Origin of the sequence: Cohnella algarum (assembly GCF_016937515.1) — a bacterium.
Taxonomy (GTDB): Bacteria; Bacillota; Bacilli; order Paenibacillales; family Paenibacillaceae; genus Cohnella; species Cohnella algarum.
On record NZ_JAFHKM010000002.1, the window covers coordinates 1,959,672 to 2,882,417 of the forward strand.

Annotated in this window: 797 protein-coding genes, 10 tRNA genes, 3 rRNA genes, 2 other RNA genes, 41 pseudogenes, 4 CRISPR repeat arrays, 6 riboswitches and 1 other annotated feature (2 of these 864 running past the window's edge); of the genes and pseudogenes, 650 read left to right on the forward strand and 203 right to left on the reverse strand. The window is 56.4% G+C overall.

Annotated features, from left to right (window positions below; genetic code table 11):
• Positions 1-1,107: the 3' portion of a 6-phospho-beta-glucosidase gene (locus JW799_RS08915; protein WP_205429455.1), read on the forward strand. The gene continues 183 nt to the left of window position 1, outside the view; 1,107 of the gene's 1,290 nt are visible here — the last part of the coding sequence; the start codon falls outside the window, past its left edge; its stop codon occupies positions 1,105-1,107.
• Positions 1,108-2,347: 1,240 nt separating this feature from the next.
• On the opposite strand, the gene JW799_RS08920 is transcribed toward JW799_RS08915, so the two are convergent.
• Complete coding sequence (locus tag JW799_RS08920; protein WP_205429456.1) at positions 2,348-4,141, reverse strand: glycosyl hydrolase family 18 protein; 1,794 nt, start codon at positions 4,139-4,141, stop codon at positions 2,348-2,350.
• A 475-nt stretch (positions 4,142-4,616) separates the two neighbouring features.
• On the opposite strand from JW799_RS08920, the gene JW799_RS08925 reads away from it, so the two are divergent.
• From JW799_RS08925 to JW799_RS08935, 3 genes are read left to right on the forward strand one after another with little or no spacing between them, the layout of a single operon-like run.
• The gene (locus tag JW799_RS08925) at positions 4,617-5,390 is read left to right on the forward strand and encodes an ABC transporter permease (RefSeq protein ID WP_080832076.1); all 774 of its coding nucleotides are present in this window, start codon (positions 4,617-4,619) and stop codon (positions 5,388-5,390) included.
• Positions 5,387-6,214 carry an ABC transporter permease gene (locus JW799_RS08930; RefSeq protein WP_205429457.1) on the forward strand — a complete coding sequence of 276 codons (828 nt, stop codon included), beginning with the start codon at positions 5,387-5,389 and terminating at the stop codon, positions 6,212-6,214. Before JW799_RS08925 ends, JW799_RS08930 begins: the two co-directional genes overlap by 4 nt.
• A gap of 14 nt (positions 6,215-6,228) precedes the next feature.
• Complete coding sequence (locus JW799_RS08935; RefSeq protein WP_080832074.1) at positions 6,229-7,218, forward strand: ABC transporter ATP-binding protein; 990 nt, start codon at positions 6,229-6,231, stop codon at positions 7,216-7,218.
• A 37-nt stretch (positions 7,219-7,255) separates the two neighbouring features.
• On the opposite strand, the gene JW799_RS08940 is transcribed toward JW799_RS08935, so the two are convergent.
• The 3 genes and pseudogenes from JW799_RS08940 to spoVAC form a co-directional block, all read right to left on the reverse strand.
• The gene (locus JW799_RS08940) at positions 7,256-8,116 is read right to left on the reverse strand and encodes a DUF421 domain-containing protein (protein WP_080832073.1); all 861 of its coding nucleotides are present in this window, start codon (positions 8,114-8,116) and stop codon (positions 7,256-7,258) included.
• A 52-nt stretch (positions 8,117-8,168) separates the two neighbouring features.
• Positions 8,169-9,169, reverse strand: a pseudogene (spoVAD, locus tag JW799_RS08945) (stage V sporulation protein AD); the annotation flags it as partial.
• Between the two features lie 4 nt (positions 9,170-9,173).
• Positions 9,174-9,644 carry a stage V sporulation protein AC gene (gene spoVAC, locus JW799_RS08950; protein WP_080832196.1) on the reverse strand — a complete coding sequence of 157 codons (471 nt, stop codon included), beginning with the start codon at positions 9,642-9,644 and terminating at the stop codon, positions 9,174-9,176.
• 169 nt (positions 9,645-9,813) lie between these two features.
• On the opposite strand from spoVAC, the gene JW799_RS08955 reads away from it, so the two are divergent.
• The 10 genes and pseudogenes from JW799_RS08955 (at position 9,814) to JW799_RS09000 (ending at position 20,055) form a co-directional block, all read left to right on the forward strand.
• Positions 9,814-10,020 carry a DUF1657 domain-containing protein gene (locus tag JW799_RS08955; RefSeq protein WP_080832071.1) on the forward strand — a complete coding sequence of 69 codons (207 nt, stop codon included), beginning with the start codon at positions 9,814-9,816 and terminating at the stop codon, positions 10,018-10,020.
• Positions 10,021-10,092: 72 nt separating this feature from the next.
• Entirely contained in the window at positions 10,093-10,848 is a 756-nt protein-coding gene (locus tag JW799_RS08960; protein ID WP_205429458.1) for a polysaccharide deacetylase family protein, read from the forward strand.
• A 97-nt stretch (positions 10,849-10,945) separates the two neighbouring features.
• The gene (locus JW799_RS08965) at positions 10,946-11,806 is read left to right on the forward strand and encodes an ABC transporter ATP-binding protein (protein WP_080832069.1); all 861 of its coding nucleotides are present in this window, start codon (positions 10,946-10,948) and stop codon (positions 11,804-11,806) included.
• 408 nt (positions 11,807-12,214) lie between these two features.
• Positions 12,215-13,189, forward strand: coding sequence for an AAA family ATPase (locus tag JW799_RS08970; protein WP_080832068.1), 975 nt, complete (start codon positions 12,215-12,217; stop codon positions 13,187-13,189).
• Positions 13,186-14,286: a DUF58 domain-containing protein gene (locus JW799_RS08975; RefSeq protein WP_205429460.1), complete on the forward strand. Its 1,101-nt coding sequence runs from the start codon at positions 13,186-13,188 to the stop codon at positions 14,284-14,286. Before JW799_RS08970 ends, JW799_RS08975 begins: the two co-directional genes overlap by 4 nt.
• Positions 14,283-15,680: a DUF4129 domain-containing protein gene (locus JW799_RS08980; protein ID WP_205429462.1), complete on the forward strand. Its 1,398-nt coding sequence runs from the start codon at positions 14,283-14,285 to the stop codon at positions 15,678-15,680. Before JW799_RS08975 ends, JW799_RS08980 begins: the two co-directional genes overlap by 4 nt.
• Positions 15,681-16,466: 786 nt before the next feature.
• Entirely contained in the window at positions 16,467-17,426 is a 960-nt protein-coding gene (locus JW799_RS08985; RefSeq protein ID WP_080832064.1) for a metal ABC transporter solute-binding protein, Zn/Mn family, read from the forward strand.
• A gap of 20 nt (positions 17,427-17,446) precedes the next feature.
• Positions 17,447-18,235, forward strand: a complete 789-nt coding sequence (locus JW799_RS08990; RefSeq protein ID WP_205429464.1) for a metal ABC transporter ATP-binding protein — start codon at positions 17,447-17,449, stop codon at positions 18,233-18,235.
• Positions 18,236-18,239: 4 nt separating this feature from the next.
• Positions 18,240-19,160, forward strand: a pseudogene (locus JW799_RS08995) (metal ABC transporter permease); the annotation flags it as partial.
• A gap of 7 nt (positions 19,161-19,167) precedes the next feature.
• Positions 19,168-20,055 carry a metal ABC transporter permease gene (locus tag JW799_RS09000; RefSeq protein WP_080832061.1) on the forward strand — a complete coding sequence of 296 codons (888 nt, stop codon included), beginning with the start codon at positions 19,168-19,170 and terminating at the stop codon, positions 20,053-20,055.
• A gap of 193 nt (positions 20,056-20,248) precedes the next feature.
• On the opposite strand, the gene JW799_RS09005 is transcribed toward JW799_RS09000, so the two are convergent.
• Entirely contained in the window at positions 20,249-21,109 is an 861-nt protein-coding gene (locus tag JW799_RS09005) for a helix-turn-helix transcriptional regulator (RefSeq protein WP_080832060.1), read from the reverse strand.
• A gap of 142 nt (positions 21,110-21,251) precedes the next feature.
• Between JW799_RS09005 and JW799_RS09010 the strand changes: the two genes are divergently transcribed.
• The 4 genes from JW799_RS09010 to JW799_RS09025 all read left to right on the forward strand — a co-directional run bounded on the left by JW799_RS09010 (position 21,252) and on the right by JW799_RS09025 (position 25,577).
• Positions 21,252-22,547, forward strand: coding sequence for a Gfo/Idh/MocA family protein (locus JW799_RS09010; protein WP_080832059.1), 1,296 nt, complete (start codon positions 21,252-21,254; stop codon positions 22,545-22,547).
• 92 nt (positions 22,548-22,639) lie between these two features.
• Positions 22,640-24,049, forward strand: coding sequence for a glucuronate isomerase (gene uxaC / locus JW799_RS09015; RefSeq protein ID WP_205429466.1), 1,410 nt, complete (start codon positions 22,640-22,642; stop codon positions 24,047-24,049).
• A 295-nt stretch (positions 24,050-24,344) separates the two neighbouring features.
• Positions 24,345-24,938 carry a YqaA family protein gene (locus tag JW799_RS09020; RefSeq protein ID WP_080832057.1) on the forward strand — a complete coding sequence of 198 codons (594 nt, stop codon included), beginning with the start codon at positions 24,345-24,347 and terminating at the stop codon, positions 24,936-24,938.
• Positions 24,939-24,959: 21 nt separating this feature from the next.
• Entirely contained in the window at positions 24,960-25,577 is a 618-nt protein-coding gene (locus tag JW799_RS09025) for a DedA family protein (protein ID WP_080832056.1), read from the forward strand.
• 65 nt (positions 25,578-25,642) lie between these two features.
• Here the strand turns inward: JW799_RS09025 and JW799_RS09030 are convergent, their stop codons facing one another.
• The 3 genes and pseudogenes from JW799_RS09030 to JW799_RS09040 all read right to left on the reverse strand — a co-directional run bounded on the left by JW799_RS09030 (position 25,643) and on the right by JW799_RS09040 (position 29,314).
• On the reverse strand, positions 25,643-26,119 hold the full coding sequence (locus JW799_RS09030) for a C40 family peptidase (protein ID WP_080832055.1): 477 nt from the start codon (positions 26,117-26,119) through the stop codon (positions 25,643-25,645).
• A gap of 4 nt (positions 26,120-26,123) precedes the next feature.
• A riboswitch (cyclic di-AMP (ydaO/yuaA leader) is annotated at positions 26,124-26,268 on the reverse strand.
• 204 nt (positions 26,269-26,472) lie between these two features.
• The gene (locus JW799_RS09035; protein WP_139787047.1) at positions 26,473-27,291 is read right to left on the reverse strand and encodes a hypothetical protein; all 819 of its coding nucleotides are present in this window, start codon (positions 27,289-27,291) and stop codon (positions 26,473-26,475) included.
• An 11-nt stretch (positions 27,292-27,302) separates the two neighbouring features.
• Positions 27,303-29,314 (reverse strand): annotated as a pseudogene (locus tag JW799_RS09040) (M1 family metallopeptidase).
• A 475-nt stretch (positions 29,315-29,789) separates the two neighbouring features.
• On the opposite strand from JW799_RS09040, the gene JW799_RS09045 reads away from it, so the two are divergent.
• Together JW799_RS09045 and JW799_RS09050 are read left to right on the forward strand one after the other, a co-directional pair.
• Complete coding sequence (locus JW799_RS09045) at positions 29,790-30,302, forward strand: YwhD family protein (RefSeq protein ID WP_080832051.1); 513 nt, start codon at positions 29,790-29,792, stop codon at positions 30,300-30,302.
• Positions 30,303-30,698: 396 nt separating this feature from the next.
• Positions 30,699-30,971 (forward strand): type II toxin-antitoxin system PemK/MazF family toxin, encoded by a 273-nt coding sequence (locus JW799_RS09050; protein WP_338026348.1) that lies wholly within the window; start codon positions 30,699-30,701, stop codon positions 30,969-30,971.
• A 146-nt stretch (positions 30,972-31,117) separates the two neighbouring features.
• Here JW799_RS09050 and JW799_RS30010 read toward each other — a convergent pair.
• Positions 31,118-31,279: pseudogene (locus JW799_RS30010) on the reverse strand (ISLre2 family transposase); the annotation flags it as partial.
• A gap of 396 nt (positions 31,280-31,675) precedes the next feature.
• On the opposite strand from JW799_RS30010, the gene JW799_RS09055 reads away from it, so the two are divergent.
• From JW799_RS09055 to JW799_RS09065, 3 genes are all read left to right on the forward strand, one after another.
• Positions 31,676-32,965, forward strand: a complete 1,290-nt coding sequence (locus tag JW799_RS09055) for a sensor histidine kinase (RefSeq protein ID WP_205429468.1) — start codon at positions 31,676-31,678, stop codon at positions 32,963-32,965.
• Entirely contained in the window at positions 32,962-33,744 is a 783-nt protein-coding gene (locus JW799_RS09060) for a response regulator (protein WP_185138396.1), read from the forward strand. The genes JW799_RS09055 and JW799_RS09060 overlap by 4 nt, the downstream gene beginning before the upstream one ends.
• A 150-nt stretch (positions 33,745-33,894) precedes the next feature.
• Positions 33,895-40,128 carry a cadherin-like beta sandwich domain-containing protein gene (locus JW799_RS09065; RefSeq protein ID WP_338026349.1) on the forward strand — a complete coding sequence of 2,078 codons (6,234 nt, stop codon included), beginning with the start codon at positions 33,895-33,897 and terminating at the stop codon, positions 40,126-40,128.
• Positions 40,129-40,343: 215 nt separating this feature from the next.
• Here JW799_RS09065 and JW799_RS30015 read toward each other — a convergent pair.
• Positions 40,344-42,435: pseudogene (locus tag JW799_RS30015) on the reverse strand (transglycosylase domain-containing protein).
• Between the two features lie 221 nt (positions 42,436-42,656).
• On the opposite strand from JW799_RS30015, the gene speE reads away from it, so the two are divergent.
• The 5 genes and pseudogenes from speE (at position 42,657) to argS (ending at position 50,446) form a co-directional block, all read left to right on the forward strand.
• Positions 42,657-43,493, forward strand: a complete 837-nt coding sequence (gene speE / locus JW799_RS09075) for a polyamine aminopropyltransferase (protein WP_080832044.1) — start codon at positions 42,657-42,659, stop codon at positions 43,491-43,493.
• 35 nt (positions 43,494-43,528) lie between these two features.
• The gene (gene speB, locus JW799_RS09080) at positions 43,529-44,398 is read left to right on the forward strand and encodes an agmatinase (RefSeq protein WP_080832043.1); all 870 of its coding nucleotides are present in this window, start codon (positions 43,529-43,531) and stop codon (positions 44,396-44,398) included.
• A gap of 704 nt (positions 44,399-45,102) precedes the next feature.
• Positions 45,103-47,323, forward strand: a pseudogene (locus JW799_RS30020) (methyl-accepting chemotaxis protein).
• A 338-nt stretch (positions 47,324-47,661) separates the two neighbouring features.
• Positions 47,662-47,904 (forward strand) — a binding site (T-box leader).
• A 434-nt stretch (positions 47,905-48,338) separates the two neighbouring features.
• Positions 48,339-48,770 carry a YwiB family protein gene (locus JW799_RS09090; protein ID WP_240353594.1) on the forward strand — a complete coding sequence of 144 codons (432 nt, stop codon included), beginning with the start codon at positions 48,339-48,341 and terminating at the stop codon, positions 48,768-48,770.
• Positions 48,767-50,446: an arginine--tRNA ligase gene (argS, locus tag JW799_RS09095; RefSeq protein ID WP_205429474.1), complete on the forward strand. Its 1,680-nt coding sequence runs from the start codon at positions 48,767-48,769 to the stop codon at positions 50,444-50,446. Before JW799_RS09090 ends, argS begins: the two co-directional genes overlap by 4 nt.
• A 162-nt stretch (positions 50,447-50,608) precedes the next feature.
• Here argS and JW799_RS09100 read toward each other — a convergent pair whose 3' ends face one another.
• Positions 50,609-51,655, reverse strand: coding sequence for a S8 family peptidase (locus JW799_RS09100; RefSeq protein ID WP_240353208.1), 1,047 nt, complete (start codon positions 51,653-51,655; stop codon positions 50,609-50,611).
• A 344-nt stretch (positions 51,656-51,999) separates the two neighbouring features.
• On the opposite strand from JW799_RS09100, the gene rpoE reads away from it, so the two are divergent.
• From rpoE to JW799_RS09290, 38 genes and pseudogenes are all read left to right on the forward strand, one after another.
• Positions 52,000-52,575 (forward strand): DNA-directed RNA polymerase subunit delta, encoded by a 576-nt coding sequence (gene rpoE / locus JW799_RS09105; protein WP_080831921.1) that lies wholly within the window; start codon positions 52,000-52,002, stop codon positions 52,573-52,575.
• 305 nt (positions 52,576-52,880) lie between these two features.
• Positions 52,881-54,491, forward strand: a complete 1,611-nt coding sequence (locus JW799_RS09110; protein ID WP_080831920.1) for a CTP synthase — start codon at positions 52,881-52,883, stop codon at positions 54,489-54,491.
• 125 nt (positions 54,492-54,616) lie between these two features.
• Entirely contained in the window at positions 54,617-55,015 is a 399-nt protein-coding gene (locus JW799_RS09115; protein WP_205429476.1) for a response regulator, read from the forward strand.
• 123 nt (positions 55,016-55,138) lie between these two features.
• The gene (gene fba / locus JW799_RS09120) at positions 55,139-55,993 is read left to right on the forward strand and encodes a class II fructose-1,6-bisphosphate aldolase (RefSeq protein WP_080831918.1); all 855 of its coding nucleotides are present in this window, start codon (positions 55,139-55,141) and stop codon (positions 55,991-55,993) included.
• Positions 55,994-56,167: 174 nt separating this feature from the next.
• Positions 56,168-57,418 carry a UDP-N-acetylglucosamine 1-carboxyvinyltransferase gene (locus JW799_RS09125; RefSeq protein WP_080831917.1) on the forward strand — a complete coding sequence of 417 codons (1,251 nt, stop codon included), beginning with the start codon at positions 56,168-56,170 and terminating at the stop codon, positions 57,416-57,418.
• A gap of 63 nt (positions 57,419-57,481) precedes the next feature.
• A pseudogene (gene rho / locus JW799_RS09130) lies at positions 57,482-58,798 on the forward strand (transcription termination factor Rho); the annotation flags it as partial.
• Positions 58,799-59,797: 999 nt separating this feature from the next.
• Positions 59,798-61,048, forward strand: a complete 1,251-nt coding sequence (locus tag JW799_RS09135; protein WP_080831916.1) for a radical SAM family protein — start codon at positions 59,798-59,800, stop codon at positions 61,046-61,048.
• Between the two features lie 147 nt (positions 61,049-61,195).
• Positions 61,196-61,393, forward strand: a complete 198-nt coding sequence (gene rpmE / locus JW799_RS09140) for a 50S ribosomal protein L31 (protein WP_080831915.1) — start codon at positions 61,196-61,198, stop codon at positions 61,391-61,393.
• A gap of 58 nt (positions 61,394-61,451) precedes the next feature.
• The gene (locus JW799_RS09145; protein ID WP_080831914.1) at positions 61,452-61,856 is read left to right on the forward strand and encodes a hypothetical protein; all 405 of its coding nucleotides are present in this window, start codon (positions 61,452-61,454) and stop codon (positions 61,854-61,856) included.
• A gap of 81 nt (positions 61,857-61,937) precedes the next feature.
• An RNA gene (gene ffs, locus JW799_RS09150) (signal recognition particle sRNA large type) lies at positions 61,938-62,202 on the forward strand.
• A 155-nt stretch (positions 62,203-62,357) separates the two neighbouring features.
• The gene (locus tag JW799_RS09155) at positions 62,358-63,524 is read left to right on the forward strand and encodes a two-component system sensor histidine kinase NtrB (protein WP_080831913.1); all 1,167 of its coding nucleotides are present in this window, start codon (positions 62,358-62,360) and stop codon (positions 63,522-63,524) included.
• 86 nt (positions 63,525-63,610) lie between these two features.
• The gene (gene dnaX / locus JW799_RS09160; protein WP_205429477.1) at positions 63,611-65,434 is read left to right on the forward strand and encodes a DNA polymerase III subunit gamma/tau; all 1,824 of its coding nucleotides are present in this window, start codon (positions 63,611-63,613) and stop codon (positions 65,432-65,434) included.
• 15 nt (positions 65,435-65,449) lie between these two features.
• On the forward strand, positions 65,450-65,761 hold the full coding sequence (locus tag JW799_RS09165; RefSeq protein ID WP_080831911.1) for a YbaB/EbfC family nucleoid-associated protein: 312 nt from the start codon (positions 65,450-65,452) through the stop codon (positions 65,759-65,761).
• Entirely contained in the window at positions 65,761-66,360 is a 600-nt protein-coding gene (gene recR, locus JW799_RS09170; RefSeq protein ID WP_080831910.1) for a recombination mediator RecR, read from the forward strand. The genes JW799_RS09165 and recR overlap by 1 nt, the downstream gene beginning before the upstream one ends.
• A gap of 161 nt (positions 66,361-66,521) precedes the next feature.
• Positions 66,522-68,201: a diguanylate cyclase gene (locus JW799_RS09175; protein WP_205429478.1), complete on the forward strand. Its 1,680-nt coding sequence runs from the start codon at positions 66,522-66,524 to the stop codon at positions 68,199-68,201.
• 27 nt (positions 68,202-68,228) lie between these two features.
• Complete coding sequence (locus JW799_RS09180) at positions 68,229-68,597, forward strand: response regulator (protein ID WP_080831908.1); 369 nt, start codon at positions 68,229-68,231, stop codon at positions 68,595-68,597.
• Positions 68,587-71,448, forward strand: coding sequence for an ATP-binding protein (locus JW799_RS09185; protein WP_205429479.1), 2,862 nt, complete (start codon positions 68,587-68,589; stop codon positions 71,446-71,448). The genes JW799_RS09180 and JW799_RS09185 overlap by 11 nt, the downstream gene beginning before the upstream one ends.
• Positions 71,449-71,695: 247 nt before the next feature.
• Positions 71,696-71,959 carry a DUF2508 domain-containing protein gene (locus tag JW799_RS09190; protein WP_205429480.1) on the forward strand — a complete coding sequence of 88 codons (264 nt, stop codon included), beginning with the start codon at positions 71,696-71,698 and terminating at the stop codon, positions 71,957-71,959.
• Positions 71,956-72,222, forward strand: a complete 267-nt coding sequence (locus JW799_RS09195; RefSeq protein WP_205429481.1) for a pro-sigmaK processing inhibitor BofA family protein — start codon at positions 71,956-71,958, stop codon at positions 72,220-72,222. The genes JW799_RS09190 and JW799_RS09195 overlap by 4 nt, the downstream gene beginning before the upstream one ends.
• Positions 72,223-72,593: 371 nt before the next feature.
• Positions 72,594-74,145: ribosomal RNA gene (locus JW799_RS09200) — 16S ribosomal RNA — on the forward strand.
• A 132-nt stretch (positions 74,146-74,277) separates the two neighbouring features.
• Positions 74,278-74,394 (forward strand): 5S ribosomal RNA (gene rrf, locus JW799_RS09205).
• A 60-nt stretch (positions 74,395-74,454) separates the two neighbouring features.
• Positions 74,455-74,531, forward strand: a tRNA-Ile gene (locus JW799_RS09210).
• 26 nt (positions 74,532-74,557) lie between these two features.
• Positions 74,558-74,633: transfer RNA gene (locus JW799_RS09215), tRNA-Ala, on the forward strand.
• A 267-nt stretch (positions 74,634-74,900) separates the two neighbouring features.
• Positions 74,901-77,947: ribosomal RNA gene (locus JW799_RS09220) — 23S ribosomal RNA — on the forward strand.
• The 16S, 23S and 5S rRNA genes sit together here with 8 tRNA genes alongside, the layout of an rRNA operon.
• Positions 77,948-78,103: 156 nt before the next feature.
• Positions 78,104-78,180, forward strand: a tRNA-Met gene (locus tag JW799_RS09225).
• 17 nt (positions 78,181-78,197) lie between these two features.
• A tRNA-Val gene (locus JW799_RS09230) sits at positions 78,198-78,273 on the forward strand.
• Between the two features lie 14 nt (positions 78,274-78,287).
• Positions 78,288-78,364: transfer RNA gene (locus JW799_RS09235), tRNA-Asp, on the forward strand.
• A 26-nt stretch (positions 78,365-78,390) separates the two neighbouring features.
• Positions 78,391-78,466: transfer RNA gene (locus JW799_RS09240), tRNA-Phe, on the forward strand.
• Between the two features lie 57 nt (positions 78,467-78,523).
• Positions 78,524-78,607: transfer RNA gene (locus tag JW799_RS09245), tRNA-Tyr, on the forward strand.
• A gap of 7 nt (positions 78,608-78,614) precedes the next feature.
• Positions 78,615-78,690: transfer RNA gene (locus JW799_RS09250), tRNA-Lys, on the forward strand.
• 111 nt (positions 78,691-78,801) lie between these two features.
• Positions 78,802-79,749 (forward strand): MraY family glycosyltransferase, encoded by a 948-nt coding sequence (locus JW799_RS09255; protein WP_205429482.1) that lies wholly within the window; start codon positions 78,802-78,804, stop codon positions 79,747-79,749.
• Between the two features lie 72 nt (positions 79,750-79,821).
• Positions 79,822-80,922: a PucR family transcriptional regulator gene (locus JW799_RS09260; protein ID WP_240353210.1), complete on the forward strand. Its 1,101-nt coding sequence runs from the start codon at positions 79,822-79,824 to the stop codon at positions 80,920-80,922.
• Between the two features lie 91 nt (positions 80,923-81,013).
• The gene (locus JW799_RS09265) at positions 81,014-82,138 is read left to right on the forward strand and encodes an ABC transporter ATP-binding protein (RefSeq protein ID WP_080831814.1); all 1,125 of its coding nucleotides are present in this window, start codon (positions 81,014-81,016) and stop codon (positions 82,136-82,138) included.
• A gap of 250 nt (positions 82,139-82,388) precedes the next feature.
• Positions 82,389-83,489 (forward strand): amidohydrolase/deacetylase family metallohydrolase, encoded by a 1,101-nt coding sequence (locus JW799_RS09270; RefSeq protein ID WP_176220568.1) that lies wholly within the window; start codon positions 82,389-82,391, stop codon positions 83,487-83,489.
• Between the two features lie 37 nt (positions 83,490-83,526).
• The gene (locus JW799_RS09275; RefSeq protein ID WP_240353596.1) at positions 83,527-84,579 is read left to right on the forward strand and encodes a DgaE family pyridoxal phosphate-dependent ammonia lyase; all 1,053 of its coding nucleotides are present in this window, start codon (positions 83,527-83,529) and stop codon (positions 84,577-84,579) included.
• The gene (gene dagF / locus JW799_RS09280) at positions 84,572-85,327 is read left to right on the forward strand and encodes a 2-dehydro-3-deoxy-phosphogluconate aldolase (protein WP_080831816.1); all 756 of its coding nucleotides are present in this window, start codon (positions 84,572-84,574) and stop codon (positions 85,325-85,327) included. The genes JW799_RS09275 and dagF overlap by 8 nt, the downstream gene beginning before the upstream one ends.
• On the forward strand, positions 85,320-86,336 hold the full coding sequence (locus JW799_RS09285; RefSeq protein WP_080831817.1) for a sugar kinase: 1,017 nt from the start codon (positions 85,320-85,322) through the stop codon (positions 86,334-86,336). The genes dagF and JW799_RS09285 overlap by 8 nt, the downstream gene beginning before the upstream one ends.
• Before the next feature lie 9 nt (positions 86,337-86,345).
• A complete protein-coding gene (locus tag JW799_RS09290) occupies positions 86,346-87,062 on the forward strand; it encodes a GntR family transcriptional regulator (protein WP_205429483.1) in 717 nt (238 codons plus the stop codon).
• A 77-nt stretch (positions 87,063-87,139) separates the two neighbouring features.
• Here JW799_RS09290 and JW799_RS09295 read toward each other — a convergent pair whose 3' ends face one another.
• The 5 genes from JW799_RS09295 to JW799_RS09315 all read right to left on the reverse strand — a co-directional run bounded on the left by JW799_RS09295 (position 87,140) and on the right by JW799_RS09315 (position 92,546).
• Entirely contained in the window at positions 87,140-88,426 is a 1,287-nt protein-coding gene (locus JW799_RS09295) for an alpha-L-fucosidase (RefSeq protein WP_205432884.1), read from the reverse strand.
• A 75-nt stretch (positions 88,427-88,501) separates the two neighbouring features.
• Positions 88,502-90,163: an ABC transporter substrate-binding protein gene (locus JW799_RS09300; RefSeq protein ID WP_205429485.1), complete on the reverse strand. Its 1,662-nt coding sequence runs from the start codon at positions 90,161-90,163 to the stop codon at positions 88,502-88,504.
• Between the two features lie 57 nt (positions 90,164-90,220).
• The gene (locus tag JW799_RS09305) at positions 90,221-91,117 is read right to left on the reverse strand and encodes a carbohydrate ABC transporter permease (protein WP_205429487.1); all 897 of its coding nucleotides are present in this window, start codon (positions 91,115-91,117) and stop codon (positions 90,221-90,223) included.
• A 13-nt stretch (positions 91,118-91,130) separates the two neighbouring features.
• Positions 91,131-92,003 carry an ABC transporter permease gene (locus JW799_RS09310; RefSeq protein ID WP_338026351.1) on the reverse strand — a complete coding sequence of 291 codons (873 nt, stop codon included), beginning with the start codon at positions 92,001-92,003 and terminating at the stop codon, positions 91,131-91,133.
• A gap of 207 nt (positions 92,004-92,210) precedes the next feature.
• The gene (locus tag JW799_RS09315) at positions 92,211-92,546 is read right to left on the reverse strand and encodes a helix-turn-helix domain-containing protein (RefSeq protein ID WP_240353212.1); all 336 of its coding nucleotides are present in this window, start codon (positions 92,544-92,546) and stop codon (positions 92,211-92,213) included.
• Positions 92,547-93,010: 464 nt separating this feature from the next.
• Here JW799_RS09315 and ltrA (JW799_RS09320) point away from each other — a divergent pair, with 464 nt between their 5' ends.
• The gene (ltrA, locus tag JW799_RS09320; protein WP_240353213.1) at positions 93,011-94,165 is read left to right on the forward strand and encodes a group II intron reverse transcriptase/maturase; all 1,155 of its coding nucleotides are present in this window, start codon (positions 93,011-93,013) and stop codon (positions 94,163-94,165) included.
• Positions 94,166-94,320: 155 nt separating this feature from the next.
• On the opposite strand, the gene JW799_RS09325 is transcribed toward ltrA (JW799_RS09320), so the two are convergent.
• A complete protein-coding gene (locus JW799_RS09325; RefSeq protein WP_080832311.1) occupies positions 94,321-95,622 on the reverse strand; it encodes an IS1380 family transposase in 1,302 nt (433 codons plus the stop codon).
• A 120-nt stretch (positions 95,623-95,742) separates the two neighbouring features.
• Between JW799_RS09325 and JW799_RS29590 the strand changes: the two are divergent.
• Both JW799_RS29590 and JW799_RS09330 read left to right on the forward strand, forming a co-directional pair.
• A pseudogene (locus tag JW799_RS29590) lies at positions 95,743-96,021 on the forward strand (group II intron reverse transcriptase/maturase); the annotation flags it as partial.
• A gap of 275 nt (positions 96,022-96,296) precedes the next feature.
• Positions 96,297-97,477: pseudogene (locus tag JW799_RS09330) on the forward strand (IS110 family RNA-guided transposase).
• A 110-nt stretch (positions 97,478-97,587) separates the two neighbouring features.
• Here the strand turns inward: JW799_RS09330 and JW799_RS09335 are convergent.
• A complete protein-coding gene (locus tag JW799_RS09335; protein ID WP_205429491.1) occupies positions 97,588-99,555 on the reverse strand; it encodes a PDC sensor domain-containing protein in 1,968 nt (655 codons plus the stop codon).
• Positions 99,556-99,754: 199 nt separating this feature from the next.
• On the opposite strand from JW799_RS09335, the gene hprK reads away from it, so the two are divergent.
• The 13 genes and pseudogenes from hprK to JW799_RS09400 all read left to right on the forward strand — a co-directional run bounded on the left by hprK (position 99,755) and on the right by JW799_RS09400 (position 111,999).
• Complete coding sequence (gene hprK, locus JW799_RS09340) at positions 99,755-100,687, forward strand: HPr(Ser) kinase/phosphatase (RefSeq protein WP_205429493.1); 933 nt, start codon at positions 99,755-99,757, stop codon at positions 100,685-100,687.
• 48 nt (positions 100,688-100,735) lie between these two features.
• Positions 100,736-101,665 (forward strand): annotated as a pseudogene (gene lgt, locus JW799_RS09345) (prolipoprotein diacylglyceryl transferase); the annotation flags it as partial.
• A 431-nt stretch (positions 101,666-102,096) separates the two neighbouring features.
• A complete protein-coding gene (ppaX, locus tag JW799_RS09350) occupies positions 102,097-102,759 on the forward strand; it encodes a pyrophosphatase PpaX (RefSeq protein ID WP_205429496.1) in 663 nt (220 codons plus the stop codon).
• Positions 102,756-103,247: an acyltransferase gene (locus JW799_RS09355; protein ID WP_080831827.1), complete on the forward strand. Its 492-nt coding sequence runs from the start codon at positions 102,756-102,758 to the stop codon at positions 103,245-103,247. The genes ppaX and JW799_RS09355 overlap by 4 nt, the downstream gene beginning before the upstream one ends.
• Positions 103,248-103,969: 722 nt before the next feature.
• Complete coding sequence (locus JW799_RS09360; RefSeq protein ID WP_080831829.1) at positions 103,970-105,193, forward strand: ATP phosphoribosyltransferase regulatory subunit; 1,224 nt, start codon at positions 103,970-103,972, stop codon at positions 105,191-105,193.
• The gene (gene hisG / locus JW799_RS09365) at positions 105,190-105,828 is read left to right on the forward strand and encodes an ATP phosphoribosyltransferase (RefSeq protein ID WP_205429497.1); all 639 of its coding nucleotides are present in this window, start codon (positions 105,190-105,192) and stop codon (positions 105,826-105,828) included. The genes JW799_RS09360 and hisG overlap by 4 nt, the downstream gene beginning before the upstream one ends.
• Before the next feature lie 154 nt (positions 105,829-105,982).
• Positions 105,983-107,272, forward strand: a complete 1,290-nt coding sequence (gene hisD, locus JW799_RS09370) for a histidinol dehydrogenase (RefSeq protein ID WP_205429498.1) — start codon at positions 105,983-105,985, stop codon at positions 107,270-107,272.
• Positions 107,269-107,871, forward strand: coding sequence for an imidazoleglycerol-phosphate dehydratase HisB (hisB, locus tag JW799_RS09375; protein ID WP_080831832.1), 603 nt, complete (start codon positions 107,269-107,271; stop codon positions 107,869-107,871). The genes hisD (JW799_RS09370) and hisB (JW799_RS09375) overlap by 4 nt, the downstream gene beginning before the upstream one ends.
• Before the next feature lies 1 nt (position 107,872).
• Positions 107,873-108,505 (forward strand): imidazole glycerol phosphate synthase subunit HisH, encoded by a 633-nt coding sequence (gene hisH, locus JW799_RS09380; RefSeq protein WP_080831833.1) that lies wholly within the window; start codon positions 107,873-107,875, stop codon positions 108,503-108,505.
• Between the two features lie 24 nt (positions 108,506-108,529).
• Positions 108,530-109,270: a 1-(5-phosphoribosyl)-5-[(5-phosphoribosylamino)methylideneamino]imidazole-4-carboxamide isomerase gene (gene hisA, locus JW799_RS09385; RefSeq protein WP_080831834.1), complete on the forward strand. Its 741-nt coding sequence runs from the start codon at positions 108,530-108,532 to the stop codon at positions 109,268-109,270.
• A gap of 93 nt (positions 109,271-109,363) precedes the next feature.
• A complete protein-coding gene (gene hisF / locus JW799_RS09390; RefSeq protein WP_205429499.1) occupies positions 109,364-110,122 on the forward strand; it encodes an imidazole glycerol phosphate synthase subunit HisF in 759 nt (252 codons plus the stop codon).
• Positions 110,119-110,778: a bifunctional phosphoribosyl-AMP cyclohydrolase/phosphoribosyl-ATP diphosphatase HisIE gene (hisIE, locus tag JW799_RS09395; protein WP_205429500.1), complete on the forward strand. Its 660-nt coding sequence runs from the start codon at positions 110,119-110,121 to the stop codon at positions 110,776-110,778. The genes hisF and hisIE overlap by 4 nt, the downstream gene beginning before the upstream one ends.
• 270 nt (positions 110,779-111,048) lie before the next feature.
• Positions 111,049-111,999: a ribose-phosphate diphosphokinase gene (locus JW799_RS09400; protein WP_080831837.1), complete on the forward strand. Its 951-nt coding sequence runs from the start codon at positions 111,049-111,051 to the stop codon at positions 111,997-111,999.
• A gap of 569 nt (positions 112,000-112,568) precedes the next feature.
• Here the strand turns inward: JW799_RS09400 and JW799_RS09405 are convergent.
• A complete protein-coding gene (locus tag JW799_RS09405) occupies positions 112,569-114,428 on the reverse strand; it encodes an ABC transporter ATP-binding protein (RefSeq protein WP_205429502.1) in 1,860 nt (619 codons plus the stop codon).
• Positions 114,429-114,693: 265 nt separating this feature from the next.
• Between JW799_RS09405 and JW799_RS09410 the strand changes: the two genes are divergently transcribed.
• The 8 genes from JW799_RS09410 to JW799_RS09445 all read left to right on the forward strand — a co-directional run bounded on the left by JW799_RS09410 (position 114,694) and on the right by JW799_RS09445 (position 122,730).
• Positions 114,694-116,424, forward strand: a complete 1,731-nt coding sequence (locus JW799_RS09410) for a tetratricopeptide repeat protein (protein WP_080831840.1) — start codon at positions 114,694-114,696, stop codon at positions 116,422-116,424.
• A 167-nt stretch (positions 116,425-116,591) separates the two neighbouring features.
• Positions 116,592-117,539 (forward strand): thioredoxin-disulfide reductase, encoded by a 948-nt coding sequence (gene trxB, locus JW799_RS09415; RefSeq protein ID WP_205429505.1) that lies wholly within the window; start codon positions 116,592-116,594, stop codon positions 117,537-117,539.
• A gap of 39 nt (positions 117,540-117,578) precedes the next feature.
• Positions 117,579-118,529: an ROK family glucokinase gene (locus tag JW799_RS09420; RefSeq protein WP_080831842.1), complete on the forward strand. Its 951-nt coding sequence runs from the start codon at positions 117,579-117,581 to the stop codon at positions 118,527-118,529.
• A gap of 91 nt (positions 118,530-118,620) precedes the next feature.
• Positions 118,621-119,511, forward strand: coding sequence for an RNase adapter RapZ (gene rapZ / locus JW799_RS09425; protein ID WP_080831843.1), 891 nt, complete (start codon positions 118,621-118,623; stop codon positions 119,509-119,511).
• 12 nt (positions 119,512-119,523) lie between these two features.
• Entirely contained in the window at positions 119,524-120,513 is a 990-nt protein-coding gene (locus tag JW799_RS09430; RefSeq protein WP_080831844.1) for a gluconeogenesis factor YvcK family protein, read from the forward strand.
• Between the two features lie 5 nt (positions 120,514-120,518).
• Positions 120,519-121,454, forward strand: coding sequence for a DNA-binding protein WhiA (gene whiA / locus JW799_RS09435; RefSeq protein ID WP_080831845.1), 936 nt, complete (start codon positions 120,519-120,521; stop codon positions 121,452-121,454).
• A 105-nt stretch (positions 121,455-121,559) separates the two neighbouring features.
• The gene (locus JW799_RS09440) at positions 121,560-121,829 is read left to right on the forward strand and encodes an HPr family phosphocarrier protein (RefSeq protein ID WP_080831846.1); all 270 of its coding nucleotides are present in this window, start codon (positions 121,560-121,562) and stop codon (positions 121,827-121,829) included.
• 124 nt (positions 121,830-121,953) lie between these two features.
• Complete coding sequence (locus JW799_RS09445; RefSeq protein WP_205429507.1) at positions 121,954-122,730, forward strand: SIMPL domain-containing protein; 777 nt, start codon at positions 121,954-121,956, stop codon at positions 122,728-122,730.
• A 305-nt stretch (positions 122,731-123,035) separates the two neighbouring features.
• Here JW799_RS09445 and sda read toward each other — a convergent pair whose 3' ends face one another.
• The 3 genes from sda to JW799_RS09460 form a co-directional block, all read right to left on the reverse strand.
• Positions 123,036-123,296: a sporulation histidine kinase inhibitor Sda gene (sda, locus tag JW799_RS09450; protein ID WP_080831848.1), complete on the reverse strand. Its 261-nt coding sequence runs from the start codon at positions 123,294-123,296 to the stop codon at positions 123,036-123,038.
• A 236-nt stretch (positions 123,297-123,532) separates the two neighbouring features.
• Positions 123,533-124,114: an ATP-dependent Clp endopeptidase proteolytic subunit ClpP gene (gene clpP / locus JW799_RS09455; RefSeq protein WP_080831849.1), complete on the reverse strand. Its 582-nt coding sequence runs from the start codon at positions 124,112-124,114 to the stop codon at positions 123,533-123,535.
• A 146-nt stretch (positions 124,115-124,260) separates the two neighbouring features.
• Positions 124,261-124,335 (reverse strand) — tRNA-Arg (locus tag JW799_RS09460).
• 245 nt (positions 124,336-124,580) lie between these two features.
• Here JW799_RS09460 and JW799_RS09465 point away from each other — a divergent pair.
• The 7 genes from JW799_RS09465 to JW799_RS09495 all read left to right on the forward strand — a co-directional run bounded on the left by JW799_RS09465 (position 124,581) and on the right by JW799_RS09495 (position 132,876).
• The gene (locus JW799_RS09465; protein WP_080831850.1) at positions 124,581-125,603 is read left to right on the forward strand and encodes a sugar-binding transcriptional regulator; all 1,023 of its coding nucleotides are present in this window, start codon (positions 124,581-124,583) and stop codon (positions 125,601-125,603) included.
• A gap of 106 nt (positions 125,604-125,709) precedes the next feature.
• The gene (gene gap / locus JW799_RS09470; RefSeq protein ID WP_080831851.1) at positions 125,710-126,717 is read left to right on the forward strand and encodes a type I glyceraldehyde-3-phosphate dehydrogenase; all 1,008 of its coding nucleotides are present in this window, start codon (positions 125,710-125,712) and stop codon (positions 126,715-126,717) included.
• Between the two features lie 248 nt (positions 126,718-126,965).
• Positions 126,966-128,147: a phosphoglycerate kinase gene (locus JW799_RS09475; RefSeq protein ID WP_205429509.1), complete on the forward strand. Its 1,182-nt coding sequence runs from the start codon at positions 126,966-126,968 to the stop codon at positions 128,145-128,147.
• 10 nt (positions 128,148-128,157) lie between these two features.
• Complete coding sequence (gene tpiA, locus JW799_RS09480) at positions 128,158-128,913, forward strand: triose-phosphate isomerase (protein ID WP_080831853.1); 756 nt, start codon at positions 128,158-128,160, stop codon at positions 128,911-128,913.
• Position 128,914: 1 nt separating this feature from the next.
• Complete coding sequence (gpmI, locus tag JW799_RS09485) at positions 128,915-130,459, forward strand: 2,3-bisphosphoglycerate-independent phosphoglycerate mutase (protein WP_080831854.1); 1,545 nt, start codon at positions 128,915-128,917, stop codon at positions 130,457-130,459.
• A 67-nt stretch (positions 130,460-130,526) separates the two neighbouring features.
• Positions 130,527-131,819, forward strand: a complete 1,293-nt coding sequence (gene eno, locus JW799_RS09490) for a phosphopyruvate hydratase (RefSeq protein WP_080831855.1) — start codon at positions 130,527-130,529, stop codon at positions 131,817-131,819.
• Positions 131,820-132,108: 289 nt separating this feature from the next.
• On the forward strand, positions 132,109-132,876 hold the full coding sequence (locus JW799_RS09495) for a sugar phosphate isomerase/epimerase family protein (protein ID WP_080831902.1): 768 nt from the start codon (positions 132,109-132,111) through the stop codon (positions 132,874-132,876).
• A 342-nt stretch (positions 132,877-133,218) separates the two neighbouring features.
• Here the strand turns inward: JW799_RS09495 and JW799_RS09500 are convergent, their stop codons facing one another.
• A complete protein-coding gene (locus JW799_RS09500; RefSeq protein WP_080831856.1) occupies positions 133,219-133,830 on the reverse strand; it encodes a TVP38/TMEM64 family protein in 612 nt (203 codons plus the stop codon).
• A 97-nt stretch (positions 133,831-133,927) separates the two neighbouring features.
• On the opposite strand from JW799_RS09500, the gene JW799_RS09505 reads away from it, so the two are divergent.
• The 5 genes from JW799_RS09505 (at position 133,928) to rnr (ending at position 138,489) form a co-directional block, all read left to right on the forward strand.
• A complete protein-coding gene (locus JW799_RS09505; RefSeq protein WP_205429510.1) occupies positions 133,928-134,137 on the forward strand; it encodes a hypothetical protein in 210 nt (69 codons plus the stop codon).
• Positions 134,134-134,538 (forward strand): alpha/beta hydrolase family protein, encoded by a 405-nt coding sequence (locus JW799_RS09510; RefSeq protein ID WP_205429511.1) that lies wholly within the window; start codon positions 134,134-134,136, stop codon positions 134,536-134,538. Before JW799_RS09505 ends, JW799_RS09510 begins: the two co-directional genes overlap by 4 nt.
• A gap of 359 nt (positions 134,539-134,897) precedes the next feature.
• A complete protein-coding gene (locus JW799_RS09515) occupies positions 134,898-135,191 on the forward strand; it encodes a DUF3817 domain-containing protein (protein WP_205429512.1) in 294 nt (97 codons plus the stop codon).
• Positions 135,192-135,278: 87 nt separating this feature from the next.
• Complete coding sequence (secG, locus tag JW799_RS09520; RefSeq protein ID WP_080831859.1) at positions 135,279-135,524, forward strand: preprotein translocase subunit SecG; 246 nt, start codon at positions 135,279-135,281, stop codon at positions 135,522-135,524.
• Positions 135,525-135,639: 115 nt separating this feature from the next.
• Positions 135,640-138,489, forward strand: a complete 2,850-nt coding sequence (rnr, locus tag JW799_RS09525; protein ID WP_420830609.1) for a ribonuclease R — start codon at positions 135,640-135,642, stop codon at positions 138,487-138,489.
• Positions 138,490-138,706: 217 nt separating this feature from the next.
• Here the strand turns inward: rnr and JW799_RS09530 are convergent, their stop codons facing one another.
• Positions 138,707-139,552: an aldo/keto reductase gene (locus JW799_RS09530; RefSeq protein WP_080831861.1), complete on the reverse strand. Its 846-nt coding sequence runs from the start codon at positions 139,550-139,552 to the stop codon at positions 138,707-138,709.
• 19 nt (positions 139,553-139,571) lie between these two features.
• Positions 139,572-140,774, reverse strand: a complete 1,203-nt coding sequence (locus JW799_RS09535; RefSeq protein ID WP_080831862.1) for an MFS transporter — start codon at positions 140,772-140,774, stop codon at positions 139,572-139,574.
• Positions 140,775-140,912: 138 nt separating this feature from the next.
• Between JW799_RS09535 and JW799_RS09540 the strand changes: the two genes are divergently transcribed.
• The 3 genes from JW799_RS09540 to smpB all read left to right on the forward strand — a co-directional run bounded on the left by JW799_RS09540 (position 140,913) and on the right by smpB (position 143,131).
• Positions 140,913-141,293 carry a winged helix-turn-helix transcriptional regulator gene (locus tag JW799_RS09540; protein WP_080831863.1) on the forward strand — a complete coding sequence of 127 codons (381 nt, stop codon included), beginning with the start codon at positions 140,913-140,915 and terminating at the stop codon, positions 141,291-141,293.
• A gap of 115 nt (positions 141,294-141,408) precedes the next feature.
• Positions 141,409-142,332: an aspartate carbamoyltransferase gene (gene pyrB / locus JW799_RS09545; RefSeq protein WP_080831864.1), complete on the forward strand. Its 924-nt coding sequence runs from the start codon at positions 141,409-141,411 to the stop codon at positions 142,330-142,332.
• Between the two features lie 322 nt (positions 142,333-142,654).
• Complete coding sequence (gene smpB / locus JW799_RS09550; RefSeq protein ID WP_080831865.1) at positions 142,655-143,131, forward strand: SsrA-binding protein SmpB; 477 nt, start codon at positions 142,655-142,657, stop codon at positions 143,129-143,131.
• Positions 143,132-143,353: 222 nt separating this feature from the next.
• On the opposite strand, the gene JW799_RS09555 is transcribed toward smpB, so the two are convergent.
• The 4 genes from JW799_RS09555 to JW799_RS09570 are packed head-to-tail and all read right to left on the reverse strand — an operon-like array spanning position 143,354 to position 147,689.
• Entirely contained in the window at positions 143,354-144,151 is a 798-nt protein-coding gene (locus JW799_RS09555; RefSeq protein ID WP_205429513.1) for a PHP-associated domain-containing protein, read from the reverse strand.
• A 44-nt stretch (positions 144,152-144,195) separates the two neighbouring features.
• Positions 144,196-145,005: an energy-coupling factor transporter transmembrane component T family protein gene (locus JW799_RS09560; RefSeq protein ID WP_080831867.1), complete on the reverse strand. Its 810-nt coding sequence runs from the start codon at positions 145,003-145,005 to the stop codon at positions 144,196-144,198.
• Positions 144,977-146,809 (reverse strand): ABC transporter ATP-binding protein, encoded by a 1,833-nt coding sequence (locus JW799_RS09565; protein ID WP_205429514.1) that lies wholly within the window; start codon positions 146,807-146,809, stop codon positions 144,977-144,979. The genes JW799_RS09560 and JW799_RS09565 overlap by 29 nt, the downstream gene beginning before the upstream one ends.
• Positions 146,802-147,689 carry a DUF8171 family membrane protein gene (locus tag JW799_RS09570; RefSeq protein WP_205429515.1) on the reverse strand — a complete coding sequence of 296 codons (888 nt, stop codon included), beginning with the start codon at positions 147,687-147,689 and terminating at the stop codon, positions 146,802-146,804. The genes JW799_RS09565 and JW799_RS09570 overlap by 8 nt, the downstream gene beginning before the upstream one ends.
• Before the next feature lie 178 nt (positions 147,690-147,867).
• Here JW799_RS09570 and JW799_RS09575 point away from each other — a divergent pair, with 178 nt between their 5' ends.
• Both JW799_RS09575 and ssrA read left to right on the forward strand, forming a co-directional pair.
• The gene (locus JW799_RS09575; protein WP_205429519.1) at positions 147,868-148,722 is read left to right on the forward strand and encodes a MurR/RpiR family transcriptional regulator; all 855 of its coding nucleotides are present in this window, start codon (positions 147,868-147,870) and stop codon (positions 148,720-148,722) included.
• Positions 148,723-149,146: 424 nt separating this feature from the next.
• Positions 149,147-149,512, forward strand: a transfer-messenger RNA (tmRNA) gene (gene ssrA / locus JW799_RS09580).
• A 328-nt stretch (positions 149,513-149,840) separates the two neighbouring features.
• Here the strand turns inward: ssrA and JW799_RS09585 are convergent.
• The gene (locus JW799_RS09585) at positions 149,841-150,101 is read right to left on the reverse strand and encodes a hypothetical protein (protein ID WP_041049471.1); all 261 of its coding nucleotides are present in this window, start codon (positions 150,099-150,101) and stop codon (positions 149,841-149,843) included.
• A 125-nt stretch (positions 150,102-150,226) separates the two neighbouring features.
• On the opposite strand from JW799_RS09585, the gene istA (JW799_RS09590) reads away from it, so the two are divergent.
• Both istA (JW799_RS09590) and istB (JW799_RS09595) read left to right on the forward strand, forming a co-directional pair.
• On the forward strand, positions 150,227-151,450 hold the full coding sequence (gene istA, locus JW799_RS09590; RefSeq protein WP_205428206.1) for an IS21 family transposase: 1,224 nt from the start codon (positions 150,227-150,229) through the stop codon (positions 151,448-151,450).
• Positions 151,447-152,250 (forward strand): IS21-like element helper ATPase IstB, encoded by an 804-nt coding sequence (gene istB / locus JW799_RS09595; RefSeq protein WP_205428207.1) that lies wholly within the window; start codon positions 151,447-151,449, stop codon positions 152,248-152,250. Before istA (JW799_RS09590) ends, istB (JW799_RS09595) begins: the two co-directional genes overlap by 4 nt.
• A 45-nt stretch (positions 152,251-152,295) precedes the next feature.
• On the opposite strand, the gene JW799_RS09600 is transcribed toward istB (JW799_RS09595), so the two are convergent.
• Entirely contained in the window at positions 152,296-152,649 is a 354-nt protein-coding gene (locus JW799_RS09600) for a hypothetical protein (protein ID WP_205429523.1), read from the reverse strand.
• 259 nt (positions 152,650-152,908) lie between these two features.
• Here JW799_RS09600 and JW799_RS30025 point away from each other — a divergent pair, with 259 nt between their 5' ends.
• The 4 genes from JW799_RS30025 to JW799_RS30030 all read left to right on the forward strand — a co-directional run bounded on the left by JW799_RS30025 (position 152,909) and on the right by JW799_RS30030 (position 156,100).
• On the forward strand, positions 152,909-153,511 hold the full coding sequence (locus tag JW799_RS30025; RefSeq protein WP_420830679.1) for a DUF6431 domain-containing protein: 603 nt from the start codon (positions 152,909-152,911) through the stop codon (positions 153,509-153,511).
• A gap of 172 nt (positions 153,512-153,683) precedes the next feature.
• On the forward strand, positions 153,684-155,066 hold the full coding sequence (locus tag JW799_RS09605; RefSeq protein ID WP_205429525.1) for a DDE-type integrase/transposase/recombinase: 1,383 nt from the start codon (positions 153,684-153,686) through the stop codon (positions 155,064-155,066).
• Positions 155,063-155,866, forward strand: coding sequence for an ExeA family protein (locus JW799_RS09610; RefSeq protein WP_080832318.1), 804 nt, complete (start codon positions 155,063-155,065; stop codon positions 155,864-155,866). The genes JW799_RS09605 and JW799_RS09610 overlap by 4 nt, the downstream gene beginning before the upstream one ends.
• 12 nt (positions 155,867-155,878) lie before the next feature.
• Positions 155,879-156,100 carry a DUF5348 domain-containing protein gene (locus JW799_RS30030; protein ID WP_176220599.1) on the forward strand — a complete coding sequence of 74 codons (222 nt, stop codon included), beginning with the start codon at positions 155,879-155,881 and terminating at the stop codon, positions 156,098-156,100.
• Here the strand turns inward: JW799_RS30030 and JW799_RS09620 are convergent.
• The 3 genes from JW799_RS09620 to JW799_RS28480 all read right to left on the reverse strand — a co-directional run bounded on the left by JW799_RS09620 (position 156,097) and on the right by JW799_RS28480 (position 161,715).
• Positions 156,097-160,362, reverse strand: a complete 4,266-nt coding sequence (locus JW799_RS09620; protein WP_205429526.1) for an AAA domain-containing protein — start codon at positions 160,360-160,362, stop codon at positions 156,097-156,099. The two genes, JW799_RS30030 and JW799_RS09620, sit on opposite strands and share 4 nt — an antisense overlap.
• Positions 160,363-160,412: 50 nt before the next feature.
• Positions 160,413-161,348: a DUF4011 domain-containing protein gene (locus tag JW799_RS09625; RefSeq protein WP_205429528.1), complete on the reverse strand. Its 936-nt coding sequence runs from the start codon at positions 161,346-161,348 to the stop codon at positions 160,413-160,415.
• Between the two features lie 127 nt (positions 161,349-161,475).
• Entirely contained in the window at positions 161,476-161,715 is a 240-nt protein-coding gene (locus tag JW799_RS28480; protein ID WP_338026251.1) for a hypothetical protein, read from the reverse strand.
• Between the two features lie 652 nt (positions 161,716-162,367).
• Here JW799_RS28480 and tnpA (JW799_RS30035) point away from each other — a divergent pair.
• The 6 genes and pseudogenes from tnpA (JW799_RS30035) (at position 162,368) to JW799_RS09655 (ending at position 168,177) form a co-directional block, all read left to right on the forward strand.
• On the forward strand, positions 162,368-162,661 hold the full coding sequence (tnpA, locus tag JW799_RS30035) for an IS66 family insertion sequence element accessory protein TnpA (protein WP_420830610.1): 294 nt from the start codon (positions 162,368-162,370) through the stop codon (positions 162,659-162,661).
• Entirely contained in the window at positions 162,655-163,008 is a 354-nt protein-coding gene (gene tnpB, locus JW799_RS09635) for an IS66 family insertion sequence element accessory protein TnpB (protein ID WP_028598474.1), read from the forward strand. Before tnpA (JW799_RS30035) ends, tnpB (JW799_RS09635) begins: the two co-directional genes overlap by 7 nt.
• Positions 163,009-163,040: 32 nt before the next feature.
• A pseudogene (gene tnpC / locus JW799_RS09640) lies at positions 163,041-164,096 on the forward strand (IS66 family transposase); the annotation flags it as partial.
• A 473-nt stretch (positions 164,097-164,569) separates the two neighbouring features.
• Positions 164,570-166,125, forward strand: a protein-coding gene (locus JW799_RS09645) for an IS3 family transposase (protein WP_338026352.1) whose coding sequence is annotated in 2 segments (ribosomal slippage) — positions 164,570-165,038 and positions 165,038-166,125 — 1,557 coding nt in all. Because the reading frame shifts where the segments join, the coding sequence is not laid out codon by codon here.
• A gap of 49 nt (positions 166,126-166,174) precedes the next feature.
• Positions 166,175-166,500: pseudogene (locus JW799_RS30040) on the forward strand (transposase); the annotation flags it as partial.
• A 183-nt stretch (positions 166,501-166,683) separates the two neighbouring features.
• Entirely contained in the window at positions 166,684-168,177 is a 1,494-nt protein-coding gene (locus JW799_RS09655; RefSeq protein WP_205428670.1) for an IS5 family transposase, read from the forward strand.
• 232 nt (positions 168,178-168,409) lie between these two features.
• Here JW799_RS09655 and JW799_RS28490 read toward each other — a convergent pair whose 3' ends face one another.
• Positions 168,410-168,757, reverse strand: coding sequence for a hypothetical protein (locus JW799_RS28490; protein WP_240353214.1), 348 nt, complete (start codon positions 168,755-168,757; stop codon positions 168,410-168,412).
• A gap of 156 nt (positions 168,758-168,913) precedes the next feature.
• Here JW799_RS28490 and JW799_RS09665 point away from each other — a divergent pair, with 156 nt between their 5' ends.
• The gene (locus JW799_RS09665; RefSeq protein ID WP_205429529.1) at positions 168,914-169,384 is read left to right on the forward strand and encodes a hypothetical protein; all 471 of its coding nucleotides are present in this window, start codon (positions 168,914-168,916) and stop codon (positions 169,382-169,384) included.
• A gap of 15 nt (positions 169,385-169,399) precedes the next feature.
• On the opposite strand, the gene JW799_RS09670 is transcribed toward JW799_RS09665, so the two are convergent.
• A protein-coding gene (locus JW799_RS09670) for an IS630 family transposase (RefSeq protein WP_420830669.1) occupies positions 169,400-170,469 on the reverse strand; the annotation gives its coding sequence in 2 pieces (ribosomal slippage) (positions 169,400-169,963 and positions 169,966-170,469; 1,068 coding nt in all).
• A 329-nt stretch (positions 170,470-170,798) separates the two neighbouring features.
• On the opposite strand from JW799_RS09670, the gene JW799_RS09675 reads away from it, so the two are divergent.
• Entirely contained in the window at positions 170,799-171,566 is a 768-nt protein-coding gene (locus JW799_RS09675) for a hypothetical protein (RefSeq protein ID WP_205429531.1), read from the forward strand.
• 68 nt (positions 171,567-171,634) lie between these two features.
• Here the strand turns inward: JW799_RS09675 and JW799_RS09680 are convergent, their stop codons facing one another.
• Complete coding sequence (locus JW799_RS09680; RefSeq protein ID WP_205429533.1) at positions 171,635-172,153, reverse strand: DJ-1/PfpI family protein; 519 nt, start codon at positions 172,151-172,153, stop codon at positions 171,635-171,637.
• A gap of 135 nt (positions 172,154-172,288) precedes the next feature.
• Between JW799_RS09680 and JW799_RS09685 the strand changes: the two genes are divergently transcribed.
• Complete coding sequence (locus JW799_RS09685) at positions 172,289-172,669, forward strand: winged helix-turn-helix transcriptional regulator (protein ID WP_010648814.1); 381 nt, start codon at positions 172,289-172,291, stop codon at positions 172,667-172,669.
• Between the two features lie 582 nt (positions 172,670-173,251).
• Here JW799_RS09685 and JW799_RS09690 read toward each other — a convergent pair.
• From JW799_RS09690 to JW799_RS30050, 5 genes are all read right to left on the reverse strand, one after another.
• Positions 173,252-174,472: an IS256 family transposase gene (locus JW799_RS09690; RefSeq protein WP_080831775.1), complete on the reverse strand. Its 1,221-nt coding sequence runs from the start codon at positions 174,470-174,472 to the stop codon at positions 173,252-173,254.
• A 62-nt stretch (positions 174,473-174,534) separates the two neighbouring features.
• Positions 174,535-174,720 (reverse strand): DUF5348 domain-containing protein, encoded by a 186-nt coding sequence (locus tag JW799_RS30045; RefSeq protein WP_420830611.1) that lies wholly within the window; start codon positions 174,718-174,720, stop codon positions 174,535-174,537.
• Between the two features lie 3 nt (positions 174,721-174,723).
• The gene (locus JW799_RS09700) at positions 174,724-175,527 is read right to left on the reverse strand and encodes an ExeA family protein (RefSeq protein ID WP_080832318.1); all 804 of its coding nucleotides are present in this window, start codon (positions 175,525-175,527) and stop codon (positions 174,724-174,726) included.
• Positions 175,524-176,906 (reverse strand): DDE-type integrase/transposase/recombinase, encoded by a 1,383-nt coding sequence (locus tag JW799_RS09705; protein WP_080832306.1) that lies wholly within the window; start codon positions 176,904-176,906, stop codon positions 175,524-175,526. The genes JW799_RS09700 and JW799_RS09705 overlap by 4 nt, the downstream gene beginning before the upstream one ends.
• Positions 176,907-177,078: 172 nt before the next feature.
• Positions 177,079-177,681, reverse strand: a complete 603-nt coding sequence (locus JW799_RS30050; RefSeq protein ID WP_420830679.1) for a DUF6431 domain-containing protein — start codon at positions 177,679-177,681, stop codon at positions 177,079-177,081.
• A gap of 480 nt (positions 177,682-178,161) precedes the next feature.
• On the opposite strand from JW799_RS30050, the gene JW799_RS09710 reads away from it, so the two are divergent.
• On the forward strand, positions 178,162-180,309 hold the full coding sequence (locus JW799_RS09710) for a sensor histidine kinase (protein WP_080831926.1): 2,148 nt from the start codon (positions 178,162-178,164) through the stop codon (positions 180,307-180,309).
• A gap of 4 nt (positions 180,310-180,313) precedes the next feature.
• The gene (locus JW799_RS09715) at positions 180,314-181,009 is read left to right on the forward strand and encodes a response regulator transcription factor (RefSeq protein WP_245809592.1); all 696 of its coding nucleotides are present in this window, start codon (positions 180,314-180,316) and stop codon (positions 181,007-181,009) included.
• 59 nt (positions 181,010-181,068) lie between these two features.
• On the opposite strand, the gene JW799_RS28495 is transcribed toward JW799_RS09715, so the two are convergent.
• Positions 181,069-183,312: a chitobiase/beta-hexosaminidase C-terminal domain-containing protein gene (locus tag JW799_RS28495; RefSeq protein ID WP_080831927.1), complete on the reverse strand. Its 2,244-nt coding sequence runs from the start codon at positions 183,310-183,312 to the stop codon at positions 181,069-181,071.
• Between the two features lie 223 nt (positions 183,313-183,535).
• On the opposite strand from JW799_RS28495, the gene JW799_RS09735 reads away from it, so the two are divergent.
• From JW799_RS09735 to ltrA (JW799_RS09745), 3 genes are all read left to right on the forward strand, one after another.
• Positions 183,536-183,703, forward strand: coding sequence for a hypothetical protein (locus tag JW799_RS09735; protein ID WP_176220571.1), 168 nt, complete (start codon positions 183,536-183,538; stop codon positions 183,701-183,703).
• Positions 183,669-183,911, forward strand: a complete 243-nt coding sequence (locus JW799_RS09740; RefSeq protein WP_139787036.1) for a hypothetical protein — start codon at positions 183,669-183,671, stop codon at positions 183,909-183,911. Before JW799_RS09735 ends, JW799_RS09740 begins: the two co-directional genes overlap by 35 nt.
• A 722-nt stretch (positions 183,912-184,633) precedes the next feature.
• A complete protein-coding gene (ltrA, locus tag JW799_RS09745) occupies positions 184,634-186,025 on the forward strand; it encodes a group II intron reverse transcriptase/maturase (RefSeq protein ID WP_205429537.1) in 1,392 nt (463 codons plus the stop codon).
• Between the two features lie 571 nt (positions 186,026-186,596).
• Here ltrA (JW799_RS09745) and JW799_RS28500 read toward each other — a convergent pair.
• Positions 186,597-188,693, reverse strand: a complete 2,097-nt coding sequence (locus tag JW799_RS28500; protein WP_240353215.1) for a recombinase family protein — start codon at positions 188,691-188,693, stop codon at positions 186,597-186,599.
• A gap of 2 nt (positions 188,694-188,695) precedes the next feature.
• Entirely contained in the window at positions 188,696-189,349 is a 654-nt protein-coding gene (locus JW799_RS09765) for a helix-turn-helix transcriptional regulator (RefSeq protein WP_240353216.1), read from the reverse strand.
• 111 nt (positions 189,350-189,460) lie between these two features.
• Between JW799_RS09765 and JW799_RS09770 the strand changes: the two genes are divergently transcribed.
• Both JW799_RS09770 and JW799_RS09775 read left to right on the forward strand, forming a co-directional pair.
• Positions 189,461-189,610: a hypothetical protein gene (locus JW799_RS09770; RefSeq protein WP_205429540.1), complete on the forward strand. Its 150-nt coding sequence runs from the start codon at positions 189,461-189,463 to the stop codon at positions 189,608-189,610.
• Positions 189,611-189,712: 102 nt separating this feature from the next.
• On the forward strand, positions 189,713-190,774 hold the full coding sequence (locus JW799_RS09775; RefSeq protein ID WP_205429543.1) for a hypothetical protein: 1,062 nt from the start codon (positions 189,713-189,715) through the stop codon (positions 190,772-190,774).
• A gap of 782 nt (positions 190,775-191,556) precedes the next feature.
• Here JW799_RS09775 and JW799_RS09780 read toward each other — a convergent pair.
• The 7 genes from JW799_RS09780 to JW799_RS09810 all read right to left on the reverse strand — a co-directional run bounded on the left by JW799_RS09780 (position 191,557) and on the right by JW799_RS09810 (position 194,883).
• Entirely contained in the window at positions 191,557-191,874 is a 318-nt protein-coding gene (locus JW799_RS09780) for a hypothetical protein (protein WP_205429546.1), read from the reverse strand.
• A gap of 34 nt (positions 191,875-191,908) precedes the next feature.
• Positions 191,909-192,169, reverse strand: a complete 261-nt coding sequence (locus JW799_RS09785; protein WP_205429548.1) for a hypothetical protein — start codon at positions 192,167-192,169, stop codon at positions 191,909-191,911.
• 104 nt (positions 192,170-192,273) lie between these two features.
• Positions 192,274-192,879 carry a RadC family protein gene (radC, locus tag JW799_RS09790; protein ID WP_205429552.1) on the reverse strand — a complete coding sequence of 202 codons (606 nt, stop codon included), beginning with the start codon at positions 192,877-192,879 and terminating at the stop codon, positions 192,274-192,276.
• 115 nt (positions 192,880-192,994) lie between these two features.
• A complete protein-coding gene (locus JW799_RS09795; RefSeq protein WP_205429555.1) occupies positions 192,995-193,174 on the reverse strand; it encodes a hypothetical protein in 180 nt (59 codons plus the stop codon).
• Between the two features lie 60 nt (positions 193,175-193,234).
• Positions 193,235-193,414 (reverse strand): hypothetical protein, encoded by a 180-nt coding sequence (locus JW799_RS09800; protein WP_205433138.1) that lies wholly within the window; start codon positions 193,412-193,414, stop codon positions 193,235-193,237.
• Between the two features lie 3 nt (positions 193,415-193,417).
• A complete protein-coding gene (locus JW799_RS09805) occupies positions 193,418-193,672 on the reverse strand; it encodes a hypothetical protein (protein ID WP_205429558.1) in 255 nt (84 codons plus the stop codon).
• A gap of 848 nt (positions 193,673-194,520) precedes the next feature.
• Positions 194,521-194,883, reverse strand: a complete 363-nt coding sequence (locus JW799_RS09810) for a helix-turn-helix domain-containing protein (protein ID WP_205429561.1) — start codon at positions 194,881-194,883, stop codon at positions 194,521-194,523.
• Positions 194,884-195,123: 240 nt separating this feature from the next.
• On the opposite strand from JW799_RS09810, the gene JW799_RS09815 reads away from it, so the two are divergent.
• From JW799_RS09815 to JW799_RS09895, 17 genes are all read left to right on the forward strand, one after another.
• On the forward strand, positions 195,124-196,848 hold the full coding sequence (locus tag JW799_RS09815; RefSeq protein WP_205429565.1) for an S-layer homology domain-containing protein: 1,725 nt from the start codon (positions 195,124-195,126) through the stop codon (positions 196,846-196,848).
• A gap of 58 nt (positions 196,849-196,906) precedes the next feature.
• The gene (locus JW799_RS09820; RefSeq protein WP_205429568.1) at positions 196,907-198,220 is read left to right on the forward strand and encodes a hypothetical protein; all 1,314 of its coding nucleotides are present in this window, start codon (positions 196,907-196,909) and stop codon (positions 198,218-198,220) included.
• 3 nt (positions 198,221-198,223) lie between these two features.
• Complete coding sequence (locus tag JW799_RS09825) at positions 198,224-198,754, forward strand: hypothetical protein (protein WP_205429570.1); 531 nt, start codon at positions 198,224-198,226, stop codon at positions 198,752-198,754.
• A 38-nt stretch (positions 198,755-198,792) separates the two neighbouring features.
• On the forward strand, positions 198,793-199,596 hold the full coding sequence (locus tag JW799_RS09830) for an ankyrin repeat domain-containing protein (protein WP_205429572.1): 804 nt from the start codon (positions 198,793-198,795) through the stop codon (positions 199,594-199,596).
• Between the two features lie 366 nt (positions 199,597-199,962).
• Positions 199,963-203,217, forward strand: coding sequence for a helicase-related protein (locus JW799_RS09835; protein WP_205429575.1), 3,255 nt, complete (start codon positions 199,963-199,965; stop codon positions 203,215-203,217).
• The gene (locus JW799_RS09840) at positions 203,214-203,873 is read left to right on the forward strand and encodes a DUF4391 domain-containing protein (protein WP_240353217.1); all 660 of its coding nucleotides are present in this window, start codon (positions 203,214-203,216) and stop codon (positions 203,871-203,873) included. The genes JW799_RS09835 and JW799_RS09840 overlap by 4 nt, the downstream gene beginning before the upstream one ends.
• Before the next feature lie 14 nt (positions 203,874-203,887).
• Positions 203,888-205,750 (forward strand): site-specific DNA-methyltransferase, encoded by a 1,863-nt coding sequence (locus JW799_RS09845; RefSeq protein WP_205429578.1) that lies wholly within the window; start codon positions 203,888-203,890, stop codon positions 205,748-205,750.
• Between the two features lie 15 nt (positions 205,751-205,765).
• Positions 205,766-208,816 (forward strand): type III restriction-modification system endonuclease, encoded by a 3,051-nt coding sequence (locus JW799_RS09850; RefSeq protein ID WP_205429580.1) that lies wholly within the window; start codon positions 205,766-205,768, stop codon positions 208,814-208,816.
• Between the two features lie 110 nt (positions 208,817-208,926).
• Positions 208,927-209,460, forward strand: coding sequence for a hypothetical protein (locus JW799_RS09855; protein WP_204519451.1), 534 nt, complete (start codon positions 208,927-208,929; stop codon positions 209,458-209,460).
• 83 nt (positions 209,461-209,543) lie between these two features.
• The gene (locus JW799_RS09860) at positions 209,544-210,188 is read left to right on the forward strand and encodes a hypothetical protein (protein WP_204519450.1); all 645 of its coding nucleotides are present in this window, start codon (positions 209,544-209,546) and stop codon (positions 210,186-210,188) included.
• An 11-nt stretch (positions 210,189-210,199) separates the two neighbouring features.
• Entirely contained in the window at positions 210,200-211,156 is a 957-nt protein-coding gene (locus JW799_RS09865; protein ID WP_204519449.1) for a hypothetical protein, read from the forward strand.
• A 150-nt stretch (positions 211,157-211,306) separates the two neighbouring features.
• Entirely contained in the window at positions 211,307-212,821 is a 1,515-nt protein-coding gene (locus tag JW799_RS09870) for a DUF262 domain-containing protein (protein ID WP_205429582.1), read from the forward strand.
• A 79-nt stretch (positions 212,822-212,900) separates the two neighbouring features.
• Complete coding sequence (locus tag JW799_RS09875) at positions 212,901-214,349, forward strand: transposase (RefSeq protein WP_205428726.1); 1,449 nt, start codon at positions 212,901-212,903, stop codon at positions 214,347-214,349.
• A 1,056-nt stretch (positions 214,350-215,405) separates the two neighbouring features.
• Positions 215,406-216,599, forward strand: a complete 1,194-nt coding sequence (locus JW799_RS09880) for a transposase (RefSeq protein WP_080832042.1) — start codon at positions 215,406-215,408, stop codon at positions 216,597-216,599.
• Positions 216,600-216,918: 319 nt separating this feature from the next.
• Positions 216,919-217,755 (forward strand): hypothetical protein, encoded by an 837-nt coding sequence (locus JW799_RS09885; RefSeq protein ID WP_205429585.1) that lies wholly within the window; start codon positions 216,919-216,921, stop codon positions 217,753-217,755.
• 250 nt (positions 217,756-218,005) lie between these two features.
• Entirely contained in the window at positions 218,006-218,500 is a 495-nt protein-coding gene (locus JW799_RS09890; RefSeq protein WP_205429587.1) for a transposase, read from the forward strand.
• A complete protein-coding gene (locus JW799_RS09895; RefSeq protein ID WP_205429589.1) occupies positions 218,497-218,772 on the forward strand; it encodes a transposase in 276 nt (91 codons plus the stop codon). Before JW799_RS09890 ends, JW799_RS09895 begins: the two co-directional genes overlap by 4 nt.
• Here the strand turns inward: JW799_RS09895 and istB (JW799_RS09900) are convergent.
• Both istB (JW799_RS09900) and istA (JW799_RS09905) read right to left on the reverse strand, forming a co-directional pair.
• A complete protein-coding gene (istB, locus tag JW799_RS09900; protein WP_205429591.1) occupies positions 218,756-219,508 on the reverse strand; it encodes an IS21-like element helper ATPase IstB in 753 nt (250 codons plus the stop codon). The genes JW799_RS09895 and istB (JW799_RS09900) overlap by 17 nt on opposite strands.
• On the reverse strand, positions 219,505-220,971 hold the full coding sequence (gene istA / locus JW799_RS09905; RefSeq protein WP_240353218.1) for an IS21 family transposase: 1,467 nt from the start codon (positions 220,969-220,971) through the stop codon (positions 219,505-219,507). The genes istB (JW799_RS09900) and istA (JW799_RS09905) overlap by 4 nt, the downstream gene beginning before the upstream one ends.
• A 145-nt stretch (positions 220,972-221,116) precedes the next feature.
• On the opposite strand from istA (JW799_RS09905), the pseudogene JW799_RS09910 reads away from it, so the two are divergent.
• Both JW799_RS09910 and JW799_RS09915 read left to right on the forward strand, forming a co-directional pair.
• Positions 221,117-222,007: pseudogene (locus JW799_RS09910) on the forward strand (IS3 family transposase); the annotation flags it as partial.
• Positions 222,008-222,216: 209 nt separating this feature from the next.
• Complete coding sequence (locus JW799_RS09915) at positions 222,217-222,690, forward strand: HXXEE domain-containing protein (protein ID WP_205429595.1); 474 nt, start codon at positions 222,217-222,219, stop codon at positions 222,688-222,690.
• Here the strand turns inward: JW799_RS09915 and istB (JW799_RS09920) are convergent.
• The 3 genes from istB (JW799_RS09920) to JW799_RS29305 form a co-directional block, all read right to left on the reverse strand.
• A complete protein-coding gene (gene istB, locus JW799_RS09920; protein ID WP_205428207.1) occupies positions 222,687-223,490 on the reverse strand; it encodes an IS21-like element helper ATPase IstB in 804 nt (267 codons plus the stop codon). The two genes, JW799_RS09915 and istB (JW799_RS09920), sit on opposite strands and share 4 nt — an antisense overlap.
• Positions 223,487-224,710: an IS21 family transposase gene (istA, locus tag JW799_RS09925; protein WP_205428206.1), complete on the reverse strand. Its 1,224-nt coding sequence runs from the start codon at positions 224,708-224,710 to the stop codon at positions 223,487-223,489. Before istA (JW799_RS09925) ends, istB (JW799_RS09920) begins: the two co-directional genes overlap by 4 nt.
• A 424-nt stretch (positions 224,711-225,134) precedes the next feature.
• Positions 225,135-225,518, reverse strand: coding sequence for an IS3 family transposase (locus JW799_RS29305; protein WP_275901456.1), 384 nt, complete (start codon positions 225,516-225,518; stop codon positions 225,135-225,137).
• A gap of 39 nt (positions 225,519-225,557) precedes the next feature.
• On the opposite strand from JW799_RS29305, the pseudogene JW799_RS28515 reads away from it, so the two are divergent.
• From JW799_RS28515 to JW799_RS09945, 4 genes and pseudogenes are all read left to right on the forward strand, one after another.
• Positions 225,558-225,662: pseudogene (locus tag JW799_RS28515) on the forward strand (TetR/AcrR family transcriptional regulator); the annotation flags it as partial.
• Between the two features lie 90 nt (positions 225,663-225,752).
• On the forward strand, positions 225,753-226,130 hold the full coding sequence (locus JW799_RS09935) for a hypothetical protein (RefSeq protein ID WP_240353887.1): 378 nt from the start codon (positions 225,753-225,755) through the stop codon (positions 226,128-226,130).
• A gap of 104 nt (positions 226,131-226,234) precedes the next feature.
• Positions 226,235-226,867: an NAD(P)-dependent oxidoreductase gene (locus JW799_RS09940; protein ID WP_205429601.1), complete on the forward strand. Its 633-nt coding sequence runs from the start codon at positions 226,235-226,237 to the stop codon at positions 226,865-226,867.
• A 61-nt stretch (positions 226,868-226,928) separates the two neighbouring features.
• A complete protein-coding gene (locus tag JW799_RS09945; protein WP_205429604.1) occupies positions 226,929-227,837 on the forward strand; it encodes an oxidoreductase in 909 nt (302 codons plus the stop codon).
• A 106-nt stretch (positions 227,838-227,943) separates the two neighbouring features.
• Here JW799_RS09945 and JW799_RS28520 read toward each other — a convergent pair.
• Positions 227,944-228,078, reverse strand: a pseudogene (locus JW799_RS28520) (IS110 family transposase); the annotation flags it as partial.
• Between the two features lie 300 nt (positions 228,079-228,378).
• On the opposite strand from JW799_RS28520, the gene JW799_RS09950 reads away from it, so the two are divergent.
• The 3 genes from JW799_RS09950 to JW799_RS09960 all read left to right on the forward strand — a co-directional run bounded on the left by JW799_RS09950 (position 228,379) and on the right by JW799_RS09960 (position 230,619).
• A complete protein-coding gene (locus tag JW799_RS09950) occupies positions 228,379-228,672 on the forward strand; it encodes an AbrB/MazE/SpoVT family DNA-binding domain-containing protein (RefSeq protein WP_080831785.1) in 294 nt (97 codons plus the stop codon).
• Between the two features lies 1 nt (position 228,673).
• The gene (locus tag JW799_RS09955) at positions 228,674-229,084 is read left to right on the forward strand and encodes a type II toxin-antitoxin system death-on-curing family toxin (protein WP_080831784.1); all 411 of its coding nucleotides are present in this window, start codon (positions 228,674-228,676) and stop codon (positions 229,082-229,084) included.
• A 326-nt stretch (positions 229,085-229,410) separates the two neighbouring features.
• On the forward strand, positions 229,411-230,619 hold the full coding sequence (locus JW799_RS09960; RefSeq protein WP_240353219.1) for an SEC-C metal-binding domain-containing protein: 1,209 nt from the start codon (positions 229,411-229,413) through the stop codon (positions 230,617-230,619).
• Between the two features lie 64 nt (positions 230,620-230,683).
• Here JW799_RS09960 and JW799_RS09965 read toward each other — a convergent pair whose 3' ends face one another.
• On the reverse strand, positions 230,684-231,568 hold the full coding sequence (locus JW799_RS09965; protein WP_080831783.1) for a DMT family transporter: 885 nt from the start codon (positions 231,566-231,568) through the stop codon (positions 230,684-230,686).
• Positions 231,569-231,666: 98 nt separating this feature from the next.
• Between JW799_RS09965 and JW799_RS09970 the strand changes: the two genes are divergently transcribed.
• Entirely contained in the window at positions 231,667-232,581 is a 915-nt protein-coding gene (locus JW799_RS09970; protein WP_080831782.1) for a LysR family transcriptional regulator, read from the forward strand.
• Here JW799_RS09970 and JW799_RS09975 read toward each other — a convergent pair.
• Entirely contained in the window at positions 232,570-233,550 is a 981-nt protein-coding gene (locus tag JW799_RS09975) for a BtrH N-terminal domain-containing protein (RefSeq protein ID WP_080831781.1), read from the reverse strand. The genes JW799_RS09970 and JW799_RS09975 overlap by 12 nt on opposite strands.
• The gene (locus JW799_RS09980; RefSeq protein ID WP_080831780.1) at positions 233,534-234,106 is read right to left on the reverse strand and encodes a PadR family transcriptional regulator; all 573 of its coding nucleotides are present in this window, start codon (positions 234,104-234,106) and stop codon (positions 233,534-233,536) included. Before JW799_RS09980 ends, JW799_RS09975 begins: the two co-directional genes overlap by 17 nt.
• A 316-nt stretch (positions 234,107-234,422) precedes the next feature.
• Here JW799_RS09980 and JW799_RS09985 point away from each other — a divergent pair, with 316 nt between their 5' ends.
• Positions 234,423-235,181, forward strand: coding sequence for a hypothetical protein (locus JW799_RS09985; RefSeq protein ID WP_139787024.1), 759 nt, complete (start codon positions 234,423-234,425; stop codon positions 235,179-235,181).
• Positions 235,182-235,215: 34 nt separating this feature from the next.
• On the opposite strand, the gene JW799_RS09990 is transcribed toward JW799_RS09985, so the two are convergent.
• From JW799_RS09990 to JW799_RS09995, 3 genes are all read right to left on the reverse strand, one after another.
• Positions 235,216-235,419, reverse strand: a complete 204-nt coding sequence (locus tag JW799_RS09990) for a DUF5316 family protein (RefSeq protein WP_139787023.1) — start codon at positions 235,417-235,419, stop codon at positions 235,216-235,218.
• 1,173 nt (positions 235,420-236,592) lie between these two features.
• The gene (locus tag JW799_RS28525) at positions 236,593-236,931 is read right to left on the reverse strand and encodes a hypothetical protein (protein ID WP_240353220.1); all 339 of its coding nucleotides are present in this window, start codon (positions 236,929-236,931) and stop codon (positions 236,593-236,595) included.
• A 20-nt stretch (positions 236,932-236,951) separates the two neighbouring features.
• On the reverse strand, positions 236,952-237,692 hold the full coding sequence (locus JW799_RS09995; protein WP_240353221.1) for a transposase: 741 nt from the start codon (positions 237,690-237,692) through the stop codon (positions 236,952-236,954).
• Between the two features lie 729 nt (positions 237,693-238,421).
• Here JW799_RS09995 and JW799_RS10000 point away from each other — a divergent pair.
• The 4 genes from JW799_RS10000 to JW799_RS10015 all read left to right on the forward strand — a co-directional run bounded on the left by JW799_RS10000 (position 238,422) and on the right by JW799_RS10015 (position 240,783).
• Complete coding sequence (locus tag JW799_RS10000) at positions 238,422-239,069, forward strand: TetR/AcrR family transcriptional regulator (RefSeq protein WP_205429606.1); 648 nt, start codon at positions 238,422-238,424, stop codon at positions 239,067-239,069.
• Between the two features lie 419 nt (positions 239,070-239,488).
• Positions 239,489-239,809: a nuclease domain-containing protein gene (locus tag JW799_RS28530; protein WP_240353222.1), complete on the forward strand. Its 321-nt coding sequence runs from the start codon at positions 239,489-239,491 to the stop codon at positions 239,807-239,809.
• Between the two features lie 409 nt (positions 239,810-240,218).
• Entirely contained in the window at positions 240,219-240,482 is a 264-nt protein-coding gene (locus JW799_RS10010) for a type II toxin-antitoxin system RelE/ParE family toxin (protein ID WP_176220558.1), read from the forward strand.
• 7 nt (positions 240,483-240,489) lie between these two features.
• Positions 240,490-240,783: a helix-turn-helix transcriptional regulator gene (locus JW799_RS10015; protein WP_080831776.1), complete on the forward strand. Its 294-nt coding sequence runs from the start codon at positions 240,490-240,492 to the stop codon at positions 240,781-240,783.
• A gap of 117 nt (positions 240,784-240,900) precedes the next feature.
• Here the strand turns inward: JW799_RS10015 and JW799_RS10020 are convergent, their stop codons facing one another.
• Positions 240,901-242,121: an IS256 family transposase gene (locus tag JW799_RS10020; RefSeq protein WP_080831775.1), complete on the reverse strand. Its 1,221-nt coding sequence runs from the start codon at positions 242,119-242,121 to the stop codon at positions 240,901-240,903.
• A gap of 470 nt (positions 242,122-242,591) precedes the next feature.
• On the opposite strand from JW799_RS10020, the gene JW799_RS10025 reads away from it, so the two are divergent.
• From JW799_RS10025 to ltrA (JW799_RS10040), 4 genes are all read left to right on the forward strand, one after another.
• Positions 242,592-244,697 carry a pectate lyase family protein gene (locus tag JW799_RS10025; protein ID WP_205429608.1) on the forward strand — a complete coding sequence of 702 codons (2,106 nt, stop codon included), beginning with the start codon at positions 242,592-242,594 and terminating at the stop codon, positions 244,695-244,697.
• Between the two features lie 127 nt (positions 244,698-244,824).
• A complete protein-coding gene (locus JW799_RS10030) occupies positions 244,825-245,601 on the forward strand; it encodes a hypothetical protein (RefSeq protein ID WP_205429610.1) in 777 nt (258 codons plus the stop codon).
• A gap of 110 nt (positions 245,602-245,711) precedes the next feature.
• The gene (locus JW799_RS10035; protein ID WP_080831772.1) at positions 245,712-246,071 is read left to right on the forward strand and encodes a sortase family protein; all 360 of its coding nucleotides are present in this window, start codon (positions 245,712-245,714) and stop codon (positions 246,069-246,071) included.
• Between the two features lie 384 nt (positions 246,072-246,455).
• Positions 246,456-247,874, forward strand: a complete 1,419-nt coding sequence (gene ltrA, locus JW799_RS10040; protein ID WP_080831771.1) for a group II intron reverse transcriptase/maturase — start codon at positions 246,456-246,458, stop codon at positions 247,872-247,874.
• 102 nt (positions 247,875-247,976) lie between these two features.
• Here the strand turns inward: ltrA (JW799_RS10040) and JW799_RS10045 are convergent, their stop codons facing one another.
• A complete protein-coding gene (locus JW799_RS10045) occupies positions 247,977-248,324 on the reverse strand; it encodes a hypothetical protein (RefSeq protein ID WP_080831770.1) in 348 nt (115 codons plus the stop codon).
• A 430-nt stretch (positions 248,325-248,754) separates the two neighbouring features.
• Between JW799_RS10045 and JW799_RS10050 the strand changes: the two genes are divergently transcribed.
• From JW799_RS10050 to JW799_RS10070, 5 genes are all read left to right on the forward strand, one after another.
• Positions 248,755-249,240 (forward strand): C40 family peptidase, encoded by a 486-nt coding sequence (locus JW799_RS10050; RefSeq protein WP_080831769.1) that lies wholly within the window; start codon positions 248,755-248,757, stop codon positions 249,238-249,240.
• Between the two features lie 527 nt (positions 249,241-249,767).
• Entirely contained in the window at positions 249,768-250,619 is an 852-nt protein-coding gene (locus JW799_RS10055; RefSeq protein WP_205429612.1) for an SPFH domain-containing protein, read from the forward strand.
• 134 nt (positions 250,620-250,753) lie between these two features.
• Positions 250,754-251,221 (forward strand): DUF1259 domain-containing protein, encoded by a 468-nt coding sequence (locus JW799_RS28535; protein WP_240353606.1) that lies wholly within the window; start codon positions 250,754-250,756, stop codon positions 251,219-251,221.
• Between the two features lie 68 nt (positions 251,222-251,289).
• Entirely contained in the window at positions 251,290-251,916 is a 627-nt protein-coding gene (locus tag JW799_RS10065) for a spore coat protein (protein ID WP_080831767.1), read from the forward strand.
• 186 nt (positions 251,917-252,102) lie between these two features.
• Entirely contained in the window at positions 252,103-253,197 is a 1,095-nt protein-coding gene (locus JW799_RS10070; RefSeq protein ID WP_080831766.1) for a Gfo/Idh/MocA family protein, read from the forward strand.
• Positions 253,198-253,696: 499 nt separating this feature from the next.
• On the opposite strand, the gene JW799_RS10075 is transcribed toward JW799_RS10070, so the two are convergent.
• Positions 253,697-254,719 carry a LacI family DNA-binding transcriptional regulator gene (locus JW799_RS10075; protein ID WP_080831765.1) on the reverse strand — a complete coding sequence of 341 codons (1,023 nt, stop codon included), beginning with the start codon at positions 254,717-254,719 and terminating at the stop codon, positions 253,697-253,699.
• Between the two features lie 355 nt (positions 254,720-255,074).
• Here JW799_RS10075 and JW799_RS10080 point away from each other — a divergent pair, with 355 nt between their 5' ends.
• From JW799_RS10080 to JW799_RS10110, 7 genes are all read left to right on the forward strand, one after another.
• A complete protein-coding gene (locus JW799_RS10080; RefSeq protein WP_080831764.1) occupies positions 255,075-256,409 on the forward strand; it encodes a DUF4832 domain-containing protein in 1,335 nt (444 codons plus the stop codon).
• 8 nt (positions 256,410-256,417) lie between these two features.
• Positions 256,418-257,713, forward strand: coding sequence for an acyltransferase domain-containing protein (locus JW799_RS10085; RefSeq protein ID WP_205429614.1), 1,296 nt, complete (start codon positions 256,418-256,420; stop codon positions 257,711-257,713).
• A gap of 4 nt (positions 257,714-257,717) precedes the next feature.
• Positions 257,718-258,818 (forward strand): DUF4832 domain-containing protein, encoded by a 1,101-nt coding sequence (locus JW799_RS10090; RefSeq protein WP_080831762.1) that lies wholly within the window; start codon positions 257,718-257,720, stop codon positions 258,816-258,818.
• A 45-nt stretch (positions 258,819-258,863) separates the two neighbouring features.
• Positions 258,864-260,147 (forward strand): Gfo/Idh/MocA family protein, encoded by a 1,284-nt coding sequence (locus JW799_RS10095; protein WP_080831761.1) that lies wholly within the window; start codon positions 258,864-258,866, stop codon positions 260,145-260,147.
• Between the two features lie 4 nt (positions 260,148-260,151).
• Positions 260,152-261,114, forward strand: coding sequence for an ABC transporter permease (locus JW799_RS10100; protein ID WP_080831760.1), 963 nt, complete (start codon positions 260,152-260,154; stop codon positions 261,112-261,114).
• Positions 261,115-261,116: 2 nt separating this feature from the next.
• A complete protein-coding gene (locus tag JW799_RS10105) occupies positions 261,117-262,010 on the forward strand; it encodes a carbohydrate ABC transporter permease (protein WP_080831759.1) in 894 nt (297 codons plus the stop codon).
• A gap of 65 nt (positions 262,011-262,075) precedes the next feature.
• Complete coding sequence (locus JW799_RS10110) at positions 262,076-263,563, forward strand: extracellular solute-binding protein (protein ID WP_080831758.1); 1,488 nt, start codon at positions 262,076-262,078, stop codon at positions 263,561-263,563.
• Between the two features lie 846 nt (positions 263,564-264,409).
• Here JW799_RS10110 and JW799_RS10115 read toward each other — a convergent pair.
• Together JW799_RS10115 and JW799_RS10120 are read right to left on the reverse strand one after the other, a co-directional pair.
• The gene (locus JW799_RS10115) at positions 264,410-266,017 is read right to left on the reverse strand and encodes a response regulator transcription factor (RefSeq protein ID WP_205429616.1); all 1,608 of its coding nucleotides are present in this window, start codon (positions 266,015-266,017) and stop codon (positions 264,410-264,412) included.
• The gene (locus JW799_RS10120) at positions 266,014-267,912 is read right to left on the reverse strand and encodes a cache domain-containing sensor histidine kinase (protein WP_205429618.1); all 1,899 of its coding nucleotides are present in this window, start codon (positions 267,910-267,912) and stop codon (positions 266,014-266,016) included. The genes JW799_RS10115 and JW799_RS10120 overlap by 4 nt, the downstream gene beginning before the upstream one ends.
• Before the next feature lie 193 nt (positions 267,913-268,105).
• On the opposite strand from JW799_RS10120, the gene JW799_RS10125 reads away from it, so the two are divergent.
• The 5 genes from JW799_RS10125 to JW799_RS10145 are packed head-to-tail and all read left to right on the forward strand — an operon-like array spanning position 268,106 to position 273,672.
• On the forward strand, positions 268,106-269,395 hold the full coding sequence (locus JW799_RS10125; RefSeq protein WP_205429626.1) for an extracellular solute-binding protein: 1,290 nt from the start codon (positions 268,106-268,108) through the stop codon (positions 269,393-269,395).
• A 44-nt stretch (positions 269,396-269,439) separates the two neighbouring features.
• On the forward strand, positions 269,440-270,315 hold the full coding sequence (locus JW799_RS10130; protein ID WP_205429627.1) for a carbohydrate ABC transporter permease: 876 nt from the start codon (positions 269,440-269,442) through the stop codon (positions 270,313-270,315).
• Between the two features lie 13 nt (positions 270,316-270,328).
• On the forward strand, positions 270,329-271,174 hold the full coding sequence (locus JW799_RS10135; RefSeq protein ID WP_205429628.1) for a carbohydrate ABC transporter permease: 846 nt from the start codon (positions 270,329-270,331) through the stop codon (positions 271,172-271,174).
• A gap of 26 nt (positions 271,175-271,200) precedes the next feature.
• Positions 271,201-272,310: a glycoside hydrolase family 172 protein gene (locus JW799_RS10140; RefSeq protein WP_205429629.1), complete on the forward strand. Its 1,110-nt coding sequence runs from the start codon at positions 271,201-271,203 to the stop codon at positions 272,308-272,310.
• Positions 272,311-272,367: 57 nt separating this feature from the next.
• A complete protein-coding gene (locus JW799_RS10145) occupies positions 272,368-273,672 on the forward strand; it encodes an ABC transporter substrate-binding protein (RefSeq protein WP_205429630.1) in 1,305 nt (434 codons plus the stop codon).
• A gap of 103 nt (positions 273,673-273,775) precedes the next feature.
• Here JW799_RS10145 and JW799_RS28540 read toward each other — a convergent pair whose 3' ends face one another.
• Together JW799_RS28540 and JW799_RS28545 are read right to left on the reverse strand one after the other, a co-directional pair.
• Positions 273,776-274,129: a hypothetical protein gene (locus tag JW799_RS28540; RefSeq protein WP_240353223.1), complete on the reverse strand. Its 354-nt coding sequence runs from the start codon at positions 274,127-274,129 to the stop codon at positions 273,776-273,778.
• Positions 274,111-274,446 (reverse strand): hypothetical protein, encoded by a 336-nt coding sequence (locus tag JW799_RS28545; protein ID WP_240353224.1) that lies wholly within the window; start codon positions 274,444-274,446, stop codon positions 274,111-274,113. Before JW799_RS28545 ends, JW799_RS28540 begins: the two co-directional genes overlap by 19 nt.
• A gap of 211 nt (positions 274,447-274,657) precedes the next feature.
• On the opposite strand from JW799_RS28545, the gene JW799_RS10155 reads away from it, so the two are divergent.
• Positions 274,658-275,575: a cell wall hydrolase gene (locus JW799_RS10155; protein WP_205429631.1), complete on the forward strand. Its 918-nt coding sequence runs from the start codon at positions 274,658-274,660 to the stop codon at positions 275,573-275,575.
• Here JW799_RS10155 and JW799_RS10160 read toward each other — a convergent pair.
• Complete coding sequence (locus JW799_RS10160) at positions 275,568-276,236, reverse strand: hypothetical protein (RefSeq protein WP_205429632.1); 669 nt, start codon at positions 276,234-276,236, stop codon at positions 275,568-275,570. The genes JW799_RS10155 and JW799_RS10160 overlap by 8 nt on opposite strands.
• A 586-nt stretch (positions 276,237-276,822) precedes the next feature.
• Between JW799_RS10160 and JW799_RS10165 the strand changes: the two genes are divergently transcribed.
• The 13 genes from JW799_RS10165 (at position 276,823) to JW799_RS10225 (ending at position 292,352) form a co-directional block, all read left to right on the forward strand.
• Positions 276,823-277,884 (forward strand): tripartite tricarboxylate transporter substrate binding protein, encoded by a 1,062-nt coding sequence (locus tag JW799_RS10165; protein ID WP_080831745.1) that lies wholly within the window; start codon positions 276,823-276,825, stop codon positions 277,882-277,884.
• Positions 277,881-278,363 (forward strand): tripartite tricarboxylate transporter TctB family protein, encoded by a 483-nt coding sequence (locus tag JW799_RS10170; protein WP_080831744.1) that lies wholly within the window; start codon positions 277,881-277,883, stop codon positions 278,361-278,363. Before JW799_RS10165 ends, JW799_RS10170 begins: the two co-directional genes overlap by 4 nt.
• Before the next feature lie 42 nt (positions 278,364-278,405).
• The gene (locus tag JW799_RS10175) at positions 278,406-279,902 is read left to right on the forward strand and encodes a tripartite tricarboxylate transporter permease (protein WP_080831786.1); all 1,497 of its coding nucleotides are present in this window, start codon (positions 278,406-278,408) and stop codon (positions 279,900-279,902) included.
• A gap of 25 nt (positions 279,903-279,927) precedes the next feature.
• Entirely contained in the window at positions 279,928-281,637 is a 1,710-nt protein-coding gene (locus JW799_RS10180) for an L-aspartate oxidase (protein ID WP_205429634.1), read from the forward strand.
• Positions 281,634-281,954, forward strand: coding sequence for a 2Fe-2S iron-sulfur cluster-binding protein (locus JW799_RS10185; RefSeq protein ID WP_080831742.1), 321 nt, complete (start codon positions 281,634-281,636; stop codon positions 281,952-281,954). Before JW799_RS10180 ends, JW799_RS10185 begins: the two co-directional genes overlap by 4 nt.
• A 21-nt stretch (positions 281,955-281,975) precedes the next feature.
• Complete coding sequence (locus JW799_RS10190) at positions 281,976-283,142, forward strand: amidohydrolase (protein WP_205429636.1); 1,167 nt, start codon at positions 281,976-281,978, stop codon at positions 283,140-283,142.
• The gene (locus JW799_RS10195) at positions 283,139-284,506 is read left to right on the forward strand and encodes an MmgE/PrpD family protein (RefSeq protein WP_080831740.1); all 1,368 of its coding nucleotides are present in this window, start codon (positions 283,139-283,141) and stop codon (positions 284,504-284,506) included. The genes JW799_RS10190 and JW799_RS10195 overlap by 4 nt, the downstream gene beginning before the upstream one ends.
• A gap of 928 nt (positions 284,507-285,434) precedes the next feature.
• A complete protein-coding gene (gene purB / locus JW799_RS10200) occupies positions 285,435-286,814 on the forward strand; it encodes an adenylosuccinate lyase (protein WP_080831737.1) in 1,380 nt (459 codons plus the stop codon).
• A complete protein-coding gene (locus JW799_RS10205; protein WP_080831736.1) occupies positions 286,811-287,854 on the forward strand; it encodes a M14 family metallopeptidase in 1,044 nt (347 codons plus the stop codon). The genes purB (JW799_RS10200) and JW799_RS10205 overlap by 4 nt, the downstream gene beginning before the upstream one ends.
• Positions 287,847-288,359 carry a GNAT family N-acetyltransferase gene (locus JW799_RS10210; protein WP_080831735.1) on the forward strand — a complete coding sequence of 171 codons (513 nt, stop codon included), beginning with the start codon at positions 287,847-287,849 and terminating at the stop codon, positions 288,357-288,359. Before JW799_RS10205 ends, JW799_RS10210 begins: the two co-directional genes overlap by 8 nt.
• Position 288,360: 1 nt before the next feature.
• Positions 288,361-289,191 (forward strand): NADPH-dependent oxidoreductase, encoded by an 831-nt coding sequence (locus JW799_RS10215; RefSeq protein WP_080831734.1) that lies wholly within the window; start codon positions 288,361-288,363, stop codon positions 289,189-289,191.
• A gap of 49 nt (positions 289,192-289,240) precedes the next feature.
• Positions 289,241-290,908, forward strand: coding sequence for a thiamine pyrophosphate-binding protein (locus JW799_RS10220; RefSeq protein WP_080831733.1), 1,668 nt, complete (start codon positions 289,241-289,243; stop codon positions 290,906-290,908).
• Between the two features lie 16 nt (positions 290,909-290,924).
• Complete coding sequence (locus tag JW799_RS10225; protein WP_205429638.1) at positions 290,925-292,352, forward strand: NAD-dependent succinate-semialdehyde dehydrogenase; 1,428 nt, start codon at positions 290,925-290,927, stop codon at positions 292,350-292,352.
• A gap of 85 nt (positions 292,353-292,437) precedes the next feature.
• Here JW799_RS10225 and JW799_RS10230 read toward each other — a convergent pair whose 3' ends face one another.
• Positions 292,438-293,688, reverse strand: a complete 1,251-nt coding sequence (locus JW799_RS10230; protein WP_240353225.1) for an FAD-dependent oxidoreductase — start codon at positions 293,686-293,688, stop codon at positions 292,438-292,440.
• Positions 293,689-293,820: 132 nt separating this feature from the next.
• Here JW799_RS10230 and JW799_RS10235 point away from each other — a divergent pair, with 132 nt between their 5' ends.
• The 8 genes and pseudogenes from JW799_RS10235 to JW799_RS10270 all read left to right on the forward strand — a co-directional run bounded on the left by JW799_RS10235 (position 293,821) and on the right by JW799_RS10270 (position 300,128).
• Positions 293,821-294,864, forward strand: coding sequence for a LacI family DNA-binding transcriptional regulator (locus JW799_RS10235; RefSeq protein WP_080831730.1), 1,044 nt, complete (start codon positions 293,821-293,823; stop codon positions 294,862-294,864).
• 9 nt (positions 294,865-294,873) lie between these two features.
• Positions 294,874-295,091, forward strand: a pseudogene (locus tag JW799_RS10240) (helix-turn-helix transcriptional regulator); the annotation flags it as partial.
• A gap of 253 nt (positions 295,092-295,344) precedes the next feature.
• Positions 295,345-295,545, forward strand: a complete 201-nt coding sequence (locus JW799_RS10245) for a cold-shock protein (RefSeq protein ID WP_080831728.1) — start codon at positions 295,345-295,347, stop codon at positions 295,543-295,545.
• A gap of 91 nt (positions 295,546-295,636) precedes the next feature.
• A complete protein-coding gene (locus JW799_RS10250; RefSeq protein WP_080831727.1) occupies positions 295,637-295,849 on the forward strand; it encodes a cold-shock protein in 213 nt (70 codons plus the stop codon).
• A 232-nt stretch (positions 295,850-296,081) separates the two neighbouring features.
• Positions 296,082-296,588, forward strand: a complete 507-nt coding sequence (locus JW799_RS10255; RefSeq protein ID WP_080831726.1) for an MgtC/SapB family protein — start codon at positions 296,082-296,084, stop codon at positions 296,586-296,588.
• 72 nt (positions 296,589-296,660) lie between these two features.
• On the forward strand, positions 296,661-297,959 hold the full coding sequence (locus JW799_RS10260; RefSeq protein WP_080831725.1) for a hypothetical protein: 1,299 nt from the start codon (positions 296,661-296,663) through the stop codon (positions 297,957-297,959).
• A gap of 163 nt (positions 297,960-298,122) precedes the next feature.
• Positions 298,123-298,812, forward strand: a complete 690-nt coding sequence (locus JW799_RS10265; RefSeq protein WP_080831724.1) for a type 1 glutamine amidotransferase — start codon at positions 298,123-298,125, stop codon at positions 298,810-298,812.
• A gap of 50 nt (positions 298,813-298,862) precedes the next feature.
• Entirely contained in the window at positions 298,863-300,128 is a 1,266-nt protein-coding gene (locus tag JW799_RS10270) for an ammonium transporter (protein ID WP_205429640.1), read from the forward strand.
• Positions 300,129-300,933: 805 nt separating this feature from the next.
• Here the strand turns inward: JW799_RS10270 and JW799_RS10275 are convergent.
• Positions 300,934-301,869 carry an alpha/beta fold hydrolase gene (locus tag JW799_RS10275; RefSeq protein WP_080831722.1) on the reverse strand — a complete coding sequence of 312 codons (936 nt, stop codon included), beginning with the start codon at positions 301,867-301,869 and terminating at the stop codon, positions 300,934-300,936.
• Positions 301,870-302,019: 150 nt separating this feature from the next.
• Positions 302,020-302,835: a TetR/AcrR family transcriptional regulator gene (locus JW799_RS10280; RefSeq protein WP_176220554.1), complete on the reverse strand. Its 816-nt coding sequence runs from the start codon at positions 302,833-302,835 to the stop codon at positions 302,020-302,022.
• A gap of 175 nt (positions 302,836-303,010) precedes the next feature.
• Between JW799_RS10280 and JW799_RS10285 the strand changes: the two genes are divergently transcribed.
• The 22 genes and pseudogenes from JW799_RS10285 to JW799_RS10390 all read left to right on the forward strand — a co-directional run bounded on the left by JW799_RS10285 (position 303,011) and on the right by JW799_RS10390 (position 327,630).
• Entirely contained in the window at positions 303,011-303,835 is an 825-nt protein-coding gene (locus JW799_RS10285; protein ID WP_080831720.1) for a hypothetical protein, read from the forward strand.
• Positions 303,836-304,311: 476 nt separating this feature from the next.
• On the forward strand, positions 304,312-305,328 hold the full coding sequence (locus JW799_RS10290; protein ID WP_080831719.1) for an ABC transporter substrate-binding protein: 1,017 nt from the start codon (positions 304,312-304,314) through the stop codon (positions 305,326-305,328).
• A 64-nt stretch (positions 305,329-305,392) separates the two neighbouring features.
• Positions 305,393-305,851: a hut operon transcriptional regulator HutP gene (gene hutP, locus JW799_RS10295; protein ID WP_080831718.1), complete on the forward strand. Its 459-nt coding sequence runs from the start codon at positions 305,393-305,395 to the stop codon at positions 305,849-305,851.
• 18 nt (positions 305,852-305,869) lie between these two features.
• Positions 305,870-306,634 (forward strand): ABC transporter permease, encoded by a 765-nt coding sequence (locus tag JW799_RS10300; RefSeq protein WP_245809587.1) that lies wholly within the window; start codon positions 305,870-305,872, stop codon positions 306,632-306,634.
• Between the two features lie 6 nt (positions 306,635-306,640).
• The gene (locus JW799_RS10305; RefSeq protein WP_080831716.1) at positions 306,641-307,480 is read left to right on the forward strand and encodes an ABC transporter ATP-binding protein; all 840 of its coding nucleotides are present in this window, start codon (positions 306,641-306,643) and stop codon (positions 307,478-307,480) included.
• Positions 307,481-307,488: 8 nt separating this feature from the next.
• Positions 307,489-308,769 (forward strand): histidinol dehydrogenase, encoded by a 1,281-nt coding sequence (gene hisD / locus JW799_RS10310; RefSeq protein WP_080831715.1) that lies wholly within the window; start codon positions 307,489-307,491, stop codon positions 308,767-308,769.
• Positions 308,770-309,107: 338 nt separating this feature from the next.
• The gene (gene hutH / locus JW799_RS10315; RefSeq protein WP_205429642.1) at positions 309,108-310,667 is read left to right on the forward strand and encodes a histidine ammonia-lyase; all 1,560 of its coding nucleotides are present in this window, start codon (positions 309,108-309,110) and stop codon (positions 310,665-310,667) included.
• A gap of 318 nt (positions 310,668-310,985) precedes the next feature.
• Positions 310,986-312,650: a urocanate hydratase gene (hutU, locus tag JW799_RS10320; RefSeq protein ID WP_080831712.1), complete on the forward strand. Its 1,665-nt coding sequence runs from the start codon at positions 310,986-310,988 to the stop codon at positions 312,648-312,650.
• 20 nt (positions 312,651-312,670) lie between these two features.
• A complete protein-coding gene (gene hutI, locus JW799_RS10325) occupies positions 312,671-313,942 on the forward strand; it encodes an imidazolonepropionase (RefSeq protein ID WP_080831711.1) in 1,272 nt (423 codons plus the stop codon).
• A 76-nt stretch (positions 313,943-314,018) separates the two neighbouring features.
• On the forward strand, positions 314,019-315,275 hold the full coding sequence (locus tag JW799_RS10330) for a Zn-dependent hydrolase (protein WP_205429644.1): 1,257 nt from the start codon (positions 314,019-314,021) through the stop codon (positions 315,273-315,275).
• A gap of 13 nt (positions 315,276-315,288) precedes the next feature.
• Positions 315,289-316,616 (forward strand): annotated as a pseudogene (locus JW799_RS10335) (amidohydrolase family protein).
• Between the two features lie 104 nt (positions 316,617-316,720).
• Entirely contained in the window at positions 316,721-317,818 is a 1,098-nt protein-coding gene (gene hisC, locus JW799_RS10340) for a histidinol-phosphate transaminase (protein ID WP_205429646.1), read from the forward strand.
• Positions 317,819-317,853: 35 nt separating this feature from the next.
• Entirely contained in the window at positions 317,854-319,002 is a 1,149-nt protein-coding gene (locus JW799_RS10345; protein WP_205429648.1) for a glycerol dehydrogenase, read from the forward strand.
• Between the two features lie 38 nt (positions 319,003-319,040).
• Positions 319,041-320,048 carry an FGGY family carbohydrate kinase gene (locus tag JW799_RS10350; protein WP_205429650.1) on the forward strand — a complete coding sequence of 336 codons (1,008 nt, stop codon included), beginning with the start codon at positions 319,041-319,043 and terminating at the stop codon, positions 320,046-320,048.
• Between the two features lie 41 nt (positions 320,049-320,089).
• On the forward strand, positions 320,090-320,578 hold the full coding sequence (locus JW799_RS10355) for an FGGY-family carbohydrate kinase (protein ID WP_205429652.1): 489 nt from the start codon (positions 320,090-320,092) through the stop codon (positions 320,576-320,578).
• Positions 320,579-320,618: 40 nt separating this feature from the next.
• On the forward strand, positions 320,619-321,731 hold the full coding sequence (locus JW799_RS10360) for a 2-hydroxyacid dehydrogenase (RefSeq protein ID WP_205429654.1): 1,113 nt from the start codon (positions 320,619-320,621) through the stop codon (positions 321,729-321,731).
• Between the two features lie 96 nt (positions 321,732-321,827).
• Complete coding sequence (locus JW799_RS10365) at positions 321,828-323,393, forward strand: PTS sugar transporter (RefSeq protein WP_205429656.1); 1,566 nt, start codon at positions 321,828-321,830, stop codon at positions 323,391-323,393.
• A gap of 1 nt (position 323,394) precedes the next feature.
• On the forward strand, positions 323,395-324,237 hold the full coding sequence (hisJ, locus tag JW799_RS10370; protein WP_205429658.1) for a histidinol-phosphatase HisJ: 843 nt from the start codon (positions 323,395-323,397) through the stop codon (positions 324,235-324,237).
• A complete protein-coding gene (locus tag JW799_RS10375) occupies positions 324,224-325,420 on the forward strand; it encodes a M20 family metallopeptidase (RefSeq protein ID WP_205429660.1) in 1,197 nt (398 codons plus the stop codon). Before hisJ ends, JW799_RS10375 begins: the two co-directional genes overlap by 14 nt.
• Positions 325,421-325,574: 154 nt before the next feature.
• Positions 325,575-326,174 carry an imidazoleglycerol-phosphate dehydratase HisB gene (gene hisB, locus JW799_RS10380; RefSeq protein ID WP_205429663.1) on the forward strand — a complete coding sequence of 200 codons (600 nt, stop codon included), beginning with the start codon at positions 325,575-325,577 and terminating at the stop codon, positions 326,172-326,174.
• A 28-nt stretch (positions 326,175-326,202) separates the two neighbouring features.
• Complete coding sequence (locus JW799_RS10385; RefSeq protein ID WP_205429665.1) at positions 326,203-327,180, forward strand: C-terminal binding protein; 978 nt, start codon at positions 326,203-326,205, stop codon at positions 327,178-327,180.
• A gap of 174 nt (positions 327,181-327,354) precedes the next feature.
• A complete protein-coding gene (locus JW799_RS10390; RefSeq protein WP_139787020.1) occupies positions 327,355-327,630 on the forward strand; it encodes a hypothetical protein in 276 nt (91 codons plus the stop codon).
• An 80-nt stretch (positions 327,631-327,710) separates the two neighbouring features.
• Here the strand turns inward: JW799_RS10390 and JW799_RS10395 are convergent, their stop codons facing one another.
• The 5 genes from JW799_RS10395 to JW799_RS10415 form a co-directional block, all read right to left on the reverse strand.
• Positions 327,711-328,874, reverse strand: a complete 1,164-nt coding sequence (locus JW799_RS10395) for a glycerate kinase (RefSeq protein WP_205429667.1) — start codon at positions 328,872-328,874, stop codon at positions 327,711-327,713.
• Positions 328,875-329,733: 859 nt separating this feature from the next.
• Positions 329,734-331,674: an ABC transporter permease gene (locus JW799_RS10400; RefSeq protein ID WP_205429669.1), complete on the reverse strand. Its 1,941-nt coding sequence runs from the start codon at positions 331,672-331,674 to the stop codon at positions 329,734-329,736.
• Positions 331,671-332,429 carry an ATP-binding cassette domain-containing protein gene (locus JW799_RS10405; RefSeq protein WP_205429671.1) on the reverse strand — a complete coding sequence of 253 codons (759 nt, stop codon included), beginning with the start codon at positions 332,427-332,429 and terminating at the stop codon, positions 331,671-331,673. The genes JW799_RS10400 and JW799_RS10405 overlap by 4 nt, the downstream gene beginning before the upstream one ends.
• A 99-nt stretch (positions 332,430-332,528) precedes the next feature.
• Positions 332,529-333,533, reverse strand: coding sequence for a sensor histidine kinase (locus JW799_RS10410; protein WP_205429673.1), 1,005 nt, complete (start codon positions 333,531-333,533; stop codon positions 332,529-332,531).
• Positions 333,530-334,222, reverse strand: a complete 693-nt coding sequence (locus JW799_RS10415; RefSeq protein ID WP_205429675.1) for a response regulator transcription factor — start codon at positions 334,220-334,222, stop codon at positions 333,530-333,532. Before JW799_RS10415 ends, JW799_RS10410 begins: the two co-directional genes overlap by 4 nt.
• A gap of 96 nt (positions 334,223-334,318) precedes the next feature.
• On the opposite strand from JW799_RS10415, the gene JW799_RS10420 reads away from it, so the two are divergent.
• The 3 genes from JW799_RS10420 to JW799_RS10430 are packed head-to-tail and all read left to right on the forward strand — an operon-like array spanning position 334,319 to position 335,719.
• Positions 334,319-334,957, forward strand: coding sequence for an RNA polymerase sigma factor (locus JW799_RS10420; RefSeq protein WP_240353226.1), 639 nt, complete (start codon positions 334,319-334,321; stop codon positions 334,955-334,957).
• Positions 334,944-335,135, forward strand: coding sequence for a hypothetical protein (locus JW799_RS10425; protein WP_205429677.1), 192 nt, complete (start codon positions 334,944-334,946; stop codon positions 335,133-335,135). Before JW799_RS10420 ends, JW799_RS10425 begins: the two co-directional genes overlap by 14 nt.
• On the forward strand, positions 335,117-335,719 hold the full coding sequence (locus JW799_RS10430; RefSeq protein ID WP_205429679.1) for a hypothetical protein: 603 nt from the start codon (positions 335,117-335,119) through the stop codon (positions 335,717-335,719). The genes JW799_RS10425 and JW799_RS10430 overlap by 19 nt, the downstream gene beginning before the upstream one ends.
• A gap of 179 nt (positions 335,720-335,898) precedes the next feature.
• On the opposite strand, the gene JW799_RS10435 is transcribed toward JW799_RS10430, so the two are convergent.
• From JW799_RS10435 to JW799_RS10455, 5 genes are all read right to left on the reverse strand, one after another.
• Complete coding sequence (locus JW799_RS10435; RefSeq protein WP_080831688.1) at positions 335,899-336,156, reverse strand: zinc-binding dehydrogenase; 258 nt, start codon at positions 336,154-336,156, stop codon at positions 335,899-335,901.
• A 483-nt stretch (positions 336,157-336,639) separates the two neighbouring features.
• Positions 336,640-337,032 (reverse strand): hypothetical protein, encoded by a 393-nt coding sequence (locus JW799_RS10440; protein WP_139787018.1) that lies wholly within the window; start codon positions 337,030-337,032, stop codon positions 336,640-336,642.
• A gap of 414 nt (positions 337,033-337,446) precedes the next feature.
• Complete coding sequence (locus tag JW799_RS10445; RefSeq protein WP_205429681.1) at positions 337,447-338,328, reverse strand: LysR family transcriptional regulator; 882 nt, start codon at positions 338,326-338,328, stop codon at positions 337,447-337,449.
• Positions 338,329-338,403: 75 nt separating this feature from the next.
• A complete protein-coding gene (locus JW799_RS10450; RefSeq protein WP_205429683.1) occupies positions 338,404-339,612 on the reverse strand; it encodes a S1 family peptidase in 1,209 nt (402 codons plus the stop codon).
• Positions 339,613-339,879: 267 nt separating this feature from the next.
• On the reverse strand, positions 339,880-340,779 hold the full coding sequence (locus tag JW799_RS10455) for a LysR family transcriptional regulator (RefSeq protein ID WP_080833555.1): 900 nt from the start codon (positions 340,777-340,779) through the stop codon (positions 339,880-339,882).
• A 125-nt stretch (positions 340,780-340,904) separates the two neighbouring features.
• On the opposite strand from JW799_RS10455, the gene JW799_RS10460 reads away from it, so the two are divergent.
• From JW799_RS10460 to JW799_RS10520, 13 genes are all read left to right on the forward strand, one after another.
• A complete protein-coding gene (locus JW799_RS10460; RefSeq protein WP_205429685.1) occupies positions 340,905-341,804 on the forward strand; it encodes an MFS transporter in 900 nt (299 codons plus the stop codon).
• On the forward strand, positions 341,786-342,013 hold the full coding sequence (locus JW799_RS10465) for a hypothetical protein (RefSeq protein ID WP_080833551.1): 228 nt from the start codon (positions 341,786-341,788) through the stop codon (positions 342,011-342,013). The genes JW799_RS10460 and JW799_RS10465 overlap by 19 nt, the downstream gene beginning before the upstream one ends.
• Before the next feature lie 176 nt (positions 342,014-342,189).
• Positions 342,190-343,284, forward strand: coding sequence for a glycosyltransferase (locus tag JW799_RS10470; RefSeq protein ID WP_205429687.1), 1,095 nt, complete (start codon positions 342,190-342,192; stop codon positions 343,282-343,284).
• Between the two features lie 8 nt (positions 343,285-343,292).
• Entirely contained in the window at positions 343,293-343,901 is a 609-nt protein-coding gene (locus JW799_RS10475) for a glycerol-3-phosphate acyltransferase (protein WP_205429689.1), read from the forward strand.
• Positions 343,902-343,958: 57 nt separating this feature from the next.
• A complete protein-coding gene (locus JW799_RS10480; RefSeq protein WP_205429691.1) occupies positions 343,959-344,330 on the forward strand; it encodes a DUF6036 family nucleotidyltransferase in 372 nt (123 codons plus the stop codon).
• Entirely contained in the window at positions 344,290-344,754 is a 465-nt protein-coding gene (locus JW799_RS10485; protein WP_080833541.1) for a hypothetical protein, read from the forward strand. The genes JW799_RS10480 and JW799_RS10485 overlap by 41 nt, the downstream gene beginning before the upstream one ends.
• A gap of 272 nt (positions 344,755-345,026) precedes the next feature.
• The gene (locus JW799_RS10490) at positions 345,027-346,397 is read left to right on the forward strand and encodes a sugar phosphate nucleotidyltransferase (RefSeq protein ID WP_080833539.1); all 1,371 of its coding nucleotides are present in this window, start codon (positions 345,027-345,029) and stop codon (positions 346,395-346,397) included.
• Positions 346,398-347,179: 782 nt separating this feature from the next.
• Positions 347,180-348,703 (forward strand): extracellular solute-binding protein, encoded by a 1,524-nt coding sequence (locus JW799_RS10495; RefSeq protein ID WP_205429693.1) that lies wholly within the window; start codon positions 347,180-347,182, stop codon positions 348,701-348,703.
• A gap of 3 nt (positions 348,704-348,706) precedes the next feature.
• Positions 348,707-350,536 carry a sensor histidine kinase gene (locus JW799_RS10500; RefSeq protein WP_080833535.1) on the forward strand — a complete coding sequence of 610 codons (1,830 nt, stop codon included), beginning with the start codon at positions 348,707-348,709 and terminating at the stop codon, positions 350,534-350,536.
• Positions 350,537-350,561: 25 nt separating this feature from the next.
• Positions 350,562-352,238: a response regulator gene (locus JW799_RS10505; protein ID WP_205429695.1), complete on the forward strand. Its 1,677-nt coding sequence runs from the start codon at positions 350,562-350,564 to the stop codon at positions 352,236-352,238.
• A 106-nt stretch (positions 352,239-352,344) separates the two neighbouring features.
• On the forward strand, positions 352,345-353,292 hold the full coding sequence (locus tag JW799_RS10510; RefSeq protein ID WP_080833531.1) for an ABC transporter permease: 948 nt from the start codon (positions 352,345-352,347) through the stop codon (positions 353,290-353,292).
• Positions 353,293-353,323: 31 nt separating this feature from the next.
• On the forward strand, positions 353,324-354,199 hold the full coding sequence (locus tag JW799_RS10515) for a carbohydrate ABC transporter permease (protein WP_205429697.1): 876 nt from the start codon (positions 353,324-353,326) through the stop codon (positions 354,197-354,199).
• Positions 354,200-354,351: 152 nt separating this feature from the next.
• Positions 354,352-355,869, forward strand: coding sequence for an extracellular solute-binding protein (locus JW799_RS10520; protein WP_205429700.1), 1,518 nt, complete (start codon positions 354,352-354,354; stop codon positions 355,867-355,869).
• Positions 355,870-357,249: 1,380 nt separating this feature from the next.
• Here JW799_RS10520 and JW799_RS10525 read toward each other — a convergent pair.
• The 5 genes from JW799_RS10525 to JW799_RS10545 form a co-directional block, all read right to left on the reverse strand.
• The gene (locus JW799_RS10525) at positions 357,250-358,311 is read right to left on the reverse strand and encodes a Gfo/Idh/MocA family protein (protein WP_080833525.1); all 1,062 of its coding nucleotides are present in this window, start codon (positions 358,309-358,311) and stop codon (positions 357,250-357,252) included.
• Between the two features lie 35 nt (positions 358,312-358,346).
• Positions 358,347-359,924: an FAD-dependent oxidoreductase gene (locus JW799_RS10530; RefSeq protein WP_205429702.1), complete on the reverse strand. Its 1,578-nt coding sequence runs from the start codon at positions 359,922-359,924 to the stop codon at positions 358,347-358,349.
• A 16-nt stretch (positions 359,925-359,940) separates the two neighbouring features.
• Complete coding sequence (locus JW799_RS10535) at positions 359,941-360,765, reverse strand: sugar phosphate isomerase/epimerase family protein (RefSeq protein WP_080833521.1); 825 nt, start codon at positions 360,763-360,765, stop codon at positions 359,941-359,943.
• 206 nt (positions 360,766-360,971) lie between these two features.
• Positions 360,972-361,331 (reverse strand): spore coat protein, encoded by a 360-nt coding sequence (locus JW799_RS10540; RefSeq protein WP_080833517.1) that lies wholly within the window; start codon positions 361,329-361,331, stop codon positions 360,972-360,974.
• 15 nt (positions 361,332-361,346) lie between these two features.
• Positions 361,347-361,634 carry a hypothetical protein gene (locus JW799_RS10545; protein ID WP_080833516.1) on the reverse strand — a complete coding sequence of 96 codons (288 nt, stop codon included), beginning with the start codon at positions 361,632-361,634 and terminating at the stop codon, positions 361,347-361,349.
• 136 nt (positions 361,635-361,770) lie between these two features.
• Between JW799_RS10545 and JW799_RS10550 the strand changes: the two genes are divergently transcribed.
• The 6 genes and pseudogenes from JW799_RS10550 (at position 361,771) to JW799_RS10575 (ending at position 368,317) form a co-directional block, all read left to right on the forward strand.
• Complete coding sequence (locus JW799_RS10550) at positions 361,771-362,361, forward strand: TetR/AcrR family transcriptional regulator (RefSeq protein ID WP_205429704.1); 591 nt, start codon at positions 361,771-361,773, stop codon at positions 362,359-362,361.
• On the forward strand, positions 362,358-362,687 hold the full coding sequence (locus tag JW799_RS10555; protein ID WP_205429706.1) for a DMT family transporter: 330 nt from the start codon (positions 362,358-362,360) through the stop codon (positions 362,685-362,687). The genes JW799_RS10550 and JW799_RS10555 overlap by 4 nt, the downstream gene beginning before the upstream one ends.
• 614 nt (positions 362,688-363,301) lie before the next feature.
• A pseudogene (locus JW799_RS10560) lies at positions 363,302-364,867 on the forward strand (chitobiase/beta-hexosaminidase C-terminal domain-containing protein); the annotation flags it as partial.
• Between the two features lie 176 nt (positions 364,868-365,043).
• Positions 365,044-367,335 (forward strand): chitinase N-terminal domain-containing protein, encoded by a 2,292-nt coding sequence (locus JW799_RS30055; protein ID WP_420830612.1) that lies wholly within the window; start codon positions 365,044-365,046, stop codon positions 367,333-367,335.
• A gap of 233 nt (positions 367,336-367,568) precedes the next feature.
• Positions 367,569-367,787 (forward strand): annotated as a pseudogene (locus tag JW799_RS30060) (discoidin domain-containing protein); the annotation flags it as partial.
• Positions 367,784-368,317 carry a discoidin domain-containing protein gene (locus JW799_RS10575; RefSeq protein WP_205429710.1) on the forward strand — a complete coding sequence of 178 codons (534 nt, stop codon included), beginning with the start codon at positions 367,784-367,786 and terminating at the stop codon, positions 368,315-368,317. The pseudogene JW799_RS30060 and the gene JW799_RS10575, both read left to right, overlap by 4 nt.
• A 118-nt stretch (positions 368,318-368,435) precedes the next feature.
• On the opposite strand, the gene JW799_RS10580 is transcribed toward JW799_RS10575, so the two are convergent.
• Positions 368,436-369,353 carry an ArsR/SmtB family transcription factor gene (locus JW799_RS10580; protein WP_080833507.1) on the reverse strand — a complete coding sequence of 306 codons (918 nt, stop codon included), beginning with the start codon at positions 369,351-369,353 and terminating at the stop codon, positions 368,436-368,438.
• A gap of 417 nt (positions 369,354-369,770) precedes the next feature.
• On the opposite strand from JW799_RS10580, the gene JW799_RS10585 reads away from it, so the two are divergent.
• The 9 genes from JW799_RS10585 (at position 369,771) to JW799_RS10625 (ending at position 378,970) form a co-directional block, all read left to right on the forward strand.
• A complete protein-coding gene (locus JW799_RS10585; RefSeq protein WP_205429712.1) occupies positions 369,771-371,099 on the forward strand; it encodes an extracellular solute-binding protein in 1,329 nt (442 codons plus the stop codon).
• A 73-nt stretch (positions 371,100-371,172) separates the two neighbouring features.
• On the forward strand, positions 371,173-372,066 hold the full coding sequence (locus JW799_RS10590) for a carbohydrate ABC transporter permease (RefSeq protein ID WP_080833502.1): 894 nt from the start codon (positions 371,173-371,175) through the stop codon (positions 372,064-372,066).
• Position 372,067: 1 nt separating this feature from the next.
• On the forward strand, positions 372,068-372,901 hold the full coding sequence (locus JW799_RS10595; RefSeq protein ID WP_080833500.1) for a carbohydrate ABC transporter permease: 834 nt from the start codon (positions 372,068-372,070) through the stop codon (positions 372,899-372,901).
• Between the two features lie 24 nt (positions 372,902-372,925).
• On the forward strand, positions 372,926-374,404 hold the full coding sequence (locus JW799_RS10600; RefSeq protein WP_080833498.1) for an alpha-N-arabinofuranosidase: 1,479 nt from the start codon (positions 372,926-372,928) through the stop codon (positions 374,402-374,404).
• A 21-nt stretch (positions 374,405-374,425) separates the two neighbouring features.
• A complete protein-coding gene (locus JW799_RS10605) occupies positions 374,426-374,980 on the forward strand; it encodes a DUF6171 family protein (protein WP_205429715.1) in 555 nt (184 codons plus the stop codon).
• 104 nt (positions 374,981-375,084) lie between these two features.
• Positions 375,085-376,053 carry a glycoside hydrolase family 43 protein gene (locus JW799_RS10610; protein ID WP_080833494.1) on the forward strand — a complete coding sequence of 323 codons (969 nt, stop codon included), beginning with the start codon at positions 375,085-375,087 and terminating at the stop codon, positions 376,051-376,053.
• Positions 376,054-376,384: 331 nt separating this feature from the next.
• Positions 376,385-376,681: a transposase gene (locus JW799_RS10615; protein ID WP_080833492.1), complete on the forward strand. Its 297-nt coding sequence runs from the start codon at positions 376,385-376,387 to the stop codon at positions 376,679-376,681.
• 11 nt (positions 376,682-376,692) lie between these two features.
• Positions 376,693-377,541, forward strand: a complete 849-nt coding sequence (locus JW799_RS10620) for an IS3 family transposase (protein WP_338026342.1) — start codon at positions 376,693-376,695, stop codon at positions 377,539-377,541.
• A 385-nt stretch (positions 377,542-377,926) separates the two neighbouring features.
• On the forward strand, positions 377,927-378,970 hold the full coding sequence (locus tag JW799_RS10625) for an IS110 family RNA-guided transposase (protein WP_205429717.1): 1,044 nt from the start codon (positions 377,927-377,929) through the stop codon (positions 378,968-378,970).
• A gap of 773 nt (positions 378,971-379,743) precedes the next feature.
• Here the strand turns inward: JW799_RS10625 and JW799_RS10630 are convergent.
• From JW799_RS10630 to JW799_RS10645, 4 genes are all read right to left on the reverse strand, one after another.
• Positions 379,744-380,793, reverse strand: coding sequence for a glycoside hydrolase family 130 protein (locus JW799_RS10630; protein WP_205429720.1), 1,050 nt, complete (start codon positions 380,791-380,793; stop codon positions 379,744-379,746).
• 236 nt (positions 380,794-381,029) lie between these two features.
• A complete protein-coding gene (locus tag JW799_RS10635; protein ID WP_080833487.1) occupies positions 381,030-381,215 on the reverse strand; it encodes a DUF2524 domain-containing protein in 186 nt (61 codons plus the stop codon).
• 126 nt (positions 381,216-381,341) lie between these two features.
• A complete protein-coding gene (locus JW799_RS10640) occupies positions 381,342-382,817 on the reverse strand; it encodes a HAMP domain-containing sensor histidine kinase (protein ID WP_080833485.1) in 1,476 nt (491 codons plus the stop codon).
• A complete protein-coding gene (locus tag JW799_RS10645; RefSeq protein ID WP_080833483.1) occupies positions 382,802-383,485 on the reverse strand; it encodes a response regulator transcription factor in 684 nt (227 codons plus the stop codon). The genes JW799_RS10640 and JW799_RS10645 overlap by 16 nt, the downstream gene beginning before the upstream one ends.
• Before the next feature lie 205 nt (positions 383,486-383,690).
• Here JW799_RS10645 and JW799_RS10650 point away from each other — a divergent pair, with 205 nt between their 5' ends.
• Complete coding sequence (locus JW799_RS10650; RefSeq protein WP_080833481.1) at positions 383,691-384,437, forward strand: YceI family protein; 747 nt, start codon at positions 383,691-383,693, stop codon at positions 384,435-384,437.
• A gap of 109 nt (positions 384,438-384,546) precedes the next feature.
• On the opposite strand, the gene JW799_RS10655 is transcribed toward JW799_RS10650, so the two are convergent.
• Entirely contained in the window at positions 384,547-385,572 is a 1,026-nt protein-coding gene (locus tag JW799_RS10655; RefSeq protein ID WP_080833479.1) for a hypothetical protein, read from the reverse strand.
• A gap of 332 nt (positions 385,573-385,904) precedes the next feature.
• Between JW799_RS10655 and JW799_RS10660 the strand changes: the two genes are divergently transcribed.
• Genes JW799_RS10660 through JW799_RS10695 form a run of 8 tightly spaced genes read left to right on the forward strand, consistent with a single transcriptional unit; the run spans position 385,905 to position 396,888 of the window.
• A complete protein-coding gene (locus tag JW799_RS10660; protein WP_205429723.1) occupies positions 385,905-388,082 on the forward strand; it encodes an NAD-dependent epimerase/dehydratase family protein in 2,178 nt (725 codons plus the stop codon).
• On the forward strand, positions 388,075-388,986 hold the full coding sequence (locus JW799_RS10665) for a hypothetical protein (protein ID WP_205429725.1): 912 nt from the start codon (positions 388,075-388,077) through the stop codon (positions 388,984-388,986). Before JW799_RS10660 ends, JW799_RS10665 begins: the two co-directional genes overlap by 8 nt.
• Positions 388,983-390,833: a DUF2194 domain-containing protein gene (locus JW799_RS10670; protein WP_176220659.1), complete on the forward strand. Its 1,851-nt coding sequence runs from the start codon at positions 388,983-388,985 to the stop codon at positions 390,831-390,833. Before JW799_RS10665 ends, JW799_RS10670 begins: the two co-directional genes overlap by 4 nt.
• A gap of 18 nt (positions 390,834-390,851) precedes the next feature.
• On the forward strand, positions 390,852-392,282 hold the full coding sequence (gene pelF, locus JW799_RS10675; protein ID WP_240353611.1) for a GT4 family glycosyltransferase PelF: 1,431 nt from the start codon (positions 390,852-390,854) through the stop codon (positions 392,280-392,282).
• Positions 392,263-393,696 carry an exopolysaccharide Pel transporter PelG gene (gene pelG / locus JW799_RS10680; RefSeq protein ID WP_080833472.1) on the forward strand — a complete coding sequence of 478 codons (1,434 nt, stop codon included), beginning with the start codon at positions 392,263-392,265 and terminating at the stop codon, positions 393,694-393,696. Before pelF ends, pelG begins: the two co-directional genes overlap by 20 nt.
• A complete protein-coding gene (locus JW799_RS10685; RefSeq protein ID WP_205429735.1) occupies positions 393,693-395,444 on the forward strand; it encodes a CotH kinase family protein in 1,752 nt (583 codons plus the stop codon). The genes pelG and JW799_RS10685 overlap by 4 nt, the downstream gene beginning before the upstream one ends.
• A gap of 19 nt (positions 395,445-395,463) precedes the next feature.
• Positions 395,464-396,171 (forward strand): polyphosphate polymerase domain-containing protein, encoded by a 708-nt coding sequence (locus JW799_RS10690; RefSeq protein ID WP_080833468.1) that lies wholly within the window; start codon positions 395,464-395,466, stop codon positions 396,169-396,171.
• 33 nt (positions 396,172-396,204) lie between these two features.
• Positions 396,205-396,888 (forward strand): DUF4956 domain-containing protein, encoded by a 684-nt coding sequence (locus JW799_RS10695; RefSeq protein ID WP_245809659.1) that lies wholly within the window; start codon positions 396,205-396,207, stop codon positions 396,886-396,888.
• A gap of 171 nt (positions 396,889-397,059) precedes the next feature.
• Here JW799_RS10695 and JW799_RS28555 read toward each other — a convergent pair whose 3' ends face one another.
• The gene (locus tag JW799_RS28555) at positions 397,060-397,320 is read right to left on the reverse strand and encodes a hypothetical protein (protein WP_338026253.1); all 261 of its coding nucleotides are present in this window, start codon (positions 397,318-397,320) and stop codon (positions 397,060-397,062) included.
• Positions 397,321-397,699: 379 nt separating this feature from the next.
• On the opposite strand from JW799_RS28555, the pseudogene JW799_RS10705 reads away from it, so the two are divergent.
• Positions 397,700-398,075: pseudogene (locus JW799_RS10705) on the forward strand (winged helix-turn-helix transcriptional regulator).
• Positions 398,076-398,118: 43 nt separating this feature from the next.
• Entirely contained in the window at positions 398,119-398,508 is a 390-nt protein-coding gene (locus tag JW799_RS10710) for a (deoxy)nucleoside triphosphate pyrophosphohydrolase (protein WP_080833467.1), read from the forward strand.
• Between the two features lie 1,003 nt (positions 398,509-399,511).
• Here the strand turns inward: JW799_RS10710 and JW799_RS10715 are convergent.
• Positions 399,512-402,436: a DEAD/DEAH box helicase gene (locus JW799_RS10715; RefSeq protein WP_205432906.1), complete on the reverse strand. Its 2,925-nt coding sequence runs from the start codon at positions 402,434-402,436 to the stop codon at positions 399,512-399,514.
• 2 nt (positions 402,437-402,438) lie between these two features.
• Positions 402,439-404,055: an SWIM zinc finger family protein gene (locus JW799_RS10720; protein WP_139787125.1), complete on the reverse strand. Its 1,617-nt coding sequence runs from the start codon at positions 404,053-404,055 to the stop codon at positions 402,439-402,441.
• Between the two features lie 158 nt (positions 404,056-404,213).
• On the opposite strand from JW799_RS10720, the gene JW799_RS10725 reads away from it, so the two are divergent.
• The 13 genes and pseudogenes from JW799_RS10725 to JW799_RS10780 all read left to right on the forward strand — a co-directional run bounded on the left by JW799_RS10725 (position 404,214) and on the right by JW799_RS10780 (position 420,357).
• A complete protein-coding gene (locus JW799_RS10725; protein WP_080833459.1) occupies positions 404,214-404,618 on the forward strand; it encodes a hypothetical protein in 405 nt (134 codons plus the stop codon).
• A gap of 179 nt (positions 404,619-404,797) precedes the next feature.
• A pseudogene (locus JW799_RS28560) lies at positions 404,798-404,899 on the forward strand (glycosyltransferase); the annotation flags it as partial.
• A gap of 131 nt (positions 404,900-405,030) precedes the next feature.
• The gene (locus JW799_RS10730) at positions 405,031-406,563 is read left to right on the forward strand and encodes a hypothetical protein (RefSeq protein WP_080833457.1); all 1,533 of its coding nucleotides are present in this window, start codon (positions 405,031-405,033) and stop codon (positions 406,561-406,563) included.
• Between the two features lie 201 nt (positions 406,564-406,764).
• On the forward strand, positions 406,765-408,891 hold the full coding sequence (locus tag JW799_RS10735) for a carbohydrate-binding protein (RefSeq protein WP_205429736.1): 2,127 nt from the start codon (positions 406,765-406,767) through the stop codon (positions 408,889-408,891).
• 137 nt (positions 408,892-409,028) lie between these two features.
• On the forward strand, positions 409,029-410,786 hold the full coding sequence (locus JW799_RS10740; RefSeq protein WP_205429737.1) for a sensor histidine kinase: 1,758 nt from the start codon (positions 409,029-409,031) through the stop codon (positions 410,784-410,786).
• Positions 410,773-412,431 (forward strand): helix-turn-helix domain-containing protein, encoded by a 1,659-nt coding sequence (locus JW799_RS10745; RefSeq protein WP_080833453.1) that lies wholly within the window; start codon positions 410,773-410,775, stop codon positions 412,429-412,431. Before JW799_RS10740 ends, JW799_RS10745 begins: the two co-directional genes overlap by 14 nt.
• 108 nt (positions 412,432-412,539) lie before the next feature.
• Entirely contained in the window at positions 412,540-413,952 is a 1,413-nt protein-coding gene (locus JW799_RS10750; protein ID WP_205429738.1) for an ABC transporter substrate-binding protein, read from the forward strand.
• An 85-nt stretch (positions 413,953-414,037) separates the two neighbouring features.
• Complete coding sequence (locus JW799_RS10755) at positions 414,038-414,937, forward strand: carbohydrate ABC transporter permease (protein ID WP_080833451.1); 900 nt, start codon at positions 414,038-414,040, stop codon at positions 414,935-414,937.
• A gap of 87 nt (positions 414,938-415,024) precedes the next feature.
• The gene (locus JW799_RS10760) at positions 415,025-415,828 is read left to right on the forward strand and encodes a carbohydrate ABC transporter permease (protein ID WP_240353614.1); all 804 of its coding nucleotides are present in this window, start codon (positions 415,025-415,027) and stop codon (positions 415,826-415,828) included.
• A gap of 62 nt (positions 415,829-415,890) precedes the next feature.
• Positions 415,891-416,895 (forward strand): glycoside hydrolase family 130 protein, encoded by a 1,005-nt coding sequence (locus JW799_RS10765; protein WP_080833447.1) that lies wholly within the window; start codon positions 415,891-415,893, stop codon positions 416,893-416,895.
• A 25-nt stretch (positions 416,896-416,920) separates the two neighbouring features.
• Entirely contained in the window at positions 416,921-418,306 is a 1,386-nt protein-coding gene (locus tag JW799_RS10770; protein ID WP_080833445.1) for an FAD-dependent oxidoreductase, read from the forward strand.
• The gene (locus tag JW799_RS10775) at positions 418,303-419,283 is read left to right on the forward strand and encodes an SGNH/GDSL hydrolase family protein (RefSeq protein WP_205429739.1); all 981 of its coding nucleotides are present in this window, start codon (positions 418,303-418,305) and stop codon (positions 419,281-419,283) included. The genes JW799_RS10770 and JW799_RS10775 overlap by 4 nt, the downstream gene beginning before the upstream one ends.
• 135 nt (positions 419,284-419,418) lie before the next feature.
• Positions 419,419-420,357 (forward strand): hypothetical protein, encoded by a 939-nt coding sequence (locus tag JW799_RS10780; protein ID WP_080833442.1) that lies wholly within the window; start codon positions 419,419-419,421, stop codon positions 420,355-420,357.
• A 94-nt stretch (positions 420,358-420,451) separates the two neighbouring features.
• On the opposite strand, the gene JW799_RS10785 is transcribed toward JW799_RS10780, so the two are convergent.
• Complete coding sequence (locus tag JW799_RS10785) at positions 420,452-421,228, reverse strand: DeoR/GlpR family DNA-binding transcription regulator (RefSeq protein WP_176220658.1); 777 nt, start codon at positions 421,226-421,228, stop codon at positions 420,452-420,454.
• Positions 421,229-421,558: 330 nt separating this feature from the next.
• Between JW799_RS10785 and JW799_RS10790 the strand changes: the two genes are divergently transcribed.
• From JW799_RS10790 to JW799_RS10850, 13 genes are all read left to right on the forward strand, one after another.
• Complete coding sequence (locus JW799_RS10790) at positions 421,559-422,362, forward strand: creatininase family protein (RefSeq protein ID WP_205429741.1); 804 nt, start codon at positions 421,559-421,561, stop codon at positions 422,360-422,362.
• 25 nt (positions 422,363-422,387) lie between these two features.
• Positions 422,388-423,161: an ABC transporter ATP-binding protein gene (locus JW799_RS10795; RefSeq protein WP_080833438.1), complete on the forward strand. Its 774-nt coding sequence runs from the start codon at positions 422,388-422,390 to the stop codon at positions 423,159-423,161.
• Between the two features lie 32 nt (positions 423,162-423,193).
• Positions 423,194-424,543, forward strand: a complete 1,350-nt coding sequence (locus JW799_RS10800) for an FAD-binding oxidoreductase (RefSeq protein WP_205429743.1) — start codon at positions 423,194-423,196, stop codon at positions 424,541-424,543.
• A 75-nt stretch (positions 424,544-424,618) separates the two neighbouring features.
• A complete protein-coding gene (locus JW799_RS10805) occupies positions 424,619-425,419 on the forward strand; it encodes an ABC transporter permease (RefSeq protein WP_240353615.1) in 801 nt (266 codons plus the stop codon).
• Between the two features lie 54 nt (positions 425,420-425,473).
• On the forward strand, positions 425,474-426,835 hold the full coding sequence (locus JW799_RS10810) for an amidohydrolase family protein (RefSeq protein WP_338026254.1): 1,362 nt from the start codon (positions 425,474-425,476) through the stop codon (positions 426,833-426,835).
• Positions 426,836-426,936: 101 nt separating this feature from the next.
• The gene (locus JW799_RS10815) at positions 426,937-428,028 is read left to right on the forward strand and encodes an ABC transporter substrate-binding protein (protein ID WP_240353227.1); all 1,092 of its coding nucleotides are present in this window, start codon (positions 426,937-426,939) and stop codon (positions 428,026-428,028) included.
• Positions 428,029-428,149: 121 nt separating this feature from the next.
• On the forward strand, positions 428,150-428,845 hold the full coding sequence (locus tag JW799_RS10820; RefSeq protein WP_205429744.1) for an NAD(P)H-dependent oxidoreductase: 696 nt from the start codon (positions 428,150-428,152) through the stop codon (positions 428,843-428,845).
• Between the two features lie 14 nt (positions 428,846-428,859).
• Complete coding sequence (locus tag JW799_RS10825; protein WP_240353228.1) at positions 428,860-430,158, forward strand: amidohydrolase family protein; 1,299 nt, start codon at positions 428,860-428,862, stop codon at positions 430,156-430,158.
• 222 nt (positions 430,159-430,380) lie between these two features.
• A complete protein-coding gene (locus tag JW799_RS10830; RefSeq protein ID WP_080833424.1) occupies positions 430,381-430,773 on the forward strand; it encodes a hypothetical protein in 393 nt (130 codons plus the stop codon).
• A 919-nt stretch (positions 430,774-431,692) separates the two neighbouring features.
• A complete protein-coding gene (locus JW799_RS10835) occupies positions 431,693-432,316 on the forward strand; it encodes an SGNH/GDSL hydrolase family protein (protein WP_205429745.1) in 624 nt (207 codons plus the stop codon).
• 679 nt (positions 432,317-432,995) lie between these two features.
• Positions 432,996-433,466 carry an IS200/IS605 family transposase gene (gene tnpA / locus JW799_RS10840; RefSeq protein ID WP_205429746.1) on the forward strand — a complete coding sequence of 157 codons (471 nt, stop codon included), beginning with the start codon at positions 432,996-432,998 and terminating at the stop codon, positions 433,464-433,466.
• 311 nt (positions 433,467-433,777) lie between these two features.
• Positions 433,778-435,871: a copper-translocating P-type ATPase gene (locus tag JW799_RS10845; RefSeq protein WP_240353229.1), complete on the forward strand. Its 2,094-nt coding sequence runs from the start codon at positions 433,778-433,780 to the stop codon at positions 435,869-435,871.
• Positions 435,872-436,065: 194 nt separating this feature from the next.
• Positions 436,066-437,331 (forward strand): IS110 family RNA-guided transposase, encoded by a 1,266-nt coding sequence (locus JW799_RS10850; protein WP_205432922.1) that lies wholly within the window; start codon positions 436,066-436,068, stop codon positions 437,329-437,331.
• A gap of 557 nt (positions 437,332-437,888) precedes the next feature.
• Here JW799_RS10850 and JW799_RS10855 read toward each other — a convergent pair.
• Entirely contained in the window at positions 437,889-439,484 is a 1,596-nt protein-coding gene (locus JW799_RS10855) for a multicopper oxidase family protein (protein ID WP_205429747.1), read from the reverse strand.
• A gap of 126 nt (positions 439,485-439,610) precedes the next feature.
• Between JW799_RS10855 and JW799_RS10860 the strand changes: the two genes are divergently transcribed.
• The 8 genes from JW799_RS10860 to JW799_RS10890 all read left to right on the forward strand — a co-directional run bounded on the left by JW799_RS10860 (position 439,611) and on the right by JW799_RS10890 (position 448,556).
• Complete coding sequence (locus JW799_RS10860; RefSeq protein WP_205429748.1) at positions 439,611-440,288, forward strand: response regulator transcription factor; 678 nt, start codon at positions 439,611-439,613, stop codon at positions 440,286-440,288.
• Positions 440,289-440,347: 59 nt separating this feature from the next.
• Positions 440,348-441,697, forward strand: coding sequence for a sensor histidine kinase (locus JW799_RS10865; protein WP_205429749.1), 1,350 nt, complete (start codon positions 440,348-440,350; stop codon positions 441,695-441,697).
• 15 nt (positions 441,698-441,712) lie between these two features.
• Positions 441,713-442,027, forward strand: coding sequence for a four-helix bundle copper-binding protein (locus JW799_RS30400; protein ID WP_476695926.1), 315 nt, complete (start codon positions 441,713-441,715; stop codon positions 442,025-442,027).
• A complete protein-coding gene (locus JW799_RS10870; RefSeq protein ID WP_205429751.1) occupies positions 441,964-443,205 on the forward strand; it encodes a hypothetical protein in 1,242 nt (413 codons plus the stop codon). The genes JW799_RS30400 and JW799_RS10870 overlap by 64 nt, the downstream gene beginning before the upstream one ends.
• A gap of 141 nt (positions 443,206-443,346) precedes the next feature.
• Positions 443,347-443,479: riboswitch (cyclic di-AMP (ydaO/yuaA leader) on the forward strand.
• A 3-nt stretch (positions 443,480-443,482) separates the two neighbouring features.
• The gene (locus tag JW799_RS10875; RefSeq protein WP_240353230.1) at positions 443,483-443,956 is read left to right on the forward strand and encodes a C40 family peptidase; all 474 of its coding nucleotides are present in this window, start codon (positions 443,483-443,485) and stop codon (positions 443,954-443,956) included.
• A 191-nt stretch (positions 443,957-444,147) separates the two neighbouring features.
• Positions 444,148-445,425 (forward strand): cell wall-binding repeat-containing protein, encoded by a 1,278-nt coding sequence (locus JW799_RS10880; RefSeq protein WP_205429755.1) that lies wholly within the window; start codon positions 444,148-444,150, stop codon positions 445,423-445,425.
• Between the two features lie 156 nt (positions 445,426-445,581).
• Positions 445,582-446,796 carry a D-alanyl-D-alanine carboxypeptidase family protein gene (locus JW799_RS10885; RefSeq protein ID WP_205429758.1) on the forward strand — a complete coding sequence of 405 codons (1,215 nt, stop codon included), beginning with the start codon at positions 445,582-445,584 and terminating at the stop codon, positions 446,794-446,796.
• 272 nt (positions 446,797-447,068) lie between these two features.
• Positions 447,069-448,556: an IS5 family transposase gene (locus tag JW799_RS10890; RefSeq protein ID WP_205429760.1), complete on the forward strand. Its 1,488-nt coding sequence runs from the start codon at positions 447,069-447,071 to the stop codon at positions 448,554-448,556.
• A gap of 25 nt (positions 448,557-448,581) precedes the next feature.
• Here JW799_RS10890 and JW799_RS10895 read toward each other — a convergent pair.
• Positions 448,582-448,719 (reverse strand): annotated as a pseudogene (locus JW799_RS10895) (NlpC/P60 family protein); the annotation flags it as partial.
• A 452-nt stretch (positions 448,720-449,171) separates the two neighbouring features.
• On the reverse strand, positions 449,172-450,392 hold the full coding sequence (locus JW799_RS10900) for a multicopper oxidase family protein (protein ID WP_205429762.1): 1,221 nt from the start codon (positions 450,390-450,392) through the stop codon (positions 449,172-449,174).
• Positions 450,393-450,552: 160 nt separating this feature from the next.
• Between JW799_RS10900 and JW799_RS10905 the strand changes: the two genes are divergently transcribed.
• The gene (locus tag JW799_RS10905; RefSeq protein WP_205429763.1) at positions 450,553-450,834 is read left to right on the forward strand and encodes an MFS transporter; all 282 of its coding nucleotides are present in this window, start codon (positions 450,553-450,555) and stop codon (positions 450,832-450,834) included.
• A gap of 271 nt (positions 450,835-451,105) precedes the next feature.
• The gene (locus tag JW799_RS10910; protein ID WP_205429764.1) at positions 451,106-452,326 is read left to right on the forward strand and encodes an IS256 family transposase; all 1,221 of its coding nucleotides are present in this window, start codon (positions 451,106-451,108) and stop codon (positions 452,324-452,326) included.
• 345 nt (positions 452,327-452,671) lie between these two features.
• Here the strand turns inward: JW799_RS10910 and JW799_RS10915 are convergent, their stop codons facing one another.
• Together JW799_RS10915 and JW799_RS10920 are read right to left on the reverse strand one after the other, a co-directional pair.
• On the reverse strand, positions 452,672-453,166 hold the full coding sequence (locus tag JW799_RS10915; protein ID WP_420830680.1) for a C40 family peptidase: 495 nt from the start codon (positions 453,164-453,166) through the stop codon (positions 452,672-452,674).
• A 252-nt stretch (positions 453,167-453,418) separates the two neighbouring features.
• Positions 453,419-454,300 carry a cupredoxin domain-containing protein gene (locus JW799_RS10920; RefSeq protein ID WP_205429766.1) on the reverse strand — a complete coding sequence of 294 codons (882 nt, stop codon included), beginning with the start codon at positions 454,298-454,300 and terminating at the stop codon, positions 453,419-453,421.
• Between the two features lie 142 nt (positions 454,301-454,442).
• Here JW799_RS10920 and JW799_RS10925 point away from each other — a divergent pair, with 142 nt between their 5' ends.
• From JW799_RS10925 to JW799_RS10940, 4 genes are all read left to right on the forward strand, one after another.
• Positions 454,443-455,189 (forward strand): urease accessory protein UreH domain-containing protein, encoded by a 747-nt coding sequence (locus JW799_RS10925; RefSeq protein ID WP_205429767.1) that lies wholly within the window; start codon positions 454,443-454,445, stop codon positions 455,187-455,189.
• Positions 455,190-455,289: 100 nt separating this feature from the next.
• On the forward strand, positions 455,290-455,517 hold the full coding sequence (locus JW799_RS10930; RefSeq protein ID WP_205429769.1) for a hypothetical protein: 228 nt from the start codon (positions 455,290-455,292) through the stop codon (positions 455,515-455,517).
• A gap of 119 nt (positions 455,518-455,636) precedes the next feature.
• A complete protein-coding gene (locus JW799_RS10935; protein WP_205429770.1) occupies positions 455,637-456,233 on the forward strand; it encodes a methyltransferase domain-containing protein in 597 nt (198 codons plus the stop codon).
• A gap of 37 nt (positions 456,234-456,270) precedes the next feature.
• A complete protein-coding gene (locus tag JW799_RS10940) occupies positions 456,271-458,202 on the forward strand; it encodes a copper resistance protein CopC (RefSeq protein ID WP_205429771.1) in 1,932 nt (643 codons plus the stop codon).
• A gap of 26 nt (positions 458,203-458,228) precedes the next feature.
• Here the strand turns inward: JW799_RS10940 and lhaT are convergent, their stop codons facing one another.
• Complete coding sequence (gene lhaT, locus JW799_RS10945) at positions 458,229-458,813, reverse strand: lipoprotein heptaprenylglyceryl N-acetyltransferase LhaT (protein ID WP_205429772.1); 585 nt, start codon at positions 458,811-458,813, stop codon at positions 458,229-458,231.
• Positions 458,814-458,975: 162 nt separating this feature from the next.
• On the opposite strand from lhaT, the gene JW799_RS10950 reads away from it, so the two are divergent.
• From JW799_RS10950 to JW799_RS10975, 6 genes are all read left to right on the forward strand, one after another.
• On the forward strand, positions 458,976-459,212 hold the full coding sequence (locus JW799_RS10950; protein WP_205429773.1) for a hypothetical protein: 237 nt from the start codon (positions 458,976-458,978) through the stop codon (positions 459,210-459,212).
• A complete protein-coding gene (locus JW799_RS10955) occupies positions 459,209-461,179 on the forward strand; it encodes a spermidine synthase family protein (protein WP_205429774.1) in 1,971 nt (656 codons plus the stop codon). The genes JW799_RS10950 and JW799_RS10955 overlap by 4 nt, the downstream gene beginning before the upstream one ends.
• Before the next feature lie 252 nt (positions 461,180-461,431).
• Entirely contained in the window at positions 461,432-462,559 is a 1,128-nt protein-coding gene (locus JW799_RS10960; RefSeq protein WP_240353231.1) for an IS110 family RNA-guided transposase, read from the forward strand.
• Between the two features lie 307 nt (positions 462,560-462,866).
• A complete protein-coding gene (locus tag JW799_RS10965) occupies positions 462,867-463,904 on the forward strand; it encodes a transposase (protein ID WP_205429775.1) in 1,038 nt (345 codons plus the stop codon).
• Positions 463,801-464,352 (forward strand): IS66 family transposase, encoded by a 552-nt coding sequence (locus JW799_RS30065; protein WP_420830613.1) that lies wholly within the window; start codon positions 463,801-463,803, stop codon positions 464,350-464,352. The genes JW799_RS10965 and JW799_RS30065 overlap by 104 nt, the downstream gene beginning before the upstream one ends.
• A 297-nt stretch (positions 464,353-464,649) precedes the next feature.
• Positions 464,650-465,075, forward strand: coding sequence for a cupredoxin domain-containing protein (locus tag JW799_RS10975; RefSeq protein ID WP_205429779.1), 426 nt, complete (start codon positions 464,650-464,652; stop codon positions 465,073-465,075).
• 829 nt (positions 465,076-465,904) lie between these two features.
• On the opposite strand, the gene JW799_RS10980 is transcribed toward JW799_RS10975, so the two are convergent.
• The 3 genes and pseudogenes from JW799_RS10980 to JW799_RS10990 form a co-directional block, all read right to left on the reverse strand.
• On the reverse strand, positions 465,905-466,018 hold the full coding sequence (locus JW799_RS10980) for a sporulation protein YjcZ (RefSeq protein ID WP_205429781.1): 114 nt from the start codon (positions 466,016-466,018) through the stop codon (positions 465,905-465,907).
• Between the two features lie 117 nt (positions 466,019-466,135).
• Positions 466,136-467,026: a stage II sporulation protein P gene (gene spoIIP / locus JW799_RS10985; RefSeq protein ID WP_205429784.1), complete on the reverse strand. Its 891-nt coding sequence runs from the start codon at positions 467,024-467,026 to the stop codon at positions 466,136-466,138.
• Between the two features lie 183 nt (positions 467,027-467,209).
• Positions 467,210-468,403: pseudogene (locus JW799_RS10990) on the reverse strand (transposase).
• Between the two features lie 295 nt (positions 468,404-468,698).
• Between JW799_RS10990 and JW799_RS10995 the strand changes: the two are divergent.
• The 10 genes from JW799_RS10995 (at position 468,699) to lgt (JW799_RS11040) (ending at position 476,253) form a co-directional block, all read left to right on the forward strand.
• Entirely contained in the window at positions 468,699-469,268 is a 570-nt protein-coding gene (locus JW799_RS10995) for an SH3 domain-containing protein (RefSeq protein WP_205429795.1), read from the forward strand.
• Positions 469,269-469,469: 201 nt separating this feature from the next.
• Positions 469,470-470,042: an antiterminator Q family protein gene (locus JW799_RS11000; RefSeq protein ID WP_205429796.1), complete on the forward strand. Its 573-nt coding sequence runs from the start codon at positions 469,470-469,472 to the stop codon at positions 470,040-470,042.
• Positions 470,027-470,602: a hypothetical protein gene (locus JW799_RS11005; RefSeq protein ID WP_205429798.1), complete on the forward strand. Its 576-nt coding sequence runs from the start codon at positions 470,027-470,029 to the stop codon at positions 470,600-470,602. The genes JW799_RS11000 and JW799_RS11005 overlap by 16 nt, the downstream gene beginning before the upstream one ends.
• Positions 470,603-470,738: 136 nt before the next feature.
• Entirely contained in the window at positions 470,739-472,604 is a 1,866-nt protein-coding gene (locus tag JW799_RS11010) for an LTA synthase family protein (RefSeq protein ID WP_205429800.1), read from the forward strand.
• Positions 472,605-472,624: 20 nt separating this feature from the next.
• Positions 472,625-473,314, forward strand: coding sequence for a class I SAM-dependent methyltransferase (locus JW799_RS11015; protein WP_240353232.1), 690 nt, complete (start codon positions 472,625-472,627; stop codon positions 473,312-473,314).
• 56 nt (positions 473,315-473,370) lie between these two features.
• A complete protein-coding gene (locus JW799_RS11020) occupies positions 473,371-473,793 on the forward strand; it encodes a BlaI/MecI/CopY family transcriptional regulator (RefSeq protein ID WP_205429802.1) in 423 nt (140 codons plus the stop codon).
• Positions 473,790-474,638 (forward strand): M56 family metallopeptidase, encoded by an 849-nt coding sequence (locus JW799_RS11025; protein WP_205429803.1) that lies wholly within the window; start codon positions 473,790-473,792, stop codon positions 474,636-474,638. The genes JW799_RS11020 and JW799_RS11025 overlap by 4 nt, the downstream gene beginning before the upstream one ends.
• A 65-nt stretch (positions 474,639-474,703) precedes the next feature.
• Positions 474,704-475,099 (forward strand): rhodanese-like domain-containing protein, encoded by a 396-nt coding sequence (locus tag JW799_RS11030; RefSeq protein ID WP_205429805.1) that lies wholly within the window; start codon positions 474,704-474,706, stop codon positions 475,097-475,099.
• Positions 475,100-475,165: 66 nt separating this feature from the next.
• Positions 475,166-475,348, forward strand: a complete 183-nt coding sequence (locus tag JW799_RS11035) for a DUF2933 domain-containing protein (RefSeq protein ID WP_205429806.1) — start codon at positions 475,166-475,168, stop codon at positions 475,346-475,348.
• Positions 475,349-475,464: 116 nt separating this feature from the next.
• Positions 475,465-476,253, forward strand: a complete 789-nt coding sequence (gene lgt / locus JW799_RS11040) for a prolipoprotein diacylglyceryl transferase (RefSeq protein ID WP_205429807.1) — start codon at positions 475,465-475,467, stop codon at positions 476,251-476,253.
• A gap of 7 nt (positions 476,254-476,260) precedes the next feature.
• Here the strand turns inward: lgt (JW799_RS11040) and JW799_RS11045 are convergent, their stop codons facing one another.
• The gene (locus JW799_RS11045) at positions 476,261-476,428 is read right to left on the reverse strand and encodes a hypothetical protein (RefSeq protein ID WP_205429808.1); all 168 of its coding nucleotides are present in this window, start codon (positions 476,426-476,428) and stop codon (positions 476,261-476,263) included.
• Positions 476,429-476,545: 117 nt separating this feature from the next.
• Between JW799_RS11045 and JW799_RS11050 the strand changes: the two genes are divergently transcribed.
• Together JW799_RS11050 and asnB are read left to right on the forward strand one after the other, a co-directional pair.
• Complete coding sequence (locus JW799_RS11050) at positions 476,546-477,601, forward strand: C39 family peptidase (RefSeq protein ID WP_338026255.1); 1,056 nt, start codon at positions 476,546-476,548, stop codon at positions 477,599-477,601.
• Between the two features lie 169 nt (positions 477,602-477,770).
• Positions 477,771-479,663, forward strand: a complete 1,893-nt coding sequence (gene asnB / locus JW799_RS11055) for an asparagine synthase (glutamine-hydrolyzing) (RefSeq protein WP_205429809.1) — start codon at positions 477,771-477,773, stop codon at positions 479,661-479,663.
• Here asnB and JW799_RS11060 read toward each other — a convergent pair.
• The gene (locus JW799_RS11060; protein WP_240353233.1) at positions 479,653-480,714 is read right to left on the reverse strand and encodes a sensor histidine kinase; all 1,062 of its coding nucleotides are present in this window, start codon (positions 480,712-480,714) and stop codon (positions 479,653-479,655) included. The genes asnB and JW799_RS11060 overlap by 11 nt on opposite strands.
• Before the next feature lie 348 nt (positions 480,715-481,062).
• Complete coding sequence (locus JW799_RS11065; protein WP_205429810.1) at positions 481,063-481,809, reverse strand: response regulator transcription factor; 747 nt, start codon at positions 481,807-481,809, stop codon at positions 481,063-481,065.
• A 97-nt stretch (positions 481,810-481,906) separates the two neighbouring features.
• Between JW799_RS11065 and JW799_RS11070 the strand changes: the two genes are divergently transcribed.
• Together JW799_RS11070 and JW799_RS11075 are read left to right on the forward strand one after the other, a co-directional pair.
• Entirely contained in the window at positions 481,907-483,076 is a 1,170-nt protein-coding gene (locus JW799_RS11070) for a putative glycoside hydrolase (protein WP_205429811.1), read from the forward strand.
• Between the two features lie 157 nt (positions 483,077-483,233).
• Positions 483,234-483,797, forward strand: a pseudogene (locus JW799_RS11075) (cytochrome c biogenesis CcdA family protein).
• A 24-nt stretch (positions 483,798-483,821) separates the two neighbouring features.
• Here the strand turns inward: JW799_RS11075 and JW799_RS11080 are convergent.
• The gene (locus JW799_RS11080; RefSeq protein ID WP_420830616.1) at positions 483,822-484,175 is read right to left on the reverse strand and encodes a four-helix bundle copper-binding protein; all 354 of its coding nucleotides are present in this window, start codon (positions 484,173-484,175) and stop codon (positions 483,822-483,824) included.
• Positions 484,176-484,340: 165 nt separating this feature from the next.
• Here JW799_RS11080 and JW799_RS11085 point away from each other — a divergent pair, with 165 nt between their 5' ends.
• The 7 genes from JW799_RS11085 to JW799_RS11115 all read left to right on the forward strand — a co-directional run bounded on the left by JW799_RS11085 (position 484,341) and on the right by JW799_RS11115 (position 489,821).
• A complete protein-coding gene (locus JW799_RS11085; protein ID WP_240353234.1) occupies positions 484,341-484,856 on the forward strand; it encodes a TlpA family protein disulfide reductase in 516 nt (171 codons plus the stop codon).
• The gene (locus tag JW799_RS11090; RefSeq protein ID WP_205429813.1) at positions 484,856-485,575 is read left to right on the forward strand and encodes a prolipoprotein diacylglyceryl transferase family protein; all 720 of its coding nucleotides are present in this window, start codon (positions 484,856-484,858) and stop codon (positions 485,573-485,575) included. Before JW799_RS11085 ends, JW799_RS11090 begins: the two co-directional genes overlap by 1 nt.
• 35 nt (positions 485,576-485,610) lie before the next feature.
• Positions 485,611-486,243 carry a Mur ligase family protein gene (locus tag JW799_RS11095; RefSeq protein WP_205429815.1) on the forward strand — a complete coding sequence of 211 codons (633 nt, stop codon included), beginning with the start codon at positions 485,611-485,613 and terminating at the stop codon, positions 486,241-486,243.
• An 80-nt stretch (positions 486,244-486,323) separates the two neighbouring features.
• The gene (locus JW799_RS11100) at positions 486,324-487,625 is read left to right on the forward strand and encodes an IS1380 family transposase (protein ID WP_205429816.1); all 1,302 of its coding nucleotides are present in this window, start codon (positions 486,324-486,326) and stop codon (positions 487,623-487,625) included.
• A gap of 187 nt (positions 487,626-487,812) precedes the next feature.
• On the forward strand, positions 487,813-488,649 hold the full coding sequence (locus JW799_RS11105) for a glutamate ligase domain-containing protein (RefSeq protein ID WP_205429817.1): 837 nt from the start codon (positions 487,813-487,815) through the stop codon (positions 488,647-488,649).
• A 30-nt stretch (positions 488,650-488,679) separates the two neighbouring features.
• Positions 488,680-489,318 carry a TVP38/TMEM64 family protein gene (locus JW799_RS11110; protein ID WP_205429818.1) on the forward strand — a complete coding sequence of 213 codons (639 nt, stop codon included), beginning with the start codon at positions 488,680-488,682 and terminating at the stop codon, positions 489,316-489,318.
• Between the two features lie 266 nt (positions 489,319-489,584).
• Positions 489,585-489,821, forward strand: coding sequence for a hypothetical protein (locus tag JW799_RS11115; RefSeq protein WP_205429819.1), 237 nt, complete (start codon positions 489,585-489,587; stop codon positions 489,819-489,821).
• A gap of 497 nt (positions 489,822-490,318) precedes the next feature.
• Here the strand turns inward: JW799_RS11115 and JW799_RS28565 are convergent.
• A pseudogene (locus tag JW799_RS28565) lies at positions 490,319-490,576 on the reverse strand (chromate transporter); the annotation flags it as partial.
• 255 nt (positions 490,577-490,831) lie between these two features.
• Here JW799_RS28565 and JW799_RS11120 point away from each other — a divergent pair.
• The 57 genes and pseudogenes from JW799_RS11120 (at position 490,832) to JW799_RS30070 (ending at position 540,769) form a co-directional block, all read left to right on the forward strand.
• Complete coding sequence (locus tag JW799_RS11120; RefSeq protein ID WP_420830617.1) at positions 490,832-491,782, forward strand: IS110 family RNA-guided transposase; 951 nt, start codon at positions 490,832-490,834, stop codon at positions 491,780-491,782.
• A gap of 616 nt (positions 491,783-492,398) precedes the next feature.
• A pseudogene (locus JW799_RS11125) lies at positions 492,399-493,111 on the forward strand (cytochrome c biogenesis CcdA family protein).
• 49 nt (positions 493,112-493,160) lie between these two features.
• Positions 493,161-494,096 (forward strand): F510_1955 family glycosylhydrolase, encoded by a 936-nt coding sequence (locus JW799_RS11130; RefSeq protein WP_205429820.1) that lies wholly within the window; start codon positions 493,161-493,163, stop codon positions 494,094-494,096.
• Positions 494,097-494,261: 165 nt separating this feature from the next.
• Entirely contained in the window at positions 494,262-494,606 is a 345-nt protein-coding gene (locus JW799_RS28570) for a hypothetical protein (RefSeq protein ID WP_240353235.1), read from the forward strand.
• A 252-nt stretch (positions 494,607-494,858) separates the two neighbouring features.
• The gene (locus JW799_RS11140) at positions 494,859-495,038 is read left to right on the forward strand and encodes a DUF2933 domain-containing protein (RefSeq protein WP_205429821.1); all 180 of its coding nucleotides are present in this window, start codon (positions 494,859-494,861) and stop codon (positions 495,036-495,038) included.
• Between the two features lie 89 nt (positions 495,039-495,127).
• The gene (locus tag JW799_RS11145) at positions 495,128-495,652 is read left to right on the forward strand and encodes a redoxin domain-containing protein (RefSeq protein WP_205429822.1); all 525 of its coding nucleotides are present in this window, start codon (positions 495,128-495,130) and stop codon (positions 495,650-495,652) included.
• A gap of 53 nt (positions 495,653-495,705) precedes the next feature.
• Positions 495,706-495,792, forward strand: a pseudogene (locus JW799_RS11150) (cytochrome c biogenesis protein CcdA); the annotation flags it as partial.
• A 106-nt stretch (positions 495,793-495,898) separates the two neighbouring features.
• Entirely contained in the window at positions 495,899-496,348 is a 450-nt protein-coding gene (locus JW799_RS11155; RefSeq protein WP_205429823.1) for a hypothetical protein, read from the forward strand.
• Positions 496,349-496,639: 291 nt separating this feature from the next.
• Complete coding sequence (locus JW799_RS11160; RefSeq protein ID WP_240353236.1) at positions 496,640-498,205, forward strand: type IV secretory system conjugative DNA transfer family protein; 1,566 nt, start codon at positions 496,640-496,642, stop codon at positions 498,203-498,205.
• A 33-nt stretch (positions 498,206-498,238) separates the two neighbouring features.
• On the forward strand, positions 498,239-498,934 hold the full coding sequence (locus JW799_RS28575; RefSeq protein ID WP_240353237.1) for a type IV secretory system conjugative DNA transfer family protein: 696 nt from the start codon (positions 498,239-498,241) through the stop codon (positions 498,932-498,934).
• A gap of 183 nt (positions 498,935-499,117) precedes the next feature.
• Positions 499,118-499,999 carry a replication-relaxation family protein gene (locus tag JW799_RS11165; RefSeq protein ID WP_205429825.1) on the forward strand — a complete coding sequence of 294 codons (882 nt, stop codon included), beginning with the start codon at positions 499,118-499,120 and terminating at the stop codon, positions 499,997-499,999.
• Positions 500,000-500,004: 5 nt separating this feature from the next.
• Positions 500,005-500,823, forward strand: coding sequence for a conjugal transfer protein (locus tag JW799_RS11170; protein WP_205429827.1), 819 nt, complete (start codon positions 500,005-500,007; stop codon positions 500,821-500,823).
• A gap of 34 nt (positions 500,824-500,857) precedes the next feature.
• Positions 500,858-501,115: a hypothetical protein gene (locus tag JW799_RS11175; RefSeq protein WP_205429829.1), complete on the forward strand. Its 258-nt coding sequence runs from the start codon at positions 500,858-500,860 to the stop codon at positions 501,113-501,115.
• A 6-nt stretch (positions 501,116-501,121) separates the two neighbouring features.
• Positions 501,122-501,826: a TcpE family conjugal transfer membrane protein gene (locus tag JW799_RS11180; RefSeq protein ID WP_205429830.1), complete on the forward strand. Its 705-nt coding sequence runs from the start codon at positions 501,122-501,124 to the stop codon at positions 501,824-501,826.
• Positions 501,827-501,880: 54 nt separating this feature from the next.
• A complete protein-coding gene (locus tag JW799_RS11185) occupies positions 501,881-504,376 on the forward strand; it encodes an ATP-binding protein (RefSeq protein WP_205429831.1) in 2,496 nt (831 codons plus the stop codon).
• 29 nt (positions 504,377-504,405) lie between these two features.
• Entirely contained in the window at positions 504,406-505,911 is a 1,506-nt protein-coding gene (locus JW799_RS11190; RefSeq protein WP_240353238.1) for a hypothetical protein, read from the forward strand.
• 19 nt (positions 505,912-505,930) lie between these two features.
• On the forward strand, positions 505,931-506,170 hold the full coding sequence (locus JW799_RS11195; RefSeq protein ID WP_205429833.1) for a hypothetical protein: 240 nt from the start codon (positions 505,931-505,933) through the stop codon (positions 506,168-506,170).
• Positions 506,171-506,225: 55 nt separating this feature from the next.
• Complete coding sequence (locus JW799_RS29310; RefSeq protein ID WP_275901458.1) at positions 506,226-506,360, forward strand: hypothetical protein; 135 nt, start codon at positions 506,226-506,228, stop codon at positions 506,358-506,360.
• A 184-nt stretch (positions 506,361-506,544) separates the two neighbouring features.
• Positions 506,545-507,489, forward strand: a complete 945-nt coding sequence (locus JW799_RS11200) for a M23 family metallopeptidase (RefSeq protein ID WP_205429834.1) — start codon at positions 506,545-506,547, stop codon at positions 507,487-507,489.
• 21 nt (positions 507,490-507,510) lie between these two features.
• Positions 507,511-507,729 (forward strand): hypothetical protein, encoded by a 219-nt coding sequence (locus JW799_RS11205; protein WP_205429835.1) that lies wholly within the window; start codon positions 507,511-507,513, stop codon positions 507,727-507,729.
• A gap of 89 nt (positions 507,730-507,818) precedes the next feature.
• Positions 507,819-508,094 carry a hypothetical protein gene (locus JW799_RS11210; RefSeq protein ID WP_205429836.1) on the forward strand — a complete coding sequence of 92 codons (276 nt, stop codon included), beginning with the start codon at positions 507,819-507,821 and terminating at the stop codon, positions 508,092-508,094.
• An 83-nt stretch (positions 508,095-508,177) separates the two neighbouring features.
• A complete protein-coding gene (locus tag JW799_RS29595) occupies positions 508,178-508,945 on the forward strand; it encodes a DNA cytosine methyltransferase (RefSeq protein ID WP_205429837.1) in 768 nt (255 codons plus the stop codon).
• A gap of 47 nt (positions 508,946-508,992) precedes the next feature.
• Complete coding sequence (locus JW799_RS11220; protein ID WP_205429839.1) at positions 508,993-509,256, forward strand: hypothetical protein; 264 nt, start codon at positions 508,993-508,995, stop codon at positions 509,254-509,256.
• Positions 509,250-510,044 (forward strand): DNA adenine methylase, encoded by a 795-nt coding sequence (locus JW799_RS11225; RefSeq protein ID WP_205429841.1) that lies wholly within the window; start codon positions 509,250-509,252, stop codon positions 510,042-510,044. Before JW799_RS11220 ends, JW799_RS11225 begins: the two co-directional genes overlap by 7 nt.
• A 49-nt stretch (positions 510,045-510,093) precedes the next feature.
• Entirely contained in the window at positions 510,094-510,285 is a 192-nt protein-coding gene (locus tag JW799_RS11230) for a hypothetical protein (protein ID WP_205429843.1), read from the forward strand.
• A gap of 250 nt (positions 510,286-510,535) precedes the next feature.
• Positions 510,536-512,113, forward strand: coding sequence for a CpaE/TadZ family protein (locus tag JW799_RS11235; protein WP_338026354.1), 1,578 nt, complete (start codon positions 510,536-510,538; stop codon positions 512,111-512,113).
• 17 nt (positions 512,114-512,130) lie between these two features.
• Positions 512,131-512,361 carry a hypothetical protein gene (locus tag JW799_RS11240; RefSeq protein WP_205429845.1) on the forward strand — a complete coding sequence of 77 codons (231 nt, stop codon included), beginning with the start codon at positions 512,131-512,133 and terminating at the stop codon, positions 512,359-512,361.
• Between the two features lie 138 nt (positions 512,362-512,499).
• Positions 512,500-512,955, forward strand: coding sequence for a putative iron-sulfur cluster-binding metallochaperone (locus JW799_RS11245; protein WP_205429846.1), 456 nt, complete (start codon positions 512,500-512,502; stop codon positions 512,953-512,955).
• Between the two features lie 64 nt (positions 512,956-513,019).
• A pseudogene (locus JW799_RS11250) lies at positions 513,020-513,431 on the forward strand (bleomycin resistance protein).
• A gap of 120 nt (positions 513,432-513,551) precedes the next feature.
• Positions 513,552-514,670 (forward strand): SAF domain-containing protein, encoded by a 1,119-nt coding sequence (locus JW799_RS11255; protein WP_205429847.1) that lies wholly within the window; start codon positions 513,552-513,554, stop codon positions 514,668-514,670.
• Positions 514,671-514,685: 15 nt separating this feature from the next.
• A complete protein-coding gene (locus JW799_RS11260) occupies positions 514,686-515,411 on the forward strand; it encodes a hypothetical protein (protein WP_205429848.1) in 726 nt (241 codons plus the stop codon).
• On the forward strand, positions 515,401-516,225 hold the full coding sequence (locus tag JW799_RS11265; RefSeq protein ID WP_205429849.1) for a hypothetical protein: 825 nt from the start codon (positions 515,401-515,403) through the stop codon (positions 516,223-516,225). The genes JW799_RS11260 and JW799_RS11265 overlap by 11 nt, the downstream gene beginning before the upstream one ends.
• Positions 516,226-516,228: 3 nt before the next feature.
• A complete protein-coding gene (locus JW799_RS11270; protein WP_205429859.1) occupies positions 516,229-518,100 on the forward strand; it encodes a P-loop NTPase family protein in 1,872 nt (623 codons plus the stop codon).
• Positions 518,090-520,162 (forward strand): hypothetical protein, encoded by a 2,073-nt coding sequence (locus tag JW799_RS11275; RefSeq protein WP_019007340.1) that lies wholly within the window; start codon positions 518,090-518,092, stop codon positions 520,160-520,162. The genes JW799_RS11270 and JW799_RS11275 overlap by 11 nt, the downstream gene beginning before the upstream one ends.
• A gap of 20 nt (positions 520,163-520,182) precedes the next feature.
• On the forward strand, positions 520,183-520,662 hold the full coding sequence (locus JW799_RS11280) for a hypothetical protein (RefSeq protein ID WP_019007341.1): 480 nt from the start codon (positions 520,183-520,185) through the stop codon (positions 520,660-520,662).
• Positions 520,663-520,734: 72 nt separating this feature from the next.
• Positions 520,735-521,118 carry a hypothetical protein gene (locus tag JW799_RS11285; protein WP_205429861.1) on the forward strand — a complete coding sequence of 128 codons (384 nt, stop codon included), beginning with the start codon at positions 520,735-520,737 and terminating at the stop codon, positions 521,116-521,118.
• 12 nt (positions 521,119-521,130) lie between these two features.
• Positions 521,131-521,679 (forward strand): hypothetical protein, encoded by a 549-nt coding sequence (locus tag JW799_RS11290; RefSeq protein WP_019007343.1) that lies wholly within the window; start codon positions 521,131-521,133, stop codon positions 521,677-521,679.
• On the forward strand, positions 521,666-522,640 hold the full coding sequence (locus tag JW799_RS11295) for a hypothetical protein (protein WP_205429863.1): 975 nt from the start codon (positions 521,666-521,668) through the stop codon (positions 522,638-522,640). The genes JW799_RS11290 and JW799_RS11295 overlap by 14 nt, the downstream gene beginning before the upstream one ends.
• Before the next feature lie 130 nt (positions 522,641-522,770).
• Complete coding sequence (locus JW799_RS11300; protein WP_205429865.1) at positions 522,771-523,919, forward strand: stalk domain-containing protein; 1,149 nt, start codon at positions 522,771-522,773, stop codon at positions 523,917-523,919.
• A 383-nt stretch (positions 523,920-524,302) separates the two neighbouring features.
• Positions 524,303-527,734, forward strand: coding sequence for a DUF5704 domain-containing protein (locus JW799_RS11305; protein ID WP_205429866.1), 3,432 nt, complete (start codon positions 524,303-524,305; stop codon positions 527,732-527,734).
• Positions 527,735-527,909: 175 nt separating this feature from the next.
• Complete coding sequence (locus JW799_RS11310; RefSeq protein WP_240353239.1) at positions 527,910-528,092, forward strand: hypothetical protein; 183 nt, start codon at positions 527,910-527,912, stop codon at positions 528,090-528,092.
• Positions 528,093-528,116: 24 nt separating this feature from the next.
• Complete coding sequence (locus JW799_RS11315; RefSeq protein WP_144938230.1) at positions 528,117-528,308, forward strand: hypothetical protein; 192 nt, start codon at positions 528,117-528,119, stop codon at positions 528,306-528,308.
• A gap of 171 nt (positions 528,309-528,479) precedes the next feature.
• Positions 528,480-528,707, forward strand: a complete 228-nt coding sequence (locus tag JW799_RS11320) for a hypothetical protein (RefSeq protein WP_144938233.1) — start codon at positions 528,480-528,482, stop codon at positions 528,705-528,707.
• A gap of 66 nt (positions 528,708-528,773) precedes the next feature.
• Complete coding sequence (locus tag JW799_RS11325; RefSeq protein WP_019007435.1) at positions 528,774-528,980, forward strand: hypothetical protein; 207 nt, start codon at positions 528,774-528,776, stop codon at positions 528,978-528,980.
• Between the two features lie 37 nt (positions 528,981-529,017).
• The gene (locus JW799_RS11330) at positions 529,018-529,173 is read left to right on the forward strand and encodes a hypothetical protein (RefSeq protein WP_186328380.1); all 156 of its coding nucleotides are present in this window, start codon (positions 529,018-529,020) and stop codon (positions 529,171-529,173) included.
• Positions 529,174-529,228: 55 nt separating this feature from the next.
• Positions 529,229-529,531 (forward strand): DUF7678 domain-containing protein, encoded by a 303-nt coding sequence (locus JW799_RS11335; protein WP_205429867.1) that lies wholly within the window; start codon positions 529,229-529,231, stop codon positions 529,529-529,531.
• Positions 529,532-529,619: 88 nt separating this feature from the next.
• Entirely contained in the window at positions 529,620-529,946 is a 327-nt protein-coding gene (locus JW799_RS11340) for a DUF6809 family protein (RefSeq protein WP_205429868.1), read from the forward strand.
• A gap of 52 nt (positions 529,947-529,998) precedes the next feature.
• Entirely contained in the window at positions 529,999-530,199 is a 201-nt protein-coding gene (locus JW799_RS11345) for a hypothetical protein (protein WP_205429869.1), read from the forward strand.
• Positions 530,200-530,413: 214 nt separating this feature from the next.
• A complete protein-coding gene (locus JW799_RS11350) occupies positions 530,414-530,932 on the forward strand; it encodes a DUF6036 family nucleotidyltransferase (RefSeq protein WP_225312648.1) in 519 nt (172 codons plus the stop codon).
• Positions 530,933-530,947: 15 nt separating this feature from the next.
• Positions 530,948-531,322, forward strand: a complete 375-nt coding sequence (locus JW799_RS11355) for a hypothetical protein (protein WP_019007441.1) — start codon at positions 530,948-530,950, stop codon at positions 531,320-531,322.
• Between the two features lie 475 nt (positions 531,323-531,797).
• On the forward strand, positions 531,798-532,010 hold the full coding sequence (locus JW799_RS11360; RefSeq protein ID WP_205429870.1) for a hypothetical protein: 213 nt from the start codon (positions 531,798-531,800) through the stop codon (positions 532,008-532,010).
• A 233-nt stretch (positions 532,011-532,243) separates the two neighbouring features.
• On the forward strand, positions 532,244-533,263 hold the full coding sequence (locus tag JW799_RS11365; protein ID WP_205429871.1) for a tyrosine-type recombinase/integrase: 1,020 nt from the start codon (positions 532,244-532,246) through the stop codon (positions 533,261-533,263).
• Positions 533,264-533,741: 478 nt separating this feature from the next.
• Positions 533,742-534,032, forward strand: a complete 291-nt coding sequence (locus JW799_RS11370; RefSeq protein WP_205429872.1) for a hypothetical protein — start codon at positions 533,742-533,744, stop codon at positions 534,030-534,032.
• A 96-nt stretch (positions 534,033-534,128) separates the two neighbouring features.
• Positions 534,129-535,835 carry a hypothetical protein gene (locus JW799_RS11375; protein ID WP_205429873.1) on the forward strand — a complete coding sequence of 569 codons (1,707 nt, stop codon included), beginning with the start codon at positions 534,129-534,131 and terminating at the stop codon, positions 535,833-535,835.
• 21 nt (positions 535,836-535,856) lie between these two features.
• The gene (locus JW799_RS11380) at positions 535,857-539,219 is read left to right on the forward strand and encodes an ABC-three component system middle component 1 (RefSeq protein ID WP_205429875.1); all 3,363 of its coding nucleotides are present in this window, start codon (positions 535,857-535,859) and stop codon (positions 539,217-539,219) included.
• Between the two features lie 34 nt (positions 539,220-539,253).
• Entirely contained in the window at positions 539,254-540,525 is a 1,272-nt protein-coding gene (locus JW799_RS11385; protein WP_205429877.1) for a hypothetical protein, read from the forward strand.
• A gap of 77 nt (positions 540,526-540,602) precedes the next feature.
• A pseudogene (locus JW799_RS30070) lies at positions 540,603-540,769 on the forward strand (DUF3732 domain-containing protein).
• Between the two features lie 210 nt (positions 540,770-540,979).
• Here JW799_RS30070 and JW799_RS11395 read toward each other — a convergent pair.
• Positions 540,980-541,948: a tyrosine-type recombinase/integrase gene (locus JW799_RS11395; RefSeq protein ID WP_205429881.1), complete on the reverse strand. Its 969-nt coding sequence runs from the start codon at positions 541,946-541,948 to the stop codon at positions 540,980-540,982.
• Positions 541,941-542,927 carry a tyrosine-type recombinase/integrase gene (locus tag JW799_RS11400; protein WP_205429883.1) on the reverse strand — a complete coding sequence of 329 codons (987 nt, stop codon included), beginning with the start codon at positions 542,925-542,927 and terminating at the stop codon, positions 541,941-541,943. Before JW799_RS11400 ends, JW799_RS11395 begins: the two co-directional genes overlap by 8 nt.
• A gap of 160 nt (positions 542,928-543,087) precedes the next feature.
• On the opposite strand from JW799_RS11400, the gene JW799_RS11405 reads away from it, so the two are divergent.
• Both JW799_RS11405 and JW799_RS11410 read left to right on the forward strand, forming a co-directional pair.
• A complete protein-coding gene (locus JW799_RS11405; RefSeq protein WP_240353240.1) occupies positions 543,088-543,612 on the forward strand; it encodes an SGNH/GDSL hydrolase family protein in 525 nt (174 codons plus the stop codon).
• A 73-nt stretch (positions 543,613-543,685) separates the two neighbouring features.
• Complete coding sequence (locus JW799_RS11410; protein ID WP_205429885.1) at positions 543,686-544,495, forward strand: protein-glutamine gamma-glutamyltransferase; 810 nt, start codon at positions 543,686-543,688, stop codon at positions 544,493-544,495.
• Here the strand turns inward: JW799_RS11410 and JW799_RS11415 are convergent.
• Together JW799_RS11415 and xylB (JW799_RS11420) are read right to left on the reverse strand one after the other, a co-directional pair.
• A complete protein-coding gene (locus tag JW799_RS11415; RefSeq protein ID WP_205429887.1) occupies positions 544,483-545,679 on the reverse strand; it encodes a hypothetical protein in 1,197 nt (398 codons plus the stop codon). The genes JW799_RS11410 and JW799_RS11415 overlap by 13 nt on opposite strands.
• Positions 545,680-545,771: 92 nt before the next feature.
• The gene (gene xylB, locus JW799_RS11420; RefSeq protein WP_205429890.1) at positions 545,772-547,247 is read right to left on the reverse strand and encodes a xylulokinase; all 1,476 of its coding nucleotides are present in this window, start codon (positions 547,245-547,247) and stop codon (positions 545,772-545,774) included.
• Here xylB (JW799_RS11420) and JW799_RS11425 point away from each other — a divergent pair.
• From JW799_RS11425 to JW799_RS11455, 7 genes are read left to right on the forward strand one after another with little or no spacing between them, the layout of a single operon-like run.
• Positions 547,192-548,295, forward strand: coding sequence for an ABC transporter substrate-binding protein (locus JW799_RS11425; protein WP_080833811.1), 1,104 nt, complete (start codon positions 547,192-547,194; stop codon positions 548,293-548,295). The two genes, xylB (JW799_RS11420) and JW799_RS11425, sit on opposite strands and share 56 nt — an antisense overlap.
• Positions 548,296-548,320: 25 nt before the next feature.
• Positions 548,321-549,841, forward strand: coding sequence for a sugar ABC transporter ATP-binding protein (locus tag JW799_RS11430; RefSeq protein WP_205429892.1), 1,521 nt, complete (start codon positions 548,321-548,323; stop codon positions 549,839-549,841).
• A gap of 17 nt (positions 549,842-549,858) precedes the next feature.
• Positions 549,859-550,806, forward strand: a complete 948-nt coding sequence (locus JW799_RS11435) for an ABC transporter permease (protein WP_205429894.1) — start codon at positions 549,859-549,861, stop codon at positions 550,804-550,806.
• The gene (locus JW799_RS11440; RefSeq protein ID WP_205429896.1) at positions 550,803-551,741 is read left to right on the forward strand and encodes an ABC transporter permease; all 939 of its coding nucleotides are present in this window, start codon (positions 550,803-550,805) and stop codon (positions 551,739-551,741) included. Before JW799_RS11435 ends, JW799_RS11440 begins: the two co-directional genes overlap by 4 nt.
• Positions 551,742-551,768: 27 nt before the next feature.
• Entirely contained in the window at positions 551,769-552,740 is a 972-nt protein-coding gene (locus JW799_RS11445; RefSeq protein ID WP_205429899.1) for a phosphotriesterase family protein, read from the forward strand.
• A gap of 10 nt (positions 552,741-552,750) precedes the next feature.
• Positions 552,751-553,479, forward strand: a complete 729-nt coding sequence (locus JW799_RS11450; RefSeq protein ID WP_080833401.1) for a creatininase family protein — start codon at positions 552,751-552,753, stop codon at positions 553,477-553,479.
• Positions 553,472-554,200 (forward strand): KDGP aldolase, encoded by a 729-nt coding sequence (locus JW799_RS11455; RefSeq protein ID WP_420830681.1) that lies wholly within the window; start codon positions 553,472-553,474, stop codon positions 554,198-554,200. Before JW799_RS11450 ends, JW799_RS11455 begins: the two co-directional genes overlap by 8 nt.
• A gap of 333 nt (positions 554,201-554,533) precedes the next feature.
• Here JW799_RS11455 and JW799_RS11460 read toward each other — a convergent pair whose 3' ends face one another.
• A complete protein-coding gene (locus tag JW799_RS11460) occupies positions 554,534-555,403 on the reverse strand; it encodes a methyl-accepting chemotaxis protein (RefSeq protein WP_338026257.1) in 870 nt (289 codons plus the stop codon).
• 139 nt (positions 555,404-555,542) lie between these two features.
• Here JW799_RS11460 and rnhA point away from each other — a divergent pair, with 139 nt between their 5' ends.
• Together rnhA and JW799_RS11470 are read left to right on the forward strand one after the other, a co-directional pair.
• Positions 555,543-556,181, forward strand: a complete 639-nt coding sequence (gene rnhA / locus JW799_RS11465) for a ribonuclease H (RefSeq protein WP_080833399.1) — start codon at positions 555,543-555,545, stop codon at positions 556,179-556,181.
• Between the two features lie 19 nt (positions 556,182-556,200).
• Entirely contained in the window at positions 556,201-556,593 is a 393-nt protein-coding gene (locus JW799_RS11470; RefSeq protein WP_176220655.1) for a VOC family protein, read from the forward strand.
• Positions 556,594-556,744: 151 nt separating this feature from the next.
• Here the strand turns inward: JW799_RS11470 and JW799_RS11475 are convergent, their stop codons facing one another.
• Positions 556,745-557,308: a GbsR/MarR family transcriptional regulator gene (locus JW799_RS11475; RefSeq protein ID WP_080833395.1), complete on the reverse strand. Its 564-nt coding sequence runs from the start codon at positions 557,306-557,308 to the stop codon at positions 556,745-556,747.
• A 271-nt stretch (positions 557,309-557,579) separates the two neighbouring features.
• Here JW799_RS11475 and JW799_RS11480 point away from each other — a divergent pair, with 271 nt between their 5' ends.
• From JW799_RS11480 to JW799_RS11525, 10 genes are all read left to right on the forward strand, one after another.
• Entirely contained in the window at positions 557,580-558,779 is a 1,200-nt protein-coding gene (locus tag JW799_RS11480; RefSeq protein ID WP_205429901.1) for a quaternary amine ABC transporter ATP-binding protein, read from the forward strand.
• The gene (locus JW799_RS11485; protein ID WP_205429903.1) at positions 558,776-559,606 is read left to right on the forward strand and encodes an ABC transporter permease; all 831 of its coding nucleotides are present in this window, start codon (positions 558,776-558,778) and stop codon (positions 559,604-559,606) included. The genes JW799_RS11480 and JW799_RS11485 overlap by 4 nt, the downstream gene beginning before the upstream one ends.
• Before the next feature lie 16 nt (positions 559,607-559,622).
• Positions 559,623-560,501 carry a glycine betaine ABC transporter substrate-binding protein gene (locus tag JW799_RS11490; protein WP_205429904.1) on the forward strand — a complete coding sequence of 293 codons (879 nt, stop codon included), beginning with the start codon at positions 559,623-559,625 and terminating at the stop codon, positions 560,499-560,501.
• 134 nt (positions 560,502-560,635) lie between these two features.
• The gene (locus JW799_RS11495; RefSeq protein WP_205429905.1) at positions 560,636-561,109 is read left to right on the forward strand and encodes a hypothetical protein; all 474 of its coding nucleotides are present in this window, start codon (positions 560,636-560,638) and stop codon (positions 561,107-561,109) included.
• A 38-nt stretch (positions 561,110-561,147) separates the two neighbouring features.
• Positions 561,148-561,384, forward strand: coding sequence for a DUF6953 family protein (locus JW799_RS11500; protein ID WP_080833386.1), 237 nt, complete (start codon positions 561,148-561,150; stop codon positions 561,382-561,384).
• Positions 561,385-561,463: 79 nt separating this feature from the next.
• Positions 561,464-562,411, forward strand: coding sequence for an aromatic acid exporter family protein (locus JW799_RS11505; RefSeq protein ID WP_205429906.1), 948 nt, complete (start codon positions 561,464-561,466; stop codon positions 562,409-562,411).
• 231 nt (positions 562,412-562,642) lie between these two features.
• Positions 562,643-562,960 (forward strand): hypothetical protein, encoded by a 318-nt coding sequence (locus JW799_RS11510; protein WP_205429907.1) that lies wholly within the window; start codon positions 562,643-562,645, stop codon positions 562,958-562,960.
• A 41-nt stretch (positions 562,961-563,001) separates the two neighbouring features.
• Complete coding sequence (locus JW799_RS11515) at positions 563,002-563,775, forward strand: NUDIX hydrolase (protein WP_205429908.1); 774 nt, start codon at positions 563,002-563,004, stop codon at positions 563,773-563,775.
• Between the two features lie 151 nt (positions 563,776-563,926).
• Complete coding sequence (locus JW799_RS11520; RefSeq protein ID WP_205429909.1) at positions 563,927-565,351, forward strand: nicotinamide phosphoribosyltransferase domain-containing protein; 1,425 nt, start codon at positions 563,927-563,929, stop codon at positions 565,349-565,351.
• Between the two features lie 2 nt (positions 565,352-565,353).
• Positions 565,354-565,923: an adenylyltransferase/cytidyltransferase family protein gene (locus JW799_RS11525; protein ID WP_080833377.1), complete on the forward strand. Its 570-nt coding sequence runs from the start codon at positions 565,354-565,356 to the stop codon at positions 565,921-565,923.
• 92 nt (positions 565,924-566,015) lie between these two features.
• On the opposite strand, the gene JW799_RS11530 is transcribed toward JW799_RS11525, so the two are convergent.
• Positions 566,016-567,098: a lactonase family protein gene (locus tag JW799_RS11530; protein ID WP_080833375.1), complete on the reverse strand. Its 1,083-nt coding sequence runs from the start codon at positions 567,096-567,098 to the stop codon at positions 566,016-566,018.
• A gap of 220 nt (positions 567,099-567,318) precedes the next feature.
• Here JW799_RS11530 and JW799_RS11535 point away from each other — a divergent pair, with 220 nt between their 5' ends.
• From JW799_RS11535 to JW799_RS11545, 3 genes are all read left to right on the forward strand, one after another.
• Positions 567,319-567,906 carry a hypothetical protein gene (locus tag JW799_RS11535; RefSeq protein WP_139787123.1) on the forward strand — a complete coding sequence of 196 codons (588 nt, stop codon included), beginning with the start codon at positions 567,319-567,321 and terminating at the stop codon, positions 567,904-567,906.
• Complete coding sequence (locus tag JW799_RS11540) at positions 567,903-568,418, forward strand: accessory gene regulator B family protein (protein ID WP_205429910.1); 516 nt, start codon at positions 567,903-567,905, stop codon at positions 568,416-568,418. The genes JW799_RS11535 and JW799_RS11540 overlap by 4 nt, the downstream gene beginning before the upstream one ends.
• Positions 568,419-568,741: 323 nt before the next feature.
• Complete coding sequence (locus JW799_RS11545) at positions 568,742-569,032, forward strand: hypothetical protein (protein WP_080833369.1); 291 nt, start codon at positions 568,742-568,744, stop codon at positions 569,030-569,032.
• Between the two features lie 697 nt (positions 569,033-569,729).
• Here the strand turns inward: JW799_RS11545 and JW799_RS11550 are convergent.
• Positions 569,730-570,569, reverse strand: a complete 840-nt coding sequence (locus JW799_RS11550; protein ID WP_080833367.1) for a 1,4-dihydroxy-6-naphtoate synthase — start codon at positions 570,567-570,569, stop codon at positions 569,730-569,732.
• Positions 570,566-571,267, reverse strand: coding sequence for a futalosine hydrolase (locus tag JW799_RS11555; RefSeq protein ID WP_080833365.1), 702 nt, complete (start codon positions 571,265-571,267; stop codon positions 570,566-570,568). The genes JW799_RS11550 and JW799_RS11555 overlap by 4 nt, the downstream gene beginning before the upstream one ends.
• A 167-nt stretch (positions 571,268-571,434) precedes the next feature.
• On the opposite strand from JW799_RS11555, the gene JW799_RS11560 reads away from it, so the two are divergent.
• The gene (locus JW799_RS11560; protein ID WP_205429911.1) at positions 571,435-572,205 is read left to right on the forward strand and encodes a nucleoside hydrolase; all 771 of its coding nucleotides are present in this window, start codon (positions 571,435-571,437) and stop codon (positions 572,203-572,205) included.
• A gap of 312 nt (positions 572,206-572,517) precedes the next feature.
• Positions 572,518-574,116, forward strand: a complete 1,599-nt coding sequence (locus JW799_RS11565; protein WP_080833361.1) for an NAD(P)H-hydrate dehydratase — start codon at positions 572,518-572,520, stop codon at positions 574,114-574,116.
• 42 nt (positions 574,117-574,158) lie between these two features.
• Here the strand turns inward: JW799_RS11565 and JW799_RS11570 are convergent, their stop codons facing one another.
• A complete protein-coding gene (locus JW799_RS11570) occupies positions 574,159-574,668 on the reverse strand; it encodes a L,D-transpeptidase (RefSeq protein WP_080833359.1) in 510 nt (169 codons plus the stop codon).
• A gap of 188 nt (positions 574,669-574,856) precedes the next feature.
• Between JW799_RS11570 and JW799_RS11575 the strand changes: the two genes are divergently transcribed.
• On the forward strand, positions 574,857-575,504 hold the full coding sequence (locus tag JW799_RS11575) for a hypothetical protein (RefSeq protein WP_205429913.1): 648 nt from the start codon (positions 574,857-574,859) through the stop codon (positions 575,502-575,504).
• Positions 575,505-575,536: 32 nt separating this feature from the next.
• Here JW799_RS11575 and JW799_RS11580 read toward each other — a convergent pair whose 3' ends face one another.
• Complete coding sequence (locus JW799_RS11580) at positions 575,537-576,055, reverse strand: C40 family peptidase (RefSeq protein ID WP_240353241.1); 519 nt, start codon at positions 576,053-576,055, stop codon at positions 575,537-575,539.
• 215 nt (positions 576,056-576,270) lie between these two features.
• On the opposite strand from JW799_RS11580, the gene JW799_RS11585 reads away from it, so the two are divergent.
• Together JW799_RS11585 and JW799_RS11590 are read left to right on the forward strand one after the other, a co-directional pair.
• The gene (locus JW799_RS11585; protein ID WP_080833354.1) at positions 576,271-578,394 is read left to right on the forward strand and encodes a sensor histidine kinase; all 2,124 of its coding nucleotides are present in this window, start codon (positions 576,271-576,273) and stop codon (positions 578,392-578,394) included.
• A 4-nt stretch (positions 578,395-578,398) separates the two neighbouring features.
• On the forward strand, positions 578,399-579,094 hold the full coding sequence (locus JW799_RS11590) for a response regulator transcription factor (protein ID WP_080833352.1): 696 nt from the start codon (positions 578,399-578,401) through the stop codon (positions 579,092-579,094).
• Between the two features lie 13 nt (positions 579,095-579,107).
• Here JW799_RS11590 and JW799_RS11595 read toward each other — a convergent pair whose 3' ends face one another.
• The gene (locus tag JW799_RS11595) at positions 579,108-579,929 is read right to left on the reverse strand and encodes a coiled-coil domain-containing protein (protein WP_205429915.1); all 822 of its coding nucleotides are present in this window, start codon (positions 579,927-579,929) and stop codon (positions 579,108-579,110) included.
• A 164-nt stretch (positions 579,930-580,093) separates the two neighbouring features.
• Complete coding sequence (locus tag JW799_RS11600; protein ID WP_080833349.1) at positions 580,094-580,306, reverse strand: hypothetical protein; 213 nt, start codon at positions 580,304-580,306, stop codon at positions 580,094-580,096.
• Positions 580,307-580,523: 217 nt separating this feature from the next.
• Between JW799_RS11600 and JW799_RS11605 the strand changes: the two genes are divergently transcribed.
• The 6 genes and pseudogenes from JW799_RS11605 (at position 580,524) to JW799_RS11630 (ending at position 587,530) form a co-directional block, all read left to right on the forward strand.
• Positions 580,524-581,921, forward strand: coding sequence for a hypothetical protein (locus tag JW799_RS11605; protein ID WP_205429917.1), 1,398 nt, complete (start codon positions 580,524-580,526; stop codon positions 581,919-581,921).
• Positions 581,922-582,043: 122 nt separating this feature from the next.
• A complete protein-coding gene (locus tag JW799_RS11610; protein ID WP_205429919.1) occupies positions 582,044-583,288 on the forward strand; it encodes a DUF445 domain-containing protein in 1,245 nt (414 codons plus the stop codon).
• A gap of 43 nt (positions 583,289-583,331) precedes the next feature.
• Positions 583,332-583,822 (forward strand): annotated as a pseudogene (gene infC, locus JW799_RS11615) (translation initiation factor IF-3).
• Positions 583,823-583,886: 64 nt separating this feature from the next.
• A riboswitch (cyclic di-AMP (ydaO/yuaA leader) is annotated at positions 583,887-584,032 on the forward strand.
• Between the two features lie 150 nt (positions 584,033-584,182).
• Positions 584,183-584,851, forward strand: a complete 669-nt coding sequence (locus tag JW799_RS11620) for an HAD family hydrolase (protein WP_080833341.1) — start codon at positions 584,183-584,185, stop codon at positions 584,849-584,851.
• 127 nt (positions 584,852-584,978) lie between these two features.
• Entirely contained in the window at positions 584,979-586,187 is a 1,209-nt protein-coding gene (locus tag JW799_RS11625) for a mannitol-1-phosphate 5-dehydrogenase (protein ID WP_080833340.1), read from the forward strand.
• Between the two features lie 80 nt (positions 586,188-586,267).
• Positions 586,268-587,530 (forward strand): acyl-CoA dehydrogenase family protein, encoded by a 1,263-nt coding sequence (locus JW799_RS11630; protein ID WP_205429922.1) that lies wholly within the window; start codon positions 586,268-586,270, stop codon positions 587,528-587,530.
• A gap of 286 nt (positions 587,531-587,816) precedes the next feature.
• On the opposite strand, the gene JW799_RS11635 is transcribed toward JW799_RS11630, so the two are convergent.
• The 3 genes and pseudogenes from JW799_RS11635 to JW799_RS29600 all read right to left on the reverse strand — a co-directional run.
• A protein-coding gene (locus JW799_RS11635; RefSeq protein WP_338026352.1) for an IS3 family transposase occupies positions 587,817-589,372 on the reverse strand; the annotation gives its coding sequence in 2 pieces (ribosomal slippage) (positions 587,817-588,904 and positions 588,904-589,372; 1,557 coding nt in all).
• Positions 589,373-589,664: 292 nt separating this feature from the next.
• Complete coding sequence (locus JW799_RS11640; RefSeq protein WP_205429924.1) at positions 589,665-590,639, reverse strand: aldo/keto reductase; 975 nt, start codon at positions 590,637-590,639, stop codon at positions 589,665-589,667.
• A gap of 439 nt (positions 590,640-591,078) precedes the next feature.
• Positions 591,079-591,231: pseudogene (locus tag JW799_RS29600) on the reverse strand (IS1380 family transposase); the annotation flags it as partial.
• 569 nt (positions 591,232-591,800) lie between these two features.
• Between JW799_RS29600 and JW799_RS11650 the strand changes: the two are divergent.
• The 12 genes from JW799_RS11650 (at position 591,801) to JW799_RS11705 (ending at position 606,316) form a co-directional block, all read left to right on the forward strand.
• Entirely contained in the window at positions 591,801-592,421 is a 621-nt protein-coding gene (locus JW799_RS11650) for a response regulator transcription factor (RefSeq protein ID WP_240353631.1), read from the forward strand.
• 228 nt (positions 592,422-592,649) lie between these two features.
• Positions 592,650-593,948, forward strand: a complete 1,299-nt coding sequence (locus tag JW799_RS11655; RefSeq protein ID WP_080834646.1) for an IS110 family RNA-guided transposase — start codon at positions 592,650-592,652, stop codon at positions 593,946-593,948.
• Between the two features lie 411 nt (positions 593,949-594,359).
• Entirely contained in the window at positions 594,360-594,599 is a 240-nt protein-coding gene (locus JW799_RS11660; RefSeq protein WP_139787122.1) for a bacteriocin, read from the forward strand.
• Positions 594,600-594,868: 269 nt separating this feature from the next.
• The gene (locus JW799_RS11665) at positions 594,869-595,114 is read left to right on the forward strand and encodes a class IIb bacteriocin, lactobin A/cerein 7B family (RefSeq protein WP_139787121.1); all 246 of its coding nucleotides are present in this window, start codon (positions 594,869-594,871) and stop codon (positions 595,112-595,114) included.
• A 745-nt stretch (positions 595,115-595,859) separates the two neighbouring features.
• Positions 595,860-598,091, forward strand: coding sequence for a peptidase domain-containing ABC transporter (locus tag JW799_RS11670; RefSeq protein ID WP_080833325.1), 2,232 nt, complete (start codon positions 595,860-595,862; stop codon positions 598,089-598,091).
• Positions 598,088-599,617, forward strand: coding sequence for a beta-barrel domain-containing protein (locus JW799_RS11675; RefSeq protein WP_080833323.1), 1,530 nt, complete (start codon positions 598,088-598,090; stop codon positions 599,615-599,617). The genes JW799_RS11670 and JW799_RS11675 overlap by 4 nt, the downstream gene beginning before the upstream one ends.
• A 14-nt stretch (positions 599,618-599,631) precedes the next feature.
• Complete coding sequence (locus tag JW799_RS11680; protein WP_080833322.1) at positions 599,632-600,894, forward strand: TolC family protein; 1,263 nt, start codon at positions 599,632-599,634, stop codon at positions 600,892-600,894.
• Positions 600,895-600,998: 104 nt separating this feature from the next.
• Positions 600,999-602,195: a copper amine oxidase N-terminal domain-containing protein gene (locus JW799_RS11685; RefSeq protein ID WP_205429926.1), complete on the forward strand. Its 1,197-nt coding sequence runs from the start codon at positions 600,999-601,001 to the stop codon at positions 602,193-602,195.
• A gap of 113 nt (positions 602,196-602,308) precedes the next feature.
• Positions 602,309-603,343, forward strand: a complete 1,035-nt coding sequence (locus tag JW799_RS11690; protein WP_205429928.1) for a LytTR family transcriptional regulator DNA-binding domain-containing protein — start codon at positions 602,309-602,311, stop codon at positions 603,341-603,343.
• Positions 603,344-603,474: 131 nt separating this feature from the next.
• A complete protein-coding gene (locus JW799_RS11695) occupies positions 603,475-604,323 on the forward strand; it encodes an ABC transporter ATP-binding protein (RefSeq protein ID WP_205429930.1) in 849 nt (282 codons plus the stop codon).
• The gene (locus tag JW799_RS11700; RefSeq protein ID WP_205429932.1) at positions 604,320-605,030 is read left to right on the forward strand and encodes an ABC transporter permease; all 711 of its coding nucleotides are present in this window, start codon (positions 604,320-604,322) and stop codon (positions 605,028-605,030) included. The genes JW799_RS11695 and JW799_RS11700 overlap by 4 nt, the downstream gene beginning before the upstream one ends.
• 92 nt (positions 605,031-605,122) lie before the next feature.
• Entirely contained in the window at positions 605,123-606,316 is a 1,194-nt protein-coding gene (locus tag JW799_RS11705; RefSeq protein WP_205429934.1) for a copper amine oxidase N-terminal domain-containing protein, read from the forward strand.
• Between the two features lie 149 nt (positions 606,317-606,465).
• On the opposite strand, the gene JW799_RS11710 is transcribed toward JW799_RS11705, so the two are convergent.
• Positions 606,466-609,729: a DEAD/DEAH box helicase gene (locus JW799_RS11710; protein WP_205429936.1), complete on the reverse strand. Its 3,264-nt coding sequence runs from the start codon at positions 609,727-609,729 to the stop codon at positions 606,466-606,468.
• Between the two features lie 167 nt (positions 609,730-609,896).
• Between JW799_RS11710 and JW799_RS11715 the strand changes: the two genes are divergently transcribed.
• Complete coding sequence (locus JW799_RS11715) at positions 609,897-610,259, forward strand: response regulator (protein WP_080833310.1); 363 nt, start codon at positions 609,897-609,899, stop codon at positions 610,257-610,259.
• Between the two features lie 61 nt (positions 610,260-610,320).
• Here JW799_RS11715 and JW799_RS11720 read toward each other — a convergent pair whose 3' ends face one another.
• Entirely contained in the window at positions 610,321-610,620 is a 300-nt protein-coding gene (locus tag JW799_RS11720; RefSeq protein ID WP_080833308.1) for a hypothetical protein, read from the reverse strand.
• A gap of 194 nt (positions 610,621-610,814) precedes the next feature.
• Between JW799_RS11720 and JW799_RS11725 the strand changes: the two genes are divergently transcribed.
• Positions 610,815-612,611 carry an LTA synthase family protein gene (locus JW799_RS11725; RefSeq protein WP_420830682.1) on the forward strand — a complete coding sequence of 599 codons (1,797 nt, stop codon included), beginning with the start codon at positions 610,815-610,817 and terminating at the stop codon, positions 612,609-612,611.
• Between the two features lie 295 nt (positions 612,612-612,906).
• On the opposite strand, the gene JW799_RS11730 is transcribed toward JW799_RS11725, so the two are convergent.
• Genes JW799_RS11730 through JW799_RS11740 form a run of 3 tightly spaced genes read right to left on the reverse strand, consistent with a single transcriptional unit; the run spans position 612,907 to position 615,170 of the window.
• Positions 612,907-613,944, reverse strand: a complete 1,038-nt coding sequence (locus tag JW799_RS11730) for a PAS domain-containing sensor histidine kinase (RefSeq protein ID WP_080833801.1) — start codon at positions 613,942-613,944, stop codon at positions 612,907-612,909.
• 55 nt (positions 613,945-613,999) lie between these two features.
• Positions 614,000-614,662, reverse strand: coding sequence for a response regulator transcription factor (locus JW799_RS11735; RefSeq protein ID WP_275901459.1), 663 nt, complete (start codon positions 614,660-614,662; stop codon positions 614,000-614,002).
• 31 nt (positions 614,663-614,693) lie between these two features.
• Positions 614,694-615,170, reverse strand: a complete 477-nt coding sequence (locus JW799_RS11740) for a GAF domain-containing protein (RefSeq protein WP_080833302.1) — start codon at positions 615,168-615,170, stop codon at positions 614,694-614,696.
• A gap of 226 nt (positions 615,171-615,396) precedes the next feature.
• Between JW799_RS11740 and JW799_RS11745 the strand changes: the two genes are divergently transcribed.
• The 4 genes from JW799_RS11745 to JW799_RS11760 all read left to right on the forward strand — a co-directional run bounded on the left by JW799_RS11745 (position 615,397) and on the right by JW799_RS11760 (position 621,316).
• Positions 615,397-615,942 (forward strand): DoxX family membrane protein, encoded by a 546-nt coding sequence (locus tag JW799_RS11745; RefSeq protein WP_205429938.1) that lies wholly within the window; start codon positions 615,397-615,399, stop codon positions 615,940-615,942.
• A gap of 226 nt (positions 615,943-616,168) precedes the next feature.
• Positions 616,169-616,597: a hypothetical protein gene (locus JW799_RS11750; RefSeq protein ID WP_205429940.1), complete on the forward strand. Its 429-nt coding sequence runs from the start codon at positions 616,169-616,171 to the stop codon at positions 616,595-616,597.
• Positions 616,598-617,229: 632 nt separating this feature from the next.
• On the forward strand, positions 617,230-620,418 hold the full coding sequence (locus JW799_RS11755) for an efflux RND transporter permease subunit (protein ID WP_080833295.1): 3,189 nt from the start codon (positions 617,230-617,232) through the stop codon (positions 620,416-620,418).
• A gap of 1 nt (position 620,419) precedes the next feature.
• Positions 620,420-621,316, forward strand: a complete 897-nt coding sequence (locus JW799_RS11760; RefSeq protein ID WP_205429942.1) for a TetR/AcrR family transcriptional regulator — start codon at positions 620,420-620,422, stop codon at positions 621,314-621,316.
• Positions 621,317-621,392: 76 nt separating this feature from the next.
• Here JW799_RS11760 and JW799_RS11765 read toward each other — a convergent pair whose 3' ends face one another.
• The 6 genes from JW799_RS11765 to JW799_RS11790 all read right to left on the reverse strand — a co-directional run bounded on the left by JW799_RS11765 (position 621,393) and on the right by JW799_RS11790 (position 628,344).
• Positions 621,393-622,268, reverse strand: a complete 876-nt coding sequence (locus JW799_RS11765) for an aldose epimerase family protein (RefSeq protein ID WP_205429944.1) — start codon at positions 622,266-622,268, stop codon at positions 621,393-621,395.
• 78 nt (positions 622,269-622,346) lie between these two features.
• Positions 622,347-622,955 (reverse strand): DUF3298 and DUF4163 domain-containing protein, encoded by a 609-nt coding sequence (locus tag JW799_RS11770; protein ID WP_205429946.1) that lies wholly within the window; start codon positions 622,953-622,955, stop codon positions 622,347-622,349.
• A 90-nt stretch (positions 622,956-623,045) separates the two neighbouring features.
• On the reverse strand, positions 623,046-624,005 hold the full coding sequence (locus tag JW799_RS11775) for an SPL family radical SAM protein (RefSeq protein WP_338026259.1): 960 nt from the start codon (positions 624,003-624,005) through the stop codon (positions 623,046-623,048).
• An 82-nt stretch (positions 624,006-624,087) separates the two neighbouring features.
• On the reverse strand, positions 624,088-626,010 hold the full coding sequence (locus tag JW799_RS11780) for a sensor histidine kinase (RefSeq protein WP_205429948.1): 1,923 nt from the start codon (positions 626,008-626,010) through the stop codon (positions 624,088-624,090).
• Positions 626,007-627,602, reverse strand: a complete 1,596-nt coding sequence (locus JW799_RS11785; protein ID WP_205429949.1) for a 7TM diverse intracellular signaling domain-containing protein — start codon at positions 627,600-627,602, stop codon at positions 626,007-626,009. Before JW799_RS11785 ends, JW799_RS11780 begins: the two co-directional genes overlap by 4 nt.
• Positions 627,603-627,678: 76 nt before the next feature.
• Positions 627,679-628,344: a response regulator transcription factor gene (locus JW799_RS11790; RefSeq protein ID WP_080833284.1), complete on the reverse strand. Its 666-nt coding sequence runs from the start codon at positions 628,342-628,344 to the stop codon at positions 627,679-627,681.
• Between the two features lie 181 nt (positions 628,345-628,525).
• On the opposite strand from JW799_RS11790, the gene JW799_RS11795 reads away from it, so the two are divergent.
• The 9 genes and pseudogenes from JW799_RS11795 to JW799_RS11830 all read left to right on the forward strand — a co-directional run bounded on the left by JW799_RS11795 (position 628,526) and on the right by JW799_RS11830 (position 636,358).
• A complete protein-coding gene (locus tag JW799_RS11795; RefSeq protein WP_080833282.1) occupies positions 628,526-629,635 on the forward strand; it encodes an HD-GYP domain-containing protein in 1,110 nt (369 codons plus the stop codon).
• 37 nt (positions 629,636-629,672) lie between these two features.
• Positions 629,673-629,748, forward strand: a tRNA-Thr gene (locus JW799_RS11800).
• Between the two features lie 365 nt (positions 629,749-630,113).
• On the forward strand, positions 630,114-631,562 hold the full coding sequence (locus tag JW799_RS11805; protein WP_205428726.1) for a transposase: 1,449 nt from the start codon (positions 630,114-630,116) through the stop codon (positions 631,560-631,562).
• Between the two features lie 102 nt (positions 631,563-631,664).
• Positions 631,665-632,312, forward strand: coding sequence for a class I SAM-dependent methyltransferase (locus JW799_RS11810; protein WP_240353243.1), 648 nt, complete (start codon positions 631,665-631,667; stop codon positions 632,310-632,312).
• A 213-nt stretch (positions 632,313-632,525) separates the two neighbouring features.
• Positions 632,526-633,008 (forward strand): annotated as a pseudogene (locus JW799_RS29605) (ABC transporter substrate-binding protein); the annotation flags it as partial.
• 134 nt (positions 633,009-633,142) lie between these two features.
• Positions 633,143-633,589, forward strand: coding sequence for a TroA family protein (locus JW799_RS29610; RefSeq protein ID WP_338026378.1), 447 nt, complete (start codon positions 633,143-633,145; stop codon positions 633,587-633,589).
• Between the two features lie 155 nt (positions 633,590-633,744).
• A pseudogene (locus tag JW799_RS11820) lies at positions 633,745-634,694 on the forward strand (FecCD family ABC transporter permease).
• Between the two features lie 11 nt (positions 634,695-634,705).
• Positions 634,706-635,479, forward strand: a complete 774-nt coding sequence (locus JW799_RS11825) for an ABC transporter ATP-binding protein (protein WP_205429950.1) — start codon at positions 634,706-634,708, stop codon at positions 635,477-635,479.
• Positions 635,480-635,515: 36 nt separating this feature from the next.
• Positions 635,516-636,358, forward strand: a complete 843-nt coding sequence (locus JW799_RS11830; RefSeq protein WP_205429951.1) for a class I SAM-dependent methyltransferase — start codon at positions 635,516-635,518, stop codon at positions 636,356-636,358.
• A 79-nt stretch (positions 636,359-636,437) separates the two neighbouring features.
• Here the strand turns inward: JW799_RS11830 and JW799_RS11835 are convergent.
• Positions 636,438-637,435: pseudogene (locus JW799_RS11835) on the reverse strand (CobW family GTP-binding protein).
• Positions 637,436-637,650: 215 nt separating this feature from the next.
• Here JW799_RS11835 and JW799_RS11840 point away from each other — a divergent pair.
• The 8 genes and pseudogenes from JW799_RS11840 (at position 637,651) to JW799_RS11870 (ending at position 642,890) form a co-directional block, all read left to right on the forward strand.
• Entirely contained in the window at positions 637,651-638,013 is a 363-nt protein-coding gene (locus JW799_RS11840; protein WP_205429952.1) for an NAD(P)H-dependent oxidoreductase subunit E, read from the forward strand.
• 39 nt (positions 638,014-638,052) lie between these two features.
• A pseudogene (locus JW799_RS30075) lies at positions 638,053-638,403 on the forward strand (CobW family GTP-binding protein); the annotation flags it as partial.
• Positions 638,403-638,693: a CobW C-terminal domain-containing protein gene (locus JW799_RS30080; protein ID WP_420830619.1), complete on the forward strand. Its 291-nt coding sequence runs from the start codon at positions 638,403-638,405 to the stop codon at positions 638,691-638,693. The pseudogene JW799_RS30075 and the gene JW799_RS30080, both read left to right, overlap by 1 nt.
• A gap of 34 nt (positions 638,694-638,727) precedes the next feature.
• Positions 638,728-638,952, forward strand: coding sequence for a hypothetical protein (locus JW799_RS30085; protein WP_420830683.1), 225 nt, complete (start codon positions 638,728-638,730; stop codon positions 638,950-638,952).
• A 21-nt stretch (positions 638,953-638,973) separates the two neighbouring features.
• On the forward strand, positions 638,974-639,522 hold the full coding sequence (locus JW799_RS11855) for a sigma-70 family RNA polymerase sigma factor (protein WP_205429953.1): 549 nt from the start codon (positions 638,974-638,976) through the stop codon (positions 639,520-639,522).
• Positions 639,519-640,169 (forward strand): hypothetical protein, encoded by a 651-nt coding sequence (locus JW799_RS11860; protein WP_205429954.1) that lies wholly within the window; start codon positions 639,519-639,521, stop codon positions 640,167-640,169. The genes JW799_RS11855 and JW799_RS11860 overlap by 4 nt, the downstream gene beginning before the upstream one ends.
• Entirely contained in the window at positions 640,162-641,664 is a 1,503-nt protein-coding gene (locus tag JW799_RS11865) for an extracellular solute-binding protein (RefSeq protein WP_205429963.1), read from the forward strand. The genes JW799_RS11860 and JW799_RS11865 overlap by 8 nt, the downstream gene beginning before the upstream one ends.
• A 117-nt stretch (positions 641,665-641,781) precedes the next feature.
• Positions 641,782-642,890 (forward strand): annotated as a pseudogene (locus tag JW799_RS11870) (enoyl-CoA hydratase/isomerase family protein).
• Positions 642,891-642,924: 34 nt separating this feature from the next.
• On the opposite strand, the gene JW799_RS11880 reads toward JW799_RS11870, so the two are convergent.
• A complete protein-coding gene (locus tag JW799_RS11880) occupies positions 642,925-643,917 on the reverse strand; it encodes a LacI family DNA-binding transcriptional regulator (protein ID WP_205429966.1) in 993 nt (330 codons plus the stop codon).
• 268 nt (positions 643,918-644,185) lie between these two features.
• On the opposite strand from JW799_RS11880, the gene JW799_RS11885 reads away from it, so the two are divergent.
• The 7 genes from JW799_RS11885 (at position 644,186) to JW799_RS11915 (ending at position 653,723) form a co-directional block, all read left to right on the forward strand.
• Positions 644,186-645,478, forward strand: a complete 1,293-nt coding sequence (locus JW799_RS11885) for an ABC transporter substrate-binding protein (protein WP_080833155.1) — start codon at positions 644,186-644,188, stop codon at positions 645,476-645,478.
• Between the two features lie 91 nt (positions 645,479-645,569).
• Complete coding sequence (locus tag JW799_RS11890) at positions 645,570-646,454, forward strand: carbohydrate ABC transporter permease (protein WP_080833153.1); 885 nt, start codon at positions 645,570-645,572, stop codon at positions 646,452-646,454.
• The gene (locus JW799_RS11895) at positions 646,451-647,275 is read left to right on the forward strand and encodes a carbohydrate ABC transporter permease (RefSeq protein ID WP_080833151.1); all 825 of its coding nucleotides are present in this window, start codon (positions 646,451-646,453) and stop codon (positions 647,273-647,275) included. The genes JW799_RS11890 and JW799_RS11895 overlap by 4 nt, the downstream gene beginning before the upstream one ends.
• Complete coding sequence (locus JW799_RS11900) at positions 647,275-648,804, forward strand: glycoside hydrolase family 32 protein (RefSeq protein WP_080833150.1); 1,530 nt, start codon at positions 647,275-647,277, stop codon at positions 648,802-648,804. Before JW799_RS11895 ends, JW799_RS11900 begins: the two co-directional genes overlap by 1 nt.
• A complete protein-coding gene (locus JW799_RS11905; RefSeq protein WP_080833148.1) occupies positions 648,801-650,507 on the forward strand; it encodes an alpha-glucosidase in 1,707 nt (568 codons plus the stop codon). Before JW799_RS11900 ends, JW799_RS11905 begins: the two co-directional genes overlap by 4 nt.
• A 287-nt stretch (positions 650,508-650,794) precedes the next feature.
• On the forward strand, positions 650,795-653,104 hold the full coding sequence (gene amt / locus JW799_RS11910; protein WP_080833146.1) for an ammonium transporter: 2,310 nt from the start codon (positions 650,795-650,797) through the stop codon (positions 653,102-653,104).
• Between the two features lie 85 nt (positions 653,105-653,189).
• Entirely contained in the window at positions 653,190-653,723 is a 534-nt protein-coding gene (locus tag JW799_RS11915; protein ID WP_080833144.1) for a type 1 glutamine amidotransferase domain-containing protein, read from the forward strand.
• Positions 653,724-653,820: 97 nt separating this feature from the next.
• Here the strand turns inward: JW799_RS11915 and JW799_RS11920 are convergent, their stop codons facing one another.
• Together JW799_RS11920 and JW799_RS11925 are read right to left on the reverse strand one after the other, a co-directional pair.
• Positions 653,821-654,372 carry an ImmA/IrrE family metallo-endopeptidase gene (locus tag JW799_RS11920; protein WP_080833142.1) on the reverse strand — a complete coding sequence of 184 codons (552 nt, stop codon included), beginning with the start codon at positions 654,370-654,372 and terminating at the stop codon, positions 653,821-653,823.
• A 101-nt stretch (positions 654,373-654,473) separates the two neighbouring features.
• Entirely contained in the window at positions 654,474-654,851 is a 378-nt protein-coding gene (locus tag JW799_RS11925; RefSeq protein ID WP_176220645.1) for a helix-turn-helix domain-containing protein, read from the reverse strand.
• Positions 654,852-655,100: 249 nt separating this feature from the next.
• On the opposite strand from JW799_RS11925, the gene JW799_RS11930 reads away from it, so the two are divergent.
• The 34 genes from JW799_RS11930 (at position 655,101) to JW799_RS12085 (ending at position 683,698) form a co-directional block, all read left to right on the forward strand.
• On the forward strand, positions 655,101-655,682 hold the full coding sequence (locus JW799_RS11930; protein ID WP_205429967.1) for a sigma factor-like helix-turn-helix DNA-binding protein: 582 nt from the start codon (positions 655,101-655,103) through the stop codon (positions 655,680-655,682).
• A gap of 109 nt (positions 655,683-655,791) precedes the next feature.
• Positions 655,792-656,646, forward strand: a complete 855-nt coding sequence (locus JW799_RS11935) for a hypothetical protein (RefSeq protein ID WP_205429968.1) — start codon at positions 655,792-655,794, stop codon at positions 656,644-656,646.
• Between the two features lie 10 nt (positions 656,647-656,656).
• Positions 656,657-656,848, forward strand: a complete 192-nt coding sequence (locus JW799_RS11940) for a YqzN/YkzM domain-containing protein (RefSeq protein ID WP_080833136.1) — start codon at positions 656,657-656,659, stop codon at positions 656,846-656,848.
• A gap of 1 nt (position 656,849) precedes the next feature.
• Complete coding sequence (locus JW799_RS11945; protein WP_205429969.1) at positions 656,850-658,298, forward strand: phage tail sheath subtilisin-like domain-containing protein; 1,449 nt, start codon at positions 656,850-656,852, stop codon at positions 658,296-658,298.
• A 15-nt stretch (positions 658,299-658,313) separates the two neighbouring features.
• A complete protein-coding gene (locus tag JW799_RS11950) occupies positions 658,314-658,721 on the forward strand; it encodes a phage tail tube protein (protein WP_080833132.1) in 408 nt (135 codons plus the stop codon).
• Positions 658,722-658,756: 35 nt separating this feature from the next.
• A complete protein-coding gene (locus tag JW799_RS11955) occupies positions 658,757-659,167 on the forward strand; it encodes a phage tail assembly chaperone (RefSeq protein WP_080833130.1) in 411 nt (136 codons plus the stop codon).
• Between the two features lie 23 nt (positions 659,168-659,190).
• On the forward strand, positions 659,191-659,349 hold the full coding sequence (locus JW799_RS11960) for a hypothetical protein (RefSeq protein ID WP_176220644.1): 159 nt from the start codon (positions 659,191-659,193) through the stop codon (positions 659,347-659,349).
• Positions 659,333-661,507 carry a hypothetical protein gene (locus JW799_RS11965; protein WP_139787110.1) on the forward strand — a complete coding sequence of 725 codons (2,175 nt, stop codon included), beginning with the start codon at positions 659,333-659,335 and terminating at the stop codon, positions 661,505-661,507. The genes JW799_RS11960 and JW799_RS11965 overlap by 17 nt, the downstream gene beginning before the upstream one ends.
• Positions 661,508-661,542: 35 nt before the next feature.
• Positions 661,543-662,184 carry a LysM peptidoglycan-binding domain-containing protein gene (locus tag JW799_RS11970; protein ID WP_205429970.1) on the forward strand — a complete coding sequence of 214 codons (642 nt, stop codon included), beginning with the start codon at positions 661,543-661,545 and terminating at the stop codon, positions 662,182-662,184.
• Positions 662,181-663,146 (forward strand): XkdQ/YqbQ family protein, encoded by a 966-nt coding sequence (locus JW799_RS11975; RefSeq protein ID WP_080833126.1) that lies wholly within the window; start codon positions 662,181-662,183, stop codon positions 663,144-663,146. Before JW799_RS11970 ends, JW799_RS11975 begins: the two co-directional genes overlap by 4 nt.
• The gene (locus tag JW799_RS11980) at positions 663,139-663,558 is read left to right on the forward strand and encodes a hypothetical protein (protein ID WP_205429973.1); all 420 of its coding nucleotides are present in this window, start codon (positions 663,139-663,141) and stop codon (positions 663,556-663,558) included. Before JW799_RS11975 ends, JW799_RS11980 begins: the two co-directional genes overlap by 8 nt.
• A complete protein-coding gene (locus JW799_RS11985) occupies positions 663,551-664,003 on the forward strand; it encodes a contractile injection system sheath initiator (protein WP_205429975.1) in 453 nt (150 codons plus the stop codon). Before JW799_RS11980 ends, JW799_RS11985 begins: the two co-directional genes overlap by 8 nt.
• Positions 664,000-665,112: a baseplate J/gp47 family protein gene (locus JW799_RS11990; RefSeq protein WP_205429977.1), complete on the forward strand. Its 1,113-nt coding sequence runs from the start codon at positions 664,000-664,002 to the stop codon at positions 665,110-665,112. Before JW799_RS11985 ends, JW799_RS11990 begins: the two co-directional genes overlap by 4 nt.
• Positions 665,109-665,906, forward strand: coding sequence for a putative phage tail protein (locus tag JW799_RS11995; protein WP_205429979.1), 798 nt, complete (start codon positions 665,109-665,111; stop codon positions 665,904-665,906). Before JW799_RS11990 ends, JW799_RS11995 begins: the two co-directional genes overlap by 4 nt.
• Positions 665,903-666,199 (forward strand): hypothetical protein, encoded by a 297-nt coding sequence (locus JW799_RS12000; RefSeq protein WP_205429980.1) that lies wholly within the window; start codon positions 665,903-665,905, stop codon positions 666,197-666,199. The genes JW799_RS11995 and JW799_RS12000 overlap by 4 nt, the downstream gene beginning before the upstream one ends.
• A gap of 4 nt (positions 666,200-666,203) precedes the next feature.
• A complete protein-coding gene (locus tag JW799_RS12005) occupies positions 666,204-667,016 on the forward strand; it encodes a hypothetical protein (RefSeq protein ID WP_205429981.1) in 813 nt (270 codons plus the stop codon).
• 201 nt (positions 667,017-667,217) lie between these two features.
• Entirely contained in the window at positions 667,218-668,666 is a 1,449-nt protein-coding gene (locus tag JW799_RS12010; RefSeq protein WP_205428726.1) for a transposase, read from the forward strand.
• Between the two features lie 336 nt (positions 668,667-669,002).
• On the forward strand, positions 669,003-670,304 hold the full coding sequence (locus tag JW799_RS12015) for an IS1380 family transposase (RefSeq protein WP_205429816.1): 1,302 nt from the start codon (positions 669,003-669,005) through the stop codon (positions 670,302-670,304).
• A 147-nt stretch (positions 670,305-670,451) separates the two neighbouring features.
• Positions 670,452-671,801, forward strand: a complete 1,350-nt coding sequence (locus JW799_RS12020; protein WP_205429982.1) for a hypothetical protein — start codon at positions 670,452-670,454, stop codon at positions 671,799-671,801.
• Positions 671,794-671,919, forward strand: coding sequence for a hypothetical protein (locus tag JW799_RS29315; RefSeq protein ID WP_275901460.1), 126 nt, complete (start codon positions 671,794-671,796; stop codon positions 671,917-671,919). Before JW799_RS12020 ends, JW799_RS29315 begins: the two co-directional genes overlap by 8 nt.
• Positions 671,920-671,987: 68 nt before the next feature.
• Positions 671,988-673,100, forward strand: coding sequence for a baseplate J/gp47 family protein (locus JW799_RS12025; RefSeq protein WP_080833109.1), 1,113 nt, complete (start codon positions 671,988-671,990; stop codon positions 673,098-673,100).
• 28 nt (positions 673,101-673,128) lie between these two features.
• Entirely contained in the window at positions 673,129-673,671 is a 543-nt protein-coding gene (locus JW799_RS12030; RefSeq protein ID WP_176220643.1) for a YmfQ family protein, read from the forward strand.
• Positions 673,672-675,933, forward strand: a complete 2,262-nt coding sequence (locus tag JW799_RS12035) for a pyocin knob domain-containing protein (protein ID WP_205429983.1) — start codon at positions 673,672-673,674, stop codon at positions 675,931-675,933.
• A gap of 12 nt (positions 675,934-675,945) precedes the next feature.
• Complete coding sequence (locus tag JW799_RS12040) at positions 675,946-676,317, forward strand: hypothetical protein (RefSeq protein ID WP_080833103.1); 372 nt, start codon at positions 675,946-675,948, stop codon at positions 676,315-676,317.
• Positions 676,314-676,460 (forward strand): XkdX family protein, encoded by a 147-nt coding sequence (locus tag JW799_RS12045; RefSeq protein ID WP_080833100.1) that lies wholly within the window; start codon positions 676,314-676,316, stop codon positions 676,458-676,460. The genes JW799_RS12040 and JW799_RS12045 overlap by 4 nt, the downstream gene beginning before the upstream one ends.
• Before the next feature lie 204 nt (positions 676,461-676,664).
• A complete protein-coding gene (locus JW799_RS30090) occupies positions 676,665-677,267 on the forward strand; it encodes a DUF6431 domain-containing protein (protein WP_420830679.1) in 603 nt (200 codons plus the stop codon).
• Between the two features lie 172 nt (positions 677,268-677,439).
• Positions 677,440-678,822: a DDE-type integrase/transposase/recombinase gene (locus tag JW799_RS12050; protein WP_205429525.1), complete on the forward strand. Its 1,383-nt coding sequence runs from the start codon at positions 677,440-677,442 to the stop codon at positions 678,820-678,822.
• Positions 678,819-679,622 carry an ExeA family protein gene (locus tag JW799_RS12055; RefSeq protein WP_080832318.1) on the forward strand — a complete coding sequence of 268 codons (804 nt, stop codon included), beginning with the start codon at positions 678,819-678,821 and terminating at the stop codon, positions 679,620-679,622. The genes JW799_RS12050 and JW799_RS12055 overlap by 4 nt, the downstream gene beginning before the upstream one ends.
• 12 nt (positions 679,623-679,634) lie before the next feature.
• Entirely contained in the window at positions 679,635-679,856 is a 222-nt protein-coding gene (locus JW799_RS30095) for a DUF5348 domain-containing protein (RefSeq protein WP_176220599.1), read from the forward strand.
• Positions 679,857-680,162: 306 nt separating this feature from the next.
• On the forward strand, positions 680,163-680,318 hold the full coding sequence (locus tag JW799_RS28600) for a hypothetical protein (RefSeq protein ID WP_240353246.1): 156 nt from the start codon (positions 680,163-680,165) through the stop codon (positions 680,316-680,318).
• 5 nt (positions 680,319-680,323) lie between these two features.
• On the forward strand, positions 680,324-680,680 hold the full coding sequence (locus tag JW799_RS12070; RefSeq protein WP_205429984.1) for a hypothetical protein: 357 nt from the start codon (positions 680,324-680,326) through the stop codon (positions 680,678-680,680).
• Positions 680,681-681,232: 552 nt separating this feature from the next.
• Positions 681,233-681,850 (forward strand): glycoside hydrolase family 73 protein, encoded by a 618-nt coding sequence (locus JW799_RS12075; RefSeq protein ID WP_205429985.1) that lies wholly within the window; start codon positions 681,233-681,235, stop codon positions 681,848-681,850.
• A gap of 70 nt (positions 681,851-681,920) precedes the next feature.
• Positions 681,921-682,685 (forward strand): DUF1906 domain-containing protein, encoded by a 765-nt coding sequence (locus JW799_RS12080; RefSeq protein ID WP_080833084.1) that lies wholly within the window; start codon positions 681,921-681,923, stop codon positions 682,683-682,685.
• A gap of 86 nt (positions 682,686-682,771) precedes the next feature.
• Complete coding sequence (locus JW799_RS12085) at positions 682,772-683,698, forward strand: hypothetical protein (RefSeq protein WP_205429988.1); 927 nt, start codon at positions 682,772-682,774, stop codon at positions 683,696-683,698.
• Here the strand turns inward: JW799_RS12085 and JW799_RS12090 are convergent.
• Positions 683,587-684,312 (reverse strand): NUDIX hydrolase, encoded by a 726-nt coding sequence (locus JW799_RS12090; protein WP_205429990.1) that lies wholly within the window; start codon positions 684,310-684,312, stop codon positions 683,587-683,589. The two genes, JW799_RS12085 and JW799_RS12090, sit on opposite strands and share 112 nt — an antisense overlap.
• Entirely contained in the window at positions 684,305-684,802 is a 498-nt protein-coding gene (gene mscL / locus JW799_RS12095) for a large conductance mechanosensitive channel protein MscL (RefSeq protein WP_176220642.1), read from the reverse strand. Before mscL ends, JW799_RS12090 begins: the two co-directional genes overlap by 8 nt.
• Before the next feature lie 184 nt (positions 684,803-684,986).
• On the opposite strand from mscL, the gene JW799_RS12100 reads away from it, so the two are divergent.
• From JW799_RS12100 to JW799_RS12130, 7 genes are all read left to right on the forward strand, one after another.
• On the forward strand, positions 684,987-686,666 hold the full coding sequence (locus tag JW799_RS12100) for an ATP-binding protein (protein ID WP_205429992.1): 1,680 nt from the start codon (positions 684,987-684,989) through the stop codon (positions 686,664-686,666).
• A gap of 87 nt (positions 686,667-686,753) precedes the next feature.
• Entirely contained in the window at positions 686,754-686,951 is a 198-nt protein-coding gene (locus JW799_RS12105; protein WP_205429994.1) for a hypothetical protein, read from the forward strand.
• Entirely contained in the window at positions 686,948-688,027 is a 1,080-nt protein-coding gene (locus JW799_RS12110) for an FUSC family protein (RefSeq protein WP_205429996.1), read from the forward strand. The genes JW799_RS12105 and JW799_RS12110 overlap by 4 nt, the downstream gene beginning before the upstream one ends.
• Positions 688,028-688,170: 143 nt before the next feature.
• Entirely contained in the window at positions 688,171-688,848 is a 678-nt protein-coding gene (locus JW799_RS12115; RefSeq protein ID WP_205429998.1) for a GntR family transcriptional regulator, read from the forward strand.
• Positions 688,849-689,026: 178 nt separating this feature from the next.
• Positions 689,027-690,388: a GntP family permease gene (locus tag JW799_RS12120; protein WP_205430000.1), complete on the forward strand. Its 1,362-nt coding sequence runs from the start codon at positions 689,027-689,029 to the stop codon at positions 690,386-690,388.
• Between the two features lie 27 nt (positions 690,389-690,415).
• Positions 690,416-691,975, forward strand: a complete 1,560-nt coding sequence (gene gntK, locus JW799_RS12125; protein ID WP_205430002.1) for a gluconokinase — start codon at positions 690,416-690,418, stop codon at positions 691,973-691,975.
• A 203-nt stretch (positions 691,976-692,178) separates the two neighbouring features.
• Entirely contained in the window at positions 692,179-692,808 is a 630-nt protein-coding gene (locus JW799_RS12130; RefSeq protein ID WP_205430004.1) for a hypothetical protein, read from the forward strand.
• Between the two features lie 172 nt (positions 692,809-692,980).
• Here JW799_RS12130 and JW799_RS12135 read toward each other — a convergent pair whose 3' ends face one another.
• The 7 genes from JW799_RS12135 to ilvA all read right to left on the reverse strand — a co-directional run bounded on the left by JW799_RS12135 (position 692,981) and on the right by ilvA (position 699,138).
• A complete protein-coding gene (locus JW799_RS12135) occupies positions 692,981-693,259 on the reverse strand; it encodes a transposase (RefSeq protein WP_080833055.1) in 279 nt (92 codons plus the stop codon).
• A 70-nt stretch (positions 693,260-693,329) separates the two neighbouring features.
• Positions 693,330-693,473, reverse strand: a complete 144-nt coding sequence (locus JW799_RS12140) for a hypothetical protein (RefSeq protein WP_176220641.1) — start codon at positions 693,471-693,473, stop codon at positions 693,330-693,332.
• Between the two features lie 152 nt (positions 693,474-693,625).
• Complete coding sequence (murI, locus tag JW799_RS12145) at positions 693,626-694,411, reverse strand: glutamate racemase (protein ID WP_205430006.1); 786 nt, start codon at positions 694,409-694,411, stop codon at positions 693,626-693,628.
• Between the two features lie 99 nt (positions 694,412-694,510).
• Positions 694,511-695,146, reverse strand: a complete 636-nt coding sequence (locus JW799_RS12150) for a TVP38/TMEM64 family protein (RefSeq protein WP_080833051.1) — start codon at positions 695,144-695,146, stop codon at positions 694,511-694,513.
• An 8-nt stretch (positions 695,147-695,154) separates the two neighbouring features.
• The gene (locus JW799_RS12155; RefSeq protein ID WP_338026260.1) at positions 695,155-696,354 is read right to left on the reverse strand and encodes an MFS transporter; all 1,200 of its coding nucleotides are present in this window, start codon (positions 696,352-696,354) and stop codon (positions 695,155-695,157) included.
• A gap of 14 nt (positions 696,355-696,368) precedes the next feature.
• On the reverse strand, positions 696,369-697,724 hold the full coding sequence (locus tag JW799_RS12160) for an MGDG synthase family glycosyltransferase (RefSeq protein ID WP_205430008.1): 1,356 nt from the start codon (positions 697,722-697,724) through the stop codon (positions 696,369-696,371).
• A 142-nt stretch (positions 697,725-697,866) separates the two neighbouring features.
• Positions 697,867-699,138, reverse strand: coding sequence for a threonine ammonia-lyase IlvA (ilvA, locus tag JW799_RS12165; protein ID WP_080833045.1), 1,272 nt, complete (start codon positions 699,136-699,138; stop codon positions 697,867-697,869).
• A 106-nt stretch (positions 699,139-699,244) separates the two neighbouring features.
• On the opposite strand from ilvA, the gene JW799_RS12170 reads away from it, so the two are divergent.
• The 4 genes and pseudogenes from JW799_RS12170 (at position 699,245) to JW799_RS12185 (ending at position 701,818) form a co-directional block, all read left to right on the forward strand.
• On the forward strand, positions 699,245-699,811 hold the full coding sequence (locus JW799_RS12170; protein ID WP_080833043.1) for a hypothetical protein: 567 nt from the start codon (positions 699,245-699,247) through the stop codon (positions 699,809-699,811).
• 104 nt (positions 699,812-699,915) lie between these two features.
• A pseudogene (locus JW799_RS12175) lies at positions 699,916-700,478 on the forward strand (YdhK family protein).
• A gap of 217 nt (positions 700,479-700,695) precedes the next feature.
• Positions 700,696-701,445 carry an FHA domain-containing protein gene (locus JW799_RS12180; RefSeq protein WP_080833041.1) on the forward strand — a complete coding sequence of 250 codons (750 nt, stop codon included), beginning with the start codon at positions 700,696-700,698 and terminating at the stop codon, positions 701,443-701,445.
• Positions 701,446-701,629: 184 nt separating this feature from the next.
• Positions 701,630-701,818, forward strand: coding sequence for a hypothetical protein (locus tag JW799_RS12185; RefSeq protein WP_080833039.1), 189 nt, complete (start codon positions 701,630-701,632; stop codon positions 701,816-701,818).
• A 945-nt stretch (positions 701,819-702,763) separates the two neighbouring features.
• Here the strand turns inward: JW799_RS12185 and JW799_RS12190 are convergent.
• Positions 702,764-703,483 (reverse strand): hypothetical protein, encoded by a 720-nt coding sequence (locus tag JW799_RS12190; RefSeq protein ID WP_205430010.1) that lies wholly within the window; start codon positions 703,481-703,483, stop codon positions 702,764-702,766.
• Positions 703,484-703,881: 398 nt separating this feature from the next.
• Here JW799_RS12190 and coxB point away from each other — a divergent pair, with 398 nt between their 5' ends.
• The 6 genes and pseudogenes from coxB to JW799_RS12220 all read left to right on the forward strand — a co-directional run bounded on the left by coxB (position 703,882) and on the right by JW799_RS12220 (position 709,272).
• Positions 703,882-704,913, forward strand: coding sequence for a cytochrome c oxidase subunit II (gene coxB, locus JW799_RS12195; RefSeq protein WP_080833033.1), 1,032 nt, complete (start codon positions 703,882-703,884; stop codon positions 704,911-704,913).
• Between the two features lie 12 nt (positions 704,914-704,925).
• Positions 704,926-706,790, forward strand: a pseudogene (gene ctaD / locus JW799_RS12200) (cytochrome c oxidase subunit I).
• On the forward strand, positions 706,787-707,404 hold the full coding sequence (locus JW799_RS12205) for a cytochrome (ubi)quinol oxidase subunit III (protein ID WP_080833028.1): 618 nt from the start codon (positions 706,787-706,789) through the stop codon (positions 707,402-707,404). Before ctaD ends, JW799_RS12205 begins: the two are co-directional and overlap by 4 nt.
• 4 nt (positions 707,405-707,408) lie before the next feature.
• Positions 707,409-707,726 (forward strand): cytochrome C oxidase subunit IV family protein, encoded by a 318-nt coding sequence (locus JW799_RS12210; protein WP_080833027.1) that lies wholly within the window; start codon positions 707,409-707,411, stop codon positions 707,724-707,726.
• A gap of 147 nt (positions 707,727-707,873) precedes the next feature.
• A pseudogene (gene ctaG / locus JW799_RS12215) lies at positions 707,874-708,724 on the forward strand (cytochrome c oxidase assembly factor CtaG).
• A gap of 86 nt (positions 708,725-708,810) precedes the next feature.
• Positions 708,811-709,272, forward strand: a complete 462-nt coding sequence (locus JW799_RS12220; protein ID WP_080833022.1) for a DUF420 domain-containing protein — start codon at positions 708,811-708,813, stop codon at positions 709,270-709,272.
• Positions 709,273-709,326: 54 nt separating this feature from the next.
• Here the strand turns inward: JW799_RS12220 and JW799_RS12225 are convergent, their stop codons facing one another.
• Both JW799_RS12225 and JW799_RS12230 read right to left on the reverse strand, forming a co-directional pair.
• Positions 709,327-709,503: a hypothetical protein gene (locus JW799_RS12225; RefSeq protein ID WP_205430011.1), complete on the reverse strand. Its 177-nt coding sequence runs from the start codon at positions 709,501-709,503 to the stop codon at positions 709,327-709,329.
• Positions 709,504-709,589: 86 nt separating this feature from the next.
• Positions 709,590-710,486 (reverse strand): RluA family pseudouridine synthase, encoded by an 897-nt coding sequence (locus tag JW799_RS12230; protein ID WP_080833019.1) that lies wholly within the window; start codon positions 710,484-710,486, stop codon positions 709,590-709,592.
• A gap of 181 nt (positions 710,487-710,667) precedes the next feature.
• Between JW799_RS12230 and JW799_RS12235 the strand changes: the two genes are divergently transcribed.
• The 19 genes from JW799_RS12235 (at position 710,668) to JW799_RS12325 (ending at position 733,135) form a co-directional block, all read left to right on the forward strand.
• Positions 710,668-711,387, forward strand: a complete 720-nt coding sequence (locus JW799_RS12235) for a hypothetical protein (RefSeq protein WP_080833015.1) — start codon at positions 710,668-710,670, stop codon at positions 711,385-711,387.
• Between the two features lie 52 nt (positions 711,388-711,439).
• Entirely contained in the window at positions 711,440-711,847 is a 408-nt protein-coding gene (locus tag JW799_RS12240; RefSeq protein ID WP_080833012.1) for a GntR family transcriptional regulator, read from the forward strand.
• A complete protein-coding gene (locus JW799_RS12245; RefSeq protein ID WP_205430012.1) occupies positions 711,844-712,770 on the forward strand; it encodes an ABC transporter ATP-binding protein in 927 nt (308 codons plus the stop codon). Before JW799_RS12240 ends, JW799_RS12245 begins: the two co-directional genes overlap by 4 nt.
• A complete protein-coding gene (locus tag JW799_RS12250; RefSeq protein WP_205430013.1) occupies positions 712,767-713,672 on the forward strand; it encodes an ABC transporter ATP-binding protein in 906 nt (301 codons plus the stop codon). The genes JW799_RS12245 and JW799_RS12250 overlap by 4 nt, the downstream gene beginning before the upstream one ends.
• Positions 713,665-714,954 (forward strand): ABC transporter permease, encoded by a 1,290-nt coding sequence (locus tag JW799_RS12255; RefSeq protein WP_080833006.1) that lies wholly within the window; start codon positions 713,665-713,667, stop codon positions 714,952-714,954. The genes JW799_RS12250 and JW799_RS12255 overlap by 8 nt, the downstream gene beginning before the upstream one ends.
• Positions 714,955-715,196: 242 nt before the next feature.
• Complete coding sequence (locus JW799_RS12260) at positions 715,197-716,561, forward strand: sodium-dependent transporter (protein WP_080833005.1); 1,365 nt, start codon at positions 715,197-715,199, stop codon at positions 716,559-716,561.
• Between the two features lie 184 nt (positions 716,562-716,745).
• Positions 716,746-717,699, forward strand: a complete 954-nt coding sequence (locus JW799_RS12265) for an ABC transporter permease (protein WP_080833003.1) — start codon at positions 716,746-716,748, stop codon at positions 717,697-717,699.
• Positions 717,692-718,639 (forward strand): iron chelate uptake ABC transporter family permease subunit, encoded by a 948-nt coding sequence (locus tag JW799_RS12270; protein ID WP_080833001.1) that lies wholly within the window; start codon positions 717,692-717,694, stop codon positions 718,637-718,639. The genes JW799_RS12265 and JW799_RS12270 overlap by 8 nt, the downstream gene beginning before the upstream one ends.
• Complete coding sequence (locus JW799_RS12275; protein WP_080832998.1) at positions 718,633-719,391, forward strand: iron ABC transporter ATP-binding protein; 759 nt, start codon at positions 718,633-718,635, stop codon at positions 719,389-719,391. Before JW799_RS12270 ends, JW799_RS12275 begins: the two co-directional genes overlap by 7 nt.
• Before the next feature lie 68 nt (positions 719,392-719,459).
• Positions 719,460-720,479 carry a siderophore ABC transporter substrate-binding protein gene (locus JW799_RS12280; protein ID WP_205430014.1) on the forward strand — a complete coding sequence of 340 codons (1,020 nt, stop codon included), beginning with the start codon at positions 719,460-719,462 and terminating at the stop codon, positions 720,477-720,479.
• A 277-nt stretch (positions 720,480-720,756) separates the two neighbouring features.
• Positions 720,757-722,064 carry a histidinol dehydrogenase gene (hisD, locus tag JW799_RS12285; RefSeq protein WP_080832991.1) on the forward strand — a complete coding sequence of 436 codons (1,308 nt, stop codon included), beginning with the start codon at positions 720,757-720,759 and terminating at the stop codon, positions 722,062-722,064.
• A gap of 245 nt (positions 722,065-722,309) precedes the next feature.
• Positions 722,310-723,227: a carbohydrate ABC transporter permease gene (locus JW799_RS12290; protein ID WP_205430015.1), complete on the forward strand. Its 918-nt coding sequence runs from the start codon at positions 722,310-722,312 to the stop codon at positions 723,225-723,227.
• Entirely contained in the window at positions 723,228-724,055 is an 828-nt protein-coding gene (locus tag JW799_RS12295) for a carbohydrate ABC transporter permease (RefSeq protein WP_080832985.1), read from the forward strand.
• Between the two features lie 82 nt (positions 724,056-724,137).
• Complete coding sequence (locus JW799_RS12300) at positions 724,138-725,448, forward strand: ABC transporter substrate-binding protein (protein WP_205432942.1); 1,311 nt, start codon at positions 724,138-724,140, stop codon at positions 725,446-725,448.
• Between the two features lie 174 nt (positions 725,449-725,622).
• On the forward strand, positions 725,623-727,404 hold the full coding sequence (locus JW799_RS12305) for a sensor histidine kinase (protein WP_205430016.1): 1,782 nt from the start codon (positions 725,623-725,625) through the stop codon (positions 727,402-727,404).
• Positions 727,401-728,999 (forward strand): response regulator, encoded by a 1,599-nt coding sequence (locus JW799_RS12310; RefSeq protein WP_205430018.1) that lies wholly within the window; start codon positions 727,401-727,403, stop codon positions 728,997-728,999. The genes JW799_RS12305 and JW799_RS12310 overlap by 4 nt, the downstream gene beginning before the upstream one ends.
• A gap of 24 nt (positions 729,000-729,023) precedes the next feature.
• Positions 729,024-730,280, forward strand: a complete 1,257-nt coding sequence (locus tag JW799_RS12315; RefSeq protein WP_205430020.1) for an MFS transporter — start codon at positions 729,024-729,026, stop codon at positions 730,278-730,280.
• The gene (locus JW799_RS12320; protein WP_139787108.1) at positions 730,258-731,655 is read left to right on the forward strand and encodes an amidase; all 1,398 of its coding nucleotides are present in this window, start codon (positions 730,258-730,260) and stop codon (positions 731,653-731,655) included. The genes JW799_RS12315 and JW799_RS12320 overlap by 23 nt, the downstream gene beginning before the upstream one ends.
• A 160-nt stretch (positions 731,656-731,815) precedes the next feature.
• Positions 731,816-733,135, forward strand: a complete 1,320-nt coding sequence (locus tag JW799_RS12325; RefSeq protein WP_080833787.1) for an ester cyclase — start codon at positions 731,816-731,818, stop codon at positions 733,133-733,135.
• A gap of 101 nt (positions 733,136-733,236) precedes the next feature.
• On the opposite strand, the pseudogene JW799_RS12330 reads toward JW799_RS12325, so the two are convergent.
• A pseudogene (locus JW799_RS12330) lies at positions 733,237-735,188 on the reverse strand (glycoside hydrolase family 127 protein).
• A 128-nt stretch (positions 735,189-735,316) separates the two neighbouring features.
• Here JW799_RS12330 and JW799_RS12335 point away from each other — a divergent pair.
• Positions 735,317-736,180, forward strand: coding sequence for a helix-turn-helix transcriptional regulator (locus JW799_RS12335; RefSeq protein WP_205430022.1), 864 nt, complete (start codon positions 735,317-735,319; stop codon positions 736,178-736,180).
• Positions 736,181-736,193: 13 nt separating this feature from the next.
• Here the strand turns inward: JW799_RS12335 and JW799_RS12340 are convergent, their stop codons facing one another.
• Positions 736,194-736,973 carry an SDR family NAD(P)-dependent oxidoreductase gene (locus JW799_RS12340; protein ID WP_205430024.1) on the reverse strand — a complete coding sequence of 260 codons (780 nt, stop codon included), beginning with the start codon at positions 736,971-736,973 and terminating at the stop codon, positions 736,194-736,196.
• Positions 736,974-737,140: 167 nt separating this feature from the next.
• Here JW799_RS12340 and lspA point away from each other — a divergent pair, with 167 nt between their 5' ends.
• A complete protein-coding gene (lspA, locus tag JW799_RS12345; RefSeq protein WP_205430026.1) occupies positions 737,141-737,593 on the forward strand; it encodes a signal peptidase II in 453 nt (150 codons plus the stop codon).
• 69 nt (positions 737,594-737,662) lie between these two features.
• On the opposite strand, the gene arfA is transcribed toward lspA, so the two are convergent.
• Positions 737,663-739,171, reverse strand: a complete 1,509-nt coding sequence (gene arfA / locus JW799_RS12350) for an arabinosylfuranosidase ArfA (RefSeq protein WP_205430028.1) — start codon at positions 739,169-739,171, stop codon at positions 737,663-737,665.
• A 117-nt stretch (positions 739,172-739,288) separates the two neighbouring features.
• Between arfA and JW799_RS12355 the strand changes: the two genes are divergently transcribed.
• The 5 genes from JW799_RS12355 to fucU all read left to right on the forward strand — a co-directional run bounded on the left by JW799_RS12355 (position 739,289) and on the right by fucU (position 743,687).
• A complete protein-coding gene (locus JW799_RS12355) occupies positions 739,289-740,191 on the forward strand; it encodes an ArsR/SmtB family transcription factor (protein ID WP_080832960.1) in 903 nt (300 codons plus the stop codon).
• A gap of 251 nt (positions 740,192-740,442) precedes the next feature.
• Positions 740,443-741,141 carry a queuosine precursor transporter gene (locus tag JW799_RS12360; RefSeq protein WP_205430029.1) on the forward strand — a complete coding sequence of 233 codons (699 nt, stop codon included), beginning with the start codon at positions 740,443-740,445 and terminating at the stop codon, positions 741,139-741,141.
• 283 nt (positions 741,142-741,424) lie between these two features.
• Positions 741,425-742,654 carry an MFS transporter gene (locus JW799_RS12365; RefSeq protein ID WP_240353247.1) on the forward strand — a complete coding sequence of 410 codons (1,230 nt, stop codon included), beginning with the start codon at positions 741,425-741,427 and terminating at the stop codon, positions 742,652-742,654.
• 119 nt (positions 742,655-742,773) lie between these two features.
• Positions 742,774-743,229 carry an RrF2 family transcriptional regulator gene (locus tag JW799_RS12370; protein WP_205430030.1) on the forward strand — a complete coding sequence of 152 codons (456 nt, stop codon included), beginning with the start codon at positions 742,774-742,776 and terminating at the stop codon, positions 743,227-743,229.
• Between the two features lie 26 nt (positions 743,230-743,255).
• Entirely contained in the window at positions 743,256-743,687 is a 432-nt protein-coding gene (gene fucU, locus JW799_RS12375) for an L-fucose mutarotase (protein ID WP_205430031.1), read from the forward strand.
• A 602-nt stretch (positions 743,688-744,289) separates the two neighbouring features.
• Here the strand turns inward: fucU and JW799_RS12380 are convergent.
• Entirely contained in the window at positions 744,290-745,450 is a 1,161-nt protein-coding gene (locus JW799_RS12380; RefSeq protein ID WP_080832952.1) for an ROK family transcriptional regulator, read from the reverse strand.
• Positions 745,451-745,609: 159 nt separating this feature from the next.
• Here JW799_RS12380 and xylA point away from each other — a divergent pair, with 159 nt between their 5' ends.
• The 5 genes from xylA (at position 745,610) to JW799_RS12405 (ending at position 751,244) form a co-directional block, all read left to right on the forward strand.
• On the forward strand, positions 745,610-746,926 hold the full coding sequence (gene xylA, locus JW799_RS12385) for a xylose isomerase (protein ID WP_080832950.1): 1,317 nt from the start codon (positions 745,610-745,612) through the stop codon (positions 746,924-746,926).
• An 87-nt stretch (positions 746,927-747,013) separates the two neighbouring features.
• Positions 747,014-748,510 (forward strand): xylulokinase, encoded by a 1,497-nt coding sequence (xylB, locus tag JW799_RS12390; RefSeq protein ID WP_080832948.1) that lies wholly within the window; start codon positions 747,014-747,016, stop codon positions 748,508-748,510.
• Between the two features lie 171 nt (positions 748,511-748,681).
• The gene (locus JW799_RS12395; RefSeq protein WP_205430032.1) at positions 748,682-749,446 is read left to right on the forward strand and encodes an ABC transporter ATP-binding protein; all 765 of its coding nucleotides are present in this window, start codon (positions 748,682-748,684) and stop codon (positions 749,444-749,446) included.
• The gene (locus JW799_RS12400) at positions 749,443-750,768 is read left to right on the forward strand and encodes an ABC transporter permease (protein ID WP_205430033.1); all 1,326 of its coding nucleotides are present in this window, start codon (positions 749,443-749,445) and stop codon (positions 750,766-750,768) included. Before JW799_RS12395 ends, JW799_RS12400 begins: the two co-directional genes overlap by 4 nt.
• A gap of 107 nt (positions 750,769-750,875) precedes the next feature.
• Positions 750,876-751,244 carry a hypothetical protein gene (locus JW799_RS12405; RefSeq protein WP_080832944.1) on the forward strand — a complete coding sequence of 123 codons (369 nt, stop codon included), beginning with the start codon at positions 750,876-750,878 and terminating at the stop codon, positions 751,242-751,244.
• 430 nt (positions 751,245-751,674) lie between these two features.
• Here JW799_RS12405 and JW799_RS12410 read toward each other — a convergent pair whose 3' ends face one another.
• A complete protein-coding gene (locus JW799_RS12410) occupies positions 751,675-752,943 on the reverse strand; it encodes a BaiN/RdsA family NAD(P)/FAD-dependent oxidoreductase (RefSeq protein ID WP_205432943.1) in 1,269 nt (422 codons plus the stop codon).
• A 167-nt stretch (positions 752,944-753,110) separates the two neighbouring features.
• Here JW799_RS12410 and JW799_RS12415 point away from each other — a divergent pair, with 167 nt between their 5' ends.
• The 5 genes from JW799_RS12415 to acpS all read left to right on the forward strand — a co-directional run bounded on the left by JW799_RS12415 (position 753,111) and on the right by acpS (position 755,368).
• Positions 753,111-753,236: a spore protein gene (locus tag JW799_RS12415; RefSeq protein ID WP_205430034.1), complete on the forward strand. Its 126-nt coding sequence runs from the start codon at positions 753,111-753,113 to the stop codon at positions 753,234-753,236.
• Between the two features lie 24 nt (positions 753,237-753,260).
• Entirely contained in the window at positions 753,261-753,473 is a 213-nt protein-coding gene (locus JW799_RS12420; RefSeq protein ID WP_205430035.1) for a hypothetical protein, read from the forward strand.
• Between the two features lie 103 nt (positions 753,474-753,576).
• Complete coding sequence (locus tag JW799_RS12425) at positions 753,577-754,011, forward strand: BrxA/BrxB family bacilliredoxin (RefSeq protein WP_080832937.1); 435 nt, start codon at positions 753,577-753,579, stop codon at positions 754,009-754,011.
• A gap of 145 nt (positions 754,012-754,156) precedes the next feature.
• Complete coding sequence (nadE, locus tag JW799_RS12430; protein WP_205430037.1) at positions 754,157-754,966, forward strand: ammonia-dependent NAD(+) synthetase; 810 nt, start codon at positions 754,157-754,159, stop codon at positions 754,964-754,966.
• Positions 754,967-754,972: 6 nt separating this feature from the next.
• Positions 754,973-755,368 (forward strand): holo-ACP synthase, encoded by a 396-nt coding sequence (acpS, locus tag JW799_RS12435; RefSeq protein WP_205430040.1) that lies wholly within the window; start codon positions 754,973-754,975, stop codon positions 755,366-755,368.
• Positions 755,369-755,435: 67 nt separating this feature from the next.
• Here the strand turns inward: acpS and JW799_RS12440 are convergent, their stop codons facing one another.
• Positions 755,436-755,807 (reverse strand): c-type cytochrome, encoded by a 372-nt coding sequence (locus tag JW799_RS12440; protein WP_080832931.1) that lies wholly within the window; start codon positions 755,805-755,807, stop codon positions 755,436-755,438.
• A gap of 89 nt (positions 755,808-755,896) precedes the next feature.
• Here JW799_RS12440 and JW799_RS12445 point away from each other — a divergent pair, with 89 nt between their 5' ends.
• Positions 755,897-756,781: a helix-turn-helix transcriptional regulator gene (locus JW799_RS12445; protein WP_205430042.1), complete on the forward strand. Its 885-nt coding sequence runs from the start codon at positions 755,897-755,899 to the stop codon at positions 756,779-756,781.
• A 4-nt stretch (positions 756,782-756,785) separates the two neighbouring features.
• Complete coding sequence (gene mutY / locus JW799_RS12450) at positions 756,786-757,982, forward strand: A/G-specific adenine glycosylase (protein ID WP_080832929.1); 1,197 nt, start codon at positions 756,786-756,788, stop codon at positions 757,980-757,982.
• Positions 757,983-758,418: 436 nt separating this feature from the next.
• Here the strand turns inward: mutY and JW799_RS12455 are convergent, their stop codons facing one another.
• Positions 758,419-759,033: a superoxide dismutase gene (locus JW799_RS12455; protein WP_080832928.1), complete on the reverse strand. Its 615-nt coding sequence runs from the start codon at positions 759,031-759,033 to the stop codon at positions 758,419-758,421.
• 440 nt (positions 759,034-759,473) lie between these two features.
• Between JW799_RS12455 and JW799_RS12460 the strand changes: the two genes are divergently transcribed.
• From JW799_RS12460 to folE, 8 genes are all read left to right on the forward strand, one after another.
• A complete protein-coding gene (locus JW799_RS12460; RefSeq protein WP_080832927.1) occupies positions 759,474-759,893 on the forward strand; it encodes a GNAT family N-acetyltransferase in 420 nt (139 codons plus the stop codon).
• A 140-nt stretch (positions 759,894-760,033) separates the two neighbouring features.
• Complete coding sequence (locus tag JW799_RS12465; RefSeq protein WP_080832926.1) at positions 760,034-760,624, forward strand: DUF402 domain-containing protein; 591 nt, start codon at positions 760,034-760,036, stop codon at positions 760,622-760,624.
• Positions 760,621-761,214 (forward strand): signal peptidase I, encoded by a 594-nt coding sequence (gene lepB, locus JW799_RS12470; RefSeq protein WP_205430044.1) that lies wholly within the window; start codon positions 760,621-760,623, stop codon positions 761,212-761,214. The genes JW799_RS12465 and lepB overlap by 4 nt, the downstream gene beginning before the upstream one ends.
• 124 nt (positions 761,215-761,338) lie before the next feature.
• Entirely contained in the window at positions 761,339-762,571 is a 1,233-nt protein-coding gene (queG, locus tag JW799_RS12475) for a tRNA epoxyqueuosine(34) reductase QueG (RefSeq protein ID WP_205430046.1), read from the forward strand.
• Between the two features lie 42 nt (positions 762,572-762,613).
• On the forward strand, positions 762,614-763,183 hold the full coding sequence (locus JW799_RS12480) for a methylated-DNA--[protein]-cysteine S-methyltransferase (protein ID WP_080832923.1): 570 nt from the start codon (positions 762,614-762,616) through the stop codon (positions 763,181-763,183).
• A gap of 149 nt (positions 763,184-763,332) precedes the next feature.
• Positions 763,333-764,361, forward strand: a complete 1,029-nt coding sequence (locus tag JW799_RS12485) for an HD-GYP domain-containing protein (protein ID WP_080832922.1) — start codon at positions 763,333-763,335, stop codon at positions 764,359-764,361.
• Between the two features lie 111 nt (positions 764,362-764,472).
• Positions 764,473-764,700, forward strand: coding sequence for a YneF family protein (locus JW799_RS12490; protein WP_080832921.1), 228 nt, complete (start codon positions 764,473-764,475; stop codon positions 764,698-764,700).
• A 79-nt stretch (positions 764,701-764,779) separates the two neighbouring features.
• Positions 764,780-765,373, forward strand: coding sequence for a GTP cyclohydrolase I FolE (gene folE / locus JW799_RS12495; RefSeq protein ID WP_080832920.1), 594 nt, complete (start codon positions 764,780-764,782; stop codon positions 765,371-765,373).
• Positions 765,374-765,748: 375 nt separating this feature from the next.
• On the opposite strand, the gene JW799_RS29615 is transcribed toward folE, so the two are convergent.
• A complete protein-coding gene (locus tag JW799_RS29615) occupies positions 765,749-766,591 on the reverse strand; it encodes a GNAT family N-acetyltransferase (protein ID WP_205430049.1) in 843 nt (280 codons plus the stop codon).
• Between the two features lie 77 nt (positions 766,592-766,668).
• Positions 766,669-767,397, reverse strand: coding sequence for a Crp/Fnr family transcriptional regulator (locus JW799_RS12505; RefSeq protein ID WP_205430051.1), 729 nt, complete (start codon positions 767,395-767,397; stop codon positions 766,669-766,671).
• A gap of 190 nt (positions 767,398-767,587) precedes the next feature.
• Between JW799_RS12505 and mobA the strand changes: the two genes are divergently transcribed.
• From mobA to JW799_RS12530, 5 genes are all read left to right on the forward strand, one after another.
• The gene (gene mobA, locus JW799_RS12510) at positions 767,588-768,244 is read left to right on the forward strand and encodes a molybdenum cofactor guanylyltransferase (protein WP_205430054.1); all 657 of its coding nucleotides are present in this window, start codon (positions 767,588-767,590) and stop codon (positions 768,242-768,244) included.
• Positions 768,245-768,343: 99 nt separating this feature from the next.
• Complete coding sequence (gene adhE, locus JW799_RS12515; RefSeq protein ID WP_205430056.1) at positions 768,344-770,947, forward strand: bifunctional acetaldehyde-CoA/alcohol dehydrogenase; 2,604 nt, start codon at positions 768,344-768,346, stop codon at positions 770,945-770,947.
• A gap of 33 nt (positions 770,948-770,980) precedes the next feature.
• On the forward strand, positions 770,981-773,254 hold the full coding sequence (gene pflB / locus JW799_RS12520; RefSeq protein WP_205430058.1) for a formate C-acetyltransferase: 2,274 nt from the start codon (positions 770,981-770,983) through the stop codon (positions 773,252-773,254).
• Between the two features lie 45 nt (positions 773,255-773,299).
• Complete coding sequence (pflA, locus tag JW799_RS12525; protein ID WP_205430060.1) at positions 773,300-774,055, forward strand: pyruvate formate-lyase-activating protein; 756 nt, start codon at positions 773,300-773,302, stop codon at positions 774,053-774,055.
• A 282-nt stretch (positions 774,056-774,337) separates the two neighbouring features.
• The gene (locus JW799_RS12530; protein ID WP_080832912.1) at positions 774,338-775,414 is read left to right on the forward strand and encodes a Gfo/Idh/MocA family protein; all 1,077 of its coding nucleotides are present in this window, start codon (positions 774,338-774,340) and stop codon (positions 775,412-775,414) included.
• Positions 775,415-775,494: 80 nt separating this feature from the next.
• Here JW799_RS12530 and JW799_RS12535 read toward each other — a convergent pair whose 3' ends face one another.
• Complete coding sequence (locus JW799_RS12535; protein ID WP_080832911.1) at positions 775,495-776,112, reverse strand: class I SAM-dependent methyltransferase; 618 nt, start codon at positions 776,110-776,112, stop codon at positions 775,495-775,497.
• Positions 776,113-776,340: 228 nt separating this feature from the next.
• On the opposite strand from JW799_RS12535, the gene JW799_RS12540 reads away from it, so the two are divergent.
• A complete protein-coding gene (locus JW799_RS12540) occupies positions 776,341-776,568 on the forward strand; it encodes a hypothetical protein (protein ID WP_080832910.1) in 228 nt (75 codons plus the stop codon).
• An 82-nt stretch (positions 776,569-776,650) separates the two neighbouring features.
• On the opposite strand, the gene JW799_RS12545 is transcribed toward JW799_RS12540, so the two are convergent.
• The 3 genes from JW799_RS12545 to JW799_RS12555 form a co-directional block, all read right to left on the reverse strand.
• The gene (locus JW799_RS12545; protein ID WP_080832909.1) at positions 776,651-777,070 is read right to left on the reverse strand and encodes a hypothetical protein; all 420 of its coding nucleotides are present in this window, start codon (positions 777,068-777,070) and stop codon (positions 776,651-776,653) included.
• Between the two features lie 262 nt (positions 777,071-777,332).
• Entirely contained in the window at positions 777,333-778,532 is a 1,200-nt protein-coding gene (locus JW799_RS12550) for a superoxide dismutase (protein ID WP_205430062.1), read from the reverse strand.
• Between the two features lie 83 nt (positions 778,533-778,615).
• Complete coding sequence (locus JW799_RS12555; protein WP_080832907.1) at positions 778,616-779,647, reverse strand: alpha/beta hydrolase; 1,032 nt, start codon at positions 779,645-779,647, stop codon at positions 778,616-778,618.
• 212 nt (positions 779,648-779,859) lie between these two features.
• On the opposite strand from JW799_RS12555, the gene JW799_RS12560 reads away from it, so the two are divergent.
• On the forward strand, positions 779,860-780,603 hold the full coding sequence (locus tag JW799_RS12560; protein ID WP_080832906.1) for an IclR family transcriptional regulator: 744 nt from the start codon (positions 779,860-779,862) through the stop codon (positions 780,601-780,603).
• On the opposite strand, the gene JW799_RS12565 is transcribed toward JW799_RS12560, so the two are convergent.
• Together JW799_RS12565 and acnA are read right to left on the reverse strand one after the other, a co-directional pair.
• On the reverse strand, positions 780,600-781,760 hold the full coding sequence (locus JW799_RS12565; protein WP_205430064.1) for a YlbL family protein: 1,161 nt from the start codon (positions 781,758-781,760) through the stop codon (positions 780,600-780,602). The genes JW799_RS12560 and JW799_RS12565 overlap by 4 nt on opposite strands.
• A gap of 177 nt (positions 781,761-781,937) precedes the next feature.
• Positions 781,938-784,652 (reverse strand): aconitate hydratase AcnA, encoded by a 2,715-nt coding sequence (gene acnA / locus JW799_RS12570; protein ID WP_205432945.1) that lies wholly within the window; start codon positions 784,650-784,652, stop codon positions 781,938-781,940.
• A gap of 347 nt (positions 784,653-784,999) precedes the next feature.
• Here acnA and JW799_RS29620 point away from each other — a divergent pair, with 347 nt between their 5' ends.
• The 7 genes from JW799_RS29620 to JW799_RS12605 all read left to right on the forward strand — a co-directional run bounded on the left by JW799_RS29620 (position 785,000) and on the right by JW799_RS12605 (position 790,923).
• Positions 785,000-786,073, forward strand: coding sequence for an amidase domain-containing protein (locus tag JW799_RS29620; RefSeq protein WP_205430067.1), 1,074 nt, complete (start codon positions 785,000-785,002; stop codon positions 786,071-786,073).
• Between the two features lie 22 nt (positions 786,074-786,095).
• A complete protein-coding gene (locus JW799_RS12580; RefSeq protein WP_205430068.1) occupies positions 786,096-787,211 on the forward strand; it encodes a D-alanine--D-alanine ligase in 1,116 nt (371 codons plus the stop codon).
• A gap of 20 nt (positions 787,212-787,231) precedes the next feature.
• Positions 787,232-787,549, forward strand: a complete 318-nt coding sequence (locus tag JW799_RS12585) for a hypothetical protein (RefSeq protein WP_080832901.1) — start codon at positions 787,232-787,234, stop codon at positions 787,547-787,549.
• Positions 787,550-787,644: 95 nt separating this feature from the next.
• Positions 787,645-788,631: a UV DNA damage repair endonuclease UvsE gene (gene uvsE, locus JW799_RS12590; RefSeq protein ID WP_205430069.1), complete on the forward strand. Its 987-nt coding sequence runs from the start codon at positions 787,645-787,647 to the stop codon at positions 788,629-788,631.
• Positions 788,632-788,734: 103 nt separating this feature from the next.
• The gene (locus JW799_RS12595) at positions 788,735-789,565 is read left to right on the forward strand and encodes a sulfite exporter TauE/SafE family protein (protein ID WP_240353250.1); all 831 of its coding nucleotides are present in this window, start codon (positions 788,735-788,737) and stop codon (positions 789,563-789,565) included.
• A gap of 168 nt (positions 789,566-789,733) precedes the next feature.
• Positions 789,734-790,570 (forward strand): inositol monophosphatase family protein, encoded by an 837-nt coding sequence (locus JW799_RS12600; protein ID WP_080833779.1) that lies wholly within the window; start codon positions 789,734-789,736, stop codon positions 790,568-790,570.
• Between the two features lie 47 nt (positions 790,571-790,617).
• A complete protein-coding gene (locus JW799_RS12605) occupies positions 790,618-790,923 on the forward strand; it encodes a hypothetical protein (protein ID WP_240353251.1) in 306 nt (101 codons plus the stop codon).
• A gap of 203 nt (positions 790,924-791,126) precedes the next feature.
• On the opposite strand, the gene JW799_RS12610 is transcribed toward JW799_RS12605, so the two are convergent.
• Positions 791,127-792,017, reverse strand: coding sequence for a LysR family transcriptional regulator (locus JW799_RS12610; RefSeq protein WP_205430071.1), 891 nt, complete (start codon positions 792,015-792,017; stop codon positions 791,127-791,129).
• A 170-nt stretch (positions 792,018-792,187) separates the two neighbouring features.
• On the opposite strand from JW799_RS12610, the gene JW799_RS12615 reads away from it, so the two are divergent.
• Genes JW799_RS12615 through JW799_RS12630 form a run of 4 tightly spaced genes read left to right on the forward strand, consistent with a single transcriptional unit; the run spans position 792,188 to position 796,963 of the window.
• Positions 792,188-793,321, forward strand: coding sequence for an ABC transporter substrate-binding protein (locus tag JW799_RS12615; protein WP_205430072.1), 1,134 nt, complete (start codon positions 792,188-792,190; stop codon positions 793,319-793,321).
• Between the two features lie 2 nt (positions 793,322-793,323).
• Positions 793,324-795,018 carry an ABC transporter permease gene (locus JW799_RS12620; RefSeq protein WP_240353252.1) on the forward strand — a complete coding sequence of 565 codons (1,695 nt, stop codon included), beginning with the start codon at positions 793,324-793,326 and terminating at the stop codon, positions 795,016-795,018.
• The gene (locus tag JW799_RS28615) at positions 795,015-796,475 is read left to right on the forward strand and encodes an ABC transporter ATP-binding protein (RefSeq protein ID WP_338026262.1); all 1,461 of its coding nucleotides are present in this window, start codon (positions 795,015-795,017) and stop codon (positions 796,473-796,475) included. Before JW799_RS12620 ends, JW799_RS28615 begins: the two co-directional genes overlap by 4 nt.
• On the forward strand, positions 796,391-796,963 hold the full coding sequence (locus tag JW799_RS12630) for a metallophosphoesterase family protein (protein ID WP_240353254.1): 573 nt from the start codon (positions 796,391-796,393) through the stop codon (positions 796,961-796,963). The genes JW799_RS28615 and JW799_RS12630 overlap by 85 nt, the downstream gene beginning before the upstream one ends.
• Before the next feature lie 416 nt (positions 796,964-797,379).
• Here JW799_RS12630 and JW799_RS12635 read toward each other — a convergent pair whose 3' ends face one another.
• The gene (locus JW799_RS12635) at positions 797,380-798,684 is read right to left on the reverse strand and encodes a glutamate-1-semialdehyde 2,1-aminomutase (protein ID WP_205430074.1); all 1,305 of its coding nucleotides are present in this window, start codon (positions 798,682-798,684) and stop codon (positions 797,380-797,382) included.
• A 187-nt stretch (positions 798,685-798,871) separates the two neighbouring features.
• Complete coding sequence (locus tag JW799_RS12640) at positions 798,872-799,909, reverse strand: LCP family protein (protein ID WP_205430076.1); 1,038 nt, start codon at positions 799,907-799,909, stop codon at positions 798,872-798,874.
• Positions 799,910-800,059: 150 nt separating this feature from the next.
• Between JW799_RS12640 and JW799_RS12645 the strand changes: the two genes are divergently transcribed.
• Genes JW799_RS12645 through JW799_RS12655 form a run of 3 tightly spaced genes read left to right on the forward strand, consistent with a single transcriptional unit; the run spans position 800,060 to position 802,708 of the window.
• Entirely contained in the window at positions 800,060-801,115 is a 1,056-nt protein-coding gene (locus tag JW799_RS12645; RefSeq protein ID WP_205430078.1) for an ABC transporter ATP-binding protein, read from the forward strand.
• Positions 801,112-801,906, forward strand: coding sequence for an ABC transporter permease (locus tag JW799_RS12650; protein WP_139787106.1), 795 nt, complete (start codon positions 801,112-801,114; stop codon positions 801,904-801,906). Before JW799_RS12645 ends, JW799_RS12650 begins: the two co-directional genes overlap by 4 nt.
• Before the next feature lie 4 nt (positions 801,907-801,910).
• Complete coding sequence (locus JW799_RS12655) at positions 801,911-802,708, forward strand: ABC transporter permease (protein ID WP_080832892.1); 798 nt, start codon at positions 801,911-801,913, stop codon at positions 802,706-802,708.
• A gap of 72 nt (positions 802,709-802,780) precedes the next feature.
• Here the strand turns inward: JW799_RS12655 and JW799_RS12660 are convergent, their stop codons facing one another.
• Together JW799_RS12660 and JW799_RS12665 are read right to left on the reverse strand one after the other, a co-directional pair.
• On the reverse strand, positions 802,781-802,969 hold the full coding sequence (locus JW799_RS12660; RefSeq protein ID WP_205430081.1) for a hypothetical protein: 189 nt from the start codon (positions 802,967-802,969) through the stop codon (positions 802,781-802,783).
• 43 nt (positions 802,970-803,012) lie between these two features.
• On the reverse strand, positions 803,013-803,438 hold the full coding sequence (locus JW799_RS12665) for a hypothetical protein (RefSeq protein WP_080832890.1): 426 nt from the start codon (positions 803,436-803,438) through the stop codon (positions 803,013-803,015).
• Positions 803,439-803,623: 185 nt separating this feature from the next.
• Here JW799_RS12665 and bcp point away from each other — a divergent pair, with 185 nt between their 5' ends.
• From bcp to JW799_RS12705, 8 genes are all read left to right on the forward strand, one after another.
• On the forward strand, positions 803,624-804,100 hold the full coding sequence (gene bcp / locus JW799_RS12670) for a thioredoxin-dependent thiol peroxidase (RefSeq protein ID WP_080832889.1): 477 nt from the start codon (positions 803,624-803,626) through the stop codon (positions 804,098-804,100).
• A 315-nt stretch (positions 804,101-804,415) separates the two neighbouring features.
• On the forward strand, positions 804,416-805,222 hold the full coding sequence (locus tag JW799_RS12675) for an ABC transporter ATP-binding protein (protein WP_205430083.1): 807 nt from the start codon (positions 804,416-804,418) through the stop codon (positions 805,220-805,222).
• Positions 805,223-805,428: 206 nt separating this feature from the next.
• Positions 805,429-806,841: a sugar ABC transporter substrate-binding protein gene (locus JW799_RS12680; RefSeq protein WP_205430085.1), complete on the forward strand. Its 1,413-nt coding sequence runs from the start codon at positions 805,429-805,431 to the stop codon at positions 806,839-806,841.
• Positions 806,838-808,160, forward strand: coding sequence for a carbohydrate ABC transporter permease (locus tag JW799_RS12685; RefSeq protein WP_240353255.1), 1,323 nt, complete (start codon positions 806,838-806,840; stop codon positions 808,158-808,160). The genes JW799_RS12680 and JW799_RS12685 overlap by 4 nt, the downstream gene beginning before the upstream one ends.
• Positions 808,161-808,165: 5 nt before the next feature.
• Positions 808,166-808,999: a sugar ABC transporter permease gene (locus JW799_RS12690; RefSeq protein ID WP_080832886.1), complete on the forward strand. Its 834-nt coding sequence runs from the start codon at positions 808,166-808,168 to the stop codon at positions 808,997-808,999.
• 2 nt (positions 809,000-809,001) lie between these two features.
• On the forward strand, positions 809,002-809,922 hold the full coding sequence (locus tag JW799_RS12695; RefSeq protein ID WP_205430087.1) for a LacI family DNA-binding transcriptional regulator: 921 nt from the start codon (positions 809,002-809,004) through the stop codon (positions 809,920-809,922).
• A gap of 23 nt (positions 809,923-809,945) precedes the next feature.
• On the forward strand, positions 809,946-811,313 hold the full coding sequence (locus JW799_RS12700) for an alpha/beta hydrolase-fold protein (protein ID WP_205430090.1): 1,368 nt from the start codon (positions 809,946-809,948) through the stop codon (positions 811,311-811,313).
• A gap of 40 nt (positions 811,314-811,353) precedes the next feature.
• Positions 811,354-812,406, forward strand: coding sequence for an alpha/beta hydrolase (locus JW799_RS12705; protein WP_338026355.1), 1,053 nt, complete (start codon positions 811,354-811,356; stop codon positions 812,404-812,406).
• 806 nt (positions 812,407-813,212) lie between these two features.
• Here the strand turns inward: JW799_RS12705 and tnpC (JW799_RS12710) are convergent.
• The 3 genes from tnpC (JW799_RS12710) to tnpA (JW799_RS12720) form a co-directional block, all read right to left on the reverse strand.
• A complete protein-coding gene (gene tnpC / locus JW799_RS12710; RefSeq protein WP_420830620.1) occupies positions 813,213-814,787 on the reverse strand; it encodes an IS66 family transposase in 1,575 nt (524 codons plus the stop codon).
• A gap of 71 nt (positions 814,788-814,858) precedes the next feature.
• A complete protein-coding gene (gene tnpB / locus JW799_RS12715; protein ID WP_028598474.1) occupies positions 814,859-815,212 on the reverse strand; it encodes an IS66 family insertion sequence element accessory protein TnpB in 354 nt (117 codons plus the stop codon).
• Positions 815,206-815,526, reverse strand: coding sequence for an IS66 family insertion sequence element accessory protein TnpA (tnpA, locus tag JW799_RS12720; protein ID WP_080836822.1), 321 nt, complete (start codon positions 815,524-815,526; stop codon positions 815,206-815,208). Before tnpA (JW799_RS12720) ends, tnpB (JW799_RS12715) begins: the two co-directional genes overlap by 7 nt.
• A 663-nt stretch (positions 815,527-816,189) precedes the next feature.
• On the opposite strand from tnpA (JW799_RS12720), the gene JW799_RS12725 reads away from it, so the two are divergent.
• The 15 genes from JW799_RS12725 to JW799_RS30105 all read left to right on the forward strand — a co-directional run bounded on the left by JW799_RS12725 (position 816,190) and on the right by JW799_RS30105 (position 836,753).
• Positions 816,190-817,170, forward strand: coding sequence for an ABC transporter permease subunit (locus tag JW799_RS12725; RefSeq protein ID WP_205430092.1), 981 nt, complete (start codon positions 816,190-816,192; stop codon positions 817,168-817,170).
• A gap of 30 nt (positions 817,171-817,200) precedes the next feature.
• Entirely contained in the window at positions 817,201-818,088 is an 888-nt protein-coding gene (locus tag JW799_RS12730; RefSeq protein WP_080832880.1) for a carbohydrate ABC transporter permease, read from the forward strand.
• Between the two features lie 112 nt (positions 818,089-818,200).
• Positions 818,201-819,886, forward strand: coding sequence for a type 2 periplasmic-binding domain-containing protein (locus tag JW799_RS12735; RefSeq protein ID WP_205430094.1), 1,686 nt, complete (start codon positions 818,201-818,203; stop codon positions 819,884-819,886).
• A 148-nt stretch (positions 819,887-820,034) separates the two neighbouring features.
• A complete protein-coding gene (locus JW799_RS12740; RefSeq protein ID WP_205430096.1) occupies positions 820,035-821,927 on the forward strand; it encodes a histidine kinase in 1,893 nt (630 codons plus the stop codon).
• Positions 821,924-823,465: a response regulator gene (locus JW799_RS12745; protein WP_205430099.1), complete on the forward strand. Its 1,542-nt coding sequence runs from the start codon at positions 821,924-821,926 to the stop codon at positions 823,463-823,465. Before JW799_RS12740 ends, JW799_RS12745 begins: the two co-directional genes overlap by 4 nt.
• A gap of 126 nt (positions 823,466-823,591) precedes the next feature.
• A complete protein-coding gene (locus tag JW799_RS12750) occupies positions 823,592-825,235 on the forward strand; it encodes a cellulase family glycosylhydrolase (RefSeq protein ID WP_205432954.1) in 1,644 nt (547 codons plus the stop codon).
• A 151-nt stretch (positions 825,236-825,386) separates the two neighbouring features.
• The gene (gene guaA / locus JW799_RS12755; protein ID WP_205430100.1) at positions 825,387-826,928 is read left to right on the forward strand and encodes a glutamine-hydrolyzing GMP synthase; all 1,542 of its coding nucleotides are present in this window, start codon (positions 825,387-825,389) and stop codon (positions 826,926-826,928) included.
• Positions 826,929-827,065: 137 nt separating this feature from the next.
• Positions 827,066-827,434, forward strand: coding sequence for a hypothetical protein (locus tag JW799_RS12760; RefSeq protein WP_205430101.1), 369 nt, complete (start codon positions 827,066-827,068; stop codon positions 827,432-827,434).
• Between the two features lie 215 nt (positions 827,435-827,649).
• The gene (locus JW799_RS12765; protein WP_205430102.1) at positions 827,650-828,969 is read left to right on the forward strand and encodes an extracellular solute-binding protein; all 1,320 of its coding nucleotides are present in this window, start codon (positions 827,650-827,652) and stop codon (positions 828,967-828,969) included.
• 78 nt (positions 828,970-829,047) lie between these two features.
• The gene (locus JW799_RS12770) at positions 829,048-829,920 is read left to right on the forward strand and encodes an ABC transporter permease subunit (protein WP_205430103.1); all 873 of its coding nucleotides are present in this window, start codon (positions 829,048-829,050) and stop codon (positions 829,918-829,920) included.
• A 64-nt stretch (positions 829,921-829,984) separates the two neighbouring features.
• Positions 829,985-830,872 (forward strand): carbohydrate ABC transporter permease, encoded by an 888-nt coding sequence (locus JW799_RS12775; protein ID WP_080832867.1) that lies wholly within the window; start codon positions 829,985-829,987, stop codon positions 830,870-830,872.
• A 27-nt stretch (positions 830,873-830,899) separates the two neighbouring features.
• Complete coding sequence (locus JW799_RS12780; RefSeq protein WP_080832866.1) at positions 830,900-832,678, forward strand: cache domain-containing sensor histidine kinase; 1,779 nt, start codon at positions 830,900-830,902, stop codon at positions 832,676-832,678.
• On the forward strand, positions 832,656-834,233 hold the full coding sequence (locus JW799_RS12785) for a helix-turn-helix domain-containing protein (RefSeq protein WP_080832865.1): 1,578 nt from the start codon (positions 832,656-832,658) through the stop codon (positions 834,231-834,233). The genes JW799_RS12780 and JW799_RS12785 overlap by 23 nt, the downstream gene beginning before the upstream one ends.
• A 31-nt stretch (positions 834,234-834,264) precedes the next feature.
• Complete coding sequence (locus JW799_RS30100; RefSeq protein WP_420830621.1) at positions 834,265-835,644, forward strand: glycoside hydrolase family 2 protein; 1,380 nt, start codon at positions 834,265-834,267, stop codon at positions 835,642-835,644.
• A gap of 410 nt (positions 835,645-836,054) precedes the next feature.
• Complete coding sequence (locus JW799_RS30105) at positions 836,055-836,753, forward strand: glycoside hydrolase family 2 protein (protein WP_420830684.1); 699 nt, start codon at positions 836,055-836,057, stop codon at positions 836,751-836,753.
• 161 nt (positions 836,754-836,914) lie between these two features.
• On the opposite strand, the gene JW799_RS12795 is transcribed toward JW799_RS30105, so the two are convergent.
• On the reverse strand, positions 836,915-837,205 hold the full coding sequence (locus JW799_RS12795) for a hypothetical protein (RefSeq protein WP_205430104.1): 291 nt from the start codon (positions 837,203-837,205) through the stop codon (positions 836,915-836,917).
• Positions 837,206-837,536: 331 nt separating this feature from the next.
• On the opposite strand from JW799_RS12795, the gene JW799_RS12800 reads away from it, so the two are divergent.
• Entirely contained in the window at positions 837,537-838,928 is a 1,392-nt protein-coding gene (locus JW799_RS12800; protein WP_205430105.1) for an NCS2 family permease, read from the forward strand.
• A 175-nt stretch (positions 838,929-839,103) separates the two neighbouring features.
• On the opposite strand, the gene JW799_RS12805 is transcribed toward JW799_RS12800, so the two are convergent.
• A complete protein-coding gene (locus JW799_RS12805) occupies positions 839,104-842,103 on the reverse strand; it encodes a glycoside hydrolase family 3 protein (RefSeq protein ID WP_240353257.1) in 3,000 nt (999 codons plus the stop codon).
• 202 nt (positions 842,104-842,305) lie between these two features.
• Between JW799_RS12805 and JW799_RS12810 the strand changes: the two genes are divergently transcribed.
• The 22 genes from JW799_RS12810 (at position 842,306) to JW799_RS12915 (ending at position 870,585) form a co-directional block, all read left to right on the forward strand.
• Positions 842,306-844,075, forward strand: a complete 1,770-nt coding sequence (locus JW799_RS12810) for a sensor histidine kinase (RefSeq protein WP_080832862.1) — start codon at positions 842,306-842,308, stop codon at positions 844,073-844,075.
• A gap of 4 nt (positions 844,076-844,079) precedes the next feature.
• Complete coding sequence (locus JW799_RS12815) at positions 844,080-845,624, forward strand: response regulator transcription factor (RefSeq protein ID WP_080832861.1); 1,545 nt, start codon at positions 844,080-844,082, stop codon at positions 845,622-845,624.
• 87 nt (positions 845,625-845,711) lie between these two features.
• On the forward strand, positions 845,712-846,677 hold the full coding sequence (locus JW799_RS12820) for an ABC transporter permease (RefSeq protein ID WP_205430107.1): 966 nt from the start codon (positions 845,712-845,714) through the stop codon (positions 846,675-846,677).
• A 31-nt stretch (positions 846,678-846,708) separates the two neighbouring features.
• Positions 846,709-847,617: a carbohydrate ABC transporter permease gene (locus tag JW799_RS12825; RefSeq protein WP_080832859.1), complete on the forward strand. Its 909-nt coding sequence runs from the start codon at positions 846,709-846,711 to the stop codon at positions 847,615-847,617.
• A 342-nt stretch (positions 847,618-847,959) separates the two neighbouring features.
• Positions 847,960-849,666 (forward strand): ABC transporter substrate-binding protein, encoded by a 1,707-nt coding sequence (locus tag JW799_RS12830; RefSeq protein ID WP_205430108.1) that lies wholly within the window; start codon positions 847,960-847,962, stop codon positions 849,664-849,666.
• A gap of 710 nt (positions 849,667-850,376) precedes the next feature.
• Positions 850,377-850,478, forward strand: a riboswitch (purine riboswitch).
• Between the two features lie 193 nt (positions 850,479-850,671).
• The gene (gene purE, locus JW799_RS12835) at positions 850,672-851,154 is read left to right on the forward strand and encodes a 5-(carboxyamino)imidazole ribonucleotide mutase (protein WP_080832857.1); all 483 of its coding nucleotides are present in this window, start codon (positions 850,672-850,674) and stop codon (positions 851,152-851,154) included.
• Positions 851,151-852,374 carry a 5-(carboxyamino)imidazole ribonucleotide synthase gene (gene purK, locus JW799_RS12840; protein WP_420830622.1) on the forward strand — a complete coding sequence of 408 codons (1,224 nt, stop codon included), beginning with the start codon at positions 851,151-851,153 and terminating at the stop codon, positions 852,372-852,374. The genes purE and purK overlap by 4 nt, the downstream gene beginning before the upstream one ends.
• 6 nt (positions 852,375-852,380) lie before the next feature.
• Positions 852,381-853,676, forward strand: a complete 1,296-nt coding sequence (purB, locus tag JW799_RS12845) for an adenylosuccinate lyase (RefSeq protein WP_080832856.1) — start codon at positions 852,381-852,383, stop codon at positions 853,674-853,676.
• A 378-nt stretch (positions 853,677-854,054) separates the two neighbouring features.
• Positions 854,055-854,939 (forward strand): phosphoribosylaminoimidazolesuccinocarboxamide synthase, encoded by an 885-nt coding sequence (locus JW799_RS12850; protein WP_205430109.1) that lies wholly within the window; start codon positions 854,055-854,057, stop codon positions 854,937-854,939.
• A 72-nt stretch (positions 854,940-855,011) separates the two neighbouring features.
• Positions 855,012-855,254 (forward strand): phosphoribosylformylglycinamidine synthase subunit PurS, encoded by a 243-nt coding sequence (gene purS / locus JW799_RS12855; protein ID WP_205430110.1) that lies wholly within the window; start codon positions 855,012-855,014, stop codon positions 855,252-855,254.
• Between the two features lie 7 nt (positions 855,255-855,261).
• Positions 855,262-855,954, forward strand: coding sequence for a phosphoribosylformylglycinamidine synthase subunit PurQ (gene purQ, locus JW799_RS12860; protein WP_080832853.1), 693 nt, complete (start codon positions 855,262-855,264; stop codon positions 855,952-855,954).
• Complete coding sequence (purL, locus tag JW799_RS12865) at positions 855,932-858,175, forward strand: phosphoribosylformylglycinamidine synthase subunit PurL (protein WP_205430111.1); 2,244 nt, start codon at positions 855,932-855,934, stop codon at positions 858,173-858,175. Before purQ ends, purL begins: the two co-directional genes overlap by 23 nt.
• On the forward strand, positions 858,160-859,665 hold the full coding sequence (gene purF, locus JW799_RS12870; protein WP_080832851.1) for an amidophosphoribosyltransferase: 1,506 nt from the start codon (positions 858,160-858,162) through the stop codon (positions 859,663-859,665). The genes purL and purF overlap by 16 nt, the downstream gene beginning before the upstream one ends.
• A 259-nt stretch (positions 859,666-859,924) precedes the next feature.
• Positions 859,925-860,968 (forward strand): phosphoribosylformylglycinamidine cyclo-ligase, encoded by a 1,044-nt coding sequence (gene purM, locus JW799_RS12875; protein WP_205430112.1) that lies wholly within the window; start codon positions 859,925-859,927, stop codon positions 860,966-860,968.
• Positions 860,968-861,591, forward strand: a complete 624-nt coding sequence (gene purN / locus JW799_RS12880; RefSeq protein ID WP_080832849.1) for a phosphoribosylglycinamide formyltransferase — start codon at positions 860,968-860,970, stop codon at positions 861,589-861,591. Before purM ends, purN begins: the two co-directional genes overlap by 1 nt.
• 181 nt (positions 861,592-861,772) lie before the next feature.
• Entirely contained in the window at positions 861,773-863,320 is a 1,548-nt protein-coding gene (gene purH, locus JW799_RS12885; protein ID WP_080832848.1) for a bifunctional phosphoribosylaminoimidazolecarboxamide formyltransferase/IMP cyclohydrolase, read from the forward strand.
• Positions 863,321-863,347: 27 nt separating this feature from the next.
• On the forward strand, positions 863,348-864,616 hold the full coding sequence (purD, locus tag JW799_RS12890) for a phosphoribosylamine--glycine ligase (RefSeq protein ID WP_205430113.1): 1,269 nt from the start codon (positions 863,348-863,350) through the stop codon (positions 864,614-864,616).
• Between the two features lie 325 nt (positions 864,617-864,941).
• Positions 864,942-865,763 carry an alpha/beta hydrolase gene (locus JW799_RS12895; RefSeq protein ID WP_205430114.1) on the forward strand — a complete coding sequence of 274 codons (822 nt, stop codon included), beginning with the start codon at positions 864,942-864,944 and terminating at the stop codon, positions 865,761-865,763.
• 436 nt (positions 865,764-866,199) lie between these two features.
• On the forward strand, positions 866,200-866,976 hold the full coding sequence (locus JW799_RS29625; protein ID WP_205430116.1) for an LPXTG cell wall anchor domain-containing protein: 777 nt from the start codon (positions 866,200-866,202) through the stop codon (positions 866,974-866,976).
• A 77-nt stretch (positions 866,977-867,053) separates the two neighbouring features.
• The gene (locus JW799_RS12905) at positions 867,054-867,728 is read left to right on the forward strand and encodes a class D sortase (RefSeq protein WP_205430117.1); all 675 of its coding nucleotides are present in this window, start codon (positions 867,054-867,056) and stop codon (positions 867,726-867,728) included.
• Between the two features lie 53 nt (positions 867,729-867,781).
• A riboswitch (cyclic di-GMP riboswitch) is annotated at positions 867,782-867,865 on the forward strand.
• Between the two features lie 41 nt (positions 867,866-867,906).
• Positions 867,907-867,991: riboswitch (cyclic di-GMP riboswitch) on the forward strand.
• Positions 867,992-868,004: 13 nt separating this feature from the next.
• Positions 868,005-868,817, forward strand: coding sequence for a transglutaminase-like domain-containing protein (locus JW799_RS12910; RefSeq protein ID WP_205430118.1), 813 nt, complete (start codon positions 868,005-868,007; stop codon positions 868,815-868,817).
• 193 nt (positions 868,818-869,010) lie between these two features.
• A complete protein-coding gene (locus JW799_RS12915) occupies positions 869,011-870,585 on the forward strand; it encodes a diguanylate cyclase domain-containing protein (RefSeq protein ID WP_205430121.1) in 1,575 nt (524 codons plus the stop codon).
• Positions 870,586-870,613: 28 nt separating this feature from the next.
• Here the strand turns inward: JW799_RS12915 and JW799_RS12920 are convergent, their stop codons facing one another.
• Together JW799_RS12920 and JW799_RS12925 are read right to left on the reverse strand one after the other, a co-directional pair.
• A complete protein-coding gene (locus tag JW799_RS12920; protein WP_205430122.1) occupies positions 870,614-872,602 on the reverse strand; it encodes a glycoside hydrolase family 15 protein in 1,989 nt (662 codons plus the stop codon).
• A 6-nt stretch (positions 872,603-872,608) separates the two neighbouring features.
• Positions 872,609-873,637 carry a LacI family DNA-binding transcriptional regulator gene (locus JW799_RS12925; protein ID WP_205430123.1) on the reverse strand — a complete coding sequence of 343 codons (1,029 nt, stop codon included), beginning with the start codon at positions 873,635-873,637 and terminating at the stop codon, positions 872,609-872,611.
• A gap of 465 nt (positions 873,638-874,102) precedes the next feature.
• Between JW799_RS12925 and JW799_RS12930 the strand changes: the two genes are divergently transcribed.
• The 4 genes from JW799_RS12930 (at position 874,103) to JW799_RS12945 (ending at position 879,365) form a co-directional block, all read left to right on the forward strand.
• On the forward strand, positions 874,103-875,425 hold the full coding sequence (locus JW799_RS12930) for a sugar ABC transporter substrate-binding protein (protein WP_080832839.1): 1,323 nt from the start codon (positions 874,103-874,105) through the stop codon (positions 875,423-875,425).
• Positions 875,426-875,503: 78 nt separating this feature from the next.
• Positions 875,504-876,817, forward strand: coding sequence for a carbohydrate ABC transporter permease (locus tag JW799_RS12935; RefSeq protein WP_080832838.1), 1,314 nt, complete (start codon positions 875,504-875,506; stop codon positions 876,815-876,817).
• Positions 876,814-877,650 carry a sugar ABC transporter permease gene (locus JW799_RS12940; RefSeq protein ID WP_205430124.1) on the forward strand — a complete coding sequence of 279 codons (837 nt, stop codon included), beginning with the start codon at positions 876,814-876,816 and terminating at the stop codon, positions 877,648-877,650. Before JW799_RS12935 ends, JW799_RS12940 begins: the two co-directional genes overlap by 4 nt.
• Positions 877,647-879,365: an alpha-amylase family glycosyl hydrolase gene (locus tag JW799_RS12945; RefSeq protein WP_205430125.1), complete on the forward strand. Its 1,719-nt coding sequence runs from the start codon at positions 877,647-877,649 to the stop codon at positions 879,363-879,365. The genes JW799_RS12940 and JW799_RS12945 overlap by 4 nt, the downstream gene beginning before the upstream one ends.
• 99 nt (positions 879,366-879,464) lie before the next feature.
• On the opposite strand, the gene JW799_RS29320 is transcribed toward JW799_RS12945, so the two are convergent.
• Positions 879,465-880,394: a LacI family DNA-binding transcriptional regulator gene (locus tag JW799_RS29320; RefSeq protein ID WP_205430126.1), complete on the reverse strand. Its 930-nt coding sequence runs from the start codon at positions 880,392-880,394 to the stop codon at positions 879,465-879,467.
• Between the two features lie 195 nt (positions 880,395-880,589).
• On the opposite strand from JW799_RS29320, the gene JW799_RS29325 reads away from it, so the two are divergent.
• From JW799_RS29325 to JW799_RS12965, 3 genes are read left to right on the forward strand one after another with little or no spacing between them, the layout of a single operon-like run.
• Positions 880,590-880,940, forward strand: a complete 351-nt coding sequence (locus JW799_RS29325) for an alpha/beta hydrolase-fold protein (RefSeq protein WP_205430128.1) — start codon at positions 880,590-880,592, stop codon at positions 880,938-880,940.
• Complete coding sequence (locus tag JW799_RS12960; RefSeq protein WP_205430130.1) at positions 880,937-881,944, forward strand: alpha/beta hydrolase; 1,008 nt, start codon at positions 880,937-880,939, stop codon at positions 881,942-881,944. Before JW799_RS29325 ends, JW799_RS12960 begins: the two co-directional genes overlap by 4 nt.
• A gap of 39 nt (positions 881,945-881,983) precedes the next feature.
• On the forward strand, positions 881,984-883,267 hold the full coding sequence (locus tag JW799_RS12965) for an MFS transporter (RefSeq protein WP_338026263.1): 1,284 nt from the start codon (positions 881,984-881,986) through the stop codon (positions 883,265-883,267).
• A 94-nt stretch (positions 883,268-883,361) separates the two neighbouring features.
• On the opposite strand, the gene JW799_RS12970 is transcribed toward JW799_RS12965, so the two are convergent.
• On the reverse strand, positions 883,362-885,521 hold the full coding sequence (locus JW799_RS12970; protein ID WP_205430132.1) for an alpha-amylase family glycosyl hydrolase: 2,160 nt from the start codon (positions 885,519-885,521) through the stop codon (positions 883,362-883,364).
• Between the two features lie 522 nt (positions 885,522-886,043).
• Between JW799_RS12970 and JW799_RS12975 the strand changes: the two genes are divergently transcribed.
• The 4 genes from JW799_RS12975 to JW799_RS13000 all read left to right on the forward strand — a co-directional run bounded on the left by JW799_RS12975 (position 886,044) and on the right by JW799_RS13000 (position 891,345).
• Positions 886,044-887,438: an alpha/beta hydrolase gene (locus JW799_RS12975; protein WP_205430134.1), complete on the forward strand. Its 1,395-nt coding sequence runs from the start codon at positions 886,044-886,046 to the stop codon at positions 887,436-887,438.
• A complete protein-coding gene (locus JW799_RS12980; protein WP_205430135.1) occupies positions 887,419-888,816 on the forward strand; it encodes a hypothetical protein in 1,398 nt (465 codons plus the stop codon). Before JW799_RS12975 ends, JW799_RS12980 begins: the two co-directional genes overlap by 20 nt.
• Positions 888,817-888,833: 17 nt before the next feature.
• The gene (locus JW799_RS12985) at positions 888,834-890,195 is read left to right on the forward strand and encodes an ANL family adenylate-forming protein (protein ID WP_205430137.1); all 1,362 of its coding nucleotides are present in this window, start codon (positions 888,834-888,836) and stop codon (positions 890,193-890,195) included.
• A 391-nt stretch (positions 890,196-890,586) separates the two neighbouring features.
• On the forward strand, positions 890,587-891,345 hold the full coding sequence (locus tag JW799_RS13000; protein WP_205430140.1) for a phytanoyl-CoA dioxygenase family protein: 759 nt from the start codon (positions 890,587-890,589) through the stop codon (positions 891,343-891,345).
• 973 nt (positions 891,346-892,318) lie between these two features.
• A CRISPR array of direct repeats spans positions 892,319-893,138; the repeat unit is 32 nt; unit sequence GTTTCAATCCACGCATCCGTGTGGGATGCGAC.
• Between the two features lie 252 nt (positions 893,139-893,390).
• On the opposite strand, the gene JW799_RS13005 is transcribed toward JW799_RS13000, so the two are convergent.
• Both JW799_RS13005 and JW799_RS13010 read right to left on the reverse strand, forming a co-directional pair.
• Complete coding sequence (locus JW799_RS13005; RefSeq protein ID WP_205428726.1) at positions 893,391-894,839, reverse strand: transposase; 1,449 nt, start codon at positions 894,837-894,839, stop codon at positions 893,391-893,393.
• Between the two features lie 107 nt (positions 894,840-894,946).
• Positions 894,947-895,252, reverse strand: coding sequence for an RNA polymerase alpha subunit C-terminal domain-containing protein (locus JW799_RS13010; protein WP_205430142.1), 306 nt, complete (start codon positions 895,250-895,252; stop codon positions 894,947-894,949).
• Positions 895,253-895,674: 422 nt separating this feature from the next.
• Here JW799_RS13010 and tnpA (JW799_RS13015) point away from each other — a divergent pair, with 422 nt between their 5' ends.
• The 3 genes from tnpA (JW799_RS13015) to tnpC (JW799_RS13025) all read left to right on the forward strand — a co-directional run bounded on the left by tnpA (JW799_RS13015) (position 895,675) and on the right by tnpC (JW799_RS13025) (position 897,988).
• Entirely contained in the window at positions 895,675-895,995 is a 321-nt protein-coding gene (gene tnpA / locus JW799_RS13015) for an IS66 family insertion sequence element accessory protein TnpA (RefSeq protein ID WP_080836822.1), read from the forward strand.
• Positions 895,989-896,342: an IS66 family insertion sequence element accessory protein TnpB gene (tnpB, locus tag JW799_RS13020; RefSeq protein ID WP_028598474.1), complete on the forward strand. Its 354-nt coding sequence runs from the start codon at positions 895,989-895,991 to the stop codon at positions 896,340-896,342. The genes tnpA (JW799_RS13015) and tnpB (JW799_RS13020) overlap by 7 nt, the downstream gene beginning before the upstream one ends.
• Before the next feature lie 71 nt (positions 896,343-896,413).
• Positions 896,414-897,988, forward strand: a complete 1,575-nt coding sequence (gene tnpC / locus JW799_RS13025) for an IS66 family transposase (RefSeq protein ID WP_420830620.1) — start codon at positions 896,414-896,416, stop codon at positions 897,986-897,988.
• A 70-nt stretch (positions 897,989-898,058) separates the two neighbouring features.
• Positions 898,059-899,964: direct repeats of the CRISPR family, unit length 32 nt; unit sequence GTTTCAATCCACGCATTCACATGGGATGCGAC.
• A 203-nt stretch (positions 899,965-900,167) separates the two neighbouring features.
• Here tnpC (JW799_RS13025) and JW799_RS13030 read toward each other — a convergent pair.
• The gene (locus JW799_RS13030) at positions 900,168-900,893 is read right to left on the reverse strand and encodes a Fic family protein (RefSeq protein WP_205430144.1); all 726 of its coding nucleotides are present in this window, start codon (positions 900,891-900,893) and stop codon (positions 900,168-900,170) included.
• Positions 900,894-902,307: 1,414 nt separating this feature from the next.
• Between JW799_RS13030 and mntA the strand changes: the two are divergent.
• Together mntA and hepT are read left to right on the forward strand one after the other, a co-directional pair.
• A pseudogene (gene mntA, locus JW799_RS28630) lies at positions 902,308-902,661 on the forward strand (type VII toxin-antitoxin system MntA family adenylyltransferase antitoxin); the annotation flags it as partial.
• 66 nt (positions 902,662-902,727) lie between these two features.
• Positions 902,728-903,114, forward strand: a complete 387-nt coding sequence (gene hepT / locus JW799_RS13040) for a type VII toxin-antitoxin system HepT family RNase toxin (RefSeq protein WP_080835626.1) — start codon at positions 902,728-902,730, stop codon at positions 903,112-903,114.
• 284 nt (positions 903,115-903,398) lie between these two features.
• A CRISPR array of direct repeats spans positions 903,399-903,964; the repeat unit is 32 nt.
• Between the two features lie 177 nt (positions 903,965-904,141).
• On the opposite strand, the gene JW799_RS13045 is transcribed toward hepT, so the two are convergent.
• The 14 genes from JW799_RS13045 to JW799_RS13110 form a co-directional block, all read right to left on the reverse strand.
• Complete coding sequence (locus JW799_RS13045) at positions 904,142-906,010, reverse strand: TIGR03986 family type III CRISPR-associated RAMP protein (RefSeq protein ID WP_080835334.1); 1,869 nt, start codon at positions 906,008-906,010, stop codon at positions 904,142-904,144.
• A 4-nt stretch (positions 906,011-906,014) separates the two neighbouring features.
• Positions 906,015-906,599, reverse strand: a complete 585-nt coding sequence (csx19, locus tag JW799_RS13050; protein WP_080835331.1) for a type III-D CRISPR-associated protein Csx19 — start codon at positions 906,597-906,599, stop codon at positions 906,015-906,017.
• Positions 906,596-907,993: an RAMP superfamily CRISPR-associated protein gene (locus JW799_RS13055; RefSeq protein ID WP_080835329.1), complete on the reverse strand. Its 1,398-nt coding sequence runs from the start codon at positions 907,991-907,993 to the stop codon at positions 906,596-906,598. The genes csx19 and JW799_RS13055 overlap by 4 nt, the downstream gene beginning before the upstream one ends.
• On the reverse strand, positions 907,977-910,223 hold the full coding sequence (locus JW799_RS13060) for an RAMP superfamily CRISPR-associated protein (protein ID WP_205430145.1): 2,247 nt from the start codon (positions 910,221-910,223) through the stop codon (positions 907,977-907,979). Before JW799_RS13060 ends, JW799_RS13055 begins: the two co-directional genes overlap by 17 nt.
• Positions 910,220-911,761 carry a Cas10/Cmr2 second palm domain-containing protein gene (locus JW799_RS13065; protein ID WP_080835326.1) on the reverse strand — a complete coding sequence of 514 codons (1,542 nt, stop codon included), beginning with the start codon at positions 911,759-911,761 and terminating at the stop codon, positions 910,220-910,222. Before JW799_RS13065 ends, JW799_RS13060 begins: the two co-directional genes overlap by 4 nt.
• A 2-nt stretch (positions 911,762-911,763) precedes the next feature.
• On the reverse strand, positions 911,764-912,192 hold the full coding sequence (locus JW799_RS13070; protein ID WP_205430147.1) for a hypothetical protein: 429 nt from the start codon (positions 912,190-912,192) through the stop codon (positions 911,764-911,766).
• Positions 912,192-912,620, reverse strand: a complete 429-nt coding sequence (locus JW799_RS13075) for a DUF6602 domain-containing protein (protein WP_205430149.1) — start codon at positions 912,618-912,620, stop codon at positions 912,192-912,194. The genes JW799_RS13070 and JW799_RS13075 overlap by 1 nt, the downstream gene beginning before the upstream one ends.
• 25 nt (positions 912,621-912,645) lie before the next feature.
• Complete coding sequence (gene cas6, locus JW799_RS13080; protein WP_080835320.1) at positions 912,646-913,554, reverse strand: CRISPR system precrRNA processing endoribonuclease RAMP protein Cas6; 909 nt, start codon at positions 913,552-913,554, stop codon at positions 912,646-912,648.
• A gap of 924 nt (positions 913,555-914,478) precedes the next feature.
• A CRISPR array of direct repeats spans positions 914,479-915,124; the repeat unit is 33 nt; unit sequence GTTTCAATCCACGCACCCCGCACGGGATGCGAC.
• 508 nt (positions 915,125-915,632) lie between these two features.
• Complete coding sequence (locus JW799_RS13085) at positions 915,633-916,145, reverse strand: hypothetical protein (RefSeq protein ID WP_080835317.1); 513 nt, start codon at positions 916,143-916,145, stop codon at positions 915,633-915,635.
• Positions 916,146-916,182: 37 nt separating this feature from the next.
• Complete coding sequence (locus JW799_RS13090) at positions 916,183-916,725, reverse strand: hypothetical protein (protein WP_080835314.1); 543 nt, start codon at positions 916,723-916,725, stop codon at positions 916,183-916,185.
• A gap of 942 nt (positions 916,726-917,667) precedes the next feature.
• Positions 917,668-919,413, reverse strand: a complete 1,746-nt coding sequence (locus JW799_RS13095) for an alpha-glycosidase (protein WP_205430150.1) — start codon at positions 919,411-919,413, stop codon at positions 917,668-917,670.
• 168 nt (positions 919,414-919,581) lie between these two features.
• On the reverse strand, positions 919,582-920,346 hold the full coding sequence (locus tag JW799_RS13100; protein ID WP_205430152.1) for a hypothetical protein: 765 nt from the start codon (positions 920,344-920,346) through the stop codon (positions 919,582-919,584).
• Between the two features lies 1 nt (position 920,347).
• Complete coding sequence (locus JW799_RS13105) at positions 920,348-921,220, reverse strand: ABC transporter ATP-binding protein (protein ID WP_205430154.1); 873 nt, start codon at positions 921,218-921,220, stop codon at positions 920,348-920,350.
• On the reverse strand, positions 921,217-921,591 hold the full coding sequence (locus JW799_RS13110; RefSeq protein WP_205430156.1) for a GntR family transcriptional regulator: 375 nt from the start codon (positions 921,589-921,591) through the stop codon (positions 921,217-921,219). The genes JW799_RS13105 and JW799_RS13110 overlap by 4 nt, the downstream gene beginning before the upstream one ends.
• A 185-nt stretch (positions 921,592-921,776) precedes the next feature.
• Here JW799_RS13110 and JW799_RS13115 point away from each other — a divergent pair, with 185 nt between their 5' ends.
• Positions 921,777-922,746, forward strand: the 5' portion of a protein-coding gene (locus JW799_RS13115; RefSeq protein ID WP_205430158.1) for a DUF3048 domain-containing protein. Its footprint extends 116 nt past the window's final position; the window shows 970 of its 1,086 coding nt (coding positions 1-970); its start codon is at positions 921,777-921,779; the stop codon falls past the right edge of the window.

The following is a 922,746-nucleotide window of genomic DNA, read 5'->3' on the forward strand; positions in this document are numbered from 1 at the left end:
ATCGAGGTCGGCATGACGCTGGACCGGCGCGCGGCGCTTGCGGGGGCGGACTTCGTCTCGACCCAGATGCGGGTCGGGCTGCTCGAAGCGAGGGGGTGGGACGAGACGATCCCGCTGCGTTACGGGATGATCGGGCAGGAGACGACCGGGCCCGGCGGCATGATGAAGGCGCTGCGGACGATTCCCGTGCTGCTCGATATCGCGAAGGACATGGAGGAGCTGTGTCCCGACGCCTGGCTGCTCAACTTCACCAATCCGGCCGGGATGGTGACCGAAGCGATTCTGAAGCATTCCCGCATCCGTTCGGTCGGCCTGTGCAATTCGCCGATCGGCGCCTACAAATGGTTGTCCTCCTTGTACGGGGTGCCGATCGACCGCATTCATTGCGAGTTTGTCGGGCTGAACCACCTGCACTGGATCAGCGAAATTACGGTGGACGGCGTGCCGAAGCTGCCGGAGCTGCTGGGCAACCGCGACGGCTATTCCGCCAAAAACGTGCCCCAGTTTCAATGGAACGCGGAGCTGCTTCGCTCGCTTGGGGCGATTCCGTCCTATTATTTGAAGTATTTTTACCTGCATCGCGAAATGCTGGCGGAGCAGCAGGCGGCCGCGGCCAAGGGCGAAACCCGCGCGGAAACGGTGAAGCGGCTGGAAGACGAGCTGTTCGACATTTACCGGGACGAGAATCTCTCGGAAAAGCCGAAACAGCTCGAACAGCGCGGCGGCGCCTACTATTCCGAGGCGGCGGTGAAGCTCATGGTTTCGCTGCATAACGATTCCCGCGACGTGCAGACGCTGAACGTGTCGAACGGCGGCATCCTCGATTTTCTGCCCGACGACGCCTGCATCGAGGTGAACTGCGTCGTAACGGCCGAGGGCCCGATTCCGCAGCCGCTCAAGGTCGTTCCGCCTTCTGTCAAAGGGTTGATTCACGCGGTGAAAACCTACGAGCAGCTGGCGATCGAGGCGGCCGTCACCGGCGACGCGGGCAAGGCGCTGCTGGCGCTGTCCCACCACCCGCTCGTGCCGTCGGCGAACGACGCGGAGAAGATGCTGAGCGAAATGCTGGAGCGGAACAAGCCGTATTTGCCCCGTTTTTTCCGCTGATCGGTTGATGGCGGCTAAGTCATTTCAAACCGTGGAAACCTCCAAGCTTGCCGAAGCTTCCTGCTTCGGCGGCTTTTTTGAATGCTACCGTCTCCGCCCCCCTTGCTGCCGATTCGGTTGAGTCGTGGCGGCTCACCTTGCCCCTCCAAACGCATGCAGCCGCCCGAATTTGAGTAGCCATTACTCATCTGACCGCCACCGCACGCCCGCCGTTCCTCCGGTTGAGTCATGGCGACTCATCTCGACCCTCCAAACGCATGCAGCCGCCCGAATTTGAGTAGCCATTACTCATCTGACCGCCACCGCACGCCCGCCGTTCCTCCGGTTGAGTCGTGGCGACTCATCTCGACCCTCCAAACGCATGCAGCCGCACGAATTTGAGTAACCATTACTCATCTGACCGCCACCGCACGCCCGCCGTTCCTCCGGTTGAGTCATGGCGACTCATCTTGACCTTCCAAACGCATGTAATCGCACGTATTTGAGTAACCATTACTCATCTGACCGCCACCGCACGCCCGCCGTTCCTCCGGTTGAGTCATGGCGACTCATCTCGACCCTCCAAACGCATGCAGCCGCACGAATTTGAGTAACTTGCATCTTACGGCGGGGAGCGCTCAGGGTGGGAGACCTATGCTGGATTTTATCCAATCGAAGGAGCGGAACACGGGGAGCCCCCTAATCTAAAAGTGGATTTTGTCCAACGAGGAACGGGAATTTCGGGCGAAATCTTCGAAAAGGCCTCCCCAGATTGGACAAAATCCAAAGAAGGCAGCAAGTTCCGTGCAAAAGCCGTTATTGAGTGGATAAAATCAGATAAAATCCAATGAAGCTACGCCGAACCTCGTTAAGCAGGGCCAGACGAGCATCGTACCTTTGCCGAGTTGCACGCAAGCCTTGCAAGAGAAGCATCCTGTGCCTTCGCCGAGCGAGTTACGCGCAGGCATGGCCAGAGATGTATCCAGTACCCTCGCCGAAACATCGCGTAAGTCGGCCAAAAGGGTGCGCAAAGTGCCCTCTGCGAGCCTCGCAAGGGCCAGCCTATAAGTCAGGCTAGTCCTCGCGGCTTCCGCCATCGGCCATCCTGCCAAGGACTTCCCGAGCTACGACTGAGCCGGGAAGTCCGTCTATTCCGAGGATGCCGCCAAGGCGCAACACTTGCGGAAAGCCTTGCCCCGGTCCGGAAGGGTCGAGGCAAGGCCGGGGACCGGAAGTCCGGAGCAAGGGGCAAAGCGGCGCGTCAGACGGGGTCCCAGAGCGCCGGAACGCCGGGCGGCTCCCAGCCGGGGAGCGAGGTGTGCGCCTGAAGGCAGCGATAGAGGACGCCGTTGTACGTCACCTCGTCGCCGACGCCGTAGAAGACGCCGGCCGCCCAGGACGTCGCGCCCGGCGCGGCGTCCGTCGTCGCCGTCACGGCGCCGCTCGCCGGCGAGAAGTTGCCGGCGGCGTCCCTGGCCTGCACGGCGAACGTGTAGCTCGTGGCCGGGGACAGCCCCGAGATCGTCGCCGCCGTGCCGGATACGCTGACGCTGCCGCCGTTATACGAGACGACGTAGCCGGTGACGCCCACGTTGTCCGACGCGGCGTTCCACGACAGGCTGACGCTCGAGGACGTCGTCCCGGTAACGGCGAGGCCCGTCGGCGTCGTCGGCGCCGTCGTGTCGCCGCCCGGGTTCGGGTTGCCTCCGTCTAGCAAGTCGTCGCTCAGCTTGGTCAGCAGCGTGTCGTTCCGGTCGCCGCTGAATTCCCAGAACATTGCGCCCCCCAACCCTTGCGACTCGATAAAGGCCGTTTTGTGGCCCATCGATTCGACGTCGTCGTAGGAGATGAACGTGCCGTTCGAAGGGTTGTACAGGTAGGGCACCTTGGCCGTGTCGTTCCAATGGCGGGTATAGCCGTTTTTGTTGATGTAGTTGTTTTCGAGATCGGTGAAGTCGAAGACGCCGGGCTCCCACGTTCCCGGGGGCGTGCCGGTGCAGCTTTGGTACTGTCCGTTGCCCGCGCTGGCGCAGCCCGTCCAGCCCCGGCCGTAGAACGGAACGCCGAGCACGATTTTGTCGGCCGGGACGCCGGCGTTCAGGAAGCCCTGCACGGCGGCGGCGCCGTTGAAATCCTGCGCGTTTGCGATTCCGGCCGCGGAAGCTGCGGGATCGTAGTAGAGCGGGGCGTTGTGGGCGCTCGTGCTCTGCCAGCCGCCGTTGAAGTCATAGGTTATAATATTGATCCAGTCGACGATGCCGGCGATGTTGGCCAATTCGTTGTTCTGCCTGTAGGCCGGGCTGGCCCCCGCGGCGATGGTGAGCGTGTAGTGCTTGCCGTCCTGCGCGCCGGCCGCATCCAGCTTGTCGCGAACCGCCTGCAGCAGCAGCGTATGGTTTTGTTTGTCTTCGGGGCGGTAACCGTTGCCGGGCAGGCCGCCGCTCACCGGGTATTCCCAGTCGAGATCGATGCCGTCGAACTGATATTTCCGCAGGAAGTCGACGGCCGAATTCGCGAAGTTTTCCCGCGTCTGGGCGGTGGCGGCGGTGTCGGAAAACCGGTTGGACCACGTCCAGCCGCCGACCGAAATGATCGTTTTCAGGTGGGGGTTGGCCTGCTTCAGAAGGATCAGCTGCTTCAGATTGCCGCGGAGCGGATCGCTCCACGTGTCGCCGGGATTGCTCATCTGGGCGTCGATCCACGGATCCCCGAGCACGATCGACCCGTTCGGGACCGAGATCGTCCCGTTTTCGTCCTGGCAGGTCCACGTTTGCGGATTCGGACCGGTCGGATCGGGGTTGCCGTGAATGCCGTTCCAACAGATGTCCGCGAACGCATAGTTGATGTGGGTCACCTTGGAGACGTCCATTTCCCATACGGGATAACCCCGGCCGTACGCGCCCCAGGAGGGGTAGTAGCCTATGATTTTATAATCCGAATCTTCGGCGGCCGCAGCCGTCCTTTCCTGAAACGGCAAAAACGAGACCATCAACGAAGCCAAGAGAAGAAGCGACAGGGAAACACGAATTTTCGCGAAGCTTGCCCGAACGCACATCTTTTTGCCTCCTTCGTCATTGGATGGATTGCGGAAAAACCGAAAATCTCCTCATCTCCACCTCCTTCGCCGTTATCTGACTCTATTTTCTGACAAACTATGGAAAAGAGGAAGGGCTAAAAATGACTAAGAGGGGTAAAAAACTGATTTTTCTGATAAATATAACGAACGAAAGAAAGAGCCTGCGGCATTTGCTCGAAAAGTCGCTTCGGGCCAAATGCGGTGCAAGCTCGGGAATTTAAGCATATGTAAAAAAGGGTCTGAAAAATAAAAAAACCGCGTATGCGGATTTTTGGCAGATTCTAAGCAGGGGCTCGACAACTCGGCCGAGTCTTAAAAATAGTATGTCCTCGTCATCTATAATATTAGAATAACATGAAGAAAAAGATAAGTCTAGTCTTTTTCGCCGGATTTGGTATGATTTTTTTGCTCTCTGCGCAGGAGCCATTTTCGAGCGGGAAAGGAGTCGCGATTTATGGTTCTGTGGGTGCTGGCCCGGAGCATGGTGCAAAGCCGTTTGCAATATTCGGTTTCCCATGCGGTGCGAACGGCGGCCAGCGTAATATTCGGCATGATCTATGCAGCGATTTGGCAAGGAATCGGCGAGCAGGATTCGCTCGGCGACTTCGGCACGGAAGGCATGGTCGCATATATCGCCTTCAATCAGGTTATTTTATGGCTCACCTTCACCAATTACGGCCTCGGACTGGCGGAGCGGGTGCGGACGGGACAAATCGCGCTCGACCTCGCGCGTCCGCTCCATCTGTTCGCGTTCGCGGCGGGCCGGGAGGCGGGGTCGATGGCGTACAACGCGCTGTTCACCGCTCTGCCATTGTATTTCATTTACTTTTGGATATACGATCTTTCGATTCCGCGCGATCCGGCCGTATGGCTTTGGACGGCGGCCGCCCTGCTCATGGCGGTATACGCCGCGCTCTGCATCGCTTACGCGATCGGACTGGCGTCGTTATGGACCGTCGAAGGCTACTGGCTTCATATGCTGAATTATTCGGTCAACTTCGTCCTCTCTGGCTTTTTGATCCCGATCCAGTGGATGCCGGAGTGGCTGCAGACGGTTGCCGGCTTTTCTCCGTACCCGATCTTTCATTCGATTCCGACCCAATTGTACTTGGGAAAAACGGGACCCGGCACGCTGCTCGTTCCGCTGCTTTGGTGCGCGCTGCTGACGGCGGGAGCGCTAGCGGCGACGAAGGCGGTCAAACGCAAGGTGGAGGTGCAGGGCGGATGACGTGGATGGGAATTTGCTGGCTGCTTTACAAAATGAATGTCAGGGCGAGGATGCAGTATCGCCTGAATTTCGTGCTGATGACGCTGCTCGCCTCCGTCGTCACGGTCGCGGAATTTCTTGGCTTGGCTGTCGTGCTGAACGCCTTCGGCTCGATTCAGGGCTGGGACGTGTGGGAAATCGGCTACCTTTACGGGGTGCTGATGACGGCGAAATTCGCATATCGCGCGTTCGGCTCGGGCATCAACAACTTCGAGCCCTACCTGGTGAACGGCCAGCTCGACCAATTGCTGCTGCGCCCGATGCCGCTGCTGCTGGCCGTCCTGACGTCGCGGACGCGAATGGTCGGCGGCGAACTGCTGCAAAGCTTGGCGGTGCTCGGCGTCTGCATCGCGCAGCTGATGAGCCGCGGCCAGGTCGGCGCGTGGATTTTGCCCCAGACGCTTTTCATCATCGCGACCGGCACCGTCATCATGTTCGCCGTGGGGCTGGCTACCGCCGCCATCGGCTTCTGGATTACGCGGGTGGAGGATCTGTCGGTGCTGACGGACAACGCGACGACGACCGCCTGCCAATATCCGCTCAGCCTGTTTCCCGATTGGCTGCGTACGTTGCTGCTGGCGGTCATTCCGTTCGGATTTATCAGCTACGTGCCGGCCATGCACATCGTCCGCGGAGAATGGGGCGGCTGGACGCTGCCGCTGACGGGGCGGTTGCCGCCGCCGCGCTGGCAGGGGCCCTGGGTCTGTGGCGGATCGGCGTCGCCCGGTATCAAAGCACGGGTACGTGAGCGCGGCGGCCCGGAAAGAGGGGGAAAAGCAAGATGACGAGGAGGATGAAAATGAACGCGAAAATAATGGAAGTCGAAGGTCTCGTCAAAACGTTCGCGGCGCCGGCCCCGCGCGAAGGAAGGTTCGCCGCCGTCCGCTCGTTATGGACGCGCGAGAAACGCCTGGTCGAGGCGGTAAGGCGCCTCGATTTCTCGGTGGACCGCGGCGAGTTCGTCGGCTTCATCGGGCCGAACGGGGCCGGCAAGTCGACGACGATCAAAATGCTGTGCGGCATCTTGCATCCGAGCGAGGGCGAGGTGCGGATACTCGGGCTCAGTCCGCAGCGGGAACGGAAGCGGGTGGCCAGGCGGATCGGCGTCGTATTCGGCCAGCGGACGCAGCTGTGGTGGGATTTGCCGCTTCGAAACAGCTTCGAAATCTTGGCGGCGATGTTTCGGCTCGGCCGGGCGGAGAGCGCGCGGCAGCTGGAGCGGCTCGACGAAGTGCTGGGGCTCCGCGAATTTTGGGATACGCCGGTGCGCAAGCTGTCGCTCGGCCAGCGGATGAGGGGCGACCTGGCCGCGGCGCTGCTCCACGATCCGGAGCTGCTCGTGCTCGACGAGCCGACGATCGGCATGGATGCCGCCGCCAAGCGCCAAATCCGGGCGCACCTGAAGCTGCTGAACGAGGAGCACGGCAAGACGGTGCTGCTGACCACGCACGATATGGACGACATCGAGCAGCTGTGCCGCCGGGTGATGGTTATCAATCGCGGGGAGTGCATTTATGACGGAAGCAGGGAAGGGCTTCGCGGACGAATCGGCATCCCGACCGTCATCCGCGTGGCCTATCGCAGCCTCCCGCAGATGCCCGATTCCGACGGACGGGATTCCGGCGCGTTTCAGATCGTCGGCCTAAAGGACCGGGAACTGACCGTTTCCTGCAACCGAAGCCGGATTCGGGTGATGGACGTGCTTCGCGAGCTTGGCGAATGGGGGGAAATCGAAGACGTGCATGTGGAGGAACCGGACTTCGAGGACGTCGTCCATCGAATCTATTGAAAAAGCGGGGCTTGCGGCCCCGCCGGACGGTCATTCGTCAGCTTTGAAGCATCGGTCTTACTTCTTCGATGACGCCCGCAAGCTCCTTGGAGCTTGCCTCGTACATGGCTTTGGCCGAAGGATCGCGCGTGGACGAAGCGAACAGCTCCAAATCCGCCTGCGCTTTTTTCAGCGTGGAGAACAGCAAAGCTTTCCCTTGCGGCGCCGGGGTTTTGATTTTGTCGTCGTACAGATCGATGTACAGCTGCTGGTAGGCGTCGACCTGCGCGAGAAACACGTTGTCCAGCGTGACGCCGATCTTTTCCAATTCGGTCATCAGCCAGCCGGGACTCAGCTCGAGCGTGGCCAGCGGCTCGTACATGATTTTTCCGTCGATGACGACGGTTTGGGTTTCAACCTCGTTGACGGTGCGGATGCCGAGGTGGCTCGCCGACAAGGGCTGCTTGTCCTTTTTCAGCAGCACGCTTACTTCCCCGTTCGTCTCCATGACGGCGAATTCCACGTCCGCGAGGTTGAACACGCCCTTGCCCCGCAGCTGGGAAAGCATTTCATCCGCCGTCAGCCGCTCTTTCTTTAAATTGTCCTCCATGATTTTTCCTTCCTTGACGATGACGCGGCCTTTGCCTTCGAAGATGCGGCGGGCGGTCTTGCTTTTCAGCGTCAGCAATTCGAACAGGAACGGCACCACGAACCAGACAAGCAAGGCGAGCGTGCCATGCCAATAGTTCGCTTCGATATCGGTGGAGATGAATCCGGCCAAGGATCCGAGCGTAATGCCCAGCACGTATTCGAAAAAGGTCAGCTGCGAAATCTGTTTTTTCCCCAGGATCCGGGCCATTAGAAACAACATGGTCAGCGCTCCGAGCGAACGAAGCAAAATTTCGGACGAATCCGGCATCGTCACTGCCCCTTTCGGCTCCGTTTAAGGCCGTATTCGCGTCCGTCTCCGGCGCTTCGATCGCGACCGCGTGCGCGATGCAGGGGATCGATTCGCCCTGCTGCACGGCCAACGGAGAGAGGAGGGCGCCCGTGGCAACGACCAGGACGCGGCGAAGCTCTTTTTTGCGGATTTTTTTCAAAATATGACCGTAGGTCACGACGGCGGAGCAGCCGCAGCCGCTGCCCCGGCCTGGACCATCTGCTTGTCATAGTCGTAAATGAGCATGCCGCAGTCGCGGTAACGGGTTTTATGCATCGGAATCCGGTGTTTTTCGAACAGATCGCAGGCGATTTCGTAGCCGACTTTGGCCAAATCGCCGGTGACGATAAGATCGTAGTGATCCGGACCGACGCCAAGGTCCCGGAAATGGGACGTGATCGTATCGACGGCTGCCGGAGCCATCGCGGCCCCCATATTGAACGGATCCTTGATGCCCATGTCGACGACGCGTCCGATCGTGGCCGAGGCGATGACGGGGCCGTCCCCGGATTCGGACACGACCGCGGCGCCCGCACCCGTGACCGTGTATTGGGCCGTCGGAGGCTTCTGCGACCCGTACTCCGTCGGATACCGGAACTGCTTTTCGATGCTGGAGTTATGGCTGCAGGTAGCCGCCAGGGCGTATTTGGCCCCGCCGGTCCCGACGAGGTAGGAGGCGACCGCCAGGCTCTCCATCGACGTCGAGCAGGCGCCGAAAACGCCGAGGTACGGCACGGAAAGCGTGCGCGCGGTATAGCTCGTGCTCGTGATCTGGTTGAGGAGATCCCCGCCGACGTAAAATTGGATTTGATCCTGCGTCAAGCCCGCGTACTGGATCGCAAGCTTGGCCGCCTCCTCGAGCATCGTCTGCTCGGCTTGCTCCCAGCTGTTCTGTCCTACGAGGGAATCGCCGTGCACGATATCGAAATCGCCGCCAAGCGGCCCCCTGCCTTCGAACGGTCCGACGACGGACGCGGACGCGGCGATGACCGGCTTCCGCCGAAACTTCCAGCTTTGATGTCCTTTTAGCATATCGTCACCCCCCGCGTACGATTAATCGGACGATCGCAACCGCAAAGGCGGCTACCGTCCCAAACACGATGACGCTTCCGGCCAGCTTGAACATCTGGGCGCCGACGCCGAGGACGAGTCCTTCGCTCCGGTGCTCGATCGCAGCCGATGCCATCGAATTGGCAAACCCGGTCACGGGCACGGCGGAGCCCGCTCCCGCCCACTGGCCGATCTTGTCGTACACGCCCAGGCTCGTCAAAACGACCGAAACGATAATCAGAATCGCGACGGTCGGATCGCCCGCCTTTTTCTCGTCCCAGCCCGCAAAGTGCACCAACGCCTGCTGAATGCATTGTCCGAGCAAACAAATCGCGCCCCCGACCGCGAACGCCCGCGCGCAGTTGCGCAATACGCTCCGGGAAGGTTCGCGTTTCCAAGCCATAATTTGATACTCCCGCTGGACAGGGGTCAATTTTTTCGTTTTGCTGCTGCCGATGGCGCTCAAGCCCCCCTTCGACCCTGATTTACTATTTGAGGATGCCTCCAAACCGGGTTTTTAATCATCTTGAAGTTCTGACTTAAATTTACAGTTTAAGCTCGTATGAATAGGGACGCCGTTAGGAAAGATGTACTTTGGATTCGCCAAAAAAGAAGGAGGAAACGAAATGACCGTCGCATCTCAAGTCAAAACTTGCCTCGCTTCGCTGAAAAGCGCGCAGGCCAGCCTGGAACAGTTCGCTCTCGGTACGCAAAACCAGGACGCCAAAACGCTGTTTACGAACGCGGCCTCGCAAACGCAGCAAATCGTGCAGCAAGTCGAGACGCGCGTGCAGCAGCTGGAGAATGAAGAACCGCAATATAAGGGATTCTAAAGAAACCATGGTTTGCCCAAGGAGGGCGAAGCGCCGGACGCTTCCCCTCCTATTTCGCTAAGGAGGCCTAACATGCGTTTTCAACGGAAAATCGCGCTGCTTTCCGCAGGATTTTTGCTGCTCTTTTCATCCGGCGTGCCCTCGTCTTCGGCGGAAGCGCCTTACAATAGATCCTATTACGAAACCCGGGGAGAAGTCGTGTGGGAAGTGCCGGGCAACGAGAAGCTGGTCGCGCTCACGTTCGACGACGGGCCCGATCCGGAGGATACGCCGCGAATTTTGGATATTCTGAACAGGCACGGCGCGCGGGCGACTTTTTTTGTTATGGGCAAAAAAGCGCGCGAGCATCCCGAAATCGTGCAGCGGGAAGCGCGGGAAGGGCATGAGGTGGCGAATCATACGTTTTCGCATCTTGTGCTCGGCCGCTCCGTGCCGGCTTCCCGCATTCGCGAGGAGATCGTGGCGACGCAGGAAGCGATCGCGGAAGCGACCGGCCGCACGTCCCACCTGTTTCGTCCGCCGGAGGGCGTTTTCGATCCCCATGTGCTGGAGGTCATCAAGCGCGAGGGGCTTCAGACGGTCATGTGGTCGTGGCATCAGGATACGCACGACTGGTCGCGGCCGGGAGCGGATCGGATCGTCGGGACGGTGCTCGGGCATGTCCGCAACGGCGATATCGTGTTAATGCACGATTTCGTATACGGACCGAGCCAGACGGTCGAAGCGCTGTCCCGGATTTTGCCGCAGCTGAAAAAGGAAGGGTTTCGCTTCGTTACCGTTTCCGAGCTGCTCGGGCATAGCCGCGCCGTCGGCAAAAATAACGATTGACATCTAAAGTGAGAACGATTATCATTTCAATCATAGCGTAAAATCAGGGTGAGAATCGTTTTCAACCATATATCAGAACGAGCGGGGAGAGGATTCCATGTCGCGTCTAAGCACGAAACAGCTGTCTCTCGGATACGGAAGCAGACGCATAGTGGAGGAGCTGGATTTGCTTGTGCCGGACGGGAAAATAACCGCCCTGGTCGGCTCCAACGGATCGGGCAAGTCGACGATTTTGAAATCGATGGCGCGGATTTTGAATCCGCTGGGCGGCGGCGTCTATTTGGACGGAAAGCAGATTCACCGCCAGCCGACGAAGGAAGTGGCGAAGCAGCTGGCGATCCTGCCGCAAAATCCGACCGCGCCGGAAGGGCTGACGGTTCGCGAGCTCGTCTCGTTCGGCCGGTATCCGCATCAGAAAGGGTTCGGAACGCTGACGACGGAAGACCTGCGCATGGTCGATTGGGCGCTGCAGGCGACCAATATGTCCGATTTCAGCGAGCGTTCCGCCGACCAGCTGTCGGGCGGACAACGCCAGCGGGCATGGATCGCGATGGCGCTGGCGCAGGGAACCGACGTTCTGCTCCTTGACGAGCCGACGACGTTCCTCGACATGGCGCACCAAATCGAAGTGATGATGCTGCTCGAGAAGCTGAACGCGGAGCAGCGGCGCACGATCGTCATGGTCGTTCACGATTTGAATCATGCCGCCCGCTATGCGCATCACCTGGTGGCCCTGAAGCAGGGGACGGTGCTGTACGAAGGCAAGCCGGATGAAGTGATGACGCCGGAAATGCTGCGGGTCGTTTTCGGCATCGACGCCGACGTGATTCCCGATCCGAGGTCGGGCACTCCGATGTGCCTGCCGTACGGCCTGGCGCCGGAATTGCCGGGGGGAGCGCAGGCGCAGACGGGAGAATCCCGCCAGCTGCAAGGAACGGCGGTCGCGGCGGTGGGCTAGATATCGCCGCCGGCACGCGGAGAATATACTTAAGCTACAGCGGTCGCTCCTGCCAGGGGCGGCCTTTTTCCGCCTATCGTTGTCATTGCTCGCGGCCGACTGTAAAATGAAGGTATTCCGAGCCGGGGGAGAGCGGTCCGCGCAAGGCCGATCCGGCAGACCGGCGCGGCTTGGGGAGATCGGCATTAGCGGATCGACGAAAGGAATGAAAGCGTTACAATGCCGATCCGCCTGCCTGATGCCGAGATTTCGGCTTCTCCAGTCCTTTTGCTTTTCCAAGGGCCGATCGGCGCGGAAGGCCTCAACCTGCGTTTGTCCCGGACGAACCCGGCTCCAATCGGACGTGCCCGCGTTCGAACGTTTATTCGCGGATTACTATTTTTTCATAGACTATGGAGGGTTGCGTCCATGAATTCGATCGAAGAAGTCGGCCGCCAGGCGTCAGCCATCAAGGAGCAAATCGCCGCCGCCGTCGTAGGAAAGTCGGAAGTCGTGGAGTTCCTCCTCATCGCGCTTCTGGCTTCCGGACACGTTATCCTGGAGGATGTGCCGGGAACCGGCAAAACGCTTCTCGCCAAATCGCTCTCCAAAACGCTCGATTGCGATTTCAGAAGAGTTCAGTTTACCGCCGACCTTCTCCCTACCGACATTACGGGCGTTAATTTTTACAATCAGCAGACCGGCCGGTTCGAGCTGCGCAAAGGGCCGGCTTTTACGAACGTTTTGCTGGCCGACGAGCTGAACCGGGCGACTCCGCGCACGCAGTCCAGCCTTCTGGAATGCATGGAGGAGCGCCAGGTGACGATCGACGGGGAGACGCTGCCGCTCGAGGCGCCGTTTCTGGTCGTCGCCACCCAAAATCCGATCGAAAACCACGGCACCTTTCCGCTCCCGGAAGCGCAGCTGGACCGGTTTATGATGCGGATTTCCGTCGGGTATCCGGCGGCCGGCGAGGAGCTTGAAATTTTGCGTCGCTATTCGGCTCGCGATCCGCTTCCGACGCTTCGGCCGGTCATGGACAAAGCGCGTCTGCTCGCGCTGCAAAGCTTCGTTCCCCAAGTGCGAATAAGCGACGATCTGCTGAACTACATGCTCGCGGTCGTCGCGGCGACCCGCGAGCATGCCGAAATCCTGAGCGGGGTCAGCCCCCGGGGCAGCCTTCAATGGGTGAAGGCCGCGCAGGCCCGCGCCTTGCTGCGCGGTCGCGAATACGTCGTGCCGGACGATATCCGCGCCCTGGCGGCGCCGGTGCTGGAGCATCGCCTTGTGCCGAAGGACGGGTTCGGGTTCGGGCGCGACCAATTGAAAAGCCTGCTGCAGCGCATCGTCGCGGATGTCCCCGTCCCGACGGAGCCGGCGCTCGAACGAGGCCTCGGCAGATGATCATTGTGTGGCTGCTGACCGTGTTCGGGGCTGTCTATTTGGTGCAGCACGGGCTGTTTCGCCTATGGGGCAAGGCCGGAATCGAATATGAGCGAACGTTCAGCCAGCCCTACGTGCACGCCGGCCAGACGGTCGTCATGACGGAAACCATCGTCAATCGCAAGCTGCTTCCGCTTCCCTGGCTGCGAGTGGAAACGATCATGCCGTCGATGCTTCGGTTCAAGCATCAAAACGCGGAAACGGCGATCAGCGCCGGAACTTTGCTGCAAAATCATGCGAGCTTGTTCAGCCTGCCCCCTTTTTCCAAGGTGGTGCGCAAGCATGAGGTGGCCTGCGTGCGGCGAGGGATTTATCGCGTGCCTACGCTAGCTTTCACGTTCGGAGACGCCTTCGGATCGGCAGTCGGGAAAATGGACCGGGAAACGGATTGCTCCATCGTCGTATTTCCCCGGGTGAAGGAGATCGCGGAACTGCCGCTGTCAGCCCGGCGGTTTATGCAGAGCGTGCTCAGCCTGTCGGATGCGTTCATGGAAAATCACCACCATGTGGCGGGGGTGCGCGATTATCGGGGCGGCGATTCGTTTCGGCTGATCAATTGGAATGCGACCGCCCGGACGGGAAGGCTGCTGGTGAACAAACGCGAGACGATGCTGGACAACGATTTGACGATCGTGCTCAATGCCGAATTGATGGACGATTCGACCAATCGGAGAATCGGGCCGGACGCGTTCGAGGAAGCGCTCGGGTACGCCGCCTCGGTCATTCGCCATATGCAGCAAAGCGGGGGCAAATCCGGGCTTATTTTTAACGGAAAAACGGCGGACCCGCACCAAGTTCCGCTTCGGGTCGAGCCGCGCGCCGGGAGCGAACAGCTGCTGCACCTATTCCGCTTGATAGCGGGCTTCGAAGCGGTCGTGAAGCTGGATTTGGTTTACGTGCTGGAGGAATTGCTCGCTTCCGGGGTGCGGAACGCCAATTTCCTGATCATGACGGCCTTTATGACGCCGAAGCAGCAGCAGTTGGCCAATCGATTGCGGCAGTCGGGCAATCGGGTCGAAACGATGCTGTTGTACCGGGAACGGGAGGCTTCCGGATGAGCGACGGACAAAAATCCGGCAAATCGCCAGGCGGGCGGGAACGTTCGCGACTCCGCGGGGAAGGCCGGGCGAAGTCCCTGTTCGCCGCGGCGGCGCAGGCGTGGGCATGGCTGCCGGCTATGCTCGTTCTTGCGGAGACGGCCGGGACGGGCCCTCTGCCGCGATGGCTCGGCGTGGCCGCGGGAGCCGCCCTGCTGGCGGCGGCGCTTGCGGTCGTCCGGCATCTGCCGCGCTGGGTCGTTCGCTTCGCGCTGTTCGGGGCCTTTGTCGCCGTCCTTGCGGGGGCCGTCTTCTACGCGAACGCGGCGCTGCTGCTGCCGGTTCTGTTTCTCGGAGCTGTTGCCTGGCAAAGCGGCCGGCCCCCCGGCTGGCTGGGCATCGGTGCCGCCGGGGTGGCCGTGGCCGCGGTCGTCTCGATCGCGGCCAGGTGGGCGCCGGAGCTTGCCGCCTATCGGCTTTTCTTGGTCCTGACGGGAGTCTTCTGGTTCGTCGTGCTGCTTGCCGCGGGACATAGCAGGCAGCTCGATGCGGCCGGGCTCGGCCAGAATATCGTCACCCGCGCCGTGTCTGCGGCGAACCGGAAGTATTTGATCGGGCTGATTGCGGTCGTGCTCGCGGTTTTTCTGATGACGAGCGGGCTTTCGGCGTGGAGCGCGATCGCGGAATATTTGAATCGGCTTATCCCCGAAGGAGGAAGCGCCGATCCGCCTCCGGCACCTCCTCCTCCCATGCCTGCAATGCCCGAAGGCATGTTTCCCGAAGAGGGCGAGCCCGCCCCCGCATGGCTTCGAAGGCTGATGGACGCGGCGATGTACGCGATCGCCGGAGCCGCGGCGGCGTTTCTCCTGTGGCTGCTGGCGCGCCATTATCTGCTCGACCGTTCATGGTACCGATCGCTGCTCGCACGGTTGCGAAAGCTGTGGCAATGGGTGTTTGCGGAGCGGAAGCCGGAGGGGGTTCCGCTTTACGAAGAAGAGAGGGAAAGCGTCCTCGATATCCGCAAAATGCTGCGGGAGGTTCGCTTGACCCGGGGGCGGGGAGGCATGCGAGCGGGCCGCTTGAACCGCGAGGAGTGGGAAAGGCTGAGCCCGGAGGATAAAGTGAGGCGGCTGTATGAAGATGCCGTTTCGACCGGCATTCGGGCGGGCTTTCCGTTTCGCCCGTCCCGGACGCCGTCCGAGACGCTCGACGAGCTGGAGGCGTGGCTGGCGGAAGCTCCGCCGAAAGCTTCCGCTGCCGCGAGCGGGGCCGGCGGATTGCGCGAATGGCTGGGCGCCGGCAAAAGGCGGCTGCGCGAAGCCTACGAAAAGGCGCGCTACGGCAATGCCGCGCCTTCGGAGGAGGAGCTTCGCGCGTTCGCGGACGCCTACCCGTGGCGGGAGAAAAAGCGGTGAGCGAGTTGAGGCAGCCGGCAGCGCCGGCTGCTTTTTCGTCTATGTTGGATTTTATCCAATCGGCGGAGCGAGAAACGGGAAAACGGCGGTCTACAGTGGATTTTATCCAACGAGAACGGGAGTTTCGGACGAAATCCCCGAAAAAGCTTCGCCAGATTGGACGAAATCCAACGAAGATAGCGAGTTTCGTGAAAAAGCCGGTTTTTGATTGGACAAAATCCAACGAAGCTTCGCCAAACCTAACGCAGCCCTGCGTAACCCTGCATAACCCTGCGCAGCCCTGCGTAACCCTGCATAACCCTGCGCAGCCCTGCGTAACCCTGCATAACCCTGCGTAACCCTGCATAACCCTGCATAACCCTGCATAACCCTGCATAACCCTGCATAACCCTGCATAACCCTGCATAACCTGCGCAGCCCTGCGTAACCCTGCGTAACCCTGCGTAGCCCTGCGTAGCCCTGCGTAACCCTGCGTAACCCTGCGTAACTGCAAGCTGTTCCACCATGTACCTGCACCGAACCTCGTTCGCGCAAGCCTGCCCTAAGTTTAGGGCACCATGCGGCGGCCGGTTGACCGAATGAAAGTCCGTCAAGTTCTCCGACATATTCCCGCCTTCCTTTGCATCTGCCAAAAAGGCCCCGGCAGACTTTTTTTGGCGAAAATGTTGCACTAGGTAAAAACATTTGTATAATATTAAAAAAGAGGCGCCGATAAAAATAATGGTCGTCCAGGAAACATATTTTGATTCGAACAATAAAATAAGAGCAAGCAAGGAGAGGAACGAAATGAAATTCAAATTGGCTTCATCCGTAAAGCGGCTTATTCTTCTTGTCGTGTTTCTGACGCTGGCGATGTCCGTCTTGGCGGCATGCGGAAACGGCACCGGAAACGAAGGGGAAAACGGCGCGAGAGAAGGCAAACTGCAAGTTACGACGACGACCGGCATGATCGCGGATTTGGCGAGGGAAATCGGAGGCGACCATGTCGAAGTGGTCGGCCTCATGGGTCCGGGCGTCGATCCGCACTTGTACAAAGCGACGCAAGGCGATATCGCCAAGCTGGAAAATGCCGACGTGATTCTGTACGGCGGACTTCATCTGGAAGGGAAGATGACGGACATTCTGGTCCAGATGGCGAAAGAACGCACGGTCGTGCCGGTAACGGAAGGGATTCCCGAAGACCGGCTGCGCATTCTCGACGAGGAAACGGAGGACCCGCACGTCTGGTTCGACGTTTCGCTGTGGATGCTGGCGGCGGAAAAAGTCCGCGACGTGCTGAGCGAGGCGGATGCCGCGAATAAGGCGGCCTACGAGCAAAACGCGGAAGCTTACTTAAAAGAGCTCGAGGAGCTTGACGCCTACGTGAAGGAGCAGATCAGCTCGATTCCGGAGCCATCCCGGGTGCTGGTCACCGCCCATGACGCCTTCGGATATTTCGGCGATGCGTACGGAATGGAAGTGGTCGGCTTGCAGGGCATCAGCACGGCATCCGAATACGGCTCCAAGGATGTGATGGCGCTGCGCGACCTGATCGTGGAGCGGGGCATCAAGGCGGTGTTCGTCGAATCGAGCGTCTCGACCCAATCGATCGAAGCCGTCATCGAAGGGGCGAAGGAAAAGGGACATGAGGTTGTCATCGGCGGAGAGCTGTTCTCCGACGCGATGGGAGCCGAGGGCACGCCGGAAGGCACGTACATCGGAATGGTCCGGCATAACGCGGAGACGATCGCGAACGCGTTGAAATAACGGAAAGGGAGGACGACAACATGAGGGACGGAACGGGCAAAACGCCGCCGCTGGCGGTTTCGGGACTGACGGTCGCCTATCAAAAGAAGCCGGTGCTGCGCGACGTGACCTTCGAGATCGCCGAGAAGGAGCTCGTCGGCATTATCGGCCCGAACGGCGCCGGCAAGTCGACGCTGATCAAGGCGATCCTCGGCCTGCAGCCCGCGCTCGCCGGAGAGGCGCTCATTTACGGGAAGCCGTACAAGGACAGCCGGAAGCTGGTCGGTTACGTGCCGCAGCGCGAATCGGTCGACTGGGATTTTCCGACGAACGCGCTGGACGTCGTGACGATGGGCAGATACGGCCATCTCGGCTTGTTTCGGCGCCCCGGAGCCAAAGAGCGCGCGATGGCGATGGACTGTCTGGAGAAGGTCGGCATGGCCGATTACGCGCACAGGCAGATCAGCCAGCTGTCCGGCGGCCAGCAGCAGCGGGTGTTTCTCGCCCGGGCGCTGGCCCAGGACGCGACGCTATATTTTATGGATGAGCCGTTCGCGGGCGTCGACGCGGCGACGGAGAAAGCGATCGTCACGCTGCTGAACGAACTGAAGCGAAGCGGCAAAACGGTGCTCGTCGTCCACCACGACCTGGCGACGGTGACCGATTATTTCGATTCGGTGCTGCTCCTCAACGGCGAGGTCGTCGCCTGCGGGCCGACCGCGACGACCTTCACGCCGGAACTGCTGCAGCGGGCCTACGGCGGCAAGCTGGCCTTTTTGACCAAAGCGGAGCAGCCGGAACCTGTAGGCAGCGCCCGCGAAGGGAAGTGACGACATGCTGAATTTGTTCGCGGATCCGAACCTGCGCTGGATTTTGCTCGGAAGTATGCTGCTGGGCTTGAGCAGCGGTGTGATCGGGACGTTTTCCTATTTGCGAAAGCAAAGCCTGATCGGCGACACGCTGGCGCATGCCGCGCTGCCCGGCATCTGCATCGCCTTCATGCTGACCGGCGTCAAATCGATCGCTCTGTTTCTGATCGGGGCGATTGTCGCCGGCGTCGTGGCGACCTGGTGCATCAGCCTGATCACCCGCCGCTCGCGGATCAAGCCCGATGCGGCTTTGGGCATCGTATTGTCTTTGTTTTTCGCGATCGGGGTCGTCATGCTTACGCGGATCCAGCATTCCCCGACCGGCAACCAGAGCGGGCTCGACAAATTTCTGTTCGGCCAGGCCGCTTCCATGACCTCGTCGGACTTGTACACGCTGGGCGGAGTCGCCTTGCTGCTCGTGATCGTGTGCGGGCTGCTGTACAAAGAGTTCAAATTGCTCAGCTTCGATCCCGGCTACGGCCGCGGCCTCGGGTTTCCCGTCGGCGCGCTGGAGCAGCTGCTGCTGGGGCTGACGACGGTCGCCGTCGTCGTCGGCATCCAGGCGGTCGGGGTCGTGCTGGTCGCCGCCTTGCTGATTACGCCCGCCGTATCGGCCCGTTATTGGACCGATCGGCTGGGCGTTATGGCGGTTCTCGCCGGCCTGTTCGGCGCCCTTAGCGGCGCGGCGGGAACCTGGATCAGCTCCGGCGTCAGCCAGCTGCCGACCGGTCCGATCAGCGTGCTGGCGGCCACGTCCTTTTTCGTCGTGTCGCTGCTGCTCGGACCGAAGCGCGGCCTTGCGGCCAAGCTGCTCGGCCGCAGGACGGCCAAGCGGGAGTGGCTGACGGAACGCGCAAGCGCCGCCGCCCAAACGAAGGAAAGGGGGCCTCGATATGAGCGGATTCTGGATTATGCTGGTCGGCGCGATGGTGGCCGCCTGCTGCGCCATCCTCGGCTCCTTTCTCGTGCTCCGCCGCATGGCGCTGGTGGGCGACGCGATCAGCCATTCCGTGTTGCCGGGGATCGTGATCGCCTTTCTGGTCAGCGGGTCCCGCGACTCGTTTTTCATGCTGCTGGGGGCGGCGCTCGTCGGCTTCGTTACCGTCTTCCTCATTCAAATGTTTCAATCCAGCGGCTTGCAAAGCGACGCCTCGATCGGAGTCGTGTTCACCGCCCTGTTCGCCGTCGGCGTCGTGCTGGTCAGCCTGAACGCGCGGAACATCGATCTCGATCTGGATTGCGTCCTGTTCGGGGAAATCGCCTACGTCCAATGGAACGTGCTGGAGATCGGGGGAACGGCGCTCGGGCCGAAGGCGGTCTGGCTCGTCGGGTTTGCGCTGTTGGCGATCGTCGCGGTCGTCGGTCTCTTTTACAAGCAGTTCAAGATATGCGCCTTCGATCCCGCGCTCGCTCTCGCGCTGGGCATCCCGGTCGCCGTCTTCCATTACGCGCTGATGGGCCTGGTGTCGCTCGCGACGGTCAGCTCCTTCGAGAGCGTCGGAGCCGTCCTCGTCGTCGGCCTGCTCGTCATTCCGCCCTCGGCGGCCTATCTGCTGACAGACCGGCTCGGCCGAATGATCGGCATCGCGGTCGGGATCGGCGTCGCAAGCTCGGTCGCCGGCTACTACGCCGCCGTTTGGCTCGACGCGTCCATCGCGGGCTGCATGGTATGCGCCGCCGGCGCGCAGTTCGCGCTCGCGTTCCTGTTCTCGCCGAAGCACGGCCTGGCGGCGAAACGGCGCCGCCGGCTCCGCTCGGCGCTGGCCGGTCAAGCGGGCTGACCGGGGGCGGCCGATCCGGCGTGACTCGCCGGACGAACCGGGCGGCGCCCGTCCGCCGACTCCCTATCCCGGCCCTCGTGCCGCCGCTTCTTGTTGGCGGCTTCGCGGGGGCCGATTTTCATGAAAGAACCGCTATGGTAATATAAGTGTGCAATGGGATGTCCAGACCGTTGGGCTGCGGCGCCGGATGCGGTCAGGAGCGCGTCGCCTTCCGGTATTCCCGGGGGGATTGCCGGGTGATTTTTTTGAACGTTTTGCCGAAATGCGAGAAGTTGTCGAATCCGACGGACGACGCGATTTCGGCGATCGTCGCTTCGCTGTCCCGCAGCAGGCGCTGCGCCTCCTTGATGCGCGTCAGAATCAAATAGTCGGAGAAGGCGAAGCCGGTCACTTCCTTGAACATGCGGCTCAGGTAGTACGGACTGATGAAAAAGCTCTCGGCCACGCCGCCCAGCTTGACGGGCTCGTGGTAGTGCTCGTTCAGGTAGCGGACGATTTCCGAGATTTTGGCGTGCAGCGGCGTCGAGTCGAAGACGGGAACCGGCTCGTTGTCCAGCAGGTAGCGCGCGGTCGCAAGGAGCAGCTCGACGATGCCGGCGGCGGGCGTCAGCTCGTAGCCCGGCGGTTTGTTCCGGATTTCGGCGACGATGCGGCGGATCGTGCCGGCGACGGCTTTTTGTTCGGCGAGCGGGAGCCGGATGACATGGCTTTTCTGCTCGAACGGGCTGAGCAGCAGCTTGGCGTGAGGGCCGCCCCGTTCCCGGATGAAGGCGTCGCCGAAATGGATGACGACCCGCTCGTGGCCGGATTCGCCGGCGTGCAGCGTTTTGTGCAGCTCGTTTTTGGCGATGAAGACGAGGTCTCCCTGCTCCACCGTGTACGTGCGGTCTTTTACAAAGTAAATGCGCTTGCCGGACAGCAGGTAGTAAATTTCGTAATACGAGTGGAAATGGTCGGATTGCATCGTGTACGGTCCGCTTCGTCTTACGTATTCCACGAAGTGGTCCGTTTCGAGGCCGTAACGGCTCGTTTCCCATGCGGTCGGCGGCTGCATGCGTCGGTCTCCTTTCGAATGCGGGAACAAAAAGCAAAATATGCGGGGTTTCTCGGAAAAAGGGCATCATTTTAGCAGAATTATAGCATTTCGTTGCTTTAGAATAAAAGCAATTCCCGCATATCGAGAGGAGAACGCCATCATGTCAGCGAAAAAGAAATACGTACTGGTCGGAACGGGCGGCAGAGCCGAATTTTTCTATGGCGCTATTGCAAGCGATTTCAGGGAAACGTCGGAGCTGCTCGCGTTTTGCGATATCAACCAGACGCGCATGAACTACGCCAACAAGCTGCTGGCCGAAAAATACGACTACCCGAGCGTCCGCACGTACAAAACCGACGAGTTCGACCGCATGATCGAAACGGAGAAGCCGGATTTCGTCATCGTCACGAGCGTGGACCGCACGCACCATACGTACATCATCCGGGCGATGGAGCTCGGCTGCGACGTCATCACCGAGAAGCCGATGACCGTCGACGAGAAAAAATGCCAGGAAATCGTCGACGCGGTCGAGCGCACCGGACGCAACGTCCGCGTGACGTTCAACTACCGCTACGCGCCGCACCATACGAAGGTCCGGGAGCTGATCGAGTCCGGCGTCATCGGCAAAGTGAACGCCGTTCATTTCGAATGGCTGCTCAACACGAAGCACGGCGCCGACTATTTCCGGCGCTGGCACCGCGACAAGCGCAACAGCGGCGGGCTGCTCGTGCACAAGTCGACGCACCACTTCGATCTCGTCAACTTCTGGATCGGCTCGCAGCCGGAAACGGTGTTCGCGTTCGGCGACCTGCTGTTCTACGGCCGCGAAAACGCCGAGCAGCGCGGCGTGACGAAATTTTACGAGCGCGCGACCGGCAACCCGAACGCGGAAGGCGATCCGTTCGCGCTGCCGCTGGACGGCAACGAGCATCTGAAGGCGATGTACCTGGACGCGGAACACGAGGACGGCTACCGCCGCGACCAAAGCGTATTCGGCGACGGCATCAGCATCGAGGATACGATGGGCGTCATCGTTCGCTACCGGAACCAGGCGATTTTGACGTATTCGCTGACCTCGTATGCGCCGTGGGAAGGCTACCGGATCGCGTTTACGGGCAGCAAGGGACGTCTGGAGCTGGAGGTCGTCGAAACATCGTACGTCAACTCCGGCGGCAAAAAGTCGGACGAAGGGGCGCTCGAAGGCATCCGCTTCACCGTGCTGCCGATGTTCGGCGCACCGTACAAAGTCGAGTTCGAAAAGAAGCAGGGCGGCCACGGCGGCGGCGATCCGGTGCTGCTGAACGATCTGTTCGGGGTTCCGGTTCCCGACAAGTTCAACCGCGCGGCGAACCATGTCGACGGCGCGAGGTCGATTCTGACGGGCATCGCGGCGAATCGTTCCATCCGGACCGGGCAAGCCGTGCAAATCAACGATCTGGTCAAGTTCCACAACTAGCAATCGGACAATCGGGAGCGGGCGAAGCGGCGAAGGCTTCGTCCGCTTCGCCATGACGGTTCGGGAAGCATAAGCGAAGGAGACGAATGCCGATGAAGCCTTTTTTGGACGATAACTTCCTGCTGGGCAACGAGACCGCGGTCAAGCTGTATCACGATTACGCGGCCAAAATGCCGATCATCGATTATCACTGCCATTTGAGCCCGAAGGAAATCTACGAGAACCAGTCGTACGAAAATCTGACCCAGGTGTGGCTGTACGGCGACCACTACAAATGGCGGGCAATGCGCACGAACGGGGCCGAAGAAAGCCTCGTGACCGGCGGGGCGGGCGTGTCCGACTACGACCGGTTTCTGGCATATGCGAAAGCGGTTCCGGCGGCCGTCGGCAATCCGCTGTATCACTGGTCCCATCTGGAGCTTCGGCGGTACTTCGGCGTCGAGGAAATTTTGAACGAGAAAAACGCTCCGGTCATTTGGGAAAAGGTGAACGCCCAGCTCGCCCAAGGCGGCTTTTCCGCCCGCGACCTGATCGTCAAATCGGGCGTCGAGGTCATCTGTACGACGGACGATCCCGTCGATTCTCTGGAATATCACCGGCTTATCAAGGACCTGCCGGATTTCGAGGTCAAGGTGCTGCCGTCGTTCCGTCCGGACAAGGCGCTCGAAATTCGCCGGGCGACGTTCCTGCCGTGGCTGAAGCAGCTGGAGCAGGCGGCCGGCCGGGAGGTGCGCGATTACGACGCGCTGCTGGCTGCTCTCGCCGAGCGGATCCGCTTCTTCCACGAGACGGGCTGCAGGGTTTCCGACCACGCGCTGGACGCGATGGGCTACGCGGAGGCGACCCGGGACGAGGCCGCGGCGATTTTCGCCAAGGCGCTGGCGGGCGAGCCGATCGACGCGGAAGAGGAACGGAAGTACAAGACGTTCACGCTGCTGTTTTTGGGCCGGGAGTACGCCAAGCTGGACTGGGCGATGCAGTTCCATATGCACGCGCAGCGCAACAACAACAGCCGCATGTTCGAGAAGCTCGGTCCGGATACGGGCTACGACTCGATTTACGACGGCCCGGTCGCGGGTCCCCTGGTCCGGCTGCTGGACGCGCTGGAGCGGGACGACGCGCTGCCGCGTACGATCGTGTACTCGCTTAATCCGAACGATCTGTACGCGCTCGGCACGGCGATCGGAAGCTTCCAGGGCGGAGGAGTTCCGGGCAAAATCCAGCTGGGCTCGGCCTGGTGGTTCAACGATACGAAGGACGGCATGCTGGACCAGCTCAAGGCGCTCGGCAACACGGGGCTGCTGGGACGGTTCGTCGGCATGCTGACCGATTCGCGCAGCTTCCTGTCGTATACGCGCCATGAGTATTTCCGCCGCATCCTGTGCAACCTGCTCGGCGAATGGGCCGAAGACGGGGAAGTGCCGCGGGACTTCGATTTGCTGGGCGGAATGGTCCAGGACATCAGCTACCGGAACGCGAAGGCCTATTTCCAATTCGGTTAAATCCGAGCGCATCCGAAGCATCAGCCGCTTCGACACGGTTCGTTCCTATCGGGACGGCCGGTCCGGGGCGGCTTTTTTTCGCGGCCGGGAAGGAAAAGACGACGAAGCCGGCTTTACCCGCTTTTGCCCGCCTCTTTCGAAAACTCCCTGCATCCTTTTTTTTGCGCCAACGTAACCCTTAATGTAGCCTTTTTGCCCCGCCTAAAGTCCAGTCCGAAAACCGACGCAGGTTCATGACGGGCCGTGCAGCGATTCTTTATAATAAAACCTGCAGGCCGTAAAAGAGGAGAACAGAATGTTTCAAAATTTGGTCGACATTTTTTTGGAGTTTGGCGTCTGGGGATTGGCGATTCACTCGTTCGTCGATGCCATCATTTTTCCGATTCCGGCCTTTTTTCTGCAGGTATCGTTAAGCCTTGTCGACCCTTCGTCGGCGTTATGGTACGCGACCGTGGGCTATATCGCCTGTTTGCTCGGAACGCCGGTAGGGTACGGGATCGGCAAGCTGCTGGGTCATTCGGTGCTCTACAAATTGCTGAAAAAGGAATGGATCGACAAGGCAACCGCCATGTTCCAAAAAAACGGCGAGGCGACCGTGCTTATCGGCGCGTTCACTCCGATTCCGTTCAAAGTGTTTACGATCATGTCGGGGTGTTTGAAGTTTCCTCTATGGAAGCTGATCGGCTATGCCGCCATAGGCCGGGCCGTCAAATTTTACGTCGTCGGGTTTTTGTTTTACTATTATGGCCGGATGGCGGAGAGCATGGTCAAGGACGTATCGCTCTACATTTTCGTGATTTTCGTTCCGATTCTCCTCCTGGGCCTATGGCTGAAGCGAAGACACGACCGAAAGAAGCAGGCGCGAAACGCCGAGCAACAGCAACTGTAAGGTGCGGCAAGGGGCTGGCAAATGGAATTGCTGGAATACATCGAACGATTGTTTTCGCAATACGGCTATTGGGTGCTGCTGATCGGCCTGCCCCTGGACGCGATCGCGCTGCCGATTCCCCCCGGCAATACGACGCTGGCGTTAACCGGATATTTGGCGTCGCAACGTATTTTGGCGTGGCTTCCGGCGCTCGGTTCCGCTTACTCGGGCGCGGTGATCGGCATTACGGCGACTTACTGGCTCGGACGCAAGATCGGGGCTCCGCTTGTCGAAAGATACGGAAAGTGGCTGTTTCTCAAACCCGACCATGTGGCAAAAACGCGCAAAGCATACGACCGGTACGGAAGCAAAGTGCTGTTGTTCAGCTATTTTCTGCCGGGCATCCGCCAATTCATCGGTTATTTCGCCGGCATTATCCAAGTGCCGTACCGTTCTTTCGCACTGTACGCCTACACGGGCTGCGCCTTGTGGGTGAGCGCCTTTTTCCTGATCGGGTACGGATTCGGGGACCAGTGGGAGATCGTTTTCGGGTTAGTCGAACGGTACATGAAATTCGTTTTCGCGGGGCTGTGCGCGGCCGCCGCCGTCGTCTTCGGCTTGAAGTGGCGGCGCAGCCGGCTGGAGCGGGCCGGACGGTGACCCGGTGAGGAGCATGACAAAGGGCCTCCTGCTAGCGACAGGAGACCCTTGGCGATACTAGCGGCTTACGCTTTGTAAGCGGCCACTGCCTCGTACGTTGCGTCGTCCAGGACGCGGCGCGCGCCGAGGTAGCGTTTTGCGTAATAGCTTTCGTCGAGGTCGGTTACCGTAACCCCTTTGGATGTCGAAGCGTGGGCGAATTTGTTGTTTCCGACATATACGCCAACGTGAGATACGCCTTTGCCGTTCGTGTTGAAGAACACGAGGTCTCCCGGGCGCAGCTCGCTTTGCTCGACTTCCGTTCCGGTCTCGAACTGGTCTTTGGACGAACGAGGCAGCTTGATTTCGAACTTCTTGAATACGTAGGACGTGAAGCCCGAGCAGTCGAACCCGCTGGTCGTCGTTCCGCCGTATTGGTAGTCGACACCGATCAGATCGGTGACCTCGTCGTTCAGCTTGGAGCCCGCAGACGCGGTTCCCGCCTGAAAGGCCAGCAAGAACGCGAATGAGAAAGCAAGAAAACCGAGTGACAACTTCCGCAAAACAAGTGACTCCTTCCAATGCCTACGAGGTTAGCTGAAGGGTTCGGTAGAAGGTTCCCTATGATTCCTGCTAGCGAAGCGGAATCAATTCACCCGGCAAATCTGGTTCCCCCGTTTCCCTGTGCAAGGAAATTCGGCAGTTTTCGCACATGAGAATTAATTATTCGCGCAGTGGGAGTCTTTTCCTGCCGATAAAAGATTAGAATTCGTTAATATAAAGTTAAGAAAGCTTTAATAAACGCGAAAAAACCGGAATGAAAACGAAAAAAGCTATTCCAGGCGCTGCGAATCGCGGCGACGGAATAGCTTTTTTGGCGAACGTTTGCAGGGCGAGGGGCGGGGGAGAACGACGGTCAGGCGGCCGAATCGGCCTTCCATAACGCGTATTGGGAGGCCGAGGTCCAGACGGCCATCATGGTTCGGACGAATTGAAACGCTTGGTGAACCGCGACGGAAATGAATCCGGTCCAGAACATCGTCGCGCCCGTGACGGCGACCGAAGCCGCCGCGCCGATCCCCGTCAGCAACAGCGTAACGGCGGCCAGCGGCAGCGCTTTGGCGCACGCGCGGGCAAGCCCTTTGACGATGCCATCCTTAGATACGGCGCCGAACTGCATGAATTGGAACAGCAGATGAACGATAAAAATCCAGCACATCCAGACGGCGGCGTAAGGGAGCATTTTCAACGCCCACGACTCGACGGAAAATTGCGCCAGAAATTGCGATTTGGCGAAGGGGAGGAGCCATAAAGCCGGCAGAAAAGCCAATGCGTTCTCCAGCAGGTACAGCAGAACGACCGGCTTCCACGCGCGGCGCATGCCGGTGAGCATCCGGGTTCCCCGCTCTTCGTCGGCGTGATGGAAGGAATAGTACAGGCCGGCGTTCAGCAGCGGCGTGAGCACCATGCGGAGAAGCAGCATTCCCGCCAGCATAAGGAGAGCTTCGTTCATGAGGTCGGTTTTGGTCAGACGGAATTGGGCCTCGATCAGGAACAACCGGACCGCGTTGCCGTTCGGGTGCCCGTCGGGGTAACGGGCGAGGATCGGCGTGACGACCGAATCGATAAATCGGTACAGAAAGAAGCCCCACAGCAGCCGGTACAAAAACAGGGCGACCAGCACGTATTTATGCCGGGAGGTCAAACTCCATCCCTCGCGGATTATTGAGCGCATCTCGTTTCACCTCACCAGGCCAGGATGCCGAGCAGACCGTCCACCAGCTTGGTCAAGCCGATATTCCAGCGGGTCCGAACGGGTTCGTCCACATCGGTTTTCAAAAAGTTGTTATACCGGTAATTGTCGAGCACGACCGCCATTTCGGGATCGACCGCCACGAATTGCAGCGGCGATTCGTGTTTGACCTGGAACTGCACGTGCTTTTGCGCGCCGTCCCATGTTTTGCGCAGCTTTTCGCCGTTGGCGAATTGGAACCATACCGATACCGGTTCGGGACTGCCGCCGCGCTTCAGCACGACCCTGGATTCGTAAACGTTCTGATCGTTCAGGCGCGATTCGATCGATTCGACGGAGAAGTCGGCCATTTGGCCGTTTTGGACGTACGCATGGAAAAACTCGGTCCATTTCTTTTTCGTCACGCTCTCGACGACTTTCTGGAAGTCGTAAGAGGATGGGTGCCTGAACCGGTACGTCTGGAAATAGGTCCGCATGATTTTGTTCATCGTTTTTTCGCCTACCTGCTGTTCGATGGCTTTGAGCACAAGCTTGCCGCGCATGTACACGTTTTCCGCGTAGCTGTTTGAATCGCCGTACGCCCAGGCGTATTGCTTCAGCGGTTCGGGCCGGGTCAAATAGCTCGCCTCGACGATAGGGTTGGGGACGACATCGTAAATTTCCTCCATCAGCTTATCTTCCGTGTAGGACGTAAAGCCTTCGTCCAGCCAAGCTTCTTCGAATTCGTTCGTGGCGACGATGCCGTACCAGTATTGATGGGCGATTTCGTGCACGACGGTCCGTTCCAGCTCGAACCCGGGGTTGTCGTTTTTGGCCGCCGCTCCCGTGATGAGGGTCGGGTACTCCATGCCGCCCGCGCCGTTGGCGTCGGCCGGCGGGATGACGATGGAAAGGGTGGAATAAGGATAGTCCCCGTACCATTTGCCCAGCAGCGCCAGCGCGGACTTGGCGGCGTGCATATAGCGCTCCTGCAAATCCTTGTGAAGCGGGTCGATGTACAGCTTGATCCGGACGCCCGGCACGCCGATGGACGAAAATGAATCTTCTACGTAATGAAAAGAAGGGGATGCCGCCCAGGCAAAGTCGTGCACGTCGTCGGCGTAAAACTGGTACGTTTTGCGGCCGTCCTTGATGACCGCCTGCTGCGTCTGAAAGCCGGTTGCGGCCACTTTGTACGCTTCGGGCACGTCGATTTTGACGCTGTAAATGCCGAAGTCCGAGTAAAACTCCGAATTTCCGTGATACTGGTGCGTGTTCCAGCCTTCGGATGTCCGTCCCCGCGTTCCGACCGTCTCGTAGGCGGCGGCTTTGGGGAACCATTGCCCGGCCATCACGAAGTCTTCGGCTTTGCCCATGCGGGCGAACACTTGCGGCAGCTGAACGGCGAACGTCATGCGCAGCGTTACCTTCTGACCGGGGGCGACCGGCTCCGGAAGCCGGAAGGACGCGAGGGTCCGGTCGTCTTTGTTGCCGTCGTCGGGCTGGACGTAATGCAACCGGGGGAGCAGCGTTTCGCCCTGGGCGGTTTCAAGCGACGTCAGCGTCATCGCTCCGTAGCTTCCGTTTTTCATCCGGTCCCCTCTGAGCTGGCCCCCGATTCTTTCAAAAACGTGCTGCCCGGAGAAAAAGCGTTCGGATATAAGTGCAGGTAAAACTCTTGGACGGGCTTGCGGCCGGGGTTTTTCCAGGTTAGCGTCTGCTGCCCCGACAGCGTGCCGTCTTCCTCCAATTTGACGCTGATGTGGTACTCCGAAACCCGGTTGCTCAGAACGACCGGCTTGGGCGCGATCGGCACGTCGGCTTCGGGCTCCGCGGCGGCTGCCTTCGCGTCGGACGGACCGGCGGGGGCGGAAGCCGTTCGCAGCTCCGGCACCTCCGGCGAATGTCGTTCCGGCGGCTCCGCGGCCGACTCCTGCAGCCCGGCGGACTGAAGGGCGGAGGCGGGCAGGGCGTACTGGTTGACCCAAGCCTCCGCGAATCCGAACGGAATCGAGAAGACGAGCATGGCGGCAGCGGCGGCCAAAACAAGGTAACGCATAAAGCGGCGTTGGGGCATACGGATTACCCTCCCGTTGACAAGCTTACTACGGGATATATATGCCGGTTGTCCAAGGAATATATCTGAGGGCGGACAACATCTCCGGCGGGCGGATCGGCGCGAAGCGGCGGGGTGCCGGATCGGGCGGCAAGGTAAGGGCGCGGGATAGCGGCGGGCTGGCGGATCGGCGGCAAGGCGGCGGGGTGTCGGGCGGAAGCGGGCTGGCGGATCGGCGGCGGAGCGGCGGGATGCCGGGCGGAGGCGGGCTGGCGGATCGGGAGGGAAGGCGGCGGGGTGCCGGGCGGAGGCGGGGCGTCCGGGATCACGAGCGGAAAGTGCCCTGGGATCGCGCGTCGCTTTCCGTTTGCTGCGATCCATCGCTTTTCCCGGTCAAATTCGCTACAATGGGATTAGTTAGTCCGTTTGGATGGAGGCGTATACGATGGAGCAAAATCAACCGCAATCCGCGCCGGAGAAAAAGAAGCTGGCGCTGAATATCGTAAGCAATGCCAAGCAGCATAAAGGCTTCGGCGCGGGAAGCATCGACCTGAGCCAAATGTCCCCCGTTATTATCGACCAGGGCGAAGCATACCTCGATATGGGAGCGATGCATGCCAAGAGCAAGGTGGAAAAGGGAATTAAATTTTCCCCGGACAAGGAAACCGTGCCGAACGGGCGCCAGGCCTGGATCGTATGGGTGGCGGTCGATCACGATGCGGAAGGCGGCTACTACGCCGGCGTAACCTCTTGCGAGATGCTGATCGATACGGAGGCTCGGCGCGGATGGAAAATCCTTCCGGACCACGTGAACCGGATGGATGCCGCTCTCAAGCGCAAATATATGCTCGACAACCTCGGGCCGGAAGAGAAGGCGCTGCTGCGAGGTTTGCTGCAGGAACATAACGCGGAATGGTGGAATCATTCTCCGCAGCAGTTGAAGGATCTTCTCGCTTGATTTGAATTGCCGCTTGTGAGGGAGGAGGTCGGTTCGAGACTTCAGCGGGGCGCAACTGTATGGCGAGCGGCAAGGTGGCGCACTGGGTGCGCTACTTTTACAATAACAAACTGCAGACGAATGGACAGCCTCTAATTGTAACTGGGAACATTTTCATCGATATGCGCATCGTAGGGCCGAAAGAATTTCCCCCAGTTCCTTGGCCGCGCACACATACCTGTCCGGCACTTCGGCCAGCTATGGCTAGGAGCCGATCGGCAGCGGTTCTACCTTGGAGTCCAAAGACTCACTCGTATCAACGATGGAACGGTTACGATCGATTCGAGCAAGGATGCCCTCCACAGCGAGAACGACGAGTAGAAATGTACCGGATCGAGGAGATCTTATCTGGTTGCAATTTTACCGAAATCCAGTCATAAACAAGCCGGGAAGTGCCCCGCTTTTGTTGTTTCTCCTGCTGCCTATAACGGCAAGGTGGGGCTTTCTCTTCTTTGTCCGGTAAGCTCAAGGATAAGGGGCTGTCCATTCGAGGTCGCCATTCCACGGAGTCTGCCTGTAAAAGGAGTAATCCTCACTGATCAGGTGAAAAGCATTGACTGGCAAACCCGACAGGCAGTTTTTAGGTACCTGATGAGACACTGGTTGAGGTTATATTCAAAATGGATTTGAGACCCTTGATTGCCATCCCTGTAGTACTGCTTTGCTTTGGCCCTTGGAACAATCGAAGCAGCATCCCTTGACTTGTTTTGTTGCTTCTTCATCAACCGGCGCCTATTCACACGTTCTTGCATCCGCTCAGTGGGGGAGACGACTGCAAAACGTTTCAAATACCGCGCGACGAGGAACCGATACAGCATGTGGATACAGCGTTGAAATTACGATTCGAATTCCCCGATTCATGCCGCTCCGTCTCTCACCACCAGCCATGTGTTCTCGTCGATCTTGTATCGCTCCGCAAGGAAGTCCCCGGGCCCTTCTCAGGAGTTCTCCCGGATGGCCCGGTGGCTGAGTACGTTTTATCCCAACAAAGGCTTGAGCCGGTGATACGCTGTCTTTGTAGGACGGGTCCTGGCTTGCGTCTCTTCCAGATGCGGACTTACTTTCCCGCGCCATTCAAACTGCATCCAATTCCTACTCTTTCTGAGGAGCGAAGCGTTTGCCTTTGCCGACGTGAAATTCTCTTGTTAAGGGGCTGCCTATCCGATTTCACGGCGGCAGCAACCGGAAGGAGACGCACCCTCCAAAGTATAAATCGCTAAAAAAACGGAGGCCATCCCTAAGTCAATTTGATAATTTATGGGATAGCCCAATCTTGTGCGTTTCCGAGATGTATAGCATAATTTTCATATATAACCGGCAGAGGACGGAATCGAATGCAAACCGTGAACATCATCCTCGACTCGTACAGCGTGCTTATTACCTTAATTCTGATTCTCTATTTATGGACGAACGGCAAAACCGGCGAGAAATCCGGACGCTACTTTATGCTGATTTGTGTTTCCAACCTCGGAATGGTGCTTGGGGATATCGGCAGCTGGGCTTTCGAAGGCATGGCGCAGCCATGGTACCCTTTTGCCCTCCGGTTCGGCACCGCTCTGAATTTTGCTTGCACCGCGCCGCTTCTCCTGACTTTTCTCGGGTACGTCATGGCGTTTCTTACCCCTAAGGTTGCTTTTAAGAAATACATCTGGAACGCTGCCTGCGTCCTCGCTGCCGTGCAGTTCTTGTTCAGCGTGCTGTCCTTATGGAACGGCATGTATTTCGATTTCTCCTCGGACAATCTCTATCGGCGCGGCGATTGGTTCTGGCTCTCCCAGCTCATTCCCTTTCTGATTTACGGAACTTCCACAACGCTCATCCTCCGGTACCGACGTTACCTGGATTCCAGAGACGTTCTGTTCCTGTTGAGCTATGTGGTATTGCCGCTGGTTGGGGAAGCGATTCAATTCGCCTACTACGGGATCGCGCTGACGGGACCGGCCGCGACCTTCTCCATCCTGCTTATCTTCATCAACATTCAATCGAAGCGGGAGCTGCTCTTAAAGCAGCAGGAGAAAGAGCTGGTGGAGGCCCGCATCGGCATTCTGATCAGCCAGATTCAGCCCCACTTTCTTTATAACACGCTGACGGTCATCCGGCAGCTTTGCGATCTGGATCCGAAGCAGGCCAAGCAGGCGATCGGGGACTTCTCCTTGTTTCTGCGGGCCAATATGGGCGTTCTGGAGAGCAAAGCGCCGATCCCCTTCTCCCAGGAGTTGTCCCATGTGCAGTATTATTTGAATCTGGAGCAGCAGCGGTTCCGGGAGCGTCTGAGAGTGATTTATGACATCGGCCCCAAGGACTTCCAGATCCCCCCTCTGACCGTTCAACCCCTTGCGGAAAACGCGGTGCGTCACGGCATCATGAGGCGGGAGGAAGGAGGCGCGATTACGATTCGTACGGAAGAAACGGATACCTCCTATCGGATAGTCATAATGGACGATGGAGTCGGGTTTGCGTCCCTGCCCGATCCCTCGGAGGGCGAGCAGCGCGTTGGGATTCGCAATGTGCGCAGACGACTGGAGGAGCTGTGCGGAGGAAGGCTGACGATCGACAGTATCCCGGGCCGAGGAACGACCGCTGCCATTATTCTGCCGAAGGAAAAGGAAGGGAAACTCCAATGAATTTCTTAATCGTGGATGACGAGCCGCTGGTTCTTGGGGATCTCGAGCAAGCGCTGAGGGAAGCGGTGCCGGATTGCGCCATTTATCCGTTTGCCACATCGGGCAAGGCGCTGGAGCAAGCGCGGTCCGTTCGGTTCGACGTGGCGTTTCTGGACATCGAGCTGGGCAGCTCCAGCGGGCTTGTACTTGCCAAGGAGTTAAAAGATATTCAGCCGGACGTTCCTATCATCTTCGTGACCAGCTATGCCAAATACGCGGTAGACGCCTTCCGGGTTCGGGCCACCGGATACCTGATGAAGCCTGTGCTCCAAGAGGACATTTTACGAGAGTTGACTTTTATTTACGAGGACTCGCTTCAAGCCAAAAGGAAAAAGGTGCAGGTGCAGACCTTCGGCGGCTTCGAGGTATTCGTGAACGGCAGGCCGCTCCAATTCAAGCGCGCCAAGGCCAAGGAGCTGCTCGCCTGCCTGATCGACCGGAGGGGGGCCAGCCTGACGACGGCGGAAGCCTGCGCGATTCTCTGGGAGGACGAGGCGGGCGATCCGGCGAAGCGCGATTACTTCCGAACCATCGTCAAGGACTTGAAGGAATCCTTGCAGCAGGAGAATATCTCGTCTGTTTTACGCAAGTGGCATGGGCGCCTCTCCATCGATCCCGAGCAATTGGACTGCGACAGCTACCGGTTCCTGGATGGAGATCCGCAGGCGGTCAACGGCTATCGCCACGATTATTTGCCTAGCTATAGCTGGGCGGAATTTGCCGTCACCAGGTTTGAATAGAAAGGCCATGCAGGAGCATGCCACGGTTTTGCAACGCTCTGATTCTTATACTAATTTAGAAGATTCAGAGGTCTGGTGAGGTGGGCAGAGATGAGGGAAAGCAGAATAAAGGGTTACCGCTCCATTATCGTCTATGCGTTGATCGCGGTAATGGTTTGTACGGGTTGGCCGTCCGTCGGGCATGCAGCTTCTTTTACGGTTGATAGTGCACGAGGGAAGATAGCTGCAGGAGCCCTCCATAGCGTGGCTTTGAAATCTGACGGATCTGTGGTGGCTTGGGGAAATAATAGTAATGGTCAGTGTAATGTTCCGTCCGGATTAACAGGAGCAGTGGATGTAGTTGCAGGAAACGGTCATAATCTAGCCTTAAAATCAGACGGAACAGTGGCGGCCTGGGGATATAATGGTGATGGTCAGAGTAATGTCCCGTCCGGATTAACCGGTGTGAAGGCTATAGCTGCAGGAACCCTTCATAGTCTGATCTTAAAATCAGACGAAACAGTGGTCGCCTGGGGACATAATGGTTATGGTCAGAGTAATGTCCCGTCCGGATTAACCGGTGTGGCGGCTATAGCTGCGGGATATTTTCATAGTCTGGCCTTAAAATCAGACGGAACGGTAGTGGCCTGGGGAGCTAATGAACCGAGTAATGTCCCTTCCGGATTAACCGGCGTGGTGGCTATAGCTGCAGGAGACTTTCATAGTCTGGCCTTAAAATCAGACGGAACGGTGGTGGCCTGGGGAGATAACCTATATGGCCAGAGCGTTGTCCCGTCCGGGTTAACCGGCGTGGTGGCTATAGCTGCGGGATATTCTCATAGTCTGGCCTTAAAATCAGACGGAACGGTGGTGGCCTGGGGATATAACAGCTATGGCCAAAGCAATGTCCCGGCCGGATTAACCGGCGTGGTGGCTATAGCTGCAGGCAGCTATCATAGTCTGGCCTTAAAATCAGACGGAACGGTGGTCGCCTGGGGATATAACAACTATGGTCAAAGCAATGTCCCGGCCGGGTTGAATCTGCTGACCCAAGTGCCGGTTAGCAATGATCATTCTTTCACTATTAATCAGAATACCACCGGAACCGGTACTTTAACCGCTACGGATGCCGACGGAGACCCGTTGACTTACTTGCTTGTCAGTCCGCCAAGCAAGGGAATCGCATCCGTGTCCAACTCGGGTTCTTATACCTACACGCCATATTGGGATGTGACCGGAATCGATACGTTTCAGTATCAGGTGAACGATGGAACGGTCAGTTCGAATGTGGCCACCGTAACGGTGAACATTCTATCGAATAACGCGGATTTAAGCAGCCTGACGATTAGCAAAGGTACGCTTAGCCCGGCTTTCTCATCGGACCAAGTAAATTACTCGGTGAGTGTGCTCTATGAGGTAGATCAATTGACCATTTCGCCGATGGTAGAGGATAGCACGGCGACGCTAAAAATTAATTCGGCTTCGACAGTCAGCGGCATTGGCAAGACAGTGGATCTGAATGTGGGGAGTAACGAGATTCTGGTGGAGGTTACCTCCCAGGCCGGGACGCAGAAAACGTATACGGTCTTGGTAACCCGAGCGCCGCAGTCCAGCAACTCGGACCTGAGCAACTTGACGATTAGTCAGGGAACGTTGTCGCCATCGTTCTCGTCCGGTACGACCGAGTACACCGCGAGCGTGGGGAACGAAATAACCAGCTTGGAGATTACGCCGACGGTGGCGGACGGCACGGCGACGTTGCAAGTGAACACGGCGGATGCGACCAGCGGGAGCGCCAGGATGGTAAATCTCGATGTAGGAGACAACGAGATCGTAGTGGACGTTACGGCGCAGAATGGCGCGACGAAGACGTACAAGGTGACGGTAACCCGGGCGAAGTCGAGCAATGCGGACCTGAGCAACTTGACGATTAGTCAGGGAACGTTGTCGCCATCGTTCTCGTCCGGTACGACCGAGTACACTGCGAGCGTGGGGAACGAAATAACCAGCTTGGAGATTACGCCGACGGTGGCGGACGGCACGGCGACGTTGCAAGTGAACACGGCGGATGCGACCAGCGGGAGCGCCAGGACAGTAAGCCTGAACGTTGGGGACAACGAGATCTTGGTGGACGTTACGGCGCAGAATGGCGCGACGAAGACGTACAAGGTGACGGTAACCCGGGCGAAGTCGAGCAATGCGGACCTGAGCAACTTGACGATAAGCGAGGGTACGCTTTCTCCGTCGTTCTCCGCCGACACGACCGAGTACACCGCAAGCGTTGGGAACGAAATAACCAGCTTGGAGATTACGCCGACGGTGGCAGACGGCACGGCGACGTTGCAAGTGAACACGGCGGATGCGACCAGCGGGAGCGCCAGGATGGTAAATCTCGATGTAGGAGACAACGAGATCGTAGTGGACGTTACGGCGCAGAATGGCGCGACGAAGACGTACAAGGTGACGGTAACCCGGGCGAAGTCGAGCAATGCGGACCTGAGCAACTTGACGATTAGTCAGGGAACGTTGTCGCCATCGTTCTCGTCCGGTACGACCGAGTACACTGCGAGCGTGGGGAACGAAATAACCAGCTTGGAGATTACGCCAACGGTGGCGGACGGCACGGCGACGTTGCAAGTGAACACGGCGGATGCGACCAGCGGGAGCGCCAGGACAGTAAGCCTGAACGTTGGGGACAACGAGATCTTGGTGGACGTTACGGCGCAGAATGGCGCGACGAAGACGTACAAGGTGACGGTAACCCGAGCGGAGTCGAGCAACGCCGACTTGAGCAACTTGACGATTAGTCAGGGAACGTTGTCGCCATCGTTCTCCGCCGACAAAACCGAGTACACCGCAAGCGTGGGGAACGAAATAACCAGCTTGGAGATTACGCCGACGGTGGCGGACGGCACGGCGACGTTGCAAGTGAACACGGCGGATGCGACCAGCGGGAGCGCCAGGATGGTAAGCCTGAACGTTGGGGACAACGAGATCGTAGTGGACGTTACGGCGCAGAATGGCGCGACGAAAACGTACAAGGTGACGGTAACCCGGGCGAAGTCGAGCAATGCGGACCTGAGCAACTTGACGATAAGCGAGGGTACGCTTTCTCCGTCGTTCTCCGCCGACACAACCGAGTACACCGCAAGCGTGGGGAACGAAATAACCAGCTTGGAGATTACGCCGACGGTGGCAGACGGCACGGCGACGTTGCAAGTGAACACGGCGGATGCGACCAGCGGGAGCGCCAGGATGGTAAATCTCGATGTAGGAGACAACGAGATCGTAGTGGACGTTACGGCGCAGAATGGCGCGACGAAGACGTACAAGGTGACGGTAACCCGGGCGAAGTCGAGCAATGCGGACCTGAGCAACTTGACGATTAGTCAGGGAACGTTGTCGCCATCGTTCTCGTCCGGTACGACCGAGTACACTGCGAGCGTGGGGAACGAAATAACCAGCTTGGAGATTACGCCGACGGTGGCGGACGGCACGGCGACGTTGCAAGTGAACACGGCGGATGCGACCAGCGGGAGCGCCAGGACAGTAAGCCTGAACGTTGGGGACAACGAGATCTTGGTGGACGTTACGGCGCAGAATGGCGCGACGAAGACGTACAAGGTGACGGTAACCCGAGCGGAGTCGATCAACGCCGACTTGAGCAACTTGACGATTAGTCAGGGAACGTTGTCGCCATCGTTCTCCGCCGACACAACCGAGTACACCGCAAGCGTGGGGAACGAAATAACCAGCTTGGAGATTACGCCGACGGTGGCGGACGGCACGGCGACGTTGCAAGTGAACACGGCGGATGCGACCAGCGGGAGCGCCAGGATGGTAAGCCTGAACGTTGGGGACAACGAGATCGTAGTGGACGTTACGGCGCAGAATGGCGCGACGAAAACGTACAAGGTGACGGTAACCCGGTTAGGACTGTCCGATGAGGAAGCGGTCATGGAAGCCCAAAAGGCCTTGGAAGTCGGCTTTGCGGAGGGTGATAGTTCGGGCGCGGTCACCAAGAACGTGATATTGCCCATGGGCGGCTTAAATGAAACCGCGATTAGCTGGACCTCCGACAAGCCGAATGTGATCGCTCCGGATGGAACCGTGACCCGTCCGAAATATTCTGCTGGCGATTCTGCTGTGGTTCTGACAGCCTTAATTGCCAAGAACGGCATCACGGACACCAAGACATTTACCCTGACGGTGAAGGCGACAGAAGCCCAATTCTATACCCTAACGGTCGAGAACGGAACGGGGAGCGGCAGCTATGAAGAAGGGGTAGAGGTAGCCATTGTGGCGGACGCGCCGCCAGAAGGCAAGGAATTTGACAAGTGGATCGGAGGAGACGGGGGTGTCTTGGCCGACGCTACCAGCAGCAGCACGACATTCACCATGCCGGCAGACGCTGCTACGGTCACGGCTACTTACAAGATAATGGCACCGGCGCTGATGCCTAGCATTGAGTTGAGTCAGACGGATAACCACGACTTTGGCTCCGTCATCGAAGGATACTCGCCTCGGACGCCGTTCACCGTTCTGGTCAACAATACGGGCACCGGGGCGACCGGCGATTTGACAGTTGAGCTAGGCGGAAGCGATGCGAGCGCGTTTGCGTTATCGAAGACGACTATCGGCAGCATCGGAGCTAGCGGCAGCGACAACTTTACGGTCGTTCCGAACAATCACCTGCTTGCGGGAAGCTTTTCGGCGACGGTCGCTGTCTACGGCGATAACGTCGCGCCTCAGAGATTCACCGTCAGCTTTACCGTGACGACGACCCCGCCGGAAATCCCGACAGCCCCGGCGAACGTATCCAGCGTCGCGGGAGACGGACAGGTAACTCTGAATTGGGAAGCCGTAACGGGTGCGGATCATTACTCGGTGTACCAATATGAAGGAACGGCGGCTCCGACGGATGAAACCGATTGGAATCTCGTGCAGGCGAGCGTAACGTCGGCGACGTACACCGTAACGAACTTAACGAACGGGACGAGTTATGCATTCGCGGTTAAAGCGATCGGCGCAGGAGGAACGAGCGGGTTCTCGGCAGCGACGTTGTCGACTCCAACCGCTTCCTTGCCGCCTGCCCCGACAGCCCCCGCGAAATTAATCGGTGTCGCGGGAGACGGACAGGTGACTCTGAATTGGGAAGCCGTAACGGGTGCGGATCATTACTCGGTGTACCAATATGAAGGAACGGCGGCTCCGACGGATGAAACCGATTGGAATCTCGTGCAGGCGAGCGTAACGTCGGCGACGTACACCGTAACGAACTTAACGAACGGGACGAGTTATGCATTCGCGGTTAAAGCGATCGGCCCAGGAGGAACAAGCGGATTCTCCGAAGCGGCAACAGCGACCCTGGTAGCAACGGGCGGCAACGGTGTAGTCGGTGGGGGCGGTAACAGCCCAAGCCATGTGACTTCGGCGAATGGAGCCATCGCCATCCCGGTCGGAAGCTCCGGAGAAGTCGGCCTGAACGACGAAATTTCCATTCAGGTTCCTGTCGGCGCGGCGGAGCAAGAGCTTCGCATCACGATCGACGATCGATCGGTCGCGGATATCCCATCTTCGACGCAGGAAGCATTCGCAAGTTCAGTTTTCGAAGTCTTGAAGAACGTCGCAGGAGCCTTCAAGAAGCCGGTCAAGCTCTCGATCAAGTTCGATCCGGCCAAGGTCGGCAGCGACCGGAAGGCCTCCATTCACTACTACGATGAAGAAAAGAAAACGTGGAGAGAAGTGGGAGGCACGGTTGACGGCGAATGGATCACGGTGGAGGTGGACCATTTCACCAAGTATGCCGTTCTGGCAATCGAAGCGAATAACAACGACGACGAAGAAACGGTTACCGAACCGATCCCATCCTTTACCGATATCGCCGGCCATTGGGGCGAGCAATCGATCGTTCGCGCGGCGACGTTGAAGCTGGTTAGCGGTTACCTCGACGGCACGTTCAAGCCGAATGCCCCGGTAACTCGCGCCGAATTTACCGTTATGCTGGCTAGCTCGCTGAAGCTGGACGGGACAGGCGTAGCTCTTGCCTTCAAAGACGAGGCCAAGATCGGCGCCTGGGCGAAACAAGCGGTAGCTCTCGCCGTGCAAGCGGGTATCGTCAGCGGTGACGGGGGAGGCAGCTTCCGGCCGGAGGCCAAGATCACCCGCGCGGAGATAGCGTCTATGATTGCCAAAGCGTTGCAGATATCCCCCGGCGCGAACGTAACAACCGGCTTCGGCGATGACGAAGACATTCCGAAATGGGCTAAGGGCTCTGTCGGAGCGATCCGCCAACTGGGCATCGTAAGCGGCCGCAGCGGCAATTCGTTTGCCCCGAACGGCAAAGCCTCGCGTGCGGAAGCTGTCGTCATGCTGCTCCGATTGCTGGAAGTTAGTCAACTATAATAGCTCTAGCGGTTGCCCAGGAGGCAGCCGCTTTTTTCACTTAAGTTCCATCAAAGTTTTTCCCCCCTTAAGTATAAAGACAATGGAGGCGATGAAAATCCGCGAGTCACGTAAGGTTAGACCCCCTGCGAGAAAGGAGGTATCCTGTCCGGGCAATTTCGAAACGAACGTCCCGGCAGCCGCGCAGCCTGCTTCGCTACGACATTCGCCCCGGCTCAACCGGTCCACCAGTTCCGCAGCCTGCTCCACCACGATGCGCCGTTCTCGCCGGTTCCGCCCGGCTCTTTCGCGTCTTCTTTTACGGCGCAGGTCTGCGTAGGCTCCGTGCCCGCGAGAAACACTTCCCGGACTTTTTCCCTTTCGTCGGCAGGACACCCGGTTCCTGCGATGAGCCCGCTGGCCGGGTCGATGTCGAGGCTGACGACTCCTTCGGGCACCTCGAACTCCCGGGCAGGTACATGGGCAAGCGCGGCTTCCGTAAACTGAGCGAAAATCGGCGCGGCCCGGTGCGCTTCGCTGGACGAGATAGCTCGCCCGCGGTCGTAGCCGACCCATACGGCCGTCGTCAGCTCCGGCGTGTAGCCGACGAACCAGGCGTCGGACGAGGTCGTGCCCGACTTTCCGGCGACCGGCCGCTTCAGCATTTTCGCCACCCGGTGGCCGGTTCCGCCGGTATCGAATACGCTGCGGAGCAGGTCCGTCACGACATAGGCGAGAGACGGTTCGATGACTTGCGTTTTCCGGGGCCGGTTCTCGTACAGCACGCGGCCGTTGCGGTCGGCAATGCGTACGATGGCGACCGGTTCGGTCTTGCTGCCCCCGCGGCGAACGCGGTGAAGGCGGCGGCCATTTCGTAGGGGCTGACCGGGAACGTGCCGAGCGCAAGCGACGGGACCGCGGAAAGCGGGGCGGTTACCCCGAGCCGGCGCGCCATTCCGATCACCTCTTCGGGTCCGACCTGCATGATCGTATTGACCGCGTAGATGTTGTCCGACGTCCGGATCGCTTGGCGCAGCCCGATTTCCTCATGGGAATAGCGGTCGTTGAAATTGCTCGGGCGGTAAATTTTCCGATTGTCGTCGTAATAAAAAATCGTCGGCTCGCTCCGGAAACGGCTGGCGGCCGTGACGACGCGCTTGTCGAGCGCAGCCGCGTACAGAATCGGCTTGAACGACGAACCCGGCTGGCGAGTAGTCGCGAACACCCGGTTGAACTGGTTGGCGGCGTAATTGCGTCCCCCACCATCGCTTTAATGTAGCCGGTGGCGGGATCGATCGCGACGAGGGCGGCTTGCAGTTCGCTTTCCTTCGGCATTTTGGCGGCGACGGCTTCCTCGGCGGCGCGCTGCATGTCGCCGTCGAGCGTCGTCGTGATCGTCAGCCCGCCCTCGCTGAGCAGCGATTCCTCCTCGCCGAGCAGCTCGGCCGCGCGCTTGCGGACGTAATCGACGAAATACGGCGCAATGACGCCCTGGTTTTTCGGCAACGGCTGTACGTTCACCGCCACGGCGGCGGCCTGCTCCGCCTGCCTGACCGTAATGCTGCCCGTCTCCTTCATCGCCTGGACGACCGTCCGCTGCCTGGCGGCCGCCTGGTCGGGATGCAGATGCGGCGAATAGTAGCGCGGCCCCTTCGGGATGCCGGCAAGCAAGGCGCTTTCGGCCAACGTCAGCTCTTTCGCGGGCTTGTTGAAGTAAAGCCTGGAGGCGGCCTCCGCTCCGTAGGCGCCGTGGCCGTAATAAATTTGGTTCAAATACATCTCCAAAATTTCGTCTTTCGAGTACGTTTGCTCCAGCTTGGCTGCGTACCAAGCCTCCTTCAGCTTGCGGCTCCACGTTCGTTCGTGGGAAAGGTACAGGTTGCGGGCGAGCTGCTGGGTCAGCGTGCTCGCTCCCTGCTCCTTGGACATATGGCGCACGTCGACCCAGGCGGCCCGGGCAAGCCCGCGGAGGTCGAGTCCGGCATGTTCGTAAAACCTCCGGTCCTCGGCGGCGAGCGTCGCCTTGACGAGCCATGGGGAAATATCCTTGAGGGATACCGTCCGACGATTGACGCCTCCCTGCAGCGAGGCAAGCACGCCGCCTTTCGCGTCGGTAATTTGCGTCGATTGCGGAAAGGAAGCCGCGGGCAGCGATCCGTAACGGACGGAGGCGGCGAGGGCGCCGAACAGCAAGACGGAAGCCGACAGAAGAAACAGCGACAAAATATGACTTTTGCGAAGGCGTCCGGGCCGCCTTTTTGCGCGGGTTGAACGTTTCGTTTTCCGGTCCACGGCTTTCCCTCCTTCGGTTTCATCCGGAGTTAACATTTCCCACTTAGTATGGAGTAAGAAGAGCCGGTATATTCTAAGGCCGACGGTTGGCGGTTTTTTGCGGGAACTTCGGTTGCATTTTGCCGGCGATATCCTATAATACTTGTTGGTTGGCTTAACTTGTGGCGCGCCTGCGATCACCACGGACGAGAGCTGGCGCCGGCCGCAGGAATCGACACGCGAACGATCAAATTTCCCTGGAAAGAAGGGTTCTGCTCATGTCTTCTACGGAACTGTGGTTTACCGAGAAACAAACCGAAAACTTCGGCATTACGGCCAAAATCAAAAATACTTACGTTCACGAGCAAACCGATTTTCAAGAGCTGGTGATGGTGGAAACGGAAGAGTGGGGCAACATGCTGCTGCTCGACGGGATGGTCATGACGACCGTCCGCGACGAATTCGTCTATCACGAGATGGCCGCGCATCCCGCTCTGTTCACGCACCCGAACCCGGAAAGCGTGCTGGTCGTCGGCGGCGGCGACGGCGGCGTCATCCGCGAGGTGCTGAAGCACCCGAAAGTGAAAAAAGCGGTGCTCGTCGACATCGACGGCAAAGTCATCGAATATTCCAAAAAGTATTTGCCGACGATCGCCGGCAAGCTGGACGATCCGCGCGTCGAAGTGCTCGTGAACGACGGCTTCAAGCATATCCACGACCACAAAAACGAATACGACGTCATCATCGCCGACACGACGGAGCCGGTCGGTCCGGCCGTGCAGCTGTTCACGCGCGGATTTTATCAGGGCATTTACGAATCGCTTAAAGAGGACGGCCTGTTCGTCGCGCAAACGGACAACCCCTGGTTCAAGGCCGACCTGATTCAAACCGTCAACCGCGACGTCAAGGAAGTGTTCCCGATCGTCCGCGTGTACGGGTGCAATATCCCGACGTATCCGAGCGGCCTGTGGACGTTCACGATGGGCAGCAAAAAGCACGACCCGCTGAACGTCAAGCCCGAAGACATTCCCGAAATCGACACCAAATACTACACGCCCCGCCTGCATCAAGCGGCGTTCGTGCTGCCGAAATTCGTGGAAGACCTGACCAAATAATATCGGCCGCGAACCGAAAGGAGACCGCAACGCCCATGAAATTGGACCCAAAATATTCCGGCAACGTCTTCATCCTGAGCTCCGGCGATTATGCCTCCTCCAAAGCGGTCATCTACGGCATGCCGATGGATTATACCGTCTCGTTCCGTCCGGGCTCCCGCTTCGGCCCCGGCCGGATTCGCGAAGCGTCGGTGGGGCTGGAGGAATACAGCCCCTATCTCGACCGCAGCCTGGAGGAGCTCGACTATTTCGACGCGGGCGACCTGCTGCTGCCGTTCGGCAATGCGGCCCGGAGCCTCGACATTATCGGCGACTACGTGCGCGGCGTGCTGGCGGACGGCAAGTTCCCGTTCGGAATGGGCGGCGAGCATCTCGTCACCTGGCCGGTGCTTCAGGAAATGCATAAAAAATATCCGGATCTCGCCGTCATCCACATCGACGCGCACGCCGATTTGCGGGAAAGCTACGAGGGAGAGCCGCTGTCGCACTCCACCCCGATCCGCAAAGCGGCGGAACTGATGGGCGGGCGCAATATTTATCAATTCGGCATCCGTTCGGGCAGCCGGGAAGAGTGGGCGTACGCCCGGGAGAACATCAACTTTTACCCGTTCGAAGTGGCGGCGCCCCTGCGGGAGGCGATCCCGTCGCTTGCCGGCCGTCCGGTCTACGTGACGATCGACATCGACGTGCTCGATCCGTCCGCGGCTCCGGGCACGGGCACGGCGGAAGCGGGAGGCATCACGTCCAAGGAGCTGCTCGAAGCGGTTCATCTTATCGCGGGCTCCGGAGCGAACGTCGTCGGAGCCGACGTGGTCGAGGTCGCCCCGATTTACGATCCGACGGAGCAGACGCCGATCGTTGCGGCCAAGCTGATTCGCGAGATGCTGTTGGGGTTTGTGAAATAAGAACTATATGCGCGAAAAGCGAGCGAGAAAGCCGTTTCCTTCGGGAGGCGGTTTTTTTATATAAAAATGTTTAAGTCTTCACCGTGCAAGGACCCGGACAAGCTCGCGGGCACGGGTGGTGGGCCGCTCGGGAGCGCGTGAATATTTTTCCGACGACATTTTCCCATCCGCTCAGGAAGTCGGTTCGGTCCCCCGGGACTCCGGTCGAATCATGGTGGCTTAACTCTACCGTCGTGTGCATGCGGCCGCACGCAGTTGAGTAAAAATTACCCATCTCGCCCGGCCGTGCTCCAGGAACCGCGGACAGTTGAGTAAAAATCACCCGTCTCGCCCGGCCGTACTCCAGGAACCGCGGACAGTTGAGTAAAAATTACCCATCTGCCCCGCCATGCGCCAAGAACCGCACACAGTTGAGTAAAAATTACCCATCTCGCCCGGCCGTGCTCCAGGAACCGCACACAGTTGGGTAACCATTACTCATTTCGCCATGGCCGCACTCTTGAGTGCCGCAAATAATCATGATCCCCAGGAAGCATGCCACTCGTTTGGAAAAGTAAGCGAAACCAAACGCCATTTGGAACAAAAATTGACGTAATCACTTAAATATCCAAATATTTCTGCAAAAATAAGCCCAAATCCCTATGACTTATGATACAATAACTGACACTAGAGCAAGAGAAACTGTCCGCATGGGGGGATGTGGCATGTTTGACTGGCTGGGATGGAAGAAGGGGTTTCCGCTCTGGCGATCCTATCGCCTGAATGCCGATTTGAAGTCGGATGTGGAGGATATTTTCGAGGGGATCGCCGAAACGCGCAAGCAAATTTTGATCGACTGGACGACGGACTACTGGCACCATCTCGACCGGCTGCTCGATCAGCTAGCCTCGGCGGGCGGGGCGGCGTCGCTGGGCGACGGAGGGAGCAAGGATGCCTGGGACCGCATGTTCGGACAGGCGTACACCCGAGGATCGGATTTTACGGAGCTTTTTCTTCTGGATCGCGGCGGCACGGTCGTCTATTCCACGCACATTCCGCACAAAGGGAAAACCTACGGGGAAGACTCTCTCATTTCAAAAGGACTGCAATATACCGACAACGGGGGAAAAGACGCGCGCAAATGCCTGTTCGGTCCTTACCCGGATCCGCTCACGCTGGAAATCGGCTCGAGGTCTTCGCCTTTTCACGATAAAATGACGCTTTTGTTCATTAACCCGGTCATTTCGGACGGCGCCACGGCCGGCTACTTGTGCGGACGCGTCCCGAACGACGTCATCGGCGACTTGATTCAGCGGGAGTCCGGCCACGTTTATCCCGATTCCGGCGACAACTATCTGTTCATGGCCAAACCGGAGCTCAACGTACATATCGCTCCCGGGACGGCGCTTTCCCGCAGCCGGTTCGAAGACCGCACGTTTACCCACGGGGAAAACCTGAAGGACGGCGTGACGACCGACTGGGGCATCGTTTCGGTCAAGGAGCACACCGAGCTGGAGCTTATGTTTACCGACCCGGCTACCGGCGAGCTTCACCCCGGCGTCGCGAATACGATCCGCAACGGGAGCAACCTGTTCGTCGAGTTTCCGGGGTATTCCGACTATCGGCATATTCCGGTTATCGGCAAGGGGGTTACGTTCCGGCTGCCCCATTGTCCCGATTTGTGGGGATGATGTGCGAAGGGGATCTGGAGGAGGTTTACCGGATCCGCAGCATCGCCACGCGCCATGCGCGCCCTCAACTGCTTCTTTTGGGCGGTTTTGCGGTTGCGACCGTCGTCGCGCTGTTTTTCGCGGCCCGCGCGTTCGAGCCGATTTATGTCGCTTTGTGCGCGCTCGCCATTCAAGTCGTTTACGGGCTTTCGGCATTGGCCGTCCTGCGCAGGCGCAGCAAGCAAAGGGTCGTGATGCCGCTGCGCAAGATCAACAGCTTTATCCGCATCAACGCGGAGGGCCGGGGGACTTGACCCAGCGGATGAACATCGCGGAGTTCGACAACGATGAAACGCGCGACCTTGCCAAATGGATCAACAACATGATCGACTCCCTGGAAGGCGTCATGCTGAAGGTGAAGCTGGCGGCGTCGGACGTGACGTCCAGCCAAAAGCAGCTCAACGATTCGACGGCGACGACGGCACAGTCCACGGAGAAGGTGAACGACCGGATCAACGCGATGATCCGAAGCATCCGGCGGCAACTGAAAGATATCGACGTGGCCAAGGACGTCGCGGACGAGATGCGCCAGACGCTGCTCATGCTCGAAGAAAAGGCGGCGGAGCAAATTACGGTCGCCCAAAACGAGGTCGTCCGGATCGGCGACAAAATGTCGCAAATTTCGACCCGCGTCGCGCAAACGAACGATTCGATCCGGATTTTCATGGACACCGCCAACGAAATCCGGAGCGTTCTTCACGTCATCGGGGAGATTTCCGCGCAGACGAATCTGCTCGCGCTGAACGCCTCGATCGAGGCGGCGAGGGTCGGCGAGCACGGCAAAGGCTTTGCCGTCGTCGCGTCCGAAATCCGCAAGCTGGCCGACATGACGCGGCAGTCGACCGAAGAGGTCCACGAAATCGTGGAGCGAATTTACACGCACGCGCAGCAAGCTTACACTTCGATGGAAGAGGGCACGAGGGTCGTCACCGAGGGCACCGAACTGGTCGCCGTGGCGAACGAAACGCTGGCCGGCGCAAAGGGCGGCGACTCGCTCAAAACGCAGGTCGTCGACGAGGTGGTCGAGCTGATGGAGAAAATCGCCGCCGTCAGCATGGAAAACCGCGCCGTCTCCACCGAAGTCGAGGCGAAAGTGCAGGAGCTGATGGGCGATATCGTCACCGTCCGGCATACGTCCCATACGGTGGAGGCGATCACCTCCAACATGCAGCAGCTGGTCGGGCAGTTCAAGCTGACCGAAACGAGGAAGAGATAGCGGTTCGCTGGCTTCCAGGCCTCCAATCCGGGCTGCAAGGCGAATTAACGGCCCCAGCGGGCCGTTAATTCTTCGGAACGCCCAATTCAGGCCGATTAACGGCCTCCGCAGACCGTTATTTGCGCCAATCGGCCTCTAGCCTGGGCTGCAAGCCGAATTAACGGCCCCAGCGGGCCGTTAATTCAAGCCGTTAATCCTTTCGCGTTAAATGCGGTTTCGCATACAGCGTGATGACCGGGCCCGATGCGTCAAATCCGCAAAATGCCGCTTTTTTTGCCTGTTCGGGCGGATGCGGCTTTTCTTTTTTGCTTCGGTAACCTATAATTTAGACTAAATAACCAATGACGAGGAACGGGAGAGTACTTTGTCGCATGCCTGCAGCAGCGAGCCGGGAGGGTGAGAGCCGGCGAGGCGGGATGAAGGAAGCGCACCCGGGAGTCGGTTCCCCGAACCCGAAGTAGGGGGACCCGGCGAAAGCCGTTATCCGAATCGAGCGAATTCTAAAGCGAAGCGACCCGATCCATGCCGCTTTCGCGCGGAATTTCAGAAGAGTGGCACCGCGGACACCATCCGTCTCTTTCATAAGGGACGGATTTTTTGTTTTTACCGGGGCTGTCAACCTACGTTGGATTTTTTCCAATCTGCCGAGCGAAATAAACAAGAAGCGCGTGCTATGTTGGATTATATCCAACGGAAAACGGGGATTCGGACGAAATTCGAGAGAATCCGGCCGCCTCATTGGATGAAATCCAACGAAGACGGCAGAATGTGCGAAAATTCGGTTCCTCATTGGATGAAATCCAACGAAGACGCCGGAATGCGCGAAATTCGGTTCCTCATTAGATGAAATCCAACGAAGACGGCGGAATGTGCGAAAATTCGGTTCCTCATTGGATGAAATCCAACGAAGACGGCGGAGTGCGCGAAAATTCGGTTCCTCATTGGATGAAATCCAACCAAGAGGGCCGGGCGGAATTTCGACGTTTGGCGGAAGGGGGGCGAAATCGACTTGGCGATGGCGTTGGAACCGAAACGGGTGAAAATCGGATTATACTCCATGCAAGACGGGGCGACCTCGGTTTTGGAATATCGGGGCACGCTGTACCCGAAGGCCGGCTCCTTTTATGTCCGGTACGAGGAGACGGACGAGGATCGGGGACGATGCTCGGTGACGATGAAGTGGAACGCCGACGGATTCGCGATTTTGCGGCACGGCGAAGTGCGGGGCGAGCAGAGCTTCCGGCCGGGCGCGAGGACGGCGGGCTGGATCCAGTCGGGAGCGGGAAGGTTCCGATTGGAGATCGAAACGAAGAAGCTGCGCATCCTGCCCGCGACGGCGGACCGTTTGCCGATCGAGATCAGGTGGCAATACGAGCTTTGGATGAACGAACAGTGGGCCAATCGTTTGAATTTACGTTTGCTTATCGAGGAGGAAAACGAACAATGAGCGCATATGTGCTGGAGGAACTGTATCAAAAAATAAGGGAGGCCGTGGCGGATGCCGCCGTGGCGGCCGGCCTGGCCGAGCGGGAGCAGCTGCCCGTCTTCGCGATCGAGGTGCCGAGGGAAAAAGCGCACGGCGACCTGGCGACGAACGCCGCCATGCAGCTGACGAAAATCGCCAAACGCAATCCGCGCCAAATCGCCGAAGCCATTTTGGAGCATCTCGACGGTTCGGGCGCTTACATTCAGTCCGCCGAAATCGCCGGGCCGGGGTTCATCAATTTCCGTTTGGACAAAAAGTATTTGTATCCCGTCATCGCATCGGTTCTCGATCGGAAGGAGCGCTACGGCAGCCTGACGAAGGAGCAGCCGCGCCGGGTCGAGATCGAGTTCGTCAGCGCCAACCCGACGGGCAGCCTGCATCTGGGCCACGCTCGCGGGGCGGCCGTTGGCGACGCGCTCGCGAACCTGCTCGAATTCGCGGGCAACGAAGTGACGCGCGAATACTACATTAACGATGCGGGCAACCAGGTGGCGAATTTGGCCAAGTCGATCGAGGCGAGATACCGCCAGGCGCTCGGCCAGGAAGCCGACATGCCGGAGGACGGCTATTACGGCGAGGACATCGTCGGCTTTGCCAAGGAGCTGGCGGAGCAGGAGGGCGACAAGCTGCTTTCGCTGTCCGAGGAGGAAAGGTTCAAGAAGCTTCGGGAGTACGGCCTGTCCAAGGAGCTGGACAAAATCAAGCGCGATTTGGCCCGTTTCGGCGTCCGCTTCGACATCTGGTACAGCGAAACTTCGCTTTACGAGCAAGGGCGCGTCACCGGAGCGCTGGACGCGCTGAGGGCGCAGGGGCACGTCTACGAGCAGGACGGAGCCGTCTGGCTGAACACGACCGCCTTCGGGGACGACAAGGACCGCGTTCTCGTCAAAAACGACGGCTCGTACACGTATTTGACGCCGGACGTCGCCTATCATATGGACAAATACGGCCGCGGCTACGACGAGATGATCAACATTTGGGGCGCCGACCACCACGGGTACATTCCGCGCATGAAGGCGGCCATGGCCGCGCTCGGCAACGATCCCGACAAGCTGACGGTGCTGATCGCCCAAATGGTCAGCCTGTTCCAGAACGGGGAAAAGGTGAAGATGTCCAAACGGACCGGCAAGGCGGTCACGATGGAAGATTTGATGGACGAAGTCGGCGTCGACGCGATTCGCTATTTCTTTACGATGCGGAGCATGGATTCGCATCTGGACTTCGACATGGACCTCGCCGTTTCGACGTCCAACGAAAATCCCGTGTTTTACGTGCAATACGCCTACGCCCGCATTTGCAGCATTTTCCGCCAGGCGGAGGAGCAGGGCATCCGCCTGCTGCCGGTCGCCGAAGCGCCGCTTCACAGGCTGACGGCGGAGCAAGAGTTCGACTTGCTTCGCAAAATGGGCGAGCTTCCTGCCGTGATCGCCGACGCGGCGGCCAATTACGCTCCGCATTATGTCATTCGCTACATCTATGAGATCGCGGCCCTTTTCCACAGCTACTACAGGGCGGAGCGCGTCATCACCGAGGACGCGGAGCAAAGCCAGGCCAGATTGCAGCTGCTGGCGGCGCTGCGCATCGTCCTGGCGAACTGCCTGAAGCTGGTCGGCGTATCGGCCCCGGAAAAAATGTAAGCCGTCGCCGCGGCCGAGCGGGGGAGATTCCGGCCAGGCCGTCGTCCGCTCAGGGCTGACGCGGCTTCAGCTGGTCGGCCGCTTGCATCATCAAGCCTATGCGAAGCTCTCCGGCGGTCGTCCGGAGAGCTTTCGCGCCTCTTAGCGGGCGCACGGACCGCTTCAAAATTTGTTTGATCTGCTCGGGGTCAGATCCCGGCGGTATGACAGCAAAAGCGCCACGGCGCCGGTGACGTGCGAGGTGGCCATCGACGTGCCGCTCATGATTTTGCGTTTGCCCTGCAGCCAGCACGATTCGATTTTTTCTCCGGGCGCATAAATATCGATATAGCTGCTGCGGTTCGTAAACGCGGCTACCCGGCCCTGCCGGTTCGTCGCCCCGACGGCGACCGTCTGGCTGTATCTGGCGGGATAGTCGATCGTTCCCCGCTTGCCGTCGTTGCCGGACGAGGCGACGATGAGGACGCCGGACCGGTAGGCGTTGCCCACCGCATGCAGCAGGGACCGGCTGCGGCCGTGCATGCCGAAGCTCATGTTGACGACGTTCATCCGGTTGCGGACGCACCAGTCGATGCCGAGAATAATATCGGAAACGTAAGCCGTCCCGTTGTGGTCGAACGCTTTGATCGGATATAAGGAAGCCCGCGGCGCGACGCCGATCATGCCCTGAAGCTGGTTGGCCGCGGCGATCGTGCCGGCGATGTGCGTGCCGTGGCCGTTATCGTCCTGAGGAAGCTGCGTCCGCTGCAGAAGATTGATCCCTCTTTCCAGCGAATGGCGCAAGTCGGGATGCTGAAAGTCGACGCCGGTATCGATGATGCCGACTTTGACGCGGTAGCCGGTGGCCCGGCCCCACGCGTCGGGGGCGCCGATTTTCCGCACCCCCCAAGGAACGCCTTTCGCCGTGCGAGAGCCCGGGGACGCCTGCGGCAGTCCGTCGACGCGAACGACCGCATCGGGTTCCCAGATGACGGATTTCGTCAACGCTTGCGGCAATTGGTCGACGGGGATCGGACAGGCATAGGCGCGAATGATGCCGAGCCGGCGGACGCTTTGCAGCGCTTTGCAGTTTTTGCGCTGCGATTGCAGCGCCTGAAAAAACCTTCTGTCGTCTCCCGGACGGACGAACCGCAATATCGTTCTGCCGGCGTCGGTCTCCGGAGCGGAGAGGGAACCTTTCAGCCATTTCAGCAACCCGCTTGTTTCCAATGGGGCATCCCTCCCGTCGTATGCTTCCCTATTGTATGAACGACCCGGGGAACGGCTTGGGAAACCGGCCTTTTTGCGCGCAAATGGGCGACGGGGTGTGTCAATATCGGCCGGCGGCCATACGATGGATGGAGAACCCTTGCGGGTTCTCCGCCGCGCCGCTTTGCATGGGAAGCGGCCGGAGGGATACAGTCGAAAAGCGAAGGCGCAGCCGGCCCGGCATGCCTTCGCTTTTTCGGCGCTTGCATTTTTATAGGAAATGCGGTTAACTAATGGGTGACACCTGAAACCAACCGGGATTGAAGCATACAATCGCTTAATATAAAGAGAGGATGAGGTGCAGCGTGAGCGCGGAATACGTCCTGAAGCTAAATGAAGAAAAAATTCGCGAGCTGCCGATGGTGGATCTTGCGTTCGAGGTTTTAAAGGCGGCGAACACTCCCTTTTACTATCGGGACTTGATGAACGAAATCGCCAAATTGAGAGGGTTCACCGAAGAGCAAATCAACGATTTGATCGTGCACGTGTACACCGAGATCAACATCGACGGGCGCTTCGCCTGCGTCGGCAACAACGTGTGGGGCCTTAAGCGCTGGTATCCGGTCGAGAAGGCCGACGAGGCGGTGACCGGAAGCGGCAAGCGCCCGCGGATCATCAACGACGACGACGATCTGGACGACGAGGATCTGTACGGCGAGGACGAGGAAGAAGTGGTGGCGGCCGACGACGAAAATTACGACCTGTTCGACGAAGAACGGGAAGAAATTTTCGACGAAGGCGAAGAAGCCGCCGAAATCGACGAGGAAGTCGAGATCGAGGAAGAGGAAGACCCCGAGCTTGAAGGCGAGCTGGAAGAGGAAGCGGAAGAAGAGCTGGACGACGACGATCTCGATCCGGACGATGAGGACGAGCGCGACTGACCGCCTTTCCGGACGGTTGCGGACCGGACATTCGGAAGCCCGGGCTTGAGGCCGCGCGAGGCTTGACACCATATCCTTTAGACGGTAAACTTAGGCTTGGGCTTTAGAACCGTGCTTTTCCATAGGTGAATCGATTAAAAAGTGCCCCCATTATTATGGGTGTCACTTTTTTGTTTTGTCGGGCATGAAATCGCAGCTTAACCTCGCCTCATGTCCGGCGTAAAAAGGGTGTCTAATTTGCAATCGACGATTGCGGTTATGCTAAAGATAATGCCGACGAGCATGGGGTGGGAGGTTTGCAAAGAGTGACCAAATACATTTTTGTTACCGGCGGCGTCGTATCGTCGCTCGGCAAGGGGATTACCGCCGCATCGCTTGGCCGGTTGCTGAAAAACCGCGGACTTAAGGTGACGATCCAAAAATTCGACCCTTATATCAATGTGGACCCGGGCACGATGAGCCCTTATCAGCACGGCGAGGTGTTCGTGACCGACGACGGAGCGGAAACCGATCTCGATCTCGGACACTACGAGCGTTTTATCGACATCAATTTGTCCAAGAACAGCAACGTGACGACCGGCAAAATCTACTCCACGGTCATCAGCAAGGAACGGCGCGGGGAGTATTTGGGCGGCACCGTCCAGGTCATTCCGCACATCACGAACGAAATCAAGGATCGCGTGTTCCGCGCGGGCCGCGAGACGGGATCCGACGTCGTCATTACCGAGATCGGCGGCACTGTCGGCGACATCGAGAGCTTGCCGTTTCTGGAAGCGATCCGCCAGATCAAAAGCGACATCGGCCGCGAAAACGTGATGTACATTCACGTTACCCTCATTCCCTACATTAAAGCGGCCGGGGAAGTGAAGACGAAGCCGACCCAGCACAGCGTCAAGGAGCTGCGCAGCATCGGCATCCAGCCGAACGTCATCGTCTGCCGCACCGAGTATCCGCTGGCCGACGACATGAAGCGCAAGATCGCCCTGTTCTGCGATATCGACGCGAACGCGGTCGTCGAATGCCGCGACGCTTCCACGCTGTACGAAGTTCCGCTCATGCTGCGCGACGAAGGGCTCGACGACTACGTCGTCAAGCATCTCGGCCTGACGGCCGCGGCTCCCGTGCCGGACATGACGGAATGGGAAGCGCTCGTCCGCCGGGTCAAATCGTTGTCCAAAACGACGGAAATCGCCATTGTCGGCAAATACGTCGCGCTTCACGACGCTTATTTGAGCATTGTCGAATCGCTCGCCCATGCCGGCTTCGACGCGGATGCCGAAGTGAACATCCGCTGGGTGAACGCCGAGGAGCTTACGCCGGATAACGTGGAGGAGCAGCTCGCCGGCGTCAACGGCGTGCTCGTGCCCGGGGGCTTCGGCGACCGCGGCATCGAAGGCAAAATCGTCGCCATCCGTTACGCCCGCGAGAAAGGCGTGCCCTTCTTCGGCATCTGTCTCGGCATGCAGGTTGCGGTCGTCGAGTTCGCCCGCAATATGGCCGGCCTGGACAACGCCAACAGTTCGGAAATCCATCCGGCGACGCCGTATCCGGTCATCGACCTGCTGCCCGAGCAGAAGGACATCGAGGACCTGGGCGGCACGATGCGGCTCGGCCTGTATCCGTGCAAGCTCGTGCCGGGCAGCCTCGCCGCGCGCTGCTACGGGGACGAGCTCGTTTACGAGCGCCATCGCCATCGTTACGAATTCAACAACGAATACCGCGAACGCATCGAAGAGGCGGGCCTGCGCATTTCCGGGACTTCGCCGGACGGCCGTCTGGTCGAGATGATCGAGCTGCCGGAGCATCCGTGGTTTTTGGCCGTTCAGTTCCATCCCGAATTCACGTCGAGACCGAACCGTCCTCAGCCTTTGTTCCGCGATTTCGTTCGCGCCGCCCTCCGCCATTCCGGCAACTAAAGGAAGAGGCGCTCCGGCACCGCCGGGGCGTCTCTCACTTTTTTCCATAGGATAAGAAGGATTTCCTTGCACCTATCTCGAATACGGGTTACATATGGACGTCAGAAGCGGAGGCGATGAAAACGATGACAAGGAAGAAACTGCTGATCGTTGACGACCAGGTCGGCATTCGGATTTTGCTTCTGGAAGTGTTTAGCACGGAAGGATATGAGACGTTTCAAGCCGCAAACGGTCGTGCCGCGCTGGAAATCGTACGTCTGCATGCGCCGGATCTCGTTTTGCTCGATATGAAAATTCCGGGCATGGACGGCCTGGAGATTTTGAAGAAAATAAAGGAAATGAACCGCGACATCAAAGTGATCATGATGACCGCGTACGGCGAGCTCGACATGATCAAGGAGGCGACCGAACTGGGCGCTCTGATGCATTTTACGAAGCCGTTCGATATCGACGAGCTGCGGGTTGCCGTCAATTTGCAACTGTCCGAGGAAGGGCCTTCTCCACGGTTCGCGACCGCTACATGAACGGATTCTCATCTCGAAGCGGCTGCCGACCCGTTTACTATACCAAGACTATTTGTGGTATAATAGCGCAGTATGAAGGTCGCGTGCAGAGCGGACCATTTAAGGAGCAGGAGGAATACCATTATGCCATTGGTTTCAATGAATGAGTTTTTGCCGAAGGCCAAAGCGAACCGTTTCGCCGTAGGCCAGTTCAACATGAACAACCTGGAGTTCGCGCAAGCGATCACGGAAGCGGCAATGGAAGAAAAATCCCCCTTTATTTTCGGCGTCAGCGAAGGCGCCCTGAAATATATGGGGATCGAATACACGGTGGCGATCGCGGAAGCCGCCGCCAAGAAATCGGGCCTGCCGATCGCGCTTCACCTTGACCACGGCAGCAGCTTCGACGTGGCGATGCAATGTATCCGCGCCGGCTTCTCTTCCGTCATGTTCGATGGTTCCCACCATCCGTACGAAGAGAACATCAAGCTGACGAAAGAAATCGTCAAAGCGGCGCACGCTATGGGCGTATCGGTCGAAGGCGAGCTCGGAACGATCGGCGGCGTCGAGGACGACATCAGCGTCGACGAGGCGGATGCGGCACTGGCGAAACCGGAAGAAGCGATTCGTTTCTACGAAGAAACGGGCGTCGACGCGCTGGCGATCGCCGTCGGCACGGCGCACGGCATGTACAAGGGCGAAGTGAAAATTCACTATGATATCATCGAAGCCGTCACTTCCAAAATCCCGGTCCCGATCGTTCTTCACGGCGGCTCCGGCGTTCCGGACGATCTCATTCGCCAAGCGATCCAATACGGCGTAGGCAAAATCAACGTCAACACCGAAAACCAAGTCGCCTGCACGAAGGTCATTCGCGAAGTGCTCGGCAAAGACGAAAAAATCATCGACCCCCGCAAGTATCTCACGCCTGCCCGCACGGCGATGAAAGAAGTCGTCAAAGAAAAAATCCGTCTGTTCGGCAGCAGCAACCAGGCCTAAGGCCGATTTCAGCCTGCGGCGCGGACCGAATCGTCGGACATGCCTCCAGGTGCGGTACTATCTTCAGATCAACGGGAAAACGTCGCGCGGCGTTTTCCCTTTCCTTCATTGTTTGTATTGGAGCCGCATTCGGCTTCGGTGCATGGAGCAGCATACTAGGAGGACCATGCATTCATGGAGAAATTGATGATACGCGGAGGCCGACCGCTGAAAGGCACGGTTAGCATCAGCGGCGCCAAGAACAGCGCGATCGCGCTTCTTCCCGCCGCCATATTGGCGGAGTCCGAAGTGCGCCTTGACAATCTTCCGCATCTCAGCGATGTGAATATTTATATCGAATTGCTGCAGGAGCTCGGAGCGAAAGTAACCTGGACGAGCGATATGATGCGCATCGATCCGTCCGATCTGAAATCGGTTCCGATGCCGAACGGACAGGTAAAGATGCTTCGGGCCTCGTATTATTTGATGGGAGCGCTGCTCGGCCGCTTCGGCGAAGCCACGATCGGCTTGCCGGGAGGCTGCAACTTCGAGCCCCGTCCCATCGACCAGCATATCAAAGGATTTGAAGCGCTGGGGGCCGTCGTAACCAACGAACATGGCGCCGTCCGCATTCGAGCCAAAGAACTCCGCGGGGCGAAAATATATTTGGACGTCGTGAGTGTCGGCGCTACCATCAACATCATGCTGGCCGCTTCCCGGGCCAAGGGCTCGACGGTGATCGAGAACGCGGCCAAGGAGCCGGAAATCATCGACGTCGCGACGCTGCTGAACGCCATGGGCGCCAAAATCAAAGGCGCCGGCACCGAAACGATTCGGATCGAAGGCGTCGACAGCCTGCATGGCTGCCGTCATTCGATCATCCCCGACCGCATCCAAGCGGGAACGTACATGATCGCCGCCGCCGCCACGCGCGGAGATGTCCTTATCGATAACATCATTCCCAAGCATCTTGAAGCTTTGACGGCGAAGCTGCAGGAGATGGGCGTTCGCGTCCAGGAGATGGACGAAGCCATCCGGGTCGTCGGACAGCCGAAATACGAGGCCATCGACGTGAAGGCGCTCGTATACCCCGGGTTCGCGACCGACTTGCAATCGCCGATGACGAGCCTGCTTACGCAAGCGAGCGGCGTGAGCATTTTGTCCGATTACGTGTACAGCAACCGTTTCAAGCATGTTCCCGAGCTTATGAGAATGGGCGCCCAGATTCGCGTCGAAGGCCGTTCCGCCATCATCGAGGGCGGCAAGCTGAACGCGGCCAAAGTCCGGGCGGCCGATTTGCGGGCGGGAGCCGCGCTCGTAATCGCGGCGTTGACGGTTGACGAGGGCGTTTCGGAAATCACGGGAGTGGAGTACATCGACCGGGGCTATGAAAACCTTGTTCAACTTTTCAGTAATTTGGGCGCCGAAATTTGGCGCGAAGGCTGATCCCCGGCACCCGGGGATCGCCGATATTCGGATCGCAAAGAGGGGATATTATTGACCGATTTCATGATGGCGGATTTGGAAAACCAAAGTTTGCCCCAGCTTTACAAGCTGGCCAAGTACCACCAGATCGCCAATTACAATCAAATGAGAAAAAACGAGCTGATCATCGCGATCCTGCGGGCGCAGGCGGAGCGAAGCGGCAATCTGTTCATGGAGGGCGTGCTTGAAGTTCTGCCCGAAGGATACGGATTTTTGCGGCCGATCAATTACTTGCCCAGTGCGGAGGACATTTACATTTCGGCTTCGCAAATTCGCAAATTCGATTTGCGAACGGGAGATCTCGTATCCGGCAAATGCCGCGCCCCGAAGGAGAGCGAACGCTACTTCGGCTTGCTGCAGGTCAACGCCGTCAACGGAGAATCCCCCGAGACCGCAGCGGAACGCCTCCATTTTCCCGCTTTAACCCCACTTTTCCCTAACAAGAAACTCGTTCTCGAAACGGCACCCAATCGTCTTTCCACCCGAATCATGGATTTCCTGGCGCCTGTCGGCCTCGGCCAGCGCGGCCTGATCGTGGCGCCTCCGAAAGCCGGCAAGACGCTGCTGCTCAAGGAAATCGCCAACAGCGTTTCGATCAGCCGGCCGGACATCGATCTGTTCGTGCTGCTGATCGACGAGCGGCCGGAAGAAGTGACGGATATGCAGCGTTCCGTAAGGGGCGAAGTCGTCGCGTCGACGTTCGACGAGGTGCCGGAACATCATATTAAAGTGGCGGAACTCGTGCTGGAGCGGGCTTTGCGGCTTGTCGAGCACAAGCGCGACGTCGTCATTTTGCTGGACAGCATTACGCGTCTTGCGCGCGCCTACAACCTAGTCATTCCGCCGTCGGGACGCACGTTGTCCGGCGGTATCGATCCGGCGGCGTTTCATCGTCCGAAGCGGTTTTTCGGAGCGGCCCGAAACGTCGAGGAAGGCGGCAGCCTGACGATTTTGGCGACCGCGCTCATCGATACCGGCTCGCGCATGGACGACATCATTTACGAAGAGTTCAAGGGCACGGGCAACATGGAGCTGCACCTGGACCGCAAGCTGGCGGAAAGACGGATTTTTCCGGCGCTTGATATCCGCCGTTCGGGGACGCGGCGCGAGGATTTGCTGCTGACGCCGGATGAGCTGGACAAAGCGTGGGCCGTTCGGAAAAACATGAACGACTCTCCGGAGTTCGTCGATCAATTTTTGCGCAAGTTCGCCCAGTCGAAAACGAACGAGGAATTTTTGGCGTCGCTGGACGTCGGGGGCAGCTCGTCGCGTCCGGGAAGCTCCGGCGGCGGTGGCGGCGGCTCGAACGGCGGTAACGGCACGCCGGGCGGCGGCTCCGGCTACCCGTCGTCGTCCGCCGGCGGTTCGGCCTCCTCGGCCTCGATGAGGCCGCAAAACGGCAGAACGATGCAGCAGACCCGCAACGGGTATTCGACGTCCAGCCGGCCGTACGGCTCGAGCCCATCTTCGTCCGCGCGGCCTTCCGGCCAAGGCGCGGGAGGCTCCGCCCAGGGCGCCCGGCTGACGACGGGGGCGTCCAACCGTCCGCTCGGCGCGTATCACGCGGGGCCGCCGAATCCGGCGCCGGCTTCGAACGGCGCTTCGGCTTCCCCGGCGCCGCAAGCGACGTCCGGCGCGGCGAGAACGGCTTCGCCGGCGCAGCCGACTCCGGCGGCGACAACGCCGATGGCGGCTTCGGCTGCGCCGACGGCTGCCGGCACGGCTGCGGCGGCAAGCTCGGCCGAGCGGGCCGCGCCGGCTCCGGGCACGGAGCCGTCCGCCGCTCCGCGGGCGGCCGCAGCGCCCGAGCCGGCCGTTCCGGCAGCGCCGGCGGCCACAGCGGCGGCCCGCGCCGAAGCCGCGGCCGAACCGGCCGGGCAAGCCGGCCGCTCCGCGGCAGACGACGCCGACCAAGCGCCGGCGGCTGCCGGCACGGGCCGGGCCCCGAAGGCCGCGTCCGGCCGCTCGACGACGACGCGCGCCGGAACGCGCGCGAAGGCGTCCGCCGCCGCGAAAGCGGAACCGACGGCGGCCGAATCGTCCGGCGAGCCCGCGTCTTCCGCCGCAGCCGAACCGGCCGCTGAAGCGGCGAGCGCCGCGACCAAGGCAAAAGCCGAGACGGCGTCCGCCAAAACGGCGGAAAAGACAACCGCCAAAAAGGCTTCCTCCCGCACCCGTTCCGCCAAAGCCGAACCGGCCGCGGAAGCGAACGCGGCGGAGCCGGCCAACGCGTCCGAACCTGCGGAGACGAAGCCCGCCAAAAGAACGACTTCCACGACCCGCCGTTCCGCCAAGAGCACGACGAAGGAATAACGGGACGTATTGAAAGAAGGTACGAACATGCAACTGGTTTACGCAGACGAACAGGGCCAGGTGTACGATCATCCCGAGCTGCTCGGGATCGCCCGCAGCGGCGACCGCCTCGTCGAGCTGTTCGACGAGGAGCTCATTCCGCTGCCTCCCGGCGCGACGCTTGTCGGCTTGCCGTACACCCGGGCGGTCGGCATGAATCCGCGCACGGGCGAGATGGTCGCAATGGCTCCGGGCTGCCAGGCGGTCGGCGCGCTGCTGCCGCAAGGCTATACCCGCTATTACGTGCCGGGCTACACGAAAACGGACAAAGAGCAGCTTCTGCCCTTGTTCGGCTACACCGCCGTCGTCTGGAAGGACGGGGAGTTTTACGTGGCCGCCGGCCAAACGGACGATCCCGAGCCCTGGAATCCGGAAAATTGCGACCGCCGCGAGCTGGAGCTGAAGGTGGACCGGCTGCTTTCCGCCTACCCGGAAAACCGGCTCTATCAGCACCTGTCCCACTGCGCGCTCGAATACGAATGCCTGACGGCTTCCAATACGTTTTTGCAGCGGCTGGAGGGAGCGGTTCCCGTGTCGTTCGCCTGCAACGCCGGCTGCTTCGGCTGCATTTCCGAGCAGCCGGACGACAGCGGCTTTCCCGCCCCCCAAACGCGGCTGCAATTCAAGCCGACGACGGATGAGGTCGTCGACATCATGCTGGAGCACCTGAAAGCGCCGAACGCGATCATCAGCTTCGGCCAAGGCTGCGAAGGCGAGCCGTCGACACAGGCGAAGACGATCGTCGAAGCGATCAAGCGCGTGCGCGCTCAGACGTCGAACGGTTATATCAACATCAACACGAATGCGGGACTGACCGATCATTTGCGGGCGATTACCGACGCCGGGCTCGACCTGATGCGGGTCAGCACGATCAGCGCGCTCGACGAGCACTACAACGCGTACTACAAGCCCCGCGGCTATACGCTGGCCAACGTCGAAAAGTCGCTGCGCTACGCCGCCGACAAGGGCGTTTACACGTCGATCAACTACCTCGTGTTCCCCGGGGTGACGGACCGGGAAGAAGAGATCGAGGCGATGATCGAATTCGTCCGGCGCACCGGCTTGAAGCTCATTCAGATGCGCAACCTCAACATCGATCCGGACGCCTATCTGTCGCTCATCCCGAAAGCGCGGGGCGAAGTTTACGGGATGAAGACGCTGCTCGACATTTTTCGCGAGGAGCTGCCGGGCGTGGTCGTCGGTTCGTACACGCACGTCCCGCCGGCGGGCGTCCGCTGACGGAGCCCGTCCCGGCTCGCGCCGGGTTTGCCGGGACTCGCCCGGCAAACATTTTCTTGTTTTTAACCGCCCAAGGTGGTATACTTCGCTTGTCTGTCTATTACTCTGGACCCGCACTGCGGTTCAGGGCGGAAAGAGGTGAACGTCTTGAAGCAAAGCATCCATCCGCAATATCATGTGACGACCGCTACCTGCGCTTGCGGGAATACGTTCGAGACCGGTTCCATCCGGCCGAATCTGCGCGTCGAAATATGCTCGGCATGCCACCCGTTCTTTACGGGCAAACAGAAGTTTGTCGATGCCGGCGGTCGTGTTGACAAATTCAAGAAAAAATACGGACTGTAAGAAACTCCGTATAGTCTCATACCTCCCTATGCATCCTACGCATAAGGGAGGTTTTTTCATGCGACAACATAAAGCGATGACGATATGGCTGGCCGCCGCGGCCCTTTCCGCGTGTCTCGTCCTGACCGGCTGCGCCAACCGGGGAACCGGGAACACTTCGATCGAGCCGCAGAGCTATGCCGAAGACGGGTATATGGGAAGAACGAGTTCGTATCCGAAAATTCCGGGCCGGCACATGGCGCTGGGCTACAAAAACGATGCCAATTTGATGCGGGACGCGATCCGCAACGTGCCGGGCGTGGCGGGGTCGAACATTACGTTCAACGGGGCCGACGCTTACGTTACGATCAAGCTGGCGCCCGGTCTGCAGCAGCGCGAGGTGGCGACGGTGGAGCGGCAGGCGGCGTCCGTCTTGCGGTTCAATTTTCCCCGCTATAATGTGCACGTTCAATCGGCGAGATAATCGTCCGTTCCAAGCTCCGTCTGACAGGGAATCGTTCCCTCAGGTTGCGCTTGAGGACGGAAACCGTTATACTAAGTGATGCCGTGCTAGACGGGGAGGTAGCGGTGCCCTGTAACTCGCAATCCGCTGTAGCGAGGTTGAATTCCTGTTTGAGGTGTGGTTACGCAGTTCCGACATGTCGCTTGTCGCGTTGATCCCGGAGTCCTCCGCAAGGGACGCCCATGAACCCGGTCAGGTCCGGAAGGAAGCAGCCGTAAGTGGTCACGTTCTTGTGTTGGAGGGTCGCTTCGGGGGAGCGGCGGCGGCATGTACGGCTGGATGGCCATGATCGAGGACAGGTGCACGGTCCTAATCGACACAACCGAATCTTTCTCCGTTTGGAGATGACACAACACCTTGGCGTAGGCATGTACTGCGCGGGGTGTTTTTTTATTTCGCTTGCGGTAGCCGGGAAGGACGCCTTTAGGCGACATTAGACCAGCGGTAAGGTGGTGGCGAACGATGGTGAATTCGGGCTTGAACGGCGATTCGGCGCATCGGGATCCGGCGGCATCGGGACGGGATATTTACATTTACAAATTTGCGGAACGGATTTTGGAGGACGACCATACCGGCGTCGTTTTGTGCGATTCCGGGTTTCGCATTTTGGAAATCAGCCCGATGGTCTGTTCCGTGTTCGGGGGGGAACGCAAGGGCATTATCGGGCAAAGCGTCTGGACCTGGCTGGCGGGCCTCCCGTCGCTCGCGCCCGCGTTTTGGGCGGATCTGCTCGAGGGCCGTTCCTTCCGCAATCGGAGATTTACATGGGGAAACGGAGAAGGGCGCCGGGAGCTGACGCTGGAAGGAGGGACCCTCCGGGACGGCGGGGCCGCGATCGGAAGCTATCTGCTTTTCCAGGACGTGACGCATTTGATGCAGCTCGAAGAGCAGGTGCGCCGCTCCGATCGCTTGAAGATGATCGGACAAGTCGCGGCCGGCACCGCGCACGAAATCCGCAACCCCCTGACGGCCATCAAGGGCTTCATGCAATTGCTGGGCAAGGCGCTTGCCGAACGGGATATGAATCGGGAGCTGGAGTATGTCGGCATCGTGCTGTCCGAGCTGGATCGCGTCAATTCGCTCGTAAACGAATTTTTGCTGCTCAGCAAGCCGAAGGAAGTGCGCCTCGTTCCCGTCTATCTGGGCGCGCTGTTCGGAGAAATGCTGCCCATGCTGCACAGCGACGCGATTTTGTACGACGTGAATTTAAATTACGAGCCGGCGGACAATCTGCCGCCCGTTTATGCGGATAAAGAAATGCTCAAGCAGGTGTTTTTGAATTTGGGCAAAAACGCGATCGAAGCGATGGGCACCGGGGGGACGCTGGTCATAAAGGAAAGAGGCCCTCTTCCGGGCGGCAGGGAAGTGTCGGTGGAAATCCGGGACAACGGGCCGGGGATCGCGGAAGAGCTGCTCGAGCGCGTGTTCGACCCGTTTTTTACGACGAAAGAACAGGGCACCGGCCTGGGCTTGTCCATCTGCCAGCGCATCGTGCACGAGCTCGGAGGGAGAATCGGCGTGAAGTCGGGCCCCGGGGGGACGACGTTCACGGTTTCGCTGCCGATGGCCGCTTTTGCCAGAGGCAAGAAGGTATCCGGCGGTGGAGCGCTTCCGTTTCATGATGTATAATGGTTGAAACGCCAATAAGCCCGGCAGCTCTACATAGACGGTTGTCGAACCGTCGCCGGGCTTCTTGCTGACGGGAGCGACGAGAAATGGCCCACATTGCGCTGTACCGGGCCTGGCGTCCGCAGACGTTTCAGGACATGGTCGGGCAACAGCATATCGTACAAACACTGCAAAACGCGATTCGGGAAGACCGCCTGTCTCATGCCTATTTATTCAGCGGCCCGCGGGGAACCGGCAAGACGAGCGCCGCCCGGTTGCTCGCCAAAGCGATCAACTGCGAGCGGGGTCCCGCGGCCGAGCCGTGCAACGAGTGCGAAACGTGCCGCAGGATTTCGTCGGGGGCGGTCATGGACGTAGTCGAAATCGACGCCGCGTCCAACCGGGGCGTCGAGGAAATCCGCGATATCCGCGACAAGGTGAAGTACGCGCCTACGGAAGTGCGCCGCAAAGTGTACATTATCGACGAAGTCCACATGCTCACGACCGAGGCGTTCAACGCGCTGCTCAAGACGTTGGAGGAGCCGCCGGGCCACGTCATGTTCATGCTGGCGACGACGGAGCCCCACCGGCTCCCGGCAACGATCATTTCGCGCTGCCAGCGCTTCGAGTTCCGGAGAGTGTCGCTTGCCGAGCAGCAGGAGCGGCTGGCCGAAATTTGCCGGAAGGAAGGCATCGAAGCGGACGACGACGCGCTTGCCCACATTTGCCGCCTGTCGGACGGGGGCATGCGGGATGCGCTGAGCCTGCTGGATCAGATTTCATCGTTTACGGAAGGCAGGATAACGCTTCGCGACGCGGTCGAGGCGACCGGAGGGCTTCCCTCCGAACAGTTCGCCCGGCTTGCCGCCGCGGTGCGGGACGGCGACGCCGCCGGCGTGCTGACGGAAATCGACGAGATGATGCGCGCCGGCAAAAGCGCCGACAAATGCCTCGAGCAGCTGATGCATTATTTCCGCGACATGCTGCTTTCGGTCATCGCGCCCGATGCGGCGGCTTCCTCGGGGAAAGTGGCCGATCCGGGCGAACTGAGGAAGATGGCGGAGGGCTTTTCGCGGGAACGGCTTTTTTCGATCATCGATTTGCTGAACCGTTATCAATCGGAAATGAAGTACGCCGCGCACCCGCAAACGATGTTCGAGATCGCGCTGCTCAAGCTTTGCTCCCTTTCCGAAGGCGGCGCCGCTCGGCCGCCGGTCGCTCCGGCGCCGGCGCAAGGAAACGCCGCCGAAGGGCAGCAGGCGCCGGCCGAGCTGGCGCGGCTGCAGCAGCAGGTGGCCGGCCTGGAGCGCCGGCTGGACGAGCTGCTTCGCGGCGGCGGCGTTTCCGGCTCCGCGGGGGGCGCGCGTTCCGCGGGCGCCGGGGACGGAGGCCGCCGGAGCGGCAGCCTCGGCATCGGCGCCGGCCGCGCGGGCGCGGGAGCTCCCGGCGGCGCGGCGGGAGCGGGGGCGGCCAAGCCGCAGCGCAAGCGCATCCGGCTGGAGCCGTACATCGCGGCGGCCGGCGCGCCGGAAACGCTGCAGGCGCTGGGCAAGTGGCCGCAAGTGCTCCAGCGGGTCAAAGAAGAACGCGTCACCGTACATGCATGGCTGGTCGACGGAGAGCCCGTATCTTATACTGAGGATACGGTGCTGGTCGCCTTTCGCAATTCGATCCACCGGGAGACGACGGAGAAGCCCGCCAACCGGCAGGTGATCGAAAGCGTACTGACCGCCGTGTTCGGACGGCCGACGGAGCTGGCGACCATGCTGCAGAAGGAATGGCAGGAAGCATTGGCTGCGGCGGGAACGCAAGGTTCCGGCGAAGCCGCGCCCGAGGAGCTGACGCTGGAGCCGGAAGACGGGGGAGAGCCGCTCGTCGAGGAAGCGCTCAAGCTGTTCGGCGACCAGCTGGTAGTCATCAAAGACGATTGAGGAGGAGTTAGAACGATGAACAATATGAACCAAATGATGAAGCAAGTGAAAAAGATGCAAGAGCAAATGATGAAAGCCCAGGAGGAGCTCGGCACGAAAACGGTCGAGGGCACCGCGGGCGGCGGAGTCGTTTCGGTCACCGTCAACGGCCATAAAAAAGTATTGAACATCGAGATCAAGCCGGAAGCGGTCGATCCCGACGACGTCGAAATGCTGCAGGACCTCGTGTTGACGGCGGTTAACGACGCGCTGGCGAAGGCCGATGAGCTGGCCAACGCCGACATGGGCAAGTTTACCGGCGGCATGAAAATTCCAGGCTTGTTTTAATGTACTATCCCGAACCGATCGCCAAGCTTATCGATGCCTTCTCCCGCCTGCCGGGCATCGGCCCCAAAACGGCCGCCCGGCTGGCTTTTCACGTCCTTCGGATGAAGGAAGAGGAGGCCATCGACTTTGCCAAAGCGCTTGTCAACGTCAAGCGCCAGCTGACGTATTGCTCGATTTGCTGCAATATTACCGATACCGACCCGTGCCGGATTTGTTCGGACAAAACGCGAGACGCTTCGGTCATCTGCGTCGTTCAGGAGCCCAAGGATCTCGTCGCGATGGAACGGACGAAGGAGTTCGGCGGGTTCTATCATGTGCTGCACGGCGCGATTTCGCCGATGGACGGCGTCGGCCCCGACGATATCCGGATCGCGGAGCTGCTCAGGCGCTTAAGCGACGAGCGGGTGCAGGAGCTGATCCTGGCGACGAATCCGAATATCGAGGGCGAGGCGACGGCAATGTATTTGTCCCGCCTCGTGAAGCCGTTCGGCATTAAGGTGACGCGCATCGCGCACGGGCTGCCGGTCGGGGGCGACCTGGAATACGCCGACGAAGTCACCTTGTCCAAAGCGCTCGAAGGACGACGCGAGTTGAGCTAGCGTCCGGGCGGACATCATCGAGAAGCAATGCGATGCGGGCTGATCAAAGCGCCGAATCGGCATTGCTTTTTTGTTTTTTCCTCGTCTTCCCCTCCTTTCGGATCAGTACCAGCTACTAGTCAAAAAGGCAGATTGTGCCCGATGATATAATGACGTTAAGCATGAACGAACGAACGAACGGCTGCAGGCAGCATGAGAACTTCCCGGGGGCGTTATTGTTGCAAAAATATCAGGAATCCTTGCTTCAAAGCATTCATCGTCAAATCGAGTCGTGGCTCGAATCGGAGACGGCGATCGCGAGCGAAGACCTTCATCGCTTTCTCCATTCCGTCAAAGGGACGGCGGGAACGATCGCCATGAACGAGTTGTCGGAAACGGCCGGACGCCTGTGGGACGAAGCGGCGGCGGGCAAAGGGCATTGGAAAGCCGAGGAGCTGCGCTCTTTTTTGTATCCGCTTATGAAGATCGCCTACGAGTTCAATTACGGCATGGAGCCGTTTTCGGACGCTTTTTTCCTGAAGGAAAAAGATATCCCGCTGGAGCAGCCCCTCATTCTTGTCTTGGACGATGACGTCACGCTCCTGCGGTACTTGAAGGACGAGCTCGAACGGAGGCATTATTTTGTCGTCGCCACCGTCAGCCCGGACCAGGCCATTCGCTACTTCCACGACCTGGCTCCGGATTGCTTCATTCTCGATTTGCTCATTCCGGAGAAGAACGGGTTCGAAGTGATGGAGACGCTCCAGGGCTGCTTTCGCCTCAAATTCGTCCCGACGACGGTCATCAGCATCGACCGGGCGAAAGAGACGAGATTGAAAGCGTTTCGGTTCGGGGCCGACGATTTTTTGGAAAAGCCGATCGATATGGACGATTTGCTGGCCAGACTGGAACGACAGCTGCGGCGCAAACGGCATTTGGACCGGCTGCTTTTCGTGGACGAGCTGACCGGGGCCTACAACCGGAAATATTTGTCGGACGCTTACCGGCGGGTCTGTTTGGAAAAAAACCGGTCCTCCTCCAATTTCTCGCTCGCGGTCATCGACCTGGATCACTTCAAAAAAGTCAACGACCGGTTCGGCCATCTTGTCGGCGACAGAGTGCTTGCCGGCTTTTCGGAATTCGTTCGGTCCAACATCCGGTCGTTCGATTCCCTCATTCGTTTCGGAGGAGAGGAGTTTGTTCTGCTGCTGCCGCATACCGCCGAGTCCGAGGCGGTAAAGCTGGTGGATCGGCTGCGCGACGGATTCGCCAAGCTGGATTTCGGGCTGCGCAAGGAGCTTGCCGGGATGACCTTTTCCGCCGGAGTGGCGGAAATCGCCGATGCCGATCCCGAGCTGTTCGACCGATGGCTCGAAGCGGCGGATTTCGCCTTGTACCAGGCCAAGGAACGGGGGCGAAACCGCACCGAAGTCTGGAGCGCCGATGCTTTCGCGTCCTGGGACAACCGCAAGCTCCATATTGCGGTCGTCGACGACGACGCCATCATCCGTTCTTTGCTGATCGAGTTTTTGAAGGAATCGTTAGGCAAGGAAGTCCAGATCGACGCGAAGGCATTTCGGGACGGAAATGCGTTTCTGGAGGATCCGCGCCACGCCGACAAGCTCCCTTATTTGGTCGTTCTCGACGGGATGATGCCCGGCATGGACGGGCTGGAGGTGCTTAAGCGAATCCGTTCCCGGCCGGAATCCGACCAATATTCGGTCATCATGCTGACCGGAAGGTCCGGGGAGGAAGATGTCGCGCGGGCGCTTCGGCTCGGGGCGGACGATTATTTGACGAAACCGTTCCGGATGAAAGAGCTGGAAACGAGAATCCGGCGGCTGATCGACCGAATTCGATGAACTCTATTCAAAAGGCAGGGATTCAAGTTGGCTAAACTGCTGCTCGCCGAAGACGAAGCGGTGCTGCGCATGCTCATCTGCGACACGCTTGAGGACGACGGCCACGAAATCGATGTCGCTTGCGACGGGGAGGAGGCGCTGGACAAAATCAGGCGGTCGGAGTACGACCTTGTGATTCTCGATTACATGATGCCGAAATACTCGGGGCTGGATGTCATCCGCCAAGTGAGACAATGGCCGGAACGGAAGAACGTCAAAATTTTGATGCTGTCGGCCAAAAGCCAGAACGCGGACCGGGAGCGCACCTCGGCCGCCGGAGCGAACGATTTTATGTCCAAGCCGTTCAGTCCCCTGGAGCTTTCCCGCAAAATCGGGGAGATGCTGCATGAGGCATAAGGCGCAAATTTTTCGCAAAAGCATTACCTGGCGGCTGGTAGGCATGATGGTTTTGCTGATGACGCTGTTTTTCGGCGGGCTGGCGTTCATGAGCTGGGACGAGAACCGGAGCATGAACGAGTTCCAGAACGAGGCCGACCGGCTGGCCGTTCAGCAAAGGCTCGTATCCGAGCTGGCGCAGCATATCAATGGCATTTTGTATAACTCGAGAGGATATTTCGTTAACCTGAACGTACGGGATTACTCGAAAATTTATGCCGGAAAGGAAGGCCTGGAGGAAACCCTTGCGGCATTCGGGCAGCTGCGGCTGGAGCCGGAGGTCCGCCGGTGGGTGGAGTCCGCCGACGCTTTTTTCCGCAGCTATTTCGATGTCATATTGCCGCAAGCGCTCGAGCTTTCCAGCGAGAACGATTACGAATCCCTTCGGGAATTGACCGGCCAAACGCTCGATTCCGAAGCCGGCAATCTCATTTCGGAGTCGTTCGCGGTGCAGCAGAAAAACCAGGCCGACCTGGAACAGGCGCAAGCCATGCTCGACCGGCATCTTGCGGGGCAGTTTCCGCGGCTGGCCCTCTACTCGGCGGCGCTGCTCCTTATCGCCTTTTTGGTCGTGTTCAAAACCGCGAAGGACATCAGCCGGCCGATCAGCAAGCTTTCGGCGACCGCGAACCGCTTCTACGTCGGCAGTCTGGAAAAGTTCCCGTACACGTCGCGCTCCGACGAAATCGGGGGCTTGGCCAGATCGCTGGAAACGATGACGCAGCAGATCCAGTCCAAGGAGGAGGAGCTTCTCGCCCAAAACGAGGAGCTTCAGGCGCAGCAGGACGAACTGCAGATGCAGCAGGAGGAGCTGACCGAAGCGCTGTTCCGGATGGAGGATAACGAAAAGTATTTGAAAAAGCGCAACCGGCTCGTGCAGTCGCTCGCCATCACGCTTAACCGGGATGAAATGCTGCGCAGCATCGTTCGCCATATGGCCGAAATTTTGGAAGCGGACAAAGGGATCATCGTCCTGCTCGGCGCAAACCGGGATTACGCGTCGTTCGGCCTTTCGGACGAGGAGGCGGAACGGTTTTTGCGAGCTTGCGACGAAGGGCATCTCGCCCGCCTGCTGGAGACGAAGCTTCCTTATCACGTCCAGCGCACGGCCTCGCTCGGGGAAAGAGGGTATCATTCGGAAACGATGCAGGCGAGCGATTTGTATATTCCGATCCTGGACGGAGACGGAGCGGTCGTCGCCTGCATCGTGCTGACCCGGTCCGGCAAAACGTTCACGGTGAAAGAAACCGACGAGGCGGAAGGGTTCGCCATCCAGATTTCGCTGTCGCTCGATAAGCTGAACATGTACGAGCATGCGGAAAATCAGAGACGGCTGACGCAAAATATGCTGGACACGATTCAGGAAGCGATTCAAATGCTGGACGGGGACGGCGCGACGATCCAGGTCAATTCGAATTGGTTCCAGATGTTCGGCGTGGAGGCGCGGCCGGAATTCGAAATGGATCTGGAGGCTTTTTACGAACTCGTCAAACCGCTTGTCAAGCACCCGGAACCGCTCATCCGCTTTATCGACGGCATCGTGCGGAACCGGGACGATAAGGAGCTCGACCTCCTTTACGAAATGACGTCCCCGGTCCGCCGGTATATTCATATGTATTTCGAACCCCTTTATCAGGGCCGAAAACGTCTCGGGGCCTTGCTCGTTCATCGGGACGTGACCAGGGAATACGAAGCCGACCAGCTCAAATCGGAGTTTGTCAGCACGGTCAGCCACGAGCTCAGAACCCCGCTGGCGAGCGTGCTCGGATTCGCGGAACTGCTTCTTCACAAGCAGCTTGCGCCGGAAAGGCAGAAGAAGTACATCCATACCATTCATCAGGAAGCGAACCGCCTGACGGCGCTTATCAACGATTTTCTGGATTTGCAGCGAATGGAATCGGGGAAAATGGCCTACGAATTCAGGACGCTGTCCTTGGCGAAGTTGATCGGCGAAACGATCGACCTGCATAAAATCAATGCGCCGCGCCACCGTTTCGTCTTCGAAGATTTGTCCGGCGGGGCGAAGGTGAAGGCGGACGAGGGCAAGCTCAAGCAAGTGCTGATGAACATTATCGGCAATGCGGTAAAATATTCGCCGGAGGGCGGAACGATCGCCGTTTCGGCCGCGGCGGCGGACGACTTTCTGCGCGTGGAAATCGCCGACGAAGGACTCGGCATTCCGGAAGAAGCGCTGCCGATGCTGTTTCAAAAATTTTATCGCGTAGACAATACCGATCGCCGGGAAATCGGGGGCACGGGGCTTGGCCTTGCCATCGTGAAAGAAATAATGGCCATCCACGGCGGGGATGTGCAGGTCGCGTCGGAATACGGGCGCGGCAGCACGTTTACGCTGCTGCTGCCGATTGCGGGCGGCGGGCCAGCGGCGGGATATTCGGCGGAGAATTCGGAAAAAACGGCCTCGGTCTATATTGCGGAGGACGACGAAAATTTGTCCGTGCTGCTTTCCGAGGAGCTGACGGGCAACGGGTACGCCGTGACGACCTTCGCGAGCGGGGAGGAAGCCATTGCGGCGATGGAAATTTCGCCTCCCGATGCGCTTGTGTTGGACCTGATGTTCAAAAGCGGGATTGGCGGCCTGGAGGTCATCGAACGGATGAAGCGGGACGATCGCCTGAAAGACGTGCCGATTCTGATCTCCAGCGCGTTCGAAGAAGAAGCCCGGGCGGCGGAACTGGGGGCGAAAGGCTACCTGGTCAAGCCGTACCGGCCGAACAAGCTTTCGGAGGAGCTGATGAGGCTGCTCGAGTCCGAACGGGGAAACGGCCACATTTGGCTGCCCGATCGGGAATGAACGCAACGAAACGAAACGGCAAAACGGAGCTCCGCGTTCGCGCAGGCGCCGAATTGCCGTTTTGCTTTTTTATTGGAGACGGATCGCGGCGCGGCGGCATGCACCGTCCATCCGAAAAATCGGAAAAATCCGAATCTGAACAATCGTCCAACCGGACCTTCGCCGCCGCTTCTAAAATGAACGATTCCCGCATACCTATCATATTGGGTTGTCCATCGGCCCAAACGAACGGCAGGGGGAGATCGGGATGGCGGGAAAAAAGGAACGGAAGCAAAGCTCGGCCCAATTGGCGGAAATCGCGATGCTGACGAATCAAATTCGGGAAGCGGAGCGGGAGTATGCCGCGGCCAACTATCGGTTCGACCGGGCGGACGGCGCCGACGAGGTCGACTATGCGATATTCGCCATGGAGGCCGCCGAGAAAAAGATGAGCATGCTGCTGAAAAAAGCGAAGCAGCTCTGGAACGCGTATGAAAAAACGGCGGAGGACAAACGGGGGGTCGGACCGTGAGAATCGTTTGGCTTGGCGTGTTGATCGTTTCTTCTTGTTCGCTGGCCTTTCTGCTTCTGCGCCGGAAAGTGCACGGAGGCTGGTTTTTGCGTTTCGGCACCCACCTCGTTCTTTCGGCGTTCGCGATTTACGCTTTGAACTTTTCCGGCTGGATCACCGACTGGTACATCCCGTTGAATCCGGCCACGATCGGAACCGTCGCGGTGCTCGGAGTGCCGGGGATCGGGCTTATTCTGGGCCTTCAGCAAATTCTTTATGCATAAAATCGAAAATAGGAATTGACGCGGTTCGGGCGGATATGTTAATCTAAGTCTCGCGCCTGAGAGAAGCTAAGCTTCGAAACGATGCGTTGGCAAGCGAAGCTAGAAATTACCAGTTGCAATCGGATAGGCGAATATGATATATTAATCAAGTCGCCGTTACGACAGCGACGCGAAAGCGAAGGCCTTCGGGCTAACGCGATTGCTCCTTGAAAACTGAACATCGAGCGTAATTGGAAACAAGTCGAATGCAGGCTTTGAGTCTGTGCGAGACAAACCAGCAATAACTTTTTGAGCCTAAGGGCTCTTCAATAAAGTAGTTGGACATTTTGACTTTCGGGATTTTCTTCGGAAACCCTGCCGTCAAAAGTCCCTTTATGGAGAGTTTGATCCTGGCTCAGGACGAACGCTGGCGGCGTGCCTAATACATGCAAGTCGAGCGGATCTTTTTAGGTAGCTTGCTACTTAAGAAGGTTAGCGGCGGACGGGTGAGTAACACGTAGGCAACCTGCCCTTTAGCCTGGGATAACATTCGGAAACGAATGCTAAGACCGGATACGCAGCTTGGTCGCATGAGCGAGCTGGGAAAGACGGAGCAATCTGTCGCTAAGGGATGGGCCTGCGGCGCATTAGCTAGTTGGTGGGGTAACGGCTCACCAAGGCGACGATGCGTAGCCGACCTGAGAGGGTGAACGGCCACACTGGGACTGAGACACGGCCCAGACTCCTACGGGAGGCAGCAGTAGGGAATCTTCCACAATGGGCGAAAGCCTGATGGAGCAACGCCGCGTGAGTGAGGAAGGCCTTCGGGTCGTAAAGCTCTGTTGCCAGGGAAGAATAAGGGCTAGTTAACTGCTAGCCCGATGACGGTACCTGAGAAGAAAGCCCCGGCTAACTACGTGCCAGCAGCCGCGGTAATACGTAGGGGGCAAGCGTTGTCCGGAATTATTGGGCGTAAAGCGCGCGCAGGCGGTTCTTTAAGTCTGGTGTTTAAGTGCGGGGCTCAACCCCGTGACGCACTGGAAACTGGGGGGCTTGAGTGCAGAAGAGGAGAGCGGAATTCCACGTGTAGCGGTGAAATGCGTAGAGATGTGGAGGAACACCAGTGGCGAAGGCGGCTCTCTGGACTGTAACTGACGCTGAGGCGCGAAAGCGTGGGGAGCAAACAGGATTAGATACCCTGGTAGTCCACGCCGTAAACGATGAGTGCTAGGTGTTGGGGGGGTCCACCTCTCGGTGCCGAAGTTAACACATTAAGCACTCCGCCTGGGGAGTACGGTCGCAAGACTGAAACTCAAAGGAATTGACGGGGACCCGCACAAGCAGTGGAGTATGTGGTTTAATTCGAAGCAACGCGAAGAACCTTACCAGGTCTTGACATCCCTCTGACCGGTCTAGAGATAGGCCTTTCCTTCGGGACAGAGGAGACAGGTGGTGCATGGTTGTCGTCAGCTCGTGTCGTGAGATGTTGGGTTAAGTCCCGCAACGAGCGCAACCCTTGATCTTAGTTGCCAGCACTTCGGGTGGGCACTCTAAGGTGACTGCCGGTGACAAACCGGAGGAAGGCGGGGATGACGTCAAATCATCATGCCCCTTATGACCTGGGCTACACACGTACTACAATGGCCGGTACAACGGGAAGCGAAAGGGCGACCTGGAGCCAATCCTAAAAAGCCGGTCTCAGTTCGGATTGCAGGCTGCAACTCGCCTGCATGAAGTCGGAATTGCTAGTAATCGCGGATCAGCATGCCGCGGTGAATACGTTCCCGGGTCTTGTACACACCGCCCGTCACACCACGAGAGTTTACAACACCCGAAGCCGGTGGGGTAACCGCAAGGAGCCAGCCGTCGAAGGTGGGGTAGATGATTGGGGTGAAGTCGTAACAAGGTAGCCGTATCGGAAGGTGCGGCTGGATCACCTCCTTTCTAAGGAACCCTTCGGGGGATAACGTCCGATTACGCTCGAGTTCAGTTTTGAAGGAGCAAGACGCTCGCGAAGCCGGAAGCTGAAAAGCGGAGGGCTTTTACGAGAGCTTACAACTTCAAATGCAACACCTGTCTGGTGGCAATGGCGGAGGGGTTCCACGCGTACCCATCTCGAACACGACCGTTAAGCCCTCCAGCGCCGATGGTACTTGGACCGCAGGGTCCTGGGAGAGTAGGACGTTGCCAGGCAGGCTCATGAATCCGTTCATGAAGCCGCTCCATCAGCTGGTAAAGGCTGATAGCTGCTGCGGGCCTTTAGCTCAGCTGGTTAGAGCGCACCCCTGATAAGGGTGAGGTCGGTGGTTCGAGTCCACTAAGGCCCACCATACAACAATTGTATACCTTATCCCGTGGGGACATAGCTCAGCTGGGAGAGCACCTGCCTTGCACGCAGGGGGTCAGGAGTTCGATCCTCCTTGTCTCCACCATCTTTACCTTGAGACGATGGCCACGTTCGCGTTGCGAACGCGGTAGGCTGCGGAAGTTTCTTTGCTGAAGCGGCTCGAGAAGCGTCTCCACGCAAAAAACTTGCACCTTGACAACTGGATACGAAACGAAAGCAACGAACCGACACGCAGCGAACGCTGCTGGGTAGCGGTTAGTTGTAGCGCAAAAGAAGATCATCTAATGACCTTATGTGTTGTGGAGCGGAGAGTACGAAGGTACTTGAAGTGAAAATGGCAAGCTAACCGAGAGGTTAAGCTAATAAGGGCGTACGGAGGATGCCTAGGCGCCAGGAGCTGACGAAGGACGCGGCGAACAGCGAAATTTCCTCGGGGAGCCGTAAGCAGGCTTTGATCCGGGGGTGTCCGAATGGGGAAACCCGGCTGTGGTAATGCACAGTCACCCATGAGTGAATTCATAGCTCATGAGGGAGCATACCAGGGGAACTGAAACATCTAAGTACCCTGAGGAGAAGAAAACAAAACAGTGATTCCGTCAGTAGCGGCGAGCGAACGCGGATTAGCCCAAACCAGGGAGCTTGCTCCCTGGGGTTGTGGGACGTCTTACACGGAGTTACAAAAGAGCAGGTTAGGCGAAGAGGTCTGGAAAGGCCCGGCAAAGAAGGTAAAAGCCCTGTAGCCGAAAGTCTGCTCTCTCCAAGACGGATCCCGAGTACCGCGGGACACGAGAAACCCCGTGGGAATCCGGCAGGACCATCTGCCAAGGCTAAATACTCCCTGGCGACCGATAGCGAAGCAGTACCGTGAGGGAAAGGTGAAAAGCACCGCGGGAGCGGAGTGAAAAAGAACCTGAAACCGTACGCTTACAAGAAGTCAGAGCCCGATTCTTAAGGGTGATGGCGTGCCTTTTGTAGAATGAACCGGCGAGTTACGTTTACGTGCGAGGTTAAGCTGGAGAAGCGGAGCCGAAGCGAAAGCGAGTCTGAATAGGGCGATTGAGTACGTAGGCGTAGACCCGAAACCGTGTGATCTACCCCTGTGCAGGGTGAAGGTGAGGTAACACTTACTGGAGGCCCGAACTCATGAACGTTGAAAAGTTCTGGGATGACGTGGGGGTAGGGGAGAAATTCCAATCGAACTCGGAGATAGCTGGTTCTCCCCGAAATAGCTTTAGGGCTAGCCTCGAGGTTGAGCATCGTGGAGGTAGAGCACTGATTGGGTGCGGGGCCCGCCAAGGGTTACCAAGTTCAGTCAAACTCCGAATGCCACAGATGTATACTCGGGAGTCAGACGGCGAGTGCTAAGATCCGTCGTCAAGAGGGAAAGAGCCCAGATCATCAGCTAAGGTCCCCAAGTGTGTGTTAAGTGGGAAAGGATGTGGAGTTGCGAAGACAACCAGGATGTTGGCTTAGAAGCAGCCACCATTTAAAGAGTGCGTAATAGCTCACTGGTCGAGTGACTCTGCGCCGAAAATGTAACGGGGCTAAACACACCACCGAAGCTATGGCAGGTCGTCGTCTTCACTTTGTTCTGGTAGAACCGGGACATTTGGTCAGAATCAACCGTAAAGGTTGTTCAAAGATTCTGACCCAAATGCCCCAGCTAAACACACCAGGGTGAAGTGAAGACGACGAACTGGGTAGGGGAGCGTTGAATGCGGGTTGAAGTCGGACCGGAAGGACCGGTGGACTGCATTCAAGTGAGAATGCCGGTATGAGTAACGAAAAGACAGGTGAGAATCCTGTCCGCCGAAAGCCTAAGGGTTCCTGAGGAAGGTTCGTCCGCTCAGGGTAAGTCGGGACCTAAGGCGAGGCCGAAAGGCGTAGTCGAAGGACAACAGGTTGAAATTCCTGTACCACCGTAAGCCGTTACGAGCGATGGGGGGACGCAGGAGGGCAAGAACGCGAGCTGATGGATATGCTCGTCCAAGCAGCGAGGCTGATGCGTAGGCAAATCCGCGCATCGATAAGGCTGAGCTGTGATGGGGAGGGAAAATCACAGTACCGAAGGTTCCGTGCTCACGCTGCCGAGAAAAGCCTCTAGCCAGGCGAAGGTGCCCGTACCGCAAACCGACACAGGTAGGCAAGATGAGTATTCTAAGGCGCGCGGAAGAACTCTCGTTAAGGAACTCGGCAAAATGACCCCGTAACTTCGGGAGAAGGGGTGCCTCGGTAGGGTGAATAGCCCGAGGGGGCCGCAGTGAAGAGGCCCAAGCGACTGTTTAGCAAAAACACAGGTCTGTGCGAAGCCGCAAGGCGAAGTATACGGGCTGACGCCTGCCCGGTGCTGGAAGGTTAAGGGGAGCGGTTAGGAGCAATCCGAAGCTGTGAACCGAAGCCCCAGTAAACGGCGGCCGTAACTATAACGGTCCTAAGGTAGCGAAATTCCTTGTCAGGTAAATTCTGACCCGCACGAATGGCGTAACGACTTGGGCGCTGTCTCAACGAGAGATCCGGTGAAATTTTAGTACCTGTGAAGATGCAGGTTACCCGCGACGTGACGGAAAGACCCCATGGAGCTTTACTGTAGCTTGATATTGGACTTTGGTACGGTCTGTACAGGATAGGTGGGAGCCTAAGAAGTCGGTGCGCAAGCATCGATGGAGGCGCCGTTGGGATACCACCCTGATCGTATCGGAGTTCTAACCTGTCACCGTGAATCCGGTGAAGGGACCGTGTCAGGCGGACAGTTTGACTGGGGCGGTCGCCTCCCAAAATGTAACGGAGGCGCCCCAAGGTTCCCTCAGAATGGTTGGAAATCATTCGAAGAGTGCAAAGGCATAAGGGAGCTTGACTGCGAGACCTACAAGTCGAGCAGGGACGAAAGTCGGGCTTAGTGATCCGGTGGTACCGAATGGAAGGGCCATCGCTCAACGGATAAAAGCTACCCTGGGGATAACAGGCTTATCTCCCCCAAGAGTCCACATCGACGGGGAGGTTTGGCACCTCGATGTCGGCTCATCGCATCCTGGGGCTGAAGTAGGTCCCAAGGGTTGGGCTGTTCGCCCATTAAAGCGGTACGCGAGCTGGGTTCAGAACGTCGTGAGACAGTTCGGTCCCTATCTGTCGCGGGCGTAGGAAATTTGAGAGGGGCTGTCCTTAGTACGAGAGGACCGGGATGGACGCACCGCTGGTGTACCAGTTGTTCCGCCAGGAGCATGGCTGGGTAGCCAAGTGCGGGAGGGATAAGCGCTGAAAGCATCTAAGCGCGAAGCCCGCCTCAAGATGAGATTTCCCAATTCGTAAGACCCCTGGAAGAACACCAGGTTGATAGGCTCGGGGTGGAAGCGCGGCAACGTGTGGAGCTGACGAGTACTAATCGGTCGAGGGCTTATCCTAAAGCGAAGCGCCTTCGGGCATGGAGCGGACGGGAAGCAAGCCAGCAAACAACCATGCGCATTCGTTTCGTATCCGGTTATCAAGGCGCAAGCTTTGAACGATGACTGCAAACACATCTGGCTCGTCCGGACAAGCCGTCCGTTCGCAGCGAGGTATGGCGGCGTAGCTCAGCTGGCTAGAGCGTTCGGTTCATACCCGAAAGGTCGGGGGTTCGATCCCCTCCGCCGCTACCATACTTATTTTCCTTCATGGAGGCTTAGCTCAGCTGGGAGAGCATCTGCCTTACAAGCAGAGGGTCGGGGGTTCGATCCCCTCAGCCTCCACCATTCATATCGATCATGGAGCTGTGGTGTAGAGGCCTAACATGCCTGCCTGTCACGCAGGAGACCGCGGGTTCGAATCCCGTCAGCTCCGCCATTTTTCTAAAATCGCATAAAATGTACGGCTCGGTAGCTCAGTTGGTAGAGCAGAGGACTGAAAATCCTCGTGTCGGCGGTTCGATTCCGTCCCGAGCCACCATTTGTTTTTACCGGTATAAGCGAGCGCTCGGGTGCTAAAGCTATCCGGAGGTCACGTGGAGGGTTAGCGAAGTGGCCAAACGCGGCAGACTGTAAATCTGTTCCTTCGGGTTCGGTGGTTCAAATCCATCACCCTCCACCATTTACCCGAGCCATTAGCTCAGTTGGTAGAGCACCTGACTTTTAATCAGGGTGTCGAAGGTTCGAGTCCTTCATGGCTCACCAGTTCACGAACGGCAGACGTGCGAACGTCTGTTTTTTTGTGTTTTCGCCTTTTGGTATGGCGGTCGTCTTATCGGGCAAATTAAAGGTATCCTGTCCGCCGGAGGGCCTGCCATGATGTACATATACGCATTGGGCTTTTCATTTTTGTTCGTTTTTTTGCTGGTTCCTTTTGTCAGGGCCGCTGCGCTTCGCATCGGCTTCGTCGATCGGCCGGCCAGGCGCAAAATCCATAGCCGCCCCGTTCCGCTCAGCGGCGGGGTTGCCTTGTACGCGGGCGTTGTCGCGACGTCTTTCCTCTGGCTAGGGGACTCTCCGCTCGTGCGCACGCTTGCCGTCGGAGGAGGGGCGCTGGTTGCGATCGGGTTGGCCGACGACGCTTTCAAATCGCGCGGCCGGGAATTTCCCGTATGGCCGAGACTCGTGCTTTACGTTGCCGTCGCCCTGCTGCCCGGAGCTTACGGTATTTCGATATCGGGCATTTCCTCCCCTTCCTCGTCGGCGATGATCGTGTTTACCGACGGCTGGGGCCTTTTTTTTACCGCGGTATGGGTGTTTGCGCTGATCAACATGATGAATTTTATCGATGGCATGGACGGCCTCGCTTCCGGCGTTTGCGTCATATCCTCGCTAACCTTGTTCGCGGCGTCGCTGATCGGCCGCCAGGAAGTGACGGCTCTGATCGCGGTCGCGCTGGCGGGCTCGTGCCTGGCGTTTCTGGCGTACAATTTTCACCCGGCGAGAATTTTCATGGGGGATGCGGGGGCGACGTTTCTCGGCTATACGCTTGCGGTGACCGCCGTCGAGGGCACGCTCAAGGGAGCGACCTTCCTGTCGCTGCTCGTTCCGCTGCTGGCCTTGGGCGTTCCGATTCTGGACACGGCGGTCGTTTTTACGAGAAGACTGCTGGAGGGCAAAGGACTTCACCGGGCGGACAATTTGCACACTCACCACAGTCTGATGAAATGGGGGCTGACCCAGGTTCAAACCGTTTCCTTCCTTTATTTGATCGCCTCCGTTTTTGCCTTGACGTCCATCGTCATTCTGCTCATTCTCCGTTAGGATGGGTTTAAAAGCCTTTGCCCCTTCGATTATGTTACAATAATGGTAACGAATCGGGGAAAGGGGCGGACCATGGCGTTGATCAAGACGAAGCTGCAGCAGCTGCAGCATTTGTTGGGCGCTCCGGTGACGGCGGGGACGATGAAGAAGGCCGAATGGGAAAGCATCGGCGGCAAAAAGTTTCCCGAGATCGGCGACTACGTTCAACTGGAAGGCGGATGCCTGCTCGCGACGAAAATCGAAACGAAGGAAATCGGCTATATCCGGACCGAAGCCGAGCTGACCCCGCTCGAAAAAGAGCTGCTCAAATGGGCGCTTCAGCAGCAGTCGGGCAAGCCGTCCCCCGTCGCCGGCAGCGACCAGGAGCGTCAGGCGCGCCGCTTGGGCGAATGGATCGAACAGTGCATTTTGTCGGGAGAAACCCGGGTCGAAGTCCCCGATTGGCTGGAAACCCGCGGCAAGCTGTTCGACGGCATGATTCCTTTCCTTCTGCTGAACGACCAGACGGACGAGCGCGAGCCTTCCTACGCCGAACTGGAAAAAGTGCTGCGCTCGTTTATTTCCGACGAAATGATGCTGGTTCCGCTGCAGGAGAGAGAATGGCTCATCCTCGGTTCGGATCGGCTATTGGCGGAAATCGATTCGGGGGAAGGCGACGTGATCGACCGTGAAGAAACGAAAGAGGCGCTCTTTTCGCTGGCTACCGGCTTGCAGCAAATGTTCACCGAGCAGTGGGGCGGGGAATGCTACGTCGCCGTAGGCGAGCCGATGATTCCTACCGAAAGCTTGATCCAGGCCGTCGGCATGCTTCGCGATACGATTTATTTGGGACGGAAGTATCACGTCGGCACGCAAGTCCACGTCCCTTGGGCCATTCACCTGGAGCGGCTGCTGAACGAAATCCCCGACCCGGCGAAAGCCCGGTTCATGGAACAGATGATGCCGCGGCTCGATCTGTTCAACGACGCGGAAACGGTGTCGACGCTGGACGCTTTTTTCGCCATGGATTGCAACGTAAGCGAAACGGCGAAAAGACTATTCATTCACCGCAATACGCTGCTGTACCGGCTCGACAAGCTGAAGCAGGAGACGGGACTCGACGTTCGGTCCTTCAACGACGCGGTTCTTGTCCGCATTATGCTGCTATTGTACAAAGTTACGAAAAGGAAATGAATTTTTTGTACGCTTTGTGCATAGTCATTCGACACCCCTCTGCGGTAAGATAAGAACGTACCTTAAACGAGTCGTTAGGGGGAACTATAAAATGGCAGGCGTACGTTTAGAGCATGTTTATAAAAAATATCCGGGTTCCGACAAAGCTTCGGTAACCGACTTTAACCTCGACATTCAAGATAAGGAATTCCTGGTGCTGGTAGGTCCTTCCGGCTGCGGCAAATCGACTACGCTGCGGATGATCGCAGGTCTCGAAGAAATTTCCGAAGGCAAGCTGTACATCGGCGACCGCGTCGTGAACGACGTCGCTCCGAAAGACCGCGACATCGCGATGGTATTCCAATCCTACGCGCTGTATCCGCACATGAACGTATATCAAAACATGGCTTTCGGCCTCAAATTGCGGAAATTCCGCAAGGACGAAATCGACCGCCGCGTTCGCGAAGCCGCAAAAACGCTGGAAATCGAGCATTTGCTCGACCGCAAGCCGAAGGCTCTGTCCGGCGGTCAACGCCAACGGGTCGCTCTCGGCCGCGCGATTGTCCGCGAACCGCAAGTGTTCCTGATGGACGAACCGCTTTCCAACTTGGACGCCAAGCTGCGTACGCAAATGCGGGCGAGCATCTCCAAACTGATGAAGCGTCTTGAGACGACTTGCATCTACGTAACCCACGACCAAACGGAAGCCATGACGATGGGCGACCGCATCGTCGTTATGAAAGACGGCTTCATTCAGCAAGCGGCTACTCCGGAAGAGCTGTACAACCATCCGATCAACCTGTTCGTCGCAGGCTTCATCGGCGCTCCGGCAATGAACTTCGTAACGGGCCAATTGACGGAAGAAGGCGGCGCCGTTCACTTCAAAGCAACGGGCATCAACGTCGAAATTCCGGAAGGCAGAGCGAAAGTGCTCCGCGGCAAAGGCTACATCGGCCGCGAAGTGATCCTGGGCTTCCGTCCGGAAGACATTCACGAAGAGCCGGTCTTCATCGAGGCTTCGCCGAAATCGATCGTTAACGCAAACATCGAAGTATGCGAAAACCTCGGTCACGAAACGCTCCTGTACTTGGCCGGTCTGGGCAAGGACAGCGTCATCGCTCGCGTCGACGGACGGACCACGCTGCAAGAAGGCCAAAACGTCAAGCTGGCGATCGACATGAACAAGGTTCATCTTTTCGACAAGGACAGCGAGCTCAACATTCTGGAAACGGAATAATAAGCTCTTACCCCCAAGCGCTCGGCCAATCGGCCGGGCGCTTTTATTGCGATCGGCAGGGATGGCGGACTTTCGACCCCGACTTCAAGCGGCGATTCGGAGCGAACGAACGTTGCTGGCGCTCGTTTTGCGAAGGAATGCTATAAACATTATAACGTTATGTTTAATTTTTCGTTCCGTTGTGTTATCCTTATCCTGAACAAAGGAGCTCCATATGAAAACCGGGCTGCGGAAAGTTGGGATGAGGGAAGTGAACGGTTCTTTCGTGCTGCAAAAAGTGAAGCTGCCGGACGAGCGGGAAATCGACGTCGTCATCCGGAACGGAATCGTGGCGGAAATCGTTCCGGGAGGGAAGGCGAAAGGGGAAGGCGGATTCGACGGCACGGGCCTGTACGTCTCGCCCGGGTGGATCGATCTGCACGTGCATGCGTTTCCGGAGTTCGAGCCGTACGGGGACGAAATCGACGAGATCGGCGTGAAGCAGGGGGTCACGACGATCGTGGACGCAGGCAGCTGCGGGGCCGACCGGATCGCGGAGCTCAGGAAGAGCGCGAAGGGGGCGAGAACGGGCGTATTCGCCTTTTTGAACGTTTCGCATATCGGGCTTGCGCGTGTCGACGAGCTTTCGCGGCTTGCGTGGATCGACGAGGAAAAGGCCGCCGCGGCGGTGCGGGAGAACGGCGATTTCATCGTCGGACTGAAAGCGCGAATGAGCGGCAGCGTCGTCAAGGACAACGGGATCGAGCCGCTGCGGCTGGCGCGCCGAATATCCGGGCGAACCGGGCTTCCGCTCATGGTCCATATCGGCTCGGCGCCTCCCGCGATCGAGGACATTCTTGCCCTGCTGCAAGAACGCGATATCGTCACCCATTATTTGAACGGGAAGCCGAACAATCTGTTCCGCCCCGACGGGACGCCGGTCGAAGGGCTCGCCGACGCGATCCGAAGGGGCGTCCATTTGGACGTCGGGCACGGCACGGCGAGCTTCTCGTTCCGGGCGGCCGAGCAGGCGCGTCGCTGCAGCATCGGGCTGGGGACGATCAGCACCGACATTTACCGCGGCAACCGGCTGGAAGGACCCGTATATGGGATGGCCAACGTGATGAGCAAGTTTCTGAGCCTCGGCTATTCGCTACGGGAAGTCGTGGACGCGGTGACCGTTCGCGCCGCCGCATGGCTGAACAAGCCGGAGCTGGGCCGGATCCGGGTCGGCGACAAGGCGAACCTGACCTTGTTCGAAGTGAAGAAAGGAAAGCGCGTGCTGGTCGATTCCGAAGGGGAGCGCCGATTGGCGGAAGCATATGTCGAAGCGAAAGGGGTAGTGATCGGTGGCAGCTACTATACTTGCTAAATACGGATTGAAGAGGGTCGTGAACGCGAGCGGCCGGATGAGCATTCTGGGCGTCTCGGCGCCGACCGATACGGTGATGGAAGCGATGAAGGAGGGCGGCCAAAACTACGTGGAAATGGCCGATTTGGTCGACAAGGCGGGCGATTACGTCGCCGAAATTCTCGGTTCGGAGGCGGCCGTCGTCGTCAATTCCGCCTCGAGCGGCATCGCGCTGACGGTGGCGGCCGTCGTGACCGAAGGCGATGTCCGCAAAAGCTTGCGCCTCCATCAGGATCCGCTGCCGAAAAACGAGATCATCCTGCTGAAAGGGCACAACGTGCAGTACGGCGCTCCGGTGGAAACGATGGTCTACCTGGGCGGAGGCCGCCTGATCGAGGTCGGCTACGCGAACGAAGGGCGCAAGGAGCACATCGAAGCGGCGATCTCGGAGCGCACCGCCGCCATTCTGTACGTGAAATCCCATCACTGCGTACAGAAAAACGTGATTTCCGCGGAGGAAGCGTGGGAAGTCGCCCAAAGCCGGGGCGTTCCCCTGATCGTGGATGCCGCCGCGGAAGAAGAGCTCCGCAAATACGTGACCTGCTCCGATCTCGCCATTTACAGCGGCTCCAAGGCGATCGAAGGGCCGACTTCCGGGCTCGTCGCCGGCAAGCGCAAATACGTCGACTGGGTGAAGGTCCAGCTGCACGGCATCGGACGCAGCATGAAGGTCGGCAAGGAATCGACGTTCGGCCTGCTGCAGGCGCTGGACGAATATATGCGCAAGGAAGACCGCAGCGAGCGGGAGAAGGAAGCGCTCAAGGCGCTGGACGCGTTGTCCGGGCTGCCCGGCGTGACGGTTTCGATCGTGCGGGACGAGGCGGGACGAGCGATTTATCGCGGGCGCGTTCGGGTGGACGCCCAAGCGGCGGGGGTGACCGCGAAGGAAGTGAACGACGCGCTGCGCGAGGGCGCCATTGCCGTTTACACAAGGGATTACGGAGTCCGGCAGGGGTACTTCGACATCGATCCCCGCTCGCTGCAGGGAGACGATATGGCGGTTATCGTAGCGAGAATAAACGAAATTATCGGAGGGTCGGCCCATGGCTGATTTGCAGAACCGTCTTTACCGAGGCCGCGCGGCGCTGAACGTGCTGGCCGGCAGCGTGCGAAACGCCAAAGAGGTGTTCGCGGCGGCCCGGGGCCATGTCCTCGTCGGCGTGCTGTCCAAACATTACCCGAATGCCGCGGAGGCGGTCGCCGGCATGAAGCGGTACGGGGAGGCGATCGAGGATGCCGTGTCGATCGGCCTCGGCGCCGGCGACAGCCGCCAGGCCGAGGTCGTGGCCGAGATCGCGAAATCGTATGCCGGGGCCCACATCAATCAAGTGTTTCCCGCCGTCGGCGCCACCCGCGCCAACCTGAACGGCTGTCCCGGCTGGATCAACGGCCTCGTTTCGCCCAGCGGCCGCGCCGGCTACGTCAATCTTTCAACCGGGCCGATCAGCGGAAGCGCCTCCGAGCAGGCGATCGTCCCGGTGAAGGCGGCAATCGCGCTCGTGCGGGATATGGGCGGCAACGCGCTGAAATATTTTCCGATGCAGGGCCTGAAGCTGGAGGACGAATACCGCGCCGTGGCGAAAGCGTGCGGGGAGGAAGGCTTCGCGCTGGAGCCGACGGGCGGCATCGACCCGGACAACTTCAGGCCGATCGTCGAAATCGCGCTGCAGGCGGGCGTGCCCCAGGTCATCCCGCACGTCTACTCGTCCATTATCGATCCGGCGACCGGCGATACGAGGACAGGCGACGTGGAAGCGCTGCTCGAGGCGCTGACGGCGCTGGTGGACCGCCATGCCTAAAAAAATCGCGGCCTTCGGAGAAGTGATGATGCGCCTGCAGGTGCCGGGCTTCGATTCCCTCGCGCAAAGCGATACTCTCCGGTACACGTTCTCGGGAACCGGGGTCAACGTCATCTCGGCTCTGTCCCGTTTCGGCCATGAAAGCTACCTCGTCACGACGCTGCCGGACAATCCGGTCGGCGACGCGGCGGTCGCCTTCCTCCGCAAGCTCGGCATCGCGACGACGTACGTCAGCCGGGGAGGGAAGTACATCGGCATGTACTTTCTGGAGAACGGCTTCGGCGTCCGGCCGAGCCGCGTGACGTACGCCGACCGGCAGGGCAGCAGCTTTAACCGGGTGGCGGCCGGGCCGTACGATTTTTCCGAAATCGCCGGGCTCGCCGATTACGTTCATTTCTGCGGCATTACGCTCGCGATGAATGACGGCGTCCGAGAGCAGATGAAGCGGTTTGCCGCGGAAGCGAAGCAAGCCGGGGCTGCGGTCGCGTTCGACTGCAACTATCGGCCGGCCTTGTGGGGCGAGGAAGGCTATGCCGCGGCGAAGCCGCATTACGAGGAGATGCTGGCGCTTGCCGACATCGTGCTGATGAACGAGCGGGACGCGATGCTGACCCTTGGCATGCGGACGAGCGAACGGGATCGAACGGGGCAGTTGAAGGAATTGATTCCCCAGGTCGCGCGGCGATACGGCATCGGAACGATCGCCGGAACGCACCGCGGCGTCAACGGCGACAATTCGCACTCGCTGACCGGCTTTATGTACCGCGAAGGGGAGTTCGTCTTCTCGGACACGCTGACTTTTCAGGTGCACGACCGGATCGGCGCGGGGGACGCCTACGCAAGCGGGATCCTTCACGGCGCGGCAAAGGGGCTTCCTCCCCGGGAGACGGTCGAGTTTGCGGCGGCGGCGGCGATGCTCGCCCATACGGTGGCGGGAGACACGCCGATCGCCACCGAAGCGGAAGTGCTGCGGGCGATGACCGGCGCTTCCCGGGATATCGAAAGGTAGGGAGAAGGCTTGTCGATAACGCGTAAAAAAGGCCCTTTATATTTGCAGGTCAAAAAGATCATCAAGGACCGCATTTTGCACGGAGTCTATCCGCTCGGCACGAACATTCCTTCGGAGCCGCTGCTGGAGAAGGAATTCCAGGTAAGCAAAATGACGATCCGCAGCGCCATGCAGGAGCTGGCCCAGGAAGGCTACGTCGAGAAAAAAAGCGGCGTCGGCACGATCGTGCTGCGAAACACCTCCTTTTCCAAGCTGTCCAAGGGGAAGCGGTTCACGGAAATTTTGGTCGAGGAAGGCCACAAAATCGAAAAAAAAGTGCTGGGCGCAGCGCTCGCGGACATCGAGGAAGGGACGGAGCTCCGCCGTCTGTTCGGAGCGCGCTGCCGGAAAATCGAGCGCCTCTACTTTCTGGACGGAGAGCCGTATATCCATTACATTCATTTCTTTTCCGAAGCCGTATGGCTGGACGAAGCCGCGGGCTTGCCCGACATGCAGTCGCTGTACGATCTGATCGAGGAGAGCCGGATCGAGCTGGAAAGCTTCCGGGACCGCTTTACGGTCGGCTTCGCTTCGGCCGAGACCGGAAAGCTGCTGGGGGTGCCCGAAGGCGCGCCGCTGCTGAAGCGGCTGCGGTATTCGTTCGACGCCGAAGGCAACGCCGTCGAGCACAGCGTCGGGTTCTACAACACCGAGCTGCAGCATTACTTGGTAAACTACGATGCGTAAACGCCGTTGTGCCGCCGCAACGGGCGCGCCGCGAAAATCAGGCGCGCCCGTTTTCGGCTATCGGCTTCGAACGGCGCTTAAGCCCGCTCGCCTTCGGGCAGCAGCTCCAGCTCGATAACCGTATCCCATTCGTCGGGCAGCTCCGCCCCCTTCAGCAGGATGAACGCTCCGGTGTCGGTGTCGGAGTAGTGGTCGGCCATCCACGGCACCGATACGCTCAGTTCGGAGCCGTCGCGGAGCAGGCGGGCTTGTTTGATTTTCCCTTTGAGCCCCTGGAAGTAGATCGGTCCGATGCCGCGATCGTAGACGTGCGCGTACAGCTTGTCGCCCTTCCGCGTATAACGGCCCCATTCCGGCTTCGGCAGCTCCGACGCGCCGCACCCGTAAATGCTGTCGCCGTTCCGCCGCAGCCATTCCCCGACCCCGGCCAGCGCGTCCAGCGATTCGCGCGGAATTTCGCCCTTCGCGTCCGGACCGACGTTGAGCAGCAGGTTGCCGTTTTTGCTGACGCATTCGACGAGCGCGCGGACGATGTGCATCGGCGGCTTGAACGCCCGGTCCTCCGCGTAATAGCCCCAATTTTCGTTCAGCGTGATGCACGCCTCCCACGGAAGCGGCCGGCCGTTCGCATCGACGATGCCGCCCGGCGGAATGATCTGCTCCGGCGAATAGAAGTCGCCGGCATACGATTCCGGCAGCTTCGCATTGATATTGCCGAGCCGGTTGTCGATGACGACGTGGGGCTGAAGCGACCGGATCATGCCGACGAGCTCGGACGCCTTCCACTTTTCGCCGGTCATGTCGTCGTAGGAAAAATCAAACCACATGATGTCGATTTTGCCGTAATTCGTCAGCAGTTCCTTCACCTGGCCGTGCATGTACGCGACATAGCGGTCGAAATCGATCGGCTTGTCCCTGAACGCCTCATTGTCCCGCTCGGGATGGTAGCGGTCGCCGTAAGCCGGATAATCGTCATGATGCCAATCGATCAGCGAATAATAAAAGCCGATGCCGAGTCCTTCCGCCCGGAACGCGTCGACGTATTCCCGCACCAGATCGCGGCCGGCCGGCGCGTTCGTCGCCTTGTACTCGGTCAGCCCGCTGTCGAACAGGCAGAAGCCGTCGTGGTGCTTCGTCGTCAGCACGGCGTACTTCAGCCCGGCCTCCCTGGCCGCCCGCGCCCAGGCTTTCGGATCGTAGCGGGACGCGTCGAATTCCGCGAAATAGCGCTCGTATTCCGCCTTGCTTATCCTTTCGTGACTGCGAACCCATTCGCCTCGGGCGGGAATCGCATACAGCCCCCAATGGATAAACAGGCCGAACCGGTCATGCAAAAACCGCTTTGTTCTTTCTTCTCTCGTCATCAAGCGCGTTTCCTCCCGTCTTGTCGGAAGGTCCGCTCCGCAAGGGGAGCGGGGCCTTCCGTTCGTCAATAAGCTTTACTGCATCGCCGAGTAGGCTTCCTGATAAATTTCGATCAGCCGGCCAAGGTTCATGTTGTCGAGCGTTTTGACATAGGTGTCCCAATCCTTGTCGAGATCGGCGTCGCCGAGAACGAAGCGGGCCATCATTTCATCGACGTAGTCGTTGATCGTCTTCGCCAGGTCGGCGGATTCGGTCGCCTGTTCATTCGTCATGAACAGCGGCGGCACGGAAGAAACGTCGGTCGGTTTGTACGGCTCGTAATTATTTTTCGTTTCGTTGTACAGGATGACTTCCAAATCGTTGTCTTCCTTGGCGACCGCGCTCAGGCGGAACTCGTTGGAGCGGAGCGACGGGCCGGTCTGCGCCCAATGAACGTTTTGCACTTTTCCGAACGGCTCGACCTCCGCCCATTTCGCCGGTTCTCCGTTGATGCCGAGCTCGTCGGCTTCCGCTTCGCGCCATTCCGTGTCCGGACGGCCGTAGTTGCTGCGCAGCGTATGCTCGTACTCGTACAAGCCGTCCGCCCAGCGGAAGGCGACTTCCGGATTTTCGGCCTTGTCGGTAATAATGAAGGTTCCGGGCACCAGGATCGCGGGATCGTTCGGCGCGTATCGGACGCCGGCCGGTCCTTCGAGCGGCGGCACCGTTACGTATTCCGCCCATCGGCCGCTGTCGCCGAGCAGCTGCGTGAACGCGGCCGTCGTGCCGCCCGTCGAAGCGCCGAGCAGCACCGTATCCGGGTTTTCCCCGAGCTGAATGAGCTGGTTGTTGTCCTGGGTGAACGATTCCGAGGTCAGCAGGCCGTCTTCATAAAGCTTGTTCAGATATCGAAGCCCTTCCTTCCATTCCGGCTTGTTGTACGCGACGTCTAGCTTGCCGTCCTTTACGAACAGATGCTTCGTGTCGCCGTACATCGGATTGTAGATAAAGGAATTCATCAGGTACGCGTCGATCGGCGATCCCCACGCTTGGTTCGTGATGGAGAGCGGAACCTCGTCCGCTTTGCCGTTGCCGTTCGGGTCCCGCGTTTTGAACGCCATGAGCACGTCGTAAAATTCGCCGGTCGTCGTCGGGACGTCGAGTCCGAGCTTGTCGAGCCAGGGCTTGTAAATCCACATTTTCTGGTTCATCGAGCAGTGGTAGCATTCGTTGATTTCCGGCAGCGAATAGATGGAGCCGTCCGGCGCCGTAATCGCTTTCTTGACCTCAGGTTTGTCCGCGAACAGCTTCTTCGTCTGCACGCCGTATTTCTCGATCAGATCGTTCAGCGCGATAAAGGTGCCCTCCGAACCGTAGATCATTTGCTGCGAAGGCGGAACGTTGAGGCCGAGAATCACATCCGGATAATCCCCGCCGGCAAGCACGAGGTTCAGCTTTTCCTGCAAGCTTTGCTCCGGCACGACTTCCCATTCGATATGGACGTTCGTTTTTTCTTCGTACCATTTCGTGAATTCGTTCGTCTCGAAATCTTCGACGAGCGGGTTGCCGCGCACCATCACTTTCAGCGTCGTTTTTTCCTTGACGATCGGGTACGTTCCCGCCTCGGTCAGATTGGCCGCGGCCGAGCCGGAAGCCCCGGACGACCGGGATGTCCCGTCGCCGCCGCCGGAACAGGCCGCGAGAACGAACGTCAACAGCAGAATGATGGAAAGAAGACCCGGGTAACCTTTTTTCATGGAAATCCTCCTATACGGGCTTGAGTTGCCGTCGGGCATCGGTGCCCGCCGCGGGCGTTATCCTTTGACGGAGCCGATCATGACGCCCTTGACGAAAAACTTTTGCACGAACGGATACACGATAAGCAGCGGGAGCGACGTGACGACGATCAGGGAATATTTCAGCAGCTCGCGCAGCCCCTGTCTGGCCGCGGCGGTTTTGACGTCTCCAAGCATGTCGACGCTCACCTCGTTCTGCACGAGAATGTCGCGCAAAATGAGCTGCAGCGGATACAGATCGGGATTTTTCAAATAAATCATCGCGTTGAAATACTGGTTCCAGTGCCCGACGGCGTAGAACAGGGCGATGACGGCCAAAATCGGGCCGGACAGCGGCAGCACGATCCGCGTAAGAAACCGAAAGTCGTTGCACCCGTCAAGTTGGGCCGCTTCCAGCATTTCGTAAGGAATCGTCGTCTGGAAGTAAGTTCTCATGATGATGACGTTCCATACCGACAGCGCCGTCGGCACGATCATCGCCCAGATCGTATCGAGCATGTTCAGCTCCTTGACGAGCAAATAATTCGGAATAAGGCCGCCGTTAAACATCATGGTGAATACGAACAGCAGCATGAAGCCGGCTCTTCCCCTGAAATCCCGGCGCGACAGCGGATACGCCGCCATGATCGTCAGCGCGACGTTGAGCAGCGTGCCGAGCGCCGTATACATGACCGTATTGAGAAAGCCCCGAACGACGTTGCCGTTTTGGAAGATCGCCTCGTATCCGTCCAGCGACGGTTCGACCGGCCACAGCCAGACGCGTCCGGACAAAACCGCGCTCGTGGAGCTGAACGACGCGCTGAACACGTAGATCAGCGGATAGGCTACGGCGATCAGCGCAAGCGTAAGCAGAATCGCGTTGACGATATTGAACAGCCGATCCCCTTTGGACTCTTTGATGACCCGTTGATTCATCCCGCCATGCCTCCTACCATAAGCTTTCCTGGCCGAGCTTCTTGGCCGAGGCATTGACGACGACGAGCAGGATGAAGCCGATGACCGCTTTGAACAACCCGATCGCGGTCGCATACGAGAAGTTGAGCGCCTGCGACACGAGCCCCACCTTGTACACGTAAGTGTCGATCACCTCGGACGTCCGCAAATTCAGAGAATTTTGCATCAGCAAAATTTTTTCGAAGCCCGTCTCCATCACGGAGCCCGTATTCAGAATGAGCATGATGATCGCGATCGGCATAATGCCGGGGATATCGATGTGCCAGATGCGCCGCGCTTTGGAGGCGCCGTCGATGACCGCGGCCTCGTGAAGCGAAGGATCGATCCCGGAAAGCGCTGCCAAAAAAATAATGCAAGAGAACCCGACGTTTTGCCAGATGTGCGACCAAACGTAGATCGACTGGAACAACGACGCCTCGGCCATAAAGTTGATCGGCTCGACGCCGAACAGGCCAAGAATCTGGTTGACGACGCCCGTGCGGGGGTCGAGGAACTGCAGCAGCAGCCCGACCAGCACGACGAGCGAAATAAAATACGGGGCGTACGTGACCATCTGCACCGTTTTTTTGAAACGCTCGCTGCGCGCGTAATGAAGCCCGACCGCGAGCAAAATCGGAAAAGGAAAGCCCGCGATCAGCATATAGAAACTGATGGAGAGCGTATTGCGCAGCAGCCGCCAAAATTCGTACGAATTGAAAAACCGTTCGAACTGGCCGAAGCCGACCCAAGGACTGCCGAAAAAGCCTTTGGATATCGTGAATTGCTTGAACGCGATGACGTTGCCGAACATCGGCACGTACTTGAACAAGACGATATACAGAAGAGGCAGCGCGAACAGCGCGTACAACTGCCAGCCCCTTCTCCAATCCTGCACCCATCTCAAGCGGCGGTTCCCCCCTTTGCGCCAGATGATCGAAAGCTTCGTTTGCCGGCCGGCGATTTGAAGTATAAGGGGGGGCATGGGGGGCGTAAAGCGGAAGATTTCATCCGTTGCGCAATCGTTTAGAATCGTATGAAAGCGCTGTTACTCCATATTCAAGCGCTGTGCGTTTTTTTAGAACCCGCCCGGGGCGCGGGGTTTTCGCATTTTTCGGTATTCGGTCGCGCTCAGTCCGTTGGCCCGCTTGAACGCCCGGCCGAACGTGTTGAGGGAGTAGTAGCCTACCCGGGCGGCTACTTCGTTCACGGGCATGTCGCTCTCCTCAAGCAGCCGCTTCGCGTGCTTCATGCGTTCGTTTTCCAGATAGTCCGAAAAGTTGACCCCGGTTTGTTCTTTGAAAAAGTAGGAAACGTACGCCTCGGAAATGCCGAACCTTTCCGCCAGCTTGCTCAAGCTTAGATCGGTTTGCATGTAATGATCGTCGAGATGCCGAATCAGCTCTTCCTTCAATCGCTTGTTGTGGCTTTCGTATTATTAGGTCAGCCAGAGATTTCTGGTTGGCCTATTTTTAGTGTGCCACGCATGGCGATTAACTAGGTGGTGAAAGTCCACTGTGGGGGTTTGTAGTTACCAACCACTAGCCAAGAGCAAGGGTGTCCACCGCGAGGTGGAATCCAAAGGAAGCTGGAGGCAAACTTCCGGCCCAAGGAACACGAACATCATCAGGCATAGGATACGGGATGAGTCTGCTAAACAAGACGAAGTCCAATTAACTACACGGACGTACCAATGTAAATGATGTGGGTATATGGAAGGAAAGTGAATCGTCTTACCGTGGGAGGTCTCATGGACGTGAGGAGATGCACTTCGAATCACGGTTGAAACAAGATTTATCATGAGAAGTCAGCAGACGCCATAGTACCGCGAACAGTCGACGGTTCGAGGGAAGGGCTGAACCTTAGGAGGTGAAGTCAATGAAAGTTACCGAAACAGGAGCCAAGGGCAGCCAACTTCTAACGGAAGACTCTTTGCAAAAGAATAGTGCGGAACACGAAGGATATGCGGGAGTGCACAGTCCTGCGAGGATAACCGAAACCGACGACACCAACGCAACCGAGTCGAAGGACCGGTTGCTTGAGAAAATCGTTAGCAGGGACAACTTGAACGAAGCATTCAAGAGAGTCAAAGCGAACAAGGGATCGCACGGAATCGACGGGATGGGAGTAGATGAACTTCTACAATATCTCAGAGACAACGGCGAGACCATCAAGCAACTGATCTTGGGCGGCAAGTACCGCCCGAATCCCGTTCGAAGGGTAGAGATTCCCAAAGAGAACGGAAAGAAGAGAAACCTTGGCATTCCAACAGTGGTTGACCGAGTCATCCAGCAGGCAATCGCCCAAGTGCTTACGCCAATTTATGAGAGGCAGTTTTCAGACAACAGCTACGGATTCCGACCCAAACGGAGCGCACACCACGCGATGAAACGAAGCCAACAATACGTGCAAGAGGGATATCGTTACGTGGTGGATATGGACTTGGAGAAATACTTTGACACCGTCAACCAAAGCAAGCTCATCGAGGTGCTTTCAAGAACGATCAAAGACGGACGAGTGATCTCGCTCATCCATAAGTATCTCCGGGCGGGAGTCGTCGTGAAGCATAAGTTTGAGGACACGGAAATCGGCGTACCGCAGGGAGGGAACCTAAGTCCGATTCTCAGCAATATCATGCTGAATGAATTGGACAAGGAACTGGAAGCAAGAGGACATCGATTCGTGCGATACGCAGACGATATGCTCATATTCTGCCGGAGCAGGAGGAGTGCGGAGCGTACCCTGACGAAAATTCTCCCTTACATCGAGAAGAAGTTGTTTCTCAAGGTAAACCGGGAGAAAACGATTGTGGACGATGCGACAAAAGTTAAATTTCTTGGCTTCTCATTCTACCAGAGCAAAGGGGAAACGCGGGTCAGAATCCATCCCAAATCCGTATCCAAGATGAAAGCTAAAGTGAAAGAGCTAACGTCGAGAAGCAACGGAATGGGCAACACCGACCGGGCGCTGAAGCTTAGGCGTTACATCATGGGATGGGTAAATTATTTCAACCTAAATTACGAAAGCCTATAGAATCAGGCTTTTGAAGACGCAGAACTTGGATTTCACAACCAATTATGGAGGCAGAATATGCAGTCAAAATGGAATGCGAGCAAAAATGCCGTTACTTTCCCCCTCCCCACATGAAGGGGCAACGGGATTTCCAAGACACAAATTGGGATTATCGTTTATTCCAATAAAATACTTTTTCGCTCCATTCGTCGCCATGCCCACTGGTTTTGGAAAGACGTACTCAGTTTCAATGTCATTTGGCGGGCATGCTGGACAAACACACCTGCACAAACAAAAAACGTTCGCCGGAACCGCTGGATGGTGTAGGATCGGTGAATCGGCTCACAACAATGATGCTTGAATCGCTCAAAGAGATTATAGGCGAGCAGCTTTAAGAGCAGGTCGATTTCATTGGCGGCAAACGACTGCGTTGGAATGCGGTGGATGGCAAAGCCATTCTTGCCTTCCTTGATGTAGTTCTCCATGCAGCAGCGCTGGTTGTAGAACCGCCACACATCGATGGCTTCCCATTCCTCCGTTGTGACCATGGCTTCGTATTGCCAAAGCAAATCCAGTTCCAACTGAGACTGATCCCCGTCCCAACGCGGCATTTTGCGGATGACAGCAACACGACGCATCTTCTTCCAACCGATCGCTTGGTAGGCCAGCACGATGCCTTCAATGATCCAGTCCTCGTCCACAAAGCGTGTCCAATGCGCACAGGTTTTGACTTGGTCCTGGAGACGACTTGTCCATTTCAGCTTGCCGACGTAGCCGATCTGACGGGACTCCCAGAACGCGTAGAAGTCTTCTCCGCCAAAGCCTTTGTCAAACCGGGCATAGCGTACGTGGTGGGATTCCAACAACGCCAGCGTTTGCCGGGCAAACGAAAGGACGTCGGTCGAACTGCTCGTGTTGCCGGGACGCAGCGCGGCATTCACTAGCATTCGCGACTGCCCTTCGTACACGAGAAGGGGATGATAGCTCTTTCGGCCGCGCTTCTGACTGTTAAAACCGACTTCCGCTCCCTGCTGGTTGCCGTACACCGTCTCAACAGTCGAATCCAGATCGAGAATCAAGGAGTCGGGTAGCTGCGGTGCAATGATTTCGACATTCAGGTTTCGCAGGGCTGGCGCTAAATGGTCGTGGGCTTTGCCCAGACGAAGCAATTCCTTGTTTAACAATGTGTGATGCGGCACCCGGCCGCCCAGCGCCTGGGCGATCAAGGCATCACCTTGTAGGGATTTGAAATGAAAGAGACGTTCGCAGCCCAAAATCCAGCCGATGATGAGCATCTGCAGAATGCGATGCGTCGGAAAGATGGCATTCGCCGCTTTGGCTAGTCCAAGGCTCCGAAGGGCTTGATTCAAACCGATGTTTTCAAGAAATCCGAGGATCACCTTGCTTCCTGCAAAATTTGTTGCATTTCTCATAGAAAATGCCGTTTTCAATGACGCGATTTTTGTGGTAGACTTCACCTTAAGGGTGCTCCTCTCTTGGTTGGTGATGTTCTAGGCAAACACCATTCTACCAAAGATCTGGGCACTTTTTCATGTTTTTATGAGGTGGTACTTTCGTAATTCAGGTTCAAGCTTGCTGACATGAAACAACTACTCCAAACCACTGATAAATGGATGAGAAGGCGTATCCGAATGGTCTTCTGGAAGCAATGGAAACGAGTGAGGACGAAACTCGAAAGGCTTATATCGCTCGGAATTCATGAACAGAAGGCGTGGGAATACGCAAACACAAGAAAGGGCTATTGGAGAATCTCCAATAGCCCAATCCTCTCGAAGTCCCTCGGTAACAATAGGCTGAAGAACCTCGGATTCCTTTTCTTTTCTGATTATTATCGACAAGTTACTGCGCATTCCTAATGGAACCGCCGTATACCGAACGGTACGTACGGTGGTGTGGGAGGTCGGCTGCCCAATTAATGGGTAGCCTCCTACCCGATTTGGGATCTTACGATGGTGGTAGCCGGGAGAACGAGGGTGGCTTAGGGGCTAGGACCCCGTCAAAAAAACTGTTCTCTCACTACCTTCCAACGACCATGTTTGAGCTGGTAGGGGCAATGACCTCGCATCACAAGCGAAGCTATGGGTTTGGAAGCCATGTGGGAATGCCGGTGAACGAATTGAAGGAGGGTTTTATGCAACCAGTTGTAGGCGTGGATGTAGCGAAAGGTTTTAGCGTGATACAGCCATTCTTAAGACGGAACGAGCCATACGGAAGGATGGAGAACCTTCAGCATGGGGAGAATGGTTTTGCGCGATTAGGGGAATTGTTAGAGCAACTAAAGCGAGTGAGCGGCGAGGACCCCGTTGTTGTCCTCGAAGCGACGGGCCACTACCATCGGGGGTTAGTGGGATATTTAAAAGTTAACGGATGGATCCACTACATCGTCAACCCCTCCGAGCCAAACGAGCAAAGGGAACGCAGCTCCGTAAGGTGAAAACGGATGCGGCCGATGCTTGGCATCTGGCTGAGCTGTATTACAAGGGAGATGTAGTTCCACACCGCGAATGGCAAGAATCCTATACGGAGCTTCAGCACCTGACTAGACAGCATGAGTTTGTAACCGGCATGTATGTACAGGCAAAATTGAATAGCAGGGCATTAATGGAGCAAGTATTTCCGGATTACATTGGAATATTCCACAATCTTTTTTCGAAAACGTCATTGAAGGTGCTGAAGCGATGCTTAATGAACCAGACAACAGATCTAGGGGAATTTATTCGAGAATGCACAGGTAAATCCCATTCAAAAGTGTGGATAGAAGAGAAGGTAACGAAGCTTAGTGAAATTCTTCATAACTGGGCTAGGCAAGTTAAGAGTCCATCTCAGACAATTGCACTGAACAGCATGGTTTCGTTGCTGCTGGAGTTTGACGAGCAATTAACCCAGTTGGAAAAGCAAATGAATGAACTGGCCGAAGAACTGCCGGAGATACAATTGATTAAGAGCATACCTGGCATAGGGGACAAACTTGCTGCACAGATTGCAGCTGAACTCGGGGATGCCAGCCAATTCGAAGATGCCAAGCAGGCTGTGGCTTTTGCAGGACTAGATCCGGGAATCTACAGTTCGGGGAAATTTACAGCCACGTCTAACCGAATTACCAAAAGGGGCTCCAAAAGGCTAAGGCGAGCGTTGTATCTAGCCGTACAGTGCGGAATTCGAAGAGGTGCTAACCGAAGGATAACCGATTACTACAAAAAGAAAAGGATAGAGGGCAAGCCCTACAAGGTGGTCGTGATCGCTTGCGCCAACAAGCTTCTCCATCACGTGTACGCCATCCTTCGTAAAAGCGAGCCCTACCACGAGAACTAAATGCCAAACTTAACCATAATCCTTCTCGCCAAAGAAGGTTATTTGTGCTGCCTAAAAACGAGTATACCAAAACAATTTCAATTGCACCAAACCCAAATACTTGACAAGCATTAGCTGGTTTTTTTGCGATCGTTCATGTTGCGGCTCATCCGCAGAAACGCGTCCGCCAGTTCCTTGAACGCGTCTTTTGCCAAACGTCCGGATTCCGCGGCCGCAAGCGCCCTGTCCAGCTCCTCGGAGCCGAGCCGGTCGTCCGGCTGCGTCTGCTCGATGCATTTGAGCAGCGTGCCGCTCATTTCGCCGAGCAAAATGCGGCCGACGCCCGCGGGCATGCCGCTTCCCTCCAGGTTGTTTTTCCGGATCAGCTCGAGCAGCGCCACGGTTTCTTCGACATCGCCCGATTTGACCAGATTGATCAGCCGCTGCTCGACGTCCGGCGGATAGTAATACGCGGGCAGGGGAAGGGCGTCGTCGTCGCGGCAGACGACCGGACGCGTTTCCGTCCAGTTTGTCCGCTGCAGGATCAGCCGAGCCTCCTCGTAAGAACGGCTGATTTCCGTCAATCGGGAATAGCAGCCTCCGACGGCCGCGTATGCGGCGATGTTGAGCGTTCCGGCGAGCCGGGCGCGCAGTTCCTTGAGCTTGTTCAGGCACTCGGAAAGAAAGGCGGCGGACGTCGGCGCGTCGCCGTTAAGCACTAGGGCGATCTGGTTTTCGCCCAGATCGTGCGCGGACATCGCGGCCCCGTACGCTTGGTCGACGACGTCGCGAACGGCCATTTTGCGAATTTCGAGCTCGGTCAGCATTTCCTCGTTGTACGTGCCGTCATAGCCGGAGATCGCGAGCACGCCGACGGCGAAATAGTCCCCTTCCCACTGCAGCCTCGAATGCTCCATGGCCAGGGCGATATCTTTGTCGGAAGCGAACTGCCCCCGCAGCAGCCGCTCGTAAAAGCCGCTGCGGATCAGCGGCGCCTGCTGCTCCAGCTTCTCCTCCAGGGAGTTGTTGCGGTAGACGAGACCGGCGACCGAGGTTCGGACGTCATCCCAGGTGTTCCGGGGGTTCCCGTCCGTTCCGTTGGCGTGCTGCGCCGGCAGCGCCCGAAGCAGCAGCCAGAGCGGCCGGCTGTTGCGATAAGCGAACAGCGCCGCGGCGATCAGGCCGAGGGCGACGCCCAGCGCGATAATCGTCAGAATGAGCTGTTCGAAATAGCGCACCTTGTGCAGCACGGCCGATTCCGGCTGGGCCGATACGTACGTCCACCCGTTAATTTGCGATGTGGTGCGGGTGACAAGCATGCGGCGGCCGTCGATCGCGGCGGAAGAGAAACCGTCGGGCAAATCGGCCGCCCACGCGGTAGAGGCGAAGTCCCCCGTGCCGCTGATCGCTTGCCCCCGATCGTCGGTAATGAACGCGAACCCTCCGGAATCCGGCACCAGCTTGCGAAGCATGCTCTGGATCTGGGAGTTGTCGATGAGCATCAGCACGAGGGCGACGCGGTCCTTCGTGCCGAACGATTGCATATAGGAAACGACCGACTGCCGCTTGCCGTCGTAAACGGCGGACTGGCCGGGAATGAACGTCCGATACCGGTACCGGTCGGACAGCTCGCTTTTCCACCGTTCGAAGCTGAAGCCGTCGTATTGGAATTTCAAATCGTAAAACTGCCGCAGCGTATACACTTTGTGGGGGGATACGGCGAGGTCCTTGTCGGGGTAAACGACGTAATAGTCGAGAATGAAATGGTTGAACAGCGGATAATCGAACAAGCCCTTCTGCAGCTCGAGAATGCGCGCCGGATTCGTTCCGGCGAACGGATCGCCGACGTAGGGGAACGACCTTGCTTTCGTGCTCCCGGCCACTTGCTCGGCGATCGTTTCGATTTCCTCGAAACGCCGGTCCAGGGTTTCCTTGGTTTGAGCCATGATGGCGTAAGCGGTTTCATTTGTTTGATTTTCAACGAGCGCCGCCGTGCGCCCGTAAGCGTACAGCCCGACGGCCACGAAGCCGGCCAGCAGGACCGCGTAGGGTACGAAAAAATGCGCCAACACTTTCACTTTTCGGTTTACTTTGGACATAAGGAGATCTCTCCCGGGCTCGATGTCGATACGGCCGTGACCGATAAGGTTCAGTGTAAGGAAAAACGGCGGCCTTGACAATAAAGAAAATGAACGGGCGCGCGAAAGCGAATCGTTCGGCAGGCGAGCGGATTACATTGATTTCCGGCGGTATTTTCGATACGATGAATAAATAAACGGATGGGAAGGGAGCTGTACGATGGCCAAGAAAGTAAGAGTATCCGAACTCGTGCAGCAGTTCCAATTGGAAGTGGTGGCGGGCGTGGACGGCCTGCGCCGCACGATCGAGACCGACGACCTCAATCGGCCCGGCTTGGAGATGGCCGGCTATTACGATTATTATCCGGTGGATCGCGCCCAAATCCTGGGCAAGACCGAACTAGCCTTTCTCGAAACGCTCACTTCCGACGAACGGCGGGAGCGGCTCGAGCGCATTTGCGCGGACGAAACGCCCTGCATCATCATTACCCGCGGCATCGAAGCTCCCGAGGAACTTGTCGGCGTGGCGAACGAGCGCAATTTCCCCGTGCTGCGCAGCGGGATGGCGACGACGATCCTGATCAGCCGCATCACGAACTTTCTCGAGAAGAAACTGGCCCCGACCGCCACGATCCACGGCGTTCTGGTCGACGTGTACGGGGTCGGCATGCTCATCACGGGCGGCAGCGGCATCGGCAAAAGCGAAACGGCGCTGGAGCTCGTCAAGCGCGGCCACCGGCTGGTCGCCGACGACGCGGTCGAAATCCGCCAGACGGCGGACAACCAGCTGTACGGCAACGCCCCGGAGCTTATCCAGCATTTGCTGGAAATTCGCGGGTTGGGCATTTTGAACGTCATGACGCTGTTCGGGGCCGGCGCCGTCCTGACGCAAAAGAAAATCAGCCTCGTCATCAAGCTGGAAAACTGGCAGCAGGAGAAGCAATACGACCGGCTCGGTCTGGACGAGGAGACGACGCGCATCATCGAGTCGGATATTCCGCTCGTTACCGTCCCGGTGCGTCCCGGACGGAACCTGGCGGTCATCCTGGAAGTGGCCGCGATGAATTACCGCCTCAAGCGGATGGGCTTCAATGCGGCCCAACAGTTTACCAACAAGTTGACGGAAGCGATCGCGGACGAAGACTACGATTAATTACGGCCGCCCGCGGCATCCGCGGGCGGGAGGAGACGGAGGAGACGGATGTTGCCGTTGGCGTTGAACCCCATTGCTTTTTCGATCGGGCCGATTTCGGTGCACTGGTACGGAATTATTCTTGGATTGGCCGCGCTTGTCGGGCTGCTGCTCGCCATCCGGGAGGGGAAAAGGTTTGGAATTCCTTCTGATTTTTTCCTCGACCTGCTGCTGTTCGGAGCCCCGTCGGCGATTATCGCCGCGCGTTTGTATTACGTCATCTTCAAATGGGACTACTATAGCGAGAATCCCGGGGAAATCATCCAAATCTGGGAAGGCGGCATCGCCATTTACGGCGCCATTATCGGGGCGCTCATTTGCGGGTACATTTATAGCCGGAAAAAAGGGTACTCTTTTATCCGCATCCTCGACATTTGCGTTCCGTCCTTGCTGGCGGGGCAAATGATCGGACGCTGGGGCAACTTCGTCAATCAGGAAGCGTACGGCGGGGAGGCCGGCGAATCGTTTTTGCGGGATACGCTGCGCCTGCCCGGTTTCATCGTCGACCAGATGAACGTGAACGGCACGTATGTTCACCCTACTTTTTTGTACGAGTCGTTGTGGAGCCTTGTCGGCCTGATCCTGCTGTTCGTCGTAAGGAGACGGAAATTCCTCCGGGTCGGCGAGCTGTCCGTCCTCTATTTCGCCTGGTATTCGATCGGCCGTTTCTTTATCGAAGCGCTTCGGACGGACAGCCTTGCGTTCAAGGGACCGGACTGGCTCGCTTCGCTGCTGGATTCGATCTGGTCGCCGATGGGCTGGCTCGGCTTCGAGCAGGGCTATCTGGACCCGGTGTACGGCAATGTCCGCAGCTCGCAGCTGCTGGCGCTGCTCATCGTGATCGCGGCCATCGTCTTTATCGTCGTGCGCCGGTCCAACGGGAGGGCCCAAGAGCGCTACTTGGATCCGATCGAACGCCGCGTCGCGGCTTCGGCTGGCGGAGCGCCGGCTTCGGATCGGGGGAGCGACGCCTACGCGGGCTCGACGATCGCGAACGACCCGAATGCCGGCGCATACGGGGACAGGGACGATCGCCGTCCTGACGACGATTCGAAAAAATCAGGAGGCGCGGACGACGCCGGCAGCGGCGGCTATTCGAGCGATTCCGGCCGTTCCGGATCCCGGTCCGGAGGCGGTTCCGCCGACTCCCGGTCGGATTCCGATTCGCGGTCGGGCTCCGATTTTTCCGGCAGCTCCGACAGCGGATCGAGCTCCGGCGGTCATAGCGGCGGTTCGGACTCCGGCGGCGGCTCGGATGGCGGCGGAGGCGGCGGAGGGGACTGAGCCCTCGGCCGAAGCCGGAGCCGCGACGAATGATTCGTCCCTCAAGATCCGCTTGGACAGCACGATGGAAATAAGGAGCAGGAATGATGAAACAAGCGATTACGACCGTTTTGTTCGATCTGGACGGGACGATTATCGATACGAACGAGCTGATTATCGAATCGGTTTTGCATGCGCTGGAGGGCGTCGTTCCGGAAGGGTTCTCCCGGGAACACATCATCCCGAAAATGGGACTCCCGCTCGCGATGCAAATGCAAATCTTCACCGGCAGGGATGAAGTCGAAGAACTGACGAAGAAGTACCGGGCCTACAACTTGCAGCGGCACGACGAAATGGTGACGCTGTTTCCGGGAGTGGCGGAAGCCGTCCCCAAGCTCAAGGCGGCGGGCCTCAAGCTCGGCATCGTCACGACCAAAATGCGCGAAACGTCCGTTCATGCCCTTAAGCTGCTCGGCATTTTCGACGATATGGATGTCATCGTGGCGCTGGACGACGTGCAAAACGCCAAGCCGCACCCCGAGCCGGTGCGCAAGGCGATGGACGCGCTCGGCGCCGATCCGCGCCGCACCGTCATGCTCGGCGACAGCGCGGTCGATATCGAATCCGCGCGGCAAGCCGGCGCCATACCGGTCGGCGTCGCCTGGTCGCTGAAAGGGAGCGAAGCGTTGCGGGAAGCCGGCGCGGAAGTCGTGATCGAAAGCATGGACGAGCTGCTCACCTTATGCGGAATCGAGGCGGAGCCCCGTTGAGACAGACCGAACGGTACCCGGTGGACGGACCGAATGCGTTATGGCAGGTATACCATACGGTTTCCCGCTGGAAGGCGGTACGCAATTTCGTGTTTATTCAGTTGGCCCGGTACTGTCCGGAGCTTCGCGTCAAAAACTGGATCTACCGCCGCGTTCTCGGCATGAAGGTCGGGAAGCAAACCTCGTTCGCGCTCATGGTGATGGTCGACGTCTTTTTCCCGGAAAAGATTTCGATCGGCGACAACTCGATCATCGGCTACAATTCCACGCTGCTGACGCACGAATATTTGATCAAGGAATACCGGCTCGGCCCGATCCGGATCGGCTCCAACGTCATGATCGGAGCGAACGTTACGGTGCTGCCCGGCGTGACGATCGGAGACGGCGCCGTCGTGGCGGCCGGCTCGGTCGTCCATCGGGATGTGCCTCCGGGCGCCCGCGTCGGCGGCAATCCGCTGCGCGAGCTCGGGTCGGACGGCAAACCTTGATTTGTTTCGAATAACGGTCCTTCGCGGCCGTTATTTTGTTTTTTAGGGGCGGGATTTGGCGGATACCGGTCTCCGAACGGCCGGGCAACGGTTGGCAGCGGTTGCGAACGGCCGGGTAACGGTTGGCGAACGGCTGGGCAGGTGCGTACTCAAATTGCCGGGCCTATGTTGGATTTTATCCAACGGGCAGTGCGAAAAACGGGGAAGCTTTGGTCTAGAGTGGATTTTATCCAACGGAGAGCGGCGATTGTGGCCGAAAAGTACAAAATGGCCTTGCCTGATTGGACAAAATCCATCGTAGACGGAAAGTTTCGCCAAAAAGCCGGTTTTGATTGGATAAAATCCATCGTAGCCAGCGAGTTTCGCCAAAAGGCCAGGGTTAGTTTTCACAAAATCCATCGAAGCCGGAGAGTTTTGCCAAAAGGCCGGTTTAGATTGGACAGAAATCCACTTGAAGCTCCGCGCATTAGGCCAGCCCACGAAGTCCTCGGACAGGCCGCGTTCCGTTTGGTCCCGAGGGTGCCGGGGCAACGGGGCAAAAGGGATGAAGCCCGCTTGACTGGGGGCATATTTACATGATAAAGTACATTAAAAGTCTTTATTTTGGCAGTATGGTAACATGTTAGAACTTTAATGTGATAAAGTGAACGGGCGGCTTTCGTCGATTTAACGAACGATGCGGACGATGCTTCGCAGCTTACAGAAACGAGGTTTGTTAGCTTATGTCCAAGCCAAAAGTGTTTGAAAAGCCGACAGGCGTTAAGGATTATTTGCCTCATGCCGTGGCGAAGCTCCGGCGGATCGAGCGGGACGTGCTGGAGTGCATGCGCCTGTGGGGCTACGAGCAAATCGTCACGCCGACGATGGAATACTACGACACGGTAGGGGTAGCCAGCTCCACTTCGGATCGGAAGCTGTTCAAGCTGCTCGACCACCGCGGGACGACGATCGTGCTGCGCTCGGATATGACGGCGCCGATCGCCCGCGTCGTTTCCTCGCTGCTGAAGGAGACGCCGTTTCCGCTGCGGCTCAGCTATCACGGCAACGTTTTCCGGGCGTTCGAGGAGGAGGGAGGCCGCGACGCCGAATTCGTGCAAACCGGCGTGGAGCTGGTCGGCGACCCGTCGCCGGAAGCGGACGCGGAGACGATCGCGCTCGCGATCGCTTCCTTGCAGGCGGCGGGCGTTCCCGCGTTCAAAATCGCCGTCGGCCACGTCGCGTTTTTGAACGGGCTGTTCGAGGAGGCGCTGCCGGGCCGGCCGGACGATCAGGAGGCGCTGAAGGAAAGGCTGCTTCAGCGCGATTACGTCGGCTATCGCGGCGCCCTGCGGCAATTGTCGCTTGCGGAACCGGTGCGCGCCGAACTGGAAGGCCTGCTGCGGCTGCGCGGCGGGCAGGAGGTTTGCGCGCAGGCGCTGGAGCTCGGCGGCAGCGAAGAGGCGAAAGCGGCCATCCGCCACCTGTGCGACGTGTGGGACGTGCTGAAGGCGTACGGCGTGCAGGAGCACGTGCTGATCGATCTGACGATGATCGGGGATTTTTCGTATTATACCGGCATGACGTTCGAGGGCTATGCCTCGAATTTGGGCTTTCCCGTATGCAGCGGCGGCCGGTACGACAACCTGCTCGCCCAGTTCGGGCGTCCGGCCGCGGCGACGGGCTTCGCGCTCAAGACGACCCGCATTCTCGAGGTCGTGAGCGACGAGGCGGATCAAGAGAGCCGCACGCTTATCGTCTATTCGCAGGAGAAGCGGGACGAAGCGCTGGCGGAAGCGGCGCGGGAGCGCGCGGAAGGCCGGGTCGTCGTGACGGAATTCGCCGCGGACGGCGGACGGCAAGCGGCCGAACTGCATCGGCAGGCGTCCGCGGGCGGAACTTTTTTCTATAAAGGCAAAGACTTCGACCGGTTCATCGCATTCGGAGCCGACAAGGAGGAGCGGGCATGACGGACGGCGGCGTTTTGAAAGTGGCAATGCCCAAAGGCCGCATTTACAAGCAGGCCAGCAAGCTGTTTCGCGAGGCGGGGCTGCCGATCCCCGAGGATTTCGACGACTCGCGCCGGCTGATCATTCCGGTTCCGGAAGCGAACATGGAATTCATCATGGCGAAGCCCGTAGACGTTCCGACTTACGTGGAATACGGCGTCGCGGATATCGGCATCGTGGGCAAGGACGTGCTGATGGAGGAGAATAAGGACGTCTACGAACTGCTCGATCTCGGCATCGCGAAGTGCCGGATGTCGGTCATCGGGCTGCCGGGCTGGAAGCCCGTCATTCAGCCTCGCGTCGCGACCAAGTATCCGAACGTGGCTTCGCAATATTTTCGCGAGCGCGGGCAGCAGGTCGAAGTGATCAAGCTGAACGGTTCGATCGAGCTGGCTCCGCTGATCGGGCTTGCCGACCGGATCGTCGACATGGTGGAAACGGGCCAGACGCTTAAGGAGAACGGCCTCGTCGAGATGGAGACGTTGTTCTCGGTGACGAGCCGGCTGATCGCGAACCGCGTCAGCTACCGGCTGAAAAACGCGCAAATCCAGGCGCTGTGCGACCGGATCGGCCAGAAGGTGCCGGCGTCGCTGTAAATGACCGAAAGCCGGATAACCGGCAGGCGCGGGCGGGACGTCCGTAAGGGCGCTTCGAATTTCGGTTCGCGCTTCCGAAGCATCCGTGCGGACTCCTGCTTGCGCGGGAGATCAAGATCAATAGAACGGACGATCAGGAAGGGGGACGATCCTCATGTATATCGGTTCGGCGGAAGGGTTCCGGCTGGAGCGGGAAACCGAATACGGCTCGGCGCAGCAAAACGAGACGGTCGCGGAGATCGTCGCGGCGGTTCGCCGGGAAGGCGATGCCGCGCTGCTGCGCTATACGGCGCAGTTGGACAAGGTGGAGCTTGCGCCGGGCGAGCTGCGGGTCGCGCAGGAGGAAATCGAAGCGGCTTACGGCAAGGTGGAGCCGGAATTTATCGCCGCGCTGCGGCAGGCGGCAGCCAACATAACGGCCTTTCACGAAAAGCAAAAACGCACGACCTGGGCGGACGCCCGTCCCGACGGCACGCTGCTCGGGATGGTGTTTCGTCCGCTCAAGCGGGTCGGCCTGTACGTGCCCGGCGGAAAGGCGGCCTACCCTTCGTCGGTGCTCATGAACGTGCTGCCCGCCAAGGTGGCCGGCGTGCCGGAAATCGCGCTCGTGACTCCGCCGTCGACGGGGGGGAGCGCCGGCATCGACCCGTACATTCTGGTGGCGGCCGCGGAAGCGGGCGTGACCGAAATGTACCGGGTCGGAGGAGCGCAAGCGATCGCGGCGCTTGCGTACGGGACGGCGAGCATTCCCGCCGTCGATAAAATTTGCGGGCCCGGCAACATCTACGTGGCGCTGGCCAAGCGCGCCGTGTTCGGCGCGGTGGACATCGACAGCATCGCCGGGCCGAGCGAAATCGCCGTGCTTGCCGACGATACGGCCGATCCGCGGTACGTGGCCGCGGATATGCTGTCGCAGGCGGAGCACGACGAAATGGCGTCGGCGGTGCTCGTCACGCCGTCGCACAAGCTCGCGCAGGCGGTCGCGGCCGAGCTCGACCGCCAGGTCGCCACGCTGCCGCGCCGCGAAATCGCGGAGAAGTCGCTCGCGGATTACGGCGCGATTTTGACGGTGGCCGACCTCTCCGAAGGCGCGGAGATCATCAACAAGCTCGCGCCGGAGCATCTGGAAATCATCACGGAGGACCCGATGAACCTGCTCGGGACGATCGAGAACGCGGGCGCGATTTTCCTCGGTCCGTACAGTTCCGAGCCGGTGGGCGATTACTATGCCGGACCGAACCACATTTTGCCGACGAACGGGACCGCGAGGTTTTCTTCTCCGCTCAATGTGGACGACTTTTTGAAAAAATCAAGCCTGATCCGCTACAGCCGCGAGGCGCTGCAGCGCGACGCCGCCGGCATCGCGACGCTGGCGCGGCACGAAGGGCTGGAAGCCCACGCGAGAGCGGTCGAAATCCGATTGGAAGGTGGAGAAAGAAAATGACGCAGCAGGCAGGAGCGCGCGCGGCGGAAATCGCCCGCAAGACGAACGAGACGGACATCAAGCTTTCGTTCGCGGTGGACGGCACGGGGACGGTCGACATCGAAACGGACGTGCCGTTTATGAACCATATGCTGGACCTGTTCGCCAAGCACGGCCAGTTCGACCTGAAGGTCGAAGCGCGGGGCGACGTGGACATCGACGACCACCATACGGTCGAGGACATCGGCATCTGCCTCGGCCAGACGCTGCGCGAGGCGCTCGGCGACAAGGCCGGCATCAAGCGGTACGCGAGCGTGTTCGTGCCGATGGACGAGGCGCTGGCGCAGGTCGTCATCGACGTCAGCAACCGGCCGCATTTCGAATACCGCGCCGAGTACCCGTCGGCGACGGTCGGCAGCTTCAGTACGGAGATGGTGCACGAGTTTTTGTGGAAGCTGGCGTTGGAGGCGCGGATTACGCTGCACGTTATCGTCCACTATGGAAAAAATACCCACCACATGATCGAAGCGGTGTTCAAGGCGCTCGGGCGGGCGCTGGACGAAGCGACCTCGATCGATCCCCGGGTGAAAGGCGTGCCTTCCACGAAGGGAGTGCTGTAACGTGATCGCGATTATCGATTACGGCATGGGCAACCTGCACAGCGTCAGCAAGGCGGTGGAGCGGCTCGGCTGCGAGGCCGTCGTGACGTCGTCGGCCGACGAGATCATGGCCGCTCGCGGGGCGATTTTGCCCGGCGTCGGCGCTTTCGGCGACGCGATGGGCAATTTGCGGGAGACCGGGCTGCTGGATACGGTCAAAGCTTGCGCGGCGTCGGGCAAGCCGCTGCTCGGCATTTGTCTCGGGATGCAGCTGCTGTTCGAGGAGAGCGAGGAGCACGGCGTCCACGAGGGGCTGGGCTTGCTGCCAGGCCGGGTCGTCCGTTTTCAAGGCGATTACAAGGTGCCGCACATGGGCTGGAACAAGCTGGAGTTCAGGCAAAAAAGTCCGCTGTTCGAGGGGCTCGAGCCCGGACACGTTTATTTCGTCCACTCGTACCATGCGCTGCCGAAGCGCCGCGAGGATCTGCTCGCGACGACCGACTACCATCAGCCGGTGACGGCGATCGTCGGCCGGGGGGCGCTGCTCGGCATGCAGTTCCACCCGGAAAAAAGCGGCGACCTCGGCATGGCGCTGCTGCAGAGGTTCGTCTCGGCCGCGGAGTCCGGGGCGGAGACGGTTTCGTTCACGGTTTGATTACAGAGGAGGCAACGGCCCATCATGTCCAACTTTATATTATATCCCGCGATCGATATTCGCGGCGGCAAGTGCGTGCGGCTCGTTCAAGGCGACTATAATCAGGAAACGGTGTACGGGGAAGATCCGGTCGCCGTCGCCCGGGACTGGGAAGCGCAAGGCGCCCGGTGGATCCACCTGGTCGATCTGGACGGGGCGAAGGCCGGCCGCCCGGTCAACGACGAGCTGATCGGCCGGATCGCGCAGGCGGTGAAGGTGCCGGTGCAGGTCGGAGGCGGCCTCCGAACGGAAGCGGACGTCGAGCGGCTTGTCGGCCTCGGCGTGTCCCGCGTCATTCTCGGCACGGCGGCGATCGAAGACCGCGCGTTCGTGACGAAGGTGCTCGAGAGCTACGGAGAAAAAGTCGCGATCGGCATCGACGCGCGGAACGGCTTCGTGGCGACGCGCGGCTGGCTCGAGACGTCCGAGGTGAAAGCCGAAGAGCTGGCGGTTTCGCTGGCCGCGGAAGGGGCGCAAACGTTCATCTTCACGGACATTTCCCGCGACGGCATGATGGGCGGTCCGAACGTGGAGGCGATCGTCCGGCTGGCCCGGGTTTCCGGCCGCACGGTGATCGCGTCCGGAGGCGTCAGCAAGCCGGAGGATTTGGAGCGGCTCGCGGAGCAAGCGGATCAAGGCGTCGGCGGGGCGATTGTCGGCAAAGCGCTGTACACGGGAAGCATCAAGCTGGCGGACGCGGTCAAGCGGTTCGCGGCGCAACAATAATCATGCAGCCGGCCGGGAGCGGCCGCCGGAGAGCGATGGTTTCCGGCGGCCCGGCTCGTTTGGGCCGGCGGGCGGAAGGGAGCCAAGCGCGCTATGCTGGCGAAACGCATTATTCCATGTCTTGACGTCAAGGACGGACGCGTCGTCAAAGGCGTCAATTTTGTCAATTTGCGCGACGCGGGCGATCCGGTCGAGCTCGCCGCGACGTACGACCGCGAGCATGCCGACGAGCTCGTGTTTTTGGACATTTCGGCTTCTCACGAAGGGCGGGCGACGATGGTCGACGTCGTGCGGAGAACGGCCGGCGAAATTACGATTCCGTTTACGGTCGGCGGGGGCATCGCCTCGGTCGACGACATGAAGCGGCTGCTGCGCGCCGGCGCCGACAAAATCGGCATCAACACGGCGGCGATCCGCAACCCCGACCTCATTACGGACGGCGCGAAAATGTTCGGCGCCCAGTGCATCGTCGTCGCCATCGACGCGAAGTACAACGCGGAGTGGGGCGAATGGGAAGTGTATACGCACGGCGGCCGCAACGCCACCGGCATCCGCGCGCTCGAATGGGCGAAGGACGCCCAGCGGCGCGGCGCCGGCGAGCTGCTGCTGACGAGCATGGACGCGGACGGAACGAAGGACGGATTCGATCTCAAGCTTACGCGCGCGGTGTCGGATAGCGTAAGCATCCCGGTCATCGCCTCCGGGGGCGCGGGCAACTCCGGACATTTTGCCGACGTGTTCGCGGAAGGCAAGGCGGACGCGGGGCTGGCGGCAAGCATTTTCCACTATAAAGAAGTGACGATCCGGGAAGTCAAGGACGAGCTGCGGGCAAAAGGAGTGAACGTGCGATGAATACGACGTGGATCGAAGAGGTTCGCTGGAACGCGGACGGCCTCGTGCCGGCCGTCGTGCAGGATGCGGTCAGCAAGGAAGTGCTGATGCTGGCCTACATGAACGAAGAGTCGCTCAAATTGTCGCTGGAAAGCGGCACGACATGGTTCTGGAGCCGCTCCCGCGGGGAGCTGTGGAACAAGGGCGCGACGAGCGGCCACACGCAGCAGATCGCGTCCATGCACTACGACTGCGACGGCGACACGCTGCTGGTCAAGGTGAAGCAGAAAGGACCGGCCTGCCATACGGGCGCCTACTCCTGCTTCTATCGCGACGCGGAGCTCGGCGGGGCCGCCGCGGAGCTTGGGGAAGCGGACCGCTTCGCCCCGCTGTCCAATCTGGAAGCGACGATCGCAAGGCGCGAAGCGGAACGCCCGGAAGGCTCGTATACGACCTATTTGTTCGAAAAAGGCCTCGACAAAATCCTCAAAAAAATCGGCGAGGAGACGGCGGAAGTCATCATCGGCGGCAAAAACAACGACCGCGCCGAAATCAGCAGCGAGGCGGCCGATTTGATTTTCCACTTGATGGTGCTGCTGCGCCAGCAGGGCATTCCTTTTGACGATGTCTTGAAGGAACTGGAATTCCGCCACCGCAAGCCGGTCAAGAAAAACTAGGCGGGGGGATCGCGACGCGCATCCATGCGGCGGCCAGGGAAATGTATCCTTCCCGAAGCGCATCATCCCGAAAAAATAGGACAAAAATGGGAAGAAGCGTCCGCGATGTTGAAAAACGTCGGATATTCGCGCTTGGCGACGTTTAACGGCTGCAAGCGGGGCGCAGTCGATTTTTGAAATCGCGTCTCGCTGTTGTATAATATTCTAGGCAATTTTTAATAGCTTTTATTTAAATGATAGATGCGATTTGACCGAACCGTGGAGGGGCACATGCACAGCAGTAAGCTTCGCATTTTTTCGGGGTCGTCGACTCCGCTGTTAGCCGAGAATATCGCCAATCAGCTTGGGCTGCCGCTCGGAAAGATCAAGCTGTCCCGCTTCAAGAGCGGCGAGATTTACGTTCATTTCGAGGAAACGATCCGCAACTGCGACGTTTTTCTCGTACAGTCGCTGTCTCATCCGATCAATGAATTTTTTGTCGAACTGCTGGTCATGATCGACGCGGCCAAACGGGCCTCCGCCCGGACGATCAATGTCGTGCTGCCGTATTACGGGTATGCCCGCCAGGAGCGCAAGGCGGCCCCGCGCGAGCCGATTTCCGCCAAGATGGTGGCCGACGTGCTGACGACGGTCGGCGCGAACCGGGTCGTGACGATCGACCTTCACGCCGCCGCGATTCAGGGCTTCTTCAACATCCCGGTCGACCATTTGACCGCCCTGGACCTCATCAGCGACTACCTCAAGGCAAAAAGCATCCGCAGCCCCGTCGTCGTGTCTCCGGACGCCGGACGCGCATCGACCGCGGAGAAGCTGGCGAACCAGCTCGACTCGCCGTTCGCGATCATGATTAAGAAACGCCCCGCCCACAACGAATCGGTCATTACGCACGTTATCGGGGATGTCGAAGGACAGACGCCGATTATTATCGAAGACTTGATCGACACGGGCACGACGATCGTCAACGTCGTCGAAAGCCTCAAGGAACGCGGCGCCGAGGACGTGTTCGTCTGCGCGACGCACCCGCTGTTCTCCGGCGACGCGCTCCGGAAGCTGGACCACCCGAATATCCGGGAGGTCGTCGTCACCGACTCCATCCAGCTGCCGCTGGACCGGCCGAGCCGGTTCAAGGTGCTGTCCGTCGCGCCGATGCTGGCCGATGCGATCCGCATTATCATGGAGGGCGGCTCGATCAGCACGCTCTTCAAGGATGCGGGCGTATGATTTTCGTTGTCGCCGAGCGACAGTGCGCATAGGAAATGGCAAGCTCCGGCTTCCGCTTCGGCGGGCCGGGGTTTTTTCGTTTTTCGTTGCGCGCGCTGACTGGCAGCCGCGTTACCGATCAGCGAGCGGAAGTCTATGTTGGATTTTATCCACTCTACGGAGCGAAAAACGGGCGAACCGCGGTCTATCATGGATTTTATCCAACGAGAGACGCGGGATACGGGCAAAATCTCCGAAAAGGTCTCGCCAGATTGGACAAAATCCAACGGAGATGGCGAGATTTCCGAGAAAGCCGGTTCTGATTGGACAAAATCTGACAAAATCCAATGAAGTTTCGCCACGTCTTGCTGCAGTTCGATTCGCTGAAAGACAGGCCCGGATCGTGAAGGGACTCGAACGGACTACAAGGGACAGTAGCGGTCGTTCGGAGGCCGAGAAGAGAACCGGACGGACTCCAAGGGGCAGTAGGCGGTCGTTCGGAGGCCGAGAAGAGGACCGAACGGACTACAAGGGACAGTAGGCGGTCGTTCGGAGGCCAGGAAGGTGACTGGACGGACGACATAGGGACGCTAGCGGTCGTTTGGGTGAGAGGAAGGAGCTGGAACGGACGACATGGGGCCAGCGTAAGCCTCCGTCTTCTCCTGCGGAAACTGCAGGTCGTGCAGCTGCCGGTACCGGCCGTTCAGACGCAGCAGCGACTCGTGCGTGCCGGATTCGACGATGGCGCCGGCCTCCAGCACGACAATCCGGTCGGCCCGCTGAATCGTCGACAGCCGGTGGGCGATGACGATGCTCGTCCGCCCGGCCAGCAGGCGCGACAGCGCCTCCTGGATCTGCTGCTCGGATTCGGTGTCGAGCGCGGACGTCGCTTCGTCGAGAATGATGAGCCGCGGGTCGCGCAGCAGCGCTCGGGCGATCGACAGCCGCTGCTTCTGCCCGCCGGACAGCTTGACGCCCCGCTCGCCGATTTGCGATTCGTACCCGTCGGGCAGCGCGGCGACGAACTCGTGCGCCGCGGCCGACCGCGCGGCAGCTTCCACTTCCGCGTCGGTCGCGCCCGGCTTTCCGTACGCGATATTTTCGCGGACGGTTCCGTTCAGCAGCATGACGTCCTGCGAGACGATGCCGATCTGGTCCCGCAGCGAGCGGATCCGGACATCGGCGAGCCGGTATCCGTCGATGGCGATTTCGCCGCCCTGCGGGTCGTAGAACCGCGCGAGCAGATGCGCCAGCGTCGTTTTGCCCGCGCCGGAGGAGCCGACCAGCGCGGTCATCGTGCCGGGCGCAAGCTCCAGACTGAAATCGCGCAGCACGGGAACGCCGTTGCCGTAGGCAAAGTCGACGTGCCGGAACGAGACGGCCCCCCGGATCGGCGGCAGCTCGATCGCGCCTTCCTTGTCCCGGATTTCCGGAACGAGCCGGAGCATCTCCTGGATCCGTTCGAAAGCCGCCGACGATTGCTGGACGGTGTTGAGGGCCCGGCTGAAATGGCGAACGGGATTTTGCAAAAGCCGCAAATAGGCCAAAAAGGCGACGATTTCGCCGACCGAGAGCTTACCTTTTATCGCTTGCAAGGCTCCGACCAGCAGGACGGCGGCCATCCCGATATAATTGAGCAGGTCGATCAGCGGCTCGTAAACGGCGCGCAAGCCCGCGGCTTGAACGCTCGCCTCCATGTTGGCCCGGCTCTTGGCGCCGAAGCGCACCGCCTCGTAATCCTCGGTCGTAAACGACTTGATCAGGCGAATCGAGGAAAAACTGTCTTGCAGATGGTTGTTCACTTCCGCAACCGATTCCTGCACCTTCCGGGAAGCGCCGCGGATGCGCCGCCCGAACTTGCGGGTCGCAAGCGTCATAAACGGAAAAGTGGCGAGCATGATGCATGTCAGAAGCCAATCCTTGTAAAACATATAGCAAGCCACGGCGACGAACGTAAACGCGTCGGTCAGCAGCGACAGCATGCTGGACGAGACGAGCTGCTGCAGCATGTTGACGTCGCTCGTCACCCTGGACATCAGGTCGCCGGTGCGGTTGCGGTCGAAAAAGCCCAAATCCATCCGCTGGATGTGGCGGTACAGCTGATTGCGCAAATCGTAAACGACGCGCTGGCCGACGGCGGACATCGTATAGCCGCTCGCGAAGTTGAAAGCGCCGAGCAGGAGGGCGGTGCCGACAATCGCGGCCGCGATAAGGATCAGTTGATCGGAACGCCGTTCGGGAATGACGCGGTCGATCGTATACGCGGTTAGCTGCGGAATGACGAATTCGAGCAGCGCGATCAGCAGCATGCAAACGAACGCGATCGCGATCCGCCCTTTTTGGGCGCGAACGTGCGGGTATACGTAACGCAGCATATTCCGGATCCGGCCGTAACGCGGCGCCGGACCGGACGGAGCTTCGCCTCCGCTTCGGCGGCTGTTTTCCCGCATGAGTTCCCACCTCCCCGCAATCGTCAAGTGCATTAAACGACAGATCGGCAGGATTGTCAACAAAGCCGCCAGGAGCGGGAAAGCGCCGGCAAACGGCGCGCGGCGCCGGGACGCGGCGGCGGCGGAAACCCGCGTTCCGCTTCTCGGAGCATTTTATTTTAAGGATGCCGCGCGTATGGTATAATCGTTGTGATGTGGGCCGACCGAAACGTGAAACGCTGGCAGGCCCGCGAACCCATTCCCAGGATCGGAAGGAGCCTTGCCGATGAATCAGCGCAAACGCGCGGTGAAGAACCGTCGACCCAAAGTCATCCCCTTTTCCCCCGACGCCACATTCTTCTTCGAACGGGCCGTGCAATCGCTGGATCGCTATCGTTACGACAAGGCTCTGAAATATTTCCGCCGCGCGGTGGAATACGAGCCGGACAATCCGGTCAATCACTGCAACATGGCCGGCATTTTGTCGGAGATGGGCCGTTACGAGGAATCGAACGACATTTTGCGGTCCGTGCTGGATCGGATCGATCCCGCCATGACCGAATGCTATTACTATTTGGCCAACAATTATGCCAACATGGAGCTGTACGAAGCGGCGGAAGACGCGCTCGTCCAATATTTGGAGAACGATTTGGACGGTCATTTTCTCGAGGAATCCGACGAGCTGCTCGACTTGCTCAACTACGAGCTGAACCGTCCGACGAAGCTGACGACGATCAAATCCCGGGAAAATCTGTATGCCCACGACAAGGCGCGCGAGCTGCTCGAAGCCGGGCGCTTCGCCGAAGCGGTCCGGATTCTGGAGGGCATTCTCGAACGCCAGCCCGATTTCTTGGCCGCCCGCAACAATTTGGGCTTGGCTTACTATTACATGGGACTGTTCGAAAAGTCCGTCCAGACGATCGACCTGGTGCTGCAGGCCGAACCCGGGAACCTGCACGCGCTTTGCAATCTGGCGATCTTTTACCAGCATTCGAACCGGGCCGAACTGCCCGGGCTGATCCGCCTGCTGAAAAAAACGGTCCCGTTCCACCCCGAGCACGTCTTCAAGCTGGCGACGACGCTCGGCATCGTCGGCGAGCACCGGGAAGCGTACGGCCATTTTCGGCGGCTGCTGCGGTCCGGGGAGCTGTCCGACGAGCCTTGCCTGCATCATTTCGCCGCCGTCGCCGCCGTGAACATCGGCCGGTTCGACGACGCCGAGCGCCATTGGCGCCAGGCCGACCGGCTCGATCCGGAGTCGGAGGTCCCGGCGTTTTACCTGGGCAAGCTGGACGACATGCGCAGCGGGGCGTACGCGACGCCGTCCCACTACCATTTCCATCTCCCGTTCGACGAGCAGTTCCGGCAATGGGAGCAGGATCCGCAGATGGTGCCGAACGCCCTGAAGCGCAACCCGCTCATCCGCTCGTCGTTTTTTTGGGCTTTGCGCCACGGCGACCGCCACACGAAAATCCAGGTCATCCAGGCGCTGGGCCTCGTGGCCGACGACGAGGTGGTCGACGCGCTCAAAGCGTTTCTGATCGATCCGGAGGAGGAGGACGAACTGAAGCGGGTCGCCGTGCTCGTGCTGCGCTCGATCGGCGTGCACGATCCGTTGCGCGTCGTTTACGGAGGGCGTTCGCTGACGCTGGAATCGAGGCGGAAATCCGTCAATCTTCCGATTTGGGACAGCTCCTGGCAAACCGTGCTGGAAATCGCGACGGAACGGATGTCGGGCCGCTACGACGTCGTTCAGCAGCACGACCTGATGACGCTTTGGGTCGACTATCTTTCGCGGGTGTATCCGAAAGTGCCCAAGCTGCTCAAGCCGTACGGCTGGGCTGCCGCGCTCGAATACTGGACCGCCAAAATGCACCGCAAAGCGATCACCTACGCCGACCTCGTCAGCCGTTACGGCGCTTCCCAGGCAAGCATCAGCCGTTACGCGAATCTGATCGACGAAGCTTGCGGCATCCGGGAGAAGCTCAAGCGAAGCAGCGCGACTTTCGGCGAATAAGGTTCGGGCAAATCCTGATCCGGGGACGTTCGAGCCTCGGGACAGGTTGCGCATAGAGAAAGTAACTGTTATGGTTGGAATTACAGATAGTGATCAGCCAAGAAACTTGCATCGCTAAGCGGATACGACCGTTTTAGCCGGGAGACACGCCAAGGAGGAGAGCAACCATGTACAAAACGATTGTCATCGGCACGGGCCCTGCGGGGTTGACGGCCGCTATTTACCTGGCTCGCGCGAATTTGAAGCCGCTCGTCATCGAAGGCCCCGAGCCCGGCGGACAATTGACGACGACGACCGAAGTGGAAAACTTCCCGGGCTTTCCGGAAGGCATTATGGGCCCGGACCTGATGGCGAACATGCGCAAGCAGGCGGAACGCTTCGGAGCGGAATTCCGCACCGGATGGATCAATTCCGTCGAAACGGCATCGCGCCCGTTCAAATTGTCGCTTGAAGGCGGCGAGACGCTCGAAGCCGAAACGCTGATCATTTCGACGGGCGCATCCGCGAAATATTTGGGCATTCCCGGCGAGAAGGACAACGTCGGACGCGGGGTCAGCACGTGCGCGACATGCGACGGGTTCTTCTTCCGCGGCAAAAAAATCATCGTCGTCGGCGGCGGGGACTCCGCCATGGAGGAAGCGAACTTCCTGACGCGGTTCGCTTCCGAGGTGACGCTCGTGCATCGCCGCGAAGAGCTGCGCGCTTCGAAAATCATGCAGGACCGCTGCCGCGAAAATCCGAAAATTTCGTGGAGCCTGAACCGCGCCCCGCTCGAAGTCGTCGCGGGCGAAAGCGGCGTTACGGCGCTTAAGGTGAAGAACAACGAGACCGGCGAGGAAGAGCTGATCGATACCCAGGGCGTATTCGTCGCGATCGGCCACACGCCGAACACGAAGTTTCTCGGGGGACAAGTCGAGACGGACGAGCACGGCTACATCGTGACGAAGCCGGGTTCGACGGAAACGAGCGTGCCGGGCATTTTCGCCTGCGGCGACGTTCAGGATACGAAATACCGCCAGGCGATCACGGCTGCCGGAAGCGGCTGCATGGCGGCGCTCGACTGCGAGAAATTCCTGGAAGGCTCTTCTGTTCACGATTGGAGCCATACGCTTTAAAGTTCACTTTTATTCTATTCATTCGAGGTGTCAACCATTATGTCTCAAGCTTTATACGTTGGCGTCGATTTGGGCGGCACAGCGATAAAAGTCGGTTTATGCAACGCCGACGGGCAACTGCTTCGCATCAACGAAGGTCCGACGCAGACCGAACTCGGAACGGATGCGATTTTGGAAAACATCGCGTCGTACGTGCGGGAGCTCGTTCCGCCGGGCACGCCCGAATGGGAGAAGGTTCAAGGCGTCGGCATCGGAATCGCCGGCTTCCTTGACATTCCGAACGGCATCATCGACTTTTCGGCGAATCTTCCCTTTCGCAAAGTGCCCGTGAAAGCGATCGTGGAGGAGAAGCTGGGCAAACCGGTCAAAATCAATAACGACGCCAACGTGGCCGCTCTGGGCGAAGTTTGGGGCGGCGCGGGACGAGGGGTCGCCGATTGCGTCTGCTACACCCTCGGCACGGGAGTCGGCGGCGGCATTATCGTCGGCGGCCGGCTGATCGAAGGCTTCAGCGGGATGGCCGGGGAGCTCGGCCATATGTCGGTCGTTCCCGACCTTGAAGCGATTCAATGCGGCTGCGGCCAGATGGGCTGCCTGGAGACGGTGTCCTCGGCGACGGGCATTATCCGGATGGCCCGCGACGCGGTCGAGCGGGGCGACAGAACGTCGCTCTCGTATATCGAGGAGCTGACGGCCAAGGACGTGTTCGACGCGGCCAAGGACGGCGACGAGGCGGCGCAGCGAATCGTTACCCGCGCGGCGTTCTACCTGGGCAAGTCGATGGCCGCGATCGCCCTGATCGTGAACCCGCAGCGCTTCATTATCGGGGGCGGCGTGAGCAAGGCGGGCGAATTCCTCTTTTCGCAAATTCGCGAGTCGTTCGCCAAAATGACCCCCGAAAGAGCCCGCAGCGGCGTCGACATCGTCGCGGCGGAACTGGGCAACAACGCGGGCGTCGTCGGCGCGGCTGGCTTGTTTCTCCGGGCATAATCGAAAATGCGCCGCTTGCCGGTGAACGCTGCCGGCTCGTTGGCGCATTATTGTCATCATTCGACCATTTTCGGACTTAAGGAGACTGCTCATGGAAACGCTAGGAGCGAAACCGACGCTGGTCATCATTACGGGAATGTCGGGCGCGGGCAAAACGATTGCCGTGCAGAGCATGGAGGACCTGGGCTTCTTTTGCGTCGACAATTTGCCTCCGGTGCTCATTCCGAAATTCGCGGAACTGATCGACCAATCGCAAGGCCGCATCGCCAAGGTCGCTCTCGTCATCGATTTGCGGGGAAGAGAGTTTTTTACCGCATTGTCCGAGTCCCTTCAATACATCAGCGAACATTATACGATACGCAGCGAAATTTTATTTCTCGACGCCACGGATTCGGTGCTCGTCCAGCGCTACAAGGAAAGCCGCCGCCGGCATCCGCTCGCTCCGGAAGGCATGCTGCTCGAAGGAATCCGTTCGGAACGGAAGCTGCTTGAGGACTTGAAGGGCGGGGCTTCCCAGGTAATCGACACGAGCAATTTGAAGCCGGCCCAGCTCAAGGAACGGATCGTCGGCCGGTTTACGAATCTGGATCGGAATACGATTTCGATTCAAGTCACCTCCTTCGGATTCAAATACGGAGTCCCGATCGACGCCGATCTGATTTTCGACGTCCGCTTTTTGCCCAACCCCCACTATGTGGAGCAATTGCGGCCGAAAACCGGGCAGGATGCGGAAGTGTACGATTATGTCATGAAATGGCCCGAAACGCAGACCTTCCTGTCCAAGCTGCTCGATATGCTGCAATTTTTGCTTCCCATGTACCACAAGGAAGGCAAAAGCCAGGTCGTCATCGGCATCGGGTGCACGGGCGGCAAGCATCGTTCGGTGGCGCTCGCCGAATATCTCGGACGGATGCTCGGCACGAGCGAAACGGAGACGGTCCGCGTCAGTCATCGGGACGCGGAACGCGATCGTCATGGATAAGGCGGTGAGGCAATGAAGAGACCGGCCAAAGGGGCCGAGCGGAATCCCCGGATCGTCGTGATCGGCGGCGGTACGGGACTGTCGGTTATGCTTCGGGGGTTGAAGCAGAAACCGCTGGATATTACCGCCATCGTCACGGTCGCGGATGACGGAGGCAGCTCCGGCATTTTGCGGGAAGAGCTGAGGATGCCGCCTCCGGGCGATATTCGCAACGTGCTCTCGGCGCTTGCCGACGCGGAGCCGCTGCTTGCGGATATGCTTTCGTACCGTTTTCAGAACGGGACAGGACTAGCGGGCCACAGCTTGGGCAACCTGATATTGGCGGCCATTACGGATTTGTCCGGCGATTTCGTGACCGGCATCCGCGAACTGAGCCGGGTGCTTGCCGTGCGGGGGAGGGTGCTTCCCGCGGCGAACCAGGCGATCGTGCTCAAGGCGGAGATGACCGACGGCACGACGGTGACCGGAGAATCCGCCATTCCGAAGTCCGGACGAAAAATCCGGCGCGTCCTGATCGAGCCGGCGGATGTCGAAGCGCTGCCGGAAGCGGTCGAGGCGATCCGGGAAGCGGATGCGGTGCTCATCGGTCCGGGCAGCCTGTACACGAGCATCATTCCGAATTTGCTCGTTCCGAAGCTGGCCGAGGCGATCGTGTCCGCGAACGCCGTGAAAATTTTCGTCTGCAACGTGATGACCCAGCCGGGGGAAACCGACAATTATTCGGTAAGCGATCATTTGAATGCGGTTCATGCGCATGTCGGGCATCATTTATTCGATTACGTGATCGTCAACGACGGGGAAATACCGCCGCAGGTGCACAGCATGTACGCGGAGCAAGGCGCCAAAGCGGTCCACCTGGATCTGGACGAAGTGACTCGCCGGGGCTACAAGGTCATTGCCGACCGTCTCGTTTTGTTCCGGACGTATTTGCGGCATGATGCCGTGAAGCTGAGCGAGCACATTTATCAGCTGGTGGAAAACTGGATGCTTAGAAAGGAGTGAGCGTCGTGTCTTTCGCGGCCCAAACGAAAAAAGAACTGACGATGGTGGACGCGGAGCCGTGCTGCGAGGTCGCGGAGCTGTCCGCGCTCATTCGGATGAACGGATCGGTTCAATTGACGAACAAAAGGATCGTCCTGGACATCTCCACCGAAAATGCCGCGATTGCGCGCCGGATATACACCTTGATGAAGCGTCATTTCGCCGTGCCGACCGAGCTGCTCGTTCGCAAGAAGATGCGACTGAAAAAAAACAACGTCTACATCGTGCGCGTGCCCGCCGGCGTCGAGCCGTTGCTGAAGCAGCTTTACATTACGAGCGAAGGGTTTCAGTTTCATCCGACGATCGACAAGGAGCTCGTCCGCAAGCCCTGCTGCAAGCGCGCCTATTTGCGGGGAGCTTTTCTCGCGGGAGGCTCGGTCAACAATCCGGAAGGCTCGTCCTACCATCTGGAGATCGCTTCGATGTATGAGGAGCATTGCCGTTCGCTCGTCGAGCTCGCCAACAAGTTTCAGCTGAACGCCCGGTTCATCGAGCGCAAAAAGGGCTTCATTCTTTATATCAAAGAAGGCGAAAAAATCATCGAATTTTTAAGCATCATCGGCGCGCACCAGGCGCTGTTCAAATTCGAGGATGTCCGAATCATGCGGGATATGCGCAATTCGGTCAACCGGATCGTCAATTGCGAGACGGCGAACCTGAACAAGACGATCGGGGCGGCCATCCGCCAGATCGACAACATCAAGCTGCTGCAGAAGGAAGTCGGGCTCGAGAACATGCCCGAAAGGCTTCGGGAAGTGGCCGAAATCCGCCTCAAGCATCCCGATTTGAATTTGAAAGAAGTCGGAGATATGCTTAAGGGGCAGGTGAGCAAGTCCGGCGTCAATCACCGTCTCAGGAAAATCGACGAGTGGGCCGAAAAAATCCGCAACGGCGGGGCATAACCGTATGGCGCAACCGTTCCAAACAATGCTATAATAGGTGACAGACTACACACGCGGTGGGTCCCGGGTTCGGGACGACGAAATTTGACAGGGGGTATCCGTTCCATGACGAGACAGCCGGTGGTTGTTCGGCTTAAGACGGGGCTTCACGCCAGACCGGCGGCTTTATTTGTACAAGAAGCCAATAAATTTTCCTCTGACGTCTTTGTTGAGAAAGACGACAAGAAGGTGAATGCCAAGAGCATTATGGGGATTATGAGTCTGGCGATCAGCTCGGGCACGGAAGTATTCATAAGTGCCGAAGGTTCGGACGCAGAGCAAGCTGTAACCGCTTTAGTCCAATTGGTCAGCAAGGAAGAACTGGAGAACCAGTAAAATCCTTTAGCATCAAGCTCCCTCGAGGGGGCTTTTTGCATTTTATGGACGATTTTGCGTATGCTTGCAACCTTTTCCGCCCAAGATGCGTTTGTGAAGACAAACAGGCGAAAGGGGTTCCGAGATGAGGATGAAAGGGATGAAAATCGCGGCGGTCGTTCTGGCCGCGGCGGCAATCGGTTGGTACGGATTCGGACGAGGGGAGGCCGGTACGGTGGCGAATGCGGAGACGGCGACGGCGGCATCGGGTTCGGCATATGCGGTGAATACGGTGACGGTCGGAGCGGAGGGTTCGGTCAAGGCGGAGCCCGACGTCGCATACTTGAACGTCGGCGTCGAGACGCGCGGGTCGACCGCCCAGGCGGCGCAGCAGGCGAATGCGGAAACGTTCGCCGCCGTCGAAAAGGTGCTGTACGACACGTTCGCGATCGACAAAAAGGACGTCCAAACGACGGGGTTTCATGTAAGCCCGGAGTATAATTATACGGAGAAGGACGGCCAGGTTTTGAAAGGGTACGTGGCGGTCCATGAGATCCGGATTACGTACCGCAAGCTCGCGGACATCGGCAAGCTGCTGGACGCCTTGTCGGGAGCCGGCGTGAACCGGATGCAGGGCGTGACGTTCGATACGGAGAAGCGGGACGAGTACGAGCTGGAGGCGCTGAAAAAGGCGATGGAGTCCGCCGGGGCGAAAGCGGGCGTGCTGGCCGCCTCGGGCAATCGCCAGCTGGGAGGCGTCATCAACATCGTTCAGGGCGACGCCGCGCCGGTTCCGGTTCTCAGAGCCGGAACGATGGCCGAGGCGAAAATGCTGGCGGGCGACAGCGCGCAATCGTCTTCGGTGCAATCCGGCCAGATCGAGATTTCCGCGAGCGTAACCGTGCAATATGAGCTGAAATAATCGTGGCAAAGGGCAGCGCTAGGGGGAAAGCCCCGTCGCTCCGGCATTCGGGCGGCGGGGCTTTCCATGTTCGATGGCTCGGTTTCGCAGCGGCAGCCCGGAGGCGGAATTAGCCCCCCTGTTCGCGATATCCCGTTCGCTCAGAGGGCCATCCGAACGGGCGCGCTTGTCCCGATGTCAAGGCAAAAGTAAAAACCCCCCGTTCATTCGAACGGGAGGCGATTACGCGTTTGGTGGAAAGGCAAACCGTCAGAAAGGCAAACCGCAGGATTTATCTTGTCTTGCTTGGTCCGAATTTGTCAGGTTCAGGCTTTAAGCCTATGCTCCAACTGGCGGAGCTCGATGGCGTCTTCCAGCAGCTCGATGAATTCGGCCGACAAGTTCATCTTCTTGGCTTCCCGGTACACTTCCAACAGGTGTTCGTCTTTCAACGGGCGAAGCAGCGATGCTTTGTCGCTAAGGCTTCGCGCGGCAATCGCGTCGGAACTGCTCTTGCTGGTCGTGACTGAATCGTTTGCGGATGAGTTTCGCGGTACCAGCCGAATGATGTGGGACGTGCGGCTCATGGGGATCCCCCCTTTGCAAGATTCCTAGGGTTTAGCTAGATATGGTTGTTTATGGAATGTTTCTTGAGTTTAGAATAACACGATACAGGTTTTTCGCAGAGGGGGGATTCGCAGATTTGAATTCTTGTTGACAAAGGAAAACGTTTATGATATTAAAAGCCTCCCCGGCTCCAAGGGGAGCGGGGAGGCAACGGGGGCGGACATCCGCCGCCATGCAAGCAAAGCGGACGCGAGCGTCAGATTTTCTCGATGACTTTGTCCACGAGGCCGTAAGCTTTCGCGTCTTCCGCATCCATGAAGTTGTCGCGGTCGGTGTCTTTCTCGATTTTTTCCAGCGGTTGCCCGGTGCGCTCGGACAAAATGCGGTTCAGCTTGTCGCGCATCTTCAAAATGCGGCGGGCCCTGATTTCGATGTCGCTGGCTTGGCCTTCGGCGCCGCCCAGCGGTTGATGGATCATCACTTCGCTGTTCGGAAGCGCGTAGCGTTTGCCTTTCGCGCCGGCGGCGAGCAGGAAGGCGCCCATCGAGGCGGCCATGCCGACGCAAATCGTGGAGACGTCCGGCTTGATGAATTGCATCGTGTCGTAAATCGCCATGCCGGCCGTGATCGATCCGCCGGGGCTGTTAATGTATAAGCTGATGTCCTTCTCCGGATCGTCGGCGGCAAGGAACAGCATTTGCGCGATAATCGAATTGGCGACGACGTCGTTTACGCCCGATCCGAGAAAAATGATTCGGTCTTTAAGCAAACGGGAATAAATATCGTAGGCCCGTTCGCCTCGATTGCTTTGTTCGATGACCATGGGTACGAAACTCATAACATAACCTCCTTCAGTTAGGTGACGAAGTGATTCCATCATAAATCATCCGAAACCAAAAGTCAAAGAAAGTCAAACTTGGACAAACAAAAAAACCGCGCCTCTTCGCGAAGGGCTGGTCGTTCGGTCGTGCTTATGATGAATATTGGCGCGCCCGTAGGGAATCGAACCCCAATCTCAGGCTCCGGAGGCCTGCGTCATATCCGTTGGACCACGGGCGCATACTTGAGAAGATTAACACGCTGAAAGTTTGACAGCAAGAGTTATTATAGGCCATTCCCTGATAAAAAGCAAGGGTTCGACAAAAATAATTAGGCCGGGAGGAAACGGCGGCCGCTCTTGCAAGAGACGGCGAGTTGCATTAAAATAAATGTGGGACTTAAAACGTAGTGGCGGGACATTTAACGTCCAGCTAGACGGACCCGCATTCGTGCCGACTCCATCCGGCATTTGGGGAGGCCGGAACTTGCAAAGCATCGTCCATATTCAAAAGAAGCTCGTGCCCGACTTGGTGCAAGTCATGCAGAAGCGCTACGAAATTATGCGGCGCATTCTCGTCGCGGGCACGATCGGCCGAAGAACGCTGGCCGCAAGCCTCGACCTGACGGAGCGGACGCTTCGCTCGGAGCTCGACATCCTGCGCGAGCAAGGCCTGCTCGAAGCGGGCGCGGCGGGAATGTCGCTAAGCGAGTCCGGCAAGAAGCTGCTGGAGGAGCTGGAACCGATCGTCAAGGAGCTGTTCGGGCTGTCGGAGCTGGAAGAGGCGGTCCGCCAGAAATTCGGCTTGCGCAAGGTCGTGGTCGTTCCCGGCGATTCCGACGTTTCGGACGACACGAAGAGGGAAATCGGCCGAGCCGGTAGCAGGGTGCTCAGCCAGTCGCTTTCGCCCGGCGACATTGTCGCCGTCATGGGCGGAACGACGATGGCGCGATTGGCCGCCCAATTCAAGGTTTCGGAGCCGCTCGCGGACAACTGGTTCGTGCCGGCCCGCGGAGGACTCGGGGAAAGCGTCGACTACCAGGCGAACACGATCGCTTCGGAGCTTGCCAAGCGAACGGGAGCCCGTTACCGGATGCTCCATGTCCCCGATCATTTGAGCGAGGAAGCGTATCAGTCGCTCATGCAGGAGCCCAACGTGCGCGAAGTGGTCGATATGATCCGCAGAGCCCGCATCGTCGTTCACGGCATCGGCGACGCGATCACGATGGCCAGGCGGCGGAAGCTTGCGAAGGAGACGGTACAGGAGCTGCTCAAGGACGGAGCGCTGGCCGAAGCGTTCGGCTATTACTTCGACAAGAACGGAGCGGTCATTCATCGGATGGCGACGGCCGGACTCCGGCTGGACGACATCGAAGCCGCCGAAACGGTCATCGGCTTGGCGGGCGGCCGCAGCAAGGGCGAGGCGATCGCCTCGGTGTTAAAGTTCGGCCATGACGACATCCTCGTGACCGACGAGGCGGCGGCCGAAGAAGCGTTGAAGAACGGCTAGCCCGAAGGAAGGGCGAGGAAGCCGGTCGAATCGGTGGTCTCGGCGCAATATTCATGCGCTTGACATAGATCAAATTTTAAAACAGATGTTCAAGGAGGAACCATTCATGAGTGTTAAAATCGGCATTAACGGTTTCGGACGGATCGGACGCAACGTATTCCGCGCATCGCTGAACAACCCGAACGTAGAAGTTGTCGCGATCAATGACCTGACGAGCGTTGACACGCTGGCTCACTTGTTGAAATATGACACGACGCACGGCAGACTGAACGCTACGGTAGAAGTAGGCGAAGGCGCGCTGGTCGTCAACGGCAAAACGATCAAAGTATTCGCGGAACGCGATCCGGGCGCGCTGCCTTGGTCTTCCGTAGGCGCTGAAATCGTCGTCGAATCGACGGGGATTTTCACCGCGAAAGAGAAAGCCGAGCTTCACCTGAAAGGCGGAGCCAAGAAAGTCATCATCTCCGCGCCGGCAACGAACGAAGACATCACGATCGTCATGGGCGTCAACAACGACAAGTACGATCCGGCCGCTCACACGATCATCTCCAACGCATCCTGCACGACGAACTGCCTGGCTCCTTTCGCCAAAGTTCTGAACGACCAATTCGGCATCGTCAAAGGCATGATGACGACCGTTCACTCCTACACGAACGACCAGCAAGTGCTTGACCTGCCGCACAAAGACCTGCGCCGCGCCCGCGCTGCCGCAGAAAACATCATTCCGTCCACGACGGGCGCCGCGAAAGCCGTTTCCCTCGTTCTGCCGGAACTGAAAGGCAAGCTGAACGGCATGTCGATGCGCGTACCGACCAAGAACGTTTCCGTTACCGACCTCGTGGCCGAACTGAAAGTGAGCGTCACGGTCGAAGAAGTCAACGCAGCCCTGAAAGCCGCTGCCGAAGGCCCGCTAAAAGGCATCCTGAACTACTCCGAAGAGCCGCTCGTTTCGAGCGACTACAACGGCGATCCGGCTTCGTCCACGATCGACGCCCTGTCCACGATGGTCATCGAGGGCAACATGGTCAAAGTCGTTTCCTGGTACGACAACGAGTGGGGCTATTCCAACCGCGTCGTCGACCTGGCCGCTTTCATCGCAAGCAAAGGCCTGTAATTCGCCTTACAGCTATATAGTCGTTACGGAGAAGAGGAGACGCGTCTCCTCTTCATCCGCGATTCGGGATCGATTGACGGTACCGTCGCCCTTTCCGAATCGGCTCAAAATCGGCTCCAAATAAAACGGGTGCGTCTTGGGAAAGGCTAACGCAGCCGTTTTACTTGGATATAAGGACATTGCCGCGGACTTGTCTTTTTGAGGACGGTTCGCTTTAGAGCACGACCTATCGGGAGGAGATTGGACCTATGAACAAAAAGAGCGTACGCGATGTCGACGTTCAAGGCAAAAAAGTGTTTGTCCGCGTCGACTTTAACGTCCCGCTTGAAAACGGCGCGATTACGGACGACACCCGCATCCGCGAGACGCTGCCGACGATCCGCTTTCTGATCGAGCGCGGCGCCAAAGTCATTCTCGCCAGCCACCTCGGCCGCCCGAAGGGCGCGGTTGTCGAAGAGCTTCGCCTGACTCCGGTCGCGGCGCGCCTTTCCGAGCTGCTGGGCAAGCCCGTCGCGAAAGCCGACGAAGCGATCGGCGACGCCGTCAAGGCGAAAGTCGCGGCTTTGAACGACGGGGACGTGCTGCTGCTTGAAAACGTCCGTTTCTACGAGGGCGAAGAGAAAAACGACGCGGAGCTCGCGAAGTCGTTCGCCGAGCTGGCCGATCTGTACGTCAACGACGCGTTCGGCGCCGCTCACCGCGCCCACGCGTCGACCGAAGGCATCGCGCATCATCTGCCGGCCGTCGCCGGCCTTCTGATGGAGAAGGAGCTCGACGTGCTCGGCCGCGCGCTGAACGATCCGGAGCGTCCGTTCACCGCCATCGTCGGCGGCTCCAAGGTCAAGGACAAAATCGACGTGATCAACAAGATGATCGAGATCGCGGACAACATCATTATCGGCGGCGGTCTTTCCTATACGTTTTTCAAGGCGCAAGGCTATGAAATCGGCCAATCGCTGTGCGACGATTCGAAGCTGGAGCTGACGAAGGAATTCGTCGAAAAGGCGAAAAAGCTCGGCAAAAATTTCTACCTGCCGGTCGACATCGTCGTTTCCGACGACTTCAGCGCTTCGGCGAACACGAAAATCGTCGGCGTGGACGGCATCCCTTCGGACTGGGAAGGCATCGACATCGGACCGAAAACCCGCGAAATTTATGCGGACGTCATCAAAAATTCCAAGCTCGTCGTTTGGAACGGACCGATGGGCGTATTCGAAATCGAGCCGTTCTCGCACGGCACGCGGGCGGTCGCCCAAGCTTGCGCGGACACGGCGGCTTATACGGTTATCGGCGGGGGAGATTCGGCGGCCGCGGCCGAGAAGTTCCACCTGGCGGACAAGATGGACCACATTTCCACCGGCGGCGGCGCGTCCCTGGAGTTTATGGAGGGCAAAGCCCTGCCAGGCGTCGTGGCGCTGAACGACAAGTGAGGTTGAGAAGATGAGCAGAACCCCGATTATCGCAGGCAACTGGAAAATGTTCAAAACGGTTTCCGAAGCGGTCGCTTTCGTGAACGACGTGAAGGGCAAGGCGGAGGTCGCCGGCGTCGAGAGCGTCGTCTGCGCTCCGTTCACGGCGCTTCCGGCGCTCGTCGAAGCCGTAAAAGGCACGTCCATCAAGGTCGGCGCGCAAAACCTGCACTTCGAAGACAACGGCGCGTTCACCGGCGAGATCAGCGGCGTTATGCTGAAGGATCTCGGCGTCGACTACGTCATCGTCGGCCACTCGGAGCGCCGCCAATATTTCAACGAAACGGACGAAACCGTCAACAAGAAGCTGCATGCGGCGTTCAAGCACGGGCTTGTTCCGATTTTGTGCGTCGGCGAAAAGCTCGAAGAGCGCGAAGCCGGCAAAACGAACGAAGTGAACCGCGTGCAGACGGAAGCGGCTTTCGCGGGCTTAAGCGCGGAGCAAGCGGCGCAAGTCGTCATCGCGTACGAGCCGATCTGGGCGATCGGAACGGGCAAATCGTCGACGGCGACGGACGCGAACGAAGCGATCGCGTACATCCGCAGCGTCGTCGAAGGCCTTTACGGCGCCGACGTGGCGGCCAAAGTGCGCATCCAGTACGGCGGCAGCGTCAAGCCGAACAACGTGGCCGAATATCTCGGCCAATCGGACATCGACGGCGCGCTCGTCGGCGGAGCCAGCCTGGAGCCGGCCTCGTACATCGCGCTTGTCGAGGGGGCGAAGTAAGATGAGCAGCGCTCCGAAACCGGTTGCCCTCATCATTCTCGACGGCTTCGGCCTGCGGAACGACGTCACGGGCAACGCGGTCGCGCAAGCGAACAAACCGAATTACGACAAGTACTGGTCCGAATTTCCCCATACGCAATTGACCGCGCAAGGGGAAGCCGTCGGATTGCCGGAAGGCCAGATGGGCAACTCCGAGGTCGGCCACCTCAATATCGGCGCTGGACGGATCGTCTACCAGGACTTGACCCGGATCACGAAGTCGATCCGCGAAGGGGATTTTTACCGCAACGAAACGCTGCTCGCGGCGGCTCGCCACGCCAAGCAAAACGGCAAGAAGCTGCACTTCTACGGCCTGCTGTCCGACGGCGGCGTTCACAGCCATATCGCGCACCTGTTCGCGCTGCTGGACCTGGCCAAGTCGGAGCAGCTTGACGAAGTTTACATTCATGCGTTTTTGGACGGCCGCGACGTTGCGCCGGACAGCGCGGTCGGGTACTTACAGCAGCTGCAAGCGAAGATCGACGAGGTCGGCATCGGCAAAATCGCCACGATCCAGGGCCGGTACTATGCGATGGACCGCGACAAGCGCTGGGATCGCGTCGAGAAATCGTACCGCGCCATGGTGTACGGCGACGGTCCGACCGCCGTCGATCCGGTTCAGGCGGTTAAAGCTTCGTACGAAAGCTCCGTCATGGACGAGTTCGTGCTGCCGACGGTCATCGTCGGCGCGGACGGCAAACCGGTCGGCCTCGTCGAATCGGGCGACTCGGTCATTTTCTTCAATTTCCGTCCCGACCGGGCGATCCAGCTTTCGCAGGTGTTCACGAACGAAGATTTTCGCGGCTTCGACCGCGGCGAGAAGGCGCCGAAGGATTTGCACTTCGTCTGCCTGACGCTGTTCTCCGAGACGGTCGGCGGCTTCGTCGCCTACAAGCCGAAGGAGCTCGACAATACGCTCGGCGAAGTGCTCGTGCAGCAGGGCAAGAAGCAGCTGCGGATCGCCGAAACCGAGAAGTATCCGCACGTCACGTTTTTCTTCAGCGGCGGACGCGACGTCCAGCTGCCGGGAGAGACGCGGATTCTGATCAATTCGCCGAAGGTGGCCACGTACGACCTGAAGCCGGAAATGAGCGCCTACGAGGTCGCGGACGCCGCGGTGAAGGAAATCGAAGAAGACAAGCATGACGCGATCATTCTCAATTTCGCCAACCCCGACATGGTCGGCCACTCCGGTCTCCTGGAACCGACGATCAAAGCGGTGGAGGCGACCGACGAATGCCTCGGCCGCGTCGTCGACGCCGTTCTCGCGAAAGGCGGCGTGGCGGTCATCATCGCCGATCACGGCAACGCCGACATGGTCATCGACGAAAACGGCCGTCCGCACACCGCGCATACGACGAATCCGGTGCCGTGCATCGTGACCAAGAAAGGCGTCGCGCTGCGCGACGGCGGCATTCTGGCGGATGTGGCGCCGACGCTGCTGACGCTGCTGGAGCTGCCGCAGCCGGCGGAGATGACGGGCCAAACGCTGATTCAAAACGCTTAAATCGCCGACGCCGCGTTATCCAGCGGTCCGGACGAAATAAAATACGATTAATAGGAGTGTTTTCACGATGACGATCATTTCCGACGTTTACGCACGCGAAGTCCTCGACTCCCGCGGCAATCCGACCGTTGAAGTCGAAGTAACCCTGGAATCCGGCGCTCGCGGCACGGCCATCGTGCCGTCCGGCGCTTCCACCGGCGCTTACGAGGCCGTCGAACTGCGCGACGGCGACAAGGACCGCTACCTGGGCAAAGGCGTACTGAAAGCCGTCGAAAACGTCAACTCGATCATCGCGCCGGAAATCATCGGTTACGACGCGCTGGATCAAGTGGCGATCGACCGCAAAATGATCGAGCTGGACGGCACGCCGAACAAGGCGAAGCTGGGCGCCAACGCCATCCTGGCCGTCTCCATCGCCGTGGCTCGCGCAGCCGCCGACGCTCTCGACGTTTCGCTTTCCGCTTACCTGGGCGGCTTCAACGCCAAAGTTCTGCCGGTTCCGATGATGAACATCGTCAACGGCGGCGCTCACGCCGACAACAACGTCGACGTGCAAGAGTTCATGGTCCTGCCGGTCGGCGCTCCTTCCTTCAAGGAAGCTCTGCGCACGGGCGCGGAAATTTTCCATGCTCTGAAAGCCGTTCTGAAGGCAAAAGGCCTGAACACGGCCGTAGGCGACGAAGGCGGCTTCGCGCCGAACTTCGGCTCCAACGAAGAAGCTTTGTCCACGATCATCGAAGCGATCGAAAAAGCGGGCTACAAGCCGGGCGTCGACGTGTTCCTCGGCATGGACGTCGCTTCCACCGAATTTTTCAAAGACGGCAAGTACCACCTGGAAGGCGAAGGCAAGTCCTTCACCTCCGCGGAATTCGTCGATCTGCTCGCGAGCTGGGTAGACAAATACCCGCTGATCACGATCGAAGACGGCTGTTCCGAAGACGACTGGGAAGGCTGGAAGCTGCTCACCGAAAAGCTGGGCGACAAAGTCCAACTCGTCGGCGACGACCTGTTCGTCACGAACACCGAGCGCCTGTCCCAAGGCATCGAGAAGGGCATCGGCAACTCGATCCTCGTCAAGGTCAACCAAATCGGCTCCCTGACCGAAACGTTCGACGCGATCGAAATGGCGAAGCGCGCCGGCTACACGGCCGTCATCTCGCACCGTTCCGGCGAATCCGAAGACAGCACGATCGCCGACATCGCGGTCGCGACGAACGCCGGCCAAATCAAAACCGGCGCTCCGTCCCGTACGGACCGCGTAGCGAAGTACAACCAGCTGCTTCGCATCGAAGACCGCCTGGGCAGCACCGCGCAATACGCCGGCAAGTCCGCGTTCTACAACCTGCGCAGCTTCAAGTAATTTCGCTTTTCGAAGCCCGCGCTTGCGATACATTTCCTTCGAAAGACGGATCCGACCGCGTTTACGCTCGGGTTCGTCTTTTTTATTCGAAAAGAATTTCCGGGACAAAGTTCATCGCGGCCTTGGCGGCAATAGGCGGACCCGATCGGTGAACCAAATGCCATAAGAACACGGCCAAAACGGCGGTTTCGCGAAAGAAGGCGTTTCCCTATAATGTGAGGTAGACATGCGCTTCGCCCACGCGGGAAAGCGCACGAATCGAATCGATACGTTCAGGAGGTTTTTTCCGATGAGCAAGCCGCAATTGGGCATTCAGCTTTATTCCGTTCGCGACCGGAGCGAGCGCGATTTTCTCGGAACGATCCGCGAGATGGCGGAAATCGGATATCGCAACGTGGAATTGGCGGGAATTTTCGGCCACTCGGCCCGCGAGGTTCGCCAAACGCTTGACGACGCCGGACTTAAGGCGCCTTCGGCCCATATCGGGCTGCCGTTCAAGGAGCCGGAAAAAATCGGCGAGCACTTGAAGCAGCAGATCGAGATCGCGTTGGAAATCGGACTCAAGCGCTTCATCGTGCCGGCCTATCCGCTTGCGGAAGTGCCGACGGAGGACGACGTGGCGAAATTCGCGGCGGCTTTGCAAGAAGCGGGCGAAACCGTGAAAGCGGCCGGCCTCGAATTCGGCTATCACAACCATGCTTTCGAGTTCAAGACGGTTAATGGCAAAGCAGTCATCGATCATCTGCTGGAGCGGGTTTCCCCGGACTTGCTGTTCGCGGAATTCGACCTCGGTTGGGTTAAAGTAGGCGGCCAGGATCCGGCGGCTTACGTTCGCAAATACGCGGGACGGGTGCCGGTCGTGCACGCCAAGGATTTCAAGGATGACGGCGTCGACACGGAAATCGGACGCGGCTCGGTCGATTGGGATTCGGCGCTCGCGGCTTGCGAGGAAACGGGCGTCGAGTATGTCATCATTGAGCAGGAACGCTACGACGTGAATTCCCTGGAGAGCGCCAAGCTGAACTACGCTTGGTTCAAAGCGCGGGGCTACGAGTAAAGATGCGAAAAAGGTTCGGCCCATTCCGGCAGGCGCTGCGGCGGGCCGGGCCTTTTTTGTTTTGTGGGGGAGCCGAGATAATGGGGGCTGGACAAAAAGGGGAGCAGGCGGACTACATAAGAGGGTGTTGCGGCGGATACCGCCAAAGTGGTGCACGGGGTGCACTACATGAGAGGATGTTGGGGTGAAAACCGCCAAAGTGGTGCACCGGGTGCACTACATGAGAGGGTGTTGCGGCGGATACCGCCAAAGTGGTGCAACGGGTGCACTACATGAGAGGGTGTTGCGGCGGATACCGCCAAAGTGGTGCACCGGGTGCACTACACGAATGGAATTGGCGCGTTAGGCCGAATTTTTTTCCGTTTTCCGCGTATACATCGCTTCAATTTTTTTGCTGATCCATAGCGACGCCGCGATAAAGGCGACGACATACAGCAATTGCAGCGGATGCTCGACGAACCGGGACAAATCGTATCCGATGATCGATACGGACATCACCATAATCGCTTTGCCGAAGGCGATCGCGATCAGGAAAGACCCGAACCGCATGCGCGCCAAGCCCGCCGCGATATTGATGACGACGAACGGACCGACAGGAAAAAGGCTGAGCAAAAAGACGTAGCTGAATCCGTTTCGCCGGATCCAAACCATGCTTTTTTGCACTTTGGGCTTGCGGGCCCAGCGGTCCAAAAAGGGGTGGCCGGCGATTTTTTTCACGATCCAGAACGTCGTCAGGCAACCGGCGACGATGCCGATCCAGGAATAAAGAAAGCCGAGCCACAGCCCGTAAACGGCGGCGTTTACTCCGACGATTAACAGCGTCGGCAGCGGCGGCACGAACGATTTGGCGAACGTAAGGAGAATGCCGGGGAGAGGGCCGAGCGCGCGAAATTGCTCCAGCCAGCTTTTCAGGTCCTCTTCGGTCAAGTTTTTTAAGGTATCGACAATATCCATCGGTGCACGTCCCTCTAAGGATTGAAACGCCGAACGGGCGGCGCGAACCGCTGCGCAACAACAGGCCGCATGCGATCCTAAACAGAGTTTACACTACATGGCACAAGTTGCAAATGCCGACCGGAGGACGACGATGTTCATCGTTCATTCGTCGGCAAGTTCCCGCGAGCGGCCGCTGATCGGAAGAAAGACGGAGATGGCGGAGGAGCGGAAAAAATTTGCGGCGGACCGGAGACGAACCCGAAAGCAGGTATGCAAACGTACGGAGGAGACAAGTCAAAAAAGCCGGGATTCGTTAGAAACATGATCGAGCCCATCGCGGCAAGCTATGAGGAATTTCCGGCATCGGCAGCGTCTGCCGAAGGAATGAAGACGATTCCGATGGATGAGGAGGCGATATTTTGCCGGGTGATTTACCGGCATCCTTACTGTCAACGCGACGGCTACCCTCTGCATATGCACCTGATTTTGCCCGCTCAGCATCAGAAGCCCGAAAAGCGATGGCCGCTGCTCGTTTATGTGCAGGGTTCGGCCTGGCGGAAGCAGGAACTGGACCTGAACCTGGCTTCGCTCTCGTGGGTCGCCCGACGCTGCTATGCCGTCGCGATCGCCGAATATCGCCCGTCCGACGTGGCCCCGTTCCCCGCGCAAATACAGGATGCGAAAACGGCGATCCGTTATTTGCGCAAATGGTTCGGCGAGGATTGAGCAGGCAATCGACGCCGCGCCGCGCGCCGTTCCCGGCATGCGGCGCGGCTTGCGGAAGGCGAGGAGTCCTCCGAAGCGGGGGGCGGGTGCCGGTCGTCACTTGCCGATCCGCCGCCCGTCGGCGGCATGGACCGGATAATGGGACCGGGGGATGCCCCGTTCCGCCATTTCGGTCACAAAATTGCCTCGAATGACGGCGGATTCGGTCTTTTGCGCCGCCTGCGCATTCGCTATTCTGAAAGAAGAAGATCCGCGCCGGCCGGGCCCCGCAAGGGCTGTGCGCCGCCTGCCGCCGCCATCGCGCCGCGGCCTGGCGCACGGCGCCTTCGGTGCCGGAACGCGCGTGACGGGAGGCCAAGATGTCGACTTCTTACCGGCTGTTCAAATGGGTCAGCTACGCCGAAGGCATATCCTTTCTCGTGCTGCTGCTGATTGCGATGCCATTAAAGTATATGGTGGATATTCCCGAGCCGGTCACGGTTATCGGAATGATTCACGGCGTTCTTTTTGCCGCGTACGTGGCCGGGATCGCCTGGATGACGATTTTGCACCGCTGGCGGTTGGTTTGGGCGCTCGGGGCGCTGGCCGCCGCTTTTCTCCCGTTCGGTCCGTTCGTTTTCGAGGCGTTTTTGAAGCGCAAATGGGCATCGTGACCCGTCGCGAAAGCAGGTTGTCACCCAGGTGCGTCTATGGTAGAATAGAAATACTGTTGTCTGCATAGCGCAATGGAGGTGGAAGCAATGGAAGCACTTGAAGTAATCTTGAAAATTTTGCTGATCATTTTCTCGCTTGGCCTGATTACTGTCGTCCTTCTTCAACGCGGGAAGAGCGCGGGGCTGTCGGGCGCCATCTCCGGCGGGGCAGAGCACTTGTTCGGCAAGCAGAAGGCACGCGGCCTGGACCTGTTTTTGCAGCGTCTGACGGTCGGACTGGCGGTCGGCTTTTTCGTTTTGTCGCTGGTCGTAGCCTATGTCGTAAAAGCGTAAATCGGACGGGAACCAAACGGGGAGCGATCGCTTCTCGTTTTTTTTATGCGGTTGACAGGGCGGCTGATCTGATTGCAACCGGCCGAAAGCGTGTATACTATAGCAGGACGAGGTGATGCCGGTGCCATTGTGTACGGAGCAGGAACTGCTCGATTTCATGCGCGAAAGCGCGTATAAACCATTGACGTACCAAGAGCTGGAAAAGCATTTCGAATTGGAGGACGCCGCGGAATTCAAGGCGTTTTTGAAGCTGTTGAACGAACTGGAGCATCAGGGAAAAATCATGCGGACCCGCACGGAGCGCTACGGCGTGCCCGAGCGGATGAATCTGGTGCGCGGCAGGCTGCAGGCGCATGCGAAAGGCTTCGCCTTCCTGCTGCCGGACGAGCAGGACCATCCCGACCTGTATATTCACGCCAACGACTTGAAGGGCGCCATGAACGGCGACATCGTGCTGGGGCGCGTGACGTCGAAGAGCGAAGGCGGCTCCCGGATGGAAGGGGAAGTCGTCCGCATCGTCAGGCGCGCGGTGACCCAGGTCGTCGGCACGTTTGAAAACCACGAAAGCTACGGCTTCGTGCTGCCGGACGACAAGCGGATCAATAAAGATATTTTTGTCCGGCCCGAAGGGTTTCACGGCGCGGTGACCGGGCAGAAGGTCGTCGTCAGCATCATTCATTACCCGGAAGGCCGTTCGGCGGCGGAAGGCGAAATCGTCGAAATTCTCGGCCATAAGGACGATCCGGGCGTCGATATTTTGAGCATCATTCGCAAGCACGGACTGCCGGAAGCTTTTCCGGCGGAAGCGCTGGCCGAGGCGGAGGCCGCTCCGGATACGATCCGGGAGGACGAAATCGCGGAGCAAGGCCGCCGCGACCTCCGCAACCGGGCAATCGTGACGATCGACGGCGAGGACGCCAAGGATCTCGACGACGCGGTCAACGTGGAGCGGCTTCCGAACGGAAATTTGCTGCTCGGCGTCCATATCGCGGACGTCGGCTACTACGTCCGCGAGAAGTCCCGGCTTGACGAGGAGGCGTACAGTCGCGGGTGCAGCGTGTACCTGGTCGACCGCGTCATTCCGATGCTGCCGCACCGGCTGTCGAACGGCATTTGCTCGCTTCACCCGAAGGTGGACCGGCTGACGCTGACGTGCGAGATGGAATTCGAGCCGAAGACGCTGCGGCGGGTTCGCCACGACATTTATACGAGCGTGATCCGCACGGCGGAGCGGATGACGTATACGAACGTGCGCAAAATTTTGGTCGACAAGGATCCCGAGCTGCTGGAGCGCTACGCGCCGCTGGTCGACATGTTCCGACTGATGGAGGAGCTGGCGATGGGGCTGCGGAAGAGCCGGATGCAGCGCGGGGCGATCGATTTCGATTTTCAGGAATCGAAGGTGATCGTGGACGAGGAAGGCAAGCCGGTCGACATCGTGAAAAGGGAGCGCTCCGTCGCGGAGCAGATCATCGAGGAGTTCATGCTTGCGGCGAACGAGACGGTCGCGGAACACTTTCACTGGCTGAAGGTGCCGTTTCTGTACCGAATTCACGAGGAGCCGGACAGCGAAAAGCTGATGACGTTCGTGCAGTTCGCGAGCAACTTCGGCTACGCCGTGCGCGGCAAGGGCAATTCGGTGCACCCGCGCGCGCTGCAAACGCTGCTGGAGGAAATCCGCGACACGAAGGAAGAGACGGTCATCAGCACGATGATGCTCCGCTCGATGAAGCAGGCGAAGTACGACTCGCAAAGCCTCGGGCATTTCGGGCTGGCGGCGGAGTTTTACACTCACTTCACGTCGCCGATTCGCCGGTATCCGGATCTGGTCATCCACCGGATTATCCGCGAGACGCTCGAAAGCGGCGGCATGCCGAAGGAGGACCGGCTCGATGCGCTCGCGCAGCGGATGCCGGATATCGCGCAGCAGTCGTCCGAACGCGAGCGGGTGGCGGTCGACGCGGAGCGCGATACGGAGAAGCTGAAGAAAGCCGAGTTCATGCTGGACAAAATCGGCGAGGAGTTCGACGGCATCATCAGCGGCGTGACGGGCTTCGGCATGTTCGTGGAGCTGGAAAACACGGTGGAAGGGCTCATTCGGCTGAGCGACCTTTCCGACGACTACTACCACTTCCACGAGCTGCACATGGCGCTCATCGGCGAGCGCACGTCGAAAATGTACCGCATCGGCGACGAGGTCCGCATTCGCGTCGCGCGCGTCAACATGGACGACTATAACATCGACTTCGAGATGGTCGACATGAAGCCTCGCCGCGCAGGCAAGATGAACGTCGTCGGCGCCGGAGCGTTCGGGGGCGGCCGCGGCGGATTCGGCCGCAAGAAGCGCGGCCGCCGGGAAGAGCCGGCGGCGTTCGGCGGCGCGGCCGCGGGCGGCGGCAAGCGCCGCAAGGGCGCCGGCGTCGCGGCTGGCGCGGCCGCGGCGGGGCGCAAGAGCAAGCAGCGCCGGGGCAGCGGCGGCGTTGCGCTGGGGGCGGCGCCGGGAGCGGGCGCCGCAGAGCCGCCGCTCCGCGCGAAGCGGGGCGGCAAGGGCGGCTCCGCCGCCGCCGGAGCCGGCGGCGGGAAGGGAGCCGGCCGGCGCGGCGGGCGGCCGGCACCGGCGGAGGCGGCGGAGTTCGCCGTCGAGCCGCCGGTGAACCGCGACTCGGCGGACTACATTCCGCCGGCCCCCGCCCGCAAAGTCGCGCTCGACATGTGGGGCCTGCCGATCCCGCCTGCCGGCCGCCGCTCCCGGAACCATGACGACGATGAGGTCGGGTTCACCGTTTCCCGGGGCCGAAAACGGGGGTCCGGCGAGAGAGCCGCGGGCACCGGCGGATCCGCGGGTATCATCGGTGCCGTCGGTGGCCGGAAACGGAACGGCAGCAAGAAAAAACCGGCCCTGACGCTTGCCCCCGCAGGCGAAAAGGCCGCCAAGCCGTCCAAACGCAAAAAAACGAAAAAGTAGCGAAAACGCAACGTCGCAGAGAGTCGTCCGCTCGTCCGGACGGCTTTTTTTGCATAGACTTGCGTTGCGGCGGGCATGACGTTCCGGTATCCTCAGGCAGGGAGGCTGGTCGGGCGGGAACGAACGACGGACCGATCCGCAAAGCCGAAGCCTCTCCGGGCAGGATCCGCATCGGGAATTCTGCACGGAGAGGCGCAAGGCAAGCGAAAATTCGGTTTTAAAAATCGAAGTTTTCCGGATCGGGACCGACGCGGCGGTTTTCGTTCAAAGCGTCGATGCGCTTCATATCGTCCTTCGCGAGTTCGAAGTCGAAGACGTTCGCGTTTTCGGCGATGCGGGTTTCTTTCGTGGACTTCGGGATCGTGACGACGCCGTGCTGCAGATCCCAGCGCAGAATGATTTGGGCCGCAGTTTTGCCGTACTTGGCCGCAAGCTCCGCCAGCAACGGATGATCCAGCAGCTGGCCTTGCATGAGCGGCGACCAGGCCTCCATTTGGATGCCGCGTTCTTCGCAGTACGCGCGCAGAGGCTCTTGCGTCAACAGCGGATGGAATTCGACTTGGTTGACCATCGGCACGATCTCGGCGCTTTCCTTCAGCTCTTCCAAATGCCGGATTTGAAAATTGCTCACGCCGATCGCCCGGACTTTTCCCCGGTTATACAGGGTTTCGAGCGCCTTCCAGGCTTCCTTGTATTTTCCCTCCACCGGCCAATGGATGAGGTACAGGTCCAAATAGTCGAGGCCCAGCTTTTGCAGGCTCGCCTCGTACGCGGCCAATGTTTGCTCGTAGCCCAGGTCGGTGTTCCACACCTTGGATGTTACGAACAGGCTTTCTCTTGCCAGTCCGGTTTCCGCGAGCGCTTCGCGGATCCCCTGCCCGACGCCGGTCTCGTTTTGATAGATCGCCGCGGTGTCGATGCTCCGGTAGCCGAGCTTGACCGCCGACCGGAGAGCTTTCACGAGCTCGCTTCCTTCTTGAACCTGGAAAACGCCGATGCCAAGCCAAGGCATGTCGACTCCGTTGCGAAGCTTAATCGTATCTTGCAAATGTCGTGCTTTCATTGTTTGTATCCCTCCTTATTTATTGAGAGCCGGCCGAACGGGCATCCCGGTTTTCGAGCGCGCGAGCCCGGAACGTCAGCGCGACGGCGGCTCCGACCATCAAGGCGCCTACCCAAGGCGTATGAATCAGGCCCAGCGTATCCGTTACGATTCCGCCCAGGTACGCTCCGAACGCGATTCCGGCGTTAAAAGCGGCGATGTTGATCGCCGAAGCGACATCCACCGCTTTGGGCACGAACCGTTCGGCCAATACGACGACGTAAGACTGCAGGCCGGGCACGTTCATGAACGCGAGGAGCCCCATCAGAAAGACGGTCGCGAGACTGGCTGCCGGATAAGGCGCGGTAAACGTGAAAACGAGCAGCACGACGGCCTGAACGGAGAACATGACCAGCAGCGCGGACACGGGGTTCCGATTGGCCGTTTTCCCGCCTACGGCGTTGCCGATGGCGATCGCCGCGCCGTACAGCACGAGGATGAGCGCCACCGTTTTTTCCGGAAAGCCGCTGATTTCGTGAAGCATCGGCGACAGATACGTGTAAACGACGAAGGTGCCGCCGTATCCCAGCGCGGTGATGATAAACATCAGCAGCAACCGGCCGTTCGCAATTACTTTCGCCTGATCCCGAAAGGAAACCGACGTGCCCTTGCGCAAACCCGAAGACGGAACAAGGGTCAGATTGGCGAAAAAGGCGACGGCTCCGACAACCGTAATGAGCCAAAACGCGATTCTCCAGCCCAGTTCCTGGCCGATATAGGTTCCCAGCGGCACGCCGGCCACGGTGGCGACGGTCAGGCCGGAGAACATGATCGAGATGGCGCTGGCCCTGCGGTTCTCGGGAACGAGGTCGGCGGCGATGGTCGACCCGACGGACATGAACACGCCGTGCGAGAACGCCGAGACGACGCGGGCGGCCAGCAGCACGCCGATGCTTCCGGCGGACGCGGCCAGGGCGTTTCCGGCGATGAAGACGAACATGATCCAGAGCAGCAGCGTTTTGCGCGGGACGCCGGAAGTCAGAGCGGTCAAAACGGGAGCCCCGAACGTTACGCCCAAAGCGTAGAGGGTTACGGTAAGGCCCGCAGCGGTGACCGATATATGCAAATCATCGGAAATGAGCGGCAGCAGCCCGACGCTGATAAATTCCGTCGCTCCGATGGCGAATGCGCTGATCGCCAGCGCCAGCAGCGCCGGCGCGCTTGTTTTTCGGTTATGCGTCATCTCTCTCTCTCCACTCCATAGGTTGTTGTTGCCGGCCGGCGAATGTTATTATGAATTAAACGGACAATAAATAACAGTACGTACTTTCAAGTGCTATAGGCACCAAAAAGTACCCTCATCCTAAAGGAGCTGTCATCGATGAACTCTAAAAGATACAACATCGGAGTGGAAGCTACGCTTGAAGTCCTCGGAGGAAAATGGAAGTGCGTCATTTTGTGCCATCTGACGTACGGCAAGAAACGGACCAGCGATTTGAAGCGCCTGATCCCGAACATCGCCCAGAAAATGTTGACGCAGCAGCTCCGGGAGCTGGAACAGGACGGCATTATTAAACGGTTCGTGTACGATCAGGTTCCGCCGAAGGTGGAATACGAGCTGACCGAATACGGCTGGAGCTTGAAGCCGATTCTGGACGCGCTTTGCGCCTGGGGAGATTGCCACATCGAACGGGAATACGGGGACAAGTTCGCGGTTCTGGAGGAGAGCGTCCTGACCCGCAAGCCGGAGGAGATCCGCTAAAGGATCGGCCGGCGAATGGCCGCGGCGGGCGCGGAAGCCGATTTACTTTTGAGGGCGTATCCGATAGGATAGAACATGGTGTATTTCAGGATACGGACGAGGGGAAGGATCCGATATGGAACCGAAATTGTATCACGTTCTCGGGGCGAAGCAGTTCAGCCGGCCGGAGCTGGACCGGCTGTTCGAGGAGGCCCGGGCGATGGAGGAAGTCGTGCGCGGCGGCGGGAGCCGGAAATACGAGGGACGGATCATGACGACGCTGTTTTTCGAGGCGAGCACGCGGACGCGGCTGTCGTTCGAATCGGCGATGACCCGGCTCGGGGGAAGCGTCATCGGCACGGAGAACGCGGCGCAGTTTTCGTCGGCGATCAAGGGCGAGACGCTGGAGGATACGATTCGCATCGTAACGGGCTATAGCGACATCATCGTCATGCGCCATACGGAAATCGGAGCGGCCAAGCGCGCGGCGGCGGTGGCCGGCGTGCCGGTTATCAACGCGGGGGACGGAGCGGGCGAGCACCCGACGCAGGCGCTGCTGGACGCGTATACGATCCAGAAGGAATGCGGACGCATCGACGGCCTGCGCATCGCCATGGTGGGCGATCTCGCGTACGGGCGGACGGTGCATTCGCTAAGCTACATTTTGGCCAACTATTCCGACGTTTCGATCTACTACATCTCCCCGGACAACGTGCGCATTCCGGAAAGCGTCAAACGGTACATGGACGAAAAGGGCATCCGCTACCGGGAAACGGCCGACCTGAACGCGGTCGCGGGCGACATCGACGTGCTGTACCAGACGCGCATCCAGAAGGAGCGGTTTACGTCGCTGGAGGAGTACGAGAAGGCTTCCGGCAAATATATCGTCGATCCCGAGCTGATGGACGGCCTGAACCGAAACGCGATCGTGCTGCACCCGCTGCCGCGCGCCGGGGAAATTTCCGAGGCGGTGGACAACGATCCGCGCGCGGCGTATTTCCGCCAGGCCGTGAACGGGCTGTACATCCGGATGGCGTTGATCGACAAGGCTTTGAGCTAGACCTTCGCGACGGATCGTCATCAAGGCAGATTATGCGGGAGCCGGCGAGTGGCCCGCAGGATGAGCCTTCGGCTGCGATTCGTTAACAGGCGAAACGTTCGCGCGGTTAATCTTCGGACAAGTTGATGTTCGGCGTTAACGGGGTTTATCTCTAATGGGGTTAAGGATCGGCGGGGGCGAGGCGCTTGACGAAAGAACGCGATTCGGGCCGGAACCCCGGTTCCCGACGGAGAAGCCCCCTTTGCCGCGGGCGTTCCGGTCGTGGTATAATGAATGTCCGGCTGGCTGCAATTCAATCGTTGCGTGAAGGAGATGGAGCGGAATGGGCAAAAACAGTCAAACGGACAAACCGTTGGCGCAAAACAAGAAAGCGTCCCACGACTACTTCATCGAGGATACTTACGAAGCGGGAATCGTGCTGACCGGCACCGAAATCAAGTCGCTCCGGCGCGGCCGCGCGAATTTGAACGATGCGTTCGCGACGATCCGGAACGGCGAAATCTTTTTGCACAATATGCACATCAGCCCGTACGAGGAGGGCAACCGGGCAAATCCCTCGGACCCGACCCGCGCGCGCAAGCTGCTGCTGCACAAGGTGCAAATTCACAAGCTGCTCGGGCTGTCCAAGCAGGAAGGCTTCACGCTCGTGCCGCTGAAGGTGTACGCGCGCAACGGCTACGCCAAAGTGCTGATCGGTCTCGGCAAAGGGAAAAAGCTGTACGACAAGCGGGCCGTCGCCGCCAAGCGCGACGCGGAGCGCGACATCCGGCGGGCTTTGCGCGAGAAGCAGAAGGTTTAAGATAATCGTTTCATATGCTCAATACAGGGAGCCCTTCCATCGGTCCGAATACGGCCGGGGAGGGCTTCTTTTGATTTCGGCGGGAAACGAGGACGCGGATTGGCGTGAGAATGCGGATGGGCGGTTCGGTGTGGCGCAGCGTGGCTCGGTGAGGCTCGGCGCTACCGTTCCCCGCGCTAACGGCTCGGAGCCGAGCCAACGCCTTGCCCGCGTCCCCGCCTGCTAAACCGCCGACTCGCGGGCGGAAGGCTCGAGCGCGAGCGCTTCGAGCCGGGCGATTTGCTTCAGCAGCTTTTTGAGCATGATGGACGCTTTCACTTGCACCGGCAGCGTCTCGGCGACGCGGATGTCGTAAGCGCCGTCGGCGATGGCCTGCTTCAAGTCCGCGACCGAACGGCACGGACGGCGAAGCTCGTTGTACACGCTGCCGTATTGCAGGCATTGGTGGGTGTCGCTTCCGGCGGTCACCGGCTTGCCGAGCTCGGCGGCGAAGCGTTCCACGCGCCGGCGGTTCGTTTCGCTGCCGTACTCGTACATATCTTTGGCGTTCAGGTCGAAGGCGTCCAGCCGCCGAAGCTCGGACCGGTCCAAATGATGAAGGGGGGTCGATTCCCGGAACGGGTGGGCGCCGATTTTCAGCAGCGGAACCTCCTCGGCCAGCGTCATCAGCTCCGCGAACGGGATGAAGGCGTCTTTTTCCGTAAAAGGTTCGAGCCGGCGCCTGACGTCCAGAATGTGCTCCTTGCGGCCGATCAGCAAAATATGCCCGGTCTCCCGGACGTCCACTTCCATGCCGGGGAAAATTTTGAGGCTGCCGGCTTCATAATGCTCTCCGTTGTAGGGAAACAGCCGGTCCAACTGGTCGTACACGTCGAAAAAATGCCGCGTATTGAAATGCTCGGTCAAGGCCAGGGCATCGAGCCCGTTCGCCTTGGCTTCCCGAAGCATCTCGTCGTAATAAGCGGGCGAAAAGTCGCTCGCTTTGGACAGCTTGGCGTGGGTGTGCAGGTCGATTCGCATGATGCAGCGCTCCTTCTTTTATATAGGGATATGGCTTTGCGGCTTCAGCCCAGCCAAAACAGGACGGCCACGTACGCCGCCGATCCGGCCAAAAACAAAACGTCGCGCGTTCGGAATTTCAGGTGCGACAGCTTGAGCTTTTTGGCTGCCGGATTTTTCAGCCCGTAGGAAAACCCCCGCGTCTCCAGCGCTTCCACCGTCGTGCGGGAACGTTTGGCGGTCGCGAGCATTAACGGGTAAAACGAATAGACGAGCAGCCGCAAATAGTAGGCGCCGAGCCGCCAATAGAGCAAGCCGGGACGCTCCGGCGCTTTGCCGCGCAGCCGATAGGACAGCAGCACGTTGCGGAATTCCTGGAACAGCACCGGCAAAATGCGATAGCCGTAGGACAGGCTGAAGGAAAACGCCGCCGGCATCCCGAGCGCCAGCAAGCCGTCGCTGATTTTCTCCGGATCCAGGCCGGAAAACACCGTGATGCTCGCCAGCGACACGATCGACAGCTTAAGCGTCAGCTTCAGCAGCGGCAAAGCCGAAGAAACATCCCCGCCAAAAAACAGCGACAGCACAAACAGCCACCCCACCTGCCCGATCAGCCCCAGGCACAGCACGACAATGATAAGAGGCGTCACCCGCGACAGCACGGTCGTGACGATCATGAACAGGCACATGCCGGCCAGCACGACATAGCTTCCGACAAACCACGGGACGACGGCGAAAAAAAGATACCAGACGAGCAGCCCGCGCGGGTCGAGCCGCGAAAGCGAGGCATGCCCGGTGCCGTAGGCGGTGTTCATCAGTTCGAACTGAATCCGGTCGAGCGACAGCTTATGGAACCAGTTGCGGACGAGCTGCATGGGGTCGGTCCTCCTTTCGGGCAATCAGGCGAAACAGGCGTTCGGCCAACTCCTCCGGGGAGGCGCATGGCGGCGAGAGCGCGAGTTCCGCCGACAGCTCCAGGCTTTGCGTCAGCGCGAGTCCGGCGCGGCGGATGAGATCGGGATCGGCGAAAATGTCGGCGGGCGTCCCGTCGGCCGCCACGGTTCCCTCGCTCATCACGATCGCTCTCGTCGCCCATCGGCTGACGAGCTGCATGTCGTGCGTGGCGATGATGACGGTGCGGACGTGATGCCGAAGCTCCTCCAGGGTGCCCAGCAGCTCCTCCCGAGTCGCCAAGTCGAGATTGGCCGTCGGTTCGTCCAGCAGCATGATTTCGGGCCGAATGGCGGCGCCGATCGCGAGCGTCACCCGCCGCTGCTGGCCGCCGCTGAGCAGCCGGGCGTCGCGATCCCGAAGCTCCTCGAGCCGGAAGCTGCGGAGCATTTGCTCTACCGTTGCCTCGGCGTCATCGCGACCGCGTTTTTGCAGACTGTAGGCGATTTCCTTCCGCACATGGTCGTCGATGAACATGTCGGACGGGTTTTGAAACACGAACGCCACATGCCCGGACAGCCGTTCGACGGATACGCTTCGCGTGTCGAGGCCGAGGACGGACACGGAGCCCGCGGACGGCCGGGAGATGCCGGCGATGAGCTTCAGCAGGGACGACTTGCCGGCCCCGTTGTTGCCGATCAGCGCGATGCGCTCGCCTTCGCGAATGTCGAGCCGGATGCCGCGCAGGACGGGCCGTTCGTTTTTGCGCACGGTGCGGTAGGTTAAGCCGGCGTCGCGAAAGGCGATGACGGTGCGGCCTTCCCGCGGAGCGCTCGGGCTGCCGTCGTCCGTCCGCACGATTGCATTGACGTTGTCGGACGGTCGATCGGTCGCGCCCGCGCTGCGAAGGAGGCCGGCGAAATACGGCACGGCCGCTTCGGTCGTGACCGGATAAGGCCGCGGGAGCGCCGGGAAAGCCGGCCGGTCGTCCTTGTCCGAAGCGGCTTGCAGCAGGGCATTCAGCTTGGCCGCGGCCTGGGTGGCCTCGGGCGGCTGAATGCCGAGCCGCTCCAGATCGCCGATCCGGTTGAGGGCTTCAAGCGTCGGCAGCTTCCACAGCACGCGGCCCTGCTCCATCAGGCAAACCTCGCCGCAGTAATCGGCGATAAATTCGGGATGATGCTCGATCGCGACGACCGTTTTTCCGTAATCCCGGTTCAGCTTCCGCAGCACTTCGTACACCTGGCGGGCGTGGCTCGGATCGAGCTGGGACACGGGTTCGTCTACGACAAGGACGTCCGGCGCAAGCGACAGCGCTCCGGCCAACGCGAGCAGATGCTTCTGCCCGCCGCTCAGCTCCCAAATGTAGCGGTGCCGAAATTCGCCGAGCCCGCACAAATCGAGCGCCCGGAGCGCGCGGTCCCGGTAATCGGGAAGCCCGTAGTTGAGCGGGGCGAAGCAGGCCTCGTCCAGGACGGTGGGGCGAACGAGCTGGTTTTCGAAGTCCTGGTAGACGTAGCCGACTTTGGCGGACAGCTCGGCAACGCTTTTCTCCTTGGACGAGAGTCCGCATACGTTGACTTCGCCGGCAAAATCTCCCGAATAGTAATGGGGGATGAGGCCGTTGAACAGTTTGCAGAGCGTCGATTTGCCGCAGCCGTTGCCGCCGACGATCGCGAGGAAGCTGCCTTGCTCGACGGCAAGGGTCGCGTCGCTTAGCACCGGAACCTCGGAGCCGGGATACGTAAAGGTGACGCCGGAAATGTCGATGGCGAGAGGCTTAGGCATACGGCACGCCCTTCGGGTCTTTTGGGCCGTTGCGCGTTTTTTTCGCTCGCATGAGGAGGAGAACGGCGACGGCGACGACGGCGGCCGCGGCAATGCTCAGCCAGATGGCGCCGTTTCCGAGGCGGTCGGCAAAGCCGCTGTCCCATTCGCCGAAATTCCAATCCGTTTCGGACAACGCTTCCGCGCCGAACGCGATCAGAGCAAGCGCGATGCCGCCCGCGACCAGCTTGGGCGAAACGACGCCCGCTGCTTCGTAGCGGTCCGTCTTGGCGCGGGGCTTGATGCCGAGCAGCGGTTCGATTTTGCCGTACAGTCTCGGAACGAGATACAGCGTCGGAAGCAGCGCGAACAGGATGCCGGAGAACAGCACGTCGTTCAGGAAGCCGACGCCTTCCGCCAGGACGACGCTTTCGGCGAGCCCAGGCACGGCTTCGAATTCTTCGACGCCGATCCACACTTTGCCGATGTCGACCAGGCTGCTGCACAGCTGGTGAATGACGACGCCGGTCATTGCGGCGATGCCGACCTGCGCGCGGCTTTGCGGATCGCGGACGAGGCGGCCGGCGACGTACATGGCGAACGAGAAGGTCAGAAATTTCTCGAGCTCGCCGAGGCCGCCGAACTGTCCGAGCATCAATTCGCCGAAAATCACTTCGCCCAGCGCCGCGCCGACAGCCGCGTAGAAAGGATGAAACAGCATGCACAGCGTAAGCGGGATAAAGGCGAAATACTCGACGGACAGCTCGACGGGACCGAGCCGGAAGCTTGGGATGAGCTCGGTGAACATGTTGGACAAGCCGTACAGGGACATGGACAGGACGAAAATCATCATTTTCTGCGAGGACGTGAGGGTGTACATGGTTTTGCCTTTGGCACTCATGGGGACCGCCTCCCGATCGGAATTTGTTTTTAGTGTAGAGACGGAGTATTAAATGAAAAGAGGCAATGTGTTAACTGGCTGTAATATTTTTTACATGGTGATAACCGTGAAATATTTCTTACATAACAAACGTTTGCTACGATGAGTAAGGAATCGAGGGAGAGGGAGAATAGAACGAATGCATCTAACGAAAAAGCAATGGTTTCCCGACAAAAACGGATTTTCGCCGGGTCAGCTCAAAATCGCCGATTTCATCGAGCGTCATCCCGACGAGGCGCTGTTCATGACCGAACAGGAAATCGCCGACCGGATCGGGACGAGCATCGCGACGGTGTCGAGGTTTTGGCGCGCCGCGGGCTACGAAAACGGGAAGGACTTCAAGCAGAAGCTTCGGTCCGCTTCCGATACGACGCCGGCGTTGAAGCTGGAGACGACCATTTCCAAACTGGACCCTTCCAGCTTGCCGATGAAAATGCTCGAACAATCGCTCGCGCACCTGCAGGAAACGGCGGAAAAAACGGACCCGGCCGAATTGAAGCGGGCCGCCTCGCTGATGGCAGGAGCGAGACGGATATACGTGCATGCCCCGGGACCGGCGATGGCATTGGGCGAATTGCTCCATTACCGGTTGTCGCGATTCGGCATGTCGGTGCGTTTAATGGCGCCGAGCGGCCACGAGCTGCTGGAATCGCTCGCGCACGTGCAGCGGGAAGACGTCGTCGTCATGTTCAACTTCGCGCGGCTGCTGCCCGAAACCGAGGTTCTTCAGGATTGCGTGCGCCGGATCGGCTGCTCGGCCGTCCTGATCACCGACCGGGAGGAGTTCCGGTACGGGGCGCAGGCGGATGCAGCCTTTTACGTGAGCCGGGGGGAGATGGGGGAATTCCACTCGATGGTGACGCCGCTGCTGCTGATCGAGCAGCTGATCCTGAGCATCGGACTGTTGAACAAGGAGAGCGTGCTGTCCAAGCTGGAGTATCTGGGCGAGCTCCGGGCCCGGTACGCCGAGAAGCTTCCGCGCGGGAAGGCTTGATTACGCCGGGCAAGCGGGATTACAAGCTTGGCGTGCAACACCCCGGTGTCCTTGATTTTGAGCCGCGGAGTTGATAAAATGAATGTCCGGTGTGAAATTTCGGCGAGGTCTCGCGGATTTTGGGCGTTTGCCTCGCGACGTCGGACACGATCGTTTTTTCCGGATTCGGGGCAGGCCGGCGCTTCCAAATGCGTTCGCGGCTGCCAAGGCAATGCGGACCAAGCTTGCCAGCAACCTCTGGCGGTTTTCGAACGCGAATCGTGTTATACTAAGAATGTGTTTGATCGACGATTTTATTCGCTTGCGCGTTGTGCCGCTTTTTGCCGGCACGGCGGATCGATCCGGTTCGTTCGGTTTCGGGAGCCGCGCAGCGAGTTCTACCAAGCCGATTGGCCGTCTGCGGACGCCGAGGGCGCTTTTATTTGGGGGCGTTTTTGGATTCGACGGGGATAGATCGAGCATGGGTAGCGGGTAGTAGGGCTGCGTCTGCTTCACTAACGCGGAAGCCAATTAAACGGCAAAGCTAAACAACCTTCTCTGGCTCTGGCCGCCTAATAACGGTCACCAGGCTCTTGCCTTCCATCGCCCATGTGGCGGGTTGAGAGCTCAACTTTAGTGGGATACGCTGTCACATCTCCGCCTGGGGTGTGCTGAAGAAGACAATCAGGCTGACCCGAAGAGCAGCCGGTGACAGGGCGTCTCTAGGGTGACATCAAATCTGTCACTACACCCGTAGAAGCCTGTGTGGCGTTGTCTTCGGACAGGGGTTCGACTCCCCTCGCCTCCACCAAAACCATCAGAAAAGACACCGCGTTAGGTGTCTTTTCTGCGTTTTCGGTAATTGTGGTGGTTTAAAAAACTTGTGGTTATTGGGTTTTTGCCTTTTCTGACTCTGAATAAGAAATATCTCTGATGGTGCACGGGGCGGTGCCACACTTTATACCAGTTTTAATGTCATCCAATAGACGGGCTCGCTCCTTCAACCGTTCCGTTAGAACGCGTCTTGGTCGAACTGGGTTTTCATTTTTAAAAGGTTCAGCATGAATGTTTAACGGTTGAAAATTGTTCGATTAGTTTACGTGATTTTGTAAAAATGGTTCCAAACAATATTTATAATCTCACATCGTATTAGTATCTATCGAATTTAGTATAGTAGAGATCTCATCCAATTTATTACAAACATCACTAAGACTATCATATAGGCCATTGCCTTTGATATCACTTGCTAATGATTCCAACTTATCGTATACATCTGATATCGAATTATAAAGACCTTGTCCCTTGAGTTCCTCAACAGATACTTTTAAGTCCTCAATGTTTGAATTGATTGAGTAAATTCCGTCCCTAATTTCTTGTAGAACTTCAATTAATTGCTCCAAAATAAATCCTCCTAGTGTCACCGCCGGGATATAATTGACCCACCAGCGCCGGAATGAAAATGACCCACCCCTGTAGAATATATCTCCTCGAGAATATCGGCCAAGATATTTGGAGAGGAGGAAATATGCTAAGGAGTGGGACAGTGATTAGATTACATGAACTTCAAGCTAGCGGCAAGAGTATCCGTGAGATCATGCGGGAGACGGGTCATTCGAGAAATACGATTCGTAAATATCTTAGAGCCGATGGTATCCCTGAACCCAATCCCCGCAAGAAAAGAGCTTCCAAACTAGATCCATACAAGTCCCAGTTGGATCTTTACTTGGCCAAAGGAATATTCAATTGTGAAGTTCTACTACGTCTCTTAAGAGAACAAGGATATGGCGGTGGAATTACGATCATCAAGGACTATGTGAAGCCGCATCGTCCTCCAAAACAGGCGCCGGCTGTGCAACGCTACGAGACGAAACCTGGACAACAAGCACAGGTAGACTGGAAGATTTGCGAGTACGTCGATCTAACCGGGGAGGTTCGGAAGATCCCTGTCTTTGCAATGGTTTTGGGCCACTCCCGCGCGACGTATATGGAGTTTACGAAACGCTGTGACATCCACAGCTTTCTACGCTGCTTGATGAACGCCCTAGAATACTTTGGCGGCGTCCCGAAAACGATGCTCACCGACCAGATGAAAACCGTCATCTTGGGCATGGGCGACGACCGAAAGCCGCGCTGGCATCCGTTGTTTGAAGACTTCGCCGCAGCCATCGGCATGATCCCTAAGGTCTGCCGCGTACGACGTCCACAAACCAAAGGCAAAGTCGAACGAAGCGTTCAGTTCATCGAGCAGAACTTCATGCCAGGAAGACAATTCACGGATCTCGGTGATCTGAACCGCCAGGCCCGGAAGTGGTGTGACGAACAAAATCGCCGCATTCATGGCACAACCGGCGAAAGACCATTCGACCGTTTGGCCAATGAAGCGCTTGGGCCGTTGCCAACTCCGGAGCGCTGGGAAAAGTACCGATTCGAGCCTCGAAAGGCCAGCCGGGACGGATTCGTCAGCTACGATGGCGTACGGTACGGCGTTCCTTGGCGGTTCAGTGGCCGTGATGTGAAGGTGCGTGAAGTGAATGGCATAGTCGAGATTTATTCTGAGAAGCAGCTCATTGCCCAGCATGAAAAGCAATACCGATCACGAACGCTTGTCATGTGCGAGAACCAGTACACCAACCTGAGTACGGCGCAAGGCTATGCCTACCCAAGGCCTCAAGGGCTTCAGATACCTGAACAAGATGTGGAGGTGCGATCTCTCGATGTTTATGATCGCCTTGTGGAGGTGGGCGCATGATTGCACTAGAACAAGCTCGCCTCCGTCTGGAGGAACTCGGCTTAGAACAAGCTGCCCAAGCTCTCGATGCAAAGTTAGAGGCCGCCGGCAGAAGCCAAAGCACTTACCTCACTTTCCTAAACGAGTTGCTGGAGGCTGAGATTTTGGAGCGTCAACGCCGAAACGTTGAGGTACGAATGAAACTTTCGCATCTACCGTATCGACGAACGCTAAGTGATTTCGACTTCACGTTTCAACCTGGGCTTGATGAGCGCCTGATTCGTGAACTTGCTGCATTAACATTCGTTGGGAGGCAGGAGAATGTTCTCTTTCTCGGCCCTCCCGGCGTCGGGAAGACCCATTTAGCCGTCGCAATTGCGATGGAGGCGATTGGACAAGGCTTGCCGGTGTATTTCGTTTCGCTCGCTCAACTAGTTAGCGATTTGCGAAAGGCGTACGAGGAAAACCGATTGGAGAAGCGAATGAGGGTTTATCTTCGTCCTCGGATACTCATCGTCGACGAGGTGGGCTATCTCCCCCTGGACCCACTGGGTGCGAACCTGTTTTTCCAACTGGTCTGTGCTCGGTACGAGAAAAGCAGCATGATCCTGACCAGTAACAAAAGCTTTGGTGAGTGGGGCGAACTTATGGGAGATGCCGTTCTTGCAACGGCCGTGCTTGATCGCCTCCTCCATCATTCCCACGTAGTAAACATCCGTGGGAACAGCTACAGGCTTAAAGAAAAACTAAAAACCGGAATCTATTCGTCACCAAGCGCACAGGTGGGTCAAAATTATCCCGGCGCTAGTGGGTCAATTTAATTCCGGCGTTGACACCTAGTAATTGTGGTTAGAAAAAATTAACGACTAAAGAACGATCTTTCCATTAAGATTTTTAACAACCCCTGATTCAACGAGATAATCGCAAGCTTGTTGCATTGCATTGCTAATATTGCCGCCCGTTCTGCTGAATCCGAATACCCGAGCTGTAACTGAATAAAGGTCATTTGTAGTGATTCCAAAACTTTTACTAACTATTTGTAGCATTGCCTCAGCGATCTCTTCTTTGGAAATATGATTGATTGATCTTACTCCAACGTCATTTGAAAGCGGAACCCTGGCTTTTATGTTTTCAGCTCCCTTAATCCAAAGGAAATCACCCTTTCTCATCAACTGATCGGTAAGGTATTTACTGATTACATAGTTAACTGAATCTCTCACTTTTACTGTTACCTTTTGATTGCCAAACAGCCCGGCAACTCTTTTGCACAGCAATTCAAAATGGATTGTGTTCGCCGCCTGACTTTATGGCGGGAAAAAGGCATGAATTCGCCATTCGGTGTGGCGGAGCCAAACCGAATAAACAGCCGACAATAGCCTAATCCCTTCTGTACAATGACGGTGGATTAGGCTATTGTCGATTAAAAAGGAAAATGCTCCCGAACCTTTGGCGAGGATCCCCGGGAGCATTCACTTCATCATGTCAAAAATACTTTATTTCGGCCTTTCTTGCAAGGCTTATTTACGCACATTCGGAAATCAATCTCCTGACGTCCAGCTCTGCTGTGAAAACTGCGGTCGGCTTCTCCATAAACACGGTCGTTATTGGCGAGGAATTGTGACGAAGCATGAGGTCATCCAGATCCCGATCTACCGTCGATATTGTCCTACCTGTAGAATAACAATCTCCCTCCTGCCGGAGTTCCTGATTCCATGGGCCCGGTATGCGACTTGGGTGCGAGAAGCGGCATTAAAGCGCAAGCACAAGGGATTCTCTTGGCGGCAGACGACAGAAAGCACAACAACTCCTGCCGTGCGTTATAGCCGCCGTACGTTGAAACGCTGGTGGGCAAGACATCTGCGCCGCGCAGCGGATGCAGCACTATGGGTTGCTGGGAAACTCGTAGCCCAGGGGGACGACACGGATATGCTCCACCTTTACCCCACCATGATGAACCCAACGCCAATGGATACATTGGATTGGCTGGACAAACTGTTACCCCGATTCATCCCCGCTGGCGCATCCAGACGGGGCTATTGGACGTTTCTAAATGCGAGGTTACCTGTAGCATCACGCTTATAAATCCCTTCAGCATCCACCGCCAAGGAGCAAGGCAAACGAAAATCGCCTCCAAAATTGCTTTAAAAATCGCCTGGACGGCAAGTTGCCCTCCTGATCCCACAAAATATGCGCCCTCCCTGGCTTCTAGCGTCTATGCGATACTCTCATAGACCACAGGGAGAGGAGATTTAGCATGGATGAGCAAGCAAGGCAGCAAGAAGCCAACTTCCGTTATGGCTTAATTGCATCACTGGTTAGCCGCAAATTGGATCCCGGAGAACAGATGGCGTTGATGCGCGAAATTGTAAGCCATGAGTATGAAACGTCGTCGGGACAGCGAAGGAGAATTAGTCTACGAACGCTTGAGCGATATTTAAAAGCGTATCGCGAAGGCGGATGGGAGGCGCTGTTGCCCTCCGTCCGAGCAGACAAACTCACGACCAGGGAAATCCCCGAGGATGTGCTTGCCAAAGCGATTGCCTTAAAGCAGGAGCAACCCGGCCGAAGCGTCAGGCAGATTATTGCGATTCTGGAACTGGCGGCATTCGTGGCCCCCGGCACCCTGAAAGAAAGCACGCTTAGCAAGCAGCTTCGCCGCCGCGGCGCCACGCGCAAAGCGTTACTGAATACGGGGTGGAGCCACTTTCGCCGGTTTGAAGCCACGCACCGAAATAGCATGTGGCAAGGCGATGTGCAGCATACCCTTTACCTTCCGCATCCGGACAAGCCCGGCAAGAAGGTCATGGCCTATCTGGTTATTTTCATTGACGATTACTCTCGCTTCGTTGTGCATGGCCAGTTCTATTTCGAGGAACGTGTGGCCCGGCTGGAGGATTGCCTGAAGAAGGCGATTTTAAAGAACGGAGTGCCGGAAATGATCTATGTCGATAACGGCGCCATCTATTCTTCACACCATTTTGAGCGGATTTGCGGGCGACTGGGGGCAGAGCTTAAGCATACTCGCCCCGGACGTCCTATGGGACGCGGGAAGCAAGAAAAGTTCTTCCGATTTGTCGACCAGAGCTTTGTGCCGGAGGCATACGACCTGATTGAACAAGGGAAGATCCAGACGCTTAACGATTTGAATCGATTCTTCTCGGCGTGGCTTGAGATTGCTTACCACCAGAAAGTCCACAACAGCTTTAAGCAGCGCCCAGTCGACCGATACCAAAAAGACGACCACCCGATTCGCATGTTGCCGCCGCATGAACTCATAGAAGTATTCTTGCTGGAGGAATCCCGCAAAGTGGACAAAACGGGATGCATCTCGCTGCTGGGCACGATATTCGAGGTCCAGACAGAGCTTGCCGGCTCGAAGATTCAGGTGCGATTCGATCCGCACGACCTGTCCGTCATCCAGGTGTGGAAGGACGGCCAGCGCTATGAAGACGCGAAGCCAATGAAGCTCCGCGATCCGAAAAACCGGCCGAAGCAGGATGAACCGAAGGCCGTCATGCAACCGCCGAAGACGGGCCTCAACTATGTGGAATTATTGGTGGAAGAACAGAAACGGCAGACCCGCGAAGCGCAAGGCGCTGCGCTTTCGCGAGCGATGAAAGAGGTGAATCGCTCATGATTCGTGGTTTCTTCGGGTGGGAGCGCGTTCCGTTCACCCGGGAGATTGAAACACGGCATCTGCACCGCTCCAAGCGATTCGAAGAATGTGTAGCACGGATGCAGTATATGGTGATGACTCGCTCGATTGGCTGCGTCACCGGTGAAATTGGCTGCGGCAAGTCGACAGCCGTTCGCTACTTGAAAGACCAACTGGATCCGAACAAGTACCGGTTTATCTATCTGTCGGATGCGAATCTGAAACCAAGGGACTTTTACCGTGAACTCCTCCACCACTTCGGCTTGCCGCCCAAGTTTCTGCGCAGCGAAGCCAAACGGCAATTCCAGCACCTCGTATGGGATTTGTACGAGAACCAGCAGAAGGTCGCCGTTATTGTCGTGGATGAAGCGCACCTGCTTTCAGGAGACATGCTGCAAGAAATACGCTTTTTGACGAATTTTCGTATGGACTCGATTTCGCCGCTTGCCCTGCTGCTCATTGGACAGCCGGAACTACAGGCCACGTTGCAACTGAGAATCTTCAAGCCGATTACACAGCGGATGAACGTGCGTTTTCATTTGGAAGGCTTGTCGCTCGAGGAGTGCCGCGATTACATCTCCCACCAATTGGAGGTTGCCGGAAGTACAGGGCCGGTGTTTACGACAGAAGCGATGGACGCCATATACGCGCATGCTCGGGGGATATGCCGAGAGATAAATAACGTCTGCACCGCTGCGCTTCTGGATGCAGTGCTGCGAAAAGACAAAATGATTGATACCGTCCATGTGACGAGGATCCTAGCTGAATTTAAGGAACAGTGAGGGATGACAAATATGAATGAGATACGATTTCATGGAGATACCGAGCGTTGGAACGTGTACGATGGAGAAGAGTTGCTTTGCTCGCTACGTTGTGGTGATGCCGTGATGATTCAAGTAGGAAAGCACTTCTTGCCATCCAACCTTGAGCTCGATACGGACTGGTACGTGAAGTTTGGAAATTCGAAGTTCTGGCTCCACCGACATGCCAAGTACCGCGTCCGACCGCTGTTCTAACTGCTCTTCGGAGCAGTTTTTTTACGCCGACAAACAAAGGCGAAATATAATTGTCTCCGAAACGGCGGTGAGGAAAGCAAAAAGCCACCGTCATTGGCGGTTCCGAATCTACCGTCAATTAAAGTGGCTGATGACAGGATTGGGTATTCCTTTTCGACAACATACTTAATCACGTTCTTAAGATAAGTCGTATCATCGGAATAACGTTTAACCTCATAGACATTAGCTTCTTCATAGTATTCAAAGGAATAAGGGTTATCGTAAGTATGATCGCCAAGATCCGTGGGGTTCTCTATAATTTGGATACCAATCGTTTGCTGTAAGAGCTCGCTTTGAAACTTATGCATTGATCCAGAATTAACATTGCTTTCCTTGTACTCGCTTATGGCCTTGTTGACAGCATCCAGTAATTTACGACCTTCTGTAATAGGATCTTTAATCCAGTCAGTTGACCATATACGATAGATTTTCCAACCAATGTCCTCCAAGATGGTCTGACGCAACCTGTCACGTTCTCTAGCCGTTCTAGCAGAGTGGTATGTAGCTCCATCACATTCTATTCCAAGGACGAACCTGCCACTTAACGTAGGATGTTTAACGGCAAGATCGATTCGATATCCGGAGCAACCAACTTGAGTAGCAACCATAAATCCATTCTTTACTAAGAAGTCATACACAGACTCTTCAAATGGAGAGTCAACGTTAACCGAATCGGAATATGTCAGCTCATTAAGAATTGCATCGGGCCCATTCATTGCAAATTCTATATAAGATCGTAACATCTTTACACCTTCAGCATTTGTGCTCTCCAATTTAATATCTGTTGGCCGGATCGATCCAACAAGTTTAACATTATATTTAGCTCGAGTTATTGCAACATTCAACCGACGATAGCCGCCGGATCTGCTTAAAGGCCCGAAGTTCATATACATAATGCCATTTGAATCTTTTGCATAACCAATGCTGAAGATAATGGTATCGCGTTCATCCCCCTGCACGTTCTCAAGGTTTTTTATGAAAAACGCTTCTTCTTTATCTTCATTGAAGAATTTTTCAAATTCCTGATTTTGAAGACGCAATTGACGGATTGCTGTTTCAACGGCCTGTTGTTGGGCTTCACTAAAAGTGACAACTCCTAGGGATCTTTCAGGGTAGTTGCGGAAATGCTCATAAACCAATTCAGCCACACGTGTTGCCTCTTTTACGTTACATTTCTTACCGCCACGATCATAAACTCCATTCTCAACATAAATATACTCGACTCCGTGGTCAGGAACTTTATCAATGTGAGAAGGAAATGTGATTAAATTATGATTGTAAATTTTGGCGTTTGAGAAAGCAATCAGGTGTTCATGGCGACTCCTATAATGCCATCTTAGTGTTCGCTCCGGCAGAACAGTAAGGGATTCATCAAGAATAGACTCAAATGCGTCGGTATCGTCAAATTCTTCATCGTCTGCTCCATCGCCATCAAAGTCTCCATCTGAAGTATTCGCGGCAAAGAAGTTGGTTGGTGGCAGCTGTTTATTGTCTCCGGCAATAATGACTTGCTTCCCCCTCATAATTGCTCCTATTGCATCTTCAGTACAAACCTGTGATGCTTCGTCGAAGATTACCACATCAAAGTTATAGTTCTCTGCATCGAGAAATAAGCTTACGGAAAGGGGAGACATCATCAAACATGGTTTTAGAGTAAGTAATAAATTGGGTATCGCCTTGAATAGTTTCCGTAATGGAAGTATTTTGCGTTGTTTGCCTAGTTCACGCTTTAATATTCCAATCTCATCCATAGCCATTGTCGCCATGTTCAAATCTGGCAACCTTGAGACAAGACGTTCTTTTATCCTTGTTCTTGCCAAGGAAAGTTGAGTTATATCGAGGCGATTAAATTCCCGTATGATCTCATCGTGGCTACGGCTACGGAAAGAATTAACTGCAGGAAACTTTGAGATTACAGAGTCTACCCACAGTCGATAGAAACGCTTAAGGAATGTACCGACTATCAGATCTTTGTCGATCTTGAGTTCTTCTACTTTCTGGACATACTCCGACAATCCTTCTTTCTTACACTCATCCCTGATGCTACGGAAATCAATCCATTCTTCCAGAGATGATATGTTGTTCAGACATTTGCTGATCTTTAATAAGATGGAGGTTAAGTCTGTTCGTTGTAACTCCTCTACATTGTCAAAGAGGTTTGCAAACCATCGCCATTCTTTCTGTATATGATTCAAGCTATCCTTAAGAATCTTCTTGTAAGAAGAGACCTCTGCAACATATGAGGAATCAGAACAAATGCGAGCAATAAAGTTCTGTGGCAATAAATACTTCTCATGTAACTTCTTAAAATCTCCGGCCCAAGATAATGATCCTAAGATGGAGCCCCAATCAGTTTGGATACTACCGTTGAAGAAACTCTGGAAGTTTTCTTTTAGGTTATCGCTCTCCTTATTGATTGTGCGATCAATAATCTGAATAATTTCCAACTTGGAGAGATCATCTATAACTTCGTCATATGAAAGTTCTTTATGACTATGCTTAGTCACTTCTGTAAACAATCCATCCAGTACTTGAAGTGAATTCATTACACCGGTAACCATTTCAAGAAGTACTGATACATCCAAATTCTTACAATCGGATGTAGATGGCAGTATCCTTTGAAGAGTAAGAACCAGATCAGGGTCTTTTATGATACCAAGCTTCTCATGTCGTGTTTTAATGTCCTGATAATTCGCTTCTCCATCAACGAGAAAGTTTTTAACGCTAACAGGAATAGGCTCACCTGAGAAACAGTTGAGAATGCTTGAGAATTGTTTGAACGATTGATCCAAGAGCCCCCAATCAGTCATTTTCCCAAGATAATGGCTTCCCAATAATTGAGTAAGTATCTTTTCATTTTCATTTAGCCAAGAATGAATATCAGCGATTTCTTTTAATTCGTTTAAGACAGAGATAATGGTTTGATCATCGAACTTCTGAGAATTATCTTTCATCAAAACACGAATTTGTTTTTTATCTGTTCTGTAGCTCCTTTTAAAAACCTTGAACCAAGTAGTGTATTCAATCTTGAATCGTTTCAGCATAGATGAATAATCAATGTCAAAGATCTCTTTATCGAAGCGGCTGCTTATGGATGTTGTGAGATTGTTGATCTGATCGTACTTATTCTTTGCTTCTTCTGACAACTTCTTAATAGCATTATATTTACCAGGGTCAAACCATGCCTCAGTAGGTCTTGGATTTAGAAGAATGAAGCTCAATAATGTATGAAGTGCTTCTAAACCCATGATCGATCTTTTATAAGGAATTTTTAATGTTTCAAAAATACTTTCTGCCGCGGCTGAAGCAGCTTCTATTTTTCCGCAAATGGAAGTCAGTTCATTAATGATCGATTTTGCGAACCTCAAAATATCATTGTCACTTGGAAAACTATCCTCATTTAATATAGGCTTAACTGTTGTAACCCTTGATAAGAGTAGTGATTTTGTATTTTCAGCTTGCAGATTGAAGTAATCGTTATCATAAATTTTGCCTAACTCGGACTGGTAATCTTCATATTCCTTTTTCATTGCAAGATATTTCTCCGCTTGCTGAATAAGCGGAGTAATATCTTCAGTAGTTATCCAATGAATCGGAATTCCTGGTGATTTCTCCGAGATATCGAAAATCTCAAGGATATCCTCTGTTGCAGCCAGGGTCAAATCCCTGTTCAGTTCGAAGTTATTATTAACTTTATTAAAATTCTCTACAAGTACGTGGAAAGCGGGGGCCAACTTCCTTAAGTTTGTTTCAATGTCATGCCGAAGTTCGTGCGAAACATTGGGGACTATGCAGTTTCTCCATGGGTTGAGTGCGTAGTCCTCCGTCATTTTTCCGATGGTTTTGGAGAGTTCATTCAAAAGGTAAATATATCTATTCAACTTCTCCAGTGTCGTTTCGCCCACATTGTCAATGGAGAAAATGACATCTGGAGTTTCGTATAACTTAGCTAATTTCCCATTAACACTGTATAGTGTTAGATTGAGAGGCTGGATGGGAGTGTGAAGTTCAGTAATATAACGGTTCAATTTTTCCCTTTGCTTTTCAAGTAATTCTAGTTGGGAGACTGCCTCATCATGAACTTTAAATCTACTAAGAGCCAATGTATTTCCAAGATCGTTTAGGACTTCCTTCTTATTAGCTCTATGGCTATGTAGGGTGAGACAAAAATCAGATAAGCCTGCTTGCGTCAATCGTTTGTGTACAACCTCAAGTGCTGCCATCTTCTCCGAAACGAATAGCACTCGTTTTCCCTCAGCAAGACTCTCAGCGATTATGTTTGTAATGGTCTGGCTTTTTCCAGTACCAGGGGCCCTTGCAGCACAAAACTGACACCTTTCTTGGAGTAAAGAATGGCGTCTTGCTGGCTAGAATCTGCATCAACGACTTGAAATGCATCAATAGCCCGAGTCTTCCTGTCGTGATCATACTGATTGAATTCTGCAGGCAGTGTTTTGATTTGGCTTCTGTCTCCAGCCGATCCGAGAAGTACCGGGTGTGCCTTTATCTTATCCTGGTTCTTATCCAGGTCTTCGTACATATTTATTTTCAAAAAAGAGAGCAGGCTTAATCCAGTCTCAAAAGCAACTTCCCATTTGTTTTTATTAACAGATTTATTGAGGTTGTTGAGATACTCGGTAATGCTATCTTCGTGTGCATCGAATTCAGGTAATGTAATTCCGAATTCATGTTCCATTTTATATTTTAATGTTGGGTTAACCACGACCTCGTCTTCATGTAGACGTAGGACGAAGGGCGAGGTAATGGACTCTAGTGTAAGTGATACCGGAACAAGTACGATGGGGGAGGTGATGATCTGATCAGAGTCTTGGTTCTCCTTCCACCTCAAGAAACCAAATGAAAGATATAGGATGTTGACACCTTGCTCTTCAAGTGCTGTCTTTGCTTTGTTTCTAAGATTTCTTAATGTTTTCTGTTGCTCTTTGATGGTTTGATTGGTTTGTAAATCGCCACTTGAAGTATATGGTTCACTAACTTCGTCTTCATCGTCATCAAAATCTTCAAATGGGAATGGGAATTCTAAAGCTGTTTCATTAACGACGAGCAGTCTAAACAATTCAGCGAGATCAGGGGCTACTATCTTGATGTTGGAACGTTTGGTTTCTCGATAGTTGATGAGTCTGTTTTTCTTGCCCAAATCAAGAAGACGCTTCTTCCATTTATCTATGCGGACATCAATTGCAGCCATAATAACACCTCAGCCATTAGGACTAAATCATATGTATGTAAAAAGCTAACTAATTATTATTAAGTTCAACAATTGACAAAGATCTCCTTCTTTCGACCAGTCGCAAATTGCCAAATCTCAACAAACTCTATGAAAAAGCTAAACAACAACAAGATAAGGGACAGTAACGATTCTGGTTGATAAGCGTCCTCCAAGTCCTTTTCATACGCTTCAGCAGGATATGCTGGTAACGGGTTTCGCTCAAGATGACTTGTGTTACAACATGTTTTCGAATGATTTTAAGCAAAAAAGAGTGAAACGTGCGGGCTTGAATGGTTGCCGCAATATTTTCATCCATCCCAGGTAAATGTGCGATTCGGTCACGCATTTCCTCTGCCGCTTTTTTTGGAAAACATGACCAGCAATATGTTTGCGGTCTGGACAATAGGAATCGTATGGCTTCCCGCTCCGAGCGGTGTTTTGTAAAAAGTCCTACTACTCAAACCATCACCTTCATTAACTCGTGAAGCTCGTGCATTGCGTTCTTTTCTCCACCAAGTGATCAACATGGACAGTCAGTTCGTTGATAAGTGGGATTGGCAACGATTCTGAATAATACGTTCTTGCCATCTTCTAAACGACAGATTCTTCTTAATTCTATCACAAGGAATTGGGCCTTTCTTCCTGATCTTGATCAATATGTTGAGCTCAATTAAGTTTTGTTACCCCTATTGGGAGTAGAAACGCCAAAATCGCAATTTTTTGGCTCATTACCACTTGGCACAAGCTGAAATCCTTATGGATATTAATCCTACGCCGACATTTCAATCGGTGAATGCTTACAGTAGGGTAATCAATATTCTATATATCGTCAATAGTGACAAATTGTAACGAACATCTACATAAAAAAGCCGAATTCGATTTGAATCGTAAGCGTCAAACTCTCCCCACCTTCGTTCCTTGCAATAACCGTGAGATAATCCTCCTCATAGTCCAATTCGGGGAGGATTTTTTATGGCCAGAGAAGACGTACAGAAGAAATGGGAAGAACGATTGCCGCTTTCCGTTCCAGTGGAGAAAAAGCAGCAAGATGGTGCAAAGCCAATCAGGTGGATCGTCGCGGGCTCTATACATGGATGAAGAGGCTAAGCGGTTCATCCCCTGCTGCTGTCAAGTCAGCCACCTTCGTCAAAGCTCATATTACTCCCGAGCCGGAAGCCACACCTTCGGCTTGCCTTCGCATCCGAATCGGCGCAGCCGTCATCGAGGTTGACGCCGGGTTCAATCCCGCTTTGCTCCGCGACGTGGTGCAGGCTTTGGAGGTCATATGCTGAGCGAATTAACCAGCCGTCAGGTATTTCTGGCTTGTGGCAGCACGGATTTACGTAAATCCATCGACGGATTGGCTGCTCTTGTCCAAGAGGGGCTCGGACTGAATCCATTCTCTCCATGCTTGTTCGTCTTTTGCAACCGCGAGCGGAACAAGTTAAAGATCTTGTATTGGGAGCACAACGGTTTCTGGCTGTTCTACCGCCGGCTCGAGCGCGGCACGTTCCAGTGGCCCAGGGATCACAGCGATCCGGTCACGGTCACGACCCGCGAGCTCCGCTGGCTGCTGGACGGACTTTCGCTCAGCCAGCGGCAGGCTCACCCGAAAGTGACCGCCGCTACGGTCATTTAGCAATCTATTCCTTACTTAATTCGACATATGTTATGGCAGGCGTTGCCCCCATCCGTGCCGAAGTATACCATATGGAAAATCGAGCGGAATCGCCTCAGATCGAAGAGCTTCGGCAACAAAATGCGAAGCTGGAACAACAAAATATCGAGCTATCGGCCAAGCTCAAGTGGTACGAGGAACAGTTCCGTCTGGCGCAGCAAAAGCGCTTCGGCACTTCCAGCGAGAAGACGAATCCGGACCAGATGGAGCTGAATCTGTTCAACGAAGCCGAAGTGCTGGCCACACCAGCCGGACAAGAGCCACCTACAGAGAAGATCACGTACGAGCGCCGCAAACAGACGGGCAAGCGTGAAGACGACTTCTCCGACCTGCCGGTAGAGACCGTCGTGTACAAACTCGAGGAAGGCGAACGGTCCTGTGCTTGCTGCGGCGGCTCGCTGCATGAGATGACGACTGAGATGCGCAGCGAGATCGCGCTGGTGCCCCCGCAGGTCAAGGTCATGCGGCATATTCGTCAAGTCTATGCTTGCCGCCACTGCGAGCGTCATGAGATCCAGACACCCATCGTCACGGCGCCCATGCCGAGGCCCGTCTATCCCGGAAGCTTGGCTTCGCCGTCCAGCATGGCCTACGTCATGACGCAGAAATATGTGGATGGCTTGCCCCTGTACCGGCAAGAGCAGCAGTTCGCGCGTCTTGGCTATACGTTGTCTCGCCAGACGATGGCGAACTGGATGATGTATGGTGCGGAGCAATGGCTGTCTCCGCTGTTTGCTGCCATGAAGGCGTATCTGCTGCGGCAAGAAGTGCTGCATGCCGACGAGACGACGCTTCAGGTGCTGCGCGAAGAAGGCAAGTCCGCGGAAGCGACGTCCTACCTGTGGCTATATCGGACCGGACGTGATGTGCCGCCGGCAATACTCTACGAATACCAACGGACGCGGGGCGGCGAACATCCGCGTAACTTCCTGTCCGGATTCAAAGGCTATTTGCATGTGGATGGGTACCTTGGGTACCACAAGGTGGCAGACGTGAAGCTCGTCGGTTGTTGGGCACATGCCCGGCGCAAGTATTCGAGCAGTTGCCGCAAATCTCTGGACCGCTCGATGCCGACGCGCTCGAACCCTTCATGCCATGGTCGCACGAGCTACCGGCTGAGTGCCGATTAAGTAAAAAGTAACTACAGATTAGTCGAACTGAGCTCCCGCCGCTAGGTGGGGGCTATTTGACGCTTACGCGGTGAAGAGAATTACGACTACTTGGAGCAAAATGAAGTCGAAGCCATTGTGAAGTACAGCACATATCACCGCGAAAAGAGCAAGGCATGGCAAAAGGACATCAGCAAGATCGACAACTGGACTTATAACAGCGAACAAGATACATGGACATGTGCGGCCGGACAAACGCTCCATTTCCGCCGAGTGAGCCAGGAGAAAACGGAAAGTGGGTATGAAATCGAATATCGACATTACCGAAGCGCCAGCTGCCCCCTCTGTCAGAATAGTTGTCGTACCCCCAAATTGAATATATAGTGAGGAGAAACGAGGACGAGGTGGAGAACGTGAATCCCGTAACCAAAGAATTCAAGCAAAGCATTGTACAGCGTATGATGCCCCCGTACAACGAGCCGGTCAGTCGGCTTGCTAAGGAAATCGGTCTATCGGAGACGACTTTATTTAAGTGGAAGAAGGCGGCAAAAGCACAAGGTATGATACCCGGTGATGACGTACAGCCCGAACGTTGGAGTACGCAGGAGAAGTTCGCTGTCGTCGTCGAAACCGCAAGTTTGAGCGAAATCGAACTGGCAGAGTATTGTCGGACAAAAGGGCTGTTTGTTGAGCAGGTGGAAGCATGGCGGGATGCGTGTATGCAAGCCAATGGCGGAATCGTCTCGCAAGCGAACAGGCTTCAGAAGGAACTCCGCGAGAAAGAGCAAGAGAACAAGGCATTAAATCGAGAGCTTAAGCGCAAAGAAGCAGCGCTCGCCGAAGCCGCCGCCTTGTTGGTGTTGCGAAAAAAGGCCCAAGCGATCTGGGGGGACCAAGAGGACGAATGATCAGTGCCTCAGATCGCGAGCATGCCCTTACACTGATTCAAGAAGCCGTTGCTGCCGGCGCAAGAGAAGCGGCTGCTTGCCGAGAGCTCGGACTGACTCAGCGAACGCTGCAACGCTGGCGCAAGCAAGGCGGTACCGTAGACGGACGCCCTCACGCCAAACGGCCGACACCCGCTAACAAGCTAAGCGATGCAGAAGAGCAGCAGGTGCTGGAGGTTCTTCAGCAGCCGCCGTACAGGAGCCTGCCGCCAAGCCAGATTGTGCCGGCGCTGGCCGATGAAGGAACCTACATCGCCTCCGAGTCCAGCTTTTACCGGGTGATGCATAAATACAATCAGCAGCACCATCGCGGGCGCAGCAAGAAACGCACCCTTAAACCCATCACCAGCCACGCTGCGAGCGGCCCGAATGAAGTATGGATGTGGGATATCACTTGGTTGCCCGGGCCCGTGAAGGGGTTGTTCTTCTACCTGTATCTCATCCTGGATTTGTACAGCCGTAAAATTGTAGGCTGGGAGATTTGGGAAGAAGAGTCTGCCGAGCATGCCAGTCAATTGATCCGTCGTACGGTCGTGCGAGAGCAATGCGTGATTCGTCGGCAGCCGCTTGTGCTTCACTCGGATAACGGAAGCCCGATGAAGGGGGCCACGTTGCTGGAGACCCTGTACAGTTTGGGCATTACCCCCTCTCGAAGCCGACCACGCGTCAGCAACGACAACCCTTACGCAGAATCGATTTTCCGCACATGCAAGTACCGTCCTGGCTATCCAACGGAAGGCTTTAAGGCCTTGTCAGAGGCGCGTGAATGGGTCATGCGATTTGTTCGCTGGTACAACGAACAACATCGACACAGCGGACTGAATTTTATTACACCTAACCAGCGGCATGAAGGATTAGCACACCAAGTGTTTGAGAAACGCAAGGAGATTTATTTGGCCGCAAAAGCCAGAAACCCTAATCGCTGGTCTGGCACCATTCGCGACTGGAGCCTGAAAGATGAAGTCTGGCTGAATCCTGAAAAAGTGACGCTTATTCCGGCTGCAAAAAAATCGCTATCTTAACATTTACTTTCCCTAAGGAATCGCGACAACTATCTTGACAAATACCGGCTGTGAGGACTGTCCGCTAAAGCCGCAGTGTACAAAAGCCCAAGGTGATCGCGAGATCAGAGTGAGCTGAAGTATTGGCGGATAAAGAACCAGGCCAGGGAAAAGCTCCGCAGTGAAGAAGGGTATGCCCTGGCCGTAAGGCGCATGATCGAGCCGGAACCTGTGTTTGGCGATATGAAGAACAACCGAGGCTTTAAAAGGTTCCTGCTTCGAGGCTTACCCAAAGTAAGTCTGGAGGTCGGGTGGCTTTCGCTTGCCCACAATCTGCTCAAGAAAGCAGCGGTGGACGCCAAAAACGAAGGAGCTAAGCGACAACAGGCCGCTTAGCTCCTTCGTTTATTCCGGGTGCCACCCTATTTTGCTGCTAAGGTGTTCCAGAGGTTACTTAGGGCTTGCTGAACAAATCAAAAATTCAACAGTAACAAGGGTTTGGCGCCTCTTTTGTCGAATTTAGGTGCAAGGAAAACGAGGGCTAACCCGTGAAAAACCTTGCACTTGGAGGCGTCCGAATTGTATCAGCGAACCGAAAGCCAGATGATCCTGCCAGGCGATTTCTTCCTGCCATTCGGCGGAAAACTCGCCGAAGATAACCGTTGGGTGCTGCTCGCCCAAATGATTCCGTGGTGGAAGCTCGAAGAGAAGTACGCCAAGAACTTCAAGAAGAGCCTCAAGGGTCAAAAGGCCGTATCGATCCGCGTCGCACTTGGCGCTCTCATTATCCAGGAACGGCTGGGCACCGACGACCGCGAGACGCTTCGGCAGATTCTGGAGAACCCGTATCTGCAGTACTTCCTTGGCTTGCCGGAATACCAATACCGCCGTCCGTTTCATCATTCGCTTATGACCCACTTTCGCAAGCGGCTGGGCGGCGAGATCATCGATGAAGTGAATGAGTGGATCGCACTCGAAGAATCGCGCAATAACAGCGAATCTCCAGATCAATCGGACGACGACGATGATCCAAGCGGCGGAGCTGACGCGCACACATCCGATGAATCGGCAGAACCGCTGCCTCGGCAGATGGAACTGACGAACGAGGGTGAACTGCTGCTGGATGCGACCTGCGCGCCGGCGGACATCGCCTACCCGACGGATCTGTCTCTTCTGAATCAGGCCAGAGAAAAGCTGGAGCAAATCATCGACATCCTGCATGAACCGGAACGCGGAAAGACTCGCAAGCCAAGAACATACCGGGAGCGTGCCCGCAAAGCCTATCTGGCGGTTGCCAAGCAAAGGCGCGTGAAGCCGCGCACGATGCGCAAAGCAATCGGCAAGCAACTCAGGTTCGTTTCCCGTGATCTGCGCATCATCGCCGAACTTGCTTCCACGGGCGGCCTGACGCGGCTGCCACGCCGCATGTACAAGGAACTTCTGGTCATTCAGGAATTGGTTCGCCAGCAGCAAGCGATGTACGACAAACGTACGCACAGCGTACCGGATCGGATCGTCAGTATCGCGCAGCCGCACGTGAGGCCGATCGTGCGCGGCAAAGCCCGCGCGAACGTCGAGTTCGGGGCGAAGCTGGCGATCAGCGTGGTGAACGGCTACGCATTCCGGGAGCAACTGTCCTGGGAGAGCTTCAACGAAGGTCAGACGCTGCAGGCCGCAGTGGAACGCTACCGCGCCAGGTTCGGCTATTATCCCAAAGCGGTGCTGGCCGATCAGATTTACCGCACGCGGGACAACTTGCGCTTCTGCAAGGAGAAGGGAATTCGACTGAGCGGACCGCAATTGGGGCGTCCGTCATCCGCCGATCAGCAGGAGCAGAAGAAAATCGCCAAAGCGGATGCAGCCGCGCGCAATGCGGTGGAAGGCAAGTTCGGTGAAGGCAAGCGCAGCTATGGGCTTGGCCGTATTCGAGCGCACCTTCAGACGACCAGCGAGACCGTAATCGGGCTGCAACTGCTGGTGATGAACCTCGAAAAGAGACTCCGGGTTCTCTTTTTGCCCGTTTTGCAATGGCTATTGTCGAGGCTCCCAGTTCGTTTGCTCGTGTCACCGTAAAATGTGACCCGTTCAGCAAGCCCTACTTATGGGACAGCCTCTTCAACCGCAGCGCTCTGCTTCGTCGAGTTGGCTTCGTCAGCAAGTTTAATCGGGAATCATACTCTCCTCGCCTCCACCATGTAAATCCACAACTGTTACTGCTAATAAATAATGACCATCGGTTGACGGTGTAAGTTGTCCTGACGGTGACGGCCAAGCTGTCCGGGTAATGTTGAGAAGAAAGGGAGAATCATGAAAACTCTCCCTGAATGACGCGTTTGATCATATGATCGTCGATGATGCGATGTTTGTTCTGCGAACCGTAGATGAGGCTGTGCGTGCAGACCTCGTTAATCAGGCGAGCGGCGCCGCTGGAGAAGCGAAACACATCGTCGATCGCAGCCTCCGTAAACACGTCGTGCTCGGTACCGGCGTAGCTCATGTGCCGGGCGACGTACGCGCCGGTCTGCGCCCTATCGAAGTGCGGCAGCTTGCATTTCAGGTCGATACGCTGGCAAATTTCCGCGTACGCCTGCAGCCCGAGCCGGTCCCACAGCTCGCTCCCCGACCAAGATAAGTGCCAAGGGACTCTGGGCATCCATCTTGAAGTTAAGCAGGAAGCTAGCGGGCAGGATGTTTTAAGAGCAAGTTTTTTTCGGGTTAATACCCGAACGATTTGTCATCAGTTGGATAAGCAAAAGGCAGTATGGTAAGATACTGGTATAAACTACGGTTCGTATCTCTGGAGGCGTAAATGGATAGATACTCGGTAGCTGAGGTATTTGGTGTGAATAACAAGATGGTACGAAGCTATCTTGAGCGTACTGAAGTAGACGGCGAATTTACCGAAGCATTGAAGACTGATCGCCACATAGTCGTTTACGGCTCCTCTAAACAAGGGAAAACGTCTCTACTGAGTAGACATATTGAAAAGGAACAAGCAGTAATAATTGAGTGTGGCCCTAAAACTGATTGTCAGGCAATCTATCAGTCTTTATTACGGCAACTCGATATTAGGCTTGAAAGAACAGAAACACAAACGAGCACTACGGAAGGTAAGGTAAGAGCCAAGATTGGACTAAAGGCAATTCTTCCCTTCTTAGGTGGTGGCGATACAGAGGTTGAGACTGAGGGAACCAGGACCGGGGAAAAGGCTAAGGAGTTCCATCCTGTAGAATACAATTTGGAACTCGCTCAGGATGTTGGTGAACTATTAGCTATATAAGTTCAACTAATGATTCTAGACGTCAATGAGCTTTTGTAAGGAAGATTCCATGCGAATGCACAGACGGTCAATTATGGCCCACTTGTCTTTGGAGATTTCCTCCATGAAGGTCTTCACATTCTTACGAATCTCGGCGACCGTATGATAAAAAACATTGTTAATGACATCAGCTTTCAGCCACTTCCATAGCCCTTCTACAACGTTGAACTGAGGGCTGTACGGAGGCAAGAAGGCGAACTCCAACCGGCCTTTCTGCTCTTCCAGGAAAGGTTGCAGTAATTTCGCATGATGGATACGGGCATTGTCCAGCACGATCACGATCTTGCCCGTAGCGTAATGAGCAAGGACGATTTTCAGGAAAGCCAGAAATGTTTCGGCTGTGTACTGCTCATCTTCTTGCCATACGATTTCACCGGTCTCGTAGTCCACAGTGGCGAGCAATTTCACGCCGCGATGTTTGCCCGTGGTCGGAATGATCCGTTGCTTTCCTTTCTCGAACCAAGTTTGCTGCAAGGCTTGGTAGTCCCGAATCATGCTTTCGTCTTCAAACAGCAAATGATGAATTTCGCCGTTCATCAGTCTTTTTTTAACTGAGGAAACTGCTCTTGGACAAAAGCCTTTTGCTTGGCTTCATCGGCTGCTTCGAGCGTATACGTTGGTTTAGTGAATCGCAGGTCCAGTCGGTGCAGCAATTTGGCCATACCTGCGATGGTATAGCTTCTTTCAAACTCACGCATCACATAAGCGACAGCCAGAGCCAGCGTCCAATTGTACTTCGCGGGAAATCCAACTTCGTGTGGAAGCTTCGTGATGATGATCTGCTTGAGCTGTTGTTGCTGCTCGGCGGTTAACTGATTAGGAGCGCCTGTAGAGACGCCCATCGCCAAGCCATCCAGCCCTGAATCTTGATAGGATAGGATGTAGGTGTTCACCGTTACGGGTTTTCTACGAATGATCTCCGCAATTTCGGTCACCGTCATCTGTTTCACGGCATGCAAGTAAATCGTTTGGTAGCGTTCATACATCCGGCGGCTTTTTTCTTGCTTGAGCCGCTTCTCCAATTCTTGTTGCTCTGCTGGTTGAATTTCCATCATTATCACTCGTCTCATTTGTTTTCTTATCTCTTCGACGTGTGGGTCGGAAATTCATGCCAGAGTTCAAAAAACTTTAGTTTAACTTATATAGGATAAAATTTAATAAGTTTGTTGTCCTAGAAAATTTTCATTACTTAACTGACGAAATCCAAACGGAGCTGTCGTTTGATCTAAGAATTTTCCAAGACATGGGGGTCCGATTCATAATACTGGGGGTCTGGAGAGAGAAAAACAGACTCGTAGTATACAACGGTGATTTAGCTGACCGAATCACCGAGGTTCCAGTCGAACCTTGGAGCCCTGATGAGTTCTTACAAGTTATGTCCAACGGTTCAAGATTATTAAATATTGAAATTGACGGACAAATTCAAAGGGATATTATTGATGCATCCTTTGGAAGCATTGCGATTGTGCAGGAACTTTGTAAGACGTTTGTTGAAATATCAGGCGTAAGTGAAACACAAGATTCGCCTTTAGTTTTAGCAAATCCGGATTATCTTAAAGCGGCAATTGAGCAAAAGGTATCCGACTATCAAGCAAGACATTTGAGAGCGCTTGAGGCAATTGCAGGGGGATTAGTTACAAAAAGGCCCAAGGAAGGGAAGTTTCCGTTAATCCTTCCGTATTACACTGTCAGAGTTATTATTGAAAGCAGTTTGCAGGATTTGTTGAATGGTATTGGTAGACTTGATTTACATGACCGGATTCGACGTATTCATCATCGTCCTCCTGCTGAAGTACGGACAGGAGATATCACAAATTTATTGAATACATTTGCGTACTTACAAAAAGAACGGCGAATTGCACCACCATTATTTGATTATGATCAAGGGGCAAGATCATTAAAGGTCATAGATTCAACCTTGTATTTTTATTTAGCGAACGTAGATAAGGAATCACTAATTGAAGAGATTCCAAATCCATTAGATACATGGGAACATGATGAAGGGGCGGGGAATAATCCCTCGCCTTTTAACTTGCCGTTACAGACAGCGCGGAGAACCGTATCACAAATAGTGGTAAAACAAAGAGTAGAAATTGTGCTTGAAAATCAGTGGTTAGATAAGTTATTTACTAACATAAAATAAGGAATAAGAGAAGATTAAACATTGAAAAAGCCTCCGGTATACACCAAAGGCTTATATCATCTTTTAAGTTAGTTTATTGCATTAATTAGTGCTTTTGCAAATTCTTCGGCGCCATCTGGGCCGTCACCTGTGATAATGTCACTATGTGCAATAACATGTTTCTCGACATATTTTACATTATTTTCTTTCAGTTGGTCTTTTTGTACGTCAACAGGGTAGCAAGTTGCCTCTCTACCTTCAAGTAATCCGGTTTTCACAACAGTGACTGCACCAGCACAAATTCCGGTAACTATAACATTATCTTTATATGCTTTCTTTAAATAGGTGGATAATTCCTTGTTTTCCCAAAGATGATCATGTGTGCCAGATCCGCCAATGACAGAAATAACGTCAAAGTCGGTTGCTGTAGTATCGGAGAAGACCTTTTCGGAAATTGCCTTACCTTCAAAGTCGCCAATAATTTCGCCAGTTTTTGTGCTTGCAATTGTTACTTCTATTCCTGCATTTTCAAGTGCCTCTTTCGGTTTAAATAATTCATCTTCATTAAATCTTTCGGGTGGTATAATTAAAAGTGCTTTTTTACTCATAATTGTTATTCCTCCTAAAATAGTTTATCTTTAACTCACATATTTATATTACAACCTGTTTGTAATTCTGAGAAGAATGCACTTTTTTGTAACAGAGTAACCTTAAAGTAACAATTGAAAGCGGAGGCCGAAGATATGTTGGATACACTTAGAGATGAAATTAAAGAGAAGATAATAAATGGTGATTACAACTGTGAAAAAGAACTTACTTTATCGATTATCAGTGGAAAGTGGAAAGTTGTGATTCTATGGCATTTAGGTGTTGAAGGTCCGCACCGCTTTAGTGAATTGCAAAGATTATTTCCTAAAATATCCCACAAAATTTTAACGAATCAATTAAAGGAATTGGTGGAAGACGGCATTGTACATCGAGAGGTTTATCCAGAAGTTCCGCCTAGAGTGGAATACTCAATGACTGAGTTGGGAATGACGTTACTTCCAATTGTGGAAATGATGTATGATTGGGGAAAAAAACGAATAGAAGAAATCAAAAGAGAAATAGGGAAATCAAATTAAAAATGATAGAGTGTTTAATTGAAAAGGTATTGTGTATAAAGGAATTACTATTAAAAAGTGATGAGGTAAGAAACCAGAGGACTATTATGGTCTCCTTTTATTTATATGGAAATTAGGTATGAACATATATATTACCAGTGAATTTAGTTGAACCGTACCATCGCTAGTGGTAAAGCAGAGAATCGAGTTGAAGGTTGATGCTACGATATTAGATCGGAAAATGGGTGCTTAAAATAAGCACTCGACACATGTGGAGTGTCTAATATTGATGGTTCGTAAATGAGTGTGACAGTATCACTTAAATGGAGTTGTTGATAATGTCATCAGCCACTTTAATTGACGGTAGATTCGGAACCGCCAATGACGGTGGCTTTTTGCTTTCCTCACCGCCGTTTCGGAGACAATTATATTTCGCCTTTGTTTGTCGGCGTAAAAAAACTGCTCCGAAGAGCAGTTAGAACAGCGGTCGGACGCGGTACTTGGCATGTCGGTGGAGCCAGAACTTCGAATTTCCAAAGGGTCTGTCAATAATTTTGTGTAAACTCTTTTATAGGCATCTCTCCGAAGGGGAGATTAGCCTCCTCAAGGTAAGTGCTGGCCGATCCGGTCCGGAAAGAAGACGGAGAGCTGCAGGAGCATCTGTCCCCAGTTTTGAACACGACCGGTCCATTTGCGGGTGACGTCCATCGTGACTAAGTACAGCATCTTCAGTAGCGCCTCGTCGCTTGGGAAGATGCTTTTCCCTTTGGTGACTTTTCGCAATTGGCGATGATAGCTCTCAATCATGTTCGTCGTGTAGATGAGCTTACGAAGCTCAGGCGGATACTTGAAGAAGGTGGCGAGTTCGTCCCAATTGCTGCGCCATGAGCGGACAATAAGGGGATACTTGGCGCCCCACGTCTCCTCAAAGCGGTCGAGTTCCAGCAGAGCCATTTCCTCCGTAGCAGCCTTGTAGATGGGCTTCAGATCGGCCGTCACCTTCTTCAGATCCTTGTAGGAGACGTAGCGCGTGGAGTTGCGGATCTGGTGGATGATGCACTTCTGAATCTCCGTCTTCGGATAACAGGCAGAGATCGCCTGGGAGAAGCCCGTGAGGTTGTCGACACAGGTGATAAGGATGTCCTGAACGCCGCGATTCTTAAGATCGTTCAAGACGCTCAGCCAGAACTTCGCGGACTCGTTCTCGCCGATCCACATGCCCAGCACGTCCTTGTTGCCGTCCATGTCGATCCCAATGACCATGTAGGCAGCTTTGTTCACGATCGCCCCGTCTTGCTTCACCTTGAAGTGGATGGCGTCCAGGAAGACGACCGCGTATACGCCCTGCAACGGCCGATTCTGCCACTCTTTGATGAGCGGAATGATCTTATTCGTGACATTGGAAATAAAGGTTGGCGAGACCTCCAAACCATAGAGATTCTGCAGATGGTCCTGGATCTCCCGCGTGCTGACGCCTTTGGCGTACAGGGCGACGATCTGATCCTCGATCCCCGTCACGTTGGACTGATGCTTCTTCACCACGAGCGGCTCGAACTCGCCCAGGCGATCCCGTGGCACGGCAATCTCCTGGTCGCCGTACTCGCTAGTGACGATTTTCTTGCTCTTACCGTTGCGACTGTTCTTCGTCTGCTTGTTCTGCACGTCATGCTTGCTATAGCCCAGGTGCGTATCCATTTCGGCCTCTAGCATTTCTTGCAGCGTTTCGGCAAACAGGTCCTTTAGCGCATTCTGCGCATCCTGTGCGGTGACCAGATTATTCTCCTTGATGAAACTCCGCAGCTGCTCTTTCGTCCATAATCCCATGTGTGCTCCCCAACCTCTCCATGATTTCATTTTAGTAGGTTTGAGAGTTTACACAAAGTATTTTACAGACTCTTTCCAAACTTCACGTACCAGTCCGTATCGAGCTCAAGGTTGGATGGCAAGAAGTGCTTTCCTACTTGAATCATCACGGCATCACCACAACGTAGCGAGCAAAGCAACTCTTCTCCATCGTACACGTTCCAACGCTCGGTATCTCCATGAAATCGTATCTCATTCATATTTGTCATCCCTCACTGTTCCTTAAATTCAGCTAGGATCCTCGTCACATGGACGGTATCAATCATTTTGTCTTTTCGCAGCACTGCATCCAGAAGCGCAGCGGTGCAGACGTTATTTATCTCTCGGCATATCCCCCGAGCATGCGCGTATATGGCGTCCATCGCTTCTGTCGTAAACACCGGCCCTGTACTTCCGGCAACCTCCAATTGGTGGGAGATGTAATCGCGGCACTCCTCGAGCGACAAGCCTTCCAAATGAAAACGCACGTTCATCCGCTGTGTAATCGGCTTGAAGATTCTCAGTTGCAACGTGGCCTGTAGTTCCGGCTGTCCAATGAGCAGCAGGGCAAGCGGCGAAATCGAGTCCATACGAAAATTCGTCAAAAAGCGTATTTCTTGCAGCATGTCTCCTGAAAGCAGGTGCGCTTCATCCACGACAATAACGGCGACCTTCTGCTGGTTCTCGTACAAATCCCATACGAGGTGCTGGAATTGCCGTTTGGCTTCGCTGCGCAGAAACTTGGGCGGCAAGCCGAAGTGGTGGAGGAGTTCACGGTAAAAGTCCCTTGGTTTCAGATTCGCATCCGACAGATAGATAAACCGGTACTTGTTCGGATCCAGTTGGTCTTTCAAGTAGCGAACGGCTGTCGACTTGCCGCAGCCAATTTCACCGGTGACGCAGCCAATCGAGCGAGTCATCACCATATACTGCATCCGTGCTACACATTCTTCGAATCGCTTGGAGCGGTGCAGATGCCGTGTTTCAATCTCCCGGGTGAACGGAACGCGCTCCCACCCGAAGAAACCACGAATCATGAGCGATTCACCTCTTTCATCGCTCGCGAAAGCGCAGCGCCTTGCGCTTCGCGGGTCTGCCGTTTCTGTTCTTCCACCAATAATTCCACATAGTTGAGGCCCGTCTTCGGCGGTTGCATGACGGCCTTCGGTTCATCCTGCTTCGGCCGGTTTTTCGGATCGCGGAGCTTCATTGGCTTCGCGTCTTCATAGCGCTGGCCGTCCTTCCACACCTGGATGACGGACAGGTCGTGCGGATCGAATCGCACCTGAATCTTCGAGCCGGCAAGCTCTGTCTGGACCTCGAATATCGTGCCCAGCAGCGAGATGCATCCCGTTTTGTCCACTTTGCGGGATTCCTCCAGCAAGAATACTTCTATGAGTTCATGCGGCGGCAACATGCGAATCGGGTGGTCGTCTTTTTGGTATCGGTCGACTGGGCGCTGCTTAAAGCTGTTGTGGACTTTCTGGTGGTAAGCAATCTCAAGCCACGCCGAGAAGAATCGATTCAAATCGTTAAGCGTCTGGATCTTCCCTTGTTCAATCAGGTCGTATGCCTCCGGCACAAAGCTCTGGTCGACAAATCGGAAGAACTTTTCTTGCTTCCCGCGTCCCATAGGACGTCCGGGGCGAGTATGCTTAAGCTCTGCCCCCAGTCGCCCGCAAATCCGCTCAAAATGGTGTGAAGAATAGATGGCGCCGTTATCGACATAGATCATTTCCGGCACTCCGTTCTTTAAAATCGCCTTCTTCAGGCAATCCTCCAGCCGGGCCACACGTTCCTCGAAATAGAACTGGCCATGCACAACGAAGCGAGAGTAATCGTCAATGAAAATAACCAGATAGGCCATGACCTTCTTGCCGGGCTTGTCCGGATGCGGAAGGTAAAGGGTATGCTGCACATCGCCTTGCCACATGCTATTTCGGTGCGTGGCTTCAAACCGGCGAAAGTGGCTCCACCCCGTATTCAGTAACGCTTTGCGCGTGACGCCGCGGCGGCGAAGCTGCTTGCTAAGCGTGCTTTCTTTCAGGGTGCCGGGGGCCACGAATGCCGCCAGTTCCAGAATCGCAATAATCTGCCTGACGCTTCGGCCGGGTTGCTCCTGCTTTAAGGCAATCGCTTTGGCAAGCACATCCTCGGGGATTTCCCTGGTCGTGAGTTTGTCTGCTCGGACGGAGGGCAACAGCGCCTCCCATCCGCCTTCGCGATACGCTTTTAAATATCGCTCAAGCGTTCGTAGACTAATTCTCCTTCGCTGTCCCGACGACGTTTCATACTCATGGCTTACAATTTCGCGCATCAACGCCATCTGTTCTCCGGGATCCAATTTGCGGCTAACCAGTGATGCAATTAAGCCATAACGGAAGTTGGCTTCTTGCTGCCTTGCTTGCTCATCCATGCTAAATCTCCTCTCCCTGTGGTCTATGAGAGTATCGCATAGACGCTAGAAGCCAGGGAGGGCGCATATTTTGTGGGATCAGGAGGGCAACTTGCCGTCCAGGCGATTTTTAAAGCAATTTTGGAGGCGATTTTCGTTTGCCTTGCTCCTTGGCGGTGGATGCTGAAGGGATTTATAAGCGTGATGCTACAGGTAACCTCGCATTTAGAAACGTCCAATAGCCCCGTCTGGATGCGCCAGCGGGGATGAATCGGGGTAACAGTTTGTCCAGCCAATCCAATGTATCCATTGGCGTTGGGTTCATCATGGTGGGGTAAAGGTGGAGCATATCCGTGTCGTCCCCCTGGGCTACGAGTTTCCCAGCAACCCATAGTGCTGCATCCGCTGCGCGGCGCAGATGTCTTGCCCACCAGCGTTTCAACGTACGGCGGCTATAACGCACGGCAGGAGTTGTTGTGCTTTCTGTCGTCTGCCGCCAAGAGAATCCCTTGTGCTTGCGCTTTAATGCCGCTTCTCGCACCCAAGTCGCATACCGGGCCCATGGAATCAGGAACTCCGGCAGGAGGGAGATTGTTATTCTACAGGTAGGACAATATCGACGGTAGATCGGGATCTGGATGACCTCATGCTTCGTCACAATTCCTCGCCAATAACGACCGTGTTTATGGAGAAGCCGACCGCAGTTTTCACAGCAGAGCTGGACGTCAGGAGATTGATTTCCGAATGTGCGTAAATAAGCCTTGCAAGAAAGGCCGAAATAAAGTATTTTTGACATGATGAAGTGAATGCTCCCGGGGATCCTCGCCAAAGGTTCGGGAGCATTTTCCTTTTTAATCGACAATAGCCTAATCCACCGTCATTGTACAGAAGGGATTAGGCTATTGTCGGCTGTTTATTCGGTTTGGCTCCGCCACACCGAATGGCGAATTCATGCCTTTTTCCCGCCATAAAGTCAGGCGGCGAACAAGCTTGGATCCGTAAACTCTTACAAACCCAATGTTATAGAACGTGTCTCCCGGAAGTACGTTATACCGACCTAGAAACCCCGGTGGACAGTTCGCTGGTATTCTTGCTTCCTGTCTATACATGATTAAGGCCTCCCAATCGTAGCAACCTTACTCCATGATATGTGTGAACGCCTAATGTGGTTATGTCTATCCACGTTGATATTTGCAGGGCACATTTTCGACAAATAATGCTATGATCTAGTTAATCATCTTACATATCGTGCATCTTGTAGATTGGGGTCGGTTTCATGATAAGGGGGATTCTCCGATTCGGTAAACGTACGCTTTTGCTTCCTATCGTTGCAGCCATTGTTATTGGATTGATCGCCAGCTATGCCGTCGTCTCTGCGCCGGAACCAACTAAGTTCCATAGTGAAGAGGGCATTCTGAATTTAACAGAGGTCAAGGTCAGCGAGCATCCGCAAAAGCTAACCGGGGAGTGGGCGTTCTACTGGCAAGAGCTGCTGTCGCCGGAGGACATACAGATTCGTTCGGCAAGGGGCGGGAATGCTGACCGATGGATCAGCATCCCAAACTCCTGGCTAGGCTATCGGTTAGATGGCCAGCAGCTGAGTGGTACAGGCTATGCAACCTTTCGGCTGGTCGTCCAGCTTAGCGAGCAGGATCGCAGCGAGCGGCTTGCTCTGCGGCTGCCGACCATCTTTCACGCGTATAAATTATGGGTGAATGGCGAGCTGTTGGCTGAAGTCGGCGTGGTTGGTCCGGATAAGAGCAGCGCGATACCGCAGCTGGCTACGAAGCTGGTGTTCTTCCAGCCCGAGCATGGCACCGTGGAGCTGGTTATGCAGGTGGCCAACTTCCATCATAAGCGAGGCGGCATCACCAAATATATTGAGCTGGGCGGGAGTGACGGATTAAGTGTCCGGACCAATCTGTCAATTGCTGCCGAAATGTTCATCACCGCCAGCCTGTTAGTGATTGGCGTATATCACCTGCTGCTCTACATCATGCGACGTAAGGATAGGGCTCCACTCTATTTTGGTCTGTTTACCTTGATGTTCGGGATCCGATCCTTGCTGGTCGGCGAGCTCTTGCTCACGCAAGTGTGGCCGGATTTCCCATGGGGATTGCAATTCAAGATCGAGTACCTGATTCTGTGCAGCGGTGCGTATGTCATTACGAGGTATTCGGATTGCATCTTCCGGAATGTGCCGCGTGGGTTCCAGCTTGGCTCGCGAATCGTAACCGGGGCATGCTGTATCGTTGTTGTGGTGACCCCTGCCATTATCTATACGAAGCTGTTAACGGCGATCGGCGTAGTGGTTGTTACGCATATCGTGTATCTTATGGTCGGGCTGGTTCGGGCGGCTGTGCGGCGTCAGGAGGGGGCACTGATCTTCCTGCTGGTGTCGGTGGTTGTGCTGGTTACGGTCATCAATGATTTTCTGTATTACAATGAATGGTCACGAATCGGGAATACTTCCCCGCTTGGTCTGTTGGTGTTCACGATCGCACAGATGATTCTGCTGTCTTCCAGATTTACGAGGGCGGCTACGAACGAAGAGCGAATTGCACGTGAACTCCAGGACGCGAACGACAAGCTGACCGAGATGAATAAGAATTTGGAACAGCTCGTACTTGAGCGCACACATGCCTTATCCGCAGCGCATGACGATCTCCGCACATCGTATGGCCGGTTGCTTCACTCCGAGCAAGGGAGGAAGAAGCTCCTGGCCTATATCACGCATGATCTGCGTATGCCGCTGTCCAGCATGCTAGGCTATGTCGAGGCTGTGCAGGACATGGTCAAGCCGGAACGCAATGAACAATACTTGAAGTATATCCGGGATAACACGATAAGGGTTAACCGCATGATTGAGGAGCTGTCCTTCTTGTCGCATCTGGAGACGGGACAAGTCTCGTACCGAATGGAACCCGTACATGCGGCTCACTTCTTGCGCCGGTTTTATGAACAATATGAGCTGGTTGTGCGTGACGCAGGGCTGGATTTCGTGTTGGAGATCGAAGCTGCGGCAGATCAAGGGGCCGATTCGCCTATAGTCGAGATGGATGCACAGCGACTGGAGCAGGCACTGTTCAATCTCGTGTCGAACGCCATGAAGTTCACCTCTAGGGGCGGGATGGTGCGTATCGCGCTAGCCGTGGACGAGGTGAACGATTCTCGCTATGCGATCATTAGCGTCGAAGACTCCGGCATGGGTATTCCGCCAGAGCAGCTCGAGCAAATCTTCGATCGCAATTATAGGTATGATCGGCCAGGCGCGGAGAAGGGCGTAGAAGGAAGCGGGCTCGGGCTGGCGATATGCAGAGAAATCGTACAAGCGCATGGTGGGACGGTTCGAGCGAAGAGCGACGGCAAGACGGGGACGATTTTCTATGTATCGCTTCCTTGCATGGTAGAAGAAGGGCGGTGACGGTGTGACGGACAGGCACAAAATTATGGTCGTCGATGATGATCCCCATATATGCGAGATTGTCCAGGCGTATTGCGAGCGTGAGGGCTTCCTATGCGCCTACAGCTATAGCGGTGCAGAAGCCATGAAGCTGCTTAAGTCCTTCGAGCCGGATCTGATTGTATTGGATGTCATGCTGGCTAATGAGGACGGCATTGATTGGTGCAGGAACGCGCGCAGCTACACGAATGCGCCGATCATGTTCCTGAGCAGCCGGGAGGAGGATGAGGTCAAGATCAACGCATTATCCTACGGCGGCGACGATTATGTGACCAAGCCGTTCAGTCCGGGCGTACTCATGGCCAAGATCAAGGCGCATCTTCGCAGAGTGTCGACGGGCAGAAGGGAGCAGCTGCTGGAGCTGCCGGGCCTGACGCTGGATTACTACGCGCAGTCCGTTATCATGGGGAGCGAAACCGTCTTCCTATCGAAAAAAGAGTTCAGCCTACTGACCTACATGGCACAGAACGTCAATCGTGTCGTTAGCGTTGATGCGTTGTTTCAGCTTATCTGGGGAACGGAAACTCTGGAGGATACGAGAACGGTAGCCGTACACATCAGTAACCTGCGCAAAAAGATCGAGGTTGACCCCGCCAATCCGGAGCGAATCGTTACGATACGGGGGAGCGGCTATATGCTGGTTGCCAGAAGCACAAAATGAAGAAAAACGGTGAAGGGAGAATTTGGAATTCCCTTGCACCGTTTTTCTTATGGCTTCCCTTAACCAATTTCCGGGAAGTACAAGTCAATGAGATCCTGAATCTGTTCTTTCGAAGACAAAGGTGTTGCAAAAGGGTCATTTCTGGTTTCCTGATAAGCAAATTCCAGTTCGGTGATGACCGCATCGATATTCGAAGCATTCACTCCGGTAATCCCGGCGCGCTCGAATACCTCTACGGTTGGGCGAGGCGATCCAAAGCCCATAGGATTCAGATAATCCAAGATTGAATCTACCGCAACATCTTGAATCACCTTATCCACGATCGCTTGGATGTCAACTATTGTTCTTGGAAGCGGTGAATCCGTTGTTACCGTAGGATCCAGGTAGTATTGGACGGAGAAAAGGTTCACGGACGTAACCCCCATTACACCTGCGTTGGCGAAGGTTGTCACATCAACACCGGTCCATATGCCCGACTCCGATGCCGCGTTGATCAGATAGAGTGCCGCTTGCTTCGCCAGATCGGCAATAACCGAGCCGACAATGGCTTGAATATCCGTTACCGTCCATGGGGAGGCGTCGTTTGAGCTGAGTGCCTCAATAACAATTGCTATATTGGATAAGGTAACCCCCGTAACCCCCGCATTGGCAAAAGTTGTCTCACTAACATTAGCCCATTCACCCGACTCCGCTGCTTCGTTGATCGAATTGAGTGCCACCTGCTTCGCCAGATCGGCAATAACCGATTCGACGATGGCTTGAATATCCGTTACCGTCCAAGGAGAGGCTTCGTTCGAGCTGAGTGCCTCAATAACAGCTGCTACATTGGATGTGGTAACACCCGTAACGCCCGCATCGGCAAAAATCAGCGCATCAACATTGTCCCATTCGCCAGATTCCGCTGCTTCATTAATCAAATCGAGCGGCGCTATGACTATCGCGGGCGTGATCTCACCCGTATACAACTTGGTTACTGTTACCTGCGGCGCTGCCGAATCCGTTGCCGTAATCGCAAAGCTATACGCGCCGCTCACGCTTGGAGTTCCGGTAATCGATCCCGTGTTAGGATCCAAAGTCAGCCCCGCAGGAAGTGCGCCATCCGTTACGGCATACGTAACGTCTTTCGTTCCTCCAGACAGTTTCGCTACGCTGCCAGAGTAGGCTTCTCCTTCAGCCATAGGTGAAATCGAGTATGGCAAAATAATCCGCAGCACGAGAGTATATTCGAATGTCGCAACCGAGCTATTCCGCGAGCCGGATTTAACGGCGATCGCCTTAATCGTTGTATCGTTCGTAATGAAAATTGGTTCCGTATACCGCGTACTAGACGTGGTCGGCTCGCTGAGATCCGTCGTATAGTACACAGCGGCAGATGAAGTCGCCGAACTTAACGTAACTTGCGTCCCCAAAATCACGGCACCGCTGGCCGGAAGCGCCGCAGGCGTAGCAACGGTAGACTGTACCGGAGGGACGTATGGAGCAGGTGGGTCGGAAGGAACGTAAGGGGCGGTGGTTGTTTCTTCCTTGGCCTCTTCCTTTGTCCCTTGCATCTCTTGAATTTTCTTATCTGCTTCTTTTATCTTCTGCAGCATAAGTTCATATTCGGATAAGGACTCGTCTTCGACCTGGTCCTTGTCACCAGATTGCACCCGGTTATCGTATGCGGTTACCGCGGCTTGGTAGGAGCTCTTAACGAGCAGGTCGCGGGTTGCGTTGGTTTTCCCGTCGAACGTCCCGTCCTCGCCGGTAGCCAATAACTTTTTCTCCAACGCCAAGGCGACATACCCCTTCGCCCAGTCCGATACAGAACCTTCAACATGTGCAGAGCCGTAGACATCCTTCTCCCATCCCAGCCCGCGAACAAGAAACGCAGCCAACTGCTCCTTGGTTACTTCACCCGACGGATCAAAGATACCGTTCCCATATCCGTCCGTAATGCCCGCAGCTTTGACCGCCTCGATGTATGGTAATGCGTAACCGTTAGCAGCATCCGCTTTGACGTCAATGAAGGAAGACGTCTGTAAGCTCGAATCCACCTTCAGACCGAAGATCAACGCTGCAACCTTGGCGAATTGCGCCCGGGTCATCTCATCTGTGAGTCCGAACTTGCCTTCGCCTATACCGTCGTATACCCCGGCCTCGATCATTGCATCGAACTTGGCTTTCGTTACAGCATCCAGATCCTTTAAATCCGTAAAGTCGGCTGAAGTCTTCGTAGCAGCTGCTGTGCTATCGGCAAAGGAAATGGCGGAACTCAAGCAAAGAAGCACCGCTATCAATAGTCCAACTACTTTTTTCTTCATTGTTTGCCTCCCTGAAGGTTGAGTTATCATATCGATTGTTCTCCTGCTAGTTTAGCACGTTAAATTTTGCCTGTTTATGAATTCAAAGAAAACTTTAAGTTCGGCGACGGTATAAGTTACGTTAAATAATAAACAGGGATATATTTGGAGATTGTCGAATTCTGATAGTGGCGAATAGCGCGATGGAGCAATGACACGAATGGCAAATGAAGGAGGCAACAAGATGACATTAATTAATCAGATGGCGACCAATGAAGAATTCATTGGCTTCTATCTTCTTAGAGAGCTAGAGCTAAAGCAGACGAATGCGACTCCGGCCAAGGACTACTTCGACATCGTGTTAGGGGATGCAAGCGGTGCCGGCGAAGTACTGGGATGTAAAACCCAATGAGAAAGACGGCTTTGCGCCGATGACGATCGTGAAGGTGCAGGGAACGGTACAGCCTTATCGAGAGAGATTGCAGATCAAGATCTCCCGTATTCGTAACGTGGTAAGTGCTGACGAGGTGAAATTGACCGACTTCATTACTACTCCAACAAGAGGAACTAAAGACGGTGCTGTCGATGACAGTGGATACAGCCTATCTCGGAAAGGTTAAGCGAGTCATAGATGAAGCATTGGCATTCGACGATATTACTAGTGAAGTCGTTTTATCGAGAAGATTGAAGTCGAGAAAGTAGGTACGGTAAAATTATTTTATCGATTTGCCGGTACTTCCAGTATCGTTAAAGCGCTGCTCAATTAATGTAAGGAATTGTATGTGCGCTTGGGTAGCGCATTTATTTTAAAGTATTGCGCTACACTCGGCACTCCACACATGTGGAGAGCTGTGTGTCGCTAACAAGATCTATTGAATAGAAGCCGCATTTACCTGATAAAGTCCGAACGAGTCACCGTTCGGACTTTATTGTAGTACGCCCAGCATGGGCGTCATCTCTAGGGTGAAAGTCCCGAACGGGGGCTGGCGAACGCCTACCGTTAGCCAAGAGCAAGGGTGTCAGCCGCGAGGCGGAATCTGAAGGAAGCTGGAGGCAAATGCACGAGCCAAGGTACACGAACTCAATTTGAGGCAGGGTTAGTCGGATGAGTCACCTACACATGACGAAATCCAAAGTCGCCAAGGGCTTTCCCTGTAAACTTGGGTGGTTGCGGGCAGAAAGATGACGTTCTTATCTGGGGAGACCTGCGGAAAATGCGAAGTTACTTCGTAACCACAGTCGGAAGGCTGTGCTGAATCCGCAGGAGTCAGCAGAGGCCATAGTACGGGAGTACGGGACGCCGGAAACCGGAAGGGCTGAACCGAAAGGAGAGAGGAAACCGATGCGTTCGCACGAGGAGCAAAGACAGCAGAATATCTCGCAAGAGAGCTTGCGGCAAAGAGAAGCGGTGAAGCCGTCAGGGTATGCCGAAGCGCCGAGTTCTACGACGGCACAAGTCGCCCCTTCCTCTCGCGAAGCGAATAACGACTTGTTAGAACGAATGCTCAAAGGAGATAACCTTAGGCTCGCCTACAAGCGAGTGGTGCAGAACGGAGGGGCGCCCGGTGTGGACAGTGTAACGGTAGCGAATCTACAAGCTTACCTGAAAACACACTGGGAAACGGTGAAAACCGAACTCCTCGCGGGAACCTACAGACCCATGCCCGTCAAACGAGTGGAAATCCCCAAGCCCGGAGGCGGCGTGAGGCTGCTTGGCATCCCGACCGTGATGGACCGCTTTCTTCAACAAGCCCTTCTACAAGTGATGAATCCGATCTTCGATGCGGACTTCTCGAGGCGTAGCTACGGCTTTCGCCCCGGAAAGCGAGCGCATGACGCGGTAAAGCAAGCTCAGCACTACATCCAGGAAGGTTTTCGATGGGTGGTAGACATGGACTTAGCGAAGTTCTTTGACCGAGTCAACCACGACATGCTCATGGCAAGAGTAGCAAGGAAAGTGACGGACAAGCGTGTCCTAAAGCTCATTCGTGCCTATCTTAATGCTGGGGTTATGGCGAATGGGGTGTTCGAAAAGACGGGAGAGGGAACGCCGCAAGGGGGACCTCTGAGCCCGCTTTTAGCGAACATTCTACTGGACGACTTGGACAAAGAGCTAACAAAACGAGGATTGCGATTTGTCCGCTATGCGGACGACTGCAATATTTTCGTTGCCAGTAAACGTGCAGGCGAACGCGTCATGGAGTCGGTAACGCGCTTCGTAGAAGGAAAGCTAAAACTGAAAGTGAATCGAGAGAAAAGCGCAGTAGATCGTCCTTGGAACCGTAAGTTCCTCGGATTCAGTTTCCTGTGGGATAAAAAGGCGACGATTCGGTTAGCCCCACAGACCATTTCGCGGTTTAAAGAGAAGGTACGAGAGCTGACGAACCGTTCGCGGTCGATGTCTATGGAAAACCGGATTATGCAATTAAACCGCTATCTCATCGGCTGGATTGGCTATTTCCGACTAGCATCGGCAAAGGGACACTGCGAGAAACTCGACCAGTGGACTCGCCGCAGACTGCGTATGTGCTTATGGAAGCAATGGAAACGTGTACGTACTCGAATCCGTGAGCTTCGAGCACTCGGCGTCCCAGAATGGGCGTGTTTTGTCATGGCTAACTCCAGACGCGGTGCTTGGGAAATGTCTCGAAACACAAATAATGCCCTCCCGACTTCCTACTGGGAAGCGAAAGGGCTGAAAAGTTTGCTTACTCGTTATTTAGCACTTTGTTAACCTTTTGGAACCGCCGTATGCGGACCCGCATGTACGGTGGTGTGAGAGGACGGAGGCTAGGCGCCTCCTCCTACTCGATTGGAGCGAGGGGTGGCGTCTCCCCATCCGAAGGAGGACATTGGGGTTCGACCGCGCGCAGGGAGCGAAGCGGACGAGCACGGCATCTGATTCAACCGCAGCGCTCTGCTTCGTCGGGTTGACTTCGTCAGCAAGTTTAATCGGGAATCATATACTCCCCTCGCCTCCACCACGAGAAAAGCCGACCGCATGAGGTCGGCTTTTTTGCGTGTGGAGCGAGGGGAGGAGTCTCCCCATCCGAAGGAGGACATTGGGGTTCGACCGCGCGCAGGGAGCGAAGCGGACGAGCACGGCATCTGATTCAACCGCAGCGCTCTGCTTCGTTGAGTTGGCTTCGTCAGCAAGTTTAATCGGGAATCATATACTCCCCTCGCCTCCACCATGTAAATCCACAACTGTTACTGCTAATACATAATGACCATCGGTTGACGGTGTAAGTTGTCCTGACGGTGACGGCCAAGTTGTCCGAGTAATGGTGAGAAGGAAGGGAGAATCAAGACAACTCTCCCTGAATGACGCGTTTGATCATATGATCGTCGATGATGCGATGTTTGTTCTGCGAACCGTAGATGAGGCTGTGCGTGCAGACCTTGTTAATCAGGCGAGCGGCGCCGCTGGAGAAGCGAAGAACATCGTCGATCTCAGCCTCCGTAAACACGTCGTGCTCGGCACCGGCGTAGCTCATGTGCCGGGCGATGTACGCGCCGGTCTGCGCTATCGAAGTGCGGCAGCTTGCATTGCAAGTCGATACGCTGGCAAATTGCCGTGTACGCCTGCAGCCCGAGCCGGTCCACAGCTCGCTCCCCGACCAAGATAAGTGCCAAGGGATTCTGGGCATCCATCTTGAAGTCAAGCAGGAAGCTAGCGGGCAGGATATTTTAAGATCATGCGCGGTGAACCGTATCATCGCTAAAGGTAAAATATTAAGGGACTTCATCAAGTCCCGGAGGCTTTCGGTATGAGGTTCGTTGAAACTGGCGAGCACATCCGGCTCAAGCGGTGCAACGCAATCCAGAGCTTGTGTTTCCGCTAGGCGACTGAGAAGGACGGCAGAATCCCTTTGCATGGACTCGATGGTAAAATCGAAGTGCAAGTTGATCTGGGTGATCTGTCGTCCGACCCGCCTTGGAGAATCCTTGGTGATGCGGATGCTTTCGACCATAAGTCGCAACAATGCCTTTTGTTCATCCGCATCTGCTTTTAGTAGTGCGTCCTTGATCAGACTCAGCAAATTATGCAAAGAGTCAGGGTCAACCGGCTTTTTGTTTTGCCCATCCAGTTCAGCTTCAATAGCTTCCAACCGCTTTTGAAGCTGTTCCAGCTTGGCATGCGTTTCCTTCAGGTCATCTTTGAAAATAACAGCCAAATCAGGATCACTTAATATGTTGTCCTTTATTTTTTGCAGTTTCCGGCTGTTACTGCTCAATTCAGTAAGAAGTGCTTTCTTCTCTTCCATTATCGGGGCCTCTGCATTTGAACGCAGAGCATTGATTTTATCGACGAGTTGCCGCACAATGTCTGGCCGCAATGCTACTTTTATAAGTTTCTGAAGCACTTGCTCTTCCGCAACATCAGCCCGCATCATATTCGAGCGGCAGACAGCCTTGCCCTTGTTGTGGAACTGTCCGCAGACATAGTATCGATACGATTTGCCACCGGCTCCCTTAGACCGGGCCGGAACCATTCCATGTCCACAGACAGGGCATTTCAGCAGGCCGCTTAGAATATACGGCTGGTGGGAGCGGGACGGCTTGTAAGATCGATGACCGAGCTTCTGATGAACGCTTTCCCATAGCTCGGGTGCAATTATCGGCTCATGTGTCCCATCAACAATCAAGTAGTCGGGATTTTTCCCTTTGCGACGTTTCTCCGACCAGTTTTCAAGTTGTTTATACCGTATCTTTCCGATGTAGACGGGATTGTTAAGGATCGTTTTGATACCGCAGACATTAAATGGTTTATCTTTTTTTGAACGGAAGCCCGCTTCGTTTAGGCGGCGGGTAATGGCCTTAAATCCAAGTCCCTGATTGGCATAATCAAAGATTTTTCGGACGATAACGGCCTCATTCTCATTGATAACAAGTTCTTTGTCAATGTTATCGTACCCCAGCACCCTACCTCCATTGAATTTTCCCTCTTTTGCTCGTTGCTCCATCCCCAGCTTCACTCGTTCAACAATGTTATTGCGTTCAAACTCAGCGAATGAACAGATCATCTGGAATGCCGTTCTGCCGAAAGCTGTTGTTGTATCAAACTTTTCATTAAGACTAATGAGATTGACGTTGTTTTTTTCAAGTGTTTCACTGATTTCCAACGCATCTTTTAATTTGCGGGCAAGCCGGTCGATTTTGTAAATGATGACGACCCCAAACTTGTGCTGGTTGGCATCTCTCAGGAGGCGTTTCATCTGAGAACGGCCTGCAATGCTTTTTCCGCTTGCACCTTCATCTACATACTCATCGACAATTTCGAAGCCGTTTTGATCCGCATACCTCCTGATTTCGGCGATCTGGGCGGCGATACTATAACCCTCCTTGGCTTGTTCTTCCGTACTCACACGGGCATACAGAGCGGCTTTTATTCGAGCCATTTTTAATCTTCTCCTTTCTTCTCAAATTTTTTTATCAGGGAATTCTGATGATCATTCCAAACTGAACGCGGAAAAACAGGAAATGCTTTGGGATACTTGTCCATCTCATTGAACAAGGTTGCGGCCTTTACCATCGGGTGCGGTTGTTGAAACAATTCATCGGGATTTCTATATGATTCGAACTCGCCAATGATTCTGCCCAGCGTTGAGATAAACTTCTCCTTATCAAGTGGGCGGGAGGATTGGAAGTCATGAATAAACCGCATCATCCCGTCCGTGAAAAGTTGATACACGATTGAACCGAAGTATGACAATGGAACTTCATCAGTAAAGATTGCTGAGAATTCGGTCGGCTCTCCGATGGGGATCAGGCGTACTTCCCCCTGATAGAATTCATCTGTTAAGGATTCGAACGGGATTCCTAAATCCTGAGTGATTTTGTAAATGAGTTGATAAGCGGGTTTCTTGGAATCACCGCGTTCAATGGAGATGATGGTTTGGTGGCTGACACCAACACGCTCACTCATTGCTGTTGTCGTAAAGGACTTGCTGGAGTGAAGTTTTCCAATCTCTTTCCGAAAAAACTTCAATCGTTCCCCAAGCTCAGACGCTCTCAAGTATTCAAATTCATTCGGCGTTATCGTTCGTCGTGGCATGTGCAGTCACCCTTTCTGTTTAATCAGGTTTACAGTGATTATAAAACCTGCTAAGATGAAATGCAAATATATAAATACTAAAACTTATAAATAGGCATTCGGGAGGTTGTTATGGACTTTATACGTGAAATCGGCGTTGATCTGCAAGAACTTAATGATGCTTTGGAGATCGTTCGAGACAAGCGAATTAAGGAGCAGGATTTTATTGAACGACTTGCCTTAACCCTGAATCGAATGTTGGATAGCTCGAAGGAAGATTAGATTTGTTGTCTAACAACAGGTGTACTAGAACGACAACCGAGAGGGCTCAATCCCTTGTCCCACAAGGTTTCTAGGCCTCTCGATATTTGAGGTGAAACCATCATGTTTTTGTACAATAAGCGAAGAGTATCAGAGTTGTTAGACACAGTTCCGATACTCCAGAGCATTAAATCTGCCAAAAAGGTTGAACATTTCAACTGCCCGTACGATAAGCTGATCGTGTGTTCGTATAAACTGCCACGACAACAGTTTATAGACCTTATTCGTCCCGCGAGATTCGAAACGGATGACGATGAAAGCTTTTATCGGTACAAGCTGGTTTATGATCTTTTCAGTGTATATTGGATGCAGATGAACCCGCTGGCCCCCAAAACTTCCATCATGCTGAACCCTTGGAAACATCAACTCTCGCCCGATGATTTACTTGCCTTGGTCGACTTCATTATTGGTAGTCATCTCGATACACATGTAGCACATAACGACGACAAGCTTGACTGGATTCAGTTTCTGACACCGAAGGAGTTTGCGAAACGTATTTATGTAGGCTACCAGAAGATGCCGACGCGAAATTATGATGATCTTGATAAAACCTTCATGTACGGAAATAAAAAAGGTCAGCAGGTAATAATCTACGATAAGGCGGAAGAGCAAGGCCTCGATGGTGAGATTTGGACTCGCCTTGAGAAAAGTAGAAAGCGGCGGGACAAGCGTTCAAGACCAACCTTAATGCAGTTCTTGCTAGAGCAGCGATGCGATGCACTCAAAAATGTGGTTATCGTCGATATTGACAAGTTCAGCGGCAGAGACAAAATCATGCGTCGTATAAACAAGTACGGCACGTTTCAGGAAGCATATATGTCACTAACTGAAGAAGAGAAGCGGAAAATAAAGCGACACGAAGCATTCAAATCACCTCTCTTCGACGTAGTTGCTATGTTTAAGAGCGAGCTTGATAAATGGTTGTCCCTGTCTCCGAATCTGCATTTCATGTGCAAAGTCTTTCCGGTTTTCAAAGCAAGTTGGGGAGGAAGGGATGAGCTACAATATCGAGTTGTTCGTCTTAAACCGATACACTTGAACTACACAGAAGCACTTTCGGCATACATCGGTGATAACAACAGGTTCAGTTTACGCAACGATTATCTTGCGGAAATCAGCTTGTGATTGGGCCGCGAGCGAAGCGAGCGGCCCCTCTTCACGTTGCAAGCAGGTCAGTCTCTTTACTTGCTTAATCGAGTTGTGGTAATGAGCCGCAGTAGGTCGTCAAGGCCGAGCGGAGCGAGCTTGTGAAAGCCTTGACGAGCGATTCCATCCGCCGACACTGGATTATGCTCTTAGCGATAGCTAAGGGCTGGCTCACGCCGAGTGCGGAGTGCAGAGGCGGAGCCTTTGCGTTTCCCCGGATGGGGACGGAAGGGGCGATCTTTTGTTTTGAGTATCGCCACTCTATCCCGACACATCGCTGTGAAGTAATGGGCGGCGGGCGGCGAGTGCAAACGAGCCGCCCGCCGCCCATTACTGGCATGTCGATTGGTTTTCTTGTAGAATCAATCGGCGTATTCATCAAATTGAAGCTCAGAGCCCGGCCCTAATGCTTGTAAAACATCTTGAGGTAAAGCGACCATATATGCGTCATCCTCAACAGATACAGCTACTTTGTACGCATAGAAGGGCAATATAACCGCAGGCCGATGAATCCATCGGCGTCGGCCAGCAAAGATGCAAAGCTCGGTGTCAATTGATGTAACTCGCATCATCCACTCTTCGGCACTCAGTACAAAGCCGGATGGAAACTGCAAGCCTTTCTCGCTTGCTACGAGGCTATTACGGGCGTTCTCACTAGCCGATAGACTCCTTTATGCCTCTCGGCACTCTAAGTTCGTCTACAGCGGATTTTACGCTCCTTAACGCCATTTCGAACATTCGCGGTAATCCGCCAATCAACTTCAATGGTCGGCGGCAGAGTCACATGCATTGAAGAATTGAACTCGACAACCGCCGCACAGCTTTTCACGCCGGAAGAAGCCTGCTTTACTTCGTCCGCCAACTGCATTATTGTCTGCTAATGCTATAATCTCGAAGCGTTCATTTGTCAATTCGGAGATGCATTCAATCTTCCTCATACTTCCTGTGGATTCATCGTGAAGTGAGACTTCAATAGTACCAATGACGACGATAATTTGCGGATGAAGCCCGACAACGCTATCCGTATCTGCTTGTTGCACCGCCGCCGGTAAAAACTGCTGTTCGTCATTTTTGTTCATGTAGATCGTCCTCCAATGTGTGATTTGATGATGCTTAATGAAATGGATGAAGCCCATCGATAAACCGGGCGAGAATCGCTTTCTGAAGGCGTATATGATAATACCTCTGCATCACGTCGGCCTGAATCTCCGCCAACACTTGAATCAAAATGCGGGCCTCATGGTCATCATGCTCGCCGCGATATACATGAACCAGCAGTTTATCAGTCAGCCGTCCGCACGAATCAATGCGATGATGCAGATCATTGGCGGCGACCACCAAACGCTCGTACTCTTCCAACCATTGTTTACGCATATCTGTTGCCTCACTTTCATTGTGAAATGAAAACAGCGGCCCGCCGATAAGAGCGAACCGCTGTTGATAATGCGGATGATGAAAAATGACGATGAATTGTTTCGTTACAGAAGGCCGCGTTCCTTAAGACTTGTATAATCTGAACCGCTGACAATGACGTGATCCAGAAGTTCAATACCGATGATTTCACCAGCTTCAGCAAGTCGTTTGGTTAGCTGAATATCTTCTGGGCTAGGAAGCGTACATATTTGAGAAGGGTGATTATGCGAAACGATGATGGAACATGCAGAACGGCGAATGGCCGCTTTATAGACCTCTCTAGGATGGACAATTGCACCATTCAAGCTTCCAATGCTGATCGTCTCTTTTCCAATGATGTGATTCTTAGTCGAAAGAAAGATCACGATGAAGTGTTCTTTCTGCTCATAACCGATTTCCCAACGGAGGTACTCGAAAACATCCCGAGGACTGCGAATGATTGTCGGCTCTGTTTTCGGTACATTCATCATCTTAGCAAGTTGGATGGCGGCAACGATCTGCTTCGCTTTCACTTTACCGATACCACGAATGCTCAACAATTCTTGCTCGGTTACGTCCAGTAGTTGTTGCGGAGAATTAAAATGAGAAACGATTTTTTCCACCAGATAGCTGTTGGCGGATTCACGAAGCGTCTCAGCAAGAAGAGATTTGAATGTATGGTTAATGTTCATGTGTTTAACCTCCATATAAATGCAAAAGGAGAAGCCGGTAAGGGCTCCTCCCATTGCGTGATGTGATAAAACCGAGTATTCTTAAAGCAAGTTCATTTTTTTCTTAGTCGCTCCGTTATTGGGCGGCTTTTTCTTTTTCAATTTGTTCGATCTCCAGTTCAATAAGCACCAGTTTCGTCAGCACGCGGGCGTATTGAAATCCTTCCTCGGTATGCATCGGGGCATCTTTGTCCAGCGTGCGTTTCACCGACATCCAGAATTGTTTTTGCTTCTGAAGTGTTTGCAGACGATTCATGCGTATCACCTCCTTCCCAAGTAATAAAAAATCCGTCCATCGTTGCCCATCAAAGCAAGATCAGACGGATACTTTGCATTTCACAGTATAGGTGATCAATACATCAATTTGACTGTTCTTCAGGGCAACGACAGCGTATTTGTTGCGGTCGATTCGCACGCTGTATATGAAGCCCTTCAGTTCACAGAAACCGAGATATTCCTTCTGGCTGTTTTTCTTGAAAGATTCATAGTTCACCACGTTTCACCTTCCTCCCGGAACTGGGTATTTCTGCACTGACGCATTTGCCGCTGTCCGTTTCAAATGCTGTTGCAGTTGTTGGGGAAATTCCCGGTAAAAATAAGCCTGCATCCAACGGGCCGCTGTTTCATCATCCACCTGATAAACGCGGCGGCAATAGGAATACAGTAAAGTGCCTGCAATGCGAATGTTTCCATTCATGACGAGCTGTCTCAATGTCGTTGCCAACTCTTCTGGCAATCCGCGTTTTACAACCATGCACCTTCACCTCCCTTCCAGCCGTACTCTCACTCCGGCAAATTTTCTCTGTAAATGCAAATAAGCCTGCGATCCGCAGGCACGGTCTTCCGATGACGAAATTAAACATATTTTTACAAGAGTGGCTGACTAGCAACACGAACCTCCGGTTGAAAGTGCCATCCTGCGTCTTCCACAAGTCGTGTATAACCTTATCGAAGTCGATAAACCGCCTGAAAGCGACCGGAACTCGGCCATAAAATCCTGACCGCAACAAAGCGTCAGCAACTTCATAGAGACATCTACGTCGTAATACAACCTGTATTGTCCGCCGATCAGAATGTGTATTATCTGTATCGAACATTCGCAAAGAGCGTACACAAGCGGTAATCGTATCCAGCCAAAGCAGCGGCGGTCTCATTGACACCAAATACATCATCGTCCCTATTGATAATGAAGGGAGCAAACCTCCCAAGTTCCATTGCCATCCTCAATTTCCCCTAACGCTTGCTTCAGATTGTCCTCGCTCATCTGCAAGGATAGCCAGCGGCCAACCGATTTTCCTAATCCAGCAGCATAATCTTCATGACTATTCGCCTTCACCCCATTCACAACGCATGTTTTGCCATTCGCATTCCCCCTCGTCATATCGGAAGCTTCTCACCTTCCATATCCTCGCTGTCATGCAACGTGCCTGCAAAACAAAAAGGACTGCCGTCCGCTGGATCACAGCAGAAAGCAGTCCATATGCAACCGGGTAGGGCATGAAACGGCTGGCCACCTCCTTGTTAGAAAAGCAGGGTGGTGCCTCCGGAAAATGTATATATTTTTCGCCTATATAGGGCCGATCTTGCCGCCGCTACTAACCGTCAACGATTCCTTCGATCAATAGTGTTCAGAAATTCACGTGCCACTTTGATCACGAAGTCCACTTCATCTGCATGACGTTGGCTTAGCATAGCGTTTAAGCCCTCAATCTTAGTGCGAATATTGTCACTGCCATAATGCATTGGCAATTCTTCAATATCCTCAAACAGTTGAGCGGGTTTCACACCCAATGCACTGATGATTTTTCCCAAAGATTCCAGCGATATATTACGGGTACCTCGTTCAACGTCACTAATATAGCTGAAGCTCAGACCGGATCGCTCCGCCAGCCGCTCTTGCGTCATGCCTTTGAGCTTCCGTATCTTGCGAATTTGATCGCCAACAATATGGATGAACTCTGCCATGCCATCACCTCTACCTCAGATTAGTAGAGTGAGGCCAAGACTTTTATCCTATGATAGTGCTACTAATTATCTTAACTTATAAGGGTAATTTGTTATATAATAGGCCTGTCTGGCCTTTGCCAAGATTCTACAATTTGCACCGGCGAGAGGGAGGGCGTCACCAACAAAAATATTAGAGAAAATCTTAATTTCATCGAAAGCCACCTAATTCAATGACAATCAACAGGAGGAGAAGAGCCTATGTCAGTGAAGAAAATTACTTCTTTGTTCATCACAGCATTAATATTGTTCAGTATGTTCGGAACGGCATCGGCGGCATTGCCTGGGTACGGCGAAGAATTGCAGAATGCACCATCCAGTACATCGACCGTTACCTTTACAGACGTACCGACTACGCATTGGGCGAGCAAATACATATCGGAAATGGCATCCCGGAAAGTCCTCGAAGGTTACCCGGATGGCAAGTTCAGACCGGAAAATCAGGTATCCAGAGCGGAATTTGCCACAATTATTGTTAAAGCATCCGGATTACAGGCGAAGAAAGTAAACTATTCTTCATTTTCGGATGTCAAAACGACGGATTGGTACTCTCCATTTATTGAGGCTGTTAAAGATTATATGACGGGCTATCGTACCGCCGACGGGAGCTACATTTTCAACCCGACAGCCCCGGCATTACGTGAAGATATCACGGTCGCACTTGTAAAACTCAAGGGATACGACGTTTCCCGCCTTGCGAACCGGAGTATTATTGAGGCCATGTTCAAGGACTATGCAGGTATTTCCGAAGCCGCCAAGGATTACGTTGCTGTTGCTGTTGAAAATGGGCTCGTATCCGGGTATCAGGACGAAACATTCCGTCCGCAGGCTTCGATAACCCGTGCTGAGGCCGCTACATTGCTCTGGAGAGCTTATCAATACGGTAATGATAACAAAAGTGTTGGCGGCGGAAATCAAACGACCACAACAACGCCTACGCCGCCGGTAACGCAACCGACTTCACCGACAACGCAACAACCACCCCTGCCAGTGAAGTTTAGCGTGGATACCTTGGTGGGCGGACTCGGGAAAGGCCAAATCGATGGGCCAGTCAGACAAGCAAAAATTTCCGAAGTTCAAAGTATGGTTATCGATAAGGATAACAACATTTTCTTTCTTGATGGGGACGACAGGAACTTTTTGAAAATACGCAAATTCAACAATGCCAATGGTACAGTGGAAACAAAGACCATTGACCGGACATTCGATTGGGATTATATCGCCGATGATAAAACAGTAACGCATCTGGATTACAGCAAGTTCAAACCGCAAAAGCTGGCATACAACGGAGCCAGCAATAAAGTTTATGTGGGTGGTACTAACCATATCGACATCATCTATGAACTGTCTCCCGTTGTTCAAGTAGCCACATATAGCAGTGATAGCAATGGCAAGTTTGACTTTATCGGGTTTGATAATCATCAATCGTTGACGTTCGGCGTGAGCTATTATGGCAATGGCAGCACAAAGATATTTCAGGGAGAGAAGGGTGGACAAGCTTCCTCTTTAGCCAATAGCAAAGAATCGACAGGCGTTGATCTCTTGCCTCGTTCCATAGATGACCTGTATCGAACCATGTCAGATGCGATCATTGCAGAACAGGCAATCTATACATTGAACACCTATAACAAATCCCTCTCAAAGGTTCAGCTTTATCCTCGTAAAGTCGAAACCATTGCGACTTTCAACAATATCGAGTTTGACTGTCTGGTCGCACATGAAGGCAAATTCTATGTAGCCAGCGGAACTACTATTTATGAAATCGGACTGGACGGCAGCCGCTCGATCTACCTAGACGGAAAAGACCTGACCTACAATGACGGCAACCCGATCAATAAAATCAGCCAGTTGAGTTTCGACAGCAATGGCAACGTTATTGTCTACGACGACGACAACAAAGCAATCCGTCGAATCAATCTTGTATGACAGCAGGGAGCCGCGTGCTCCCTTCCCCTTTTCATACGATGCAAGAGGAGGGAACTACTTGGGTAACAGCTATTATTGCAAGAAGTGCCGAGCTGACCACGAAATAATGAGCCAAGTTGGCGTCCGGCATCTTCATCATACCCTTTCCGAAAAAGATGTCGCCAACTTCGTTAATTTAGCTACAACCGTACCGACTTACGAGGTAATCAGTAATGGTATTCCGGGGGTATTTGAAGGGACTGATGCATTCGTTCGAGAAGTTGCCATCGCACAGACGCTTCAGCAGAAATTTCCGAATGTCGATGCTTTCAAGACGGATGAAGGCTTGAAGGAATGGTTGACGGAGCAGTTGCAGGGAAGCAACAACGCCGCCGCCAATGCACTGAGCCGCATTCAGGGTGACGCGGCGGGAGAAGTGGATTTCATCCGCGAAATGCAGGGCAATCTCCGCAATCTCTTCACGAAAATCGATTTCCCGCGTAATGCGGACGGCAGGATTGTCAGCAATAATCCCGGCATTGATGCTATTGAGATTAACCGTTTCACCGGAGATATTGTAAGGGAATATCAAGTCAAGACGCTCCGTTCCGCAGACAGCATCAACGAGACGCTAAAGGATTTTCTGAACAACGATCACTACAAGCCTACAACCGTGCTTGTCGGGCCGCAGGAATTGATAGATCGTGCCCGTGAAATGGGTATCCCGAATCCGACAAAGGCAATGGGTACGCTTCAAGACAATATGGATTCCGCACATGAATTAAGCAACAAGATCCTGCATGGGCAACTTGCAATTGGCATGACACCAGTTTCCGTGGCAGGGGAAATGTTGAACGGAGCGGCCATTGGAGCAGTCGTCTCAGTCACCGTATCAGGTCTCATAACATATCTGCAATACAAGTCCGGAAAGATCACCTTTGACCAGATGAAAATGAAAATCGCAAATAACGGTTTGAAAGGAGCAATCACCGGAGGGGCACTGGCTGGCTTATCACTGTTCATTCCAGGCGGCATCATCGGCGTTGGCGTCGGTTTCGTGGTCGGCACAACGCTTCGCCGGTTGCTGGATGAAGCATATGGCGATGGCATGTTTGGCGGCGTTCTGGAGACGACCAAGGCCGTGCATGCTAACGTGAAGCTGTTAAACAGAGGCACGGTTTACATAGCACAACTTACGGAGATAAACGGGCAGACTTTGGCGAGGGCCGTTTCAACGGTGGATGACATGATTGCCGACCGCGTACAGGCCGACAATATCTACACCAAACTGGAGCGGGATACCAAAAACGGTATGCGGATTGATTACGGTAGAAACGCAGACAGTATTTTATCCCGACTGGATATGTTGCGAGATCGAATGCGGGGGGAATAACGTATGACACAAAAAGACGTAAATACACCAAATCTTCCGAGTAAACGGCAAGTAGACGAAGCGATTAGAGAAAATCCCCGGCTTGTCGATCAAAATCAGGTAAAGGCTATTGTACAACAATCCCTTTCTCAGCTTTCATCCATTGAGCACCGACTGGATCAGCTCGAAAATCAGGGAGTGATCGGGCGTGTCATTGGCTCTATAACCGGTTCCACGAATAAGGAAATGATCGCTCTCATGAGAGACTTGACGCAGGCCCAGCAGACGACGATCAAGCTTGTCCTGACGTTGGCCATCTACCACGCCCAAAACGTTACCGTCATGGATGAAATCTTGGGCGAGTTGGACAAGGCTAAAGGCTTACATACCCGGACAGCATCGCACATCGAATTCCTCTATGATCAAGTGCAGATGATTCGAGACACGCACCGACCAAAGAATAAGCAGTTGGCCGGAAGGCTGGCTATGTTGGCCGCAGGATTTCTCGTAGCGGTGTCCGTGATGACATATCTGTTTTGGAACCAATTCCTTTAAGTTGTCCCGTTTGATTAAACAGCCGAGGAGATGAAAACGTGTTTTGCACGAATTGCGGACACAAGTATCTTGAAGATGAAAACTTCTGTGCTCAATGCGGAAAACCTGTAAACCGGGGTAATATATCCGGGAATGATCAACCGCAGAGCATGCGTCAACGTCAAGAAGTACCAAGGAAAAGGGTCCGATTCATTATTTCGGTTGCAGTATGCAGTCTGCTGATGACGGTCGGACTGACAGCAGGCATGTTTTACATTGCGGATAAAATTGAGCCATCCAAGCCGCCTTTACGGCCAATTGTAACGAGCGGCGAGACTTCAACCAAACCATGGGAAAACTTGGTGCCGGCAGAAGTATCGTATAAGGATAAATTCGACAGTGCAGATGAATTGACCCAAGCGGCATTCCAAAACAATAGCAATGATGTCGCTAATTTATTGGCCGACGGAGCCGACCCTACTCAATCCAATGCCATATTAGTGGCTGCCGGAAACAAAAATATGAAAATCATGGAGCTTCTATTGAAACACGGAGCCAATCCCAACTACATGAGAGCAGGAAAAACGGCTTTGAATTACGCTGTAGAAAATGATGATATTGAAATGGCCAAGTTTCTCCTGGATTCGGGTGCCGATCCAAATGTAAGTACTGAATCGGCGATATGGAAAGCAGTGGAAAAAGCTTCAACCAAAATGGTCAAAATATTGCTGGACTATGGTGCCGATCCGAATCGAACTATCGTCAACAATAAATATTTGCTACAATTCGCCAAGGAATCTGGACTGACAGAGATAGCTGACTTGTTAAAAAATGCTGGAGCAAAAGAGAGCAAACGGGGTTAGATATACGATAAATATGGCTGGGTTTTACATTACGGGCTGAACTTGATGGTTCGGCTTTTTCTGTGTTACGTTACAATTCATCAAGATTAACGATATATAGAATATTGATTAGCCGACAGTAACCATTCATCGATTGATTTTGTGGACTTTTGGCTTGTTTCATTGGGATTCTTGCCCTGAGTAAGGCGGTGCTGAGGCCGAAACATCCATTTTTTCAAGTTTACCACCCAATTCACGTTACAAAAGTCATCATCGAACAATATATTTCCTCAAATAGGAAATCAGAACTACTTCAAACAAGGAATTTCAGCGGGGGATGTCGAATAGGAAAAGTTGCGTGGTTTCGGACGGAACAAGAGGTGAACTATGGAAATCATTAATAATATCGACAATCTTCTCGGCGAAAATTTGAAACTTGAGGTTCGCAAAGGCAGCAAAGTATCGATTGCTGCATCGTGCTTTTCCATTTATGCATATGAAGCCTTAATGAAAGAACTGAATCAGGTGGAAGAAGTCCGGTTCATTTTCACCTCCCCCACTTTTATTGCGGATAGCATAAAAAAGGAGAAGCGGGAATTTTACATCCCGAAACGGAACCGGGAAAAAAGCTTGTATGGCACCGAATTTGAAATCCGGCTCAAAAACGAATTGACGCTCAAAGCAATTGCAAAAGAATGCAGCGACTGGATTCGCAAGAAAGTCACGTTCAAATCGAACCGTACTTCAGGTTCAATGCAAGGCATGCTGAATGTGCAGACTGCAAACGAGCCGATCACCTATATGCCGATCGATGGCTTTACGACCGTTGATCTTGGTTATGAAAAGGGCAATGCACTCTCCAAGATGGTGAACAAGTTCACGGAAGCTCCATTTACCAATATGTATTTCGATCTGTTCGATCAGGTATGGAATGACAAAAGCAAGCTTGAAGATGTCACGAACCAAGTTGTGGAGCATATTTCATCGGTGTATAAAGAGAACTCTCCGGAGTTCATCTACTATGTCATTTTGTACAATATTTTCAACGAGTTCCTATCGGACATCACAGAAGACATATTGCCCAACGAAGCAACTGGATTCAAAGAGACGGAAATCTGGAAACGTCTCTATCACTTCCAGAAAGACGCGGTTCTTGGTGCGATTAATAAACTGGAAAAATACAATGGATGCATCCTGGCAGACAGCGTCGGTCTGGGAAAAACATTTACGGCTCTTGGTATCATTAAATACTATGAACTTCGCAACAAATCCGTGTTGTTGCTATGTCCCAAGAAGCTCGGCGACAACTGGCTTACATATAAACAGAACGTGACCAACAACATCCTGTATGCCGACCGTTTCCGCTATGATGTACTCTACCATACGGACATATCGCGGGAAAGAGGCAAATCAAACGATATCCCGCTTGACCGATTGAATTGGGGCAATTACGATCTGCTCGTCATTGATGAGTCACATAACTTCCGTAACAACGAAGCCAAGAAAGATAAAGAGACGCGGTATCAGAAGCTGATGCGGAAAGTGCTGAAAAGCGGCGTGAAAACGAAAGTGCTCATGCTCTCCGCTACTCCGGTGAACAACAAGTTCATGGATCTTCGCAACCAGCTTGCCTTGGCTTATGAAGGAAATCCAGAGGAAATCAACAGCAAGTTGGGGACGGAGCGGGGGATCAACGACATCTTCAAACGAGCCCAGTCCGCGTTTAACCAGTGGTCTAAGATGGATGTTGCTGAGCGGACAACGGAGACGCTTCTTGGTATGCTCGACTTCGACTTTTTTGAGCTGCTGGACAGCTTGACGATCGCCCGATCACGCAAGCATATCCAGAAGTATTACAAAGCAGAGGAGATCGGCGAGTTCCCAAGGAGGCTACCGCCTCTCTCCAAGTTTTGCGATTTGACCGACAGGACCGATGTGATCGGGTATAATGATATTTTTATAGAGTTGTCCAGAATCAATCTCGGCATCTATGCACCATTCAAATACATTCAGCCGAGCCGATTGCGTTTCTATGAAGAGTTGTATGACACCAGCGTAAGGGGCGGGAGCGGGAACTTCAGGCAGATGGATCGTGAAGGAAGCTTGCAGCTCTTGATGCGTATTAACCTGCTGAAACGCCTGGAAAGTTCGGTGGAGTCGTTCCGATTGACCCTTTCCAAGATTGTCTCCAAACTCGATCAGACGCTTCAGCAAATCGAAGCGTTTGAGAGAAGCGGGAAATCCGACGCTGTAGGCTATACCGATATTGAGGATGCCAATCTTGACGATGACGATTGGCTGGACGATGATTTCAGCATCGGGGATACGATCAAGATCAATTTGTCCGATATGGATGTTCTTCGTTGGAAAGAAGATTTGACGAATGACCGCAACATTCTTTCCGCCTTGCTGACCGAAATGCAGAAAGTAACGCCTGAACACGATGCGAAGCTAAACACATTAAAGCAGGTTATTGATCATAAAATCAATCATCCGATCAATCCCGGCAACCGCAAAGTCATCATTTTCAGTGCGTTCACGGATACCGCGGCGTACTTGTACACACATTTATCTGCGTACATGAAGGCGAAGTACAATATCGATACGGCAAAAATTGTCGGCAGCGATGAGAACAAAAACACCGCAGGTTTGCGGAATGTTATCAGCACATTGCTCACTTGCTTCTCGCCTCGATCCAAGGAAAAGCATTTGACCATGCCCGATGTCAAAGGCGAGATTGACCTGCTCATTGCTTCCGATTGTATTTCTGAGGGTCAAAACTTGCAAGATTGTGACTATCTGATCAATTATGATATTCACTGGAACCCAGTGAGGATTATTCAACGATTTGGCCGAATAGACAGGATCGGTTCGCAGAACAAAGAAATTCAATTGGTGAATTTCTGGCCCAACATGACGCTGGATGAATACATTCAGTTAAAAGAACGGGTCGAGAATCGCATGGTCATCATGGACATGACAGCAACCGGCGATGATAACGTTCTGTTCAATCAATCCAGCGATCTGGAGTATCGGAAACAACAGCTTCAGCGATTACAGAAGGAAGTCGTCGATCTCGACGATATGAACACAGGTGTCTCCATCACCGATTTGGGGCTTAACGATTTCCGCATGGATTTGGTGAACTATGTCAAGGAGAACGGAGAACTTGATACCGTTCCGAGCGGACTGCATGCGGTTGTGGCTGCTGACGAAGAGAAGGGAGCAAAGCCCGGCGTCATCTTTGTTCTTCGCAACGTCAATGAGGAACTGAATCCCGACAAGCAGAACCGGCTACATCCCTTCTATCTCGTCTACATGAGCGAAGATGGTGAAGTCGTCACCAATCATATGGATGTCAAAAAGACATTGGATATCCTGCGAGCTCTATGCAGAGGGCAATCCGAACCAATGATGGAGGCTTGCCGCAGCTTCAACCAAGCGACGAAAGACGGCAAAAAGATGGACATGTATTCCATGTTGTTGGAAGAAACGATTCGCTCGATTGTTCAGGTGAAAGAAGAAAACGATCTGGATAGCTTGTTCTCTTCGGGAGGTACGACAGCATTGATTGACTCGATTAAGGGGCTTGAGGACTTTGAACTCCTCACCTTTGTCGTCATCAGGCAGGTGCATGCATGATGTTTCAATTGCCTTCAAGCACGCTTGTAAACCGTAAAATTCCGAAAAGCAAATTTTATGAGAAGTTGCAAGCAAATCATCACCTCAAAGAACTGTTTACTGAACAAGTCGAATCGATCATCTGGAAGCACAAGCTCTCCAAAGACACGATTCGACTTGAACCGAAAGAAGATATTGAAGAATTTCAGATATTCGAGATTCATTTGAAGGAGCAAACATACTCCCTTGACTTGCTGCGGAGTATAGATAAGGCGATCCCTTATCCCATTCTGCATGTTTTGATATATGATGGTCAGGCCAAGCTCGCCATCGCATATAAAGAGCGAAATCAGACCGACGACAATCGGTCTGTCATTCGTTCCTACCATGAGACGGACTGGCAGCCGGTGAAGAGTATCGAGCTGAACATCTTTCAAGGACTTGATCTGAAGGCTGTTTACGAGAACATCATCCGTCAACTGCTTCCCATTAAGATGAAGCCGGAAATTGAACTTTCAGCGGTTTTGGAGCGACAAGCCCATATTGATAAGCTTACGCAAGAATGCCAACGGCTAGAGTCCAAACTGCGGGCTGAAAAACAATTCAACAAGAAGGTTGAATTGAACATGGAACTACAACGGAAACGAAAAGAACTGAAACAACTACTCGATGAGTAATCGGAGGCGTACTTATGAAAAAATTGACGATGAAGTCAGTCGATTTGACTCAAGTCAATATCGACAAGATTGCAGAGTTGTTCCCCAACGTGATTACCGAAGCCAGAGATGAAAAAGGAAAAATCAAGCGTGCGGTCGATTTTGATTTGTTGAAGCAGGAACTTTCCGATGTTCTTGTCGAGGGTGAAAAAGAACGATATCAGCTTACTTGGCCTGGAAAAAAACAAGCGATCCTTAATGCGAACACACCTATTGACAAAACATTGCGTCCGGTTAAGGAAGATAGCGTTGATTGGGACAACACACAGAATTTGTATATAGAAGGTGACAACCTTGAAGTGTTGAAACTTCTTCAAGAGTCGTATTTGAATAAGGTAAAAATGATCTATATTGATCCACCATATAATACTGGGAATGACTTTATTTATAAGGATGACTTCAAAGAGCCTACTGAAGAATATCTAGAAGAGTCGGGTCAGATTGATGAAAACGGAATAAGATTAGTGCCGAATCCAAATTCTAATGGCCGATTCCATAGTGATTGGATGACAATGATATATTCCAGGTTAAAAATAGCAAGAAATTTGTTACGTGATGATGGTGTAATCTTTATTAGTATTGATGACAATGAAGTAGATAATTTAAAAAAGATATGTGACGATATATTCGGGGCGGATAATTTCATAGAGAAAATCGTATGGAAAAACAAGTATGGATCGGGTGCGTTGACCAAAGGGTTTGCAAATGTCCATGAGTATATATTATGTTACTCAAAAAATCCGCTTGTAAATATAGAAGCTCCATTAGATGAAGAGTCAATTAAAGAGTATGAAAAAAATAAGGATTCTAAGTATGAAACTAGAGGTGGATACATCACTCAACCTTTAGCAACTAACAGTAAAGATGATAGACCGAATCTAGTTTATCCATTGCTTCACAATGGTATAGAAATATGGCCTGAAAAGCAATGGATCTGGTCAAAAGAGAGGCTTTATAAAGCTTATGAAAATGATGAAATCGTAATTAATTATTCGAATGGAAAATATAGCGTCCGTATGAAACAATATTTAAAAGATGAGAATGGGAATGTAAGAAAAGGAAAGCCTGTTTCCATCCTTAATGGGCCTTTTAACCAAGAGGGGACCAAGGAGATAAAGGAATTATTTGATGGAATCGATCCGTTTGGGTTTCCAAAGCCATCGAAATTAATAGAGTATTTCTTTAGTTTCTCAATAAACAATTTGGATGACAGGGATGGTATTTACCTAGACTTTTTTTCGGGATCGGCAACCTCTGCTCATGCTGTAATGAATCTGAATGCGAAGGATGGTGGGAGTAGAAAATATATATTGGTTCAATTGCCTGAGATAAATAAAACAAATAGTAAATTTGACAATATATGCGAGCTTGGCAAAGAACGCATTCGCCGTGCTGCAAAAAAAATTAAAGAAGAAACTGGAGCAGACATCGATTACGGCTTCCGGGTATTCCGCGTGGATTCATCGAACATGAAGGACGTTTACTACACACCGGACAAGCTAAAACAGGGTGACATGTTCGATCTTGCATCCAATATCAAAGAAGATCGTACCGGGGAAGATTTGCTAATCCAGGTCATGCTGGAACTCGGCCTTGAGCTTTCGTTGCCTATGGAAACGAAGCAGCTTGAAGGGAAGATCGTTCATTACGTCGCTGGAAACTCATTAATCGCATGTTTTGAAGACAACGTGCCGGAATCTGTTATTAAACAAATTGCAGCGGAAAAACCGCTTCGGGTTGTATTCCGCGATAGTTCCTTTGAAGATGATTCCGCACGCATCAATGTAGAAGAATTGTTCAAGATGCTCTCTCCGGGCACAGAAATTCAAGTGCTGTAAGGTGGTGAGCTCAAATTGAAGATCAAATTCAAACATCAGCAGTTTCAGTTGGACGCCGTAAAAAGTATCGTGGATTGCTTCGAGGGGCAACCGAATGAGTTGTCCCGATTTACTCTTGACCGAGGCAGAAGACAAAAGCCTGAACAAATGGTCATGGATGATGTCGCGAATGCCGAACAAGCGAATATCGGTTTCAAGAACAATGCCATTCAATTGATTGATCAGGAAATCTTGAAAAACATTCAAACGGTGCAACGGAAGAACGGTCTGAAAATATCCGAGAAGCTTGAGAACAAATATAATCTGACGATCGAAATGGAAACCGGGACAGGCAAAACCTATACGTACATCCGTACAATGTTCGAACTGTACCAAAAGTACGGATGGAGCAAATTTATTGTCGTTGTTCCTTCTATCGCTATTCGTGAAGGTGTGCTCAAGACGTTCCAGATCACGGAAGATCACTTTATGTCCGAATACGGGACGAAGGCACGATACTTTGTGTATAACTCAAAGCAATTGCACCATATCGAGAAATTTGCCAGCGACGCCGGGATCAATGTTATGATCATCAACTCGCAAGCCTTTAATGCGAGAGGGAAAGATGCAAGACGGATTTATATGGAATTGGATGACTTCAACAGCCGCAAACCGATTGACGTACTGGCGAGCACACATCCGATTCTGATCATCGACGAGCCACAATCCGTCGAAGGTAAGAAAACGAAAGAATCGCTGAAGGCTTTCAATCCGCTTTTTACGCTACGTTATTCGGCGACGCATCGTGAAGATTACAACAAAGTGTACCGGCTCGACGCTTTGGATGCATACAACAAAAAGCTGGTGAAAAAGATCAGCGTGAAGGGGATTTCGGCCAAAGGAACAAGCGGCACGGACAGCTATCTGTATCTGGAAGGCATCGATGTGAGCACGAAGCAGGCTCCGGTTGCCCGGCTGGAATTCGAAGTGAAGACAAAAACGGGTCTTGCCAGAAAGACGCATAAAATCAGACAAAATGATGATATATACCAATTATCCGGTGAGCTTGAGCAGTACAAGGGATATAAAGTGTCCGAAATTAATGGACAAAATAACAGCATTAGCTTTATAAACGGCGTAACTTTATACGCTGGTGACGTACAGGGGGATGTAGGAGAACTGCATTTCCGCCGTATTCAGATTCGGGAAACGATCAAGTCCCATTTTGAAAAAGAACGTGCGTTGTTTCATCAAGGGATTAAAGTATTATCGCTCTTTTTCATCGATGAAGTGGCGAAATACCGGCAATATGACAAAGATGGTTCGGAATTAAATGGCATCTATGCAGATATGTTTGAGGAAGAATACACGACCTTGCTCAATGAGCAATTGTCGCTGTTTGCCGATGATCCATACATTCAGTATTTGAATCGGATACAGGTGAAAGAAACGCATAAGGGTTATTTCTCGATCGATAAGAAAAGCAACCGTTATGTCGATCCGAAGGTATCGGCTAGAGAGACCGACTCCGATGATGCAGATGCGTATGACCTGATTATGCGGGATAAAGAACGATTGCTAAGTTTTGCGGAACCAACCCGGTTTATCTTCTCCCACTCTGCTCTTAAGGAAGGTTGGGATAATCCGAATGTGTTCCAGATTTGCACGCTGAAACATAGCGATTCCACCATCAAGAAACGTCAGGAAGTTGGGCGTGGACTGCGGCTTTGTGTCAATCAGAACGGGGAACGTATGGATTCAAGCGTACCGGGTATCGACATTCATGAGATTAATGTGTTGACCGTCATTGCCAGTGAGTCGTACGAGCAATTTGCGAAACAGCTGCAAAATGAAATCGCCGAAACGCTGTCCGATCGTCCACGCAAAGCAGATCGCGACTTCTTCCTGGATAAGGTGTTGAAGAATGCACGCGGCGAGCAATTGAAATTAGAAGATACCTTAGCAAGCAAGTTACTGTACACGTTCATTAAAAATGATTATGTGGATGATCAGTACAATTTGACGGATGTTTATTTTAACGCTGTAGAAAACCAGAGTCTCACACTTCCTGAGGAATTGACGGACTTTCAGGAACCGTTGGTCGAATTGGTGAAGTCGATTTATGTAGAGGGCAAATCGAATCTGGCAGATAATGAACGGAGTCGCAATATTGCTTCCGTTACGGTCAATAACAATTTTTATAAAAAGGAATTTCAAGAGCTCTGGAACCAAATTAATCGGAAGTCCGTTTATACTGTCAAATTCGACTCCGAGGAACTTGTGAAGAAGTGTATATGGGCTTTGGACAGTCATTTACAAGTGCCTGCGATCCGATATGCGATCAGGCATGGCGAAATGAATCGAATTGAGTCCCAGCAACAGCTAAAGTCGGGGGAAGCCTTTCAGACGCGAGAAACCAAAACAGAGCTTGTGGAAGTGAAACCGGAATTTCGGGTGAAATATGATCTGGTCGGAAAGCTGATGGACGAAACGCGGCTGACGAGAAAAACGATCGTGGCCATTTTAACGGGAATCAAAGAAGCCACATTCCTGCAATTCCGCAAAAACCCGGAGGAATTCATGCTTCGTGCCGCCAAGCTGATCAACGAGCAGAAAGCGACGACGATTATTGAATCCATCACTTATGATGTTCTCAATGATAAATTCGAAGCGGACGTATTTACGAAAAACACATTATCCGGGAAACTGGGGGAAAATGCGATTCCGGTTGAGAAGCACGTTTATGACTATGTAGTTACGGATTCTAAGATCGAGCGTGCTTTTGCTAAAGAGCTTGATGTCAGCAATGAAGTCCGGGTGTACGCCAAGCTGCCGCGGGGATTTTTCATCCCGACGCCAATGGGCAATTACAATCCGGACTGGGCGATTGTTTTCAAGGAAGGCGATGTGAAGCACATTTACTTCATCGCGGAGACGAAAGGCTCCATGGAATCCATGGAACTCCGTGAAGTGGAGAAGGCGAAGATTGAATGTGCCCGGAAACACTTTGCTAAGCTGAATACAGGACAGCTGAAGTACGATGTTGTCAACAATTATGAGAAGTTGCTGGAGATCGTCAAGGGGTAAAAAAATGGGGAGGGGATGAATTAATACTCCATCCTCTTCCCATTTACATTTTCTTGCGTTTGGCACCCCCATTATGGTAAAATGTTGACAAAAACGAAAGGAGGGTTATAATGCAAATTTTTAAGCTTTTCTATACTGAGAGGGTAATGCCAGAACTTAATGTGGAATTCATTAAGGGAAGTAATCCCGAAGTATTCGGTATTCAGGTTAAACCGGAGAATTATAGAGAGTTTATGAATTCACATTATAACTTGCTCCGCCGTTACAAGGTACAGCAACACATAATGTCTAATTATAAGTTCATACAACTTATTAAGTCTAAAAGTCGGTTTGGGATTCATATTGGTGACATCAAATTTACCGAAGAGGAAGATCTTGTTCAGACTAACAATGAAATGTATCTCGAATTACGCAAGGCAATTTCGGCAGATGATTTTAACTCGGTAATTGAATGTCTTCAAGCCCTTGATGCAGATGGTTATAAAATATCTAGAATTGAGTGTTTCACTGAAACTGGCGAGCGTATAAATGTTCATTACAATGGTACGATATCCTTTAGTAGTTCACTTGAAACGATGGAGCCATATATAAAGAATAGTTTATTGATTGATTATCTGGTAAAAGGTCCTGAGGTGTTACATTGAGGGACAGAATAACTGCAATTATTATAAAAACATTCTCGGACGTATTAGCCATTTGGCTCGTTTTTTCATTGGCGAATGATTCATTGACTCAGTTATTGAATGCTCATGGGTTTTCTGATCCTAAGGCTGTATTGGGTATAGTATCGGCAATAACGCTTGCAGTGTCAGGGCTATTGATAATCTGTTTAGAACTATTATTTTTTCATGTGTTATTTAAGCCCTTATCGATTGAAGTAGGCTTTTTGAGTAAAAACAATCGTCCACTGACAAAAGAAAAGTTGAAAGCCACTACAAATCCGATGGACTGCCAAGCTGATTACAAACTTAATGTTGAAATAAGTGGCGGAAACCGACTTACAAATCTGTTATTAAATGCTCTTGGGAGCGACTTGGTCATTAAGTACAGACCAGATGCATATGACACAGAGATATCGAATGGCTGGGCAACAACACCGCTGCAAAATCTATATAAAAATCGTAGTGGACAAGTAAGATATTATTGGACTGACTCATTAAGAGGCCATAATACAATTGATGAAGAAGATGCCATCATTTTAAGACCAGAGCTTATAATCAAACCTAAACGATTTGACGTCCATAAGTGCAACGTAGATGTTAGCTTACGGTCTTCTGAAAAACGACGGTTTCTCTTAAGAGCGGTCTTTTTTACACTTAAAATTTTTTTGGTTAAGTATGAGGTAAAGTCATTCAGAATAATTTTTGAATAGGGGACTTATTAATGGCGAGCACCGTATTTTACCGGTTAACAGCCGATATTGCTAGTCTTGAGAACGTCATTGAAAATATATTAACTATTAGGAAAGTTGACGATATACGACACGTTACTGAAGAACAGTTGGCACGAATTCCACAAGAAGAGAGAACCTTTGTTTCAAAGTGGAGGTCGTATGCCGATTATCCGGGTATTTCCACTTTACAAATGCCAAACAATCAAACAATAAGGTTTCTTGTAAAAGAGGCTTATGTGGAAACCTCAAAATATCGTAGGAATATGTTCGAAAACGATGAGTTGCTTCCTAAAGCCCAGAGAACAATTTTTGAAACCGTAAGAACTGTTTTCTTTGAACGCAGTGACAGAGTCTATGTTGCTATCTTTACAACAAGCCAAACAGCACTCAACAAAATAAAGCAAAAGTTGTTTGAGGATGAGACCTACATAGATACATTAGATAATGATTACTTAATTGATGGCGATTTGTTTTATTGGTTGTTCTATAAATATGAAGAGAAAAATAAGCTCATTGCAGAAAGGTTTGAAGTTGAAGCTATTTCAGGCTTTTTAGGGAATATTGCTGATGAAACCCATATAATTAGAGGAGAAAGCGAAGTCACACCCACGTTACTCGTAACAAAGGCATTTGTTAGTAAATTCCACCCGATTCGAAGTTTGAATGTTATGTTGAAACTCGATGACTATCGCTTAAGTTTTATTTTTAATGATCTGTGCCAATGCTCTATAAGTTCTAGCTGCCGAATTCCGAATAACCGCTATGATATTGAAGTAGCTTCAGCACTGGTTATTTATGCGTTTATTCTCCCATACTTATCTCATTTATTTGAAACTGATGAAGAATGGAATCCGGATACAAAAACAGTTTTTGCAAAACGTATAGGGAAGGAAGTAATCAAAGAGATTGCAGACTTTCACGGGATTGATTTGAAGAATCTTGATTAGTACACCAGGGGAACCCCCTAGTGTACTATTTTTATTTTAGTTTACCATATCAAGTGATACGGTGAACCGTACCACAAGTAACGGCAACGGATTTTTCTCCGACATAGTATATTTATGGAAAAATTGATATAATTACATGGAGGTGATCAAATGAATTTTAAGAACGATCCCAAGCCGGATATCCTTAGAATCGAAGAGTTAGTTCTTAAAGTAAAGACGGGTGACATAAAACTACCAAAGTTCCAGCGTCCCTTTGTATGGAAGAAGGAAGATATACTTGCTCTTTTGGATAGCATATATAAGAGTTACCCGATTGGAAGTATTCTACTATGGTTGACAAAAGAGAAATTGGCAAGTGAAAGAAAAATAGGTGACCTTGATATAAATGAGAGACCAGAAGAGTACCCGACTAATTATCTATTAGATGGTCAACAAAGACTTTCCACCCTATGTGGTGCTCTGTACTGGGACGGTAAAGATACCAAAAGCATGTGGAACATTGTATTCGATTTAGAAAGAGAGACCTTTATTTACCCTGAAGAGGAGGAAAAGATCGAATACTTCCCCTTAAATAAATTACTAAGTACCATTGATTTCCTTAATAAATGTAGGCAATTCGAGACTCATAAACAGAAAGAAAAATACTTCCGTAATGCAGAAAGCTTACTAAAGTCAATTAAGGACTATAAAATAGCAGCCGTTACTATTGGGGATATGAGTATCAATGAAGTTGCTCCAATCTTTGAAAGAATTAATAGTACTGGGCGTAGACTGACAATGGTAGACCTAATGCGTGCAGCTACTTGGAGTGGACAGTTTGACTTAAATGATACGATAGACAGCATTAGAACTTCGTTATCTATTCAAAGGTTTGAAGATGTTCCAGAAACTGAGATTGTACGTAATCTCTCATCTTGCGCTGGTTTTGGTATTAATAAAGATGATATTGAAAAGTTAAGAGGTTGTGATCCAGCAGTGTTAAAAGAGGCTGGGGAAAAGTGTAAGAATGCTTACGAGCATGCAGTTGATTTTATTACTAGAGAACTGCCAGTAACATCCCATGATTATATACCGTACAGCCTTCAGGTTACTATGATTGTTGACTTTTTCGATAAATGCCCGAGACCAACCTTTGAGCAAAGAGAGCAATTAAAACAATGGTTTTGGAAAACTTCTATAAGCAGGTACTTTGCTGCTTTTAATACAGCACAACTTGCAATAGACTTAAGGAATGTTCAAGATTTTGCACTTAATATCCAGTCACAGCTCAGGTTTACAAGGCTTATTGATTTTGAAAACTTTTCAAATGATAGTTTCAGATTAAATAAGGCAACTAGTAAAACATTCGGCCTTTTGCTGGCTAGTAACAAACCTTTAAGCCTATTGGACGGAACATCTATTAACACTAATACAGCTCTTGCAGTAGTTAATCGTCATGAATATCACCACATTTTTCCTAAGGCTTTTTTAAGGTCAAATGGATACAGCTTAGACCAGATCGATAATCACTCTAATATTTGCATGTTGAGCTTGGGAAACAACAGGGAGATTTCTGATACTAAACCCTCGATATACTTTAAAACGTTGATTGAGAAGCTCGGCGGGAACTTAGATCGGGTATTAGCAAGCAATCTTATTAACAAGGAAGCTTTAGAAGTCCGGTGATAAAGTCCGCGTAAGCAGGCTTTTATCACGGTTTTGTCGAATTAATATCGTAACACGACTATCGAAAGAGTGATTAGGTATGAAAGCCCGCAAGTCATCGGCTATCCAGCCTCAGATGTTCCAATTCGTGGATATGGATGAACTCGTGCCGAAAAAGCACATCCTGCGCCAACTGAACGAAGCGCTTGATTTTTCCATCGTTCATGATTGGGTGGCGCCTCTATATACGGAACGTACCGGCCGCCCGGCGGCTGACCCGGAGCGGATGGTTCGACTGATGCTGCTTTCGTATTTGTTCAACCATTCCGAACGGGAATTGTATCAACTGTTGCCCATGCATGCGGGCTATTTGTGGTTTTGCGGACTGGATTTCGAATCCGTCGTGCGCCCGGACTCATCGCGGCCGTCCCTGCCGGATCGGACGACCTTGGTGAAGACCCGGAAATTGTGGCGAACGCACGGTGTTTTTGAGAAGCTGATGAAACATGTCGTCGATCAGTGCATCGCCGCGGGACTGGTCCAACCCGATGTGCATGTCGGCGTCGACGGCACCCAGGTACGGGCCAACGCATCCATTCACAGCTTGAAAGAAATCACCCTGGCCCCGGTGGAGTCGATTGAAGACTATTTGGCTCGCATGGCCCGGCAAGATGAAGAGACCGGTGGTGTCGCCCATGATTCCGATGATGACCGACAGCCGCCCGCACCGCCCGCGCAAAAAGAGCGGCTGCTGGAAGACGAAGCGACGCATGAAGATTTTCATGGCAAAACGTTCTCGAACAAGACCCACCGCAGCGTAACGGATCCGGATGCCCGCTTGTACAAAAAGAGCAACGGTCAGGAAGCGCATTTGCGGTATTTGGTGCATGATGTGACGGATATCAAATCCGGCGTCATTCTGTCTACGCAAGCGAGCATCGCGTCCGGAACGGCTGAGCGTGAAACGAGCTTGCGGCAGCTCTTCGCGATCCGTTTTGCCCATCCGCAAATCCGGATTCGGACGCTTTCTGCCGATAAAGCCTACGGTACGACAGATTATCTGCAAGCGTTGTTCGAGCAAGGGATTGTTCCCCTGGTTTCGCTTCGCAACCTGACACTGGAAGATGTACCTGCTTGGAAACGTCAAACGAACGATCCGGAGAAACAACGCAAACGGCTGGCCAAAATCCGGGAAATCCAAATTCGAAACAAAGCCAAACGAATTCAGCTTATGGGTTCTTACCGTCATCTGCAAAAGTTGCGGACGCGGTGCGAGCATGTGTTTGCCGAAAGCAAAGTCGCGCATGGCCTGGGCCGCGCACGGAGCCGTGGATTGGACTGCATGCAAGAGCAGGCGGTGCTCACGGCCATCGTTCAAAATCTGAAAAGACTGTGCCGGTTTAAGAAAAAGCGACCACAAACCGGTGTTTTGGCATGTCCAAAACCGAAATCCGTGATGATGGAGGCAGTGTCGGACCTGCTCATTTCGGCGCTGGTTGGGTTGTTTTCCTCTTTTTTTATGCCGAAGAGACGGTTACAACTGACCTAAATCACCGGACTTTTAGATGCAGCATTGAGAGATGACTATGAAGGTTTTACTAAGGCAAGATCTTCAGAAATTATAAAGCTAGCTCGTAAGTTATGCGGGGAGTAATTTGAAATGCAGAGGCAAACATAACCCATAGTCTGCCTCTGTAATTTATAAGAGTATTTCTTTATCCATTTTCAATTTTATTGCAGCTATTTTTCTTTCCCTACTAACCGTTATTTCCTGAATCAGCGTATGCACAAGTTGCTTACGTTTCTCATGACTGATGTTCTCAAAGATAGCGCTAAAGGACGCTAACAGCCCTTTAACTGTTTCGGACGGTATAGGGGCAGAATTCGGACGGTATAGGGGCAGAATTGTTCATGTTCACTTTTTTGCTCAAGGCAGCTTGCCGTTGTGCCAATTGCTGTCCAATTTCAGATAGTTCATTGATCTTAGCTTTCAGTTCCTTCGGTTCCAACATGTCTTCTTCATAAAGCATGCAGTATTTTCCCTCTTACGTTCGATGTCAGCTATTTCTTTTTCAATCCGTTGTAGCTCCTGCTCCAGCGGCTTTTTATCGACTGTCCGTTTGCCGTTAATAGATGCTGTTAAGTCCTCGATGAGCTGAGGATTATCCAACAGCCGCTGAACACGGTTCATAATTTCTTGCCATCAAGACGATATGGTAATAAGAATAAAAAATATTGGATTAGGACCGATAATTTCTTTAAGAGTCGTCGGAATAAGGGAATTCAATTCAGGATTATTTTCACAGTTCAATATATGAAATTAAATCGCTAGAAAAGGAAGGGATAATACTATAAGTTATATGCATAGCAAATCATTTTTAACCAACACTTATCAAGTAGTTATAGAGTACTATGACATATTAGAAAATTTGTATACCCAAACAATTACTATTGTTGCTATTAAAGAAGATAATTTATTTGAGCATTTTGCATTAATCTGAGCCCTTGCTGTACAAAGGTTTTTGAGCAAAAAAAAGGGACTTCACCCCAACTTGGAGAAGTTTTCAAGTGACCAAACCAGAAAACCCAAGGGAGGGAAGTCACTTTGTATATTCTCCAAGAAAGTCTATTTTCCTTTGATGTGCTTCAAAAACTTGAATCTAAAGAACGATTGCCTATCTTTTTCAGCGCCCTGGACTTACGCCCCTATGCCAAGGAATTGAGAAGTCATTCACCCCGAGGTGCCGACGGACATTGCAGGCAAGGGATTCTTCGTGCGCTACTTGCTGCCCCGCTTGAGAACATCGATACATTTACGGGTCTACATCATCGTTTGGATGTCGATCTTCGCTTTCGTTATCAATGTGGACTTAGACTGGACCGTGAGGCTCCTTCTATCGCGACTTTAAGCCGCGTGTTCGCTGAGTTAACCAGCAAGGGGCAAGCTCAGCGCCTGTTTGATGATCTCGTTGTACAATGCAAGAAGGAGGGAATCATCGACGGAAGTCATGTGGCGATCGACAGTGCAGCGATTCATGCTTATGAGAAGAAGCAACCGAAACGGAAAAGCGAACGGACTGGCAATGCCAACTGGGGGGCTAAGTTCGATTCGTTTGGCAACAAGGTCAAGTGGTTTGGCTACAAGATTCATCTCGCCGTCGACACAACAAGCGAGCTGCCGATGGCGCTCTCCGTTACACCGGCTCACGTCAATGACGGCGATATGGCTCCGATTCTCATAGAACAAGTGGCTGCGGGTACACAGGTGAAGTTCTTTATGCTTGATGCCGGTTATGACCAGCTTAAAAACTACGAAGCAGCGCGAAATGTAAAGGCGCAGGCGATTATTCCGATGAACCTTCGCAACGAGAAGGAACCACCTGCGGGCATGACATCCAGTGGCACACCCTGTTGCTCGATGGGCTATGAAATGACTTATTGGGGCGTTGATGGAGAATACCTGAAATTCCGCTGTCCCCATGCCACGGGCAAGGTAGACTGTCCGCTTGGGATGGCTGCTTGCTCATCTTCCAACTATGGAATGGTCGTCAAAGTCGATACGAAAAGCGATTTGCGTCGTTATTCAAGTCCACATCGAGACACCAAACGCTGGAAGGAGTTGTATAACGAAAGAACCAGCGTAGAACGATGCAACTCCAGGTTGAAAACCTATCTCACCGCAGACGCCATGCACGTCTGGGGTATTCAAAAGGTGACAACTCACCAATACCTAAACGCCATTGTGTTATTAGCTTCTGCGTTAGCGATGGCTCGTCAATCCAAGAACGCCGCCGCTTAAATTTTTTGATTCAGTAAAAATTCTGCAGGTCTGCCCATTTTTGAAAATTAAAGTCGATTTAGCTAGAAAGCTGGTTTAATTGGCCCCATAATTCCACTACCTACTTCAAAAACGGAATTATGCAAAATGCTCATTTAAGAAAGTTCACATCAATAGCATTTCTAAACAAGAGTTTTCCATAAAAGAATAAACATAAAAGTAGACCTAGACTTGGCATGGATTTGCCACATTTTAAGGCAGTAAATTTCGGACAACTCCTTGGCGGGATTCTGAATGTGAGAGGCGTCATGTAGTATGGTCAGAGCTAGGAGGGGAAAGCTTGTTTAATATTACTCATGAGGAAATGGCAGAAGTGCAGGAATATTTAGATAAAGAGTTTCCATCTCCCAAAGAACAAATAGTTGAAATAGGAAGTATATTTGCAATGTTGGAGGACGTCGAAGAAACAATCACGATTAGAAGACTAATAATGGATTTAGATGATCTCATTTTACAAAGCAGATGGTATTTGGGACATTCAATATTGATTTTAAAGAAATATCCTCACATTAAAGATACAGGCAGTGACGATAACCCATTAGTGAAGGGGCGAGGAATGCCATCTTCTGTTCATCTCCTATTGAGAGAGTACATTGTAGATTCAGAAAGAGTCATGTTCACTGATTTGACTGAATCTTGGCGCGGAGGTACGGTTGCAGGCTGGATATACAATTCCTTGATTGATAGTGCATTATATAGAATTCTTGCTGCACTTGATAGAATAGCACATGTTTTGTGGACTTTAGCCGGTTTAAAAAAAGAGAATATTTATTTTAGAAGTAGAAAATTAGAAAAGATACACGCTAAAATCCAGATGAAAGAAACAAATGAATTGTTAGATATAGCCAAAAGCCCATTATATGAATTTTTGTTATCTTATAGAGATGGTTTTTCGCACAACAAGAAATTTTATTCACGAATAGCTGGGTATCCTCCAGAAGATATTTACACTGACTCGGAAGGTAATCGTGTGTCAGTTAATAATATTTCACTGGATGCAGAATATCTACTAGCATTAGGAAATGCTGCATATTCAAATTTAAACTTGGTTATGTCCTATTTCAGCAATATATGTAATGGATATATGTTACCATTTCGTAGAAAGGACTACGTCTGATTTGATATATCGGAATTTACGCCCTTTGTTAGCAGAGGATGTCGAGTGACGAGAGCTGCGGACAACCCTCAAAATCCGTTGCCGTTTCCCCCGCCGCGGTGAACCGTATCATAAGTAACGGCAAACTGATTCACTTGTATTACGAGAAATAATACCTTAAGAAGGTTATGAAATTCCCCCTCTGTCAGAATAGTTGTCGTACCCCCAAAATGAATATATAGTGGGGAGAAACGAGGACGAGGTGGAGAACATGAATCCCGTAACCAAAGAATTCAAGCAGAGCATTGTACAGCGTATGATGCCACCGTACAATGAGCCGGTCAGTCGGCTTGCTAAGGAAATTGGTCTATCGGAGACGACGCTCTTTAAGTGGAAGAAGGCAGCGAAAGCACAAGGTATGACGCCCACCGATGACGTACAGCCCGAACGTTGGAGTAAGCAGGAGAAGTTCGCTGTCGTCGTCGAAACCGCAAGTTTGAGCGAAATCGAACTGGCAGAGTATTGTCGGACAAAAGGGCTGTTTGTTGAGCAGGTGGAAGCATGGCGCGATGCGTGTATGCAAGCCAATGGCGGAATCGCCTCGCAAGCGAACAGGCTTCAGAAGGAACTCCGCGAGAAAGAGCAAGAGAACAAGGCATTAAATCGAGAGCTTAAGCGCAAAGAAGCAGCGCTCGCCGAAGCCGCCGCCTTGTTGGTGTTGCGAAAAAAGGCCCAAGCGATCTGGGGGGACCAAGAGGACGAATGATCAGTGCCTCAGATCGCGAGCATGCCCTTACACTGATTCAAGAAGCCGTTGCCGCCGGCGCAAGAGAAGCGGCTGCTTGCCGAGAGCTCGGACTGACTCAGCGGACGCTTCAACGCTGGCGCAAGCAAGGCGGTACCGTAGACGGACGCCCTCACGCCAATCGTCCAACACCCGCTAACAAGCTATGTATTTCGTCAAGCAAAAATCCCAAAAAAAATCGTGCATTTTTCCCCATCATCATCGCGGGGAATTTTTTTACCGTTCTTTCATGAGCGCATGCTTCATCCGGTAGCTCTCGCCCTCAAAAACGAGCAGGTGTCCATGGTGTGCCAAACGGTCAATCATGGCCGCGGCCATCTGGTCGTCGGTGAAGACAGTCCCCCACTTGGAGAACTCCAGATTCGTCGTAATAACCAGGCTACGGCTCTCGTAGCTGTCCGCAATCACTCGAAAGAGCAGCTGCGAGCCGTCCTTGTCGACGGGGATATAGCCCCACTCGTCAAGTATGAGTAGCTGGCAGCGCTGGATCTCGCTCATTAGACGCTCGAGCGTACCGCCGCGCTTCGCTTCAGCAAGGCGCATCACGAGTTCAGCCACCGTGTAAAATTTCACCGTCAAACCGAGTTCGCAGGCACGCAGGCCGGCAGCAATGGCCAGATGCGTCTTGCCCGTGCCAACCGGCCCGTACAGGACGAGATTCCGTCGGCCTTCAATAAATGTTCCTTCCGTCAGATCGCTCCACTGCAGGGAACTTGGCAGCTTGACGCCATGGCGCTCGTAACCGTCCAGCGTCTTGTAGACCGGAAAACCGGCACGGCTGAGCAGCCTGGCGCGGCGGCTACGCTCCCGGCTTTCCATTTCTTCAGCGAGCACGCGGTGCAAAAACTCTTCCTGCCGCGGTGTCGCCTCCGTCTCGCATAGCTGGACAGCGCGCTGGCTGAGCACAAGCTTCTTGCAGAATGCTGAGATTTCGGCGCGTAACGCCTCACGTTCCCGTACCACGCTCATGACCTCACCCCGTCGACAGGCTCCAGCATCCGGTCATACACGCTCAGATCGACACTTGGGCTTTCCTCGGGCTCGAACGAGGCCAGCCTTGCAGCAAGCACGACGCTGTTCGCGCTGGTGAGCCTTCCGAGCTTCGTCGCTTCCTCCATCGCTTGCAGGGCTGTATCGAATCCATAGCGACCGGAGAGCTGCTCCATCGTCGCCAGCGTTTCCTTGAGCTCCATGCGTTCCAGCTTGTCCAGCTCTTCACGCAGCGCATCCGGAATCGCGCCACGCAACTGGCTGTTCCGCCAAGCGCCGGGGTTCTGCAGCAAGCGGCTGAGCGTGGTCCGCACATCGACGCTGTCCGTCCGTTGCTTACCGAACAGACGGAGATGAACCGTAATCGGCTCGCCGCTTGGCAGCAACGGTTCCACTGTATGGGCGCCAATTCGCACGGTCACTTCACGCCCGGCCCACTCCGGCGACGAGGAGTAGAAGTGCTTGCCGTCAATCGAGAACTTGCCGTAACCGTCTGTCTTTACTCGCGCATAGCGGCATGCGGCGAATGGATGGCGCGGCAAGTAAAGCAGCGCGTTCTTGTCCTCCTCAAAGAGCAGATGGATCGGGACGCCTTTCTTGTAATGCTCGCGCTGCCAGTCGGCTTCGCAGCGACCGAGCAGTTCCTCGTTAAAGGCCTGAATGTCCGTCACGACCGGCAGCGGTACAAAGAAGTTGCGCCTGAAGTAGCCGACCTTGTTTTCGACATTGCCTTTCTCGTGCCCCGCGTACGGATTGCAGAAGGTGACCTCGAAGCCGTAATGGGCCTTGAAGCGCAGGAACAGGTCAGCCATTCGGACGTTCTCGTTCACCCGGCGGCCTACGCCGCTGGCATTGTCAAAGACCAGCCTTCCCGGAACGCCACCGATCTGGTGGAAGATGTCCCTTAAGCCATGAACCACGCACTCCGCCGTCTCACCGCCAAACAGCTGGGTATAGCCAGCATTGCTATAGGGAAAGGTTACGCACAGATACTTGCAGGCTTTCTTCTCACCGGTGGCATCGTAGATGTCTGCTTCTCCGAAGTCGACCTGCGCTTCACCCGGCGGCCACTTGAGTTCCAGCGTCCCTTCCTGGTGCCGCGCTTCCCGCAGGCCCCGTACATATCGCTGAACCAGTGGATAGGAGGCGTCGTATTCTGGGCACTCCGCTACAAGCCGGTTATGGATACGCTGTGCCGTGTGCCGCTGCTTGTACCGATTTTTGCGATCTTCCTCCAGCCAGCTCTGAATGAGTGGCTTGTACGGATCCAGCTTGGACGGCTGCACGACAGCCGCTTTCGGTTTCCGATTCTCAAACGTGTCGGACTTCATGACTTTCCTCACCGTCTTTCGGTCGATCTGCAGCCGCTCGGCAATCGCGCTCGGCCCCAGCCCTTTGCTCTGCATATTCTTGATCGTTTCGATCTGACTTATCTTTAACATCTCCCCGCCCCGCACCCCTCGTCATCGTCTACGATTAGGGTATCGGAGTTGCTAGATTCGGTCCATTTCCGCACGATTAAAGTGGGGAATTTTGCACGATTTTTTTGGGGAAATCCGTTTGATCATTTTGGGTACTTTTATCTTACCGTATACAAAGCTAAGCGATGCAGAAGAGAAACAGGTGCTGGAGGTTCTTCAGCAGCCGCCGTACAGGAGCCTGCCGCCAAGCCAGATTGTGCCGGCGCTGGCCGATGAAGGAACCTACATCGCCTCCGAGTCCAGCTTTTACCGGGTGATGCATAAATACAATCAGCAGCACCATCGCGGGCGCAGCAAGAAACGCACGCCTAAACCCATCACCAGCCACGCTGCGAGCGGCCCGAATGAAGTATGGATGTGGGATATCACTTGGTTGCCAGGGCCCGTGAAGGGGTTGTTCTTCTACCTGTATCTCATCCTGGATTTGTACAGCCGTAAAATTGTAGGCTGGGAGATTTGGGAAGAAGAGTCTGCCGAGCATGCCAGTCAATTGATCCGTCGTACGGTCGTGCGAGAGCAATGCGTGATTCGTCGGCAGCCGCTTGTGCTTCACTCGGATAACGGAAGCCCGATGAAGGGGGCCACGTTGCTGGAGACCCTGTACAGTTTGGGCATTACCCCCTCTCGAAGCCGACCACGCGTCAGCAACGACAACCCTTACGCAGAATCGATTTTCCGCACATGCAAGTACCGTCCTGGCTATCCAACGGAAGGCTTTAAGGCCTTGTCAGAGGCGCGTGAATGGGTCATGCGATTTGTTCGCTGGTACAATGAAGAGCATCGACACAGCGGACTGAATTTTATTACGCCCAACCAGCGGCATGAAGGATTAGCAGACCAAGTATTTGAAAAACGCAAGGAAATTTATACGGCCGCAAAAGCCAGAAACCCCAATCGCTGGTCTGGCACCATTCGCAATTGGAGCCTGGAAGATGAAGTCTGGCTGAATCCTGAAAAAGTGACGCTTATTCAAGCTGCAAAAAAATCGCTATCTTAACGTTTACTTTCCCTAAGAAATCGCGACAACTATCTTGACAAATACCGAATTAGGAGAAATTGAGAGAGAATAAAGGATTAATTCGAAGAAGGTGTTGGCTGGACAGGACAAACCGTCAGTTTGTCACATTATTTACGGGTCAAGATGCTGGGGCGAGATTAACACGAGGACTCTGCAAACAATTAAACCGGGAAATCGAGGTTGAGACGATGAGTCTGCTCAGAAAGCATTGGTTTGATTTGGGATTGCTGTTCGCCGTTCTGGCTTCTCTTCTTGTATGGGTTCGGTTTGGTCAGTTAAACGACCTGCAGCTGCTGTTATGGATCAGTCTTATCACCTTGTGGCTTCATCAGTTTGAGGAGTATCGCTATCCCGGATATTTTCCGGGTATGATGAACAAGGTGATGTTCCAGAGCGAACAGCCGGACCGCTACCCGCTGAATACCAATACGTCGCTGGTGGTCAACGTTTATATCGGATGGTCGCTTTATCTGCTTGCCGCCTTGCTGGCAGAGCATGCAATTTGGCTGGCGATGGCCAGCATTCTGGTGTCATTCGGCAACGTTTTGGCCCACACGTTCATGTTCAACATCCGGGGGAGAACGGCGTATAACCCCGGTATGGCGACGGCCATTCTCTTATTTTTGCCTTTGACCGTCGGCTTCTGTCAACGCCGGAATTAAATTGACCCACTAGCGCCGGGATAATTTTGACCCACCTGTGCGCTTGGTGACGAATAGATTCCGGTTTTTAGTTTTTCTTTAAGCCTGTAGCTGTTCCCACGGATGTTTACTACGTGGGAATGATGGAGGAGGCGATCAAGCACGGCCGTTGCAAGAACGGCATCTCCCATAAGTTCGCCCCACTCACCAAAGCTTTTGTTACTGGTCAGGATCATGCTGCTTTTCTCGTACCGAGCACAGACCAGTTGGAAAAACAGGTTCGCACCCAGTGGGTCCAGGGGGAGATAGCCCACCTCGTCGACGATGAGTATCCGAGGACGAAGATAAACCCTCATTCGCTTCTCCAATCGGTTTTCCTCGTACGCCTTTCGCAAATCGCTAACTAGTTGAGCGAGCGAAACGAAATACACCGGCAAGCCTTGTCCAATCGCCTCCATCGCAATTGCGACGGCTAAATGGGTCTTCCCGACGCCGGGAGGGCCGAGAAAGAGAACATTCTCCTGCCTCCCAACGAATGTTAATGCAGCAAGTTCACGAATCAGGCGCTCATCAAGCCCAGGTTGAAACGTGAAGTCGAAATCACTTAGCGTTCGTCGATACGGTAGATGCGAAAGTTTCATTCGTACCTCAACGTTTCGGCGTTGACGCTCCAAAATCTCAGCCTCCAGCAACTCGTTTAGGAAAGTGAGGTAAGTGCTTTGGCTTCTGCCGGCGGCCTCTAACTTTGCATCGAGAGCTTGGGCAGCTTGTTCTAAGCCGAGTTCCTCCAGACGGAGGCGAGCTTGTTCTAGTGCAATCATGCGCCCACCTCCACAAGGCGATCATAAACATCGAGAGATCGCACCTCCACATCTTGTTCAGGTATCTGAAGCCCTTGAGGCCTTGGGTAGGCATAGCCTTGCGCCGTACTCAGGTTGGTGTACTGGTTCTCGCACATGACAAGCGTTCGTGATCGGTATTGCTTTTCATGCTGGGCAATGAGCTGCTTCTCAGAATAAATCTCGACTATGCCATTCACTTCACGCACCTTCACATCACGGCCACTGAACCGCCAAGGAACGCCGTACCGTACGCCATCGTAGCTGACGAATCCGTCCCGGCTGGCCTTTCGAGGCTCGAATCGGTACTTTTCCCAGCGCTCCGGAGTTGGCAACGGCCCAAGCGCTTCATTGGCCAAACGGTCGAATGGTCTTTCGCCGGTTGTGCCATGAATGCGGCGATTTTGTTCGTCACACCACTTCCGGGCCTGGCGGTTCAGATCACCGAGATCCGTGAATTGTCTTCCTGGCATGAAGTTCTGCTCGATGAACTGAACGCTTCGTTCGACTTTGCCTTTGGTTTGTGGACGTCGTACGCGGCAGACCTTAGGGATCATGCCGATGGCTGCGGCGAAGTCTTCAAACAACGGATGCCAGCGCGGCTTTCGGTCGTCGCCCATGCCCAAGATGACGGTTTTCATCTGGTCGGTGAGCATCGTTTTCGGGACGCCGCCAAAGTATTCTAGGGCGTTCATCAAGCAGCGTAGAAAGCTGTGGATGTCACAGCGTTTCGTAAACTCCATATACGTCGCGCGGGAGTGGCCCAAAACCATTGCAAAGACAGGGATCTTCCGAACCTCCCCGGTTAGATCGACGTACTCGCAAATCTTCCAGTCTACCTGTGCTTGTTGTCCAGGTTTCGTCTCGTAGCGTTGCACAGCCGGCGCCTGTTTTGGAGGACGATGCGGCTTCACATAGTCCTTGATGATCGTAATTCCACCGCCATATCCTTGTTCTCTTAAGAGACGTAGTAGAACTTCACAATTGAATATTCCTTTGGCCAAGTAAAGATCCAACTGGGACTTGTATGGATCTAGTTTGGAAGCTCTTTTCTTGCGGGGATTGGGTTCAGGGATACCATCGGCTCTAAGATATTTACGAATCGTATTTCTCGAATGACCCGTCTCCCGCATGATCTCACGGATACTCTTGCCGCTAGCTTGAAGTTCATGTAATCTAATCACTGTCCCACTCCTTAGCATATTTCCTCCTCTCCAAATATCTTGGCCGATATTCTCGAGGAGATATATTCTACAGGGGTGGGTCATTTTCATTCCGGCGCTGGTGGGTCAATTATATCCCGGCGGTGACAGCTTCTTTTATTTGATCCATGATCGGCATTTGGTCTCGCCGCTAGATTATGCGATCGGAGTCCCGTTCGGAATCGCGCTCAATTATATCGGGATTCTGAAGACGATCGATTGGATGAAGAACGCACGCACGCCTTTCATTTTCCCACAGCGTTGCATGCCGCCCAGCCATCGTGCCAACATCACGGCAAAGTCCCGGATCAAGAGCTAGCCTAATTGGCGATCTCGGACAGAACCAATATTATATAGGTGTTTGAACGACATGAAAGTGTGAACTGCACCCCGTCAAGTAGACAGTACAAAAAATAAAAGTCAGTTAAGCGGCCTTCTTCCTGTATTCCATGGGACGGAGGCCGTTTAGCTTTTCCTGCAATCGCTCGTTATTGTAAAAGTGAATATAGTCGTCAATGTCCCGTTTGAGTTCCCCAAACGTGCGGTAGGTATGCAAATAATACTTCTCGCATTTCAACGCTCCCCGGAACGATTCCATGGGACCATTATCGATACAGCGCCCCACGCGGGACATGCTTTGAGTCAGTTTGTTTTTGTCTAGGATCTTCTTGAAATTTTGAGACGTATATTGGAATCCCCAGTCGCTATGAAGCAAGGGTGAACTGCCTGGCGCGGATGACGGACTGGATGCCCTTGAAAAGTTTGGGGGCGGGTAAAGAAAAAGCCCCAACCAATCAAGCAATATCATAATGTTGACAATAAATAAACGATCATTTATTATTGTGTCATGCGATACAGAGATGATAACAAAGTCGAAGCCATATTCGACGCGACCGTACAGCTAATTAATGAGATTGGTTTCTCAGAAACATCGATATCCAAAATTGCCAAAAGAGCGAGTGTATCGGCAGCGACGATTTATATTTACCATGAGAACAAAGAGGATCTGCTCTACAAAACCTACTTGAAGATTAAAGGCAAGATGAGCGAGAGAATGTTTCAGGGAGTGGATCATACCCGAACAGTTTACGAACGGTTTGAGGCTATCATCCGCAACTATGTTGATTTTATTCAATCATTCAAACCATATTTTTTGTTTCTGGAGCAAATAATGAATTCACCTTTGCCCCAGAAATGGTGCCTAGAGGATACGGCAAGTCAGTTTCAACCGATCTTCGAAATGTTTGACGCTGGCATCCGACAGGGGCTATTGAAGAAGGAGGATATTAACATGCTGGTTGTTTACTCCATCTTGCCAATAGCCGAATTATTAAAGGCACATTTGAAGAACGGAACCACACTGGATAGTAAACAAATAGAATCTGCCATCAAGATGAGCTGGGACGCTATTAAGGCATAGCAAAGTATTTTAAGCGATGCGTAGCATCGCTGTTCTTTCCACCAATAATAAATGAATATTCACTTATTACCGGTGAAATATAGATAAAAGAGAGGCAAAGAACAATGAAGTTTACCATCTTTGGAGCTAGCGGCGGTACGGGCTTACAGCTAATTGACCAAGCGATCAACAACGGACATACTGTAAAAGCTTTTGTACGTGCCGTAGATCGAATCCCGTTTACCCAGGAGGAATTAACAGTTATAGAAGGTAATGTATTTAGTGAAGAGGATGTAGGATCGGCTGTTGAGGGGCAAGACGCGGTGTTTATAGCTTTAGGAGCCGCAGCAGGAAGTCCTTCAGATCTATGCTTTCGTGGGACTCGTTCAATTGTGAACGCGATGAGAAGGCATAAAGTAAAGCGACTAGTCGTTCTTACAGGCTTTGGCACCAGCAGAGAAAGCAGGAATCAGCTCGGCATTGGGACGAGAATGATGGTAAAACTGGTTTCTTTACTAACGTTCCGAGAGTTTCGCGACAAAGAAAGACAGGATGGTATAGTGCGGCAAAGCGAATTGGATTGGACCATCGTTCAGCCACCGAGGCTCACCAATGAGCCGGGCAAAGGGCGATATAAGCACGGTGCCTTTACTCCTTCCATGCTAGCTAAAATTTCTCGCGACGACGTGGCTAGATTCATGATCGATTCAGTCGAACATGCTCGTTATATCAAACAATCCTCGTTTATTCACGACTGACTGAAACAGCTTTGCATGTCGTAACGACCCGATTACATATAACCTTTCGGAGGAATAAATTATGAGACCAAACTGGACGCCCGACGATCTCCCAAACTTAAGAGGAAAAACTGCTATCGTGACGGGAGGCAATGGCGGGGTAGGCTATTATACGGCATTAGAGCTAGCGAAGCACGGTGCCAAAGTCATCATTGGAAGCCGTGATCCTAGGCGCGGCGAAGAAGCAATCCTAAAGATGAAACAAACGGCATCGAATATTGATGTAACAGTGGAGCCATTAAACTTGGCTGATCTAAAGTCGGTTCGAAGCTTTGCCGAAACGATCCACGGGAAAATGAAGGGAATAGACGTCCTTATAAACAATGCTGGGGTAATGGCGGTTCCCACTCGCGAACTGACGGCCGATGGTTTTGAAATGCACTTCGGAATCAATCATCTTGGACACTTCGCGTTGACAGGTCTGTTATTGCCGTTAATTGAAAAGAACAACGGTCGAATCGTTACAGTTAGCGCACAGTCAGCTCAAATGGGGGATATCGATTTTTCTGATTTAAAAATGGACAAGAAATACAGACCAATGGCAGGATACAATCGCTCGAAACTTTCAAACATTCTGTTTGCCCGAGAATTAAATCGACGTGCGAGGAAGAAAGGTATCACTTCTATAGCAGTACATCCTGGTACAAGTCCTACAGGCATCGGGAGAAACGCACCGAAGGGAACCAAAGCATTCGGACTGCTATTAATGAAAATATTCGGAACTTCTCCTGATCAATCATCTTGGCCATCACTTATTGCGGCGACGGATTCGACAGTCACCGGAGATCATTACGTAGGGCTAGGAATGAATCCACTAAAGGCTAAGAAACCGAAGTTTGTAGATTTCCCCAAAAAGGCATTGGACACGCAGCTTGCGGAAAAACTTTGGTTACTATCCGAGAAGTTAACCGGAGTACATTATGACTTGTAAAAACGAGCAAAGATGGCTTCTTCTTGAAATGAAAACCGTATCACATATGCCAGGTCATTACGCAAACGGGAAACGTTAGTTCAATGGGACAGCGACGATACCGGATCAATTCTCTCAGCTCGCGGTTTGGGATGTAACTGCCATTCAATAGACCGTGGCGAAGCAGTCCGGCGATCCATTCCGCATCTTTTACGTCGGTTTTGCGGCCCGGAACATTCTTGATGTGCTGGGCGTTTACGACAAATACCTAAATCTCCTCAAGCTCCAGATCGGTTTCCAGTAAGGTTCTGTACTTTCCATGGCGGCGTGAGTGCAAGGAAATTATATCGCATGACTACCATTTTCATCATCTGATGGTGCCGCGCTATCGGCATGGGCGTCTAAGACTTTATTTTTCCGTCTTGGGCCGCCGCGAGGTTGGGATTTTTGCTTTATATCTACAGGAAGATTTGTTAAAATGTATATACGTTATAAAAGTTATGACTGTTACAAAGGTATAACTAATCGTGTGCTGATCATACTATAGAGAGGAGAATATAAAATGAATGGTGTGGTCAAATTGACGAATGATAAACGGCAGGAGACTCGTTATTCCCGCAAAATAGGACGGATGGGGAACAGTTTGGGAGTAAGTTTGCCCAAAAGCCTTGCTGCGAAGTTAAATATTTCGCAAGGGGATGAGATCGAATTCATCGAAAACGATCGAGGCGAAGTGTTGTTGAGAAAAGCACGACAAAGTAAACTGCCCGATAATGTTCGTCCTGAAGTTTTGGAAGCTTTCTTTGATGTATTTGAAGAGGATGAGGGAATTCTTGAGGATCTAAGGGATCGATGATATGACGATCTTCCTGACCAAAGAAGAAATTATCGCAGCACACTATTTTATCATGAGAAGAATGAATGACGCAGAGCAGGCGGGCGTGAAGGACCACGGCCTGCTGGAATCTGCGGTACATAGACCGCAGCAAAGCGTATTTGGAGAAGACGCTTATCCAACCTTATTTGACAAGGCTGCAGCATTGTTGGATTCTCTGGTCAAAAATCATTGTTTTCATAATGGCAATAAGCGGACAGCGTATCTTGTTGCAAAGTCATTCCTGATGATGAATGGATACCAACTAGGGATGGAACGTAAATATGCAGTGGAATTTATAGTCGATATTGCACAAGGAGTATATAAATTGGAGGCTATCGCTCATCTTCTAGAAGAACATTCTACTGAAAATGATTTCTCGGGGAGTTCTTAAGGGGATATCAAAACTATGACTACACCCGTAGAAGCGTATGTGGCGTTATCTTCGGACAGGGGTTCAAATCCCCTCGCCTCCACCATGTAAATCCACAACCGCTTTAGGTTGTGGATTTTTGCTATACTATTTGCAGGAAAACTAAATTGATCATTAATACGCTAAAATTGATTTAAGACAAATAGGGATAAATATTTAATTTGGATAAATAATTTGATTGGAAGTTATATAACCATAATGAACTTTTATGAAAATCCTGCCGCAGTTGCTGTCGGCTCAGAGAATCTAGCAAAATGACGACTTTAGATGAGAAGGGGAAGGTACCTATGTTCCATCCTGAACAAGTAAAGAGTTATATCCTGCATCCTGAGTATACTGTAAGCAATACCGCTCTAAAGTACTTTGAAGACAGCTTTTTATACGAAAATGAACCTGCTTTAATGCCGTTATTGCTAGAAAAACTGAAGCAATCTAAGCACGCCAGATCCATTCATTTGTTCCATGGATATAAGTTCCCGCAAACCGAAGAGACGATTCGCGGGTTGTTGGCCTTGTGTCTTTCGCCGACATACGATAATAATACGAAATTCCATTTGAAAAAGATGTTGCATCATAGCGATCCCCAGTTGTTGGACCCCTTTGTGGAGTTCGTCGAGAAAGATCCGCTTTGGAAAAATCGGGTGCAGCAAAAGCGTAATCTTTCGATGATGGACGATCAGGAACTCGTGAGTACCTTCCAATTGTTTATTGAGCAAACCACCGATAAATATGTAAATGAGTTTGACACAACGTATGGTGACGAAATCGTGTATGAGCTGTCCCGTCGGACGTGTATGGATCCCGATGCTATACTTCAGAAGCTGGATGCCTATAATCCGGACGACTTAAGCTATGAAACCCCGTATTTTGTTCAGCTGGCGGGTGCAATGAAGCTGGAAGCGGCCATTCCTTTTCTGTGCAACTTTTTGGGAGCGGAGGATGATTGGCTTCCAGAGAAGGCCGTAGAGGCGCTTATTCATATCGGGACAACTTCGGTTGTGACGACGCTGGCCGATCGGTATTTTGCTGCTAACGGGGAATATTTCCGGTTATATGCTTCCGATGTGTTCGGTAAAATCAAGCTGCCCGCCTCGGAAGAGGCATTGCTGACGCTATTGCCGGAAGAGCGGCATCTAACCTATGCGACCAACTTGGCGAATGGTCTATGTGAGCTGGGCTCAAGCAAGGGCCTTCCGCTAGTCCAGGAGATGGTGGAAGGAGATTACGAACGTGGACTGATGAACCTCACACAGTCGATTTATGCTTACTGCATAATTTCAAACACACCGCATCCTTCATTGCCGCAATGGAAGAAGGAGCTTGATAGGGAAGAAGCGCGGCTGGCCAAGCGTGAGAAAGAAGTGGATCGGATGTTTGCCAGCCCTAGACTTCAAGGTAGCCTAGGCACACCTTATACTAACCCGAATAAAGCAGGACGCAACGATCCTTGTCCTTGCGGAAGCGGGAAGAAGTACAAGAAATGTTGCGGCGCGTAAATGGATACTAATAGAACCTATGGAGATGCGAATTAGAGGGATATCCAAGTAAAATATTTCCGGGTCAACCAACTTTCGGCCTCGCGTTCACAAGCAGGATGCTGGCGACGATGAGCGCCATTCCCGCGAGCAGGTTCAGCGTCAACTGCTCGTCGAGGAACAAAACGCTGCAGACGATGGAGACGACCGGGATCAGGAACGTGAACGACCCGACCTTCGTCGCCTCGCCCGAGCCGATCAGCTTGAAGTAGACGAGCCAGCCGAGCGCGATGACGAAGACGGAAATGAACAGCGTATCGTAGACGAACGGACCGGTCCACCGGATTTCCGACCAGCTCTCCACGGTCGAGCCGTACGCCGTCATGACGACGCCGCCGATCGTGACCTGCATGGCCGTCATCCACAGCGAGTCGACCTTGGCCGCTTGCCGCTTGATATAGACGGTTCCGAGCGCCCAGCTGAGCGCGGATGCCAAAGCGAGCAGGATGCCGATGAGCGAGATTCCCCCCTCCAGCCCGCCGATGCTCATCGCGGCCACTCCCGCGAAGCCGAGCAGCAGGCCGATCATTTTCCGGGCGTACATTCGCTCTCCCAGCCACATCCAGGCAAACAATCCGAGCAGCACCGGCTGCAGAAACACGATGGCCGAGAACAAGCCGGCGGGCATGTATTGCAGGCCGACGGTCTGGAAGCCGTAGTAGAAAACGATGCTCAGGAAGGCCGAGAACAAATAATACGGCCATGTCTCCCGAAGCCGAAGCTTCCTCCAGCGCGGCAGCGCGACGGCGATGAGCAGAACTCCGCCGATCAGCGTCCGAAGGCCGGCGAACAGCAGCGGCGGCGTGAATTCCAGCGCGTATTTGGACAAAGGCCAGTTTATCCCCCACATCAGGATAAGGAAGAATAAATAGAAAAAAGTTTGTTTGCGGGATAGAGCAGCTTCTGACATAAGAGGTCTCTCCTTGTGAAAGGGTCAACCCGAATGATACACTATTTTTTAACATGATGAAAATGAATGTTTCTTATAGGAGGCATAGCGTTTACGTTATGACTAACACGCAGATCAAGCTTTTCGTCAAGATCGCAGAGACAGGAAGCTTTACGAAAGCGGGCCTTGACCTGAATATGACGCAGCCGGCGGTTAGCCGCGCGATTTCTTCGCTGGAAGCGGAGCTGGACGTTCCGCTGCTTCTGCGCGATCGCCGCAGCGGCGTGCAATTGACCGATGCGGGCAAGCGCATTCTCGTGCTGTTCCGCGAAATTCTCGGCACATTCGCCAAGGTGGAGCAAGTCGTCGCCGACGAAAAGGGGCTTCAGGTCGGTACAATTCGCGTCGGGGCTTTTCCCGTGGCCGGGGCTCACTTCCTGCCCCGGATCATCGGCGCCATCGCCAAGAAGCATCCGGGCATCGAGTTCGAGCTGCACGAAGGGAACATCGACGAGCTGAGGAGCTGGCTGGAGACGAGGGTAATCGACGTCGCGTTCCTGATTCCGCCGGATGGCGACTGGGAGACGATTCCGCTCTATCGGGAGAAAATGTACGCCGTGCTGCGAGCGGATCATCCGTTAAGCGACCTGTCCGTCATCCCCGTCAAACAGTTGGCCAAGGAGCCGTTCATTACGTGCAAAGCCGGATACGAGCCGCCGATCATCGACCTGTTCGAACGGGCGTCAGCCCGCTTGCAAACGAAGTACATCGTTCAAAGCGTCAGCATGGCTCTCCGCATGGCGGAAGAAGGCCTCGGCTTTCCGATTCTGTCCGAGCTGGCGCTGAAGGCGCTCCCTCCCGGGCTGGTCAAGCGCGAGCTGGAGCCGGAAGCGTTTCGTGACATTCGGCTCGCGGTGCCTTCCATCGCCGAATCCTCCCACGCCGTCAAGCTTTTTATCCGGACCGCGCTCGGCTTGTTCCCTCCGCACGGCATGCCCGTCTCGGACCCGGCAGGTCTGGTTTCACAACAATAACTCCATGGCCGTTCGCTCTTTATCCGCAATCTCGAGCAGAAGCCTTGATGCCTGCTGCAGCTCCTCGTGGCTGCCCGTTTTTCCCGCACGTTCGATCGAGGCGGAGACACGGGTCCACATCGGAGCGATTTCCGCAAACATACGGTAAGCTTGTCCGATTTTCGGGTCTTCCAAGCGCTCGGCGCATTCCTTCAGGAAGTCCCGGTACAGATTCCGGAACAAAGCGCCGCCGGTTCCCGCCCGCTCCATCAGCAAAGCGGCCAGGCCTAAATCATGTTCGAAATTGCGGCTGCGGGAAGGCCATTTCAGGATTTCGCGGCTCATTTTGACAACGCCTTTGTTCCCGACATTGCGAATGGGCGGGTTCAAATAATCATGCGCGTTCCTGGTCAAGGATTCGCGTATCGCGGGAACGAGCGGAGGCAAAGCGTTGATCGGATCGAGCGAAAACGAACGATTCCGCGAACTCATGGGTCCCTTTGCGTTCCGGGCCGCGGCCAGGCTTGCGAGGCTCGTTTTCACCTGTCCGCCCTGCTGTCCGGTGTCCGCCATGTAGGCGTATTCGTCATCCATGCCGTATAAGACCGCATAGTGGCCGGCAAAGTGCACTTTGTTCGTAAAATAGTCCAAGTAATAGGAATCCAGCTTCAGGCCGACCGGAATTCCGCGATCGATGCAGCGCCGCACGTTTTGCCACGCTACGCCGACGGACGACGTTTCCTGAGTTCGGACGGTCAAACCCAGCGCGCTGGCCAGGTTGGCTGTCAATACATCCGGCTTCACCCTTCCGCCGATGAACGGAAAGTCCATTCCCTTGGAGTCCCAGTAAATGAAGCCGAGCCCCTGCCCGAGTCCGAACAGCATCGGTTCCGACAGTCGGATTCCCGCAAATTGCAGCAGGTTGCCCAGGGCGGTCGTTTCGCAATGTTCGCCTCGGTACGGTACGAAACCTTCAATGATTTTGGCCATCGTCCCCTGTCTCCTCCGACAATTCTTGAATTAGACGGTCAACGAACGCTGTCTCGCTCTCGATCAGGCTTATCGGATGCAAGAACAGCGCCCTTACGTTCAGCGGCAATCGAGCGCCGCCTTGCGATTCGAACTTCCGCCTTACTTTGATTGAAGCGCCATGAAGAAAGTCCAGCCGTTTCCGCAAAGCGGCGATCGCTTCGTCCTTCCCGATGAAGGGCAAAGCGGCCAGGCCGAGATCGAAGCGGTTGTCGCGTTCCCGCGTTGACGACAGGCTGTCGAGGATTTCATGTTTCAGCTTGATCCTGCCGGCTTCGGTGAGGGCGAAGCGGGTCGGCATCGGCCCCTTGCCGGATTTTTCGTCGGAATCCTCGGGCGCGATCCAGCCTTTGTCGCTCAGCTTCTTCAGTCCTCCGTAGATCGAAGTCGTGCCGATATTCGCCCATTCCCGATAGCCTCGCCGATCGACCAGCTTCTTGATATCGTACCCCGAAGTTTGACCGCCTTCCGCGATCATTTGCAGCAGCATGAATTCGACATTCGAGATCGGGTGCATGGTGGGGCTCCTTCATTTTATATTTCACATATGTAATATAACACTAGTGGAATAAAAAGGTCAATGCCGAACCGGATTTATTGGAGAATGCAGTTGGCCACTAAGCTTGAGTTGCAACGGAGCAAGGTGTTCAGAGCGGAAGATTTGGCGGACGTATTCGTTAAAAGTCCGGATGGTTTAATTTCTAACATTTCTGTGCCTATAAGATGAATACTGTCGAATGAATAGTAGTATGGTCGTGATTATTTCCATTTCTATTGATTAAATTGAATTAATTGTTCTGATATAATAAAAAAATTTAATGGAGGTAATTTATATGGTGATAAGAAGATTTGTTCCTGTTCTAATGTCGTTTATTCTTTCATTCTCCTTAACTGGTAGCCTTGCATCGGCAGATGTTATCGAAGAACAGGTCATTTTCGAAGCAGAGGAAATCACAAATTTGAGTTTATTGTATGAACGCGCAAGAAAAGGTATTACAGATGCTGATATAATCGATAGATCTATTGGAATTTTAAAAAACAGAGTTTCTAATGTTGAGGGCGTCGGCACTGTTGAACAGCTTGAAACAACACAGAAATTGCGTGCCGTGAAAAAGGGCGATAAAATTATTGAAAGTTATAAGGTCGTGACATTGACAATTGTTTCTGATGAAGACGAAGATGAAGGTATCGTTGCACCTTTAGCAGAAGGAAGCAAAAGTGAATCTAGATGGGACACCGCAGGAGGAGTAAGAGCTTATTCCACAGTAAACTATGATAGAAGTATTGACGGAAATCTATATTTGTATAAATTAACTTCTGTTAGTGGAGGTTGGGAACGTCATGACTCATCTTACGTATTATCTGACAGAAAAGTGAATTATGGAGCAACGGGAACAACAAAAGAAGGGGGATTTGCTAACCAATCATCAGGATTCCTTTACCCTACTAGTGATACCTATTCTTATACCGCTCCTTCAAACTGGGTTCCGGTTTGGCAATCGTATATGATTTTCGGTACAAACTCATGGGTTACAATAAAACGAGGGACAAGTTCTGAATGGGAACTACATTTATCCAATCTGGTAGCTTGATGATCCACCCCGGCCTAAATATGGGCTGGGTTTTTTATAATAAATAAAAACAACCGTAAATAATAAATGCAAGTAAGGAAATAAGTGCTGTGATTGCGGCCAATTTTCTTTTAAGCTTTCGTTCATTTTGATTTTCCGAATAGTAATTTCCTCTCTGTTGAGTACCTGTAGTCCATGCACCAATCAGAATCCCGGAGATAAACAGAAAAATAATTCCGACATACAATAACCAATCCATCGTATACCCCCTTAAAATTTTTAAAATAATACTTTTAATAACATTAAATAAATACCAAAACCATAATAACATGTTTAATCCATACAATGATTATATTAGCTCATTGTTAAAAATTTGAGAAGAGTAAAGATGATTGACGTGAGGATCCGGATCATTCCCCATTTTGTTCGATGTTGTGATTTAGGCTTAGTAACGGAATTAGACAGATAACAGCAAAAATACGGGAGAATGCCGGAAGAGAAGCTGGCACCTTTATGCGTAAGAGGCCGTGGTCCAGGCAATGAAGCGGATTAAATCGAGCGAAGGCTGGATTCCCACTGGCCGACGTGGGGGAAAGGTGGGATCGGCAGGACCGTATTCGAACTCGGAAGCTTTCCGCCGTTCGGATCCGCGTCCCGGCTTCGTCGCATTACTTCCCCCGGCAACCGGAGAGCAAGGAGCAGCTTGCGGAAGGGCACTGCGGAGTAGAGGAATGGATGAAACGAACGGAACCCGATTTGAACCGGGCGCCGGAACGGAAAGCGCGAGCTGAGCTTGGTTTAAACCCAAGGCAACGGAAGGTCGAGGAAGAGGTTGCCTAACGGCAGCCTTTCCTTTTTTAAACTACGACGGCACAATTAACTAACTCACATAATTTGATCCCATTGTGCCTCCAGTTTCTCTAGAAAAGCGATGGGCTGGCGGTTAAATCTTCTACGCTGAACGCTTTCGGATAGCCGCCGGTCCCATCGTGCTTTGCGCGTTGCATATTTTTCATAGCCCACCGTTCTTAAACGGGCGATGATGTGTTTTTGTCGAAGTGCATCGTCTACAAGTACAATCATTTCTCCATTACGCACAATGTAGCTGTTCCAATTGCGTAGCCCAGTAATTCGGCGATGAACAGCCTTCATTCGGCGGAAAAACTGTTCCAGATCGTTGTTCGTACGAGGGATGTGGTAGTGATCGTAACTAGTGAACAGTCCCTTCCAGAAGCCGCGAGAGTAGTAGTACAGTGGTCACCATAGGGGCATCCTGTTCATCGATGTAAGTCTGTTCAGCCACCCGAGCAATTGGGTCATTTCCCACTCAACCGTTTCGCTCGTCTTGTCTTCGTCTGGCGCCAAGGTAGCCGCGATATGGGCTAGCGGTGTAGCCCAGCGAACGACAGACGCATATCTGGTGGCCTGCTCATCAAGTTTGCTGAAAATTCTGACCAGACCTTGGAGGAGATGAGGCTCTTTTTTTAGTCAAGCACCGCGCAAGCGACGCCTGTATGGCTTGAGCTCGTTCATAAATAAGCATCCCGGGCAATTTGAGCGGCGGTTCCCCGTCCTCCAGAAGCAGAGCGCGAACCGCAGCGACATAACCTTTTGCAACCTGCGCTTCGCTTGCAATGGTTTCCGCCCTAACACATGAAGTGTCTGTGGCTACGCCTTCGTTTGCTTGAGCAGCTTCCACGGCATTCTTCTCAACTTGCTCGATCTTCCTTTCGACTTCCCGCAAGCCGCGCATGCTCTTCTTTAGCTCCATCTTGAGTTTGCGATCCGCATCTACAACAGGTTTGGCAATATCTTTAAGGTAGTGGTACTGGGATACGGCACATCCGGCAGAAGCGTTTCGAATGCCTGACGAATGGAAACTTGTCCGTCACTGACGATTCCGACGACGGGGAAGCCCAACTCAATAATTGGCTCGATGAGGCTGCGTAATTCGCCAGCGGCTCCGCTTTTCATGTTCTGAGCCGCCAAAACTGTGCCACTGAACACCTCTCGAATGACATAGAGCATCTCATTTCCTTTTTCCGGCTGGACGCCGTCCATGGAGAGAATGATGCCGCCATTTTGTGCCGTGGTTTCCGCCAAGCTTTGTCTTACATGCTCGTCAAGACTGGCCGCCAGCAGGGTTTGATAGCGTTCATAGAGTGTTTGCGCATATCGCTCACTAGCTACAATCCCGCGCTCGTTTAGCAACTCTGCAATCTCTTTACACGTGCGGTGCTGCTTAAAACGCAACTCCCCAACGAGGCCGAGCACATCGTAGCCATAAGAAGAATACTTCATGCTCAGCATTTCGGCTTCCGCTGATTTATAGGCTACGCCTGTGTGAACGCAGCTTGCATTAGGACACATGTAGGCCATGCTCCAGGCATGAATAACACCAGTTAGTGTAGTGATTTTTTTGTTCCAGGCGGTATGGGATCGCTTAAGCTTGACCCCGCAATGCGGGCAGTTAGTCAACTCGGGTCGGAAATAGATTTTCGGCGCGGCGCCGAGGCGATTTTTCGAAAGCATAAGGGCACACTCCAACTTATTTTGTGTCCCTTATGTATTCGACATCCTCCAGGAAAATCCTGTTAGTTAATTATGCTGTCGTAGTTTTAAAATAGATTATTTCAATACGCCGCGCCTGGTCATGACCCTGCAATAGAAGAACAACCCAAACGTCAGGATGAGGATTCCGATATCAAAAAGCGAAATCCAGGGGCCAAGGATATTCCAGCGATCCATAAAGGCAAACGTAATAAGCTCTAGCGCCAAAATCGAAACGGACGAAACAAGCGCGACCTGCACGGCCCAGCGGGAACGGATGTGAAGCAAAATCGGTGCCATCAGACCGGAAAAAACATTCAGGGTCCAGAAGACGAGAGGCAAAATAGGTAATCCGTGAAATACGTATAGACTTCCTCTCCGTAGTTTTTGGAGCTGTAATAGGCATCGTTATGCCCGAGCGTCATAAAGTAATCGTAAATCCCGTTCGCATAAAGGAAGAAAAAGAATATTCCTGCGAGGTAAAGATGCCAGGGTGCCTTTGCTCGTTGTAATGGCGTCTTCGATTTTGCGTGATCCATTTCCAGTGGTGCCTCCCTTTGCGCTTTAAGCTCTTGCATTGTGTCACAATTGTGCAATCATGTAGAAGTATAGAGCCGCGAATAGGACGGTACAATCCTTTCCGGACAAGTGCTACATTCGCTTCGTTTTTGTGACAGAATCCGCAGGCGAACCGGGGACAGGAGGACACAGATGAGAAAAGGCCAAACGCATCCTTCAGCCATTCTCTCAAAAAGGATGCTTGCGCAAGGGCTTGTCGAACTTTTGCGAGAAGAAGAATATAAAGAGATCACGGTTACCCGATTATGCGAACGTGCGCAAATTGCCAGAAGAACGTTTTATCGCAACTTTGAAACCATTGAGGATGTTCTGTCCTTTTCTATCGCCGGCATGATGGAGGAGTTCGTAAAAGAGATGCAGGCACACGTTCATGATGATTTCAAAACCGTCGTCACGGCCTATTTTACATTTTGGGAAAAGCATGCTTGGTTGCTGTTATTGCTGAGCAAAAATCAATTGATCCATATCGTTTTTACTCTGTATATTCATTACCTGCATCAGTTTTCGAATGTCTTGTGGCTGAACGATCAAGCAGCTGCTCCAGATGAAGAGGAATTCGCCGTTAGACTCGCCTATACATCCGGAGGGTTGTGGAGCGTGCTGACGTATTGGATTTCTTCCGGTTGCCGGCAGAGTCCGGGGGAGCTTGCCGGGATTATTGGGGGGATGCCACATCTTAATTCTCCCACTGTTACTTACAGCCGCAGTTTATTTATTTCTTATCAATTGGAGTTATCCCAGTTAGAAAAGGAGATCTTAATTCATTTTGCTTATATTTAATACTATATTCTGAACCCTCAACCAAAAAAGGCCACACAATTTCTGGAACCTTTATTTGTACAACTCTGTTGTCTTCGGATCTGATTTTAATAATATGATTTTTAGGCGTCTCAATTTTTTCCTCTAGAGTTGCAATAATAATTGTACTTGTGAGTAAATATCGATAATACACAAATACTATAACCAATAAAATCAACAACAACGTCAACACAAGCTTGAAGATTTTCACACTTCACCTCCTTCATTTTCACAAAAGAACATTTCAATAATTTTAATGGCATATTTATGATTTTATCATATTTTTTCTTAGAACATTAATTAGTCATAATTCAAGTTGCTGTTACTACTCTCTGAGCCTTAAGCCGCCGTACCATCGGGTTTATGGGCTTCCGGGGCCGGAGGAGTCGGACATCAACACGATGCACCGGTATCGGGACGCAATCGTGTACGAAGACGGAAACCGGGGAGAGCTGGAGCGCAGCATGTTCGGGGCTTACGTGCTGTTCCCGTATCACGACGAGGAGAAGTTCCGCGAGCACAAATTCTACAAAAGCATCGAGCTGGTGAACGTCGGGGCGTTTCCTTTTTCGCCGAATTCGACGAAGCTGATGGAAGCGTTCCTGGATGAAATCATCATGACAGTCCCGAGAAAGCTTACGAGCGATCCACTCGTCCTCGGGGAACCCCTGAGTATTACCGGAACAAGTTCGAGGGGAAAAACATGCTCGTCGGTTCCCTGAGAAACGCATCGCAATTGGAGGATGCGCTTCGGTTCAGGTTTTATCACGTGCCGTTTGCGAATATTTCGGATCATAAACGATTAACACAGTTAGAATATGTGGCGCTTTATCAAGGCAAGGGATTTACAGGCTGCTCTATACGTCGAAGTACATCTTCGACCGGGCCGCGGAGATCGCGGAGCTTCGGCTCGAGACGGAGGAGGACATCAAGCAATGGCGCGAGCAGCGGCGAATCGGACGCGTAGCCGTCGAGCTGGATCATGAACAGGTGGATTTGGCGAGCGGCGTAGTGGGGATTCGGTTGGTGCGGGATGATAGGGGAACCTGACATAAGAGAGCATCCGATTATATGATCTATATGTTATAATTAGATTAATAAACGAGTATAAGGGCTAATAAGAATGCACGAGTGCAATTAGAACAGATTGTTTATTGCTTGAATCGTTTAGAAGAGAAGGGGACACGCGCAGGTGAAAAGTTCACCAAACGGATCTCAGGTGATATCTGGGAGCTTCGGCCAGGATATAATCGGATTTTATTCATGGGATGGAACGGAAACCACTTTGTACTGTTGCACCAGTTTATCAAAACAACACAAAAGACGCCACCAAGAGAGATTGCAATAGCTGAAAAGAGAATGCAAAGCTGGTTGTCAAGAAAACAAAAGGAGTGATTCCAGAATGAAGAGCTGGAGCGAGAAAAAAAAAGAATTGAAATCCATCGATCCCGTAAGGATGAATGAGCTCGAAGCTGTGGCACAATTGGTGAATGCTATTCATCAAAGACGCGTAGAGTTAGGATGGACGCAAAAGGAATTAGCCGATAAAGTGGGTTTGCATCAAGAATCCATCGCTCGTATCGAAAACGGGGGAGTCGTGCCTCGGCTAGACACCGTGTTAAAAATAGCGATCGCATTGGGCATGAAGCTAACTTTGCACGGTACGGAGGAAGCTGCGGCTGCAAGCATCGGCTAAAGGCTAAAGAATATTGAGTCACTAAATAAGAAATTTTAGTATTCGGCGATCGGGGTCTGTCAATAATTTTGTGTAAACTCTTTTATAGGCATCTCTCCGAAGGGGAGATTAGCCTCCTCAAGGTAAGTGCTGGCCGATCCGGTCCGGAAAGAAGACGGAGAGCTGCAGGAGCATCTGTCCCCAGTTTTGAACACGACCGGTCCATTTGCGGGTGACGTCCATCGTGACTAAGTACAGCATCTTCAGTAGCGCCTCGTCGCTTGGGAAGATGCTTTTCCCTTTGGTGACTTTTCGCAATTGGCGATGATAGCTCTCAATCATGTTCGTCGTGTAGATGAGCTTACGAAGCTCAGGCGGATACTTGAAGAAGGTGGCGAGTTCGTCCCAATTGCTGCGCCATGAGCGGACAATAAGGGGATACTTGGCGCCCCACGTCTCCTCAAAGCGGTCGAGTTCCAGCAGAGCCATTTCCTCCGTAGCAGCCTTGTAGATGGGCTTCAGATCGGCCGTCACCTTCTTCAGATCCTTGTAGGAGACGTAGCGCGTGGAGTTGCGGATCTGGTGGATGATGCACTTCTGAATCTCCGTCTTCGGATAACAGGCAGAGATCGCCTGGGAGAAGCCCGTGAGGTTGTCGACACAGGTGATAAGGATGTCCTGAACGCCGCGATTCTTAAGATCGTTCAAGACGCTCAGCCAGAACTTCGCGGACTCGTTCTCGCCGATCCACATGCCCAGCACGTCCTTGTTGCCGTCCATGTCGATCCCAATGACCATGTAGGCAGCTTTGTTCACGATCGCCCCGTCTTGCTTCACCTTGAAGTGGATGGCGTCCAGGAAGACGACCGCGTATACGCCCTGCAACGGCCGATTCTGCCACTCTTTGATGAGCGGAATGATCTTATTCGTGACATTGGAAATAAAGGTTGGCGAGACCTCCAAACCATAGAGATTCTGCAGATGGTCCTGGATCTCCCGCGTGCTGACGCCTTTGGCGTACAGGGCGACGATCTGATCCTCGATCCCCGTCACGTTGGACTGATGCTTCTTCACCACGAGCGGCTCGAACTCGCCCAGGCGATCCCGTGGCACGGCAATCTCCTGGTCGCCGTACTCGCTAGTGACGATTTTCTTGCTCTTACCGTTGCGACTGTTCTTCGTCTGCTTGTTCTGCACGTCATGCTTGCTATAGCCCAGGTGCGTATCCATTTCGGCCTCTAGCATTTCTTGCAGCGTTTCGGCAAACAGGTCCTTTAGCGCATTCTGCGCATCCTGTGCGGTGACCAGATTATTCTCCTTGATGAAACTCCGCAGCTGCTCTTTCGTCCATAATCCCATGTGTGCTCCCCAACCTCTCCATGATTTCATTTTAGTAGGTTTGAGAGTTTACACAAAGTATTTTACAGACTCGGCGATCGTCACCGACCCAGCCATTCTCCCTGTAGTTCTTTCCCCTCCTCTGTCCTCTGTCTCCTTCCGTCTGCGCCCTTCGCGTTGCCACTACGAATGGTATAGAAATCTCAAAAAGCGTACGTTTTATCCTGACGAGCAGGCCCTTGCGCGCTCCGTAACCTTTTTTCCAAAACGTGTCATTTCCCTGCCCTATAATCATTAGTTCATAATCGCCGCGGGATGCGGGAGATGTGAACTAATGATTGTTTCGGAACCGCTTTCACGGCTGATATTCTGGAAATGCAGTTCATTCTTGTCATAAATAGGGGGAGGTGAACGGAGAAACTTCGCAGCAGCATTTTTGTAAGCGGTCTCAAAGGTTTCCGCACTACAATTACGCTCGGGAGGGAAAACTGATGAAGAAAAGAGTGGCAAACGGATCCGGCATTTTATTGGCGTGTTCTCTTGTAATCGCTTTAATCGCAGGCAACTGGGGGGCAAGCGCGGTCGTGCATGCTGCCAATCTGGCGATCACCGACAGCGGAGGCTGGAACGAAACGGCCTATGTGGAATGGTCGCCCGTAAGCAACGCGGAGGGCTACAATGTATATGTTAAGCCCGCAGGCGCCGCAGACTCCCAATATCGACAACTCGATGACGAATTGATCCGAAAATACCCTTCCTATTGGAGAGCCGATGCCGTAGGCCTTGCCGCCGGAAATTATGTGATGAAGGTTGAAGCTCTCCTGCCTGAAGGCTCAACGGCAAGCGCCGTTTCCGACACGCTATCCGTATCGGCCTATGACAGATCCGGATTCGCTTTTTCGGCAGATTCCCCCTATGGCACGGGTTCAGGCGCATACCAGGATAACGGAACGCTTAAGAACGGAGCTCAAGTTCTTTATATCACAGCCGACACGGCGCAAACCGTAACGCTTGACGTGAAAATCAATAGCTCGGGAAGTACGCAAACAGGCGTCGGTCTTGGCGAAATTTTGGAACTCAGGCAAAAGGGCTACGACACAACGCCGCTCGCCATCCGACTGATCGGGAAAATTACGGACGACGACATGAACGGGCAGTTGAATAGCAGCGGATATCTTCAAATCAAAGGCAAAAACAATTATTCGGAAATGAACATAACGCTCGAAGGAATCGGCGAAGACGCTTATGCTTACGGTTGGGGACTGCTTCTCCGATATGTCGGCAATGTGGAAGTAAGAAACCTGGGCTTGATGTTATTCCCCGACGATGGCATCTCCATGGATACCGGCAATGTGAACGTTTGGGTGCATCACAACGATCTTTTCTATGGAACCGCCGGAGGAGATGCGGACCAAGCGAAAGGCGACGGCTCCACGGATCTTAAAAAAGGATCGACTTTCATTACTATATCTTACAACCACTACTGGGACTCCGGGAAAGCTTCTCTCGTCGGCTTGAGCGAATCGTCGGAGTTTTTTGTGACCTTCCATCATAACTGGTTCGATCATTCGGACTCGCGTCATCCGCGCATCCGGTTGGCTTCCGTTCATATTTACAATAACTTTTTTGACGGCATCTCCAAATACGGCGTCGGCGTGACGACGGGAGGTTCGGCCTTTGTAGAATCGAATGATTTCCGGCATGCCCCGAATCCAATGATGAGTTCCTTGCAAGGTACGGATGCTTTGGGGGACGGGACGTTCTCGGGCGAAGACGGAGGCATGATTAAAGCATTCAACAATATCATTACGGATGCCGAAAGCCTGATTTATGCCAATTCCAATGCGGGAACGGCTCCGGCTCATGCGACCTCGTTCGATGCTTACCTGGCTTCGTCGAGAAATGAAACCGTGCCAATCTCTTACAAAACCCTGGTGGGCGGAACAGCCTATAACAATTTCGACACGAGCGGCATCGATACGGGAGTAGACGTGTCCGATATTGATCCTGTAAGCGATGTCGAGCAAATCGTTACGGCGGAAGCCGGGCGGCTGAATAACGGAGACTTCGCATGGGAATTCAACGATTCGGTCGATGACGCCTCGTCTGCGGTGAATGCGGCACTGATGGCCAAAATCACGAGCTACGCCACGCAACTCGTGTCCGTAGGAGGAAATTCGACGGACCCGACAGACCCGACGGAATCCCCGAATCCGACGGAGAGTCCTGAGCCGACGCCCACTTCGACTCCGCCAGCCGGACAATATGTCCATAACTTTACGACGGACGGAACGGCAAGCGACTTTTTCGATATTCAAGGAAGTCTTTCCACAACGAAGGGCACGGTGGTCTATAACGGACTCACCCTGACGCAATGTTTGAAAATCGAGAGCTCGACCCGCATTGAGTTTACGACGGCCCAGGCTTCGACCTTAACCTTGGTGTTCAATTCGGCGGACGGAACCAAAATCAAGATCGACGGAACTAGTTACCCGATGACGAACGGCATCGTCAGCGTACCTCTCGCGCCGGGCGCGCATACCCTTACAAAAGACAATGTGGCAAATCTGTTTTACATGGAATTGGCGTACGCTTGACAGCAACAGGAAGCCCTGATATCGTTTAGGCTAACAACATAAAGGCCATGTACCTTCGGGTTCAACCTCGCTGAAAAGTGGGTTGGACCCTTTTTGCATTCCAAAAAACCGGAGGAGGATTCATAGGATGAAAAAAGAGGAACTGTTGCTTCAGCGGCTGGACGAAATCGGCAAATCCCTTGAGCGGAAAGGAGGAGCTCTGGCCTTGTTGGGACTTGGGTCCGTCGGCGTCGAAAGAGAGCGATTGGATGAGCATTCGGATCTGGATTTCTTCGTCATCGTAGAGCCCGGACAGAAGAACAGATTTATCGACCGTTTGGACTGGCTGGAAGAAGTTCGCCCCTTGGCCTACTCTTTCAAGAATACGAGCGTCGGTTGCAAAATTCTGTTCGAGGACGGCATTTACGGGGAATACGCGGTGTTCGAGGAATGGGAGCTGGAGAACAGTTCTTACGCCGAAGGCCGAGTCGTTTGGAAGGCTCCTTCGTACGCGAATACGGGAATAGCAAAATCATCCCGGAATATGCCTAGCATCAGAAACGATTCCCTTGATCATCCCCTGAATGAAGCGCTGACCAATCTATATGTGGGACTTTGCCGTTATGCCAGGGGAGAGAAGCTGTCCGCGACGAGATTCGTTCAAGGGTATGCCGTGGACAGCATCCTTTCCGTGCTGCACCTGCTGGAGGAAGAGGCGGACGGCTTTCCCGACCCTTTCGGCAATGACAGGCGCCTGGAAAGACGATACCCCCGTTTTGCGGCCATTGCAGGAAGCATGATACAGGGATACGATCGTGTCCCCGAATCGGCGCTTTGCATTTTGAGTTACCTGGAAGAAGTGTATCCCGTCAACCGCAGGCTGAGCGAAGAAATACGGCGATTGGCCGACAGGATCGGTAGATGAAATGACGAAAGGTGCGCCTCCACGGAAGGAAATATAGCCTGTTTGACGGTCACGGCTATTCGGGTGTTATAATTTGACGAAGACTGTGACGGTCACGGGAGGCGCTCATCGTGAAATTGATTCGGAATCCGTGGAAGCGGGTCGCGCTTAATAGGCTTATTTTATCCTTCATCTGCATTCTATTGCCGCTGTATACGTTGGCGGTCGTCATCTACAACTGGGGAATCCGAACGCTGCAGACGGAAATCTCCGGTTCGATGACTTCGCAAGTGTCCCATTATGGAACGCGGTTTCGAGCAACGAGCTGCTGGATATACGAAATTACGAGTACGGAAATCGTCGATAAAGACGATACTTCGGTCATTCGTTCGATGGGCGAGGAAGTTCTCGTCGTCACCGCGTGCTATCCCTTCGACACCCCCTCGGACCGATGCCGGTCTGAGGGGGCTTTTTTAGTGCGCCACGCATGACGCGCAGCTAGGCGGTGAAAGTCCGCTATGGGGGCTGGCAGTTGCCAACCATTAGCCAAGAGCAAGGGTGTCCATCGCGAGGTGGAATCTGAAGGAAGCTGGAGGCAAAGTCCCGACCCGAGGAACACGAATCGCATCAGGCATCCAAAGTGGGACGAGTCTGCTAAACAAGACAAAATCCAATAAACTGCACGGACACGAGGATGTAAATACGGCGGGTACATGGGATGAAAGCGACGCGTCTTACCGTGGGAGGTCTCACGGACGCATGAAGCGGATGAGCGAGATGCGGTTGAAACAAGATTTATCGTGAGAAGTCAGCAGAGACCATATTAGTAACGCGACAAGCGTTATGAAGGGTTGAACCTAAGGAGGTGTTAGTCAATGAAAGTTACCAAAGTCGGGACAAAAGAAAGCAGAATACCTTGCTGTAGCAAGGGCTGCCCGCAAAGAGATAGTGCGGAACACGAAGGGTATGCGGGAGCGCTTACCGACAAGCGGATAACTGAAAACAACAACACCAACACCAACAGCCGAGGGGACAAGCTACTAGAGCAAATCTTGAGCCGGGAGAATCTGAACAATGCCTACAAGCAAGTGAAGAGGAACAAAGGCGCACACGGCGTCGATGGGATGGAAGTAGAGGAATTGCTACAATATCTCAAAGACAACGGAGATGAACTCGTAAAGCTTGTTCTGGACGGAAAATATCGTCCAAATCCGGTCCGCAGGGTGGAGATCCCCAAGGACAACGGGAAGATGCGAACGCTGGGCATACCGACCGCAGTGGACAGAATGCTGCAGCAAGCCGTGGCACAGGTGCTACAACCCATCTTCGAACCCCAATTTGCTGAAACCAGCTATGGATTCAGACCCAAGAGAAGCGCGCACGATGCCTTAAGGAAATGTAAGGCCTACGCAAACGAAGGATACACCTATGTCGTAGACATGGATTTGGAGAAATTCTTCGACACAGTCAATCAAGCGAAGATGATCGAACTGCTGTCCAGAACGATTAAAGACGGCAGAGTCGTATCGCTGATCCACAAATATCTGGCGGCAGGCGCGATCAACAAGGGGAAATTCGAGGAGACAGAGCTGGGACTTGTACAGGGCGGCAATATTAGTCCCCTGTGCAGTAACATCATGCTGAACGAGTTGGACCGCGAACTGGAGCGCAGAAGAATCAAGTTCGTCAGATATGCGGACGATATGCTCCTTTTCGCAAGGACGAAAAGGTCAGCGGCGCGGATGCTGGAACACATTCTGCCATTCATCGAAGGAAAATTGCGACTTCGGGTGAACCTAGAGAAGACAGTGGTGGCCTACATCGGAAAGATCAAATTTCTGGGCTACGGATTCTATCCGTCCAAGGACGGAATTAAATTACGTACCCACGCCAAGAGCATCAGCAAAATGAAAGCGAGAATAAAAGAGCTCACGGCAAGAAGCAAAGGGTTTGGATATGACGAGCTGAAATTAAAGCTGAAACAATTCATAACGGGATGGTTGAATTACTTCAAACTCGCGGATATGAAGAGCCTGCTTAAGGTAACCGATCAATGGCTCAGAAGAAGAATACGCATGTACATTTGGAAACGTTGGAAACGCGTACGAACCCGATATGCCATGCTACGTAAACTCGGAAACGACCACAACACCGCCTTCAAGTTCGCGAGTACAAGAAAAGGCTATTGGCGAACAGCCAAAAGCCCAATCCTGCACACGACTGTAACCGACATACTTCTGGAGAAAGCCGGTTACACAACCTTCTCAGCGTATTTCAAGTCTGTTCGAATGTAAACTTAGGAACCGCCGTATACCGAACGGTACGTACGGTGGTGTGGGAGGTCGGCTACTCAACTAATGAGTAGCCTCCTACCCGATTCCAAAATTTTGGCCCGCCTAAAACGTGATCGTGGCTCTCCAGGACCCTCCGCCTCGGGTACATAAATAAGTCCCCGTAACCGTACGGCCATCCGCGGCAATGGTGCCGGTGTAGTTGCAGTCGTTTCCGTCGCTGCTGTTCCGGCGCAAAACCTGGACGTTGCTGTCGAAAATGTTGATCGTCAGTACGGCCGTAATATCCTGCGCCCCGGGCATCGTCCACCTGGCATCGAAAATGTTGCTGTTTCCCAGCCTGCGCCATACCCCGGTCCAGCCGTCTTCTTGTTCGCGCCATTCAACCCAATTGTTGCTGGCCGATCGGAAAGCCGAACGCTCTGTCGGGAAGCTCGGATCGGGGATATCCATAGGACTCGTAACCGGGCGGACGGTAATCGTACGAATACATGGGTCATCTTCTCCTTATTGGATCTATCCGAAATAGGTTATGTTTGGGTTTGAGCCCAAGGTGCCCGCGATTTTACAAACGGGAAACCGATTTATGATCCTGCAGACGCCGAAAAAACCGGCGCTTGGACCGCGGCCCGGATCCCGCTTATTTTCGCCTCGGATCCGGATATCGATCGGCTTCTTTATCGCCTGCAGTTTCGGGGCGAAAGGAGCCGGCTTTATTTCATAGAAGGCAGGACGAGCGGGGCCCGCGGAAGTACGGCTATTGCCGCTAGGATAATATCAACTTTATACCCATTAATCTACTAAAGTAATTTGGATTGCCGGCGTGCTATACTCCAAGTGCACCCAATTATACTAACATAGGGGAAAGGATGAAAAATTTTTAATGAAAAAAATAGTTGCCGCCTCCTCCCTCGCCCTGACGGTTCTCTTCTCTTCCGCCGCGGCCTTTGCGTTGCCGGCGCAGACGGCTTCCGCGCAGGAAATCTATGCGACGAACGGGCACCGCACCGTAAGCATCGCCAAGTCTTACATCGGCAAGGTCTCCTACAAGTTCGGCGTACGGAATCCTTCGAGCCTGGTTTTCGATTGCTCATCCTTCACCCAATACGTGTTCAAGAAAAACGGCATGAGCATTCCGTGGGGCTCCAAGGCGCAAGCAAGATGGGGGCTTCCGGTTGCCAGCAAGGCGCATCTTGCCATCGGGGATCTGGTCATGTTCAGCGTGAATACGCCGGGTCAAATCAACCATGTCGGAATCTACATAGGAAACGGGCAATTCATCCACAATTCGCCCAGCAAAGGCGTCGGCATCTCCAGCTTGAATACCGGTTATTGGAGCAGCCGATATATTACGGCGCGCCACTATTGATGACGATTTTCGCCGACGTGCGAATGCGGAAATAGGGTAGTCGGTCGATCCCTGGTAAAATACGCCGCACCGCGTGCCGGAAGCTGCGCGCGGTGCGATTGGCGGGAAGGCGGGGAAACCGCTAGCTAAAGTGGATTTTATCCAACGAGCAACGAAGAATTAAGGACGATGGTCCGAAAAGGCCTCGCCTGATTGGACAAAAATCAACGAAGCTTCGTTAAACCCCAAGAAGTCCGCTAAGAAGCCCGTCAAGAAGCTCACCTAGCACCCAACAAGCGTACCAACAAGCAACCCCAACAAGCTAGAAGCCCTCGTCCGCCGGATGCTCCGCAAGGCCCCTGGTTCCGGGAAGCGGTTTAAAACCCGATCTTCAAACTCGCCTCGCCCACGCCGACGCCCTCCGACCTCGAAATCGGCAGCTTCTGCTCCTCCGTGAAGCCAATGTTTCTCCGTCCTTCAATGTTTCGTCCTGCTCCACGACATAGCCGACAATATCCGTCAGACCGGCAATATCCATCAGGGACGATATGATTTTCTGGAAATGGAACAACCGGGAGATCAAAAAAGGGAGCAAATTGGTGATCCGCGCCGACCAGGACGCGATTTTCATCCAAAACGGCAAAATCGAGGGAATTTTCAAGGACGAAGGCACCTATTCGATCGAGTCGGACATCGTTCCGTTTCTGTCGACCCTGAGAGGGTTCAAGTTCGGTTTTAACAGCGGCATGCCGATTCGCGCCAACGGCACGTTCAATTTCAAGGTCAACGACTACGTGACGTTCATCGACAAAATCGCCGGCATCAAGGAAAGTTACCTCGTGGGAGAGATGAAAATCCTGATCACGTCCGCGCTCGACCAGCTGCTTATGAAGTGGATAAGCAAGGAAGGCAAGGATATGTTCAATTTGCAGGCGAACGCCGCCGATATCGCCCGAGGCATCCGGGAAGACCTGGACATGCAGGTCATGGACAAAGGGATGGCGATTACGGGCTTCCAGGTGATGAGCTTCAGCTACCCGAAAGAAATTCAGGAGATGATCACGAAGGCGGCTTCCCACGAAATGATCGGGAATTTGTCCAGGTACCAGCAGGTAAGCATGACGGACGGCATCGCTTCGGTTCGCGTGCGGGGCGGAGGCGCCGCCGCGGATATGGCGGGCATGGCGATGGGGATGAACATGGCGGGCGAAATGCTGAAAAATATGCAGGGCACCCCGGCCGTTCCTCCTCCGAATGCCCGGCCGGCGGCCGAAAAGGCTGCGGCTTCCGCCGATCCCTCCTCCGATGGAGCCGCAAGGCCCAATTTCTGCCCGAACTGCGGCGCGAAAAACGAAGGGTCAAACTTTTGTCCGAATTGCGGGCAATCGCTGAGAGGATGATTCGCTAGAGTCGAATCTTCTTCGTCGAGGCTCAAAAATAGGTTTTCGGACAAGTATAAATGGCTCTTCCGAAAGGCAGTCCCCCTCCATAACATAGGATAGATTTTTATTCAATGTGTGGAGGGATTCATTTGATGGCCTTAACTCCAAGTCCGCTTTTCCGTCAGTTCGCGGCGATCCTCCAGGCGCAGCCGCAGGTCATCAACGGCGTTTGCACCGCTTCCGCGGTTCGCAACAATATCAAGGCGACGATTCTGGGCAAGAAAACCCGTTCGTTTTTGGCGATTCCGCAAGCTTTTTCCTTTGAAAGCGTCGGGAGAGACGGGCGGGCGCTTTGCCTGGGCGAAACCGTCATTTTGACGGAGGAAATCAATCCCTTCATTTCGCGGCAGCTCGGCGGTATCGATCGACGCCTTGACGCATTGTCTCTCCGGAGCGATCAAGAATTGGATTGCGGAGCATCCGGATGCGGAGACTGCGATGAACGAGGCCGAGGAGGCTTTGCTTGTCCTGCTGAAAGGTTTTCGAAGCCGGCCGTAAGACCTTTTCCGAAGCCGCCCTCCATCGGGACATTGGCCGAAAGAACGGGCCTTGGAGGATAAAAAGAGAAGCCTTTCCGCATCATAACCGGGATGCCAAAATCCCATGCAAGCAAGGAGATATGCGTAAAATGAAGCTGGCTGCCCATGAACTTCACGATTTGAACGAGCTGACGATGAGCTGCGTGAATTCCATTACGAACATGGCCTATATGATCGACCATATTACGGATCCGGAGCTGAAAAAAATCGTCGAAAGGCACTTTCCTCTTCACGTGCGCGACTACAATATGAAGGTGGAGTTTCTGAATGAGGCGACGGGGGCCAAAACGGAGCTTCCTCTTCTGAAGGAAAACGGCACGCTCGGCGAGTTCACGACTTCGGCTTTCAATCAGTACCCGCCCGTTCAGCCGAGAATTTCCGTGCAAAATTTCGACGACCGCGAGATGGCAACCGCCTATTTGTTGACGCTCAAACGCGCCGGACGCGAATACGCTTGGGCTGCGATGGAGATGGCGAATCCGGAAATTCGGTCTTTTTGCCAAACGGCGTTCATGATGAGCTGCTCCCACGCCTACGACGTTTGGCAGTACATGGTTCAAAAAGGGTTTTATCCGTTGGAGCCGGCGAACCCTGCCGCGATTCAGAAGATCGGGGCGATGTACCGGGTCGTACCCGAGGAACAAGAACGAATCCAGCAATTTGCGGCTCAGTATCCGAATCCGACGGCGGGAGCCAGCGACCAGCTTTACCAGTAATTCGAAATCGCGAGCGGCACCAGTTCCGTTGCGCCTTTCCGGTTAATCGGCTAAGGCGCTTCTTTGCGTTGGGGGAAGAGCCGCGAAACAGCCAAATGGAACAAAAAATGGACAACATTGCATCCGATCGAGGAGTTATAATGAAAGCGATTAACATTAGCGTAAGCTGCGGAGGAGATTTCACTCATGAGCGGGAAAAGCAATCGCATCGGCCTGATCGGCTGCGGCAACATCAGCGCGATTTATTTAAAAAATTTGACGGCGTCAAAGGACGTGCAGGTCGTGGCCTGCGCGGATATCGACGTGGAGCGGGCCAAAGCGCGCGCGCAAGAGTTCGGCGTGCCGAAGGCCTATAGCGTCGATGAGCTGCTCGCCGATCCCGACATCGATATCGTCGTCAATCTGACGATTCCGGCGTCCCATGCGGAGGTGAGCCGGCGCGCGCTGGAAGCGGGCAAGCATGTCTACCTCGAGAAGCCGCTCGCCGTCGAGCTGGAAGACGGCCGCAGCGTCGTGGCGCTCGCGGAATCCAAAGGGCTGCGCATCGCGTGCGCGCCGGAGACGTTCCTCGGCGGCGGCATCCAGACGTGCCGCAAACTGCTGGACGAAGGCGCGATCGGACTTCCGGTTTCGGCCACCGGCTTCATGATGGGGGGCGGGCCCGAAGCGTGGCACCCGGATCCGGAGTTTTTCTACAAAAAGGGCGGCGGGCCTCTGTTCGACATGGGGCCGTATTATTTGACCGCGTTCATCTACCTGCTCGGCGGCATTCGCCGGGTGACGGCTTCCGCCACGATCCCGGTGCCGGAGCGCGTCATCAAGAGCCAGCCAAAGGCTGGCGCCCGCATCGTCGTCGAGACGCCGACGCATATTTCGGGCGTGCTCGATTTCGCGTCGGGCGCGGTCGGCACGCTGATCACGAGCTTCAACGTGAACGGCGGCTCGAATTTGGCGAACACGATCGAAATCCACGGGACCGAAGGCACGCTGAAGGCGCCGGACCCGAACACGTTCGGCGGTCCCGTCCTGCTCCGCAAGCCGGGCGGGGATTGGGAAGAGGTTCCGCTCGCGTTCGGCTACGCGGACAATATGCGAGGCATCGGGGTCATCGACATGGCCCGGGCGATCGCGGAAGGCCGACCGCACCGGGCGACGGGCCGGATGGCGCTGCACGTGCTGGAAGCGATGCACGGGCTGCTCGAAGCGTCGGCGACCGAGCGCCACGTGGCGCTGGAGCCGCTGGCCGAGCGTCCGGCGATGATGCCGGTGGGCGGGTTTTAATCGATTTAGTTTTTCACCATGTTAATGTACATGAGGAATCATTGCGGATACAATCGGGGTGTCGCAACAGAATAGGCTTGCAAGGGCGGTCGGCTAGTCTCCCGGAAGGGAGGTGATGCCATAGAGGTATAGGAGACCCTGACGCTGATGATTTCGTTTGCGTCGCTGGTCGTTCTCATCCGTGCAAGGAGTCGTGTTAGCAGCACGGCTCCTTTCCATATTATGTGTGATTGCCCTCATTTTTTATGGTTTGCCAAGAGACGCAAGCGTTCCGGGAATACGCGTCGCCGATCCTGCTCCGTCGGCGAATACGGGCAATCGAAGACAAACGCCCCTGTTTTGCGCATGATACTATGACGATATCAAGCCGAAGAGGAGGGTGCCAAGGGATGCTAACGTTGAATCAAGCGCCGGTCGTGAAGGCGGAAATGCTGATCCGCAGACCGCGCGCATGCGGAAGTCCTCTTCCGCGTGCGCGGTACATTTGTTCATCGTCCCCTCACGTCGAGCTGCGGACGACCAGCTTTGCGGGCAGCAGCACTTTGCGGGGGAGATGAGGAACCCCGTTGATGCGCTCCAGCAGCAGATCCGCGGCGACCATGCCAATCTCCCTCGTCGGGACGTCGATCGTGGACAGCGGGGGACTGGCGTATTTCGACATTTCGATGTTGGACAGGCCGATGACGGCCACATCGTCGGGGACGGCGATGCCCTTGTCGTACAACCCGCTGAGAGCCGCCATCGCCATCAAGTCGCTTGCCGCGAAGAAGGCGGTCGGATACGGCTTCGATTCGATCAGCCGCTGAACGCGTTCGATGCAAACCGCCTCGTCCCACATGCAGTCGATGACCCAATCCGGGTTCACCTCCAATCCGGCGGCATGCATCGTGGCATAATAGCCCCGGTAGCGCTGGCTGAGCTTGATATCCCCGCTGATTCCGCTGCCGCCGATGAAGCCGATTCGCGTATGCCCCCTTTCGATCAAATGCTCGACCGCCATGGAAGCGACATGGTGGTGGTCGTAGCCCACGTTGTCGATATCCCATCGCTGGGTGTCGATCCCGACGATGTAGGGAACTTGCTTGCGCATATATTCATACGTTTCCGCGTTCAATGTCTCCATCAAAATAAGGCCCGTAACCGATTCGCTGAAGGTGTTGAACAGAATCTTCTTGTCGTTCAATTCGTGACCCGTGCGAATGAAGGCCACGTCATAGCCCTCCCCGATCAGTCGTTCTTCCGCTCCCGACAAGATGGACATGAAGTACGGATCGTTGTATTTATCCTTCGTTACGCTCAAGACGCATCCGATCCGGATGTTCGTTCTGGCGGCCGGAATATCCGCCGCGGATCCGCTGCGCTTTGCGTTCGAGCTGATTTTGTAATTCAGGCGGGTGACGGCCTCCCACACTTTGGCGCGGGTCTCGTCGGTAATTTTGTAGGTGGAGTCGTTGTTCAACACTCTGGACACGGTCGCGGTCGACACGTTGGCCAAATTCGCGACATCCCTGATTGTACTCATGGGTATGGAATCTCCTTTTCCGAAACGCACGGCTCTATTTTGAGTTTATTGTATCATGCCTTTCCGTGTTTACGAAACAAAAACCGGTTATAATTGCGCAAATCGTTTCCTCACATGTTACGTAACGTTTACGCAATACATCATCACAATTTTCGCATAAATGCAATAAACTTTTTCAATTTTAACGAAAAAAATTAATGAAAACTACACAAAACGAACAAATTTCTTAAAAAAACGCTTGCATGATCAGCCTCTCATGCTATAATTACGCCATAAGGTTTACTAAACAAACGTAACAAATAACGTAACAAAATAGTGGTTTACCTGTTGCTTCGAGGGGAGGGGCGCACGGTTCATGAGAAAGCAAAAGACGGTATATCCTTCGATTCTCGACGAGTGGTTTCCCAATCCGGGCATCGGATTTACGGCCGCGCCCGGGCTGATGGGCGATCCGGACGAGGTCTATGATCCGGGTGGGGAGAAGGTTGAGAAATACCGGTTTACCGATGACAGCAAAACCTGCAATCACCCGGACAGCAGGGTGTCTTTCTTCAGCGTCCGTTGGAGGGATTTGGAGCCCGCGAAAGGCGAATACCGCTGGGAGCGCATCGAAGAGAAGCTCGACGCGGCGAAATCCGCCGGCTGCTCGGCCATCGTCCGCTGTTCCCCGTACGCGTTGAACGAAGAAGACGATATTCCGGATTGGTTTCGGGCGGATTTCCCGGACGAGCCCGATTTTCCGTTTTGGAGGATCGATCCGAATTCGACGCCTTACGCGGAGCACTGGTCCGATTTCATTCGGGCTTTCGCGGCCCGGTTCGACGGACACCCCGTCATCAGCTCCGTCGATTTGACGATCGTCGGGGCGTGGGGCGAAGGCGGGGGAACCGAATTCATGGCGCCGGACGCGATCAGACGGATCGTGAACGCGTACCTGGACGGGTTCAAGCTTACGCCGGTGCAATCGCTGCTGCACGACCCGGCGTCGAGCGCCATCATTCGGGAACGGAAAGCGAGCGTCGGCTTCCGCGTCGATTGCCTGGGGGATATGGGCGGTTTTCATGGGAAAAGATGGTCGCACATGACGGACTTTTACCCGCAAAATATTCAAAACTTCCGGATGGGGGACGCCTGGGAGAAGGCGCCGGTCGTCTTCGAAGCCTGCTGGCATATGCACGACTGGTACCGGCAGGGCTGGGATATCGATTATATCCTCGACGAGTCGTTGAAATGGCATATCTCTTCCTTTCATAGCAAGGGGACGATCGTGCCGCAGCCCTGGAAAGAAAACGTCGAGCGCTGGCTCAAGAAGATGGGCTACCGGTTCGAACTGAGAAAATTCACGTTCGATGCCGAAGTCAAGGCGGGCGGGGAGCTGCGCGTTGCCGGTCTTTGGGCGAATGTGGGGGTGGCTCCGATCTACAATCGGTACCCGCTGGTCGTCCGATTGGCCGGGAAGGACCGGACGCTTGCCTTCCGGGCCCGGGAGGATATCCGGGAATGGCTGCCGGACCGCGATATTTGGTGGGAAGAAAGCTTTGTCCTTCCCGAGGATCTGGCGGAAGGCGAATACCGTCTGGAAATCGGAATCGAAACCGGAGTGCCGGAAATCGGAAATCTCAATCTTGCGATCGAAGGAAATGCGGACGGCTACTACCCGATGGGAACGTTGATTCTGGAAAGGGGATAAAAAGAGTGATGGTGGCCCGCTTGGACTTTCAGACGTGCCTGGCCTATTGCCGATTCGATTTTTTGCCGGAAGGGCTGGAGGAGAAGTACGAGGCCTACGTGCCGAATCAAGACGCGGCGTTGATTCCGCGAAGCTTTTTGACCGACCTGTTCGCGCGTTACGAGGTGCCCGAAACGGTCCGGCAAACGCTGCTGCGAGGCATCGAAGCGATCGAAGGCGACGGCACGCTGTTTCATTTTACCAAGTTTCTGGTCGACGTCCTTTGTTCCGCCCGCTGGCGGTGCGACGAAGCGTTCTACACGAATATGACGCCGGGCTGCATGACGCATTCCCGGGAGCTCTACTCCTTTCTCCTGCTCCTCGCCTGCGTCGTTCCTTCCAAGAACTTTCTGGCCGACCGCGGCGTTCCCGAGGCGCATTACGAGGAGATTGCGACTCAATTCCTGAAGCCGCAGCTCGACAAGCTCGCCGAACGCGGGGATGCCGCAGTTGACGATTTTCAATGGAAGATGAATTTTTACACCTGTTCCATTTTTCTTCACGACCGCTTCTATTTTATTGTTCACCGTTTTCAGGATGAATTTACGATGTTCCGCCATGTCCGGACGGGGAAAGTCGCGGCGCTGAGGCATGCGGGCGAGACGTTTCGCGGCGACGGGCAAAAGGACGGGGTGAACGGCATCTCGGATGCGGCCGGCCGTTTCGTCACGGAATGGAGCGAAACAAACGAAACCGTTCGGGCGAACCGGATCAACCCGATGGGCTTCGTCGAGCGGGAGCCGGTCGTTCTCGCGAAGTCGGAGTGGGAGCCCGTGCTGCGCAAAGGGGATATGCTGCTGGCGCTCCACATTCCGTCCGGGCCCGGGTATACGCCCGAACGGCTGAAGGCCTCGATGCGGATGGCCCTCGATTTTTATGCGCGATATTTCCCCGAGCTGCCGATCAGGGGCTTCTGGAGCGAAAGCTGGCTGTACGACCCGGCGTTGTCGCTGCTGCTCGACCCGGAAAAGAGCAATATCGTGCAGGTGCAAAGGCAAATGTACGTTTATCCGGTATCCGAGGGAGACCGCATGCTTCGCCTCGAATTGTTCGGAGACCGGAACGCCGACCCGCTGACCGCTCCCGCGCGAACGTCGCTGCAGAAGGCGGCCGCGGAGTATATGCGAAAGGGCGGCCGCTTTCATACGTCCGGCATGATCGTGCTGAAGGAAGAGGTCGATCGCATCGGAAGCAGGCCTTATGTCGAGGCGGAGGAGATCGAGAAATTCCGGGAAGCGGCCCTCGGCCGTCTGGCGGGGAGGTAACGCGATGTGCATGTACTCGCTTGACCGCTACGAGAAATACAAAACGGTCGTCGCCAGGCCCGTTCCCTTGCCTCGGGCCGACGCTTCCGCCGGGGAAGAACGGCTGACCTACCTCTCTCTCTCGTGGAAAGAGCTGGAGCCCGAGCGCGGGGAATACCGGCTCGAAGGGATCGAGAAGGCGCTTGAGGCCGCAGCCCATCCCGTGCTTGCGCTTTCGCCCGAGCCGCCCGCGTGGGCAAAGTCCGCCGAGAGCGCCTGCTTCGCGGCTTTGGTCCGCAAGGCGGGAAGCCGGTTCGATTCGGACGGCCGCCTTGCCGGCGTCGTCATCCGGGGGCCGACGGACAGCAAAGAGGAATGGAACGCGTACATGGAGGCGTTCGTTGAAACGCCGATTCTCGCGGACCTGCAAAATGCCGCGCTCATTCGCCACCTTCGGGCGAACGGCCGGGAGTTCGGACTTAGGGTAACTTGCGGCGAGGCGAACTGGATCGAATGCTGCGAAGCCTTCGCCAGGCAAAACCTGAACGGGATCTGGAAACGCCGGCCCGTTATCCTTCACGTCACCGACCCCGTTTGCGGTCCGAACGTGCGGCGCGAGGCGTTTCGCTGGCATGCGAGCCTGGCGAACGCGGACGCGGGCGGCGCGCTTGGCGCCCGGCTCTCCCTAAGAAGAATGACGTATCCGGAGACGGTATCGTCCGGCGGGAGCTTTCCGCTGCGGCTGTGGTTCGTAAATGCGGGGAGCGCGAGAGTGTACCGGGAATTCGGACTATGGCTTCGGCTCCGGAAGGACGATGCATCGTACGACATCCCGGTCCGGGCCGATACGGATTCGTGGCTTACGGGCGATCTCGTTCATAACGAGATGCTGCGATTGCCCGATCTGTCGCCGGGGATGTATACGGTGAGTCTGGGGACGTTGTTCCGGGACGGCACGCCGCTCAAATTGAATATCTACGGGCAGGGAGAGGACGGGTTTTACGCGGCCGGCGCCGTAACGGTCGAGCGGACGAGCGCGGACCCGCTTCTGAATATTTGGGATTCGTACTATCCGGAAGGCTATTATCCGCTTGAGGACCCGAAGGTTCCGGAACAGCCGATCTAACGCCACGAACGCGACAAAATCAACGAAACGCTGGAGGGAATCGATTTGAAGCTGGCACTCATCGGTGCAGGACAACGAGGGATGATTTACGCCCGCTACGCGAAAGAAAAGGCCGAAATCGCCGCGGTCGTCGAACCGGACGACATTCGCAGAAAGGCGGCGGCGGACGAGTTCGGGATTCCTCCGGAGCTGCGATTTCGAACGGCGAACGACTTTTTTCGCTCGGGGAAAATCGCCGACGCCGTCATGATCGCCTCCATGGACCGCGACCATTACGAACAAACGATGGAGGCGCTGGAGCTCGGGTACGACATTTTGCTGGAGAAGCCGATCTCGCCCAGCCCCGAAGAATGCTTGCGCATTCAGCAAAAAGCGAACGAGAAGGGCCGCAAGGTCATCGTGTGCCATGTGCTGCGGTATACGAACTTTTTCGCCGAAATCAAAAAAATCATCGACAGCAACGAGCTGGGCAAAGTGGTGACGATCCAGCACAACGAAAATATCGGCAATTACCACCACGCGCATTCCTTCGTCCGGGGGAACTGGCGCCGAAGCGATCTGGCCAGCCCCCTGATCATGCAGAAATCCTGTCATGACATGGATATTTTGGCCTGGCTCGTCGGCAGCGAGGCGAAGCGGATTTCTTCCTATGGCGACCTGACCTTTTTCAAGGAAGAGAATGCGCCGGAAGGAAGCGCCGACCGGTGCCTGGACTGCAAGGTAACGGATTGCCGGTTCGACGCGCGCAAGGCCTATCTGCCGATAAGGGGACAATGGCCGGCCACCGTCATCGGGGCGGATCAATCGGAAGCGGGCCTGCTCGAGGCGCTCAAGACCAGCCCTTACGGGCGGTGCGTCTACCGGTGCGACAACGACGTTTGCGACCATCAGGTCACGTTGATCGAATTCAAGAACGGCGTCACGGTCACCTTCAACCTGAGCGGCTTCACGAACAAAATGTACCGGACGATCAAAATCATGTGCGAGCACGGGGAAATCCGGGGCGACGACAGCCTGAACGTCATCGAAGTAACGAGGTTCTCCTCCAATATGACGGATCGCAGCGAACAAACCGTCATTCGGCCGGCGGCCGTATCGGGGGGCCACAACGGCGGCGACGCGGGCTTGATGGCCGATTTTCTCGAAATGATGGAAAACGGCGGCCAGACGAGCCGATCGTCCATCGACAAGTCCGTGGAAAGCCATATTATGGCGTTCGCGGCCGAGAGGGCGAGGGTGTCCGGCCATGTGGTCGAGATCGATCGATTGAAGGAAGAACTGCAAGGAAAGATTGCAGCGGAGCCGCTTGCGACCGTGGAAAGGATGTGACGCCATGCGTTCGGCCGCCAACGAGACGCCTGCGCCTGCGCCGGCCAGGAAGAAGAACGGATTTTTCCGCGAGCTGAAAAAGCACCATATCCTGTACCTGATGAGCGTTCCCGGGCTGATCGTCCTGCTGATGTTCAGCTACATCCCTTTTTCCGGCGTCTGGATGGCGTTTACGGATTTCAATGTCGTGGACGGGATCTTCGGCAGCCCGTTCGTCGGCCTCGACAATTTCAAGTATTTCTTCTCGTCGGGCAGCATGGGATGGAGGGTCACGTACAACACGCTGTTTATTAACTTTTTCGGCATTATATTCGGGATCCTGTTTCCGGTAGCCATTGCCGTTTTCCTGAACGAAATCCGGAGCGCCGCGTTCAAAAAGCTGACCCAGAGCATGATGTTTTTTCCTTACTTTCTTTCGTGGGTCGTCGTCGGCGCGATCATTTACGGGATTTTTTCGTCCGATGTCGGCGTGGCGAACAACATGCTGGCGCTCTTCGGCATGGAACCGATCTCCTGGTATTCGGAGCCGAAGTACTGGAAAGCGATCGTCATTGCCGCGAACGTCTGGAAATGGAGCGGGTACAGCTCGATCGTGTATATGGCGGCCATGGTCAATTTCGATCAGAGCTTGTACGAATCCGCGAAGGTGGACGGGGCCAATAAAATGCAGCAAATCCTCCGCCTGACGATTCCGATGCTGAAGCCGACGATCATCGTGTTGACGCTCTTGAACGTAGGCCGGATCTTTTACGGCGACTTCGGCATGATCTACGGCATTGTCGGCAACAATCCGGTGCTTGGCGACGCCGTGACGGTCATCGACACCTACGTGTACCAGTCCATGCGCACGCTGGGCTTCTCCTACGCGACGGCGGTCGGGTTGATGCAATCCGTCCTCGGGCTGATTCTGGTGCTCGCGGCCAACCGGGCGGCGAAGAAAATAAACGACGGAGAGGGTCTATTCTAACCATGGAAAAGAACAGGTTGCTGAGCGATAAACTGGTGACGACCCTTGCCTATGTTTTTATCGGTTGCTTTGCCGTCGCTTGCCTCTACCCTCTTCTGCTTACCGTCAGCGTATCCTTCTCCTCCGAACAAGCGATCGCGAGAAACGGCTATTCGATCTTTCCGCAGGACGCGACTTTGGATACGTACACCTATATTTTCGTCAACAGCGGGACCAAAATTCTGCAATCCTACGGAGTCACGATTTTCGTCACCGTGGCGGGAACGATCGGCGCCTTGCTGATTACGAGCATGATGGCGTTCGCCATCTCGATCCGCAAGCTGCGATACCGCAACGTGCTGGCCTTTATTTCCAATTTCACGATCATCTTCTCCGCCGGCCTGATCCCGTGGTATATGGTCAGCGTCAATTACTACGGCCTGAAAAATTCGATCTGGGCTTTGATCGTGCCGTCCATCTTCAACGTTTGGAATATGTTCCTCATGCGCACGTATTTCAATGCCATTTCCCCGTCCTTGTACGAAGCGGCGGAGATCGACGGGGCGAATCATTTCACGGTTTTTTGGAAAATCGCGCTCCCGCTCAGCAAGACGCCGCTGCTGACGGTCGGATTGATGTACGCCCTGCAGTATTGGAACGACTGGTGGCACGCGCTCATTTTCATCAACGACAAAGAGCTGTTCCCGTTGCAGTACTACCTGTACAACATTCTGTCGAACGTCAATGCGATCAGCTCGGGACGCATTCCGTCGGGAGCGTCCGGCAACATCACCTTGCCGGCGGAAACCGTGAAGATGGCGGTCACCGTCATTACGATCGGTCCGATTATTTTCCTGTACCCGTTTATTCAACGGTATTTCGTTCAAGGCATTATGACGGGAGCGGTCAAGGAATAAGGGGCTCGCGGTCATCGGCCTGCGAAGGCTTGACATAAATGAACCTAAACGCGGGAGGGTTATGGATGAAAAGGAGAAAAACGCTTGGTTTAACGGTCGCGATGCTGCTTCTGGCTTTGGTCATGTCGGCATGCAGCCAAGGAAACGGAGGGGAGGCGGGAGAGGCCTCCGGGGATGCGCCCAAGAAACTGGAAACGATGACGATTTTGTATCCCGGGGAAGAAAGCGACCGCATGACGGAGTTTCTGGAAAACGAGTTTGCGGAGAGAATGGCGACCGATCTCGGGCTGAAGGTGGAAGTGATCTTCGTGCCGTGGGCGCAATATTGGGAGCAAAAGGACATCATGCTCGCCGCGAACGAGCCGATCGACCTGTACTGGGACGGGCTGCCGGACTTGTCCACCATCGTGAACAAGAAGCAGGCGATGCCGCTGGACGACCTGATCGAGCAGTACGGCCAGGACATGCTGAAGGTGCTTCCCAAGGAACAGCTTCAAGGCGCGGTCATCGACGGCCAGACATACGGCATCCCATCCGCCTATGCGCCGTCTTCCGCCATGTACCAGCTCGTGACCGTTCGCCAGGACATCCTGGAGGCGGTCGGGATGACGGAAGTGAAAACTCCGGACGACCTGAAGGAATTCGCAGCCAAGGCTGCCGAGCAGTTTCCCGAGCTGAAGGGACCCGCGGACATTATTTTCAAACCGTTGACCCGGTATTTCACCGACGAGCAGTACAACTGGATCGCGGTGGAGGATCTCGTCGTCTTCGGCGAAGACACGAAGAAAGCGTACAGCTATTATGAAACGAAGGCCTTCCAGGACATGGCGAAATTCAACCGCAGCATGTACGAAGACGGATTATATACCGAGGATTTGACGATCAAGTACAACGAGCGCGATTCCCGGATGCAGACGGGCCTCTACCTGTGGGTCGAGGGGTCGCTGGGCAAAGAGATGGAAATCATCAGCGCCGTGCAGGCGAACGCGCCGGATGCCAGGCTGAAGTCCTACCTGCTCGCCGAAGACAAGCCTCGATATATCACTTCGACGGGGGGAGAGGTGCTGGGCATCCCGATAACCGCTCCGAATCCCGAAGGCGCGATGAAGTTTATCAACTGGATCTACCAGTCGCAGGAAAACTACTTGTTCGCGCTGTACGGCGTCGAGGGCAAGGATTACGAGATCGTGGACGGAAGAATCAACAAACTGACCCCGAGCGAATTTTTCTACGAGTGGATGTTCCGGAACCAGAACTACCAGCTGTTTGCGCCGGAAGTGGATCAGGAAGCGATCGATACGTACAAAAGCTGGGACGAGAACGCGATCCTTTCGGACTCGCTGGGCTTCCGTTTCAACAACGAGAACGTCAAGGCGATCGAAACGGCTTTGCGCGAGGCGTCGAAGGACATGGCCGCGATTCGCTCCGGATTCGTCGATTTCGAGACGGGGTATCCGAAGGCGGTCGAGAAATTAAAGAAAGCGGGCATCGACGAATACGTCGCGGAAGTGCAGCGGCAGCTCGACGAGTTTCTGGCAAGCAAGCAGCAATAGGGAGCGAAAGGACCGCGAGTAGAACGCGCATAGAGCGCGAATAGAGCGCGAATAGAACGCGAAGTGAACTCGCGGAAGTTCGGCGCGGCGCGGTCCGGCTTCGCGGGCCCGTTCCTGCGCGACAACAAGTCCCTGCGGCCGACGAGGCGCGGGACTTGTTAAATTTCGCCGCGCAGCTCCGCCGCGCAACTCATCCCGCCGCCTCCGCACGCCCGCCAACGCTCCAGTTGAGTCGTGGCGACTCAACTCACCCCGCCCCGCGCCTCCAGCCGCACGCACTTGAGTAAATATTACCCATCTCGCGGCCTTCACCCGTTCTTCAGCGCTCCAGTTGAGTCATGGCGACTCAACTCGCCCCGCTCCGCGCCTCCAGCCGCATGCACTTGAGTAAATATTACCCATCTCGCGGCCTCCGCACGCCCGCCAACGCTCCAGTTGAGTCGTGGCGACTCAACTCGCCCCGCCCCGCGCCTCCAGCCGCATGCACTTGAGTAAATATTACCCATCTCGCGGCCTCCGCACGCCCGCCAGCGCCTCAGTTGTGTCGTGACGACTCAACTCGCCCCGCTCCGCGCCTCCAGCCGCATGCACTTGAGTAAATATTACCCATCTCGCGGCCTCCGCACGCCCGCCAGCGCCTCAGATGTGTCGTGGCGACTCAACTCGCCCCGCCCCGCGCCTCCAGCCGCATGCACTTGAGTAAATATTACCCATCTCGCGGCCTCCGCACGCCCGCCAGCGCCTCAGATGTGTCGTGACGACTCAACTCACCCCGCCCCGCGCCTCCAGCCGCATGCACTTGAGTAAATATTACCCATCTTGTGGCCTGGGAACAAAATCGGGCCCTCAAATCGGCCTTTTCTTCCGATATTCCCGGGGCGACATGCCGGTCAGCTTGCCGAAAATTTTGCTGAAATACCGGCCGTCCTGGTAGCCGACCATCGCTCCGACATCCGCGACGGAATACTCTCCGTTCGCCAGCAGCGCCTTGGCGTTCTCGATCCGCACCCGCTCGATATATTCCGAGATATTCTCGTTAAACTCCTGCTTGAAGCGCCGGGAGACATATTCGCGGCTGAGGAAGAACCGGCTTGCGATCTCCTGCACGGACAAACTTTCCGCATAGTTCGTTTCGATAAACTGCTTGATCGCATAGATCGCGTTGTGTTCCTGATGGCGCTTCTCTTTCAGCCGCCCGGCGATTTGGGCGAACGCCTCCGTCCATTCCCGCCGCCACTCGTCCGGCGACAGTCTCCCGCGCGCATCGATCGGAAACAGCCCGGGGGAGCTTGGCTTGACGGGATCGCCCGCCGCGGCGGAATCCGAATCCGGCAGCAGGCGGCCGGTCAGCAGCTCGAACTCGTACCGCCAGTATTGCAAATGCTCCCACGTGACGTGCCGAAGCCGGCCGACGGCCTCGATCCATTTGCCGACCGCGTCTTCGATCCGGCGAACGTCGCCGCTGTAGACGGCGGTCGAAATCTGGCTGCCGTAATCGGTCAGCGGGACCTGCTTCTCCGCGGGAGAAGGAACCCCCGCATCGAAATGGATCCATCCGCCTTCCTTCGCGTACGAAACGGAACGGGCGGTCCGCAGCGCTTTCTCGAAAGCGGCGTGAATCCCTTCGGGAAACGCTTCCGCCTCCCCGCAAGCGAAATGAAAACGGGCGCCGAGAAAGCGCGAGAAAGCGTCGTTCATGTCCGCAAGCTTTCGGTTAAGCTCCGCGAAGCCGCCGGTAAACAGCAGGACGATTCCGTAAGCCGGATTCGCATGCTTGAACGCGTAGCCGGTCCGGCCGGAGCCGATGATCTCGTTGCAGATGTTGGTCATCAAAAAGTACAGCAAGTCGAGGTTGCGGCCGAATTTCCGCAGGACGGGGCGCGGCAGCGGGTCGGTCAGCAGCATCGCGACCCGGCACTTGCGGGCGTCCGACCATCCGAACGCTTCCTGAAGCTCGTCGGCGCAGGTCCGATAGGCGTCCGGCTGCGAAACGACGGCCGACAGCGTTTTGTCCCGGTACGCCGGTATCGTGCGGTTGATTTCCGTGTTTTTCCGAATGCGGAGATGCCGTTCCTCCTCTTCCTTCTGCCAGGCGCCGACGGCGCTTCGAAGCGTATCGAGCAGCTCGCTCCGGTTGATCGGCTTGAGCAAGTAATCGAGTCCGCCGTGCTTCAGCGTGTTGCGGATGTAGGTATAATCGTCATAACCGCTGATGACGATTCGTTTCGCATGGGGCGCCTCCGCCTCGATCCATTGCAGCAGTTCCATGCCGTCTCCGTTCGGCATTTTCATGTCGGTAAAGACGATTTCCGGATTTTCTTCCCGAATGAGCGTCATGGCCGAGACGCCGTCGGACGCTTCGAGAATGTCCGTGATGCCGAATTCGTCCCAGTTCACCAGCAGCCGGATCGAAATCCGGACATCGGTTTCGTCGTCCACGATCAACGCCTTCATGCCGGAAGCACCGCCTTTCGCATGGGAATTTCAATGACGACCGAAAAGCCCGACGGGGCGAGATTGCGGACGGAAACCCGCGAAGCGTCGTCGAAGTACAGGCGCAGCCGGGATGCGACGTTGAGCAGGCCGATGCTGCCCGCGTCGTCGCCCATGCTGCCGCCCATTCCGCCACCCGCGTCGCCAACCATGCCGCCCCTCGCGCCGTCCCCCGTACCGCCACCCGCGCCGCTCCCCGAGCCGCCGAACGCCTCGCGCTCCAGCAGCCGTTCCAGCTCGCGAGCGCGTTCCGGGGAAACGCCCTCCCCGTTGTCGCGAACCTCGATTCGCAGCGCATCCCCGGCTCTTTGCGCCGTTATCTCTATTTCCGCTTCCTCCATCCCCGACCGGAAGCCGTGCTTGAAGCAATTTTCCACGAGCGGCTGCAAAATCATTTTCGGCACCGTCACCCCCGCAGCGTCCGGTCCGCCAAGCTCGATGCGGTAGCGCAGGCGCTCCTTAAACCGCTGCTTCTGCAGCTCCAGGTAGGCCTCCGCATGATGAATTTCCTTCGAAAGCGGCACGACCGACTCCTCCGTGTTCATGTTGTAGCGCATCATCAGGCCGAGCGAAGAGGTCAGCTCGTAAATTTTGGGCACCTGGTGCTGCAGGGCGACGGAGCCGATCGATTGCAGCGTGTTGTAGATAAAATGCGGGTTGATCTGCGCTTGCAGCGCTTTCAATTGGTTGTCCTTGTTGGCCAGCTCGAGCCGCAGCTCGCGCATGATCAGGTTGTCGATCGTATCGACCATGTTTTTGATCGCGTGGCCCAGCACGCCGACCTCGTCGTTGCGTTCCGAGTCGATGTGCAGCTGCAGCTTGCCGAGCTTGATTTTTTTGATCGATTCGGTCAGCTTCTTGATCGGGGCCGTAAGCTTGACGGAAACGAGCAAGGCCGCGGCGACGGCGACCAGAAGGAACGAGACGAGAACGAGCAGGTTCATTTGCAGCACGTTCGAAGCGTTCCGGAACAGGTATTCGTTCGGAATTTGCTTGACGAGAATCCACGTCCGGCCGATCAGCTCGAATTTTTCGTAGACGACGATGCCTTGAAATCCGGTTTCCTTCCATTCGAAGTGCCCCGCGCCGGACAGGCTGTAACGGGCATGCTGCAGCCAGGCGTCGGACGGCTTTTGGCCGATCAGCCGTTCCTCGGACGAGAAAATAACGGTTCCGGCATCGTCCATCAAATAGATGTTTTCGTCGTTTTTGTCATGGAGCATGTCGCCGATGCGGAGCAGCCCGTCCAGCTTGAAATCGATCGACAGAATGCCGATCCGCTCTTTCAGCGGGGCGCGGTACACCGGCCGATGGATCGTAAAAACGGTGTTGGAGGGACTGTACGGAAATTCCTCCATGCCGTAGTTGTGCGAAGGATGAGGGGGTTCGAAAAAAGGATCGTCCTTGTTCACGGGCTGAACGTAACGGCCGTCGAGTCCCGTTCGGCCCGCTTCGCGTTTCAGATAGCCGTCGATCAGCAAATAGGACCGGTCGGCCAGCTCCGAATACAAGTAGACCTGCTGGACGTCTTTGGACGATTGTTCGATCGCGTGAAGGCCGGAATACAGCTTGTTTTCGACGATGAAATCGCTTCGCCCCCTGGCCAGAATGTTGTACAGGCTGTCGGGCTCCTGGATGTTGTTATAAATGGACAAGGAGATCGCGTTCATTTGCTGGAGCTGGTTCATCAGGCTCGTGGCGCCCTGCCGGACCGCGTTCGAGTTTTCCCGAACGGCGTCTTCCTTAAGAGAGTGCCGGGTGTAAAAGTAGGAGATCAGGATCGAAGCGGCAATCGGCAGTAGAATGGCGACCAGCAAAAACGCGCTCAGCTTGTTCCGTATGCTGCTGCGAAACATGATGGATGCCCCCCGGTTCCCGGAATTGGTTAACAGTCTATCACCGCGTCCGGGGAAGATCAACCTCCTTTCGAGCAGATCACAATCTTCTACATTTTTGTTCAAATCCGTTCGTATTCCGGGGCCGGGGCGGGCCACTATACTCAGCTGTAAGGGCTTACACCACACAACGCCCAAACAGGGAGGGTTTCGCTTGAAGAAAATCGCATCCATCCTTTTGACCGCCGGCTTGTCGTTATCCGTCATCCTGTCGGGCTGCTCAAGCGGGAGCTCCGGAACCGGCTCGCCGGAAACGGGCGCTTCCGCGTCGGGATCCGCTTCCGCGGGGGCCGGTTCCGGCGGCGGCGACGAGATTACGCTCTACACGATTCAATCCACGAATCCGAATTTCCAGGCCTGGCTGGACGAAGCGCAGGAAAAAAGCGGCGTCAAAATCAACTGGATCGCCGCCCCGACCGATTCGGACACCCGCCAGCAGAAGGTTTCCACTATTTTGTCTTCCGGTGACGACACGGTCGACATTCTCGAGATCAACGACGAAATGGCGACCTCGTTCAAAAACTCCGGCTGGCTGGAGCCGCTGCAGGATACGGTCATGACGGACGACATCCTGTCGCAATTTCCGCAGGGCTACATGGAGGATATGCTGACCTCGGCCGACGGGGACATTATCGGCGTCCCGAGCTATTCCGGCTATCTCGCCCTGTGGGTCGACCAGAAAAAGCTGGACGCCGCCGGCATGACCTCGATCGAAACGGAAGAGGATTTCGTCAACTTCATGAAAGCGTCCACCAAGGACGGACAATACGGCTACGGCGGCTCCTGGGAAAAAACGTACGTGTTCAACGAAATCGCGACGTTCGTCAACCTGTTCGGCGGCGATTATTTCGATTGGACGAACGAAGGCAGCCGGAAGGCGGTCAAGTTCATGTACGACATGGCCAACACCTGGAAGGTGACGCCGGTCGACCAGATCGCGGACAAATACGAGCAGATGAACCAGAAATTCATCGACGGCAAATACGCGATGGTGTTCATGTGGGGAACCGGAACCGACTACAAGCAGGCGAACCGGTACGGCAAGGACCAGATCCACATGATCAACATGCCGAAGTTCGCGACGCGAAGCATCTTCACGGATTCCTGGAGCTATGTGCTGAACGCCGCCTCGCCGAACAAGGAAGCGGCCGTCAAGTTCCTGAAATACCTGGCGAGCGAGGAAGGCGAGCTGAACGGCTGGACGAACTTCGACCGGTACCCGGCCCGCGCCGACGTTGCGGCCAATCCCGCCGTCTCCGGCGACGTCAAGGAAATTTACTCCGAAATCCAGGCGACAAACGAGGTGCACGGCCGCCCGATGCTGCCGCAGACGATGGAGTTCATCTCGGAAATCGGCACCCTGTTCCAGAACTACGTCCAGGACAAAATCACGCTGGACGAATTCTGCGAGAAAGCGCAGGAAGCCGTCGAGCGCTACAAGTAAACCGACCGTAAGGGTCCGACAATCCACAAGAAAGGCGCGTTCCCATGTATGCGAGCAAAAAATATTTGACCGTCGCGTGGATCCTTGTGCTGCCGGCCTTGCTGATTCGAATTTTTACGACGATCTATCCGATTATCGAGACGTTCCGCATCAGTTTTTTCGACGTCAAGCTGCTGCGAGGCACGAACGAATTCGTCGGGCTGCAAAATTACATCGACCTGTTCGGCGATTCGAAAATGCTGACCTCCCTCTCGTTTACGGCGATTTTCGTCATCGGCTCGATGGCCGGCCACCTCGTCCTGGGGATCGCGCTGGCCCTCATCCTCAACATGAAATTCGCCGGGCAGAAGATGCTGCGGACGATCGTGCTGCTGCCGTGGGCGATGCCGATGGTCGTCATCGCGATGGCTTCGAAGTGGGCGTTCAACAACGACTACGGGCTGGTCAACGATTTTATCCGCTGGTTCGCTCCGTCCTTTCAGCTCGATTGGCTCATTCATACGAACACGGCCCGGTTCGCCGTCATCGCGGTGGATTTGTGGAAGGACATCCCGTTTTTCGCGATTCTGATATTGGCCGGCCTTCAGTTTATTTCATCGGATATTTACGAAGCGGCCAAAATCGACGGCGCGGGGGCCGTCCGCTCCTTTTTCAGGCTGACGCTCCCGCTGCTCGCCAAAAGCATTCTCGTGCTCAGCATTTTCTTCACGATGTGGAGAATTACCTCCTTCGACGTTGTGTACGCGATGACGAGCGGGGGGCCGGGAGAGAGCACGGCCCTGATCGCGTATCGGGTGACGACGGAGGCGTTTACGAACCTGAACACCGGCTACGCCGCTTCCATCGCCATCGTCCTGTTCCTCGTCATGGCCGTCTTGAGCGGCATCAGCATGTCCGCGACGAAGCGCGTGGATTATTAAGGAGCGATCGCGTATGGTACCCGGAATTTTCAAACAACGGCTTCTGAAAGGGTTGATGTGGGGGCTCGCGCTCGTCGTCGCATTTTTGATTCTGTTCCCGCTGTGGTGGATTTTCGTCTCGTCGATCACGCCGGCCGGCGAGCTGTTCTCGAAGCCGATCCGGTACTGGCCGCGGCATCCGACTCTGGAAAGCTACCGGTATTTGATCGAGCACGCGGGACTGCTGTCCAAAATCGGAAGCACCGCCGTCATCGTCGGCTTGTCCATTCTGATCGGCATGGTCGTGTCCGTCATGGCCGCCTTCGCCTTCGCCCGCTTTCGAAGCAAGGGGCTGTCGATCGCGGTGGCGTTCCTGCTGGCGTCCATGCTCATTCCCGACGTCGTGACGGCCCGGCCGCTGTACGACTTTTTGCGGAGCGTGCATCTGTACGACACGTATACGGGGCTGATCGTCCTGTATATCAGCGGCATCTTGCCGTTTACGATCCTCATTTTGCAAAACTATTTGAACGACATTCCGGTTTCCATCGAGGAATCGGCTTCGATCGACGGCTGCGGATTTTTTCAGTCGCTATTCTACGTGACCTTGCCGCTGCTCAGGCCGGCGCTCGCGACCGTCTGCATCGTGAACTTCATCACGTGCCTGAACAACTTCTTTACGCCGCTCTTTTATTCCAACGGAATCTCGGTGCTGTCGACGGCCATTACGCAGTTGCCGTTGCGGGACAACATGTACGCCGTGCCCTGGGATCTCGTCAGCGCGATGGGCTGGATCATTATTTTGCCGATCCTCGTTTTCGTCGCGATTTTTCAGAAGCAGATCATGGAAGGCATTATGGCGGGCGGCGTAAAGGGCTAACAAACGATTCGGGAGGAGAAAAAAGAATGAATGCGAACCCGTTCATGGGAGGGCTGTCGGCCCTTCCTTTGCTCAAGCCCGGCAGCAGCCGGGCGATCACTGCGGAAAATCCCCGCGGCGAAAAGGGGAAGGGCGGCATGGCCGCGAGCCATCTCGGCCCTTCCCGCAAAGGCTCGCCCTGCATACGCGACGTGCAGCCGGGCGCGACGGCGACGCTGGCCGAGGTAGACGGGCCGGGCGTCATCGAGCATATCTGGATCACCGTAACCGACCGGACGGACGCGGACTGTTACGTGCTGCGCGACCTGGTGCTGCGCATGTACTGGGACGACGAGACGGTTCCTTCCGTCGAGAGCCCGCTGGGCGATTTCTTCTGCAACGGCTTCGCGAGAGGCTGCATCGTGAACTCCGTCCCGATCGCGGTCAACCCGACGAGAGGGTTCAACAGCTATTTTCCGATGCCGTTCCGGCGCAAGGCGAAAATCACGATCGAAAACCAGCACGAAGCGCCGATTCCCGCCTTGTTTTATCAGATCGATTACTGCCTGCACGACGAGCTTCCGGAGCATACCGCGTATTTCCACGCGTTGTGGAGGCGGCAGCGGATCACGAACAAGGCGGAGGACTACGTCATTCTGGACGGGGTGGAGGGATCGGGCCACTACGTCGGGACGTACATGGCGCTGACGACGCTGGAGCGGTATTGGTGGGGCGAAGGGGAAATCAAAATGTACATCGACGGAGACGGCGACTATCCGACCATCTGCGGCACCGGAACCGAGGATTATTTCGGCGGGGCCTGGAGCTTCGCGACGCAAAAGGACGGGAGAACGGTCGAAAACACGTACTGCACGCCGTACATGGGCTATCCTTACTATTCGCGCCATGACGATACCGTCCATAACCCGTACCACAACGACGACGTGCCGCCGATGCGGGGGTTTTACCGGTGGCATATCCCGGACCCGATCCGGTTCCGCCAGGACCTGAAGGTGACGATTCAGCAAATCGGAGTTTATAAAAAAGGGCTGTTCGAGCGCCAGGACGACGTGGCGTCCGTCGCGTACTGGTACCAGACCGAGCCGCACCGGCCGTTCGAGCCATTGATTGCCAAGGAAGAAAGGTGGCCGAGATAGCCTCGGCCCTTTATACTGATCGTAACATCATCATGAGCCAGCGAAAGGAATGACCCTATGGCGAAGCGCAAGCTCGGGAAGCTGGCCGCCGTCTGGCTTCTTCTCGCGTCGGTCGCGGCAGGCTGTCTCCCGAACGCGGGCGGATCGGCGGGCGACAGCGCGAATGCGGCGGCGACGGGCGGAGAAACGGGCCGGGCGGTCCGCATTTTCAACTTCAAAGTCGAAATGGCGGAGCAGCTGAGCGAGCTTGCGAAGCGCTATGAAACGGAAACCGGCGTGGCCGTCGAGGTGGATACGTGCGGCGGCGGCTGCGATTACAGCGCGGGGCTGAAGACGAGATTCAACTCGGGCGACAAGCCGGATATTTTTTTCGTGGCGGGTTATTCGGATCTCGAGCTGTGGCAGGAATATTTGGAGGATTTGTCCGATCGGCCCTGGGCCGACGATATCGTCGAGCTTGCGAAGCCGGCGATCGTCAAGGACGGCAAGGTGTACGGCATGCCGCTCGCGCTGGAGGGCTGGGGCTTTATTTACAACAAGGAATTGTTCCGCAAGGCCGGCATTCCGGACGTTCCGAAAACGCTGACGCAGCTGCGCGAAGCGGCCGAAAAGCTCGAAGCGGCGGGCATTCAACCGTTCGAGAACGGCTATGCCGAGTGGTGGATCATCGGCAACCATCTGCTGAATGTCGCGTTTGCCCAGCAGCCGGATCCGTCGGCCTTCATCGACGCCGTGAAGAGCGGGGAGGAAACGCTGGTCGGCAATCCGACGCTTGCGGAATGGATCGATCTGGTCGATTTGACGGTCCGGTACGGACAGGACAACGCGCTGCAAACCGATTACAACACCCAGGTGACGAACTTCGCGGCGGGCCGCGCGGCGATGATGCAGCAGGGCGTATGGACGCAGCTGCAGCTCGACAAGCTCAACCCGAACCTCGACATCGGATTTCTGCCGATGCCGATCAACGACGACGCCGAGGCGATGGACAAGCTGCAGATCGGCGTTGCGAACTACTGGGTCGTGCTTCGCTCCTCCCGGGTCAAGAAAGAGGCGAAAGCCTTCCTCGATTGGCTGGCCTCCTCGGAGGCCGGGAGGCGGTTTATGGAGGACGCCAAGCTGATCCCGGCGATCGAGGGCGTGCCGGTCGCCGAAGAGCGGCTCGGTCCGCTGGCGGCCGACCTGCTGAAGGCGCTGCGGGAGGGACGGACGCTTCCGTGGATGTGGCAGCGTTATCCCGGGTACGAAGCGGACACGTCGCGGATGGCGGCTCAAATTCAGGCGTATATCGGAGGCAGCATCGACAGGGAGCGCCTGGTCCGGGAGTTTCAGAGCATTTGGGACGATTGGAAAGGCGCTTGACCCGCCGGGGTGCGAGACAGGCCATTAGAGCCGAATCTCCGAAAGGGCTTCGCCGGATTGGGCAAAATCCAAGTCCCGACTCCCGCGTAGTCCTGCCTGTCCGTTAGGAAGCCTTCGCTGGCCGCCGATTACGCAAGGACGCCACGGATAACCACAGCGCTCCGATCAGAACGAGCTCGAACAGGTTGGCGACCGCCGAGCTTCGGACGGGAAGCCGAATGGCGCTGCCGGCCCCCATCACAATCGTGCCCCAGAACAGCGCGGACGTGACGCGGCGCTTCCATAATACCGCTCCGGCCGCAAGCAGCGGAATCATGACGAGAACGACCATGAACGGAATTTCCGGAGACGTTCCGGCCGAAGCGTAGCGCAAAGCGCCGTACTCGTATACCGGTTTAAGCTTGACGGACCAGGTTACGGTCGCCACCTCCAGCACGATCAGGGCCGCGGCAAACAACCAGGCCGCCCCATCGCGGCCGGCTTGCGCGCCCAGGGGCTCCCCGCCCGGCGCATCAAATCCAGCGAGACCACCGCAAGCAGCGGGGTGACGAAGGCGTGCAGCCAATAGCGCGTCCGATTCAGCCGCTCCAGCCAGTCGCCCTCCCCGATCCATCTCCCGGCTCCGAGCACGCCGTTGTCCCATAGGAGCGCCGCCGTAACGAGCAGCAGCAAATACCGGAAGCCGCGGGCGGAATCCTTTGCCCAGACCGTCATTCCGTACGCGAACAACGCTGCGTACAAAATCGCAAACAGCAAATAAAGTGCCGAGTCCAAATGCCTCGCCTCCAATGATCCGCGGGGGTGATTTTTTCCCTTTATCCGAATTGTTCCCGTTGGAAGCGGCGCCCAACCCGAGCCGAATTCGATGAAAAATCGTTAATATTTAAAAATTTCCTTTTTGTTGGCTGTATAATATCGAACAGTGCAGTCGAATTGGACTACTTTCCGCAAAAAGGAGATGAAGGCCATCAAGCGGTTCGTCGGAATGACCCTGATGACCCTCGCATTGCTGCTGACGGCGGGCGCGGGGGCTGCGTTTGCGAATACGGGCAAAGAATCATACATAACGGATAAAATCGAACTGAACCGGGAGCTGTGGCTGTCGGGCGGGGTGACTTACGCGCCGGTCAAGGAGCTCGCGGAACGCATGGGCTGGCAGCTTGCCTACGACGGGGACGCGGGCACGATTACCGTCGGCAACGCGCTGGGCGACAAGCTTACGGTACGGACCGGAACGTCGGTCGTCACGTTTAACGGCAAAACCTACGATATCGCCGAAACGGTCAAAGTAAGGGAAGGAAGCGCTTACGTTTCGCTGCGCACGCTGGCCGACGCCATGCACGCCAGCGTGGAGTGGCAGGGAGAAGGCAAAGGATCGGTCGTTCAGGGGATCGACCGATATACCGTCCAGGCCGGCGACACCCTTGCGGAGATCGCAGAAGCTTACGGAACGACGGCGGGAGCGCTCAAAGCCCGCAACGGGCTGCCGGGCGACGCGCTTGCGGCCGGCCGGCAGCTTAAAGTGGTCGTGCCGGAGTTTTTGGACCCCGAATTGGCGGACGCCGCGCTGCTCGCCAAGCTGGTCGAGGTCGAAGCCGGATACGAATCCTATCAGGGCAAGCTCGCCGTCGCCAATGTCGTCCTCAACCGCGTCAACAGCGGCAGGTTCCCCGACACGGTGAAAGCCGTCATCTACGCCAAGGGCCAGTTCCCTCCGGCGGGGAAAGGGATGCTGAAGACCGAGACGGCATCCGCGGAGAGCGTCCGCGCGGCCAAGGCGGCTCTTGCCGGCGAGAACAACGTGCCCGGCGCGCTCTATTTTTTCAATCCGCAGTTGGAGCCCGAGCGGGCGAAGACGGCCGACGCGGTCAAGACGATCGGCAACCACATGTTCGTCAAATAAAGGAATGCGGCCCTCTGCCTTGCGGCGGAGGGCCTTTTGCGTCCGGCAGCGGGCGCGCGGATGCTCGCGGGGCGTTTGTTTGCGCGGCCGGAGCTGCGTTACCCGGCGGAAGCCCGCCCGACGAATGGGGGGCGGCCGCGCGCTTCTGATTTTTCAGCGCGCAATAGCCGAAAGCGATGTAGCAGGCTCCCCATGCGACGGAGCCGAGGTCGGAGATCCCGGGAATGAAATAGATGAACGGAAAAACCATAAACAAGAGGAGACTCCATAACGGATAAGCGCGCGCCCGAATCATGACGATGCCGAAGACGAGCTGGCCGGCTAAACTCAGAATGGAGTTCGCGTTGAGCAAGGGGGCGATATAAGCGTGATCCGGCTCGGTCATCCCCAGCATATTCGACCATACGAGCGCCACCGTTAACGCGCCGCCCGCAGATATGACAAGCGTAGACAAAAACCCGACGATCCCGACATTCGGCGCGGCATTCAAATAAATGCCGAGGATGCCGATTCCCATCAGCAAGCTGGCGACAAAGCCGAACGTCAGCTCCTGCATGCTGTTGCTTCCCCAAATGTAGGCGCTTGGCGCCATGCCGATCCGGGCGACTCCGCCCAAAATCGCGATCACCGCCAAGCCGTTTATTGCCTGCCTCATTTCCAAATCGATTTCCTCCGTATCCTTAGTTTGGCTTTCAAGACGGAGCGGCGTTTGCCCCTTCACATCGTAAGCGAGGGCGTTCCGCTCGGGTAGTGACGCGCAGTCACGTTTTTTGTCATTTAAGTCATCGAGTGGAAGGAGATCGGCGCCGACTTGCAGATCAACGTAATCTCCCGCGGGGAATACACCGAGCGGAGCCAATCGGGCGCAGGAAGAGGCGATCCTGCGTTCATTCCGCCGGCAGCGCGGCGTTGATCGAGTTTTATCCGACCGAGGAGAGGCGGCCCAAGCGGTTTGTTGTTGCCCCGATCGTACCGGCTTGGCCGATTTTTTTCGCTACGCACTGGATTAAACGCGAACATTCTGGCAAAATAGGAACAACGGATTGACACTCAACAAGTTCTATTATAGAATCGAATTCAATTCATACTATTCCGATGTAGTTTTCAAAAACCGTCCTGGCGAGAGTGAGCAAGCGTACATCTAGGGGGTCGACAGAGGAACATCGCTCCGGGTAGGTTTTTTTGCGTTGCAGAGGGGAAGCCGGCATTTCAGCAATCATCACAACTAGGAGGCAACTAAGAAAGTTATGAAAACACAAAAAGCGCTATCGAAACTTGCAGTACTGATCGCGGCGATCGTCATGCTTGCAGCATGCTCGAGCAACGGGGGAAACTCGGGGACGAGCAGTCCGGAGCAAAGCGCGGGAACCGGCGGTGCGACCGCAACGGCGTCCGGATCCCCGGCGGCCGAAGAATTGAATTGGCCCACCGAAAACATTGAGATGATCGTTCCGTTCAACGCGGGCGGAGTTTCGGATATTTTGGCGCGCTCCTTCGCCGAAGCGGCTACGGGCATTATCGATAAACCGATCACGATCAAAAACGTCGGCGGCGGCTCGGGCACGGTCGGCAACTACGAGCTGGTCAAGGCGAAGCCGGACGGCTACACCTGGCTGTGGGCGGCGACCGGCCACATTTCCTCGGCGCTTCACATAACGCCGGCCCAATATACGATGGACGATTTCACGATCGTCAACAAAGTCGGCGACATGGTCGTCACCGTTGTCGTTCCGAAGGATTCCCCGTTCCAAACGCTTGAAGATCTGGTCAATTACGCCAAGGAAAACCCGGGCAAGCTGACGGTCGGCAACCCCGGCGAAGCTACGGTCGTCGCGATGCTGGCGAACATGCTCGAGGATTCGACGGGCACCGAGATCCAGCACGTTCCGTTCCAGGGAAGCGGCACGCTCCTTCCGGCGGTCATGGGCAACCACGTCATGGCGGCGTTCATGAACGTTCCCGAAGTGCGCGGCCAAGTGGAATCCGGCGATCTTCGCGCGCTGGCCGTCCTGAGCGAAAACCGGGTCGACCTGATGCCGGACGTTCCGACGGCCGCCGAACAAGGCGTCGAAGGCGTCGCCGGCGGAGCCGCCCACTTTATCATTATTCCGAACAACGTGCCGGAAGAGGTCGTTGCAAGAATCGACGAGCTGACCAAGGAAGTATACGAGTCGGACAAGTTCAAGGAATTGATGGAGCAGGCGGGCTATCAGCTGGGCTACAAAAACAGCGCCGATGCGCGTGCGGAAGTCGAAGAATGGTATGAAAAGACCGGCGAAATTTATCGAAAGCTTGGACAGATCCAATGATGAGCAAAACGGTCTACAGGGCGCGGGTCATTACCGCGCTCCTGTTCTTGCTGTTGGGGCTGGTTACCCTTTGGCAATCGCAGGACCTGAAATTCGGTTCGCTCAAAAGCATCGGCCCGGGATTTTTCCCGGTCGTTTTCGGCGGGTTGACGGCTGGGCTGAGCGTCCTCATGCTGGCAGGTCTGCTTAAGGCCCGCAAGCAAGGGGACGCCTCTCCGGAAAAAACGAACGAAGAAGCGGACGAGCCCGTCCGTCTTCGGGGAGCCCTGTCGTTCATCGGCATTTTCGTTCTTTTTCTCGTCGTTTCGCATTTTGTCGGGTTCGTAGCGGCGACCTTCGCATCCTTGGGGGTTGCAGCCTACTTATTGGGGCTCAAAGGCTGGCGGCTTGCGGCGTTGACGGTCGCGACGACGGCCGCCGTCTGGCTCATTTTCGATTTGTGGTTGGGGATTGCCTTGCCGCCCGGCATCTGGCTGTAAAACTGGAATTGAAGATGTTGGGGGAGTGCATCCGTGACCGGAATGGAAGATATCTTGGCGGGCATATCGTCCGCGTTCTCGTTAACCAACTTGTTGATCTGCCTGGTCGGCGTCGCTCTCGGCACGCTGGTCGGCGTACTGCCCGGACTGGGGCCCGTCGGGGCGATTTCGCTTCTGCTGCCGCTCACCTTCTCCATGGAGCCGACTGCCGCCCTGATTCTAGTCGCCGGCATCTATTTCGGCGGCATGTACGGAGGTTCGACGACGTCGATCCTCGTCAACGTGCCCGGGGAAGCGGCATCGGTCGTGACGACGCTGGACGGGTATAAAATGACGCAAAAAGGACGAGCGGGCGCGGCGCTTTCCATCGCGGCGATCGGTTCGTTCGTGGCGGGAACGATCGGCATGATTTTGCTGTCGCTGCTGGCGCCGCCGCTTGCCCGGATGGCGTTGCAGTTCGGCCCGCCCGAGTATTTCGCGATCGTTCTCGTCGGCCTGCTGGTGCTGTCGAGACTGACGGACACTTCGCTCGTCAGAAGCTATCTTTTGATCGCGTTCGGGGTCGTGCTTTCCCTGATCGGGATCGACCAGATGAGCGGTTCGCTGCGGCTGGTGTTCGATTCGCCGTATCTGATCGACGGGCTCGATTTCGTTCCGATCATTATGGGGCTTTACGGCATGTCGGAAGTGCTGGGATCGATGGAGCAGGCGTACGTGAAGCCGGTCAAAGCCGATCTTTCGCTCCGGAAGCTGCTGCCCACCAAGACGGAAATGCGCCGCAGCTCGGGGCCGATCGTCCGCGGCGGCTTGCTCGGCTTTTTGATGGGGCTCATCCCCGGGCCCGCCAACATTCTCAGCACCTATGCGTCGTACGGGATGGAGAAGAAGCTTTCGAAGCACCCGGAGGAGTTCGGAAATGGAGCGATCGAAGGCGTCGCGGGGCCGGAATCCGCCAACAACGGGGCAAGCACCGGCGCGCTGGTGCCGCTGCTGTCGCTAGGCGTTCCGTTCTCGCCGCTGCCGGCGATTTTGCTCAGCGCGTTCATGATTCAAGGTATTACGCCGGGACCGCTCATGATGCAGGAGCATTCGACGCTATTTTGGGCGCTCATCGCGAGCATGTACATCGGAAACGTAATGCTGCTGATTCTGAATCTGCCGATGGTCGGGTTGTTTGCGAAAGTATCCAACCTTCCTCCGAAAGTATTGATGCCGATCGTCATGATTTTCTGCATTATCGGCGCTTACTCCGTAAGAAGCAGCATGTTCGACGTTATCGTGCTGATGATTTTCGGCATTCTCGGCTATTTGCTGCGGAAAGCGAAGATGGAGCCTTCGCCGCTCGTGCTTGGCGTTCTCCTCGGCCCGACGCTGGAAAATTCGCTCAGCCAATCGGCGCTGATCTTCCAAGGGGATTTGTGGCAACTGTTTGCCCGTCCGATTTCCGGGACCCTGTTGGTCATCGGGCTGATCGTGACGATCTGGCCGGTCGTCGGTCGTCTGTTCAAAGCTGTTCGGTCCCGGCGAATCAAAGCTTGATCATACGAAAAGGGATGAGGCATCTATGGAGATCACTCGCGAACGTTACGATGTCGTGATCATCGGAAGCGGCGGCGCCGGGCTCCGCGCAGCGCTCGCTGCGGCGGAGCAAGGGGCTCGCCCTGTCATATTGACGAAAGGCGAGCCGCAGCGGTCGGGAGGTACTCTCTCGGCCCATTATTCATTTTGCGCGGTTTTGCCGACTGCGAAGCCGGGCGACAGTCCGGAGCTGTTCGCGGAGGATATCATCCGTTCGGGCGAAGGCATTTCGGATCCGCGGCTGGTCAAGGTGTTGGCGGAGCGGGCGGGCGAGGCGGTCGCTTTCGCCCAGCGGCTGGGCGTAATCTTCGATCCGGCGGAACCCGGCAGCAGCGAGCCTCACCTGGGCTGGCTGGCAGGCCATACGCACGCCCGGGCGGTACATGTCGGAAACGCCGTCGGGCGCGAGGTGGTCCGGGTGCTGCTGAAGGCGGTCAGAAAAGCCGGCATCCCCATCCATTCGTTTACCTATGCGACGGATTTGATCGTGGACGGCGGCCATCTCCGGGGCGTGGCCGCGTATCATTTGCCCAGCGGAGAGCTTCGGATGTACGAAGCTCCGGCAGCCATCGTGGCGACCGGCGGCGGCAGCCAAATTTACGAACTGAATACGAATCCGCTCGAGGCGACCGGAGACGGGTACGGACTCGCGCTTCGCGCCGGCATCGAATTGGCGGACATGGAATTCGTTCAGCATTACCCGACTGTCATGGTGTCCCCGCCCGGCGCAAGAGGCCTCATGTTCAATTCCGGCATTTTGATTCCCAAAGGCGCCCGGCTGCTGAATCGCGACGGCGAGGATTTCTGGGATCGGCACGGGGCGGGCCCTCTGAAGGAAGCGACGCGCGACGTGATGTCCCGCGTCATGTCCCAGGAGATTGCCGCGGGAAAAGCGACGGATGCGGGCGGCTTGTACATCAGCACCCGGGGGATGGATCCGGACGAGTTTCCGCAGATGCAGCAGAAGCTGCTGGAGGATTTGGGGGTGGCCCCGGACGCCGTGGACCGGGAAGTCGCGCCCGGAGCGCACTATTTCATGGGCGGCTTGCGGATGGAGCCGGACGCGGCGACCAGCCTGCCCGGCGTATTCGCAGCAGGGGAATGTTCGGGCGGGATTCACGGCGCAAACCGGCTGGCCGGAAACGCGTTGTCGGAAAATCAGGTGTTCGGCGCCATCGCCGGCCGGAACGCGGCCGCGTTCGCGCTGCGGCATCCGCTTCCGGCCGCGGCGCCCGGGAATTTTCCGGCGCTTGCGGAGGCGCTGGAGCCCGTCCGGCGGATATTAAGCCGCCGGGGCGCCGGGGCGGGCGCGGCGGAGAAGCCGCAGGAGGGATGGGCCGAGGTCCAGTCGCTCATGCAGCGCTTCGTCGGCGCGACCCGGACCGCCGAAGGCCTGGAGACGGCGAACCGGCGCTTGGCCGCGCTGCGGGAAGAGCTGCCGGAGCGCCTGGGCTTGCGGGATTCGTCGTTGGTTTACAATAGAGATGCCGGCAAAGCGCTGGATTTGCGGAATATGGTCGAGACCGGCTGGAGCGTGGCAGCTGCCGCCCTGGAACGACGGGAAAGCCGCGGGGCGCATGTGCGCCTTGATGCTCCGGATCCGGACGAAGAATGGACGTGCAGTCTCGCGCTCCGTTTGGACGGCAGGACGGCTCGATTTCGCAAGCTTTGGCATAAAGAGGTGAAGCGCCCATGACCAGGGGAACGATCGTGAATTGCGAGGTTGCGCGCAAGGCTTCCGCCGAGGGAGAGACGACTTTCGCGGCCTATGAAGTTCCTTATCGGGAAGGAATGACCGTTCTGGATCTGATGCGCCATATCGCGGACGAGTTGGACGGAACGTTCGCTTTCTACGACCATTCCTGCAAACGGGGATTTTGCGGGAGCTGTCTGGTTAAAGTCAACGGCAAAAACAGCCTTTCCTGCAGGGTGCTCGTTCCGGACGGTCCGCTGCGGCTAGAACCCGCGCTCAAAACCGCAAAAGACTTTTGGCCGGCCGATTCGCAACTATGAAAACCAAAGGAGCAATGCACAATGACGACGATATCCGCTTTTTTCCGGGAGCAAGCCGCATCGCTCGGGTCTCGGCTTATCGAGATGCGCAGGGAACTGCATATGCATCCCGAGCTTTCGAACGAGGAGCATGATACGACGGCGCGGATCCGTTCATGGTTGACGGAAGCGGGCATTCGCATGCTGGATTTGAAGCTGCCGACCGGCGTGCTGGCCGAGATAAAGGGAACTCATCCCGGACCGACGATCATGCTTCGCGCCGACATCGACGCCCTGCCGGTTAACGAGGAGACGGGCTTGCCGTTCGCTTCGACCGTCCCCGGGAAAATGCATGCGTGCGGCCATGATTTCCATACGGCATCGATGATCGGAGCGGCGAAGCTGCTGCAGGAGCATGCCGGCGAGCTTCATGGGACGGTACGCATCCTGTTCCAGCCGGCGGAGGAACTGGCTGTCGGCGCCCGCGCGGTCATCGAGGCGGGAGCGCTCGAAGGCGTTGCCGCGGTGTTCGGCATGCACAACAAGCCGGAGCTTCCCGTCGGGACGGTCGGCATCCGGACGGGGCCCTTGATGGCGTCGGTCGATCGCTTCGAAATCGAGGTGTTCGGCAAAGGAGGGCATGCCGGGATGCCCGACACGACGATCGATCCGGTCGTCGTCAGCAGCGCGATCGTGGGCGCGCTGCAGACGCTGGTAAGCCGGAACGCCAGCCCGCAGCATGCGGCGGTCGTCAGCGTGTGCAAGCTGCAAGCCGGATCGACCTGGAACGTGATCCCGGATACGGGCGTTCTGGAAGGAACGGTGAGAACGTTCCAGCGGGAAGCGAGAGAAAAAATTCCCGGGCAAATGAAACGGGTCGTCGAAAGCGTCGCCGCCGGATACGGGGCCGAGGCTCGCTTGAAGTGGACTTCGATGCTGCCCGCGGTGAACAACGACGCGAGAATGGCGGAAATCATGCATTCGGCCGCCGCTGCCCAAGGGCTGCAAATCGTCGAAGCCGCCCCTTCCATGGGCGGAGAGGATTTCGCCCTGTATCAGGAGCGTCTGCCGGGCTGCTTCATCTGGATGGGAACCGGCGGGACGGAGCAGTGGCATCATCCGAAGTTCACGCTGAACGAAGACGCGCTTTCGATCAGCGCTGCCTTGTTCGCCGAAGCGGCCGTACAGGCGCTTAAATCGGTCGGATGAGCGCGGATTCCCTCACGCGCCGTCTCGCGGAACGGATCGTCCGTTCCGATCCGTTGCGCGACGAACGGGCGGCGGAAGCCGCCCGCGCCGCCGTACTGGACTGGCTGGCGTCGGCGCTGGCCGCCCGAGACGACGCGGGCGCGGACAAGATCGCGTCGGCGCTTGGAGTCGGCGCGGATCGGAAGGTCGCCGGCGCCGCATCCGTGCTCGGCAGGAGGTATCGCCTTGCCGCGCCCGATGCTGCGCTCGTGAACGGCTACCTCAGCCACGCGCTCGATTACGACGACGTTCATGAGAGCGTGCGGGGCCACCCGAGCGCCGTCCTCATGCCCGCGCTGCTGGCGGAAGCGGAAGAGCGCCGCGCGACCGGCGCCGCGTTTCTGTCGGCGTACATCGTCGGGGTAGAGACGATGTGCCGGCTCGGCATGGCGCTCGGTTCCCGGCATTACGAGGCCGGCTGGCACAGCACGGCCACGCTTGGAGCGCTTGGAGCGGCTGCCGCCTGCGCGCGCCTTGCCGGGCTGGACGTCGAGTCGACGAGCCGCGCGCTCGGTTTGGCCGGCACGCAGGCCGGCGGCCTCCGGGTTCATTTCGGCAGCGACGTCAAGCCGCTTCATGCAGGCTTCGCCGCCCGTTCCGGCATGCTGGCCGCGCGACTGGCCGCCGCGGGAGTCGCGGGAGCGGCGGAACCGCTGGACGGCCCGCTCGGTTTTCTTTCGGTTTTCAGCGGGGGAACGGCAACTCCCGGCAGGGCCGTCCGGGACTGGGGACAGCCGTGGCAAATCGTCGAACCGGGCATGTGGTTCAAGCTGTATCCCTGCTGCTCCGCGGCGCACCATGCCGCGGATGCGGCGCTGGCCATCCGGGCGGCCCGCAGGCCGGCGCCGGCGGACATCGAGAGCGTGACCGTCAGCTTTCCGCCCGGCGGAGACGCCGCTCTCGTCATCCGGGAGCCGAAGACGGGAGTGGAGGGGCGGTTCAGCGTCGAATACGTCGTCGCGGCCGCGCTGACGGACGGGGACCTTGGCGTCGAGACGTTTTCGGACAAGCCGATTCGCCCCGATCTTGCGGAGCTGGCGGCCAAGGTGGAGCGCCGTTGCGACCGCGAGCTCGTCCCCGCGCCGAACGCGATGCCGAAAGGGCGATTCACGGTCGTGAGCGTTGCGCTAACCGACGGAACGACATGGACGGAGCGGGTCGATTGCCCGCGCGGAGCGCCGGGACGCCCGCTTTCGGCGGCGGAGCGAACGGCCAAATACGAGGACGCCGTGCGCGGCCTTCCCGACGCTTGGAGAGAATTGCCGGGCCGGGTGGCCCGGTTCGAGCAGCTTGCAGATTTATCTGCGTTGATTCCCGACATCTAGCCGTTCGTTCGAGCGCATCCGATTGCCGAAGCCGGCCTGACGGGAATGCGTCGCCCAGAACGTGGTTCGAGAGTCGACCGTCATATGCGATGCGATGAACCCGGCGCGCTCCGGGAGCTGAGCGCGGTTCGGAAAAGGCGGGGGGTCGCTCGAACGCCGACCTGGGCATATGGACGGGAACGGGGAATTTGATTGAAAGTCGTACAATGAGAATCGCGAAGCGGCAGATAATGGGTTTCTGTTCGCGATTCAGAAAGAATAAGCTTCATGTCGCTGGAAACCTTGTTGCAACGACCCGGGCGGTTGAGCCTATGTTGGATTTTATCCAATCGACGGAGTGAGAAACGAGGAAACCTCGGTCTACAGTGGATTTTATCTAACGAGGACAGGGAATTCCGGACGCAATCTTCGAAAAAGCCTTGCCTGATTGGACAAAATCCAACGGAGCTGGCGAATTTTCGCGAAAAGGCCGCTTTCGATTGGACAAAATCCAACGAAGCCGAGCCCGCCAAATGAAATTGAACCGGCAGAGAGCGGCAAAGCCGTCCTTCTTCGAAAATCGTACAAAATCGCGCTTGAAACCGGCAGAAGCGAGGGTTTTGTATGAAAATTCATACAAAGACATGCGCGAAAGCGGCAGATGCGAGACTTTTGTACGAAAAATCATACAATATCGCGCGCATAGCCGTCAGACGTGGCGACGGCGGAGCGACGGAATCGATAAATTTGTACGAGAAATCGCACAGAATTCATGATTTTGCCGATTACGACGAATTCGATATGGTGGGTCACGGACAAGCGGCGAAAGAAGCCGGTTGCCTCGGGCAGGACGCGATATCTTCGAAGTGCCGCTGGGAATAGGTACACCGTGAAACGTTGGAATATTTGCGATATGACTTCGAGATCGATCAACTAGGAGGAAACCAACATGCCGTCACATGTCATCGATATGATCATGCTTCAAAACAATTTCGGCACCGCGGAAATGCGCCAGGTGTGGTCGGACGAGAGCCGGCTGCAGAAGCATCTGGACGTCGAGGCGGCGCTCGCCCTTGCGGAAGCGGAATTGGGCCTCATCCCCGCCGAAGCGGCGGCGGTCATTGCGGACAAGGCGAAGGTAGAGCTGATGAACATCCAGGAAATCGCGCTGGAAGTGCTGAAGGTCAAGCATTCCCTGATGCCGACGCTGAAGGCGCTGCAAAAGCTGTGCGGTCCCGAGCACGGGGAATGGGTGCACTACGGCGCGACGACGCAGGACATCGTAGACACCGGGATGATGCTGCAACTGAAGGAAGCCCATCGCATCATCGTGCGCGATTTGCGCGCGGTAGCCCGCGAGCTTGCCCGCTTGGCGCGCGAGCACCGGGAAACGCCGATGGCCGGACGCTCCCACGGCATGCAGGGCTTGCCGACGACGTTCGGCTTCAAAGTCGCCGTGCTGCTCGACGAGGTCATCCGCCATCTGGACCGGCTGCGCGAAGCCGAAGCCCGCGTGTTTGCCGGCGTGATGGGCGGCGGCGTCGGGACGTACGCTTCGTTCGGGCCGCAAGGTCCTGAAGTGGAGCGGCTGACGATGGAGCGACTGGGCCTCAAAGCCCCGAACATTAGCTGGCACTCGTCCCGAGACCGTTCGGCCGAATATGCCGGCCTGCTCGGCATGATCAGCGGCACCCTCGGCAAAATGGGCAACGAATTTTACAATTTGATGCGCACGGAGATCGACGAGGTGGAGGAGCCGTTCACTTCCGGGAAAATCGGTTCCTCGACAATGCCGCACAAGCGGAATCCGGCGGCGCTGGAAGGGCTCGCGAGCCTGACCAAGCCGGTCCGCTACAATGCGGCGCTCGTGCAAGAGTCGATGATCGTGGAGCACGAGCGCGACGCGATGTCGTGGCGCGGAGAATGGATCGCGCTGCCGGAAAGCTGCATCTATCTCGCGTCGCAGCTCGCCTCCGCGAAGGCGATTCTGGCGGGACTCGTCGTGAAGCCGGAAAATATGCTGCGGAACTTGAATATGCTCGGCGGGCTGCTGCTGTCCGAGCGCGTCATGTTCGCCCTTGCGAAGCCGATGGGCAAACAGACGGCTCACGAAGTCGTGTACGAGCTGTGCATGAAGAGCGTCGAAGAAAATATCCCGTTCCGCGAGGTGCTGATGGAAGACGCCCGGGTCCGGGAGTCGGTCAGCCGGGAGGAACTGGAACGGCTGATGGATCCGTCCACCTATTTGGGCTCAGCTCCGCAAACGGTGGACCGGGTGCTGGCGGCTGCCGAAGCGACGGGCTGGCTGAAGGAGGACGACCAAGGATGAGCGAGAACCGGAACATTGCATGGGGAGAGCTTGAAGCGGCGCCGGGCGAGTATGCGGCCGGCATGGTGAAGGTGGCGGAGCTGTCTCACGGCGGCTCGGTGCAAATGCCCGTCATGATCGTGAACGGGACGAAGCCGGGGCCTCGCCTGTGGCTCAACGGGGCCATTCACGGGGACGAGCTGAACGGCCCGATGGCGATTCGCGGCCTGCTCCCGCGCCTGGATCCGCAGAAGCTGGCGGGGGCGATCATCGCCACTCCGATCTCCAACCCGCTGGCTTTTCACGCGCGCCAAAAAAATACGCCCCAGGACGGGCTGGACATGGACATGCAGTTTCCCGGAGACGCGAAAGGGACGCTTTCCCAGCGGCTTGCCCACCTTTTGTTCGAACAAATCCGGCGGCTCGCGACGCATCTGATCGATTTTCATACGCTCGGCACACCTTATGACGCGCTTCCCTACACCGTGTTCAAGCGGTTGCCGGCGGCCGAGTCGGACGTTTGCGACCAGGCGGAACGAATGGCCAGGGTTTTCGGCGGAACCGCGCACTGCCGGGTCGATCTCGGGGGGAATCTGAACGAGCTGCCGGGCAACGTGGCCGGATTCCTGGACGTTCAGTGCCTGAAGCACGGCATTCCCGCCTTTATGACGGAGATCGGCTCCGGCGGCCACATTCAACCGGACATGGTCGCTTTCGGGGAAAGAGGCATTATGGCGGTTCTGCACGATTTGGGCATGTGGCCGGAGAAGCCGGACGCGCTTGAGACGGCCTCTGCCGCAAAACCGCTTACGCTGACGAGACGGCGGTTTCTTTATGCGGATCATGGCGGCATCGTGACCGACAGCGCCCCGAGCGGGTCGATCGTGAAGCAAGGGGAACTGATTTGCCGCATCGTCGATATGTTCGGCACCGTGCAGGCAGTTCGCGCCGAACAGGATACGTACATTATCGCTTCCCGGAAAAACCCGCCGGTCGACACCGGCGACCGGGTGGCGTTCGTAGGCATCGAATGGCAGGAGGACGGAGGACAACATGGCTAACTTTCGCATGGCAACTTTGGAAGACGGACCCGCTTTGCTGGATTTGACGCTGCGCGCCTATGCGCCGATCCGCGAGCTTGGCATCAACTTCGCCGCCGCTACGGCGGATTTGGCTCTGGTGGAGAAAAACATCCGGGAGCACATGTGCTTCGTGATGGAAGAGGACGGGAAAATCGTCTCCACGATATCGGCGAGAATGCCGTGGGGACCGAACCCGGGGCCGTTCGGCGTGCCGCATCTGTGGTGGTTTGCCAGCGATCCGGAAGCGGGACGGAAAGGAATCGGCCGGGAAATGATCACGTGGTGCGAGGAGACGATGGTCCGGGATACGCTGAAATCCCCGGCCGTCTCGCTCGGCACGGCCGACCGTCATCCGTGGCTGATCGAAATGTACAAGCGGCGCAATTACGAAATCCAGGGCACCAAGGATTTGGGCAAAGGGCACATTACGATTTTCATGAAAAAAATACTCATTCCGGACATGCCGGCGCAAGGAGGACACTGAAATGGATCGCTTCTCGCTCGACGGCGCTCCGGTATTCGAAGCGCTGCGCAACCCGGTCATCGATCAGATGACGCGCCACTCGTCGGTTCGCAGCTTCGATTCAGGCCGCGAGCTTCCCGAAGGGGTCGTCGAAATGATGATGGCTTCGGCCCAAAGCGCGCCCACGTCCTCCAACTTCCAATCGTGGAGCGTCGTCGTCATCCGCGACCCGGAGCGGAAAAAGCAAATGCAGGAGCTGTGCGACAATCAGGGGTTTATCGGCGAGGCGCCGCTGTTCCTTGCCTTTTGCGCGGATACGTACCGGCATCGTCAGGTAACCGCCAAGCAAGGCTATCGCTTCGGCTCCGATTATTTGGAGCTGCTGCTCGTCTCCGTGATCGACAGCGCCCTGGCCGCGCAGAACGCCGCGCTGGCTGCGGAAAGCATGGGGCTCGGCTGCTGCATGGTCGGCGCGATCCGCAATCGGGCGCGCGAGGTGGCCGAACTGCTGGAGCTTCCGCACGGCGTGTTCGCGACGGCCGGACTGGCCGTAGGCTATCCTTCCCGTCCGAGCGGCGTGAAGCCGCGCCTTCCGCAATCGGTCGTCGTACACCGGGAAAAGTATTCGGCCGAATCGATGGAGGAAGGCATCGCGGCTTACGACGAACGAATGGCGAAAACCGATATTTACAAGGGGCGGCGGGTTCGCATTCCCGGCGTCACGCCCGAGCCCGAACAGGATACCGGGCATTACGGTTGGGCTGAGCACACCGCCCGGCGGATGGCGCGCGGCAACGAATTCCGCCGCGGCCTGGCTCCTTTTTTGAAAGAACACGGCTTTGTGCTTGAATAAGCGGCATGATCGGCACAACTAGAGACGAGCGAAGGAAGGAGCCAGTTCAATGACCCCTGCGTTGGGAAGAGATCTGTTGTTTCAACTTCTGCAAGATTACGAAGTGGCCCACGTATTCGGCAATCCCGGAACGAGCGAACTGCCCTTCATCGACGGGTTTCCGAATTACGCGGATATCGAATATGTCACCGCGCTGCATGAGGCGAACGCGGTCGGAATGGCGATGGGCTACGCCAGGCAATCGGGCAAGCCCGGGGTCGTCATTCTTCATGTCGCGCCGGGCCTGGCGAACGGCATGGGCAATATTTACAATGCGTATCGGGCCGGCATCCCCCTAGTCGTGATCGTCGGGCAGCACCATACCCGCATGCTGATCGAGGAGCCGATTCTGGCGGGAGATCATGTCGGGCAAGTCCGCAGCATGACCAAGTGGGCGCACGAGGTGCGGCATGCGGAGGAGCTGCCGACCGCGCTGCATCGCGCGTTCAAGGTGGCGATGACGCCGCCGCACGGCCCGGTCTTTCTTTCGATCCCGTACGATATTTCGCTGGCGCCGGCCGCGGTCGAGCGCCTGAGCCCTCCGACGAAGGTGGCCTCCGGCTTCTGCGCGGAGCGATCGGCTCTGGAGGAGATCGCGAAGGAGCTTTTGGACGCGAAGCGTCCCCTGATCGTGGCGGGAGACGGCGTCGGAGACGCAGATGCCCATCTCGAAGTGCAGCGGCTGGCCGAACAACTCGGCATCGGCATCATGTCCGAAGGCATGCCGACGAGGCAGAATGCGGATAACCGGCATTCCCACTTTGTCGGAACGCTGCCGATGAACGCAAGGCAAATCCGGCAAACGTTGGGCGAGTACGACCTTCTTTTCTACGTCGGCGTAGGCGCCCAGGCGCCCGTCGCGCTGTACGATAACGGCGGAAGCCTGGTACAACCCGGCACGAAGGTCGTTTACTTGCACGACGATCCGTGGGAGATCGGCAAAAACGTGACCGGAGGAACGGGTGCCTGGGGCGAGATCAAGGCGAGTCTTGCCGCGTTAATCGGCATCGCCAGCGAATTGTCGGCTCCCCTTCGGGAGGAGATCCGGCGCAGAGGCGAAGAGGTCGCTTCCAAAGCGCAGGCTCGGCGGACGTCGTTAGAGGCGGCGCTGCTGGCGGACCGCGAAAAAGGGGCGATCTCCGCCAAAATCGTCGCCGCGGAGCTGGCGAAGCTTCTGCCGCGGGACGGCAAGTTCACGCTGGTCAACGAAGCGGTATCCAACGCGATGCCGTTCGTCGAGTACGTTCATCTCTGGGATCCGAAGCAGTATACGGCGGGCAAGGGGGGCGGTCTGGGCCACGGCTCCGCGCAAGCCGTCGGCACGGCGATTGCCGATCGCGACCGAACCGTCGTCAGCCTGCTCGGGGACGGGACGTTTTTATATTATCCGCAAATTTTATACAGCGCGGTGAAATCGAAGGCCCGCGTTTTGTTTCTCGTCGTGAACAACCGCGCTTACCACGTTTTGAAAACGGGTCGAAAAGCGATCGGAGCGCCGCTTGGCGATCACTACCTGGACTGCCTGGATCTTGACGGACCCGCGGATTTGCTCCCGATGGCGGAAGGATTCGGAGTGCCGGCCGAGCGCGTAACCGCGATCGAAGCGCTGCCGGACGCCCTGCAAAGAGGCTTGAACGCCCAGGGACCCTACTTCCTGGATATCGCGGTAACAACCTGAGGAGGAGGCTGCGGCCATGGACGCGAACTTGTACATTAACGGAGAATGGGTCGAGACGGAAAAACGGATCGACGTGGAAAATCCGGCGACGCTCGAAACGGTCGGATCGATCGCTTATGCGGGGAAAGCGGAAGCGCTGCGCGCGGTCGAAGCCGCGGAGGCGGCGCTGCCCGCCTGGCGAAGCCGGACGGCGGCCGAACGGGCGGCGCTGCTCATGCGCTGGCATCGGCTGATCGACGAGCATAAAGAAGAAATCGGCCGCATCATGACGCTGGAGCAAGGCAAACCGCTGCCGGAAGCGATCGGCGAGGTGAATTACGCGAACAGCTTCCTGTCCTGGTTTGCGGAGGAGGCGAAGCGGGTTTACGGACAGACGGTGCCGGCATCCGCGCCGAACAAGCGCCTTCTCGTGTTGAAGCAGCCCGTGGGGGTCGTAGCCGCCATCACGCCGTGGAACTTTCCGGCCGCGATGATTACGCGCAAGGTGGGCCCGGCCATCGCGGCCGGCTGCACCGTCGTCGTGAAGCCTTCGGAGTTTACGCCGCTCACCGCCTACAAGCTCGTCGAGCTCGCCCATGAAGCGGGGATTCCGGCGGGAGTGATCAATGTCGTCACGGGGAACGACAAGGAAATCGGGGAAGCCTGGATGTCCGACGAGCGCGTGCGCAAGGTGTCCTTCACCGGCTCGACTCGCGTCGGCAAGCTGCTCATGCGCCAGGCCGCGGATACGGTGAAAAATATTTCCCTCGAACTCGGGGGCCATGCTCCGTTTATCGTGACGCAAAGCGCGAACCTCGATTTGGCCGTCAGAGAGCTGATGGCCCCCAAGTTCCGCAACGCCGGTCAAACGTGCATGTGCCCGAACCGCGTATACGTGCATGAATCGATTCGGGATGAGTTCGTACGGCGGCTGACGGACGAAGTGCGGAAATTGAAGGTCGGGAACGGGCTTGAGGAGGGCGTTGCCGTCGGCCCGCTCATTAACAAGGCCGCGGTCGAAAAGGTAGACGCCCATCTAGTGGACGCTCTTGTCAAAGGGGCCAAGCTGGAGACGCCCGCAGCGGATCCTGCGGCAATCGGCAAAGGCTACTTCGTTCAGCCCGCGGTCCTGACGAACGTAACCGACGATATGCTCTGCATGCAAGAAGAAACGTTCGGGCCGGTCGCTCCGGTTGCGACTTACCGCACGACGGAGGAAGTTGTGCGGCGCGCGAACGCTTCGCGCTACGGCCTTGCGGCGTACGTCTTCACCCAGGACCTTCAAGAGGCTTTCGCGATTTCGGAAGGGCTGGAATACGGGATCGTCGGCTTGAACGACGGCTTGCCCGCAACGGCCCAGGCGCCGTTCGGCGGCATGAAGGAGAGCGGAATCGGCCGGGAAGGCGGGCATTGGGGCATCGAGGAATTCATCGAAGTGAAATACGTTTCGTTAAGTTTGGGTTAACGGCTAAAGGCATGGCGAAACCGCGAATGCCGCTTCCTTGCTCGCTTTGCGAGGGGAGCGGCATTCGCGGTTTTTTTGGGGTCCGTTATTTTTTAAACGCCACGCCCTGTTCGGCCAGCCGCTCATGCAGCCGCGGAATGGAGATGTCCGCTACGGGAACGTCCGCTTCGATCGCAAGCGAGGCGGCGATGCCGGCGGCCTGGCCGAGAGCGAAGCAGGTCGCCTGCACGCGCATCGAGGACATGGCGACATGGGTGGCGGAAATGCTGCGCCCGGCGACGATCAAGCCTTCGACGCTGACCGGCAGCATGCAGCGGTACGGAATGTCGTAGCCGTCCAGCTTGCGTTCGTCCGTATTCGCGCCGCCGGTCGGGTTGTGGATGTCGATCTCGTAGTTGGTTTGGGCGACGACGTCCTCGAACCGCCTGCCGCTCGTCAAATCGTCCTCCGTCAGCGTATAACGGCCTTCGATCTGGTTCGTCTCCCGCACGCCGACCTGACCGGGCACGTGGGAGAGGATATAATTTCCATGCTCGTGGCGCTGCAGGTAGTTGGCGACGGAGAACACTTGCCGCAGCGCTTCTTTTTCCGCATAATTGACGTCTTCGATCTTCGCGCCGTTCCCCTTGACCCGCGTCATATTGACGAGCAGCGTGCCGTTGCCCATTCGGCTCCAGTACAGGTGGCGGCCTTGCGGCAAATCGGATACCGATTCATAGCGGTAACAATCCTCCGGCAAATACTGGCGCACCGGCTTGCCCGTATCCTGCATCATGAACATCAGCGTCATCGGCTGGGTCAACCCGTCTTCGTCGCGCCCCGAGCGGATCGGCACGCCGGCGTCCGATGCCACCCTCGCGTCCCCGGTACAGTCGATGAAGACGCGGCCTTCGAACGCCCGCAGCCCTTCCCGCGTATTGGCGATTACGCCCGCGACCCGGTTCCCGTTCATGACGGAGGCGACGAAGCTCGTGTGGTAATAGACGTACACGCCTTCTTTTTCGAGCTTTTGATTCAAGTAATGGCGCAGCTCGAAAGGCGAATACTGCGGCCAGATCGACTCGTGATGCGAATCCGGCAGCGCGTCGGGAAGAAATTCCGAAATGATCTCGCGGTAAATCCCCGTTACGTTGCCGACTCCCATGAATATGCTTACATTTCCGAGCGTGCCCATCCCGCCGAGCTGGCCGGAATGCTCCAGCAAAATCGTTTTCCGGCCGGAGCGCGCCGCGCTGATCGCCGCCGCCGTGCCCGCCGGTCCTCCCCCGATCACGACGACGTCGGCTGAATCGTGGATCGGAACGGTTCGCTCCATCGTGACTTCCCGATTGGACATGTCTCAGGTCTCCCTTCGGTTTTTGCATCGTTCTCTTATTCGCCTCCATTGTAGGAAAAATGAAACCTCATTTATAGTTTCATTTTTGTTACAATTAAGGCGATTAACTTTCAGGAAGGAGCGAAGCGCCGAATGCCTCGACCGAAACCCGTGACCTTGCAAACGATCGCCGACGAGCTGGGCTTGTCGATTCATACGGTTTCCAAGGCGCTCCGGGGACTGCCGGGCATGTCGGAAACGACGCGCAAGGAGGTCGTCGACCGGGCGCGCGAGCTCGGCTACCGGACGAAAGAACAGGAGGCCGGAATTTCCGCCGAACGCATTCCTTGGACGCATGCGAAGCCCCGGCGTTTTGCGATGCTGATCGTCGGCGACTCGGACTTTCATCATATGCAGATGGAAGGGGTGCGCCTGCGCCTGAACGAGCTTGGCCATTCGCTGTACCCGCTGCTCGTGCCCGCCGCCGTTTCCGAAGGAGCGGGGCTGGAGGAATGGCTGGAGAAAAACGGGCTGTTTTTCGCGGACGGCCTGTTTCTTACCGCGGCCATTCCGGAGCGGATGGAAGCCGAGCTGCTCGCGCTGCCGATTCCGAAGGTGCTGCTGAACTACCCTCCCGATCTGGCGGAGGTGGACAGCGTCATTTGGGATGTGGAGCATGCGATTCACCGGTCGATGGAGGAGCTGTTCGATCACGGCCATCGCCGCATTTTGTATGTCGGCCCCATCGGGCCTACGCGGGGGTTCCGCCTGAGGTGGAGAGCCTTCGAGTCGGCGACGGCGAGGCTCGGACTGGGCGATACCCCGGACCCCCGCGACCATGCGACGTCTTCGCCGGACGACCGGGCGGCCTGGATGCAGGAGCTGGGGGACAAGCTCGGTACCGGGCGGTACACCGCCGTCATCAGCGCGATACCGGGCTTGGCCGAATGGGTATGCGTCGCGGCCGACTTCCTGAAGCTCGAGATTCCCCGCCATATCTCTCTCGTAGGGCTGGAGCACGAGGCGATCCCCCATTTTCCCGGCATGACGAGACCGCTGCTGCTCGTCCGGGAAGCCGGGGAGCGGGCGGCGGAGCTGATGCTGCGAAGGATCGCCAATCCGCAGCTGCCGTATGAGCATGTAAGGCTCAGAGGCGCGTTTTCTAGAGGCAACACGGTCGGGCGCCCGGCGCCTTGAAGTGTGGCACTGAATTCCTCCTATTTGAGCCGCCTGTTCAAAGGGAAACGGGCGAGTCGTTTTCCGGCTATGTGCTCGCCCGGCGGATGGAAAAGGCGAAGGAGCTGCTGCTCGAAGGGAACAAAGTGTTCGATGCGGCCTGCGCTGTCGGCTACCGGGATATCAGTTATTTTGCCCGTGTGTTTCGCAAATACTGGGGCGCGGCTCCGAGCGAATTAAAGAAATGAAATGACTAAACATCCGAAGGAACGGGTATACTGACATAGGGTTGTTCTCGGTCTTTAACAAAATGATTCGCGGGTAATTTCCTTTTTCGCTCGAGTGTGGTACAATAAGAACCATTAAGATAGCGACCTAGCGAATTCACATATCGTAGAGGGTTATTCTTTAAAGCTTAATTAATAACCTTGTACAATATGTGATTTTTTATTTCCAAAGGAATGCGAAGATCACGTAAATTATTTAAGGTGGTAATGTGAAATGGAAACAGGAACAGTAAAATGGTTTAATGGCGAGAAAGGCTACGGCTTCATCGAAGTCGAAGGCGGCAATGACGTATTCGTGCATTTTAGCGCGATCGTTGGGGAAGGCTACAAAACGTTGGACGAGGGCCAACGCGTTGAGTTCAACATCGTGCAAGGCAATCGCGGCCCGCAAGCCGAGAATGTCGTAAAACTGTAAGAGCGAAACGCCAAAAAAGCCCCGAACTATCGTTTGGGGCTGTTTTTTTTTCGCCTCCGCAGGACAAAATCGCCTAGAAAGAGGGATCGGCATGTACAATTCGCGAAAAAAACCGTTGGAAGAAGTACCGACCGAATTAACCCCGATATGGTCTTGTTCGAACGAAAACTGCAACGGATGGATGAGGGAAAACTTCGTCCTTTCCCCGGTTCCGGTATGTCCCCAATGCCAGTCTGACATGCACAAGGACGAAAGAATGCTGCCCGTGATCGTAAACACGAGTTTCCCTTATCTCAGAAGCTGAAAAATGGCGTCGCGCGGCAAAAGACGGAGATTATCCGCTTTCGGCCGAGGCGGCGTTTTTTTTTTCGGCATCCTCCCGACGATCTTGGTTTCGAACCGCTTTCCGGTTGACAAAACACCATGAACCCCTATGATATCGCTTAACATTTGCCATCGTTTTTCGGCATCGGGCATATAATGGCAGAGTGTCGTCTAATGGGGTGGCATTCTCATGGAAAGAAGGAAAGCGCAACATGAACGTAATCGATCAATTGCTGGCGGAATGGCTGGGCGAGTTCGAATGGCTGCTGCGGATCCTCGTCAGCGCGTTTCTCGGATTTTTGCTCGGGTTGAACCGCACCCACAAGCATAAGCCGGCCGGGGTCAAAACGTACATGTACGTAACGACGGCTTCCACTTTGATTACGATCGTTTCGATCCAGAGCGTAGTCAGATATTCGAACATAGAAGAGCATGCGATGATGGATCCGATGCGGCTTGCGGCGCAGATCGTGACGGGGCTTGGTTTTATCGGAGCCGGCATCATTTTGAAGGACGGGGCGCGGGTGATCGGCCTGACCTCGGCCGCGATGATCTTTTTCGCCGGGGGCGTCGGCATCGCGATCGGGGCGGGATTTTATACGGTCGTGTTATTCTCGCTGCTGGTGACGATGTTCTTTGTCAGACTCGGAGAGATGACCGAAAAGCGGAACAAGACGAAGCCGAACGCGAACGGTTCGGATTCGGAGACGCTGGAGTGAGCGGCGTCATATTTCGAAAAGCGATCGGACTTCCATTGCGGCGCGGGCCGGGACGGCAAGGGGGAAAACGGATTGAAAATCAGGCTCGGGTACGTCGGCGTCGAGGATACGATGGAATTCGTCACGGGCATCATCCGGCAAAACGCCGAGTTTGCGTGCGTTCCCTTTCTTCATGAACGATTCGAGGACATCGGAACGATCCTGTCGAAGCACGAACGCGACGTCGACATGTGGCTTTTCTCCGGCCCGCTTCCGTACCGAATCGCGCGTGAGCAAGCTCCGCATGTCCGGCAGCCGATGTTTTACGTTTCCTTTAACGGAACGGCCCTATACCGGACGCTGTGCCGGCTTTTCTACCGGGAGCGGATCGACATCGGCCGGTTGAGCTTCGATATGTATGCCGAGGAAGAGCTGGCGAAGGTCGTCGGCGAGCTGATGCTGGGCGAAGTCGGCCGGCTGCGCGTCAAGCCGTACGGCGGATCGTATCGCGAGCTGATCGATTTTCATCATGAGCTGTGGCGGCAAGGGAAGACGGATTACGCGATCACGTGCGTCTGGTACGTGCAGGAGCGGCTCAAAGAGCTCGGCGTTCCCGTGCTGAGGGTCGTTCCGACGGAATCGTCGGTACAGACGGCGCTGTCGGAGGCTTCCCGGACGTGGGAGGCGCTCCGTTACATGGATTCGCAAATCGCCGTGCAAATCGCGGAAACGGACCCCTACGCCGGAATCGCGAAGGACAGGCACGGCTCCGACGAGCTGCTCCGCATGGACCTTGCCGTGAGCGAATCGCTGCTGGATTATTCCAGGCGGGTGCAGGGATCGCTGAAGACGATCTCGCCGGGGCGGTACGCGATTTTTACGACGAGGGGCATTCTGAAGGAGGTCACGCGGCATTTTACGCAAGTGCCGGATTTTCCGGAGCTTCAAAACCTGGGGGCGGGGCTGACCTGCGGCATCGGAATCGGCCGGACCGCGTACGAAGCGGAATTGATGGCCGGACACGCGCTGATGCAGACCCGTCATTACGGCAAAGGCTCGTGGACGGTCGCGTTCGACGACAACACGGTAACCGGTCCGCTCGGCCGGGCGGAGCAGCTCTCCTATGCGTATTCTGCCGACGGGCTGCGGGAGTTGAGCGGGCAAACGGGACTGAGCGCGGCGACGCTGGGGAAAATCGAAGCGATTTTGAAGAAGCTGCAAACCGATGTCATCCATTCGAACCAGTTGGCGCAACAAATGCGCATTATGCCGCGGAGCGCCAGACGCATTCTCATTCAGCTGGAAGCGAGCGGCCGTGCGGTCGTGGTCGGGGAAGAGACGCCGAGCGCGAGGGGGAGGCCGCTGAAGCTGTACAAGGTGACGTTGACATAGGATGCCGGATATTCGTTCGTTTTGGGAGGTTAGTTGACATCGGTCCGTTTTTGTCCTAATATACGGTCATGACCTTTAATCAGCCGAAAATAAAAGCTGACAAACGAACCGTTTGGCCGTCAGCGTGTCATTCTATTTTACGCCGCAAAGAAGGGAAGCCCTTATGAATATTCTCGCGCTCAAGCATTTCTCGTTTGACGACGAAAGCGCCATTGCCGGCTGGGCGGCCCGGAACCGCCACCGGCTGCAGGTGCTCGACCCTTCCGATGCGGCGGAGTTCCCGCCCGGGACGGATTTCGGCATGCTGATCGTTTTGGGCGGTCCGATGAGCGTGTACGAGGAGGATCGGCATCCCTGGCTCATCCGCGAAAAGCGGTTCGTCCGGCAATGCGTCGAGGACGGCAAACCCGTTCTCGGCATTTGCCTCGGCGCGCAGATGCTGGCGGAGGCGCTGGGCGGAACCGTGCGCCGGAACGACCAAAAGGAAATCGGCTGGCATCCCGTCCGGCGAACGGCGGAGAAGCATCCGATCTTTGACGGCATGCCGGAGACGTTCGTCAGCTTCCAGTGGCACGGCGATACGTTCACGCTGCCGGAAGGAGCGAGGCGGCTGGCATACTCGGAAGCCTGCGGCAATCAGGCTTTCGCGTACGGCGATCGCGTGCTCGGGCTGCAGTTTCACCTGGAGACGACGCCGGCCTGCATCGGAACGATGCTCGACGTCTGGGCGGACGAGCTGGCGGCTAAAGCGCCGTACGTTCAGGCGCCCGGCGACATCGCCGCGCAGACGGGGCGGAGCCGGGCTTCGCATGCGATGCTGAGCGGCATTTTGGATCGGCTGACGGCGGTTTAACCTTCGATATAGCGAACGGGTACAGTCATCATGAGGAGAGGTTAGCGCAAATGGAACTCGGTTTGAACGGTATTTGGACGATGCTCGGCGCGATTTTGGTGTTGTTCATGCAGTGCGGATTTATTTTGCTGGAAGCGGGCTCGACCCGCATGAAAAACGCTGGCCACATCGCGGGCAAGACGATTTTTACGGTCGGCATCGTTTCGATCGTGTTTTGGGCGGTCGGCTACGCGTTCATCTTCGGCTCCCAAGGCAACGGCTTTTTGGGGTGGGGCGATTATTTCGGGTTCGACGCGACGAGCGTGCCCGATGGGTCGACGGTGGCGCCGACGGTGCTGTTTATTTTCCAGCTGTCGTTCGCCGCCATCTCGATGTCCATCGCGTGGGGCGGCTTTGCCGAGCGGGCGAAGCTGTCGGTCTATTTGATTTTCGCGATTTTGTTTTCCGCTCTCGTCTATCCCGTCGTCGCGCACTGGATTTGGGGCGGCGGCTGGCTGGCGGAGCACGGCAAGCAGGATTACGCCGGCTCGACCGTCGTGCACCTGACGGGAGCGATGGCGGCGCTCGCGGCCACGCTGCTGTTGAAGCCCCGCATCGGCAAGTATAACAAAAACGGTACGGCCAACGGCATGCCGGGCCACAATCAAGTGTTCACCACGCTTGGCGTCATGATTTTGTGGATCGGCTGGTTCGGCTTCAATGCGGGCAGCACGCTTTCGGCGGGCGACGGAAGCTTCTTCGGCTTCATCGCGATCAACACGCAGCTCGGCGCGGCCGGCGGAGCGGTCGCGGCGCTGATCGCGAGCTGGGTTCTGCTCGGCAAGTCCGATATCGGCGCGATGCTGAACGGCGCGCTGGCCGGCCTGGTCGCGATCACGGCGTCTTGCGCGTTCGTCGAGTCGTGGGCGGCGATCGCGATCGGCCTCGCAGCGGGCGTCCTCGTCGTGCTGAGCATCCGGTTTTTCGAAAAGCGGCGCGTCGACGATCCGATCGCCGCCCTGTCCGCGCACGGCACGGCCGGCGTATGGGGCACGCTGTCCAACGGGCTGTTCGCCACGCCGGAGCTGGCGGAACGAGTCGGCGTCGGCCGGCCGGGGCTGTTTTACGGCGGGGGCCTTGAGCAGCTGGGCGTTCAGGCGCTCGGCATCGTCGCTTGCGGTGCGTTCGCGTTCGCCGTATCGTACGTCATCCTGTTCGCGCTGAAGAAGACGATCGGCCTTCGCGTGACGGAGGAGCAGGAAATCGTCGGTCTGGATTTGAGCGAGCATGGCTCCTACGGTTACCCGGAGCAGATGAAAGAGATGGCGAGAAACTGACTTCTGGCCCGAGCGCTTCATTTTTGTCCAAAACCTCCGCTCCCGCGGTTTCGCCGGGCGGAGGTTTTTTTTCTGCGGGGGCATCTCCCTATCCGCTCCGGATGTCGGCTCGGCTCTCCGCGACTCGGTTGAGTCGTGGCGACTCATCTCGTCCCGCCAACCGCAACATGCAGCCCTCAGTTGAGTAAATATTACCCATCTCACCGCCTCCGCCCGCCCGCTGACGCTCCGGTTGAGTCGTGGCGACTCATCTCGTCCCGCCAAGCGCAACATGCAGGCCTCAGTTGAGTAAATATTACCCATCTCACCGCCGCCGCCTGCTCGCGAACGCTTCGGTTGAGTCGTGGCGACTCATCTCGGCCCGCCAAGCGCAACATGCAGGCCTCAGTTGAGTAAATATTACTCGTTTCGCCGCCTCTGCCCGCCCGCGAACGCTCCGGTTGAGTCGTGGCGACTCATCTCACCTCCAGCGATACGCCGATGAAAGGCGCCTTTTTCCGAGTCCTGGATTATGCAGAATGTAATTCAAATTACTGAAACGCAGGCCTTCGTTTGATACGATGAAGTCGCCAGCCGTTTTGTTTCTTTACAGGCGAAAGCCGGCGAAAAACGCGAAGGAAGAAGGTTGCAGCGTGCATAGAGAAGAAGAAAGGAACATGTCGGGAGGAAGACGTGATCTCGGCGTTGCCATTCTGCTGGTCGGATTCATGACTTTGGTGTTCGCCGCGTTGGGCGCGTTCGGGGGAGAATAGGGGCGGCCTTCCTCTAGTTCCCCCGAACGGGCACGACCGACCCGAAACCGGACTCACTCCGACTCCGGCTCCGTCAGCATTTTGACCGCCCGGATGACGGCTTCCGGATGGTTTTGCGGGATCATGTGCGCGACGTCCGGCAGAACGAGCAGCTTCGAATCCGGCAGTTGCCGGTGCAGTCGGAAGCTGTGCTCCTTGGTTTCGAAGGGGTCGTCGTCTCCAACCGCGATCACGAGTGGCGCGCGGATTTCGGAATAGCGGCCCATGATTTCTTTTGCGGCGGGAACGAAGGCGAGGACGTCTTCGCGATTGGCTTTGAACTGCGAAGGACGAAGCCAGTACGCATGCGTCGCCTGGCGATACCCTTCGGGAACGGGCTCGGGCTTGAAGGTTTCTTTTAAAATGTTGTCCGCCAGCGGGGGGCCCAGCACGGCGAGCAGCATGTTCATCGCGACATCCCCCAGCACCGGCGTCGTGACCAGCGTTGAGATCGGATCGCCTTTCTCCGCCGGATAGCCTTCCGGATACAAGCCGGCGCCCAAGGTGACGATTCCCGACAGGTCGTCCGGGTAATCGAGCGCATACGCGAGCACGAGGACGCCGCTCCAGGAATGCCCGACCAAAATCGGCTTTTCCACGCCGAGAGCTTTCAGCGCTTCATGCAGCAGCCTTGCTTGCGTTCGCGGGGTGACGTTTTCGTCGCGCGGCCTTTCGCTATAGCCGTAGCCGGGGCGATCGAAGGCGATGCCGCGATAACCGGCGGACGCCGCCAAATCGATCGTTTCCCGAAAATCATTCCCCGTCAGCACCCCGCCGTGGAGGAATACGACCGGTTTCCCCTCTCCCTTGCTAATATAATGAAGCTTTATTCCTTCTGCGGTTACGAACTGTCCGGTCGGAGGATAACCCGCCTCGGCTTTCCGAAACTTGTATTGGCCGTACAAATAAAGGGCTGCAAATAAAACGATAACGGCCGACAGAACGATCATCGCTCTTTTCCTCCTTCGTTTGGCTGTCGCGGCGTGTTTTTTCATCATGCACCTCATATGTTGGAATGGCATAACATGAATACACTATTAACATACCAAATAGTATGTTGTGGCTGTAAAAATTCCCGCAGTCTCCCTGCGAGAACGGCTTCAGGGCTTTGCGGCCGCCACCCCCGGCCAAAGCGTTCTGGAAATCGTACGAATAAGCGCACGCAAGCGGTCCGGACTCGGATCGATCATCCATTCGACGAGAACGCCTTTTAACAGCGCATCGAACATCAGGGCGACCGATTCGGGATCGACATCGTCCGCCACGTATCCTCTCCGCTGCATCTCGCCAAGGAGGACCCCGACTTGACCGATCAGGCGGCGATGCAGCTTCTGCAGCCGTTCGCGCACTTCCGGTTCGCGGCTGGACGCGACGAATTCCAAAAACAGCCCGGAATTCTCTTCCCCCGGCACCAAACAGACGAACTGCGATTCCAGCCAGCCCTCGAGTTCCGCCATCGGATCGGCCGACGACAGGATGCGTTCGACCTGTCCCGGAAGCCATCGGGCTTGCTGCTCGAAATTGCGCTCCAGCAGCGCTAGGAACAGATCCTGCTTGCTCGAGAAATGCCAGTATACCGCGCCTTTGCTCAGCCCGGCGTGTTCGGCCACCTTGTCCAGGGAGGAGTTCGCATAGCCGCTGGCAGCGAAAACGCGGGCCGCCGCCTCCAGCACGCGGGATTTCGTATCCGCCGGTCCGCTATCGGAGGCCTGCCTTGATTTAAACCACTGCCGCATCTCTTCCTTATTCCCTAGATGCCGGCGAACGGCCGTCCAATGCACGCCGGCGGCTTGCGCGATTTCGGCGAAGGTGATCCGGTCGAACGGCTTCGTGCCTGCCAGCCGCCCGGCCGCTTCGTAAATTTTGTCCCGAACCGTCAATAGATTCACCTCGCAATGTCCGTATTTTTGTAACATATAAATACCACTCGGTATGTAAATAATATAATGCATCTTTCCTCCAGGTTCAAGCGGGGAGGGAGCGGTCAACGGAGCAAGCCGCAATAGAATTGGAACAACCCCGTTAACAACGCCGAAAAAATGATAAACTGTAACTATGCGCTAACGACGTTAACGGAAAGGCGGAAACGAAATGCTATACTCGTTTGTCATCGAGCCTCTGCTGTTTGTCGAGTTTGAAAACGAAGAGGAACAGCTGGACAAATGCAAGGACTGGGGCCTGATTTCGGAAAAAGCGACGAAAACAAAATCGTTCTATTATCGGGGCAACGGCTTGAATGAGAGCTGCCGGATCGTCGGATACGCCGACAGGACGGTCGCCGTCATCGAATTCGACAACATGCAGCGGCATTGCATTCACGCGGCATACTTGAAGGAGATGCAGGCGGCGAATTTCGGCCAGCGCTATGCGGGCAAAGCGGAAACGGAATCCGGCGAATCGCAGGACATCGAAGACGGCGGAGCGGAGGCGGTGTCCGGGGAGTCGCTGACGCAGGCTCCGGAGAGCCCGACCGAGGCAGCGGCGGCCATGGTCGAGACGTCCCCGGTCGCGGCGGAGCGCCCTTCCGGGGAGCCTTCTCAAGCCGGGCGGCCGAAGGAGGAAGAATCCGCGGCGGAGAAGCCGGTCAAAGGGAAGGCTCCCGCCAAACGAAAGAAGGTCGAGCTGCCGGAGGAAAAGGTGAAGTTGGTCGCGACTGTCAAGGAGTTTGCGTCGGTGCCGAACTATTTTGCCGATAATGACGACGAAGTGATCGTGTACGAAGCGGTGGCGATCGTCGATCCGGAAATCGAGCTGGGCGAGGCCTGGTCCAGCTACAGCGCCACGCTGAAAAAGCTGGAGCTTGCCGAAGGAGACCGACTGACGTTCGAAGCGAAAGTGATCGCCAAAAAATTGACCAAGCACCCGGTGCCTTACAAAATCAACAATCCTTCAAAGATTCAAAAGGTCGGCCCCTAAGCGCCCCTGAGCGGGGCCTTTTTGCTGCGATAAAGGCCCCCGTACTTCGGAGCTGAAGCGGATGAAACTTCGCGGCGCTTCTCCCGGGTTCGAAGCCGGCGCCATAGCGCCTTTCCTTATCATGTTATAATAATTTACACAAAATCGGTCGAGAGAACCGGATTTGTCCGGATTTTCGCGTTTAAGACGATTGAACGCGCGATTTCCCCTGAAAATGTTATGAAAGGTAACGCGATTTATTGACAACGGGAAGACGGAGGGTTACAGTAAGAAATAAGTACAATATAGTTGTTAGTTTATAGGATGTGCTTTAGAATTACAGGGAATTTGTCTCTGTTTTCTGGCACATTTTTATTTTTTGTTAGGGGGGGATTTGTCGGAAGCTGTCGGCTTGGCCTGAAGGAAGTTGAACGCAACGAACAAACCGGAAACGAGACCCGAACTCAACTAAAAAACGATTGGAGTGGAGTACGCTGATGAAGAAAAAGTGGTCGCTGCTTGCCGTAACGGGAATCGCTCTCGCCATGCTGTCCGCATGCGGCGGAGGAAATCAGGAGAATGCCTCCTCGTCGGGAACGGGCGAGAGCCCGAGCGCGAGCGCAGCGGCATCCGAAGAGACATTGACGTTCCAGATGGGCGTCGAGCCATGGGTCGGCTACGCTCCCTGGTGGATCGCGCAGGAGCAAGGCATTTTTGAAAAATACGGCCTGGACGTAACGGTCGTCAACTTCAACCAGGACTCCGACATCAACGCCGCCTTCGCGTCCGACAAAATCAAAGTCGCGAACATCGCCACCCATACGGCAATCAAGATGGTGGGCAACAACAACCTCGCGCTGAACGGCATCATTCTGCTGGATGAATCGAATGAGGCGGACGCGATTCTCGCCGCCGGCAACGCCCAGAGCATCGCCGACTTGAAAGGGAAGAAGGTCGCCTTCGAGGAAGGGACGACTTCCGATCTGCTGCTTCGCCAGGCGTTGTCCGACAACAATATGACGATCGACGATGTGGAGGTCGTCTACATGCCGGCCTCCGACGCGGGACTTGCGCTTCTGTCCGGCAATGTCGACGCCGCCGTCACGTACGAGCCTTACATCTCCACGGTCAAAGCCAAAGGCGACGTGCAAATGCTGTACTCTGGCGAGAACGCCCCGGGGCTGATCAGCGACTTGACCGTCATTAAATCCGAGTACATGTCCGAGCACCCCGAGGTCAAAGACAAGCTGCGGCAAGTATGGGACGAGACGATGGCTTACTGGGAGAGCAACCCCGACGAAGGCAACCGGATCATTGGCGAAAAGACGGGCGTCGACGTCGCCGAGCTTCCGGTCATCCTCGAAGGCCTGCGCTACTTTACGTCGGAGGATCAACTGCAGATGGCCGATTCCGGCGAGTTCCTGGAGACGGCCGCCAACATTCAAACCATCCTCACGAATCAGAAAGTGCTGGATCAGCAAGTAGATTTGAACCAGATGTTCCAGTTAAAATAAGAAAAACGCCGTCTTCCGGCCGGGCCCTCGGAAGGAAGACGGCTATCGAGAGGGGATCAGGCCCATGCACAGCGGATCGAGTACCTTCCCCGTCGGCAAGCTGGCGATATTGCTCGCGGTTCTCCAGGATCACGAATGGCGGAAGAGCGTCGAGCAGGAATTAATCGCGGGCGGCTATAAATTCACGATCGGTCGGGTCGGCGCGATGGATATGATGAAGGTCATTGCCGCCATCGAGACGGCGGCCAAGAACAACCGAATTATCGACAGCGAATCGTACCGCGAAGTGCATGCGGTCTACCACGCCATTATCGAAGCTCTGCAGGGCGTGGGAAGGGGAGAGGTGCAGTTCGGCAATATTCTCCGTACGGTCGGCCTCACCTTCTCGATCGTCCGGGGCAAGTTCGCAAGCACCGTTCAGCATGAGGGAGAATGGGTGGCGGTCGCGGTTTACGGTACGATCGGAGCGCCCATCAAAGGCTTCGAACACGAAACCATCGGTTTTGGTTTTAATCATATTTAATTTAATTGGGGGATGCCCGTGCGCAAATATACGCTGCTCTCCATCGCAAGCATCCTCGTCGTGCTCGCGGTATGGTCCATCGTAACCTATTCCAAAATGATCGATCCGCTGTTCCTTCCTACGCCGGGCGCGACCCTGAACGCCCTGCGCGAAGAGATCGACGAAGGCATCTTCTTCACGGACGTCGGCGTCAGCTTCTATCGCATTCTGATGGGCTTCGTCATCTCGACGATTTTCGCGGTCCCGATCGGCATGATGATGGCGACTTCGAAAACGTGGCAAGCGATTTGGGAGCCGCTGATCGGCCTCATCCGCTACATGCCGGCTGTCGCCTTCATTCCGCTGTCGATCCTGTGGTTCGGCACGAGCGATTTGCAAAAGTTTTTCATCTTGTTCCTCGGCGTCTTCTTCCAGGAAGTCATCATGATCGCCGACAACTGCAAAACCGTCAACAAGTCTCTCGTCGAAGTCGGCCATACGCTCGGGTTCAGCAAGAGCGAGGTTACCCGCAGCATCGTTTTCCGCGCCGCCCTGCCCGGCATGGTCGACACGTTCCGGACGACATGGGGATGGGCCTGGACTTACCTGGTCGTGGCCGAGCTGGTCGCCGCCTCCGAAGGCCTCGGCTTCCGGATCATTCAGGCGCAACGCTACCTGAGCACCGACCGGATCGTCCTCGGCATTCTCGTCATCGGTCTGTTCGGCTTGATTACGGATCAGCTGTTTGCTTGGCTGTACCGCAAAATGTTCCCGTGGAAAATGTTGGAGAAAGCAAAGGGGTGACCGAAGATGGCCTTGCAATTGGTTCAAGAGCACACCGCGGACAAGGAAACGATGCTGTACGCTGAAAACGTATCCAAGACGTTCGCGAGCAACAAGAAGGAGATCGTCGCCCTCGAGAGCGTTCATATCACGATCAAACGGGAAGAATTCGTCTCCTTGCTCGGCCCGTCCGGCTGCGGCAAATCGACCTTCCTTCGGCTGGTCGCCGGGCTGGACGAAAAGACCGACGGCGTTTTGACGCTGAACGGAACGCCGATCGTCGGCTCGGGACGGGATCGCGGCGTCGTGTTTCAGCAATACAGCTTGCTTCCGTGGATGCATGCCTGGGAGAATGTCGCGTTCGCCTTGAAGAAGTCGAAGGGGCTGAGCGCCGCCCAGAAGAAGGAAATGGCGCATCACTTTCTGGAGCTGGTCGGCCTGAAGGGCTTCGAGAACCATTATCCGGCCCAGATGTCGGGCGGCATGCAGCAGCGCGTCGCGATCGCCCGGGCGCTTGTCTATCGGCCGAAGCTGCTGCTGATGGATGAGCCGTTCGGCGCGCTGGACGCTCAGACCCGCCGCGATATGCAGGATTTGCTCATGCGCATCCGGCAGGAGGAGAAGTGCAGCGTGCTGTTCGTCACTCACGACGTGGATGAGGCCATTTACCTGTCGGACCGCGTTTATATGATGAGCGCGCATCCGGGCCGGATCGCGAAGGAATTGACGATCGACATCCGCAAGCCGCGCGACTGGAACGACATGCTCTCCGACCGGTTCGTCCATTACAAGCGGGAAATCGTATCTGAACTGGAACGGCAGAAATCGCTCAAGCACCAAGCCCTTCAGGCTAAGACTTCAACGTGACGAGGTGAATGAAGATGTTGAAGATCGTGGGAAGACACGAACTGAACGCCGCCCAGGCCGAGGCCGGAGCGGCCGGGCAGGAACGCCGGGAGGCCGTCCTGCACATAATAGAAGAAGTCAGGCGCGACGGCGATGCGGCCCTGCTCCGGCTGACCGAGAAGTACGACCGGGTGGCGTTGCCGCGGCTGGCGGTGACGGAGGAAGAATTCGCGGAGGCGTACCGGGCGCTCGATCCGGACGTGCTGGACGCGCTTCGGCAAGCGATCGCCAACGTTCGCGACTACCATGAGCGCCAGATGCGGGAGTCGTGGATGACGACGAAGGAGAGCGGCACGATCATGGGGCAGCTTATTCTTCCGCTGGAGCGGGTCGGGCTGTACGTGCCGGGAGGAACGGCGGCTTATCCGACCTCCGTCATGATGAACGCCGTTCCCGCGCTCGCGGCCGGCGTGAAGGAGATTGTCATGACGACGCCGCCCGGCAAGGACGGCAAGGTGAACCCGGCCGTGCTGGCCGCCGCCGCGGAGCTCGGCATCCGCGAGGTGTTCAAGGTCGGGGGAGCGCAGGCGATCGCCGCTCTCGCGTACGGCACGGAAACGATCCGCAGAGTCGACAAAATCACGGGCCCGGGGAACGCGTTCGTCGCGGCGGCCAAGCGGGAAGTGTTCGGGCAAGTGGCGATCGACATGATCGCGGGGCCGAGCGAAGTCGTCGTGCTGGCCGACGAAACGGCCGACGCCGCCTACGTCGCCGCCGATCTGCTCGCCCAGGCGGAGCACGATCCGCTCGCTTCCGTGACGCTCGTGACGACGTCCCGGTCTCTGGCCGAAGAAGTGCGGCGGGAGGCCGCGACCCAGCTCGAGGGGCTGGACCGGCGGGAGATCGCCGCGAAGGCGCTGGAGAGCTACGGCGCGATCTGCGTCGCGGCGAGCCTCGAGGAGGCGATCGAGATCGTCAACGAGCTGGCGACGGAACATCTTCAGATCCAGATTCGGGATCCGTTCGCGCATCTCGGCGCCATCAAGCATGCGGGAGCGATCTTCATCGGCGACGACAGTCCCGTCGCGATCGGAGATTACTTCGCAGGCACGAATCACGTGCTGCCGACGGGCCGGACGGCGCGGTTCTCTTCGGGGCTGTCCGTCGACGACTTCCTGAAGAAAACGAGCTTCGTCCGCTACAGCCGCCGGGACATGCTCGAGAACGGGCGCCAAATAGCGGCCCTGGCCCGATTCGAGGGCTTGCAGGCGCACGCCCGGTCGGTCGAGCTCCGGCTGGAGCGCTCCTGAGGCCGCGAAGCTTGCGTTTCTCTGTTCCGTTCTCTCGCTTCGTTAGCGGCGCGCAACCGAGCAGTCTTTCGCCGGGCGGCCGAGCGGAACGCAAGACACCGAAAGTCTCTTCCGTTTTTTATCGTTTGACAGGCCCTTCCCTTTAGCTTCTAGTTGCTTTCGGCCTTCCTTGGCCCAACTTGATTCTTTGCCGCTTGGTCGGGCAGCGGCCCGACAGGCGATTCCCCAACGACTGACAGACGGACAACAGCATCGGCCATTTAGCGATTAGTGATTTAGAAAGCCGGTACCTCGGTTAGGTATGGGCTTTTTTTCATTATCGTAAAGCAGGTGATCCAATGCTCACAACGGCCGAACTTGCCATACGCATCGACGGACGGTCCTTGACGGTCGAGGACGTCGTCCGCGTCGCCCGACACGGGTGGAAGGTGATTCTCGACGAAGGCAGCATGCAAGCGATGCGGCGCACGCGGGATTACGTAGAGAAGCTCCTGCGGGAGAAAAGAGTGGTGTACGGTCTGACGACCGGCTTCGGCAAATTCAGCGACACCTATATATCGGCGGAGGATGCCAAAGCGCTTCAGCTGAACCTGATCCGCAGCCATGCGTGCGGCATCGGCCGTCCGTTTGCGGTCGAGATCGTCCGCGCCATTATGCTGCTGCGCATCAACGCGCTCGCGCTCGGCTACTCCGGCATTCGCCCCGAGGTCGCGGCGCTGATGGCGGAGATGCTCAATCGCGGCGTCACGCCCGTCATTCCCGAGCAGGGCTCGCTGGGCGCGAGCGGCGATCTGGCGCCGCTGTCCCATCTGGCGCTCGTGCTCGTCGGCGAGGGCGAAGCCTATTTCGAAGGCGCGCGGCGCTCCGGGGCGGAAGCGCTGGCCAAGGCCGGGCTGGTCCCGATCTCGCTGGAGGCGAAGGAGGGACTCGCGCTGATCAACGGCACGCAGGTGATGACGGCCGTGGGGGCGCTTGCCTGCTGGGACGCGAAGCGTCTTGCCGAATGGGCCGATTGCGCGGTGTCGCTAACGAGCGAAGTGCTGCACGGCGTGAGGGACGCGTTCGACGACGCGACCCACGCCATTCGTCCGCATCGCGGGCAGCGGCAGTCGGCCGCGCGAATACGCAGCATCACGGCGGGAAGCAAGCTGATGACGCACCAGGGAGAGCGACGCGTCCAGGACGCGTACTCGCTGCGCTGCGCCCCGCAAGTGCACGGGGCGAGCCGCGACGCGATCGCCTACGTGGAGGAGAAGCTGGAGATCGAGATCAATTCGGCGACCGACAACCCGCTCATTTTCGCGGACGAGGATCGCGTCATCTCCGGCGGCAACTTCCACGGACAGCCGATCGCGCTGGCGATGGACCATCTGGCCATCGGCGTTTCCGAGCTGGCGAACATCTCCGAACGCCGGATCGAGCGGATGGTGAATCCGCATCTGAACGAGAACCTGCCTCCTTTTCTGACGAACAACGGAGGCGTCGAATCCGGCTTTATGATCGCCCAGTACGCGGCCGCTTCGGTCGTCTCGGAGAACAAGTCGCTCGCTCACCCGGCCAGCGTCGACTCCATTCCGTCCTCGGGCAACCAGGAGGACCACGTCAGCATGGGCACGATCGGGGCGAGGAAGGCGAGGCAGATCGTCGACAACGCGTACAACGTGCTGGCCATCGAGCTGCTGTGCGGGTCCCAGGCGGCCGATTTCCGCGATCCGGCGTCGCTGGGCGCGGGAACGGCGTGGCTGTACCGGCAGGTGCGCGACCGGGTTTCGTTCGTGGATCGCGACCGCGTCCTGTCGGGCGACTTCAAAACGATCTCCGATTGGATGAGAAGCGAGAGCTCGCTCGACGGGCTGTTCGAACGGCTCGGGCCGCAAGGCGCACAGCCGCCGGAATGACCGTTTGGCCGATCCCGCGGATCGGCCGGAGTTCCGGGGACGGCCGAGGCTCCGGAGCTCCGGGCAACCGGGTGGCCGGACTCCGGGCCGGACTCCGGGCCGGCCGAGGCTGCCGGATCCCCGGGTCGGCAAAGGTTGCCGGCGTGACAGCCGGGTGGCCAAGGGCTGCCGGGTTGACCAGGTTGCCGGGACGGCCGACACTTGCCGGGTCGAACGGGGCAGCCGGGACGCCGAGACGTCGGCCGGCCAAGGCTGCCGCCTAAGGGCGGAGCCCAACCCATTCGGCAATCATTTTATAATCTAGGGAGGAAGATCAAGATGACTGCAATCAACGAAGGCCGGATCGTTCGCGCGCCGCGCGGCACGAAGCTGAATACGAAGGGCTGGGTTCAGGAGGCCGCGCTGCGGATGCTCATGAACAACCTGGATCCGGCGGTCGCGGAACATCCGGAGAAGCTGGTTGTCTACGGGGGCATCGGCCGCGCGGCCCGCAACTGGGAGAGCTTCGACGCGATCGTCCGGTCGCTGCAGAGCCTGGAGGAGAACGAGACGCTGCTGATCCAGTCCGGCAAGCCGGTCGCGATCTTCCGCACGCACAAGGATGCGCCGAGAGTGCTGCTCGCGAACTCGAACCTCGTTCCGGCTTGGGCCAATTGGGACCATTTTCACGAGCTCGACAAGAAAGGGCTGATCATGTACGGCCAGATGACGGCCGGAAGCTGGATTTACATCGGCAGCCAGGGCATCGTCCAAGGCACGTACGAGACGTTCGCGGAGCTCGCGCGGCAGCATTTCGGCGGCAGCCTGAAGGGAACGATCACGGTGACGGCCGGACTCGGCGGCATGGGCGGCGCGCAGCCGCTCGCCGTCACGATGAACGAGGGCGTCGTCATCGGCGTCGAGGTCGATCAAAGCCGCATCGAAAAACGGATTCATACGCGCTATTGCGACATGCTCGTCCACAGCCTGGACGACGCGATCTCCCTTGCCGAAGAAGCGAAGAAGGCAGGGCGTCCGCTGTCGATCGGCCTGGTCGGCAATGCCGCCGAGGCGCTGCCGCTCATGATCGAGCGCGGATTCATCCCGGACATCGTGACGGACCAGACGTCTGCCCACGATCCGCTGAACGGCTATTTGCCGGCGGGCTTGACGATGGAGCAGGGCGAGAAGCTGCGGGAAGCGGATCCCGACCGGTACGTCAAGCTGGCGAAGGCGAGCATGGCCCGCCACGTGAAGGCGATGCTTGCCATGCGGGACAGGGGCGCGGTCGCGTTCGACTACGGCAACAACATCCGCCAGGTCGCGTTCGACGAAGGCGTCGCCGACGCTTTCTCGTTCCCGGGCTTCGTGCCGGCCTATATCCGCCCGCAATTTTGCGAAGGAAAAGGACCGTTCCGCTGGGCCGCCCTGTCCGGGGATCCCGAAGATATCCGAAAGACGGACGAAGCCGTCCTCAAGGCGTTTCCGGATAACGAAAACCTGCATCGCTGGATTCGGATGGCCCAGGAGAAAATCGCCTTCCAGGGGCTGCCGTCGCGCATCTGCTGGCTCGGCTACGGCGAGCGGGCGAAGTTCGGCAAGATCATCAACGACATGGTCGCCTCCGGCGAACTGTCCGCGCCGATCGTCATCGGCCGCGACCATCTGGACGCCGGCTCGGTCGCCTCGCCGAACCGCGAGACGGAAGCGATGCGCGACGGCAGCGACGCCGTCGCCGACTGGCCGATTCTGAACGCGCTCGTCAATACGGCATCCGGCGCGAGCTGGGTGTCCGTCCATCACGGCGGCGGCGTCGGCATGGGCTACTCGCTGCATGCGGGCATGGTCGTCGTGGCTGACGGGTCCAAGGATGCGGAGGAACGGCTCGAACGCGTGCTGACGACCGACCCGGGCATGGGCGTCGTCCGCCACGCGGACGCCGGCTACGAGCTCGCCGTCGAGACGGCGAAAAAGAAGGGCATCCGCATGCCGATGCTGATCTGACGGAAAGGAGAGAACTCGGAATGATCTATATACGGAACGCGGCACAGGTCGTAACGATGGCGGGTCCGAACGGCAAGCCGCGAACGGGCGCGGCGATGAGCGAGCTGGGCCTCGTCGAAAACGGGGGCGTCGTCCTCGAAGGCGAGAACGTCGCGTTCGTCGGACCGGACGACGAAGCGCGCCGCTTCGTCGAGCGGCGCGGCGCGGTTCCCGAAGTGATCGACGCTTCGGGCAAGCTCGTCGCTCCGGGGCTTGTCGATCCGCACACGCACGTCGTCTTCGCCGGCTCTCGCGAGCAGGAACTGAACATGCGGCTTTCGGGAGCGACCTACATGGAAATTATGAACGCCGGCGGCGGGATCCACTCCTCGACGGAGAGGACCCGCGAGGCGAGCGAAGAGCGGCTGCTGCGGGAGACGGCGAAGCGGCTCGACCGCTTCCTCGAGCACGGCGTCACGACGATCGAGGCGAAGAGCGGCTACGGCCTCCGTCTCGAGGACGAGCTGAAGCAGCTTCGCGTCGCAAGGCGCCTGAACGACGAGCATCCCGTCGACCTGGTGTCGACTTTCATGGGCGCCCACGCGGTGCCCAAGGAGTACAAGGCGGATCCCGAGGGATACGTCCGGCTCGTGACGGACGCGATGATTCCCGCCGTCGCTTCGCAGGGGTTGGCGGAATATTGCGACGTGTTCTGCGAGAAGGGCGTCTTTACGCCCGAGCAGTCGCGCGCGATTTTGGAGGCCGGCATGAAGCGGGGGCTGAAGCCGAAAATCCATGCGGACGAAATCGAGCCCTACGGCGGCGGGGAGCTGGCGGCCGAGATCGGAGCCGTGTCCGCGGAGCACCTGCTGCGGGTATCGGACGCAGGCATCCGAGCTATGGCGGAGAAGGGCGTCATCGCCGTCCTGTTGCCGGGCACGGCGTTCTTCCTGATGACGAAGCCGGCGGAAGCAAGGCGAATGATCGAGGCGGGCGTGCCCGTCGCGCTGTCGACCGACCGCAACCCGGGCTCCTGCCCTACGGAATCGCTGCCCTTCGTCATGAACCTCGCCTGCCTGACGATGAAGATGACGCCCGCCGAGGTGCTGACGGCCTGCACGATCAACGCCGCGCATGCCATCGGGCGGGCCGGCCGGATCGGCAGCCTGGAGGCGGGCAAGCAGGCGGACGTTGTCGTCTTCGACGCTCCGAATTACTTGTACTTGCAGTATCACTACGCCGTCAACCTGGTCGACACCGTCGTCAAGAAGGGGCGCGTCGTGATCTCGGATCGCCGGAGGACGGACCGATGAGCGCCCGGCGGGAGAAGAAGCGGAATTCGCCGCCGGCCGGCAAAGCGCGAACGGGGCCGCGAAGGGAGGCGCCGCGATGATGGAGCTTCAGGTCGATCCCCGCCGCATCGCGCGGCGCATCGAGGAGCTGGGCCGGATCGGCCGCAACGCCGAAGGCGGCATGGACCGCACGACGTTTACGCCGGCGGAGCTGGAAGCCCGCGAGTGGCTGAAGGCGCGCCTGCGGGAGCTGGGTCTCGCGGTGCGCGTCGACGCGGCGGCCAACGTCTGGGCGCGCCGGGAAGGCGGCGATGCGGAGCTGCCGGTCATCGCCTTCGGCTCGCACGTCGATTCGGTGCCGAACGGCGGCATCTACGACGGAGCGCTCGGCGTGCTGCTGGCGCTGGAGGCGATGGAGGTGCTGAAGGAAAACGGGACGCCGACGCGCCATCCGTTCGAGCTCGTCTCCTTCAGCGCGGAGGAACCGAACCCGTTCGGCCTTTCGACGTTCGGCAGCCGGACGGTCGCCGGCAAGCTGCGCCGCGAGCACCTGGACGGCGTGCGCGACGACAACGGAACGCCGCTCGTCGACGCGCTTCGCTCGGCCGGCGGCGATCCCGACCGGTTCGAGTCGGCTCGGCGCGGGCCGGAGGAGATGGCGGCGTTTCTGGAGGTGCATATCGAGCAGGGGCTGCGGCTGCTCGATCGCGGCGTCCCGATCGGCATCGTTACGGCCATCACGGGCATTTACCGCGAGGAAGCGACCGTACGGGGAGAAGCGAACCACGCCGGCACGACGCTGATGGCGAACCGGACGGACGCGCTCATGGCGGCGTCGGAGCTGATGCTCGCCTTCGAGGCCGTCTGCCGGGAGCATCCCGCAGACGAGACGGTCGGCACGATCGGCCGCATCGCCAACTTCCCTAACGCCGCCAACATCATTCCGGGCAAGGTGCAGTTCCACCTGGAGCTGCGGGGCAAGTCGCGGGAGGAGATCGGCGAAGCGCTTGGCGAATGGGCGAGGCGGGCCGACGAGATCGCGTCCAGGCGCGGGGTTCGGCTGGAGCGCAAGCTGCTGTTGGACCAGCATCCGGTGGCGATGGATCGGATCGTCGCGGACGTCTGCGCGCGGGAGGCGGAGAAGCTGGGCTATCCGTGGATGCCGCTCGGAAGCATGGCCGGCCACGACGCGGCGCATATGGCGTCGCTGACCCGGTCCTGCATGCTTTTCGTGCCGAGCGTCGGGGGCAAGAGCCATTGCCCGGAAGAAGAAAGCCGGATCGGCGACATCGAGAAGGCGGGCAACGTGCTGCTGCGGTCGCTGCTGGCGTTGGACGAACAATTGAACCGATAGGGGGAGCATGCCGATGCAGAAGCTGTATACGGCGGATTACGTTTACTTGAACGGAGAGTTCCGCGAGCGGGGGGCGCTGCTGGTCGAAGGCGGCGTCATCCGGGCGTGCGGAGATTCGGAGGAACTTGCGCGCCAATATCCGGGCGCGGAACGGATCCGGTGGGACGGCCAGGCGATCGTGCCCGGCACCGTCAACGCGCACAACCATTCGTTTCAAAGCCTGCTGCGGGGGATCGCCATCGACAAGCCGTTCCTCGAATGGCGCGACCAGGCGCTGTACAAGTACACGCCGCATCTGGACGAAGAGGCGATTTACGCCGGCGCGCTGCTGGCGTTCGGGGAGATGCTGAGGTACGGCGTGACGACCGTGTGCGACTTTTTCTACGTGCATAACGGCGGCACGGCGTACGACGAAGCGGTCATCCGGGCGGCGAGGGATCTCGGCATCCGCCTCGTGTTTGCCCGGACCCTGTACGACTGGGACGGGGCGCCGCTTTCGTACCGCGAATCGATCCCGGAAGCCGTGGAACGCACGCGGGCGCTTGCAGTCAAATACCAGGGCGACCCGATGGTGACCGTTCACCCGGCCCCGCACAGCCCTCACGCCGCCTCCCCGAGATGATTCGGGCCGGCCACCGACTTGCGGTCGAGCTCGATACGCCGTACCATATCCATGTAGCGGAAGAAATGTTCGAGGTGGAGGAGATTCTCCGCGATTACGGCAAGCGGCCGATTCATTATCTGGATTCGCTCGGGGTGCTGGACGAGCGAATGATCGCGATTCATCTCGTCTGGCTGGACGATACGGAAATCGAGCTTGTCGGGAAGCGGCGCGGCTCGCTCGCTTATTGCCCGTCCAGCAACATGTTCCTTGCGGACGGCGTGACGCGCATCCCGGATCTCGTCAAGGCCGGCGTCACCGTCTCGCTCGGCACCGACGGCGCCTGCAGCAACAACAGAATCAGCGTTTACGAGGAGATGCGCATGGCGGCGATGCTGCAGAAGGTCGCCCGGCTGGATGGCACCTGCATCACGGCGAGCCAGGCATATCGGATGGGCACCGTGAACGGAGGCAAGGCGCTCCGCCTTCCGGTCGGGACGCTGGAGCCCGGCCATCATGCCGATTTCGCGGCGATCGACGTATTCGACCTGTCGCTTGCGCCGCGGCACGAGCTGTTCGCGAACATGGTGTACGCGATGCAGCCCTCGGCCGTGAAGCGGGTGGTCGTCGCCGGGCGCACCGTGTACGAGGCGGCGTCGGGCGTTCTGACCGTGCCGGAGCGGGAAATCGGCGGCCGCGTCGACGCTCTGTTCGAGAAGCTGGCCCGGCTCGTGCCGTGAGGCCCGATGCCGGAGACCGCCATAGGGATCATCCTAGAGATCGTCATGATCCATGACCGCAGCAGCCATGCTGACAACAAGTCGGAACACAAGGGGGAGCAGCGATGACCGCATCCTTATGGCGCCAAGAGGTATCGAAGCTGGAAAAATACGTGCCCGGCAAATCGATCGAGGAAGTCAAACAACAATACGGCTTGACCGAAATTACGCGTCTCGCGTCGAACGAAAACCCGTTCGGCCCTTCGCCCAAAGCGATTGCGGCGATGAGCGCGGCGGCGGCCGAAAGCCATCTGTACCCCGAGCCGACGAGCGCGGAGTTGCGGCGCAAGCTCGGGGAGCTGTACGAAGTCGATCCGTCCCGAATTCTCGTGTCCAACGGCGCGGACAACGTGCTTATGCTGATCGGCCAAGCCTACGTCAATCCCGGCGACGAAGTCGTCTATTGCGTGCCGACGTTCTCGGTGTACCGCACTTCGACGGTCGTGATGGGCGGGGTGCCGGTGGAAATTCCCCTGACCGACGATTACAAATTCGATCTGGACCGGATCTTGGCCAGCGTGAACGAGAAGACGAAGCTGATCTATGTGTGCAATCCGAACAACCCGACGGGCACCGTCGTCGATTCGGACGCGCTCGAAGCTTTCCTTGCCCGCGTGCCGCCGCACGTCGTCGTCGTGCTCGACGAGGCGTACGGCGAGTTCATCGACATCGAAGGCTACAAGACGGGGGCGGACTACGTGCGCGAGGGCTATCCCGTCATCTCGGTGCATACGTTCTCGAAGCTGTACGGGCTTGCCGCCATGCGGATCGGTTACGCGATCGCGGCCGAGAACGTACTGGAACCGGTGCTCTCCGTGCGGGAGCCGTTCCCGGTCAGCCGCATGGCGAACGCGGCCGCGCTCGCCAGCCTGGAGGACGTCGAATACCGGGATTTCGTGCTTGCCGCGAACCGGGAGGGCATCCGATATTTGAGCGCCGAGCTGAATCGGATGGGCATCGGCGTGACGGATTCCTATTCCAATTTTCTGTTCGCGCATTTGCGCCGGGACGCCGTTCCGGTCGTCGAGGCGCTTCTGCGCGCGGGCTTTATCGTACGGCCCTGCCGGTCGTGGGGCTATCCGGAGCATATTCGAATCACGGTCGGCAGTCCGGAGCAGAATCGCCGGTTTATCGAGGCGCTGCGGCCGTTGACGGGTCGCTGAGCCGTCTGGACCAAGAAGAGAGGGGACGGAAGAAAATGGCCGAAACGGAACGCCGAACGGCGACGATCGCGATGCCGCTGCGCTACCGGCAAGGACCGGGGGTCATTCGGGAGCTGCCGGACATCGTCGCCGGCTTCGGGAAGAGCCCGCGGGCGCTTCTCGCGGCGACGGCCGGAGGCTTGAGGCGAATCGAAGAGCACGGTTTCCGTCTGGACGATCGGCGGCTGCGGGCGGAGCTCGTCGAATTCGGCGGCGAATGCTCGGAAGCGGAAATCGAGCGGCTGAAGCGGGAAGCGGAACGCGCCGGCGCGGACGTCGTCGTCGGCATCGGCGGCGGCAAGCTGCTGGACGCCGCCAAGTCGGCCGCGTACCGCCTGAACCTGCCCGTCGTCATCGTTCCGACGATCGCCGCCAGCGACGCGCCATGCTCGGCGTTGTCCGTCATTTACGACGAGAATGGCCGGGTCGTCAAGCTGGAGACGCATCCGAGAAATCCGGACGTCGTGCTCGTCGACACCGAGATCATCGTTCGGGCGCCGATCCGCTACCTGGCCGCGGGCATGGGCGACGCGCTGGCGACCGCCCCCGAAGCGCTCGCCTGCTTGCGGGGAGGCGGACGGACGATTCTCGGCGCGTATCCGTCCCGCCTCGGGACGGCGGCAGCCGAGCTGTGCGGGCGCATCCTGGCCGAGGACGGCGTGCGCGCCTATCGGGACGCGGAGCGGGGGGAGCTGACGGACGCGTTCGAACGCGTCGTCGAAGCCAACACGCTGCTCAGCGGCATCGGCTTCGAAAGCGGAGGCCTGGCGGCCGCTCACTCGCTGCATGACGGGCTGACGGAGCTCCCTGAATGCCACGGACTGCTTCACGGCGAGAAGGTCGGCTTCTGCACGGCGGTTCAAGCCGTCCTGCTCGGCGAGCCGGACGAAGCCGTCCGGTTTCTGCGGTTCTGCCGCGAGATCCGGCTGCCGGCCTCGCTGGCGGACATCGGTCTCGCCGCAGGGCCGAACGGCGGCGGGATTCGCTCCCGGCTGCTGCTCGCCGGGGAGCGGGCGATCGCTCCGGAAGAGACGATCCACAGCGTCGGGCGGCCGTTCACGGCGGCCGAAATCGCGGACGCCTTCGAGGAGACGGATCGCCTGGCGCGGCTGGTGATATCGCCCGCCGAACGGACGGAGGCATGAGCGCCGTCCGCGTTTTGGGGAAGGGGGCAGGGAAAACCGTGAGCCGCGCGATCATAGTCGACGCAAGCACAAGCGCGATCAAAAGCTATTTGTACGACCTGGACGCGGGCATGGCGCTCGCGCACGCCCAGACGGACGTTCCGATGAGCGTGCCGGAACCCGGAGCCGCCGAGGTCGATGCGGAGCTGTGGTGGGACGGCCTGTGCCGGACGGTGTCGGAGCTGACGGCGCGGAATCCGGACGCGGCTTCCGGTCTGGCGGCCGTCGCCGTGACGAACCAGCAAATCTCCTGCGTCTTCCTTGACGGGGAGGGAAAGCCGGTCGCTCCGGCTTATTTGTGGATGGATACCCGCTGCACGGAAGAGATCGACCGACTGCGGATGCGGTGCGAGCTGGAGGGCCTGGGCACGGACTGGATTTTCGAGACGACGGGCATCCCCCCTTCCGACAGCTGGGGACTGGCGAAGCTGCTCTGGTTCCGGTCCCGCTTACCGGAAGCGTACGGGCGCATCCGGCGCGTCGCTTCGGTGGACGCCTTCCTGCTAGGCCGGCTGAGCGGCCGGTTCGTCACCGACGAGACGAACGCCTGCTTCTTCCATATGGATATTCGAAGCCGGCAGCCCGCTTGCGAGCTGCTTCGCTTTCTGGAGACAGACCCCGGCCTGTTCCCGGATATCGTGGCGCCCGGAACCGTCGTCGGCGTCGTAACGCGGGAGGCGGCGGCGCGAACCGGTCTGCCGGAAGGGCTGCCGGTCATCGCCGCCGCTTCGGATCAGCCGTGCGCGCTACTGGGCATGGGAGCCGTCGTCCCCGGCGAAGCAGTCGTCAACCTGGGGACCGGGACGTTCTTTATGACGCCGCTTGCGTCGCCCATCGTCGACGCCCGGATGATGACGAACATCTCGGCCGCCCCGAATTCGTGGCTGATGATGGGCACCCATTATCTGACCGGAGGGGCGATGAGCTGGCTGCGCGGCCTGCTCGGGCCCCGGGCGCCGGAGGAGCCGGGTCCGAGCGGGCGCCCGCGGTCTCGTTCGACGAGCTGAGCCGGCTGGCCGCGGACACGGAGCCGGGCGCGAACGGGCTTGTGTTCCTGCCGGGCCTCAGCGGCACCGGAACGCCGCGCTGGGATCCCGAGGCCCGCGGCCTGTTCGCGGGCCTCGGGCTCGGCCATACCGCCGGCCATCTGGCGCGGGCGGTCATGGAAAGCACGGGCTACGGCGTCCGCAGCATCCTGAACGCCTTCGCGGAGATTGGCATCTCCTTCGACAAGCTGATCATCTCGGGCGGGCCGACTTCGTCGGATGTCTGGCGGCAGGCGCTGGCCGACGTTTTGCAGCGTCCGCTGACGCTGTCGACCGTGCGCGAGGCGACTCCGCTCGGAGCCGCCATGCTGGCCGCGGTCGCCTGCGGCCGGTTCGCGGAGCCGGCGGAGGCGGTGCGCCGCTGGGCGGGCGAACAGACGGCCGTCCTGCCGAGGGCGGAGTACCGGGAGACGTACGACCGCCTGTACGCCGCGTACGAGGCCTGGTCCGACGCGGAGGCGGCCGTGCGTCGCCTGGTTCGTCCGCAATGACGAACGGTTGATTCGCATAATGAAAGGGAAGGAAGCCGCCATGGAGAAAAAACCGAAAATCGTCGTCGTCGGGGACGAGTTGTTGTCCCCCGAATTTCTGGCCGAAAGCTTTTTGCCTTTCGCAAGCGCCGGGTGGGAGGTCGTCCCGTTCCGGTTCGGCCCGCCCACGCTTCACGAGTTGGACGAGCTGCTGCTCGTGCTGGAGCGGGACGGCCCCGACGCCGTTCAGGCGCCCGAGGGGCTGGAGCCGCTGCTTTCCGACGCCGAGCTGCTCGTCGTTCATATGTGCCCGGTCGGCGCTTCTCTGCTCGAGCGCAACCCGCAGTTGCTCGCGGTCGGCGTGCTGCGCGGCGGCTACGAGAACGTCGATGCGGCGGCTGCCGAAGCGCTCGGCATTCCGGTCGTCCATACGCTCGGCCGCACGTCGGAGGCCGTCTCCGACTTTGCCGTCGGGCTGATGCTGGCGGAGATGCGCAACATCGCCCGGTGCCACGCGCAGATTCGCGCCGGCGGCTGGCCGAAGGAGTTCCCGAATTCCGGACGCATTCCGGAGATGAGGGAGCTTGCGGTCGGCATCGCCGGCTTCGGCGAGATCGGCCGGCTCGTCGCGAAGAAGCTGGGCGGCTTCGGCTGCCGCGTTCTCGCGCATGATCCGTACGTGCCGGAAGCCGCGATCCGCGGAGCCGGCGCCGAGCCGGCGAGCTGGGAGGCGCTGCTCGCCGAGAGCGACGCGCTGACCTTGCATACGCGCCATTCCGCGGGCAGCCCGCCGCTGCTCGGCGCGGACGAACTGGCCCGGATGAAGCCGGGCGCGTATTTGGTCAATACGGCGCGGGCGGGGCTGGTCGACATGGAGGCGCTGGCCGCCGCGCTGCGGGACGGACGTCTCGCGGGCGCCGCGCTCGACGTTTTCGACGCGGAGCCTCTTCCGCCCGGGCATCCGCTGCTCGCCCTGGAAAACGTCACGTTGACGAGCCATATCGCCTTCGACACCGAGGCGTTCTACAAGCGTTCCCCCATCCTGTGGCGGGAAGGCATGAACCGGCTGCTGGCCGGCTCCGACCGGCGCGTCTGGATCAATCAGACGGCGCTTGCCGGCGAGCGGCTTGCGATGCTGGAGCGGCTCTGGATGCCGTCGGCGGCCGCGAAGTAAGGCCTCCGCAATCCGGTAAGCCGGCTCGCGGAGGAAGAAAGGGTTAGGCCGGGGCGCCCTTTGGGCTCCCGGCTAAGAAGGAGGGCGACGGCCGCGATGAAAAAGGTGGCGATCATAGGCAGCAGCGGCGGCAACCTCTTCCATTCGGGAGGAGGCGATCCGGCCCGCTTGCTCGGCGAGATCGCCGAACAATGCCGATCGGCGGACATCGCCGTCGAAGCCGCCCTGTTTATCGCCGCATCGGGCTCCATGGACTACCGGGGAGCGGCGTCGGCCAGGGCCGAGCTGTACGAATGGGACGAGGGCTCCCGGGCTTTCCGGCGGGCCATGGAGGGCAGCCTGGGCGAGGCGAACCGGCAGGCCGCGATCGCGGACGCGGAGATCGCCGGGCGCATCGAGGAGGGCCGAATCGACGGCCTGATCCTGATGAGCTGCGATCCCCTCGGCGTCAATCGCGCGTCCGTCGAGGCGGCGGTCCGGCGCAAGCTCCCGATCGTCGGGACCGGGGGCACCTCGATGGGCCGGATCAAAGCGATGGGCGCGAACGTCGTTTCATTGTCCGGCACGACCGGCACGACCAACCTGACCCGGGCGGTCTCGTTCGTCATCGCCTTGAGCCGCCATTGGAAGCTGCCTTATCGGATGGCGGGAACGAAGACGCTTGGGCAAGCCCGGATCAGCGGCGTGCTGTCCTCGGCGATGCCCGCCTTCATCGCCGTTCTGCTGCTGATGTCCGCCGCCAGGCTGCCGGCGCTGTCGGGCTTGGAGGAGGCGGCCGCGGCGCTGTCCGCGCTTCCCGGCGTCGTGCTTGCCATTTTCGCGGCCCGCCGGCTCTCGGATCTGGGGGAAGCGACGCTGATCGCGGGCGCCGTCTGCGGCTTGCTTTGCGTCAGCGCCGGCATTATCGGCGCCGCACTCGGAGGCTTGGCGGCGGGCTGGCTCGTGCCGCGGCTGTTTCAGCTCTTCGTGCGGAGCGGCTTTCCGGCGACGACGGTCAACATCGCCGCGGGCGCGCTTTCCGGACTGGCACCGGGGCTGCTGCTCTTCTTCGCCGCGGGGACGTATACGTCCGCCGCAGGCGACGCCGTCCGGCATGCGCTCGAATGGACCGTCGGGCTGAGCCCCGTTGCCGTCGGCGCCGTTTTCGGCCTCGCCATGTGGCCTCTCATCCTGAAAGGCTGGTACCATGTCGCGGTTTTGCCGCTTATTCTGATCGAGATGGAGCGTTACGGCAACAGCTTGATCGGAGCGCTCGATATGGCCGGGCTGGTGATGGTGTCCGCCGGCATCCTGCTGGCGCAGCTGGCGGTTCCGCCGAATCCCGGCGAGCGCCGCGTCGTGCTCAAGCCGCTGTGGCTGAACGTCGGCTTCGGCACCTTCATCGAGGCTTCCTACGTTTACATGCGCAAGAGCAGGGCGGTCTACGCCGGGGCGGTCGTCGCATCGGGACTGGCCGGGGCCGTCGTCGGCGGGCTGCATTTGCGGTCGACCGCCTACGTTCCGTCGTATCTGGCGGTGCTCTTCAGCAACGATGCCGCCGGATTTCTCGTCGCCATGTTGACCGGGCTGCTGGCGGCTTTCATCGTAGGGACATGCGTCAATTGGGCAAGCAGAAGAACCGCTCCGGAATCCGGGCCGAGCAACCGCAAAGGGGACATGTAAGATGACGCTTAAATGGGACGGCCATACGCATACGCGATTCTGCTATCACGGCAATCCGGCCGAGCTGACCGAATACGTGGACCGGGCCGTCGCGCTCGGCTTCGAACGCTACTCGGTGACGGAGCATCCGCCGCTGCCCGACCGCTGGGTTCGCGACGAGAAGCTGATGGCGGAGCTGGCCATGCCGCCGGAAGAGCTTCCGGCGTATATCGAATACGCGCTGCGGACGAAAGACCGCTACGCGGGGAAAATCGAGCTCGCGGTCGGACTGGAGATGGACTATCTGGACGGCAGCGAAGCGTTCTCCGACCGGCTGCTGGAGCCGTATCTCGACGTTCTCGAGGACGCCGTCGTTTCCGTGCACTTTCTTCCCGGGCGGGATGGCATGCACTGCGTCGATTTCACGGCGGAGGACTTCCGCACCAATCTGCTCAGCTACTACGGCACGATGGACAAGGCGGCGGAGGAATACTTCGATCACATCGAGAAATCGATCGCCTGGGCCGCCGGGCTGCCGATGCGCAAACGAATCGGCCACCCGCTGCTCATCGAGAAGTTTTCGCGCGAGCTGCCCCCGATCGACCCGGCGCTGATCCGCCGTCGGCTGGAGCGGATCGCCCGCCGGCTCGCCGAGTTCGGCGTCGGCGTCGACGTCAATACGGCGGGGCTGCGCGTCGCAACCTGCGGGAAGCCTTACGCTCCCGCTTGGTTCGTCCGCGAGTGCCTTGCCCGCGGCGTCGAGGTCGTCTACGGCTCGGATTCGCACAAGCCGGAGCAGGTCGGCTTCGGGTACGACTACTTCCGCCAGGTCATAGAGGGGGGCGCTTCGGATGAGGCTGACTGAAGCCGAACGACGGCTGCTGGACGGCATCGAGGGGGAGCGGCTGACCGATCTGCTGAAACGGCTGGTGCAGGCAAACAGCGAAAATCCGACGGGCACCGAGCGGGCCGTCGCGGAGATCGTCGCGGCGGAATTGGAAGCGGCGGGGCTGCGGGTCGAGCGGCAGCCGGTGGAGCGGGATCGCTTCAACGTGATCGCCGGGCTCGAGGGCAGCCGGCCGGAACGGCTGCTGTTCAACGGCCATATGGATACGGTGCCGGCCGGCGATCTCGGCCTGTGGACGGACGATCCGTGGGCGGCTGCCGTCCGGGACGGCAAGCTGTTCGGCCTCGGATCGGCGGACATGAAAGCAGGCGTGGCGGCGATGATCGAGGCCATCCGGGCGCTGAGCCTTAGCGGCGCTTCGTTCGAGCGGGGGCTGCTGTTTACGGCCGTCGTCGACGAGGAGGTCGGCTTCAAGGGGACGAAGGCGCTGCTGGCGGAGGGCAAGCTGGCGAATTGCGAGATGGCGTGCGTCTCGGAGCCGACCGGCCTGCGGATCGGCAACCGGCTGAAGGGCGCTCTGGAGTTTTCCGCCCGAACATCCGGGCGCAGCGCGCATACGGGCATCGCCTTCGCGGGCGACAACGCGATCTACAAGATGGGCAGGTATCTGGAGGAGCTTCGCAGGTATAACGACGCGCTGAAGGAGCGGGCGGACGACGCCGACCTGCGCTACCCGACCGTCAACGTCGGCAAGGTGTCCGGAGGCGTCGGCGTTACGCTCGTGCCCGACCGCTGCGAGCTGGAGTTCGACCGGCAGGTATTGCCGGGCGAGACGATGGAGGCGGCCGAGAGGGAAATCCGCGAGCTGACCGAAGCGTTCTCGCGGCGGGAAGGCTTAGACGTCGAGCTGATCCTGCGCCAGAAGTTCGACAACTGGTCGGTTGCGGATTCCGAGGCCGTCGTGCGCGGACTGGCCGGCGCGCTTCGCGACCTGCACGGCGCGGAGCCGGAATACGCCGGCTTCAACGGGTACGCGGAAGTCGAGCTGCTGGCCGCGGCGGGCATCCCGTCGGTGCTGTACGGTCCGGGCACGCTCGACACGGCTCACGCTCCGAACGAGTTCGTCCCGCTGGACGAAGCGCTGGCGGCCGCCAAGGCTTACGCCCTGTGGGCGTACCGTTTTATGACGGCGGCCGTCTGACCGTTTTCATTTTCGTCATACCGGAAAAGCTTGTTAGCCATAAGCGATTAGAAGAAAGCTTTTCAAAGGGCAAGCCCGCCGGCGCGCGGGTCCCTTTAGGCTTTCTTTTTTTTGCGTTTTCATCCGGCAATCAACCATAAGGGAGAGATTCGAATTGAGCGATGCGAGAGCAAGGGAAGCCTCCCGCCGCAGGCAGACGGGAGAGACCGACGTATCGGTCGCGTTCAACCTGGACGGAGAGGGCGCCTGCGACATCGAATCCGGCGTTCCGTTTCTGGACCATATGCTGCACCTGTTCGCGGTTCACGGAAGGTTCGATCTGTCGGTTCGGGCGAACGGGGACACGGAGATCGACGACCATCATACGGTGGAGGACATCGCGATCGTGCTTGGCGGCTGCCTGCTGGAGGCGCTTGGCGACAAACGGGGCATTCGGCGCTACGGCAACGCGTTCGTTCCGATGGACGAGACGCTTGCCCAGGTCGTCGTCGACGTCAGCAACCGCCCGCATCTCGAATACCGCGCCGCCTATCCGTCCCGGGAGACGGGCCGCTTTCAAACGGAGCTCGTGCACGAATTTCTGGCGAAGCTGGCGGCCGAAGGGCGCATCGCGCTGCACGTCATCGTCCATTACGGGCGCAATACGCATCATATGATCGAGGCGGTGTTCAAGGCGCTCGGACGGGCGCTGAACGAAGCGGCAAGCCGCGAGCCGGGGCGGACGGACGTCCCTTCCTCCAAAGGCTTGCTCTGACCAACGGGACAACAAGGGGGAACCTGCGATGCTGAACGGTAAAAAGCTGGTCTGGATTTTGGATGACGAATGGACCGACCATTCGGTGGAAAAAGCCATATACGAGGCTAACGGGTTCGCGGTCAAGGTGACGACCTCCGGGACGCTGGCCGAGGATACGGCGCTGTACGCGCCCCATGCGGACGGCGTCGTCGCGCAGGTCGGCTTCCCGTGCGGGGCGGAGCTGATCGGGCGGCTGAGCTGCTGCAAATCGATCGCCGTCTCGGGGGTCGGCTTTAACCACGTCGATCTGGAGGCGGCGACCCGGCAAGGCATCATCGTCGCGAACGTTCCGGATTATTGCCTTGAGGAGGTGTCGGATCATGCGGTGGCGCTGATGCTCGCCCTGTCCAAGCGGCTTGTTGCCTACCACAACCAGGTTCGCGCCGGGGACTGGGATCCGCTCGACACGCTGCCGATCTATCGGTTCAGGGATCGGACGGTCGGCCTGCTCGGCTTCGGACGCATCTCCCGCAGGGTGGCCGAGAAGCTGAAGGGCTTCGGCGTCAGGATCGTCGCGCATGACGCCTATGTGGAAAGCGGCGTTTTCGCCGCTTACGGCGTCGAACCGCTCTCGTTCGAGGAACTGCTGCAACGTTCGGACATTCTGAGCCTGCACGTGCCGCTGACGCCGGAGACGAAGGAATTGCTGACGTACGAGCGGATGAAGACGATGCCGCGGGGAGCGATTCTGGTGAACACGTGCCGCGGAGGCGTCGTGCGGGAGGCGGATTTGCGCAGGCTGCTGGTGGAGGGCCATCTGGCTGGAGCCGGTCTGGACGTGCTGACGGAGGAACCCCCGCGACCGAACCACCCGCTGATCGGGCTGGAGCAGACGCTGGTAACGCCGCATTCGTCCTACGTGTCCGTCGAATCGGTGCTAGAGTTGAAGCGGCGGACGTGCCAAATCGTCATCGAAGCGGCCGCGGGCAAGGAGCCGGCCAATTCGCTCAATCGTCCGGCATGAGAGTTTGCGGAGGAGAGGAGGCGGATCCAACGAGCCGGATCGAACGGGAGGTTTCCGGCAAGGATGGCTTAGCGTAGAGGTTGTTCAGGCGGAACGGCGGCGGAGACCGCCTTCCAACCCGCAGCTTCCGCAGTATGCGGCGCGGAACTGCGCCTGGCGCGCGAGCACGGCACGGTGGAGGTAGAGACGACCGAATTCACGCTGCTGAACGGGGATGCTCTACCCTTCCGGGGCGGAATTCGGCATGCTATGTCGGTGCCGGACTATTTTCCCGGTAATGACGGAGAAGTGATCGCGTACGAAGCGGTGGCGATCGTCGCTCCGGAAATCGTGCTGGCCGAAGAAGGCCAACTGACGTTCGAAGCGAAGATGATCACCCCAAAATTGACCATGTACCCGGTACCATACAAAATCAACAATCCTTCGAGGATTCAAAAGGTCGGCCCCTGAGCGGGGCCTTTTTGCTGCGATAAAGGCTCCCTTACCCGTTCCCGAAGCCGAAGCGCATGAAACTTCGCGGCGGGAGCGGGTCAGAAAGCCGAACCGGCCCCCGAGGACTTGCCGGTTCTCGCGCACGCTTGGATGACTTTCATGATCTCTCCGGCCGTCCGGTACAGATTCGGCTCCGCTTCCCGCAGGCAGGTTTCCAGATCGGCAGGCCCGTTCACGATCGAGAAGCAGCCGTCAAACCGCTTGCGCAGCTCGCCAGACGGCTCGCCGATGCTTCCAGACAGGAGGAGGCACGGCACGCCGGCACGGTGGGCCGCTTCGGAAACAAAGCTCGGCAGCTTGCCCTGCAGCGTCTGCCCGTCGCTCCGCCCTTCGCCGGTGACGGCCCAGTCGGCGCCGCTCAGCTTCTCTTCCAGCCCGACCGCCTCCGCCACGATTTCGGCCCCGGACCGGACGGCGGCTCCGATCGCGCGCAGCGCGAAGCCGAGGCCGCCGGCCGCGCCGCTCCCGGGCTCGTTCCTGACCCGAACATCCAGCGCAAGTTCGACCGCATCCGCGTAGTTCGCCATGGCCGCGTCCAGCTTCGGCACGTCCTCGGGGCGAACCCCTTTCTGCGGGCCGAACACCGCGGTCGCACCATTTGCGCCGGTCAGCGGATTCCGCACGTCGGATGCGGCTATCAGCTCGCACTCGGCAAGCCGCGGATCCAGCCCGGCGAAATCCGCGCTTCGGACGTTCTTAAGCTCGCCGCCGCACCCCCGAAGCGCCTTTCCTTCTGCGTCGCGAAAGGTTGCGCCAAGCGCCCCCAAAAAGCCCATCCCGCCGTCGTTGACCGCGCTCCCGCCGAGCCCGATCACGATCCGCCGCATGCCGGCATCCAGCGCGGCGAGCAGCGCTTCGCCGAGCCCGGCGGACGTGGCGCGAAGCGGATTCCGCTGCCGCTCCGGCACCATCGTGAGCCCGGCGGTATTCGCCGTCTCCAAGACGGCCGTCCGGCCGTCTCCGGCGATCGCCCACAACGCTTCCGCCCGTTCGCCCAAAGGTCCCGTTACGGTTGCGGGAACCAGGCGCCCGCCGGTGGCGGAAGCGATGGCGGCGACCGTGCCCTCGCCGCCATCGGCCATGGGAACGCTTACGACCTCCGCCCCGGGAAATTCGTCCGCGACCGCCCTGGCGACGATCCGGCAAATCTCCTCCGACGACAGGCTGCCTTTGTAAGAATCCGGAGCGACGACAATTTTCATGGCGATTTTCCACCTCGTGTTCGGATGTATCGTTACCGTTATATTACCATTCTTCGCCCTGTAGTAAGATATCCTCTTTGGCGCGTCTTCATATAGCGGGCGTAATTTTAAAGGCGCATAAGGTGGATGCTCGCGGCAAAGACGCGCAAGTGGTGCACCCAGCGCACTACATAGAGGAGATCTGGCGGCAGAGGCGCGGATGTAGTGCACCCCGTGCGCTACATGGAGGAAATCCGGCGGCAGAAACGCGAAAGTAGTGCACCCCGTGCGCTACATAGAGGAAATCCGGCGGCAGAGGCGCGGATGTAGTGCACCCCGTGCGCTACATGGAGGAAATCCGGCGGCAGAGGCGCGAAAGTAGTGCACCCCGTGCGCTACATGGAGGAAATCCGGCGGCAGAGGCGCGGATGTAGTGCACCCCGTGCGCTACATGGAGGAAATCCGGCGGCAGAGGCGCGGATGTAGTGCACCCCGTGCGCTACATGGAGGAAATCCGGCGGCAGAGGCGCGGATGTAGTGCACCCCGTGCGCTACATGGAGGAAATCCGGCGGCAGAGGCGCGGATGTAGTGCACCCCGTGCGCTACATGGGGGAAGTCCGGCGACAAAAAAGCAAAAGTAGTGCACCCCGTGCACTACTTGAGAAGAACCTGACGATAGCCGGAGAATGTCAAGCCCCCGGGGGCTTGACTTGCGCGCCGCTAAATCGAACGAAGCCGGGCAAGACGGCGCTAATGGAAGGGGTTCGCCGTCCGCCGTCCGCCGTCGGTATCGTTCGCCAAGCCCGCATCCCCCGCACCCAGAGATATTCGGCTGTCTCGCTTTTCGCGCGAACGCATCGGCTTCCTCTCGCCTTTCAATCACAGCGACTCCTTGATCACCCGTTTCGAATAGAGAACGGACAACAGCCCGAACACGGAGTAGAGCGCCGTATACAAGAGCATGACCAGAACCATCGGCGCCCACAGCTCGGTACCGAAGAAGAACCAGCCGGATTTGACGGCGAAATAGCTGTGGGCCAAGCCGACCGCGAGCGGAATGCCGAAGTTGAACAGCTGCTTGATCCGGATGCCGCCCAGCAGATCTTGCCTGGTAAAGCCGAGCTTGCGCAAGATCGTATAGCTCGGACGCTCCTCTTCGCTTTCGTCCATTTGCTTGAAGTACAGGATGCAGCCGGACGTTATCAGGAACGTCAATCCGAGGAAGCCGACGATAAACATCATGAGGCCCATGCTGCTTTTCTGGTTCGCGGCCAGATCCGGCTGCGATTCCCGGTAAGAATCGCCGGAACCGTCCAGACGGTGGAACGCCTCGTTGGCCTTGCCCAGCTCGGCAGAGTCGACGATGTCGATACCGAGATACGTCGAGTATTGCAATTGCAGCTCCGGTTTCGGATCGGCCGCCAGACGCTCGTAAACCGCATGATCGACGACCGCCGTCGGCATGCTGGCCGTAAAATATATCGACAGGACGGGGTCTTTTCGCAATCCGTCGATGTCCAGCTCGAACGTCTCCGAATTCCCTTGTATGCCAATCGTTCCGGAGCTTTTTAACGACAAGAACTGCATCATGGCGTCGTTGTAGCCCGCGAGCAGCACCTTGTCCGGCTTGACGTCGAGTCCCGGCAAGGAATGTTCGCTGACGACCGGGAACACGGCCGTTTCGTCCTGCTGCCCCGTCAGGAAGCTCGAGCCGATCAGGTCGGCCGCGTTCGTTTCGGCGATGACCGCGTCCCGGCGAACTTCCTCATATTCGATGCCGGCTTCCGCCAGAGCCGCGGCAAATTCGGCGAAACCGGCTTCATCCAGGATGGCGAAGTGGTTCGGAACGCTTTGCCGGGCCGATTTTTCCGCCGAATAATACGAGATATAGCTGAGCGAGAGCAGCCCGATCGCGAGCGCCGATACCGTCGTAATGACGGTAAGCAGCAGCGCGTTGGATTTCATCCGGAACATGATCGACGACAGCGACAGCACGCCTTTGACGGATAGGTACCCGCCTTTGCTTTTGCGGATCAGGTTGAAAACGAAGCTGACCGAGCCTTTATACAGCAAATACGTGCCGACGATGACCGACCCCAGAATGGAGACCATGGCCAAATACAGCTCGGTCAACGTGACGAAATCGCCGCCGAACAGCTTGGTCGATACGTAGTATCCCGCCCCGATCGCCCCGATGCCGAGCAGGCCGATCAGAATCTCGAAGAAGGACAGCTTCTTCACCCGGGTCTGGGCGGTCGAAACGACGCGGAAGAGCGACAGAATGCTTTGCCGCGCGATAAACATGAAATTCATGACCATGATCAAAACATAGATGGCCGTAAACACGGCGACGGTCTGAATGAGCGCGTCGGTCGAGAAGTTCAGCTCGGCCTCGGCCTCCGCGCCGACGATTTTGAACAGGATCATCAGGATGAGACGCGAAATGGAAAAGCCGAACAAAATGCCGAGCAGCAGGGAGCCGTAATAGATGATCCCGTTTTCGCTGCTTAAAATCCGGAAAATTTTCCCTTTCGTCAACCCGATCAATTGGAACAAGCCGATTTCCTTGCTGCGCCGCTTGATGAAAATATTGTTGGCGTAAAGCACGAAGACGGTGACGATCGCCACGAGCAGCACCGAGGCCGCCCGAAGGGCCGCGCCTCCTTTGACCGATCCCTCGTACGGGTCCAGCGCCGGATCGAACAGAAGGGTAACGAACGAGAAATACAGCATGACGCTGAAGATCAGGGCGAAGACGTACAAATAATAATTTTTCAGATTTTTTTTCAAATTGCGCCAGATCAATCCGTAGAGGCTCATTCCTGCACACCGCCCAACACGCCTTGCGTCCTCATAATGCCGTTAAAGAAGTCCTGCCGGGTTTCCTCTCCTTTGATCAGCTGCGTGTAGATTTGTCCGTCTTTTATGAAAACGACCCTGCTGCAAAAGCTGGCGGCTACGGGATCGTGCGTGACCATGACGATGGTCGACTGAATTTTCCGGTTCAGCTCGCTCAATTTGTTCAACAGGTCGGAAGCCGATTTCGAATCGAGCGCCCCCGTCGGCTCGTCCGCGAAAATGATGCCGGGGTCGTGAATGAAGGCGCGGGCGGCCGACGTGCGCTGCTTCTGGCCGCCGGATATTTCGTTCGGATATTTGTCCTTCAGCTCGAAGATGCCGAGATCCGTCGCGATCCGCTTGAATTTGGCGTCGGCTTCTTTTTTCGGGACGTTCTGGATCGACAGCGGCAGCAGCACGTTTTCTTTGACCGTGAGCGTGTCGAGCAGATTGTAATCCTGAAAAATAAAGCCCAAGTGCCGTTTCCGGAACTCGGCAAGCTCCTTCTCTTTCATTTCCGTAAACGTTTTGCCTTCGATCTTGATGCTGCCGAGACTGACCTTGTCGATGGAGGACAGCACGTTCAGCAGCGTCGTCTTGCCCGAGCCGGACGGGCCCATGATGCCGACGAATTCGCCTTTGTCCACCTGCAGGTCGATGCCCTTCAGCACCTCCTGGCGGTTGAATTTGTTGCCGTAGCTTTTATAAATTTTATTTGCTTCCAATATGGCGTTCACTAAAAATCACTCCCGTCTATTATGCCTTTATCATAACCGGATCTCCTCCCCGTTTCCTTCGAATCGCCGAACAAATAACGAAAGCATGTGACATTATTGTCACATGCCCGTTACCCTTGCGAAATCGTTCTGGCGCGGGAACGTCAGCGTGAACGTCGTTCCCGCGCCGGGCGCCGACTCCGCCTCGATGCGGATTTGCAGGGCGTCGGCGGCCTTGCGGGCCAGATAGAGCCCCATCCCGGTCGAGGCGGCGTCCTGGTGCAGAGACGTCGACGTAAACCCTTTGTCGAAAATGCGGGGCATATCCTTCGCGTCGATGCCGCGCCCGAAATCGCGGACGCGAAGGCGGACGCGGCCGTCCTCCCGTTCGCTTTCGACGATAATGTCGGACGCTTTGCTGTACTTGACGGCGTTCGTCAGAAGCTGCCGGAGGATGAAGCCCAGCCATTTGGCATCCGTGAGCGCTTCGGCAGCCGGCAGAGACACGTCGAAGCCGATTCCTTTTTGCATGCACCAGGATTTCAGCATCCGGATTTCCTGATGGACGACCGGGGCAAGTTCGGTACGTTCGATAAACAAATCGTTTTCCATGAACGGAATCCGCTCCCGGTGAAGCTGCTGGTCCAGCAGCAAATGGATGCGGAGCCATTCGTACATGAGCCGGGACTTCGCCTTTTCGTCGTCGAGACGGTCGATGATCAGCTGCATCGCGGTTAGCGGCGTTTTCACTTCGTGGATCCAGGACAGCAGGTCGTCCTTTTCCTCTTCATGCTCGATTTGACGCATCGACGAGTCGCGCTTGTATCGCTCGCTCTGTTCCATCAGCTTGTCCAGCGTCATGCGCTCGAACGGGCCGGCGGGTTCCGCCAGGTCGCCCGGATCGCACGTGTCGTCCCAGGCGTCCAGACTTTTGTAAAACCGCGTCTCCCTGTGATAACGCGCGAACAGAAATCCCGCGAACAGAAGGGATGACAGCAGGATGACGTAGAGCAGCGACGCGATCGGGACCGAGGGGTCGAGAACCGCGACGAACAGAACAAGCAGCTGGAGCGCAACGAACATGACGATCCAACTGCGGCGCTCCCGGATAAATATCCCGATCATGGAGCGTCCGCCTCTTCCGTGGCCATGTAGCCCTGGCCGACTTTCGTTTCGATGTAAACGGCCAGGCCGATCGCCTCGAGCTTTTTGCGCAGCCGGTTGACGTTGACGGTCAGCGTATTGTCGCTGACGAATTGCTCGTTGTCCCACAAGCTCCTCATCAGTTCTTCCCGGTCGACGATCTTGTTTTTGCGTTCGACGAGCGTTTTTAAAATGAGCATTTCGTTTTTCGTCAGCTCGACCGCGCCCTCGCCGTTCGTTACGGTATTGCGGACGTACTCGACCGCGGCGCCCCGCCAGGTTCGAAGCTCGACCCGATCGGTGCCGTAATCGTAAACGCGCCGCAGCGTGGCCTGGATTTTGGCGATCAGCACGTCGAAATGGAACGGCTTCTGCACGAAGTCGTCCGCGCCGAGCTGCATGGACATCACCATGTCGGTCGGGTGATCCCGCGAGGACAGGAAGATGATCGGCACGTTGGAATGGGAGCGGATCATCCGGCACCAATGGAAGCCGTCGAATTTCGGCAGCCGGATATCGATAATGACCAGATGGGGCTGGATGGCGGTAAACTCCTGCAGCACCTTGCCGAAATCCTCGACGCCGAAAACGTCGTAGGACCATTGCGTAAGCCGCTCCTTCACTTCCCGGAACAGCGTCAGGTCGTCTTCGATCAGCATGATTTTGAACAAAGGGGGTCACCCCGCATGATGGTTTTTGGCATGTTCAGTGTATCGGAAAAGTCCGGCCCGCGCCAGAAGCCGAAAAAGCAAGAAGGCTGAGGAACATTGCCCGGGGGATCGGACGAGGCGCGGAAATTCCGGGACGGCGTGAACCCGGGGCGCTTTACGATTGTCTATAATGGTAAGGGGGTGGGCGACATAGGCGACGATTACGTGAAATACCTGAAGCAAGCTAACGCGGAGTGGCTGGAGGAAACGATGGCCGCCTACGGACAAGACGTATGGAATTTCGCATTCCTGATTACGAAAAACAGGGCGATGGCGGACGATGTCGCGCAGGAAACGTTTCTTCGCGCATACCGTCAAGTGCACGAGTTCCGGGGAGAATCGTCCGTGAAAACCTGGCTGCTGAAAATTACGCGAAACATCAGCCTGAATCACCGCAATGCCGCCTTTATCCGCAAAGTGCTGCTGGTGGACTTGATCGCCCGGAAAGGGAGCGAGCGTTCGGCGGAGCAGACGTTTATGGAGCGCGAAGTCGTGAATGCCGTTTGGGCATGTTTGTTCAAACTGCCCGACAAGCATCGCGAAGCGCTTCTGCTGCACGTCAAGCACCAGATGCCGCTGCACGAAATCGCCCATGTCCTCGGCATTCCGGAAGGGACGGTCAAATCCCGGCTTTTCTCGGCAAGAAAAAAACTATCCAAGATGCTCAAGGAGGAATCGGTTTATGAACCGGTCTGATCCGGAGTGGTACGAAGATCTGAAGAAGGAGCCGTTCAGAACCGGCATGTTCACCGAGCGGATCGCCGGGCGGATTCGGGAAGATGCGCATCGGATCCGCGCGAAGGGGAGCCTCGAATCGAAACGTAAGTTTGCGTCGGGGGAGCGGTTCTTGCGGCGATGGCGGGAGTCGTGCTGATCGCGGTCGCCTTGCTGGCGAATGACCGTTGGATAAACGAGCGGGCGGATCGCGAAACGCTGCTGTCCCCGGCGGAGTCTTCGGTCGATCATCCGAGCGTTCAAACGGGGATGCCGGACGAGCTCGGCCCCCCTGTCGTCGAGGTTCTTCGCACCGTTCGCACGGAGGAAACCGCCATCGTTTTCAAAAGGGAAACGTACGCTTACAAGGAGCATCGATCGGTCCGGCTGGTCGCGGACTTCTACGAGGGCGGAGAAAAAGAAACGGATGCCGACAAGCCCCAAGGGAGCGTTGCCTTCTCCGTCTTGTTCGAGAACGGAGAGGCGCCCGAAGAACGGATTTTTTCGGGGAACTTTGGCAAGGGGGGCCAGCTCGTATCCGTCGGCATGCTGTTCGATCCCCAAATCTCGAGGGTGCGCGCGGTCGAATGGGAAACGGGCGCCGTACATGACGCGGAGATTGCGGCAGGAGCGGACGGCAACCGATATTGGTCCGTGTTCGTTCCGTATTCGCGCCAGGGGTACAGGCTCGAGGGGCTGAACGACCGGAGCGAGGTCGTCGCCGACGCGGCGGAGTTCGAGTGAAGCGATGAGCAGGCTTGCGTGCAAAGTTCGCGAAACGCAAAAGAGCCGTCAGGTCGGAAATTCATTCCTGAAGGTTCTTTTTTTGGGGGAAGTTCCCGGGCATGCCCGGGAACCGGCGCGTTGGGAAGCCTATGCTGGATTTTAGCGCCGCGAGCCTCAGGCGCCGGCCGGCTCCGACGCTAGGGCACGAGCAGCACGACCTTGCCGGGGCCGCGGCGGGATTCGACCTCGCGATGGGCGCTGGCCGCCTGCGCGAGCGGAAGCGTCTTCCGGACGTGAAGGCGAAGCTTGCCCTTTGCATAGAGATCGACGAGCTCGGCGAGCCGGGCGGCGGAGCGCTGGCTGGTCATCCAGCGGATGCCAAGCTCCCGATAGGATTCGAAAGCGTAAATCGTGCCGATGCGGTTCTTGTCCTTGACCAGCTCCGCCGCGGCCATAAGCCCGGCGCTGCCCAGAGGAACTCTACTAATGTCTAAACGGTTACAAGCATAAGTCGACCTGTGGATGCCGGACTAAACATATGCCGGGCCGAACATTGACGAAAGCGAACGTTGCTTCGAGTTGGAGTCGATATTGCCTAGATACGAAGGCTGTAGTCACCTATCAAAAGATGGCCGATATCTCGATTTTATTGAGGATAGTCACCAACAATTGTTCTTCAATGCGGGCATGACTAAGCAGATCGACATGTGTACTAAAATTTTGGATGCTCGATTCATCATAGAATTTTGATAGTGACCACCCTTTTTTTATTCGGGTAATAGAGTATTGACAATTATTATATATAAACTCAATTTCTCTCCCTTGTACAAGATCTCTTTCAAGATCCTGGATTGTATAGCTCATAGTCTGATCCCTACCTTTACTTTTAATTACCAATTATAAGCACCTTTCCATAAAAGGAAAGGTGCTTATGGCTCCTAATAAGCCGGTCCCCGATACGGAGAGCCACCTTCTGGCCAGTTCCAATTATGACGATGGGGAACTTTGGGATGTTCTTTAGGATTGCCATGATCGGTATAATCAATATCCACTTCGGCTTTGCCTCCTGCACCATAATATCTTCGTTGAATAACTTTCCCGTCTTTCACTAAGTCCTTCGAAGTAAAATTACCTTCTCCTTGAATCGGAAGGCTGCTTTCTTCTGTTTCTTCGCTATGCCCGAGAGGTGAAGGATCCCCATCATTTTTGGCTTTTTCGTACAGCATGATAACTGGAATAATTGATGCAGTAACCTTCTTTGGAGATACAATAGCAAACGTAGCGGAGGCAAACAGAAGTAATGCAAAGACTCCTAAAACCATTTTTCTCATAAGTCTCACAACTCCTCCCATGTGTAATACAAACAATTTTAGTTAAATTATTTCCAAAAAAATAATAAAAAGTATCTAATTTCCATAAGTAAATTTTACTTATTTTTCGTTTTTTATGTCTGACATTGTTGTGATATGTCTAATTTTGGTTTTTATCGTAACACTATTAAAATTCAATGATCTTTCGATGGTGTTATCTTGTTCCCAATTCGAGTTGAGTCTTTAAAATTTGGGATGTCACATCGTCATAGAATACATCGACAGTTTTCTTTTTTGACGTCGCTCAACTAGAGCTACCAAATATTGTAAATTCAGTTAGGGCCCACTAAAACTAAGTAGAATGTTTTCGTTCATTTGTGTGGAGTGCGTTTACAGACAGCGGCATTTCCCGGTTGCCCGGAAGGCAAGCCTCGTTCAAGCGTCCGGCTTGCCGGGCTGCTCCCTGAAATAATCGACGACTTTCCGGATGAACGTGTTGGCCGCCTGGCCGAGAAACCGGTCCGACCGATGCAACAGCTCCAGGCTGCGAATCGGAGGATCTTCGGCGATCCGGATGCAGCGAAGGCCCTTCCGGTTCATCGACCGGATGAGCGGATAAGGCTGGATGGTCGCACCGATATTTGACTCCACCAGCCGGATCAGCGGCGTTACGGAGCTGGTCTCCATGATGGTCCGCAGGGCAAAGCCGTGCCGGAGGCAGCTTTCCTCCACCAGATCCCTCCCGATATAGCCGATCGGGAACATGACCGTATCCACTTCCCGCAGCTCCTCGTAAGCGATCGTCCGGCGTTCCGCCAGCGGATGGCTATCCGATACGACCAGCACGTATTCTTCGCGGCACAGCGGAATGCGCACCAGCCGGTTGTCGGGAAAGGTCATCAGGCCGATTCCGATATCGACCTCGTTCCCCAGCACCTTCTGCACGATCTCGACCGTCGAAATGATTTTCAGTTGAATGCGCGGAAATTCGGAATGAAAGTCGACCAGCAGATCGGGAATCCGATAGTCCAGGTCGGAGGGAAGAACGCCGACGCTCAGCAAGCCGCGCCGATGATCCCGGAGCTCGGCGATCGCATCCATCGTGTTATCCAGTTGGCGGACAAGCTGCCGGGCGTGCTCCCGGAGCAGGAGGCCGGCCTGGGTGAGAACGATCTTTTTTCCGACGCGGTCGAAAAGGGGGACCTGCAGCTCGTCTTCCATCGTCTTGATTTGCAGGCTCAAAGTCGGCTGGGAAATGCCGAGCTTTTCCGCGGCTTTCGTAAAATGCAGTTCCTCGCATACGGCCAATTTGCTCATATAATTGAGAAAACCTCAACTCCTCCAAGAGAATCGAGGTTTTCTCTAATTGAGTCATCAAATTTATAAACAAATTTACGAAGCAACGTATAATGAAGTCAGTCCAAGCGTATTATACACGTTTTTATAAGCAGAATACCATTCATAATTATAGGTTGTGCCATTAATTTGCAAAGAAATTGTTCCATTATTAACACCTTGGATAATAAATTCCCATCGATTTTTTGCACTCACCCATCTAAGTTTCATGACGGGAGCACCACTATCTCCTTCAGCACTAACTGCATTAGTAAGCCTAATGTCACTCAGGGTATTAAATCCATATTCACCTCCAGCATTAAATGAAACGCCTGTTTGTTGAACAGTACCTTCCTGTAGATAACCTGTATATGGGGTACTTAAATATATGTAGTCCCCTTGAACTTCATTCCCAGCATCGTTTGCTCCACCAATTACTGCCGAAGTCCCTGCAGTAACCCTTTCAGTAACTTCAATATGTGAAGAGCTATTCAGTACAATATACCCCGCGTCTGCTGTAGTGTTGCCACTTGTTTTGAAACCAAATGTCCCAATTGTTGTCGAACCAAATTTCCACGAATTACCCGTACCATTATAACCACAGTGACCAGCAGTAACAGTTACATTTTGCGTTCCCTTTTTACCATGGAAAGCTGCTGTACATCCACCACCATTAGACTCTACAATTTTATCCCCAGACTTAACATGGAAATCAAAGGAAACCAATTTTGCAATTTGTAATGCATCCTCGTTAACATATTTAGTTAACTCTGACTTGACATCAAGTTCATCTACGATTGCAACAACTTTGTTCGATTTTACATCGACCCAATGACCACGTAGACCCAAAATTTTCTTTGACTGCATTAGGTCACTAAGATTGAGATTATAATTTTCAAGCTCCTTTTTTGAATACTTTACCACTTCATAATCAACATCTTCTTGATTCTCGTTAATTCCCATCAATTTTCCCTTTTGATCTTCATTTAATATTTGCACAATATATTTACTTTTTTGATCATCATAATAAATTCCTTCAACATTAATTCCATTGGACGCGGCTTCATTAACAAGGGAATTTACTCGCTCAAATTGCTCTGCTTGGGCTTTAATTTTTTCTTGTTGTTGTTTCGGAATACTTTCAACACTAGTATACTGAGCATTTGATAAATTGTTGTGTTCATCAGAAGCACTTACTAACGACATATTTAGGATACATAAGATTAAGATTAAGATTGCACTTAAAGCTACCTTGTTTCTCTTCACTATTCTCGTCTCCTTGATCATAGTATTTTTAAAAAAACACATAAAATTCTTAATACGGAAGTAGAATCCTCCCTTCTCATCTTTATACATATTGTAACATTCTTTTACAAGAGGTGAATAGGACTTAACGATCGATTTTTTATAGAGTATTGACAATTATTATATATAAACTCAATTTCTCTCCCCTGTACAAGATCTCTTTCAAGATCCTGGATTGTATAGCTCATAGTCTGATCCCTACCTTTACCTTTACCTTTACCGCCTCGTTCAAGCGTCCGGCTTGCCGGGCTGCTCCCTGAAATAATCGACCACTTTCCGGATGAACGTGTTGGCCGCCTGGCCGAGAAACCGGTCCGACCGGTGCATCAGCTCCAGGCTGCGAATCGGAGGATCTTCGGCGATCCGGATGCAGCGAAGGCCCTTCCGGTTCATCGACCGGATGAGCGGATAAGGCTGGATGGTCGCGCCGATATTCGACTCCACCAGCCGGATCAGCGGCGTTACGGAGCTGGTCTCCATGATGGTTCGCAGGGCAAAGCCGTGCCGGAGGCAGCTTTCCTCCACCAGATCCCTCCCGATGTAGCCGATCGGGAACATGACCGTATCCACTTCCCGCAGCTCCTCGTAAGCGATCGTCCGGCGTTCCGCCAGCGGATGGTTCTCCGATACGACCAGCACGTATTCTTCGCGGCACAGCGGAATGCGCACCAGCCGGTTGTCGGGAAAGGTCATCAGGCCGATTCCGATATCGACCTCGTTTCCCAGCACCTTCTGAACGATCTCGACCGTCGAAATGATTTTCAGTTGAATGCGCGGAAATTCGGAATGAAAGTCGACCAGCAGATCGGGCATCCGGTAGTCCAGGTCGGAGGGAAGAACGCCGACGTTCAACAAGCCGCGCCGATGATCCCGGAGCTCGGCGATCGCATCCATCGTGTTATCCAGTTGGCGGACAAGCTGCCGGGCGTGCTCCCGGAGCAGGAGGCCGGCCTGGGTGAGAACGATCTTTTTTCCGACGCGGTCGAAAAGGGGGACCTGCAGCTCGTCTTCCATCGTCTTGATTTGCAGGCTCAAGGTCGGCTGGGAAATGCCGAGCTTTTCCGCGGCTTTCGTAAAATGAAGTTCCTCGCATACGGCCAAAAACGTTTTGAGCTGGCGAAGTTCCATTGTTTTGCGCCTCATATCATTGGTTTTTTCAATGATTATAATAGTAACCATTGTATTGATCAATGGACCGGGGGTGATTACACTTTAAGGACAAATCACACCGTTTGGTTGGAGGCGACTTGTTTTTGAAAACGTTCCTGTTCGTCATCGCTCTTTTTCTGGCATCGCTCAATTTGCGGCCCTCCATTTCTTCCGTGTCGCCTCTACTGGAAACGATCCGAAGCGATCTGGGCATGAGCGGCTTCGCGGCAAGCCTGCTGACGACGCTGCCCGTCCTCTGCATGGGGATCTTCGCTCCGAGCGCCGTAAGATGGAGCTCGCGCTGGGGGACGGAACGCTCGCTCGCCGCCGCCGTCGCTCTGATCGGAGCGGCGACGCTGCTTCGGTACGCCGCTTATTCCCCGGCTTTGCTGTTTGCGACCGCGCTCCTGGCCGGAGTCGGCATCGCGGTTTCCGGACCGCTGCTGTCCGGCTTCATCAAAAAGCATTTCGCGAAAAGGGAATCCTTCTTCATCGGGATTTACTCGATGACGCTGATGATCGGCGCGGCCTTGAGCTCCGGCCTGTCCGTGCCGCTCCAAGGGGCGTTCGGCGGATCGTGGCGGGCGTCTCTGGCTTTTTGGGGATGGCTCGCGGTTGCGACTCTGGCGCTCTTGCTGCGGATCGCCCGGCAATCGGGGAAGCCGATTCCCTCGAAAGCCGGCGCGACGGCAGGGCGGCGGCTTCCGCTGCGGGATTCCCGCGCCTGGCTGCTGACCCTCTTTTTCGGCCTCGTTTCCTTCGTTTACTATTCCATTTTGGCGCGGCTCGGACCCGTTGCCGAAGCTTTGGGGCATGGGCGGACGGTCGGCGGCGCCGTGCTGACGCTATTCTCGCTCGTCTCAATGCCGGTCGGACTAGCGGTGCCGGTACTGATGAGTCGTTCCGGCAACCGTCTGCATGTCGGGCTTGTGCTCGTCGCGTTCGATGGACGGCCGCGATCCTGCTCGGCCTTGAAGCCGGCGGTTTGCTCCCGCTCGTCTTGACGCTGCCGGTCATGAAAGCGCGAAGTCCGGAGGAGACATGCGCCTGGTTCGCCATGACCCAATCTGGCGGTTATTTAATCGGCGCTTTCGGCCCCCTTCTTGTCGGGCTGTCCCACGATCATTCCGGTGGCTACGCGCTGTCGTTTTGCGGGTTGGCCGTGCTGGCGTTCGGGATGATTCCGATTTTGGTTCGGACTGTCAAAGGATGAAGCCTCTGGCCCGCTTTTAGCGGGTCGGCGGCTGCCTTCACCGTGCTAAAGCGCGTTTGGGATGCTTGCAATGTTCCGGCTTCGAGGCGCGGGCGATTTCGCTTTTCGCGAAGCCTGGGCAAACCATTCTGTTTTCGGATCGGCGTCATAGAATAGAATGCAAGGGGGCGGATGACATGGGATTTCAAACGGTCCTGGCAGTTCTGCTTGCGCTTTCGTGTTCGGCCGGTTTCATCCTGTTTCGCAAAAACGCGGTTCCGATCGTCCGCCGCCCCTTTTCCGCCGCCGGGAAGCTGTCCGTCATCATTCCCGCGAGAAACGAAGAGAAAAGCCTTCCTTTTCTTCTGGAATCGCTTCGCCGTCAAAGCCTGCCGCCGCACGAGATCATCGTCGTGGACGACGCTTCGGAAGACCGGACGAAGGAAATCGCCGAAAGCTGCGGGGTCGAAACGATCGAAAATCCGCCGCTTCCCCCCGGCTGGACGGGCAAAAACTGGGCGGTCTGGAACGGTTACGCCCGGTCTTCCGGCGATTTGATCGCTTTTCTGGACGCCGACGTCAGATTGGCCCCGCACGCGCTGGAGTCGCTGCTTGCGGCAAGAGAGCGTACGGGCGGCGTCATCTCCGTCGTGCCGTTTCATCATACGGAGAAATTGTACGAACGGCTGGCGCTTATCCCCAACATTTTGGGCATCTTCGCGTTTACGTCCCCTTTTGAAAAAAACAACCCGCAGAAAGGCCTGTACGGCTCCTGCATCTTCGCGAAGAGAGCGGACTACGACCGGGCCAAAGGGCATGAGGGAGTCAAGTCCGAGCTGCTCGACGATCTGAGTCTGGGCGCAAACTTCGCGAAAGCCGGCATTCCGGTCACGAACTTTATCGGACGCGGGCTGGTGTCCTTCCGCATGTACCCCGGCGGCATCCGCAGCGAAGTGGAAGGCTTCGGCAAAGGTGCGGCGCTGAGCGCCGGCAAGTTGAGCCTGAAAACGGTGCTCCTGACGGCTTTTTGGCTTGTCGGGCTCCTGGCCGCGGAAGCGGCGCCGTTTTTCCTGCATACGCCGGCAGGGCTTCCCCTGGCTGCGGGTTACCTTCTTTTTACGCTGCAAATGATTTATTTCGTTAACTATACGGGCCGTTTCGGAAAATGGATGCCGCTCCTGCATCCGCTGAGCACGGCCTTTTTCCTGTTCGTCATGCTTTATTCGCTGTATCGGGTGCTGTTCGTAGGACGCGTGGCCTGGAAGGGAAGAGATATCGACCTGGGAGGCTGACGTGAACGATGATACTCGTATGGACGGCGGTTTCGTTTTTGACCGGCTCCCTCATGTTCTCCTACTGGCTGGGCCTGATCGCCCGCCGCAATTTGAGAACGGTCGGCGACGGGAATCCCGGGGGACTGAATTTGTGGAAAGCGGCCGGGTTTGCGTACGGTTTGTCCGGGATCTCGCTCGATTTTTTAAAAGGGTACGTGCCGGTCCTCGCGCTGGCGGGTTCCGGCTCCATTTCCGGTTACGGCATCGTTCCGGTCGCTCTCGCTCCCGTTGCGGGCCATGCCTTTTCCCCGTTTATGAAGGGAAGGGGCGGCAAGGCGATCGCGGTCACGTTCGGCGTGTGGAGCGGATTGACCGGATTCGGCGCGTCCTTGGCCTATGCCGTCATTCTCGCGATTTTGCTGGCGGCCGGGCGCTTATGGCGGAAAGGCAGGCCGTCGTCCTCCGCGGCCGACGGCTTTCAGGTGGTGCTCGGCATGCTGCTTCTTGGCGTCTATTTGCTGGAGAGCGGGTATTCGCGGGAGATTTTGGCGTTTTGGCTGGGCAACTTTTTGCTGCTCTTTTATACGCATCGGCGGGAGCTGCGGCAAATCGCGAAGCGGGAGAAGTCGCCTTGACTCCGGATTCCGGCAGGCATAGTATGGAGGCAAAGGTTCTGTGCGGGAGCGATCGAAATGAATCCGGAAAACGGAAATAAGCCCTACCTGACCCGTTACGGTTTTGAAGTATTCGACGAGCATTACTTTTACCTGCCTTCCGATTACAAGACCAGAGCGCGAAAAGTGGAACGCGAATATGACAATCTGGCAGTCCGTTACGCCGATCCGCACGATGTTTGGTTTACGAAGCTGGCGGCGTTCAGGAACAAGGACAGGTTCGATATGATTCGGATGATTCGGGAACGAGTCGTTGACGTTTCGGTACTCGATCGGCTGTTCGATTCATGGAACCGACATTGGTTCGACGGCAGCGCCGAGCTGGAGGCCAATTTCGCGGAGGTGAAGCATGAGGCTGCCTGTCAAGATCGTTCCGGAGACGGAGTATAAGCAGGCGTTCCGAAAATACGTTTTCGGGCTTGCGGAAAAGTGGCTTGACGAGAAACTGGAAGCGGAGAAGCCGGACGCCGTTCTGACGCGAATCCGGAAGGCTTCTCATCGAAATCATCGGCTGACATATTTGCCGTACTTGCTTCCGTTCGCCGACGTTCGGTATGAGGGGGCCGTTCCGAAGGAAACGGTTGCCGCCATGCGCGCCGCGCTGTTCGGCATGAGGATGAACGGTCTGCCGTATAACGACTTCATGCTCGACCGCTTCTGCGACATCTTGTTGGAAGGGGCGGATCCCGCGGATTTCCCCGGAACTCCGCTTCCGGAGGACTATAAGGACTTGCAAAAGCTGATTTGGACGTTCGTCCAGTCCTTCCGGCGGGATGTGAATTTGCGATACCCGGGCGAGGATGAGGCGATTTAGGGTCAGAATGCAGGAGCGTTAGGGAGGAATTTTCATCTCGGGTTGAACTTGAAAAGTTTTTCGCAAATCGCCAAGCCGCCTTTTGGGCGGTTTTTTTCTTTTGTCCGAAATTTTCGACTCTAATCCGCCATCGATTGTTTGCCGCCGACAGCGGCGGCGAAAGGGGAAATGGCGGCACCGAGATCGGCAAGACGAACTCTCGAAAGCTGATTCTAATTCGGCCTCCTGCGGGTAAATAGGTCGTATCAGCCTTTTTTAGGAGAGTGATTGCGTTGAAACTCGTCTTGTTGTCCGGAGGATCGGGCAAACGTCTGTGGCCGCTGTCGAACGATTCCAGATCGAAACAATTCTTGAAAGTTCTAGAGGGGCCGAACGGCGAAGCCGAATCGATGGTGCAGCGGGTATGGCGGCAGCTGTCGAAAGCCGGTTTCGGGCAGTCCGCCTGCGTGGCCACGAACCGCGCGCAATCGGAAATGATCATGAGCCAGCTTGGACCGGACGTGCCGCTGATCGTCGAACCGGAGCGGCGGGACACGTTCCCGGCGATCGCGCTGGCGGCTTCCTACCTGTACTCCGTCGATAACGATTCGCCCGATACGATCGTGACGGTGCTTCCGGTCGACCCGTACGTGGAGGATGGCTTTTTCGAGCGAATCCGGCAGCTCGAGCGGGCGCTGCGGGATACGGGAGCGAACCTGGCGCTGATGGGCGTCGTGCCGACCGTGCCGTCCGAGAAGTACGGGTATATCGTGCCGTCGGACGAGGACAGCGGAGCCGAAGGCGTCCTGCGAGTCGGCAGCTTCCGCGAAAAGCCGGACCGCGCGGCGGCCGAGCGGCTGATCGCGAGCGGAGCGCTCTGGAATTGCGGCGTGTTCGCGTTCCGCCTCGAGTATATGCTGCGCAAGCTGACGGAGCTCGGACTGCCGATCCGCTTCGAAAAGCTGTCGGAAAGCTACGGCGAGCTGCCGAAGACGAGCTTCGACTACGCGGTGGCGGAAAAAGAGGAGCGCATCGTCGTGCTGCCGTACGAGGGAGAATGGAAAGATCTCGGTACGTGGAACACGCTCACGGAAGAGATGAGCGGCAATCAGATCGGCACAGGCATCGTCACGGCCGATTCCGAAAACACGCATCTAATCAACGAGCTGGGCATTCCGGTTGCGGTTATCGGCATCCGCGGCGCGGTCGTTGCGGCAAGTCCCGACGGCATTCTGGTGACGTCCAAGGAGGAAAGCCCGCGCATCAAGGATGTGATCGACGACGTGCGGCAGCGGCCGATGTACGAGGAGCGGCGATGGGGGCGTTACCGCGTCGTGGATTACGTGAAATATCCGGAAGGGTACGAGGTGCTGACGAAGCGCATTCTGATTCGGGCCGGCCGGTGGATCAGCTACCAGTTGCACTACAAACGGAGCGAAATCTGGACGATCGTCAGCGGCGTGGCGGATATCGTCATCAACGACAAGCCGTATCAAGTAAAGCCGGGGGACGTCGTGCGCATTCCCGAAGGAACGAAGCACAGCATCAAGGGGATAACCGACGTGGAACTTATCGAGGTGCAAACGGGCAGCGAGCTGATCGAGGAGGATATCGTCCGGATTTGCGCCGACTGGAACGATATCCCCATCCATCAGTTTATTTGACGGGCGAGACCGGTTGTAGGCGCGCGGTCGCCGGTTCATGGGAAGCGGCGAGAACGTCTTCATTTTAGTGCATTCAAGGACGCCGGAAGGCGTCCTTTCGTCGTCCTGAAAAATGATTAAATGCCTCGCCACCATATATTTCTCGAAATCGACTCGGCCTCCGCGGATCCAGTTGGGTCGTGATTACTCATCTCAACCCGCCAAACGTACATAGCCGAACGTATTAGAGTAAAAATGACTCCTTTCGCCGCCTCCGCACGCACGCTGACGATCCAGTTGGGTCGTGATTACTCATCTCAACCCGCCAGACGCACATAGCCGCTCGCAGTTGAGTAAAAATGACCCATCTCACCGCCTCCGCACGCACGCTGACGATCCAGTTGGGTCGTGATTACTCATCTCAACCCGCCAGACGCACATAGCCGCTCGCAGTTGAGTAAAAATGACCCATTTCGCCGCCTCCGCACGCACGCTGACCTTTTTTCGGACCCGCTCAGGGAACGTGAGAACGGCGCGAGAGATGCTGCGTTCCGATCCCCGAAGAATGGCCGTCAGCCTTCCTTCCGACACGATCCTCTAGTATTTCCCATAAAATTAGGCGTATATTGACAACGATTGTCGCTTCATAATTATGAAAATATTCACTCTTTTTATTTTTATTAACTCCATATAAAATGGGCTACAAAAGGAAAACGGAGCCGTTTCGCCGCCGCCGTTTCGGCTCCGTTCGGGCGGCGGCCCGGCGACAGCCCGGGCGCGACGGCCGCCGGAAGGAGGAGGCCATGAGGAAGCCCGCGGCATTGTTGAAATCGGTATCCTTGTTCGGAGCGGCCGCCGTGCTCGGCTGCGGCTGCAGCCTTTTCTCCGCCCCTTCCGTTTCGCACTCGGATGCCAGCGCCCCGTTGCCCGACGTTTCGATCGTCATCAACGGACTGGACATGCCTTATCCGGAAGGGATGGACGAGAACGACAATCCGTATCTCGATTATATCGAAAGCCATACCGGCCTCGACGTGGACGTGCTGCTGCCGCCGCTCGACGTTTACGAAGACAAGCTGAACGCGATCATGGCTTCGGGCGTGCTGCCCGACCTGATCAACGTGAGCAACGGGGTATGGGTGGACAATTATGTCCGGCAAGGCGCGCTTCTCCCCCTCGACGACCTGCTGGAGAGCTATGGGCGGAACTTGCTGGAAAACATCCCCGAGGCGCTTTGGGATCAAGTCCGCTACGAGGGGGAAATTTACGCGATTCCGAGCGAGTACGAGGTCAAGGGGATGGAGCTGATGTACGTCCGCAAGGACTGGCTTGACAGGCTCGGACTTGCGCCCCCGACGACGCTGGACGAATATGCCGAAGTCATTCGCGCCTTTGCGGAAGACGACCCGGACGGCAACGGCATCGACGATACATACGGCCTTATTTTGACGGAAGAGCTTGGCCGCTCGAGCCCATTCTTCGGCGCGTTCGGCACCCAGCCGGACCAGTGGCTCGAGCGGGACGGACAGCTTGTCTACGGCGGCATCGTGCCGGAGACGAAGGAAGCGCTGGCTTTTCTGGCGCGCCTGTACGCCGAAGGCTGGCTGGAGCCGATGTTTCCGCTCAACCAGACGGCGAATCTCGCCGAGCAGGTCGAGGCGGGCAAAATCGGCCTGTACTCGGCCGCCTGGTACGATACGCGCGGCATTATCCGTAACAGCAAGGCGCACAATCCCGCGGCGGAATGGATTGCGCTGGAATACCCTGTCGGTCCCCATGGCGATTCCGGCGTGTACGCAACGAAGCCGGTCCGGTCCTACAACGTCATTCCGGCGGGGAGCGACCATCCCGAGGCGGCGGTGCAGTTTCTCGATTTTACGGCGGGGGAAGGGTACGAAACGCTGAAGCTCGGCTTCGAAAACGAAGTCTGGCGCATGGAAAACGGCCGGATGAAGACCGATTTCAAGGAGCACAACAAGCACCAGTACAGAGGCATCTATCAGGCGCTGACGGATTACTATAATCCGGAATTGAACGAACAGCGCTTCGACTCGCTCGGCGAGTTCCATCTGACGGAAAATTTGCGCATCATCGAACGAAATATCGTTCCGGATGCGTTCGTCGGCTTGGCGACGCCGTCGATGAGCCGATACATGCGCGAGCTGAAGGAGCTGCAGACGAGCGTGTTCGACCGGATCGTCCTCGGACTCGAGCCGCTTGACGCCTTCGACGAGTTCGTCGCGGATTGGCATGCCGCCGGGGGAGCCGAAACGACCCGCGAAGTCAACGAATGGTACCGCGCGCAGAAGAGGGGAACGGGGCGATAGGGCATGCGAATCGGGATCGGCGGAATCCGGGAGGCGTTTTCCCGCAACATCCAGTTCAGGTTGACCTTTTACTTTCTGATCATTCTGCTGCCGCTGATGACGATCAGCATTTACGCCGTCGAGCAGTCCAAGCGGAATTTGTACGAGCAGACGATCGAGCGCGCCGAGCTTGCGCTTTCGTCCACGATGGACTATATGAATCTGACGCTGCAAAACGCGGAACAGCTGTCGACGATCATCGCGACCGATCCGACGCTGCTCGGGCTGCTCGAAGGCATCGAGCCGGAGCTTTCGGCGCAGTCGATCATGGATTTTTCGGAAATTTTGAAGCAGTTGTCGAATTTGAAGTCGAGCAACCCGTTCGCGCAGAAAATATCCGTCTACCACGCCGCGTCCAATACGCTCGTCTCGACCAGCTACGGCGCGAGGAAGCTGACGAACGGGGAGCAGCAGTGGATTTCCGCGACGGTGGATCGGATCGGCACCGGCATTTTGTACAAAACCGGGACCGACGTCGTCCTGGATTTGGCGACGAACAGCCCGGAGCTGCTGTCCGACAGCCTGTCGCTCGTCCGCTCCATGGATTTGTACAATTTGCGAAGGCAGCCGAACGCGCTCATCATCTCGCTGGACAAGAGCAAGCTGCGGAGCATGATCCGGTCGCTGCTTCCTTCGCCCAACGCTTACGTTTCCTTGTACGGGCAGGACGGTTCGATGATCGTCGGGGAAGGGCGGGCCGACACGGAAGCGGCGTTCCGGACGGCCCCCTCCTCCATGCTCTCCGCCGCGATCCAGTCGGAGTACTCCGGCTGGCGGATGACGCTGCTCCAGCCGAAAAACGAAGTGTTCAGCCGGACGAACCAGCTTCAGGGCTACATTTATCTGATCGTCGGGCTCAGCGTTTTGCTCGCGGTCGTCATTTCCTGGACGGTGTACCGGGGCATCGCCGCGCCGGTCAAGCGCCTGGCCCGCGGCATGAAGCGAATGAGCGCCGGCGTGCTCGACGTAACGGTCGACCACAAGCGCAAGGACGAGCTCGGCTTTCTGATGAACGCCTTCAACCAGATGGCGCTCTACCAGAAGCACCTGATCGAGGATCATTACGAGCAGCAGCTGCGCATCGCGCGGACGGAGCTGAAATTTTTGCAGTCCCAGATCAATCCGCATTTTTTGTACAATACGCTCGATTCCATCTACTGGACCTCCAAAAACTACGAGGCCGGCGAAATCGAGGAGATGGTGCTCAATCTCTCGAAATTTTTCCGGCTGAGCCTTAACAAGGGCAAGGACGTCATCCCGGTCCGGGAAAGCATCGAGCATCTTCACTATTACGTCCGCATTCAGCAGCTGAAGTTTTTGGACAGCTTTTCCGTGCGGTACGAAATCGAGCCCGAGGCGGAATCCGTGCCGATTTTGAAGCTGCTGCTGCAGCCGCTTGTCGAAAACGCGATTTTGCACGGGATGGAAGGTCGCGAGGACGGGGGAGAGCTGGTCGTCTCCGGCCGGATCGACGGGCCCGATCTCGTGCTGGAGGTGCGGGACAACGGGAAGGGAATGCCTTACGAGCGCCTCGCTCTGCTGCATGCCGAGCTGGACGGGCTGAAGCAGCGCGATTTCCGGCTGCTGTCCCTCGCCGAGGAGGAGCGCGCGGATTTCTTCGGGCTGCGCAACATTATGACCCGGATGCTGCTCTATTACGGCCCGGAGGCCGATTTGAAAATCGACAGCGCGGAAAACGGCGGGACGGCGGCGGCGATCCGGATTCCGCTCGCGCGGTGCCGGTACGAGCAAAACCCGGACGAAACGGAAGAGGACGGAAAAAAAGCGGGTTAACGCCGACAACGAGGAGTGACATCGGATGAACTTGATGATCGTGGAGGACGAGGCGCGGCTGCGGCAGTCGCTCGCGGGCTCCATTCCGTGGGAGGAAAACGGGATCGAGGTGGTGGCGCTGGCGGCGAACGGCGCGGAAGCGCTTCGGCTGTTCGACCTGAAAAAGCCGGACATCGTGCTGCTCGACGTGCAGATGCCGGAGATGGACGGGCTGACGCTCGTCCGCGCGCTGAGGGAAAAGGACGCCCTCATGAAGGCGGTCATCCTGAGCGGGCACGACAACTTCGCGTACGCGCAGCAGGCGATGGAGGCGGGCGTGTCCAGCTATTTGCTGAAGCCGGCCGGGGAGCGCGACATTCTCGAAGCCGTCGCGGGGGCGGCCGCCCAGCTTCGGCAGGAGCTCGACCGGCGATACGGCGAGGAGCTGCTGCGCCGCAAATGGGACGACCACCTGCCGCAGCTTCGGGACGCCTTCTGCAACCGGCTGTTCCGGGGCGAATTCGCGCCCGGCGAAGCGGAGCGGCTGGCGTCCGAATACGGCCTGGAGCAGGGAGAAGGCAGCCGGTATGCGGTGGCCGTGCTCGATGCCGAGCCGGAAACGGGCGGGAGAACGGGAGCGATGGCGGAAGAAGCCGCCCCCGGCATGACGTCCGGCGAAAGGCTCGGCGAAGCTTCCGGCGGGATTCCCGCGGACAGCGCCAAGGCTCGTTTTTCCGTCTATTTGCTGGCGCAATCGCTGCTCGGCTGCGACGGCTGCTGGATCAGCATGGACGGCCAGGGCTATGTCGCTCTTATTTTCGCGCTGCCGCCCGGGGAAGAGGCGGGGGCGGCCGACGTGATGCGGGCCGGCGCCGCGCTGGACAAGCTGATGATCCGGGCGCGCGAGGGACTCGGCATCGTCTGCACGGCCGGCATCAGCGGCGCGGCCGAAGGCCTGCACGAGCTGCGCCGGCTATACCGCCAGGCGTGCCGGGCGCTGCAGGACCGCATCGTGTACGGTACGGGCATCGCCATCCCGTACCGCGAAGCGGAGGAGACGGCCGCGGCCGCCTCCTCCGCTCCGGCGGCCGGGGCCGAGCTGGAGAACGCGCTCGAAGCCGCGCTCGAAACCGGGGATGCGGAAGCGGCGCGGCGCGCTTTTTACGCGATCTGGAACGTCAGCCTGTCGGAGGCCGGGACGGTCGACGAGCTGTACGACGGCATTTTGGCCGTGAGCAGCCTGCTGCTGCGTTTTATCCAAAGGCAGGGAATGAGCGCGCGCGAGACGCTGCGGGAGCACTACCCGTATTTCCAAAACGCGAAGCTTCTGACGACGAAGGAGCAGATCCGGGACTGGCTGGACGGCAGCGTGGCGGCGATCGCGGAATCCCAACACCGCCGGCGCAAGGAGAGGCGGCACCATTTCGTCACGGAGCTTCTTGCGATCGCGCGCGAGGAGATCGACCGGGACGTGACGCTCCATATGGCGGCGGAGAGGCTGTTCGTCAACCCGTCGTATTTGAGCCGGCTGTTCAAGCAGGAGATGGGACAAACCTTCTCCGCTTACGTGCTCGAGCTGAAAATGGAGAAGGCCAAGCAGGCGCTCGGAGAGGGAGCCAAAGTGTACGACGCCGCCCGGATGGTCGGCTATCGCGATGTCAGCTATTTTACGAAAGTGTTCCGGAAATTTTGGGGAGTGACCCCCGGAGAGCTGAGGCAATGACATCAAACTACCAAAAACGGTCATGATCCTCTCCTACTAACGCCGCCCGTTTCCCCCTAAACTTGAAGCTGTAAACCAACCAGCCCAAAGGATAAGGGGATATGCGATGGCTTCCCGCGAACCGAACCTTCTACGATCCCCTCGAAAGAGGACGTCCGCCTGGACGAGCATTCGCAGCGAGTGGGATCTGTATCTTCTTCTAGTGCCCGGCATCTGCTTCCTCCTGCTGTTCAAGTACACCCCCATGTACGGCATTTCGATCGCGTTCCAGGACTTCAACATTTTCGACGGCATGGCCGCCAGCCCCTGGGTCGGATTCGAGCATTTCGAGCGGCTGTTCACGTCGAGCGACTTTTCGCTCGTGCTGCGGAACACGGTGATCATCAGCCTGCTCAAGCTGGTCATTCTGTTTCCCCTTCCGATTATCGTCGCGATTTTGCTCAACGAACTGAAAAACATGGCGTTCAAGCGGTCGATCCAGACGGTCATCTATCTGCCTCACTTCCTCTCCTGGATTATCGTCAGCGGCCTGTTCATCGACCTGCTGTCGGTCCACGGCGGCATCGTCAACAAATGGCTCGAACAGCTCGGATTCGCGCCGATCGCCTTTTTTATGAACAACGATTATTTTCGCAGCGTCCTCGTCGCGACGGCGGGCTGGAAGGAAACGGGCTGGAGCACGATCGTATATTTGGCGGCGTTCTCGACGATCGATCCCGGACTTTACGAGGCGGCCCGCATGGACGGCGCCAGCCGCTTCCGTCAAATTTGGCACATTACGCTGCCCGGCATCGCGCCGATCATCGTGCTCATGTTCATCCTGCGCCTCGGAAGCCTGTTCGAAGCCGGGACCGAGCAAATTTTGGCGATGTACAACCCGACCGTATACAAAGTATCCGATGTCATCGGAACCTACGTCTACCGGGTCGGCATGGGCCGGCAGGAGTACAGCTTTACGACGGCGGTCGGCTTGTTCGAATCCGTCATCGGCTTCATTCTCGTCATCTCCGGCAACTACCTGAGCCGCAAATATTTGAAGCGCGGCATCTGGTGACGGCCGACATCGATGAAGGAGGTACGAACCTATGCGACTTTCGTGGCCGGAACGATTGTTCAACGTTTTTAACTATTCGTTTTTCACGCTGATGGGCCTTACGACGCTGCTGCCTTTCGTCAATTTGCTCGCGAAATCGCTCAGCAGCGAAAACGCCGTCGTCTCGGGCAGGGTAAGCCTGCTGCCGATCGACCTCCAATTCGGCACCTATCGGTTCGTCCTGCAGGACGATGCGTTTCTGAACGCTCTCCGCGTGTCCGTGACGCTGACGCTGATCGGCACCGCGCTAAGCCTGTTCGTCACGACGATTACGGCTTACCCGCTGTCCAAGCCCCGGCTTCGCGGGCGCAAGTGGCTGCTCCTGCTGTTCATTTTCACGATGCTGTTCAGCGGCGGCCTGATTCCGACCTATTTGCTCATGCACAATTTGAACCTCGTGAACACGCTGCCGGTGCTGTTCCTTCCGGCCATGGTCAACGTGTACAACATGCTGATCATCAAAAACTATTTCGAAGGGCTGCCGGACAGTCTCGAGGAATCCGCCAAAATCGACGGCGCGGGCAATTTGCGCATTCTGTTCCTCATCTATTTGCCTTTGTCGATGCCGGTGCTGGCCACGATCGCGCTTTTCTTCGCGGTGTACTACTGGAACGACTATTTCAACGCGATGATTTACATTACCAATCCGAGCCTCAAGCCGATGCAGCTGTTCCTGAAAGAGCTGCTCGCCGCCTCGAGCGATTTTATCCGAAATGCGGCCATCAACGCGGATGCGGAAATGAATACCGCTCCCCAGTCCATCCAGGCGGCGTCGATTCTGGTCGCGACCGTCCCCATTCTGATCGTTTATCCGTTTCTGCAAAAATATTTTGTCAAAGGCGTGCTGGTCGGCTCGGTCAAAGAGTAGGCCGGATGCGTGCCGGCGCAAGCCGCTTTTGGGAAGCGGGCGATATCCGTTGACGGGGGTGATGGCCAAAAAGGAAAGAGAGCGAACAGGCCAAGCGGCCTTTCGGTATGCCGGTCGATCCGCATGAACATTTACTATGGGAGGGTTTGCGCATGATCAGAAAAATGGCTAAGCTCGTCTTCGTCCCGGTACTGGCCGTGGCGGTCGCCGCCTGCGGGGGCAACGAACCGGAAGGGCAGGGGGCGGGAAGCTCTTCGCCGTCCGCGTCCGGGGGGGCGTCTTCCCCTTCGTCCAAGCCGGAGCTGCGGGTACTCATGCAGTACAGCGCGTTCGATCCGAACCAGGAGTACACGGCAAAAGTCATTACGGAAAAGACGGGCTATCCCGTCAACTACGAAATGCTTCCCGCGGAAAATGCGGACGAAGCGCTCAATCTGCTCGTGCTGAACGAGGAGCCCTACGACGTGATGAAGCTGAACGCGGCGCAATTTTACAACCTGGCCAGCTCCGGCGCGCTGGAGCCGCTCGACGATCTGGTGCAGCAGCTCGGTCCGAACATTCGGCAGGCGATCGCCCCCGCGTCCTGGGAGAGCGCCAAAATCGACGGGAAAATCTACGGCATCCCGGAGACGGGCGCGGGCATCGCGATCAGCGAAGAGCTGGTCGTGCGGCAGGATTGGCTGGATGAGCTCGGACTGTCCATGCCGACGAATGCCGACGAGCTGTACGAGGTGCTCAAGGCGTTCAAGGAAAAGAAAAACGTCATTCCGCTTACGGGAAGCAAGGACGCGATCAGCTCGCTGCTCGGCGATATCGCGGCGACGTTCGGCGTGACGACCGACTGGACGGACGTGAACGGCACGCTCGTGCACCAGGTGGAAACCCAGGGGATGCGGGATTTCCTGACCTACATGAACAAGCTGTATTCGGAAGGCCTGCTCGATATCGAGCTGCCGCTCAACACGAACGCGAAGGCGATCGAGAAGTTTTCCGGCGGCCAGGCGGCCATGTTCAAGATCGCCTGGTACAACTCGCCCGCCACGATCAACGCGCTGACCGAGAACTTCCCGGACGCACGGGTGTCGCTCGTGCCGTTTTTGAAGGACAAGGAAGGAAAGGCGACCGTTTACGCGCAGAGCGGAACGACCTGGTACGCCGTCGTGCCGAAATTCGCCAAAAACAAGGAAGACGCCATCAAGTTCCTGGATGCCAAGCTGCAAAAAGACGTTTTCATCGAGCTCGCGATCGGAAAAGAGGGCGTTCATCATGAAGTCAAGGACGGAGCCTACTACCCGATTTTGCCCGCGTTCAACGACGACCTGAACAACGCCAGCGCCTTCATGACCGGCGTGGACGAGACGAACTACCCGGCTTACTGGCAGGCGCGCGTCCGCAAGGACCCGATTCTGCAATCGTATTTCGAGAAAATCCAGGCGAACGCCGAAGGGCTGATCGTCACCGACCCGCTCGCCCTCGCGCCGCCGATTCCGGAAGTCGCCAAAAACAAGCTCAACCTGATGCAGCTCCAGCTCGACTACATGATCAACTTCATCGCCGGCACGGAGCCGATGTCCAATTACGACGCTTTCCTGGAAAGATGGCGAGAGCAGGGCGGCGCCGAAATGACCGAGGGCGCCAACAACTGGTACAAGAGCTCGAAGTCGCCGTAAGTTAAGCGCTCGAAGTTGCCGCGATTCGATGTCGAAGTATTATGACTTGAAGTGCGGCAACTCAAATTCAGTGTCGAAAGCGATCAAAGCCGCGGTAACCCGTAGTTGCAGTATCGCAAATGTTGGAAGTCTCGCAACTCAAATCAGTATCGCAAGCGTTCAAAGTCGCGGTAAACCGCTCGCGCTTCTTCGCTTCGGAAGCTGCAAAACACGGCGGGCATGGCGCGTAATAGAATCGCCCTCCGTCCGGGATTCCGAATTCCGGCGGGGGGCGATTTCTTTTGGGACGAAGTTTACATATTACGGAGGTTGGCGAATATGTAGCGCACGGGGTGCGCTACATGATGGGGACGCGGCGGGTTTGGCAGCCATGAAGCGCACGGGATGCGCTACATGATGGGGACGCGGTGGGTTAGACGGCCATGTAGCGCACGGGGTGCGCTACATGATGGGGACGCGGCGGGTTTGACGGCCATGTAGCGCACAGGGTGCGCTACATGATGGGGACGCGGCGGGTTAGACGGCCATGTAGCGCACGGGGTGCGCTACATGATGGGGACGCGGCGGGTTAGACGGCCATGTAGCGCACGGGGTGCGCTACATGATGGGGGCGCGGCGGGTTAGACGGCCATGTAGCGCACGGGGTGCGCTACATGATGGGGGCGCGGCGGGTTAGACGGCCATGTAGCGCACGGGGTGCGCTACATGATGGGGACGCGGCGGGTTTGGCAGCCATGAAGCGCACGGGATGCACCAAATGACGGGGACGCGGCGGGTTAGACGGCCATGAGCGCACGGGGTGCGCTACATGATGGGGGCGGCGAGTTTGATTGGACGAAATCCAGGCCTGTTGATTAACCACAAAATGGTAGCAAAAAAGGCTGGAGCGTCGTTCCGAAGCTTTTGATTTACCCGCGATCGCGATGAAACCTGCAATCATGCAGGCTTTTCCTGAAATGGTGGAGGCTCGGCGGGAGCAGAAATGCGAAAATGCAGTTTTTGGGTGCTCAAACAGGTTCAAATGAAGCATTCGCTCCGGAAAACCTGTACATTTGCATGAATTTCGCTCAGTCCGCTCGTTTTGCCTTAAAAGGATGAAGATTTGCAGCTTTCCTATGAATCGAAGGACGGATGACGAAAAGACGATTCGCTAAGTCGCCGGAGAACTACGAAAAGACGATGCCGCTCACGCAAGATCACCCCCGATTTACGCCCGAATGAGCGGGATGTCCATCCAGGCCGCTTTTTCATATCCCAAATTTCGAACAATTAACAGGATTGGACGAAATCCAACGCAGCTTTGCCGCGTCTTCAATGCAGCCCGACAAAGCAAAAGGCGCCCGCATGCGGACGCCCCCGTAAACCCGATGGGCCAACGAATCAGTCAAACACGATCTCCTTGCCGAGCCTGGCGGATTCGTAAACGCCGCACAGGATTTTCATCATTTCGACGCCGTCCTCGACCGGGCTGAGCGTTTCCTTGCTCCCTTGACATACGGCGATGAAATGATCGATTTCCGCCTGGAACCCCGAGGCGAAATCGAAGGTCAAATGGTTGATCTGCGGCACCGCGTTCAGGATCGTATTCTCTTTTTCCAGCACGAACGTCAGCTCCGGCTCCAATTCCACGCCGCCTTTCGTCCCGTACAGCTTGACAGTCAGTTCGTCCTTCTTGGCGTGCAGGGAAAAGCTGACGTCCACGTAAAGCGAAGCGCCGTTCTCGAAACGGATCAAGGCGTTGGCCATATCCTCCACCGTATTGAGAGCCGCGTCGTAATCCGCCGCCTTGTAGTAGTTCAAATTGCGCACGTTGGCCCGGTTGCCCAGCTTGTTGTACGCGTTGCCGCTGATCGATTTCACTTTCGGCCGACCCATAAGGTACCAGCACAAATCGATAACGTGCACGCCGACGTCGATCAGCGGGCCTCCGCCCGACCGCTGGATATCGCCGAACCAGCCGCCCGGGTTGCCCAATCTGCGGATGCACGACGTCTTGGCGTAATAGATTTCGCCCAATTCTCCGCTTTCCATGAAGGACCGGACGATTTGGGTGTTGGAGCCGTAGCGGCGGACGAAGCCGACCTGCAGCTGTTTGCCCGAACGCTTGACGGCGGCCTCGATGTCGAGCGCCTCCTCGACCGTTTTGCAAAGCGGCTTTTCGACGAGCACGTGCTTGCCGGCGTCGAGCGCCGCGACGGCGAACAGGGCGTGCGTGTTGTTCCAGGTGCAGACGCTGATCGCGTCGATGTCCGGATTTTTCAGCATTTCGCGGTAATCCGTATAGACGTGCGGAACGCCGTATTTGTCCGCCTTCTCGCGGGCGCGTTCCTCGTTCAGATCGCATACCGCGACGAGGCGGGCGTCCGGGTTGTTCCGGTACGATTTCAAATGCATTTCGGAAATCGATCCGAGACCGATGACGCCGATTCCGATTTGGCTCATGGTTGATCCCTCTTTCCCCGTTTAGTGAAGTATATTCAGACGGCGCGGACGGCAGGCCACGCCAGTTCGACGCCGTTTCCGGTCAGCATTCGCTGGAACGAGGCCAGCTCCTCCGGCCGCGCGCGCAGCCCGCGCGGGCTCAGCTCGCGATCCAGGCAGTAGGCCGCGCAGAGAGCCGCCGCTTCCCCGATGTTCCATTCGACGGGGTGGAGCCGGTAGCAGCCGTTCGTAATATGGGTCGTGCCGATGTTTTTGCCCGCGGCGAGCAGGTTGTCGACGCGTACCGGAAGGAGCGCCCCGAACGGAATCTGGAACGGCAGCGACGAGATGTCGATGTACGGCTGCCCGCCCGTGCTCGGATGGAGGTCGATGCGGTAGCAGCCGATGCCGACGCTGTCGGCGAACGCCGCCGCCCGCCCGTCGGGCCGGCAGTCCGCGGCGACGTGCTGCTCGAGCACGGTGAACTCCGCCCGGAGGCGCCGGGATTCGCGGATGTACGGGTACATCGCGAGGCCGTCCTCGGTGCCGACGACATCCCTTCGAAGCCGCAAGCCGGGATAGCCCTGCTTGCCGTCGGGCCGGGGCGCCTCCGTCTGCAGCCAGTACAGCAGCGACAGGCTGAGCTGCTTGGCGCTCCGAAGGTGCTTCTCCTTTTCCTCCTCCGGCACGTCGATGACGGACCCGAGCCAATAATCGTTTTGCGGCCAGTTGACGAGCGAGACGTTCCCGCGGTACAGCCCGCCGACATAGTTGCCGGCGTCCGCGATTTGCCGGTAACGGAACAGCGAAAATCCGCCGGACTCCCCGGGGAACAGGCTGTACCGGACCGGCTCCATCGTCGCCGGCTTCACGCCCGTCAGGCTGAGCAGCCGATCCGGCCAGAAGTCGGGTTTATAGTCGCGCCAGAAGCCGTACATTTCCGGCTTGTCGATGACGTGGTTTTCGCCTTCGAGATAGTCCATGGCGAAGCAGTAGGTGAAGCCCTGCATATCGTCAGGCCTCGGAGCTCCCTCGACGGCGTGCGGCTCGCCCGTCTGCTCCCGGGATTCCGCGCCGGTCACGTATTCCGCTCCCGCCAGGGGCAGCAGATCACCGCATTCCGTCGCGTCGAGAAAGTACGCTCCGGTCAGATGCGTTACATCGCCCGAATCGAGGCTGCGAACGTCGACGGACACGATTTTGTCGCCGTGCGTTTCGGCCCGCACCGGCACGTGCCGGCGGAGAATGGCGAGACGCCCGCTGTTTTCATATGGGGCGAGCATTTGCTCCAGAACGGCGACCGCCGCGCGCGGTTCGTGGCACAGACGGCTGACGGAGCCGCCTCCGGGGTTCAGCGCCCCGCGCGAACGGGCCTCCGCGGTCAGCGGAAAATGGTCCCGGTAATAGCTCCGCACGCCGTCGCGGAACTTCCGGTAATCGGCCGTGCAGCCGAACGATTCGATCCACGGATGCTCGTCCGGAGGCACGGCCTGGCTCGTCAATTGTCCGCCGATCCAGGCGGTTTCCTCCGTCATGACGACGGTGCGCCCGGCTTTGGCTGCGGCCAGGGCGGCGGCGCAGCCGCCGGTTCCGCCGCCGACGATGACGATATCGGCTGCAATTTCGCGTCCCATCTGCTGTCGATACCTCCTAGTCCCGGGATAGCGTGCCGAAGTACTCGTAGCTCGCCCGAATGCCGGCGGCTTCGTCGCCGGGGCCCTCGTATTCGAGCACGTAAGCTCCGGCATAGCCGGCGCCGTTCAAGCGGTTGACGATGACGTCCAGGTCGACGAGGCCGCTTCCGGCTTCGATGCCTTGGAACGTTTTGCCCTCAAGAGACCGGTAAGGGCCGTCCGGGGCTTCGTAAAAATCCTTGATGTGCACGTGGCCGACATAGGGGAGAAGAACGTCCAGCGCGTCGAGCGGATTTTCGCCGACGAGCAGGAAATTGCCCGTGTCGAACGTAGAGCGGAGCGCCTCCGATCCGACCCGTTCGATAATGTCCAGCACCTGCTTGCCGGTTCCCGCCAGCATGCCGTGGTTTTCCAGGCAGAGCGTCAAGCCTTGACGCTCGGCTTCGGCGGCGGCTTCGCCTAATCCGCCCACGATATACGCCAGCGCCGAATCGAACGTGAACCCGTCCTTCAAATTGCCGGAAAAAACGCGGATCGTGCCCGTGCCGAGCGTCCGCGCGACCGGAAAAGCGTCCGTTATTTGCCGCAAAGCTTCGTTCCGCGCGCCCGGATCGCTCTGGACGAAGTCGTTGCCGACCGCGTAGCTGACAATGCGGATTCCATGGCGCTTGGCATATTCCGCGACCTCCGGCAGCTCTTCCTTGACGTTTTTCCAGAACACATTCAGCAGTTCGACCCGGTCGATGCCTTCCTTCCGGCAGAAGGACAGAAAATCCAGAGCCGACCACGACTGCTGCCTGGCGATTCGATGAACGCTCCACATGCTCAAGGCCAGCTTCATCGGTGATAACCTCCTCGCGTTTTGCTAAAGCTCCTATTCGTTTTTTCATAGGATAGTTCCATTCTAGAAACCGAGCGGGAGGGAAAATAGGGTACGGCGATGACCATTTGTGGTAGTTTGATGAGGAAGAGGAGGGCGGTGTTCGGGGGATTTAAGGCGAAAAGGGACGAACCGCGAAAAACCGCGGGCATCGTCCCTTTAGGCGTTTATTGAACCGTCGTGGCGGCGGGATACGGGAATTGGCTGGAGTAGTTTTGGAACTGCCGAAAGCTTTGGTCCAGCTTCGTCTGCTCCTCGGCCTCCAGCTTGTAGTGGCCTTTGCGGAACATCAGCTCGTACATATGGTACTGGCATTGGTGCGTTTCCGTCAGCACCGTCATGATGTCCTGGTGAAGGGCCGGATGGCTCGCTTCCCGGGCGGAGACGTTGAAGCTGTCGGTCAAGTATTTTTCCAGCGCGAGAATGTCGTTAAGCCGGTCGCGGTCGTTCATTTCCGGCCCTTTCACCTGCGGCTCGTTCGCCGGCTTCGGGTTTTGGATCGCGTTCGGATTTTGGCTCTGGTTCATGCGAGTTTCCTCCTTTTATTGCTGAAGCTGCCGCACTTTTTGCATCTCGGCCGTGTTGTTGTGCTGAAGATGCTTGAGCAGCAGCTCGTAATGCCGCTTGTGCATTTGACCCGCTTGGTCGATCGCCTGCCGGATTTCCTGGTCGGTGCATTCGCCCGCGAAATGGCTGCATTTTTTCATGGCGAGAAGTTCCCAAGACAGCTGATCTTTCAAGTACAGGTGGTCTTTCGTCGTAATGACCTGAGGGGGCTGCTGCATGACGGGCTGTTGCTGCTGTTGGCCCTGGGCTTGCGTTTGTTGCATTGGAGTTCTCCTTTCCTGGCTCGGATTCGTCTTTAGCATCTCTGAATAAATGAAAAAATATCCAACGCGCACATGCGGAAAACAAGGAAAACGAAATGTTATAATTATTTTCCGGGAAGCGAAGGGAGGTTCGGCTTTGAAGGAGAGGATCGCAGAGGCCGCCTTCGAGGAAATCGCGGGGCACGGCCTGAAGTTCTCGATGCGGGAGATCGCGGGGCGCCTTGGAATCAGCACGAAAACGGTGTATCAGTATTTTGAATCGAAGGAGCAAATGATCGAATATATCGTGACTCAGGCGATCGAAAGCTTCAAGGAGGAAGAGGCTCGTTTGATGAGCGACGCTTCCTTGTCGTTCGAGCGAAAGCTGCGGCGGTCGCTGACCTGCTTGCCCGAGGGCTTTGCTTTCCGCGACGTTCGCATATGGAAGGAACTGCAGCAAAAGTATCCGAAGCAGTGGAAAAAGCTCGACGAATACATGAACGACGGCTGGGACAACATTCGGGCCATGATCCGGGAAGGAATCGAGGCAGGCGCGTTTCGCCCGGTTGACGACGGGGTGTTCGTCCAGGTTTACGTGGGAGGGCTTTATCATTTCATGAGCCGCGGCGCGGCCGATCGCCGGGAGCGATCGCTCGAATCGATGCTGGAGCAAATGGCCGATCTTCTGCTTGCGGGCATTTGCCTGCATCCGGAAGAAACGGCGTCAACGGGGGAGGATGCACAATGAAAGCTTATTTGTTTCTGGCGCTGGCCATCGCTGCGGAGCTGTTCGGCACGTCGATGCTGAAGGCTTCCGCGGGTTTTACGAAGCTGTATCCGAGTTTGGGAACGATCGCCGGGTTCGGCGTCGCTTTTTATTCGTTGTCGTTATCTTTGCAGCACATTCCGCTGGGGGTCGCCTATGCGATCTGGTCAGGAGTAGGGACGGCGGTTACAGCGATTATCGGCGTCGTCATCTGGAAAGAAACCGCAAGCGTCACGACGGTCGCCGGCATCCTGCTCATTATCGCGGGCGTGGTCGTGCTGAACCTGAAAGGGAACGCGCACGGGTAAGGAACCGCCAAGCAGGATGAAAATCCGATGCGGCCGAAATGGCCAATTCAGGCAAGTCCGGCGAAAATCGTTCAACCTGCGGCCGGACGACCCGTATATTTTTCAATCAAACCTTGGTTTTGTTCATTTTTTTTCCGCCTGTATTCCCTACGATAGAAGTACGCAGCCTAGAGCCGTCCGTCATGGAGGAAACGCTCGTTTCTCCGTGCGCGGACGGCGCTTGCCTTTCGTTTTGCGTTTTACCAATACGATGAGGGAGTGAGCAGGCAATGTCGGGGAAAAGATCGTGGGTCGGGAAATGGGGCTTGTTGTTATTCATGGCGTTAATCGTTCTGCCGCCGGGGCTCGTCCGGCCGGCCGAAGCGTCGGCGGCTTCCGCCTACACGGTGGAAATCGATCCGAACGTTACGGTATCCGAGGATTTTCTGGGAATCGGCATCAACGTGATACCGGGCAGTTTGATGCCGAAATCGGCAGGCTATGGCTTTGACGAGGCTTACTGGGAAATTGATCGAAAGCGCATTCAAACGTTCAAGCCGAAAGTGGCGAGGGTGTGGTACCAGATCGATTGGATGGAGCCGACGAAGGGCGTCTACACTTGGGACAGCGACAAAATGAAAGCGTTTTATCCGTATCTTGACGCCTTTAAAGAGGCCGGAACCGAAGTGGAGCTGAATTTTGGCTGGAAAAACGGCTCCGCCGTTCACGACTGGTTCGGCTTGCCCGGCGTCGATCCGTATACGAGCGCGCCCGCGGACCTGGACGCTTTCGCGGAATCCGCTTCGGCCGCTCTCTCCGAGCTGATCGACGGGCGCGGATACGACAACATCAAGTATTTGACGTTCTATAACGAGCCGAACGGCAGCTGGGATTTCGAGACGGGAGGCGATCAGGCCCACCAAATGCAGTATTACGCCGATCTCGTCACGAAGGTCAGCCAGCGGCTGGCCGCCGACGGCCTGCGCGACCGCGTCGAGATTTGGGCGCCGGAGGAGACGGGCGCGCCGGGCTGGACGGAGTATATGAAGCAGCACGCCGACGCGCACATCGACGGTTACAGCTTCCACGTGTACGGGGAGCCGTACGCCAACCTGGGCAACGCGATCGCCGTGAGCCAGGCGGCCGTCGGCTCCAAGCCGGTCCATATGACGGAGTTCGGCTGGTCGGGCGACGACATGAGCGGCTGGGATTCCGGCTTCGCCAATTACGTGATCGAAGCGGCCAACAAGGGCCTGAAGTCCGCGCTCGTCTGGCAGCTGAACGGCGTCTGGAGCACCGATCCCGACGGCGACACGAACGGCAACTATACGATGTGGGATGCGAGCGTGCAGGGGCTTGCTCCGAAAAAAACGTACTACGCCGCCGGCATGCTGGCCCGGTACGTTCCCGAGCACAGCGACGTGCTGAGGGTGGAAACGAGCTCGCCGGACATCCGCGCGGCCGCTTTCCGCACCGATGCGGGCGACTATGCGATCGTGCTGGAAAGCAAGGCGGGAGAGGCGAAGGAGATCGAGTTCGATTTTAACGGAGTCCATATCGGCAAAACGTTCAAAAAGCACGTGTACAAGGACGACATCGCTCGCGAGGGCAATGCGATTTTGCCGCCGGTATCCGGCACCTTCGCCGCGGGCGATTCGTTCGTCGACGGGACGATCGACGAAGATTACAGCGTCGTCGTCTACACGACGGAGCCCGCGCAGACGCAGGTGGCCGTATCGCCTCTCGAAGCGAGCGTGGCCGGAGGAGAGGCGCTGCAGCTGACGGCGGACGTGATCGACAATGACGACGGGGTCGTCTGGAGCGTCATCGGCAGCGGCAACGGGACGATCGACGCGAACGGCCTGTACACGCCGCCCGACGTGAACGACGAGCGGCGAGTCGCGATCAAGGCGGCGAGCGCGAGCGACCCGGACGGCTACAATATCGCGCTGGTGACGGTCAAGCCCCGATCGGTGCCGACGCGGGTCGAAGCTCCGGCATTCAGCCTGCCTTACGGCGTCTACGATTCCGCGGAAGCCGTGACGATCACGTCGGCGACCCCGGGCGCGGAAATTCGCTATACGATCGACGGCAGCGCGCCAAATGCGTCTTCGCCGCTGTATACGAAGCCCGTCATTTTGCAAAACGGGACCGTGCAGGTGCTCAAAGCGATCGCGCTGAAGGAGGGGCTTGACGCTTCCGGCATCACGCAGTCGTTTTACCGCATCCACGATATCAGCAACGCGCCGGACGGTTACTCGTTCTGCGCGTACGAGGACGGCTACTGCTTTTTCGACGGGGAGGCGGTCGTCGCCTACGGGGCGGACGGCTTGTTCAACTACAAGGTGCTGACGGGGGAACCGTCTGCGGCGACGACGTGTTCGGCGATCCGAATCCGGGCGCGGCGAAGCGCTGCTACTATAGTGCCGACATTCCCGAAGAGCTGCCGGAAATCACGTTCTACAACGCCGGGTTCGAAAAGCCGGCCGTCGAGAAGTATCGCAACGGGCCGTTCGCGAACGGTTGGACGTTTAACGGCTGGTCCGGCGTCCAGACGAATATCAGCGCGTTCGAACCGCCGGCCGCTCCGGAGGGGAACCAGACGGCCTATCTGAAAACGGACAGCGGCATGAACGGGGAATTCAGCCAGGAAATCAACTTCAAGCCCGGAACGTACGCGGTCGGCTTCATGGCGGCCAACCGAACCAGCTTCGGAGGCCAGCAGACGTTCGACGTCCTGTTCGACGACACGGTCATCGGCAGCTTCGCGCCGTCGGGGGCGTTTACGGAATTCGCGACCGACAGCTTCGAAACGGACGGCGGCAAGCATACGATTACGTTCCGGGCGACCTCGACGACCGGCGACAACACCGCCTTTATCGATGCCGTGACGATCGGCGAACCGAAACCGCCCGCACCGCCCGCCTTTCTGAACGCGGGCTTCGAATCCCCGGTCGTCACGTCCGCCAGCGGCGTCAAAACCGGGCCGATGACGAACGGGTGGGCGTTCAGCGCGACGGCGGGCGTCCAGCGCAACGGCTCGGCGTTCGATGCGGCGACAGCCCCGGAAGGCGTGCAAACGGCGTATTTGCAAACCGTAAACGGCGCCGTTCCCGAAATCAGCCAAGCGGTCAATTTCCCGGCGGGCAAATACAAGATCGCGTTCGATGCCGCGGCCAGGGATTTCGGCGGGCAGCAAAGCTTCGACGTTTATTTCGGGACGACGAAAATCGGGTCTTATGCGCCCGAATCGACCGAATTTGCGTCCTATTCGACCCAAGGCTTCGAAGTGCCCGCAACCGCGAACCATGCGATCCGGTTCGTCGGCACGACGACAACCGGGGACAATACGGCGTTCGTCGACAATGTGCAGATCAAGCCGATCGAAGCCGACGTGGACAAAACGGCGCTCGCGGCCAAGGTGCAGGAAATCGAGGCGGAGCCGCTTTCCGAATTCGATTTTTCCGTTTCGAGCTGGCAGGCGCTGACCGAGGCCGTCGCGCGGGCGGTCGCCGTGCGGGATGATCCGGACGCGACGCAGGCGGAGACGGACGATGCGCTGGCCGCTTTGATCGCGGCGAGGGCCGGGCTGGTTCCGTTCGCGCCGGAAGTGGCGAACGGCGGCTTCGAGTCGCCGGCAACGACCGGCGTCAAGACGGGGCCGATGGTGAACGGCTGGACGTTCAGCCTGACGGCCGGCGTGCAACGCAACGGTTCGGCGTTCGGCGCGGCGGACGCGCCGGAAGGCGTGCAGACGGCTCATCTGCAAACGAAAAACGGCACCCAGGGCGAAATCCATCAATCGGTGCGCCTGAAGGCCGGCACGTATAAAATCGCGTTCCAGGCGGCGAAGCGCAGCTTCGGCGGACAGCAGACGTTCGAAGTGCGCGTGGGCGACGCGGTTGTCGGCACGTATTCGCCGCCGTCCGCCTCCGAGTTTACGGCGTTCGAGACGGAGGCCTTCACGGTGGCGTCGGGTTATCACGACGTGCGCTTTATCGCGACGACGACGGACGGCGACCGCACCGCGTTCGTCGACGCGGTGACGATCGCGGAAGTCGCGCCGGAGGAGCCGCCGCTTGCGACCGGCAAGCCGGGAACGCCCGTGCTGTCGGACAATAACGGGCACGACACGGGGCTGCGGGACGGCGATTACGAAGTCGCGATGAACATGTGGTGGGGGAACAACGGGACCACCTACAAGCTGTACGAGAACGGGCAGCTTATCCGCGAGGAGCGGCTGGCCGACCGCTCGAACGAAGCGCAGCAGGTAGCGACCCCGATTTCCGGCAAGGCGAACGGAACTTACGTTTATACTTGCGAGCTGATCAACAGCTTCGGATCGACCGTTTGCGCGCCCCACACCGTCACGGTCGCGGACGCTTCGCCGGGAACGCCGGTATTGTCTCACGACAATTGGGACGGCAACGGCGACTACACGGTTGCGATGAACATGTGGTGGGGCACGAACGGCACGACGTACAAATTGTACGAAAACGGGGAACTGATCGACACGCAAAGCCTGACGGCAGCGACTCCCGCTGCGCAATCGGCCGCGACTTCGATCGGCGGAAAAGCTCCGGGCGAGTATACGTACCGGGCCGAGCTGATCAACGGCAGCGGCGTCACGGCCAGCGCCGAAATAAAGGTAACGGTGACGGCGGGGTAAGCCGGCGGGCCGGGGCCGATCCGAGGACGGAAGAAATTCCGCCCTGGCTCGGCCCTTTTTAGAGCGAAGTATTACATATTTCGCTGCCCTCGCGCGCCAGTTAACGCTTCAGTTGGGTCGTGACGACTCAACTCGCCTCGCCGAACGCATGCAGCCGCACGCACTTGAGTAAATAGTACTCATCTCACCGCCCTCGCCCGCCCGCTAGCGCTCCAGTTGAGTCGTGGTGGGGCTCGAACTATACGGATGCGGAATGGTATTCCGTCGATCTGGGCTCGACCCGGAAAATCGATGCCGTCAAAATTTATTGGGAAGCCGCATACGGACGCAGCTACCAGATTCAAACGTCAACGGACGGCGCGAATTGGCAGACCGTCTTCGGCACGACGGCCGGTGACGGGGGACGGACGATATCGCGTTCGCGCCGGTCAACGCCAGGTACGTCAAAATGAACGGCACGCAAAGAGGTACCGGCTGGGGCTATTCGATGTGGGAGTTCGAGGTGTACGGAGACGCCGATAACCTGGCGGCCGGCGCGACGGTTTCCGCGACCAGCTCGGTGGAAAACGCCAACTGGTCGTATTCGAAGGCGGTGGACGGCCAGCGGAACTCGGTGTCCGGCTCGATGGGCTGGACGAGCAACAACAGCCTGACGACGAATCATACGGAAGCCGTGACGCTCGATCTCGGGGCCGCCCGAACCGTCGGCCGGGTCGATCTGTACCCTCGCAACGACGCCGGCAACGTCGGTCAAAACTTTCCGATCGACTTCACGATCCGGACGTCGACGGACAACGTCAACTGGACGACGAGGGTGACGCGGACCGGCTATGCGCAGCCGGGCAACGCCGTGCAAAGCTTCGCCTTTCCGGCCGCAACCGCGCGCTATGTGAAAATCGAAGGCACGAACCTGCGTCCGAATCCGACGGACGCGAACCGTTACCGGATGGCGTTCGCCGAGATCGAAGTGCACGGAGCATAGAAGAAAATAGAGCCGGGCGGCTTCTGGCAAGCGGCCCCGGAACCCGGGAATAACGGTCGGAAACGGCCGTTATTCCCTTTTAGGCATGCATGGGGGAGGTGGAGGTGCGCTTTCGGTTTTATTCCTCGATCTCGTCGAACAGGACGCGGGCGAGCAAATTTTGGCTGTAGTTGCCGAAGTTTTTGCCGTAGATCGTCATTCCCCGCTTGTTGACGGATTTGTCCGTAACGGCCAGCCGGAACGTCAACTCGCTCTTGTAATCGAGCTTGATCTGGTCGATCGTGACGTTCGAAATCCGGCAGCCGTCGATAAAGCTGCCTTCGCGGTTGATGCGGATCAGCTTGAGCATGCCGTACTGATTCAAATGCGGCGGCCACCAGTCCGGGTTGAACGTGCCGCGGGCGTCCCCGAAGTCGCCGGGACTCGTCCAGTAGCCGATTTCGATGCCGTTGACGTAGAAATAGATGTCCGACGGGTAATTGTCGCAATACCCCGGAGCTTCCGATCCGAGCTCCATCGAAAACTGGATTTCCCGAAACGTCTGGTTGGGCTTCAAATAATTCGGAATCCGGTATTCCAGGAACCCTTCCGCGAGCCAAATAATCTCCGAGTCGATCCGCCGCGGGTCGGCAAAGTAGCGCGGGTCGTCGAAGTCGCCGATAATGCTGTCCTTCGTGGCGAGCCCGCAGGTGGGAGACGCCTGGTAGTTGCTGTAATGCCCGACCTGAAGCTCGACCTCGTACAGGTTGTTGACGTCTTTTTTGCGCAGATCGATCATCAATTTGTCTTTATTCAAATAGCAAAGCTTCTGGATGCCATGCTTGCCGACGGATGTGTTGATTTCGATCAAGCCGCTTTCTTCCAGCTTTTTGACGTGCATCGTGATCGCGCCGTTGCTCAAGTTCAGCTTGCCCGCCAGATCGTTCAAATTCAAGGACGGGTTCTTCGCCAGAAGCTCGAGGATTTGAATCCGGATTTCCGAACTCAGCGCTTTAAAAATATCGATTCCGCTCATCAAGTCCTTGATATAAATCATGCGACAGAACCTGCCTCATCTGTAATGTCGAAAATCATTCGTCCTCATTTTACTATACATTTATTTAAAACAAAATCAATAACTTACCGGTCCATTCCGTGGTTTAAGTGAATAAATGCAGAGTTTTTTATAAAAACATAAAAAGGTTTAGGTTTCTATGTTTACAAAGTACCGGTCGTATGATATTTTAAACCTGCAAGCGCATTCATTCAATAAAATCGAAATCAATTTAAATTTATTTGAAACAGGAGGTGCCGATGAACCGGGGAGAGTCGGAAGCGGCAGAGGCAGCGAACGTTCAACGACGAGAAAGCGCTTCCTTCCAAGTATAAGCCTGAAGCCTGCAGCATAGAAGCGAAACGCCCTTTGAGTTGAAAATGCATGTTCCGGCATGGACATTTACGGGGAGGGTCCAAAATGAAAAGATGGTTGATCGGGTTGACGGTGCTTTCGATGGCGGTGTTTCTTTGGGGATGCGGAGGCTCCTCGTCGTCCGGCGGCGGAGAGCAGACGGTGCTGGACGGGGGAGCGGGCGAGAGCGCGACGGAGCTTTCGTATTGGACGTTCGTCGAGCTGCATGGCCAACATTTCGAAAAAATGCTGCAAAAGTGGAACGAGCAAAACCCGGACCGGCAAATCAAGCTGAACGTGACGGTCATGCCGTACGACGACATGCACAACAAGCTGTCCATCGCCGTGCAGACGGGCAAGGGAGCGCCGGACATCGCGGATATCGAGGTCGGAAAATTCCCGGATTTTCTGGCCGGCACGCCGCAATTGGAGCCGCTGAACGACGTCATCGATCCTTATCGGGATACCACCGTCGAGTCGCGGATCGACCTTTACAGCAAGGATGGCCAAAACTACGGCGTTCCGACTCACGTCGGCGCCAGCGTCGCCTTTTACAATACGGAAATTCTCGAAGCGGCGGGCATCGACTACGCGACGATCAAAACGTGGGACGATTACAAGCAGGCCGGCATCCAGCTGTACGAGAAAACCGGCAAATACATGGGAACCGCCGACACGAGCGCGATGTGGCAGGAGTCGATGCTGCTCTCGCAGCAGGGGGCGGATTTCACCGACGACAGCGGCAACCCGGCCGTTGACTCGGAAGCGATGGTCAAAGCGCTGACCCTGCTTCGGGATTTGCAGGACAACAACGTGATCGCCACGATCGCCGGCGGGCAGCCCGATACGGAAGAGGCGTACGGCGAATTCAACTCGGGCAATTACGCCAGCGCCATGATGCCGCTTTGGTTCATGTCCCGGTTTACGAATTACATGGCCGACCTGTCCGGCAAAATCGCGATCGCGCCGATGCCGGTCATGGAAGAAGGCATGCCGAGATCGTATGGCGGCGGGGGCACCGGGACGGTCGTAACGAAGACGGCCAAGGACGTTCAACTGGCGAAGGATTTCCTCGCGTTCGCGAAGCTGTCACTGGACGCCAACATCGAAATCTGGAACACGCTCGGCTTCGACCCGGTCAACATGGACGTGTGGGACATGAAGGACGTCACCCACAATCCGGAGAATCAGTTCGTGCAATATTTCGTCAACAACCCGTTCGACGTATTGAACGAAATCAAGGACGAAATCCGGCTCATCAAGTCGACCGCGGCTTCCCCGACGATCAACAACGTGCTGGGGACGGTGACGCTGAACGAGATTTTCGAGGACGGCAGGGACGTAACGGAAGCGCTGAACGACGCGCAGCGGCAAATCGAGCAGCAGCTGCAATAACGGGTATGGCGCGCGGGCTACCTTCGGCTTGTACCGGCCGGGGTAGCTTTATTTTGGCAAAGGAGGCGTGCAGATGGTCAAGCGTTTTCTGTACTCGCAGAAGGTTGCTCCCTACGTGTTCGTGCTGCCGTTCGTTCTCGTCTTCCTCGTCTTCTGGCTGTATCCGCTCGGCAGCTCGGTCCAGATGAGCTTTCAGAAAACGATGCTCGGGCAGGAGGCGCAGTGGGTCGGCTTCGCCAACTACGCGAAGCTGATGGGGGACACGGTGTTCCTGAAAGCCGTGACGAACAGCGTCGTCTACATGGTGCTGACGATCGCCATTCTCGTGCCGATCCCGATGCTGTTTGCCGTGCTGATCAACAACCGGTTCATGCGGGGCCGGGAGTTTTTCAAATCGGCCCTTTTCCTGCCGGCGCTGACGAGCGTCGTCGTCGCGGGCACGATTTTCCGGCTGATGTTCGGCGAAATGGAGGGCTCGCTCATCAACAGCTTCCTCGGGCTGTTCGGCGTCGAGCCGGTCAAATTTCTGAAGGGCCAGACGACCGGTTTCGTAGCGCTTCTGGCACTGGCGACGTGGCGATGGCTCGGCGTCAACATGCTTTACTATTTGTCCGGACTCAAAAATATCCCGGACGAGTATTACGAAGCCGCCTCGATCGACGGAGCTTCGGCCTGGCAGAAGTTCGCCCGGATCACCGTTCCGCTGTTGAAGCCGACGACGATCTACGTCGTGACGATCAGCATTTACGCCGGACTCGCGATGTTCATCGAAAGCATGATGCTGTGGAACGGCAACAATTCCCCGAAAAACATCGGGCTGACGATCGTCGGCTACCTGTACCGGCAAGGGATCGAGAAAAACGATCTCGGCTACGCCGCGGCGGTCGGCATCGTGCTGCTGGTCGTCGCCATGGCGATTAACCTGACGCAATTGGCCTTCACCGGCATGTTCAAAAAGGAGGATTAAGATGAAAAAAGCGTTCTCGATCCAAATCGTCCTCTTGATCCTTTTTGCCGCCGTTGGCGTCCTGGTGCTTATCCCGTTTTACGCGATCGCCCTCGGCTCCTTCAAGCCGGGAGCGGAATTGATCCGCAACGGGCTGAACCTGAGCTTCGACCTGTCGGTCATGAGCTTCGACAACTTCGCCTTTCTGTTCGGCGGGGACCATGCGTACTTCACGTGGTTTTTCAATTCCCTGCTGCTCACGGTCGTTCAGGTGGCGTTGACGCTGCTCGTCAGCGCGGTCGTTTCGTACGGCTTCGCGGCCTACGAGTTCAAGGGGAAGAACTTCTTGTTCATCTGCGTTTTGCTGATCATGATGGTGCCGTTCGAGATTCTGCTTTTGCCCTTGTATAAAATGACGTTCGATCTCGGCCTCATGAACACGTATTCCGCCATCGTACTGCCGGGCATCGCGAACGCGTCGACGATCTTTTTCTTTCGCCAGTACTTGCGCGGCATCCCGGGCGAGATCATCACGGCGGGCCGCGTCGACGGCGCGAACGAGTACGGTATTTTCGTTCGCCTCGTCCTGCCGATCATGAAGCCGGCGTTCGCGGCGATGGGCATATTGAACGGCATGAACAGCTGGAACAATTTGCTCTGGCCGTTCATGGTGCTGAGCGACGCCAACAAGTATACACTGCCGATCGGCCTTAAGACGCTGCTGACGCCGTACGGCAACAATTACGACTTGCTGATCGTCGGTTCGTTTTTTTCGATATTGCCGATTTTCCTTTTGTTTTTGGCGTTCCAGAAATATTTTATCGACGGGATGACGGCCGGAGCCGTCAAAGGTTGACGAGATCGAGGGAGGATTCGAAACATGACGACGATGCGACTGAATGCGAAAGACCGAAAAGGAACGATCAGCCGGCACATTTACGGGCAGTTCGCCGAACACCTCGGCCGGTGCGTCTACGAAGGGCTTTGGGTCGGCGAGGAGTCGCCGATTCCGAATACGGACGGCATCCGCAACGACGTGCTGGAGGCGCTGAAGAAGCTGCGGATCCCCGTGCTCCGCTGGCCCGGGGGCTGCTTTGCCGACGAGTACCACTGGATGGACGGCATCGGCGCCAAAGCCGAACGGGCGCGGATGGTCAACACGCACTGGGGCGGCGTCGAGGAGAACAACCATTTCGGCACGCACGAATTCATGCGGCTGTGCGAGCTGCTCGGCACGGATGCTTATATCAGCGGCAACGTCGGCAGCGGCACCGTCCGGGAAATGCAGCAATGGGTCGAATACATGACGTTCGACGGGGAGTCGCCGATGGCAAGCATGCGGAAGCGGAACGGGCGGGAGAAGCCGTGGAAGCTGCCGTTTTTCGGCGTCGGCAACGAGAACTGGGGCTGCGGCGGCAACATGCGGCCGGAATATTACGCGGATCTGTACCGCCATTACCAGACGTATGTCCGCAATTACGGAGACAACAACGTGTATAAAATCGCCTGCGGCGCCAATTCCGACGATTACGCCTGGACGGAGACGCTCATGCGGGAGGCCGGACGGCACATGGACGGGCTGAGCCTGCATTATTATACGGTGCCGACGGGCGAATGGGGCGCCAAAGGCTCCGCGACGGAATTCGGGGCGTCGGAGTGGTTCCGGACGCTGAAGCAAACGCTTCGCATGGAAGAGCTGATCGTCAAGCACTCCGAAATCATGGACCGGTACGATCCGGAGGGCCGGGTCGGCCTCATCGTCGACGAGTGGGGGACGTGGTACGATGTTGAGCCCGGCACGAATCCGGGGTTTCTGTACCAGCAGAACACGCTGCGCGACGCGCTGGTCGCGGGCGTCAACCTGAACCTGTTCCACCGTTACGCCAGACGCGTGAAAATGGCGAACATCGCCCAGATGGTGAACGTTCTGCAGGCGATGGTGCTGACCGAAGGGGACAAAATGCTGCTGACGCCGACGTACCATGTCTTCGACATGTACAAGGTATTCCAGGACGCGGAGCTGCTGGACGTCGAGTTCGAAAGCCCGCCGTACGTCCATGATGGCGATTCGATTCCGCAGCTCAGCGTATCGGCGGCGGCGGACTCGCGAGGCGTCGTTCATCTCGCCGTTTGCAACCTGCACCACGCGGAGAGCGCGTCCTTCGAATGCCGCGTGGACGGAATCGAGGCGTCCGGGGCGAGCGGCCGCTTGCTGACGCATTCGGCTTTGAACGCCTGCAATACGTTCGAGCGGCCGGATGCGGTGGCCCCGGTTCCGTTCGATGGAGCGGCGCTCGAGGGCGGCACGCTCCGGTTCGCGCTGCCGCCGGCGTCGGTCGCCGTGCTGTCGCTGGAATAGGGCGCGATGGAGGCGATGCGCTTGGCGCGGCGGCGCGACGGGTGCAAGGGCTGCGCGGACAGCGTCCGGGTGTCGCCCGACAAGCTCGAGCGGCTGATCGCGGTCGCCCTGCAAGGGAGGGAAGCGGCGGCGGAGGCGGAAGCCGCCCGGCGGCTTGCGGCTTGCCGGGCTTGCCCCGGCCTGCAATACGGCACGACCTGCCGGTACTGCGGCTGTCTGGTCGACGTTCGGGCGAGGCTGCGGGGTTCGGCTTGCCCGCATCCGGGCGCTTCCCGCTGGCGGAGCGAAGAAGGCGGACGGACGGATGCAGGTCGCCGGGCAGAGGCGGGCGATGGGACGGATGAAGGCCGTCGGGCAGAGAAGGGCGATGGGATGGATGAAGGCCGCCGGGCAGAGACGGGCGATGGGATGGAGGAAGGCCGCCGGGCAGAGAAGGGCGATGGGACGGATGAAGGCCATCGGGCAGAGAAGGGCGATGGGACGGATGAAGGCCATCGGGCAGAGAAGGGCGATGGGACGGATGAAGGCCGTCGGGCAGAGAAAGGCGATGGGATGGATAGAGGCGGCCGGGCATAAAGCAGGCGTTTGGTCATGAAAGATTTGCGGCATGAATGGTTTTCGGCATTCATCATTTACGGCATGAAGGATGGGAACGGCCGGAACCGAAAGGAGATCAACGGATGAACGAGAGCACCCGGTATGCGAACCCTGTCGTGGAGAGACGGGCCGATCCCTGGATTTACAGGCATGCGGACGGATATTACTACTTTACCGCTTCGGTGCCCGAATACGACCGGATCGAGGTGCGCCGCTCGCGGACGATTCAGGGGCTCGGCCGCTCCGAACCGGCGACGGTGTGGAGGAAATACGAGTCGGGGCCGCTTAGCGCGAATATATGGGCGCCCGAAATTCACTATCTGGACGGCAAGTGGTACATTTATTTTGCCGCCGCGCGCACGTCCGAAACGCGGGACGGCCTGTTCGACCATCGGATGTACGCGCTGGAAAACGAGTCCGCCGACCCGCTCGAGGGGACATGGACGGAAAAAGGGCAAATCCGCACAAAATGGGAATCGTTCAGCCTGGACGCGACCGTTTTCGAGCACCGAGGCGAACGATACTACGTATGGGCGCAGAAGGACCCGGACATTCCGGGCAACTCGAACTTGTACATTTCGAAAATGAGCAATCCGTGGACGCTGTCGGGCAAGCAGACGATGCTGACGAAGCCCGAATACCCGTGGGAAAAAGTCGGCTTCCGGGTCAACGAAGGCCCCGCCGTCCTGAAGCGGAACGGCCGAATCTTCATCTCGTATTCGGCGAGCGCGACCGATCGCAACTATTGCATGGGGCTGCTGGCCGCGGACGCGTCCGCCGATCTGCTCGATCCGCGCTCCTGGACGAAGTCGCCGGAGCCGGTTTTCGCGTCGAGCGAGGAAAACGGTCAGTACGGCCCCGGTCACAACAGCTTCACCGTCTCCGAGGACGGCCGGGACCTGCTCGTCTATCACGCCCGCGGCTACAAGGAGATCGAAGGCGACCCGCTGTACGACCCGAACCGCCACACCCGCGTGCAGCCGTTCGGCTGGAACGCGGACGGCACGCCGAACTTCGGCGTGCCGGTCAAGGACGGCGGCGCCGTTGGGTAATGCGGGCGTTGGCATGCAGGCTTTGCCGACCGGCATTCTATTGCATCGCCACCGCCGAGCGCCCGGACCTGCGCGCGGCAGGGCCTGCCTAAGCGATAGGGAGAAGGATCGAGAAGCCTTTCTCGGAAATCGTCTTGGCCCTCCGGAGTTCCGGTGGAGCCTTGGCGACTCGGCTTCCGCCCGCCATGCGCATCGGCCGAATTGAGTAAATTACCCAACTCGGCCGACCGCGAGCCTGGAACCGCGCCCGGTTGAGTAACCATGCAGCTAGAATAAAAGATGGACACTCGTTAAGATAAACCCAATAATAAGATTAACGGGAGGTGTTCACATGGGTGGACAACGGGTGCATTACAACGAGGAGTTCAAACAAAGAACGGTAAGGTACATCCAGGAACAAACGAAGACGGTCGTACAGATTGCGCAGGAATTGGATATTCCGGAAAAGACGTTATACGGGTGGGTAGCAAAGTATCGTCAGTTTGAGGTCGAGCCCGTTAACAGCGCAGATCGGATTCGTGAGCTGGAATGGCTTCTCCGCGAGAAAGACAAGCAGGTTGCAGACCTCGAACAGGAGCTTGAAATCATAAAAAAAGCAGTGCACATCTTCAGCAGCCCAAGAAAGTAAGATTTCAATTCATTGAAGATCATCGCTCCGACTTTCCTGTGGAGAAGATGTGCGCGGTACTCGGTGTTTCTCGGAGCGGTTATTACAACTGGAAGGATGCGCAGCCAAGCAACCAAGCCCTTCTGAAGGAGAAGGTGATGGAGCGCATCACGTATCATTTCTACGACAACAAAGAACGGTACGGGAGCCCGAAGATCACGCACTTGTTGCATGAAGAGGGCTTTCAAATAACCGAGCGAACGGTAAGCAACTACATGCGGGAGTTAAACCTGCGTTCCTGCGTATCTCGTAAATTCAAGGTCGTTACCACCGACTCCAATCACAACAATCCCGTCGCCCCGAACACGCTAAATCAAGCGTTTGCAACGGAGAAGCCGAATCAAGTATGGGTTGCAGATATTACGTACATTCCTTGTAACGAAGGCCGCTTGTACCTCGCGAGCCTGCTAGACCTATGCACACGTGAGGTCGTTGGATGGCGTCTGGGAGACCGCATGACCGTCGATCTGGTCCTGGGCGCGCTAGATGACGCCTACGAAGCGAAAAAGCCGCCGGAAGGCCTTCTGCACCACAGCGATCGTGGTTCCCAATACACGTCAGAAGATTACCGTAAGCAACTTGAAACCTACAAAATGGAAGCCAGCATGAGCCGAAAAGGAAACTGCTATGACAATGCGTGCATCGAGTCCTTCCACAGCATTCTGAAGAAGGAGCTCATTTACTGCACCAAGTTTAAAACGAAAAAGCAGGCGTACGACGAGATCTACGAGTACATCATGCTGTTCTACAACCGCAAACGAATCCATGGTGCACTTGGCTATCTGTCGCCGGTTCGTTTTGCTGCCAACTTTGCTTCTTAATTACTCAATTTGAGTGTCCACTTTCTTGACAGAGGTTCACCATTACCCAACTCGGCCGACCGTGATCCTGAAACCGCACGCAGTTGGGTAACCATTACCCATCTCGACCGAGCGTGAGCCTGGATCCGCACTCAGTTGAGTAATCCCCTATGACGTTACCGTCACCGCCATAGATGAAAATGTGGTCGTACGCATCCTTTTATCCTTCTTACATTCTGGACAAACAGATAATGAACAGATCAAAAGACGGAAATTTATTGGTCCCCCGTTGAGTAATCCGTCTTATTGCAGTTTGCGAGAGCCGCCCATTGTCCCTAAAGACGCGTATAAACTCTCTCCTTTAGGACTGCATGGTCTGTTTAATCTGAAACAAGAGGGTGTTGGTATGGATGCTGTACGTCAAATTTGTGCTGGTCTGGATGTCCATCAGGAAACCGTAGTTGCATGCGTCTTGTCGGGTTCGTTGGAGCACAAACCCAAGTCCGAAATCCGCACGTTCGGTACCACTACCCGCGAATTGCTGGAGTTGCAGGATTGGCTCGAGGAGCGCGAGTGCCGAGAGGTAGCGATGGAGAGCACCGGTGTGCTGTGGAAGCCAATATGGAACGTCCTGGAGTCCACCTGTGAATTGACTCTCGCCAATGCACGGCAGATTCAAAAGATGCCGGGACGTAAAACCGACGTTCAAGACGCACAGTGGATCGCCCAGTTGCACCGCTGCGGGTTGGTACAACCCAGCATGGTCGCCCCACAAGAAATCCGTGAGCTTCGGGACTTGACGCGGTATCGTCGCAAACTGGTGCAGCAAACGACCTCCGAGAAGAACCGTGTTCACAAAATCTTGCAGGATGCCAACATCAAGCTCACCACCTTTATGTCCGATTTGTTTGGCGTCTCCGGCCGGGCTTTATTAGACCGACTTGTCGACGGCGAGGTATTGGAGGAGGCGGAAGTTCGCCAGCTCGTCAAATCCCAGTTGAAGAAGAAAGTCAAACCACTCATGGACGCACTGAATGGTAAACTGCTGAAACATCATCGCGAAATGATCAAGTACCACCTGGAGCACCTGAAGTTTCTCGAGGATCAAATTGGGCGGTTAGAAGAGAAAGTTCAAGCGCTGATCCAACCATACGAAGAAGAGGTGAAATTGCTAGATACGATTCCCGGCATGGATCGCACAGCGGCAATCACGCTGCTGGCTGAAATTACGCCTAATGCGGCTAAGCATTTCTCGTCAGATGCCAAGCTGGCCTCTTGGGTCGGTGTAGCCCCTGGGAACAACGAAAGTGCAGGCGTGAAAAAAAAAGTTAAAGCCCGTAAAGGGAACAAACATGCAAAAGGGATCTTATGCCAAGCGGCATGGGCAAACGCTAGAAGCAGTAACCCGAATTGGCGACTATTTCAGGAGGGTAAGAAAGCGCCGAGGTGACCAAAAAGCAGCTGTCGCCACAGCCCATCTGATTTTGCGAATCGCCTATGCGATGCTTCGAGACCGGGTAAATTACCAGGAAATTGAATCCATCGTATTTCAGGAGTCGACCTCCAAGATGGTGGAACGTTTAACGAAACAGTTGCACCAGCTTGGATATAATGTCGATTTGAAACCTACTGGAACAACCTAAATTTTTAAAAAAATTAGGGTTAAGATTTCGGGGTAGTGGGTCTTTTTTTTGCCTTCTTACGGCACTTCATTTTCGTATAAAAATTAGGGTTAAGATTTCGGGGTAGTGGGTCTTTTTTTTGCCTTCTTACGGCACTTCATTTTCGTATAAAAAATTACCCATCTCGACCGAGCGTGAGCCTGGAGCCGCGCTCAGTTGAGTAAAAGTTACCCATCTCGACCGACCGTGAGCCTGGAGCCGCGCTCAGTTGAGTAAAAATTACCCATCTCGACCGACCGTGAGCCTGGAACCGTGCTCAGTTGAGTCACCATTACCCATCTCGACCGACCGTGAGCCTGGAGCCGCGCTCAGTTGAGTAAAAATTACCCATCTCGACCGACCGTGAGCCTGGAACCGCGCGTAGTTGAGTCACCATTACTCATCTCAACCGGCCGTTCACCTAGAACCGCGCGCAGTTGAGTAACTATTACCCCTCTCGACCGGCTATATGGGGATATGGGTATGGGTGCGGAGAAAAATCAGAGGCTCAAGGTGGCGGAGGGCACGGCGGAGGGCTATGTCGATGACCGGCTCCTCTACCTCAATCCAACGTGTCGAATATATCCTTCAGCGGAATGTCGGCCATCGCCATGGCTTCGTCCGCGGCTCCGTAATACATGCGAACCGTATCTCCGACGGTCAAGGCTCCGCACGAAAACACGACGCCGCCGAAAAAGCCGTCGACCTCGTAATCGGCTTCCGGCTCAAGGAAGGGACGGTTCGAACGGGCGAGCACGACGCCCGGGTCTTCCAGGTCGAGCAGGGCGGCGCCCATGCAATAGCGATAATCGGCGCTGGCTCCGTGATATAAAACGAGCCAGCCGCGTTCCGTGCGGATCGGAACCGCGCCGCCGCCCATACGGGCCGAATCCCAGCCGTTATCGCTAAGTCCCATCAAAAAGCGGTGATTTCCCCAATGCGCCAGATCCGGCGATTCGGCGATCCACATTTCGGGCGCTCCGAACGAACGGGGAACGGGACGGTGCAGCGCGACGTATTTTCCGTTTATTTTTTCCGGGAACAACGCGACGTCCTTGTTTTCGGGCGGCAGCATCAGCCCGCGCCGCTTGAACGCGCGGAAATCCCGCGTTTCCGCCAGACCGACCGCGACGCCGCGCGGCGATACCGAGCTGTAGGCGATGTAATAGACGTCGCCGATTTGCGTGATGCGCGGGTCCTCGATTCCCCAGGCTTCGGACGGGAAGCGGGGAAACAGCGCGGGTTCGCGGTCCACGGTAAAATGAACGCCGTCCTTGCTGCGCGCGACGCGAAAATGGGAGAGCGAGGTGAGCGCGGCGACGATGCCGTTTTCGAAGACGACGCGGGAGTCGGAGAAGTCGTAGCGGGTGTCGCCGGCGTCAAAGCGCTCGATCGCGATATCGTCGCCCCGCTCGTTCAGCAGCGGAACGAGCACTTCGCCGTTTTGGCCGCCGGAGATCGGGGCTTCCGCTACGCGAAGCAGCAAAATCGTTTCGCCGCCATGCGAGGCGACGCCAGCATTAAACGCGCCCACGACCTGGAAGTCGGGCCTGGATGGCGGGACGTCGGATGGTTTGACGACGGGGTTGCGGTCGCAGCGTAGGATAGCCACGGAAATCCCTCATTTCAATATGGATTGATTATAAGTTTATTCCCCGAAAGCCGTCCGAAATGACCGGTCCGATCCGCAAGGCGCGCCATCGGTAACGACCCGAAACCATGTACATAACGCGTGTCCGGCCGACTCCAATTCAGCGCGCGATTCCGACTATGCCAAAAGGCGGCCGCCGAAACGGGCATTCGGGACCGCCTTGCCTTGTATGCCGTGCTTCTATGCCGTGCGCCGCCTTAGCGGATGTCGCACTTGTTTTGAATAAACCGGATCTGGTTTTCAAGCCGGTTCCGCTCCTCCGCCGTTTCGGGCGAGGCGTCGCCGGCGTTCGCCGCATCGACCCGTTCCAGCTCCTGCCGGAGGCGGTGCAAATCCTCGCCTGCGCGGGAGCAGTCGTAGTCGCTTTCCAATTGATCGAGCAAGGGGACAACTTCCTTTCGCTTGGAGTCGCGGTTTATTATTTGTGGAAAAATTTGCGGCTATACAGCGCGCAGCCAAGATCGGTTCGATCGCACAGGGTCGCACGGGCTCGCACGGATAGAAGCAGATTAACGCGCGAAGTTTGACGCGCCGCCCAAGTCCGCGAAACGCGCGGAGTTTGACTTCCCGCCCTGGTCCGCGCGAAGCGCCGGGAGCGTAAGCGCGAACACCGAGCCTTCCGGCGAACTGTCCGTCAGCGCCAATTCCCCGCCTTGAGCCCGCGCCAGCAGCTGGCTGTACGTCAGCCCGAGACCGAGGCCGCGCGTTTGCAGCTTTTTCCGGGTTCCCCGGTAAAACCGTTCGAATATATGCGGCCGATCCTCGGGGGCGATGCCGGTGCCGTTGTCCGCGACCTCGACGAGGGCGCGGTTTTCCGTTTCGGCCAACCGGATCCGGATTTGCAAAGGACGCTCCGGACTTGCGGCTTGCAGCGCATTATTCAGCAAATTGGTCAAAATTTGCTGGATGCGGAGCGCGTCGCCGGCGGCGTAAACGGGAGCGTCGGGCCAATCCGCCGCGATCGCCGCATTTTGCCGCTTATGCGTCAGTTCCCATTGGTAGATGATTTCCGACAGGAGCGCGCGCAGGTCGAGCCGCTCGCTGGCCACCTCGACGCTTCCGGCGGACAAGGCGTTATAGTCGAGCAGGTCGGCGACCATCCGCTCGAGTCGTCCCGATTCCCGCAGGGCGATATCGAGAAACTCCTTTCCCTCCTCCGGCGAGACGACCTCGTCCCGCACCGCCATCAGCAGCCCTTTGATCGAGGTAACGGGCGTTTTCAGCTCATGCGTCACGCCGGCGAGCGAAAGCGCCCGCCATTCTTCGAGCTGCTTCAAACGGCCGGCCATGTCCTTGAAGGAATCGACGAGCTCGTGAATTTCCCGTTCTTTCGTCTCCACTTCCAGGCGAACGTCATACTGGCCGCCGCGAATGAGCCGGGCGCCTTCCGCGACGCGCCGGATCGGCAAGGACAGCTTGCGCGACAGCAGGTAGATCGTAAGCCACCCCGAGAGGATCAGGGTCGCCAGCAGCACGGCGACGAGCGCCAGTTCGTTGGGGCTGGCGCCGAGGGATTTTTTGTTCATCAGCAGCGTCACCTGGCCGATTTCTTCCTCCCCGCCCCCGGGGATCGGCGTCGTGACCGCCTTCGTCCCGGGCTCCTTCGAGTCTTTCAAATCGGAGGTCATCCTTTTTTTCATGTCCTGCTCGCTGGTTTCCGGCTTGGAATAAAGCAGGTTGCCGTCTTTATCGGTAACGAACAGGCACAGCTCGCCCTTGAAATTGAAATAGCGGAGCCGGCTGTCCAGCAGTTTGTCCATGTGCGGCGGAATGGCGAGCTCCCCGTCCGCGGAGACGACCCGGTCGGCGACTTCCTGGCCAAGCAGTCCCGCCGTCTTGAGCCGGCTGTCCGTCGTCGTTTCCCGCATCCAGTACAAGGAGCAGAGCGCGATGACGGTAAAGCCGGCGAACAAAATGACGATGTACCGGATCGTCCAGTAGGAGAGCATCGACGTCAGCTTTTTCGGTTTCATTCTCCGATCCAAAATTGATACCCCGTTCCTCTCAGCGTGCGGATTTCGCCGGCATCGGCCGACCAGTGCGACAGCGATTGGCGCAGCCGTTTGATCGACAGGTCGACCGCCCGGTCGCTTCCGTCGTAATCCATTCCCCATACTTGTTCGATGAGCTGCTCTCTCGTTAAAATGCGGTTGGGGGATTCGGCCAAAAACAGCAGCAGCGACAAATCGCGGGGGGTCAGCGGAACCTCGGCGGCGTTCAAATATACGCTTCTGGACGCGTAGTCGATCAGCAAATTGCCGAAGTAGCGCTTGCTCTCCCCGTCGGTCCAATGCGGCCGCCTGCGCAGCACGGCGCGGACGCGGGCGACGACCTCCTCCGGCACGAACGGCTTGGTCATGTAGTCGTCGGCGCCTCCGTTCAGCCCGCCGAGCCGATCCTGGATGCGGTCGCGGGCGGTCAGCATAATGACCGGGCAGGCGCTTTTTTCCCGAATCAGTTTCAGCAGCTCCCATCCGTCCATTCCGGGGAGCATAATGTCCAGCAGCACGAGTGAAAAATCGCCCGCCTCGAACAGCCGGACGGCTTCGTTTCCGTCCGCGGTCCGGGTGACCCGGAACCCCGCCTTTTTCAAGTAGGCGGCCAGAACGAGCGAGATCGCTTCTTCGTCCTCCACGACCAAAATCGACTTCATGTCGGCCGTTCCACTCCTTGCGAATCTTGAATATCCTTCGTTCTCGTACTGTTACTGTTACATAGGAAAGGCGTTGCCGCAAGAGCCTTTTAAGAGATTCGGACTTTATTTTCGCTTGACATTCGCCCGACATATTCGGCTGGTACGCTAGAATCGAACTCTCGTTTTTACCCTAAAAAAAAGAATAGGACAGGAGGAAACTAAAGTGCAAAGAAAAGCGAAAATTTGGATCGTTGCGGGCGTAGCCGCCGTTGCCGTTCTCGGAACGGGCGCTTACGCGCTGACGAACGACTATTTGGGCAACAACATCGAAATCGAACAGGTCATTCCGGCGGGCGCCGCGCCCGCGCAGACCGCGGCGGCAAGCGCCGGAAGCCCGGCGGAAGCGTCAGGTTCGCCCTCGGCAGCTGCGGGAACGGTCGCGACCGGAGAGCAGCTGAACGGGGAATGGAGCTTGACCGACGCGTCCAAAGTTTACTTTTCCGTCACGACGTCCAGGGAAACGGTCAACTTTGTCAATGACGTCGTCGGGGGCAGTTGGACGCTGAACGTGGACGACCTGTCGCAAACGGCGGGAAGCGGGCAAATCGACATGGCTTCCGTCGATTCCGGCAACGGCCAGCGGGACGGTCACGTGAAGGGGGCCGACTATTTCAACGTCGAAGAGTTCCCGGAGGCAACGTTTGCCGCGACGTCGTTCGAAGGCTTGCCGGCCGAGTGGACGGAGGGGACGGCGTACGACTTCAACATGACGGGCACGCTGAGCGTCCGCGGCATCGAGAAGGAAGTCGCATTCGCGAGCAAAACCGTTTACCAGGGAGGGCAGCTGCTTCTGTCGGGCACGACGACGGTCACGTTCGCCGATTTCGGCATGGAGAACCCGCACAACGTCGTGTTGGACACCGAGAACGAGATCGCCGTGCAGCTTGAGCTGGTGCTGGATAAGGCGTAAAAGAACTTGCGCGTTCAGCCGGGCGGAATGGCTTGCGTTCCATAGACGAAAGAAGCCGCTCGCGGATCCGATCGGAATCCGTGAGCGGCTTCTTTGTTCGAGCTTCTCTTTATTCGTATGCCGTCGACGCCGGAAAGTTGTAATAATGGTCGCCGTCCAACGAATGCAGCCGGAAGCCGCGCGCGGCGAAATCCTCGTCGTTATATTTGGCCGTATACGTCGTTTCGGCCGAATAAAAATCCATATAGTTCAAAATGTAGGGCATCGGCCGCACTTCGTTATGCGTCTCGTCCCCCGTGCTGTATTCCGTCGGCGCGATGCCGTAGCCGTCCAGCGAGAATACGCCGGCCGCCGCCTCGTTCATGCGAAAAAATTTGCGGACGGCCGTCGAGGAAACCGAAGCGTAATCGATCGTGCTGACGCTCATCAGCTTGACGCCGAGCAATTTGCGGTATTTGAGGGCGGCGTCGATTTTTTTCCGAAATCCCGTTCCGAAGGCGCTCGGGCTATCGGCTTGCGTAATGTCGGTCGGCTCCAGAAAGCTTTCCAGCAAGTACAAATCGCCGCCGGCGATCTTCGTTTTTTCCCCTTTCGGGTTCCACTTCTCGTGCACGGCGCTGCTCATGATGTCGTCCGGCTTCCACGCGTTCAGGAACGCCTTCATCGATTGCTTGTGCACGTAGTCGACCGCCTGATTGAGACGGTCGCGCGACACGCCGTAATCGTAGCCCGCGTCGTCGAAAAAGATGCCGTCCGCGCCGATCGCTTTCCATTTGTCGGTTTTATTGCGGATCACGCTCATGCTGTGGTTGTCCGTCGTTACCCCGAGGTCGATATAGCCGTAAACCGCGGCATCCGGTCGGAGCGCGCGCAATTCGGCGATGATTTCGGCCGTCGACTCGTGATCGCCGTGGCTCTTCTCCTCCAGCCCCGCGCCCAGCACGATATAGTCGTATTCGGCGAACTGTTCGGCCGCTTTCCGGACGTCGTTCGCTTCGTTTATTTCGATCGGAATACCGTAATAAATGAGCAGCCGATAGCCGTTCTCGTTTTTCGCTTGAACCCCGGCGCTTGTCAGCGTCATCGTCAGGGCAAGCAGCAAGGCGACAAAAATGAGGGGACGTTTTCGTGTCATCGTAAGCTCCTTTACGCAAATACGGGCGAAAATTCCTCGCATTTTTACTCGTTTTTAGGTTGATGAAATGATCATAGGCCAGGACGCGAGGGATTGCAACTCAGCCTTAATTCCCAATTCGGTTTGTCGTACATTGCGGATCATGGTGCAAAAGTCGGCATGAAAATCTTGGATGTGCCAGACGGAATGTTGAATTTGAACGAAATTTGGAGTAAAATTGCTGGATAGAATTATTTGTAAATAATGTAATAATTATAGTATAAAAGGGCTATGTACATGCTGTTTGGGAACCGGTCGTTTCCCTGCAGATCAGGCTATTGGGGGAGATTCGGATGAACGTATTGATTACCGGAGGCTGCGGGTTTATCGGCTCGTTTGCCGCGGAAAGGTTTCATAAGGAGGGGCATCGCGTCACGATCATCGACAATTTGTCCACCGGACAAAGGAGCAACGTGAACGTTCCGCACAAGTGGTACGGGCTTCACGTCGAGGATCGCAAATGCGACGAAATATTCGAAAGCGTCCGTCCCGACGTCGTCCTGCATCTGGCCGCGCAGGTCGACGTTGCCCAGTCCATCCATCTCCCTCAGTCCGATACGCAGGCGAACATTATGGGCCTCGTCAACATGCTGGAATGCTCCCGCAGGCACGGCGTAAAGAAGTTTATTTTCGCCTCCTCCGCCGCCGTCTACGGGAACAACGAAGAGGTGCCGCTGCGGGAGGAGACGCCGGGCGATCCGCAGTCGCCTTACGGCATCAACAAACAATTGGGCGAGTATTACTGCGAGAAATGGCGCGAGCTTTACGGGCTTCAGACGCTGGTGTTCCGATTCGCCAACGTATATGGCCCGAGGCAAGGAATCGCCGGAGAGGGCGGCGTCGTTTCGATCTTTATGCAGCGGCTGCTTCGGGGAGAGGAGCTCGCCATTTACGGCGGCCAAACGCGGGATTTCGTTTACGTCGAGGATGTCGTGGACGGGCTGTACCGGGGAGCGGAAAGCGAGCTGACCGGCGTTTACAATTTGTCCGGCTGCCGGGAAACGAGCCTGAACGAGCTGGTCGAAAGCTTGAAGGGCTTCTCCGACGTTTCCGGCGTTCGCTACGAAGCGTCCCGGGAAGGCGATATTTACCGCTCGTGCCTCGACAACGCGAAGGTGAAGAGGCAGCTTGATTGGGTGCCGCTGTATTCGCTGGACGAAGGGCTTCGCCGCACGTACGAATGGTTCAAGGCCGAGCGGGCCAGGCAGGCCGAAGCCCGACCCGCCCGGGCGAAACGCGAGTTCGCCCTGGGCGGCAGGTTCAAGCGCGTGCGCCCCTACGCGGAAAACGCGCTCGCCTTTTGCGCGGTGCTGGCGCTCTCGCTAAACGATCCGGGCTGGCTCGCGCAGACGCTCGTCGATTTTAAGCTCGTTTACATTATTTTGCTCGGCGTGCTTTACGGAAGCAAGCAGTCGATCATTTCGGCCGTTCTGGCTTCGGGCCTTTATTTCTTCGAACATTTGCAAAACGGCCGGGACTGGGTTTCGCTGCTGTACGACCCCGAAGTGCTGTTCATGCTGGCGATTTATTTGTTTTTCGGCCTGCTTGTCGGATTCGTTTCGGACAGGCACCGGAGAGAAGCGGCGGAAATGCGGAACGATCTTCAGGCGGAACGCGAAAGATACGATTTTCTGAACGCGGTTTACAAGGATACCCGGCTGGTCAAGGACGAGCTCCAGCGCCAATTGGTCGGCAGCAAGGACAGCATCGGCCGGATTTACAGCATCGTCAAGAAGCTGGAAACGCTCGAGCCGGAGCAAATCGTCACCTCGTCGGTCGACGTGCTCGAGCATTTGCTCGAGTCCAGGCGCATTTCGATTTACTCCGTGAACGGCACGAACTTTTTGCGTCTGATGATCAAATCGGGCGGCAGCTCGTTTTTGCTGCCGAAAACGATTCGGCTTTCCGAGCATCCGTGGTACGCGGAAGTGATCGGCGGCAAGTCGGTGCGCGTGAACCGCTCCCTGGAAAGCGGCGCTCCCGTCATCGCCGCGCCGATCGTTCACGACGGCACGGTCGTGGCGATCGTATCCGTTCACGACACGGAGTTCGAGCGGCTGACGCTGGGCTTCGAGAACTTGTTCAAGGTGAGCGTGGAGATGATTTCCGACTCGCTCGCCCGCGCGTTCCAGTTCGTGGGAGCGACCCGAAGCGAGCGGTACGTGGACGATACGCCGGTGCTTCAGGAAGCGTCGTTCAACCAGGTGCTGGAAAGCAAGACGGCCGCCAAGCGGCTGCATAACGCCGACTTCGTGCTGCTCGAGGTCAAGGCCGATCTCGGCAATTTGAAACGGGTCGCCGACCGCATCGCCGAGACGCTCAGGGATTCCGACTATCTCGGCTTGATCCGCGACCGCCTTGTTCTTTTGCTGAGCAACTCGAACTCGGAGGAAGCGGGCTTCGTCATGAACAGGCTTGCGAACAAAGGCATCGAAACGAAGCTGATGAGCGAGGAAGAAGCGTATGTTTGAGCGTTGGCTTGTCGTTTATTACGCGCTGGCGGTCATTTACGCCGTCTATCGTCTGGTTCGCCGCAAGGGCGACGAAACGGCCGCCGTTCTCCTGGCGCTGCTGCTGCCGTTCGGCGGAGTTCCGCTGGCCGCGCTCGCCCGGTACGTCCGGAAAAGGAACGTCCCGGCGCCGGACGCGAGCCGTTTCAAGGAACTGACCGACAAGGAGAACGACATTCGCGAGCGCATCTACCGGCAGGTGGATATCGGCAAAGAGACGAACATCGTTCCGATCGAGGAGGCGCTGGTCGTCAACGATTACCGGACGAGGCGCCGCCTGCTGCTCGATATGCTGAAGGACGACGCGGACGGTCATTCGGAACTGCTGGAGCGGGCGATTCAGAACGAAGACACGGAAACTTCGCACTACGCGGTATCGGCCGTCATGGAAAGAAAGCGGAAGCTGCAAACCAACCTCCAGAGGCTTACCGTCGAATACGAACGGCAGCGCGGGAACCTGGACGTTGCCGCCGAATACGCGCAGGCGCTGCACCGGATGATCGAGGGCGGATTTGCGGATGCCAGAACGAAGAAAATCTATCTTTCGACCTATTCGCGCGTGCTCGGCGAGCTTATCGCCGGAGGGCTTCATGACGAGTCGGTGTTCAAAAACAAAATCGAATGCGCCATGCGCCTCGGCGAGGTGCAGGCGGCTCTCGCGGATTGCGAGGCGTTTCGCAAGGCGTACCCCGACAGCGAACAGGCGTATTTGTCCTCGCTTGGCGTCTGCTTCGAGCTGAGGCAGAAGGAATCGTTTTTCGAGCTGCTGGAGCAGTTGAAAGCGTCGCGTATCCGCATTTCGAACGCCACGCTCGGCATGATCCGCTACTGGTCGAATCAAAGGGATCAAGGAGCGGCAGGATGAAGAGATCGTTCAAGCTGGGCAAGCAAATTTATATGATTCTCGTTTTCGTGTTGCTGCTGGGCATAGGTTTGCAGGTGACCCGATCGGAAGCGCTGCTTCGCATAGGCGGAAAAAACGAAGCGTCCGCCATGCTCTCCGGCGCTTCCGGCGGGTCCGTCTTGTCGCGGGAAGAGATCGAGGGGCTCGGAGAGCCGCGTTACCTGATTATTTTCGACGCGGCCGACAACTACAGCGTACGGGTGAAAGACAACGTCGAGCGGACGCTTCGATATATGAAGAAATCGTTCGAAACGAAGCCCGTCGAAACGGTCAAGGAGACGGACGCTTCCGGCAGGCAGGCGATCGTCACGTTTCCGCAGCTGGATCTCATTCCCGACAACGCCTGGCTCGAAACCTATGTGGAAGAAGGCGGGAGCCTGCTGTTTGCCTCCGTGCTGGAGCCGGACAACACGTTTTATCGCATCTACCGGAAGCTCGGCGTGCTGGAAGCCGGGTATCAGGCGAACGTCAAGGGGATTACGGTGGGCAGGGGCGTTTTGCTCAACGAAGACGCCCAAACGTTCGGCGGATCGATCATTGAAAATACGGCGATGCAGGTGCGGCTGGACAAAGAGTCGATCGTAAGCGCCGAATCGTCGGAAAAAGTGCCCATTTTGTGGGAGCGGAGCTACGGTCTCGGGAAATTCGTCGTCTTCAACGGCACGATGCTGCAGGAAAAAACGAGCCGCGGCTTCATCGCCGCGGGCATCGGCCTCATGACGCCCGATTTCGTTTATCCGGTTTTGAACGCGAAGCTCCTGTATATCGACGATTTTCCCGCTCCGTTCAATCCGCCGTCCGACCCCGCGGTCGTCGCGTCGCTTCGCGACCAGTACGGGCGGACGTATTCCCGGTTCATCAAGGACATCTGGTGGCCGGATATGATCCGCGCGGCCGCCGAGTACGACTATAAATACACGGGCGCCGTCATTCAGACGTACGAGGCGACGATGCGGCCGCCGTTCGACGACAATGCCGAAGATTCGTTGTCCAATCTTATCATGTACGGGCGGGACATCCTCAAGCAGGGCGGGGAAATCGGCATTCACGGTTACAATCACCAATCGCTGACGATGAATGCGGGCGTAAGCCGCGCGTTCGGCTACAAAACATGGGCTTCGGAGGCCGACATGGCCGATTCGGTCCGCAGCGTTTATGCGTTTATCCGCGGCGCCTTTCCGGAATACGGCGTGCATGCGTACGTGCCTCCATCCAACGTGCTCGGACCGGAGGGGCGGAACGCGCTCGTCCAGGCGTGGCCCGAGCTGCGAGCGATCTCGTCGGTCTACGGAGAGGATCTGGAAGGGAACGCGTACGTCCAGGAATTCGAAATCGCGCCGGACGGCGTGGCGGAGCTGCCGCGCGTCACCTCCGGATTCATCAACGACGAATTCGAGCGCTGGGCGTTAATGAACGCCGCCGCCGCGCTCGGCGTCATTTCGCACTTCGTGCACCCGGACGACGTCATTTCCGCCGACCGCAATCCGGGAAAGACGTGGGAAGAGCTGTATGAGGATTTCACGGCGTTTCTCGGGTTTGCCGGCGGGCAGTACGATTGGCTTCGCCCGCTTACCGCGACGGAGGCGGCGAACGAGCTGAGCCGCCAAACGAACGCCGACCCGCATTTCCGGCATACGGAGAAAGGCATCGAAGGCTATATCAACGGCTTTTCCGGCGGGGAGCTATATTTTGTCGTTCGCACCGGCAAAAAGGTGACGGAACTGAAACATGCCGAGGTAACGCGTATTGGCGATTTCGCCTATCTCGTGAAAGCGACCGGCGCCCAATTTACCATTGGATTGGAATGATGCGCTTTGAGAATCTGTTTGGTTGCGGAAGGCTCATATCCGTACATAACCGGGGGAGTGTCCAGCTGGATCCATTCGCTCGTCCGCAGCATGTCGGAGCATGAGTTCGTCATCTACGCGATCGCGGCGGAGGCTTCCCAGAAAGGCAAATTCAAATACGCGCTGCCGTCCAATATCGCGGAAGTCAGGGAAGTGTTTCTCGACTCGTTCTTGAGGGAAGAGGGGCGCTGGGGAGCCCGGTTCAAGCTGACCCGGGAGGAAGCGGCGGCGATGAAATCGCTGATCGGCGGCGACGAGCATGCGGATTGGCGGCTTATTTTCCGGGCGCTGCTGAGCGACAAGCTGACCGATGCGGCGACGTTTTTGATGAGCCGGGATTTTTACGACATTTTAAGCGCGCTGTGCGAGGAAAAGTACAGCCAGGTACCGTTCACGGAAATGTTCTGGACGGTTCGCTCCATGATTTTGCCCTTGCTCATGACCGTCCGGAGCCCTTTGCCGGAGGCGGACCTTTACCACGCGGTATCGACCGGCTATGCGGGCGTGGTCGCCGCGCTCGGCAAGCAGCGCTTCGGCAAGCCGATGGTGCTCACCGAGCACGGGATCTACTCCCGCGAACGCGAGGAGGAAATTATCAAGGCGGATTGGGTCAAAGGCTATTTTAAAGATTTGTGGATCGAGTACTTCTACACGCTTTCCGGCTGCGCTTACCAATATGCCGACGAAGTGATAACGCTGTTCAAGCGCAACAAGGAAATCGAAGTCGAGCTCGGCTGCCCCGAAGAGAAAATCCGGATCATCCCGAACGGCGTGGCTGCGTCCGATTTCGACGGCTTGCCGCGCAAGGCGGAGGGGGAGCCGATCAACGTCGGCGCGCTTGTGCGCGTCGTGCCGATCAAGGATATCAAAACGATGCTGCAAAGCTTCCGGCTCGTCAAGCGGGAACTGCCGCACGTTCGGTTCCATATTATGGGCCCCTACGAGGAAGACCCCGAATATTACGAAGAATGCCTTGCCCTCATGGAGGCGATCGGGCTGACGGACGTCGAATTCACCGGGAGCGTCGACATCCGGGAGCATATCGGGAAAATGGACGTGCTCGTGCTGACGAGCATAAGCGAAGGCCAGCCGCTGGCCGTGCTCGAGGGCATGGCGGCGTCAAAGCCGTTCGTCGCGACCGACGTCGGCAGCTGCAAGGAGCTGCTGTACGGCACGGACGACGATTACGGACAGGCGGGATTGATCGCGACGGTTATGAACGAGGAGCAAATCAGCCGGCATATCGTGACGCTTTGCCGGAACGAGCGCCTGCGCAGGGAAATGGGCGCGAGCGGCCGCCGGCGCGTGGAGCGGCTGTATACGAGAGATCGGTTTATCGAGAGCTACAAGCAGCTGTATGCCCGTTACGAGGGAAAGGAAGTGGCGCCAAATGGCGGGAATCGGCTTTGAACTGAAAAAAATGTACGCCAAGGCGGGTCTCGTCAACAAGGTTCAAGCGCTGGCCTATTCATCGCTGGTAACGATCGGCCCGATGCTGTCGTGCATGCTCCTCGTCGTCGTCGTGCAGTGGCTGCAGCTCCGGTTCGGCGTGTCATTCGGCGAGCGGGAGCTATTCCTGTCCGCGACGGTGTACGCGTTTATTTTTTCCTATATCATCAGCAACACGCTGACGCTGTATCTGACAAGGAGCGTGTCCGATTTTCTGTACCAGGGGAAATACGACGCGGTGCTTCCTTCCTTTTACGGCGGCCTGAAAATCGGGATGGCGACGGCAGCGGTTCCGGCGCTCGCCTTCCTCGCCTTCGCCCGCATCGATTGGCCGATGAAAGCCGCGCTGCTGCTGCTGTTTATGACGCTCATCGTCATCTGGTTCGAAGTGGTCTACCTGTCCGCCATGAAAAATTACCGCCTGATCTCTTTTTCGTTCATGGGAGGAGCGCTCGTGACGGTCGCCGCCGTCTGGACGATGTTCGAATTCACTTCGGTCCGCAGCGCTTCCGCCGCCTTGTTCGCGGTCGACGCCGGCTTTTTGCTCACCGCCTCCGCGCTGCTCGTGCAGATCGAGAAGTTTTTCCGCACGCCGCGCCTTCGTTCCGATTATGCCTTTCTGGCGTATTTGACCAAATATCCGTCGCTGATCGCCGTCGGCGGCTTGACGGCGCTCGGCCTGTATTCGCACCAGTTCGTCCAATGGTTCGGCAGCGAGGGGATCCTGGTCGCCGGGACGTTTCTAATGGCGCCGAAATACGACTTGGCCGTTTACTACGCGTTTTTGTCGGTCATTCCGTCGCTCGTGCTGTTCGTCGTTTCGCTGGAAACGAATCTGTATCCGAAAACCCGCCAGTATTACGATCTGATATTGCACGGAGGATCGATCGGGGACATTCGCCGCGCCCGCCAGCAAATGTTCCAGGTGCTCGCGCAGCAGCTCTCGCTGCTTATGGGCATCCAGCTCGTTTTCTCGATCGTTTCGGTCGCGTTCGGCATCCGCTTTTTGCCCCGGATCGGGTTTACCGCCGCGCAGGTCGATTTGTTCAATATTTTGGTCATGGGCTTTTATGCTTATATCATCTATACGATCGTCTGGCTCGTGCTTTTGTACTTCGACGATCGCAAGGGCGTAGTATGGCTGGCCGTGCTGTTTCTCGGAGCGAATACGGGTTTTTCGCTCGTTTCCCTTGCGTTCGACGAACAAGGCTTTTCTTTTTTTCTCGCGTCTTTCGCGACGCTGATCGCCGCGTTCTGGCGCCTGATCCATTTGTTGAATCACATCGATTACTACACGTTTAGCGCGCAGCCGGTTATCCATCGGGAAAAGAAGAACCGCTTCGCGAAGCTTCTGCACGGAGAGGAGTCAACATGAAAACAACCTTTCGATTTCGCGCCGCGCCCGCCTTGCTGCTGGCGCTCGCCGTCTGCCTGGGGCTTTCCGGCTGCTCGTTCTGGGAAGAGCCGGGGGAGCAAGCGGCGGAGACGGCCCAAGCGGCCGAACCGGTTCAGAAATCCGCGGCCGTGGCGAGCCTTCAGAACAAGCTGATGGAGGATCGCCGAATTTACGCCGATGACAAGGCCGATTCGGTCGTGACGTTCTACTTGACGATTACGGAAGACAACTTGACGGGCGACCCGGCCCTCACGTGGAACGAACTGAACGGGATCCGCAATGCGCAGGAAAATACGGACGACAAAAAAGTGAACGTGCTGATCCAGGAAGGAAACGAGACGGGGCCGGCGAGCGGCATGCTCGGCTACGGAGAAACGCGCCCGAACGGCGAACTGTCGCTCAGAGGCAAGTCCACGCTGCAAGGAGCGCAAAAATCCTACAAAATCAAGCTGTTCGACGAAGCGGGAGTGTGGCGGGATCAAACGACGATCAATTTGCTTAAGCACATTTACGATTTTTCCCGCGTCCGCAATACGCTCAGCATGGACTACTTCAAACTCATTCCGAATATGACCAGCTATCGGACGCAGTTCGTGCACCTTTATGTCAAGGACATGACGAGCGGCGAAACCAATCCGGTCTTTGTCGACTACGGGTTGTACGAGCAGATCGAGCAGCCGAACAAGCGCTATCTCCGCGCCCGCGGCCTGGATCCGAACGGCCAGCTGTACAAAGCCGAAAACTTCGAGTTTTTCCGGTACGCGGACAAGCTGATCAGCGCCGACGACGCCGACTACGACCAGGCCGCGTTCGAGTCCGTGCTGGAGATCAAAGGGAGCAAAGACCACGAAAAGCTGCTGCGCATGCTGGACGACGTGAACAATCTGTCGCTCAATTTCGACGAAGTGTTCGACCGGCATTTCGACCGGGACAACTATTTGACCTGGATGGCTTCGAACATTTTGATGGACAACATCGATACGATCTCGCAAAATTTTCTGCTGTACTCGCCGTTGAACTCGGATACGTGGTTCTTCCTTCCGTGGGACTATGACGGAGGCTGGGGTTACAACGAATTCGCGCACGCGGACGAACTCGATCAGGCGAGAGCGCCGTGGATGCGCGGCATTCAAAACTATTGGGGAACGGTGCTCGCCAACCGGTTTTTCAAAAATCCGGACAACGTGCAGCAGCTGATCGATAAAGTCAAAGAACTGCAAACGATCATTCATCCGGAGCGGACGGCCGCTTTTCTCGATACGTACCGGGATGTCGTGTATCCTTATATTTCCCGGCAGCCGGATATGTTGTACTTGCCGGGCAGCGTGAAGGACTACGACGCGGAACTGGAACGGATCGCCGGCCTGCCGGAGAAAAACGCGGAGCAGTTCATCGCGAACCTGCAAAAGCCGATGCCGTTTTTTATGGGCGACGTGGAGCAAGACGGACCGAACGCGGTCTTTCGCTGGGACGCGTCGTACGATCTGCAAGGCGACGATTTGATTTACCGGTTCCGGATCGCCAAGGATCCGACGTTCGCGAAGCCCCTCGTCGATCGGGACGGGCTGACCGTCACGTCGCTTACGATCGAAAACCTGGAGATGGGCCGGTATTTCTGGCAGGTCACGGCCACCGACGCCGAGGGCAATTCCATGCCCGCCTTCGATATTTACGAGGGTACGGACGATATCAAGCATTACGGCGTAAGGGAATTTTATATCGATTAGCCGGCAGGAGGGACGCCTTATGGAGTTCGCGGGCAAGCGGCTCAGGCACGAGCTGAAATTTTATATCCATCATCACGAGTACGTCGGACTTCGCAAGCGGGTCGGCGCGCTGCTGACGCTCGACCGCAATTCCGTCGACGAGAGCGGCTACCACATTCGCAGCCTGTATTTCGACAATTCGCATGAATCTTCGCTGTACGACAAGCTGAACGGCATTTTTGCCCGTAAAAAATACCGGATCCGGATTTACAACAAGAGCGACCGGACGATCAAGCTGGAGCGGAAAAGCAAATACAACGACTACGTGGCCAAAGAGTCCGCGGCGCTGACGAGAGAGCAGGTCGACCGCCTGATGACGGGGGACTACGCCTTTCTGCTGGACGGCGGGTCCGAGCTGATGCGCGATTTTTATTACGATTTGAAAAACGGCGCGATGCAGCCGGCGGTCGTCGTCGACTACGTTCGGGAAGCGTACTTGTATCCGACGGGCGATGTCCGGATTACGTTCGACAAGCAGCTGTCCGCGAGCGTGCAGTCGTTCGATATTTTCGACCGGGAGCTGGTCGGCGTCGAGACGGTGGAAGGGCCGCGAACGATTCTGGAAGTGAAATACGACGCCTTCCTTCCGAACGTCGTTCGCGATTTGCTGCAGCTGTCTTCCCATAACCGGTCGAGCATTTCGAAATACTGCATCTGCAAGGAGCGGCGGAAAGTGTTTGCACAATAACCCGGGCTTGCGCTCGGAAGGAGATTTTGCAAAGTGGGAGAAACGGTCAATTTTCAGGATATTATCAAAAAAAGCATGCTGGAGCTCGACGCGTTCGGCAACGTTTCGTACATCCAGATCTTCTGGGGGCTGCTCGTCGCGTTCGGCGTTGGCATGTTCATCTACTGGGTATATCAAAAATGCTATCGCGGCGTCGTCTACAGCCATAATTACAACGTATCGTTCGTACTGATCACGATCATTACGGCGCTCATCATCATGACGATCAGCACCAATATCGTCCTGTCGCTCGGCATGGTCGGCGCGCTCAGCATCGTGCGGTTCCGCACGGCGGTCAAAGACCCGCTCGATATCGTCTATATGTTCTGGTCGATTTCCGCGGGCATCGCCACGGGCGCCGGACTGTACCCGCTGGCGATTTGCGGCTCGCTCGTCATCGCGCTCGTCATCTGGCTGTTGTCGCGCCGGAAGCTGAAGGAGACGCCGTTTTTGCTTATCGTCCATTACGAGGATGCGGCGGCCGACGAGCAGATCAAGAGCGCCTTGCGGAAAATGAAGTACACGCTCAAATCGAAAACGGTCCGCAAAAACGTGACCGAACTGACGGTGGAGCTGCGAGTCAACGGCGACAACACGGCGTTCGTCCAGACGATGTCGGAAATTCCCGGCGTATCGGACGTCGCGCTCGTCAGCTACAACGGCGATTACGCGCCGTAATCCGGCGGCCGGCGCGAAGCGGATTTCCACGGAGGCCGGGTGATGTGTCATCCGGAATTCGCCGGAGACCGGGGAACGGGCAGTCAACCGATCCGGGAGGCTCGAACATGTTCGAGCCTCCCGGATTTTTGTACGCAGACAGCGAGCGGCATGCATTTGAGTAAAAATTACTCATCTTGCCATCCTCGCATGGCCGGCAAGGGTCCAAATGAGTCGTGCCGACTCAAATTGCGCCTGGGCATGGCGGGCAAGGGTCCAAATGAGTCGTGGCGACTCAACTTGCCGCCTGGGCATGCTCGCTGGGCGCGCTTCAATGCGGTTCGGCTTAATCCGGCCAATCGCGACAAGCGGCGTCCATACGGGTGCAATGTTCGTCAACTCCGGTATAACCAACCCGACTGCCCCGAGCCATTCCGCCAATCCGATAAACAAAACAAATCCCTTCGGGAAGTCTTTTACCCAGGCCCAAGACGCCTTTGCTTTTTCGACCTATACGCCTTCGTCCAACCGGAATATAAAAAAACCAGCGACAAAATCCCTTGAACGATCCACAATGCCGCGTTCACGATGCTTGATCCATTCCTTGTCTCTTGTGTAATGCTTGCCGAAACATTCGACCAAACCGCAAACCAAACCGCAAACCAAACCGCAAACCGGACCGTGAACCGAACCGCTGCCACTCCTTTTTTGAATCCGCTGGCCGCTAGGTGCATAATAAGCTCTAGAAACTCTTTCTGGAAGTAGTTACTTTAACTAAACATAGTTTATAAAAAGAAACCATGAGGAAATGAAAGGATCAGTGGGGCGAACGATGTCAAAATATTGCAAGTTTGAGACGGCGCTCGAAATTTTCGTGGGGAAATGGAAGCCCGTCATTTTGCTTTGTCTTTTTTCAAATGGCACCATGCGATTCAGCGAACTTCAAAAAATCGATACCGGATATCACCAAAAAGATGCTGACCCAGCAACTAAGGGAGCTGGAATACCACGATATCGTCAATCGCGAGGTCTATCAGCAAGTTCCTCCAAAAGTGGAGTATTCGATTACGGAGTATGGCAAAGGGATGGATAGCGTTCTTCGGGCGTTGAACGATTGGGGTGTGGCGCATATCGAGCATTTGAATCATTTGTACGGCGAAAACCGTTCGGGGGTTGCGTTGCCGGGTCGCGCAGATCGGACAAGATAGGTTGAAAGGCAAAGTTCCAATATGAACGAGGAGCGTGAGCGGAATGGTCGAGGTGGCGGCCGCCGTCATCGAGGACGAAGCGGGACGGATTTTGATCGCCAGGCGGAAAAAGGGAAAGTCCCAGGAAGGGCTTTGGGAGTTCCCCGGAGGCAAAATCGAACCCGGCGAGTCGGTGCAGACGTGCTTGCGAAGGGAGCTGCTGGAGGAGATGAACATCGAAATCGCCCCCGGCGAACCGTTTGCCGTGAACGAGCACGATTACGGCCCGGTCCGGATCCGTCTCACGGCCTGCATGGCCCGGTACGTGCGCGGAGAAATTCGACTGGCGGACCATGACGAGTGCAGATGGGTCGGCCGCGGGGAGTTGAGGGAGTTCCGCTGGGCCCCGGCCGATGTGCCGTTCGTGGAACGGCTTGCGGCGGAACGGATTTAAACGGGAATGATTTGCCCAATAAGCGGCGGTGCGAGCCGAAGGAACGGATAGGAAAAGTAACGCCGGTAACAGCAAAAGGGGCAGCCCGTTGAGCGGATCGCCTCTGCCTAGCGACGCGGGTTCCATGTAGTGCACGTGGTGCGCTACATTCGCGCAAACCGAGTCGGGGACCGGCCAAGTAGTGCACGGAGTGCGCTACATTCGCGCAAACGGAGCCGGGAACCCGCCAAGTAGTGCACGGAGTGCGCTACATTCGCGCAAACGGAGCCGGGAACCCGCCAAGTAGTGCACGTGGTGCACTACATTTGCGCAAACCGAGCCGGGGACCGGCCATGTAGTGCACGTGGTGCGCTACATTCCGCAAACCGAGCCGGGGACCGGCCAAGTAGTGCACGAGGTGCGCTACATTCGAGCAAACGGAGCCGGGAACCCGCCAAGTAGTGCACGTGGTGCACTACATTTGCGCAAACCGAGCCGGGGACCGGCCATGTAGTGCACGTGGTGCGCTACATTCGCGCAAACGGAGCCGGGAACCCGCCAAGTAGTGCACGTGGTGCGCTACATTCGCGCAAACCGAGTCGGGGACCGGCTATGTAGTGCACGTGGTGCGCTACATTCGCGCAAACCGAGTCGGGGACCGGCCATGTAGTGCACGTGGTGCGCTACATTCGCGCAAACGGAGCCGGGAACCCGCCAAGTAGTGCACGTGGTGCGCTACATTCGCGCAAACGGAGCCGGGAACCCGCCAAGTAGTGCACGTGGTGCGCTACATTCGCGCAAACGGAACCGGGAACCGGCCATGTAGTGCACGTGGTGCGCTACATTCGCGCAAACGGAACCGGGAACCGGCCAAGTAGTGCACGTGGTGCGCTACATTCGCGCAAACGGAGCCGGCAGCCCGCCAAGCCATGTGAATCGGGCACATCGGGCGGCTTCCCGGAACGAGTGGCCGCTCCGGGAAGCCGGGCTTGCAAAAGACGGCTTCGAGAAAGAAAATGCGAGGTCAACCGAAGTCCCGACGCAGCGTGAACAGGCTGCGCAGCTCGTCCGCGGACAGCTCGGTAATCCAGCCTTCGGACGCGGAAATGACATCGTCGCTCAACTTCATTTTGCTTTCGAGCATTTCGTCGATTCGTTCCTCCAGCGTGCCGAGCGCGATGAATTTGTGCACCTGCACGTCGCGGGTTTGGCCCATCCGGAAGGCGCGGTCGGTCGCCTGGTTCTCGACGGCCGGATTCCACCATCGGTCGAAATGGAACACGTGGTTCGCCGCCGTCAGATTGAGCCCGACGCCTCCCGCCTTCAGCGAAAGGATGAAGACGTTCGGCTGCTCGTCCGGCGGCAGCTCGCGGGATTGAAACCGGGCGATCATCCGGTCGCGCGCCGTTTTGGACGTGCTGCCGTTCAAGTACAGCACCGGCTCCTGCAGCTCGCGCTCCAGCACCTGCCGCAGCATTTGGCCCATTCCGATATACTGCGTAAAAATGAGGCAGCGGTCCCCCTCGTCCCGGAGCTCCTTCACCATTTCGAGCAGCCGCTCCAGCTTGGACGAGCCGGCGACGAGCGCCGCGATCTCCTCGGCGGACCGCTCGGCATCCGGCGGCGTCTCCGGGCTCGCCAGCAGCGGATGGTCGCATATTTGCTTGAGCCGCGTCAGCGCGGCCAAAATCGCGCCTTTTCGCTCGATGCCTTCCAGCTTCTTTATTTTTTCCATCAGTTCGTTTACGGTTTGATCGTACAGCGCCGCCTGTTCGGGCGTCAGATGGACATAGGCTTTCATCTCGTTTTTCTCCGGCAGGTCGAGCCGGATGGCCGGGTCCTTCTTCTTGCGGCGCAGCATGAACGGCTTGACCAGCTTCTGCAGGTCCGCCGTGCGCCGCGGGTCGCGGTCCTTCTCGATCGGCGTCGCGAACCGTTCCTGAAAGGCGCGGGCCGTGCCGAGGTAGCCGGGCGAGATGAAATCGTAAATCGACCAGAGCTCGGAGAGCCGATTTTCGATCGGCGTTCCGGTCAGCGCGATCCGGTGCCGGGCGGGAAAGCTGCGGACGGCGGCCGCCTGCTTCGTCTGGGCGTTTTTGATGTTTTGCGCTTCGTCCAGACAGATGGACGCCCATCCGAACGCTTGCAGCGTCTCTTGATCGAGCGCCGCCGTCGCATAGGAGGTGAGCACCACATCCGCCCGGCGGGCCGCCTCGGCAAAGGCGTCCCCGGCCAGCCGCCCGCTGCCGTAGTGAAGCATCACGTCAAGGGAAGGGGCGAAGCGGCCAAGCTCCTTCTGCCAGTTGCCGAGCACGGAGGTCGGGCAGACGATGAGGGAGGGGAGCCGTTCGGCCTCCCCCGTCGTCTCCTTCTGGTGAAGCAGATAGGCGATCAGCTGCACCGTTTTGCCGAGGCCCATGTCGTCGGCCAGCACCGCGCCAAGGCCGAACCGCCGCAAAAAGGCGAGCCACGAAAAGCCGTCGCGCTGATAGGCGCGCAGCTCGGCCGCCAGACCCGCGGGCGCGTCCAGCTTCGGCCATTCCGCCTGCTGGCCGATCTGGCCGACCAGCTTCAGAAGATGCTCGTTCAACTCCACCTCCAGCCGGACGCGATGAGCTTCTTCCTCCGGATTTTCCTCGGCCGCGCCTTCTTCCGGTTCGCCGCTTTCGGCGAGCAGGTGCAGCTGCAGGACGTCCTGGAACGTCAGCCCGTGCGACTTGTCCACGCCCTCCATCAGCTTGCCGATTTGCGCGATGAGCTCCGGGTCGAGCGCGATCCAGCGTCCCCGGAACCGGACGAGGCGCTCGTTGCGGGCGACCAGCTCGGCGAACTCCGCCTCGGAAAGCTCGGCGTCTCCGATGGCGACGCGCCAATCGAAGTCGAGGATGGCGTCCAGCCCGAACAGCGATTTGCCGTTGCGGCTCTCCTTCACGCTGGCGCGCAGTCTCGGCTTGCGCTTTCGCGCCGCTTCCCACCAGGCGGGAAGCAGCACTTCCCAGCCGGCCTCCAGCAAACGAACGCTGTCCGCCGTCAAAAAGCGCCACGCGGCCGCATCGCCGAGCGGCGCGCCGAGCACATCGCCGCTTCCGCCGGCCGTCAGCTCCGGCGGAAGGACGGCGCGCAGCCGCTCCAGCCAGCCGGCGGCGCGCTCTTGCGCATGGGCCGACCAGGCGGCCGGCCATGCGCCGGATACTTCGCCTTGCGCCGTCAGCTTCGCCGGCGCAAGCTTCGACGCATCCAGCTTGTCCTGCAGGACAAGCTGGAGCCGCCAGCCGGACGGCTTGTCTCCGTACGGCTCCGACAGCCGCAGCGCCGGGCGGAACGGCGCCGGGTCGGCGGTCCAGCCGAGCGCGATCAGCCATGCCTGCTCGTCAAGGCCGGCGACCGCCGGGCTGTTTTTGACGAACAGCAGCGGAAATTCCCGCCGCAGGTCCGCCGCCGCCGCCTCGGTGCCGTAGTAGCGGTCGAATACGGCGGCCGAGAACGCCGCCCGCACGCCCGACGCGAAATCGTCGCCGGCTTTCGCGCGAGCCAGCGCCTCGCTTACCCGTTCGGCCGCTTCGTTCGCCGGCCAAGTCCACTCCACCTTGCCTTCGCGGTAAGCGGAGAAGCTGGGGCGATACGCTTTGTTCTCCAGCATTTCCGCCAGCGGCGGCGCGATTTCCAGCAGCGTCCGGGCGGACTCGCCCCATTTCCAATCGATGTACTCCGGCACCCGAACGTCCGCAAAAAAGGGAACGACCCACTCCGACGGGAGCACGACGGCCTCGATGTTATCCGTTTTTTTCAGTTCCAGTTCGGTGCCGTAAAAGGAAGCCTCATGCCAGGCGAACAAGCGCTGCTTGATCGCAAGGCCGGGAATGTCCGGGGATCCGGCCATCGATCCTAAAACAAGGGCGTCCCCGTGGCCGGTCAGGACGACGTCGACCGAGATGGTGTTCATCAGCATCTTCACGAAATCAGCTTTCCTTTCCGAAGCTCCTCCTGCAGCGCCCGCAGCCGCCCGTGACGCTCGGCAAACGCCGAAAAAAACCGCTCCCAGCGGTCTTCCCGCTTCAATTTTTTATACAGCTTGGCCAAACGTTTCAGCAGCTTGACCGCGGCCTTGTAACTGTCCCGGTTTTTCTGCGCCACATATCGTTCGACGGCCTGATGGTAAAAAGGCAGCAGCAGCTCCGGCTCGTTCTTTTCGATCGGCGCCAGATCGGAGACGCGGAATTCGAGCGGTTCCCGGCCGAGGCTGAGCTGCAAATCCATCCATTGCCGCCACCTGCCGCGCGACAGCAGCAAATTTTCGAAAACGGGGCTCGAGACCCGAAACGTTCGTCCGATCGTGTCCCACATTTGCGGTTCGGCTTCGGGCAAGCGCTCGACCGTTTGCTCCCAAAATTCCGCGTAGCTTCTCATGAACCGGTAATCGCCGCCGGCCAGACACGGCCCCATCTCGGTCAGCCAGGCGCAAAGCCGGGACCAATCCTCCGTTTTGGACAGAAACGAAAAAAAGTAATGGAAGTCGCCCGTGGGCAGCTCGGACTCGCTCGCGACGCGTTTGAACAAGCTCCAGGCTTCTTCGTCCTCGCCCATAAAAAAATGAATCCAGCCCCGGGCGAGCGTACAGGCCAGCTTGCCTTCCTCATTGAGTCCCATTTCGCGCTCGGCCGCCTCGAGCCGCCGCAATTCCTCCGCGTGCAGCGCCGAGCCGCCTTCGTTCGGATTCAGCCAGGAAATCCAGAAAAGACGGTAAAAATCCGAAAAGTATTCGCTGACCGGCGAGCTCTCCGCCATCGCCTTCCGCAGCAGCTCCAGCGTCTCTTCGGCGCGCGGCCAAAGCCGGGGATCGGCCGTAAGGTCCGGCGTGCGCGAAAGCAGCCGGGCCAGTTTTTTTTGCAGTTCCGACGCGGCCAGATGGGTATAGTAGCCGAAACGGGAAGAGCCGCCGTAAAAAAAGCCGTGATTGCGCGGCTCGTCCGCCATCCGTTCCATCACGTAAAGATGGGCGTTCAGCTCGTAAAGGCGGCCGAGCTCCTCCGGCTCGGGCGGCGGCACCGACCGAAAAATCGTCCCCAGCGCAAGCTCCACGTATTCGGGATTGCGGGTGCGGTCCGCATAAGGCTCAAGGCACAGCTCGAACAGCTCGCGCCACTGTGCCGCGTTCGCTTCGGAAATGCCGGCGCCGAGCTCCCGGATCCGGCGGCGAACGGCATCATTCATGCGGGCGGCCGAAGCGGTCTGAAGCAGCGCGGCGGCCGATTTCGCGTTGACAAGCGCGTGGAACGGCCGGCCCTGCAACTCCGCGTAGGCGAGCAGGGAGGCGGCAATATGCTTGCAATAGCCGCCGACCGGGCAGGAACAAGCGCTCACCGGAAAAAAGTCCAGATCGACATGGACCTGATAACGGCGGGTTCCGATTACGACAGCCTCGAAGCTGCGGGGCTCCGCCCATTCCAACGACCGGACCCTTCCTTGCTTGAAGTATTGAAACCCGCGCTTGATCGTGACGTCGTCAAAATGCTCCGCCGTATCCTGCACGAGCAAATTCCATTGGGTTTCGTCCATTGCCTGGTGCAATGTTCATCGCTCCTTACGGTTAAACGCTTCGCATTAATCGGTTTCTATCATTATAGCATTTTGCGAAGTTGACGGACGCTGGCGAAAAATAGGTGATAAAAATTCGGACTCGTGATAATATTGAGTCGAACGAACCACGACCCGCAGGAGGGGTTTATGTGACATTAGGCCTAAAAATCGATCATTGCCCCGGATGCGGGAAAGTTTTTCAAAAGAACTTCCGCTACCTGTGCGCCGACTGTGCGGCCCGCGAGGACGAGCTGACGCAGTCTATCGAACGCCATTTGAAACGGAATCGTTTTTTAAATAACGAACAGCTGGCGGAGGCGACCGGACTTTCGCCGAACCAGATCCGTTCGCGCATCCGCGAAGGCAAGCTGAAGCTGTACGACTATCCGAACTTGTCGGACGCCTGCGACTGCTGCGGCCAGCCGATCCGCCGGGGCAAAATTTGCGGCAAATGCACGGTTCGGCTGCAGGAGGAAATCCGGCACGAGTACGAGCAGGACCGGCTGATGAAAGAGCGGAGAAGAGCCGCGAACAGCTATATTTATCGGAATTAGCGTTTTCGGCTGCTTATCGTACAACGCCCATCGTTCTCTCTGTCGCAACGAACGGAAACTCGGCGCGCGAACCGAGGCAGCAGACGTTATTTTGCTTACTTTCCGAGCTTTCCGTTTTTTGACGGAAGGCTCTTTTATACGGGGCATGATTTCCGCATGAAAGGACGGAAGCGCATATAAAAATGTCGCTGGCAGCAACCGATAAAAACGAGATCCATATGATCCATTTCGCTGACATCTTGACGGAAGGCATCGTCAAACCGTTTCCAGAAAAATTTTGAGCCTGAAAAACGCTCGAAATAAAAGGAACAAGCGGCCGCGAAACCCCCACCGACAAGCGTCAACCTATTCGGTGGTTTTTTTCGTGCGCACCCTCCGGCTATTATAGGATTGAACGATAGGAGGTGGAACGATGTTCGCGAACAAGTACGGTCGCCGGTACTCCAGCGAATCTTGCGCCGACCGCAGAGACGATGCGGGTTACCGACGCGCCCCGAAGCAGATTGGGGGGCGCGCGCATGCCCTGAATGCCGCGGGCATCTTGCAGCTGCAGCAAGCGCTCGGCAATCGGGCCGTCGTCCGGATGATGCGGGCGGAGAACGGGGATGTCGGCCATGCATCCGTCATGCCGGACGATTTCGTCGTCCCCGGCGCCACGGTCATGCGTAACGGCCGCGATTTATCCTTCGAAGCGGAGAATGCATCCCATGCCTCGTCCCCGGTCGCCTGGAACCCGTTCGGCACATCCGGCGCGCCGATCCAGCGGATCATCAGCAAGAAGGACGGAGAGCCATACGCCAATCTGAAGCAAGCCGCCTGGTACCGGGAATTGGAGGCGGATCAGCAGGCTTGGGCGCACTTTTTGCATAACGACGCGGCGGTTACGTATACGATCGAGCAAGCGCAGGCGGAAATCGACAGGCGGATCCGAAGCGGAGAGCCGACCCCGCCGATGCCGGAATCGAAAAAAAAGGAGCGCCGAAAGGTGCCGATCGTCCCCAGGCAAACCGGGGCCGCCGTCGGCACCAAGGTCGACTACCTGACGCACCCGAAAGGACGGACGGAGCGGCGCTTTCTTCGGATGCTGAACGACGAGGACCGCGGCGTCGGCGATCGAAACGTATACGTGAAGCGGCTTCTGCTTCCGGACGGCAGGAAGGTCAAGCATATCGCCGCCTCCATTCCGCCCTCCAGCCTTCCTCCCGACCGGGCCGCAATGCCGGAAGAGGACTATTTGAACAGCCGGCTCGGCATGACGCACCATTCCGAAAGCGTCACGGACGAATTCGAGGCGAACCATCCCGATTTTAAAGGGAAGGAAACGGAAGAGCTGTACTCCTTCTCTTCCCGGGAGCAGTGCGAGTCGTGCCGGTACCACCATCCGCCCCGCAATCCGGAGGCGCATTATTTCGGCTCGTACTATTCGGGGATGACCGACCATATCGAGGACGAGGACTTGCGAAATCGAATCATCGCCAACAACGGCATTGCGGAGGGTTTGAAGCTTACGGACGAGGAGCGCAAAATTCTCGCCGAGGCCCGGAAGGACGCGGCGGCGGCAAGGCAAGGGCCCGAGCAGAACCAGAAGCTCGCAGCCGACCGGGAGACGCTGAGCGGAGCGCATTCGGACGGGGAGCATTCCTCGGACGATGACGATGTGTACGTGCCGGCCGAGCTGATGCCGAAAACCTGGACCTACGGCGGGAAGGGAAAGGCGATCCCGTATACGCGAACGCAGATCTTTTCACAAGAGGAAAAGAAGCGGCTGCTCGAGGATCGCGACCAAACCGAGGAACCGCCGAGCAAGCGGCGCAAAACCGAAACGCCGACGACCGCAGCTTCGGCCGCCGCGAAGGCTGACGACGCCGACGACGAGCGGGAGGAGACGGTCCTGCCGAAGGCGAAAGCGACGGGGAAAAGAAAACGCGGGAAAAAGCGGGAATAGCGGCATCGGCGCCATAAAAGTGAATTTGTATCCCTGGAGAGTGGGTTAGCCCCGCTCTCTTCTTTTTGGGTTCGGACTATAATCAAAGCGCCGCTAACGAAGGGAACCAATCGAATCCGAGCAAAATGCAAACGCTTACCGACGCAATCCATTTTTTCGAAACCGAAGGAGGAGATAACGGATGTACAGAACGATCGCGAAATGGACGAGCCTTTGCCTGGCGCTCGCGCTAGCCGTCCCCGGCCTGGCGGCTTCGCCCCGGACCGCGGAGGCGGCCCCGGCGCAGACGATTACGCCGAACCCGATTCCGAGCCAGGTGCACCGGACGACGGACCGCTACAGCGTCACGGCCACGGCGTCGAGCTGCCGGTCGTCGACGGCCTTTACGAGACCACGATTATCGAAAACGGCGCGACCCGCAAAATCAAGCCGGACTATCTAGGCTACGATTACGCAACGTTTACGGCTTCGCAAGGAGACGTGGAAATCGTCATCCGCGCGAAGAGCAAAATCAATTCGATCGGCGTAAGCCCGCTCAAGCTGGGCATCGTGCCGACGAAGGTGGACGATTACGCCTACAAGTTCACTCTGACCGGGCAGGCGTACCTGATCGTCAACATCAACGGCAGCAAGCTGGCGCTCACGCGGGACGAACCCGAGCCGTACGAGCCGGTGCCGGGGGAGGCGGGAACGTTCAACGTCGCCGACTATTTGGGCTCGACGGACGCGACGAACCAGGGCAACGCGGTCGCGGTCGCGGCGGCGTTCCAGCAGGCGGTCGACGACGCGAGCGCCTACGGCACGGCGGCGGGCGACGGCACGAAGGGGCGCGTGTACGTGCCGCCGGGCTTGTACTACATGAGCAATCTGATGCTGAGGAGCAACGTCGCCTTCTACCTGTCGCCGGGCTCGGTTATCCGGATGACGGACGACTACTCGCATTACAGCGTCGATTTTTACAAAGCGTCCCTGAACCGCAACGGCACGTGGTGGATCTATACGGAGAACGGCTCCAGCAACATCAAGGTGTACGGACGCGGCACGCTCGACGGCAACGGGCACTATTTTCAAAAAGACAAACCGGCGTCCGACGGAGGCTTCGCGGCGACGCTCATTATGGCGATGGGCACGAGCGACTTCACGCTCGACGGCCCGGTCGTCAGGGCCGCTCCGTTCTGGGGAACGATCGTCGCCAGATCCGACAACGTCAACATCAGCAACGTGAAGTTTTTCAACTCTCTCGACGCAAACGAAAACGATTGCCTGGACATCAACGAATCGCAGCATGTGCGCGTGTGGGATTCGATCGGCATCTCGCTGGACGATACGTTCTCCACGAAGACGTGGGAGGGCCTCGGTATGTCCGCCAATTGGTACGGCTCGCCGGAGCCGCTGGACGACGTCATATTCAACAACTTGTTCGGCTGGACATATTGCGCCACCTTCAAGCTCGGGCACGGCGCCCATCAGGACCAAACGAACGTCACGTTCAAAAACAGCGTCACCTATTTCGCCGGCCGCGCCATCGGCATCGAACACGTCTACGGCGACGCGGCGTTCGCAAACGTCACGTTCGACAACATCGACATCGAGGACGCGGGCGATGAGGGCTGGTTCAAGGCGGTCATCGAGGAAAGCGGCCAGGGGGTCGGACCGATTTCGAACGTCACGGTCAAAAACATCACCATCCGCCACGGCGGCTCCGCTTCTTCGCTCAAGGGCTACAGCGACGCGATCCAAATCAGCGGCGTCACGTTCGAGAACGTTCGCAAGCTCGGCAACCCGGAGCCCGTGTCGAGCCTGGCCGAGCTGAACATCACGAAGACGGGCTTTTACGACAATGTCGCGTTCGTGCCGGACCGGTCGCAGGAGACGGTCTACCGCATTCAGGCCGAAAACAACAACGGGTTGTTCGGCGTCGACTGGAACGGCAACAAGATCATCAAGCATGCGGCCTCCAACGATACGGCAGCGCCCGGCGTCGGCTATCAGGTCGGCAACATCGCGCACAACAATTACGCGCTGTACCGGAACGTCGATTTCGGCGCCGATACGTCGAACGTCCGCATCCGGTATGATGCGCCGCGCGCGGTCCGGGTCGAGCTTTACCTCGGCAACGACGCGGGCACGGGCATGGGGACGATGATCGGCGGCGTCGATTTGGCTGGCAACGGCAACCAGTGGCTGAACTGGAACAGCTACGACATTCCGACGACGGGCGCAAGCGGTGTGCGCGATCTGTACGTCGTGTTCAAGGCGACCGGCTCCACCCAGACGAACCAACTGCTCGGAAGCCTGAACTGGTTCGAGCTGACGCGAAGCTTTTAATCCTTAGCAATCCACGGGCTGCCGCGGGGCGAAGCCTGCCGAAAAAATGCGATTGAGCGACCGGCCGAGCCGTGACATAATCGGGGTATCGTTTGATTACCGGCAGTCGGGGCGTGATTCTGTTGAAAGGCATAAACATGAACAAGCTGTCGTTCCGCAGCAAGCTGAGAGCCGCCTTTCTGGCGGTCGCGATGCTTTCCATTTTGATTACCGGCGTTTTTTCCTACTCGATTACGGCATCCATCATGCAGACGAACGCGCTTAAGCTGACGCAGGACACGGTCGTAAAATCCGCTCAAAATCTCGACGAAAAGCTGAAAAAGCTCATGCTGGTCACCTCGACGTTCATGCTCAGCCATTCGTTTCAGGACATGCTGAGGGACGCTTCGGCCGGAAACCAAAGCCGGTATTTCGCCCACATGACGAATATGGACAATCTGTTCTCCCAGGCGAAAATGGCCGAGCCGCTCATTCACTCGATCTTCATCTCGACGCCGATCGGCGAGTATTATCCGTTGACGATGAACCGCAATCGCGGCGTTCCGTTTGCGGAAACGCCGCTTTACGAACGCATCCGGCAGGAGAAGCGGAACGTCTGGATCGAAGGGCACGACGACGCGCTTTTTCTGGGAAGCCCGCGCGTGCTTTCGCTGATCTTGCAGCCGGTATCCGAGTATCCTCTGAATGACATCTACGTCGTCGTCAACCTTCGCGAGGACGGGCTTCGGAAGCAGGTCGGCGCGGAAACCGAAGGCGGCTCGGTCCGGTTTTTGCTGAACGCCGGGGCGTCGTCCGTATATGACGAGTCGAACGAACTTGCTTTGCGGGCGATGGAAAGCGGGCCCGTCGCGCGGATCGCGCGGGAGGGGACGACCGGGTACGAAACGTACGAGATGGACGGAGAAACGTACTTGCTTAACTACGCCCGCCTCGGCATCAACGACTGGACGGTCATGGCGATCCAATCGAAAAATCACGTGCTGAAGGACTTGATTCACGTCAAATGGGCGATCGTGCTGATCGCCGTCGTCAGCTTTTTCGTGACGGTGCTCGTGTCCAGCGCTTTTACCGGGTATTTGCTGAAGCCGCTGCGCGGCCTGCTCCATGTCATGAAGCGGGTCGAGGGCAACGACCTCGCGGCGCGGTTCGAAAGCCGCAGCGAGGACGAGCTCGCTCAGGTGGGCTTTCGCTTCAACCGGATGCTGGAGCAGATCGTCCGGCTCATCGACGAGGTCAAGGAGGCGGAAGCCGGGAAGCGGACAACGGAAATTAAGGCGCTGTCCGCGCAAATGGACCCTCATTTTCTTTATAACGCGCTCAACGCGATCTACTGGAAGCTGAAAACGAAAAAGATAAACGAGTCGCAGCAAATGATCATGTCCCTGTCCCGGCTGTTCCAGCTCGGGCTGAACCAGGGGCGGGAGATGACGACGCTGGACAAGGAGCTTGAGCATGTCCGGCAATATTTGGAGCTTCAGGCGTTCTGTTACGAGAATTTGTTCGAATACGAAATCCGGGTGGACGGAGAGTGGCTTCGGAAGCTCGAGGTGCCGCGCATCATCGTGCAGCCGCTCGCGGAAAACAGCATTTTGCACGGCTTCGAAAGCATGGAGAGCGGCGGGCGGATCGCCATCGACGTCTGCGGAGACGAAGGGGCGGGACGCTGGTCGATCCGCGTCGCCGACAACGGCAGAGGAATGGACCCGGAGGCGGCCGCCTCCAAGCCGCAGCGCCGGGACCCGGATAACGGCTATGCGCTCGGCAATCTCGTCAGCCGACTTCAGCTTTGCTACGGAGACGAAGCGAAATTGACCGTGACAAGCGCGTCCGGTGAAGGAACCGTCGTCACGATCGACCTGCCCGCGAAAGGAGAGCGAGCCGATGCATCAACCTGAACCTGAACCCGAACACGAACACGAACCGATCAAGCTTTGCATCATCGACGATATCAAAAGCGTCGTCGAAGGCTTGACCGCCATCGACTGGTCCGCCTTCGGCATCGAGGTCGCCGGCGTCTCCTACAACGGCGAGGAGGGGCTTGCGCTGATCGAGCGGGAGAAGCCCGATATCGTCATTACCGATATCCGGATGCCGCGAATGGACGGGCTCGCGATGCTGGAGGCCGTTCTCGGGCTGAAAGCTTCGTGCCGGGTCATTCTCGTCAGCGGCTATACCGATTTCGAATACGCGAAGCAGGCCGTCCGGCTCGGCGCTTTCGATTTCGTCGTCAAGCCGTTTACGGAGGAGGATATTGCGGGGGCGGTGCTGAAAGCGAAGGAGCAGACGCTGGAGGAGCGGTCGAAGCTGCTCGGCGCGAAGGAGATGGAGCGCAAAGTCAGGGAGAGCCTGCCGCTTCTTCGCCAGGAGTATTTTTTGCTGCTCGTTCGCTTTTCGACGCCCTGGGAGCAGGCGAAACGGCGGTGGGAGTTTCTGCAGGTGGATCTGGAGCCCCGGGGCTTCGTCGTCATGCTGCTCCAAATCGACGGCTTCGAGGAGCGGGTCGCCCGCAGGCCCGTCCAGGAGGTCGAGCTGATCCGCTTCTCGCTGCAAAATATCGCGGAGGAAACGATCCGCGAATTCGCCCGCTGCATCGTGTTTCCGGCGAAGCACAACCGATTCGTCGCCGTCCTCAACGAGCCGTCGTCCTCTTCCCCGACCCGGATCGCGGAACGAATCTGCAAAAACGTGGAACGGTACGCCGATTTCACTGTCTCCATCGGCGTCGGCGGCAGGGTCGACGACGTCGGCGAGCTGCCCCGAAGCTTGCGGCAGGCGGACCGGGCGCTCGCCTATCATCTGTATACCGAAGGCAACGGAGCGATCGGTTACGACGAGCTGCCGCCTTCGGACTCGCAGGCGCCGCTCGGCCTGGAGCAAAAGGACGAGCTGCTGCTCGCGCTGCGTTCGGGCAACGGAGAGCGCGCCGCCGGCATTGTCTCGGAAATGACGGCCGCTTTTCAACGGCTGCCCGCGCAGCCTCACCCCGATTATTTGCTGAGCCTGTACGAGGAGCTTGCCGCTTCCGCGATCCGCAAGCTGTACGAGCTCGTGCCGCAGCCGGAGGTTCAGCCGCTCGTGGACCGCTTCAAGGCGGGGCGGAGCGAGTCGGGGGCGAGTTTGACGGGACTCGAGCAGCAGCTGCTGGCGCTGTGCCGGGACGGGGCCGATTTGATCCGCAAAAACTCCCTGTCCGAGGGCCAGGCGATCATTTACAAGGCGCTTGATTATGTGAAAGCCCATTTGGGCCGAAACGTGGCCGTGACCGAATGCGCGGCGCACGTGCATCTGAGCTCCAGCTATTTCGCCAGCTTGTTCAAGAGGGTAACCGGCATGACGTTTACGCAGTACGTCACCGCCGAGCGCATCCAGAAAGCGAAGGCGCTGATCCTCGGCGGGATGTCCGTGCAGGAGGTCGCCGGGGCCGTCGGCTACGAAGAACGCCGCTACTTCAGCGAAATGTTCAAAAAAGCGACCGGTCTGACCCCTTCCGAATTCCGGGAGAGCTACGTTCCCGGCGGGGATAACGAGCCAAAAGCGTAATTTTGTGGCCCTTGAGAGTGAATTCGCAGCACTCTCTTTTTTTGCGGTTTCCTTCATAATGAAAGCATGGCAAACGACATCGAATACAAAAAAGGGGCGCTAATCGACATGTGGAAAAAAGCGATGGGCATCGGCCTGGTCACGGTACTCGCGGGAAGCCTGGCGGCATGCGGCGGTTCGAATTCGAATTCGAATGCGGAGCCGACGCCGTCCGGCTCGGGTTCCCCGTCTTCTTCGGCCTCGGCGTCCCCCGCGGCTTCGAGCGGGGAGAAGAAAACGATCGCCTATTGGACGGGCGACCGTCACGACCAGGAGTACATCAAGGAATTGATCGCGGAATTCAACGCGGCGAACGAGGACAACATCGAAGTCGAAATGACGGTGCTTTCGGAAAACTACAACCAGAGCGTCGACATCGCGTTCTCGAGCAATCAGGCACCCGACCTTTTGCGCATAAAGAGCGGAAATGCCGAGACGTTCGTCAAGAAAGGCTACCTGGCCCCGATCGACGAGTACGTCACCGAGGACATGAAGACGAAATTTTCGTCCGTGCTGCTGGACGGAGTGAACATTTTCGACGGCAAGCTCTACAGCCTGCCGAACTCGGGCCAGACGCTGCGGCTCGTCTACAACAAGGACCTGTTCGAAAAGGCGGGCATCGCCAAGCCGCCGGAATCGCTGCAGGAAATGGCGGACGCCGCCAAAAAAATCACCGAAGCCGGCAAAAAAGAAGGCGCGTACGGCTTCGCCCTCAACTTCAAAAATCCGAAGAGCGCGTTCGACCGCTCCGTCCGGGAAATTTTGTCGCTGAGCGGCTACCAAGGCCTCGGCTTCGACTATAAGACAGGTCAATTCGATTTCGGGCCTTATTCGCAAGTGATCGAGTATTTCAAGCAAATGTACGACGACGGCAGCATCATGCCGGGGGCGGAAACGCTGGACATCGATCCGCTGCGGGCGCAGTTCGCGGCAGGCAAGATCGGCATGTATCTGTCGTTCTCGACGGAGCCGGGCGTTTACAAGGATCAGTTCCCGACGGAAGTCGACTGGGCGGCGGCTCTCGCGCCGACGCTGGACGGAACGCGCAAGGGCACGTCCGAAATCGTCTCCGCCGGCACGTGGCTCGGCATCAGCGAAAAATCCGCCAACAAGGACGCGGCCTGGAAGTTTATGCAGTACATGTACGGCGACGAGATATTGACGACGTATCATGAAAAAGGGTTTGGCATTTCAGTCGTGCCGAGCATCGCGGAAAAAGCCCAAAACCCGGACGTTCCGGGCATGGAAGGCTTCCTGGTCGGGGAGTTCGACTCCCTGTGGCCGGTGTCGCCCGTCGTGACGCCGGAAGGGGCCACTTACGGCGACGATTTCTTCAAGTACATGCTGAGCGGCGGAGATCTGGCGAAAATTACGGAAGACCTGAACAAGCGGTACAACGATGCGCTGACGAAAGCGGCGGAAAAAGGCGACGTCAAGGTAACTCCGAATCCGTCGTTCGATCCGGCGGCGTTGAAAGGCTGATACCAATCGAGGGCAAGGGCAGGGCTTTCGTGCACGATCGGCGAGAGCCCTGCTGACTTTACCCGGAGAAGAGGAGGAGAGAAAGGTGTCCAAGTGGAAAAGACTGCAGGAAAACTCGCTGCTCCTTTTTCCGAGCGTCGTCCTGACTCTGGCGTTGGGCATCTATCCGCTCGTATGGGTGCTGCGCTACATGTTTTACGATTACCCCGGATACGGCACCGCGCTGTTCGTCGGGCTCGACAACTTTCGAAGGCTTGCCGAGGATAAGCTGTTCTGGGATTCCGTTGTCAACACGCTCGTGTTCGCCGCCGGCAAGCTCGTGCTGACGATTCCGTTGTCGCTGCTGCTCGCCGTCATTCTGAACGGCAAAATTCGGGGGCGAAGCTTCCTGCGGGCCGTTTACTTCATGCCGACGGTTATCAGCACGGCGGTCATCTCCATCGTGTTTTACATCATTTTCAACTCGTATAACGGCATGGTGAACCAGCTGCTGATGCAGATCGGCCTCGTCGGGGAACCGATCGAATGGCTCGGTCCGAAGCATGCGATGCTGACCGTCATTCTGGTCGCGGTTTGGGGAGCGGTCGGCAATTACATGCTGCTGTTTTTGGCCGGCTTGCAAAGCATTCCGCACGACCTGTACGAGAGCGCCGCCATCGACGGGGCGAATGCAAGGCAGCGCTTCCGGCACATCACGGTGCCGATGCTCGGTCCGGTCATGCAGATCATTATCATGCTGGCCATCATCGCTTCGCTGAAAGGCTACGAAAGCATCATGGTCATCACCGAAGGCGGGCCGATCGGCAAGACGGAAGTCATGTATTTGTATTTGTACAAGCTGCTTTTCCCCGTCGCGTCGACCGGGACCGTCGTCGAGCAGCAGTTCGGCTACGGAAGCGCCGTCGGGTTCGCGACCGCCCTGATCGTCGGGGCGATCACCCTGCTTTACCAATACCTGTCGAGAAAAATGAACAAGGTGTTCTAGGAGGCGATCCGCGGCATGGAAAAACAACGAATCGTCGGGGAAGCGAAGCCCGGCCTGCGGCTCGCCGGCTTCGGCGGAAAGGCGCTCATGTGGGCGTTCCTGCTGGCGACCGCCGTCTTGACGCTGTTCCCCGTCCTGATGACGCTGATCGGGTCGCTCAAGACGAACGCCGAGCTGATGGGCGGAGGGCGTCTGCTGCCCGAAACGTGGCAGTTCGGCAATTACGCGGAAGCGTGGAAGCAGAGCAATTTCGCCCGATATACGTGGAACAGCTTCTTCATGAGCGCGATGGCGACGATCGGCACGCTGCTTGTCTCGGCGATGGCGGCCTATGTCGTCGATCGGCGCCGATTCCCCGGCAGAGCGCTGTATGTGGGGCTTCAGTCGGCCACGATGTTCATCTCGGTCGGCGCCGTCGTGCTGCGGCCGCAGTTCGACCTGATGGTCAAGCTGCATTTGAATACGAGCCTGTGGGGCGTCATTCTCATTTTGATCAGCGCGCACGCGACGACCTTTTTCATCCTGCTCGGCTTCTTCAAGGCGATTCCCCGGGAGCTGGACGAGGCGGCGATGATCGACGGCTCGAGCTTCATCAAAAGCTTTTTCCGGATCATCCTGCCGCTGCTGACGCCGGGTCTCGGGGTCGCCGGACTGTTCGCCTTCCGGCACGCATGGAACGAGTATATCCTGCCGCTCGTGTTCACGATGACGAATCCGAAGCTGCAGACGCTGACCGTAGGGCTTGCCAATTTGCGCTACGGGTCGTCCGCCGCCATGCAGACGAATCTGATGATGGCCGGGGCGTTTCTGTCGATTTTGCCGATGCTGCTCGTATATATCGTCGCGAACAAATCGTTCATGCAGGTGACGGCCGGCTCGGTCAAAGGGTAACGGCAGGCCGTTCGATATCGCTTCGCAACCCGCTTAATAAAAACAAGGAGGTTCACCTTATCATGAATCCGATCACGATCGGGCCGCTTGCGTCCAGCTCCGCCATCCGGCGTCACCCGGCCAATCCGCTGCTCGCTCCGAAGGACGTGCCGTACGGGCCGGCGATGGTATTTAACGCGGGAGTCGCCAAATACCAGGGCAAATATGTCATGGTGTTCCGCAACGACTACGGCGACGAGGAAAAGCAAACCGTCGCGCCGTTCAGCACGACGAATCTGGGGCTCGCGTTCAGCGACGACGGCATCCACTGGGACGTGCGGCCGACCCCGTGCTGGTCGTGGAACGACGACGAGGTCATCCGGGTGTACGATCCGCGGCTGACCGTCATCGACGGCAAATGCTGCATGTGCTTTGCGGTCGATACGAAGCACGGGCTGCGCGGCGGAATCGCGTCGACCGAAGATTTCGAGCGGTTCGAGGTGCTCAGCCTGTCGGTGCCGGACAACCGGAACATGGTGCTGTTTCCGGAGCGGATCGGGGGCCGCTACGTGCGGCTCGAGCGGCCGTTTCCCGTTTACAGCCGGGGCGGCGTCGACCGCTTCGACATGTGGCTCAGCGACTCTCCCGATCTGAAATATTGGGGCGGCTCGAAGCTCGTGCTGGCCGTCGAGCAGGTGCCGTTCGCCAACGACAAAGTCGGGCCCGGCGCGCCTCCCGTCAAGACGGACAAAGGCTGGCTGACGACGTTCCACGCCGTCGACATCGACCCGGGCCGGGGCAAAAACGGCTGGGAGCCCGCCTGGAAAAAACGCTATTCGGCGGGCATCATGCTGCTCGACCTGGACGATCCGGGCAAGATCGTCGGCATGGCCAGGTCGCCGCTGCTCGCGCCGGAAGCGCCGTACGAGACGGCGGGCGGCTTCCGCAACGACGTCATTTTCCCCGGCGGAATGATTCTCGAGGACTCCGGGGAAGTCAAAATTTACTACGGCGCCGCCGATACGGTGGAGTGCCTCGCGACCGCCCATGTCGACGATCTCGTCCGGCTCTGCCTGGAAGGCAACTGACGCGGACCGAATGAGGAGGATGAAGATGAGCGAAGAGCGGACGAAGGTCGTCGCTTTGCCGGCGGAAAACGTGCCGATATCGCATGAAGCGGACGTGGTGGTCGTCGGAGGCGGAGCCTCGGGGATCGCCGCCGCCATCGCCGCGGCCGCGAACGGGGCAAAGACGCTGCTGATCGAGCAGAGAGGGTTTCTTGGCGGGATGGGGACGGTATCGCTCGTCCCGGCGTTTTGCCCGTTTACCGATAAGGAGAAGCCGATCGTCCGGGGCATCGGCATGAAGCTGATGGAACGGATGAAGCTCGCCTGCAACGAGGACTATCGCAAGGAGTACGAAAACGCGCTGGACTGGGTGCCGATCGATCCGGAAACGCTGAAACGGGTATACGACGACGCGGCGGAGGAGCACGGGGTTCAGCTGTTGTTCCATACGTTCGTCTACGACGTTCTGCTGTCGGACGATAGACGGAATATCGAAGGTCTCGTCATCGTCAACAAGTCCGGCCGTTCGGTCGTCCGCTGCCGCTATTGCATCGACGCGACCGGCGACGCCGACATCGCGGCCTTGGCGGGAGTGCCGTTCCAGAAGGGCGGGGAACAGGGGGAACTGCAGCCGGGGAGCATGTGTTATTTGCTCGCCAACGTCGACCGGCAAGCGTTCAAGCGGTTTCTGGAGCGGACCGGGGATACCGGCCAACTGCACAAAACGGTGGAGCGCGCGATCGAAGAAGGCGCTTTGCCGGAAGGGCGCAAGTCGATCAGCGGACTGGCTTGGGTGAACGATTACCTGGTCGGCGTCAACTTCGGGCACGTGTTCGGCATCGACGGCACGAAGGCCGAGGATTTGACCCGCGGCGCCATCGAGGGCCGGCGGCTCGTCGAGCGGCAGATCCGGTTTTTCCGCGACTTCGTTCCCGGTTTCGAGCGGGCGCATTTGGTCGCGAGCGGCGAGCAGGTCGGCATCCGGGAAACCCGCCGGATTCAAGGGGATTACGTGCTGACGGTCGACGATTTCGTCGAGGCCCGCTCGTTCCCGGACGATATCGCCCGTAACGCCTATTACATCGACATTCACCTCGCGAACAGCAAGGCGAATATGACGTTCACGCATTTGAAGCCGGGCGAGTCGCACGGCGTGCCGTACCGCGTCCTGTTGCCCGTCGGCATCGACAACCTGTGGGTCCCGGGACGCGCCGCATCGGCGGACCGGGCGGTGCAGGGCTCGCTGCGCGTCATGCCGAATTGCTTTGCCATGGGGCAGGCTTCCGGCACGGCCGCGGCGATGGCGCTGCGCGAAGGCGCCGGCTCGCGGGGCGTGTCCGTTCCCGAGCTGCAGCGCAAGCTGCTTGCGCAAGGGGCGTGGCTTGGCGAGGCGTTCGCCGCCGGCGCGGACGGGGATGCGGTACGGGCATGAAAAGCGTGCCGCTGAGCGAGGCTTTTTTTCACGGAGCGGTGTCGCTTGAACATACGGGGAGAGGCATCAAGCCGTGGCGCATTCCGTACCGGGATTACGAGCTGTTCCCGCCGGACGGCATCGGCGGGAAAGCGGAAATATGCGCCGGCGTGCGGCTGCGGCTGCGCACCGGCTCCGACGCCGTCGCCGTCCGGTTCGAGCCGCTCGCGGAGGACGCCCGCCTGGATTGCATCGCAAACGAAAGCTTGCGGTTTACGGCCGATATCCGGCGAGGGGAGGCGAAAGCCGTTTTCTCCGGATTTCCCGAAGGCGCGAATATCCTTGAAATTTACTTGCCTCAAAACGCCGGCATGACCGTGACGGGGTTGTCGGTATCGTCCGGCTTCGACGCCGAGCCTTGGCCCGACAACCGGCCGCGCTGGATCGCTTACGGCAGCTCGATCACCCAGTGCGCGGACGCGTCGAGCCCGTCCCGCACGTGGCCGGCCATCGCCGCCCGCAAGCTCGGGTTCAACCTCACCTGCCTCGGCTTTTCGGGCAACTGCCACCTGGAGCCGATGGTCGCCCGGACGATCCGGGATTTGCCGGCCGATTTCATCTCGCTGTGCGTCGGCATCAACGTATATGGCGCCGCCACGCTCAGCCCGCGCGCCTTCAAGCCCGCGCTGATCGGCATGCTGGAGACGATCCGCGACCGGCATGCCGAAACGCCGCTGCTGGTCGTTTCCCCCATCTACGGAACGGTTCGGGAAACGGAGGAAAATGCGCTTGGCTTTACGCTGCCCGCGATGCGGCAGGACGTTCGCGAAACGGTCGAGCTGCTGCAAAGGCGCGGCGATCGCGGCATCCGTTACCTGGACGGCCTGGCGCTGTTCGGCCCGGAGGACGCGGCTTTTTTGCCGGACGGGCTGCATCCGAATGCCGAGGGCTACGAGAGGATCGGGGCGAGGTTTGCCGAGTTGGCCATGCAAGAATAGCATCGAATACTTCGCGGCAGGGTCTCGTCTCCGATCGGGAGAAGAGGCCCTGCTCTTTTTCCGAAGTTCCGAAACGCTTCGTTTCCCTTGCCGTATGGATAACTTAAGGTTTGTTTGCGAAAAGGAGGAAGATGCATGTTTCAGGAATGGAACGATCGTCTGTCCGAGTTAAAAAGCAAGCGGCGTCAGCGGGACAACTGGAACCGACGCGAGGAGGAGCTGCGGCAGGAGCTGAAGCTCGCAATCCGCGATCGCGACCGGTTGGCGGATGCGCTGCGGGAAGAGCAGAGGGATGTCGAGCGGTTAAATTCGCTGTCGCTCGGGGCTTTGTTTTATTCGTTCATCGGCAAAAAGCAGGAGAAGCTGTCCCGGGAAGAGGAAGAGGCGCTGCAGGCCCGGCTGCGTTACGAGGAGGCTGCCGACCATGTCGCCGATCTGGAAGCCGAGCTTGCGGAACTGAAGCGCAATTTGGCCGAGGTCCGAAGCGTCGATGCGGAAATCGCGTCCGTCATGCAAGAGAAGACCGGTCTTATCCGGGAGCGGCTGCCCGTCCTTGCTTCCGAATTGCAGGAGATTACGGATGCGGAATCGGAGGCGGGGGCCGACATCAAAGAGCTGAAGGAAGCGGCTTCAGCGGGCCAATCCGTTCTCGAAGCGCTGGACAGCGCCCAGGCCAAGCTGGAATCGGCCCAAAACTGGGGCACTTACGATATGCTGGGCGGAGGCCTTATCGCCACTTCCGTCAAGCACAGCCGAATCGACGAGGCCCGCTCCGCCATCCATGCGGCCCAAAACCGGCTGCGGCGGTTTCAGACCGAGCTGGCCGACGTGCAGAAGGACGTAAACGTCCCGATTGAAATCGGCGGCATGCTCACGTTCGCCGACTACTTCTTTGACGGCGTGATTTCCGATTGGATCGTTCAAGGGCGGATCAAAGAGTCGCAGGAACGGGTCCGGGAAAAGCGCGCGCAAATCGGCGGAATCGTATCGGAGCTTGAAGCGGAGCGGCGGAAAGCGGAAGCGAAGCTGGCCGAGCTCGCCCGCAAACGCACGCAGCTTGTGGAGAACGCGTAGTCTCGTACCTCCTTGGGGCCCGCCGCAAGGGCCCCGGCGCCAGGATCGGCGGCCGGGAGCCGCCGCCGGGCAAAGCCCAAGCGGCCCGCCGCGTTCAACCGGCGGAGACGACCGTCAGCGGGTAGCCCGCCTTGCGGTACACCTCCGCCTCGTATTCGTCGAGCCGGCCGTCGGTAATGATTTCGTCGAACGAATCGAGATCGGCGAATATGGCCAGCGAATTGTAGCTGAATTTCGTGGAGTCGGCCAGCAGGATGCTTTTGCTTGCGGCGCTCATCGTCGTCTGCCGCGCGCCAACGAGCACGGGAGACCAGGCCATCGCTCCTTTGGCATGGGATACCGCCTCGCAGGTGAGAAACGCGACGTCGACGGTGAGCGAGCCGAGCATTTTTTCCGTATAAATGCCGTCCAGGCTGTACGCCCACTTGCTCAGCCTTCCTCCGGCGCAGTACACGTCGAAGCTGCCGAACCGTTCCTCGTTGGAGAGCATCAGCGCCGTATGCAAATCGCGGGTGATGATTTTCAGCCCCTTGAACTTCTCCAGCTCGTCCACCATCGCCGCCACCGTCGTGCCGGCGTCGAGAATGAGGCTCATGCCGTCCTCGACATGCTTGGCGGCTTCCCTGGCGATGGCCGCTTTCTCCTCCCTATGCTCGTTGGCCCGCTGCTCGTATTTGGCGCCCATAAACCGCTTGACCTTCATCGCCCCGCCGTGGAAGCGCTGGATTTTGCCCTCGGATTGCAGCAGGTCCAAATCGCGGCGGATCGTCATTTGCGATACGTTAAATTGCTCGGCGAGTTCGGGAATCGTTACTTGCCGGTTCGTTTCCAGCAGCTTCATGATCTCGTGGCGCCGCGTTCCCATGAGCATCGGCTTTCCCTCCTTGCGGCAATTCCTTATTAACGCCGGCGCTGCGCCCGGCGACATTTCCCCATGATCCATTATAGCGACCCTCCGAACGATTGTCAGTAAAAACATGTTCGTTTTATGTTATTTTCGTGTGAAAAATAGCTATGCAAATTTTCGTTTATGTGATATAAGGGTTATATGATGATCATTTGTGTTAGCTTGGCGTGATTTTAAATGACTGAAAATTGTGAAAAATGGTCTTTCCGAAGTCATTTTCCGTCTTTCAGGGAGTAGACTCGTATCAAGGTGTGTCAGTTTTCATTACAAATACCTGCGCAAGAGGTGAGGAGCATGCGGTTTCGCTATGACGGCAATGCGTTCGACCGCCGTTTTCTGCCCCGGCTGACGACCAAGGAAATCGAAGCGATGCCGAAAGAAGACGTCTTGATCGTGCTTCCCGTCGGCGCCGTCGAACAGCACGGACCCCATCTGCCCGTGTTTACGGATACGCTGCTCGGAGAAGCCTTTATGGCGGCGGCGTTCGACCATCTCCCCGAAGACGCGCCGATTTGGCTGCTTCCCGCCGTCGCTTACGGCAAAAGCACCGAGCACTCGGCGTACCCCGGCACGATCACGCTCTCGGCCCAGACGCTCATGATGGTGCTGCAGGACATTGCCGCCTCTCTCGCCCGCAGCGGCTTCAGGAAGCTGCTCCTCTTCAACACTCACGGCGGCAACGCCGACCTGCTCGGCATGATGGCGCGCGAAATCCGCATCGCGACCGGCCTTGACGTCTACCGTCTCGATCCCGGCGCGGTCGGCTACAGCGAATCGTTCACCGACGATGAAGAAAAAGCGTGCGGCATTCACGCCGGGGACGTCGAGACGTCGCTCGTCATGGCGTCCTGCCCCGACTGGGTGAAGCCCGAGCTAGCGCCGCGGGAAATGCCGCGTTTTCCCCGGTCTCCTTCGCTCTCTTTCCGCGCCAGATCGTTCGCCTGGGTCATGAGCGACATTTCCCGCAGCGGCATCGCGGGCGACGCGACCAAGGGGACGGCCGCAAGAGGCGAGGCGATGCTGGAGAAGGCGGGGCCGCTGCTCGCCAAGGCGCTTATGGAAATCGCGGCGTTCGATATGAATTCGCTGCGCGAATGAAATCGGAAACGGAGGCGACACGAAGATGGAAGCAACGTCACAGGTCAAGGAATGGGTCCGCATGGAGCGGCTGTCGAAGGTGTATCCGAACGGAACCGTCGCGGTCAAGGAAGTCGATCTTTCGATACGCGAGGGCGAATTTCTTTGCTTCGTCGGCCCGTCCGGCTGCGGAAAATCGACCATTTTCAAAATGATCACCGGCCTTTCCGGCCCGACCGGCGGAACGCTCGAGGTGATGGGCACTTCGCCCAAGCAGGCGCGCAAGCAAAGCGATACCGCCTTCGTCTTTCAGGATCACACGCTGCTCCCGTGGAATTCGGTCGTCGACAATGTGACGCTGCCGCTCGCGCTGCGCGGCGTTCCGCGCAAGGACCGCCAGCGGGAGGCGGAACGTGTGCTGGAGCTCGTCGGCCTCAAGGATTATATGAAGGCGATGCCTCGGCAACTGTCCGGGGGCATGAAGATGCGGGCTTCCATCGCCCGCGCCCTCGTGTCCAAGCCGAAGCTGCTGCTGATGGATGAGCCGTTCGGGGCGCTTGACGAAATTACCCGGCAGACGCTCCAGCTGGAGCTGCTCGAATTGTGGCGGCACGATCCCGAAATGACGGTGCTGTTCGTCACGCACAACGTGTTCGAAGCGGTCTTTCTGTCCACCCGGATCGCCGTCATGACCCCGAGACCGGGCAAGATCGCGAGCCTGATCGACGTGCCGGTCCCTTTTCCCCGCGACGAATCGTTTCGCACTACTCCGGAGTTCGGGCAAATCGTCAAATCCGTATCGCAAGCCCTCAAGCATTAATCGACAAATGAAAACCGGAAGGAGGTCCATTCATGCCGATGGAATGGACGAAGGAAATGCAGCAGCTGGTCGGAGAGGAACGGCTGCTGCTTGAGAATGAACAGGTCGAAAAGCTGTCCAAGGATTACTACTGGTATTCGCCCGTGCTGGAACCGCTGCTTCGCGACAAGCGCGCCGACGGCGTCGTCGTGCCGGAAACGGAGGAGCAGGCGGCGCGGGCGCTTGCCCTGGCGTACCGCTCCGGCATTCCGGTGACGACCCGGGGGGCCGGCACCGGCAATTACGGGCAGGCGGTTCCGCTCGAAGGCGGCATCGTGCTCGATTTGAGCAAGCTGGACCGGGTGATCGAAATCGGCGGGGACTATGCCCGCGTTCAGGCCGGCGTCCGGCTGGGCGCGCTGGAAAAACGGCTTCGGGAGCAGGGGAAGGAGCTGCGGATTTATCCGAGCACGTTCATGAAGGCGACCGTGGGCGGATTTGTCTGCGGCGGCTCGGGCGGCATCGGCTCCATCACCTGGGGCAACCTGTGGGACGGCAACGTGCTGGAGGCGGTCGTGCTGACGATGGAGGAAGTCCCCCGCAGGCTTGCGGTCAAGGGAGAGGAGCTTGCGGCCTACATCCACAATTACGGCACGACCGGCGTGCTGACCGAGCTGGTCATTCCGATTTCCGAAAAAACGGAATGGACGCAAACGGTCGCGCAGTTCGACGACTTTGCGTCGGCCAGCCGGTTCTCCCATGCGGTCGCCGTCGACGATTCGATTCGCAAGCGCCTGGTCGCTCCCGTCGAATGGCCGATTCCCTCCTTTTTCAAACCGATCGCGAAGCGGCTCGAATCCGGCTCCAGCGCCTGTCTGCTCGAGACCGCGGAGGGTACCGAAAGCGCTCTGGCGGCTCATGCCGCCGCGGCCGGGGGGCGTGTCGGCTATACCATTCCTTCCGATCAATACCGCAAAATCATCGGCTTGTCCGACTTCACCTGGAATCACACGACGTTATGGGCGCTCAAGGCCGATCCTTCGCTGACGTATTTGCAGGCCGGGTTTCATCCGACCGATTTTCCGGAACAAATCGCGAGGATTAAAGCCGAATTCGGCGACGAAGTGCTCATGCACCTGGAATTTATGCGCTCGGGCGGCGTCGTCGTCCCGGCGGCGCTGCCGATCGTCCGCTTCACGACGCAAGAGCGGTTGTACGAGATCGTCGCTTTTTTCCGTGCGAACGGCGTGAGCATTAACGACCCCCATACGTGGATGCTGGAGGCGGGAGGACGCGGCGAACTGGACGCGATGCTTCGGGCCAAGCGCGCCAACGATCCGAAAGGGCTGCTCAATCCCGGCAAGCTGCAAGTTCCGGTCCAAAGCACAGTAGAGGAGCGATGAACGATGAGCGAGGAACTGCTGACCGATTCGAGTCTTGCGTCCCTGTCCCATTCGTCCCGGGATAAGGCTTGGAGAATGAAACCGCTGCTGCGGAAGCTGTGGAAGCGGACGGCGCCCCCCGTCGCCGCCTTCGTCATCTTCATCGGCGGCTGGGAGCTGTTTTGCCGGCTGGCGGGCATGAAGCCGTATTTGCTGCCGAAGCCTTCCGACATCGTCCGCGCCGCTTCGGAGAACGCGTCCAACCTGTGGGTCTCCGTCTACACGACGATCACCGAGGCGGTCATCGGCTTTTTGCTCAGCATCGTGCTCGGCGTGGGGTTTGCGATTCTGCTCGCGAGTTCAAAGCTGATCGAGCGGAGCGTGTACCCGTACGCGATCATCATGCAGACGATTCCGATCGTCGCCGTCGCGCCGATCATCGTCATCTGGTTCGGCGCCGGCATGAACGCCATCGTCATTATCGCCTTCCTGATCGGCTTTTTCCCGATGCTGTCCAATACGCTGATCGGCCTCAACTCCACCGACCACAACATGAAAAATCTGTTCTACCTCTACAACGCGTCGCCGATGCAGACGATGTTCCGCCTGCGGATCCCGGCCGCGCTCCCGTACATCGTCGCCGGCCTGAAAATTTCGTGCACGCTGGCGGTCATCGGGGCGATCGTCGGCGAGTATATCGCCGGCATCGGGGGCGGCAAGGGCGGCCTCGGCTATGCGATTACGGTGTCCGCCTCCCGCCTGCAAACTTCTTACCTGTTCGCGTGCGGGCTGGCCGCTTCCCTGCTCGGCATCGTGTTTTATCTGCTCGTCAACGCGTTTTCGAAATGGATGCTCAGCTCCTGGCACGAATCCGAAATGAAGTCTTCCGAAGGATAAGGGAAAAAGGATAAGCGATTATCGCGAATACCGCGAAAAAGGGAGGCGAGGCCGGTGCACGGTCAAAACGCGGATTTGGAAGCGGTCAACGTCCGTTTGCCGCTCGAGGGAGAAGGCGGCCTGTTCCGGGTAAGCGTTCGGGACGGCAAATGGACGGCGATCGAGCGGCAGGAAAATGCCGTATCCGAGGACGGGTACGTTCCGATCGCCGCTCTCGGGCTGGACGAATTGCGGGCGGCCGGGCGGCTCGATCTGGAAGGGCGGGTGCTGCTGCCGGGGTTCGTCGACGTCCATATGCATCTGGACAAGGCGTATTCGCTCCCGCGCGTGCGCAATCGTTCGGGCACGCTGCTGGAAGCGATCGAGAACTACCGGGCGGTCGCCCCGACGTTCGCGAAGGAGACGATTCGGGACCGGATCGTGAAGGCGGCGCTGAACGCGGCGTCCTACGGCTCGGCGACGCTGCGCAGCCATTTGGACGTTCCCGTCCACCTCGGGCGCGACCTCGCGATGCGCACGATCGAGGCGGCGCTGGAGGCGAGGGAAAGGGTGAGCGGGGCGGTCGACATTCAATATTTTCCGATGTTTTTCTACGATCCGAGCGCCGAGCGCGAGTTGACCGAATTTGCGGCCGAAGCGCTCCGGATGGGCGTCGACGGCGTGGGCGGCGCCCCGCATCTATGCCCGGAAGCCGACGCGGGCATCGCGTGGGCGTTCCGGCTCGCGACGAAATTCGCCCGGCCGATCGATCTGCATGCCGACGAATCGGACGATCCGGCCGTGAAGACGATCGACGTTTACTGCGATCAGATCATGCGCAACGGCTATGCCGGCCGGGCGACGGCAGGCCATTTGTGCTCGCTGTCGGCCATGGCCCAGGACGAGGCGGATCGGCTGATCGCCAAAATGGCGATATGCGGCGTCGGGGCCGTCACGCTCCCCGCCGTCAATCTGTACCTGCAAGGGCGCTCGGACCGGGGCAACGTCCGGCGCGGCGTCACCCGGGTCCGGGAGCTCGCGGAAGCGGGGGTGCCGGTGGCCGCCGCGTCGGACAACATTCAGGACCCGTTCCATCCGTTCGGCCGCGGGGATATGCTGCAAGTCGGGCTGATGACCGCCTATGCGGCGCACTTGGCCAGGGAAGAGGACATCGTCGCGGTGCTGCGCATGCTGACGCATCTTCCCGCCCGAATCGCGGGCTTGCGGGACTACGGCGTCGCTCCGGGCAACCCGGCGGGGTTTGTCGTCCTGGACGCGGTATCCGCGGAGGAGTTGTTCCAGGAGCTGCCGGCGACGCGTTGGGTATACAACAAGTCGCGCTGGACGTTCGCGTCCAGGCTGAGCCGTCAGGGGACGGAGCCCGACGCCGGCGTCGAGGCGGCCGTTCGCTGCGCGAATGCGGATTCGGCGGTCTGATCTTCGCCGCGTTCCGCTGCCCGCTGTCCGACGCACGGTGCCGATCCGCTTTCGGCGGATGCACATACAGATTTTCAAAGGATAAGGGAGGAAGAGAAACGATGCTTAAAAAAAGATGGGCAGGCAAAAAAGCGAGATTAGGCGTTATGGCGGCGGCGATGGCGGTTGTCCTGAGTCTATCCGCGTGCGGTTCCGGCAATAACGGGGCTTCGCCGTCTCCGGGCGAATCCGCGTCTTCGGCTCCGCCGGAATCGGCGGCCGCGACGGCGTCGGCCGGTCCGCCCGCGTCGGCATCGGCGCCGGCCGAGCTGACCAAGGTCACCCAGGTGACGAACTGGTTCGCGGAACCGGAGCACGGCGGACAGTATGCGGCTCTCGCGAAAGGGTTCTATGAAGAGGCGGGGCTCGACATGACGATCCAGGCCGGCGGACCGGGCATTTCCTCGACGCAAATCGTCGCCGGCGGCAATGCCGAGTTCGGCATGGGACAGGCGGACGAAATTCTTTTGGCTCGGGAAAACGGCATACCGCTCGTCGCGATCGCGGCGACGTTCCAGAAAAATCCCCAGGGCATCATGTTCCACAAAGGCAAGTTCAAAGACCTGTCCGAGCTGAACGGACATAAAATTTACGTCGGCAGCGGCGTGACCTATTGGGAGTATTTGAAAAGGGCGTACGAGCTCGACGACGTGACGGAACTGAAGTACACGGGCTCTCTCGCGAATTTCGTCGCCGATCCGGATTCCGCGACCCAGATTTACATTACCTCCGAGCCGTTCACGATGCAGCAGGAGGGGGTGGAGGTCGACTATTTCCTGAACTACGACTTGGGCTACAAGCAATACGGCAACGTGCTTTATACGACCGAGGAATATATCGAAAAGCATCCCGAAATCGTCAAAGCCTATGTCGAAGCTTCCATTAAAGGATGGGACTACTACAAAGACAACGTCGAGGAAATCAACAAGGTGATGCAGGAGAAAAACCCCGACCTGAAGCTGGAAGCGATGGCCTACGGCGCGCAGGCGCAGGAGCCGCTCGTTTACGGCGGCGACGCGGAAACGTACGGGGTCGGCTATATGAACGAGGAAATATGGAAGGGGCTGCAGCAGCAGCTGATCGAGATCGGTTTGCTCAAGGAGGCAGAGCCGCTCGAGAACGTGTTTACGAACGAGTTCCTTCCGGGCAAGTAGTCTTTTCGGGCTTTGGAACGGGGCCGCGGTTTTTTTTGCCGCGGTTCCGGGTTGTCCGGATTTGCCGGGGCTCGTTCGAGAAGGGAAGAAACCTTGGCCCGTGCTGGAAGGGGAGGTGCGAATGGCAAATCTGTTGGTCGTTTATTTCAGCGCGTACGGACATATTCATCGCATGGCGGAAGCGGCCGCGAAAGGGGCCGAAGACGACGGCCATCAAACGCGGCTCGCGCGAATTCCGGAATTCCGGTCACCGGACAATGTGACGGCGCTGCTCGACCGCCCGGACCGGAGGAGCGGGCGGGAAGAACATGAGCTGTCCGGCAAATTCCGCGTCGGGGCTCGCTTTGAAAAATACTTGGCGGCCCTGGAAGCGCAGAAGGATGTGCCGGAAGCGACGGCGGACGACCTCCGATGGGCGGACGGCATCGTGTGGGGCTTTCCGACCTATTACGGCTCGATGCCCGCGCAGGTGAAGTCTTTTCTCGACATGTCGGGAAGCCTGTGCGCGAGCGGCGAGCTGGAAGGCAAGCCGACGGGCGTCATGACAAGCGCCGGGTCGATTCATACCGGCCATGAAGCGACGATTTTGACTTCGATCGTGCCATTGCTGCACTTCGGGCTGATCTATGTCGGCCTTCCGTATTCGCAAAATCCGGAATATTTGACGGCGGACGCGATCGGGGGCTCGCCTTACGGACCTTCGACGCTGGCCGGGCCGGACAGCTCGAAGACGCCGGACGAGCGCGAGCTGAGGATGGCCGGCAGGCTTGGCGCCCGAGTGGCGAGATTCGCGGAAGCGACCAAAGGCATCCGATGAATGGCGGGGATAAAATGACGCAAACTTACGATCTGATCGTCCGCAATGCCCGATTGGCCGGCAGCGGGGCGAAAACGGATTTGGGGATAAGCGGCGGAACGATCGCCGCCTGCGGGAATTTGGCGGACGCCGTCTCCGCGGAAACGTTCGATGCGGGAGGGAGATTGCTGCTTCCGCCGTTCGCGGAGCCGCACGTCCATCTGGATACGGCGCTGACGGCGGGCGATCCCGTCTGGAACGAAAGCGGGACGCTGGCGGAAGGAATTGCCATCTGGTCCTCCCGCAAGCAAAACCTGGACCCGGAGGATGTGACGGACCGGGCCGAGCGGACGATTCGCCTTTATTTGGGCTACGGCGTTCTCCATTTGCGCGCGATGGTCGATATCGGCGATCCGGGGCTGACGGCGCTGCGGGCGATTCTCGAGCTGAAGCAACGCTATCGCGAGCTTGCGGACATTCAGGTGATCGCGTTTCCCCAGGACGGCATCGTATCCTGCCCGGAGAACGAGGAACGAATGGCGGAAGCGCTGCGGCTGGGCGCGGACGGGGTGTCTGCGGTTCCGCATTTGGAACGGACGCGCGAAGAAGGCGTGCTGTCCTTGCGCAAGGCGTTCGGTCTGGCGGAGCGGACGGGGGCGTTCGTTCACGTGTTTTGCGACGAAACGGACGACGAGGCTTCGCGGTTTCTCGAGGTTTGCGCCTCGCTAGCAATCTCGACCGGACTCAAATCGCGCGTCGCGGCGGCTCATGCCAATGCGGCCGCCTACTACAACGAGCCCTATTTTCAGAAAATCCTCGGGCTGGTCAAACAATCGGAGCTTTCGATCGTCGCATGCCCGCTCATAAACAGCGTCATGCAAGGCCGTTACGACGCTTACCCCAAGGGGAGGGGGATTACGCGCATTAAAGAATTCCGGCAGGCGGGCGTGAACGTCGCGCTGGCCCACGACGATATCCGGACGCCGTTTTATCCGCTCGGGACGGGCAATCCGCTGGACGCCGCGCACATGGCGGCCCATCTCGCCCATATGTGCGGCCGCGCCGAGCTGTCGGACTTAATCGGCATGATTACGGAAGGCGGAGCGGCGGCGATGAAGCTGGGAGAAGCGTACGGCTACGGCCAGGGGACGTTTCGGGCGGGAGCTCCCGCTTCGTTTCTGCTGTTCGACGCTCCGGATGCGGGCGAATTGATTCGCGCGCGCCCGGCTCCCCGTTACGTTTTCCGCTGCGGGCGCTTGATTTCGGAAACGCGCCCCGCCGTTACGAGGTGGCATGGAGCGCCCGCCAGGGAGCTGGGCGTTCGCGTTCCGTGACGAGACAACTTGGTTGGCGGCCGCGAGTTTGGCGATATGCACGCGTCGTCGGCCGCGAATCGGGCGGTTAATGTACGGCAGCGAGCTTATCAAAAAAGCCGGCTTTGATTGGGCAAAATCCAACGAAGCCGGCTGAGCGCATTTTTGGCGTTGGCGTGAAACTTCTCCCGGCTCCCATGCGTCAATTAGGCAAAAGAAACAAGAGGAGGAGGGCATGATCCGATGAACCGGATACCCGCTCCGAAAAGCGGCGGATGGTGGAAGCTTGCCGCCGCCGCCGCCATTTTTTATTCCGTTGCGCTATGGATCGTTCGCTTTGCCGTTCTGGGCCAGGAGCCAACCTTTGTCCACGCGGTTCGCTTCCTGCTGCTCGGCTCGGGTCTCGCTGCCTTGTTCAGCCTGGGCGGCTGGCTCGGAGCGCGCAAGCTGTGGGCCTGCGCTTCGCTTGGAACGATCGCGGGACTCGTCCTGATGGCGACGGCTTCCCGAAACGCGATCGGCTGGGAGGATCTGGCCGGCCTGCTGCTGTTTATGGAGGCGGTCTCCGCCGGCATCGTCGTCGGTGCGGTCTTGGATTTGGCGGCGATCCTGCCGCGATTGCGGAAAAGAAAATAGCCGCGCTTTTGAGCGATTATGGAGCAAGCTTCCCTTACGGCAATCTGAATCCCCGGCTTTACTGATTGCGATTTCGGTCTTCCGTTTTTCTCGGACCGCCGTTCATCGATAGGATGGATGGCGGTGTTCGACTGTTTTTCGCGCAATCCCCAATGCTGCCTTTCGTTCATATTTTTCTCCCGTTGTCTTTAGAGATCAGGAGAGCCGGGGGAAAGAGCGAACGGCAGAGAATTCCCTTTTTAACGGCGGTGAGACCAGCTTCACCCGCGGACGCACGCGACGCGCTCAGTTTAGTAAAAATTACCCATCTTGACCGGCCATGCGCCTTGAGCCGAGCGCAGTTGAGTAGAAAATACCCATCTCGACCGCCAAGCGCCTTGAGCTGCGCTCAGTTGAGTAGAAAATACCCATCTTGACCGGCCAAGCGCCTTGAGCTGCGCTCAGTTGAGTAAAAATTACCCATCTTGACCAGCCAAGCGCCTTGAGCTGCGCTCAGTTGAGTAATCTCGACCGGCCATGCGCCTTGAGCCGAGCGCAGTTGAGTAGAAAATACCCATCTCGACCGCCAAGCGCCTTGAGCTGCGCTCAGTTGAGTAAAAATTACCCATCTTGACCAGCCATGCGCCTTGAGCCAAGCTCAGTTGAGTAAAAATTACCCATCTCGACCGGACATGCGCCTTGAGCCGCGCTCAGTTGAGTAGAAAATACCCATCTCGACCGGACAAGCGCCCGAAGCCGCGTTCTTGAGTGCCGCCAAGATTCATAATCCGGAATTTTGCCATTCAATAGACGAGGAATCGGAGATCTCAAGCCGGCGCCGGCGGCCCCATGAAAGGGTAGGGGATTCGCGCAAATACGCAACTTTGGGAATTGGATCCGCGTCTAACCCTTCAGATTGGAAAAAAAGGAGTGGACTCCCATGAGCGTATCCGAATTGGTCTGGTTTTCGCCGCTTCAGCCTCCTTTTGCGATCGCGGGTTTTGCGTGGCTTCGGACGGAGGGCAAGTACCGCAGACTGCCGACGAATCCCCCTTACGAGATTCCGGCGGCCGTAGACAACCTCGCCAATCATACGGCAGGAGGCCAAATCCGTTTCGTTACCGATTCGCCCAGGCTGTCGATCCGGGTCAAGCTCTCCGGTCCGGCCAATATGTATCACATGCCGGCTACCGGCCAAAACGGGTTCGACTGTTACGAAGAGCTGGAAGGCAACCTGCGCTACCGGGCTACGGCGACTTTTTCGGCGGCGGCAACCGAATATGAGGCGCTGCTGTTCGAGAACGGAGCGACCGAGCCGCGGCAAATCGCGCTTCATTTTCCTCTGTATCAGGGAGTCGTCGAAGTGTCGGTCGGTCTGGAGGCGGGCGCCGTTGTCGAAGCTCCTCCCGCGTATGCGGATTCGGGGCGCGTCGTCGTGTACGGCACCTCCATTACCCAGGGCGCTTGCGCCTCTCGTCCGGGCATGTGCTATACGAATCTTTTAAGCCGCAGATTTAACATCGTATTATGCGAGCCATTTTTTGACCTCTCAAAAACAACCTAAACCCTTCTCCCATAAGGCTTTTGGCGGATTCCCCACTTCGCTTTTGTCGCTTTGTCCTCGCATAACTTTGATTTTTTCAGCCAAGATATACGAACCAGGCGCTTAAAGGTTATGCGCGGAAAAAGATATACGCACCTGATTTTTACGAGATATACGAGGCTGATGGTTTGATCATAAATCGCGTTAAAGTAACAGTCAAGTTGAAGCCTTGGTCCCCAAGGTAATGAGTGGATGTCCAATATGAGTAATTTTTATTCTGGCCGTAGATCGTTTGAAACTTAATGTAAAGGTGGTTCGAGAGGGAGTGGAGATAAGTTGTGGAAGGTTTCAGCGAGAGGAAACTGTTTGGTAAGTTCCTGAAAAGCGAAGCTGTCCAATCCTTATTTTTCTCGCAAAAATGTTAGGTCAATAATTGACTTGCAATCATGTGCTGAATTGGCAGACGCGCAGGATTCAGGTTCCTGTGGTAGCAATACCGTGGAGGTTCGAGTCCTCTCAACCGCACCATACATAAAACTATGCCCTCCAGAAAAGTCTGGAGGGTCTTATTGTATACGAAAACCCCCAGTTCGACTGGGGGTTCAGGAAAGCTTATAGCTATGAGTAGTCATCCCTTGAACTCAATGATAAGATGGGAGCCGGTCTGCCAACCGCTACCATTAATCAAGGAGGACAAGGGATGGATAAGAGCAGTCTAGCACACACCAAATGGAACTGCAAATACCATATTGTATTTGCACCCAAGTACCGCAGACAAGTTATATACGGGAAGTTAAAAAGAGAGATCGGGAAGATTCTACGGGAGTTATGTGAACGAAAAGGTGTGGAGATCATCGAAGCAGAAGCCTGTCCGGATCATATTCACATGCTGGTGAGCATACCGCCCAAGCTAAGTGTGGCTGAATTTATGGGCTATTTGAAGGGGAAAAGCTCACTGATGATCTTCGATAAATTCGCAAACATGAAGTACCGGTATGGAAACCGTCAATTCTGGTGCAGAGGGTACTTTGTGGATACGGTGGGGCGAAATAAGAAAGTGATTGAAGAATACATCCGTAACCAGATAGTGGAGGACAAAAATTATGAACAACTCACGATGAAAGAACTGTTCGACCCGTTTACGGGTGAGTCGGTGAAAAAGGGCGGGTAAAGGGGCCCCTTTTCAGGGGCTCGCCCGAGGCAACACGCGGCTGGCAGACTTTCAGTGCGCCTTTGAGGCGCTTGCTTGCAACATGCCCTTATAGGGCTGATGGAAGCCACCGGCTAAGCCGGTGGTTATGACTTTTATATCTCTTGATATAACATAACACTGCGTATTATTGTTTGCACAAATTGGAATTTCGATAGGAGAGGGGAATGTGTCAAAACTGATTTCTCATTAACAACCTGTCATGATAGGGTTTATTGAATAATTTAAGGCAAATACTATAGGAAACAAATACTTCGAGAGCGGTGATACCAATGGATGATCACAAAGGCCATGCTCATCATTCCAACCATGCGGACCAGAACAAGGGCACCCATTCCATGAGCACCCATCAGCACCATCACCAGCATCATCACCACGATGATCCATCCGGACATCCGGACAGCTCTCACCGCATGGATAAGCATGTCGGCCATCACGTCGAGGATTTTAAAAAACGCTTCTATATTTGCCTTGCAGTCACGATTCCGATTCTCATCCTTTCTCCGATGATCCAAATGTTTCTCGGTGTGGATTGGCGGTTTCCTTATGATACGGTACTGCTGTTTCTTCTCTCATCCTTTGTGTTCTTCTATGGCGGTACGCCATTTTTGGTGGGCGCTTATCATGAACTGAAATATAAATCGCCCGGTATGATGACTTTAATCGCGCTTGCGATTGTCGTTGCTTACAGCTACAGCTCCTTAACCATGTTTGGCCTGACAGAGGTTGATTTTTTCTGGGAGCTGGCTACGTTGATCGACATTATGCTGCTCGGACACTGGCTGGAAATGAAATCAATTATGGGCGCATCTCATGCCTTGGAAGAACTGGTCCGGCTGATTCCATCGGAGGCGCACCTTGTCACCGAAAATGGGGAAACGAAGGACGTTTCCGTGACCGAGTTGAAACCCCAGCAAGTCATCTTGATTAAACCCGGTGAACGTGTTCCCGTTGACGGAGTGATCATGACGGGGCAATCCTCCATAGATGAGTCGATGCTCACAGGGGAATCCGTACCGGTCGTCAAGAAAACGGGAGACGCAGTCATCGGCGGAGCCATCAACGGGGAAGGCTCGCTGACCGTTACAGTACATAACGAAGGCGGAGCAGGATATTTATCCCAAGTCATCAAGCTGGTCCAGGAAGCGCAGGAATCCAAATCCAAGGCGCAGAACTTGTCGGACAAAGCGGCCAAAGGGCTGTTTTACATCGCATTGGCAGCCGGGTTGATCACCCTGATTGTCTGGTTAGCTATGGGTTCCAGCTTTGATTTCGCCTTGCAACGGATGGTTACCGTCATGATCATTGCATGTCCTCATGCGCTGGGTCTTGCCATCCCGCTGGTCATCTCGACTTCCACCTCATTGGCGGCCAAGAAGGGATTGTTGATCCGCAACCGTACCGCATTTGAGGATGCACGGAAGCTTAACGCCGTTGTTTTCGACAAGACCGGAACGTTGACCCAAGGCAAATTCGGCATCACCGACATTCTCCCGGCCGTGGGATATGAGGAAACGGAACTGTTGAAGATTGTCGGCGCACTGGAAGCGCAGTCCGAGCATCCCATCTCCAAAGGGGTCATGTCGGAAGTGAAAAATCGCAATATTTCCGTTTATCAGGCCGAGTCCGTCGAGAATTTGACCGGCAAAGGTCTGCAAGGGTTGGTAAACGGTCAAGACGTCAAAGTGGTAAGTCCCGGTTACATGGAAGAGCAGCAAATTTCCTATCCATCCGATGATTACGAGCGACTTTCCTCCCAAGGGAATACCGTTGTTTTCGCGGTGATCGACGGGAAATATTCCGGCTTGATTGCTTTGGCGGATCAAATAAGGGAAACAGCCCGCAGCGCCATCGAAAAACTGAAAGGGCTCGGGATCAAATCCATGATGTTGACAGGCGACAACAAGCAAGCAGCGGACCGGGTGGGGAGACAACTTGATTTGGATGAAGTTTATGCGGAAGTTCTTCCGCATCAGAAGGCGGACAAAATCAAAGAGATCCAGAAGGAGGGGTATCTTGTCGCGATGACGGGGGACGGGGTGAATGATGCCCCGGCATTGGCGCAAGCCGACTTGGGAATTGCAGTCGGAGCGGGGACTGACGTCGCGATCGAAACGGCGGATGTCGTTCTGGTACGCAGCGACCCGGAAGATGTCGTTTCCATCCTGCATTTGTCCAGAAGGACCTATGCGAAGATGGTCCAAAATTTATGGTGGGCGGCAGGCTACAACATTGCGGCCATTCCACTCGCCGCCGGCGTGCTGTACGGACCCGGCATTCTGCTCGACCCTGCATTAGGAGCTGTTTTGATGTCACTCAGCACCATTGTCGTCGCCATTAATGCGAAGTTGTTGAAGGCCCAATGATTGTAGAAAATTGATGAATCAATATTGGTAGGAGCTATTCCTGTAACGAATTAATTTGCGGTTTGAAAAGAAAGAGCGCCTCCTGTATGCTGGGTCTCGAATGTTGCGCACATTCATTGCCCTAATAAGAGGAGGACGCTCTACATGAAGCATAACCAATCCAGCAGACAAAATCAACGAATTGAACGAATTGAATTGAACGAATTTCCGAAAAAACATTAGTGATCGGTACGGACATCGCGAAGACCAATCACGTGGCCCGTGCGTTTAACTACCGCGGGATCGAGCTTGGGAAGCGGTGCCTGTTTACCAACGACGAAATCGGCCTGTTGAACTTGCTGTCTTGGATGGAATCTTTGAAACAAGAACATCAAATGGACGACGTGATTCTTGGCGTCGAGCCGACCGGCCACTATTGGTTCCCGTTATTCCACTTCTTCAAGCAGCGTGGGATCCAGGTCGTTCAGGTAAATCCGCATCACGTGAAAAAGAGCAAGGAACTCGACGATAACTCACCGACCAAGAACGACATCAAGGATGCTAAAGTCGTCGCCAAACTGGTCATCGAGGGCCGGTACACAGAGCCACAACTGCCTGAAGGCATTTATGCCGACCTGCGGGTGCTCATGAATCAGCGGGATCGGCTGAACAAGGACTTGAATCGGGTCAAGGGCCGGATTCACAACTGGCTGGATCGCTTCTTCCCGGAGTACATCCAGGTGTTTAAGGACTGGGAAGGCAAGGCTTCGCTCATCACGTTGGAGCACTTTCCGCTCCCTCAGGACGTTGTAAGCGCCGGCGAGACATCTGTCGTAGCGATGTGGAAGAAACACGGTGTCAAACGAGCTGTAGGCCCCAAGAGAGCGTCGCTGTTGTATCGCAAAGCCAGCAAGTCCATCGGCCTCACGGAAGGCGCTACAGCGGCCAAGCATGAGCTAGCCATGTACTTGGAACAGTACGCCATGCTGTGCAGGCAGATCGACCAACTGATGGAACTGGTTGAGCAATTGGTGAAGGAAGTTCCCGGAGCAGCCGAAATGATGACCATCCCTTGCATCGGCCTGGTCACCGTCGCCGGGTTTCTAGCGGAGGTGGGCGATTTATCCGGCTATAATCATAGCCAGCAGATCGTACGCCACGCCGGTCTGAGCCTTAGGGAAGACAGCTCCGGCAAGCGCAAGGGTGAAACGACGATCAGTAAACGGGGTCGCTGTCGGCTGCGGGCGCTGCTTTACCGCGCGGCGCTGGTGCTAGTCGGCAAGAATGCAGAATTCCGCGCGCTGCATATGTACTTCACGACGCGCCGGGACAATCCGCTGAAGAAGAAGCAGTCGATGATTGCCATCTGTAACAAATTGATTCGAGTCCTGTTTGAGCTTGGCCGCAAGAAAAAGGCTTATGATGCCGGCAAGGTACTTGGCCCCCATCGGGAGGCCCAGCTTCTTCAAGCGGCGGCTTAATTCATCGACAGGTTAGCAACTCAACACGTTTTTGGCGCTTTATCCACAGGTTGCTCTTTGACAAACGAAGCATGGATAGGCCGGGAGAAATCATCACCATTAGGGCATTGACCCCGCTTAGGAGCTTGCCTGGCCTCCACCCCTTGAGAGGCAGAACGAAGGAATGTAAGGGCCATGACCCCGGGAGACATGGGAGGGTAAACCGCAAGGGTTGAATGTGGAGCCATATGCGACCATACGGCTTTTTCAAATCGGGGTGATCCCCACCTCTGTTCCCGCCAACAGGTCGATCCCAAATATTTTCTTCTCATCAAATCCTATCCAAGGGGGCTTTGGATGTCAAAGATGAAATCATACGAAAAAACGAGAAAAACGGAGAAAACATTAATTTATTGAGGGAGGAGATTGGGTGGAGGAGGGTTGGGACTGGCCATCGCCAAATCCATCGCCGAAGCGCATGGGGGGTCAAATTTGGGCAGACGATCCCACAATAATACCGGATGTACATAAAAAGACCACAGCTATCATGGACTGTGGTCTCGTTTATTCCGGTGTGTTTATTCAGGTTTGTTGCCTGCGTTCGGATCGACCGTGAAATCAGGCGTGAAACCTTCGTAGTTTACCTGTGTCACCATGCCCTTGGAAGCGTGGCCTAAGTCATGGCAATGGAACATCCAGTTGCCGGAATTGTCTGCTTTAAAGGCAATTTCATATTCCTCGCCAGGCAGTACATTCAGGGTATCTTTCATAAGCGGTGAACCGGCAACCGGTTGGCCGTTCTTGCTCAATACCTGGAAGAAATGTCCGTGCAAATGCATCGGATGAACGTCTTTAGGAGAATTGTTGATAAGTTTAACCTTAACCAGATCTCCCTCTTGCACCATCATTGGCTCCGTTTCAGGGAACGATTTGCCGTTAATGGTATACGTGATGTTCCCGCCAGCATTGACTGTATTCAAATCCATGGTGTATTCCAGATCGAACTTATCGTTTAAGGAAAACTCAGATTGGGCTGCTTCGCCATATTGGGTCATATCGATTATGGTGCGCTGTTCGTTGTCCCGTTTCGCATCGCCTTCCACGCCTTCATAAACAATCGGTATGGCCAATGTCGGCGCTCCCGGATTTGGGCTTTGCTCCGCCAACATCCAGGCACCGGGATTATTCGCGACAAATTCGATGTCGTAACGTTCACCCGGAGCGACATTCAACAATTGACCGTTCACCAAAGGCGGGTTGTTAATGGGTTGCCCGTCTGTGGAAACGATTTTGAATTCATGACCCTGCAGATAAAGCGGGTGGGACAAGAACCCGGCGTTGATCAGCCGGATGCGCACCGTTTCGCCTTCCTTAACAGTCAATGGCGCGATGGATGAACCCGATTTACCGTTAGCGGTAAAGATGGTGTACATCATCGGCATCATTTCCGCATCGCTCATCCCGGCCATGCCATTGTCCGAAGAGTCCATATCCATATTGCCGTGATCCATGCCGCTCATATCCATGGAACCATGATCCATCTCGCCGTCTTCCATCCAATCGTCCAACACAAGCGTGTAATCACGGTCCGGCTTCTGTTCATCCGGATCCTCCACAATAAAGGAACCGTAGAGTCCTTTATCCAATTGTACAACGCCATCTTGGTGGGAATGATACCAGTAGGTGCCGGGGACGTTCGCGTTAAATTTATACGTAAAACTTTCGCCGGGTTGAACGGCGTTCATCGTAACGCCTGGAATCCCGTCCATATTGTTCGGGACCGGCAATCCGTGCCAGTGAATCGTCGTCGGTACATCCAATTCATTTTTCAGGGTGATTTCCACGTCGTCTCCGAGTTTCACCCGAATTTGGGGACCGGGAACCGTGCCGTTGAATGTCATCGCAGTCCGCATGTTGGTTTCATTGACCATCAGATGATTTTCTTGCGCGGTTAAGGTGAACTTGGTGCCGGTGAGCACTTCGGGAGCGCCGCCGGACTCCATATTCGCCATGTCCCCGGACGCGCTTGGACTTGCGCCGCTTTGGCCCATATCCATATTGCTGTGATCCATGCCGCTTATACCGCCGGAACCGTTCGTGCAGCCGGCCAAGATCAAGATCAACGAAATCGCTATTGCTGCTACCACGAATATTTTTCGATTCTTACGTATCATTGTTTGCAATCCCCTCTTTATCATTTGTTTATTTACTTCCACGTTTGTATGATAAAAAAGAAGTGTGCAGAAAGTATGCAGAACTCTTGAACAAAATCACAAAAGTCTATCCATAGGGTGGGATTTATGCATACCATCTTGATTGCTGATGATGAAGAACCGATGCGCGAGCTGTTAAAGGTACATTTGATCGGCGCCGGATATCAAGTTGATGAGGCCAAAGACGGAATGGAAGCTTTGGAGAAATTGAGGAAAAACTCCCACTACAGCGCTCTGATTTTAGATTGGATGATGCCTTTTATGGATGGAATGGAGGTAATTAAAAGGGTTCGAGAATTCAGCTCCATTCCGATTCTTATGCTGACTGCCCGTAATGAAACGGAAGAAAAAGTGAAAGGGTTTTTGAATGGCGCTGACGACTATGTGACAAAGCCTTTTGAAAGTGCCGAACTCCTAGCGCGTATTCAAGCATTGCTTAGACGGGGGACAAGCCCTTATCAAGAAACCGACAACCGTTTGATGTACAATGGATTGGCCATAGACCAAGGAAGCCGCACAGCCAGGTTTCAGGGCAACGCTGTCTCCCTGACGCAATCGGAATTTGATTTGTTAGTCCTTTTTGTAAAGCATCCGAAACAAATATTTAGCCGAACGCAATTGATTGATCAAGTGTGGGGCGCCGATTTTGAGGGAGACGAGCGTACCGTTGACTCGCATATCCGCAATTTGCGCGGCAAGCTGAAGAGTATCGGAGCGAAGGATTTTATCAAAACCGTTTGGGGAATGGGGTACCAATTCGTATGAGGATATGGTCCAAACTCCGAAAGCCGCGGCTCCGTGTCCATCATAAACTGGGATTCACTATGTTTATAACCATCGTCTTATTATTGCTTGTTTTGGAGTTCGTATTTTATGCGATGTTTACCCGATTTTACGTTCAGCAGATCGCTGATGATATGATTCACCGCGGACATAGTCACGCCAATGCTCTTCAAGCCGATTGGTCGGAGAATATGCTTCGGCATGTGGCGGAAATGGAATCGTATTCCCGTTATACGGTTGCGGTTATAGACGTTCGTGGAGAGGTGCTGGTATCTTCTGCGCAGCTGGACATGGTGCAAACCCAATTTTTAAACGGTTATGAATCACAGTTGGAGTACGAGTGGGTTCAAAGGGATTGGCGACGTCAGCCATATTTGATTTCCCAGTCACCCATTATCCTTGCAGACGGGGAAACGGCCGGCCATGTGATGATGTTCACCTCAACGGCGCCTATACGTGATGCTCTGCAGTCCTTTCAAGCATTGCTTCTGCTCTTTACGTTAATCTCGATCCTTTCCGTTTTTTTCTTCATCTTTTTGTTTTCAAATTGGATTTCCAAGCCGTTGGTTGCCATGAAAGATGCCATTTATCAGTTAACCCGGAACGATTATCGTTTTGATCTCCCTGTGAAAAGCGATGACGAAATCGGGGAATTGAACCGCTCCATCATGGATCTTTCGGCTGAATTAAAGCATTACCGTACAGAAAGACAGGAATTCCTGGCGGAAATCTCCCACGAACTTCGCACCCCCATTACGTTCATTCGCGGTTATTCCGAAGTCCTTCAAAACCCGCAGCTGAAAGACGAAGATAAGCAAAAGTATTTGAGATTCATCCATGATGCGGCCGGCCGTCTCCATCGATTGATTGACGACTTGTACGAATTGATGAAATTGGATCAGGTGCAAGTGCAAATTAAAAAAATGGACGTAGATCTTACCCAGTTGTTAAGCCAAATTGCAGAAGAGAATGAAGATCGATTCCAAGTATCGGAAATTTCTTTCCACGTAGAGCTTCCTTCAGTTCCTTTATGGATTGTCGCCGACCCCAGCCGAATGGTGCAAGTGATCGTAAACATGCTGGAAAATTCGCGAAAATATACGCCACGCGGCGGGAGCGTAACGCTTACGTTAACCTCCAAGAAAAGCCAGGCGATTATCGAAATCCGCGATACCGGAATCGGGATTCCGAAGGATCAGCTTGCACTCATTTGGCGGCGGTTTTACAGAGTGGAAAAATCGCGGTCAAGGGACCACGGCGGCGCCGGACTCGGGTTGTCGATTGCCAGAAGGATTGTCGAATTGCATCAAGGAACTATAGAAGTGATCAGTGAAGAAGGAAAAGGAACGACTTTTACCATTCGAATACCTTTGCGAGAACCTCTCAATTGAACGGCTCAGCTCGTTGTGTATGATCATAATGAAGCAACTTGCGAACATATGATCACCCTTCTCAGCACCTACCCCGATGTGCAGGCGAGAGCCAACCAGATTCAACTTCTTCGAGATTGCGCCTTGATCTGCGCGACCACAGCGGCTTATCTCGAACGCCGAAGTCAATTATCAACGATTTTTTTGTTTAGAAAGGGTATTTTCAGTGTTATAATTATCCATTATTTGTGTTCTTCTGTTCTGCAAAGGGAGGGTTTCAGTGCTTCATGGAACAAATCATTAATGCGTACAAGAATGATGAAGAGTCTGTGTATCATACTTGGTTTTTGAATAACGACGAACGTCTGAAAGCGTTCCGGTTCATCCGGAAATCACTCATCAAAGTAATAAACGAAATTGAAAGCGGCACATTTGGCAATGACTTTAAAGGTTCCAGTTTGGAGACGGTTTTATCGGCTATTTCCGAGCAGAAACAAATATTTGAAGGGGCCGCTCACGCCTTTTATTGGAAACCTAAGCTGCGCATTCCGGATATTTATGAAAATGAACCCAACAAAAGAGCGTTTGGCCGTTTCTTGAAAGCATGTCTGGAAGCAACAACGGAAGATCAAGTCATGAGCGAAATCGTCAAATTAAACGTTCTACAGATAAAAGGGTTGGGACCTGCAGTTGCCAGTATTTTGTACTTTTTGCATCCAACATGGTTTCCGCCATTTAATACGGCCATTGTCAATGGATTTAATGCTTTGTTTTCGGAGAAGAAAAAACTCGGATCATGGATATCTTATCTGGAAATGCGCGATGTCATTCTCGCCTACAACAACAAGTACCGCAACCTTTTGTCAAAAGATCTTGGAGCCATTGTGGGTCTTTTGTTTGAAATCGGCAGCAATCGACTCGTCGTTCAACAGAATGCCCAAAAGGTTATTGAGATCGACAATATAAAATTACATAACGCATTGGAAAAAAGACATAAAGAAGTGCTGGAAGATGAGCATGAAGAAAACGCCCACACCGAGATGCAATATTATTTGGCCAAATTGGGCCGATCATTAGGTTATCAGGTATGGATTGCCCGCAATGATCATAAACGAATTTGGAACGGTCAACCGCTCGGGGAATGGTCCATCAAAAATTTAAAGCTGGAGAATGTACCGGATGCCGTTATGGATACGGTTTCGCTTATCGATGTCCTGTGGCTGGATTCTAATGATCATATCATCAGCGGTTTTGAGGTGGAGAAGAGTACGTCGATCTATTCGGGGATATTGAGACTGAATGATTTGGCTCTTTCCTTGAATTCGGGAGTAAATCAATTTTATTTGGTGGCGCCTGATCAAAGGGAGAAGGAGATCCAGGCTCAACTGCTGAGACCCTCCTTTCGAAACTTGGGGGCAATGACCATTTCCTATATTCTTTTCAAAGATTTGCGCTGTGACTGTGAAGCCATGTGCAAATTCGGAACGGATCATTCTGTTCTTCAGAAAATATGCAAAACAGTATTATAAAAACCTTCAAACCCTTACTTTCCCTTACTTTCGCGCCGCCACTTCGGGCGGTGTTTTTGTATGCTGCAACCTTGACCGGACATGAGAGAATTCTAATCTTCAGTCGACAGGATTTCTACAATTTTCTACGAAATAATAAACAATCAAAAATTGCCGAATTTCCGAAATGGAAAGCGGGGGAACCCGATTTGGGTGAATTGATCCTGAATGAATGGATCATAGGGAACCTTCACCGAACCCTTAAGCTAACCTCGCAGGCATGAAGGGAAGAGTTCTGTTGAATCGAAAATGGATCAGTCTAATCATTTTTGTTGCCGTATTTTTTACAGGAGCAAGTACTGCGTTTGCGAGCCAGTCCAAATTGGACAATGCGATCAATGAAGTCTTAGGCACCCCGTACAAATGGGGAGGAACAACGGTTAAAGGATTCGATTGTTCCGGTTTTATCCTGTATATCTTCAACCAGTTTAATACCGAGCTTCCTCGCACATCAAAGGACCAATCCCAAATCGGCACAAAAGTTGAAAAAGAAGATCTGCGGCCCGGGGACATGGTTTTCTTCAACACGGATGGTAAGGGTGTCTCTCATGCCGGGATTTATATTGGAGAAGGCAAATTCGCTCATTCGTCAAGTAGCAAAGGGGTAAGCATCAGCAAGCTTTCGGATTCTTACTATGAGAAGCGTTATGTTACCGCACGCCGCGTAGTGAGCGACGAAACCTATTCAGCCATGATTTCTACAGTCGAATAGATGAATAATCGAAAATTCACCAACCATCTGCGCCGGTGAGTCTATCGGTTTAGCGTTTGAATATCCACAACCAGGCTAAGTTTAGCTGGTTTTTTCTTTTTTTCGGCGAAATTGGGGGAAAGTAGCCTCTTGATGAATGAAAAATATCCGGAGAGGAAAAATACTGCCAAACAAAGTCAGGAGGCCTTCGAATGTGGAACAACATCATTGCCAGCACTTTCGTCGGATTGCTTGCGGTCACTTTGATCGGCTGTGCATCTCAGGACAATGGATCTCCAGCTGCTTCGCCTCCACCAGCAACAACGCAATCCAACCAAAGTGAAACAGGAAATCCTGCATTCAATCCGTTGCCTTGGATGGCCACCAAAAATACGACTCGTATTAACACTTCGGATCCTGTGGAAGCTGCCGTATTCATATCACGAACCTTGTGGCCGGCAACAAGTGAATCCAATCGGCCGGGGGGTGTCATCTTGGTTGCCGGAGACAGTTGGCAAAATGCGCTGGTGAGTGCCGATTTAATTCATCATCCGATCAACGGCCCTATATTGTTCGTTGATGAGAATGGAATTCCGGATTTAACGCGGGAAGAAATGATGCGGCTTAAACCGACGGGTTTGATGTCGAATAAGGATATCCAAGTTATCGTGGCAGGGCCGGTCAACGATCGCGTAATGGATGATTTAAATTCGCTTGGTCTCAAGGCGGACCGGATTGAAGGGAACACACCGGCTGCATTGGCGCAAGCGATTGACGATTATTACGCCAAAGCAGCTGGCAATAATCTGCCCCCATCCGTTATTGTAGGTTCCCTGGACAGTCCGGAATATACGGTTCCCGCTGTCAACTGGATTGCTCATATGCCGGAGCCGTTACTGTTTGTTAATAAAGACGCCGTGCCGGATGAAACGACGGCGGCGCTCAAAAAACGGAACGGGAAAGCCAACATCTACATCATCGGACCGGAATCCGTCGTATCGGCGAAGGTGGAAAAGGAACTGTCATCTTACGGAAAAGTTGTCCGGATCGCCGGCAACGATCCTTATCTCAATGCGATTGCATTTGCCAAATATAAAGACACCTCCAATGATTTCGGATGGGGGATTACGACTCCGGGCCATAACTTCTCGTTTGTTGAAGGTAAATCCTTCATGCTGGCAATTGCTGCTGCGCCATTTTCACATCTGGGGAAACATGCACCGCTGCTCTGGACGGATCAAAATCAAATGCCCGAATCCGTCATGACGTATTTGATGTCCGTTCAGCCTAAATACAAGAAAAGCCCGACGGAGGGTCCATACAACCATGTGTGGTTAACTGGCGAAGAGGATCTTCTTTCAGCGCAGGCTCAAGGTGAAATCGATGGAATGCTCGAAATTGTTTCTGCGACAGGCGAGGGACATGGCATGCCTGGGATGGAGGATGAAAATCAAGGCAATGAATCAAGCGGTCACGTTATGTCAAAATGAACAAATAAACGATCACCCACAGGGTCAGTAGCTTCTTCAGAAATCTGGTCCTGTGGCTATTTTTCTTTTTTGTACTACAATGTGTAATGATTGTGAAGGGAAGTTTTCAATGGATGAGTTCAAGCAAAGGATGTTGCAACGATGAGGTTTTTCTCCATGACGCAATTATTCCAGTTGACCCTCGTTTCGGCGTTAATGATCATGTCGCTGCCACAGAATACGTTTGCAGATGGCAGTAAGTTGGACGCCGGTGATTTATCGGCAGAATCAGCTATATTGATCGATGGTGCATCGGGGACGGTATTATTCGAAAAGAATGCTGATCGGCAAATGTATCCGGCCAGCATCACCAAAATCATCACAGCGATTGTCGCATTGGAAACCACAGATTTGAATGAAATCGTGACGGTATCCAAAGAAGCCAGATACGAAGACGGAACTCGGGTTTACTTGGCGGAAGGCGAGCAGTTGACGATGGAGAAGTTATTGTATGGGCTCATGGTCAACTCGGGCAATGATGCCGCAACGGCGATCGCTGAACATATCGACGGATCGAAACAGCAGTTTGCCATTAGAATGAACGAATTTGTGAAGACGAAAATCGGCGTTGCCAACACGATCAGCAAAAACCCATCCGGTCTGCCTGATCCTGAACATGTCACGACAGCAAGGGACATGGCGAAAATTGCACAATATGCGATGCAGAACAGCACGTTTCGGAAGATTGTATCCACGAAAGAGATGGATTGGAATGGAGAGGAGTGGGAAACCACCCTCATCAACCACAACAGGCTGCTTGGATCTTACGAAGGGACGACGGGAATAAAAAACGGTTTTACTCATGAGGCAGGAAGCACTTTGGTCGCATCCGCAAACAGAAATGGGATGGAACTCATCGGCGTCGTGCTGAAATCCCCATCCAGCGAAGTTCTCTATAAGGATATGACGCAATTGCTGGATTATGGGTTTCAAAATTTTGAGCCGAAAACGATTTTTGAAGCCAATCAGTCCTATACGTATTCTAAAGAGGGTTTGGAAATAAAATTCGTTGCCAAAGAGCCGATACGGACAGTCGTCTTAATAGGTGAAGAACCCAAGTATTCCGTAAATTCAAATGGGGAAGTCGTACTGGATACAACAATGGGCCAACAGACGATCGGAGAACTTGAAGCTCTCCCACCCCCAATTGAACCAGAGGCCACTTCGCCAGAAACGGCAACTCCATCCATCGATGATTCCCGATCGATATTTGAATACTTGATTTTTGCATTATGGTTGCTGATGATCTTGTTTATGGGGTTTGTCGGCAGATTGATTTTACTGAAAAAGAAACGTTCCAAAAGAGAATTGGGACGTGGTTATTGGAATTGAAAAGAGGGCTTTGCACCCTATCGGCGCAAAGCCCTCTCATTATCTTGTTTTTATCCGTACTATTCAATCACGCGCCGTGCCATAACATAGGTCTTTTCAAATGAGCTGCCTGTAAAATCAGAGATGGTAACGCCAATTCCGAGTGTAGGTAGGGCTTGCTGAACGAAAGAAAAATCCAGTAGCAGCAAGGGTTTAGCGCCTCTTTTGTCGAATTCAAGTGCAAGGAAAACGGGTTTATCCCGTGAAAAACCGTGCACGTGGAGGCGTCCAGATTGTATCAGCGAACCGAGAGCCAAATGATCTTGCCAGGCGACTTCTTCCTTCCGTTCGGCGGGAAGCTTGCGGAAGATAACCGCTGGGTATTGCTGGCCCAGATGATTCCGTGGTGGAAGCTCGAAGAGAAGTATGCGAAGAACTTTAAGAAGAGCCTCAAGGGTCAAAAGGCCGTATCGATCCGTGTCGCGCTCGGCGCCCTCATTATTCAGGAGCGTCTCGGCACCGACGATCGGGAGACGCTTCGTCAGATTCTGGAGAACCCGTATCTGCAGTACTTCCTCGGTCTGCCGGAATACCAGTACCGCCGTCCGTTTCACCATTCTCTCATGACACACTTCCGCAAGCGGCTGGGCGGCGAGATCCTTGATGAAGTGAATGAGTGGATCGCCCTTGAAGAAGCGCGCAAGTCCAGCGAATCGGATGATTCATCGGACGACAATGAACCTGGCAGCGGAACTGCCGCAGCGTCCGACGAGCCGTCAGAACCGCAGCCGCGGCAGATGGAACTGACGAACGAGGGCGAACTGCTGCTGGATGCGACCTGCGCGCCGGCGGACATCGCCTACCCGACGGATCTGTCTCTTCTGAATCAGGCCAGAGAAAAGCTGGAGAAAATCATCGACATCCTGCATGAACCGGAACGCGGAAAGACTCGCAAGGCAAGAACATACCGGGAGCGTGCCCGCAAAGCCTATCTGGCGATTGCCAAGCAAAGGCGCGTGAAGCCGCGCACGATGCGCAAAGCAATCGGCAAGCAGTTGCGGTTCGTTTCCCGTGATCTGCGCATCATCGCCGAACTTGCCTCCACGGGCGGCCTGACGCGGCTGCCACGCCGCATGTACAAGGAACTTCTGGTCATTCAGGAATTGGTTCGCCAGCAGCAAGCGATGTACGACAAACGTACGCACAGCGTACCGGATCGGATCGTCAGTATCGCGCAGCCGCACGTGAGGCCGATCGTGCGCGGTAAAGCCCGCGCGAACGTCGAGTTCGGGGCGAAGCTGGCGATCAGCGTGGTGAACGGCTACGCATTCTGGGAGCAACTGTCCTGGGACAGCTTCAACGAAGGTCAGACGCTGCAGGCCGCAGTGGAACGCTACCGCGCTCGATTCGGCTATTATCCCAAAGCGGTGCTGGCCGATCAGATTTACCGCACGCGGGACAACTTGCGCTTCTGCAAGGAGAAGGGAATTCGACTGAGCGGACCGCAATTGGGGCGTCCGTCATCCGCCGATCAACAGGAGCAAAAGAAAATCGCCAAAGCGGATGCAGCCGCGCGCAATGCGGTGGAAGGCAAGTTCGGTGAAGGCAAGCGCAGCTATGGGCTTGGCCGTATTCGAGCGCACCTTCAGACGACCAGCGAGACCGTAATCGGGCTGCAACTGCTGGTGATGAACCTCGAAAAGAGACTCCGGGTTCTCTTTTTGCCCGTTTTGCAATGGCTATTGTCGAGGCTCGCAGTTCGTTTGCTCGTGTCACCGTAAAATGTGACCCGTTCAGCAAGCCCTAGGTATGCAGCAATTGATCGTCTCCCATATAGATGGCGATGTGGTTAATCACGCCGTCCCGGTTCGTATCGGAGAACACCAAATCACCCTTCTGAAGTTGATCTTTAGGCACATAAGTTCCCACTTGCGCCTGTTGCCGCCTATATGGCGATGGAGATGATCGCCAGGTTCATTATTGTCCCGTTTTGCCTTGCCACTCGACTGGCTGGACTTATCTTGTCACTGGGTACCCAGTGGGGCTTATTTCGCCACTATTGGATCATAGTTAAACTCCTGATAACTGTTCTTTCCACAATCGGCTTGCTTGTACATATGCGGCCCATTCGCTACTTGGCAGGGGAAGCGGGGAAGCTAGCAGTGTCCGGTGACGATCTCCGCTATCAGATCCAACTCGTGGTCACCTCCAGCGCGGCCCTGCTGGCACGTTGCTGTCGGCCACGGCGCTGGCGGTGTACAAGCCGCGAGGCATGACCGCGTACGGGTGGCGCAAGCAGCAGCAGCAGCGGCGCAAGGATTCGCAGCATCATTAATGCAGATGCACAGCACCAAAAGGACCAATTGCCTTAAAAAGCAATTGGTCCTTTTGCGTTTTTATTGTTTTTCGTATTTGATCAGCGCCATTAATCCGCCAGGCTCGACGTCGGCATTGGTCGTATGGTGAAGCTCATGACAGTGAAACACCCATTCGCCTGGATTGTCGGCAATGAAGTCGACATCATAGGTCTCCCCGGGATTCACGGTTAATGTGTTCAAAATTTGCGGATTCGCAAACGGGTGGCCGTCTTGGGCAACAACTCTGAAGTCATGTCCGTGCAGATGCATCGGATGAATGCCGTTGCTGATATTCGCCATACGGATTCGGACGACATCTCCGAATTTAACGTTGAGGGGGCTGGTATCGGGGAATGATTTGCCGTTGATCGTCCAGTAGTTGTAGTTCATTCCCATCACGGTGCTGCCGGCATTGTCGCCGGGCTCCTCCGAAGGCATGTCCATCCCCTGGTCGGAAGCCTTATCCTTCAATCCCTGCTTTATCATTTTTCGTACATTCCCTTTTTGCTTGATCGGCCCGGGCGTTCCTTTCGACATGCCCGGCATATCGGCCATGTCCGGCATCGAATTTTCCTGACCATTCTGTGGAGCAGTTGTCTGGTCGGGAATGTTCCAACCCCCGAAGATCATGGAGTACTCACGGTCGTATTTTATTGTTTCCGGGTTTTGCGGGTCAATGATGAGCAGACCGTACATTCCTTTATCGATTTGCTCAATGCTGTTGAAGTGGGGGTGATACATATAGGTTCCAGCGTGATTGGCCGTAAACTCATAGGTGAAGGTTTCTCCGGGTTTTATGGCTTGCTGCGTAAACGCAGGAACGCCGTCCATGGCGTTCGGCACGTGGAGTCCATGCCAATGAATAGAGGTTTCATCCGACAGGCTGTTCTTGAGAATAACTCGAATCGTGTCGCCTTCCTTCGCCCGGATGGTCGGTCCGGGCACGGTTCCATTATAGGTATAGGCGTCTGTCTCGACTCCGGATACCAATTTCCATCTCGCTGGTTTCGCTTCAAGCTTATATTCGTGAATTTGACCTGTAGGCGTAACTGTATCCGTCTCGCTCAGCGCGGGTAAATTCCGCAGTTTTTTCGTGGTCAGAATATCTTCCGCTTTCGCGGGTGAATTTTGCGCTTGCGCCTTCTGCCTGTTATTCTCCGTCTGATCGGGTGCTCCTTGCTGCTGAGAAGCATTATTGCATCCTGCCCCAAAGTATAAACAAACGAGTAGCCCTATTGAAATCGCAGTTTTAAACCGCATGTGTGGAATACCTCCCTTTACTTTTTAGTGTAGTTTGATGCAACCTTGGAGGAGATATGCAAACTGCCCATTAGGTTAAAACTGCCAATTGCATAATCTCTGCCTGAAATGAACAATTTACAACTTGCAGAAAAAATAATAAAGAAAGGATGTGGAATTGATGCTTCATATAAATATTCAAAATGCGGGAAGGTCCATGAAAGTTTTACTATTTAGCGTCCTCTTGTCGCATCTGGGCTATTACATGATCCTTCCGATTTTGCCGATCTACTTGAAAATAAATAAAGCACTGGGGGTCGCCGAGATCGGACTGATCCTCGCTGTCAGTTCTTTTTCATTTCAAGAGGCGAGTATTGTCGGCGGTTATCTTGCGGATCGTATAGGACGAAGAACCATTATTGCTTTGGGGGCCGTTATTCGCGCGGGTGCTTTAGCTGGTTAAGCGTTATTACCATCCTTTTGGGCTTTGATGGTTATGTCTTTGATGAATGGAGCTGGTGGCGGTTTAAATGCACCTTCCACGAAAGCAGCGATTGCTGCGCTGGCAGCGGATGATGAGAATAAAACGACTGCTTTTTCGCTTCGGGGGATTGCGGCGAATGTCGGAACCAGTCTGACGGGCCTTTTGGCCTATTTCGTCTGAGTCTGTAAAATAAAATGTGTAAACTCCCAGACCTGCTACAATAGGAATAATAGAAAGGTTGGGAGCACACATGGGATTGTGGTCGAAGGAGCAACTTCGAGCGTTTATCAAGGAGAATAATCTGGTCACCGCTCAGGACGCACAGAATGCTTTGAAAGACTTGTTTGCCGAAACGTTGCAGGAGATGCTTGAGGCCGAGATGGACACCCATCTGGGCTACGAGAAGCATGATGTGCAGAACAAGCAGACGAGCAATAGCCGCAATGGGAAAAGCAAGAAGAAAATCACGAGCGAGTACGGCGAGCAGGAGATTGCGGTCCCCAGAGACCGATTGGGCGAGTTCGAACCGGTCGTTGTCCGGAAGCATCAATCAAACGTAACGGGCATCGAGGACCAGATCATCGCGCTCTACGCCAAGGGCGTCAGCACCCGTGAAATTCAAGATCATCTGCACAATCTGTATGGCATCGACGTCTCACCGACGATGATCTCGAATGTGACGAACAAGATCGTTCCGCTCATCAAGGAATGGCAGAATCGTCCGCTGCAAGCCGTTTATGCGGTTGTGTTCCTGGATGCCATTCACTTCAAAGTAAAGCAGGACGGTGCCATTGTGAACAAAGCGGCCTACATGGTCATCGGCATTGATCTGGACGGAAACAAAGACGTACTGGGCATGTGGATCGGCGAGAATGAGTCCGCGAAGTTCTGGCTCAGCGTCCTCAACGACCTTAAGAATCGCGGCGTCCAGGATATCCTGATTACCTGCGTCGACAACCTGACCGGTTTCTCCCAAGCGATTACGGCCTGCTACCCGAAGACCGAGATTCAGAAGTGCATCATTCACCAAATCCGCAATTCGACGCGCTACGTGTCCTACAAGGACCTCAAAAAAGTAACGGCGGACCTAAAGCCCATTTACAAAGCTGCGACGGAAGAAATGGCACTTGTGGAACTGGATCGCTTCGAAGAGACATGGGGAGCCAAATATCCGCTCATCATCCGTTCGTGGCGCACCAACTGGGACGAGCTTGCGACGTTCTTCAAATATCCGCCGGAAATCCGCAAACTGATCTACACGACAAACATGATCGAAAGTTACCATCGCCAGTTGCGCAAAGTAACCAAAGGAAAAAGCATTTTCCCGACGGACGAGGCCTTGCTCAAGATGCTGTATCTCGTCACGATGGACGTCACGCGTAAATGGACAGGCCGTGTCCAAAACTGGGGTCAAATGCTGCTCCAGCTCTCCGTTTTCTTTCCGGAACGGATCGGTCAGCATCTACCGTGAGGGTCAATCTCCCCTTCAGGGGAGAATCTCTATAATGGAGTTTACACAAAATTCTTGACAGACCCTTTCGTCTTAGGTGGATCTTCTAACCTCATTTTTTATGTTGCGGCTGGGCTCTTTGCTTTTCAGGGAATGATCACCTGGTTTTATACCCCTAAAAATTGCGGGGAACAGCCATGCCCGATCATCCCTCCAAAGTCATATTTGCAGATCTTTAAAAATAAAGCTTTTGTCATGTTTTCTTTGGCAAATATATTGATTTGGATGTTGTATACGGGAAAACGAGTGGAATAAAAAAAGAGTTTGCACATTGATAGTGCAGACTCCACGAAAATTGATATTTTTTTAAATTACACGACGTGCTGTAACATAGGTCTTGTCCCATGTACTGCCTTTAAATTTAGATATGGTAACGCCGATACCGACTCTGTAGGTATGAATCAATTTATCATTGCCCATATAAATGCTCACGTGGTTAATGACACCATCACGGTTTGTATCGGAAAAGACCAAATCGCCCGGCTGAAGTTGGCTTTTCGGTACATAGGTTCCTACTTTAGCTTGCTGTCTTGAAGATCGCGGGAGTTTGATGCCATTTTTCTTAAAAACATATTGCGTAAATGAAGAACAATCAAACATATCTGTTCGTCCCGCCGGCGCTCCGAATTTATAACGGACACCCAAATATTGTTTACCTGTTGCAATAACTTTCTCAGCTACATCAGATTTGCTAACTGTTGCTGCAGACGCAGACTGTGGGGATGCTAATGCTACTCCTGAAAAAACGATTGAGAAACTAAGCGTGATACCGGCAAGCGTTTTAATGAGACGGTTTTTCATGATGTTCATAGGATCCTCCTGAGCAGTATTTATAGGTTGGTTACTATCTTGTTCAATACTGTAGCACATCTAAATAAAACATCATTTACCAATGGGAGAATAAATCTAGTACTGACGGCTTAAATCAAGCTTTATTAAATGAGCATGAAAAATTGTTAAGGAAGAGTCTATTGACAATTTATCCCCTTTTTGAGATAGAACAAGGCTCGGACCACAATTGTGTCCGAGCCTTTGTGATTTATACACATCGAATCATGTTATTACTTGAATAGAGGCTGTCATACCGGCCTCTTTATGCCCTGGCAAGGTACATATGACTTGAAAATATCCAGCTTTATCGAAACTTACTACCATACTGTTTCTTTCACCCGTACCCGCATGGATATGAACATTTGTCCCGACAATTTCCAGGTCATGCTCCATCTGACCGTCATTATCGAGCGTTATTTTGATTTTTTCACCGACGGAGACTTGCATGGAAGAAGGGGAAAAGGAATATTCCTTCGCTTTAACAAGCAACTCTTTGCCTGACAATGGATCGGCTTGCGTTTTTGTTGGCGGGATCTCTTGATTATGATTAAGATGAGAGTCTGTAAGCGTGTTGGGCCATTCATTTTGGGGCGACAATTGCGGTACCGCCAAAAACATGACTGTCAAGAGAAACATCGGGTAGGTATTCGATAACAGGGTCGGCCTTTTTTGAAGCTGGCTTTGTTTAATCTCCCCTTGGAGCGTGAGGAATAGGAGAAACAGAATACCGCTGAATAAAATCGACATTAATTTTACTGTATTATTCACATAGGGGAGAGGGATCATGACCATGAGCATTGTCCCCATCATGCCGCCCATAATTCCAGACAATAACCCATCCATTACAGCCATTAAACTAATAGGCACACCAGAGATTATGCCAATTATGCCCCCTGTAAACACGCTGATCATGGTGGATATAAAGAATTGGCCAGGTAACCAGATCGTTAGAATGACACCTGTAATTAAACCTGAAGTCATCCCGAGAGCCATCGATGCCATCATACCTGCCATGCAACTCAGTTGCTTGCGAAAAGCAAAGATAAACCCTGTTATCCATATGACGAGTATGCCAATCAGACCTCCAAGCAGGACTGTTTTCATGATATCTCCCCTTCCCGTTGCTACAATCCTTATGCTTGTCCGTTCTGTTTATGAATCATAAGAAAATTGCAGATCATCTCTTGTTTTTATACTTAAACAACTACATAATGTAGTATATAAACTGCAAACAAGGGTGAAATTCATGTATGCGTTTTTCAGTGAGATCAGCAGATGGCTGAGCTCTCCATTTGCCGATATTGCAATCAACTCCCAAATCGCCTTTCTTGCAGCCTTGTTTTTCGGATTTGCAGGTTCCGTTGCTCCTTGTCAATTGACTGCGAATTTGGGGAGCATCACTTATTTCGGCAATAAATATATGAACGAAAAACTGCCCGGTCTGGAGTTTATCCTGTACCTGCTTGGGAAGATGGCGGTATATTCTACCTTCGGCTTGTTGTTTTGGCTGTTCGGCCAGAGCGCATCCGTTGAATCGATCCCTGTGTTTGTCTTTGCACGCAAATTGATCGGTCCGTTGTTTATTCTGATGGGCCTGTTCTTCCTCGGGATCATCAAATTGCGGCGCTTATCTTTTGGATTCAAACTGGCGTCCTCCGTTCAGCGCATGTCGGAACGGGCAGGAGGGAAATGGGGAGCCTTTCTGATGGGCGTGGCTTTCTCGCTCGGATTTTGCCCGACAATGGTGCTGCTCTTCTTCGGCTGGATGATGCCTGTAGCGATTCAATCGTCATACGGATTCATTCTGCCGTCCGTATTCGCGGTGGGAACCGCATTTCCGTTGCTGCTGTTTTTTGGCATTGTCATTGGGTTTGGTCTGGATCGAACGATAGTCAAAAAGGCCAGACAGTGGGGACGCGTCATTTACAGGGTATCCGGTGTTTTTCTGATCGTTCTCGGGATCAGCGACACGATTACGTACTGGGCGATATAAATCGGTATTGGAATTTTTAAACAAATAGGCATTTTCATTAGGGCATACACCTTCCGTGACCATAGAATGAGATCAAATTGATCGAGGAGGGATTCGGACGGTGTATGATTGGTCAGCAACGAAGCCATATTATCCATCATTGCCCTTGTATACAACAAGACAGGAAATGATGCCAGGGGATATGTCTCCGCAAAGTGAAATGATGGCCATGATGAGACAGCACATGATGATGACAACGGAGATTAAAAGAGTTGTAGACATCATTAACGAAAGATGTATGCGCATGGAAGAAATGATGAAGGGTATGGGACAGAAGATGAGGACGTAAATGCATCTGAAAATGTAATTGAACAGCGATAGGTATAAATTATACAGGAGGGTCCAATCAGGCAGGACCATTACTGTATAATTATGAAAGGACCATGACGGGATATGAGGTGCTGATTCGTGAGTAAGTGGTTTCCAAAGGCATACGATTGGTTGATGGGGCCGCTGGAGAAAAAACATTTTCAACATATCCGAAAATCATTGATTCAAAAAGTAAACGGAGACATACTGGAAATTGGATCCGGTACCGGATTCAATTTTCCTTTATATGAACATGCGAACAGGGTCATCGCAGTTGAACCGGAACCCGTCATGCGGCAACTTTCTTTGCCAAGGTTAAGACAAGCCCATGTACCGATTGAAGTGATCGATGCAAGGGCAGAGAACTTGCCTTTTCAAGATAATTCCTTTGATTCCGTTGTTTGTACGTTAGTTTTCTGTACGATTCCTGACCCCCATATGGGACTGGAAGAAATCAGACGTGTTTGCAAACCGGGTGGGAAGTTGCTGATGTTCGAACATGTAAAAGTCGATCACGCTGTATACGGTCCGCTGCAGGAATGGGTGAATCCTGTTTGGAAAAAACTGTGTGATGGTTGTCATTTAAATCGTCGCACAATAGAGTTCGTCCAACAGGCAGGCTTCAGGATTGTTAACTTGCAAAAATTCTTTAAGGATATTTTTATCGTAATGGAAGTCATGAATCAAAAAGAATAGTTACATCATTTTACATCACCATTCAGAGGTGCAAAGTGTGACAGCAAGATGGTCGTTTACCAAATGGAAACTTAACATGATATCCGTCGCCGTTATGCTGCTTGCTTTTTACGGGTTTCCCGCTGCCGCTGATGCACATACGAATTTGGAAAGAACTTTACCTGAAAACGGTATCATTCAGAACACCACCCCGGAAACGGTAGAACTCTGGTTCGAAGATCCCGTGAACGTACATTCCGAATCCGTAAAAGTTACAAATCAAGAGGGCAGGGGAGTTTTTCAGGGTAACCCGTTTTCCGACCCGGCCGACGCCCGGCATGTGATCCTGAATATTGAAGAGAAGTTGAGTCCCGGTGTTTATACGGTTCAATATCATTTCATTACTTCGGACGGATACGTAATCAAGGGACAATACAAATTTGAAGTAGGCAAGCCCGATCAATCGACTCCATCGCAGGAAAAATTATTTCAATTGGTAAAGTCGAATCCGGCTGATGGTGAAGTCACCCAAACCGAGCCGACGCAAATTGAACTCTGGTTCTCGCAACCCGCCACAGTCACGGCTCTGGGCGTGTTTAATAAAGACAACAATATTTTTGCCGGACAACCGGTCGCCGATCCGCACGATCCGAAACATATTACTGTACCGTTAGAGAAATCACTACCTCCGGGAACTTATCAAGCAACCTGGTACGCAGCGCCGATAGATGAAACAGGTTCAGTAAATCGGCAAGAATATGTCGGACTGTTCTATTTTTCGGTAAAAGAAGTCACCACGCTGGTTTCGGATTCAAACTTTATGCTTCTGAGACCTTTCTACAATCCAATTGGGCTTAAGCAGATCGCTGATTGGTTCGCTTTTATTGGACTATTATCCTTGGCAGGCGGATCTTGGTTCCAAACCATAATTGCAGGAACGTCCGGAAATCGAAAACGGTGGAACCTCGTGTCCTGGTCTTTGTATGGAATGAGCGTTACCGGGTTCGTGACGCTTATAATCTTGCGTCGATTTGAACTTCCCCAAATTTCATTCTTGGAATTTGTGTCATTAAATTTCGTGTGGATCCCGGTTTTACAAATCTTGTTGATGTCGCTGGGAGTTTTTTTGCTAGGCCATAAACAAAAGGTCGCAAGCTTCGCAATCGCGATCATGCTCTGGCCCATATCTACCGGTCATGCCACCTATCCGCGTTACGGGGGGTATTTCGCCGTCAGTTTGGATATTGTCCATTTGCTCGCCGTGTCCGTATGGATGGGGGGTTTATTCGCTCTTTTATTGCTGATGCCCAAAGAAGAACCGTTGCCATGGTTGGAACAGAAAGGCCGTAAATTTACCCAATGGGCATTTTGGAGCATGATCCTGATCATTGTGTCGGGCATCATCATGTCTGTTCAGTATGTGCCGAATTTCACTCTTGGCAGCCTGCTGGCCAGCGATTGGGGTAAGGCTTTGTTGCTTAAAGCGATTCTTGTTGCAACTGTTGTAGGAATTGCCTATTGGCAGCGGCGCACTTTGCAGCGCATTTCAGAAAAAGGGCTTATCCGTGTGGTGCGAAGGGGTAGAATCGAACTCTTGTTTGCGCTGATGATTCTTTTCGCTGCGGCCATGCTGATTGAATCCACGCCAAGCGCAGCAAACCAAGGGATTTATCCGAGAAGCATCCAGAAGGATGATTTAAAATTAACCGTCGACATCAAGCCGTTAACTACGGAAACGAATGATATTTTTCTTGACTTCATGGGAGCACCTGAATTGAAGCAAGTGAAAGTAAAGATGTTTATGCCTCCGGATTGGACCAAAGAAAATACGGCGTTTCCTCTCGGAAATGGGAGATATAAACTGACCGGTAATTTTCTGCACGGATCCGGCAACATCACAATGGAAGTTGAAGCAGTGAAATCGGATGGAAGTTCTGTTTTATTCCCGGTACGCATTGTAGTTCCTGGCGAACAGAGAATGGATAATTAATAGGTATGAAATTGTGGGGGATCCTTTTAAATTTTCAACCTGCGGGTGCGCAAAGAAAGATAATAGGCGGTGCCGATCGATGCGATGCTGAGCCAGAACGTAAAGTAACCGATTTGTGCCGTATATTGATTGAGCACTCCGTACCTGGGCATCATGCCAAATAAATAGTCGATGATGTCATTATGCAAGGTCCACACCGCCACTGCCGCCAAATGCCAGGGTTTGATCCGGTAGCAAGGCGAATACAGCACGCCCTGTAAGGCCATTGCGCCGTGGGAAGCGATCAGCATGTATCCCTGCCATGACAGTTCGGACGTGACAATCAGCACCAGCAGATTCATGACAACGGCCCAGATTCCGTATTTGATTAAGGTGACCAGGGCCAGCGCCTCCACCAGCGGCCAATTTTTCCCCATTAAAAAAGCAATAAGAACAAAAACAAAGAAGAGACTCGCGGTCGGGCTGTCCGGAACAAATATCAAAAAACGCGCAGGCGTTTCCCTCAATTGCACCCCATACCATAAATAACCGTAAATGGTCCCAAAGGCATTCACAATCAGAAGAGTGAATAAAAACCATTTTTGTCGCATGATGTGCAGGAATATTGCCATGTATCCAGCTCCTAATAGGTTGATCACGCCAGTATTCAGTATACCATCGTTGCAGCCATAATTACTAAATGGCGTAGTCTCAATTAGACGATCACGTATATTTTGCGCGAAAACGACCCATAACTGTCAGAAGAGCTTTCGATCCCGAAGAGAGTGATTCTGATGACCGGTTTACGCAGGAAAGATCTGTTGGTCACATTTTCGGCGGCTTTTGCTTTTATCGTGTATGAAGTTTTTTTATCCCGTTTTTTCTCAGCCGTCATGGAATATCATTATGTGTTCTTGGCGGTATCGCTGGCGACCCTCGGAATCGGCCTGGGGGGGTCTGTGCATACCGATACGCTGCATGGATCTATAGACGCAGGTTCCAGTGCCTGGGGTTATTTGCACTCACCATGATGGTTTCTGTTGTCATCATGTACGTTCTCAGCTATCAGGGGATTTGGTTCTATACCTCGATCAGTCTGTTCCCGTTTGTGGCAGGCGGCTTGCTGCTTGCTTCCATCACGCAAGAACAAGGCGATCGTATACGCACGATATACTTTGCGGATCTGGCCGGGGCAGGGGCGGGGGCGGCTGCCTCAATTCCTTTGATGAACATGATGGGGCCTGTTGAAACCCTATCCTTGATTTCCGCTTTGTTATTTTTCATCAGCTTTGTGCTGGCACTCCATACCATACGAAGACCTTACCAAGCGATGGCATGGATCGTGATGGTCTTATTGGTTTACAATGCGGTCCGGCCATTTGCCGAGTGGATTCCTTTTCGCGCTTATATGACCAGTCCTTCAAACATTATGGCTTCGGAATCCGGAGCCAAACTTGTTTTCACGCAGTGGGATGCTTATTCGCGAACGGACGTATACGATGCGGGAGACGGGGAACTACTCTATATCACGCTTGATGGCGGTGCTGTTTCTCCGATATCCAAGTACGCGGGTGATTTGAAGCAGGTGGATTACTTGCGCTCGACGACCGGTTTTTTGGCGTTTCAAGGAATTGGCAAAGAGCGTGCACTGATCATCGGAGCGTGCGGCGGGCAGGACGCGTTGGCCGCACAGATCGCGGGTTTTCGGCAAATCGAGGCCGTCGATATCAATTCTGGAAGCTTCAATGCGGTGCGCAAGCTTGCCGCGTTTTCGGGAAATCCGTTTGCGGCGCCGCAGATCAAGCCTGTTATTGCCGACGGACGCAGTTATATTCGGCAAACGGAAAATCAGTACGATTTAATTTTTTTGTCGCTGGTCAAGAAAGCGTCGGAGAATGGCATGGCGCTGGCTCTAATGGAAAATTATCTTTTCACGCAGGAAGCCATTGGCGAATATTTGTCAAAATTGAAACCGGGCGGCAGATTGGCCTTTTTGCTGCATGAAGAGAACGAATTGGCCAAAGTGGTGACGGCAACCGAGAGGGTGCTGGAAGAGAGCGGAGTTGCGGAAACAGAATGGAGCCGACGCATGGCGGTCATCGGCACTTACCAGCATTTGGGCCACCCAGTCTGGGGGATGGGCGGAAGCCGAATCACACGTCCTCTTCTCTTGATCGGCAAGGAACCACTGTCGGTACAGTCTGCCCGGGAGTTGACCGTGGCCGCACGGAACATGGGACAGATCCCGATTCATGTTCCCTATGTATACGACAATTACACATATTTGATGAAGGAGGTCATCCAATCGGAAGACGGTTTGTCCTCAAACAGGGACGACAAACCCTTTTTTTATAACCGGTCGGACAGCGCTCCGCTTTCCCTGATTTGGTCGCTGATTGTTGTTTTGGCGATTACCCTGTTATTGGTGCGGACAACAAGATATCCTTATGGCAGGGCTGTATATTTTTCGGGTATCGCGATCGGGTTTATGGCCCTCGAAACCACCCTCGTTCAAAGGTTAGTTCTACCACTTGCTCATCCTGCTTTGTCCTTTGTGGTTGTTCTGGGCACCTTGCTGACAGCCGGCGGAATCGGAAGTTTACTTTCCCTTAAGTGGCAGGAGGGTCGACATGATAAAAGGTTTGCACCCTTGCTCTGGACCGCAGTCTACGGAATCGTGGCAAACATTGCCATGACCGCGTGGAGCGATGATGTTTTGCATTTGGCGCTTATCTACAAGATCCTCATGGCGATGTTGTTGCTCATTCCGCTCGGATTTTTCATGGGCATGGCCTTTCCTTACGGAATAAGCCGAAGTTCTGAACGGCACAGAGCTTTAGGTTGGGCCATTAACGGAATTATGACAGCAGCTGGATCGCTGATTTCCGTCATCTTGTCGCTTACATTCGGATTTGCAGTGACCATGGCGGCGGGGGCGGCCATTTATGGAGCTTTATATTTCCTTCAGCCGGCCCTGGGTTTTGATTTAAGCAAATAAAAACATTCATGACCCTGCCGGGTCACGGCTATGATGAAAATTTCATCGTAGTCTTTTTTCTTTTCGTGCTATACTTCACAATGAAATTGAACCGGCCAGTTCGCGGGTTTTTGCGGTGGTTCGACCCCGTAAATAAAACTGTTCGGACAACCTTGAAGCACAGGCTATCGGACTGCGAGTCCGGATAAAAAATTTTCGTTTTTTTCAGGTTGTCTTTCCGGTTCACGATTTCATGTCGGGGAGCGAGTTGCTATGCTGGAAGCCATACTTGAAAGATGTGCAGGGCTCGACGTACATCAGGAAACCGTCGTCGCTTGCATTCTCACAGGACCACTCGACCGCACACCACAGAGTGAGATCCGTACATTCGGAACCATGACAGACGAACTTATGGAACTGGGTCAATGGCTTGCCGATGAAGGTTGCACCCATGTCGCCATGGAAAGCACCGGCGTGTACTGGAAATCAGTTTGGAACGTTTTGGAGGCGTTCGACTACGACTTGATTCTCGCCAATGCCCATCACATCAAGAATCTTCCCGGACGCAAAACCGACATGAAGGACGCAGAGTGGATTGCCAAATTGCTCAGATGCGGACTTATCGAAGGAAGCTTTGTTCCCTCCGAAGACATTCGGGATCTTCGAGATCTAACCCGTTACCGCAAAAAGCTGGTGCAAGACGCCACTGCGGAGAAATATCGCATCCACAAATTACTGCAAGATGCGAACATTATGCTTACTACCCACATGTCCGATATTTTCGGCAAATCCGGACGATTGCTGCTTCAGAAGATCGTTCACGGCGAGGTCGTCACGATGGAGTTTCTGGAAAGTCACATGAAAGGAGCCCTAAAACACAAATCTCCTAAACTGCTCCAATCTTTGAACGGCCCCCTCCGTAAACACCACCGGGATATGATCCGATTTTCCTGGGATCACCTCACGTACCTGGAAAAGCAGATTGGGCTCGTAGAGCAAGATATTCGCCGTCGTATTGCAGACAAGCAAGAAGCGATTGACTTACTGACGACTATTCCTGGAGTGAACGAGCAAGCGGCATCTGTCATTCTTGCGGAGATCGGCACCGACATGACGCACTTCAAAGACGATCACCATCTTGCGGCTTGGGCAGGTGTCACTCCGGGCAATCACCAAAGCGCGGGTAAAAAAACGAATTCGAGCCCGATCCGGAAACAACCACTTAAAAACCGTGCTTTGCGAATGTGCCTGGGCGGCTTCCATGACGCGCAACACCAGACTTTCCACGCGCTACTGGAACTGGGTGAAGCGACTTGGAAAGAAAAAGGCGCTTGTCGCTTTAGGACATACCATGCTAAGAATCGTCTACCACATTTTGCTGAACAAAACGCCTTACGTTGAGCTTGGAGCTGACTATTTGGAGTGATTCCGACAGGATCGGGAAAAACGCCGCGAAGCTGATATGATTCGCCAATTGGAATCCAAAGGGTTTGTTATAACGCGCTGTATATCATGAACCTTGGTTTCATCACTCCTTGATCAAGGTCTGCCGAAGGGTAGTCCTAGGTTGTCGTGTTTTCATTTGCGTTCTTCATTACTGCGAGCAGCGAGATTTTCATAAAAAAAACTACGACTGACCAATTAACTAACAAGGATTTCCAACTCCTCTGTCGAAGTAGTAATTAGCTACTTTGACGGAGGTTTTCTCATGCCCTTACCCAAGAATCGGGTCATTCCTGAAAAAAAGATTTACTTTCGTCCAGAAATGCAGCATTGCTCTCACTGCGGAGCCAAACTCAAACGGCATCATACCGCTTGGAAAAAGAATATCATCACGCTCTCCGGTGTGATCCAAGCTTGGAGCATGGCTTACGTTTGCAGTAATATGGATTGCTCGTACCCCAGAACATATTACAAATCTGCAGAAGCCGAACTTCTGTGCATGAAACATACTTCGTACGGCTTTGACGTGCTGGCGCTCGTCGGTCAGCTTCGGTTTAAGCAACATATGACCATCGGCGAAATTACGGAAGAGCTGAATCGACGCGGAGTAGCCACGTCGGAACGCAATTCTCAGAGATTGTATGAGCGTTATCTCACCTTGCTTCGCGCAAGCGTGACGGATCACGTAAAACAAACATTACAGCAAGTCGTTTCGGACCATGGTGGCATCATGATTTCCATGGATGGAGTGCAGCCCGAGAAAGGCAATGAGACGCTCTACGTCATACGAGAAGTGTTCAGCGGTACCATCTTGGCTGCCCAAAGCCTAAAGAGTGGTTCCGCTGAAGAACTTAAAAAGCTGATCCTACCCGTTATCAAGTTGGACTTTCCCATCATAGGGATTATCACGGATGGCCAACAATCCATTCGAATGGCCATGGAATCCCTGTTGCCGAACGTACCGTACCAATATTGTCAGTACCACTATCTAAAGGATATTGCAAAGCCGGTAGTCGAATTAGACCGCAAACTCAAGACAGGAATTAAGAAAAGTCTTCGCGGTATTCGCGAAATCGAGAAGCGAATCGAGCATGACACATCAGTTGAAGCTGAGGTGGCCAAGGATTACGTAGCGGCCATTCGCTCCGTACTTCTTGAAGATGGTAATCCACCGCTCGATCTACCGGGGATAAGAGTGTATGAAAACGCAAAAGCCATTCAGGCTTCCCTCGAACGATGCCTGGATAAAAAAGGGGCCCTCGCTACTCCGGAATCTAATCAGAATTTTCAGCAAATTGAATGACTTCGAAGAACAGTATGCTGCGGTGAAGCGATGGGCGCTTCCGGTTCAGCACGTTGCCGAGATCTTGATTCCAGACATAGACAAGCGCAGTGAGACAGTTCAATTTCATATGCAGCAATTGCTGAATTGGGTTGAGCAGACATACACCAACGAAGATGACAAGTTAATGGTAGCTAATCTCATGAGCTACACACGAGGGTTCTGGAAAGGGTTATTTACGTGTTACGACTACCCGCATGTCCCCCGAACAAATAACGATCATGAGCGCTTTTTTCGACGAACAAAGACCAGGCATCGGCGGATGACCGGACTGAGAAGTTGGAACGAGTATATTCTCCGGAATGGTGAGATGGTCGTGTTTGTGGATGATGCACTTCGCCAAAATGATCTTGTGAGTAGACTACAGGCTGTCAGCTACCTTGCATTTCGAGATGAACGTCTTCGCTGATCTTCTCGATTGAGTGAAGCTACCAAACGCAGACGCTTTAGAACGAATCCCGAACAGTACCTACAAAGAGCCGAAAAAATGTACTGTATGTTAATTGGTCAGTCGTAGAAAAAAACGTTCACTTAATTGTCAACGATCTGCCATACATTCGTTTGATTTTGTGTGTTTTATAAACTACATATTGTAGTAATCAAATTTGAAAAAGAAGGGAGGGGAAAAAGTCATTGTGTTCTCGAAAGCCGGGTAGCTGATCGTCAAAGTTTGAGTAATTCATTCATAAACTTGGGAGGTATGGATATGAAAAAAAGGAAAGTTCATCTAACGCTTACAGTTCTGATTTTCGTTGCAATTGTAACCGCAGCATGCGGAAATTCGAGCAATATGGGCAACATGGATATGGGAAGTTCAACAAGCTCCAGTCCGGATTCGTCTTCAAGCGATGCATCCGGCAACCAGGTTAGCGTGGTTGCCTCGAACTGGAAGTGGGAATTGTCCAATACAACATTCAAAGTTGGAGAACAGGTAACCTTTACGATTCAAGGAGAAGAAGGCAATCATGGTTTTTTTATTGAAGGTACCGATATCGACCAGCAAATCGCCGCCGGAAATACGGAAACGGTAACGTGGACACCTGACAAAGCTGGAGAATATACGATTAGATGCAGTGTAATGTGCGGAGCCGGACATAATGACATGGTTGAAACACTCACGGTGATGGAATAATACAGGCGTCCTGCCGGCGGCAACGGCAGGCGCTAATCTCTAGCATCCCTTCAGCTTTAGTGTGTAAACTGCAACTTTCAAGAATAATTTCATGTTTAAGACTTCGTTCATATCGGAAACGATTTTATCGTATTTGGGAGTGGCAGCCGCTTACTTTGACGAATGGTGGCATGCGGATGAGAGGGTGAAGACCTTTTTCACACTGCCCCATGCCGCCATCCTTTACGCTAGTATATTTCTTAACGGATTGTTTGTGATCACCTATGTAATCATGCAATGAGTGAAAATCGGCCGTTTTGCCCCCGCGCGCATACCCGGCAATAACGGTTTGTCGTTAGCCGGGACCGGCTCACTGTTTCAGTTATGCGCAGGCTTTTTCGATATTATTTACCTTGAACTGGTCGGTTTTGACGTGAGTATTTGGAGCCCACCGCACTTGCTCGCGATATACGGAGGAGTTTTATCGGCCAAGCTGTCGGTCGAATTTTCGTTCCCTATTGCCTTCTTTGCCGCTGGTGTGATGACGGATCTTTGGATTCGGCCCGACCAGCACCCATTGTATGTCGTTTAGGAATTCGCGATAATCGTGATCGCATGCCGTAAATTGGCCAGATGGTTATTAGGTATAGGACGGGTGCCTCACAATTAATGAGGCCTTTTTTATTGAAGTCACCTCAAATGTTAAATCCCATCAACGGCATGATCGTCTCTAATCATTTGGAGTCCGAAGCTGAAGGTCGGCCACATTTGCCTTAACATCCCGAAGAAGCCTCCCCTCCGAACCCCGTACCCGGCTGTCCCCCATCAAGATCGGCCGTTTGCGGTGCAATTAAATGAATGCAGCGCCTGCCAGAATGATGATCAGCAGAATGAACAAAACCAGGGCAAAAGCTGCCCCGCCGCCATAGCCGCCATAGCCGCCATAGCCAACACCAACCCCCATCGTATATCATCCTTCATCTTTTGGGATTTGTGATGGTCTCATCACTCTGCCATGTTATGATGGGGGTGAACGTATGGATTGTACATTTGTCCTCAAGGTGCATATATCAGATAACCCTTAACTATATTCGCCCATGTTTGCAGCTAACAGAACAGGTTGCGCATCCCGATTCCACAGCTCTCTTATGGCTTCCGCCAAGATGTCAAGGGTACGATAGCTTTCTTCCAGGGTATTTTCGACTCCCCCTATTTCAATCAACGCGCTATTTCCGGACAGAGATTGATTGTATTCTCCATTTCCGGTTGACTTGTCTTTCAGATAGATTCCTTTGGACAAGTTAGGGACACGTGCATTTAAAAGATTTTGCAGCTTCTCTGCAAATTTTAAATTTTTCTTCCATTCCGGATGATTGGTGCCGACAACGAAATAGACCTGTGCATAGTCAGTTCTATTAAAAGTAACGGTGGTTTTCTCTCGAACGCTTGCGTCTCTATGAATGTCAAATAGATAACGAAGTTCTTTATGTTGGTTTAATTCGTTTGTGATGACTGCTTTTGAATACATATAGGAATTTGCATAATCAAAGTCATTGATTAGATTTGGGTAATCTTTGCGAGAATGAACGACTTCAATTCCATCTTGACTCAGTTTCTTTTTTAAATATGAACCCAGCAATGTAACGTTGATCTCGGAATCAAACGCTTGCTCCGCCTTTTTCGAGCTGTCGAGCTCCGGCAGCCAGGATTCGCGGTTATGCGTGTGATAAATGAGGATGGACGGCTGCCGGGATGCTGCGGAAACTGTATTTGTATTGGAAACTGAAAGTTTGGAATTTGGCTTCGGTTCAGGAGGGACATCAGAATTCGTTTCTTCCAGCGAAATGATTGAAACTTGGATAGACGCAGCTGCCGCCGGATTTGAACGGGTGAATTGGAAATACGTAAGCGTAACCAAAAAGGATACGACAAAGCTTGCAACAACAATTTTTTCATAATGGCGGGATTTCATAGATTCGCCTCCTTTTGTTTATATATCTATTAGATTTCGTTCTTTTATATGAGCGTTTTGCATAATTCCGTTTCTGAGAAGAAGCGATAGCATTTTCACTGTCGATAAGGGGTGATTTCCGAAAATGGTATTATATGGATGAGGAAAAGGACAGACTTGCAGAATTTTAGAACAGCTCGTTTTTTAAGCGGCAGCCCGTTTCGAATGATGAGAAACGGCGAGCGCAGATGCAAGCAGAACAATGGCATTCAAATACTGGTGAGTTGTGACTTTCTGAATGCCCCGGACATGTGCGGCGTCTGCCGTCAAATAGGTTTTCAATCGGGAGTTGCAGCGTTCTACGCTGGTTCGTTCATTGTAAAGTTCCTTCCAACGCTTTGTATCCCGATGAGGGATGCTGTATCGCCGGAGATCATCCTTCGCATTTACTTTGACGACCATTCCATAGTTTGAAGACGAGCAGGCAGCCATGCCAAGCGGACAGTCGACTTTACCCGTGGCATGCGGGCAGCGAAATTTAAGCATATCGCCGTCAGCTCCTCAGTATGTCATCGCATAACCCATGGAACAGCACGGTGTTCCGTTCGAGGTCATGCCAGCAGGCGGTTCCTTCTCCCCCCGAAGATTAAGGGGAATGATGGCTTGTGCCTTGACGTTGCGGGCGGCCTCATAAACTTTCATTTGGTCGTAGCCCGCATCGAGTATGAAAAATCGTGTGCTCGTCCTGGACGCTGTTTTCTCGATCAGGCCCGGCGCCATTTCTCCATCATTGACATGCGCCGGCGTTACTTCCAAGGCGATCGGCAATTCACTTTTCGTATCGACCGCCAGATGAATTTTGTAACCAAACCATGTGATTTTATTGCCCAAGGAATCAAATTTTGCGCCCCAGTTCGCATTACCCGTTTGCTCGCTTTTGCGTTTGGGCTGCTTTTTCTCGTAAGCGCGGAGAGCGGCGCTGTCTATGGCGACGTTACTGCCTTCTATGATACCTTCCTGCTGACAGCGTGTGACCAAATCCTCAAAAAGCCGCTTTGCCAGGCCCTTTTTCGTCAATTCCGCGAAAATTCGGCTTAATGTGGACACGGAGGGAGCTTCCCGATCCAGCGGAAGTCCACACTGATAACGAAACCGAAGATCCGTATTCAAACGATGATGCAATCCCGTAAAGGTAGCGATTCCTTCAAGCGGCGCAGCCAAGAGTGCTCGTAGAATACCTTGTCTGCAGTATCCGTCAGCGCCTCGGGGTGAACGGCTTCTCAGTTCCTTGGCATACGGTCTCAGATCGAGAGAGCTGAAGAAGATCGGCAATCGCTCCTTAGGTAGTATTTTTAAAAGTTCTTCGAAGGAAAACAGACATTCTTGGAGAATATACAAAGTGACTTCCTCCCTTGGTTGTTTTCGGGTTTGGTCACTTGAAAACTTCTCCAAGTTGGGGTGAAGTCCCTTTTTTATGTCCGAAAATCCTTACGGCTCAAGGCCTCAGATTACTGCAAAACGCTCATATGTGTTAAAGAAGCTGAGCCATTGCGATGGCTCTTTTTTTTCATATCCCCATTTCGCAATTGGAACAAATTGCATCCGGTTCAAATTTGAGAGTGTGCTAGGGTATAGTTATCCGGAAATCTTCAGATTTATTCGGGGAAAATACGAGAAACATCGGAGGTTGTGCATGAAGAAAAAGGTGATTCTATTTGCAGCATTGTTGTTGTCAGTTCCAGCAGTGGGATCCGTTTCCGCCGCCAGCAACTATGAAACAGAAGTGGAGTGGGGCGTTAACTTTAGAACTGCCCCCAGCACAAGCAGCAAAGTCATCCGAATGCTTCCTAAAGGGGAAGATGTTCATGTAATCGAAAAAGTGAACAGCTATTGGTTGAAAATCGAGACGAAAGACGGCAAAACAGGCTATATTTCCGCCGATCCCAAGTATACAAACTACTCCGGCAGCCCGGACCCGAGTTCTTCCGCTCCGACAAGTGAGCCTAAACCGAAAATCATTAATTCGCCGAGCTCCTCAAAAGCGGACGCCATCATCGCAACAGCCAAGTCATTGATCGGCAAAGCCGAATATGACTACGGAACACGCGATCGCAATCGTTTAATCTTTGACTGTTCCTCTTTTACAGAATATGTTTTTGAGAAAAACGGAATTGAATTAAAATGGGGAACCAAATACCAAAAAGATGCGGGAACCTACGTCAGCAAATCGAAATTGCAAAAAGGGTGCACATCTCCAATCTGAACAGCGGATACTGGGCGGATCGTTATGTGACCGCACGCAGAGTGATCGAATAACAATCATGAAAAAAGCTGTGACCCGAGAGATGGACACTTTAATGAAAGTGCCCTCTCTCGGGTTCTTTGCATTTATACTTTTTGATTTTTAAAAATGAACCAAACAGCAGGATGCAGGTAATATAGAGGTGAAAGGAGGCAGTCACGCGTGACGGAAAACGAGCTCGTCAACCAGGCGGCCCATGGATCTGATGAGGCCTTCAATACGCTTGTCAAACCTTATCTCAAACAAGCGCACCAAACTGCCTATTTGCTTCTGCACGATTACAATCTGGCTGAGGATGCGGTACAGGAAGCATTGATTCAACTCCACCGTTCTCTTCCGAAATTCAACCCGGAAAAAGCCTCCTTCAAAACCTGGTTTAACCGGATTGTCATCCATATGAGCATGAAGCAATCAAGAAAACGTTGGTTCAACTTGGAATTTAAAGAAGCCATTCCGCAAATTTTGCGCAATCCTCCGGAGGAAAAATATGTTCTTAGCGAAGATCATGCCTTTATTTATCAATGCGTACGCAAATTGAAGCGCAAGTATTTATCGGTCATTGTTCTGCACTACTTTCAAGAGCTGTCCGTGAAAGAGGTGGCCGAAACCTTGAATATCCATGAAGGCACCGTCAAATCGAGACTCAACAAAGCCAGGAGCCTCTTGAGGACAATGATGGCTGCAAGCGGCGAAAGCGAAATCGGGAAAGGCGGGCACATATGGAATCAAAATTGAAAGAAGCGTTGCACGAAGCGGCGAATCAACATGATTTTCCTGACCATGTTGATATTCAATCCATTTTGAGACAGAAGGGGAGAAAAACGATGAAACTGAAGTCCTGGATGCTTGTTCCGGCAGCTGCCGTTCTTGCGCTTGTCGTTTATGCTGTGGCCCAAACCGGAATCGGCATCGAACCCGTTGCAATGCCGTCACCTGTCCCAACAACTTCTGCAGATCCAACCACGGCCCCCACCGTCCCCCAGACGAATCCTGATCAACCCATTTCACCTGTATCGCCCGACACTTCCTCTGCTTCCTGGCTGGACACGTTCCAATGGGGAGGCGCATCCTATGTCAAAGATTTCGGGAGTGCTCTCCGAGACGACCAAATTGGCGAGAAAGTCGGAGAAGTAAAATTCAAAGTGATCGGAAGCGGGAAAGATCCGAACTATATTTTGCAGGATGGGGACTCCACGATGCTCGATATCGGGACTGAGATTTTCCAGGTAAAGGGTAGCGACGATCTCGCGGTGAAAACCAGCGAAGGTTGGGTGTTGTATACGAAGTTAAAGTAACTCGCCGCAATACGCCGGCTCCTTGCTCGGGGCCGGCGTATTTCATTCCAGTTAAAAAGAATCAACTTTACTACTACATAGGAGTGAGTTAAAATTCGATATAATATTGCAGCTGAATCTTGCAGGAGTGATCAAGATGTGGTTTCCCTCACAAATGGGGCGGATCGCTGCGAAGCCTTTTATGCTCTTCTCGGCTCTCATGCTCATCAAGATCTATCTTGTTCGTTACTTCATCTGGGGAACCACTGAACTTTGGGCGGCGCTGCTGGCGGGACTGCCGTCGGTGTGGGTGTTTTTTTGCCTGGCGGAATGGCTCTTTGCCAAGCGGAAATTTTATGCTTACCTGGTTCTGGACTTTCTCATTTCGGCGGTATACATTGCGGTCACGATATTTTATAAATACTTTGGGGTCATACCGACCTATCAAGTGTTGAAGCAAATCGGTCAGGTATCGGAAGTCAAGGGCAGCGTGTTTTCTCTCATGCACGCTTCTTTCCTTTTTCTTTTTGCCGATATCGGTTTGTTTATCCTGTTTTTAAGTTCGAGCAGGGCGTTTCGAAAGTGGATCGAAAATGGCAAGGCCATTGCGAGAATCAGAGGAAATGGCGTTGTTTTATCCCTGTCCATCGTCCTTTCTCTTTTTAGCATGTGGTTAAACAAAGATATCGTCAATGAACTGAGGCAAGCCGAGGTCATGGATATTCTGAATTACGAAGTATTCGCTGCGGTGGCGAGCGCAAAAGAGGTACAGGGAGATCCAACAGAGGTTACACAAAAGACCATTGATGAATTGAAACATTTAGAAACCGGCGAAACGTCAACTCCTCTTCATTGGGCCCAAGCCAAAGGCAAAAATGTCATCATCATTCAGATGGAGGCGTTTCAAAATTTTCTTATTGATCTGAAGCTGGACGGAAAAGAAGTGACACCTAATATCAACAGGCTGGCAAAGGCTTCTTATTATTTTCCACGCTTCTATCAACAGGTCGGGCAGGGCAACACTTCGGATTCGGAGTTTGTGGTCAATACTTCGTTATATGTTCCCAAGCACGACGCCGCCACGATGGTTTACTCCAACAAGCAACTGCCGAGCATGCCGAAGATTTTCGGGGCAAATGGATATCAGACTGCGACCTTCCATACCAATGACGTACAGTTTTGGAATCGGAACAATTTGTATAAAGCGCTCGGCTGGCAGAAGTACTACGACGATGATTTTTTCGGAAATGACGACATTGTGATGTTTGGTGCATCCGACGAGATCCTTTATCAAAAAACAGCGCCGGAACTCTTGAAAATGCAGCAAAGCGGCAAGCCTTTTTATGTGCAAATTCTGTCCATGTCCGGTCATCATCCGTTTAATTTGCCCAAGCGAAAAAATAATATGAAGCTGCCGCAGCGGTTTGAAAACACCCTTGTTGGAGATTATATCCGGGCTCAGAATTATGCTGACAAGGCCCTGGGCCAGTTTATCGATGAGTTGAAGAGAAATGGGGTTTGGGACAACAGCGTTGTGGTTGTTTATGGGGACCATCTCGGACTGCCGAAATACACGCTGAATGCACGGGAAAAAGGCTTGATGAAAGAGATTTATGGCCGCGAATATGACGTTCAGGATATGTTGAATATCCCGTTGATCATTTCCGCACCCGGCGCAACGCCTGAACGGTTTCCGCAACTTGGCGGCCAAATCGATCTGTTTCCGACAATCGCGAATTTGCTGGGAATTTCGATCCAGGGTCAAATCCATTTCGGTCAAGATCTGCTGAATAACGACACCAACGTTTTGCCCGAGCGGTATTACTTGCCCTCCGGCTCACTGATCACGGACAACGGCATCTTTGTGCCGGGCAACGGCTATGAAGATGGTGAATCTTATTCATTTGCAAGCGGAAAAACAACAAAACCGGCGGCAACCAGGCAACAGTTTGACGAAGCACTGCGATTGCTCAGGTTGCCGGACAGCTATGTGCGAAATCTGCCGGATCGAAAAGAAAATTAACAAAACGGAGGCCGAGCGGTTTGGAATCGAGCGAAAAGAAAATTGTACCTGCCCTGCGTTATCACGTATTGACGAGGCTCTATGATCCTATAATGGAATGGACCATGTGCGAAAAGACATTTAAAACCCTCTTGCTGCAGCAAGCCAACATTGAGAACGGACATCAGGTGCTTGATTTGGGTTGTGGCACTGGCACCCTGACGCTGATGATGAAAAAGCTCCATCCGGGAGCCGAAGTGCACGCTCTTGATGCGGATCCAAAAGCTTTGAAAATTGCTGGTGACAAAATGAAAAGCGAAGGAGCTGTTGTCCATTTCATACAGGGGTATTCTTATAAATTGCCATACCCGGAGAATACGTTTGATCGTATCGTATCAAGTTTGATGTTTCACCATCTTACCCGTGAAGATAAAAGCAAAACATTACAGGAGATGCATCGGGTTTTACGACCGGGTGGGGAGATTCATATCGCGGATTGGGGGAAAGCACAGAATGTGCTGATGCGCATAGCATTTTATTCCATTCAGCTGCTTGACGGTTTTTCCACAACAAGCGATCACGTTAAAGGAGTTTTTCCGGAATTGATTCATAAAGCCGGATTTTCAAGCGCGAAGGAACAAAAGCGAATCGCGACGATTTACGGTACTTTGTCCTTATACAGCGCCAAAAAAGATATTTTGACGAGCTTAAGCTTGACGCCCGTTAGGTGATAACTCTACAATTTGTAAAAGTAATTTTGATAAAATGCAATGGGAGGAGGTCTACCTTGAAAATTCAGAGAATGAAACTGCATGAAGAGGGGTTGAATCGATTTTTTGGGCCCCTTGAATCGCAAATCATGGCCATCGCATGGGAGAAAGAGAAAGTAACCATTAAGGAAGTGCAGGAGCTTCTTTCCGAGGAGCTGTCTTATACGGCGGTCATGACGGTATTAAATCGATTGTCTGAGAAAGGACATTTGAAGAAGATCACAACAGGCAAAGGCCGAAATCGAATCAGTCATTACCATACGGTGCAAAGCAAAGAAGAATTTATAGCCGAGCAAACCAAAGCCGTAACCTACGGTTTGGTTGAGGAGTACGGTCAACTCGTCGTGAATCATTTGGTTGATGCTTTCAAGGATGCGGATCCCGAATTAATGAAATTGCTGGAAGCCAGACTCAACGAATGGAAGAAGGAACAACTATGAAGCCGTTAAAACATCATGTGGTCTTTTTATCGATGATCGCAATTAGCGGCTTCATTTGGTTGCAAATGGCCGTTTACCTTGGCCATGAATTATTCGGTTATAATCCCGATTGGGGATTTATCCAATACTGCCTTTCCCTTTTGAAAGAGCGAACGGTTTGGCACGAAATCGTCTTTATCGGGTTGAATGTTCTTATTGGATACAGCTATGGAATGGTTTTGTTGGAGATTGCCAGACAGTGGGTTCACGCGAAGCGTTGGTATCGGTATGTAATGATCCACCGTAACGAGCGAATGACGGAGAAGGTGAACAGGTGCTACCCGCATTTTCGGAACAAAATTATTGTCATCAATCAGGATAGTGCGGTTGCGTTGACATACGGTTTTCTCAGGCCCATGATTGTGGTTTCGAGCAAAACGGTAGAGCAATTCAGCGAAGGCGAGCTGGCGGCGATCCTCTGGCATGAGTGGTGTCATTGCAGGCATTATGATCCCTTGCGATTACTGCTCGTTAAAATGATGAAGAACAGTTTGCCGTTCATTCCGATCCTGAATCGTCCTGCTTCTTATATCCATGTTGTGATGGAATTGCAAGCCGACCGATACAGCATCAAGCGGATGAATTCGCCATTTTATTTGGCAAATGTATTGTTGAAATGGTCCCGGATGCCAAACTCCGCGCAGATCGGCATCGGTTTCGCTGACAATGCCATCAATTACAGACTGATGCAATTGATGGAGCCTGGACAAAAAATACAGTTTCCGATATGGGGAACTTCTCCATTCTTATCTTCTGCGCTTATGGTCGTATTTATCACCGGCATCGTAACGAGCGGCTGTTCTTGAGCCGCTTGCTTATGATATAGTAAACTACAATATGTAGTATTAAAAAGAAGGGAGTACCGGAATGCATGATCAAAAAATACGGGATATGGGCAGTACTGGTGCTTGTGAATGTCATCATCCTTGCCGCTGTTATCGGGAGAAACGAAGAAAAACCAACTCTCCAATTTGTGGATACAGCGGGATTAATGCAAATGATCGAATCGAATGAAAATTTGATGATTATTGACGTAAGGGAACCGGAACTCTTTGCTGCCGGACGGGTTCCGGGATCGGTGAACATTCCGTTTGAACAAGCGAAGCAGGATTTCAAAAAGCTTCCAACCGACAAAAAGATCGTTTTTGTATGTCATACGGGTAGAATGGGGACGGAGGTAGGCAACTTGTTGCTGGAAAACGGATATAAGCAAGTGTACAATCTAAACGGCGGCATGGCACAATGGACCGGAGAACTGGAAACTTGATTCGCATGAATTTTTTGAAACCAATTATACTACATTTCGTAGTAAAAATACGAGGTGGTGGTAAAGATGGAGTGGACCTGGTTGGTTGCGTTAATTTGCCCAATCATGATGCTGTTTATGATGAAAGGAATGCATGGGAAACATCAAGAACATCATAAACCAGACAATCATGCAGAGGAGTCGCTGCAACAGCAGGTGAATGACCTGAATCAGAAAGTCAGCGAACCCCAAAAAGCCAACCAATCGTAAAATCAACAAAGAGGAGGTTTACCCTTAGCGGGCAATCTCCTCGATTTTTTCATGTGGATTTTGAAAATGTTTTTTGGCGAAATCATGTTCGTTACAGAAGGGGAGTGTTTGGGAGAATGAAGGTTATCTTATTCACAATTGGCGATTTTTCGGTCCGATCATATGGAGTTGTGGTCGCATTGGCGATCTTGCTGGCGATGGGGGTAGCTTACTATTTAACCCGGGGCACTCACTATCAAAAACACATACCCAATATGATCGTTTATGTCGTTCTTGGTGCCATTATAACGGCAAGAATCTGGCATGTATTCTTTTTTCAATGGGATTATTATCGGAATCATCTTATGGAGATTCCTGCTATATGGAATGGCGGTATTGCGATACAAGGAGCGATTGTCGGCGGATTTATCGCGGCTGCAATCTATATGAGAATGAACCGTCTTACCTTCTGGCCGTTTGCCGACCTTGTAGCTCCTGCAATCATTTTAGGACAAGCTGTGGGCCGAATCGCGTGTTTTCTCAATGGCGACGCCTTTGGTTCGCCGACCGGTTCAGGTTTCGGAATCGTATATCCGCCAGGTACGATCGCTTATGACGTCTATGGTTCCCAACCTTTATGGCCGGCCGAGGTATGGGAAGGTCAGTGGGATTTGATTGTTTTCGCCATACTCATCAGTTTGCGGAATACGAAATGGCCAGCAGGATTCATGTTTCTTTTGTACAGCATTCTCTACGCGATCGGACGATTCTTTCTTGAATTTCTGCGGGGGGATTCTCCCAGATACGCTCTCGACTGGACTGCGGGTCAGTGGACCAGTATCATTGTCATACTGGCGAGCATCGGTTTGATGATCTATTTGCTGCTTAAGGAAAAAAGCCCCGCAGCGGAGATGCATACGGGGTAATAAGGAATTACTTGTTCGTTGAGTTTTCGCCCATATCCATGTTGCTGTGGTCCATGGTTCCCATTCCGGAATCGGCAGGACTAGGGGGATTATCATTTCCGTTGCCGCAACCTGCTGCAGTCACTAAAACCAGACCCAAAACAAGTGAAACGACAAGACGCTTGGATACTTTCACGTTTCTTCCACCTCCAATATTCATTCTGTAATTTAAACTACGGTATGTAGTATACTATAACCAATTTACGAATCTCTACTCTCAAATACAAAAAAGCTTACAGCCAGGAAGTGATTCATGGAGATGCCGAAATTGAAAAAAAAGATGAAAATGCTTCTCAGTGTTTTGGCGGCAGCAGCGGTCGTAACGATCATCGTTAATTCCAGGTCTGGCGACAAGGAATTGGAGGGAGGCTTGTCGGCAACCGCGCCATCCGCTGTTTCCAAGGGCGAGAAATCGGACCCCAAGCCATTTCAGGTGTACAGCGGGGCAAAACTTCACTCCTCCTACGCGAGCATGGAAGAAGCGGTAGCCGCCGCCGAAAGAATGCCTCAGGCGTCCATCCGCGAAGAGGGAAAACCCGGCATGCTGTGGAATAATTACAAGCCATTTACCGTTTATCAAGGCGACAAGTTTTTGGGGGACTTTGAGGAGTATCCGGAAGCGGTCAAGCTCGCCAAAAGTTTTGCAAACAGCAAGGTGCTTTTTAAGGACGAAGACCAGCCGATCTGGACGTTTGAAGGATTGCCGGCGCGGACCGACATGATCGACGCTCCGCTTATTGCCCAAATGCCCGAGCTCCCAAGAGGGTGCGAGGTTACCTCATTGGTCATGATGCTTAATTATGCCGGAATTGACACCGATAAAATGGAATTGGCCGAGAGAGTCAAAAAAAACCCGACCCCATACGAGAAGAAGAACGGTGTCATCTACTTCGGAAATCCGTATGACGGATTCGTCGGAGACATGTATACCTTTTCCAAACCCGGATACGGCGTTTATCACGGACCGATCTATGAATTGGCGGAACAATATTTGCCCGGCCGCGTCATCGACATGACCGGCAGCCAATTCGAAGATATCCTGCATGCCGTGAAAAATGGCAAGCCTGTATGGGTGATCTCCAACACGTGGTTCTCGCAGCTTCCCGATTCCCTGTTTCAGACCTGGGAGACGCCCACCGGTCAAGTGAAGATTACTTATAAGGAGCATTCCGTGCTCATCACCGGTTATGATGAAAAGTATATTTACTTCAATGATCCGCTGGCCGAAGTAAAGAACCGCAAAATCGCCGTGGCCTCATTTCGTGCGGCATGGGAACAAATGGGCAGTCAGGCCATTACCTATGTATAAAGACGATCGATTTATCGAGAACATCCCGCTGTGGATGTTCTTTTCTATTATCGTCAAACGTGAAGATTTTGTGAAGAAAGACGTGCCGAACTGTAATCTTGCCATCACGAATTCTATAGAAAAGAGCCGGTAGACTGGAGGTAGAGAGATATGAGGGAGAGGATAAACAATGTGCGGTTTTGTCTCGGTGTATAATTATAACCGTATTCCCGTAAACGCGGAAATGCTTCGAAAAATGACGGATATCCTCTCGCACCGGGGTCCGGATGATGAGGGTATCAAAATCGACGAGTTCGTCGGTTTCGGATTCCGAAGATTGAGCATTATCGATTTGGAACATGGCGCTCAACCGATGGCAAATGACAGCCAGGATATTTGGCTTGTGTTTAACGGCGAGATTTATAATTACCGGGAACTGCGCAACTGGCTGATGGACCGCGGGCACGCTTTTCGTACGGATTCGGATACGGAAGTTGTTTTGCGCCTTTACGAGGAAAACGGTGAGGAATGTGTAAGCCGATTGCGGGGCATGTTCGGATTGGCCATTTGGGATAAGAAGCGAGAAGTGTTTTTTGCCGCCCGCGATCCATTCGGTATCAAACCGGTTTATTACTGCGAGACGCCATACGGCTATATGGTTGCATCCGAAATCAAGGCTCTTCTGGCTTCGGACAGAGTCGATCGCGAAGTGGACGGGCAATCGTTTTACGACTATCTTACATTTCAATACGTCCCGGAACCGGCGACCATGTTCAGATCCATCCGTAAACTGATGGCCGGTCACACGCTGACGATCAAAAACGGGGTCCTGACAACGAAGCCCTATTTCGAGGCGAAATTTGCTCCTGAGGAAACCCGACCATTCAACGATTTGGCAGAGGAAGCGCGCAGTGTATTGCAAGAATCTGTATGGCTTCACCGGAACAGCGATGTCCCAAGAGGCGCCTTCCTCTCCGGCGGGATCGACTCCAGCAGCCTTGTCGGTATGCTTCAGCAATTGGAACCTACGAAGACCTTTTCCGTCGGTTTCGAGTCGGAAGGTTACAGCGAGCTGAACCTTGCGAGGAAAACCGCCGCCTATTTCGGCACGGAGCACCATGAAATTTCCGTTAGCGCCGATGCTTATTTACATGCGCTGCCCAAGATGATATGGCATATGGATGAGCCCGTCGCCGATCCGTCCGCCGCAGGTATTTATTTTGTGTCTCAATTGGCAAGCCGCCATGTCAAAGTAGTATTTTCGGGGGAGGGGGCCGATGAATTTTTCGGGGGGTACAACATTTACCGGGAGCCGCTCTCTTTGCGGGTTTTCGAGCAAATGCCGGAAGGCATTCGAAAAATGGCAGGGGCATTGTCTCACTGGATGCCGGCCGGCATGAAAGGGAAGAGTTTTTTGGAAAGAGGCAGCCGTCCGCTGCAAGAGCGGTTCTACGGGAATGCCAAAATTTTCGAAGATGCGGAAAAAAACATGATATTGAACATGCCCGCTAGTCGATCAGAGAATTTTGTATCTGCACGCGGCATCACCGCTCCTTTGTATGAGAAGGCCATAAATTATGATGATGTCACGAAAATGCAATACATCGATATTCATACCTGGCTTCGAGGCAATATTCTTATGAAAGCGGACAAAATGTCCATGGCACATTCGCTCGAGCTTCGTGTCCCTTTTGTGGATCCGGCAGTATTTCAATTGGCAAGCAAGATTCCCACACGATATAAAGTATCCAGTTCCGGGACCAAATTATTACTCCGTGAAGCGATGAAGGATATCGTGCCCCCGGATGTGCAATCCCGCAAGAAATTGGGCTTTCCGGTGCCCATCCGGGTTTGGCTAAGGAATGAGTGGTATGGTTGGGCCAGGGAGTTGTTGGAATCATCTGATCATATCCCATGGATCAAGAAGTCAAAAGCGTTGCGGATGCTGGAGGACCACCGCGCAGGCAAGTACGATGCCAGCCGCAAGCTGTGGACGCTCCTCGTGTTTATCATTTGGCATCAGATGTATATTGCACAATTCCAAACGGCTCCGTCAGCGTTAGCGAGCCCGGTTAACGTTTAACGGATCCGGTCGTTTCGTGGAACAACGGGATGCGAACGCAAAAAACGGTTCCTTGTCCTTCCGTGCTCTCAACCTGGATGTTCCCATGATGAAGTTCAACAATTTCCTTACAGATGGCAAGGCCCAGCCCGGTTCCTCCGGTTGCCCGGGAACGTGATCTGTCCACACGGTACAACCGTTCCCATATATACGGAAGGTCATTTGCTGGAATACCGACCCCGGTGTCCGCAATCTCAATGACACCGAAATTGTCCTCCTCGTAGGTCGTAATCGTGATTGAACCATCGGCAGGCGTATACTTTTTGGCATTCTCCAGCAAATTCACCACAACCTGCTGGAGACGCCTCTCGTCGCCGGCCAGATACAACGGGGTTGGGGAGGGGGTATAGCTAAGTGTGATTCCGGTTTGCTGAATCGGATCCGCCAATAAACCTAATACATTTTGCATGAGCTTGTCCAACGATGTTCGCTCAAAGTTGATCTTGAATGTCCCTTCTTCCAGTTTGGCCAGATCGAATAAATCTTCGATAAGTCGCTGAAGCTGACTGCTCTGTTGAAAAAGGAGGTTTATATACTTCGTTCTTTTTTCTTCCGACGATTCGAACCCTTTCAGCAGCGCTTCGGAATAGCCTTTCATGTAGGTGATGGGTGTCCGTAGTTCGTGGGAAATGTCAGCCAGAAATTGTTTGCGTTGCTGTTCGTAAAATTGAATGTTTCGAGACATTCGGTGTATGGCCTGGGATAGTTGGGCGATTTCGTCAGAGCCGCTCGTATCCAGCTCCCAATCGTACTTTCCTTCTGAGATATGGCGGGTAATATTGATGATGCGAAGAAGAGGCCCGACGATGCGGCTCGATACCAGAAAGATAATGACAGCACCCATAATGAGTACAATGAAGACGACAACGATAAACATATTTTGCAAGGTTTCGGCAGCTGATCGGGTCGGTGAGGTCGGACTAAACATGAGCACGCTGCCAATCGTTTTCTCATTCGAAATAATTGACGCCTTGGTGACGAAATAGGGGTCTTTTTTCCAATTGGATGACAAGACAGGACCCCGTGATCTTCGGAACCGTGAGTTATCATTTGCTTGAGATAATCAGGGGAAAGACCTAAAATCCGTTCAGACTGTCCGCGACTGGCTCCGGATTGATCCAATATGAGCAAAAGATTATCTGTACCGCTTTCCATACGGAGCAGGTGCCCGATGGTGGGAGAATCAAAATGATCGCTTAAAACTGCGGCATAACTCTCTGTTCGCTGAATTTGCTCATTCAGTACATCGTCCGTATAAAACCGGATAAACAGCATGTAAAGGACACTGCCGATACTAAATACGAGCACTATAAACAGCACGACGAGAATGAGGCCGAGTTTAACGGCTAAGCTGTTCATCCTAAGAATCTTCATGACAGATAAACCCTGTTCCCCATACCGTTTTGATGACCTCCTGGCCGGGTAGTCCGGCCTGCGTGAGTTTATCCCTTATATTTTTGATATGCGTATCGACGGTTCGGTCATCATTGATTGGTCGGTTCTTCCATAATAATTCAAGGATATCTTCTCTTTGAAACAATCTTCCTTTGTTTGACAGAAATAACTTCAGAATCGCATATTCTTTCGGTGTCAGAGACAGCTCAGCGTTCCGGCAGAAAACTTGACGAGTTTGAATATTCATTTGCAGTTCGCCGCGAGTCAGGATTGTTCTTCGATTTAAAAGGTTTAAGTTTGACGGGGAATCCGTCTGCAGATATTGTTGTCTCCTAAAAATGGATTCGAGTCGCGCTATTAATTCTTGATGTTCGAATGGTTTGGTTATGTAGTCATCGGCACCAATTTTCAATCCGACAACTTTGTCAATCGTCTCGTCACGGGCAGTAAGCATTATGATGGGGACCTTGGAATTCTGACGGATCGTTTTGCAAACGTCAAACCCATCCAGGTTGGGCATCATGAGATCAAGCAGCACAAGATCATATTTTACTTGCTGCATTCTTGCAAGCGCTTCTTCGCCATCAACGGCCGTATCCGTGGCATAGCCTTCGTTATGCAAGTAGAGCTGCAGTAATTCCCGCATAAGCTCTTCGTCGTCTACAATTAGAATCCGCTTGTTTTTCGTATAGGAATGGACTTCGACAGCCATGGGTTTACCTCCTTTAACAAACTATTGTAACCGAACTTTTCAAAGAATCGGTGAAGATATACGAAAAATTTCCGCCGCAGGGAGGAAGTTAGACGACATGCTGGTGATTTTGATGCTGTTGCAAAATTTCATAACAGGGGGCGAAATGAAAGATTCAACGGTTATGCAGACGTTACTCAATATGATGGTGATGCAGTCTTCCATAAATCAAGGTACAAAATTGAGTATAGACAGCCTATTGGAAAACCCGCAAGATAAGAATGATGCACAAACCGGGGACTCGGCTATAAAAGGAATATACGTTACCTCTCACAGCGCGGGAGGATCGAGACTCATGAGTCTCCTCCAACTGCTTGACGAAACAGAACTTAACAGTATGGTCATTGATGTGAAAGATGACTACGGATTTATAACTTATCCGACAAAAAATCCGAAGTTATTAGCAACTGGCGCTGTACAAAAAAATATTGCGGACATTACGGAACTGATGACGCGGCTTAAGAAGCACGACGTGTACCCGATCGCCAGAATCGTGGTTTTTAAAGACAGCGTGCTCGCCCAAAAACGCCCGGACTTGTCGTTTACCAATCAGGATGGAACCGTATGGAAGAATGGCAGAAATGAAAGTTTCGTCAACCCGTACCAGAAAGAAGTGTGGGAATATAATCTCACGATTGCCAAGGAAGCGGCTCAGCTTGGATTTAAGGAAATTCAATTCGATTATGTCCGATTTCCAGAAGGATTTGAGAAAAAATCCGACTCACTGAAATTTGCTCAATCAGAAGAGAGCCGCATTGACATCATCAGCGGATTTGTTGAGTATGCACGTAAACAGCTGGCTCCACTTGGTGTTCGCGTGTCCGTGGATATTTTCGGATACGCGGCCTCCGTTCCCTCAGCAGAGGGGATTGGCCAGGACTTTGTGAAAATTTCCAAGTCTGTGGACGTAATCAGTCCGATGGTTTACCCCAGTCATTACAGTTCCGGTTGGTTCAATTTGGGCGTTCCTGATAAGGCTCCTTATGACACGATAAAAGGAGCAATGGTTGATACGTTCGCCAAACTGGAGACCTTGGGCAGCGCAGCGCCGGTGATTCGTCCATGGATTCAGGATTTCACCGCCAGCTGGCTTGGGAAAGGCAACTATATTCCCTATGGTAAGAAAGAAGTGCAAGCACAAATCGATGCGCTCAAAGATATGGGAGTCGATGAGTATCTGCTTTGGAATGCAAGAAACAACTATACAAAGGGAGTGCAGTATAAGTGATTTTAGTTAGAAACCATCATGGCGGCGATTGACGTTAGAATGAAAGAAACATTAAACTAACCTATGTAGTATTATACCTAGGCTCTTATGCCCGAGTTAGCTGTATTTTTTGCCACCTTATTTTAGGAACATGGGCCAAATTTAAAGGAGTTATCATATGAATGCTGTCGATTTAACCGTCTGGCTCGTATTCGGGGCCGGATTTCTATCGTTCATATCGCCGTGCTGCCTTCCGCTTTATCCTTCCTTTTTATCCTATATTACCGGTGTTTCCGTCAAGGAAATAAAAGAGGGATAAGGCTTGCTGCAGAAGCAAGCGCTGTTGCATACCGTTTTCTTTATGATTGGATTTTCAATCATCTTTATTGCCTTAGGATTTTCGGCCAGTTTTATATTTGATCAGGCAATTAGGCGGCGTATTAGTCACGATTTGAGCATAAAAAACCGTCGGGGTACCTCGGATCCGTGTTGGTTGGGATCACCTATGCTGCCGGGTGGACGCCATGCGTGGGCCCGATATTAACTGCAGTACTGACCTTGGGCGTAAGCAATCCGGGCCAAGCATTGGCTTATACAATCGTTTATACAGTTGGTTTTACCATTTCCTTTTTTCGTGATGGCTTTCTTTATCGGAGCATTGATAGTTCTAACCGGCATCCTGCTCTATACGGATAAAATGACGGATATTACTTACAGGATTTTAAAGTTGCACATAAAATAGGGGGACGGTGCCCCCCCTTGGTCTTCATTGGGCCATTCTTCTGCATTCGTCAGCACATTTTCGGCATTCGTCAGCACAAGCTTTGCAATGCGCATCCTGGAACTTAGCGCACTCATTTGCGCAAGCGTCACAGATGGTTGCGCACAACTGGCAAATTTGTTTTGCGTACATGCTTCCGCGAGACATCCATTTCGATGCCATTGAACATATGTCTGCACAGTCGCGCAGCATGTTGATGCAATGGATTCTGGCTTGCACATCGGGTTCCTTCAAGCAGGAAGTCAGACATTCCTCACATGCCTGCATACATTTGTTGCAAGCCTGAATGCAAGATTGAAATTGCGTCACAGTCGAATTGATAACAGTTGCCATAAACATTCCTCCATTATGGGTGTGATATTTGAATCTCCATATAAACTCCCCTGCACGATCTTCCTTTATACAGGAATCATGATAAAATGGGCTATAAGGGATTTGCTACTACAATAAGTAGTTCATCAGGGGTAAATCGGGGGGAGACAGGTGAGGAAGAATTGGCAATGGTTGATTCTGATCGTCACTGCGGGACTGGTTCTGATCGCAGTCATGCAATCGAAGGGGGCCTATAATGAAGCCGCGCCCAAAGTCGGTTTTAAGGCGCCCGAATTTCAACTGAAAGGGATAGATGGACGCTCGTACTCACTGTCAGCGCTGAACGGCAGGCCGGTGCTGATCAATTTTTGGGCGTCGTGGTGCGGGCCGTGCCGGGAGGAAGCGCCGGATCTTGTACGTCTGTACGCCAAATATAATGACCAAATCGAGTTTTACGGGGTCAATGCCACATCGGACGACACCTTGGAAGGTGCGCTTTCTTTCGTCCAACAATTTCAACTTTCTTTTCCCGTGCTGTTGGACCGGGAAGGCAGCGTAGCCAAGCAATACCGCATTCAAGGGTATCCGGTAACGTACTTTGTGGATGGAAAAGGAAAAATTGTGAAAATTCATCAAGGCATCGTTTCACCCGAAAGTCTTGAGCAAACGATCGTTCAAACCATTCGGGATTCAGCGAGGGATGCCTGATGTCAGGATTTATGCAATTGGGTCCGTTTGCCATTCGTCTGGATTGGTTTTATTACGGTCTGTCCGCTTTGCTCGGTTTCCTCTTGGCGAAAATAATCATCAAGCGGAAATCCTTGGAGCATATGCCGTATTTGGAACTAATTTTTAACGCTGCGGCGGCGGCCTTGCTGGTTTGGAAAATCAGTCCTGTTTTCTCGGATCTGAGCTTGCTTGCCAAGCCGTTTGCGCTTCTCCGTTATCCGGGCACTTCATTGGGGGGATGGCTCGGCTGTCTCGCCGCAATCGCATACCTGGTCTTGATCAAATGGACGAAAAAATTCAGCTGGACAGTCTTGCTCGACGTTTTTTCCATTGTTCTCTTAGGTTACGCATTCGTCTATTCTCTTTCCCACTGGCAATATGGCAACGAAACGACATTGCCATGGGCGATTTCGCTGTCGGACCCCACGTATCAATACCACCCGGTGAATGTTTATCAGGCCATTTTGCTGGTCCCGTTGATTGGGGCGGCCCTGAAGTTTCGCATTGGCGAGGGGAAAACGGCTTTCTTCACCCTAACCGGATATGGGATGTCGCTGCTTGCCATTTCATTGCTCACGCCGAAGCTGTCAGCGTTGTACGGTTTGTCGGTCGAACAGTGGGCCGCTGTCTTGTTTATTGCGCTTGGCGTTCTCGCTTACAGAGTTGCCGTACTTCAGAATGATCATAATAACCGTTGAAAAATTAAACAACCGGACATCCAAGAGGAGACTTCATGAATTTACTTCAAATCTTAAAACCGTTCCTTCTTCCTGACTCGACTCCTTCAACTGTGCAGCCCAAGGGTGTTCAATTTCATTCCGGAAAGGTAACACCGGGGGATGTGTTTGTTGCCATTCCGGGAAATGCCTCGGACGGGCATCATTATATCCATGACGCTGTACGAGGAGGTGCCTGCGCAGTCGTTGGCGAAGAGGCGATCGATGGTCTTCCGGTCCCTTATTATCGTGTCGCGAATGCACGTCAGGCTTTGGCTGAAATGGCAAATGCGTTTTATGGATATCCTTCACGGCATCATTTCATGATCGGAATCACAGGGACGAACGGAAAAACAACAACCGCCTATTTGATTCGCCACATCCTTGAATCATCAGGGATCTCCTGTTCCCTGTTCGGATCGGTAACCAACTATGTAAACGGGAAAGAAATTCCTTCCACCCAAACGACGCCGGATGCCTTGCAATTGCAGCAATGGCTTAGCGAAAGCCGGGATCAAGCCGTTGTCATGGAAGTTTCGTCTCACGGAATCGATCAGCACCGGGTTGGAGGGATCGCATTTGATTACGCCATCTTTACCAACCTTAGCCATGATCATTTGAACCTGAATTTCGAAAGTTCCACTCTCTGAAAATATAAAAAGGGCTCCAAATCTTTGGTAGAATGGTGTTTGTCGAGAACACATCACCCAAAGAGAGGAGCACCTTTTAGGTGAAGTCTACCACAGCCATCAGCAAAATCAAGAGCGAATTTTCACTGCAAAACGCCACAAGCTTCGGTGGCGTCAAAATCTTTCTGGCCTTTCTCGAAAAAATCAAGCTGACCGAAGCAATGCGCAACCTCTCTGGCGGAAAAGCGCACAATGCGATTTTCCCTGTTCATCGAATTCTGCTCTACTTCATCGTCGGCTGGATGCTCGGCTGCGAGCGAATTTTCCATTTTCGTCGGTTGAAGTCTGACGCGCTGCTACTCCGTTTCCTTGGCGGACGTTGTCCACATCATAGCCTGTTGTATAAGGAACTGGGGAGACTGGGCCGAACCTGTCCGCAGCTGGCAACCGAGCTGAGGCTGCTCAATCAAGAGATCATCCGACCATGTTTACCGTCTGACCTTATTCTCGATCTGGATTCCACGGTGGAGACAGTGTACGGCGATCAGACCGGCGCGGCCAAGGGTACGAATCCACATAAGCCCGGACGTAAAAGCTACCATCCGTTACTGGCCTTTGAAGGACAAACTCGCTTGAATCTGAACGCGGTCCTACGGCCGGGCAACACCCACTCTTCCACTGACGCCGCCGCCTTTCTGCAGCAAACCTTCAAGCTTCTCGGCGAGCGCAAGGTGAAGTATGGTCGATTCGACAAAGGCTTCGGCGGCGAAGAATTCTATAGCCTCTGGGAAGGCCAAGGAATCGGTTACGTCGGCAAGCTCAAATGGACTCAGCGGCTCGCCAGTGAAGTCCAGGCTTGCCGTTATTGGACACGCTTTGTGGACGAGGATTGGATCATCGAAGGAATCAGCTTGATCTACAAAGCGACATCTTGGAGCAAGGCGCGTCGTGTAGCGGTTATTCGCAAAGCGCAAGTATTCGAAGACGGCCAAGGCCGAATCGTGTTTGATTCCGATTGGCAATACGAAGCCATCGTGACCAACCTGGAATGGGAAGCGATTGATCTATGGCGGTTTTACAACCAACGCTGCTGCATGGAGAACTACATCAAGGAAGCCAAAAACGGCTTCTCAATCGACCGTATCGCCACGAGCGATTTCAATGCCAATGAGTTGGACTTGCTCATTAAGCTGCTCGCTTACAACTTATTTGAGCGATTTAAACGCGACTGTTGCGAGCCCATTCACCAAGGCTATACGATCGCCCGTTTTCGCTTGGAGTTCTTTCATTGCGCAGCGACGCTCATTCGGCACGGCCGCTCCGTCGTATTGAAGCTGATGAAAGATTTCGCTGGTCGCTACGCCTGGAAGCGAATCGAGACCAAAGTGGCCTTGCTGGAATGATCAATATCCATAAAGTTACATGGAAAATGAACTTGCCCCTTCACTGGGGAGGGGGAAGAACCATCCGTAAATCGCGAAAGAATCCTACAGGAATGGAAAATACCCACATTTTTACACCCCGTACTCCTTTTGCATCACCACGTTATCTTGGACTTACGGGCTTTCGAAATTCAGGTTGAATTATCATTTGACGATGGAAGATTATTTTCAAACGAAAGCCCGTTTATTTACGCAAATGAAACCAAACGGAAAATCCATTGTAAGAACAGGAGATCAATGGGGGAACCGGTTGGCAGATCAATTGTTGACCAGCGGCGATCAAGTTTTCACCTATGGAGAGACGGTTCAGGATCAAGCTCAGTTATTGAAAGTGGATTCACTCAGTCCATTGCGGTTTTCTTTAAGGGTGGGAGACAAACTTTATCATGCAAATATGGGCATGCCGGGCATTTATAATGCCTGGAATGCGACGGCAGCCTGGCTAACGGCCGACAGCGCGGGAATTGATTCCTCTTTGATCCAGCGTGCATTACGCGATTTTCCAGGGGTACCCGGCCGGTTTGAAGTGTATGACCATCCCCGAGGCGCACAGTTTATTGTGGATTATGCCCATACGCCGGATGGACTTGACCAATTTCTTGAAACTCTGAATGCCTTAAAATCGAATCGGATTATTCACATCTTTGGGTTTAGGGGCAACGGAGACCCATCCAAGCGGCGCATCATGTTGGCCCACTCGTTGAAATGGTCAGATACGATCCTGCTCACCTTGGATGATTTGAAGGGAATAGACCCCCGGAAACATTTGGAGGAACTTCGGGCGCTTGCGGCAGAGGCAGGCCGGGGGCGCTGTATCGTCATGGAAGATCGCACGCAAGCCATCGCATTCGCTTGGCATCATGTGCAAAAAGGGGATTTCGTCGCCATTACCGGGAAAGGAAGGGAGCCTTATGAGCAAACTTTCGCTTTGCCGTCGGCGTCGGATAGCGAAACCATTCAATACTTATTGCGCAATGAATCATGATACGATTGTTTCAAGGCGGGATCGATTTTAATGAAAAAGGTACTGGTTATGGGGGCCTACGCTGCTGCTGTGGTGATTTTGATCATCAATAGAGATTCACTCGTTAGTTGGATGGAAGCCGACCTGGAAGGATACCAGCATATTTTAATGTGGCTTGCCGGTCTGATCATCGCAGTTGTTCCGGCGCTGCCCTATGGTATTGTAGCCGCTGTCTTCGGTGCCAAGTACGGCTTGCTTACCGGTTCTTTATTGAATATAGGGATTTCCGTGCTGGGCGCCATTATATTGTTTGCATTGGTACGCCGGACTTTCTCGCAAGAGGAGAGAGCTAAGGCATCCAAAGTCAAAGGACTTCATTACTTAACGGATTTCACGGAGAACCATGCATTCCTGACCATTCTCATTGCGCGTTTGCTTCCCATTGTACCTGCCCAAGCCGTCGCCATTTTTGCTGCGATTACCAAGATCGCTTGGATCCCCTATCTATCCGCAACAATACTGGGAAAAATCCCGTTCCTTCTGTTCATTACCCTTTTGGGAGATCGTTTTTATCGATATGAAAGTACCAATGAAATATTCATGATTGTAATCGGTTATGGGATGTTCTTGGCGGTCGTTTATGTGATCTATCGGAGGTATTGGAAGTCAAAAGTGAATAATCACAGTTAAATTGAGCTGAAAATGGTTGAGTTGGAACACATTCACGGGATGGGATATTCTTCGGATGGAGACAAGCTTTACTTTGCTTCACACGATGGTCTTCGCGTGTATGTGCAAGGGCAATGGATCCAGCCAGAAGGTGAAAAGCATGACTATATGGTTTTTTCCATGGCGGATGACAGAATCTACAGCAGCAGTCACCCGTCGCCCGGCTCCAATTTAGCGAAAAGTTGGGCATGGAGTGAAATGAATGGCCTGAAAGGAAACGCGATGCAATGGGCACGGAAAAAGGCGTATTTCTGTCCACGTATTATGGAGATCGGTTTGAACGAGGATCGTCCGAAATGCAAGTCGCCTCGCTTTCTTTTACCCCGGTAGGGGATTTGTTGGCAGGCGGCGCGGAAGGCCCAGAACTAGAAGCGGTTTTGGTCCAAATCGATGCGGACACGAAACAGGAGAACAGATTCGAGATCCCTGTCGGGAATGAAGATGCGGTTGCTTTTGTTGCGTAAAATCCGGCGAAGTACTTGAGAAACATTAATAAATATTCTTTCTCATTTGAGGTGGGTTGGTTTGCACACGATCTGGAAAGGTGCAGTCACGTGAAGAAGTTGTTATCCAACCACAGACAGCGAGTACGACCGTGATCGATCTAATTACTGCTCTACAGGCCAGCCTTGAGGCAATTAAGGCAATAAAGGAACCAATGAGCCCAAAGAGTAAGAAGTCGTCAAAATCAAAACAGCAAGAACAGATAAGTAACATAGAAACAGCTTAAAAAATATAAGACCAACATTGTGGCGATCGTCATTATATTATAGTAGGAAAATTTCTAGTGATGAAGGATTGCTTGGTTATAGAATCCTTAATGCAATGAAATGTGATCACTATAAGTAAAATTAGTATCTGATAAAACTGGAAAGATTCTAATGCTGACGAAAACAAGACGAAAACATAAAAGCAGCCCCTGCGTAACGTCGGCTAACACTTAGTTGATAGATAAAAAATATTATAAGAGATCACTGATCAATGCCCCTCCTGCTGCCCCCGTAATCACGACCATCCAGGGGAGAGTTTTCCAGAAAACAAGCTTAATAAAAAGTATGGCGGCTAGTGCGAAATCGACAGGTGCGAGTATGGAACTTGTCCAAATAGGGTTATAAAAAGCAGCTAAAAAAATACCGACAACAGCTGCGTTTACTCCCAATAGAGCTCCCTGTATTTTTGGTATTCATCGCAGCGAATCCCAAGCGCCAATGACCAATAAAACATTCATGACCCTGCCGGGTCACAGGCTATGATGAAAATTTCATCGTAGTCTTTTTTCTTTTCGTGCTATGCCTCACAATGATATTGAACCGGCCAGTTCGTGGCTTTTTGCGGTGGTTCGACCCCGTAAATAAAACTGTTCGGACAACCTTGAAGCACAGGCTATCGGACTGCGAGTCCGGATAAAAAATTTTCATTGTTCTCAGGTTGTCTTTCCGGTTCACTTATTTCATCTCGGGAGTGATTTGCTGTGATGGAAGCGATGCTTGAACGATGTGCGGGTTTGGACGTTCATCAGGAAACGGTGGTCGCGTGCGTACTCACCGGGCCGATCGACCGCACGCCTGTCAGTGAAATCCGTACATTCGGCACGATAGACAACGAACTGATGGAGCTCGGTCAATGGCTTGCCGATGAAGGTTGTACCCATGTCGCCATGGAGAGTACGGGCGTGTATTGGAAATCCGTTTGGAACGTGCTCGAAGCCTTCGATTACGACCTGATTTTGGCTAATGCCCATCACATCAAGAACCTCCCCGGACGCAAAACCGATATGAAAGACGCTGAGTGGATTGCGAAGCTGCTGCGATGCGGGCTTATTGAGGGAAGCTTTGTTCCCTCCGAAGACATTCGAGATCTGCGGGATCTTACCCGCTATCGCAAAAAGCTGGTGCAAGACGCCACTTCGGAGAAAAATCGCATCCACAAGCTGCTTCAGGATGCCAACATTAAGCTGACGACTCACATGTCCGATATTTTCGGCAAGTCTGGCCGCCTGCTGCTTGAGAAGCTCGTTCATGGCGAGGTCATCACGATGGAGTTTTTGGAGACCCACATGAAAGGAGCCCTGAAACACAAATCCCCTAAACTGCTTCAATCTTTGAACGGCCGCCTTCGCAAGCATCACCGGGACATGATTCGTTTTTCTTGGGATCATCTCCTCTACCTGGAGAAGCAAATCGACCAAGTGGAACAAGACATTCGCCAGCGTATCGCAGACAAGCAGGAAGCGGTCGATCTGCTGCTGACGATTCCGGGAGTCAACGAACAAGCCGCATCCGTTATCCTAGCCGAGATTGGAACCGACATGACGCGCTTCAAAGATGACCATCATTTGGCAGCCTGGGCCGGCGTCAGTCCGGGCAATCACGAGAGTGCGGGTAAAAAAAACGAACTCGGGCACGATCCGGAAACAATCACTTAAAAGCTGTGCTTTGCGAATGCGCCTGGGCGGCTTCCATGACGCGCAATACCAGACTTTCCGCTCGTTATTGGAACTTGGTGAAACGGCTTGGAAAGAAAAAGGCTCTCGTGGCATTGGGACACACTATGCTGCGCATCATTTACCACATGTTGCTTCACAAACAGCCTTACATGGAACTAGGCTCTGATTACTTAGTACGGTTTCGGCAAGATCGCCAGAAGCGCCGCGAGGCTGAAATGATTCGTCAGTTGGAAGCGAAAGGATTTAGCGTTACCAGAACAGTTTCTTAACCAAGCCTGAAACAATCCCCCCTTGTTCAAGGTCTGCCATTTGGCAGCCCTGTTTTGTCATTCCCTGCGAAGACGTTCTCCCATCACTTCCAGCAAGGAGATTTTCATAAAAAAAAGAGCCATCTAATGGTTTCTTAGTCTTTTGAAAACCATAACAGGGTACTTAGTTACGGGATTTTCTTGTTAGTCGTATATGGGATATATCGAATTTATAGAAAAATCGTTTGAAATAAGAATAATTGTTGACAATCCGTAAATCAAATTGACGTTGCAAGGGATGTATATTTAAACTAAGTTGTGTAGTAATAAAAATTGAGGAGTATCCTATGAATGCCTCGGATTTAACCGTTTGGCTTGTGTTCGGTGCCGGATTTTTATCGTTCATATCACCCTGCTGCCTTCCGCTATATCCTTCTTTTTTATCTTACATCACCGGTATTTCAGTGAAGGAACTAAAAGAGGGAAGAGGTTTGCTTCAGAAGCAAGCGCTATTGCATACCATTTTCTTCATGATCGGGTTTTCGATCATCTTTATTGCCTTGGGGTTTTCCGCCAGTTTTATTGGAGGCTTGTTCGCAGAGAATCAGGATTTGATACGGCAATTAGGCGGCGTATTAGTTGCTGTATTTGGGCTTATACTGCTTGGTATCTTCAATCCCAGGTTGTTGATGAAAAATGTACGATACGAATACAAACAAAAACCGGTTGGATACCTCGGATCCGTGTTGGTCGGGATCACTTATGCCGCCGGATGGACGCCATGCGTCGGCCCGATATTGGCTGCAGTACTGACCTTGGGGTCAGCAATCCTAGTCAAGCATTGGGTTATACAATCGTTTACACGATAGGATTTGCAATCCCCTTTTTCATCATGGCCTTTTTTATCGGAAAAATGAAATGGCTTTTGAAGTATTCCAATATCATGATGAAAATCGGCGGGGCTTTGATGGTCCTTACAGGTATTTTGCTGTATACAGACAAAATGACGGATATCACAATTTTTTTTATTAGGCTCTATGGAGGGTTCACTGGATTTTAATGATTCATTTGTTATACAGATCTAAAAAGGTGAAAGGGAGTTCAACACCATGATAAAGAAAATAAAATTTGTAAAATGGATCGCCATAACAGCGATTATCGCCGTTGTTTTCAGTGGTTGCTCAAGCGAGGGAATTATGGAAAGCAAAGAGCTGAAAGAGGTAGAACTGGAGCACGTTCACGGTTTGGGTTACTCACCAGACGGAAACAAACTTTTCTTTGCTTCACATGATGGACTTCGCGTGTATGAAAAGGGGCAATGGATACAGCCAGCTGGTGAAAAGCATGACTACATGGGTTTTTCCATGGTGGATGACGGATTCTATAGCAGTGGTCATCCGGCCTCAGGCTCCAAGAAGAAAAATCCATTTGGTATCGTGAAAAGTACAGATGAAGGAAAAAGCTTGGAACCATTGACTCTATATGGAGAAGTCGACTTTCATGGCATGAGCGTCGGCTACAAATCCCATGCCATTTATCTTTTCAATCTCGAACCGAACAGCGCCATTGAAACTTTGGGACTACACTATTCCACAGACGAAGCAAAAACCTGGACAATGAGTGAAATGAAGGGGTTGAACGGTAATCCGACTGCGCTAGCCGTACATCAAACCGAAGAGTCCGTAGTCGCATTGGGCACGGATCAAGGCGTATTCGTTTCAAAGGATTACGGACAACATTTTGAAAAGCTTTCGTCAGACATGCAAGTATCCTCGTTGTCATTCACTGCGAAAGGGGATTTGTTGGCAGGCGGCGTAGAACAGCAAGCTGTATTGTTCAAATTTAATTTAGAAAGTAAGAAGGCTGAGCAACTCGAAATACCTGTGATGACGAATGATGCGATCGCCCACATCGCACAAAATCCAATTAATGAGCAAGATATCTCGATCATGACGATCGGCAATAATGCCTATACATCTACGGATTTCGGAAAAAATTGGACAAAGATTCTCGACCAAGGAAAGGGAGTTTCTGCACCAAAATAAAGAAGGATGAGCGACATGTAAGGATTGTTAGCGCCATAGGTAGCAGGTGCGGCGATGGCATTAAGTTCTGTTTCGGCCATGAAAAACGAGGGGAGAAGAATCATGGGGGAGACGAAAATTGCGGTAGCCCCTCCGGTGTAAGTCGGGGGAAACTTATTTACACCGGTGCAGTTGGTTAAGATCGGTTCGATTGTCGGTTCTAATGCAAAAATCCTTAAACAGCTTTATGTGGAAGTGCCTGTCGATCGGCTTGACATAATCCGGGAGGAGCTGGAGCGTGCAGGACTCGAGGTGTACCTGGCCGGATTTGTCACGAAAAGCTTGATTGCTTGCAATTTTCGCAAGGGGGCGGAGGAGGCGGGTCTGGAAACGGCTCGAAAGCTCAATCAAGCGATTGCCGGCATCGAAACGCCAACGCCGCTCCAAATTGGCTATGGCCGGATGCGCGCTCGGCACCAGCGAGCCTTTGCTGAAAGATATCGGGGTCGTCAGAATGAAGGATACGCTTGATATTTATGTAGGCGGGGAACCGAAAGTGCTTAAAACGGCTATAGCCTAAATGAGGGAAAATCGGCTGGTTCCGGTTATCAGGAGGATCATCGATTTTTATAAAGCTAATGCTAAAACGGAAAGGAAAATCAGGAAATTTGTAGAGCGTGTTTCACTTAAGCAACTGCAACAAATAACATAATTTTGATCTGCACAGAATCTTCATATTTACGATATACAATGGTATCAAAACTAAGGAGAGGAGTTCTACAAATGGATTGGACTTGGCTGTTATTGCTGTTGTGCCCGTTGATGATGATCTTCATGATGAAAGGGATGCATGGTACGCATGGGAAGCATGAACATCAAACAGAAAAGGAAATTTTAGAGTTGAAGAAAGAAAATCAAAGGTTGTCTCAAGAACTGGAACATCTTAGGAAAAACACAAGGTAAAATATTAAACGATGGGATTCTTATGCCTAACACACTAACACAAAAAAGAATTAGGACGAACAGCGTCCGAAATAACAGGATGTGCCAATGTGCGAAAACATCGAAAAAAAATTCAATATGCAATTTTATTGTGCATTCTAGTTATAGGTGGAATTGCTATAAGCCAGTCTTTTGTGTCTTCGGACAAATCTCTGAGAAAAGGGGGACGTCCACCGGAATTTTCCTTGCTCGGAGTGGATGGGAAAGTTTATCGTTTGTCTGACTATAAAGGAAAAGCGCTTGTCATTAATTTTTGGGGCACTTTTTGCCCTCCTTGTGTTATTGAGATGCCAGAATTTCAGCGGCAATATGAGAAATGGAAATCTAAGTCGTTTGAAATATTAGCGATCAACTTAAGCGAAGATAAAATCACTGTAAATAACTTTAAGCAACGATACAACCTGACATTTCCTCTGTTGTATGACCAAAACAGGAAGATTGAGCGCGAGTACCAGATCCGATCCTACCCAACGACTTTCTTTGTCAACCCTGACGGAACAATAATGGATATATTTGTCGGCGGTATGACAGAGAAGGATATCGATGACCGAATTCGTGAATTGTTGAAAAACTGAATCATAATAGTGTAGGACACTTACTAAGGAGTTATCTCACATATACTGCTTATCTGACGGTTTGGCTTGTGTTTGGGGCAGGATTTCTATCGTTCATTTCGCCATGCTGTCATCCGCTATATCCTTCCTTATTATCGTACCGGTGTTTCCGTCAGTAATAATCACTGTATTAATAAGTGATTGCTCAAGCGGGGGAAATACGGAAAGCAAAGAGCTGAATGAGGTAGAAATGGATCACGTGACTACATGGGTTTTTCCATGGTGGATGACGGATTTTACAGCAGCGGCCATCCGGCTCGTGGTTCCAAGAAGAAAAATCCGTTTGGCATTGTGAAAAGTACGGACGAAGGCAGAAGTTTGGAAACATTGACTCTATATGGAGAAGTGGACTTTCACGGCATGAGCGTCGGCTATAAATCCCATACTATATATATTTTCAATTTGGAACCGAACAGCGCCATTGAAACAACGGGACTAAACTATTCCACAGACGAAGCAAAATCTTGGACAATGAGTGAAATGAACTTTGAGAAGAATGGGGTTGCAGTCACACCGTATTCAACCGCTTATTTATCTAATGCATCAATAAAATTGCATGCAGGACAGTTCACACCATCCGATCATGCTCTGACCAAAACAGGACACGCTTTCAAAGAAATTTTAGGTTTGATTGCAGCTCGAATATTTGATGTATAGTACAAATTCTAATTAACCATCGTAGACGGGGATAGAATGTCCCGATATTTGTGTCTGTCTGAGAAGTGTAACGAAAGATACTAGCAGAAAATAGGCATAACTAAGGCAAAACAAAGGCATTGCAGCGGCACCACAATTCAGGATTTTTCTGGTATGATGCTATCATCGGAAGAAAAGGGACAAGCCGGAAACGGTCATTGTTCCATTTTTTTGTTTTCAGGAAGGGTGGTGATCGAACGTTCTTGATTAGCGGAAAAAATTCGAATACGTGTACGGAGGGAGGGGGCAGCGATGCTCTCTTTTTTGTTTCCGCGCTGGTGTGAGCCGGGTCAAGGCAAGCATAAGCAGACTCTATGGTTCGAAGCGATGCCCTCCCTCGAAGCCACGCCGATGGATTTCGCCAAGGCGGCGCGTTTTGCCAGGCATATCAGCCAACTCGGCCATTCCCGATTCAAGCGTCTTCGGTATGGACAGATCTATTTTCGTTTCCTGATCCAGTGCGCAGGACCTGCTGGACGCGTACGAATCTACTTCTCAGTCCCCGACATTCGCTGGATGGGGTTTCGCACGGGCTTTCATACGCAGGTGTCCGGGATCTATTTGCTCCCGGTGGAAGCGCCTGTGTTTGCCGCTGGTTCAGGAAAAAACGTGATTGTTGCCGAAGGACGTCCGGCGTACAAGGGAGCGCTGTCGGTCGCTGCCATTCATCCGGCGGGCAAAGACCCGGTGAACGAGATGATCGCAGCGATGGGAGCGGGAGAACTCAAGGCGGGCGAGGAGGTATGGCTGGAGCTGACGTTTGCGCCAGCGGGCAAGCGCCTTCTGCAGCGCCGAGTCCACATAGCAGAAGCGTGGCTACGCTCCCCGGCGAACGAGCCGATGTCGCTAAAAGCGATCTGGCGGGAGATGAATACGAACCAGAAGGAGAAGCGTGGGCCGCGAGAACTGACCGCCCACCAGCAGAACGTCATGCGTTCGCTTCAGAGCAAGCAGGACGAAGACGAAATTGGGCTGTGGACAGGATTTCGCGTGCTCATCCTTTCGCATGCGGCCAAAGCGAGGCTGCACACGATGAACGACATGCTGCAGTCGATGAGAAGCGGCAACGGCATTGTGCTGCGTCCCGTTCGGGGCAAAAAAGCGGTGCATGCTCCCGGAGCTCCGTCGAAGAAACTGCTATTTACTTCGGAGGAACTCGGCTACTGGCTGCGTATTCCCGTCTTTGACGACCCGGCCGCCGCGCACATGGAGAAGATGCATGCAAAAATCGTACCTGCACCGGCCGGCTTAAACCACGGGTTGTTTATCGGGAAAAGCAATGTGCCGGGCGCGGATCAGGCGATCCGCATGCCGGTGAACCAGATGCTCAAGCACGCTTTTCTCGCCGGAACGACCGGATCAGGGAAAACGTCGACGCTGCTCTCTATCATGACGAATATGGTGGATGACCTGGAGCGTTCGCCGGACCAAGCGCCGGGTTTTACGTTTCTCGATCCGCACGGCGGAGCGATTGAAACATTGCTGAGCTATATTCCGAAAACCTTGTACCCGAAGCTGCACATCATTCCACTCGGGTCTACCGACCGGCCGCGCGGCTTCAACTTGTTTCAAGATGCGCATGCGGATATACGGGAAAGCCTGACAGGGGAATTTGTCACGACACTGCAGCAGTTGTTTCCCGGCTCCCGGCCGCGGGCAGAGCATTATCTCCGCAACGCCGTACTCAGCTTGTTATCCGTGCCACCGCAGACCGTCCTCGGCATTGTCGACATCTTTTTTAACGAGACATACCGCAAAAAAATACTGCCGGCTCTGGATGTGCATTTGAGGCATTTTTGGATGGAGGAATTTGCGTAAATCAAGAACGTGGGCGAGCATCTCGGTCCGATCTTGAACAAGCTCGGTGCCTTGACGACGTACCCGACGTCGCGGCGGATGCTCGGCCAGCTTCACAGCAGCATTAATACACGGCAAGTCATGGACGAAGGCAGGATCGTGCTGATCGACGGCTCCGGCTGCGTACCGGATTTGTTGAAGATTTTGGCCAGCCTGTTTTTCATCGACTACCACTTTACCTGCCGCAAGCGGCCGCAGCATCAATCGAGGGCACATTTCTTTTTTGCCGATGAAATGCACTTGTTCGCGACGGACATTTTGACCAAAATACTGGCCGAGGACCGCAAGTTCGGCTTGTCGCTGTTTCTGGCCACGCAGTATTTGTCTCAACTGTCCGATCGCATTCTGGAGGCGATTCTCGGCAACGTCGGCACGCTCATGCTGCTGCAGCTCGGCGGGCCGGACGCGGACAAGCTGTCGCGCTGGCTCAAGCCGCAAGTCACGAACGCCGATTTGATGAACCTGGCTGAGCTTCACGCCATCGTGCGCACGAAAGGCCGCGAAGGACGGCTCGAGCTGTTCACGGTCAAAAACGATGTTGTCCCGATCCGGAATGAAGCCTTGATCAAGGAGGCATGGGCGCATTCGGACGAGCAGGACGGACGCGCTGTGGAAGCGGTCGAGCAGGAAATGAAGTGCTCGGGTCTCTCCGGTATGCCGGAGGCGGCCGATTTTCCGATTTTTGGTTGACATCGCGCTTGGAATGGTTGAGAGCGTCTTGGAGAGAAAGTTTGAGGGAAGCAAGGAGGGAAAGTTCGAGGGAAAACTGCCGCTTGCGCAAAAGGCGAAATCGCGCGGTGCGGCGCACAAGCCGGGCGAAACCCTGATCCCGACTAACTCACCACATGCCCCGATGGAAAGGAGACTCCGCATTTGTACTACGAAGCAAAAAAAGAAACGCAGGTGATGCTGTACCGGCACACGTTGCTGACAGCGGAGCAATTAGCGCTCAGCCTGAACTACAAACCGAAAACGATCTACAATATCGTCTGTGAAATGAAAGAAACCGGAGTGATCCGGCCCATCCGCCTTCCTTTTCTGAAACGAAACCATGTCGGATATACCTTAACGGCCCAGGGGGCAAGAGGGGCAGCCGGTCTGGTCGGGGATGAAACGGTGTATCGGGCGAAAGCGTGGGAAGCCGGACCGGTGCAGATCGAGCATTTTTATGGAACGAACGCTTTTTTCACGGATTTGATCCGCCATAGCCTTTCCCGAGCAGAAGAGGGGATGATCGAATGGCTGGACCCGAGGTCGGCTGCCGAACGGTACGTGCAGACAAAACCGTCGGGAAAAGCTGCCGCTCCGGTCAAACCGGACGGGTTCGGCATGTACCGCTTTCCGGATCATGGAAGGCTGGCCTTTCATCTGGAGTACGATACGGGCACCGAAACGCTGTGGCGCTTAAAAGACAAGATGGTTCACTACGGAACGCTGATCCCGAAAATTTGGCCGAAGGTGGAAGCGGTGCATGTGCTATTCGTGACAAAAATCGAAAGCCGCCCAAAAACACTGATCGACATTTGGGATGCGTTGCGAAAGGGTACGTTCAGCCATGACCGTTTGCCGAACGTATGGACCATCAGTGAAAACGAGTGGAAACAAAACGGACCAGGGTCGGCGAAGTGGCTGGGCAGCGGCGGACAATACCGGAGCTTGAAGGAGATGCCACTTTTGCCTATCCAGACAGACCTTGCCGGACTGCTGCTCGGTAAACAGCTCAGAGAGCAACCCCCAATCATCAACAGGAGGTGAGGCGGATGGATGTTCGATTGCTGCCCAAGCTGCTGCTGTGGGCGATGCTGATCGTTTCCAGTCTGGGCGCGGTTTCCACGGTCTTGAGAACGGAAACCGACCCGACGCCGGCCATCCTCAAGAAGACAACGGAGCAGCAGATGGCGGTCCATACGGCGCTCAGCTTTGCCCGCGAATGGATGCGCTGGGACGGCGAGGAACTGCCGGAAGCTCGAATGCACCGGCTCAAGCCGTACGTCAATCCGGATGACCTCGTGCGCATCGCAGCTCTCCAGCCGGAACAAAAAACGAAACGGCAGGAGGTAATCGCGGCGGAGTTCGTGTCCTCGTCCTCCAGCGGGGGACCGCGCTATGCGGTTCGCGTCCGGGTGATCGCGGCGAATCCCGAACGGGTCGTGTGGGAAGTCGATGTGCCCGTGTTGGTGCAGACGGGTAAGGGCGCTGCAGTGACTGCGCCGCCGCTCATCCGTTCGCCGCAGGAGCCGCCCGCCGTTCCGGAAACGGGAAGCGGAGAACCGGAAGCGTCCGCGGATGTAAAGCAGCGAATGCGTCCGGCGATCGAAAGCTTTCTGAAGGCGATGTGCGAAGGCAAGGACGCGGATAGCTTGTTCAACTACGTCACGACCGGGTCAAATTTGAAACCGCTCGAAGGCCGAATTCGCTTCCTCGCGCTGGAGCGATTGGAGGCTGTCGGAGTTGGACCTTACAAGGTCACGGTTACGTTTTCTGTGCAGGATGCAGCGACGGGTTTTCGTGTGACGCAGGTGTGTAAGCTGGCGGTGACGGAGGAGAATCAGAAGTTTTTTGTAGGGAGCGTAGAGTAAACGGCTCATCTAGTTCATTGAGGGGGTGGGAAATGTGGAAGGGGATTTTGTCAATACCGGTCTTCTTGTCATCAAACGGCTGCTGCAAGCCATTTTCCTCACGATTGCGATTTACCGGGGGGTGAAAATGTATGCCAACGGCGAAACGAACCGGCTCTGGTCGCATATTTTGCTGTCGGTCATTCTGGGCATTTTCGTTTTTGCTCCCGGCATTGCCAAGTACCTGGCGCTCTATGTGCTGAAGACGCTCGGCATTTCCGTGGATGGCTTGACGGACACGACCGGAGGATGAAGCCGGATGGACGAGGATAAAACGGAATCGTATCGCGCGTTGTACCGCGTTCGCCCGCTCATTTATCATATTGGCGACATTCGCTTGTGGATGCCGATCCGGCAGGACGCCGTCGTGCTCTGGTTGGTGTATATCGGCGTGTTTTTCATCTTTTGCTACGTCTTTCCGGTGCTGGCATGGCTTCTTCCCATCGATCGTACGATCACGATGGTTGTCGGGCCGATTGCCGCCGCATACTACACGGTCAAACTGGATCCGGCAGGGAAAACGGTGCCGCGCTACGTGCGGGACATCCTGCATTTTCTGGTGCGGCCGAAATGGTTTGTCCGCTGGCAGGCGATCCGCCAACCCGAAGGGAAACATCGGATCCGGTTTGCCGGCCGGTGCCGGCCGTATGAACGGATCTCGTTGCCAAAAGGCGGCGAGGCATGGAGCGGCAGCGGCAGACAGCTGCACGGGACGGTCGAGGGATTGCAGGCGCTTTGCCTTCCCGCAAACGTGCGCATCCGCTGGCGCGGGCGAAGCGGAAAACTTGATATCACGCAACTGAAGCGGCGGTCCAAACGTGCGGTTGTTCCGCCGGTTGTGCTGGAGGGAAATGCGCGGCGCTCGATGTCATGGATAACATCCGTTCCGGTGCAAGTCGAAAGAGAGAATATAGATGGGCATTTGGAGATATGGAAGGTTCGAAAACGGAGCGGCATTCATTGATATGCCGCCATATCCGGGTCAGATGAAAGTCGTTTTTGAAGGGGGTGAGACGCATTGAAGTTTCCGGTTTTGTATTGGGAACAAAACCTCCTGTTTGACACGATGCTGAAACCGTGGGCGGTGTACCGCATACCGCTTAAAGCCTATGCGTACCAGTCTCCGGAGAAAAAGCGCGGCGCCGTGAGCCAGATGCAGCAGTTTTTGCACAGCTACCATGGCAGCGGCCAATTGTTATCCGTCACCCGGATGATGAACGCTGGCGTGTGGCAACAGCGGCGAATGGGGCAGGGCGCGGAATACGAGCGGTATGTGAAAGCGGTCATGCAGCGGTTTGCCGAGCGGCGGCCGTGGCAGCGATCGCTTTATTTGATTTTGCAGCTTTCCGCCGTGCACAAGCAGATTCCGGAAGTCGATTTGTCGGGCCTGCGCAAGACGGGAGAAACGCTGCGCCAATGGGCCGGCGCGTTCGGCCGCAACATCCAGGAACAGTTCTGGTACCGCCAGCGCGGGGAATTGGAGATGGAACGCCTTAACATCGCGAAGTCCGCCGAAAGCCTGCAGTTCAATCAGGTAAACCATCATCTGAGCGGCGAGCGGTGCGGACCGCAGGAAATCGAGTGGCTGATCAGGCGCGGTTTCTTTCGTGGATTGGCCGTGGAGCCGGAGTTGACGCTGACGCCGGAGACAATGCGCGAGTTGCGGGTGAAAGGCGAGAAGGTGCTGCTACGACCGAAGAAATCGCTGCCGGTACTGCTTGCCGCAGATCTTGTCGGCGAAGAAAAGATGAAGACGTGGATCGTTCATCATGACGATTTGGAGGAGGACAGCCTGAAAAGCTTTCAGGCGTTTTTCTCGGTCGTCGATGTGCCTGAGGAAATTTCGACCATCGGGGACGAGTGGCTGTACGCGCTCGAAGATCTTCCGTTTCCCGCCGAAGTCAGCATCCATTTTCAGGTGCAGACCCCGCATGAGGCGGCGGGAGGGTTGCAGAAGAGCCGCAAAGTGCTGAAGGATCAAAGGCGCGAATACAAGGAGGCGTCCGAGGAAACGCCAATCACGCTGGAATGGGCCGGCAAACGCGGACGGGTGCTGGAGAACAAGCTGCAAAAAGGGATGCGGCTTGTGTGGGCGTCGACGTGGCTCAACGTCTCCGCTTCTTCCCGCAAGGAACTGGAGGAACGCGCGGCGCAGCTCCTGCAATTGTATGCCACCAAGCAAATTCGCGCCGTTCGGTCCCCGGCGGATCAGGCGCTGGCGTTCTGGCTCTTTTTGCCGGGTTCCCCGTTGGACAAGCAAAACCGGATCCCGATGGATCCGAAGTTTCTGGCTGCGGGGATGCTGCACGGTTCAAGGGAGATCGGCGATCCGGACGGGGATTACATCGGGCGAACGCTGCACCGCATTCCGGTGCTGCTCGATTTGAAGCGGCCGATGTCCAAGGAACTGAACCGTTCCGGGGCGATCGTCATCGTCGGTACGCTGGGCTCGGGGAAGTCGGTGCTGAAGAAGACGCTGTTCTACCACGGGTACAACCAGGGCGGCATCGTGTTTTCGATCGATCCCAAGGATGAGGACAGCTGCTTTGCGCTCATCCCGGACATTCGTCAAAACATGGTGCGTCTGAACTTTTCGGCGGATTCGGCGACGAAGTTCAATCCGTTCCGAATGTCCAAAAGCGAGGACCGCGCGCACGGCATCGTGCTGGATTTCCTCAGCTTGCTGCTCGAGGGAACCCGCAATGACGAGCGGGCCGACGCCATCATGGAAGCCGTCGAGCGGACGTTCGAGCAAAGGCAGCGCGATCTGTACATGTTTATGCAGGAACTGGAGCGGGTTTCGTCGGATTCGCCGGTGGAAGCGATCCGCGTTGAAGCCCGCCGCTGCATGAACCGGCTGCAGTCGTACTCACGGAGCCCGTTCGGAAAGTTTATTTTCGCCCGCGACGGGGAAGAAAACGCGAACTTGAGCGGCGCGCGGTTTATCGTCATTACGCTTGCCGGATTGCCACTTCCCAAGAAGCGAAGCGAACGGATTCAGACGGCGCTGACGCCGAACGAGCGGTTCGGCCTTGGCATCATGTATCTGGTTGCCGCACTCGGGCGGGAGTACATGTTTTACAGTCCGCACGACCAGCTCAAAATTTTCGGCATCGATGAAAGCTGGATGCTGAAGGCTTTTCCTGAGGGCGCGCTGCTCATCGATGAAATTATCCGGATGGGCCGTTCCTTTCAGGTCGTGCCGCTGCTGGCGACACAAAATCCGGGGGATGTGGCTGACGAGGAGACGAGGAACAATCTCGGCTCCATTTTTTGTTTCCGGACCGAAGACCCTCGGGCGATTGCGGACAACCTGACGCTGCTCGGACTCGACCCCGATGATGAGGACATGATCCAAGCGTTCCGCGAACTGAAAGCCGGGGATTGCTACATGAAAGACATTACCGGGCGGATCGGGCGGGTGCATATCGAGCCGACGCCGGACGATCTGCTTTCCGTGTTCAATACGACGCCGGATCGTCTATCGGCGGAAAGGAGGGAAAACAACCGTTGAGACGACGATGCCGCTACGAGCTATTGCCAATGGTGGTTATCGTATGCTTCATCGCATTGTCAAATCCGGCTGCCGTATTTGCGGAAGCGCCCAAAGATATGCTGGACCAGCTGCTGCCGGGCGAAAGCGAAATGGGCATCGAGCCCGGCGACCGGACGCTCGATTACCGCCAGTATCCGACGGATCACTACACCTGGGATTTGGGTTACGACCTTGTGGAGTGGTCCGGATGGAAGCCGAAGCTGAACAACCCTTTTCCGATCATTCTGAACTGGGTCGCCAACGTCGTGTTTATGTTCAGCGCGTTCATCACCCGCCTTTGCATTTTTCTGATGCAGCTCGGCTTTCACACCGATCTGGTCAACGAACAATTGTCGCTCATCCTCCCCATTATGGACGGGTTTAGGACGAGCATCTTCACCAAGTTTTTGCCTTGGGCGCTGGTGCTGCTCGCCGCTTGGATGGTCAAAGTCGGGTACTGGAACAACCAGACGACGCGGCTGATGTCCGGCGTGATCGGCTCGATTGTCGTGCTCGTCGGCAGCTACTGGTTTTTCGCGCATTCGGGGCAGAGCATCCGCGCGGTGTCGCAGACGATGGACAAGCTGACGCAAATTACGATGGGCTCCCTGGCCGCGCCGTACCAGCGCGTGACGGGCGAACAATTAGGGGAGGGACTGGCGGATGCGGCGGATCAGCAGCTCATGGCGACGTCCAACCGGCTGTGGAAGCTGTTTGTCGACCGGCCGTGGCTGATCGGCCAGTTCAACCGTCAGGACGCAGGCGCGGTGCGCATGACGGCGGAGGAAGTCGAAGCGATTCTGGACCGGGCGGAGGACGAGGAGATCACCATCGGCGTTAAGGTCGGGGATGCGTGGTCGCACTGGATGCGGCAGTACGCTCCCGGCATGACGCAGCGGGATATTTTGCGCAAGGTGCTGGGCGATGCGAAAATCGGCCACGGCGATCATGCGGACGTCCCGTACTTGTTTGCCGGCGGTTCGGCGGGCATTCGCTGTCTGGTGGCGCTGCTGTCGCTGATTGCCACGTTGACGCTGTTGCTCTATGTCGGGACGATATCGCTCATTTTGATTCTGGCGCAGGAGATGGCGCTGGCTATCATTATCCTCGCGCCGATCGTACTGTTGCTCGGGCTGTTTCCGGAACGCGGCTTTGTATTTGTGCGACGCTGGGTCGGCTGGCTGATCGGCGTGCTCGGCACGAAGGTCATCTATGGCTTTTACCTGGGCTTTACGCTGCTCGTCGCCGACATCGTGGCGCGCGGCTCAGGCATCCTGATGCTGCAGCAAATTTTTGTGGCGCTGCTGTTCTTCTGCGCGTTTTTGTTCCGCAAAAAGATTTTGAAGCAGCTGCTCGGCATCTTTCAAGCGCCGACGCCGCATGAGATGTATGAAGCATCGAAGCAAGAGGTTGTGTATCACGTGGGCGAAGCGAAGCAGTCGTGGCACAACGCGAAGGAGCGATCGAAGAAAGCGAAAGATGCCGCGAAGAAGATCATTTCCAAGTTGAAGTAAAAAAACGGGAGGAGAGGATATGGTTCGGGTTGCGGAGTGGCTGAAAAACGAATTTCTGGCGCAGACCGTTTTCTTTGTTGAAATCCGGGAGCGCGGTCTGTTTTTCCGGGGAAGGAGCCGGTTCAAGGATGTCGAGTTTCTCGTTTCCGCGTCACGGCATGTTTGGTTGAGAGAATCGGGTCGCCGGGAGTGGAGGCCGACAGGCGTTTACGTGCCAGCAGAAGTCATGCCCAATATGGCTAACCATACAGCAGGATAGGAAGGGTGGCAATATGTGTTCGATTTCATTTGATCCGAACAAGATGGAACGTCTTGTGCGAGGCGATGCTTTCCTCCAGTTTGTGGTCGACGATCTCGTTTCGAGTTCCCATTCGAAGGCGCTGGAAATCGTATTTAACGGCTATGTGCTGGAGGATTCGGTCATGGAAGACAAATACGAGAAAGCATAATCAGGCGGCAAGCCTGCTGGTGAGGGGATGACGATGGATGTTGTAAAGGATTGTGACGCGTTGGTGTCCGATCTGAGGCGGCGAATACAAAACGGCGACGAATCGTGCCGGCCGCTTCTGGCCAAAGCGGAGGCTGCGATGAAAGAGGTGCGGGAAAAGGAATCGCCGCAGGCAAGGGATCCTCATGGACGTTAGCGGCCTGATCAAGAAAAAGGTGCTTTGGTGGGTGATCGGAAGCTTGGGGGCTGCCGGCATTGCGATCGCGCTCTTGGTGATGCTGCTGGTTTTTGCGCTGCTCGGCGTGCTGGTCAGTTCATCGGATTCCTCTTCCATGGAAGGGATTCCGGTGCCGGAAAATCAGACCTTCGATATTCCCGCTCCGCTGCTGCCGATCTATATTCGGGCCGAAAACGAACAGGCCTCCTGGGCGCGTCTGGCGGCGATTCACAAGATTACGACCGATTTCGGAGCCGAACAAGCGAAACGAATCGATACGATCGGCGGTTTGGGCTTCCCACGGTTGTTGTGGGAAGCGTACAAGACGGACGGCGACGGAGACGGCAAGATCGATCCGGACAATCCGTTTGACGCGATCTTTTCGCTAGCTAATTATTTGCGGTTGTCCACCCTTGATCCGGATGCGGCGCTGGAAGCATGGTTTTTAAACCCGAACGATGCGGTGCACGTTCGGGCAAAGGAAGCGGAGTACGCCGCCATGCTGATCATGCCGCGAAACTGGCTGTGGCCGGTCATTGGGTATATGACCATTTCCAGTCCGTACGGCATGCGGATCGACCCGGTGTCGGGCGAAACCGGCGTGTTCCATGACGGGATCGACATCCCCGCGCCGCACGGCACGCCGGTCGTTGCGGCCCAAAACGGGACGGTGATTCAGGTGGTCAGGAGCAACTCCGGGTATGGCAATCTCGTCCGTTTGCAGCATGGCGGAGGCATCCAGAGCTTTTACGCCCATTTGTCGGGCATTGGTGTCCGCCGAAGTCAGCAGGTGTTGCGCGGCGAGGTGATCGGCTGGGTAGGCAGCACGGGGAAATCGACCGGACCGCATCTTCATTTTGGCATGTCGCAAAATGGGCAATCGGTGGACCCGCAAAGCTATTGGAACGATTAAACCGAAGGAGAGTGAACGCAGATGCTGGAGCAACTGCTCCGCTTTCGCGAATGCGAGCATCAGGGTGATTTGGACGCCTATGCCCGTGATGTGTCCCGCTGCGGCGGAATTATTATCGCACGGGAACTGGATGCAGCCGCTGAAAAGGTGTATTTGACCGTAACATTCTCAAGCATTTCGGATCGTGAAGCGTTCTGGGAGAAGTTTAAACAAACGGATTCGGCGCCCTTTTGCTCCTAAGCAGCATCGGCAAACGAATCATTTCCGTGGCTCTCGAATACGAGGGCTATTTTTTGTGTCAAAAAACAACCAAAGGAGCTGTGCAGAGCATGGGAAAACCAACTGAAAAAGTAATGACGCGAGGTGTGCAAAATTTGAATTTGCCGCCGATCGTCATGAATTTGTTCTTCCGGAAAGCGGAGTCGTTTTTGCCCAAGCATGATTTTCTCGTTTTTGAACCTCAAGGAGACCGCGTTGTTGTCAGCGATGGAAACGGCAAGAAGCTTGACGAGCTGCAAATGAAGCTGCTGGAGAAAGTTTGGGTGAAGTCGGATGATTACGGCAACCATTGGGTCATTACGGCGTTGCTGCCTCGGGAGTATTGAAAAATACAAGTTCAGATAACGGCTGTCCCGTTTGTGGCGGAGCCGTTTTTTTGCGCCAATTTACGCACTCGGGAGGTGACTGAATGCAGCTTTGGGGACCGTGCATCGATTTGTTTTGCGGCGCGGGCGGGTTATCGTGCGGCTTTGCGCAAGCGGGTTTCAATATTCGTGTCGGCATCGATGTGGATGCGTCCGCGCTGCTTACGTTTGAGCGCAACCATCCGCAGGCGCTGGCCATCAAGGAAGACGTCACCCGTTTGACGGGAGAAAAAACGGTAACCGCGCATTTGTCGAAGGATGTCGATCTCGCCCATCCGGGGATGCTGCCGAACCATGCCGGTCATCTTTTTCCCAATGTGCGGGAAGAGAGCCGCTATGATCAGACGAACCGCAGGGCGGGATGGGACGATCCTTCCTTTACGATTACCGCGCACAGCCGTTCGGCGGGGCTGCATCCGAATCACGGGCCGGTGCCGGCGGATCCGGCGCACATTCTGCATCTGGTTTCGCTGGCGGATGCGGACGGGGTTATCCCGCTGGAGGCGCTGGAAGCGGCCATGCCGACAAGGATCCGGGGGCTCAAAGGACGCCAAAAAGTCGGTTCGTGGCAAAAACCGAATCCGACCATTACGGCGAATGCCGGTTTTTATGCCGGGGCGCATTATCATCCGGAGCTGACCCGTCCCCGGCGTTTTACGGTGCGCGAGTGTGCCCGGATACAATCTTTCCCGGACACATTCGTGTTTTACGGGAGCTTGAGCGCACAGTACCGCCAGGTCGGCAATGCCGTGCCGCCCAAGCTGGCCTATGCGCTGGCGCGGCAAATCGCCAGGGCTTTATCGCTTTTGTAAAGATTTGCTTTCGAACGAATCTGCAATCCATGAAGAGGTGGGTGAATGTGCGGCAGCTGCAATTGTACGTCAAAGAGATCCGGGGGGCGTTTCAGGTAATTGGCGTTGAGCCGGGGAAGGACGTGTACGCTTTAGGCAGCCGGGAGAACGCGCGGGAAGCGGTGCGCCATGCGTTGGGATACGCCCGCTTGCTCGGCGTGCCCGAGGATGAGGTTTACTATTGCGGGCTTTCGATACCGCAGCTTGCGGCGCTCGGAGCCGGATCCATAGAGGTCGACACAAAAAAAGAAGGAGAGGATCGCCATTGCTGAAAAGTCCGATTCGCTGGCAAGGCGGCAAGTCGCGGTTGCGCGAGGACATTATCCGCCGGTTCCCGCCGCATGTGCTGTACGCGGAAGTGTTCGGCGGCGGGGGCTGGGTGCTGTTCGGAAAAGAACGGTCGAAGGTGGAAGTGTATTCAGACATCAACGCGGAGCTTGTCAATTTTTTCAGAGTCATTCAGGAAGATTGGGAGGCGCTCGCCAAAAGGTTCGAGTGGGCGCTGTATGCCCGCGATGAGTTTGTGCGCATCCTGAACCGGCGGGACGAGGAGCGCGATCCCGTTACCCGCGCTTACGATTTCTATTACCGGGTTTATTCCCATTTCGGCGGAAAATACAACGACTGTGACGATTGGGGGTACACCCGCACCAAACCGGCTTACGACCTGAGCAAGGTCAAGGAAAAGTTCAAACTGGCGCATGAGCGGCTGATCGGCGTGTACATCGAAAACCGGTCGTTCGAAGAAGTTATCCCGCGATACGATTCGCCGGATAGCTTTTTTTATTGCGATCCGCCGTATCTCGGACTTTCCGGTTACCTGTACAAGTTCGATGAAACGCATCACCGGAAATTGCGCGAGTTGCTCGGCGGCATCAAGGGCAAGTTTTTACTCAGCATCAACGACCACCCGCTCATCCGGGAATGGTACGCGCCATACGTGATTGAGGAAGTGGAAACGCGCTACACGATCGCCAAACAACTGAAAGGGCGGCAGCCGGCAAAGGAACTGCTCATTTCCAATTATAAGCCCGCTGCCGGAGACAAGAAGATCTTATGATGAGGATGGATATCCGAGTCGAGCGATTTCAAGAAAGGAAGAACAAGAGATGAGCGATCAGGTTCGCATTGAGCCGAAAGGCGGAAAGTTTGCTGTTGTGCTGGAGCATGATGGATTAACGCAGAAAATGGATGTGCGGGATACGTACCAGGAAGCGGAAAAGTATGCGTTTTATGTGGCGAGCCTAGTCAAACTGGACGTCTATTACCGGGGACAAAAAATTACTGAAAGGAAGGGCTGATCATGGTAATAGTCCCCAAAAAGGTGTTGGAAGGACTGGAGGCGGTGCGCAGGTTTGGGGCGGTCAATATGCTGGATGTCCGGGGGTTATTCATTGGGCTGACGAGCTGGGGTATCCCGAAACGGCCCAGTGGATCCGCGAACACCCGAAAAGGTATTCGGAAGGCGTGTTTACCGGATTTGAGGCCGAATCGTAAAAAACAATCATTTGAAATCATCGGCCAGTTGGAGAGGAGGTTTTTGATTTGCAGGTGGTGTTGTTTCGTCCTCACCAGCTCCGGCGGCAAGCGTGGGTCGAGCGGCTGCGAATATCGGGCTGTGACATCAAATTCGTTCATGATCCGGAGCGGATATCCGGGGAAACGAAGCTTGTCGTCATTGATACGGCGGTTGAAAGATGGAAGGAATATGTCCGACTGGTGCAGGAAAAAGGGCTGCCCATTGTATTGTTAACGGACTGCGATGCGCAGTTGACGGAGGAGGAGCTCGCATCACTCGGCGCAGTCGGAACGGTGACGCAGAACGAGGAAACAGACCGGGTCTTTTCCAGGTTCCTTCGCCCGAATGAAAATCATCCGACGGATCGGGCAGAAACGGATGCGCTAGATGCGTTTCCGCAGTATGGAAGAGGGTTGATATTGACGGCTGAAGAATCTGGTGAACAGGAATCGGAACAGACTGATTCGATCCGGGATAAGGACAAAGAGCCGGAATCAACGGTTGCCGAATCGGAATTCGAACAGGCGATTCAGAGGGATATGTCCACAGGCAGTACGCTATCACAGCGAAAAGCGGCACGGCAGAGATCGGCGAAACGTCCTTCCACTAAGACCATTCCTACTATTGGTGAAGATCATGCCTTGCTTTCGGATGAAGTTCTTATGCGGGACTCAAAGCCGCCTCTCACGGAAGACGAAGAACAAGAGCCGCCCAACAGTCCGGCGAAGGGACAAATAACGATAACAGACGAGCAAATAGAGACTTGGCCGGAAGACCCGGTTGCGCAGGTCGCGGCTCAGACACCGTTTCTTCCCTCTGTGAGAAGCCGGGATATCCCTTCGGTCGCGGCTGTCTATGCGGCCAAAGGGGGCGTGGGCAAAACGACGTTCCTTTTGCACCTGGCTGCGCTTTTGGCAAAAGAAGGATGCCGGGTTTGCGTCCTTGATCTGGATCTGATGCACGGTACGGTGGCTTCTATGTTGCAAATTCAACCGAATAAAACGATCGTCGATCTGGTTCGCCGGATCGATGATCCGAAAGCGAGCCGAGCCTGTCTTCTCCCAACGAAGATGGGCTTTTCTATTGTCACCGCACCTTCGCAGCCATGTACGTTTCGGATTCAGCGTGAACAGTTGTTGGTAGTCCTTCGGTTCTTGAAAGAGGAAACGGACATCGTGCTTATCGATACGCCTGTCCATTTCGACAGCCTGATCAAGCTGGCTTTGGAACAGGCCGAGCAGCTAATCCTGATGACAACCGATGAGCCGGCCAGCGTGGAGAGCCTTGTGCGAATGAAGCCGCTGCTAAGCAGTCTTCAGCCGACGCCAGAGCTTTACATGGTATGGAACCGTCTCACGGAACAGGCGCCGATGGAGCAGTGGCGCGAGAACCTGCCGTGGCCGGTGATGTTGGAATTGCCGGAAGATCCTACGGTCAGCAAGGCGGTTCGAAGCGGTCAGTGGATCGCAAGTTCGCCTTGCAGTCCGTATCGTCTGCGGGTGAAACAGCTTGCGGACAGGTGGCTGGGTGTGGAGCCGGAGCGTTCCGGCGACAAGCGAAACCTGCTCAGGCGTTTGCTGGCCAACCTGAACTATATGAAAACAACGTGAGAGGCGGTGAAAGAGACATGAAAGTAATCGAAGCGAAAGTATCCTATCCTATCAATGCCAGAGGCGGCTTGTATGTTCTGATTGAAGGGACGCAAACGGATGTTTATAAGGGGGCGTCGGATCGTATGGCCATGGAAACCGCGAACCGTCTTGGATGGAAAGGCGACGGTCAAGCGACCATCGGCATCCCCGCACGAGAAGGAATCGATCTGTATACGCGTGTGTACTGGTTTCACGAAAAGTTGTAATTCCATTTTATATAAGGCCCATTTAAAGCTACCCTAACGAGCAGTTTAGCGAAGTAGCACTATTTCTTCTTCTGACAGTTAGTGAGATAATTGTATGAGGATCAAAATGAAAACGATTGATTAGGGAGTGCTTAAAAAATGGATTGTTGCGCACCTTCAAATTACACTGAAGAGGTTAGAACAAACTGCCCTTCGTGCAAGAATAAAGGCAAGAACGTACAACTGATAACTCTAAAGTCGCTGCTTAAGGCTTCGGCTCTAGAAACTATCGTACCCGACACCTCCTACTTCTTCTGTCCAAACTCATCTTGCTCTACTGTTTATTTCAGTGGAGACCATTTGCAATCATTCACTGAGGACAACATGAAGGTGCCTGTGTACCAAAAGAACTTGGGCATGGATGTGCCTGTATGTTACTGCTTTAATTGGACGAGAGAGCGCCTTCTTCAAGCGGCAACCACCGACCAACAACCTGCTGATCGAATCAAAGCGCATGTTCAGGCGGGTCGCTGTGGATGCGAAGTAAACAACCCGCAAGGTGTATGTTGCTTAGGCAACGTGAACGCTTTTGTACGGGGTCTCAACGAGGTGTGAGCACGCCCTTTCTTTATATAGATCTTACGATTTACTGAATAGTCACTGATGAAGGAAAATTATAATGAAAATGTTACAAGCCATTCCAGCCTTGCCAGTGAGGAATATCGTAAAAAGCATGGATTTTTATCGGGATAAACTTGGCTTTGTAATTGTCCACCAGGAGGAAGGTTTCGCTTTCGTACAGTGCGATGCGGTTAAAGATTAAACTTTGGGTTGCTAATGTTGAAAGCTGGCGAAGGCGCAACAACCCATCACCGATTGTATCGGGAGCTGAATCATTTATTGTTGGTACGGCTAGTTGTCGTATAGAGGTTGAAGACGTTGACGAACTGTACCGACAATTTCAACCAAAAGGAAATCTACATCCAAACAGGACATTAAGCGACCAGTGGTGGGGTGAACGAGATTTCAGTGTGACAGACCCAAACAACAATCTCATTACTTTTTTTGAAAGATTGAACAAGCCTATATGACACATAGTATAGTTCAAAGGAAAGCAATAGCTCAATCAACCGCTCATACCATGGGCGGTTTTCTTTTGTTAAAATGTTTTTCAATTTTTCCATAAAGTTAAAAAAGGAGAATGAAAAGCCATGAACAGCCGACAACAGAAACGAGTCATTATTGCATCCATTGTCGGAGGATTGGCTCTGCTCCTATTAGTGCTGGCAATTGTGTTCTATTTTCAAGCGAAGCAAGCCAGCTTTGAAGAGCAGCTTCAGTCCGAATACGAAACGAGAATCAAGGAATGGGAGTCGAGGGAACAGACGGCGATAACGACGGTGTTGGCGGCCAGCCGCAGCATTCCGGCTGGAACAACCCTTCAAGCGGGGGATGTTAAAGCGGTGGAGGTGTCGACCTCCCTGGAATCATCCGGAAGCATCAAAGAGCCAAACGCGGCCGTCGGCAAAATCACCAAGATCGATTTGCAGCCGAACACGCCGCTTGTCGCTTCGATGCTGTTTGAAGACAAGCCGATCCCGAGGGATTTAAGGGTGCAGGAATTCAATGTCATCCAGTTGCCGACGAATCTGCAAAAAGGGCAGTTTGTCGATGTACGGATCAACTTCCCGACCGGCGAGGATTTTATCGTCCTCAGCAAAAAGAAAGTCCGGGAACTGTCCGGCACGATCGTTTGGTACGAAATGAACGAAACCGAAATCCTGATGGCTTCCAGCGCCATCATCGACGCCTATCTGCAAGGGGCCAAGCTGTACGCGCTTACCTATGTCGATCCGGGGACTCAGGAAGCGGCGGTTGCCAACTACCCGTCCAACCCGAAGGTGCTAGACCTGATGGAGCGTGATCCGAACATTTTGGATGAAGCGAAAACCGCGCTCGCCCGCCAGCTTCGCGCAACGCTGGATAACAATCTGAAAGCGATGAGCGACACGGACAAAATGAGGGTGATCAGCGGCAGCGTCACCGTTCAGCAGCAGCTGCAAAATGAGCGGATTACGACACAGCAAAACAATGAATTCCGGCAGAGCATTCAGCAGCAGGCACAAGCATCAACCGGCGGACAAAACAATCAAGCTGAACAAACAACGCCGAATCCAAATGAACCTGCAACACCGTCAAGTGTGCTGCCTTCGTCCGAACCAGCAAAGGAAACGCCGGCATCGACTCAGACACCGGACCATGTCAACGATTCGCCCAAGACGGATCGGCTCGAAGATGTGTTTGATCAGCCGAAGACCGGCGGCTCATAAAGGAAGGAGGCCGACATGAAACAAGTTGTTTTTTTCGGTGCGCCGGATAAAAGCCATTTGCTGCTTGTGCTGGGCAAGCTGCTGGTTGCTGCCGGGCAGCGGGTGCTGCTTGTCGATTCGACGGTCGCACAGTCGGTGCTAGGTTATCTTCCTCCGTCGGATGAGCGTCCGGGCGCATTCGTCACCGAATATGAGGGGCTGGACGTTGCCGGAGGGTTTATTACTTACGGCCAGCTGGACCGCTATTTGAAGCAAACGGAAGGCGGGTGGCCGCATTACGACGTCATGCTGCTTGATACGGATCATGCCGAATTTGTCAAAGGGCTGGAGCTGCAGGCGTTTGCTCATCGCGTCTGGTGCAGCAGCTTTGAAAAATTGGCGCTCAAGAAAAACGTGGAATTGATGCAGCGGCTGTGTCTGGCGAAATCTGCCCCGCAGCCGCTGCCGTTTTTCGAGATGATATACCCGTTTGTGCATTCCACGATTACTGAGACATATTTGCATTCGCATTACGATAATGATTCGGTCCAGTGGCAGGACCCGGTATTCCGCATTCCACTCGACGACCGGGATGTTTCGGTAAAGATCGATAATCAGCATCATGCCCGGATCGATGTGAGAAAGCTGTCCGGAGCGTATGTCCGTACGGCGCTGTCAATGTCGAAGACGCTGTTCGAAATGAACGGGCGAACCGTCAAAACGGCTTGGAAACGGGTGAGGAGGAATCGCCGTGGGAGTTAACGTCGTCTTCTGGAGTCCGGTGCCGGGGCAAACGGGAAACACGACGAATATGATCGCTGTCGCCGCGCTGCTCGGTCTTGAATATTCGGCCCGAACGCTTTTGCTTAGCCATGTGCAAAGCCGGCGCGCCGTCATCGAACAGGCGTTTATAAAGCGGCGAACAGAGTCCGCTTATACTGCCGACTCCGGCGTCGATGCCTTGGCGCGGCTTGTTCAAAACCGCAAGCTGTCGCCGGATATGATCCGGGACTACACCTTGCCGCTGCTCAAGGACCGGCTCGACCTGCTGCCGGGCTCGAACAAGCCAGACAAAACATTTATCCCCGCCATGAAGGAAGTGCTTCAGCCGCTGCTGGATACGGCGAAGCGCTATTACGACCTGACGCTGATCGACGGCGGCAGTGGCACGGGATCCGGATGGACGCAGGCGCTGCTGGAAAACGCCGATCTGGCGGTGGTCAGCCTGAACCAGAACCGCTTCGTGTTGGAGCGGTTTTTTCAGCAGCAAGATGGGCTTCTGAAGGAGACCAAACAGATTCTGGTTCTCGGACAGTACGACCGGCATTCCGGGCAAACCGCCAAAAATACCGCCAGAAAGTATAAGGCAAGCGTCCCGCTCTATCCGGTTCCGCATCATGCAGGGTTTATGGATGCATCGCAGGAATGCCGCGCGATTGACTTCATGTTTCGAAATCGCAGCGTGCCGGGCGATCATGAGAATTATTTTTTCATGCGGTGTGTCCGGGTGCTGACGCAGGCGATCATCGAACGAGCCGGATTCAACAAGCCGTTTTTTGGCGGGAAGGGGGAGTAGCGGATGCTGGGGCTGTTGAACGGCTTGCTCATCCTCATGCTTCTCCTGCTCTCGGCCGCGCTGCTGTACTTCCGCATGAGCGGGCGCAAGCCGGAGAAGCTGCCGGAGGAACGGGTCTACTCCGTTGACGCGATGACTGCGTACGTGAAACAGGCGCTGCATGACCTGACGAGCAGCAACCTGTATGATCTCGGTTTATCCGAAGAGGAATTCCGGCGCCGGAAAAACAAGCGGGCGGAACTGAAGAAGGCGCTGCGCGGCTGCACATCCGGGGATTTGCGGGACAAAGCGTATGTGAAGCAGTTTTTATACGATCTTCTTTTACAGACGTATCAACTGGACGAGGGGAATATCAACCGGATCATCCCATTCGACGATCCGTACGAGCTTTCACCGCAGGATCAGTTCGAGATTTTGCTGCATCTGTACAAGAAACGGTACCGTCAAGATGCGCTCGGCGAACTGATTCGCAAATACGAGCTGGACCGGCCCAAGCTCGGGATAGAGGATGGGCAAACCGAATCGTACCGGATCACCGCCGAGGAAATCCATGATATTTATAAAAAGGAAGCCAGGCGGCTGCATTTCGAGGACAAGCTGCGAATCGTGGTGCAGCGTATTTACCAGCAATACAAAGGCTTCAGCGTCGTGGATGAAATCCGGGATATGAAAATCGACGGCGTGTCGGCCGGTGTGTCCGGTTTGCCGCCTTCCGTGTGGGAGGGGGAATGGGAGTTTCAGGCCGACGCGCTGCTGCGCGAAGTGCCGAAGTCCCACGACAGCGTTTGGATTTTTTACAAAGGGAAATCCATCCATCTGAGCTTCCTTTCCTTTGGCACGGAGCAAGAACTGAAGCGTGTCTGCCAGAACATTTACAAGCATAACTATCCCGGCCAATTGTCGGAAGCGAACGGTTTCAAGGTGAATGAGATGGCCGACGGCTCCCGCGTCGTGGTGCTTCGCCCCCGGTTTTCGGAATCGTGGGCTTTTTTTGTGCGCAAATTCGATGTGCAGAGCGCCGCGCTGGAACAGCTCATCCGGGACGACAATGCCCAGCTCCCCATCGGCCTGATTGCCTTTCTGGTTAAAGGCGCACGGATTACTGCTATTACTGGTGCACAGGGGAGCGGGAAAACGACGCTTCTGATGGCGATGGTCAAGTTCATTTCCGCGACCTTTACGATTCGGGTGCAGGAAATGAGCTTCGAGCTTCACTTGCGGAAAATCTACAAGGATCGCAATATCCTCAGTTTCCGCGAGACGGAAACCATTTCCGGGCAGGACGGGCTGGACATCCAGAAAAAGACGGACGGCACCGTAAACATTCTCGGCGAGGTGGCGACAGATCCGGTCGCGGCGTGGATGATCCAGATGACGCAGGTCGCCTCGCTGTTCACGCTTTTTACCCACCATGCCAAAACATTCCGCGACCTCGTCTATTCGCTTAGGAACTCGCTGCTGAAGACCGGCGTGTTTACGAACGAAAAGGTCGCCGAGCAGCAGGTGATCAGCGTCATCAATTTCGACATTCATCTGAAACGCGATGTGAACGGGCACCGCTACATTGAGCGGATTACCGAATGCGTCCCGCTAGACCAGGAGACGGATTATCCCGTTCCATACCGGCAGATGGACAAGCTCGAAGACAAGATGGCAGCGTTTATGGATACGGCTGTCGAATATTTCCGGCGTTCTACCGACCGAAAGCTGTACGAAGCGCGGAATGTGATCGAATTCCGGGATGGCAAGTATGTGGCGGCGCATCCGATATCGGACCAGAACGTGAAAGAGATGCGGGAGCACATGTCGGAACCGGATCGCGCGGCATTCGCAGCGTTCCTAGAGGCGAATTGGGGTGAGCGTAATGGAGCTTAAATCGCTGCTATCCCTCGTGCTTGGCGGGGCGGTCGTGTTTTTTCTTGCCGCTGTCCTGCTGTTCCAATGGCTGTCCCGCAAAAATACGGGCGCGGGTTCGATCCGAGAATACGAGGAACTGCGGCTTCCCGGCAAAGCGACCCGCAAGCATGACGTGCACAGCTTGTTGCAGCGCATTTATGCAGCGTGCGAACGGATTCCTCTCTTGCGCGCCTATCTGACGACGATCCGCAAACGGCTAACGGCGCTGCAACCTTACGATGAATGGAAGCTGCGGCTGGAGACGATCAAGATCGCGCTTGCGGCATGGGGCATCCTGCTGGCCGCCGCCATTCCGCTGGTCCTGTTTGTGCGCGACCCGATGACGCTGCTCATGATCGCAACCGGCATATGGGCGCTTCACGGGATGATCGCGGACGTGTTCGTTCACCGTTTGGAAAACCGGCTGCTCCGCCAGCTTCGCCACTTTATGGCCGATGTGCGGCATCACTACCACCGGCACGGCATGGTGGAGGAAGCGATCTACGACGCGGCGGAAGCTTCTCCGTACGAGATGGCTTTGCACGGACAGGAAGTGTATGCGGTGCTGACCGCCAGCCATCCGGAACAAAAATTGGAGCAATACTACGAGACCGCGCCGAACCGCTTTCTGAAGGGACTGGCCGGCATATCGCATCTGGTCAAGGAATACGGGGACAAAACGTTGCAAAACGGATCGCTCTACTTGAAGGCGCTCGGGAAGCTGACGACCGAACTGAATCTGGACATTTTGCGACGGGAGAAGCTCAGTTACTTGCTGCAAGGACTGACGGTGATCGCGCTCATCCCGATTTTGTTCACCAAGCCGATCGAAAGTTGGGCGCGAAATTACTTCCCGGCGATGGACGATTTTTACGCCGGCAAGCTCGGCTGGATCACGAAAATGGTCATCTTGCTCATCATTCTCTGCTCGTATGTGCTGCTTCGCAACATGCGGGAATTGGATGGTGAACACAAAGCAAGGCGGCGCAAGCCGTGGGAACAGCGTGCTTACGATCTTCCGTGGGTACGCCGGGTCATCGACCGGATTTCTCCCGAACCCGGTACGCGGGAAGCCACCCGCTATGCCATACTGCTCAAGGAAACGAACTCGCCGCTCCGCTTGGAGTGGTTTTTTGTGCATCGCGTGACGATAAGCGTTTTCTCTTTTCTGCTTGTGCTCGGCTTGTTTGTAACGCTGAATGCGGTGACGAAACACCAGCTGCTTTACGCGCCCGTGAAGCCGGAAACGATGTTCGGCCGCCTTTCGCCGGAGGAAGAGGCGAAAGCCAGGCAGACAGCGGCGCTTGATCGCCGGATCATGGCAGATGTGAAGGGGGTGAAAACCAAGCTCTCGGAAGCGATTTTCGACGAGCTGCGCAAAGACCCGCAGCTTGCGCAGGAGGAGGCGCAGCTTCGCGCCGCCGCTCAGCGCATCCTAAACAAAATGGAGGCGGTAGACGGCGAGTACCTGAAGTGGTGGGAGGTGATGCTCGCCCTGATGACCGGCTGGGGCGGCTACTTTGCTCCGGTTGGCATCTTGTTGTTCCAGCGGCAGATGCGGCATATGGAGATGAAGCACGAGGTCGATCAGTTCCATTCGGTGATCGCCATGCTGTCGGAAATGGACCGGATGTCAGTGGAGCACCTGCTGGAGTGGATGGAGCGGTTTTCCTTTATTTTCAAGGAACCGATTCAGCACTGTCGTTTGCATTATGAGCATGGCCCGGAACAGGCGCTTGAGGAGCTAAAGGAACAAGCGCCGTTTCTTCCGTTTGTCCGCACGGTGGAGAAGCTGCAACTGGCGGTGGAAAAGATTCCGATCCGGCAGGCATTCGATGATTTGGAATCCGAGCAAGCCTTCGCCCAGGAGCAGCGCAAGCAGGATTACGAGCGGTTGATTGAAACGAAAGCGGGATGGGGGAAAATGATCGGCTTCGCGCCGATGATGTCCCTCATTTTCGGTTATCTGGTATTCCCGCTCGTCTATGTCAGCCTCAGTCAAATGTCGGTGTATTACGAGCAGATTCAAAAAATCCAATAAGCAAAGGAGTTTGATGCACGATGAGTAATGCGCAAAAAGCGCTTGTGATGGCGGCAGGCATTTTCCTCGCCATTGCCCTTATTACGCTGGCTGTCGTTCTGTTTATTTCCGCGCAGGAATCGACCAAAGCGGCGCAAAGCAATTTCAGCAACATCCAGACGGAGCTGTCGCAGACGGCGTTTACCGTCTATGACAATACGCTCGTTTCCGGAAGCCAGGTTGTGAACGCGCTGCGCAAGTTCAGCGACCAGGATCAATTCGGCATTCAGATCGTGACAGGGAAAAACCCGGCCGGCCAATGGTACGGCAAGGTGCTCAATACGGGCGTTCCGATGGACAGCATTACGTACGGTTCCGTGGTGGGTCCTGCTCCCGGCCGGCTCGATCATACGGTAGACGAGGCGGACAGCAACTACGTGAACCCGAGCGGCAAGTTTCGGGCCCAGCTTGTCAAAGACAGCAGCAACGTCATTCGCGGCATCGTGTTCCGGCAGCAATAAAGAGACGGCGCCAATCCGCCGGTCTCATCTTGAAGCGCGGCGGGTTGGCTGTTTAGAAAGGAGGGTGCGCCGATGAGTCATTTCGTGCGCACGATGATCGACATGAGCTTCGCATGTCTCATCTTTGTCATGGCGGCTCCTGCCGGACTGCTGCTGTTCCAAAGCGGCGCTGCTGCGCTGGATACGGCTTATGTATCAGGAAAAGCGCAGGATCGCAACGTAATGCCGACCCCGATTACCGGAGACGGCAGCGTGTCCGGTGCGGAAGTGCTGCAAACGATCGCCCAAATCGGAGAAATAGGAATGGAGGTCGTGGTAGACGGTACACGGTATGCCCCATCGCTGGAGCGGGAAGATATCGCTGTTTCAGCCATTCGTCTGAATGGCCGATATGCTCCTTCCTATGAGCGCGGGCCAGATGGACAGCTTAAGCAAATCGTATTCGTGTCGCGGTGAAAGGGGTGTGTGATGAACAGTATTTTGAAAGTGTTCGCGGTGATCATCGCGATTCTTCTATTATATATTTTTCCGATCTCGGCCGCGTTTGACCAGCAAGACGACGTGTCGGAGCTGGTTGTCCTGCGGGCCACGACTTCGTTTGTCGATGCGGTCAGGGACAAAGGATTCATCTCCCCGTCCATGTATAACGATTTCTTGCAGGCGATACATGCAACGGGAAACACATTCGATGTGCAGATGGAGCACGGGCAAAAGCGATACATTCCGGTTTACGACGATCCGGCGCGTCCGGAGACGTTCCGGAACGAATACGAGGTTCACTTTGACCGGTTCTACAACGCGCAAATTCTCCATGTGCTGTTTCCGGACAGCGCGGCGGGCAAGGACGATCCGTCGCGCCGTTACAAGCTGCATGTCGGGGATATGTTTTATGTGGTGGTAAAGAACACGAACCGGACGAATGGCACGATCCTGCACGATTTTCTGAACAACGCCAGCAGCCCACATGAAAAAATCTTCATTCCCTACGGCGGGGCGGTGCGAAATGAAGATTATTAATTGGGCGATCGTCGGGGTATTGATTCTGCTTCCTTTCTATGTGATCAATCGGGCCGATACCGCAACGCAGCGCCGGATGATGATTACGGAGCTGCGATATGATGCCGCGCTGGATACGGCGGTGGACGATGCGGCGCGGGCGCTGCTGATCAACGTCAACGAACAGCAGGAAGCCCGGTATGAATCGGCTAAACGGGTGCGGGTGAATAAGGAGGAAGCGATCGATACGTTTTACCGGACGCTGTACATGAACTTTGGCGTTGCAGAAGACCCAATCGCACAGGGGGTTCTGAACCGCTACATTCCGGCTGTGATCGTCATTGGCTATGACGGTTTTTGGGTGTACGCCGAAGAAGAGTTTACGAACGCAGCCGGTGAAACGGAAATGCGTCCCGTATGGGGACCAAAGAAGCCATACGCATATGCCGATGCGCAGGGAAACAGCTTATCCTTCACGCTGGACGATTACGTAATTGCATACGAAGCCGGGAGCCGGACATGGCAGGAGGGCTTTCGCTCGGAAATCCAATCCTCGATTCCGTTGCTGCACAATGCGGAGTTGTTCGAGCAAGTGCGGCGCAGCAGGATTGTAAATGCGATTCAAAACGAACTGGCGTACCGGATCAACCGGCATAACCAGTATGCTTCACGCAACGGCATTTCCTATACGTTTACGCTTCCGACGATCAGCGAAGAGGGATGGAACAATACGGTGAACGATATCGGCGTCATGGCTTTTGTTCAGGGCATTCCGATGGGGCGGAAAACGTATAACAACTACGCGCTTGGCGGGAGCCGGGTGTTGAAAAAGCCGATTATTCTGGGGGCGGTTAAAGACGGCAGAAAGGTGTATTACCGCAATACCTGTGCGTTCCCGTACCCGGTGGAAGAAACGTTTGCCAGCGAAAAAGCGGCCGCGCAAAAAGGGTATATGCCGCTGTCATGCAGCAACCATCCATGAGCGATCGGCTCAAATCGGAATTCAAGCGCTACGGGGTGGACAGGTCGGCACAGGGATTATATGATGGAGGCACAACGTCGATTTTTTCCTGATATTCTCAATTATTCTCGAAAAAAGGAGTGAACCGGACGTGAAAAAATGGGTGATCGCCAGTTTGGCCTTGACAATGATTTTTGGTCTTATGACCGGGATCGCCAGCGCGGCAGTGAAAACCCCGACGTTTGTGAGCGTCGTCATGGACGGACAAAAAATCTGGTTTCCCGATGCGCAGGCTTTCATCGATGAAAACAACCGGACGCTCGTGCCGGTGCGCTTTGTGGCTGAAAAAATGAATGCCAAAGTAGGCTGGGAGCCGGATACGATGTCGGTTCCAATCGAACGGGGCGATCAGCGCATTCGGCTTACTATCGGCGAAAACAAAGCACTCGTCAACGATAAAGAAGTCGCTTTTGACACAAAGACGATCATGAGCGGGGGCAGAACGTTCGTCCCGCTGCGGTTTGTGAGCGAAGTGCTGGGCGCGGAAGTCAAGTGGGACGAAGCTACCGCAACCGTGCACATCAAAACAAAGGAAGATGCCGAGGGAAAGTACGATCAGTGGGGACGCCTGATTCGCACCACCAACCTTCCGAAAAATGCGAAGGACTATCCGTACATTTTGGCTGATGTTCCGAATGAAATGTACGAGATGAAGTACCCGTTTTCCCATCCCGATGTCAAGGAAAGGTCCGTATCGGCGGAGATGTACGCCAGTTGGCCCGAATTCAAGAAAGAAAACATTGACATCTGGATGGATCGGTTAAAAGCATTCGGAGCATTATGGCTCAATGTCGACTACAGGACGATTGATGACACATGGGCTGAGAAGGTGGCTGAGGTGCAGTCGGACGGCAATGTTGGGAAACTGAAAGCAGCTCGGGAATATGTCGATTGGGTAAAGGATAATCAAATTGTGATTGAGGGTTACCTTGATCCGGAACCTTCCATGATATATCAGGATGGATTCGGAGGGTATAACGTTCGGTCAAAGTTCAGGATCAAGTTTAATCATTTCAAACAGCACAAAACACTTGTTTATGATACCTGGTTTCCCGGTGACATGAAATTGGAGAATGACACATGGGTTCCTAACAACACCCCATTTGAAAAGGGAGTTTGGTACGAGGGATATTCGGATATTGTAATGGATACGAACGTCGGAGGAAATTGGGGAAAAACCTTAAAAGTGAGTCCGGGAGCGAGCCTGTTTTTTAATAGTATCATCCGAAAGGTTGATTAAAAATGAATAAAAGAATCAAATTGGGATTGTGCATGCTGCTGGCATGCACTTTTTTGTTGTCCTTTTTTTCCTATAGAATTTACGCGGAAGTTCCTAAAGTTCGAATTACTGGCGGGAAAATAACATTTAACATCACAAGTACGGCCGCTTCGTCAGGGATTCGATACAAAACGGTCGGTTGGACTGTGCGCAGGGAAGATGCGTCCATATGTACGTATGATTCCAAAGGCAAACACTGCGATCCGACCGGGCCAGGCTCCGCATCAATCGAAGGTCTGGAACAAGTGGATCAATATCCCCAAAATCCGGCGCCAGGAACACCGGTCACCACGTTCTTTGAAGTACCGGAGACGAGAGTAACGAAGGCTTTAACAGACAATGGATTGGAAGGCATCAAGCAGAATGATCAACTTTATCTATATGCCATCATGATTGTCACGCAAAACGGAAACAAAATCGGAGGGCCTTACTATACGCTGGACGGAATCAAGAAGGCGCAGCCATGGGCGCATCCTGACGATCTGGACGATTATTATGGCGTTCCGGTGACGTATGACAGTCCGGATTTTCCGGTCGATATCGTCTGTAAAACCGAAACGGGCGCCGTTATTCCGGATCCGGCGTGCACATTCCATAAAGGCGACTATAAAGCCGGGGAAGAGATCGAGCATACGTTCGAGGAAACATTCGAGTCAGGCGGCAAGTCGTATGAAATCGTCAGGTCGTATTTCGTATCCAAAAACAATCCGGGGAATAAAAAGTTCGTTCGGGAAAAGGGACAGGAAAATCTGCTCGACCGGCACATCAGTGTGTATTTAAGCGGAGCCGACATCATCGCCGAATACAAGGAACAGGACAATCCGGTCAAAGCCATTTACCAGAAAGAAGACGGCACTAAGCTGAAGGAAACGGACAAGGGTAAGTACGCGACCGGGGCGGAGGCCACCCATACCTTTGAACAGCAAATCACCGATAACGGCCAAACCTACGAAATTATCCGGTCGTATATTATCAACAACGATAAACCGGACACGAAGCAATTTATTCAGGAAAAAGGGGACCCGAAGCTTCGGGAACGATCGATCACCGTAGCGGCAGGCGGCTCCAACTTTGTCGGCATCTATAAAATCCCCTCCTCGGTGAATGTCACCTCCCGGATTGAAGCGCCGGATACGGTGGACAAGACGGTTGCCGAAGTGGACGGGGATTTTGTTTTTGAAGCCGAAGCGCTAAAAAATCTGAAATCGTACGAAATCACGGATATCCGAAATGCTGCGCTTGCACAAGACAGCGACAAAACCGGACCGCTCACCGGCACATCAGCCAGCAAAACGATCCCCATCAAAATCCCGTTTTCTTCCGGTTCCAGTGTGACGGTGCAAATGACTGTCGTCGTCAAAGATGTGGACGGGAATACCGGCGACTCCACAACGGACCATACGGTACGCAAATCGGATGGCGGAGATACGACTCCAGGCGATTCCAGGCAGGCAGAAGTCATGGATCCGGGCGCAACAGGCGTCATCAGGGCGGATCAGCGCGGCGCAGAGAAATTCGATGTGCTGAAAGGAATCCCGACCTCCGAAAGCCTGTATGTGAATGCCTTGTCGAAAGCGTATTTGTACCGGAATGAGTTTGTCGAAATATCCGGCACGCAGCAGTATCCGATTCAAGTGAGCAAAACGTACACGCTGACCTGGACAGAAACACGTTCCGGTCCTCCGGATGCGGATGGCAATCCGACTACGATAACCGTGCCCCGCTCGGACACGCAGACGGTGACCAAAAGCTATACGATCGAACGCAAATACAGCTATTGGGTCATCAACCGCCTTGAAGTATACGGCATTCAAAAAGCGACATTTGCCAACTATGCGCTGCCATCGGGAACGGTCACCGTTCAGCCGAACGTTTACACCCCGCCGAATGTTTCTGCGGCCCACGATGCTTCGCTGGATGCGCATATTACCCATCCGATCTACTCGAATGTGACGCTTCCGGGTCAGACCATTTCCGGAGGTTCCAGCCGTCCATCCGTTCCGAACAAGGATTGGAAAAGCGAGGCCGAGAAGGCGATTGGCAAGATCAAGGTGAAAAACGATTCGCTCGTCTTCAATGGAACGACGGTGATGGATAACCGGACGGTAGAGGAACAGGCTCCGGCGCCGGGAGCGATTCCGGCCCCGCCGATGATCGGACAGGATGTGCTGTACGAAAAAGGCTACGTGATCGATTCCGGCAAGGTAAACAAAGCCAACCAGCCAAGCTCGGGCACGATATTCTATTCACTCGTCAAAGGCATTAACGGCGGGGAGAATAAAACTTTTCCGATCAACGGGATCAACACCGTTACCGTGCATACACCGGTAGTCAACTATGCCTCCGTTTCGGACGACAAGGCGCATAACCAAAAGACGCAACCGACTGCCGGGCGATCGGCGCTCATTTTGGACCGGCCGTTTACCGTAACGGTGCCAACCAGCGGACAGCACCGGGACATTCCAGGTTACGGCAACCGGGACTATGCGAAGTACACGAAAGACAAGCAGGTCTGGTTCCCGTTTGACGTGTACAACGCCGACAAATCGACGTTCATTCCGAAAGAAACGTGGACGTCCATTCCGGTCGGACAGGCTCAAATGACGTTCTTCCTGCCGGTATGGGTCGACGAAGGCAACTATGACGTGCTGTTCCGCACCTTTGCGGAAAACAGCCCGCCGTCCTCTTTTGGCACACAGATGAACGCCAATATGGAGGTGGCCAATCACGTCGCCACGCAGGTTGTTCCGGTGGAGGTCATTGGCCGTCTCTATGATTTCCGCATCACCGACATCGCAGATTACAATTGGGAAACGGTATTCCGGACGCAAAAGGACAGCGCAGCGCCAACCGGAAATGCCTATTGGGTCGGTACGAAGGGGATTGACGGCGCGGCGCGGGGCAACCAGCCTCCGTTCGTGCTGCCGGTTCGTCAGGGCAGCCACCCGGAAGCCGGGAAGAAAAACGTGGCCGTGAAAACGGGGTATCATTTCAAGTTTGACGTCAAAACGAAAGGGAATATGTTCGGCTCGGGCGACGGCATTCGTATTACACCGACCTTCTATTTTGTGGACAGCAAGGGCAAGAACCGGCAGGAAGTTGATCTCTACTACAACTCCGGGAAAAAGAAGTTTATCCGGATCGGGTCGAGCGACGATGCGGAGCGGCGCAATATTACGCTGGATGCACGGCTGAGAAATGTGCCGCAGCAGGAGCTGATCAACACGGCAAACTCGCTGTGGAGTTTGAACGGCGGTTCCGGCACGAAGCAGGCGTATATTAACCAGTACCTGAAAGACGTCAATAAACCGACCTACGTCGGAGGATATGACATTATGCTGCTGCCGCCCCAGCTCCGGACGTTCTTAGGCAGCATGAACGTCCCGTCCGGCGTCGATGCGGCGCGCGCCAACGCTTCGGTGCAGAAGTGGTACGGAGAATACAGTCTGCCCGCCGCGCCGTATGTCGTGCCGAAAGGATTCAACCTGGCTGAGTACGGGCGCACGAACCGGCTGGATGATAGTTCGCCCATTTTCCTGAAGGACGGATTTATCATTGTCAACTTCAACATCGAGACGATCCGAAACCGGGATTTGAACAACCCGCATTTGCAGTACATCTATGGACCGCTGGACAATCAGTGGCAAATGGAAGGATTCCAGCGCAGCTTCACTGATCCGTACGGCGTGACGTTTCAGTTGAAGGACGGCGATATCGTTTTTTACCATGCCAACCTGTCCTCGTATGATGACTTCGGTACGGGTGGAACGCATTAGATCGGGTTTATTTTTCTCTTAATCACTTTACACGAAAAGGACTCCTGTACGCAGGGGTTCTTTTCGTGTCTATGGAGGAATGCGCATGTACGACATCCCGTCCGGCGGCGGATGCTTTTGTCCGGTCCAGCCGCCTGTTTGCTATGGAACGGGCTTGACGGAGGAGGGGGAATGGATGCCGTCACTGGAGGTCATATCCAAAGAGAAGAACGGTTTTGGCGATACGTTTTACTACATCCGGGATCAAAACGGCGTGACAATCCAGGTCTACGAAGGAGACCTGGAGGCGTTTATGAAAAAGAAAGGCGTTTTGGAGCTCAAGGAAGGTGTCTCGTTCCTGTATCCCAAGAAGAAATGATAAACCCCAGAAAGGAGCAGTTGCATGAGCTATGACCATTTCAAACGAAAAGTGCAAAAAGCGTATCCGGACGCTGCCCTCTCGTTTTCCTCCAATGGCGCCCAGCACATGGCGAAGGTGGAAGGGCATTTGATCCTTTACACGAACGCCGACAGCGATGCCATTTACGGTATGATGAACGGCGTTCCCATTGGCCGGGCGATCGGAATCGAATAACGAGCCAAAAAAACAAGATCGCCGGGTAGTCAATGAGTTTGGTAGCTACCGAAGCGTTTTTTGCAAAATGATAAGACGGAAAGATTCACTCCATATCGGGTAGAGTGAGCTTGAGAAGGATCTAATTCGGATTTCTCCATTGTGTTTTTAAGGGAACGGGGAGGTGACTCGATGAGCCAGTCCCAATTTCTATTCTTCATCGAAACGATGCCAATCAGTCAGAATGTCGTTCAATTGCATACCAAAGATAAATACGGCAACCCGGTTACCATTTATGTGCGCCGTGATCGATTTAACCAGTGGCAATGGCAATTTGAAACGCGTGCCGGAAAAAGTCTATGGCATAGCGGGGAACTGGATGAAATCCGAAATTATTGGCGGATTTTTTCTCTGCAATAAAGCCATGAAAGAAATGCAGGCTTTGAAGTTTTACCAATAAACATTGACCAGAAATGGAGGCGGGCGATGAAGAACCCAATTTCTTTGCCGAAGGATTGGATCACCGTGCTGGTCGTGTCTCATTGTGTTTCAGATGTAAATTTCCGTCGGGATCTTGCCGCTTTTGCGAGGGACAAAGGATACAATCCGCAATCCATCATGGATGCCACGGACAGGCAATTGGAACGGGCATTGCGCGGGGTGTTGAATGGCCAAGATTTCCGGATGGAATGACAGAGAAGCTTGAAACAGAAAGGAGGAGGTGAGTGGTGTGTTCAAATGTACCTGCGGCGGGATTTTTATGGTCATCAAAGTGGAGGAGTATCCGAAGCATTTGAGCGGAATGGAACGGCTGAATTATCCTCGTTCGTGCTCGGTAAAGTGCGACAAGTGCGGCATCATCAAAGAAAACCAGCCTTACGATTAAGAGGGACAGGATCGGTACAAACGGTCGTGTCCTTTTCATTTGGGGAGGGATGAACATGTCATTTCAAGAGAAGGGTCCATGGTTCATGGGCCGGTTGTTCGAAGGGGAAGTGGACGGATATTTTGTTCAGGCCCAAGTATTTTCAGAACCGTCCAAATACGGGATTGCCGAAGGGCGAATCAGCCGCCTGACTGTGTATCCGGATCGGTCTGCCGGATTCAACCGTAATCTGGCCAACTACGACCGGGGATGGGACGGCGGACCGCCGAACGACCGCCGCATACGCACGGTGGTGGAGAAAACGGTAAGTCATTTTGACGGTAAGAGCGTCGACTGGTCGTTCGAAGCACGGCGATAAAAGAAGTCGGTAATCGGGAAAAACGACTTGCTACACCGGGCGCAGAGAGGTAAGATCGACACACCTTCCGAGGAAAGGAGAAATGGGTGTGGATGGTGTACCTCCATGGTTGATCGCGGCTTTCCGGAAACGAATTGATGTGCTCGGCCAGCGCATGCGTATGCATCCAAGACATAGTACGGCATGGAAAGAAGTGTCCGAGTTGTTTGAACAGCTCAAGGAAACGTTCTCCGAAGAACAACACCGCCAGTTTGTGGAATGGGAGGACCGTTTTAGTTTTCAAGAGTCCATAGAAAAAGAGGAGATGTACGTACGCGGGTTTCTGGACGGGTTTCACATGTATGCCAGTCTAGATGAATTGATCCGCCAGATTCCTGTCGATGAAAGGTTCGGTAATGCGAATCCACCCCAATGATCGGGATTTACCACATATGGGTTTTGCACTTAAAAAGGGGGGATTCAGGGTGTTGACAAAGCTTCAAAAACGGACCGAACAACTGACATTGGAAGTGATGCGAAAACTGATGGCTGGAAGAAAGCCCTACAGCAAGGCGATACGGAACACAGCCAGCAGATCGAAGCGGATATTTTTCGATCTGGTCCAAAACAGCGGACTTCAGCAGGTGGTTGGAATTGTTATCTCAACTGGCCTCAAAGGATTAAGGTAAGATGTCTGCGGTTGAACAAATGGAAACATACAAATTGCTCATGCAAAATGCCCGCCAATTGGCGGGCATTTTGCATAGTCAGCATCTTTTCCCGACATGAATACCTGCGCCGCGTACAGGGGCAACGTTGGCCGCGACGTGCGGCAAATGTCGGGAACCGTTTCTCGCTTTTGAAATAAGTGCAATCGACTTATAATGAAAGGAGAAGATCATTTTGTTAAGTAGGTCGGCGATCATGAATTATTTGGAAGTGGTAAACGAGAGACTGAAACAGAAAGGGTTGCATGGGGAGCTGTGCCTGTTCGGAGGCGCGGTCATGTGCCTTGTATTCCATAGCCGGGAAGTCACCAAAGATATAGACGCCGTATTTGCGCCGACAAGTGAAATGTATACCATTATCAAAAATATTGCGGACGAATACAATCTGGAGCCGGATTGGTTGAATCCCGCAGTCAAGGGATACGTCTCCCGCAATCATGACGTTCGGCTATTCAAGCGTATGTCCAATCTGGCGATCTACGCGGCTACAGCGGAGTATATGTTTGCCATGAAATGTTTGGCCGCGCGAGGGTTTGAAAGCAAGGATCGGGAGGACATTCAATTTTTGGCGAGGTACTTGGGCATCCGGACGATGAACGAGGCGCTGGCAGTACTTGAGAAATTTTATCCGCAAAATCGGATGCCGCCTAGATCGCAGTATGTGCTGGAAGAACTTTTCGGCAACGGATTATAAAAGGATGGGGTAATTATGGAGTTGCGTGATATCGCGCATCTGACCAGTCAGAATGCAGGAAGCTTCGAAATTCATACCGGTAATTTTTTGGATGAATTTTATCGCAGCGACAATGAGAAAAGAAAACAAATGGTGGAACAGGAACCTGCCTTTTATCCGAACCTGGCTCCCCATATCCTGCCTTTTTTGGCGGGTATGGCAGAAAAGCTGTGCAACGATTACAATTTGGAGTGCCCGGCATGGGTTTATCGCCCGCAGTATTATTTGAAAGAGCCGGTGTTTTGGATGGAAGCTAAGGGCAATCTTCGACTGGTGTTGTTGGTGGAAAGCCCGATCGAGTTCAGACTCCGGAATATCTTCACCTCTGCGAATTCGTTAACACGGGTCTGAAGTTCTTTGGAGTGATGAAAACATGCCAGCGGCAGAAAAACTGGGTTTGATCATTTTCTATATCCTCGATGGTTCCCAAACGGTCGCGCAAGAGAAGAAGGATTCGGAGCATTATTTGGGAACAACGATTTCCTGACGTCGGCGATATGGTCAACATCCAATCGAAGATCAAGGAATTCGTGGCGCAATATAAGCAGCGGCACGATTATGACGAGTAGTTGGTGTCACCGGAAATCGGCCGAACTCTTCTTTCAGTTAATCGATAATTGTTCAAAACAAATATGATCAAACGTGCAAACGAAAGCCGTCCCGCTGGGGCGGTTTTGTTGTTTCACGTCTCAGGAGGCGAGCTGTTTGTTGAACCGTATTTTTTTCACATGCAGTTGTTGCGGGAAAACGATTAGGGTCGACCCGAGGATTTATGATCAGGTATACAAAGGACAGGACTTGTGTCTTTCCTGCAGGAAGAAATCGGATGGAAAGGGATGATCAGTTGGACCGGCAGTATGAATGTGGGTTAGTAGCGGACGGTTACCGGATTCGGGTTACGGTTTTCACGTCAGACCGATCGAAAGTAGAAGCATTGGCGCGGCAACGGGCATCGGAACGAATGAAGCAGGCATACGGTATCGAAAAAGCGCCGGCAGAATTCGTTGTTTTCGAGGTTACAGAAAAGATCCTTCATTAACAAAGAAGTGGCATACGCTTAATGCTTTCCATTGTCCAAGCGGGGAGGCGATATCGATGGTGAAGACACTTGTTTTCGGCGAATGCAACCATGAAGAGGATTTGGATGAACCATGAAGAGGAATTGACAGCATTCATGGACCGTTTTCAAACATAAAATTCCAGCTTCTTTTTACGAAATGTGCGATAACACATAAATCAGGAAAGCAACCACAACGGACGGAGGGATGAGCTATGGGCGGAAATGTAGTACGCATGTTTCGGCAAAACGAAACCGCGTACAAACGGCGCAGTAATGAATTGTACGATTCCGGCGCGTTTTCCGGGGCCGGTTACCGGCTGACCTGGGAGGAAGCCGTAAAATTGTTTATCCAAGCCCGCCGCGCGGAAACATCAAGCGATCATACAGTTAAGTTCGAACAAAGCAGTTTGGAATGCTACCGCCGAGTCTTGCAGGAACAGGAGATTGAGGCAGGTGTTTATGACGTCACGACAGATTTCCTGCGAAACAAGTTTATTATGACGATGGTGGAGAAGAAAGGCTACAAGCTCAACACCATCAACAACCGGATCAAGGCGATCAAGCGTTTCTTTTTATTTCTTCATGAGGAGGGCTGGATCCCGGACAACCCGGCGGCATACCTGAAAACACGGAAAGGCCACCAGCCAACCATTCAGTCTTTTACGGAGGAACAAGTCATCGCTTTGCTGAAGCAACCGGACCAAAATACGTTCACCGGTTTCCGGGATTATACCATGCTGTCCTTGATTCTCGATACGGGACTGCGCGTCGGGGAAATGACTAAGCTGAAAATGAGCCAGGTTGACTTGAAGGAAAGTCAGTTACTAGGCGTCATAGGAAAGAGCAAAAGGCCGCGCGACATTCCGTTTTGCGATGAGGTGCGCAAAATCTTGATCCGCTATATCAAGGCAAGGGGCGATATGAAATCGCAACACTTTTTTGTCACACTTGATGGCCGGCCGCTCGGCGTCCGGTCGTTCCAGGAAGCCCTTCGCCAGTATGGGAAAGACGCAGGTATTACCAACGTGCGGGTCAGTCCGCACACACTGAGACATACCTTCGCCAAAATGTACATCATGCATGACGGGGATCCCTACAGCCTGCAGGACATCCTCGGCCACACGTCGCAAGATATGGTCAAAAAATACGTGAACCTGTGGCGGCCGGAAATGAGAGATAAGCACACAAAATCGTCGCCGATGCGGCATTTGTACCGGGATGGTTTGTTGTAATTTTAGATAATTACTGTTTGAGGAATCAAAAGACTTTGGCTGTTTTGAGCGCCGCGGCAATCAGAACAGTCATTTTACATATCGCGATGTTTTTGGATTCAAACCATTATTTTTCATTTAAAGGCAGACATTTGCGAATTTTTCATACCAAGGTTGTCATATTACCGAAACAGCTGGCTCAGGACTATACGAACTTGAAGCTCCAGAAAAACGATGAATGCAATTAAAACTCCATAATTATCAGGTGATCTGATTCAAATCTTAGGGTTATTTAATGATCATTATTTCTTTTCGTGATTAATAATTCTGGATATTTCTCTAAATGTAAGTTTGATTTGGCCCGAAACCGATGGAGATAAATACTGTCCACAACGCGAGATGTACTTGTTTTTATCAAATTTTCCCTTCTATGAGGGGAGTTTCGATCCATATACATGAAACATAACCCACTTAGATTATTAATGGGAGGTTGCTGCTGGTGATTCAAATTAAAAAGAATTCTGTGATCCTTGAAATGGAGCGGAATGACCTTTGGCAACTGGGTACTGCGCTAAAAAATGGGATCATTAGTGAGTGTAAACTGAAATGGATTCGATATTTTCAAGGCGATTCAGAACTTGAGTTTATTCATTACGTACGAAGTAACCATCACCTGATCTTTAAATATCTCGAAGAAATATACTCCTTTTTGGAACGAACCGATCTGTTGGAATCTCTAGAAACAGAATTAATCAAGCTATTTCAAGATGATCGCGGAAGTGGAAATTGACGTAGAGTAATGTTATAAATATACGGTTTACAGGAAGGGTTTACCAATGTATGATTGTCATTAAAGGCTATAGATATGTCTATCCAGAGGTGTACAATGGTTGATTTTACGCATGTTTCCGACATAATTCCCTCTCACAGTGGTCTGCAGGTCTGTATTTCGGACAGTAAACCGGTTCAAGTGCTTCAGTGGCAATGTCAGGGTGAGCCGACAGCTGACCTCGAGAGAGGGATTTATACTACACACCCTTTACATATAGAGAAAGCTATAGAATTTGTCCGTTTGGCAATACAAACTTGCTCAGAACTGGTACTAACACCGGAATATTCGTTTCCTAGTGAAGTGCTGGACACAGTGGTAGGAGACCGTAAGCTTTGGCCTGGAAAAGGCTCCTTATGGTGTTTAGGCATGCAAGGGTTTGCACTTCAGGAGTTTGCCGAGAAGCTCGAACGTTGGACAAGCACTGGACACACACTGGTAATCAGGGACGCTTTTGAAAGATTAACTCATCGCCATTTTGTCGATCCGCTCATTTATTTGTTTGTTTTGGACGATGGGCGTTTGTGTATACTCCCGCAGTTTAAAACCATACCTATGGCAGATAAATGGAATGAATATGAAGCCAAAGGCCTTTGTACCAGCGATTTAATCTATGTTTTCGACCTATGTGGAAACAGTCATGACCAAAATCGTTTTCTATCCATTCTTTGTTCCGATGCGCTTGGGGTAGAACCGAAAGATATCTTAGAGTTTACTGAAGGTAAAAATCTTACAATTTTCCATGCTCAATTGAATCAAGAACCAAGGCATAAGTACTTTCGTGCTTTTCGCAGCTATTTTTTCGAACGCAATACCGGCCGGGATGTTCGGATTATAACCTTAAACTGGGCTGAGGGAACTGTTATTGATGGACTAAGATTCGACAAACCATGGTCGGCTTTTTACAAAAAGACGCTCAAAGGCGAATTGGTTGAACGAAGTCTTAGAGCTGTAAATCATGCCAAAGGTACTTATTATGCATTGCATAATCATTACACTGAGATTTGGTACTCGCATAGGGAAGAGCATTGCAAACGCTTTGATATCAACAAAGGCTTTCAAATCGGTGCTTCTTATGCCGCAACTGTTCATAATGAACCAGTTACCCAAGAGTACTACTTGTACAATGTGGCGCAGCGTTCATGGCATCCGGCACCAAGCGGATCCCAAAACTTGAAAGACTTAATCGAAGGTGGTGGCCCCGATTACGACTTCCCGCTGAGAGCAAATCCGCATGATTGTGATGCGTTTTTTGGCCTTTGTTTCGGTCATTTTTTAGAAGGAGAACTCAGTGCGGAAGACGATGAACTTGTCACCAGATTGCTGTCCGGCTCCGATAGCGAATCGGATCAAAAGCGGTTTGCCAAGGCCGCTCAGTATAACCGATTAATAAAACTGATTAAAAAACAAGATTTCCCTCAGGAATTGGAAAACTTAATTGACAATCACTTTCTACATCTAGACTCACCTACAGCCGAAGAAAAATTAAAATATGGCAATGTTTTTCCGAAAAGTCTCCCACCAGAACAAATGCATCCAGTTTTTTCGGCACTCTTCATCATTTCCGGGTATACAAGTAAAGAAGAAGTTGCAAAGCAGGTAGATGAAATCAGCATGAAACTGCACCCAAGCTTTCGTAATAGAGTGGTAATCTATTATTTCTCACCCGAGTCCGGAAAATATGAATATTTCGACGAACATTTAAGACAAACGAGAATAGACAAGGCGACATTTTCCAAATCACTAAGTTCAATTAAAGGCTAGGGTATCTCCAGGGAGGATAAGATGAGACTAGGGGATTTAATTGAGCAACTTCATTTTAAGAATGCCGTAGAGGCACAGACATTTCGTTTTCGGAGTCAATTATTCAAAGTCTTTCGAGTGAAACGAACTGAGAAGTCATTGCCCGAAATCGTATTCTCGGAATATTTTTTCGTAGAAGTGTCCGAAACAGCGATGTCCATGATGACGGAAGATGACGACCTTTCATATTTTCGTGATTTTCAGACCAAACTTCTTTCCAATACTTTCTTTTCCTATAAAAACGATGTACGCTGGAACCTTTATTTAATTCTGGTTATTGAGGAATATGAAATTATTAAGGACAACAGCATGCTGCAAAAAATTGAGAATGATGCCGACTATGCACGCAAATTTGTCGCAACGCCAGCCGATGTTTTGAAATGGCTGGACAAGGAATGGCTACATACCGCTGCAGAGGACATATCGGAAGAGGTTGATCCTTTGCAGGAGTGGACAGATCATTTGGAACCCGTCCAATTAACGGGATGCTTGACCCAACCTTTTGCTACACAGTATGTAAATCAATATCTAGCCGGACAACCATTTATATCAGCGGAAGTTCGTCCCAGTGCTCGTAGAGGTCAGAATTACGACGAGTATGAAGAGAAAATTGAAACCATCAATACAATTTGCTTTGACGGATTTCGTAATCACTGTTTTGCACATGTAGAGCCGATTCTTCCCACAACCGTCAACCTGCTTCACGGTCCGAATGGTTCTGGAAAAACTTCAGCCATGGAAGCGATCGAGTATGCGTTAACCAATGACATTCGACGCTGCTCGGAGTTCGGAGACAAATTGGAAGAAACGGCAGAAACATTTAAGGTAATGTGCACGACAGCATCCCAACAGATGTTGTCGTTTCAACCTGGAAAACCTGTAGCTTTATATAAGAAGTTAGCTCAAGCGTGGTATGGAGTTCCTACTGGACGGCAATCGGAACTCAACTACTATTTCCACCGGTTCAATTACTTTGATTCAGAGGCTGCTTATCGATTTGCGTTGAACGAAAGCGGCCGTGACGAAACCGAAAAATTCGATTATTCAGATAATTTTAGCCGACTCGTATTTGGTGATACTGTCATAGAAACGCAAAAAAAATGGCAGCGTTACAAACAAGAATTCGATGAGCAGTTGAAAGCTTTGACAAAACAGCAAAATGAGATTACATCGACAATAAGAAAGTTGAATGAGCAGATTTCCACCCTAAGCAGAACGGAGCAGGAACAATCTATTGATCTCGACACCTTATTGAAATCCATTCGATTGAACGAGTTAAATAGAGGACGAGAAGCAGGTGAATCGACACTGGAATATTTGGAGCGCCTTGCCTTCCTCTTGAAGTCTGTGGAGCCACGGCGAAAAGAAATTATTGAGTTCCCTTCATCAATCGTCACATTGTCGCTGGAACATATCCAGTTAGAGTTGCAGCAACAAAAGGACAAACTCAATTTGTTGATTCAGGAGAAGGACAGCAAACTTGCTCAGCAAGAGCAGCTAGAGTTAGAACTTGATCGGTTCCGTTCGGAATTGCAAAAGATTGAAGACCAAAATCTCGACTTCAAACAAAGTCTTGACTCTATCAGTAGAATTTTAATGGAATGGCAGGGTATTCGGAAAATAATCGAAACACCTTCACAGGTAGACCTAAGACGGGAGCTAGAGAACAGAGCGGAGTTGTTGACCAAAAAGTTAGATGCCTTGCAAAGATTCGAAGCCAAGTACAGCCGTGTGTTATCTTTAACGAACACCGAGTTATCCCTTTTATCCCATGCAGAATTACAAGAGCTTCAGAAAAACTTAGAAGGAAAAGAAGTAATGTTGATCCAGTTGAAAAACCAGCTTGAAGCAGCTGAGAAATTCATGGATCAGGTCAGCACTCTGCTTTCCCGTCTTCATCATCTGGGCAAAGACTTTCTTGAATTGGAACAACATTCGACGGTCTGCCCGCTTTGCAAGCACGAACATGGTACGCATAATGCATTGGCCAGTGCGATTCATTCCGCTATGTCGGTGAATGAACAAGGGGAAAGCAACATTGATAATCTACGACGAAATGTCGACTTGTTAAAAACTGAAACGGAGTCATTGAGGGAACGAATGGCGCAGCACGACAAAAAAAAACGTAATAGGGAGCAGGTAACAGAAGCATATAATGAGTTAATCAATTATCTGATATTTGATATCAGTGCTAGTCTACAAAGCCCGGAAGAACAATTGCAAGCTATTAAAGCCCTGTTTTCGGCACAAGTAGAGTGGAATGAACAGCGGGTTACTGTACAAAAACAACTGCAGGTGCTTGATGAAACGGGGTTCAGAAAAGAGACAATCATCCAAGCAGAACTGTTTCAAAAAGAAAATGAAATGTATCGGGAGTTTACGGAACAGCAATCTTCTGCTTCATTTGAGGAACACGTGATCATAAGGCAGAAGGATTTGCAAAAAGAAATGGCAGTGACAAATAATTTGTTGGAGCGGTTGCAAAAGCACATAGCTGATCTTCAACAACGTTTGCAGCAGTTTTCTTTCAAAGAACTGGATCTGGCCATAGAAGATCAGGAAAAACAAATCGAGTCGTTGCAAAGGTTTACTGAGAATATGGAGAGCTTATTCACCGATTTTGATTTGGAAGGACACGATAATTTGCGAGTCTGGGCCATTCAATTGCAAAAAGCTTTGACGCAAATCGACCTTCTGCTTGAAAAACTTCGAAGTCAACAACAGGAAGTGCAATTACAGTCGGAGTTGGCAGAGGCAAATAAAGAACTCGACGTTCTCAAAAATCAGTATGAACGCTGCGTGAGAGCTTGTACAGCACTGGAACAACTGAGACCGCTAAAGACATTTACGGAGCAGTTCATTGGCAAAAATATTACTAAAATAGAACGTTTCTTTAAGATGCTTCATACACCTAGGGAGTTTGATGAATTGATTTTAGAGAAAGAAGGATTGACACTGCTTAGGAAATGGGATGGGAAAAAGGTTAAAGCTTTCCAAATGTCATCCGGACAACGTGCTTCTTTAGCTCTTTCCGTCATGTTTGCCGTACACCTTGCAGCTCCAAGCGCTCCTAAATTTATCATTATGGATGAACCCGTGGCAAATATGGATGATCTCCATCTTATGAACCTTTTGGACTTGCTTCGAGACCTTGCGTTGTCCGGCAGACAAATCTTCTTTACCACGGCTAATCCTGATGTGGCGAACTTGTTCCGTAGAAAATTTAGCTTCTTCCAGGAACAATTTACGCATTTTGAATTTACTCGTCATTCCGGCGAACCAGTACACATTCGATCAATTAAGTACACGCCTTATATGGAAAGTCCGTTGTCTCAAATCAGCTAACTTTTGAGCTAATGATGGAAAGGATGCTCATCTTATGATATTTTCCTCAAGTCAACATATTCATTCTCTTTTATGGCGTCATTTTCATAGTGGAGCAGGCGCGGCTGGTTATTTAAGAGGGAAAATCCCCGGTTTGTCTCAATATCTCAACACTTTCTTCGCCAGCCGCTCAGATTTTGAGCGTTTGCAACGAGCAGAGTTTTTAAGTGAACGTATCTTGTCTTTGACAGACTTTGCTGATATGATCCCTTTGCGTGCAGAGGTGGCAACTCTAGAGATTAAACGTTTGATTGCTTATAAAAAGCAAACTGATCATACGGCTCATACCTTATATTTGTTCTTACTGGGAATATGGGTCTACGATCATATCCCGGAAATAAGACAAGCTGTTGATGCATCGATTGACAGTAGCAAGCCGGTAAAAATGTTTATATTTCAATGGACTTTTGCCTCTTTGCTCCATGATGTAGGCTATTTGTTTTATGATTTTGAAGAAGGTCTTAACTCGCCGTCATGGAATTTGTATGATGAGATGTTTTCATTTGATTTTATTCAACGATTTTCTGGAAGTTTAAGTGATAATGGAATAGTGGAACTGAGAGAACTATGGAATAAATTCATAGAAATGTATGATTTACCGAAGCATGCGGAACTAAAAAATTCTAGACAATTAATCGAAAAACTTGATGATATTCCATGGCTCGCCGAATTGCTCCCGACATATCAATCTGGACTACAAACAATGAACTCTTCGTTTAGCATCGGACCTGGATTGCCTCAATTTGCTTACCAAATGGCTAAAACCGGTTACAGTGGTCAACCAGTTGTCGATCATGGAGTAGCAAGCAGTCTAATCTTGTTAAAATATACGTCTGTATGGTATTGGTTAAGTAAAAAGGCGGCTGAAACATACCCTCAGCTTCATGAAGAATTGAATATTCTCTTTCATTACTATCCTCATGTGTTGGAAAAACATGTAATTCCCGCATGTAGAGCAGTATCCTATCATAATATGCCGGGTGTCAAGTTTAATCTTAATCAAGAACCTTTGCTCTATTTGGCCGTGCTTTGTGATGAATTGCAAATTTGGGACCGTTTTTTGTCCGGATCGGAATATATCAACAACTGGAAAACGGTTGAGCATTGTATGGCTGAGAATATCCTAGCGGAGATTATTTACGGAGAAACTGAAGCACCGTTGTTGCACTTAATGGTTTCTCCTAACCAATACAAAAAAATGCATGACTCTTTGGAAAAAAGAGTGGAGCAATGGAACCGCTTTGTGCAGCTTTCTGTGACCGATTAAATCTTTCCTATATGAAGGGGCATCGACGAACAATCGGTGTCCTTCTGTCTATTATATGCAGCCGCGGCTTTAGTGAAATGGGCAGTGGGGCAAACTGGTTGGCATGTCACGTTATTTTGTTTTTATGTTCCCTTCATTTCTTGCAATCCAAGAAAAATCATCTTTACCATCTATACTGTTCTTAGACCAACCGAGCCAAGCTTTATTTCCCGGAGAAAGCATAGTTGATGACCGCAAATCATGATTACTGACCATGTTGGTAGGGAGAATATAATTTTTCGAACTATGTAAGAAAGAACTGGCGTGGAAAAGAGAAGTTATAATCATTCATTGAATGTCCTGAATGATAGGCAGGTACTATTATACTTATGTGGTATGATAAATCTTCGTGATAATAGATACAAAAATTATGACCGAAAAGGAGCGGAAACCAAGCTTTCCGCTCCAACCCAGATTACATATTACGTTTCATATTTTCGACGGGACTGAATTTTTTATGCTGCTGTTTAATATCACTACTGAACAATTCAACATAATACTCTACCATATCGAGCGAGGCATGTCCCAATATACGTCGTAAGGTGAAGGGATCACCGCCATTCAAAATGTAAAACTTCGCCATCGTATGGCGGAAAGTGTGGGGCGAGACCCGTACCCCTTGGATGCCTGCCGCTTTACCGTAGGTCTGCATTTTTTCCTGTAACGCCCGGGGACTGATCGGTTCGTTGTTGATATTGACGAACAGTGCGTCCGTCTCCAGATCGCCGCGTATGTCCAGGTAGTTACGTATTATTTTTGCGCACGTTTGCTGGAACGGCACGCGGCGGGCTTTTCCTCCTTTTCCCTTGCTAATCCGAATCTCCTGCTCTTTGAAGAACAAGTCCCCGGTTTTCAGGTTACATAGTTCGCCGATCCGCATGCCGGTTTCTAGCAGCACAATCATCATCGTGTAGTCACGGAAGCCGGTGAACGTTTTGCGGTCCGGTTGTTCCAGCAGATCGGCTACTTGTTCTCTGGTAAAGGTTTGAATCATCAGCTTTTCCGCTTTGACTACATGCAACTCATCCGCGATATTATTTGTCATCCAGCCTTCCTCGAACAAATACCTGAAGAACTGCTTGACGCCTTTAATACGCCCATTCACCGTATTGTCGGACTTCCCTCGGTCGATCAGATAGGCGACAAAATGGTTTTTGACCTCGCGGGAAGTCACAGAATAGATATCGAGCGGAACTTCTTGTTCCAGAAAAGCATCTTTCATTTGTTGAACGCTGTCCTGATAAAATCGAAGCGTGAGTGGCGAAAGGTTTTTTGCTTTGCAATCGAGAATAAAAGAATGAAGTAAATCGTCGAAGCTTAATTGTTGCTTTGCGGAACTGGAACCATCGACGGTAGTCAGTACGTTTTGCCTGCGTTTATTCATACTGGCTCACCCCGCTTTTGTCGATGGCGTCCGGAAATTCGTTTACCATATGCTCGACCGGGCTGAACTTTCCATGTTGAATTTGCAGGTCTCGAGAAAACAGTTCGACATACATTTCCGTCGTTTCCATCCGCTCGTGCCCCAAAATGCTTTTTAGCGTAAATATGTCGCCGCCGTTTAGTAGATACTGTTTCGCCATCGTATGTCGAAAAGTGTGGCAGGAGCATTGGATACCTTTGATACCTGCCGCTTTGCAATATCGGGAAATCATACTCCGGATTCCCGTAGCTTTAAACGGGCGATTGTCCAAGTTGATCCAAAGGCGGTCGTGTTCCAGCGTTCCCCGTTCCTGTAAATACCGTTTTAGTTCGAACGAGCATGTGCGTTGAATCGGCACTTGGCGGGCTTTCCGTCCTTTGCCTTGCTGGATGTGCAGCGATCCTTCTTCAAAGTTAATATCTGTAATCCGGAGGTTCGCCAGTTCCTTCAATCGGATGCCGGTTTCTAGCAGCACTAGCATCATGACATAATTACGATAGCCGGTGAAGGTGAAGCGGTCCGGTTGAGCAAGCAATCGTTGCAGATGACCGTCCGTGAAGGTATGCGTCAATGAGGGCTGAACCTTGAACGGTTTCAATTCGGAGGAAATGTTCGTTTCCATCCAACCTTCGCATGTAAGGAATTTGAAAAACTCTTTAAGGATACAAAGGTTACAATTCACCGTCCTCAGTGCCAATCCCTCGTCCAGCATGCCGGGGATAATGCGGTGGGTCAGATCATAAGGGGTTAGCGTACCCAAATTCAGTTTCTTAGTTTCGAGGTGTTGCTTGAACTTGGTCAGCCCTTTGCGGTAACGGCGAATGGTTTCTTCCGTCAGATTTCGGATTTTACATTCCTGTAAGAAAAGATAAACGGCTTCATCGAAAGTAACGTTTGAACTTTGCAATCTTTTTGCTGGATCATTTTTTTGGCTTGACACTTCGCATATCCTCCATTGAGTGTTATGCGAGGTAAAGCGGATATACGAGTCGACTAGGGGGTGGTTCGTATAACAACCCGGTATACGATTTCGTAAAACTTTCACGAAAAACCGAGTTATTTACACTCAGATGGAACAATTTATCCATCGGCTAAAACCTTTGATACATAAGGTTTTTCGGCATTTTGGAGGGTTTTGTTCACCTCCTTCCGGCTCGTATAACATCGTATTCATCAACCTCGGCTTCTCCGGCAGCGGCAAAGGCGAGCCCGAGCTGTCCCGCATCATCGCGACGATTCCGGACGTGGATTGTCTGGTGCTGGACTACGAAGCGAACAGCGTTTCTCCCGAGCTGTACGCCCAAACGCTGCCCGAATTTATCCGAATCTACCGCGAGGCTCGACCGAAAACGCCCGTCCTTGTGCTGTCCCGGATTATGTTCGCCCGGCAGCTGTTCGATGCGGAGGCGAGAAGGCAGCAGGAAACGCGCAAAAAGATGCAAATCGAGCTTGTCCGTTCCCTCCGGGCGGCGGGAGACCGGCACCTTCATTTTCACGACGGGGAAAAGCTGCTGCTGCATCACGGCCAGGAATGCTTCGTGGACGGCATTCACCCGACCGATCTCGGCCTGATGCAGATGGCCGACGGCCTTGAGCCGGTGCTGAAAGGCATCCTGAGAAAATAGAAGGTTGACGAGGCTGCACCCGCGCCGCTTTTTCCCCGTACAATAACCCATAACGGGTAAAGGGGGAACCGGCATGATCGTCATAGCGGGCGGCAGTCAACCGGTCGATGCGTCGGGCCTTTCCGCGCTGGAAAGGGAAATCGTCAGGCAAAAGGAGCGGAGCGCGACCGTTTACCGGTATGCATCCGCGGAAGCCCTTCTGTTCGAGCTGATGATGAGGAGCGCGATCGTGGCCGAGGCGCAGGCGCTGAACGAGAGCGGGGTCGGCTTCGCCTCGTTCGAAAAATCGCGCTGCAACGAGCGATACTGGACGCGGAACGAAATGGGCGGATTTCGGCTCCGGGACGGCGTGACGCCGGCGGAAGGGCTGCGCGACATTTTCGTAAACGGACCGGCTTACGCCTTCGAATGCGCGACCGCGATCGTGATCGTGCTGTACAAGGCCATTTTGGACATGAAGGGCGACGCAATCTTCAACGCTTATTTTCCGAACCTGCTGCTGTATGATTGGCATTACGACAACGATCTGCGGTTCATTCGCAACGACGGGGAGGAGTCGTTCCCGGGGGATGTGCTTTATTTCCGGAATCCCGACCACGATCCGGACCGCCCAGAGTGGCAAGGGGAGAACGTGGTCAAGCTGGGCGACGATCTCTATTACGGACACGGCGTCGGGATCGGGTCGGCCGAGACGATGATCTCCGCCCTGAACCGGGCGAGGCGGCCGGGCAGCGACGTTTCCGCCTATATGGAAGATCTCGTGCTGCTGCCGGATTTCGAGTATATCCGTCGCCTAAACGCGAGAACCGGACGACGAACGGGCCGGAACGACCGTCCGGACCCGATCGTCGCCCGGATCGGCGTCAAACGCTATCGCTTTTGACCGTATCGATGGCCTCCCGTATCCAATCCATGCGTTTGCGGGGGATAAGAATTGTAAAACACGTACCCGTTTGTGCCCGCGCGTCGTGCGGCCGTCACCTTGTCGATAAGCTCTTGCTTGCCGCGCACCTCCGGGTAGAAGACGCGCAGTCCCGTAAACAGCTCGGTTCCGTGCGCGTGCCGGCGCGACAGCGCCATTTGGGTTCCGACCGGTTCCGCTCCCGTGTCGTAGCAGCAGACGACGATGCCGTCGTTCACCTTGGCGATCGCTTCGAAATCGACGCCGAACAGCCAGGAAGAGTCGGGCGTAAGCAGGCTGAGAAAATAAAGCCGGGTCCGCTCGGGCACGACGGCCTTCAAATCGCCGGCGAGCGAGGTGACGACGGTGGCGCGCCAGCGGAGATAATCCGCTACGTCCGGATAATCCTCGAAGTAGCCGATGCCTTCCCGCATGAATCGCTCGTCGTCGCTGATCGGCAGCTCCCGTTCGCACAGCTCGTCCAGCCATCCGCGAACGATCCGTTGCGCGCCGGCGATGTCCAGTCCGTCCCGGCTGGCCCGCTTCTTGCAGGAGTCGCAGAAGCACAGCGACAGCAGGAACTCGTCTTTGACCGTCAATCCGACGCCGTCTTTTTCGTGATGGAATTCGTGCGGAAAGCCCATGAAGTTGAGCGATTCCAGCTCCAACGCGCGAAAGGGATACCGGGCGAGGTCGGCCAGCATCGTCGTCATGTAGAGCCGTACGTCCTCGTTGCTAGGGCAAAGATTGTAATAATAGGCGTCGCCGTAAGCGTTCTTCACGGTCGTATCGGGATACTCCATGCCAAGCTTCGTGTTGTGAAGGCAAACGGTCCATCCGGAAATATCGAGCCCGTGCTTTTCCGCCGCTTCGAACGCGCGGTCCCAGAAATCGGGCGTTTCACGGATAAGCGAAGCGGCGGCCGGCCGGATCCGCAAGGAGCGGTAGTTCGCTTCGCGGAAAGGAAAGTACAGGGTGCCGTCTTCCGGAAAATAAACTTTGCGCTTCGGGCTTCTCGGCTGGAGAAACCTTCCCGCGTGATAACTGGTCGTCAGGCTGACGCCGGTCAGTCCGGTCGCGGCGATTTCCGCCATCGCCTCTTCGATTCCGATATCGAGCAAGTCCCACGGGTATGTCCATAGCGAATAATGCATGCGTTCGTTCACTCTCCTGCAGCGGATTTAACGGTTTGCGCTCCCGGCGGGAAAAGAATGTTCCGGGGGAAGTTTAAATAGGGTCGTAGGGTCGTGGCTTTTGTTCAAAGTTGCCCCATGAAGTCGCAATATTTCAAATATTTCGCATAATGGCGTTCGTACTCGGCAGCGGCCTCCGGCTCCGGCGGCACGGTTTCGGCCGGCCGCGACAGCTTCCGGGAGATAGCTTTCAGGTCGGGAAACATGCCGACCGCGACGCCGCCCAGCATCGCCGCGCCCATCGAGGAAGCATCCGCTTGGGGCAGCAGCTCGACCGGCTTCCCGAAGACGTTCGCCAAAATCCCCGGCCAGAGGCCGATTTTGGCGCCGCCTCCGCCGACGCGGATCGAGCCGATCGCTCCCGGGTTCATCCCCTCCAGCAGCGCCAGCGTCTCCTTCAAATTGTAGGAGATGCCTTCGAGGACGGCGCGAAACAGGCCGGGGCGCCCGGTCGACACGCTGAGTCCCGCGAACGATCCGCGCATGTGCGGGTCGAAGCGGGGCGAGCCGCCGCCGGCCAGAAACGGGAGAAACAGCACGCCGTCGCTGCCGGGCGCCACTTTCGCCGCGCTTGCCCCAAGCTCCTGCAGCCGTTCATAGGATAAGCTGTCGTGAAACAGCGAAGCCAACCAATTGAGGCTGAGTCCTCCCGAAAAATGCGAACCGAGCGCGTACATCGTCCCGGGAAGCGCGTGCGGGTGAAACGTGACCTTGCCGTATCCGCGATCGTCGAAGCCGCCCGTCACCGACAGCATCGTGGCGCTCGTGCCGATCGTCAGCGCCGTGTCGCCCGGCTCGATTGCGCCGGTGCCGAGCGCGCCGGTCGCCATGTCGGCCGCCCCGGCCGCCACCGGAATGCCTTCCGGCAAGCCGAGCCGTTCGGCCATCGGCTTCGCCAGCGCGCCCGCGATTTCCGCCGGTCCGAGCACGTCAGGCAGCAAATCCGCGCGGAAGCCCATTTCCGCGGCGAGCGGCTTGTCCCATGCCTGCTTGACGGCATCGAAAAACAGGCTGTTGCCCGCGTCGGTCGAATCCGTCGCGAAGCGCCCGGTCAGCCGGTAGCGGAGATAATCCTTCGGGAACAAAAACCGGGCGGCCCTGTCGTACAGCTCGGGGAATCGTTCCTTGACCCAGAGCAGCTTCGGCGCCTGAAACGCGTCGATCGCCGGATTGCCCGTGCATTCGCGAATCCGGGCGCCGTGCGTCTTGCCGAGCCGCTCCGACTGTTCGAAGCTCCGGCTGTCCGCGAGCGGAATGCAGGGGAGAAGCGGTTCGCCGCTTTTATCGACGAGGACAAGCCCGCTCATATGGCCGGACAGGGAGATGACGCCGATATCCTTGCGACCCGAACGCTCCATGCAGGCGGCTGCCGCGCGAACGGCCGCTTCGATCCATTCCTCCGGCTGCTGTTCGGACCACCCGGGACGGGGGGAGAGGCTCGGATACGGCTGCGAAACCACGCAAACGACCGATCCGTCTTCCTCCATGAGCAAGCTTTTAACCGATGACGTTCCCAAGTCCAACGACAATATGAGCGCCATCGACGTCCCCCCTTCCCGGTTCGTCGGCCTTCGCTTCCGCGGAAAAACGGATGTCCAGCGAAAAACGGTCTCCCCGGATGTAGCTTTCGACAAACTCGACAGCCGTGTCGTCGGCGACGGAAAGTATACGATCGGCTACGATATTTACTCCGTCGCCAACACGTGGTCCGTGCAGCTGTACAAAGAGTTCGAGTCGGAAGTCAAACGCCACCAGGATCGAATCGAGAACGTCATCTATACCGAATCCGAAGGCAAGGTGGACAAGCAGATTTCCAATCTGGAAGATTTGATCGTCAAGGACGTCGACGTCATCATCACGACGCCGAACTCCCCGACCGCTCTCGTGCCCGTTCTGAAAAAAGCGCAGGACAAAGGCATCAAGGTCGTGCTGCTCGGCGCCAAAATCAATGCCGATACGTACGACGCGCTCATCACGGTGGACGATTACGACTTCGGCAAGGCGGGAGCGGAATGGCTGGCCGAAACGCTCGGAGGCAAGGGCAAAATCATCGCGCTTAACGGCATGGCGGGCATCTCCGTAAGCGACGAGAGATGGCAGGGCGCGAAGGAAGTGTTCGACCGCTATCCGGACCTCGAAGTGCTGTCCTCGGTCAACGCGGATTGGGATTACGCAAAAGCGAAGCTGGAAGTAGGCAACCTGTTGGCCGCGAATCCGCAAATCGACGGCGTCTGGTCGCAGGGCGGCGGCATGACGCTGGGCGCGATCGAAGCGTTTCAGGCCGCAAACCGCGCGCTCGTGCCGATGACGTCGGAAGACAACAACGGTTTTCTGAAAAAATGGAATTCTCTGAAAGAAGAAGGGTTCCAGAGCATCGCGGTCGCGAAGCCGACCTGGCTCGGATCGGAAGCGCTCCTGCTGGCGTTGGATATGCTGGACGGCAAGGAAGTGCCAAAGGATCAAATTCTCGAGGTTCCGGTCATAACGACGGACAATCTGGCCGAATTCGTGCGCGAGGATTTGCCGGACAGCTTCTGGGCGAACAGCCGGATGACCGACGAGGAAGTCAAAGCCACGTTCAGCGAATAACGTCACGAGTATGGAGGTCCGACCCATGGAAGCCATAAAGGAGATCGAAGTCGTTCTGCAGGGAACCGGACTGACGAAGCGCTTTTTCGGCAACACGGTGCTGGAGGACGTGTCCATCGCTTGCAAGCGAGGGACCGTTCTGGCGCTGGTCGGCGAGAACGGCGCGGGCAAAAGCACCTTGATGAACATTTTGACCGGAAGTCTTGCGCCCGACGGCGGAACGATCGCCTACAAGGGACAAAAGGTCGCGTTCAGAAATCCGCAGGCCGCCAAGCGGATGGGCATCGCGATCGTTCACCAGGAGCTGAGCCTGCTGCCGGAGCTGTCGGTCGGCGAAAATATGCTGCTCGGCCGGGAGCCGACCCGCTTCGGCCTGATCCGCCACCGGAAGCTGCACGAGCGGGCGGGCGAAGTGCTGAAGGAAATCGGCTTCGAAGTGGACGCGAACCGGCTGGTCAAGGACTTGTCGCCGGCCGAAAAGCAGATGGTTGAAATCGCGAAGGCCTGGCTGACCCGTCCTTCCGTGCTTATTCTGGACGAACCGACCTCGAGCTTGTCCAAGACGGAAACGGAGGGGCTGTTCCGAATGGTGCGCAAGCTGAAGGCCGAAGGAACGTCGCTCATTCTGATCACGCACCGGATGGATGAAATTTTCGAGATATGCGACGAAGCGGTCGTCCTCAAGGACGGCCGCATGACGAAGACGGACAAGACGTCGGCGCTCACCAAAAACGACCTGATCCAGGCGATGGTCGGCCGCGAAATTACGCAAACGTTCCCGCCGAGATCAGCGGGAGCGGCGTCGGGCAAGCCGATGCTGAAGCTTGCGGACGTCCATGACGGCGGCCGGCTCCGGGGCGTAAGCCTGGAAGTGCCGCGCGGAGCGATCGTCGGCGTCGGCGGTCTCGAAGGACAGGGCCAGCGCCAGTTGGCCCGCGGCTTGTTCGGGATCGACCCGTTCGCGGGCGGCGAAATCGCGCTCGACGGCGAGACGGTCAAGCTGCGGAAGCCGGAGGAAGCGATTGCCCGGGGCATCGCGTATATCCCGGACGACCGCAAGCTGGAAGGGCTCGTGCTGCCCCTGTCCGTACGGGAAAACATGTCGATGATGAATTTCGGCAACATCGCCCGCCGCGGCATCGTGAGCGCCGCGGCGGAACGGCGGGAAGTCGAGCGAGGCATCGCGAATCTCGCGGTTAAAACCTCGTCGATGGAGCAGATCGTCCGTTCGCTCAGCGGCGGAAACCAGCAGAAGGTCATTTTCGCCAAATGGCTGTACGACGATCCGAAGCTGCTCATTTTGCACGAACCGACGCGCGGGATCGACATTCAATCGAAGGTTGAAATTTATCGCCTGCTGCGGGAGCTCGCGGACCGGGGCGTCAGCATCCTGCTGTTCACGAGCGACATGCTGGAGCTGATCGGCCTGAGCGACCGGATCTATGTCATGTATGAGGGAACCATCGCCGGCGCGATCGCCGGCGAGGAAGCGACCGAGGAAAAAATCATGACCATGAGCTCCGGGCAGGCCGCGGGAGACGATTAGGAAAGGAGGGATACGCCTTGCTTCAAGGGTCTTTGTCCAAACACGCCAAGTTGGCGATTCCGGTTTATGCGTTGCTGTTCGTTTTGCTTGCCGTCACGTCTCTGCTTTCCCCGACCTTCCGGACGACCGACAATTTCGTCAACATCGTCGCCCAGGTCGCGCCGCTCGCCATCGTGGCGATCGGCCAGACGATCGCGCTGCTGCTGGGCGGCATCGATCTGTCGGTCGGCTCGGTCGTCAGCTTTTCGACGGTCGTCATGGCGCTCGTCAGCGACCAGGCGGGCTTCGGGCTGCCGGGGAGCATCCTGCTTTGCCTTGCCGCCGGGGCGTTCGTCGGACTCGTCAACGGCATCGGCATCGTGCGGTTTCGCATCCCGCCGCTCATTATGACGCTGTCCACGATGACGATCGTCAAAGGCGCCGCGCTCTACCTGCTTCCTTCGCCAGGAGGAGCGGTTCATATGGGCTTTATGGAATTTATGACCGACGGCTGGGGCATCGTGACCGTCGCGGGCGTTTTGATCGCGATTTTGTATGTCTTTTTCTTTGTGTTTCTGTCGAGCACGCGCACGGGCCGTTATATTTACGCCGCGGGAGGCGATGAAGTTCATGCGCAGAAATCGGGCGTGCCCGTCGTGCGCATCCAACTGACCGGATATATGCTGTCGGGATTGCTTGCCGCCGCCGGCGGCATCGTGCTGTCGGCGAGATTGTTTTCCGGCGATCCGGTCGTCGGCGACGCGTATTCCCTCGATTCGATCGCGGCCGCCGTCGTCGGGGGGACGTCGCTGTTCGGCGGCATCGGCGGAATCATCGGCACGCTGGCCGGCGTGTTCATCATTTCCATGACGAACAACATTCTCAATATGCTGGGAATTTTCGCCTATTATCAATACATCGTCAAAGGCCTCATTCTGGTGGCGGCGTTGTTTTTCTTCCAGCTGAAAAGGAGACGGCGATTATGAACGTACGGCTATCGCTTCATAAATACAAGCAAACGCTCGGCGTGTTCGGGCTGCTGCTGGCCGTTCTGGCCTTTTCCGCCGCGCTGTCGCCGGAAAGCTTCTCCGCCTCGCACTTGCTGAACATGGTGCGCCAGGCCGCTCCCCTCGGCATCGCGGCGATCGCGCAGACGCTCGTCCTGCTGGTCGCGGGCATCGACCTGTCCGTCGGCGCGACCATTTCGCTCGTCAACATTCTCGCCGCTTCGATGATGATGGGCCAGAACGGCAATATCGGCATGGCGGTGGCCGTTTCGCTGGGCGTCTCCTGCTTGATCGGGCTGATCAACGGGGTACTCATCACCCGCGTGCGCATTCCGCCGTTTCTTGTGACGCTGGCGATGTCGATGGTCATCCAGGGCGTCTACATGGTCTATTCGAAAGGATCGCCGAAGGGCAGCATCGCTCCCGGCTTTCGTTACCTGTCGGACGGATGGCTCGGTCCGGTTCCCGTTTCCGCGCTGATCTGGATCGCCGTATGGGCGCTGTTCGCGTTTCTTCTATATAAAACCGTCTGGGGACGCAAGGTGTACGCCACCGGCGGCAACCCGATGACGAGCCTGCTGTCCGGCATCCGGACGAACCGCATGATTATCCTCATGTACACCCTTTGCTCGCTGCTGGCGGGCGCGGCCGGTTTGCTGCTGTCGGCCTATATCGGGGTTGCTTCGGTCGGCGTCGGCAATACGTATACGCTGAACACCGTGGCGGCCGCCGTCATCGGCGGAACCGCGTTTTCGGGCGGCAAAGGCGGGTTGGCGGGCACCTTCGCGGGCGTGCTGATCATGATTCTGCTGCAGAGCCTGCTGACGATGCTGAACGTTCCCGAAGCGGGCAAGTTCATTAGCCAGGGTCTGATAATCGCGATTATGGTGGCGATCAACCAACGCCGCAAATAAACGCCGCAAATAAAGGAGAGAATCGACTTGAGTTATATTCGCACCATGCTGGGGGATATCGCCCCCGAACTGTTGGGATTCACGTATTCCCACGAGCATATCGTCTGCCGCCCGGGTCACTGGGCCGACCGCAACGAAGACGATCTGCTGCTGGACGATCCGGAGAAATCGCTTAAGGACGTGCTGGATTTCAAACGGCTGGGCGGCAACGCGATCGTCGACGCGACGGCGGTCGATTACGGCCGCGACGTAAAGGCGGTCAAATGGATTTCGGAGCAGTCCGGCCTTCATATCGTCGCGACGGCGGGCTTTAACAAGAGCTTCCTTTGGGATTCGAAACGGCCGCAAGGCAACGAAACGTATGAGCAATGGATCGAGCGCTCGTCGATCGACGAGCTGGCCGATTTTGTCGTATCGGAAGTCGAACGGGGGATGGAAGGCACCGACGTCAGAGCGGGGCAGGTCAAATTCGGCACCGGGTACAATATGATTTCGCCGCTGGAGGAGAAGACGCTCCGAGCGGTCGCGCGGGCCCACCTTCAAACGAAGGCTCCCGTCCACTCCCACACCGAAGCAGGAACGATGGCATTGGAACAGATCGCCTTGCTCAAGGAGGAAGGCATCCCGATAGAGCATTTGTCGATCGGCCACTTGGACCGCAACCCGGATACGTATTATCATTTGAAGGTGGCCGACGAGGGCGCGTTCCTGTCCTTCGACGGCATCGGCAAAATCAAATACGCGCCGGAAAGCGTCCGGATCGGCTGCATTCTGGAACTGGTCAAGCGCGGGTACGGGAAGCAAATTCTCGTGAGCGGCGACACGGCCCGCAAATCGTATTACAAGCATTACGGCCACGGCTTAGGGCTGGAGTACATCATCGGCAAATGGGTGCCGAGGTTCGTCGAGGAAGCGGATGCCGCGGGCTTTGACGGAAAGGCGCTCATCGAGGATTTCTTCGTCCACAATCCCCGCCGCTGTTTCACATTCAAAAAGTGAGGCGATCGTTATGGAATGGACGAAAATGACGGCGGAAACGGCCGAGGCGGCGCTGGCCCGCCATCCGGTCGCGCTGCTGCCGATGGGAGCGGTCGAAGCGCACGGCGCGCATCTGCCGCTCGGCACGGACAACTTGCTCGCCGAAGGCGTAGCCCGCATGGTGGCGGAGCGGCTGGACCATGCGCTCATCCTGCCGACGATCGGATACGGGCAGGTTTGGTCGCTGCGCGATTTTCCGGGCACCTTGTCCGTTTCCAACGAGGTGCTGATCGGCTTGATCGCCGACATCGGGCGCAGCTTGTACCGCCAGGGCGTGAAGGTGCTCGCGATCATCAACGGCCACGTCGGCAACCAGGTCGCCATGAAGGAGGCAGCCCGCGTCTTGTACGAGGAATGCCCGCTGAAGGTGCTGTACCTGACATATCCGGGCGTCGGCGGCGTCATCTCCGAGGTCATCGAGTCGGAGCGGGCGCACCCGTCTTATTTTCATGCCTGCGAGATCGAGACCTCCTATATGCTGTACGTGGCGCCCGAGCAGGTCGACATGGCGAAGGCCGTGAACGACCCGCCGACGTTTCCCCCCGAGTTCGAGGTGATGAACGTGCCGTGGCGGGAAGTGACCCGTACCGGCGTGCTCGGAGACGCGACGCTGGCCACCGCCGCAAAAGGAAAAGCGATCATCGACAAGGCCGTCGACAACATCGTGGCGCTCATTCGGAAGGTAGAGGGGGATTTATAACGTGACATCGATTCAAAAGTTGGGGAAAATCGGAGACCGGCTGCTGTTCAACTTCCTTGCTCTCGACAAACGTAATGCAGAAGAAGTAATGGAGGCTTCCGGCGGCTATGCCGTGCCGGGTATCGTCTCTACGGACTTCGCCACGCCCGAGGAGGCGTCCGCGCGTGTCGCGCAGCTGAAAGAAGCGGCACCGATCGTCAGCGTAGGGCTTGGCGGCGGGGGAGACACGTCCATGTGGCGCAAGGTGCTGGATATCGGTCTCGCGTCCGATCCGGGGCATATCAACCAGCCGTTTCATACGGCTTCCTATGCGCAGGGCATGTTCGACAAGGCGGGAGTCGCCCAGTACGTCAACGCCCTGATCGCCCCGACCGGCCAAAAGGGAGTCGTACGGCTCGCAAACGGAAGCGAAATCGATGTCGACGCGCTGCTGGAGCTGGCGGCGATGATGAACGTCGTTTCGATCAAGGTGATGCCGGTCAAAGGGCTGGATCATCTGGACGAGCTCGTTTATATCGCCCAGGCCGCCGCGCGGCGGGGCATTTACGGCATCGAGCCGGCCGGCGGCATTCATGCCGGCAATGTCCGCGAGCTTGTCGCGGCGCTGCTCCGCACGGACATCCCTTTTGTGATGCCGCATATTTTCGGCAATACGATCGATCCGGGTTCGGGCCGAACCCTGCCGGAAAAGGTCGAAGAGATCGTGAAGCCGTTTCGGTAACTCGTAACCGGTTAAGGAGTCGGCCAAGCCCGGCTTGTACCGAGCATCCGAAGGCCAAAGAAGCTGTTTTTGCTCGCCGTGCGAGAAATTAAGCGAATAACGGTCTCCAGAGGCGGTTATTTGCTATCCGCGCGAGAAAAAATGCAAATAACGGCCTTTCGCGACCGTTAATTCGGATGACGAGCCGTTTCCAGCCCTACTCAAACGAAATAACGGCCTTCGCGGGCCGTTGTTTGCTATCTTTACGGGAAATTTCGCGAATAACGGCCTTCAGGGGCCGTTATTCGCTCGCCGTGCGGGATGTTTCTCGAAGCCGGCGTTCGAAGCCGGCATTCAGCTTTTGGAAACGAGTTTTTCGAAAAATTCTTTCAGCTTCCGGTTCGTCTCGTTCAACTGCTCGATGCCCGACATGAATTGGGCGACGAGCTCGGCCTGGTCGCGGGAGGCGTTCGCGATCTGGGAAATTTCGGACTCCATTTGCTTGATGGATTGCTGAACGAAGCCGAGCGAATTTTCGATTTCGGCCGTTGCCTCCTTGGTGCTGACGGACAGTTTGCGAACTTCCTTGGCTACGACCTCGAACCCGGCGCCGAGCTCGCCGACGCGCGCCGCTTCGATGGCCGCGTTCAGTCCGAGCAGATTCGTCTGATCCGAAATTTCCCGGATCACGCTCGTGACGTTCGTGATGCCTTCCGAATTTTGCACGGCATGCTTCGAATTGCGCAAAATTTCCTCTGACGTGGCGGAAAGCTCTTCCGAATGGGCGGCAACTTGCTGGATGCCGCTCAGCAGGCTGGAAACGGTGTTTTCGGTTTCCTCCATAAGCGAAGCAAGCTTGCTTTGGTTCTCCATGCTGTAGTCGACGCTGATGACGGCGACGACTTCTTCGTTCTCGTCCAATATCGGAATGTACACGATATCGAAAGGAAACCCGAGCACCTCCTCGGGCATGTGAACCATCGTTTTGACTTTTCCGCCGTTCAGGCCCTTGAAATCCCGGGCTTCCTCAATGAGAGCGTCCCCGGCCTTCGCGCCGATTTTCAAACTTTCGCCGTCGCTGTGATAAAGCAACTTCTCGTGGTCCATGACGCTGATCGCCACATCTTCGCGGATCATTTGACGGATATAAGGCATGCATTGAATGACGGCTTCGACAATGTTCATCTGGATGGTCAAGTCCTTTCCTCGCTGCGGATTTGGCATTGCGATCGTGCTCCTCCTTTTTATATCGGCCGCCGAACGTTCAACAATGAAGAGCTTTTGGAAATATAGGAACCAACGATTTTTCATCCCGAAAGCTTGGCGATATAATGGGGAGAGGTCGATTGAAGGAGCGAAGAGGATGGCAAAGTCGAAATTTTACGTCGTATGGGCCGGCCGGAATCCGGGGATCTATGCGAGCTGGCCCGAATGCCGGAAGCAAATCGAGAAATTCGAGGACGCCAGGTACAAATCTTATGAATCGAGGGCGGAAGCCGAGAAGGCGTTCAAGGAAGGCTGGAAAAAGCATTGGGGCCAAGGCAAGCCGGCGAAAAGCGCCCCGCGCGGCCCGGCCGCCGCTTCGGCTTCGGAAGAAATCGACTATGACAGCATTTCCGTCGATGTGGGCACCCGCGGCAATCCCGGCCCGGTCGAATATAAAGGGGTCGACACGCGAACGGGAGAAACGCTGTTCGCCTACGGCCCGATCGCGAAGGGGACGAACAATATCGGCGAGTTTCTGGCGATCGTTCACGCGCTGGCTTATTTGCAGAAGACGGGCAGCGTCAAAACGGTGTATAGCGACTCGGTGAACGCGATCAAATGGATCAAGGAAAAAAAGGTGTCCACGACGCTTCCGCGCGACGAGTCGACCGAGGAGATTTGGCGGCTGATCGACCGCGCCGAGTCGTGGCTCAGGACGAATGCCTATCCGAACAAGATCAAAAAGTGGCAAACGAAGCAGTGGGGAGAAATCAAGGCCGATTACGGAAGGAAATAAAAGGATGGAGGGTTTTGTCATGACGGCATGGAAGAGGGAAGGGTATCGCAGCGTCACCCCGTATCTGATCGCGAACGAGGCGGATCGTCTGATCGATTTTATGAAGGAAACGTTCGGCGCGGAATTGCTCGAACGACACGCCGACGAGAACGGCGTCGTCCGCCATGCGTCTTGCAGGATCGGAGATTCCATCGTCGAGCTGGGCGGAAGCGGCGACGAGAAGTTTCCGTCGATGCGCAACGCGCTTCACGTCTACGTGGAGGATGCGGATGCGGCATACGACCGGGCGATCCGGGCGGGAGCGAGGTCCCTGTACACGCCCCAGGATCACGATTACGGCGAACGTTCGGGCGGCGTCGAAGATCCGTTCGGGAACCATTGGTATATCGCGACATGGACAAATAACGGATAAACTCGAAAGAGGAAGCCCATCCGCATCGCGTCAACTCTTAAAAAAGAAAGCAAGAATGCCAATGCCGAGCCCGGCGAACGGACTGGGCCGCTCGACCGCGCTCGGCATTGGCGATCCTCCGAACGCTCTTTTGCCGATTCGCCCCCCGCGCTTACGGTTCCGGCTCCTTCGGGACAAGCTCGAATATTTTCCCGGTTTCCAGCGTTTCGATGAATCGAAGCAGCCAGCGGTAATATTTCAAAGCCTCGATGATTTTGGCTTCATCCTGTTCGATATAGGCGGACAACGGCGCGTTGTCTTCGTTTTCCGCCCGAAGCGCCCGAAGCTCGGCGAGCGATCTGTTCAGCGCGTTTGTATTGCCTTCCACCGCCTTGCGCCATTTGATGGAGAAGTAATCCGAGAAGTTCTGGTACCAATCCGGCGTCGCCTCGTAAAAATCCTTCCGGGAGCCCTTTCCCCACACTTTATCGATCATTTTCAGGTCGACCAGCGTGCGAACGCCGGTGCTCATCGACGTTTTGCTCATTTCCATCTTTTTGCTCAGTTCGTCCAGCGTGACCGGACCGCTGCTGAAGTACATATGCCCGTATAAATGCCCGATGGATAGCGTAATTCCGTACAAGTCCATGTTTTTGCCTATGGAATCGATCACGCGCTCGCGGGCTTTCTTCAATCTGAGGACAAGCTCCGGCGGCAGATCGTCATATTCGTTCATGGAGGTTCCCTCCCAAGGATGCAATCGCTGAAAAACAACTCTTCAAAGTATTGTAAGCACACTCGTCGTCAGAAGTAAAGGATGCGCAACGGGAGGATTTTTAAGAAAAACAGAGCATACGTTACGTAAAGTGCGTAAAGTTAAAACTGTACGCACATTATTTTGGTATATGAATTTTGACCCCCAAAATGTGAAAAAGTTAGACTTGTATCATGTGCATCGCGAAGAAGATCCGGCGAGCGCCGCAAAAATCGGTGAAAGGAGGGCTCGAATGCCGATCATTGAAGTGAAGCACTTGACCAAAATTTTCGGACAGGATCCGAAAAGGGCTTTGGCGATGCTCGACCAGGGGCGGTCGAAATCCGACATCTTAAAAGAAACGAAAATGACGGTCGGGGTCAACAAGGCGGAGTTCGCGATCGAACAGGGCGAAATCTTTGTCATCATGGGCCTTTCGGGGAGCGGCAAATCGACGCTGGTTCGGCTGCTGAATCGGTTGATCGAACCGACGGCCGGGCATATTCTGTTCAATGGAACGGACGTCGTCAGGATGAATCCGGCTCAATTGCGCCAGTATCGGAGAAAAAACATCGGCATGGTGTTTCAGAAGTTCGCCTTGTTCCCGCATCGGACCGTGCTTGAAAACGCGGAGTACGGCCTCGAAGTGCAGGGAATAGATAAGAAGAAACGGAAAGAGCTTGCCATGGAGGCTTTGAAGCTGGTCGGCCTGGAAGGCTGGGAAAACAAGCGCCCGGACGAGCTGAGCGGCGGAATGCAGCAGCGGGTCGGGCTCGCGAGAGGGCTTGCCAACGATCCGGACATTTTGCTGATGGACGAAGCGTTCAGCGCGCTCGATCCGCTTATCCGCAAGGATATGCAGCACGAGCTGCTGGAGCTCCAGTCCAAAATGAAAAAGACGATCGTCTTCATTACGCACGATCTGGACGAAGCCTTGCGGATCGGAGACCGGATCGCCTTGATGAAGGACGGCGTCATCGTGCAGATCGGCACGCCGGAGGAAATTTTGACGCAGCCGGCCAACCAGTACGTGCAACGGTTCGTGGAGGACGTCGATATGTCGAAGGTGCTGACGGCCTCCCACATTATGTACAAGGCCGAAACGATCGCGCCGGAGCGCGGGCCGCGCGTCGCCCTGCAGCTGATGCGCGACAGCGAGGTGTCCACGCTGTACGTGGTGGATAAGGAAAAGAGGCTGCTGGGCCTCGTCACGGCGGACGAAGCGTCGCGGGCGCTGAAGGAGAACTTGCCGCTGGAGGACGTCATGGAACGCGACGTGCCCAAGGTGACGCCGGACGCCCACTTGAACGAGTTTTTCGAGCTGATGGCGGAGACGAGACTGCCGGTCGCGGTCGTCGACGACAACCTGAAGCTTAAAGGAGTCATCATTAAAGGAGCCGTGCTGTCCGCCCTCGCGGGCAATACGATTCCGGAAGCGGGAGGTGCACGATGAATATCGCGAAGCTGCCTCTCGGCGATTGGGTGGAAAGCGTAGAAGATTGGCTGACGGGGAATTTCGGCCCTTTTTTCGATGTAATCAATTCGATTATCCAGGGGATCGTGGACGGATTTCTGTCCGTGCTGCTGTCGGTTCCCGCCCTCGTGTTGATTCTGCTTATAACGGCTTTATCCTACTGGATCGGCAAATGGAAGCTGGCGGCGTTTTCGTTGATCGGACTGCTGCTCATCTGGAACCTGGAGCTGTGGGAGCCGTCCATGCAATCGCTGTCGCTCGTGCTGACCGCGTCGCTGCTGTCGCTCGTGTTCGGGGTGCCGATCGGCATTTTGTGCGCCCGGAGCAACGGCGCGCGCAACGTCGTGACGCCGATTCTGGACTTCATGCAAACGATGCCCGCGTTCGTCTATTTGCTGCCGGCGGTTACGTTCTTCTCGCTCGGCGTCGTGCCGGGGGTTATCGCTTCGGTCATCTTCGCGATTCCGCCGACGATCCGGCTGACGAACCTCGGGATCCGGCAAGTTCCGGCCGATCTGGTAGAAGCGGCGGACGCGTTCGGCTCGACGCCGGCGCAGAAGCTGTTCAAGCTGCAGCTGCCGATCGCCATGCCCTCGATCATGGCGGGCATCAACCAGACGATTATGCTGGCGCTGTCCATGGTCGTCATCTCCTCGATGATCGGCGCGCAAGGCGTCGGGGCGCTCGTCTATCGGGCGGTTACCCAGGCCAAGACGGGCGTCGGATTCGAGGCGGGGATCGCGATCGTCATTATGGCGATCTTGCTCGACCGCCTGACGCAAAACGCGTTCCGAAAAAAATCCTGAAAATGGGGTGCTGTTTTTGAAAAAATGGTTGTCTTTATTGTCGGTTATCGTCGTCGTCGCGGTCGCGGCCGCTTGTTCGAATTCCGGATCGGGAGGCGGGGACGCGAAGTCGATCAAGCTGGCTTACGTCGCCTGGGACTCGGAAATCGCGAGCACCAACGTCGTAAAGGAAGTGCTGGAATCGAAGCTCGGCTATACGGTGGAAATGCTGCAGGTCGACGCGGGCCCGATGTGGACCGGCATCGCCGACGGCAGCGCGGACGCGATGGTTGCCGCATGGCTGCCGAGCACGCATGCCTCCTATATGGAAACCTACGCGGAAGACATCGTTGACCTTGGTCCGAACCTGGACGGCACGAAGACGGGGCTGACCGTTCCGGCCTATATGGACATCTCGTCGATCGAAGATTTGAAAAACGCCGATACGGTCGCCGCGCTGGACGGCAAAATTATCGGGATCGAGCCCGGCGCCGGCATTATGATGGCGACGGAGAAGGCGCTCGAGGATTACGCTTTGAGCGACTATACGCTGGTCGAAAGCTCGTCGGCCGCCATGGCGCAGGAACTGAAAAAGGCGTACGACAACGAGCAGCCGATCGTCGTCACCGGCTGGACGCCGCACTGGATGTTCGGGTCGATGGAGCTGAAGTACCTGGAAGACCCGAAGGGCGTATACGGCGGCGCCGAGCAAATTCATACGATCGCGCGCCAAGGCCTCGAGGAAGACAAGCCGGATGCCTATACGTTCCTGGATCAGTTCCAGTGGACTCCGGACGACATGGCTTCCGTCATGGTCGCCATCCAGGAAGGCAAGTCGCCGGAGGAAGCCGCCAAGGAATGGGTGGAAACCAACGGCGGCAAAGTCGACGCCTGGATTCAGGGTATCGAACAATAAATCAGCGTTAAAAAAGCAAAGGAAAGCCGCCGGCTCTTGCCACGTCGCAGGGGCCGGCGGCTTTCTCCCGCGTTGCGGCCCGCCGTGCCGCGGGCTATAATGGGACGAAGAATACAGCCGACTGGAGGCGTGACATGCTCAGTTTCGAACAAAAGCTTGCGATTGCCGATTCGTTCCCCGAGCTGCGGCGCAAGGACGTATCGCTCGGTCGCGTCAATTATCATTATGAAGCGAGCGCCCGCGACAAAAAAACGGTCGTTTACCATCTCCATCCGAACGGGAACGGCTACGTTTATGCGGAAGGCGCGGAAGGCTACGAAACGGACGACAAGGGCTTCGTCAATATTCGCGACTTCTCGGAAAACGACCTCCGGACGGTAATCGGCCTGTCGATCCGATTGCTGGGTGATGCCGGCGAGGCTCGGACAAGCGGCGGGCCGGCTCGCGAGGAGCTATGGCGCAACGCCGAAGGGCAGAGGCTCGAATTGAAGTACGACGAAGAGGACGCGATGTGGTACGTTTTTTGCGGGTTGAACTTGGACGGGGTTTACGAAACGTACGATGAAGCCGCGGACTACTTGAAGGAAGAAGGCTTTGCGCGCTCCTAGAGACGGCGGGCGGCAAGGCCGGAAGGAAGGGCGGGCCGATGGAGGCAACCGAGCAGGAAGTGGCGGAATGGATGGTCCGGGAAATCCGGTTCCGGGGCATGCTGCATCAAAGCGAGGCGATCGAATACGTGAAAGCCCATTTCGGGGAACGCTTCGTCTTCGTAAACGAGAACGGAAACGCTTCGCTGTCGAAGGAAGTGAAAAAGGCGTTTCGCAAGCTCCACCGGGGCAGGATCGCCTGGGACCGCGACGGCTTTTTCTGGGGCTGGACCTGACGGGAGTGACTCCCGTCATTGCCTGCGCGGTAGGCAAAGAGTATCATTTAGCTATTACATAGCGGCAGGGTGGACGCACTTGAAAGTAAACATCGGATTCCGCACGATCAAGACGGCGGTCGGCGTAAGCGTATCGGTGCTGATCGCGCAAGCGCTCAAGCTCGAATATTACTCCGCTTCCGGGATATTGACGCTTTTGTGCATTCAAAAGTCGCGGAAGCAATCCAATAAGGCCGTTTTCAGCCGCCTGGTCGCCTGCATGCTGGGCATGATTGCGTCCACGGCGCTGTTCGAAATCATCGGCTATGCCCCGTATTCGTTTCTAGTGCTGATGCTTCTGTTTATTCCTCTGTGCGTCAAATTGCGCATTCAGGAGGGATTGGCGAGCAGCTCGGTCATCATTATGCACGTCTATATGAACCGGCAGATCGAAGCGTCGTTTTTCCTCAACGAGGTGCTCGTCATTCTGATCGGACTGGGCGTGGCGCTGCTCATCAATTGGTATATGCCGAGCATCGACAAGCAGCTGAACCGGATGAAGGCGGAAGCGGACCGGCTGATCTCCGTTATTTTGAGCGAGTTTTCCGTCTATTTGAAAAACGGCTACACGCTTTGGGACGGCAAGGAGATGCTGCAGCTGTCCGATTTGCTCGACCGGGCGCTGCGCATGGCGCAGCTGGAGGAAGAGAATTACCGTCCGGGCAAGAAGGGCGGCTATCGGACCTATTTTCACAACAAACGCAAACAATACGAACTGCTGGAGAGAATGCTCCCGCACGTATCGCAAATTACCGCCCAGGTGGAACAGGGGCTTCGCATCGGCCAGTTCATGGAGCGGCTCTCCGAACATATGAAGCGGCAGGGCGAATCGGGCGGCGACCGTCACGACAATTTTTACGAGTCTCTCCGGGGGATTCGGGAATACCACAAAGGCTTGCCCCTGCCCGAAACGAGAGAAGAGTTCGAAACCCGCGCCAACCTGTTCGCGGCGGCGAACGAGCTCGAACGGTTTATCGATACGCTATGATTCCGCCCGGCCTTCAGGCCGGGCTGTTTCGTTACAGCACCGGCCCCATCGATTTGATTTGGCATGGTGGCATCGGAGCGCCGCTGGCTGCAATAAGGAGCGTCGGGGCGCCGATGAACGGAATACGCTCACGTCGGAAGCCCTGGCAGTGGGAAAGCCCCCCCGTTTGACGAGCCTATGTTGGATTTTATCCAACGGTCGGAGCGAAAAACGACGAGGTTTCGATCCAGAGTGGAATTTATCCAACGAAAAGCGGCCGTATCGGCCGAAATGAACGAAACGTTCCCTCTAGGTTGGACAAAATCCATTCAAGCGCAAGGGATTCGCGAAAAAGCCGGTTTTGATTGGATAAAATCCACTGTAGCTCTGCCCCGTCACGCGCATCGTTGCCTCCTTTCTCTCCGTTCAGGCCGGGAATCGTCCGCCCAATCGCCGGACCGGGCAATATTGAAAGCCGAACTCGACGGGCCGGGCCAACAAAGTGCCCTCCCTCAGAGAACGGCAAAACCGTTTTTTCAAAATATTTATATTGTCATATTGACAATATAAAATTCCCGGCATATACTGGAATCAACAAGGAGGTTTTCCGCATGACGCAATCGCACTCGTATCGCACGCCCGACGGTTTGCCGGTCGATATCGCCATCTTTACGATCGCTTCGCTGGTCAAACCGGGCAATTACAAAATGCTCGCCGAACGCCGATTGCGCGTCCTGCTTGTGCGGCGCAGCCGCCAGTCCGAAGCTTATCCGGGCTGCTGGGCGCTGCCGGGAGGGTTTTCCGACGAGAACGAGACGCTGACGGAAGCCGCTTACCGGGAATTGAAGGAAGAGACGAACGTGAGCGGGGACGTCATGATCGAGCAGATCAAGACGGTGTACTACCCCGGACGCGACCCCAGAGGATGGATGCCTTCCGTCGTCTACTGCGCTCTGGTCAAAGAGCAGTACCTGCTTGACCTGGCGGCCGATACCGATGCCGACGAGGTCGGGCTGTTCGATATCGAAGAAGCGCTCGGAATGAAGCTGGCGTTCGATCACAACGACATTTTGCTGGACGCCTTGGCCCATGTCCGGAAGAAGATGATGACGACTACGATCGCCAAGGAGTTTTTGCCGGACCGGTTTACGATCCGGGAACTGTTTCAGGTCATTCAAACGGTCGTCCCCGACTTCGAGGAAGACATCGCCAATTTCAAAAGGAACCTGCTTGCGACAAAGACGCGCAAAGGGCTGATCCGGGAAGCGGCGGATGCCGAGGGCCGGCCGATGACGACGGACCGAAACTCCAACCGACCGGCCAGACTGTACGAATTCACGGATTACGAGCCGAACATATCCATCTACAACTCCGGTTTATTTTAATTCCGGTCAAAACGACCTTCTCCGTCCCGGGGACGACGAAGCCGTTTTGGCTTGAGCGGCCTTGTTGCCGTTATTTATAAAGTCGATTCGACTATAAAAAAGGTCAACATTTTCCGATGCCGATCGGTTACAATCAAGGGAGGAAACGCCCATGTTAAACCAAATTCGCCAAAACCCTCTGCTGCTGACGGACAGCTATAACCTGTCGCATACCCGCCTGAAATGCAATGTCGACTGGGAGGTCAGCCATCTGTACAACCGCAGCCAGGGGATGATCCTGTACGGTTTGCGGGAGACGATCGCGAACCTGCTGTCGATCCGGATAACCGAAGAGCACATTCGGGAGGCCGAGCGCGGCGCCGCCATGCAAGGCCTGAAGTTCCCGTCGGAGCTGTTCGAGCGGGTCGTGAACGAGTGCAACGGCTACGCTCCGATCGCCGTCGAATCGCTGCCGGAAGGAACCTGGTGCCCGGCGGGAACCCCGTTCGCGCAAGTGTACAATACGAAGACGGGCTTCGGGGAACTCGTCACCTGGTGGGAAGGCGTCTTCATGCACGCGTATTTCCCGAGCGGCTGCGCGACGGAGGCGTTCCGCATGCGCCGCTATCTCGAACAAAAGCAAAGGCAGTACGGCTATGACGATTCGTTTTTCTGGAAACTCCACAGCTTCGGCTTTCGCGGACATCGCAGCCTCGAGGATGCGTACTGGGCCGGAACGGCCTGGAACCTGGCGCTGCAGGGAACGGACGATTTCCATACGACCCTGCATACGCCGAACGCGCTCATCGGCAGCATTTCGGCGCTCGCCCACAAAGTGACGCAGCAATTCGACGACGAGCTGGATTGCTTCCGACACGCGATCGACGCGACCGCCCAAGCCGGGGAAAAGGTCGTCGCGCTCGTCATCGACACCTACGACGCCAACCGGGTCATCCGCGAATATTTGCCGGAGCTTGGGGCGCGGGCCAGGGAGCGAGGGGTGCGGATCGTGCTGCGTCCGGACAGCGGAGACGTGCTGCGGCAGGCGATCGACATTTACGAGGCGGCTCGCGGCCACGGACTGCTGGACGTCGTCGGCGTCATCATCGGCGAAGGCATGAACTTCGAGCGGGTGCGGCAATACGACGAGCAGCTGGAGCAAGAAGGCGTGCCGATCAGCTTCGTCTCGTACGGAGTCGGGGCGGGATTCTACCAGAACGTCAGCCGGGATACGCTCGGATGGGCGATGAAGACCGCGTTCAGCAACGGGAAGGACCGGATGAAGTTTTCGATGGTCGAGTTGAAGCGGAGCCTTCCGGGGAAAATCAAACCGGTTCTCGTTAGGGGAGAGCTGACGGTGGAAGCGGCGGACGAGAGCGAGCTGGAAGGATTGTACGAAACCGTCTACCGTCACGACGGCGACGGCGAGCCTGCGCTGCTTCCGGCGGGGCCGGACCACTGGGCGGCCGTTCGCGAGCGGATGCGCAAGCAGACGGCAGAGCAGCAAAACGTAAGGCTGTCGGCGGAAATCGAACGTAAAATCAGACGGTTTGCCGATCTGTACTTGCAGACGGAGGAAAAGAAAGAGAGAGGATAACGATGGCAAGGCCTTTTCAATTCGGCTTCGTGCTCGGCCGGTTTCAACAGCTTCACATCGGGCACGAACAAATTATCGAAATGGGGATCGGCGTTTGCGAGCGCCTGCTCGTGCTCGTCGGTTCCGCCCAGCTGCAAGGCACGCGGCGCAATCCGTTTCCGGCGCAGCTCCGCGTCGAGATGCTGACCGAGCTTTTCGGCGACCGCATTCATATCCTTCCTTTACCCGATTATACGAACGAGGACGATCACAGCCATGCCTGGGGGCGTTATTTGCTCGACGCGGTCCGGAGCTACGGCCGGGAGCGGGGATGGCCGCCGCTCGATTTGATGATTACCGGCAACGACGAGGAGCGGGGACGATGGTTTCCGCCCGAAGAGGAAGCGGATCTGGGGAAGCTGATCGTGCCGCGCTCCCGCATCCCGATTCACGCCACCGATTTGCGGCAGGCGCTGCTGGCGGGCGACAGGGCGTTCTGGGAGAGCTACGTCAATCCGAAGCTGCACGCCCGGTACGAGCAATTGCGTTCGCTGACGCTGGCGGCCGCGGAAACGAAAGAGCCCGGGAACTGACCCCGAAGGGTCGTTCCCGGGCTGCCGTTCTGCGCGCCTTGCCAGGCGGCCGGAACACCAAATCCCGGCGCGTCCGTTACTTGCCGTCCGGCTCAAATGGCGAAGGTCGCCGCCCATACGCATACCGGCTTGGATACCGATACGGAAAGACCGGTGTACGACAGCTTTCCGGAAACGGGATCGATCCGGAACAGCGTCAGGTTGTTCGTGTCCCGGTTGGCGGCGAGCAAATGGCGTCCTCCGGGCAAAATCGAAAAGTGGCGAGGGTGCCCGCCCTGAACGGACGCGTGTTCGACATACGCGAGTTCGCCGGTCGCTTCGTCGATCGCGTATACGACGATGCTGTCGTGCCCGCGGTTGGAGCCGTACAGGAATTTGCCGTCGGGGGAGACCGCGATTTCCGCGCATGTGTTTTCGCCTTCGAAATCGGGCGGAAGCGTCGGCACGGTCGCGACGCGTTCCAGCCGCCCGGTTACTGCGTCATAGCGGAACGAAACGATCGAGCTGTCCACCTCGTTGATGACGAACGCAAAGGCGCCGTTCGGGTGAAACGTCAAGTGCCGCGGCCCGGCGCCCGGATGAAGCGCCGTGTCGCCGTGCGGCAGCAGCTTGCCGTTATCGACCTTATAGGCGCGAATGCGGTCGAGCCCCAAATCGCAAACGAACAGGTAGCTGCCGTCCGGACTGTAGAACGAGGAGTGCGGGTGCGGCCTGTCCTGCCGTTCGGGATGCGCGCTTTTGCCTTCGTGGCGCCGTTCGTCCAGCAGACGGCCGATACGGCCGTCTTTTTCGAGTTCGACGAGGCTGACCAAACCCTCATGGTAGCTGGTTAACGTCAGGTAACGGTCGTCGGCGCTTTTTTGAATATGACAGGTCGGACCGCTGTTCGCGAGCGACCGGTTGACCTCCGTCAAGGTTCCGCTTGCGGGGTCGAGCTTCATATAGACGGCATCGCTCGCCTTGGAGCCGTCTTCGGCTTTGGTTTCCGTCAACGCGTAAACGGCGCGCCGCGGCGCATCCAGGCAAAGGAAGGTCGGATTTTGAAAGCCGGATTTCCGGTCCAGCAGCGTCAGCGTCTCCCGGCCGGCATCGAATTCATACACGTAAACCCCGGCGGAGGCGGCTTCGGCATAAGATCCTGCCACGATTAACGTACGATTTTCGGAAAGGCTCAAAGGTATCGTCTCCCGTCATGGATTCATTTCGTTTTATTTTACCTTTTCGGAAGAGAAGATGTAAAATGTTTTGGCCGTGCCTCTCCTCATGTCGAAAAATGAATGATAAGATAAAAGTGGTAATCGCATTTAGTCGGAAAGGATCGAAATAATGGGATTTTTGTCGTTTGTATTGGTGTCGACCGTCGAATATAGTGCCATGCTACTGGGGATTCTGGCCTTGTATCGCTTTCAGATCCGGTATTCGATTGCTCCGATCGTCGTTATTTCGCTGGTTTGCTCTTTTCTTTCCCATGCGCTGCGGATCAAGTATGAGGTCGAAATGGCTCCGGTCATTCAGCTTGTCGTCCTGATTTTGCTTTTCTGGCTGATGTTTCGCGTGCCGTTCATTTATTCGTGCATCATGATCATTACCTACTTTGTCGTATACATTCTGCTGCAGGCGCTCCTGCTCCTTATGCTGCCCGCCGCGCCATGGTTCGACGAGATCGGCTTGCAAAGCCTGGAAAGTCCCGAGACGTATTCGATGCAGATCATATGCGCTGCCGCCAACATCGCATTCGCCTGGTACTTGCAGTCTTCGGGGCGCGGATTCACGTTCGTTCCGAACGGCCCGTCCTCCGCCTTTCCCTGGAAGCGGGAAAACTTGAAGCTGTTCATTTTAATCATGGTCGGATTTTTGGTCTTGGCGATTAGCTATTATCTGTACGTCGAGCATTTTCATATTTTAGTCCCGCTGGTGATGCTGACGCTCGGCTTGTTCATCGCCATCTTTCATTATTCGATCCTGAAGGAAAAGAACCAATGATCGACCGGCTTGCGGAACGTTTCGCCCTTCGGTTGATGGGGTGGGGGGAATTGGGCAAGGACGCGTATCCCCGCCTGCGTCTGGGATTGATCATTTCGCTTACGACCTTGCTTATCGTCGGCTTCACCGTATTCATTCTGGCATGGACGGACCGGGCGGGGGAGGGGGTGCTCAGTTTGGTTTCTCTAGCGGCGCTGCGTTATTTTTCCGGGGGAATGCACTTTCGGACAAGCGAGCAATGCGTGGCCGTCACGGTTGCGATCGCCGTCCTGTGCGCCATGCTGCCCGATCTGTCCGTCCCCGTTACGATCGTCTGTCATGGGGCATGCGTCGTTTTGCTGGCGATTTTTTCGCCTTCCGGCGCGCTCAGGCAAAAACTGCCGGCCGGGAAGCATGCCCGCTACAGGTGGATCTCGATCGCGCTCGCCGCGCTGGGAACGGGGTTAACCTGGTCGGCCGTCACGTATTCCATCTTGTTTCAGAGCATTTCAACCATTAAAATAAAAAAATAGAGAAACTCGCAAAAAGTCGAATCTTGACTGCAATTAGGGAAAAGGAGCGAACCGGTTTGAAAAAGAAACTAGCCCAGAAGTTCTCTTTGGCCATGATGGGAATGGCAAGCATGTTCAGCGTAGCGAAAGTTTGGTTCGGAGATCCGGAGCTGAAAGAGCTGGAATAGCCTCGGCGCGCGACGCGGACGGCCGAACGGCGGCGAACGCTCAAGCTTTTTAATCGCATAGGTTATTTCACGGAAGCACCGTGCTGCAGAAACGTTCTGCATGCGCGGTGTTTTTGTCTTTTTCGGGACGGGTCGGCTTAGAGGGAGGCGAGAACAATGAACGAGTCGCTGGAGCGGGCGCGATCGGCGATTCAGGATTGGCTGGAAAAGCGGCAGCTTGCCCATCTTTCGGTGGCGGCAGACGATCTCCGGCTCGTTTTATATTCGACGGAGGACGATGTCCCGGCTTTGCGGGCGTCATTTACTCCGTTGCAGGGGGGCCGCTATGCGCTCGACCTTGCGAATCATCGGGGCAATTGGCAGCCGACGCCGTATGCGGGAACCGCAGAGGAATTGCTGCGGCTGCTGGAGGGGAAGCTGGCCTTTGCGCTGGCGCGCTGGCATTGACGGTGCGGCAAATGGAAACGGCTTGTTGCAGGCGGGATGGGCAAGCCTTCGTTGGACGTGACGCTCCCCTTCGAACCGACGACGAATGACCGACATCGACCGCCGCAAACATGCGAATGAAGAGTTAAGAGAAGTAACCACGACTCGATTGGATCGGCAGTATGCGTGGGGAGGCAGCGAGATGAGTCGCCAGGACTCAACTGGATCGGCAGCATGCGTGGGGAGGCAGCGAGATGAGTCATTTTTACTCAAATGCGTGTGGCTGCGAGCGTCGGACGGGTCGAGATGAGTCGCCACGACTCAATTGGATCGGCAGCATGCGTGGGGAGGCGATCAGATGAGTGATTTTTACTCAAATGCGTGTGGCTGCGAGCGTCGGACGGGTCGAGATGAGTCGCCACGACTCAACTGGATCGGCAGCATGCGTGCTGTGGCGATCAGATGAGTGATTTTTACTCAAATGCGTGTGGCTGCGAGCGTGGACGGGTCGAGATGAGTCGCCACGACTCAATTGGATCGGCAGCATGCGTGGGGAGGCGATCAGATGAGTCATTTTGTGCCCGTAAGCTAGCTCAGGCGCTTCGCACCCGGGGCCGCCGCTTCGCCGGACGCCGGAGCCGAAACGGCGGCAGGGGAGAAGCGGCCTCCAAACTGCGCCCCCCCCATCCCAAAGGCAGAAAAGGATAACCTCGAACCGTCAGCCTTTCGTTTTCAGCAAATCCGGATCGAACTCGGGCACGAGGCCTTCCTTTGCGGCGCGGACGAGCAGCGAGGAGACGGCTGCGTATCCGGCCTCGCCCAAATTCGCGGTGAAGTCGTTCACATAGAGATCGATGTGCGCCTGCGCGACGGACGGATCCATCTCCTGGGCGTGCTCCATCACGTAATCGCGGGATGCCTCCGGATTCGCCCATGCATATTCCACCGACGACCGTATCCAGCCGGATACGGCCTTGGCGTCAAGGGATCGGCGGGCGATGATGGCGCCGAGCGGAATCGGCAGGCCGGTATCGGCTTCCCACCAGCTTCCCATGTCGGCAAGCATCGTCAGGCCGTATGACGGATACGTGAAACGGGCTTCGTGGATGACCAGGCCGGCATCGATTTTGCCGTCGCGCACGGCCGGCATAATTTCGTGGAACGGCATGACGACGATTTCGCCCACGCTTCCGGGCACGTTTTGCGCCGCCCACAGGCGGAACAGCAGATAGGCGGTCGAACGCTCGCTCGGAACCGCCACTCTGCGTCCGGCCAGCGCCGCCGGGTCGGCGGCTTTATCCTTGGTCAGGACGAGCGGTCCGCATCCGCGGCCAAGCGCGCCGCCGCACGGGATGAGCGCATAGTCGGAAAGCACCCACGGCAGCGCCGCATACGAGATTTTCAGCACTTCGGGCCCTTCGGCGCGGAGCGCAAGATGGTTGGTAATGTCGATATCGGCATACGTTACGTCGAGCTTCGGAGCCCCGGGAACGAGTCCGTGCGCCCAGGCGTGGAAGACGAACGTGTCGTTGGGACATGGGGAAAACGCGATTCTCATTGGAAAACCTCCGGAAAAAGATTGCTGGCGGCCTCGAGCGCGGCCAACGCCTCGCCGATTCGCCAGGCGGATTTGTCGCGCGGGCCGACCGCGTTGGAAACAGCGCGGATTTCGAGCGCGGGCAGGCCGAACCGCTGCGCCGCGGTCGCGACGCCGAAGCCTTCCATTCCTTCGCAGGCGGCTCCGGGCACGCGCTTGGCCAGCTTGACGGCGGTGTCGGCGGTGCCCGTCACGGTCGTCAGCGTCAGCGCGGGACCGAGCCGAACGATCCGTCCCGAGAGCCGGATCGCTTCGGTCAAACGGTCGGCCAGCGCCGCCTCGACCGGAATGCGGGCGGAGCCGAAGCCGAGCTCGTCGATGCTGAGGTAGCCGTCCGGCGTTTCCGCCCCGAGATCGGCCGCGACGATTTCGCTCGCCACGACGAGCGAGCCGATCTCGGCCCGGCCGGGGAAACCGCCGCCGATGCCCGCGCTGACGACCAGGCGATAGCGGCTCGCGGCAAGCGCGGCCGCGGTGCCGGCGGCCGCCGCGGCCTGGCCGACGCCGACGACGACGACGTCGAAGCGGCCGTCGCCGCGCAAGCCGCGCAGCACGGCGTCCCGTTCCGCCTCGACGGCGGTGGCCACGAGGACGCGTCCTTCAACAGGAAAGCCAGGGTCCGAAGACCCTGGCGGCGAATTGCCGATGCTAACGTTCATTGCAAGAAACTCCTTCGGATAACAACCCTTATTCAATATTGTTATTATAGACCTCTCCGCGCGCGAAGGAAAGACGGATTGCGGGCGAATGCCGGGCGCGAAAATCCATATCTATTGAATAGGGAACGATACCATGCGCGGATTCCGCGTTCGAAGGAGGGGCGGCTATGGAGCCGGTGCCGCGGTTGATCATCGATACCGGAGGAGGAATCGACGGCGCCCTGGCGCTGCTGTTCGCCTTGTGCGATCCCGGCGTGGCCGTGCACGGCATTACGACGGTGAGCGGCGATTCGGACGCGGATCAGGCGGCCGATCAGGCGTTGCGCCTGATCGGGCTTTGTCTTCCGGAGGCGGAGGAACCGCCGCCGGTAGCCGTCGGCGAAGCCGGGCCGCTGGCGCGCGAACGGGCCGGCCCGTGGATCGCGGGCAGCGGGCGCAACGGTTTCGGCGGCGCGATGCTGCCGCCGCCGAAGGGCAAGGCCGCAGCCGAGCCGGCAGCGGCGTTTCTTGCGAGCCAGGCGGCCGCCTTTCCCGGCGAGCTGACGCTGGTCTTGGCCGGGCCGGTCACCAACTGGCCGCGGGCCCTCGAGATGGATTCGCATCTCGCGGAGAAGTTCAAGCGCATCGTCGTCGCGGGAGGCGCAGTCTTCGCCGCGGGCAACGCGACGCCCGTCGCCGAGCGGAATTTTCATGCCGATCCCGAGGCGGCGGAGCGGCTGTTCGCGACGGCCGGCGGCCGTTTGACGGTCGTCGGCCTCGATGTCACGATGCGGGCGCGGATTCGCGGGGAACATTTGGAGCGGTTAAGCCGCGGCAGCCCGCCCGAGCGGGAGCGGATCGTCGCGTTCATGAGACGGATGCTGAACCATTCGTTCGCGTATTATCGCCGGACGGAGCGCTGGCTCGAAGCCGCCCCCTCGGGTCCGCGCTTGCCCTGATCGCGGCGGCGGAGCCGGGGCTTTTTCGAACGGGCGTTTTTCGGGCTTCGGTCGATACGCAGGCCGGACTGACCGCCGGCATGGTCGTCGCCGACCGCCGGGCGCGCGCAAGCGTCGGGCGGGAGGTTTGCTTTTGCGTGGAGACGGACGAGGAGCGGGCGGTGGAGCGGTTTCTTTCGGCTTTTTCGTAATGCGGAAGCTGCGTCGCGTCAGGAATTCGGGTAAAGTGTAAGTACGGGGTAGAGGCCGGCAGGGCGGTTGGATTTCTCGGCCGGCGCGCGGATCAAAAAACAATTGCCGGAGGGGTTGGCCATGTATCTCGTCACATCGAAGGAAATGCGCGATATCGACCGCTATGCGATCGATGTCATCGGCATCCCCTCGCTCGTCCTGATGGAAAATGCCGGACGGGCGATCGCGGAGGAGGCCATTCGGCTTGCGGAAGCGGAGGGGGCGCGGGGCCGCCGCCCGCGCTGGCTCGTGCTGGCCGGCAAAGGAAACAACGGCGGGGACGGGGTCGTCTGCGCGCGGCGCCTGAACGAGCAAGGCTGGGAGACGCTCATCGTGTACGCGGAGGCTCCGGAAGGCTTCAAGGGCGAGGCGGCCGTTCAGCGCGACATCGCCGATCGGCTGCGGCTGCCCTCGGCCGTTTACGAGCCGGGGAAGCTGGAATGGGACCGCTTCGACGGCATCGTCGACGCGCTGCTCGGGACCGGCGCGACGGGCGAACCGCGGGAGCCGTACGCGTCGCTGATCCGGGAGGCGAACGCCAGCGGTTTGCCGATCGTGGCGGCGGACATTCCGAGCGGGCTGAACGCGGACACCGGCGAGGCGAACGAGCCGTGCATCCGGGCGGCCGTTACGGTCGCGCTCGCGATGGCGAAGCGCGGATTGCGGCTGCAGCCGGGGGCGGAGACGGCCGGAACCGTCGTCGTCCGGCCGATCGGCATTCCCGGCGATGCCGCGGCGCGGCAGGGCGTTCGCACGTTCGAGCTGAACGAAGAGACGCTGCGCCGAAAATTCGCGCTGTCGGGCGTGCCGCCGGTTCGCGCCGCGGATTCGCACAAGGGCACGTACGGACACGTGCTTGCGGTGGCGGGATCGCGCCGGATGAGCGGCGCGGGGCTGCTCTGCGCCAAAGCGGCGCTGCGCGCGGGCTGCGGCCTGCTCACGTGGGCGGTGCCCGAGGCGCTCGCGCTTCCGCTTGCCGGAGCGCTGCCGGAGGCGATGATCCGGGGCATCGCGGACGGCGGCAGCGGCGAATGGGGAGGCGCCGACGCGGATGACGCGCTGCTTGCCGCCGCCGGCAAGCAGGCGGTCGTCATCGGCCCGGGGCTCGGCCGATGGGAAGGCGACACCGGCTGGCTTCGCCGCTGGTGGGAAACCGTCGCGTCGCCGCTCGTCCTCGACGCCGACGCGCTCAACATGCTCGCCGCCGCCGGGACGACCGTCGCGGCCGGCGCGGCGGCAAGCGGCGGGCCGGCTCCGGCCGGGGAGCCGCTTGCCCTGTGGCCGCGGCGCGAAGCCGCGACCGTCCTGACGCCGCATCCCGGCGAAATGGCCCGGCTGTGCGGCTTGTCCGTGCGCGAGGTGCAGCGCGACCGGATCGGGCTGGCTCGCGAATTCGCGGGCCGGCACGGCGTCGTCCTCGTGCTGAAAGGCGCGCAAACGGTCGTCGCCTCGCCGAACGGAGACGTCTTCGTCAATACGACGGGCAACGCCGGCATGGCCACCGGCGGCACGGGCGACGTGCTCGCCGGCGTCATCGGCGGCCTGCTCGCGCAAGGCCTGGATGCCGCGGCCGCGGCCGCGCTCGGAGTCTACTGGCACGGAGCCGCGGGAGACCGCGCGGCTGCGGGGCGCACGTCGCCCGCTTCGCTGATCGCGAGCGACATCATCGAACAGCTGTAAGCGCCAAGGCTTGCAATTCAGCGGCGTTTCAGGCGCGCCTGCCTATTTCCGGATCAGCACGGGCGTGTCGTCCTCCACCTGCTCGAAAAGCCACCGGACGTCCTTGTTGTACATGCGGATGCAGCCGGCCGAGACGTATTTGCCGATCGATTTCTCGTTGTTCGTGCCGTGGATGCCGTAGGCGTAAGAGGTTTTGCCGTTCACGGTGACTTCGAGTCCGAGCCATCGGTCGCCCAACGGATTTTTCGGGTCCCCTCCTTTGATTTTCTCTTTGTAGTAAGGCCGATTTTTGATTTTCTCGTGGATGACGAACAGGCCTTCCGGGGTATAGGAAGGCTTCTTGCCCGTGGCCACGGCGAACGTGTCGATCAATTCTCCTTCCTGGTAATAAAAAAGCTTGTTCAATGACTTGTCGATGACAATAAAATGCTCATGTTTGACGTACTTTTCGGCCAGCACGGCGGTGTCCGTCTGTTTTTGAGCCGCCTGGGCCGGAAGCGCAAACAAGCTCGCAAGCGCCAGCAGCGCCGCGAACGCCAACCACTTTTTCACCCTATCGCCTCCCCGCGTGTTTGCAATATATGCGGCCGGAGGCGCTTTTTGAAGCTGTCCGGGGGAAATTACAAGAACGGTGATCAGTCATATGACGGGGGTAACTACCGGAGCGTTCCGGAACGCGGGTATAATTTCGGAGGAAAGCAGGGGAAATTTATTTTTCGGTGGAAAAGGAGTTATGAAAAATGAGCAAGAGATTTGCAAAACTGGTTTTGACGACGGCAATCGCCGCCGTATCGATGTTCCCGATGGCCGCGCAGGCGGAAGAAGCCGCCTCGTCTTCGGCGCCGGGAACGGCGCTGAAAACGGCAGGCGACTTCGCGGCCTTGCAAGTAGGCAAGCGGGTGTTCGTGCACGATGCCAAATCGCAGCTGTTTCAAACGAACGGAGCCCAGCACGACGGCGATCTGAAGGATTTGTTCATTTTGCCGTTCGGTCCGGAGCAAATTCCGTTCGTGCTTGTCCATAACGAGAAAAACGGCTATCTCGTATTCAGCGACTTGTGGCCGGAGTTCTCCAAAGGCAAAGAAACGGATCCGACGGAGGAATACTTCAGCGGCCGGGTATTTACGACGGCTCAAAAGAAAATTGCCAACCGCACCAACCATAACTATGCCAAGCAGTTCGGCGACACGGTCGTCGTGTTTACCGCCAACGATTTCGACGATTTGTCCAAGGGCTACCACGAATCGTACAGACTCAAAGGCGAATTGCGGGGCTTGATCCTGTACGATTGCTGCCCGTACGTAGTCGTTAAGGGCGAAAAGGGCGCGCTGGACGTCTATCATGCAGGAGCGACGGGCGCGGAAAAGGCCGGCCAAATCGCGCTGTAAGGCGCGTCGGCTTCGATGCGGCCCGCGGGGAATTACAGCACTCTGCGGGCCGTAATGTAGCGCTTGGAATAGTCGCTCAGCTTGCTGACGAGAACCCCGTTCCAGGATTTGCCGATCGTATTGTGAATGAATTTGCCGTTGCCGATATAAATGCCGACATGGTTGACCTGTCCCGGGGTGCTCACGCTAAAGAACACCAGGTCGCCCTTTTTCAAATTGCTTTTGGAAACGTATTTTCCTTGTTTGCTTTGCGCTTTGGAGCTCCATTTGAGGGATACGCCGTATTTGCCGAAAACGTATTTCGTGAACGAAGAACAGTCGAAAATATATCTCGACGGGTTGTTGACGTTGAATTTATAAGTGACTTTGCCTTTCAACGATTGGGCAAGGGAAACGATCTTGTCCGCTTTCGTTGCCGAGGCCGCTTCCGCCTTGTGCGTCGGAATCGCGCCGGGAACGACGGCGACAGCCGAAGTGAAGGTCAACAAACAGGTAAAGGCGATTACCGTCTTCTTGATTACGTGCGTCTTGCTTTTTTCTGTATGTGTCATACGTTCCTCCCGATTGGTGTTTTTGCCTGACGGCTTGTACGAGTGGAAGTATAACACGGTCTGGGTTTTTCGGTTTTAAAAGTAAGAATCATTTAATATTAACAATAAATAGAAAATAAGTCGAATAGGCTTGAACATACGCGGTGATTGTCGATTGAATGCAGGAATGGTAAGCTGGTAGCAGACATTCTATTTGCATAGGTGGACATGCGTTCATGAACCGTAGCGTCCTTATCGCATTCCTCGTCTGCACGCTTGCCATCGCCGTTTGGTCCTTGCCCGCCCGGGCCGCTTCGGCCGAGATGGAAGCCGACGGAGCGTTCATGGATTTGTCGCCGTGGAATCCGAAGGAGAACGGCGCGATTTCCTTGAACGGGGAATGGGAGCTTTATTGGAACGAGCTGCTGTCGCCGCAGGATATCGCCGAGGGCAGAGCGGGCGTTCCGTTTGCGGTCGAAGTCCCGTCCACGTGGGGAAGCAACCGATTGCCCGACGGCAATCCGCTGCCCGATCAGGGGGTTGCGACTTACCGGCTGACCTTCGAGCTTGCCGAAGAAGAACCGCCGCCGATGCTGGCGCTATACGCGAGCGGCGTAGCGAGCGCCTTCCGTGTTTGGGTTAACGGCGTTCCGATCGGAGGAGCGGGCGTCGTGGGACCGTCCGAACAATTGATGTCCCCCGATGAAAATCCGCAAGTGCTGTCCTTTCGCCCGGAAGCCGGCCGCAACGAACTCCTTGTGCAAGTATCCAATTTCGTTCAGCGCAAAGGCGGGATCTGGGACGAAATACGGCTCGGGGACGCTTCGCAAATGACGGCTAGCCGGACGGCGAAATTCGGCGCCGAGGCGTTTAGCGCGGGCATTCTCGTCATTATGGGGATTTTTCATCTCGGACTGTTCGCCGTATCGAGGAGTGAACGGTCGTCTTTGTATTTCGGAATCGTTTGCCTGGCCATCGCCGTCCGGACGGTCGTGCTCGGCGAGCATGTGGCAAGCGTCGCTTTCCCTTGGCTGGCCTGGGAATGGTCCGTAAAAGCGGAATACATATCGGTTTCGGTCGCTTTATTCATGATGATTTTGTTCGTGCGCAACGAATACGCGACGCGCGCGCGTTCCGTGACGGCGGGGATTTTTTTCGCGGCGCTCATCTTGTTTACGGCTTTCGTGCTGCTGACGCCCGCCAAAATATATACCCTGTTCATGCTTCACTTTCAATTGGGCATCGTCCTGCCGGTATTTTTCTATTGTCTCGCGTTTTTCGTCATCGGGACGTACAAACGCAAGGCCACCTTTCCGATCAACCTGGCCGGTTTCATTCTGTTCAGCATTGCCGTCGTCCTGGACATTTTATTTTATAACCAAATCATCCCCAAAGGGCAGTTTGCTCCATACGGATTGCTGGCTTTTCTGTTGACGCAGTCGATCAACATGTGGTTGAGGTTTTCCCGGACCGCGATAGAGGCGGAACAGCTTTCGGCGCAGCTTCAGTCGGCCAACGAATCGCTGGAGCGCAAAATCGCGGAGCGGACGGCGGAATTGAGCGAATCGAATCTGCGTTTGGAATCGGCCAACGAAAAGCTGTCGGGAATGGAAAAATTTCGCCGTCAGCTGCTGTCCAACATCTCGCACGAACTGGGAACTCCCATTACCTCAATCAAAGGCTACGCTTCCGCGATGATGGAAGGAGTCGTAACCGACGACTATTTGAAATACGCGAAAAAGATTCACGACCGTACCCGGATGCTCGAGCTGATGATCGACGATTTGACCGAACTGACGAAGCTGGAAACGGACCAGATCCAGTTTGCGTTCCGGCCGACGGATACGGGCGTGTTTTTCAAGCAGCTTTTTTACAAATACGAATCCGAGATAACGGCAAGCGGCCGCCATTTCGAATGGGTAGAGCCGGACGGCGCGAACATCGACGGATGGAGCGCCGAAGCGGAGCTGGACCCGATGCGGATCGAGCAGGTCGTGTCCAATCTGTTGTCCAACGCCGTCAAATACACGTCTCCAGGCGGCCGAATCCGGATGGCGATCGAATACCGGGCCGTCGGCAAAGAATGGGGCGCGGCGGTCGTCAGCGTGGCCGACAACGGCGAAGGAATCGACGAGACGGAGACGGAAAAAATATTCGAACGGTTTTACCGGACGAACCGCCACCGTCAAATGGCGCAAGGCACGGGATTGGGGCTTGCGGTTTGCAGGGAAATCATGATTCGGCACAAGGGCTGGATCGCGGCGGAAAGCAAGCCGGGAACCGGGAGCCGCTTCCGTTTCGGCGTCCCCGTCCGATGGGTGCGCGCAGGAACGGATTCGCCGAAAGAGGAAGGAGCGTAAACGCATGAACGGTCATATACTCGTCGTCGAAGACGATGAAGACATCCGCGAAATTGTCTCCCTTTATTTAAGCAAGCAAGGCTTCGAAGTCACCGCCGCCGCAAGCATCGCCGAAGCCATGATCATATGCAGGAACGCGACGCCGGACCTGCTGCTTGCCGATATTTTGCTGCCGGACTCGACGGGGACGGAATTGACCCGATGGGTCAGAAAACGTTCCGATATGCCGATCATTCTGATGAGCTGCAAAAAGGAAGCGGACGACATCGTCGAAGGGCTCGAGCTTGGAGCGGACGATTATATTACGAAGCCGTTTGAACCGAGCGTCGTCGTGGCCCGCGTCAAGGCGCTTTTGCGCCGCACGCGGACGAAAGACACCTGGGAGGACGGAAGGCTCCGCATCGATCCGGTCGGGTGCGTCGTTACAATCGATAATCAGCCGGTTTCCTTGTTCGCGAAGGAGCTGCAGCTGCTGCTGTTCATGGCTTCCCATCATAATCAGGTTTACAGCGTCGAGCAATTGTACGAGCATATTTGGGGCTGGGACAAGGAAGGCGACTTGAGAACGGTCATGGTTCATATCAGCAACCTCCGGAAAAAGATCGAAGCGGATCCGGCCAATCCCTCTTATATCGTTACGGTGCGGGGATTCGGGTACAAATTTTGCTGGAATGCGGTTGACCGGACCATGTCGTCTTAACGCGGCAGTTCCGTCAGGCGGAAGCCGCAAGCCGCAGCTTGGCCTTCGCGATAACATTGGCGATCTGTTCCTCATAGCCGTAAATTTTCTCCTTGCGATTGACGATCTGCTGCTGAAGGGAGTTCAAACCGGCAAGCGCGCTGCGGGCGTCCTTGGCGCTGCCGGTCTTGACGGCCGCATTCAGCGATTTCATCACGGTCGAAACGGAGCTCTTGGGGGCGCCGATCGCCTTTTTCTCCGCTTGAATTCTCACCTTGACGGGGTCGATTTCGGCCAGCACGGCCCGAATCTGCTTCGCTTTTTTGCCGGTCGAATCCTTGAGCGACTTCAAAGCGTCCCGCTTCGCTTTAATATCCTCCCTGGCCAATTGGACGAGCGGCTTCAGCAAATTGGCCTGCGTCTGGAGCAGCTTCTTCAGCTCCTTGCTCTTCATCGCATTGGCCGCGCTGATTTGCTTGTTAAGCGAAGAATATCGGCTTAGCAGCGGGTCGTGCTTCGTTTCCGCCTGCTTCAATTGCGCTTCCAGCTTGCCGAGCTGCGAGGCGTTGATTTGCTTGATCTGGCTTTTGACCACTTTAACCGCTTCATCGTTGCTATAATGCAGCGCGTTGATTCTGGCATCCCAGCTGTCCGTCTGCTTCTGCAAGGAAAGAAATCCGTTATACGCGGCCTGCAGCTTGGCGGCTTCCGTCTTCTCCGTTACCGCGAGAAGCTTGTCCCACTTGGCTTGGGCCGCGGCCGTAAATTGCACCGTCGCGGCGTGCGACAAGGGGGCGAACGCGCTGACCAAACCGAAAACGAAAAGTGCTGCAGCAATCCATTTTCTCCAGTTCATGCTTGACTCCTCCAATCGATTCGTTGAATTTGGCAAAGCAAAAAGCACCTGCCGGAAAAGCCGAACGGCTTCCCTACAGGTGCTTCCTCGTAAGGTGATGCGAACTATTGTTCTCAGTTTAGACGATCGAAAACGGGATGTCAAGCGCTTGTCCGGGCGCGTGCCTATCTTTTTCTCAATTCGAAAAACTCGCAGCCGGCCCGGGAATGATAGGCCAGATCTCCGACGCCGGACTGGACGACGACCGTCCGTTCGTCAAAGCGAACGATGACGCCGCCGGAATCGACGATATGGTCGTCTTTGAACACGCGGACGGCGGCCCGCCGCTCTTGCGCCTCGGAAAAGTCGGGATCGGTCAGCAGCTTGCGATTGATCATGGCCGGGCTTGCCTCCTTAGGAATCGGTAACAGGAGAATACCAGTTTCCGGGCGGATGCACAAGGCCCGCAAGTCGCCAAACCAGCTCCATAATCAAGCTGTACGCGGAGATCCGCTTGATCCTTCGCGATACGAGCATCGCGACTATCGAAATACATTTATTTTTGTTCGCCTACATACACTGTATCACTTTCCGAAGAAGGATCGTGATGCGAGGATGGACATTGAACTGACGGCCCTGCATTGGGTGTATCTGGCGTTCATCGTCTTCATTCTGGTGCTGATGGCCAGGCGGCGCGACACGGTCATGCTTTGCGTAATCGGCGTCTTCGCGCTCGGTCTGATCGCGACCGAGAGCTTGACTCGATCCGTATCGGGCATCTTCAACGGCTTTATTTATGCGACAAAAGAGCTGGCCGGGACGATCTTCATCATTTCCATCATCGTGTCGATGAGCCGCGTCATGATCAAGACCGGCATCAACGAGCTGATGGTCGCGCCGCTGACGCGGTTCATTCGAACGCCCGCGATCGCGTTTTGGGGAATCGGCATCATTATGCTCGTTTCCTCTTTCTTTTTTTGGCCGTCTCCCGGCGTGGCGCTGATCGGGGCGGTGCTGCTGCCGGTCGCTCGGCGGGTCGGGCTGCCCGCGCTCGGCGCCGCGATCGCGATGAACCTGTTCGGCCACGGCATCGCGCTTTCCGGCGATTACGTCATCCAGGGAGCGCCGAAGCTGACCGCGGATGCCGCGGGTCTGCCGGTATCCGAGGTGATGGAGGCGAGCGTGCCGCTCGTCATCGTCATGGGGGCCGTCACGACGATCGCCGCATTCTGGATGATGCTGCGGGATCAGAAAAACGGGAAGTGGCGGGACGGCCTGGTCGCTTCGGCGGACCGTTCGATCCAGGCGTCGGACGAGCGGATCGCCCTGCCGCCGCGCGTCCGGCGATGGGCGGCCGCGATCATTCCGCTGCTGTTCGCGGCCGATGTCGCCGCGATGTTCGCTTTCGACCTGCAGGGGGGCGACGCCACCGCGTTGATCGGGGGCACCGCCGTCATCATCCTCATCGTTCTCGCGCTGCTCGCCCACCGCGGCGAAGGGCTGGAGGAGACGACGTCCTACCTCGTGCAAGGCTTTCAATTCGGCTTTAAAGTGTTCGGTCCGGTCATTCCGATCGCCGCCTTCTTCTATTTGGGCGATGCGGCGTTCGCGGAGCTGCTCGGCTCGCACTTGCCGGCCGGTTCCCACGGCATCGTCAACGACCTCGGCGTTGCCCTGGCCGAAACCGTCCCGGTCAACGGCATCGTCGGCTCGATTACACTGACGGTCACCGGCGCCATCACCGGGCTCGACGGCTCCGGGTTTTCCGGCATCTCGCTCGCGGGCTCCGTGGCGAACATGTTCGCCACGGCGATCGGCTCCGGCGCGGCGACGCTGACGGCGCTCGGCCAGGTGGCCGCCATTTGGGTCGGCGGCGGCACGATCGTGCCGTGGGCGCTCATTCCCGCCGCGGCCATTTGCGGCGTCAGCCCGTTCGAGCTGGCCAGACGCAACCTGAAGCCGGTGCTGATCGGCCTGGCCGTCACAACCGTCGTCGCGATGTTTCTCGTTTGAGGCGGCCGGCGGCTTGAAGGCATGCGGACGACCCTGTCGCGGCTTCTTCCCTGCCCTTTGATCATGGAAGGTTATTCCGGGTAAAATAGAAGTTATACATCCCGGAATAAAAGGAGCAACCGATGGCACGAGAAGCGAAACATACGGCGGCGATATCGCTTGGCATCATGGGAGCGGGGTTTCTCGCGACGTTCCCGGCGGACGGACATTGGGCGGGGGCGCTGCTGCACGGCGGTTTCGAGGCCGGTCTCGTCGGCGGCCTGGCCGACTGGTTTGCGGTAACGGCCCTGTTCCGCAAGCCGCTCGGCCTGCCGATTCCGCACACCGCTTTGCTCCCCCGCAACCGGGACAAGGTGGTCCGTTCCCTGATTCATGTCATCGAGAACGAATTTTTGACGAAAGAGAGCATCAAGCAAAAGGCGGGAGAGCTCCGCATCGGGGAGAAGCTGCTCGAAATCGCCGAAGGCCGGCTTCCGGACATCGTCCGCGCGGCGGTCCTGCTCGGCGACTACGGGCTGAAGCATCTGCCTGCGGAGCGCCTGGCCGCGTTTGCGGCGGGGGAGCTGCGGCGAATCGCGGAGAAGGCGGACGCGGCCGCCGTTCTGCGGGCCTTGCGTAACGAGATTTTGGAGCGGGGGTACGAGGAGCGGGCGCTGGACTTTTTGCTGGACAAGGCGGAAGACCTCGTTTCCTCGGATACCGCCCGCTACCAGCTCGGAAGCATGGCGGCTTCGGCACTCGGAAACCTTCAGGTGAACGGCTTGATGGGGTTCGCTGTCAACGCGTTCGTCGGATTTATGAGCGAGGACAAGCTGGGCTACATGCTGCAGGGCGCGATTCTGGGCAAGCTGCGGGAGATGACCGCCGACGAGGGGCACCCGCTGCGGGTGCTGCTGCTTAACGAGCTGCGGCGCGCGCTGATCGATCTGGACCGCAACGAAGCGTTGATCCGGGAGCTTGACGGCGCCAAGTCGCGCCTTCTGGAGCAATGGGACGCCGAAGCCTATCTTCGGCGCTGGATCGAGGAGCTTCGCGACCGGACGCTGGAATGGATCCATAGCGAGCGGTTCGAGCGGGATTTCGCGCTGCCGCTGCTCGCGAAGCTGATCGAGCGGGTAAGAGGCAACGAGGAGCTGTTGAATGCGTTTCAAAACTGGACCCAGACGCAAATTTCCCAAATCGTCGAGCGAAACCACTCCAAAATCGGCAAGCTCGTGCAGGAAAATCTGGACAAGCTGGACAACGATACGCTCATCGCGATGATGGAGGACAAGCTCGGCAAAGATTTGCAGTGGATTCGGGTTAACGGGGCGGTATGCGGCTTTTTGATCGGGCTGGCGCTCGAGGGCATCAATTTGATGTTATAGGTGCTATAATCGAGTCATTATCGAGGCCGGAGGGAACGAGCGAATGCTGATCATGAACGAGAAAATCAAAGCTTCCGAAGTCGAGCTGACGGGCCTGGACGGAGAGGCGCTGGGCATCGTCCCGCGCGCGGAGGCGTTGGAGCTGGCGAAGCGGCTGAAGGCGGACCTGGTATGCGCCTCGCTGCTCAGCAGCCCGCCCCTTGCAAGCTGGTTGCCCGGGGGCAGGCGAAGCAGGAGCGGCAGCAGGAGAAAAAGCAGGACCGGGCGGAGGCGCAATCGCTTAAAACGAAGGAAATTCGCCTCACTCCGCACATTGAAGACCACGACTACGAGACGAAGCTCCGCCAGGCGGAGAAGCTGCTGCAGTCGGGCCGCTCCGTGCAGCTTGTCGTTCGTCTGACGAACGCGAAGGAAGGGCAGCGGGCGAAGGAGCTGCTCGAAGCGATGCTCAAGGATTTGCAAGGCGCCGGAACGAAAAAAACGGCCGTGCAAACGAGCGGAAAGCAGGCGGCCGTGCTTGTACTGCCGCGATAAATTTATGTAAGAAAATCTGACTTAAGCGTTTACAATCCTTTACAAATGATAAATAAGACGGTATAGTGGTACTACGCTTAGTTTCCGGCTATATAGGTCGGGAAGCGGGGGAACCAGTTTTTGGGGCGAGTCGTTCGTCTTTTCGATGAACGTAGGGTACCATCTACCCGAGTCCGTCAGCTAACCTCGTCAGCAGGAGATGGGTCATTTCTTTGCTTATAACCAAGTAGAGTGAGGGCCCCCGCACGGTAGGGCTCTTTTTGTTTTATGATGGCCCCTGTTTTTTCTCCTATATCCGTTTCCCGCCGTTTTCCGCCGCTCTCGGACGATAAGCGAAAATGAAGGAGGGAACCGCGAAACATGATCAAAGCTCTTATTTTCGATTTCGACGGAACGATCATCGACACGGAAACCGCTTGGTACGTCGCTTTTCGCGAAGCTTACCAGCGGTATGAAGTCGATCTCAGCCTGGAGATGTACTCCGGATGCATCGGAACGAGCTTGCACGCCTTTAATCCTTACGAATATTTGATGACGGAATTGAAGCTTCCGATCGATCGGGACCAGTTTCGCGTTTCCGTTCAGGAACGCCATGCGGCGCTTATGCTTCAGGAAGCCGTCCGGCCCGGCATTCTGCATTTTCTGGATTCCGCCAAGGCGGCCGGCCTGCGAATCGGCCTGGCCTCCAGCTCGGATCGGGCCTGGATCGACCGGCACCTGGAACAGCTTAATCTGAAGGAATATTTCGAAGTCATTCGAACGAAGGACGATGTCCGGGAGGTCAAGCCGAATCCCGAATTGTACCTTCAGGTGCTTGAAGCGATGGGCATTGCAAACGACGAAGCCGTCGCGATCGAGGATTCGCCCAACGGCGCGCGTGCCGCTGTTGCCGCAGGACTGCGCTGCGTCGTCGTCCCGAACGAAATCACGCAAAGCCTGGAGTTTCCGGAGCTTCCGGGAGCCATCTGGGCCAAATCGCTGGAAGAAGTCGTCTTCGAGTCGCTTTTGACCGGTTCGCCCGTCCGCTAAACCCGGCGGCGGCGAACTTGTCCTAGAGGCGGGGGCGAAAGCTCCGCACCGTCAATAAATTGAAAATTCAGATATTATTTTCACCGTAAAGGCTGGGGTTTTTGATAAGGGAGAGGAGAGAACGATATTGAAATCAAGGAGAGCCGTCCATTTCGGAGCGGGCAATATCGGCAGGGGACTCGTCGGGTTGCTGTTGTCGCAGTCGGGGTATGAGATCTGTTTTGTCGCCCGCAACGAGAAACAGATCGAGCTGCTGCAGCAAAGAAAACAGTACACGGTCACCTTGGCCAACGAAAACAGGGATACGAACGTCGTGCGCAACGTATCGGCCGTCCATGTCAAAAACGACAAAGCCTTGCGGCAAACGATCGCCGAAGCGGACTTGGTCACGACGGCCGTCGGCGCTTCTTCGCTGCCTCATATCGCGGAGTCGCTCGCCAAAGGCATCGCTTTCCGCCTGCGGGAAAACAAACGGCCATTAAACGTCATCGCCTGCGAAAACGCCGTCGGGGGCAGCGCACAGCTCAAGAAGCTGGTGTACCGCCATCTGGATGAGCAGTCCCGCGAACGGGCGGACCGTTACGTTTCTTTTCCCAACTCCATCGTCGACCGGATCGTTCCGCAGCAAAAAAACGAAGATCCGCTCGCGGTGCAGGTCGAGCCTTTTTTCGAATGGGTCGTTCATCGTTCCGGCAATATGGGCGATATCGGGGATATTCGGGGCATTCAGGTCGTCGATAAGCTGGAGCCGTATACGGAGCGCAAGCTGTTCACCGTAAATACGGGTCACTGCGTTGCCGCTTATTTCGGCTACTTGTCCGGCTATCGGACGATTCAGGAAGCGTTGAAGGATGCCCGCCTTCGCTCCAAAGTCGAGAAAGTGCTTCATGAAACGGGAGAAATGCTCATTCGAAAGCATGGCTTTAACGAGTTGGAGCATCGAAAATACATCCGCAAAACGCTTGAACGGTTCGCCAATCCGGCGCTGGCCGACAAAGTGATTCGCGTCGGAAGGTCGCCGCTGCGCAAGCTGGCGCCGAACGACCGCCTCGTTCGCCCCGCGCTCCAGGCGCTGGCGCTCGGGGTCGAGGCGCCGCACCTCGTCTCCGCCATCGCCTCCGCCTTGATGTTCGATTACGAGGGCGATCCGGAAGCGGTAAGGCTGCAGGAGTTGATCCGCAAATACGGCGTCTCCCACGCGCTGACCGGAGTGACGGGAATTCCGGAAAAAAACCGGCTGCACGCCCTCGTCGCCGCCGAATACGGGAAAATGCGGCAGGCGGCGATGCGGCCGCCGCTCGGGAATATGTCGACGCTCGGGAATATGTCGAAATGACATCGGCCTTGGCCCGGTATTATACTGGGCTAAGGCTTGTTTTTTTGCAGATTATAACGACAAGGGTGAGGCCGGTGTTTTTGGAGGACGACAGTTGGATACGCTCGGTGCGGGAACGCTCCGGGCCGATGGAGAGGGCGGGCGAGCTTGATTCCGATTTGATCGAAGCGATCTATGAGGAAAAGCTGTTCAAGCTGTTCGTGCCGGAATCGATGAACGGCGCCATGACGCCGCTGCCCGAGGCGCTCCGCGCGTTCGAACGGGCGGCGTGGATCGACGGGGCGCTCGGCTGGGCGGTGACGATCGGGGCCGGGGGCGGTTTTTTCGCGGCGACGATGGATCAGGAGAGAGCGCGGGAGCTGTTTTCGGCGCGCGAGGCGGTCATCGCCGGAAGCGGCCTGCCGACCGGCCGCGCCGTGCGCGCGGAAGGAGGCTATCGGGTGTCGGGGCGCTGGAGCTATTGCAGCGGGGCGTTGTACGCGAGCTTCTTTACGGCGAATTGCGTCGTTGTCGCGGCGGAAGCCGGCGAGGCCGGGGCGGATAGAGTAGGTGGAGCTGACGGGGCCGGTGGGGCCGGGGCGGAAAGGGATGACGGAGCTGGCAGGGCCGGTGGAGCCTGGGCAGAAAGGGATGACGGAGCTGGCAGGGCCGGTGGAGCCTGGGCGGATAGGGTTGGCGAAGCAGACGGGGCCGGTGGGGCCGATGCGGGGAGACCGCCGCTTGTTCGCTCGTTCGCTTTTCTGCCCTGGCAGGTTGAAGTGATTCGCGATTGGAACGCCTTCGGACTTAGGGCGACGGGCAGCCATACGATCGTTGTGAACGACGCGTTCGTCCCGGACGACATGACGTTCGACATTATGGAGCCGCCGCGGCTTGCGGACCCGATTTACCGGTATCCGTTTCTGCCGTTTGCCCAAACGTCGTTCGCCGCCGTCGTCCTGGGCATCGGCCGGCATTTTCTGGACGAATGCGCGGGATTTGCGGACGAGCGCAAAGCCGATTGGGAGGCCGTCAAGCCGCGGAAGTTGGAGCTGCTGCTGTCGTCGCTGGCCGAATGGCGGCGGGAGGTCGACGCGGCTGCCGATCGCTTCCATGCGGCGGCGACCGAGACATGGGCCGGCTTTTTGCGGGCCGGCGCGCTTTCCCCCGAGGCGGAACGGCTTGTCGGCCGCCGCAGCCGGGAAGCGGCCCGAACCGCCGTCCGCGCGGCGGAGGCGCTGTTCCCGCAGCTCGGCATGACGGCGCTGCGGCAGGATCACCCGCTCAACCGGACGTGGCGGGATTTGCACACGGCGGCTCAGCACTCGGTGCTGCAGCCGGACGGCGATGAGGAGAATATCTGACGAAACCTTCTCCGCCAAGGCGGGATCATTAAAAAGAATCGCCAGGACGGGCGCGGGGCCTGCCGAGCGATTCTTTTTTAGTTTAAACTCTTCACCGTGCGAAAGCTGCTGCTCGTTTGAACCGCCAACCGCATGCAGCCGAACGCATTTGAGTAAAAATGACTCATCTGCCCGCCACCGCACGCCCGCTGCCGATCCAGTTGAGTCGTGGCGACTCATCTCAACCCTCCATGCGCAAACGGTATTTGTCAAGATAGTTGTCGCGATTCCTTAGGGAAAGTAAATGTTAAGATAGCGATTTTTTTGCAGCCGGAATAAGCGTCACTTTTTCAGGATTCAGCCAGACTTCATCTTTCAGGCTCCAGTCGCGAATGGTGCCAGACCAGCGATTAGGGTTTCTGGCTTTTGCGGCCAAATAAATCTCCTTGCGTTTCTCAAACACTTGGTGTGCTAATCCTTCATGCCGCTGGTTAGGTGTAATAAAATTCAGTCCGCTGTGTCGATGTTGTTCGTTGTACCAGCGAACAAATCGCATGACCCATTCACGCGCCTCTGACAAGGCCTTAAAGCCTTCCGTTGGATAGCCAGGACGGTACTTGCATGTGCGGAAAATCGATTCTGCGTAAGGGTTGTCGTTGCTGACGCGTGGTCGGCTTCGAGAGGGGGTAATGCCCAAACTGTACAGGGTCTCCAGCAACGTGGCCCCCTTCATCGGGCTTCCGTTATCCGAGTGAAGCACAAGCGGCTGCCGACGAATCACGCATTGCTCTCGCACGACCGTACGACGGATCAATTGACTGGCATGCTCGGCAGACTCTTCTTCCCAAATCTCCCAGCCTACAATTTTACGGCTGTACAAATCCAGGATGAGATACAGGTAGAAGAACAACCCCTTCACGGGCCCGGGCAACCAAGTGATATCCCACATCCATACTTCATTCGGGCCGCTCGCAGCGTGGCTGGTGATGGGTTTAAGGGTGCGTTTCTTGCTGCGCCCGCGATGGTGCTGCTGATTGTATTTATGCATCACCCGGTAAAAGCTGGACTCGGAGGCGATGTAGGTTCCTTCATCGGCCAGCGCCGGCACAATCTGGCTTGGCGGCAGGCTCCTGTACGGCGGCTGCTGAAGAACCTCCAGCACCTGCTGCTCTTCTGCATCGCTTAGCTTGTTAGCGGGTGTCGGCCGTTTGGCGTGAGGGCGTCCGTCTACGGTACCGCCTTGCTTGCGCCAGCGTTGCAGCGTTCGCTGAGTCAGTCCGAGCTCTCGGCAAGCAGCCGCTTCTCTTGCGCCGGCAGCAACGGCTTCTTGAATCAGTGTAAGGGCATGCTCGCGATCTGAGGCACTGATCATTCGTCCTCTTGGTCCCCCCAGATCGCTTGGGCCTTTTTTCGCAACACCAACAAGGCGGCGGCTTCGGCGAGCGCTGCTTCTTTGCGCTTAAGCTCTCGATTTAATGCCTTGTTCTCTTGCTCTTTCTCGCGGAGTTCCTTCTGAAGCCTGTTCGCTTGCGAGACGATTCCGCCATTGGCTTGCATACACGCATCCCGCCATGCTTCCACCTGCTCAACAAACAGCCCTTTTGTCCGACAATACTCTGCCAGTTCGATTTCGCTCAAACTTGCGGTTTCGACGACGACAGCGAACTTCTCCTGCGTACTCCAACGTTCGGGCTGTACGTCATCACCGGGTATCATACCTTGTGCTTTTGCCGCCTTCTTCCACTTAAATAAAGTCGTCTCCGATAGACCGATTTCCTTAGCAAGCCGACTGACCGGCTCGTTGTACGGGGGCATCATACGCTGTACAATGCTTTGCTTGAATTCTTTGGTTACGGGATTCACGTTCTCCACCTCGTCCTCGTTTCTCCTCACTATATATTCAATTTGGGGGTACGACAACTATTCTGACAGAGGGGGCAAATGGCCCCACGAACTTGAGTAAAAATGACTCATCTGCCCGCCACCGCACGCCCGCCAGCGATTCGGTTGAGTCGTGATGACTCATCCCAACCCGCCAAACGCATGCGACCGTACGCAGTTGAGTAAAATTTACCCATCTGAATGCCTTCGCACACCCGCTAACGATCAAGTTGAGTCGTGGCGACTCAACTTGGACCCTTCATCGCGGGGCGGCTTAAGGAATCCGCTGCCCGCGGGCGCTCACGTACAATTTGTACCATTCCTCGCGCGACAGTTCGACCTTCTCGGCGTCTTGACAGGCGCGAATCCGCTCCGGATTTTTCGTGCCGATAATCGCCTGAATGCCGGCCGGATGCTTCAGCAGCCAGGCGAGGACGATCGCTTCCCGCGTCGTGCCCTTCCGCTCGGCGAGCCGGGCGACCATCGCCGCGGTCTGCTGGACCGATTCGCTCTCGCCGTCGATGTTCCGCCCCGTAAACAACCCCTGGTCGAGCGGGCCCCATGCCTGCAACTGAATGCCCTCCAGGCGGCAATATTCCAGCGTGCCTTCCGGGAACGTGTCGTCCTTCGCCACGAGGCGGTTCAGATGAACGCCCTGATCGAGCCAGCCGCAATGCTTCAGGCTGAGCTGCAGCTGATTGACGATCAGCGGCTCGTCCAGAGAAGCTTGCAGCAGCCGAATTTGCCCCGCGCTCATATTGGATACGCCGAACGCGCGCACCTTGCCGTCCCGCTTCAGGATGGTCAGCGCTTCGGCTACTTCTTCCGGGTCCATCAGCGGGTCCGGCCGGTGCAGCAGCAGGATGTCGAGGTATTCGACGCCCAGCCGCTTCAGGCTCCCGTCCACGCTGTTCAAAATATGCTCCTTGGAAAAATCGTAGCGCTGCGGCTCGTCCGGTCCGTCCTCCAGCCGGATGCCGCACTTGGACTGGATCAGCATCCTCTCGCGCAGACCGGGGCGCTCCTTCAGCACTTGACCGAACACGGCCTCGGCCTTGCCTCTCGTATAAATATCCGCATGATCGAAAAAGTTGACGCCGATCGACAAGGCGGCCTCGATCGCTTCGTGCGCTTCCTTGACGTGCGCGGGCTCGATCGGATCGCGGTTCCAGCCGCCGCCGAGCGGCATGCAGCCGAGGGCGATCCGGCTGGCTTCGATGCCGCGCTTTCGCAACGGGATCATCGTCATCGTGGCAACGCTCCTTTTTTTCGGAAATGGCGTGACAACTTTTATTATAGAAATAACGGGAAGAAGGAGAAAGCGGTTCATTTTAAAACTAGGGTAGAAAAAATTAAGAGAAATTCGACATTAACCGACATTGCCTAATCGAAAAATGGTATAAAATGTTTTCTGGATTTTATTTCCTCGGGATTTTATTTCTTGCAGCGAATCAGAGACGGGAGGCTGGAACGATGAATGTAAAAACGATTTTCGACTCGTTAAATCGACTCGTACAAAAACGCCCGGCTATAGGCTGGATGATTCTGGTTGCGTTTGCTCTTTGCGCTTTGGCCACCGTGTTTGGAAGGGTAAGCGACTTTATTAACGGCTTTCGTGACGGTTGGAATGCATATTGAATAGGCGTTTTGCGGAGCTCCGATATGACAATGTTAGCGAGATGAATGAAACGCTGGTTGTAGAAGCGCCACAAATCGATCGGCGGCCATCCCCAATTGGTCCCGATCGCTTCGTATTGCCCGTCCGTGTCGAACTCGATACGACCCTGGCCGTCGTCAACCCCTTGCGCCTTCCGAAAAACCGCCGCCCGGCGGTTTTTTTTCTTCAGGAAATCGCTTTGCAAATTTCCTGATCCCGAAATTCGACGAAGACGTCTGGCAGCCGTTAGCGCACTTGCGCTCAGTTCTATCCGCCGATCCGGGCTTATGGCCGGTCGGAGGAGGAGGAATACCCGGTCGCCGGTCGGGTTTTGACTTGCAGCTCCTTCCTGTGCCGCAGATTTTGAGGAAATCAAAGGCGGCTCCGATGCGACCGCGATCAGTTCCCATGCCAAAGGTCATAATTCCAGGATCCGTTCCCAACATACTGAAAATATTTGGTTAAATTTTAAGGTATTCGACAAATTATTACAAAAAACAGCGATTCAAAGGTGTAAAATGTGCGCATGACTAATTTACTATATTTTCTGAATGCTTCCATGATTTCTATTTTTGGCAATTGGAAGTCGAAACTTAGCTGCTGCGGGTTGTGAAACTGTTCGGTCTGCGGCACTCGTTGTTCTCGTTTAATAATGGCTGAAGTAGTGCAGCAAAATTATCGTCGTAACTGCGCCCATAGATGAATGAATCGACAGGAAATACGAAGGAAAGGAAGTCATTGCATTTGAGCGATATGCCTATTCGTATTGGGATCGTCGAGGATGATCCGCTGTTCCTGCTGGCGTTGTCTCGCTACTTAAATTCCCAGCCCGATATGAACGTTACAGGAACCGCTGCCAGCCGTGCCGAAGCCTTGCAAATGATACTACTGAAGCCTCTAGACTTGATTTTAATGGATGTCGTTCTGTCGGACCAATTAGATGACGGCATTCAGGCTACTATTGAAATTCTGGAGTCGCTTAAAGTGAAAATCATTATGATGTCATCCCGCCGAGATAAAGACATAATTCTTCGTGCGTTTGCGGCAGGGGCGATTGATTTTGTTCCAAAAACCAGGTACCGGCAATTGCCCGAAATTATCCGTGCCGCATTGGATGTTTTCAATCCGCATGCCATATTGGCTGAGGAATACGGGGAGCTGCGGAAAAAGGAACTACTTTCACGTTTGTCTGCATCCGAACAAGAAATATTTGAATTATTGCACCAAGGGTATACCCGCTCCGAGATTGAAAAGAAACTTTTTAAGTCAGCTAGTACGATAAAGAATCAAATTAACAGCATTCTCCGGAAATTGGAGGTTTCAAATTCGAGAGAAGCAGTTCGTAAGGTCGAAACGCGTGGAGTAGGAAGATAAACAAGAAGATCAGGCTGTTTGTAGATAAGAATTCGCGCCAAAAAGATCCAAAAAATTTAGAACTACCATTAATAGATTAAATTCACTATTTTAGAAGTGGCTCTATAAAATAAGGAGCCATTCCTGTAATGAATTAAAATGCGGTTTGCAAAACAAAAAGCGCCTCCTGTATGCTGGGTCTCGGAATGGTGCACATTCACTGCCCTAATTAAGAGGAGGACGCTCACTATGAAGTTTAACCAATCGAGCAAGCAAAATCAACGGATTTCGAGAATTTCTGAAACAACATTGGTCATCGGGACGGATATCGCGAAGCACAACCATGTCGCTCGGGCCTTCACCTACCGTGGCATTGAGCTCGGTAAGCGTTGCCTGTTCCAGAACGACGAGAATGGCCTACTGGACTTGTTGGCCTGGGCCGAATCCATCCAGCAAGAACATGGACTGACGGACGTACTACTTGGCGTAGAGCCCACCGGGCACTACTGGTTCCCGCTGTTTCACTTCCTGAAGCAGCGCAGCATCGAAGTGGTGCTCGTGAATCCGCATCACGTCAAGAAAAGCAAGGAACTCGACGACAACTCGCCGACCAAGAACGACATCAAAGATGCGAAGGTCGTCGCCAAACTCGTCATCGACGGACGCTATACACAGCCGCAGCTGCCGGAGGGTGTTTACGCCGACCTGCGTGTACTGATGAACCAGCGTGACCGTCTATGCGGGGATTTGAATCGGGTGAAAGGAAGAATCCACAATTGGCTGGATCGCTTCTTTCCCGAATATAGGCAAGTGTTTAAAGACTGGGAAGGCAAGGCCTCGCTCATTACGTTGCAACACTTTCCGCTGCCACAAGACGTCGTCTCCGCCGGCGAAACGACAGTCGTGGCGACTTGGAAGAAGAACGATGTGAAACGAGCTGTGGGCCCCAAGAGAGCGGGACTGCTCTACCGGAAAGCCCAAACGTCCATCGGCCTCACGGAAGGCGCTACGGCGGCCAAACATGAGCTAGCCATGTATTTGGAACAGTACGCCATGCTGTGCAGGCAGATCGAACAACTGATGGAGCATGTGGCGGATCTGGTGGAACAGATTCCGGGCGCCACCCACATGATGAGCATTCCGTGTATCGGCCTCATCACTGTGGCAGGATTCCTGGCGGAAGTCGGAGACTTGAGCGGCTACGATCACAGCAGGCAAATCGTTCGTCACGCCGGTCTCAGCCTGCGAGAAAACAGCTCCGGGCTTCACAAAGGGGAAACGACCATCAGCAAGCGAGGTCGTTGTCGTCTCCGGGCTTTGCTGTACCGGGCGGCATTGACCTTGGTTGCCAAAAATCCGGAGTTCCGCGCACTGCACCTGTACTTCACGACGCGCCGGGATAATCCGCTGAAAAAAAAGCAGTCGATGATTGCGATTTCGAGCAAGCTCATTCGAGTCATGTTTGAGCTAGGCCGTAAACAGAAGAACTATGACGTCAGCAAAGTACTCGGCCCCCATCGGGAGGCTCAATTGCAAGCGGCAGCTTAATTCATTCACAGATGGATAACTCACTTTGGTTTCATCGCTTACACACATGTTGATCTTTGACAAACGAAGCACGGATAGGCTGGGAGTAATCGATTCCATTAGGGCAACGACCCCGTAAAGGAGCTAACCTGGCCTCCACCCCTTGAGAGGTAGAACGAAGGAATGTAAGGGCAACGACCCAGGGAGATATGGGAGGGTAAACCGCAAGGGCACATGTGGAGATCCATATGCGACCATACGGCTTTCAAAAAGCGGGGTGGTCCCCACCTCTATTCCCGCCAACAGGTCGATCCCAAATATTCGCTCCGCGTCAAATCTTATCCAAGGGAGCCTCGGATGTCAAAGTTGAAATCCTGAGAAAATGCGAGAAAAACGGAGAAAAGATTAATTTATTGAGGGAGGTCGTGTTTAATGACAGCTGTAGGTTTTTATGATCTCTCCAAAGAAGAATTATTGGAAGTTGACGGAGGAGGATTTTGGTCAAGCGTTGCTTACTACGCATTTACTGGTGGAATGGGTGCTTTGGGAGCGGCAGCTGGAGCGGCAATAGGCGGTCCTGTTGGAGGGGTGATTGGAGGGCGAATTGGGACCGTTGTAGGCGGAGGAATAGGAGCTTACGTAGGAGACCTAATTTGGGATGCAGCACATTAAAATTCGATGATACAAACATTAATTAACATTTCTATCATAATTATTGCTCTTGTGATCTTGGATTTTGTTATCGAAGCCAAGTTTCATATTCGAAAGCGTATTGTTAAAAAGGTCGGCGTACTTCTTACAATTATTTTATCAATTGTGTTTGTGGCGGGGATTGATACTATTTTGTTAAACTATTGGCCGGAACTCCAAAATAATGAATTATATAAATTCACTAAAATTGGATTTATCGTTTATTTCGTGCCTAAGAAAGGGGATAAAACATGACTCAATTTATTGAACTTAATGAACAGGAATTGAAAGAAGTTGACGGGGGAGGCCTTTTAGGTGCAATCGCTGGCGGTGTAATCGGTGGTCTTATCGGAGTTGGTGTCGGAATGGTTGCCTACACAACAGGAAGACTAACAGGAAATACTTCTACAAGCAGCTTTAATTCTGTTATGAGAGACTCCATGATGGCAAGCGCAGGAATTGGAATGTCGTTTGGAGCATTAGCTCCAACTCCTTGATTAAACAAAAAGAGGACTAGGTAGCCTGGTCCTCTTTATCTAGTATGATAAAAACTAACTTATGAGGTCAATATAGATGATAAGAATTGAATTAAATAAGAGCATTCGCTTTGAAAATGTCGCTTCTATTCGAAAAAAATTAAAAAAATCTAACATAAATCGTGCCGTTTCGTAACCTGCCGAATTATCAAACCGTAAACTACAAATATCAAAATTCAGGTGAACTTTATGAAAAAAAACAATCATATTTTGTTTAATTATAACATTAATTTTTTCGGTTCTTAGTTTTATCTATTATATCCCAACATTTACGGATACGACAATTTTAGTGTTGGGCGTGGTTGTTATGCTAAATCTTTTTATAGTTGCTGAGCTAAATAAAATAACCCAACAACCTGAAAAAGTTCAGCTTTGGAGAGTGTACTTTTCTGTTATTTGTTCCGGATTAATATTAGTTATTAAGATGTGAAGCGGAATTGTGAAGTCTGAGAGACTTGCTTTTGAGAAAGGGGTGAAAAAATGGAGTGAGTTCTTTCGACTACGGGTTCTATTTAATTGACGAGTATTATTGGAGTTTTATCTCAAAAATAATTAATCTATTAAATTTAAATTCGGGAATACCAGCAAAACAAAATTTTAAATAAAACAAAAAAAGTATTTTTAGCTTCTTCTATGCTGACCATACTCATGCTTATAACATCCTTAATCGTGTATCAATAATCAAAAACACAGGAAGTGTGTTTTAATGGCTTTTCACAAAAAGTATACCGTTATCAAACAGAATGATATAAAAGATTGCGGAGTCGCATGCATTGCCGTAGTAACGAAACAGTACGGACGACAAATTCATTTATCGCGAATCAGGGAAATCGCCGGCACCGACCTCCAAGGAACCAACGCCCTCGGCCTCATCAAGGCCGCCGAAAAACTCGGTTTTACAGCCAAGGGAGTCAAAGGCGACAAAGAGGCCTTCTTCAGTGATTTTCCCCTGCCTGCGATTGCCCATGTCGTCATCGACCAGTCGCTGCTGCATTATGTCGTCATACATAAGATTTCCAAGAAACAAGTGATAGTTGCCGATCCGGCCAAAGGCATTGTCAAATATCCCCCGGATGATTTCTTCAAGATCTGGACGGGGGTTCTTATATTGATGGTTCCGACTCCCCAGTTCAAGAAAGGAGACGAGACAAAGGGGCTTTTTTCGCGGTTCTTCGGCTTGCTCAAGCCGCAAAAAAAGCTGCTTGTCCATATTTTTTTCGCCTCCGTTCTTTTTACCGTGCTCGGGATACTCGGAGCGTTTTATTTCAAGTTTTTAATGGACGATATTCTCCCCTATGCACTGGAAAAAACCTTGCATATCGTCTCGATCGGCATTATCGCCCTTTATCTGTTTAAAATCATTCTGAACGCATTCCGGTCCCATCTCCTGCTTTATCTTAGCCAGAAGCTCGACTTAAGCCTCATTCTTGGCTATTACCAGCATGTACTCGGGCTTCCGATGAACTTTTTCAGTACTCGCAAGGTCGGCGAGATCATTTCGCGTCTGATGGATGCTTCCAAGGTGCGGGAAGCGATATCGGGCGCGACGCTGACGATGATGATCGATACGCTGATGGTTGTTGTCGGCGGGGCGATTCTGTATTCCCAAAGTCCGTTTCTGTTCGGGATTACGGCAGCGCTCGTTCCACTGTACGTCGCCATCGTCTGGGTATTCCATAAACCGTTCAAAACGGTCAACGAAAAGCAGATGGAAGAAAACGCGCAGCTTACTTCCTATATTGTCGAGTCTATCAACGGTATTGAAACCGTCAAAGCCTATAACGCCGAATGGCAGTCCGACTACGAGACGGAAAAGAAGTTTGTCCGACTTCTGCGTACGCTGTTCAAGTTCGGCTGGATCAATAATTTGCAAAGCTCCTTCAAAGGCTTTGTCGAGCTGGTTGGCGGCGTGGTCATTTTATGGATCGGATCCTATCAGGTTATGCAAGGGCAAATGAGTGTCGGTCAGCTCATTACATACAACGCTCTGCTCGCCTACTTCCTTCAACCGATACAGAATATTATTAATCTTCAGCCGATGATGCAGACGGCCGTAGTCGCTTCCAATCGTCTGGGCGAGATTTTGGACCTGGAGCTGGAGCGTTCCGCCGACGAGGACAAAAAGATTTTTCCAACAAGTCTTCGGGGCGACATCGAGTTTCGGAATGTCGATTTTCGCTACGGAACCCGGGCGCTAGTGCTTAAGAACATCAATCTGGATATCGCTCCGGGGGAAAAGGTTGCGTTTGTCGGCGAAAGCGGATCAGGCAAAACGACGCTCGTCAAGCTGCTTATGAACTTCTACCCTTACGAAAAAGGGGACATCGTCGTCAATCGTTACAATATCCAGGACATGAATATCGATGCTTTGCGAAGCAAGATTGCCTATATTCCGCAGGAAAACTTCTTTTTCAGCGGCACGATCAGGGAAAATCTGGTTCTGGGCTTGCGGGAAGAAATTCCGTTCGAGAAGGTAATCGAGGCGGCGGAAATGGCGAAGGCGCATGAATTCATTAACCGGCTTCCTCTTCGTTATCAAACGATGCTGGAAGAGAATGGAGCCAACTTGTCCGGGGGACAAAGGCAAAGGCTTGCGATTGCCAGAGCGCTTCTTAAAAATCCCGATATCCTTATTATGGACGAGGCCACAAGCAATCTCGATTCCACGACGGAGAAGGCGATTTCCGACACCATTCAAAATATCGGCCGGGAAGTAACCACGATCATTATCGCCCATCGTTTAAGCACGATTATGCGCTGCGATCGCATTTTTGTCATGGAGAACGGGGAGTTTATCGAGACCGGCACCCATCACGAATTGATGCTCCGCAAAGGGAAGTATTACGAGCTGTGGAAAGATCAGCTGCCCGAACATGAAGATCGGCGCGAGAATGCGGAGTCTGCCGGCGAATTGAGACAGGGGAAGGTTTACGCATGAGCGTGATTGTGAGAGATTTGAAGGACTTGTCCGACAGCAGGGAGCTTCTGGAAACGAAAGCGTCTCCCGTCATTCCGGTTTTTATTTATATTTTGATCGCTTTGCTGGCTGCAGCATTGATGTGGACTTACTTTGGGGAGAGAGATGTCGTGGTCAAAACGGCAGGCATCGTTCGGCCGAATTCGCAGATCAGCACGGTGAAAACGAAAGTGACCGGACAGGTCGCGTCGATCGGCTTCGATGCCGGGCAACGGGTTGAAAAAGGGCAAAGACTGATGTCGCTAAAGGCGGATGCGCTTGAACAGCAAAAGGAAATATACGCAGAGCAAATCAAGCAAAAGGAGGCGGACCTTCGGCAGCTTAGCTGGTTTAAGACGAGCGTTCAGTCCGGCAAAGATCAATTTCCCGAAGCTGCCCATGGATCGGAAATTTATGAACAGTTCAAAAAATATCTTCTCGATTACGAACAGTTGCAAAACGAGATTCAAAAATACGAAGCGGACGTTCGGAAACTGCAAGGCGAAAATCAGTACAACCTGCAGGTGACGCGTCAGCAAAAGACCGAATTGACTCAGGAACTTGAAGAAATGGGACTGCTGCTTCAGTCGGTTCGGGAAAATAAAAACTTGTTCAAGAGCGCCGGCGGAGTATATGTCGGTCAATACATTCAATACAACTATAAGATTAAACAACTGGAGGAGGTCGTGTCGGAGAAGCAAAACCAATACGAAACTTCAATGACGCTCGGAATCGACCTGGTCCCTGCTCGGCAAATCGAAAATGAATGGAAAGCTTTAGAGAGCGCCAAATTGGAATTGGAACGTTACCGAAACGAAACGATTACGGCACTGGAGACCGAAATTTACAATGCGGAGAAGAAGTTGGCGGATCTCGAAGCCGTATTGGCCAAAAAGGATTACGATTCCGAGGTAGCAAAGGCAGGGAAGCGGCAGCTTGAAGCGGCGGTCGGCAAGTTCGAGCAAGATAAGCTGGTGGAAATCGGAGCTTCGATTCAAGCCGTAGAAGACCAATTGCGAAACCTTCGAGATCAGGTCGAACAGACGGAACTCGGGGTGAACGACTATGTTATCGAAGCGCCGATAGGCGGAATCGTCAATGTTGTTTCGGAAGTTAACGAGGGGGACTTGGTTGCTTCCGGAACCGAGGTTTTAACGATCATTCCGGAGAACGATTCTCAATTTACGATTCGTCTTACTGTGCAAAATAAAGATATTGCCGATATTCGCGTCGGCGATCCGATCAAATATCACTTCCCTGCGCTTCCGTACAAGGAATACGGCGAGCTGGAAGGGACAATCACGAAGATCAGCACCGATGCAAGCTACAACCAGGCGGACGGTCAAAGTTACTATGCCGTCGAGGCGACGATCGAAAACAAGCCGTTATACAGCTATAAGGGCGAGGAAGCCTCCATTAAGGTCGGCATGATTTGTGAAGCGTACGTCGTAACGGAATCCCAGAAAATCTTGTATTTTCTGCTCGAGAAGCTGGATTTGCGAGAATAATAAAGGAGCTCCAAATGGTGAAAAACAGGATTCGTTTTTCCATTGTCATTTTGGTTTGCTTGGTTATTTCATTTGGCGCGACAAGCTACGCGGAAACCCCTTTCCTCGCTACGCCTCCCGTTAAAGTGACGCTTGATGAAGTCGTTGAGACCGGAATCAAGGGAAGCCGCAATTTGCAACTGCTGCGTTATACGGTTCAAATGCTGCAGTATCAGAAGATGGATGCCGAGGACGATATCAAAGAAATCGACCAGGCCGGAAACTTTTCGCTGTTGCCGACAGATCCGGGAACGATAGCGGCCGGTATGCCGAACGACGGAAGTCTGAGCGAGGAAGAATGGCTTCGAATCGTACTGACTCAGGTGCAGATTAATTCAACGCTTAATGAGATCATCAAGGCCCAAGGCGAACAAACGGCCAAGCAGCTGAGCGAACAAAGGAAGCAATTGCTTTCGCTGATCGACGAAATCGACATTCAAAAAGGGAAGACCAATCTGCAGCAGGAAGCCGAAACAGAGGCGATCGAGCTTTATTTGACAACTCTGTTTTATCAGATTGTGAGCGTGAAGGAACAACTCGCTTTTTCGAAAGAAGAGACTGCATACTTGAACAATGAATGGGTCAGGATCAGCCTCCTTAAGGAAAAAGGGCTGTCGGATCAAATGGCGGTCGATCGTGCGGCTGCTGCAGCAGACCAGAAGGAGCTGGAACTGCATTTGTTGCAAGCCCAATACGCGTCGTTGCTTGGGCAACTGGCCTTTCAAATGAATTGGGACTCTAGCGACGTAGAGCTGGTAGCCGAAGCGGAAGAGGAATTCCGGGAACTCTCCTTTCCGGCCGATTACCGCTCATGGTTGGTAAACTCTTATGCTTATCGGCTGGCCCAGGAGGATGTCAAATCGGCCGAATACGCGGAAAAGGCCGCAGCTTCGGAAAGCTTTCACACGCGGATGCAAAAAGAAGCGGAAAAAAATGCGGCCGTTCAAAAACGGGATCAGCTGTATCAGGAATTGTACCGCATATTGGTTGCCGCCCATATGGAAGCGGAGCAGTCTTATGCGAAGGGAAAGCAGTTATTAGAGCAGGAGAAAGCTGCGCGCAACGAAAATCTGTTGGCGGAAAAGAAATGGGATCTCGGGCTAATTTCCCAGACGGAGCGGGACAAAGCCGCGTTAAGTTATCATAAGGCTGTAATGCAGCGTAAACAAGCGGCAATCGATTATAAGCTTAAACTCATAGAAATTGAAGCGATGAAGCGGGGATATTTCGGTATTTAGTTCTACAAATTATGACAAATTTCTCGACAGGGCTGGTCTAAAATAGAAATGCACACACTTGCATATCCATTATTTCATCTAAAAGGAAGAAGGGAAGTGTCAGGTTGAAACGATTTTTGGCAACGATTGCATCAGCCGCGATGCTGTTTGCGTACGCGGGAACGGCCGGAGCGGCCGCGCAGCAAAAACCGATCCAGGTGCTGCTGAACGGCGAGCCCGTTCAATTTGCCGTGGCACCGGCCGCTATCGAAGGCAAGACGTTCGTCGAATTCCGTTCGCTGTTCGTGGCGCTGGGGTACGAGGTGGCTTATGACGCCGGGATCAAAAAAATCACGGCAACGTCGAGCGGCCGGACCATCGAAATGACGGTCGGCGCGGATGCCGCGTTCGTAGACGGCAGCGCCGTTCCGATCGATAACCAGCTCCGAATTGAAAAAGGCCGCACGCTCGTTGGCGTCCGGTTTATCGCGACGCTGTCCGGCAAGGATGTCGCTTGGGACGCAGCCGCGAAAACGGTCGTCATCGTCGACGGCGGGCCGACGGCCGAGCAGGAGGCCGCGGTGTTCGCTTTGCTGGACAAGATGCAGGCCGCCGAAGAGGCATGGGATTACGACGCGACGATCGCGCTTTTTTCGGACGATTCTCCGTTAAGGGAAGACTATAGCGAGGAACTTGCGGCAACGTGGGATCGGCTTCGAACGAAGACGACCATTTTGGAGAAAAAGATCGTGTCCTATTCGGCGGAGGAGACGGTGCTTGAAACCGCGGAGGAGAACGTTAAAACAGGAGGAACGGGCTTTTCGCCCGACGCTCGGGTAAATTACGTCTATACGCTGCGCCCCGCGGCGAACGGAGAGTGGAGAATTTACAATCTCCAGGTCGTTAACTTCGTCGCAACGAACGTTCCGGAGCTGTTCGAGCAAGCCGCCGACGTCCCGGCAGAGGAAGCGACGGCGTTGAGGGCGGTTCTGGATCGGCAAATTCAGGCCCTCCAGGAAGAAAACCTGGACGATTACCTGGCTACGATGCATTTGGACGATGCCGGAATGAAAGAGGCGGCGTCGGCCCAAATCCGGCAGCTGTTCGACACCTCCGATTCCAAAATGACGATCGAAAAGTTTGTGGTCGCCGACTACTACGATACGAACAGAGCGACAATCCTGTTCGAAGCGGTTACCGAGGTTCAAGTGGCCGGACAGACCGTTAAAGTCCGTTCGGTCATGGCCAACGACGCCGAAAAAAGAGACGGAACATGGCTGCTCGATCCGGTTGCGATCCCGCTGGAAAACGAGCAGCTGTAATCGAACGCGTTCATGCGACGGCAGGGGGAAGCTCCTGCCGTTTTTCGTGTTGTATAATAGACAAGTCCAACCGAACATACGAAATTGGAACAACGGACAGATTGGGTGATGTCGTGAATTTGCTCGAAATCCGCGGATTGGAGAGTTTTGCGGAGCATACGCTTGTATTTCCCGCGTTTCAACTGGAAGTGGGGCCGCACGATGTGACGGCGTTGTATACGAGCATGAACGTGCGCCATGCGCTGCTGGCGAATCTGGCGGGCAAGCTGCCCGTTTCGAGCGGAGAGATCCGGGTAAACGGGGAGACCTGCGCCGGCAATCGAAAGCGGTATTTTTCGCAAATCGGCTTTTTATTTTTAAACGAGGGGCTTTACGAACGGCTCACGGTAAAGGAATACTTTTTTTTCTGCAAAAAATTGTACGGGTCCGCTTTGGACGTCGAGGACACGATCCGTTCGACAAAGCTGGAGACGAAGGCCAGGACGCGTATTTCGCAATTGAACCCGTCGGAGAAAAGAAGGGTTCAATTTGCCCGGATCCTGTTGCAGGACCCGAGCCTATTCGTGTTCGAGGAGCCGGATCAAAACGTCGACAACGAAACGAGGCTCGTGCTCCAAAGAATCGTCGCCAGGCTGCGCGAACTCGGCAAGGGCGTTCTCGTGCTGACCGGCAGCATGGAAACCGCCCTCGGCATGACGGACAAGGTATACCGTCTCGACGAAAAAGGGCTGAAAGCATTTGACATTCAAGAAAGGCGGGAGGCCGAGGCGGACGTTCCGGAGGAAGAACTGTCCGTTCAGCAGCTCGTGCGGTTCGAGAAAATCCCGGCCCGGATGAACGAGAAAATGATCCTGTTCAACCCGCCGGAGATCGATTACATCGAAAGCAACGAGGGCCAGACCCATCTTTATATCGACGGAGAAGCGTATCCGTCGACGTTCAAAATCAACGAGCTGGAGGACCGGTTGCGGACGTACGGATTTTTTCGCTGCCACCGCTCCTACATCGTCAATCTGCAAAAGGTAAGAGAGGTCGTCACGTTCACCCGCAACAGCTACAGTCTCGTGTTGGACGATCGGGTGAAGTCGTCGGTTCCTCTGTCCAAGACGAAAATGGCGGAATTAAAAGAAATGATGGGCCTTAAATAAGCTCCGTTCGCGGCCGGAAATGCTCCGTTCGCGCCCGGGGACGCTCCTTTGGACGGGATGATGATGCGCCCCGGCCCGATCTGCTCTAGGATAAGGGCATAGCGAAGTCATATGCGGAGGTTGAAAGCGCGATGGAAAATATTATCGAAGTGACGGCGTTGGAAAAATCGTTTTCCGGTTCCCGGGCTTTAACGAATGTATCCTTTAGCGTACGGAAGGGAGAAATTTTCGGTTTTTTGGGACCGAGCGGGTCGGGAAAAACGACGACCATCAAAATCCTGACGGCTCAGCTGAAGCCTACCTCGGGGACCGCCTATGTGTTCGGAGCGAGCGCGGACCGGCTGCGGGAAGCCCGATACCGCAAAAAAATCGGCATCATTACGGATAACACGGCTTTATACGCCCGATTGTCCGTCTACGACAATTTGAAGCTGTATTGCGATTTGTACGATGTGCCCTTTAGCCGAATCGGCGAAGTTCTGGCGATGGTGAACATGGAAGGCGAGAGCAAGAAAACCGTCTCCAAGCTGTCCAAAGGGATGCTCCAAAGAATCGTATTGGCGCGCGCCCTTCTGCACGAGCCCGAGCTGTTGTTCCTCGACGAGCCGACATCCGCGCTCGATCCGGTAAACACGAAGCATATTTACGAGGGCTTGAATCGGTTAAAAGAGCGGGGAACGACGATCTTTTTGACGACGCACGATATGAACGAAGCCGAAACGCTGTGCGATCGGGTCGCTTTTTTGAACAACGGAGAGATACAATTGCTGGGTTCCCCGCAAAAGCTGCGCCGGCAGCGCGGAGACGCGACGTTGACCGTCGAGCTTACCGACGGGTCCACCGTCATCGTGCCGAAGGGGCCGGAAGGGGCTCGGGAATTGTTCGAATACATGAGCGCCGATCGGATTGCGTCGGTCCAAACGAATTTTCCGACGCTTGGCGATATTTTCGTAGAAGTAACCGGGAGGAAGCTGGCATGACGTTATCGATGAAGCGGGTTTTCGCGATTTTGCAAAAAGACTACAAAGACATGTCCCGCAATTTGTACGTCTCGACGACGCTGTTGATGCCGATCGTGCTGTCGGTCATTTACGGCCGGATGGGCGCAGGGAGCATCGATACCTACTACTTGGTTTTCAACATGACGTTCGTCCTGGTAACCGCGTATGTGCAAGCGTCGCTGATCGCGGAAGAGAAAGAAAAGAACACGCTGCGCGGGCTCATGCTGTCGCCTGCCAGCACGCTCGAGATTTTTTGCGGCAAAAACTTGCTGAGCTTTCTGGCGACCGTCCTGATCGTGACGGTTTGCATGGCGCTGCAGGAGTACAATCCGCAAAATATGCCGGCCGTAATCGCCGCCTTGTTTTTGTCCGTCCTCTTTTATTTGGGCCTCGGGACGTTGATCGGGCTGTTTACGAAATCGGTGATGGAAGCTTCGGTCGCGGTTTTGCCGTTTTTCGCGATTTTCAGCTTCGGCTCCTATGTCACCCTGTTCATCGAGCAGTATCCGTTTCTGTCCGTATTGGAGGCGCTGCCGAATTTGCAGCTGCTCGAATTGGCAAAACGGGTGGAAGCGGGCGCGGGATTCGCCGATACGGCGGGCCATCTGGGCATCATCCTCGCATGGGCGGTCGCCATTCATATTTTGGCCGCATTCGTCTACAAGAAACGCATGGTCGACGAATAAAAACGAGAAAAGACTTAACTTCTGCCGCTATTTTCCGATATGATGAGGTGGTATAGGAAAAATACCCAAATCGGGAGACGGGAAGTGCTCTATTGAAACGCTTCGTTGGATTGGCCGTGACCGCAATGCTCTTATTCGCCTCCATGGGGACGGCGTCCGCCGCGAGCGGGCAGCCGGAGATCAAAGTTCTGCTTAACGGAGAGCCGCTTCGATTCAACCAAAATCCGGTCGCGATGGACGGACGGACGTTCGTCGAATTCCGGACTTTGTTCGAAGCGTTCGGCTATGAAGTTTTCTATGAAAATGCCACGAAAAAAATTACGGCGGAATCCGACAGCCGTTACATCGAAATGACGATCGGGGCGGATATCGCGTTCGTGAACGGCACGGCCGTCGAGGTCAACAAGCAGTTGACGACGCTTAACGGCCGCACGCTCGTCGGCGTGAAGTTTTTGGCGGACCTGTCCGGCAAAGAAGTGAGCTGGGAATCCGCGGCCAAAACGGTCGTCATCGTCGACGGCGGGCCGACGGCCGAGCAGCAGCAGGCTCTGTTCGGCGTGCTGGATCAGGTGCTCGCGGCGGAAGAAGCCTCGGACGCCGATGCGCTGATGGCGCTGTTTCACGACGAGTCCGAGATCAAGGATGCCATGGATGCCGCCATTCGCGAGCAGTTCTCGACAGCGAAGACGAAAACGACGATCGAAGACCGATATGTCGGCTATTATACCGACGAGGAAGCGCTCGTCGTCACGCTGGAGAAGTCCGTCAAAGTCAGCGGCGGCTTTTTCCTCGACAACGAGAGCGAAGTCGAATATACGCTCCGGCCGGATGCGAGCGGCCAGTGGAAAATTTACGACATTTACGTTCCTTACACCGACTACACGAACCTGGATCGCTTGTTCGATCAAGCCGTAACGGTGCCGGATGCGGACAAGGCGGCGATCGAAGCCGTGTTGAGCGCGCAGATGAAGGCGGCTTCCGAGGGCGACACGGAAGCTTACGTGGCGACGATGCATTTCGAGGACGAAACGCTGAAGGCGGATGCTTCGGCGGCGATCGAGGAGCTGTTTGCCTCCTATTCGACCAAAGCGACGGTGGAACAGCAAGCGATTGTCGAATACAACGGAGCGGACCGGGCGACGCTCGCGTTCGTCATGGTTTCGGAAGTGACGATGGAGGACCTTTCGTACACCGTTCGCTCGACGATGCTTAACGACGCGGTGAAGGTGGACGGAAAATGGCTGCTGGAGCCTTACACGTCGGAGCTCGCCAGCGAAGAGCTGTGATCGGAACGTGATCGCGGCCGGGCGCGGCTACTCGGCTGCGAAACGGGGCCGCAACTAGAAATAGGACTGTTTTGAGCGGGAGCTCTGCCGCAGAGGGCAGAATTCGCCGCCGGAACAGTCCTTTTCTACTTTTCCGTAAGCTGTTCCGGCTAGATCATCAGGAGCTCGCGGATTTCCTGCTCGGTGATCGCCGACAGCGCCTCTTCTCCCGGCTGGATCACTTCGGCGATCAAATCTTTTTTCCGCTGCTGAAGCTCCACGATTTTTTCCTCGATCGTACCCTGGGCGACAAGCCGGATCACCTGCACGACCTTTTTTTGCCCGATCCGGTGCGCGCGATCCGCCGCTTGCTGCTCGACGGCCGGGTTCCACCACAAATCGTACAAAATGACGGTGTCCGCGCCGGTCAAATTCAACCCCGTGCCTCCGGCGCGCAGGGAGATCAGGAACAGATCGTGCTCGCCTTCGTTGAATCTTCTGCACAGCTCGACGCGGTCTTTCGCGGGCGTTTGCCCGTCGAGATAAAAGCAAGGCAGGCCCCGGAGCTCGAGCTCCTCCCGGATCAGGCCGAGCATGGAGGTGAACTGGGAGAAAATGAGCAGCCGCTTGCCGGCGGCCAGCGCTTCCTCCACGATGTCGAGCAGCTGTTCCAGCTTGCCGGAGTCGCCTTCGTAGTTTTCCACGAACAGGGAGGGGTGGCAGCACAGCTGGCGCAGCCTCGTCAGTCCGGCCAGTATTTTCATCCGGCTCTTTTGAAAGCCCTCCGTCCGCAAATGGTCGATCGTCTCCGCCTGAAGCTTCGCCAAATACGCGACGTACAGCTTCTTCTGCTCGTCGGTGAGCTCGGACAGCTGCAGGGTTTCGATTTTGTCCGGCAGTTCTTTCAGCACGTCGGTTTTGAGCCGGCGCAAAATGAACGGGCGCACCCGCTTCGCGACCGCTTCCCGGGACAGCTCCGCAAACCGGCTGCGGCTGCCGAACAGCTCGGGAAACACCGCGTCGCAAAGCGACCACAGCTCGTCGAGCGAGTTTTCGATCGGCGTTCCGGTCAGGGCGAAGCGATGCGCCGCCCGAATGATCTTGACCGCCTGGAACGTCTGGGTGGCGTGGTTTTTGAGCGCCTGCGCCTCGTCGAGAAACAGCGCGTGGAACCGCTGTCCCGCGTACAGCTCCATATCCCGGCGGAGCAGCGGATAGGACGTAATGAGCACGTCGACGCTGCCCAGGTCCTCCAGCGCCCCGCTCCGCTCCTGCTTGGCGCCGGCGGCCATCCGGACGTTCAAATCCGGGGCAAAGCGCGCGATTTCGTTGCGCCAGTTGTAAATGAGCGAAGCCGGAGAGACGATCAGCGCGGGCAAGCCCGCTTCGCGAATCCGCTCCAGGTTGGATTCGATAAACGCGATCGCCTGCAGCGTCTTGCCGAGGCCCATGTCATCGGCGAGGATGCCGCCGAAATGGTAGCTGGCCAGCGTTTTCATCCATTGAAAGCCGAATTTCTGGTAATCCCGCAAAATCGGGGCGAGCCGTTCCGGCACGGCAAAATCCAGATTGTCTGGATTTCGCATATTGTCCAGCAGCTGCCGGAAGGCGCGCCCGAGCTTGACGTTCGCCGTCCGCGGCCCCTCTTCCATCAGCGCCAGTCCCCGCACGGCGGACAGGTCGAGGCGCGAGCTTTTGATGTCGTTTTTGCGGATGCCCATTTCGTCCATGAGGCGGGCGATTTCGAGAAACCCTTCGTCCTCGAGCGACAGAAACGCCCCGCCCGGCAGCCGGTAGTACGATTTTTTTTCAACGAGCGTTTTCAAAATGAGACCGATCTCCCGCTCGTCGATGCCTTCCATATCGAACCGGACTTCCAGCCACTGCGTGCGGGGGTCCATGTCGATCGTCATCCGCGGCGGAGGCGGGGGCTCTCGCAGCATGGCGTCCATGGGGCCTGTGGCCGTCACTTCGGCCAGCTTCTCCAGTTGGGGCAGCAGCCGGTATTGAAACCGGTAGACGCTTTCTTCGTCGTCCAGGTACAGCTCGCTTCCGTTGTATTTGAAGGCGGCCCGTTCGATCAGGCTCATAATGCGCCCTTCGGCTTCCACGTCGCGCATCAAAATGCGTTCCGAGTCGCCGGCTCTGCCTTTTCCCGGTTGCATCGGATCGATTTCAATGTCGTCATACTTATACGTCAGCCTGGCGAGCAGCCTTCCGTTCAGCCAGTCGAGCCCGATTCTGGCCTGCAGTTTCGGGCTCACGATCCGATCGGCGATCGCCTGGGCGATCGTCACCTCCCCGATTCGGCGAAGACCGGGGATGACCCGGTCCATGAAAGGCTCCATCTGCTCCGGGGGAATAAGCATATGCTTGCCGGGCTTGTACGCGAACAAGCGCTTCACTTCCTCCAGCCGCCGCATGGACGACTCTTCCATCCGGTGGAGAATGCCGTCCGCGACGACGACCCCGTAGCTGTCCATGACGAGCGTCCGGTCGAGACCGCGGATATCGAGCTGAAACCCTTCGGCCGGCGCCTGATTCAGCTCGAATTGCAGCGGCGGCGGTTCGTCGGTGACGACGATCCGGTCGACCTCGCGCATGCCGTGCGCGAAGCGGACGTTCGCCGCCTCGAACAAGGGAAGCAGTTCTTCCCATGCATAGGGCGGAACGATCATGTAGCGTTCGTGCTGAAAGCCGAAGCCTCCGTAGCTGCTGCGAAACGCCTCCCGGTACGCCTCCTCGCTGCGCCCGATATCGATCAGGCGGCGAACGATCGCCTCGTCCCCGGGCTTGAACGCATGCGCCGTCGGGTCGTAGGTAAACAGCTTGGCGAACGCGACCGGCAGCTGCTGATCGACCTTCTGCAGGAAATCCTTGATTTTTTGCACGACGTAGAGGCGTTTCGGTCCGACCTTCATCTCGATCGCGAACAAAGGCGAGCGGCTGTGCTCGTTCACGGGCGAGCAGATAAATTCCGTTTCCAGAAACTGCGCCTGTACGCCGGGAGCCTCGTCATGGAACGGAGCGTTCGAGACGGGGCCGTCGAAAAGGGAAATCATGTTTTTGGCAAATTGGATATCCCGGCTCGTGAACGCCGGCGCCGGCGGCTGGGTAAACGGCACGGTGCCCGTCTGCCGATCGGGCTTCGGCTGCGATTCGTAAAGGTGGACAAGGACGGCCGCAATATGTTTGCAATAGTATTGATTGTGGTAAGCGGGACAAGTGCAGCGGGCGTCCTGAACGCCGGAGTCGTCCATGACGATCCGCTGGTCGTATTCCTCTTCGCCGACGACGACGGCGCGAACCGTCCGTTTCCCCTCGTCGATTTCGACTTTGGTCACGCGGTGCTGCTCGTAGTATTTCCGCCCGCGCTCGTACGAAATGGAACCGCACAGCAGCTTGATTTGTTGAAGCGATAGGGAATGGATCATCTTCTTTTCCTTCCGCTTATTGTTAATATTTCATTATACCACACGGGGGCGGGATAAACGATTGTACTTGCGCGACCGGGACTTTCGATCTATCGAAACGACACCATCGATCATGTATGATGGGTATAATGTCGCAATAAAATCGAACTCGTGCTGGAGGAAGAGCCATGGCCCGAATCCTGATCGCCGACGATTCGGCGGTGATGCGAGCTACGCTGAAGAGCATTTTGACGAAAGCCGGACACGCGATTGCCGCGGAAGCCTTCAACGGCCGGGAGGCCGTGGAGATGTACGAGCGCTTCCGGCCGGATCTGGTGACGATGGACGTCATGATGCCGGAAATGGACGGAATCGCGGCGATTCGTCACATTTGCGAATTCGATCCGCGGGCTCGAATCGTCGTTCTGTCGACGATGGAGCGCCAGGAGACGATCGCGGAGGCGATTCGGGCGGGAGCGAAGGAATTCATCACCAAGCCGTTTATCGAACAGCGGGTCGTTCATATCGTCGGCCATGTGCTGGGCAGATGAACCGAAGGGCCGATCGGCCGGTTCTCGAACCGGCGATCGGCCCTTCTTTTTGCCTCGGCCTTTATTGTTCCTTGAGCGGAACGAGGTGCGTAAGCTGCGGCGAGACGATCACTTTAATGACGTGATGCGCTTTGTCGTATTCGACTTTGCCGGAGCCGGCCGACGAAGCGGGAGAGGAGCCGAGCACGTAAAACAGGTCGTCCGCGAGCGTGCGCAGGCAGACGTCCCGCTCCGGCTGCTCCAGTTCCTCCCACTCGCCCTTCGTCATTTCGAACGTTTCGTAACAATCGGGAATGGCGGTCAGCGCCTTGGATAAATCGTCCAAAATTTTGTCGTATTCCCGCGTATACCGGATCGCCACCGAGACCACATCCTTTCGTAAGTTTCATTATAGCGAATGCCAGGTGTTGCATAAACTTTATTTACGGATGACAAATCCGCTATAATGGGTACTTGAAGCAAGACGCACGGATAGAAAAATAGGGGATGATGCATGTGGCGGCTTGGCCTCGTATCGCGCGAATCTTATCCAAACCGTTTGTTTTCTTTACGATAATGATGGCGCTCAAAATTTATTTGGCCCGCTTCGTCATCTTCGACGGAGGGCATGTCTGGATGCCGCTTGCGACCGGCATTCCGTCCGTCTGGGTCGCGTTCTGCCTTGTAGAACTGCTGTTTTACAAGCGCAAGCTCGGCGCTTATTTAACGGTTAATCTGATTTTGACCTCCGTCTATTTTGCGGTCATCATGTATTACAAATATTTCGGCGTCATCGTCACCTACCATGCTTTGCAGCAGGTCGGACAGGTTACGGAAGTGAAAAGCAGCGTGTTCTCGCTGCTGCATCCTTACTTTCTGCTTATCTACGTCGATATCGTCGTCCTGTTTATTTTACTGCTTTCCAGTCGCAAGGTTCGGGCCTGGGGGAGAAGCCTTGCCGTACGGGAACCGAGGGCCGTATCGGCTTCCGTCGGCGCGCTTTCGATCGTGATGTGCGCGGCCAGCATTTATCCGTACAAGGACGGAATGAACGAAATTTTGCAAGCTCAAAAAATGGGAATCCTCAACTATGAAGCTTATGTCGCGTTCGGGGCTTCGAAGGACGAGCCGGTCGATACGAGCGAAGTGACGCAGGAGCGGATTCGCGAGATCAAGGGCATCGAGGATAAAGCCGAACCGGCCTATTGGGAAGCGGCCAAAGGCAAAAACGTCATCATTATCCAGCTGGAAGCGTTCCAGAACTTCCTGATCGGCATGGAAGTGGACGGCAAGGAAGTGACGCCGAACCTGAACAAGCTGGCTTCCGAAAGCTTTTATTTCCCGCATTTTTACCAGCAGGTCGGGCAAGGCAACACCTCGGATGCGGAATTCGTCGTGAACACGTCGTTCTTTATTCCTCCTCACGGCGCCGCTTCCCAGGTGTACGCGGACAAGGAACTGCCGAGCATGCCGAAGACGCTGGCGGAGCACGGCTACGACACCGCCACTTTCCATACGAACGACGTCTCGTTCTGGAACCGCGAAGAGCTTTATCAGGCGCTCGGCTTCGGCCAATATTACGACACCGCTTTTTTCGGCGAGGAAGATTTCGTCATGTTCGGAGCTTCCGACGAAGTGCTGTACGAGAAAACGGCCGGCGTGCTGGAAACGATGCGGCAAAGCGGCAAACCGTTTTACGCCCAGGTGATCTCGATGTCCGCCCATCATCCGTTCAATCTGCCGGAACGCAAAATCCGGATGGAGCTGCCGGAAAAGTACGACGATACGCTGGTCGGCCATTATATCGGCGCGCAAAATTACGCGGACCTCGCCCTCGGCCAATTTATCGAACGGCTGAAAAGCAGCGGCATTTGGGACGAGAGTCTCGTTATCATCTATGGTGACCACCAGGGATTGCCGGTATACTCGCTGACCAAAGAAGAGAAAAGCCTTATGAAAGAAATCTACGGCCGGGATTACGAGTCTCCGGACATGTTGAACATCCCGCTTATTCTCAAGCTGCCCGGCCAAACCGAAGGCCAGGTGCTCGAGCAAACGGGCGGGCAATCCGATCTGTTTCCGACGATCGCGAATTTGGCCGGCATTTCGCTGGACGATCATATCCACTTCGGTCAGGATATCCTGAACGAAACGGAAAACGTGCTGCCGCAAAGGTATTACCTGCCGTCGGGTTCGTTCGTGAACGACGGGGCGGTATTCGTCCCCGGCCTCGGGTTCGAGGACGGCGTCGTCTACCCGTTCTCCGGCGGCGAGGCCGCGGAAGGCGACGTAACCGAGGAACAGTACGAAAACGCGCTGGAGCTGATCAGCATGTCCGACAGCTACGTGGAGTCTCTCCCCGAACGAAACTGACGAAAAACGCCCGAAAATTGGTCGACCCCCGCCAGGCTAAGCCCAGCGGGGGTCATTCGTTTAAGCGCAACCGCGCGATGTTTCCTGAAACTCACTTGCACGAAAACAACGAAAGCCCTGCCTCTCAATCGTTCTTGCGGTTCCTTGACCGCTCCAGCGAGAATTCGTGTTCCTTTCCCAGCAGCCATTGTATTAAAGGAATGTGAAAGAGAACGGAGGCGATATCCCTTTAGAGGAAAAATCAGAGGGTCACACTTAAATCACTAATGAATTATACTTCATCTGGATAACTATGTCAAGGGTTCTCCACATTTTTTGGCAAAATTACCGAAACGACCGTTCCTTGGTCCGGGGCGGAGCGGACGCTCGCCTGGCCTCCGACGCCGCGTGCCCGCTCTTCCATACTGAACAGTCCGACCCCCTGGCTTTCCGGCATCGGGACGAAGCCGACGCCCCGATCCTCGACGCGCGCATAGACATGCGTTTCCGACTCCCAGACGTCGACCGTTGCCTCCGCAACCCCCGCGTACTTGCCGATGTTGGTGAGCGCCTCCTGAACGATCCGGTAAAGCGCGGTTTCCGTCTGGCGGTCCATGCGGCCCGCCAGCTTGCAGGTCAAGCGGACGCGAATGCCGTAATGCTGGGAAAACATCTCCGAGTAGCTCCGCAGGGCGGGAGCGACCCCGAGATCGTCCAGCACGGACGGCCGCAGCTCCCAGGCGAGCTCCCGCACCTCCTCCATGATGCCGGTGACGTCCCGGCGAAGCTGGGCAAGCTCCGGCGCATGCCCGGGCTGGGCGAGCAGCCGGTCGAGGTGGATCGCCAGGCCGAACAGGCTTTGGCCGATGCCGTCGTGCAGCTCGCGGGAAAACCGCTTGCGCTCCTCTTCCTGGATGCGCATGACGCGCGTCATCATCCGCTGCAGCTCCTGTTCCGCCTTCTTCAGCGGGGTGACCTCGTTGCGGATCGCCAAATATTGATAAGGCTTTCCCGATTCGTCCACGAACGGCACGATCGTCGTGTACACCCAATAGTAGCTGCCGTCCTTTGCCCTGTTGCGAATTTCGCCCCGCCACACCTCGCCGGATTGAATGGTCCGCCATAATTCGCGCATGAACGATTTTCCGTGGTAGCCGGAATTGATGATCCGGTGATCGCTCCCGAGCAGCTCTTCGCGGCTGTACTTGGAAATTTCGCAAAACTTCCCGTTCACATAGCGGATAATCCCTTTGCGGTCGGTCATCGCCACGATCGACGATTCGTCCAGCGCAAGCTTCAGATGGTTGAATTGCTGGAGCATCTGCTTAAGCTCGCTCCGAAATTCGGCGGTCATCGGAAACCCGGGATCGTCGAGGCTCGAGACCAGTTCGTCGACGCGTTTGGCTTCTTCAGGCGTCAAAGTTCAGCAACCCCTTTTTGAGCGCGTATTTGACCAGATCGGGCCGCGTCTTGAGACCGAGCTTTTCCATGACGTGGGCTTTGTGGGTTTCGACCGTTTTGACGCTGATGATGAGGTGCTCGGCAATATCCTTGTTGGAATAGCCCTTGGCGATCCAGCCGAGCACTTCCTTCTCGCGTTCCGAAAGCAGATCGTAGGCGTCCGCGCTTTCGCCGCGGCGGATCCGCTCCATATATTCGTTCATGAGCCGCTTCGTGGCGGTCGGGTACAAGTAGGCGTTGCCCTCGGAAACCGATTGAATCGCGGCCAGCAGTTCTTCGTGGGGGGCGCTTTTCAAAATGTAGCCCGATGCCCCGGCATGAATCGAGCGAAATAAATACTCGTCGTCATCGTGCATCGTCAAAATGAGCACGGCAATGTCGGGCATCAGCTTTTTCAGTTCGCCCGTCGCGGTCAAGCCGTCTTTGCCGTGCGGCATGCTTAGGTCCATCAGCACCACGTCCGGCGAAAGCTCCCGGGCCAACCGGATCGCCTCGTCTCCGTCCGCGGCGTCGCCTGCCACTTCGATGCCGGGCTTGCTCTCGAGCAGCATCCGCAAGCCCGAACGGACGACAGCGTGGTCGTCGACGAGCAAAATGCGTACGTTGTCCAAGCCGTTTCCCCCTCTCGTTCTCTCTATCTTATCAGGAGATTTCCCCGAAATGAACCTTGCCCCCTTCCGAATCGTACTCTCCCAACTGCCCGAGCCACTTGGCCGACATCTGGAGCACCGTTAGATTTTCCGGCGTGAAGCAGCGAACGGACCGAAACCCGGCCAGGAGCACGCCTTTTAATTGTCCATGGACGTTGACGGGCAAACCGGCCGCGGTCTGAAGCTTCTCGAGCAGCATGAACGGGGACTGTTCCTTCATCCGCGAGGCGCTCGGATTGCAGGGGTCCAATACGAGCGGCCGGCCGATTCTCGGAACGGTTCCCTCCAGCCCCCGTCCGATCCGAATGGAAAGCATGCGGTATCTGTCGTCGCCGCAGCCCGATGCGATGGCCCAGTCCAGCCGGCGTTCCCGGTCCTGCATCCATGCCAATGCCGCAACGTCGGCCGACAGGAGCTCGCGCAATAGATGAAGCTCTTTTTCCATCAGCTCGCGCACCTTTTCAACCATCCTTTCTCACCTAGCCTCGCTTTTCCGGTCGTCATCCTCTCATTAATTGTATTCTTTCTTGCGGGGGCTGTAAGTCGGGGAATTCCCCTAATTTGCGGTAAGGGAAGCGCAGCTGCCGTTCTTAGGAAAAAATCAGGGCCCGCCTCCGTCAGGATCGGGAATTCTCCCGATGGGGGACGGCGCGAAGAAGAGCTATGATGAAGACATCAGAAGGGAGAGGATTCAAATGGCAAACTGGATGAGAACAAACCGGATCGCCGCCGCGCTGCTCGTCGTCGTGAGGTTTTATCTCGGGTGGAAGTGGATCGAGGCGGGGTGGCACAAGATCGTGGACGGCTTCAGCGCCGCCGGCTTCCTGAATAAAGCGATCGAAACGCCGGTGCTCGCGACCGGCACGGAAAATGCGATGTACCCGAATTTTGTGGCCTTCCTCAAGCATTTCGCGCTTCCGAACGTTGAACTGATCAACGTGCTCATTCCCTGGGGAGAGTTTCTGGTCGGCCTGGGCCTCATACTGGGGGGCTTGACGGTTACCGCCGCCTTCTTCGGAATGATGATGAACTTCATGTTCCTGCTGGCCGGCACCGTATCGAGCAATCCGTGGCTGATTCTGTTCGGCATCGTCGTCCTGCTCGCCGGCAACAACGCGGGCAAGTTCGGACTCGACTACTACCTGCTGCCCTTGATTAAACGCGCCTACCGCCACATCGTCAAACGCAAGCACCCGACCGATCCGGCCGCGCCGGTCAATCGCCAAGGGGTTGCCGGATGACCGGGAAAGCGGACGAGGTTCCCGCAGGAGGGTCTCGGCGCACCGCTGACAAACGGAGGCTACAAAGCGGACGAAGTTTCCGCACGCGGGCCTCGGCCTCGCGTCGCAGCGAAAGCTGCAGCGCGAAGCCGGGGTTATTTTTTTGGGCGGACGACAAGCTTCGCGACGATCGGCGGAACGAAAGTTTTACAATGAGGGGGAGTCACGTAACCGGGAGGCGCTGCGAATGAACCGTTTTTCCGTTGTGCTGCGAAGTTTAAGGATGTGGCTGCTTTCTTTTCCCGTTGTCCGGCTCGCGCTGCCGCTTCACCTGCATTTATTGTTCGGCGGGCTTGGCGTGCTGTTTTTGGAAAAATTCCTGATCGAGATTTTGCCTTATTCGGTCTACGACACGCTGAATTTTTTGTTTTACACGATCCCCTTGTCTGTTATCGCTTATTACGGTTTTTTCGCCGGAGTGTGGCTGACGCTCGTGTCCGAACGCATCGACCGGCTGCCTTACGGATTGTGGGGGTACGCCTTCGTCATCCTGTTCCCGTTCCAGCACTTGACCCTCCATGCGATTGTCGGCGCCGTCATTTACGGCCTGCTCGGCTTGGGAATGCATCGATACGCGAAATTCGCTTCGGCGGAGCGGAAAACGGGGAAGATTTAGCCCGGAAGAGCGGGCGGCCTTTATCTTGCCGCCTCCGCACGCGTGAAATGGATCCAGATGAGTCGTGGCGACTCATCTCGACCCGCCATGCGCATACAGCCGCCCGCAGTTGGGTAAAAATTACCCATTTTGCCGCTTCCGCCTGCGCGCCTTCGATTCAAATGAGTCGTAGGGACTCATCTGAGCCCTCCATGCGCATACGGCCGCCCGCAGTTGGATAAAAATTACCCAACTTGCCGCTTCCGCCTGCGCGCCTTCGATTCAAATGAGTCGTAGGGACTCATCTGAGCCCTCCATGCGCATACGGCCGCCCGCAGTTGGATAAAAATTACCCAACTTGCCGCTTCCGCCTGCGCGGAGTCGGACCCAAATGAGTCGTAGCGACTCATCTTAGCCCTCCATGCGCATACGGCCGCCCGCTGGCCGATTCCGTGGAGGACGGCAAGCGGGTTTCTGACCTCCGCCCTAACTCCGAATCGAACAATCGGTCGAAAAAATTTTGAAACGCCAAGCGGAATGGGCCGTATATGAGGATAAAACTCACGCCCAATCTGTATCGAACGCTTCATTTGTAATTCGACCGTTCGTTTGATACGATGGCGAGGTGAGCCTAAAAGACAAGGAGTGGAGAGATGAAAAGCGTTATCAAGTTCTCATTGAACAACAAGTTCGCCATCTGGTTGTTCACTATTATTGTCCTCGTTTCGGGCTTGTACTCCGGCTTGACGATGAAGCAGGAGAGCATGCCCAATTTGTCGTTGCCGTTCCTTAGCGTGACGACGGTCTATCCGGGGGCTGCTCCCGACTCGGTCGTCGAGGACGTTACGGCTCCGTTGGAACAACGGCTGCGCAACCTGGATAATGTCAACAACGTCACCTCCACCTCGATGGAGAACGCATCGAACATTATGATTGAATTCGAATTCGGTCAAGATATGAACAAAGCGGTGACCGACGTTCGCGAAGCGCTCGATCTGGTCGAGCTGCCTTCCGGGGCGCAAAGTCCGAGCATTTCCAAGTTTTCGATCAATTCCTTTCCGATCCTTTCGCTGAGCGCGGCGGGGGGAGAGGATCTCGAGCACTTGACGAACATCGTCGACAGCGAAATCAAGCCGGCTCTCGAAGAAATCGAAGGCGTGGCGTCGGTATCGGTAGCGGGTCAATACGTGAGGGAAGTTCAACTGACGTTCGATCAGGCGAAAATGGCCCAGTACGGCTTGACCGAAGATACGGTGTCCAGCCTCGTACAGGCGGCGGCGGTCAAAGCTCCGCTCGGCCTGTTCCAATTGGACGATTCGGAAAAATCGATCGTCGTGGACGGACAAGTGACCTCGATCGAAGAGCTTCGCAACCTGACGATCCCGGCCGTCGGGGGAGCCGCTTCCGCGGGCGGCGCGCCGGGCGGTGCCGGCGGAGCTGCCGGAACGGGAGCCGCAGCGCCCGGAGCGGGCGCAGGCGCACCGGGGACGGACGCCGGAGCGGCGGGGACGGGCGCGGGCGCGCCTGCCGCGCCAATGGGCTTGCCGACCGTCAAGCTGGGCGACATCGCGACGCTGGAGCTGGTCGGCCAGGCGGAATCCGTATCCCGCACGAACGGCAAGGAATCGATCGGCATTCAAATCGTCAAAGCGAACGACGCCAACACGGTCGAAGTCGTCAATGCGGTCAAGGATGAAGCCGAACGTTTCCAAGAGAAGTATCCGGACATGGAATTGGTCGTTCTCCTCGACCAAGGCAAGCCGATCGAGGAATCGGTCCTGACGATGCTGGAAAAAGCGCTGTTCGGCGCCATTTTCGCCATCATTATCATCCTCTTGTTCCTGCGGAATATCCGCTCGACGATCATTTCCGTCGTCTCGATTCCGCTGTCGCTCATTATGGGCGTCCTCTTGCTCAAGCAATTCGATATTTCGCTCAATATAATGACGCTTGGCGCGATGACGGTCGCGATCGGCCGGGTCGTCGACGACTCGATCGTCGTCATCGAAAATATTTACCGGCGAATGGCTCTCTCCGGCGAAAAGCTGAAAGGCAAAGAGCTTATCCTGGATGCCACCCGCGAAATGTTCATGCCGATCATGTCGTCGACGATCGTCACGATCGCGGTCTTCCTGCCGATCGCGCTCGTCAGCGGTTTGGTCGGGCAGCTGTTCCTGCCGTTTGCGCTGACGATGGTGTTCACGCTGCTCGCTTCCTTGCTCGTGGCGATCACGATCGTGCCGATGATGGCGCATTCGATGTTCCGCAACGGCGTCAAAGCCGGCAAAGCCGACCACCACGAAAAGCCGGGCAAAATGGCCGAAGGCTACAAAAAGATGCTTGCCGCCACCTTGCGCCACAAAGTCGTGACCGTCGTCGCGGCCGTCGCGCTGCTCGTCGGAAGCTTCTTCCTCGTGCCGCTCATCGGGACAAGCTTCCTGCCGGAAGAAGAAGAAAAATATATGATGATCACGTACAGCCCGGAGCCGGGAGCGCTGCTTGACGATGTGACGAATCGGGCGCTGCAGGCGGAAAGCTTCTTGCTTGAGCAGCCTGACGTCACGAGCATGCAATATTCGATCGGCGGAGGCGGAAATCCGCTCGCGATGGGCTCTTCGTCCAATTCGGGGCTGTTCTATCTCCAGTTCGATCCCGACGTGTCGGAATTCGAAGCGAAAAAGGAAGCGATCGTAACCGAACTGCAGCAGAGAGTTCCGGAAGGCACGTGGAGCCAAATGGATATGACCGGCGGCATGGGAGGCAGCAGCTTCAGTCTCGGCGTATACGGAGAATCGCTGGAGCAAATCAAGCCCGTCGCCGATCAAGTCGCCGAAATCATGAAGCAGGATTCCAACTTCGAGGATGTCGAGACGAGCTTGTCCGAAACGTTCGGCCAATATACGCTCGTGGCGGACCACGACAAGCTGAGCCAGTTGGGCCTTACGGCCGGGCAACTGGCAATGAGGCTTATGCCGAACCACGAGAGACCGATCTTGACCACGGTCGAGGAAGAAGGCCAAACGTATAACGTTTACGTGCAGGTAGACAATGAAACGTTCGGCTCGATCGCGGACATCGAAAATGCGACACTTCAGTCCCCGCTCGGGGTGGAAGTGCCGATCAAGGATGTCGCGACCGTGGAGGAAGGCACCGCGCCGAGCACCGTTACGCGCGAAAACGGCCGGATGGTCGTCACGGTAAGCGGCGCAATTACGTCCAACGACGTGGGGGCGGCATCCGCCGCCGTTCAGGATAAAGTGGACGAGATGGACTTGCCGACCGGCGTCGAAGTCAAAATCGGCGGCGTTACGGAACAAATCAACGAAACGTTCAGCCAGCTTGGCTTGGCGATGGCCGCGGCGATCGCGATCGTGTACCTGGTGCTCGTGCTGACGTTCGGCGGGGGACTCGCTCCGTTCGCGATCATGTTCTCTTTGCCGTTCGCCATTATCGGCGGCCTCGTAGCCTTGTGGCTTGCAGGCGAAACGCTCAGCGTATCCGCGCTGATGGGCGCGCTCATGCTGATCGGGATCGTCGTCACGAACGCCATCGTCCTGATCGACCGCGCCATCCACAACGAGAAGGCGGGCATGACCGTGAGAGAGTCCTTGCTGGAAGCGGCCGGAACGCGTCTTCGTCCGATCTTGATGACGGCGCTCGCGACGATCGGTTCGCTGCTCCCGCTCGTCTTCGGAATCGGAGGCGGAGGCGGCATCATCTCCCGCGGCCTTGCCGTTACCGTCGTCGGCGGTTTGATCAGCTCGACGCTTCTGACGCTGTTCATCGTGCCGATCGCTTATGAGGTGCTGATGAGATTCCGCCGCAAACCTAGGGAAGATTAAGATGAGCGACAAAAAGCAACAGGTGCTGGAAGCGGCGTTGAAGTGTTTCTCGCACAAAGGGTTTCAGGCCGCATCGATGCAGGACATTGCGGATGAGCTCGGGATGGCCAAAGGCTCGCTGTACTTTTATTTCAAGTCCAAGGACGATTTGCTGCTGTCGGTCATCGGCTTTTTTACGGAAAGATTCATGGCGGGGCTGAGGGAGCTGTCGGAGGATCGGCAGCTTCCCCCTCGGGAAAAGCTTCGCTTTCAGCTTATCCGCAACCTGGTCACCCTTCGGCAGGAGCGGGGGTTCGCGGAAATGCTGCTGCGGAATCCCGGAATCGGTTCGAACGCGGAAATTCGCCAAATCTTCCAGGCTTTTCAGGTCCGGTTCATCCTGTGGTACCGCCAGCACATCGTCGAAATTTACGGCGACGAGGGGGAGCCTTACGCCTGGGACGGCGCGGCCCTGTTCGGCGGCATGACGACGGCGTACATGGGGCGGATTTTGAAGGACGACCTTCCGTTGAACGAAAATCGGCTGGCCAATTTTTTGATGGATCGGCTGGATGATGTCATGAAGGGCATGATCGGCAAAGGGGAACGGCCGCTGCTGAATCGCGAGGACGTCATCCCGCACTCCGAAGAAGAGGAGGATGCGTCCGACCCCGGCTACGAAGTCCGGCTCGCCTTGCGCGACCTCCGCCTGGCCGCGGAGAAATCGCACGAAAAGCGGCCGGAGGAGCGGAACGCGGATTTGCTCGGGAGCTTGACCCTGCTGGAGGAGGAATACGCGAAGCCGATTCCGGACCGCATTATCATTCGCGGTATGCTGGCTTACATCAAGGAATTGATCCCGCCCGAGTGGGAGGAGATGGTCAAACGTCTCGAAACGGGTCTGAGTTTTAATCGGTAGCGGCATAGCGGCAAAGGGCCTCCGTCCAGTCGATCGACGACTTGACGGAGGCCCTTGTTTTTGCATCGGTTTCCCTTTAGCGGTACGAAAGGACAAAATCCAACTCCAGCGTCTCTCCCGGCCGGAGCATGATCAGCTCTTCCTTCCGGTTCAGCGCGCCGTTCAACGCCGTCCACGGCTCCACGCAAATGAAAGGCTTGCCTTCCACCGACCAGAGGACGACCGTCTTGAACTGCGGGCTGTAATCCAGCTGGATCCGGCCTTCGTCGCCGAACGGAAACGCGATGGTCGGCGTTTTGGGATCGAGAAGGGCGACCGATTCGACCAAGCCGGCAAGGTCCACGGTTCCTGCAAACGGCTTGATTTGCCCGTCGTTGTAATCGAGCAGCCGCGTGGCGTCCGACTCGTAGAAGAAGCTTTTGCCGGGGCCTGTGGCAAAGTACGGATGGAAGCCGGCCTGAACGGGCATCGGGCGGTCCGACAGATTGCGGTAGGCTTGGCGAATGGACAATTTTCCGTCTTTTAGCCTGTAAGAGAACGAAAGCTCGAACCGAAACGGATAGGAGGCAAGCGTCTCGTCGCTGCTTCGCAGCTTCAGCGTCAGCAGCGCTTCCCCGTCGGTGCCCGTTTCGGCGACTTCCCAGGCGGATGTGCGCGCGACGCCGTGGTTGCGCATGGAATAGACCGTTCCGTCCCATTCGTATGTTCCGTCTTCGAGCTGCCCGCAAATCGGGAACAAAATCGGGATGCCGCCGCGGACGTTCGCTTTCGGATCGAGGAACGTGTCCCGATCCAGGTACAAGAGCTCCTGCCCGCTCAACCTGCAGCCGATGACGATGCCGCCCCGCTCCGGGCATATCTTCACGCTGGAGCTTGTGGCGTCTTCCTTCAGCTCGTAAATAAGAAAAGTATCGTCGTAGGAATCGATCTCGTATGGTTTGGATGCCGTCATCTGGTTCCCTCCTTTTCCCTTATTATAGAACTTCCGCAGGGCGCATGGAAGAAAGGGAGGGAACGAGCGCGAACCGCGTCAATACAGCATGTGCCCGAGCGGCCCTTCCTCGTCGATAATATCTTCGATTTCGTATACCGAAATCGGGAAGTAAGGGAAGCCCCAGGCGTAGGGGACGATGGCATAAAGGGGAAAATAAATGACCAGCGCCTTGTCGGCGATGTAATAATCCTGATCCTCCGTTATTCCCGGATATTCGCCGAGAAGCGGAAGATCCCGGGCCTTGATCTGGGCCCGAATGATGGAGTCCAATCGCTCGGCGTAATCGCTGTCGGGCTTGAACAATTCGTCGAGCGAGTAGCTTCGGCCGGTTGCCGCATCGAAGGTGAGCGATTTCTGCAGCGTATTTCCGTGGGCGCCGCCCGTGAAGGCGTAGTTCAGCAAGGATAGGCTAAGGACGCCGCGCTGGTTGTTTTTGATTTCGAAGGTGCCGTCCATTTCCTGAATATCGTCGCTGGGATAGCCTTGATCTTTCATTAAGGCGCGGGTTTCCTCGACGATCGCGGCGTTTATCTTTTCCCGGGCTTCCTCGTTGGTCCCGCCGGCCACGGCGGGCACGTTGATTTTGATATTCGGCTCCGCGATTTGCGAGACGGAAATCGGCAGCATCAGCGTTTGTCCGTTCATCCCGTCGTCCCCTTTCTGTCATGGGCTGTCGCTTCAGCATATGCGCGATCGGCGATGGGCGTTCGCGAGGGGGGATGCCGCAAATTCCCGTCAGAACAAGGTCAGCTGTTCCGGAGCGCAAGGAGCGCACGGAGCTTGCGCAGAAGGGACTTCAGCGGCTGGGTTGGAAGCGGAGTCGCGTTCCGGTTCGTAGAAATCCCCGCCGTTCATCCCGTATCGCCTGAAGCAGTCGGCCAGACGGGCTTTGACGGGGCGGACGTACGAATCCGGCAGTCGCGAAGAACGCCAGTACAACCGGCCATAGCGTTCCGCCAGTTCCGGGTAGCCCTGTCTCAGAACGGAAAAAAACCAGCTTTTCACTTCGGGGGTGGACAAACGCAGAAACGAAGCCATCACCTGCCGAATCCCGTGATCCGCGCATGCCGACAGGAGCGATTCCACGGCTTCCGGCCGATCGGTCAGGTAGGGAAGCATCGGCGCCATGAAGACGTGCGTTTCGATTCCCGCTTCGCGAAGCGCGCGGGCGCAGCGAAGACGTTGGAGAGGGGCGGGCGTTTGCGGTTCGAACGCGCGCCATATTTGCGGGTCGAGCGTATGCAGGCTGATATTGACGGAGACGTCAGGGAGCCGCCGGAGCAGGTCCAGATCGCGAAGCACGAGCGGGGAGCGCGTCGTGATGCTGACCGGGACGCCGAACTCGGCCAGCGCCTCGAGGCAGCCTCGAGTCAGCAGGGCCTTGCTTTCCAATTGCTGATAAGAGTCGGTCGCGGTGCCGATGGCCACCGAAGAAGGAAGCCTTGAAGCGGCGGCCATACGGCGAAGCTCTTGGCGCAGCAGCGACGGCGCATCCTCCTTCCAGAAAATGCGATGCTGAAACGCGTCGTCTGCCGGCTGTCCCAGAAAGACATGGGTGCTGCGAGCGTAGCAAAAGCTGCATCCGTGCTGGCAGCCGCGGTACGGATTGATCGACCAGTCGAAAGGCATGGATGGGGCGCGGACCGCGTTCAGCACCGTTTTGCTTTTCATCGGTTCGTATTGCGTCTTGGCCACTTGCGCTCTCCCCCTGTAACCAGTGATAAAGGGAGTTTACCAAACATACGTTCCCGTGTAAAGGAGAGAAAGCTGGAAACGGCTACGCAGGCAAAGCGAGCGTTAGAATGCAGCCCGGGTTGCCGGGACCCAGCTCCATTCGGCCTCCCAATTCGGCGACGCGTTCGGCCATCGCCTGCAAACCGAAGCCGAATTCCGTCGGGGAATAGGTATTGCCGTCGTTGGCGAGCCGAAACACGATCTCCCCGCCGGCCATCGTCAGCGAAAAATCGAAGCGGCGGCTTTCCCCGTGGCGGATGCCGTTCGTCAACCCTTCCTGCAGCGCCTGGTAAAGCACCCGCTTTTGCAGCATACTGAGCGAATCGGGGACGGCTTCCAGGCGGCAGCCGATGAAGACTCCCGTAGACTGCTTCGTCTCCTCGATCAAGGCATGGATGGCTTCAAGCAAATGAAATTCCGGCGTCTGATTTTCCACGATTCGGGAGGAAAGCCGGATTTCTTCGAGTCCTTTGCGTACCAGCTGTTTCGAAGCGTTCAATTTGTCCAGGGCCGTCTTCGAGTCCCGGCGAAGCAGCCTTTTGGCCGCTTCCAGCTGCACGATGGTCGCCGTCAGGGCATGCCCGACCGAATCGTGAATCGATCCGGTAATCCGGCGCCTTTCCTGAAGCAGCATCGTTTCCGCCATCGCTTCGGCCGTTTCTTTGGCGGATGCCGCGAGAAGCGCGTTGGCTTTTTCCAGTTCGTCGGAGCGTTCTTTCAATTCTTGCGTCCGATGGGCCACCTTTTGTTCGAGGGAACGGTTAAACGCCTCCAGCTCCCGGTTCATGATGCCGAAACGGTGCAGAATCACTCTGACGATGCAAACGACGAAGACGAACAGCCCCCAAAACAGCATGTCTTCCGGAAAATACCGCATCGGCGCCGACATCCATCCGGGCAAAGGAGAAAATCCGGGAATGATCATAAACCGAAAGACGTGCACGAGCGAGACGGCGGCCATCGAGGCGAAGCCGGACAACAGCCAGATCGATTCCAGGTCTTTTCGTTTGCGGTAGGCGGTCCCGAGCGTCCAGATGATGAAGATCACCGTGACCGGGAACGACGGAAGAAAAGGGAACAGGATCAGTTTCGGATACCAGTACGGGCTCCAGACGGCCGCTACGAGAATAACGCTTCCGACAATCAGCATGGCGTTTCGCATGAAAATCATCGTTTTGCGGTAAATGCCGGGGAACAGTTCCGTCATGACCCCCAGGAACGCGCCCGTTCCCAAGGGCATGAACACGTCCACGAAGTAGGTGATCCACCGGTAGTCCCATAGGAGCTGCAAAGAGAAGTTGTGCATCGCGCAAGCAGTCCCCCCGGAAAAGCAGAGGAGAAAGAAGTAGCCGTACAATTTTTCGCGGCGGACCGCATACAGGGAGATCGACACGAACGAGCAAAACAGGAAAAGGGCGCTGAGCACCAGATCGTCCGTGTCTTTGCGGATCATCCAGCGGATATGGTCCGAACGTTCGCCGAGACGGACGAGAGGCTTCGCGATGCTCGAACGGTTCGTCGTCAGCAAGTAAACCGCATCCGGCAAAGGCGCGGGGACCCGGGCCAGGTTCCATCGGGCGCCCAAATTGATTCTGTCATTTCGCGCTTTAATATCGAATGTATAGGTGAAATCTCCGTCGGCCCAAACCCGGACGCTCGCGGTATTGGTAATCCATAAATACGGATCGTGAAGGAGCATGTCCGGAAGAGGGATTCGCACCCAGTAATTGTCGGCCTCCTTTTCCTTCGGAAGACCCGCGGGGAACGGCGTCCAGCCGTCGGAAGGGGGCGCCGCCTCGTCAAAGCCGGCGGCGGCGGCCCATTCCCAGTTCTCCCTGTCGAGCCTGACGACGGATTCGGGAAGCCGAACCGACGACAACGCCAATCCGATGGCGACAAGGACAAGGGAAAGAGCGGCGATCATCCGGAGCAAGGGGAGATGGCGGCTCAGGCGGTTGTTTTTCATTTTTCCGTTCCCCCCGTCTGGCTCCTGCTCCATTCCGAATTCGGCGGCGGCGCGTCATCCTTGAGCAGGCGCACCGATTTCCGAATCGCTTCGAGTCCTTGGCGAACCGTTTGCTGGGTTTTCTCCAGCCGGCTTTCGGCAAGCTCCGCATTGTCGTCCACCGCCTGTTCGGCTTGTTCCATCTGATCGATCGACGCGGACAGCACGTGGGCGACGCGGCCGTGGATTACGCCGACGATGCGGTTTCGCTCCTCGAGCACGAGGGCTTCGGCCATCGTCTCCGCGTTCTCCCTCATCGAAGCCGCCAGTTTTTCATTCGTCTTTTGAAGCTGGGCATTCCGTTCCAGGATCGCGGCCGTGCGCTCGCGCACTTTATGTTCAAGGGTGCGGTTGAACTCCGACAGCTCCCGGTTGACCTCGTCGAAGCGATGCGCGATGACCCGTACAAGGCAGAGCAAAAACAACAGGAGACTGAAGGACATGAGGTCTCCCGGAAGCTTGCTCGCGGCGGGAACGATTCGGACGATTTCCGCGGCCAACTCCGGCGAATAATACCGGATGACGTGAACAAGAGCGACAAAGGTGACGACGAAGCTGCCGGACAGCATCCATACGGATTCGATATCCCGGCGTCTCCGGTAAATCGAACCGAGCGCGTAAAACAATTGGGCCGCGACGATAAGAAAGGCCGGCAGCACGAGATAGTTGATGATCCAAGCGTAAATCGCCTCGTCCGCCAGCGCCGCGGCAAGCGTCGCGACGAAAAAGCCGAACGTCGTCCGTCGAAGGCGGTTCAGCAAACGGGAGTGGATGGGATGAAACAGCACGCAAAACGTGCCGATGAACGCAAACACGCCGAGCGGAAAAACGGCTTTTTCCAGGTAGCCGATCCATGGCTGGTCCCACAAGTACTGCAAAAAACGATTGCGGGCAAAGGAGCCGTAAGCCCCGCACGCGGCAAGCAAAAAAAAGTAAAAGTAAAGACGGTCGCGGCGGGATCGGTAAAGTCCGAACGCGATAATGGCGCAAAAAAGCTGCAGCGCCCCAATCGTTATCGAAACAGCGCCTTCGCTGAAAATTTCCGTCACCATCTCATGCTTGTCCAGCAGACGAACGGAGGGCATCGTGCCGGACAACTTGCCGTTATCGAGAAAGAGCAGGACCTCTTCGGGAACGGGCTCGGGAAGGGGAACGAGATTCCAGTGGAAAAACGGATTCAGCCGATGCCCGGACCGTTCCGGCGAATAGGCGTACAGGAGCTCGTTATCAACGTATACTTTCAAGCCGTAAGCCCCGAAAATCCAAAGCTGCGGTTCCCGAGCGTCCGATTCGGGCAAAGGAATGCGCAGCCAATAGGGCTCGGAGGCGGGGACGGAGCCGCTATCGCCGAAGGAGCTCCAGGCATCGCTAGCAAGGGCAGGGGCATTCGCGCCGGAAAGCGCCGGAGCCCAGCTCCAGCCGCCGGTATTCAAGGGAGGGGTTTCGCGGTTCGAAAACGAGGACAGAGGCCAGACGAGAGCGATCAAAAGCACGCCTAATCCCAACAAGATTCTCAGCAGCGGCAGATGAACGCGCCATCCGGTTTCTCTCACTTGTCTCGCGGCTCCCTTCGGGCAAACAGTCGAAATTAATTGTAACCCGAAGGGGAAAAATGTCCAGTGACCCTCGTCATGTGACCGTCATCTCTTTCAGCCAAATCACCGCCAGCGTGCGGTCGTTCGTGCCAATTTTATCGTAGATGGTGCTGATGTAGTTTTTGACGGTGCCTTCGCTCATGAACAGCAGCTGCGCGATTTCGCGGTTGGTCCGGCCTTCGATCATCAGGGCGACGATGCTCGCCTCCCGTTCGGTGAACCGGACGTTTCCGAGCTCCGGCGAACGCGCCTTGGCGGGCGACAGCCGCGCGGACGAAGAGGCGGAGGATAACCTTGCGGCCAGCTTGGCGGCGATGCTGGCGGGCAGCATCATTTCGCCCGCGGCGGCGTCGCGGATCGCCTGCAGCAGCTTGTCGCTGGCGATGTCTTTGAGAAGGAATCCGACGGCCCCGTTTGCCAAAGCTTCGATAATATATTCGTCCTCGTCGAAGGTCGTCAGCATGAGCACCCTCGTCTGCGGCGATTCGGTTCGCAGCCGCTTGACGGCTTCGATTCCGTCCATGACCGGCATTCGAACGTCCATCAGCACCAAATCCGGCGCGTATTGCTGAACCAATTGGCATGCTTCGGCTCCGTTTTCGGCGGTCGCAACGACTTCCATGTCGTCCTCCAGCTGTAAAATCGTTTGCAGACCGTCGCGCATGAGCGTCTGGTCGTCCGCGATGATGATTCTGAGCATGGCCGCATCCCCTCTCTTCTACTGCTATTATAAGGTACGAACCTGCCGCATGTCATGACAATATGGATGACGCCCGTCACTGGTCATATGACGTTGACGGTCCGTATTCTAGAGGTAATCGCCGGGACGAAACGTTTCGTTCCGCAACGAACCGGGAAGAATACCAAGGAGGACCACACCTATGATCATTATGCCGACGTTTCAATGCCGGCCGGGCATGAAGTTGGGACGATCCGTGTACTCGGAGCAAGGACAAGTGCTCGTAAAGCGCGGATTCGTGTTGTCGGAGCATGTTATCGTTCGTTTGCATAAAATGGGACATCCCTTTCTTCACGTCGAGGAAGAAGGGACGGAAGATATTTCGCCCGATCAGGCGGTAGGCGAAGAGGCGATGAACGTGCTGCGGGGCGCGGTCGTTCAGGCCATAAACGAATTGAACGACGGGAAACGAACGTCGCTGAGTCCGGAAACGGTGCGTTTTTGCAGCGACGCCGTCTCCTTGCTGATCAAAGGGATGGACCGGCGCAATCGGCTGATTTTGCCGATTCATGACTATGCCGTTTTTTCGGACGAGCGCCGCCAACGTTTTTTGGAAAATGCGGTCAACGTCGGCGTGTGCGTCACGAGGCTTGCGATGGAAGAGGGCTTGCACGGAGAAGAGCTGGCGGCGTTGGCCGCCGGGGCGATTTTTCACGACATCGGGCTTTTTCGTTCCGGAAGAGATGGCAAGAACCGGGCGCATACGGAAGAGGGATACCGGTTGCTGAAGGACAGCGGTTTTTCGGAGCTGACCGCCCATTGCGCGTTGTTTCATCACGAGCGGATGAACGGCAGCGGATACCCGTTCGGACTGGCCGGAGCCCGCTTGCCAGACAACATCCAGTGGGTCGGGCTGATCGACGAATTCGACGGGCTGATTCACGGGCGGAACAAGGGCTGTCCCATGCTTCCTCACGAGGCTTTGGAAGTGCTTTACGGCGGGGCCGGCACGTTGTACGACATCGACAAAGTCCGCCGGCTGCGCGATAAGCTGGCGCTGTTTCCGGTAGGAACGACCGTCCGGTTGAATACCGGCGAGATCGGCGTCGTCTCCCGCCTGCACGAGGACAGCAAGCAGCGGCCGGTCGTCCGGATTATCCGCGGCGCAAGAGGCGAGCCTGTCGCCCGCCCGTTCGAGGTCGACCTGAAAAGATGCCTGCATGTCATGATCGGAGAACTGGATCGGCAGTCCTTCTCGGAGGATAATTTTGGCATCCCGAGTCCCGCAAAAAAATTAATAAAAAACGCTTGACTTTGATGCCTCTGTTTAGTATTCTATAAGAGTGCTCGCTGATGTAGCTCAGCTGGTAGAGCAACGCATTCGTAATGCGTAGGTCGGGGGTTCGAATCCCTTCATCAGCACCACTTAACCTCTCAAATGCGGCGCGGTTTCCGGTTTTCCGGGACCGCGCTTTTTGCTTTCATTAAAGAAGTTCGGTTTGACATTCCGAAGTTTTGTTGGTAGACTTCCTTAAGTGTAATTATTACAATTAATCGAAAAGTGTTTTGTTTTTATTTTTTCGCTTTAATCGTAATTATTACAATTTAAACGAAGGACACCGAACAACGCCATCTGCCAACGCATTCGATCGCTTCCGTTTGGAAGAGGGAGGGAGTACAAATGAATCGCCCCGTTTTAAAAGTCCGGTGATAAAGTCCGCGTAAGCAGGCTTTTATCACGGTTTTGTCGAATTAATATCGTAACACGACTATCGAAAGAGTGATTAGGTATGAAAGCCCGCAAGTCATCGGCTATCCAGCCTCAGATGTTCCAATTCGTGGATATGGATGAACTCGTGCCGAAAAAGCACATCCTGCGCCAACTGAACGAAGCGCTTGATTTTTCCATCGTTCATGATTGGGTGGCGCCTCTATATACGGAACGTACCGGCCGCCCGGCGGCTGACCCGGAGCGGATGGTTCGACTGATGCTGCTTTCGTATTTGTTCAACCATTCCGAACGGGAATTGTATCAACTGTTGCCCATGCATGCGGGCTATTTGTGGTTTTGCGGACTGGATTTCGAATCCGTCGTGCGCCCGGACTCATCGCGGCCGTCCCTGCCGGATCGGACGACCTTGGTGAAGACCCGGAAATTGTGGCGAACGCACGGTGTTTTTGAGAAGCTGATGAAACATGTCGTCGATCAGTGCATCGCCGCGGGACTGGTCCAACCCGATGTGCATGTCGGCGTCGACGGCACCCAGGTACGGGCCAACGCATCCATTCACAGCTTGAAAGAAATCACCCTGGCCCCGGTGGAGTCGATTGAAGACTATTTGGCTCGCATGGCCCGGCAAGATGAAGAGACCGGTGGTGTCGCCCATGATTCCGATGATGACCGACAGCCGCCCGCACCGCCCGCGCAAAAAGAGCGGCTGCTGGAAGACGAAGCGACGCATGAAGATTTTCATGGCAAAACGTTCTCGAACAAGACCCACCGCAGCGTAACGGATCCGGATGCCCGCTTGTACAAAAAGAGCAACGGTCAGGAAGCGCATTTGCGGTATTTGGTGCATGATGTGACGGATATCAAATCCGGCGTCATTCTGTCTACGCAAGCGAGCATCGCGTCCGGAACGGCTGAGCGTGAAACGAGCTTGCGGCAGCTCTTCGCGATCCGTTTTGCCCATCCGCAAATCCGGATTCGGACGCTTTCTGCCGATAAAGCCTACGGTACGACAGATTATCTGCAAGCGTTGTTCGAGCAAGGGATTGTTCCCCTGGTTTCGCTTCGCAACCTGACACTGGAAGATGTACCTGCTTGGAAACGTCAAACGAACGATCCGGAGAAACAACGCAAACGGCTGGCCAAAATCCGGGAAATCCAAATTCGAAACAAAGCCAAACGAATTCAGCTTATGGGTTCTTACCGTCATCTGCAAAAGTTGCGGACGCGGTGCGAGCATGTGTTTGCCGAAAGCAAAGTCGCGCATGGCCTGGGCCGCGCACGGAGCCGTGGATTGGACTGCATGCAAGAGCAGGCGGTGCTCACGGCCATCGTTCAAAATCTGAAAAGACTGTGCCGGTTTAAGAAAAAGCGACCACAAACCGGTGTTTTGGCATGTCCAAAACCGAAATCCGTGATGATGGAGGCAGTGTCGGACCTGCTCATTTCGGCGCTGGTTGGGTTGTTTTCCTCTTTTTTTATGCCGAAGAGACGGTTACAACTGACCTAAATCACCGGACTTTTAAAGTGGTACGAAGAAAGTTTCGGCGAGGATTATTTGCTCATCTATCGTCATCGGAACCGGCTGCAGGCCGAATGTGAAGTCCGAACGATGACGAAATGGTTAAAGCTGCGCCAAAAGGACCGTATCCTCGACCTTTGCTGCGGTACGGGAAGACACTCCTTGGCGCTTGCAAATGCAGGCTACCGCGTTACCGGCATCGATCTGTCTCCGGTATTGCTTCGGGAAGCGAGAACGAACGATCCCGATGGCCGCGTTACCTGGATCGAATGCGACATGCGCGCTTTGCCTGACGATACGATGTTTGCTGAACGATTTGACGCTGTCGTTAATTTGTTCACCTCCTTCGGCTATTTTGAAGAAGACAGCGAACAATTGAAGGTGCTGCGCCAAATCCGGAAAGCATTGAAGCCAGGGGGGAGATTCGTCATCGATGTTATGAACGCGGGATACACGGAGGATCATCTGGTGCCTCATTCAAAGCGAGTCGAACGGGGAGCGGTTATCTCGGAAACCCGCCGAATCGAAAAAGGGTTCGTCGTTAAAAAGATCGTTGTCCAAGAGCCGAACGGATCGCCTCGCCGTTATTCCGAACGAGTGAAGCTATACGCGCCCGAACAACTGTCGACGATGCTGAATGAGGCAGGTTTAGTGTTAGATACAATATACGGAGGATATGAGGGGGAGATTTATGACGCGAGGCAATCGTGTCGAATGATCATGGTCGGCCATCGGTAAGTATGCGGAGCTGGTCCGGGACTTCGATAAACAACTTTTGCATTTTCGTTTATTTTAATTCGTTTTAATCGTAATAATTACATAAAGTGAGGGGGAGGCAAGTTGTTCATCCGAATATTATCCAAAACGGGCAGTTTCAAGAGCCTGGCGTTTTTACTCGTACTCGTTGTTTTGGCTGCGGGCTGTTCGGCCGGCACGGGCAACGATTCGCCGATGACGACGGAGCGGAACCTGCAGTCGAACTCGCCGGCACAAGCCGAACAGTCCAATTACACGTTTACGGACACTAGCGGGAAACAAATTACGCTGAATATTCCGATTCAAACAGCAATCATCATCAACCGAAATACGGCGGAAGCGATCAAATTGTTGGGAGCGGACGATCGTGTTGCAGCAACCGGCGACGCGACAATTAAAAACAACCCGTATCTGGGTTTCCAAAGCTTGCCCGATGTAGGCGAAACCGGGCAGTTGAATCTGGAGACGATTCTGAGTTTGAAGCCGCAGGCCGTATTCACCTATACGAATCGGCCCGATCGGAAACTGGAGGAGAAGCTTGAGCCTGCGGGCATTAAAGTCGTAAGAATGAACAATTACTTGCCCGATCAGACGGACTCGGAATGGGAATTGCTCGGCAAGCTGTTCGGCAAAGAGGAGCGGGCCGCCCAATTTCTCGAATGGAAGCATGGAATCGAACGCATCTCCGCGGAGCGAATCCAATCGATCGGGGAAAACGACAAAAAAAGCGTAATGGCGCTGTCTGCAGGATTTCTCAATTCCGATGGGGCTATCGTATTTTTCCGAGTCAGTCGCTGGGCGGAAAACCCGGGGTGGGCGAGGGCTTTGCCACGATTTTGGCTGGCGGCAAAGATGCGGCGGATTTACAGTGGAATCCGGCCGAAGCCTCCACGACGATCATGGTCGATGAGGAGTATGTCCTTACGCGAAATCCGGACGTTATTACGCTGCACGGCACATGGCTTGGGGGATACGAAGCTGCGGACGTTCAGCCGCTCGAGGACGCGTTCGCCAATATGTTGTCCATCTCTTCCTTGAACCGGCTGAAAGCGGGAAAAAATAGGGACGTCTATTTTTTTCATACGAATTTCATCGGATCGGACAAACGGTATATCGGCGTATTGCAACTTGCCAAATGGTTGTATCCGGACCGCTTCGCAGACGTCGATCCCGAGGCATACGCAAGAGAGTATTTTGAAAAATGGCTCGGCGTCCCGTACCAAGGAATCTGGTATCACTCGTTTAAGGAGCGCAAATGATGGGGGAATCGATCCGTCGCAGTGAAACGGACTCTTTGAGATCGATATCGTCGACTCGGCAGCTGGCGTCTCTATACCGCGGCAGTTCGATGCGCAAGCTTCTCTTGCTCGGGTTGTTTCTGGTCTTGCTGGTCGTCGCAGCGGCAGCGGCGATCATGAAAGGCTCGGCGAGCGTGCCATTGCCGGAGCTCTGGGCAATGGCGACGGGAGGGACAGTCGATGAAATGAACGCGTATATCGTTCGGGAAGTCAGACTTCCCCGAATTACGATGGCTATCGTGACCGGCATATCGCTCGCTGCGGCGGGAGCGATCATGCAGGCGCTGCTGCGCAACCCGCTGGCCGACCCCTTTACTCTCGGCGTTTCCAGCGGGGCCTCCTTTGGCGCGGCGCTTGCTATTGTCGCAGGCTCCAGCGCATTCGGCATCAACCTTGTGCATAACGGACAATGGCTGATCGCGTTTAATGCATTCGTTTTCGGCTGCCTGGCGGTCGGAATCGTTTATGGCATCGCGCGGTTGAAGAGCGGTTCGACCACGGTGCTGCTGCTTGCGGGCGTGGCGATCGGCCAATTGTTCGCGGCCGGCGTATCCTCGCTCAAATATTTTTCCGACAACGAGGCCCTCAAAGATTTGATCGTCTGGCTGATGGGAGGATTTTGGGGGCCAGTTGGCAGGTTCTGTACATTCTTCTGCCCCTGTTTGCCGTATCGCTGGGGGTGCTGATGAAATATGCCTGGGATTTGAATGCGCTCGTTTCGGGCGAAGAGGCGGCGCGCACGCTCGGGGTCAAAGTGAAACGATTGAGGTGGATCTGCCTTTTGACGGTGACTCTGATGGCGTCAACCACGATTGCCTTCACCGGAATCATCGGGTTTATCGGACTTGTCGCCCCGCATATCGGCCGGATGATGATCGGTACCGATTACCGGTATTTGCTGCCGTTCTCCTGTCTGATCGGGGCCCTGCTCCTGCTGTTGTCGGATACGGTTGCCCGGCTGCTGCTGTCTCCGATCGAAATTCCGGTCGGAATCGTGACCTCCTTTTTCGGCGCGCCGTTTTTCGTTTATTTGCTCGTTCGAAAGCGTCGGGAGTACTGGGCCTAGGAGGAACGATCATGTTCGTAAACGTTTCGGGGTTATCGTTCAAGTACCGTTCAAACGTCATTTTAAGCGACATTCAGATGAGCATGAAAAAAGAAGAAGTGGTCAGCATCGTCGGACCTAACGGGGCGGGAAAGACCACGCTCCTGAAAAGCATCTGCTCCATCCTCCCGCCGCGGAAGGGGACGGTAAGGATCGGCGGGGAGGACGTGCGTTCGATAAGACCCGGACAATTGGCCAAAATCCAGGCTTATGTGCCGCAGCAAGCCTCGTCCGGATTTCCGCTTACCGTTATGGAGACGGTAATGCTCGGCAGAAAGCCCTACATTCGATGGGGCGTTACAAAGCAGGATCTGAACATTGTGGAATCCTTGCTGTTCGAACTTCGACTGGATCGTTACGCAACGCGTCATATGGACGAATTGAGCGGCGGCGAACGGCAGAAAGTTTTGATTGCCCGGGCGCTCGCCCAACAACCGGACATGCTGCTGCTTGACGAGCCGACTTCGGCCCTCGACATCCGGCATCAGCTCGAGGTGCTGGAGCTCGTCCGCAGCCTTGCGAAGCGGTCCGGAATGCTTGTCGTGCTGATCCTGCATGACCTGGAGCTGGCATCCCGGTATTCGGATACGGTTTACATGTTGAAGGACGGACGGATATTCGCATCCGGCAAACCCGAAGCGGTGTTTACCTCTCTCCATATGGAGAAGGTATACGGAGTGCGGATGGAAATCGAGCGCTCGCCGCATGGAATGAAAATGACCGCGCTCGAACCGCTGCAGGAATGACATTTTTATTCGGAAAACGAGAGGGAGGGAACTTCAATGTTTCACGGCGTCCGATTCAATATGGATTTTAAGCGGTTCTGGATGGAAGGCATGAAAGATTGGAACGGAAAATTGCCGGAACGAATGATCGACGATGCCAAGGAAGAAGCGTTTTGGCAAACCTATATCCCGAACAAATCGAGCGCGCTGGACGACTACTCGGCCGATATTCGAACGGAGCTTCTCCGTTTCATTGAACCGGCCGACCATGTGCTGGAGATCGGGCCGGGTTGGGGCAATTACACGTTTGCTGCCGCAAATAAAGCATCGTCGCTTACCTGCGTAGACAGCTCGCGAAGCGTGCTCGATTATTTGCGGAAGGAGACGAGACGCAAAGGTCTTCGCGAACCCCGGCTCATTCATGCCAAATGGGAAGATCGCCCTCCGCAGGAAACATTTGATGTCGTCTTCGGGATCAATTGTTATTATCGAATGCAGGAGATTGACCGGGCGCTTCTCCACATGAACAACGCAGCCAAACGGTGGGCGATCGTCGGACTGACGAGCGGTCCGGAAAAACCGCATTTATGGGAAATTCATCGGCGGCTTGGTTACAAAATCAAATTTCAGCGGCGGGATTACATTTATTTGACCAACCTTCTCTATGAGCTCGGCATCGATGCCAACTGCAAGATTCTCGATTTGGAGCGTACCTATCGGTATGAAAGCGAGGAGCAGATGATCATGGACAATCTTGGCGCTATTCTGGAACCCGATTACGATCGAAAAGCCGCGGAAGAGATTCTCCGCCAGTTCGTATCGGAACGGGATGGAAGCTTTCTATATAAGCATCGGTTCAAGGGCGTACTGCTGTATTGGAGGCCGGAACGCATCATGTAACCATCGAGCCGCAATTGAAAAGACCCGCAGCAGGAATCAAACATGGCCCGGCCGGGGTCTTTCTTGTATTGAAAATGAACTAGCCGGCAACGCAACCGGCAAACTGTTTGCGGAACCATTCTTCATCCAGATTGCGGCCGATGACGACGAATTCGCTGGTCGGCACTTCATTCGGCTTCCATTCGCGGTCGGGATACGAACCGAACAGCATGTGAATGCCTTGGAACACAATTCGCTGCTTGACCCCTTGATATTCAAGACGCCCTTGTAGCGAAAGGTATCCACGCCGTGGTCGACAAGCCATTCGTTAATGAAACGTTCCACCTTGTTTAAATCAAGCGGACGCGTCTCCCGAAAAAAGACCGAGGTGACATCGTCATCATGCTCATGATCCTCTTCTTCGAGAAATCCCGGTTCGATCTCCAGTTTCTTCTCCAAGTCGAAGGCGCCGATTCCGAGAATCCGGTCGATTTCAATTTGGGACTGCCGGGTGCGGTAAAGCTTGGCGGCCGAATTCATTGCGCGAAGCCGCTGTTCCAGCTTCTGAAGCTCGTCTTCGGAAACGAGGTCCGTTTTATTTAACAAAAGAACGTCCGCAAAGGCGACTTGTTCCTGCGCCTCATGGCCTTCGTCCAGGTGTTGGCCGGCATGTTTCGCGTCCACGACCGTGACAATGGCATCGAGCTTGTAAAATTCGGAGATTTCCGGATTGACAAAAAAGGTTTGAGCGACGGGGGCCGGATCGGCGAGGCCCGTCGTCTCGATAAGCACCCGGCTAAAATCGGCTCTGCGACCGCCTTTGCCGAGTTTGGCTTCCATGAGCTGACCGAGAATGCGAATGAGGTCGCCCCTTACGGTACAGCAAATACATCCGTTGTTCATTTCGAAGATTTCTTCATCCGCGCCGACAACAAGCTGATTGTCGATGCCGACTTCGCCGAATTCGTTGACAATGACCGCGACTTTTTCGCCATGGTCGGCAGTCAGTACGTGGTTAAGCAGTGTCGTTTTTCCGGCGCCAAGAAAGCCCGTCAGCACCGTTACGGGAATGCGGGAATCGGCCTGCAGATTTGGCATGACGTTCACTCCTTTGTCTTGACTTCTTAAATGTAATATTTACAATTAAGAAGAGTATAGATCTCTTCAATTCGTTTGTCAAACGACAGTCGAACCCCTTTATCTTTCGTTCCGGAATATTGAACGGGGTGCGGTTTATGTATATAATCGTAATAATTACAAATAAAAAGAGATCTTGACGTTCCGGCTCCGGTTCGCCGGAAAGGAGGACATTCGTGACAACATGGAATTTACAGGAGACTTTTTGTCACCTGCTCATCTGCAATGGCAGCAACTGCATGATGCGGCAAGCCGAAGAAGTAACGAAGGCGATCCGTGACGAAATTGCGCTTCTCGGAGCGGATAAACGGATTCATACGACGCGAACCCGGTGCAATGGGCGGTGCGCGGACGCCTGCGTAGTGATCGCCTACCCGGACGGAGTCTGGTATAGGGATATTTCTCCCGAATCCGGAAGGACGCTTGTCCGAAAGCATCTTTCAGGAGATCGACTGGATGAACAGTTGGTTTATTCGTTCGACGGCCGATTTATCGCTTCGGACCTTTCTGTAGCGGGAAAAGAAAAAACCTCAAGCTAGGCAATGCCATTTTAAACCGAAGGCGGGAAGGTTACTTTGATCAGAAAGACACCGGTTGTGATTCTGTCCGGTTTTCTCGGGAGCGGAAAAACAACGCTGCTTGCGAGAATGCTGGATTATTACGCTAAAAGACGAATAAGACCTGCTGTCATCATGAATGAAGCGGGCGACGTCAATCTGGACGGTCAGCTTGTCAATGAAGAGGTCCCGATGCGAGAAATGCTGAGCGGTTGTATCTGCTGTACGATTCGGGGCGATTTGGGCATGGAGATCCGAGATCTGATAGCGGATCGTTCGCCCGATCTGATTCTTATTGAAGCAACGGGAGTTGCGAATCCGATGGAAATTTTCGATTCGGTGACAGAGGCGGCCTTTCTCGTTCCTATCGTATGAACACGTTACGGTTTACACGCATTATTTCGAACATCCTATGGGATCGCGGTCGAATCGAAACCATTTTAAGCGAATTGCCGAGCAGTATCTATCGGGCAAAGGGCATTTTTACGGCGGCAGATACCGGAGAACGGATGATGTTTCAAGTTGCCTACCGGCAGCTGAATCTTTTTCGGATAAAACCGCAAAGCAACGTTCAGGACGTTGCCGTCTTTATGGGCGAACAATTTCCCAAGCAAGAAATTAAGCGGAAGCTAGAGGAAGACGCGGGTGTTGGCGGTGTCTAGCTAAGTTTCGGCACTATCTATCAAAACATTAAAACTGTTTCAAAACATTCAGGTCATCGAGTTTTTCGTCTTTGCCGATGAAATTCGCTATCGCATGATGAAGAAGGAGCATCCGAAATATCATGTCATCTGCATAGGATGCGAAACAACGATGACTGTCAAGCGGCAACCGTTATACGCGCTTGTCCCGGACTCCGGGCAAGCGCGTATTTTTAATTTCGGATTCGGGAGCGAAACGCCGGGCTGCATCGTTATTTAAGTAGGGAAAGGTGGTGGAGACGTGAGCGTTCCTGGGATCTTCGCCCGGACGGAAGAGGCGGCCGGTTTCGGGGAGGAGGAGTTGAAGACGTGCATGGACGAGTTCGGGGATATGGTGCTGCGGACCGCCTACGTCTATTTGCGGGATCGGCAAAAAGCCGAGGATGTCTACCAGGAAGTGTTCGTGCGCGTATTCCGGCACGGGGACAAGATCAAGCGGATGGACAATCCCCAAGGGTGGATTTTGCGCGTCACGATGAATTTGTGCCGGGATCTGAAACGCTCGACGTGGTGGCGCAGGGTGCTGTTTCTGAACGATGAGCGGGACGGCGTCTCGGGCAGCCTGGAAGACCGGATCGTGGCCTCGGAAAAAAGCCGGGAGCTGCTCGCGCACATTATGCGCCTGGAAACGCCCTACCGGATGGCGGTGCTTCTGTTTTACTATCACGATCTGTCGACCCGGGAGATTGCCGGCGTCCTCAAGGTTCCGGAAGGGACGGTCCGAAGCCGCCTTCACCGGGCACGCGCGTTGCTGAAGGATTATATGAACAGCGGGGAGGAATCGCCGTGAACAGAGATAAATCCGATGAAGAATTCGCGCAAGCGTTTCGCGACGCTCTCGATCCGATACGCGCGGGCGGGGAACTGCGGCAGCGAACGCTGGATTCGGCGCGGAAGGGATGGCGCGGAGCCCGCCGCAGGCTTCTTCGAGGCGCCGCCGCGTTGTTGATTCCCGCGTTCCTAGCCGCGGCGGCCGTCTATTTCCTGCCGGCCCTGTCCGGCATCCGGGGAGCCGAGACGATTTCCCCCGCGGCAAGAACGGCTTCCCTGTCCCCGAACCCGGCCGCGACGATCAAAGCTCCGATCCCCTCCTATATTCCGGCAGGCTACAGGATCGAGGAGGTCGTATCGTCGGTTCCCGAGGCGGACGAAGCGCCGGAAATCAACATCCGGTTCGCCTCGGAGCGCCCGGGCTTTCTGGAGCTGACCCGGCGGGAAGCCGCCGCGGAACGGCCCGACGAGCAGAGCTACTACCCGGTCGAGATCGACGGGAAAAAGGGATGGATTCGCAAAGAAGGCGAAGATGCCGTCGAGCTCATTTTGGAGGACGGCGACTACGAATACCGGATTACCGGAACCATTTCCGAGGGCGAAGCCGTGAAGATGGCCCTTTCGATCGAGCGAAAAGCCAAGGAGGACGAAGAAACGCATGAATGAACGATTTGTAAAAAAGAGATGGCCGCGAGTCGCCGCTTCGCTTGTTTTGCTTCTGGTAGCGCTCGCTGCGGCGGGCTGCGACAAGCCGGCGAACGCTCCCGAGCAGACGGAAGCGGAGCCGGCGGAGGCGTCGGGAGAAATCCGCCATCCGCCGGAGAACGACTGGAAGCCCTATGAGGCGCGGCCGGGAGAAAAAGTCGAGCTCACGGTGATGTACGCAAGCGAAGCCTCCTTTTACCGGGATTACGGCAATCTGTTTCTCGCCCGCCACCCGGAGGCGGAATTTCGCGTTGTCGCGCTGTCGGAGACGCGGGGCGAAGGGGATATGCTGGCCAATTACGAGGCCGTGCTCAAGGAGAGCGCGCCCGACGTGCTCCTGCTGAATGAAGCTCAATACGAGGCGCTCGCCGCAAACGGGCGCCTGCTCGATCTGGACGCTCCGATCCGGAGCAGCGGGTTCGACATGGAAAGCATGGTTCCGGGCGTCATCGAATTGCTGACGGAGCGGGGAGGCGGCCGGCTGTACGGCCTGTCCCCTTCGTTCGAAAGCCGGGCGCTGTATTACAACCGCTCGCTGTTCGACGAATACGGCGTCCCTTATCCGGAACCGGGCATGAGCTGGGAGGAGGTTCTGATGCTGGCCGAGCGGTTCCCGGACGCAAACGAAGCCGGGCAGCCGCTTTACGGCTTGTACCAGCCGACATTCACGATCAGTCCGTTCGACCTGGCGATGAAAATCGGCAGCGCGCAGCGGCTGTCCTTGCTCGACCCGGAAGGCGCGAAGCTGCTGCTCGACAGCGAGGGGTGGAAACGGATTTTCTCGCTGGTCGTGGAAGGCTACAAAAACCAGGCGATTTATTATCCCGCCGCGCCGCTTCGCGACAACGGCAACGGGACGACCTCCCTGTCTTTGGGCAGCAACCTGTTTTTGGACGGGCAAGCGGCCATGGCGATCGACGATATGCTCATGATGCAAATGATGGATTTCCTCGCGGGGCGCAAGGGCGAAAACGAAGGCGAAAGCGCCGCCTTCGCCTGGGACACGGTCCCGATGCCGGTTAGTCCGGATAATCCCGGCGTGACGCCCTATTTCGAAGTGGAAGATATTTTTGCCGTCAACCGCGAATCCGATCAGCTTTCGCTCGCCTGGGAATTCGTTCAGTACGTTCATAGCGAGGAGTTTATGACGCTTTCGGCCAAGTCGTCTTCCAAGCTGCTGTCCCGGACCGGCTTCGAGCAGGATTCGAAAGGAAGGGACTTGTCCGATTTTTACGCGCTCCAGCCGGATTTGACGATGCGGACGCCGCTCGTGCCGAAAGGCTTCACCCGCGCGTTTCGGGATATTGCGGAAAAAGCGATCACGGACGCGATCGCGGACCGGATGACAACGGACGAGGCGCTGGCCTACATTCGGGAGGAAGCGCAAAAAACGCTCAACGCTGCGGTCTCTTCCGGCAACCGCGAACGATTCGCGCTGGACGAGGAGCTGCTATAAGGGGAAGTCGTTGGACCGGTTTGACCGGGACGCCGAAACGCGTTATGATCGGGGGCAGATCGGCGGAACGCGCAAAGGAAGCGGCGGGAAGCAAGCCGGTTCGGAGGGGAAGAGAGCATGGAGTCTTCGGAAGTGTCGTTCCAATTCGCCGGCCGTATCGGCTGGATTCGTTTGAACCGCCCCCGCGTCATCAATGCGATTACGGCCGAGATGGCGGAAAAAATCGCGCTGCAGCTGGAACGTTGGAAGACCGAGCCGGATTTGCGGCTGGTCGTCATTTCCGGCGAAGGAGAGCGGGGCTTTTGTGCCGGCGGGGATATGGCCCGGTTGTACGAAGCGCGGAATAGCGGGATAACGGAACTGGCCGCGCGTTTGTTCGGGTGGGGTTACCGCCTGGATTACATCGTATATCGCTATCCGGTCCCGGTGCTCGTCTGGATGGACGGAGTCGTTATGGGCGGCGGAGCGGGCATCGGCTCCGCCGCCAGCCACCGAATCGTGACGGAACGGACGAAATGGGCGATGCCGGAATTGAATATCGGCTTCTTTCCCGATGTCGGCTCGAGCTACTTCTTGAACCGCATGCCGGGCAGAATCGGCCTTTATTTGGCGCTGACCTCCTCCGTCATAACGGGGGAGGATCTGCTGTACTTGGGGGCGGCGGAGGTTTATACGAGCAGCGGGCGGTGGGACGAAGCGAAGGCAAATCTGCAAAGCCTCGGCGAAGGAGGCTTTACCTCGCGGCAGTTGTCCGAGCTGCTCGCCCAAATGCAGGACAAGCCGACGCGGCCGTCCCGCTTGGCCGCCCTGCGCGAGCGGATCGACGACCACTTTGCCCGCGCGACGATCGAGGACATCCTGGCGTCTCTGGAACGCGCGGCCGGGGAAGGGGACGAGTGGGCTTGGGAAACGTTAACCGCGCTGCGCCGGAAGCCGCCGACCTCCCTTAAAGTGACGCTTCGCCAGTTTCAATCGGGCAGGGGAAATCGCTGGCCGATTGCCTCAGGATGGAAATGGACATGAGCATGAATTTCGTCGCGCACGACGATTTGTACGAAGGGATTCGCGCCGTTCTCATCGACAAGGATCGCAATCCGCGCTGGCAGCCGGCCGAGCTGGGCGAGGTGGACGAGCGGCGCGTGCAGTCGTTTTTCCGCTATGACTGGCCGGGCGGACGGCATCCGCTCGCGGAATTGGCGAGCGAGACGGTATCCCTGCCGGAATAGCCCGGCCGCAGCGGAGTGCCCCGCGAAACGCTCGTCATGTCGTGTCGCCGACGATCAGTTCGACATCGACCAGTGTGTTGTTGATCAGCGCGTCGTCGCCCTTCTCGATCATTCGCACGAGCGTCGTCAACAGCATGCGCCCGATCCGGTCCGTCGGCTGCTTGATCGTCGTCAGCTTCGGTTCCTGCAGCATGCGGGTGAAGCTGTGATAGTCGTAGCCGACGATTTTGAGCTGTTCCGGCACGCGCAATCCCTGCTGCTTGGCGTAGATATACAGCGCGTAGGCGACGATGTCGTTGCTGCAAAAAATGCCGTCGTAGCGGGACAGCTCGATCGAGGAAAGCTCGCGGGTAATGAAGTCCATGAAATACTCGAACGTCAGCTTGTTGCGGGCGCCCTCGATAAAATGATATTCCACGTCATGCTTCATGCAAGTTAAAATAAAGGCGTCCCCGCGCCGGTTGGACAGCATGTCTAACTCGAGCGGGCCCGAAATGTGGAGCAGCCTTTTGCAGCCTTTGGAAATCAAGTGCTCGGTGGCGAGCTCCCCGCCGCGGAAATTGTCCGATCCGACGCACGGAATGCTCCGCGAAATGACCCGGTCGAACGACACGATCGGCAGCGAAAGTTTCTTGTATTTCTCCGTATCGAGCGTATGGCTGCACATAATAATGCCGTCGACCTGATTCTCCCGGAGCATGCTGATATATTCCTCTTCCTTCTTCGGATCGTCGAGCGAGTTGCACACGAGCACTTTATAATTCAGCTCGTTGGCGCTGATTTCGACGAATTTGACCAACTCCGAGAAAAAAGGATGATTCGAATCCGGGACGATGATTCCGACGAAAAACGTCTGGTTTTTCAGCAGCGCCCGGGCGATCTGGTTGGGGCGGTAGTCCAAGTCCCGCATGGCGGTTTCGACTTTCCGGCGGGTTTCCTTGCTGATGTAGCCGCGGTTGTTGATGACCCGGGATACGGTGGCGACGGAGACGCCCGCTTTTTTTGCGACTTCTTTTATGCCTGACATTTCATCAATCCTCTGGATTAGACTGTTCGCGCCGTTCGTCATTGCAAGCTGGCGGCCTCGCTACGGAAGCCTATTTTCCTATTATAACAATATAAAAACGTTATCACAAAAGTGATATAAATATCAACAAATCGTCCGTATAACATGATATTTTATGCGTAAAAATGATGTGTAAACGTTTGACATAAATTTTGATGTGAGTATAATGAGCTTATCTCATCATGATGAAAACGAGAAAAATATGACAAATTGTGGAGGTACTGCAGCAATGAAGAAAAGTTTGTCCATCCTTCTGATTCTGGCTTTTATGGTCTCCGTTCTCGCGGCTTGCGGGGGAGGTTCCGACGGCGGGGAAGAAGCCGGTTCGAAAGTCGAAATTACCGTTCTCGTCGGCAAGCAGGAAATCGCGCAGCAATTCGAAGAGATGGTGAAGGAATACAACGAATCCCAGGACGGGGCCAACGTAACGGTCGTTTCGACGGCCGGGCAAAACGGCTACGAGCGGATAACGACGCTGTATGCGGCCGGTAACGCGCCGACGATCATGCACTTCTTGTCCGAATTCGGCGAAATGCAAAGCAAGCTGGCGGACCTGTCCGATCAGGAATGGGTGCAGAACGCGAACGAAGGCACGCTCGATTACGTAACGGTCGACGGGAAGGTCTACGGCATGCCGATGTCCGTCGAAGCGTTCGGGCTGCTGTACAACAAGTCCGTTCTCGATCAGGCCGTCGGCGGAAGCTTCGATCCCGCCACGATCAAAACCCGCGACGACCTCAAAGCTTTGTTCGACAAGATCGAGGCGACGGGCGCCAAGGCGGTCGAAATTTCTCCGGTGGACTGGTCGCTCGGCGCGCATCTCACCAGCGTGTATATGGCTAACGAATCGGACACGCACGAAGGCCGGTTGCAATATATCGAAGACTTGAAAAGCGGCGCCGCGGATCTAAACGCGGACGAAGCGTTCAACGGCTGGCTGGACACGTTCGACCTGCTGAAGGAATACAACATTTCCAAAGACGCGCCGCTGGCGGCGCTCTACGACGACGGTCCGATGCTGCTGGCCGACGGCGAAGTCGGCACGTGGTTCATGGGCAACTGGGCATATACGCAAATCAAGGAGATCGACCCGGACGGCGAGTACGGCTTCCTTCCGCTGCCGATTAGCAATGACGCTTCCGATCCCGGCAACAGCTCCATCTCGGTCGGCGTTCCGGAATATTGGGCGATTGACAAGGAACAGTCCACTCCCGAGCAGCAGCAGGCGGCGAAGGATTTCCTGAACTGGATGGTATCGAGCGAGAAAGGCCAGGACTACTATGTCAACAAGTTTAATTTCGTTCCGGCCTACGGCAATTTTGCCGTCAAGCCGCAAGATCCGGTTTCGACCTCGATGATGGGCTATATGGAAGCGGGCAACACGCTCGCGTGGATGAACAACTACTATCCGCCCGAAGCTTTCCCGTCGATGGCGGCCTCTTTGCAGAAGTATTTGAGCAACAACATCGATCGCGCGGGATTGGTCAAGGAATTCGGCGATTACTGGAAGTCGCTGGGCTAAGCGGACAAGCAGCGAAAGCCGCGAGCGGGGCGGACAGCCTGTAAAGGCTGTCCGGACCCGCTCCGGCTTTAACGACTTTGCGGAGGTACCCATGTATCAGGAAAAGACGTTTTTCGGAAAGTTGAAGGTGTTCGGGATATTCGGTTTTATCCCGCTTTTTGCTTTTTGCACGGTGATCGTCCTGCCGTTTCTAATCGGGATTTACATGACTTTCACCGACTGGAACGGAAGCGCGTCGAATTCTTCTTATCTCGGTTTCGTCAATTACGCCGATGCCGTTCGGGATCCGGCATTCTGGACCTCGATGTGGCTGACGCTGAAATACGTCGTCGTCAATCTGATTTTGACGAACGTTCTCGCCTTCGTGCTGGCGCTGCTCGTCACGAGCGGCTTCAAGGGGCAGAACTTTTTTCGCGCCGGATTTTTTACGCCCAATTTGATCGGCGGCATTATTTTGGGCTTCGTGTGGCAGTTCATTTTTTCGCGGGTCCTCGTTTATTTCGGAAGCGAGTTCGGCTGGGGGCTGTTTTCGAGCTCCTGGCTTGGGGACCCGGACAAGGCGCTGTGGGCGCTTATTGTCGTCGGCGTATGGCAGAACGCCGGGTACATGATGCTCATCTACGTCGCCGGCCTGATCGGCATTTCCGGCTCCTTGACCGAGGCCGCGGGGCTGGACGGAGCGTCCTGGCTCAGACAGCTGTTCAGCATCAAAATTCCGCTCATGATCCCGTCCTTTACGATCAGCCTGTTTCTGACGCTGCAGAAGAGCTTCATGGTGTACGATACGAATCTGTCCCTGACGAAGGGCGACCCGTTCCGTTCGACGGAGCTGATCGCCATGCACGTCTACAATGAAGCGTTCGTCAATCAAAATCTGGGGCCCGGCCAGGCGAAAGCGTTTATTTTGTTCGCCATCGTCGCCATTATTGCGATTCTGCAGGTCAGCGCCATGAAAAAAGCGGAGGTGGAGGCATGAAGTCGCGAAGCGTCGGGAAATCGGCCGCGTTCGTATTCAACGTCGTTTTGCTCGTTCTCTTTGTGTTCCCGCTGCTGCTCGTGCTGCTCAACTCCTTCAAGGCGCGAACGGACATCATCCGCAATCCGCTGGCGCTGCCGGACGAATGGTTGTGGAGCAATTATTCGGAAGCGTTCCGGACGATGGACTTTTCCTATGCGGTGCTCAACTCGCTGACGGTTACGATTTTGGGGGTCGCCCTGATCACCGTTTTTTCCGCATCGCTTGCCTACATGTTGGTTCGTTGGAAATGGAAAATCAACAACTATCTATTGATGGCGCTCGTCGCGTCGATGATCATTCCGTTTCAGGCGCTGATGATTCCGTTCGTCACCCTGTACGGCAATCTGCATCTGCTCAACAGCAAGTGGGCGCTGATCTATTTCTATCTCGGCTTCGGCATGAGCATGGCGACCTTTATGTATCACGGGTTCGTGAAAAACGTGCCCAAGGAGCTGGAAGAAGCCGCGCTGATCGACGGAGCGGGCAAAGTCCGGGTATTTGGGGGAATCGTCTTTCCGATCTTAAAGCCGATTTCCACTACGCTGGCCATTTTGAACGTGCTCTGGATCTGGAACGACTTTTTGCTTCCTTCGCTCGCGCTGATTAAGCCGGAAGACCGGACGCTGCCGCTGTCGACGTTTTATTTTTTCGGAAAATACACCTCGAATTACGGGGTGGCGATGGCCGCGCTCGTGCTGTCGATCATTCCCGTTATCGTATTTTATTTTGCCATGCAAAAGCAGATTATCGATGGCGTTGTTGAAGGAGCCGTTAAATAATGAATGAAATACCCGACCTTATCGCGGAAGCGAATCGGCACATTTCCTCCGTCCGCGATGCGGTCGCGCGCAGCGGATGGAAGCCGCGTTACCATTTGTCGCCCCAGGCGGGCTGGATGAACGATCCGAACGGCTTTATTCATTTTCGCGGCAAATACCACGTGTTTTTCCAGCATTGTCCGTTCAAGCCCGAATGGGGCCCGATGTATTGGGGGCATATGATCAGTCCCGACCTCGTTCATTGGAGGCATCTTCCGATCGCGCTTGCGCCGGACCAGGAGTACGATCGCGACGGCTGCTTCTCGGGCAGCGCGATCGAAGCCGATGGCAAGCTGTACCTGATGTACACCGGCAATGTTTGGACCGGTCCGGATCAGGCGGCCGACCTGCTTCAGACGCAGTGCCTCGCTGTCAGCGAAGATGGCGTCCGCTTCGTCAAGCTGCCGGAAAATCCGGTCATCGGCGCGACGCCCGAAGGGGACATCCACCCATTCCATTTCCGCGATCCGAAGGTTTGGAAACAGGGGGATCTTTACTATTGCGTCATCGCGTCCCGCAGCAAAAACGAAATCGGCCAGGCGCTGCTGTACCGTTCGGCCGATCTCAAACAGTGGGAATTCGTCAACGTCATGGCCAAGGGCGGGCGCAATCCGGGTTATATGTGGGAGTGTCCGGACGTGTTTCAATTAGACGGCAAGGACGTGCTCGTCTTGTCCCCGCAGGGAATGAAACCCGAGGGCTACTTGTACCGCAACAAGGACCAATCGGGGTACGTGCTCGGCAAGCTCGATCCGGAGACTGGCATGATGTCCCACGGCCCGTTCCGCCTGCTGGACTACGGCTTTGATTTTTACGCGCCGCAAACGACGGTCGACGCGCACGGCCGGCGGGTAATGATCGCGTGGATGAACATGTGGGAAAGCCTGATGCCGGAGCGGCGGCATGGCTGGGCCGGCGCTATGACGCTGCCGCGGCGTCTGGAGCTGAGGGAGGACCGGCTGCTCGTATTTCCGGCACGGGAGCTGGAGGCGCTCAGGGGAGAGGGCATCCGCTACGAAAACGTCGAAGTGCGGGGCGGCGAGGAGGTCAACCTGCCGGGCGTGGAAGGCGACAGTCTCGAGTTGGCCGTCGTGCTGCAGGGACGTCCGGCAAGCCGGTTCGGCCTTATGCTCCGCTGCGGCGAAGCGGACGGCGAGCGGACCGTCCTGACATACGACGGCAAGGAAGGCGTTCTGGAGCTGGACCGGAACGCGTCCGGCCAAGGCCCGGGCGGCGAGCGGCAAGCGCCGGTCGCTCTGCGCGAGGGCAAGCTGGCGCTGCGCGTGTTCGTCGACCGGTCTTCCGTCGAAGTGTTCACGGAAGACGGCGAGGTCGCGATGACGGCCCGGATTTATCCCGGCGAGGGGTCGGTCGGCATTCGCTTTTTCGCCGATGGCGGCATGGTCATTCGCGAGCTGGAGAGCTGGGCGCTCGGCGATTGTTACCCGATCGGGAACGAGTCGAACGGAACGGAGGAAACGACCTTATGAGCGATAACGATACATTGCGGCAAGATCGTTCGGCCGACGAGGCGGCCGGACCATGGTGGAAGGAAAGCGTGGCCTATCAAATTTATCCGCGCAGCTTTCAGGATTCGAACGGCGACGGAGTCGGCGATATTCGCGGCATCATCGACCGCCTCGATTATTTGCAATTTCTCGGCATCGACCTGCTGTGGATTTGCCCGGTCTACGATTCGCCGAACGACGACAACGGGTACGATATTCGCGATTTTCACGCCATTCTCGCCGAATTCGGCACGATGAAGGACATGGACGAGCTGCTGGCGCAAGCGAAGCGTCGGGGCATCCGCATCCTGATGGATTTGGTTGCCAATCATACGTCGGACGAGCATGCCTGGTTCGTCGAGTCGCGTTGCTCCAAGGACAATCCGAAGCGCGACTGGTACATCTGGAAGCCGGGGAAGGACGGCAAGGAGCCGACCAACTGGGAATGCGGCTTCAGCGGCTCGGCATGGGAATACGACGAAACGACGGACGAATACTTTCTACACTGCTTTTCCCGGCGGCAGCCGGATTTGAACTGGGAGAACCCGGATGTCCGCGAGGCGATCTACCGGATGATGGAATGGTGGATGGACAAAGGGATCGCGGGGTTCCGGGTCGACGCCGTTACGTTCATCAAAAAGAACCAGGCTTATCCGCAGTTGGAAAGCCCCGACGGGCGGCCGTACGTGACGGTCAATTGCGCCAGTCTCAATCAGCCGGGCATTCTCGATTTTCTCGGCGAGATGAAGGAACGGGTGCTGGCGCCCCGCGGCGTCGTCACGGTCGCCGAAGCTCCGGGCGTGCCGATCGAAGAGATTCCCCGCTATGTCGACGAAAAAGACGGCGTGTTTTCGATGCTGTTCCAGTTCGACCATATCGAGCTTGACCTGGAGCCCGGCCGCAAGGGCGTGCTGCGGTCGTTCGAGGTGAAGGAGTTCAAGGCGGCGCTGGCCAAATGGCAGTACGAGTCCAACAAAAGCGGCTGGCTCGGCCTGTTTCTCGAAAACCACGATTCGCCCCGCTCGGTGTCCAAATTCGGCAACGACGGTGCGTATCGGAGCCGGTCGGCGAAGGCGCTCGCCGCTTACTATTTTCTGATGCGCGGCACGCCGTTCATCTTCCAGGGCCAGGAAATCGGCATGACGAACGGAAGCTTCGATTCAATCGACGAGTACCGGGACATCGAGAGCGTCAATCTGTACCGCGTTCAGGTCGAGCAGGATCCGGAGGCGACGGCGGAAACCGCGGCCAAGGTGATGCATTTTCTCGCCAACCGCAGCCGGGACCACGGACGGACGCCGATGCAATGGAACGGCGGGCATGCGGCCGGCTTCACCTCGGGCACTCCGTGGCTGAAGCTTAATCCGAACTATGCGGAGATCAATGTGGAGCGGGAGATAAAGGACGAATCGTCCGTGCTTCATTTCTACCGCAAGCTTATTGCGCTTCGCCGCGGGAACAAGGCGCTGGTGTACGGCGCGTTCGAAGAGATCCACGAAGACAGCCCGGAGATCGGCGGCTATGTCCGGACGCTCGGCGAAGAACGCTGGACGGTGCTGTGCAATTTTACGGACCGTGCGGTGGCCGTCGCAGAGCCTGCCGGGGCGCAGCTTGTCCTAACCAATGCGGATAAGCGCGGCGAAGGTGTCTTGGCTCCCTACGAAGCGGTCGTATTCAAGCAATAACCGAATAGCCCTTAATACCTAAACGCCATGTCTGGGCTTAGAGGGCAAAGCCGAATGAAGCGAGCAATCGCCTCTTCGGCTTTTTATTTTGCGTCGATCTCCCCTCTTCATGAAAATTTCATGAACAAAGCGGGAGTTCTTCGTTTACAGATGGTACTTTCTATGACATAATTTTGATGGGTTCCGAGTTTTTGCGACAAATGAAAGGATCGAAATACTGCAAAATTCGACATATTATTACATGGATGTTACATATGATTAGGAAATAAGGAGGATCTCAACGCTTTATGGATAATTCCCTCTCATCCTTGCAGCAAACGCTGGACTTTGTCTGGCTGATTTTCGCGGGCATTCTCGTGTTTTCCATGCAGGCGGGGTTCACGTTGGTCGAAGCCGGGCTCACGAGGGCCAAGCACTCCATCAGCGTCGCGATGAAAAACGTAGCCGACATCATGGTCGCCGTTTTGCTTTTTTCGCTGGTCGGCTTTCCCATCATGTTCGGCGATACGGTCGGCGGCTGGTTCGGCTCGAGCGGATTCTTTTTATCGGGATGGGACGGCGATCCGTGGAACTGGGCGATGATGTTCTTTCAAATCGTCTTCGCCGGCACGGCGGCCACCATCGTTTCGGGAGCGATCGCCGAACGGGCCCGGCTGTTCGCCTATTTAGTGGGAACGGCGGTCGTGACCGTGGTCATCTATCCGGTCGTCGGCCACTGGGTTTGGGGCGACGTGCTGAATCCGGACCAGCAGGGATGGCTGGACGAGCTTGGCTTTATGGATTTTGCCGGCTCAACGGTCGTCCATTCGGTCGGCGGCTGGGTGGCGTTGGCCGCGGCGATCGCGATCGGTCCCCGGATCGGCAAGTACGAGCCGAACGGGAAGAGCAACCGCTTCTCGGCCTCGAATTTGGTGTTGGCGGCGCTTGGGGTGTTTTTGCTGTGGTTCGGGTGGTTCGGCTTCAACGCCGGCTCGACGACGCTCGCCAGCCCCGATATTGCGCTCATTACGCTGAACACGGCGCTGGGCGGAGCGGCCGGGGGCTTCCTGGCGATGGCGGCAAGCTGGATCGTCGACCGGCGTCCGCGTGCGGAGGATATGCTGAACGGCATTCTCGGCGGCCTGGTATCGGTCACGGCGGGCTGCAACGTGTTTACCCCGCTTCATTCGCTGCTTGCCGGCGCGATCGGCGGGCTGCTCGTCGTCGCGGCGATCCGTTTTATCGATCACGTGCTGAAGGTGGACGATGCGGTCGGCGCGATCGGGGTTCACGGCGTTTGCGGGGCGTGGGGAACGCTGGCCGTCGGGATTTTCGGCGAAGCGGACAAGCTCGCGGCCGGATCGCGCTGGGAACAGATCGGCGTTCAGGCGCTTGGGGCCGGCGTCGTGTTCGTTTGGGCGTTCGTCCTCGGGTTTGTCGTCTACTGGCTGCTGAAGAAAACGATCCGGCTTCGCGTTGGCCGGGAGGACGAGCTGATCGGCCTGAACATTTCCGAGCACGGAGCAAGGACGTCGCTGCTCGACACGGTGCGGGCAATGAACGAAATCGCCTCGGAAAAAATCGATCTCACGCGCAAGCTGGAAATCGAGCCGGGAGACGATACGGAGGAACTGAACCGTTCGTTTAACTATTTGTTGGACAAAATCGGCCAGCTTGTCGATCAGGTGAAAGGGCAGACCGGATTCGTCCATTCCAGCTCCGAGCAGATGATGAAGCTGAGCCGGCAGCTGAACGACAACTCCAATCTGCAGGACGAATCCGTAAGGCAGGCGTACGATTATTTTCAACAGATGCAGGCGCGGATGAAGTCGGAAATGGAGACGGACCGGGAAGCGCTGGCCGCGTTCGAACAGTCTATTGCGATCATGAACGGCATTTCGCAGGATATGCGCTCGACCCGGGAGCAGATGAACGAAATGGCAGCGAACATCGGCACGATGGAGGCGGGGCTCGCCGAAGCCGGCGAAGCGATGCGGCGCCTGTCGGAAGCGATGAGCGAGATTTCGGCGTCTTCGGGCCGGAGCGAATCGGTGATCGCTACGATCGACGACATCTCCAAACAGATCGGGCTGCTCGCGCTGAACGCGGGCATCGAAGCCGCGCGGGCGGGGCAATACGGCCAGGGCTTCGCGGTTGTCGCGCAGGAAGTCAAGAAGCTGTCCGGGGAAACGCAGCTGTCCACGCAAAACATTCGCGAGCTGATGCTCCGAATGGGGGCTGCCGTCGTCAGCGGCCGCGAAAGCTCGGCTCATTTCCGCCAAACGTTCGAATACTTGAATGAGGAACTGTCGCGAATTCCCGAGAAGGTGAAGCGCACGGCGTCGGAAATCGAATCGATGTACCAGAAGGCGCGGGGATTCACGGACGAAGTCGAGGAACTGCAGGCGAACGCTTCCGCCATGAAGGACGCCCGCCGGCGTCAATACGACGAACTGGAAGCGATGATGAACCGGATGCGGCGCGTGCTCGACCAAATCGAGGAAAACCGCGCGTTCACCTCGCAAATCGGCGATCGGGTACTGGAGCTGCGGGGCCAAAGCGGCACGCTTGACCTGACGATGCAGAAGTTCAAGACGAAGCCGGAATTGATTCACTAAGGAAAGCGCATGGGCGGAGGCGACGGGGTTCGGATGCCGGCCGGTTGGGTAATCTAACCGTAAACGGCAAAAGGATGTGACCGCCATGAAACAAAGCGTCCGTAAAGTCGCCTTCCTGCTTGCAGACGGCTACGAGGATTCCGAGATGAAAAATCCTTACGACGCGATCGTCGAAAACGGCAACGACCCCGTTATTATCGGCCTTGCCAAAAATCAGGAGCTGCGCGGGAAGAAGGGCACGATTTCCTACCGTTCCCACCTGACGGCCAAGGAAGCGAACCCGGAAGATTACGAAGCCGTTATCATCCCGGGCGGCAAGTCCCCCGCGGCGCTCCGCGAAGACGAAGCGATCGTCGACTTCGTCAAACGGGCGAACGGCAAGGGCATCCCGATCGCCGCGATCTGCCACGGCCCGCAAGTGCTGGCCAGGGCGGGCCTGCTCGGCGGCAAGACGCTGACGGGCTATGCCGGCATTCGCGGCGAGATCGAGGAGGCGGGCGGAACGTTCGTCGACCGGGAAGTCGCGGTGGACGGGAATCTCATCACGTCGCGCGGGCCGCAGGACGAGCCGGCTTTCATTCAGGCCATCATCGACAAGATCGGCGTCTCGGCATATTGAACGGAACGGCTCGAACGGCCGCCCGGCACTGTTTGACGGTGTCGGGCGGCCGTTATTTCGCCGGGGGATCGCGCCGACGCTCATGCCGGCTTCGTTCTCACGGCCGCTGGCCGGAGCAGCGAAGCCGCTGTTGGCGCTCGAGCTCCAGCCGTCCGAATTCCGCCCACAAAATCGCTTCGAACGTGCGGCGTTGAATTTGGTCCAGACGCCGGCTCGCAAGCGAGAAGGTCACGCCGAACCTGGAGGCGATGTGAGCGATCGCTTCGCTTCGCCGTTCGGGCAGGCGGATCTTTTTCAACATGTAATAAGGCATGGACGCATACAGCGCGAACCGGTTCGCTTCGGCCTCCTGATGCTCCAGAAAAGAACGGGGCATCAACGTCTGATTGCCCGCATGCCGCAAAATATGGCACAGCTCGTGAAGAAAGTCCCCCCACTGCTCGGCCCGGCTCAGCCGCTTGTCGATCAGGATGGAGCGCATGCCCGTCCATTCGAGCGCCCGGCTCGAAACGTTCAAATAGTGAACCCAAACGTTGAGCCGGGCCGCCACCTCGTCGATTGTCAGCTGCTCGGGCGTCGCGATGCCGGCTTTTCGCCACAAATTTTCAATCCATTCTTCGAACGGAGTCGGCTGGTAGTATCGCAGCATAAATAAAATGCACCTCGCCCCAGTGGGAATGTATGTTCGGTAAAGAGCGATAAATAAAAGCCCATGCGGGCGTTAATCGCGGTACGTCAGATCGGGTTCCGTCATTCCCCTTGCCGATCTCCAGGTTTGCGGCCTTTCTCTTTCTCCCGAATGAACTCCCAGAATCTGCGCATCTCCGCTTTCCGCTCCTCCGGCGCTTCCAGGTAGTCCTTGAAAAAAATGCCGTGCTCCGGGTTCCGGATGAATTGCTCGAACGCTTCCGAGGAGTTCGGCTGCCATTCGTCGGTTCGGCCCAGCAAATAATCGGCCGTCGTATGATAATATTCCGCGAACCTGAGGAGCATTTCCGGCTCCGGCTTGCGGTCGTCGGATTCGTAACGGGAAAGCTGCACGTTGCTGATGCCGAGGTCTCTGGCCGCGTCCAGTTGCGTTTTGCCCAAGCTGTCTCTTCGTTCGCGAAGCCGCCTGCCCAGCGTCATGACCATCTTCCTTCTTTCGAGATAAGGTAGTTCCAGTATACCATATTTTCCGATTCGGCAAAATAAAGAATCTAAATTTGTCCAAAAGGATTGACATTTACCGTTTTGGCAAAATATAATCGAACACACGTTCCCTTTCGGAGATTCGCATGGGGGCGGCCGACTTTGTTGTTTTTCGCAGTTTTCGCATATCGTATGTTTGCCAAATTGGCAAAAACCAAAAAAGCAGAAGAGAGCGAGGGTAAAAGCATGGAAAAGGAAGCGACCGTAAGGGGAAACAAGGCGGATTTGGGGAAGGCGACGGCCGAAACGTACCGGGAGACGAGAAGAGGGCTGCTGCTGGCGGCCGACCGGCTCACGAGGGGGATCGCGGCCCTGGAGCCGGTTCGGACGATCGAGCAAATGGACGAGCTGCTCGAACTGGAACGGCAGCGCAAGCTCGTGATCGAGATGATCGCAAGCTGCAATTATGTCATCGAATGGCTGGAAACCGGGAGAAGGCCGGGCAACCGGCGGGGAATCGAGCGGCGGTCGGGCGTTCAGCGCGAAATATTGACGGATCCGGCCCGGCTGCCCGCCGCGGCCGCGGCCGATTCCCGGACAGCAGCCGACGAGGCGGGCGGGAGCGAGCGGCAGAGCCGGATCGAAGCCGCCATGGCGGGACTCACCGAACGGGAACGAGACTGCTACGTGCTCGCCCACGCCCAGTGCTACTCCAATGCGGAAATCGCCGGCCTGCTCCGCATCAGCAAGTCCAGCGTCTCCACCTACGTGCTGCGGGCGCAGCGGAAAATTTCGGCGAACGTCGGCGGCATGTTCCTCGTCGGATGATGTCGTACGAATGCCACTTATAGATGAGGGGCAGGAACATACGTTCCTGTTCCGAAATCGGATCTTGGGAGGGTAAGCAAATTGGCGGCAAAGGATGTGGCGGTTTGTCATGAGAAACACCATCCGTCAGCGGCTCTCCGCTGACATTCCCGCGCTCGGCGGGCGGGTGCTGGAGCCCCATGACGATTACGCGTCGGCGGACAAGCCTTATCTGGTCCTTCAGCAAGGGTGGGAAACCGGCAGCGGAAGCGGGTTTCCCGGGTTCCGCAAGCGCTACGAAGTGTGGCTGCACGAAGCGAAAGCGGCGGGCTTCGATGCCGTCGACCGGTTGGCGGAATCCGTCATCCGGTCGCTGGACGAGCGGACGATGACGGACCCGGATACGGGGGACGCCTTCTTCTGCCGGTACATCGGCACGATCGGCCGCGATCGCGTGGACGGCGAGCGGCAGACGCTGTCGCGGATTTTGCGGTTCGCCGTCGACGCCGTGCAGCCCGCGGCGCTGGCCGAAACCGTCCCGGACGATCCGTGGCTGGAAGCGATCGCCGCTTGGACGAGGGCTTTGCTGGGAGGCTCCTGGCAAGTTTGCCTGAACGAGTGGCCGCCTTCCTATTTGCGCCCCGCCGTGCTTTGGCGGCTCGGCGGCATGGAAACGGGGCCGGGCAACGCGGCGGCGCTCGTCGTTCGCAAAAGGCTGGTCGGCCACGTGGCGGGGCGGACCGATAACGAGGAGCGGGAAGCGGCGGCGCTTTTGGCTTCGAGTCTGAAGCTGGACGGCAAAGTCGTTTTGTCCGCGGCGGACCGGCGCTGGCTGGCTGTCGAGGAGAGCGGGATCGACTTCGGCGCGGACCCGATCGCGGAAGGGCAATTGACGGTCGCGCTGTCGCGGCGCGTGAAGCGGGAGTCATTCGCAGAGGACGCTCCGCTGATGAGGGAAGTTTTTTTCAATGAAATCGGATCATGAGGTGAGTCCTGTGGCAGAGAAGAAATCGGCGGCTCCGGCCGCCCAATACGGCCGCGAGGAGCTTGCGGAAAGCTCGGCCGGCCTGTTCGGCGTCCCCGGCGAGGTGCTCGCGGGCGCCTTGCACGGCGTCGGCAAGGAACGGCTGTCGGTAGCGGAAGCGAAGCGTTATATCAACCAATTTTTGGACAGGAAGGTGAAGTGAAATGGCAGGAGGCAATTGGAGCGCGACGGATTTGCCGGTATTGCCCGGCTTTTATATGGCATTTCGCTCGGCGGCGACGGCGGCGATCGGACAAGGTGCGAGGGGAACGGTCATTTTCCCGGTAAAAGCCCATTGGGGACCGGTGCGTCAAATCGTCGAGCTGGGCAGCGAAAATGAAGCGATCGAGGCGTTTTCGGCCGACGATTCCGGCGGGGCGACGGCGTATGCGACGCTCCGGTTCGGCTTGCTGGGCGGCGCGAGCAAGCTGCTGGCGTACCGGCTGACCGACGGCACCGACGCGAAAGCGTCGATCACGCTCTCGGACAACGCGACGACGCCGGCCGACGTGCTGAAGCTCGAAGCGAAGTACAGCGGCGAGCGCGGCAACAAGTTCCGGGTGACGGTGCAGGCGAACGCGGTCGATTCCGCGCTCAAGGACTTGAAGCTGTACGAGGAAACGAAGCTTCTCCGCACGTTCACGTTCGCGGACGGCTCGGCGGATGCCGCCGTCGAGGCGATTAACGGCGACGCCGCCAACAAGTGGATCGTCGCGTCGAAGGTCGACGACGGAAACAGCACGCTTGCCGCCGTATCGGGGGCCGCGCTGGCCGGGGGCAATTCGGGCCTTTCCGGCATCGCCAACGGCGACTATATCGAAGCGTTCGCGGCTTTCGAGACGCAATCGTTCAACGCCGTGGCGCTGGACGGCGTGTCCGACGCGGCGCTGCTCGCCAGCGCGGCGGCATGGATCGCCCGCATCCGCGAGGAAGGCGCGGGCGCCATTCTTGTGGTCGGCGGCGGAATCGCCGACGACAAGGCGGCCGACGCCGTCGGCAAGGCCGTCGCCCGCAGCGCCGCCATGAGCAGCGAAGGCGTCGTCAACGTCGGCGCCGGCGTGAAGCTGGCCGGCGTCGAGTACAGCTCCGCCCAGACGGCCGCCTATGTCGCCGGCCTGATCGCGGGCCAGTCGCTTAGCCAATCGACGACGTACGCTCCGGCTCCGTTCGAGGACGTGACCCGGCGCTGGACCCGCTCCGAGCAGGAGCAGGCGGTGCGCGGCGGCGTGTTTCTCCACGTTCACGACGGCCGTCAGGTGAAGGCGCTGCGCGGCATCAACACGCTCGTCTCGCCGGGCGAAGGCCAAAGAAACGCCTGGAAAAAAATCCGCACGATCCGCGTCATCGACACGATCAATGCCGACCTCCAGCGCACGGCGGAGGACAACTATATCGGCAAAGTGAACAACACCGAGGAAGGCCGGCTTGCGCTGATCGGCGCGTGCAAGCAATATTTGCAGACGCTGGCCCAGGCGGGCGTCATCGAAGCGACCGGCTACGACGTCTACGTCGATACCTCCTTCGCGGCCGAGCCCGACCAGGTATTCCTCAAATGGGAAGCGAAGCTCACCGACGTGGTGGAACAAATTTTCGGCACGTTCATCGTGCAATAAGGGGGATAACGGAACATGATGGATCCGACCAGAGCCATTCTCGGCACGTACGGGCAAGTTTTCGTTGACGGGGTGTGGCAAACGAACATCAATCATCTGGAAGCCGCGGTCGAAGTGGAAAAGCGCGAACTGAAGCTGTCCGGTTCGGAATGGACCGTGCACAAGCTCGGCGCGAAAAAAGGCACCGGCACGATGAGCGGCTTCAAGGTGACGAGCGACATGATCCGCCGCGGTTTCGCGAAATTCGAGATCATCAACAAGCTGAGCGATCCCGAGGCTTACGGCTTCGAGCGCGTCAAGCTGATCGGCTGCGTGGCCGACCGCATTCAGCTGGCCAACTGGACGGCGGGCGAGGAAGTGACGGAGGAGACGGCCTTCACGTTCGAAGGCTACGAGCTGCTCGACCCGATCGTGGCGGGCTAAACGGCACGAATGAATATTAGAAGGAGGACGAATCGATGGCAACGGAATTGGAACAGATGACGGAGGAGCAGGTGCTGCAGCGCCTGCTTGACGCCGATAAAGTTCCGGAACGGACGGTGCTGCTGGAGCGGCTCGGCATTCCGGTCAAGCTGCGAGGGCTGACCGGCAAGCAGGTGTTCGGCATTCGCGAGCGCTGCACGGAACGGAAGGAGAAGCGGGGCCAGACGATCGAGCGGCTGGACGAAGAACTGTTCAACGTGTCGCTGATCGCGGCCAGCACCGCTTCTCCCGGCTGGGGCAATCCGCAGCTGCTGGCGAAGTTCCAGGCAAGCAGCGCCGAGGAGGTCATCAAGCGAATCCTGCTCGCGGGCGAGCTGTCCGCGCTCGGCGACGTCGTTCTGGACCTGTCCGGCTTCAATACGGAGCTTGAAGACGTAAAAAACTGATCCGCACCGGGGCGCTGGCGGGCATGCTGCATGCCATCTGGGTCAGGCATCACCTGCGCCCCGGCGCCTTCTGGCAGCTGCCGCGGGGCGAGCAGCTGTTTTTGATGGCGAGCATGGAACTGGAGCTCGAAGCGGAGCGGGCGGCGTCCTCCGGAAAGAAGGGAGGTGGAGGAGATCGCTGAACAAGGAATCGATATGGTTATCGGGGCGGACGGATGGTCCGGGGCGATTCGCGCGGCCGGCGCGCTGGACAAATATATGGCACGGCTGCAAAAGCGCATGGAGCTGCTCGGCAAGCTCGGGTTGAACCTTTTCGACCGGACGGATAAAAAGCTGGATCGCCTCTTTCGGCGCCTCGACGCTCTCGGCCGCAAACGGGTCCGTATCGACATTGCGCTGAGCGACTGCCTGTGCGCGCCGATCGCGAACATTCGCAAGCACCTGGAATCGATTACGAGCAAAAGCTGGGAAGTGAGCTTGCAGGCGAGCTTTGAGTCGAACAAGCAAACGGCCGAGCGCTTAAAATCGACGGTCGAGACGACCGTGAAGACGTCGGTGGAGGCCAAGCTGGACCTGGCGGTGGCCATGAAGTCGACGTGCGAATGCATTTGCGGAGACGGAGGCACGGCTGGCGCCAAGGACAAAGAGGCGGGAAGCGACAAAGGCAAAGAAGCAAGCGGCGAAGCGAAAGAGCCCGGATGGTTAAAGCAAATCAAGGGCCTGGGAAAGGACTTTGGCAAGGCTTTCAAGGATCGCGCAATGGAAAATATGGCCTCGAAGGCAGACCCGCTGATTGAGAAGTTGTCGAATAAAAAGGGGCTCGGCTTCTTAAAGCTCTTGCTGCCTGAAAAGCAGAATGAAGCCAATAGCAATAAAGTCGCCCAGAAGGTCGAGTGCGTCTGTACGTGCAAGTGCGAAGGAGATTCGAGCGTGGGCGGCGGAAGGAAAGGGAAAAAGGCAGGGCGTAGCTCAGGCAAAAGGGCTGCCGGAAGAACGGCCGCGCAAAAGAACGCTGCCGGAAATACGGCCGCCGATCGGACAGCCCCGGATTCGACGGCCGCGGATAAAACTTCCGCAGATCAGAAGGCTGCCGGAAAAACGGCCGCGAAAAAGAAGGCTGCCGGAAAAACGGCCGCCGATCGGACGGCCCCGGATACGACGGCTGCGGACAAAACGTCCGCAAACCAAAAGGCCGCCGGAACAACGCAGAACGAAGAGACAGCGGGAGAAGCGAAAGCGAATAAGGCCAAGGGACCTTGGGAAAGGTTCAAAAACTTCGGCCGTTCGATTGCCGAGAGGGCCAAAGGGTTGTTCGGCAATCCGGATGAGGCCGGCGCATCGGGGGATTCGGCCAAATCGGCAAACACAACCGAGGCCGATTCGGCCGCCAAGAAACCGAAAACCTTCGGAGGCCGAATGCTTGCGGCGGGCAAAAATCTGGCCAGAGGAGCGGGGAAGCTGCTCGGACCCGCGGGCGTGGTGCTGGGCGCAATGGATATCGCAAGGGCCGAGCCCGGCGAGGAGCGGAACAAGGCGATCGGCCGAACGGTTGGCGGAGTGGTCGGATCCGCGCTCGGATCCATTGTTTTTCCCGGCGTAGGAACGATTGCGCTGGGGATGGCCGGCAGCGCCGCGGGGGAATGGGTTAGCGAAAAAGCGGCCGGGGTCATCGACAAAATCAAGAGCTTTTGGCCATTCGGCAAAAAGAAGGAAAAGAACGATCCGCAAGAAGCAGCGGCTTCTGCGGCCAAAGCGCCTGCGAAGGACGGTCATGCCGCGTCCTATTCCGGCTCCGCCGCGTTGCAGATGAACAGCGGGATAGGCGGGATGTCCGTCGCGGGACGCAACGGACTCGCGCAAACGATGGCGTTATCCGCCGCCGTCATGAGCTACGGCAGCGGACGCGTCCCCGGACCCGGAATCCAAGCAGGGGTGACGAACAGCAGCGCAGGCGCCGGGATCGTTCCTTTATCAGGGTCGAACCCGATTGGCGGAGTCCAAGGGGGCGAGTCGTGGCTGAACTCTTTTTTTGAAAGACTGACAAGCCTTTTCCGTAACCTGGAAAATGCTATTGCCAGCAAACCGAGCGGGCCGCCCGGCACGCTGGCTCCGCGGCCTACGGCTTCGTTCGCCGGCGGGCTGCCTAACGCCGCTGCGATCGGGACGCCCGGCGGAACGGCCGTTATGCCGCCGCAGCCGGCGCCGATCAACATCAGCGTAGCCCCCGGAGCGGTGCAGCTGACGGTCAAGGAGCAGGAGTTGGACTATAACGCCATTGCGGCACAGGTCAGCGCGAGAATTTCCGCCTCCATTCAGCAATCCCTGGAAAACAGGGTTTAATATACAGGTTGGTCGAGAGAAAGAGGGGAGCGCCCATGGACATTTATTTGATCGACGCTTCCGGGGAGAAGTTTCATTTTCCAGTAAATCCGGAGGAGATTTCGATCCGGCGCGACAAGCAATTCGAGACGTTCAACATTTTGTCGCTCGGCGAAGTGGACGCGGCTCAGCAAGAGAAGGTGAAAGAAATCGCCTTCTCTTCCTTTTTTCCAAAAACGTACGATCCCTCCTACTGCCGCTACCAGGATCTGCCGGATCCCCGGACCGCCATGAACCAGCTGACGATCTGGATGAACAGCAGGCAACCCGTCCGCTTGCTGGTGACGGATACAGGGGTCAACGTTCTGGTGTACGTCGCCGCCCACACGTCGATGTTTCGAGGCGGCGAACCGGACGATATCGCGTTCGACGTCACTTTCCGGACTTGGCGGGACATGAAGGTGCGCGGCGCGGCGGCTGCGGCGGCGGTATCGGGCCAGACGGTCAAGGCCGCCCGGCCGGATACGAAGCCGGTACCCAAAGTGTATACGGTCGTTTCGGGAGATACGCTGTCCGGCATCGCGAAACGGGAGCTTGGCAGCAGCTCCAAATGGTCGGCTATTTACGAGAAAAACAAAGCCCAAATCGGGAGCGATCCGAACCGGATTTTCCCCGGACAAAAGCTGGTGATGCCATGAGCTACGAAGTGGTGCTCAGCGACAAATTCTATCTTCGCGATTTGATCGAGGAGATTACGCTGGAGGATTCGCTGGAGGAAATCGCATACCGAGCCCGCATCGAGTTCAAGGTGACGCCGGACTTCCCGGCCATCGCACCCGGGCAGGCGATTCGGATTTCCGGCATTCCTTATGGCGCGAAGGGCATGAAATATTTGCTGCATCCCGGCATGGTGTGGGAATGTTCAAGCTTCACAGGCGGAAGCAAAAGATTGACGGCAACGGTTTATGACCGGACCATCTATCTGGCCAAATCCGAGGACGAGCGGCTCATGCCCGCCGGACAGACGGCTTCCCAGCGCTTGAAGCTGTACGCCAAAGACTGGAACATTCCCGTCGGCGACGTCCCCGACACGAAAATTACGCTCGCCCGGGGCGTCAAGCGCAGCCAGTCGATTTTTTCGATGATTCAGGGCGATTTGAAGGAGACGGCGGAAAAAGGCGGGGATCTGTACCGCGCCCGCATGACGCCGGACGGGCTGTCGCTGGTCAAAATCGGCGGCAACGGGGACGTATGGGAGCTGACGGAAGCGGAGACGGTATCCCAGAACCGGTCGCTCGAAGGGGCAGTCACGCAGGTGAAGGTGCTCGGCTGCCAAAAGGGCGACGACAAGCTGTCGCCGGTGCTGGCAGTGGTCAAGGGCGAAACGGCGAAGTACGGAACGCTGCAAAAGGTGATCCAGGACTCGACGATCGAGACGGTCGCCGAGGCGCAGAAAGCCGCCAAAAACGTGCTGATGGGCTTGCAGGAAACCTTTTCCGTGACGGCTCCCGACATCAATACGATTCGCGCGGGGGACAAGGTGCGGCTGAACGGAATGAACCTGATCGTCCACTATGTCAAGCATCGGCTGGGGACGCCGGGGCATATGGACCTGGAGTTGTCCACGGAAGCTAAAGTGAGGAGGGATTGGTGTGTCTGATCCGTTTCAAAAACTCGTCTCGACGCTGGAAACCCGTATGTCCGGCCTTGCTTCGAAGGCGGTGTCGGGGTTGCCGGCCGAGCTCGGGACGATTACGGGAGGCGGGCTGAAGCTCGACTCGTTCAACCATGCCATTCCCGACTATATGGTGGCGGACGGGATGGCGACGCTGCATATCCCGCCATTTTCGCTGACGGGTACGATGACGTCCCCGGTTCAGGCGGACGGAACGCCGCTGCCCGGCGCAGCGACGTCGCAGCCGGCCCGATTCGATTTTAACGAGACGGAAGTGAAGGAAGTCCGCGTAAACTGGCAGGCGGGGCTGCGCGCCGGCGACCGGGTGCTGGCGGTTCCGGTGTTGGGCGGTAGCCAGGCCGTCGTCGTATGCAAGGTGGTGGGAGCGGGTGGCTAATCTTTTTCCGGAGGAAGAAGCGGTTGCGGCGGAAGCCGAGGTCGAGGAGAGCGAAGTCCGGTTCGGGCGCGGCGTGCGCTTCGATTACGAAGCCGGCGAGTTCGTGCTGACGCCGACAGGCCGAATCGCCGAGGCGGAAGGGGCGGACGCGTGGCTGGAATGGTGCCGGAAGGCGCTGCAGACGGAGCGGTACCGCCATCTCGTCTACTCGCGCGACTACGGCCAGGAGTTCGAAACGCTGATCGGCCTCGGGCTGTCGCGTTCCGCCGTCGAGAGCGAAATTTTGCGGATCACGACGGAAACGCTCATGACGGACCCGCGCACCGAGGCGGTCGGAAATTTTTCGTTCGAATGGCAAGGGGAGAAGTGCTTCTTCGCCTGCGAGGCGCGAAGCGTGCGGGACGAGAAGGCATTGCTGCAGGGAAGCGTGGTGAACGGGGGATGAGCGTTTTGCCGGATTTTTTGCAGGGCGAGACGGAGGAAGCGATTCGCGGCCGGATGCTGGGCCGGATCTCGCCGGAGATCGACAAGTCGGAAGGCTCTTTTATTTGGGATGCTCTTGCTCCTGCGGCATATGAGATGTACAGGTCTGCGGGTTGGGCGCAGGAGGTGCTGAGGCGCGGGTTCGCGTCGACGACTTTCGGAGGCTATCTCGATTTGCGCTGCGAGGAGCACGGCATTTCCCGGCTGGGCGCGGTCAAGGCTTCGGGCGAGGTTGCGTTCGTCGGGGAGCCGGGAACGAACGTGCCCTCCGGGCAAGTGCTCGCGACCGCCGCCGATCCGGTGACAGGAACACCGTCGATCGAATACGCGACGGTGGCCCCGGTCATGCTCGATGCAAACGGAACGGCGACGGTCGCGATCGAAGCGGTCGAAGCGGGAACCGAGGGCAACGTATCGGCAGGGAAAATCGCGCTTATGGTCACGCCCGTTCCCGGCATCGCTTCGGTCGCCAATCCCGAGCCGATAGGCGGCGGTCTGGATGCCGAGGACGACGCGGCGCTGCTGGCGCGGTTTTTTGCAAGGGTTCGCTCGCCTTCTGTCGGCGGCAACAAAGCGGACTATATCAACTGGGCGCTGGAGGTGCCCGGCGTCGGAGCGGCGATCGCGCTGCCGCTGTGGAACGGGCCGACGACGGTCAAGGTCGTCATTCTTGGCGAGGACAAGTCGCCCGCCTCCGCTTCGCTCGTTGCGGAGGTTCAGCGGCACATTTGCCCGGTGCCGGGGCTTGGCGAAGGCAAGGCGCCCGTAGGCGCCTTCGTCACGGTTGCGTCGGCGGAGCCGGTTGCGATCGACGTATCCGCGACGGTCGTGCCGGCGGCCGGGGCTTCCTTGGTCGAGGTTCGGAACGTTTTTGAAGCGCGGCTGACCGAATATTTGCGGAATATCGCGTTCAGTTCCGATCCCTCCGTCAAATACGTCCGGATCGGCGCGATGCTGCTGGACGTTCCGGGCGTTTCCGATTTTTCCGGCTTGCTGCTGAACGGAGCGGCGGACAACGTCGCGGTCGCTTCGGATCGCGTTGCCGTCAAAGGCGCGGTGACGTTCGCATGACGGAGATAACGAGCGAGCGAGGAAAGGAAATGCTCGGCTATTTGCCGGGATTTTACGAGCAGTCGAAGGTGATGGCCTCCATTTTGGACGCGCAGGGCCTGGAGTTGGATCGGCTTCGGGAGGCGCTGGACGGGACGCTGGAGCAGTTTTTCGTCGTTACCGCCACTTGGGGGCTGCGGTATTGGGAAGAGACGGTCGGGCTGCCCGTTTCGGAAAACGACGATGCGGATACGCGGAGAAGGCGTATTCTCGCCAAACTGCGGGGCTCGGCTCCTTTTTCCGCGTCCGTGCTCCGAAGCGTGGCCGAAGCCTACACGCAAAAGCCGGTTTCGGTCACGATGGACGCGGCGGCGCATACGATCGTGTTTACGTTTGAGAATGCTTTTATTACGGATCCAAGCTTTTATACCCAAATCGAAAATTTGATCCATGCTCACCTGGGGACCGCGTTCCGGGCGCTGTTCGTCTACCCGGGGAGCCTGGAATTGGCATATGAGTTCCGGCGGTACGTATACGGCATTCCGTTTGCCGGCGGGACGCTTTGCGGGACTTGGCCAGAACCTTCGACCCGGGGCCGGCTGTACGATCCGGCGTTAACGGTCGCGCAAAGCTATGAGCGGAGTCAGCGCCCTTACCGGTTCGCGGGCAAGGCTGCGGCGGGCTCGGAAGAAGAGCTCGAAACGCTGTTCGCGGAAGGGGCGACCGTGTTGACGGCTTCTGGCGCGGCGGAGCGGGCAACGAAAAATTATCGGCTTGCGGGGCAGGCGAACGCGGGGACGGGGGTGAAGTTGTGAGCATTACGGCGGCAGGACATACGAAGCTGAAGGATTACTTGCAGGGGTTGATCAAGGAAGGGCGTTATGTCATCGGGTCCGCGACGCATACGACGCCGATCTTCAAAACCGAGCGCAGCGGCGACGTCATTACGTTTTATCTGTATTTGCCGGACGGGGTGAGCGGCACGATCACGAAGTTCCAACTGATCGATACGGCCGGAGCCGTGTTCGACGATCAGCCGGACAGCATCTCGAAGCCCGGCGTGAACGGGCTGCTTGTGGCATTCAAATATACGTTGAAGAAGGTGTAGCGAAATGGCGTACACGAAAACGAATTGGCTCGACCACGTCGTCGACGGGAGCGGCCAGGTTATCCAGCAGGGCACGCCGCTGTCCGCCGCCAACCTGAACCGGATGGAGCAGGGCATCGCGGATGCGCACGCGCAGTTCGAGGATTCGGCCAGGCAGACCGTCACGTTGCGGCATGGGATGAATGTGATCCAGGCGGATCAGGCCTCGCCGTTGAACGCTACGGTTTATGGGCGGACGTTGGTGAACTTGTTCGGTAAAGAATGCAACTTTGAAGATGGGATAGGCGGCTTTAATGGAGGAACGGTATCCATAACGGCTGTTTCGGATTCAACTCACGCTAAATTTGGGAACAGAAGCCTTAAAGTTTCTTCATCGATTTCCGGAGTGTTATATAAGTCTAAAACTTTTACGGTCGATACGACTAAGCAATATTTGTTCATGGGGTACGCAAGATCAGATGGATCTGCCCAGGCTCGCATTGCTGTAGATTTCGGGTTGGGAGCACAGGAAGTTGTCCTCTATAATACGAGTCAGACATGGATTTTCGGTTACCGTAAGTTCGTACCGAAAATTACTACTTTAACCGTTCACGTTTACGCATCTAATGGATTAGGCGAGTGCTGGTATGATGGAATTGCTTTGTATGAGGTTAGTGCTTCGGAATACGCTGCGATCGGCACTTCGATAACAGACGTTGAGGCGTATTTCCCCTACGTGGATAGCGCCCAGCACCTTCAGGGGGGGCGATCCGGAAGACAGGAAAAAATTTGCTTCCGCCGTTTTCCGAATGGACACTTCATGCAAATACGGTTATAAACGAACCATATTCAATCACCCTAAACGCGACGGGGCCTAATCAATATAATTCGGTCAGGATATCCTGCATACCAAATCAACAATATACGTTAAGTAATAATTATAATTTAAAAGTCCGGTGATAAAGTCCGCGTAAGCAGGCTTTTATCACGGTTTTGTCGAATTAATATCGTAACACGACTATCGAAAGAGTGATTAGGTATGAAAGCCCGCAAGTCATCGGCTATCCAGCCTCAGATGTTCCAATTCGTGGATATGGATGAACTCGTGCCGAAAAAGCACATCCTGCGCCAACTGAACGAAGCGCTTGATTTTTCCATCGTTCATGATTGGGTGGCGCCTCTATATACGGAACGTACCGGCCGCCCGGCGGCTGACCCGGAGCGGATGGTTCGACTGATGCTGCTTTCGTATTTGTTCAACCATTCCGAACGGGAATTGTATCAACTGTTGCCCATGCATGCGGGCTATTTGTGGTTTTGCGGACTGGATTTCGAATCCGTCGTGCGCCCGGACTCATCGCGGCCGTCCCTGCCGGATCGGACGACCTTGGTGAAGACCCGGAAATTGTGGCGAACGCACGGTGTTTTTGAGAAGCTGATGAAACATGTCGTCGATCAGTGCATCGCCGCGGGACTGGTCCAACCCGATGTGCATGTCGGCGTCGACGGCACCCAGGTACGGGCCAACGCATCCATTCACAGCTTGAAAGAAATCACCCTGGCCCCGGTGGAGTCGATTGAAGACTATTTGGCTCGCATGGCCCGGCAAGATGAAGAGACCGGTGGTGTCGCCCATGATTCCGATGATGACCGACAGCCGCCCGCACCGCCCGCGCAAAAAGAGCGGCTGCTGGAAGACGAAGCGACGCATGAAGATTTTCATGGCAAAACGTTCTCGAACAAGACCCACCGCAGCGTAACGGATCCGGATGCCCGCTTGTACAAAAAGAGCAACGGTCAGGAAGCGCATTTGCGGTATTTGGTGCATGATGTGACGGATATCAAATCCGGCGTCATTCTGTCTACGCAAGCGAGCATCGCGTCCGGAACGGCTGAGCGTGAAACGAGCTTGCGGCAGCTCTTCGCGATCCGTTTTGCCCATCCGCAAATCCGGATTCGGACGCTTTCTGCCGATAAAGCCTACGGTACGACAGATTATCTGCAAGCGTTGTTCGAGCAAGGGATTGTTCCCCTGGTTTCGCTTCGCAACCTGACACTGGAAGATGTACCTGCTTGGAAACGTCAAACGAACGATCCGGAGAAACAACGCAAACGGCTGGCCAAAATCCGGGAAATCCAAATTCGAAACAAAGCCAAACGAATTCAGCTTATGGGTTCTTACCGTCATCTGCAAAAGTTGCGGACGCGGTGCGAGCATGTGTTTGCCGAAAGCAAAGTCGCGCATGGCCTGGGCCGCGCACGGAGCCGTGGACTGGACTGCATGCAAGAGCAGGCGGTGCTCACGGCCATCGTTCAAAATCTGAAAAGACTGTGCCGGTTTAAGAAAAAGCGACCACAAACCGGTGTTTTGGCATGTCCAAAACCGAAATCCGTGATGATGGAGGCAGTGTCGGACCTGCTCATTTCGGCGCTGGTTGGGTTGTTTTCCTCTTTTTTTATGCCGAAGAGACGGTTACAACTGACCTAAATCACCGGACTTTTAAATTTCTTTATTGAGTTTCAGGATGAGTCTGGGGCGTATATTTCATCTTCTGCCGGTACAACGTTTACCACTCCACCAAACGCGGTAACCTTAAGGCTATATTTCTATAATCGATCAGGCGCTAGCGGGACATACGTATTTACTGATCCTATGCTTGTCTTAGGGACAGCGTTGGATCTTCCAGCATCGTTTAAGCCGTGGAACGAAGATTATCCTGAATTTCGAAAGTTCCACTCTCTGAAAATATAAAAAGGGCTCCAAATCTTTGGTAGAATGGTGTTTGTCGAGAACACATCACCCAAAGAGAGGAGCACCTTTTAGGTGAAGTCTACCACAGCCATCAGCAAAATCAAGAGCGAATTTTCACTGCAAAACGCCACAAGCTTCGGTGGCGTCAAAATCTTTCTGGCCTTTCTCGAAAAAATCAAGCTGACCGAAGCAATGCGCAACCTCTCTGGCGGAAAAGCGCACAATGCGATTTTCCCTGTTCATCGAATTCTGCTCTACTTCATCGTCGGCTGGATGCTCGGCTGCGAGCGAATTTTCCATTTTCGTCGGTTGAAGTCTGACGCGCTGCTACTCCGTTTCCTTGGCGGACGTTGTCCACATCATAGCCTGTTGTATAAGGAACTGGGGAGACTGGGCCGAACCTGTCCGCAGCTGGCAACCGAGCTGAGGCTGCTCAATCAAGAGATCATCCGACCATGTTTACCGTCTGACCTTATTCTCGATCTGGATTCCACGGTGGAGACAGTGTACGGCGATCAGACCGGCGCGGCCAAGGGTACGAATCCACATAAGCCCGGACGTAAAAGCTACCATCCGTTACTGGCCTTTGAAGGACAAACTCGCTTGAATCTGAACGCGGTCCTACGGCCGGGCAACACCCACTCTTCCACTGACGCCGCCGCCTTTCTGCAGCAAACCTTCAAGCTTCTCGGCGAGCGCAAGGTGAAGTATGGTCGATTCGACAAAGGCTTCGGCGGCGAAGAATTCTATAGCCTCTGGGAAGGCCAAGGAATCGGTTACGTCGGCAAGCTCAAATGGACTCAGCGGCTCGCCAGTGAAGTCCAGGCTTGCCGTTATTGGACACGCTTTGTGGACGAGGATTGGATCATCGAAGGAATCAGCTTGATCTACAAAGCGACATCTTGGAGCAAGGCGCGTCGTGTAGCGGTTATTCGCAAAGCGCAAGTATTCGAAGACGGCCAAGGCCGAATCGTGTTTGATTCCGATTGGCAATACGAAGCCATCGTGACCAACCTGGAATGGGAAGCGATTGATCTATGGCGGTTTTACAACCAACGCTGCTGCATGGAGAACTACATCAAGGAAGCCAAAAACGGCTTCTCAATCGACCGTATCGCCACGAGCGATTTCAATGCCAATGAGTTGGACTTGCTCATTAAGCTGCTCGCTTACAACTTATTTGAGCGATTTAAACGCGACTGTTGCGAGCCCATTCACCAAGGCTATACGATCGCCCGTTTTCGCTTGGAGTTCTTTCATTGCGCAGCGACGCTCATTCGGCACGGCCGCTCCGTCGTATTGAAGCTGATGAAAGATTTCGCTGGTCGCTACGCCTGGAAGCGAATCGAGACCAAAGTGGCCTTGCTGGAATGATCAATATCCATAAAGTTACATGGAAAATGAACTTGCCCCTTCACTGGGGAGGGGGAAGAACCATCCGTAAATCGCGAAAGAATCCTACAGGAATGGAAAATACCCACATTTTTACACCCCGTACTCCTTTTGCATCACCACGTTATCTTGGACTTACGGGCTTTCGAAATTCAGGATTATATTTATATCCCAATTAAACTTGCTTCCAGTAATGACGGTAGTGTACGTGATAGTTTCGATATCAAAACAGGAGAATGTACACGGCGATGGCAAACAGATGTTGCATTTGATGGATCGCTGACATGGGCATTAAGCACAAATTTTTCTGGCTTTAAGTCTGTATTTACAACAAGTATTGTTCACGCTCGTGATGTATTAACTCAAGCATTTGCACTAAAGTTTGACGGATCTATTTTGTCTAAAGTATCCACATTAGCAGCTAATATGACTGCTGCAAACCAATTTATTACGTCTGCAACGTCTACTGTTTTTAGTGTGGCAAACACCGAGTCCGGCTGGGGGGAAAATTATTCACCCACAGCGGTGGAAATTAAAGCTTTCTTTTACGGTTGGAAGATGAACGATGGTAACTACGGTCAGCCTTACAACGGAAGTGGCGTGAAAACATGGGTACCATGGAACGCACAGGACAACTCCGAATCCGTAGTGATTGTCCCGACGATAACCTCTAAGGCCATTACGAGTGGGGGCTCTGATTATTACCGGCTGTCGTACCAGCTTACGAAGACGGTCACGGAGACTGTCGAAGGATTTGAGGGGGCGATCGGGTTGCATGACGGTGGCAATACGATCGAGCTGCTCGAAGGCATGATTGTGCGGGAAAAGATCGTCCCAAAACAACACTCGACAAATTTAAACTGGTACATCAATGAAAAGGGGGCGTCTTCAAATGTTCCGGATTGCCCTTTGCAGTATCGGCTTGATCAACCTATAGCAATCTACAGGAACGGTATCAAGGATGATGGTTGGGTTTGGAAAAATGACGTTAACAACCAGAACGGCAATCAGTATGCCTCGATACCTAACGCTCAATTCGACCCCACCGCCGAATACACCGTCACCTACATCGCCCTCGACCGCCACAAAATGACGACCAATGCGGTCGAAGCAACCGCCAGCTACAATACGAATCAAAAAACGGTCGTCGACTCTCTGGTCCAAAAAGTTACCGACGTAGAGACGACAACCGGAGTAAACGTCAACGCAATCGCGGAACTTTACAAACGCGTCAAGGCGCTGGGGGCTGATCCGATGGATATGACGACTTTGCGAGAATGGCTCATTCAACGGGGCGTATCTGCTCAGGAGCTTGATAGCTTTTCCGAACCTCCGGTACTTGCGGACTTGGGACAAACGATTCTCCTGGTCTTGCAAAACGGCGAGGCGTCGGCGGAACTGATCATGATGCTTGTGGCGCAGGTGTCCGCTCTTGAGGCGCGTGTTGCCGCGTTGGAAGGAGGTGGCGCCAATGCTTAATCTTTACCGGTACATGGTTCAGCAGAAGCTGAAGCGTCTTGGGGAGATCCCGGAACCGTACCAAAGCAAGCTGCGGGAAGAAGGTCTTTCCGACTTCGAAACGGACACGGAAAACTAAATGCAATTCAAGCTCCGCTTAGGCGGGGCTTTTTCTATCTCTTAAAGCAAAGAAAGCGTGGTGACGGTATGGCGGTTTTGCCGGATTTTTTGCAGGATCAGACGGAAGAGGCGATTCGTCAGCGGATGCTGGCGCGCGTGCCGGATCAGGTGGACAAGTCGGAAGGCTCATTTATTTGGGATTCGCTCGCTCCGGCGGCGTATGAATTGTTTTTGTCCGCAAATTGGGCCCAAGAGGTGTTGAAGCGCGGCTTTGCTTCCACAACGTTCGGCAGCTATCTCGACTTGCGCTGCGAGGAGCACGGGATTGCGCGGCGTCCGGCGGTGGCGGCGAAAGGTCAGGTTCAATTTCTTGGCAAACCAGGGACAACCGTTCCGGCAGGAACGCGGGTCGCCACATCCGCGGATCCCGTCAGCGGGACAGCCTCGATTGAATTCGAGACGGAGGCCGAAGCCATCCTGGGTATGGATGGGGCAGCGTTGATCAGCGTCAAGGCCGTGGAGGCGGGGAGCCTGGGCAACGTGGCGGTAGAGGCGATCAATATTCCCGTTTCCGCCGTGCCGGGGGTCACCGGCATTTTCAATCCGGCTCCGACGACCGGCGGAACGGAAGCCGAGAGCGACGAATCGCTCCTGGAACGACTGATGCTGAAAGTTCGGAGCCCGGGAACGAGCGGCAACAAGGCGGACTATCTGCAATGGGGGCTGGAAGTCGACGGCGTCGGAGGCGTGCAGGTTCAGCCATTGTGGAACGGTCCGGGAACGGTCAAAGTTTTTATTATCGATCGCGAAAAACGGGCGGCGTCCGCCGATCTCGTTACGGCCGTGCAGAATTACATTGCTCCGGACCCTGCAATCGGAAGCGGAAAAGCGCCGATCGGCGCAACCGTGACCGTAGCCCCCGCTGCGGAAATTGCGATTCATGTCAGCGCCAAATTGACGCTTGCAACCGGAGCTTCCTTGATTCAAGCCCAAAACGCAATTGGCGATGTTTTACGCGATTATTTGAAAGAGTTGGCTTTTTCCGACTCCGTTGTAAGGTACTCTCGGCTCTCGGCGATTTTGCTGGACATTCCGCAAATTGTGGACGTAACCGATCTCAAATTGAACGAAGGAACCGGCAATATTGAGGTCGCTTTAGGCCAAGTGGCTGTTCCCGGGACGGTGAACGTCAGTGTCTAGTACGTTAGAAAGCGTTCGCGGCCGACAGATGTTGACTTATTTGCCGGGGTACTATGCTACTTCTCGAATCATGAGCTCGATTGCAGATGCTCAAGGCAGTGAATTGGATGACCTGCAACGGGCGCTGGACGAGACGTTGGCGCAGTTTTTTGTGGCGACGGCTACTTGGGGATTGGACGTGTGGGAAAAAGAGTTCGGCATCGAGACGGACGAAACCAAACCGGTCGACCAACGGAGGAGCAACCTGATTTCCAAAATTCGCGGAACCGGCACGGTAACAATCGAGCTGCTGAAAAGCATCGGAGAGTCGTACACTAACGGAAAGATCGAAGTTACCCAACAGCCAGCGCTTTACCGTTTTACGGTTAAATTCGTCGACAATGTCGGATTGCCGCCAAATATCGACGATCTGAAAGCGGCTATCGAAGAAGTGAAGCCGGCCCATCTCGACGTTCAGTTCGCTTATCGCTATCTTACCGTCTCGGAAGTGAATCAAATGACGATCAATCAACTTCAAAGCCACCCGTTAACGGATTTTGCGCCGTTTTTGGATGGGGAGGGAGGAGTTTAAATGTCGGTATTTACAACGTTATGGAATCTATTGAAGAAAAACCCGGCCACCGACGGCGCCGACACTTTTAACATCGAGACGATGCTGAATGATAACTGGGACAAAATTGACGCCGCGCTCGGTTTAAAAGCGATTAACGCCGAAGTTCGGGCGGCGACGACCGCTAATATTACGATATCCGGATTGCAGACTGTGGATGGAGTCGCGCTTGCCGCGGGCGATCGGGTGTTGGTCAAAAACCAGACGACCGCAAGCCAGAACGGCATTTACACGGCGGCGGAGGGAACTTGGACGCGGGCGGCAGACGCAGATCAGAGCGGCAAATTGGCGAGCGGTCTTTCCGTTTTTGTTAAAGAGGGCACATCCAACGGGAAAAAACAGTGGCGACTATCCACAACCGGTTCGATTGTCCTTGGCACGACCGCATTGACCTTCGAATTGGTTAGCGGCGCTGGCTCGGCTACGGATGCCGTCGTCGGCAATCGGACGATAACGGATACGACGGCTCCTGCCGGAGATAGCGGCACGTTGACCGGCTTGTTCGGCGGTTTAGGTTATATGATCAAGGCGATCACGGGCAAAAGCAGTTGGAGGACGGCTCCGGCTACTACGCTTGAGGCGGCAAAGGGGCACATGGATGCGACTACGGGCGCACACGGCGCGACAGCAGCGGCAACGGCTAATGCGATTATGCAGCGGGATGCGGCCGGGAGAGCGAAGGTGGCTGCGCCTTCCGCATCCGATGATATTGCGCGTAAGGCGGAGGTGGATGCGGCGATTACATCTGCGGCCACAGATGCAACGACCAAGGCTAATGGCGTTCAGGCCAATTTATCGGCACACGTTGGTTCTGGAGGGGCGGCTCATGCTGCGGCCACTACTTCTGTCGCTGGATTTATGAGTGCGGGGGATAAGAGCAAGTTGGATGGGATTGCCGCTGGTGCAAACAACTACTCGCACCCTACCGGTGACGGCAACCTTCATGTACCGGCTACCGGTACAACGAATAACGCCAAAGTGCTGAAGGCCGGTTCGACCGCAGGGAGCGCTGCATGGGGAAATGTTGCTTTTTCCGAGGTAACCGGTAAACCGACAACATTATCCGGATACGGGATTACCGATGCGGCGCCTTCATCGCATGTCGGTTCTGGCGGGACTGCGCATGCTGCGGCGACCGCTTCCGCAGCCGGATTTATGAGTGCGGGGGACAAGAGCAAGTTGGATGGTATAGCCACTGGAGCCAACAACTATACTCACCCAACTGGCGACGGGAATCTTCACGTTCCGGCAACTGGCACTTCGAACAATGCTAAAGTACTTAAAGCCGGTTCGACCGCAGGGAGCATTGCATGGGGCAATGTCGCTTTTTCCGAACTTACCGGTAGACCAACCACTTTGTCTGGATATGGGATTGTAGATTCAGTGCCTTCTTCACATGTAGGTGCAGGAGGGGCTGCGCACGCTGCCGCTACTATGTCCGCAGCGGGTTTTATGAGTGCTATGGATAAAGTTAAACTTGATAAACTTGCGGTAACGAATCAGTTGGTTAATAACGTAGACCTTAATACCGTTACCCAAACGGGATTTCATCGTCTTAACGGCACACATCCGAATTCACCTCCGGATGTTGGATACAGTCAAATGCTAGTTCTTCAAGCTTCGGGAGATACAATTGTTCAGATTATTGTTCGCTACAATACCGCCCAGATATATATAAGATCAGGCAATCCGTCGAGTTTGGGGGGACCGACGGAAGGAGGATGGACTTCTTGGAAGACTACCGCCATGACTGACAATCCGGTATTCACGGGCGAAATTTCTATTCAGGGGGACGGACAAGGTGTTTCTTTCTATGATGGAACCCGCTTGTATAAAAGAATTGGTGGAGCAGTTACTATTCGGAAAGCACCAAGTGAATTTGACCCCGAGATTGAGAGTAATAACGGACAAAATAGGTGGCCTATCTGGCACAGTGGAAATAGCCCTTTAAATGCGTCGCCGAATGGTTACCAGAAACTAAATAGTGGGTTGATCATTCAATGGGGTAGGGTGCCGTCTGTAGCGACGATGAGTAGTACGACAGTAACGTTTCCGATTACATTTCCAACCTCTCTTCGTTCAGTAATAGCAACTATTGAAACGACAGGAGCTGCTGCAGGAGGAATTGCTAATGTGTTTAATTTAACGAACAGCAATTTTGGGTTAAGTCATATCAATTCAGATGGAGCACGAACAATTGATTGGATTGCTATAGGACATTAAGGGGGGAATACTATGCCAAAATATTTCGTTGATTTTAGTGATGATGGAGATATTGCAGGATTTTATGTCGATGAAATTCATGGTTTAGATATTCCTCAGTCTGCCTTACCAATTACAACTGAGAAATGGCAAGTTTATAGTTCCAATGCGCATTTATATAAATTAGACGGAAAATCGATTCGCCATAAGACGCAAATGGAATTAAATGAGGAAAATCTGGGTCGACCTCCTCTGCCGCCGTCAGACTTTGAAGCGATTGGCGAACAAATCGTGAATCGTGAACTTGATGTCTTAGAACTTCGTTATGCAAATCAAATTTTGAATCAACAAATTCTAGAATTAAAGCATAGGATAGCAGGTTTGAAAGAGGAGACGGGGACATGAGCAATTTCGAACGAATTAAATACTATTATGAAAAAGGTTGGGCCAAGAAGCCACATTTACTAAAGTATGTTCAATATAATGTGATCACACCAGCAGAATATAAGGCAATTACAGGTGAGGAGTACGATATTTCCGAGGTATAGGCGAGTCGCTAACTGTTCGCCGCCTGACTTTATGGCGGGAAAAAGGCATGAATTCGCCATTCGGTGTGGCGGAGCCAAACCGAATAAACAGCCGACAATAGCCTAATCCCTTCTGTACAATGACGGTGGATTAGGCTATTGTCGATTAAAAAGGAAAATGCTCCCGAACCTTTGGCGAGGATCCCCGGGAGCATTCACTTCATCATGTCAAAAATACTTTATTTCGGCCTTTCTTGCAAGGCTTATTTACGCACATTCGGAAATCAATCTCCTGACGTCCAGCTCTGCTGTGAAAACTGCGGTCGGCTTCTCCATAAACACGGTCGTTATTGGCGAGGAATTGTGACGAAGCATGAGGTCATCCAGATCCCGATCTACCGTCGATATTGTCCTACCTGTAGAATAACAATCTCCCTCCTGCCGGAGTTCCTGATTCCATGGGCCCGGTATGCGACTTGGGTGCGAGAAGCGGCATTAAAGCGCAAGCACAAGGGATTCTCTTGGCGGCAGACGACAGAAAGCACAACAACTCCTGCCGTGCGTTATAGCCGCCGTACGTTGAAACGCTGGTGGGCAAGACATCTGCGCCGCGCAGCGGATGCAGCACTATGGGTTGCTGGGAAACTCGTAGCCCAGGGGGACGACACGGATATGCTCCACCTTTACCCCACCATGATGAACCCAACGCCAATGGATACATTGGATTGGCTGGACAAACTGTTACCCCGATTCATCCCCGCTGGCGCATCCAGACGGGGCTATTGGACGTTTCTAAATGCGAGGTTACCTGTAGCATCACGCTTATAAATCCCTTCAGCATCCACCGCCAAGGAGCAAGGCAAACGAAAATCGCCTCCAAAATTGCTTTAAAAATCGCCTGGACGGCAAGTTGCCCTCCTGATCCCACAAAATATGCGCCCTCCCTGGCTTCTAGCGTCTATGCGATACTCTCATAGACCACAGGGAGAGGAGATTTAGCATGGATGAGCAAGCAAGGCAGCAAGAAGCCAACTTCCGTTATGGCTTAATTGCATCACTGGTTAGCCGCAAATTGGATCCCGGAGAACAGATGGCGTTGATGCGCGAAATTGTAAGCCATGAGTATGAAACGTCGTCGGGACAGCGAAGGAGAATTAGTCTACGAACGCTTGAGCGATATTTAAAAGCGTATCGCGAAGGCGGATGGGAGGCGCTGTTGCCCTCCGTCCGAGCAGACAAACTCACGACCAGGGAAATCCCCGAGGATGTGCTTGCCAAAGCGATTGCCTTAAAGCAGGAGCAACCCGGCCGAAGCGTCAGGCAGATTATTGCGATTCTGGAACTGGCGGCATTCGTGGCCCCCGGCACCCTGAAAGAAAGCACGCTTAGCAAGCAGCTTCGCCGCCGCGGCGCCACGCGCAAAGCGTTACTGAATACGGGGTGGAGCCACTTTCGCCGGTTTGAAGCCACGCACCGAAATAGCATGTGGCAAGGCGATGTGCAGCATACCCTTTACCTTCCGCATCCGGACAAGCCCGGCAAGAAGGTCATGGCCTATCTGGTTATTTTCATTGACGATTACTCTCGCTTCGTTGTGCATGGCCAGTTCTATTTCGAGGAACGTGTGGCCCGGCTGGAGGATTGCCTGAAGAAGGCGATTTTAAAGAACGGAGTGCCGGAAATGATCTATGTCGATAACGGCGCCATCTATTCTTCACACCATTTTGAGCGGATTTGCGGGCGACTGGGGGCAGAGCTTAAGCATACTCGCCCCGGACGTCCTATGGGACGCGGGAAGCAAGAAAAGTTCTTCCGATTTGTCGACCAGAGCTTTGTGCCGGAGGCATACGACCTGATTGAACAAGGGAAGATCCAGACGCTTAACGATTTGAATCGATTCTTCTCGGCGTGGCTTGAGATTGCTTACCACCAGAAAGTCCACAACAGCTTTAAGCAGCGCCCAGTCGACCGATACCAAAAAGACGACCACCCGATTCGCATGTTGCCGCCGCATGAACTCATAGAAGTATTCTTGCTGGAGGAATCCCGCAAAGTGGACAAAACGGGATGCATCTCGCTGCTGGGCACGATATTCGAGGTCCAGACAGAGCTTGCCGGCTCGAAGATTCAGGTGCGATTCGATCCGCACGACCTGTCCGTCATCCAGGTGTGGAAGGACGGCCAGCGCTATGAAGACGCGAAGCCAATGAAGCTCCGCGATCCGAAAAACCGGCCGAAGCAGGATGAACCGAAGGCCGTCATGCAACCGCCGAAGACGGGCCTCAACTATGTGGAATTATTGGTGGAAGAACAGAAACGGCAGACCCGCGAAGCGCAAGGCGCTGCGCTTTCGCGAGCGATGAAAGAGGTGAATCGCTCATGATTCGTGGTTTCTTCGGGTGGGAGCGCGTTCCGTTCACCCGGGAGATTGAAACACGGCATCTGCACCGCTCCAAGCGATTCGAAGAATGTGTAGCACGGATGCAGTATATGGTGATGACTCGCTCGATTGGCTGCGTCACCGGTGAAATTGGCTGCGGCAAGTCGACAGCCGTTCGCTACTTGAAAGACCAACTGGATCCGAACAAGTACCGGTTTATCTATCTGTCGGATGCGAATCTGAAACCAAGGGACTTTTACCGTGAACTCCTCCACCACTTCGGCTTGCCGCCCAAGTTTCTGCGCAGCGAAGCCAAACGGCAATTCCAGCACCTCGTATGGGATTTGTACGAGAACCAGCAGAAGGTCGCCGTTATTGTCGTGGATGAAGCGCACCTGCTTTCAGGAGACATGCTGCAAGAAATACGCTTTTTGACGAATTTTCGTATGGACTCGATTTCGCCGCTTGCCCTGCTGCTCATTGGACAGCCGGAACTACAGGCCACGTTGCAACTGAGAATCTTCAAGCCGATTACACAGCGGATGAACGTGCGTTTTCATTTGGAAGGCTTGTCGCTCGAGGAGTGCCGCGATTACATCTCCCACCAATTGGAGGTTGCCGGAAGTACAGGGCCGGTGTTTACGACAGAAGCGATGGACGCCATATACGCGCATGCTCGGGGGATATGCCGAGAGATAAATAACGTCTGCACCGCTGCGCTTCTGGATGCAGTGCTGCGAAAAGACAAAATGATTGATACCGTCCATGTGACGAGGATCCTAGCTGAATTTAAGGAACAGTGAGGGATGACAAATATGAATGAGATACGATTTCATGGAGATACCGAGCGTTGGAACGTGTACGATGGAGAAGAGTTGCTTTGCTCGCTACGTTGTGGTGATGCCGTGATGATTCAAGTAGGAAAGCACTTCTTGCCATCCAACCTTGAGCTCGATACGGACTGGTACGTGAAGTTTGGAAATTCGAAGTTCTGGCTCCACCGACATGCCAAGTACCGCGTCCGACCGCTGTTCTAACTGCTCTTCGGAGCAGTTTTTTTACGCCGACAAACAAAGGCGAAATATAATTGTCTCCGAAACGGCGGTGAGGAAAGCAAAAAGCCACCGTCATTGGCGGTTCCGAATCTACCGTCAATTAAAGTGGCTGATGACAGCTAACTAAAGGGGGTGGGAGGGTTGAGTACATCACTATCCATTATCGGAGCCTGCATTTCGACTTTTGCCGCTATTAGCGGAATTTTTATTGGCTGGGCCGGGAGGTCTCGGGCACTTCGACAAGATACAGTCGCCGAAGCCAGCCAGGACGCCCTGCTCCGAGCCGACATGGAATACATCAAGCGAGGCGTGGACGACGTAAGATTGGAGCAGAGGGCGCAAGGGCAGCGGTTCGACGCGTTGGCGGAGCGGGTCACGAGGGTGGAGGAGTCGGCGAAGCAGGCGTTGCAACGGCTCGACAGATTGGACGGGCAAGGAGGTTGAGATAAATGGATTCGGGGGAATTGTTTACGTGGCAGGCTCTCTCCGCGATGGGGGGAGCTTCTTTGTTGACGTTTCTGATCGTACAATATACGAAAGAGCCGGTAAGCCGCTTGGTCAAATGGCTGCCGACGGATCTTTACGCGGTGGCGGTCGCTTTTCTCGTTCTGTTGATGGCGCAGCTTGCGGTCAGCAACGAATATGCGGATTGGCGCGTGTACGCTCTGGCGTTGGCCAATGGTTTTCTGGTGGCGGCCGCGGCGGGGCAAATGCAAAACAAGGCGCTGAATCCGCCGGGGGCAAGCAAACCGGGGGCCGGGGGAAACAAAGCGGACGAGGCTGCGAAAGAGAGCCAGGGCTTGTGAGGCTGATGGGAAAAGTGATGCATCGCCCAGCCCGTTTTTTTCTTCAATCTTGCCATTTCGCAACATACGCTTTAAAATAAAGTCAAGAAAAGAGACGGATGGCGGTCCGTCTCCCGCACAACGCTTGAATTGGGAAGGCCTCGAATTGTGAATATGAGCGAAAATAACCCGTCTCCCCAGGCGCCAACCTAAGGGCGGGTTATTTTCGTTGTTTGCATAGGCACCGACCTCCTTTCAGAGGCCAGCGTCTATCCCACCCAAGGCGGTTGTACATCTAAATTATACCAATTATTACCCCCCTCTACTAGGCGGGCTTTTTCTTTTTTTATGAAATGCCTATCGCTGTACTCTGCAAGCCATCCCTCTTCCCTCCCAAGAACGCCCGACTCATGACGATTGCCGTTCCGATCCAGACTCAAGCCGCATAAAATAGGGACAAACCCGATTTTGAGATGATTTCAGGACAGCCAAACAGCGCAAACAGTCAAAATAGAATTCCGTCCAAGCCCAAGCAAGACAAGACGATTTCTAATATAGAAAGGAGGCGCCACGATGGCCGACAACTCCACCCAACTGGCCTTTTTCGCGAAGGTGCTGCCCCAAGCCCAGGCGGATCAGCGGACGCACGGCGTACCGGCGTCGCTGAAGCTGGCGCAGGCGGCGCTGGAGTCGAACTGGGGCCGAAGCGGGTTGACGCAGAAGGCGAACAACCTGTTCGGCATCAAAGGCACCGGCCCGGCGGGCAGCGTGACGATGCCGACGCGGGAGGTCGTAAACGGGCAGACGGTGACGGTCGACGCGGCTTTCCGGGCGTATCACGACTGGAGCCAGTCGATCGCGGACCACAGCCTGCTGCTGACGAGGCCTCGCTACGCGAAGGTGTTGAACGCCGACGGCAAAACGGCCGCCAGGGCTGCGGCCGCCGCCGGATATGCGACGGATCCGAATTACGCCGACAAGCTGATCGCGATTATGGATGCCTACGACCTGTACCGATACGACGCCGTGCAAGAAGAGGAACCGTACCGGATGAGCGCGGAGGACGCGGAAGCGATCATCCGGTTTCTGTCGGCGGGCTGGTTCGCGGCCGTAACCGACGAGGACAGAAGCGAGTTCAACCGGCTGGCGAACGAGCTCCGGGCTTCTGCCGGCATTCCCCTGAGCGGCTAATAACTCGGGGAGGCGCCGACGGCAAGCAGCGATAGGGGAAAAAGCGATTGAAAAAGGGGCAAGCAAAAAAATGACAAAAGGAATCGACTGTGCGACGCCGATTACCGCCAGCGCAGCCAAGGCGCTGGCCGCTTCCGGCTACCGCTTCGCGGCGCGCTACCTCGTTCCGGCGCGCTACGCCTGGAAGCGGCTAACGCGCGCCGAAGCGGCGGCGATCGCGAGCGCCGGCCTGATGGTCGTGTCCGTTTACGAGACGACGGCCAATCGCCCGGCGGGCGGAGCAGCGAACGGTAGGGCCGACGGAGCGTCCGCCCGAGCCGAAGCGGAGCTGATCGGGCAGCCCGCGGGGAGCGCCATTTATTTCGCCGTCGATTACGACGCGCAGCCCGGCGACTACGACGCGATCGAAGCCTACTTGAAGGCGGCGGCCGCCCAACTGCCGAACTATACGGTCGGCGTGTACGGCTCCTACGCCGTCATCGAGGAAATGGCCAGGCGCGGCGCCTGCCGGCACTTCTGGCAAACCTACGCCTGGAGCCGCGGCAACAAAAGCGCCCGCGCAAACATTTACCAATACTCGAACGAAGTGAGACTGGCCGGCATGTCCGTCGATTTGAACGAATCGTACGGAGGCGAAGGCTGGTGGAATGCGAACGGAGAGACGCAAAACGATAACGAAGAGGGAGAGATCGCGATGAGCAAGGAAGATGCGGAAAAAATCATTCGTTTCCTTTCGGCGGCCTGGTTTGCGGCTCCGTCCGCGGCATCGAAAGCCGAGTTCAACCGGCTTGCCAACGAAGTGCGCAAGGCGGCCGGCCTCCCGGTCGAATCTTAAGCGGCATGCACGCTTCCGCCCAGGCCGGACATATACTGCAACAAGTAGAACGTCCGAGTGGACCTGGAAGGGAGCGTGCCGGCGCCATGCCGACGATTCCGAATTTCCCCGCCGATCTGCTGCGGGAGCATATGCATTGGCATCATCGGCATCATATCAGCGATCCGAACCGAATCCCGATCGGCTACGGCCGGGAGTTTCTGGAATTCCATCGCGACTTCATCGCGCGGGCGCTGGACTGGTATCGGCGCAGCGGCTACGATCCCCGGCTGGTCGAGCCCTGGACGAACGTGCCGGAGCCGATCCGCCAGTCGCGCTGCTACGATCAGGGGGCCGAGGCGCGCCTTGTTTTTCGCCCGGATACGTTCCGTTCGGCGGACGAATTCGGGCGTTTCCTGGAGTCGTCCGGCATACACGGCTGCATTCATCAGGAAGCCGCCAGGCTGTACGGCGAACCGGATCTTAACGATTTCGACGTCGCGCCCCGCAACACCGTGTTTTACAACATTCACGGCATGATCGACCGCTGGTACCGGAATTGGGAAGGGCAGGGCCAGTTTCGGCAAGGGGAAGGACATTGGTGCGGAAAATTTTGGGCCGACGAACGCGAAGTGCTGCATTACCGCGCGTCGGACGGCAGCTGGCGGCTGGGGCAGCCGGAGGCGCGGATCGGTTCCGGAACAGGCGCGCGCGAAAAAGGCGTTCTGCTCGACTGGGGAATCGTCGGCGACAGCCGCGGCTACGGCCCGATGGACGACGGCCGCCCCTTCCGCGTCTGGGACACGGACGGCGACGGCCGTCTGGAAGTGATCTTTTACGATGCGGCGGGCCGGACGTGGCGGGAAGGAAAACTGAAGGGCGGCAAGCTCGAATGGGAGCCGGTCGCCATCCGGCGAATCGGTCATGCCTCGCGGCCTTCGGAGCCCTCGCCGCCCTCGGAATTCTCGCGGCCCTCGGAACTGCCGCGGTCCGCAAACGCCAACTCGCGCAGAAAACGAAACACGCGGATGTAATAACCGCGGTCGCGGGGGACGAAGCTGTCGGCCGTCACCGTCGCGCTCGCCGGGCGCAAGGCGTCGCCTTCCTCGTCCGGTTCCGCGCCTTGCGCCCCAACGGCCCCGACTTCTCCCCGCATCAGCGCGATGAGAAGGTCCGCCTCCGCCTCGTACACCCCGGCTACTTCCTCGCGCTGGAGGCGGAAGCCGGCGGGCGGCACGTCCGCGACGCAGCCGAACACATGGCTGATTTCCCGGTCGACGACCGGCCGCCCCGCAACCTCGCCCTCGCTTTCTTCCTTCACGATGCCGAACGGGACAAGCTCCTCGAACGGCACCGACCAGCCAATCTCCTCTTCCATCTCCCGCGCCGCGTCCCGCACGCTTTCGCCGGCCGCCAAATGGCCGGCGACCGTAATGTCGAAGCAGCCGGGATTCGTATCCTTGTCCGCGCTGCGCCGCTGAAAGACCGCATAGGCTTTGCCGTCCTCGCCGCGGCGGACGAGCCAGCAATGAAACGTTTGATGCCACAACCCGCGGGCGTGAACCTCGCTTCGAAGCGCGGTGCCCGTCCGGTTGCCTTGCTCGTCATAAACGTCCAAATATTCCGGCGGCCGATTGTCCTTAAGCATGCTCCGCCCCGTGCGCGCCGGAAAGCTCGGACGTGCAATGTCCGCAGCGCGTCGCGGCGAGCGGGATGACGGACAGGCAGTACGGGCATTCCTTCGTGGTCGGTTCCGCCGGCTTTTCTTCCGTTTCTTTTTTGCGGTTTAACCGATTGATGGCCTTCACGAGCATAAACACGGCAAAAGCGACGATCAGAAAGTTGATGACGACGTTCACGAACTGGCCGTAGGCGATGACCGCCACCCCGGCGCCCTTGACGTCGGCGAGAATCTTCGGATCCCCCTCGAACCCTTCCGGCAGCGTCCCGATCCGCCAGAACAAATCCTTGAAGTCGACCCCGCCCAGCAAACGTCCGATCGGCGGCATCACGATATCGTTCACGAGCGACGTGACGATTTGGCCGAACGCGCCCCCGATGATGACGCCGACCGCAAGATCGATGACATTCCCGCGAACGGCAAACGTTTTGAATTCTTTCAGCATATTGCTAATCATCCGATTCTCCCCCAATAATGGAATGGACTTGGAAAGGAATTCGCAAAAAATCGTCGAATTGTTAAAAACAAGCACGAAAACATGGCAGATTGGCGAGGGAACGAGCATGCACAGTTACGGAGCCGACTGGCCCGTCCTTTTTTCGCTCCTGGCTTTGGCGATAAGTATACTCGCATCTTACACGATGTTTAACTTTCTTGGCAATCTGAAACGGACGAACAATACGTTTCGGCTTTTCTGGTTGGCAGGCGGCGCTTTCGTGTTCGGCGTGGGCATGTGGACGAAGCATTTCGTCACCATATTGGCGAGCGACGGCCCGCTTTTTTTTACGTGGAGCTTGCCGATATCGCTGTTTTTCAACATTTTTTTCGCCTTGATGGCGTTCGTCATGCTGACGCTTCAGGAAGCGATCCGGTTCCGGTCCTTTGCCGGGAGCGTCATTTTGGCTTTCGGGGTCGGATTTATGCATTTTTTCTCCCTGCTGGGCCAGCCGATCGACCGCATATCCGTCGACGGGGGGATGGTCGCGGTTTCGCTCGCGTTGCTGTTCGCCGGCACGTATGCGGCGGTCAAGCTGTCCGAAATGAACGGGGAGAACCGCAAATGGCTGGCCAGCGTGACGCTGGGCCTGTCGGTATACCTTGTCCAATGGGTCGGCAATCAGGGGCTCGATATCGAATATTCCGTCTACTACAACCTGGACAAGCTGATCGAGGACGTCCGCTTCCTGGTGCTTGCGCTGGGGATCGGCGCCTTGCTCATTCTGACCTCGACGTGGGTGACCTGGTACATCGACAAGCGCATGAACCAGATGGACGAGCGGTACCGCTTGCTGGTCGAAAATTCGATCGACACGATCGCGATTTTCAAGCAGGAAAAATGGGTGTTCGTCAACGCGGCCGGACTCCGCATGTTCGAGGCGGATCATCCGAACGAACTGCTCGACATGCCGATTTACGCGTTCCTTCATCCGAACGATTACGACGCCGTGCGGGAGAGGCTGCACAATCTCGTCATTACGGGCAGCAGCGGGCCGGTGGATCAGACGTGGCTGTCGCTGAAAGGCAACGTGCTGCACACGGAAGTGGTGGAGACGATGACGACGCTCCAAAACGAACCGGCGGTGCAGGTTATCATCCGCGACATTTCGGAACGGAAGAAAAACGAGGAGCTGCTGATCAACTCGGAAAAGCTGTACGTGGCCGGGCAGCTGGCCGCGGGCATCGCGCACGAAATCCGGAATCCGCTGACTTCGCTGAAAGGCTTTTTGCAATTGATCGCTTCCGGCCGCCGGGAAAACAGCTATTACGAAATTATGAATTCGGAACTGGACCGGATCGAAGGCATCGTCAGCGAGCTGCTGATGCTGGCCAAACCCCAGGTCTACGACTTTTCCTATTACGATGTGCGCAATATGATGCGGGATACGGTCACGCTGCTGGAGGCGCAGGCGATTCTGCACAACATCGCGATCGAATCGGATTTTTCCCGCGACGTTCTTTGGGTGTACGGGGTCGAAAATCAAATCAAGCAGGTGTTCATCAACGTCATCAAAAACGCGATCGAAGCGATGGTCGACGGAGGAACGATCCGCGTTGCGCTGTTCCGGGAAGACGATTCGGTTTATACCCGCATATCCGACGAAGGGCCGGGGATCGGCGAAGACCAGCTCGCGAAAATGGGCCAGCCCTTCTATACGACCAAAGAGAAAGGAACCGGTCTCGGGCTGATGGTCAGCTACAAAATCGTCGACAACCACGAGGGGCAAATTCGCGTCTACAGCCAGATCGGCCGGGGAACGACGTTCGAAATCCGGCTGCCGTTCCGTTATCCCGAAGCTTCGCCCGCGGCCCAAAGCGGTTGAAAGAGGGGCGGGCGGCTTGGCGGCGGACGTGTTATAATGAGGTTTATTTCCCTATGAATTTTGCTGCGGGCAGTAGGAGGATCCATCGTGGCCGAGCCATTCAAAGCGATGCACAACAAGACTTTTCCGGACGATTTCGCGGATCGGGCGCGGGGATGGCGGCCGTTGTCGGACCTGTCGGCAGGGCGCCGGAGGCCGGACAACTCTAAGCTTGCGCTGTTCGTGAACGAGCGGGAGCTTGCCTCCGACTGGGGAACGCTGCTCGGGAGGGAAGCGGAAGCATGACGATTGGCGCTCGCGTATTCAAAACGGGGCTGGCGGTCGCCGTCGCGCTTTGGCTCGGAACGCTGGCAGGGCTGGAATCTCCGGTCATCGCGGCGGTCGCGGCGATTTTTACCGTGCAGCCGTCCATTTACCGAAGCTGGATGCAAGTGCTGGACCAGCTCCAGAGCAACGTCTTGGGAGCCGGGATCGCGATTGCGGCTTATTGGCTTTTCGGGAGCGCCCCGTTATCGGTCGGACTTGTTTGCATTCTCGTGATTTTGCTGTGCATCAAGCTGAAAACCGAGGACACGATCGGGCTCACGCTCGTGACCGTCGTGATCATTATGGAAGCGCAGAACCAGGGCTGGCCGGCGGCGCTTGACCGGCTCGTGTCGCTGCTGCTCGGCATCGGCTGCGCCTTCGCCGTCAACGTTTCCGTCGCTCCGCCCAAGCACCACAGCCGCTTCGTCCGCCAGGTGCAGGAAGCGCAAAACCAGCTGTCCAGGCTGCTGCGCACGTCGGTGTCGAACGAGCTGAAGGAGAACGTGTTCCGCAAGGAGCAAGAGCAGCTTCATGAGCAGCTGCGCAAGCTGGACGACTTTTACCGGTTGTTCGCGGAGGAGCGGGTTTTGAAAAAGCGCTCGCGCCTCCGCAAAGCGCGGCTCCTCGTCATGTACAAGGAAATGATGATGACGCTGGAGCGGGGCTACGAGCTGATCGAGGCGGTGGAGGAGCAGTATTTTGCCGTTCCGAGCGATCCCGCATGGAATCGGATGGTGGACCAGCACATCGAAATGCTGTGCGGCTACCACGAACAGCTGCTCTGGAAATGGGACAAAAAGCTGAAGGCGGGCGCGGTCCCGGCGGCGCCTCCCCCGGAGTCGGGCGTCCGGCTGACGGAGATGATCGCGGCCGAAGGAGAATTCGACGACGCGCTGAAGGCGCGCATCGCCGCGCAGGGCGAGACCGAAGTGACGGTCCGCGCCCGGTTGCTCGTGGTGACGTCGGCGTTGTTCGCTTACGAGGATCGGCTGCACCGCCTGGACAAGCTGATGGACCACTGGTTCGAGCGCGGGCTCGACGGCGCGGAAGAATAAGGATGGCGGCAGTCGCAATGCGAAGCGGCTGCCGCCTGTTTCTTTGCGGTTTCCTTTTTTGAACGTTTACATCCTCCGCGAAAAAAGGTAAGATAAAAAACGTTTAGCCTGTATACAAGTACACAACGAGTGGGGGGATCGGATTGGCTTATCCCGCCGCCTGGCTGCGCGAGGCATCGCTCGGGGAAGCGATTACCTGCGAGCTCAGACTGAGCATCGTCACCGGCAAAATCCAGCCCGGCGAAACGCTGTCCGAAAATCGGATCGCCGCGGACTTCGGCACGAGCCGCTCTCCGGTTCGCGAAGCGCTGCGGACGCTGTCCGGGGAAGGCCTCATCCGGCTTGAACGAATGGGCGCCGTCGTCCTCGGCCTAAGCTCGAAGGAAGTCGAAGAGCTGTTCGACGTCCGGTATTTGATCGAAAGCTTCGTCCAGGAACGGCTGTCCCGAATCGACCGCGAACCCTTGATCGCCTCCCTTAGGCGCATTCTCGACAAGATGGAGCTGGCCTTGCGGCATCAAGACGCCGAAGAATTCGCTTACCAGGATTTCGCGTTTCACGAGACGATCATCGCCGAAGCCGGCCATTCGCGAATTTGGCAGCTCTGGCGGAGCATTCGCCAGCTCGTGCTCGCGGTGATGCTCGTCACGACTCGGGAAGTGTTCGCCGACGGCGAGGAACGGGTCCAAGCGGTGATCGAAAAGCACAGGTTTATTCTGGACGGCTTGCGCTCGGGGGACGCCGACGAGATTCAAAAGCGAGTGCGGAGCTATTTCAAGGATTCTTTCGTCACCTTGCATCATAGTTTGGGCAAGCCTTGAATCCTTTCGCCCGACAAGAACGACGAAGCGGCAGGGAAACCTCCCGCGCTTCTTGTTTTCAAAGTTGTCGACAAGTATACATGTTATTCCGTTCGCCAGTTCGTCAACACTACCTATAGGAGCGGCGAACGACTCCGACAGACATCGCAAGAGCATCCAACACCATCGGGAGGACGATATGAATACTCTTTTCGGCATGAGCCACGCGGCAACCTTGTTGATTTGGACTTTGCTTGCAATCGCTTTCCTTATCGTGATGATTTCCAAGTACAAATGGAATCCGTTCGTCACGCTGCTGATTTCCAGCTTGCTGCTCGGGCTGGTTGCCGGCATGGATCCCGCCGATGCGGTTGCTTCCCTGATCAAGGGGATGGGGGGCACGCTCGGAACGATCGCGATCGTCATCGGACTCGGCACCATGCTCGGGAAGATGATGGCCGAATCGGGAGGCGCGGAAAGGATCGCGACGACGCTGATCGACCGTTTCGGGGACAAAAGGGTGCATTGGGCGATGATGATCGTCGGCTTCCTCGTCGGCATTCCGGTCTTCTTCGAGGTCGGCGTCATCCTGTTGATCCCAATCGTGTTTATCGTCGCCCGCAAAACGAAAATGCCGCTGCTCCAGATCGGCATTCCCGTCCTGGCGGGCCTGTCCACCGTGCACGGGCTCGTTCCTCCGCACCCCGCGCCGATGATCGCCATCGATGCTTATGACGCGAACCTGGGCAAGACGATTCTCTATTCGATTCTGATTGGCCTGCCGGTCGCGATTTTGGCGGGGCCGGTGTTCGGGAAGTTTATCGGCAAGCGGATTCCGGTCGAACCCGACGAGAAGCTGGTCGAGCAGTTCGCGATGAAGGAAAACCGCAGCCTTCCCGGCTTCGGCATCACGCTGTTTACGATTTTGCTTCCGGTTATCCTGATGCTGATCGGATCGGTCGCCAGCATTGCCGATCCGCAAGCGACGAGCGGGTTTACCCGGTTTGCCGGATTTATCGGCCACGAGGTCGTCGCGCTGCTGATCTCCGTCGCGTTCTCGTTTTTCTCGCTCGGCTTCGCTCGCGGCTTCAGCAAGGAGGAAGTTTCGAAATTCGCGTCCGAAAGCTTGCCTCCGATCGCCGGCATCGTGCTGATCATCGGCGGCGGCGGCGCGTTCAAGCAGGTGCTGATCGACAGCGGCGTCGGGCAGGCGATCGCGGACATGGCGACGAACGCGAATATCAATGTCATTTTGTTCGCCTGGCTCGTCGCCGCGCTGATCCGCGTGGCGACCGGTTCGGCGACGGTCGCGATGACGACGTCCGCCGGCATCGTCGCGCCCGTCCTGGCAATGACGCCGGGAGCGAACGTGGAATTGGTCGTGCTCGCGACCGGCGCCGGCTCGCTCGTATTGTCCCACGTCAACGACGCGGGGTTCTGGATGGTCAAGGAATTTTTCAACATGAGCGTGCCGCAAACGCTGAAATCGTGGACGATGATGGAAACGATTCTGTCCGTGGCGGGGCTGATTCTGATTTTGATCGTAAGCGCGTTTGTTTGATCTCGAACGGGAGAGGAAGGGTGAAGGATGACCGAAAAGACGGAATATACGATCGGCATCGATATAGGTACGACGAGCACGAAGGCGGTTTTGTTCGACGCGGCCGGCAAGGTGGCGGCGACGGCGAACGAGGGCTATCCGCTCTATACGCCGACGCCGTCGGTCGCCGAGCAGGACCCCGAGGAAATTTTCGCCGCGGTCGTGAGCTCGGTCGGGCAGGCCGTCCGGAAGGCCGGCGTTCCGCCCGAGCGCATCCGGTTCGTGTCCTGCAGCTCCGCAATGCACAGCGTCATCCCGGTCGATGCGTCGGGCAAGCCCTTGATGCGCTGCATCACCTGGGCGGACAATCGCAGCGCGGCTTGGTCGCGGCGGCTGAGGGACGAAATGGGCGGCCTCGAATTGTACCTGAGAACGGGAACGCCGGTCCATCCGATGTCGCCGGTCGCGAAGCTGCTATGGCTGCGCCATGACAAGCCCGACATCTTCGAACGGGCGGCCAAATTCGTATCGGTCAAGGAATACGTGCTCGCCAGGCTGTTCGGCCGGTACGTCGTCGACTACTCGATCGCGTCGGCCACGGGCTTGTTCAATTTGTCCCGTTTGGACTGGGACGAGGAGGCGCTCTCGATCGCCGGCGTGACGCCGGACCGCCTGTCCGAGCTCGTGCCGACGACTTATACGCTACGCGGAATAAGGGATGCGAACTCGGCGGCGGAAATGGGACTTCTGCCGTCCACGCCGTTCGTCGTCGGAGCCAGCGACGGCGTGCTGTCCAATCTCGGCCTCGACGCGATCGATCCGGGCGTCGTCGCCGTCACGATCGGGACGAGCGGGGCGATCCGGACCGTCATCGACGAGCCCGCCACCGACCGGAAAGGGCGGTACTTTTGCTACGCCTTGACCGAAGACAAGTGGGTCGTCGGCGGGCCGGTGAATAATGGCGGCGTTATTTTTCGCTGGGTGCGGGACGAGTTCGCCGCCTCCGAAACGGAAACCGCGAAGCGGCTCGGCATCAGCCCGTACGACGTGCTGACCCGGATCGCGGAACGGGTGCGTCCGGGCGCGGACGGCTTGCTTTTCCACCCTTACCTGACGGGCGAGCGGGCTCCTCTGTGGAACCCCGACGCCAGGGGATCGTTTTTCGGGTTGACGCTGCATCACCAGAAGGAGCACATGATCCGGGCCGTGCTGGAAGGCGTCGTCTACAATCTGTATACGGTCATGCTGGCGATGCAGGAAACGACCGGCGTGCCGAAGCGGATCAAGGCGACGGGCGGTTTCGCCCGCTCGCCCCTGTGGCGCCAGATGATGGCCGACATCTTCAACCAGAGCGTGGTCGTGCCGGAAAGCTACGAAAGCTCGTGCCTCGGGGCCGTCGTGCTCGGCATGAAAGCGTTCGGCGAAGCGGACGCGTTCACCAGGGTCCGGGGAATGGTCGGCACGACGCACGAGCATTTCCCGAATCCGGAAGCGGCCGGGATATACCGGGAGCTGCTGCCGATTTTCGTTCGCGTCTCCCGCCAGCTGGAGGAGGAGTACGAAAGCATCGCCAAGTTCCAGCAGAAGCTGTTTTCAGCCGAAGCGTAATCGGGATGTTCAATAGCCGCTTCATGGGCCGTCTTGTCCGTTCCCGGGACGAGGCGGTCTTTTGTCTTGCAAATTGCCGTGCGAATCGTTCAAAAATCAGACAATCGGCCCCGCGATTCCGCCGCAGCCTCCCGCCGCTTGCTATACTGGTGAAAAAAGATGCTGGCGAAAAAAACGGAATGCGGACGAAGGGAGCGGGACGGTTGAGCAAGCAAACGGTGATTCGGAAGATGGCGAGAGGGCATCTGCGTGTAGGCGGAGAGGAATCCGCGCTGCGGCTGCTGCGCGAAGCGGCGGGCTACCGGTGGGAGGGCAGGCTGTTTCTGTACTATGAATGCATCGGCGAAGAGATCGAGGCCGACGGCTTGTTTCCGGAGTTGGCCGGTCTGCTTGCGCCGTGGCCGGGGGAAGAGCAAGCGAGAAACTGGGTGCCGATGGCCGACGTGTTTCATTTCAACGAGCCGGCTTCGCTTGACCATTGGCTTCGGCAGGCCCCGGTGGACAAGCGAGCCGGCCGGGTGGCGCGGCTGAAGCCGGAGATGGCGGCAAGCTACATCTACTACCATTACCAGCTTCAAGAAGAGCGGGCCTTTCCCGGCCCCAAGTTCGAAATCATAGGCTTGCACGAAAACGTTCTGTTCGGCTATCAGGAGTTTCCGGCCGTCGTCGAACGCCCGGAAGTGCCGGGAAGGCTGCGCACGAGCGGCACGCCGGTGCCGTGGACCGATTCGCGAATGGATTTGCATTTTCAGCCGTGGCCGGACGGGCATCTTTATTTTAAGCCTGCGGAGACGTTGTTTGCGGTCTATGGGGGCCCGGCGATCGATCGATGATCGCGCACACCGGCTAGAAGGCGCCTTGCCATGCCTTGGCTTGGGCACCCCGCCATAAGCCAAGCGCCCTCCCGGACGGGGGGCGCCTGAGCCGGAACGCTGCTGGATTCGGTCATGCCGGACGCGGTGCGGTTCTTCCCACTCGATTGCGTTATTCCCCGAACGGTCTGCTTTACTTTTTGCCCCGGTCCATCTGGCGGCGGGGGCTGTCGATTTTTCCCCGCTTGTCGGTATCGTTTTCTTTCGGAACGAGCCGGGGATCGGTCCGGCCTTCGTGGTGATTGTCGAAGCTTAATTCGGTCAGCTCCCACTCGGTCGATCCGAGCGTGACGTCGGCGGGAAATACTTGTCCCCGGCGCAATTCCACTTCGGCGCCCCATTCGTCGCGGTACACGCCGTCCGTCTCGACCGGTTCGCCCGACATCGGCGGCATTCTTTTGCTTTCGCTCATACCCTCAAGTCACCTCTTTAAGGAAAAATCCGATCTTCGCGAAACGATAAAAAAGCTCTGTGCGGCTCGCTTATTGTCCGTGCTTCGGCACGGCGGCGCGGTCCGCTTGCGACTGCATGCGGCTGGCGCGGGTTTTTCCGCCCTCGCCCCGGTCCGCGGCGGCTTGGGCGCGGCTGGCTTCCTCTTGAGCCTTGGACGGTCGTTCGCCCGACATTCGGCGTCCCTCCTTGGATTCGATTCAACGACTAGGTTGCCACTGCGGCGTTTGCGTTATGCTCCTCGCGAACGCCGCCGAAGTTCCCGCAAAAAAGAAAAATAACGGCCGCCCGCGGCCGTTATTTCGTCCCCACTCGCAATCCACGAAAATCACTCGTCTTCCAAAAGTTCCTGCCGGTAAAGGGCAAGCGCCGTCTGCATTTTGTCGACGTATGCGGCATCGCCGCTCGAGCACATGAACCGGACGCTGCCGGTCCCGCCCCCGCGCGGAATGCCGTAGCGGGTCAAAAGCGCGGCCAGCCGCCGAACGGTGCCCGCGTTGCCGTCGACGATCCGGATATGCGGCGGCAAAATGTCGCGCAAGATGCCTTTGTAAAAGGGGTAGTGCGTGCAGCCGAGCACGACGATTCCATACCGGTCCAGGTCGTAGGGGGCCAGCTTTTCCCGGAAATAGTCGCCCAGCACGCGCTTGTCGAATTGCAGCGCTTCGCAATAGCGGACAAGCTCGGGCAACGGCAGCGAATCGACGATTCCCCCTTCGTCCACGCGCGAGACGAGCGCGTAATATTTCGGCATCTGCAGCGTAAGCGGCGTGGCGAAGACGAGCACTCTTTTTCCCGTGGCCCGATTCATTTCGACCGCCGGCTTGACCGCCGGCTCCATGCCGACGATCGGAATCGAATACAGCTCCCGCAGCTCCGCGATCGCGATGCTCGTCGCCGTATTGCAGGCCACGACGAGCGCATCGAGCCCCTCGGCCATCATCGTTTCCACCACTTCGAGAATGTACGACCGAACCTCTTCCTTCGTTTTCGTGCCGTACGGGACGTGAAGCGTATCCGCCATATACAAGAAATCCTGATCGGGCAGCCGTTTGAGCGCTTCGGCCAAAACCGACAGCCCCCCGAGACCCGAATCCAAAAATCCGATTGTCATCGTATGATCGTATCCTATGCTTATGTAGTTGAAATAAATATAACTCTAGCATATAGCGATACGAGGCGTCTCGCAAGAAGCATTAGGTACCAGTCCCGCCTAATCTTCCGTATATCGGGATTCCAGCTTTTTTCCGACCATCCACAGCAGAAACAGCACGATTAACGCCGCCGCGATTCGCCACGGATGATCGACGAGCGCCTGCAGGTCATGACCGAGAAACGACAACGTGAAAATCATGACCGACTTGCCGAGCAATATCGCGGTAAGAAACGTGTGCAAGCCGATTTTGGACATGCCGGAAGCGATGTTGATCAGCGCCGAAGGCGAAAAAGGGAAGCAGCTCAGCACGAAGATCGGCGTAAAGCCTTTGTTCTCGATCCAGGAGAAGAAGCGCTCCATTTTCGGCGACCGCTTCCGTATGCGTTCCCCGAAACGGCCGGCAAAGCGGCGGGCGAGCAGAAACACGAGAAAAGAGCCGACGCTCACGCCGATCCAGGACAGCAAAAATCCGGCCCACATCCCGTAAGCGGTAGCGTTGGCGACGACGAACACGACAAGCGGCAAAAACGGCAAAAAGGCTTCCGCCAAAGGCAGCAAAATGCCCGGCAGCGGACCGAGAGCGGAATAACGCCTCAGCAGCTCGCGAATGTCGTCGAGACCGATATCCCGAATATAGGCAATCCCGTTTTGCCAATATTGATCGAACAGAAGCGGTTCCGCATGAAAAACCATAGGCGACCTCACAGGGTCCGTAATGCGGCTTCAGCCGCGAAACAGACGGATTGGAAATAATAAATAGACGATGCATATGACGATAAAAATAGCCCCGGCCGACCCGACGACGAACGGCTCCCCGAACGAAGCGGCCGCAAGTCCCCGAGCGAAGGCCCGATCATCCCGCCCAGGCCTTCCACCGTCGACAGCACGCCCCACCCGAGCCCGCGCTGGTCCTTCGGGACGTAAGCGGCGAGCAGCGCGTTCCATGCCGGCAGAATGGCCGAATACGCGATGCCCAGAACGGCGGCGAACGCAAACGAGAGCGCAAGCGGCGGTCCGAGCATCAAGGCGAAAAGGGCGATCCCGAACACGCAAAATCCGGCGATCAGAAACCACTGCTTCCCGAATCGATCCGCGAGCCGCCCCATCGGAATCAGGCCGACCGCCGTGAAGGCTCCTCCGGCGAACAGCAGGATCGAATAATGCGTCGGGCTCATGCCCAGGTGGTCTTCCGCGAAGCTTGGCAAAATCGGCACCAGCATCCCGGCGGCCAGCGTTTGCAGCACCATGCCGGGGATGAGCAGCTTCATTTCCCGCAGCCGGACGCCGAGCTGGGCGAGCTGCCGCGAGAAAGGCACGACGTTCAGCTCGGCGTGCGAAGAACCGGGAATGAGAAGCGACAGCAGGCAAGAGGCGAAGGCGACGCCGACCATCACCCAGAACGTCAGCGCGTATCCGATTTCCAGCAGCAGGTTCGATACGACGGGACCGGACCCGAGGCCGACGAGCCAAACCGTGTACAAAATGCCCATTTGCGTTCCCCGCCGATTTTCCCGCACATGCGTCAGACAAACGATCCAGATGGGGGAAATGCCGATGCCAAGCAGGCCGGAAGCCGCTATAAACAGCCAGGGCCATTCGGCGTAGCCGATAAGCAGCATGCCGGCCAGCGTCGCGATCACCCCTCCGCCGACGACCAGCTTGACGCTCCAGCGGTTGAGCAAATAGCCCATCGCCAGCTTGACGACGGTATCGGTCAGGTAATGGGCGGTAATGGCGATCCCGATGACGTCCAGGTTCAGGCCAAGCGAGTTTTTTCCGAAGATCGGCAGAAAGCTGATCAGCGCCGCTCCGCGAATGAACTCGGTAAGAAACAAGATGACGCCGTACAGCGACATTTCGGGACGAAACAACGATTTCGCCGCATATCCGGATGCAGCCATGCTCTCTCCTCCGTTCATTCGCCGCGTTCGGCAGAGTTTGCCGCTCCCGAAAGCGCAAGCTGCGGCTCGGCTTCGCGCAAGGCCGCCCGGTTCGCGGCTTCCCCGCCGGCGGAGCCGGGCGTCGCGGCCGCGGCTGCGGCCGCGGTTTGCGACCGTGCCGGCCAGCCTTCCCCGATTCTCCGGTACGACGGTTTTCGGTTTGCCGCGAAACGGTTTCCGTTACTTTTGATTATAGGTAAATTCGCAAGAATATCCAATGCGATCCGATCGGCCGCATTTCGCTTGCGCAGGGAGGCGACGGCGGCCTTCATTTCCTCCCGCCGTTTTCCGTCCGTCAAAAAAACGGATACGGAGCGCGCCAGCTCGTCGCTCGAGCCGCAGACAACGGCCGCTCCCTTTGCCTGAAGATATTGCGCGTTGCTCCATTCCTGTCCCGGCATCGGACGAAGCAGGAACATCGGCAGTCCGGCCTCGATCGCCTCGGAAAGCGTCAATCCGCCGGGCTTCGTGACGATGCAGTCGGACAAGCCCATCAATTCATCCATCCGCTCTACGTACCCGAACACGAACACGTTATCTCTTCCGGAGGCGAACGACCTTCTCATCGCCGTCTCCAGGGCGGAATCGCGTCCGCAGACGAGCGCGATTTGCGCCCCGGTTTCCGCCGCCAGGCGGCGGCACCGGCGGGAGACGTCCGTTCGCCCGGCGTCCGCTCCCGCCATGTAGAGCACGACGCGCCTGGCCGGATCGAGGCCGTAGCGGAGAACGTCCGCGCGGAGGTCGCCTGCCGGGCCGAAAGGCCGCCGCAGCGGGATGCCGGTCACGGCGATGCGGGAGCGCGGGATGCCGATCGAAGCGAGCTGATGGCCCAGCTCCTCCGTCGCGATATAGTATTTGCGGATTCGGGGGTGCACCCAGCGCATATGAAGATCAAAGTCCGTGATCACGTTGAACATGGGAATATTCAGTCGGTTGCGCTTGTCGGCAAAAGGAAGGGCGAGATTCGGAAACGTATGGATGACGGCATCCGGGAGTTCGGCTTTGAGCATTTTGCGCAGCTTGGGGACGCCGAACGAGTGAAGCAAATAGGCGAAAGCGGAATGGGGCCTCATGTCCTTGGTGGCGTTGTACACGAAGCCGTAAGCTTTCGGCCAGAGGGTGTAGCTTTTCTTGTAGACGAAGCGGCTGAGGCCGTTCAGCCGGGGATGGGCTTCCGCCAGCAGGTCCACCAGCTTGACGTTGTCGACGCCGGCCCGCTCGAAGCCCGATTTTAACGCTTGCGCGGCTTGCAGGTGCCCTTCGCCGAAGCGGGCGTAGAGCACCCAGATTTTCGGCTGCGCGGCCGAGGTTTCGTTGTTCTTCCCCGCCATCTTAAATCCGCCCTTTCGCAATGAAAGTCATCATAGCTGAATGGTGCCCCATACGTCATGGGGGGATGCAGTTTAAGATCAGCATAACGGGAAAGTATTAATTCGCTGTCAACCGGGTGTCAAATCCGCGATCAAACCCGCATCAAATCAGAAGGTTGAACAGCAGCGGGTCCTTATTCAGTTCCATAAATTGAAATCCTTTGCGTTTCATCCGCTCGACGAGAGGCTCGTAATCGGAACGGTTTTTGAGCTCGATGCCGACAAGGGCGGGACCGTTTTCCTTGTTGTGCTTCTTGGTGTATTCGAACTGGACGATATCGTCGTCGGGTCCCAGCACGTCGTCCAGAAATTCGCGTAGAGCCCCGGCCCGCTGCGGAAAATTAACCATGAAATAATGCTTCAGGCCTTCGAAAATAAGCGAGCGATCCTTGATTTCCTGCATGCGGTCGACGTCGTTGTTGCCGCCGCTGACGATGCAGACGACGTTCTTTCCGGCCAGGCGCTCGCCCATTCCCGCGAGGGCGGCTACCGTCAGCGCCCCAGCCGGCTCGGCGACGATCGCGTGCTCGTTGTAAAGCTCCAGGATCGTCGTGCACACGCGGCCTTCGTTCACGACGACGATCTCGTCGAGCAGGTCGTCGCACATGGCGAACGTCAGATCGCCGACCCGCTTGACCGCCGCTCCGTCCACGAATTTGTCGATCTCTTCGAGAGCGACGACCTTCCGCTCCTCCTTGGAGCGCCGCATCGAGGCGGCTCCTTCCGGCTCGACGCCGATCACGACCGTGGAGGGGCTGATCGTCTTGACGTAGGCGGCGACGCCCGCGGCAAGGCCTCCGCCGCCGACCGTCACGAGCACGACGTCGATCGGCTGGCCGCTGGCCTCGACGATTTCTTTGCCGACGGTCGCGTTGCCCGCCACGATGCGGGGATCGTCGAACGGATGGACGAACGGCAGCCCGTCCGCCGTGCTGAAGCGAATCGCTTCGGCATAGGCGTCGTCGAACGTGTCGCCGGAGAGGCGAACTTCGACGCTGTCGCCGCCGAACATTTTCACCTGGTTGATCTTTTGCCGCGGCGTCGTCGTCGGCATGTAGATCACGCCGCGAATGCCGAGCGCGTTGCAGGAATAGGCGACCCCCTGCGCGTGATTGCCGGCGCTCGCGCAGACGACGCCCTTCCGGCGATCTTCCTCGGACAGGGAAGAAATCAAATTATAGGCTCCGCGGATTTTGAACGAGCGGACCACCTGCTGATCTTCGCGTTTCAAATATACGTTGCAGCCGTATTTGGCGGATAGCCCCCGATTGTGCTGAAGCGGCGTCGGCACGACGACATCTTGCAACACCCGGTGCGCGTGAAGGATGTCTTCGAGGCGAACCGGCAGATCGGAGGAAAAGGGCGAGTCGTTCATCGTGCAATCATCCTTTCGGTTTTTAATGTTATACTCTTATGAAAGGCGGAAGTCAATCGTTTATTTTCGCTTGTCCGGAATAAGGAAGAAGGGTGGGAGACGAACGGTGAAAAAGCTGCTCATAGCCCTGATCGTTTTGATTTTGCTCGCCGCGGGTGCGGGAATCGGCGCTTACGTTTACGTTTCTCCCGAAGAAGAGTTGGATTTGGCGTTTTCCGAGGTGCCCTTGCGCAATCGCGCGATCGATATGGTCAAACGCTTGTCGACCGATTTGATTATGTCCGAACAGGATGTCAATGACTTGGCGAAAGCGGAGCTTGCGGGCAACCCGCGTTTGTCGCGGGACCTCGAGATTACGGGAATAAGGCTTGAATTGAAGGACGGCTTTGTCGAGGCTCATGCCAACGTCATTTGGAAAAGCCGGATACCGGTCGGCCTCGTCGTTCAATACCGGTTGTCATGGCAATCCCCTATGCTGGTTCTCGTCCCGACGGAAGCGAAAGCAAAGGATATTTCTTTGCCGTTGGAATGGCTGGAGGCCATCGACATCCCGCTTGGCGACCGCTTGCCGGAGGCTCTCCGAATCGAAAGCGTCGAGGCGGGCGAAGGGAAGCTGACCGTTTCGTTTCGGCGGCCGAACGCGAGGGAATTGCAGGAAATGCTGGGATTCTGAAAGAACATTAAAGAACGGTCCGGGAAGATATGAAATTGATTCGAAATACCCTCGGGGGGTATACTATAGAAGTGCAAAACACGATATCCCGGGAGGTATAAAAAATGGTAAAGCGAATCCTTTTGGTCGGAGCCGCGGCAATCGCGCTAAGCGGGTGCGGTGCGGGCGAAAATAACGGAACAACGGCGCCGGTCGGCTCGAATAGCGGGAACCATGCCGGACACTCGGACATGAACCATTCCGTTTCGGGAGAGCTTCCCCCGTCCTTGAAGGAAGCCGCGAACCCGAAATTCGAGGTCGGGAGCCAGGCTTTGTTGATCGCGGATCATATGGAAGGGATGGAAGCCGCCGAGGCGACGATCGCGGGCGCTTACGATACGATTGTGTATGCGGTATCCTATACCCCGACGACGGGCGGGAAGCCGGTCGAAAATCATAAATGGGTCATTCAGGAGGAAATTCAAGATGCCGCCGACCGCCCCTATGAACCGGGAGAAAAAGTCGTACTGAAAGCGGACCATATGAAAGGCATGAAGGGGCCGTCGCCACGATCGATTCGGCCGAAGCCGGAACCGTCTACGTGGTCGATTACACGCCCGCTGCGGGAGGAGAGCCGGTAAAAAACCATAAATGGGTAACCGAGAGCGAGCTTTCGCCAATGCCATAGATAATCCAATTTATTTATAAATGAACCAAAAAAAGGAATCCACTCGTTGTGCGAATGCGGTTCTTTCAAGTATACTGGAAGCGTACCCTATTCATAAAAGGGGCGTTTCTTTTTATTGGCGTAAGCGTTTTCAAAAAGTCGATGAATCGTATCCGATAAGGAGGTGAAACCTTTGCGGCGCGTATCCGATATATATAGAGAGAGGGGGACGAAGGTAATGAATGCGGTCGTGGGCCGGAAAGCAAGATTCGGTCGACGGGCGTGGTTAACGGCAGTCGGGGCCGTCATGCTCTGGGGATCCGATGCGATCCCGGCGGCGGCCGCGGATTCGTTCGAGGCTTTTAACGCGGAGGCCGGCATGTCGACGCTTCCGCTATTGGCGGCGATGGCCCTCGGAATCGGGGTGGCTGTCGCGGCGGTTATCGCCTTTTTGCAGATGACGACGAAGTCGCGCGGCAAAACGGACGAACATGCGGATATTGCGGAGTACGGCCTGGAGGAAGCGATTTTCGATCCGCACGAAAAGGAACGGATTGCGGAGCCGAACGACAATGAGGACGACCGGCTGTTTCATACGATAGACGTCGAGCTTCCCGACGAGACGAAGCGGCTTGCTCCGGTCCCGCAGGCGGAAAGGGCCGAAGAAGGGGAGCCGAGGCTGTGCGGCTTGGAAGGAGAATTTGCCGGAAGCGCCTATCGGATCACGGATCGGGTATTGTCCATCGGCCGCGACGCCGTTCAATGCGGGCTCGTGTTTCCGAACGATGCGGGCGACGTCAGCCGCAAGCATTGTTCGCTCCGTTACGATTCCGAGCGCAGGATGTTTTTGCTGGAAGACCACGGATCGTCGAACGGAACTTTTTTATCCGACGGCAGAAGGCTCGTTCCGGGACAAAAGTACGAATTGCTTTCCGGAGACGAGTTCACGCTGTCCGGACACAAGCACCGGTTCGAGGTCAGGGACTAGGCGGGGCGCGGGGCCTTGATCGCCGGACGCTGCTCCGCTGGTCCCAATGTTGAGGTTTTGCTTTTAACGGGCCCCGAAAACTGATATAATCAAAAAGAGCAAACTTTTCGAAAATTCTAGACAGACGAAGGACGGATAAGAAAGACCATACTTGCGGGATTCGTTTCCGCCGGGAGGGATTGTCTTGGCCAAGCGCAGCCACAACGAAGTCCAAGAAAGTTTGATGGAATTGACGAGAATTTTCCGACCGAAGGACCCGCGCAAGTTTGTGAAGGACTATATCCGCAAATACCGGGTAACGGGCGGCTACGAAGACGAATTGACCGTTCTCGTGGAACGCGAGATGGACAAATTGAATTCATCCGCCTCCTGACCGAAATGACGGATGCCAATCCGGAAGCGGGCGTCTGCCGGAGATGCCCTATCCGGTTTTTTTTGCATATTCGGACTGTTTTTGTTCTTCGCCTCGCTAAAGAGCGTATGCTAAAGTTAGGCTGCTGCGGGGGAGGGGGAGGACCGCCTATGCGAAGCGAGATTGAAGCGAGGTCTATGTTGGATTTTGTCCAATCAAGGGAGTGTAAAACGGGGAAATCGTGACCTAGAGTGGATTTTATCCAACGAAGAACTTGAAATCGGGGTGAAAACGCCGAAAAGACCTCGCCTGATTGGCCAAAATCCAACGAAGCTGAGAAGTTCCGTGAAAAGAGGGATCCTGGTTGGATGGAATCCAACCAAGCTTCTCCGAACTCAGTCTCAGTGCATTCTGCTAATCCTTTGCCATCCTACCCGTCCCCAGCCCTTCGCAGTATTCCGCGATTCATGGAGTTGCCGCACTCATCCGAACCGGTTAGACGCACGCGGCCGGAGTCAGTTGGGTAAATATGACTCAACTGAACCGGTTAGACGCACGCGGCCGGAGCCAGTTGGGTAAATATGACTCAACTGAACCGGTTAGACGCACGCGGCCGGAGCCAGTTGGGTAAATATGACTCAACTGAATCGGTTAGACGCACGCGGCCGGAGTCAGTTGGGTAAATATGACTCAACTGAACCGGTTAGACGCACGCGGCCGGATTCAGTTGGGTAAATATGACTCATCTGAATCGGTTAGACGCACGCGGCCGGAGCCAGTTGGGTAAATATGACTCATCTGAATCGGTTAGACGCACGCGGCCGGAGTCAGTTGGGTAAATATGACTCATCTGAATCGTGTTAGACGCACGCGGCCGAAGTCCTCGCGTATCCTCGCGATCCCATAAATAAAGGGTCGATCCGCCGAGCTTGTTAACCATCGCTCCGGGTCGACCCTTCGTTATGTTCACGTTCCTTCGGCTCCGAGCTCGTACAGCGGGACCGGCACCTCGTTTCCCCCGGCGAAGATGTACTTCACCAGCTTGTTAAACTCGGGAAGCAGCGGTTCCAGCGGCCGATGTCCCCAATCGGCTTTGGCGAATTCGAGCAGCTGGTTGACGAATTCCTGATTGGCCGAAATGTGGACTTCCGCATATTTTTGCCCGCTGGTTCTCCGGATCGTCTCCCCGATAACCTGTTTCAGTTCCGAAGAGATGTCCGAAGGATCCTTGTGCGAGAAATAAGAGTTATAAGGAGTGGCCGCCTTTCGGTAGCTCCATCTCGGGCTTCCCGTATCGTTGTTGTACACCCCGTCCGTCGTCCCCGTATTGTCCTGTTCCTTCGTTCTCGGGCCCCCTCGCGCTTTGGTTCCGGTTGCGGACCAGTCGGTTAAGATGGCCGCGTACGCGTTTTTGTCCGTCACCATGACGATGGCGGAGCTGACCCCGGGAATCGTACTCACTTTATAGGAGAGCTTCGAATCGTAATCGAAATACCGGTTGTCGTGCTGTTTCGGATTTCGGGTCGTCGAGCCGTAGGAACGAACGCTCCGCATTTTCGGATCGTGATGAGTCCGGCTGGAGTAATCTTGAGCGCTGCGTTGAAAATGCGCTTTGTAGTTGCAGGCGGACGCGCTCCATATGAGCAAGAGCGCCAAGCCGCCCGTCAACCAGCGGCGACTGTTCATGGTTCCATCCCCTTCGCGAAAGCATTATGCATATTGTTCGCTTCGAAAGTTCAAAGTATGTACATCGCCACGGGTACATAAAACACGGCACAAATGGCAAATGCTTGAGGGAAGGAGACTGAAGCGGCAAGCCGGACGGAATCAAGCAAGCCGCCGCTTCGGCAGTGCCGCGGACTTCCGGATTTACGCCCGAAACCCCTTGAGCCACAACGTTTTTGACAGTTTTGAGAACAATTTGTGAACTGTTCTGTGAACGTTGACAAAATGATACACGAATCCTTATAGTTATTAGAGTGATTACGAGCGTCAAAATTTGGTCACAACATCCGTGCAACACGTAGCCTGCCGCCAAATCGCCGATTTTGGCAGTCTATGAAAACGTTAAAGTGGGGTTGAAAATGATGAATCGGTGGCGTGTAATGAAGCGGTTGCTTCCGCTGATGGCAGGAATGATCTTGGTCCTGTCGGCATGCGGACGGGAGGACTTGTCCGCGCTTAACCCGCAAGGTCCGGTTGCCAGAAAACAGCTGGAACTGATGCAGCTTTCGATCGGGATTATGGCCCTGGTTGTCATCGTCGTGTTCGCCATTTGCATTTACGTGCTGATTCGTTTCCGTCGGCGCAAAGGCGACAAGAGCATTCCGAAACAAGTGGAAGGCAATCACAAGCTCGAAATCATTTGGACGGTCATTCCGATCATTTTGCTCGTTATTTTGGGCGTTCCGACGATTTCGACCGTATTCGGCCTGTCCAAGGATTACTCCAACGATCCCGACGCTCTTCAAGTCAAGGTGACGGCGCACCAATATTGGTGGGAATTCGAATACCCGGATCTCGGCATTACGACGGCCCAGGAACTGGTCGTTCCGACCGGCAAGAAAGTCATGTTCGAGCTCGTGACGGCCGACGTCAAGCACTCCTTCTGGATTCCGGCGATCGGCGGCAAGATGGACAACAACGACGGCATCACGAACAAAATGTATTTGGAATTCGACAAGGAAGGCGTCTTCCGCGGCAAATGCGCCGAGCTTTGCGGTCCTTCGCACAGCTTGATGGACTTCAAAGCGAAAGCGGTCGACCAGGCCTCGTTCGATCGCTGGGTGGCCGCGATCAAGGAGCCGGTGGAAGCTCCGGCGGACGAAACCGTGAAAGCCGCGTTCGAAAACAAGTGCCTGACCTGCCACGCGATCGGCGACGTCAGCACGGGCTCGAGCGCTCCCAACCTGACGGGCATTGGCAGCAGGCTCACGATCGGCGGCATCCTCTACAACGACGAAGCGCCGACGGTCGATAATCTGGTGGAATGGATCACGGATCCGCAAGCGGTCAAGCCGGGCAACATGATGCCGACGGCCGAAGAGCTTGAACTGTCCGAAGAGGAAATCAGAGGAATCGCCGAGTACTTGGCGAACAACAAGCTGGAATATTAATTTGACGGGGAAATGAAGGGGGACGCGGCTTTGGCTGCTCATGCGCACACAGTCAAGCGATATCGGGGCTTGATGGATTGGCTGACAACCGTCGACCATAAAAAGATCGGCATTCTGTACTTAATCGCGGGTGGCCTGTTCTTCCTGATCGGGGACTGGAAGCGATTTTGATCCGGATCCAGTTGATCACGCCGATGAATGATTTTGTTTCTGCCGATACGTTCAACGAATTGATCACGATGCACGGTACGACAATGATTTTCCTTGCGGCGATGCCGCTTCTGTTCGCGCTGATGAACGCGATTATCCCGCTGCAAATCGGCGCGCGCGACGTCGCGTTTCCGTTTCTGAACGCGCTCGGCTTCTGGACGTTCTTCTTCGGCGGCCTGCTGCTGAACATCAGCTGGTTCGCCGGCAACGTGCCCGACGCCGGCTGGACGTCTTACGTGCCGCTGGCCAGCCCGACGTACAGCGAAGGCTCGGGCGTCGACTATTACGTCCTCGGCCTGCAGATTGCCGGGATCGGGACGCTGCTCGGCGGCATCAACTTCATGGCGACGATCATCAACATGCGGGCTCCGGGCATGTCGTTCATGCGGATGCCGATGTTCACCTGGACGATTTTCATTACGTCCGCGCTGATCGTATTCGCCTTCCCGGTTCTGACCGTCGGCCTCGTCGCGCTGATGTTCGACCGCTTGTTTTTCGCGAACTTCTTCGAAACGGCGGCAGGCGGCAGCAGCGTGCTCTGGGAGCATATTTTCTGGGTGTTCGGTCACCCCGAAGTTTACATTCTGATCCTGCCGGCATTCGGCATCATTTCCGAAGTCGTCAGCACGTTTTCCCGGAAGCGCCTGTTCGGGTACAGCTCGATGGTGTTCGCGACCGTCCTGATCGCCTTCCTCGGCTTCATGGTTTGGGCGCACCACATGTTTACGACCGGTCTCGGCCCGGTGGCGAACGCGTTGTTCTCCATCGCGACGATGCTGATCGCGGTGCCGACCGGCATCAAGATTTTCAACTGGCTGTTCACGCTCTGGGGCGGCTCGATCCGCTTCACGACAGCGTCCCTGTTCGGCATCGGGTTCATCCCGACGTTCGTCATGGGCGGCGTCACCGGCGTCATGCTGGCGGCGGCCCCGGCCGACTATCAGTACCACGATACGTATTTCGTCGTCGCTCACTTCCACTACGTTATCGTCGGCGGTCTGGTGTTCGGCATTTTCGCCGGCCTGTTCTACTGGTGGCCGAAAATGTTCGGACGCATGCTCAACGAAGGTCTCGGCAAAATTACGTTCGTCACCTTTTTCATCGGCTTCCACCTGACGTTCTTCGTGCAGCATTTCCTCGGCTTGCTGGGGATGCCGCGCCGGGTATGGACGTATCTGGACGGCCAAGGCTTCAACGGCATGAACCTGATCAGTACGATCGGCGCGATCCTGATGGGCATCGGCACGATCGTCATGCTGATCAACATCGTGGTGACTTCGTTCAAGAAAGCAAACGCTTCGAACGACCCGTGGGAAGACGGCCGCTCGCTCGAATGGACGATTTCCTCGCCGCCGCCGGAGTACAACTTCAAGCAAATTCCGCTCGTGCGCGGCTATGATGCATGGTGGAAGGAGAAAATGGAAGGCAACGCCGCAATGACGCCGGCCGAGCCGCCGGGACCGATTCATATGCCTTCGCCATCGATCCTTCCGTTCGTCATGAGCGTAGGCTTGTTCATCTCCGGTTTCGGATTTATTTACGACATGCTGTTCCTTGCGATCGGCGGATTGGCGATTACGCTGATTTGCATGCTGCTGCGCTCGGTATTCGACGATCACGGCTTCCATATCGAAGAGCATGAACAGGAGAAAGGGGTGACCGTATGAGTTCGCATCAGCACGCGGAAGGCCATCTTCCGCACGAACCGGAAAAGGCGACGCTGGAAGGCCGCAATAAAATTCTCGGCTTCTGGCTGTTCCTCGGCGCGGAGACGGCGCTGTTCGGCACCCTTTTCTCGGCGTTTCTCGCTCTGCGCCACAACGTGAACGACGGTCCGACCTCGCAGCACCTGTTCGAGCTGCCGATGATTTTCGCGGCCACGATGATCCTGTTGTTCTCGAGCCTCATGAGCGTGTTCGCCGTTCAGGCGATGCACCGCCACCAGGTCAAGGCCATGATCGGCTGGCTGCTCGCCACGATCGTGCTCGGCCTCGGCTTCCTGGGTTTGGAGGTATACGAGTTCTACCACTATATTCATGAAGGCCTCATGATGCCGACGAGCGCGTTCAGCTCCTCGTTCTACACGCTGGTCGGCTTCCACGGCGCGCACGTCGCGTTCGGGGTGTTGTGGATCGGTTTGCTCATTCTGCAGGTGCTCAAGAAAGGCCTGACCACCGTAACCGCTCCGAAAATTTACGTGTCGGCGATTTACTGGCACTTCATCGATGTCGTGTGGGTTTTCATCTTCACCGTTGTTTACCTGATGGGAAAGGTGGGTTAACCTCATGTCGAACGAACATACGACTTCCGAAGGAAATGCGAAACGCCACCGGGTGGAAGGCCCCCAAAAGCACATCGTCGCGTTTGTTCTGTCGCTGGTGCTTACGATCATCGCCTTCGTGACGGTCGCCTCCGGCGAAATCAACACTAATTTCACCTACATCGTTCTGGTGGCGATGGCAATCGTACAAGTGTTCGTCCAGCTTGCATTCTGGATGCACATGAAGGATAAAGGCCACATGTTTGCCATTATCGCGATTTTGTCCGGTTGCTTCGTCGTTTTCACGATGATCATCATGGCCTTATACTGGGTATGGTGGTAATTGCAAAAGGCTAAACTGCAAAGAGGCGGGTCCCCAATCCGCCTCTTTTTTCCGTTTTAAGTTCGCGATCGGAAAGGAGGAAACGACATGCCGGGATTGGATTATTTTTCGTTCGCCGAAATGTGGAGTCCGCTTTTTTTGGTGTTCATGCTGCTGATTGCGACGTTGTATGCGTTCGTGGTCGGGCCGTGGAGGCAGAGGTTCGGCGGCGTCGAGGCGGTGCCGGTTGTCCGGCAGCTCGCCTTTTACGGCGCGATGCTGCTGCTCTATCTCGTGCACGGAGGCCCGCTTAGCTTGCTTGGGCATCTGATGTTTACGTTTCATATGACCGATATGGCCATATCTTACATTATCGTGCCCCCCTGTTGCTGTACGGGATACCGGGCTGGCTGTGGAAATGGGCGTTCGGGCGCGCGTTCTGGAAGCCGTTCCGCCTGTTCGCCAATCCGCTGTTCGGCTTGTTTGCGTTCAATCTGCTGTTTTCGTTCTACCATATGCCGGACGTTCACGACTGGGTGATGACCCATTACGTCATCCACGGCTTCTTTTACGCGCTGCTGCTGGTCGTCGCGCTGCTGAACTGGTGGCACGTCATGTGCCCGGTGCCGGAATGGAGCAGAGTGACGTCGCTGCGCAAGCTCGGTTATATTTTCGCCAACGGCCTGCTGCTGACGCCGGCCTGCGTGCTCATTATTTTTGCCCCCGAACCCTTATTCGCGGTGTACAACGATCCGCAGGTCTGGGTCCAGGCGATGGGGTATTGCGTTTCGGGCGATCCGGCGAGATTGCTGGAGCAGTTCGAAGGCCCCGCGTTTTTCAACCTGATGTCGGGCAGGGAGGATCAGCAGCTTGGCGGCATCGTCATGAAGCTGCTGCAGGAGTTCGTCAACATTTGGGCGCTGTATTCGGTGTTCATGCAGTGGTACCGCAAGGAGAAGTCCCAGGAAGACGACCCCGCATTCGATCATGCCGCGTCCGGACGTTTGAACAATGTGTGAAACCGTTCGATTCGGTTTGAACAACGCATGACGGGAATGTACAATAAAATTTAGGTATTCACGTCGATAAGCGGGAGAATCGGACTATGACATCTTACGAAATTTTTCCAACGATCAGCACAAGCTTCATTGCGCTCAGCGCGATTCTGGTCGCGATCGGCTGGCGGCTGATTATCGTCGGCAAGCGGGAAGCCCACGAGAAAACGATGATCGCGGCCGCGATTGCGGCTGTCGTGTTTTTTATCATTTACGTGTCCAGGACGATTTTTATCGGCAATACGACCTGGGGCGGACCGGAAAGCCTGAAGACGGTGTACCAAGTGTTTTTGATATTCCACATCGTTCTGGCGACGGTGGCGGCCGTGTTCGGCATCACGACGCTGGTGCTGGCCTTCCGCAAAAACTTCGGCAAGCACCGGAAGTGGGGGCGCGTGACGGCGGTTACCTGGTTCGTTACCGCGATTACCGGCATTACGGTGTACGTGCTGCTCTACCTGCTGTATCCGGGCGGACATACGAAGCCGGTGATCGAAGCGATTTTCGGATAAAAACAAAAAGACGGTTCCGGGGCAAAACGCTTGCCCGGAATCGTCTTTTTGTTTTTATTGCCGGTTTTGCCGCTCGGCAGCCCCGGAGGAGCGGTTGTTTTGCTCGAACGCTTCGGCGGCTTCCTCGGCGGAAAATTCCGTATCCGCGGCGCCTTCTCCCGGAACGGGCATTTTGTTCAATTCGGTCGTTTGAACGTCCGCTTTGGACGAACGATTCTGGCGTTGCGTCATGCGCGAAAGCCTCCCTTGGCGTTAGAATGGGAACCAGGGAATAAGGTTTCCTTACTCGGCTTATTTTATGCCGGATTTCTCCGAATTCAGGGTTGTTCCCGAAACGCCCGAAGGAAGGACGAAGGAACGGGCGCTTCGAAGCTCATCGTTCGGCCCGAAACGGGATGCGTAAACGCCAAAAGCTTGGCGTGCAGGCCGAGCCGCCCGAGAATTCGCGATCGCGCGCCGTATTTTTTGTCTCCGACGACGGGGTGCCCGATATCCTGCATATGCACCCGGATTTGATTTTTTCGGCCCGTTTCCAGGCGGACTTCAAGCAGGCTGAAGCTCCGGTCGGAACGGAGAACCTTGTAGCGGGTAATCGCATGCTGGCCGTCGCCCGGCTTCGGGCTCGAATAGACGCGCATCGCCTTGTTTTCCTTCAGCCACGATTCCACGACGCCCTCCGCGCCTTTGACCTGGCCTTCCACCAGGGCGACGTAAACGCGCTCTTTCACGTTTTCCTTCCAGTTCGTTTGCAGCGCCTGCTGAATCTTCTCGCTCCTCGCGAACATCATGACGCCGGAGGTGTCGCGGTCCAGCCGATGGACGATGAAGACGCGGTTTTTCGGATGCTGCGCGCGGACGTGCTCCATTAGTTGACGATACGCCGTAAGCTCCTCTCCCTGCCCGGTCGCGATCGAAAGCAGGCCGGCCTCTTTCCGGACGACGATGACGTCATCGTCTTCGTAAAGAACGGACAGGCCGATCAGGCGGGGAGCCTCCGCTTGCCGGGCGGTGCTGACCGTTACCGTCTGTCCCGGCCGAAGCCGAAAGTTATACGCTTTCTCGATGTTTCCGTCAACCGATATTTGGCCCCTGGCCAGCATGGATTTGACCGAGTTTCGTCCTTGGCCGGACAGCGATTCGAGCAAAAAAGGGAGCAGGTCCCCTTCGGTCCGTACGGCGAAAACTTTGGCCGGGGCGGATTTTCCTTTGTTCAATTTCTTCTTCCTCTCTGGCTTTGCATGTCTTCACGATAGCGGATTCGGCGCCGATGTTCAAGCGCATCCCATTTGAACGGGAAAAACGGATTTCAGGAAAAGGTTGACATCCCGTTGCACAGTGATTATACTGTGTATAAAGATATACACACATATACAATGTTGATGGAAGGAGATTGCGATGCAAGGGTGGCAAAAGGTCCGAACGGTGCTGGTTTTCGAAATGAAGCGGGAATGGATCGGCCTGATCGCAACGTCGTTATTCGCCGTATACTTCGGCGCGGTGTTCATCTTTATCGTCGAACAGGACGCCAATGGAGAACTGCCGTTCATGAGCGCCATGCGCGACTGGATATACTTGTTCGCGTTCCCGCTGTTCGGCTGCATGATGCACCGCACCGTCTTCCATTACTGGCGGCAGGACCCGTTCACGAAGCGGGTGGCCCATTGGCGAACGATGCCCGTGCCGATTTCGGCGATCGCCGGAGCCCGCTACGCGCAAAGCTTGCTGACGCATTTTGCGGCCGGGGGATTGTTTTTGACGCTGCAGTATATCGTGTCCTCGGATCTCCGGGCGATCGCCAGCGCAAGCGAATGGATCGCCGCGGGACTCGTCTGGTTCGCCTACGGCGTGCTGATTCAAGCGTTTTACGTGTATTTGGAGCTTGGGTTTCCGGGTAAAACGTTCGTCTTGTATTATACGGCGTACACCGTTCTGGCCGGGGTAGTCAGCGCGCTCGTTGCCGTCTTGGGCGGCAGCTTGTTCCGCGAATTGCTCGCGGTCGTGAAGGAGAATCCGGCGTTGTCCGTTAGCGCGGCCCTGATTGTCGCGGCCGCCGCTTTGGCGGCCGGCTACCGGCTGACGACGAGCCGGATGCGGACGAGGCGGTACTCGTTTTAACGAAAATTAAGAATCGGCGCAAGTGTTGACGCGTATGGAAAGAGGTGGCTTTGTGTGGATTCCGATTCAAATTGACGAGAACCGTCCCGAACCTTTGTATCATCAGATCGAGACGCAATTGCGGGGGCTTATTTTGAACGGGCAGTTGGAAGAAGGGGCTTTGCTTCCTTCCATACGAGAGCTGGCCGCCTCGCTCAAATGCAGCGTCATTACGGTCCGCCGGGTGTATCAGGATTTGGAAAACGAAGGACTCTTGCGAACGAGGCAGGGGACGGGGACGTTCGTCGCCAAGGTGGACGAAGCGGCAAAGGCCGGCCACCGTCTCGACCGCGTCGTCGAAGCGCTCGAACGGGCTGCCGAAGCCGCGATCCAGAACGGCTGTTCCAGGGCGGAACTGGAGGCGATCTTTCGCGAGACGGTCCGCAAGTATTTTCCGGAAGGAGGGGGAGCGCCGCCATGATCGCGTTAACGGAAACCGAACCGGCCGTCAGGCTGCGGGGCGCAACGGTCCGAAACGAAGGCTTTGCGCTCGGGCCGCTCGATATCGACATTCCGAAAGGGTTGGTCACGGCGATTGTCGGGCCGAACGGGTCGGGCAAGAGCACCTTGTTCCGCCTGTTGATGAACATGGAGCCTTTCCGGGGGGAAGGGTGGCTGCTCGGCGAGCCGCTGGCCGAGGGCAGCGACGAAGAGCTCAAGAAGCAGATCGGATTTTTGGCCGAGCTGCCGCATGCGTACGAGGATCCGCTGACGCCGGAAGAAAAGGCGAAGTTCGCGGCCAACTGGTACCCCGGATGGGATTGGGGGCGGTACGGCAAGCTGCTCCGAAGCTTCGACGCGGAGCCCGTCCGCGGCAAGCTGCGCAAGCTTTCCAAGGGCATGCGCAGGAAAGTGGAGCTTGCCTGCGCCATGGCGCACAATCCGAAGCTGCTGCTGCTCGACGAGCCTTCGTCGGGGCTCGATCCCTTCGCCTGGAAATCGATGCTGACCGAGCTGCATCGCTACATGGAGCAGGGCGACCGGACGCTGATCATCGCTACCCACATTACCGAAGAGGTTCGGCGCCTGGCCGACTACATCCTGTTTATGTATCGCGGCAAGGTGCTCGGAAGCTTCGAGAAGGATCAGCTGTTCGACGAATGGAGACAGCTGCTTGTCCAGCTCCCGGAGGCCGCAAGGGGCGATTCGGACTGGTTGCGGCGCCTTCCGGGGCTCCGCGGGCAGGAAGCGTCCGGGGGAGGCATCTTCCGGATCGAATCGGATCGGTCCGAGGAGGCGCAAGCGTATTGCCGGGAGCGGGGGTGCACGATTTTATCCGTTCAAAGGATGGAGCTGGAAGACATTTTGGGGTGTTTAATTCGGGAGGAGGAACAAAAACGATGAATCCATTGGTGGTGGAACGCGTCGTCAAGCATTACGGGGACAAAACGGCCGTGAACGGCCTCGGGTTCGAGGTGGCCGAAGGCGAAATTTACGGCCTGCTCGGGGCGAACGGCGCCGGCAAGACGACGACGATGCGAATGGTGCTGGGACTGATTTTGCCGGATGACGGTCAGATCCGTTATTTCGGCCGCCCGTACGGCAAGGAACAGCTCAGCATGCTCGGCTATTTGCCGGAAGAAAGAGGCATGTATCCGAAAATCAAGGTGAGCGAACAAATTGCTTACCTGGCCCAGCTTCGCGGCATGTCCCGCAAGGACGCGGACGCAAATTTGAAGCGCTGGTTGGACAAGTTCGAAATTCCGGAGCATTACAACAAAAAGGTCGAGGAGCTTTCCAAAGGCAATCAGCAAAAAATCCAGTTCATTGCCGCGGTCATCCACCGTCCGAAAATCGTCATTATGGACGAGGCGTTCAGCGGCCTCGATCCGGTCAACGTGGAGCTGCTCAAGACGACGGTCAAGGAACTGCGCGACGAGGGGACGAGCATTTTATTTTCGACGCACCGGATGGAGCACGTGGAGGAATTATGCCGGAATATTACGATTATGCACCGCTCGAACCCCGTGCTGCAGGGCTCCGTCAAGGAGATCAAATCCCGGTTCCCGCAAGAGCGGGTCGCCCTTGCGGCCGAGCGTCCGATCGAAGGGCTCGAGGGGATTCCCGGCGTGAAGGCCGTTGCCCGGACGGAGAACGGCGGCTACGACATCAAGATCGGGTCGGAAGACGCGGCTTCCCGCATTTTGCAGCATGCCCTCGCGCAAGGACCGATTCGCCGCTTCGAGCTGCTCGAGCCGACGCTGAACGAAATCTTTATCCGAACGGTAGGTGAACGCCATGAATAGCATGTGGACGGTTACGAAATTTACGATTCGCAACAAGATTTACAGCAAATCCTTCATTATTACGACGCTCATTATCGCGGTGCTGCTTGTCGCAGGCGCCAACGCACCTTACTTCATTCAGAAGCTGACCGGCGACAGCGAGCCGACCAAGGTCGGATACATCGAAGGGCAATACGACGAGATCACGCAGGGGTTGAACGACTTCTTCGCGCAGCAGGAGGAACCCGGGGCCGCGCTCGTAGCTATTCCTTCCGCGGGTTCCGAGACCGCCGATTCCGAAACGCTCAAGCGGGCGATTCGGGACGGCGAGATTAAAGGCTATATCACGTTCCGGGACAATCCGGAAGTCGGCTTCCCGGACGTCGTCTACAGCTCGGAAAAGATGCTCGAGTCCAAAACGTCGCAGGCATTGGAGGCCGGACTCCAATCGATCAAAACGAGTCAGGCGATTTCCGAAGCCCGGCTGACCGAAGCCCAGCAGACGAAGCTGTTTGCGCCGATTACGCTCGATTCCGTGCAAATTTCCGTAAGCGGAGACGGGGGGAGCGGCAAGACGGCCGACGAACAGGCGACCGCGATCGGACTTACTTACGTCATCATCATCCTGTTGTTTATGGCCATCATGATTACGGGCACGATGATCGCAACCGAAATTACGGCGGAAAAGAGCTCCCGCGTCATGGAAATTCTCGTGACCAGCGTATCGCCGCTCAAGCAAATGTTCGGCAAAATCATCGGCACGTTCGCAGCCGGACTCCTTCAGCTGCTCGTGCTCGCCGCCGTGTTCGTTCTGAATCTGTCTCTTCCGCAAAACCGGGACGCCTTCGCCTCGTTCGGCATCCGTCTCGACACGATCGACCCGCTGCTGCTCGTTTTCGCCGTCTTCTTCTATCTGGCCGGCTACTTCCTGTTCGCGACCGTGTTTGCCGCGCTGGGATCGATGGCGAGCCGCACGGAGGATATGAACCAGGTCGTCACTCCGGTAACGATGCTGATGCTGCTCGGCTTCTACATCGCGATCTACGGGTTGAGCAACCCGGACAGCACGATCGTCGTCGTCGGCTCGTTCATTCCGTTTTTCGCCCCGTTCCTCATGTTCCTGCGCATCGGCCTGTCCGATCCGCTCTGGTGGGAAACCGTCGTCTCGATCGGGTTGCTGCTCGCCTCCATCGGCCTGTTCGGCTGGCTGTCGGCGAAGATCTACCGCACCGGCGTGCTGATGTACGGCAAGCGCCCGACGTTCAAGGAAGTGCTGAAGGCGATGAAGGCTTACAAGGTTTAAGTTTCGCCCTTTGCAATACGTATTTGAGACTGAAGAAGACCCTTGATTTATCGGAAACGTCGATAAATCAAGGGTCTTCGTTTATAGCCCGGGACGTCTTGCCTTGAGACAACCTGTCATTTTCGAAGAACGCAGGGTCAACCTAAAGCCATCATATTTTGCCGTAAAACGGCAAATGATAACCTCCAGTTATTTCCCGCGGAAGATCAGTTTCGGTTGCCGCGATTACTGGGGGTTATTTCATGAGCGAGCAGGCATCGCAGCAGCTTCCGCCCGACGACCGGCCGAAGGCGGAGCGCTTCACCGCCGCCGGCTTTATCCTGGCCGCGATCGGAAGCTCGGTCGGTCTCGGGAACATGTGGAAGTTTCCTTATATTACGGGGAAATACGGGGGCGCGGCGTTTTTTCTCCTTTTTATCGTTTGCCTCATCGTCATCGGCCTCCCGGTCCTGCTCGCCGAAATGACGATCGGACGGGGAGGGAGGGGAGACGCCTCCGCTTCCTTTTACAACCTGACCGGCAAGGCGCACTGGAGCTTTTTCGGCCTCCTGTCCGTTCTCTGCGCCTTTTTGATCATGTCCTATTACGGCGTCGTCGCCGGATGGACGTTTCACTACACGTTCGGATCATTTGCGGGCGTTTTGTTCGGCGAAGGGAACGATTACAAAGCCATGTTCGAAGCGTTCGCTTCCGGCTATTGGCCGATTTTTTGGCAGGCGGCCGTCATGGCGATTTGCGGGAGCGTCATCGCGAAGGGCGTGTCCGGCGGCATCGAGAAATTCAATAAATTTCTGATCCCCGGATTCCTGATCATATTGCTCGTGCTCATGATCCGTTCCGTCACGCTCGCGGGCGCCGGGAAGGGCGTTGAATTTTTCCTGAAGCCGGACTTTGCCAAGCTCGGGGCGGAGTCTGCCCTGGTCGCGCTCGGTCACGCCTTCTTTTCGCTGTCGCTCGGCATGGGCTGCATGCTGACTTACGGTTCTTACGTCGACAAGCGGCAGTCGCTCGGCGCCGCGACGCTGGCGATCGGGTTCGGGGATTTGCTCTACGCGTTCATTGCGGGCCTCGTCATCTTTCCGACCGTGTTCTCGTTCGGCCTGGAGCCGGACGAAGGGGTGGGACTCGCCTTTATGGCTCTCCCCGCCGCGTTCTCCCGAATGCCGTTCGGTTTTTTGTTCGGCGGCTTGTTTTTTCTGCTGCTTGCGATCGCGGCGCTGACCTCGGCCGTTTCGATTTTGGAGGTTCCGGTTGCCTACGCGATGAGGCAGTGGAATTGGAGCCGGAGAAAAGCTTCGGCAATCGTGTCTTCGCTGTCCTTTATCATCGGGATCCCCTCCGCCTTGTCCGTCGGAGGCGTATTCGGTTCGTTTCGGCCGGGCGGGAGAACGATTTTCGAATGGTTCGATTTCGTGACGTCGTACGTGCTGATGCCGATCGGCGGCCTCGTGGTGACCCTGTTTGCCGGTTACATTTGGAAGCGGGCGGGGGAGGAGGCAGGGCTGACGGGGTTCTGGTATCGTGCCTGGATGTTTTTGCTGCGGATCGTCGGCCCTGTCCTGATTCTTCTCGTGTTTCTGCATTCCGTCGGAGCGATTTCGTTTTAAGCCAACTTCGAATCCAGCCAGGGACGGATGACCGGAATAATCGTGACAAAAGTTTGAACGCGATTGACAAATGTTCCAAAATCGCCGATAATCGTTCTCATTGGATGAAAAAGTGATAATGATTATCATCTTTACTTAAACTGCGCCGTGGATCTTTCCAGGGCAGGAAGAGAACGGTTCGGAAATGAAACGTATTTATCTGGTTTTAGCGTTAATCGCGCTTTCGTTTGTTTCCATCTTTATCGGAGTAAAAGATCTCAACCCGCTGGATTTGTTCGATCTGACGGACGAGAAGGCGCAGGTGCTCTGGGTCAGCCGGATTCCCCGGTTAGTCAGCATCCTGATCGCCGGCGCAAGCATGAGCATATGCGGATTGATCATGCAGCAGCTTACGCGCAACAAGTTCGTTTCGCCGACGACGGCCGGTACGATGGACTCCGCCAAGCTCGGCATTCTCGTATCGATGATGCTGTTCACGGCGGCCCATCCGATGGTGAAGATGGCGATCGCTTTCTTGTTCGCGTTGGCCGGAACGCTTGTTTTTATGAAAATTCTGGAGAAAATCAAGTTCCGGGATTCCGTCTTTATTCCGCTCGTCGGCCTGATGGTCGGCAACGTCATCAGTTCGATCGCGACCTTTTTCGCTTACCGGTACGATCTCGTCCAGAACATGTCTTCGTGGCTGCAGGGGGATTTCTCCGGCATCCTGAAGGGCCGCTACGAACTGATGTACGTCAGCGTGCCGCTCATGGTGCTGGCGTACCTGTACGCGAACAAGTTCACCGTGGCGGGCATGGGGGAGGACTTCTCCGTCAACCTCGGCCTTAACTACCGGAGAGTGGTCAACATCGGTCTCGCGATCGTCGCGATGTCCAGCGCGGCCGTCATTTTGACGGTGGGGACGATTCCTTTTTTGGGCTTGATCATTCCGAACATCGTCAGCCTGTACCAAGGGGATCATTTGAAAAATACGCTGTCCCACACCGCGCTGCTCGGGGCCGTGTTCGTGCTCGCTTGCGACATTATCGGGCGGCTGATCATATATCCGTACGAGATATCGATCAGCCTGACCGTCGGAGTCATCGGCAGCGTCATCTTTCTTTATTTGCTGGTGAGGAGTCGTCGAGCCCATGGATAACCGCATCAAGATCGGCATCCTCGTCGCGCTGTCGCTTGCGTTTCTCGGCGTTTTCATGTTCGCGGACGTCGGCAACTGGGATTACGCCATTCCGCGAAGGGCGATGAAGATCGCCGCGTTTATCATTACGGGAATCGCCGTCGCGTTCTCGACCGTCGTGTTTCAGACGATTACGAATAACCGGATTTTGACGCCGAGCATTTTGGGGCTCGATTCGCTGTACATGCTGATGCAGACGGCCGTCGTCTATTTTTTCGGCTCGAACTCCGTCGTCATTGCGAACGGGAATTACAACTTTTTGTTGTCCGGGGCTTTGATGATCGGTTTTTCCCTGCTCCTGTTTCTGTTCGTGTTCAAACGCGGGCAGCAAAACCTGTTTTTCCTGCTGCTGATCGGGCTCGTCATCGGCACGATGTTTCAGAGCATGTCGACGTTCATGGAAGTGCTGATCGATCCGAACGAGTTTCAGGTCGTCCAAGGGAAAATGTTCGCCAGCTTCAACCGCGTCAACACGGATATTTTGCTGATTTCCGTCGTCGCGCTGCTGCTCGTTACGGCTTACTTCCTGCGGTTCGTCAAGTATTTGAACGTTCTCGCCCTCGGACGCGATCATGCGGTCAATCTGGGCGTCGACTATGACGGGGTGGTCAAGCGGCTGCTCGTCGTCGTGGCGGTGCTCGTCTCGATTTCCACGGCGCTTGTCGGACCAATCGCGTTTCTCGGCCTCCTCGTCGTCAACCTGGCCCACGCGATGTTCAAAACGTACAGGCACAGCTACCTGATCGGCGGCTCGATTATGATCTGCGTCCTAGCGCTTGTCGGGGGACAGACGATCGTGGAGCGGATTTTCGCTTTCTCTACGCCGCTTAGCGTGATCCTCAATTTTATCGGCGGAACGTATTTCTTATATTTGCTGCTAAAGGAGAACAAGTCGTGGTAGAGGTGAAAGGCGTATCGAAAAGCTACGGCGGCAAAAAAGTCGTCGAGGACGTGTCCGTCACGATCGAAAAAGGCAAGGTGACCTCGTTCATCGGGCCGAACGGAGCGGGCAAAAGCACGCTGCTCTCGATGATCAGCCGGCTGATCCCGAAGGATCAGGGGGAAATCTGGATCGACGGCAAAGAAATCGGCGCCTGGAAGACGAACGAACTGGCGAAAAAAGTATCCATCCTCAAGCAATCCAACCATATCAATTTGCGGCTGACGGTTCGCGAGCTCGTTTCGTTCGGAAGGTTTCCCTATTCCCAGGGGCGGCTGACCAAGGAGGATTGGCAGTTTGTCGACGAGGCGATCCGGTATATGGATCTCGAGGAGATGCAGCACAAGCATCTTGACGAGCTGAGCGGCGGACAAAACCAGCGCGCGTACATTGCGATGGTCATCGCGCAGAACACCGAGTATATTTTGCTCGACGAGCCGCTGAACAACCTGGACATGAAGCATTCCGTGCAAATCATGAAAACGCTCCGCAAGCTCGCGGGGGAGCTCGACAAGACGATCGTCATCGTCATCCACGATATCAACTTCGCGTCCTGCTATTCCGACGCCATCGTGGCGCTGAAGCAGGGCAAGCTGGTCAAGCAGGGGCCGACCGACGACATCATCGAAACGGACGTGCTCCGGGACATTTACGACATGGAGATGGATATCCGGCCGATTAACGGCAACAAAATTTGCGTGTACTTCACTTAACTCGTCGGCGAACATCGTTAATTGCGCCGCAAGGCGTCATTATAAAATCATTTCAAGGGGTGCAAATAATGAAAAAAGCAGTTTCCGTCCTGATGTTGAGTTTGATTATGGTCGTTGTCGCCGCGTGCGGTTCGGGCAACGGCAACAGCAACGCGGGCGCGTCTCCGTCCGCTTCTCCGAGCGCTTCGGCTTCCGCGAGCGCCAGTCCGTCCGCGTCTCCGAGCGATTCGGCCGCGCCGGCGGAAGTGACGATCACGCACGCTTCCGGGGAAACGACGGTGAAAACCAACCCGACTAAAGTCGTCGTGTTCGATATGGGCATTCTGGATACGCTCGACAAGCTGGGCGTCGAAGTCGCGGGCGTCCCGCAAAACAACCTGCCGGCTTATTTGAGCAAATACGAAGATGCCAAGTATGCGAACGTCGGCGGCCTGACCGAACCGGATTTCGAGAAAATCGCGGAAATTCAGCCGGACCTGATCATCATTTCGGGACGCCAGGCAAGCTCCTACGAGGAATTCGTCAAAATCGCTCCGACGCTCAATCTGACGCTGGATACGGCCAAGTACAGAGAGTCCGTGATTTCCAACATGACCGCGATCGGCCAGGTGTTCAACAAGTCCGACGAAGTGAGCGCCGAGCTGGCCGCGCTCGATGCGAAAGTGAAGGAAATCCATGAAAAGGTGACGGCGGAAGGCAAAAAAGCGCTGATCATTCTCCACAACGAAGGTTCGATCAGCGCGTACGGCTCCGGCTCCCGTTTCGGCTTGATCCACGACGTCTTCGGCTTCGCCCAAGCGGACGAAAACATCGAGGTTTCGACGCACGGCCAAAAAGTCACGTTCGAATACGTCGCCGAGAAAAATCCGGACTACCTGTTCGTCGTCGACCGCAGCGCGGTCGTCGCCTCGGAAGGCGGAGAGGTTTCCCCGGCCAAGGAGTCCATCGAGAACGATCTCGTCAAGGGCACGAACGCCTACAAGGACGGCCATATCGTGTACCTCGATCCGAACTACTGGTACCTGTCCGGCGGCGGCCTCGTTTCCGTCGGCGCCATGATCGACGAGGTCAGCGCGGCGATCGGCTGATCAAAAGGCGCAAATCGCGTCGGCTCGCTCCATGCGGAGCGGGCTTTTTTTTGCGGTTTAGAAGCTTTGGGCGGAGGATGGTCATTCGTTTTTAATTGAAGCAGGAACCGGGCCGGGGGAGGCGGGAGGATCCAAATGTCATTTAAAATGACATCAATCAACCCAGTGCACCCATTCCGTCAATCGCGTTGCTGTTTTCGTCATCGGGCCTTTTCTATAATGGAAAGTAATCGCAAGCCGCCAAACGGCAGGGCTAACGGAAAGAGGGACCGACGACATGATCGAAATTTTGAAAGACCAGGAACCGATGACGCAAACGGAAAAAGGCCAACTGGAAAGCACGGTCGCTTCCATCATCGAGCGCGTGCGCAACGAGGGAGACGCGGCGCTGAAAGATTTTCTGAAGCAGTTCGACGGCGTCGAACTGGACCGGCTGAAGGCGACGGAAGCGGATATCGAAGCGGCGAAAAAACAGCTTCCCGCTACCCTTCTGGAGGACATGGCGTTCTCCATCGAACGGATTAAAGCGTTTGCCGAAGCGCAGCGCCGCACGCTGACCGAGTTCGAACAGGAGATGATCCCGGGCGTCTTCCTCGGCCAGCGCGTCATCCCGATCGAAGCGGTCGGCGCGTACGTGCCTGGCGGGCGCTACCCGCTGCTGTCTTCGGCGCAAATGGCGATTATTCCGGCGAAGGTGGCGGGCGTGCCGCAAGTCCGCGTGTGCACGCCGCCGACCAAGGAAGGCCGCATCCATCCGGCCGTGCTGGTCGCCGCGCATCTGTCCGGCGCGGACGAAATCTTCGCCGTCGGCGGCGCGCAGGCGATCGCCGCGCTCGCCTACGGCACCGAAAGCATCCGCCCGGTTCACAAGATCACCGGCCCGGGCAACCGCTTCGTCACCGAAGCGAAGCGCCAGGTGCACGGCGTCGTGGGCATCGACCTGCTGGCCGGCCCGAGCGAAGTGCTCGTCGTCGCCGACGAGACGGCCAAACCGGCGTACGTGGCATCCGACCTGCTGGCCCAATCGGAGCATGACGTGCACACGCAGGCGATCCTCGTTTCGACGAGCCGCCCGCTGGCGCTGGCCGTTATGGAGGAAATCGAGAAGCAGCTGCAGACGCTGCCGACGGCGGCGACCGCGCGCGCCTCGTGGGAGAAACGCGGCCGCATCATCTTGGCCGACACGCTGGAAGAAGCGATCGAGACGGCGAACGACCTGGCTTCCGAGCATTTGCACGTGCAGATCAAGGACGCTTATGCGCATCGCGATAAATTCACCAACTACGGCTCGCTGTTTCTTGGCGAAGACTCCACGGTTGTCTTCTCGGACAAGGTGTGCGGCACCAACCACATTCTGCCGACGAACCGCGCGGCGAAATATACCGGCGGCGTTTGGGTCGGAACATTCCTGAAGGTGGTCACGTACCAGCACGTCGAACGGGCGGGCGTCGAGCGGCTGGCTCCGCACTGCGTGCGGCAGTCGTACCGCGAAGGGTTGATCGGGCATCTGCGTTCGGCGAACATTCGCTTGACCGGCGAGCTTGACGCCAAGCCGGAAGCGGTGGCGGACGAAACGAAGTTTTAAGCCGCGGGCCGCGAGCCGGGCCGATTCTCCGTCCATGGGACGAGGGAATCGGCTTCTTTTTTTGCTATCGGGATATCGTAGATTTCGCGGACGATAAGCTCTATTTTTACAAATGTAATATTACATAACACTAATGGTCACTCCAGTGCACCGATATGGTCAATCGCGTTGATGTACGCGCTTTCCGTTCAAACCTATAATACCAACAGGGGAAAAAACTTTACATTAAGCAGGGAGGGAGCCACATGAACGCGGTTGCGGAATCAAAGCAAAACGAGACCGCCCGCAGGACGAAGCTGAGCAAGGGTCTGATCTTTGCGGCATTTGTCGGACCGGCATTGCTGACCTTTCTGTGCATTCAGATCATTCCGTTTATCATGGGAATTTACTATTCCTTTACCTCATGGAACGGCGTCAGCTCTGCGGTGGAGTGGGTCGGGCTCGACAACTTCGCGCGCATTTTCACGGAAGACGACAAATTCGTCCGTTCGTTTCTGTTTACGCTGAAGTTTACGATCGTCGCCGTCGCGCTGAGCAATCTGATCGGCTTCGGCCTGGCGCTGATGCTGAACGGAGCGCTCAAGTCCAAAAACGTGCTGCGAACCGTCTTTTTCATGCCCAACATGATCGGCGGCTTGCTGCTCGGCTTTATCTGGCAGTTCATCTTCATCAAAGGGTTTGCCGCGGTCGGCGAATGGTCGCAGCTTTCGTTCTTCCAGCTCCCGTGGCTGGGCGACGCGAACACCGCCTTCTGGGGGATCGTCATCGTGTTTGCCTGGCAGCAGAGCGGCTATCTGATGATCATCTACATCGCGGCGCTGCAGGGCGTAGACCAATCGGTCCTGGAGGCGTCCCGGATCGACGGCGCGAGCAGATGGATGGCATTGCGGAAAATCGTCATTCCGCTCATCGCGCCGGCCTTTACGATCTGCTTGTTCCTTTCGCTGTCGCACGCCTTCAAAATCTACGATTTGAACTACTCGCTGACGGGCGGCGGCCCGTTCAATTCGACGGAGTCGGTGGCGATGAACATTTACGCCGAAGCGTTCACGAACAACAACTACGGCATCGGCTCGGCGAAGTCGCTCGTATTTTTCGCGATCGTGGCGCTTGTCACGATGGGGCAGGTTATGCTGACCAAGAGACGGGAGGTGGAGGCGTAAATGGATTCGAAATACACCGTTCGTACCCTTGCGTTGGAAATCGTGGCGATTGCGCTGGGACTTCTGTTTCTCGTGCCGTTCTACTTCGTGCTGATCAATTCGGTCAAGGGAAACGCGAACATTTTGCTTGACGCGGCATCGCTTCCGGAAGAAGTGATTTTCAAAAACTTCGGGCGCGTATGGGAGCTGCTCGATTTTCCCAAGGCGTTCCTGAATTCGCTGCTCGTGACGGTGTTCGGCACCGCCGGGCTGGTGGTCATCAGCTCGATGGCGGCCTGGATGCTCGTGCGGACGCCGGGCAAACTGAGCCAAATCCTGTTCGGCTTGTTCGTGGCGGCGATGGTCATTCCGTTTCAGACGGTCATGATTCCGCTGGTCAAGCTCAGCGCCTCGCTAGGTCTGGTGAACAGCATACCGGGGCTGGTATTCATCTATTTCGGCTTCGGCGTTTCGATGACCTTGTTTCTGTACCACGGCTTCATCAAGTCGGTGCCGAAGGAAGTGGAGGAATCCGCCAGCATCGACGGCTGCAACCCGTTCGGCATCTTCTGGCGCATGGTCTTCCCGCTGCTGAAGCCGATTACGGTGACGGTCGTCATTCTGAACACGCTTTGGATCTGGAACGATTACCTGCTGCCCAGACTCATGCTGCAGGAAGCGGAGCTTCGAACCATTCCGGTCGCCATGAGCGCCCTGTTCGCCCAGTACAACAAACAGTGGGATTTGGGCTTGTCCGGCCTTGTGATCGGCACGCTGCCGATCGTCGTCTTCTTCCTTTTGCTGCAAAAACATATTATCAAAGGCATTGCGGCGGGGTCTGTCAAATAGTGGAGGCTCGATATCTCTTCGATGGGCCGCCAATGGCCGGTCGAATGATATAAAATAGAATGATCAGGAGGGCATGGACTTGATGAAGCGAAAATGGATGTTGGGCATTTCAATGTTGGCGTTAGCGCTCGTCGTATCGGCATGCGGAAGTTCGAACGGCGGTTCGGGCAATGCGGCGCCGAGCGGTTCGGCGGCGAGTTCGGCAGGAGCGGAAGCGTCGTCCGGCGGCGATCCGGTGACGATCAGCGTTTTTCAGCTGAAAGTGGAAATCGCCGACCAGTTCGACGCGATGATCGAAGAATTCGAAAAAGAGTATCCGAACATCAAGGTGAAAGCCGAGACGGTAGGCGGCGGCACCGGTTATATGGACGCGCTGAAGGCGAGATTCGCGGCCGGCGAAGGCCCGGACATCTTTAACAACGGCGGCGCAAGCGAAATGCAGCTGTGGAAGGAGCATCTGGCCGATCTGTCCGGAGAGCCCTGGGTCGGCCACTTGCTGGAAGGCACCGGAGACGGCATGACCGATACGGACGGCAAGCTTTACGGCATGCCGATGAACATGGAAGGTTACGGTTATCTCTACAATAAAGACCTGTTCGAGCAAGCGGGCATCGCCGAACTGCCGACGACGCTGACGGAGCTGAAGGCCGCCGCGCAAAAGCTGCAGGACGCCGGCATCACGCCGTTCGCGAACGGGTTTGCGGAATGGTGGATTATCGGCAGCCACTTCACGAACGTCGCGTTCGGCTATCAGGAGGATCCGGCCGGCTTCATCGAACAAGTCAACTCCGGCGCCGCGACGATTCCGGACAACGCTTTGTTGAAAGAGCTTCAGGGCCTGATGGATACGACGATTCAGTACGGCAACGACAACCCGCTGACCACCGACTACAATACGCAAGTGACGCTGTTCGCCTCCGGCCAGGCGGCGATGCTGCAGCAAGGCAACTGGGTGGAGAGCATGGTGTGCGAAATCAATCCCGATCTGAACATGGGCATTCTGCCGATGCCGATCAACGACGGCGACGCTTCCGGCAAAATCGTGGCAGGGGTGCCGAACAACTGGGCCGTCAACAAAAATTCGCCTAACATCGAAGCGGCCAAAACGTTCTTGAACTGGATGGTATCCTCCGAAGCGGGACAACGCTACATGACCGAAGAGTTCGGCTTCATTCCGGCCTTCGACAACATTGCGACGGACAAGCTGTCGCAAACGAGCCAGGACATCGTCGCTTATTCCAAAGAAGGAAAGACGATTCCGATGATTTGGACGAGCTGGCCGGACGGCGCCAACAAAGAATTCGCTTCGTCGATGCAGCAATATTCGGCCGGTCAAATCGGATGGGACGAAGTGCTGAACCAAATGCAAGCGTCATGGAACAAATTGAAATAAAAACTGACATAGACAAGGGAAGGAATGTCCGGGCGACGGGCATTCCTTCTTCGACCACCTGGCGCGCTTGACCTTGACCCGTTTCCGGCCGGTGTCGGGCACGCGGGTTGCGGGTTGGAGAGCGCCGGTTTTCCGCCAAAGGCAATCCGGATCGCAGGAATGGGGGCATCGCGGTTGATCCGAACAAGCTTGAGAAACAAATTGGTCATCCTGCTGCTGGCCATCAGCGTGCTGCCGTTCGCTTCTTCGGTGGTGTTCACCTATTTTTATACCCGCGATTCGTTGAAGGACCAGTTTGTGCAGGAAAACGTCAACCTGCTGGATCTGGGCAAAGTGTACATGGAAAGCTACATGGACGAGCTGCTGGACATCACCTTGTCGGTTTACAGCAACCCGAATCTTCTCTCGTATTTACGCTCGGCGGGTCAACGCGACTACGAAACGTTCTGGACGATGCGGGACGAATTGACGCAGTTGCTGTATGCGAACGAGCATATCCGCCGCGTCAGCATCGCGCTGCTCAAGGAAAACCGCAACATTCTCGTTTCCAAGAGCCAGGTCGGCTTTACCGACATCTCGGAGGAGGAGTTGGCCGACTACGCCAAGGCGGATCGCAGCTCCAACTTCTTTTATATCGAGACAGTGCGGCAAGCGAACGAAAAAGGCGCCGCTGCGGGCAACACCTTCACGATCCTGCGCTCGTTGACCGACGTTCCTTCCAAAGCTACTCTGGCTTACTTCACCCTCGTCGTCTCGCCCGACCAAGTGGCCGAAATTGGCGAAAAGCTGTATATGCGCGGCAAGGAGAACTTGTCCATTTTGACGGCGGAAGGCGAGCCCGTCTTCAGCTCGAGCTTCGGGAGCGAAGATCCGGAGCTGATCGAACGGGTGCGCGACTCCGGACGCGAAAGCGGAACGCTGGAGTGGAACAGCGAAGACTTCCGGGGCGTCGTCATCTATAACCGGACCGCCATGTCGGACGGCGGCTGGATTCTGATGAAGAGCATCCCTTTCGAGAACCTGTTCGAGCGCGGTTACGAAATCACGCAAATCAACATCGCGTTCGGCATCTTCGGCATCAGTCTCGCCGTCGCCGCCGCCGTGCTGTTTTCCTTCCGCATCACCTCGCCCCTGCGCATTCTCGTGGAAAATATTCGCCGGGTCGAGAAGGGCAAGATGCAGGTCGGCTTCCAATCGCTTGGCCGCGATGAAATCGGCGTGCTCGGCGAAAGTTTCCGAAAGATGGTCGAACGCCTCAACCGGTTGATCGAACGGGAGTACAAGCTGGAAATCGAAAACAAAACCAATCAGCTGAAAGTGCTGCAATCGCAGATCAATCCGCATTTTCTGCACAACGCCCTGCAGTCGATCGGGTCGCTCGCTCTCAAGAATCGGGGCGCACAGGTGTACGGGCTGCTCACGAATCTGTCCAAAATCATGCGGTACAGCATGAATACGGACGAGGACAAAGTGCCGCTCATCCGGGAGGTCAACATCGCGGATGCCTATCTGCAGCTTTACAAGGAACGATACTGCGACGAGTTCGAATACGGCATCGACGTGGACGGCGGGCTGATGAACGCCGTCGTGCCGAAGATGCTGCTGCAGCCGGTCATCGAGAACTACTTCAAGCACGGGATGGAGGCCGGGTCCGGCGAGATCGGCATGCTTCGCGTCGAAGGCCGGCGCGAAGGGGAGCAATTGGTCGTGCGGGTCATCGACAACGGGCGGGGCATCGATCCGGGCCGCCGGGACGAGCTGTACAGGCGGTTTCTCGAGGAGCAGTCCAACGGTTCGAAGGCGGAGACGAACATCGGTTTGCGAAGCGTTTATTTCCGGTTGCGGTTTTATTACGGTCCGCAGGCCAGCCTGACGCTCGACAATCGTCCGGAGGGCGGAATGCAGGTCGAAATTCGGCTTCCCGCCGAATTCGAAACGGAGGGTGGAGAAGGATGAAGGCCATCATCATCGACGACGAAAAGCATGTTCGCGACGTTTTGCGCATGCTGGCCCAGTGGGAACGCTTCGGCATCGACGAGGTGCTCGAGGCACGGGACGGCGAGGAGGCCGTGCGGCTGATCGAGCGGCACCGGCCCGAAATCGTCTTTACGGACATGAATATGCCGACGATGGACGGCATCAAGGTGCTGGAATGGCTGCAGCGCCACGCCGGCGACTGCAAAACCATCGTCATCAGCGCCTACGACGATTTCCATTATATGCGGAGCGCGATCTTCTACGGAAGTTTCGATTATATTCTGAAGCCGATCGAACCGGCTCTGTTGAACGAAACGCTGGAGCGGGCCGTGGAGGAATGGAAGCGCGAGGCGCTTAACCGGAAGTCGGCCCTGGAAAACGACCGGGTCGCCAGCGAGGCAAAGCCGCTGTATTGGGACCGTCTGCTGTCGAGCATGCTGAGCAGAGCCCCGGCGCCGGACGCGGCCGGACAGCTCGAGCGGGAGTTCGGGGTGGCCGCAGGCCGCACCTTGTTCAAAATTTGGCTGATGCCCGTTCACGCCTTCGCCGCCGTCAAATACGGCGGCAACACGGAAGTCGCGTTTTCGGCGCTGCTGCCGGTCGTAAACGGCGTATTGCGAACGAGCGGGAGCGGCATCGCCTTTCGCAATCTGGACAAGCGCGACGAGCTGGCGATGCTCGTCTGGAATCTCCAGGACGAGGAGGCGCTCGCCAGGCATCTTCTGGGGGCGGTGCGCCAGGAAGTCCGGATGCAGCCGATCGTCGCCGCCGGCAAGGAGGCGCGTCAGGTCGCGGACGCGTACGAGTCGGCGCGGTACACGCTGATAAAGTGCGATTTGGAGGAAGCGGCGCGGGAACGGCAGCCCGTCCGGTTCGAGGAAGTGAAGCCGCGCGCCGTCCTGCATCTGCTCAATTACGCGCAGGAGCTGAGATGGGCGATCCAAAGCGGCAGCACGGAAAGCGTCGACCGGCTGCTCGACGGGATTTTCGAGACGCTGCAAGCCTCCGGAGGCATGACGCTGGAGCAGTTGCACAACTGGGAGAGCCAATACGGACTGCTGCAGGCGAACTGGCTGCAGGAATACGACATCCGCGACGGCGGCAGCTTGCATCGGGGCGACGGCTATTGGGAGGAGGACGGGCGCTTCTCCTTCCGCCGGTTCCGCGACGAAAAACGTGTGCAGTTTCACGCGCTGATCGGGCTGCTGCACGGCCTGAAATACCGGAAGGAAAAAAACAGCATCCGGGAAATCGCGCTTTTTTTGCGGCAAAATTACAAGCGCGAAGTGACGCTGCAGGAAATATCGGACCGTTTCTTTCTCAGCCGCGAGTATATATCGCGTAAGTTCAAGCAGGAGTTCGGCGTCACCATCACCGACTACGTGACCCAGGTACGCATCGAGAAAGCGAAGGAGCTGCTGGAAAATCCGCATCTGAAAATATACGAGATCGCGGATTTCGTCGGCTATCAGAACGATAAATATTTCATCAAGGTATTCAAACGGGCCGAGGGCGTGACGCCGAGCGAGTTCCGTTCGTTCGCGGCCGCTGCCAGGCAGGCGTGCGGCTCTTGAGGGAAGAAGCGGGAAGGAACGAAGATGGCAAATCGGAGTTGGGCCGCGGAAGCGGGGTTGTTTTTTGCGATAAGCGTACTGTTCTTTGTGAGCATTACGGCTTTCGACCCGTTCGTGTCGTCGTATGCGGCGGAGCTGGGGGTCGGGCCGGCGCTCATCGGCAGCATGGTCGGCGTTACGGGGCTCGCCTCGATGTTCGCGCGGCTGCCGTTGGGCATTTTGTCGGGCATGCTGTCCAGACGAAAGCTTTTCATCCAGGCGGGCTTCGTGCTGACGATCGTCTGCTGGACCGCCGCCTTCCTGGCGCCGGGCGCCGGAACGCTGTTTCTCGGCAAGCTGAGCAACGGGCTGGCCGGCTCGACGTGGGTGATTTTTACGGTCATGTTCCCGTCCTTGTTTCCGGACCGGGACGGCGCGAAGGCGATGGCCTTCATTTCGGCGGCTTCGCCGCTCGGCTCGTTGGCCGGCTCGACGATCGGCGGGCTGGTCATTCACGCGTACGGCTATTCGGCCGGCTTCTCCGTGGCGGTACTGGCCGCCCTGCTGGCGTTGGCGCTGACGTTCTTCCTGAAGGAAGGACAGCCCCCGGCGCGGACCGGCGAGCCGACGTTCACCCGGCGCACGCTGACCTCCCAGCTGTCGGACAAGCGCCTGTGGGCCATCTCGCTGCTCGGGGCGCTGATCCAAATGACGATGTACGGCACGCGCGACACCTTTACGCCGCTCATGGCGCAGCAGCTCGGCGCGGGACCGATCGCCGTCAGCTGGCTGGCCAACACGCATCTGATGATGTTCGGCCTCTCGACGGCGCTGTGCCCCTGGCTGTACCGCCGTCTCGGTCTCGTCCGAACGGGGGTGCTCGGCTTTGCCGCGCAGGGGCTGGCCATTGTGCTGATGCCGGCCGCCGGCGGACTGCCCGCGCTGTTTGCGCTGCAGGCGGCGGCCGGCATCGCGTACGGGATGGCGTTCACGTTTCTCATGTCGATCGTGCTGGAGCGGACGCGGCCGCACGAGAAGACGACGCGCATGGGCTTCTTCCAAAGCCTGTACTCGCTCGGCATGTTCGTCGGGCCGCTGCTGCTCGGCCTGCTGGTCGACGGCGTTTCGGAGGCGGCGGGCTTCGCCGTCTGGGGGCGCTGTCCGCGATCGGCGCGGCGCTGGCCGGCGCGCTGTACCGGCGCGGCGCCGCGCCCGTTGCGATTAACGCCGAGGAACCGAGGATTTGAAGAGCCCGAAAGGGAAAAGGGAGAGAAATGCCGTGCGATTCGACATGACCATTAAATCGCTGCTGGACGGATACCGGACCAAGACGTTCTTGCCGGAAGAGATCGTCCGGGCGTATTTGGCGCGCATCAAGGCCGCGGACGCAAACCTTCGGTCGATCATTACCCTGACCGAGGAGACGGCGCGCTGTCAGGCCGGCATTGCGGGATGGCGGCTTGCCGCGGGCGAGGACCCCGGCTTGCTGCACGGCGTGCCGGTTACCTACAAGGACAATATCGATACCCGGGGAATCCGGACGACGAACGGCTCGCAAATCGACCGCGACCGGGTGCCCCGGCGCAATGCGGCCGTAGTGGACCGCGTCGGCGGAGCCGGGGCCGTAACCGTCGGCAAGGCGAATCTTTACGAGTACGCTTTCGGCATAACGTCCGACAATCCGTTTTACGGCGACGTGCGCAATCCGTGGGACGCGCGGTTTATGGCCGGGGGCTCCAGCAGCGGCTCGGCGGCTTCCGTCGCCGCCGGCTTCTGCCTCGGCTCGATCGGCACGGACACGGCGGGTTCGATCCGGGTGCCGTCCGCCTGCTGCGGCGTCGTCGGCCTCAAGCCGACGCGCGGGCTGGTGCCGACGGACGGGGTGACGACGCTGTCGTGGACGCTCGATCACGTCGGGCCGATCGCCCGCAACGTGGAGGACGTCGCGCTGCTGCTCGAGGCGGCGGCGGGCAAGCCGTACGCCTGGGCGTGCCGCGAGGACATCCGCGGCCTGCGAATCGGCGTCCCGCGCCAATTCGTGTCCCGGCGTATCGAGACCGACGTCGAGAAGCGCTTCGACGCGGCGCTGGCGGCGCTTGCCGAGCTCGGCGCGGTGCTGATCGACGTCGACCTTCCGCTGGCCGAGGAGGCGATTGCCGTCGCCACGGGCATCGCCACGCCCGAGGTCGGCTATGTGCACCGCGAGCGCATCGCGTCATCGCTGGCGCTGTACGGCGCCGGCGCCGCGGAAACGTTCGCGCGCAGCCGCGCCGCGACGGCGCACGACTACATGGACGCGATGCGGAAACGCGACGAAATGACGCGCGGCTTGGACGAGTTGTTCCGTCAGGTGGACGCCGTCGTCACGCCGACGATGCCGGCGGCGCCGACGCGGCTGGGACAGGGCCAAGTGCGGTTTCCCGACGGCTCGGTCGAGACGGTGGACGAGTGCATGATCCGGTTCACCTGTTTGTACGACATTACCGGCCATCCCGCGCTGTCGGTGCCGTGCGGGCTAACGGAGGACGGCCTGCCCGTCGGCCTGCAGATCGCCGCCGCGCACCATCGGGAGGACGCGGCGCTGCGCATCGCTTACGCGTATGAACGGGCGGCGCTGTCCGGGTTCTATGCCGAACGGGACGCGCGGATCGAACAAGGCGCCGGGGCCGAGGCTTGACGCCCGCGGCGCGTCAACGAAGTGCACCGATCCTGTCAATCGGGTTTCTATTGGACGTCCGGACGCTTTTTTTATAATGAAAGCGAACGCGAGCACGGCCCTGTCCGTTCGCGGCCAGGAAAGCGAACGGGCGCAATCAAACAAGAAAAGGTGGATTTTCATGGAAATCAAGAGCAACGGCAATCCGGAAGAAGGAAGCAAGCCGGCGAACGGCGCAACGGGCGCGCCGGCCGATAAGCCGAAAAGCGGCAAGAGCCCGGCCGAGCCTCAGGCCGCGCCGCAGGCGGCCGCATCCGCTCCGGCGGCAACGAAGCGGCGCGTTCAGCAAAGCAATCTTTTTTATGCGGATGCTGAAGAGGTCAACATGATCGACACGAACGACGATTTCGATTATCTGAACCTCCCCGGAAGCCTGCAGCGCAAGCAGAGCATGAGGGGCTTCGATCCCGAATACAACAACATCGTCGATTACATCGTCAAGATCACGCGGCAAATCTGGAAGGAAAAAGACATCGGCCTCATCTACGAAACGTACAGCCACAACGTTTCCGTCCACAAAGGGCTGCTTAACAGCCACGGCGTCAACGAGGTCGTGGCGGGCACGCTGCAGACGCTGCATGCGTTTCCGGACCGGAAAGGACTGGGCTGGAGCGTCATCTGGTCGGGCAACGACGAGGAAGGCTTCTTTACTTCGCATCGGGGCAAGTCGATGGGCACCAATATCGGCGACAGCCTGTACGGCCCCGCGACGAACAAGAAGGTCGTCTTCCGCACGACGGCCGACTGCATGATTCTGAACAACAAAATTTACGAAGAATGGCTTGTGATGGATACGTTCCATATGGTGCAGCAGCTCGGGCTCGATCCGGTCGAAGTGGCGAAAGGGCTGGCCAAGGGCACCCGGACGCTGACGGCGCCGCTTCATTTCGGCTTCCCCGAGACGGCCGAAATCGGTTTGCCGCCGAAAATCTACCGCCGGCAGTTCGAACACTTCGAGATCGGCGACTTCCTGCTGGAGATGATCAACCGGGTATGGGAGCGGCGCTCGTTCAATTTCGTGGACAAGTTCTACGATCCGAACGCGGTCGTTCACTACGTTTGCAACCGCGATCTGATCGGCATGGCGGAGATCAAAGGGATGTTCGTCAGCTTCTTCGCCTCGATTCCGAACGGCAAAACCCATATCGAGCGCATCACATGCAACCGGCGCGGCTCCGACGCCGACTGGGACGTTGCGATTCGCTGGCGCGTACAGGGCACGCACGAGGGCATGGGCTACTTCGGGCGGCCGAGCGGCAAGCCGATCGAAATTTTCGGCATCAACCATTACAAGATCAAGGCCGGCAAAATTATCGAAGAGTGGTTCCTGTTCGACGGCATCGAAGTGCTTCGGCAAATTTACATGGAAGCCGACGGCGGCGTCCAGAACGCCGCGGCAGCCGTCGCGGGCGGCGACGGCAGCTTCTCCGGCGTATCCTGAGCGGCGCGGGCAGCATCTCCGGCGTAAGGAGACGGCGCCGGCAGAGCTGCCTTCACCTATTGCGGTTGCTGCCGGACGGACGGATGGCGTCAGGCGCGGCGTTACGGCCGGGCCGTCCGAATCCAGACGGCCATTTCGCCCGGCTCGCGGTTCCCCCACAGGTAATACGGAACCGCCTTCAACCGTGCCGCCTTGACGCGGGGGCGGAGCGGCAGGTACGGCGCGCTGTCTTCCGGCCAGCCCGCGCCTTCGATCGCCGTCCCGTCGGCCTCGATGACGACGGCGCCGCCGAGCGGGCCGGCCTCGAACCGCTCCGCCAGGTTCGGTTCGGCGGCCAGCGCCAGCGACGCGAGCGGCGCGCCGTTGTCCGCTTCCTCCAGGCAATACACGAGCGGTCCGCGCTGGAAAGCGGCTTTGCCGGCATTCGCCCGCATGAGAGGGTGCGCGAAGAGCAGTTGCGTTTCCAGAGGAAGCTCCCAGCCGACGGCGTCCCCTTGCGACCATTCGCGCTCGACGAAGGCGTAGCCGCGCTCCGTCCGGTAGTCCGCCGGCTTTCCGTTCACGGTCAACGCGGGTCTCGCGCCGGCGCACCAGCCCGGCACGCGCAGCGCCAGCGCGAATTTCGCGGGAGCGTTCGATTCCGGCAACACTTCGAAGCTCACCTTACCCGACCAAGGCAGTTCCGAACTCATTTTCAGCTTGACGGGGCCCGCATCCAGCTCGAAGCGGGCTTCGCTTCCGATATACAAATGGGCGTATACCGTATTGCGCTTCCGGTCCGCCGTGTAGATGTACTCGTTAAGCGAGCTGAGCAGCCTAGCGACGTTGGGCGGACAGCAGGCGCAGCCGAACCAGCGCTGCCTGACCGGCTTGACGTGGCGCTTGCCGGGATTGCGAACGCTGGCGTCCGGCCACACCTCAAGCGGGTTCACGTAGAAAAAATGCTTCCCGTCCCTGGACATGCTGCCAAGGACATTGTTGTACAGCGCGCGTTCCATCGTATCGGCATATTCGCTCCGCGCTTCGAGCAGGAGCATCCGCCGCGCGAAGAAAACAAGCCCGATGGAGGCGCACGTTTCCGCGTACGCCGTATCGTTCGGCAGATCGTAATCGAATGAAAACGCCTCGCCGTGATGCGTGGAACCGATGCCCCCCGTCACGTACATTTGCTTCTCCGTCACGTTTTTCCACAGCTTCCCGCACGCTTCGCGCAGCCGTTCGTCGCCGGCGAGCCGGGCGAGATCCGCCATCGCCGCATACATATAGACCGCCCGCACGGCATGCCCGACCGCGACCGTCTGCTCGCGCACGGGCAGGTGGCTTTGGTTGTACTCCAGGTCGGGGGGAGAAGTCGTCCCTTGAACCCAATGGCTCGTTCGGCCCCGGCGCTCCCATTCCTCCGCGAAGTAGTTCCGAGCTTGGCCCCGTTCGTCGATAAAGTACCGGCTAAGCCGCAAATAACGATCTTCGCCCGTCGCTTCGTAAAGCTTGACCAGCGCAAGCTCGATCTCCTGGTGGCCGCAGTAGCCGCGAAGCTTGCCGGGCCCTATGCCGAACACCTCGTCGATATGATCGGTCAAGCGCCGAGCGATATCGAGCAGCTTGCGTTTGCCCGTTCCGCGATAGTAGGCGACGGCCGCTTCGATCAGATGCCCGGCGCAGTACAGCTCGTGCGCGTCGTGCAGGTTGGTCCACTTTTTGTCCGGCTCCTTGATCGTAAAATAGGTGTTCAGGTAACCGTTTTCAAGCTGGGCGGCGCCGATCAGGTCGATGGCGTCGTCGGCGATCCGCTCAAGCTCGGGATCCGGGCGGCTGGCGAGCGAGTAACCGACCGCCTCCAGCCATTTGGCGAGATCGCTGTCCTGGAACACCATGCCTCCGAATTCCCCTTCCTCCAGCCCGGCGGCAATGCGGAAATTCCGGATCGCGTAGCTCGGAGCCGCCCCTCGACCCGGTCGTTCAACGCTTCCCACTGATAAGGGATGACCGCCTGCCGAACCAGCTCCGTATACTCGTTCCAGAAACGATCCTGCACGCTGACTTTTTCGCTCATGGCTTACCTCCCGAAATATCAGAAATTGACTCTGTTCGAGATGGATTATATCCTTAAAAACAAGCGAAAAAAACAAACGGATTAAACCCGATTTTATATAATCTCACACAGACAGAAAGGGGACGCTCATGGAGCCGGAAACCTATGTCGTCCTGCGGGCGCCGCCTCTGCCTTATTATCTCGGGGCCGGCGTTTCGGCCTATGCCGAAGGGGAACAGCACCCCAATCGCAAAAATCTCGGCTTTTTCGATCTGCTCTGGGTCGTTCGAGGGGAGCTTCACATCGGGGAAAACGGGAGGGATTGGGCGCTCGGCGAAGGACAGACGCTGCTGCTGCTGCCCGACGGCGAGCATTACGCGGTCAAGCCGTGCGACCGGGAAACGGTATTTTATTGGGTGCATTTTTCGTATTCCGGGGAAAAGGAAGTGCGGCACGCGCCGCTTGACAGGTTCCAGCAGCCCTTCGAGCAGCCGTTCAGCAACCCGTATGAAATCCGGCTGCCCTATCGCGCCGGACCGGGGGGCGCGAGCGAGGGCCCGAAGCTGCTTCGGGAGCTGGTCCGGCTGCGCGACGGGAACCGGACAGCCGCGTTCTGGAAAGAGCAGGCGCTGCTGCTCGAGCTGCTGCGGCTGCTAGAAGAGGGCGAGCACGAAAGCCGGAGCACGCCGGCGATCCGGATCGCGGAGCAGGCGGAAGCCTACTTGAAGGCGAACTATCAGGCGGAGCTGACGAACGGGAAGCTGGCGGAGGCGCTGCATTTTCATCCGAATTATATCGTTCGCTGCATGAAGGAGCGATTCGATCGCACGCCGATGGACTATCTGCACGAATACCGGCTCGAGCAGGCGAAGCTGCTGCTGGTGACGACCGATTGGTCGATCGCGCAGATCGCCGAGCGGGTGGGCTTCCGCCACGTCCCGTATTTCTCCGCCTGCTTCAAGCGGCAGGCCGGGGTGTCGCCGCTGAAGTACCGGCGGCGCTACCGTTCGTAAGCGGCCTGCCGGATCACAAAGCCGGAGCCTTGCCGCCGTCGATGTTGACGGACGTTCCGGTCACGTAGGACGCGGCGTCGGAAACGAGAAACGCGATGACGCGCGCCGCTTCGACCGTCTCGCCGATGCGGCCGAGCGGAATGTCGTGCTTCGGATCGCGGGAAAACTGCTCCCAGCTTTGCTCCGGCGCCGTCTGTTTCCAGGATTTCTCGATCTGGTCGCTGCGAATCAGGCCGATGCAGACCGTGTTGACGCGGATCCCGTATTTGGCAAGATCCCGGCTCATCGCTTTGGTCAGCGCCATTCCGGCCGCCCGGCTGACGCTGGTCGGAAGCGAAGCGGCGCCCGGCGTTTTGGCGAACGAAGCCGTCACGTTGACGATCGCGCCCCCGTTCTCCTTCAGATAGGGAAGCGCGGCGCGGCTGAAGCGGATCGCCCCGAACAGCTTCAAATCCAGATCCTGCTCCCAAGCGGACAGCTCGACGACGTCGAACGCCGCCGCCGCGGACGTGCCCGCGTTGTTGACGACGATGTCCAGACGCCCGAACCGCGCGATCGCCTCGTTCACGACCCGCCGCACGTCTTCGTCGGACGTGACGTCGCCGGCAACGGCAAGAGCGTCGGCGCCCGTTTCCTTTTTAATCTTTTCGGCGGCGCCGCGCAGCGCGTCTTCGCCGCGGGCGACGACGACGACGTTCGCGCCCTCCTCCGCCAGCACGATGGCGGTCTGCAAGCCGATTCCTTTGCTTCCTCCCGTGATCAAAGCCGTTTTGCCCTTGACGCCCAAGTCCATTGCCGATTCCTCCAATAACAAGATTTAGACTCGCGATAAATCCGTTGCCGATAGAAAGCGTATGTAGGCTGAGTTACTCTAATTTTCATTATAGCCTATTCGAATTTTGGAAAAATGGACGATTCCATATAAAATAGGGACAGGCTTTATATTCGGGAGGTGCGTTCGTGCTTTTTTATGCGACATTCCTTATTTCCGTTGCCGTCGACCAATTGACCAAGCTGTGGGTCCGCCAAAATATGCGGGTCGGCGAAACGCTGGACGTTTGGCCGGGCGTGCTTCGCTTTTCCCACTACGAAAACACCGGCGCGATGGGCAGCTCGTTTCAGGGCTACGGCCGCTGGTTCGTGCCGATCGCCGTCGCCATTCTTCTCTTCGTTTTATACAACCGGCACAAAGGACGTTTGAAAGAAAAGTGGATGGAGCTCGGCACCGGCCTTTTCGTCGGGGGAGCGATCGGGAACGCCATCGACCGGACGCTGTTCGGCAAGGTCACCGATTTTATCCAGTGGTGGTCCGGACGCAGCATTATGAATTTGGCGGATCTTATGTTGAATATCGGCGTCGTGATCATCCTGATCCATATGCTGCTGCCCAAGAAAACAAAAGCGGCGGCATAAAGCGAAAAAAGGCTGTTCCCCCGGCAACCCGGTGCCGGGCGGAACAGCCTTCTTTATGCTTCCGGAACCTTATACTTTGAACCGCAACACGTTCCAGGACGCCTTCGGCAGCCGGGCGGCGAAGACGAGGCCTTCCGCGGCGACGCTGCCGGTGCCGCTGACCGGCTTCACGCGGTCCGGATCGTCCGCGGTGTTGACGGCCTTCAGATCGTCGCTCGTCAGCTCGATATGCTCGATCAGGGAAGCTGCGCCGAAGCTGCGGAGGTCGATGTCCACTCCGAGCGGGTCGGACAAGTGACGGTTCACCGCGAAGACGGTCAATTCGCCCGCCTCTTCGTTATGAACCGCGACCGCTTCGATATGCGGGACGTCCGTATACGACTTGGAATCGTACCTGGAAGACTGCACGAGCGGCACGAGCGCGGTGCCGCGGCCGAACACGCTTGCGTGCATGTACGGATAGTAAATCGTCTGCTTCCAGGCGCGACCGCCGTTTTCCGTCATGATCGGGGCGATGACGTTGACCAGTTGGGCCATGCACGCCATTTTGACGCGGTCGGCGCGCTTCAGCAGGCTGATCAGCATGCAGCCGACGACAAGCGCGTCCTCGAAGTTGTAGACGTCCTCCAGCTGGGGCGGGGCGATTTGCCACGGCTCGATTTTTTTGTCGGCGTCGTTGGAATGGAACCAGACGTTCCACTCGTCGAACGAAAGGTACATCTCCTTTTTGCTGCGCTTTTTGGCTTTCACATAGTCGGCCGTCGCGACGACCGTTTTGATGAATTCGTCCATGTCCATCGAGGAAGCGAGGAACGAAGCGCTGTCGCCGTCGCGGTTGCCGTAATAGCGATGCAGCGAAATGTATTCGACATGATCGTAAGTGTGGTCGAGCACGGTCGCTTCCCATTCGGGGTAGGTGGGCATTTCCGTGCTGGAGCTGCCGCAGACGACGAGCTCGATGCTCGGGTCGACCCATTTCATCACTTTGGCGCTTTCCAGGGCGATGCGGCCGTACTCGGTTGCCGTCTTGTGGCCGATTTGCCAAGGGCCGTCCATCTCGTTGCCCAGGCACCACGTTTTGATGCCGTGCGGGTCGCGGTAGCCGTGCCGGATGCGCAGATCGCTTAAATACGTGCCGGACGGATGGTTCGCGTACTCGACGAGCTCGCGGGCTTCGTTCGGACCGCGGGTGCCGAGGTTGATCGCCATCATCGCCTCGGTGCCCGCCTTGCGGCACCAGTCCATGAACTCGTTCAGGCCGAACGTATTCGGTTCGATCGTGCGCCAGGCGAGCTCCAGCCTTCTTTTTCGCTGTTCGGCAGGTCCTACTCCGTCCTCCCAGTTATACCCCGATACGAAATTGCCGCCGGGATAGCGGACGATCGGAACCTGAAGCGTTTTCACCAATTCCAGCACATCGGCGCGAAAGCCCTGCTCGTCCGCGGAAGGGTGGCCGGGCTCGTAAATGCCCCCGTATACCGCCCGTCCCAAATGCTCGATAAACGAACCGTAAAGACGCGGGTCGACGTCGCCGATCCGGAAATCCTTTTCGATTTTGATTTTTGCCGCGCTTGACATCAGATCACCTCAATGAAATAATAAAAATATTAATTCAATTAAATAGTATTAATAAATATATTAAACATTAGCTTCGAACGAAATGCAATGGATTTTTCAATGGGAAGGATGAGACGAATGATTCGCGCCGATACCGACCTGAAGTGGCTGCCCGTATACGAGGCGCTGGCGAGCGGCGTCCGGCTGAAAATTCTGGAGCTTCTCGCCGAACGGCCGATGAACCTGAAGGACCTGGCGGCCGCTCTGGAATTAAGCGGACCGATGATGACGGCGCACATCCGGAAGCTGGAGCAGGGAGGCCTCGTTCAAACCCGAATGGTTCGCAAAGACGGAGGCACGCACAAGATGTGCTCGCTCGCCGCGAGCGGGGTCGAGATCGCGTTTCCGAGCCGGGAACGGGAGCTGCGCTCCGTTCAGGAGGTATCGGTGCCGATCGGCCATTTTACCCGGTACGAAGTGTTTCCCACGTGCGGGCTTGCGACGAAGGACAAGCTGATCGGCCAGTTTGACGACGCGCGTTATTTTCTCGAGCCGGAGCGGGTAAACGCCCAGATTTTATGGTTCGGGCGGGGGTACGTGGAATATCAGATTCCGAATTACTTGCTTGCGGGGCAGGAAGCCGAGGAGATCGAAATTTCGCTTGAAATCGGGTCGGAGGCGCCGGGGGTCAATCGCCATTGGCCCTCCGACATCCATTTTTACTTGAACGGCGCGCTGCTCGGCATATGGACGAGTCCGGGAGACAGCGGGGACGGGAGGGGGAAGCTGACCCCGGCATGGTGGCAGGATGCGATCAATCAATACGGATGGTTGAAAATGATCCGGGTGCGCAAAGACGGAACGTACGTAGACGGGCAGCGGGTGTCCGATACGACGCTTGCGGACATTCCCGCCGCCCGCAATCACTGGACGCTTCGCCTGGCCGTGCCGGAAGACGCCGAACATGTCGGCGGCCTGACGCTGTACGGGGAGTCGTTCGGGAACTACGCCCAGGATATTTTGTTTCGGGTATATACGTAGCAGGAGGACGGATTTTGGTCTGGAGCGTCACATCCGCGTACACGAGAAGTCCCCCCGCTTTCGTTTTTTCTTCCATCATAGCGCATCGGGCGCTTTTTTTGTCGAATAATCGGAAAATGCTCGCCGGCGCTTTTTCCCCGAGGATCGACGGATGCCCGAAAGACGAACACTTATGCTATAATGGATCGCATTGCTCCCGAAGGAGCCGCGGTTCGAAAACTCCCGCGTTATCAAAACTAGGAGGGATTTATTTGTTTAATTTTTTATGGGGCGTATTATTCGTCCTCGTCAATTTCGGCCTGTTCCTGGCCTGCTACCGGCTGTTCGGCCGCAACGGGCTGTACGTCTGGATCGGCGCGGCGACGGTGCTGGCGAACATTCAGGTCGTCAAAACGATCGAAGTGCTGGGCATCGTGGCGACGCTCGGCAATACGATTTACGCCACGATTTATTTGACGACCGACTTGCTGAACGAAAAATACGGCGCCAAAGAGGCGAACAAAGCGGTCTGGTTCGGTTTTTTTACGCTGCTCATGTCGATGATCATGATGCAGATGGTGCTCGTGTTCACGCCGCAGGAGACGGATATTTCGCAGGAGTCGCTGGAAACGATTTTCGGCTTGATGCCCCGCATCGCCCTGGGCAGCTTGACGGCCTATTTCGTCAGCCAGTTCATGGACGTTCGGCTGTTCAGCAAGCTGAAAGATGCGTTCCCGGGACGCAATCAGCTGTGGATTCGGAACAACGGCAGCTCGCTGCTCAGCCAGCTGGTCGACACGCTTATTTTTACTTCGATCGCCTTTGCCGGCGTTTATCCGTGGGACGTCTGGTGGCAAATCGCGCTCAGCACGTATTTGCTGAAATTTATCGTCTCCGCCGCCTCGACGCCGGTCATTTATATCGCAAGGAATTTCAGGTTTAAAGACGAGGCGTCAAGCGCCGGGCAGTGACGCGAACAAGCAAGAGCGGGCCAGCGAAGCCTTGCCGATAAGCCGACGGGTTCGATGCAGCCGGCGCAGCGGGCCCGTTTTGTCGTTTTTCGGCTTCGCGGCCGATTCCGGACGATATTGTCCGCACCCCGGCGGAACCGAAGCGTCGGCGAGAAGCGTTTTTTCCGAAATGTGTTGACATTCGCCAGGTCCGCTTCTAAACTTTGTTTGTCGTAAACCGGAAGCGCGCTGTTTTGCGGGCGCGCTTGACGAACTTGTTTCGACCGCATGGGAGGAATTCGCTTTGGCTTCATCCGCAACCGCCAGACCGGCCGCCGCCTCGACGGCTGCCGCGCTGCCCGTATTGCTGGCGATCAGTCTCGTTCATATGATGAACGATTCGATGCAAGCGGTCGTTCCGGCGCTGTACACGGTGCTGGAAGATTCGCTCAGCCTGTCCTACGCCCAGGTAGGGTGGGTTACGTTCGTTCTGAACATGACGTCATCCGTTATGCAGCCGCTCGTCGGCGCCTACACCGACCGCCGTTCGTCCGCGCATATGCTGATCGGCGGCGTCGCGCTCAGCTTGCTCGGGATTATCGGGCTTGCGTTCGCCCCGTCGTTCTGGGCCGTTTTGCTCGCGGTTTTGTTCATCGGCCTCGGTTCGGCCATTTTTCACCCCGAAGGTTCGAGAGTCGTTTACTTTGCGGCCGGCGGCCGGCGCGGCTTCGCGCAGTCCGTCTACCAGGTCGGCGGAAACGCGGGCAGCTCGCTCGCGCCGCTGATGACCGTCTTCGTGTTCGTCCCGCTCGGGCAGATCGGCGCCGCATGGGGCTCGGCGTTCGCGGTCGTCGCTTTTGCCGCGGTGCTGGCGATCATCCCCTGGTACCGCAACCGGCTCCGGCAGTTCAACGCCGAGAAAACGGCCGCCCGTTCGGCCAAAGGGAAGACGGGAACCGGAGCGCTGCAAAGTCATCCGCGGGCCGCGTTCGCCATGAGCCTTCTCGTCTTCATCGTGTTTGCCAGATCGTGGTATCATTCCGGAATCGGCAGCTATTATCAATTTTTCCTGATCGAAGACTACGGATTATCGGCCAAACAGGCGCAAATTCCGCTGTTTCTATTCCTGGCCTTCGGGGTGGCCGGCACGTTTATGGGCGGGGTGCTCGCCGACAAGATCGGGCTGAAAAAGATGATCGTGCTCTCAATCGCGGGAGCGATCCCGTTTTCGCTGCTGCTGCCGTATTTGCCCTTGTCCTTGGTATATCCGGTCATCTCGATCCTCGGGTTTATTTTGCTGTCGGGCTTCTCGGTCGCGGTCGTGTACGCCCAGCATTTGATGCCGGCGAAAGTCGGGATGGCTTCGGGCCTGACGACGGGGCTCGCCTTCGGCATGGGGGCGATCGGCGCCGTCGTTCTCGGCAAGGCCGCGGATGTGTTCGGCATGACTTCCGTCATGCAGACGGTCGCCTTTTTGCCGGTGGTCGGGCTGCTCGCGCTGCTGCTGCCGAGCGATCGCCCCAAATCGGCGTAACGGGACGTTCCCGGACGTAAAGGGCATTCCGAAGCGCGGACGATGCATGGAGACAGGAAGCGCATTCATAGGCTATACTGATAGAGACGGAATCCGACACGACAGGGATGGGGGATCGCATGAAAAACGAGAAGTGCGGAGGAGCGGCCACGCCGAGATGGTTCGGTTACGCGCTGCAGTCTCTGGTTTATTTGAGCCATCATGCCTGCAACCAATCCCGATGTCCGAGCGGGGAAATCGCCCTGAAAATTTGCACCGAAGCGACGTTGACGCGCCGCATCCTGGCGCTGCTCGCCAAAGCCGACATCGTGGAGGCCCGCGAAGGCCGCGACGGCGGGTATGCGTTGCGGAAATCCCCGGACACGATCACGCTGGCGGAAGTTTACCGCGCCCTTCATATTGTCGATCCGCTGTTCTCGGGCATGATGGACACGGCGAACGACGGCGCCATCGGAACGGAAGTGAAGCCTGTTTTTATGGAAGTCGTCCGGGAATCGGAAAAGAGGCTCATGGACGTACTCGAGAGAAGAACGATCGCCGATCTGATCCGGGACGTGTACGGGCTTCAAGCTTGAAACCAGATTAATCGGAGGAATGATCGATGCTGTACGGAATATCTCCGCTCATCTCGCCCGAACTGCTTAAAGTGCTGATGGAAATGGGCCATGGCGACGAAATCGTCATCGGGGACGGGAATTTTCCCGCCGCGAGCCATGCGCAAAGATTGATCCGCTGCGACGGCCACGGCATCCCCGAGCTGCTGGACGCGATCCTGCGATTGTTCCCGCTCGACCCTTACGTGGAAAAGCCGGTCGCGCTCATGCAGGTCGTACCCGGCGATACGGTCGAAACGCCGATCTGGAACGAATACCTGGCGGTCATCCGGGAAAGGGCGGGACTCGAAGCGCCGTTCGAAGAAGTCGAGCGATTCGCTTTTTACGAAAGGGCGAAAAAGGCGTACGCGGTCGTCGCGACGGGCGAAAGCGCGCTGTACGCGAATGTCATTTTGAAAAAAGGCGTCGTCAAGCCGTAACCCGGGCTGCATTCGGGGCGGCGGCACATGGTTTGCGCTTATAAGGGACCCGGAGGACGGCATGCGTTCTCCAGGTCCCTTTTTAGCCTGTCGGAAAGTTTAAGTTCGTTTCTTCGCGTTACGAAAGAGTTTTTGCAGAAGCGCTTAGGGGACGTCGGAGGCGGGGAGGCTGGGACATTTAAGAGGAGGAAGACCTCTAGGAGAAGGAAGACCTATGTTGGATTTTGTCCAATTGAGAGAGAGGAAAATGCGGAAACCGTTAGCTAGAGTGGATTTTATCCAACGAGGAGCTTGGAATTCGGGCAAAAACGCCGAAAAAGCTTCGCCAGGTTGGACAAAATCCAACGAAGCTGCAAAGTTTCGCGAAAAAGCCGATTTTGGTTGGACGAAATCCAATCAAGCTTCCCTGACCTTGCGCACATCCCGCTCAAGGCCGCACGTGGTTTACCTGCCGCCGCCGCGCGCTGGGGGCTGCGCGCGACGCGAAAAATTCCAAATGCCGAACCGGCGCCCCTGGCTGCCGTTAGCCCTCTATACGCCTCGGCCCAGGCGATCGCCGCGGGCGGGCTATGGCCTGGGGGCGCCGAAAATCCTCCAGCCCCTTACGCCGATTTCAACCGGTCGAAAAACGCGGAAATGGCCATCTCGGCCGCGCCCATGACGGCGGAACGGTCGCCGAGCTCGGCATACAAAAGGTTGACGTTGTGCAGGTGGAAGCCGAGCGCCCGCTCCTCCACCGTCCGCCGCACGGCTTCCTCCAGCCACGGCCGGGCCCGGCTCATCCGGTTGCCGATGACGACGGCGTTCGGATTGAATACGTTGACGATGTTGGCGATGCCGATGCCGATGTACTCGCCGATGCGGGCGAACAAAGCCCGCGTTTCGGCATCTCCGGCTTCCGCCGCCGCAAGCGCCGAGTCCAAATCGGCGCGGCCTTTGCCGCTTTCGGCTTCCCGGAGGGCCAGCTCCGAAGCGTACAGCTCCCAGCAGCCGCGGTTGCCGCACCGGCAAAGCTTGCCGCCGGCCTCGATCGTCATATGGCCGAGCTCGCCGGAAAAGCCGGACGCCCCCTTGTACAGGCTGCGGCGCAAAATGAGCCCCGTGCCGATCCCGATGCCCACGCTAATATAAACGATGTTGGAAACGCCTCGTCCGCTTCCGAATTTTTGCTCGCCGAGCGCCCCCGCATTGGCTTCGTTGTCGATCATGACGGGCAGGTTGAACGTGCGGCTCAGCGCTTCGCGCAGCGGGACGTCCCGCCAGTCCATGTTCGGAGCGAACAGCACCGAGCCTTGCCGATCGACAAGTCCCGGGACGCCGACGCCGATGCCGACGATCCCGAACGGGCTGGTCGGCGCCTCGTCCATCAATTGCTGAATGAACGGGCGCAGCTCCCCGAACACGCGGTCGGGGTCGAACGAGGGGAGCGGCGCTCTCCGCTCCAGCACGACGTTGCCGCGCAGGTCGGTCAATACGCCTCGCACGTCGTCCACGCCAAGATCGATGCCGATCGCATAGCCCGCCGTCGCCACGAATTCCAGCATGACCGGCTTGCGGCCCCCGCTGGACGCGCCCGTGCCGGTCTCGACGACCAGCTTGCTGTCGATCAAATCCTGAACGAGACTCGAGACGGTCGCTTTGTTCAGTCCGGTCGTTTCGGAAATTCTGGCTCTCGAAAGCGGGGCGTCGCGCAAAATCGCCTCCAGCACGATCGCCGTATTCAAACGCTTGATCATCGCCTGATCGCCTGTTGTCACGCTCATGGTCCTTCAAAAGCTCCTTAGCTGCCGAATTCATAAGAATGCCTCCATCATACCACAATAACGAGGGCCTGCAACTTAGTTTAGTCGATAGACAAACTAAGTTTAACGTGCTATTCTTAGATTGTGAAGCGATTTCACCATAAACAGGAGGTCCTATTCATGAGCTTTTTCCCTAATGTTCCCGAAATCAAGTATGAAGGACGCGGCTCCAAAAATCCGTTTGCCTACAAGCACTACAACGCGAAGGAAGTCGTGCTCGGCAAGACGATGGAAGAACATCTGCGCATCTCGGTTGCGTATTGGCATACATTCAACGCGAACGGCACCGACCCGTTCGGCGCGGGCACTGCGGTCCGCAGCTGGGATTCCCTGTCTCCGCTCGACAGATCGAAAGCGCGCGTGGAAGCGAACTTCGAACTGCTGCAAAAGCTCGGCGTTCCCTATTATGCGTTCCATGACGCGGACATCGCTCCGGAAGGCGCGACGCTCGCCGAAACGAACAAAAATATCGACGTCATCGTCGCCAAGCTGAAAGAATACCAGCAAGCGACCGGCAAGAAGCTGCTGTGGAATACGGCCAACCTGTTTACGAATCCGCGGTACGTTTTCGGCGCCTCCACGTCCAACAATGCCGAAGTGTTCGCTTACTCCGCCGCGACGATCAAGAAGATGCTCGAAGTCGGCAAGGAGCTGGGCGCGGAAAACTACGTCTTCTGGGGCGGCCGCGAAGGCTACGAGTCGCTGCTCAATACCGATATGGCGCTTGAGCTCGACAACCTGGCCCGCATGCTGCAAATGGCGGTCGACTATGCGAAGGAAATCGGCTTCGAAGCGCAGTTCCTGATCGAGCCGAAGCCGAAGGAGCCGACGAAGCACCAGTACGATTTCGATGCGGCGACGACGCTGTCGTTCCTGCAAAAATACGATCTGAAAAAGCACTTCAAGCTCAACCTCGAAGCGAACCACGCGACGCTGGCCGGCCATACGTTCGAGCACGAGCTGCGCGTAGCGGCCATCAACGATGCGCTCGGTTCCATCGACGCGAACCAGGGCGACTACCTCCTCGGCTGGGACACGGACGAATTCCCGTTCGATTTGTACAGCACGACGCTCGCCATGTTCGAAATCGTCAAAGCCGGCGGCCTCGGCAAAGGCGGCGTGAACTTCGACGCGAAAGTCCGCCGGACGTCGTTCGAAGACGAGGATCTGTTCTTCGCGCACATCGCCGGCATCGACGCGTTCGCGCACGGCCTGAAGGCGGCGGCGAAGCTGGTCGAGGAGCGCATCATCGACGACATTCTCGATGCCCGCTATGCCAGCTACAAAGAAGGCATCGGAGCGGAAATCGTTTCCGGCAAAGCTTCTCTCAAATCCCTTGAAGCTTACGTCCTGAACGAGCAAAAGCCGATCGTCAACAAATCCGGCCGCCTGGAGCAAATCCGGGCTACGCTGAACGAAGTTATTTTCAGCGTTTAATATTTAGCGCCTTAAATTTAGATCAATAGTTACCGCCCCCCGTGGAATGGCTCCCGAGGGGCGGTTCGCGCGAGGGAGGACAATCGGATGAAATACGTCATCGGCGTCGACCTGGGCACGAGCGCGGTGAAGACGCTGCTTGTTTCCGAAGACGGGACGGTGCGCGCGGAAGCGACGCGGGAGTATCCTTTATATCATGAAAAATCGGGCTGGAGCGAACAAGAGCCGGAAGATTGGGTAACGGGCACGGCCGAGTCCGTGAAAGAGCTGATCGAGCGCTCCGGCGTCGCGCCGGAAGAGATCGAAGGGATGAGCTTCTCCGGGCAAATGCACGGCCTCGTGCTGCTCGATGCGGAGCTTCGCCCCGTGCGGCGGGCGATATTGTGGAACGATACCCGGACGACCGAGCAGTGCCGGCAAATCGAAGCGAAGCTGGGAGACAAGCTGCTCGCGATCCTGCGCAACCCGGCGCTGGAGGGCTTCACCCTGCCGAAAATCGAATGGGTTCGCCAGCATGAGGCGGACAAGTTCGCGAAGGCCGCAAGCTTCTTGCTGCCTAAAGACTACGTGCGCTACCGCCTGACCGGGGCGGTTCATATGGATCTGTCGGACGCGGCCGGAACGCTGATGCTGGACGTCGCAGGCAAAAAGTGGAGCGAGGACGTGCTGAAAACGTTCGGTCTTCCGGCGTCCTTCTGCCCCCCGCTCGTGGAAGCGGGCGCCCTGGTCGGCACGCTGTCCGAAGAAGCGGCGCGGCTTACGGGACTTTCGCCCGCGACGAAGGTGTTCGCGGGCGGCGCCGACAATGCCTGCGGAGCGATCGGCGCGGGCATCGTGAAGCCGGGCGTGACGCTGTGCAGCATCGGCACGTCGGGCGTTATTTTGACGTACGAGCCGGATGCGTCGGCCGATTACAAGGGCAAGGTGCACTTTTTCAATCACGGCAAGGAAAACGCGTTTTACGCCATGGGCGTCACGCTCGGCGCGGGCTACAGCCTGAGCTGGTTCCGCAACACGTTTGCCAAGGGCGAATCGTACGACGCGCTGCTTGCCGGCGTCGGCGATCTGCCGCCGGGAGCGGGCGGCCTGCTGTTCACCCCGTACCTTGTCGGGGAGCGCACGCCGCACGCCGATTCCGTCATTCGCGCCAGCTTCGTCGGCGTCGACGGCTCGCATACCCGCACGCATTTCGCGCGCGCGGTCATGGAAGGCATTACGTTCTCGCTGAACGAGACGGTGGATATTTTGCGCAAGGCGGGCAAGACGGTCGACACGATCGTCTCGATCGGCGGCGGCGCGAAAAATCCCGTCTGGCTGCAGATGCAGGCGGATATTTTCCGGGCGGACGTCGTCGCGCTCGAGAACGAGCAAGGGCCGGGCCTGGGCGCGGCGATGCTGGCCGCGGCCGGCTGCGGCTGGTTCCCGTCGCTTGACGAATGCGCCGACGTTTTCGTGAAGCGCGCGACCGTCTATCGACCGGATCCCGAGCGCTCCCGCCGTTACGCCGAGCTGTTCCGGGTTTACCAGGACGTATACGGCCAGACGAAAGGCTTGAATGAAGCGCTTGCCGCTTTCCGAAAGTAAAGGAATCCGATACAATAAAAAACAGGCAACTTGTCACTCGCGATCGGTTGCCTCCCTTTAAAAAGAGCCCCCGCAGCGCCGGCCGGTAACCGGAGGGGGCTCTTTGCTTTTGCAACGAGGGACAGGCTTCTTCGTAAAAAAGAACAAACGATCGGAAAACGAGGTGCAAAATTGGAGGAAGCTCAACGTTTTTGCCTGCAGGCCGTTATCGAGGAAGCCGGCTACGAGCCGGGCAAACCGATTTTGCGCAATATGGCGTTCGACGTGCGGCCGGGGGAGCGGCTCGGCCTGCTCGGACCGAACGGAGCCGGCAAAAGCACGGTCATGAAAGGGCTGCTCGGCCAGCTCGGCCATTGGAAGGGGCGGATCGTTTGGAACGGGGAGGAGAACGGCCGCGCTGGCGGCGCGGACTCCGTCCGCCGGATCGCCTATATCCCGGAACTGCCGATTATTTACGACCGGTTCACGCTTTGGGAGCATTTGCAGCTGGTCGCCGCGGCGGCCGAAATTCCCGAGGAACGGTTCGAGCGGCGCGCGGAGCAACTGCTGGCCCGGTTTCGCCTGCAAAAGGCGAAGCACGAATACCCGGTTCGCTTCTCGAAAGGCATGCAGCAAAAAACGATGCTGATCGCGGCTTTTTTGCTGGAGCCGGAACTGTTTCTCGTCGACGAGCCGTTTATCGGCCTTGATCCGGGCGCGATTATGGAATTGCTGGAGGCGCTCGACGAGGAACGGGCCCGCGGCGCGGCGGTCGTGCTGACGACGCACGTGCTGGATTCGGCGGAGCGGCTGTGCGACCGGTTCGTGCTCGTGCACGAGGGAGGCATCGCGGCGTCCGGGACGCTGGCCGACATCCGGCAGGCGGCGGGCTGCCCGGACGGGACGCCTTTGTTCGAATGCTTTCGCGTGCTGACGCGGGAGGAGGAGCGCCCGTGAACGCGGGACGAAGGTTCAGGCCCGCGCCGCTCGCGTTGTCCCGGATCGCTCGCTTCTGGCGCGAAATCTGGAAATGCTGGCGGTTGACGCTGGACTGGACCGTACAGCTGTACATCGTGCTTCCCGGCCTGTTCGTCGGGGCGAATCTGTACCGGGATGTGTGGCTGAATCCGCCGGCTTGGCTTGACTATGCGAACGTCCAGGCGGTATTCGCCGTTCTGGGCATGTTCATGCTCCGAGCCCGCGTCCGGACGTTCGCTTACGAAGGGGACGGGTTGTTTTTGCGCCGAAGCGGGCGGTGGACGAAGAACATGCTCCATATCGGATTCGGTTATACGCTGCTCGTCCGGATGCTGACGGCGGCGGCCGTTCTGGCGCTTCTTGCGCCCGTCCTTGACCTTAAGTTCGGCTGGAACCTCGCGATTGCCTTTCAGGCCGGCCTTGCCGCCGCTTTTTTCGGATACGCGTGGACGATGGCGCGGGATGGGCTCGAACGCCGTCTTTCGGGCTGGCGGCGGCCGGTCGCGTTATGGGGCGCGAGAATTGCTTTCATCTTCGCATGGACGGCCGGAATGACCGCAGCCGTCGCGCATCCGGTTGGGCTGGCTTCAGCCGTTTTCCTGCTCTTTATCGTTTCCCTTTTGCTTGCTCTGCTTCGGCTGCGGGCGAAAGGAACGTTCGCGCATGAATTGACGGTCGAAGGGGAGGCTTATTCCGCTTGCATCCGGTTTTTGTTTTACGATTCGGGGGGATTGCCGAAGCTGCCGAGAAGGCGAAAACCGCTGCTTTCGTTCTCGCGCTTGCGGCTTCCGGGGCCGAGAGACACGGACCGCCGCGCGGCCGAGCTGTGGCTGAAAGCGAAGCTAAGGGACGCGGATAACCTTCAGGCGCTGCTCTTGTTTGCCGTCCTCGGCTGCGCCGCCGTCGCGCTTTCGCCGGTCGGCCTGGGGCTCGCGGCATGGCCTCTGATCGGCCTCGTCGCGTTGCTTTGGTTCCGCGGGCAATGGCAGCGCTGGGCGGCGGAGCGGTTCGTCGCCATGCTGACCTGGGCGAGCGGCTCGCTCGAGCGCGCCGAAACGATCGGAGTCCGGGCGATGTTTATGCCGCTGTTTCTCCTGTGGGGCACCGCTCTCGGCTGCAAAATCGGTTTATCGTTCGGCGGGCTTTATTGGATTGCCGTATGGATCGTTCCCCTGATCGGTTGGCCTGCCGGATGGCGGGGGGCAAGCTGGATAATCGACGGCTTGCGCAACCGGGAACGGAAGCGTCGGGAGGAAGACGGGAAGCGCCGGGAGGAGGAGGCGAGACATCGGGAGGCCTAACCGTGGCTTGCGGACGGCGGATCGAATTGTTGGGAAGCGTACATGCAAGCGGAAATCTTGGGAACATTAAGCGGGAAATCGATACCGAATCAAGGAGTAGATGCGCGATGTCCGCCGCTCTGATGTTTCAGTTTCCGAACGAATCCGCGGCCAAGCTTGCCTTCGATACGCTGCAGGAGCTCGGCTACGATCCGCAAGCGCACGAACAGGGAAGGCTGCACATTCATGTCGTCCGGGAAGATTTGGCTTCCGCTCTGGAAATCGTCCAAAGCCACGGGGGCGAATTGTTGGAAGAATCGTCCGGAGAGGCGGCCATGTGCGCCGACGACGCTTACGAGATGGACGCGATTCCGATTCCGGCGCACACCGTCAACGAGGATTGGGCGTCTCTCGAGACGTACACGGCCGGAGACGTTGAGGAAGAGCCCCGGTTCGACCCCGATCCGGAAAGCTACGATCATTTCGAGGCGAGATAAGCGGGAGTGCCAGTACGAGGAAAAAGAAAAGGCCGATGAGGCTCGGCCCGCGAAATCGCGGATCGAGCGCCTTCTCCGGCCTTTTTCATGCTTATAAGGTTACAATCGCCGAAAACTTCGCCTACGTTGGATTTTATCCAATCGGCAAAGCGAAATAAAAGATACTCGCGGCCTAGACTGGATTTTATCCAACGAGGAGGGTCGGATCGGGGAGAATTGGGTCAAAAGGCGTCGCTCGATTGGATGAAATCCAACGAAGACGGCAAAGTTCGCGAAATTCCCGCTGTTCGTTGGACAAAATCTGACAAAATCCAATGAATCTTCGGCGGCTCGATGCGAAGTTCCGCCGGGCTTGAGGAGAAGAAAATCGGCGGCTCGAAGCGAATGCCGGCGATAGCTGCGGGTTCGGACGGAAGCGGAAGGGCTGCGTTCAGGCTTGCCCCGACCTGCAAGCCTCCGCGGCGGCCGTGCCGGCCGCGCGACCGGAAGCGAACGCCGCCGTTATATTGTAGCCGCCGGTATAGCCATGGACGTCCAGCACCTCTCCGCAGAAAAAAAGTCCCGGCGTCCGCTTGGACTCCATCGTGGACGGATTGATTTCCTTGACGTGGACCCCGCCGCCGGTGATGAACGCTTCCTCGATCGAAAGCGTGCCCGACGCCCGGACCGGAAAGCTTTTGCACAATTGCGCGAGCCCCAGCCAGGCCGCTTTGGGAACGTTCGCGACGCCGCCGTCCGGGTCCAGGCCGGAGAGCCGCAGCAGAAGCGGGACCATCCGCTCCGGGAGCTTTGCTTTCACGATCGTTTTGACGGCCTTGCGCGGCTCGGCTTTCGCGGCGGCGCCCCAGCCGGCAGCCAACTGTTCCGCATGCTCCCCGGGGAAAAGGTCGATGGCGATCGTGACCGGCCCTTTGCCCGCCCGCGCGGTTATGACGACGAATTGGCTGCAGCGCAGCGCAGCCGGTCCCGAAAGCCCGAAATGCGTAAAAATCATATCGCCCTCGTGCGAGACGACGCTTTTGCCCCGGCCGTCCAATACGGTCAAGTTGACGTCGCGCAGCGAAAGTCCCTGCAGCTCCCGCTGCTCGATCCATTTTTCGCTCGACTTGATCGGCACCTCGGTCGGATACAGCTCCGTGATCGTATGCCCCGCCTCCTCCGCCCACGGATAGCCGTCCCCGGTGGAGCCGGTATGCGGGACGGATTTCCCGCCGGTCGCGACGACGACGCATCGCGAAAAGAGCCGCTCCCCGGATTCGAGCCGCACGCCGGCCGCGCGGCCTTCCGCGTACAGCACCTTGTCCACCTTTTGGAACACGCGAACTTCGACGCCGGCGCCGCGCACGCGCCCGACGAGCGTATCGACGACCGTTTTCGCCCGATCCGTAACCGGAAACATGCGGCCGTTGTCCTCTTCCTTCAAGGCGATGCCGAGATCTTCGAAAAAAGCGGCGATTTCCCGGCTTCCGAATCGGGACAGCGCGCTGGTCAAAAACCGGCCGTTCCCGGGCAAAAAGCGAATGAGCTCCTGCGTATCCTTGTTGTTCGTCACGTTGCAGCGCCCGCCGCCCGAAATAGCGAGCTTGCGCCCGAGCTTGTCCCCCTTGTCGAGGAGCAGGACGGCCGCTCCTCCTTCCGCCGCCGCGATGGCGGCCATCAAGCCCGAGGGCCCCCCGCCGACGACAATGACATCCCACATCTTTTTCACGCATCCCGGCTTCCGAATTTTAAAGTTCCGATTCCGTTATTGTAGCACAAATCGGTTCCGCGATTCCTGCCGGAGGGGGGGCTGGCGCGAACCGCGAATAAAAGCGGCCGCGGCTGCAGAACCTAAGGTCGAACCATCCAGACAAGGAGGATGCACCCATGTCCAATCCGCAGTTTCCTTCCCCGGAAGTTCGCAAGCCCGATTCGAAGAGCCGGCGGAATCGCTCGCCCGCAGACAAAGGTTACGATAAAAAGCTGGACGGGCCGAATCGTCCTTCGACCTGAACGGCGAACAGCGGAGGTTACGCCATGACCGACAACCGCGAAACAACGAAGCGCCGGAACGATTTTGCATTCGAGCCTTTTGATCCGGAAGACCGATGGGTGCATCGGGCGGAAGACGGCGGCAAGCGCGGCCCGAAAAGCCGGAGCGGGTTCGCCAGGGGAAGCACGGCTTCCTTCGGCGCGGTTTCGTATCTCGATCCGAATTTTCCCGTTCCGGAAGTGCTGGACGAACCCTGACGATGCGTCGGGGTTTTGTTTTTGACGGTTCTCGCGGCAGCGCGGTATAATAAAACGAGCGGATCATTCGCTAATTACCGATACGGAAAGCGAGGCTGGAAAGATGTCGATGTCTTTCGAAAGATATATGCTGGACATGATTCAACCGATGCGCGACGACCTGACGCGGATCGGCATTACGGAGCTCAGGACGCCCGAGGAAGTGGAGGAGGCGTTCGCGGAGGAGAAGGGAACGATGCTCGTCGTCGTCAACTCCGTTTGCGGCTGCGCCGCAGGCCAGGCCCGTCCCGGCGTGGCCGAGGCGCTCAAGCACGACGCGCTGCCCGACCGCCTGTACACGGTGTTCGCCGGACAGGACAAGGAAGCGACGGCCAAGGCGCGCGAATATTTCGCGCCGTATCCGCCGTCTTCCCCTTCGATCGCGCTGCTGAAAGACGGCGAGCTCGTTCATTTCATCGAACGCCACCAAATCGAAAACCGCAGCGCAGGCGAAATCGCCGGCGATTTGACGGCTGCGTTTGACCGTTTCTGCCGCTGAATCGGTTAGCCCGCAGGTTCGGTCACCGGACTTGCGGGCTTTTTGCACAGCGAAGTCGCGGACATGACGGTTTGATCGGGCCGTTGCCCGTTTAAGATAACGATAGGAAAGAAGTTTTCATAGTAGAAACGGAGAGTGGTCAGCGGTGAGTCTTCAGCAGGAAATTATCGCCAAGCTTGGCGTCAAGCCGACGATCGACGCCGACGAGGAAATCAGGCGCCGGGTCGATTTTTTGAAAGACTACGTCAAAAAGTCGGGAACGACCGGCCTGTTGATCGCGATCAGCGGAGGCGTGGACAGCGCCGTGACGACCGGACTATGCAAAATGGCGACCGACGAGCTTTCCGCGGAAACGGGGAAGGAATACATAACGCTCGGCGTATTTCAGCCGTACAACGAGCAGGAAGACATCCACCACAGCTACGCCGTGGCCGAGGCGTTCAAGCTGACGCACAAAGTTGAGACGAATATCGCCGAAGCGGTGGACGAAATCGCGCTGGAAACCGAGTACGCGTTCAAATCGCTCGGCATTCACCGGCACATCAGCCGCGGCGGCAAAGGCAATGTCAAGGCTCGCACGAGAATGGTCGTTCAGTACGCGCTTGCGTTCGACCTGAATCTGCTCGTCGTCGGGACCGATCACGCATCGGAGGCGCTGACCGGCTTTTACACGAAATGGGGCGACGGCGCGGTCGACGTGACGCCGCTGAGCTCGCTTAACAAGCGGCAGGTGCGCCAGCTTGCGCGCCGTCTCGGCGTTCCGGCGGAAGTGGTGGACAAGGCCCCGACGGCAGGATTGTGGGAAGGGCAAACGGACGAGGGCGAGCTCGGCGTTTCCTACGAGGCGAACAGCGATTACCTCGAAGGCAAGGAAATCGACGCGAAGGCCAGGGAAATTCTGGAGCGCCATTACCTGCGGACCGAGCACAAGCGCCAGCCGATTCCCGGCATTTAAACGGCCATGATCGTCGGGATCGGACTGGACTTGGTCGAGCTGCAGCGGATGGAAGGCATTCTCGCCGGGCAAGCGGGGGAGAGGTTTGTCGCGCGCGTGCTTACGGACGCGGAGCAGGAGCGTTACCGCGCGCTGCCGCAGAGGCGGGCCGTCGAATTCGCGGCCGGACGCTTCGCCGTCAAGGAAGCCGTCGTCAAGGCGCTGGGATGCGGGATCGGAGCGGCCGTCGGCTTTCGCGACATCGAGGTGCTGCCCGATGCCGGAGGCAAGCCCGTGTGCAGCGTATCGGCGCGAGCCTGGGAGCGGCTGGGCCTTGCGGCGGGGGAGCGGATCGTTCACGTGGCGATCACGCACGAACGCAGCACCGCGGCCGCGACGGCCATCGTGGAAGACCGGCGATAAAAAAAGGCCCGGAAGCCTTGCGGGGCGACCGGGTTTTTGCTGCTGAAACCCGCGGATCGAGCGGCCGTCAACGATTCGCGAGCCAGGCGGCGAGGGCGTCGATTTCTTCATCGGTCAGACGGCCCCCGAACGCCGGCATGAGGTCCCCGCCCTGGACGATCTGCTCGCGAATTTGCTCGCGGGTCAATCTGTCGCCGACATTCCGCAAATCGGAGGGGTCTCCCATTTTTCCGGCCAGATCGGCTCCGTGGCAGGAAACGCAATTGTCGCGGTACAGGATTAGAGTCTCTTCCGGTCCCTCGACCGGGGAGCCGGACGGGGCGGCGGTCGATCCGCCTTTTCCGCATGCGGCGAGGATAACGGCCAAGCCGACGGCCGAAGCGACGGCGGCAATTTTTTTGAAGGCGCGCGGCTGCGACAGGCAGGGATGATTTACCAAGAGACGTATCTCCTTCAATTTTTATTTTTGCATATATAATAGAAAGTCGAATCCATAGCAGAATCTATCAGACACCATGAGGAGCACAAATGACCCGTCCTTATTTTAGCATATTAATGAAGCATCTCGAACAAATGAACGTGGATGTGACGGCTGCATCCGAGACGACGCTCGCGGCCGCGGATACGCGCGGCGACGGATTGGACGCGTACGATTGCAACCGGTTTATTTACGTCGTTCGCGGGGTAGGGAGACTGCTGCTGGAAAACGAAGAAATCGCATTGAAACCGGGCTGCAGCAGCATCGTCTTCGCGGGAACCCGGCACGATATCCGGGCCGGAGGCGAAGCGGATTTCGCGTTCAAGTGGTGCCATTTCCGGGACGGCTACGGCGACTGGAATATGTACCGCCTGCTGCGGCTCCCGTACGCGGTGAAAATCGAAACGGAAGAAGCGGAGCGGCTGCTGGATAAAATGAAGCGCCTGTCGCTCGAATCCGGACCGACCTCCAAACTTCGAATCAAAGCCGCCATCCTGGAGCTGATCAGCTCCTATCTCGAGCATTTGCCCGAAAACGCGGGCAAGGAGACCGAGGCGCCGAACCAGGAAATGGAGAAAATCGGCATCGTCCTCCGCTACATCGACGAGCACATCGGCGAGAACTTGACCGTCGAGGAGTTGGCTCGGCAAGTGTTTTTGCATCCGAACTATTTTATCGTGTTTTTCAAAAGCATGATGGGATGCTCCCCGATTCAGTACGTGAACCAGCGCCGAATGGAAATCGCCCGGAGCCTGCTGCTCAAGCCGGAATGCAACGTTTCCGACGTGGCCAACCGAATCGGCATGAAAATATATTACTTTTCCCGGATGTTCAAGTCGCATACGGGGCTGGCGCCCAGCCGTTACCGCAAATTGGCCGGCATTTTTCCGGGCATGGAAGAGAGGGAGCGGCCGGAGAAGGAGGACGGCTTTTAAGACGATGAACGAAACCGAACTCAAGGCTTATTTTTCCCGCGGGCTCCTGGAATGGTACCGATCCCAGAAAAGGGACTTGCCCTGGCGAAGAAGCCGCGACCCGTACCGGATCTGGATCTCGGAAATCATGCTTCAGCAAACGAGGGTCGATACGGTCATCCCGTATTACAACCGTTTCGTCGAGCGCTTCCCGACCGTGCGCGAATTGGCCGAAGCGCCGGAGGAGGACGTTCTCAAGCTGTGGGAAGGGCTCGGCTATTATTCGCGGGCCCGCAATCTGCAGGCCGCCGCGAAGCAGGTGACCGAGCTTTACGGCGGCTCTATTCCCGACGACAAAGAGGCGGTGTCCGGATTGAAGGGCGTCGGGCCCTATACGCTCGGAGCGATCATGAGCATCGCCTTCAACCGGCCGGTGCCCGCGGTGGACGGCAACGTCATGCGGGTGCTGTCGCGATTTTTTTGCATCGACGACGATATCGCCCGGCCGGCGACGCGCGGCAAAATGGAAGTGCTCGCCGAGGAGCTGATCCCCGAGGGGGAGGCCGGCGAGTTCAACCAGGCGCTGATGGAGCTCGGCGCCCTCGTCTGCACGCCGCGTTCGCCGCATTGCCTGACCTGCCCGGTCATGGAATGCTGCGCGGGCAGGCTGGCAGGACGGGAAACGGAGCTGCCGGTCAAAAGCAAGGCGAAGCCGCCGAAGCCGCAGCACCGGCTCGCCGTGCTGGCGGTGCGGCCGGACGACGGCCGGGTGCTCGTCCGGCAGCGGCCGGAGCAGGGGCTGCTGGCGAAGCTGTGGGAGCTGCCGCACGTCGAGGCGGCGGACGTCGAGTCGTGGCGGTCGGACGAAGCCGGCCCCGACTGGCTTGCGGGCGCGCTGGCCGCCGAAGGCTTGCGCGTGCTGCCGCGCCGCTATGCCGGCGAGGCGGAGCACGTGTTTTCGCACCTGCATTGGTATTTGCGGGTGTGGGAGGCGGACGGCGCCGGCTTCGCCGAGGCGGCCGAAGGGGCCAAGCCCGCCTCGGCGGCGCGCGAGACGTTATCGCCGTATGAAGTCGGCGATGCCGCAAAGACCGAAGGCCGGGAAGCGCTGCCCGATTCGTACCGGTGGATCGATCGGGAACAGTTCGAGGCGCTCGCCTGGCCCAACGTTTTCCGCAAAATTCTCGACGATCATTTTGCCCGGGCGGCCGGGGAGCGCTAGCTCGCGACGGCAGGCGCGGGCTGAGGCGGCGAGCTGGGCTGCGACGGCCCGGTGCCCGGCGCGCATCGCCGTCCCGATAGGACGCTCTGGGACACGGGCAGGCGGCGTTTGGGCTTATGGAACCCTGGGCGGGCAGCCTTAGGTTGGATTTTATCCAACCGACGGAGCGAGAAACGGGAAAACCCCGGTCTACAGTGGATTTTATCCAACGAGGACCGGGCTTTTCGGCCGAAATCTCCAAAAAGGCCTCGCCTGACTGGACAAAATCCAACCAAGATGACGGTTATCGCAAAAAAGCCGGAGTTGAGTGGACAAAATCCAACGAAGCATAAGCCGTCAAAGCCAAGCACATGCGAACCCGCGCGACGGCTTGCCGAACGCAAGAAACGCCGGAACGAATATTCGTTCCGGCGTTTCTTGCTGGATCAAGGTTCGATTACTTCTTCGCGGCGTCGTAGAGGGAGCCGACTTTTTCCCAGTTGACGACGTTCCAGAAAGCGGCGATGTAGTCGGGGCGCTTGTTTTGGTATTTCAGGTAGTAAGCGTGCTCCCATACGTCCAGGCCGAGCAGCGGCGTGTCGCCTTCCATGATCGGGCTGTCCTGGTTCGGCAGGCTGTACACTTTCAGCTTGCCGTCTTTGCCCAGCGCGAGCCAAGCCCAGCCGGAGCCGAAGCGGGTCGTGGCGGCAGCCGTGAACGTTTCTTTGAATTTATCGAAGCCGCCCAGCTCGCTGTCGATCGCGGCAGCCAGGGCGCCGGTCGGAGCGCCGCCTGCGTTCGGAGCGATCGTTTGCCAGAACAGCGAGTGGTTGGCATGGCCGCCGCCGTTGTTGCGAACGGCGGTGCGGATGCTTTCCGGTACGGCGTTCAGGTCGGCGATCAGTTCTTCTACGCTCTTGCCGGCGAGTTCCGGAGCGGACTCCAGCGCTTTGTTCAGGTTCGTAACATACGTGTTGTGATGGCGGCCGTGGTGGATCTCCATCGTCGTAGCGTCGATATGCGGTTCGAGAGCTTCTTTCGAATACGGAAGCGCGGGCAATTCATGTGCCATGTTTCAGAGAACCTCCTCAAAGTTCGGAATATGTAACCCGTTTCTATTATCCCTGATTTCCGATATTAAATCAACGAGAATGTTTAGAAAGTCGGTTACGCGAAAGCTCACGATTTTACTATACCCATCGGGGATAGGTTCGAAACTTGACGTCCGGCTGTCGGGAAAAAGAAATGAAGGCCGTTACAATCGAAGTCCGTGCGGAAACGTCGAAATTCGTCCGAAAACGGCTTAAGCGGGAGGTTTCTTGAGAAAACACCAAGAAAGCGCTTTATATTAAGCGTTTTCAAGTGATTTCTAATGATTTTCGAAAAAATTTTTTATGCTTTCTTAACAAAAGGGGGAGAAATTTTCGAAAATTTGTCGTAAAATTAGATTTACGTTAACTTGCTGTAAAGAAGTGGCCAAGCCAATCTTATCTCGAACCGGGGAGCGTTATGATGAAAATTCGCACGTTTCAACTGTCGGATTACCGGTCTGTTTCCGATTTGCTGGAGGTTTCATTGTCGGAAGAGTGTTGCAAGGAGACGTTGAAGGCTCTGGCCCGTCAATTGTCTTGGGATAGCGAATTGGTTCTCGTCGCGGAGGAAGAAGAGGAAATTTTGGGCGTCATGATCGGAACGATCGACAAGCAAAACGGCTACGTATACCGAATTGCGGTTCATCCGGATCACCGCCGCCGCGGAGTCGGCCGGTCGCTGGTGACGGCGCTGAACGCCAGGTTCCGTCAACGCAACGTCCTTAAAGTTTTGGTCGCGGTGGACAAGCATAACGAGCATCTGCAGCCTTTTTACGAAAGATTGGGAGACGCCCCGGACATGGTCAAGCTGAACAGGCCTTTGTCGATCGTTGCCGGATAACGTTAATAAGACGCGCAATTCCCCATTAAAAGGAAAGCATATCTTACGTGCCGGGAGGCGCCGAGGAAATTCGGTTGCTTTTGGACATAAGATATGCTTTTCTTATAATACATTGAATTGGTGCCGGGCAGGTGTCGCGAATGGAGAGCAGCGGAAAGTCGTCCTTATCCCCTTATGAACGCTGTATCATCAAAAGCTTTAAAAACAACGGCTCGCTGCACCGGGTCTGGCTGGAAAATTGGCAGGTGCCGGACCGTTTGCTTCATCCCCGCCATGCGGAGCAGTCCATGTGGATCTTCGTCAACGACCATACGACGATCAGGGAAGCGGACGGCAAGGAATGGATCAGCCGCGTGCCCGCGGTGTCTTTTTTTATTCCGGGCCATTGGTTCAATATCGTGGCCTTGCTCGAAGACAAGGGAGTCCGTTATTACTGCAATATCGCCTCCCCTCCTTACCGGTACGACGACGTGTTGACCTACATCGATTACGATTTGGATGTCGTGCTGTTTCCGGACGGCGCCATGCAGGAGCTCGACCGCGACGAATACGATCGGCACAAGGAAGAATACCGGTACAGTCCGTTCGTGCGCGACAGGGTCGAGGAAGGGCTGATGAAGCTTCAAGCGCGGATCGCGGCGCAAAGCGAACCGTTCGACGAAGCGGAGGTACGGCGCTATTATGCCGAATGGAAAGGCCAATCGATCGGCAAAGGAGACGTTAGCCTATGAGCGAAAGGCCCTCTTTTGACGCTGTTACTCCCGGCAGAACCCGCGCTTCCCGGCCCGAGCGGCCCGCTTGGGCCAAGGAGCTGCGGGATTGGGCGAAGGCGCTTTTGGTCGCCTTGGTCGTCGTTGTTTTACTGAGGGCTTACGTATTTCAGCTGTCGACGGTAAAAAGCATTTCGATGGAACCGACCTTGCATGAGAAGCAGTGGCTGTTCGTGAACAAACTTTCTTATCGATTCGGCAGTCCGGATCGGGGAGACGTCGTGATCCTGAAAGACCCGAGCGACGGTCCGGACCGGAAAAGCCTGCTCGTGAAGCGGGTAATCGGAATTCCGGGCGACAAGCTCGAAATCCGGGGCGGCCATCTGTACGTCAACGGCGAACTGCGGATCGAGCCGTATACCGATTCGCCGATCGAGGACGGCGACTTCGGGCCGGTGACGGTGAGCGAGGGGCACTATTTCGTAATGGGCGACAATCGCCATCTCGGTTCCAGCAAGGACAGCCGGACGTTCGACGAAGTTCCGGAAAGCTTCGTCAAGGGCAGGGCGGAAGCGATTTTGTGGCCGATCACCCGGTGGTCGGGGCTATAATGATTGCAGCGAAGCCTGCGGCGCGGCCGATAGCGTTTTGAAGCAAAACGCGCCGCATGCGGCGGACGTTTGGAGAGAACCCGAGCCCTATGCGGCGGACGGAAAAGGAGGGAGGCATGGCGAAATGACGACGGCAAATCGTTCTCCCGCGCGGAGCGCGGAGTTTTGGCGGAAGTTGAAGGAGGAGATGGTGAAAGCCGCTCCGGAGCTTGGCATCGACAAAATCGGCGTCGCGTCGGCGGATCCGTTCGCGGAATTGAAGGAACGGCTGCTCCGCCACCGCGAGCTCGGGCGGGAGTCCGGCTTCGAGGAGCCGGATTTGGACAAACGGACGAATCCGGCGCTGCTGTTCGACGAGCCGAAGTCGATCATCGCGATTGCCGTCGCCTACCCGTCCAAGCTGCATAACCCGCCGGTGTCCGAACCCGGGCGCAGACGGGGGATTTTGTCCCGTTCGGCATGGGGCGAGGATTACCACCATGTGCTGAACCGCAGGCTGGAGCGGCTTGCCGCCTGGCTGGCGGAGCGGGTGCCCGAAGCCCGGGGCGCGTCGATGGTCGACACCGGCGCCCTGTCGGACCGGGCGGTGGCGGAAAGGGCCGGCATCGGCTGGAGCGGCAAAAACACGATGATTCTGACCCGCGAATGGGGCTCGTGGGTCTATTTGGGCGAAATGATCACCAACTTGCCCTTGCCGCCGGATACGCCGGCCGAGGAAGGCTGCGGCGACTGCACGCTTTGCATCGACGCTTGTCCGACCGGCGCGCTCGTCGGCCCGGGGGAGCTGGACGCGCAGAAGTGCGTTTCGTTTCAGACGCAAACGAAGGGAATCGTATCCGACGAGATGATGCTGAAAATCGGCAACCGCTTGTACGGTTGCGATACGTGCCAGATCGTTTGCCCGGCGAACCGGGGCAAGGACGCCCGGCACCATGCGGAGCTGCTGCCCGACGCGGAGACGGCGAAGCCGCTGCTGCGGCCGCTGCTCGCAATGGGCAATCGGGAGTTCAAGGAAAAGTTCGGAGCGAGCGCGGCCGCCTGGCGCGGCCGCAAGCCGATTCAGCGCAACGCGCTCATCGGGCTCGGCAACTTTCGCGATGCGTCGTCCGTGCCGGACATCGTCCGCGTGCTGCGCGAAGACCCGCGTTACGAGCTGCGGGCTACGGCGGCCTGGGCGCTTGGCCGCATCGGCGGCGTCGACGCGGAAGCGGCGCTGCGGGAAGCGGCCGTTTCGGATGCGGACGATCGCGTGAAGGAAGCCGCCGAGCGGGCGCTTGCGCGGCTGCGGGAAGGGGATTCCGGCGGCGAAGCGAAGCGTCGCCGCCCGGCAAAGCCGAAAACACCGGTTCGACAATAGCGGCGGCTGCCCTGGCGGCCGCCGATTCAGGAGGACGAGCGGATGCGGAACAGAGGTTTCATCAACCAACGCGAGCCTAAGGCGGAAATCAAGTGGACGGAGCTGGAATCGCCGGCCGGTACGCTGCTTTTGTGCCGGACGGATGACGGAATATGCCGGCTCGATTTCGGCGGCTGGAGCGAGCGCGAGCCGTTCCTTGCGGCCTGGGCGAGGCAGTGGTGGCGGGATTTCGCTTTCGTACGCGCGGCGGACGATTCGATGCTGAAAGATACGATTCGCCAACTCGCCGATTATTTCCGGGGAAATACGACGGAATTCAAGGTGCCGCTCGATATGCGCGGCACCGTCTTCCAGCGCCGGGTGTGGGAAGCGCTTTGCGATGTCGGCTACGGCAGTACCGCATCCTATCGCGACATAGCGGCCGCCATCGGCCAACCCAAGGCGGTGAGGGCGGTGGGAGGCGCGAACAACCGCAATCCGGTTCCGATCATCGTGCCGTGCCACCGCATCATCGGCGCGAACGGAGCCCTGGTCGGCTACGGCGGCGGACTTGACGTCAAGGAACGGCTGCTGGCGCTGGAACGGACGAAAGCGAAAGCGGCGGTTGAATGAAGATTTTTTCGGCGGCATGAAGCTTTCCTGGCTTTCGGGCTTCATCTTTTCGGCGAACTTGCCGAAATTATGGAGTATTATTGAAATAAAAACGCCACGAGGCAACATTCGGCGGGAAGGTCAGCAAGCTCAGACAGGAGAGAGAACGGATGAGACTGGTCGATATCGAAGCGGTTGAGCCCGGGCAGACGCTCGGCAGGACGATTTTTTCGGCGAATGGGACGGTGCTTCTCTCCGCGGGCGTGCAATTAACGGTATTTATGATTAGCACGCTTAAGCGGTTGGGCGTTACGATGGTCTACATAAGCGATCCGCTGTTTCAGGACGTGACGATCGAAGAAGTGTTGTCGGAAAGCACGAAGCATGCGGTCATCCAGCAAATGTCGGAAGCGTTCGATGCGCTGCGGTCGGGCAAGACGTTCAACACGAAAGCGATCAGCACGACGGTGGGCCAATTGCTCGAGGACGTCATGCGGAACCAAAACGTGCTCGTGCAGCTTTCGGACATCCGGACCGCCGATAATGCGGCGTACATTCACGCGATGAACGTCTGCATGATGTCCACGTTGGTCGGCCTGAATATGGGGCTCAACATGATCCAGCTCAAGGAGCTTGCGATCGGGGCGATGCTGCACGACATCGGAAAGCTGGACGCCCCGGACAAGGAGCAGGAGGAAGGCCGGCTTCATCATGCTTGGCGCGGCTTCGAAATGCTGAAGATGAAGCGGGAGTACAGCCTGCTGACGGCCCACGTCGCGTTCCAGCACCACGAATGGATCGACGGCACGGGGCAGCCGCGCGGGCTCGGAGGCGAAGAGATCCACCTGTACGCGAAGATCGTGGCCGTAGCCAACGTGTACGACAATCTGCTGACGGATTTGTCCGAAGGAAGGCGGATTCTTCCGCACGAAGCGGTGGAACGGCTGAACGCGCTTTCCGGAACGCAGCTTGAACGCGAGGTGCTGGTCGAGTTTTTGCGCATCGTTTCCGTTTATCCGAACGGGATCTCGGTGCGGCTGTCCAACCGTCAGACGGGCGTCGTCGTGGGACAGCACCGGGGGCTGCCGGGCCGGCCGGTCGTGCGCGTCATCGACAAGGCGGGAGACGAAGCGGTCGGAGCGACGGAAATCGATTTGTCGCAGCACCCGACGATTTTCGTGGAAGCGGTGCTTCTGTAACGGCCGGAAAGCGATTTGATCTGGCGCTCGGAGCCGTGCTATCATAGGTAGGTTGCGTCGGACAAGCGTCTTCGCAACGGCAAAATTTTTCGTAAGTCGGAGGGGAACGAAGTGAGCGCTTGGAACATCGTAATTCCGATCGTGACGCTTATCGTCGGCGCGGTGCTCGGATTTATTTTCGGGGTATTCTACTTGAGAAATCAAATGACCCGCATGCAAAACGACCCGGAAATGCTGCAAAAGATGGCGAAGCAGATGGGCTACAATATGAATAAGCAGCAGCTGCAGAAAGCGCAGCAAATGCTGAGCAAACAAAACGGCAAACCCCGGCGCAAATAGAAGAAGGCCGGGCGCGAGTCGCAGAGAACGCGAGCCCCGTACGTTCGGGACGCAGCTGCGGCGATAAGGAGGAAGATCGGTGGCCGGATTGAAGGATTATACGAATACCGCCGTTTCGCGCAATCGCGAGCAGATCGAACACCACGTTCGGGAAATATTGAAGCTGATCGGGGAGGATGTCGAGCGCGAAGGCCTGCTCGATACGCCGGCCCGCGTGACGCGGATGTACGAGGAAATATTCGCGGGCTACGAAGTCGATCCGCGCGACGTGCTCGGCGTGACGTTCGACGAAAAGCACGAGGAGCTCGTCATCGTCAAGGATATCGTTTACTACAGCCAGTGCGAGCACCATATGGCGCCGTTTTTCGGCAAAGCCCATATCGGCTATATTCCAAGCGGCAAAATCGCGGGCCTGAGCAAGCTGGCCCGGCTCGTGGAGGCGGTCACCCGCAGGCTGCAGGTGCAGGAGCGGATCACGTCGCAAATCGCCGACATTCTCGAGGAGTCGCTCGATCCGCACGGCGTCATGGTCGTCGTCGAAGGCGAGCATCTGTGCATGTGCTCCCGCGGCGTCAAGAAGCCGGGAAGCAAAACGGTAACGTCGGCCGTGCGCGGCCAGTTCCGCAACAGCTCGGCGCTGCGATCGGAATTTTTGTCGTTGATCAAAGAGTAGGAAAAAAAGGCCAAGCGGTCGGATGCCGCTTGGTTTTTTGTTGAGGTTGATTTCGGACCTCCGCGGATCCGTTGAGTTTGGGCTACATCTCAATCTCCAAACGCGTGCAGCCGCGCGCAGTTGGGTAAAAATGACTCACCTTACCGCCTCCGTTTGCGCGCCGTCGCTCCGGTTGAGTCGTGACGACTCATCTCAACCCGCCAAACGCACGGAGCCGCGCGCAGTTGGGTAAAAATGACTCACCTTGCCGCCTCCGCGCAAACTCTGTCGCTCCAGTTGAGTCGTGACGACTCATCTCACCCCGCCAAATGCATGCAGCCGGCACGCAATTGAAGGACAAGCCGGGCAAAAAAGCCGGACACCCGGCATCCGGTTTCACCCGCAGCCTCTCCTGCGGTACCAATAAGCGTAGACGGTTCGGAAGCCCAGCTTGTCGTAAAGGCGAACGGCCGGAGCGTTGGCCTGAACGACCTGCAAGTAGCCGGTATCGGCTCCGCAAGCAGCTCCCCAATGCAAAATGTGCAGCAGCAGCTGCTCCCCGAATCCCCGATTGCGGCATTCCGGATTCGTCACGATTTCATACAGCCCGACATAGCGGTCCTCGACGACGCCCATGCCGCAAGCGACGGGCTTTCCTTCGCAAAACAAGGTGAAAAAGCCTTTGGCGTCGGGCGCCGCTTCCATGATTCGGCGGGCGGCCGACGTCTGCTCGGGCGAATAGTCGAGCCACTCGGAAACAAGCTCCATCCAGCGCACGGAAGGAGACCGCTCTACGCCAATGTCGTCCGTCTTCGGCTGCGGCAGTCCGGCGAGAGCCGCCGACTTAACGGCCGAAGGTTCGAGGAGGTCGTACCCGAACGACTGAAGCAAGCCGTCCAGATGCCGGGAGGCGGCAAAAGGCGTTATTTTAAACACGGCCGGAAGACCCGCGTTACGGTAAATTTCCTCGCAGGCTCCGATTTTTTCTTGCAGCGTTCGTCCGGTTTCCGCCGGCGGGCCCCAAAGCGGCTGAACGGAGTTGGCCCGTTTCGTGAAGCCCTCGGACAACCGGATGAGCCAGCCGTCGCGGACGAACTGGCGCAATCCCGGCCATGCGTTCAAGGTCAGCTGTTCGATGCGTTCGCCCTCGATTTGATGCCGGTTCGGCGCCGGAGCTTTCGTTCCGGAAGCTTCGTTCAAGCGATCCGGCTCCGCCGAACGGCTGCATTGGTCGATCACGCACGTCACTTCCATTCGCTTCAGTATAATTATACACTACTAATTATAATTATACGGAAACAATTTTCAACCCCCGGCTACATTCGGCACACTTCCTTCGGACAGCTTTCGCACCGGCAAATTTTTCGCAAATAGTCCATGTCTTTGACGACCAGGTAACCGTCCTTGACGAGAATGACGTTTTCCTTGCGGTACTCGGACAGCATTCGATTGACGCATTCCCTTGACGCTCCGATCATATCCGCGAGCTCGGTATGGTTGATTTTCAACGAAATCAACGTTCCGTCGCTGTCGGGAACGCCGTTGGAATTGCACAAGCGGATAAGCAGCGAGCAGAGCGCCCCGGATTTTCCGTAAAGCATAAGGTCCCGAAATTTCGTTTGGGTCATCCGGTGCATCAGACCCATCCACTTCATGAATTCGATGGCAAAATCGCCGTGCTGCCACAGCAGCACTTCAAGATCGGCCATCTGGATCAGCCCGATTTCCCCGGGTTCGATCACTTCGGCGTTAAACGAGTGAACCGGCTTGCCGGACGGATCGGGCTGGCCGTACAGATCTCCGTTTTGGAGCAGATAAAGCGTGATGTGGCGTCCGTTGTCCGACGTTTTCGTAATGCGAAGCCGGCCGCTGCGGACGAACAGGAGTTTGTCGGCAGGATCGCCTTCCCAGAACAGGACGGTGCCTTTTTCGATCGTTTTGCGGTACATGATGCTCTGAAGCTTGGCAAAGCTGTCGGCGGAAAAACACCGGGCCGTTCCTTCCGTACCTTCGTTGCAAATCGGGATTCGGGCGGTCGGGTTCATTCGCGGCACGCTCCTTCAGTTCGGATACTCTTATTGTAAAGGAATCCCGCAGTGGGATTTATGAGGGGAATGACTGAATCTGCGGGGGAAATTCCCTGATTTTGACCGGAAATGATCTACATCACTGCGGCCGGCCGACTTTATCGGGTTTAATCGTTTCAGGAAACCTTGAAGAAAGGAGCTGCCCAAAATGCCGACGCAACCGTCCGAAAGCATCCCGCCTTCGCGGGATGTATCCGCGGAACCGCCCGTAAGCGGAATTATTCTCGCGGGAGGCCGCAGCCGGGTGAAGCGCGGAGAGCTGAAGGCGTTATGGCCGATCGACGGGGAGCCGCTGCTGGCAAGGCAAATCCGTTTGATGAGGTCCTGGTGCAAGGAAATCATGGTGGTCACCGACACGCCGCGCTTGTATTTGCCGCTCGTCCCCGCGGATGTCCGCATCGTCACCGATTACGCGAAGGGAAAAGGGCCGCTGGGCGGCATGGCGGCAGGGTTGTCGCTCGCGCAGCTCCCCTATGCGTGGATCGTCGGCAGCCGCATGGCGGATTTGTCCGTTCCGGCCGCCCGGCTGCTGCTGGCGCGCTGCGCAGCCGGACGAAAGGAGGCGGTGTGGCCGTCGGATTCGAGCGGGCCGTATCCGCTGCACGGCATATACGCCTGCGCGAGCGCCGGCCGCGTCGTCCGGTTGTTCGAGGAAGGCCGGCGAGGGCTGGCGGATTTGCCGAGATTTCTGCTCTGGGACGAGGTGACGGAAAACGAATTCGCCCGGCACGGCATCGCATTCGATTTTGTCCGCGAGCGGGCCGCCGGCGGCGCCGTTTATCCTTTTCCGGCCGACCGAAGGTAAAAATCCATTGTGACGCCGGTCATAGCGGGCGGGAATTCCGGCGATTTATGCTGTAACCGTAAGAGTCCAGAGGTTTATCTTTTGGGGAGGCGGAGGCTTATGACGGTAAAAGAGAGCCGAGCGCAGCCGAACGCGGCGGCCGATCAGGCGAACGCTCTCGTCGCGAGGGCGCATCAGGCGATGGAGGCGTATTTGCGCCTCGATCAGGAACGAATCGATGCCATCGTGCAGGCCATGGCGCTGGCGGGTTTGAACCGCCACATGGAGCTCGCGAAGCTTGCCGTGGAGGAGACGGGACGCGGCGTGTACGAGGACAAAATCACGAAAAACATGTTCGCGACCGAGTCCGTCTATCACAGCATCAAATACGACAAGACGGTCGGGGTGATCGAAGACAATCCTTACGAGAGCTACCAGAAGGTCGCGGAGCCGGTCGGCGTCATCGCCGGGGTGACTCCGGTGACGAACCCGACGTCGACGACGATGTTCAAATCGCTGATCGCGGCCAAAACGCGAAATCCGATCATTTTCGCGTTTCATCCGTCCGCGCAGCGCTCGAGCGCCGCGGCGGCGCAAACGCTGCGCGACGCGGCCGTCAAGGCGGGCGCGCCGGAGCATTGCATCCAGTGGATCGAATCCCCGTCCGTGGAAGCGACGCAGGCGCTCATGAACCATCCCGGCGTAGCGCTCGTGCTCGCCACCGGAGGCTCCGCGATGGTGAAGGCGGCGTACAGCACCGGCAAGCCGGCGCTCGGGGTCGGACCCGGGAACGTGCCGTGCCTGATCGAGAAATCCGCCGATTTGAAGCAGGCGGTGACCGACCTCATCTTGTCCAAGACGTTCGACAACGGCATGATTTGCGCGTCCGAGCAGGCGGTTATCGTGGAGGAGGCCGTGTACGACCAGGTCCGCAAGCTGATGATCGAGTACGGCTGTTACTTTTTGAACAAGGAAGAGACGGAGGCCGTGTCGAGGCTGGTGATCAACCCGGAAAAATGCGCCGTGAACGCGGCCATCGTCGGCCAGCCCGCGGAGCGCATCGCCGAATTGGCGGGCGTCGAGGTTCCGCCGGGAACGAAAATTCTCGTGGCCGAGCTGGGCGGCGTCGGGGACGCCTGGCCGCTTTCCGCCGAGAAGCTGAGTCCGGTGCTCGCCTGCTACAAAGTGTCGACCGTGCACCAGGGCATCGCCAGAGCGGCGGAAGTCGTGGCCTACGGCGGCATGGGGCACTCCTCGGTCATCCATTCCCGCAACGAGGAGGCGATCGCCGCGTTCGCGAGGCGTTTGCAAACGGGACGCGTCATTGTGAACGCCCCGTCGACGCACGGCGCGATCGGCGACATTTACAACACGAACCTGCCGTCCCTCACGCTCGGCTGCGGTTCGTACGGGCACAACTCGACGACGGCGAACGTAACGGCGGTCAATTTGATCAACGTGAAAAGGGTGGCGAGGCGTACGCTGAACATGCAATGGTTCAAAGTGCCTCCGAAGGTGTATTTCGAGCGGGGGGCGACGCAATATCTGGAGAAAATGCCGGACATCTCGCGGGTGCTGATCGTCACCGACGCGACGATGGCGCAGCTCGGCTACGTGGAGAAGGTCGAGTACTATTTGCGCAAGCGGAAAACACCGGTCAGCATCGAAGTGTTTGCCGACGTGGAGCCCGATCCGTCGACCGATACGGTCGACAAAGGCACGGCGCTGATGCGGGCGTTCCGGCCGGACTGCATCGTGGCGCTCGGCGGGGGCTCGCCGATGGACGCCGCGAAGGCGATGTGGCTGTTCTACGAATACCCGGACACCGAATTCGACGCGCTCAAGCAAAAATTTCTCGACATCCGCAAACGGGTGTACAAATATCCGCGGCTCGGCTACAAGGCGAAATTCGTCGCCATTCCGACGACGTCCGGCACCGGCTCCGAAGTGACCTCGTTCGCCGTCATTACGGACAAAAACAAAGGAAATACGAAATACCCGCTCGCCGATTACGAGCTGACGCCGGACGTGGCGATCGTCGACCCGGAATTCGTTTACAGCTTGCCGAAGACGGCCGTCGCGGACACGGGGATGGACGTCCTGACGCACGCGATCGAAGCGTACGTGTCGGTCATGGCGAACGATTATACGGACGGGCTCGCGCTGCAGGCGATCCGGCTCGTCTTCGACAACCTGGAACGTTCGTTCCATACTTCGGATTCGCAAGCTCGTGAAAAAATGCACAATGCCTCGACAATCGCCGGAATGGCGTTCGCCAACGCTTTTCTCGGGATCAACCACAGCCTGGCTCACAAATGGGGAGGGCAGTACCGTACGGCGCACGGGCGGACGAACGCGATTTTGATGCCGCACGTCATCAAATACAACGCCGGAAAGCCGACCAAATTCGCGTCGTTTCCGAAGTACGGCCACTTCATCGCCGACGAGCGGTATGCCGATATCGCCCGGCTGCTGGGGCTTCCGGCGAAGACGACGGAGGAGGGCGTCGGAAGCCTGATCGCGGCGGTGCGGAAGCTGAACCGCTCGCTCGGCATTCCCGAGAAATTCGCCGATCTCGGCATTCCGGCGAGCGACTTCGAGTCGCGCGTCGACGAGCTCGCGGACCGCGCGTTCGAGGACCAGTGCACGACGGCCAATCCGCGGATGCCGCTCGTGACGGAGCTGGCGGACATTTACCGGAACGCATACTACGGCAGATTTTAACCGGATTCCCGATTTTATTTGGAGGTGCTTGACATGGCGAAGGTTGCAGACGAGGTTCGGAACCGCGCGAAGCCGGGGGGCGGCCCTTGGCGGGGGTTTGCGGATGGCGAATGGAAAAAACGGATCGACGTGTCCGGCTTCATTTTGCGGAACGTTGCTCCCTACGACGGGGACGAGGCGTTCCTCGCCCCGCCGACGGAGGCGACGCGTTCCCTGTGGGACCGGGTGCTGGAGCTGATGCGCCGGGAACGGGAAAACGGCGGCGTGCTCGATATCGACGTCCATACCGTGTCGACGATTACATCGCACGGTCCGGGCTATATCGAGCGCGGCAAGGAAAAAATCGTCGGGCTGCAAACCGACGCGCCGCTGCGGCGGGCGGTTCAGCCGTTCGGGGGCATCCGGATGGCGGCCGACGCCTGCGAAGCCTACGGCTACCGGCTGCCGGACGACATGATCCGGCTGTTCACCGACATCCGCAAAACGCATAACCAGGGCGTGTTCGACGCGTATACGACGGAAATGCGGACAGCGCGCAAAGCCGGCATCATTACCGGGCTGCCCGACGCCTACGGCCGCGGGCGGATTATCGGGGACTACCGGCGGGCCGCGCTGTACGGCGTCGACCGCCTCATCGACGACAAGCGGGACGATTTGCGGGAGCTGGAGGTTTGCGAAATGTCGGAGGAGGTCATCCGGCAGCGCGAGGAGCTTTCCGAGCAGATTCGCAGCCTGCAGGAGCTGAAGAAGATGGCGGCTTCCTACGGCTTCGATATCTCCAGGCCTGCGGCCGATGCGCGCGAGGCGTTTCAATGGCTGTACTTCGCTTACCTGGCCGCGATCAAGGAGCAGAACGGGGCGGCGATGAGCCTCGGCCGCGTGTCGACGTTTCTCGATATTTACATCGAGCGGGATTTGGCGGAAGGCACGCTGACCGAAGCGGAAGCGCAGGAGCTGGTCGACCATTTCGTCATGAAGCTCCGGCTCGTCAAATTTTTGCGGACGCCCGACTACAACGAATTGTTCAGCGGCGACCCGACGTGGGTGACGGAATCGATCGGCGGCATGGCGCTGGACGGCCGGACGCTGGTAACCCGCAACTCGTTCCGTTTTCTTCATACGCTTTATAACCTGGGGCCGGCGCCCGAGCCGAACCTGACGGTGCTCTGGTCCGAGCGTCTCCCGCGGGCGTTCAAGGCCTATTGCGCCAAAGTGTCCATCGCGACAAGCTCGATCCAGTATGAAAACGACGAGCTGATGCGCCCGCTGTTCGGGGACGATTACGGCATCGCGTGCTGCGTTTCGGCGATGCGGATCGGCAAGCAGATGCAGTTTTTCGGGGCGCGGGCGAATTTGGCGAAGGCGCTTCTGTACGCGATCAACGGCGGCATCGACGAGAAGCTCGGCATCCAGGTCGGCCCGAAGCTCGTTCCGCTGACCGGGGACACGCTCGATTACGCGGAAGTGGCGGCCAACTACGACGAGGTGCTGGAATGGCTTGCGGGCCTGTATATGAACACGCTCAACGTCATCCACTACATGCACGACAAATACTGCTACGAACGGCTGGAAATGGCGCTGCACGACCGGGAGATCGTCCGCACGATGGCGTGCGGCATCGCCGGGCTCTCGGTGGCGGCCGACTCCTTGAGCGCGATCAAGCACGCCAAAGTGCGGCCGATCCGCAACGAGCAAGGCGTCGCGATCGATTTCGCGATCGAGGGCGACTATCCGCAATACGGCAATAACGACGACCGGGCGGACCGGATCGCGGTCGAGCTGGCGGAATCGTTCATGAACAAGCTGCGCAAGCACCATGCGTACCGGAATGCGATTCCGACCCTGTCGGTGCTGACGATCACCTCGAACGTCGTGTACGGCAAAAAAACCGGCAGCACGCCCGACGGCCGAAAGAGCGGGGAGCCGTTCGCGCCGGGGGCGAACCCGATGCACGGACGCGACCGCAAGGGAGCGCTCGCGTCGCTCGGCTCGGTCGCCAAAATTCCGTACGCGAGCTGCCAGGACGGCATTTCGAACACGTTCTCGATCGTGCCGAAAGCGCTTGGCCGGGAGGAGGAGGCGAGAAGCGGCGTGCTGGTGTCGCTTCTGGACGGCTATACGGCAAGCGGCGGGCACCATTTGAACGTCAACGTGTTCAACCGCGAGCAGCTGCTGGATGCGATGGAGCATCCGGAGAAATACCCGCAGCTGACGATCCGCGTGTCGGGCTATGCGGTCAACTTCATCAAGCTGACGAGAGAACAGCAGCTTGACGTCGTGAACCGGACGTTTCACGGAGCGATGTGACCGGGCGTCCGGCTGCGCCCCGAAACCCGAAGGGAGGCGAAGGCCATGCATAACGAAGGCCGCATCCATTCCATCGATACGTTCGGCACCGTCGACGGCCCGGGCATTCGCTTCGTGCTCTTTGCGCAGGGGTGCGCGCTGCAGTGCGGGTACTGCCACAACCCGGATACGTGGAATCCCCGGGACGGCCGAACGGCGACGGTCGAGGAGTTGCTGGCGGAAATCGAGCCTTACGTTCCGTATTACAGCCGCTCCGGCGGCGGCATTACCGTCACGGGAGGGGAGCCGACGCTGCAGGCGCCCTTCGTCGCCCGGCTGCTGGCCGAGTGCAAGAGGCGCTGGGGGCTGCATACGGCGCTCGATTCCTCAGGCTTCTGCGACCCTCATCACGTCGAGGAACTGATGGAGGTCACCGATCTCGTGCTGCTCGATCTGAAGCAGCTGAACCGCGAGCGGCACATTGCCCTGACTAGCCAGCCCAACGACCGGACGCTCGCCTTCGCCCGCTGGCTGTCGGAGCGGGGGAAGCCCGTATGGATTCGCCACGTGCTCATTCCGGACGTGACGGACGACATGGCGGACTTGACCGCTCTGGGGGCGTTCATGGGCACGCTGGGCAACGTGGCAAAGTTCGAGCTGCTGCCGTACCACCGGATGGGGGTGCACAAGTGGGAGCGGCTCGGCAAAGCGTATCCGCTGGAGGGCGTCCGGCCGCCGGAGGAAAAAGAAATGCGGCGCGCCCGGCATCTGATCGAAATGGCCATGCGCGACGCGAAGACCGTCCGCATCGGCGAATCATAGAAAAGCCGCTCCCTTGTCCGATCGTTTCGCGCCGGACGGGGGAGCGGCTTTTTTAGCGACGAGAAAGCGCCCGGGCAAGCTTGCGGGACACGCGGCGCAATTTTCGCCATGATGCCTATTTTCCAATGCAGGCCCCCTCTGGCGCGAGGAGGAGCGTTCCCCGGACGTTTGTCCATCGCGAATAAGAAAAGGGCCAAATCGGACATCGTATTCCGGGCGGGATGTGGCGTATGATGACGGTAAAGCAGCGAAATCAACCATGGTATGGAGGTTTTTCAACAGATGGGTTCCTCAGATAAAATCCGAATCGGCCTCATCGGAGCCGGCAATATCGGAAACGTGCACCTGCAAGAATTCGGCAAGCTCGGTCAGGAATGCGAAATCGCCGCGATTACGGACGCATATCTTCCGCTCGCGGAGCAGCGGGCGCAGCAATACGGCATTCAAACGGTCGCCCCGTCGCCGGAAGCGCTCATCGAGCGCGGCGACATCGACGCGGTGATCGTCGCCGTGCCGAACCAAAGCCATGCGCCGCTGACGATCCGGGCGCTGGAAAGCGGTAAGCACGTGCTCGTCGAAAAGCCGATGGGACTTCATTCCGGGGCGGCCAAAGACATCGTCCGCGCGGAGAAGAAATACGGCAAGACGGTCATGGTCGCGCATCAGATGAGGTGGGATTGGCTGCCGCTGCAAGTGAAATCGCAAATCGAGCAGGGCGAGCTGGGCAACATTTACACGGCCAAAACCGGCTGGTACCGCCGCAAGGGCATTCCCGGCTGGGGCACGTGGTTTACGCGGAAGGACCAGTCCGGCGGCGGGCCGCTCATCGATATCGGCGTGCATATGCTGGATCTGGCGTTTTTCCTGATGGGCGAGCCGAAGCCGGTATCGGTATACGGGTCCACCTACGCGGAATTCGGTCCGCGCAAAAAAGGGATCGGCACGTGGGGCAAGCCGGATTGGAACGGCATCTACGACGTCGAGGATCTGGCGACGGCGATCATCAAGATGGACAACGGGGCCTCGCTGACGCTGGAAGTGAGCTGGGCCGTGCACATGAACACGGACAGCAGCCCGTTCGTTCACATCATGGGCTCGGACGGCGGAGCGTTCCTGAGAGGCAACGAAGGCATGTTCCTGACGGAAAAATTCGACCGCCCGGTCGACGTGCCGCTGCGGGCCCCGGATAACGACGAAGGAAGCCGCGTGCGGTTGAGCCGCCACTTCCTCGAATGCATTCGCGAAGGGAAAACGCCGTGGACTTCCGCCGAGACGGGATTGCGGACGAATCTGATCATCGACGCGATTTACGAGTCGTCCCGTACGGGCGGGGAAGTCAAGCTGGACTGGAGCCTGTAATCCTGGCTTCTAATGCGAAAAAAGACAGAATCCTTTAATCCGGGGTTCTGTCTTTTTTACGGACAAGTCCGATTTCGCGATCAAACGTTAATCGGGTGCTCGGCAGGCAGCGGCTTTGGCCTCGGTGCGGCACTGAAAAAAAGTTCATTATAGACAAAGCATTTTGTAAATCTTTTCAGCACCTGGAAATCGTATTCGGCGTCCCGAAACAAATTCAAATAATCTTCCTCATAGCGAATATGTTCGCCCTCGTCGTACCAATTCATGAATCGGTTGTTGAATCGGGTCCGGTTGCACAAATAAGGCTCGATGACGACGATTTTCCCGGCAGGCTTCAATATCCTTGCAAATTCCAGCAAATATTCTCTGATCAGATTGTCGGGGATATGATGAAGCACGGCGACAATAAGGATGGTATCGATCGAACGGTCCGGGACCGCAATCCGTTTTGAATCAAATTCGATAAAACGATGATCGGGATACCGCTTTTTGGCGTACTCGATTCGTTTGACGTCGGGCTCGATGCCGATGTACGAATCCGGATTGCAGATGACGCAGTTCGCCCCGGTGCCTGCTCCGAAATCAAGAGGGTGGCCTGATCGTAAGTCGAAATGTTCGTTAATAAGGTTATGAATGTATTTTTTCGTAAACCATGCCGTTCGTACGAACGCATGGTACAATTGCGGCGGAAGAGGCATCGTTTTTTGTCACATCCAAGCGTTTTTTGAATGACGCGGGCAACCCGTTCGGGACCCGGAACGGTTGCACGACATCAGGGAGTATGTCCCGAAAGCGGAATAACGATACGGGTAAAATTCGGGCGGACGGACAATCTCTTAAAGTCCTCCGCTCGTTTGATATCCTGATAGGCAGGCAGGTATAATACATACGGAATAGATGAATGACAGGGAGCGGAAAGGGCTGCCATGCGCAAACTACATCAGAGACCGAGCGGCGCCAAGCTGTCCGTCATTATCGCGGCTATCGTTTTTTTTGCGGTAGCGGCAACCTTCGGGTTGAACACAGGGGTCGGCTATTTCACTCAAAAATCGGCTTTGGCGGAAAATACGCTTTCCCTGAACGCGAAGCAGGGAGGAAGGAGCCGGACGGTAGCGTATAAGCCGGAACCTTTGGTTTCTGCGAACTCCGGATAACCGGCCGATAGAATGACAAAAAAGAACAAGCCCCGATTTCCGAAAACCAGCTTGGCGGCCGGTGCGGGGCTTGTCCGTATGTTCAGCGGTTTTTCAGCATTTCGACGTCGGCTTTAAGCTTCAACTGTTCTCGGTTCAAGATGTCGATGCTGTAATCGTGAGCCTGCCACTTGGCGGAAAACTCGTGCCTCATCTCGGTTTGCTGTTCCGCGATCCGGGCGACGGACGCATTCGTCGATTTCACGATGCCGATCAGTTGAACGAGCAAATCTTCGTGCCGGTCCAGACGGCCGGAGGTTTCCCGTTTGAAGCTCCTGTAATCTTCCTTGTGCTCGCTGAAATCCCTTTTCAGCTCCGCCATCTCTTGCTTAAGTCCGGACACGTCTTCCTTAAGTCCGGACACGTCTTGCTTAAGTCCGGACACCTCCAGCTTAAGCTCCGCAAATTCCCCGCGGAAATCCCGCAGCTCCAGCAAAATCAAATCCAGCTTCTCGTCGCTCATCCCGAACAGCCTCCTCAATAAAATATAAATGGCGTTGCAGGCGAGTTCGCGTTCCCCGTGGTAGCGGTTGGAGTGCGGGGGGAGTCGGGAACATTTGTTCTAATTTTACTATATGGGCCATGAATTGACAAATTAAAAAAATGTCGAAGTAGGGGCAGCCAAAGCTCATGAGGGGGAGGCGAGCGGGCGTCAAGGGCTCCGGAACGCAAAAAATCCCCGGCCGCAACGGAACCCTTCCGTCGCCGCCGGGGAGCGGATCGCCTCAATACGGCTGCCATTGCAGCGTTCTTGCCTTCGCGAAACGATCGGAAACATAAGGCCAGTTGACGACGTTCCACCAATCCTTGATATAACCCGCCCGATCGTTCTGATGCTTCAGGTAGTAGGCATGCTCCCATACGTCCAGCGGCAGCAGCGGCACGACATCCCATTGCGAAAGATTTTGATGCTTTTCGGCCGTCAAAATTTCGAGCCGGCGGGCGCGCGGGCTCCAGACGAGAATCGCCCAGCCGCCGCCTTCGACTTTGTCGGCGGCTTCCGTAAACTGCCGCTTGAAAGCCTCGTATCCGCCGAAATCGCGCTCGATTTGCTCGGCCAGCGGTCCCGTCGGCTTTCCTCCGCCTTTCGGCGACATCGCATCCCAAAAAATCGTGTGCAAATAATGGCCGGCCCCGTGGAACGCCAGCTCCCGTTCCCAATGCTTCACGAGGTCGAAATCGCCCGTGCGCCGGGCCTCCTGCAGCTTGAGCTCCGCCTTGTTCAAGCCGTCCACGTAGCTTTGATGGTGCTTGTCGTGGTGTACCCGCATCGTCTTCTCGTCGATGTACGGCTCCAAGGCATCATACGGATAAGGCAGCGGCGGCAGCGAATGCCCCCCGATCGGAACCGGACGTCCGGTCCCGGCGCCGGCGAGCGGATCGGACCAGCTTCCTTCGGGGGATCTCGCCAGTCCGTCGGCGGGCTGCGGAATGTCCGGCCGCTCCGCAGCGTCGTCGCTTTCCTCTCCGTTCGGCCGAATTTGGCCCGCTGGCGCCGACGAAGCGGCCGGCTTCGGTTCGGAAGCGTCCAAATAGCGTCCGGATTCCGCCTGAAGCCGCTCCGCGAGGGCGGAGGCTTCCGGGTTTTTGCGAAAGGCTTCGCTATTTTTTCGGATCACCTTGAGGTGGCGAATATATTCGGCGGATTGCCGCTTTGCCTCCTCCTCGAGACGGGCAAATGAGGAAGCGCGCCGGGATAAATGAAACGGGGTGCCGGGCGTCGGCTCGTACAGCGAATAGCGGGCGGCAGCGGCCGTCCGCTCGAACACGAGCTGCCATTCGTTCAGCAGCTTCGCGAACGCCGGTTCAAGCCCGGGGATCCGTTCGCGCAGAAGGAGCGTTCCCTGGCTTTCCCGGGTTTTCCAACCGACCAATTCATTTGCCAGTTCAAATGGATATCCGCCAGAAGCTTCGGCTGTCGGCATGCCGATTCCCTCCCTCCATAAGTAGCAGCGACATATGGCTACGTACCTATGTTTATGCCGGGAAAACGGCCGTTTATGACACTTCAGACGGCGAAGGTTTCGCCCGGGACGGTTTCGCCGGAGCCGGAAGAGCGGCTAATGCCGTCTAAAAAAACCGAAGCGCGTTCGACATACTCCTCCGTATGGGTCCGAAAAATCATTTCGTGAAGAACGTCCGGAACGATCCACAGCTCGGAGGACGGATGGGATTGCGCCGCCGCGATATTTTCGGTCATCCATTGCGGGGATTTGTCGTCCGCCGTTCCGTACACGAGCATGATCGGAAACGGATAATCGGTGGATTGCGCTTGTTCCGAAGGGATTTGATCCACCGAATATCCGCTCCAAAGCGGGAATAAAAGCCGAACCAGATTCAGGGTCAGGGGTCGGGGAAGCGATACGTACCGGTTAATATTTTCATAAATCGTGTCTTCGTCCGCCAAAAACGTGCTGTCCAGGATCATGCCGTCGATCAGGTCCGTTTGAAGAGCGGCTTGAAGCGCGGTGCCGGCGCCCATGGAAAATCCCCAGACGACGAGTTCCGCGCTGCCTTGGCTGCGGGCGAACTGCAGCGCTCCGAGCAGCTGCTGCGATTCCGCTATCCCTCCGGTCGCCGCGGACGGCCGAACGGGGTCGGCGAACCCGTAGTCGAACATGAGCACATTATAGTTCCAGCCGTTAAGCAGCTCGGCGATATCGTACATCGGCACCCAAGGCTCCTCGCGATTGGCGCCGAACCCGTGGCTCAGGACGACGGTTCGCTCGCTGCCGCCGGGAATCCACCAGCCGTGCACCTGGGACGCCCCGTCCGCGCTCGGAAACGAGACGTCCGAATAGGGGAGGTTTTTGGCGGACATCGGGTTGAGCGACAGGGCGGCGACTTTCGGATGCGTAAGGAGATAAGCCGCGTAGGCAAAAATCGACACGACCAGCAAGACCGACGCGAAAATGAAAACGAGGACGGCCAGAAGCAGTCTCTTGCCTTTCCGCGAGACCGCGGCTTCCGGGACGAAAGCGGGGGATTCGGGCAAAGGCAGGGCGTCCAGAGGGCGGGAACTCAGCGTTGTCGTATTCATCGGGATCGCCTCCGCTTCGGATGAGGGTTTTCTAATGAAATCGTTAAAGTTATCGTAAAATTGAAAAAAGGGAGCGTCAACGAGACTTGTCGAATTGTTAGACAGACGTAATGAAACTGCAATGAAACGCTGCCAATATTTACGGGGTTGAGCGCATCGGTTATACTAGGTGTACCAGTGTTTCATGGAGTGAAACGATTGGAGGCCTTCGAATGGAAGACGAGAAAAAGACCGTACGCGCCGTCGAAAGAGCTCTCGACGTTCTCCTTTGTTTTACTTCGGGGAGCGAATGGGGGTTGACGGAAATCGCGCAGCGAGCCGGGCTTCACAAGAGCACGGTCCATCGTCTGCTGGCGACGTTGGAAGAGAAGGGCTTCGTCATGCGCGACGAGGCTACCGATAAATACAGGCTGGGCTTGCGGATTTTGGAGCTGTCCGCCCATTTGACCCAGTCCGACGACCCCGCGGTCGTCCTGCTCGAGGAAATGAAACGGCTGCGGGACCAATTGGGCGAAACGATCAGCTTGTACGTGCGCGACCGGCGCGACCGCGTCCGCATCCAGGCGGTGCAGAGCGAGCAGGCGATTCGCCGGGTCGCTCCGGTCGGGGCCCGGCTGCCGCTGTTCGTAGGCGCCTCAAGCAAGGTACTGCTCGCGTTTGCCGAACCGGAAGTGAAGGAAGCGCTGCTGAACGATCCGGCATGGCCCGCGTCCGTCGATATTCCGGCGTACGAGAAGCAACTGGCCGAGATCGCCGCCGCGGGCTACGCGACAAGCTTCGAGGAGCGCGAAGCGGGGGCGGCGGCCGTCGCCGCGCCGATTTTCAACCGGGCGGGCAAGCTGGTGGCGGCGTTGTCCGTCTCCGGACCTTCGAACCGGCTTACGCCGGACGTCATGGAGGAGCGGGCGCCCGCCATCGTCGCCGCCGCAAGGCGGATGGGCTCGCTGCTCGGCTAAAAAACCGGGGACTGCCGAAAGGTCGGAAAAGACCTTCGGGCAGTCCCCGGTTTTTCGTAACGGGATAAAGGACGGAAAACGACGTTTCCCAATCGGATTGCGACCGTTTTACGCTTTCGGCTCCAGTCCCGCAAAAACGCCAGCGCGTCGTCCAGCGTCGAGACTTTCACCAGTTCGAGATCAAGGTCGAGCTCCTTGACCGTTTCCTCGGCTTCCTTCCAGTTGCTCGCGCCGTTCTTCTCGTCGTAGGGGACGAGGAAGTAATCCGCTTTTTCCCGGTCGGCGGCCATCAGCTTGTATTTGATGCCTCCGATCTGCCCGACCGTGCCGTCGGCAGCGATCGTGCCGGTGCCGGCCACCCGGTAGCCCCGGGACAGGTCGTCTCCGGTCAATTGGGCGACGATTTCCAGCGTCATCATAAGTCCGGCCGAAGGACCGCCGGTGTCCGCGAAATCGAACTTGACCGGGTCCGGCGCGGTCACCTTCAGCACGGTTTCCTGATAAAAGCCGACGCCGGGCTTGCCGGTCGAAGCCATCGCGATGAGCGGGACCTCGGCCTCGAACGGCTTGTCGCCTCTCGTTCCGGCCAATTTGACGGTTTCCCCGGCTTTTTTGGATTGAAGCACGGCCGTTAGCGATTCGGCCGTCAACGTTTCCTTGCCGTCGGCGGACGTAATGATATCCCCCTCCTGAAGCCCGTGCTCGCGGGCTTGCGTGTCCGGCAGAAACGCCCTGACGATGACGCCCTGCTCTTCGATTTGAATCTGCCGGCCGAGGGAGTCGTAGGCCGCCATCAGCGCCCCGTTTTCGGAGCTGTCCCGCATATAGGCGAGCAGGTTCCGATAGGCGGCGTAATTGACCGTGCCTCCCGTGGCCTTCTCTTCGGTTACGATGTCCATTCGGGGGTTGATCCAAGCGTACAAGATGGAAAAAACGTTCGGTTTCGAATACGTCGAAACGGTCGTAAACAGCAATGCGCCTTTCTCCTCCAGTTCGTGCCCGGTTTCGACCCGGGGATGAACGGGCTCGGCCGAGCCCGGTCCATAGAGCACGTAAGGGAACGACCAATTGCTCGCCACGATAAAGAGAACGGCAACCAGCCCGACGATAACGGCCGATCGGTAGCGGCGGAGCCAATGTTTCTGTTCAGCAGCCATCCGGGCTTCACCTCCGGTAACATTATAGCGCAACAACGCGAGCGGAAACAAAAAAGAAAAGGAAAGAGCAGGAAACGACGGCACGTTTCGTTCCGCAACCGCGCCCCGCAACGCAAAAAAGTCCGAAAGCACGGGCGAACCGTACTTTCGGACTCGGGGCAGTGCGAAGCAAAAGATTTATTGCGCGGCCAGCATTTGGCGAAGCACCGTTTGCAGGATGCCGCTGTTGCGGTAGTAGTCGACGTCGACCATCGAGTCGAGGCGGACGGTAACCGGGAATTCGAACGTCGAACCGTCTTCGCGGGTAGCTTTGACGGTGAGCGTTTGGCCCGGCTGCACGTCGTTGCTCAGGCCGGCGATGTCGAACGTTTCGCGGCCGGTGATGCCGAGCGTCTTCCAGCTTTGGCCGTTTTGGAACTGCAGCGGCAGTACGCCCATGCCGACCAGGTTCGAACGGTGAATCCGCTCGAAGCTTTCGGCGATGACGGCCTTGACGCCGAGCAGGAACGTGCCTTTGGCCGCCCAGTCGCGGGAGCTGCCGGTGCCGTATTCTTTGCCGGCGATGACGACGAGGTTTTTCTTCTCGTTTTGGTATTTCATCGAAGCGTCATAGATCGACATCACTTCGCCGGTCGGCAGGTACGTCGTCACGCCGCCTTCGGTGCCGGGTGCGACCTGGTTGCGAATCCGGATGTTGGCGAACGTGCCGCGCATCATCACTTCGTGGTTGCCGCGGCGGGAGCCGTACGAGTTGAAGTCCTTCTTGGCGACGCCGTGCTCGGTCAGGTACAGGCCTGCCGGGCTGTCGGCCTTGATGTTCCCCGCCGGCGAAATGTGGTCCGTCGTGACCGAATCGCCGAGCAGCGCCAGCACGTTCGCGCTCTTGATGTCCGCGATGTCGCCCGGCTCGGAGCCGAGATCGGTGAAGAACGGCGGGTTGGCGATATAGGTCGACTTCGCATCCCATTCGTAAAGCTCGCCTTGCGGAACCGGGATTTGGTTCCATTGTTCGTTTTGCGTAAAGACGTTTTCGTACTTGGCGCGGAACATGTCCGGGGACAGCGACTGGCGAATCGCTTCCTGGATTTCGTCGTTCGTCGGCCAAATGTCCTTCAGGTACACCGGCTCGTTGTCTTTGCCGAAGCCGATCGGATCGTTCGCCAGATCGATGTTGACCGTGCCGGCCAGCGCGTAGGCGACGACGAGCGGAGGCGAAGCCAGGTAGTTGGCTTTGACCTGGGCGTGCACGCGGCCTTCGAAGTTCCGGTTGCCGGACAGCACCGCGGCTACCGTCAGATCGTTGTCGGCGATCGCCTGGCTGACTTCGTCCGGCAGCGGGCCGGAGTTGCCGATGCAGGTCGCGCAGCCGTAGCCGGCGACGTAGAAGCCGATTTTCTCCAGGTACGGAAGCAGGCCGGCTTTGCGCAGGTAATCGGTAACGACGAGCGAACCCGGAGTCAGCGAGCTCTTGACGTATTCCGGCTTGGTCAGGCCGCGTTCGACGGCTTTCTTCGCGACCAGGGCCGCGCCAAGCATTACGCTCGGGTTGGACGTGTTCGTACAGCTCGTGATGGCGGCGATGACGACCGCGCCCGTCGTAAGCTCGCTTTTCTTGCCGTTTTTATGATGGACTTCCGCTTTTTGCGCGATCTTTTCGTCGGTGAGGCCGTAGCCGCCCTTGTCGATCGGCGTGCGGATAATTTCGTTGAATTCTTTCTTCATGTTCGTCAGCTCGACGCGGTCTTGCGGACGCTTCGGACCGGCGAGGCTCGGAACGATCGTGGACAAGTCCAGCTCGATGACGTCGGTGAACACCGGATCCGGCGTGTCGTCGGTGCGGAACATGCCCTGCGCCTTGTAATACGCTTCGACGAGCTCGATTTGCTTCTCGTCGCGGCCGGTCAGACGCATGTAGTTAAGCGTCTCGGAGTCGACCGGGAAGAAGCCGATCGTGGCGCCGTACTCCGGAGCCATGTTGGCCACCGTCGCGCGGTCGGCGAGGCTGATGTTGGAAAGGCCGGAACCGAAAAATTCGACGAACTTGCCGACGACGCCCTTTTTCCGCAAAATTTGCGTAATCGTAAGCGCCAGGTCGGTCGCGGTCGCGCCTTCGGCCAGACGGCCGGTCAGGCGGAAGCCGATGACTTCGGGCATTACGAAATAAAGCGGTTGGCCGAGCATGCCGGCTTCGGCTTCGATGCCGCCGACGCCCCAGCCGACGACGCCAAGGCCGTTGATCATCGTCGTATGGGAGTCCGTGCCGACGAGGGAATCCGGGTAAACCTCGGTTACGCCGTCTTTCGTTTTGGTCGCGGCGACGGAAGCGAGATACTCGAGGTTGACCTGGTGAACGATACCGGTAGCCGGGGGAACGGCGCGGAAATTATCGAACGCCGTTTGCGCCCAGCGAAGAAAGCGGTAGCGCTCTTCGTTGCGCTCGAATTCGATGTCCATGTTCGTTTGCAGCGCGTCCGGCGTGCCGAACGCATCGACCATGACGGAGTGGTCGATGACAAGGTCGACGGGAACGAGCGGGTTGATCCGTTTCGGATCGCCGCCGGCTTGCTTCACGGTTTCGCGCATGGCGGCCAGGTCGACGACGACCGGAACCCCGGTAAAGTCTTGAAGCACGATCCGCGCCGGAATGAACGGAACTTCTTTATCCTCGCGGCCGTTGGTCCAGCCGGCGAGTTGCTTGACATGCTCGCCCGTAATGGCGCGGCCGTCGAATTGACGGATCGCGGCTTCGAGCAGCACCTTCATCGAAAAAGGAAGTTTGGATACTGGGCCCGCACCTTGCTGTTCCAGCTCTTGCAAGCTGTAGTAGCGGTACGATTGTCCGGCTACCTTCAGCTCGGACTGCACCTTGTAAGGCAGGTTAGACAAATCAATCAGCCTCCTGAGTCGTTGAGAATGAGTTTCATTGCGTGAAACACGATTTCAAAAAACCTTCAGTTATAGTATAACGTCAGACATGCGTTCCGTAAAGTTACATTTGCTGGCTCTGTGAATGTTTTGTGACGAAATCCGCGCCGAATCGCGAATTTCATTTGGCGCGCTTTGCGCCCATTTTAATAGGATGCCTCCCGTTCCGGGCGTTTCATCCGGCATTGGCGCAAAAAGACAACCCGGAAGCAGCTTGGCCTCCTCGGGGCCGCTCTTCCGACGTCATGCTTCGGCCGTTTTCCGCATAGGATGAAACGAAGCGAAGTCTGGGCGAATCGGGAGGAGGAACCGCGGTGCCGGATCGGCAGCTCGGATGGAAACAGGCGTTAGTCGATTATGTGAGTGTCGTCAATGAAGCCGGTTTGCTCGGGGATGCCAAGGCATTTCGACGCGTGCCGGATCCCTACCACCGCATGCGCCTCGTTCGTCGGGCGGAGGCGCTGGAGGAGCGCGCCGCGCTTGTCCGGTTCAAGCCGATCCGCAGCGAAATGAAGGCGCGCCTGCTCCGTTACGAGGCGAAGGAAACGGAGGTCGCGGCCGACCTGCAGCTTCATACGGTCCGCTCGTACGAACAGGACCGTTTTCCCTGGCTGGAAGAGCGGGTGGAGAAGGAGCGAATTCGCCTGATCAAGTCGGGAACCCGCTGGCGGGTGGACGGGATCGAGCCGATCGCCACCGAGCAGCACCCGCTGCCGATGGCTCACGCGAACCGGGAGCTTGTCGACGAGTACGGCTGGCCCAGTCGCCCGGTGCTGCCTTCCATCCCGCTCATCAAGACGGATGCCGAAGTGCCCGCGCGTTCGAAGGTATACGCGGGGCCGGGCACGAGCGGGAGTTGGGAGGACGGGTACGAGCGAAGCATGCCTTACCGCAGGGAAGAGGCGGTCGCATATGCCGAGCGGTGGTGGGACCGGCCGAACCCCGCCTTCGAAAATTTCGACGTCAACTGCACCAATTACGTTTCCCAGTGTCTCTTTGCAGGGGGAGCGCCGATGAACTATACTGGTAGGAGAGAAACGGGCTGGTGGTACAAAGGGCGCTCCGGCGGGCAGGAGCTGTGGAGCTTCAGCTGGGCGGTCGCGAACAGTTTGCAGCATTATTTGTCGGCGCCAAGAGCGTTCGGGCTGCGGGCGGAGGCGGTCGACTCCCCGCGTCAGCTTCAACTGGGCGACGTCATTTGCTACGACTGGGACGGCAACGGAGGCTACCAGCACAACACGATCGTGACCGCGTTCACGCCGGACGGCATGCCGCTGGTGAACGCCAATACCGTCAGCAGCCGCCGCCGTTACTGGGATTACCGCGATTCCTACGCATGGACGGAGCAAACCCGGTACCGTTTTTTTCATTTAATCGACGAATTTTGACCCTATCATCCGGAGGACTGCTATGAATTCCAAAGTTCGCGTCGGCCTCGTGTACGGCGGACGCTCTGGCGAGCACGAAGTTTCCCTGCAAACCGCTCTCGCGGTTTTGAAAGCATTCGACTACGGGAAATACGAACTGATTCCCTTTTATATAACGAAGACCGGCCAATGGCGGTCCGGACCGAAGCTGGAGGCGCCGCCGGCCGCGATCGCCGAGCTCCGGTTCGAACCCGAACCCGATGCGATCGACGCCCCGTCCGATGCCATGCTCCCCGTCGTGCGGGGCATGAGCGAGCTCGCGCCCGCCGACGGCGAAGCGCAGCGTCCGATCGACGTCATGTTTCCGCTGCTGCACGGAACGTTCGGCGAGGACGGCACCATTCAGGGCCTGTTCGAGATGGCCAACCTGCCTTATGTAGGGGCGGGAGTCCTGGCCTCGGCGGTCGGCATGGACAAGGCATTCATGAAAACGATGTTCGCCCAGGCGGGACTTCCCCAGGTCGGCTACCGGTTTTTCACCCGGTTCCAGTGGGAAAAGGAGCGCGAAGCGCTGCTGGCCGACATCGAGGCGTCCCTGAAATACCCTTGCTTCGTCAAGCCGGCGAACCTCGGCTCGAGCGTCGGCATCTCCAAGGCGCGAAACCGGGAAGAGCTGGCCGACGCCGTTTCCACGGCGCTCCGCTACGACCGCAAAGTAATCGTGGAGGAGTTCGTCGACGCCCGGGAGATCGAGGTCAGCGTGCTCGGCAATGACGAGCCGAGGGCGTCGGTGCCCGGGGAGATCGTCAGCTCGAACGATTTTTACGACTATAATGCCAAATATATCGACGGGAAATCCGCCATGGTCATTCCGGCCGAAATCGATCCGGACGCCGCCGCCGCCGTGCGGGAAATGGCGGTCAAAGCGTTCCGGGCGATCGACGGCTCCGGGCTCTGCCGCGCGGACTTTTTCATGCGGCGCAGCGACGGGCGGCTCTTCATCAACGAAGTCAACACGATGCCGGGCTTTACTCCGTTCAGCATGTACCCGCTGCTGTGGCAGGAATCCGGCGTTTCATACCGCGAGCTGCTGGACACGCTGATCGAGCTTGCGATCGAGCGCCACGGCGAGCGGCAAAAGCTCGACTACGGCGGTTAACGCAACCGGAGGGATCAGAGATGGGCTTTCAAACGGAATTCAACTCGGTATGCAAATTCAAATCCGAGCAGGAGCTGTACGAGCTTCTGGAATACGGACGGGGCAAAATGGTCAAAAAGCAGTTCCGCGTGTTCCCGACCGGCCAGAAGGTCATCGCCTACACGCCGGACAACCAGGCTATCGCCATCGTGAAAATCGTCGCCTCCATCGCCGAAATCAATTTCCAGGGCGAAGAGGTGACCGAGGTGGAAATGGAGCTGGTCCGGCGGCTGACGGAGGAGGAAGCGCGCGTGCAAACCGCGCTCGCGCACGAAATGTTTTTCGGCGAACAGGGCTGAAGCCCCGCAAATCGAACGGGTGGACAAGCCCGCGATCGGACAAACTTCTTTTAGAGAACGCGCGGCTTCGGCCGGGCGAAAAAGGGGCGAGTTCGATGCGAGTCAGGTTCGGTTTTGTCGCCATGTCCGTTCAATTGGAAAACGCATCCCCGTCCCGGACGATGACGATGGCGAATTTCGCCAAACTCGCGGACCGAGAGGCGGGGCTTCGTCGTTTGGAGACGCTTGCCGAGGAAAACATCCGCAATACGCTGCGCCTGCTGAAGCACTGCCGGTATATGGGCGTCAAAGTGTACCGAATGACCTCCAAGCTCATCCCGCTGGCGACGCATGAGGACCTCGCCGACTGGTCCCCTTACGAAAAGCTGGCTCCGTCGTTTGCGGAAATCGGAAGCTTTGCCCGCGAGCACGGCATCCGCCTGTCGTTTCACCCCGACCACTTTACGGTGCTGAGCACGCCCCGCGAAGAGGTGCTCCGCAAATCGGTCAAGGATCTCGAGCATCATGTGCGAATTCTCGAGTGCATGGGGCTCGACGAGCGGGCGCTCTGCAACATTCACGTCGGCGGAAGCTACGGGAACAAGGAGGAAGCGGGCCAACGGTTTCTGCGCAATTTCGGCTCGCTGGACGAGCGGATCGGACGGCGTCTGACGCTGGAAAACGACGATAAAACGTTCACGGCCGCGGAAACGCTGGCGATCTGCGAGGCGGCCGGGACCCCGATGGTGCTGGACCTGCACCATCACGCGGTCAATTCCGGCGGCGAGTCCGCGGAAGTGCTGTGGCCGCGCATCGCCCGGACATGGGAACGGTTCGAGCCGCTCGGTCTTCCTCCCAAGCTGCACGCATCCAGCCCGAAAAGCGCGACAGACCCGCGTGGCCATGCCGACTACGTGGAATCCGGGCCGCTGCTCGCCTTTTTGCGGAGCATCGCGGGTTCGACGCCGGCCGTTGACGTCATGATCGAGGCGAAGCAAAAGGACCTGGCGCTGGTCAAGCTTATGGAGGACATGAAGGCGGCCGCGGCGGACGGGGAAGGGGTGCGGATCGTCGACGGGGCAAGCATCGAAGTTGAAGGGTAGAAAGCGGTTTGCGGCAGCGATGGGAAACCCGCTGGCGCAGGGGCCGCACGAAAGGCACGGGCATCCCGCGAGCGGGCCGCCCGTTACGGAGGAGTTGGACGAGTTGGAAGGTTGGGCTTGGACGCTGTTCGCGCTGATCGGCGTCGTTTCCGCCATATTCGGAAGCATCGTCGGCTTGGGCGGAGGCATCGTCATCGTTCCGTCGCTCGTCTTGATCGCGCCGGCCATGCTCGGAGAGGCGGTGTCGACGCAGACGGCCGTCGGCACTTCGCTTGCGGTGCTGATCTTGACCGCGTTTACGGCCACCTGGACCTATAAAAAACAAGGCAAAGTCGACTTTAAAACCGGATGGCTGCTGTTCGCCACGAGCGGTCCCGCGGCGATGGCGGGCGCCGCCGCGACGAATGATGTCCCGAAAGGCCCCTTTCAACTGAGCTTCGGCCTGTTCATGTTCGTCATGTTCGTTCTCATGATCGCCCGGGAGCGCATGAAGCCGCTGAGCCGGGACTGGCCCGTACGCCGGACGTTCGCCGATGCGGACGGGAACGAATACGAGTACGGGTATTCGATCGGACTGGCGCTTGCGATCGGAGCGGGAGTCGGCGTTTCGTCCGGCTTGTTCGGCATCGGAGGCGGCTCCCTGTTCGTGCCGCTTATGGTGCTGCTGTTCGGGTTCCCGCCCCACGTCGCGACGGCCACGTCCATGTTCGTCATTTTGCTGTCCTCCGTGACGGGAAGCGCGGTGCATGCGGCAAACGGCAACATCGATTGGCTGCTGTTCGCCGCCCTCGCTCCCGGCGCGATCGTCGGCGGAAAACTGGGCGCGGCGATCGCCGCGCGGATGACGGGCAAGCAGCTGATGTGGCTGTTGAGGGCGACGCTGCTCGCGGTTGCCGTCTATTTGATCATTAAAGGATCGGGGGAAATGGGCTGACCGAACGCCCGTTTTTCCCCTTTTTCCCGTTAGACGCGGAACTCGCTATCTTCCCTCTCGTATATAATACAAGCATGATAGAATTAGGGAACGAAGTCGCGCTATAATAAACGGGTAAGGGTTTTCACGGAAAAAACTATTATTTTGGAAGATTTGAGGGATGATTCGATGGATGCCAACGAGCCGGTTATCGGCAGCAAGAGCTTTACGGCGGTCGCCGTCAACTGCGCAGCCAAGGCCGGTGAATGGATTAAAACCAAAATCGGCAACTTCGCGGCCCCCGACGTCAAATACAGCAAGCACGATCTCGTCACCGAAGTGGACAAGGGAGCGGAGAGGCTGATTCGGAATTTGATCGTGACCCACTTTCCGGAGCATTCTTTTTTGGGCGAGGAAGGGGTCGAACCCGGCCCGGAAGCTTCGGCGAAGGCGCTGGAACGCAAAAGCGAAGCGGAATATTTGTGGATCGTCGACCCGGTCGACGGAACGACCAATTACGTGCACGGTTTCCCGTTTTATTCGGTATCGATCGCCTTGGCTTATAAGGGACAAGTTATCGTCGGCGTCGTATACGATCCTTCCCGGGACGAGCTGTTCGTAGCCGAACGGGGCAAAGGCGCTTACGTACACGGGAAAAGAATGAGCGTTTCGAAGGAGACGGCTCTCGCGCAAAGCCTCGTCGCCACCGGCCTGCCGGCGGATCACGTGGCGGCGCTTCCGGCCAATCTGCGCCAGATTCAGGCGCTGGCTCCGCAGGTGCGGAATTTGCGGATCGCCGGCTCGGCCGCCTTGCACATGGCCTACGTGGCGGCGGGACGGCTTAGCGGGTTTTGGGAAGTGGGGCTCAACGCCTGGGATTTGGCCGCGGGCTCGCTGCTCGTCGAAGAGGCGGGAGGGCGGCTGTCCGATCAGGCCGGCCAGCCTTATCATCTCGGCGTCCGGGACATTGCGGCGAGCAACGGCCGGATTCACGACGAGCTGATCGAATCGCTCGCCAAAGCGTAAAAATCCGAGCTTTCGACCATCCTAGGGGAAGCGAAGGAGGCGGCGACATGGCCGAGGAACAGAAACGAGCCGCCGGGTCGCCCGAAGCGGACGAGGCCGCGGAGACCGCGGCTTCGCCGGCGGAAAGGGAATTGGCCCGCCGCTTGGCGGAGGGCGAGGCGGACGGCCGGAACGCGGCCGAAGAAGCGGTGGCATCTCTGCCGCCGCGGTGGGAAATCCGCATTCGGAGCGAAAGCGATCCGATCGCGGAGAAGACGGCAGTCTATCGCAAGATGGCTTCCGAGGCGGACGACCGCTACGCCCGTTACGACGGAACCGCGGCGGGCGGCGACGCGTCGGCCAAAGAAGAGTAAGCAGTTCCCGGAAACGGTTCGTTTTCGCGGGGCTGCTTTTTTTCGGATCGAACTCGCGATAGCGCCAAAACCAGCAGATTTGCAGGCTTTCCTATATGCCGCCGGACGGCTAACGAAAGGCGATTCTGCCGGCACGAGTCCATCGCTTTATCGCGTTCGCGGGGCGGAGGAGCGCGAACGCAGCCTAAGTCTATACGAGGCCCTCATACGTCCAGTTTCGCCCGCATAAAGGCGATGAACCGCGACGCCTGGGACGCCAGCGAATCTTCCTTGCGGTAGACAAGGCTGATCGTTCGAGGCCGCACCTTGCCGGGCAGCTCCCGCACCGCCAAATCGCCGTCGGCGGCTTCCCTCAAGACGCTGCGCCCCGGCAGCAGCCCGATTCCCATGCCGTGCTTGACGGCTTCCTTGATCGTCTCGACGGCGCCCAGCTCCATCCGAACGTTCCAGCGCAGCCCGTTTTCCCTCGCCCAATGCTCGGCCAGCTCCCGCGAGGTCGACCCCGTCTCATGAACGAGAAACGGCTCGTCCGCAAGGTCGCTCACGGCGACGTTCTGCCTCCCCGCCAGCCGATGCCGCGGAGGCAGGACGAGCTTTAATCCGTCATCGGCGAGCTTGATGACGTGAAGCTCCGGATAGGGCTCGTCCGGCAGCGAAACGACGGCGACGTCCACTTCGTACCGGTGCAGCATGGCAAGCACGTCGGAAGCTTGCTTCACCGTCAGCAGCGGGAGCGTCAAAGGGAATTTCATCTGGAACTCGGCGAGATACGCCGGCAGGAAATAAGTGGCGGGCGTATAGCTCGCGCCCAGTCTGAGCTTGCCCCGTCCCTGATCCCTGTACTCGCTCATTAGCCGCTGGGCTTCGTCCATCATGGCGGCGATTTTGCGGGCGTAAGGGAGCAGGTCCTCCCCGGCTTCGCTAAGCCGCAGACGCCCGGACCTTTTGCGAAACAGCTCGACTCCGAGCGTATCCTCCAACTTTTTCAAATGAAACGTAACCGTTGGCTGCTTGAGCCCCAACTCCTCGGCGGCATCCGAAATCGTGCGGCTGGCGGCCGCTTTTAGAAAGACTTTCAACTGTTGGACGTTCATCCGCCAATCCCTCGTTTCCCCCGTTTCCGATCGATTAAAATATAGATAAATTCGATAAAAATATCAATAACTATAGATATTATTTAATCTCAAGTTGGCATTGGGTTTACATAAGCTTGACAATCCCCCCTTAAAGTTAAGGCATACCTAATTTGGGCAGGGGGATGCATATGAAACGGAATTTCATCAACCGGGGCTTCGCCGCCGCGGGCCTGATATCGCTGATGCTGGCAACCGCGGCTTGCGGCAGCAACGCAAACGGCGCGAACGGTGCCAACAACGGAAACGGGGCGGCGAGCTCTCCTTCGCCGTCGGCCTCGCAAGCGGCTTCCGCGTCGCCTTCGGCTTCGGAAAGCGCGAAGCCTGCGGGGGGCGGCGAGACGCTGACGGTCTATTTGAACGATTTCGACGAAATCATCAAGCCGATGTTCGAAGAGGCGACCGGCTACAAGCTGGAACTCGTAACCGGCAACGGAGCGGAAATCATGTCCCGGATCGAAGCGGAAAAGGGGAACCCGCATTGGGACGTCGTCTGGATGGATTCGATGCCTTCCATCGAAGGCCTGAGCCAGAGCGGACAGCTGTTGGAGGGCTATACTCCCGCCAACGCCGCGAATTTGACCGATTTCGCGAAAGGCTTCGTGCCCGCGAACCAATCCTATTATCCGACGGGCGCGCACGCCGCCTCGGTCATCGTTTACAATACGGAGGCTTTCGACGAAGCGAGCGCGCCGCAATCGTGGGCCGATCTGGCCGACCCGAAATTCAAGGACGCGGTCGGCATGGCGGACCCGGCCGTCGCCGCTCCGGCGTATCCGTTCGTCGCCTGGTTTTTCGAATCGAAAGGCATGGAAGAGGGCAAGGCATACTTCAAGGGCGTATTGGGCAACGGCACCCGCGTCTATCCGAAAAACCCCAACGTCGCGCAAGCCCTGACCGGCGGCGAAATCAAGGCGGCCGCTCTCCAGGAGAGCAACGCGTACGCTCTGAAAAACGGCGGCGAGCCGATCGGCATCATCTGGCCGGAAGAAGGGGCGCCGGGTTCCGTCCGCGTCGCCGCGATTCAGAAGGAAACCGACCATCCGGAAGCGGCCAAGGCGTTTGTCGACTTCCTGCTCGATCCCGCTACCCAACAGGCTTTGATCGACCAAGGCGAGGAAAGCTATTTCGAACCGAGCGTGACGGGCGTCAATCCGAAAGCGGACCGCGAGCCGAACGCCAAGCTCGTCGTGGCGGAAGCTTCGTTCGCTTCCGGGCACGAGGCGGAAATCAAGCAATGGTTTGCGGATAACGCGGTGCAATGACGATGCTGAACCGAATATTCGCTTACGGGAACAGGACGGGCTGGCTGGTGCTGGCCGTCCTTGTTTTGCTTATTCTGCTTCCGCTTGCGGCGGTCGTCGTCCAGGTGCTGCTGCCGGGCGTTTTTTTCGGAACGTGGCAGATTGGCGACTTGTCGCTGCTGCTCGACGTGTTCAAGCGGCCTTTATGGTCGCAATCGTTAAAAAACACGCTTATCCTCGGCGCCGGCACGACGCTTCTCGGCACCGTCATCGGCGGAGCGCTTGCCTCCGTACGCGCCCGTTGGTCGTTTCCGGGGGCCCGGCTGCTCGATTTGGCGGTTTGGCTGCTGATCATTACGCCGTCCTTTATTCTCGCCCAAGGCTGGGTCATGTTCGCCGCGCCAGGCGGGCTGGCCCGCCAGTGGCTGGGCTGGGACTGGGTCCATTCGGCGGTGTTTACGCCGGCGGGGCTGATCTTCATTATGTCGCTCAGCAAATTTCCGTTCGCTTACTTGGCGGTGCATGCCGCTTTGGAATGGAAGGTCGACCGGCTCAGCGAGGCGGCGCGCATGAACGGCGGAAGCTCCTGGACCGCTTGGCGGACGATTCAGGCGCCGCTGCTGCTGCCGGCGTACTGCTCGGGGGCGATGCTCGTTTTTATGGACGCGGTGGGCGACTTCGGGCTTCCGGCTTCCATCGCGGCCGTATTCCGCTTTCCGACGCTTCCCTATTCGATTTATTCGGCCCTGTACACGTCGCCGATCCGCTTCGATATGGCCGGCGTGCTCTCGTTCTATCTCGTCCTGATCATCGCGCTGGCGATGAGCCTGCAATTTTACGCGCTCCGGAAATCGCGCTACGATTTCCTTTCCTCCCGGGCCGTCCGCTCGGAGCCCCGGCGGCCGGCCCGGGGAGACTGGGCGCTTGCCGCGGGAACCGCGGCGCTGCTCGCCGCGGCGGTCGGAATTCCGTTCGGCTCGAACCTAGTGTCCTCGATTACCCGATCGAACGGTTCGGCGGGAAGCTCGCTGACGTTCGAGCATTATCGGCAGTTGTTCGCCAACGGAGGCCAGCTGGCGGACGGGCTGCTCCATTCGCTCGGCATCGCCGCCGGCGCGGCCGCGATCGGATTGGCCGTCGGGTTTCTCGTCTCTTACGTCCTGACGTACTCGACGTTCAAGCTGCGGCAAACCGTCGACGTCATTTCGCTGATCTCCCTGGCCGTTCCGGGGGTCGTGCTCGGCATCGGCTACATTTTCGTCTGGAACCAGGCTTGGCTGGAGAAGATCGGCCTGCTGCTGTACGGTAAGCCGGCCATTCTCATTTTGGCAAGCGTGGCGGGAGCGATACCGGTCATCACGCGCGTCGTGACCGGAGCGATGGCCAAGGTGCCGAAGGGGCTGCTGGCGGCGGCGCAAATGCAGGGCGCGCCGTTCGGGCGCCGGGTGCGGACGATTTTGCTGCCGCTGCTGCGGGGAGCGCTCGTATCGGCGGCGCTGGCGGCGTTCGGCGCGAGCGTTTTCGATCTCGCGACGACGTCCATTTTGTTCCCGCCGAACTTCATGACGCTGCCCGTCGTCATCAACAAGGCGTTCGAGGATTTGAAGTTCGGTTATGCGGCGGCCGCGACGCTGACCGGCGGCGGAATCGTCATCGCCGTCATCCTGGCGGCGGAATGGCTGTTCAAACCCAGAAAACGCAAGGAGCGGAAAACGTGAGCAAACCTACGATACTGGAAGTGGAAGGGCTCGGGAAGGCGTACGGGAGCCATGCGGCGCTCAAAGGGGTCGATTTCGGCGTCGCGCAAGGCGAGATCATCAGCGTGCTGGGACCTTCGGGCTGCGGAAAATCGACCCTGCTTCAACTGATCGCGGGCTTGCAGCAGCCGGATGCGGGGGAAATCAGGCTTAGAGGCGAAACCGTGTCGTCGAAAAGCAAGCTGGTCCCGCCCGAAAAAAGGCGGATCAACATGGTGTTCCAGGATTATGCCCTATGGCCTCATATGTCGGTATACGATAACGTTTCGTACGGCTTGAAACGGAAAAAAGCGTCGGCTGCCGCCATCGAGGAGAAAGTGAACGGCTTGCTGCAGCTGCTTCATCTGGAAGGGTTCGAAAATCGTCTGCCCGCCCAGCTGTCCGGCGGCCAGCAGCAGCGGGTGGCGATCGCCCGGGCGCTGGCGACGGAGCCGGATTTGCTGCTGCTCGACGAGCCGCTGTCCAATCTGGACATGAGGCTGCGGATCGAGATGAGGACGGAGATGTCTTATCTGTTCCGCAAACTGGGAACGACGGTATTCCACGTGACGCACGACCCGGAGGAAGCGTTCGCGATGGCCGACCGGCTGATCATCATGCGCAACGGGGCGATCGACCAGATCGGCCGGCCGCAAAGCTGCTACGGGCTGCCGGCGACGCCTTCGGCCGCTTCCCTGCTGGGGGCGGGCAACCGGCTGAGCGGCAAGGCCGAATCGGAACGGGCCGACGGGGAAGTCGCCGCGGCCGCGGAGGCGGGGACCGGGGCGGGCAGCCGAACCGATGCGGGCTCGGAAGCGGGAACGGAACGGGAAGGCGGCGCCGGAGCGCGGGCGGAAAGGCAGGGCGGAGCGGCCGGAGCCGGGGCGGAAGCCGATTCGATCCCGTTCGCGGGCCGCACGGTCGCCGCGAGAACGGGAAAATCCGTGCTTCGGGGCGTATCGCCGGAACGGCCTGCCGGAAGCGCGGAAGTTTATGATATTCTATTCCGCCCGGAAGCCGCGAGTTGGGAAGGCAGCGGAATGCGGGAAGCCGGCTATGCCGCATCCGGGGGAACCAGGCGTTTCCGCCCGGCTTCAACCGGCTTCCGGCCCGCATCGTCCACAGCTCCTTCGAGGGGAGCCGGTGGAGGGTGCTCGCCGAAGACGCCGAAGGGCGAAAGCTTGCGCTGTTCCACGACGAGCCTCTCCCGGCGGGAGCGACCGGAGCGCTCGTTTTTTCCCCGAACGAAACGTACATGTATCCGCAACGAGACGAAAGGTGATCGCAGATGCCCCGTATTTTGGCCATTTCGGACATTCACGGTCATGCGGAGGCGGCGCGCGCGCTGCTTCGCATGGCCGATTACGCGCCGGGAACCGACCGGCTTTATTTGCTGGGAGACTTTATCGATACGAACCGCGGCAGCTGGCCGGCGCTGAGGTTCGCGCGCGAGCTGGCGCTGCAAGGGGCGCGGGCGGTGCTCGGCAATATGGAGCGCTGGATGCTGGGCGCGGCCGAGCGCAGGGAGGCGCCGGCGGTCGCTCCGGAGGATATTTCGTTTTTGCGGGAAACTCCGCTTTATTGGCGCGAGGACGAATTTTTGCTCGTGCATGCGGGCATCCGGCCCGGCGTTCCGCTCGAGAGGCAGGAGGCTTCCGATTTGACGGGAATCCGCAACGATTTTTGGGAAAAGGACGGGGAGCTGCCGTATACGGTCGTTTTCGGACATACGCCGACCTTCAAGATGGGCGCCAGGGCGGGAGAGCTCTGGTTCGGGAAAAAGCGGATCGGCATCGACACCGGAGCCAAGCACGGCTGCCGCCTGACGCTTGTCGACCTGAGCAACCGGATTTCCTTTTCCTGCGCCACGGAATCGTTCGGCCGGTACTCGGATTTGCGCGAGCGAGGGTGGACGCTGCCGCAATAAAAAAGCATCCCGGCGCCGGCATTGGCGTCGGGATGCTTTTTTTGGCAACGCGAATTCAGTGGAGTCGTGGTGGCTCTTCTCGCCGCCTCCGCATGCGCGCTGACGATCCAGTTGCGTCGTGGCGACTCATCTCAGCCCCGCCATACGCTTATGGCTGCACGCAGTTGGGTAAAAATGACTCATCTCGCCGCCTCCGCACGCATGCGGACGATCCAGTTGCGTCGTGGCGACTCATCTCAGCCCCGCCGTACGCTTATGGTCGCACGCAGTTGGGTAAAAATGACTCATCTCGCCGCCTCCGCATGCGCGCTAACGATCCAGTTGCGTCGTGGCGACTCATCTCAACCCGCCATACGCATGCTCATGGCAACCCCTTGAAGACGTCCCGGATTTTGTGCCGCTTCGTTCTTTAAACTTTACAGAGCCTTGAACGAAGCTTCCGCGGCCTCGAGCGTGGCGTCGATGTCCTCGTCCGAATGCGCCGCGGTGAGAAACCAGGCTTCGTACTTGGACGGGGCAAGGTAGATGCCGCGCGCCAGCATCTCCCGGAAAAACCGGGCGAACAGCTCGCCGTCGGTGTCCTGCGCTTCTTCGTAATTCGTTACCGGATGATCGCAAAAATGGGTCGAGAACGCTCCGACAATTCGGTTGATCGTAAGCGGAACGCCATGACGGTCCGCCGATGCCGCGAGGCCCGCGGTCAGGCGCGCCGCCTGCGCTTCCATCCGCTCGTACACGCCGGGCGCCCGCAGCACGTCGAGACAGGCGAGCCCGGCGGCGACGGAGGCGGGATTGCCCGCCATCGTTCCGGCCTGATAGGCGGGGCCGAGCGGCGCCACGCGGTCCATGACGTCGCGTTTGCCGCCGTAAGCGCCGATCGGAAGCCCCCCGCCGATAATTTTGCCGAGCGCGGTCAAATCCGGCTCGATGGCGGCAAAATCGGGAAACGCGCCGAACGTTTGCGCCGAGCCGTAATGGAAACGGAAGGCCGTGATAACCTCGTCGTAGATGACGAGAGCGCCCGCGTCGCGGGTGAGCCGGCATACCGTTTCCAGAAAGCCCGGCTTCGGCATGACCATGCCGAAGTTGCCGACGATCGGCTCGACGAGCACGGCGGCGACGTCGTCTGCCCACCGCTCGAGCGCCTGCTTCAGGCCGTCGGCGTCGTTGAACGGCACGGTGATCACTTCGTTTGCGATGCTGACCGGCACGCCCGCGCTGTCGGGGGTGCCGAGCGTCGACGGTCCGGAGCCCGCCGCGACGAGCACGAGGTCGGAATGGCCGTGGTAGCAGCCGGCGAATTTGATGATTTTGGCGCGTCCGGTAGCCGCCCGGGCCACCCGGATCGCGGACATGACGGCTTCGGTCCCGGAATTGACGAACCGGACTTTATCCATTGAAGGGATGGCTTCCTTGAGCCGGCGGGCCAGTTCGATTTCGCCTTCGGTCGGCGTGCCGTACAGCGTGCCGCGGCGGGCGGCGTTCACGATCGCTTCCGTCACATGAGGGTGGGCGTGGCCGGTAATGATCGGTCCGAAGGCAGCGAGATAATCGATGTAGCGGTTGCCGTCCGCATCCCAGAAATAAGCGCCCTCCGCGCGATCCATGAATACGGGCGCGCCTCCTCCGACGGCTTTGAAGGAGCGGGAAGGGCTGTTGACGCCTCCGACGATATGCAGCTGGGCTTCCTCGTACAATTGAGCGGACTTCGATCTCGACATATGGAAAAAACCTCCCGTTGGATGATGTGAAACGCGTTAAGCGGGCTCAGCGCATTGGCGGGGCGGCCTTTCTTTGGCGGAATGTGCGCGCATGCAGCCAAGAAGCAAGCGGAGACCGCCTCCCGGCGATCCCCGCTTGCCTTGCTTTCGGTGACGATGTTGTGAAATCCGGCGAAACGCAAACGGACTATTCCGAATCCGAGCCGCCGGACGAATCCCCGGTCTCCGCGGAAGCGGAAGACGAAGCGGACGGGGACGGCGTCGCCGCGACGGCGCTGTCCGTCGCGAGCACTTCCTGGACGTATTCCTTCAATTCGTCCGAATCGCGGATGCCGAGAACCGCCGCGCCGCCGACCCGCTCGTCGGAAATGAGCTCCATCGGCGGAACCTGGGCAGAGCCCGCCTGGTGCGATTTGAGCCCCAGGTTGCCCAGCTTCAGCATATCTTCCGGCGACAGGTTCGTTTCGATGTAAGGGCTGATGTCGCCGATAATTTGCGGCAGCTTGATGATGTTCCAGCCCGATTGCATTTTGTCCGCGACGGCTTTCAGGAAGTTCCGCTGACGCTCGGTGCGCGTGAAGTCGGACAGCTTGTCGTGCCGGAAACGGACGTATTGCAGCGCTTTTTCCCCGTCAAGGTGCTGCTGCCCTTCCTTCAAATCGATGTCGTAAACGTGGCCGTCCGCCGCATCGCTGTATTTCATATCCTTTTCGACGTAAAAATCGACGCCGCCGATCGCGTCGACCAGCTTGATGAAGCCCTGAAAGTCGGCGTAAACGTAATACTGGATGTCAAGTCCGAGCAAGTCGCCGATCGCCTTCATGGCCAGTTCCGGACCGCCCAGCGTGATCGCGACGTTGGCCCGGTCGCTTCCGTGTCCGGGAATTTCGATGTACGTGTCGCGCAGGACGGAAAACAGATGAATGCCCTTCGTCGTCGGATCGATGGAAGCGACCATCATCGTGTCGGAACGGGCGACTTCGCCTTCCCGCAAGCCCCGTTCGTCGCCGCCCATGATCAGGATGTTGACCCGCTCGGTCCCCGTCCATTCCGGGGGCTTCTCCTCCGGCTTTTGCTCGAATTGGCCGAACCGGGACTCGTCCTCGGATTTCTGCAACCCTTTTACCTCCTGATAGCCGCTGTAAACGTACCAGCCGACGCCGGCAAGCAGGACGATGACCAAAGCGAGCAACGTATAGCTGAATATTTTCCATTTTTTACGCATGCGAATATGTTCCTTTCGGCGCAGCCGGCAAAAAGCGACGTTTGCGCAGGGGTGATCTGAATTGTATGATTGCATTGCATATTATGAAATTATAAAGTTTACTGAAGGATGTAAGCAAGTATTGTCGAAAAATGGAGGAAACGTAACGCAATGCTGGCAATCGAAGTCGAAAAGCTGCGCAAACAGTTCAAAGTGCAAAAAAATCGAGAGGGCCTCAAGGGAGCGATGCTGGACTTGTTCAAGCGCGAGCACCGCGAGGTCGCGGCCGTCAAGGATATCAGCTTTCAAATTCCGCAAGGCGAGATCTGCGGCTACATCGGCGAGAACGGCGCCGGAAAGTCGACGACGATCAAAATGCTGACCGGCATTCTCGTTCCCACGTCGGGCAAAATCGTCGTGAACGGCTACGTGCCGCACAAGGATCGCGAAACGTTCGTGAAAGGCATCGGCGTCGTCTTCGGGCAGCGCAGCCAGCTGTGGTGGGACATCGGCGTTATCGAATCGTTCCGGCTGCTGCGCAAAGTATACCGGGTGGACGAACGCGAATTCAAGCTGCGGCTGGACGAGCTGGTCGAAACGCTTGAACTGGGCGACCTGCTCAATCGCCCCGTGCGCAAGCTGAGCCTCGGCCAGCGGATGCGCTGCGAGCTGGTGGCCGCGCTGCTGCACAATCCGTCGATTTTGTTTTTGGACGAGCCGACGATCGGTCTCGATATCGTGGTAAAAACGGAAATCCGCGAATTTCTGAAACGGCTGAACCGCGACCACGGGACGACGATTTTGCTGACGACGCACGACCTGCAGGATATCGAAGCCCTCTGCTCGAGGGTCATCATGCTGGACGACGGCAACATCATCTACGACGGCGGCCTGGATCAATTGAAAGACCGTTGGGGCAAAGGCCGCGAGGTGCAGTTTCAGTTTGCGGATCCGGTTTCGCTGCCTTCGCTGAGCGCCCTGACCGAAGGGCTCGCGGTCCGCTGGTCGAAGGAGAACGAGCTGACGGCCAAAGTATGGCTCCCGCGCGAAATGAACGTGTCGGACGTGCTGTCCCGCGTCGTCGGCGCGAAGGAAATCAGCGACATTAAAATTTTCGAAACGAACACCGACGAGATCGTGCGCGAGATCTATCGGACGGGGAGCTCGGTCAAGCCGGCCGGAGACGAAGCGGCAGAGCCGGCGGTTTCGGGAGCTGGAGTCCGGTGAGCGGCGCGTATCTCGATTTTATCCGAATCCGTTTCCTGACGATGCTCGCCTATCGCGTCAATTATTACAGCGGCATTGCCGTTTATGCGATTAACATCGGCGCTTATTACTTCATGTGGAAAGCGATCTACGGAGACGCGGAGCGGCTGGCCGGCTTTACGGTCGTTCAAATGACGACGTACGTCGCGGTGTCCTGGATGGCCCGGGCGTTCTATTTCAACAACCTGGACCGGGAAATTTCCAACGAAATCCGCGACGGCAGCGTTGCGGTGCAGATGACGCGGCCTTATTCCTACCTGATGGTGAAAATGATGCAGGGCCTCGGCGAAGGGCTGTTCCGGCTGCTGCTGTTCATGGCGCCCGGCATGATCGTCGTGACGCTTATTTTTCCCATCGAGCTGCCAACCGATCCGGTTTTATGGATCATTTTCTTCGTCATGCTCTGGTTCAGCTTCCTTATTAACACGCAGATCAACCTGATGACGGGGCTGTTCGCCTTTTTCGTGGAAAACAACGAAGGGCTGATGCGGATGAAAAGGGTCGCGGTCGACCTGCTGTCCGGGGTCGTCGTGCCTATCGCGTTTTTTCCGGGGTGGGCTTCAAGCGTGCTGCAGTGGCTGCCTTTTCAGGCGATTACGTATTTGCCCGGATCGGTGTTTACGGAGCGCATAACCGGCTCGGCTGTGTGGGAGGCGCTGTTCGTTCAGGCGATCTGGTGCGCGGCGCTCGTCGTGCCGATTTTGCTCATGTGGCGGGCGGCCCGGAAGCGGCTGTTCGTGCAAGGAGGTTAAGCCGATGAAAATAGGGCATACCTTATCGCTGTTCCGCGAATACTTGGCCAATTATTTTAAAACGAAAATGACGTACCGGGCGGATTTTTGGGTGGAAGTTGTCTCCGACCTGATGTTCTCGGCGATGAATCTGATTTTTATCTTCGTCGTTTTTCAGCATACGCCTTCCCTGGGGGACTGGAGCCAGGCGGAGGTCGTGTTCGTTTACGGCTATTTTATGATTCCGTACGGGGTGTTCGGCGCGTTCGTGAATTTGTGGAATTTCAGCGAGCGGTACATCGTCAAAGGAGAGATGGACCGGATTTTGACGCGGCCGGCAGGTTCGCTTACCCAAGTGCTGCTGGAAAACGTCGATCCGCCTTCGCTCATCGGGTCGCTCGTCGGTCTCGGCATCATGGGCGCCGCCTGGACGCAGCTCGGCCTTCCGTTCGACTGGTACGATCCGCTCGTGCTCATCGTCATGGTCGTCGGCTCGGTCCTCATCTATATGGGCATTTACGTCGCGCTTGCCGCGATCTCGTTCTACTCCGACGCCCCGACGGGCATCGTGCCGCTGATGTTCAACATTCAGAACTACGGCCGCTACCCGGTGCAGATTTACAACAAGGGAATCCGGTTTTTGCTGACGTGGGTGCTTCCGTTCGCGTTCGTCGGCGTGTATCCGGCGGAGTTTTTCCTGGGGCGGGCTTCCGGGGACGGGCTCATGCCCTGGCTGACGCCGGCGATGGGCGTCATTTTCGCCGGGATCGGCGTGCTCGTGTGGAACCACGGGATCAAGCGCTATCGCGGCGCGGGGTCGTGAGCCGAGGAGTTGGCGAAATAAATCGAAACGCGAGCGGATAACGGTCGCGCATGGCTGGGTTCTCGTATAATTTCAATAAAACTTGCCGGCGCTGCTGCCCAGGCGGTAAGAGGTGATCCGTTTTGTTCCGGAGGCGGGTTCCAGCAAGTTCAGCTCGGCCAGTCTGGCAAGCGACCTTCTGGCGAATTTTTCGCCGATGTTCAAAGCCGAGCAAACTTCCGGCAGACGGAACGTGCGCTCGAGTTTGATTGCAAACCACATGATGTCCCGCTCGACGGGGGTCATTTTCGCCGGTTGTCCCGCATTACCACTCGCCGAACATTTGAATCACGGTCTGTCGGCAATAGGCAGGAGAGTCCTTGATGTCGTCCGACGAAAACCGCAGCATTTTCCACCCGTTCAATAGGAGGAAGTTTTGCTTTTTCCGTTCTTCGGAAAATTGCCGCCGGTCCATTTCGCGGGCATGGGCGTTGAAGCCGTCCATTTCGAGAGCGATCTTGTGAGGCGCGCGCAAATAGGCGAAATCGAGAAAGCGGATTGCCCCCCGATCATCGATGATTTCAAATTCCGGATGCAAATGCTCGAAATTCCCGACCGCAGGCCACCAGATTTCGCTTAGAAACAGCTTTTCTAAGTAACCGTGTCCTTCCCTCAATCTTCGCAGGGATTCGCCTTTCCTCGTTTGCTGCCGATCCTCCATCCACTTTGCGTAAGCGGCATCGAAATTCATCGTCTTTTTCCCTTTTGCACAGAAACGCAAAAAGCCGCCCTACCCTTGAACCCAAGGAATAGTGCGGCGTTCTTCGCTCGCTGTGATCATGTTGATTCGATTATACCGCATGTCGGGCGTTCTTGCCATTCGGCGGCGGGATTTGGTAAGATATCGGAAATTGTTTTTCGGAGGAGCGATTCGCCGTGTCTCAGGTACAAATCGGACAACCCGTGCCGGATTTCGAGCTTCCGTCTTCGGAAGGCGGAACGATTCGGTTAAGCCAATTTCGCGGCCGGAAGGTCGTTCTCTACTTTTATCCCAAGGACATGACCCCGACCTGCACGCAGGAATCGTGCGATTTTCGCGATGCCAACGCTTTGTTCGGGGAAGCGAACGCCGTCGTGCTCGGGATCAGCCCGGACGATGCGAAGTCGCACGCGAAGTTTATCGCGAAGCACCAGCTGACGTTTCCGCTGCTGGCGGACGTGGATCGCAAAGTGGCGGAAATGTTCGGCGTCTGGCAGGAGAAGAAAATGTACGGCCGAACGTATATGGGCATCGTGCGTTCCACCTTCCTGATCGACGAGCGGGGGATTCTGGCGCAGGAATGGCGAAATGTCAGGGTAAAAGGCCACATCGACGCGGTGTTGGCGGCCGTTCGCGCGCAGCAGCCCGGATAATAAAGGCTTCGCAGGAACGGTTCCGCGTTCGCCGGCCGCCGCCGGGTCCCCGTCCGTTATGCGCGGGGGCCGTGCGCTTCTTCGATTTGCCGCTGCGTCCTAACCGGCGCAAACAGGCTGCTGTCATCGCCCATTCTCTTCGATTCCCTTCGATTCATCTGCCGGGAAAATAGCAAATGTTGCGGTCATTCGCCGCAATTTTCGCAACGACATGCCCGATCGATTTTATTAAGATAAATAAATGCGGGCTGAGCGAGCCTATGGAGGCTTCCGTCTCCGGCGCCTGGATTCGAATTCGGAAACGGAGTGGACGAAATGGAATGGATCATCGATATCGAGGGCGTAACATGGATTCAGGGGAAAAGGACATTGTTAAACGACGTCAGCTGGCGCGTCCGCCGCAATGAGCATTGGGCGCTGCTCGGTCTCAACGGATCCGGCAAAACGACCCTGCTCAATATGATCAACGGTTATTTCTGGCCGACCAAGGGGAAGGTGACCGTCTTGGGCCGCCGGTTCGGGGAAGTCGACTTGCGGGAGCTGCGGCAGTCGATCGGCTGGGTCAGCTCGTCTCTGCAGGAAAAGCTTTACGGAAGCGACCGGACGCAGCTTGTCGTCATCAGCGGCAAATTCGCTTCGATCGGACTCTACGAGAAGCCGTCGCCCGAGGATTTCGTCCGGGCGGAGCGGCTCATGGCGAAGCTCGGCTGCTCTCACCTGTGGGACCGCGAGTATCGGACGTGCTCGCAGGGCGAGAAACAAAAGCTGCTCATCGCCCGGGCGCTCATGGCCGAGCCGAAGCTGCTGATCCTGGACGAGCCGTGCAACGGGCTCGATCTGTTCTCGCGGGAGCGCCTGCTCGCCAGCATTGGGGATCTGACGCGGCAGGAGAACATGCCGACGCTCATTTACGTGACCCACCATACGGAGGAGATTTTGCCGGCATTCGGCCATACGCTGCTGCTTCGTCGGGGCGAAGCGTTTCGCCAGGGCGCAACGCGCGAAGTCATGAATTCGGAGACGCTGAGCGATTTTTTTGAAGCGCCGGTCATCGCGGAGCGCCACAACGGGCGGTTCTACGTGCGGCTGGCGGAAGGGAACGCGGTCGATTGGAACGAGTGAAAACGAAACGGCACGACGCCGACCAAGCCTCCATGCGGGCCGCTTCCCGCATGGAGGCTTGTTTTTTGCGGAAGGACCAAGCCTGGATAAAAAGAGGCGGAAAATGGGCAGCGAACCGGGGGTAAACCTGTTGACAAGGACAAATCGTTCATGTTAACTTAAACGTGTAAGTAGCTTAAACGGTTAAGTTAAAGGAGATGAACGAATTGCGGAAAAAGCAATGGGGGAAAGCGGTTTTGCTGGCTATCGTTCTGGCGATTGCCGCCGCTTGCGGAAACGCGGGCCATTCGCAGGTCGAGCCGGGAAGCGGAAACGGCAGCGCGAACGCGACCGGCAGTTTAAGCGGAAAAGCAAACGGAAACGCAAACGGAAACGCAAACGGAGACGGAACCGGGAACGGAAAAGGAAACCCGGGCGACAACCCGAACTCGTCGACCGCTTCGCCGAATTCTGTAAGCGCTGACATCGAGCCGGAGGACGGGGCGTCCCTGGTCGTCTGGGAGTCGGACGGCAACGAGCGGAAGTTTCTCGAGGAAATCGGTAGGCAGTACGAGGAACTGTACGGCGTAAAGGTCAAGGTCGAGACGGTGCCGTCCATCGATACGGTCGGCAAGCTGATGACGGACGGCCCGGCGGGGCTTGGGGCCGACGTGTTTTCGGCGCCGCACGATTCCATCGGCAAAGCGGTCAGCGCGGGGCTGATGCTGGCGAACGACCGGACGACCGAGGATTTGGCGAAAAACGCGATTCCGTCGGTTGTAAGCGCTATTACGTACGACGGCGTCACCTACGGCTATCCGATGTCGGCCGACACGTACGCGCTCTATTACAACAAAGCGCTGATGCCGAAAGGGCCGGAAACGTTCGAAGAGCTGCTCGAATTCGGCAAAACGTTCACCGACCCGTCCGCCAAAAAATACGCCCTCGCCTGGGACGTCGCGCAAATTTATCTCGTTCACGCGTTCATCGCCGGATACGGGGGCTACATTTTCGGCCAGGACGGCACCGATCCGGCCGATATCGGCCTGAACAACGAAGGCGCGGTCGAAGGCGCGACATTCGCCCGGACGCTGAAGGCGCTGTTCCCGCTGAACACGGCGGACATCAACAGCAATGTCATCGCGGGCCTGTTCCAGGAAGGCAACGCGGCGGCGATGATCGAGGGCACGTGGCAAATGGCCAATCTCGCGAACGCCGGCGTCGATTTCGGCGTCGTGCCGCTCCCGCTGCTGCCGAACGGCGAACACCCGAAAAGCCTGATCAGCGTGCGCTCGCTGTTCGTCAACTCGTACACCCGCTATCCGAACGCCGCGAAGCTGTTCGCGGAGCTGGCGACGAACAAGGAAAACGCCAAGCTGCGCTACGAGATGACCGCCCAACTGCCGACGCGTCAGGATCTGATGAACGATCCCGTCGTCACGGGGAACCCGGACGTCGCCGCGTTTATGACTCAAATGCAGCATGCCGTGCCGCTCGCCGCCATTCCGGAAACGGCGACCGTATGGGTGCCGTCCTACGCCGCGCTGTCGACGATCTGGAACGACGACAAGACGGATGTCAAGCAAGCTTTGGATCACATGGTGAGCCAAATGAAAACGGCGATGGAAACGAACCCATGAAAAGCAACGTTACGACGATGGCGAACCGGCCTCTTTCCCGTCCCTGGACGGCGGCGGTTCTGTCCGCGGCCTGCGCGGGAGGCGGACAGCTGCTGAACCGCCAGTATGCGAAGGGAGCTCTGTTTTTAAGCGTTTATGCGATCGGGGTCGCGTTCATCCTGCCGCGGCTGTACGAAGCCATTCGCGGCCTGATCACGCTGGGCGACGAGCCGACCCGGATCGTGAACGGCGCGCTCGTCAAAGGCGATCACTCGATATTCATGATGATCGACGGGCTGATCGCGCTATTCGTCGCCGCGGGGCTGGTCTGGCTTCACGTCCTGAACGCGGTCGACGCCTACCGGCAAGCCGCCTGCAAATCCGCGGCTTCCGGGGGCCGCGCCCCGGGCGTCCGGCTCGCGGCGCGGGAGGGGCGAACCGCCCTGCTGCTTTTGCTGCCGGCGTTCGTGCTTGTGCTGTTCGTGTCGGTCATCCCGATGCTGTTCAACATATTGACGGCGTTTACCGACTACTCCTCGCCGAACCACATTCCCGACCGCTCGCTCGTCAACTGGATCGGGTGGGGCACGTTCGTCCGGCTGTTTACGGAGCCGGCGTGGTACTCGACGTTCACGGGCATTCTGCTGTGGAACGTCGTCTGGGCGGCGCTGTCGACGCTGACGGTGTTTTTCGGCGGGCTGCTCGTGGCGCTGATGATCAACCACCCGAAAGTCCGCTTCAAAAAGCTGTGGCGGACGACGTTCATTCTGCCTTGGGCGTTCCCGGCGTTTATCGCGATTCTCGTCTTCCGCCTGCTGTTCAACGGCGCCCTCGGCCCGATCAACGGGCTGCTGGAGCAAATCGGCCTGCCGGCCGTTCCGTGGCTCGCGGACCCGACGATGGCGAAAGTCACGATATTGCTCGTCCATTTCTGGATCTCGATGCCGTTTCTGATGGCGCTGCAGTCGGGCATCCTGACGACGATTCCGAAGGATCTGTACGAGGCGGCGGAGGTCGACGGCGCGGGCGGGCGGGCCAAATTTTCGCGGATTACGATGCCCCACGTCCTGCTCGCCACGTCGCCGATTTTGATCATGCAGTTCGCGTCGAACTTCAACAACTTCAACCTGATTTATATGCTGACCGACGGCGGTCCGGCCAATCCCGCCTATTTTTTCGCCGGGTCGACCGACATCCTGCTGTCCTGGATTTACAAAATGACGCTGGAGCAAAACCAGTTCAACATGGCTTCCGCCGTGTCGATCGTCATGTTCGTGCTGATCGCGTCGATTTCCGTGCTGAATTACAGCCGAACCCAATCGTTTAAGGAAAAGGACTGAGCGATATGGCCGCCATAAAAGGAAGGGTTGCCGTGCTCGGCATTTACGCCGCGCTGATCGGCATTTTGATCGCGACGCTTTACCCGCTCGTCTGGGTCGTCGGCACGTCGCTGAACCCGGGCAACTCGCTGCTCATCAGCAGCATGCTGCCGAAAAACCCGACGCTGGCGCACTTTGCGGCGCTCCTGCGCGAGACCGATTTCCTCCTGTGGTACCGCAATACGCTCGTCATCGCCGTCGCCAACATGCTGCTGTCGACGCTGCTCGTGACGGTGACCGCGTACGCGTTTTCGCGTTTCCGCTTCAAGGGGCGGCAGGCCGGCCTGATCGCGCTGCTCGTGCTGCAAATGTTCCCCGGCTTCCTGTCGATCATGGCCCTTTTCGTGCTGCTGCTGCAGACGGGGCTGCTGAATACGCATCTCGGCCTCATCCTCATTTATGCGGGAGGCTCGGTTTCGTTCGGCGTCTGGGTGATGAAGGGGTACTTCGATTCGATTCCGCGCAGCATCGAGGAGGCGGCGATCATCGACGGAGCCGGCCGAAAGGAGCTGTTCGCGCGGATCATGCTTCCGCTGTCGGTGCCCGCGATCACCTTCGTCATGCTGACTTCGTTCATCGGTCCGGTCATGGACTTCATTTTGCCGCAAATCGTGCTCCGTTCCTCGGAGAAAATGACGCTGGCCCAAGGACTGTACGGCATGGTGTCGGACAAAACGAACTCCAGCTTCAGCCTGTTCGCCGCAGGCTCGGTGCTGGCCGCCCTGCCGATCACGGCGCTCTATATGGCGTTTCAAAAGTATTTGATTCACGGCCTCAGCGCCGGAGCCGACAAAGGATAACGATGAAAAAGATGACGATGAAGGATATCGCCCGGGCGGCCGGCGTCTCCACCGCGACCGTTTCCTACATCATGAACAACGTCGAAACGCAGTCGATCTCCCCGGAAACGCGGGAAAAGGTGATGAAGGCCGCCCAGCAGCTGAACTACATCCGCAACATCAGCGCCCGCTCGCTCAAAAGCGGCAAGTCCGAGCTGATCGGCGTCGTGCTTCCGGATCCGGAAGACGGGCCGGCCTGGCAGAGGTACAAGTACGCGCAGGCGGCGTATCGGCTCGGCCGGCATTTGAACCGGTACGGGTACCAGCCGATCGCCATCCACGTCGATCCTTCGTCGCCGAAGCTGGACGTCATTCTGGAGCGGGAAATGGACGGCGTATTCGTATTCGACGTGTCGGAGCGGGATTTTCTCCGCATTTCCGGCCGGTACGGGATGGGGATTCCGGTCATGGCGGTGGACAGCTGCGTCAAGGAGCCGATCTTTCACAAGCTGCTGCCGGATTTCGCCGGCGCGTTCGCGGCGGCGGAGCGGGCGCTCGGCGCGGCTCCGCAATTTCTGATCACCGACGAATACCGCGATCCGGAGCTGTCCGGACGAATCGAACGGCTGTCGGGGCTGTCCGCCGGCGATATCCACGTTTATCGGGACGAGGAGGCGCTGCGGCGCTTCGTCCGGGAACGGGCCGGGCAGGCGGGAATCGCGGTCAACGAGTTCGTCGGCCTATCCGCGCTGCGGGCCGAACCGGCGCTTCGCTTGGCCGCCGTTTGCACGTGCGGGTGCCCCGAGCTGCTGCCGGAACGGACGCCGAAAATCCGGTTCGACCCGGACGGCTACCGCAAGGCGGCGGAGCTGATCGTCCACTACATTCGCAAGCCGCACGAAGCAAGACCGGAAGAGTTCGTTTTTTTATCCGTTTTGCCTTAGACAGGAAGGAGAGAAAGCCATACATGCAACCGCAATCGCAGGCGAAAAGGCTATCGCAATCGCAAATCCGCACGTTCGCGAATTTTCGCTCGGAATTTCTGGACAACGAACGGGAGCTGTTCGTTTATTTGCCTCCGGGCTACGACGCCCCCGGGAATGAGGGAGAGCGCTATCCGGCGCTGTACATGCACGACGGGCAGCACGCGTTTCGCGCCGACGACCGCGGCGGCTCGTGGGAGGCCCGGGAGACCGCCGACCGGCTGATCGCGGAGGGAAAAATCCGGCCGCTGATCATCGTGGCGGTCGCGAACGTGGCAAGCGCGCGGATCGCCGAATATATGCATCCGGTACCCGGCCTCGGCGAGGTGTACGGGGCGGCGGGGAGAGGGGACTTGTACGAACGGTTTCTGATCGAGGAGGTCAAGCCGTTTATCGACCGGGAGTTTCGCACGCTTCCCGGGCCCGAAGACACGGGCGTTCTCGGATCGTCGGCCGGCGGCCTCGTATCGTACAATCTGGGCTTTCGGCGCCCCGACGTGTTCGGGCTGGTCGGCGCCTTGTGCCCGTTTTTCGTCAAGCCGGACCCGACACAGGAGACAGAGCAGTGGCTGACCCGGATTTACCGGCACAAGCCGCCGATCCGGCTGTGGATCGACGTCGGCGACGCGGAAGGCTTCACCGTGATGGATAAGCATGTCCGCACTGTCGTCAAGGCGATGCTTGACGCCGGGTTTGCGACTGGCCGCGATTTGGCGTACCACTTCGTCCCGGGCTCCGGCCACTCGCAGAAGGATTGGGCCGCCCGGCTGCACGCCCCGCTGCTTTTCCTGTTCGGACGGGTCGGGAACGTCGCCGATTCCTTGCTGCTCGGGCCGGACAAAGTCGGGCTGAACGGGGCGGCCGCCGTTTTTCATCCGATCGATATATACGACACCGGCTTTGTCGCGACCAACCTCGCGGCTTCCTTCCGCGTCGCCGACCCTTCCGTGCTGTCGGTTCTGCAGGACGGAACGGTCGTGCCGCATCGCGAAGGGGCGACCGAAGTCGCGTATACGAACGCGGCGGGCCGGACGTCGGTGCGAGCGGTAACCGTCGTGCGGGAGCTGGCGGAGCGGGTGAAGGTGACGCTGCGCGTCGTCGTGCCGCCGGATACGCCCGACGAGGAGACGATTTACGCGGGCATCGAGCTGCCCCGGATCGGTCCGTATGCGTACGGGGGGACGTATATGCTGCCGCGCGATTTTGCGGTCGAATTTCGCATCTCGCGCGGGATGGGACGCGACGAGGCCGACGAATCCGGCCGGCCCGCCCCGTTCCGCTTGCTTCGAGCGCAGGAAAATCTCGTCGCCGAATACCGGGTCGCGGGCTGGATCGACCGGGTTCGGGTCTAACGAAAGGAGAAAACGCAATGGCGCTGCTTCGGATCGAAAAATTTCGTTCGGAACTGCTGGACAACGAAAGGGACATTTACATTTACCTTCCCCGGGCTATGCAGACGGAAGCGGCCGCGCCTATCCGGCGCTTTACCTGCACGACGGGCAGAACATGTTCCATCCGGCCTACAACGGCCAGTCGTGGAACCTGCACCTGGCGGCCGACCGGCTCATCGCCGAGGGGAAAATCGAAGAGATCGTCATGATCGGCGTCGCCAACATGGAGGGGGAGCGGGCCAACGAGTACACGCACGCGCTCGAAGGCGTCGACTACAAGCGCGACAAGTGGAACATCGAGCCGAAGGGGGAGCTGTACGAGCGGTTTCTGATCGAGGAGCTGAAGCCGTTCGTCGACCGGCTGCTGCGGACGAAGACGGGACCCGAGCACACGGCGCTGCTCGGTTCCTCGCGCGGCGGGCAGGTCACGTACCATATCGGCATGCGCCGGCCCGACGTTTTTGGCCATCTCGGCATTATTTCCCCTTATCTGTATCACGTCGATCCGGCCGACCTGACCGAAACGCGCGTCTACGCCCGGTTCGCGGAAAAGAAGCCGCTCGAGAAAATTTGGATCGACCTCGGCGGCAGGGAAGGCACGCTCATCATGGAAAAGCACGTTCGCGGGCTCGTCCGCGAACTGCTGGACGCCGGATACGAGCCCGATCGCCAGCTGGCGTATTATTTCGATCCGGATGCCGAGCATACGGAACGGGACTGGGAGCGCCGGGCGGAGCTGCCGCTCATCCATTTTTTCGGCCGGCGGGGGGAGCTCGCCCGGCTGACGCTGACGGAAGCGAAGGCGACTGTCATGCACGGGGAGGATGCGGTTTGCCGAATCGTCGCTAGCGCCGAGTACGAGGGCGGATTGAAGCTGACGCCGCTCGGCGGCGCGTTCGCGTCCGCGGGGACGGCGCCGGCGCGGATCGACGGAGAGGGAGTCGTCCGCTCCCCGCGCTGCGAGAACGCGAAGGTGGCATTCCGGTTCGGAGCGAGCTCCGCCGAACTCGACTGGGCGCCGCGGCCGAGAACGGAGTCTCCGATTTCGGGCTAGAATCGAGGGCGCCGCGGCCGCGACCGGGGTCTCCGGTGCCGGGCTAGAATCGCTGGGGCGCCGCGGCCGCGATCGAAAATCATTGGTACCTGGCTAGATCGCTGGAGGCGTTATCGGGCAGCCTTCTGGCCGATAACGGCGTAATGGCGCGAAGGCTCGGAGTACGGATATGCCAAAGCGGCGGTCTAAAATAGGCCGCCGCTTTTTTTGGGGATGAACCGGCGACATTTCCCCGTCCGCTCCGGAAGTTGGCTCGGCCCCTGCGGATCCGGTTGAGTCGTGGTGACTCATCTCAACCCACCGTACGCGAGCAGCCGCGCTCATTTGAGTAAAAATGACCCATCTCGCCGCCGCCGCATGAACGCGAACGATCCAGTTTGAGTCGTGGTGACTCATTTCACCCCTCCGTACGCGAGCAGCCGCACTCATTTGAGTAAAGATGACCCATCTCGCCGCCTCCGCATGAACGCGAACGATCCGGTTGAGTCGTGGTGACTCATTTCACCCCTCCGTACGCGAGCAGCCGCACTCATTTGAGTAAAAATGACCCATCTCGCCCCCTCCGCATGAACGCGAACGATCCGGTTGAGTCGTGGTGACTCATCTTAACCCACCGTACGCGAGCAGCCGCACACATTTGAGTAAAAATGACCCATCTCGCCGCCGCCGCATGAACGCGAACGATCCGGTTGAGTCGTGGCGACTCATTTCACCCCTCCGTAAGCGAACAGCCGCACTCATTTGAGTAAAGTAAGCGTCAAATAGCCCCCACCTAGCGGCGGGAGCTCAGTTCGACTAATCTGTAGTTACTTTTTACTTAATCGGCACTCAGCCGGTAGCTCGTGCGACCATGGCATGAAGGGTTCGAGCGCGTCGGCATCGAGCGGTCCAGAGATCTGCGGCAACTGCTCGAAGAGGTACTTTAAGTAGTTGAACGGGTGCAGACCATTCTCCTTGGCCGATTCGATCACGCTGTAGATTACCGCGCTAGCCTTCGCGCCGCGAGGCGTGTTGGCGAACAGCCAGTTTTTGCGCCCGATCACGAACGGTTTGATCGACCGCTCGCTCCGATTGTTGTCGAGCTCCAGCCGCCCATCTGACAGGAACGCAGTAAGCTTATCCCACTGATTCAAGCTGTAGGCGATCGCTTGACCGGACAGGCTCTTCGGCAAGGTTTTGGACCGTTGCTCCTTCAGCCATCCATGATAGGCGTTAAGCACCGGCAGGCTTTGCTCCTGCCTCTTCGCCTGTCGCTCTTCAGCGGAGACTTCGGCAAGGTCCCGTTCAATTGCATACAGCTGGTTACAGTAAGCCAGGCCCTGTCCCGCAACGGTTCCCAGCTTCCTCATCTCCGGCGGCCCTGCCTTCAGCGCCTCGTCGTACTTGCGCCGGGCATGTGCCCAACAACCGACGAGCTTCACGTCTGCCACCTTGTGGTACCCGGGGTACCCATCCACATGCAAATAGCCTTTGAATCCGGACAGGAAGTTGCGCGGATGTTCGCCGCCCCGCGTCCGTTGGTATTCGTAGAGTATTGCCGGCGGCACATCACGTCCGGTCCGATATAGCCACAGGTAGGACGTCGCTTCCGCGGACTTGCCTTCTTCGCGCAGCACCTGAAGCGTCGTCTCGTCGGCATGCAGCACTTCTTGCCGCAGCAGATACGCCTTCATGGCAGCAAACAGCGGAGACAGCCATTGCTCCGCACCATACATCATCCAGTTCGCCATCGTCTGGCGAGACAACGTATAGCCAAGACGCGCGAACTGCTGCTCTTGCCGGTACAGGGGCAAGCCATCCACATATTTCTGCGTCATGACGTAGGCCATGCTGGACGGCGAAGCCAAGCTTCCGGGATAGACGGGCCTCGGCATGGGCGCCGTGACGATGGGTGTCTGGATCTCATGACGCTCGCAGTGGCGGCAAGCATAGACTTGACGAATATGCCGCATGACCTTGACCTGCGGGGGCACCAGCGCGATCTCGCTGCGCATCTCAGTCGTCATCTCATGCAGCGAGCCGCCGCAGCAAGCACAGGACCGTTCGCCTTCCTCGAGTTTGTACACGACGGTCTCTACCGGCAGGTCGGAGAAGTCGTCTTCACGCTTGCCCGTCTGTTTGCGGCGCTCGTACGTGATCTTCTCTGTAGGTGGCTCTTGTCCGGCTGGTGTGGCCAGCACTTCGGCTTCGTTGAACAGATTCAGCTCCATCTGGTCCGGATTCGTCTTCTCGCTGGAAGTGCCGAAGCGCTTTTGCTGCGCCAGACGGAACTGTTCCTCGTACCACTTGAGCTTGGCCGATAGCTCGATATTTTGTTGTTCCAGCTTCGCATTTTGTTGCCGAAGCTCTTCGATCTGAGGCGATTCCGCTCGATTTTCCATATGGTATACTTCGGCACGGATGGGGGCAACGCCTGCCATAACATATGTCGAATTAAGTAAGGAATAGATTGCTAAATGACCGTAGCGGCGGTCACTTTCGGGTGAGCCTGCCGCTGGCTGAGCGAAAGTCCGTCCAGCAGCCAGCGGAGCTCGCGGGTCGTGACCGTGACCGGATCGCTGTGATCCCTGGGCCACTGGAACGTGCCGCGCTCGAGCCGGCGGTAGAACAGCCAGAAACCGTTGTGCTCCCAATACAAGATCTTTAACTTGTTCCGCTCGCGGTTGCAAAAGACGAACAAGCATGGAGAGAATGGATTCAGTCCGAGCCCCTCTTGGACAAGAGCAGCCAATCCGTCGATGGATTTACGTAAATCCGTGCTGCCACAAGCCAGAAATACCTGACGGCTGGTTAATTCGCTCAGCATATGACCTCCAAAGCCTGCACCACGTCGCGGAGCAAAGCAGGATTGAACCCGGCGTCAACCTCGATGACGGCTGCGCCGATTCGGATGCGAAGGCAAGCCGAAGGTGTGGCTTCCGGCTCGGGAGTAATATGAGCTTTGACGAAGGTGGCTGACTTGACAGCAGCAGGGGATGAACCGCTTAGTCTCTTCATCCATGTATAGAGCCCGCGACGATCCACCTGATTGGCTTTGCACCATCTTGCTGCTTTTTCTCCACTGGAACGGAAAGCGGCAATTCGTTCTTCCCATTTCTTCTGTACGTCTTCTCTGGCCATAAAAAATCCTCCCCCAATTGGACTATGAGGAGGATTATCTCACGGTTATTGCAAGGAACGAAGGTGGGGAGAGTTTGACGCTTACTGAGTAAAGATGACCCATCTCGCCGCCTCCGCATGAACGCGAACGATCCAGTTGAGTCGTGGTGACTCATCTCAACCCTCCGTAAGCGAGCAGCCGCACTCATTTGAGTAAAAATGACCCATCTCGCCCCCTCCGCATGAAACGCGAACGATCCAGTTGAGTCGTGGTGACTCATCTTAACCCACCGTACGCGAGCAGCCGCACACATTTGAGTAAAAATGACCCATCTCGCCGCCGCCGCATGAACGCGAACGATCCGGTTGAGTCGTGGTAACTCATCTGAGCCCTCCGTACGCGAGCAGCCGCACGCATTTGAGTAAAAATGACCCATCTCGCCCCCTCCGCATGAACGCGAACGATCCGGTTGAGTCGCAGCGACTCATTTCCCCCAAACGCATGCCCATCTTTCATTTGCCTTTTCGAACCCCATCCCCCCGACCCGAAATCCGGATACCCGATCTTGAAATTGCGTCCTTTTTTTCCAAAAGCCGAGCACCTAAAATGAAAGCGTAAACAAGTTAGCGCGGGGACGAGGCTGCCGACTCGCCATAACGAAAGATGCGGAGGTGCGGCTTAACGTGAAAACGGGGACGGGAGCGGCAACAGGAAGAACGGCGGGGCCCGGTCCGGCCGCTTTTCGCCGGGAAAGGCGGCTCAAATGGCTGAAAAAGCTGTACGGCCAGCGATACTTGCAGGCCATGGCGCTGCTCGGCGTCGCCTGGATGATCGTGTTCAACTACATTCCGATGTACGGCATCATCATCGCGTTCAAGGAATTCGACATCATTTTTCCGATTTCGCAGGCGCCGTGGGTCGGACTTGACCATTTCAAGGAGTTTTTCGAGGACGACAATCTGGTCAACGTCATTCGCAACACGCTCGGGATCAGCCTGATCAAGCTCGTCATCGGCTTCCCGCTGCCGATTATTTTCGCCCTGCTGCTCAACGAAGTGCGTTCGGTGCTGTTCAAAAAATCCATTCAGACGATCTCCTACCTGCCGCACTTTCTTTCCTGGGTCATTCTGGGCGGCATTCTGGCCACCTGGCTGTCGGACGTAGGCATCGTCAACAAAGTGCTGCTGGCTTTGAACCTGATCGACGAGCCGATTACGTACCTGGCGGAACCGCAATATTTCTGGTCCATCGTCGTCGCCTCGGACATCTGGAAGGAGCTCGGCTGGTCCGCCATCATCTACCTGGCCGCGATCAGCAGCGTATCGCCGGACCTGTACGAGGCGGCTACGATCGACGGGGCGGGACGCTTTCAGAAAATATGGAGCATTACGCTGCCCGCGATCAAGGGCACGATCGCCATTTTGTTCATTCTGGCGGTGAGCGGCCTGCTGAACTCGAATTTCGACCAGATTCTCGTGCTGCGCAATTCGCTCAACGACAGCGCGAGCAGCGTAATCGACATCTACGTGTACCAGACGGGCATCGTGGACGGGCGCTATTCCTATTCGACGGCGGTCGGCCTGCTGAAATCGGTCATCGCGCTCGGGCTCCTGCTCGGAGCGAACTACGTCACGAAAAAGCTCAACAACACTTCCCTGTTTTAACCGAATTTTTTCCCGAAAGGAGGCGAAGCGATGTTTTCCCTGAAGCGCCAAACGCGGGGCGAGGCCGTTTTCGGGCTAGTCAACGGCTTGCTGATGCTCATCATTTGCTTCGTGACGCTGTACCCGATCTGGTACGTGCTGGTGAACGCGTTCAACGACGGCACCGACGCGATGCGGGGAGGCATCTACTGGTGGCCCCGCAAGTTCAGTCTCGACAGCTTCGTCACCGTCTTCCGCAGCGACGGCATTATGACCGCGATGGGCATCACCGTCGCGAAAACGGTCGTCGGCACCGTCGTCCACGTCCTGTTCACGGCGATGGTCGCCTACGCGGTGTCCCGCGGCGAGCTGATCGGCCGCAAGCTGTACATGCTGATCGGCACGATCACGATGTTTTTCGGCGGCGGCCTCATTCCGACTTATCTGCTCATTCGCGATCTCGGGATGCTGGACCAGTTTCTCGTTTATATCATCCCGGCGATGTTCAGCTTTTTCGATTTGATCATCTTCCTCAGCTTTTTCCGGGAAATTCCCGCGGGGCTCGAGGAGGCGGCGAAAATCGACGGCGCGAACGACTTCTCGATTTTTCTGCGCGTCGTCATTCCCGTGTCGATGCCGGTCGTGGCGACGATCGCCCTTTTTCACGGCGTTTACCAGTGGAACGACTATTTTACCGGCATGATTTACATCAACAATACCGACCTGCAGCCGATTCAGACGTACCTGTACCGGGTGGTGGCGCAGTCGAGCTCCAACCAGATGCTCGCCTCGATGCCGAGCGGCGTCACCGTGGGCGTCACGAGCCAGTCGCTCAAGCTGGCCACGATGGTCGTGACGACCGCCCCGATCGTCTTCGTCTACCCGTTCCTGCAAAAATATTTCGTCAAAGGCTTCATGATCGGCTCGATCAAGGGGTAGCATCCGCGCGCGGCTCCGCCAAAACGCAAGCGGCGCCGCTGAGCTGAATTATCCGTCCGCGCCGCGGCGCGAACTGGTAATATAAAAATATCGAAGCAAAGGGGCCATCAAAATGGGTGCAAAACGCAAATGGCTGTCCGCCATTCTCTCGGCGGCGCTTGTCTTCACGCTTGCGGCCTGCTCGGGCGGCAATAACGCCGCAAACGGCGGAGGGGCGGAGGGCTCGGCAAGCGCAAGTCCGGCCGCAAGCCCGCAGCCGTCCTCCGAAGGGCAACAGCCTGCCGAAGGCGAACCCGCCTGGAAGAAAAACACGTCGCCGATCACGTTCGACTGGTACATCAATTTTTCGTGGTTCAGCAAAAAATGGGGCGGCGACGCCACGGCGGAATATATCACGAAAAAAACCGGCGTCAGCCTCAACTTCATCGTCCCGGCCGGCAACGAGAACGAGAAGCTGAACACGATGCTCGCGTCCGGCTCGCTGCCCGATTTCATCACGCTCGACTGGAACAACGAAAACGTCAAGAAGATGATCAACGGCAAGCTGGTGCTCCCGCTGAACGAGCTCGCGGAGCAGTACGACCCGTACTTTTTCAAGGTGACCGACCCGGCAAAGATCGGCTGGTATACGCAGCCCGACGGGAACGTGTACGGGTATCCGAACGCTTCGTCCTCTCCCGCGGACTATGAAAAATACGGGGAAAACTTCACCTCGAACCAGACGTTCGTCGTGCGCAAGGACATGTACGAGGCGCTCGGCAAGCCCGACATGAGCACGCCGGAGGGCTTCCTGAACGCGCTGCAGGCGGCGAAGGAGATGTTCCCGGACGTGGACGGCCAGCCGCTCATTCCGATCGGCCTGCACGAGTTCAACGATACGGGCAACTACTCGCTGGAGGGCTACCTGCAGAACTTCCTGGCCATCCCGCAGCAGAAGGACGGAAAGCTTTACGACCGCAGGCAGGATCCGGAATACCTGAAATGGCTGAAAACGTTCCGCAAGGCGAACGAAATGGGGCTGCTGGCAAAGGACATCTTCATCGACAAGCGCCCGCAAATGGAAGAGAAAATCGCGCAGGGCCGCTACTTCGCGATGCTGTACCAGCGGACCGACTTCGCCACGCAAAACATCGCGCGCTACCAGAACGATCCGAATTCGGCGTACATCGCGATCGACGGGCCGGCGAACGCCGCGAAGGATTTGCCGACCTTGTCCGGTCCCGGCATTTCCGGCTGGACGGTGACGCTGATTTCGAAGGACGTCAAGGACAAGGAGCGGGCTATCGCCTTCCTAAGTTATCTGATCAGCGAGGAAGGCAACAAGGACTTGTACCTGGGCGAAAAAGGCGTCACGTACGATACGATCGACGGCAAAGACCAGTTCAAGCCCGAGGCGCTCGAGCTGATGAATACGGACCGGGCGGCGTTCGACCAGCAGTACGGAGCTTCCTACACGTACTGGATGCTCATGGACACGAACATGAACCTGCAATGGGCTCCGCCCAGCGTCGATCCCGGCAAGCAGATGGAGGACTGGACGAAAGGCAAGGCGATCAGCATGTCCGAATTCGACAACCTCGACCCGCCGCCGACGTCCAAAGAAGGCGTATCCAACAGCAAAAACGGCCGCCTCTGGGGAAAAACGCTGCCGAAGCTGCTGCTCGCCGAAACGGACGAACAATTCGACAGCATCTTCAACGAGTACTTGCAGGACCGGGAAGACCAGGAGGCCATCGAAGCCTACCGGCAAAAAGCGTACGAGGAAAACCTCAAGAAGCTGGAAGAGATCAACGGCTGACGGAGGGCGGCGGCTGCCGGGCGAAGGTCCGGCAAAGCCCCCGGCCCCCGGCCGAATCTTTCGGCCGATCCGAATTCGCGAGCCTGGCCTCCGCCGCATCCGGCGGGAGGCCGGGCTTCATCCGTGAACAGCGGGAAGGGATGACGACGTGGCCAAATCGCAAAGAAAACGAAGCTCGGCGATCCGATCCTTCACGGGCAGCTTGCCTCTTCAGGTCAAGCTGATTTTGTCGTTCGTGCTGATCATTTTCATTCCGATTTTGATCTACTCGTGGTTCTTGTTCCGCGGCGTTTCCGACAATGCGATCCGGGATCTCGTCAAAAAAACCGAAAACATTCTCGATATCGAAAAAATCAACATTCAAAACAACGTCGAATTGATGGAATGGACCGGCCAGCTTGCCCTTTCGAACCAGGATATGAAGGATTACCTGCAAATCCGGGAGGAGACGGACATCGCCTGGCTGCTCGATTTCAAAACGAAAACGTTCGCCGGCTACCAGCATTTTCTGTTCAACAATCCGCGGATCGCGAGCATCCGCCTGTTTACCGACAACCCGCACGTCAGCGAGTTTTGGCCGGTCGTGCTGAAGGAATCGCGCATTCGCGACCGCAGCTGGTACGGCACGGTTTTGCGGCAAAGGGGAATCGTTTGGTGGGAAATCCAGCGCGGCGGGGAAATTTTGTCCACCGCGGCGCCGGACGCGTCCGCGGCGACGCCGTACGTGTCGCTGCTCCGGGAGTTTATGTACCCCGACGACTCGACCCATAACGGCATTTTGGAAGTCAGCATGGAGGTCCGGCATTTTTTTACGAAAACGTTCAGCAGCGTTCAGGAGCCGGGTTCGCAGCTGCTGGTCGTCGCGCGCGGCGGCGAGGTGTATACCGACGAAAAGGCGGCGGTGTTCCGGAACGCGCCGGCCCGCGAGCTCGTCAAGCGGCTTGCGCTGACCGACGGGGAAGGCAACGCCAGCGAAACGTTCGATTACGAGGGGCATCCCTACCTGGCGGTTCATTCCTACATTCCCCGGCTGGACGTTCATCTCGTCAACGTCGTCACCCTGGCCGACACCCTGGCGGACATCCGGCAGACGCGCAGCAACATGACGGTCATCATTCTCGTGCTCGTCGGCGTGCTGTGCATCGTTTCCTATTTTATGCATTCGCTCATTCTCAAGCGTCTCCGCGTGCTCCGGGACTCGATGAAAAAAGTGCGCGGCGGCAATTTCAGCCCGGACGTGCCGGTGTACGGAACCGACGAGGTGGGAGAGCTCGGGCATCACTACCGCCAAATGCTCAAAAAAATCAACGAGCTGATCGCGGAGCAGGTTAACCGCCAGGCGGCGACCAAGGAAGCGGAGCTGCGTTCGCTCAAAAACCAGATCGATTCCCACTTTTTGTACAACACGCTGGAAAATTTGAAAATGCTGGCGGAGGTCGAAGGGCAGTACACGATTTCCGATGCGCTCACCTCGCTTGGGGGGATGATGCGCTACAGCCTGCAGTGGACGCGCGACCGCGTTCGCTTGCGGGACGAAATCCAGCACATTCAGCATTACATGGCGATTATGAACGTCCGCTACGACGGGAAGCTCGAGCTTCGCCTCGACGTCCCGCCGGAGCTTAACGATCAGGAGGTGCTCAAAATGTCGCTGCAGCCGATCGTCGAAAATGCCGTCAAGCACGGAATGAGCCAGGGGGGCCTGCAGGGGAAGAAGCTGTCGGTATCGCTTTCCGCCGCCGTCCGGGAAGGCGAATGCGTCGTCGAAATCGCGGACAACGGCTGCGGCATCCCGGAGGACCGGCTTCGCAGGCTGAACAGCATGCTGCGCATGGAGGAGTCTGACTACCGGGAGCTGCGCGGCCGGCTGGAGCGGGAAGGCCGGGACGGCGGCGGCATCGGCCTGCGCAACGTCGATCATCGGCTCGTCATGAGCTACGGCATCGAGTACGGCATCCGCATCGAGAGCGTCGAGGGCAGCTTTACCCGCGTCGTCATGACGCTGCCGCATTTCATGGTGTCGGGAGGCGAGGGAAGATGAAACGGAAATTGCTCATCGCCGACGACGAGCGCAACATTCGGGTCGGCCTTCGGGCGATGATCGAGCGGAAGTTCCCCGGCCGCTACGAGTTCGCGTTCGCGGAAAACGGAGACGAGGCGCTGGCGCAGCTGTCGGGGGACCGGTTCGAGCTGCTGCTGACCGATATCCGGATGCCCGTCATGGACGGGATCGTGCTGCTGGAGCAGATGCAGGCGATGGAGGCAAAGCCCGAGGTCGTCATCCTGAGCGGGTACGACGACTTTCCGTACGCGAAGGCGGCGATCCGCTACCAGGCGAAGGAGTATTTGCTGAAGCCGATCGTGCGCGAGGAGCTGTTCGCGGTCCTGGAACGGCTGGAGGACGAGCTGCGGCGCAAGGGAGAGAAGCGCGCGGACGACACGCTGCGGCGGACGAGGGAGGTTTCGGATCAGCTCGCCTACGTCCTGCTGCAGGAAAGCGCGGACGAGCGGGAAATCCGGGAGCGGCTGACGCGGGCGGGCCTCGGCTGGCTGGACGGGGAATACGCGATCGCGCTGGTCAAGGCGGCGGGCGGCGAGACCGACCGGCAGGCGATGCTCGAAGGGCTGGACCGGCTGCTGGAAGGGGAAGCGGAATGGGGGCGCTGCCAGGACCGGGAAGGGCTGACGGCGGTCGTCGCCAGGGATTCGGCCATTCTGGCGAAGCTGCCGGAAGCGCTGGCCGCGTTTTCGCCGAATCGTCCCCGGGTCGGGCTGAGCTCGCGGGTTTCGGGGATGGGCCGGCTCCGGCTGGCCTACAGCCAAGCGCGCCAGGCGCTCAAATATTACGTGCTTCACGCCGAAGGCGGAGTCGTCGCCTACGATCGCGTCCGCGCGCTCGCTTCGGGCTGCCCCGTGCCGGAGGACGCCATCCGGAAAATATCCAATTTGATGGGGACCGGCCGGCTTCCGGAAATGAAGCGGCTGCTGCAGCAGGCGCTCGATATCCGGGCGATCTCCCGCTGCGAAATCGGGCTTCTGGAGACGATCGGGCGAAAGCTGAACGAAGAGGTGTTCGACCGGGTCTACCGCAGCTACGGCGAGGAATCGATCGAAATTTTGAAGCTGTACAAAAACGCGGGGCATTTCGATCATTTCGACTCTTTTCACGATTATTACCGGCACGTCGAGCAGCTGACGGAGCGGCTCGACGAATACGTCAGCCGCGTCCGGGCCGCGCACGCCGAGCGCAAGGATATGCAGAAGGCGGTCGAGTACATCCACGAGCATTACCGGCAGGACGTGAACATGGCCGTCGTGTCCAACTATGTCTCGCTGAATTACACCTATTTCAGCCAGGCGTTCAAGGAGCATACCGGCGAAAGCTTCTCCTCCTATTTGCGCAAGGTCAGGCTGGCCAAGGCGAAGGAGCTGCTGGAGGGGACGGATCTCAAAGTATACGAAATCAGCTCGCAGGCGGGGTTCGAGAGCGTCAAGCATTTTACCCGGCTGTTCAAGGAAGCGGAGGGCGTGTCGCCGCTCGAATACCGGAGCGCCCGGCGGGTCCGGGAGCCGAAGTAAGCGGAGCCCGGAAGCGAAGCGTAGACCGGCAGCGAAACGTAGACCGGCAGCGAAGCGGAGCCCGGCGCGGAAGCCGGATCGGGCCGGAGCGGGGGAAGTTTCAAGGAGGGAGCGAGGTTGACGGATATGAACCGTTCGGAAGTGGAAGGCTGGGTACGGGCCGAAGGCACGAGGCTCGTCAACGGCCGCGGGGACAATTTGCTGCTGCGGGGAGTAGGGCTGGGCAGCTGGCTGCTTCCCGAGGGCTATATGTGGAAGCTGCCGGAAGCGGGCGACCGGCCGCGGCGGATCGAGCGACTGGTCGAGGACCTGATCGGCGCGGACGCGGCGGCGGCGTTCTGGACGTCATACCGGGAGCGGTACGTCGCCGAAGCCGATATCAGGCGGATCGCGGAGGAAGGCTTCAATTCGGTGCGGGTGCCGTTCAATGCGCGAATGCTGCTGGAAGGGGAGACGAACGCGCGGGGCTACAACGAAACGGCGCTCGGCTGGCTGGACCGGGTCGTCGAATGGTGCCGGAGATGGAAGCTGTACGTCATTCTCGACATGCACGGCGCGCCGGGCGGGCAGACGGGGGCGAACATCGACGACTCCGAGCGCGACGTGCCGGAGCTGTTCGTCCGGGAGGAAAACCGCCGGGCGGCCGTCGACATGTGGCGGATGCTCGCGGAGCGCTACCGGGACGAATGGATCGTGGCGGGCTACGATTTGCTGAACGAGCCCCTGCCCGATTATCACGGAGCGTACAACGATCAGGTCGAGCCGCTGTACCGGGACATGATCCGGGCGATCCGCGAGGTGGACGACCGGCATCTCGTCATTTTAGAGGGCGTGCATTGGGCCACGGATTTTTCCGTGTTTACGGAGCCGCTGGACGGCAATGTTCTGTACCAGTTTCATAAATATTGGAACAATCCGGATACGGAAAGCATTCGGCGCTACCTGGATTTCAGGGACCGATGGAACGTTCCCGTCTTTATGGGGGAGGGCGGGGAGAACGATCTCGACTGGTACGCCGGCGCCTTCCGGCTGTTCGAGGATCACGGCATCGGCTGGAATTTCTGGACGTGGAAGAAGATGGATACGACGAATTCTCCGTGCTCGATCCGCCGGCCGGACGGCTGGGAGGAGCTGGCCGCGTTCCTGGAAGGCGGAAAGCGCCCGGACCGCGAGCGCGCGCTTCGGATTTTCGGGCAGTATTTGGAGCATCTGCCGCTCGAAGTCTGCGACTACCGGCCCGAAGTGATCCGGGCCTTGTTCCGCCGGCTGCCGGTCCGCATTCCCGCCGTTCATTACGGCTATGGCGTGGACGGTTTCGGCGTCGCGAAGAAATGCGGCTGGACGACCGGGTACCGCGGCGGCGACGGCGTCGAAATTCGCCATGCGGACGACGGAAGGCCGCAGCGCCCGCCTGCGGAAGCGGGCTGGCACCGCTGGAACCCGGACGACAAGCTGTGCGTGCAGCTTGCCCCCGGCGACCGGCTGGCTTACGATTTCACGGCGGCCGCGGGGGAAGCCGGGCGATATCGGCTCCGGCTGCGGATGAGCGCTCCCGAAGGGGCGGCTTCGGTCGAAGCGACGCTGGACGGGGAGCGGATCGGGGAGGCGCGCGCGGCGCGTGCCGATTGGGAGACGGTCGGGCTCGGCGGCGAGCTTCCGCCTCTGGCGGGCGGCGCGCACCGGATCGCGCTGACGGCGCGAGAGGCTCCGGTCCGTCTCGAGGCGCTGCTCTTTCACCCGGCGGTGGAGGATGCCGGGGACGCGCCTTGACGCTCTCTTGCGGGCAAAGCTATAATTACTTCAATCGAAAACATGTATCCCGCGAATCGTCGAATCGCCCGAATCACCGGGGCTTGGCTTTCCGAGCGAAGCGTTCCGGTCGGGCGATTTAGATTTGCCTTCAGGAGGCCCGGTTAACCCAGTGGACAAAAAAGCGCACGAACTGATCGTCGTCATCGACTTCGGCGGTCAATACAACCAGCTTATCGCCCGCCGTATCCGCGATCTCGGCGTTTACAGCGAATTGCTTCCTTACAACACTCCCGCAGCGAAAATCCGCGAGCTGAATCCGAAGGGCATCGTCTTCTCCGGCGGACCGGCAAGCGTTTATGCCGAAGGAGCGCCGACGGTCGACCCCGGCGTCTACGACCTCGGCGTGCCGATTCTCGGCATCTGCTACGGCATGCAGCTCATTACGCACCAGCAGGGCGGCAAGGTCGAACCGGCGAGCAAGCGCGAATACGGCAAATCGGACGTCGATTTCCAGACGGATTGCGAGCTCATTTACGACCTGGACAGCCGCCAGACCGTCTGGATGAGCCACGGCGACCACGTGACCGAGCTGCCGCAAGGCTTCACCGTCGACGCGAGCACGCCGCACGCGCCGGTCGCGGCCATGAGCGACCGCGCTCGCGGACTCTATGCGGTGCAATTCCATCCCGAAGTTCGTCATTCGGTCAAAGGGAACGAGATGATTCGCAACTTCCTGTACCGGGTTTGCAAATGCAAAGGCGACTGGAGCATGGAATCGTTCATCGAGGACATGATCAAGGACATCCGCCAAGAGGTCGGCGATCAGAAGGTGCTGTGCGCGCTGTCCGGCGGCGTCGATTCTTCCGTCGTGGCCGCGCTCATTCACCGGGCGATCGGCGATCAGCTCACGTGCATGTTCATCGACCACGGCCTGCTGCGCAAGGGCGAGGCGGAGAGCGTCATGGACACGTTCGTCGGCAAGTTCGACATGAACGTCGTCAAGATCGACGCGAGCGAGCGCTTCCTCGGCAAGCTGCGCGGCGTGGACGATCCGGAGCAAAAACGGAAAATCATCGGCAACGAGTTTATCCGCGTGTTCGAAGAGGAATCCGCGAAGTTCGACGACTTCGCTTTTCTGGCGCAGGGCACGCTGTACACCGACATCGTCGAGAGCGGCACCGCGACGGCGCAAACGATCAAGTCGCACCACAACGTCGGCGGTTTGCCGGAAGACATGAAGTTCCAGCTGGTCGAGCCGCTCAAGGCGCTGTTCAAGGACGAAGTGCGCAAGGTCGGCGAAGAGCTCGGCTTGCCGGACGCCATCGTTTGGCGCCAGCCGTTCCCGGGACCGGGGCTGGCCATCCGCGTGCTCGGCGAAGTCACCGAGGACAAGCTGGAGATCGTGCGCGAGTCCGACGCGATTTTGCGCGACGAAATCGCCAAAGCGGGCCTCGACCGGGAAATTTGGCAGTACTTTACGGCGCTGCCGAACATGAAGAGCGTCGGCGTCATGGGCGACGGCCGGACGTATTCGTACACGGTCGGCATCCGCGCCGTCACGTCGATCGACGGCATGACGGCAGACTGGGCGCGCATCCCATGGGACGTGCTGGAGAAAATTTCGGTGCGCATCGTCAACGAAGTGCAAAACGTGAACCGGATCGTCTACGACATCACCTCGAAGCCGCCGGCCACGATCGAGTGGGAATAGGCTGCATGCGATAACGGTCAAATCGGAGAGTGCGAGACTCCGATTTGACCGTTTTTCATATCGGAAAGTGTAAGTTCTTCACCTTACGAAAGAGTTTAGGGGAAAATTAGGGGAGGAGGAGGTCTCGCAAGGAGCCTATGTTGGAATTTGTCCAATCTAGGGAGCGGAAAACGGGGAAAACGTTGCCTAGAGTGGATTTTATCCAACGAGAAACTTGGAATTTGGGCGAAAACGCGGAAAAGGCCTCGCCAGATTGGACAAAATCCAACAAAGATGACGTGTTTGGTGAAAAAAGCGGTTTTGATTGGACAAAATCCAACCAAGCTTTGCCGACCCAGTGTCATCCCGCTCAACCTTGCTCAACCCTGGCCAATCCTGCGTACCCCTCGTGTTTTTCTCAGGACCGATTATTTCGGGAATTCGGATGCGAATCGGATGAAGAAACCGGGAAAGCGCTTATGATTTCATTCGCGAAATTGGTTGTGTTGATCCTTTCCTTTCACTAAAAGAAATAGACCGTCCAGGAGTCTGCCATATCCCCGCATGCTGCCGTCATGCTACCCTCCCTTGTGTTACCGCAAAGCATGCATCCTGCGGCTCGTCGGCCATTCTCGCGAGCATCCGATATTTTTCTACCCTCCTTCTTATCATCTTCCCCTTATCGCGAGCCGCCGACAACTATAGAATGAACCTGTAAATCAAAAGGGGAGGTTATTTGCAAATGTTCAAGCTGGGGAAAATCGGCCTTGTCGCCGCGCTTTGCGTTACGCTGCTGGCGGCCTGCGGCGGCGGATCGAACGAAAGCGGCGGCGCGTCCGGAGACGGACAGGAAAAAGTGACGCTGACGCTGTGGAACAACTGGTCCGGCCAGGACGCCAAAGCGGTGGCGATGAGAAAAATATTGGACGACTTCAAGGCGGCGCATCCCGAGGTGGACCTGCAGGTCGAGGCGCTGGCGACGGACGGCTTGAAAACGCGCCTGCGCACGGCGGCGGCCGCGGACGAAATGCCCGATTTGTTCGTCATGTGGCCGGGCGCCATGACAAGGGAATTCGTCAACGGCGATTTGCTCCAGCCGATCGACGAGTTTCTGGACAGCAAGCCGGAATGGAAAAACAACTTCATTCCGAACGCGCTGGACGACTTCACGGTGGACGGCAAAGTATACTCCGTTCCGATGAATCTGGCGCCGAGCTCGCTCGTTTATTACAACCAGGCGATCTTCGACCAATACGGGGTCAAGGTGCCGACGACCTGGGACGAGCTGCTGGCGGCTATCGATACGTTCAACCAAAACGGCGTCATCCCGATCGCGCTCGGCAACAAGGCGAACTGGGTGGCCCAATCGACGACCTTCAGCACGATCGCCGACCGCGTGACGGGTACCGACTGGTTTCTGAAAGCGGTCGCACAGGACGGGGCGCAATTTACCGATCCGGAGTTTATCGATGCGCTCAAGAAGATGCAGGAGCTCGGGACCGCAAAAGCGTACCAGGACGGCTTCAACAGCATCGACGAAAACCAGATGATCCAGCTCTACACGCAGGAAAAAGCCGCCATGTTCATCAACGGGGGCTGGGCGGTCGCCAGCCTGGTGAACACCGCGTCGGAGGAAGTGCTGAACAACACGAACATTACGATTCTCCCGCCGGTCGAAGGCGGAAAAGGCGAGCCGCAGACGACGGCCGGCGTCGTCGGCACGGGACTCGGCGTCAGCAAGAAGGTCGACGGCGCCAAGAAAGAAGCCGCGATGGAACTGCTGTATGCGCTCGCCGGGCCCGACGGGCAAAAGGCCACGCTCGACAGCAGCACGCTCGTCAGCTACAACATCGAGCTCGACGAATCGAAGGCCAACCCGCTGTTCGTCAAGCTGAGCAACCTGATGAAAGACGTGAAGATCGTTCCGGTCTACGATTCCAAACTGAGCTCGGCCGCGGTGGAAGCCGTCAACAACGGGCTCCAGGAGCTGCTCATGGGCGGCAACCCGGAGGACATCGCCAAAAAGATCCAAAGCGCCCAAGCCGGCGCGGTCGGTTCCTGATCCGGAATCGGCACATCAAATTCGCCATCCGTTCGGCCCTCCTCCGGGAGGGCCGACGAATTCAGGGAGGTGGTGCGGGTGAATACGCTGCGGGTACGCCGGTTTATCGCGCTGGCGCTGTTGCCCTCTCTTGTCCTTTACGCCTTGTTCGTGTTCGTGCCGGTCGTCTGGTCGGCGTACTACAGCTTTTTCAACTGGTCGGGCATCGGCGAGGCCAAATTCCACGGCGCGAAAAATTACGTCGAGCTGGTCAACGATCCGGTGTTCTGGCATTCGCTCAAAAACAACGTCATCTTCGTCCTGGCGTCGGTCCTCGGACAAGTGCCGATCGCGCTCGTCCTGGCGATCGTCCTGCACAAGAGCAACGGCTTGCAGCGATTTCTCCGCTCGGCCGTGTTCATGCCGATGGTGCTGTCGTCCGTCGTTATCGGGATGATCTGGCAGTACATCTACCATCCGCAAATCGGCATTCTGAACTTTCTGCTCGACGCCGTCGGCCTCGGGTCCTGGAAGCTGCAGTGGCTGTCCGACCCGAACATCGCGATTTACGCGCTGCTGCCGCCGCTGATCTGGAATTTCGTCGGCTTGTACCTGATCATCTTTATTTCGGCGCTGCAAAACATTCCCGGCGAAATCCACGACGCGGCGAAAATCGACGGCGTTTCCGGCGCGAGAAAGCTTTTTTCCGTCACGCTGCCGATGATTTGGGGGACGATCCAGGTCGCGCTCATTCTGTGCATTTCCGGCAGCCTGAAATCGTTCGATCTGGTGTATGTGATGACGAAGGGCGGTCCCGCCCACGCGACCGAGCTGCTCGCGACCTACATGTACAATTCGACGTTTTCCACGTACCGGTACGGCTACGGCAGCACGATTTCGACGGCCATCGTCATCATCAGCCTGCTGTTTATCGGGACGAGCCAATGGCTCACGCGGAAAAAAGCCGATTAGGAGCCTGTCCGATCCGAAAGCCGTTCGGTCGGGCGGACTCCAACAAGGAGAGGAGGTACCCAAGATGAGCAATGCGCAGCTTGCCCGGACGGTTTCCCGAAGCGTCGAGTCGACGAGCGGGCGAACGCTCCGGAAAAAATGGGGCGCGGGCTTGTTCTGGATTTTTTTGCTGCTTTACGGCATTCTTACTATATATCCGCTGTTTTGGCTGATCATCAGCGCCTTTAAATCCAATGCGGAATTTTTCAGCCGCCCGTTCGGCCTTCCCGAAACGTGGCTGTGGGAAAATTTCACGCGGGCGTGGGAAACGTCGAAAATGGGCACCGCATTCATGAATTCCGTCATCGTCTCGGCCGTGTCTCTCGCGTTGACGCTGCTGCTTGCGGGTCTGACATCCTACGTGCTCGCCCGCTTCAACTTCCGGCTGAAAGGCTGGACGATGGCTTTCTTCGTCGTCGGCATGCTGATTCCGATTCACAGCACGCTCGTCCCGCTGTTTATTCTGATGAAGCAAATGTCGATTCTGAACACGTATTGGGCGCTGATTTTTCCTTATGCCGCGTTCGCGCTGCCGACGGCCATCTTTGTCTTGACGGCCTATCTGGCGACGATTCCGAAGGAAATCGAAGAAGCCGCCTATATCGACGGAACGGGGCTGTGGGGCGTGTTTTTCCGGATCATGCTTCCGATTTCGCTGCCGGCTTTGTCCACGGTCACGATTTTGACTTTTTTGCATTCGTGGAACGATTTTTCGTTCGCCTTGGTGTTTATCAGCAACGCGGCCTTGAAGACGCTGCCGCTCAGCATCACGACGTTCGCCGACGGGTTTCAGACCGATTACGGCTTGACCCTGGCGGCGATGACGCTGTCCGTGCTGCCGACGATTCTCGTCTTTCTCCTGTTCCAGGAACAGGTGATGAAAGGCATGACGGCGGGAGCGGTCAAAGGCTGACGAAGAACGGTTGGGGGGATCAAAGACGTGAGACGATGGATCGGAAATTCGCTGCGGCGCAAGCTGTCCGTTCTGATGCTCGCGTCCACGTTGATCCCCCTGCTGTTTTTGGGGATTTTCGCGTTTTATACGTCGTCCCGGGTGACCGAGCAGAACCTCAATCAGGCCGGCATGGATACGCTGAGCCAGATGGAGGGTTATTTGCAATTCCAGCTGAGAGACGTGGAGAACGTTTCCTTGTTTCTGATCGGGCAGCAGGACGTGCAGCGTTTTGCCGCCGGGACGGACGACGACGTCGAGCTGCGGACGCGGGTGCTCGGCATGCTGGTCAGCCTCGTCAGCTCGAAGGAGTACATCGCGGATATTACGGTCTATTCGAACCGGTTCGACCTCCCGGTGTCGACGGCGACGTTTTACCGCTCCGACTTGCATGAGCAGCTTGCCCTCGAAGACGTGACGGCCAAAAGGTGGACCCGCCTTTACACGGTCGAGGACTACGCAGGCGAGCATCGTCTCGTGTCGTTCATCCGTCCGCTCCGCAGCATCAACGACTACGAGCCGCTGGGATGGATTTCGATCAGCCTGGACGAGCGGACGATTTCCCGGAATTGGGGCGAGGCGCAGCTGGGCGGAGGTCAGGGGGAAGTCGTGCTGTTCGACGGGGAGGGGCATCTTTTGTCTTCGACTGACAAGAACCGGCTGTCGGAGTCGATCGATGCGCTGTACCCGGGTCTCCGGCAACACCTTGACCGCGCGAAGCCCGCCAAGGGCGTGTCCGCGTACGGAGACGGGCGCGACAAAAAAACGGTTCTTTACTCCCGCCAGGCGCTTGGGGGCTGGACGCTGGCCGGGGTGTTCCCCTACGAGCTGTACCGCTCGCAAAGCGAATACATCGTCCGGCTGACGGTGCTGGCCGTCGCGCTTTCGGTGCTGATCAACGCCCTGCTCATCCTGTTTACGGCTCGGCGGATTACGAATCCGCTGCGGCTGCTCACCCGGCTGCTGACAAAAATCGACCCCGACGAGCCGCTGCCCGTCGTTCCGATCCGGTCGAACGACGAAATCGGGCAGCTCGCCCGAAGCTACGGGCTGCTCGGCACCCATATCGAACAGCTCAAGAAAAAGCTGGTCCGCAACGAAGCCCGGAAGAAGGAAGCCGACATGCGCGCGCTCCAGGCGCAGATCAATCCCCATTTTTTGTACAATACGCTTTCTTCGGTCCATTGGATCGCGCTGATGGCCGACGAGAAAAAAATCGCGGACATGGTCGGCGCCCTGAGCGATTTCCTGCGGTTCAGCCTGAACAAGGGCAACGAGTTTTGCGAGGTGCGGGACGAAATTTCGCATATCAAAAACTACGTCATGGTGCAGTCGATCCGCTTTCCCGACAAATTCGACGTCGACTACGTCGTGCATCCCGCCGCGCAAACCAAGCGGATGGTCAAGCTGCTGCTGCAGCCGCTGGTCGAAAACGCGATGATTCACGGGGTTCAGAAAAAAGAGGGGAAGGGAAACATCGCCGTTTCCGTCGAGCTTCGGGGGAACCGGTTGTTTTTTCTCGTGCTGGACGACGGGGTCGGCATGACGGAGGAACGGCTGGCGTTCGTCCGGAACAGCCTTCGGCCGGACGGCGGCGGGGAGACGCTCACGGAGGTTTACGGCCTGCGAAACGTGAACGAACGGCTGCTGCTGCATTACGGCCCGGATGCGATGCTCCACATCGACAGCAAGCCGCAGGCCGGCACGCGCGTTTCTTTTTCCACTCCCGTTTTGGAGGGTTCGCATGAAGATCATGATCGTGGATGACGAAGTCATTATCCGCACCGGACTGGCGAAAGTGATCAAGTGGGAGGAGCTCGGCCTGCACTTGCTGGAGCCGGCGGCTTCGGCCGAAGAAGCGCTGGAGCGGCTCGGGCGGGAACGGCCGGACATCTTGCTGACGGACATCCGCATGACCGGCAAGACCGGCCTGGAGCTGGCCGATGAGGCGAGGCGGCTGCTCCCCGACCTGGACATTATCATTCTTACCGGCTACGACGACTTCCAATATACGCAGCAGGCGATCCGGCAGGGCGTGAACGATTACTTGCTGAAAACGAGCCGGCCCGAGGACATCATCAAAACGGTGCTGAGGGCGAAGCGGCGAATGGAAGCGAAGCGGGACGAGCACAACCGGGAACGGTTCAAAAACAAGGAGACGCGCGACCGGCTGTTCGAACGCTGGATTATCAGCGGGGATCCGTCCGGGATCGAGCCCGGGCTGCAAGAGGCGTTCCTGTCCGGCCTGTCCGCGCATCCGGGCAACGGCGGAGTCCGAATGCTGCAAATCTGGCTGGTGGCGGGCGAAGGCTGGACGGAATCGCCTTCCTCGGAGTCGCTGCTGCTGTTCGCCATCGAAAATATGCTGAGAGAGATGCTGGCCTGCGAAACGCTGATCCGGAAAAAACGCATCGTGGCCGCCGTTCCGATCGATCCCGCGCGCAAGGAGTTCGAGCATTCGCAGCATTATTCGGCCTTGGCGAAAATCGAGCGCTTATTGAAATGCAGGATATTCGCCGCCGCCGGCCTGCCCGTGGATCGTCCGGAGCGGCTTCACGAGTCCTACGTCGCGGCGGACCGCGTTTTCGGCTATAAGGGCCTCATTCCCGACAACCGGGTCGAGTACGAAGCCTTCATCCGCCGGAAGGGCGGCAAAACGTCCTGCTCCTACGAAGAGGAGCTTGAGCTTTCCGCCATTTTGCTCGAGGACGACCCGCTTGCGCTCAAGGGCTGGGTGCAGACATACATTCAAGCCCGGCTCGAGGATCCCGAATTCACGCTGGAATCGCTGGAGGCTTCGCTGCATTCGGCGGCCGCCGCGGCGGGCAGATGGCTGGAGCGCGTGCAGACCGTAACGGGCCGGAAAAACGCGGAGGAGGGGCTCGCGCCTTTCCGATACGAGAGGGAGTCCGTTCCCCGGAACGCCCTGTTCCAATATTTGTACGCCGTCATGAAGCGGTATCACGACCGGCTGGCCGAAGGGGCGGCTTCGCACGCGCAGAAGGCGATGGCCTATATCGAAACGAATCTCGGCAAGGACGTCGGCCTGCAGCAGGTCGCCAGGCACGTGCATCTGCATCCGAACCATTTGAGCGAGGTGTTCAAAAAGGAGACGGGAATGACGTTCGGGGATTACGTAACCCGGCGGCGGATGCGCCGCGCCGCCGGGATTTTGTCCACGACGCCGGCGAAAATCAGCGAGGTCGCGGCTTCCGTCGGCTATGCGGACGTCAAGTATTTCAGCCAGCTGTTCAAAAAAGAGACCGGAAAGACGCCCAGCGAATACCGCGAAGGCGCCGCCTCGGCCGTCAAACAGGATTAAGCGCATAAACCAGCAGGAGGAGACGATCGGCATGGAGCTGAAGCACGATTGGAGAATTCAACATTTCGAACCGGGGGAGAAGCGGCCGCTCGACGTCGCTTCTCCCGGCCTGGACGACCGGTTCTGGGCGACGGCAAGCGTGCCCGGGGACGTTCATGCGGCGCTGATCGAGCGGCGCATCATCGACCACCCGTATTACGGACACAACGACGTCAAAGGCCGCTGGATCGAGCAGAAGGAATGGTGGTACCGCAAGTCGTTCGATTTCGCGAAGGACGACGATCCCGAGCTGCGGCACGAGCTGGCGTTCGAGGGGCTGGATACGTTCGCGACGGTATACCTCAACGGCCTGGAGATCGGAACTGCGGACAATATGCTCATGGGCCATACGTTCGACGTCACGAGGGCGCTGCGCGACGGCCGCAACACGCTCGCCGTCAAATTCGATCCGCTGTCGCTTCACAACCGGGACAAGCTGCAGTTCGACTGGTCCTCCTATACGAAGGAGCGGCCGTGGATCCGCAAAGCCGCGATGAATTTCGGCTGGGACTGGGGCCCGCGCCTCGTGACGGTCGGCATCTGGGGCAAGGTTCGGCTGGAGAGCCGGCGTCTGGCGAAGCTGGAAAGCGTATTTGCGCGGACGGTCCGAGCCGGCGCGAAGGAAGCGACGGTTCGCGTGGACGTCGAGGCCAGGGCGTTCCGCCGGAACGAGCCGTGCGAATGCGAGATCCGGCTGTTGGCGGGGGACGGAAGCGAGGTTGCCTCGAAGCGGGTGCCCGTGAGCCTCGGGAAAGCTTCGGCGGATCTGGCTGTGGACTCGCCGCGGCTGTGGTGGACGCACGATCTGGGAGAGCCTTACCTGTACGAGCTGGAGGCGACGCTTTATGCGCGCGGGGAAAAGACGGACGTCTACCGCAAGCCCTTCGGCATCCGCACCGTCGAGCTCCGGCTTCGGAACGAGGCGGGGGAAAACGCGTTCGCGTTCGCGCTGAACGGCGTGAAGCTGTTCGCCAAAGGGACGAACTGGATTCCCGCGGACAACCTGATCGGCTCCATTCCCGACGACCGCTACCGCGACCTGATCGCGCTTGCCGTCGACGGCAACATGAACATGCTGCGCGTCTGGGCGGGGGCATTTACGAGAAGGATATTTTCTACGACGAATGCGACCGCCGGGGGCTTCTCGTCTGGCAGGACTTCGCGTTCGCCAACGCGCTGTTCCCGGACTTCAACCGGAACTTCATGGACAACGTGCGCCGCGAGGTCGTCTACAACGTCAAAAGACTGCGCAATCACGCGTCGCTCGCGCTCTGGTGCGGCAATAACGAAATCGACTGGCTGTACGACAAGAAATCGTCGGAAGGCAGCATTACGACGCCTTTCTACGGCGAAAGCATCTATCACGAGCTGATTCCGGAGGTGCTGGAAGAGCTGGACGACAGCCGGGCGTATTGGCCTTCGTCCCCTTACGGCGGCGACGACGCCAACGACCCGGACGCCGGCGACCGCCACAACTGGCAGGTGTGGCACGGCTCCGTCTACCCGCGCAAATCCGGCGAAGCTCCGGTCATCGACTACAGCATCGAGGGCGTCTCCTTCAAAAACTACAAAAAGGACTTTACGCTGTTCAGCAGCGAATTCGGCATGCATGCTTCGGCAAACCGGCATACGCTGGAAAAGTACGTGCCGGAGGGCGAGTTCTACTGGGGAAGCGCGGAGATGGCGTATCGCAACAAGGATACGAATCACCTGAAGGGCATCCTGCTGATGGAAGGCTTTACCGGCATTCCGCGCGACATCGGGGAATACATGAACTTCTCGATGCTGACGCAGGCGGAAGGGCTCAAATACGGCATCGAGCATTACCGCCGGAACAAGCGCCGGACGAGCGGATCGCTGATCTGGCAGCATAACGACAGCTGGCCCGGCACCAGCTGGTCGCTGATCGACTACGAGCTGCTGCCGAAGGCGTCGTTCTACTACGCGAAGAAATTTTATCATCCGCTGCTGCTGTCGCTCGATCACGACCCGGGCCGTCCGCTCCGGCTGTGGGTCGTGAACGACCGGACCGCTCCGTGCCGGGGAAGCGTCCGGCTCGGCGTCTATGACTTTGCGGGCGAAATGGTGTTCGAGCGCGAATTCGCCGCCGACGTTCCGGCGGGCGGCGCGGTCGAGCTCGGCAGCCTGACGGAGGCGGAGGCGCTGAACGGCAGGGCGGCGGAAGAGGTCGTCGTGCGGCTTTCGGCCGACGGCTTCGACGCGCCGGACAATCTGTACTATTTGCGGGATCACAAGGACCTGCGCCTGCCGACAACGGAGCTGAAGGTGACGGCGGACCCGGCGGCGCAGACGGTGACGGTGGAAGCGGGAGCTTATTTGGCGCGGATGGCGAAGATCGATTTGCCGCGGGGCAACGTCCGCTTCAGCGACAATTTCTTCGATCTGCTGCCGGGCGAGCGGAAAACCGTCGTCCTGGCCGATCCGAGGGCGGCGCCGTCTCGCTGGCCGGCCTTGCCGTGACGGCGATCAACGCGGGTCCGGCCGGCGAGGGCTAGAAGGTCGTTCGTCCGAAGGGCGCCTTCCCGAGACGTCGAATGTGCGGGGATTGTTCTTCCGGCGCGTCGGACGGTTCGGAAGGGAGAAGCGCTCGACGCTTCTCCCGGCCCGGACGAGCGTTCGGCTCAGCTTTCGCCTTCGCCGGAGCGGCCGAAGGCTATTCTTTTGGGGAGGTCCGCATCGGCCAATTTTACGTGCGTCTCGATCATGTCCGGAACGTGTTTTTTGGTCAGAAGCATGCCGCCTACGGTACCGTTTACGATTTCGAGCTTTTCCGGGCCGAGCTCGGACAGTCCCGCGTGCGAAAAGCGAACCTCCTTGCCGAAATGACTCGATAGCGCATCCGCAAGTTCGCTTTGTTCCTTGGCGGTCAAGCTTTCGAAACGGGACAGAATGTCATCGATTTTTTCGCTCACGCCACATCTCCCTCCTTTCCGGCAAAATTTCGGTCTCGATCATTCCTCATACGTTTTTCCGCGGCGAAGGGTCCCGTTATTTCCGGATGCGTGCTGCATTTCGGGGAAACAACCCATTTTATTCGACATAATCCGAAAAATTAGGGCTTATTTCGAACGAATTTAGCAAAAACTTATAAAAACGTTCGCTTTTTGGATTGACGGACGGTTGCTTTCTGCCTAGAATGAGGAGCGCAGGGCCGGATTTTTTTAGGTTGAGAAGCGGAACCTAGGAAAGTCGGGCCATTTGAATTTTGTCTATCGGATCAAGGTCAAGGGGGAAGGCTCTCGAATGGAGAAGTTTTTCAAGCTCAAGCAGAACGGAACGAACGTGCGCACGGAGATCATGGCGGGGATTACGACGTTCATGACGATGGCGTACATACTGGCGGTCAACCCGATTATCCTCGGGGGCTCGGGTTTGGACAGCTACGGCATTTTTCTCGCGACGGCGCTGGCGGCCGGCATTTTTACGATTGCGATGGGGCTGTTCGTGAATTTCCCGGTAGCGCTGGCTCCGGGCATGGGCCTGAACGCCTACTTCGCCACGACGGTGGTGGCGTCCAAGGCGACCGGCCATCCGATCACGCCTTCGATGGCGCTGGCGGCGGTGTTCGTTTCGGGGATTATTTTTTTCATCCTGACGGTGACGAAGGTGCGGCAAATGCTCGTCGTCGCGGTGCCGGACGGGCTTAAACACGCGATTACGGTCGGGATCGGCCTGTTTATCGCGATCATCGGCCTGAAAAACAGCGGCGTGCTGACGATTTCGCTCGACGCGTTCGGCCGCGAGTTCCCGCAAGGCTCGTACACGGCGCTCGGGGGCAGCGAAACGGTCATCCATCTCGGCGACCTGACGCAGCCGTCGGTATGGCTGACGATCGTCGGCTTGTTTCTGATCGCGGTCCTGATGGTATTGAAAGTGCGGGGCGCGATCTTGATCGGCATTTTGCTGACGACGCTGATCGGCGCCATTCCGGGCGTCGATGCCGTCGACTTCGGCTCGCTGCAAGGGCAAAGCTGGATTCCCGATTTCTCCAAGCTGAACTTTCTGGATTTCAATTTCGCCGATTTGCTGACGACCGGATTGCTGGCCGCGATCGCGACGTTCACGTTCGTCGAGCTGTTCGACACGTTCGGCACGTTGGTAGGTACGGCTAACCGCGCCGGCTTCCTGAAGAACAAAGAAGAAGGAAACAAGCGCATCGGCAAGGCGATGCTGGTCGACTCGATCGCGGTCAGCGGCGGCGCGATGCTCGGAACGAGCACGATGACCGCTTACGTGGAAAGCACCGCGGGAATCGCGGAAGGCGGCCGTACGGGGCTTACGTCTTCCACGACGGGCGTCCTTTTTTTGCTGTCGCTATTCCTGGCGCCGATCGCGCTGCTCGTGCCGACTCCGGCGACCAGCGCGGCTCTCATTATCGTCGGCGTGCTGATGATGCAGTCGGTGAAGGAAATCGACTTCTCCGATCTCGTCATCGGCATTCCGGCCTTCCTGACGATCGCGTTCATGCCGTTCACGTACAACATCGCCAACGGCATCTCGTTCGGGATCGTGTCTTACGTGCTGCTGGCGGCGGTATCGAGCTGGTTCGGCCGGAAGAAATACAGCGTGCATTGGCTGATGTGGATTTTGTTCGTGCTCGTCATTGCCCGGTACTTGTTCGTGGGCGGGGAATAAGCGTGAAAAGGGAAAAAACGGCCCGAGGGGCCGTTTTTTCGATGAGCGTGGCCGGAAACGCGGGGATAAAAGTGGAATAACGGCCCCGAAGGGCGGGGTTAATCCCGGAAAAGTCGGCGGGAATGCGAAATAACGGCCCGGGAAGGCCCGGGAAGGCCGTTATGTTATGCTGCAGTTACACGAACCGGAACCAGGAGATACGCACGCCGCGGCTCGGTTCCAGCACGACGTCGGCGGAGCCGCGAAGCCCGGAAACGGCGCAGGTGACGGTGACCCACGCTTGTTCGCCAGCGGTGGCGGGCACGGTGCAGACGCCGACAGGTTCGCCGGCCCCCGGGCGTTGCTCCGGTTTCGCTTCGGCCCGGATCGCGATCGTCCCGCCTTCGGCCGCCGACACCCGCGCTTCGAAGCAGACGGCCTCGCGCTCGCCGAACGCGGCGTCCGCGTAGCGCAGCATCGCGCCCTCGCGAACGGCCGCCGCGCTGCTGCCGCCTTCGCGGCACTCGTCGATGACGACGCCTTCGTAGTCGTCATAATTGACGGCGGCGGTCACGCGGCGCAAGTCGCGGGGCGGCACGATCTCGCCCTCGACGCGAAGCTCGGCGCGAAGCGCCAGATCGGCGGACGAGCGGCCGACGGCCAGCTCCCATTCGCCCGCCTCGACGCACCAGCGGTCGCGGGTGACGTCCCAGAACGCGAGATCGTCGGCCCGCACGGAGAAGCTTACCTCCCGGCTTTCGCCGGCTTCGAGCGCGATGCGGGCGAAGCCGAGCAGCTGCCGCAGCGGCCGCTTCACCCGCGACCCCCGCGCAGTGCCGTACAGCTGCGCGACTTCCTCGCTCGCCCGGTCGCCGGCGTTCCTCACCGTCACCGCGACTTCGACCTCTTCGCCCGGCCCGACGGATGGCCGGCCTAGCCGCAGGTTCTCGTATTCGAACCGGGAATACGTCAGCCCGTGGCCGAACGGATACAGCACGTCGCCCTTGAAATACCGGTACGTGCGCTCCCCTTTGATGATGTCGTAGTCCATAAAGTCGGGGAGCTGGTCGACCGACCGGTACCATGTCATGTTGAGCCGGCCCGCCGGGGCATAATCTCCGAACAGCACGTTTGCGATCGCCGTGCCGAGCTCGGGCCCGGCGTGAGACGTGTACATGATCGCCGGAACGTGCTCGTCCGCCCAGTTCACCGCGAACGGATAGCTGCCGACGATGACGACGATCGTGTTCGGATTCGCCGCGAACACATCGCGGATGAGCCGGTCCTGCGATTCCGGCAGCGCGATGTCCGGCCGGTCGATCGTTTCCTTGCCGTTGACGAGCGGATGGTTGCCGACGAACACGACGGCCGCATCGGCCTCGCGCGCGGCGTTGACCGCTTCCCGCACCCCGTCCTCCACGACGAAGGGTTCGAACGCGGCCCGGGCGCCTGCGCCGGCTTGATCGCCGCCGACCCAGTTGCCGTGCACGTCCTTGACGGCGCCGCCTTCGGACGCGGCCAGCAGCCCGTCCTCGCCGATCGCGATCGGGCCGTCGTCCCAGGCCGACAGCGTCAGCCGTCCGTCCGCGCCCGTATCGGTCAGGAACACTTCCTTGGTGAACCAGCCGAAAATTTCGTCCGCGTCGGCGGTAACATGCCCGCCTTCCTTGGTCGTCAGGTACCGGCCGGGACGGCTCAGCGGGCGGAACGTATGGGCGCGCCAGCCCCAGTCGGTCCGCGCGAACGTCTCGGCCTCGTTCTCGTCCGCAACCGAGGCGGCCAGCTTTCCTTCCGCCGTCAGGCCGACATACCGGGCTCCGTCCTTGCGGGCCGGTCGACCGTGTTCTTCCGGCGCCAATCCGGCGTGCCGTTCTTCTTCCGCGCCCTGCGGCTTCCCGTCCCCGGGCCGTCCGGCATGCCGCCCTTCGTCAACCACTTTCAGCTTGATCCGGTCGCTTCCGTCCGCGAACAGCACCCGGTCCTCCGAACCGAGCCGGCCGCGGATCGCCTGCAGCGGCGTGACCGCGTACGGCAGCGTGCCGCTGTACCAGTCCCGGAACACGTCGCCGGCGAGCGGCCCGATGACGGCGAGCCTCCGGATCTTGTCGGCCCGCAAGGGCAGCGCGCCGCCTTCGTTTTTGAGCAGCACGACGTTTTTGCGCGCGGCTTCGAGCGAAATCTGCCGGTGGTCCGGAGCGCAAATGACCGATTCGTCGATCGAAGCGTACGGATTCCGGTCGTCCGGATCGAATTCCCCGAGCCGGAAGCGGACGCGGAACGCGTTGCGGAGCGCGGTATCGAGGTCGTTCTCCGTCAGCAGCCAGGCCTTCAGCGCGTCGCGGATCGCCTGCTTGGATACGGCGTGGTCGTCGGTGATGCTGTCGATGCCGCTGCGGATCGATCGGGCGACCGCCTCCGCATAGTTGTCGAAGTACTTGTGATCGTTCACCGTGCCGAGCACGTCGCCCGCGTCGCTGACGACGAAGCCGTTCATGCCCCATTCCCGCTTGACGACGTCGTTCACCTGGGAATTGAGGTTGGCCGGGACGCCGTTCACCGCGTTGTAGGCGGTCATCATCGACAGCGCGCCGCCTTCGACGAACGGAATCTCGAACGCTTTCAGGTAATATTCGCGCATGTTGCGCGGATCGATGCTGACCGAGCATTCGCCGCGGTCCTTCTCGTTGTTGTTGCCGATAAAATGCTTCAGGCTGGCGACGGCGCGCACGTAAAACGGGTGATCCCCCTGCATGCCCCGCACGAGCGCCGCGCCCAGCTTGCCGGCGAGGACCGGGTCTTCCCCGTACGCTTCCTCGTTGCGGCCCCAGCGCGGATCGCGCTCCATGTCGACGGTCGGCGCCCACAGCGTCAGACCGTTGATCGCCGGATCCCGCCGGAAAAACCCCCGCGCCTCCGTCCCGATCGCCTCTCCGACCCGCCGCAGCAGTTCGGCGTCCCACGTGCAGGCGAGACCGACCGGCTGCGGGAAATACGTCGCTTCGCCGAGCCAGGCGATGCCGTGGGCGGCCTCCGTTCCGTGCTTGTATTTCCGGATGCCGAGCCGCGGAATTTCCTCCTGGTACTGGCACATCAGGTCCACTTTTTCGTCCATCGTCAGCCGCGACACCAGGTCGTTCACCCGGGTTTCCAGCGGCAGCTCCGGATTTTGGAAAGGATATTCGTATTTGTCGCTCAAGCGCTTCGACCTCCAAACTACTGAAAACGCATTCAACCAACGCTATTGTACTCCATTCCGCGTTCCGGAAACACCCTCACAATTCCACCTAAAATCCATGGAAAATTGAACAGGGGGTTGCGCGAACGAGGCGCGATGCTCCACAATAGGGTCGATTATTGTCGTTGCTCCGGTTGCGGGCCGCGGGCGGGGAGGGGATCGGATGAAAAACGTATGGCGGCGGCTGAACGACATGAAATTGCGCAACAAAATGGTGCTCTCCTATCTCGTTTTTTTCATCCTGCCGATGATCGCCGTCGGTTTTTTCATCGTCCGCGAATACCGCGAATCGGCGTTGGACAAGGCGAACGAGCAGACGGCGAGCGCGGTCGAACGGATGAAAAGCCGGACGGGCGAGACGCTCCAGACGGCGATCGACCTGTCGAGCCGGCTCGTGCTCGATTCGGATATGGAGCAAATCGCGACGACAAGGTACTTGAGCCGCAGCGAGGTCGTCGAAGCGTACAGCGAGTACGTCACGTTCCGGACCTATCTCGAATTCAATCCGGAAATTGCCCAGATCAAGCTGTTCGTCGACAACCCGACGCTGCTGAACAACTGGGAGTTTTTCCCGGTCGACGCGGAGCAGACGAGCGCGTTCTGGTACCGCGACGCGCTGGAGCACGCCGGCCAGATCGGCTGGCACTATTTTCCGGACGAGACCCGGACGCCGCGCAGCATGCTGAGCCTCGTGCGAAGCGTCTATTTCCAGGAGGACAAATCGTTCGGGGTGCTCGTGATCGACCTGAACACCGAATATCTCAACTCGGTGCTGGAGCAGGAAAGCACGGAAACGTTTCTATCGGATGAAAACGGTTACGTCGTCGCATCCACCCGCCGCGACGCGATCGGCAAGCTGCTGCCGGAAACGCGCCTCGGTCCCGACATCGCGCGGATGAGCCCGGGCACGTACGAAACGGAGGTCGGCGGCGTCCGTTCGCGGGTGATCGTCGATCGGCTGCTGCCGGACAAAAGCTACGCGAGCCTGAACTTCGTGACCGTATACCCGATCGACAGCATCGTGAAGGAAGCGAACCGAATCAGCGAGCTCGGCATCCGGATCATCGCCGTGTTCGGCGCGATCTCGGCGCTGCTCATCTGGCTGATCTGCGACGTGGTGACGAAGCGGCTGCGCCGGTTCAGCCGCCAGATCAGCCGGGTGGCTGCCGGCAACTTCAACGCGGCGGCGGCGATGGACGGGGCCGACGAGATCGGGCAGATTTCCCGGCAGTTCAACCAGATGGTGCGAAACGTCCGGGAGCTGATGGAGGAAGTGGCGCTGTCCCACCGGCGGGAAAGCGAGCTCGCGCGCAAGCAGAGCGAAATCAAGCTCAAGATGCTGGCCAGCCAGATCAATCCGCATTTTCTCTACAACGCGCTGGAGTCGATCCGCATGAAGGCGCACATCAACGGGGAAAAGGAAATTTCGCAGGCGGTCAAAATGCTGGGCAAGCTGCTGCGCAAAAACCTCGAGCTGACCGGCCAGGCGATCCGCCTGAAGGACGAGATCGAAATCAGCCGCAGCTACCTGGAAATCCAGAAGTTCCGCCACGAGGACCGGCTCGCCTACGAGCTCGACATCGAACCTGCCGCCGAGCAGGTGAAGCTTCCGCCGCTGCTGATCCAGCCGCTCGTCGAAAATTCGGTCGTGCACGGGCTCGAAGGAAGCACCGGCGGGGGGACGGTCAAGGTCGTCGCGCGCCTTGCGGACAGCGCGCTGCGCATTGCCGTCGAGGACGACGGCGTCGGCATTCCGCCCGAAAGGCTGGACGGCATCCGGCGGTCGTTCGAGGGGCAGGAGGCGGAGCGGATCGGGCTTTGCAACGTGCATCAAAGACTGCAGCTCACCTACGGCGACGCCTCGGGGCTGCGAATCGAAAGCGTTCCCGGGGCCGGCACCCGGATCGAATTTCACATTCCGCTGGAGGGTTGACGCCATGTACAAAGTATTGATCGCGGACGACGAACCGTTGATTCGGGAAGGGCTGCGGACGATCGTCGAATGGGAGGAGCACGGCTTCGAGGTGGCGGGCAGCGCCGCGGACGGACGGGAAGCGCTGGATCTGGCCGCGAAGCTGGAGCCCGATCTGATGATCGTCGACATCCGCATGCCGGGCATGGACGGCCTCACCCTCATGCGGTCGGTCCGCGAACGGGCCCGGCGGCGGCCGCATTTTCTCGTGCTCAGCGGCCACGCGGATTTCGAATACGCGAGGCAGGCGCTGGACATGCGGGCCGAAGGGTATATGCTGAAGCCGGTGGACGAGGACGAGCTGGCGGAGCATCTGGCGAGGCTGAAAACGGCGCTGGACGAGGAAAAGACGGCGTCGGCGGCGCCCGCGGCGGAGCGGATCGCGGCTGCGCTGCTGTCCGGCGAGGGGGGCGCGGTGCCGGAGGAAGCGAAGGCCGGCGCCGGATTCGACGCCTCGTCCTACGAGCTGGTGCTGATCCGGCTTCAAAGCCGGGAGGAGATCGACAGAGAGAAGATCGACGCCGTCAGGCGCAAGCTTGCCGAGGCGTACGCGTCCCCGCGCCGCGGCATCGTGCTGTCTCTCGACCCGTACGTCGGGCTCGTGCTGAAGGACGCCGCCGGCGACGCGGGCGCGCTCGACGCCGCCTGGCGCGAAATCGCGCGGGCCTGCGCGGGCGAAGGGCTCGATTTTACCGCGGTCAGCGGCGGCCCCTCCGTTCGGCCGGAAGAGCTGAGCCGGTCGTACCGCGGCGCCAGGGAGGGGATGCGGCGCCGGTTTCTGCTGGAGGGGGACAAGGTGCACGTCCGGCTTCCGAATGCGGACGGGGGCGCAAGCGCCGGCGCGGAAGCGGCCGCGGAACGGCCGGAAGCGCCCGATCTCGCGGCGGCGGCCGAGAAGCTGTCGCTCTCGCTCGACATCGGCAGCGCGACCGCGGCCGCCGAGCAGATCCGGAGCGCCGGCGACGACATGCTCCGTGGGGGCATGACGGAGCGGGAGATCAAGGCCGCCTTCGTGCAGATGCTGACGCTCGCGACGGGAGCCCTCGCCCGGAACCGGCCGGAAGCGAAGGAGAAGGCGCACGCCTTTACGGCCGAGGTGACCGGCGTTTACGCGGAATACCGGTATTCCGGCCTGATCGAGCGGCTGGCCCGGCTCGTCGGGGAGATGGCCCGGCAGCTCGGCGACGGCGGAGGCGACAAGCAGGTGCAGCGGATGATCGAGCTCATCCGGCGGAATTACGAGAAGAACCTGAAGCTGGAATCGCTGGCCGAGCTGTTCAGCTACAACAGCTCGTACCTCGGCAAGCTGTTCAAAAGCACGACGGGCGTTTCCTTCAACACGTATCTGGATCAGGTCCGCATCGACAAGGCGAAGGAGCTGCTCGCCGAAGGGATGAAGGTGTACCAGGTCGCGGAACGGGTAGGCTATTCCAACGTGGATTATTTTCACGGCAAGTTCCGCAAATACGTGGGCGTATCCCCCTCCGAATACCGGAAAAGCCTGCACTGATTTTTATATGATTTTGCCCCCAATCCTCCCGGTAGAGAGCGGGGGGCTTTTTTTTTATCATGGTACCATACGGCAGGGAGGGGTTACATGAAAGCGATGACAGGAGCGGCGATTTCCGGGAGCGCGAAGGCCGGACGCGGCCGGGGGGATTTCTGGAAAACCGCTTTTCGCAACCGATATTTGTACCTGATGTCGCTTCCGTTTGTCGTCTGGGTGTTCGTCTTCAGCTACTACCCGCTCTGGGGCTGGCTGATGGCGTTCCAGAACTTCAAGCCCGGAAGATCGATCTTCGAGCAGGAATGGGTCGGCTTCGAGCAGTTTCAGAAGCTGTTTGCGGACGACATGTTTTACCAGGTGCTGCGCAATACGCTGGCCATGAGCGCGCTCGGGCTGGTCGCCACCTTCACGTTTCCGATCGTGTTCGCTTTGCTGATCAACGAAGTTCGCCAAATGTTTTTCAAGCGGTTCGTGCAAACGGTTTCTTACTTGCCTCACTTCGTATCCTGGGCCGTCGCGGCAAGCATCGTCACCAAGATGCTGTCGACCGAAAACGGCGCCGTGAACGACATTCTGATGGGGCTCGGGATCATCGACCAGCCGATCCAGTTCATGGCCCAGGGCCATCTGTTCTGGGGGATCGTCACGCTGTCGGACGTCTGGAAGGAAACCGGCTGGAACGCGATCATCTATCTGGCGGCCATTACCGGCATCAGCGGCGAATTGTACGAGGCGGCGAGAGTCGACGGCGCAAGCCGGCTGAGGCAAATCTGGCACATCACGCTGCCGGGCATCCGGTCCACGATCATCGTGCTGATGATTTTGTCGATCGGCCACCTGATCAGCATCGGGTTCGAGAAGCAGATGCTGCTCGGCAACAATCTCGTGCTCGACTATTCGCAGGTGCTCGACTTGTACTCGCTGCAATACGGCTTGCAAATGAGCCGCTATTCGTTCGGCGTCGCGGTCAACATTTTCAACTCGGTCGTCAGTCTGATTCTGCTGTTCGCGGCCAACGGCCTGTTCAAGCGGATTACGAAAGAAAGCATTATGTAAACCATCACGCACAGACTTGGAGGTGCCCCGATTGGCAACCCGGACCCGGCGCATCGGCGCTTCCGCGGGAGATCGGCTGATCGACGCGCTCATTACCGCCGTTCTGGTCGTCGTCGCGATCGCCACGATCTATCCGTTCCTGAACGTGCTCGCGCTGTCGTTCAACGATTCGACGGACAGCGTGCGGGGAGGAATCACCATTTTCCCGCGCGAGTTCACGCTGGAGAACTACAAGATCATTTTTTCGTACGAGAGTCTGATCACCGGCTTTCAAATTTCGGCGCTGCGGACGATCGCGGGGACGGCCCTCGGGCTGATCAGCTCCTCGATGCTGGCCTTCACGCTCGCCCGCCCCGATTTTCAGGGACGAAGGTTCATCTCGGTCTACCTGGCGATCACGATGTACGTGTCGGCCGGTCTCATTCCGACCTATCTGCTGATCAAGGATCTGAACATGATGGGCACGTTCGCGGTGTACATCCTGCCGGGCATCGTCAGCGCCTTCAACGTGTTCGTCATTCGCTCCTTCATCGACGGGCTTCCGTACGCGCTGCAGGAGTCGGCGAAAATCGACGGCGCGAACGACTTCACGATCTACTGGCGGGTCATCCTGCCGATGACGACGCCCGCCCTGGCGACGATCGCGCTGTTCATCGCGGTCGGCCAGTGGAACTCCTGGTTCGACACGTACCTGTACAACGCGACGAGCCCGCATCTGACGACGCTTCAGTACGAGCTGACCAAGGTGCTGCAAAGCACGACGAGCGGCAGCGGCGGGGACTACCGCACGACGAACATGACGCAGGCGCTGGCCGCCGTGTCTCCCGATTCGGTCAAAATGGCGATCACGATCGTCGTCACCGTGCCGATTCTGCTCGTGTATCCGTTCCTGCAGCGCTACTTCGTCAGCGGCATGACGCTCGGCGCCGTCAAGGGCTGAAGCGGCGAACGGGCGGCCCGCCTCGGCGGGCCGCGTCAAGGGCGATTCCGGGGGCGGCTCCTCAACGGGCGGCGCTGCATGACGGGACGCGCCTGCATGACGGGCGCGCCTGCATGACGAGCGCGCCTGCATGACGAGCGCGCCTGCATGACGAGCGCGCCTGCATGACGAGCGCGCCTGCATGACGGGTCGTGCTGGATGACGGGCCGCGCCTGCATGACGGCGGCCGGCCGGCCGGCAGTCGCAGGCCCGAGCTTTTCGGAAACGGCTCCGAACCCAAAACATTCGGTATGAACAGGGCAACCTGTTATACAATAGAGAAGACAAACAGGAGGGTTACAAATGGCAATCAAGAAAAAATGGCCGGCTCTCGCGCTGGCCGCGACGCTGGGCGTCGGCCTGCTCGCAGGCTGCGCGGGCAACGGCGCCGATAACGCGAGCAATTCGAACGCCGCGGGAACGGCATCCGCTTCCGGCGAATTGAAACCGATTACGTTCAGCTTTTACAGCGAGGATCCGAATCCGAACTGGGCGAACATGCAGGATGAAATCGGCAAAGTCATCACCGAGAAGACCGGCGTCACCCTTGAGGCGGAATTCGCGGTCGGCGACGCGGTGCAGAAATCCGCGCTCATCGCCACCAGCGGCAAATATCCGGACATTATCAGCGCCAAAACGAGCATCAGCAAATTCGTCGACGCCGGAGCCGTCATCGATTTGACGGATTTGATCGAGGAGCACGCGCCGAACCTGAAGAAACTGTTCGGGGATCAGATCAACCGGCTTCGCTACAGCAACGACGATCCGTCCATTTACGTCATTCCGACCTATGACGGCGTGGGCAACACGGCGTTCGACGCGACGGGCGGGTTCGGCCTGCAGCACCGGGTCGTCAAGGAGCTGGGCTATCCGGAAATCCGCACGGTCGAAGATTTTGAAAACGCGCTCAAGCAATACCTCGCCAAACACCCGACCGATGAAAACGGCAACAAAAACATCGGCCTGTCGCTGAACGCCGACGACTGGTACATGTACATTTCCGTCACGAATCCGGCCTTCTTCGCCACCGGCGCCCCCGACGACGGGGAATACTTCATCGACAAGGAAACGTACGAAGCGACCTATCACTATCTTCGCCCGGAAGAAAAGGAATATTTCCGCTGGCTCAACCATATGAACGCGGAAGGGCTGCTCGATCCCGACAGCTTCGTCCAAAAATACGACCAGTACAAGGCAAAAATCGCATCCGGCCGCGTGCTCGGCCTGATCGATCAGGAATGGTCCTACGCGGACGGCGAGAAGGCGCTGAAAGCCGAGGGCAAATTCGATTATACGTACGGACATTACCCGGTCACGCTCAGCGAGGAGTTCAAGGAAACGTCGTTCTGGCCGACGGGCTTCATGGCCGGCAACGGCATCGCGATTTCCGCGACGAACCCGGATCCGGAGCGCACGATCAAGTTCCTGGACTATTTGGCGTCCGACGAAGGGCAAGTGCTGCTGAACTGGGGCATCGAAGGCACGCACTACACCGTGGACGAAAGCGGCAAGCGCACGATGCTGCCGGAAGTCAACGACCGCCGCGTCAACGACGCCGCCAACTTCCAGAAGGAAACGGGCATCGGCAACTACACGCTGCTTAGCGGACGCTTCGGCGACGGCGTCAAGGATCCGAGCGGCAACTACTATACGCTTAAATTCCCGGAACAAATCCTGGCCGACTACAACGAAGCGGAGAAAGAAACGCTCGCCGCGTACGGCGCCACGATGTGGAAGGATCTGTTCCCGAAGGAAGACGAGTTCGAGGAGAGAGCGTACGGCGCGGCGTGGAACATCACGATTCCGAGCGACAACGACTTGACCGTGCTCGACGAAAGATTGAAGACGATCACCTGGAAAATGATCCCGCAGGCCGTGCTGGCCCAGCCGGAGGATTTCGACAAGGTGTGGGACGATTACGTGAAGCAGTTGGAAGACGCGGGCGTTCAGGAAGCCGAGGAGCTGAAGACGCAGTTGATCAAAGAACGCGTCGAGCTGTGGAGCAAGTAAATCGGGATTCGACGAGGGCGTGTTCCCGGATGCTTCGCGCATCCGGGGAGCGCCCTCGCTTTTTTCCGACCGGGGGGCCGTCTCCGGCGCGCACGATATCGTTTCAATTGAGCCGTGGCGACTCATCTCGAGCCCCCAAACGCATGCAGCCGTACGCAGTTGAGTCCAAATGACTCATCTCGCCGTCTCCGCGCGTACGATATTGCTCCAGTTGAGTCGTGGCGACTCATCTCGAGCCCCCAAACGCATGCAGCCGCACGCAGTTGAGTCCAAATGACTCATCTCGCCGTCTCCGCGCGTACGATATTGCTCCAGTTGAGTCGTGGCGACTCATCTCGAGCCCCCAAACGCATGCAGCCGCACGCAGTTGAGTCCAAATGACTCATCTCGCCGTCTCCGCGCGTACGATATTGCTCCAGTTGAGTCGTGGCGACTCATCTCGAGCCCCCAAACGGATGCAGCCGCACGCAGTTGAGTAAATGGACTCATCTTGGTGCCTCTGCGTGCACGATACTATTCCGGCTGAGTCGCCGTGACTCATCTCACCCGTCAAGTCTGGACGGAGGCGACATTTATATCGAAATTTCGAGCAGGCCAAAGAAAAAATCCGCATATTCCCAGCTTTTTAAAATCCGAACATTCGTATTTTGATGTAACATAAGCGTTCGTCTTTCGTTTGACAATCAAGGGAGGTTGAAGTACACTTAAATCCGGAAAATAACCGAATTGCTCGTATATCATCGGGGATATGGCCCGATCGTCTCTACCCGAAAACCTTAAATTTTCGGACTACGAGCCCGCGGACGCAGGCGGATGCCGCTTATCGAATTGCGACAAAGTTCGACAGCGGCATTGCGCCTTATAAGCGTCCGTCGGGACGCGGTCGGAAAGACGGGTTTTCACGAGAGAAGATGGGCTGGACGGGGAATGCTTACAACATATACCCGTCGCCCTTTTTGTATGTTTAGGAACGAAAATAGGCGATCCTGGGGGAAGGGTGGAAGCATGGGGGCACTCGTCGGAGTCATCATGGGAAGCACGTCGGACTGGGAAACGATGAAAAAAGCGTGCGACGTGCTCGATGAGCTGAACGTGGCATACGAGAAAAAAGTCGTCTCGGCGCATCGGACGCCGGATTTAATGTTCGAATACGCGGAATCGGCCGCGTCCCGAGGGTTGAAGGTCATTATCGCGGGCGCGGGCGGAGCCGCACATTTGCCGGGGATGGTCGCGTCCAAAACCGTCCTGCCCGTCATCGGCGTGCCCGTCAAGTCGCAAGCCTTGAACGGGCTCGATTCGTTGTTGTCGATCGTTCAGATGCCCGGCGGCATCCCGGTGGCGACGGTAGCGATCGGCGCGGCCGGGGCGACGAACGCGGGGCTGCTCGCCGCGCAGATGATCGGCGCCTTCGATCCCGAAACGCAGCGCCGCGTCGAGGCCCGGCGGGAGCGGATTACGCGGGAAGTGCTGGAAGGTGAGCTGCCGTGAGCGAACCGAACATTCAGCCGGGAACCGCTAAAGCGTCGTCGGGCGAGTCCCGCGAGGGCGCGGCCGGGCGGCGCCGGACGATTTTGCCGGGGGCGACGATCGGCGTGCTCGGCGGCGGACAGCTCGGCCGGATGCTGGCGCATGCCGGCAGCCGGATGGGCTACCGGTTCGTCGCGCTCGATCCGACGCCGGACGCGCCCTGCGGCCAGACGGCGGAGCAGATCGTCGCCGGCTACGCCGACCGAGAAGCGGCGCGGGAGCTGGCGCGCCGCGCGGACGTCATCACGTACGAGTTTGAGAACGTCGACGCGGGCGTAGCCGCGATGCTGGAGGCGGAATCGTACGTGCCCCAGGGCAGCGCGCTGCTGCACACGACGCAGCATCGGCTGCGCGAGAAGCGCGCCGTCGAAGCGGCGGGCGCGCGGGTTGCGCCTTACGCGGAGGTCGCCTCGCTGGCGGAGCTGAAAGCGGCGTCGGCCAGGCTCGGCCTGCCGGCGGTGCTGAAGACGGCGACCGGCGGCTACGACGGCAAAGGCCAGTGGGTGCTGCGAAGCGAGGCGGACGCGGAAGCGGCCTGGCCGGAAGCCGAGCGCGCCGGCACGGAGCTCGTGCTGGAGAAGTTCATCGACTTCGCCATGGAAATATCGGTGATCGCCGCGCGCAGTCCTTCCGGCGAGGTGCGGACGTTTCCGCCGGCGGAGAACGTGCACGTGGACAACATTTTGCATCTGTCGATCGTGCCCGCCCGCATCGGGGAAAACGTGCGGCGCGAAGCCGAGCGGATGGCGGTGTCGATCGCCGAGACGCTCGGCGCCGTCGGCCTGATCGCGGTCGAGATGTTCGTGGCGAAGGACGGCGAGATTTACGTGAACGAGCTGGCGCCGCGTCCGCACAACTCCGGCCACTATACGATGGAGGCCTGCCGCACGTCCCAGTTCGAGCAGCACGTCCGCGCGATTTGCGATTTGCCGCTGGGCGATTCCGCGCTGCTCACGCCCGTCGTCATGGCGAACATTCTCGGCGAGCACGTCGAGCCGCTGCTGGCCTGGATGCGGGAGCGGGATTCGGAGGCGGAACGCCTCGGCGTCGAGCCGAAGGTTCATCTGTACGGCAAAGCCGAAGCGAAACCGAAGCGAAAAATGGGACATGTCAACGTGCTTGCGCCGAATGTCGACGCCGCGCTTGCGTGGATCGCCCAATCGAAGATATGGAGGGTCTGAACCAACATGATCGATCGTTACAGCCGCCCGGAAATGCGGGCCATATGGACCGAAGAGAACAAATTCCGGGCTTGGCTCGAAGTGGAGCTTGCCGCCTGCGAGGCTTGGGCGGAGCTGGGGCACATTCCGAAGGAAGACACCGTCAAACTGCGGCAGAACGCCAAGTTCGACATCGACCGCATTTACGAAATCGAGCTGGAAACGCGGCATGACGTCATCGCCTTCACCCGCGCCGTCTCCGAAAGCCTCGGGCCCGAGCGCAAATGGGTCCACTACGGCCTGACGTCCACGGACGTCGTCGATACCGCGCTCGGCTACCTGCTCAAGCAGGCGAACGCGATTTTGGAACGGGATCTGGAAGCGTTCATCGATATTTTGCGCGGACAGGCGATCGCCTACAAGCACACTCCGATGATGGGGCGCACCCACGGGGTTCATGCGGAGCCGACGACGTTCGGCCTGAAGCTGGCGCTGTGGCACGAAGAAATGAAGCGCAACCTGGAGCGGTTCCGCAAGGCGGCGGACGGCGTTCAATTCGGCAAAATGTCCGGCGCCGTCGGCACCTACGCCAACATCGACCCGTTCGTGGAAAAGTTCGTGTGCGAGAAGCTCGGCATCACGCCGGCGCCGATCTCGACGCAAACGCTGCAGCGCGACCGCCATGCCGAATATATGGCGACGCTGGCGCTGATCGCCACCTCCATCGACAAGTTCGCGACCGAAATCCGCGGCCTGCAAAAGAGCGAGTTCCGCGAAGTCGAGGAGCCGTTCGCGAAGGGCCAAAAGGGCTCGTCCGCGATGCCGCACAAGCGCAACCCGATCGGCTGCGAAAACATGAGCGGCCTGGCGCGCGTGATCCGCGGGCATATGGTTTCCGCCTACGAAAACGTGCCGCTGTGGCATGAACGCGACATTTCGCACTCGTCCGTCGAGCGAATCATTTTGCCCGATGCGACGATGCTGCTTAACTATATGCTGAACCGATTCGGCAACATCGTGAAAAATTTGACGGTGTTCCCGGAAAATATGAAGCGCAACATGCGAAGCACGTACAACGTGCCGTTCTCCGGACGCGTCATGACGAAGCTGATCGACAAGGGCTTCAGCCGCGAGCAGGCGTACGACACCGTGCAGCCGCGCGCGATGCAGGCTTGGGAGGAGCAGCGCGATTTCCGCGAAATCGTCGCCTCCACGCCGGAAATCGCGAACGTGCTGTCGGCGGACGAGCTGGATGACTGCTTCGATCCGAGCTGGCACCTGAAGCACGTCGACACGATTTTCGAGCGGCTCGGGTTGAATTAAGCGCGCGCCGCTTGCCGGACGAAATGAACGGTCCGGAAAGGCCGTTAATTCGAAGATTCGGCTTGAAATCATCCTATATTATAAGAATAACGGTTCCACCAGGCCGTTAAATGGATTTTATATCGGTTTTTCGTTAAATAGCGGCGCTTTCGGACCGTTAAACCGGAACCGAACGCACTTTGTACGCCCGGATGGCGGGTCGGAGTGATGGGCGCCCGAGCCGGGCGCCGCGCGTGCCGGTCGGACAAGGATCACTCGAGCCGCGACCGGATTTTTCTTCGATTCGGAAGGGGCTCGAACCTCATGCCCGTTTTCGTCCGGAACCGCCCGCCGCCGGGCAAATTCCCCCGACACGCAAGGGGAAAGAAGGAGGCTGTCATGTCGACAGAAGCGTTGTCAACCGCCGCCGGGCTCGTGAACGCCCCGCTCATTCACAAAGGCAAGGTGCGGGAGCTTTACGATTTGGGCGAGCACCTGCTCATCGTCGTCACGGACCGCATTTCCGCGTTCGATTACGTGCTCGACCCGCCCGTTCCGGATAAAGGCCGGGTGCTCAACGAGCTGAGCGCCCACTGGTTCGCGCTCGCCGCGAAAATCCAGCCGAACCATATCGTGCATACCGACGTTGCGAAGCTGGGCGGTCTCGTGAGCGACCCGGACAAGCTGAAAGGCCGCATCATGGTGTCCCGCAAGGCGCAGCGCATCGATATCGAGTGCGTCGTGCGCGGATACATTACCGGAGGCGGCTGGAGACAGTATCAGGCGACCGGCGAAGTGAACGGCATCAAGCTTCCCGAAGGCCTGCGCAAAAACGGGAAGCTGGAGCGGCCGATTTTCACGCCCGCGGGCAAAAACGACGTCGGCCACGACGAGGACATTCCGTTCGACGAAATGGCCCGCCGGATCGGCAAGGAGCTCGCGGAAAACCTTCGCGACCGCAGCCTGAAGCTCTACGAGTTCGGCCGCGACTACTGCGCGGAGCGCGGCATCATTTTGGCCGATTGCAAATTCGAATTCGGACTCGTCGGCGGAGAGGTCATCCTCATCGACGAGCTGTTCACGCCGGACTCCTCGCGGTTCTGGGCCGAGGAAAAGTACGCGCTGGACGTCGAGATCGACAGCATGGACAAGGAGCCGGTCCGTTCCTACCTGGCCGGGTCCGATTGGGACAAAAACAGCCCTCCGCCGCGCCTGCCGGATGAAGTGGTCAAGGCGACGACCGAGCGCTACCGGGACATTTATCGCCGCTTGACCCAAGCCTAACGCCAACGTACCGCCAATGTCGGGTCTTTATTTTCCCCAATCCATCCCCACTTTAGGAGGAGAACCTCATTCATGAAAGCAACGGTATATGTAACCATCAAAGCGAACGTCCTTGATCCCCAGGGAAACGCCGTGCAAGACGCCCTGCACACGATGGGCTTCGACGAAGTCGGCAAAGTCCGCATCGGCAAGTATATGGAACTTCAGTTGAATACGTCCGATCGCGCGCAAGCGGAAGAACGCGTCAAGGCGATGTGCGAAAAACTGCTGGCGAACACCGTAATCGAAGACTACCGCTTTGAATTGGAGGACTGAGGCGCTCATGAATTTCGCGGTACTCGTGTTTCCCGGTTCCAACTGCGATATCGACATGCTGAAAGCCGTCGAGGATACGGTCGGCCAGCCGGTCGACTACGTGTGGCATACGGCATCCGACCTGTCGAAATACGACGCCATTCTCGTGCCGGGAGGCTTCTCCTACGGGGACTACCTTCGCTGCGGCGCCATCGCCCGGTTCGCGCCGGTGATGAACGAGGTGCGCAAGGCGGCGGAGGAAGGGAAATTTATTCTCGGCGTCTGCAACGGGTTTCAAATTTTGACCGAGGCCGGCCTGCTGCCCGGCGCTCTCATCCGCAACAACACGCTCAAATTCCGGTGCCACCCGGTCGACCTCCGCGTCGAAAACGCGCGCACGGCGTTCACGAAGGATTACGCGGAAGGCGAAGTCGTGTCCATTCCGATCGCGCACGGCGAGGGCAACTACTACTGCAGCGACGAGACGCTTGCGCGGCTTAAAGCGAACAACCAGATCGTGTTCCGCTATACGGGCGAAAATCCGAACGGCTCCGTCGACAACATCGCGGGCATTTGCAACGAGGCGGGGAACGTCGTCGGCATGATGCCCCACCCGGAGCGCGCGGTTTCCGAATTGCTCGGATCCACGGGCGGCGCGAGGATGTTTACGTCAGTACTAAACGCTTGGAGGGAACGCAATGGCGCAGCAAGTGTCCGCTAAAGAACCGACGATCGAACAGATCGCCGAACAGAAAATTTACAAGCAGTTCGGCGTTTCCGAATCCGAATACGAGCTCATCTGCGGCTTTCTCGGACGCAAGCCGAACTATACCGAAATCGGCGTGTTCAGCGTCATGTGGTCCGAGCATTGCGCGTACAAAAACTCCAAGCCGCTGCTCAAGCGTTTCCCGACGACCGGGCCGCGCGTGCTGATGGGGCCGGGCGAAGGCGCCGGCATCGTCGACATCGGCGACAACCAGGCCGTCGTGTTCAAGATCGAGTCGCACAACCACCCGTCGGCGGTCGAGCCGTATCAGGGCGCGGCTACCGGCGTCGGCGGCATCATTCGCGACATTTTCTCGATGGGGTCGCGGCCGATCGCGCTGCTCAACTCCTTGCGGTTCGGCCGGCTGGAGAACGACCGCGTGCGTTACCTGTTCGAGCACGTCGTCAGCGGCATCGCCGGCTACGGCAACTGCATCGGCATCCCGACGGTCGCAGGCGAGGTCATGTTCGACGAATCGTACGAAGGCAACCCGCTCGTCAACGCGATGTGCGTCGGCCTGATCGACCACGACCGCATCCAGCGCGGCGTCGCCAAAGGCGTCGGCAACCCGGTGTTCTACGTCGGCCCGGCAACCGGACGCGACGGCATCCACGGCGCGACGTTCGCGTCCGAGGATTTGACCGCGGAATCCGAAGCGAAGCGCTCGGCGGTGCAGGTCGGCGATCCGTTCATGGAAAAGCTCGTCATGGAAGCGACGCTCGAGCTCATCGAATCCGGCATCGTGCTCGGCATTCAGGACATGGGCGCGGCGGGCCTGACGTGCTCCAGCGCCGAGATGGCCAGCAAAGCCGGCAACGGCATGGAGCTGTACCTCGACGAGGTGCCGCAGCGCGAGGAAGGCATGACGGCGTACGAAATGATGCTGTCCGAGTCGCAGGAGCGGATGCTGTTCGTCACCGAGCCGCAGCACGAGGCGCAGGCGAAGGCGATTTTCGAGCGGTGGGGCCTGCACTGCGCCAAAGTCGGCAAAGTGACCGACGACGGCCGCTTGCGGCTGTTCCACAAGGGCGAGCAGGTGGCCGACATGCCGGTCAAGGCGCTCGTCGACGACTGCCCGGTGTATAACAAGCCTTCAAAGGTGCCGGATTATTATTTGAAAAACGGCTCCGTCGATACGACCCGCTACGAGCAGGTCGCCGACCTGAAGGACGCGTTGAAAAAAGTGCTCGGCTCGCCGTCCCTGGCAAGCAAAGAGTGGGTTTACAGCCAGTACGATTACCAGGTCCGGACGTCGACGGCGGTCGTGCCGGGATCGGACGCCGCGGTCGTGACGATTCGCGGCACGCGCAAGGCGCTCGCGATGACGACGGACTGCAACGGCCGCTACGTTTATCTGGATCCCGAAGTCGGCGGTCGCATCGCGGTCGCGGAAGCGGCGCGCAACATCGTCTGCTCCGGCGGCGAGCCGCTGGCGATTACGGACAACCTGAACTTCGGTTCGCCGGAGAAGCCGGAAGTGTTCTGGCAAATGGAAAAAGCGGTAGACGGCATGTCCGAAGCCTGCCGTTATCTCGAAACGCCGGTTATCGGCGGCAACGTGTCGCTGTACAACGAAAATGCCAAAGGGGCCATTTATCCGACGCCGGTCGTCGGCATGGTCGGCCTGGTTCACGATATCGACCACATTACGACGCAGGAATTCAAAGCGGAAGGCGACGCGATCTTCCTGCTAGGGGAGACGAAGGCGGAGCTCGGCGGCAGCGAATTCCAGTACGCCGTGCTGGGCTTGACGGAAGGCCGTCCGCCGGAGCTGGACCTTGAAACCGAGAAGAAGCTGCACCGCGCCGTTCTGGGCGCGATCCAGCAAGGGCTCGTCGCTTCGGCGCACGATTTGTCGGAAGGCGGCCTGGCCGCCGCGCTGGCGGAAGCTTCCTTCGGCCGCGGGCTGGGCGCAACCGTCGATTTTACGACGAACCTGCGGACGGACATCGCGCTGTTCAGCGAATCCCAATCCCGCATCCTGTTGTCGGTCAAACCCGAGCGCGCGGACGAACTGTCCGCCTGGCTCGCTTCGCAAGGCGTTCCGGCGCAGCGGCTCGGCACGGTCGGCGGCGGCAGCTTGACGATTGCCGTTAACGGCCGCGTCGCGATCGAGGCGTCCGTGGACGAACTCCGCAAAGAATGGAAGGAAGCGATCCCATGCCGGATGCAGTAAAATCCGGACCGAAAGCCGCTGCGAATGCGGCCGAATCCTTGTTTTGGACCGGAGATTATTACAACGAAGGCCATGCTCACGAGGAAATCTTCGACAAAGTCAAAGAGGAATGCGGCGTATTCGGGGCGTTCAATTTGCCGAATGCGGCCACGCTCGCCTATTACGGCCTCCACGCCCTGCAGCATCGGGGCGAGGAGAGCTGCGGCATCTGCACGTCGGAAGACGGCGTCTTCCATTACCATCGCGGCATGGGGCTCGTCAAGGAAGTGTTCGACCGCGACAAGCTCGATTCGCTGGCGGGGAACCGGGCGATCGGCCACGTTCGCTACTCGACGTCGGGCTCGAGCCAGCTCGGAAACGCGCAGCCGCTCGTCTTCAAGTACCGCGGGGGGGACCTCGCGGTTTGCACGAACGGGAACCTCGTCAACGAGCCGGTCATCCGCCGCGAGCTGGAGGATCAGGGCTCGATTTTCCAGACGACGAGCGACACCGAGGTTATCGCGCACCTTATCGCGCGGTCGCCGAAGGACCTCGTCGAGGCGGTCAAGGACGCGTTCGCGCGGCTGATCGGAGGCTATGCCTTCCTGATCATGACGAAGGACTGCCTGATCGCGGCCTGCGACCCGAACGGCTTCCGGCCGCTCGTCATGGGCCGGATGGGCGACGGCTACGCGTTCGCGTCGGAAACGTGCGCGCTGGAAACGATCGGCGCCGAATTCGTGCGCGACGTGCAGCCTGGCGAAATTCTCGTCCTCGACAAGGACGGCCTTCGCGAGGAGCGGTACGCGCCGCTCGAGCGCCGGGCGGTTTGCGCGATGGAATATATTTATTTCGCCCGTCCGGACAGCGACATCAACGAAATCAACCTGCACTCGGCGCGGAAACGGATGGGGCAGCGTCTCGCGCTCGAATCGTTCGTCGACGCCGACGTCGTCACGGGCGTGCCGGATTCCAGCATTTCCGCCGCCATCGGCTACGCCGAGCAGACGGGCATCCCGTACGAGCTCGGCCTGATCAAAAACAAATACACGGGCCGCACGTTCATCCAGCCTTCGCAGGAGCTGCGGGAACGCGGCGTCAAGATGAAGCTGTCCGCCGTCCGCAAAGTCGTCGAGGGCAAGCGGGTCGTCATGATCGACGACTCGATCGTGCGCGGCACGACGTCGCTGCGGATCGTCAACCTGCTGCGGGAGGCCGGGGCGACGGAAGTGCACGTGCGGATCACGTCTCCGCCGTTCATGAACCCGTGCTACTACGGGATCGATACGCCGAACCCCGGCGATCTGATCGCCTCCACGAAGTCGGTGGAGGAAATCCGCAAGGCGATCAACGCGGATTCGCTCTACTTCCTGAGCAAAGAGGGACTCATGGAGGCGGTGGGCGGCCACGAAAACGAGAAAAACCGCGGCCTGTGCATGAGCTGCTTCGATAACGATTATCCGACCCAGGTGAAATTCGAGCATGCGAAAGCGACCTGCGGCTGCGATTAAGGGGAGCGACGGGGAGCAGGCGGATCGGCGCTCTTTCGCGGGCGTTCGAAACGCAGCGGCCGCTATTCGCATGAATGAGCCGTGGAAGCGGACAACCGGGGAGAATGGCGGCCAGAAACGACCGCTAAGCTGCCGCCCGAACAGGGTAAAGGCGCTTGGCGGTCAAACCGGCCGTTATTTTGCCGCGGAGCACAATTTTCGCGCTTGGTTTTCTCCGTGAGCAAAGGAAAACGAGCCAAAAGGAAAAGGGGGCCAACCCATGTCTGAAGCGTACAAACAGGCCGGCGTCGACATCGCGGCAGGCAACGAAGCGGTCGAACGGATGAAAAAGCACGTCAAGCGGACGTTCCGTCCGGAGGTGCTGACGGGGCTCGGCGGATTCGGCGGGCTGTTCGGGCTGAACAAGGACAAATACGAGGAGCCGGTGCTCGTCTCCGGAACCGACGGCGTCGGCACGAAGCTGAAGCTGGCGTTCGACCTGGACAAGCACGACACGATCGGCATCGACGCGGTCGCCATGTGCGTCAACGACGTCGTCGTCACGGGAGCGGAGCCGCTGTTTTTCCTCGATTATCTCGCCTGCGGCAAGCTGGTGCCCGAGAAAATCGAGGCGATCGTCAAGGGCGTGGCCGAAGGCTGCGTGCAGGCGGGCTGCGCGCTGATCGGCGGCGAAACGGCCGAGATGCCGGGCATGTATCAGGACGGCGAGTACGACATCGCCGGGTTTACGGTAGGCATCGTCGACAAGCCGAAGGCGATCGACGGCTCGAAGATCGCGCCCGGGGACGCGGTCGTCGGCCTCGCTTCGAGCGGCGTCCACTCGAACGGGTATTCGCTCGTCCGCAAGCTTTTGCTTGAGCGGATGGGATACTCCCTCTCCGACAAGCTGCCGGAGCTGGAAGGCAAAACGCTCGGGGAAACGCTCATCGAGCCGACCCGCATCTACGTGAAAAGCGTTCTCCGCCTGCTGGAGAGCGTGCAGATCAAAGGCATGGCGCACATTACGGGCGGCGGCTTTATCGAGAACATTCCGCGCGTGCTGCCGGAAGGCGTGAACGTCGATATCGAGCGCGGCTCCTGGCCGGTGCAGCCGATTTTCGGCCTGATGCAGCGCGACGGCGCGATCAGCGACCGGGACATGTTCACGACGTTCAACAACGGCATCGGCATGGTGTTCATCGTGCCGGGCGAGCAGGCCGAGGCCGCCGTCAAGCTGGCCGGCGAATGCGGCGAGAGCGCCTACGTCATCGGCAAGGTGACGGCCGGCAACCGCGTCGTCACGTTCGGAGGCGCGGAGCTGTAATGGCGAGTTCTCCCCTGCGAATCGCCGTATTCGCTTCGGGCGGCGGCAGCAACTTTCAGGCGCTGGCCGAAGCGATCGCGGACGGCGGCATCCCGGCCGAGCTCGCGCTGCTCGTCTGCGACAAGCCGGAAGCGGGCGTCGTCCGCCGGGCCGAGGCGCTCGGCGTGCCGACGCTGCTGTTCCGGCCGAAGGAGTACGCTTCGCGCGAAGCGTACGAACGGGAAATCGTCGAACGGCTCGTCAGCGAAGACGTCGGCCTGATCGTGCTGGCCGGCTACATGCGGCTGATTACGGACGTGCTGGTCAAGCCCTATTACGGGCGGATGATCAATATTCATCCCGCGCTTTTGCCCGCTTTTCCGGGCGTTCGCGCGGTGCGCCAGGCGCTCGAGTACGGGGTGAAGCTGGCCGGCGCGACCGTGCATTACGTCGACGGCGGCATGGATTCCGGGCCGATCATCGCGCAGCGGGCGGTAGAGGTGGCGGACGACGACACGGAGGAAACGTTGACGGCACGCATCCATGCGGTCGAGCACGAGCTTCTGCCCCGGGTCGTGCGCTGGATTGCGGAAGGCCGCGTGACGCTGGACGGCCGTAAGGTATCGATCGTCCGGCAGGCTTGAGGAAGGTCTTGTTCGGAAGCAAAAAGATGAATAACGGCCGCAACGGACCGTTATTTCGCGAATCCCCGTCCCGGGCGGTGCATAGCGCCCTCTTTTGCGTTTAAGCGACCCCCGGCGGGGTCAGACGGCGGAATGAAACGAAGCCGCGGCAGCGGCGAAGCTAAAGATTAGGAGTGAAATCATGGCGATCAGAAGAGCGCTGGTCAGCGTATCGGACAAGACGGGCATCGTGAAGTTTTGCCGCGAATTGTCGCAGCTCGGCGTGGAAATCATTTCGACGGGCGGCACGAAGACGCTGCTGGAAAAAGAAAACGTGCCGGTCATCGGCATCTCGGACGTGACGGGCTTTCCCGAGGTGCTGGACGGCCGCGTCAAGACGCTGCACCCCGCGGTGCACGGCGGGCTTCTCGCGATCCGCGACAACGCCGAGCACCGCGAAACGATGGAGAAGCTGGGGCTCGATTACATCGATCTCGTCATCGTGAACCTGTATCCGTTCCAGGCCACCATCGAAAAACCGGACGTGACGTACGAGGACGCGATCGAAAACATCGACATCGGCGGTCCGACGATGCTTCGTTCCGCGGCGAAAAACCATGCGTTCGTCACCGTCGTCGTCGATGCGGGCGATTACGCGCAGGTGCTCGAAGAAGTGCGGGCGGGCGGCGATACGGAGCTGGCCACGCGCAAAAAGCTGGCGGCGAAAGTATTCCGCCACACCGCGGCCTACGACGCCCTTATTTCCGACTACTTCGCCAAAGTATTGGACGAGCCGCTGCCGGAGCGCCTGACGGTCACCTACGAAAAAGTCCAGGAGCTGCGCTACGGGGAAAACCCGCACCAGCAAGCGGCTTTTTACAAGAAGCCGATTTCCGCCGCGGGAAGCATCGCGACGGCCGAGCAGCTGCACGGCAAGGAGCTGTCGTATAACAACATCAACGACGCGAACGCGGCGCTGGCGATCGTCAAGGAATTCGACGAGCCCGCCGTCGTGGCGGTGAAGCATATGAATCCTTGCGGCGTCGGCATCGGCGCCGACATCGACGAGGCGTACCGCAAGGCGTACGAAGCGGATCCGACCTCGATTTTCGGGGGCATCGTGGCGGCCAACCGCACGATCGGCGCGGAAACGGCCGGACGCCTGAGCGAAATTTTCCTCGAAATCGTGCTCGCTCCCGACTTTACGCCGGAAGCGCTCGAAATTTTGCAGCGCAAAAAAAATATCCGCCTGCTGCGCCTCGGCGAAATCTCGTCGGCATCCGAACGGAGACCCGAATGGCTGATCAGCAGCGTCGAAGGCGGCATGCTCGTGCAGCAGAGCGACGTGCACAGCCTGACGGAAGCGGATCTTAAAGTCGTCACCGACCGCGCTCCGACCGCGGAAGAGCTGAAGCAGCTGCTGTTCGGCTGGAAGGTCGTCAAGCATGTCAAGTCGAACGCGATTTTGCTGGCGGCGGACAGCATGACGGTCGGCGTGGGCGCCGGTCAGATGAACCGCGTCGGCGCGGCCAAAATCGCCATCGAGCAGGCCGGAGAGAAAGCCCGCGGAGCGGTGCTCGCTTCAGATGCGTTTTTCCCGATGGGCGATACGCTGGAGTTGGCGGCGAAAGCCGGCATTACGGCCGTCATTCAGCCGGGCGGCTCGATCAAGGACGAGGAGTCGATCAAGGTCGCGAACGCGCACAACATCGCCATGGTCATGACCGGCGTGCGTCATTTCAAGCACTGAGCAAGATCTGAGGGGGAGCCTGTACACATGCGTATACTTGTCATCGGACGCGGCGGACGGGAACACGCCATCGTCTGGGCGCTTCGGCGCAGCGAAAAGGTCAAGCACATTTTCTGCGCTCCGGGGAATGCCGGAATCGGCAGTCTTGCCGAAAACGTCGACATCGGGGAGCTTGAATTCGACCGTCTCGTTCAATTCGCGTTGGACAACGCGGTCGATCTCGTCGTCGTCGGTCCGGACGATCCGCTTGCCGCGGGCATCGTGGACGCGTTCGAAGCGGCGAAGGTACCCGTATACGGACCGCGCAAAAACGCCGCCGAAATCGAAGGCAGCAAAATTTTCATGAAAAACCTTTTGCGCAAATACGGCATTCCGACGGCCAAATACGAGACGTTCACGGAATACGAGCCGGCGCTTGCCTATCTCCGGAGCCAGCCGGCGCCGATCGTCATCAAGGCGGACGGCCTCGCGGCGGGCAAGGGCGTTACCGTCTGCTTCACGGCGGAAGAGGCCGAGCGGGCGCTGCGGGAAACGATGGTGGACAAGTCGTTCGGCGCGGCCGGCGACAAGGTGGTCATCGAGGAGTACCTCGAAGGCCAGGAGATGTCGATTTTGTCGTTCGTCGACGGGGAAACGGTTCGTCCGATGCCGGCGGCCCAAGACCACAAGCCGGTCTTCGACGGCGACAAAGGCCCAAACACCGGCGGGATGGGCACGTATTCGCCGCTGCCGCATATTCCGCAGGCGATCATCGACGAGGCAATCGAGACGATCGTCAAGCCGACGGCCCGCGCGATGGCGGCCGAAGGGCGTCCGTTCCGCGGCGTGCTGTTCGCCGGGCTGATGATCACGAAGGACGGGCCGAAAACGATCGAATTCAACGCCCGGTTCGGCGACCCGGAGACCCAGGTCGTCCTGCCGCGGCTGAACACCGATCTTGTCGATATTTTCCTCGCCTCGATCAACGGACGCCTGCATGACCTCGATATTTCCTGGAGCGACGAAGCCGCGGTGTGCGTCGTGCTGGCTTCCGGAGGCTATCCGGGCTCCTATCCGAAGGGCTTGCCGATTCATGGACTGGACGATGCGGGGGATGCGCTCGTGTTTCACGCGGGGACGGCGGAGCGGGACGGAAACGTCGTCACGGCGGGAGGCCGCGTGCTCGGCGTCGTCGGGCTCGGCAAGGATATCGCCGACGCGCGCGGCAAGGCGTACGAAGCCGCGGACAAAATCTCGTTCGAGGGCAAGTTCAACCGGACGGATATCGCCGCGAAGGCGCTGGTCCGAAGCAAGTAAAGCATGAAAAAGCCGCCTGAAGGTCCGACGGGACTTTTGCGGGCGGCTTGCTTTATTTTTTTCGGAACAATTCCCGGCGCTTGGAGTAAACGTAGGCGACCGCGTAAACGACTCCGATGGCCAGCATGGCGGCAACCGCATGCTGCGAAAGCCAAGCGACGAACGCTTCCATGAAAGCGACCTCCCTCGGGATGACTTCTCGGTTTAGAATGCCCCGTTTGGGGTAGAATGTTCCGGCGTCCGTTTGACAGAGGAAAGCGATGATGGTAAGATTTTTAATACATAGTATATTAATCGGAATTAGAGGAATAAAGGAGATCCGACCATGGAAAGACCGTTTACGATACGACACGACCGCTTGAACCTCGCCGCGACGATCCATTATCCGAATCCGGATGCCAAGCGGGAGGGCCGGAAGCTTCCCCTGATTATTATCAACCACGGTTTTGTCGGAAGCCGGATCGGCGTGGACCGATTGTTCGTGCTGGCGGCCCGGCAGTTCGCGGAGCAAGGGAATCTGGTTATCCGGTTCGATTTCGCGGGCTGCGGGGAGAGCGACGGCGTTTACGGGGAGCATGGGCTCGACTCGATGATCGAGCAAACCCGCACGGTGCTGAACTACGGTCTGTCGCTCGATATCGTCGATCCTTTGCGCGTGACGCTGCTCGGTCACAGCTTGGGCGGAGCGGTCGCGCTGCTGACCGCCGTGAGGGAAAAGCGGGTGAAATCGCTCGTGCTCTGGTCGGCGGTCGGGTATCCGTTCAACGACATTACGCGCATCGTCGGACGCAAAATATACGAAGAAGCGGTCACCCGAGGTTCGGCGGACTATCTCGGCTACACGCTGAAGCCGGATTTTTTCGACGCGCTGATGAAGCATCAGCCGTTCCAGGAAACGCAGAAGTTCACCGGGGACGTGCTGCTCGTGCACGGAACGGGAGACGACGTCATACCGGTCGATTATACGTTTTTGATGGAAAAGACGTTTTGGCTTCGGGGAGAAGGACGCTGCGACAAAGTCGTCATTTTTCAGGCGGATCACACCTATTCGAGCGGCGAGCATAAAAAAGAGCTGATCCGCGCCACCTCGGATTGGCTCGGCGGCTACGACCAGCGGCAGCAGGAGTGGCACCATTGGAGCATATAGGCCGAACGAAGCCTTCGAGTCCGCGCGGCAGCGGTTGAGGGCTTTCTTGCCCTCTCCGCGTGGCTTAAAGCCGATTCCAGTTGGGTCAAATTTACTCATCTCACCCCACCGCCGCGCACGCCGTCGTCCCAGTTGAGTCGTGGCGACCCATCTAGGCCCGCCGTCCGCGTACAGCCGCTTCCGGTTGGGTCAAATTTACTCATCTCACCCCACCGCCGCGCGCTGACGATCAAGCAGACGTTTTCCCCATACCGGCGTATTTTTATCGAAAATTGATGCTTAAGCCACTGGTCTTTTGTCGGACCGGGCCGATCTGACATGTCGTTTAGTACAGTTTTTGTACAGATCCTCCTGCTACTCTGTTATGGTGCTGTTCGTTAGCAACATGTGCGGAGAAAAAGATAGATGGACGAAATCAATGAATCGGGAGGCAGCTGTGAAAAGATTTTTGAAAACGATGGTCAATTTGCGCTTGTTGGCCGTGTTGCTTGTCGTTGCCTATGGAGCTTTCTCGGACGTGGGGGCGGCATCGGCCGCTTCGGCACCGCCGCTCGGCGCGGCCTCTGAGTCGGCCAAGCCGGACGTCATTCCGGAGCTGCCGGAAGCGGCGTTGTATGTCGCCGACTCGGACAAAACGGGCGAAGTGGTCGAGATCGCCGAGGAGGAAGTGCCGCTCGGAACCGTCGAAACGAAGGCCAAGCCGGACGTCATTCCGGAGCTGCCGGAAGCGGCGTCGTATGTCGCCGGCTCGGACGAAACGGGCGAAGTGATCGAGATCGCCGAGGAGGAAGTGCCGCTCGGAACCGTCGAAACGGAGGCGAAGCCGGACGTCATTCCGGAGCTGCCGGAAGCGGCGTCTTATGTCGCCGGCTCGGACGAAACGGGCGAAGTGATCGAGGTGGCCGAGGAGGAAGTACCGCTTGGAACCGTCGAAATGGCGGCGAAGCCGGACGTCATTCCGGAACTGCCGGAAGCGGCGTCGTATGTCGCCGGCTCGGACGAAACGGGCGAAGTGATCGAGGTGGCCGAGGAGGAAGTGCCGCTCGGAACCGTCGATCACGGCGTTGATGCCGCGAAGACGATCGAAGAGGACGAGGCGCCGCTTGGCACGCTGCCGCAGACCGGCGAGTCCGGTCCGCTTCCGTTTTACCTGTTCGGATCGGCGCTTGCCGTTTTCGGCGTTTGCCTGCTGCGCAAAAAACGCGTAAACTGACCGTATGAACGCGGGCCTGTCCGGCCTGAATGCGTCGCTGCATTCACGCTTCTCCACGGCCCAGGAGGGATAACGACATGAAAAAGCTGTACTTGCTTTTCATCCTGGCGGGCGTTTTTCTGATCTGCTACCCGCATCTGAACGAGTGGGTTCAGGACCGGAAGCAGGCGCAGTTGCTGGCTGCCGCGGAGCGGGAGCTGGCCGAAGCCGACGATCGGCTGTCGTCTTCCGTATCTACGCTAAAGAACGGCTTGGCGAAAGTGAACGCGCTATTGGAACAAAGCGCGCAGGAAGAAGAACCGGAGGAGCCCGACCCGTTTGCCGCGTACGCGGAGGACGAACGGCCGCTCGCCATCCTGACGATCGACAAAATCGACGTCAAGCTGCCGGTGCTCGAAGGGGCCACCAAGCAGAACATGAAGCACGCCGCGGCGCACATGACAGAGACGGCCGCGCTGGGAGAGGTCGGCAATGCCGCCGTCGCCGCGCATAGAGCCAGAACGAAGGGCCGCTTGTTCAACCGGCTCGACGAAGTGGAAATCGGCGACAAGATCGACGTCAAGACAAGCGAGGGCAGCTACAGCTACACGGTTTACGAAATCAAAATCGTGGAGCCGACGGAGCTTTCCGTGCTGGAGCCGAACGGAACGGACCGCATTTTGACGCTCATTACGTGCGATCCGCTCGTCAACCCCACGCATCGTCTGATCGTTCACGCCAAAATAACCGATTCCGCCGCGACGGCGGATTAAAAACTGCTTTTCTATTTCGACAAATAATGGTATAATTTTTATGTAAAAGCTTATCACGATAACGGCAAACCTGTCGAAAGGCAGGGACGCAAAGCTACAGGGCCTTCCTCCGAGCGAGATGGCAGCCAGTTGCCGAACGACATGGCTTTTTTTGTTTTTTCGAAGCCTCTGAAAACTTTACCGATAATGGCATACCTGTCGAAAGGCAGGGACGCAAAGCCATAGGGCCTTCCTCCTAGCGAGATGGCAGCCTGGCCGCCGAAGGGAGTTTTACGAATGCGCAAGCTCGCGTTCGCGACCGCCGCGATCGTTATATTGTTTACCATGTTGTTTGGCGCCGCAGCCTACGCCGCCAACGAAACCGGCGCGGAATGGCTGGACACGACAAAGCTGGATACCGGGGCGGTCGGCGTGCGCTATGCAGTCAAAGCCGACGTCAAAACGAAGGCCATGATCGTCAAGGACACCGGAAAATATACCTATACGCTCAGAGCGGACAAGCCTGTCGAATGGTTCCCTCTGCAGTTGGGCAACGGCGACTACACGGTGACGATTCTGGAAAACGTCAGCGGCAATCAGTACAAAGTCGTGGACAAGGCAACGCTGACGCTCGCTTTGCAGGACGGCACGGCCGTTTATTTGAACCAGGTACAGAACATCGATTGGACGCCGAACAGCATCGCCGTTCAAAAGGCGAAGGAACTGACGCAGAACAAAAAGACGGACGCCGAAAAGGTGGCCGCCGTTTACCGATACGTAATCGACAACGTCAAGTACGACAAAGAGCTCGCGGCCGCAGCCACGCCGGATTACCTGCCGCAAATCGACCGCACGTTCGCCAGCAACAAGGATATCTGCTACGGCTACGCCGCCTTGACGGCCGGCATGCTGCGCGCGCTCGATATCCCGACGAAGCTGGTGACGGGCAAAACGACGTACGTAACCGAGTACCATGCCTGGAATCAAGTGTTTCTGGACGGCCAATGGGTGACGATCGATACGACGGTCGACGCCGGACTCAAAGCCGGCAAGCAAGATTTCCAAATGATCAAGGATGCCGCTCTCTATACGACGGACAAGGTGTACTAAAGCCTTGGAATTTGCAAAAAAAGCCCAGGAAGCTCCGAGCCGCAGCGCGGTTTTCGGGGCTTTTTTTCAGATCGAAATCGAGCGTTCAGTTTCTGTACAGTTCAAACGGCTATACTTGAATGAGCGATATTCGGGGCCGGCAATGGGTCGTTCGTCCCGAAATTTCAGGCAACGAAACGAAAGAGGTAAGGATATGTTTGCTTTTGGAGGAAATTCAATCGTAACGGTAATGATCGTCTACGCGCTCGCAGCCGTGAATTTATATGCCTGCCTGAGCTTCGCGGGCAAGATCGGGCTTTCGAAAGGGGAAAAAGGGCGGCTCGCCGCGGTTCAGGCGGCGGTGACCGTCGTTTTCGGCATCGGGACGGATTTTTTCTCGGAAATGATCGACGTTTCCCGGACGTTTCCGTTTCTTTTCGCTTTAACTTCGGTTCTGGTGGCGCTGATCGCCGTCGTCACGGCCGTGCTGATGGCCAGCTGGATCATGGACGAAAAAAGCCTGAACCTGCGCCAATGCATGGCGGGGACGACGCTGCTGGCCGCAGGGTTGTCGTCGATGCATTACAACGGCTTGGCCGCCCCTTGGCTTATGGAGGTCTACGATCCCAATCTCATCGCGATCGTCGCGATTACGGCCGTCGTCGCCATCGCAGGGGTCAGCTGCATTTTTCCCAGGCTTGCCAAAGGGGCGATCGCCGCAGCCATTTTAGGTTATATGATGGTGCCCGCCGCGCTGAACGTCAGCCATTTCATGGCGGCATTGGTTCTGGTGTGGCTGCTTTCGCTGCTGGGCATGTACGTGCTGCAAAGAACGCGAGATTCGAAAACGGCAGACGCCGGAGAAAATGCCTATAAATCGTTGTACGAGAACAGCCGGGACGGAATCGTTCTGATCGACAGCCAGTATAAAATCGTCGGATTGAACGCTTCGGCCGCTTCCATCACGGGCATGGAAAGCCGGCAATTGCGAGGCAAGCCGCTTTCCTCCGTGCTTGACCGCGTGCCGCCGGAAGTCCGGCGGAAAACGAAAAAGCTGTTTTTGCTTTCGTTGCGCGCTCCCGAACAGCGTCCTTGCGAGATGCCGTTTCTCGACGCCAAAGGACAGCGGCGCGAGCTTCAGGTGACGCGAATTCCCGTTCGGGTCGAACTGGACGGGGAGGAGGTGCGAAGCTTTATCGTCATCAAGGATATTACGAGCGAAAAACGGGCGGTCGAGCAGATTCGTTACCTGGCCTATCACGACGAGCTGACGAAGCTGCCGAACCGGAGAATGTTCAACAAAACGTTGGAAGAGGAAATTCGATCGAGCCGGGAAACGGGCAAGCCGTTCGGCGTCATGATCGTCGATATGGACGGGTTCAAAAAAATAAACGACGCGTTCGGCCATACGCAAGGCGATCTTTTTCTGAGACAGGCGACGGAACGGATCCAGGGCTGCCTGAGCGGAAGCCAGGCCATGCTCGCCCGCATAGGCGGGGACGAATTCGCCGTAATCTGCCGGGGAGAGCGGCTGGGGGAGGAAATGGCGGACCTGGCCGACCGGATCGTCCAGGCTATGCATCGGATTCCCGAGGGGATCGTATACGGCGTACAGGCTTCGGCCAGCATCGGCATCGCCGTTTTTCCGCAGGACGGGGACACCGCCGGGCAGTTGATGGACCATGCCGACGCCGCCATGTATGACGTCAAGAAGAAGGGCAAAAACGGCTTTCAAATGTACAAAAGCGACCGCACGCCGCCGTTTCCGGAAGCCTCGTTGGACGTCTGACCCGGAAGCGGGCGGCGCGCGGCTTGATTCAGGCGTCGGCCGGATATCCCGCCCTGGACGTCTCGCCGACCTCCGCAAGCTCGCCGGCGGCGGCGAGCTTGTCGACCGCCAGAACGAACATGGCGTGCGACCAGGTGAGGGGGACGATCCATGCCGGAGCTCCGCTGGCTTTGTCAACCTGTTCGGGCAGCAGGCCGGTTTCGGTGCGGTGATCGATCGCCCAGCGCAGCAGCTTGCGCGCCTCCTCGTATTGTCCGATCTCGGTCCGGTAGTGGGCGAGCCACAACGTCGTCAAAATCCACGGATTGCCCCCGATGTATGGATCGTTCTCATACCGTTTGATCCCTCCGACGACGGGCGAGGTCAGCTTGCGCTCGATCGCATCGGCCTGCCGCCGCATGTAGTCGTGCTCCGGAGGCAGCACGCCGAACGGGGTCGAGACGCCGAGCAAGCTGATGTCGACCGTCGGATCGTATTTCAGCCGGTATACGGGATAGCCCTTTGCCGTATGCTCGACGCCGCCTTCCGCGCCGCGGGCGACGGCGCGCTCGTACTCCTCGCGGCCGACCTTCAGATGAAGCCCGCGGTAAAAGCTGCCTTCCGCCTCGTTCCAGCAATCGTTCTCGATCGCTTCGGCGATGCGGTCCGCCATCCGCTCCCAGGCCGCGGCCGAATCGTCGTCCCCCATCAGCCGGGCGAACGAGGACGCGGCGCGCAGCCCCGCGGAGACGGCGGCCGCCGAATACGTGTGCTCGGCGTCGCGCTCCTCCCACAGGTCGACGCTCGGCTTCGGAAGGCCGGTGTCCGGGTCGACGAAGCCGGCGAGAAACGCCGCGCCCTTGGCCACGGTCGGCCACATGCGGCGGGCGAAGCTTTCGTCGCCGGTTGCGGCGTAATGCTGCCACATCCCCCAGACAATGGAGCCGCCTTCGTCGATCTGCAGTCCCCACGAGGGAGCGAGGCTGCCGTCGTGGTAATGGCGCTGCTGCCAGGACCCGTCCGCCTCCTGCGCGCTCAGCGTCCATTCGTAGAAGCGCCGGGACGCTTCCGTCAGCCCGGTCCGGTCGAGCGCCGTCGTGATGAACGCCGCGTCGCGCCCCCAGCAGAACGAATAGCCGCCGCAGCGGGAAAAGCTCTCGTCCGCCTCGGGAGCGGCAAGCAGGCTGCCGGTCTGCGAGTCGGACATCAGCTTGAACATGAGAACGGACCGTTCGTACAGCTCCGCAAGCGCCCTGTCGCCGCCCGGGCACGGCCGCGCCCCGCGCAGCTCGGAGTGCCAGTAGATGCGGGTCGCCTCCAGCCATTGCGAAACCGGCCTTTCCTTCGTCTCCGCCAGCCGCAGCAGCGCCTCCGGCATCGTCGTTCCCGCCGCGATGTAGACTGGAAGAGTGGCGCTTTCGCCGCCTTTCAGCTTCAAATCCCAAGCCATCGCCCCGTCCGGCCGCATGTCGATCGCGTTGCCGTTCAACTCTCCGCGAACCGCCGCTTCCCAGGCGGAACCGCATTGAAATTCCGCGCAAACGTTTGCGCCCGAGACGGCAAAAAAAGACCGCTTATGGAAGTGAACGATCGCATCCGCGTCTTCGCGGAACGTCGTCGTGTTGTACAAGGGGCTTTCGTTGACGTGAAAAGAAGAATACCAGACGAAACGGAACGAGACCTCGCCGGCCGTCTCGTTCGTGAACGTATAATGGCGCACGTGAACGTCTCCTTCGGGAAGCGAAAAATCCCGCTGCAGGACGGAGAGAGGGAAGCCGTTGCGGCTCGCCTCGGTCCGGACGATATTGGTGCCGGGTTCGTAGGCGATTCGATGCTCCCAGCCGTCCGCGGCATCGTCGAACCAGGTCGCGGCGGAATCGGCTCCGGAAAGCCGGATGCCGGTCCGAATCGCATCTACGTGCTGGGGATGGTCGATATGGGGCCACCACAGGCGGTACAGCCGGCCGGTCCGCCCCAGCGAACCGAGCATCCGGCCGTTGCCGACGATGGCGTCGATCAGATAAGGTTTGTTGGACATGTCGGTTCAGCTCCTTTTTAACGCGGGATTGATGGACGAATCGCGAACGACGAGCCGGTGCGGGATGATGACCGGATTTTGCAGCGACGGCTCTCCCTGCACGCGACGCAGCAGCGCCTGAACGGCGGTATAGCCGAGCTGATAGGTGCCGATATCGATCGAGCTGAGCGGCGGCGAAGCGAGCTCCGCCAGCGGAATGTTGTTGAAGCCGACGACGCAAATATCGTCCGGCACGCGATAGCCGAGCTCGGACAGCCCCCTCATGACGCCGAAGGCGACGTTGTCGTCGATGACGACAAGCGCGGTCGGGCGCTCCGGCAAGCCCATGACGAACGACATCGCCCGAAACCCGCTCTCCTGCAAAAACTCGCCCTCGACGATCCAGTCGGGGCGCGCGGCCAGCCCCGATTCGGCCAGCGCCTTTTCATAGCCTTTCAGCCGGTCGTGGGACAGCGTAAGGTTCGGCGGTCCGCTGACGAAGCCGATGCGCTCGTGGCCTTGGGCGATCAGATGCCGGGTCGCGTCGTACGCGGCGAGCACGTTGTTGTTGTCGACCATCAGCGCGTCGGCGTACGCTTCGCTGCGTCCGATCAGCACGAACGGAAACGACTCCTCCTGCAAAAACGAGATGATCGGATCGTCCCGGCGCGAGCTGAGCAGGACGATTCCGTCCACCCGGCGCCCCCGGACGAGCCGGGAAATCGTTCCGACCTCGTCCTGGTCGGAAGTGGCCGTCGTCATGAGCAAATCATAGCCCATGCGCGTCGCCTGGGTGACGACGCCGCGCAGCAGCTCGCCGAAAAAATCGTTGCGGAACAGCTCCTCCGCGGGCCTCGGCAGCATGATGCCGAGCGTGTGCGTCGTTTTGGAGACGAGGCTCTTGGCCATCACATTGGGGTGGTAGCCGAGCTCTTCCATAATTTTTTTGACTTTGCGCGACGTTTCGATGCTGATGCGCGGATGGTTCGAGACGACCCGCGATACCGTCGAGGGCGAAACGCCGGCGAGCTTTGCGATATCTTTGATGGTGACCATGCCGATTTCACCTTTCTGCAATCGTTTGAACAAGACATCCCTAATGTTAAAGCAAAGCGGTTTCAATGTAAATACAAAACGTTGAAAACGGATTCTTGAAGCCGAAAAAACGAGCCATTTACTGTAAAACGGCGTTTTCGGGAGAAAAACAGCAGGTTTTTTGGGGAAAATACCGGATATGATCTGTGCAAACGTTTTTACAAGCGTTTCGGCATGTTGTATGATGAGGATGTGAATACAGCGCTTTCATCATGAGGATTTCCTGAACCGACGGCTATTGCCGGTATTTGCGGGAGAATCGACGGTCTTTAAGGCCCATTTGGACAAACGTTTGCACTGAAGGGGGCGAGCTCCTTGATCGCGCAAATTCCGGTCCGCTCGCAAACCGCACCTTCGGCAAAAGGGATCGCGACATGAGAAAGGCGCGTGCAATGAAGAAAAACGAACACGGAAGGGGAAAGTCAAATGAGGAAATGGATCGGTATTTTGCTTGCGAGTACGATGGTATTCGCTCTTGCGGCATGCGGAGGAAACAACGGCAACAGCCAGCCTTCGGCTTCCGCGTCTCCGTCCGCCACCGCTTCGGAATCGTCTTCGCCGTCCGCGTCGCCCGATGCAAGCGAATCCGCGGCGCCGGAGCTTACGCCGGAGCCGGGCGCGAGCCTTATGATTTGGGAAGACGAAAACCAGCGGATTTTCATCGAGGAAATGGCGAAGGAATTCGAAGCGCAATACGGCGTTCCGGTCAAGTTCGAAAAGGTTCCGCCGACCGACCAGGTGACGAAGCTGACGACCGACGGTCCGGCCGGCATCGCCGCCGACGTCGTCGTGTTCCCTCACGATCAGATCGGGCGCGCGGCTACCGCCGGCCTCGTCTTGCCGAACGACGTTTTCGAGGAAGAAACGAAAACCGGCAACCAGGAAAACGCGGTTAACGCCGTTACGTTCGAAGACGTGATCTACGGCTACCCGTACACGGTCGAGACGTACGCCCTCATCTACAACAAGGCGCTCATTCCGGAAGCTCCCAAGACGTTCGAGGAAATCATCGAATTCGCCAAAACGTTCAACGACCCGAAAAACAACAAATACGCGATCATGTGGGAACTGCAGCAATTTTATTACAACTTTGCGTTCCTCGGCACGACCGGCGGCTACATGTTCGGCGACAACAACACGAACAAGGACGATATCGGCCTGAACAACGAAGGCGCAGTCAAAGGCGGACAATTCCTGCAAAGGCTGCAAAAGGAAGTTCTCCCGGTCAAAACGGGCGACGTCAACTACGATATCAAAAAAGGCCTCTTTACCGCAGGCACGCTGGCAATGGACATCAACGGTCCTTGGGCGCTTACCGATTACCGGAATGCCGGCATCGATTTCGGCGTCGCTCCGATGCCGACGATCGACGGCAACACCTTCAATTCGCTCTCCGGGGTTAAAGCTTACTACGTCAACGCGTTCTCGCAATATCCGAACGCCGCCAAGCTGTTCGCCCGGTTCCTCTCCAGCAAGGAAGCGCAGCTGAAAAACTTCGAGCTGAACGGCATTCTTCCATCCAACAAGGATGCGGCCGCAGATCCGAAGGTAAGCGGCGACGCCGTCACGATCGCGTACCTCGAGCAATTCGCGAACTCGACGACGATGCCGGCCATTCCGGAAATGGGCAGCGTCTGGAATCCGATCACGGCGGGCATTACCGAGATCTGGGACGAAGGCAAGGACGTCAAGACGACGCTGGACAAAGCGGTTCAGCAAATCAAGGAAGGCATCGCTTCGACGCAATAAGTCACCGTAACGCGGTTCACCCGCCGGCACGAGTTCCGGCGGGTGATTCCCGCATTTTAACGGAAGGAGCCGGACGGCATGAAACAGCATCGTACAACCGCGACCGTACTGTCCATTCTGGTGCAGGGGCTCGGTCAAATTTACAACGGGCAGCGGATTAAAGGCATCGTTTTGCTGCTGATCGAAGCGCTGGGCCTTATTTATTTGATTCCGCGTCTGGGCGACGCGATCTGGGGTCTCGTCACGCTCGGAGAGACGACCCAGAGATTCGAGAAGGTCAACAATTCCACGCAACTGGTGCCGGGCGACCACTCGATTTTTCTCATGCTCGACGGCTTGATCGTCGTGTTCGTTTTCCTTTTGTTTATCGCGGCGTACGTGTTGAACGTTCAAGACGCCTATAGAACGGGCGCGCTTCGGGACGAGGGCGCCGAGCTGAAAAGCTTCAAACAGTCCTATCAAAGCCTGTCGGGCAAATATTTTCCGTATTACATGCTGTCCGTTCCGGCCATCGGCGTTCTGTTTTTTACGATCATGCCGATCATATTCACGATACTTCTGGCGTTTACGAACTATTCGGCGCCTGACCATATCCCTCCGGCCAAGCTCATCGACTGGGTCGGCTTCAAGACGTTCAAGGACCTGCTGTTTCTGAAAAGCTGGAGCAATACGTTTTTCGGCGTGCTGCTCTGGACGATCGTGTGGGCGGTCGTGGCGACCGTGACAACGTATTTCGGCGGCGTACTCGTCGCCTTGCTCATCGAACAGCGGGGAATCCGGTTCAAAAAGCTGTGGCGCACCATCTTCATTTTGCCTTACGCGGTGCCCCAGCTCATTTCGCTGCTGATCATGAAAAATCTGTTCAACGGCCAGTTCGGCCCGATCAACCAGTATTTCCGGGCGTTCGGTCTCGAAGGCCTGCCGTGGCTGACCGATCCGTTCTGGGCGAAGGTGACGGTCATCGTCGTCAACATGTGGCTCGGCATTCCGGTCAGCATGGTGCTCATCCTCGGCGTCCTGACGGCGATCCCGAAGGATTTGTACGAAGCGGCCGAGGTGGACGGCGCCAGCCCCTTCCAAAAGTTCCGCATCATTACGATGCCGTTCATCCTGTTCGCGACGACTCCGGTGCTTATTATGCAATTCGCGGGAAACATCAACAACTTCAACGTCATTTTCCTGCTGACGAACGGCGGTCCGATCAAGGGCGACTACCAGTTTGCGGGGGCGACCGACCTGCTCGTCACCTGGCTCTACAAGCTGACGCTCGACAACAGCAAGTTCAACGTCGCTTCGGCGATCGGCATTATCATTTTCCTGATGATCGCTTCGTTCTCCATCTGGAATTTCCGGCGGTCTCGGTCGTTTAAAGAGGAGGACATGATCCAATGAACAAGCGGAAAAGCAAAGTCCGGCTGACGCTCAGCTACATCGTCCTGATCGCCATCGCGGTCGTCTCGATCTATCCCGTGCTGTGGGTCGTGCTTTCCTCGCTGCGGCCGGGAGCCGCGCTGTATGCCGAAAGCATGTGGCCGAGCCAGTTTACGATCGAGCATTACCGCGAGCTGTTCACGAACAAGTCGTTCCCGTACGGGACGTGGTATTTGAACACGCTCAAAATCGCGACTCTGTCGATGATTTTCTCCACGATTCTGGTCACGCTCGGCATGTATTCGCTGTCGCGCTTCCGCTTTCGCGGCCGGAAGTCGGCGCTTACGGTCATGCTCGTGCTCGGCATGTTCCCCAGCTTCATGAGCATGATCGCGCTTTACATCATTTTGCTGCAGCTCAAGCTGCTGGATACGCACGCGGCGCTCGTCATCGTATATTCGGCCGGCGCGGTGCTGGGCGGCTTCATCGTCAAGGGCTTCTTCGACACGATTCCGCGCAGTCTCGACGAGGCGGCCCGGATTGACGGAGCGAGCCACTTCAAGGTGTTTACCCGCATCATGCTTCCGCTGTCCCGTCCGATGCTGACTTACGTTGCGCTGACGAGCTTCACCGGCGCCTGGGTCGACTTTATTTTCGCCCGCCTCGTGCTGCGGACGAAGGAGAAATGGACGCTCGCCGTCGGCATGTGGGATCTCGTCAACAGCTACCAGAACAGCAATTTTACGCTGTTTGCCGCGGGCTCGGTGCTGATCGCCATCCCGATTACGCTGCTGTTCATCTTCCTTCAGCGCTTTCTCGTGCAGGGGCTTACGTCGGGGGCGTCCAAAGGATGAGGCGAGCGGCCGTCTGGCTGATTCTGATCGGCCTGCTGGCAGGCTGTACCGGGGGAGGAGGAGACGCTTCTCCCCCTGCCGCCGTTTCGGCTCCGGCGTCCGGCGAAGCGGCGGCCCCGGGGTCCGATTCGGCCGGAACGGGCGCGGGATCGGGCGAATCCAAATCTCCGTCGCCCGCATCGCCCTCGCCTGCGTCGTCGCTCGCGCCGGCGGCCGGCTGGGAGGCGGACGAGCAGCCCTCCGCCGTTTACTACGAAATTTTCGTCCGATCGTTTTACGACAGCGACGGGGACGGCATCGGGGATTTGAACGGAGTCGCCGAGAAGCTCGACTATTTGGGCGAATTGGGCGTCGGCGGCATCTGGCTCATGCCGATCAACGCTTCGCCGAGCTACCACGGCTACGACGTGACGGACTATTATGCCGTTCACTCCGATTACGGGACGTTGGAGGATTTCCGCCATTTGCTCGAAGCGGCGCACGCGCGGGGCATCAAGGTCATTATGGACCTCGTCGTCAACCATACGAGCAGCGAGCATCCGTGGTTCAAGGAGGCGCTGGCCGATCCCGACAGCCCTTACCGCAGCTGGTATACGATCCGCCCGTCGGCCGAAAAGACGCCTTCCGACAACGCGGCCTCTTCCGGAAGCCCCTGGCATGATGCCGGCAACGAAAAGTACCTCGGCATTTTCTGGGGCGGGATGCCGGATCTGAATTTCGACGAGCCGGCCGTTCGCGAGGAAATGATCGAGATCGGCCGTTTTTGGCTGGAGCAGGGCGTCGACGGCTTCCGGCTGGACGCGGCCAAGCATATTTACGGGGATTTCGCCTCGACCGTGCATTCGGAGGAGGTCGCCGCGAAAAACAAAGCGTGGTGGCAGGAGTTCCGGAAGGGGCTTCGCGAAACAAATCCGGATGCGTACCTGGTCGGCGAGATTTGGGACTCGACGTCGATGATCGCGCCGCTGCTCGATCGGGCGCTCGATTCCGGATTCAACTTCGATCTGGCGGGACGCATTCTCGACGCGGCGCAAGGGGAACGGGACCCGGATGTCGCGTTCGGATTGAAGCGGGTGTACGGGGCGTACGGCAAAGCCTCGGGCGGCGCGTTCACGGACGCCGTCTTTCTCGCCAACCACGACCAGAACCGCGTCATGAGCGTGCTCGGCGGAAACGCGGACCGGGCAAGGATGGCGGCGGCGGTGCTGCTTACGCTGCCGGGCAACCCGTTTCTGTACTACGGCGAGGAGATCGGCATGCTCGGCATGAAGCCGGACGAAGCGATCCGCGAGCCGATGCTTTGGTACGAGGGAGCGGAGGGCGGCCCGGGGCAGACGTCCTGGCAAACGCCGCGATACAGCAAGCCGGGGACGGTTTCCGTCGAAGCGCAGGAGCGGGACGAGCGGTCGCTGCTGCGTCATTACCGGACGCTGATCGGGTGGCGCAACGAGCTTCCCGAGCTGAGGGACGGGGATATCGACGAATATAAAACCGGCAACCCGAAGCTCGGCGCGTTTATCCGCAAAACGGGCGATTCCCGCGTGCTCGTCGTGCACAATATGTCGGGCGAGCCGCAGGAGGCCGAGCTTGCGCCGTCGGGGCTATACGGCAGCTTTCAGAAAATCGAGCGGCAGACGGGCGGCGAAACGGACACGGCTGCCCTTGACGGCACGACGCTCCGGCTTGCGCCCTACAGCTCGGTCGTCCTCCGGTAGCGCGGATCGGGAGCGCTCGGCTGGCCGTGCGGAGGGCCGCGGCGGGAGACGGGGACGCCGATCGACGCGACCGGGCGGACGGCCCGGTCGCTGTCCGTTTCAAGGAAGCCGGAACGTCAGCTTGCCGCCAAGCCCGGCCGCGTCGTACGGCTCCTGAAGCAGCGCGTGCATGATGTCCGTCGCCGCGCGGGCCTTGTCCGCATCCGGCACGATTTTCCCGGTCCGCTCCGGCAAATATTCCGGGCAATCGGAGGTGCACACGACGATCATGCCGTCCGGGTCGGCGAACTTCATCAGGCGCAGGGCCAGAAATTCGTTGAACACGACGAGCGGCTTGTCCCGGTGTTTGCCGATAAAGGCTTCGATCGCGCCGGCGTCTCCGTCCGCCGCCAGAATCGCCTCATCGCCGAGTCCGCTCGCATCGCGAATTGCCTTGGCGATCGTCCGGTTATGGTAACGCTCGTGGATGACGGCGAACGGGCGGCCTTTGCCCGCGATTTCGCCGGCAAGCTCGAACAGCCCGTCGAAATCGGGCGATACGTGCCGGAACAGCGGATCGTCGACGATGCTGTCGATCAGCACGACCGGCGAGCCGAACGGAAATTTTTCGGAAACGGCATAAAAGGAGTCCTCGCTGGCGTCGATGACGAAGACCCCGTCCAGCTTGCGCTCGGCAATGATCGCGAAATTCGGCTTGCCCGGGTCGATGCGGGACACCATCAGATGGTAGTTCCGGTCGTTGCTGAGCCTCTCGAGCCGGTCGATGAATTTGCCGTAGCTGATATGCTTGGAGACGAGATCGCTCTCTTCGGCGACAAGAAGCGCGCCGAGCAGGTTCGTCCGGCCGACGGACAGGGAACGGGCGGTCAGGTTCTGGATATAGTTCAGCTTTTCGGCCGCTTCGTAGACGCGGTTGCGCGTCTCCTGCGGGATCGTCTGGTTCGTTACGTTGTTCAGCACATAGCTGACGGTAGCGACGGAAACGCCGGCTTCCCGGGCCACGTCGCGAAGTGTCGGTTTTTTGGCCAACGGCTTCTCCTCGCCTTCGATTTCGTATTCACATCATAATGGGGGGAAATGACAGGTGTCAATTCTTTACAAACTTAGGGTTGACAGCGAAGAATTCCCCCTTTTATAATCAAATTAACTTAACCGGTTAAGTTATAAGTTGAAGGCAAGATGCGAATTTTCGAATTCGATTTTCGAATGAAAGAGGTGAATTTCTTGACCGACGGAGGTTCGCGAATCGTCTCCATCCCGGACGTGAGGGCGACGAGACTGAACAACGCCCGGGAAATCCGGGTCTATTTGCCGCCCGGTTATGATCGCGACCCGAGCAAGCGGTATCCGGCCGTTTACATGCATGTCGGCCAGCACGCGTTCGAATCGAGAAAAAGGTCCGGCGAATCGTGGAACATGCACAAGGTGCTGGACCGGCTGATCGGAGAGGAGCGAATCGAGGGCGTGCTGCTTGTCGCCGTCGACCATGTGGCCGAGGAGGGGCGAGCGAGTTTTTTCACGATTCGTGCGTTCACCCGATCCGGTGCCTGGGGGAAGCGTACGAGCATTTTTTGATCCATGAGCTGAAGCCGCTGATCGACCGGACGTTTCGGACGAAGCCGGAGCCGGAGCATACCGCCCTGATCGGGGCGTCCGCGGCGGGCATTTCCGCGTACACGATCGGGCTGCGGAATCCCGGTATTTTCGGCAAAATCGCGGCGCTGTCCCCCTATTTTGTCCACGTCGATCCGCTCACGCTGGAGGAAAAGCGGCAGTACCGGCCCTATCCGATCGCCCCGGGGCAGCAAGTTTGGATCGACATCGGGGGAGCGGAAGGATTTTTCATGCCCCGCCACGTGCGCCAGGTCGCCGTGGAGTGGCTGGAGGCGGGCATCGGGCAGGGCGAGAGGTTCCATTTCTATCACGAACCGGAAGCGGCGCACTCGGAGACCGATTGGGGCGGGCGAGCCCATTTGCCGCTGATCCGCTTTTTCGGAAAAAAGGGCGAGCCCGTTCGCGCAGCGCTTTACGGGCCGGATACGGTCGGCATCGAGGGAGCGGCGGAATGTCTGAACGCGGTGGTCGAGCTTTCGAACGGCCTCGCGTTCAGCGATTTGCGGGGGACGTACGAGGTCGACCGCCCCGACGTGCTCGAGGTGAAGCCGGACGGAACGATCGTGCCGAAAGCGCCGGGCGCGGCGACGATCCGGTACCGCAACGGAAAAGCGGAGGCTTGGCGAGAGTGCCGGGTCGTGGAACGGCTCGACCCTTACGTGCACGCGGACATCGAAATCGAGGTTCCCGAATCGACGCCGCCCGATTCCCGCATTTACGCGACGTTCGAGGTGCCGAAAATTCGCGATGCGCTGTACGGGGGCCGGGTGCGGCTGCCGAGAGGCTTTAATCTGCGCTTCATGATTACGCGCGGATACGGCCGGGACGAGGCGGATGCCGGCTTCAGGCCCGCTCCGCTCCGCAGGTTGTCCGCGTTCAGCGATTGCAAGGTCCGGTTCAAGGTGGACAATTGGATGGATCTGATGCCGGGTGCGGAAAGGGGGAAGGGCGAAGCCGGCTGGTAGGCAAAAAGAATAGCTTGAACGGGGATAGGAGGGACGTTCGTGGAAGTTTCGCGTCCGCTGGAGAAAAAGAAGCCGTTACTGCGAAGGATGACGCCGGCGCCGGCGCCGGATTCGGAGCGCCCGCTCCGGAAAAACCGGCCGTTCCTGTGGATCATGGCGGGCAATACGATTTCGGTGTTCGGCGATTGCTTCAACGGAATCGCGTTAAGCTTGTGGGTGCTGCAAACGACGGGCAGCGCCAAGCTCATGGCCGCGGTCCAAATCTGCTACATGGCGACGACGATCCTGTTCGGCACCTTGGCCGGAACCGTGGCGGACCGCGTCGACCGGCGCAAGCTGATGCTGCTGTCCGACTTTTTGCGGGCGGGCATCGCGGCCGCGCTCGCCGTCTGTCTGTTTTATCTTCATGCGCCGTTTCCGGTTATGCTCGCGCTCGTGACGCTGTCGGCGTTCTCCAGCCTGTTTCAGGGTCCCGCGTTCCACGCCTCGGTCACGCAGCTGGCCGGCAAGGAACGCATCCAGCAGGCGACGAGCGCCGTGCATTTGACGGACAATGTCGCCCGGATATCGGGCCTGGCGCTGGCCGGGGTGGCCGTCGCCGCATTCGGCGGCTTCGCCGCGATGCTGTTCACCTCGGTTACGTTTTTTCTGTCGGGCATTTGCGTGCTGGCCGCGGGGGCCTTTTCTTCCGCGGGCAGCAAGACGGCGGAGAGGGCGCCGTTTTTCGCGGATTGGAGCGGCGGCTTCGCGTTCATCCGGAAGGACGCGCTGATCCGGTCGATCGTCATTTTGAATCCGCTGCTGATCCTTTTCTTCATGTCTTCCCTTATGCTCATCCAGGTCGTCGCCGTCAAAGACTGGAAAGCCGGGCCGATCGCCTTCGGCCTGATCGAAATGTGCATCCCGCTCGGCTATATGATCGGCGCCGGTCTGATCTTGTCTTTCAGTTCCCGGCTGGGACGCAGGGGATGGTGGGTCATGACCGGGCTGGTCGCGCTCGGCCCCGTTTTTGTCGCGATTTCCTTCATGCCCGCCGCTCCGGCCGCGCTTCCGCTTATTTTGGCCGCCGGCATCATGTTTGCTTTCTGTACGATGCTGACCCAAATTATTTTGCGCTCGGAGGTCGAACTTGATATGCAGGGGAGAATTTACGGCACGATGGGCGCCATTACGAACGTGGCGCCGACGCTCGGGCTTGCCGTCACGTCCGCGCTGGCGGACGAGTGGGGGGCGACCCGGGTGCTGGAAGCCGTCGGCTTGTGCCTGCTGGTTTCCGGCGTTGCGGCCGTCTGGCTGTTGAAGCCGATTCGCAACTATCGTTGAGGATTGCGTTCGCCGGCCGAGAAGGCGGCGGCGGAACGGCCCGCGAATTTGCTCTCGCGAGGCCGGTCCGCGCCGCTGTCCGATCAAGCTCGGCTTACTGCCAGTTGACGGTAACGGTGGCCGTGCCGCTGGACGGCGTCGTGAACGTATGGTTCGAGCCGCTTTCCCAGGTGACGACGGAGCCGTTTTTCTTCAAAAATTTGAACTCGAGCGCGGTATTGGCCGGAACGCTGACGTCGTAGTACCAGGTCGGGTACGCATGGATGACCTGATTGAACATCGGACCGACGGCCGAAGCGGGAGTCCAGTTGCCGAGCTCGGCGACGTTGCCCGTCAGGTAGACGTTTTCACCCAAGGCGGTCGTGGCGTTCTGCACGACGAAGCGAACCGTGACCTGCTCTCCCGTCAAGATGTTGAAGCCGTTGTAATTGTTGCTGTCGACCGAGGCCGCCGTGCGAACCTTGACGTTGTACTTGCCGGGGGCGACGGAAGGCACGATCGCTTCGATATGCGTATCCTCCCAGGACAGGATGTTCGAGCCCGTGACGGCGTTGGTGCCGAAGAAGACCGTACCCTTGGCCGAGCCGAAGCCTCTGCCGTCGATCGTGACGGTATTGCCGGCTTTGCCCATGACCGGGCCGACATGGCCGACGACCGGCGTCGTCTGAGCCGGCGCGTATTCCCAAACGGCGACCGCGCCGGCCGCAAGCGTGAACGTCGAGACGGCGCCGCTGCCGCTCGCGGTGATGCTGTTGCCGTTCAGCAGGCCGCCGAGAACGTCCGCGTAGGTTCCCGCCGGGAAGGAGGTCAGCAGGCCGCTGATCGAAGCCGGGCTGGACAAGTTGCGGTTGATGGCGACGACGGCGACGCTGTCGCCGAATTTCCGCTCGTAAATGTAGACGTCGTTGTTGATCCAGCGCTGCTGGGTCGTGCCGTAAGCGATCGCCGGATTGGACTTGCGCAGCGGGGCCAGCTCCTTGATGACGTTGAAGGCGGTCGTCGTTTCCGAGAAGGACGACATCATCGCGCGGTTGTCCGGATCGGTGCCGCCGCTCATGTACTGCTCCGTTCCGTAGTAGATGGCCGGAACGCCGCGCGACGTCAGCGTAAGCGCCAGCGCCTGCTCGAGTCTGCGGTTGCTGACCGAGCTCGATTTGAACCGCTCCATGTCATGGTTGTCGATGAAGGTCACCTGATCGGAAACCTGGGCGTATTCGGAAGCGGTGGAGGAAAGCATCGAATCAAGCCCGTACATCGTATCGGTGCCGTCCCGGAACACCTGGCGGACCTTCTGGGCGAAGCGGAAATCGAGCAGGCTCATGCCGGACTCGTTGGCGAAATAAACGTTGTTCGGGTCGTTCTCGTTCGTGCCGAGGAACCATTCCCCGAACGTGAACACCGGCTCATAGCCGTAAATCGAGGCCATCCAGCTCTTCTGCCAGCCGAGCGGCATATGCTTGACCGCGTCGACGCGAATGCCGTCGATGCCCATGTCGAGCCAGACTTTGATCGCATCCTTGAAATAGGCGTCGATCTGGGCGACGTTGTGGTTGATGTCGGCGAGGTCGTACAGGTTTTTGTAAATGCCGTTTTCCAGCGAGGAGAAATCCGAACCGCCGTTATGGTGGAAATAGCCGTTCGTGTCTCCCGTATAGCCGCCGATCAGGGTGCCGTTGTCGTACAGCCGGCCGTTTTCCGCGAACGACGTGTTCGTTTCCATCGCCGGCGACGTATGGTTCGGCGCGAAGTCGATGACGATTTTAATGCCGTGGGCATGGGCGGTATCGATGAGCGTCTGCAGCTCCGAGAACGTTCCGTAGTACGGGTTCGTCTTTTTGAAGTCGCGGGCCCAGTATCCGTGATACGAGGTGTTGTTGACGCCGGAGTAGTTGACGACGGCGTGAATGTTCTCGACCGGCTGGGAAATCCACAGCGCCGTAATGCCCATGTTCGTGAAGTAGCCGGAATTGATTTTGTCCGTAATGCCTTGCCAGTCTCCGCCGCAATACAGCTTCAGGTTCGTGCAGCCCGAGCTGAAGGCCGCTCCGGTCGGGTTGTTGGACGGATTGCCGTCGGCGAACCGGTCGGTAAAAATTTGATAAATGACGTCCGTGCTGAAATTCGTCTTGTTCGTGACCGAAGTGTCCGGGGCCGCGGATGCGCTTGGAGCCGGAAGCGCCGGAGCGACCGATCCGATGAGCAGCGCGACTGCCAGGGCAATGCCGGCAAAAAGCTTCTTGAACGGTTTTAACATTAAGTTCCCGCCTCTCTTAAATTGGTGTCGATAGGAAGCCGAAGAGAACAACCGGAATTTGAAACGCTTTCAAAAAACCGAGGAGAACTCATCCGGACATGATCCCTATTCCTCCTTTCAAAGGCAAAGACCCCGGCAGCTCCGCGGGGGAGTTACCGGGGTTGTTTTTAAACCGGGCGGTTTAAAAAATCAGAGCCCTCAAATTTAACTTTCGAGTTTATTCTACAACATATTCAATATATGTCAATAATTAATTTTAAATACAATATTTACAAAATAAAAATTCCATACTATGATGAAAATGAAAACAACATTTTCAAACCGCGCAACAATCTGAGGGCCATGCTCGCTGGAACGCATGACGGTTTCAGAGACAACCCCGTGATCTCCTGGAGACACGGGGTTTTTCGCGTTTCCCGCAGCGTTTTTCGCGCATGGCGCCCCGGCTGCTGCCGGTCGCCGAAAGGAGGCCCGATTAACGACAAACCGGAAAGGTGAGCCTGCTGGAAAGGAGAGGTGCCATTGCCGGGTAAATCCGCAATCGTAACGATCGACGGCTTTTACGCTCGCAGATTGAACAACGAGAGGAGGATATTCGTATATTTGCCGCCCGGATACGAAGAGGGCGAACAGAAGCGCTACCCCGTTCTGTACATGCACGCCGGGCAGCGGGCGTTCGCGCCGGCGCGTCCGGGGACGGAATCCTGGAACATTCACGAGGCGGCCGACCGGCTCATCGAAGCCGGAAACATCGAAGAAATCATCATCGTCGCCATCGCCCACGTCCGTCCGGTCACTTCCAACGAATACTACCATTTCAAGGCTCCCGCCGAGGAGGCGGACCATATCGCCTGCTCCGGGCTGGACTACGAACACTTTCTGATTCACGATTTGAAGCCTTATATCGACCGGCGGTTCCGGACGTTGACCGACCCCGGCAACACCGGCCTGATCGGATCGTCCGCGGGAGGCTTGTCCACCTACCATACCGGGTTCCGCAATCCGGACGTGTTCGGCAAGCTGATCATGCTGTCGCCGTATTTCGTCAAAGCCTGGCTCGACGAGACCGGCAAGCCGAACCTTTGCGAGGAGACGCTGTACCGCCCGTACCCGGGCAAGCGCCCGCTCAAGCTTTGGCTCGATATCGGAGACGCGGAGGGGCTGTTTTTGCCGCGGCACGTCCGGCAAGTCGTCGACGAATTGACGGCCGAGGGCTATCGCTGCGGGGAGGACGTCGGTTATTTGGTGAAGCCGGAGGCGGCGCACCAGGAGAAGGATTGGGGCGAAAGGGCGCACCTCCCTCTTCTGTTTATGTTCGGCCGGCGTCCGGAACGCATCGCCGCGCTCGAGCTTCACGGCCGGGACCGCGTCGGGCTTAACGAGCGAAGGCTGCGGATCAACGCGATCGCCCGGTACGACAACGGACTGGAGCTCAGCTTGCTGGACGCCGACTATGCGGTTGCCGATCCCGACGTGCTGGAGGTGGAAAGGGACGGGACGATCGTTCCGAAAAAGCCTGGGGCGACGACCGTGACGCTGAAGGCGGACGGCCTGCATACCGCGCGCGAATACCGCGTCGAGGCGGAGCTGTCCGAGTTCGTTCAGGTAGCGATGATCGCGGAAATTCCGCCCGAGCCGTCTCCGCCGGAAAGCATCTACGGCGGCATGGGGATGAAGCTGGTTCGCGGCGCGAACGGCCGTTATGCCGGCAGCTTTCTCGTGCCAAGGGGAACCGGCTACCGCTTCCGGTTTACGCGAGGCTTCCGCAAGTTCGAAACGGCCGCCGACGGAAGCGCGCTGCTCAACCGGGCCTTCCGGGCCGACAACGATCTGGTTCTTCATTACAAGGTGGAGCGTTGGGAAGAGACGACGGCCTACTCGCCGGAGAGGAGGAGCCATGCAGACCCTGCCTTTTGAACCGCTGATGGACATTCCTTACTACTATCCGTGCAATTTTCCTTTGATTCACGAAGTGCTGCGAGGGCAAGGCTCGGAAAGCAGCCTGAGCCTGCTCGCCAACTCGCGGTTATACGGCTTGCCGGCCTGCTCGAGTTCCGGACTGGTGAAGGTTTACTTCGACAAGCTGGACTACGACGATCCCGTCTGGAAAATGACGGGCAGAACGGAGTTTCCGGACTTCGAGGAGGGCCTTGACGAGATCCGGCGCCGCACAAGCCGGGGCGAGCTGTTCATCGCGACGGGCACAAGCTATTATCTCCCCTACACGGACGACTATTTGAATCCAAAGTACATCGAAAAGCTGACCGAGCCGAATTCCCGGCTCTATCTGGTCGATCATTGGCTCGGCGTGCATGGCATCGGCGAAGAGCGGGTGCAGGTGTACGATCCGGTTCCCGCCCGCTACCAGGGCTCGCTGTCCTTGAAGGCGTTCGACGACTTCTGGAAGGGCAACAAGGCGATTCCGGAGCTTGCGGGCGCGAAACGCAAGGACCGGCTATACACGTACGGCTCGATCGACATCGAAGCGGAGACGAAGCTGACCCCCGCCTTGTACAACGAGGCGCTGCTGCGGGCGCTGGCGACGCAGGCGCACGAGTTCCTTGCCGGAAGGGAAGTCGTCCGGGGCGAGCGCGCCTATTATTTCGGCCACGCGGTGTCGCTGCGGCTGCTCAAGCGGCTGCATCTCGGGACCGAGGGGGAGGATTCGCTCCGCTCGATTTCCGCCTTTTTGTTCGATATGCGGTGGAGCCGTTATTTTGTCCGCGACCTGCTGCGGGAGTTGACCGCGACGTTCGGCGCCGCCCACGCCGGTTATTTGGAGGAGTTCTCGCAAATCATCGAAGAGTGGGAGACCGTGCACAAAAAGCTGCAGGGCTCGGGCGGAAGCGAGAAGGCGGCGGATCGCCTGGCCGCGCTTAGCCGGTCGCTGGAGGCGCTGATCGGCCGGGAGTATCGGCTGTACGAACGCATCCGGAAGGATCACGCTTCGGTGCCGCCGTTCGAACGGCGAGGATCGGGCCGTAACGCCGGGCATCGGGACGCGATCGTCCGCATCGTGCTCGACAGCTGCCGGGAAATCAATTCGGTCCACAACGGACGCATTCCGGTGGAGCTCGGCTTGCAAACGCCGCTTTACGGGCGCGACGGCAATCTGGACTCGCTCGGGCTGGTAACGCTGCTCGCCACGGTGGAGCAGGGGATCCAGGACGAGCTCGGGTTGGGCGTCGCCTTGTCCGACGGAGCGGAGCCGGCGGCGGGAATGTCCGACAGCCCTTACCGCACGGTGGACAGCCTGGTCGGGTATTTGCTCGGGCGGCTGCCGGAAGCGGGCTAAGCCGGAGGAGGTGGACCATGTATCGAAGCTTTCTGTTTGACCGCTTCGGGGAGTTCGGCTCGCGGACGGCATTCGTATGGCGCGGGACGGCGTATTCGTACGACTGGCTGGCGAACGCCGTCGCGCTCCTGTCGGAGCAGCTGCGCCTCGAAGGCATCGAACGGCGCGTCGTTTCGCTGGAGGAATCGTATACCCCGCACGCGGTCGCCGCGCTGTTTGCCTTGTTCGCAAGGGGAAACATCGTGCTGCCGCTCGATCCCCAGCTGGTCGAGGCCAAAAAGCTCGAATATTTGGCGATCGGCGAGGCCGAAGCGCGAGTTCGTTCGGACGAGGGGGGAATCGTCGCACGCCCGCACCGGGAAGGCGGCATTTCCCATCCGCTGCTCGCGTCGCTGCTGATGGAGGGCGCGCCGGGCCTGGTCATTTTCTCCTCCGGATCGACGGGGAAAAGCAAGGCCGCCGTTCACCACGCCGACCGGCTGCTCGGCAAGTTCCGCAAAACCGGGCGCCCGCGGCGGACCATTCCGTTTATGATGTTCGACCATATCGGCGGCATGAACACGCTGCTGCAGACGCTGGCGAGCGGAGGCAGCCTGTGCATATTGGAGGACCGCTCCCCCGCCGAGGTTTGCAGGGTGATCGAGCGTTACCGGGTCGAAGCGCTGCCGGTATCCCCGACGTTCATGAATTTGCTGCTCATTAGCGGAGCTTACCGGGAATTCGATTTATCGAGCCTGGAGGTCGTTTCCTACGGCTCGGAAGTGATGCCGGAGAGCACCCTGGCCGCCTGGAACGCCGTTTTTCCGAATGTGCGCACGGTTCAGGCGTACGGCATGTCCGAGCTCGGCATCCTGCGGACGAAGTCCAAAGGCGGGGACTCGCTCCTTTTTTCCATCGAATCGGACAGCGCGCAGTACCGGATTGTCGACGGCATGCTGGAAGTGAAGACGGAGACGGCCATGCTCGGGTATTTGAACGCGCCGGATCCGTTCACGGAGGACGGCTGGCTGCGCACGGGCGACGAGGCGATTGCGGAGGGCGGCTTTATCCGCATCCTCGGGCGCCGCTCGGAAATCATCAACATCGGCGGGGAGAAGGTGTACCCGGCCGAGGTGGAAAGCGTGCTGCAGCAGCTCGATTTCATCGAGGAGGCCGCGGTAAGCGCGGAGCCGAACGCCATTACCGGGCAGATGGTGACGGCGACCGTCAAGCTGCGGGAGGAACTGCCCCTTAAAGAGGCGCGCCGGCGGATTTGGGCGTATTGCTCGGATAAGTTGCCCCCTTTTAAAATTCCGCAAAAAATCGTCGTGACGACCGAATCGCTTGTCGGCAGCCGCATGAAAAAGAGGAGAACCCCGCAGCAAGCGAACAGGGATTGAGCGGGTTAGCTGGCGGACGGGGATTGAGCGGGCTGGCCGGCGTACAGGGATTGAGTGGGCTGGCTGGCAAACGGGGACTGAGTGGGCTGGCTGGCGAACGGGGATTAAGCGGGTTAGCTGGTAAAGCGAACAGGGATTGAGCGGGTTAGCGGGCGTACAGGGATTGTCCGGGTTAGCTGGCGGACGGGGATTGAGCGGGCTGGCCGGCGTACAGGGATTGAGTGGGCTGGCTGGCAAACGGGGACTGAGCGGGCTGGCCGGCGTACAGGGATTGTCCGGGATTGCGGGCGAACAGGGGTTGTCCGAGTTTGCGTGACCGCGCCGGCTTCGTTGCATGATTGGAAGTGGCTGAGCAGTACTACTAAATCCAATTCTGAGGAGTGTTTGGACGATGCAAACGACGGTAGAACGATACGCGCAGGAACTGGAGCAATTCCACCGGGACGGATACGTCGTATTCAAAAACGCGTTGAACGCCGAGCAGGTCGCCGCCGTCAAAGAAGGCATTCGGCAGGCGTTCGAAGGCAAGGGGCCGGAAGTCATGCTTCAGGGGCCGATGTTCGAAAGGGGCGAAATTTTCGAGTCGCTCGTCGACTACCCCGGCGTTTCCGAGTTCATCGAGGAAGTGATCGGCCCGGACTGCCAGCTCAGCAGCATGAACGGGATGCGGACGATCCGGGAAAACGCGGTCAGCAAATGGCACGTCGACGAAGCGCTGTTCCTGCCGCTCCCGGACGGCGTCGAGCTGGATCCGCGCATTCAGCTGCCGGTTTACTTGTGCAACGCCCTCTATTACCTGGACGACATTACGGAAGATCTCGGCCCGACGCAGATCGTTCCCGGCTCGCACCGGGCGGGCAAGCACCTGGCCTTCGCCGACGAGATCGGCATGTACAAGGGACGCGGTCCCGAATCGGTGCTCGTGAACGCCGGCGACTGCCTCGTGTTCAACAGCCAGCTCTGGCACCGCGGGGCGCCGAACAGGACCGACCGGCCGCGTTACGTGCAGCAGATCATCTATCGGAAAAAATTCCTCGTGCCGCGCATGAGCCACGACGACAACGCGGGCTATCGGGTGCCGCAGGACATTCTCGACCGCGCCAACCCGCGGCGGAAGCGGCTGCTGGGGTATAACGAGCGGATTTTTTGAGAGTTGGCGCTGCCGGATTCGCGTTCGGATGGGAGGGACCCCGGCGTAAACGGGGGCGTCTCGCGTAGCAAGGTTGACGCAGCATAGTCAGGTTGGCGCAGCGTAAGCAGCGAGCCGGTCCAGGGGGGCGTCCCGTGAGCGGATTTTGATCCGCTTGAGGGGCTGCCCCCTTGTTTTTTGCATTTTCTCCGTTTGGTCGGCTTTTGTCGATTGCGCCGGATTTCCTTGATGTAGTGCATTGGGTGCACCACATGGCGTCTCCCCGCCTGGATTTCCCTGATGTAGTGCGCTGGGTGCACCACATGGGCGTCTCCCCGGTTGGATTTCCCCGATGTAGTGCGCTGGGTGCACCACATGGGCGTCTACCCGACCGGATTTCCCCGATGTAGTGCGCTGGGTGCACCACATGGGCGTCTACCCGACCGGATTTCCCCGATGTAGTGTACTGGGTGCACCACATGGGCGTCTCCCCGGTTGGATTTCCCCGATGTAGTGCATTGGGTGCACCACATGGGCGTCTCCCCGGTTGGATTTCCCCGATGTAGTGTACTGGGTGCACCACATGGGCGTCTCCCCGGCTGGATTTCCCTGATGTAGTGCACTGGGTACACCATATGGGCGTCTCCCCGGCCGGATTTCCCCGATGTAGTGTACTGGATGCACTACATGGTCATCGCTCCCGCTGGATTCCTCCAATTCTGCGCCGAATACGCGCTGAAACAACCCTCCGTAGACATTCGGTGGGTTGTTTGCGTTGGCGGAGGATTCGATGTGCCGCGCGGCGGCCACATTGGATTTCGAGTTGTGTTGGACTCCTTTAAGGAAGACTGGCTGCTCACCGCATGCCATCCGGGGAAAGATAGAGTTACGGAGGTAAGCCCCGATTGCCGGCTTCCGGAAAGACCTTATGAATGCGTAGCATATGGTGTGGGATGCGACTACGATAAATTCCTCGTCGTCACGCCGAAGGGGAGTTTCAGTCCACGCATCCGTGTGGGATGCGACGGGGCGGGATGTCCACCTACGGCGGCCGACTCGTGGTTTCAATCCACGCATCCGTGTGGGATGCGACTTAAACAAGGCTATGGCCGACATCGATCGGCAGATGTTTCAATCCACGCATCCGTGTGGGATGCGACCAAAATCCTCGACGGCCGTAATCCGGTCGTCCTGTTTCAATCCACGCATCCGTGTGGGATGCGACACGAGTTGTACGAATACTGCAAGATGGTACTTGAGGGTTTCAATCCACGCATCCGTGTGGGATGCGACAATCCCCTATGACGTTACCGTCACCGCCATAGGTTTCAATCCACGCATCCGTGTGGGATGCGACACACAAACGATACGACGAGCAGCAGAGGGACAAGTTTCAATCCACGCATCCGTGTGGGATGCGACGTTTCAGCATCGTCAAGGTCCAAGATTTTTGCCGTTTCAATCCACGCATCCGTGTGGGATGCGACCGCCCGGGCGGTAGACGCGACCCGGTGGGGCGTTGGTTTCAATCCACGCATCCGTGTGGGATGCGACCGAAGACGCCCTGTGGTTCGATGTGCCGAACCGGTTTCAATCCACGCATCCGTGTGGGATGCGACGCAGAGCTTGCGGTGATCGAACTGAGGGAAAGGGTTTCAATCCACGCATCCGTGTGGGATGCGACATCGACTGGAAACAAGGCCGGCCATTACATCTCGTTTCAATCCACGCATCCGTGTGGGATGCGACTAGCCGCCCTGGATCGGGACGGCGGCCCTCTATGTTTCAATCCACGCATCCGTGTGGGATGCGACAGCGCGATTTCAAAGCCCTTGTGCTGTAAGGGCTTGCAAGCGCTTTAGTGCGAATCTCATTTTATTATACTTCAAAACAAGGTGAATTTCATGATAAAACGCTAAAAACCCAGTCGTATCAAGGGGTGCGAATCTCCCAGGAAAATCATGTGCGCTTGGGGTTCGCACCGAGATTAGGGCGATACATGAGCGAGCGACTAACTCGATGGTTTGGCGGCTTAGTTGTAATATCCTTTTTAGAAGTCCGGTGATTTAGGTCAGTTGTAACCGTCTCTTCGGCATAAAAAAAGAGGAAAACAACCCAACCAGCGCCGAAATGAGCAGGTCCGACACTGCCTCCATCATCACGGATTTCGGTTTTGGACATGCCAAAACACCGGTTTGTGGTCGCTTTTTCTTAAACCGGCACAGTCTTTTCAGATTTTGAACGATGGCCGTGAGCACCGCCTGCTCTTGCATGCAGTCCAATCCACGGCTCCGTGCGCGGCCCAGGCCATGCGCGACTTTGCTTTCGGCAAACACATGCTCGCACCGCGTCCGCAACTTTTGCAGATGACGGTAAGAACCCATAAGCTGAATTCGTTTGGCTTTGTTTCGAATTTGGATTTCCCGGATTTTGGCCAGCCGTTTGCGTTGTTTCTCCGGATCGTTCGTTTGACGTTTCCAAGCAGGTACATCTTCCAGTGTCAGGTTGCGAAGCGAAACCAGGGGAACAATCCCTTGCTCGAACAACGCTTGCAGATAATCTGTCGTACCGTAGGCTTTATCGGCAGAAAGCGTCCGAATCCGGATTTGCGGATGGGCAAAACGGATCGCGAAGAGCTGCCGCAAGCTCGTTTCACGCTCAGCCGTTCCGGACGCGATGCTCGCTTGCGTAGACAGAATGACGCCGGATTTGATATCCGTCACATCATGCACCAAATACCGCAAATGCGCTTCCTGACCGTTGCTCTTTTTGTACAAGCGGGCATCCGGATCCGTTACGCTGCGGTGGGTCTTGTTCGAGAACGTTTTGCCATGAAAATCTTCATGCGTCGCTTCGTCTTCCAGCAGCCGCTCTTTTTGCGCGGGCGGTGCGGGCGGCTGTCGGTCATCATCGGAATCATGGGCGACACCACCGGTCTCTTCATCTTGCCGGGCCATGCGAGCCAAATAGTCTTCAATCGACTCCACCGGGGCCAGGGTGATTTCTTTCAAGCTGTGAATGGATGCGTTGGCCCGTACCTGGGTGCCGTCGACGCCGACATGCACATCGGGTTGGACCAGTCCCGCGGCGATGCACTGATCGACGACATGTTTCATCAGCTTCTCAAAAACACCGTGCGTTCGCCACAATTTCCGGGTCTTCACCAAGGTCGTCCGATCCGGCAGGGACGGCCGCGATGAGTCCGGGCGCACGACGGATTCGAAATCCAGTCCGCAAAACCACAAATAGCCCGCATGCATGGGCAACAGTTGATACAATTCCCGTTCGGAATGGTTGAACAAATACGAAAGCAGCATCAGTCGAACCATCCGCTCCGGGTCAGCCGCCGGGCGGCCGGTACGTTCCGTATATAGAGGCGCCACCCAATCATGAACGATGGAAAAATCAAGCGCTTCGTTCAGTTGGCGCAGGATGTGCTTTTTCGGCACGAGTTCATCCATATCCACGAATTGGAACATCTGAGGCTGGATAGCCGATGACTTGCGGGCTTTCATACCTAATCACTCTTTCGATAGTCGTGTTACGATATTAATTCGACAAAACCGTGATAAAAGCCTGCTTACGCGGACTTTATCACCGGACTTTTAGAAAATCGTTCGGATCATGGTCTGCCAATGGTTTTGAAAGATAACCCGTGTTCGCCTAGAGCGTCCCGAAGCTTGGGTAAAGATGCTGGTCCCATGCCGTGAAGTTTCAAAATCTCTTTCTCGCTGTAATTCGCAAGTTGTTGGACCGAAATGATTCCCTCATGCTCCAAAGCCCGTCTTGCTGGGGAGGAAAGAAGGGAAAGAAATCCGGACTCGGGTTTGCGTTCTTGCTCGCAGATGGGGCAAGTGGGGCAGTCGCTGCTTTTATAGTATTCGTGTCCTTTTTCGCAAGTTCTTAATGCTTTACTCGAAGCTGCCATGGGCGCATCTCCTTATTCTGTCTTCTTCGCTCGTTTGCCTATTGAGCCTGAACTTCGAGAAAAGAGAAAAACGCTGATCAATCCACGCATCCACATGGGATGCGACAATGAAAAACGGCCTATCCTCGGCTCCACCCGAGTTTCAATCCACGCATCCACATGGGATGCGACCGGAGGTCGGGCGCTCCTGAATTGTTACGCCGTGTTGTTTCAATCCACGCATCCACATGGGATGCGACCGGTAGGTTTTGTCGATGTCTGCTACCGACTGGGAGTTTCAATCCCGCATCCACATGGGATGCGACGGGAAGGCTATGTCGCCTTGATCTGGAATGCCGTAAGCGTCAAACTCTCCCCACCTTCGTTCCTTGCAATAACCGTGAGATAATCCTCCTCATAGTCCAATTGGGGGAGGATTTTTTATGGCCAGAGAAGACGTACAGAAGAAATGGGAAGAACGAATTGCCGCTTTCCGTTCCAGTGGAGAAAAAGCAGCAAGATGGTGCAAAGCCAATCAGGTGGATCGTCGCGGGCTCTATACATGGATGAAGAGACTAAGCGGTTCATCCCCTGCTGCTGTCAAGTCAGCCACCTTCGTCAAAGCTCATATTACTCCCGAGCCGGAAGCCACACCTTCGGCTTGCCTTCGCATCCGAATCGGCGCAGCCGTCATCGAGGTTGACGCCGGGTTCAATCCCGCTTTGCTCCGCGACGTGGTGCAGGCTTTGGAGGTCATATGCTGAGCGAATTAACCAGCCGTCAGGTATTTCTGGCTTGTGGCAGCACGGATTTACGTAAATCCATCGACGGATTGGCTGCTCTTGTCCAAGAGGGGCTCGGACTGAATCCATTCTCTCCATGCTTGTTCGTCTTTTGCAACCGCGAGCGGAACAAGTTAAAGATCTTGTATTGGGAGCACAACGGTTTCTGGCTGTTCTACCGCCGGCTCGAGCGCGGCACGTTCCAGTGGCCCAGGGATCACAGCGATCCGGTCACGGTCACGACCCGCGAGCTCCGCTGGCTGCTGGACGGACTTTCGCTCAGCCAGCGGCAGGCTCACCCGAAAGTGACCGCCGCTACGGTCATTTAGCAATCTATTCCTTACTTAATTCGACATATGTTATGGCAGGCGTTGCCCCCATCCGTGCCGAAGTATACCATATGGAAAATCGAGCGGAATCGCCTCAGATCGAAGAGCTTCGGCAACAAAATGCGAAGCTGGAACAACAAAATATCGAGCTATCGGCCAAGCTCAAGTGGTACGAGGAACAGTTCCGTCTGGCGCAGCAAAAGCGCTTCGGCACTTCCAGCGAGAAGACGAATCCGGACCAGATGGAGCTGAATCTGTTCAACGAAGCCGAAGTGCTGGCCACACCAGCCGGACAAGAGCCACCTACAGAGAAGATCACGTACGAGCGCCGCAAACAGACGGGCAAGCGTGAAGACGACTTCTCCGACCTGCCGGTAGAGACCGTCGTGTACAAACTCGAGGAAGGCGAACGGTCCTGTGCTTGCTGCGGCGGCTCGCTGCATGAGATGACGACTGAGATGCGCAGCGAGATCGCGCTGGTGCCCCCGCAGGTCAAGGTCATGCGGCATATTCGTCAAGTCTATGCTTGCCGCCACTGCGAGCGTCATGAGATCCAGACACCCATCGTCACGGCGCCCATGCCGAGGCCCGTCTATCCCGGAAGCTTGGCTTCGCCGTCCAGCATGGCCTACGTCATGACGCAGAAATATGTGGATGGCTTGCCCCTGTACCGGCAAGAGCAGCAGTTCGCGCGTCTTGGCTATACGTTGTCTCGCCAGACGATGGCGAACTGGATGATGTATGGTGCGGAGCAATGGCTGTCTCCGCTGTTTGCTGCCATGAAGGCGTATCTGCTGCGGCAAGAAGTGCTGCATGCCGACGAGACGACGCTTCAGGTGCTGCGCGAAGAAGGCAAGTCCGCGGAAGCGACGTCCTACCTGTGGCTATATCGGACCGGACGTGATGTGCCGCCGGCAATACTCTACGAATACCAACGGACGCGGGGCGGCGAACATCCGCGCAACTTCCTGTCCGGATTCAAAGGCTATTTGCATGTGGATGGGTACCCTGGGTACCACAAGGTGGCAGACGTGAAGCTCGTCGGTTGTTGGGCACATGCCCGGCGCAAGTACGACGAGGCGCTGAAGGCAGGGCCGCCGGAGATGAGGAAGCTGGGAACCGTTGCAGGACAGGGCCTGGCTTACTGTAACCAGCTGTATGCGATTGAACGGGACCTTGCCGAAGTCTCCGCTGAAGAGCGACAGGCGAAGAGGCAGGAGCAAAGCCTGCCGGTGCTTAACGCCTATCATGGATGGCTGAAGGAGCAACGGTCCAAAACCTTGCCGAAGAGCCTGTCCGGTCAAGCGATCGCCTACAGCTTGAATCAGTGGGATAAGCTTACTGCGTTCCTGTCAGATGGGCGGCTGGAGCTCGACAACAATCGGAGCGAGCGGTCGATCAAACCGTTCGTGATCGGGCGCAAAAACTGGCTGTTCGCCAACACGCCTCGCGGCGCGAAGGCTAGCGCGGTAATCTACAGCGTGATCGAATCGGCCAAGGAGAATGGTCTGCACCCGTTCAACTACTTAAAGTACCTCTTCGAGCAGTTGCCGCAAATCTCTGGACCGCTCGATGCCGACGCGCTCGAACCCTTCATGCCATGGTCGCACGAGCTACCGGCTGAGTGCCGATTAAGTAAAAAGTAACAACAGATTAGTCGAACTGAGCTCCCGCCGCTAGGTGGGGGCTATTTGACGCTTACGGAATGCCAACAGCGTTTCAATCCACGCATCCACATGGGATGCGACATATAACAAGTCCATAACGTCTCCGATCGAGTTCGAAGTTTCAATCCACGCATCCGTGTGGGATGCGACTTTCGCTCGTAGTCAACGGCAAAACGTCAACAGCGGTTTCAATCCACGCATCCGTGTGGGATGCGACGTTGAAAGCGGCCGGGTTTGAGACCAACTACTATATGTTTCAATCCACGCATCCACATGGGATGCGACTCAAGGGCTTTTTCGGAACCTTCGACGCCGAATAGTTTCAATCCACGCATCCACATGGGATGCGACTGAATTTTGTGACATGCACAACATAGTCATTGATGTTTCAATCCACGCATCCACATGGGATGCGACACAAGTCGTTACTTTTCAACGGGCGAAATGAAGGTGTTTCAATCCACACATCCACATGGGATGCGACACCTTCGGCTAGCAGTTCCGGAAACCGTGGCATTGCCGTTTCAATCCACGCATTCACATGGGATGCGACCCAAAATTGGGGAAACATCGATTATGGCCTTCACGTTTCAATCCACGCATTCACATGGGATGCGACGCAAAGCCTATGACGGACTAGCTGGGTCCGCCAAGTTTCAATCCACGCATTCACATGGGATGCGACGCAAAGCCTATGACGGACTAGCTGGGTCCGCCAAGTTTCAATCCACGCATTCACATGGGATGCGACGAGTTTGGGGTCACCAAGGAGGTCATCCGGACAGTTTCAATCCACGCATTCACATGGGATGCGACGTCAGCCTGCCGAGAAAATCATCGACCCAAACTCCGGTTTCAATCCACGCATTCACATGGGATGCGACTGGCCGCAGATGCAAATGGCACAGCCAAAAAAAATGAGTTTCAATCCACGCATTCACATGGGATGCGACGATCGCTCAAGGGGAATCGCTTTATCGGGCCCGACCTGTTTCAATCCACGCATTCACATGGGATGCGACCCGAGCGGAACGCTAGCACCGCCGATTTGGTGGTATTGTTTCAATCCACGCATTCACATGGGATGCGACGTCGCCGGTTCCATATCCGTCCGGCACCCAAGCCGAGTTTCAATCCACGCATTCACATGGGATGCGACGGGTGGCGTTAAAGTTAATCGATATTACGTCTCGTCGTTTCAATCCACGCATTCACATGGGATGCGACCAAGAACAATCTGGAATTGTTCATTGCCGACTGGTTTCAATCCACGCATTCACATGGGATGCGACAATGAGTGATATCACGGTTCAAGAGTTATTGCAGTTTCAATCCACGCATTCACATGGGATGCGACGAGAGGAGCATGATCAATGACCCCGATGTTTGGTGGTTTCAATCCACGCATTCACATGGGATGCGACTCGACGCGAGCGCTCGCCGAAGCGATCAAGGCGGAGTTTCAATCCACGCATTCACATGGGATGCGACCGGGATTTGTGGAACCAAGTGGCCGAGGAGCAAGTTTCAATCCACGCATTCACATGGGATGCGACTGTTTTGCCTCGTCTTGGTCGCGGACTGGTATGTTTCAATCCACGCATTCACATGGGATGCGACGCGCGGCCCGGACGACCCTCCACCTGATACCGACGTTTCAATCCACGCATTCACATGGGATGCGACGTGATCCCGAAGCCCTCTCCCCGAGCGGTGAGCAGTTTCAATCCACGCATTCACATGGGATGCGACGGTCGCGGCCTGGTACAGCGGTTTAAGGAGCTGCGTCGTTTCAATCCACGCATTCACATGGGATGCGACACCTTGCCAAAAGATACCCCCGGAATCTTGCAGGTTTCAATCCACGCATTCACATGGGATGCGACATCGGAGAATTTCGGCCCGTGCCCAAGCCCCAATATGTTTCAATCCACGCATTCACATGGGATGCGACAGCGCGGCAATAGAGCCCTTATGCAGCAAGGGTTTGCAAGCGCTTTAGTGCGAATCTCATTTTATTATACTTCAAAACAGGAGGAATTTCATGATAAAAAGCCGAAAACCCAGGCATATCAAGGGGTGCGAATCTCCCGGGAAAAACATGTGCGCTTGGGGTTCGCACCAATGCTAAGGTATACCTAACTTCATTTTGGGGGAGTCAGAGTAGATTTAGGTACCAATCAAAGGTTTGATCGACTTTTTGCGAAATGAATGCGACAAAATTTTCCGGATTTCCGGATGTATGGGCTTCATCGAGAGCGGAATAGTACTCCAAACGATTTTCCTTTTCAATGACAATTGGGGGATATCCGTTTTTCATCAGTTCAAAATTTAAAAGCAGCCGTGCCGTTCTCCCGTTCCCGTCAACAAAAGGATGAATTTTTACAAACTCACTATGAAGTCTGGCCGCTCTTTCAATAGCGTGCAAGGACTTGCTTTGCGAAACCATCCAATGAGCCAACTGCTCCATCAAAAAAGGGACATGACTAAAGTCCGGCGGAATGTGCTTTGCACCGCTGATCAGTACATTTTGTTTCCGGTAAACGCCGGCCTGATCATCCATGATGCCTTTTAGAATTAAGCCGTGAATGCTTTTGATTTGCCATTCCGAGAAAGGTTCGTTGCTTCTAACCAGTTCTTCGACATAGAGAATCGCTTCTTTGTGGTTGATGGCCTCGAGGTGTTCTTTGATCGTTTTTCCGCCGACCGTTATACCCTCAAGAGCGACTTTGGTTTCGGATAGAGTCAGGGTGTTGCCTTCGATTGCATTTGAATTGTAGGTCCAATTTACAATTAAATGCTCTCGGATACTGTTAAGCGTATGTACGGGAAGAGGGCGTTTGGAATCGAGTTTTTGTTTTTTTTGGTCGATTGTTTTAAACATCATTTTCCTCCTCTTCCCTACACTTTGGGGAGAAAATTAATTCTACTCCCGATAATACCGGATGGGCGACAGGGTTTCAATTTGCGTCTCTCGTACGGGATGCGGCGATCGCTTGAAAGTGGCTCTGTGGCTTGATTTGCTGTTTCAATCCACGTACCCCATACGGGGTGCGACGCAAACCCGTCACCACGGAGGATAATCCGCAGATGTTTCAATCCACGCACCCCATACGGGATGCGACCCTCTCGTGACCGTATTGCCGTTAAGCGGCAAATGGTTTCAATCCACGCACCCCATACGGGATGCGACCTTCGCGGTAAGCCATTCATCCTCGAACCTTGGCAGTTTCAATCCACGCACCCCATACGGGATGCGACGGACGGAAAGAGCGGAAAGCCTTGGATTCTTCCGGTTTCAATCCACGCACCCCATACGGGATGCGACGATGGTAATCATTCATCTGTCCTCCTTTGGGTAAGTTTCAATCCACGCACCCCATACGGGATGCGACCACACCGGGAACATTCGTTTTCAAAGACAAGTACGGGTTTCAATCCACGCACCCCATACGGGATGCGACCGAGGGCGTGCGGTACACCGTAATCCGTACCTATGTTTCAATCCACGCACCCCATACGGGATGCGACCGATTTCTTGTTCGACACTCGGATTCTCCGGAGCGTTTCAATCCACGCACCCCATACGGGATGCGACATTTCAGCTTGCGAGCTGCCGACATGCTTGCGGACGTTTCAATCCACGCACCCCATACGGGATGCGACCAATACCGGTAGCACTCGTCATAGGCCGCAAAATAGTTTCAATCCACGCACCCCATACGGGATGCGACGAGGATGTTTCCGGCCCGGATTGCGTCCGAACCGTTTCAATCCACGCACCCCATACGGGATGCGACCGAAACCGCAATCGGGAGGAGGCGGGTCCGAGTTTCAATCCACGCACCCCATACGGGATGCGACCCGGATTTCATTATTTTCTCCGATACGGGTTGGGTTTCAATCCACGCACCCCATACGGGATGCGACTTACAACGATCTCCTGTATGCGATCGTAGGGCCGGTTTCAATCCACGCACCCCATACGGGATGCGACAGCGCGGCTGCGGAGCCCTTGAGTGGCAAGGGTTTGCAAGCGCTTCAGTGCGAATCTCATTTTATTATACTTGAAAACGGGTAGTTTTTCATAATAAAATGCCGAAATCCCAGTCATATCAAGGGGTGCGAATCTCCCGGGAAAATCATGTGCGCTTGGGGTTCGCACTTGTGATGCCGTATATTTCCGCCAAAAAAGAGGTTATGATAGAAAAAAAGCTCTATAGGTTCTGACGATTACTCGCTTTTGCGGTGACAATCCTATTTTCCCCAAAAAAGTTCAAAGTTCAATAGGAGGCAAGATGAAAACGGAACTGACGAAGAAACAAACGCAGGAGATCGTTCAGTTTCTCGTTGAAAATTGCGAAGCGTTTGCGGTCATTTTATTCGGATCGGCGGCAAAGGAGCGGATGCGCGTCGATAGTGACGTGGACATCGCGTATTTGTCGCACCGGAGAAGTTCGGACTACGAACGTTTTATGATGGCCCAACGGCTTGCAGATGTGCTGAAACGCGATGTGGATCTGATTGATTTTTATAGGGCAAGCACGGTTTTTCAGGCACAAGTGGTGACGACCGGGAAAATGCTGTACGATGGGGAGCCTTTTGTCCGGCAGGAAGCTTTTATGGTGGCGTTAAAATCGTACGCTTTGTTGAATGAAGAACGTTCTGAAATTTTGGCTCAAATTGAAAACGGAACGGGGGACAGCGCATGGGGCGGGATGTGGACTACCATTAACCGGTGCATCGCCCGAATTCAAGAAGAATATGCAGGAGACCCGGCCAACCTCGGGAATATGACCAAGCAGGACTCGATCATTCTGAATTTGCAACGAGCCTGCGAGGCATGTATCGATCTGGCCATGCACACGGTGGCGGAAAAAAAGCTCGGATTGCCTCAAACGAGCAAGGAGGCATTTGATTTTTTGCTGCGGGAGCAAGTGATCTCGGAAGAACTGTGCAACAACCTGAAAGCGATGGTCGGTTTTCGCAACATTGAGGTCAGAATTGTTCAGGCGATCATTGAGAAGCATTTGAACGACTTTCCGGCGTTTGCGGACAGGATCCGGGTATACATGGCAAAAAGTTCGGAGCCGGACGGGGCATAAGGTATAGGGAGGAAAAAACAATGGGATGGGCAGAGGGTGATTCTGCTTCGTTCCATTTTTTATTTTGGGGCGTAGATGTAGATTAATTTAAATCATATAGGATTCATTCGATTTAACGACGGAACTACATCTTACTGATGCTTGTTGTTTCAATTCACGCATTCGCATGGATGCGACGCCGACGACATCAACGCCAAACCGGAAACGCTTCCGATTTCAATCCACGCACCCCGTATGGAATGCGACCGCAGCCGGCGTCAGCAAAAGAGAAAGAGCCGGATGACGTTTCAATCCACGCATCCGTATGGGATGCGAAATGTCGATCGTCTCGCCAAGATCGGTCACAACCTGTTTCAATCCACGCATCCGTATGGGATGCGACAACGCAATGACGCTGGAAGAATTCCGGCAAGCAAGAGTTTCAATCCACGCATCCGTATGGGATGCGACCAGGAGTCGTAGACATAGCTACCAGGGTAATTGGAGTTTCAATCCACGCATCCGTATGGGATGCGACTAAGGCAGAACGGGACGATTACCGTAAGGAACTGGTTTCAATCCACGCATCCGTATGGGATGCGACTGTCCTTGTACTCTTGAGGGATAGTATCAAGCGTTCCGTTTCAATCCACGCATCCGTATGGGATGCGACGCGACGATTTGATCCAATGGAAAGAGAACCAAAGGTTTCAATCCACGCATCCGTATGGGATGCGACGTCGAGATTGGTTTAGTGACAGCCTCCGGACGTTCGTTTCAATCCACGCATCCGTATGGGATGCGACTTGCGGGCTGATCAAAGATGCCCGCGACAACAAGTTTCAATCCACGCATCCGTATGGGATGCGACAGCGACGATACGGAGCCCTTGAGCGGCAAGGGTTTGCAAGCGCTTCAGTGCGAATCTCATTTTATTATACCTGAAAACAGGTGGATTTTCATACTAAAATGCCGAAATCCCATTCATATCAAGGGGTGCGAATCTCCCGGGAAAATCATGTGCGCTTGGGGTTCGCACTCCCAAATATTACTTTGGATTGATTTGAATATACTTGTGCAATTTCTGATCAGCGGAATCGATATGCGGCAGTTGCTCCAAAATGACAGGAGGAAACGAGGAATGTTTGATTTTTCCGTTTTGAATCCGCAAGGATTGATTAGCCGCAAACCATTGGTAAATTTCCTCATTTCTTCTCCCATGTACTTTTGGATAGCTGACCAGAGGTTTATCGGGAAAATTAAAATCGGTCACCTTGAGCAATCGTTCGAGAACTTTAGGTTCGATAGAGTGGTTTCCCGGTTCATAGGCCCGGTATACAAAGCTCCCTCTTCTCTGCAGTTCTCGCGAATCGCGAGTTTTGATTTGCTTGACTGCAATTTTGACGCTTCCCATGCCCAACGGTTTGGCGTAGCCTAATTTATGCATATGATTTCCGTTATCGGAGCTACGCAACTCCAACACCCACTTCAAATTCGCCAACTCCTGTTCGGTCAGGTGGTGAAAATATACCTTAAACGCAAATGTGATTCCGGGTTTTACGGGGCGAACCGTATGTGTGAGTTTCGAATTCTTGCCCTGCTTGTTATCATTTTTTATTGGAACACCATGCCAGTAAAATTTTCGCCCTCTTAGGATGGCTGTTCCGTATTGAATCACTTCCTTATTTTTAAGTTTGCGGTCATACCTCACAGCGTAATCGTAATTCCAATGATCGGCTGGACGTTTGTCGTGTTTCATATTCGGCCGTTCCAGATAAAACTCCGCTGCCGAGGGCTTGGGAGATGCTAAAGTGAGTTCAAGTTCGGGCCTATAGTATTCTTGGGGTTTCAATAACGGGTTCACAATTGTGGCGTCGGTAAACCGAAGGCGAGATCCCATTGATCCCTTTTTGCCGACCATGCCGAACAGAGAGCAGGATGGGCATAGGCAATCTGGGTCCTCACAAGGTTGATAGCCGCCGTTATCCTTCAGAATGTGATAAGGTTGGTTCAAAAACATATCTTTAGAAATCGATGACGGGGCAAATAGATACGTACCGTTGTAGTCATTCGGATCATAATAGTAAACGCAAATAGCTTGCCCATCTTTAGCCTTTAGCCGCTCAAGGTAAATACGATAACTTGGTTCGGACGCATTTTTCTCATTGTCTTCATAGTTCTTCAACAGCTCATGAAGTTTCCGAATGGACAGGTCATCGTCCGAAAATCGTCTAATAATTTGATTTGTCAATTTAAAGACGGATTCATTTTTTTTCTTGGGCATATATTTGGAAATATGCAAATAGTACTCCGGTTGGTTCGTTCCCAAGTTATCGAACAAGCCGATTACTTCTACCTGTTCTTTATTTAAGACAACTCGAGAACCTTGCGAGTAACGATTCCATAGATTTTTGTGACTTCGAACTTTCTTCTTTTCAGCTTTAAACAATACCCAATCCCCGTCGATGAATTTCAATATCCCGAACTTGTTCCGAGGGATCCCTGAGCGGCGGAATAAATAATCTTCCGGGTCAGTATTGACCACACTCATACAGGAGTTCGTGGCGGCTTCGTGAACGGAGCGGATGGCGCCACGAATTTCGGAGCCGGGGACGACAGGCGGGTAGTATTCTTCTTTGTCTTGTCCTGCCTCCAAGTTTCGGTATCCATAAAAATTATAAAAAGGATTAGTTTCCGATTTAGGGCCGGAAGTGTTTGGGATGATCAACGGGGTATGAGGTGTCAACTCGCATTCGATATACCCGCTTAAAGTACCATGTTCCGGATTCATCCGCGTGCATTCGTCCCCGAGCGGAATGAATGTGTAAGGATTGACGAACGACTCGTTGAGATCGATCTTCCATTGCGAATCATTTTGAGCGAAATTAGCAATTTCTTTTTTGGAGAATCGGGACATGTTACTACACCGCCTTTTCTTCGCCGTTTTCTACGTAATATAGTCCGCACAGACGGGAATCGATCACGTTAATGCTGCCATTCCGAGCTTCGATATAATTCCGGACTTTGGAATAAACAGGGAGACTGCTCCGGTCCAGTTTGACCGGGAGCATAATGGAATTGCCTCGAGCTTCCGTATATCGTTGCCACTCTTGGCCCAATGATGAATCTTCAGCAAAAGTACCCCACAGTTCATGGCATTCATCGAATACAACCATTCCATCCGGCAACGTATGCAACAAACTGTCATCTATGTCGTTTAGCCGTGGTAGTTTTGTTTCGTTTTCATCTTCTATCACCCGAACGATGAACGAATCATAATCTACTTTTAGCGCATAAAACTCGTTTTCCGTGTCAAAAATTCGTAGCATTGTGGTTGCGTTCCAGTCGGAAGGTTGGCCGTCATGGAAGAGAAGACGGTATTCGCGGTTCTTGCCGAAAAAGACGCCGTTGTCCCGATAGTCCAGTGCAAATAGGCGGCGATTGGTCTTTTTTTGGAGAAAGTTATCAACGGCTTCTTCAAGCTTTCGGATATTAAACGTGGTCAAGCTTTCGTCACGCTCCTCCATACCGGGATTTTCTCGATAAACGCCTGCCGGTAGGCATCTGCCGGCAGATGGCCTCCATCAATTCGGACCGCATGATTTACCTGCTCCGAGAGATGTTCTTCCTCGTCGGGATCAACGCCATCTACCGTAAAAATTCCCCGGCCGATCGCCGTTTCTCCACCGACCGTAATCATCCCTCGTGCCAGTTCGTCAATACATAATAGAACAAGTCCGATTATGTAGTCGTTATTACCGTTTCGGTGCTCGACACGGATTGTTAGCTCGGTATGCGCTGAACCGGATGTGTTCAACAAAGGCCGAACGGTTAATAAAGCTCCGTCTGCAGCTCCACCCCGAAACCGGTCAATCGCCGCCCTTACATGCCGGACCAGTTCGCCTCCATAGATGACAGACTCTTCAAATACGAGCGGCGACGCCAACGCCTCTGCTCCGGTGTTCTTTGCGATCCGTCCGAATAGATCGTCGATCTCAAGAGCGTTCAACTGCTCCAGATTCCGCAGTTCCTCGGTGTAGGATCGGAATGCGCCGGCCCAGGAGGTGCCGGGAATGACCGGTAAGAAGTCGGAGCGGGTAAGTTGTTCGGCCGAAGTGGTATCGTCGTCGTCTTTAAGACTTGTATCGTACGTCCGAATGAGCAGCGAATGAGGAATTCTCAGCGGGACTCGGATTGTCGTAAATCGGTTCCCGAGGGAAACATTAAATTTGGAGGGACTCCAGGGTTGCGTAACATGCCTCCAATCAAAATGAATCCATAACTCTCGGTCTTCTTTTTTGCTCATGTCGAGTTCCAGGTACGCAGCATCTTCTAAAGCAAGGATGCCGAACCCTCGGCGGGTTTTGCGGCCAACCCGAACAAGACCGTCTTGAAAGCCATGGACCATACGATCAATATTTTTTTGTGCGGCCAGGTACTGACCATCGCGGATAACCGCTTCCAGCATAAAAGTAAAAGCAGCTTCGCAATCGATGACCTCGTAGTCCAGTTTCGCTTCGTGGACCGCTGTCTTATGGGGACCCAGGCGCACACTTTCTCGAAATGAAACAGAGATCGGCTCGGCTGTTGTGGCGTCGTAAAATATAAAGGAACTGAGTGTAGAGATTCTATCGCGTCCAACGGATTGTCCGAACACGGAAACGATATCTTCCTCCTCTTGATCCAGGCTGACGCCATGGGCGCACAAGCTGCGTAGGACGCCCGCCAACGTACTGCCGGGAATATATGGATTGCCGCGGAAATCCCGGAGAATATCGATATCGCTGTGCACGGCTTGTCCGCCGGAGACGATGGCGGGAGACTTCAGAACAAGCGTTCCTCTCAAATATATACGGTGCGTAATCCGATTGCCCGGAAGCCGTTTAGTTTGCGGAACCAATTTGTTGTGCCTCCTTTTGTTGCCGTTTGAGTCGTACCTTCAATAGTGCAAAAAAAGTATCGTAGTAGCAAGTTAACACTTCGTACGTGCCCGGTTTCCATTCCAACAGGGCGGGAAAGGATAGTTCCTGTAAAATTTGATCGGTTTCGCCGGTGACTCGTTCTGCGCGAAATAGATCCTTGAACGAGACGGAATTCTTGCGTTTTTTTGCATCTAAGCTACGAGCTTGATTGTACAGCGTCTCATAGTTCATCTTCGACCGGCATTCGCGATATAACTTCCACCGCTTGCGGATGTGCGGATTTAACTTGTCGCGGTGTGTTAAATGACTGTCAAACCATTCATCTGCATCTTGGGCTGCTTGGGCCGACAATCGGCGAAACAGAACGGTTTTTAGTACAGAAGAGATTAGCATACGTGTTGTCTCCGTCAGCGGCAGAGCTTCAGGGATCTCGTTTTCCGTTCGGGAGATAGGCTCGCGAACAATCAATCGCTTATGCGCCAGGACATCAATCTCATACTCACCGTAGCCGACAGACGTATAAAGGCCCAGCGTTCCTCTTGCCGGGACCATGACATCTACAGAACTACGGTTCACAAAAACGAACAGGCTGCCCCCGTCGTATGCGGGCTGGCTCACTTTCGGCAACTGCCATTTCGTATTGTAGCCGCTGTATTCCGTAAACCGGCAGTAAACCGAGCCGGTCGGTTCAATCGATAAAGGTCCGGCAAGCTGTTTCTCCAATTCACGCAAATACGCGGTTGCAAACGTCTCCGCCTTGCAATCGCAGTATCCGTTGGAATTGGGCACGACGGAAGGCGAGGAGAGTAGCACACCGAAAGTTTGGCCACTTTGAATCCGGATCATTTCCGGAGGCTTCGTTCGGACAATTTGACCGAATTTCAGACGTACTTGCCCGTACTGGACGTTTGCGCTTCGCCCCATGCGAAGCAGGCAGCCGTAGCGTTTGGCTAAATCGATTAAGACATTCAGAAGTCGCCCCTCGCCCTCCAGACCGGCTGCGAACAAGCTGTTTCGAGGCAGCGCCTCATAGACGAACAGTTCTCCGCCGATCTCGCTTTCCGGTCCGAGAGCGTGGCCGATGCTTTTTAGGGCTGGGCGCTGATGATGATAATGGATTTCTGTCGCTTGCTTTACCCAATATACGACAGACGAATTCTCGGGACTGGCGATATGAAAGCCTTGAGGAACCGTAGCCATCCGGTCGTCCTGCATCGTACCCGAAGAAGACGGATTCGAATTTTTATCATAGGCAGGTTCCATAATGTAGACGTGATCGTAATCGTCTTTTTTACGTTTCCAATGTGCACCGTTCGGGCGGGACCTTTGCGGAGAAATGTCCGAAACGGACGGGTACCCGTTACGAAACCTTACCTTGCCGTGGAGAAACAGATCGGCAAATAGTTCGTCCTTTTCCGGATCGTAAGCGGGATTTTGCTTTTTCCGGTCCTTAATGTAAAGAGAAGCGAACGAACCGAGCAGAGCGGTACCGGTAACGTAGCCTTCTCGAAAAATAACGGGCGATTGCAGCATCAGATTTAGGGGCAATTCATACGTTTCCGACTCATCCAGTCTATCGGTGGAAAAGAAGCCGGAATCTTCATTCTCCCGAATCGTTCGATCCAGACGGCACTTTACCCAACCAAGTCCTCGCGTGCGGTTCAATCCCATATGACGCAGCACATTTGTACAGGTTTCCAAAATATCCAAATCTGCCAATGAATACTCTCCGGAAAAAGAGACTTCAAACTCAAAAGTAGAAACTGGCTGAATGACGCGAATAGAGCGCAACGATTTCGGCTTGACCGCTCCAGTTCCACGATCGACGGCCGTTTGTGTTCTTATCGACGTATAGACGTCGCGAACAGCGTCAGGATGGAAATAGGAAGCGGTTGTTGGATTGCTCCGAAGGTGCCGGAGACAATCCACGAGTTCCGCATAGCCGCTCGGGCGGCCGTTTCTAATCAAAACGTTTCCCTGTAACGTTCCGCTGCGACCAAATAGCCGATCACGAACATTCTGGCTGAATATTTCAGCATCGTATTGAGCCAGTTCGTCGAAACATTCGAGCAGACAACCCTTTAACCTTTTGGCCGGAATTTCGGGAATTCCAAACTCGTCTACGGCAACTTCTGTATCGATGATACCGGCGGAGCCTTCACCGATTGCGGGACAAAGCGGAGATAATAATTCCAATACGAATTTCATGATGAAACCTCCTGCCAGGAACAAAAGTCGATGAATTCGAGCGCGTCAAACAGTTTCGTCGTGTAGGACGGTTCCGACGTCCCGTAATGTTGAACAGCCAAGTCCCAGGTTCCGCCAAGAAGCGTGATCAGACGTTCAAAATCTTGCGGATAGCGCGAGCGAATGAACTCAAGCTCAAGGCCGATTGCTTCTTTGCCGGATTTCATCACATGGTGCAAATCCTTCAGCTTGGAGCGTGCCCACACTTTCGGCGAACACGCAAATTCGGCAGTCAATTTCTTGAAGTTACTCAACTCGTAAATTGCCAGGTCGCGGCATTCTTCTGAATCCCCCTGACGGGGAATATACCAGGGCCTAAAGCATAATGACAAAAAGCGATCGTTATACGGGACGAAATATTGTTTCCTTGTTTGATCCAAATCGCCGGTGATACCGCTTTTGCAAAGATGAAAATCGATCCAGGAAGCTCTTTTCTGACCTTTATCCCGTAATCGACCTTCATGTTTGGCATATTCGCAACATTGCTCGGCGATGGCGTAGGCTCTCGAAAAGGGAAACGTGATCTTAGCGATGGCCACTCCGGCGCTTGCAGTCAGATGGTTCTCGTCAAACGAAGGGTCGAGATCATTAAGGTGCTTTATAAAGTACTCGGCATATTCCAATCCGTACTTACCGTCGCATACAAAGGTTACGTCGTCGCCGTCCATGACGATCGGTCGAATCGGCAGAACGAGGTTAGGGCTCGTATGATCCGTTTTCAACTGGCGATCTTTAACATATTGAATAAGTTGACGGAACGCATTCTCATAGGAGTTATTAATTTCGCCGGACAACTGGCAGAGTTTCTTCAAGGCTTCGTCCATAGAGAGTTCGGAGTCCTCGGTCAGTTTTTTTACGAGTTCTCCCATGCCATTTCCGTCAATGTGAACAATTGCGAGAAAATTTTTGTCTTCTTCCTTGCGGAAATGCTGGAATTCACGAATAAACGACTCGTGTTCCGGTAGCTGAAACTTCAATTCAAAATAACGTTGATCGGCTTCTTCCCGTTTGCTTCTCTGCTGAGCAGACATGCCTAGATAAGGTTTTTCTTTGTTGATGCATATAGGGGCTTGTGTCAAATTGTCCAACCGATTGATAGAATATGAGCCCATAAGTCGGGGCGTCTGTTCCGTTTGTTTCTCGCGTTCCGCGTTTTGCCGTAATGTCTGAAAAACAAGCTTGGCAGGCGTTTTCTCATCGTACTCGCAATACCCGCTGCAAAGACGCAATCCTCGCCCGTGTTGGAGCAGCCAAATCTTTAAGTTGCGAGATACTCTCTGAGCATCCTCCAATGTTTTAAAGCGCACAATTGCATTTCCACCACCGGAATACTGGAGTTTTGCGTCTTCGCCATAAGGTTGCAACATGCGTCCGAGGACGCCGTCCGAGGCCAGCGTCTTCTTTACGATCTGAGAGCCGCCGCTAATTTCAGTCAGTTTGTTCGAAGCAAAAATAAAATCCTGGATGCCGCTGAGATCAAATTTTGCCAGCACGCTCATGACTACATTTCACCTTCCTGTGACGACTTCTTTAGATGCTTCTCGAACATTTGCTTATAAGCGGCGTGAGGAAACGGCATCGGATTGTTTATCAGCATGAGGAGCTGATTTAGCTGAAAGATCAGGGTTAGAAAAACGTGTTCTTTTTGGTTGTTGTCGGTAAGTTTGAGGTCTGAAATTTTTTTGGCTTGTGCTTGTTTTTGATTATTGTATTTGTCTATTTTGGTTATTTTATAGTGGTTTAACTTTTTGAACCAGTAATCATAAGACTTATTTTCATTCTGCATCGTCTTTCGAAGGGTGAAGTCAGTATCAAAGCTAATAATAATATCAAATAGATTAGAAGTAGATTTAGAAATTTGTTCGGTCGTGGTCGAACATAAAATACGAATGGGCCGAGTGGCTTTTTGTGAAGCAGGGCTTTCAAACATTAGTCCCCTGAAATTCTGGTTACAGATTCACTACAAGTACTGAGCATTGCAATGGATTTACACCAGCTCTTTAGTTCATCTAACTTCAAAGTGTTGCTTTTACATTGAACAACGACAGCTACAGCTTCGATCGGAATAAACTTCATTTTTCCGTAATTGAAAATATAGGGAGTATACTGTTCGTCGTAGATTGCCAGATCAACTTCTGCTGAAATATTGCCATTGGAGTCCAGAACAAATACACCTTGATCAATGCAGAACTTGCGAGGAATGACTTGCTCGAATAATTCTTTCCATATGTACTCGCGATACGATCCTGTCGTTGGAGGATGAGCAGGTGTTTCTAGTAGAAGTTGACTTACGATCGACCTTTCCAGATGCGCATAGTTTCCAATGATTTTAGGTATTGTATTTTTCTTGGCTGTCATTTTCAAAGGCTCCTTTCATATTGCTTTATTTATCGTAGATAACGCTAAAGTGCCCGAAACCAATGGTCGAATTTTTACCCGCATGCAGTAGCGTTCCGGCTTCAAGCAGCGGCGTAAAAGGGGTTAAATCTCCCTCATAGCAAGCCCATCCTTCAATGGCCGGCAAATTCAACTTGTTGTCCTTACGGTTCATCGAGTACCGTTCAAAATCGACAAACTGCCAATTTTGCTGGATCGTCCTGACTTTGCGTGCCTCATTCAATAACCCTTCTTCGTCCCAGTGAACGAGGTGCTGCGAGTAAGCTTGAGACAGTAAAGCTACTCTCCGAACAATGGATTGAATAAGTACGGGAAAGGACAACGAATGGCAAAGAGTGCGGTTAAGCAGAATTCGTACAGGCGTATCAAAGCGGACCAGAGCAGCTGTTGCCGGCCGTTCCGTACAGTTTAAAGAAATAGGTTGTAAATTTCGCATCCATGTCTTTCCACTGGAATAAATCAATCGGCCTCGAATCGGATCGACTACTTGTTCCAGCGCGAAGGAAAGTCGTTCTGCGCCCCATCCCCGTTCTCCCATGGCTTGGAACGTATCCAAAAGAAGCCCTGCCCGACCAGTTGCTTCTCCGATCAAAGTCAGATCGAACGAACAAATATCCCCCGGCTGCCAAACCGTTTTGCCGCGGACCAACGGATGCAGAACAAAAGGATTAACGGCACCGCCTTCATTTCCCGGGGAGCAAAAAGTCTGGGCATAGGAACAACTATGCCTGATGTTGCATTGATGACAAAGTACTTTAGGCGTCGGGCAGACAAAATCCCGCATGCAATGCCCGATGATACCTCTTAACGTTGAACCTAAATAAGGAGGCAATCTTCCTTCTTTTTTGGCTACAAACGATGCTCGTAGCGTCAACGTTTCCAGATGAGAAAACATCGCATCGACCTAACTTTCGATATAAAAATAGGAACATAGATTTATTTATATCAACATTTTACCACAAAACTTTACAAATTATTACTTTGGTTGCCTTAGGAATAGGAAATTGGGATCTAGAGTTGGTAAAGCGGGGAAGGGGATAAGCTGGTATTGGCTATATTTTATTGAGGGTTAGAAATGAGAAAAACCAAAATCCACAACCAACATACGATAATCTTGTCGTGATTGGCTACATTAAGTTCTGGACAAGTACCTGCGAACTGATTGCAAGCACTTTGTATAGGGCGTGATTGAATTAAGGAGATGCCAACTACCTGCTGAGTTTAGACCAGTGTAGGTGGAATGGGACCACTTGACTGGGCTCTAAGTTCTCCATCCAGCAGACGGGTTTCAGTACAGCATCCGCACGGGAGGCGACGGACATTCCGTACAACGTTTACCCGATACTTCGTGGTTTCAATCCACGTACCCATTCGGGATGCGGTGGCCGCACAGCACGGCGAGGACAAGCCAGTCAAGGTTTCAATCCACGCCCCCCAGCACGGGATGAGACGATCTGCTCCGATCAGACAGAAACGCTCAGAGGAGTTTCAATCCACGCACCCCGCACGGGATGCCCTTCAGCATCACACGTTCACCTTGATCTATAGGGAAGTTTCAATTCACGCACCCCATATGGGATGCGACGATTCCGCCGCGGTGCTTAAATCAATCGACGAGGTTTCAATCCACGCACCCCATACGGGATGCGACGTTCTGGCTATGGCTGATATAAAGAGTACGTTCAGTTTCAATCCACGCATCCCGCACGGGATGCGACGTGAGGCGTTTATCAATGACGACCTCGGGATGCTGTTTCAATCCACGCACCCCGCCGGGATGCGACCAGATGCAATTGCAAAGGCAAGTATCAACCAAAGCGTTTCAATCCACGCACCCCGCACGGGATGCGACGGGTTCGATGATGATTTTCCATTACCTGAACGGGTTTCAATCCACGCACCCCATACGGGATGCGACACGTTGGTATATTGACCGATTGATCAGGGAGGCTGAGGGTTTCAATCCACGCACCCCATACGGGATGCGACTGTTTGGACAGACGAAAAGCATGTACCTTAAGCCGGTTTCAATCCACGCACCCCGCACGGGATGCGACATGTACACGACGCACGCCTATGTTACAAGCATCGTTTCAATCCACGCACCCCGCACGGGATGCGACCGGGGTCGTGCGGCGATCTTTGCCGGAACCGGTCTTGGGTTTCAATCCACGCACCCCGCACGGGATGCGACGATCATCGCATCACAAACGCCTATACGGAGTCTCTGTTTCAATCCACGCACCCCGCACGGGATGCGACGATTTCCTTTTTTAACTCTTGAGCAACAAGCTTTGGTTTCAATCCACGCACCCCGCACGGGATGCGACGCTTCCTCGCTCGCTCCCATGCCATTGATTTATAGTTTCAATCCACGCACCCCGCACGGGATGCGACGAGCTTCTCGGCGTCGATATTTCCACCTTAATTGAGTTTCAATCCACGCACCCCGCACGGGATGCGACAGCGCGGCTGCAAAGCCCTTGAACGGCAAGGGATTGCAAGCGCTTCAGTGCGAACCTCATTTTATTATACCTTAAAACAAGGGTATTTTCATGATAAAAAGCCGGAAACCCGGTCATATCAAGAGGTGCGAATCTCCCGGGAAAATCATGTGCGCTTGGGGTTCGCACCAGAGTTCGGGATCATTAGTGAAAAAATTGTGCGATTTGCATCTCTGAAGGCTCTTGCCTCCGAAACTTCCGCCAGCCCCCGGCACGCGGAAAGGAGTGCAAACCTCACGGGGATTTCAAGCTAGCTTGGGGTTCGCGCCCATACGGCCGCATCTGTTTTGCACATTCTACGGCAATTGGAAAAGGAAACGCCAAGATAAGACCGTGGCAAATAGAGAATGAGGAAAAAGGTATGACCGTTTAAAAGGAAAGCCCCAAAAATTCACAGGAGGCTTCGGAAGCCGCGCGCTTCAGAAGTCAACCGCCAACTCCGAAGCGAAGAGCTCCAAGCGCAAAGCCGCTACCTCAACCGATTGAAAAAAGCGCTCATCCGCTCCGCGTCCGAGGAGTAGACGTTCACGACGCCCAGCAAGCTGTCCGCCTGGCCGATCACGTCGGCGAATTTGCCGTACAGCCGGTTCAAATAGGGGCGATCCGCCAAGGCGTGGAACCGGAACGTGCGGACGTTTTCGTTTTCGGAGACGATATGGTTGACCAAAAAGCGGAAGCCCGTTACGAAAGCGCCGCTCTTGCGATACCCCTCGGAAATGATCGCGGAGTCCACGAACGCGACTTCTCCTTGCGGATGAGGCTCCCCGTCGGCGGTCAGGTACCGATAATAGGTCCAGCCGATCGTTTGGCCGTCGTGGCCGCGCGCGAGCACCACCTGGGAATTCGGGACGGTTCGCAAAATATAGAGGAGAGCTTCTCCCAAGTTGAAGTTGCCGCTGAAATCCGCACGGTTTCGGATAAAATATTGGGAAAATTGCGCCAAGTCCTGCGCATCCCGGCAAACTTTAAAGTTGATTTTCATTCGGAGCCAACGTCCTCCTATTTTTTGAATGCATCTTTCAGGACCGGTCCGAATCGCCGTCATACAACTCGTGCCGGAACCTCATCGCATAGCGGTAAAGCGAGGAAAAGTCGGTTCGATACTCTTCCAGGGTTCCCCGATGCGTATCGACCGAGGCGGTCCGTTGCCCGAGCTTGGCGCATAGCCTTTGAAGCTTCGCCTGCGCGGGAATCCAGAAGCGGATCTCCGAAACGGGCCTCTCCTTCTGGGCGAGATGTTGCGTCAAAAACTGCAAGCCTTGCAGGAACAGCCGGGTATTGCGATAGCGCTCCGCGATAAAAACGGTTTGAACTTGAACGATCTCCGCGTCCCGATAGTCGTTTTCCCCCGTGCCGTGGATGCAGCCGAGCGCGGCGATCGGCTCGTCCTCGCCGTCGAAGCAGACGATCGCCTCCGCACCCAGCAAAATCGGACTTCCGATAAAACTGAGCGCAACGGGAAAATCGTACGGCAAATTCAGCTCCGCATAATGTTCGAGCAAAAAATCGAGATAACGCTCCTGATACGCCTCGAAAGCGCATACCGCAAAGTAATGATCCATAGGCAAACCGGGCTCCTTTGTCGCGGGATATTTTGATTATTGACCCGGTTTTTGAAAATGTAAATCGGCGATAAAAAAAGACCCGGGCTAGCCGGATCGGTGGCGCTTGCGCTTGGCCGGATTACTTGGCCGCTGCCGTGCGGACTTGCTCGCTTGCTTTCAAAAGATCCACGATCGTGAATCGGCCCAATTTGCTGCCTTCTTTCTTATCTAAGTTGGGAGGCATAGGAACCATGATGGCATCTCCTTCACTGGTGTAATGGGTGAAACTGCTGCGAAAAATCCGCAAGCGGCTTAGCTATGCTCTTAATATAGCAGAGATTCGACCGCTTTTCTGTAATTGTAACTACAAATCGGGATTTATTTTCGGATCGGTTTGGGAGAAGGAGCAGGAAGTAACGGAAGGTGTCGAATTTTTCCAATAGGGCGGAGGTGGGCCGATGATGAAGTTCAAATGCGAAGGGGCGAGCCGGGGAAAGGGGACTTGTTCGAGGCGGACGTGGAAAGAGCGGCGCTAAGAGCTCACAGTGCGGGAAAAAATTTCGCGAATAACGGCTTCGCGCGACCGTTAAATCGGAAGATCGGCCGTTTTCGCTCGTAGTGCGGGAAATTTGGCAAATAACGGCCTCGCGCGACCGTTAAATCGGAAGATCGGCCGTTTTCGCTCGTACTCGAACGAGTTAACGGCCACCAGGGGCCGCTATTCGCTCGTAGTGCGGGAAACTTCGCGAATAACGGCCTCGCGCGACCGTTAAATTCGGAAGATCGGCCGTTTTCGCTCACACTCGAACGAATTAACGGCCACCAGGGGCCGCTATTCGCTCGTAGTGCGGGAAATTTCGCGAATAACGGTCCCGCCGCGACCGTTAGCGCAGCCTCGCGCGAGTGGCCCCGCCACCGGCTGCCGGCGCAAGCCCCGCCAGCTCCGCGAGCCGCCCGCGGCTACGCCTGTCGCCAGACGGCGTAGCCGAACGCGGGCAGCTCCGCCTGCAGCCGCCCGCGGCCGAGCGGCGCCGGCTCGCCGGTGAAGGCGTCCGCCCAGCTGCCCGCGGCAGGGACGGACACGGACGCGCTCTCGCCTCCGGCGTTCATCGCGACGATGAACCGCTCGCCGTCCGCCGCGCGCCGCTCGTACACGAGCGTGCGGCTGCCCGGCTCCGCCTGCAAAAAGCGGATGTCCGCGCTCCGCAGCGCGGCGTGGTTTTTGCGCAGGCGGATCGCGCCGGCGAAAAACCGGAGCAGCTCCCGGTCCTGCTTCTCCTCCTCCCACGCCATGCATTCGCGGCAGCCCGGATCGCCGTCGCCGCTCATGCCGACCTCGTCCCCGTAATAGACGCACGGGGTGCCGGGATACGTCAGCTTGAACAGCGTCGCCAGCTTCATCCGGCCGACGTCGCCGCCGCATCGCGTGAGCAGGCGCGGGGTGTCGTGGCTGCCGAGCAGGTTGAACGCCGTTTCGGTCACCTGCTGCGGATAGGCGGCGAGCTGCGCCCCGATCGCGTTCGCGAACTTCGCGGCGTCGATCGTGCCTTCGGCGAAGAAGTCGATGACGGCGTTCGTGAGCGGATAGTTCATGACCGCGTCGAACTGGTCGCCTTGCAGCCAAGGTATCGAATCGTGCCAAATTTCCCCCAAAATGTAGGCATCCGGCTTGGCGGCCTTGACCGTGTCGCGGAACTCGCGCCAAAACCGGTGGTCGACCTCGTTGGCGACGTCGAGACGCCAGCCGTCGATGCCGACTTCCTCGATCCAGTAGCGGGCGACGTCGAGCAGGTACTTTTTGACCTCGGGATGCTCCGTGTTCAGCTTCGGCATGATCGGCTCGAAGGCGAACGTATCGTAAGTGGGAATGCCGCCTGCGACCCGCAGCGGAAATTCCCGGACGTGGAACCAGCCGGCGTAAGGCGAATCGGCCCCTTTTTCCAGAACGTCCACGAACGGCGGGAACTCGCGCCCGGAATGGTTGAACACCGCGTCGAGCATGACCCGGATGCCCCGCGCGTGGCAGGCGTCGACCAGCTCCTTGAGCTTATCGTTCGTGCCGAAATGAGGATCGACCTTGAGATAATCCTTCGTATCGTATTTATGGTTGGTCGTCGCCTCGAACAGCGGATTGAAATAAATCGCGTTGACCCCGAGATCCGCCAAATGGTCCAAATGGTCGAGCACGCCCTGCAAATCCCCGCCGAAGAAATTCGTCGGCGTCGGTTCGGCGCTTCCCCACGGCAGCGCGCCCTCCGGATCGTTCGAAGGGTCGCCGTTCGCGAAGCGCTCGGGGAAAATTTGATAGAACACCGCGTCCTTCACCCACTCCGGCGGGGCAAACACGTCGACCGGGTTGATGAACGGGAAATCGAACAGCTCCAGAGAGTCCGGAGGAGGCGTTTCGCGGAATTCCTTTTCCGTCAAATAGAGCTCCTCGCCGCCCCGGACGAAATGGAAGCCGTAGCGCAGCCGGCGATACGGAGGCTCCACGGCCGCTTCCCAGTAGTCGAACAGCTCATCCGCCGCGAACGCGCGCATCGGCACGATTCGCTTCGTCCGCTCCCAGGCATATTTGTCCCCGACGATGGCGTTAACCGCTTCCATTTCGTTCCGCTTCGTCCGAACGCGAAGATGAATCGTCCTTTCGTCGTAGGCGTAGGCCCAGTTCATCTTGGGCCGGTGAAAAATCGCTTCCCGCAGCATAGTCCAGCACTCCTTCGCAAAATGAGATTCCGATAATTCCGGAGGGAAGAAGGGAACGCAAAAAAGGCACAACCCCGTAGCTTCCCGCCGAGGTTGTACCTATCGGTAACATTGCCTTTAAATTATCGCTGGCTTCATTATATCGGATCGAAGTCCGCGTGCCAAGGGTTATTTGATCTTGATCGCGGCTCTTACCGTGAAGGCTCGGATGATTGCAAGCGCGGCGCCGAACAGGACGAGCGTTCCGGCCGCGGAGACGAGAGGCGTGAACTCGGGACGATCGAACGAAAGCCAGCCGGTCAGCGGATTTTGCAGCTCGAACTCCCACAGCACGTCGGACGCGACGATCCAAAGAAGGGCAAGCGGGATAAAGAGTATCCCGACGCTCGGAACGAAGCGGTAGAAGCCGATTCCGATCAGCCAGCCGGCGGAGTAATAAATCAGGACGTTCATCGCGAAGCTCAGCAGCGCCAGTCCCCAGTTTCCGCCGAAATCCAGGTAGCCCTCCGGTTCCGCCGGAACCGACGACGGAAACGCGAGATGCTGGACGGCGGTCGGGATTCCGGCCAGGACGGCGAGCGCGGCGGCATGCGCGACGGAAGCGGCGGCCGAGCCGGCAAAGCAAGCCTTGCGCGTAATGCCGTGCTTGACGTAAAACGCAAGAAAGCCGGAAGCGGAGGTGATGCCGACGATCAGCATATACACTTTGGACGGCCGGAACACGAAATCGAGAAAATCGTTTTCCAGCGAATTGGTCAAAAGATTGTTATTCAGCTTGAGAAAGCCGACCGACGGTACGACGTAATGAAAAACGAGATAAACGGCGAGCATGATCGCCACGAACATGAACGACCACGTCGATTGCAAGACAAGCAGATCGCCCGCGACTTTGGGGACGTCGGATTTGCCTTTCGGGTATATTTTTGCCTCCATCTCACTCGTCCTCGCTTGTCAAATGAATGAATAAATCCTGCAGCGACACCGGGCCGATGTCCAGCTGCTTCCGTCTGGCGGCGAACCGGGCTTCCTCGGGGATGTCGCCGTACACCGTGACGCACTTCGTATCGCCGAGCTGCTGGGAGTTGAGCTTCGTCATGCCTTGGACGAATTCGTCCACCGCATGGGCCGGCCCGGTCACGGACGCGCCTTTGCCGATGACGCTCTCGTAGTCCTCGTGCAGAAGAAGCTTTCCCCGATGAAGAACGATCACTTCGTCGAACAGATAATCCATTTCGGAGACGAGGTGCGTCGATAAAATCATCGTTCGGGGATGCCTCTCCTGATCGTTCAGCAATTCCCGGTAAAAAAGCTCCCTCGTCGGCGCGTCCATGCCCGTATAGGGTTCGTCCAGAATCGTCAGCGGCGAGCGGGTCGCGAGGCCGATCGCGGCGTTCAGCGCGGACTGCATCCCGCGGGAAAGCTGGCGGACCGGCTTATCCGCCGGAAGCTTGAACTTCTTGACCAGCTCCATCGCGTACTCGAAATCGAAATTCGGGCGATACCGCCGGGCGGCCTCGACCATGCCTTTCACCTTTTCGGATTCGTTGGCGTGGCTTTCCACGAACACGAACGCGACCTGGCGCATGACGCGCGGGTTTTCGAACGGAGGCTCGCCGCCGATCCGGATCGATCCCGCGGTATGCTCGCAGAACGAAGCGAGCAGGGAAAGCAGCGACGTTTTTCCGGCGCCGTTCCGGCCAAGCAGCCCGTATATTTTGCCGCCCTTCAAATGGAAGGAAATGTCGCTCAACGCTTCGAAATCGCCGTAGCGAAGGCTCAATCCGTCTGCCGTCACATCCAGCATCATTGATCCCGTCCTTTCGTTTCCTTGATCAGGGCGGCGATTTCCGCCTCGGAAATGCCCAGCTTTTCAGCCTCCAGCACCAAGGGCAGAACGTATTCGTCCACAAAAGCCGATCTCCGTTTTCTCATGATGATTTCTTTCGCTCCCTCCGCGACAAACATGCCTACACCTCTTTTTTTGAATAAAATGCCTTCGTCGACGAGCATATTGATCCCTTTGGCCACGGTGATGTGGTTGATCTTGTAAAACTGCACCAACTGGTTCGTCGACGGCACCTGATCCTGTTCCTTCAGCTGATCGTTTACGATTTGATCTTCGATTTTGTCACGGATCTGCATAAATATCGGTTTGCTGTTGTCGAACGCCATGCTCAACTGGTTGTCACCACCCGGCAGCGATCCGCTGCTATACTCATATCGTTATATAGTCATGTATATAACTTAATCAAAAAAATCCGATTCGTCAAGCCCATCGTTTCACAAAAATCGGCCAAAAAGTTCCACCCTCTTATTCGTTTATGGTTTAATAGAAAAATAGAAAAAGCGACGGAGGAATTGAAATGAGACCCGTAAGTGCACACTGGATCAAGCGCTCCGCGACCGCGCTCGTCCTCGCCGTCGGAGTGGCGGCATTATCCGCATGCGGAGGAGCCGGCGGGTCCGCGCCGGGGCCCGACGCGACCCCTTCCGCGCCGGTCGAAACGTCGTCCGCCTCTCCGAAGCCGTCCGAAACGGCCGCGCCGGCTTTTATCGCGCCTCTGACCGGACTTCCCGTTTACGAGGAAGTGACGAAACGTCCGCTCGCGGTCATGATCAACAATTTGAAGCCCGCGCGGCCGCAATCCGGCCTTTCGCACGCGGACATCGTCTGGGAAGTGCTCGCGGAGGGAGGCATTACGAGGCTGGTGTCCATTTTCCAAAGCTCGGCGCTTGATGAGCCGATCGGCCCGATCCGGAGCATTCGCCCGTACATGATCGACATCGGCGAGGCGTACGGCGGCGTGCTCGTCCATGCGGGCGCGAGCAACGACGCATTGGCAATTTTGCAGCATTCCGGGAAGGCGGATCTGGACGAGATCAACAACGCGAGCGCGTATTTTTACCGGGAAAGCTTCCGGAAGGCGCCGCACAACCTGTACTCCACCATCCCGAAGCTGCGGGAGGGAACGGAAAAGCTCGGGCATAACGAAACGGCCGACGTGCCGGCGATGACGTTCCGTTCGGCGATCGCGTTCTCGCCCGAAGATCCGGCGGCGGCCGACGTCGAGGTCAAATTCCAGCTCGACAGCTACAAGGTGTCCTATCGTTACGATCCGGCAAAAGGCACGTACGCCCGCTCGATCAACGGCGAACCCCATACCGACCTGAACAACGACGAGCAGCTTGCGGCCGCGAACCTGGTCATGCTTTCCGCGAAGCACCGGACGTACGACAGCGAGGGCCGGCTGGAGATCAATTTGCAAAGCGGAGGGGAAGCGCTGCTGTTTCAGCAGGGCCGAGTCATCGTCTGCGAGTGGGAGCGGGAATCCG

Bases quoted from the DNA above. Each gene is read 5' to 3' on its own strand.
- JW799_RS12410 (WP_205432943.1), bottom strand. From the start codon at position 752,943: ATGTGGGATGTCATTGTCGTCGGCGGGGGGCCCTCGGGCTTGATGGCC.
- JW799_RS09735 (WP_176220571.1), top strand. From the start codon at position 183,536: ATGACATTAATTAATCAGATGGCGACCAATGAAGAATTCATTGGCTTC.
- JW799_RS09785 (WP_205429548.1), bottom strand. From the start codon at position 192,169: ATGCGTAAACAATGGTTGGAAGAGTACGAGCGTTTGGTGGTCGCCGCC.
- JW799_RS11120 (WP_420830617.1), top strand. From the start codon at position 490,832: ATGGAAGCGATGCTTGAACGATGTGCGGGTTTGGACGTTCATCAGGAA.
- JW799_RS12035 (WP_205429983.1), top strand. From the start codon at position 673,672: ATGTCGGTATTTACAACGTTATGGAATCTATTGAAGAAAAACCCGGCC.
- JW799_RS28525 (WP_240353220.1), bottom strand. From the start codon at position 236,931: ATGGAGCTAAAGAAGAGCATGCGCGGCTTGCGGGAAGTCGAAAGGAAG.
- JW799_RS09865 (WP_204519449.1), top strand. From the start codon at position 210,200: ATGGCGAGCACCGTATTTTACCGGTTAACAGCCGATATTGCTAGTCTT.
- JW799_RS10055 (WP_205429612.1), top strand. From the start codon at position 249,768: ATGATTTTCTGGAAATGGAACAACCGGGAGATCAAAAAAGGGAGCAAA.
- acpS (WP_205430040.1), top strand. From the start codon at position 754,973: ATGATCGTCGGGATCGGACTGGACTTGGTCGAGCTGCAGCGGATGGAA.
- JW799_RS11750 (WP_205429940.1), top strand. From the start codon at position 616,169: ATGAACCGTTTTTCCGTTGTGCTGCGAAGTTTAAGGATGTGGCTGCTT.
- JW799_RS11825 (WP_205429950.1), top strand. From the start codon at position 634,706: ATGTTCGTAAACGTTTCGGGGTTATCGTTCAAGTACCGTTCAAACGTC.
- JW799_RS11585 (WP_080833354.1), top strand. From the start codon at position 576,271: ATGAACCGTAGCGTCCTTATCGCATTCCTCGTCTGCACGCTTGCCATC.
- JW799_RS13090 (WP_080835314.1), bottom strand. From the start codon at position 916,725: ATGGATCATTACTTTGCGGTATGCGCTTTCGAGGCGTATCAGGAGCGT.
- JW799_RS10590 (WP_080833502.1), top strand. From the start codon at position 371,173: ATGGTCAAGCGTTTTCTGTACTCGCAGAAGGTTGCTCCCTACGTGTTC.
- JW799_RS10130 (WP_205429627.1), top strand. From the start codon at position 269,440: ATGTATGCGAGCAAAAAATATTTGACCGTCGCGTGGATCCTTGTGCTG.
- JW799_RS10220 (WP_080831733.1), top strand. From the start codon at position 289,241: ATGACCCCTGCGTTGGGAAGAGATCTGTTGTTTCAACTTCTGCAAGAT.
- JW799_RS11005 (WP_205429798.1), top strand. From the start codon at position 470,027: ATGGAATCAAAATTGAAAGAAGCGTTGCACGAAGCGGCGAATCAACAT.
- hisIE (WP_205429500.1), top strand. From the start codon at position 110,119: ATGAATACGACGTGGATCGAAGAGGTTCGCTGGAACGCGGACGGCCTC.
- tnpA (WP_420830610.1), top strand. From the start codon at position 162,368: ATGGGAAGAACGATTGCCGCTTTCCGTTCCAGTGGAGAAAAAGCAGCA.
- JW799_RS10860 (WP_205429748.1), top strand. From the start codon at position 439,611: ATGCATACCATCTTGATTGCTGATGATGAAGAACCGATGCGCGAGCTG.
- JW799_RS10625 (WP_205429717.1), top strand. From the start codon at position 377,927: ATGGATGCTGTACGTCAAATTTGTGCTGGTCTGGATGTCCATCAGGAA.
- JW799_RS11205 (WP_205429835.1), top strand. From the start codon at position 507,511: ATGCTGGAGCAACTGCTCCGCTTTCGCGAATGCGAGCATCAGGGTGAT.
- trxB (WP_205429505.1), top strand. From the start codon at position 116,592: ATGTACAAAACGATTGTCATCGGCACGGGCCCTGCGGGGTTGACGGCC.
- JW799_RS12355 (WP_080832960.1), top strand. From the start codon at position 739,289: ATGATTCGCGCCGATACCGACCTGAAGTGGCTGCCCGTATACGAGGCG.
- JW799_RS09870 (WP_205429582.1), top strand. From the start codon at position 211,307: ATGAATTTTAAGAACGATCCCAAGCCGGATATCCTTAGAATCGAAGAG.
- JW799_RS12445 (WP_205430042.1), top strand. From the start codon at position 755,897: ATGACCCGTCCTTATTTTAGCATATTAATGAAGCATCTCGAACAAATG.
- JW799_RS12030 (WP_176220643.1), top strand. From the start codon at position 673,129: ATGTTGACTTATTTGCCGGGGTACTATGCTACTTCTCGAATCATGAGC.
- JW799_RS11495 (WP_205429905.1), top strand. From the start codon at position 560,636: ATGCTCAGTTTCGAACAAAAGCTTGCGATTGCCGATTCGTTCCCCGAG.
- JW799_RS09165 (WP_080831911.1), top strand. From the start codon at position 65,450: ATGAACAATATGAACCAAATGATGAAGCAAGTGAAAAAGATGCAAGAG.
- JW799_RS09135 (WP_080831916.1), top strand. From the start codon at position 59,798: ATGCAACTGGTTTACGCAGACGAACAGGGCCAGGTGTACGATCATCCC.
- JW799_RS10670 (WP_176220659.1), top strand. From the start codon at position 388,983: ATGAAGAGATCGTTCAAGCTGGGCAAGCAAATTTATATGATTCTCGTT.
- JW799_RS12225 (WP_205430011.1), bottom strand. From the start codon at position 709,503: ATGACGCAACGCCAGAATCGTTCGTCCAAAGCGGACGTTCAAACGACC.
- istB (WP_205428207.1), bottom strand. From the start codon at position 223,490: ATGATTGCACTAGAACAAGCTCGCCTCCGTCTGGAGGAACTCGGCTTA.
- JW799_RS11660 (WP_139787122.1), top strand. From the start codon at position 594,360: ATGACAGCTGTAGGTTTTTATGATCTCTCCAAAGAAGAATTATTGGAA.
- JW799_RS09940 (WP_205429601.1), top strand. From the start codon at position 226,235: ATGAAGTTTACCATCTTTGGAGCTAGCGGCGGTACGGGCTTACAGCTA.
- JW799_RS10065 (WP_080831767.1), top strand. From the start codon at position 251,290: ATGAAGCTGGCTGCCCATGAACTTCACGATTTGAACGAGCTGACGATG.
- JW799_RS10610 (WP_080833494.1), top strand. From the start codon at position 375,085: ATGAACGAGAGCACCCGGTATGCGAACCCTGTCGTGGAGAGACGGGCC.
- JW799_RS10835 (WP_205429745.1), top strand. From the start codon at position 431,693: ATGAGCGTATCCGAATTGGTCTGGTTTTCGCCGCTTCAGCCTCCTTTT.
- JW799_RS09125 (WP_080831917.1), top strand. From the start codon at position 56,168: ATGGAGAAATTGATGATACGCGGAGGCCGACCGCTGAAAGGCACGGTT.
- JW799_RS10250 (WP_080831727.1), top strand. From the start codon at position 295,637: ATGTACAATTCGCGAAAAAAACCGTTGGAAGAAGTACCGACCGAATTA.
- JW799_RS12025 (WP_080833109.1), top strand. From the start codon at position 671,988: ATGGCGGTTTTGCCGGATTTTTTGCAGGATCAGACGGAAGAGGCGATT.
- JW799_RS11080 (WP_420830616.1), bottom strand. From the start codon at position 484,175: ATGTTTATGGCAACTGTTATCAATTCGACTGTGACGCAATTTCAATCT.
- JW799_RS12340 (WP_205430024.1), bottom strand. From the start codon at position 736,973: ATGGACTTGGGCGTCAAGGGCAAAACGGCTTTGATCACGGGAGGAAGC.
- JW799_RS11520 (WP_205429909.1), top strand. From the start codon at position 563,927: ATGTTAAACCAAATTCGCCAAAACCCTCTGCTGCTGACGGACAGCTAT.
- JW799_RS09710 (WP_080831926.1), top strand. From the start codon at position 178,162: ATGATAAGGGGGATTCTCCGATTCGGTAAACGTACGCTTTTGCTTCCT.
- JW799_RS12830 (WP_205430108.1), top strand. From the start codon at position 847,960: ATGGCAATCAAGAAAAAATGGCCGGCTCTCGCGCTGGCCGCGACGCTG.
- JW799_RS13085 (WP_080835317.1), bottom strand. From the start codon at position 916,145: ATGAAAATCAACTTTAAAGTTTGCCGGGATGCGCAGGACTTGGCGCAA.
- tnpC (WP_420830620.1), bottom strand. From the start codon at position 814,787: ATGGAAAATCGAGCGGAATCGCCTCAGATCGAAGAGCTTCGGCAACAA.
- istB (WP_205429591.1), bottom strand. From the start codon at position 219,508: ATGAGCGTGGTACGGGAACGTGAGGCGTTACGCGCCGAAATCTCAGCA.
- JW799_RS09970 (WP_080831782.1), top strand. From the start codon at position 231,667: ATGACTAACACGCAGATCAAGCTTTTCGTCAAGATCGCAGAGACAGGA.
- JW799_RS10655 (WP_080833479.1), bottom strand. From the start codon at position 385,572: ATGACACGAAAACGTCCCCTCATTTTTGTCGCCTTGCTGCTTGCCCTG.
- JW799_RS10215 (WP_080831734.1), top strand. From the start codon at position 288,361: ATGGATCGCTTCTCGCTCGACGGCGCTCCGGTATTCGAAGCGCTGCGC.
- JW799_RS12005 (WP_205429981.1), top strand. From the start codon at position 666,204: ATGGCGTACACGAAAACGAATTGGCTCGACCACGTCGTCGACGGGAGC.
- JW799_RS12160 (WP_205430008.1), bottom strand. From the start codon at position 697,724: ATGGCGGGGAAGAACAACGAAACCTCGGCCGCGCAGCCGAAAATCTGG.
- JW799_RS09625 (WP_205429528.1), bottom strand. From the start codon at position 161,348: ATGGCTGCAATTGATGTCCGCATAGATAAATGGAAGAAGCGTCTTCTT.
- JW799_RS12380 (WP_080832952.1), bottom strand. From the start codon at position 745,450: ATGAGCGTGACAACAGGCGATCAGGCGATGATCAAGCGTTTGAATACG.
- JW799_RS11895 (WP_080833151.1), top strand. From the start codon at position 646,451: ATGAAGTCGCGAAGCGTCGGGAAATCGGCCGCGTTCGTATTCAACGTC.
- JW799_RS30090 (WP_420830679.1), top strand. From the start codon at position 676,665: ATGTCAAAAATACTTTATTTCGGCCTTTCTTGCAAGGCTTATTTACGC.
- JW799_RS12690 (WP_080832886.1), top strand. From the start codon at position 808,166: ATGGCCGCCATAAAAGGAAGGGTTGCCGTGCTCGGCATTTACGCCGCG.
- fucU (WP_205430031.1), top strand. From the start codon at position 743,256: ATGCTGTACGGAATATCTCCGCTCATCTCGCCCGAACTGCTTAAAGTG.
- arfA (WP_205430028.1), bottom strand. From the start codon at position 739,171: ATGTCAAGCGCGGCAAAAATCAAAATCGAAAAGGATTTCCGGATCGGC.
- JW799_RS10975 (WP_205429779.1), top strand. From the start codon at position 464,650: ATGAAAAAAAGGAAAGTTCATCTAACGCTTACAGTTCTGATTTTCGTT.
- JW799_RS11605 (WP_205429917.1), top strand. From the start codon at position 580,524: ATGGACATTGAACTGACGGCCCTGCATTGGGTGTATCTGGCGTTCATC.
- JW799_RS09260 (WP_240353210.1), top strand. From the start codon at position 79,822: ATGGCGTTGATCAAGACGAAGCTGCAGCAGCTGCAGCATTTGTTGGGC.
- JW799_RS10600 (WP_080833498.1), top strand. From the start codon at position 372,926: ATGACGACGATGCGACTGAATGCGAAAGACCGAAAAGGAACGATCAGC.
- JW799_RS11230 (WP_205429843.1), top strand. From the start codon at position 510,094: ATGAGCGATCAGGTTCGCATTGAGCCGAAAGGCGGAAAGTTTGCTGTT.
- JW799_RS12270 (WP_080833001.1), top strand. From the start codon at position 717,692: ATGGATAACCGCATCAAGATCGGCATCCTCGTCGCGCTGTCGCTTGCG.
- JW799_RS12205 (WP_080833028.1), top strand. From the start codon at position 706,787: ATGAGTTCGCATCAGCACGCGGAAGGCCATCTTCCGCACGAACCGGAA.
- hisA (WP_080831834.1), top strand. From the start codon at position 108,530: ATGTCCAACTTTATATTATATCCCGCGATCGATATTCGCGGCGGCAAG.
- JW799_RS09825 (WP_205429570.1), top strand. From the start codon at position 198,224: ATGACACAAAAAGACGTAAATACACCAAATCTTCCGAGTAAACGGCAA.
- adhE (WP_205430056.1), top strand. From the start codon at position 768,344: ATGACGGTAAAAGAGAGCCGAGCGCAGCCGAACGCGGCGGCCGATCAG.
- hisF (WP_205429499.1), top strand. From the start codon at position 109,364: ATGCTGGCGAAACGCATTATTCCATGTCTTGACGTCAAGGACGGACGC.
- JW799_RS28600 (WP_240353246.1), top strand. From the start codon at position 680,163: ATGGAATACATCAAGCGAGGCGTGGACGACGTAAGATTGGAGCAGAGG.
- JW799_RS09985 (WP_139787024.1), top strand. From the start codon at position 234,423: ATGGTGATAAGAAGATTTGTTCCTGTTCTAATGTCGTTTATTCTTTCA.
- ltrA (WP_240353213.1), top strand. From the start codon at position 93,011: ATGAAAGTTACCGAAACAGGAGCCAAGGGCAGCCAACTTCTAACGGAA.
- JW799_RS12675 (WP_205430083.1), top strand. From the start codon at position 804,416: ATGGAATGGATCATCGATATCGAGGGCGTAACATGGATTCAGGGGAAA.
- JW799_RS12540 (WP_080832910.1), top strand. From the start codon at position 776,341: ATGCGCAAACTACATCAGAGACCGAGCGGCGCCAAGCTGTCCGTCATT.
- JW799_RS09665 (WP_205429529.1), top strand. From the start codon at position 168,914: ATGGATAGATACTCGGTAGCTGAGGTATTTGGTGTGAATAACAAGATG.
- JW799_RS30045 (WP_420830611.1), bottom strand. From the start codon at position 174,720: ATGACAAATATGAATGAGATACGATTTCATGGAGATACCGAGCGTTGG.
- pflA (WP_205430060.1), top strand. From the start codon at position 773,300: ATGCATAACGAAGGCCGCATCCATTCCATCGATACGTTCGGCACCGTC.
- JW799_RS10245 (WP_080831728.1), top strand. From the start codon at position 295,345: ATGGAAACAGGAACAGTAAAATGGTTTAATGGCGAGAAAGGCTACGGC.
- JW799_RS08930 (WP_205429457.1), top strand. From the start codon at position 5,387: ATGACGTGGATGGGAATTTGCTGGCTGCTTTACAAAATGAATGTCAGG.
- JW799_RS10950 (WP_205429773.1), top strand. From the start codon at position 458,976: ATGACCGGTTTACGCAGGAAAGATCTGTTGGTCACATTTTCGGCGGCT.
- JW799_RS11680 (WP_080833322.1), top strand. From the start codon at position 599,632: ATGGTGAAAAACAGGATTCGTTTTTCCATTGTCATTTTGGTTTGCTTG.
- JW799_RS10660 (WP_205429723.1), top strand. From the start codon at position 385,905: ATGAACGTATTGATTACCGGAGGCTGCGGGTTTATCGGCTCGTTTGCC.
- JW799_RS11650 (WP_240353631.1), top strand. From the start codon at position 591,801: ATGCCTATTCGTATTGGGATCGTCGAGGATGATCCGCTGTTCCTGCTG.
- JW799_RS10365 (WP_205429656.1), top strand. From the start codon at position 321,828: ATGAAAAAGGTGGCGATCATAGGCAGCAGCGGCGGCAACCTCTTCCAT.
- JW799_RS10425 (WP_205429677.1), top strand. From the start codon at position 334,944: ATGAACCGGTCTGATCCGGAGTGGTACGAAGATCTGAAGAAGGAGCCG.
- JW799_RS11780 (WP_205429948.1), bottom strand. From the start codon at position 626,010: ATGAAAAACAACCGCCTGAGCCGCCATCTCCCCTTGCTCCGGATGATC.
- hutU (WP_080831712.1), top strand. From the start codon at position 310,986: ATGACTGCAATCAACGAAGGCCGGATCGTTCGCGCGCCGCGCGGCACG.
- JW799_RS10375 (WP_205429660.1), top strand. From the start codon at position 324,224: ATGAGGCTGACTGAAGCCGAACGACGGCTGCTGGACGGCATCGAGGGG.
- JW799_RS11195 (WP_205429833.1), top strand. From the start codon at position 505,931: ATGGTTCGGGTTGCGGAGTGGCTGAAAAACGAATTTCTGGCGCAGACC.
- JW799_RS10045 (WP_080831770.1), bottom strand. From the start codon at position 248,324: ATGGATATCCCCGATCCGAGCTTCCCGACAGAGCGTTCGGCTTTCCGA.
- JW799_RS10050 (WP_080831769.1), top strand. From the start codon at position 248,755: ATGAAAAAAATAGTTGCCGCCTCCTCCCTCGCCCTGACGGTTCTCTTC.
- JW799_RS10070 (WP_080831766.1), top strand. From the start codon at position 252,103: ATGAGCGGGAAAAGCAATCGCATCGGCCTGATCGGCTGCGGCAACATC.
- JW799_RS09995 (WP_240353221.1), bottom strand. From the start codon at position 237,692: ATGCTTTCGAAAAATCGCCTCGGCGCCGCGCCGAAAATCTATTTCCGA.
- hisB (WP_080831832.1), top strand. From the start codon at position 107,269: ATGACGCAGCAGGCAGGAGCGCGCGCGGCGGAAATCGCCCGCAAGACG.
- JW799_RS12895 (WP_205430114.1), top strand. From the start codon at position 864,942: ATGGAAAGACCGTTTACGATACGACACGACCGCTTGAACCTCGCCGCG.
- JW799_RS12550 (WP_205430062.1), bottom strand. From the start codon at position 778,532: ATGCCGACAGCCGAAGCTTCTGGCGGATATCCATTTGAACTGGCAAAT.
- JW799_RS11995 (WP_205429979.1), top strand. From the start codon at position 665,109: ATGACGGAGATAACGAGCGAGCGAGGAAAGGAAATGCTCGGCTATTTG.
- purF (WP_080832851.1), top strand. From the start codon at position 858,160: ATGCCGGATGCAGTAAAATCCGGACCGAAAGCCGCTGCGAATGCGGCC.
- JW799_RS10555 (WP_205429706.1), top strand. From the start codon at position 362,358: ATGAAAGCTTATTTGTTTCTGGCGCTGGCCATCGCTGCGGAGCTGTTC.
- JW799_RS13005 (WP_205428726.1), bottom strand. From the start codon at position 894,839: ATGAAAGCCCGCAAGTCATCGGCTATCCAGCCTCAGATGTTCCAATTC.
- JW799_RS09405 (WP_205429502.1), bottom strand. From the start codon at position 114,428: ATGCGGGAAAACAGCCGCCGAAGCGGAGGCGAAGCTCCGTCCGGTCCG.
- JW799_RS10100 (WP_080831760.1), top strand. From the start codon at position 260,152: ATGCGTTCGGCCGCCAACGAGACGCCTGCGCCTGCGCCGGCCAGGAAG.
- JW799_RS10480 (WP_205429691.1), top strand. From the start codon at position 343,959: ATGAATCCGGAAAACGGAAATAAGCCCTACCTGACCCGTTACGGTTTT.
- pyrB (WP_080831864.1), top strand. From the start codon at position 141,409: ATGGAACCGAAATTGTATCACGTTCTCGGGGCGAAGCAGTTCAGCCGG.
- JW799_RS09090 (WP_240353594.1), top strand. From the start codon at position 48,339: ATGGCGTTGGAACCGAAACGGGTGAAAATCGGATTATACTCCATGCAA.
- JW799_RS12785 (WP_080832865.1), top strand. From the start codon at position 832,656: ATGAAGATCATGATCGTGGATGACGAAGTCATTATCCGCACCGGACTG.
- JW799_RS11200 (WP_205429834.1), top strand. From the start codon at position 506,545: ATGGACGTTAGCGGCCTGATCAAGAAAAAGGTGCTTTGGTGGGTGATC.
- JW799_RS09685 (WP_010648814.1), top strand. From the start codon at position 172,289: ATGTTGGATACACTTAGAGATGAAATTAAAGAGAAGATAATAAATGGT.
- JW799_RS12985 (WP_205430137.1), top strand. From the start codon at position 888,834: ATGTATCGAAGCTTTCTGTTTGACCGCTTCGGGGAGTTCGGCTCGCGG.
- radC (WP_205429552.1), bottom strand. From the start codon at position 192,879: ATGAACATTAACCATACATTCAAATCTCTTCTTGCTGAGACGCTTCGT.
- purN (WP_080832849.1), top strand. From the start codon at position 860,968: ATGGCGAGTTCTCCCCTGCGAATCGCCGTATTCGCTTCGGGCGGCGGC.
- JW799_RS09045 (WP_080832051.1), top strand. From the start codon at position 29,790: ATGGAGCAAAATCAACCGCAATCCGCGCCGGAGAAAAAGAAGCTGGCG.
- JW799_RS11255 (WP_205429847.1), top strand. From the start codon at position 513,552: ATGAACAGCCGACAACAGAAACGAGTCATTATTGCATCCATTGTCGGA.
- JW799_RS12655 (WP_080832892.1), top strand. From the start codon at position 801,911: ATGAAAATAGGGCATACCTTATCGCTGTTCCGCGAATACTTGGCCAAT.
- JW799_RS09155 (WP_080831913.1), top strand. From the start codon at position 62,358: ATGGTGAATTCGGGCTTGAACGGCGATTCGGCGCATCGGGATCCGGCG.
- JW799_RS10225 (WP_205429638.1), top strand. From the start codon at position 290,925: ATGGACGCGAACTTGTACATTAACGGAGAATGGGTCGAGACGGAAAAA.
- purB (WP_080832856.1), top strand. From the start codon at position 852,381: ATGATCGATCGTTACAGCCGCCCGGAAATGCGGGCCATATGGACCGAA.
- xylA (WP_080832950.1), top strand. From the start codon at position 745,610: ATGAGCTTTTTCCCTAATGTTCCCGAAATCAAGTATGAAGGACGCGGC.
- JW799_RS29315 (WP_275901460.1), top strand. From the start codon at position 671,794: ATGCTTAATCTTTACCGGTACATGGTTCAGCAGAAGCTGAAGCGTCTT.
- JW799_RS10285 (WP_080831720.1), top strand. From the start codon at position 303,011: ATGCTATACTCGTTTGTCATCGAGCCTCTGCTGTTTGTCGAGTTTGAA.
- JW799_RS08925 (WP_080832076.1), top strand. From the start codon at position 4,617: ATGGTTCTGTGGGTGCTGGCCCGGAGCATGGTGCAAAGCCGTTTGCAA.
- JW799_RS12220 (WP_080833022.1), top strand. From the start codon at position 708,811: ATGACATCTTACGAAATTTTTCCAACGATCAGCACAAGCTTCATTGCG.
- JW799_RS30105 (WP_420830684.1), top strand. From the start codon at position 836,055: ATGCTGACGCAGGCGGAAGGGCTCAAATACGGCATCGAGCATTACCGC.
- purL (WP_205430111.1), top strand. From the start codon at position 855,932: ATGGCGCAGCAAGTGTCCGCTAAAGAACCGACGATCGAACAGATCGCC.
- hisJ (WP_205429658.1), top strand. From the start codon at position 323,395: ATGACGCTTAAATGGGACGGCCATACGCATACGCGATTCTGCTATCAC.
- JW799_RS11280 (WP_019007341.1), top strand. From the start codon at position 520,183: ATGAGTAATGCGCAAAAAGCGCTTGTGATGGCGGCAGGCATTTTCCTC.
- JW799_RS28490 (WP_240353214.1), bottom strand. From the start codon at position 168,757: ATGCCCAGAGTCCCTTGGCACTTATCTTGGTCGGGGAGCGAGCTGTGG.
- JW799_RS11190 (WP_240353238.1), top strand. From the start codon at position 504,406: ATGGTGGTTATCGTATGCTTCATCGCATTGTCAAATCCGGCTGCCGTA.
- JW799_RS10510 (WP_080833531.1), top strand. From the start codon at position 352,345: ATGGCTTCCCGCGAACCGAACCTTCTACGATCCCCTCGAAAGAGGACG.
- JW799_RS13030 (WP_205430144.1), bottom strand. From the start codon at position 900,893: ATGTTTAAAACAATCGACCAAAAAAAACAAAAACTCGATTCCAAACGC.
- JW799_RS10800 (WP_205429743.1), top strand. From the start codon at position 423,194: ATGCCGATGGAATGGACGAAGGAAATGCAGCAGCTGGTCGGAGAGGAA.
- JW799_RS09810 (WP_205429561.1), bottom strand. From the start codon at position 194,883: ATGGCAGAGTTCATCCATATTGTTGGCGATCAAATTCGCAAGATACGG.
- JW799_RS10740 (WP_205429737.1), top strand. From the start codon at position 409,029: ATGAACAAGCTGTCGTTCCGCAGCAAGCTGAGAGCCGCCTTTCTGGCG.
- JW799_RS10995 (WP_205429795.1), top strand. From the start codon at position 468,699: ATGAAGAAAAAGGTGATTCTATTTGCAGCATTGTTGTTGTCAGTTCCA.
- JW799_RS11740 (WP_080833302.1), bottom strand. From the start codon at position 615,170: ATGGTTGAAAAGGTGCGCGAGCTGATGGAAAAAGAGCTTCATCTATTG.
- JW799_RS11755 (WP_080833295.1), top strand. From the start codon at position 617,230: ATGAAAAGCGTTATCAAGTTCTCATTGAACAACAAGTTCGCCATCTGG.
- JW799_RS12235 (WP_080833015.1), top strand. From the start codon at position 710,668: ATGCAAGGGTGGCAAAAGGTCCGAACGGTGCTGGTTTTCGAAATGAAG.
- JW799_RS12765 (WP_205430102.1), top strand. From the start codon at position 827,650: ATGTTCAAGCTGGGGAAAATCGGCCTTGTCGCCGCGCTTTGCGTTACG.
- JW799_RS12945 (WP_205430125.1), top strand. From the start codon at position 877,647: ATGAGGCGAGCGGCCGTCTGGCTGATTCTGATCGGCCTGCTGGCAGGC.
- JW799_RS12370 (WP_205430030.1), top strand. From the start codon at position 742,774: ATGAAAAACGAGAAGTGCGGAGGAGCGGCCACGCCGAGATGGTTCGGT.
- JW799_RS09510 (WP_205429511.1), top strand. From the start codon at position 134,134: ATGATCGAGCCCATCGCGGCAAGCTATGAGGAATTTCCGGCATCGGCA.
- JW799_RS10770 (WP_080833445.1), top strand. From the start codon at position 416,921: ATGAGCGAAGAGCGGACGAAGGTCGTCGCTTTGCCGGCGGAAAACGTG.
- JW799_RS10345 (WP_205429648.1), top strand. From the start codon at position 317,854: ATGGCCGAAACGGAACGCCGAACGGCGACGATCGCGATGCCGCTGCGC.
- JW799_RS11155 (WP_205429823.1), top strand. From the start codon at position 495,899: ATGGGTTTTTCCATGGTGGATGACGGATTTTACAGCAGCGGCCATCCG.
- gpmI (WP_080831854.1), top strand. From the start codon at position 128,915: ATGAGCAGCGCTCCGAAACCGGTTGCCCTCATCATTCTCGACGGCTTC.
- JW799_RS08970 (WP_080832068.1), top strand. From the start codon at position 12,215: ATGAATTCGATCGAAGAAGTCGGCCGCCAGGCGTCAGCCATCAAGGAG.
- JW799_RS28480 (WP_338026251.1), bottom strand. From the start codon at position 161,715: ATGCGTGACCGAATCGCACATTTACCTGGGATGGATGAAAATATTGCG.
- JW799_RS09950 (WP_080831785.1), top strand. From the start codon at position 228,379: ATGAATGGTGTGGTCAAATTGACGAATGATAAACGGCAGGAGACTCGT.
- JW799_RS11935 (WP_205429968.1), top strand. From the start codon at position 655,792: ATGAGAAACACCATCCGTCAGCGGCTCTCCGCTGACATTCCCGCGCTC.
- JW799_RS11560 (WP_205429911.1), top strand. From the start codon at position 571,435: ATGGAGCCGGTGCCGCGGTTGATCATCGATACCGGAGGAGGAATCGAC.
- JW799_RS09000 (WP_080832061.1), top strand. From the start codon at position 19,168: ATGAGCGGATTCTGGATTATGCTGGTCGGCGCGATGGTGGCCGCCTGC.
- JW799_RS09495 (WP_080831902.1), top strand. From the start codon at position 132,109: ATGAGCAAGCCGCAATTGGGCATTCAGCTTTATTCCGTTCGCGACCGG.
- JW799_RS08955 (WP_080832071.1), top strand. From the start codon at position 9,814: ATGACCGTCGCATCTCAAGTCAAAACTTGCCTCGCTTCGCTGAAAAGC.
- JW799_RS09945 (WP_205429604.1), top strand. From the start codon at position 226,929: ATGAGACCAAACTGGACGCCCGACGATCTCCCAAACTTAAGAGGAAAA.
- JW799_RS11990 (WP_205429977.1), top strand. From the start codon at position 664,000: ATGAGCGTTTTGCCGGATTTTTTGCAGGGCGAGACGGAGGAAGCGATT.
- JW799_RS11010 (WP_205429800.1), top strand. From the start codon at position 470,739: ATGTGGTTTCCCTCACAAATGGGGCGGATCGCTGCGAAGCCTTTTATG.
- JW799_RS09515 (WP_205429512.1), top strand. From the start codon at position 134,898: ATGTCGACTTCTTACCGGCTGTTCAAATGGGTCAGCTACGCCGAAGGC.
- JW799_RS10545 (WP_080833516.1), bottom strand. From the start codon at position 361,634: ATGCAACAAACGCAAGCCCAGGGCCAACAGCAGCAACAGCCCGTCATG.
- JW799_RS10690 (WP_080833468.1), top strand. From the start codon at position 395,464: ATGGAGTTCGCGGGCAAGCGGCTCAGGCACGAGCTGAAATTTTATATC.
- JW799_RS10530 (WP_205429702.1), bottom strand. From the start codon at position 359,924: ATGGGACGCGAAATTGCAGCCGATATCGTCATCGTCGGCGGCGGAACC.
- recR (WP_080831910.1), top strand. From the start codon at position 65,761: ATGTACTATCCCGAACCGATCGCCAAGCTTATCGATGCCTTCTCCCGC.
- hisD (WP_205429498.1), top strand. From the start codon at position 105,983: ATGTATATCGGTTCGGCGGAAGGGTTCCGGCTGGAGCGGGAAACCGAA.
- istA (WP_205428206.1), top strand. From the start codon at position 150,227: ATGCTAAGGAGTGGGACAGTGATTAGATTACATGAACTTCAAGCTAGC.
- eno (WP_080831855.1), top strand. From the start codon at position 130,527: ATGACGATCATTTCCGACGTTTACGCACGCGAAGTCCTCGACTCCCGC.
- JW799_RS13075 (WP_205430149.1), bottom strand. From the start codon at position 912,620: ATGACAGCCAAGAAAAATACAATACCTAAAATCATTGGAAACTATGCG.
- rnhA (WP_080833399.1), top strand. From the start codon at position 555,543: ATGGCAAAGTCGAAATTTTACGTCGTATGGGCCGGCCGGAATCCGGGG.
- tnpC (WP_420830620.1), top strand. From the start codon at position 896,414: ATGGAAAATCGAGCGGAATCGCCTCAGATCGAAGAGCTTCGGCAACAA.
- JW799_RS30080 (WP_420830619.1), top strand. From the start codon at position 638,403: ATGAACACGTTACGGTTTACACGCATTATTTCGAACATCCTATGGGAT.
- JW799_RS10820 (WP_205429744.1), top strand. From the start codon at position 428,150: ATGGCAAATCTGTTGGTCGTTTATTTCAGCGCGTACGGACATATTCAT.
- JW799_RS09445 (WP_205429507.1), top strand. From the start codon at position 121,954: ATGAGGATGAAAGGGATGAAAATCGCGGCGGTCGTTCTGGCCGCGGCG.
- JW799_RS10185 (WP_080831742.1), top strand. From the start codon at position 281,634: ATGACCAGGGGAACGATCGTGAATTGCGAGGTTGCGCGCAAGGCTTCC.
- JW799_RS09335 (WP_205429491.1), bottom strand. From the start codon at position 99,555: ATGTCCAAAGTAAACCGAAAAGTGAAAGTGTTGGCGCATTTTTTCGTA.
- tnpB (WP_028598474.1), bottom strand. From the start codon at position 815,212: ATGCTGAGCGAATTAACCAGCCGTCAGGTATTTCTGGCTTGTGGCAGC.
- JW799_RS11550 (WP_080833367.1), bottom strand. From the start codon at position 570,569: ATGAGAATCGCGTTTTCCCCATGTCCCAACGACACGTTCGTCTTCCAC.
- JW799_RS10025 (WP_205429608.1), top strand. From the start codon at position 242,592: ATGAAGAAAAGAGTGGCAAACGGATCCGGCATTTTATTGGCGTGTTCT.
- gntK (WP_205430002.1), top strand. From the start codon at position 690,416: ATGACCGAAAAGACGGAATATACGATCGGCATCGATATAGGTACGACG.
- JW799_RS11770 (WP_205429946.1), bottom strand. From the start codon at position 622,955: ATGAACGGACAAACGCTGATGCTGCCGATTTCCGTCTCGCAAATCGCG.
- JW799_RS09145 (WP_080831914.1), top strand. From the start codon at position 61,452: ATGCGACAACATAAAGCGATGACGATATGGCTGGCCGCCGCGGCCCTT.
- JW799_RS11580 (WP_240353241.1), bottom strand. From the start codon at position 576,055: ATGACACATACAGAAAAAAGCAAGACGCACGTAATCAAGAAGACGGTA.
- JW799_RS12080 (WP_080833084.1), top strand. From the start codon at position 681,921: ATGACAAAAGGAATCGACTGTGCGACGCCGATTACCGCCAGCGCAGCC.
- JW799_RS11270 (WP_205429859.1), top strand. From the start codon at position 516,229: ATGCTGGGGCTGTTGAACGGCTTGCTCATCCTCATGCTTCTCCTGCTC.
- JW799_RS12405 (WP_080832944.1), top strand. From the start codon at position 750,876: ATGTCCGCCGCTCTGATGTTTCAGTTTCCGAACGAATCCGCGGCCAAG.
- JW799_RS12245 (WP_205430012.1), top strand. From the start codon at position 711,844: ATGATCGCGTTAACGGAAACCGAACCGGCCGTCAGGCTGCGGGGCGCA.
- JW799_RS09955 (WP_080831784.1), top strand. From the start codon at position 228,674: ATGACGATCTTCCTGACCAAAGAAGAAATTATCGCAGCACACTATTTT.
- JW799_RS12750 (WP_205432954.1), top strand. From the start codon at position 823,592: ATGAACCGTTCGGAAGTGGAAGGCTGGGTACGGGCCGAAGGCACGAGG.
- JW799_RS10255 (WP_080831726.1), top strand. From the start codon at position 296,082: ATGAACGTAATCGATCAATTGCTGGCGGAATGGCTGGGCGAGTTCGAA.
- JW799_RS10780 (WP_080833442.1), top strand. From the start codon at position 419,419: ATGTTTCAGGAATGGAACGATCGTCTGTCCGAGTTAAAAAGCAAGCGG.
- xylB (WP_080832948.1), top strand. From the start codon at position 747,014: ATGAAATACGTCATCGGCGTCGACCTGGGCACGAGCGCGGTGAAGACG.
- JW799_RS12925 (WP_205430123.1), bottom strand. From the start codon at position 873,637: ATGGTCACCATCAAAGATATCGCAAAGCTCGCCGGCGTTTCGCCCTCG.
- JW799_RS10960 (WP_240353231.1), top strand. From the start codon at position 461,432: ATGCTGGAAGCCATACTTGAAAGATGTGCAGGGCTCGACGTACATCAG.
- JW799_RS12120 (WP_205430000.1), top strand. From the start codon at position 689,027: ATGAATACTCTTTTCGGCATGAGCCACGCGGCAACCTTGTTGATTTGG.
- JW799_RS12600 (WP_080833779.1), top strand. From the start codon at position 789,734: ATGGATGCCAACGAGCCGGTTATCGGCAGCAAGAGCTTTACGGCGGTC.
- JW799_RS12645 (WP_205430078.1), top strand. From the start codon at position 800,060: ATGCTGGCAATCGAAGTCGAAAAGCTGCGCAAACAGTTCAAAGTGCAA.
- JW799_RS10925 (WP_205429767.1), top strand. From the start codon at position 454,443: ATGTATGCGTTTTTCAGTGAGATCAGCAGATGGCTGAGCTCTCCATTT.
- JW799_RS10830 (WP_080833424.1), top strand. From the start codon at position 430,381: ATGAACCGGATACCCGCTCCGAAAAGCGGCGGATGGTGGAAGCTTGCC.
- JW799_RS10730 (WP_080833457.1), top strand. From the start codon at position 405,031: ATGTTCGCGAACAAGTACGGTCGCCGGTACTCCAGCGAATCTTGCGCC.
- JW799_RS11030 (WP_205429805.1), top strand. From the start codon at position 474,704: ATGATCAAAAAATACGGGATATGGGCAGTACTGGTGCTTGTGAATGTC.
- JW799_RS13045 (WP_080835334.1), bottom strand. From the start codon at position 906,010: ATGTCCCGATTCTCCAAAAAAGAAATTGCTAATTTCGCTCAAAATGAT.
- JW799_RS12635 (WP_205430074.1), bottom strand. From the start codon at position 798,684: ATGTCGAGATCGAAGTCCGCTCAATTGTACGAGGAAGCCCAGCTGCAT.
- JW799_RS09980 (WP_080831780.1), bottom strand. From the start codon at position 234,106: ATGCACCCGATCTCGAATGTCGAATTCATGCTGCTGCAAATGATCGCG.
- JW799_RS12180 (WP_080833041.1), top strand. From the start codon at position 700,696: ATGAATGCGGTCGTGGGCCGGAAAGCAAGATTCGGTCGACGGGCGTGG.
- JW799_RS09540 (WP_080831863.1), top strand. From the start codon at position 140,913: ATGAACTCTAAAAGATACAACATCGGAGTGGAAGCTACGCTTGAAGTC.
- JW799_RS11610 (WP_205429919.1), top strand. From the start codon at position 582,044: ATGGCACGAGAAGCGAAACATACGGCGGCGATATCGCTTGGCATCATG.
- JW799_RS12010 (WP_205428726.1), top strand. From the start codon at position 667,218: ATGAAAGCCCGCAAGTCATCGGCTATCCAGCCTCAGATGTTCCAATTC.
- speE (WP_080832044.1), top strand. From the start codon at position 42,657: ATGTCTTCTACGGAACTGTGGTTTACCGAGAAACAAACCGAAAACTTC.
- xylB (WP_205429890.1), bottom strand. From the start codon at position 547,247: ATGGCGCTCATATTGTCGTTGGACTTGGGAACGTCATCGGTTAAAAGC.
- uvsE (WP_205430069.1), top strand. From the start codon at position 787,645: ATGCGAGTCAGGTTCGGTTTTGTCGCCATGTCCGTTCAATTGGAAAAC.
- gap (WP_080831851.1), top strand. From the start codon at position 125,710: ATGAGTGTTAAAATCGGCATTAACGGTTTCGGACGGATCGGACGCAAC.
- pelG (WP_080833472.1), top strand. From the start codon at position 392,263: ATGGCGGGAATCGGCTTTGAACTGAAAAAAATGTACGCCAAGGCGGGT.
- JW799_RS10500 (WP_080833535.1), top strand. From the start codon at position 348,707: ATGCGAATCGGGATCGGCGGAATCCGGGAGGCGTTTTCCCGCAACATC.
- JW799_RS10470 (WP_205429687.1), top strand. From the start codon at position 342,190: ATGGGATTTCAAACGGTCCTGGCAGTTCTGCTTGCGCTTTCGTGTTCG.
- JW799_RS11170 (WP_205429827.1), top strand. From the start codon at position 500,005: ATGGATGTTCGATTGCTGCCCAAGCTGCTGCTGTGGGCGATGCTGATC.
- JW799_RS09765 (WP_240353216.1), bottom strand. From the start codon at position 189,349: ATGCCACGACGAACGATAACGCCGAATGAATTTGAATACTTGAGAGCG.
- JW799_RS11325 (WP_019007435.1), top strand. From the start codon at position 528,774: ATGAAGAACCCAATTTCTTTGCCGAAGGATTGGATCACCGTGCTGGTC.
- JW799_RS11765 (WP_205429944.1), bottom strand. From the start codon at position 622,268: ATGACGGCATCCAAACCATACGAGATCGATTCCTACGACGATACTTTT.
- JW799_RS10305 (WP_080831716.1), top strand. From the start codon at position 306,641: ATGGCCTTGCAATTGGTTCAAGAGCACACCGCGGACAAGGAAACGATG.
- JW799_RS10475 (WP_205429689.1), top strand. From the start codon at position 343,293: ATGATACTCGTATGGACGGCGGTTTCGTTTTTGACCGGCTCCCTCATG.
- JW799_RS09835 (WP_205429575.1), top strand. From the start codon at position 199,963: ATGGAAATCATTAATAATATCGACAATCTTCTCGGCGAAAATTTGAAA.
- JW799_RS10235 (WP_080831730.1), top strand. From the start codon at position 293,821: ATGCCTCGACCGAAACCCGTGACCTTGCAAACGATCGCCGACGAGCTG.
- JW799_RS11640 (WP_205429924.1), bottom strand. From the start codon at position 590,639: ATGACGATGATCCCGTTGCGAAAGCGCGGCATCGAAGCCAGCCGGATC.
- JW799_RS10775 (WP_205429739.1), top strand. From the start codon at position 418,303: ATGAAAAGCGTGCCGCTGAGCGAGGCTTTTTTTCACGGAGCGGTGTCG.
- asnB (WP_205429809.1), top strand. From the start codon at position 477,771: ATGTGCGGTTTTGTCTCGGTGTATAATTATAACCGTATTCCCGTAAAC.
- JW799_RS12555 (WP_080832907.1), bottom strand. From the start codon at position 779,647: ATGAATACGACAACGCTGAGTTCCCGCCCTCTGGACGCCCTGCCTTTG.
- JW799_RS11730 (WP_080833801.1), bottom strand. From the start codon at position 613,944: ATGACCGCCGAATTTCGGAGCGAGCTTAAGCAGATGCTCCAGCAATTC.
- JW799_RS12255 (WP_080833006.1), top strand. From the start codon at position 713,665: ATGAATAGCATGTGGACGGTTACGAAATTTACGATTCGCAACAAGATT.
- JW799_RS12530 (WP_080832912.1), top strand. From the start codon at position 774,338: ATGGGTTCCTCAGATAAAATCCGAATCGGCCTCATCGGAGCCGGCAAT.
- JW799_RS11890 (WP_080833153.1), top strand. From the start codon at position 645,570: ATGTATCAGGAAAAGACGTTTTTCGGAAAGTTGAAGGTGTTCGGGATA.
- JW799_RS10580 (WP_080833507.1), bottom strand. From the start codon at position 369,353: ATGATTTATATCAAGGACTTGATGAGCGGAATCGATATTTTTAAAGCG.
- JW799_RS08980 (WP_205429462.1), top strand. From the start codon at position 14,283: ATGAGCGACGGACAAAAATCCGGCAAATCGCCAGGCGGGCGGGAACGT.
- JW799_RS10710 (WP_080833467.1), top strand. From the start codon at position 398,119: ATGGTCGAGGTGGCGGCCGCCGTCATCGAGGACGAAGCGGGACGGATT.
- JW799_RS09185 (WP_205429479.1), top strand. From the start codon at position 68,587: ATGAGGCATAAGGCGCAAATTTTTCGCAAAAGCATTACCTGGCGGCTG.
- JW799_RS11210 (WP_205429836.1), top strand. From the start codon at position 507,819: ATGGGAAAACCAACTGAAAAAGTAATGACGCGAGGTGTGCAAAATTTG.
- JW799_RS12565 (WP_205430064.1), bottom strand. From the start codon at position 781,760: ATGGCTGCTGAACAGAAACATTGGCTCCGCCGCTACCGATCGGCCGTT.
- cas6 (WP_080835320.1), bottom strand. From the start codon at position 913,554: ATGTTTTCTCATCTGGAAACGTTGACGCTACGAGCATCGTTTGTAGCC.
- JW799_RS09560 (WP_080831867.1), bottom strand. From the start codon at position 145,005: ATGCAGCTCGTCCGCAACTGGTTCCATAAGCTGTCGCTCGACCGGATT.
- JW799_RS10920 (WP_205429766.1), bottom strand. From the start codon at position 454,300: ATGAAAACAGTCCTGCTTGGAGGTCTGATTGGCATACTCGTCATATGG.
- JW799_RS11070 (WP_205429811.1), top strand. From the start codon at position 481,907: ATGCTGGTGATTTTGATGCTGTTGCAAAATTTCATAACAGGGGGCGAA.
- JW799_RS09570 (WP_205429515.1), bottom strand. From the start codon at position 147,689: ATGAGTGCCAAAGGCAAAACCATGTACACCCTCACGTCCTCGCAGAAA.
- ppaX (WP_205429496.1), top strand. From the start codon at position 102,097: ATGAAACAAGCGATTACGACCGTTTTGTTCGATCTGGACGGGACGATT.
- JW799_RS09575 (WP_205429519.1), top strand. From the start codon at position 147,868: ATGCATCTAACGAAAAAGCAATGGTTTCCCGACAAAAACGGATTTTCG.
- JW799_RS11425 (WP_080833811.1), top strand. From the start codon at position 547,192: ATGAGCAAGCTTTTAACCGATGACGTTCCCAAGTCCAACGACAATATG.
- JW799_RS11500 (WP_080833386.1), top strand. From the start codon at position 561,148: ATGGAGGCAACCGAGCAGGAAGTGGCGGAATGGATGGTCCGGGAAATC.
- JW799_RS08965 (WP_080832069.1), top strand. From the start codon at position 10,946: ATGTCGCGTCTAAGCACGAAACAGCTGTCTCTCGGATACGGAAGCAGA.
- JW799_RS12660 (WP_205430081.1), bottom strand. From the start codon at position 802,969: ATGTGGTTTGCAATCAAACTCGAGCGCACGTTCCGTCTGCCGGAAGTT.
- JW799_RS10385 (WP_205429665.1), top strand. From the start codon at position 326,203: ATGCTGAACGGTAAAAAGCTGGTCTGGATTTTGGATGACGAATGGACC.
- JW799_RS29595 (WP_205429837.1), top strand. From the start codon at position 508,178: ATGCAGCTTTGGGGACCGTGCATCGATTTGTTTTGCGGCGCGGGCGGG.
- JW799_RS10085 (WP_205429614.1), top strand. From the start codon at position 256,418: ATGGTGGCCCGCTTGGACTTTCAGACGTGCCTGGCCTATTGCCGATTC.
- JW799_RS11880 (WP_205429966.1), bottom strand. From the start codon at position 643,917: ATGTCAGGCATAAAAGAAGTCGCAAAAAAAGCGGGCGTCTCCGTCGCC.
- JW799_RS10080 (WP_080831764.1), top strand. From the start codon at position 255,075: ATGAGAAAGCAAAAGACGGTATATCCTTCGATTCTCGACGAGTGGTTT.
- JW799_RS29305 (WP_275901456.1), bottom strand. From the start codon at position 225,518: ATGATATTGCTTGATTGGTTGGGGCTTTTTCTTTACCCGCCCCCAAAC.
- JW799_RS12290 (WP_205430015.1), top strand. From the start codon at position 722,310: ATGAACGCGGTTGCGGAATCAAAGCAAAACGAGACCGCCCGCAGGACG.
- hisD (WP_080831715.1), top strand. From the start codon at position 307,489: ATGAAGATGTTGAAGATCGTGGGAAGACACGAACTGAACGCCGCCCAG.
- JW799_RS10885 (WP_205429758.1), top strand. From the start codon at position 445,582: ATGACGCAATTATTCCAGTTGACCCTCGTTTCGGCGTTAATGATCATG.
- JW799_RS12665 (WP_080832890.1), bottom strand. From the start codon at position 803,438: ATGAATTTCGATGCCGCTTACGCAAAGTGGATGGAGGATCGGCAGCAA.
- JW799_RS12905 (WP_205430117.1), top strand. From the start codon at position 867,054: ATGAAAAAGCTGTACTTGCTTTTCATCCTGGCGGGCGTTTTTCTGATC.
- JW799_RS10155 (WP_205429631.1), top strand. From the start codon at position 274,658: ATGACCCTGATGACCCTCGCATTGCTGCTGACGGCGGGCGCGGGGGCT.
- JW799_RS12045 (WP_080833100.1), top strand. From the start codon at position 676,314: ATGAGCAATTTCGAACGAATTAAATACTATTATGAAAAAGGTTGGGCC.
- JW799_RS12150 (WP_080833051.1), bottom strand. From the start codon at position 695,146: ATGGTTTTTCATGCGGAACCGCTTCTGTTCGATCAATATTGGCAAAAC.
- JW799_RS09605 (WP_205429525.1), top strand. From the start codon at position 153,684: ATGGATGAGCAAGCAAGGCAGCAAGAAGCCAACTTCCGTTATGGCTTA.
- JW799_RS12810 (WP_080832862.1), top strand. From the start codon at position 842,306: ATGAAAAACGTATGGCGGCGGCTGAACGACATGAAATTGCGCAACAAA.
- JW799_RS10180 (WP_205429634.1), top strand. From the start codon at position 279,928: ATGGAGATCACTCGCGAACGTTACGATGTCGTGATCATCGGAAGCGGC.
- spoIIP (WP_205429784.1), bottom strand. From the start codon at position 467,026: ATGAAATCCCGCCATTATGAAAAAATTGTTGTTGCAAGCTTTGTCGTA.
- JW799_RS09840 (WP_240353217.1), top strand. From the start codon at position 203,214: ATGATGTTTCAATTGCCTTCAAGCACGCTTGTAAACCGTAAAATTCCG.
- JW799_RS13095 (WP_205430150.1), bottom strand. From the start codon at position 919,413: ATGCTGCGGGAAGCGATTTTTCACCGGCCCAAGATGAACTGGGCCTAC.
- JW799_RS10685 (WP_205429735.1), top strand. From the start codon at position 393,693: ATGAAAACAACCTTTCGATTTCGCGCCGCGCCCGCCTTGCTGCTGGCG.
- JW799_RS12930 (WP_080832839.1), top strand. From the start codon at position 874,103: ATGAGGAAATGGATCGGTATTTTGCTTGCGAGTACGATGGTATTCGCT.
- JW799_RS12055 (WP_080832318.1), top strand. From the start codon at position 678,819: ATGATTCGTGGTTTCTTCGGGTGGGAGCGCGTTCCGTTCACCCGGGAG.
- JW799_RS09845 (WP_205429578.1), top strand. From the start codon at position 203,888: ATGAAAAAATTGACGATGAAGTCAGTCGATTTGACTCAAGTCAATATC.
- JW799_RS11315 (WP_144938230.1), top strand. From the start codon at position 528,117: ATGAGCTATGACCATTTCAAACGAAAAGTGCAAAAAGCGTATCCGGAC.
- JW799_RS12535 (WP_080832911.1), bottom strand. From the start codon at position 776,112: ATGCCTCTTCCGCCGCAATTGTACCATGCGTTCGTACGAACGGCATGG.
- JW799_RS10525 (WP_080833525.1), bottom strand. From the start codon at position 358,311: ATGAGCCAAATCGGAATCGGCGTCATCGGTCTCGGATCGATTTCCGAA.
- JW799_RS10505 (WP_205429695.1), top strand. From the start codon at position 350,562: ATGAACTTGATGATCGTGGAGGACGAGGCGCGGCTGCGGCAGTCGCTC.
- purM (WP_205430112.1), top strand. From the start codon at position 859,925: ATGTCTGAAGCGTACAAACAGGCCGGCGTCGACATCGCGGCAGGCAAC.
- JW799_RS10210 (WP_080831735.1), top strand. From the start codon at position 287,847: ATGGCTAACTTTCGCATGGCAACTTTGGAAGACGGACCCGCTTTGCTG.
- JW799_RS09935 (WP_240353887.1), top strand. From the start codon at position 225,753: ATGAGCGAGAGAATGTTTCAGGGAGTGGATCATACCCGAACAGTTTAC.
- tnpA (WP_080836822.1), top strand. From the start codon at position 895,675: ATGGCCAGAGAAGACGTACAGAAGAAATGGGAAGAACGAATTGCCGCT.
- JW799_RS10855 (WP_205429747.1), bottom strand. From the start codon at position 439,484: ATGATACGTAAGAATCGAAAAATATTCGTGGTAGCAGCAATAGCGATT.
- JW799_RS09255 (WP_205429482.1), top strand. From the start codon at position 78,802: ATGATGTACATATACGCATTGGGCTTTTCATTTTTGTTCGTTTTTTTG.
- ltrA (WP_205429537.1), top strand. From the start codon at position 184,634: ATGCGTTCGCACGAGGAGCAAAGACAGCAGAATATCTCGCAAGAGAGC.
- JW799_RS12070 (WP_205429984.1), top strand. From the start codon at position 680,324: ATGGATTCGGGGGAATTGTTTACGTGGCAGGCTCTCTCCGCGATGGGG.
- JW799_RS12545 (WP_080832909.1), bottom strand. From the start codon at position 777,070: ATGAGCGACGAGAAGCTGGATTTGATTTTGCTGGAGCTGCGGGATTTC.
- JW799_RS28500 (WP_240353215.1), bottom strand. From the start codon at position 188,693: ATGGCTCGAATAAAAGCCGCTCTGTATGCCCGTGTGAGTACGGAAGAA.
- JW799_RS11025 (WP_205429803.1), top strand. From the start codon at position 473,790: ATGAAGCCGTTAAAACATCATGTGGTCTTTTTATCGATGATCGCAATT.
- JW799_RS11365 (WP_205429871.1), top strand. From the start codon at position 532,244: ATGGGCGGAAATGTAGTACGCATGTTTCGGCAAAACGAAACCGCGTAC.
- JW799_RS09430 (WP_080831844.1), top strand. From the start codon at position 119,524: ATGAAGAGACCGGCCAAAGGGGCCGAGCGGAATCCCCGGATCGTCGTG.
- JW799_RS30095 (WP_176220599.1), top strand. From the start codon at position 679,635: ATGAATGAGATACGATTTCATGGAGATACCGAGCGTTGGAACGTGTAC.
- fba (WP_080831918.1), top strand. From the start codon at position 55,139: ATGCCATTGGTTTCAATGAATGAGTTTTTGCCGAAGGCCAAAGCGAAC.
- lepB (WP_205430044.1), top strand. From the start codon at position 760,621: ATGAGCGAAAGGCCCTCTTTTGACGCTGTTACTCCCGGCAGAACCCGC.
- JW799_RS10540 (WP_080833517.1), bottom strand. From the start codon at position 361,331: ATGAACCAGAGCCAAAATCCGAACGCGATCCAAAACCCGAAGCCGGCG.
- JW799_RS09610 (WP_080832318.1), top strand. From the start codon at position 155,063: ATGATTCGTGGTTTCTTCGGGTGGGAGCGCGTTCCGTTCACCCGGGAG.
- JW799_RS30025 (WP_420830679.1), top strand. From the start codon at position 152,909: ATGTCAAAAATACTTTATTTCGGCCTTTCTTGCAAGGCTTATTTACGC.
- JW799_RS09035 (WP_139787047.1), bottom strand. From the start codon at position 27,291: ATGCGCTCAATAATCCGCGAGGGATGGAGTTTGACCTCCCGGCATAAA.
- JW799_RS12505 (WP_205430051.1), bottom strand. From the start codon at position 767,397: ATGAACCCGACCGCCCGAATCCCGATTTGCAACGAAGGTACGGAAGGA.
- hisC (WP_205429646.1), top strand. From the start codon at position 316,721: ATGACCGCATCCTTATGGCGCCAAGAGGTATCGAAGCTGGAAAAATAC.
- JW799_RS11320 (WP_144938233.1), top strand. From the start codon at position 528,480: ATGAGCCAGTCCCAATTTCTATTCTTCATCGAAACGATGCCAATCAGT.
- JW799_RS10270 (WP_205429640.1), top strand. From the start codon at position 298,863: ATGGAACTCGGTTTGAACGGTATTTGGACGATGCTCGGCGCGATTTTG.
- JW799_RS10400 (WP_205429669.1), bottom strand. From the start codon at position 331,674: ATGAGCCTCTACGGATTGATCTGGCGCAATTTGAAAAAAAATCTGAAA.
- JW799_RS11695 (WP_205429930.1), top strand. From the start codon at position 603,475: ATGGAAAATATTATCGAAGTGACGGCGTTGGAAAAATCGTTTTCCGGT.
- JW799_RS11470 (WP_176220655.1), top strand. From the start codon at position 556,201: ATGACGGCATGGAAGAGGGAAGGGTATCGCAGCGTCACCCCGTATCTG.
- JW799_RS12730 (WP_080832880.1), top strand. From the start codon at position 817,201: ATGTTTTCCCTGAAGCGCCAAACGCGGGGCGAGGCCGTTTTCGGGCTA.
- purH (WP_080832848.1), top strand. From the start codon at position 861,773: ATGGCGATCAGAAGAGCGCTGGTCAGCGTATCGGACAAGACGGGCATC.
- JW799_RS09895 (WP_205429589.1), top strand. From the start codon at position 218,497: ATGATCAGTGCCTCAGATCGCGAGCATGCCCTTACACTGATTCAAGAA.
- JW799_RS12300 (WP_205432942.1), top strand. From the start codon at position 724,138: ATGAAGCGAAAATGGATGTTGGGCATTTCAATGTTGGCGTTAGCGCTC.
- JW799_RS10520 (WP_205429700.1), top strand. From the start codon at position 354,352: ATGATCAGAAAAATGGCTAAGCTCGTCTTCGTCCCGGTACTGGCCGTG.
- JW799_RS09285 (WP_080831817.1), top strand. From the start codon at position 85,320: ATGCCTAAAAAAATCGCGGCCTTCGGAGAAGTGATGATGCGCCTGCAG.
- JW799_RS11180 (WP_205429830.1), top strand. From the start codon at position 501,122: ATGGACGAGGATAAAACGGAATCGTATCGCGCGTTGTACCGCGTTCGC.
- purQ (WP_080832853.1), top strand. From the start codon at position 855,262: ATGAATTTCGCGGTACTCGTGTTTCCCGGTTCCAACTGCGATATCGAC.
- JW799_RS12315 (WP_205430020.1), top strand. From the start codon at position 729,024: ATGGCAAATCGGAGTTGGGCCGCGGAAGCGGGGTTGTTTTTTGCGATA.
- JW799_RS11915 (WP_080833144.1), top strand. From the start codon at position 653,190: ATGAAACAAAGCGTCCGTAAAGTCGCCTTCCTGCTTGCAGACGGCTAC.
- JW799_RS10170 (WP_080831744.1), top strand. From the start codon at position 277,881: ATGATGAGCAAAACGGTCTACAGGGCGCGGGTCATTACCGCGCTCCTG.
- JW799_RS10515 (WP_205429697.1), top strand. From the start codon at position 353,324: ATGCGACTTTCGTGGCCGGAACGATTGTTCAACGTTTTTAACTATTCG.
- JW799_RS08990 (WP_205429464.1), top strand. From the start codon at position 17,447: ATGAGGGACGGAACGGGCAAAACGCCGCCGCTGGCGGTTTCGGGACTG.
- JW799_RS12585 (WP_080832901.1), top strand. From the start codon at position 787,232: ATGGGCTTTCAAACGGAATTCAACTCGGTATGCAAATTCAAATCCGAG.
- JW799_RS10715 (WP_205432906.1), bottom strand. From the start codon at position 402,436: ATGCTGATGAACACCATCTCGGTCGACGTCGTCCTGACCGGCCACGGG.
- JW799_RS10745 (WP_080833453.1), top strand. From the start codon at position 410,773: ATGCATCAACCTGAACCTGAACCCGAACACGAACACGAACCGATCAAG.
- JW799_RS12580 (WP_205430068.1), top strand. From the start codon at position 786,096: ATGAATTCCAAAGTTCGCGTCGGCCTCGTGTACGGCGGACGCTCTGGC.
- JW799_RS09535 (WP_080831862.1), bottom strand. From the start codon at position 140,774: ATGACGCATAACCGAAAAACAAGCGCGCCGGCGCTGCTGGCGCTGGCG.
- JW799_RS10410 (WP_205429673.1), bottom strand. From the start codon at position 333,533: ATGATCGGGATATTTATCCGGGAGCGCCGCAGTTGGATCGTCATGTTC.
- JW799_RS09680 (WP_205429533.1), bottom strand. From the start codon at position 172,153: ATGAGTAAAAAAGCACTTTTAATTATACCACCCGAAAGATTTAATGAA.
- JW799_RS10430 (WP_205429679.1), top strand. From the start codon at position 335,117: ATGGCGGGAGTCGTGCTGATCGCGGTCGCCTTGCTGGCGAATGACCGT.
- lhaT (WP_205429772.1), bottom strand. From the start codon at position 458,813: ATGGCAATATTCCTGCACATCATGCGACAAAAATGGTTTTTATTCACT.
- JW799_RS09275 (WP_240353596.1), top strand. From the start codon at position 83,527: ATGAGCATTCTGGGCGTCTCGGCGCCGACCGATACGGTGATGGAAGCG.
- JW799_RS10075 (WP_080831765.1), bottom strand. From the start codon at position 254,719: ATGAGTACAATCAGGGATGTCGCGAATTTGGCCAACGTGTCGACCGCG.
- JW799_RS09555 (WP_205429513.1), bottom strand. From the start codon at position 144,151: ATGCGAATCGACCTGCACACCCACGCCAAGCTGTCCAAAGCGAGCGAC.
- JW799_RS11360 (WP_205429870.1), top strand. From the start codon at position 531,798: ATGGAAAGGGATGATCAGTTGGACCGGCAGTATGAATGTGGGTTAGTA.
- JW799_RS11540 (WP_205429910.1), top strand. From the start codon at position 567,903: ATGATCGACCGGCTTGCGGAACGTTTCGCCCTTCGGTTGATGGGGTGG.
- JW799_RS11335 (WP_205429867.1), top strand. From the start codon at position 529,229: ATGTCATTTCAAGAGAAGGGTCCATGGTTCATGGGCCGGTTGTTCGAA.
- JW799_RS12615 (WP_205430072.1), top strand. From the start codon at position 792,188: ATGAAACGGAATTTCATCAACCGGGGCTTCGCCGCCGCGGGCCTGATA.
- JW799_RS10440 (WP_139787018.1), bottom strand. From the start codon at position 337,032: ATGAGAAAAATGGTTTTAGGAGTCTTTGCATTACTTCTGTTTGCCTCC.
- JW799_RS11670 (WP_080833325.1), top strand. From the start codon at position 595,860: ATGGCTTTTCACAAAAAGTATACCGTTATCAAACAGAATGATATAAAA.
- JW799_RS10090 (WP_080831762.1), top strand. From the start codon at position 257,718: ATGTGCATGTACTCGCTTGACCGCTACGAGAAATACAAAACGGTCGTC.
- JW799_RS11410 (WP_205429885.1), top strand. From the start codon at position 543,686: ATGATCGTCATAGCGGGCGGCAGTCAACCGGTCGATGCGTCGGGCCTT.
- JW799_RS10795 (WP_080833438.1), top strand. From the start codon at position 422,388: ATGGAAGCAACGTCACAGGTCAAGGAATGGGTCCGCATGGAGCGGCTG.
- JW799_RS12775 (WP_080832867.1), top strand. From the start codon at position 829,985: ATGAGCAATGCGCAGCTTGCCCGGACGGTTTCCCGAAGCGTCGAGTCG.
- JW799_RS09805 (WP_205429558.1), bottom strand. From the start codon at position 193,672: ATGGTTGTAAAACGCGGATTGCCAGAAGAGTTGGCAACGACATTGAGA.
- smpB (WP_080831865.1), top strand. From the start codon at position 142,655: ATGGGCAAAAACAGTCAAACGGACAAACCGTTGGCGCAAAACAAGAAA.
- JW799_RS11460 (WP_338026257.1), bottom strand. From the start codon at position 555,403: ATGCCAAATCCGCAGCGAGGAAAGGACTTGACCATCCAGATGAACATT.
- JW799_RS13000 (WP_205430140.1), top strand. From the start codon at position 890,587: ATGCAAACGACGGTAGAACGATACGCGCAGGAACTGGAGCAATTCCAC.
- JW799_RS12155 (WP_338026260.1), bottom strand. From the start codon at position 696,354: ATGGCTGCATCCGGATATGCGGCGAAATCGTTGTTTCGTCCCGAAATG.
- JW799_RS12800 (WP_205430105.1), top strand. From the start codon at position 837,537: ATGGAGAAGTTTTTCAAGCTCAAGCAGAACGGAACGAACGTGCGCACG.
- JW799_RS10265 (WP_080831724.1), top strand. From the start codon at position 298,123: ATGAATATTCTCGCGCTCAAGCATTTCTCGTTTGACGACGAAAGCGCC.
- JW799_RS12295 (WP_080832985.1), top strand. From the start codon at position 723,228: ATGGATTCGAAATACACCGTTCGTACCCTTGCGTTGGAAATCGTGGCG.
- JW799_RS12325 (WP_080833787.1), top strand. From the start codon at position 731,816: ATGGAAATCAAGAGCAACGGCAATCCGGAAGAAGGAAGCAAGCCGGCG.
- JW799_RS12265 (WP_080833003.1), top strand. From the start codon at position 716,746: ATGAAACGTATTTATCTGGTTTTAGCGTTAATCGCGCTTTCGTTTGTT.
- JW799_RS13070 (WP_205430147.1), bottom strand. From the start codon at position 912,192: ATGTTTGAAAGCCCTGCTTCACAAAAAGCCACTCGGCCCATTCGTATT.
- JW799_RS08960 (WP_205429458.1), top strand. From the start codon at position 10,093: ATGCGTTTTCAACGGAAAATCGCGCTGCTTTCCGCAGGATTTTTGCTG.
- JW799_RS10360 (WP_205429654.1), top strand. From the start codon at position 320,619: ATGGAGAAAAAACCGAAAATCGTCGTCGTCGGGGACGAGTTGTTGTCC.
- istA (WP_240353218.1), bottom strand. From the start codon at position 220,971: ATGTTAAAGATAAGTCAGATCGAAACGATCAAGAATATGCAGAGCAAA.
- JW799_RS12425 (WP_080832937.1), top strand. From the start codon at position 753,577: ATGTCGATGTCTTTCGAAAGATATATGCTGGACATGATTCAACCGATG.
- istA (WP_205428206.1), bottom strand. From the start codon at position 224,710: ATGCTAAGGAGTGGGACAGTGATTAGATTACATGAACTTCAAGCTAGC.
- JW799_RS10495 (WP_205429693.1), top strand. From the start codon at position 347,180: ATGAGGAAGCCCGCGGCATTGTTGAAATCGGTATCCTTGTTCGGAGCG.
- JW799_RS10485 (WP_080833541.1), top strand. From the start codon at position 344,290: ATGAGGCTGCCTGTCAAGATCGTTCCGGAGACGGAGTATAAGCAGGCG.
- JW799_RS09190 (WP_205429480.1), top strand. From the start codon at position 71,696: ATGGCGGGAAAAAAGGAACGGAAGCAAAGCTCGGCCCAATTGGCGGAA.
- JW799_RS10455 (WP_080833555.1), bottom strand. From the start codon at position 340,779: ATGGAACTTCGCCAGCTCAAAACGTTTTTGGCCGTATGCGAGGAACTT.
- JW799_RS09915 (WP_205429595.1), top strand. From the start codon at position 222,217: ATGAGTCTGCTCAGAAAGCATTGGTTTGATTTGGGATTGCTGTTCGCC.
- JW799_RS11950 (WP_080833132.1), top strand. From the start codon at position 658,314: ATGATGGATCCGACCAGAGCCATTCTCGGCACGTACGGGCAAGTTTTC.
- JW799_RS09620 (WP_205429526.1), bottom strand. From the start codon at position 160,362: ATGGCAGCACTTGAGGTTGTACACAAACGATTGACGCAAGCAGGCTTA.
- JW799_RS13060 (WP_205430145.1), bottom strand. From the start codon at position 910,223: ATGAAATTCGTATTGGAATTATTATCTCCGCTTTGTCCCGCAATCGGT.
- JW799_RS09400 (WP_080831837.1), top strand. From the start codon at position 111,049: ATGCACAGCAGTAAGCTTCGCATTTTTTCGGGGTCGTCGACTCCGCTG.
- JW799_RS11485 (WP_205429903.1), top strand. From the start codon at position 558,776: ATGAATATCGCGAAGCTGCCTCTCGGCGATTGGGTGGAAAGCGTAGAA.
- JW799_RS09300 (WP_205429485.1), bottom strand. From the start codon at position 90,163: ATGAAAAAAGGTTACCCGGGTCTTCTTTCCATCATTCTGCTGTTGACG.
- JW799_RS10880 (WP_205429755.1), top strand. From the start codon at position 444,148: ATGTGGAACAACATCATTGCCAGCACTTTCGTCGGATTGCTTGCGGTC.
- JW799_RS11830 (WP_205429951.1), top strand. From the start codon at position 635,516: ATGTTTCACGGCGTCCGATTCAATATGGATTTTAAGCGGTTCTGGATG.
- JW799_RS11700 (WP_205429932.1), top strand. From the start codon at position 604,320: ATGACGTTATCGATGAAGCGGGTTTTCGCGATTTTGCAAAAAGACTAC.
- JW799_RS12480 (WP_080832923.1), top strand. From the start codon at position 762,614: ATGCGGAACAGAGGTTTCATCAACCAACGCGAGCCTAAGGCGGAAATC.
- JW799_RS09265 (WP_080831814.1), top strand. From the start codon at position 81,014: ATGGCAGGCGTACGTTTAGAGCATGTTTATAAAAAATATCCGGGTTCC.
- JW799_RS12970 (WP_205430132.1), bottom strand. From the start codon at position 885,521: ATGTTAAAACCGTTCAAGAAGCTTTTTGCCGGCATTGCCCTGGCAGTC.
- JW799_RS11355 (WP_019007441.1), top strand. From the start codon at position 530,948: ATGGAGTTGCGTGATATCGCGCATCTGACCAGTCAGAATGCAGGAAGC.
- JW799_RS08975 (WP_205429460.1), top strand. From the start codon at position 13,186: ATGATCATTGTGTGGCTGCTGACCGTGTTCGGGGCTGTCTATTTGGTG.
- JW799_RS10230 (WP_240353225.1), bottom strand. From the start codon at position 293,688: ATGTCCAATCGGGAAGTCACGATGGAGCGAACCGTTCCGATCCACGAT.
- JW799_RS09055 (WP_205429468.1), top strand. From the start codon at position 31,676: ATGCAAACCGTGAACATCATCCTCGACTCGTACAGCGTGCTTATTACC.
- JW799_RS11290 (WP_019007343.1), top strand. From the start codon at position 521,131: ATGAACAGTATTTTGAAAGTGTTCGCGGTGATCATCGCGATTCTTCTA.
- JW799_RS10275 (WP_080831722.1), bottom strand. From the start codon at position 301,869: ATGATCGTTCTGTCGGCCGTTATCGTTTTATTTGCAGCCCTTTATTTG.
- JW799_RS09795 (WP_205429555.1), bottom strand. From the start codon at position 193,174: ATGAATCGTCTGCAAACACTTCAGAAGCAAAAACAATTCTGGATGTCG.
- JW799_RS12935 (WP_080832838.1), top strand. From the start codon at position 875,504: ATGAAACAGCATCGTACAACCGCGACCGTACTGTCCATTCTGGTGCAG.
- JW799_RS12485 (WP_080832922.1), top strand. From the start codon at position 763,333: ATGAGACTGGTCGATATCGAAGCGGTTGAGCCCGGGCAGACGCTCGGC.
- JW799_RS09360 (WP_080831829.1), top strand. From the start codon at position 103,970: ATGTCCAAGCCAAAAGTGTTTGAAAAGCCGACAGGCGTTAAGGATTAT.
- JW799_RS09020 (WP_080832057.1), top strand. From the start codon at position 24,345: ATGTTTCAAAATTTGGTCGACATTTTTTTGGAGTTTGGCGTCTGGGGA.
- JW799_RS10595 (WP_080833500.1), top strand. From the start codon at position 372,068: ATGAAAAAAGCGTTCTCGATCCAAATCGTCCTCTTGATCCTTTTTGCC.
- JW799_RS10120 (WP_205429618.1), bottom strand. From the start codon at position 267,912: ATGTTTCGCAGCAGCATACGGAACAAGCTGAGCGCGTTTTTGCTGGTC.
- JW799_RS11925 (WP_176220645.1), bottom strand. From the start codon at position 654,851: ATGACGCTGGGCAGGCGGCTTCGCGAACGAAGAGACAGCTTGGGCAAA.
- JW799_RS11600 (WP_080833349.1), bottom strand. From the start codon at position 580,306: ATGATCAATCGCAAGCTGCTGACCGATCCCGACTTTTCCGAGGCGCAA.
- JW799_RS11565 (WP_080833361.1), top strand. From the start codon at position 572,518: ATGTATCTCGTCACATCGAAGGAAATGCGCGATATCGACCGCTATGCG.
- JW799_RS11480 (WP_205429901.1), top strand. From the start codon at position 557,580: ATGCCGATCATTGAAGTGAAGCACTTGACCAAAATTTTCGGACAGGAT.
- JW799_RS09530 (WP_080831861.1), bottom strand. From the start codon at position 139,552: ATGAAAGCACGACATTTGCAAGATACGATTAAGCTTCGCAACGGAGTC.
- JW799_RS09705 (WP_080832306.1), bottom strand. From the start codon at position 176,906: ATGGATGAGCAAGCAAGGCAGCAAGAAGCCAACTTCCGTTATGGCTTA.
- purE (WP_080832857.1), top strand. From the start codon at position 850,672: ATGGGGGCACTCGTCGGAGTCATCATGGGAAGCACGTCGGACTGGGAA.
- JW799_RS11375 (WP_205429873.1), top strand. From the start codon at position 534,129: ATGGTTGATTTTACGCATGTTTCCGACATAATTCCCTCTCACAGTGGT.
- JW799_RS09025 (WP_080832056.1), top strand. From the start codon at position 24,960: ATGGAATTGCTGGAATACATCGAACGATTGTTTTCGCAATACGGCTAT.
- JW799_RS10905 (WP_205429763.1), top strand. From the start codon at position 450,553: ATGCTTCATATAAATATTCAAAATGCGGGAAGGTCCATGAAAGTTTTA.
- JW799_RS11805 (WP_205428726.1), top strand. From the start codon at position 630,114: ATGAAAGCCCGCAAGTCATCGGCTATCCAGCCTCAGATGTTCCAATTC.
- JW799_RS10790 (WP_205429741.1), top strand. From the start codon at position 421,559: ATGCGGTTTCGCTATGACGGCAATGCGTTCGACCGCCGTTTTCTGCCC.
- JW799_RS11140 (WP_205429821.1), top strand. From the start codon at position 494,859: ATGGATTGGACTTGGCTGTTATTGCTGTTGTGCCCGTTGATGATGATC.
- tnpB (WP_028598474.1), top strand. From the start codon at position 895,989: ATGCTGAGCGAATTAACCAGCCGTCAGGTATTTCTGGCTTGTGGCAGC.
- JW799_RS11310 (WP_240353239.1), top strand. From the start codon at position 527,910: ATGCCGTCACTGGAGGTCATATCCAAAGAGAAGAACGGTTTTGGCGAT.
- JW799_RS10750 (WP_205429738.1), top strand. From the start codon at position 412,540: ATGTGGAAAAAAGCGATGGGCATCGGCCTGGTCACGGTACTCGCGGGA.
- JW799_RS10445 (WP_205429681.1), bottom strand. From the start codon at position 338,328: ATGAGCAAATTGGCCGTATGCGAGGAACTGCATTTTACGAAAGCCGCG.
- JW799_RS10575 (WP_205429710.1), top strand. From the start codon at position 367,784: ATGAACGGCACGCAAAGAGGTACCGGCTGGGGCTATTCGATGTGGGAG.
- JW799_RS10165 (WP_080831745.1), top strand. From the start codon at position 276,823: ATGAAAACACAAAAAGCGCTATCGAAACTTGCAGTACTGATCGCGGCG.
- JW799_RS09440 (WP_080831846.1), top strand. From the start codon at position 121,560: ATGACGAGACAGCCGGTGGTTGTTCGGCTTAAGACGGGGCTTCACGCC.
- JW799_RS10765 (WP_080833447.1), top strand. From the start codon at position 415,891: ATGAATCCGATCACGATCGGGCCGCTTGCGTCCAGCTCCGCCATCCGG.
- JW799_RS12310 (WP_205430018.1), top strand. From the start codon at position 727,401: ATGAAGGCCATCATCATCGACGACGAAAAGCATGTTCGCGACGTTTTG.
- argS (WP_205429474.1), top strand. From the start codon at position 48,767: ATGAGCGCATATGTGCTGGAGGAACTGTATCAAAAAATAAGGGAGGCC.
- JW799_RS09875 (WP_205428726.1), top strand. From the start codon at position 212,901: ATGAAAGCCCGCAAGTCATCGGCTATCCAGCCTCAGATGTTCCAATTC.
- JW799_RS11795 (WP_080833282.1), top strand. From the start codon at position 628,526: ATGATCATTATGCCGACGTTTCAATGCCGGCCGGGCATGAAGTTGGGA.
- JW799_RS10785 (WP_176220658.1), bottom strand. From the start codon at position 421,228: ATGCTCATGGGAACGCGGCGCCACGAGATCATGAAGCTGCTGGAAACG.
- JW799_RS10615 (WP_080833492.1), top strand. From the start codon at position 376,385: ATGGGTGGACAACGGGTGCATTACAACGAGGAGTTCAAACAAAGAACG.
- JW799_RS11865 (WP_205429963.1), top strand. From the start codon at position 640,162: ATGAATGAACGATTTGTAAAAAAGAGATGGCCGCGAGTCGCCGCTTCG.
- JW799_RS10760 (WP_240353614.1), top strand. From the start codon at position 415,025: ATGTGGGCGTTCCTGCTGGCGACCGCCGTCTTGACGCTGTTCCCCGTC.
- JW799_RS12190 (WP_205430010.1), bottom strand. From the start codon at position 703,483: ATGAACAGTCGCCGCTGGTTGACGGGCGGCTTGGCGCTCTTGCTCATA.
- JW799_RS09505 (WP_205429510.1), top strand. From the start codon at position 133,928: ATGGCACAAGTTGCAAATGCCGACCGGAGGACGACGATGTTCATCGTT.
- JW799_RS12455 (WP_080832928.1), bottom strand. From the start codon at position 759,033: ATGGCACATGAATTGCCCGCGCTTCCGTATTCGAAAGAAGCTCTCGAA.
- JW799_RS11430 (WP_205429892.1), top strand. From the start codon at position 548,321: ATGGAAGCCATAAAGGAGATCGAAGTCGTTCTGCAGGGAACCGGACTG.
- JW799_RS09975 (WP_080831781.1), bottom strand. From the start codon at position 233,550: ATGGCCAAAATCATTGAAGGTTTCGTACCGTACCGAGGCGAACATTGC.
- JW799_RS10000 (WP_205429606.1), top strand. From the start codon at position 238,422: ATGAGAAAAGGCCAAACGCATCCTTCAGCCATTCTCTCAAAAAGGATG.
- JW799_RS11380 (WP_205429875.1), top strand. From the start codon at position 535,857: ATGAGACTAGGGGATTTAATTGAGCAACTTCATTTTAAGAATGCCGTA.
- secG (WP_080831859.1), top strand. From the start codon at position 135,279: ATGGAAGCACTTGAAGTAATCTTGAAAATTTTGCTGATCATTTTCTCG.
- JW799_RS12260 (WP_080833005.1), top strand. From the start codon at position 715,197: ATGAGCGAGCAGGCATCGCAGCAGCTTCCGCCCGACGACCGGCCGAAG.
- JW799_RS30050 (WP_420830679.1), bottom strand. From the start codon at position 177,681: ATGTCAAAAATACTTTATTTCGGCCTTTCTTGCAAGGCTTATTTACGC.
- JW799_RS12630 (WP_240353254.1), top strand. From the start codon at position 796,391: ATGGCCGATTACGCGCCGGGAACCGACCGGCTTTATTTGCTGGGAGAC.
- uxaC (WP_205429466.1), top strand. From the start codon at position 22,640: ATGAAGCCTTTTTTGGACGATAACTTCCTGCTGGGCAACGAGACCGCG.
- JW799_RS11110 (WP_205429818.1), top strand. From the start codon at position 488,680: ATGAAAAAGGTACTGGTTATGGGGGCCTACGCTGCTGCTGTGGTGATT.
- JW799_RS10290 (WP_080831719.1), top strand. From the start codon at position 304,312: ATGAAGAAAAAGTGGTCGCTGCTTGCCGTAACGGGAATCGCTCTCGCC.
- JW799_RS09965 (WP_080831783.1), bottom strand. From the start codon at position 231,568: ATGTCAGAAGCTGCTCTATCCCGCAAACAAACTTTTTTCTATTTATTC.
- JW799_RS12100 (WP_205429992.1), top strand. From the start codon at position 684,987: ATGTTTAACTTTCTTGGCAATCTGAAACGGACGAACAATACGTTTCGG.
- JW799_RS12465 (WP_080832926.1), top strand. From the start codon at position 760,034: ATGGAGAGCAGCGGAAAGTCGTCCTTATCCCCTTATGAACGCTGTATC.
- JW799_RS12745 (WP_205430099.1), top strand. From the start codon at position 821,924: ATGAAACGGAAATTGCTCATCGCCGACGACGAGCGCAACATTCGGGTC.
- tpiA (WP_080831853.1), top strand. From the start codon at position 128,158: ATGAGCAGAACCCCGATTATCGCAGGCAACTGGAAAATGTTCAAAACG.
- JW799_RS11810 (WP_240353243.1), top strand. From the start codon at position 631,665: ATGACGAAATGGTTAAAGCTGCGCCAAAAGGACCGTATCCTCGACCTT.
- JW799_RS10205 (WP_080831736.1), top strand. From the start codon at position 286,811: ATGAGCGAGAACCGGAACATTGCATGGGGAGAGCTTGAAGCGGCGCCG.
- JW799_RS09475 (WP_205429509.1), top strand. From the start codon at position 126,966: ATGAACAAAAAGAGCGTACGCGATGTCGACGTTCAAGGCAAAAAAGTG.
- JW799_RS12685 (WP_240353255.1), top strand. From the start codon at position 806,838: ATGAAAAGCAACGTTACGACGATGGCGAACCGGCCTCTTTCCCGTCCC.
- JW799_RS10110 (WP_080831758.1), top strand. From the start codon at position 262,076: ATGAAAAGGAGAAAAACGCTTGGTTTAACGGTCGCGATGCTGCTTCTG.
- JW799_RS11545 (WP_080833369.1), top strand. From the start codon at position 568,742: ATGAACGAGTCGCTGGAGCGGGCGCGATCGGCGATTCAGGATTGGCTG.
- JW799_RS11710 (WP_205429936.1), bottom strand. From the start codon at position 609,729: ATGATCCATTCCCTATCGCTTCAACAAATCAAGCTGCTGTGCGGTTCC.
- JW799_RS10535 (WP_080833521.1), bottom strand. From the start codon at position 360,765: ATGAAGCTGGCCTTGAGCATGTGGAGCGTTCATCGAATCGCCAGGCAG.
- amt (WP_080833146.1), top strand. From the start codon at position 650,795: ATGGATAATTCCCTCTCATCCTTGCAGCAAACGCTGGACTTTGTCTGG.
- JW799_RS12980 (WP_205430135.1), top strand. From the start codon at position 887,419: ATGCAGACCCTGCCTTTTGAACCGCTGATGGACATTCCTTACTACTAT.
- JW799_RS10955 (WP_205429774.1), top strand. From the start codon at position 459,209: ATGATGGTTTCTGTTGTCATCATGTACGTTCTCAGCTATCAGGGGATT.
- JW799_RS09060 (WP_185138396.1), top strand. From the start codon at position 32,962: ATGAATTTCTTAATCGTGGATGACGAGCCGCTGGTTCTTGGGGATCTC.
- JW799_RS09115 (WP_205429476.1), top strand. From the start codon at position 54,617: ATGACAAGGAAGAAACTGCTGATCGTTGACGACCAGGTCGGCATTCGG.
- JW799_RS12560 (WP_080832906.1), top strand. From the start codon at position 779,860: ATGGAAGACGAGAAAAAGACCGTACGCGCCGTCGAAAGAGCTCTCGAC.
- JW799_RS10105 (WP_080831759.1), top strand. From the start codon at position 261,117: ATGGAAAAGAACAGGTTGCTGAGCGATAAACTGGTGACGACCCTTGCC.
- JW799_RS12135 (WP_080833055.1), bottom strand. From the start codon at position 693,259: ATGAGCGAAAGCAAAAGAATGCCGCCGATGTCGGGCGAACCGGTCGAG.
- murI (WP_205430006.1), bottom strand. From the start codon at position 694,411: ATGACAATCGGATTTTTGGATTCGGGTCTCGGGGGGCTGTCGGTTTTG.
- JW799_RS12415 (WP_205430034.1), top strand. From the start codon at position 753,111: ATGTCCAATCCGCAGTTTCCTTCCCCGGAAGTTCGCAAGCCCGATTCG.
- JW799_RS09305 (WP_205429487.1), bottom strand. From the start codon at position 91,117: ATGAATCAACGGGTCATCAAAGAGTCCAAAGGGGATCGGCTGTTCAAT.
- JW799_RS12085 (WP_205429988.1), top strand. From the start codon at position 682,772: ATGCCGACGATTCCGAATTTCCCCGCCGATCTGCTGCGGGAGCATATG.
- JW799_RS10915 (WP_420830680.1), bottom strand. From the start codon at position 453,166: ATGAAAAACCGTCTCATTAAAACGCTTGCCGGTATCACGCTTAGTTTC.
- JW799_RS11760 (WP_205429942.1), top strand. From the start codon at position 620,420: ATGAGCGACAAAAAGCAACAGGTGCTGGAAGCGGCGTTGAAGTGTTTC.
- pflB (WP_205430058.1), top strand. From the start codon at position 770,981: ATGGCGAAGGTTGCAGACGAGGTTCGGAACCGCGCGAAGCCGGGGGGC.
- JW799_RS09065 (WP_338026349.1), top strand. From the start codon at position 33,895: ATGGTTTGTACGGGTTGGCCGTCCGTCGGGCATGCAGCTTCTTTTACG.
- JW799_RS11745 (WP_205429938.1), top strand. From the start codon at position 615,397: ATGGCAAACTGGATGAGAACAAACCGGATCGCCGCCGCGCTGCTCGTC.
- queG (WP_205430046.1), top strand. From the start codon at position 761,339: ATGACGACGGCAAATCGTTCTCCCGCGCGGAGCGCGGAGTTTTGGCGG.
- JW799_RS10195 (WP_080831740.1), top strand. From the start codon at position 283,139: ATGAGCGCGGATTCCCTCACGCGCCGTCTCGCGGAACGGATCGTCCGT.
- JW799_RS12920 (WP_205430122.1), bottom strand. From the start codon at position 872,602: ATGTCCAACAAACCTTATCTGATCGACGCCATCGTCGGCAACGGCCGG.
- JW799_RS08935 (WP_080832074.1), top strand. From the start codon at position 6,229: ATGAACGCGAAAATAATGGAAGTCGAAGGTCTCGTCAAAACGTTCGCG.
- JW799_RS12940 (WP_205430124.1), top strand. From the start codon at position 876,814: ATGAACAAGCGGAAAAGCAAAGTCCGGCTGACGCTCAGCTACATCGTC.
- JW799_RS12850 (WP_205430109.1), top strand. From the start codon at position 854,055: ATGTCGACAGAAGCGTTGTCAACCGCCGCCGGGCTCGTGAACGCCCCG.
- ilvA (WP_080833045.1), bottom strand. From the start codon at position 699,138: ATGAACGACTCGCCCTTTTCCTCCGATCTGCCGGTTCGCCTCGAAGAC.
- JW799_RS12140 (WP_176220641.1), bottom strand. From the start codon at position 693,473: ATGTCGGGCGAACGACCGTCCAAGGCTCAAGAGGAAGCCAGCCGCGCC.
- JW799_RS11675 (WP_080833323.1), top strand. From the start codon at position 598,088: ATGAGCGTGATTGTGAGAGATTTGAAGGACTTGTCCGACAGCAGGGAG.
- JW799_RS11395 (WP_205429881.1), bottom strand. From the start codon at position 541,948: ATGAATAAACGCAGGCAAAACGTACTGACTACCGTCGATGGTTCCAGT.
- JW799_RS12695 (WP_205430087.1), top strand. From the start codon at position 809,002: ATGAAAAAGATGACGATGAAGGATATCGCCCGGGCGGCCGGCGTCTCC.
- JW799_RS09010 (WP_080832059.1), top strand. From the start codon at position 21,252: ATGTCAGCGAAAAAGAAATACGTACTGGTCGGAACGGGCGGCAGAGCC.
- hutI (WP_080831711.1), top strand. From the start codon at position 312,671: ATGATCTATATACGGAACGCGGCACAGGTCGTAACGATGGCGGGTCCG.
- JW799_RS09005 (WP_080832060.1), bottom strand. From the start codon at position 21,109: ATGCAGCCGCCGACCGCATGGGAAACGAGCCGTTACGGCCTCGAAACG.
- JW799_RS11665 (WP_139787121.1), top strand. From the start codon at position 594,869: ATGACTCAATTTATTGAACTTAATGAACAGGAATTGAAAGAAGTTGAC.
- rnr (WP_420830609.1), top strand. From the start codon at position 135,640: ATGCCGGTGCCATTGTGTACGGAGCAGGAACTGCTCGATTTCATGCGC.
- JW799_RS09690 (WP_080831775.1), bottom strand. From the start codon at position 174,472: ATGGGATTATGGACGAAAGAGCAGCTGCGGAGTTTCATCAAGGAGAAT.
- JW799_RS12700 (WP_205430090.1), top strand. From the start codon at position 809,946: ATGCAACCGCAATCGCAGGCGAAAAGGCTATCGCAATCGCAAATCCGC.
- JW799_RS10145 (WP_205429630.1), top strand. From the start codon at position 272,368: ATGGCGAAGCGCAAGCTCGGGAAGCTGGCCGCCGTCTGGCTTCTTCTC.
- JW799_RS09770 (WP_205429540.1), top strand. From the start codon at position 189,461: ATGGACTTTATACGTGAAATCGGCGTTGATCTGCAAGAACTTAATGAT.
- JW799_RS09890 (WP_205429587.1), top strand. From the start codon at position 218,006: ATGAATCCCGTAACCAAAGAATTCAAGCAGAGCATTGTACAGCGTATG.
- JW799_RS12915 (WP_205430121.1), top strand. From the start codon at position 869,011: ATGTTTGCTTTTGGAGGAAATTCAATCGTAACGGTAATGATCGTCTAC.
- JW799_RS10845 (WP_240353229.1), top strand. From the start codon at position 433,778: ATGGATGATCACAAAGGCCATGCTCATCATTCCAACCATGCGGACCAG.
- JW799_RS10900 (WP_205429762.1), bottom strand. From the start codon at position 450,392: ATGCGGTTTAAAACTGCGATTTCAATAGGGCTACTCGTTTGTTTATAC.
- dagF (WP_080831816.1), top strand. From the start codon at position 84,572: ATGGCTGATTTGCAGAACCGTCTTTACCGAGGCCGCGCGGCGCTGAAC.
- JW799_RS12075 (WP_205429985.1), top strand. From the start codon at position 681,233: ATGGCCGACAACTCCACCCAACTGGCCTTTTTCGCGAAGGTGCTGCCC.
- JW799_RS10815 (WP_240353227.1), top strand. From the start codon at position 426,937: ATGCTTAAAAAAAGATGGGCAGGCAAAAAAGCGAGATTAGGCGTTATG.
- JW799_RS11960 (WP_176220644.1), top strand. From the start codon at position 659,191: ATGCTGCATGCCATCTGGGTCAGGCATCACCTGCGCCCCGGCGCCTTC.
- JW799_RS11240 (WP_205429845.1), top strand. From the start codon at position 512,131: ATGAAAGTAATCGAAGCGAAAGTATCCTATCCTATCAATGCCAGAGGC.
- JW799_RS11115 (WP_205429819.1), top strand. From the start codon at position 489,585: ATGGGCACGGAAAAAGGCGTATTTCTGTCCACGTATTATGGAGATCGG.
- hutP (WP_080831718.1), top strand. From the start codon at position 305,393: ATGCACAGCGGATCGAGTACCTTCCCCGTCGGCAAGCTGGCGATATTG.
- JW799_RS30100 (WP_420830621.1), top strand. From the start codon at position 834,265: ATGGAGCTGAAGCACGATTGGAGAATTCAACATTTCGAACCGGGGGAG.
- JW799_RS12640 (WP_205430076.1), bottom strand. From the start codon at position 799,909: ATGCGTAAAAAATGGAAAATATTCAGCTATACGTTGCTCGCTTTGGTC.
- JW799_RS10965 (WP_205429775.1), top strand. From the start codon at position 462,867: ATGCCCTTACCCAAGAATCGGGTCATTCCTGAAAAAAAGATTTACTTT.
- JW799_RS10140 (WP_205429629.1), top strand. From the start codon at position 271,201: ATGAATGCGAACCCGTTCATGGGAGGGCTGTCGGCCCTTCCTTTGCTC.
- JW799_RS11275 (WP_019007340.1), top strand. From the start codon at position 518,090: ATGGAGCTTAAATCGCTGCTATCCCTCGTGCTTGGCGGGGCGGTCGTG.
- JW799_RS11440 (WP_205429896.1), top strand. From the start codon at position 550,803: ATGAACGTACGGCTATCGCTTCATAAATACAAGCAAACGCTCGGCGTG.
- hisG (WP_205429497.1), top strand. From the start codon at position 105,190: ATGACGGACGGCGGCGTTTTGAAAGTGGCAATGCCCAAAGGCCGCATT.
- JW799_RS13010 (WP_205430142.1), bottom strand. From the start codon at position 895,252: ATGGCAGCTTCGAGTAAAGCATTAAGAACTTGCGAAAAAGGACACGAA.
- rapZ (WP_080831843.1), top strand. From the start codon at position 118,621: ATGGAAACGCTAGGAGCGAAACCGACGCTGGTCATCATTACGGGAATG.
- JW799_RS09990 (WP_139787023.1), bottom strand. From the start codon at position 235,419: ATGGATTGGTTATTGTATGTCGGAATTATTTTTCTGTTTATCTCCGGG.
- JW799_RS11945 (WP_205429969.1), top strand. From the start codon at position 656,850: ATGGCAGGAGGCAATTGGAGCGCGACGGATTTGCCGGTATTGCCCGGC.
- JW799_RS09420 (WP_080831842.1), top strand. From the start codon at position 117,579: ATGTCTCAAGCTTTATACGTTGGCGTCGATTTGGGCGGCACAGCGATA.
- JW799_RS09175 (WP_205429478.1), top strand. From the start codon at position 66,522: ATGAACGAACGAACGAACGGCTGCAGGCAGCATGAGAACTTCCCGGGG.
- JW799_RS30030 (WP_176220599.1), top strand. From the start codon at position 155,879: ATGAATGAGATACGATTTCATGGAGATACCGAGCGTTGGAACGTGTAC.
- JW799_RS13105 (WP_205430154.1), bottom strand. From the start codon at position 921,220: ATGATGCTGGATGTGACGGCAGACGGATTGAGCCTTCGCTACGGCGAT.
- JW799_RS12735 (WP_205430094.1), top strand. From the start codon at position 818,201: ATGGGTGCAAAACGCAAATGGCTGTCCGCCATTCTCTCGGCGGCGCTT.
- hutH (WP_205429642.1), top strand. From the start codon at position 309,108: ATGCTCACAACGGCCGAACTTGCCATACGCATCGACGGACGGTCCTTG.
- JW799_RS11725 (WP_420830682.1), top strand. From the start codon at position 610,815: ATGATGGCGCTCAAAATTTATTTGGCCCGCTTCGTCATCTTCGACGGA.
- JW799_RS12250 (WP_205430013.1), top strand. From the start codon at position 712,767: ATGAATCCATTGGTGGTGGAACGCGTCGTCAAGCATTACGGGGACAAA.
- hprK (WP_205429493.1), top strand. From the start codon at position 99,755: ATGGCCAAGAAAGTAAGAGTATCCGAACTCGTGCAGCAGTTCCAATTG.
- JW799_RS09500 (WP_080831856.1), bottom strand. From the start codon at position 133,830: ATGGATATTGTCGATACCTTAAAAAACTTGACCGAAGAGGACCTGAAA.
- mscL (WP_176220642.1), bottom strand. From the start codon at position 684,802: ATGATTAGCAATATGCTGAAAGAATTCAAAACGTTTGCCGTTCGCGGG.
- JW799_RS11295 (WP_205429863.1), top strand. From the start codon at position 521,666: ATGAAGATTATTAATTGGGCGATCGTCGGGGTATTGATTCTGCTTCCT.
- JW799_RS10135 (WP_205429628.1), top strand. From the start codon at position 270,329: ATGGTACCCGGAATTTTCAAACAACGGCTTCTGAAAGGGTTGATGTGG.
- JW799_RS10825 (WP_240353228.1), top strand. From the start codon at position 428,860: ATGACGCAAACTTACGATCTGATCGTCCGCAATGCCCGATTGGCCGGC.
- JW799_RS12610 (WP_205430071.1), bottom strand. From the start codon at position 792,017: ATGAACGTCCAACAGTTGAAAGTCTTTCTAAAAGCGGCCGCCAGCCGC.
- JW799_RS10395 (WP_205429667.1), bottom strand. From the start codon at position 328,874: ATGAAAATTGTCGTCGCTCCGGATTCTTACAAAGGCAGCCTGTCGTCG.
- JW799_RS12605 (WP_240353251.1), top strand. From the start codon at position 790,618: ATGGCCGAGGAACAGAAACGAGCCGCCGGGTCGCCCGAAGCGGACGAG.
- JW799_RS12815 (WP_080832861.1), top strand. From the start codon at position 844,080: ATGTACAAAGTATTGATCGCGGACGACGAACCGTTGATTCGGGAAGGG.
- hisD (WP_080832991.1), top strand. From the start codon at position 720,757: ATGATCGAAATTTTGAAAGACCAGGAACCGATGACGCAAACGGAAAAA.
- JW799_RS11515 (WP_205429908.1), top strand. From the start codon at position 563,002: ATGACGCAATCGCACTCGTATCGCACGCCCGACGGTTTGCCGGTCGAT.
- JW799_RS10665 (WP_205429725.1), top strand. From the start codon at position 388,075: ATGTTTGAGCGTTGGCTTGTCGTTTATTACGCGCTGGCGGTCATTTAC.
- JW799_RS10015 (WP_080831776.1), top strand. From the start codon at position 240,490: ATGAAGAGCTGGAGCGAGAAAAAAAAAGAATTGAAATCCATCGATCCC.
- sda (WP_080831848.1), bottom strand. From the start codon at position 123,296: ATGAGCCGCACGTCCCACATCATTCGGCTGGTACCGCGAAACTCATCC.
- JW799_RS12460 (WP_080832927.1), top strand. From the start codon at position 759,474: ATGAAAATTCGCACGTTTCAACTGTCGGATTACCGGTCTGTTTCCGAT.
- JW799_RS12040 (WP_080833103.1), top strand. From the start codon at position 675,946: ATGCCAAAATATTTCGTTGATTTTAGTGATGATGGAGATATTGCAGGA.
- coxB (WP_080833033.1), top strand. From the start codon at position 703,882: ATGATGAATCGGTGGCGTGTAATGAAGCGGTTGCTTCCGCTGATGGCA.
- JW799_RS11525 (WP_080833377.1), top strand. From the start codon at position 565,354: ATGGCAAGGCCTTTTCAATTCGGCTTCGTGCTCGGCCGGTTTCAACAG.
- JW799_RS11975 (WP_080833126.1), top strand. From the start codon at position 662,181: ATGAGCTACGAAGTGGTGCTCAGCGACAAATTCTATCTTCGCGATTTG.
- JW799_RS12820 (WP_205430107.1), top strand. From the start codon at position 845,712: ATGAAAGCGATGACAGGAGCGGCGATTTCCGGGAGCGCGAAGGCCGGA.
- JW799_RS08985 (WP_080832064.1), top strand. From the start codon at position 16,467: ATGAAATTCAAATTGGCTTCATCCGTAAAGCGGCTTATTCTTCTTGTC.
- JW799_RS10870 (WP_205429751.1), top strand. From the start codon at position 441,964: ATGGAACAAATCATTAATGCGTACAAGAATGATGAAGAGTCTGTGTAT.
- JW799_RS12910 (WP_205430118.1), top strand. From the start codon at position 868,005: ATGCGCAAGCTCGCGTTCGCGACCGCCGCGATCGTTATATTGTTTACC.
- JW799_RS11450 (WP_080833401.1), top strand. From the start codon at position 552,751: ATGGAATGGACGAAAATGACGGCGGAAACGGCCGAGGCGGCGCTGGCC.
- tnpB (WP_028598474.1), top strand. From the start codon at position 162,655: ATGCTGAGCGAATTAACCAGCCGTCAGGTATTTCTGGCTTGTGGCAGC.
- JW799_RS09960 (WP_240353219.1), top strand. From the start codon at position 229,411: ATGTTCCATCCTGAACAAGTAAAGAGTTATATCCTGCATCCTGAGTAT.
- JW799_RS11385 (WP_205429877.1), top strand. From the start codon at position 539,254: ATGATATTTTCCTCAAGTCAACATATTCATTCTCTTTTATGGCGTCAT.
- JW799_RS10175 (WP_080831786.1), top strand. From the start codon at position 278,406: ATGGAAGATATCTTGGCGGGCATATCGTCCGCGTTCTCGTTAACCAAC.
- JW799_RS11590 (WP_080833352.1), top strand. From the start codon at position 578,399: ATGAACGGTCATATACTCGTCGTCGAAGACGATGAAGACATCCGCGAA.
- JW799_RS12280 (WP_205430014.1), top strand. From the start codon at position 719,460: ATGAAAAAAGCAGTTTCCGTCCTGATGTTGAGTTTGATTATGGTCGTT.
- JW799_RS12090 (WP_205429990.1), bottom strand. From the start codon at position 684,312: ATGCTTAAGGACAATCGGCCGCCGGAATATTTGGACGTTTATGACGAG.
- istB (WP_205428207.1), top strand. From the start codon at position 151,447: ATGATTGCACTAGAACAAGCTCGCCTCCGTCTGGAGGAACTCGGCTTA.
- JW799_RS11130 (WP_205429820.1), top strand. From the start codon at position 493,161: ATGATAAAGAAAATAAAATTTGTAAAATGGATCGCCATAACAGCGATT.
- JW799_RS11285 (WP_205429861.1), top strand. From the start codon at position 520,735: ATGAGTCATTTCGTGCGCACGATGATCGACATGAGCTTCGCATGTCTC.
- purS (WP_205430110.1), top strand. From the start codon at position 855,012: ATGAAAGCAACGGTATATGTAACCATCAAAGCGAACGTCCTTGATCCC.
- JW799_RS11595 (WP_205429915.1), bottom strand. From the start codon at position 579,929: ATGAACTGGAGAAAATGGATTGCTGCAGCACTTTTCGTTTTCGGTTTG.
- JW799_RS10980 (WP_205429781.1), bottom strand. From the start codon at position 466,018: ATGGGGGTTGGTGTTGGCTATGGCGGCTATGGCGGCTATGGCGGCGGG.
- JW799_RS10645 (WP_080833483.1), bottom strand. From the start codon at position 383,485: ATGAAGTCGATTTTGGTCGTGGAGGACGAAGAAGCGATCTCGCTCGTT.
- JW799_RS09675 (WP_205429531.1), top strand. From the start codon at position 170,799: ATGTCCAACGGTTCAAGATTATTAAATATTGAAATTGACGGACAAATT.
- JW799_RS10020 (WP_080831775.1), bottom strand. From the start codon at position 242,121: ATGGGATTATGGACGAAAGAGCAGCTGCGGAGTTTCATCAAGGAGAAT.
- JW799_RS09780 (WP_205429546.1), bottom strand. From the start codon at position 191,874: ATGAACAAAAATGACGAACAGCAGTTTTTACCGGCGGCGGTGCAACAA.
- JW799_RS11035 (WP_205429806.1), top strand. From the start codon at position 475,166: ATGGAGTGGACCTGGTTGGTTGCGTTAATTTGCCCAATCATGATGCTG.
- ltrA (WP_080831771.1), top strand. From the start codon at position 246,456: ATGAAAGTTACCAAAGTCGGGACAAAAGAAAGCAGAATACCTTGCTGT.
- JW799_RS09855 (WP_204519451.1), top strand. From the start codon at position 208,927: ATGCAAATTTTTAAGCTTTTCTATACTGAGAGGGTAATGCCAGAACTT.
- JW799_RS10910 (WP_205429764.1), top strand. From the start codon at position 451,106: ATGGGATTGTGGTCGAAGGAGCAACTTCGAGCGTTTATCAAGGAGAAT.
- JW799_RS12110 (WP_205429996.1), top strand. From the start codon at position 686,948: ATGACGATTGGCGCTCGCGTATTCAAAACGGGGCTGGCGGTCGCCGTC.
- tnpA (WP_205429746.1), top strand. From the start codon at position 432,996: ATGGATAAGAGCAGTCTAGCACACACCAAATGGAACTGCAAATACCAT.
- JW799_RS11900 (WP_080833150.1), top strand. From the start codon at position 647,275: ATGAATGAAATACCCGACCTTATCGCGGAAGCGAATCGGCACATTTCC.
- JW799_RS09700 (WP_080832318.1), bottom strand. From the start codon at position 175,527: ATGATTCGTGGTTTCTTCGGGTGGGAGCGCGTTCCGTTCACCCGGGAG.
- JW799_RS10330 (WP_205429644.1), top strand. From the start codon at position 314,019: ATGATGGAGCTTCAGGTCGATCCCCGCCGCATCGCGCGGCGCATCGAG.
- JW799_RS11920 (WP_080833142.1), bottom strand. From the start codon at position 654,372: ATGCTGCGATACTACCAGCCGACTCCGTTCGAAGAATGGATTGAAAAT.
- JW799_RS13100 (WP_205430152.1), bottom strand. From the start codon at position 920,346: ATGGAGGCAAAAATATACCCGAAAGGCAAATCCGACGTCCCCAAAGTC.
- JW799_RS10865 (WP_205429749.1), top strand. From the start codon at position 440,348: ATGTTTATAACCATCGTCTTATTATTGCTTGTTTTGGAGTTCGTATTT.
- JW799_RS30065 (WP_420830613.1), top strand. From the start codon at position 463,801: ATGAAAACGCAAAAGCCATTCAGGCTTCCCTCGAACGATGCCTGGATA.
- JW799_RS11885 (WP_080833155.1), top strand. From the start codon at position 644,186: ATGAAGAAAAGTTTGTCCATCCTTCTGATTCTGGCTTTTATGGTCTCC.
- JW799_RS28495 (WP_080831927.1), bottom strand. From the start codon at position 183,312: ATGAAGAAAAAAGTAGTTGGACTATTGATAGCGGTGCTTCTTTGCTTG.
- JW799_RS10735 (WP_205429736.1), top strand. From the start codon at position 406,765: ATGGACGAGCCTTTGCCTGGCGCTCGCGCTAGCCGTCCCCGGCCTGGC.
- JW799_RS11065 (WP_205429810.1), bottom strand. From the start codon at position 481,809: ATGGCTGTCGAAGTCCATTCCTATACGAAAAACAAGCGGATTCTAATT.
- JW799_RS09815 (WP_205429565.1), top strand. From the start codon at position 195,124: ATGTCAGTGAAGAAAATTACTTCTTTGTTCATCACAGCATTAATATTG.
- JW799_RS10585 (WP_205429712.1), top strand. From the start codon at position 369,771: ATGAAAAGATGGTTGATCGGGTTGACGGTGCTTTCGATGGCGGTGTTT.
- JW799_RS10435 (WP_080831688.1), bottom strand. From the start codon at position 336,156: ATGGCCGCGGCGGAGCTGGTCAAGGACAAGAACCGCATCGGCACGATT.
- purD (WP_205430113.1), top strand. From the start codon at position 863,348: ATGCGTATACTTGTCATCGGACGCGGCGGACGGGAACACGCCATCGTC.
- JW799_RS12620 (WP_240353252.1), top strand. From the start codon at position 793,324: ATGCTGAACCGAATATTCGCTTACGGGAACAGGACGGGCTGGCTGGTG.
- JW799_RS11575 (WP_205429913.1), top strand. From the start codon at position 574,857: ATGAGCAAGAGATTTGCAAAACTGGTTTTGACGACGGCAATCGCCGCC.
- JW799_RS12050 (WP_205429525.1), top strand. From the start codon at position 677,440: ATGGATGAGCAAGCAAGGCAGCAAGAAGCCAACTTCCGTTATGGCTTA.
- JW799_RS11475 (WP_080833395.1), bottom strand. From the start codon at position 557,308: ATGAACGAATATGACGATCTGCCGCCGGAGCTTGTCCTCAGATTGAAG.
- JW799_RS09775 (WP_205429543.1), top strand. From the start codon at position 189,713: ATGTTTTTGTACAATAAGCGAAGAGTATCAGAGTTGTTAGACACAGTT.
- JW799_RS28530 (WP_240353222.1), top strand. From the start codon at position 239,489: ATGCACCGGTATCGGGACGCAATCGTGTACGAAGACGGAAACCGGGGA.
- hepT (WP_080835626.1), top strand. From the start codon at position 902,728: ATGTGGACTACCATTAACCGGTGCATCGCCCGAATTCAAGAAGAATAT.
- JW799_RS11905 (WP_080833148.1), top strand. From the start codon at position 648,801: ATGAGCGATAACGATACATTGCGGCAAGATCGTTCGGCCGACGAGGCG.
- mobA (WP_205430054.1), top strand. From the start codon at position 767,588: ATGCCGACGCAACCGTCCGAAAGCATCCCGCCTTCGCGGGATGTATCC.
- JW799_RS09410 (WP_080831840.1), top strand. From the start codon at position 114,694: ATGAATCAGCGCAAACGCGCGGTGAAGAACCGTCGACCCAAAGTCATC.
- JW799_RS10030 (WP_205429610.1), top strand. From the start codon at position 244,825: ATGAAAAAAGAGGAACTGTTGCTTCAGCGGCTGGACGAAATCGGCAAA.
- JW799_RS08940 (WP_080832073.1), bottom strand. From the start codon at position 8,116: ATGCCGGATTCGTCCGAAATTTTGCTTCGTTCGCTCGGAGCGCTGACC.
- JW799_RS12760 (WP_205430101.1), top strand. From the start codon at position 827,066: ATGTTGGAATTTGTCCAATCTAGGGAGCGGAAAACGGGGAAAACGTTG.
- JW799_RS11090 (WP_205429813.1), top strand. From the start codon at position 484,856: ATGTCAGGATTTATGCAATTGGGTCCGTTTGCCATTCGTCTGGATTGG.
- JW799_RS11955 (WP_080833130.1), top strand. From the start codon at position 658,757: ATGGCAACGGAATTGGAACAGATGACGGAGGAGCAGGTGCTGCAGCGC.
- JW799_RS09565 (WP_205429514.1), bottom strand. From the start codon at position 146,809: ATGCCTAAGCCTCTCGCCATCGACATTTCCGGCGTCACCTTTACGTAT.
- purB (WP_080831737.1), top strand. From the start codon at position 285,435: ATGCCGTCACATGTCATCGATATGATCATGCTTCAAAACAATTTCGGC.
- JW799_RS10115 (WP_205429616.1), bottom strand. From the start codon at position 266,017: ATGAAGGCGTTGATCGTGGACGACGAAACCGATGTCCGGATTTCGATC.
- JW799_RS12335 (WP_205430022.1), top strand. From the start codon at position 735,317: ATGGAGCCGGAAACCTATGTCGTCCTGCGGGCGCCGCCTCTGCCTTAT.
- JW799_RS11970 (WP_205429970.1), top strand. From the start codon at position 661,543: ATGGACATTTATTTGATCGACGCTTCCGGGGAGAAGTTTCATTTTCCA.
- clpP (WP_080831849.1), bottom strand. From the start codon at position 124,114: ATGAGTTTCGTACCCATGGTCATCGAACAAAGCAATCGAGGCGAACGG.
- JW799_RS11245 (WP_205429846.1), top strand. From the start codon at position 512,500: ATGGATTGTTGCGCACCTTCAAATTACACTGAAGAGGTTAGAACAAAC.
- JW799_RS12210 (WP_080833027.1), top strand. From the start codon at position 707,409: ATGTCGAACGAACATACGACTTCCGAAGGAAATGCGAAACGCCACCGG.
- JW799_RS11715 (WP_080833310.1), top strand. From the start codon at position 609,897: ATGGCCCGAATCCTGATCGCCGACGATTCGGCGGTGATGCGAGCTACG.
- JW799_RS10805 (WP_240353615.1), top strand. From the start codon at position 424,619: ATGAAACCGCTGCTGCGGAAGCTGTGGAAGCGGACGGCGCCCCCCGTC.
- JW799_RS11095 (WP_205429815.1), top strand. From the start codon at position 485,611: ATGAATTTACTTCAAATCTTAAAACCGTTCCTTCTTCCTGACTCGACT.
- JW799_RS11260 (WP_205429848.1), top strand. From the start codon at position 514,686: ATGAAACAAGTTGTTTTTTTCGGTGCGCCGGATAAAAGCCATTTGCTG.
- JW799_RS09295 (WP_205432884.1), bottom strand. From the start codon at position 88,426: ATGACGAGAGAAGAAAGAACAAAGCGGTTTTTGCATGACCGGTTCGGC.
- JW799_RS11160 (WP_240353236.1), top strand. From the start codon at position 496,640: ATGCTCTCTTTTTTGTTTCCGCGCTGGTGTGAGCCGGGTCAAGGCAAG.
- JW799_RS08920 (WP_205429456.1), bottom strand. From the start codon at position 4,141: ATGTGCGTTCGGGCAAGCTTCGCGAAAATTCGTGTTTCCCTGTCGCTT.
- JW799_RS12420 (WP_205430035.1), top strand. From the start codon at position 753,261: ATGACCGACAACCGCGAAACAACGAAGCGCCGGAACGATTTTGCATTC.
- JW799_RS11555 (WP_080833365.1), bottom strand. From the start codon at position 571,267: ATGAACGTTAGCATCGGCAATTCGCCGCCAGGGTCTTCGGACCCTGGC.
- JW799_RS13065 (WP_080835326.1), bottom strand. From the start codon at position 911,761: ATGAGCGTGCTGGCAAAATTTGATCTCAGCGGCATCCAGGATTTTATT.
- JW799_RS11050 (WP_338026255.1), top strand. From the start codon at position 476,546: ATGGAGATGCCGAAATTGAAAAAAAAGATGAAAATGCTTCTCAGTGTT.
- dnaX (WP_205429477.1), top strand. From the start codon at position 63,611: ATGGCCCACATTGCGCTGTACCGGGCCTGGCGTCCGCAGACGTTTCAG.
- speB (WP_080832043.1), top strand. From the start codon at position 43,529: ATGAAATTGGACCCAAAATATTCCGGCAACGTCTTCATCCTGAGCTCC.
- JW799_RS10280 (WP_176220554.1), bottom strand. From the start codon at position 302,835: ATGTTACAAAAATACGGACATTGCGAGGTGAATCTATTGACGGTTCGG.
- mutY (WP_080832929.1), top strand. From the start codon at position 756,786: ATGAACGAAACCGAACTCAAGGCTTATTTTTCCCGCGGGCTCCTGGAA.
- JW799_RS11930 (WP_205429967.1), top strand. From the start codon at position 655,101: ATGGAAAAGGAAGCGACCGTAAGGGGAAACAAGGCGGATTTGGGGAAG.
- JW799_RS11620 (WP_080833341.1), top strand. From the start codon at position 584,183: ATGATCAAAGCTCTTATTTTCGATTTCGACGGAACGATCATCGACACG.
- JW799_RS10190 (WP_205429636.1), top strand. From the start codon at position 281,976: ATGACGACGATATCCGCTTTTTTCCGGGAGCAAGCCGCATCGCTCGGG.
- JW799_RS11790 (WP_080833284.1), bottom strand. From the start codon at position 628,344: ATGCTCAGAATCATCATCGCGGACGACCAGACGCTCATGCGCGACGGT.
- JW799_RS11655 (WP_080834646.1), top strand. From the start codon at position 592,650: ATGAAGTTTAACCAATCGAGCAAGCAAAATCAACGGATTTCGAGAATT.
- lgt (WP_205429807.1), top strand. From the start codon at position 475,465: ATGAAGGTTATCTTATTCACAATTGGCGATTTTTCGGTCCGATCATAT.
- JW799_RS28535 (WP_240353606.1), top strand. From the start codon at position 250,754: ATGGCCTTAACTCCAAGTCCGCTTTTCCGTCAGTTCGCGGCGATCCTC.
- tnpA (WP_080836822.1), bottom strand. From the start codon at position 815,526: ATGGCCAGAGAAGACGTACAGAAGAAATGGGAAGAACGAATTGCCGCT.